The following is a 902,300-nucleotide window of genomic DNA, read 5'->3' on the forward strand; positions in this document are numbered from 1 at the left end:
AGAAGAGCTTCGCCGCCATATCGGCAACGGAGCCGTCGGCATCGCCGAGATGCTGCGCGGTGCACGGGCCTATGGCTTCGCAGGGCGGTCCCAGTCCGTCACCTGGGACAAGCTGTCCGAACTTCCGCTGCCCTGCATCGCAGAGCTTCGCGGCGGCGGGTTCCTCCTGCTCGGCAAGGTGGGAGAGGAAAAGGCCGTCGTCGTGGCCTCGAACCTCACGGAGCCTACCCTGCTGACACGGGCCGAATTTGAAGCCCAATGGGCCGGGCGTCTCGTCCTGCTGAAGCAGGCCGAGGCCGCTGCGGGTCTCACGCGCTTCGACAAAGCTGTCGCCATCCGGGCCAAACAGGCTCTGACGACGACGGCACAAGGCCTCGCGACCCGCTCGCAAGCCCTTCAGAAGGCCATTGTCGCACGATCCATGAATGAAAACCGTATGAGATCTCAGGAGCTGGCGTTCCTGCCCGCCGCGCTCGAGATCGTCGAAACCCCGCCTTCGCCTTTGGGACGCACCATCGGCCTGACCATCATCGCCGTCTTCGCCGTGGCGCTGATCTGGGCCTGCATCGGTACGGTCGACATCGTCGCCGTTGCCCCCGGCAAGATCATACCCAGCGGCCGCACCAAAACGGTCCAGCCGTTCGAGACCGGCGTCGTTCGGGCGATCCGGGTCCATGACGGCCAGAGCGTCAAGGCGGGCGAGGTGCTGGTCGAGCTCGATACGACCACCTCCGATGCCGAGCTCGGACATCTGCAGAACGACCTGATGGCCGCACGCCTCGACATCGCCAGACTGCAGGCGGCGATCACCAACAAGGACGATCCGCTTTCGGCATTCGCGCCGCCCGAGGACGCTCCGCCGGATCTGCTCCGAATGTACCGCGGCTTCCTCGTCAGCCAGAATGGCGAGCAAAAGGCCAAACTCGCTGCCATCGACGGTCAGCTCGCGCAAAAGGGAGCCGAACGCGACACGATCCAGGCTTCCGTCGACAAGCTGAAGTCTACCATCGTGCCGCTCCAGCAGCGCGTCGAAATCCGCGAGCAGCTTTTCCAGAAGGAGCTTGGCTCCAAGGTGACTTACCTCACCGAACTGCAGGACCTCGTCGGCCAGCGCCAGGATATCCTCGTTCAGGAGAAGCGCGGCAACGAGACAAATGCTGCAGTCACCGCACTCATGGAGACACGCACGAAAACCATTGCCGAGTATGAGCGGACCCTTTTCGACGAGCTGACCAAAGCGCAGCAGAAGGCCGCGGGCCTCAAGCGGGATATCGTGAAGGCCGAGCAGCGCAAAAACCTGCAAAGGCTGACGGCACCTGTCGACGGCATCGTGCAGCAGCTCGCTATCCACACGATCGGCGGCGTGGTGACGCCTGCGCAGTCGCTGATGCTCGTCGTTCCGGCGGAAAGCCGGCTGGAAATCGAGGCGATGATCTCGAACCGGGATATCGGCTTTGTCAGCGCGGGCCAGGAGGCCGCGATCAAGATCGACACCTTCAATTTCACGCGCTACGGCCTGCTGCGAGGAACCATTCTCAACGTGTCGCAGGATGCCATCGCGCGCGACAAGATCCCCGACAGCTCAGCCGACAAGACGTCGGGCGCGAACACCGACAGCAGCGAGCCGCGCGGCCAGGAACTGCTCTATTCCGCGCGCGTCTCCCTCGACCGCACGCAATTGGCGATCGAGGACAAGCAGGTCAATCTGTCGCCCGGCATGGCCGTGACGGCGGAGATCAAGACCGGAAGGCGGCGGATCATCAGCTATCTGCTCTCGCCGCTCTCCCGCTACCAGCACGACAGCTTGCGCGAACGGTAAGCGCGCGGCGGTCTCGCACGGGTTCCGTGCGAGACCGCTCGGAGATCGTAAGGTACGGCGCCGGAGCCTCGATGCTCCGGCGTTCAGAAAAGCCACCGCGTGGAATCCATGCCCTGATGGCCGACCATGACCGCGCGGGTCTGACTGTCGGAACCGATCTCGGCTACGCTATCGATCGCAAGCAACGCCGCCAATCGCGAGCGAGCCCGGTTGATCCTGCTCTTGATGGTTCCGGTCGTGGTGCGGCAAAGCGTGGCCGTATCTTCGTAGGATAGCCCGGCAGCCCCGACCAGCAGAAGCGCCTCGCGCTGGTCGAACGGAATCTCTCTCAAAGCCGCGCAGAATTCCTGATATTCCAGCTGGCCTTCCTGTTCCGGCGCGGAGCGCAACGCCTCGGAATAGCACCCGTCAGCGTCCTCCACCTCATGGCGGCGGCGCCGGAGATCGGAGAGGTAGCAGTTTCGCAGGATCGTCGTGAGCCAGGCGCCAAGGTTCGTGCCCGGCCGAAAGGTGTCGATTTTGCTGATGGCGCGCAGCAGCGTTTCCTGAACCAGATCGTCGGATCGGTCAGCGCTGCGGCTGATGGACATCGCGTAGGCACGCAGCTGCGGCTCGAATGCCAGCATCTGCTGCTGAATCGAGAGCCCGCCACCTTCCCTCGTCTTCCCGTAGTCCTTGTCGCCGAAGGCCATCGTCGATCTCCCACTCACATCAGCGCACGCAACAATCCATGACTCAAAAGCGAAACGGGGCCGGGCGCACGGCTACGCAGATCGCGCAGCCGCGCTGCTATTGTTTGACCCGGGCAGGCACCATGATGTTGGTCTGTTCAGGCGCGCCTATACCCAGCCCGCTCGGAAGGATGCTCCTCTGAACCCTGAGCACGTCTCCGGGCAGCAGTTCAGTGCTCTCCTGCGCGTCAATCGTCTGCGCCTTCCCATCCTGCATACGCACGACCGTCAGGCTGCGGGTTTCGACAGTGGCGTCGGAATTGCCGACCAGGGTCGGGATCGTCACCTGGGCCTCGACGAGAAGGCTCCGGTTGGTCTCGAACTTGACGCTGATGTCATCGAGATCCATCCGGACTTTCTGCACTTCGGCGGTCAAGGACGCATTCCGCTCGCTCTTCAGATCGAAGATCCTCTGATCGACCTGCGTGATGTTCTGGCGCGCCCGCAAGATCAGCGTCTGCAAGCCCTGCTCGTTCATGTCGAGCTGAGCCTGCATGCGTTCAAGATTCGTCAAGCGGCTGAGGGTCGACAGACCGCGCCTGACCAGATCACGAACTTCCACGAGCTCCTTTTCAGCGCTTGCGTATTGAGCCTTGTTGGCTTGGATCTGGCGTTTGACTGCGTCGATCTCGCGTTCATACAGGTCGCGATTCTGCTCGAGGCTCTCGATCTGCGTCTTGAGTGCGTCGACGCGGATGTTCAAAAGAGAGCGCTCTTCGTCGATGAGTTGCCGCAGGCCGGTGTCGTTCTGCGACCGCATCATGAGATCCGGCGGAAACTGGATATCGGCCTTCATCACCAGTTCTGCGTTCAGGCGAGCCCGGCGCGCCGTCAGCTGCTGGTACCGCTTGACGAGAGTCCGCATTTCACCGGTTATGGTGATGCTGTCCCGATCGAGCCGCATGAGGCCGGGGTCGTTGAACCGCAGCCACCCACCGGAGAGGCTGACGACCTGCAGGACGGTCATCCCTGGTCGGAATGGATACTCACCCGGCTTCTGCACATCGCCCAGGACATAGACCGGCCGCGTCTCGAGAATTTCAACCGACGCGCCAGGCTTGTCGGAGATCCCCGCCCGCACGAAACGATCGGAAATCTGGTTCGCGATCTCGTTGGCCGAAAGGCCGTTGACCGGAATATCTCCAACGGGCGCGATGGAAATCGTACCGTTCGCGCGAACAGTGTATTCGCCGCTCAACTCAGGATATTGGAAGATCTTGATCTTGAGCTTGTCGTTAGCGCGAACGCTGTAATCAGATGTCGCACGGACTGCGCTTCCACTCACCACGCACAGAACCAGAGAAATTGATCCCGCGACATTAAGCCATGAACGGTTCCGCTTCATCGTAGCACCTTTCCGATTCATGATTGCCCCGCGACAGGCTCCGCTGGCATCGCCAGTCCGAAGAGGCCTCGTCGAATTGTCGTTGCTGCTTCCGCCTCCCAGAGCTTGTCCCCGAACTGTCCGATCATCCGATCGTCCATCATGTTCAGGACTGCTCCGATGAAGTCCGATGGCATGGCGCCCGATACCGCGAAGGCGCGCTGGACCTGCTCCATCTCTGTTTTACCCCATCTGATAACGAGCAGGATTCCGTCGAGGTCCTGCGCGGCCATGCGGAATTCGGCTCCGCGTTCAAGGGGCGGCAGGCTCACGATGATGAGGTCATAATCGGCCGAGAACTTTTGATTGCTATGCATCCACCCGTTCGCGGGCGCTTCGATGCTGTCCCAGGCCGCAGTCACAAGAACATCAGGGCCGCTTGCACGATTGCTCCGACGAGTACCGTCTCTCGGCCGCTCATTCGTCTCGGAAACAGGCACTCCGCCCGGCGACGGGGCCTGAGCGAGGGCGCGCGGCGTCTCGTTTCGATCGGGCTCCACAAGCAGCACTCTCCGCTGGCTGCGAGCCGTCATATGTGCGAGTTGCCTTGCAACCGTGGTCGCCCCCTCGTTCGCGACCGAAGACGCAATGCCGACGACGCGCGCCTTCGATGCTTCAATCGCGACCGTCATCCGGAGCAAAGTCTGATTCAGCAGCGGAACAGGCAGAAACGGATCCTCCCTGCCCTGCTCCTTCGTCGAGCGAGGCGACCGCGAAGCCGCCGAAGCACCGCATTTGAGCAAGGGGATCGCGCCGATGCATTCCAGGCCGAAATCCTCAACCTGCGCGGCGGTGCGGATCGTCTTGTCCTTGAAGTCCAGCAGCAGAGCCAGCATCGATCCGGCGACAAGTCCAACAATGAAGGCCCCGAGGAGGACGAGGAGCTTGCGCGGTCCGCTGGGCCTGTCCGGAGCAAGGGCCCGCGTCATCACATAGACGCTGGGACCCAATCCCTGCAGGCGCTCCCGCAGCAGCGGCGACCTGCTGCCGTCCTGGTCCGCGCTGACCCGCGCCTGAAGCATGACCTGGCTGATGCCGTTCGCGATCCGCTCGGACTTCTCCGGGTCGGAAGTCGTTACGTTGACGAGGATGGTGTGGCTCGTTCCAATCCGCTTCAATTCGATGCGCTTGGCGAGCGCGTCGACGGCGAGTTCCTGTCTGTTGCGGCTTTCATCAGACGTCGCCGACGGCGCGCCGAACAGCCATTGCGCGATGCTTTGCAGCGACGTCGCTGGCGGAACGAATTCGGGATCCTCGGACAATTTCAGCGACTGCGCCACTTTGGTCAGCGTGCCGCGCGAGCGGATGATCTCGATCTCGTTCTCGACCTGTGTGAGATCGGCACGCCCCAGAAAAATGACCAGGTCCGGCCCCGGCTGGACTTCCTTCACGTAGATCAAAAGCTGCGTTGAAGCGGTATAATTCACCGGCCGGAGTAACGCAAAAAGCAATCCGAGCACCGTTGAGAATACGACACAAGCAGCAACCAGCTTCCAGCGGCGACGGAGGCAATCTAAGCCGGACGGCATTAAAGATTGGCGCTCTCCAAAATGGACCGTCATTGGACTCCCGATCTCTATTCGTCTGCTRCCAATGCCCGCTCTCGGCTCGCTCGATACAGCGGCAATAGTGCCATCACCCTACTTCGGCACCGCAGGCAACTAACAAAAAGCACGCAACAATATTCACTGCAATTTGGCTGGCAGCGCCTCGAAGCTCTGAGGGGCGGGCGCGTTGGATAGTGCGAGCTCTACCCGTTCGGAATCCACGATCTGCGCAGCTCTCATCCAGACGAAAGCCCGGTTCCAAACCTCCCAACTCATTTCTTCCATGATCGTCTCGTAGTCTTGCGGGCTGAGACGGCGAAGAATCAGCTCAGCTACCGCCCGTGCTCGATCGCCGCCGGCATTGCTGCGTTTTTCTTCAGTCGTCTTGAGCGTTTCAGGCTTGGAGAAGAACGACGAGGACATCCCTTCGCGTATCGAGCGATCGCCGGCGTCCGCCTTAGCCGTCGTCCTCGCCTCCGAAGCCTGAGAATAGATTTCGTTGCGCGAGATGCGCTCGCCGTTCTCGAGCCGTTTCAGGATCGTACTACGGACCGCAGGTGGGATTTTCTTGGAAAGGTAGACGCGCAGCGTCGACGGAACCATCAGCGCGACGAGCTTCTCATCGGAATGCGCCTCACGCGCGAGCTTCATCAGGTCCTGCGCGGTTCTGATCTTGAACTCGCACGCCTTTTCGACCCACTTAACGAAGGCACCGTGAGGCATCTTTTCTTTAATGCTGAGTAGTTCACGCCCGATTTCCACAGCGTGTTCGGTCGCGGCCTTTCGAAGTTCCTTGATCCTCTGCGCGGTATCATGCAATTCCGTCGCCGAGATTTCTGCGCTCGATGCCACGATTACATCCTCACTACTCAACCCACGAGAGCAATGAGCTTACGCTTGGAGCAGTGCACAACGAAGCGAGCAAAGGGATTCCCGCCCGCACACATGAGGTAACCCTTCCGGATTACCTCAAAATTCGTCCGGCTTCTCTGAGACGCAGGCAAGGCTTGGACGAAGGCCATGAACGACTGCAGATCCGCTCCCCAAAATGAGCACAGTCGCATTCCGGCCCGCTTCGGAGCCCCAGAATGAGGCATGGATCAACGACGTTGCATTTTGGCCGATACGCGCAGTTCGCGGCGTCTGAGCCGAGCCGCCGTCTGTTCGCTTCGCGGACCTTCGGTTCGGCCAGATCCGCAAGCGTCCAGGACCTGTGCGTGTTCAGGTCTTCTCCGTGGAAGCACCGTTCGCGGGATCAGGCACGACGATGGGTCAGCGCCGCCCCGCGGACGCACGACCGAAGCCAACATGCTGGGACCTGCCCATCACCTTCTTGCTCGGCAGCCGCCATGCCGCTGATTGTACCAAAGGAGGCGGTCTACTCCGGCAAATGCTTCCGCGCGCCCCGGGGCGCTGCGCCACGGATCAAACGCGCAACGAGTTGCGCTTTTGCTCGGCGTGGGCTCCGACAACCGCCTCGTTGGCACAAATCGAAGCCCCCAGGCTCCCGGATTTCATCCGACAACGAGAAATGCTTCCACGGCTGGGTGGCGGTCAGTCGTCCGGGGCCGCAGAATGGGCGTCGAAGCGCCCCGTTCAGCCTGTGATCGCCGGAGAGTATTCGAACCCGATCACACGCCACCGCGTTAAGCAAAGAGGGGCAATGGAGCCATCAATTCACCATGGAGAACCTTCGGGGAAAATCCATCCACGCCGGGCTCACAAAAATAATAGCCCAAATTGGACGAGTCATCATAAAAATACTGTCAACAATGGTGCTGGCACGCCTGATTGCACCGAGTGACTATGGCTTGATCACCATGGTTGTGACTTTCACTGGCTTCTTAGGACTTTTCAGCAGCCTGGGGCTTTATCATGCTGCGATCCAGTGCGACTCGATCTCGGCGGATCAATCCTCGGCTCTTTTCTGGATAACCCTCCTCTTCGGCTTGATCCTTTTCGCCGTATGCGTCGCACTGGCCCCTGCTATCGCCTCCTTCTACGGCGACCCCAGACTTGTTGCTGCGACGATCATCATCGGAACTGGATTCATATTCTCGGGCGCCGGCATACAACATGGGGCGATGATTTCCAGGCAAATGCGCTACGGTAGAGTAGCGATAATTGAACTTACATCCGACCTGATCAGCGCAGCAGTGGCCATATATTTCGCCTGGATCGGGTATGGGTATTTTGCTTTGGCATATATGATTGCTTTGCAGCCACTCATCGCAACTATTGGCGTGTGGTACAGCGCGAGATGGGTTCCCAAAATTCCGGGTATCGACGTGCATGTTACGATGATGTTGCGCTTCGGCAGGACCATGACGCTTACAAGCGCGATAACTTACTTCACCAGCAATTTGCAAAATGTCCTGATTGGAAAATTCTGGGGCGAAGAAGCGATAGGACTCTATGGACGCAGCAACTATTTACTATCGTTTCCAATAGATACGTTAAATAACGCCATAGGAGATGTCGCGTTCAATGCCTTGGCCCAAGTCAAGCGAGATCGCGCTCGCTTGCGGCGCTCATTCCTGCAAATCTATACATGTGTTGTTGCGTTGACGCTCCCGCTGACATTCGCTTGCGCGCTATTTGCTGACGACGTGATCGCGGTCCTTCTAGGCCCGAGATGGAGCGAAGTCGTGCCCATATTCAGGCTTTTGACGCCAACAGTGCTGGTTTTCGCAATCAACAACCCGATCGGATGGCTATTGAGCGCGCTTGGGATGGCTGAAAGAGGTTTGAAAATTGCGCTGGTCTCAGCCCCCCTGGTGCTGGCCGGGGTGATGATCGGACTACCTTACGGACCAGAGGGCGTCGCCTTGTCATACTCCGCCGTAATGATGCTGAAGGCCATTCCAATAGCTACTTGGGCACTGCGCGATACGGGAATTCACTTTCGGGATATCATGACGGGGCTGAGCGGCGCGCTTGTCGCGACTATCGCTGCCGGAACCTTATGCTACGTATTGGAAGCCGAGTTATTGTCGTCGATGACGCCGCTCCTTCGACTGGCGATGCTGTCGCTGGTCTTTGCCGTAACTTACGTGCTCGTTTTGATGCGATCCGCCACGCACAGGGCGGTTTTTGCTGAAGTGCTGCAGGAAGCAAGAAATCTCGGTGTCGCTCCTCGAAAGTTTGGTTTCAAGCGCGCAGCTTAAATGGCAGGAAAGCGGCTCGGACCACCGAGTACGCGCTCCGGGCCGGGCAAGGGGAAGAGTCCGAGCTTCTCGATTTCCAACTCAGCCGCGCGATCAACGCATCCGTGCTGCTGTTCGCAGCCCCTCCCGCGCGGAGACCGCTCTGGAACAGCGGCAATCGGCTGTCGTTATTTTTTTGAAGCTCAGGGGGACTGGAGCATGCGTCGCCAGGCAATGAGCCGCTCGCCAGATGCGACCCAAAATCCAAAGGCGCTGAACGCATCGAGGATGAGCGCAGCAGCTCCAGCCGACCCCACACTGCGCCGACCAGCGACAGAACTCCCCCGATACCCCGGAACTCGGAATGATAAAAGCGCCAACCGCTCCTGCGGCTGGCTCGGACAAGACTGCGCCGAATTCTAAACTGAACCTGCCAAGAGCCTCCTGGCGTCGTCAGATGACCTTGATAAAGCGGATGGATGGAGTTTCCAAATGGTAACGCCAAAATTCAGCGTCTTGATTGCAAACTACAATAACGCTCACCTCATTCGGCAGGCGCTCGATAGTGTCCAAAAACAAACAGTTCAAGATTTTGAAATTATCGTCGTCGACGATGGGTCGACGGACAATAGCCGGTCAGTCGTCAATGAGGCGTCCGCATCGTTCGGCGGCAAGCTTCGATACATATATCAAGCGAACAAGGGCGTTTCCGGAGCGCGAAACACCGCCATCGGTGCGTCAATCGGAGATTACATCACGTTTTTGGATCCTGACGACTATTGGCATGACCGACGCCTCGAGGCTCACGCGGATGTTCTGGACAAGCATGAGAACGTCGATATTTGTTGTAGTGACTTCGAACGTCTCCATGAAGACGGCCACTCTGAACGGCACTTCAGCAAATGGGTTGCATTTCCTGACTTCCCATTTGAGAAAGACATTTCGCGGCAGGATGCGGTGAGATGGCTCCTTCGCGTCAATTTTGTAGGAACCAATGGTATTACCATTCGAAGATCATGCGCTCTGGCGGTGGGATTGTTTAACGAGGAATTGAAACAAGCCGAAGATTATGATTATTGGTTGAGATGCGCGACGAATTCGAATTTCTATGTTATTCCGCGCGTCTTACACACATACCGCATTCATCAGGGTGGGCTGACGAAGAATTTTCTTGAGAATTGTGAATATAGCCAGCGCGTCGTGCAGGAGTATGAAAGGGCCTATGGCAGTTTCATAAAATCGCACGGGCTGGAAGACGCGATCAAAAACTCGATCTCGCAACGGTGGTACGAGATCGGCAATTTGAATTTCGACAGCGGGCAGACGAGCAGAGCGTTTCGCTCGTATGTGACGGGACTTCAAGCGGAAATGTCGTTCGCGAACTTACTGCGGTTTATGTCGGTAACATTGCGCAAGACGGCCCGGCTTGCCACGTTCGATGCTCTCTCAAAAGAGCGCCTTGCTTATCGCTCCTGATCGGCAAATGGCCGCCTCTTGCCCCGCGGGATCTGCCCCCGCACCCGCCCCCCCCGGGGGCGTTCGCCGGGGCCCATTTCTGCGATCTGCGAAACATGATCGCGGACGGCGACGCGTGAGGGGCACTCCATCTCCGAAAAGCTTGGGACTATCCGGCTCGTAGACCGGTCGCATCTGCCGCTACACCAAAGGCTCGCCTGTATTGGTCATCCAATTCGTCGCGAAACTCGAGCACTTTTTGCGCGATTTGAGCTTTGACGTCGCTGGCATCGGCCGTCAAGAGCTCGAAAGTTTGGATGAGCGCGTCTGAATCCAATGCGTGTATGTCCAAACAATAGGCCGACATGCCCATCGCAGCCATCAACGATGCGCATTTGTGATGAAAAGAAATGGCAATGACCGGCTTTCCGCCGAGCAACGCCAGCAGGACGTTGTGAAAGCGGGTCGCCACGACAAAATCCGATACGGTAAGCGCTGACAACAAGCTCTCGACCGAGGTGACAGGCTCATCAATGATCGCGTCGTCGTCCTGTGCTTGTGCGCCTTCGCCTAACAATTGAATAAAGCGGTCCCTTGCCGATACGTCCACTGTATCGCCGATGAGAGGCCTCACATTGTAACCCTGAGAAATCAGCCACCTGGAGAACCGAACCAACTTGTCCCAGTAATCCTGGTCAGTCGATGCGCTGGGATTGGGGACGCTGTAATTTCCCGCGTAGCTCATGACCCCCAGGCCGATTTCGTGGGCCTTATTCCCCTCTGACGGCAAGGCCGGGATCGGCAAGCTAAATGCGAGATCCGGGTAGACTGGATCGCGGCCGGCCTTGAACCCAATACTCGCGAGGTATTCGCGGCTCGAAATCTCCCGATATGAGCGGAAATCAGCCAGCGATAGAGCCGACTTCGCGAAGAACCGGCCGAGCCGGCGGTAGAGCGGCCCGACACCTACACTCAGAAACAGCAGCCGGCACCCACAGAGCTTCGCAATAAGCGCCCATCTGAAGAGGCCGTAGGGCCCGCACCCCCCCAGCCCGAAGACATCCGTGAGCAATCCCGTCCCCGGGACGATCAACATTTGCGCGCGCCTCAGCACCATAACTGCGGAAATGCACCGCCACAGCTCGGCGGGAAACCCGAGAACGGCTCTGCGCACAAGCCGCCCCAGGGACGTCTTGGCCACCCAGAATTTGAACAGCTCTTGGTTGACTGGAACGGCTTCAACGTCGTCAGCTTTTGCAGCGTTCTCGTGATCATCGGTTATGCAGATAAATTTCGAACCGGGGTATAACCGACGAAGATTGTACAGAGCGGCCTGAAGACTACATTCATTTCCAAAATTCGTTGAGTTGAAATGACCGAAGAAAGCGATGGTCCCAGGCCCATTCCTACGCATGGCCTTGCCTTCCAAATATAAACGCCGCTTGACACGAAATTAACGCAGTCGCACATTAGCATATCTTCATGTATTTCTCAATCTGATAACGCCCTGACGAACCATCTGATCCCGCAGGCACCGCCATTTCGATAGCGCGGGCGTTACAAGGGGGGCGGGCCTATTGATCGGCAACCGCGATGCCCAGGCGCAGATGGCCGTCAACGAGCGGATGCTGTCCCCCAACCATCTGAGGGATGCTCTCGGGAAACGCACGATCGCGGGGGGCGCCATTGCGATAGGCGCCCAGTTCGTGCGCCTCGCGCTGCAGCTGGCCGGCTCGGCCATGCTTGCGCGCCTGCTTGAACCGAGCCAGTTCGGGCTTGTCGCCATGGGCAGCACGGTGACGGCCTTCGTCATCGTTCTGACCGAACTCAATGTGGCGACGGCCGCGGTGCAGCGAGAGGAACTCGACCAAAACACAGCCAGCGCCTTGATGTGGATCGCCCTCGGCATGGGATGCTTGGCGTTCCTGCTCTCGGCGGCCGCCGCGCCAGCATCACTTTGGTTTTTCGAAGACCGGCGCTTACCGCTCGTGGTCCTCGGGCTCGGCCTGAACGCACCGATTTATGCGCTCGGCGGACTGCCCACCGCTCTGCTCACCCGTAACATGCGCTGGCTCGATCTGCAGATCGCCTCGCTCGGCGCTCTTGCAACCGGTCTCGTAGTCGCCGTCATCGCGGCTAAGCTGTTCTCCGCCGGCTATTGGGCGCTCGTCATTCAAACATGGGTAACGGCTTTCACTACGACGGCGGCGGTCTGGATTCTTTGCCCCTGGCGGCCAAGCATTGTGAAAGACTGGTCGGCCGCGAAAGCATCACTCAAATTTGGCTTTCACCTGACCGGCGCGATGATTCTGAATTACTTCCATCAGCAGCTCGATAATATTCTGATCGGAGCCCGTTGGGGCTCGGTCGAACTCGGCTTCTATTCGCGGGCCTACAATCTACTGGTGATACCGCTCAACTTTCTGAGCGGACCATTGGGCTCATCGATGGTGCCAGTGCTAAGTCGACTACGCCGAGAGCCCGTAAGGTGGCGCGAAGCCTATCTCGATGCATTGAGCGTCGTCACGCTCGTAGGCGCTGCGATGGCCTGCCTCCTTTATGGAGGCGCCTCCCCTATCGTCGACATCGTGCTCGGCCCGCAATGGCAGCCTGTCAAGCTGATCTTCAGCTGTCTGGTGCTCGGCATGCTGGCATCCGTGCCGATGGGCGCGACCGGTTGGATCTATATCTCGACGGGTCGCACCGATCGCATGTTCTATTGGAGTCTGATCGGTGTTCCGATCTATGTTAGCTCGTTCTTGATAGGGCTTCCATATGGCCCGGTGGGCGTAGCGCTGTGCTACAGCATTTCGCGTTACGTCGCGTTCTTTCCTTCGATGCTCATGGCCACCTATCAGACGAATATCAGCATTTTCGATATCCTCGCCGTGATCGCCGTGCCGACGCTAACCGCAGCCACTATCGGCTTCGCGCTCTCGCTGATAACCGCAAATCTCTCGATGGCACCTGCGCTAGCAGCCATTGCGGCCGCCGGGCTGCTTTACGCAGGGGTTTGCGCCCTCGCCGTGCTGCATCTTCCAGTGTATCGACGCCTGCGAAGCCGCGGCCTTGACACGCTCAGCAGCGCCTATGCGCGTCTTCTACGACGCAGGCCGACCGGCTGAGATCACGCCGCAATCTTAAGCAGATCCTCGAGCCAGGCCTCGCCACGGAAATGGCGATATTGCTCAGCGCGAAGCGTGTCGGCTAGCCGTCCAGGCGGCAGGACGATGTCGTCATATGTCAGGACCTCGTCCTTCGCGATGTCGCGGACGAGGCGGCAGCCGGCGACCAAACCCTCTGGCAGATAGCGCCCGGCGCTCATTTCATCGACATTCACCGCTTCGCCATAGGTCATATACATGCCGTAGTCGTCGAGCGTCTCGCCGGCCTTGAGGTCCCGCTTGGCGACCGCGCAGACCTCGACCACCGGACCTCCGAGCGGCGGCGCCAGCTCATCCCGGAACAGGACCACCCGCGCAATCGACAGCGGCGTCTCGAAATGGACGAGGTGGTAAGGCGTGAAGAACGAATAGAGCGGCCCTTCGCCCATCTTGTAGAGATTGAGGTAGTGCTGCTGCTTTGGATCAGGATGCTCCGCGAGCACGAAGACTTTGGTAAGGGGGGTGCCGACGACATAGTCGATGGCGCCGCCGAGCTCTCGCAACTGGTCGATGTCGTATAGCTTGCCGATCGCCATGACGTCGTCGCGGTATTCGCGCCCGCGCGACATGCCCCGTTGAAGCACTTTGAAGCCGGTGGCATTTGCGACGATGGATTGCTCAAAGCTGATCTTCGAGCCGTCGGCGAAGCTCGTCACCATCGCCGCATTCTGCCCCCAACGCTCCGCCCAGGCTTTTTGAGTGGTCGGGGTGCGGTACGGATCTTGTAGACCCTTGATGTTGCCGATGAGGCGAGGCGTCAGCCCCAGGCCCTGCACCCAGCGAACCAAATTCATCTGCACGCCCGGTTCATCGCCGTCGCAAGCGGAAAGGATCCGGCCATATCGGTGCGCATGCACCCGCAGGATCGGCCCGATGGTGGCATCGATCTCGGCGTTCATCAAAACCACGTCTTTGCCGTGTTTGAAAGCTTCCAGCACGAGGTGCGCGCCGAACTCGACCGAGCCGGTCGTATCGACCAGCACATCGATCTCCGGCGAGCGCGCCAACAGCATGGCATCTTCCGTTGCCGCCGGCTTTCCGGAGCGGATGGTCTCGTCCAGCTCCGTTTGCCTGTCCGATAGCTTGCTGTTCTCGAAGCCGGCATAGGCAAGAACGTTCAGGGCCCGCTCCGGACGGCGATTGGAGATCGCGGCCAAGCGCATGCCGGGCACGGAATGCGCGATCTGGTTTGCAAGTCCCTGACACATGAATCCCGCGCCGAGAATGCCGACTCGGATCGGGTTGTTCTCTTCCGCACGCCTCTTCAGAGCAGTATCGACAATCAGCATGGCGCTCTACCCCTGTTCCTTCAGCCGGCTACCGACACTGGCTTGGAGCCCATTTTGGCCTTCAACTCGGTCTCGACCACATTGAACGGCGCAAAAGCTTGGTCTTTGGGCGAGATGACGGTCACGGGTAGAGGCCATGTCAGGCCCAGACGCGGGTCATTGTACATCAGCCCGCCTTCAGCGCTCGGCGTGTAGAATTCGCCGACCTGATAGCTGGTGTCCGTCCCGTCTTCGAGCGCCTGATAACCATGCGCGAAACGCTCCGGCACGTAGAGCGCACGACCGTTCTCCTGGCTCAGCTCCACCTCGATATGCTCCAGGAATGTGGGGCTCTCCGGACGCAGGTCGACGATAATGTCGAGGATTGACCCGCGCGTGCATCGCACGAGCTTGGTCTCCGCCGCCGGGGGATATTGGAAATGCATGCCCCGCAGCGTGCCCTTGTGGATGTTCGAGGCGAGATTGGCCTGTGCGATCGTCGCCTTGAGGCCGTGGGCTTGGAATTCGTTCTGGCAGAAGGTCCGTGCAAAGAAGCCTCGTTCATCCTCCCTGCGTTCGAGCTCAAGGATGAACGCCCCCGCGAGCTTAGTAGCGACGAATTTCAAATCAGCCCCCCAAGATTCAGTTAAATGACACTGGCGAGCGATCCCTGCGGATCAGACCAAAGACTATAGCAAGCTTCGAAGCTTGGGCGCATAAAAAATGATCCCTTGCGACCTAAAAATCATACGCCAGCCAGACACCGAGACATTCTTCCCCTAGGTAATTAAATCTGCTAGCAATAAGTCGCGATTTTGCGGCATGATGATCTCGTTGAGCAGCGTGTCGTAAGGCAGAGGCGTATGTGCTTGATCAGCCAGGCCTGCGGCTTCGAAGTCCCGGATCGTGCCGATGCGTGAACTCCACGCAGGCCTCCTTAGTTTCAGCAACTTAATCCACGATATGCCGATGCGAGCGGGCTTTACCGCTGGCCAACCCAATCGCCGGATAAAGGGGTGTGCTGCCATGTGAAGCCTTCGCGCGTTGGTATGTTGGGAACAGATTAGCTGGTTTCTGATGGCTGGGGTCTAGACATGCGTGTGCTGTTTACTGGCGCAGATGGATATATCGGCGCGCTTCTTGGTCCGTATCTGATCGAGCAGGGTATCGAAGCCGTTGGCCTCGATACCGGCTATTACCGCCAGGGTTGGCTCTATCCGATGAGGGGACCGCGCCCGGCAGTCATCACGAAAGATTTGCGTGAAATCACAGCCGAAGACCTTGAAGGCTTCGACGGGGTCGCGCATCTCGCCGAACTGTCCAACGATCCGCTGGGGCAGCAGGACCCCCAATTGACACATGAGATCAATCATGGCGGATCGGTACGGCTGGCACAACTCGCGCGCAAAGCCGGTGTCAAACGCTTCGTCTACATGTCCTCATGCTCAGTTTATGGGGTCGGCGCTCCAGACCAGATCCTGGACGAAGAGAGCCCGGTGAACCCGCAGACGGCGTATGCGGAATGCAAGGCCAAGGTCGAGCGCGATGTCTCCGCCATGGCCGGGGACGACTTTGAACCCTGCTTCTTGCGCAACGCGACTGCTTATGGCGCCTCGCCGCGCCAGCGTTTCGACATTGTGCTGAACGACCTCTGCGGCCTCGCATGGACCACCAAGCAGATCAAACTCCTCTCCGACGGCTCACCTTGGCGACCGCTCGTTCATGCGCTCGATATGTGCCAAGCCGTGCATCTGTCGCTGACCGCACCACCCGATCGTATTCGTGGACAGATCTTCAATGTCGGCTCGAACCAGCAGAACTACCGCGTTATCGAGATCGCCCGCATCGTGGCCAACGAGTTTTCCGGTTGCGAGTTGATTGTCGGCGCGCCGAGCGCGGATAACCGTTCCTACCGCGTGAATTTCGACAAGATCGGCCGCGTGTTGCCGACGTTCGAAGCGCGCTGGACTGCGGAATCCGGCGCCCGCCAAATGCATGATGTATTTGAGCGTATCGCCATGAGCGAGGATGACTTCCGTGCGCCGCCCTATACCCGGCTCAAAATGCTGATGAAGCATCGCCAAAGCGGCCTTCTCGACGACAAGCTGTTCTGGGCTTATCCGTAACACGTCCATTTGGCGCTCGCCGGATCGTCACCGGCGAGGCCGACGCAAACATCACCAGAGGCAGCCAAGGCCAGGAATTCCGAGGAACTCACCGAGCGACTCTTCGACCTGGACGATCACGCTTCGATCGCCTCTTGTCAGACCTGTGCGCGGGTAGGCGACCGCGGGGATTTTTTACTTGGACAACGGCGCGCCCCTTTACCTTGGCGCCGAGCGATTTTTACTGAGATTCGAAACCGCAAGAAGCCGCCCCGTCAAGGCAGCACGACCTATGTCCTCACCTGGGATATGAGATTCAGATAGAATGTTTTCTGACCCATTACGACAAGCAGCATTGCCGAATAAGTTGCTGCCATGACGCTCGCGCTGAGAGCAACCCTCAACAGAGCTGGCTCTGTGTGACCGACCAGCGCCTCAACCGCGACAGCGGCAATCGTCGCGACAATCGCCGAACCGAAAGGAGGCCAAATTGCGCCAAGTAAATCGGTCATCGTGATGCTTGTGCCTTTGACGCACCACATCATGTGCGGAACAAGCCACAAGGACAGCGCGATAGAAAAAGCCGCAGCCACACCGGTCGGTCCGTAAGGCAGCCCGGCGAGATAGGAGACGATACAAATCGGTGCGAGAACCAACGCAATATTCAAGCTTCGCCGTTGCAGGCCGCTCGACATCAGAAACCATGCGAGCGGATCGACCAAGCCAAAGAACAGAACGGTTGGCGTCAACAGGCGAAAGATCGTCGCGGCGGCCTCCCAGCGGGGGCCCATTACGACGCGAATGATGTCGTCCGCGAATACGGCAGAAAACAGTGTGATTGGAGCCGTCAAAGCAACGACGAGCGAGTAACCTTTGATGAAGTAGTTCTTATATCGCGCAGGCTCATTCTGAAGGCGCGACAAGGCGGAGAACGCCACGCTTCCAAGGGCACCGTTCAGTTGCGTCGTCGGGATATTGATAAGTTGATATGCTCGCGAATAAAGACCGAGCGCATCAGCTCCCCAGAATCGACCGATCAAAATCTTGTCGAGGTTATAGGCGATATAAACGACGAGGCTATTCAAACTCGTCGTTCCGCCGAATTTCAGCATCGCCATCACCTTGGCATCGCGGCGCGGCCAACCCGGCCTCCAACCGACGACGAGCCACATCACGACAGTATTGATAACTGTTATTCCAACCGAGGGTACAACAAGCGACCAATAGCCCCAGCCGGTGGCAGCCATCGCGATTGCTGTGACCGTATTCACGAGAACGCTGAAAACGTCGATCAGAGCCAGCGTGACGTAACGCAACTCGCGGTGCAGTATGGCCGCATATTGCGCACCGGCGGCGCTGAACAGGAAGCCGCCGGATATCACCGCCGTGACCCCGAAAAGACGAGGTTCTTGGTAAAAGCGAATGAGAATTGGCGCAGTCAGCAGGCAAAGCAGGGTAAGGGTCGCGCCTATGAGCATGTTGACCCAGAACAGCGTGGACTTTTGCTCCTCGGTGACGGTTGCTTGTTGGATGGCGGCCGCCGAAAGGCCCCCGTCCCGAAACAGGTCGTAAATTCCGGTTATGACTGTGACCATGGCTACAAGGCCGAACTCCGACGGCGAAAGGAGCCGCGCCATCACCACGATGTAAAACAGCCGCAGCGCAAACGTTATCCCCTGGCCGACAAGCTTGGCGAGGCCGCCTCGAATTGTACGCTGCTTCAGGACTTCCATATGCTTCCGTTCCCGGTGGGTCGGGCGGTGATTTCAAGCCGCGAAGGTCTTCGTTCGCAAAGTTGTTCGCGAACCCTACGTCGTGTCGATGACGATTACCATGGAATTTTCCCGTCAAATTGGATATCGTCTGGGTTCACTGCGCCTCCGGGTGGGCTTGATCGAGCGAACCACGTATCAACAGAAGGAGCTCAACATGAAGATGCGAGCCGGTGACTGGGTCGAGGTACGAAGCAAGGAGGAGATCCTTGCAACGCTCGATAAGGGTGGCCGCCTCGATGGACTGCCGTTCATGCCGCAGATGTTCGAATACTGTGGTCAAAAATTCGAGATCTATAAGAGCGCACACAAAACCTGCGACACGGTCAGCGGAGATTATGTCGGCCGCCGGCTGCCTGACAGTGTCCACTTGAATCATCGGTGCGACGGCGCGGCTTACGGGGGGTGCCAGGCAGGATGCCTGATCTTCTGGAAGCAGGCTTGGCTCAAACCCGTCGAAAAGGGCGAATTCGCGGAAATATCCGACGCCGGGCGCCTCTCAGCAGGCTGCACCGAAGAGGACGTGTTGAAAGCGACCCACGCATCGGACTCCAAGCAAAATACAAGGTATTTCTGCCAGGCCACCGAGCTTCTACAGTATACGCGGCCGCTCAAATGGTGGGACGCACGCCAGTATATCGAGGACTATGCGTCCGGAAATAATTCCCTGCCCAGGATGATGCGTGGTTTTTTGTACTTCGCATTCATTTACATGACCATGGCCAAGAGGCGAAGGTTGGGCCGTCCTGGACGTTGGTTCTACGATCGGGTTCAATCACTGTGGGGCGGCGTTCCGTTTCCCAGGCGGGCAGGAGACCTTCCGCCTGGCGCGATCGGGCCGGTATCAGACCTTAATTTACAAGCCGGGGACTGGGTCCGGGTCCGATCCTTTGAGGACATCCGGAAAACGATCGACGCGTCCAATCAGAACCGAGGCATGAGATTTGATGCTGAGCTCGTTCCCTATTGTGGTAAGGTTATGCAGGTAAAAACGCGCGTGGAGACTTTCGTCGATGAGAGGACCGGGCTTATGCGGCGGCTCAAAACACCCGCTGTCATTCTGGAGAATTCGTACTGCCGCTCCAGTTACAGCGAGAATAGATTGTTTTGTCCAAGAAATATATACACGTGGTGGCGAGAGATCTGGCTAGAAAAAATTGACGCCGTAAACGGCAGTGGAGAGGTAGGGAAATAAATTTCGTCTGGGACTTCGCGCTAACATGAACTGAGAGAAGCGGATCATGCGCTCAAAGTCGGCATTCCCGCTCGTCGTCATCGCGACGCCGGTCTACAATGGCGAGAAGTATTTGGCTGATACCATAGCGTGCGTGCAATCGCTCGATTATCCAAATCTCGTTCACGTCATTCTGGACAATGCTAGCTCGGACGCCACTCCGGAGATTATTGCGCGGCATGCGAATGGCCGAGTCCCGATCCTGAGCCATCGCAATCCGAGCACGATTCCCATGGCGGCGAATTTCAACGCTGTCCTCAATCTTTTGCCGGCCGAGGCTGGCTATTTCCGGCTGCTATGCGCCGATGATTTGATGACTACCGACTCTATTCGCCGACAAATCGAGCTCGCAGAACAGCATCCTGATGTGGTTGCGGTTGGTTGCCTTGAATACTCCGATCATCTCCGCGACGAAAATATCCCCCGAAATCAGACCGTTTTCGACGGAAGATCAATTATTCGCGCTTATTTGCGCGAGGATAATACGGTATTTTCGGGGACGCATTTTCTGTTTCGTCGGTCCCTGATCGACATGAGCCGTTCATTTTATGACGAAAATCTTCTTCCTTACCTTGATGCTGAGGCTGCTTTGCGCGCTTGCCTGCATAACAATCTTGCGTTTATCCATGAAGGTCTGGCAATTAGGCGGATTCACGATAGCAATGCCTATGACGTTCATGTAAAGCTCGGATTTGCGCTTCTCGATCGGCTGCAAATTTTAGTCCGGTACGGCCCGATCGTGCTGGAGCAGGAAGAGTACCGTCACCGTCTCGTTCAGCAGAGGCGGCGCTATATTCGCCGCCTTCTTCGCCTGCGTTGGTTCGAACGTGACAAGGCTACCTTCAGCAATCACTTGGAAAGGCTGAGTGCCACCGGCCATCCAGCCCGTTGGTTCGATTTCGCCGATGCCGTCGCCGATTGGGCCTTTCTTGCGATGGCAGGGCGCAGACACTTGGCAAGGGGGAAAACGTAACAAGGCTGTAGCGTCGGGTGCCCATTGCCCGATTGGTTCGGGACAGGAAGCGGTCTCCTCGCAGCAATCGCCGGCTCGGTTTATCTGAACAGTTTCGGGGCTGTTGCTAAGTGGGTTTCAGCCTCGATTATGCCGCAGCCGGGATTGGCAGCAGCGCGTTGAAGTATGCCTGGTCGGGGGTTTGGCGCCCCAGCCCCTGATAAGGCCTCCCGGCCGTTGTTGAAGTCGAGATACCGGCCGATCGAGGCGCACGCCTCCGACACGCTGGCATAAGCGCGCAGATAGGCCCCCTCGTATTTCAGCGATTTCCAGAGGCGTTCGACGAAGACGTTGTCGCGCCAGGCGCCCTTGCCGTCCATGCTGATCCTGATATTTGCGCCGGTCAGCAGGCCGCTGAACTCGCGGCCAGTGAACTGAGCGCCCTGGTCGGTGTTGTCGCGACAATGCCGCGGCTGAACCAGCCGATGATAGCCGCGAGATAGACGATGCCTCGCGCCATCGGGATGCAAGCGATGTCCATCGCCCAGACCTGGTTGGTGCGGTCACCGGCAGCTTGCACAGCAGGTAGGGAGAGATCGGATGACCCGGGACCCGCTTCGAGGTGTTCGGCCTGCGATAGAGTGCCTCGATCCCCATGCGCCGCGTCAGCGGATCGTGCCGATCTGGTTCTCGACCTGTCCCTTCTCCCAGCCGGCCACTGGTGTGCAGGCCACCGGCTCGACGAGGCGATGCGGCAGAGCTGAAGGAAGCGCCGGTTGAACTCCCGGGCGCGGCCGACGAAGGCGGTCCCCACCGCCGTCGTCATGTTGTCGTAGATGCCGCCGGCAGACCCCCGCCATAGAAGGCGAAGGCCTCGTCATGCACATCGAAGACCATCTCCTGCATCTGGAAAAGCCGCATCTGGGCGACCTTCACGACGACGGGCAGCCCGTGGAGTTCGATCGCCTCATGGCTCCAGTCGAACCGATAGGCCTCGCCGGCATCGAAGCGCAGCCGAATGAAGGCCTGCGCCGTCATTCGTGCGCGGTCGGCACGCCAGCCTCCTGCAGCGGTGGACAGAAATGGAGCACATCGTGGGGGACACCCTCGATTTTCCGTATCATTTTATCGTTTGATTTCAGCTACTTAAGCCACCCTTAAAAGAGTGGCGCGACCTACGGGAGTCGAACCCGTCTCCCCAGCGTGAAAGGCTGGTGTCCTAACCGATAGACGAAGGTCGCTCTGCCTCGAACCGGGAAGGTTCGTGCCGAAGCGGGGCGAGGTATAGTGGCAGGCCTGCCGCTCTGCAAGCGCCCGTTCACAAGAAATGTGGATGACTCGGTTTCGATGACGATCTGCTAGACCGGGCGAGCGAGATCGAGGATGCGCAGCTCCGCCGTCTCGTTGCCGCCCCAACGGTTGAGCGAGAGCGTCGCCGCCAGATGTACGGTTTCGCCACGCGCCGCGAACAGAGCCTGCCCTAAGGGCTCCTGCGCCGCGCGAAAGGCGATCCCGCCAACGCTGGCACCATCGCCCGAGCGCAGCTTGATGCGGACATGGCCGCCGCTGCCGATCTCGATGGCGTCGGTCAGGCGATGCGCCGGGAAGACGAAGACCGGCTCCGGGCTGCCCGAACCGAACGGTCCGGCCTTCTCGATCTCTGCGATCAGCCGCGGACTCGCGCCGCCGGCGCTGAGCGCCGCGTCGACGAGCAGCGCCTCGGCCTCGCCGGCGGCGCCGACCTCGCGGGCGAGATGGTCGTTCAGGAACGCGTGGAACGGCGCGGCCTGCCCGCTTGCCAGCGTCACGCCAGCCGCCATGGCATGGCCACCGCCCTTGACCGCGAGCCCCGCCTCGACGGCGGCGCGCACGGCCCGGCCCAGATCGACGCCAGCGACTGACCTGCCGGAGCCGGTCGCCCCACCCTCCCCGTTCAGCGCGAGCGCAAAGGCCGGGCGGCGGAAGCGCTCCTTGAGCCGTGCCGCGACCAGCCCGACGATGCCGGGGTGCCAATCGGCGCTGCCGGCGAGCAGGACCGGCAGTTCGGCCATGCCGGCGAGCTCATGCTCGGCCTGCGACACCGCCTCCAGCACGGCGAGCCGCTCGATCTCCTGACGCTCCTGGTTGAGGCGGTTGAGCTCGGCGGCGATGCCGCGCGCCTCGACCTCGTCATCGCTCAGAAGCAGGCGCGCGCCGAGCGCGGCGTCTCCGATGCGCCCGCCCGCATTGATGCGCGGCCCGAGCAGGAAGCCGAGATGCCAGGGCTGGATCGGCCCATCGAGGCCGGAGACATCCATCAGCGCCGCGAGGCCAGGGCGGGCGCGGCTGCGCATCATCGCCAGCCCCTGCCGCACGAAGGCGCGGTTCAGCCCCTGCAGCGGCACGACGTCGGCGACCGTCGCCAGCGCGACGAGATCGAGCATCGCCAGCAGGTCGGGCTCGCCGCCGCGCACCGCCCAATGTCCCTGCCGGCGCAACGCCCGGCTGGTGGCGACCAGGGCAAGGAAGACCACGCCGGCAGCGCAGAGATGGCCAAGTCCAGAGAGATCGTCCTGCCGGTTCGGATTGACCAGCGCCTCGACCGCCGGCAAGCGCTCCGGCGCCTGATGGTGATCGAGCACCACGACGTCGAGGCCGAGCCTGCGGGCCTCTGCCAGCGGCTCCTCGCTGGTCGTGCCGCAATCGACCGTCACGAGGAGCGTGGCGCCCTCGCCCGCGAGCATCCGGATAGCCTCGCTGTTGGGGCCGTAGCCCTCGATCAGCCGGTCGGGGATATGGATGCGCGGGCGCGCCCCGCCCTGCGTCAGGAAACCGGCGAGCAGCGCGGAGGAGCAGGCACCGTCGACGTCGTAGTCGCCGAAGATCGCGACGCGCTCGCCACGCATCGCCGCCTGCGCCAGCCGCGCCGCCGCAGGCTCCATGTCGGTGAGGACGGCCGGGTCCGGCAGCAGGTCGCGCAGCTTCGGCTCGAGAAAGCGCATCGCCTCGGCCGGCTCGACACCGCGAGAAGCGAGCAGGCGCGACAGGATATCGGACAGACCCTCGCGCTGGGACAATGCCTCCGCCCGGCCGAGACCCGCCGTATCGAGCCGGTCGCGCCAGGGACGGCCGAGCACCGAACGGGTGACGCCAAGGAAAACGCGGGATTGTTGCATCGGACTCATCGTCCCAACGGCGTCGCGCAAGCCGGGCGCAAGGTCAACCAGTGTCGAGTTTGGCCGTATTGGGAGCGGCCGTCATATTGCGTGCAAGCCGCCGGCAGAGGCGGCATCCCGGGGGGATCATGCAGCACGAAACCGATGTGGCGATCGTCGGCGCGGGGCTGTCCGGCCTCGTCGCGGCCTGCGAGATAGCGGAAGCCGGGCGTAAGGTCGTGCTGCTCGATCAGGAACCTCAGCAATCGCTCGGGGGCCAGGCCTTCTGGTCTCTGGGCGGGCTGTTCCTCATCGACAGCCCCGAGCAGCGGCGGCTGCGCATCCGCGATTCCCGCGAACTGGCGCGGGACGACTGGTTCGGATCGGCTGGATTCGACCGGCCGGAGGATGAATGGCCTCGGCGCTGGGCCGAGGCCTATCTCGACTTTGCCGCCGGCGAGAAGCGCAGCTGGCTGCACGGCATGGGCATGCGCTGGTTCCCGGTCGTCGGATGGGCCGAGCGCGGAGGGGGACTTGCGACCGGCCACGGCAACTCGGTGCCCCGCTTCCATGTCACCTGGGGCACGGGCCCCGGCGTGCTGGAGCCCTTTCTGCGCCGGGCGAAGTCAGCACAGGCCAAGGGCCTGCTCGCCTTCCATTTCCGCCACCGCGTCACCGGCTTCACGCGCAGCGCCGGGGCGATCGACGGCGTCGAAGGCGAGGTGCTGGAGCCGAGCCATGTTGCGCGCGGCGAAAAGAGCGGACGCGGCGTTACCGGCTCCTTCCAGTTGAAGGCGCAGGCCGTCATCGTCACCTCCGGCGGCATCGGCGGCAATCACGAGCTCGTCCGGGCGCAGTGGCCGGCGCGCCTTGGCAAGCCCCCGTCTCGGCTGCTCTCGGGCGTGCCTGATCATGTCGACGGCGCGATGCTCGCGGTGGCCGAGGCGGCCGGCGGGCGGCTGATCAACGGCGACAGGATGTGGCACTATGTCGAGGGCATCGCCAACTGGGCGCCGATCTGGCCGCGCCATGGAATCCGCATCCTGCCCGGCCCGTCCTCTATCTGGTTCGATGCGCGCGGCAACCGCCTTCCGGTTCCGCTCTTCCCCGGCTTCGACACGCTCGGCACGCTCGAGCACATCATGACGACCGGCTACGACTATTCCTGGTTCGTGCTGAACCGCAGCATCATCGCCAAGGAGTTCGCGCTGTCGGGCTCCGAGCAGAACCCGGACCTGACCGGCAGAAGCTGGCGGCAGGTCCTTGGCCGCGCCGGCGGCGGCGTGCCCGGCCCGGTGCAGGCCTTCATGGACAAGGGCGAGGATTTCATCGTCGAGAGCGATCTCAGCCGCCTCGTCGCGCGCATGAATGCGCTGACCCATGACGCGCTGATCGACGAGGCACATCTGCGCGGACAGATCGCGGCGCGCGACCGGGCCCTCGCCAATCCCTTCGGGAAGGATCTGCAGATCACAGCCCTGCGTGGCGCGCGCAACTATCTCGGCGATAGGCTGATCCGCACGGCCAAGCCCCATCGCATCCTCGATCCGGCCCATGGTCCGCTAATCGCGGTCAGGCTCAACATCCTGACGCGAAAATCGCTCGGCGGGCTGATGACGGATCTGTCGTCACGGGTCCTGGATGCGGCGGGCGAGCCCGTGCCGGGGCTCTATGCCGCAGGCGAAGCCGCGGGTTTCGGCGGCGGCGGCGTCCACGGCTATCGCGCGCTCGAAGGCACCTTCCTCGGCGGCTGCATTTTCTCAGGGCGCGCCGCCGGCCGCGCGGCGGCTACGGCCATAGCCTGAGGGCGCAACCCCTTCCTTCGACAACTTACGGCGGCGTGTTTCCGAAGAGCCGCGCCACGCCTGCGCGCGGCTGCGGGCACCGAGCTTGCGCTTGGCGTTCTCGACATGGCTGTGGGCGGTCGTCTGCGCAATGCCCAGCTTTTCGGCGATCTCGCCATCTGACAGGCCGTCGGCGACATAGGCAAGGCAGTCGCGCTCGCGTTGGCTGAGGCCAACCGCAAGCGGGGTGGGCATCGTCGCGAAGCGTGTCATCCGCTCATGCGTCAGCACAGCCGCCAGGGCGATAATCCGAATGTCTCGCGGCGAGAGATCCAAGCGCTCGAAGCCCATGCTGATGACACCGACGCGCCCGCCCGGTTCATGACAGGGAACGGCAAGGCCATCCTGCAAGCCGATCTCGCGCGCGAGCTTGAGGCCGCGCCAATCCATCAAATCGGGAAAGCCCGGATCGCTCCAGCGAAAAGGTGAAACCCGTCTGGCGGGAGCGAAGATCACGGGATTTCCGCGGTCGAGGCCGAGCCTCGTATATTCTTCGAGCCACCCTGGCGGCGAGAGCTGCGCATAGCGCCGACCGCCCGCGACAATGCGCTCCACGGGCAAAATCGGAAAAGCGGGAAAAGAGCCCGCGAAGAAACCGCAATTTCCAAACGGGGCAAGGGCCTGACGCAGAACCAATCCTGCAGCCATTGGCGATGCGGCCTGATCGAGGCCATCGACCAAATCGAGCGCTCGGGCGAATGCGGACAAAAACAAACCCCGGAAAGATTGCTTTCCGGGGCTAGCATACGTTCGGTTATGTCAAAATGTCATTCGACATGCGCAACGCGCTCAGTCGAGCTGGAACTTCGAGAACTCACGGTGCTCGCCATAGATGCGGCGGACAGTGCCGGTGATCGAGCGATAGACCAGCGTCTCGGTCTCGATCACGTCCTTGCCGAACTTCACGCCCGAGAGCAGGCCGCCATCGGTCACGCCGGTGGCGCAGACGATGACGTCGCCCGAGGCCATCTCCGACATGTCGTATTTCTTGTTCGGGTCCTTGACGCCCATGCCCGCCGCGCGCACGCGCTTCTCCTCGGTGTCGAGGATGAGCCGGCCCTGCATCTGGCCGCCGACACAGCGCAGCGCGGCCGCCGCGAGCACGCCCTCCGGCGCGCCGCCGATCCCGAGATAAAGGTCGATGCCGGTCTTCTCCGGCTGGGTGCAGAAGATCACGCCGGCGACGTCACCGTCGGTGATCAGGCGGATCGAGCAGCCGGTCTTGCGGACCTCCTCGATCAGCTTGGCATGGCGCGGGCGGTCCATGATCAGCGTCGAGATCTCATGCGGCTTCACGCCCTTGGCCTTGGCCAGCGCATTGATGTTGTCGGCCGGCGAGGCGTCGAGGTCGATCACGCCCTTGGCATAGCCCGGGCCGCACGCGATCTTGTCCATATAGACGTCGGGTGCGTAGAGCAGGCTGCCGGCGCCGGCCATCGCCATCACCGCGATCGAGCCCGGCATGTCCTTGGCACAAAGCGTCGTGCCCTCGAGCGGGTCGACCGCGATATGCACCTTCGGACCCTGCTTGTTGCCGACCTTCTCGCCGATGAAGAGCATCGGCGCCTCGTCACGCTCGCCCTCGCCGATGACGATCTCGCCGTCGATCGGCAGACGGTTCAATTCGCGGCGCATGGCATCGACGGCAGCCTGGTCGGCAGCCTTCTCGTTGCCATGGCCGCGCAGGCGGGCGGCGGAGACGGCAGCGCGTTCGGTGACGCGCACGAGTTCCATCGAGAGATAGCGCTCGATGATCTGATCCGGGGAGATGCGAAGATCGACGGACATGAAATGGTTTCCCCTTGCAATGTTACGGGCAGAATCGACCCGAGGGCCTATTCCCGCTCTATGCGGATAACTTGCGGCGGTTCCGCGACATGGCCGTCCGCGGTGACCTTTTCGAGCGCGGTGCGGATGGCCGACTCGCTCGTGGCATAGGTGATCAGCACGACTGGAACCGGCGCGCCGGAACGGCCTCCCGGATCGCGATTGGCGGCTTCGGGCGAGCGGCGCTGGACGATGCTCTCCAGCGAAATGTCGGCCTCGGCCATACGAGTCGCGATCGCGGCCGCCGCGCCCGGCCGATCCGCGACGGCGAGGCGGACATAGTAGCCGCCTTCGTGACGCTGCATCGGCGCACGCTTGGCTTCCTCGAGACGGGCAACGGGCAAGCCGAACGGCAGGCCAGCCGTGCCGCGCGCGACATCGGCGATGTCGGCGACGACCGCCGAAGCGGTCGGATCGCCGCCGGCGCCGGGGCCGACCAGCGTGATCTCGCGAACCGCATCGGCATCGACGCTGACGGCGTTGAGCACGCCCATCACCTGCGCGATGGCGGAGGATTTCGGCACCATGGTCGGGTGCACGCGCTGCTCGATGCCGGTCTTGGTGCGCTCGGCGACGCCGAGCAGCTTGATCCGGTAGCCGAGCTCATCGGCCATCTTCAGGTCGAGCGGCGTGATCGCGGAAATGCCTTCGACATGAATCGCTTCGGCGTCGATCTTCGTGCCGAAGGAGAGGCTGGTCAGGATGGCAAGCTTATGGGCGGTGTCGAAGCCCTCGACGTCGAAGGTCGGGTCCGCTTCGGCGTAGCCCAGGCGCTGGGCGTCCGCCAAGCAGGCCTCGAAGGTCAACCCTTCCTGCTCCATCCGCGAGAGGATGTAGTTGCAGGTGCCGTTGAGGATGCCGGAGATGCGGCTGACATTGTTGCCGGCCAGCGCCTCGCGCAGCGTCTTCACCACCGGGATGCCGCCAGCCGACGAGGCCTCGAAGGCAAGCGCCACGCCGTTGCTTTCGGCCAGTTCCGCCAGCGCGACGCCATGGGCCGCGAGCAGGGCCTTGTTGGCGGTGACGACATGCTTTCCGGCCGAAAGCGCGGCTTCGACCGCCGCCTTGGCCGGGCCGTCCGAGCCGCCCATCAGCTCGACCACACAATCGACGTCGTCGGATTTCGCCAGCGCGACCGGATCATCGAACCAAACCAGGCCGCCAAGATCGACACCGCGGTCGCGCTTGCGATCGCGGGCCGAGACGGCAACCACCCGGATCGACCGGCCGCAGCGTGCCGCCAGCGCATTCTCCTGCCGTTGCAGGATCTTCAGCACGGAGGCACCGACCGTGCCGAGGCCGGCGAGGCCGACACGCAGAGGCCGGGAAGCGTTCGAAAGAGCAGCGCTGGTCATGGGCGCGGGGTCGCATGCGGCGCGATGCGAGTCAACGGAGGGCTAAGCCGTAACGCCCCGCAAATGCCGCAAGGACTACTCGCGCTGGGCCGAAACAACGAAGGCGGCGAGGCCTCCTTCGATCGGGCCCGAGCCGAACCGGCGCTCCAGGGCCTTCGCCACGGCCTCGGTCGCCGCCGTGAGCCCCGGCCCGCCCCGTGCCTCGATCTCTCCGCGGATCGGCGTCCCCTGGCAGAACGCCGTCGCGACATCGATCGCGGAATCGGCGCGGGCGCGCTTCTCGACACGCTCGATCGCCGGCCTTGCGAAGCCGCCCGCCATGAGATCGAGCTCGATCGTCCCGATATCATGGTAGCCATGCGGCGTGCGCTCGATAAAGCGAGGAGGATCGGCCGGGAAGGTTTCGGCGAGTGCGTCCAGCAGCACCACCGTGAAGTCGTTGCTGGCGACCGCGTCCCAGACATTGAACAGATAGCGTCCGCCCGGCCGCAGAACACGCCACACGCCGCGATGGCTTTTCGGCTTGTCGGGAAAGAACATCACCCCGAACTGGCACGCTGCGACATCGAAGCTCCCATCCGCGAACGGCAGATCGAGCGCGTCCGCCTGCTGCCAGGCGACCCTGCCATCGCCCGCCAGTTGCGCAGCGGCAAGGTCGAGCATCGGCTGGTTGAGATCGGTCGCGAGGATGCTCGCCCCGCCGAGGCGCGCCGCCATCGCCCGCGTCAACGCGCCGGTGCCGGCCGCAAGCTCGAGAATCTGCGAGGGCTGCGATGCCATGACGCGGGCGGCCAAATCGTCAGCATAAGGCCGAAAGATCAGAGGTACGAGCAGCCGATCGTAGATCTGCGGAATGGGACCGGCGAAAACCTTGTCCGTCGCTTCCATGGCAGCACCTGTGGCAGCGCCCCCCTGGACAAGATAGCTCAGCGCCTGACGCGACGAAACCGCGTTGTTAAAGCTATCGCGCCCGAAGGGCGCAGGTGAAGCACCGGCCCCAAGGGCGCAGCGCCTCGGCGATTTCAGCAAGCGGTCTCAGCCGAAATGGCAGACCACTTCCGCAGCGACGCGCTTCACCTTGCCGTCCTCGAAGCCGAGATAGATGCGCAGCAGGTTGCTGCCGAAGGCCGTCGCCTTGATGGTGTGTAGCGCCTCGATGGAATTACCTTCGGAAACCGTGCTGTTCTCGACCGCCGGCGTCCAGAACCAGGGTTTCGGCGGATCGATCGTGATCTCGGTAAGCCTGCGCTCGGCCTCGGCCCGCTCCGTTCCGACGGGGATGAAACGGGAGACGATATCGGTCGCGTCGCGCGCGCATTCGCGCCCTTTCGTGACCGACAGCACTTCGGAAACCAGCGCCGAGCGCGTCTCCGGGATGCGCCCCTTCGAGTAGTCATAGGTCGCGACGAGGCAGACCAGGGCGAAGACGGCGAAAGCAACGCCGAGCAAGCGGCCTTTTCGGAGCATGGAGACGGGCCTCGGACGCGGTGCGGAGCAGGCTGTCCGCACCGCATCGGTTCCCATGTTTTGCGCCTCCGAGTCCAGAGGCCGCAGCACCACACTCCCGGAGAACCGCCCTACCCCGCCTTCGGCATCTGGATGACGTTGTGCAGCGTCGCGTCGGCGCCCTTCAGGAAGCGGCCGATATTGCGCGCCGCCTGGCGGATGCGCTGCTCGTTCTCGACGATGGCGATGCGGACATAATCATCCCCATGTTCGCCGAAGCCGATACCGGGAGCGACAGCGACCTCGGCCTTCTCGATCAGGAGCTTCGAGAACTCCAGCGAGCCGAGATGGCGGAACTTTTCGGGGATCGCGACCCAGGCGAACATCGAGGCCTCCGGCGCCGGGAAGTCCCAACCGGCCTTGCCGAAGCTCTCCACCAGCGCATCGCGGCGCTTGCGGTAGATGTCGCGCATCTCGCGGATGCAGTCGTCCGGGCCGTTGAGCGCCGCCGCGGCCGCGACCTGGATCGGCGTATAGGCGCCATAGTCGAGATAGGACTTCACCCGCGCCAGCGCCGCCAGCAGGCGTTCGTTGCCGACGGCGAAGCCCATGCGCCAGCCTGCCATGGAGAAGGTCTTCGACATGGAGGTGAATTCGACCGCGACGTCGATCGCGCCCGGCACCTGCAGCATCGAGGGCGGCGGGTTGTCGTCGTCGAAATAGACCTCGGCATAGGCGAGGTCCGACAGCAGGATGATGTCGTGCTTCTTCGCGAAGGCGACCAGGTCCCGGTAGAAGTCGAGCGTCGCGACATAGGCCGTCGGATTCGCCGGATAGCAGGTGACGAGCGCGATCGGCTTCGGCACGGAATGCGCCATCGCCCGCTCCAGCGCCGGGAACATCGCCGGCGTCGGCTCGGCCGGAACCGAGCGAATCACGCCGCCCGCCATCAGGAAGCCGAAGGCGTGGATCGGATAGCTTGGATTGGGCACGAGCACGACGTCGCCCGGCCCGGTGATGGCCTGCGCCATGTTGGCGAAGCCTTCCTTGGAGCCGAGCGTCGCGACCACCTGCGTCTCGGGATTGAGCTTCACGCCGAAGCGGCGCTCGTAATAATTCGCCTGGGCGCGGCGCAGGCCGACAATGCCCTTCGAGGCGGAGTAACGGTCGGTGCGCGGCTTGCCGGCAGTCTCGACCAGCTTCTCGATGACGTGCTTCGGCGCCGGCAGGTCGGGATTGCCCATGCCGAGATCGATGATGTCGACGCCCTTGGCACGCTCAGCGGCCTTGATCTTGTTGACCTGTTCGAAAACGTAGGGCGGCAGGCGCTTGATACGATGAAAATCGGTCATTTCGAACAGGTCCTTGGCCGGGGGCGCCGGCAGTCATCCTCAGGCGCTGGTCACTTCTTTGCGCCAGAGGTGCTTAGCACCGCATCTTTCGTCCGCACAGAACAAAAAACGCAATATTTTGCCGCTGCGACGAAATGGCGACACGCGCGCCGAACGCCCTCCTTTCACCGAGACTGGAAATCAGTTCTGCGGAATCTTCGCAGGCTGGGGAGCCGGCGTCTCGCCCAGCGACTTGGCCTGCGTGCCGGCGCTTTCGTTGGCCTGGCGCTTGGCCTCGAGCTGGGACTCGATCTTCTGGAAGTCCGAGCGCTTCTTGCAGGGATCATTGGGGCCGCGGGCCGGCTTGGGCGCCGCAAAGCGGGCCGCCTGCCCCGTCGGCACGTAAGGAGCCGGCGGATTCGGGCCCGGGCAAAGCTGATCGACCCCGATCGTGCTGCCGACGGGAATGTATTGCGCGTCCGCGGGCCGTGTCTCCCGGACGAAGCTCCTGGCCTCCTGCGGCGTCGTCGCCATGCCGGCCGCTTCCGCAACGCCCTTGATGCCCTCATTCCCGGCGCAGCCCGCCAGGGCGATGCCGGCAGCGGCCATCACCACCGCGATCCGGAGCGGCTTCGTCGCAGGCATCTCGATCGGCATGGGTTCTTCCAGCAGGTTTGTCGAATGTGCTTGGTAAAGCACAGCGGTTGCGTCCTTAATAGGACCAAAATGGGAAGCCATGCGCTATCCTATGACGACAAGGGGGAAGACGACTCATGAACCGCCATGTCGACGACCGCGCCAAGGACCACAAAGGTTCCGCCGAGTCCCCGGTTCCTGACTTCGACCAGTTCGCGCAGAACATGGGACGGCTGGTCGAGGAATACGGCAAGGTCACCGCCGCCTATCTGAAGCCCCTGGAACGCGGCCAGCCCAAGACAGGCCAGGCCGATGAGGCGAGCGACATGGTCAAGACGCTCGGCCGCGTCGCCGAGCAATGGGTCAATGATCCCGCCAAGATCATCGAAGCGCAGGCTTCGTTGACCCGCGACTTCATGAATCTGTGGAGCGCGGCGCTGAAGCGCGCCAGCGGCGAGGAGGTAGCCCCGGTCGCCGAGCCAGATCAGCGCGACAATCGCTTCAAGGATCCGGACTGGACGAACCTCCCGACCTTCGACTTCATCAAGCAGGCCTATCTCATCGGCTCGCGCTGGGCCGAGACCATGGTCGAGAAGGCTGACGACCTCGACCCGCATACGCGCAACAAGGCGCGCTTCTACATCAAGCAGATCGCCGGAGCGCTCTCGCCGACCAATTTCGTCGCGACCAATCCCGAGCTGCTGCGCGAGACCTTGCAGCAGAACGGCGAAAACCTGGTGCGAGGCATGAAGATGCTCGCCGAGGACGTCGAGGCCGGCGGCGGCGAGCTCAAGATTCGCCAGTCCGATGCCAAGGCCTTCGAGGTCGGCGTCAACATCGCCACGACGCCCGGCAAGGTGGTCTTCCGCGACGAGGTCATGGAGCTGATCCAGTACGCGCCGTCGACGCCGCAGGTGTTCAAGCGACCGCTGCTGATCGTGCCCCCCTGGATCAACAAGTTCTACATCCTCGACCTCAATCCGGAGAAGAGCTTCATCCGCTGGTGCGTCGAGCAGGGGCTGACGGTGTTCTGCATCTCCTGGGTCAATCCCGACGCCCGGCATGCCACCAAGGATTTCGAAAGCTATATGCACGAGGGCATCTTCGCCGCCCTCGATGCGATCGAGCGCATAACGGGCGAGAAGCGCGTTTCGGCCATCGGCTACTGCGTCGGCGGCACGCTGCTCGGCATGACGCTGGCCTATATGGCCGCCATCGGCGACAAGCGGATCGAGAGCGCCACCTTCTTCACCACGCAGGTCGATTTCTCGCAGCCGGGCGAGCTTTCGGTCTTCGTGGACGAAGAGCAGATCCACGCGATCGAAGAGCAGATGGCCAAGACCGGCTATCTCGATGGCTCACGCATGTCGGGCGCCTTCAACATGCTCAGGCCCAACGACCTGATCTGGTCCTATGCGGTCAACAATTACCTGAAGGGCAGGACGCCCGCGGCCTTCGACCTGCTCTACTGGAACTCGGATTCGACCCGGATGCCGGCGGCGAACCATTCCTTCTATCTGCGCAACTGCTATCTCGACAACACACTCGCCCGGGGCGAGATGACGATCGGCGGGAAGAGGCTGGATCTGCGGCGCGTGACGATGCCGGTCTACAATCTCGCCACGCGGGAGGATCACATCGCCCCGGCACAATCCGTCTTCAACGGCTCGCAATGTTTCGGCGGCCCGGTGGAGCACGTCGTGGCGGGCTCCGGCCATATCGCCGGCGTCGTCAACCCGCCCAGCAAGGTGAAGTACCAGTACTGGACGGGCGGGCCGGCCAAGGGGAGCTATACCGATTGGCAGGCGAAGGCCGAGGAGCACCCGGGCTCATGGTGGCCGCATTGGTTCGCCTGGCTCGAAGCGCAGGCGCCGAAGAAGGTGGCGGCGCGCGAACCGGGAGGCGGCAAGCTGCCCGCGCTCGCCGATGCGCCCGGCACCTATGTCAAGGTCCGGGTCTAGTATCGCCGGGCTCGAGCGCCCTCTCGGGTCTCTGTAAAATCCCGCCACGATTGGGCTCTTTTGGTGGCCGCAACGACAATGAGAGAAGGGATGGGCCAGTTCTACATCGTCACTGATTGCGAATTCGACGGGCCCACGCCTGGTGAAAATTCAATGCTCTCCTTCGGTTCCGTGGCCGTAACGGCCAGCGGCAGCATCCTGGGTGAGTTCGAGGCAGTTCTGAGACCTCTCGACGGCGCAGAATGCGACCCCAGCACCATGTCCTTTTGGCGCAGACACCCGGAGGCATGGGCAGTTGCCACGGCCAGTCCAGAGCACGCCGCCACCGTCATCGAGCGCTTCGTCGATTGGATCAAATCATTCGACGGCCAACCGATTTTCGCTGCCCATCCGGTCAGCCTCGACGGGCCATGGTTCGATTTCTATCTGCGGCGCTTCACAAAACGCCCTCTTCTGGAAGGGCCATGGATTTCCGATCGCCTTTTCCGGCACCCGCCATTGTGCCTGATGTCGATGGTCGCTGGCAGTACCGGCCGAGGCCATTGGGAATGCGATGTCGAGCAATATCCGCCCGAATGGCTTGGCGAAGTCGAACACAATCATCGCGCTATCGATGATGCTCGTGGGTATGCAAATCTGCTGAGCTTCTTCATCCGGAATGGGCGCGCTGTGCGCGAGCTTTAGGTCTGCTCCCCGCCCGCACCGACCCCGGGCTGCCGGCTCGTTGTACTTCCGCCCGCAACGAAAAAGCCGGCCTGTCGGGCCGGCTTTTCCAAGCGCGTTCTGCGCCGAAATCAGTATTTGCGCACGACCGGATGGACCGGAACGGTCTGGGTCGGGTCGTCCCAGCGATAGGTGATGCCGACCGAAGCGATGTTAACATAGGGCTTGGCCTCGGCGGTATAGAACACGGCGCCCTGCTGCGGATGCGCGCCGTCGTAATTCACCTTGGCCTTCTTCACGTCGATAAAGGTGTAGCCGAGGTCGAGCTTGATCTTGTCGGTGAGCTGGTAGCTCGCACCGGCCGAAAGCCAGAGGCGATCATTGTCCGAGATGAAGATCGTGCGGTTGCGGTCGTTGACCGCCGACAGCTCGTAGCCGACACCGGCGCGCAGGGTCAGCGCGTTGCTGTACTTGTATTCCGCGCCGAGCGTGAAGAACCAGGCGTCGTCATACTGGAAGTTCAGGCTCGTCACCGGGATGCCGCCGAGCTTGCTGACGACCGGGATGTTGCGGAAGCGGCTCCAGTTCGTCCATTCGACGCCGGCATGGACCTGCCACTGGTCGTTGATGACCTGCGAGACGCCGAACACAACCGAGTCCGGCAGGTTGAGGTTCGCCTTGACGGGAATGACCGCGAGCGGCGTGCGGAAGGTGCCTTCCAGCGTCTGGCGGATTTCCGAGCGATAGGCCAGGCCGATGCTGGTGCCCTGGAACGGCGTCAACGTGAAGCCGAAGCGGTAGCCGAAATCGATCGTGTCGCCCTCGATGATGACCGGCGGCGCCGTCGGGCCGATGCCGGCGGCCTGCTTGAGGCTCGCACTGAAGTACTGAACCTGCAGCGCGGCACCGATCGAGAGCCAATCATTGACCTGATAGCCGACGGTCGGCGAGACGTTGATCGTCGTCACCTTGGCGGAGCGGCCATAGATCTGGGCGGCGTGCACCTGGTCGTCGGGCTTCGACCGGAGGCCGTAGGGCGCCCCGGTGTGCATACCGATCCAGAGCCGGTCGGTAAGCTGCCACGCCGAGTAGGAGGCCGGGATGAAGCCGCCCTCGCCCCCGATATTGCCCGTGCCGTTCTGGATCGGGCTCGCCGGGCCGTTGGGCGAGCCGAGGCGCGTAACCGAAGTCGGATCGTAGCTCGCATTGGCGTTGAGGTAGGTGAAGTTCCAGTTGCTGTTGCGGCCGGGGAACATCGTGATGGTCGCCGGGTTCCAGGCCATCGAGCCCATGCCGATGCCGCCGGACGCCGCACCGGCATAAGCCATACCCAGGCCTTCGGCGCTCTGGCCGCTGCGGATCGCGAAAGAGCTCGCGGAAGCGGCGCCAGCGGCGAGGAGAGCGGCAACCGAAACCGTGGCGGCTGCAGCAGTACGAACAAGGCCCTTCATCGAATCCATCCCGGTTAAGCTTTTCCGAGGCGCGCGGACCTCGGTTGATTCGAAGCATGACGCGAGCCGTTTCCTGCCGCAATCCCGCCTGCATCGCCCAAAATCCGTCTCTGGATCTCCTTATTCGCGGATACGAACGGCGAAAAACGGCCAAAAACTGCCCTTTCTGCGATGCCGACTGGCCCACGGTTCAGAAAAGGATGGTTTATATGCGAACTATTGTGGGTTTTGCGCGGGGGACATTCATGCGGGCCGGTTGCGTGCTCGCGGTTGAGAGAGTCGCTTTGGAGCGCGCCGTTGCAATCGGGCAACATCTTGGGCACCCTCCTGCTGCGGACGGCCATGCACAGAGACGGACTTGTGTTTCGCCGGCACATCCGGTCAGAGTCGAAAGCCCATTTAGATCGTTTGAAACGGGGGAAACACCTTGAAACTGCTCCGCTACGGCGCGCTCGGCCAGGAAAAGCCGGCCCTTCTCGATGCCCAGGGCAAGCTGCGCGACCTGTCCGGCGTCATCCCCGATGTTGCCGGCAAGGCGCTGAGTTCGGCCTCGCTCGCCAAGATCAAGGCGGTTTCGCCTGAATCGCTGCCACTGGTTTCGGGTTCGCCGCGCATCGGCGCCTGTGTCGGCGACGTCCGCAACTTCATTGCCGTCGGCCTCAATTTCGCGGACCACGCTGCCGAGACCGGCGCGGAGATCCCGAAGGAGCCGATCCTTTTCAACAAGGCGCCGAACTGCATCGTCGGCCCCAATGACGACGTCATCATCCCGAAGGGCTCCAAGAAGACCGATTGGGAGGTCGAGCTCGCGATCGTGATCGGCGACGGCGGCTCGTACATCGAAGAGAAGGACGCGATGGCCGCAATCGCGGGCTTCTGCGTCTGCAACGACGTCTCCGAGCGCGAATTCCAGCAGGAGCGCGGCGGGCAATGGGCCAAGGGCAAGGGCTGCCCGACCTTCGGTCCGCTCGGCCCCTGGCTGGTGACCACCGACGAGATCAAGGACATCCAGAACCTCGGCATGTGGCTCGAAGTCGACGGCGAGCGTGTCCAGAACGGCTCGACCAAGACGATGATCTTCGGCGCCGCCTATCTCGTCCACTATATCAGCCAGTTCATGCGCCTCGATCCAGGCGACGTGATCACCACCGGCACGCCTCCGGGCGTCGGCCTCGGCTTCAAGCCCCCGCGCTTCCTGAAGGGCGGCGAGGTCGTGGCGCTCGGCATCGAGGGCCTTGGCGAGCAGAAGCAGAACTTCGTCGCCTACAAGGGCTGAGTTCTCTCGCCTAGCGAGCCAACCGCCACTCAGGAACAGCATCGGACGCCGGCCATTGCCGGCGTCTTTTTTGGCGGTGGAGGCGGATAAAAAACGCCGCCAGAGCCGCTTGACCCGGCTTTGACGGCGCAAAGTTTCGTTCGCGGACGGCAAAGCCGTCTCTGCCTCGACACTCTCGCCCGCTTTCGCCGGGCTGGCATCCCCCAAATGGGGGGTCCAAGGCTCACCGCGGCGGCGCGGCGCTCTTGAGCAGCCCGACGAGATCCGCCTGCCGGCGCGAGCCCGTCTTCGCCAGAATGCGCTTCAGCGTCGTGCGGGCCGTCGCCTCGGTCACGCCGAGGCGCTGTGCGGCTTCGCGGGGCGTATGCCCGCCCGCGATCGCGGCGGCCAGACGCGCCTCCGCCGGGGTCAGGTCGAAGAGCCCGCCGATCAGGCCGGCCTCGAGCCCGGCCCCCGCCGTCACCGGCGTCGCGACCACGATGGCGCTGGCGAAGGAAAACACATCGCGCGCCTGCCCGCGCACCGGCGAGAGATGCAGCACCATCGGCACGCCGCCCCGCCGTGCCGGTATCGGCAGGGACCGTACCGGTTGCGGCAGATCGGGCCGCGACAAGGCCGCGATGGCCGCGGCCAACAGATCGTCCGCGGGAGCGTGGGCAATGGCGAGCCTTGCCGCGCGATCCTGGAAGACGCCCGGCATCAGATCCTGAAACAGCGCGTTGGCGTCGATGACCTGCCCCCGCAACCCCAGCACGGCCGCGGGGAGGCCCATCATCTCGAGGGCCTGCGACGCGGCTCGCGCCCGCTCCATCGCCAACCGGCGCCCCAGCAAACCGGCGCGCGCGAAATGCGACCGCAGGCTTTCCAGGGCGGAGATGCCTTTTGCATCCACATAGCCTTCGGTCACGGACCGCTCGCAATGAACAATCGTCAGATCACCGGACGGCGCCGCTATGGCGGTGGCGACAGCGGAACCATAGCCGGCCGGAATCAGGATATCCTGATAGAGCGGCGCGCTTGCGATCTCGTCCTGGCTGAAAACGTCCTTGTCAGTGATGAAGCCAAGCCGGCCATGGACAAGCAGACGCTGCGCCCGCTCGTTGATGCCGAACGGGATGCGCCGCAGCAATTCTTCATAGGCTTCCCCGAACTCGGGAGAGGACGCGATCAGGCGGGCGTCGTCATCGAGGACCGTGCCGAGCAGCGCTTCCTTGCAACCGGCGAGCCGGGCCGTATCCCGCAGGACGCGGGACCAGCCCTCAGGCACGATCGCGGCTTCATAAATGCCGTCGATCAGCGCGTTTTCGAAATCGCTGCCCGCCACGTCTTCCTCTTTGACCGGCAGCATAGTCTTGCCACGACAACTTGGCCTCCCCTGTTTGGGGGAGACCAACTAAGCCTTTCGACGCAATCGGCGGTTGAAGCGCCCCGCGCGGCCTCAGCCTTCCGGCAGGCCGAGCATCAGGCGGATATTCTGGACAGCGGCGCCCGAGGCGCCCTTGCCGAGATTGTCCAGGCGCGCGACGAGCACGGCCTGGCCGAGATCGTCCTGCCCGAAGACGCGCAGCTCGAGCTTGTTGGTATCGTTCAGCGCTTCCGGCTCGATCTTGCCGCCCATGCCCTCCTGGGAGTGCACGCTGACATAGCTCGAGCCGGCATAGCGCTCGGCCAACGTATGATGGAGATCGGCGATGCTCGGCCGCCCGGGCAGCGTGTCGAGATGCAGCGGAATCGAGACCAGCATGCCCTGCCGGAAATTCCCGACGGAGGGCACGAAGATCGGCCGCCGCGTCAGCTTGGCATAGGCTTGCAGCTCCGGCAGGTGCTTGTGGCGCAGGCCCAGGCCGTAGAGCTCGAAGGCCGGTGCGACACCGGTCTCGTACTCCTCGATCATCGACTTGCCACCGCCGGAATAGCCGGAGACGGCATTGATCGTGACGGGATGGTCGTGCGCCATCAGTCCGGCATCGACGAGCGGGCGCAGCAACGCGATGGCGCCGGTCGGATAGCACCCCGGATTGGCGACGCGATCGGCCTTGGCGATCTTTTCGGCATGGCCCGGCGCGAGTTCGGCGAAGCCATAGACCCAGCCCGGCGCGACGCGATGGGCGGTGGCGGCGTCGACGATCTTGGGCGCGTTCGTGCCGAGTTCGTCGGCGAGCACAACCGATTCCTTGGCGGCGTCGTCCGGCAGGCAGAGCACGACGAGATCGACGCTCGCCATCATGTCCTTCCGCGCGGCCGGATCCTTGCGCTTGCCGGGGTCGATGCTCTTGACCGCGACCTCCGGCACCGCAGCCAGCCGCTCGCGGATGCCAAGCCCGGTCGTGCCGGCTTCGCCGTCGATGAAGATGGTTTTCAGGTTCTGGCTCATCAGGACCCCCGATCGCTGGGTAGGCACGTCAATGGATGGGCTTCAGGCATAAAAAAACCGCGCTTCACGGCGCGGTCGCGGGCGTTCGGTCATCGGCCGAGCGTCATCGCGGGCGCGCCGGAGCGGCCTGGTACGGGCGACGTCGGGACAGGTTACTGACCATCGCTTCGATATGAGGGAGCCACCGGGCCCTGTCAATAACGGCAGGCTTCGGCCGGAAGCATAACCGCACCGCGCCACGCTCTTGCCGGCTCGGCGGATCGAAGGCGGCGTTCCTCTTTTCCGAGTCGCCGCAACGGCTTGCGGGCAGCGGCTCGGAATTCGATTCCACCTGTTCGCAAACCGATTCAACCCGCCTGCTTCAGCGCCAGTGCCTGAATGTGATGCTGCACGATGGTCGAGGCGGCGATCGCGGTGATGTCGGCGTGGTCATAAGGCGGCGAGACCTCGACGACATCCATGCCGCGAATGTCGAGGTCTCGGAGCGCCCAGAGGGCACGCAGAGCCTGATCCGCACTGAACCCGCCCGAGACCGGCGTGCCCGTACCCGGGGCGAAGGCAGGGTCGAGCGCATCGATGTCGAAGGTGAGGTAGGCAGGACCCTGCCCTACCCGCTCCCGGATGCGCTGCGCCATCCCGGCGACGCCGAGTGCGTGTGCCTCATAGGCGTCGAGGATGGCGATGCCGCAGTCGCGCGGTGCGACGGTGCGGATGCCGATCTGGATCGAGCGCTCGACATCGATCACCCCCTCTCGGACCGCCTCCAGCGCAAAACTGCCATGACCGATCCCGCCGGGGCCGTCATCCCAGGTATCCTGATGGGCATCGAACTGGATCAGAGCCAGCTGGCCATGGCGGGCGGCATGGGCGCGCAGCAGCGGCAGGGTGATGAAATGATCGCCGCCCAGCGTTATCAGATGCGCGCCGCCAGCAAGGATGGCGGCGGCCTCCGCCTCGATCGCCCCGGCACAGCCCGAAAGGTCACCGCGCGGCAGGGCACAGTCGCCGTAGTCCATGGCCGAAAGACGGGCGAAGGGGTCGATACCCGACGGATATTGCGGATCGCCGTCGAAGACCGCGCTCGCGCGCCTGATCGCCTGCGGACCGAACCGCGCACCCGGCCGGTTGGTGACGGAAAGATCGAAGGGCACGCCCCAGATCACGAGATCGCAGCCCGCGACATCCTTGCCATAGGGCCGGCGCATGAAGGAGAGCGCGCCGGCATAGGTCGGGTCGGCCGCGCCGCCACGCCGCTCGCCCGTGAAGGCGTGGTCGATCGGCGGCTTGTCGCTGGCTTCGGTCATGATGGTCCTTCGAATCAGCGGCGCGCGTTGAACCAGACGAAGAGGCACCAGGGCAGGATCAGCGCCAGCGCCGTCAGCACAAGACGCAGCATCGTCCAGGCGTTGGGGTTGTTGATCGCGCGCCCGTCGAGCTCCGGGACGCCATGGATGAAGCCGAGCGCCACCGCCGGAGCGAGGAAGATGGCCAATGCCCTGCCTATCCGCCGAGCGCGCGGGAGATCCTCCTGCGCCAGCATCAGCAAGGCCGGCACCGCGATCATGCCGAAGGCGATCAGAATGAGGAGGACGCGCATAGGCTCTTGCTACATCAGCGGCGAACGACGCGCGAGAGGCGGCGCTCCCTACGCCCCGTCGGCTTCGTATGCCTCCGTATAATAAGCACGCACATCATTGTGATCCTTGCCGCGAAAATGCCACGGATCAAGCTGCGGAGCGTCTTTTTTCCGGAAGCATCCTTGGGTGTTCCTGCAAGCGTGCAGGAACGAATAACCCCTTGCCTATCGATGCAGTGGTTTCGGAGACAGCGATGAAGAAGACACTGGCCGCAGCGGCGTTCGCCCTGACTTTCGCCCTTGGAGGCATTGCCGTGCAATCGGCAGCCTCAGCCCATCCGGCAACGCCGAATCCGACGCTGAGCAGTGCCGGCAATCTGGTCACCACCATAGCCGCCAAGGCACATCAGCCGGCTGTGAACCAACTTGTTCCGCAACCCCAGCAGGAGCCGCAGGAATATCCAAAATACCATGACCAGGCGACGGACGCTTATTACTCGCCGCCCGTGAAGGCCAATCCCTGCCGATTCACCCAGGCTCCCATCGATGGCGCAATGAAGCAGGTCGAGGTCTGCGACTGACACTATCGGGGCCCGAGGAATTCCTCGCCCCGCGACGAGTTGTTGCGTGCAAAGTAGCGTTGCGTAGCGTCGCGAGCGGGTCATCAGACCCGCTCGCTCCCTGATCGCCCGCCGCGCGCTCCCGAAGCGGCCGGGCTCCCCGCTCCAGCGCAGCCCGGCATCGGCGTCAGCGGCCGCCGGACACTTTCAGGATCACGCCCGTCGTATAGCTGGATGCCTCCGACAGGAGGAACAGCACCGCCTCTGCGATCTCTTCGGCAGTGGCTGCGCGCTTGAGCGGGATCAGCGGCGCGATGCGTGCGACGCGGCCGGCTTCTCCGGTCGAAAGAGCATGGATCTCCGTCTCGGTGATGCCGGGCGCCACCGCGTTGACGCGGATGCCATGAGGCGCCAGTTCCTTGGCGAGGCCGATGGTGAGGGAATCGACGGCCCCCTTCGAGGCCGCATACCAGACATATTCGCCGGGCGAGCCGAGTTCGGCCGCGACCGAGGAGATGTTGACGATCGCCCTCCCCGGCGCCGCCTGATGGGCGATCAGCGCGCGGGCTGCCTCGCGCGCGACCAGAATTGCGCCGGTGACATTGACGTCGATGCACGCCCGGATCACGGCGGCATCCGCCTCGACCAGGGAACTCGACTTGCCGGTGATGCCGGCATTGTTGACGACATGGGTGAGCGCACCGAGCGCCGCCCTGGCTTCAGCGAAGACGCGGATGATGTCGGAGACATCGGCCATGTCGCCCTGCAATGCGAGAGCCTTTGCGCCGGCCGCCTCGCAGGCCTCGACGACCGCGGCTGCGGCCTTACCGTTGCTTTGGTAGTTCACAGCGACATCATAGCCGCGCCTGGCCGCCATGATGCAGGTCGCCGCGCCGATCCCGCGGCTGCCGCCGGTGACGAGGAGGACGGGACGGCTCATGGCGGACTCCTGCGGATCGGTCGACAAGGCGCCAGAGAATACGAAAAGGGCGGCTCTTGCGAGCCGCCCCTCCGCATACCGGAATAGCCGAAAACGATCAGCGCTTCGAGAACTGGAAGCTGCGGCGGGCCTTGGCCTTACCGAACTTCTTACGCTCGACGACACGCGAGTCGCGGGTCAGGAAGCCTTCCTTCTTGAGCGGGCCGCGAAGCTCCGGCTCATAGAAGGTCAGGGCCTTGGAGATGCCGTGGCGGACAGCGCCGGCCTGGCCGGAGAGACCGCCGCCCTTGACCGAGACGATGACGTCGTACTGGGTCAGGCGATCGACGTGCTGCAGGGGCTGCTTCAGGACGAGACGCAGCACCGGACGGGCGAAATAGATCTCCTGATCGCGGCCATTGACCGTGACCTTGCCGGAGCCGGGCTTGATCCAGACGCGGGCGATGGCATTCTTGCGCTTGCCAGTGGCATAGGCGCGGCCCTGGGCATCGACCTTCTTGACGTGGACCGGAGCTTCCGGCTGAGCGGGCTTGGCTGCATCGCCAAGCTGGGAGAGAGACTGAAGAACTTCGGCCACGGTCAGACCCTCTTGTTCTTGCTGTTGAGCGCGGCGACGTCGAGCGCCTCCGGCGACTGGGCAGCGTGCGGATGCTCCGCGCCCTTGTAGACGCGCAGATTGCCGAGGATCTGGCGGAAGAGCGGGCCGCGCGGCAGCATACGCTCGATGGCCTTCTCGACGACGCGCTCGGGGAAGCGGCCTTCCAGGATGAACTTGGCCGAACGCTCCTTGATGCCGCCCGGGAAGCCAGTGTGGTGGTAGTACACCTTCTGGTCACGCTTGCGGCCGGTCAGGGAGACCTTCTCGGCGTTGATGACGATGACGTTATCGCCGCAGTCGACATGGGGGGTGTAGGCGGCCTTGTGCTTGCCGCGCAGACGCATCGCCACCACGGAGGCGAGACGGCCGACGACGAGCCCGGAGGCGTCGATCACAACCCACTTCTTTTCGACATCGGCGGGCTTGAGCGAGACGGTCTTCATCGCGGGCACCCTTCAGTTGCGTAAGAAAAAGGACAAGCCGCCGGAGGTCCGGCGGCGGTGTGGGCTGGCAATAGGAGGCGTGGAGCCGGCTGTCAAGCCGCTTCTAAAGTGCAGATTTCCGAAAAACGCAATTTTCTCATAGCGATGAGAATAAAGGTATCCTGATACCGCATCATTCTTCCACGCAGGACCGGGGATCAGCGTGCAGGGATCGAATAGGTCCCCGTCGCGTGGCAGACCATCTCGGTCTCGCCCTGCGAATAGAGGCAGACCTCGCCGACGGCGAGCCGCTTGCCGAGCTTGAGCAGCTTCGCCTCCCCGATCAGGGCGGCCTTCCCGGGCTTGCGCAGGAAATTGAAGTTGAGGCTCGTCGTCACCGCGAGACCGACCGGGCCGATCTGGGCGAGGATCGCCGCGTAGAGCGCGAGATCGGCCAGCGCCATCATCGTCGGCCCCGAAATGGTCCCGCCCGGGCGCAGATGCTTCTCATGGTAGTCGCAGCGCATCCGGGCCGTCATCGGGCCGACCTCCTCGATGAAATAGGTGCGGCCGCCATGGTGGAGCTGCGGAAAGACCTCGTCGAGATAGCTCTCGATCTCGGCGGCGCTCATGCGGATCGTCATGCGAAAAACCGAAGGCTAAGGCGGAAGTTCTCCCCTTGCAGCATGGCCGGCTGCCCCCGACAATAGGCCTAAACGCGAAGGCGGCTCGCGCAAATAGGGCAGCGCAGGCGGCGCCGGGAAGGATCGTCATGAACGCGCATCACCAACCGGCCACCGCCATCCTCCTGCGGCGGGATGCCGAGGGTATCGCGACGCTGACGCTGAACCGCCCGCAGGCTCGCAATCCTCTGAGCGAAGCAATGCTGGCCGCGCTGAGCGAGGCTTTCACCGCGATCGCCGCCGACCGCTCGGTGCGCGTCGTCATCCTCGCCGCCGCCGGCCCCGTCTTCAGCGCCGGGCATGATCTGAAGGAAATGACCGCCCATCGCGCCGATGCAGATCGTGGGCGGGCCTATTTCACGGATATCCTCGGGCGCTGCTCAGGCGTGATGCAGCAGATCACCGCCCTGCCCCAGCCGGTGATCGCGGCCATCGAGGGCACGGCGACGGCCGCCGGTTGCCAGCTCGTAGCGAGCTGCGACCTCGCTGTCGCCGGCAGCGACGCCCGTTTCTGCACGCCGGGCGTCCATATCGGCCTGTTCTGCTCGACGCCGATGGTCGCGCTCTCGCGCAACCTTTCGGCCAAGCATGCGCTGGAGATGCTGCTGCTCGGCGAGATGGTGCCGGCAACGGAGGCGGCCCGGATGGGGCTCGTCAACCGCGTCGTGCCGGCCGGCGACGCATTGGCGGAGGCGCAACGGCTCGCCGGCATCATCACCTCGAAATCACCGGCAACGGTCAAGATCGGCAAGCGCGCCTTCTACGAGCAGCGCGAGATGGGGCTGAAGGCCGCATACGACCACGCTTCGGCGGTCATGGTCGAGAACATGCTCGCGCGCGACGCCGAGGAAGGGATCGGCGCGTTCATGGAAAAGCGCGCGCCGATCTGGGAATCATAGCAGGCCCGGCGCATCGACTGCCGGGCTTATCTGCAGCGCATTCAGACGATTTCCCGATAGTGGTGTTCCACGACCGGCGCAGGCGTGGCGGCCTCGCCCTCGCGCGCCGGCTCGGCCGGCAATTGCAGGACCGTGGCGCACTGCCCCTCCACCAGGCTCGTCACCATGACCAGGCGTCCATCCGGCAGCTCGAGTGCGTCGTGATGGACATAGGGCTTGTCGAGGTCGACCTGGCGGAACCGAGCGACCCGGGCGCGATATCTCCGGTTCGGCAGCAGCCCCATGCCACGATCACACTCGATATCGGCCGCGAAGGCCAGCTCCGTGCCGGGCATCACGCAGACCGCCACGTCCGGCCGGCCGACAGCGCAGAAGCCGCGGGTGCTCGCTTGCGGAAAGCGGGTCGAAACCAGTTCGTCGCCGACCTTGGCTGGAGTGGACATCACATTGTGCAGGCTATAGTCGCACATGGCAGGCCCTCCGTTTCTACTGACAAGTCGGGGGCCATCCCCGACGCGCCAGCAAAGCACCAAAGCATGGCGGGCCTATGTTGAGCGTACGTTGATATGCCGTTGGAGCGTTCTGGTACCCTTCACTTTTTTGCGAGTGCCCGCAATTGAGCCACGAATCCTACGACGACACCGTGATCCGTCGCATTCTGCGCGAAACGAAGCGGATCGCGCTTGTCGGCGCCTCCGCGAATGAGGCGCGCCCAAGCTGGATCGTGACGAAATACCTGCTCGACCGCGGTTACGACGTCGTTCCTGTCAATCCCGGCCTCGCCGGGCAGACCATCCTGGGCAGGACAGTCTACGCCTCGCTCAAGGAGGTTCCCGGCCCGATCGACATGGTCGAGATCTTTCGCAACTCGCAAGCCGCTGGGCCGATCACCGACGAGGCATTGGCGCTCGATCCCCTGCCCAAGGTGATCTGGATGCAGCTCTCGGTGCGCAACGACGAGGCCGCGGCCCGCGCCGAGGCGAAGGGCGTCACCGTCATCATGAACCGCTGCCCGAAGATCGAGTATGCTCGGCTGTCGGGCGAGATCGGCTGGCAGGGCATCAATTCGCGCATCCTCTCCGCCAAGAAGCCTGCGCTCGCAGGCAAGGGCTTCCAGAAGCTGACGATCAACCGGCCGGGGACATAAATCCGCGTCATTCTCGGGCTTGACCCGACCATCTCGGAGACCAGAGAGCTGGTCACGAGATTCTCGGGTCAAGCCCGAGAATGACGCGCAAGGGAGAGGCAGGACAATGCGCGAGCTTGCGACGACCTGCTGCATCGCCGGCGGCGGCCCGGCGGGGATGATGCTGGGCTTCCTGCTGGCGCGGGCCGGCGTCGATGTGACGGTGCTCGAAAAGCACGCCGATTTCCTGCGGGATTTTCGGGGCGACACCATCCATCCCTCGACGATGCAGCTGATGCAGGAGCTCGGCCTGCTCGACGATTTCCTCAAGCTGCCGCACACCGAGGAGCAAAGCATCGTCGCCCGCTTCGGCGATCAGGACGTGCCGATCGCGGATTTCAGCCATCTGCCGGTCGCGGCGCCCTATATCGCCTTCATGCCGCAATGGGACTTCCTCGATTTCCTCGCCGATCGCGGGCGCGAACTGCCGCACTTCCATCTGCTGATGCGGGCCAAGGCGACGGGGCTGATCCGCGAGGGCGGGCGCGTCACCGGCATCACCGCGCAGACAGAGGACGGCGAGACGACGATCACCGCCGATCTCGTCGTTGCGGCGGATGGCCGCCATTCGGATCTGCGGCAGGCCGGCGGCTTCTCGGTCCACGAGATCGGCGCGCCGATGGATGTGCTCTGGTTCCGCCTGTCCCGGCGCGCGAGCGATGCGGCGCAGACCTTCGGGCAAGTCGCGCGTGGACGCTTCGCCGTGATGCTGAACCGCGGCGACTACTGGCAATGCGCCTATGTCATCCCGAAAGGAGCGCTGGAGAAGCTCCGGGCTGCCGGGCTCGACGCCTTCAAGGCGAGCCTCGCCGAATTGCTGCCGATCCTGGCCGACCGTACCGGCGAGATCGCGAGCTGGGACGATCTCAAGCTGCTTTCGGTCGCGGTCGACCGACTGGCGCAATGGTGGCAGCCGGGGCTGCTCTGCATCGGCGATGCCGCGCATGCGATGTCGCCGATCGGCGGCGTCGGCGTGAACCTGGCGATCCAGGACGCGGTCGCAGCCGCCAACCGGCTTGCCGCGCCACTGCGCGAGAAGCGCGTCGCCGACAGCGATCTCGCCGCCGTGCAGGAACGCCGGGCCTTTCCGACAAAGGCGACGCAAGCCTTGCAGGTCGCGATCCAGAATCGCGTGATCACCCCGATCCTTGCCGGCAGCGGGCCGGTGCAGCCGCCCTTCCCGCTCAAGCTCCTCCGATGGTTCCCGCTGCTGCGCCGCATCCCGGCGCGGCTTGTCGGCATGGGCTTGCGGCCGGAGCATATCGGGCCGGAACTGGCGCCCCGCCCCTGAATTGACGCTGCCGGCAGCGTTCGTTAAATCGAACGAACGGTTTCGTCAAAAGTGTCAGGGAGAACGCCATGTCCGATCGCGCACCGGGTTTCAGCACACTCGCCATCCATGCCGGGGCGGCTCCCGATGCGGCGACAGGCGCGCGCGCCACGCCGATCTACCAGACGACCTCCTTCGTCTTCGACGACGTCGACCACGCAGCCTCGCTGTTCGGGCTGCAGGCCTTCGGCAATATCTATTCGCGCATCGGCAACCCGACCAATGCCGTACTCGAAGAGCGTGTCGCGGCGCTTGAAGGCGGCACGGCTGCTCTTGCGGTCGCCTCAGGCCACGCCGCCGAATTCCTGTGCTTCCACGCGCTGATGCAGCCCGGTGACGAGTTCGTCGCGGCCAAGAAGCTCTATGGCGGCTCGATCAACCAGTTCAACCACTCCTACAAGAACTTCGGCTGGAGCGTGATCTGGGCCGACTCCGACGATCTCGAGAGCTTTGCCGCCGCCATCACGCCCAAGACCAAAGCGATCTTCATCGAGTCGATCGCCAATCCCGGCGGCGTCGTGGTCGATATCGCCGGCATCGCGGCCATCGCCAAGAAGCACAACATCCCGCTGATCGTCGACAACACGATGGCGAGCCCCTATCTGATCCGCCCCTTCGAGCACGGTGCCGACATCGTCGTGCACTCCGCCACGAAATTCCTGGGCGGCCACGGCAATTCGGTCGGCGGCGTGATCGTCGATGGCGGCTCGTTCAACTGGGTCGGCGACGAGCGCTATCCGATGCTGTCCAAGCCGCGGCCGGAATATAACGGCATGGTGCTCGGCGAAACCTTCGGCAATTTCGCCTTTGCCATCGCCACCCGCGTGCTCGGGCTGCGCGACATGGGTCCGGCACTCTCGCCCTTCAACGCCTTCATGATCCTGACCGGCATCGAGACGCTGCCGCTGCGCATGCAGCGCCATTGCGAGAACGCGCTGACGGTCGCCAAGCATCTGTCGACCCATCCCGCCGTCGACTGGGTCAGCTATGCCAGCCTGCCGGGGAACAAGTATTACGAACTCGCCCAGCGCTATTCGCCCAAGGGCGGCGGCGCGGTCATGACCGTCGGTCTGAAGGGTGGCTACGATGCCGGCGTCAAGCTGGTCTCGGATCTGAAGCTGTTCTCGCATCTCGCCAATATCGGCGACACGCGCTCGCTGGTGATCCACCCGGCCTCGACCACGCACCGACAGCTCAGCGATGCACAGAAGACGGCGTCCGGCGCCGGCCCGGAGGTCGTCCGGCTCTCGATCGGGCTCGAGGATGTCGCCGATCTGATCGACGATCTGGATCAGGCGCTGGCCTGAGCTTCCGCGTCTTGGAGCGGAGCCACGCACCTCCCGAGACCTGCAGACCAAAAAGGCGCCGGCGACGGCGCCTTTCTGTTTATGCGACGGTCGGCGAAAATCTCAGCAGCGCGCCGCCTGCTCAGTGCGCGTGAGGTGCACCACGCCCATCGCCAGAACGGCGAAGCCGAGCGCCTGATGGGCGAGCCCGGCCCAAAGCGGTACGACCAGCAGCAACGTAACGATGCCGAGCGCCGATTGGGCCAGCACGAGCCCGGCGATGGCGGTCGCGCGCTTGGCGCTGCCCGATCCCGGCGCGGCGCGGCGCAGCCGCAGGACGTTCCAGAGCGCGACGGCAAAAAGAACGTAGGCGCCGATGCGGTGGTTGAACTGCACGAGCGCAACATTGTCGACGAAGTTCTCCCAGAACGGCGTCTGGGCGAAGAGCAGCGAGCCGGGCGGGACGAGCGTGCCGTCCATCAGCGGCCAGGTGTTGAAGGTGAAGCCCGCCTTGGAGCCGGCGACGAGGCCGCCGAGCGCAACCTGCACGAAGAGCAACAGCAGGAGCAGCCAGGCGGTCGCCCTGCCCCGCGCCGGTTCGACCCGCCGCAGCGGCGTCAGCGTCGTCGCGAAGGCAACGACCGAAGCAAAGAATAGGCCGGCGAAGGTGAGATGCAGCGTCAGCTTCACCGGAGCGACCGCGACCATGCCGGGCTGGAGGCCGGACGCGACCATGATCCAGCCGATCGCGCCCTGCAGGCCGAGCAACAGCCCCATGCCGAACAGCGTCGCGATCTGCCGCGCCGGCAGCAGGCGGCGCAGCGCCACGACGAGGAAACCGGCGAGATAGATCAGCCCGATCAAGCGGCCGAGCTGGCGATGGCCCCATTCCCACCAGTAGATGAACTGGAATTCGCCAAGGCTCATGCCGTTGTTGAGGATTTGGTACTGCGGGCTCGCCTGATACTTGGCGAACTCCTCGGCCCAGGCCCCGGCCGAGAGCGGCGGCAGCGCGCCGGTGATCGGCTTCCATTCGGTGATGGAGAGGCCCGAGCCCGTCAGCCGCGTCGCGCCGCCGACGACGACCATCAGGAAGACGAGGCCCGCCACCACCCCGAGCCAGCGGCGGATGCCGGCATGAGCGGCCTTGGCGTCGGCGCGGGTCTGGTCGAGGGCGAGGGTCACGGGCGGGCTTTCGGTCGCAGATGCTGGCTGGCGCTTCACAAGCGCTGATGGCGGTGACATAGACCCGTCGCGACAGCGCGACAACGCCTGCAATGCCGCAGGAGCGATGCAAGGCCCGAGCGAGCGGCGGAGAACCCGATGAGACAACGCAACCGCAAGCTGCTCGGAACGGTGCTGATCCTCGTCTTCGTCTGCGTCTACGCGCTGGTTGCGATGGCGCTGGCACAGGGCCGGATCACCGAGGCGCCGAAGCTCGTCCAGACGATCGCCTATGTCGTGCTCGGCCTCGCCTGGGTGCTGCCGCTGCTGCCACTGATCAAATGGATGGAGCGCAAGGACGAGGCCTGAGCCTCGTCAGGCGATATCAAGGCTGCGTCCCCGGTTCCGCAGCCAGAACGGCAGCCCTGACAACAGCGCCCGCAGCGCAGCCTCGTTCTGGTGGAGGCCGTTGAGCGAGACGCGCGGCAGGGCATGGAGATGGGCGGCGTGCTCGGCAAAAAGATGCCCCGGCCGCGTCGTGACAGCGCTTTCGAAGCCCGCCTCCCGCGCCAGCGCGAATTCGCGCGGCCCAGCCGAGCCGGGATTACCGACAGGATAGGCGAAATGGCGGATCGGCATTGCCAGTTCCGCCTCCAGCCGCGCCTTGCTCTCGGCGATCTCGCGGCGCGCGGCCTCGGCATCATGTTTGGCTAGCATCGGGTGCGTCAGGGTGTGGGCGCCGATGGTGATGCCCGGCGCGCCGGAGAGCGACCGTAGCGTCTCCCATGGCAGGCATTCGCGCTCGACCAGAGCCGTGGCATCGATGCCGGCCTGCGCGGCAAGCTCGGAAATCGCCGACAGGAGAATCGTCTCCGGCCCTTTGCGCAGACGCCAATAGAGCCTGTCGAAAGCACGATTCTTCTCGGCGTCGGTCTCGGTGCGGGCCGTGAAGGGGCCTTCAGGCAACGCGATGTCGAGCCGCGGCAAGATACGGATCGCCTCTTCCAACTCCAGCCACCAGAGCCGCGCCGTGCGATCGGCAAAGCCCGGTGTAACGAAGAGCGTCCACGGCGCGCCATGCTTCGCCAGCACCGGCCACGCGTGATCGACATTGTCGCGATAGCCGTCGTCGAAGGTCAGCGCGACGAAGAAACGGCCGCGCTTCGGCTGCTGCAGGCGCAGGACGGCCTCGTCGAGCGAAACGATGTCGTAGCCCTCGGCCCGGATGAGGCTGAGAGCCTCGTCGAGAAACTCGGGCGTGATCTCCAGCAACGCGTTGGGCGCGAAGCCACGCGCCAGCCGCGGACGGACATGGTGCAAGGTCAGGATCATCCCTGCGCCTTGCGCAAAGCTGCGGCCCCAGCGATCCGCGCCCGTCGCCGCCATCAGCTTGAATGCGGCCGCGATGGCCTTGTGACGTCCGTTCATCGCCATTCCGTGCAACCACCCGCTAACGCTGTTGCACAATGGCGCTGCCGGGCCGGGGGATCATGACCGATCCGTTCACAATGACGGGTTAAGGAGGATACGCCTCAATCCGCCGAGGGGCCGAGAAGCCATGCCTGCCATCGCCGCCGAAACATCGCACCCGCGAACCGATGCCGCTGCCAGCCATGCAGAGATGCGGCCCTGGGCATCGATCTCCGTGCAGAGCGACATCCGTTCGCTCGAGGGGGCCTGGCTTGAATTCGAGGCGCAGGCGCTGGTCACGCCCTATCAGGCCTATGGCTGGGTCCGTCCCTTCGTGGAAACGGTGGGCACCGCCGAAGGAATGACATTCCGCTACGTGTTGCTTCGCGACGCGCAGGGAGCGCTCTGCGCGCTGCTGCCGCTGGTCATCACCCGTCGCAACGGCATCCGCTTCGCCGAGTTCATCGGCGGCAAGCATGCGAACTACCATATGGGTCTCTATGCTCCTGCCTTCGCCGCCAGGCTCGATGCAGCGCTTGCGCAGCAGATGCTCGCCGAGATCGGCGCGGCGATCGGCGGTCTGGACGCGCTCGTCTTCGTCAATCAGCCGGCGCGATGGCAAGGCCAGGCCAATCCGCCTGCCCTTCTCGCCGCCGGCCCGAGCCCGAGCCGGGCCTACAAGCTCGCGCTGATCGCTGGCGACGGCGATGCCACGCTGAAGCGCTCAATGAGCAGCCATGCGCGCAAGAAGCTCAAGAACAAGCACAGCCGCTTCAGGGATTTCGGCCCTTCGACGATGATCCGTGCGGGAACGCCCGACGAGATCGAGCGCGTCCTCTCGGCGTTCCTAGAACAGAAGGCGGCGCGCTTCCGCGCGATGGGTGTGCGAGATCCGTTTGCCGAGCCGGCAGTGCGCGCATTCCTGTCGCGCGCGGCAGTCGGCACGGATGAGGCGGCGCCGAGGATCGAGCTCTACTCGCTCGATCTGGCGGGGAAAAGCGTCGCCACCTATGTCGGCGCCGCGCAAGGCGAGCGGTTCTCGGGGATGGCGACCTCGTTCGACATGGACAGCGAAACCATCCGGACCAGCCCGGGAGAATTGCTGCTGGCCGAGCTGATCCGGCAGAAATGCAATGATGGGTCGGCCGTCTTCGATCTCGGCGTGGGCGAAGCACGCTACAAGACCACCTTCTGCGACGACCATGACGACCTGGTCGACACCTTTCTGCCGCTCACCTTGAAGGGCCGGCTCTTCGCCGCGACGGCCCGGGCGAAGCGGGAGCTCAAGCGGCGGATCAAGGCCTCTCCCTTAGCGCTCAGGCTGGCGCAGCGAGCATCGGGCTGGCTGCACGGCAAGAAGCGCGACGAGGAATAAGCTCCGCCGAGGCGATCATGCCCCGGCCGACACCTCGGTGCGCGGCGACGAGACCGCGGGAACGCCGCCTTCGGCATCGAGGACAAGCGTGACCGGCGCCTCGGTGAGCTCGCTCAGGCGATAGGCCGCTTCGAGGGCGTGGCCATTGCCGAACTGGCCGCTCATCACCAGCCCGCCCTGGGCGCGGCGGGCGACGGGGCTCAGCATGGCGCCATCGTCGCTGGAAGCCGCGGCGACCAGCACCCAGTCATAGGTTTCGCAGAGCGCATCGAGTGCCACGTCGACGAGATCGGGCGCCGCCAGCACGGCGGCACGGCCGGCACGGCCGGGCCCGATGCTGTGCAGGCGCGAGCCGGGAGCGCGCATGATGATGTCGGAGAACAGCGCCTCGCCTGCAAGGAGCTCGGAGAAGCCGGGCTCGTCGTGCTCATCATCCGCCGCCAGGTCGATAAGAATGCAGCGGCAGCGCTGCGCCAGCAGCTTGGCGAGGTCACGCGCATTGGCAGCCCCCTCTCCGCCGCCATCGAGCACGAGCATCATCGGGGCCATGCCGCGCGGCGCCTCCTGCGTCCGCTCGGCGATCTCCGCGAGCACCCGCTCCGGCCGGTCGAGGTCGAGCCGCAACTGACCCAGGCGCCCGGCATGGGTCAGCAAGCCGGCAACCCGCTCGTGGCGAGGCTCTTGCGGCGCAGGCCTTGCCTGCTCCGCCTCGTCTTCGTTCGTGCCGGCTGCGACCCAGCGCGGCCGGCGCGGAGAGTCCGGCAGCGGCCGGCCCTGGCCGTCGAGCAACTCACGCGTGACGATCGTCGCCAGCGCGACCAGGAAGGTCGCGAGCGTGGCAACCAATATGACGGGAACCTTCTTCGGGAAGGACGGCTCGGTCGGCTCGACGGCGCGCGAGATGATGCGGGCATCCGCCGGCGTGGCATTCAGCGTATCCCGCGCCACCGCCTCGCGATAGCGCTGCATATATTGCTCGAGCTGATCGCGCAGGGTGCGTGCCTCGCGCTCCAATGCCCGCAGTTGCACCTCGCTGTCATTGGCGGACGACACATTCTTCTTCTGTCCGTCGAGCGCCGCCTGGAAGCTCTCGACGCGCTGGCCCGCGATCTTGGCTTCGTTCTCCAGGGTGCGCACGGTCCGCTCGGCTGCGGCGCGCAGCTGCCCTTCTAGGTCTTGAAGCTGGGCGTTGAGCTCCTTGATCCGCGGGTGCTCGGGCAGGAGACTGCGCGACTCAGCCGCGATCTGCGCGCGCAGATTGACCCGCTGCTCGATCAGGCGGCGGACGAGGTCATTGTTCGCGACATCGGGGATTTCGAAGGTTCGCCCCTGCTTGATCGCATCGCGGATCAGGCCGGCCTTGGCCTGCGCCTCGGTCTGCTGGCTGCGGGCGGCCGAAAGCTGGCTCGAAAGATCGGTGAGCTGCTGCGAGGTGATGGTCGTGTTGTTGGAGCCGACCAGAAGGCCGTTTTTGGAACGGAAATCCTCGACTTTCGCCTCGGCCTCGGCGACGCGCTTGCGCAGCGGCTCGATCGTGGTCGAAAGCCAGTTCGAGGCGCTGCGGGCATTCTCCTGCTTCGCCGCCTCCTGGAACTCAAGATAGGTCTCGGCGATGGTGTTCGCCGCCTTCGCCGCAAGGGCCGGGTCGACCGAGGTGAATTCGATCGCCACGATCCGTGAACGGCCGACGGGGAAGACCAGCAACCGGTCGTAATACTTTTCGAGGACGCGATCCTCCGGCGAGCGATCGGCTGGGTGCCCCCCCAACCCAATCATGACCGCCAGCTTGCGCACGCTGCTCAGCGCACCGACGCCGGAATCGAACTCGGGGTTCCCGACGAGACCGATGCGCTTGATCGCCTCGCGCGCCAGATCGCGCGACATGATGACCTGGACCTGGCTCTGCACCGCCTCGGCGTCGAATTGACCGGAGGTGTCCGGCAGCGACTGGCCCGGCAATGCGTAGAACGTGCCGCGGCTTTCCAGCAGCAGCCGCGCCTCGCCCGTATAGCGCGGCGTCACGACGTTGACCGCAAGGAACGACAGGCCGAGCGCCGCAACCGTCGGCCCAATGATCCAGAGCTTGCGCCGCTTGATCGCGGCCCACAACGCGGAGAGGTCGAGCATGTCGCCCCGGCCATCGCCGACGCTGCGCGCTTCAATCCCTGCCTGAGCGGTCATGACACACCTCTGAACGCAATACTCACGCATCCCGGACAGGGACGCGGGCGTCATTGAAGCCTCAGTAAGGTTATTGCCCGGTTAAGACGGCCTTCCGCCGCTTAACGCAGGCCGCCGGGAAGCCTTTTTTAACCATATGGCGCCTAAAGCTCGGGCGTATTCTGCACGGATAGCCTTGTGATGAGTCGACGCCTCGCCTCTCTCGCTTTGGCCGCCGCCATGCTGGCGGGCGCATGCGCGCCCCAATATGTGGCGTCGGACTATACACTTGCCGAGCCGGCGGGTCCCTACAGGCTCGCCAGCGGCGACAGGCTGCGCATTATCGTCTTCGGGCAGGACAATCTGTCGAACATCTATGCGGTCGACGGTTCGGGCCGGATTTCCATGCCGCTGATCAACACCGTCGAAGCGCAGGGCCGCACCACCCAGCAGCTCGCTCAGGCGATCGAGGCCAAGCTGCGTGGCGGCTATCTGCGCGAACCCAAGGTCTCGGTCGAGGTCGACACCTATCGCCCCTTCTTCGTGCTGGGCGAAGTCACCACCTCGGGCCAGTTCCCCTTCGTCAACGGCATGACCGTGCAGACCGCAGTTGCGATCGCTGGCGGCTTCACCCCGCGCGGACAGCGCTCCTCGGCAGAAGTCACCCGGCAGATCGACGGCCAGACCGTCACCGCGACCGTGCCGATCACGTACCCCGTCCAGCCCGGAGATACGATCGTCATCAAGGAACGCTGGTTCTGAAGCACAGCGGATTCCTGCCATGACGGACGCTGCCGGCACGCGCCCCTTACGAATTCTGCATGTCTTCCGCGCGCCCCTCGGCGGACTGTTCCGGCATGTCCTCGACGTGGCCCGCGGCCAGGTGGAGCGTGGGCACGCGGTCGGCATCTTCTGCGACTCGAACACCGGCGGCCCGAGAGCCGACGAAGTCTTCCGGGAGCTGTCAGGCCAGTTGGCACTTGGCGTGACGCGCGTGCCGATGTCTCGCTATCCGAGCGTGACCGACGCCAAGGCGCAGCTCTCAGCCGTCGCAGTGCGGCGCAGATTGGCCCCCGACATCGTGCACTGCCATGGCTCGAAAGGCGGCGTCTACGGCCGGTTCCCGGCGCTTCTCTCGCCGGGACGACGCTATGTCACCGCCTATACGCCGCATGGCGGCAGCTTCAATTATAACCCCGGCAGCCGCGAGCACGGGGTCTATATGGCGGTCGAACGCCTGCTCGAGGGCGCAACGGACATGTTCCTGTTCGAAAGCCGCTTCATCGCCGGGCGTTTCGAAGCGCATATCGGGCATAAGCCGCGGACCGGCCATCGCGTTGTCCTGAACGGGGTCTCGGATGCCGAATTCGAGCCGATCGATCATGCGCAGGCTGAGTTCGACCTGCTGTATCTCGGCGAACTGCGCTCGGCAAAAGGCGTCGACACACTGATCGACGCACTGCAGTTGCTGCGTCAGCGCGATGGGTTGAAGCCGCGGCTCCTGATCGTCGGTTCGGGGCCGGACGAGGCCGAACTGCGGCAGATGACGCATCAGCGCGGCATCGCCGATCAATGCGTGTTCGAACCTCCGGGCCCCATTCGCAAGGCGCTGGCGCAAGCGCATGTGATGGTGATCCCGTCGCGCGCCGAGTCCCTCCCCTACGTCATCCTCGAGGCGGCGGCCGCGGCGCAGCCGCTGATCTCGACAGATGTCGGCGGGATCGCCGAAATCTATGGAGAGCGGCACCGCAACCGGCTGATCAAGACCGACGATCCGCAAATCCTAGCCGGTGCGATTCGTACGATGCTCGAAACACCGGAATCGGAACGGCTGGCCCAGGCGGTCGATCTGGCCGCACATGTCCGCCAGAACTTCTGCATCCATACCATGGTCGACGGCGTCATCGCCGCCTATCGCGACGCCATAGATCGCCGCGCGTCCTATCGGACGCGGTAACGGCGAACTATCTATTTGTTATCGCATCGTATTTTCGAAAAGTGGATTCCACTTTTCGGTCCGATGCTATCGTCGCGCGCGGCATGACTTGAGGCGGCCTCAGACCAGCTTCAGCGCGGCGACGCCGCCAACGACCAGCACGATGCCGAGCCAGCCAACGGGCCGGATGCGCTGACCGAAGACTAGCGCACCGACGACCGCCGTGATCACAAGACCAGCGCCGCCCCAGACGGCATAGGCGACAGCCAGATCCATGCCCTTGATCGCCTGAGCGAGGGCAGCAAAGGCACCCATGACGAAGACGATGCCACCGGCGCCGGCCACGCGATGGCTCATGCCGTCCGACAGCTTCAGCAGATAGGTGCCGGCGATCTCGAAAGTGACCGCCAGCAGCAGCCAGAGGAAGGGGGCAGCCTGAATGAATGAGACATTCACACAAGCCTCCCCTCAGCGAGCGGCTCATCCTGCTTGCGGCCATGGCCGACGCCCTTCTCGATGAGCAGGATGCCGGCCAGAATCGCAGCAAGGCCGAGCGCGCGGCCAGCCGTGAGATGTTCCCCGAAGAGGAGATGGCCGATGACGGCGATGCCGACGATGCCCACCCCCTCCCAGACGGCGTAAGCCACCGCCATCGGGATGACGCGCAGGGCAATGCTGAGGAGGATGAAAGAAAAGCCGATCAGGACCAGCGGCAGGGCGCCGATGAGCCAGGGTGCGGAGACGGCCGACTTCAGCGCGGCCGTCGCGACGATCTCGACGGCAATGGCCGCGAGCAGAACCAACCAGTGAAAAGACATTTTGCACACGGGCGAAGCCGGCGCTGAACATCGCAGATGCGACGCAGGGACAGCCAAGCAATCGTTAGAGTTTTAAATCGACAGTTCCGAAAAGAAGCGATTGCGGAGGCTTTACCTCGACAATCGGCGCAAGGAGAAAAATAACGCTCCCGACGCCATGCCCCAAGCGGGCGATATATGCTTCTCAGACACTCATCGCAGAGGAATATGCCGGCGCCAATCGCGATTGTCAACTCTCGATAACTTGCAATAACAACGACTTACGAGAATCCGGCTGATTTTTACGTAGCTTTACCCCCGAGCAAGCCATTGGCCCGCCACGACAAAATCGGGTTTTCGCATTATGCTTTTTGAGGCCCCGTCGCACGAGGCATTTTGAGGTCAGGGACGCCTCCGTCTCGCCCGATCCCTTTCCGATCCTGCGAAAGAAGAAGCGGCCGGGTTAAGCGTTCCGTGAGCAATTTCGGATAGACCGCGACCGGGACCGCCGCGCCCGGCGCTGCGATCCGGCTTGAGGATTGGACGCTATGGGGACTTTCGATGTCCGCGATATGATGAAGGCGGACGCGGCCGCCTCGGCAACGCCGACGATGTTCGGCGGGGCGGAAGCGGGCCAGACGCGGCGCTTTCACCCCCTTGCCGAGCGCATCGCCGCCATCCCGGTCAAGCCGACATTATCACCCGTCATGATCGAAGGTGTCGCCCGGCTGGTCGACGCGTTCGCCGTGATCGCAACAGGGGCCCTGATCTACTGGCTCTACGTGGCGGGCAGGCACGAATATGCCCTCCCCTATCAAATCGCTATCCCGGCACTCGCCGTTTCAGCTCTCGGCACCTTCCAGGCGTTGCAGCTCTACCCGATCGGTGCGCTGCGCAACCTGATCGCCAGCGCCGTGCGTCTTCTCACCGGCTGGACGATGCTCTTCCTCGTCACAATGGCGGTCTTCTTCATCCTCAAGATCAGCGATCAGGTCTCGCGCGGCTGGTTGGTCGGCTTCTACTTCGCCGGCGCCGCCACCTTGTTGAGTGGCCGGATCGTCGTCATGCTCGGCGTGCGCCACCTGACCCGCAACGGCCGGCTGGAACGGCGCACCGCGATCGTCGGCGGCGGCGAGGCGGGCGAGGCGCTGATCCGCGCCCTGGAAAGCCAGAAGGATACGGGCCTGCGCATCTGCGGCGTCTTCGATGACCGCAACGACGAACGCTCGCCCGATCTTGTCGCCGGCTACCCCAAGCTCGGCACGATCGACGACCTCGTCGAGTTCGCGCGCCGCACCAAGCTCGATCTGGTGATCTTCACCCTGCCGATCTCGGCTGAGGCGCGGCTGCTGACCATGCTGCGCAAGCTTTGGGTGCTGCCGATCGACATCCGTCTGTCGGCGCATCTCTCCAAGCTGAGGCTGCGGCCGCGCTCCTACTCCTATTTCGGCACCGTGCCTGTGCTGGATGTCTTCGACCGGCCGATCGCCGACTGGGACATCGTCGTCAAATGGATATTCGACAAGGTCGTCGGCGTGCTTGCGCTGATCGCGCTTTCGCCGGTGATGCTGGCGACAGCCATCGCCATCAAGCTCGATTCCAAGGGACCGGTTTTCTTCCGCCAGAAGCGCTATGGCTTCAACAACGAGATGGTCGAGGTCTTCAAGTTCCGCTCGCTCTACCATGACAAAAGCGACTATGCGGCGGCCAAGCAGGTGACGCGAGGCGATCCGCGCGTGACCCGCGTCGGCCGCTTCATCCGAAAGACCTCGATCGACGAGCTGCCGCAGCTGCTGAATGTCGTCCTCAAGGGCAACCTGTCCCTGGTCGGGCCGCGCCCGCATGCCATCCACGCCTCGACCGCCAATCGCGCCTATGAGCAGGTCGTCGATGGCTATTTCGCCCGGCACAAGGTGAAGCCCGGCATCACCGGCTGGGCCCAGATCAATGGCTGGCGCGGCGAGACGGATACCGACGAGAAGATCCAGCGGCGCGTCGAGCACGATCTTTACTACATCGAGAACTGGTCTGTGCTGCTCGACCTCTACATCCTGTTCAAGACTCCGTTCTCGCTGCTGACCAAGAACGAGAACGCGTATTGAGCACCTTCGCCGAGCACCCGTCGCATGAGGCGCCGGGCCCCCGGCTCGCGATCTCATATGCGGCGATCCAGCGCGGGACGCTCTGGCTCCTCGGCGCCTCCAGCGGCTTCGCGCTGGTCGAGCCCTCGCCCTACGAACTCGTCTTCCTGCTGACGCTCTTCGTCTTCGCCCTCGCCGGCATCCGCTTCTCGCAGAAGCTGCTGCCGCTGGCCGTGCTGCTGCTCCTCTACAACATCGGTGGCATCTTCTCGCTCATTCCATGGATGGACGAGATCGATTCGGTCCGCTTCACCGCCGTCTCCGTCTATCTGATGATCACCGGCATCTTCTTTGCGGCGATCATGGCCGAGGATGCGACGAGCCGGCTGGAGACCCTTTGGGAGGGCTACCTCTTCGCTGCCTGGTATGCGGGCATCGCGGGCGTGCTGGGCTATTTCGACGTCGCCGGCCTGGGCAGCCTCTTCACGCTCTACGGACGCGCGTCCGGCACCTTCAAGGATGCGAATGTGCTGGGCCCCTACCTCGTCCTGCCGATCCTCTATGTCCTGCACCGCATCCTGACCGGCCGGGCCGGCCTCCTCCGCGGGCTCGCCTTGATCAGCGTACCGTTATTCGCGCTGTTTCTGACCTTCTCCCGCGGAGCCTGGGGCAATCTGGTCGCTTCCGCGCTGCTGATGATCGGGCTCGCATTCCTGACCGCCCCCAATGGCACGCAGCGCAGCCGCATCGCGCTGCTGACGCTTGTCGCCTTCATGGCCGCGGCAGCCGCACTTGCCGTCGCGCTCTCCTTCGAGAACATCCGCAACGTCTTCGAAACCCGTGCGAGCCTCGACCAGAGCTACGATCAGGGCGTGACCGGGCGTTTCGGCAACCAGTTTCGCTCGATCTCGCTTCTGCTCGAAGCACCGAACGGGTTCGGTCCCCTGCGCTTCCGCTGGCACTTCACGGAGGATCCCCACAACGTCTACATCAACGCCTTCGCTTCCTATGGGTGGCTCGGCGGCGTGGCGTGGCTCGGGCTGATGGCCGCGACCTGCTATGTCGGCTGGCGCCTCGTGTTTCAGCGCCGGCCGTGGCAGCAGCATGCGATCGTGCTGTGGCCGGTCTTGTTCGTGACGATCCTGCAGGGCCTTCAGATCGACACCGACCATTGGCGGCATCTCTATCTGATGATCGGCCTCGTCTGGGGGCTCGCGGCCTTGCCGAAGCCGGCCTCACCGGCGGAAGCCGCCGCGCGGTACGAATCCGGCCGCAATCAGCGATAACGTCGATAGTCCTGCGGGCGCCGGCATGGACCCAAGCTGCAAGGGCGGCAGCTCAAAACCCGGCTGCGCCGCATCCGATCGGGTCCGCCACGATGACGCGGCTCGTCTTGCGCGCCTGCTCCGCCCGCAGAGCCAGATCGACATGACGGCGATACTCTGCCCAGGTGCCTATCCTGTAGCCGCAATTGGCGCATGAAACGATGCTGGCATCGGTGAGAGCCTGGGGGATCGACACCCCCGGCGAGCCGCAATCCTCGCAATGGAACCAGTCCAGCCTCAACACGACCTCGCCTGCATTCACTTTCGCGCAGCGACAAGACGTCGCCGACGGTCGCATCAGAGGCGGCAGCGGATGACTGATTGCTGAACGGCCGCTTCGCCGGCAAGAGAATCGGGCCGCCTATTCGCGGGAGCGCGACGATCCCTCGCCTCCGCACGTAGCCTTGAGATGCTGGATGTTGTCGTTGGAGAAAACCAGACGGAGCTTCGGGCGCTCGGCCTCCTGAAGCCGGGATGCGTCCTTCCTGCTGGCGGCCGCGCGGCGAATCTGGGCACGCCGCACGATCAGCGACATTTGATGCCTGCGTTTCATGGATGTTCATTCCCGCGCCGCGCAATGATGATTGCAGCAGGGGGCTCGATCGGCACCCCCCATATGGGGGAGGCCGTCCAGATTTTTGCACTGCGAAACAAGGCTGGGTGCCGCCCGGGAATGGCCATTCTTCCAATGCGTGCAAGATTGCTGCGAAGCGCATTGCATCTGCCGCGGCCGGCCACTATAAGCCGAGCCGTCGGAGCGTAGCGCAGCCCGGTTAGCGCACTTGTCTGGGGGACAAGGGGTCGGAGGTTCGAATCCTCTCGCTCCGACCATATAAATCAAGCACTTAGGCTTACCCCAAAGCCAACGGCTAAAAAGATTTTAGCCGCACCGCAGCCAGCCCCCAACGAATCCCGCGAGCGCTTGCAACTGAAGCGCGGACGCTCGAAGGCGGTTACAAACCAACCTGGCGCAGTTTTCCCGCGCGCCACTGATTGAACCCTCCTGCTTTGCTGCCACAGCGGAAGCTGTCGCCTCAGCACTCAGGCTACAGAACTCCAAGCTTCTCGAAGGAATCGGCCTGATTATCGCCTGTCTGATGGCCATGGGCAGCTATGTCCGTTTCCGGAGCGCCGGAAGTTTGAACTGGGCAGTTTAGGTTGACGGCGCCGGAGACGATTTTCCCTTTGGGCGCTGTGGATGACGGTTTCGTCATGCATTGCGGGAGGATATCTCGCCGGCGGGATGCGGCAACCAAGCTTCGACGCGACCCGCGACGAGCGGAAGCTTCGGGACGTGCGCCACGGCCTTCTCGTACGAGCGACCGGCGCATTGCTAATTTCGGTTCTCGCAACGTCTTCCCGGCCAGGATGGGTGGCGAGCATCGGGACGAGAATCTGGCGGCCGAGATGGAGACGGAGGTTTAGCCGACGGTCGGTCGCTGGCTGAGCCCGCAGATGCGACGACGACAAGGCAGAAAGGATTCCGAGAGGCGTTCGATTTCGGGCATCGAGCAAGGGCTGGAGGCCCGTGAACCCCGACCTTCGTAACTCCCGCACCAACTGATCGATTCCATAGGGAACCAATTCTCGCCCTGTTCGTTTGCCACTCGTTTGTAGCAGGGACGTTGATGGTCGCGCAGCAGTGCTGCCTAGGTTTCGCCTACTTTCTCGTCTCAGCCAGGAACGTCTCGCGAAGGAAAGGAAGATTGTTTCGAGTCAAAATCTGACCTATGTTATTGATATGACAATCAAAAGTCAATAATATCGATCTTTCCTTCGGGGGTTACCTTTGACCGTTCGGCCCAAAATGTTTGTGGCTATAGAAGGACTTCGAGGCATCCTTGCCTGGTCGGTCGTGTTTTCTCACCTCGCCTACATCTCGGCGTTCAACGCCAATGGCGTGAGCTCGCTTCTTCGAGCCGTCGGTCTTCCGTCCGTGCTGGTCTTCATTATCATAAGTGGGTTTGTCATAACCCATGTCATTCTGGAGAAGCAGGAGGGCTATGCCCCCTATATTGTTCGAAGATTTGCTCGAATCTTTCCGCTGTTTGTGGTGACATGCTTTTTCGGTTTCTTCACGAGCGAGTTGCTTGCGTCGGCCCTCAGCGCGCCGGGTTTTGGCGATCCAGAATTCGCAAGAGTAGTGAACGAGGTCGCATCGAGCGATCGAGCTCATCTTCCGGTGCATGTATTCTCTCATCTTTTCATGATGCATGGCGCCATTTCAAATAACATCCTGAGCTATTCCGAATACGCCTTCAACATGCCGGCTTGGAGCATATCGCTTGAATGGCAATTTTATCTGGTCGCGCCATTGATCCTATTCGTGCTGCGTGACAAGCGGCAATGGATTATTCCGATGGCGATTACTGTTGCGGCTTCAGAAGTGGCGGTACGAAAACTTGGCCTCTCAACCGTCCAGCCCGGTGCCTTGCCCCTTGCGGCTTCCTATTTTGCAATCGGTATCCTAAGTCGCCTGATCTATTCAGAGAAGCTCTGCAATCCGCAAGGACTGTTATTCGCTACCGCGCTGGCCATCGTGTTGTTGCCGTTTGAGGCATTGCGTCCCGTCTTGGTTTGGATGGTCGTATTTTTTGGCCTCTCCAATACGGCAGTTCACCACAAGACAGCGTTGGATGAACTCTATGCGGTTACTCTCAAGAGCCCGGCTGCGCTATATTTTGGACGGCGATCATATTCAATTTACCTTTGTCACTATCCGGTCATCTCGGGCGTCGCGTGGGTGCTCTTCAGGTTGTCTGTGCCATCGAACATGCTCGTTCTGACGATCGTCAGCATCCCCCTCATCATTGTGACCGCCGATCTGGCGTATCGGTGGATCGAGAAGCCGGGCATTGCAGCGGGGAGGATACTCGCCGCAGCAATCCAGAGAAGGCAATCAATAGGGCCGGCAGAGGCAGACGGGCTGGCAGGACGAACTGCGCAGCAGGGGGGGCCGAGATGGCAGAGAACGATTATCCCCGCGGCCCGCAGGATCACTCAGTTATCAACCTCTCCAGGGACTACGAAGTAAGGTATTGGGCCGACAAGTTTGGCGTGTCGCAGGCTGCACTTGAAGACGCGGTGCGGAAGGTCGGTTCTTCGGCTCCGGCCGTGGAGGAGGAGCTTTGGAACGCCCGCTAGACAATGTCTGGTTGAGCGTTTTCGCGCCGGGAACATCCTCCGCGGATTGAGGTTGTTGGGCAAAGCGGAGGAGGCAGCCGTGGCAAAGCAACCTGAATCTCTCGCCACTTTCTCGGCGACAGCGAAGAACGCCGGAAAGAAGCCCAAGGACGTTGTGATGACGGCGACTCCCGAAACAATGCCCATCCCAACTGACCCAACGAAAAAGGCCGATGCTGCCACGAAGGTGTTGCGCGAGGGCGTGCTTCACCGGGACCAGGGCGCCGACAAGGCTATCGATGCATTACCCGATCGGACGCGCACCACGGGGAAGGCGCAACGCTAGCGAGTAACGCCCGGCTCAGGTCCCATTGCCTATCATCCCTACGCGATCATTCTAGAAGCCGGTGACGAGGCGGCAGGCTGTCTGAAGCAGGTAGCGGTCGAGCTGTACAGCTCGACCGCTACCTTCAAGGCCAACGGTGGTGCCTCAGTCCGGCCGATCCCAGCTATTTCGACTGGGAATGGGTATATCCCGCCCCGTACAGCAGCAGGTTGAAGTAGCGGCTCTGACCCCAGAAATCGCGATGAGCCTGACGAACTGCCGGGAGTCTATGTGCACGCCGTTCTTGGAAAGCGCGATGGCAGCACCGTTTCCAGTCAGCTCGACAAGGGCGTTGTCCCGCACGCTCGACCTCTATCCTCGCGCAAACGCCTGCGCATCTGTGGGAGCGTCGCGACGCCGTGACTGATCAAATGCTGATCAGCTTGGATGGTTGACTCGCGCGCTAGTTAATCCTCGACGGTGCGCCCTTCACGTACCGCCATGCTAGCGCGGCGATCTGATGTCTACTCCCCCGCGCCTGTTGCCGGCTTGGACGGAGCCTTTTCGTCGTGCTCCCCAGGGGATGCTAACTTCGTTCGGTTCGGATCAATCGACACTTTGTCGAGGGAACTCTTGTCCGGTGTTCCCTGAATTGATCTTACCTTTTGCTCCTCTTCGAGGGAGAGCTTGTTCCCTTCTCCATCTCGCATGAGTGCCTCCGTATGTGCTGCTAGCCGTGCAACGAGCGGCTCGCTCGATGGTTCCGGATCTCCTCGCTCGCTCCTCGCGCGATCAACGATGCAAGCGTAACCGGCGCTCCCGCCAGATCTTGGTTTGCGAACACGTCGCCGAGAGGGGGAACGAGGTCGAGCTGCGCGCGTTCAGCCTCCGCAGCCTACCCAGGAGTTGGAGGGAAAGATGGCGAACGATAACAACCCCGCGGTCGAAAGTCTCCGGCAGGAGCAGAAGGCCCAACGGAAGGACGAGCGGGAACTGACCTCGGACCAAAAGCTCGAACGGGCGCTTAAGGATACCTTTCCAGCGAGCGATCCCGTGGCGGAGCAGGTTCCAACTACGCCCGGCAGCGCGGAGGATCAGAAATGATCAGGGCAGCTTTTTCCGGCTTGGCGGGGGCCTGGATCGCGCGAAACGTCGAACAGGGAGAGATTCCCGAGAAGTTAGCGGTCCCTCTATCTCTCTTGGCGACCCGGCTTCCGACGCCCGTCATCCTCGCTGGCGCCATTGGCTATGCATTCTATCGGGCAAATTTGGAAGTACGGGCGCGGTTGGCGAAGGATATTTCGCCGAAACGGCGCGCACGACCGACAGCCCAAAGTCCAAAGTCTCCTTCTCGCCGACCGTGGCGCCAGGCCCGGAAAGCCGAAACAAGCGGTGGTGGCAATGTTTAAGCTGTTCCGTGAAATGTCGATGCTAACATTCGAAGCTTAGCAGGCCATCTGGCTCAGGAGCATGAAGATCGCTACTGGCGGCGCGGCGGGAAAGCACGAAGCCAGCTTGATGGTAAAGGAGAAGGTTTCAGCCGCTCAGGCCGCGGTTATGAATGCGGCGACCGGGATGGCGCCGGTCGACATTATCCGCGGATATCGGCGCAAGGTGCGCGCGAACATTCGGCGTTTGTCCAGATAGATGATGTCGATGCGACGAAAATGGTCGAGCGACGTTTGCGGTCGCTGCATCCCGAGCGGGTAGAATACCTCTCAGGAAACGCCAGCTAGGCTAGGGAACCTGGGGCCGAAGGGAAGCGTTTGCTCCGGATAACTGGAGCATCTCATGAAACGCCGACTGATTTTGCTGGCTGCCGTGCTTACCGTTGCCGGCGGCGCCATTGCCCAAACGATTCACCCGCCGACCAAGGAAGGCGCCGGAGCGAAGCCTGATTCCGCGGAATCTCAGCGCGGTCGTATCCCCGAGCCGGCAGGAGCAAATCGCCCCGAGGCGCAGGGGGGCGCCAATTCCCAGCAGAACCGGGACTATGGGAAAGAGACGCAGCCGGAAGGTCAGAAATTGCACGAAGGCCAGCCGGCGAATGCGAAGCCTTAGCGGGCGAGCCCCCTTGAGCAGATCGCGCCTATTTCTCCAAGCGAGCGATGGGGATCTCAAGTGTGACCACCAATCCTGACGATCGCCAATCAAACGTCATCTCCGCGCCCAATTGAGATTTCGCCGCCCGGTCGACCAACAAGCTGCCGAAGCCCCGCCGTCCCGGCATTTCGCCAATCGGGGGACCGCCGACTTCGCGCCACGTTAAACGCACGGTTCCGGCGGCGGTAGCAGCGTCAATCTGAACTGTTCCGTGGGGGGTCGAAAGCGCTCCATATTTGACGGCATTGGTGGCAAGCTCATGAATCACGAGCGCAACCGCCGTTGTCGAGGAGCGGCCAACCGCGACATTGTCACCCTGAGTACTTATTCGCTGATCCAGCTCGGCGTTGTACGGCTCGATCAGCCTGGCGATAAGGTCGCAGAGATGGTCCGCGGGGCGATCGGCGTTGCGATCCAAGACGATGCTGTGAGCTCGATAGAGAGCTCCAATTCGTGCAACGATGTCAGCAGCAAATTTCCGGGCGCTAGGCTCCGCCCGAGCTGACATTGTGATCAGACTGCCGATCACAGTGAAAACGTTCGAGATGCGGTGCTGCAATTCGCGAGCAATCAGTTCTCGCTGCTCTTCAGCCTGACGTCGGGCGGTGATGTCGATATGAGCCCCCACCAGCTTTAGGGGCCGTCCGAGTTCATCCCGTTGGATTTCTGCCTTGGCAAGTATCCAACGCACTTCCCCATCTGAGGGACGGATGATCCGATATTCCGCCTCGTAGTCGGTCGCGGGGCTTCGGACACTCTGTTGAAAATGGTCGACGACCCGATCCCGGTCGTCGGGATGAATACGCGCAACCCACTCTTCGTGGGTTTCGTTCGCGGCCTCCGCTGGCAAACCATGAACTGCGAGATATTCAGGGGATCGCGTGTTGCGAAACGCGCCCTCCCACAAATCAACTTCGAGGCCACCGATCTGGCCGATACGCTGAACGCGCGCGAGCTCGGCTTCTCGGGATCGTAGCTGCCTTAAGGCTTCGTTCAACGGCAAGCAGCGCCCCCAGTGCTTTCAGAGCAAGAATACTTGCTTCGGTAACTCTGGTTCCGGGCTTTCGCCATCTTTTTTGACACCTCGGGCCACGATAGCCAGCGATCGGTCAGGGAGCGGACGCTGAAGCGAAAACGCTCGCTCCCATGGCGCGGTCATCCAGGTCTCGCATTCCTCCGGCGTCGTCAGGATGACGGGCATTGCCGTGGGATGGATCGCCCTCAGCTCGGCATTCGGATCGGTGGTGAGGAAGGCATAGAGGTCGGCTGTAACCTCCCCCTCCTTGACCTTGCGCACACTCCGCCAATTCGGCGTCCACACCCCGGCGAAGAATGCGGTTGGGCGCTCCTCTCCGAAGGCGAACCAGATGTCGCCGCCGGCATCCTTGTTGAACTCCGAGAAGGAAGTGAATGGCACCAGGCAGCGATTCTCAACTCCCAGGAACTTCTGCCAGTGCGAGTATTTCGTATCGCGGATATTCGTGTTGCCCGCGCTCGGCTCCATGCGGATCAACTCGGTCATATCGACGGCTTTGCCCTTCGCGGCGAATTTGTCCGCCCGCTGCTTTGCCGCCTTCTCGATGACGAAGAACGGGGACGGCATGCCCCAGCGCGCCATGGCAAGCTCAGGGACGCCACCTCCCGCCGGATTGCGGATCACCGGAGCAGTGTAGTCGGGGACGATGCCCGGCTGCGGCACCACCTGCGCCGCTACGTCGAACTTCGCGAACAGCTTGCGCATCGCCGCGACGTTGCGGGTGTGGCTGTAGAGATTACACATCGTCACCGCAAATCCTGCGGCGGCGCTCGATCGCCGCCGGCTTGGCCCGCAGCATGTCCGCCTTGCCGCCCTCGATCAAGCTGAGCCCCATCATTGGCGCAGGCCAGTGGGGGGCGGTGACGCCCGCCATGGCGCGATCTCGGAGAAAAAGCAGAGACGCTGCACTGCCAGACATCCGCCGAGCCCTGGAGCCCTACCTCGAGTTCATGGGGCCAGGAGGCTGCGTTGAGCATGTCAGGGAGCGGGTCGCCGCAGACCAGACTGGCACAATGGGTGGGGCTAATGCGAGCGGCCTGCAATTACCCGAGGTGGCCATGCAGATCACCACGCAGGCGAAGTATGATGTCGCGGTCAGCCGCATCCAGGAGCTGAGTGGCGCGTCGGACGACACATCTGAGGAGCGCCCCACTGCGACGCATCAAATGACATAGACAACCGGTGAGAATGGGCAGTTACTCACTCTGCAGTTGTCTCCATGCCGACGTTTGGGAATGACCGCAGCGGGGCGTTTTGGCTCCGCCAGGCGGAGACAAATCATGCATTCCGGGAATGGTACGCTCATCCTGAGTAGCGGGCACCAGCTCCGTGTCGTCTACAATTTCGGCACCGGCCACGATGACGCTCGCGCTGGCTACTTGCTCTGCAACACGTCTGGCGTCGATCCGGTCGCGCTCCATGATCGGATGCATATGTTGTGCGACGACGGCACTAAGGTGGTCATGATGGTGACCCGAACAAGCGACCGATACCTGCTGATCACGGGGCGGGTCGCACCTCCGGCAGCCGCTTGAACAAGAAGAATGCCTGAGCCAGCAGATTGGCACCAGCCGTCTGGATCATGGAGGGCAAGATGAATCTCACATATCAAAGGCCGCGAAGTCGAAATGGACGCAATCAATCGGACGCGCAGAGCGCGTGCGACCTTCAAGCGCGTTACGAACGCACCATTGCCTTGGCACGAGGGGCGGAAGCGCTAGGTGACACGATTAATGCTGAACGCCTCTATCAGCAGGCCGATCACTATCGCCGGTTGTTGAACCAAAAGCCGCATAACATTGGCGCGGTGCAATAAAGCGCTGGGCGGCCTGGCGGTAGGAAAAGACGCCGAGCCACACACGCCATGGGAGGGGGAAGACGGCAGCTCGGCGCCACGCCGCATCGAAGGCGCTCGGAGAGCTTGAACCCAAATCGTAAACGCCAGCCGAAAATCGACCGCGGATCCATTCAAGAGCCAAAGCGCAAAAATGGCCGCGCGCCATCGAGCCGAATGGCGGTCAGCGCGTGACGCGACGCGCCTCCCGCACGACCGTTGGCGCAAGCGCTCCCGCGGCTCCCCGACGACCGCGCCAACTGGCCCGCCCGCTGGGGCGCCAGTGCCGGCTGCGGCTCCGCCGACGCGCTGCTTGGTCGTGCTGCAGGCGGTCGCGACGATCGCTGCAGTTCGCTGCTGCGCTAGCGATCAATATGCTCCGGCATCGCCTTGAGCTGCTCCTTGGTCCAGTTGGTGACGGCATGGACGTTGCCGTCTTCGTCGCGCATGAATTCAAGGTCGCTTATCGAGATCGCGACGGGCTTCGCGCCTATGCCCAGAAAGCCTCCGACATCAACGACGACCTGCGCCGTCGGTCCGGCCCCGTGGACATGCGAAACTGAGCCGATCTTTTCATCGCCAGGGCCGTAGATCGTCGCATCATCGAGGATGTCGGCAGTCAACTCGCTATCGGTTAGACGCGGATGCCTGGAATGGTCCATTGTCATCTCCTCTCGCTCAGAAACGGATTGAACGAGCTGACGGCCTGGTCGTTCCCAAAATGCCTGAGCCGCATGGCTAAGCGACAGAACGGGGGCAATGAGCGCTGTCGAGAGGCAGCGCTTTGCGACAATCGAAGTCGGGGAGGTTCGCCCGCGAAGGTGCCCACCTACATCCCGCGCAAAAAGCCCGGCCTCCTCCCAGAGACCGGGCGGACCGCTGTCGAAAGGTCTCGACTTATCTCTTCCAGCGGCCCTCATACTTGAATTCCGGAGCAGCCTTCAGAGCGTCCTTCGTAGTGTCCATGGTCGCGGACCATTTCTTGTCGTTCTCCGAATAAACCACCTTCACCGCGCCCGGGGTCACCACGACATAGCGCTCACCAATCCCAAGAAATCCGCCGACTGAGACGATGATTCCCGAGAGATGGCCGCCGCTGGAAACGACGAGGTCCTTGATCTCCCCAACATTTTCCTTGGCGTTGTTCTGCACGTTCAGGCCGATCAGGTTGCTGCTCAAAACATCCGTCGGCTGCGCTTTGATGTAGACTTCGCGCGTGGCAGTCGTCGCAGTCTGAGCTTGAGCCGCGGGCACTCCAGCAAACGCAGTGGCGAGAGCGATGGCGACGAGCGAATTACGCATCGAGAAATCTCCAACGTGTTTTTCCATTGTGCGTCAACAACGTTCGCTCCTCGTGCTTGTTCCTTTCAACGCGCCCAGAAACGAGAACAAGCCGGTCATATTTCTGAGGCCGAGCAGTCAGGAACAAGCGTCGGCGTCGGCGCTCGTCAGGGAGGCCTGAAGCCAAAGCCCAGCGCTTCAAATGCTGTGGGATGAATTGCGCGATAGGCCGTCGTCCGCAGAGTGACAACCAAAAGACCGTAGCAAACGGCGACGTGCCGACACGCCCTCCGCTATCCCCAGGCAGTTAAGACTCTTGGCGCTTTGCCGTTGCGTCAGTTTCGGTTCCTTCCGTATTTCGACGAGGTGCTGCAAGCCATCTCCATGGCTTGGCAAAAGAGACTCTCTCGATGTCCATCACTCGCATCGCCGCCGGCGCCCTCATGCTCGGGCTCCTCGCGTTTCCAGCGTTCGCCAAGAACTTCGCCGTCCCGGCCAAGAACCCGTCGATCACCATCACTCTTCCCAACGATTGGTCGACCGAGGAAATCGAGTACGGCTTCCAGGCACGGCCGAAGGATGAGGGGGTCTTCCTCTCCGTGGAATCCGCAGAAGCACGTCAGATCGACAAGATGATCGGCGATACCCAAAAATGGATGCGCGACAACAAGATCAAAGCTGTCGAGCCGATCAAGGCCGACATGAAACTCAACGGCGTCGACTCGACGGTTTTCCAGTTCCGCACGAGTGACGAGAACGGACCCACGACGGTCGATCTGATCCTGATGCCAGCGGGCAATAATCGCGTGATGATGCTGACCGTCTGGGGCAACGACGAGGAGCGCGGAACCAACGGCAAGGCGTTGGACGCGATTTTCGGCAGTATCAAGTCGATCAACTAAACGGCTTACCTGGGGCTGAGCGGCTAAAGCAGCGATGGCTGCGCCAGCCGCTCAGGCTCCAGATCATGACCGTCCTTTGTTCGCGCCGGGTGCGCCGATTTGCAACCGCCCCGCACGGCAACCCACCCCGCGACCAAGGCCGCGGGGTTTTTCGTGTCTGGARGCGAAGACCGAACTCAGCTGCCGAGCGGGTTGAACTTGGTGACGCCGCGGAAGAGGTTGCGCAGGAAGCTCTGCTCCTCGCCGCCGGTCGCGGTGGTGCGACCGATGAAGTCGAAGATCACGCCATCCTGCAGGCCGTAGCGGGCGATGCGCTCCACCTTGAAGCCCTTGTTGAAGTAGATCACCAGCACCTGCTGGTCGATGATCTGCGGATCTTGGAACTGGAAGCGACGCCGCACCGTTTGGCTGATGTAGTAGAAGGTGYGATTGCCGACGGTAGAGGTCGTCGAGGGCGTGCCGAGGATCTGCAACACGGACTGGACGTCCATGCCCGGCTTGATCTGCGCGACCAGCCCGTCATCCATCACGAAGCCGCGGGTGAAGGTATCGTTCAAACCGGTCGAGGTGGGCAGCACGAAGCCGCCGGCGTCGGGCCCGCAGCCGGCAAGCAAAAGGGAAGAGGTCGCGAGGGCTCCGAGCAGAGCCGCGCGGCGGGTGATGTGGGTCATGCGGGCACGATCCAAGGCAGCACGGCTCAGGAAAACCCCAAGCCGCTTGTCAAAAGGGTGAGGGTTGGCGTAACGCCCGAGGATGGCTTTGGCAAGGCAAGGACGCCCGCATGAATGGCGGGCGGAGGCAAACAGGTGATTTTCGGGTTGTTTGGCAAGCGCGCCCAGCGGCGTGCCCCTGTGGATGTGTTGTTTGGGCGCGTCGCGGAAGCGTCTCGCCAGCCGGGCCTCTATCTGGCCGGCGGCGTTCCCGACAGCTTCGAGGGCCGTTTCGAATCGCTCACCCTGCATGTCCTGCTGGTGCTGCGGCGTCTGCGCGAACTGCCGTCCCCAGCCTCCGAGCTGGCGCAGGAGTTCGTCGATGCCTGCTTCTCCTATCTCGAACTGGGCTTCCGCAATGGCGGTGTCAGCGATATCGCCGTGCCCAAGCGCATGAAGAAGATCGGCCAGATGTTCTATGGCCGCGTCCAGGCTTATGAGGCCGCCCTGGCTCAGCCTGGAGTCGACGCCCTCGCCGACGCGTTGCGCCGCAATGCCTGCACGCCGGAGGGCGCCCCGCACCTCGCTGCCTATGTCCGCGAGGCGCAGGCAGCCCTCGCGAGTTGCGAGCTCACCGCGCTTCTCGAGCGCGATCCCCTGTTCCCGGCCTTTCCCCATGAGGAGGCTCGCCATGACGCCTGAACACGCGCCGGCTTCTCTGCTGCGCCATCCCATCCGCGTCGAGGCCATCCGCCTGCGCGGCACCGAAATCACGGTCCGCGCCGAACCTGAGCAGTTCGCCGCGATCGCTCGGCTGCTTGGCCTTGCCTCGCTCGAATCCCTGGAAGCGCGTTACCTGCTCTCGCGCAATGGCGACCGGGTGAAGCTCGAAGGCCGGATTGCAGCGCAACTGCATCGGACCTGCGTCGTCACGCTCGATCCTTTCCCGGTCCAGCTCGACGTGCCGGTAAAGCTCGACTTCGCGCCCGAGCAGGAGGCAGAGGTCGCTGGGCGCCGCGCGGAACGGGACGATGCCGAGATCGACATCGAGGTGCTGCTCAACGAGGATGACCCGCCGGAGCCGATCCTCGACGGCGTCATCGATCTCGGCGGCGTCACGCTCGAATTCCTGGCGCTGGCGCTCGATCCCTATCCGCGCAAGCCGGGTGTGGATTTCGAAGCCCCGGCCGGCGAGGCCGGTGCGGAATCGCCTTTTGCTGCCCTCGCGAAGCTGAAACGCGGTGACTGAAACTTTCATCGGCCCTTGCGCGTCTTGCGGCATCCGTCCAAGTCGCTATTGTCCGGCCGGCCGTGAGCCGTCCCGGATCGAAGGTCGGCCATTTCCGGGATACGCCAGAATTCCATGACAAGACCGGTTACAATCGCGCTCGATGCGATGGGCGGGGACCACGGTCCCTCCGTCGTCATTCCAGGCGCTGCCCTCATGCTGGAGCGCCGCCCGGACGCCCGCTTCGTGATCTTCGGCGACGAGAAGCAGGTGCTGCCGCTGCTCGAGCAGCATCCGAAGCTCAAGGCGGTGACGACGTTCCATCACACCGATGTCTCGGTGAAGATGGACGACAAGCCGAGCCAGGCGCTGCGCTACGGCCGCTACAAATCCTCGATGTGGCGGGCGATCGACGCGACCAAGACCGGCGAGGCCGATGTCACCGTCTCCGCCGGCAACACCGGCGCCCTGATGGCGATGTCGAAGTTCTGCCTGAAGTCGATGCCGCAGGTGGATCGACCGGCGATCGCGGCGCTGTGGCCGACGCTGCGCGGGGAGAGCATCGTGCTCGATGTCGGCGCCACCATCGGCGCCGATGCACGCCATCTCGTCGATCTCGCGGTGATGGGCGCGGCGATGGCCCGCGTCGTCTTCGATCTCGACCGGCCGACCGTCGGCTTGCTCAATGTCGGCGTCGAGGAGATCAAGGGTGTCGAGGCGGTCAAGGAGGCCGGCCGCATCCTGCGCGAGAGCAACCTGCCGCACCTCACCTATCACGGCTTCGTCGAGGGCGACGATCTCGGCAAGGGCACTGTCGACGTCGTGGTCACGGAAGGCTTCACCGGCAATATCGCGCTGAAGACCGCCGAGGGCACTGCCCGGCAGATCGCCTCATACCTGCGCGCGGCAATGAACCGCTCGCTCATGGCCAAGATCGGGTATATCTTTGCGCGCGGCGCCTTTGCAGCCTTGCGCGAAAAGCTCGATCCGCGCAAATCGAACGGCGGCGTCTTTCTGGGGCTCGAAGGCATCGTCATCAAGAGCCATGGCGGGACTGACGCCATCGGCTTCGCAAGCGCCGCCGAACTCGGCTATGAGATGGCGCGAGAAGATCTGATGGCGAAGGTCCGCGAGATGGTCGCCGCAAGCACGCGCCCCGAGCTGCCCGCCGCGCAGCCGGCCGACGCCGAATAGGGAACGGTTTCCTTGTCCATTCTGCGCTCACAAGTCGTCGGTTGCGGCTCCTATCTGCCCGCCCGCATCGTCACCAATGCCGAACTCGCAAAACAGGTCGACACGAGCGACGAATGGATCGTCCAGCGGACCGGCATCCGCCAGCGCCATATCGCCGCCGATGACGAGCCGACTTCGATCGTTGGTCTCAAGGCAGCGCAGGCGGCAATCGCTGACGCCGGCATCGATCCATCCGAGATCGACCTGATCATCGTTGCGACGGCCACGCCGGACCACACCTTTCCGGCGACCGCCACCCAGATCCAAGCGGCGCTCGGCATCCATGGCGGCGCCGCCTTCGACGTGCAGGCCGTCTGCTCGGGCTTCGTTTTCGCGCTGGCGACCGCCGACAAGTTCCTGATGACGGGCGGAGCCAGGGCCGCGCTCGTGATCGGCGCCGAGACCTTCTCGCGCATTCTCGATTGGGAAGACCGCGCCACCTGCGTGCTGTTCGGCGACGGAGCCGGTGCGGTCGTGCTCAAGGCGGTGCCGGGAGAAGGCACCCTCGCCGACCGCGGCATCCTGACGACCCATATCCGCTCGGATGGACGCTACAAGGACAAGCTCTATGTCGATGGCGGCGCGGGCTCGACCAAGACGGTCGGCTTCCTGCGGATGGAGGGCAAGGAGGTCTTCCGCCACGCCGTGACCAATCTCGCCGAAACCGTGCGCCACACCTTCCAACAGACTGGCCTCACCGGCGCGGATATCGACTGGTTCGTGCCGCACCAGGCCAACCGGCGCATCATCGACGCCACGGCCGACAAGCTCGGCATCAGCCATGACCGGGTCGTCGTCACCGTCGACCGCCATGGCAACACCTCCGCGGCCTCTATCCCGCTGGCGCTGGCGGAGGCGCATGCCGATGGCCGCATCAAGCCGGGCCAGCTCGTCCTGATCGAGGCGATGGGAGGTGGCTTCACCTGGGGCTCGGCCCTGATCCGCTGGTGACGCTGCGGCAGCAAATTCGCGAAAATTGTCACTTTTCATCGCCAATCCGGGTTGATTCAGGCCAAATCCGGCTCCGCGAGGCCGCTTAAGGATTGACCCGCGCGACGCGGACGCCTAGCGTCCGCCATCCGTAATGGCGAAAGGCCGGCGGTTGCCGCCGATGCCTGCAATACGCCTTGGAGGATATGAATGGCGGGGCAAACGGTCACTCGCGCGGATTTGTGCGAGGCTGTCTACCAAAAGATCGGCCTGTCGCGGACGGAATCGTCGAAACTCGTCGAAGCCGTGCTCGACGAGATCTGCGACGCGGTCGCGCGCGGCGAGAACGTGAAACTCTCGTCGTTCGGTTCGTTCGTCGTGCGAGACAAAGGCGAGCGAATCGGGCGTAATCCGAAAACGGGTGTTGAAGTCCCGATCGAGCCGCGTCGGGTGATGGTATTCAAGCCCTCGAATGTGATGAAGGCCCGCATCAACGGGCAGAGTGGCGAGGGTGAGACTGAGTGAATCTGGAGTTCCACGCCGGCGAAACCGAGGCCGAATTGGACACCAAGAGCCCAGATGCCTTCCGAACCATCAGCGAGGTCGCCGAAGACCTCGACATTCCCCAACATGTGCTCCGATTCTGGGAAACCCGCTTCAGCCAGATCAAGCCGCTGAAGCGCGGTGGCGGACGCCGCTACTATCGGCCTGACGACGTCGCCCTGCTCAAGGGCATAAGGCGCCTGCTCTATGGCGAAGGCTATACGATCAAGGGCCTTCAGCGCATCCTGAAGGAACAGGGGCCACGCCACGTCCAGGCGATCGGCCGCGGCGCGCCGGTTGGCGCCGCCAGCGGAGCACTTGCTGCGGCTGCAGCCGAGTCCCCGTCCGCCATGCAGGCCGACGAGGCGGCCGGCTGGGTGCCGCCGCGTACGCAGATCGTGCCGGAAGGGCTCGACGACATCACCGTGCTGACAGCGGTGATGGATGAGCTCGGCGAATGCCGGCGCATCCTGGAACGCGCCCTGGAGCCGGCAACCGACGCTTCCTGAGCCCGTCAGTCAGCTTTGCGGCGTTCCGTCATCGGCACCCGGCGTTTCGATGCGCTCGCGGCGGGCGACCGGCTTGTGTTTCCGATGCCGGCCAGCTGCGGCCTTCTTGTGCGGCACCAGGCTCGCCAACACCGGGTTTGGATAATGCTCCAAGGTGGAGCCGGTTGCGGCATCGACGCCCATGCCGACGAGGCCGCCGACGAGAACATTCCCGGCGAAGCCCGCGGCACCTGCCTCTGCGATGCGCGTCGAAACCGGAACCTGCACGTCTTCATAGCCATTCTTCGTAAAATTGACGACGAATTCCGATTTGCGGCTCACCTCCCAGGTACAGGGCGTGGCCGTGCAAGCGTGCCCGAGGGACGACCGCGCCTCAGCTCCCGCCGGCTCGCTTGTGATCGTCACCTGGCTCGTCGTTCCCCGTGTAACCGTCGCGCAACCACCCAGCGCGGCCGCCGCAGCGACCGCTACAAGAACATTGATTTTCAGCATGTTAGCCCCCTTCAACCCCACATGACAGCTAGGTGGGGCACGAGGAGACGTGCAAGTCTTGCGTGCAAGCCAGCTGTGCACAACTTGCACACATGCCAGATTCTCCCGGTTGACGTCATCGGCCTGCAACATAGCTCAAGACCGAAAATCGGTTCGCTCCCTCCCATCGGGCGCGGACGGTAGCGCCACATCGCTTGGGAGTGTCGGAATGCCTTGGCTCTATCTCTTTGTCGCGGGTCTGTTCGAGGTCGGCTGGGCGATTGGCCTGAAATACACGCAAGGCTTCACCCGGCTCGTGCCGACGCTGTTCACCGCGATCAGCATGGTCGTCAGCCTCGGACTTCTCGGCCTGGCGCTGAAGTCTCTGCCGGTCGGCACCGCCTATGCGGTGTGGACGGGCATCGGCACGATCGGAACGGCAATCCTCGGCATCATCCTGCTCGGCGAGCCTGCGACCGTCCTGCGGCTCCTCTGCATCGGCCTGATCGTCGCCGGCATCGCCGGGCTTAAGCTGGTCTCGCCCTGAGGGCGCCGGCTCAGCGGCGCCAAGCCTCGGGCCAGTAGCCGCCGCGATCCAGCGCGACGATCAGGATGACGATCGCGAGCGTAACCACGATCGTCATCAGTTTCGCATTCCACGGCACGCCCCGGCCGATCAACCAGATCAGGCTCAGGCCGATGATGAGAGGGACCAGGATCTCCATGACGGGATCGTAGCCCGCGCATTGGTCGCACGGCAATCCGCCCGCCGCTTCGAAGCGCCGCCCTGCCCCTCCGATCAGGCGCCTTACTCTGCAGGCAGTTCCTTCGGCGGCGGGTTGCGCCCGATCGGGAGTGCGCCCTCGATCAGCGGCCGCAGCTTCGCGACCTCGGCGGCAAGAAAATCGAGGAACAGCCGAACCCTGGGCGTGTGCCGCAGATCCGGATGGGTCAGCAGCCACAGATCGGCCGACAGTTCGGGATCGGGCGGCGCCAGCCGGGTCAGGCCCGGGCGGGTGTCGCCGATAAAGCAGGGCAGGAAGCCCACCCCGATGCCGGCTTCGACCGCCTCCGCGAGCCCCAGCACCGTGTTGAGCTTGTAGACCACGCGTTCGGGCGCGACATGGCGGGCAAGGTAGCGGACGGCGCTCAGCATGGTGAACTGCTCGCCGAGCGAAATCCAGCTGCGCTCCCACAGGCTTTCCACGCCCGGCAGCTCGGTATCGGAAAAATCGGCGGCACGGCCATAGAGCGCCCAGGCGATGCGGGCAGGCTTGCGGCCGACCAGCGTTTCCGGCGGATTGTCGGTGGCGCGGATCGCGACATCGGCGTCGCGCTTGGACAGATTGGCCGCCTGATTGCCGATCAGCATGTCCAGCCGGATATCCGGGCATTGCCGGAGAAACTGCGCGAAGAGCGGGGTCAGCAGGTCGACCAACAGGGAATCGTTGGTGGCAACGCGCAACTCGCCGGCGGGCTTGATCTCCTGCCCGGCGAGCTTGCGGGCGAAGGCGGTGATGTCGTCGTCGACGCGCCCCGCGAGTTGGACCATCTCCTCGCCGGTCGGCGTCGCGACATAGCCGCTGCGGTGGCGCTCGAACAGCCTGACGCCAAGGGCCTCCTCGATCTGGCCGAGTCGGCGGAAGACGGTGGAGTGATTGACGCCGAGCGCCGCGGCGGCTGCCGGCAGCGCTCGCTTCTCGGCGATAGCCTTGATCAGGCGAAAATCGTCCCAGGCCAAGGGTGTCGCGGATTGATTCATCCGCGCACTCTTGGCCAAGGTTTCGATCCCAGCAAGTGCCGTCGGCTCAGGCAATGGCGGGCTTCGCCTGCCAATCGCTGCGACCGGACTTCAGCGCCAGCGCGCCGTCGCCGATGAGGGCATGGGCGAAGGCGGTGAGCGCCAGGAAAGCGGGGTATTCCCAACCGCCATTCGGAGCGTTGAAGACCCAGCCGTTCGGGGCGTGGACCGAGAGGGCGCCAAGCAGGATCGGGATGAGCGCCAGCGAGACATAGCGGCCGTAGAAGCCGAGGAGGATGGCGATGCCGCCGAGCAGCTCCGCGAGCATGATCGGCCAGGCGAGAGCGCCCGGCAGGCCGACCTGGCCGAGGAAACCGGTGAAGCCGGCAGGGGTGAAGATCACGAGCTTCAGATAGGCGTGGGCGATGAACATCAGGCCGAGCGCGACGCGCAGGCTGAGGGCGCCGTAAGGAGCAAGACGAGAGTCGATCATGGTGGTGTCTCCTGAGAACGGGACCGGTTGGTCTCGGGTCAGGATTTTGGATAAGCGCATGCGCAAATCAAATTGTAATTCGATCGATACAATATTGCACCGATGCAATGAAATGCCTCTGGCGCTTTTGCGGTTCCGGGCCAATCTTTCGGCCAACAGGGCAGCCGCCCCGCGTTATCCGGAGGACATTCACCATGCAGACCAACGGTCTTCACCACGTCACCGCCATTTCCGGCCCCGCCCGCCGCAATCTCGACTTCTACACCCGCGTGCTCGGCCTGCGCCTCGTCAAGAAGACGGTGAATTTCGATGATCCCGGCACCTATCACCTCTACTTCGGTGATGCCGATGCGGCGCCGGGCTCGATCCTGACCTTCTTTCCGTGGGAGCATGCCGCTCCGGGCCGGCTCGGCGTCGGCGAGACCCAGGAGACCGTCTTCCGGGTTCCCGAAGGCTCGATCGGCTTCTGGGCCCACCGCTTCGTCGAGCTGGGCGTGCCGCATGAGGCGCCCGCCAAGCGCTTCGGCGAAAGTGTGCTCCGCTTCCGCGATCCGGACGGGATGAGGCTCGCCCTCGTCGGCCTGCCCGGCGTCGAAAAGGAGCCGGCCTGGTCCGAGGGCAACATCGCGCCGGAGAATGCCATCCGCGGCTTCCACAGCGTCAGCCTGCTGCTAGCCGATGCGGCCCCGACGGGTGCAATCCTGAGCGACGTCTTCGGCTTCACCGAAGCGGCTCGCGAGGGCACGCTGATCCGCTACGAGGCCAAGGGGACCGCGATCGGCGGCGTGATCGACCTGCGCGTTGCCGGCGGGTTCCTGCCGGCCCGCCAGGGCGCAGGCTCGGTGCACCACATCGCCTTCCGGGCCGGCGACGACGCCGTGCAGGAGGAGATGGTGCGTCGCCTCGGCGAGAACCACGGCATCCGCACTACGGAACAGCGCGACCGGAACTACTTCCGCTCGGTCTACTTCCGTGAGCCCGGCCATGTGCTGTTCGAAATCGCGACCGACATCCCCGGCTTCGCGGTCGACGAGCCGGCTGCCGAGCTCGGCCGGTCGCTGAAGCTGCCTGCCGGCCTCGAGGCCCATCGCAAGCAGATCGAAGCGGTTCTGCCCGAGCTTGCCTGACGACATCCTGCCGCCCGGCCGCAATCGGCGGGCGGCAGGCGATCATGCGGGGCGGATGACCCGGCCCGCAATCCCACCGCCCTGCCCGCCCTTGTCGGGGGCAGGACGGCTCCGCTTCACCAAAGGGAGAGATGACCATGAGCGATACGAAGACCGATACGGACTTCATCCATGTCTTCGAGCAGGGCAGCGATCCCGCCCGCAAGCCGCTGCTGCTGCTGCACGGCACCGGCGGCGACGAACGCGATCTCCTCTCGCTCGGCCGCACGGTCGCGCCGGGCGCGAGCCTGCTTTCGCCACGCGGCAAGGTGTTGGAAGGAGCGGCCCCGCGCTTCTTTCGCCGACTCGCGGAAGGTGTCTTCGACGAGGTCGATCTGCGTCGGCGCACGGACGAGCTGGCGGATTTCGTGCTGCAGGCGCGGGAGCGTTACGGCCTTCCCGCCCCGATCGCGCTTGGCTTCTCGAACGGCGCCAATATCGCGGCGGCGATGTTGCTGCAGCGTCCGGAAGCCCTGGCCGGCGCGGCACTGCTACGCGCGATGATGCCCTTCGCGGATGCACCACGCGGCAGCCTCAACGGCAAGCCCGTGCTGATCCTCTCCGGAGCGCTCGATCCGATCGTGCCGGCGGCCAATGCCGATGGCCTGGCCTGCCAGCTCGGGGACAGCGGCGCGCAGGTGGAGCATCGCGTGCTGCCGGCCGGGCATGGCCTCGGACAGGCCGATCTCGGCTTGCTGCGCGACTGGCTGGCGCGGGTCTGAGAAGGCGGCGGGTTTTCCCGCCGCCGCTTCGGCTGGTATCGTCAGCCCGTGAGCGGAACGATGATCGCCAAGGCCACGGCAACGACGACGAGCGCGCGCAGCAACATGGCGCGGTGGCTCGAAAGTGGAATATCCGACGTACGCGATAGAGCGTGCATGACCGACTCCCATCAACGCGACAACGGCCGATGGTGACCTAGCGTTAGGTCAGTTGGCAAGCAGTATCGCCCCGTTAAGCGTGGACAACCGCGCTTTCAGGCCGGTTTTATCGTCAAAAGGCCTATTATGCGGCTGCTTCAACCCCTGTCCTTGCGTACCACGGCATAGGCGTAGGTCGTGACGAAGTTCCAGCCTGTCCGAGCCGCCAGCGCATTGAAGGCATGGTCGAGCTGCTTCAGGCCAGGCATTCGATCGAAATAGCCATGCCCCCAGAAGCGCTGGATATGGACATCGGTGAAGCCCGCCCGGTTCAGCATGGGGGTGAGCAGTGCCGGATTGCCGCGGCACCAATCATAGAGCGCCGGAAATTTCGGGTCGCCTCCGCCGTCGCGCCGTGCCGGAAAGAGCGCGTGAACAATGGCCCGTGAGGCCGTCTCCGGCAGGATGTGGTTCAGAGCGAAGACCGGCGCCCACAATGTCGGGAAGAAGGCGAGCGCGACACCGCCTGGCGCCAGCAGCGCGTGGATGTTGCGCCAGGCCTGCTCGACGCCGTCGATATGCTCGAAGACCATGCGCGAGACCATCATGTCGTAGCTTCCGCGCGCGACATCCGGCTCCGAAAGATCGCCGGAGATATCGAAGCAGGCCGTCTTCAGGCCCGGCGGTGTCAAGGCGAGCTCGCCGGCGTCGATATCATTGACGATGAATTCGATGCCGGCAGCTCCCGCCTGCTCCCTCGTGAACAGCGGATCGCGCCCGCCGCCGATCTCGCAGATGCGGCGAAGGCCGAACTGGCGCGCCAAGGCGAGGATCGTCGGCTCGTAATTGTCCCATGCCCATTGCGAGTGCCAGTCCGGCGCGATGCGGTCAAAGTACTCGGCCATCGAGCCCGTTGCGGGACCGGACGCTTGCGAGGCCGGCTGCAAGCGAGCCGGTGCCGTGCTTGCCAGGGACATGCTTGCCTTCGCCTCCGTGTGCCCACGCTTCGGCATGTAAAATGGCCCTGCCCTCAGACGCCTGCAATCGTAGCCTTAATCCAAGGTTAACCGAAGGGTGCGGTCACCTGCGGCAAGGCCTCTCCGCATGAGGTATCCCCCCAACGAACGGCACAAGCTGGGCTCAGCGCGACGTGCCTGGGCGCCGTTCGGGCAATGTCATCGCCACCACTCCGAGCACGACGAGGCCGAGGCCGATCCAGGCCGTCGAGCTCAGCCTCTCCCCCAGGAAGACGATGCCGATAGCCACGCCGATCGGCACGCGCAGATAGGACACGGCCGTCGTCCCGACCGAGCCGAGCGAGCGGATCAGGCGGAAATAGATCGCGAAGGCGAGCGCCGTCGAGAAGACCGAGAGCGCCAGCAGCGCCAGGATCGATTCCTGCGATGGCGCCAGCGTCCAGGGCCGATCCACGACCAGCGCCGCCGGGATGAGCAGGGCCGTGCCGGCCAGCATGGAGCCCGCGGCCGGCAGCACCGGGTCCATGCCGGCGAAATTGCGCCCGAAGAGGGCCGCGCAGGCATAGGCGACGGTCGCCGCGACGATGGCAAGTTGCGGCAGGAGGGCGTGGCCGAGGCCGGAGAAGGCGTCGACGCCGACGATCAAGCTGACGCCGGCAATGCCGGCGACGACCCCGATTCCCTTGTGCCAATCCGGGCGCTGGCCCGGCTTCAACACCAGCGAGATCAGGAAGACGAAGACCGGCGTGGTGCCATTTAGGATGGAGGCTAGGCCGGCATCGACGCTGCGCTCGGCCCAGGCGATCAGGGTGAATGGCACGACGCTGTTGAGCAGGGCCTGCGTCAGAAAGCGCTGCCAGGAAGCCGCATCCCGCGGCATCCGCAAGCCACGCCAGCGAATGACGGCAAGCAGGATCAGGCCTGCTATCAAGGTGCGCGCGGCGATCAGGGTCAGAGGCGGAATCGTCTCCACGCCGATCTTGATGAAAGTGTAGGAACCGCCCCAGAGCGTGGCGAGCACGAGCAGCAGGGCAAGTTCGGTGCTGCGGTTCGGCACGGCGGCCGGGCTATCGAGCGCTTGCGTGGACATGATCTCTCCTCGGGTTGGCGAGACCATGCCAGCAACTCTGCGCGACAGCATGCGGCAACACTACGGTTTCGGCCGTAGCTTCAGAGCGTGATTCAACGGCCTATGGGATCGATTCAATAGCACCCGATAAGCCTTTGCTAGAAAAGAAGAACCCGCGGCTTTCGCCGCGGGTTCGGTCGTTGCGACGACGCCTTCGGTCAGGAATGCGCCAGGATCGCCAGCAGCAGCAGGGCGATGATGTTGGTGATCTTGATCGCCGGGTTCACGGCGGGGCCCGCGGTGTCCTTGTAGGGGTCGCCGACGGTGTCGCCGGTGACCGAGGCCTTATGCGCCTCCGAGCCCTTCATATGGCGCACGCCGTCCTTGTCGACGAAGCCGTCCTCGAAGCTCTTCTTGGCGTTGTCCCAGGCGCCGCCGCCCGAGGTCATCGAGATCGCGACGAAGATGCCGGTGACAATGACGCCCAGCAGCATGGCACCAACGGCAGCGAAGGCCTGGTTCTTGCCGGCGATGGCGTTGATGACGAAGAAGGTCACGACCGGCGCCAGGACCGGCAGCAGCGAGGGGATGATCATCTCCCTGATCGCGGCCCGGGTCAGCATGTCGACGGCGCGGCCGTAATCCGGCCGGTCCTTACCCTCCATGATGCCGGGCTTCTCGCGGAACTGCCTGCGCACCTCCTCCACCACCGATCCGGCGGCACGTCCGACGGCAGTCATGCCCATGCCGCCGAAGAGGAAGGGGATGAGGCCGCCGAGGAGCAGCCCGACGACGACGAAGGGGTTCGACAGCGAGAAATCGACCGTGACGCCCTTGAAGTACTGGAAGGTGGTCGAGCCCGCCTTGTTGGCCTCGGCCACGAAGAAATTCAGGTCCGAGGTATAGGCGGCGAACAGCACGAGGGCGCCGAGGCCGGCGGAGCCGATCGCGTAGCCTTTGGTGACGGCCTTGGTGGTGTTGCCGACCGCATCGAGCGCGTCGGTGGAGTGACGGACTTCCTTGGGCAGGCCCGCCATCTCGGCAATGCCGCCGGCATTGTCGGTGACCGGGCCGAAGGCATCGAGCGCCACGACCACGCCGGCCAGCGCGAGCATGGCGGTGGTGGCGATGGCGATGCCGAACAGGCCGGCCAGGCTGTAGGCGACGATGATGCCGGCGACGATGACGATGACCGGCGCAGCGGTCGATTCCAGCGAGACCGCGAGGCCCTGGATGACGTTGGTGCCATGGCCGGTGACCGAGGCCTGGGCGATTGAGACGACCGGGCGCTTGCCGGTGCCGGTATAGTATTCGGTGATGATGACGATGCAGAGCGTAACAGTGAGGCCGACCAGCGCGCAGCCGAAGAGATTGCCCGAAGTGAAGCTGACGCCCTGCACGGTGGTGAAGGAGGCCGAGAAGCCGCCGAACATCAGATAGTTGACCACCGCGATCGCACCGACGGAGAGCACGCCCGCGGCGATGAAGCCCTTGTAGAGCGCGCCCATGATCGACTGGTTGGCACCGAGCTTCACGAAGAAGGTGCCGATGATCGAGGTGACGATGCAGGCCGCACCGATCGCCATCGGATAGAGCATCATTGTGCCCAACACCGGCTGGCCGGCGAAGAAGATCGCGGCGAGCACCATGGTCGCGACCAGCGTCACCGCATAGGTCTCGAACAGGTCGGCGGCCATGCCGGCGCAGTCGCCGACATTATCGCCGACATTGTCCGCGATGGTCGCAGGGTTGCGCGGGTCATCTTCGGGGATACCGGCCTCGACCTTGCCGACGAGGTCGGCGCCGACGTCAGCGCCCTTGGTGAAGATGCCGCCGCCGAGACGGGCGAAGATCGAGATCAACGAGGCGCCGAAGCCGAGCGCCACCAGCGAATCGATCACCGTGCGGCTGGAGGGCTCGAAACCGAGATAGGATGTCAGGACGCCGTAATAGACGGCAACGCCGAGCAGCGCGAGGCCAGCCACCAGCATGCCGGTGACCGCGCCGGCCTTGAAGGCGACGTCGAGGCCCTCGCCCAGCGACTTCATCGCGGCCTGGGCCGTGCGGACGTTAGCGCGCACCGAAACGTTCATGCCGATGAAGCCAGCCGTGCCCGAAAGCACCGAACCGATCAGGAAGCCGATCGCCACCCATTTGCCGAGCAGCCAGGCGAGAACGAGAAAAAGGACGATTCCGACCATGGAAATCGTGAGATATTGCCGCTTGAGATAGGCTTGCGCGCCCTCGGCCACCGCGCCGGAAATCTCCTGCATGCGCTGGTTGCCGGCATCGCGCTTCATCACGTCGCCATAGGCCCAGATGCCGTAGGCTATCGACAGCGCACTCAATATGATGATGAGAAGCAGAGCTGACATTCGTTTTCCTGACCTTGAGCTTCCGAGCCGTCGGGAGCGCTGCCGCTCCTCTTTTGCAGCGTTGGACGTCAGGCAACGAAAAACGGGCCCTGAAGACTACAAGGCCCGCTCCGCGTCGCCAGTGTCAGGCGAATTTGTGGCAAGTTTCGGCGAAGAGCGCAAACGGCCACGCTTACAAATTTCGTCGAATGTCAGGCGAGCCTTGCCGCAGCTCAGAGCGCGACGTCGCGGTTGACGTTCTTGTAGAGCAGATAGCAGGCGTCGTCTTGGCCGGTCGGATAGAATTGCTGGGGGCAATAACCGCCCATCCAGATGAAATCCTGCGCCCAGATCTCGTGCCATTCTTCGCCGAGCAAGTAGAGCCCCTGCCCTTCCAGCATGTAGAGGCCGTGCTCCATCACATGCGTCTCGACTGCCGGGAAGCAGACTCCCGGCTTGAACCACATCAGGTTCATCTCGAAGTCGAATCGCATGTCGCCATAGGGCAGCAGGAACTGGAAGCCGCGCCCTTCCTTGCCGGTGTGATTCGTCATCGGCACGGCGTCCTGATGCGACAGGATCGGCTCGGGCACGGCGAGGCCGGGGGCCGGCTCGTAGCGCTTGCGGAGCGCAAGAACGCGCGCCGGTCCGCCGCTCTCGTTGCGCAGCGTGAAGAGCGTCGCCGGCGGGAGATAGGCGAAGCCGCCCGGTGCCAGCCCCCGTGCCGCCGCGCCGTCGATGGACAAGGCGACCTCGCCGGACAGGACGTAGAAGAAGTGCTGGACGCCATCCTCGCCGAAAGAAGCCGGCGTGCCGCCGCCCGGCGCGATTTCGAGAACATATTGGGCGAAGGCTGCGCCAAGGACCGGGGCGGCGAGCACGCGGACGATGGTGTCCTTATATTGCGGCAGCCGGCTGATCAGCACGCCTTCCGGCGGCATGAACGCATAGTTGGGGCGTACGACGCCGCGATTATGGCCAATCGCTCCCGGCGGCACGCGGCCGGTCGCGGGGGGAAACGCGCGGTTGCTCATCGGAAACTCCCGGAAGAAAGCGCCTCGCCCCTCAGGCGACGGCCGGACGCTGGAGACGCGCCCAGGCCACCATCGCCAGCGCGATGGCAACAGGCGGGAAGACGAGCCAGTTCACGCTGTCCCAGCCGCCATGGCTGAGCAGCCCGCCAGCCGAGAAGGAGGCAATCGCGACCGAGCCGAAGACGAGGAAGTCGTTGGCCGCCTGCACCTTCACCCGCTCCTCCGGCCGGTAGCAATCCGTCACCAGGGCAGTCGCGCCGATGAAGCCGAAATTCCAGCCGAGGCCGAGCAGGATCAGGGCCAGCCAGAAATGACCGACACTGAGACCGGTGAGGCCGACGACGGCAGCGAGCGCCGTCAGCACGAGACCGACGGATGTGATCGTGCCCTTGCCGAAGCGGGCGATCAGCCGGCCTGTGAAGAAGCTCGGCCCGAACATCGAGAGCACATGCCATTGGATGCCGAGTGCGGCATCGCCGACCGAATGACCGCAGGCAACCATCGCCATCGGCGCAGCCGTCATCACGAAGCTCATCAACCCATAGGCAACCAGCGAGGCGGTGACGGAGGCGATGAACTTCGGCTGACGCATGATTTCGCCGAGCGGGCGCCCGCCACCGGAACGGACCGCCGCAACCGGCGGTGCACGGAGGCGGGAGACGATCAGGATGGCGATCAGCGCCAAGACGCCCTGCGCGAGGAAGCTCGCCGCGAACGGGGCCGAAGGCGTGAGATCGCGCGTCCAATAAACCGATTGCGGCCCGATGATGCCGGCGGCAAGACCGCCGAACATCACCCAGGAAATGGCGCGGGGCCGAAATTCCTCGCTCGCCGTATCGGCGGCGGCGAAGCGATAGCTCTGGACGAAGGAGCCGTAGAGCCCGCAGACAAATGTGCCGAGGCAGAACAGCCAGAACAGGCGCAGCGTCGCACCGCCGGCAGCAAGGCTCGCTCCCGTTGCGCCGACGAGCGCACCGATCAGATAGCCGCTGCGCCGCCCGATGCTTCGCATCACCATCGCAGCCGGGATCACTCCGACGGCGATGCCGAGCTGAAGCAGGCTGACCGGCACCGTCGCGAAGGCCTGGTCGGCGACGAGCTGCGCGCCGACGATGCCCCCGAGCGAAACGATGATCGCGGGATTGGCACCGCCGAGCGCCTGTGCGCCGGCCAGCACCAGCGCATTGCGCTTCGCGAGCCTGTCGCCATCGAGGACCGGAACATGCTGGTTCATCACAACGCCGCCTCGCGGTCGCAGTGACGCGCCGCTGTCAGAAGTGAGAGAAGGAGCCTTGCGCGAAACTGCGCAATCCACCCTTCTCGCGATATTCAACCACGCCGGCCTCTGCGGTGATCCGCCCGATCGGCGTCAGCGGAAGCATTGCCTCCTTTGCCGCCGCGATCAGAGCAGGATATTCCCCTTCTGAGGCCGTACAGAGAATTTCGTAGTCGTCTCCGCCGGTCCAGGCCAGTTCCGCCAGTGCGGGATCGGCCATGACCGCCGCGCGGACCGCCGACGAGAGCGGGACGGCATCGAGAGTGATCTCGGCGCCCACCCCCGAGGCCTTCAGCAGCTTGGCGAGATCACCGACAAGACCGTCCGAGACGTCCATCGCGGCCGAGGCGTGGCGCTGCAACGCCGTCGCAAGCGCATGGCGGGACTGCGGATGCAGATAGCGATCGATGAGGAAGGCGCGGTCCTCGGAGTCGAGTGCAGCGACCCAGCCCGGTTTGTCCGGGCCGTGCACCTTCAGCCCAAGCGCGCCGTCTCCAATAGTGCCGGAGACGAGCACCACATCCCCCGGCTTCGCGCCGGAGCGCCGGACCATCCGCCCTGCCGGAACGGTGCCGAAGGCGGTGATCGACAGGGTGAGCGGCCCCGCCGTCGAGACGGTGTCACCGCCAATCAGCGGGCAGGCGGCGGCTTCGGCGATGCGGGCGAGGCCTGCCACGAAACCGGCGAGCCAGGCCTCGGTCCAGCCGCGCGGCAAGGCCAGCGTGAGGACGAAGCCCTCGGGCTTCGCGCCCTTGGCCGCGAGATCGGAGAGATTGACGGCCAGTGCCTTCCAGCCAATCGCCTCCGGCGGATCGTCGGCAAAGAAGTGCACGCCGGCGACCAGCGCATCGGCCGTGACGACGACCTCATAGCCGCGGCCCGGCCGCAGCAGGCCGGCATCATCGAGCAGCCCAAGCCCGCCCGGCCCGGCGATCGGCGCGAAATAGCGGGCGATCAGCTCGAATTCACCCGGGCGGGAGGTTTCGGACATCAGGCCGCCGGCGCGTCGAACTCGTCGGCGCGGAAGTCGCGGGCCATGCGGTCGAGCACGGCGTTGACCATGCCGATCTCGTCGCCCTCGTAGAAGGCGCGGGCGACCGCGACATATTCGGAAATGACGGCGCGAGCCGGCACGTCCTTGCGGAAGGCAAGCTCATAGGCGCCGGCGCGCAAGATCGCGCGGACCACGGCCTCGACCCGCTTCAGTGGCCAGTCCTTGGCCAGCAAATCGTCGACAGTGCGATCAACCAGGCGCTGCTCACGGACGACGCCGCCGAGAATGTCGCGGAAGAAGGCGATCTCCGCCTCCGGCAACTCGATCTCCTCGACCTCCTTGCCGATCCAGAAATGCTCGAACTCGGCCATCGCCTCGACGACGCCACGGCCGCCGATTTCCATCTCGTAGAGCGCCTGCACGACCGAGAGCCGCGCCCCGCGCCGCTTCTCGGCGCGGCTCATTGCGATTGCTCCACCAGGGAGCGCTTGTAGCGCAGCACGGCGAGCGCGGCTTCCGCCGCGCCACCGCCCTTGTTCATGTCCGAGCGGTTGGCACGGGCCCAGGCCTGAGCGTCGTTCTCGACGGTCAGAATGCCGTTGCCGAGCGGCAGAGCGAAGGCGACCGAGAGATCCATCAACGCGCGCGAGCTTTCGCCGGCGACGATGTCGTAATGGCCGGTCTCGCCGCGGATCACCGTGCCGAGCGCGACGACGGCTTCATAGGGATCGACGGCCTCGTCGGCGGCGCGCAGGCCGATGACGATGGCGGAGGGGATTTCCAGCGCGCCGGGGACGGTGACGACATCGACGCGGCAACCCGCCTCTTCGAGCACGGCGACCGCGCCGGCCAGCAGCTCATCGGCGAGCTTGTCATAGAATCGCGCCTCGACGACGAGGACGCGGGCGCCGTCGATCTCGACGGCGGAAGTTGCGGCCTTATCGGCCGAGGTCTGCCGGGGTCCGGCCATTTCTTCTATCCTTCTTGCACACGGTCCAGTCGACGCGATCGGGCCGCACAGCGCTCGTCACGAGGAGCCATTTCGACAGAAATGGCGTCTCGAAGGATGATCCAGAGCGGGCTGGAACATCCGTCGAGACGCCGCTTCGCGGTTCCTCAGGATGAGGGCTCGAATTCTTGAGTTGAAGCAGGCTCTTACCCCTGCGGGCGCGCCTCCGCAAGCCGCGCGGCATACCGTGCCATCAGATCGACCTCGAGATGAACGGGGTCGCCTTCCTTGCGCTGCCCCCAGGTGGTGACGGCAAAGGAGTGCGGAATCAGCAGAACAGTGAAGACATCGTCCTCCACCGAATTGACCGTCAGCGAGGTGCCATCAAGGCAGATCGAGCCCTTGGTCGCGATAAAGCGGGCGAGCTCCTGCGGCGCGCGGATGTGGAAACGCGCGGTCGCGCCCCAGGGCTCGTCCGGGTCGGCCTCGATCGCATCGATCTTCAGGATGCGGGCGATACCGTCGACATGGCCGGTGACGAGATGGCCGCCAAGCTCCTCGCCGACCTTGAGCGAGCGCTCCAGATTGACCTGCGTGCCCCGCTCCCAATCGCCGACGGTCGTCTTCGCCAGCGTCTCCGCCGCGGCCTCGACCTGGAACAGGCAACCCGGCGCGCCGTCCGTGCGGGGCCTCAGCGCCGTGACCGTCAGGCAGACGCCAGCGCAGGCGATCGAGGCGCCGATTGCGATGCCTTGCGCCTCATAGGGGCAGGCGATGGCGAAGCGCTTGAGGCTCGGCCCCTTGCGCTCGGCCTCCACGACCTCGCCGATGGCGGTGACGATGCCGGTGAACATCAGCCTCTCCTCACGAAATGCTCGAAACGGTCCTGACCGATCAGCCCGGTCTCGACAAGGGCGTATAGATCGGGCTCGGCCAGCAGCCCGGCAAGCCCCGGACGCACGGCAACGATGCCGGGCTGCCCCAGCGTTTTTGGCGAAGTGGAGACGATCACCTCGTCGGCAAGACCAGCCAGCGCCAGCTTCTCGCCTATGCGCGGGCCACCCTCCGAGAAGACGCGGGTGATTCCGCGCGTGCCCAGCAGCGTCAGCGCTTCGCGCAGATCGAGATGGCCGTCGCTACCGGCCGAGACGCGCATGACCTCGACGCCGGCAGCGACCAGTGCCTCTTCGGGCTCGACCGGCGCGGTCTCTGCCGCGATGACCCAGACGGGCACCTCGCGCGCCGTGCGCACGAGCTTCGAGTCAAGCGGCAGGCGCAGATGCGTGTCGAGGATGACGCGGATCGGCGAGCGCGCGGCCAGACCGGGCAGGCGCACCGTGAGCTGCGGGTCGTCCGAGAGCACCGAGTTGACGCCGAGCATGATCGCATCGTGATGGGCGCGCTGCAGATGCACCCAGCCGCCGGCCACCGGGCTGGAGACGGCGATGGGCGTGCCCCCTGCCCCCCCGGCATAGCCATCTGCCGTGCGGGCGATCTTGAAGGTCACCATGGGCCGCCCCTGCGTGATGCGCAGGACATGGCCGCGATGGGCGCGCTGCGCCTCGTCCTCAAGCATGCCGACGGTGACCTCGATACCCGCCGTGCGCAGCAGCGCATGCCCGAGACCCGCGATGAAGGGGTTGGGGTCCGACATCGCCGAAACGACCCGCTTCACGCCCGACAGGATGGTGTGTTCGACACAGGGAATGCCGCCGCGCACCGAACGATGCGAGCAGGGTTCGAGCGTGACATAGAGCGTGCCACCCATCGACGCAGCACCGGCCCGCGAAAAGGCATGCGCCTCGCCATGCGGTCGCCCACCGGGCTGGGTCAGGCCGCGAGCAACGACGATCGGCCCATCGGGGGTGTCGCGGGTGATGAGGGCGCCGACGGAGGGATTTGGCCAGGTCGCGCCGAGATTGCGGGCGCCATAGGCGAGCGCCTGCGCCATGAAGGCGCGATCGACCGCGCTGCGGTCAGTCATCGGCGCGGCGCGGTGGGGCGGAGACGCCCTCCTCCTCGACGGTGCCGAGCTGGCCGAGCAGTTCCTCGAAGTCCTTCGCCTCGCGGAAATTCTTGTAGACCGAAGCGAAGCGGACATAGGCGACGTCGTCGAGGCCCTTCAGCCCCTCCATCACCAATTCGCCGATGGTCGAACTCGGAATCTCCGTCTCGCCCGAGCTCTCAAGCTGGCGGACGATGCCGTTGACCATGCGTTCGATGCGCTCCGGCGCGACTGGGCGCTTGCGCAGTGCATGCGCAATCGAGGTCTCCAGCTTATCCCGATCGAACGGCGCACGCCGGCCCGAGCGCTTGACCACCGTCAATTCGCGCAGTTGCACGCGCTCGAAGGTGGTGAAGCGGCCGCCGCAGTCGGGGCAGACCCGGCGGCGGCGGATCGAGGCGTGGTCGTCGGTGGGACGGGAGTCCTTCACCTGCGTATCGAGGGAGCCGCAATAGGGACAGCGCATTCCGGTTCGCCAGCCTTTTCTGAGAGCCCCTTCGAAACCGCCCTCAATAGATCGGGAAGCGCGCCGTGAGCGCCTTGACCTTGACTGTCACGGCCTGCTCGACCGCGGCATTGCCTTCCTCGCCATGGGCGGCAAGACCGTCGAGCACCTCGGCGATGAGCTCGCCGACCTGCTTGAACTCGGCGATGCCGAAGCCGCGCGAGGTCGCAGCCGGGGTGCCGAGGCGGATGCCCGAGGTGGTCATCGGCTTCTCCGGGTCGAAGGGGATGCCGTTCTTGTTGCAGGTGATGTGGGCGCGGCCGAGCGCGGCCTCGGCCGCCTTGCCGGTCAGCTTCTTCGAGCGGAGGTCGACCAGCATCAGGTGGTTGTCGGTGCCGCCGGTGACGAGGTCGAAGCCCTTCGACTTGAGCGTCTCAGCCAGCGCCTTGGCGTTGGCGACGACAGCGTGGGCGTAGGTCTTGAACTCCGGCTGCAGCGCCTCCTGGAAGGAGACCGCCTTGGCGGCGATGACATGCATCAGCGGCCCGCCCTGAATGCCGGGGAAGATCGCCGAGTTGATCTTCTTGGCCAGCGCCTCGTCATTGGTGAGGATCATGCCGCCGCGCGGGCCGCGCAGGGTCTTGTGCGTCGTGGTGGTGACGACATGGGCGTGCGGGAACGGCGAGGGATGGGCGCCGCCGGCGACGAGCCCGGCGAAATGGGCGATGTCGACCATGAAATAGGCGCCGACCTTGTCGCAGATCTCGCGGAAACGGGCAAAGTCCCAGTGGCGGGCATAGGCCGAGCCGCCGGCGACGATGACCTTCGGCTTGTGTTCGATGGCGAGGCGCTCCATCGCGTCATAGTCGATGGTCTGGTCGACGACGCAGACGCCGTAAGAGACGACGTTGAACCACTTGCCGGACTGGTTGACCGGCGCGCCATGGGTCAGGTGCCCGCCGGCAGCGAGATCGAGGCCCATGAAGGTGTCGCCGGGCTGCATCAGCGCCATGAAGACGCCCTGGTTGGCCTGCGAGCCGGAATTCGGCTGGACATTGGCGAAGTTGCAGTCGAACAGCCGGCAGGCGCGCTCGATGGCGAGCTTCTCGGCGATGTCGACGAACCGGCAGCCGCCATAGTAGCGCCGGCCCGGATAGCCTTCGGCGTATTTGTTGGTCATCACCGAGCCCTGTGCCTCGAGCACCGCGCGGGAGACGATGTTCTCGGAGGCGATCAGCTCGATCTCGTCGCGCTGGCGGCCGAGCTCCAGATCGATGGCGCGGGCGATCTCGGGATCGGCGTCATGCAGCGAAGCGCCGAAGAAGGAGTTCGAGAGGCGCTTGTTGGCGGCGGCGTCATGGCTCATGGCGGGGCTCCATCGGCGCTTTATCGTCGCCCACCAACGGCGTGCGACCCTGCGCGGCATGCGATGCGAAGGCTTTGCGGAATCCGCGCGCGCGATCCCGCTGTCGCGGGTCCCGTAGCACTCGGGGCGCGCCTTTCCAAGCGTGAAGCGGATGACACGAGTGCGGGCAGCTCAAAAAATCCAAGGCGCCTCCCCGACCGACCAGGGAGCACGGCCCCGGGTCGCGATGACGGCCGGCCCGGAACCATGCCGGTGAAGACGAACGCCCCGCAACTTTATGACGTCGCCCTGCTCGGCCGCAGCGGTTTCGCCACGAGTCTGCTCTCGGGCGCGCCGGCTTTGGCCGACAACCCCGAATCGGATGAGGCAACCGAGATCCGCCTGCTGGCCGGCTCGCTTCTATCCGGGCAAAAAGGGACGGCCAGGATCGCCAACACCGCCGATCGTGCCGAAGACATGATGCCGTGCGGCGGCCCACTACCAGGCCGCGCGCAATCCCGCCGTCACGGCATGGGCGGTGTCATCCGCGTTGAGACGGACATCGTAATCGGCGATGAGCGTCACATTGCGGCCGGCCCGCGTCGACAGGCCGATGCCCAGGATCGCGCTATCGCGCGCCACCCGCGCGCCCTGCACGGCGAAGCTTGCCGACACCGCACCGATGAAGGCGGTGTCGAGGGCGACCGCATCGTCGAGGAATTCGTGCTGCCAGCGGCCGCGCGCCTCGATGGCGATGCGATTCGCACCAAGGTCGAACTGCCGCGTGAGACGCGCGCCGAGGCTGCCGAGCAGGCTCGATTCCGATTGCCAGCCGCTGGTCAGGCCGATGCTGCCGGCGCCGGTCTCGGCAAAGCCATCCTGCCGCAGATAGGTATAGCGCAGCCCGGCCAGCGGCTCGATCGTCGACCAGCCGAGTTCGACGGCATAGGCCGCCTCGAGCGCGCCGGTGAAGCGGTCGCCGCCGTAATCGGCGTCGGCTCGACACGCGATGCTGCCGAAGCTGATGCTGCGCTGGCTCTCGAGATCGAGGCGGGCATAGCCGAGGACACCGTCGAGGCGCAGCGGCCCGCTCGCATAGCTGCCATAGAGCGCGCCTTCATAGGCCTTGATGCCGCCCTTGCCGGCGAACTGCCGGAAATCGATATCGGTGCTGGACAGGCCGAGGCTGAAGCCGAGCAGCAGCGAGGGCGTGACCTGCCGATCGACGCCGCCGGCCACGCCGCCGCCGCGGTAATCGGCGCCGCCGGCATTGGCATCGCCGCCGACCCTGCCGGCGAGGCCATAGCCACGCAGCCAGGCATTTTGGGAGGCCCCAGCCTCGCCCCAGGGTGCAGCCTGGCCGGAGGGCAGCCGCGCCAGCAGCGCCGCAGCCGGGCTGACTGCCCCGCCCGACGCATAGGCCATCGCCGTATGCCCCGCCGTCGGCTCGACCTGGCCGGAGCGCAGATCGGTCAGGCGTTGCGCGATCATGCCGCCAAAGGGCGCGAAGCCGCCGAGTGCGATCGTACTGAGGCTAGCATGCGCCGCGCCCGAGAGGCCGGACAGCGCCGCGCGGGCGCCGTCGCGCGTGCCGGCGGCCTGAAGCAGGGTGGCCACGCCGCGCAGATCGGCATCGGCGCCGGCAAGGCCGCGCTCCAGAGCGGAGCCGGCAGTGCATTGATTGGCCGAGGCGCAGACGCCGAGCGCGTCGAAGGGCAGTGTACGGATGTCGAGATGCGCCGTGTTCGGCTCGTAGCGCAAGCTTGCCTGGACGAAGGGTGCCGAGCCGTCTCCGAAGGGCCCCTCGACGCCTTCGAAGCGGCCGATGAGGCCCTGCCCGGCGGTGATCACCGGCATGGTCAGGAAGCGCGGCAGCAGTTGCGGGCCGCCGGCCAGCGCTACCTGACCGGCAAGGCTAGCCGTTCTCGTCACGGCGAGACGATTCTGCCCGCCCGTCGCGTCGAGCTGCTGGACCAGGAATCCGCCGGCCTGCTGCACATAGCTGCCGTTGACGGTCAGCGTCCCGACGCCGCGGTTGTTGCCGGCCCAGACCGCGCCGGCATTGTCGACATCGCCGTTGACGACGCCGGTGCCGGCAAGCGTGCCCGCCGGCGCGACGCTGGTGGCCGAGGCGATGCTGCCCATGACGGTGAGAAAGCCGCCCTCGACCCGCGTCGCGCCGGCATAGGCGCTGTGGCCGGTCAGGACGAGTTCGCCGTCGCCGCGTTTGACGAGGCCGCCTGCGCCGACAATATCGTTCTCGAAGAAGGCGACGCCGCCGGGCTGTTCGACGACGAAGTCGCCCCAGTCGAAGCGGCCGGGGCCGAGCACAGCCTTGCCGACATCGAGCAGGCCGTATCCGAAGATTTCGTCGACGCCCGGCGGGCCAATGTCCTTGGCTGTGCCGAGCAGGGTCTGGCGTACCTGGTCGGCGCTGAAGAACGGAAACATCTGCCAGACCAGCGCCGCGGCACCCGAGACATGGGGAGCGGCGAAGGAAGTCCCGTAGACCCTGGAATAGCCGCCGCTGTTGTTGGCCACGACAATGGGATCGTTGGGATAAGGGTCGGGATACCACCAGTCGCCGCCGCCGGGGGCCGCGAGGCACCAGCTCTTCGCCACACCGCAGCGGTTGGTGTAGAACGGCTCATAATCGGGCCCGAGGGCCATAACCGCCAGCCAGCCGCGCTCCAACTCCGGGAAGAGATAGGGCAGTCCGGCCTCGGCGCTCGGTTGATTCCGGCCCTCATTCGCCGTGCCCCAGATGCTGAGAATTCCTGCGGCAACAGCGCGTCGATAGGCGGGGATGCCTGCCGGGTACTCCGACTGGTAGCTGCCGCTCGTGAATGCCGTAATCGGGCGTTCATCGCCGTAGCTGTTATTGATGATGCGGACGCCGCGCGCCTGCAGATCGGCATAGGCTCTCATCGCGAAAGCCACTTCCGTATACCCCAACTCGACTTCCGTTCCGGCGACGACGAGCGAGGCGCCGGGCGCGACCCCGTGCACGCCCTTGCCGTCACGGTTGGCGGCGATGACTGATGAAACGTTCGTGCCGTGCCCGCTGCGATCGATCGGCTGCGCCGTTTCGGTGGGATAGTCGTAACCCCCGGCATATCGGCCGATGAATTCAGGATGTGCGGCAAAGATCCCGGAATCGATGACTCCGATCAGCCCCCCCGTACCATCGACGCCGCGCGCATAGGCATTCGCGGCGTTGATATAGTCGAGCCCCCACTGGGCCAGGTATTCGGGTGTGCGCCAGCTCTGGGGATCGGTGAGCGGGCCGCGCGACTGGGCCGCGGCGACATTCGTGAGAGCCGTCGACAGCAGAAAGGCTGCAACGGTAGGCTTAGCCAGGAAATTCACGCAGCCCCCGAGACATCGGCGCAAGGCTCCATCCGGACGCGCCGGCTAAGAACCTGCCCACAGGCGGCCGGAGGGTCAACGTGAACCAGTGGCCGGCGGCTAGGCCGACAACGCATGGCTTCGGTTAGGGCTGCGGGAACGCCGGGGTGCTTTCCGTCACCTGGATCGCGGTGCTCCGCACTGACTCCGGCCAGCAAAAAGCCCGCCGTCTCCGGCGGGCTTCATCGCTCTCGAGAGCCTCTCGGCCGTTCAGATGTCCTGATCGCCCTGCAGGGCCGCTACCGGCGCCGGGCCGAGGCCGTCCTTGTTGTAGATGTCGTCGCGGAACTGCACGCCGCCATCGGCCGTCGCCCACGCCGTGACATAGACCCAGTAGCAGGCCACCGGGTCGGAAATGCGGGCGTTGACGCGCTGCCCCGACTGGATGACCTCGTCGATCTTGGCGCGGTCCCAGCCGGGAGTGTTCTTCAACAGCCAGGCGACATAGTCGCGCACGTTCTGGACGCGCATGCAGCCCGAGGAGACGAAGCGGTAATCGTCGCCGAAGATGCCCTTCGACGGCGTGTCATGCATGTAGACGCCGTGCGGGCTGGGGATGTTGATGCGCACGAAGCCGAGCGAGTTGAAGTCGCCGCCCGGATCCTGCCGGAAGGTGTAGCGCGTCGCCTCGTCCGAGTTCCAGTTCACGCTGGCGGGCGAAATCTCGCCGCCGCTCGGCGAGATGATGCGGATCTTGTTCTCGGCAAGATAACCCGGCTCCTTGCGCATCTTCGGGATCAGATCCTTGCGGATGATCGAAGCGGGAACCGTCCAGGTCGGGTTGAAATTGACTTCGGGAATCCGGGTCTGCAGCAGCGGCGACTGGCGGTCGATCTTGCCGACGCCGGCGGCGTGACGCGTCGCGACATGGCCGTTCTCGACGGTCTCCACCATCGCCGCGGGGATGTTGGCGACGACATAGCGGCCGCCGAGATTGCCGGACCAGGTGCGCAGGCGCACGACATTGGTCTCGAGCTGGCGGATGCGGCGGTCGATCGGGACGTTGAGCGCGACCACCGTGGCGCGGTTGATAGTGCCGGTGGTGGACAGGCCGACGCGCGACTGGAAGCGGCGCACACCTGCCTCGACATAGGAGTCATAGACTGCGCTGTCGCCTGCGGCCGCATCGAGGTCGCCGGTGACGATCAGGCGCTGGCGCAGAGCCACAACGCCCGGCCCCCTGGCGCCGACGCCCATGCGCTCCGGCAGCTGGACCTGCGGCCAGCCGCCACGGCCGGCGAGATCCCGATAGGCGGCGATCGCCTGCTCGGTGGCCTGCAGCGATTCCGGCGAAAGCATCGGCGTGGAGGAGCGGAGGACGGCGTTGCGCGGACCCGCATCGTAGCTCTGCCGCCACTCCGCCTGCTGGGCGAGCGCCGGGGCTGCGGCGGCCGTGGCGGCGCCCGAGAGCAGGGCCAACACGGTTTCGCGGCGAGTCAGGCTCAGTTGCGACATCTCATCCCTCTTCAAGACTTCACGCATGCAGGCAGGCCGCATAAAAACGTCGCCAAGAAGGCGACGCTGGCGCCGGACTGCCACAACAAACTCATGGCCGATGACGGTGTCCTAGCACGGTTAACGAGGCGTGATGACAGAGGCGAATTTAGGGCATGGCATGGTTTTGCCCCATGCATGGCAACAAAGTCACAGTCGATCCCGAAGCCCTGCGGGAATCGCGTCGACGCGGCCGGGACGGGTCCCAGCCGCGCAACAGGCAGGCAGATCGGCGCAGCCGTCGTTAAGCGACGGAAACGTCAGAGCTTGTAGCGGATCTGGTCGGTCCAGAAGCGCTCCAGGCGCAGCAGCGCGTTGTTCATGCGCTCGAAGTCATCCGCCGCGATGCCGCCGATCTGCTCGACGGTGCGGACGTGCTTGTCGTACACGCCCTTCACGATATCGTGCACTTCGGTGCCCTTGTCGGTCAGGCTGATCCGGACCGAGCGGCGGTCGATGCGCGAGCGGGCGTGGTGGAGATAGCCGAGTTCGACCAGCTTCTTCACATTGTAGGACACGTTCGAGCCGAGATAATAACCGCGGGTGCGCAGCTCGCTGGCGGACAGCTCGGCATCGCCGATGTTGTACAGCAGCAGGGCCTGCACGCTGTTGACGTCGTCACGGCCGCGGCGCTCGAACTCGTCCTTGATGACATCGAGAAGCCGGCGATGCAGCCGCTCCACCAGGGTGAGCGACTCAAGATAAAGAGGCTTCACGTTGAGTTCGGCCTCTTTAGTCTTGGCAACATCCAAAGTCTTGACGCTCGCTTTCATGGTATATCCTGCCTGTTGTGTGTCGGCCAGGATTTGTCTCCCGGTCCGCTTCTGAAAAACACCATAAGCGGGGGCGGATGAAAACGAGTTTAAATATCAGGATGAATCAGGGATTTACCCCTTTGGGTGAATCGTAAGTGAAGCCAGAAACGCTTAAGCTAAAGCGATTCTTACCATGACTCGACGCAATCGAAGTGCTGGCTGCCGCGTTTGGAGCGCTGCGAGAACGCCATGCGAGGGGACGATCGTAGCGGCGATCGACCGCTACTCCGCCTCGTTCTCCGCCGCCCAGGTGGCGAGGAAATAGACCGCCATCAGCCCGACATAGAGCGCGACCAGCCAGGCCGTCATCGGCACGAAGCGCGGGAAGAAGAAGCCCAGCAACATCTGGCTGATCGCCGCCAGAAGCCAGAGCACGCCACCCCAGGTCGAAGTCAGCCAGAGTCCGACAGCAGCGACGAGGTCGATCACGGCGAAGTAGACGATGATGGCCTGATAGCTCAACAGCCGGTTTTCGAAGGGCGGCTGCGGATTGCCGGGCAGGCCAAAGATCACGGCCCAGGCGGTGAGCCCCTTGGCGAGCCAGAAGGCCGAGAGCAGGCGCAGGAACCAGACGAGCAGGAGCTGCCACCGGCCTCGCCGCTTCTCGCCATCCTCGCCAGACCTCGCACCGCGCAGAGCCTCGCCATCGCCACCCAGACCCAAGCTCAATCCTCCAGCTCGAGTTCGTCGGCGCCGAGCGGCGCAAAATAGGCGTCGATATCGGCCTGCCTGACGGCATCGAGAGTCGCAGGCTGCCAGCGCGGCGCCTGATCCTTGTCGATCACGACAGCGCGCACGCCCTCATAGAAGTCATGGCCGCGCGCAATGCGCGACACGATGCGGAACTCGGTACGCATCGCCTCGGCGAAATCGAGGCCGGCGCCACGCCGCATCTGCTCGAAGGCGATGGCGACGCTGGTCGGGGATTTGGTGGCGATGGTCTGCAGCAGCTTGGCTGCGAAGGCGCTGCCGCTGGCGGCGGCCTTGTTCAGGCCTGCGATCACCTCCGGCAAGGTCTCCCCGCCGAAGGCATCCGCGATCACCGCGCGCTCAGCCTGCAGGGGGCCCGGCCCTCGCTGGAGACAGAAGGCGGCGAGGATCTCGTCGAGCGCGCCACGGCCCGTCAGCGCATCGGCCAGTTCCGCCATCCGCTCGCTCGGCACGCCATGGGTGGCAAGCCCGACCGAGAGCGCATCGGCGGCGCCGATACGCTCACCCGTCAACGCCAGGAAGCGGCCGAAGCCGTCGTCGAGACGCGGCAGCGCATAAGTCGCGCCGACATCGGGGAAGAAGCCGATGCCGACCTCGGGCATGGCGAAGAGATAGCGGTCGCCCGCGATGCGGTGGCTACCATGCAGCGATATGCCGACACCGCCACCCATGACGATGCCGTCGATCAGCGCGACATAAGGCTTGGGATAAGTCTTGATGCGGTGATTGAGGATGTACTCCTCGCCCCAGAAGGCGAGCATCTCGTCACGTCGCCCGGCCTTGCCGCAATCATGCAGCCAGCGGATGTCGCCCCCCGCCGAGAAGGCCTTCTCGCTCGTGCTGATGACGACGATGCGGGTGACCTGCGGATCGTTCTCCCAGGCGTCGAGCGCGCGTGCGAGCTCGCGGACCATGCCGAGACTCAGGGCGTTCAGCGCCTTCGGCCGGTTGAGCACCACGACGCCGGCAGCGCCGCGGGTCTCGCAGATGATCTCCTGGTCCTGCGTCATGGTCCGATCCTGCTTCCGTGGGCAGCGGTTCTGGAAGGCGGGGGCAGGCTTGTCAACGCGACGGAACGGCAAGTACGGCTTGGCCCAGCCGCACCGCTCGGCTCGGCGCGCCCTGCGCCCGGCTGGCAGCGGCCTTGCGACCAAGCGCCCTGTTTTGGAATGGTTCCGATGTGATATGTAAACGGCCTGCCGACATCGCCCCTTCGACGAATGCCGGGCCGTTTTCGTTCATCGCTTGAGGCAAAGTCCATGGAATCCCGGGTCGTGCGGCCTTTCCCCGCTCCGCAGTCGCATCAGGACGAGGCGCACGGCGCGCCGTCGCTCGGGCTCACCCGCCGCATGCGACGCAACCGCAAGGCCGACTGGTCGCGCCGGCTGGTGCGCGAGTCGCAGCTCACGACCGACGACCTGATCTGGCCGATCTTCCTGATGGACTCGGCCGAGGCCCGCTTGCCGGTCGAATGGATGCCGGGCGTCGACCGGCTGAACATCGAGGAAGCCGTGCGGCAGGCGGCGGAGGCTGCGGCGCTCGGCATTCCAGCGATCGCGCCCTTCCCCTATGTCGACAAGGCGCTGCGCGATCCCACCGGCTCGGAAGCACTCAACACGAACAACCTGATGTGCCGCGCAGTGCGCGCCATCAAGGCGGCGGTGCCGCAGATCGGCATCATCTGCGATGCCGCGCTCGACCCCTACACCTCCCATGGCCATGACGGCGTCATGGCCGGCGAGCGCATCCTGAACGACGCCAGCGTCGCGATCCTCGTCGGACAGGCTCAAGCGCTCGCGGATGCCGGGGCCGACGTGATCGCGCCCTCCGACATGATGGACGGGCGCGTCGGCGCGATCCGCGCCGCGCTCGACGGCGACGGCCATGAGGATGTGCAGATCATGGCCTATGCTGCGAAATACGCCTCGGCCTTCTACGGCCCGTTCCGCGACGCGATCGGCACCAACGCCACGCTGGTCGGCGACAAGCGCACTTACCAGATGGATCCGGCCAATACCGACGAGGCGATCGCCGAGGTGATGCTCGACCTCGAGGAAGGCGCCGACATGGTGATGATCAAGCCGGGCATGCCCTATCTCGACGTGGTCGCGCGGGTGAAAGACCATTTCCGCGTGCCGACCTTCGCCTATCAGGTCTCCGGCGAGTACGCGATGATCATGGCGGCGGCGAACAATGGCTGGCTCGACGGCGACAAGGCGATGCTGGAGAGCCTGCTCGCCTTCAAGCGTGCCGGCGCCGACGGCGTGCTGACCTATTTCGCGCCGCGCGTGGCGAAGAAGCTCAAGGCGGGCTGAACACGCCCGTCGCAGCTGCTAGAACAGCTCCTTCAGGCCGGCAGGCGTATTGATCCGGGCGCGGTAGCGCAGGCTATCGCCTCCCGTGATGGTAGGCGCGCGGTCGAGCGCGAGTTCGCGATAGAACTCCATGAGTGCGGCGGCGTCGGGGTGTTCGAGCGAAAAGTCCTCCAGCCGCGCGCCCATATCCGCGATCGTCGCCATCGAACGCGGCTTGCCACGCCTGTCGATCAGCGATGGGGCCGCACCGCCGAGCGGCAGGGAGCCGTCATCCGGGATCGCAAAATCGAAGGCCGGTTCGGACCAGGGGAGCGAGACCTTCTTGCCGAAGACATCTTCGCGGCCGGCGAGCATCAGATCGATCGCATCCGTCCTCGCCACCCAACCACGCAGGCGGCGGCCCGCATCCCAATCGGCCCTGACCGATTTCTGATCGGCCAGGCCGAACCACCGCGCGCGAGCCGGCCTGACGCCATCGGGATCCAACGCCACGATCTCCAGATAGATCCCCTCCCCCAGCCGCAGCAGATGGTTATGGGTGCCCATATAGGCGTGGCGCTGGCCGAAGGGGACGTCGAGCTCCAGACAATCCCGAACATGCGCGACGCCTTCCGACAAGGTCGGCGCGATGACCGTAAGATGATCGAGATGGAGCATGGCTGAACCGGCAAGGGAGCGGGGATAGGATGCTATTCTAGGCAGGGACCGGCGACGTTTTCCAGAATCCGGCTCGATTAGCCAGGGACTCGTTCGGCTCGCGGCAAGCTCCGAGATGCGTGTGTTTCAAACCAACCGCGCAAGCGCTACCGTCGCGCGGCATGCGTCCGCTCATCTTGCCGATTCTGGCCGTTGTCCTGCTCGCCCTTGCGGGGTGCGGCGCGGATTTCGACACCGATCAGATGCGGCTCTGCCGCCAGGCGATCCCACCGCTCAATCCGCCGAATGCCCGCATCGAGATCGAGCGCGCCACGAAAGGGCCCGTGCCGCGGGCGCTGAGGCTGCTCTACAGGGTGCAACTGGGCGACGACATCTCGCGCCACCGCAGCATCGATTGCCTGTTCGCCGGGGAAGGCGGCGGCCCCGGTCGCGGCGCGCTGGTCGGTATCGCCTCGGACGGGCGCCCGATGGCCGATGCCAGCTTCTATCTGCTGCGCCGCTTTTATCTCGAGGACAGGGCCGAGCCGCCGCCTGATCCGGCCGCCCCCTCCGCCGAGAACCTGCCGGCGATCCCGATCTCGGTCGCCTACGGTTTCCAGCAGGGGCTGAGCGCCCTGCCGTCGGCGGCGATCTACAGCCTGCTCGCCGCTGCCTATGCCCTCGTCTACGGGCTGACCGGGCGGATCATCCTGTGTTTCGGCGAGTTCGCGGCACTCGGCGCGCTTTCCTCCGTCGTCGGCGTGGCGCTGCTGCTCTCGCTCGCGATCTCGACGCCGCTTTCAGGGCTCGTGGTCGCCTTCGCCGTTGCGATCCTCGTTTGCGCCCTGCACGGCTTCGCTATGGGCCGCTTCGTGCTGCGTCACCTCGAACGCGCCAGCGGCCAGCAGATGCTGATCGCCACGATCGGGCTCGCGATCGCGCTGTCCGAATATCTCAGGCTGGTGCAGGGTCCGGAACTGCGCTGGCTGCCGCCGGTGTTCAACAGCCCGATTCCCCTGGCCCATTCCGGGACCTTCATCGTCACCTTGAACCCGCTGGCGCTGGCGCTCGCCGTCATCGGCCTCGCCGTCACGCTCGGCCTCGTCGCGCTGATCCGGCGCACGGCCTATGGCCGGGCCTGGCGGGCCGTCTCGGACGATGCGCGCACTGCGGCGCTGTTCGGCGTCGACGCCCGCGCCGTGCATGACGTCGCCGTCATCATCGCCTGCGCCGTCTGCGGCATGGCCGGCGTCATCGTGACGGCGATCTATGGCGGCATGGGTTTCGCCGGCGGCTTCTCTCTGGGCCTCAAGGCACTCGTCGCCGCCATTCTCGGCGGTATCGGCTCGGTCAGCGGCGCGGCGCTGGGCGGCCTGTGCATCGCCATATTCGAAGCCGCGTGGTCGGCGACGCTGCCGATCGAACAGCGTGATCTCGCCGTCTACTCCCTGCTGGCCGTTGTATTGATCTTGCGCCCCGGCGGCTTCTTCGGCGATGCAGACCTGACACCGCGGCAAGTCTGACACGCACGAGCTTGACGACATGACACCGGGATGGAGCGCATCATGAGCGAAGCCTTCGCCATCACCCCCGAGGATATCGACGCGGCGGCGAACCGCATCGAAGGGCATGTGCTGCGCACGCCGCTCGTGCCGGCGCCGCGCCTGTCAGAACTGACGGGCGCGACCGTTCTGGTGAAGCACGAGAACATGCAGGCGACGGCCTCGTTCAAGGAACGCGGCGCCGTCAACAAGTTGCTGACGCTCAGCGAGAGCGAGCGGGCGCGCGGAGTCATCGCCATGTCGGCCGGCAACCACGCCCAGGCGGTGGCCTATCATGCCAAGCGCTTCGGCATTCCGGCGACGATCGTGATGCCCGAGACGACACCGCTGGTGAAGGTCGAGAACACCCGCGCCCATGGCGCCCGTGTCGTGCTCCACGGCGAGACGCTCTTCGAATCCAGCCAGAAGGCGCATGAGCTTGCCGGCGCCGAGCAACTCGTCTTCGTCCACCCCTATGACGATGCAGCGGTCATGGCGGGCCAGGGCACGGTGGCGCGCGAGATGCTGGCCGACGAACCCGATCTGGACGTGCTGATCATCCCGATCGGCGGCGGCGGCCTGATGGCCGGCAACGCCGTTGCCGCCAAGGCGATCAAGCCCGGGATCGAACTCATCGGCGTGGAGGCCGATCTCTATCCCTCCTTCTTCAATGTCGTGCATGCGCAGAACCGGCCGATCGGCGGGCCGACCCTGGCCGAAGGCATCGCGGTCAAGACGGTGGGCCAACTCACCCTGCCGGTGGTCTCCAGCCTGGTCAGCGATATCGTCCTTGTCGGCGAAGACCTGATCGAGCGTGCGGTCAACGCCTATGCCAGCCTGCAGCACAGCCTCGCGGAAGGCGCGGGCGCCGCGGGCCTCGCCGCGATGCTGAAGGATCCGCAGCGCTATGCCGGGCGCAAGGTCGGGCTCGTGCTCTGCGGCGGCAATATCGACACGCGCCTGCTCGCCGCGATCATGGTGCGCGAACTCGAGCGCGAGGATCGCATCGTCGCCTTCCGCCTGACCAGCAACGACCGGCCGGGCCTGCTCGGGAAGATCGCCAGCCTGCTCGGCGATGAAGGCGCCAATATCCTCGAGGTCAGCCATGGCCGCTTGTTTCTCGACGTGCCTGCCAAGGGCGTCTCGCTCGACGTCACCGTGGAGACGCGGGGCGAAGCGCATTCGCGCGCGATCGAGAACATGCTTGCAAAAAACGGCTTCGCGCCAAGGCGAATCCTGCCACGCGGCCTTGCGGAACCGATGCGCTGATCAAACATATCCGCTCGGGCGACGCATCCCGCGCGCCGATGAAGGATTGAAGTCTCGATGAGCGATACCCGCTACAGCCAGCCGCCGATCACGGCTCTGGAGCAGCGCCCCTACCAGAACGTCAGCGGCGTTCTCGGATCGCGCCTGTTCGCCTGGCTCGTCGATATCGTCGTGCTGTTCTTCCTTGGTTGGCTGGTCGTCTTCCTGCTGTTCGTGCTCGGCATCGTCACCTTCGGCGCGACCTGGCTGCTTCTCCCGATCGCGGCGTTCGCGACGGCGCTGGGCTATGCCGCGCTGACGATCGGCGGGCGGCGCCAGTCCACCTGGGGCATGCGCGTCGCGGGCCTGAGGGTCGAGACCGCCAATGGCGGCCGCCCGGACGGTCTGACCGCCGCTGTGCATGCGCTGCTCTTCTACGTCGCCGCCGGCACTTTCCTGCTCTGGCTTGTCGACGTCGCCTGCGGCTTCGCTCGCGAAGACCGGCGCATGGGCCATGACCTCCTGACCGGGCTGGTCGTCGTCCGGGCCTGATCAGAAGCGAAAGCGCAGCAGGCGCGCCATCTGCGACAGCGCGGGAATCCATCCGAACATCTGGATGGTCGCCCGTGCCGTGAGCGACATCCGCGCGACCTGTCGTAGATCGTACCCGTTCGCGCCATAGCCCGTGAGCTCCTGAACGAGCTTGAGTCGGGGGAGTTGCCGCATCAGCTCCCGGGGATCATCGAGCGCCCAGTGCAGCGCCGCGCCGGTCGAGCGGATGGCGGGCTGCCAGGCGATCAGCGTGAGGCCCACCCGGCTATAGGCATCGAAGGCAAATTCGCCGCCGGGGACGTGCGCCATCACCCGCGCCAGCAGAAGCACCACCTCTTCCTCGGGCAGATAGGGCAAGAGGCCCTCGGCGATGATGAGAGCCGGCCGATCCCGCGGCACCGCCTCGAGCCACCCCGGCTCGATCACCGACGATCCCAGCAAGGTGCAGTTTTCTCGATCCGCATAGAGGCGCTGCCGCAAGGCGATGACATCGGGGTAGTCGACCTCGAACCAGCGGATGCCGGCGGGGGGCTTGAGCCTGAGAACGCGCGAGTCGAGCCCGCAGCCGAGATGCAGCACCGTCGCTTCGGGGTGCCGGGCAATGAAGTCCCGCGTCCAGCCATCGATGACATGCGCCCGCAAGGCGACGCCGATCATCAAATCGCGATCGATTCCGAGCCGCGCGAAGTCATAGTCGACCCGGCCCATCGCCTCCGCGGCGAAGCGATCCTTCAGGAGCGAGTCGGGCAAACGGCTCTCGCCTGCCTTCGCGCAGAGCGTGATCAGGAGCGTTTCCTTCGCTCCTCTGAGCGCCACTTTCTCGCCGGGCATTTCAACTCCCGAGGCCAATCCGTTCGCAGCCCAGTCGACGCCGGGAAGTTGTCGGCAGCAAGATCGCCGCACATGCCGCCTCGCGCTTGTTGCCGCCGCCACCGATGCTACATTGAAGGCGCGCAGCTTTTTCGGAGCCCGCCGACGTGACGCGCCCATTGCGGGACGCCCCGCAATTCTACCTCACTTCCCCAACCGCGTGTCCCTATCTGCCGGGACGCGAGGAACGGAAGGTATTCACGCATCTGGTCGGCTCCCGGGCGCGCGAGCTCAACGATGTGCTGTCGCAAGGCGGCTTCCGCCGTTCGCAGAGCATCGCCTACCGCCCGGCATGCGAGATCTGCCGGGCCTGCATCTCCGTCCGGATCTGCGTCGACGATTTCCGCTATTCGCGCAGCTTCCGCCGGGTGCTGGCGCGCAACAGCGACCTGATCGGCGAGGCGCGGCCGCCGCAACCGCGCTCCGAGCATTATTCGCTCTTCCGCGCCTATCTCGACGAGCGCCATCCCGATGGCGGCATGGCGACGATGTCGGCCCTCGACTTCGCGATGATGGTCGAGGACACCCATGTCGAGACCCACCTTATCGAATACCGCCGGCGCGGCCCCGATTCGGGGTTCACGGGCCGCGGCGAGGGCGATCTCTTCGCCATGGCCCTGACCGATACGCTCAAGGACGGGCTGTCCATGGTCTACTCGGTCTATGATCCCGGGCTGGAGCCGCGCTCGCTTGGCACCTTCATGGTGCTTGAGCACATCGCCCGGGCGCGGCGGCTCGGCCTGCCCTACGTCTATCTCGGCTACTGGGTCGAAGGTTCGCCCAAAATGGCCTACAAAGCGCGTTTCCTGCCGCAGGAGCGCTTGCTGCCGCAGGGCTGGGAACGCGTCGACCGCACTGATTCAACCGATTGAAACGCATCAGCGACGCGCGCAGAACGCGCTTGCGACGCCCAGCCCCTCCCGGCACTGTGCCGCCAACGGCCAGCGCGGCAAACCCGCCGCGACAAATGCCGACCGGAGGAAACATGAGCGAAGACCTGACGCAGCGGCTGGAGCGTTGCTACACCGGCATCATCCACGACACGATGCGGGCGATGGGCCTGAGGGACTTCGTGCTGCCGCCGGAACTGCGTCCGCTCCTGCCCGGCCAGAAGCTTGCAGGACCCGCCTTCACCGTCGAAGGCAAGACCGGCGAATTCGACGCGCATGAGACGCTGCTCGGCTGGACCGGCCTGCTCTCCGCCGCCAAGTCCGGCCATGTCTGGGTCTGCCAGCCCAACACCAACGAGATCGCGCTGATGGGCGAGCTCTCGGCCGAAACGTTGAAGAACAAGGGCGTGCGCGGCTGCGTCATCGACGGGCTCTCGCGCGACACCGAATTCCTGGTCGAGATGGGCTTCCAGGCCTATTTCAAGGCCTACACGCCGCGCGACATCGTCGGCGCCTGGCTGCCGAAGGCCGTCGACGAGCCAATCAAGATCGGCGATGTCTGGATCCGGCCCGGCGACTACATCCTCGCCGATCGCGACGGCGTCGTCCGCATCCCCGCCGAGATCATCGAGGACGTTCTGGAGAAGTCGGAAACCGCGATCTCGGCCGAGAACAAGGTCCGTACCGCGATCCTCGCCGGCACGGACCCTCAGCAGGCCTACCTGCAGTTCGGCAAGTTCTGAGAGAGTTGCAGCCCTTATCCTGAGGAGCCGGGCAGCCGCGCCTTCAAGGATGATCCAGATGGTTCAGGAGCCTCCGCGAGCATCCTTCGAGACGCCATTCCCAAGGGAATGGCTCCTCAGGATGAGGGCTCCCTCCCAGGAGGACTCGACGTCATGTCCCACGATCCGCGCCTCATCCTGCTCGATCCGCGCGACAACGTCCTGGTCGCGCGGGTGCGGCTGAAAGCCGGCGATAGCGTCGAGACTGGCTCAGGTCCCGCAGCGCTGGACCGCGACATCGCGCTCGCCCACAAGATCGCGCGCCGCGCCATCGCGGCCGGAGAGAAGATCCTGAAATACGGCGCGCCGATCGGCGTCGCGACCGAGGCGATCGCGCCGGCCGCGCATGTCCATGTCCACAACATGCGCAGCGACTACACGCCGACCTATCACCTCGAAGACGAACGCAAAGCGGGAGCCTCGGCATGATCGAGATGCGTGGCTATCTCCGGTCCGACGGGCGCAAGGGCATCCGCAACACCGTCGCGGTCGCCTATCTCGTCGAATGCGCCCACCATGTCGCACGCGAGATCGCCCTGCCCTGGCGCGAAGAAGGCGTCCATGCCATCGGCTTTCCCGGTTGCTATCCGAATTCCTACGCCGAGCGGATGATGGAGCAGCTTTGCACGCATCCGAATGTGGGCGCCGTGCTCCTGGTTTCGCTGGGCTGCGAGAGCTTCAACAAATACGCGCTGGAGCGGGCGATCCGCGCCAGCGGCCGGCCGGTGAAGACCATCATCATCCAGGGCACGGGCGGCACCCGCTCGTCTATCCGCGAGGGCCGGGCCTGGGTCGAGGAGCAGCGCATCGCGCTCGACGCGCAGGAGACGGTGCCGATGGCGGTCTCCGAGCTGGTCGTCGGCACGGTCTGCGGCGGCTCTGACGGCACCTCTGGCATCACCGGCAATCCGGCTGCGGGTCGCGCCTTCGACAAGCTCATTTCGGAAGGCGCCGCCTGCATCTTCGAGGAAACCGGCGAGCTGATCGGCTGCGAGCACATCATGGCGGCGCGCGCGGTCACGCCGGAGCTCGGCGTGGAGCTGGAGAAGTCCGTCGCCAAGGCAGCGCGCTACTATGCGACGCTGGGCTATGGCTCCTTCGCCGCCGGCAACGCCGAGGGCGGGCTCTCGACCATCGAGGAGAAGTCGATGGGCGCCTATGCGAAGTCGGGGGCATCGCCGATCTCAGGCCTGATCAAGCCCGGCGACGTGCCACCGCATGGCGGGCTCTACCTGCTTGACGTCGTGCCGGATGGCGAGGTGCGCTTCGGCTTCCCCAACATCAACGACAATGCCGAGATCGCGGAGCTGATCGCCTGTGGGGCGCATTGCGTGCTGTTCGTGACGGGCAGAGGCTCGGTCGTCGGCTCGGCGATCTCGCCCGTGGTGAAGATCTGTGCCAACCCGGAAACCTATCGCCGGATGTCCGAGGATATGGACGTCGATGCCGGGCGCATCCTCGAAGGCCACGCGTGCCTCGACGAGGTCGGCCAGGAGATCCGCGATCTCGTGGTCTCGCTCGGCCAGGGCGGCAAGACGAAATCCGAGGAGCTCGGCCATCAGGAGTTCATCCTGACCTATAAGAGCTTCGAGCCGCTCGGCCCTGCCTGCCTGCCGGCAGGATGAAGGCCGACGTAGCCAGCCCCCCGAGAAAACCTGCCCGCCCTCCAGAAAATGAGCGGGCCGCCTTAAGAGTAAATCAAGCTCGGCAGGGCATGATGGCGCCGCTGCTTTGCCGTGGGGGCCTTCATGTTGCGTAACCTGACCCGGATGCCGGCCGACATGTCGTCGGATTCGCGCCGGCAGTTGCTTCATGCGGTCACGGATCTGTTCCTCCTCGATCAGGAACCGAGCGACACCGTCAAGGAACACTACGGGGAGATCGCGACGACTTCGCTCGGCCAGCTCGGCGACGATGAGCGCAAGGGCTATGCGGACCGCGTGGCGAGCATGCCGACCCTGCCGAACAATGTCGCCGTTACCCTCGGCAGCGATGGCAATGCCGACGTCGCGCGGCTTGTCCTGACGCTTTCACCGGTTCTCACCGACACCGACCTCGCCGCCATCGCCGTCAGCCAGTCGCAGCAGCATCTCGTCGCCATCGCCGAGCGCGCGCGCCTCTCCGAAAGCGTCACCGACATCCTGGTCGAGCGTGGCGACCAGAAGGTGCTGCACACTGTCAGCGCCAATGAGGGCGCGGCCTTCTCCGACCGCGGCTTCGATCGGCTGCTCGAGCGCGGCCACGGCGATGCGGATATCACGGGCGCGCTCGCCCGCCGCTCGGACCTTGCACCGAACCGCGCCCAGCGCGTCCTGCGGATCGTCGAGCAGTTCGCGGAAGGGGCAGCTCCCGGCGCGAGCGCAACGCAGGAGGCCGCCTCCCTCGCCCGCCAGGCGCGCCAGCAACGGCTCGAGGTCAAGCTCCTGCTCTCCGACCTCGTTGCGAAGGTCCGGGAGGTCGACGATGTGCTGACCATGCTGGCCGACGAAGACCGCGCCTATCATCTCGCGCAGGTCCTCGCGCAGATCGCCGACATCACGATCGACCAGGCGCTGCGCGTGCTGATGCAGCGCGATGCCAGCGGCATCGCCGTCACCTGCCGCTCGCTCGGGATCGGCACCACGGCCTTCCGCGCCATCCTGCAATTGCGCGCGCGGCGGCTCTACTTCTCCTCGCGCGACATCGACGACGATGTCGACGCCTACGCCAAGCTGGACCTTGCGACCGCCGAGCGGACGCTGCGCTTCCTCAAGCTCCGGACGAAGATCGCCTGAGCGACCGTGGCCGCGCCACAAAACCGCGACATTCACCCCGCCTCATGCTAGCTTCCCGCAGGGCGCTTCTGCGCGAGGATGGCTTCGACGTGAGATTTCCGCTTCTTTCGGCTGCGGCGCTTTCGGTTCTTTTCGCGGGCGCAGCGCCGGCAGAGACCCTCCTGCCCCTCACCGGTTTCGCCGCCTTGCCGTCCTTCGCCTGGGACGAGCCGATGATCTCGCCGCGTTGGGAGGGCTCCTACGCCCGCATCTCGTCAGGCTTCCAGGTCACAAGCTCGAAGCATATGCGCACGAACGCCGGGCCGACCTTCGGGCTCGAGGCCGGGACGATGCGACGCGAGGGCAACTTCGTTTACGGCATCGTGGGCGCGATCGACTACGCCCCCGCGATCGGCGGCTATGGCTATCCGAGCTTCGGCAACGTCGCCTACACGCGCGACTTCGCCGGCGCCTTCCAGGTCAAGACCGGCGTGCTGGTAGCGCCTGACGTGCTGCTCTACACCAAGGTCGGGATGTCTGCCGCCAACGAAACCTGGCGCTATGGCGCAACGCCATTCTCTGCGCCCTTCAACCAGAGCGAAATCGCCGTGCGGCCCGAGGCTCGCGCCGGCGTGGAATGGGCGGTCACCGACAAGATCACGCTCAGCCTCGAAGCCGGGATCCTCGGCCGGCCGATCCGCTGAGAATTTGATTCAGGCGGCTGCTGGGTTGATTCAGGAAGTCTGCGTAAGTTCCTAACAGCATTGACATTTGACAATGAAGGCGCAGGGAACCCCTCTGCTGCGTCGAAGTCGGCTGTTGCCGGCCTCGACACTTCAAGCGCCGATCTCGGGCAAGCCCGAAGAAAGGCGCAGGGGTGAGGTATAGGGCCGTTGGACCAGCGAGACGAGCCCTCACCGCGGCAACCGTCAGGTCACGGCTAAAGCGCCAACGGCGGTTCTGCGTTGCGGTTCTCGCGACTTCTCTGCGAGCATGAGGACGCTCTACTGGCTAGGCGCCCTCACCCCCCGAAGGTATTGCTCTTCGGGAAGCCCTTGGGTGGCAGGCGCCCGGCCTCGGCGCGGTGGCCAAGCCATTCCAGCAGATCGGCCTGCGTTACCGTCCAGGTTCGGCCCGACGTGTCGAGCCACGTCAGGCCCTCAGTGAGGTTGAAGGTCTTGGCGTCGGAAAGGCCGCCATCCTTGTAGCGCTGCAGGCGCACGCCCTTGCCGCGGCCCATCTCCGCCACTTCCGAGATCGGGAAGCAGAGCAGCTTGCGGTTCTGGCCGATGATCGCGACATGGTCGCCATCCGCCGGCACCGCAAGCACGGCGACCGTCGCGCCATCGACATTCAGAACCTGCCGCCCCTTGCGGGTGTTGGCGACGACATCGTCGGCGGGAGCTACGAAGCCCCTGCCCTCGCTCGTCGCCATAAGCAGCTTGGAGCCCGGCCTGTAGGGGAAAGCGGAGACGATCTCGGCCGTCTCCTCCAGTTCGATCATCAGCCTGATCGGATCGCCGAAGCCGCGCCCGCCCGGCAGCTTCGAGGCGTCGAGCGTGAAGACCTTGCCGTTCGAGGCGAGCACCAGCACTTTCGCGGTCGTCTCGGTGAAGAACGCCGTCTGGAGCGCATCGTCGCCCTTGAAGGAGAAGCTGGAGCGATCCTGCACATGGCCCTTCAGTGCGCGGATCCAGCCCTTCTTCGAGATGACGACGGTGATGGGCTCGCGCTCGACCATGGCCTGTGTCAGGTCGATATCGGCGGTGTCGGGCATATCGGCAAAGTCGGTGCGGCGCTTGCCGATCGCCGTCTCCGGGCCGAAGGTCTTCTTCACCTGCCGGATGTCCCAGGCGATCGTCTTCCACTGCGTCGCCTCGGAGCCGAGCAGCTCCTCGATCTGCCCCTTTTCCTTGGTCAGTTCGTCAAGCTCGGTCTTGAGCTGCATCTCCTCAAGCTTGCGCAATGCGCGCAGGCGCGTGTCGAGGATCGCGTTGGCCTGGACCTCGGTGAGGTCGAAGACCTTCATCAATTCGATCTTCGGCTCATCCTCCTCGCGGATGATTTTGATGACCCGATCGAGATCGAGATAGACGATCAGCAGGCCGCGCAGGATCTCCAGCCGCTTCTCGATCTGGCCGAGCCGGAAGCGCGAACGCCGCTGCAGCACTTCGCGGCGATGGTCGAGCCAGGCGCGCAGGGCCTCCGAAAGGCCGAGCACGCGCGGCACGAGGCCGCCGGTCAGCACGTTCATGTTCATCGAAATGCGCGCTTCCAACTCAGAGAGCCGGAACAGCGATTCCATCATCAGGTTGGGATCGACATTGCGGGCGCGCGGCTCGATGACGACGCGGATATCCTCCGCCGATTCGTCGCGCAGATCCGCGACCAAAGGCAGTTTCTTGTCGTTGAGCAGTTCCGCGATCTTCTCGATCAGCCGGCCCTTCGAGACCATGTAGGGGATCTCGGTGACGACGACCTGCCAGGCACCCCGCTCAAGGTCTTCCTTCACCCAGCGCGCGCGAGTGCGGAAGGCGCCGCGGCCGGTGCGATAGGTCTCCGCCATCGAGGCGCGGCTCTCGACGATGATGCCGCCGGTCGGAAAATCCGGGCCTGGCACGAAGGTCATGAGCTGCTCGGAGGAGGTCTCCGGGTGCTGGATCAGGTAGAGCGCGGCGTCGCAGAGCTCGGCGGCGTTGTGCGGCGGGATCGAGGTCGCCATGCCCACAGCGATGCCCTGCGAGCCATTGGCGAGCAGGTTCGGGAAGGCGGCCGGCAGGACGATCGGTTCCTCGTCCTCGCCGTTATAGGTCTCGCGGAAATCGACCGCGTCCTCGTCGATGCCGTCGAGGAGGAGCCGGGCGACCTCGGTCATGCGCGCTTCGGTGTAACGGTAGGCGGCGGCGTTATCGCCATCGATATTGCCGAAATTGCCCTGCCCGTCGACGAGCGGATAGCGCTGGGCGAAATCCTGCGCGAGGCGCACCAGCGCGTCATAGACCGACTGGTCGCCATGCGGGTGGAACTTACCGATGACGTCGCCGACGATGCGGGCGCATTTCTTGTGGACCTGGCCCGGATCGAGCCGCAGCAGCCGCATGGCGTGCAGGATGCGGCGATGGACGGGCTTCAAACCGTCGCGCGCATCCGGCAAAGCGCGGTGCATGATGGTGGAGAGCGCATAGGCAAGATAGCGCTCTTCGAGCGCCGATTTCAGATCGATGCGCTCGGATTCGTCCTCCGGCGGCGGATCGACCGGTTTGCCCATGCGTCTTCAGCCCTCGTCTCGTCGAAAATTCGCGCGGCTTCTATGGCACAGCGCGAATCAGCCCGCCAGAACAATGCAGGTACGCCGCCATGCGTGCAAACGCCGGCGCCGGCATTTTGCGCTCAATCAGTGGATGAATCCGCTGCGCGTGAATTCGCTGCGACGCGCGTCGCCAGTTCGATCAATCGCGCCCGCTCCGGCGGTTCGCGAAGCCCCCGAGGCTCATAGAGGTGACGGCGCAGGAAATGCCCGGTCAGGGCGAAGCCCGCCAGAAGCTCGGCCGCGGACGGTGCACGCCCACCCTGCCCTTCGACCAGGAAAGCCGGCAGCGCCAGCAGCCGGTCCAGATAGGGTTGCGCCGCCCGGCGGCTGACGGCCTTGCCCGATTTCGGCGAGACATGGCTGAGATCGTCGGGGGAGCCGGTCACGGCGCAGCGCGCAAGATCGAGCCCGAAGCCGAGCTCCGAGAGCATGGCGAGTTCGAAGCGCACAACCAGCGCCGGCGTGAAGCGCTGTTCGTCGAGATGAGCGATGAGGACGGCGAAGCCCTCGTAGAGGCCCGGATGCGGATCCCGCTCAGGCAGCAGGCGAAGAAGCGCAGCGATCGTCCCCAGCCCGTAGAGCGCGACCGGGGCCGCCATCAAACGGGCGGCATGCGAGGTCAGCAGTTCCACCCTGTACTCGCCGAGGTGTTCGTCGAGCCGGGCGCGCCATGTCACAGCGACATGATTGCCCGGCTGGAGCTGAGGCTGCGCCTTCTGCGAACGCCCGCCCCTGACGAGGCCGAGGTGACGGCCATGGTCACGGGTCATCACCTCGAGGATCACGGCGCTTTCGCCATGAGCCTTGAGGCCGATGATCGTGCCTTCATCCGTCCATTCCATGGACAGGATTTAGGACAGGCAGGCGCAGGAAGAAACCGCGTCATGGCCGGGCTTGCCCCGACCATCACGGAAACCGGCGCCCTCCCGCCCGGAACTTCCGGATCGACGCGACGCTTGCGCGAAGCAAGGTCGCTCTCAGGCCACGTACTGGGCGATGCCGCCCCCAAACGACCAGTCCTCGCGCTTGACCTCGACAAGGTTGATGAAGATGTCGTCCGGCTTCAGCCCGGGGTCACGAACAAGGTTCGCCGCGATCGCCGCATAAAGCTTCTTCTTCTGCGTCACGCCGCGTGTGTTGGCCACCGTGATCTGGATCATGACCAGACCCGCACTGCGGTTGAAGCCGAAATAATTGGCATCGAAGACGAATTCGTCGGCGTCATGCTGGTGCACGACGGCGAAGAGATCCTTCTCCGGCACCTCGAACGTCTCGCGCAGCGCCTTGTAGACACCGTCGATGATCGCCGCAGGTTCGGAAGCGGGCCGGCCGCGACGCATGGAAATCCGGATCAGAGGCATGGTTCTCTCCATCTGCGGCAGCCGGATGGCTGCCGGTCGATGGCCAGAAGCTAGCCTTGAATCATAAAGCAATAAACCGTATCGTACCCGATATCATAAATACGGATTTCTGATTTATGAGCACTCCTGCCCTCGATGTCGAAGCGGTTGCGGCCTTTCTTCAGGCCGCCGAATTGTCGAGCTTCACCCGCGCTGCCGAAGCGCTCGGCTCGACGCAGTCGCTGGTCAGCACGCGGATCAAGCGGCTGGAGACCACGCTCGGGAAGCTTCTTTTGCAGCGGCATCCGCGGCTGGTTCGGCTCACATCCGAAGGCGAGCGCTTCCTGCCGGCCGCCCGCGCATTCCTCGCCGCGCACAGCCGGGCGCTCGCCGCCTTCAGCGAGGCGCCTGAGCGGATCGCCATCGGCATCAGCGAACAGGCGGCCGGCGCCGATGTGCCGGCCCTGCTCGCCCGACTGGCCGCGCGCGATCCCGACCTCATCGTCAATTTGCGCATCGAGCCGTCGAGCCAATTGGAGGCGGCTTATGAGGCGGGCGATCTCGATGCGGTACTCGTGCGCAGGATCGGCGCCGGCAAGACGGGGGAGGTGCTGCGCGAGGATAGCCTCGGCTGGTTCGCCTCTCCAGATTTGCCGCGCCGAGGCGACTCGCCGCTGCCGCTGATCAGCCTCGTCTCCGAGTGCCGCCTGCGGCAGCACGCCATCGCCGCGCTCGACCGGCGCGCCATCGGCTGGCGCGAAGCCTTCATCGGCGGCGGGATGGCCGCCGTGCAGGCCGCGCTTGCCGGCGGCTTCGGGGTCGCTGCGCTGGCAACCCGCGTCGCCCCGCCGGGCGCCGTCGATATCGGCGCGGGTTGGGGGCTGCCGCCGCTCGGGCGCTCGCAGGTCGTGCTGCGCAGCAACGCGGCCACGCCACGCGGCCGGGCCTTCGTGCGCGAACTGGCAGCCGCGTTCCGGAACTAGCCGACTACCCGCTCGACGCGGCTTATCACGCGCTTCTCACGCAGCTCGCTGATGATCGCCGAGAGGTGCTTCAGATCCCAGACGGTGAGATCGATCGTGACATCGGTGAAATCCGGGTTCGGACGGTTCATCGAGACCGAGTCGATATTGCCGTCATGCTCGGCAATCGTCGTGGTAATCTGGGCGAGCGAACCTGGCTCGTTGAGCGACTTCAGCGCAATACGAGCCGGGAAACGCTGCGGCACCTTGTCGTCGAGATCCCAACGCACATCGAGCCAACGCTCGGGTTCGTTGTCGAAGGCGGCGAGCGCCGGCGACTGGATCGGATAGATCGTCACGCCCTCGCCCGGCGTCAGTATCCCGACGATGCGATCGCCCGGCACCGCGCCCCCCTGCGGAGCGAAGCGCACAGGCAGGTCACGGCCGAGGCCGCGAATCGGGATGGCGCTGTCGTCCGAGGGCTCCTCGCCCGGCAGTTTGAACTTCAGGTTTTCGCCCTGACGCAACTCGAACCAGCCTTTTCCGCTGGCCGCGGCGCCGGGCTTGGTCTCGGCCGAAGCGCGCTTCTCCGGCTCGAGATCGGGATAGACCGCCTTCACGACGTCGCCGGAGTACATCTCGCCACGACCGACGGCGGCGAGCACGTCATCGACCGTGTTGCGGGCGAGGCGCCTGAGCGCAGCCTTGAGCTTGTCGTCGGAGAAAGCCCGCTCGGCGCGGGAGAAAGCGCGTTCAAGGATCTGGCGGCCCAGGCCCGCATATTGCCGGCGCACGGCAGCGCGCGTGGCACGGCGGATCGCGGCACGGGCCTTGCCGGTGACGACGAGCGACTCCCAGGCAGCCGGCGGCGCCTGGCCCTCGGCGCGGGTGATCTCGACCTCGTCACCGTTCTGCAGTTCGGTCAGGAGCGGCGCGATGCGTCCGTTGATCTTGGCGCCGACGGCGCTGTTGCCGACATCGGTATGGACGGCATAGGCGAAATCGATCGGCGTCGCCCCGCGCGGCAGGGCGATCAGCCGGCCCTTCGGCGTGAAGCAGAAAACCTGATCGTGGAAGAGCTCGAGCTTGGTGTGTTCGAGAAACTCCTCGGGGCTGTCGCCCTCGTTCAGCAAGTCGACGGTGCGGCGCAGCCACTGATAGGCGCGGCTCTCGTCGCCGAGCCGGATCGGCGCGCCGGGGCGGCCATCCTTGTAGTGCGCATGCGCGGCGATGCCGTATTCGGCGATGCGGTCCATGGTGTCGGTGCGGATCTGCAATTCGACGCGGCTATGGCCGGGGCCGACCACGGTGGTGTGGATCGAGCGATAGTCGTTCTGCTTGGGCGTCGAAATGTAATCCTTGTAGCGCCCAGGCACCATCGGCCAGGTCATATGGACGATGCCAAGGACGCGGTAGCAATCCTCCGGCTTCTCGACGATGACGCGGAAGCCGAAGATATCCGAGAGCTGCTCGAAGGAGACTGACTTCCGCTCCATCTTCTTCCAGATCGAATAGGGGCGCTTGCGCCGTCCCGAGACCTGGGCCTGGATACCGCTGGCGGCAAGCTTCTCCTTCAGATCGCGCTCGATCTCGCCGATCACCTTGCCCTCGCGCGCGGTGACCTCCTCCAGCCGCTTGGTCACGGTGGCGTGGGCTTCCGGCTTGATGTGGCGGAAGGAAAGCTCCTCCAGCTCCTCGCGCAGCTCCTGCATGCCCATGCGCCCGGCGAGCGGAGCATAGATCTCGATCGTCTCCTCGGCGATGCGCAGGCGCTTCTCGGGCGGGACGAAATGCAGGGTGCGCATGTTGTGCAGCCGGTCGGCGAGCTTGACCAGCAGCACCCGGACATCATCGGCGATGGCGAGCAGCAGCTTGCGGAAGTTCTCGCCCTGTGCCGCCTTCTTGGAGACGAGATCGAGCTTCTTGATCTTCGTGAGGCCGTCGACGAGCCGGCGGATATCCGGCCCGAACATGCTCTCGATCTCCTCGAGCGTCGCGGCGGTGTCCTCGACCGTATCGTGCAGGACAGCGGCAACGATGGTGGCATCGTCGAGCTTGAGATCGGTCAGAATCGCCGCAACTTCGAGCGGATGCGCGAAGAAGGGATCGCCGGAGGCGCGCTTCTGCGTGCCGTGTGCGCGCATGGCATAGACATAGGCCCGGTTGAGCAGGTCCTCGTCGGTATTCGGATTGTAGCTCCTGACCCGGTCAACGAGCTCATACTGCCGCATTATGCCCATGCGGGCCCCTGCCTCGACATTCTCTTGTTGCAACTCATGATTATTTGCGCAGGCATGGACGGCAGCAAGGCGTTTTCCGGATGGCGGGCATGAAAAAGCCCGGCGGGGCCGGGCTTTAACTTCAAACTATGAACAATCGATTCACGCGGGCCGAGGGTCAGTCCTCGTCGTCGGCGCTCTCGGTCGGCGGCACGAGGCCGTCGAGGCCGCGCAGCAGGTCCTCTTCGCTCATCCGGTCGAACTGGACTTCGCTGTCGGGCGTCGCTGCGCTGGCAGGGCTGGCGAGCAGCGGAACGGTCTCCTGCTCCGGCTCGTCGACCTCGACATGCTTCTGCAGCGAGTGGATCAGGTCTTCCTTGAGATCCTCGGGCTTCAGCTTCTCGTCGGCGATTTCGCGAAGCGCGACGACGGGATTCTTGTCGTTGTCGCGCGTGACGAGGATCGACGAGCCCGACTGGATCATCCGCGCGCGGTGGCTGGCGAGCAGCACCAGCTCGAAGCGGTTCTCGACCTTGTCGATGCAGTCTTCAACGGTAACGCGAGCCATGGGCGGCTTCTTCCGATCTCAGCGATGCAGGGAATAGGTTGAGCAGGCCCTTACAGCCAAAGCCGCCGGGATGCAAGAAATTCGCGCTCAGGCCCGCATGCGCCGGACCATGTCGTCCAGGGTCGGCTCCAGCCGGCCGCCGCCCTCGCCCGCGCGTCCGCCCATCGCCGGCAGCTCATGCGGCTTGAGCTCGGCGAAACGCATCCGCATCGTGGTGGCGACCCCCTCGCCGAAGGCGATCGCCTCACGGTTGCCGATCGAGGAGAGGAAATTGATCGTGCTGGCCGAAGCGTCGGAAATCGCCGAGCGAATGATCTGCTGGTCGCGCTCGTTGGCCAGCCGCATGGCGAAGACGGTCGAGCACTGCGACAGGATGGTCGGGTCGAGTTCGCCCGGGCGCTGCGTGACCACGCCGAGATAGGCGCCGTATTTGCGCCCTTCCTTGGCGATGCGCGCGATCGCCTGGCGGGTTGGCGCGAAGCCGAGCGCCTGGTCGGACGGCACATAGCGATGTGCCTCTTCGCAGAGCACCAGGACCTCGCAGGCGCCCTGGCTCGCCATTGCGATGTCGAAGGCAAGCCGCGACAGCACCGAGGCGACGGCATTGACCACCTCGCCCGGCAGGCCACCGAGCTGGAAGGCGGTGATCGGCCGGCCATGCATCGGAATGCGGAAGATCTGACCCAGTATCGGCGCCACCGTCTCGTACATATTGGCGCGCCCGAACATGAAGCGGTAGCGCGGATCGGCGTGGAGCGATTCCAGCCGCACCTTCAGCGAGCGCAGCGCCGCCCTCGGCCAGCGCTGCTCGTGCAGGCCGATCATTTCGTCGATAACGGCAAAGGCGTCCTTCAGACGGTAAGGCGTCGATGCGTCGACACCGCCCGTCGACGGCGCCGGCTCCGAGCCGCTGCGCCCCGTGCCGAGATCGAGCGGACGCTTGAGCAGGCTCGATCCGAGGTCGCGCGCCAGTTCCTGACCACTGGGAACACGGTAGCGGGTTCGGGCTGCTGCAACGACCTCCCGCAGAATGTCCGGCTCGTCGTCCAGCGCAGGCCGGCCGCGAAAGACGATATCGGCAAACTCCTCCTGCTTGAACATCCAGAACGGCAGGTCGAGCGCATCGCCATCGATGGTCAGGGCGAGATCCGGAAAGGCGACGGAATATTCGTTGTGCGGATCGAGGATCAGAACGCGCAGGCGCGGGCGCGCCGCGACGGCACGGCGCAGCAGGAGCGAGACGGCGCTCGACTTGCCGACACCCGTGGTGCCGACGAGGGCGAAATGACGCGAGAGCATGTCCTGGATGCTGACGGTCGCGGCGATGCTGGCATCCTGCGTGACATGGCCGATCTCGGCACCCGTCCGGTCACCAAGGTCGTGAACGAGCGCAAGGTCGCCGGCGCGGATGCGGTGAGCTATGGCGCCGATCGGCGGATAGGTGGTAATGCCGCTCTGGAAGCGCGCCGAGCCATCCGGCTTTTCAAGAACCTCGCCCAGAAACTCGACCTCGACCTGAATCGGGTTCTCGCCGTCCGTCCAGGCTGGCTCGACCGCGTGCAGCTTGTAGACCAAGGCCACGATGCGGCTTGGACCGAGATTGATCGAGATCATGCGGCCGATCGCCCAGGCGTCGCTTGCCTGCCAGCTGCCTGTCGAGACCGCGCTCAGGATCGTGGCACGCGATCCGTCGCAGGCGATCACCCGCCCAAGCGCACGCTCGGGCGGCTGACCGGCATTGCGTCGGTCCGGCGTAATGTCTGCGTGGAAGGCCGTGTTATTTACGGTGAGTTGCATAATCTCAACTAGCTCAACCAAAAGTTTAGTTGATTTATGTCTTGATATTGCAGCGCGCCGGTTACGATTACCTTCACGGAGACCGAACAACCATTCGCTGTTGTCAAATCAGCAATCGCGCCTGCGGATGGTCGCACAGATCACAAATCGTGAGGCCGCCATCACAATCCCTGCATTGAGCCGATGCCGTGCTTTCGTCTAAGCACGGGTAGCTTCAAAGAGGGCTTGCACCATGGCCGAAGGGCTGCGTCTCGGCGTCAACATCGACCATGTCGCCACGGTGAGGAATGCGCGCGGTGGTGCCCTGCCCGATCCGGTCCGCGCCGCCCATCTCGCCATCGCAGCAGGCGCTGACGGAATCACCGCCCATCTGCGCGAGGACCGCCGCCATATCCGCGACGCCGATATAGAACGGCTCGCCGCCGAGCTGACGAAGCCGCTCAATTTCGAGATGGCCGCCACCGACGAGATGATCGCGCTGGCGGAGCGCCTGAAGCCGCACGCGGCCTGCCTCGTGCCGGAAAAGCGCGAGGAGCGTACCACCGAGGGCGGGCTCGACGTCGTCGGGCAGGAAGAACAGCTTGCGCCACGCATCGCCCGCCTGAAGGCCGCCGGCTGCCGCGTTTCGCTCTTCATCGAGCCCGACGAGGCCCCGATCGCGATGGCGGCCAAGCTCGGCGCCCCCGTCGTCGAGCTGCATACCGGCAGCTGGTGCCATGCGGTTGCGGATGGCAGAACGGCCAAGGCGCAGGCCGAGTTCCAGCGACTTGCCGATGGCGCGGTTTATGCGGCCAAGCTCGGGCTTGAGGTCCATGCCGGCCACGGGCTCGATTACGACACCGCCCGCAAGCTTGCCGGCGTTCCGGCCTTCGTCGAGTTCAACATTGGCCACTTCCTGATCGGCGAGGCGATCTTCGTCGGGCTGGACGCGGCGATCCGCCGGATGCGGCAGGCGATGGACGATGGGCGCGGCACCGGAGGCTGACGGTTCCGGAAACCGGTTTCCACTTTCCCGGCCAATGCTCTAAACGCGGAGCATGATCCTCGGCATCGGCTCCGACCTCTGCGACATCCGCCGCATCGAGCGCTCCCTCGAGCGCTTCGGCGAGCGCTTCACCCAACGCGTCTTCACTGACGGGGAGCGGGCGAAGTCCGACCGCCGCGCCACGCGCGCCGCCTCCTATGCCCGCCGCTTCGCCGCCAAGGAGGCTTGCTCGAAGGCGCTCGGCACCGGCATGCGGCTGGGCGTGTTCTGGCGTGACATGGAGGTGGTCAATCTGCCGGGCGGGCGCCCGACCATGCGCCTGACGGGCGGCGCGCTTGAGCGTGTGAAAGCCATGACGCCGGCAGGTTTCGAGCCGGTCGTCCATGTCTCGCTGACCGACGACCCGCCACTGGCACAGGCCTTCGTCGTGATCGAGGCCCGTCCGATCATCGGCGATCGCCCGGCGTAGTTCAGTAGCCATAGAACAGGGAAGGCCGGTGCGGCGGCACCAGCCTTCCTTCAGCAAATGTCGAGCTGGCCTACTCGGCCGGCTGGGTACCGCTGACGACACCCTGCGGCTCGTCGCTCAGCCAACGATAGATTGCGCCGCCGAGCACGCCGCCGATGAGCGGCGCGACCCAGAACAGCCAGAGCTGCTGAATGGCCCAGCCGCCGACGAACAGCGCCGGCCCCGTGCTGCGCGCCGGGTTCACCGAGGTGTTCGTCACGGGGATGCTGACGAGGTGGATCAGGCACAGGCCGAGGCCGATGGCGAGCGGCGCAAAGCCGGCCGGAGCCCTGCCGTGGGTCGCCCCCATGATGATGAAGAGGAACATCATCGTCATCACGACTTCCATGAGGAAGGCCGAGGCCAGATTGTATTTTCCCGGTGAATGCTCGCCAAAGCCGTTCGAGGCGAAGCCGTTGGCGAGATCGAAGCCCGGCGCGCCGCGGGCAATCTGATAGAGAACGGCCGCGGCCACGATCGCGCCGACGACTTGCGCGACAATGTAGGGAACGATCTGCCCCACCGGAAAACGACCGCCTGCCGCGAGCCCGACCGTCACGGCCGGGTTGAGGTGGCAACCGGAAATATGGCCGATGGCGTAAGCCATCGTCACGACGGTGAGGCCGAAAGCGAGCGAAACGCCGAGCAATCCGATGCCGACATTCGGAAAACCTGCAGCGATGACCGCGCTGCCGCAACCCGCAAAAGTCAACCAGAACGTGCCGATGGCTTCGGCGACATATTTCTTCGTGCTCATGGTGATTCCCCCAAAGGTCGGAAACGGGGGAATGCTGTTCGTGAAACACGATATCGTCAACGCATCTAAGTGGGTATTCGCTCTGCGAATTTGGCCCATCTCCCGCCGTTTTCTCGCATTGTAATTGTTCTCACCATGTATTCGCCATCCGCCAGCATCATCTCACCAGACTGCTCTTGCGCGTTGTCGCAGGCGCGATAGTCGGCTAGACCGCGCGCTGGATTGCAGTCCCAGGAGCGCCCCGCGTGGCCAACGAAGTCGAAAGCAAGAACAAGACGGCCAAGGAAGAGGGCGGCGTCTTCGAGACGATCAAGGTCGTCGTCCAGGCGCTTCTCATCGCGTTGGTCATCCGCACCCTGCTGTTCCAGCCCTTCAACATCCCTTCGGGCTCGTTGATCCCGACCCTGCTGATCGGCGACTATCTCTTCGTGTCCAAGTACACCTACGGCTATTCCAAGCACTCGATCCCGTTCAGCCCGCCGCTGTTCTCAGGGCGCGTCTGGGCGGCCGAGCCCAAGCGCGGCGACATCGCCGTGTTCAAGCTGCCGAGCGACAATTCGACGGATTACATCAAACGCGTCATCGGCCTGCCCGGCGACCGCATCCAGATGATCGACGGCATCCTGCACATCAACAACCAGCCGGTGAAGCGCGAGCGCATCGCCGACTACGTGACCAGCGACAATTGGGGCCGCAGCGTTCCGGTGATCCGCTACATCGAAACGCTGCCGAACGGCGTCCGCCACGAGATCATCGAGCGCGAGGGCGACACCGGCACCTTCGACAACACTCAAGTCTTCGTCGTGCCGCCCGGCCACTTCTTCATGATGGGCGACAATCGCGACAACTCGCTCGACTCGCGCGACCGCAGCGTCGGCTATGTGCCGTTCGAGAACTTCGTCGGCCGGGCCGAGATCATCTTCTTCTCGATCGAGGACGGCGCCTCGGCCTGGAAGATCTGGGAATGGCCCTATACGGTTCGCTGGAACCGTCTGTTCAGCACCATCAAGTGAGCAAGAGCAGCGAAACCGCGCGCAAGGCGCCGGACACAGCGCGGCTGGAAGCCGCGCTGGAGCACAACTTCAGCGACAAATCCCTGCTGATCACGGCGCTCACCCATATGAGCGCCGAGGAATCGCGGCTGGCTAGCTATCAGCGCCTCGAATTCCTCGGCGACCGTGTGCTCGGCCTATCGGTTGCCGACATGCTGTTCCGGCGCTATCCGCAATCCGAGGAAGGCAATCTCTCGCGCCGCCTCGCCGATCTCGTGCGCAAGGAGACCTGCGCCGAGGTGGCGCAGGGCTGGAATCTCGGTCATTTCATGCGGCTGGGCGATGGCGAGATCCTCGGCGGCGCCCGCAAGAACAAGGCGATCCTGGCCGATGCCTGCGAGGCGATCATCGGAGCGGTCTTCATCGACGGCGGCTACGAGGCGGCCCGCGCGCTGGTCGAACGCGCCTTCGGCGAGCGGCTGATGAAGCCGGTGCGCCCGCTGCGCGACGCCAAGACCGCGCTGCAGGAATGGGCTCAAGGCAAGGGCTATCCGACGCCGACCTATAGCGAGCGCGGCCGTTCGGGGCCGGACCATGCGCCGGTCTTCGTCGTGGCTGCAAAGATCACCGGGCTCGCGGACTCCGAGGCGCGCGGCCCCTCCAAGCGGCTCGCCGAGCAGGCCGCAGCCGAAGCCTTCCTGCGACGCGAAGGCCTGTGGAACGAAAACCCGGAAGGCGAGCATGTCTGAAACCGATCAACCCACGCGCTGCGGCTTCGTCGCGCTGATCGGCGCGCCAAACGCCGGAAAGTCGACGCTGCTCAACCAACTCGTCGGCGCCAAGGTCTCGATCGTCTCGCGCAAGGTGCAGACGACGCGGACGCAGGTGCGCGGCATCGCCCTGTCCGGCCCGGCGCAGATCATCTTCGTCGATACGCCCGGCATCTTCGCGCCGAAGCGCCGGCTTGACCGCGCGATGGTGACGAGTGCCTGGGGAGGCGCGACCGACGCCGACCTGATCGGCGTGCTGATCGACGTTGGCCGCTTCGAGCACGAGGAGAACACCGCGCTGCTGGAGAAGCTCGCCGAGCTGAAGCAGCCGAAATTCCTGATCCTCAACAAGATCGACACGGTGGCGAAGGAAAAGCTGCTCGAGATCACCACCAAGGTGAACGAGCGCGGGCAGTTCGAGGCGACTTTCATGGTCGCTGCGCTCACCGGCTATGGCGTGAAGGACATCCTGGCCTGGCTCGAAAAGCGCCTGCCGCTCGGACCCTGGCTCTACCCCGAGGACCAGATCTCGGATGCGCCCTTGCGCTTCCTCGCCGCAGAGATCACCCGCGAGAAGATCTTCGAGCGGCTGCACGATGAACTCCCCTACCGCTCCACGGTCGAGACCGAGAGCTGGCAGCAGAAGCCGGACGGCTCAGTCCGTATCGAGCAGACGATCTATGTCGAGCGCGAGGGCCAGCGGAAGATCGTGCTCGGCGAAGGCGGCCAGACGATCAAGGCGATCGGCCAGAAGGCCCGCGCCGAGATCGCCGAAGCGGCCGAGGCCAAAGTTCACCTCTTCCTGTTCGTGAAGGTTCGCGAGAACTGGAGCGACGACCCTGAACGCTATCGCGAGATGGGATTGGAGTTCCCCAAGGGCAAAGCCTGAGCTACGCGGAGGACGGCGATGCGCAGCGAGAGGGACAAGATGCTCGCTGGCGAACTGTACCTTGCGGACTGCCCGGAGCTCATCGCCGATAATCGCCGCATCAGCGACTGGATGGAGCGCTTCAACGCCACCACCGCGGCGCCCGAGCAAAGGGATGCATTGATGCAGGAGGCGTTTCGCCATGTCGGGCGGGGCGTCACCATCCGCCCGCCCTTCCATTGCGACTATGGCTACAACATCAGCCTGGGCGACGGCGTCTTCCTCAACTTCAACTGCGTCATCCTCGATGTCGTCGCCGTGACCATCGGCGACGGCACGCAGATCGGCCCCGGCGTCCAGATCCTCACCGCGGATCATCCACGTGATCCCTCTCAGCGCCGGCAGATGCTGGAGTTCGGCCGCCCGGTCAGCATCGGGAGCAATGTCTGGATCGGTGGCGGGGCGATCGTCCTCCCCGGCGTCACGATCGGTGACGATGCCATCATCGGTGCGGGCAGCGTGGTCACGCGCGACGTGCCCAAGGGGCGGACAGCGCTCGGCAATCCCGCACGGCTGCGGCCCTGATCTCCCGAACAGTCGAACCCGAGAGCTGAGCCCGGTCGCCGGCGCGATCGAACGGCGCGACACTGCCGCAGCCGCATGGCCGCACTGCGTCAAGAAGCCACGGTTCCTGCTTGAACCTTGTCAAATTTCCTTCATGAACGACATTGTTCGAACGCCTTTTGCTTCCATCTTTATTGCTTGAAGTCATTTGAGCAGGAGTCATTGCCATGAACGGCGCACCGCGCATCGCGCTTTTCATCGACGGCGCCAATCTCTACGCGACCTCGAAGCAGCTCGGCTTCGACATGGATTATCGTCGCCTGCTGCGTGAGTTCCAGAGCCGCGGCAATCTGATCCGCGCCTTCTACTTCACCACGCTCGTCGAGAGCGAGGAATACTCCTCGATCCGCCCGCTCGTCGACTGGCTCGACTATAACGGCTACCGCGTCATCACCAAGGCAGCCAAGGAATTCACCGACGCCACGGGCCGGCGGCGCGTCAAAGGCAACATGGACATCGAGCTGGCGATCGAGATGCTCGAGCTCGCGCCGCATCTCGACCAGATCTACCTGTTCTCCGGCGATGGCGACTTCCGCCCGCTGGTCGAGGCGGTGCAGCGCAAGGGCGTCAAGATCTCGGTCGTCTCGACGATCTCGACCAACCCGCCGATGGTCTCGGACGATTTGCGCCGGCAATGCGACGAGTTCGTCGACCTCGCCCAGCTCATGCAGAAGATCGGGCGCGATCCGTCCGAGCGCAGCCCCCGCAGCGCCACGCCCGGCGCCCCAGCCGCACCCGGCAATCCCGCGCTCGAACGGCGCTACGGTATCCGCCAGGGCGACGAGCCGGTGGAAGGGTGAGGCTCCTTTTGGAGAGCCGCCGCCTCTTCCCTTCTCCCCCTGCGGGAGAAGGAGAAGCACGGCCCTGATCCAAGCCTAACCGCCCGTTTTCAAGATCCGCTGCTTGTCGCGGTTCCAGTCGCGGGTCTTCTCGGTCTCGCGCTTGTCGTGGAGCTTCTTGCCCTTGCCGAGACCGAGCTCGACCTTCGCCCTGCCCTTGTCGTTGAAATAGACCTTGAGCGGGATCAGAGCCATGCCCTCGCGCTGGACCGCGCCCATCAGCTTGTTGATCTCGCGGCGGTGGAGCAGCAGCTTGCGCGGCCGGCGAACCTCATGGTTGAAGCGGTTCGCCTCCAGATATTCCGGGATATGGGCGTTGAACAGGAAGAGCTCCTCGCCCATCGGGCCGGCATAGCTCTCACCGATCGTCGCCTTGCCGCCGCGCAGCGACTTGATCTCGGTGCCCTGCAGCGCGATGCCCGCCTCCAGGGTTTCCTTGATCTCGTAGTTGAAGCGCGCCTTGCGGTTGTCGGCGGCGAGCCGATAGCGGGCGGGATCAGGCTTCTTCATGCAGTTTCACTGAATCCGTGCTTTTTCACCAGCGAGGCCATCGCCTGCGAATCCATTGCGGGATCGGCGCTCAGGCCGTCGAGGACGCCGAGCTTGTCGTCCTCGCGCCGGTTCTGGCTGAGTTTGAACTTGCCGATGATCGAGGCGATCTCGATCTCGACGCCGACGATGCCACGCGCCTGTGCGACGATGAAGGGCTCCGGCGCGTCCGAGACAGCCCAGGGCTCGGTGCGGGGCGCCTCCTGCTGCTGCGTCAGCGACTCGAGCTGGGCACGCAGCCATGCCGGGTCCTCGATCGCCCGGGCGGGGCCGCGAACCTGGACGGTGACGTAATTCCAGGTCGGCACGACCTTCCCGGTCTCGCGCTTGGTCGCATACCAGGCCGGCGTGACGTAGCGCTCGACGCCAGTGAAGATCACCAGCGTCTCGGCACCCGCCGCGATCGCCTTCCACTGCGCGTTGGGTCGCGCGAGGTGGGCACGCAACACGCCGTTCTCTCCCTCATCCTCGTGAAGGATAAAGGGAACCAGATTGGCGATAAGGCCGCCCTCGCCCACTGTCACCAGCGAGGCGAGCGGGTGCTGGCGAATGACGGCGTGGAGCTGCGCGCGGTCCTCGACCTTGAAGTGACTGGGCTCGTACATTCCGGATTTCCCTGGCGTCGCCGGGGCGACCGGACGAACGCAATCCCTATCTAAGCATTCAACAGCCCGGCGAAAACCATGGCGTCTCGGATCACCTTGCCGGCGGCCGGTGTCACCGGCATCAAGGGCAGGCGGATTTCCTCCTCGATGCGGCCGAGCAGCTTCAGGCCATGCTTGGCGCCGGCGAGGCCGGGCTCCTTGAAGGTCGCGTCATGGAGCGGCACCAGCCGGTCCTGCACCTTCAACGCCCCAGCGTAATCGCCCTTGAGCGCGGCCTCCATCAGATCGGCGCAGAGGCGCGGCGCGACATTGGCGACGACCGAGATGCAGCCGTGACCGCCGGCAGCCATATAGGCCAGTGCGGTCATGTCCTCGCCGGAGAGCTGGATGAAATCCGAGCCCATGGCGTGGCGCTGCTGCGAGACGCGGGCGAGATTGGCGGTGGCATCCTTCACGCCGACGATGTTCTTGAGCTCATAGAGCCGCGTCATCGTCTCGACGGACATATCCACCACCGAACGCGGCGGGATGTTGTAGATGATGATCGGAATCCCGATTGCATCGTTCACCGCCTTGAAGTGCTGGTACATGCCCTCCTGGGTGGGCTTATTATAGTAGGGCGTGACCACGAGAACGGCGTCGGCGCCGGCCTTCTCGGCGTGAACGGCGAGATCGATAGCCTCGATCGTGTTGTTGGAACCAGCCCCTGCGATCACCGGAACGCGGCCCTTGGCCTGATCGACGACGATCTCGACGACGCTCTTGTGCTCGTCATGCGAGAGCGTCGGGCTCTCGCCGGTGGTGCCGACCGGGACCAGGCCGGTCGAACCGCTGGCGATCTGCCATTCGACCAGCGCGCGCAGCGTCTCCTCATCGACCTTGCCGGATTTGAAGGGGGTGACCAGAGCTGGCATCGAGCCGGTAAGGGCAATGTGCTTGGTCATCGGGCTGATCCTGAAGCGAAACGCGGGTTGTCGGGCCGCCACACATAAACCGTCGTTTGGTCAAGGCAAAGCCGGCAATGCATGAAAATGCGTGGCCTCATAGTTAAGCCTTCATCAACCCCCTTCCCCGACCATCGTTCCCGAATGCCTGCCCCAGGATGGAGACCCGCCATGGCCTCGCCTGCTGCCGCGAGGAGACTGATCGGCCTGCTGTTGCCTGCCTTGCTCTCCGCCTCGACCACACAGGCGGGTGACGACGGCATGCTGGCGAGCCAGCGCAAGCTCGCCATGATCGGCGACGTCGAGACCACGGGCGCGCTGCTGCCCTATCCGTCCTCCACCCTGCGGGGCGATGAGGCAACCAATCTGGACGCCGTGAAATCTGCCGTCGCCGCCTATCGACGCGGCGCACTCGGCGAGGGTGATGAGCTTGCGGCGCGGATCGAGGACCGCGCCGTTCGCACGCTGCTCGAATGGGTGGCGATCCACGCCAATGCCGGCACGGTGTCGTTCACGCGGATCGACGCCTTCCTGCGCGAGCATCCGAACTATCCCGCAACGACCCGTTTTCGACGCCGCGCCGAAGAGGCGCTGATCGCCGAGAAGAAGAGTCCGCTGATCGTCCGCGCCTTCTTCCACGGCCAGCAGCCGGTGTCGCCGGCCGGGCGGATCGCGCTCGCGCTCGCGCTCAAGGACGAGGGGCGAACCGAGGAGGCTGCCGCCCTCGTGCGCCGGACGTGGCGCAAGGACCCGTTTGGGCAAGCGCTGGAGAAGATCGTCCTCAAGGAATTCGACGCGGTGCTGACGAAGGACGACCATCGCCAGCGTACCGAGCGCTTCCTGTTCAAGGACAATGACGGGGCGGCCTTGCGCAACGCCGCCCGGGTCTCGGCCGACTATGTCGTGCTGGCCAGGGCGCGGCTCGCCAGCGCCGGAGCGCGCCGGCCGATCCCCGAAAAGCAGATCGCGGCAGTGCCAGCCTCCGTCCGCAGCGACGTTTCCTTCGCCTTCCTGCGGGCGCAGCAGGCCCGCCGGGCCGACAAGCTCGACGATGCCGTCAAGGCGCTCGCCAGTGTTCCGCGCGACGCAGCCATGCTGGGCGATGGCGACGGCTGGTGGGAAGAGCGGCGCATCATCTCGCGCAAGCTCCTCGATGCCGGCCAGCCGGCGAAGGCCTATGAGGTTTCGGCTGGCCACGGCGCCGAGGACGCAGCGGAGCGTATCGAGGCGGAATGGCATGCCGGCTTCATCGCACTGCGCTTCCTGAAGAAGCCGGAAGTCGCGCTGAAGCATTTCGACGCCGCTGCCGCCATCAGCGAAACGCCCATCTCTGTCGCCCGCGCGGCCTATTGGCGGGGCCGCGCCTTTGAGGAGATGGGGCAAGCCGATGAGGCCAAGGCCGCCTTCGGCAAGGCGGCAGAGCAACCTGTCGCCTATTACGGTCAACTCGCGCGAGCGAAACTGGGGCTGGACCGCCTGCCGCTCCGAAGCACTTCGGCCGCCGCCCTTGAGGGATTGCCGGGCCATCGCGGGGTGCGGCTGCTCTATCGCGTTGGCGAGCGCGACCTCGCCACGCTGATGCTGAACGATCTGGCACAGCGCCTGCACACCACCGAAGCGCTGGAGGCGATCGCGGCAATCGCCCAGCGCGAAGCTGATGCCCGTGCGCTCGTCGGCATCGGCAAGGCGGCGCTGCAGCGCGGCTTCCCGCTCGACATGGCTGCCTATCCGGTCAACGGCATCCCGGAATTCGACGTGCTCGGCGACCCGATGGAGCGCGCCATCGTCCACGCCATCGCCCGGCAGGAGAGTGCCTTCGACCCGGCCGCGATGTCCGGTGCCGGGGCACGCGGGCTGATGCAGATGATGCCGGCGACGGCACGCGAGACGGCACGTCGTGCCGGGCTGCCCTTCGACTGGCAGAAGCTGGGCCAAGACCCGCTCTATGCGGCGCAGATGGGTGCAGCCCATCTCAACGACCTGCTGAAGGAGTGGCGCGGCTCCTACATCCTGACCTTCGCGGCCTATAATGCCGGCTCGCCGAATGTGAAGAAATGGATCGCCGCCTATGGCGACCCGCGCGACCCGGAGGTGGATGCCGTCGATTGGGTCGAGCGCATCCCCTTCTCCGAGACGCGCAACTACGTCCAGCGCGTGATGGAGAATCTGCAGGTCTATCGCGAGCGGCTGAACCAGCGCACCGCCTATCTGATCGACTACGATCTGAAGCGCGGCGGCAAGCGCGACTAGCCGCTGGCCCCTCACCTGCCCCGCCATCCCGGGCGCGGGCGAAGCGAGGACCTGCAACCCATCGCAGTCGCAGCGAACTTCAACAGATTCCACATCGGCGTCGCGCTGCGAAAGCCGGCTTCCGCCCTCGGCCGGAGCATGATTAGGTGCGCGGGAGATAGCTTCCTCGAGTTCCGCATGATCCCGGCTTCCGCCTTTACCTCCCGCTTCGTCAGCGCTCGCGACGGTCTGAAACTCCATCTGCGTGACTATGGTCCGCTCGAAGGGACCGCACTTCCGGTCGTCTGCCTGCCGGGTTTCGCGCGCACGGCCGCCGATTTCCACGAACTGGCAATGGCTCTCGCGCAGGACGAGACCAAGCCGCGCCGCGTGCTGGCGCTTGATTATCGCGGCCGCGGGCTCTCGGATTACGACCGCAACTGGAAGAACTACGACATCCGCATCGAGCTCGACGACCTCATGCAGGTTCTGGTCGCGATGGGCATAGAACAGGCCGTTTTCGTCGGCACCTCGCGAGGCGGGCTTCTCACAATGGCGCTCGCGGCGGCCCGGCCGGCCGTGATCAGCGGAGCCGTCCTCAACGATGTCGGCCCGGTGATCGACGCGCGCGGCCTGTTGCGCATCCGCGGCTATGTCGGGAAATTGCCGGTGCCGCGCAGCTTCTCGGAAGGCGCCGAGATTCTGAAGCGGCTCTCCGACCAGCATTTCCCGGCGCTCAGCGAAGCGGAGTGGGAGATCATGGCCCGCCGCACCTGGACGGATCGGGACGGGCCGCTCAAGCCGGATTACGATACGAAGCTGATGAAGGTGCTGGAGGAGATCGACCTCGAAGCGCCCCTGCCGGTGCTCTGGACCTATTTCGACGGGCTCAAAGCGGTGCCGCTACTGGCGATCCGCGGAGCGAACTCCGATCTGCTGGCAGAAAAGACACTGCAAGAGATGGCAGAGCGCCATTCAGACTGCGAAATCTTCACCGTCGCCGGACAAGGCCACGCCCCTCTATTGGGCTCGAGGGACATGGCCCGGCGCATCGGCAAGCTGATCGCGCGGGCCGAGCGTCGAGCGGCCTGACTTCAGGGTTTCGACGGCTCCTTCGTGGCCTCCCTGGAGATGGCTGCGACATTGCCCTGTCCGGCGGAGCCGTCGTCGCGGGACGTCTCGACCAGCCCCGCCTTGGCGCGAGCGGCAAACTCCGTCACGACGCCCGTCGCCAGAACTTTCGCCTGGCCGACCCAGTCTTCACGTTCGATGCGACCGGGGAAGGCAAGGTAACTGCCGACCCATTCGACGTTGTCGGGCGCCCAGGCGGCGATCTGCTCGAAATGCCAGATGCCGAGGCCGTGCAGGCGACCTTCACTCTGCCGGCCGACACCCTTGATCAGCTTCAGATCGTCAGCTTTTCCATCGCGAGCCACCGCCTGACCCGCGGGCCGACGGCCGGGCAGATCGGCCTCGTTCTCGACGGGCGGAAGCACATCGGCCGTCACCCGGGTTACGCTCACCGCTGTCGGCCTGTGAAACAAACTGGCACAGGCGCAACCTGCCCAGTACGCAGCGATGAACAGCAGCGCGGTCTCCAACCATGTCGCAACGGCCCCGTTGAGCCATTGGAACCAGGCCAGGGCTGCACCAAGGGCCCAGAACGCGGCGACAACCGTCCAGGCACCGTTCCACAGCCGGACTCTACCGCCACCTTGGCTGATCCGGCCCATGGCGAGCCCGAGGCCGAAGGCGGCGAGCAGGAACCAGACGAACTGACTGGCGAGATAGAGCATGACCGCCTCCTACTTCGCCACGGTGAACTGCACGCGGCGGTTCATCGCCTTGGCTTCCTGCATGTCGTGGGGCAGGATCGGGCGCGCGCTGCCGTAGGCTTTGACCGTGAGCTTCGCGGGGTCGATGCCGCGGCGCGCGAGCTCCTCACGGACACGCGTGGCCCGGCGCAAAGACAGGTCCATATTGTCGAAGCCGCGCCGTTCGCCGTCGCGGTTGGCATGCCCTTCGATGGTCACCGAAGCGTCGGGGCACCTCTTGAGAATGGCCGCCGCCTCGCCGATTACTCGCTCGGTCGTCGCATCGAGTTCGACGACCGAGGTGCCCTGCCCGAACAGCACGGCGTTGCGCCGGGTCAAGCCATCGAGATCGTTCTGGCAGTTCACCGGCGGGTCGACGACGCAGCCGGTCTGGCGCAGGCTGATTGCGGCATCGGCATTGAACCCCGCCGGCAGGCCGGACGCCGCGCTGGTCTCGATTTCGCTCCTGATCAGTTCGCGACAGGTCAATCCGCGGATGCTGACGCGGTCATCCTCGATCGAAGCGGAGCCCAGATCCAACCTGAGCAGATCCGCGAGGATCACTCTCGCGGCAGAGCCGAAATCGGACGGCGCTCCCGGCACGACGACCAACCCGTCGTCGAGCCGATCCTTCAGGGGAGAATCGGCCACGACGGAACGGAGATTGGCGCGCGTTATTTCATCAGGAACATAACCGCTGAGCCGCAAGCCGGTGCGATCCATCGACAACGTCAGCCCATAAGGCCGCACCACGACGCTTTCCGGCGGAGACGCGACGGCAAGCCCTGCCGGAGCGCCGCGAGCAAGAAAATCATGCAGCGCCGCCAGCCTCGCCGCATCCGCAACCTCCCCGACTACGGCGAAGTCCTTGTCGCGGATCGTCACAGATCCCGACTTCAGTCGCGACAAGGCCTCAAGTGCGAAAGACAGCGATGCGGGAATATCGAGCTCGGAGCGCAACGCAGATTCGATGCTCATGCGGTCCTCGAGCGCTGCCTCCCCGAACAGACGCCGCGCCGCGGCCATTGCGTTGTCGCGCTGCGCCTCGCTCGCCACCACGCCGCCCAGTGAGACGCGCCCATCAGCGCGTCCAGCGTTCCAGTCGAGCGGCACCGGGGCTGCTGCTACCGGCGGGTCTGTCTGCCTGGCGGCGGACACGGGAGGCGCGCCCGATTGCTCGCCAGCTCCGGAACCGAGAGGAGCGGCGGAAGCCGAGGTGGGGCGATCGGCCGCGGGATTTGCCGGAAGTACGTCCTTCAGGATCAGGCCCGGCACCTCGGGCGGTGGCACGACAACAGGCGCCGGCGGCGGTTCCGGAGGACAGTCGATCTCTACACGCGCGACCGAATCGGGACCGTCCTGCTGCGCAATCTGCAGGCGTAGCGACTGGCATGCCTCATAGCTGTCCGGTCCCTTGCCGGAGAGCGTATAGATGTCGCCGTTGAGCTCGGCCCTGCCTTCCCGAAGCCGAGCGAGGTCGGCCGCGGCGCGAGCGATCTTCTCCAGAAATGCAGACGGTGCGCCATCCCCCGGCTGCAATTCGTCACGCAACATGATCGCCGCCCCGAAGGCGCGTTGCACCGCCTGGAGGAGCTGCCTGTGGACCTCGTCGTTCGGGTAGTAGCCCCGCAGGACGAGTTCATCATCGGCGCGGTGCTCGGCGCTCCATCGATATGGTGCCACGATCGGAGGCTCAAGATCGCATTTCACGGCCTGGAAGCCAGGCCGCGCCAGCTGCACGATAGCAGCCTCGAGGGCCCGGAACGAAACGGGGCTCACGGCCCTCCCTTCGATGCAGAAGCGACTGTCGTCGAGCGCGATCCGTCCGGAAGCCAGTTTCGGCAGTTCGGCGATCATCGCGGCGGTCATGGCCCCGAAGCCGTCCGGTGCGCCGAACGCGATGGTCTGGCGATCGTCGACATGCAGGCCGGGCAGCGCCGCGCCTGCCGCAACGAGATTGGCTTCGGCCGTCTGCACATCCGGGACGAAGCCGCCGAGCGTGACGCTATCCGACAGCCGCCCTGCGAACCATGAATAGGGCTTCTGCGCAACGACCTGCGACAGACCGCCCAACGCCCGCCGCACGCCGAATTCGGCGCGCAGATGCGCCATCGCGCGGGTTGCGCCGTCGGTCGACAGAACCTCTCCTGCAATCGTGACGTCGCGTCCCTCGACCTGCGCCACGACAGGACGGGCCCCTGGGGTCCGCCCGGCCGCTGCCGCAACGGCCCTCACTGCGCGCGCGCCGACATCCTGCTCGATGGCTGCGTCCAGCCCGACATTCCCGGCCCCCCACAGCAGGACCAGTGGGATCAGCCCCCAGAACCAGCGCGTCGGCTGCGACATGTCACGCCCCTATTTACCCGTTCCGGCCAATGCTCAGGCCCAGGCATCCGACAACCGCGACCGTTCCATTCTATCAATAATTTGCCTGACGATCCGCAGGCTTTGTTTAAGCGCCGCCAAGCTTCACCCGGTCCAGGCCGCCGACGCGAACGATGGATCGCCCCCGATTCAACCGGATCGTAAAGGCCCCTCGGTCGCGGCGTGCTTCAATCCACAGGCAATAAAAAAGCCCCGGGTTTCCCCGGGGCTTCCGACTGAGATCGGAGACCGATCAGAAGTCGCGCTGGATGCGGAAGCGGCCAGCAACGGTGTCGTCGGACTTGATGCCGAGCACGCCGCTGCGGACGTTGTTGTTGCTGATGACGCCGACCGGCGAATTGACGTCGAGATGCGAGTAGAGCACTTCGACACCGATATCCAGACCGGAGACCGGCGACCAGATCAGAGCACCAGCGAGCAGGAACTCCTTCGGGTCAGCCGAACGGGCGAAGACACCGTTGAAGGCTGCCGAGGCTGCGTCGTTGTACTTGAACTTCAGCTCAGAGTACGAAGCGCTGATCTCGGTGCGGATCGTCGGGGTGAAGAAGTGGCGGAACGCCGCAACAAGCGACCAGCCGGTCGAGTTGTTGATGTTGCCGGTGATCGGGTTGATCGCGGCGTCGGCGAGCGTCAGGGCACCAACGCGGCCGAGACCGAGGCTGTTCGGCGACCAGCCGAGGTAGCCGAGGGCGCCGTCAGCATAGGCAGCCTGCAACCACAGAGCGTCGCCAGCGGCGAGCATCGGCAGGTTGATCTTCACGCCGCCCTGGATGGCCCAGACCATCTCATCGCCGTTGACCGCAGTGATATTGGTCGCGGTGGCGTAGCTACGCTGACCGACCATACCGGACAGCTGAGCCGAGCCCCAGCCCTGATCGACGCGCAGCGAGGCGACGAGATCGGGGAAGTTCTGACCCTGAGCGGTAACCGCAATACCACCGACGCCGGGGGTGAGCGGGTTGAAGATTGCGCCCGCAAGCTCGCGGCCCGAGGTGCCCGAAGTACGATCTTCAGCCGAGATCGTGGCCGAGAAGCCCGAACCGAAGGTCGCAGTGTAGGCCAGCAGGTTGACGCGCGAGTCAGCCGTACGGATCGAAGCGAAGTTCAGGTCCGAAGCGTAGAAGTCGAAGAACGACTGAGCGCGACCAGCGGTGATCGGGCCGAACTGCACGAAGGCCAGATCGACCAGCGAGCCGGTCGTGGTGGACGAGGCGCCACGAACGAGGCCGGGGACGGTCGAACCAACGTTGAACGGAGTCACGCCGCCAGCATTGTAGATGCCGGTGTTGTTGGTCAGCTCGTAGCGGATGAAGGTACGCAGGGTGCCGTAAGCGGTCTGCGTGCGGACGTCGACGTTCAGACGGCCACGGGCGCGGGTGCCGTAGGCATCCTGGAAGTCGCTGTAACGCGTGCCGATGGCGTACTCGGCGCGGACGCGGCCCGAGATGCGCAGGCAGGAGTCAGTGCCCGGGATGTAGAAGAAGCCGGCACCGTAGGCAGTGCAGACGCGAACGTATTCGACCGGAGCGGCCTTCCGCGAGGGAAGGTCGGCGGCCTGAGCCCCGGCGACCGCGGCGATGCCGGCGGCGGAACCGAGGAGGAGGCTCTTAACGAGCTTCATTTGGTAACCTCCAAAAGAGTTTCGAGACCCTCGGGCTTCAGCCTGCCCCCCGCCCCAGACTTTCAGCCTGATCGCAGAACCTGCCTATTCCCGGTCTTTCGCCCGCGTCACCGACCTATTTCGGAGGCGAGGACGAAAAACAGCGACCGGGAACGTCCCGACGCATTTCCACCATACGAATGCGCCCTCGCCGATCAACCATGATCCGCCGCCAAGGGCTGTGCATGGGGTGCTTTGAAATCCGGTGTTGCAGTCGAGCCACGCTTTGAAGCCCGAAATTTACGAAGCATTAACGCTCGACGGCCCGACGGGCTGGTTTTGAAGCGATCCAAAGGGGAAACATGAAGCCGGCGAGCCTTCCGGGCGGCGAATCTCGCGGTGCGTGATTCCCCGCGGCGCCGGCGGCTCAGTATTCCCACTCGGCGCCGATTCCGACGGCCGCGCTGCCGTCCGCCCCCGTCTCCGCCTGGAGCTTCAGGCGCTTCGTCACGTCGACGCCGACCGAGACACCGCTATCCTCGGGCTTCGTCCCCACCTTCACGCCGATGGAGACGTTGTCGCTGATGTAGCGCGAGGCGCCGAGGGTCGGGCCGCCCGCGCCCATCTGGATATCGAGATTGTCGACGCCGAGCGACTTGCGCAGCCGTTCGAAGGTGTCATCCCCGCCTCCGCCGGCGAACTGCGCTGCAGCCTGGGCAAGCTGCAGCGCCTGGAAGGGCGAGAGCGAGCCGGAGGCGCGGGCGAAAAGCAGCCGGGACAGCACCTCGTCCTGCGGCAATTCAGGTTGGGAGGTGAAGGCGAAGCTCGGCTGGTCGGCCGGGCCGCTGACGGTGATCCTTGCCGTCACGTCGCCCGCGCTGGTTTCGGCAACGAAATCGAGTTCCGGAATCAGCCCTCCGGCGAAAGTGAGCCTGCCACGGCTGAAGTCGAGGCGTTGCGTGAGCACGCTGATGCGGCCTCGGCGCAATTCGAAGCCACCGTTCAAGACCGGCGCTGAAGAGGTCCCGGCCACGCGGATCTCGCCGCCGAGTTCGGCATCGATGCCGCGGCCACGGATGAAGACCCGGCTGGGCGCCGAGACCGTCAATGCCAGCGTGGCGTCGAAGGGGGGCGCTGCTCGTCCGCGGCCGCGCGCCTCCCGTGCCTTGCGTTCTGCCGCGAGCCTTGCGGCCGCGGTCCCACGCGCATGGATATGCCTGATGCCGTCGACCGGGCGAAGCGAAGCCGGCAACCGATCGGGAACCGTGACCTCGAGCGAGACGATGTCGATGCGCCCGCCGAGCCGCGGACGCTGCGCCAGCGGACCGCTGATCTCGAGATCCAACCCGGCAACCGCGGTGACGAGCCCGCTCGAGACAAGTTGGGCACGATCGCCGCGGATGCGAATGTTGCCGGGGAATCCCGCGGCGGGGTCCACCTTGACCTGCCCGCTGGCCGTGATCGTGCCACCATTCGGCGCACGCGCCGAAGCGCGTTCGACGGTCAGATTATCGCCATTCGCCGCGACGCGGGCTTCGATGGCGTTAAGCCGGATCCCCTGCAGCGCATCCGTGAAGCTCCCGTTCGACAGGGTCGCGTTACCGCTCAACCGTGGCGCGGACGCCGTGCCTCCGGCGCGCATGTCGACGGCGACGCTGCCGGTCACGCGTTGCCCGTTCACGGCCAGCAGCGGATTGGCGAGCCCGGCATCGACGCGGCCCTGCGCGGCAAGATCGAGCGGCCCCGTCGCGTTGAGAGGCGCGGTTCCGCGCAATGTCAGGCTCGCGCCCCGGCCGGCATTCACAGTGGCGGAAACGCTGGTCGCATCGCCTTTGAAGGCCCCCTCACCCGTGATCTCGACTGGAGGCAAGCCTGCCTGACGCGTCTCGGGCGTCACGAGCTGGGCGATCCTCACCTTCCAGGGGCCGGCGAGATCGCCCGGCTTGCCCTTGACCTGCGCCTCGGCGTTCAGGGTGCCGGAGAAATTCAGACTGGGCGATGCGATGCGGGCGGCTGCCAGCGGCACGTCGCGGGCCGTGAAGCGCAGATCGAGTGTCTCACCGGCCCGGCCATCGAGCGTCACCTTGCCCTTGTCGATCGTCAGGGCGAGGCCGGCGATCTCGACCCCGGAAGCCGGGAAGCTGAAGGTGGCGGGATTCGCGAGCGTGATCGCCCGGCCGTCGCGGCGGGCATCGAAGGAGGCGAGTTCCAACTTGAGAGGCTCGCCGGGCACGAGCAGGCCGGCGCCTTTCAGGGCAAAGCCACGCGCATTGGCGCTCAGCGTGAAGGCGCTGGCGTCGGGCGCGCCTTTCGAGTCGAAGCGAATGGCGCTGATCGTCTCGCCGGCGGCGATGGCGCGATCGATGGCCACGGCCGCATCGAGCATCGGCCGGTCGTATATGTCGCGTGCGCCGATCTTCGCATCGAGCTTTTCGATCGAAACGGACGGCCCGACGAGGCGCGAGCCCCGTGCGGTCAGGTCGATATCCTGCCGCCCCTCCGGCGTGGCGAGGACGATGTCCGCGTCGAGCTGGCCGCCAAGCTTGGTCAGCGCCAGCGCCGACAGGTCATCGAGATTGCGCGCGGCCAGGGTCAGCCGCCCGGCCGCGCGGCTCGCCGGATCCAGCGTGAGACCACCGTTCAGCCGGACCGAGCCGATCGACAGATCGAGGGGCGAGAGGTTCCAGCCGTCGTCGGGCTGGCGCGCCAGCTGGACATGGCCGGACGCCGGCTTGGCATCCACTTCGCCAGTCAGGTTGACGCTGGCGCTCAGTGCGCCCTGCAGATCCTTTGCGACCGCGTCAATGGTCAGGCGCGGGATCGGCCGGGCGAGCGCGGTCGCATTGGCAATGGCGATGCGGGCGGTCGCGTCGAGCTTGTTCTGCGGGCCGGTGATCTCGGCAATGATGTCGCCGCGACCGGACAGGCGCGAGTCAGCGCGCTTGAGATCAGGCAGCGCAAGCGCCAGCTTCAGGCTGGATTGCTGCCGGCCGAGCGAGCCATCGGCGGTGAAGGCCGCATGCTGCCCGGCCACACGCAGGCCATCCACCGTGTAATCTCCGGCAAGCGCATTCACACGCCCGGCCAGGGTGAGGTTGCCCGCCAGCAATCGGTCCACGACGGCGGTGCCGGTCGCGAGGCGCTCGGCCTTGCCGTCGAGCGTCGCGGTATAGTTGTTAAGACGCGGTGTCGCGTCGAGATCGGCCGTGACCTCCGCCCTGCCCCCAAGCGGGCGCTCGGCGAGTCCGCTGAGGCGCGAAAGATCTGGCAGGACGGCCTTGAGCTTGCCGAGCACGCGCGCTCGGCCGAGCTTGCCCTTGTAGTCGAGTTCGACGCCGGAGAGGGCCAGCTTCAACGTTTCGAAATCGGCTGTGCCATCGTCCTGGCCGACGCCACGCAGGGTAAAGGTGACCTTATCGCCAACCGCGCGTGCGAGCGCCTTGTCGGTCAGCGCGATCCCGCTGGCCTCGCCGTCGGAGGTCAGCGTGATCCGGGTGCCCGGCTCGCCGATGGTCCCGGTCGGTGTCGCGTTGAAGGCGAGCGCGACCTTTCCGAACCGGCCGGCCGGCATCTTGGCATCCTGCGCGTCGAGGGTCGCGACCACGGTCGGGCCCGCAACGGGCCCGCGGATCGTCGCATCGAAGGCGAGCTTTCCGATCTCCGCGCCCGAGGAGACGGTGCGGCCATTAGCATTCGGGCGCGAAGCCGCGCCGACGCGGATATCGAGAGTCTTGTCGGCATTATAGCGGCCGAGCACGTCGAGACGCGCCAGCGCGGAGACCAAAGCGAGATTGCGGATATCGACGCCGCCATCGTCCCGAAGGCCGACCGCGCCGTCGAGGCGGGTCGAGCCCGCGAAGACCGGAGCAACCGGCGGCGGCATCAGCCCTTCGATGCGCGCCTCGAGCGCAAGAGCAAGCTGGCGCTCGACGCCTGCACGATTGAGCGTCGCCGAGCCCTCCGCGCCGATCGTCGGCCCGGCGGTGAAGGTCAGGTTCGAGCGGAAGGAGTCGAGCGGCCCGTCGCCGTTGAGATCGAGCCTCACCGGCGGCTCGCCCGGCAAACCGGCAACCTTCGAGATCAGCCCGCCGGCCGGCTCGTCGAGCTTGGCGGCGAGCTGAAGACGTGTCGTCTGCGGGACGAAGGCAAGATCGACGTTGAAGGTGCCGCCCATGTCGAGGCGGCGCGCCTCGAATTTGAGGTCGAGCCCTTCGCTCGGCGGACCGAGCGAAGCCGATCCGGTCGCGCCAAGGCGCGCGGCGACGCCGAGAACCGGCTCACCCAAAGCCAGTTCATTTAGCTGGAAGGCGCGCAGGATCACCTTGAGCGGCAGCTCCGGCAGAATCGGCTCATTGCTCGCAGGCGCGGTGCCGGCCGGCTGCGGCGCGGGCCTGCGCAGCATCTCCAGCTTGCCGATTTCGAGGCGGTCGACATCGAGCCTGCGCAGCAGCAGCGCGCTGCGAGTCCAGATCAGGCGGACGCGATCGAGCCGGAGCCAGACGCCATCGCGATCCGACAGGACGATGTCGCGGATCTCGACATCGGAAGAAAGCGCGCCATTGACCTCGCCGATCGAGACCTGGCTGGTATCGCTGGACAGCGCCTTTGAGATGAGATCGGCGACGATGCCGCGATCGCTCTGGGCGTTCTGGGCGAAGCCGCCGAAATGGGCGGAGGCCAGGAACCCTGCCGTCAGCAGCAGGGCGAAGAGCGCCAGACGCGGCATGGTGAGAAGGCGGCGCATCAGAAGGCCTGCCCGATGCTGACATAGAGCGCGACCGGCTTGTCACCCTTGCGCGGGTTGAGCGGCGCGGCGACGTCGACCCGGATCGGCCCGATCCCGGTGTAGTAGCGCAGGCCAAGGCCGGCGGCCATCTGCAGCTGCTGCTTGCCGTCCGGGAAGCTCGATTCGAAAGCGGTTCCGGCGTCGAAAAAGGGCACGATGCCGATGGTCTCGGTGATCTTGATGCGCGCCTCTGCCGAGAGCTCCAGCAGGCTGCGCCCACCCACGACCTGATTGAACGGCCCCAGCGGCGCAATGCTGCGATAGGCATAGCCGCGCACGGAGCCGCCGCCGCCGGCAAAGAAGAGCCGCGTGGGCGGGATCTCGTTCAGGCTCGCGCCCGAGATCGAGCCGAAGCCGACGCGGCCGGCCAGGACATAGCGCGCGTCCTCGTCGAGTGCGTAGTAGGCGGAGACCGTCGCCTTGGTCTGGTAGATGCCGACCGTCGAGCCGAGGAAGGTCGGATAGGGCGCGAAGGACGCGTTCACGCGAAAGCCGCGCGTCGGATCGAGCAGGCTGTCGGTCGAATCGTATTTCACCGAGAGCGGAATGCCGACCAATGTGTAGGTTATCTGGCCGAGCACGTCGCTGGTCTGGCCGCGCTCGACCTCGAGACCGGCCTGGACCGAGAAGGTGTCGCTGAAACGGCGCATGATCGCGGTGGTTACATTGGCGTAGCGGGCCGTGTAGCCGCCATAGCGCTCGGTGCCGACGCGCTCGCGCGTTGCGACGCCGTCGATGAGCCAGTCGTAACGGCTGCCGCCCAATGCCGGCTTCAGGAAACTGAAGCCAAAGCGCCCGCCGATGTCGGATTCCTCGAAATCGCCGAAGCTCTTGATCTTCGTGCCGTCAATGCGCGGCGCCAGAAAAATGCTGCCCTCGAGCCGCAGCCGCTCGGCGCCTCCGAACAGGTTGCGGTGCTCCCAGTAGGTTTTCACCGTCGGGCCATCGATGGTCGAATAGCGGGCGGAGAAACCGAGCAGGCGCTTCGGCCGCTCGGTGACGTCGACGAAGATCGGCAGGTTGCCGGCGCGGTCGAGCTTGTCGCCCTCGCGGATGCGGACGGAACCGACAGCAGGGATCCTCGCGATCGAGCGGCGCATATCGGCCAGCGCCTTGGGCGAGTAGGGATCGCCGGGCTCGAGATAGATGAAGGAGCGGACCACCTCGGGCGGAATCTCGTCGGTCTGGCCAAGCGTGATGTCGCCGAAGCCCGCGAGCGGGCCGGGATCCAGGACGTAGGTGACGTCCATGATGCCGGTGGCGTGATCGACGACCGGCCTAAGCTCGACCATTTTGGCGAGCGGGTGCGACTGGGCGCGCATATAATCGACCAACGCCGCCTGCGCGCCGCGCAGCGCAGCCGAGGTCGCCGCTTCACCCTCTTTCAGCTTCGCGACCTTGAGCGGATCGGAGATCACGGCTCCTCCCGCCTCGTCGCGCTCGACCACGTCGATCTTGCGCAGGCCGAAGACCTTGCCCGGTCGGACCCTGATGGTGATCGGCACCGCATCGCGATTGCGATGCGCCTCCAGCGCCCGGATCAACGCCGCGTTCGGCTCTACCCCGAGCGTGAGCGAAACGCCGTCGACGACCATGGAGAGTTCGGCGTTGAAATAGCCCTGCGACCAGAGCGCATCGACGAGCGGGTTGAAATCGGCGGCCATGCGCCGCGCCAGCGTCTCGCCGTCCGGCGGCGCATCCTGGCGCAGCCGGTAGAGCAGAGAAGCGTCCTGCAGGGTACGGGTCAGCGCCTTGGCGTCTTCGGCATCGCCAAGATCGAAGTCGAGCTTGTAGGGCAGGCTCGACGCGCTCGCCGCCGGTGGCTCGTCCTTCTTGGTAAAGAGGCCGAACACGTCCAGCGACGAAAGATCGAAAGCCCGGGCGGATTCAGCCTGCAGGCCCAGCAGTGTGGCAAACGCACAGCCGCCGCTCAGCGCGACAGTACGCCCTGCCCTACGCCACAACCGCATCCGCCCTCCAAGCCACCCCGCCACGCAATCGAAACCGTGTCCGATACCCACCGTCATCATAAGGCGAGAGTGAGCATGCGCAATGCTCAAGGACCTGTAATCCTTCGGGCTGCCCACCGGATTAGAAAGAGCCTGTCGTGAAAAGACTAAGCATTGGTTTTCGAGAGCACGAAGGTTAATAGCTGAAAGTCACCACCGTTGCCGGGTGCGCTATCGGGCTGAACACCGTTGATCCCTCGTTAGAACCAACCGCGATAGACACTCAGCATGCCCGGCACCATCCTGCTGCTCACGCAAGCCCTGATCTATTTCGGCGTCATGGCCGCGCTGTTCCGGCTGCGGCACGTGATGGGACTCGGCGCCTTCCTCTGCGCGCTCGGCGTGATGCACTTTCTGGAGACCTATCTCGCCGCCGTCTTCTTCATCGAACTGCCCTTCGGCCTGCTCTCGCCGGGCTCGACAGTGCTGTTCTCGGGCAAGCTCGCCATCATCCTGCTCTTCTATATCCGGGAAGACGCCGAGACGGTGCGGCAGCCGATCTACGGACTGCTGATCGGCAATTTCCTGATGGTCGCGCTGGTGGCGACCCTCAGGCTCTACGGCCCGCCGGTCACGCTGCCCGGCTACAATCCGGACCTCGTGCTGATCGATCAGATGGGCGCGCTGATGGTCTGGGGCACGACGCTGCTCTTCATCGATTCCATCGCGCTGATCCTGCTCTATGAGAGGTTGCGCCTGCTGCTGCCGCGATCGCTGGTTCTGCGCTCCTGCCTGAGCCTGGCGATCATCCTGACCTTCGATCAGGTCGGATTCTTCATAGGGCTGCATATGGTGACCGGCACGCCGCTCGGCGCGCTGTTCGGCGGCTGGGTGGCAAAGATGGGCGCAGCCGCGACCTATGCGATGCTGATGGGCCTCTATCTCAACCTGTTCGAACGCCGGACACCGGAACTCGCGCCGCAGCCGCTTTCAGACATCTTCCACAAGCTGACCTACCGGCACAAATATGAGGAGCTGCTCGGCAAAAGCGGCCGCGACGCCCTCACAGGCGCGCTGACCCGTGAACGCTTCGAGACGCTCGGCCAGACCATTCTGGCGCGAGGCATCGCAACGCAGCGGCCCGTCAGCCTGGCGATCCTCGATGTCGATCACTTCAAGAGCATCAACGATCGCTACGGCCATGTCGTTGGCGACGAGGTCCTCCGGCGCGTCGTGGAGTGCCTGCGCGCGGAAATCCGCAGCGACGATCTCATCTTCCGCTATGGCGGCGAGGAATTCGTCGTGCTTTGCGAGAACATGTCGCATCCCGCAGCGATGGTGTCAGCCGAGCGGATGCGGATCGCCGTCCACCGCACCCTGGCGCAGGAATTCGCAGGCGCCCCGACGATCAGCGTCGGCGTCGCCACCTTCCCCGACGACGCCAAGGATATTCGCGGCCTCGTCGCCCATGCCGATGCGCATCTCTACGAAGCCAAGCGGCAGGGACGCGACCGCGTGGTCGGCAACGAGACGCCGCCACAGGAGCTGAGCGCCTAGCGCCTGCGGAAAAGACGGCGGCGGCAGCGCTTATGCCTGCCGCCCTTGTTTCTTATCGGAGCGTCAGAGAAACCGTCGCCAGCGGCGAGAGTTTCGTCACGACCTCGCCCTTACCGGGCGAGAGCACGCCGCCGCAGAGGCTGCCGGTGGTGATGATCTGCCCGGCGCGCAGACTCCCGAGGTTATCGTGCTGGCGATTGGCCCAGGCCAGGAAGGGCACCATCGGATCGCCGTTGCCGTGGACGGCGGGCTGGTCATAGATCGTCACCCCGTTGAGCGAGATGAAGCAGCCGAGACCGGTGAGGTCATCGAGCGTCTTGATGTCGACCTCCGGGCCGAGGAAATAGCCGCCATGGCCCATCGCATCGGCGAGCCAGAGCGGAAAGGCGACCTTGCCGTGCCAGTTGGCGAGGCGGCTCTCGACGATCTCGATGCCGAGATAGGCCTTGTCGCAGCAGGCGAGCAGCTCCGGCCGCGAATAGGGCTGGGCCGGGCGGAAAGGCACGTCCCGTGTGAGCCGGAGCGCGAGTTCGATCTCGACGCGAAGCTCCGCCCCGATGGCGCCCTCGTAGACGTCGCCCGGCGCGAGATAGGGGCCGGGCATCAGGCCCGCGATCGCCGTGCCGTCCTCGGCGATGCCGACCTTCCAGCCGGCCTCCGGCAGGTTGAGCGCCCGAATGACGGCCGCCTGCGTCACGTGTCCATCAGCGATCGAATCCGGCACCGGCAGGGCTGCCGTCTCGATCAGGGAGCGGTCGCGGCGGGCCCGGACGAGCGCATCGCGCACGGTCTCGACAGTGGTCGGCATGGAATTCCCTCAGCATCGGGCAAGGCGGAGCGCCTTCGCCCTGCTAACGCAGCACCCAGAACGCGACAAGGCGCGCTGCGAAAAGGGGCCTATGCGATGGAACCTCCGGCCTTCTTCCCGGTTGCCGAAATATGACCTTGAAGCATCACCGTTTTCCGGGAGCGTTTGCGCTCGGGCTTGTCGGACTGGCGCTGGTCTCCAGTGGAATCGTCCGCGCTCAGCAGCCGATTCCCGCGCAGGACTTCGTCACGCAGACGGCGGTCGCCAACATGTTCGGCATGGAGTCCGCGACGCTCGCCCTGCACAAAACCAATTCCGCGGCTATCAAGGATTTCGCCCATCGCCTCGCCGACGATCATGCCGCGGCGACGAGCAGCCTGCGCCGCATCATTTCCAAGCGTTCCGACATCGCCCTGCCCGATCGCCCCGACGGCAAGCATCTCGACCTGTTGCGTGACCTCTCCGACAAACAGGGCGCCGATTTCGACAGGGCCTATGTCGATGCCCAACGCAGCGCGCACCATGAATCGACCGTCTTGATGGAACGCTACGCCGGCGAGGGTGCCGACCCGGAACTGAAGAGCTTCGCCGCCCAGACGCTGCCGGTGTTCCGCGAACTTGAACGAAAGGCGAGAGAACTTCCGGCGCCGTAGAATGGCCCGGCGTATCCGTCAGGCCTTGGATCGTTGGGCCGCATCGCGTTCGTAGACCGCGAGGAAGGCCTTGCCCATCAAGGAGCTTTCCGTCCCGATCAGAGTCCGAAGCACCTCGGCCCGGATCGCCTGAATCCGCCCGTTGTCCGGCGTGGCAGCGCCGGCAAGTTCCGCCAGCTCGACGGCCAGCCGTGTCTGCCCTTGCCCCGCAAGAACTTGGGCTCGCGCGGCCAATTTGTCCGCGCCACCGGCGAGACCGGCCAGTTCGGCTGCCAGTTCCGCCGCGGGGGCGGGTTTGAGGTGCGCCGCGCTCCCGTCAAACCAGCCGGCATAGAAGTGATAGATGCCCCGGACGAGGAATTCCGGATCGTCGTATTTCGCGAGGAGATAGGGCTTCGCCAGATACTCCGCCGGCACCTTCACGCCATGCAGGATTTCGTCGAGCGTGGCCCCCCGGTTCAGCAGCGCGAGCGTCTCGCGCACGAGATGCTCAAGCGCCTCGGCACCGTCCTGGAGCATCTGCCTGGCCCGTTCCGCGCCGAAGACCACCGGCCCGTGCCCGGGGATCAGGATGTCGGGTGCGAGTTGCTCCATCCGTCGCAAGGCCGAGGCCCATTCTGCTGCGTAGCGCTGGACCTTTCGCGGATTTCCGGCATTGGGGAACACCCAGATCACGAAATCGCCGCTCGCCAGCACGCGCCGCTCCGGCAGCCAGACAAAGGTCGCGTCGTCCGTCTCGCCCCGGCCGTGGAAGAGCTCGATCGGCTCGCCGCCGATCGCGAGGGACAGCCTGTCGTCATAGACCTCGTCCGGCCGGCGCTGGCCGATCGGATAGACGTAGCCGGGCTTGTCGAATTGCTGGCCCTGAACGAGGCTGTTGAAGCCGTGAGTGTCCTCGTAACGCTGCATGCGCCGCGCGACATTGCGGTGGGCGACGATCCGCGAGCGCGGCCATCCTCGCGCATCCGCCTCCTCATCGATGACCTTGATGCCGCTGGTATGATCGATATGGCCGTGGGTGAAGATCACGGTATGGATTGGGCCATCGTCCCAGGAGCGGATGACGTCCAAGGTCTGTTTGGCGGTGTCGGGCTTGGCGGTGTCGATCAGCACGAGGCCCTCCGCCGTGCCGATAGCCGTGACGCTACCGCAGAAATAGGTGGTGTGGACGGTGATGATGTTGTCGTCCACCTGCGTGATCGCGCCATGCGAAACCGCAGCGGTCCACTCTTCCATCGCGGCGGAGCCGTCCCAGAGGCGCTCGAACAACGGGTCCTGTTTCATGCGGGTTCCTCCGGCACAGCCATTCCTGTTTAGCACCATCGACCCGAGGCGACAGGCCGCCGGCGCCCCCTGCTGACAACCAGCGTCAGCGGCCCTCCTGACACCATCCCCGGCAAAGCGGAAACGCCTGCCCCACCCGGCCTCTTCGCCTCTGGACATCCCGGCCCAAAGCCCTGCAAGAAGCGGGCGGACGCCGCGGCTTGAAGATCGCGCGTGTGATGAGAAACGTTCGGGAGAAGCAGATAATGAAATCGCTCTGGGTCATGGCCGCACTCGGCGCCGCCCTCAGCCTGCCCGCGCAGGCGCAGGACAAGGTCAAGCTGGTCGACGTCATCGAATTGTCGGGCGCGGGCGCCGCCGCCGGCACCAACTGGAAGAACGGCGCCGACATGGCCGCCGCCGACATCAACGCCAAGGGCGGCATTCTCGGCAAGCAGGTCGAGATCGTCCATTACGACACGCAGACCAATCCGGGGAACACGCGCGCCGCCGTGCAGCGCGCCATCGACGAGAACGCCTACGCCATCCTCGGCCCGATCTTCTCGGGCCCGATCGGCGCTTCCATGCAGATCTCGCAGCGTGCCGAAATCGCCCAGATCGTCGGCGGCGAGGCGGCCGGCTTCACCCGCCAGGGCAACCCCTACATCTTCCGCACCTCGATCAGCCAGGCGGCGGCAATGCCGAAGATCGCGAAGTACCTGAAGGACACCGTCAAGGCGGGCTCGATCGCCGTGGTCTGGGTCAATAACGACTTCGGCAAGGGTGGGCGCGACACCATCCTGCCCGAGCTTGAGAAGGCCGGCATCAAGGTCGCCGTCGACGTCTCGACCGAGCAGGGTCAGGCCGATTTCACCGCCGACGCGATCAAGGTGAAGAACGCCAATGCCGATGCCGTCTTCGTCTATCTGAACGAGGAGGAGAGCGCCCGCTTCCTACGTGCCGCCAAGCAGCAGGGCATCACCAAGCCGATGATCGGCGAGACCACCCTGCTCGGCGCGAAGGTGCTGGAGCTCGCGGGTGACGCCGCCAACGGCGCGAAGGGCCATGTCGGCCTTTCCACCGACGCGCCGATCCCCGCATTGCAGGAATTCGGCAAGCGCTACCGCGAGAAATACGGCTTCTCCTCCGACCATAACGGCGTGAAGGGCTACATGGCCGTCTTCATGGTGAAATGGGCTACCGAGAAGCAGAAGAAGCTCGACAAGAAGGGCGTGGCCGACACGCTGCGCGGCGCCACGATCAAGGCGAGCGAGGAGCCGGGCATCCTGATGGATACCGTCATCGAGCAGAACGGCGACCTCGACCGCGAGAGCTTCCTCGCCGAAGTCGTGAACGGCAAGCAGGTGATCAACACCACCCTGCCGCGGATCAAACCGTAGCTACCGGACGTCATTCCCGGGCGGCGCGCTGCGCCGACCCGGGAATCTCGTGACGTAAACGCTGGTTTCCGAGATGGCCGGGTCAAGCCCGGCCATGACGCCAGTCGACCGAGACAAAATCAGCCATGGCCGAATTCATCGCCTATCTCATCGCCGGCATTGCCACGGGCGCGATCTACGCGCTCGCTGCGATCGGCTTCACGCTGGTCTGGCAGACCTCGCAGACGATCAACTTCGCGCAGGGCGAGTTCGTCATGCTGCCGGCCGTGCTGATCCTGCTCGCGGTCAAGCTCTTCGGCCTGCCGCTCTGGGCCGGCGGCCTCATCGGCATCGCAGTCTTCCTGCTGATCTTCGGTGCGGGCTTCAAGCTCGTCGTCGTCGATCCGATGATCAAGCATGGCGTGCTGCCGCTCGCCATCGCCACCATGGCGCTCTCGATCATCATGAAGGAAGGCGCCAAGGATGGTTTCTCGGCGGAGGCGCAGAGCTTCCCCTCGCTGGTCCCCACGGACATGATCAACCTGCTCGGCGTATCGATCTCGCTGCAGCATCTCGCGATCATCGTCGTCGCCTTCGCCGCCATCGGCCTGCTGCAATGGTTTGTCGGCAGCACGAAGCTCGGCCGGCAGATGCAGGCGACGGCGCAGAACCCGACCGTCGCGCGCATTCTCGGCATTCCCGTCGAGCGGATGGTGCTGCTGACCTTCCTGCTCAACGCAGCGCTGGCCGTCGTCGCCTCGCTGCTGATCTCGCCGATTTATCTGGCGAAGTTCTCGAATGGCGAGACCATCGGCCTCTTCGCCTTCATCGCGGCCATCGTCGGCGGCTTCAACCAGGTGCGGGGCGCGCTGGTCGGCGGGCTGCTGATCGGCGTCGCGGATTCGCTCGCCGCCGCCTACATCTCGACGCAGTACAGGCTCGCCGTGCCGCTGGTGCTGCTCGTCATCATCATCCTGATCAAGCCGGAAGGGTTGATGGGCCGCAAGGAGGAGCGCCGGGTATGAGCGCCCCTGCCGTCCAGAATTCCGCAGCTTCGCGTCGCCCGGCCCGCCGGATCGATGCCGCGCTGATCGCGCTCGTCCTCGGCGCCGTCATCCTCTGGTTCGCCCCGGTCGGGATGGGCCGCTACGGCACCTATGTGCTCTCGCTCTGGCTGGTGATGAGCATCGGCGTGATGGGGCTCAACCTGACGCTCGGCTATGCCGGGCAGAGCTCTCTGGCGCAGGCCGCCTTCATGGGGCTCGGTGCCTATGCCACAGCGATCCTGACCACGAAATACGGCGTGAGCTGGTACGCCGCCTTCGCGTTGTCGGGCCTGCTGACCTTCGCGGTCGGCCTCCTGCTCGGCTTCCCGGCGCTGCGGGTGCGGACACATTACCTCGCCTTCGTGACGCTCGCCTTCTCGACGCTGATCTGGCTGCTCATCCGCAACGAACAGTGGCTGACCGGCGGCGTCTACGGCATCTCCAACATCAACCGGCCTGATTTCTTCGGCATCAAGCTGTTCGGCGCGCTGGAATTCCACCGCTTCGTCGTGCTCGTCACGCTGATCCTGTCGCTGAAGCTGTGGTGGCTGGTGCGCTCGCCCTGGGGCCGCGCCTTCACGGCGCTCCGCGAGAATCCGGTCCGCGCCGCGAGTCTGGGCATCGATACGCGCGCCTATACGCTGCTCGCCTTCGCCATCGGCTCGGCTTATGGCGGTTTCGCCGGCTCGCTCTACGCGCCGCTGGTCGAGTTCATCGACCCCTCGCCCTTCTCGCTGTCGCAGAGCCTGTTCCTGCTGCTGATGGTCGTTGCGGGCGGCTCCGGCTATCTGTTTGGGCCCTTCGTGGGGGCGCTGCTCGGCGTCGTGCTGCCGGAATGGCTGCGCTTCGCCGGCTCGCTCTACCTCATCATCTTCGCGACGATCGTGCTCGCATTGCTGGTCATCTGCCCGCAGGGCGTCTGCGGCCTCATCGAGCGCGGCTGGCTCGCATTGCGGCGCAATACGGGAGGCGCCCAATGAGCCCGGTCCTCGAAGTCCGCGACCTGCACAAGGCCTTCGGCGGCATCAAGGCCGTGAACGGCGTCTCCTTCTCGGTCAGGGAAGGCGAAATCCTCGGCATCATCGGGCCGAATGGCTGCGGCAAGTCGACCCTGTTCAACTGCATCCTCGGCCAGCTCGAACCGACGCAAGGCGCGGTGAAGCTCGACGGTCTCGATGTCACCAACATGCGCCCGTCCGCGCTCAACCGGCTCGGCGTCAGCCGCACATTCCAGCTGCTGCAGGTCTTCCCCGAATTGTCGGTGCGCGAGAACCTGATCCTCGCCGGGCAGGAGCATCAGGGCTCGATGCTCGGCCGCCTGTTCGGTGCGCGCGATGCAGGTCTCTCCGACAAGGCCCAGCAGATGATCGGCTTCTTCAAGCTCGGGCATCTCGCTGACGCCAAGGCGGGCGGCCTATCCTATGGCCAGCAGAAGCTGCTCGACGCGGCGATGGCTTTCATGGCGGGACCGCGCCTTGTGCTGCTCGACGAGCCGGCCGGCGGCGTCAACCTCACTATGCTGGGCGACCTTAAGGAACGCCTGCGCGCCATCAACGCCGAGCAGGGCGCGACCTTCGTGGTGATCGAGCACAACATGGATTTTGTGATGTCGCTCTGCACGCGGGTTATCGTGCTGGCCGAAGGCAAGGTGCTGGCGGAGGGAACGCCGGCCGAGGTGCGGGCCAACCCGGCCGTGATCGAAGCCTATCTGGGACACTAGGGAACGTCATGCTCGGGCTTGATCCGAGCATCTCCTGCAAGAGATTCTCGGGTCTGCGCTGCGCTTCGCCCGAGAATGACGCGGAAGAGGGCGACAAGGAATGACCACCCCCATCCTCGAACTCGACGGCGTAGTCGGCGGCTATGGCGCCATGACCATCCTGAACGGCACCAGCTTCGCGGTGAAGCGGGGCGCGATCACTACCGTGATCGGGCCGAACGGTGCCGGCAAGTCGACCGTGTTCAAGGCGATCTTCGGGCTGCTCAAGCTGCGCGAGGGCCACATCCGCTTCGACGGCCGCGACATCACCGGCTGGAACCAGCGCAAGCTGCTCGAAGCCGGCATCTGCTATGTTCCGCAGGGCCGCAATATCTTCCCGGAGCTGTCGGTGCGCCACAATATCGAGCTCGGCGCGGTTGCCGCCGGCTCCGGCATCACCGATATGCCGCAACGGCTTGAGGCGGCGCTCGACCGCTTTCCGGCTCTCAGGCGCAAGGCTGACCAGCAGGCTTCGACCCTCTCCGGCGGCGAGCAGAAGCAGCTCGAAATCGTGCGCGGCCTGCTGCTCGACCCCAAGCTCGTGCTGATCGACGAGCCCTCGATCGGCCTCTCCCCGCTGATGGTGCAGGAGACCTTCGGCATCCTCAGGGAGTTGCGCGCCAAGGGCGTCTCGATCCTCATGGTCGAGCAGAACGCCCGCTCGGCGCTGGAGATTTCCGACGAGGGGTTGGTGCTCGAACTCGGTCGCACCCGCATGCAGGGACCTGCGGCGGAGATCCTAGCGGATCCACGTATTGGCCAGCTCTTCCTCGGCGGCACGCTGAGCGAAGTGGCCTGAACGGCGCCCGAATATCCTCCTCGTCATTGCGAGCGCAGCGAAGCAATCCAGGGGGAGCGGAAGCGGCATTTTGACAGCGGCGCCCTCTCCTGTCGGGATGGCGCCGGATCACGAGACCGGAGCTTGCGCCATGAAGATTCGCGCCGCCGTCCTGAACGCGAGCCCGGTTGCGGCGCCTTATGCGCAAAGCCGCCCGCTGCGGATCGAAGAACTCGACCTCGCCCCGCCCGGCCGCGACGAGGTGCTGGTCAGGGTCCGTGCTGCCGGGCTCTGCCATTCCGATCTCTCGGTCATCAACGGCAACCGCCCGCGCCCGGTGCCGATGGTGCTCGGCCATGAGGCCGCAGGCGAGGTCGTCGAGACCGGCGAAGGCGTCGATGACCTCAAACCCGGCGACCGGGTGGTGATGGTGTTCGTGCCTTCCTGTGGCCATTGCGCGCCCTGCGCCGAAGGCCGCCCTGCCCTCTGCGAGCCCGGCAATGCCGCCAATGGGCGCGGCGAGATGCTGGGCGGTGGGCGACGGCTCTCCATCCATGGGCAGCCGGTGCATCACCATATCGGCGTCTCGGCCTTCGCCGAGCATGCCGTGATCTCGCGCCGCTCGCTGGTCAAGGTCGAGGCCGATATCCCGCATGAGATCGCAGCGCTGTTCGGCTGCGCCGTTTTGACCGGGGTCGGCGCCGCCGTGAATACGGCGCGGATCAAGGCGGGCGAGACGGTTGCGGTTGTCGGTCTCGGCGGCGTCGGGCTCTCCGCGCTGCTCGGCGCCATCGCGTGCGGCGCCTCGCGGGTGATCGCCGTCGATCTTGCAGACGACAAGCTCGAACTGGCGCGGGCGCTCGGTGCGACCGACACCTTCAATGCCGGCGCTCCGGACGTCATCGAGGCGATCAAGCAGGCAACGAGGGGCGGCGTCGACCACGGGCTGGAAATGGCCGGCTCGGTGAAGGCGCTCGACCTCGCCTATCAGGTCACCAAACGCGGCGGCACGACGACGACAGCCGGCCTCGCCAACCCCGCCCATACACTCTCGCTTTCGCCGGTGCGGCTTGTCGCGGAGGAGCGGACGCTGAAGGGCTCCTATGTCGGCTCCTGCGTACCTTCGCGCGACATCCCGCGCTTCATCGAGCTCTACCAGCGCGGAAGTCTGCCGGTGGACCGGCTCTGGACCAGCTCGGGAAGCCTCGACGAGATCAACGAGGGATTTGACGCGCTGAACGAGGGCCGGACGATCCGGCACATCGTCAGGATGTGACATCCGCCGTCATGCTCGGGCTCGACCCGAGCATCTCGTGACGATGGAGGCCCGGAGCCTCATCCGGCCAGAGATTCTCGGGTCGACCTACGGTCGCCCGAGAATGACGGCCGCCGGCCTCACCCGTGCTTGTGCACGATGGTCTTGGTCACCGCGAACTCCTCCAACGCGATGAAGCCTTTCTCGCGACCGTGCCCGCTCTTGCCGGTGCCGCCAAAGGGCAGCTCAATGCCGCCGCCGGCGCCATAGCCGTTGATGAAGACCTGGCCGGCGCGGACGCGCTTGGAGACGCGCTGCTGGCGCCCGCCATCCTTGGTCCAGACCGCAGCGACGAGGCCGTAATCGGTGCCGTTGGCGGCCTTGATCGCATCCTCCTCGTCGTCGAAGGGGAAGGCCGCGAGCACGGGGCCGAAGACCTCGTCCTGCTCAAGCCGGTTGCCGCGCGGCACCGGGCCGAACAGGGTCGGCTGCACATAGAAGCCGCCATTCGGCACGCCCTGCGCGATCTGGCCCTGCGCGATCACCGGGATGCCGGCCTCGCGGCTCTGATCGATGAAGCTCTGGACGCGGCCGCGCTGCTTGGCGTTGATCACCGGGCCACAGTCGAGGTCCATCTCCGGCGTGCCGGCCCGGAGTTTGGAAAATTCCTTGGCGACCGCGGAGATGACGTCGTCATAGATCGACTTCTGCACCAGCAGGCGGCTACCGGCCGAGCAGGTCTGCCCGGTGTTCTGGACGATCGCCTTGCAGGCGATCGGCACGAAGGCGTCGATATCGGCATCCTCGAAGACGATCTGAGGCGACTTGCCGCCGAGTTCCAGCGTGCAGGGGATGAGATGCTCGGCGCAGGCGTGCTGCACCATCTTGCCGACCTCGGGCGAGCCGGTGAAGGACATGAAGCCGATGCCGTGATGGGCGGAGAGCGCCGCACCCGCCTCATGGCCGCGGCCCGCAACGATGTTGATGGCGCCGTCGGGGAAGCCGACCTCGCTCGCCAGCTCCGCGAGGCGGAAGGCGGTGGCACAGGCATCCTCGGCCGGCTTGAGAACCACCGCATTGCCCATGGCAAGCGAGGCGGTGAGGGAGCGGCCGATCATCTGCGCCGGATAGTTCCAGGGCAGGATGTGGCCGGTAACACCATGGGGCTCATGGATGACGCTGACATGATATCCGTTCAGGAAGGGAATGACGTGGCCGTGTACCTTGTCGGCGGCGCCGCCATAGAATTCGAAATAGCGAATGGTGGCGTCGATATCGGCACGGGCCTGGCTCATCGGCTTGCCGGTGTCGCGGGCTTCCAGCTGGGCGAGTTCGTCGAAATGATCCTGCACCTTGAGCGCAAGCTTCGAGATCAGGCGCCCACGCTCTGCTGCCGTCAGCTTGCCCCAGGCGCCGTCGAAGGCGGCGCGCGCAGCCGTGACCGCGGCGTCGATATCCGCGGCGTTTCCGCAGGCGATGCGGGCGAACTCCTCGCCGGTCGCGGGGTTCAGCTTGGCGATGGTTTCGCCAGTCTGGCCAGGCACATACCGGCCATTGATGAAATGTTGATTCATGTTCGTTCCCGATCGCTCTGGCCGAAGGCGCAGCCCCGGCGGAATCGGCAGGCAAGCTGCCGGCTGGCGGCCTTCGTTGCAAGGCGGTAGCGATCCGGGCTCCCCCGCAACAGGCGCAGGGCCGGGCTGCCAAGGCAGATTTGACAGCGCCGCAGGGCATCGTTCTCCTCTGCGCGCAACCGAAGGATGAGGTCCGGATCGACCATGACACAGGCGCTCGAAGGTATCGTGGTGGTCGCGCTGGAGCAGGCGGTGGCCGCTCCCACGGCGACCTGCAAGCTCGCGGATGCCGGGGCGCGCGTGATCAAGCTCGAACGACCAGAGGGCGATTTCGCGCGCGGCTATGACGGCTTCGCCAAGGGGCAATCCTCCTATTTCGTCTGGATCAACCGCGGCAAGGAATCCTGCCGCGTCGACCTGCGACGACCAGAGGATCTGGCGCTGGTGGAGGCGATGATCGCCGGCGCGGACGTCTTCATCCAGAACCTTGCTCCCGGCGCTGCGGAGCGTCTTGGCCTCGGCAGCGCGACGCTCCGCCAGCGTCACCCGCGGCTGATCACTTGCGACATCTCCGGCTATGCGCCGGGCACGCCGCACGAGCTTCGCAAGGCCTACGACCTGCTGATACAGGCCGAATCGGGGCTCGCTGCGATCACCGGCACGGCCGATTCCGGTCCCTCAAGGATCGGCATCTCGATCGCCGACATCGCCACCGGCCAGGCGGCCTATGCCGCCATCCTGGAGGCGCTGCTGCGGCGGGCCCGCACCGGCGAGGGTTCCGCGATCGCGCTGTCACTCTTCGACACGCTCGCGGAGCTGATGAACGTGCCCTACATCACGCGCCGGCATGGCGGGATCGAGCCTGCGCGCATCGGCCTCGCCCATCCCTCCATTGCGCCGTACGGCGTCTTTTCGCTGCTCGATGGGGAGGTGCTGATTTCGATCCAGAGCGAGCGGGAATGGCGCGTCTTCGCCCGCGACGTGCTGGAGAGCCCGGAGCTTGCGAGTGATCCGCGCTATGCTTCCAACGTCCTGCGGGTCGGGGCTCGCGCCGCGCTCGACGGCGAGGTTCAGATACGCCTCGGCCAGCGCCGTTTCGCGGACGTCACCGCCGCGCTCGACCGGCATGCGATCGCCTATGGCACGGTCTCGACGGTCGGCGGTCTGATCGCGCATCCGGCAGCCACGGCTGTGCCGGTTCCGACCCCGAACGGGCCCGTCGAGATGCTGGCACCGCCGATCATCGTCGATGGCCGGCGCGTCGCGATGCGGCGGGTCCCCGCGCTCGGCGAGCATGATGCGGCGCTGCGGGCGGAATTCGCCGGCGCCGTGACGGCGACCGCCATCTGATCCGCCGCTTTCAAGCGGGCGAGACGAAAGGCTGCGAAACGTCCCGCAACACCGGCAACACTTCGAGCGCGGCGGCATGCGCCGCCAGTGCCGGGATATCCTCCTCCGCGACCAAGCCCGGATGCGCCTCCCTGATGAAGCGCAACGAGACAGCGACGGCGATGTCGGCATGGCTCATCGAACCGCCGAACCAACAGGGAGAAGTGCGGCTCGCCCGGTCACGCTCGAGCGCAGCGAGCGTCGAAAGGATCTGGCCGCTGCAACGATCCGCCCAGACGGCCGAGACCTCCTTGTGAAGCCGCAACTCGTAGAACAGGCTGACGGCCTTCTCGGCTGCGCCCATGGCGAGCGCGACGACAGCAAGGATATGGCGACGCGTCGGACCGGCGCGCGGGCAAAGCGCGCGTTCCTCCCCGGCCAGTTCATCGAGGCAGTCGATGATGCTGACGCTGTCGTAGAGGACCTCGCCATCGTCGAGCACCAGCGTGGGCACCCGCATCAGCGGATTGAAGGCGCGGACCTGATCGCCTTCGCCGAAGACGGACCAGGGCCGATGCTCGAAGGCGAGGCCATAGAGCGCCAGCGTGATGCCGACGCGGCGGACGAAAGGCGAGTCGTACTGGCCGATCAGGATCATGGCGGGCCTCGTTCATCATGTTCCGAAACGACGACGGGGCCTGCATCTTTCCCCTGTCATGGGCTTGCCGCAATGCTACCGTCCTGCTCCGTTGCGCGAAGCGGGAGCAGGGCATGGCACAAGGTCGTCGGGCGCGAGGTCACTATCTCAACCGGCGCGAGACGCTGAAGGCCGGAGCCGCAATCGTCGCGAGCGCCGCCCTGCCCGCTTCCGCCCAGACGCCGGCGCGGCTCAAACTGCGGGTGCTTGAAACCACCGATCTCCACGTCAATGTCGTGCCCTACGACTATTTTCGCGACGGGCCGGACGACACCGTCGGCCTCGCCAAGACCGCGAGCCTGATCAAGGTGGCGCAGGGCGAGGCGAGGAACAGCCTGCTCTTCGACAACGGGGATTTCCTGCAAGGCTCCTCGCTCGGCGACTATGTCGCCTACAAGAAGGGGCTGAAGGCCGGCGAAACCCATCCGATGCTCGCCGCAATGAACGCCCTGCCCTATCTCTGCGGCACCCTCGGCAACCACGAATTCAACTACGGGCTGGAGTTCCTCGATCACGGTCTCGCCAAGGCCGAATTCCCGCTGGTCTGCGCCAATATCGAGCGGGTCGGCGGCGGGACACTGGCCGATGCCTGGCGCCTGTTCGAGCAGAGTTTCGAGGACGAGGCAGGCAACCGGCATGTGCTGCAGATCGGCGTGATCGGCTTCGCGCCGCCGCAGATCATGCAATGGGACAAGGCGAATATCGACGGCAAGCTCGTCGCGACCGACATCGTCGATGCGGCCGAGAAGCATATGCCAGACCTGCTCGACGCCCAGCCCGATCTCGTCATCGCCCTCTGCCACTCCGGCATCGCCGGTGGCGCGAGACACGGCATGGAGGAGAACGCGGCGCTGCATCTTTCGAAGGTCGAGGGCATCGACGTCATCCTGACCGGCCATCAGCATCTGGTCTTCCCCGGCGGCAAGGCCTTCGACGGCATTGCGGGCGTGGACAACGTCAAGGGCGCGCTCAACGGCAAGCCGGCATGCCAGCCGGGCTTCTGGGGCTCGCATCTCGGCATCGTCGATCTCGAACTGGAGAAGCGCGGCGAGCGGTGGCGAATCGCGGATTTCAAGGTCGAGGCAAAGCCGATCTACGAGCGCACGCCGGACCGCAAGATCGTGCCCAAGGCCAGTGCGGAGCCGGCGATCCTGGCGACGGTGAAGGCCGACCACGAGGCGACGCTCGCCTATATGCGCGAACCGGTCGGCAGCACCGCCTCCCCGATCAACTCCTACTTCGCCCTGGTGGCGGACGACCCATCGATCCAGATCGTCGCCGAGGCGCAGATCGCCTATGCCAAGCCATTGATGGCGCAGACGCGCTGGAAGGACCTGCCGATCCTTTCGGCGGCAGCTCCGTTCAAATCGGGCGGGCGCGCCGGTCCGTCCTTCTACACCGACATCCCGGCCGGGCCGCTGGCCCTGAAGAACATCGCCGACATCTACCTCTACCCGAATACGGTGCAGATCGTGAAAGTCACCGGCACCGAGATCAGGGAATGGCTGGAACGCTCGGCCGGGATCTTCAACCGCGTCGATCGTGCGAAGACCGAGGAACAGCCGCTGATCAACCCGGCCTTCCCGGCCTTCAACTTCGATGTCATCGACGGCGTCACCTATCGGATCGACGTCACACAACCCTCGCGCTACGACAATGACGGCAAGCTCGTCGCACCGAATGCGCACCGCATCATCGATCTCGCCTTCGCGGGTCAGCCGATCGACGATCAGGCCGGTTTCCTCGTCGTCACCAACAATTACCGCGCCTCCGGCGGCGGCAATTTCCCGGGCACAAAGACGACGGTCGTTCTGGAAGCGCCGGACCTGAACCGCGACGTCATCGTCCGCCACATCGTCGGGCAGAAGGCGATCGAGCCGAAGGCGGACGGCAACTGGTCGCTGGCGCCGTTGCCCGCGGGCGTCAACGTCACATTCACGACCTCGCCGGCGGCCGCCGGCAAACTGCCGGCGAGCCTGAAGGCCGACCCCGCGGGCGAAAACGCGGAAGGTTTCATGAAGTACCGACTGGAAGCAAAAGCCTGAATACTAAGCAGAATTTGCATAAATTATCGGCGAACCCGCAGAAATCACATACCGTTCCTTAATAGGTTTTTATCGAGAATGGAGCGTTCGTCGGGTCAATTCGGACCTGATGACAGGGCGCTCCCATGATCGTTGATGTTCATGAAAACGACATCGCGATGAAATCCGAACTGGTGGCAGCGCTTTACGCGACACCGGGCACGATTCTCATCGGCACCGTAACCGTCACGGCGGTCATGATCGCGGCCGGGCTTTTGACCGGCAACGACTCCGTCTTCTATGCGATGGCCGCCGCCATGGTTGGTATCGGCTGCTTCCGCCACATTTCGCACCACCACTACAAATCCATCCACCTCGCATCTGCGAGCGTCGGCGATATCGACCGCCTCGAGAAGCTCGCGATGGCCGGTGCCTGGTCGACGGCCGCCTTGATCGCAGCCTTCGGTGCCTACGCGATCCTGCGCTACACCCATGATCCCGTCGCGGTGCTAGCGATCGCCCAGACCATCGGTTATCTCGCCGGCATATCCGGGCGGAACAGCTCACGGCCGATGATCCCCCGCGTGCAGGTTCTCGCAGCGGCAGCGCCGTTCACGCTGGCCCTGCTCTGGACGAAGGACCCGGCCTATCTCATCATCGCGCTATCGGTGGCGCTGACCGCCGTGCTGACATTCTCCAGCGCGCAAGTGATCCATCGAATCTTCCTTTCCCGGCTGCGCTCGATGCGCGAGCTGGAGCATCTCGCCGTCAACGACACGATCACCAGCCTCTACAATCGCCGCGGCTTCATGCGCGAGATCCGGACCATGGCGGCGGCCGGCGGTCCCGTGACGTTGATCTCGATCGATATCGATCGCTTCAAGGGCATCAACGACAGCCTTGGCCACGATGTCGGCGACGCGCTGCTGAAGGCGGTCAGCGAGACGCTGATCGCGGAATTCGAACCCTGCGACATCGCAGCCCGCACCGGGGGCGACGAATTCATGGTCGCGACCACGCGCAGCATCGACGGCGCGACAGCGCTGGCGGCCAGGCTCGTCATGCTGCTCGCGAGCCAACGCTTCATCGGCGGGCGCTACATCACTGCGACGGCCAGCATGGGGATTGCGCCCGCCGGTTGCGCGCCCTCGATCGAGGAGGCGCTGAAATGCGTCGATATCGCGCTGTATCGCGCCAAGCTCGACGGCAGGAACCGCTTCGTCGTGTATACCGCCGCCATTCGCGACGAGCATGAGGACAGCCTGGCGCTCGAAACCGAACTGCGGGAGGGGCTGCGCCGCGGCGAGTTCGAGCTGCAATTCCAGCCGATCTACAATCCGCGCTCCGGCTCGGCGACGCTGGTCGAGGCGCTGCTGCGCTGGAACCATCCTCACCGCGGCATGGTGCGCCCCGATATCTTCATTCCGTTGGCCGAACGGACGGGCCTTATCACCGTGCTCGGTTCCTGGGCGCTCGGAGAAGCCATGCGGACCGCCCAGTCATGGCCGCGCAGCGTCGGCGTCAGCGTCAACGTCTCGGCGCGTCAGTTCGATCATGGCCACGATCTCGTCGGCACGGTCGAGGCGCTGATCCGGATGAACGGCATCGAGCCGGCGCGCCTGACCATCGAGATCACCGAGAGCTCGCTGATCGACGACCCCGCCCATGTCGTCTCCCGCCTGATCGCGCTGCGGAAGCTCGGTGTGCGGATCGCGCTCGACGATTTCGGCACCGGCTACTCCTCGCTGAGCTATCTGGCGCATCTGCCGATCGACACCATCAAGATCGACCAGGCCTTCACGCAGGAAGTAGGCACCTCGCGCAAGGCCGATTCGCTGATGAACGCGATCACCCAGCTCGCACACGACCTCGAACTGCGCCTGATCGTCGAGGGCGTGGAAACGCAGGAGCAGCTCGAAATCATCAAAAAGCATGCCGTCCATGGCATTCAGGGGTTTGTTTTCGCTCGGCCGATGACAGCGGAGGAATTGCTGCCCATGATCGGCACTCGTGTAGCGACGGGACGGACGAGGGCAGCACGCTCACGCTCCGGCTGGCGCAAGTCGGATCGCTTCAGCCAGTTTGCCTGAAACGCTCCGGCCGCAGACGCCCGCGCGAGCCGGAGGCCTTGGATGCAGCGCCCGAACTATCCGAGCGGGAAGGATCTGCTGAGCGCCGACGCCGTTTCGCGCTTCGACCTCGACGACATCATCGAACGCGCCGAGCGGCATCTGCGCGAGGAGGAGATGGAAAAGGCAGGGCTTCCGCTTCCAGAGCAGCCGCCGGCGCCGCGGAGGCGCCCGAAGGTGATCGCCACCCTGTTCGACCAGCGCAGCACGCGCACGCGGCTCGGCTTTCAGGCAGCCTCCGCCCGGCTCGGCCACCAGTCGATCGACGCCTACGACACCGATCGCAGCCGCATCGGCAACACCACCGGCGAATCCATCGAGGACCATATCCGCACCGTCGAGCTCTATAGCGACCTGCTCGTGGTCCGCTCGCATCTGGAGGACATGCCCTATCGCGTCGGGCGGCTGAGCTACCTGCCCGTCATCAACGCCGGCAACGGCGCCGACGAGCATCCGAGCCAGGCCCTCGTCGACATCTTTTCCATCCGGCAGATGCGCGGCGACATCGAGACGCTGAGCATCGCCCTGTCGAGCGATACGCGGGCGCGCTTCGCCGTCTCCTTCGTCAAGATGCTGCGGATCTGCCCGCCCAGGCGCTTCACCCTGTGCTGCCTGCCCGATGTGCCGATCAATCCGGCGATGCGCGAGGCGATGACCGTGCTCTCCGACCTCGGCACCGCGGTCGGCACCGTTCACGACATCCGCCACACGCTCGATCATGACGTTCTCAGCATCCAGATGCAGGATATGAGCAAATTCGCGCATGCCTCGCTCGGCACTGAGGCCGTCGATAAGGAAAAAGAGAGCGAGCCCTTCACCCTCACCGCCCGCAAGATCCTGGATGCCCGCTCGGACACTCTGATCCTCAACCCTCTCCCGCGCTTCTCGGAGCTCGACCCCTCATGCGACAGCCTTCCGAACGCAGGCTATTTCCGCCAGGTTCAGCTTTCGGTGCCGATGCGGATGGCCATCCTGGAGCGCATGCTGCTGGGCATTCCCTGGACCGGCCAGGCCGACAATTTCCGGCGTTCTTCGGGTGGATGAGCGCCTATCTCGCCTCCTACCTCGCCATCGCCGTGTCGATCCGCCTTCTCGCGGGCTATCTCACCATCATCGAAATCGGCCTGCTGCGCTCGATCGGCAGCCTGGCCATCGCCGGCTCGATCGTCTGGGCGAGCGGCAGCGGCCGGCAGCACGGCTTTTTGCCCGCGAAACCGCGAGACGACATCCTCCGCAGCGTGCTGCATCTGGCCGGCTCGCTGGCGCTGATCTGGAGCCTGTCGCATCTGCCGCTGGCGCTGGTCACCACCATCGAGTTCACCGGGCCGCTTTTCGCGGGAGTGCTGCTGTTCCTGACGCTTCGCCGACGACCGGGTACGATCCCCGCGCTGGGCCTGGCGCTCCTCGCGATCGGCATCAGCCTGTTGCTGCTGAAGCTGAATGCCGTTCCCAATAGCGACATCGCGATCGCAATCGCAGCCGTCGCCGTCCTGACCACCACCAACCTCATGCTGGCCAGCCTCGCCGCCAATCGCAGCACCTTGTCGATCGTGTTCCTGATGCATGCGATCCAGCTGCCGCTCTACCTGCTCCTCTGGCTCTCCGTCCCGGAGCGGTGGTCGCCGCCGCCGCAGCCCTATCGACTCGCCTTCCCAGCGCCGGAACTGGCGGTGATCGGCGGGGCTGTGCTGGCATTGATCGTCGGCGGCTTCGTCTCGCAGGCTGCGCTGGCCAATGCATCGCGCCACGGCACGCCGCTCCAGCTGTGCAGCGCCGACACGTTGCGCGTGCCGCTGATCACGCTGGCGGCCTATTTGATTCTGGCGGAGCTGCCGCCGAAAGATCTGCTTCTGCCGGGGCTTGTGGTCCTGTGCGGCGTCATCGTCGCCAGCCTGCCGCAGCAGGCTGGCTCCCGGGTGCGCCGTGGTCTGAACGATATGCCCGGCCGGCTCTCGCGGGTCAGTTCGCGATCTCGAAGACCACGTTGACCTGCGTGCGATAGGCATTCTCGCCGGCCGCCAGCGGCACGAAGGCATCGCTTGCCGCCATCTTCATCGGCCCGCCATAGGGCATCGGACGCGGCAGGCTCGACTGCTCCTCGATCGTCAGGATCCGGCCGAGCTTGATGTCGGCCGCTTCCGCCAGCGTCCTGGCCCGGGCGACGGCGTCGGCGACCGCGAGCTTGCGCGCTTCCGTCAGCGTCGGCTTGAGATCGTCCTTCACGAAGACGATGCCGCCGCCCTGGTTGACGCCCAGCGTCACGGCCTTGTCGAGGATGGAACCGGCGTCCGCCAGCTTGCGAACGCGAACGGTCAGACCATTGCTGACGGCATAGCCGGTGATCTTAGGCTCGACATTCCGATCCTTGGCCGGCTGGGCGAAGCGCGGCTGGATGCTCAGGCCCGAAGTCTGCAGGTCGCGCTCGGCGATGCCGGCCTCCTTCAGCGCCGCCAGCACCTGCTTCATCGCCTCGCTGCTGGCGGTGAGCGCGGTGCGCGCCGTCTCGCCCTCGCGCAGCACGGTCAGGTTGAGGATCGCCATGTCGGGCGCAACGCTGACCTCGCCCTCGCCGGTCACGCTGATGCGCGCAGGCTGCTGGCCGGGCGGGTTCTGCTGGGCCATCGCAGGGGCGGAGAGCAATGCGGCTGCGCCGACAAGCACGGTCCCGGCCAGAGCGAAGGCAAGGCGGTTCGACATGATGACTCCTCGTTCACGCCCGGCCTCTATGGCCGAGCGCATCATCGGAGCAGGGACATCTTGTCGAAATTATCACGACGAGGCCCGCAAACCCCGCGGATGGAGCGTCCGGGAGGGCCGGGATGACGAAGCGCGAAGATGGACGAATTGTAACTTTGATCTGATACGCCGCCCTCATAGATTGTAGTGATTCTAATCTAGGAGAGTGCCTTTGACCTCCGTCCCGATCGCCGCTCGAGAATCCTATGACCCAATCGCGCGGTTTCTCCACTGGTCGATGGCGCTCCTGATCGTCCTGGCCTTCGTACTCGGACTGACGATCGATGCCTTCCCCAGCGACTGGAAACGGGCAGCGATCGAGAGTCACAAGGCCATCGGCATCCTGCTGATCGTCTTGCTGGTCGCGCGCTGCGCGTGGCGTCTGACACATCGCCCACCCGAACCGGAGGCGTCGTCGCCTCTCCTCGCGGTCGCAGCGCGCCTCGGTCATGCCGGCTTGTACGTGCTGATGCTCGTCGTCCCGGTGATCGGCCTCGTCTATGCGATCAAACGCGGGCAAGGGCTCGATCTCGGCCTGTTCAGCATCCCGCCCCTGGCTGCGCCCGCACCGCGCGCCGAGACGCGGCCCATTCGCGCATGGCATGAATGGGCATCATACGCGCTCATCGCGCTGGCGGTGCTGCATGCGATCGCCGCGCTCTGGCATCATACGGTCCGCCGGGACGATACGCTTCGCCGCATGTTGCCGCTTCGGTAAGGAGCCCCCCTGATCCCCGCGCACCCTATCGACATAAAGCGCCGATCTATCCCGTCGTCTGGGCATCACCCCTCCACCAGCCGGCGCGCGATGACCTGCGCCTGGATCTCGGCGGCGCCCTCGAAGATGTTGAGGATGCGGGCGTCGCAGAGCACGCGGCTCACCGGATATTCCAGCGCGAATCCGTTGCCGCCATGGATCTGGAGAGCGTTGTCGGCCGCTGCCCAGGCGACACGGGCGCCGAGCAGCTTGGCCATGCCGGCCTCGAGATCGCAACGCCGCTCGGCATCCTTCTCGCGGGCGGCGAAATAGGTGAGCTGGCGCGCGATCAGGATCTCGGCCGCCATCATGGCGAGCTTGTCGGCGACGCGTGGGAAGGCGATCAGCTTCTTGCCGAACTGGATGCGTTCCTGCGCATAGCGCAACCCCAGATCGAAGGCCGACTGCGCCACGCCGATGGCGCGGGCCGCGGTCTGGATGCGCGCAGCCTCGAAGGTCTGCATCAACTGCTTGAAGCCCTGCCCCGGCACGCCGCCGAGCAGGTTCTCGCCCTTGACCGCGAAGCCGTCGAAGGCGAGCTCGTATTCCTTCATGCCGCGATAGCCGAGCACCTCGATCTCACCGCCGGTGAGGCCGGCGACGGGGAAAGGATCCTCGTCGTTGCCGCGCGGCTTCTCGGCGATCAGCATCGACAGGCCCTTGTAGCCGGGTTCCGAGGGATCGGTGCGGACAAGCAGCGTCATGATGTCGGCGCGGACGGGATGAGTGATCCAGGTCTTGTTGCCATAGACCTTCCAGACAGCATCCGCCCCCTCGCCTTCCTGCACTGCCTTGGTGCGCAGCGACGCGAGATCCGAGCCGGTATTGGGCTCCGTGAAGACGGCTGTCGGCAGGACTTCGCCGGAAGCGATCTTCGGCAGCCAATGCTCCTTCTGCGCGTCAGTTCCGCCGCAGAGGATGAGCTCGGCCGCGATCTCCGAGCGGGTGCCGAGCGAACCGACGCCGATATAGCCGCGCGACAGCTCCTCCGAGACGACGCACATCGAGACCTTCGACAACCCCATGCCGCCGAACTGCTCGGGGATGGTCAGGCCGAAGACGCCGAGCTCGGCCATTTTCTCGACGACCGGCAGGGGGATGTATTCGTTGGCGAGGTGCCATTCATGGGCGTGGGGCGTGACCTCCGCGGCGCAGAAGCGGCGCATCTCGGAGCGGATCGCCTCCAGCGTCTCGTCGAGGCCGGGATTGCCGACGCTGTGGGAACCGTCGCTCTGGCTGAACAGGGCGACGAAGCGGGCGCGGTTCTCCGGGGTGTTGCCCTCGGCGATCAGCGCCTCGGCCGCATCCGAGCGGGCGGCTGAAACAGCCTTCTGCGAGAGGCCGAGCGCCGACAGGCGCACAATCTCGCCCTGGCTCATCGGGATGCCGCCAAAGATCTGGGCGGCGTATTCGCCGGCGCCGATCCGCAGAGCATAGTCCTCGACGGCGCCGTAGCGCTCCTCGGCCTGAAGGCGCTCGCCATAGGCCTTGAGTTCGCGCAGCGCCGTGACATAGGTCGCAAGCCAGGACAGCCCATGGGCGGCATGCTGCTCCGCCTCGAGCCGAGCCGAGGAAATCCGGCCGTCGACGAGCACTTTCTGCCGCACCGCGGCGACAGCCTCCTCGAACAGCCCCTCGAAGCCCGGCAGCGCAGCGGCAATCAGCGCGACCGCATCGGCTCGAGCCTCGGTTTTAGCGGCGGTGTTGGCGCTCATCGTTTCGGCCTCCCTTTGTTGCGACGCAGCATAAGAGGAGTTCCGGCGAAACCGAAATCCTCCTTTTTGCGGAGGAGCCTGCAATGACCGCCAGCCTATTTGCGGCTGGCGAGCGCCACGCCGAGAACGGTCACCGCCATGCCGCCGATCTGAAACGGAGTCAGCGTCTCGCCGAAGAGCATCCAGGCTTCCACGGCGACCAATGCCGGCACCAGATAGAGAAAGGTCGCGATGCGCGAGACCTCGCCGCGGCGGATCATGAACAGATAAAGCCAGATGCTGCCGATCGACAGCACGATGACCGACCAGGCGAGGACCAGCAGCATGGTCAGGTTCCATTCGATCCGCATCGGCTCGAACAGAAAGGCGAAGGGCACGACGATCAGCGCCGCCGCCGTGTATTGGATCGCGGTCATCGTGCGCAGATCCCCGGAGACGATCCGCGCCTTCTGATAGAAGGACCCGAAAGTCACCGCGAACATGCCGCCGATATTAATGAGCATCGGTGCGAGAACGCCCCAGAGCGCAGCCGGCTCGACGCCGGCGAGTTGCGGCTCCAGCACCAGCGCGATGCCGAGGAAGCCGCAGGCGATGCCGAGCCAGCGGATGCCGGAAATCCGCTCTCCGACCAGGGCCGGCGCAAACAGTGCCGTCAGGATCGGCTGCAATCCCGCGATCAGCCCGGAGATGGCCGCCGGCAGCCCGTGGCGCACGGCCCACCAGACACCCGCAAGATAGATGCCGTGCAGCAGGATGCCGGTGACGGCGATGTCCAGCACGGCGCGTCTTCCGCGCGGCCAGGGCGCGCCGGTCGCGAGCGCCATCGCGGTCAGGAGGGCGGCAGCGCAGGCAAACCGGACGACGAGGAAGGTCAGGGCATCGGCATAGCGCGCCGAATAGCCGGCAACCACCCAGCCCGTGGACCACAGGAAGGTGAAGAGCAGCGGCATCGCGCGCAGAAGCAGGGGCGGCATGGGAACCCGCGAGGCAAACGGAAACGGCCGTCTCTAGCCCGGTTCCGCTGGACGCGACAGGCCGTCAGCGCCGCCAGGCCATGCCGGAGCCGCCTGTCAATCCCGGTCCGGAGCGCCCGGCGGGAAGAGCTTGCGGTAGGGCCGCGCCTCGTCGACCGCACGGGCGACGGAAGGCCGGGCCAGGAGGCGGGCCCGATAAGCGCGGGCGTGGCCGAAGGCCGTGTCGATCTCATGGACCCAGTCGGCATAGAACAGTGACGGAGCAGCCGCGCAGTCGGCCAAGGTGAAAGCCTCACCACAAGCCCATTCGCGCTCGGCCATCGCCGCGTCGAGCCAGCGGTAGGCGTCGTCGAGCTGCTCGCGCGCCTGTGCCACGCCGTAGGGATCGCGCTCGCCGTCCGGCCGCAGATGGTCGAGGACGATCTTCTGCATCGGCGTCATCACGTAGTTGTCGAAAAAGCGATCCATCATGCGCGCTCCAAGCGCGGCCTTGGGATCATCCGGCAGGAGCCGAACCGGCCCCGGATGATGGAGTTCGAGATGCTCGATGATGACGCTCGATTCCGCGATGGTCTCGCCGCGATCAACGAGAACGGGGAAGCGCTTCAGCGGCCACAGGCCAACCCATTCCGCCCCGGTCTCCGGATCATCCGGGCCGAGCACCCGATAGGTGAAGGGCGTCCCGTTTTCGTAAAGCGCGATCAGCACCTTCTGGCTGTAGGACGAGAAGGGATGGGCGTAGAGCGTCAATGTCATGGCTTCCTCCGACCGCTTGTTTTTCGCAAGCAGTCTGTAGCCAAACCGATTTCGCTTTGCAACCGGATATGCGCGCCTAGCCTCCCAGCGCCTCGGCGACGTCCTCATAGGTGCGCAGCCCCGTGCGCGGAGCATAGACCAGCACGGACATGTTGCCGGGTGCATGCTCGTTCTTCCACATCTTGTGGTGGGCGAACGGAATCTTGTCCCAGGGGAAGACCTCGGACATGCAGGGGTCGATGCGCCGGTCGATCACGAACTGGTTGGCGGCGCTGGCCTGCTTGAGATGGGCGAAATGCGAGCCCTGGACGCGCTTCTGCCGCATCCAGACATAGCGGGCATCGAAGGTGATGTTGAAGCCGGAGGTGCCGGCGCAGAACACCACCATGCCGCCGCGCTTGGCGACGAGGCAGGAGACCGGGAAGGTCGCCTCGCCCGGATGCTCGAAGACGATGTCGACATCCTTCTTGCCGGTAATGTCCCAGATCGCCTTGCCGAACTTGCGGGCTTCCTTGGTCCATTCGGCGTATTCGGGCGAATTGACCTTGGGCATCTGGCCCCAGCAGTTGAAGTCCTTGCGGTTGATCACGCCCTTGGCGCCGAGGCCGAGCACGTAGTCGCGCTTGGTCTCGTCCGAGATCACGCCGATGGCGTTGGCGCCGGAGGCCGCGCAGAGCTGGACGCCGAAGACGCCGAGGCCGCCCGAGGCGCCCCAGACCAAGACGTTATCGCCCGGCTTGATGGCGTGCGGGGCATGGCCGAAGAGCATGCGATAGGCTGTCGCCAGCGTCAGCGTGTAGCAGGCAGCCTCCTCCCAGGCGAGGTGCCGCGGCTTCTGCATGAGCTGGCGCGACTGCACCCGGCAGAACTGGGCGAAGGAGCCGTCCGGCGTCTCATAGCCCCAGATGCGTTGGGAGGGCGAGAACATCGGGTCGCCGCCATTGCACTCCTCGTCGTCGCCATCGTCCTGGTTGCAGTGAACGATGACCTCGTCGCCGACCTTCCAGCGCTTCACCTTGGAACCGACGGCCCAGACGATGCCGGCACAATCCGAGCCAGCGACGTGGAAGGGAGCCTTGTGGACGTCGAAGGGTGAGATCGGCTGCCCGAGCCCGGCCCAGATGCCGTTGTAGTTGACGCCGCCCGCCATCACGAGGAGCAGCACCTCCTCCTCGCCGATCGTCCAGGTCGGCACGACCTCGACCTGGAAGCTCTCCTGCGGCGGCCCGTGGCGCTCGCGCCGGATGGCCCAGGCGTACATCTTTTCCGGGACATGGCCCAGCGGCGGCAGTTCGTCGAGTTCGTAGAGATCCTTGAGCGGTTTAACGGCGGCCTGCGACTGCGACATGGTCGTCCTCCCTGCTCTCATCCGTCCTTGACCGAGCCTGGGCGCGTCCTGCGGATGTGGGTGCCGATCATGCACCATATGCTGCGCTGCGCCATTGATCTAAGGAATTACACCGCGGCGCAAAATTCCCTGTCTCAGCCAGCCGGAGCGCTTGCGTTTTCTTCACGCTTCCAGGCGATCTTCGGTGCCGGCGCGGCCAGGAGAAGAACCCATGCGCAGTCTGCTGATGATGGTCGGCCTGCCTGATCTGCCGATGCTTTCCGTCATCCTCATCGTCACGATGATCGTTCTGACCGTACTCCTGTTCGGCTGGATTTCCGACCTGCTGCTCGGGAATGCCGGCTTCGGGACGCTCTTCAACGCCGGGCTCATCCTGCTCGGCGGCTTTGCCGGGGCGTGGCTGTGGCATCGCTTCGGCGTTCCGACGCGCCTGGACCCCGACGCCTTGCGGGCAGCGATCGCGCTCGCATCGGGCCTGTTCCTGCTCGTGGTCGCCGCCGTGTTCAGGCCCTAGACGTCAGTCCGGCAGCGCCGCGGCGAAGCTGTTCAGATACTTCATGCCGGTGTCGCACAGGACGGAGACGATGGTCGCGCCGGCCCCGAGCCGTTCCGCAAGGCGCAGCGCCGCGACGACGTTGCCGCCGGTGGACGTCCCGCAGAACAGCCCGTCCTCCCGTGCCAGCCGCAGCGCCATCGCCCTCGCCTCTGCGGTCGAAACCGGCTCGATCGCATCGACGAGATCGGGCCGCCAGAGCGGCACGACATAGCCAGCGCCGACGCCATCGATCTTGTGCGCGCCGGTCGGGCCACCCGAGAGCACGGCCGATTCAGCCGGCTCGACCGCGACCAGCGCGAGCGGCGGCGCCAAGCGGCGAAGCGCCTCCCCGGTCCCACGCAGCGAGGCGGCGGTGCCGACGCTCTGGACGAAGCCGTCGATCCGGCCGCCGGTCTGTTCCCAGATCTCGCCAGCCAACCTGTCATAAGCGGCGAGTTGGTCGGTGTTGCGCATCTGGTCGGTCCAGAAGGCCCCGGTCTCGGCCGCAATGACGCGCGCGGCCTCGATCATGTCCCGCGTCAGCTTCTCGGTCATCCCGCCGCATTCGCTCGGGATGATCGTCAGTTCCGCGCCGAGCAGACGCATATGGGTGAGCTTCTCGCGGGCGAAGGCATCGGAGGTCACGATGTGCAGCCGATAGCCTTTCACCGCGCAGACCTGGGCGAGCGAAACGCCCGTGCTGCCGCCGGTATATTCGACGACGCTGCCACCGGGTTGGAGCCGCCCATCTGCTTCGGCGGCCTCGATCATGGCGAGTGCCATGCGATCCTTCATCGAGCCGGTCGGATTCTCGCATTCAAGCTTCAGCAGAATGCGGGCGCCGTTCTCGGAAACGATGCGGCGTAGCGGCAGCAAGGTGGTGCCGCCGATGCGGCTGAGAATATCGGCAGGCATGGCAGGCATCGGAAACCTCGCGATCGGCAGGCAATTAGATGTATATGCAATTATTGTATCTGCATGTAAATTGCTGGCATGCGAAGACTGCACGGATTACGGGAAGAGGTGCGCCAGTTGGCGGCGAGCTGCGCCGGGCTGACCGTCCGGCAGGCCGCGCGGCGCGTGACGCGGATCTATGACGAGGCGCTGAAGGATAGCGGGCTGAGCGTCGCCCAGCTCGGCCTGATGGCGGTGATAGCGACGAACGAAGACGACCGGATGGCGGCGTTGGCGGAGCAAGCCGGGCTCGATCCCTCGACACTCTCGCGAAACCTCCGCGCTTTGGAGCGCGACGGGCTGATCGAGATCGCGACTGTCGAGCAGGATCTGCGCCGCCGTGCGGTCTGGTTGACGGAAGAGGGAGTCAGGCGACTACAGGCAGCTCTTCCGGCCTGGCGAGGCGCACAGGCTCGCGTGACGGAGACGCTGCCTCCCGATCTCCTCCAGCGGCTTGCAGCGGCCAGCGCCGCGATGGCAGCGCCGGAAGACTAAACGTCAGAGCTAAACGTCAGGCCTGACCGCTGCGGCTGGCGGCGAGCATGTAGTTCACGTCCATGTCGCGGGCGGCGCTCCAGCGGCCGGTCAGCGGATTGAAGACCACGCCAGTCTGCGTGCCCAGCGCGAAGCCGTTGCCTTCGATGGCACCGCCAAGTTCGGCCGGCGTGACGAACTTCTCCCAATCATGCGTGCCCTTCGGCAGCCAGCGCAGCACATATTCGGCGCCGACGATGGCCAGCGCATAGGATTTCAGCGTGCGGTTGATCGTCGCCATGATCAGCAGACCATCGGGCTTCACAGCCGCGCAGCAGGCGGCGATGAAAGCCTCGACATCGGCGACATGCTCGACGACTTCCATCGCCAGCACGATGTCGAAGCGCTTGCCGGAGGCGACGACCGCCTCGATCGTCTCCTCGCGATAGTCGATGGTCAGGCCGCTCTTCTCGGCATGGGCGCGCGCGACGCTGACATTGGTCGGCGCCGGGTCGAGCCCGGTCACCTCCGCGCCGAGCCGAGCCAGCGGCTCCGACAGCACGCCGCCGCCGCAGCCGATATCGACCAGAGTCAGGCCTTCAAGCGCCCGCATCCGCTTCGGATCACGGCCGAAATGCGCGCAGGCTTCGTCGCGGACATAGGCGAGGCGCACGGGATTGAACTTGTGCAGGACAGCCATGGGCCCTTTCGGGTCCCACCAGTCGCGCGCGATCGCATCGAAGCGCGCGACTTCGGCCGGATCGATCGTCGATCCCTTTCGCTCAGCCGCAGCCGCCATGAACCCGTCCTTCGTTTATGCGATGCCACATTGACACCGCGCCTGACGCCCGTCATCTACACCCGCCCCGCCGCCAGTGCGAGGGCGACGTTTCGACCCGGCTTCTTCGGCCGGGGACAGCTATCGAGAGCCCGAATACCGTCATGGCCCGTCTGGTGATGAAATTCGGCGGCACCTCAGTCGCCACTGTCGAGCGTATCAAGAACGCGGCGCGGCACGTCAAACGTGAGTTCGACGCCGGCAACGAGGTCGCGATCGTCGTCTCTGCGATGTCGGGCAAGACCAACGAGCTCGTCGCCTGGTGCAAGGAAGCCGCGCCGCTCTATGACCCGGCCGAGTACGACACCGTCGTCGCCTCCGGCGAGCAGGTCACCTCCGGCCTGATGGCGATCGTGCTGCAGGAGATGGGGCTGCCGGCCCGCTCCTGGCAGGGCTGGCAGATCCCGCTCTATGGCTCGGACGCGCATGGCTCGGCCCGCATCGAAGGCGTCGACGGCGCCGGCATCCTCGCCGGCTTCGACCGCAATCGCGAGATCGCCGTCTGCTCCGGCTTCCAGGGCGTCAACCCGCGCACGCACCGCATCGTCACGCTCGGCCGCGGCGGCTCGGACACCAGCGCGGTCGCGCTCGCGGCCGGCCTCAAGGCGGATCGCTGCGATATCTACACCGATGTCGACGGCGTCTACACGACCGACCCGCGCATCGTCCCGAAGGCCAAGCGCATGGACAAGGTCTCCTTCGAGGAAATGCTCGAAATGGCCTCGCTCGGCTCCAAGGTTCTGCAGGTGCGCTCGGTCGAGATCGCCATGACGCAGCGCGTGCCGACCTATGTGCGCTCCTCCTTCGACGACCCCGAAAACCCCAATCCTGGCACCCTCATCTGCGACGAGGACGACATCGTGGAACAGCAGATCGTCACCGGCATCGCCTTCTCCCGGGACGAAGCCCAGATCACCCTCCGGCGCGTGGCCGACAAGCCCGGCGTCGCCGCGGCGATCTTCGGCCCGCTCGCCGATGCCAACATCAATGTCGACATGATCATCCAGGTCGTCTCCGACGATCAGGCGACGACCGACATCACCTTCACCGTGCCGACTGCCGATTACGAGCGCGCCAAGACGCTGCTCGAGAGCAAGCACGATGTGATCTCCTACCAGGAGATCCAGGGCGCGATCGACGTCGTGAAGATCTCCGCGATCGGCGTCGGCATGCGCAGCCATGCCGGTGTCGCGGCCCGCGCCTTCCGGGCGCTGGCCGAGAAGGGCATCAACATCCGCGCCATCACCACCTCCGAGATCAAGTTCTCGGTGTTGATCGACGCGGCCTATACCGAGCTCGCGGTCCGCACCCTGCACTCGCTCTACGGCCTCGACGCCGCCTGAGCCGCTGCCGCCATCGGCCGCATTGAAATTTCCCGCGTGATGCCGATCATCGCGTGGGCGGGTCGATGGGGAACGATATGGGTGAGGCGCCGATCTGGCTCTATGATGGCGTCTGCATACTCTGCGTCGGCAGCGTGCAGTACACGCTGAAGCACGAGCGCAGCCCGGCGATACGCTTCATCGCGATCCAGTCTCCCGAAGGGCGCGCGCTTGCCAAGCGGCACGGCATCGATCCCGACGATCCCGTGACCTTCCTCTTTATCGAACGCGGCCGCGCATGGCCGAAATCCGACGGCGTGCTCGCGCTCGTCGAGCACCTGAACGGCCCGGCACGCTTGCTCAAGGCCGGGTGGCTCCTGCCAAGGCCCGCGCGAGACTGGCTCTACGACCGTCTCGCGCGCAACCGCTATCGTCTCTTCGGCCGGAAGGACGCTTGCGGGCTTCCCGACCCGGCCCAGCGGCACCGCTTCGTCCTACCGGAGGCATGATGCGCAAGGAGCGCGTGTTGCTGATCGGCGCGACCGGGGTTTTCGGGAGCCGTCTGGCTCGCCATCTCGCCACCTTCGAGGGGATCGAGCTGATCCTGACCTCCCGAGAAGCCGAGAAGGCGCGGACGTTGGCGGACAAGATCGAGCGCGCAGCAAGCACGCGCGTCTCCGGCATCGGGCTGGATCACCGCCATGAGCTCGCGACCCGGCTGAAGGGAATCGCGCCCTGGCTTGTCATCGATGCTTCCGGACCGTTCCAGGGCGCGGGCTACGGCGTGCCACGAGCGGCGCTGGAGGGCGGCGCCCATGCGATCGACCTCGCCGACGCGCGCGACTGCATTCTCGGCTACGGCGAAGCTCTCGACGAACTGGCGCGGTCTCGCGGTCTCGTGGCCTTGGCCGGAGCGAGCTCGACCCCTGCCCTGTCCGCCGCGGTCGTGAGCGAGCTGATCCGAGATTGGCGGCGCGTTGACACCATCGACATCGCAATCACACCCGGCGGGCGCAGCGAGGTCGGCGAAGCGGTGATCTCCGCGATCCTGACCTATACTGGCCTCCCCATTCCAGTTTGGCGCGAGGGCGAGTTGCAGCAGACGACCGGCTGGCTCGACAGTCGCATTGTGGCGATGCCGCGTCTGCGGAGACAGCGGGTTGCGGCGGTGGAAACGGTCGACGCTCAGGCGCTCGGACCGACACTGGAAGTCGCGTCGCGCGTTGCCTTCCATGCAGGGCTGGAATCCGGAATTGAGCAGTGGGGACTAATGCTGCTGGCGCGACTGCGCCGGGCCGGGCTGGTCGGTCGCCTCGACGCGTTGTTGCCAGCCCTGCTCGCTGTGCGCAGGCTGACGCGAGTCACGACTTCGGATCGCGGCGGCATGCTGGTATCCGCTACCGGGCTCGACGCCGCCGGCAAGTTGAGGCACGCACAGTGGTCACTGCTCGCGGAAAAGGGCGATGGACCGCAAGTTCCAACGCTCGCAGCCGCCGCCGCAGCACGTGCTATCCGAGATGGCTTGCTGAAACCAGGCGCCCGCTCGGCAGGAAGCTCGCTGTCGCTGTCACAGATCGAGGCCGAGATGATACCTTATGCGCTGTCGACGCAGATCGAGAGTGCAGCACACAACGCCGCAATTGTCGAAACAGCGCTAGGCAAAGCGGCGTTCGGCGCGCTACCCCAGCCCCTGCGGATGTTTCACGGCTCGGAAGGCCATCCGGTCTGGCATGGCCGGGCCAGCGTCGCGAACGGAGCGAGTCCGATTGCGCGACTACTGCGCTGGATCATAGGCTTGCCGAAGGCGGGGGACGACATCCCGGTTACGGTAAGCGTTGACCGCCGCACTACTGAAAATGGCAGAGCCGAGATCTGGACGCGGAACTTCGGCGGCCTGCGATTCTCCTCCGAGCTTAATCTCGATGGGCAGAACCGGCTGCATGAACGCTTTGGCCCGATAGCCTTTCAGCTCGGGGCCAAGGCGCAGTACGGGCGCATCAGCCTGCCGATTGTCTCGGCTCGCTTCCTCGGCATTCCCTTGCCTCGTATCCTGCTGCCGCGCTCGGATGCGTGCGAGGCGACGGACGCGCAGGAGCGCTTCCACTTCGACGTGAAGCTGACGCTGCCCTTCGCCGGCCTGCTTGTGCATTACAGCGGCTGGCTCATGCCGAAGCATTGAGCGATCCTCACTCCGCCGGATGCGCTGCGTGTTCCGGCTCCCGCTTGCCGAAGAACAGCCGGGTCAGCCCGTCCGAAAGCCTGTTCATGTAGAGGAACAGGACGGGCGTGATGAACAGCGTCAAGACCTGCGAGATCATCAGGCCGCCGACAACGGCGATGCCGAGCGGCTGGCGCAACTCGGCGCTCGCGCCGGCGCCCAGCGCGATCGGCAGCGTGCCCATCAGCGCCGCGAGCGTCGTCATCAGGATCGGCCGGAACCGCATGAGACAGGCCCGGTGGATCGCCTCGTGCGCCGACGCGCCCTCGCGCAGCAGCACCAGGGCTACGTCGATCATCATGATCGCGTTCTTCTTGACGATGCCGATCAGCATCAGGAGGCCGATGATGGCGATGACCGAGAGGTCCATGTCGAAGAGCCTGAGCGCCCCGAGCGCGCCGATCGCGGCCGAAGGCAGGCCGGTCAGGATCGTCAGCGGGTGGATGAAGCTCTCGTAGAGGATGCCGAGCACGATGTAGATCGTCAGGATCGCGCCCGCGATCAGCAGCCCCTGGTTGGCCAAGGAATCCTGGAAGGTCTTGGCAGTGCCGGCGAGCGTGGTCGAGAGCGACTTCGGCAAGCCAATCTGCTCCTTGAGCGTGTTGATGCGGTTGACGCTGTCGCCGAGCGCCACGCCGGCCGGCAGATTGTAGGAAATCGTCACGGCGGGGAGCTGGCCGAGCTGGTTGACCGTGAGCGGGCCGGCCGTCCGCTCGACCCGGGCGACGGCACCGAGCGGGACCAACGTGCCGTTCTTGGCGCGCACCCGAATGGCGTTCAGATGCTCGGGCGTCCAGTGCTCGTTGGGATTGAACTCGACGACGACGTTGTAGTTGTCGCCGGTGGTGTAGATCGTCGAGACCTGCCGGACGCCGAAGCCCGAATAGAGGGTCGAACGCAGGATGTCGGCACCGATACCCAGCGCGTTGGCCTTGTCGCGGTCGATCGTCAGCGTCGCCTGCAAGGCGTTGTTCTGGAGATCGGTCGTAACGTCGGCGAAGATCGCGCGATCGCGGCTCATCGCATCCGCGAGCCGCAGAGCCCAATCATTCATCAGCGCCTGGTCGAGCCCCTGAACGACGAGCTGGTACTGGCTCTTCGAGGCGCGTGCGCCGATGTTCAGGTTCTGGACCGGCACCATATAGGTGTTGATGCCCGCCACCTGTCCGAGATCGCGCCGCAGCGAGGCGAGCACCTCCTGCAGCTTGGGGCGCTCGTCCAGCGGTTTCAGCTCGACGAAGAGACGCCCGGCGTTCAGCGCGCTGCCGCCACCGCCATTGCCGCCGACCGACGAGGCGACATGCGCGACATAGGGCGACTTGCGAAAGATGTCCGCAACCTCGGACTGCAGCTTCAGCATCGCATCGAACGAAATGTCCTGACGGGCTTCGGTCGAAACCTGGAGCTGGCCGATATCCTCCTGCGGAAAGAAGCCTTTCGGCGTCGTCTGCAGCAGCCAGACGGTGCCGGCCATCGTGAGAAAGAACGCCAGCAGCATCAGCGGCTGAAAGCGCAGGCAGAATTTCAGCCCACGGTCATAGCCGGCCAGCACTGCATCGAAGCCCTTCTCCAGCCAGCGGCCCAGCATGTTCTCTTCATGGTGCTCGGAGTAGCCCGAGAGCAACCGCGAGCACAGCATCGGGGTCAGCGTCAGCGAGACGAAGGCGGAGGCGAGGATCGCGACCGTCACCACCACCGCGAACTCGTTGAAGATGCGACCGATGACGCCGCCCATGAGCAGCACGGGGATGAAGACGGCGACCAGCGACAGCGAGATGGAGATAATGGTGAAGCCGATCTCGCCGGCGCCCTTCAGGGATGCCTCATAGGCCGAAAGCCCATCCTCCTCCATGTGCCGGACGATGTTCTCCAGCATGACGATGGCGTCGTCGACCACCAGGCCGACCGAGAGGGTCAGCCCAAGCAGCGAGATATTGTCGATCGAGAAATCGAGCATGTACATCGCGGCCAGCGTCGCGATGATCGAGATCGGCACCGCCACGGCGGGGATGAAGGTCGCGGCGATCCGGCGCAGGAAGACGAAGATCACCATAATCACGAGCGCGATGGTGAGCAGCAGGGTGAACTGCACATCCTCCACCGCCTGGCGGATCGAGGTCGAGCGGTCGTTGAGCAGGGAGAGCCCGGCTGCGGCCGGCAGCTGTTCCTGGAAGGTCGGGATCATCGCCTTGACGCGATCGACGACTTCGACGGTGTTCGCGTCGGGCTGGCGCTGCACCGCCAGCACGATCGCCGGCATGCCGTCATAGGTGCTGCGGGTCTGGGTGTTCTCGACGGAGTCGATCACCTTGGCGACGTCGCCAAGCCTGACCGGCTTGCCGGAGCGCGTCGCGATGATGACGTTGGAGAACTGGGCGGCGTTGGCGAGCTGGGTCTGCGCCTGGATGGTGAGCTGCTGGGCCGTATTCTGGAGGGTGCCGACCGGCGTGTTGGCATTGGCGGCCGTGATCGCAAGCTGCAATTCGTCGAGGCCGATGCCGCGCGCCGCCAGCGCGGTCGGGTCAATCTGGATGCGGACCGCGTATTTCTGGCTGCCCCAGATCAGCACCTGGGCAACGCCTTCCACGGTGGACAGCGCCGGCGAGATGACCTGCTGGGCGAAGGCGTCGAGCTGCGACAGCGGCACGACATCGCTCTTCAGGGCCATCAGGATGATCGGCGCGTCAGCCGGATTCACCTTGCGATAGCTCGGCGGCGTCGTCATCTCGATCGGCAATTGCCGGAGGGTGCGGGTGATCGCGGCCTGCACGTCGGCGGCGGCAGCGTCGATGTCGCGGTTCAGCACGAACTGGATGGCGATCGAGGTCGCGCCCTGCGAGTTCGTGGTCGAGATCGAGTCGATGCCGGCGATGGTGCCGAACTGCTTGACCAGCGGCGTCGCGATCGAGGTCGCCATGGTGTCCGGCGAGGCGCCGGGAAGCTGGGCGGAGACGTTGATGACCGGAAATTCGGCGCGCGGCAGCGCCGCGACCGGCAGGAAACGCCAGGCGAACAGGCCCGCCAGCACCAGCGAGACCGACATCAGGATGGTGGCGACGGGATGCCTGATGCAGAAGGAGGAAATGTTCATGAGCGCGCGCCCTCGGCCACCGGCGTGCTGGCAGGCGGCTTATCGCTCGTCGCGGCGCGCTCGCGCACCCGCGTTCCCTGCTTCAGCCGCATCTGGCCGTCAGTGACGACCCGCTCCCCCGGAGCGATCCCCTCCGAGACCGCCGTCTTGTCGCCGTCGCTCAGCGCGACCTTGATCTGACGCAGATCGACGGTCGAGTCAGGCTTCACCACGAAGGCATAGGGGCCCTTCTGCCCGGTCTGAACCGCCACCGTCGGAATTACGGTGATGCCCATCAGCGTTTCCGGGACGATCTCGACATCGACATACTGGCCGGGCCAGAGCGTGAGATCGTCATTGGCGAAGGCTGCCTTGGCCGTGATCGTTCCCGATGTCATGTCGACGGTCGAATCGACGAAGTTGAGCTTGCCTTCCGCCGGCGGACGGCCGGTATTCGGCACGCGGGCCGTCACCGCTATCGGTTTGGCGGCCGCGAGCGCGGCCTGCAGGGTCGGCAGCTCATGCTCCGGCATGGCGAAGGTCACGCGCAGCGGCTTCATCTGGGTGATGGTCAGCAGGCCCGTGCCGCTATTGTTGTTGCTGGCGTTGACGAGATTGCCCGGCGTGACCTGGACGGCGCCGATACGTCCGTCGATGGGGGCCGTGATTCGCGTATAGCTCAGCTTCAACCGGTCCGCGTCGAGCGTTGCATGGTCGCCCTGGATGCTGGCGGCGGAGCTGCGCTCGTCGGCGATTGCCTGGTCGACCTGCACCTGCGTACCGGCATTGCGCGCCAGAAGCTGCTTATAGCGCTCGAGATCGGCAAGGTTGCGCGTATGGGTCGCCTCGTCGCGCGCCAGCATCGCCTCGTCCTTGGCGATCTGAGCCTTGATGTCGCGATCATCGAGGGTGAAGAGCAGATCGCCGGTCTTGACGAACTGCCCGTCGGTGACGTGCTGCTGCATGATCTGGCTGTCGATCCGCGAGCGCACGAGCACGCTCGCAGGCGTCTCGACGAAGCCGATGGCGCGTTTGCGCACCGGGAAATCGACCTGAACCGCCGCGGCGGAGGCGATCGCGACGGGCGCGCCATCTGCACGCCCGCGCGCCGCCTGCGCGTTTTCCGAGCCGTGCGAGCGCCAATACCAGACGCCCGCGGCCGCGGCCGCGACGAGCATCAGCCCGGTGACAAAACCTGAACGCTTCATGTTCGCCCCACTCGTTCAGGCGGTCTGGCCGGCGGAAGCCGGCATCTGCATCTTGTCTTCCCGCTGGGGGCGGGTCTGTTCACGGATTGTGGCCAGCGTATCCAGCGCGGAAAGGATCGATCTTTCCTCCACCCCGCCAAGAACCTCCTGAGCAATCGCGGTGCGCACCTCATCGAGGTCGTCGACCAGCGCCCGGCCCTCCGGCGTCAGGTAAAGGCGATAGGCGCGGCGGTCGGCCGGGTCCTCGCGGCGCTCGATCAGGCTCTGCCCCTGAAGCCGGTCGAGCAACCTTGCGAGCGAAATCGGCTGCAGATCCATCTGCTCGGCCAGCGCCGCCTGGTTCAAGCCTTCCTGCCGCCGCAAGCGGGACATCACGCCCCATTGCGCCCGCGTCGTACCGTGCTGCCGCGCACGTTGATCGACATAAGTCCGCAGCAGGCGGGAGGTTTCGACAAGCTGGAACATGAATTCCCGCCGCAGTGGTCGCTTCATACAGAATCTCCGGAACGTAAGCCTGCTTATCGTATGCCAGATTACGGCGGTTTCGCGGTCGCACAATGTCGAACGCGGAATCGTGAGCAGTGCCTCAGCGTGGCGCGCATCCGATTTGCAAGGCTTGCTCTGGCCTCACGGGGGAAAGCGCTTCTAGACTGCACTCCAACCTTCCCTCTTTGAGAAGCCTTTCCGACATGAGCCAGCTCTTCAGCCCTTATCAGCTCGGCAGCCTCACGCTCGCCAACCGCATCGTCATCGCGCCCATGTGCCAGTATTCAGCGAAGGATGGCTGCGCGACAGACTGGCACACCATCCATCTCGGGCATCTCGCGCTTTCCGGCGCGGCGCTGCTCATCATCGAAGCCACCGCCGTGGAGCCGGACGGGCGCATCAGCCCGTTCGATGTCGGCTTGTGGTCCGACGAGACCGAGGCAGCGCTGGGCAAGGCGCTGGAAGCCGCCCGCTCCTGGTCGGACATGCCGATCGCGATCCAGCTCGGCCATGCCGGCCGCAAGGCCTCGGTGGCGCAGCCCTGGAAGGGCGGCGGCCAGCTCGGCCTCGACGAGGGTGGCTGGCATGTGCATGGGCCTTCGGCGGTCGGCTTCGAAAGCTATCCGCGCCCGCCGCGCGCCCTCACCCGCGACGACATCGCCAGCCTCATCGAGGCTTTCGCAGATTCGGCGCGGCGGAGCGTCCGGCTTGGACTCGCGGCGATCGAACTGCACGGCGCCCATGGCTATCTGATGCATCAGTTCCTCTCGCCGCTCTCGAACAAGCGCGAGGACGAGTATGGCGGGTCACTGGAGAACCGCATGCGCTTCCCGCTGGAGGTCTTGGACGCGGTGCGCTCGGTGGTGCCGGCTGGCTTCCCTTTGGGCTTCCGCATTTCGGGGACCGACTGGGTAGAGGGCGGCTGGGATGTCGAACAGAGCATCGCCTTTTCCATGGCAGCCAAGGCACGGGGCGCCGACTTCATCCACGTCTCCAGCGGCGGCCTGTCCACGGCCCAGAAGATCCCGCTCGGCCCGAGCTATCAGGTCCCGCTCGCACGGGCCGTGAAGCAGGCGACCGGGCTTCCCACGATCGCCGTCGGCCTGATCACGGAGCCGGAGCAGGCCGAGGCCATCATCGGCACGGGTGAGGCCGATCTCGTCGGGCTGGCGCGCGGCATCCTCTATGATCCGCGCTGGCCCTGGCACGCGGCGGCGGAACTGGGCGCCAGCGTCAAGGCGCCCGACCAGTATCTGCGCTCGCAGCCCCGGCAGTATTCCAAGCTGTTCGCCTGACCAGCATCCCCCTCGTCATTCCGGCTTGCCCCGGAATGACGGCGCATTTCCATACAGAACGATCCCCCGTTCAAGGACTCCCATGACCGCCTATTTCGACCTCACCGCCCATTTCGGCCGCATCGCCGCGCTCTCCAACGCCATCGGCATCCTGCAATGGGACAACGACACGATGATGCCCAAGGGCGCCGCCGAGACGCGGGCCGAGAGCATGGCGCTGCTGCATGTCATGCGCCACGGACTGGCGACCGACGCCCGCATCGGCGGCTGGCTCGCGGATGCCGAGAGCGACGGCAGCCTCGGCGTCTGGGAGAAAGCCAATCTGCGCGAGGTCCGGCGCGTCTGGACGGTCGACACCGCCCTGCCCGCCGATCTCGTCGAGGCGTCGAGCAAGGCGATCTCGGCCTGCGAGATGCGCTGGCGCCAGGCGCGGGCGGATTCCGACTTCGCCGGCCTGCTGCCCTATCTCGGGGAGGTACTGAACCTGCAGCGCCAGATCGGCAAGGCGAAGGGCGAGAAGCTCGGCGTCTCGCCCTATGACGCGCTGCTCAACGACTACGAGCCCGGCGGCAGCTCTGCGAAGATCGACGCGCTGTTCGACGATCTCGCCGCCTTCCTGCCCGGCTTCACCCAGGAGGCGATGGCGGTGCAGGCGCGCCGGCCCGCCCTGCCGGCCCTCGAAGGCCCCTTCCCCACCGAGACCCAGCGGGCGCTCGGCCTGAGGCTGATGTCGGCTTTGGGCTATGATTTCGAGCGCGGGCGCCTCGATATCTCGACACACCCGTTCTGCGGCGGCGCCGACAACGATGTCCGCATCACCACGCGCTACGACGAGGCCGACTTCACCAAGGCTCTGATGGGCGTCCTGCACGAGACCGGCCACGCGCTCTACGAGCAGGGCCGGCCGCAGGGCTACATGAACCAGCCGGTCGGCGCGGCGCGCGGCATGAGCGTCCATGAGAGCCAGTCGTTGCTGATGGAAATGCAGGCCTGCCGCTCACGTCAGTTCCTCGCCTTCGCCGCCCCGCTGATGCGGGAGAGTTTTGGGGGTCATGGCCCGGCATGGGAAACCGAGGCGATGTGGCGCCGCTATACCCGCGTCGATCCCGGCTTCATCCGCGTCGATGCCGACGAGGTCACCTATCCCGCCCATGTCATCCTGCGCTACAGGCTGGAGAAGGCGCTGATCGCCGACGAAATGCCGCTCGCGGAACTCCCCGAGGCCTGGAACGCCGGGATGAAATCCCTGCTCGGCGTCACCGTCCCGGACGACCGGGTCGGCTGCCTGCAGGACATTCACTGGCCGTCCGGCGGCTGGGGCTATTTCCCGACCTATACGCTCGGCGCGATGACCGCAGCCCAGATCTTCGACGCAGCCTGCCGGGCCGAGCCCGCTATCCTGCCCGGCATTGGCAAGGGGGATTTCAGCCCGCTCGTCGGCTGGCTGCGCGCCAATATCCACGGCAAGGGCTCGTTGCTCTCGACCGACGATCTGCTCACCGAAGCGACAGGCCGGCCGCTCGACGCCTCGGTCTTCAAGGCGCATTTGCGCCGTCGCTATGTCGAGGAGGTGTGACGGCCGCGACGTTTCCAGTCATGCTCGGGCTTGCCCCGAGCATCTCGTGACATGCGGGCTCCCTGGCCTCCTCCGGCAAGAGATTCCCGGGGTCTGCGCTTCGCTCCGCCCGAGAATGACGCCCGTTGGAAGGATGGCCGTTTCTCGATTCTCCTCAGCGGGTTGAACGGGTCGGCTGAGACGAAACGCGAATCCCTTAAACCAGAACGGCCGGTCCTTACGGACCGGCCGTCTTCCTATGAGGAGAGCGTGGGGGCTCAGCGCTCGATCATCTTGTTCCAGCGGCTGTTCCACTCCGGGCGCTTGGCGTTGATCGCGTCCCAGTCCAGCACCACGGCGGTCTTCATGTTGGTGTGGAAGGCCTCGAGCTTCTTCTCGGCGTCGGCCGTTTCGGCCTTGGCCTGCGGGTTCGAGGGCACGACATTGCCGGCCGCCAGCGCCTTCGACTGCGCCTCGGGCGAGAGCAGGTAGGCGGCGAGCTTCTGCGCCAGCTCCTGCTCCGAATTGTTCGCGATGACGCACTGCGCGACCATCAGCACGACCGAGCCTTCTTTCGGCTGGGCGTATTCGACCGGGATGCCCTTTTCCTTGAGGGTGGCGACGGCGGTCGGCGTCAGCGGGAAGATCGCGGCTTCGCCGGTCTGGACCATCTCGGAGATCTTGGCCGAGTTGGGGATGAACTCGAGCACGTTCTTGCCGATGGTGTCGCGGAACTTGCCGAAGCCCGGCTCGACATTGGCCTCGGTGCCGCCCTGGATGCGGTTGAACATCAGGAAGGCGTGCAGGCCGAAGGACGAGGCCGAGGCCGACTGGAAGACGACCTTGTCCTTGAACTTGGGATCGGCGAGGTCCATCCAGGAGGTCGGCGCCGCCCAGCCCTTCTCGTCGAACATCTTCTTGTTATAGGCGAGGCCGGTCATGCCCATGTCGATGCCAACCGCCATGTCGTCCTTCATGCGGGCGCCCTTGTCGAGCTGAGCCAGCCCGGGGCTGTCCTTCATCTTCTCGCAGAGGCCGGCGCCGATGGCGCGGACCATGACGCCGTCATCGAGGAACATGATGTGCATCTGCGGCTTGTCCTTGGCCGCGGTCGCCTTGGCGAGGATGTCCGAGGAGGTGCCGGGCACCACCACGATCTTGACGTTGTTGGCCTTCTCGAAATCCGGGAAGACGGCCTGGGTGAAGGTTCGCTCGAAATTGCCGCCGTTCATGCCGACATAGAGCGTCTTGGTCTGGGCGAAGGCGCTGCCGGCAGCGGTCAGCGCGAGCGCGGCGACGGTACCGGCCAAGGCGGTGCGACGAGTGATCATGAGTGGGCTCCCCTGCTTTGCGGCTCTGATTGCGAACGCGCATCCGAGCCGTGGCTGATGCGGTCCTGACCCGCCGGCCCGGAAGGCCGGCTGAAACGGGCGATGGAAAAGGCTTCGATCGGCGTCGAGGTGCTGCCGTCGCGGACAAGCTCGGCCAGCACCTCGCCGACGCCGGGCGCGATCTGGAATCCCGCGCCGGTGAAGCCGAAGGCGTGGATCAGGCCGGGCGTGGTGCCGCTGAAGCCGATCACGGGATTCCGGTCCGGCATCGACGCCTCGGTCCCCGACCAGAAGCGGATCGCCTGGGCATGGCGCAGCACCGGGAAGATCTCGGCCGTGCGGTTCATGATCGCCAGCGCCCCAGCGCCGCGCGGACGCGAGAAATCGGCATCGTCGAGCGGCAGGGCGCGTTCGCCGCCGACGACGCAATTGCCGCGCTCGACCTGCCGGGCATAGATGCCCCCGCCCTCCATGCCGATATTGACAGTCATCACCGGCGCCAGCGGCTCGGTGACGATCATCGACGGGTAGATGCGCGAGAGCGGCACAGGCTCGCCGAAATCGGCAGCGAAGCGATCCGCCCAGGCGCCCGCGCTGTTGATGACGATGCTGGCCGTCAGGCTGACGCCCTCCCCGGCCTCCAGCGCGAAGCCCTCGCCGTTGCGCGCGATGCAGGTGACCGGTGTGTTCTCCAGCACATGCGCGCCGGCGCGCCGGGCGGCACTGGCGAAGGCGGCCGAGACGAGGCGCGGATTGGCATGGCCGTCGCCGGCGCAGAGCGAGGCACCGAGGATGCTGCCGTCGATCCAGGGAAAGCGCTCGCGCAGGCCGTTATGGCCGATGAGTTCGAGGCCGAGGCCCTGATCGGCAACCTCGGCCGCATAGGCTTCAAGGGACGCCATGTCGCCCTCGCTGCATGCGAGCTTGAGATGGCCGGAACGCAGGAACTCGCCGTCGATGCCGATCAGTTCCTTGAGGCGTGGCCAGACGGCATGGGCGCGCTGCGACAGCGGCAGCTGCTCGCGCGGGCGGCCCTGCCGGCGAACGCCGCCATAATTCACGCCGCTCGCCTGCGCGCCGCAGAAGCCCTTGTCGAGCAGGGCGACGCTGAAGCCCATATTGCGCAGGGCCAGCGCCGCCGAAGAGCCGACCAGGCCGCCGCCGACAATGGCGACGTCGATGTCGAGATGCCGGTTCATTCTGCCGCCTCCGGCAGCTCGGCCGCCAACTGCAGGGCGAGCGGGATCGGCTTTACCGGAGCCTGCGCCCTCAGCCTGCCGATGGCAGCGATGGGCTTACCCGTCGCGGCGGCCAGCACCTCGGCGGAAGCCGCAGCGCACATCCGCCCCTGGCAACGGCCCATGCCGACACGGCTCACCGCCTTCAGCCGATTGATCTCGCTGATGTCCAGTCGGCTCGCGGCCTCTCGCACCGTTCCGGCGGTGATCTCCTCGCAGCGGCAGAGCGTGGTGGCGTCGTCGATCGCCCTCGCCCAATGGGCCGGGAAGGGAAAGGCAGCTTCGAGCACGTCGCGCAGCCGGCCGATGCGGGCAAGCTCGGCTTCGAGCGCAGAAGCACGCGTCTTATCGAACGCCAGGCCGCTGTCTTCCAGCAGTGCCAGCGCAGCACGCTCGCCGGCCCGTTCCGCCGCATCGGCTCCGGCGATGCCGGCGCCATCACCCGCGAGATAGACGCCCGGGACCGAGGCGCGGCCGGCGGCATCCCGTGTCGGCAGCCAGGCACGATCGCGCTCATTGAAGCGGAAGGCGCAGCCAGCGAGATCGGCGAGCTGCGTCTCGGAGCGGAGCGCAAGGCCGTAGCCGACGCCGTCGCAGGCAAGGCGCCGCTCGCGGCCGCCCTCGCGCCAGGCGACGCCGGAGACCCTGCCCTCGCCCTCGATGCGCAAGCCCTCGATGCCGGTGCGGATGGCGACGCCTCGCAGACGCAGCTCAGCGACGAAGCGCATTCCGCGCGGCACGATACCGGGATCGAGCGGCAGGGCCTTGAGCAGGTTGAGCTTGGCAGAGCTGGGGGCGGCGTCGAGCACCGCCGCGACCTCCACACCGGCCTTCATATACTGCCAGGCGACGAGATAGAGCAGCGGGCCGGAGCCGGCGAAGACGACGCGACGGCCAATCGCGCAGCCCTGCGCCTTGAGTGCGACCTGCGAGCCGCCGAGGGTGAAGACGCCGGGCAGCGTCCAGCCGGGGATCGGGAGGACACGGTCGGTGGCGCCGGTCGCGAGGACCAGTCCGTCATAGGCGGCCCGGCGGGTCACGCCGGCAACTGCGATGTCGGCGGTGCCGTCGCGCAGGTTCCAGAGCAGTGCCTGCGGCCAGTAGTCGATTTTGCCGTCGAGCGCGGCGAAGGCGGCGTGAAGCCGTTCGGCCTTGCCCGCCTCAGAGCCGTAGAGGTCCTTGGTCGAGCGGCCATCCTGCACAAGGCGCTGGCGATAGATCTGGCCGCCACAGGCCGGCGCCTCGTCCACCACCAGCGGGCGCAGGCCGGCGGCGACCAGCGCCTCGGCGGCGCGAATGCCGGCTGGCCCAGCGCCGACGATCAGGGGCTGCGGACGCGTGCTCATGCCGCCCTCCCGACGCCGGTCACGATCCGCATTCCCGGCTGCAACGGCGTCGTGCAGGCGCGCAGGCGCTCGCCCGTCTCGGTGGTGACCCAGCAATCCTGGCAGGCGCCCATCTGGCAGAAGCCGGCGCGCGGCTCGCCGGTGAATTCGGCGCGACGCAGGCTGTCGGCACGGTTCAGGATCGCGCTCAGCAGTGTGTCGCCGGCCCGGCCCTCGCAGGGCTCGCCATCGAGGGTGAAGGCGATGGCTGCATGATCCTTGCGGGTGATGCGATGGAGCAGCGGCTGCTTCTGGTTCAAAGACATGGCGATCACTTCTGACCGACGAGGATCTTGTCGAGGCCGAAGGCGCGGTCGAGGATCAACATGGCGCCTGCCGTCAGCGCGATCATCAGGGCCGAAACGGCCGCCATCATCGGGTCGATCGACTCCGTCGCGTACATGTACATCCGCACCGGCAGCGTCACCGTCTGCGGCGAGGTGACGAAGATCGACATGGTCAGCTCGTCGAAGCTGTTGATGAAGGCGAGCAGCCAGCCACCGGTGATGCCGGGCAGGATCATCGGCGCGGTGATGCGGCGGAACACCGTCCAGTGCGAGGCGCCGAGCGTCATCGCCGCCTGCTCGGCGCTGCGGTCCATGCCCGACAGCCCCGCCATGACCAGGCGCATCACATAGGGCGTGACCACGATGACATGGGTGACGACCAGCCAGGCGAAGGAACCGGTCGCGCCGATCAGGGCGAAGAGGCGCAGGAAGGCGACGCCCAGCACCAGATGCGGAATGATCAGCGGCGAGAGGAAGAGCCCGTTCAACGCATCGCGGCCGGGGAAATGGTAGCGGTCGATGGCGAGCGCGGCGGGCACCGCGAGCGCGACGGAGAGCGTCGCGGCCAGCGTCGCCAGCCACAGGCTGTTGTGGAAGGACGGCACGAAATCGGGGTGTTTGAAGATCGCCTCGAACCAGCGCAGCGAGAAGCTCGTCGTCGGGATCGAGAGCGTGTTCTCCGGTGTGAAGGCGACGAGGCAGACGACAACGAGCGGCGCCAGCACAAAGGAGACGACGAGGCCGTGGAAGAGAAGCGCGACGGGACCATTGCGATGCATGGAGCGTCCCTCAGCCCAGAGCCCGGCGGGCGCGCGTCTCGACGAGACGGTTGTAGCCCAGCATGATGACGAGGTTGGCGGCGAGCACGATGATCGCAATCGTGGCGCCCAGCGGCCAGTTCAGCTCGGACATGTACTCGTCATAGACCAGCGTCGCCGCCATCTTGAGGCGCCGGCCGCCGAGCAGGCCGGGGATGGCGAAAGCGCTGGCCGAGAGACCAAAAACGATCAGGCTGCCGGAGAGCATACCGAGCGACACTTGCGGCAGCACGATCCGGCGCAGCGCCGTGAAGCGCGAGGCGCCGAGGCTCCAGGCCGCGGCCTCGACCATCGGGTCGAGCTTCTGCAAAGACGTCCAGACAGGGATGACCATGAAGGGCAGCATGACGTGGACGAGCGCGATCACGATCGCGGTCTCGGTGTAGAGCAGCCGGACGGGGCTCAGGCCCAGAGCCTGCAGCGCCTGGTTCAGCAAGCCGGCGGAACCGAGCAGCATGCTCCAGCCGAAGGCGCGCACCACCACCGAGACGAGCAGCGGGCCGATGATGACGAGCAGGAAGATCGAGCGCCAGGGATCGCCCATGCGCGCCAGCACATAGGCCTCGGGTGCGCCGATCACGGCGCAGATCAGCGTCGTCAGCGCAGCCAGGCGAAGCGTGCGCCAGAAGATCGTGAGGTAATAATCGTCGGATGCGACGGTCAGGTAATGCTTGAGGGTGAAGCTGTTCTGGATGCCCGTGGTGTGATCATAGGCATGGAAGGACAGGATCACAGTCAGGATGAGCGGCAGGACCACCAATCCGAGGAACAGCAGCGTCGCCGGCGAGACGAGCAGCCATGGCGCCAGACCGCGCTGCCCGGTCATGCCGCCGCTCCCGCAGTCGCGACGACGGCACTGTCCGGCTGCCAGTGGAGCGCAACGCTTTCGCCTTCGCCAGCCGGCTCGCCACCCTGGTTCGGCGCCGAGACCAGGATCGGCCCGACCGGCGTCTCGACATTGAGGAGCCAATAGCTGCCGAGGAAGAAGCGGCTGGTGACCCTCCCGTCCAATAAACCCTGGCCGGCCGGCTTCAGCAGGATCTTCTCGGGCCGCAGCGTCAGGATAGCCGCAGAACCATCGGGCAGGCTCGCCGCCTCGCTGGGCAGCGCGACGCCGCCGGCCTCGGCCCTGCCCGCACGCCAGACCGCATCGATGCGGTTCATCTTGCCGACGAAGGAGGAGATGAAGGCCGTCGCCGGGCGCTCGTAGAGGCGATAGGGCGCGTCGATCTGCGTCATGCGCCCCTGCTCCATCACCACGACGCGGTCGCTGATCGAGAGCGCCTCGGCCTGGTCGTGCGTGACCATGATCGTGGTCGTGCCGACGCTGCGCTGGATGCGGCGTAATTCGAACTGCATCTCCTCGCGCAACTTGGCGTCGAGATTGGAGAGCGGCTCGTCGAGCAGCAGCACCGGCGGCTCGATGACGAGCGCGCGGGCAATGGCGACGCGCTGGCGCTGGCCGCCCGAGAGCTGACGCGGATAACGCTCGGCAAAAGGCGCGAGATGGACGAGGCCGAGGATCTCCTTGACGCGCCGGTCGCGCTCGGCCTTGGCGACCTTGCGCATCTCCAAGCCGAAGGCGACGTTCTCAGCCACCGTCATATGCGGAAAGAGCGCATAGCTCTGGAAGACGATGCCGAGACCGCGGCGGCTTGGCTTCTCGCGGGTGATGTCGCGTCCATCGAGGGTGATCGCGCCCTTGGTCGGCTCGACCAGCCCCGCGATCATCTGCAGCGTCGTCGTCTTGCCACAGCCGGAAGGGCCGAGCAGCGAGACGAACTCGCCCTTGGCGACGCTGAGATCGACATCCCTGACGGCGGTGAAGTCGCCGAAGACCTTGCTCAGCGATTGCAGCGTCAGGAAGCCCATGAACACCTCGATCGGCAGGCTTTCCGTTCGCCGGAAAAGCCGGACTGCGATGGGTGCAAGCAAAGGGAGACGACACAAATTCGTCAATCTTCAATTCCGCATTAGAGAATTTATGTTGACAAAATTTCTCTATGTAGAATTTTTATTGCTTCATTTCACATTTGATTTTCTCACATGCAAGCAGTCGACGAACCCGTTTCCTCGCTTCGCCGCGCGCTGGGGCTGTTGCGCATCCTCTCGAAGGGCGCTGGCGACGGCATGCGGCTGAAGGACATCGCGGAGGCTGCCGGCTGCGGCCAGCCGACGGCGCATCGCGCGCTGCGCGACCTGATGGCGGAGGGCTTCGTCGAACAGGCGGCGGGCGGCAAGCGCTACCGGCTCGCGCTCGATTTCTTCGTCATCGCCGCCCGCGCCGGCCAGGCCGGCGGCCTGCGCGAGCTCGCCCGGCCTGCGCTGCTGCGGCTCTCGGCCACGCTGAGCGACACGATCTTCCTGCTCGTCCGCAACGGCTACGACGCGGTTTGCCTCGACCGGATCGAGGGCCCCTTCCCGATCCGCTCCTTCACCGGGGACATCGGAGGCAAGGTGCCGCTCGGCATCGGCCAGGGCAGCCTCGCCATGCTGGCGCATCTGCCCGACGACGAGCGCGAGGCGGTGATTCGCTTCAACATGCCCCGCCTGCTCGATCGCGGCTTCTTCGACGAGGCCGCTTTGCGCAACGCCATCGCGACGGCCCGAGCGCAAGGCTCGGTCAATCTCAACACCGGCCTCATCCCTGGCATGGCCGGCGTTGCCGTGCCGGTCTTCGATGCGCGGGGGCGCGTCGTCGCGGCGCTCAGCGTCGGCACCCTCGCCGAGCGGCTGCGCGAGGACCGGCTGCCGAACATCATCGCCATGCTACGCAGCGAGGCGGAGGCGCTGGGCGCCAAGCTCAATCCCTTCGACGTCGCGCTGCGCTATCCCTCGCGCAGCCTGAGCACGATGGCCGGCTGACAAAACCGAGCCGACATGCCGCTTTCAGGCTTGCGTCGCGGCGACGGAAGCGGGATGTCGGGGCGAACTCCTCTCGGATGGTAGCCTGTCATGACACAGACCAAGCCCGCCCCCCGCATCGCCATCACCTATTGTTCGATGTGCAACTGGATGCTGCGCTCGGCCTGGCTCGGCCAGGAGCTGCTCTCGACCTTCGGGCAGGATCTCGGCGAGGTCGCGTTGATCCCGCGCACCGGCGGGATCTTCCAGATCCACTACGACGGCGAGTTGATCTGGGACCGCAAGGCCGATGGCGGCTTCCCGGATTCCAAGGTGCTGAAGCAGCGCGTGCGCGACCGGCTCGACCCCGAGCGCAGCCTCGGCCATGTCGATGGTCACACGATGTCGGCGGAAGCCGAGAGCTGAAGCGCTGCCTCGCCGTCATGGTCGGGCCTGACCCGACCATCTCGGAAACGAGTGCCTTCTTGTCATGCGATTCTCGGGTCTGCGCTTCGCTCCGCCCGAGAATGACGCCTGTCAGGCGAGGCGCCCGCGCGTCGCCGCGACCCAGGCCTTCAGCCGCCCCTCGGGATCGGCATTCAGCGTGATGTCGGTCACGGCTGCGACGATGTCGGCGCCGGCCTCGAAGACCCCTGGCGCGCGCTCCAGCGAGATGCCGCCGATGCCGACCAGCGGCAGATCGCCGATACGGCGCTTCCACTCGCCCAGCCGCTGCAGCCCCTGCGGGCCGAAGCGCATCTGCTTCAGAATCGTCGGATAGACCGGGCCGAGCGCGACATAATCGGGCTTTGCCGCCAGCGCGCGCTCCAGCTCGGGCTCGTCATGGCTGCTAAGGCCGAGCCTGAGCCCCGCCTTGCGGACCGCGCCGAGATCGGCGTCGTCGAGATCCTCCTGGCCGAGATGGATGAAGTCGCAACCCTCCGCGATAGCGAGCTTCCAATAATCGTTGACGACCAGCACGCAGCCGGCCGCGGCGCAGAGCGTCTTAGCCCGGGCGATCTCGCGTGCGACTTCGATCTCGGAACGATCCTTGACGCGCAACTGCACCAGCTTGACGCCGAGCGGCAGCATCCGCTCCAGCCAGTCGGCGCTGTCGAAAATGGGGTAGAACGGGTCGAGCTTCATGCGGGAGCAGACTTTCAGGCCAGGAAGGCTTTGCCCATGACGGGGGTGGAAGGAGCGGCCATGTCGCGCGCCTCGATCGGCTGCGCGGCGAAGGCCTGGCGGCCGGCACGGATGGCAAGCGCGAAAGCCTCTGCCATCGCGGCGGGATCGCCGGCCTTGGCGACGGCGGTGTTGAGCAGGATGCCGTCATAGCCCATCTCCATCGCCTGCGCGGCGTGGGAGGGCAGGCCAATGCCGGCATCGACGACGAGCGGAATGTCGGGGAAGTGCTGGCGCATGCTGCGCAGGCCGTAGGGGTTGTTGAGTCCCCTGCCCGATCCGATCGGCGCGCCCCAGGGCATCAGCACCTCGCAGCCGGCATCGAGGAGGCGCCCGCCGACGACGAGGTCCTCCGTGGTGTAGGGGAAAACCTTGAAGCCGTCATCGGCGAGGATGCGGGCCGCCTCGACCAGCGCGATCACGTCCGGCTGCAGCGTGTCGTCCTCGCCAATCACCTCGAGCTTGATCCAGTCGGTCCCGAAGACCTCGCGCGCCATCTGTGCGGTGGTGACGGCTTCCTTGACGGTGTGGCAGCCCGCCGTATTCGGCAGCACCCTGACGCCGAGCTCGCGGATGAGCGCCCAGAAGGCCTGACCAGCACCGCCGGCCGATTCCCGGCGCAGCGAGACGGTGACGACCTCGGCGCCCGAGCGCTTCACCGCCTCGGCCAGGATGGCGGGAGACGGATATTGCGCCGTGCCGAGGAAAAGCGGGTTCTGCGGAGCGAAGCCATAGAAGGATGCCATCTCAGCCTCCCTGCATCGGCGCGACGATCTCGATGCGGTCGCCCTCGCTCAAGGCGACGTCCGCCCGCTTGCGCGCCGGCACGAAGTCACCATTCACCGCCGTCGCAACGATGCGGTCGGCAAAGCCGAGCTCGGCCAGCGCCTCGGCCAGCGTCTTCGCCGCGATCTCCTGCGGCGCGCCGTTAAGCAGCAAGGTCATGCAGCATCTCCGGTGTTGCTTGCGGGTTCAGCACGGCCTCCGCCGCCATCCGCGCCATGGCGGGGCTGAGCAGGAAACCGTGGCGATAGAGCCCGTTGACATGGATCACGCGGCCGCGGCGCGTCAGCCGCGGCAGGTTGTCGGGAAAGGCCGGGCGGGCATCGGTGCCGATCTCGACGACCTCCGCTTCGCCGAAGGCGGGATGCAGCGCATAGGCCGCGCCGAGCAGCTCCAGCATGGCGCGGGCGGAGATGCGGCTGCGCTCGCTGCTCTCGATCATCGTCGCGCCAACCATGAAGAGGCCGTCTGCGCGGGGCACGATATAGAGCGGGATGCGCGGATGCAGCAGCCGGACGGGCCGCGACAGCTGGATCTCGTCGCTCCGGAGCAGCAGCATCTCGCCCTTGACGCCGCGCAAATCGGGCAGGACATCGCGCGCCGCCAGCCCGCGGCAGTCGAGGACGATATCGGCATCGAGATCGGCCGGCTCGACCGCGCTGCCGAAATGAAGGGCGGCCCCATTTGCGACGAGGCGTTTGGCCAGGGCCGCTATGGCTTGGCGCGGATCGAGATGCGCCTCGGCGGAGAAGAACAGGCCGCGCGAGAAGCGGCCGGCCAGATCGGGCTCCAGCCCGGCGATGGCCTCGCCGTCGATCTCCTCGAAATGGTCGGTGCGCTGACCGAAGCGGCGCAGCTCCGAACGGTCCCGGCTCGGCGCAACCACGAGCGTGCCGTTGCGAGCGACGCCGCCGGCATGGCGCTCCCACCAATCGGCCGCCTGCTGCCCGAGCCGAATCACCGGTTCTTCGGCGCTCTCGCCCTCGCACCAGGGCGCGAGCATGCCGCCGGCATACCAGGAACAGGCTTCGGCGCCGATGCGCGGGCCGCGTTCATGCAGGACGACCTGCACACCCCGGGCCAGCAACTCGGTGGCACAGGCCAGACCGACGACGCCAGCGCCGACCACAGCGGCTGTCAGGACTGAGTGAGGACGTTCTGGCGTCATGCTTTCCCTGCTTCCGGGAAGGCAGCGGCCTGAGGCGCGAGCGAGGTGTCTGCGAGCCGAAGACCGTTCCCTTCGCCGGCATTACCCGGATCAGGTGCGATGGGTTGGCGCGAACCACGCCTCTCAGCCTTTCGGCACCCCAACGGACAGCGCCAATTTAATGGCAGCGCCGCCGGGGAGCAAGCGGAGCCGGCGCAAGGCTCCGTTGCGGCGGCCTCGCACCTCCCGACCGCGCCCTTCGCACGGGAGTGATCGGGAGATGCGCCCGCGCGAATACACAGGTCGCGCGAAGGAAGTTGTCGGCGAGACTTGTCAAAGGCCTCTGCAATCGGGCATAGAGCCTCTCGCCGGAGACGTGGCCGAGAGGCTGAAGGCACTCGTTTGCTAAATGAGCATACCCCACAAGGGTATCGAGGGTTCGAATCCCTCCGTCTCCGCCACTTTCTTCACCCATCTGAAAACCATCACCTTTTTTCGGCGACGGCTCCGAAATTCGGGAGGGATGCCTGGGAGGCAGCCCTCTGCGCGTACTCGTGCAAAACCTTCGGGGACGAGGATTCGCCTGCGTTGATTTCGCCTGCGCACCACGGGGCGATCGCAGCGATGGGCTCCTCAAGGCGCATCGCATCCTCGCCCTGACCGCCGCGGGTCGCTCGGATAACGCGAACGTTTGGCCGTGGCGCAACCGTGCTATCGCTGACGGACCATTCGAAACGACCACAGGGTTGGCCGCCCCCGGTCGGGCGCGCGGGCAGGCTCCAAGAAGTGGTTGCGCAAAATGGCATCCACCTACCTCGGGGCTCGGGGGTGCCCAAGATTCAGCCAATCCAGCTCCGAAATGACGACCACGGGTCGGTGCGAATCATCGCCGGCGGCCGGGCGGGCGCAGACTGAGCTCTCCGGGCCAACATCCCTGCGTGATCAGCAAGCACTTGCATGGCCCGGGGCGAGATCTGTGTCAGAGGCGCTCGCCGAGCCGCGCGAAGTTCGCCAGGCTGATCAGATGGGCATGGATCGGCATCAGATAGCCCTTGCGTCGCAGATCGCTCCAGGCCTCGTCCGAAAGCGCGTTGAGGCGCTCTTCGCTGATCGCGGAGAAGCCGCTGTAGCTGGATGTCGCGCCATCGGCCGCGCGGATGTCGATGTTGATCGTCTGGAACAGATCCAGAGCTTTCAATTCGGCCGTGAAAGCTGCGGTTACCTTGGCTGCCTCGGCATATTCGGCCACGAAGCCTATCACGCGCTGCAGGGCTTCTGCCGGTTCGCCATCTTCCCCGAAAAGTCGCTCGCCTGCCTCGTTCTGCAGCCCCGCGAAGCCGCCATCGATGCAGACGATCTGCTGTTCGGCCGCGATATCGCCGCCAATGAAGGGATAGCGTCGCAGATAGGCCGGCGGGTGCTGGCCGCGCCAGCGCCCCTCGCTGTCGACGAAACGGCTTTCACCGGGGCGCATCCCGACCATGAACAGCGGGGAGAGGGTGCCGGCCTCCTCCAGGAACAGGATCGGCATGTCGCGGCAGCCAAGCACGAACTCTGCGGCGAGAGCGGGCAGGACATGTGCCTGGGCCGCGAAGAGATAGGGCTTGTCGACCGGAGCGAGCCGCGCCTGGTGATGCGTGTTGCGGTCGAGAGCGGCGATGCTGGAATAGAAGAGCGGCAGAGGGGCCATGGTTCTGTCCTGATGGCGTGATGCTGATGTCGGTGGTTCAGATGGTCTTGCGCAGCGTCAGGCGGAAATAGAGCTCCGCATCGCGCTGCACCGCCGAGACCCGTTCGAGCGGGTGGCCGATTCCGCCTTCGAGCGTCGCCCAGTCGAGCGGGCGCCAGATCAGCCCGGCGCCGAGCGAGGTGGCCCGGCTCGTGAAGTTGGCACTGGCATAGGTCCTGCCGTGATCGAGGAACACGAAAGCCTCGAACTGCTTCAGGACGTCCGGAAGGGTGTAATGGAGTTCCGCCTGCCCGTAGAAACCCGAATTGCCGAAGGCCGCGCCGATGGGATAGCCGCGCACGGTCGTCGGGCCGCCGATCTGGAAGATCTGATCGCCCGGGAGTTGCGTCTCGCTGGTATACTGCCAGCCTCCGACCAGCGAACCGTATACGTCGTCCGAGACGCGCCAGATCGAAGCGGTGTTGCCGGTCCAGATCGAGTAGTTGCGCCTGGTGTCGGCGAGCTTGTCCCTGTGGGCAATTTGAGACCAGTTCACCGCCGAGGAGTGGTTCAGATTGGCAAGATTGACGCTCAGCGCAGCTCCGGCGCTCGCGCGGGTGTAGGTGGTGTCGACCGTCGTCATATCCAGCTGCTTGCTGTGCCCGGCTCCGAAGCCGAGCGCGCCCGTGGCCTGCAGGAGAATGGCGTCCGTCGCGAACACCGGCTGAGACAGGGTCAGCGCCCCGTTTTCCGAAACGCCCTCCGGTCGCAATTCGCGGATCGCACCATTGACGATGTGATAGGCGGAGCGCGTGAAGCTGAGGCCGAGCCGCGTGCTCCAGGGTGAGACCGGCAGCGTGTAGCTCCCGGTCCCGACGATGCTCCCGCGCGCGCGCGAACCATAAAAGATCAGCCGGTCATCGATGCCGAGCAGGTTCGTGTGGCGCAGGAAGAGGGTGCCCTGATAGCGGCCTGTCGACTGCACTCCCTGGTTGTCGAAGGAGATTTGAGCGAGATTTCGCGGCGCTTCGGTGAGAATGAGGTCGAGATCGGTAAGGCCAAAGGCGGCGCCAGCGTTAAGCTGCGCCCTGATCTGCGCCTCATTGAGGCGGTTGAAGATCGAGACGGCGCGATTGAGATCCGGTGCGTCGACAACCTCGCCGTCGACGACCGGCACCTGCGAGCGAACGTACCAAGGCCAGGTCTGGACGGCGCCGGAGATGGAAACCTTGCCGATCCTGCCTTCGACGAGGCCGATCTTGAGAACACCGCCCGTGAGCTTCTGCGGCGGGAGAACGGCGCTGGCCGTGATCTGGCCCTTCTCGGCGTAGAGATCGTTGACGGCCTGAAGGATCTTCCCGATCTCGGCGAGATCGACACGACGGCCGACATAGCGTGCCCGGATCGCATCGAGCTCGGCCGCGCTCAGGAAGCGCGAGGCGTCGAAGTCGATGCGCGTCAGAACGACGCTCGCTCCGCCGGCGGGAAACTCCAGCCGCGGGCCGGCAGGCGGCGCAACGACACCAGGGCCGCTCTGACGCTGCGGCGCCGTCTGGCGCTCGATCTCGAGCCGCTGCCGCTCAGCCTCGCTCTCGATCGTCCGCGAGACGATCTGAGCGGAGGCCGAACCTGCAACGCATCCGCCTAGGAGGACTCCTGCGAGACGCCAGGCAGCGCGCCGTGCTGTCGTCAAGGCCGGCCCTCGGAATCGTCCAGATTGACAGGCGCCTTGCCGGGCTCGGCTGCGGCAACGAAGCCGCGAGCATGCTCGAACAGGGCGCCGCTCCAGTGTCCGGCACCACGGCCGCCCCAGATGCCGCGCCACGCCCCGGTGGCGCCGAACGGTAAGCCGCCGGCGACGTCTGCGGGCATGCCGCTCAATGTCAGCATCATGCCCAGCCGGGCAAGATCGCGCGTCAGAGAGCCGCCGGCCGTCGGCGGGATGTCGGCAACATCCGCATCGAAGCGGACGATATAGGCGTCCGTCTTCAGCTTGGTGCCGGTCAGGTCGAGGAAGAACGGGCGCCCCCTCGAATAGAGCTGGACATCGTAAGCATAGTCGGGTGCCGGGCTGCGGTTGTTGGCGAAGACCGCCATCGACGGCGTTTTCAGCGTCAGGGCGCCGGGAATGAATGCTTCCGCGATGCTCAGCCGACCTGCTGTCGTCATCAGCAGCCCGTCGATCGCATCGATGCGACCGGCGCGGAGGCTGCTTGCATCGACCGCCAGGTCGACACGATCTGCGCTGCGCGCTCGGAAACCGGCGACATCGAGCGCGAGCGGACGTTCGCGGCCGGAACCCTGGACGATATTCGCCGCGATGCGCGTGCCCATGATCACGACGCTCTCGCCCGCGCTGAACCGGCCGAGCCGGATCCCATCCGGAGCGGCGGCGATCAGACGGCGCGCAGCGCCGTGACCGAGGCCGATCGAGCCCTGGCCGATGCTTCCGGCCAGAAGCGCCAGGCTATCCTGGGCTGTGATCGTGCCACCCTCGATGTCGGCCCCGGCCATGACCAAGGCAGAAGCGCCGGACCGTGCCATCGAGACCGTGATGACGGCCTCCGTCGAAACCAGCCGGATATCGCCGCCAGCCAGAAGGGTTCCGATCGTCACGCGACCCAGCCCCGCGATGTCGGACGTCGCTGCGCTCACCAGGCGCCCCACGGAAAGGGCCGATGCCGATCGGAGCGTCACCGAACCGGTGGCATCGAGCGCCGCGATCGCGAGCGTCCCGGTCGAAGCTGTCGCCTCCGCATTGCGTGCTGACAGGTTCTCGGCCGAAACGGTACCAAATCCAGCAAGCGCGACATCGCCTTCACTCCGCAAATCGCCGCCTGCAATCCCCGCGTCCCGGGACCTTGCAGAGATGCCTCCGCTGCCGGCCGAGACGGCGCCTAACGTCAATGCCTGCGCTGCATCGATCGAAGCCCCCTGCCCCGCTCTCACGTAGGAGACCGTCACAGCGCCAGCCAAGCTGCGGATGGAAAGATCCGCCGCAGCACCCGCCGAGCCGAGCAGGATTGATCCCGAAGCCAGCAGATCGAGCGCTCCGCCCGCCTGCAACCGCGTCGCATCGGCGGAGGCTGCCGCGATCGACAAGCTGCCGTTGCGGACATTCCCGTCCGCAAGCCGCAGATGGCCTCCGGCCGCAATCACAGCACTATTGCCTGCTTCGAAGGTTCCGATCTCGATTGACCTTGCAGCCGCGAGAGAGAGGTTTCTTGCCGCCGACAGGTTCGCAGCGGTTACGCCTGCGGATATAGAGCTCACTGCCAGACTACCCGCATTGGTCTCGGCATCGCCCAGCGTCACCGCGCCGGAGGCTGACAGCGTCGAGCTTGCGCCTGCCGCCAGGCTGGCGAGATCGAGCGTGCCGGCGGTGGTCGTGACCTCGGCCGCGCCGCCCGCCGTCAGGCCGGTCGTCACCGCGATCGGACCCGCCGCCGTCAGCGTCGCCGCGCCCGCCGCAGCGATCGTCCCGGCCGTGATGCCGGCCGCACTCGAGATCGCGGAGAACAGCCCGGCCGTCGTCGTCGCGCTCGCCAGGCTGATCAGCCCGCTCGCCTTCAGCCGGGTCGCGTCGCCCGCCGTCAGGCTGGCCAGCGTCAGCGCGCCGTTCTGCGCGGTCGCGTCGAGCGTGCCGCCGGTCAGGATCGTGCCGGTCGCCGCGATCGACGTCGCCGCCGTCAGGGTGAGGTTGCCGGCGATGTCGAGCCCGGCCAGCACCAGCTTGTCGCCAGTCGAGGTCACCGCGAGATCGCCCGCCGTCGTGTTCGCATCGCCCAGCGTCACCGCGCCGGAGGCTGACAGCGTCGAGCTTGCGCCTGCCGTCAGGCTGGCAAGGTCGAGCGTGCCCGCCGTCGTCGTGACCTCGGCCGCGCCGCCCGCCGTCAGGCCGGTCGTCACCGCGATCGGCCCCGCCGCCGTCAGCGTCGCCGCGCCGGCCGCATCGATCGTCCCGGCGGTGATGCCGGCCGCGCTCGACTCAGCCTTGAACAGCCCCGCCGTCGTGGTCGCGCGCGTCAGGCTGATCAGCCCGGTCGCCTTGAGCCGCGTCGCATCGCCCGCCGTCAGGCTGGCCAGGGTCAGCGCGCCGTTCTGCGCGGTCGCGTCCACCGTGCCGCCGGTCAGGATCGCACCCGTCGCTGCGATCGACGTCGCCGCCGTCAGGGTCAGGCCGCCGACGATGTCGAGACCCGCCAGCACCAGCTTGCCGCCGGTCGAGGTCACCGCGAGATCGCCCGCCGTCGTGTTCGCATCGCCCAGCGTCACCGCGCCGGAGGCCGAGAGCAGCGAGCTTGCGCCTGCCGTCAGGCTGGCGAGATCGAGCGTGCCCGCCGTCGTGGAGAAGTTGGCGCTGCCAGCGGTCGTGACGGTATCGACCCTCAGATTGCCGCCTGCCACGAGCGTCGCTGCGCCGGTATCGGCCAGGAGGCTCGTGACGCGCGTCGCGCCCGAGGTCGCCAGCCGAATGTCCCCGGCGAGGCTGTGCGCCGAAAGCGTCGGCGCCGCGAAGATCAAGGCGGCGGTCGCGCTGCCCACGCCGGTGCCGGCTCGGAGGTCGATCGCGCCGCCGGTCCCGTTGGCCTCCAGCAGGGTGCCGGCGTCGCCATTGCCCAGGATCGAGCCTGCCGCCGTGATCAGGATCGAGGCGGTACCCGTCGGCGCAGCGAGCGTGCTGGCGACGTGGCCCAGCTTGATGTCGCTGCCGGAGCCGAGGCTGACGCGCCCGGCGGCCTGGATGTCGGCACCGTTGCCCATGATGATCTTGGCGCCGGTCAGCGTGATCGCACCGGCGGACGAGCGCAGGCTGCCGAGAACGTCGATCTCGCCATCAGCCGTGGCGACAAGGCCGTTCGCGGCACTGAGCCCGCCCAATCTGAGCGTATTGGCCGATTGGCCGGAGATGGTCGGAGCCGAGAGCCAGGCCTGGCCACCGATCTGGCCCGAGACCGTTCCGCTGCTGCCGATCTGAAGGCCGAGCGCGGCGGAAGCCGAGCCGACATTGCCGCTCGCATTGAGCTGGACCGAGCTTCCCGAAATCGCGATGCCCGGCAGATAGCCTTGGATGGCGCCGCTGCGCGCGGTCAGCGAGGCCGTGCCGGAGGCGAAGATCCGTCCGATCTCGGCATTGCCGGCATTGGCGATGAGATAGGCGTCGCCGGCCGCAGCCGAAGCCGAGACCAGCTTCCCGCCGATCTGATAGGTCAGGCCCGCCGCGGCCGAGCCGATGCCGCCGCCGCCCGCGACCAGCACGAGATCGCCATTGGTCTGGATCTGGATCGGATTGCGCGGCGTCGTGCCGTTAGCCTGCATTCCGACGACGATGCCTTGCGGCGCCTGCAGGTTGATCGTGCCGGTTCCCGTGACCTGACCGATCGTGAGCGTTCCGCCGGCGGATCGCGGCGTGGAGGACGACTGCACATTCGTGGTCGCCTGCACATAGACGTCGCCCTGGGCCGAGGCGGAGAAGGTGCCGGTCGCGTTGATGAAGAGGGGCGCTGTCTGCTTCACGTCGACGCGGGTGAGCGTGATGCCGGCAGGCACGTTCTGGAGATCGGTCACCTCGACAAGGCTGCCATCCTGCCTCTGCCCCATGATCCTGACGCTGCCGGCCGTCGTCGCGACCGAGAGCGCGGCGAGCTGCGCATTGCTGATCGAGCCGTTGCGGATGGCGTCCAGCGAGACCTGCATGTCCGGCGCCAGCGAACCGATGGCGCCGGCGATGTTGAGCGTCACATCATGGCCGACGACCAGCGCCGTGCCGTTACCGACAACGCCGGATGCGGGCTGCAGCGCGGATTTGTTGATCGCCGACACCAGCTGCCGGTCGGTCCAGACGGCGTCGCCGGCGATACGGGTCGCCAAATTGGGGGCGGCGTCGGACGCGGCGGCGCTGAAACTGAAATTGTTCTCGAGCGTCGCGGGCCTGAAGCGAACCTGGCTCGCCCAAGCGCTGCCATAGGCCGTCTCGAACACGCCGGCATAGGCGGCATAGCGCTGCGCGGCGTAGTCCTTGACCTCCCGCGTGCTTGCGGTCCGGCCGAGCGTGGCATCGGCAAACGCCTGATACAAGGCGACCGCGTTGTCGTTCAGCAGGAAAGCGCCGTTGCTGACGCTGCCGTTGCGCACCAGCGTGCTGTAGAGCCCGTAGCTCTGCGTCACCTGCTTCTCGAAGCTGGCGACGCTGACCTGCGCGGCCGCGTCGGCGCCATCAGCCGAGGTCAACTTCAGCGCACGCGAAACCTGCGAGAGCTGGTCGGCGCTGAGCGCCTGCGCCGCGGTCTGCCCGGACGCCGAGACGAGCCGGCCGGCATTGACGTCGATGCGGACGTCCCCGGTTTCGCTCGCGATCTCCCCGACGCGCAGATCGCCAGCGAGCTGCGCGATGCCGATATCGCCACGGGCGCTGATGTTGACGACGCCGTCGACATAGCTGCCGTTCGGCAGCAACGTCGCGACCGCGCGCATCTTCAGGGGGTTGACGATCGAGCCGATGCTGCCTGTCTCGCTGGACAGCGTGATGTTGCGGCCGATGACGTTCGCCGTGGCGGACGTCACCGTCTCCAGACCGCCGGTGGCGCGGACCCTGATGTCGCCATAGGCGTTGGGATTGCCATCGGCGCGCAATGCGGCGATGCGGGCGCTGCCGGTGATGTCGAGATTGATGCCGCCGCTCCCGGTGACCGCGCTGAGCTGCGCGCCCGAGGTCAGGGTCGTCGTGATCGCCTGAGCGGCCGTACCGATCGAATCGCGCGCGGTCAGCGTCAGGTTATTGCTGAAGATCGAGGCATTCGGCGCCTGGGTGATACTGCCGGCCGAGGCGTTGATCGTCGTCGATCCGCTGGGATTGACGATGTTACCCTGCAGCAGGACCGAGCTGTTCGAGTTGATGTTGACGTTGCCGGCGGCATTGCCGGCGAAGCTGATCCCGAAGCGATTATCGGCCTTGACCGAGGCTGTGACCTGCACGAAGGCGCGGGTCACCATCTGATAGTTCCAGATTGCCTGCCCCGCTCCGGGCTGCGCGACGAAGTCGCGGTCGCAGTGATTGATCGCCTGCCCGTTGCAGCCGCTGTAATGTGCTTCGTTGTTGATGAAGTCGAGCTGGCCGCCGGTGATCTCCTGCGTCAGTCCGACGCCGGTCAGGCCGGGCTTGTTCGTGATCCGGCCCGACACGCCACCGCTCGGAGCCTGCGCATTGCGCGACCACCAGTACATCCAGTCCGCGCCGGGATTGGTGCTCGGCGACTGGGCATCGACATAGACCCAAGGGTTGCCCGACGTGCCGGAATCGTAGCGCCAGTAGGAGACGAGGTCGCGCACCTGCGTGGTCTGCGGCGTCAGCCCCTCCTTCTGGAGCAGGGCTTGCTGCGTCCACTCGTAGCGGGTGCCGGCGACGGGATCGTAGCTCGCAGTGGCGCCCGAGATGAACTCGACGGGGCCGGATGTCGGCAAAGCGCCGTTCATCGTCTTGTAGACGGCGATGCCGGAGCCGGGCGTATAGGCGTAGATCTTCGTGTTCAAGCCGGAGGTGATGAGCCGGTCGACAATCGTGATCTTGCTTACGCTGGCGTTCACCCCGTCGGCAGTGCCGGTGTTGATACGGTTGGTGACGAGATCCAGCCCCGACTGGTTGTTGACGCTGACATTGCCGAAGCCGCCATTGACCTTGATGTTGCCGAGCGTGTTCGTGCTGATGATCTGGCCGTCGAGCAGGACTGAGCCGCCGCCCGAGGACGCATTGACATCGGCCATGGCCAGCCGGTTGTTGACGACGTCGTAGGAGATCGGCACGGCGTTCGCGGCAGCCCAGCCGCCGCCGAAGATGCTCGCGAAGCTGATGGTCGAGTAGCCGTCATTGAGCCAGTTCTGACGGTTGTTGCGCAGGATGTCGCCGACGACGCCACCGATCGTGCCCTGCCAGTCGGTGATCCGGCCCGCCTCGATCGAAGCGTTGACGTTGATCGTCGTCGCCTTGATCGCGACCTGTGCGCCGTAGATCTGCGTGCCGCCGCCCTGCGCGACCGGGTTGCTCTCCCGATAGGTCTGGCGCGTCGGGATGACCATGAAGCGGATATCGTTGCCCATGTCATAGCCGCCGGTGCAGGCATAGCCGGCATCGCCGATATAGCCGATGCAGTTGCCATAGAACTGCATCGAGAAATTGCGCCGCGTGCCTTCGTCCTGCTTGCCGTAGAGGAAGTAATTCAGATCGGTCGCACCCTGCCCCGCAGCGAGCGCGTTCGCGGCGGCGTAGACCGCCTCGTTGACGTCGAAACTCCCAGAGCCCGGACCGCCGCCGGGATAATAGATGTAGGAACCGTACTCCGCCTGCGGCGAGGCTCCGGCATTGTACATGCCGTTCGGCCCGTTCGACGAGATCGCGACGGCGCCATTGGGCACGGTGGCGTTGAACTGCAGCGCATCGATGCGCTGGCCGGAGAAGCCGAACGAGCCCTGCGTATTGTTGATCGAAACCAGGCCGGCGAGATTGGTGATGTCGCCGGAGATGAGCAGCGCCGGCCCCTTGCCGCTGTTGTCGAGGGCACCGGTATAGCTGTTGTCGATGACGATCCGCGGCGTCGCATCGGGATTGCTGTTGCGTGTCAGCGATCCGCTGGAGCCGATGATCTGGCCGCCGGTCGCTTCCGGGATATAGGCGCCACCGTCGAGCAGAAGATAGGCGTTGCTGCGGTTGATCACGGTGATCGAGGGACCGCCCTTGGCGGTGAGCGTGCCGTTACCCTGAACCCTGCTGGCATTGACGGTGATGTTGCCGCCAGCGGCGTAGAGCTGGCTCAGGCGCACGGCCTTGACCGGCGACGAGTTGACGCCGGAGATCAGCGTGCTCGCGACCGACGCGTCGTAATTGGCATTGATGTAGGCGACCGTGTTGAAGGCCGGATCATAGCCCATGGTGACTGGGGCGCCGCTGATGAAACGGATCGTCGGCGCCTCGTTGGGACTGCACTGTGCCGACGCGTTGACGCCGCAGCCGATCTCGATGCGCTGGGTGTTGTAGATGCCGGCGGTCGCCGTGCCGTTCATCACCAGCGTCGAGGACGACGAGAAGCCTGGGCTGCTCGTCCCCGAGGTCACCGGAATGAAATAGAGCTGGTAGCCGTGGCCGGTGCCGTCGGCATCCGCATTGAGCAGCCCGTCATAAGCGCCGAGGCCGACATTCTGGGCGCTGGAGATCGTGGCGCCGGAATCCACCTGGACCTTGGCGTGGTTCTGCAAATCGGTCGAAGCATCGGCTACCGGAACCGCGATGATGCCGCGGACATAGCCGAGTGCGGTCGCTTTGCCCGTGAGGCTGTTGAGGCGCAGGCCCGAACCTTCGCGACCGGCGACGACATTCACGTCGGCGAGCCCGATCAGGGACGAATTCGTGCCCACCTTGACGTCGTTGTTGGTGATGATCGTGACATCTGCATCGGCGACGCCGACACCTGCCAAGCCGTAGGTGTTGACATAGGCGTTCGCGCGGACCGTGGCAGTCGTATAGGTGCCGATGTTGATCGTGCCGAACGAGCTCAGCGTGTCGTTGCTGCCGAGCGTGACCTCGTTGTCGACATGGGCGCCGTAATGCGTGGTGACGCCGGCCCCCTGCAGCAGGCCGCCCGTGGTCAGCGAGGCCGTGTCATCGGCCGTCAGCTCCGTCCAGGCTTGCAACAACATCGGACCGGGCGCCGCCGTCGGGCTCATGCCCGAGGCGATCCCGACATTGTCGGCGAGGACGACCTTCGAGGTGCCGGTGATGTCGGTGATCGAGGTCGCGCCGGCCCCGTTGATGCCGCCACCCGCCGCCGCCCGCACGGTGTCGCCGAGGTCGAGCTGCGTGAAAGCGTTGCGGCTGGTGATCGAGACCGCCTGCAGACAGCTCGACAGATAGCAGCCCGCCGTGTTCGGGCCGGTCGCGGTGATGCGGCTGCCCGCGCCGAGCGAGGTGCGCACGTCGACGACCGCGTCATGACGCCCGAGCGCGGCGCTGGCACCCACGGCCGAAGCCTGCAAACTGTCGATCAGCGCCGCATAGCGGTCGTCATGGCTCGCCGCGATCGTGACGAGGCCGGTATTGATCAAGACGTTTTCGCCGACCGAGGTCGTCACGGTGGCAGTATTCCCGGTCCTTCCCTCCGCGCCCGAGCCGGCATAGAGCCCGCCGCTGCCCGCCTTGCCATGGACGATCTGGGTGTCGCTGCCGCTCGCGGAGAGCGAGAAGCTGCCGGCGCCGCTCGCCGCCATGGTGGCGCCATTGCCGAGCGAGGCCAGCGTCGTGGTGCCGCTGTCGGCCTTGGCCCTGACCGAGCCGATGGCTGCGGTGCCGGCGGCGGTTATGCCGGTCGCGGTCGCAGCCTGGATCGTGGTGTTGCTGGCGGTGACCGTGACGGTCCCCGTCGGCAGGCGGACATAATTGCCGACCGACGCCGTCACCGAGGCGGTGTTGTGGGCCTGCGCATCGGTGCCGGTCGCGGCAACGTAATAGGCGCCGGAACCGGCGATCGCCGAGGCAGCGGCGGAGGTGCCGCCACGCTCGAAGTCTCCGGTCGCGTCCGGCAATTCCGAGGCATCGCCGACCGGCGTGCCGAAGACCGAGCCCGTCGCCAGGACGGAGAGCCTGCCGGCGGTGAACTGGCTCGCAGGCAGACTGGCATTGTCCTCGATGGCGGCGCGCACCGTCGGTGCCGCGCTGGCATTGGCGATCGCGACGCCGACGGCGAGGCCACCGGCCACCGCAACGCCCTTGGCAAAGGCCTTGGCGTCCGGCGAGGCCGTGGCCGCGACGGTGATGGTTCCCGTCCCGACATTCGCGCGGGCACCGGCGCCGATCGTGGCGGAGACGTTCGTGCTGTCATCGGCGTCCGCATCGGCGCCTGCGCCGGCCGCGAGCAGGCCGCCCACGCCGGCAACCGCGGCGGCATGGGCCGCGCCCCTGCTGGTCGCGTTGATCGACAGCCCTGTGCCGGTGAAATTCGAGCCGGCCAGATAGTTCGCGGCAACTGTGCTCTCGGCCGCGCTCTTTGCCAGCGAGACGCCGAGCGCCAAGCCGCCGGCAACGGTCGCGCCGAAGGCATCCGAACGGCCGGTTTGGCTGTTGAATGCAGTGACAGTGGTCGCGCCGGTGGTGGTCAGCGCGCCGCCGAGCGTCGCGGTCACCTGGTTGGACAGGGTGCCCTTGGCGACGGCGGCGCCGGCCGCGGCGGCGAGAGCGCCGGCCCCTGCGGTCGCCTCGACGCGCGCGGCGGAGCCCGTACCGTCGGTCGAGGTCGCAGTCACGCTGATCGCGCCGGTGGTGGCGGTCGTCGGAGCGAGGCTCGCAACGACATTGTCGCCAATATTGGTATAGGCCGTCGCCGCGCCGCCGCCGGCCGCGCCGCCGGCTCCGACGCCGCTGGCGATGTTGTTGGTCGCCGTGCGCGACAGCGCCGAGACCGCGACCGAGCCGCTGGTGATGCTGCCGCCGGTGACCGTCGCGGCTGTCCGCGAGCCGGCGGAGTCGAGCAAGGCGCTGGCGCTCTGGGAGGTCGGCGCGACGATGCGGCTGCGGTTGGCGGTAAAGAAGCTGTATTGCTGCGCCGCATAGGCCCGCACCTCGGCGTCGCTGGCGGCGTGCCCCAGGCTGGCGGTGGCCTCGCTGCGATAGGCCTGGAGACCGGCCGCGCTCAGCGTCAGCACGCCGTTGGCGACGGCGCCATTGTTCAGGAGCCGAGCATAGGCGTCGTTCGCGGCGCTGCGGATCTGATCTTCGCTCGCATCCGGTGTCGTCGCGGTCACGGTGGCGCGATAGGCCGAGACGCCGGCATCGCTCATCAGATAGCCCACGGCGCCGCCGCTCAGCGCCGTGTAGCGCTGCCCCGCCCAGTTGCGCACCTGCGCGTCGGTGGGGCTGGCGATGCCGAGCCCGGTTGCCGCAGCGCTGCGCAGGCCGGCGACGCCGGAATCCGTCAGCGTCAACGCACCGTTCGCGACGGTGCCGTTGGCGAGCAGCAGGTTGAAATCGGCCTGCGCAGCGCTGCGCAATTCGCTGTCGCTCATGGCGGCGCCGTCCGCGCCGCGATAGCTGCGATAGGCGGAAAGCCCGCTCGCGCTCAGCACGAGAGAGGCATTGCCAGCGGTAAGCTGGTCGACGCGCGCGAGCGTGCCGTTGCCGTTGGCGTTGAGCTCGGCGCCTGCGCCGGAAGGCGTGCCGGTGCCAACCGAGATCATCGCTACCGCCGCGCCGATCCCGACGGAGCCGCCGACGCCATAGGTCATGGTGGTCGCTTCGACGATGCGGTCGGAGGTCGCCGAGGCCGAGACGGCGCCCGGCGCCGACAGGACAGAGCCGGTGATATCCGCCAGCACGCGGCTGTCGAGGCTTGCGATATTCGCGGCGGCGCCGGCGCCGAACGCGCCATTGGCGCCGGCCGCCGTCGTCGCGGCGATGGTCGTGGTTTCGTTGGCGGTGACGCTGATGCCGGCCGCGCTGGCGGGGCGCAGCGTCGCGGCGACGCCGTAGAGCCCGGCGCGGGTCTCGTTCTCGACATCGACGAAGGAGACCATGCCGGCGACGCCAGCGAAGCCGCCGGCCGCGCCACCGGCGGAGAGCGTGGTGAAGGCGTTGACGCTGCGCGCCGCGACCGCAAGCGCGCCATTGAGATTGAGAACGGTCTGGCCGGAGCCGCCCCCCACGGTCGCGAGCGTGGTGTTGCGGCTGGTGCCGACCACGAAGGACGAGCCCATGCCGACACCGCCAGCCGCCCCGGTCACTGCCTGGGCATAGAAGCCATTGCGGCTCTCGGCGTTGACGCCGACGCGCCCGGCAGTGACCAGGCCCTGATCGAGCATGGCGGTGGTCGTCGCCGAGAAGCTGTTGACCACGCCGGAGGCCGCCGCGCCGCCGATGCCCACCGCGAAGCCGAGCACATTGCTCGCCGCCGATTGCGAGGCGTTGGCCGCAATGTCGAGCGCGGTGACGCCTGCACCTGTGAAGCCGGGCGTCGTTGTCCCGAGGGTGGAGTTGGTCAGCCCGGCATGCGTGCTGCGCGCCATGATCGTGTTGGCATCGGCGCCCGCGGCCGCAGCGCCGCCGATCGAGCCCACCGTGATGAAGGTCGCGGCATAGGAATGGCTCGCAGCCTCGATCGCGACCGCGGTCGAATCCGTGCCGGTGAGGCGGGTATTGACGCGGCTATCGTCGATCGTCGCGCTGGTACTGCCGGCAAGCACGTTGCGGATCGGAACGACTGCGATCGCGGCGGAGATCGGGAAGATCGCGACGCCGCCGGTCACGGCATTGGCCAGCACCGATTGCTGCGAGGTGGCGATGACGCCGAGCCCATGGATGCTGCGCGCCGCCATCGCGAGGGAGGGCTGGGCGGAACTTGGATTGTTGGCCGTGCTCAGGTTGAAGGCCGTCACGAGCTGGCCGGCATTGTAGCTCAGCGAGCCGCTGCCGCCGGCGCGCGCGTCGACGACGCTGTCCTCACCGATCGCGGCGCTCGTCGTGCCGCCGATCGTGTTGTTGACGATGGACAAGCCGCCCGCGACGCTGGGCGCTCCCACGGTGACGCCGAGCGCACCGGCCGACACCGTGATCCGGTCGGTATTGGCGGCGAACACCCCGAGATTGTTGCCGGCGACGATGTCGGCGCCGGTGACCGTCGCGCCGACATCGGTCGCGACGCTGTTGTTGGCGACCGAGCCGGCCAGGCCGACATTGCGAGACATGGCGATGCCGATGGCCAGCGTGTCGATGGTCGCGGTCGAGCCGGCGCGCATCACGAGATCGCTGGAGGCGGTAAGCCGCGCCCCGTCGATCTCGGCCTTGATCTCGTTGGCGATGTTGTTCTCGACCACCGAGAGCCCGAGCGCGGCCGCTCCGAAACCGAGCCCGAGCGAGCCGGCGACGCCGCGGATCGCGGAGCTTCCGGTGCTGGTGACCTCGACGATGCCCCCGGAGATGCTGGTGCCGGCCCCGCCGATATGCGCGCGAGCGACGTTCTCGATCGACTGCAGCACGACCGAGGCGGTGCCGGCGAACTGGCCGGTCGCAGCACCGAGCCCGACGGCGACGCCGGTCAGCGTCGCGCCATCCAGTGCCACGACGCTGACCCTGCCGGAGGCCGTGACATTGGCGAAATCGATCGAGGCGATATGCGATTGCGCGATCGTGTTGTCGAGCAGTGCGACGCCGGCATTGTTGCGGCCGGCCTGGACCACGCCGGCGATGGCGAGCACTGCGGCGCCGTCCGGATTGGCCGTGCCGTTATTGGCGGCCCGGCCCGAAAAATCGACCTGCGAGGAATCGGTCGAAGACACGTCCTGTCGGCCGGCGATCAGGTCGTCATATTCCGCGACCCGGCTGCCATCGGCGAGCACCGTGACCGTGCCCCCCAGGACCGAGACGGTCGCCAGCGCGCCGCTCACGCCCGCGATCGCAGCACTCGTCGTCGGCGTGACCCGGTTGATGACGAAAGCGCCGCCGAGCCCGTTGCCGCCGAGCCCGCCGGTCGCCGCCGAGGAAGCGATGCGGCTGGCATTGGTGGCGCGCACCTGCAATGAATCGATGCCGGTCAGGCTCGAGCGCAGGACCTTGGCACTGACGGCCTCCTCGCCGTCGGGGTCGCGGATATCGGCATAGGTCAGGGCCATGCCGACGCCGACCTGGCCGCCGGCATAGGCAGCGCCGCCGCCGATACCGATATCGGTGGTCTGATAGGCGTTGACCCGCACGGCCTGCGAGGCGCTGCTCGCGACCCCGGACAGGATCGAATCCTCGATGCGTGCGGCGACGCGGTTGGTCACGAGGCCGAGCGCCGCAGAAATGGCGATAGCTCCACCATTCGAGCTCGCCGCGGCGACGCCGAGCCCGACGACGGTCATCCGCCCGCCGGCGATCGCCTGCACCGTCGTGTCGTAGACGCCGGTCAGCCGCGAGCCGGCAATGCGCGCATCGGTGCTGTTGTCGAACTGGCCGATCGCAACGGCGCCGGCCAAGGCGCCGCTGAGCGGGCTGCTGTTGCCGGCGAGGTTGATCGCGGCCGAGCCCGCGCCGATCTCGGCGATGGTCGAGTTCAATGCGGTGACGGTCGTCGTCAGCCCATCGGTGCCCTTGGCGACGATCACCGCGCCATCGATCCAGGCGGAGGTGCCGAGCGTCGTCAGCGCGACGGAGGAGGCACCGGACCCGGTAAGGCTGACCGAGGAGGAGGTCTTGCGGTTGGAGGCCGCGATCGCGTCCTTGACGAAGTCGGGCGTCCCCGGCGGCAGGAAATTCTCGAGCCCGCCGCCACCGACGCCGGCCGCCGCACCGGCGGCGGCGGCGACGGTGATGCGGCCCTCGGTCACCGCCGTCACATCGACCGTGTTGGCGGTGATCAGCCCCTGCGCGGCGCTGCCGGCCAGGCGGCCATCCGAGAGATCGTCGTGATTGTCACCGATATAGGCGCGCGTCACGGAGGCCGTGTCGAGGACCGCGACCGAGGCGCCGATCGCATTGGAGCCGCCCGCGACCAGCGCGCCGCTCAGCCCGAAGACCGAGACGAGCTGGTCCGCCTTCACGGCAATGGTCGCGGCCGTGATCGTCGCCTGATTGCTGATCGAGGCCAGCGTACGATTGCTCAGGCCCGCGAGCGAAACGATGCCGTTGAGCCCGATCGTGCCGGCGGATTCACCTGAGGTCGTCGCGATCACGAACATCTTGTCGCTGGTCGTGGCCGTGACTGCGATGCCCGTCGCCTCGATGCTCACGCCGGCTGCGATCGCCGCGATGGTCTCGCTGCTGCGGCCGATGTTCAGCATCGAGCCGCCGGCGGCCGACCCGCCGCCCGTCGTGCCGCCAAGGAAGGCGAAATTGCCGCCAACGTCGATGCTGTGCGTCACCGTGTCGGCAGCGACATGGACGGCCTGGTCCCACTGCTGATCATAATTGTAGTCGAGCTGCGACGACCAGGCGCCGGTGGCGCCGTTCTGCTTCAGCCGCGCGCCGCTCGCGACATAGGCCGAGCTCTCGTTGTCGACGCGGAAATAGTTGATCGCACCGGCGAGCCCGAGCTGCGTCGCCTGTCCGGAGGCGTTGGCATAGGTCGTCAGGATGTTGTTGACGACACCCATATTGCCGTTGATGTGCGAGAAGGTCTCGCCAAGGCCCGACCAGTTCTCCCAGGTGTTGGAGATCGGCATCTCGTTGAGGGCAGCGACACCGATGTGCCGCGCCTCGATCGAGACGTTCGCCCCGATGGAAGCGTTCGCCTTGTGCTGGAACTCGCCGACGCCGATGCCGAAGGAGACGGAGATCGGCGTGGACGGATTCGCCGCCGTCGGGTCCTTGGAGTTCGAATTGGTCGAGCTGTCGGCGATGACGCGCACGCCGAAATCGCGCTGCCGTGCCGCGACGACGACGTCGCCCGACGCATAGATCGACGGCGCCGTCGCGCCCGTGTCCGCGCCGATGGTCGCATTGGCGCCGAGGTCACTGTTGGCGACAGCAATGGCGCTGCCGACCTTGGCGGGCACGCTGCCGCTGCCGGTCTTCAGCTTGCCGAAAATCTGGCTGAGGATGTTCGAGACGGTCGAGCCCTGCGGGCCGGCATTGAAGAATGCGTTGTCGCCGACCGTGGTCGAGGCGCTGGTCGCGTTCTTGGCGGTGTCGGAGGCGGCCTGGACGACCAGGCTCTGCACCGTGCCTCCGTTCGAGCCGAGCGAGGCGCCGAACTGCGCTTCCGCCCTCGCCTTGTAGTCGGAATAGGCGAAGGCGATGCCCCCGACGCTGCCGGCCGACGCCATCGCCGTGGCCGAAGTCGAGAAGCTGTTCGAATTGCCGGCCGCGACATTGATGTTGCTGGTCGAGGCGCCGGTGATCGCGGCGCCGGAATGCACCTTGGCCGAAGTCGTGACGTCGACGGCGCCATAGGCGACGGTCGCCGCGACGAGACTCTCGCCGGTCGTGATCGTCAGCGCCGTCGCCATCAGGTTGACGTCGTTATAGGCCTTGACGTCGAGATTGCGGCCGACTGCGATCTTCGCGCCGGAAGCGACATCCGCCTTCACCTCGCCGGAGATCTCGCCGATCGAGACCGCCGCGCCCCACGGAAAATTGCCGGAGATCGTGATCGCCGGGAGAGACGCGTCCTGGCGGCCGGTGGCCGTCAGCTTGACGTCGCGGGAGGCCTTGATGTCGGCGCCATCCTCGATCTCGATCTTGGCGGAGATGGTGCTGCCGACATAGGCGCCGTTCAGCCCGAACATCGCGCCGCCGACGGTCTGGGCCGCCATTGCGACGAGCGTTCCCGCGTTCGGGTCGATATAGGAGGAAACGGCCTGCGCATCCGCCGTCATCAGGATGTCGCGGCCGGTGATGGTGCCGGAGACCTTGATGCCGGCACTGGCGCTGGCAAGCCCGGCGATCAGCGTCTGCGACTGGCTGGCATCGAGCGTGACGTCGCCTGCCGCGTAGATGCTGCCCTCGCTGACACCCGCGAGCAGCTTGCCACGGACGGCGATGGTCGGCGCCGTCAGCGTGATGTTGCCGGAACTGCCGAGCGAGGGATTCGCCGCCGACAGCTCGCCGTTGTTGGCGGAACGGTTGAAATTGCGGGTATCGATGATGCCGTCGCCGGCGATGGTGATGCTGCTCGTAGCCTCCAGCGACACGTTGGTGCCGTTGGTGATCATGTTGGCGCTGCCGCCGCTGCCTATGACGATATTGGTCGGGTCGATATAGAGCAGGCCGGCCTTGCCGCTGCGGGCCGAGAGATCGACGTCGATGGCGCCAAGCGTGACGGTGTCCTTGGCACTGAGCTCGATGAAGCCGCCGTCGCCGAGCGTGCCCGCCGTGCCGCGGAACAGCGCGCCACTCTCCACGTTCAGATTGGTGCCGGCGAAGATCCGGGCCGAACCGCCCTTGGCGGCAGCGTTCTGCACGCCGCTGACATCGATCAGGGCCCCGCGGGCAATGGTGATGCCGCCATCGGAGACGATCGAGATCGTGCCGCCGTCGCCGGTGTTGACGATCGGCCGATTGGGCGAGGCCGCCCGCTGCGCGCCGGCCACACCCGTGGCGTCGATGCGCGCCGTCGCGGCGATAGCCGTGCCCTTGCCGGAGCGGATGGCGATCGACCCTGCCGGGCGGCGGGCCGTCGCCTTCGCATTCAGCGTGCCGGAAATCGAGGCCGTGCCGGCCGCGACGATCTCGATGCCGCCGCCGCGGCGCGCGACCATGGTGCCGCCCTGCTGCAGGCCCGAAGTGTTGACGCTCTGCGCGAAGGCGGCGCTGTGCTGCCGGCGCCGCTCGCCGACATCGATCACGGCGGCATTCGCCTCGATCTGACCGGCGACGCTGACCGTGTGACCGTTCAGGGTTACGCCGCGGCGCGTATTGATCCGGCCGTCGATGGTGATCGTGCCGTCGGGCGAGATCGGCACGTCATTTGCCCGCAGGCGAGCCGCCATCGCCTCGTTGACGACGCCGTTCGGCCCTATCACCTGATCGAGGAACGCGCGCGTGGGTGTGTTGACGGTCAATTGGCCGGTGTTGATGACGCCGCTCGGCCCAACGGTGAAACCAGCCGAATCCGAGAAGTAGACATGGCCGCCGATCTGGCCGTTCCGGTAGGAATTCAGGATGCCGTTGACGACGACGGGGCCGTCGCGGACGATATTGACCAGCGCGCCGGTGTTCTGCGGCAGGTGCATGTTGACGGTCGTGCCCGCCGCCTGCTCGAAGCGTGAGAACGAGTTGTAGCCGGCACCGCCGGAAACGGTCTGGGTCGTGATCGTTGTCGTCGCGCCGGTGACGCTGACATTGGTCTGGGTGCGCCCGTCCGGCGTGATGATGTTCTGCGCGAAGGCGGGCGCGTTCCACAGCGCCAACGCCATGGCCTGGCTGACCAGGCAGCGCTGCCGCCAGGACGCCAGGATCGAGCGCGGCCTTGGTGCGAATGCGTCGCTCTGCCGTACGCCGCCTACCCGCGGCACGAACACGGTGGCCTGACGACGCTTCGACATGTCAGAGGCGCTCCTTCGCGAGCGCTTCGAGCGCCTGATCGAGGCCACGGCTGGAGAGGGGCAGTGCGAGATCGCGGCCGGCTGCGTCCTTGAACAGGATCCGGCCAGCCTCAGTGCCCTTGCGCCATTGCTTCAAAACGTCGTCGCCGGGGGCCACCTCGGCGAAGCAGCCGGTCGGCAGGCAGCGCCGCCATGGCAGCTCGACGGGCTTGGCGTCCTTCTCGCCCATGACGATCTGCACGCTGCTCGGGAAAGTGACACTGACCGGCATCACCGCCGTGACGCGCACCGGCTCGCCATTGGCGATCCGCCCCAGCGCGACTTGTGCGATCGGAGCCTGCTGGCCCTGCGCCTGCAGAACCTGGGCGACTTCGCAGACCCGCAGCGTCTTTCCGGCATCGGTTATCCGCTGGCAGCGCAGAGTCCAGTCGCCGAAGCTGGCCGTCGTGCTGCTCGGCTCCGGCGGCACCGCCGCAGGGCCCGGCGCCGCTGCGGCGGGCTGGCTTGCAGGCTTCGAAGGGGCAGGCTGAGCCAGCGCCGAGCCGGCTGACATGGCGAAGGCGATGCCGAAGCCCGCCCAGCAGGAATTCAATCGCTTCGACTTCACGTAACCCCCGATGCCCGCTCGCCATCCGGCCAGCATGCCGGAACGGCCTTTGCTTCAAGGAGATTTCGTCCCTCGACGTAGTCCGGCGCCTTCGCCAAGGGGCGGCGAAAAACCCATGAGGACTCGCGTCGAGGCGATCACTCGCCTCGATGATTGTCGATATTTCTCAGATTGCTCTGTAATGTGCAATATGCGTTTCAAAAATGGTCACATGTTCTGACCATCGGGAATTCGGGCCGCCTGCCCCCGTGCGGCGCAGCCGAGCCGGGACCAACCGCCTAGGCGACGGGCTGCCGCGACCGGCCGGCCGGTCCCGCGCGGGCCACCAGCAAAGCGCTGAGACCGAGGGCAATTGCGATCAAGGCGAACATGGCCCAGGGGCCCACATGGTGGATCAGCGCGAAGAAGACCAAGGGCACGAAGATCGAGACGAATCGGCCGAGCCCCCAAGCCAGCGATGTCCGCGAGGAGCGCAATGCCGTCGGGATGATTTCGGCCGCGTAGACACCGAGGACGCTTGCATAGATGGCGCTGCACAATGCGAAAGCGATCCCGATCCAGACCAGGACGGCAAACGCGGTCGCCGCCGCGAAGCACAATCCCAGCACGGTCATCGCGACGGCGCTGGCAATAAGGCTCGCCCTTCGGCCGATCCTGTCGATCACAAACGCCATGAGCAGGTTGCCGATCACCGGCCCGAACATGATCAGACCCGCGGCAACGACCGAGTCGCTGATGCTGAACTGCTTCTTGACCATGACGACGCCGCTCATCAGCGGGAAGCCGATCGTCGCCCATGGCGCGAGCGCATAGAGAGCGCACAGCAGGAGCAGGCGCCGGCGGACGGTGGGTGTCCCCCGGTCCTCGGCCGCCGGGGCGACTGCCTGCGCCGGAAGAGGAACGTCGACGGCACGAGCACCTGGACCACCGAAACGGCGCAGGGCCGCCTCTGCCTCGTCGAAGCGACCGGCCGCAGCAAGCCAGCGCGGCGATTCCGGCAGCATATTCAATAGCGCTGCCGCGAGAAACGCGAGGAGCGCTCCGGAACCGAGCGCCCAGCGCCACCCGTCCAGGCCGAGAAAGCTTGGGGACGTGGCGCGCATCAGGAAGATGATGGCGGGCGCACCGAGAAAAGCCATGCCGGCGCAGAGGCAGACCATGGTCCCGCGCAGCCGCGGCGGCATGACATCGGCCAGGTAGGCGGCGATCAGCGGCGGGCACGCGCCGATGCCGAGTCCCGACAGGAAGCGGAAGCCTATCAACGCCACGGCGTCATTGCTCGCCGCTGCGCCGATCGAGCCGATGGCGACGACGAGGAGCGCCGCCTGGAGAGCCAGGCGGCGGCCCGTCCGGTCCCCTAGCAGGCCGAAACCCGGGGCACCCGCGGCCCCACCGGCAAAGATTGCGGCCAGGAACAGGGAAAGTTCCACGCGCGTCATGCTGCGCGGCGGCGCCTGGAATACGACTCCCAGCGCGTTTCCGAGGGCAACTTCGGCGATGTCCGCAAAGAGCGCCAGCGTAGCGACGGCGAAGATCGCCAGCCTCAATCGGCAGAAGGGCAGCGCGTCGAGACGTGCAGCGATCGTCGCCTCCGAAGGCTGCTCCGGAGCGGGCGCTGCCTGCGCCAATTTCCTCAGCATGCCGGTTCGCTCCAGTGGCTGCGCCCCTTGTCGGGGGCGATCATGGTGGCCGGCGGCGCCGCCGCATCTGCCACTCCCGCTGCGGCCTCGAAGGCTGCGCCGATGATGGCGAGCTTCGCGGCTTGAACCTGCGCGTATTGCGCGCGAAAGCTCCCTGAAAGCCAGATCGGGGAGCGCCCGCGCGCGCCGCTCCAGCCCAACCCGCCGAGCGCAGCCGCCGCCGCCAGCGTCCTTCCCGTATGGGTGCGCGACAGGTTGAGCGGCCGGGCCAGTGCCGAGACGGAGGTCACGTCAGTAACCGCCCGTTCCTCGATGGATGCGGTATCGGCGCCCAGCCCGACCATGAGTCGATCCATCAGGCTGCCGCCGTCATCGACCGAAGCGAACACAGCATAGATCGGCGCTGGCACCCGGATCAGCTCACAGGTTAGCAGGCCATCGGCGACCAATGGCTCCATCTCGGCGAGGAGCATCAGGTCGGCCTGCCGCAGGCGCTCGACACGGCCTCGGCCATCGAGCGCATCGAGCGCCGCAAGGTGCAAGGCGTACCACTCGGTGAGTGCCCATAGCGTCGAGGGGCAAGGCTCTACCATTTCGGAGCTGTCGCCGGCGGGCTCGGTCGGCTGGATCAGGCCGTATTGCAGCGCCTCCGCAAAAAAGGCCGCCGCCGTGTTGCGGCTGGCCAGCCCATGGGCCCGCGACGTCTCGACAAATTCGTGCCGGACAGGCCCGGACGTCCGGCGCGGAGGCAGCGGAAATAGCGCGCCAACGCCGCATGCGACATCAGCCAGCGTTGCTGCGTCGCAAATTGCGAGGCCAGGCGCGGCGCTGCCGCCTGCACGCGCACAAAACCGACGGCCAGACGATATATGGCTTGGTCGAACAGCGGATCGGCTAGCAGCCGATCGATCTCCCGCTCCAAAGACAGCCTCCCCCCTGCCGGACGACCCGGCGCCAGCCCCCATCAAGCGCGCACATTTTGCACAACATGATGAAAATTGAGAATACCGGGCGAACCACGATCCGTCGCGCCCCACAGCGCGGGGCGGCCGCGCGTTGGCGCCGAGATCACCTCATCGACGCGATCGGCTTCGGCGGTCAGCCCTGGCTTTCGATCGTGCCGTTGAGCAGCGCCTGGACCATGCTTCGATAGCGCAAATGCAGCCGTTCCGGAGCGATCGGCGGGAGGCTCTGATTGGTGCCCCGCGCTCCGTCGGCGAGAAGCTGTGCGAGGTCTTCAGGGGTCACGTCGCTCCTGACGCGAAGAATGCCGCGCTGCTCGAGTTCGACGATGAACGCCGCCAATTCGGCCTGAAAGGCAATGGCGGAGCCGATCATTAAGTCTCGGCAGCGGCGAAATGCCTGATCATTGATCTCGATCGCATGAGGCGATTTCGCCAGCCGGCGACGGGTGTTCCCGTAGCGAACGTCGAGAAGGGTCGCGAGAATCTCGACTGCGCCCCGCCCTTCCGCGAGCGCAACACGCCCAGCTGCCATGCCGGCCTCGACGGCATTCGCGTTGGCATGCTCGATCAGAAATCGAAACGCGTCTTCCTTATTGCTGAAATAATTGTACAGGGTGCGCCGGGTGACATCGACGGTTTCCGCGATGGTGATCATCGTCAGATGCGCGTAACCATGGTCCAGGAACGCCCGTTCCAGACGTGATACGAGCTCTGCGCGTGTGACCATCTAGATTGCCCGGTTCTCCGCCAGATCATCGGAGTCTGCGATCAGGCGATCTGGCGATTCAGCGTATCGTCTTCTTGTCCCGATTTTCCCGGGAACCGCAATCCGCGTCTGCGACGCACGGCGCTGCGGCGGTGCACATTTGACCTATCTCATATGGATTCTCAGGAAAATCGCTCGACGCGGACGCTCCGTACCGGCTGCCAGGTCTCGATGATGCGCCTTCAGTCCTGCGCGGTGTCGAGCGACAGGCTCAACCCGGAGGGATAGGCTGCGTGGCGCCCGCACCGAGCGACCTTTGAACCATGACGCTGTCGGACCATTTTCCGTAGCGATAGGCGACCGCCGGCAGCAGGCCGACGCGAGCGAAGCCGAAGCGCTCGTGCAGCAGCAACGACGCCGTGTTCCCGGCGTCGATATAGCCGATCATCTGGCGGAAGCCGGCGGCGGCGCAGGCGTCGATCAGGGCCTGCATCAGCAGCCGCCCGACGCCGTGCCCGAGATGCTCGTGATGAACATAGATCGAGTGCTTCACCGTGAAGCGATAGGCCGGGCGTTTGCGGAACAGCACGACATAGGCATAGCCGACGACGTCGCCGCCCCGCGTCGCCACCAGATGCGGCAGCCGGCGGTTGCGCAGGTTCTTGCGCCGGTCGCGCAGATCGTCGGGCTCCGGCGTGCCGGTATCCTCCACGCCGGCCTCGATGCCGCCGCGGATATGCCGGCGATAGATCGCCAGCATCGGCTCGACATCGGTATCGCGCGAGGGGCGGATGAGGATGGGCAGGTCGCTCTCCATGGTTCGTCGCGACCTCAGCCCTGGGCCTGCTCGCTGACGACATAGGTGTGGAGGCGCACCTGGCCGGCGGCATCGACCTCGCGATAGATGCCCTGAATCTCGACATCGAAGCCGGGAAAGGCGTTGAAGCTCGCCTCGAACATCTTGAGGTAGTCGATCATCGGCTTGGCCCGCGCGCAAAGCCTTTCGCCCGGGACGATGGTGGCGATGCCCGGCGGATAGACGACGAAAGGCGTCACCGCGATGCGGTTTTCGATGGCACCGATCGGCAGGTAGTCGACATCATTGCGCACGAGGCAGCGCGCCGCGTCATGCGGCGACATCGCCATCTCCGGCAGGTGCTCGGGCGAGAACTGCCGATTCTGCAGCCTGCTGACGTCATGGTCGCGGAAGAAGCGGTGCATCTCGCCGCAGAGATCGCGCAGCCGCACGCCGGCATAGCGGCCCGGCCGGCGGCGGGAGAACTCGGGGATGGCCTCCTCGAGCAGCGCGTTGTCGTCATGCAGCTTCTTGAAGGCGACGAGACCGCTGATCAGCGTGCCGGCCTTGCTCGCCTCGACGCCCGGCGTCAGCAGGAAGAGGAGCGAATTCAGGTCGTTCTTCTCGGCGACGATCCGGTTCTCGCGCAGGAACTGCGCGACGACCGGTGCGGGAATGCCGTGCTCGGCATAGGTCCCGGTCTCGCGGTCGAAGCCAGGCGTCAACAGGGTCAGCTTGTTGGGGTCGGTCATGGCGAAGCCCGACTCCATCCGCGTGAAGCCGTGCCAGCTCGCATGGGGCGCGAGCTGCCAATAGGCCGGATGGCTTGCGAGCTGGTCGGTCGCGACCATTTCCCAGGCGACATCATGGACGGCGCCCTCGCGCGAGGCGTCGGCGATGCTGACCCGATCCGGCACGAAGGGCTCGAAGAACCAGCGCCGCTCGGGCCTCGTCTCCTTCTCCTCGAATTCGCGCCTGACCGCCCGGATCTTCTTGCGGAGCTCGATGCCGAGCCGGATCGTGTCGTCCCAGAGCACCTCTCCGGAACGGCCCTTCATCATCTGCGCGCCGACGTCGAGCGAGGCGAACAGCGGATAGAACGGCGAGGTCGAGGCATATTGCATGAAGCTCTCGTTGAAGCGCCGGTGCTCGACGCGCCGCTTCTGGCCCCTGATGTGCCGATCCTTCATGTGGATCTGGGACGCCTGGCTGAAGCTCGCGAGCTGCTTGTGCGTCGACTGGGTCGCGATGATGCCGGGGGACTCCGGGCCGAGGCCGGAGAGGCCCATGGCGAAGCGGCCCGCATAGAGCGGATGGAACTTCATGAAGCCGGCCCAGGCTTCGTCGAAGAGGATGTAGTCGCAGAGGTGGCCGATCCGGTCGAGGATCATCTGTGCGCTGTGGATCGTGCCGTCATAGGTGCACTGCTCGACCACCGCGACACGGAACGGGCGCGGCTTCTTCCAGGCGTCGGGGTCCTTGATAAGCGGATTGGTACGGATGCGCTCGCGCAGCGCCTCCTCGTCGAAGCTCTCCCAGAGCATCGGGCCGATCAGCCCCCAGGCGTTGCGCGCGGTCGGGATATAGACCGGAATGCCCCCGGCGATCAGCAGCGCGCCGTGATGGGCCGCCTTGTGGTTGTTCCGGTCGAACAGCACGAGGTCGCCGTCCGAAACCAGCGCGGCGAGCGCGACCTTGTTGGAGGTCGAGGTGCCGTTCAGGACGAAATAGGTCTTCTCCGCCCCGAAAATTTGCGCCGCTTCCTTCTGCGCCTTCAGGGCCGGGCCCTCATGGGTCAGCAGGTCGCCGAGATCGAGCACGGAATTGTCGAGGTCGTCGCGGAACACAGCCTCGCCGAGATGCTCCATGAAGACGCGTCCGATCGGGCTACGGCTGTAGAAGACGCCGCCATTGTGTCCCGGGCAGGTCCAGAGATGGTTGCCTTCCTCGGCATAATCGACGAGCGCGCCGAAGAACGGCGTCTTCAGCGTCTCGGCATATTGCTTGAGACGGCTGATCAGGCTCTTGGCGATGAAGGGCGGCGTCTCCTCCGAGAGAAAGATGTAGCCGTCGATGAAATCGAGCACCTCGACCGGCACGTCCTCGAAGCGCTTGCGGCGGATGAGCAGGATGATCGGGAAGTCGAGGCCGCGCCGGCGCATCAGATTGATCAGCGCGGCAGTCTTGCCCTCGAGTCCCTTCTTGCCCCAATCGACCACCATGCAGCCGATGGCGGCATCGGTCTGGACCGCGATCTCGGCATCTTCGAGCTTGCGCGCCTTGACGACCTCGAAGCCCGAGCGCTCGATCTCCTCGATGATCTGGTTGAAGCGGATCCCTTCGAGATCCTCGGCATCGAAATTCGGCGTCGCGAACAGAAAGGTGAAGCGCCTGAAATAATCCATGCCGTCTCCGCTGGCGTGAACTCACGACACTGAGTGAGTCTTGCGACAATCCGGCGACCAACGATGCAACTGCATCAGCGAGGTCCCGGTGCCCCATCTTTCCCCGGAATTCAGGCCAAAGATGCGCAGCCCCGGCCGGAACGTCGGCTGGCCCCAATCCTGCCTCGCCGGAGACTGTAGCAGATGATGATCTGCTGTCGCTGCAGCGCGCCAACCCGGTTTGACGCGGCCGCATTTCCGCCCTAATCGTCGCCGCGACGGTTCCTTCACGGGATCAAAAGGGAACGCGGTGCGGGCGGATTTCTGCCCCATGCCGCGGCTGCCCCCGCAACTGTAAGCGGCGAGCCTTTCGCCAGACGCCACTGGGACCTCGGACCTGGGAAGGCGGCGTGAAGGCACCGACCCGCGAGCCAGGAGACCTGCCGTCAGCCGTGGTCACACGCGAACACGTTCGGACGGGGTGCGCCGATCGCTGATTAGACTGTTTGCCGCCTCTCGCGCGGCCGATGGGAGATCGCGTTCGCGGTGACGTGCCACTGACGTCAACCGCCCGAGGTCTCCATCGTGAACGTCTTCTCTCCAGCCGCAGGACGCGGCCGCCCGCTGCTTTCCGCCTCCCTTCTCGCCCTCACCTGCTCTGCCCCTGCCCTGGCGCAAAGCGACGCCGGCCCCGTCGCGCTCGACGAGATCGTGGTCAGCGCCACGGGGACGCCGACCCCGGCGCGCGAGATCGCGAGCTCCGTCACCGTCATCACTGCGAAGGAGATCGAGCAGCAGCAGCGCCGTACCCTGCCGCAGGCGCTCGCGACGGTGCCCGGCATGAACATCGTGCAGACCGGCGGGCCGGGCGGCCAGACCTCGGTCTTCATGCGCGGCACCAACTCGAACCACGTCAAGGTGCTCATCGACGGAATCGAGGCCAACGACCCCGCGACTCCCAACCGCTCCTTCGATTTCGGCTCGATGCTGACGGACGACATCGAGCGCATCGAGGTGCTGCGCGGCCCGCAGAGCGGCCTCTACGGGGCCAACGCGCTCGGCGGCGTGATCTCGATCACGACGAAGCGCGGCGAGGGTCCACCAAAGGCAACGGCACGCGTCGAGGCCGGCTCTCACGGCACCTTCAACCAGTCTGCCGGCTTCAGCGGCGGCGACGACCGCTTCAACTACGCCTTCAACGCCGCCCACTTCCGCTCGGACGCGACCGATGTGACGCCGCCGAACCTCGTCCCGCCGGGCCGGCGCATCAACCCCAATGCCTTCGACAACTACAGCTATTCAGGCCGCGTCGGCGCTGCGCTCAGCGACACGCTGACACTGAACTGGATCGGCCGCTATCAAGACGGGCAGCTGCGTTTCACCAGCGACACCGGCTTCCCGAGCCGACCTGCGCCCTATCGCTCGCTGCAGAACTATGCCCAGGCCTTCACCCGCGGCGAGGTCGTCTGGGACCCGTTCGGCGGGCGCTTCGTCAACACCTTCGGCATCTCCTACACCAACCAGGACCGGGCGACGCGGACGGCGAACGGAACGACCGGCATCCTCGGCCTGCCCAACGCGAATCTGGGCGAGCGCACCAAGCTCGACTGGCGCGGCAATTTCGAGATCGCCAAGGGCCACAACCTGCTGATGGGCCTGCAATACGAGCGCGAGCGCCTGGATACCACGGGCCTCGTCGCCTCCAACGGCAACAAGGCGGGCTTCCTCGAATATCAGGGCAATATCCAGGACCGCTTCTTTCTGGTGGCCAATATCCGACGCGACGACGACGACAGCTATGGCGGCCACACCACCTACCGCATCGCCCCGGCGCTGATCATCCCCGGCACCGAGACCAAGCTGAAGGCGAGCTACGGCACCGGTTTCAAGGCGCCGACGCTCAACGAGCTCTTCGTCGACTATCGCCCCGGGTTCAATTTCCATGGCAATCCGAACCTGAATCCGGAAGAAAGCCGCGGCTGGGATGCCGGCTTCGAGCAGCCGCTTTTCGACCGGAAGCTGCAGTTCGGTGCAACGTGGTTCCAGAACGACATCGACAACCTGATCGTCACCAACGCCACCTTCGATTCCTATGCGAATGTCGGAAAGGCCAGAACCAAGGGCGTCGAGGCCTTCGCCGCGCTGGAGATTTCGCCACAATTCCGCATCCGCGCCGACTACACCTTCACCCTCGCCAAGGACGAGATCGCGCGACAGGAGCTGCTGCGCCGGCCGCGACACAAGGCGAGCGCAACCGCGACATGGACGCCGACCGACAAGCTCACGCTCTCGGCGACGCTGCTCTATGTCGGCTCCTGGGTGGACGGCAATCGCGACTTCTCGGTCGCCCGAATGAACGCGAAGGGCGCGACGCTGGTCAATCTCGCGGCCGAATACAAGGCGACCGACAAGCTCACCGTGTTCGGCCGCATCGACAATCTCTTCGATAAGCGCTGGGAGAACCCCGTCGGCTTCCTGGTTTCGGGCTTTGGTGCCTTCGGCGGCATCAAGGTGGCCATCGGCGGCTGAGGGCGCGCCGCGCCCGGCGCGATTTGCGCGTCCTTTGCCATGGCGGCCTCCGCCGCCATGGCAATCGGCGTTGCGCCGGACGATGGCACACGCGACCGCTACGCCCGGCGCGGGCTGCCGCGAATGCGCCGGTCGGTTCAGCGCTTCTCGATCTCCGCCAGATAGGTCCGCATAGCCCATTCAGGCCCGTGCCAGGAGGCGCTGCCCTTGCCCTGCAGCTCCGGCGCGTCCTTCCAGCCCGGCTCGATGCCGGTCATGTCCGGCAGCAGATGGGCGATGCCCTTGTGGCAGTCGATGCAGGTCTTCTCTCCGGTGACCAGGAAGCGGCTGTGGATCTCGGCCGCCCGGCGCGTCTGCTTGGTGAAGTCCATCGCGACCGAGGAATGGCAGTTGCGGCATTCGAGCGAGTCGTTCGCCTTGAGCCGCGCCCATTCGTGCTTGGCGAGCTCGAGCCGATGATTGAGGAACTTCTCGCGCGTCGAGATCGTGCCGAAGATCTTGCCCCAGACTTCCTTGGAGGCCTGCATCTTGCGGGCGATCTTGTCCGTCCAGTTATGCGGCACATGGCAGTCCGGGCAGGTCGCGCGCACGCCCGAGCGGTTCGAGAAATGCACCGTCGATTGCAGCTCCTGATAGACGTTGTCGCGCATCTCGTGACAGGAGGTGCAGAACTTCTCGGTATTGGTGATCTCCAGCGCGGTGTTGAAGCCACCCCAGAAGAGCACGCCCCCGACAAAGCCGCCGAGGGTCAGGAAGCCGAGCGGCAGATAGGCGCTCGGCCGGCTGATGATGCGCCAGAAGCGCACGACGACGCTCCAGCACCAGAGACAGAAGGATTTGAGCCTGGCCATGATCCGTCCCGCCTAAGGCTTCCGGCCGACGTCTTTGGCGTCCTGGAACCGGTTCTGGACGAGCGGCGCGACATCGGTCTGCTGGACATGGCAAGCGGTGCAGAAATAGCGCCGCGGCGTCACGTCGGAGAGCACCTGCCCGTCGCGATCCTGGAAATGGGTGATGCTGATCATCGGCGCGCCCGAGCCCTCGGTGAACTCACGCTTGTGGCAGTCCATGCAGCGGTTGGTGTTGAGAGTAAGCTGGTAGCCGTCGATCGAATGCGGGATCACCGGAGGCTGCTCCGGATAGTTCCGCATGCGCCTGACGTCGTCGACGATCGGCCGGCCGAGTGCCGGCACCCGTTCGAGCGCCATCGGGTCGGCCGTTCCAGTCAGCCGCGGCACGATCTTCACCGGCGCCCCCTCCTGCGAGAAGGCGGCGCCGAAGGCGAGGACGAGGCCCGCCGCCATGGCGGCCCCGAGGAAGGTCCGCGAGCGCATCAGCCCGAGACCGGTGCGATCTTGACCGCGCATTTCTTGAAATCCGTCTGCTTGGAGATGGGATCGGTGGCGTCGAGCGTCGTCTTGTTGATGAGCTGGCTGGCGTCGAACCAGGGCACGAAGACCACGCCGGGCGGCATGCGGTTGCGCCCGCGCGTCTCGACGCGGGTGCGCATCTCGCCGCGGCGCGAGATCACCGTGATCTCGGCGCCCTGGTTGAGTCCGCGCTTGCGGGCATCCTCCGGGTGCATGAAGCAGCGCGCGCCGGGGAAGGCCTTGTAGAGCTCCGGCACGCGCATGGTCATCGAGCCGGAATGCCAGTGCTCCAGCACGCGGCCGGTGACCAGCCAGAGATCGTACTCGGCATCGGGCGATTCCGCAGGCGGCTCGTAGGGCACCGCGATGATGCGGGCCTTGCCGTCCTTGTTGCCGTAGAACTCGATGCCCTTGCCGGGCTTCACATAGGGGTCGAGCCCCTCGCGATAGCGCCAGAGCGTCTCCTTGCCGTCGACCACCGGCCAGCGCAGGCCGCGAACCTCATGGTAGAGCTCATAGGGTCCGAGATCATGGCCATGGCCGCGGCCGAAGGTGGCGTATTCCTCGAACAGGCCCTTGTGGACGTAGAAGCCGAAATCCTTCGACTCCTGATTGTCGTAATCCGGGCTGATCTCGGAGAGCGCGAACTTGTCGACATTGCCGTTGCGATAGAGCACGTCGAACAGCGTCTTGCCGCGATAGTTCGGGTTGGCGTCGAGGATCTCCGCCGGCCAGACCTCGTCCGTGGTGAAGCGCTTCGAGAACTCCATGAGCTGCCAGAGGTCCGAACGCGCCTCGCCCGGCGCCTGCACGAGTTGGTGCCAGACATGGGTGCGCCGCTCGGCATTGCCGTAGGCGCCCTCCTTCTCGACCCACATCGCCGCCGGCAGAATCAGGTCGGCGGCCAGCGCCGTCACCGTCGGATAGGCGTCGGAGACGACGATGAAGTTCTCCGGGTTGCGGTAGCCCGGATAGGTTTCGTTGCTGCTGTTCGGCGCGGCCTGCAGGTTGTTGTTGACCTGAATCCAGTAGAAATTCAGCTTGCCGTCCTTGAGCATCCGGTCCTGCTCGACGGCATGGTAGCCGGGCTTCTCGGGGATGATCCCGTTCGGGACGCGCCAGATCTCCTCGGCATGTTTGCGATGCTCGGGATTGACCACCGTCATGTCGGCCGGCAGGCGATGGGCGAAGGTGCCGACCTCGCGCGCCGTGCCGCAGGCCGAGGGCTGGCCGGTGAGCGAGAACGGGCTGTTGCCCGGCTCGGAGATCTTCCCCGTCAGCAGGTGCAGGTTGTAGACGAGCTGATTGGCCCAGACGCCGCGCACATGCTGGTTGAAGCCCATGGTCCAGAGCGAGACGACCTTGCGCTTGGGATCGGCGTAGAGCTCGGCGAGTTGCTCCAGGAAGCCGGGCTCGACCCCGGTGAGGGCCGAGACCTTCTCCAGCGTGTAGTCCTTGACGAAGGCGGCATAGGCCTCGAAATCGATCGGCGTCGTCGCGGTGGGATCCGCAGCCTTCTTCGCCTTGACCTCGCGCGGGTCGTCGGGCCGCAGGCCATAGCCGATGTCGGTCGCCCCCTTCACAAAGGTGGTGTGCTTGCCGACGAAGTCCTTGTTCACCCGGCCCGTCGAGATGATGTGGTTGGCGATGTAGTTCAGGATCGCCAGATCGGTACCCGGCTTGAACACGATCGGGATGTCGGCGAGGTCCGAGCTGCGGTGCGTGTAGGTCGAGAGCACCGCGACCTTCACATGCGGCTGACCGAGCCGGCGGTCCGTCACCCGCGTCCACAGGATCGGGTGCATCTCCGCCATGTTCGAGCCCCAGAGCACGAAGGCGTCGGCATGCTCGAAATCGTCGTAGCAGCCCATCGGCTCGTCCATGCCGAAGGTGCGCATGAAGGCGTAGGCGGCCGAGGCCATGCAGTGGCGGGCGTTCGGGTCGAGATTGTTGGAGCGGAAGCCGGCCCGCATCAGCTTGGTCGCGGCATAGCCCTCGAAGATCGTCCACTGCCCGGAGCCGAACATGCCGAGCGCGGTCGGCCCCTTGGCCTTAAGCGTCGCCTTGGCCTTGGCGGCCATGGTGTCGAAGGCCTCCTCCCAGGAGACCGGCGTGAACTCGCCGTCCTTGGCGTAGGCGCCGTTCCTCTTGCGCAGCAGCGGCTGGGTCAGCCGGTCGCTGCCGTACATGATCTTGGAGAGGAAATAGCCCTTGATGCAATTCAGGCCGCGATTGACGTCGGCCTTCATGTCGCCATGGGTGGCGATGACGCGGCCTTCCTTGACGCCGACCATCACACCGCAGCCGGTGCCACAGAAGCGGCACGGCGCCTTCGACCATTTGATCTGCAAGGTGTCGACGCCGCCGGTGACCGGCTGGGCATCTGCCGGAACGCTCATATTGGCGGCAAGCGCGGCGACGCCGGCCGCCTGCGCCTTCAGCATCTCGCGACGGGACAGGGTCATGGGGTTACTCCGGGGTCGTCGAGGGTTTCGAGGTCTTCGATCTGCTCGAACACCATGTTGGCCGAGAGCACGCCGTCGATCAGGCTGATCGCGGCCAGCCGGTCGCCGATGACGCCGGTGCTCGATCCCTCCAGCACGATCACGATCTTGCCGTTCTCGACGCGATGGATCTCGGTCTCCGGCAACTCGCGGATGCGGGCGAGCACCGCATCGACACGCGCCGGCAGGGCCGAGACGACGGCGCTCGAAATGTGATGGAAGCGCGGGCGCGATGGCTCAGCCATGGGGTGCCTCCGGCGGGTGCGCTCCGGCGCTGATGGCCCCGGCCGGGCAGCCCGCAATGCAGGCGCCACAGCCGCTGCAGAGATCGGCAGCTAGCTCCGGCAGGGCCGGCCCGCCAAGCCGTGGACGAAAGCGGATCGCGCTCTCCGGGCAGGCATCGCCGCAGCTCTGGCAGACGATGCCGCGGCTGGCGAAGCATTCCGGCCCGATCACGGCGACATGCTCAAAGGCCGCAATGGCGCGATCGAAGACCGGCTCGGGGCAGGCGTCGGCGCAGGCGCCGCAGAAGCTGCATTCGCTTCCACTGAAGTCGAGGCCGGCCCGGCCGGACTCATCGAGCACGATAATGTGCTGCGGGCAGGCGGGCAGGCAGGCGCCGCAACCGGTACAGGCCGCAGCGATCGACGCGGCACGGGACCAGGGTGGGCGAACCCTGTCTGGCAATGAGAGGCGCCGGCCGGTCAGGAAGTTGCGGCGCCCGCGATCAATGGCGGTGCGTTCCATGGCCCGGCCTCAATGCGGAGGTCCGGGCGGACCGACAATCAGCTGGAACATCCAGACCAGGAAGCCGTAACCGCCGACGACGCCGATAGCCACAATTGGCCAAATGAGCACCGCCAGCGTGAGGAAAGCCAGGAGTTCGGCTCGCCTTGTCGGCCTTTCCGAAGCGGTTTCCGGGCCACTCGCCCCCGCGGCCTCCATCGTCATCTCTCGTCCTTTCACGTGCGGGGCGTTCACAAATCGCGCCGTCACCAGATTTGAGATCGAAGAAATAGAAACTGAAATACTGTTCCTTGTCTACTGTCGTCGTCGCCCGAAAACGCGCCCGCCTCAGGACCTTGATCTAGCGCAAACACGTCTTCGCAACGGTCGCGGCCGCAATTGCTTGGCGCTGTTCTTGCTAAGCGGACAACATATATCCCTCCGCCGACAAGACATTTCGTCTTTTCGGCGGCGGGACTGCGCTCAAACGGCACCTCCAGGATCGCGCTGGGCCGTTCGATCGATAACGTCAGGCCGGGCGTTCGCCGCTGGCCCGAGATTGGGCCGCCCGGCGATCAGTTCGTCATGTCGAGCACGATGCGCCCTTCGATCTGGCCCTTGTGCATCCGATCGAAGATGTCGTTGATTTCCTCGAGCCTTGCCGTGGTGATCGTGGCCTTCACCTTGCCCTCGGCGGCGAAGTCGAGCGATTCCTGCAGGTCGAGCCGCGTGCCGACGATCGAGCCGCGCACGGTGATGCCGTTCAGCACCATTCCGAAAATGTCGAGCGGGAAGCCGCCGGGCGGCAAGCCGTTGAGCGAGACAGTGCCGCCACGCGCCACCGCTCCGATCGCCTGCTCGAAGGCCTTGGGGCTGACAGCCGTCACCAGCACCCCTTGCGCGCCGCCGCCGGTCTCGCGGCGGATTACGGTGCCGGGATCCTCATCGCGCGCATTGACGGTGACGGTGGCGCCGAGACGCCGCGCGAGATCGAGCTTGGCATCGTCGACGTCGATCGCGGCGACGTTGAGCCCCATCGCCTTGGCATATTGGACCGCCATATGGCCGAGCCCTCCGATGCCGGAAATCGCGACCCAGTCACCGGGCTTGGTGTCGGTGACCTTGAGCCCCTTATAGACCGTGACGCCCGCGCAGAGCACCGGCGCGATCTCGTTGAAGGAGATGTTGTCCGGCAGATGGCCGACATAGTTGGGATCGGCGATGACATAGTCCGCGAAGCCGCCATTGACCGAGTAGCCGGTGTTCTGCTGGCTTTCGCAGAGCGTCTCCCAGCCGCCCAGGCAGTGCCGGCAATGGCCGCAGGCGGTGTAGAGCCAGGGCACGCCGACGCGATCGCCCTCCTTCACATGCTTCACGCCTGCACCGACGGCCGAGACATAGCCGACGCCTTCATGGCCGGGAATGAATGGCGGGTTCGGCTTGACCGGCCAGTCGCCTTCGGCGGCATGGAGATCGGTGTGGCAGACGCCCGATGCCTGGATCGCAACCTGGATGGCGCCGGGGCCGGGCTCAGGAATGGGCACCTCCTCGATTGTCAGCGGCTTGCCGAACATCCGCACAACGGCGGCCTTCATCGTCTTTGCCATGACCAGTCGTCTCCTTCGATGCAACACCCCTGAAGCAGGAACGGCCTGCTTGCGAGCGAATGGCTTGTTCGGTGCCGGCACAGTGCGGATGCGGTGTCTTCAGCGCGGTTTCGGCCCAATCGATCGAGAAATCATCAAATGCTTGTCAGAAATGAGCGCTGACAATCGCGTTGTCCGCATGGATATCAGCAAGTATCAGCGCCGCCATTGACCGATATCAAACGAGATTTATCTCAGTCACGCGACATCGTTTTCCGGCGTGCGCTTGCGGCGTGACGTACACAAGCTCTCTCGACGGGCAGGCTAGCTGAAACCGACGAGGCGTCAAACTCTGTCGTCCCGCCCGATTTTGCGGGCGGCTCAAAAAAAACGAGCCCTCCAACCCGACATAGATCGGGCTGGAAGGCTCGGCATTTCCCGGGCGTCAGACGCCCTAAACGGCGCCGTTCGCGCTGATGTGCCGGATCGCGATCCGATCGAACCGGGGCTCGGTCTCGCCCTCCTGATCGATTTCGATCTCGCCCCCCCGGACGCTGAAGCGGATGATTGTCCCGCCGGCGCCGCGCCAGTCGCAGGTCTCGCCATCGTCCTCGTAGAGTTCGCCGGAAGCGCCCTCGACGACCCCGCAGACGAGGAGCTCGCGCTGGTCGTCGATGCCCTCGGCGTTGCCGAGCGGAATCAGCGCGCCGGCGCGGACGAAGACCGGGAGGCGCCCGAGCGGCGCCGCGACCGTTGCGATCGCGCCACCGGCGAAATGCTTGCCTTCGTGCCAGTCATACCAGCCACCCTCGTGCTCCGGCAGGTAGACGCTGCGCTCACGGGCACCCTCCTCCAGCACGGGCGCGACCAGCACATCCGGGCCCAACATGAACGCGTCGTCGGTCTTGACCGCTTGCTGATCTTTCGGGAAATCCCAGAGCAGCGGGCGGATCGCCGGGGTGCCGTCGCGGCTGGCGCGCCACATCAGCGTGTAGAGATAGGGCATCAGCCGGTAGCGCAGCGAGATCGCCTCGCGCACCTGCGGCACCATCTCCGGGTACATCCAGGGCAGGTTGACGACGCCGTCGTCGTTCCAGGAGTTCATCACCATGCGCGGCCACAGGGCGCAGAATTCGTTGAAGCGTACGAAGAGCTCGGGGCCAGGCGTCGGGCCATGGAAGCCACCGACATCATGGCCGATGCTGAACATGCCCGACAGGCTCATGTTGAGGCCTTGCGTCAAGTTGTAGCGCAGCGTCTTCCAGGCGGTCTCGTTGTCGCCCGACCAGGTCTGGGCGTAGCGCGAGATGCCGGCGCAGCCGCCGCGCGTGATCGCATATTGCCGCTTGCCGGGCTGGCGATCGGCCTGCGCCTCATAAGAGAGCTTGGTCATCAGCAAAGGCTGGGCGGGGCGCGCCAGCGCCTGCCGGAAAGGGCGGCCGTCGCCATCGCAGACGGCATCCTCGTCCCAGATCTCGTATTCGTTGTTGTCGTTCCAAACCGTGGTGAAACCGTAATCGAGCAGCGCGGTCTCGATGCCGCCCCGCCACCAGGCACGGCCCTTCGGGTTGGTGTAGTCGAGATGGAAGCCGAGCCCATCCCAGAATTGGGCAACGGCCGGCGCGCCGGTCTTGCCGTCCTTGACCAGGAAGCCGTCGTCGAGCGCTTCCTGCAGGCGCGGATGGTCGTCCAGCAGGCAGGGCTTGAGATTGGCGACCGTGAAGATGCCGGCATCGTTCAGCCGCTGCATCGTCGCCTTCGGGTCGGGGAACTTGTCGCGGTTCCAGTTGAAGGCGTAGCGGCGATGGCCGATCTGGGTGTAGCCCGAGCCGAAATGGAAGCTGTCGCAGGGGATGCGATGCGTCTCGAGCTTGCCGATGAAATCGCTGATGCGGGCGTCGGCATCCGGCGCATCGGCGATCGCCATCGAGGTGACGCCGAAGCCAAAGGACCAGAGCGGCGCGAAGGCCTGTCCGCCTGTCAGCCAGGAGAAGCGCTTGACGACGTCCGGCACGGCCGGGCCGGCGATGACGTAGTAGTCGAGATCGCCGTCATCGCCTTTCCAGGAGCGGAACAGGCCGTGGTAATTGTCGAGCGTGCAGCCGAAATCGACGCTGCCGGTCGAGAGGTTGTCGTAGTACAGGCCATGCGCGCCCGTCGGCCCATCGACGATGAAGAACGGCAGCATCTTATAAAGCGGGTCGGACAGTTCGGCGTCGAAGCCGCAGGGGTCGACCGCGTCGATGGCGAAGCGGCGGCCGGTCCGGTCGAGCGGGCCTGCCTTGTCGCCGAGGCCGTAATGGCGCTCGGCATAATCGCGCGCCATGAAATGCGTCAGCGCGCCGGTGCGCGGCGAGACCAGATAGGCCTGGGTCGTGCGGTCCTGGAGGAAGGGCTTGTCCTCGCCGTCGCGGCGCCAGGCGATGCTGAACGGCTCAAGCGTGACCTCGGCGGTGAGCCCGCCGGCGGACAACGTGACCTTGCCGCTCCCCTCGCTCACGCTCGCCTTCGGGCAGGCGAAGCCGGCGAGGCTATCGCGCGGACGGCCCTCATAGGGCGGCTCCAGCCCACCGGGCGCGATCGACCAGCCGCGATCGAGCCGGTAGCCGTCCTGCGGCTTCAGCGTCACCCGGCCGATATCGCCTTCAAGGATGCGCACGGTGATGGTGTTGCCGAGCCCGACATCGAACAGGGCGGCCTCGCCATCGCGGCCGAGATAGCGGCCTTGCGCCAGGGCTTTCATGGATTGGTCTCCGAATACCGAAATTTCATTCGCGCCGTCATCCCGGGCGACCGGAGGGAGACCCGGGTTCCATGCCTGAGCGCTCCCGATGAAGGTTCAGGCATGGATCCCGGCTCTAGGCTTCGCTCCGGCCGGGATGACCCGGGCATCTGTTCAAACCCGGACCGCCTGGCCGGCTTCGTCGAACAGATGCAGGCTCTGTTGCGGGAAGGCGAGCGGAACCACGTGGCCGCGCTCATGCTCGCTCTGGCCGTCGAGCCGGAGCGTGATCTGCGGCAGGCCGGCGCTAGCCCCGTAGAGGTAGCTCTCGCCGCCAAGGCGCTCGACCAGATCGACGGCAAGCGGCAGCCCCTGCCCTTCCGGCGCCAGCGCCAGATGCTCCGGCCGGATGCCGAGCGTGATCTTGGCTCCAGCGGCAAGGCTGCCCGTGGCGCAGGCGACCTCATGGCCTCCCTCGCCCAGCGCGACCTTACCCGCTGCGGTCACGCGGCCGGGCAAGAGGTTCATGCGCGGCGAACCGATGAAGCCGGCGACGAAGAGGTTATCGGGGCGGTTGTAGAGTTCGAGCGGCGTGCCGATTTGCTCGATCCGCCCGCCCTGCAGCACGACGATACGGTCGGCCAGCGTCATCGCCTCGACCTGATCGTGGGTGACGTAGATCATCGTGCCGCCGAGCTCGGCATGGAGCGCGGCGAGCTCCTTGCGGGTGGCCACGCGCAGCTCCGCGTCGAGGTTGGAGAGCGGCTCGTCGAAGAGGAAGATCTTGGGGTCGCGCACGATGGCGCGGCCGATCGCGACGCGCTGGCGCTGGCCGCCGGAGAGGGCCTTGGGCTTGCGCTCGAGATAATCGGTCAGCCGCAGCATCCCGGCCGCGCGCTTCACGCGCTTGTCGATCTCGTCGCGCTTGAAGCCCATATTCTCCAGCGCGAAGGCCATGTTCGCGTAGACGCTCATATGCGGATAGAGCGCATAGGACTGGAACACCATGGCGAGTCCGCGCTCGGAGGCGGGCAGACCGGTGACGTCGGCGCCATCGATCGCGATCGTGCCGCCGGTGATCTCCTCCAGCCCCGCAATCGAGCGCAGCAGGGTCGACTTGCCGCAGCCGGAGGGGCCGACGAACACGACGAACTCACCGTCGGCGACAGCGAGGTCGATGCCGTGGAGCACCGTCGTCGCGCCATAGGCCTTGCGGACGGCGGAGAGCTTCAGTTCGGCCATGCGGAACTCACTTCCCTCATTTCATGCCGGTGTTGGCGATGCCGGTGGTGATGAAGCGCTGCAGGAAGACGAAGACGAGCGCGACCGGCAGCAGCGTCACCACGGTCATCGCGAGCAGGTAGTGCCACTGCGTCTGCAACTCGCCCTGGAAGGCGTTGAGGCCGATCTGCAGCGTGTAGGCCTCGGTCTTGGTCAGCACGGCGAGCGGCCAGAGGAACTCGTTCCAGCGCCACATGATCGAGAAGATCGCGAGCACGGCCAGCGCCGGCATGGCGAGCGGCATGACGATGCGCCAGTAGATCTGCCACTCCGAGGCCTTGTCCATGCGCGCTGCCTCGATCAGATCGCGCGGCAGAGTCAGCATGTACTGGCGCAGCAGGAAGACGCCGGTCGGTGTCGCGGCTCCCGGCAGGATCACCGCCCAGAGCGAATTGACGAGACCAAGCTTGGTGATGACCAGATAGACCGGCACGAGGATGATGGTGATCGGAATCATCAGCGTGCCGACAACCATCAGCATTACCGCCGTCTTGCCTTTGAATTCGTAGATCGACAGGGCATAGGCGGCCATCGAGTTGATGATCAGCGTGATGATCGTCGCGACCAACGTGACGAAGACCGAGTTCCAGAGGAAGCGGGTGAAGGCGAAGCGCTCCAGCGGCTCGGTGTAATTCTCCGTGGCGAGCTTGAACTCGCGCACGGGCGTGCGCTTGTCGATGGGGACGCGGATCGTCTCGCCCGGATTGGCCGGATCGACCATCTGTGCCTGGATGCCGATGCGACGCACCTGTGCGAGCACGCGCTTGCTGCCATCGGGCATCTCGACCTCGAAGAGCGGCAGCTTCTGGGACTGGCCGGGAACGACCACTTCCTTCTGCGACATCGGCAGCAGCGAGGGCGGGAATTCGAGCAGGCCGGCCTGGGTCTTGAACGAGGACATGCCGAGCCAGAGCACCGGCCCAAACATCAATACGACGCCGAACAGGAGATAGGCGTAAGCCGCGATGTCGGTCCAATGCCAGCGGCCGGGTTTGCGACGCGCGGTCATCATGGCGACGGCCCGGTTGGTGTGGACGGTCTGGCTCATGCGGCCCCCTTGCGGCGACTCGCCGCGAGCTGGGCCAGCGTCAGCGCGAAGAGCACGACGCCGAGCACCACGGAGGCCGCGGCCGCCAGGCCGAAATTCTGGACCTGATTGGCGAAGGCGGTCTCGTAGATGTAATGCACCACCAGCAGCGTCGCGGTGCCCGGCCCGCCGCCGGTGAGCACGAAGACCTCGTCGAAGGTCTGCACGCCCTTGATCAGCGCCAGCACGATCACGACGATCATATTCGGCCAGAGCAGCGGCAGGGTGATGCGCCAGAACATGCGCCAGCGCGGCGTCGCGTCCATCTCGGCGGCTTCATAGAGATCGGCCGGGATCGCCTGCAAGCCCGCGAGGAGGATCAGCGTGTAGAAGCCCATATGGGCCCAGACCGAAACGAAGACGATCCAGAACATCGCCCAGCTCGGATCGACCAGGAAGAGGATGCGCTCGCCGCCAAGCGAGGTGATGGCGGCGTTGAGCAGGCCGTCGCGCTGGAGAATCCATTTCCAGGTCAGCGCCACCACCACCGGCGAGAGCAGCACCGGGAAGAAGTAGACGGCGCGGAAGAAGCCGCGCGCCCGGATCTTCATGTTCAGAACGACGGCGGTCAGGAGCGAGAACAGCACCATCGCCGTGACCTGAAAGGCGGTGAAGCGGGCGGTGTTGTAGACGCCGCGCCAGAAATGATCCTCGCGGCAGGACGATGGGTCGAGGAAGGAGCCGCAGTCGAAAAGATAGGCGTATTGCTGCGCCCCGACATAGGGCCGCTCGGTCGGGAAGAGCCCTGCCCCGCCCGTCACCGAGAAGATGAAATTGATGACGAGCGGCAGGAAGACGAAGAGCGAGAAGAAGGCGAGGTTGGGCAGAATGAAGACATAGGCCATCCGCCGCTCGCCGATCAGGCGCTGGAGCGCCCGCATCGGCCAGTCGACGAGACGCATGAGCAGCGCGAGCGGCGCGGCGAGAGTGCCAGCGGCGCCCGCCCCCTCGCGGCGCGGGTTCATGTCGGCGGAGGCCATCCGTCTTACTTCTTACGCTCGGCGATCTGCTGGGCGATGTCGGATTCGATCCGCTTGAAGGCCTCGTCGAGCGTGCCTTCACCCGAGATCGCCTGGCCGAGACGGCTGATCGTCGCGTTGAAGATGACGCGGTTGTTGACGTAGCCCTGCAGCTTGTAGGCGACCGGCGAGAGCTGCGCGACCTGATCCGAGAAGACCTTGAGCGCGGCCTTGGCCTGCGGCTTGGCATCCTTGTAATCGAGGCCCTTGGCGGCGATGCCGAGATGGCCGGGAACGAAGAGGGAGCGGGCATAGAACTCGCTCAGCACCGGCTCGCTCGCCAGATAATCCATCACCTTGGCGACGGCTTCCGGGCTCTTGGTCGTCTTGATCGCGACGAGGCCGGCGCCACCCGGCATGCCCGAGCAGTTGCCCGCGCCGCAAGGCGAGGGAACCGCGACCCAGTCGAAGGCATCGCCGACCGTCTTGTCGAACTGGGCGATCTGCCAGGAGCCGGAGTGGTACATCACCACCTGGGCGTTCTTGAATTCGTCATTGGCGCCGCGATAGGCCGTGCCGGAGACCGAGCCCCAGAGCTCCTTCTTCATGACGCCGTCATTGTGCCAGTCATAGACCCGCTTGGCGGCGCGCTTGAAACCCTCGTCGACCACCGCGGGCTCGCCCTTGTCGTCGAAGACCTTGGCGCCCTCGGAGACAGCGACCGAGAAGAAGCGGTGGCCGGAACGGTCCATCGCGAGCGGGAACGGCGCCTGGACCTTGTCGGCCACGGCCTTGGCTGCCTTGCCCCACTCCTCCCAGGTCGCCTTCGCACCGGGCATGGCGATACCGGCCTGCTCGAACAGCGTCTTGTTGACGAAGGGGCCGGTGACGGTGAGCTGCGTCATGAAGCCGGTGATCGCGCTGGAATCACCCTCAGGGCGCATCCAGGGCAGGAACGGGCCGAAATTCTTCTCCCAGTAGGAGGCGTCCTTCAGATAGGGGCGCATGTCGAGCGCATAGCGGGCGATGCCGCCGAGATCGACGACGCGGGCGATGTCCGGGCCCTGCCCCGAGGCGAGCTGGACCGGCAGATTTTCGGTGATCGCCTTATAAGGCACCTGATCGAGGACGACCTTGATGTCCTTGTTCTGAGCCTCGAAGCGCTTCAGCAGATCGGAAACGACCTCGCCCTCATTGCCGTCGGAGTACCAGGCGATACGCACCGTGGTCTGGGCGAAGGCCCCGCTACCGGCGACGAGGCCAACCGTCAGCGCGAGCGCGGAAATCCACTGCTTCCTCTGCATCTGCGTTCCATCCCTGAATGACGACGCCTCAACGAGCGTCTTGACAACTACTAAGGCAAACGTTTGCCTTGCTTGTCAACGGGCGACGCGCACGCCATTGCTGCGTGCGGCCGGCTTATGCCCACCCACCGGCGTCAATGCCGTGCGAAGGGATCGGGGAGGATCATGACGGCGAAGGCCGCAAGACCGCAGCAGAGCCTGGCGTCGCTGGCGACCGTCGCGCACGACACCGGCGTTTCGGTCGCGACCGTTTCCCGGATCGTCAACGGCAAGGCCGGCCGGGCTTCCGCCGATACGATCGCCCGGGTCGAGGAAGCCATCCTCCGGCTGGGCTACCGTCCGAACCCGGTCGGGCGGGCACTCAAGCGCCGGGCCAGCCGCGTCGTGGCGATGCTGGCGCCCAATCTCGACAATCCCGCCATGGCCGCGATCGCAGTCTCGACCGAAGCCGCGCTGCGCGGCGCCGGCTTCGTGATGATCCTCTGCGACACGCATGACCGGGCCGATCTGCAGGACGACTATCTGCGCGCGATGCGTGATCAGTTCGTCGCCGGCTATGTCATGGTCAGCGCGGTAAGCAGCCCCGGCCTTGCCGATGCATCGAAGCGCGGCGATCCGATGGTCTTCGTGGCGCGGCGCAACCCGCTGGGCGGCGGGGCGTATGTCGGCATCGACAACCGCGCCGCCGGAGCGGACGCAGCCGATTACCTGCTCGCGCGGGGCATCGACAGCACGGCCGTGCTGATGGCGGCCGAGAACGCCTCCAGCACAGCCGAGCGTGCCGACGGCTTCGTCGACAGACTCATCGCGCGCGGGTTTGGGGTCGATCGTATCCGCCGTGCGAGCGCGCCCGGCCTGTCGCATATCGAGATCGGCTATGCCGCCGCGCGGAATATGGTCGCGGCCGGCGGCTGGCCGGACAGCGCCCTCTGCGTCAGCGACATGATCGCCTACGGCGCCTATCGCCTGGCGGCCGAAAGCGCCGTCGCCATTCCCGAGCGCTGCGCGCTGATCGGCATCGACGGCAACGCGATCAATCGCTGGATCGCGCCCTGGCTGACCTCGATCCGCATCCCCTACGAGCATTTCGGCCAGTACGTCGTCGCGCAGCTCAGATCATTGTGGAGCGGCGCAGCGACGCAGGAAGTCAATGTGCCTCATGACCCGCCACCGATGATCGAGCGGCTGAGCGCCTGATTCCGTCCTATCGCCCCTCGCGGAACGGCCGCGCATGGTGCGGGGCCGCAACGGCCCGCCGCCCCGCAAGTCACGATCGCGTCATGTGGCGTACCGCGCGCGCTCCGGCCGGCGCGCCCTATCGATCTCTTCAGCCTCGGATCATCACTCAACGCTCCCCGCTTCGGAGCCGCAGGGGCGCTCACAAGAGCTGCTAAACATCTGTATAACTTCGATATAGCGGATCACGCTCCAATCTTGCGAAGCGACACCCGCGAGCCCCTGGAGCCACGACGGCGCACAGCGTTCCACCTCGCGCTCTCCCGCAACCGAGGCGTACGCCTAAAGTCTAGCATCGCGCGCCATTGCCCAGCGGATGGGCAGCTTGACGCCCTCCGGGCAGAGTTTCACTATTCCAAAGAGGAACAAGACGCTCTTGTTCGCCTGGGAGGTTGAGATGCTGCATGAGCTCTCGCGTCGCCAGTTCCTGAAAGCCGCAGGCGCGGGTCTGGGCGGTTCTGCCGTCGCCGCGCTGGGGTTCGGGGGTGCCGAAGAGGCGCTTGCCCAGGCCGTGCGGCCCTTCAAGCTGGCGCGCACCACGGAAACGCGAAATACCTGTCCGTACTGTTCCGTCGCCTGCGGCGTGATCATGTACAGCCTGGGTGACAACTCCAAGAACGCTCACCCGGCCATCATCCATATCGAGGGCGACCCGGACCACCCGACCAATCGCGGCACGCTATGCCCGAAGGGGTCCGCCCTCCTCGACTTCGTCCATTCCGAAACGCGCACCAAATTCCCGCAATATCGCGGGCCCGGCCAGCGCGAGTTCAAGCAGATCAGCTGGGGCGAGGCGCTCGACCGCATCGCGCGGCTGATGAAGGATGACCGCGACAAGAACTTCGTCGCCACCAACCAGGACGGCGCGACGGTCAACCGCTGGCTGACCACCGGTTTCCTGGCCGCTTCGGCGACCACCAACGAAACGGCCTTCCTGACCTACAAGGTCGTGCGAAGCCTCGGAGTCTTGGCGTTCGACAACCAGGCGCGTGTTTGACACGGACCGACGGTGGCCAGTCTGGCCCCAACATTCGGTCGCGGTGCGATGACCAACTCCTGGACGGACATCAAGAACACCGACCTCATCATCGTCATGGGCGGCAACGCCGCCGAGGCGCACCCTTGCGGCTTCAAATGGGTCACTGAGGCCAAGGCTCAGCGTGGCGCCAAGCTTATCGTTGTCGATCCGCGCTTCACGCGCACGGCCTCGGTCGCCGATTTCTATGCGCCGATCCGGCAAGGCACGGACATCGCCTTCCTGCTCGGGGTGATGAAGTACCTGATCGACAACGACAAGATCCAGCACGACTACGTGCGCATGTTCACCAATGCGCCCTATATCGTGAAGGAGGGCTTCAGCTATCAGGACGGCCTATTCACCGGCTATGACGAGGCCAAGCGCGACTACGACCGCTCGACCTGGGAATATGAGCTCGGTGCGGACGGCTATGTGCAGGTCGATGAGACGCTGCAGCATCCGCGCTGCGTCTACCAGCTCCTGAAGAAGCATACCGCCGTCTATACGCCGGAGATGGTCGAGCGCATTTGCGGCACGCCAAGGGACAAATACCTTGCAATCTGCAAGATGATCTCGGAGTGCTCGGCGCGCGACAAGACGATGACGTCGATGTATGCGCTCGGCTGGACGCAACATTCGAAGGGCTCGCAGAACATCCGCTCGATGGCGATGGTGCAGCTGCTGCTCGGCAATATCGGCGTGCGCGGCGGCGGCATGAATGCGCTGCGCGGCCACTCCAACATCCAGGGCCTGACCGATATCGGCCTGATGTCGGACCTGATCCCCGGTTATCTGGCGATACCGAAGGACAGGGAGGTCGATTTCGGGACCTATATGTCGACGCGCGGCTTCAAGCCGTTGCGTCCCAACCAGATGAGCTATTGGCAGAACTACAGGAAGTTCATGGTGAGCTTCCTGAAGTCGATGTGGGGCCCGGCCGCGACGGCGGAGAACGATTTCTCCTATCAGTGGCTGCCGAAGCTCGACGTGCCCGGCTACGACATGCTGCGCACCTTCGACCTGATGTATCAGGGCAAGGTCAACGGCTACTTCTGCCAGGGCTTCAATCCGCTCTTGTCCGCGCCCAACCGGGGCAAGATCACGGCGTCGCTGTCGAAGCTGAAATTCCTCGTGGTGATGGATCCGCTGCAGACGGAGACAGCGCGTTTCTGGAAAGACGAAGGCGTCCATAACGACGTCAAGCCGGAGTCGATCCAGACCGAGGTCTTCGAACTGCCGACGAGCTGCTTCGCCGAGGACGAGGGCTCGCTGGTCAATTCCGGCCGCTGGCTGCAATGGCACTGGCCGGGTCAGGAACCTCCGGGCGAGGCCAAGGCCGACACCTGGATCATGGCGCAGCTCCACATGCGCCTGCGGGCGCTCTACCAGAAGGAGGGCGGGGCCTTCCCCGACCCGATCGTCAATCTGCACTGGCCCTATCGCGATCCGCAGGACCCGCAGCCCGACGAAATGGCCAAGGAGCTGAACGGCTACGTCGTCTCCACCGTCGCGGACCCGGCCGATCCGAACAAGGTGCTGCTGGAGAAGGGCAAGCAGGTCGATACCTTCGGCCAGTTGCGCGATGACGGCTCGACCGCCTGCGGCTGCTGGATCTATTCGGGCAGTTGGACCGAGCGGGGCAATATGATGGCCCGGCGCGACACCAACGATCCCGGCAATACCGGCGCCTATTCGAACTGGGCCTTCTCCTGGCCGGCCAACCGGCGCATCCTCTACAATCGCGCCTCGGCCGATATCGACGGCAAGCCCTGGGATCCCAAGCGCAAGCTGATCGAATGGAACGGCACGGCCTGGACCGGCTACGACGTGCCGGACATCGCGCCGACGGCCAAGCCGCAGGATGTGGGCCCGTTCATCATGAACCCCGAGGGATCGGCCCGCCTCTTCGTTCGCGGCATGATGCGGGACGGCCCCTTCCCGGCGCATTACGAGCCCTTCGAAAGCCCCGTCGTCAACGTGACGGCGCCGAAGATCCGCGGCAACCCGGTCGCCCGCATCTTCAAGGAGGACCTCGCCGCGCTCGGAACCTCGGACAAGTTCCCGTATGCGGCGACGTCCTACCGCCTGACCGAGCACTTCCACTTCTGGACCAAGCATGTCTGGGTCAATGCGGTGCTGCAGCCGGAGTTCTTCGTCGAAATCAGCGAACAGCTGGCGGCGGAAAAGAACATCCAGAAGGGCGGGTGGGTGAAGGTCTCCTCCAACCGCGGCTCGGTCTATGCCAAAGCCGTGGTGACCAAGCGCATCAAACCGCTGATCTGCGATGGCAAAACCATCCATGTGGTCGGCATCCCGCTCCACTGGGGCTTTACCGGTGCGGCCAGGAAGGGCTTCGGCCCCAACAGCCTCACCCCGTTCGTCGGCGACGCCAACACCGATACGCCCGAGTTCAAGGCGTTCCTGGTGAATGTCGAGCCGTCCAACGGGCCAGCGGTCAGCTAGGGAGGGTCCGATGGCAGGATTGCAGAGTCAGGACTTCGCCCGCATCTCGGCGACCACTTTCAGGCCGCCGGATGTCCGCCACGATTTCGAGGTGGCGAAGCTCATCGACGTCTCCAAATGCATCGGCTGCAAGGCGTGCCAGGCGGCCTGCCTCGAGTGGAACAATCTGCGCGAGGAGATCGGCATCAACCGGGGCGTCTACGACAACCCGCATGATCTGACGCCGAACACCTGGACGCTGATGCGGTTCACCGAGTGGGAGAACCCCGAGAGCGGCAATCTCGAATGGCTGATCCGCAAGGATGGCTGCATGCACTGCGCCGATCCGGGCTGCCTCAAGGCTTGCCCGGCCCCCGGCGCGATCGTGCAGTACAACAACGGCATCGTCGACTTCGTCTCGGAGAACTGCATCGGCTGCGGCTATTGCGTGAAGGGCTGCCCCTTCAACATCCCGCGCATCAGCCAGTCCGACCACAAGGCCTACAAATGCACGCTCTGCTCGGACCGGGTCTCGGTCGGCCAGGCCCCGGCCTGCGCCAAGGCCTGCCCCACCGGCGCGATCGTGTTCGGCACCAAGCAGGCGATGCTCGACCATGCGCAGACGCGGCTGACGGATCTCAAGTCCCGCGGCTTCAGGAACGCCGGCATCTACGATCCGCCGGGCGTCGGCGGCACCCATGTGATGTATGTGCTGCATCATGCCGACCAGCCGCAGCTCTACGCCAACCTGCCGGCGAACCCGCGGATCAGCCAGGTGGTCGAGCTCTGGAAGGGGCTGACCAAATATGCCGGCATGGCAGCGGTGGGCTTCGCCGCCGCCTTCGCCTTCGTCCATGCGACGGTGGCGCGACGCAACGATGTCAGCCGCGCGGAGGATCGCGAGGCCGAGCATCTGATCGACGAGGAGGCTGCCCGTGGCCGTGAGGCGTGAAGAGGAGCGCACGACCGTCGACCGCTACCCCGGCCGCGTGCGCGTCAATCACTGGATCACCGCGATCTCGCTCATCCTGCTCGCGTTCAGCGGGGCCGCGCTGTTCCACCCCACGCTGTTCTTCCTGTCGAGCCTGTTCGGCGGTGGTTCCAACACGCGGGCCCTGCATCCCTGGATCGGCGTCGTGCTGCTGGCGAGCTTCGCCATCCTGTTCATCCAGATGGTCCGCTACAATTTCTGGACGAAGGCCGATACCCGATGGATGGGCCATATCGGCGAGGTGATGTCGGGCCGGGAGGAAAACGCCCCGGAAGTCGGCAAGTACAATGGCGCCCAGAAGATCGTCTTCTGGCTGATGACGCTCCTGATCCTCGTTCTGTTCGGGACGGGCCTGATGATCTGGTACGAGTATTTCGGAGCGAGCTTCACCATCGAGCAGCAGCGTTTCGGCCATATCATCCATGCGCTCGCAGCCGTCGCGATGCTGCTCGTCGTCATCGTCCATATCTATGCCGGCTTCTATGTGCGCGGTACGATCAACGCGATGACCGAGGGCAAGGTGACGGGCGGCTGGGCCTTCCGGCACCATCGGCTCTGGCTGCGGCACGAGGCGCGGGAGGGCGTGATCGACGAACGTCAACTACCGCCGCGCGGCCACAGCGCCGGCCCGGCCGAATAGATCCGATTGCGGGGCGGCTCCGGCCGCTCCGCCTCCCGTGACCGGTGCGGTTCGAGAGGACAGTGAATGAGTGACGATCCGGGCTTCGCCGCCTTCGAAGATGTCGGTATCGCCGAACGCGACAAGCCGCCTTTTGTCAGATTGCCGAAGCCGGAAAGTCTGTTCGGCCTGCGCGCGATGCGCTTCGCGGCGCTCGCTCCGGGCCATCAGCTCGAAGCCTATCTCCTCTTCCTCTCCGAGCTTTCGAAGGTGCAGGACAAGCTGGCGCGCGAGCTGCCGCCCCCTGCCCTGCCATCACTGGCGCAGATGCGCCAACGCGCCGGCCACGCGATGCCGATCCTGCCGCGTGAGGAGTTGGCCGATGAACCCACCACTTCGGAAGCCTTTGCGCGGCTCGTGACGCTGCTCGCCGATGTCGCAATGCCCGATCTCGCCCGCGCCGCGCTCGATCGTGCCGGCAAAGCCGACGACGAAGGTCGGCGGGCGATGTTCGCGGCGGTTCTGGCGGATGCCGTCCCGGTCGAGGCCTTCGCCGAGCACATCTTCGCCGCGGCGGCCGTGCAGATCGTCGCGGCGCAACGCGCAGCGCAGCTCGACCCTGTCCTGCCGCAACCTGTCGCCGACGGCGTCTGCCCCTGCTGCGGTGGACCGCCCGTCAGCAGCACAGTGGTCGGCGACGCCAATATCGAGGGCGTGCGCTATGTCCAGTGCTCGCTCTGCGCGACGCAATGGAACCATGTCCGGGTCAAGTGCGTCTCGTGTGGGTCGACCAAAGGCATTGCCTATCAGGCGATCGAAGGCATCGCCGATACGATCAAGGCCGAGACCTGCGACGAGTGTAGGACCTATGTGAAGATCCTGAACCGTCGCAAGGATATGGAGCTGGAGCCGGTCGCCGACGATGTCGCGAGCCTCGGCCTTGACCTGCTGGTGAGCGAGGCCGGCTGGCGGCGCGCGGGAGTGAACCCATTCCTGCTCGGCTACTGATCAAGCGTCTCCCGGAGGGAGCCTGATGAACAAGCCCGAACGCTTCCTCCCGCCATCGGTCGACACCGTGCTGCGCAGCGCCGGCGGCGAACTCGCCATCGCTCGCCATGGACGGGCAGCGGCCACCGATGCGATCCGGCAGGTTCTGGAGCAGTTGCGTGCCGGCGGCCAGCCGCCCGCCGCCTCCCTCGAACAGGTCAGCCGCATGGCGCTGGATTGGCTTGAAGAGCGCGGGCGGCCCTCTCAGCGCCCGGTCATCAACCTGACCGGCACGGTGCTGCATACCAATCTCGGCCGCGCCCTGCTGGCCGAGGAGGCGATCGAGGCCGTCGTCGCCGCGATGCGTGCGCCGACCAATCTCGAATACGAGATCGAAGCCGGGCAGCGCGGCGAGCGCGACGCCCATGTGCGCGGCCTCATCCGCGAGCTGACAGGCGCCGAGGATGCGATCCTCGTCAACAACAACGCCTCGGCCGTACTGCTGGTGCTCAACACCCTCGCAAGGAACCGCGAGGCCATCGTCTCGCGCGGTGAGCTGATCGAGATCGGTGGCGCCTTCCGCATGCCGGACATCATGGCGCGCGCGGGCGCCGTGCTGCGCGAGGTCGGCACGACCAACCGCACGCATCTCAAGGACTATGCCGAAGCCATCAGCCCGGAAACCGGGCTCATGATGAAGGTTCACACCTCCAACTATGTGGTGCAGGGCTTTACCGCCGAGGTGGAACCGGCGGAACTGGCCAAGCTCGCGCACCAGCACGACCTGCCCTTCGTCGACGATCTCGGCTCGGGCACGCTGATCGATCTGTCGCGCTGGGGGCTTCGCAAGGAGAAGACGGTCCAGGACGCGCTGAAGGGCGGCGCCGATCTCGTCACCTTCTCCGGCGACAAGCTGCTGGGTGGCCCGCAGGCCGGCATCGTCGCCGGGCGCAAGGATCTGATCGCCAAGCTGGCGAAAAACCCGCTGAAGCGGGCGCTGCGCCTCGACAAGCTCAGGCTGGCGGCGCTCGAAGCCACGCTCAGGCTCTACCGCGATCCCGAGAGCCTGTCGCAGCGCCTGCCGACGCTCAGGCTGTTCACGCGGACGGCGGCTGAGTTGCGAGCCGCAGCGGAACGTCTCCTGCCCGGCCTCATCGGCTCGCTCGGCCCAAGCTGGCAGGTCGAGGTCATCGACTGCGCCAGCCAGATCGGCTCCGGCGCGCTGCCCCTGGAGACGCTGCCAAGCGCCGGTCTTGCGCTGCGCCCGGCCGGCAAGACGACTGGTTCGGCCATCGAGAAGCTGGCTGCGGCCTTTCGGGCCGTCCCGGTGCCGATCATTGGAAGGATCGCGCAGGGCGCGCTGATCTTCGACCTGCGCTGTCTCGAGGACGAGGCGCTCTTCGCCGCGCAGCTCGCGGCGCTAAACGCGGAGCCGAGCAATGGGGTGGCTTGAGCGCTTCTTCCGCAAGGATTCCATGGGCGTGCCCGAGAGCGGCCATGATGTGGCGGCGGCCATGGCCGAAGCGGCCGCCGCTGTCGAGCGCTGCGATCATGCGGCCGCGCTCGCGATCTGGGGTCCGCTCGCCCATGCCGGCTTCAGTCGTGCCCAGAACAATATCGGCGCCTGCTTCGCCGAAGGGTTCGGCGTCGAGCGCGACCCGGCGCTGGCCCTGCGCTGGCTGACGCTTTCAGCCGAGGGCGGCGACCCGGTCGGGCAGCGCAATCTTGCGGCCCTGCATTTCAAGGGCGATGGCGTCGAGCAGAGCGACGACGAGGCGCTGCGCCTCTACCGCCTCGCAGCCGAACAGGGCGACGCCCCCGCCCAGGACATGCTGTCGTGGATGCTGCTGGAAGGCGGGCGCGTCACCGATCGCGCCGAGGCTCTGCGCTGGGCGCGGGCCGCAGCCGAAAGCGGGATAGCCACCAGCATGACCAGGCTCGGCATGATGCATCACGATGCGCTCGGCGTTGAGCGCGACGCGACGCTGGCCTCGCAATGGTGGCAGCGCGGGATGTCGGCAGGCGACCCGGACTCCGAAGCGATGCTCGGCGCCGCGACCCTGCTCGGCCAGGGCGTGCCGCAGGATGCCGACCGAGCCCTTGCGCTCCTGCTCGCGGCCGAGGCGAAGGGCAGCCTGCTCGCGGCTCCCTTCATCAAAGCCGCACGGGTCGCCGCCGCCCCGGCGGAGGCCGGGTGATGATCATCGGCACGGCCGGTCATATCGACCACGGCAAGACTTCGCTGGTCAGGCGACTGACCGGCGTGGATACCGACCGGCTGAAGGAGGAGAAGGCGCGCGGCATCAGCATCGCGCTCGGTTTCGCCTATTGGCCGCAGGCGGACGGCAGCATCATCGGCTTCATCGACGTGCCCGGCCACGAGAAGTTCGTCCATACGATGCTGGCCGGCGCCTCCGGCATCGACCTGCTTCTGCTCGTCGTGGCGGCGAATGACGGGGTGATGCCGCAGACGCGCGAGCATGTCGCCATCGCCCGGCTGCTCGGCATCGGACAGGCTGTCGTGGCGCTCACCAAGGCGGATTTGGCCGGTCCAGACAGGCTCACCACGGTCGCGACCGAGATCGCGAATTTGCTGGCCGGAACAACCTTCGCCGAAGCACCGATCGTCCCCGTCTCGACCGTGACCGGTGACGGCATCGCCGTGCTATCGACATTGCTTGCCGAGAAAGCGCATGCGAGCCACCCGCGGCGCGGCGATGGCGCCTTCCGCCTTGCGGTCGATCGTTGCTTCACCCTCCAGGGCACGGGCACGGTGGTGACCGGCACCGTGCTGTCCGGCAATGTCGCCGTGGGCGACAGCGTCATCGTTTCGCCGGCCGGGACAGTGGCACGCGTGCGCTCGGTCCACGCCCAGAACCGCCCGGCCGAGCGCGGCGCAGCGGGAGATCGCTGTGCGCTCAACCTCGCTGGGCCGGGCATTTCCAAGGAGGCGATCCGGCATGGCGATATCGTGCTGACGCCCCCCCTTCATGCACCGACACTGCGGATCGATGCGCAGGTGACGGTCCTGCCCTCCGAGGCAAAGCCGCTGAGCATGTGGCAGCCGGTGCGGCTGCACCATGCGGCGGCGGAGGTCGGAGCGCGCATCGTGCTGCTCGGGGAGGAGATCGCCCCCGGCGCCACGGCTCTCGTTCAGCTCGTCCTCGACACCCCTCTGGCCGCCGCGGCGCTCGACCGCTTCGTGCTGCGCGACGCCAGCGCCTCGCGCACCATCGGCGGCGGACGCCTGCTCGATCTACGCGCGCCGGAGCGCCGGCGCCGCAGCCCGGAGCGTCTGGCACAGCTCGCGGCGCTCGGGCTTTCCGACCCCAAGGAGGCTCTGCGCGGCCTTCTATCCCTGCCGCCGCATTACGCCGATCTCGACGGCTTCGTACGCGACCGCGCGCTGGGCGCCGAGGCGGCGGACGAATTGGTGGCCGGGCTCGGTCTCGTCCGAATCGGCTCACTCGCGATGCTGCCGGAAAACTGGCAAGCCCTCGCGCAAGCGACCGTGGAGCGGCTCGACGCCTGGCATGCCGAGCATCCCGATTTGCCGGGCATCGGGCTGGAACGGCTGCGTCTGGCCGTCGCGCCGCGCCTGCACGCGCCACTCTTCCGCATGGTGCTGGCGCGTCTGGCCGATGACGGCGCGCTCGTCACGGTCGGTTCATGGGTAAGGCGGCCGGGGCATGAGGTCCGGCTATCGCCGGAAGATGAGGCGCTCTGGGAACGGATCGCGCCGCTGATCGACGCGCAGGAGCGCTTTCGGCCGCCGCGCGTGCGGGATATCGGCCAGATGCTCGGCCGCCGCGAAGAGGATATCCGCCGGCTGTTCCGCCTCGCCGGCCGGCGCGGCGACGTCCATGAGGTCGCGCTCGATCATTTCTTCCTGCGCACGACGCTGACCGAGATGGTCGGCATCGCCGTGGCGCTGGCAGGCACGCATCCGGCCGGCTTCAACGCCGCGCAGTTTCGCGACAGGCTCGACAACGGCCGAAAGGTGGCTATCCAGATACTCGAATTCTTCGATCGTCATGGCCTCACCATCCGCCGCGGCGATCTCAGGCGCATCAACCGGCAAAGGCTCGATCTGTTCGGCCCGCAGGCGGCGATGCCCATTGGAGGAGAAGCGTCCCCGGTGGGGCGTCCGGACTTCAAATCCGGGAGGGGCCGTCAGACGGTCTCTGGTGGGTTCGACTCCCATTCTCTTCCGCCAATTCACTGAGGCGGCATGATCGATAGCGCGGCCCTTGCCCTCGACCCGATCTTGCATTTCGAGTGCGCCGCCGATGCGGCATGCCCGACCGAGGGTTCGCCGCGTGTCGACATCTAGAGGCCTCGGAACCGATTTCGACCGCTGGCTCGGAAAGCTCTTCCGCAAGGGCCCGTTCACCGCGCTGATCGTGCTCGTGAAGATCACCGAGCCGAAGGTAGAGCCGCTGCGCTCGACCTTCGTCCATGTCGTCGGCGACGAGATCGACTGGGGCGACATCGTCCTGATGCTGCGCGGTGCCGGCGTGAGCTGGGACGGAGCGGCCTTCTTTCCGACGCGCGACGAGGGCGGCGGGCTCGTGCCCGATGACCTTGCCCGCAGGCGGCTGCGCGAGCTGGAGGACACCCTGCGCGAAGACCGGCTGGTCCTTAACAAGGGTGCCTTCTTCGACGTCTGGGGGCGGAATCTGGAAATCCGGGAGGCTTGAGCAGCCTCCATCGTCATGCTCGGGCTTGACCCAAGCATCTCAGGCAGGAGAAGGCGCCCTCTACGGGAAGAGATTCTCGGGTCTTCGCTGCGTTGCGCCCGAGAATGACGGAGTCTCTCTTTTCAGGCCACCACGACCCGCCCCGGTCCCGCCTCGACCGCGCCGATGATCCGCGCGGCTGGATAGCCCGCCGCCTTGATCCGCGTGAGGATGTCCTGTGCCCGCTGCGCCTTGCAGGAGACCAGAAGCCCGCCGGAGGTCTGCGGATCGGTCAGCAAATGGCGCCGCCAGTCCGGCAAGTCAGCCGGCAACTCGGCGCCTTCGCCATAGCTTGCCCAGTTGCGGTGCGAGGCGCCGGTCACCCTGCCCTCCTGCGACAGCCGTTCCGCCTGCGAAAGGAACGGCAGATCGGCCAGTTTCAGCTGCAGCGTAGCTCCGGAACCGCGTGCCATTTCCAGCCCGTGGCCGAGGATGCCGAAGCCGGTGACATCCGTGATGGCGTGAACATCGTCATCCTCCGCCAATTCGGCGCCGATGCGGTTGAGCAAGGTTACAGATGCGATCATCTCGTCATAGGCCGCCGGCGAGAGCTGTTCCTTCTTGAAGGCGGCCGAATAGATGCCAACGCCCAGCGCCTTGGTCAGGATCAGCGCATCGCCGGGCCTTGCCCCGCTGTTGCGGCGCAGATTCCGTGGATTCAGAAGCCCGATCACCGCCAGGCCGTAGGTCGGCTCGGGCGCATCGATCGAGTGGCCGCCCGCGACGGGGATGCCGGCCTCGGCGCAGATCGAGGCGCCGCCCATCAAAATCTCGCGTGTCGTCTCGATCGGCAACTTGTCGAGCGGCATGCCGAGGATCGCCAGCGCCATGATCGGCTTGCCACCCATGGCGTAGACATCCGAGATCGCATTGGCCGCGGCGATGCGGCCGAAATCACGGGGGTCGTCGACCATCGGCATGAAGAAATCCGTGGTGGCGACCACACATGTATTCTCATCGACCTGCCACACGGCCGCATCGTCACCTGTCTCGGTGCCGACGAGAAGCTGCTTGTAAGGCCCCGCGGCCGGATGCTCGGCCAGGAGCTGCTGGAGCACCGAGGGCGCCAGCTTGCAGCCGCAGCCGCCGCCATGCGCCAGGCTGGTGAGCCGGGGGGCGGCAGGCTTCGCCGGCGTTTCAAGCTCGATCGTGTCATTCATCATCGGTCTCCGGGCGGCATGGCCGGGCGCCGACGCGGCCCCGGCCGGGACGACATCGTCAGGCGGTGATCTCGGCCGCCCTGATCGTGTATTTGAAGGTGTCGGGATCGAGGCAATCGAGCAGCGCCCCGGCCACCTCCGCCTGCGGGTACATCAGGAAGCCGACCTTGTGCTTCGAGCCCGGCAATTCGAGGTCATGCGCCATGTTGTAGCCGAGCCAGTTGCCTTCCCAGGCGCCGAACAGGGCCTCGCGCGCGGCGACGACCTTCGGATTGTCGACGGCATTGTTGCCGGGCGGCTCCTCGAGCACGACCTTGCGGACATCGGCGGGATCAGTCGCCACCCAGCCATGGCCTTCGAGCCAGATTTCGGCGCGGCAGTGCTGGGCCTTGGTGATGACTTCCGAACCGGCGCCCAGGCTCTTGTAGCCGAATTGAGAAGGCGCGACGCGAATGCCGTAGATATCGCGCGCGGGGATGCCGACCGAGCGCACGAGCGCGACATAGAGCGCATTGAGATCGGCGCATTTGCCGCCGAGGTTGCCGCTGCGCAGCATCGAGGCGACGTCGCCGGTGCCGCAACCGCGCGTTTTCGCATCGCGGAAGGTATTCGCGACGACCCATTGGTAGATCGCGCGCGCCTTGTCGATATCGCTGGCGTTGCCGGCAGCGGCCTTCTCGGCGGTTTCCTTGACGATGCCGTCCGTCGGCATGAGCTCGGTCGCCTCCAGATAGAGCCTGCGGTCGGCCGCGCCCAGCGCCAGCGCCTTGCCCGCAGCGAAATCCTCGGCGCGGTCGCGCAAGGCGAAGCGGCTGCGGACCTCGACGGCCGGGGCTGCTTCTCCCTCCTTGAAGACGACATGCAGCATCCGTGCGCCGTATTTCGGATCGCTGACGACCTCGGCGGAGGCCGCATTGGTCTGCCAGTCGTTGCGAGCCGGCTTGATCCAGTCGACCTCGGTGACGGAGGGCAGCGGAACCCAGGCCTGCGCCTTCCCCCGCCCAGCCAGATCGAGCCGCGTCACCACCTCGAAATCGCGCCATTTGCCGGGCTTGGGAGCGAAGGCGGGTGCCTGCGCGATGCCCGCGCGCGGCAGCACAAGTGCCGCCCCCGCGGCGGCACCGGTCCTGAGCATATCGCGACGGCTGATCATGGTGTGCTCCTTCCCTTGTCGTCGTTGGCGTCGGATGGGCTTGATTTGGCTCCGACCATGGCTTCGAGCGCGGCCAGCACCGGCGGGCTGATCCAGTCGAGCGGCTCGGCGGCGAGCGCGACGGGGCGCAGATCGCGATCGAGCACGAAACTCGTCGGCAGCCCCTCCACCCGCCAGCGTTTCATGGCCGCACGGTCGCGGTCGAGCAGGATCGGGAAACGCACCGGGCGCTGCCGAAAGAAATTGCGGACCCGCGCATCGACCTCGCCGACATCGACGGCAAGGATGCTCGCACCCGCGCCGAGCCGCGCCGCCAGCGCATCGAGCGAGGCCAACTCCTCGACGCAGGGCGCGCACCATGTCGCGAAGAAATGAACGATGACGGGGCGGCCGCGCAGATCGGCGAGATCGGTCGCCGGGCCATCAAGACGGTCGAGTGCAAGCGCCGGCGACGCTTCGTCGGGCCATGGCAACAAATCTCCCGCAAATGCCCGCGCCGCTGCGAGGCACAAGGGGAGACTGGCCAGCGCCAGGAGAAAGCGCCTCCGCGGTCGATCCGATCGATGAGCGCCCCGGCACGCGGGAGCTGCGACGGCAAGCACGCGCCATCCTTTCCCGCGCGGTTGCCAGCGTCAATAGCGCCTTTTGGTGGGTGTTGGGCCTTAGCCGCGCGATTCACGCGGCCACGCGCGGCTGCGGCGCCGAAACCGAAAGTTAGCCGCGTTCGCACCACCCCCTTTCCCACCCCGAAGCAGGATCATCCGGCACGATGATGAAGCTCGAAGCTCCTGCTTGTCATCGGAAACGCCGCGAGCTGTGGCCTGGCGCTGTAGCTGGCGCTGGAGGGAAACGCCGTGATGGCGCTCCGCTGGTCATCGTGGTGGCCGCTCTGGTCCGGACGCTCGTGCGCATCGTCAATGGCAAGTATTTTCGCCCTGCGGAAACGCCGATCGCCCAGGATTCCGAGGATTGAGCCGGCTGGGGCCCGAGCACATCTCCGCTCCGATCAAATTTGCCGCAAGCTGAAATGGCCGCCGTACAGAAGCAGGTAACCAAACGTCATGCTTGGCGCTGATCGGCGCTGCCTTCGGTGCTATTTTCGATCTGGCCGACAGAACAATCTCCTTCTGAGGGGGAACCATGGCTGAGAGGGTGAAGGAGCTGCTGGCGCGCGACATAGAGACCCTGCGCGCCGATGTGCTCAAGGCTGGCGTCCTCAATGCGAAGGCGTTGCAGGAGAGTGCCGAAAACCATGTGGCGCACCTCTATGAGGTTCTCCGCGAATCCCAGGCTCTGCAGGATGCGTCGTTCCTCGTGGTGAACCGTGTCATTGCCTTCGCCCGGCTCCTCTACGGCCAGGCGGCGATCCTCGAATCGGAGCAGGCGCGACGCGAAGCACTGATGGCAGTGGATCGCCTGGCGACGGTGATCGACCGCGCCGCGTGGCGGGAAGAAGCCCAGATGCCGGCCTGAGGCCGGCACCATTCCCGCCATTTCCCAGCTCGCGGGGCCAGATTTCTCCACACTTGCACAGGGACTGTAGAAAGCCGGCTGAAGTGACTGGACAGGCCTGACGACAGCCTCTATATCGCCCCCACCAACACGGACGGCGCGTCGCGCCCCGGGGCGCCCAGGTAGCTCAGTTGGTAGAGCATGCGACTGAAAATCGCAGTGTCGGTGGTTCGATTCCGCCCCTGGGCACCATTTCTTTTTCCAAGCATTGAAAAGACTTAGCTTTTTCGGCTGATTTTTCTCACCGGGCACAACCGCCTCGGAAAAGTGGGAAACATCCGTTCAGGCTTCGTCCTCATCGGCGGGGCGAGGCGACGCTCGCCGCCGTCGAGGCTCATCAGGACCACGACCAGCTGATAGCGCTGATGATCGGCCGGCGCCTTGCCTTCCTGCAGGCGCTGAAGACACGGAGCACCTTCGGACGCGGCTGGGGCAGCCGCGTGGCTCAGGTGAAGCAGATCGGGCGGGCCTGGGCGGGTGGCTCGGTCGGGCCGCAGCCGGTCTTCTTCCTCAATGGCAATGCCAAGGCAACCATCGACCAGGCGAAGCCACTGCCGGCGAAGGGCATCGCCGATGCATCGACCGGCGCCGGCGTCGGCACCGGCGGCCTCGCCGGCGTGCTGGAGCAGGCGCGCCAGCAGCTCGACCGGCTGGCCGCGACGTCGACCCTGATCGGCAACATCGTCACCGCCCTCGTCGTCACCGGCGTGCTGCTCGCCGCCGGCGGCCTCGTCCATCGCTGGGTTGCCAACTACCGGGCGAAAGCACGGGCGGAAGCGCTCGATCTGCCCGAAGGCGTGGCGGCATGAACCCGCTTCTCGCGGTGCTCGCGGCGGCCTGCGTCCTGCCCTGGCAAGCCTGGGCGGTGGCCGGGGTGCTGCTCTTGGTCGGCCTCTATGGCTGCGACCAGTACCGCCGTGGCGAGGAAGCCGCATCCGTCAACATCGAACGCAAGCAACAGGAGGCGGCCGATGCGGCTCGCCCTCCCGCGACACGCCCGAGACGATGGCGCAGAACGACCAGCTCAACGCCAAAGGCGTCGGCGCCTGCGGGTGGAAAGCGGGAAGAGACGATCACCTCGGAACTCGTTGTCTTCATCATCACCGTGCTGGGTGCACTCGGTGCCATCTGGGCGCGGATCGAGGCGATCGTCAGCCGGGCTCGCACCGAGGCGATGCTCGCGGCCAACTCTGCATCCAGCAAGGCCGACATCGTCGCGAGCGATCTTGCGGCCCATCGGCTCCATGTTGCCGAGCACTATGTCGACAAGGCAGGCCTGCGCGGATTACCTCAAGACCGCAGCGCCCAGTGGCGGCACGCCGAAGACCGGCGACGCTGCCATAGACAAGATGGCCGCGGAGGTCGATGCCAAGATGAAGACCTACTGCACCGCAAACCCAAAGGCGAAGGCGATGGATGCCGCCATGAAGGTGAGGGCGGTTGAAGGTTCTGGCCCTGTGGTCGTCGATGACGGCGTGGCCAATTGAGATTTGTTGATTGCGGCGGCTGATTGACATTGCGTCAGCCTCATGTGGCCTCGCAGAGGATACCGGCCGCCGCGGGCGCTCCTGCCTTGAGAAATCTCACCGAGCAGTCTCGGGTTCGCAGCGAGCCCCTTTGATCGCCAAAGCTGCAAGGCCCGGTCTCCGAAAGGGGATCGGGCCTATTTTTTGACATTGTGGTTTTGCCGCTGCTGCCTAGATTCCCCGACGCGAGAAACATGTCGGAGGATGGAGCATGCCGTTCTCATCGTTGCGTGATCCCGTTGACCTCGCTCGGGCCCAGGCGGCTTTGGATGCGGCTTGGGACGAAGTCAGGTCGTCCATCCCCAGTGCTTTTGATGAGCGTGAGCGCACCAGACTGGCCTGTATCGTAGCCGCGCTGGCGCAGGTTGCTGAAGATGAAGATGATCTGACCCACCGGGCCATCGAAAGATACCGACGATCTGCTGCTGCATGAGTTCGGCTCCGCTGGCTTCGGCTGGCGGGGCCTTTTTGGTTTGGCGGACAATCGATCGCATCGGCCTGATCTTCTGCGTCAGGCCCGGTGCATTGCTTCGAACAAACGCCGTTGTTCTGACATTCTAAGCAGCGGGGTTTGGGGCCGCTCTCTCCTAGCGCATCCGGCCCTTCAAAAGCTGACCCTGATCTGGGCCGATCCGCCGAGGCGGCTGCCGCTCGAGGCAAGTTCGCCGTCGAGGTTGAGGCCAAGCGAGACGCGCTCGCTGAGTTTGGCGCTGATGCCGGCGGCGACCAGCGCGCTGTTGCGGTCGACTTTGGCTCCGGTCGCGGCGAACGCCAAGCCAGGGAGGCCCACGAAGCCCGCGGTCAGGTCGGCATCGCGCTGGAGATAATGCGCCCAAGCAGCACGAACATATCCCGTGACCGGCATGCCGCCGAAGACGCTGTCCGCATCGAGCTGCAGGCCGAGTTCGCTGCGCGACGTCACCTCATTGCGTTTGCCGATGGCGAGTGCGCCGGCGCTGGCGCCGCTCCAGTTTGCCTCCAATACCGCCGGATTACGCGCCTGCGTGGCCTGGATGGCGGCGAGCGGCGAGAGGCTGAACCCGCTCCAGCTGAAGGCCGCTACGCTTGCCTGCAGGCGTCCGCTCCAGGCTGTGGTCTCGTAGGATGACGACAGGCTGCTACCGAGTGCCGGGATGCCGCGGCTGACGTCGTTGTCGAGCCGGGCATAGCTCGCTGCGGCACCAAGCTTGACCGGACCGAGTTGCGTGACGCCGTAGAGGCCGGCCTGGAAGACATCCGCGTCGATCTTGCCGACCAGTCCGGGCAGTGAAGCCCGGGCCTTGCCGCCGGCGATCGCAAGGCCGGCGACAGTGCCGGGCATCAGCCGAACGTCGATACCGGTCGCGATATGGGCGTCGTCGATCGTGCGTCGGGCCGAGCCAATCGCCGCATCCCCGTCGGTGCGACCGTATGAGCCGAAAGCCGAGCCCCAAACCGAATAGACCGGTGCATCGAGCCTCGCCGGCGCCGCGGGCTCATCAGCACCCTTACGCACCAGCCCCGAGAAGGCCGCCGCTCCTGGACCGGGCGCAGCGAGACCAAGCCTGCCCGCCGCCATCGGATCGAGCATGGCGCGCAGGAACTGATCGGCCGCGCCGTTTGCCAGCGCCGGCGCCGCGGTGTGGATTTCGCCAGAGAGTTGGTTGACCGCGGCCGGGATCGCCGCCGCCGGCAGGTTGTAGATCCCGAACAGCGAGGATGGGTCGCCCCCGGCTGCAACCGCCCGATCGATCACCGACGCGATCGCAAAGGCGTTGGCCGGGGCGACGACGCCGAGACGGGGCGAGGTGGGCGCCGGTGCCGTCGGATTCTCGACGATCGGCACCAGCGGCTTCGGAGCGAGCGTCAGTTGGACGTCGGTGGCGGTGTAGTTCACTGTCGTGGTGACGCCATCGCCGAAGCTTCCCGTCGTGTTGACGGGACTGAAGGTGCCGGTGCGTCCCGCTGCCGCCGACAGCAACGTGTAGGGGCTGTTGAAGGTATAGGCGCCACCGAGCGGGATGATCTTCAGCGTGCCAGCAAGCGCCGCCGTGCCAGTGACGTTGACGCGGTCCGATACCGCGCCCTGGATCTCGGCCTCGTATACCGAGCCGGCGGTCAGGGTCAGATTGCCGTTGACCGTCATCGTACCCGGTGAATTGCCCGGAGCGAGGGTTCCGGTGATGACGACGCCTGGAACCTGGCCCGAGCCGCTCAAGCGCCCGGCCGCCCCAATCGTAAGCCCCGAGGAGGAAGCGATTGAGCCGTTAACGACGAGCGTGCCGCCGGTGATGGACGTCGCGCCCGTATAGGTATGCGTTCCGCTCAAGGTCAGCGTGCCCGGCCCAGCCTGCTCGACGCTGCCGCCTCCTGAAATGACACCGGCATAGGAGACGTTGTTCGATCGATTGTAGACCAGCGAACCATTATTGTTGATCGAGCCGACATAGGCTCCGGTGCCGCCAAGCCAGCCAGAAGTGCCGCCACTTCCGAGCTGAAGCGTGCTACCTGCATCGATGGTCACGGGAGCCCGCGAACTGCTCGTGCCGGTCAGGATGATCTTGCCGCCACCGGTAATCGAGATCGCTCCCGTATTCGGTCCCGTCACAACTCCGGCGTAAGTCATCTCGTTCGAGCGATCGAATACGAGCGTTCCATAGTTGGTGACGTCGCTGGTAATCGAGCCCGTGGTGCCGCCATTGCCGATGCGCAGTGTTGCCCCCGCGGAGATGCCCGCCCCTCCCGTGAAGTCACTGGCGCCAGAGAGAACCTGTGTGCCGCCCGTAATTTGCAGGCCGCCGGATCCGTGCAGCGCGCCAGCGAAGGTTCCGGAAGCGTTGTTCACGATCAACCCGGCCGCGCCAAGCTGCACCGTGCCTGTCGCCGCGCCGGTCAGCGCCTTTATCTGAGCGGATGCCGCAGCGGTAACATCGAATGTGCCGTTCACCTCGACGCCGCTAGAGGCGTTGACGCGCCCCTGCCCGGACAGCGCGAGCGTGGTGCCGGGAGTGATGGTGGTGGCGCCGGTATACGTGTTCATACCAGTGAGCGTGAGCGGCCCCGCAGACAGGGTAACGGAGCCGTCGCCGGTAATATTGTAGCCGTAGGTTGCCGGCGTGGATTGGACGAAGCTGAGCGAGCTCGTATTGTTCAGTCCAATATTGCCGCCGAGCGTTCCGCCATTCAGCGACAGGGTGTTGTTGCCGCCGGTGAAGGTAATGGCATCAGCAAGCGTTGAGCCATTACCTGAGAAGCCGCCGGAGATCGATCCGCCGTTGTGGTTGATGGTGATGCCAGCACCGATAATGCCTGAACCGCCGGCGCCGTTTGCGCCATTCCCGAGGAGGCCGGTGCCACCGGCTCCACCGGCGCCGCCTTGAACAAAGCCCAGATTGGTTATGATTGCTCCCGAGTTAGCGTATATTCCGGCGCCGCCGCCACCCCCGGCGCCGCCAGCGCCGGACGAGCCAGTGCTGGAAGCAGAACCACCGTTGCCACCGGCTCCACCGGTGACAGTCAGTGTGTTGCTGCCCCCGGCCCCTTGGATGACGAAACCATAGCCACCAGCGCCACCACCGCCTCCGCCGCCCATTGTTGCGCCGCCGGCACCGCCAGCACCACCGGCTCCGCCCGCAGCAACGCCGCTTGCCGGGAAGGTCGACCCGAAGCCACCATGAGCACCGCCGCCTCCACCACCGCCGCCAGAATTTTGCGTGCCACTTCCACCGGCACCGCCGTTGCCGCCGATGCCTCCAACGGCAAGTGAGCCGCCAGTGCCGCCCGCACCGCCGCTATTGCTGGTATCATCCCCGCCATTGCCTCCGACTGCGCCGGTAGTGCCAGCCCCGCCACCGCCCGCACCGCCACCACCCAAGCTTACTGTAGACCCGTTAAATCCCGCCCAGCCTGCGCCGGAGGAAGGACTGAGGCCGCCTGCGCCAAACCCGAAGCCTGGGAGAAAGACGCTACCGCCGTTGCCGCCCGTCTGCTGCGCCAGGGCTGAGCTGCAATCAAGATGGGAGAGGGCCAGCGCGGCGACGCTCATGAGAGCCATGCGCCGGATCGTGCGATTGCGCGCGGGCGGCAGGGTCGGCGTCGGCATGGCTGGGATATCCGGATGCGCTTGAATTAACGTTGCGTTACCATCTGCGGACTCAATGGTATTTGCAATATCTCCGCGTTGGTTTTTCCGTCGGGCAGTTATGTTTCCAACAGCTGCAATAGAAGCTGATTCTGCCGGGTGGATTTCTCAATTTTTGTTTCACCCAATTCTGAGGGTGATCAGAGTTGCGTTTTGTTGTCCAACCCTCAACGGCGAGGACGAGCCCAACCACGTCTCACTCTTGCGAGGTGTCCTCGGGAGCGCCGGAGGGTTGACATTGGCGCGCAATTTGTGCCTTACCCCTCTCCACTGTTGCAGATATCTGCGGCCTCTGGCGTCATCAATATTATTCTAACCGGCGCAACTTCAGATGCTCCCAAGCGGTTTGCTGCGCTAAGCGCTTGAAATAGCCCAATTGACGGACGCCGTCCCTGGGCACCATTCCTTTTCCAAAAGGTTTGAAAGACTGTTTTTGGGCGGGCCAGCTTGCGGCAAGCAGTCGCTGCCCGGCCACGCGCGAGAGCCTTGGGATTCTCAGAACAGGAAATGCCAGGCGCCGTAGCCGATCAGTCCGATCCAGGTGGTCATCGTCAGCGCGATGGCAGCCAGATAGAGCGAACCAATCAGACGATCCATGTCGACCTCGCCAGCTTGAGAACGACCGACCGCCACGCCGAACAATCAAACCAAAGATCTGGCGCGGCATCAGACTGGTCGGGCCTTGACGCTACCTAGCGTGCGAGAACGACATCTTCCTCCTTCAATCGGATGATTGCGTCAGAACGCCGCGCCCCGGCCGGCCGGCGCTGCAAGACTTCGATGTGTTGGAGAGGGAGCGATGCCGCCTCCCAACGGCGCGCTCCCTCTCCGCAGGCGCCGGCGCCGGACTCGCCTGCGTGGGCCATGTCTGGCTGGTCCATTCCGAAGACGAGTGGCTATGCTCTTAAGTGTGAGGAACCCGCCCCGCGGTTACGGCCGGATTAAATCGGCGTCAGGCGCCAAAGCTAATGCGCTACCACCATCGGCACGACGACGGCAGTAAAGATGACGGCGACAATGGCCGTTCTCATCCAAACAGCGAGGAAACGACTGTTGAACAGCACCTGGGCCTCCCTGCATTTCTCGTTCGTCGACCGAAGACGAACACAGCCGGGACGCCGCGGCAATCGACCATTCGATGTCGAATCGCGACCCCGATCGCATTGGGAAGGCCCGCCCCGAAGCGCTGCGGGCATCGCCAGCGGGCGGGGCCGCGAAGCGTCGCAGGCAGCCTCAGCCCAGGCGCCGGTCGCGCATATCTTCGATGCGCTCGACGATGCCGCGATGCTCCGCTAGCAGTTCCTGGAGCGGACCGATGGGCCTGAAGGCCGCCAGGTCCTGCTGCTCCTCGCCTTGCGCACACCATGCCGCGATGGCGGCATCGGCAGCGGCCAAGGCCTCTTCCGTGAGGTTAAGGTCAGACGCTATCCCGGTCTCTTCCCCCAGGCGAATGGCGATCTGCCGGCGAAGCCGCTGCTCGCAGGCGATGACCGCGTCGAGCTCGTCGGTATAGGCCATGATACCGCAGTTCAGTGCACAGTCGCGAGGTCGTCCTCGTCGGGGTCGATCAGCTTCGCCAGGCCGAGCTGCTCGACGCCGTCGGTGAATTCCGCGAAGGCCTCGGCGTCCGTCGCGAAGCTGTCCTGCCAGACCGTCGAGCCGCCCTCCTCGTCGATGAGCTCGAGCGTCCAGCCCTCTGTCCCGTCGACCCGGTAGATCTCGACCTGGACGGTGACGCCGTCTTCGGTGAAGCGCTGTGACAATGGCGAGCGGATGATGTCGGGAAAATCGGTCATTCCACAGCCTAGCAGGTCCCAGTCCGGCTTGCAGCATGCGATCAGGCAGCGGTCGCAACCCGCCTATTCCCGCCGCGCCGAGTTCTGGTCGCAAAAAGGCCAACCGGATCTCATGCCGGTGGCCACGAGAATCATCGCCGCATCATCCGCCGCCGCGGTTCTCACGCCCGGAGCGAGGCCGTCCGGACGGGCCAGCGCCTCAATTCTCGCGATCAGGCTGGGGCGGAGCCTCTTCAGCCACCTCGATCGGTTCGCCGGGAATCACATAGCTTCCCTTCAGCCAGCGGCCGAGGTCGATATCGGCGCAGCGCGCCGAGCAAAACGGTTTGAAGCGCGCCACCGCGGGCTTGCCGCAGATCGAGCAGGGCTTCGCAGCCGGCGCCGGCTTGTCGGTTTCAGTCATATTTGAGCGTGATGCCTCCATCCACGGCCAGTTCGACCCCGGTGCCATAGATCGCCATGCGTCCTATCGGATGCAACGGCGGCGATCCACCCGTCTGTGATCGCACCGGCCGGCCCCACTTTTCAGTCGAAAGCAGCGCACTCATCGTGCCGGGACCCGACGTCGTGTGCGGGCAGCCCCCTCAGGCGGCGTTCATCCAGCCGAAGCGGATCGGGAAGCCTTCTCCGCCCAGCAGATTGACGGTCTCATAGAGCGGGAGGCCGACGACGCCGGTATAGGAGCCCACCAGCTTGATGACGAAGGAGCCGGCAATGCCCTGAACGGCATAGCCGCCCGCCTTGCCGCGCCATTCTCCGGAGGCGAGGTAGTGCTCGATGTCCTCAGTCGAGAGCCGCTTGAAGCGCAGCCGGGTCTCGACGATGCGGTCCCGAATCGTTCCCGAGGGCGTTACGAGTGCAACGCCCGTATAGACACGATGCGCGCGCCCGGAGAGCAGGCGCAGGCAGGCCGCCGCCTCGTCCACGATCTCGGCCTTGGGCAGGATGCGCCGGCCGACAGCGACCACCGTATCGGCCGCGACGATGTAGCAGCCCTCCAGATCCGCGCGCGCCTTCGCCCCTTCTCGCGCAGCCTCCGCCTTTTCGCGCGCCAGCCGCCGGGCGAGATCGCGCGGGCGCTCACCCTTGTGCGGCGTTTCGTCGAGATCGGCCGGCAACAGCGCATCGGGCTTCAGCCCGGCCTGCTCGAGCAATGCGAGGCGGCGCGGGGAAGCCGAGGCGAGCACCAGCATCGGGCGCCAGCCGGGATGTTTGGGGGAGGAGAAAAAACTCAAAAGACAGCCCGACACTTTTCCGTCACCGGAGACGCCCGGCGCGTGACCAGCCTTAATGTATTTCGGCGCAGCGATAAATCCGCAACCGCGGCGCGAACCGTCTGTGTCAACGGTCGTTGGAGCCCGCTGCCCCGCGCTTCCTGCATAAAGCAGGGCGGGAGAACTGGTATACTACTGGTTGCCAAGTCGAGCCAGCAACGGCAGGATCGATTCCCCTCGGCATGACGCCGCATCGTTTTGGGAGTTTGTCCATGCCGAGCACGCGCAAGTCATCGCGCTCCGCCATCGCGACGGGAGCAGATGCACAAGTGCTTGCCGCGCGCGTGCTGACCATGCAGGCCGAAGCCGGCCTCACCATCGCGATGCGGATGCCGATCCTGATGAAGGGCGCCTTCGGCGACAGCCACGGCCAGCGCGAAGCGACCAAGGCCGTGATGGAGAAGGTTTCCGCGGTGGTTGAGAGCAGCCTGGCCGCGACGCAGGCAGCCACGGCGTTCTGGTGGGGACTGGCGCTGCATCTGCCAGGCCAATTCGACTTCGCGGCAGCGGCGGTCCGCGTCGCCGACAGCACGCTGGAGCCCTTTGCGCGGCGCACCCGGGCCAACGCCGCCCGGCTCAGTGGCGGCCGGCGCTAAAAGCGCGCGCCTGGAGACCGTTTTACCGATCGGCTTGCACCGCGAACCGATCGGCGAATCCGTCTCTGGCTTACATCTCAGACTGGTTCTTGCGGAGCGTCACTGCCCACGGCGGCAGCGGGTGACGACAAGCCATGCTCGCGCTCGAGCTTGCGGTAGCGCGCCACGCTCACCGGGATGAGCGCGAGATAGGCCAGAACCACGACGGTCAGCACCTCGAAGGTGTAGGCGAAGAGCAGCCCTGCCACGATCACGACGGCGACAAAGATCGGCAGCACCTGGGTTCGCGGGATGCGCGTGCCGAGCGTCTTGCCGGCATAGCAGGGGATGCGCGAGATCGTCAGGAAGGCGATGAACAGGATGTAGATGCCGACGAAGATCGCGCCGTATTCCTGCACGGGAACGCCGATGATGTGCAGATAGACCGGCAGCATGGCCGTGATCGCCCCGGCCGGCGCCGGCATGCCGACGAAGAACTCCTTCTGCCAGTCCGGCCTGTCGGGATCGTCGATCATGACGTTGAAGCGCGCGAGGCGCAGCGCCATGGCGCAGGCCAGCGTCAACACGATGATCCAGCCGAAGGATTTGAGGTCGTGCAGGACGAAGATCCACAGCACATAGCCCGTGGCGACGCCGAAATTGACGAAATCCGAAAGCGAATCGAGCTCGGCTCCGAAGCGGGACGTGCCCTTGAGCAGGCGCGCCAGACGGCCATCGACGCCATCCAGCCCCGCAGCGATCAGAATGCAGATCGTCGCCGTTTCAAGCTTGCCCTCGACGACGAGGCGCATCGCCGTCAGGCCGAGGCAAAGAGCCAGCAGCGTAATGACGTTGGGCGCCAGCAGCCGGAAGGGGATCGGCTTGAAGCGAGCGCGCTTTGATTCGGCGCGCTCGGGCTCGAAAGGAGGAAACAGGTCGCTCATGCCTGCCGAAATACGCGGTTTCTCAAATCCGCGCTAGCAGCCGAGGACGTGGCGAGGCACGTCGTCCCCACCCTACCCTCTCAGATGTCGCGGAAGTTACGCGCGACCGGCTCGTTACCGCTCATGTCGGCCAGCACGGTCTCGCCGGCGATCGCGGTCTGCCCGACGCCGACCAGCGGCACGACATGCGTCGGCAGATAGACGTCGACGCGCGAGCCGAAGCGGATGAGGCCGAAACGCTCGCCCGTCGCGAGCATATCGCCCTGCTTGACGAAGGGAACGATGCGGCGCGCCACCAGGCCCGCGATCTGGACGACGCCGACGATGCCGGAGGCGGTCTCGATCGCCAGCGCGTTGCGCTCGTTGTCGTCGCTGGCCTTGTCGAGTTCGGCATTGAGGAAGAGGCCCGGCGTATAGGCGATCTTGGCGATGCGGCCCGGCACCGGCGCGCGGTTCACGTGGCAATCGAAGACGTTCATGAAGATCGAGATGCGCGTCATCGGCTCGGCTGGCAGCTCGAGTTCCGGCGGCGGCAGGGACTGGGCGATCTGGCTGATGCGGCCGTCGGCGGGCGAGATCACCAGCCCTTCTCGCTGCGGCGTGACGCGGACGGGATCGCGGAAGAAGTAGCAGATCCAGACCGTGATGATCGCGCCGACCCAACCAAAGGGCGACCAGAGATTGGCGAGGATGATCGTGGCCACCAGCCCGATGGCGATGAAGACATAGCCCTCCTTGTGGATGGGCACGATCACCTTGCGGACGGAATCGACGAGAGACATGAGGCGGTATCCGTTGAACCTGTCGGCGCATCGAGCGCGCGTGAACGACGATGCCCTGGCATGCACGGCCACGGGCGTTGCGCTGATTTAGGGCCTTCTGCCCGCCAGGGAAAGCCCGGAAGCTGCGACATTGCGGCGGATTCACCGCTCAAACGTAACGCAGGCCGGAATCCACGTCGCCCCCCCGTGCACCGGAGTGGAAACCGGTGGAGAGGTATGGCGCGAGCCGTGCGACCCGAAGCAGGCCGCGCCGCGGACACCGGACCTCAGAAGCCGCAGCCCCTCCCCTAGACGATCCGTGGCATCTGGACGAAGCGAACCGCCGCCCTCCAGGTCAGGAAGCCGAAGGCGAACAGCACTAATGTTTCTGCGATGGCGAAGGGAGGTTCCGACTGGGTCGGGGCCAGCGCCCGCAAGGCCGGGATCTTGCCGAACATTTGCGCCACCAGCACGAAAACCAGCAAGTAGAACGACAGCATCGCTGTGATCGCATAGGTGCGGCGCCAGCCTCCTTCCAGCCTCCGTCCATACAATGCGAAGGCCGCAATTCCGACCAGAGCGATATGGATCGCGCCAATGATGTGGGATGGCAGGATGCCGCTGAAGGGAAAGCCGAAGCCGGTCGCGCTGGTGGCGAAGGCGGTCGACAGGAAAACGCCTGTCCAGCCCGGCCGCGTATGTCCGTGGAGCAATCCGGCCGCGACCGGAATCCCGGCCACGATCGCGATCAGGCTGAGCCAGGTGTGAAAGCCTACGAATGTCGTCGGATCAAACATGGCAGCCGCTCCCCCAATGCCTTTGCCCTGCGGCCGGAGCATGCAGGAAACACGCCGAAGTTGCGAGCGGTTTTAAACTGGCGGGAGGCGCATGGCTGACGGCATATCCGTCATGGTCGGGCTTGTCCCCGACCATCCAGGTCTTCCTCTGGCGAGGCCAGTGTTCAAGACGTGGATTCTCGCCACAAGAGCGGGCATGACGGGGCGCCGACCGCGCCGCTATGTGGCGAGGCTCACCCTGACGCTCTCGCCTTCCGCCTCGGTGGCGCGCTGGAGCGTGGCCTTGGCCTCGTCGACCTCGCGCTGGCGGTTCCACATCGCGGCATAGACGCCGTCCGCCGCGAGCAGGTCGCGATGATGGCCGCGTTCGACGATGACGCCCTTGTCGAGCACGATGATCTCGTCGGCATTCACCACGGTCGAGAGCCGATGCGCGATGACGAGGGTCGTGCGGCCCTCGCTGACCCGGTCGAGCGCGTCCTGGATTTCCTTTTCCGTGAAGGAATCGAGCGCCGAAGTCGCCTCGTCAAGGACGAGCACCGGCGGCCCCTTCAGGATCGTCCTGGCGATGGCGACGCGCTGCTTCTCGCCGCCCGAGAGCTTGAGGCCGCGCTCGCCGACCGATGTCGCATAGCCCTCCGGCAAAAGGCGGATGAAGCGGTCGATCTGGGCGAGGCGAGCGGCCTCCTCGACCTCCTCCGCCGTCGCATCGGGGCGGCCATAGCGGATGTTGTATTCGATGGTGTCGTTGAACAGCACCGTGTCCTGCGGGACCATGCCGATGGCGGCGCGCAGGGAGACCTGCTGGATATCGGCGATAGGCTGGCCGTCGATCAGGATGCGGCCCTTCTGCGGCTCGTAGAAGCGGAAGAGCAGACGCGAGATCGTCGACTTGCCGGCGCCTGACGGGCCAACGATCGCAACCGTCTGCCCCGGCAGGACCTTGAACGAGACGCCGCGCAGGATCGGCCGCTCCGGCACATAGGCGAAATGCACATCCTCGAAGGCGACCTCGCCGGCAGGGACCTGCAGCGGCTTCGCACCGGGCTTGTCCTGGATCTCGGGGTCGCGGCCGATCAGCGAGAACATCTGTGCGATGTCGAGCGTCGCCTGCTTGATCTCGCGATAGACGGTGCCCATGAAATTCAGCGGCAAATAGAGCTGGATCAGCATCGCGTTGATCAGGATGAGATCGCCGACCGTGTTGGTGCCGGCCTGGAAGCCACGCACCGCCATCACCATCGACAGCGTGAGCCCGACCGCGAAGATCGCGGCCTGGCCGAAATTGAGCCAGGCAAGCGAGGTGTAGGACTTGATCGAATTACGCTCGTAGCGCGCCATCGACTGGTCGTAGCGCGCGGTCTCGCGCGCCTCGGCGCCGAAATACTTCACCGTCTCGTAGTTGAGCAGCGAGTCGATTGCCTTGGCATTGGCGTCGGTATCCGACTCGTTCATCGCCGAGCGGATGGCGATGCGCCACTCCGTGGCCTTGATGGTGTAGGTCATGTAGGCCGTGACCATCGCCACCAGCACGACGACATAGCGCCAGTCGAACAGATAGAGCAGCACGGCGATGATCAGCACGACCTCGATGATCACCGGCACGAGCTGGTTGAGGCCGAGGCGCACCATCTCCTCGATGCCGTTGCGGCCGCGCTCCAGCACGCGGGTGAGCCCGCCCGTCTTGCGCTCCAGATGGAAGCGGAGCGAGAGATGGTGGAGATGGCCGAAGGTTTGCAGTGCAAGCGTCCGCACCGCGTGCATGAAGACCGGCGCGAAAATGGCGTCGCGCATCTGGACGAAGGCAGCTGCGCCGACGCGGGCCAGACCATAGAGGACCGTCAAGGCCAGCGGTGCGCCGACCAGCCAGGGAAGCCATTTCTCAAGATTGGAATAGGTGCCGGCGAGCGCGTCCGTTATCCATTTGAAGGTGAAGGGCACGCCCATCAGCACCAGCCGCCCGCACAACATCAGGGCGAAGGCCGCGACGACGCGGCTGCGCAGATCGGCACGCTCCGCCGGCCAGAGATAGGGCCAGAGCGCGCGGAAGGTCGCGAAGAAGCCGGAGCCCGGCTGGATGGCGGCAGAACGGTGGAAGCTCGACGCCGGAGGGGGCGCTGACGGCGCGGACATTTTCAAACGATTCCAGTTGGCGCGCCCGTATAGACCCAATTGCGCGCCGATGCATGCGGGATCGCATCGCCATCCGTTGCGGTCCCGCCTGAAAGCCGCCTTGCTCTCGTCGAAAGCCCGGTGTCTGATCCTGCCAGAGCGTTCGACGCTCGGGATCGGGGACAGAAACAACCATGAGAGATCAACATCTTGTCGCCAAGGGGCTAGGCGCCGCCGCCGCGCTCATGCTCGCCATCCTGCCCGCCACCGCGCAGTCCGGCAAACCGCATGCGCAGATCACCATCAGCAACCAGCGCAGCGTTCCGCTCAACAGTTTCGAGATCGCGACGCCCGGAGACCAGCAACGTCTCGTCGCCAAGCTCGCCAAGCCGCTGGCGCCCGGCAAGAGCGTCGCACTCAAGCTCAACAAGCCGCAGGGCTGTTCCTATACGGTTCAGGCGCGGTTCGAAGACGAAGCCGAGAGCGACGCCGACATGGACCTGTGCAAGGATCGCGTCATCCGGCTGACGGAGTGAGGTTGAACCCCGTCATTCTCGGGCGGAGCGAAGCGCAGACCCGAGAAGCTCAGGACCATGGAGGTTCCAGCGCCTTCATCGGCAAGAGATGCTCGGGTCAAGCCCGAGCATGACGGCGCGAGGTTTCAAGCCGTCGCGCCGGCCTTCACCAGCTTGTAGGTGATCGAGTCGACCAGCGCCTGGAACGAGGCGTCGATGATGTTGGCGCTGACGCCGACCGTCGTCCAGCGCTCGCCGGTCTCGTCACCCGACTCTATCAGCACGCGGGTCACGGCGTCGGTGCCGCCCTGGAAGACACGCACCTTGTAGTCGACCAGGCGCAAGCCCTCGATCAGCGACTGGTAACGGCCGAGATCCTTGCGCAAGGCGATATCGAGCGCGTTGACCGGGCCGGCATCGCCCTCCGCCGCCGAGATCAGCAGGTCGTCACCGACCTTCACCTTGACGATCGCCTCGGAGAAGGTGACGAGCTCGCCCAGCGCATTGTAGCGGCGCTCCACATTCACGGCGAAGCGCTCGACCGCGAAGTAGTCCGGCACCTCGCCGAGAATGCGCTTCACCAGCAGGAAGAAGGAGGCATCGGCGCCCTCGAAGGCGTAGCCCTGTGCCTCCTTGTCCTTGACCTCCTGCAGCACGCGGTTGAGCCGCGGATCGTCGCGGCCGAGCGTGACGCCGATGCGTTCCAGCTCGGCAACGAGATTCGATTTGCCGCCCTGGTCGGAGATCAGGACCCTGCGGGTGTTGCCGGTCGCCTCCGGCGCGACATGCTCATAGGTGCGCGGATCCTTGAGCACGGCAGAAGCGTGGATGCCGGCCTTGGTCGCGAAGGCCGAGGCGCCGACGAAGGGCGCGTGGCGGTTCGGCGCGCGGTTCAGCATCTCGTCGAGCGCGCGCGAGACATGGGTGAGTTCCCCGAGCTGGCCTTCGCTGACGCCGAGTTCGAAACGGTCGCGATAGCGCTCCTTGAGCTTGAGCGCGCCGATCAGCGTGACGAGATTGGCGTTGCCGCAGCGCTCGCCGAGCCCGTTCAGCGTGCCCTGGATCTGCCGAGCGCCGGCCTCGACCGCCGCGAGCGAATTGGCGACGGCGCAGCCGCAATCGTCATGGGCGTGGATGCCGAGATAGTCACCCGGGACGACCTTGGCGACCTCGCGGACGATGGCGCCGACCTCGTCGGGCAGCGAGCCGCCATTGGTGTCGCACAGCACGACCCAGCGGGCGCCGGCCTCATAAGCCGAGCGGGCACAGGCGAGCGCGTAGTCGGGATTGGCCTTGTAGCCGTCGAAGAAGTGCTCGCAATCGAGCATCACCTCGCGGCCCGCGGCCTTTGCGGCCTCGACGCTCTCGCGGATGCCGGCAAGGTTATCTTCCAGCGAAATCTCGAGCGCGACATGGACATGGTAGTCCCAGCTCTTCGCAACGAAGACGATCGCATCGGCTTTCGCCGACAGCAGCGCGGCGATGCCGGGGTCGTTGGCCGCCGAGCGCCCTGCCCGCTTGGTCATGCCGAAGGCGGCGAACTTCGCCTGCGTGGTCGCCTTCTCCTCGAAGAAGGCGGTGTCGAGCGGGTTGGCCCCGGGATAGCCGCCCTCGACATAATCGACGCCGAGCCGGTCGAGCAGCGCGGCGACGGCGCGCTTGTCGTCGAGCGAGAAATCGACGCCGGTGGTCTGGGCGCCGTCGCGCAGCGTCGTGTCGAAGAGATGAACGCGGGGCGCGCTCATCGCTCCCGCCTCAGCTTGAAGCGGACGACGCGCGGCACGACCATCGCCAGCATGACCATCTTGATGGCGAAGGAGAGCGAGCCGGCGGGGCGGATTTTCGGGCTCATCGCTTCACCTCCCAGCTGGTCGTCGGCTCGCCGGTGGCGGGGTCCTTGCCGTCCTTGAGCGCGATGCCCATGGCGGCCAGCTCATCGCGGATGCGATCGGACTCGGCGAAATTCTTCGCGCGGCGGGCGTCGAGGCGGGCGGCGATCAGCGCCTCGACGTCCACTCCCGCAGCTTCTTCCTCTGCGCGCAGGGCTGCGCTGTTTCGCTCTGCCTCTTCGCGAGCGAATCTCCAGATATCGATCCCGACCAGTTCCAGCATCGCGACAAGAGTGCGCTGGCCAGTTCCATCCTTGAGCGCCCCCTCGATTGCTTTCATTGCCTCGGCAAAATTCAGATCATCCGCAAGCGCTTCGACGAATTCCGGCGGCAGAGCGATCTGATCCTCCGAAATTTCGTTGAACTCGATCTGCGCTACCCATTGGCGCAACTTACGCTCCGCCTCCTCCAGCGCCTTCACCGTCCAGTCGATCGGCTGGCGATAATGCGTCTTCAGCATCGCGAGGCGAAGGACTTCGCCCGGCCATTTGCGGCCGCCGAACGCGTCAGTCTCCAGCAGCTCATGGATCGTGACGAAGTTGCCGAGGGACTTCGACATCTTCTCGCCTTCGACCTGCAGGAAGCCGTTATGCATCCAGATATTGGCCATAAGCGGCTGCCCTTCCCCGCCGCCGAAGGCGCAGCAGGACTGGGCGATCTCGTTCTCATGGTGCGGGAAGACGAGGTCGATGCCGCCGCCATGGATATCGAAGACGTTCTTGGCCGGATCGTCGCAGGCAAGGCCGCCGCCGAAGGGCGAGAGCAGCTTCGCCATCGACATGGCCGAACATTCGATGTGCCAACCAGGGCGGCCGGGCGTGGCGATGCCGGCCGGAGACGGCCAGCCGGGATCGATGCCGTCGCGGCTCGGCTTCCACAGCACGAAATCCATGGAGTCGCGCTTGTACGGTGCGACGTCGACGCGGGCACCGGCCAGCATCTCGTCGAGCGAGCGGCGGGCGAGCGTGCCGTATTTCGGCGCCTTGGCGAGATGCGACACTGCCGGAACATGGAAAAGCACATGCTCCTCGGCGACATAGGCGATGCCGCGCGCGATCAGGCGCTCGATGATCGCCTTCATCTCGTCGATATGGTCGGTGGCGCGGGGCTCCGCCGTCGGGCGCAAATTGCCGAGCGCATCCACGTCATGATGGAACTGCGCCGTCGTCGTCCGCGTGACCTGTGCGATCGCTTCGTTCAGCGGCAGGCCGGGAAAATCGCGGGCGGCCCGGGCGTTGATCTTGTCGTCGACGTCCGTGAGGTTGCGGGCATAGGTGACATGCTCCGCCCCATAGATGTGGCGCAGCAGCCGGTAGAGCACGTCGAAGACGATGACCGGGCGGGCATTGCCGATATGGGCGTAGTCGTAGACCGTCGGGCCGCAGACATACATGCGGACATTCGACGGATCGATCGGCGCGAAGTCCTGCTTCGTCCGCGTCAGCGTGTTGTGGAGCCTCAGGGTCGGCGACATCGGGGGCAAATCCTGGAACGAACGAAACGGCGAAATAGGAAAAGACCTGGCCGCTGGCCGGGGCGCTTTTGTCGGTTCGTTTTCAGGACGAGGACGTGAGCAGCCGGCCAGCGAAAGCTAGCGGCAAATAATGCAAGGGCTGTTGATGGCGGCTCGCGTCATGATGGAAAGTGATTGCCTGTCCACAGGCCTTGCGTCAAGAGGGCGCCCTATTTGTTGCGGCGCAACATTTCGGCCGCAATTCACGCAAATTTAACCGCCCGGAACCATCCTCCCGATTCACGGGTTCTCCGCCCGTCTTCATCAGGAACCAGATTTCATGCGCCGCGCCGTGGCTTTCGTCGGACTGCTCGGGATCGTCGCCGCCGGCATCTCGCTCTCGATCATGCCGCCCAGCCGTTCGGTCGCCGCCGCAAACGAGCCGCGAACCTTCCTGATCCCCGCCAGCGACGGCTATGGCGTCGCCGACTGCATCTCGACGAAGGCCGAATGCGGCAAGATCGTCGCGAACGCCTGGTGCGAGTCCCAGGGCTTCGGCAAGGCGGTCGCCTTCGGCGTGGCCGATCGCGAGGATTTCACCGGCACGGTCGCCCGCCCGAGCCCGGCTCAGGTGGCCGAGCAGCCGCTCAGCATCACCTGCAGCAACTGACCCGCAGGCCGATCAGCGAATCCACTCCGAGCATTTCGGTGGCTCGCCGGACGTCCCCCAGGGCATGATCGGCACGGTCGAAGTCGAGTTCTGCGGTGAGCCGTCTATCAGCTTGTCGGTGTAGACCAGATAGACCAGCACGTTGCGCTTGGTGTCGCAGCCGCGCACGATCTGCATCTTCTTCCAGACCAGCGAGCGGCGCTCACGGAAGACGACATCGCCCTGCTCCGCCTTCTCCTTGAACTTGATCGGCCCGATCTGGCGGCAGGCTAGCGAGACCTCCGAGACCTCCTCGGCCACGCCGAACATGCCGGAAACGCCACCCTTCTCGGGTACGGTATAGTGGCAGGCCACACCCTCGACGATGGGATCGTCGACGCCGTAGACGGCGAGCTTGTCGTTCGGGGTCAGCATCTTCCAGACGGTCGACTTGCGGAAGATCAGGTCCTCCTGCGCCAGCGCTGGCGACAGCGCCATTCCCGACAGGGTGAGGGCCAGCGCAGCCAGAGCCCAACGACGAAGCAGCATTCTCATCCTCCCGGCGCGTTCCAGATCGGCGCCCGGCACGATATGGGAAGCCCTGCGCCGCTGCACCAGAGTATTGCGCTGCAACCGCCGGGAAGAGGATCGCCGCGTGCTGCCGGAACTGGAAAGCGAAAGGCTGCTGCTGCACCCGCGCCGGCTTGCGGATATCGACGCCACCATACGAATGAACGCCGACCCGCAGGTGATGCGCCATATCGCGGCGGTCGGAGACCCGGCCATGGGGCGGGAGGCCGTCGCCGCGCGCAGCTTCAACCATGTCGAGCGCGGGCTGGGCTACTGGTCGGTCTTCGCCAAGGCGAACCCTCGAGAATTCACCGGCTATGTCGGGCTCATTCCCGACGGCGACGCGGCGGAGGATGTGCAGATCAGCTACCGTTTCGCGGTCCGGCATTGGGGGCGGGGCTATGCCGGCGAAGCCGCGGCCTGCCTCCTCGACTACGGCTTCGGCACGCTCGGCTTCCCCATGATCGGGATCACGACCCATCCGCTCAACGCCGCCTCGCTGCGTCTGGCCGGGCGGCTGGGCTTCGCGGCGGCGCCGACGGACCCCCGCATCCTCATCGGCGATCCGCCCGTTCCGGCGGCGCGGCTGTGGCTCAAGCGCGGCGCGTGGCCGAAGCTCAGGCCGCCAGAGGCTTGAAGACGAGATAGGCCGCCACGAGCGCGCCGACGACGCCGAGCGCGAACAGGACGAGCTTCATCCGCGTCATCGTGCTGGCGAAGGCGACATTGCCGCTATCGACCTGCGGATAACGGTCGAGCAGGCGCGCCACGGCGAAATTCTCGGCAACGTCGCAGAGGCCGCCCAGGAACCAGCCGCCGCCGCAGAGCGCCGCCACCCACCAGGGCTGGCCGCGCGTGGCGAGGCCGGCGATCAGCAGCGCGCCAACGATCGCATAGGTGAAGGCGCAAGCAACATCTGCGGGCAGCACGCGGTTGCGATAGCGCGCCCGCCTCGTCTCGCCATAGAGCGAGAACAGCTTCTCGACATCGGCGACGTTGTAGCCGTCCCAGTCGCTCTCCAGCATGCGCGGCACGCCCTGCCGGCTCGACCAGAAGCCGACCGCCCAGAACAGCACCACCACCAGCACTGGCCCCCAGATGAAGAAGGCGAGCGGGACGATGGTCGAATAGAACGGCACGGTCTCGATCATGGCGGCTCGTTTCTCGCGGCAGGCATCGGCGCTTCGTGGGTCAGGTTATCCGGCGTGCGGGCCGCCGCCAAGCACGGCAAACCCCTTCCCTGCTCAAAGCAGCACTTCCGGCGGCAGCAGGTCGAGGCGGCGCAGCTCGACGCGCGTCTGCTGCGAATCGTAGAGCAGGAAATATTCGTCGAGCTGGGGTGGCGCGATGTCGGTCCCGGCCAGCATCGCATGGGCCTGGCCGCGATGGTGGATCTGGTGCTGGAACAGATGCGCCAGCAGATCGTCGATCCGCTCCTCGACCGCGCCATGCTCGCCGCGGTCCGTAGCGACGGTCGCATCGAGCGCAGCGTCCGAAAGCCCATCGCAGACGGCGATGAGGCGGCGATCGGCTGCGCTCTGCGCCTGGAACAGCGCCGGCGCCTCGAAGGGCCGGAAGCGTTCGAAGACCTGCCGACCGAGCCCGCCACGCTCGAGCGCGTCGATATAGTAGAGATCGACCATCAGATTGTGATTCAAAGTCTCGCGCAGCGAGGGAAAGAAGCTCGTGCGCATTGCCTTGAAGGCGCCGTCGTCCAGCCGCATGCAAGCCGAGAGCAGCCGCCAGTTCGCCCAGGCGTTGTTGTGCGCCATCTTGCGGAAATGGGCGCTCAGCGGCCCGCGCCGGCTCGCGTTTTCAGACATCGCGCGGCTCAGACATGGGGCAGGATCTCCTGTTCGATCGCGCCGAAGATGGAGTACCCGGCGGCATCCTTCATCTCGATGCGAACCGTGTCGCCGAAACGCAGGAAGGGCGTCTTCGGTTCGCCCTGAAGGATCGTCTCGACCATGCGCTGCTCGGCGATGCAGGCATAGCCGAGGCCGCCCGCCGCCACCGGCCGGCCCGGCCCGCCATCGGCATCGCGGTTCGAGACCGTTCCGGAGCCGATGATCGTGCCGGCCGAAAGCCGGCGCGTAGCGGCGGCATGCGCTACCAGCGTGCCGAAGTCGAAGGTCATGTCGGCGCCGGCATCGGGCTTGCCGAAGGGGTTGCCGTTGACCTGCGTCAGCAGCGGCAGATGGAGCTTTCCATCCCGCCAGGCCGCGCCGAGTTCTTCAGGCGTGACGGCGACCGGCGAGAAGGCCGAAGACGGCTTTGACTGAACGAATCCAAAGCCTTTCGCCAGTTCGCTCGGAATCCGATTCCGCAAGCTCACGTCGTTTGCGAGCATGACGAGGCGGATGCGGGCGAGCGCCTCCTCCCGGCTCGCGCCCATCGGCACGTCGTCGGTGACGACCGCGATCTCCGCCTCGAAATCGATGCCGTCCTCCTCGCTGCGGGCATGGATCGCCTGGCGCGGACCGAGCGGCGCGTCGCTGCCGCCCTGATACATCAGCGGATCGGTCCAGAAGCTCTCGGGCATGGTCGCCCCCCTCGCCTTCCGGACGAGATCGACATGGTTCACATAGGCGGAGCCGTCGAGCCACTGATAGGCGCGCGGCAACGGCGCAGCGCAGTCATGTTCATGGAAGCGGAAGGACGGCACCGAGCCGTGCTCCAAACCCTCGGCCAGGTCGGCGAGGCGCGGGGCAAGGCGCTTCCAGTCGTCCAGCGCGGCCTGCAGGGTCGCGACGACCGGGAAGGCGTCGGTCGCACGGGTCAGATCCCGCGAGACGATGACGAGGCGGCCATCGCGGCCATGCGTAAGCGAAGCGAGCTTCATCTCTTTCCATTCCTTCCCGGACGCGCCAATAAGGACGCAACGAGCCTTCGGGAGGAGACCATATGGAACGTCGCAGCTTTTTGAAAACGGGGGCACTCGCCGCCGCCGCGACGACCGTCGCGATGCCGGCGATCGCCCAGTCGCAGCCCGAGGTGAAATGGCGGTTGACGTCGAGCTTCCCGAAGTCGCTCGACACCATCTTCGGCACCGCGCAGCAGTTCTCGAAATACGTATCCGAGGCGACGGACGGCAAGTTCGACATCCAGGTCTTCGCTCCCGGCGAGATCGTCCCCGGCCTGCAGGCGCTCGATGCGGTGTCTTCGGGAACTGTCGAATGCGCGCATTCGCCGACCTATTTCTATATCGGCAAGGATCCGACGCTCGGCTTGGGCACCGGCATCCCCTTCGGCCTCAATGCCCGCCAGCAGCATAGTTGGTGGTATTTCGGCGGCGGCGAGCAGATCGTGAACGGCGTGCTCGACCGCTTCAACGCCTATTCCATCCCCTGCGGCAATTCGGGCTGCCAGATGGGCGGCTTCTTCCGCAAGGAACTCGCCGGCCTCGACGACCTCAAGGGCCTGAAGTTCCGCATCGGCGGCATGGGCGGCGCCGTGCTCGCCAAGCTCGGCGTGGTGCCGACGCAGATTGCGCCCGGCGACGTGTATCCTGCGCTGGAGCGCGGCACCATCGATGCTGCCGAGTTCGTCGGCCCCTATGACGACGAGAAGCTCGGCTTCATCCGCGTCGCGAAATACTACTACTACCCCGGCTGGTGGGAGGGCGGCGCGATGCTGCACCTCATCATCGGCAAGGACGCCTGGAGCAAGCTGCCGAAGCATTACCAGGCCATCGTCCAGAACGCCTGCGAAGCCGCCAACAACTGGATGCTGGCGAAGTACGACTTCGTGAACCCGGGCGGCCTGCGCCGGCTGGTGGCGCAGGGCGCGCAGCTGCGCGGCTTCCCGCTGCCAGTCATGGAGGCCGCGCTCAAGGCGGCCGAGGAATATTACGCCGAGACCAGCGCCAAGAGCCCGGACTTCAAGAAGGGGTACGACTCCATGGTCGCCTTCCGCGGCGAGAACCTGCTCTGGTGGCAGGTGGCGGAGCTGTCCTACGACTCGTTCATGAACCGGCTGAAGGCGCGCTGAGGCGCGCCTTTTCATCGCCAGATCGCATCGCCATGACGACGAAACCACCCACTGATCCCGAGACCAAGGCGCTCCATCTGGAGCGCTTCCTGCCTTATCGCCTCAACGTGGTCGGCACGCTGGGCGGCCGCGCGCTCGGCCGCATCTATGGCGAGCATTTCGGCATCGGCATCCCGGAATGGCGGGTGGTGGCGCAGCTCGGCGAATTCGGCAAGCTGACCTCACGCGACATCGGCGAACTCGCCCAGATGCACAAGACCAAGGTCTCGCGCGCCGTCAGCGAGCTGGAGAAGCGGGGCCTCATCTCGCGCGCCGAGAACCGGCAGGACCGGCGTGAATCCTTCGTGACGCTGACTGCGGCGGGCAAGCGCATCTACGACCAGATCGTGCCGCTGGCGCTCGGCTTCGAGGCGCGCTGGGTCGAGGACATCTCCCCCGACGAGCTCAAGGTGTTCGAGCGCGTGCTGTCGATCCTGACCGAGCGCGGCCGGCATCTTGCCGGCGGCTATCGCGACGAGGACGGGGCCTGAAGGTAACGGCCGTCATGCTCGGGCTTGACCCGAGCATCTCGTGACGCGGAGGCTCCGAGCTTCGTCCGGCCTGAGATTCTCGGGTCAAGCCCGAGAATGACGTGCATTCCCGCAGCGCCCCTAGAAATACTGCGCCAGATTGCGCCTGATCCGCGGCAGCGGATCCTCTCCCTCTGGCGGATAGGCGAAGGGCTGTCCGGTGATCGTCTCGAAGGCGCGGACATAGACCGCCGAGGTCTGGTCGATCAGCTCCTGCGGGATCGGTGGCAGCGCTTCCTTGTAGGGGTCGCAGCGGGCGACCACCCAGTTGCGCACAAAATCCTTGTCGAAGGATTCGGGCTTCTCGCCGGCGGCGAAACGGGCCGGATAGCTTTCCGCGAACCAGTAGCGGCTCGAATCCGGCGTGTGGATCTCATCGGCGAGGAGGATGCGCCCCTCGGCGTCGGTGCCGAACTCGTATTTGGTGTCGGCGAGGATGAGGCCGCGCTCGCGGGCGAGCTTCCGGCCACGCGCGAAGAGTGCGAGCGCGTAAGCCGAGACGGTGTCCCATTGCTCCTGCGTCAGCAGTCCGCCCTCGACGATCTGGCGCTCGGAGAGCGGCTCGTCATGGCCGCCGTCGAAGGCCTTGCTCGTCGGCGTGATGATCGCCTCCGGAAGCTCCTGATTGTCGCGCAGGCCGTCCGGCAGGGTGACGCCGTACATGTCGCGCTGACCTTGCTTGTAGAGCGTCAGGATCGAGGTGCCGGTCGTCCCGGCCAAATAGCCGCGCACGACGATCTCGACCGGCAGGATCTCGAGGCGCGTGCCGACGACGACGTTGGGATCGGGATATTCGAGCACGTGGTTGGGGCAGATATCGGCGGTCTGCTCGAACCAGTAGCGCGCCGTCTGGGTCAGCACCTGGCCCTTGAGTGGAATCGACGCGATCGCGCGGTCGAAGGCCGAGAGCCGGTCGGTCGAGATCAGGATGCGGCGGCCATCCGGCAAATCGTAATTCTCGCGGACCTTGCCGCGATAGTAGTTCGGCAGTTCCGGAATGACGGCTTCGTGAAGAGGCAGATAATCGGACATGGCGGTGCTTGCCTCTTTGACGGAGCGCGCGGACAGGCGCCGGAGCGCCGTTCAGGCAGTCCTTCTAGCGAAAGCGCGCGTTTTCCACCACCGCGGCGGCATGTGCTTCCCCCGATTGCTGCAACGGCCCGAATATGGCATGCGAAGCCTCGAGCGGGAGCCAGGTCCGCGGCGCACCGACGCAGGCCGCTCCATAGTTCCGTCGTGTTTGGCGGGTGTTGTTGGGCGGAGCCGGCAAACCGGCTTTCGACCATGGATGGCGTGACCCGACCTGCGATGATCCTGCGACTTTCCAGACGTTTCAGCATGGCGCTGCTGGCGCTCGCAGCCCTCAGCGGGCCTGCAGCAGCGCAATCGCCTTCCTGCGACGCCTGGCGGTCGGAACTCGAAAGCCTGCAAGGCCGCAGCGGCGGCGACCCGCGCGCTGCCCAGGCCGCCGAACGTGTCGGCGCCCAGCTTTCGCAGCTCAACGGGCAATATCGCGCGATGGGCTGCGAGCGTTCTTTCGGCATTTTCGATTCGGGCCCGCCGCAATGCGGTGCGATCCGCGCCCAGCTCGGCCAGCTGCAGTCGCAATATGCGGCGCTGCAGCGGCAGGCGCAGAGCGGCGGGGTCGAGCAGCGGCGCGCCCAGCTCGCCGCTGCGATCAACAATAATTGCCGGGCGCAGCCGCGCGGCTTCTTCGAGACGATCTTCGGGATCGAGCCCCGCCGCGGCGGCGAGATCGATTCGACCATGCCGGAACTCGACCCGGAGCAGCCGATGGAACCGGCGAAGCCGCGCCTCGGCGGCCCGCAGACCGTCTGCGTGCGAACCTGCGACGGCTTCTTCTTTCCGCTGAGCAACAACACCGGCAATCCCGACGAAATGTGCCAGGCGCTCTGCCCCGGCGTCGAAACGCTCGCCTACGGCATGAGTGCCGGCGGCGACGTCCAGAACGCCGCCTCGCGCTCGACCGGGCAGCCTTACTCTTCGCTGCCGAACGCGCTGAAGTACACGCGCAGTTTCGACGCGGCCTGCACCTGCCGCGGCCAGGGCGAGAGCTGGTCGGCGGCGCTCAGGAATGCCGAGTATCTGCTCGACAAGCGCAAGGGTGACGTCATTCTGACGGAACAGCGCGCGGCCGAGCTCTCGCGCCCGAAGATCGACCCGAAGGCGGAGGCCAAGCGGCGGGGCGCGGCGCAGCAGCCGGCTCCCACCTCCACTGGGACCGTGCCCGAGGTCGCCGACGACAAGCCGATGCCATCCGAGAACTCGCCGACGTCTGGCACCGAGTCAGCCGGTGTCGGCCCCGACATCGTCGGCGAGAAGGTGCTCGACAAGAAGGACGGGCTGAAGAGCGAGTCGCGCAGCGTTACCGGCGAACGCCGCAGCGTCCGGATCGTCGCGCCCAATCTCGCGCCCAATCTGAGTCCGCAACTCGTCCGGCCCTGATCCGGCAAAGTTCCATGCGCCTTACGCAGGAACGCCGGCAAGACGACAGCGCGCCGGCCGCTGGACGCATGGCTAAAACCGGCGCATAAGGAGCGATCAAGCCGCCCTCGGGAGGCCGCCAGACTGCCTTCCACGGCCTTCGGGCCGCGCGCTCGCCTCTGACGCTCCCCAGCTCCAGAAGGCCGCCATGTCCGATACGACCACCACGCAGCATCCCCATCCGATCGAGCTCGACGACGCCAAACGACGCCTCAAGGCGATCTTCATCGGCTCCGTCGGCAATCTCGTCGAATGGTACGATTTCTACGCCTACACCGCCTTTGCGCTCTATTTCGCGCCGCATTTCTTTCCTTCGCATGATCCGGTCGTGCAGCAGCTCAATGCCGCGACGCTTTTCGCCGCCGGCTTCATCGTGCGGCCGGTCGGCGGCTGGCTCTTCGGGCATCTTGCGGACCGCTACGGGCGGCGGCTATCGCTGATGGTGTCGGTCCTGATGATGTGCTTCGGCTCGCTCCTCATCGCCTTCACGCCGACCTATGCGACGATCGGCTTCGCTGCCCCGGCCCTCCTGGCGCTGGCGCGCATCATCGAGGGGCTGAGCCTCGGCGGCGAATACGGGGCGAGCGCGACCTATCTCTCCGAGATCGCCGACCCCGAGCATCGCGGTTTCTATTCGAGCTTCCAGTACGTGACGCTGATCGGCGGCCAGCTCACCGCGATCCTGGTGCTGCTGCTGCTCCAGAACGTCTTCCTGACGCATGAGCAGCTTGTCGCCTGGGGCTGGCGCATCCCCTTCGTGATCGGCGCGCTGCTCGCCGTCACCGCGATGTTCATGCGCCGACATATGCAAGAGACCGAAGCCTTCGAGGCGGCCAAGAGCACGATGAAGCGCGAAAGCTCGCTCAAGGGCCTGCTGCGCTATCCGCGCGAGGTCGCCATCGTGGTCGGCCTCACCGCCGGCGGCACGGCCGCCTTCTACACCTTCACCACCTATATGCAGACCTTCGTCAGGCAGACGGTCGGCCTCTCCGACATCGTGACGACCTATGTCATCGCGGGATCGCTGATCTTCGCGGCGGCGCTGCAGCCGATCTACGGGCTGATCTCCGACAAGATCGGCCGCAAGCCGATGCTGATGTTCTTCGGCCTCGCCGGCACGCTCCTGACCGTGCCGATCCTGATGACGCTCGCCGGCACGAAATCGGCGTGGATGGCTTTCCTGCTGATCTGCGGCGCCTGGATCTTCACCGCCGGCTATACCTCGATCAATGCCGTCGTGAAGGCGGAACTCTTCCCGACGGCGATCCGCGCCACGGGCGTCGCCGTGCCCTATGCGGTCACGGTTTCGATCTTCGGCGGCACGGCGCCCGCCATCGCCCTGTTCTTCAAGCAGCAGGGCCACGAAGAGTGGTTCTATTACTACCTTGCCGGGATCATCTTCCTGTCGTTCCTGGTCTATTCGACCATGCGCGACACCAAGCACGCCTCGGCGATGGAGCGGCACGAGTGAAGAAGCCCTGTCATTCCGGGGCAGGCCGGCAGGCCTGAACCCGGAACCCACGACTGGGTAAATCGCTGCAAGGCGCCGTCATCAAGAGCTCGCCCAGTCGTGGATTCCGGGTTCGAGCGCCACGCGCTCGCCCCGGAATGACAACCTTCAGGCGCTCTCGCCGGCCAGTCGCTTCAGCGCCTTCTCGCGCCCGATCAGCGGCAGCAGCGCCGCCAGTTCCGGGCCGTGATCAAGACCCGTCAGCGCCTGCCGCAGCGGCATGAACAGCGCCTTGCCCTTGGCGCCGGTCGCGGCCGAAACGGCCTGCGTCCAGCTCTTCCAGGTCGTGGCGTCGAAGGGCTCCTGCGGCAGCAGGCCGGCAGCCGTAGCCGCGAATGACTGATCCGCGATCACGGGCGTGACGGCGCCCTGAACGACCTGCCACCACAAGGTCGCCTCGTCCAGCTTCGCGAGATTGCCGCGCACCGCCAGCCAGAAAGGCTCACCGCCGCCGACGCCGAGCGCGGCGAGCCGCTCCGCAACGGCCTCGAATGAGAAATGATGGAGCGTGCGTGCGCTCAGCGCCGCCAGCTCGTGCTCGTCGAACTTGGCCGGCGCCCGCGAGACATGGGCGAGCTCGACGAGGCCTGCCAGTTCATCGAGGCTAGCGACGGGGCGCACGGCATCGGAGGTGCCGACCATTGTCGCCAGTGCCGCGACCGCGAGCGCCTCGACGCCGCTGTCCCGTAGGCCGCGCAGCGAGAGATGGCCGAGGCGCTTGGAAAGCCCCTCGCCGCTCGCGGTGGTCAGCAGGTTGTGATGGCCAAAGGCCGGCAGGCTCGCGCCCAGCGCCTCGAAGATCTGTGCCTGCACCGCGGTGTTGGTGACATGGTCCTCGCCGCGGATGACATGCGTCACGCCGGTCTCGATGTCGTCGACCACCGACGGCAGGGTGTAGAGATAGCTGCCGTCCTCGCGCACCAGAACCGGATCGGAGAGCGAGGCGCAGTCGACATGCGACGCGCCGCGCACGAGATCTTCCCAAGTGACCTCGCGCGGCTCCAGAAGGAAGCGCCAGTGCGGCTTGCGCCCCTCCGCCTCGAAGGCCGCCTTCTGCGCGGCGGTGAGCTTCAGCGCGGCCCGGTCGTAGATCGGCGGCAGGCCGCGGGCGAGCTGGCGCTTGCGGCGCCTGTCGAGCTCGTCGGCGGTCTCGTAGCAGGCGTAGAGACGCCCCGCCTGGCGCAGGCGCTCAGCCGCGGCGTCATAGACCGTAAGCCTCTCCGACTGCTTGATCACGAGATCGGGCACGATGCCGAGCCAGCCGAGATCCTCGGCAATGGCCTGCGCATATTCGGGCCTCGACCGGCCGAGATCGGTATCGTCGTAGCGCAGCAGGAAGCGGCCGCCATGCCGGCGGGCGAAGAGCCAGTTGAACAGCGCCGGCCGGGCGTTGCCGATGTGGAGATAGCCGGTGGGCGACGGCGCGAAGCGAACCAGGGGCGATGTCATGACGCGGCTTATGGCGCGTTTGCAGGCAGGCGACAATCGCGTCTTTCCGGGCCATGCCGCACCGTTAACCGCGTATTAGGGTTACCAAGGCATGAATTGTCTTCGAGCAGGGCGAAACGGGTGGAGCCGGACAGCTGCTCTGGGAGATCAGGATGCGTATCCGTTCCATCGAGCCCGCGCTCGCGGCCACTGCCCTCGCGGCAGTTCTACTCGCCGCCCCTGCCTACGCGGCGGATTATCTGCGCGGCTCGCAGGTCATCGAGCCTCAGGAACAGCCGACGATCGACCGTGGCATCAACTGGTCCGGCTTCTACTTCGGCGGCGGCGCCGGCGTCTCCGACACCAAGTTCAAGCCCGGGACGGGGCTGCAGGACCTTGCCAACTTCGCATTCCGCAACACGCTGCTTGGCCAACAGGTCAACATGGGCTCGCTGGTCAACAACCTGCCCGAGAAGAGCGATAGCGGCGCGACCTATTTCGGCTTCCTGGGCTACAACTGGGCGTTCGGCGATGTGGTACTGGGCCTGGAGGCCGACTACACGCGCTCCGGACAAAGCTATCAAATCAACGACTTCATTGCCCGCCGCTTCATTACCTCGGACGGCACCATCAACGATTTCTCGTTGAACACGAATCAAAGTGCCAAGCTCGACGACTACGTCACGGCCCGCCTGCGCATGGGCTGGAGCTACGGCAGCATCATGCCGTTCGCCACGATCGGCGGAGCGGTGGGACGCTTCAACACGAGCTCGACGATCGCCACGACCAACTATCTGACCAGAACGAATCCTGTAACCGGGCTGCCGGAGTCCGGTTACTCGGTCGGGCGCTCGCCCGGCGATCCGCCTGTCGGCGCCACCAAAAAGAACGTCTACGGCTTCGGCCTCGCCATAGGCGGCGGCGTGGAATGGGCCCTGTCCGACAATCTCATCCTGCGCGGCGAATATCAGCTCATTCGCTTCGCCGATGTCGAGGGCACGACGACGACTGTCAACACCGCGCGGGCGGCAGCAGCCGTCAAGTTCTGAATTCAGACAATGCCAGAAACGGAAAGGCCGGGACGAAACGTCCCGGCCTTTCCGCTTTTTCTCTCTGCCGCGCGGCCTTATTCGGCCGCCTCGACCTCCGGCCGGGTCCGCCCTGCCCGCTCGCGCTTGACGAGTTCGGCAACCAGGAAGGCGAGCTCCAGCGCCTGCTCGGCATTGAGGCGGGGATCGCAGACCGTGTGATAGCGATCGTTGAGATCGGCGTCGGTCATGCCGCGCGCGCCGCCGGTGCACTCGGTGACGTTCTTGCCGGTCATCTCCAGGTGCAGGCCGCCGGCATGGGTGCCTTCAGCCTGGTGGACGGCGAAGAAGTTCTTCACCTCGGTCATGATCAGGTCGAAGGGCCGGGTCTTGTAGCCGCTCGCCGCCTTGACCGTGTTGCCGTGCATCGGGTCGCAGGACCAGACGACGTTGCGCCCTTCGCGCTTGGTCGCGCGCACCAGAGCCGGCAGGTTGTCGAAGACCTTGTCGGCGCCGAAGCGGGCGATCAGCGTCAGGCGGCCCGGCTGGTTCTGCGGGTCGAGCACCTCGATCAGCTTGAGCAGGCCGTCGACCGTGGTCGAGGGACCGCATTTCAGACCGATCGGGTTCTTGATGCCGCGGAAGAACTCGACATGGGCATGGTCGAGCTGGCGCGTGCGATCGCCGATCCAGACCATGTGGCCGGAGGTGTCGTACCACTCGCCGGTCGTCGAGTCGGTGCGGGTCATCGCCTGCTCGTAGCCGAGCAGCAGCGCCTCGTGGCTGGTGTAGAAGTCGGTCGTGCGCATCTCCGGATGGGTCTCGGGGTCGATGCCGATCGCGCGCATGAAGTCGAGCGCCTCGGTGATGCGCTCAGCGACTTCCTGATAGCGATGCGACTGCGGGCTATCCTTGACGAAGCCGAGCATCCAGCGATGCGCGTTGTCGAGATTAGCGTAGCCGCCCGTCGCGAAGGCGCGGATCAGATTCAGCGTCGCTGCCGACTGCCGGTAGGCCTCGAGCTGGCGGCGCGGATCGGGGATGCGCGCCTCCGCCGTGAAGGCGATGTCGTTGACGATGTCGCCCTTGTAGCTGGGAAGCTCGACGCCGCCTTCCTTCTCCGTCGGCGCCGAACGCGGCTTGGCGAACTGGCCGGCGATGCGCCCAACCTTCACCACCGGCGAGCCGCCGGCGAAAGTCAGCACCACCGCCATCTGCAGGAACAGGCGGAAGAAATCGCGGATGTTGTCGGCCGAATGCTCGGCGAAGCTCTCGGCGCAGTCGCCGCCCTGAAGGAGGAAGGCCTCGCCGGCCGCAACTTTGCCCAACGCCCGTTTGAGCTTGCGCGCCTCGCCTGCAAAAACGAGCGGCGGAAAGCCGGCGAGCTGCTGCTCGACCGCCTTCAAGGCTGCCTGGTCCGGATAATCCGGAATCTGCTGGGCGGGCTTGGCCCTCCAGCTCTCTGGCGTCCACCGCTCGGACATGGGACTACGTGCTCCTGATCTTTGAGATCGCGCGTGGTTAACCTCTTGGTAGCGCGAAGGCGCGGCTATACACCCAAGGCACGAGAATAGCCACCGCGCGCCAGCAGCAGGTTTCGGCATACCAAAACGAGAGCCGAAACGCGGCTCCAGCGCAGCGGCACGCCACCTTCCGCCCTCCGCGCGGGCGATTGCACCGCGCGTCGCCGGGCGGTTCCGCTCCGACGGAATCGACGCTGCGCCGACGCTAGCCCGCCCGCGGCGAGCGCATCGTCACGAGTTCCTCGGCTGCACTCGGGTGCAAGGCGACGGTGCGGTCGAAATCCGCCTTGGTCGCCCCCATCGTCACTGCGATGGCAATGGCCTGGATGATCTCGCCGGCGTCATGGCCGAGGATATGGACGCCGAGTACCTTGTCGGTGGCCGCATCGACGACGAGCTTCATATAGGTGCGCTCGTGCCGCCCGGAGATGGTCGCCTTCATCGGGCGGAAGCCAGATTCGAAGATCCTGACATCATGCCCGGCGGCAATCGCCTGGTTCTCCGACAGGCCGACCGTACCGATCTCCGGCGTGGTGAAGACCGCCGAGGCGACCGTGGCGTGATCAACGGCCCAGGACCGATTGCCGAAGGTGCTGTCGGCGAAGGCATGTCCCTCCCGGATTGCGACGGGGGTCAGGTTGACGCGGTTGGTAACATCGCCGACCGCGTGGATCGACGGCACGCTGCTGGCCGAGGCTGCGTCGACGGCGACCTCGCAGAGCGGACCGAGTTTCACCCCCGCCCGCTCGAGCCCCAGACCTTTCGTGTTGGGCCTCCGGCCGGTCGCGACGAGAACGACATCGGCATCGATCGGCGCGCCATGGGCACAATGGGCGCGGCGGCTGCCGTCGGCCAGTTCCTCAATACGCTCAATGGTGCAGCCGAGACGCATGGTAATGCCGGCATGGGCCAGAGCATCGCGCAGGCGGTTGCGGACGTCTTCGTCGAAGCCGCGCAGGATGTTATCGCCGCGATGGAGCAGCGTCACGGCAACGCCGAGCCGAGCAAAGAGGCTGGCGAATTCGAGCGCGATGTAGCCGCCGCCAACGACCAGAAGCCGCTTCGGCAACGCCGGAAGATGGAAGACCTCGTTGGAGGAGATGCCGAGCTCGCCGCCGGGGATCGGCGGGTCGAAGGCGGGCCAGCCACCGGTCGCGACGAGGATGTGCCGGGCGGTGACGGTCTGGCTGCTTTTGACCAACCGAACGCTATGCGGCCCCTCGACGACGGCGCGCTCTTCCCGGATCTCGACCTTGGCGCCTTCCAGACCCTTGCGATAGAGGCCGGACAGGCGCGTGACCTCGTTCGCCACGGCATCGCGCAGTGTCGGCCAGTCGAAGGCGGGCTTGGCGCCCAGCGTCCAGCCAAAGCCGGCCGCGTCCTCGAAATCCTCGGCGAAGCGGCTTGCATAGACGAAGAGCTTCTTCGGCACGCAGCCGCGGATGACGCAGGTGCCGCCGATGCGATCCTCCTCCGCGATCATCACACGGGCGCCATGCCCCGCCGCGATGCGCGCCGCACGCGTGCCGCCGGAGCCCGCCCCGATGACGAAGAGATCGACGTCGAATTCAGCCATGATCTTCTCCTTGGCGCCCCGGTCCGAACCAGAGGATTCCGGCTCCCAGCAGTGCGATCCACCAGCCCTGCCAGGCTCCGTGCCCGACGACGGAAATTGCAAAAGCGGCAGCGAACATGGCCAGGCGCGGCGCCATCTCCCGCGCGCTCATCCGGCGCAGCCGCGCGAGCAGGAGAAGGCCCGCCAGGAGCAGGATGCCTGCTCCGATCACCCCGGTCTCCGCCCATGCCTGCAGCGGCATGTCATGCGGATGCCCGACGCCGAGGAGCGTCCTGTGCTCCGGCGCCACCTCGGCTGCCACGGGGTGCTGGTCCATGCTGGCCGAGGTCCCGAAGCCGGCGCCTGCGATCGGCTGCACCCGCACGACCTCGCCGAAGCTCTGCCAGATATCGATGCGGGCCTGCCCGGTCATCACGGCGAAGCGGTTCAGGATCATCGAGGGCAGCCAATTGTGGGCGGCAATGCCGAGCACCGGCGCCATCACCATGGCGAGGACGAAGCCCAGGCCGGCCGCCGTCAGCGTCAGGCGCGGCCAACAGGCCGACAACGCCCAGCAGACGACACAGACCGCGACGCCAAGCCGCGCGGACGCACTCTCCGAGCGCAGTGCCAATGCGGCAACAGTCAAACCGAGGATGACCGCCAATATCCGGTCGGACCGGCGTGCGGCCGGCGCATTCCAGAGACCGTGAATCGTCGGAACGGCCAGCATCAGCGCTGTGATTGCGGGCCGGTTGAAGACGAAGCTCATCAGCTTGCCGACGCCGAGCGCCGCCCGCTGCGAGAGGCCAGAGGCAAGTTCGACGATCGATAGCAGGCACGCCAGGATCAGCGCGAATGCGAGCGCCCGCAGCCACGCCGGCCTTGGCCTGAACCGGCCCGAGGCGGCAATCGCAAACGCGAAGGCGATCGGCAGAACAAGCTCTGCCCAGGCGCGCAGGGAGGCGCCCGGCTTGTGACTCCAGGCAATCGAGATCAGCGCCCAGGCAAGGAAGGCAGCCAGGGTCAGTCCCAGGGGTGTCGCAAGCAGGCTCCGCAAGCGCGCGGCGACGCCTCCCGCGTGGCCCGCGGCGACGGCCGCGGCCATGAAGGGAATGACGGCCAAGCCGAGCATGAGCGGGGCGGAGCGGTTGGCCAGCCACATCGCCAGCGGCATCAGCACCATGAGCGCCACGCCGATCGCCGTCAGGCGCGACGGCAACTTCCCCCTGTCGGGCGCGGATTCGTGGCGGTCGGCGAAACGCATCTGACTCATGGGTTGCGATTACGCGATCGCGAGAAGCGCCGCCAGAGACTTATCCGGAAGCCGGCCGGAGTCGTAGAACGAAAGGAGCAGAGGCCAGGGCGAACGCGGCGGAACCGGACGATTATTGTCAAGTCATTATTCAATCAGGCGCAATTGACGCCCTGCGTGGCAAGGTGTCACAGCCGAAGCTGCCCAAAAAAACCACGGCAGGGGCCGTAATCGGAGGAAATCCATGCTGACATCTGTTCTGAAGCGCACTGCCCTGACTGCGGTGGCTCTCGCCGCTCTCTCGACGGCCGCCTTCGCCCAGCTCACTGAACTGAAGATCATGGCCCCCGCAGCGCCGGGCGGCGGCTGGGATGGCACCGCGCGCTCGATGCAGCAGGCTCTGACCTCGGCTGGCATCGTCAAGAGCGTGCAGGTCAACAACGTCACCGGCGCCGGCGGCACGATCGGCCTTGCCCAGCTCATCGGCGCGAAAGGCGACGGCCATCAGCTGATGGTCAACGGCTTCGTGATGGTCGGCGCGATCCTCCTCAACAAGTCGCCGGTCAACCTGACGCAGGTGACGCCGATCGCGCGCCTCACCGCCGAGGCCGAGGTCATCGTCGTCCCGACGGAATCCCCGCTCAAGACCGCCAAGGACCTGGCCGAGCGCCTGAAGGCCGATCCGGCCAAGGTGACCTGGGCGGGCGGCTCGGCCGGCGGTACCGACCACATCCTCGCGGCGCTGTTCGCGCAAGCAGTCGGCGCCGACGCCAAGAAGATCAACTACATCCCGTTCTCGGGCGGCGGCGAGGCGCTGGCTGCGATGCTCGGTGGGCGCGTGACCGCCGGCGTCTCGGGCTATGGCGAGTTCGAAGGCCAGATCAAGGCCGGGAAGCTGCGCGTGCTCGCCGTCTCCTCGCCCAAGCGCCTCGAGAATGCGCCGGACGCGCCGACGCTGAAGGAGCAGGGCATCAACCTCGAACTGCTGAACTGGCGTTCGGTCGTCGCTCCTCCCGGCCTCTCGGCCGACCAGACCAAGGCCCTGACCGAAACCGTCGAGAAGATGGTCAAGTCGAAGGAGTGGCAGGAAATCCTCAAGGCCCGCGGCTGGGACGACGCCTTCCTTGCTGGCGCCGCCTTCGACACCTTCCTGAAGGCCGAGATCGAACGCGTCTCGAAGGTGATGACCGAAGTCGGCCTGGTGAAGTAATTTCTTCCGACGTCTAAGATCGGAGGGGCCGGGAAACCGGCCCCTTTTCTCACCGCCAGAAGCGCGCGAAAGCGCCGGCCTTACCCTGCGGGAACGCCATGACGAACGAGACTCGCACGCAAGGTGCCAACAAGCCGGCACTGGTCGTCGGTGTGCTGCTGCTGATCGTCGCCGCCCTCGTGGGCTACGATGCCTCCACGCAGACCATCACCTCCACCTATGGCATCGGGCCGACAGCCATGCCCTATGTCGTGACGGTCGGCCTCGTCATCCTCGGCCTGGCGCATTTCGTCGTCGCCTTCCGCGAAGGCCTGCCCGAGCCGGAGGCGGCCGACAACAAGGCCCTCCTGTGGATCGCAGGCGGCCTCGTCTTCCTGATTGCCTGCATCGGGCTTGGCGGCGGCTTCATCATCGCCATCTCCGTGGTCTTCGCCTGCACCGCGCGCGGCATGGGCCGGCAGGCCCTGCTCATCGATGCGGCAATCGGCTTCGTCCTCGGCCTGATCATCTTCCTCGTCTTCGCGAAGCTCCTGACGCTGATCCTGCCGTCGGGACCGCTCGAGCAACTCTTCCTCTGAGCCGGGGCTGAACGATGGATACCTTGCTTTCGCTGCTCAACGGCTTCGGCGTCGCCTTCGAGCCCTCCAAGCTGCTGTTCTGCCTCATCGGCGTCTTTCTCGGCACCGCAGTCGGCGTGCTGCCCGGAATCGGCCCGGCGCTGACCGTCGCGCTGCTGCTGCCGGTCACCTTCAAGCTCGACCCTGCCGGGTCGCTGATCATGTTCGCGGGCATCTACTATGGCGGCATGTATGGCGGATCGACCACCGCGATCCTGCTCAATGCGCCGGGCGAAAGCGCCTCTCTCGCCACGGCCCTCGAAGGCTCGAAGATGGCCAAGGCCGGCCGCGGCGGCCCCGCGCTTGCGACATCGGCGATCGGCTCCTTCGTCGCCGGCCTGATCGCGACGATCGGGCTTGCCTTCCTCGCGCCCTGGCTCGTCGAGGTCGCCGTCAAGTTCGGTCCCTGGGACTATTTCGCCCTGATGATCGTCGCCTTCGTCACGGTATCGGCGACCTTCGGCGATTCGCCGCTGCGCGGGCTGACCAGCCTGTTCCTCGGCATCACGCTGGGACTGGTCGGCATCGACAAGCTGACCGGCCAGGCGCGCCTGACCTTCGGCGTGCCGGAGCTGCTCAACGGCGTCGAAGTGACGACGCTGGCCGTTGGTCTCTTCGCCGTGGGCGAGGCCTTCTACGTCGCCTCCAAGCGCTTCCGCGAGCCGGAAGAGATCATCCCGATCAAGGGCTCGCTCTGGATGACGAAGGAGGACTGGAAGCGCTCCTGGGCGCCGTGGCTGCGCGGCACCGCCTTCGGCTTCCCGATCGGCGCCTTGCCGGCCGGCGGCGCCGAAGTCCCGACCTTCCTGAGCTACTCGACCGAGAAGAAGCTCTGCAAATACCCGGACGAGTTCGGCAAGGGCGCGATCGAGGGCGTCGCCGGGCCGGAGGCAGCCAACAATGCCTCCGCCGCGGGAACGCTGGTGCCGCTGCTGACGCTCGGCCTGCCGACCTCGGCGACGGCGGCGATCATGCTCGCCGGCTTCCAGCAATACGGCCTCAACCCCGGCCCGCTGCTCTTCGCCGAGAGGCCGGACCTCGTCTGGGGCCTGATCGCCTCGCTCTTCATCGCCAACGTCATGCTGGTGATCCTGAACCTGCCGCTGATCGGGCTCTGGGTCCGGCTGCTCGCGATCCCGCAGCCCTGGCTCTATGCCGGCATCCTCGTCTTCGCGACGATGGGCACGCTCGCGGTCAACGGCTCGGCGGTCGAACTGACCATGCTCTTCGTCTTTGGCTTCATCGGCTACCTGATGCGCCGCTACGACTACCCGGTAGCGCCGATGGTGGTCGGTCTTATCCTCGGGCCGATGGCGGAGCAGCAATTGCGCCGCGCCTTGCAGATCAGCCTCGGCGACCCGATGATCCTGCTGGAGAATCCGATCTCGGCGACACTGCTCGGCATCGCCGCGCTCGCCTTGGTCGCGCCCTTCGCGATGAAGGGGCTGAACCGCTTCAAGGCCTCCGAGGACTGACGAGGCCGAGCCGCAGCAGGCTCTCGCCGGTCGCGACGAGCGCCTCTGCAGGCGGCCTGGGCTGCCAGCCCAGCATGGCCCGCGCCTTGGCGCTGGTCGCGTTCTTGACGCGGCCGAGCTCCGGCGTCGCTGCCTGACGCGCGGTGGCGCTGAAGCGCGCGGCAAAGCGCACCAGCCAGTCCGGCAATGTGCGGGTCGAGACGCCGGCGGCGCGCTCGCCGAGCCCATCCTTCAACGCCTGGGCGATGGCGTGCATCGTCATGAAATCCCCGGCGGTCGCGAGAAAGCGCTCGCCCGCCGCGGCAGGGTCGGTCATGGCGCGCAAATGCAGGTCAGCGACGTCGCGCACATCGACCACGCCGAACATCAGCCGCGGAACCGCCCAGAGCCTCCCCTCCAGCATGGTCTTCACTAGCAGGATCGAGGCGGAAAGGTCCGGCCCCAGCAGCGGACCGAAGACGCCGACCGGATTGACCACGGCGAGTTCGAGCCCCTGCCCTTCCCCGTCGACGAAATCCCAGGCGGCAAGCTCGGCCAGCGTTTTCGACTTCGGATAGGCGGCGAGGCCGGGCGCGGACGGATTGGTCCAGTCGCGCTCGTCATAGGGGCGCCTCAGCGCGCGGCCATAGCCGATGGCCGCGAAGGAAGAGGTCAGCACGGCGCGCTTCACCCCGGCGCGACGAGCGGCGCGGAGAACGCGGAGCGTGCCGTCGCGCGCCGGACGGATCAGCTCATCCTCGTCCCTGGGAGCCGCTGACGCCAGCGGCGATGCGACGTGCATCACATGGGAGCAACCGGCCATCGCCGCATCCCATCCGGCATCCTGCATCAGATCGGCAGCGGCGATCTGCAGGCGCTCGCCCGCATCGATCCCCGCCGCTTTCAAGGCTTCCCGCAAGCGCTCTTCCCGCGCTGGCGAGCGCAGCGTGGCACGAACATCGAATCCCGCCTCCAGCAGCTTCAGGATGCAATGTCCTGCAACGAAGCCGGAGCCTCCGGTCACCAGCACGAGGTCGCGGGTCATGGTCCTGGCTCCGAAAGCTGCAACTGCGACATCCCGCAGATAGGTCGGCAGCCGAACGAACGCCAGCGCCCAACATGTATCGGCTGCACCGGGACGCAATGCGCGACCGCAGTGGCGCAGATCGCCGGCGGTGCGGCGCTGTGGCGTGTCTCCACTCCCATCGCCCGCCGAACCGGGAAACGGGCAGGCGATACGCCGATGAAGGACCTTGGCGGCACAGGCCTTAAACCGACGCGCCGAACGAAAACGCCTCCCCTTCCTGCGAAGGGGAGGCGTCGATGGCTGGGCGCTGCCCCCGGCCAGCTGCCTTAGAGCGTATGGCCGCGCTTGCGCATTTCCTGCGAGAAGCGATCGAAGAGATAATTGCTGGTCTGCACGCTCCAGGGCTGCAGAAGCGGGAAGATCTCTTCCATCGCCTTGCCACGCAGGCTGGTATAGCGCTGCCCGACCTCGGACTTGAAGAAGCCGGCGACCGCCTTCAGGTCGGATTCCGTCATCTTGCTGGCGAAAACGGCGGCAGACGTCTTGATCATCTCCTCCGAGCGCTTGTCGGCCTCGGCCTTCAGCTCGCCGAGCACGGCATCGGTGTCCTTCGCCATTTCCGGCCGGGTTGCCACGAGGCCCTTCGCGCTCTCTTCGAATTCGCGATAGATATTGTTGATATTCTGCGTGACGCCGGTCAGCTCCATGACCTCGCGCGCCGCCTGGAGATGGCTCGGCGTCAATGTCGGCGTCTGGGCAGAGGCGGGAGCGGCGCCCAGCAGCGCGAGGCCGAGGGCCAGGCTGGCGAGAATATGGCGGATCATGCGGTCAAAACCCCTTCATCGTTGACGAGCCGCCGATGCGACCGGCAGCGTCGCCGGCCCTGCCGAGCCGACCATTGTTTCGCGCGTTCCTTAGCGTGGATCGCACAGGAATGGAATCACTCGATCTTGCCGAGCAGCTTGAGCCCTTCGGCACCGGCGAGGATCGCTCCGGTCGCGAGACCGATGAACAGGCCGTGTTCCACGACCCCCGGCACCATGTTCAGGGCCTGGGCCAACAACTCCGGCCGCTCTATGGCGCCGAGATGGGCGTCCAGGATGAAATGCCCGCCATCGGTGACGAGCGTCGTGCCATCGGCCCGCTCGCGCAGCGAGATTTTGCCGGCGGAGCCGGAAGCGGCGATGGCCTGAGCCACCGCACGGCGCGTCGCTTCCAGGCCGAAGGGTACGATCTCGATCGGCAGCGGGAAGCGGCCGAGCTGCTGCACCAGCTTGCCGTCATCGGCAATGACGATCATGCGCGCGGAAGCGGCGGCGACGATCTTCTCGCGCAGCAGTGCCGCACCACCACCCTTGATCAGCCGCAGCTGCGGATCGAGCTCATCGGCGCCATCGATCGTCAGATCGAGCTCGGGGGTCTCGTCGAGAGTGGACATCGGGATACCCAACGAGACCGCCTGCGCCTGCGTCGCCTCGGAGGTGGCGACGCAGGTCACCGCGAAGCCGGACGCGACCTTCGTACCGAGGAGATCGACGAAATGCTTCGCGGTGGAGCCCGTTCCGAGACCGAGGCGCATGCCGGGCCTCACGAGCTCGAGCGCGCGGGCGGCAGCCTGCTTCTTCAGATCATCGGCGTTCATAGGATTTGCCCGGATGGAGTTTGATGGAGACCGGCCGCTACCCACGAAAAGTAGCGCCGCTCTCCTGCCGCGCCCCGCGCTCCATGTCCAGCGCGCGCAGGTCGCAACGCATTATTTCGCTTGCGGCGTGCACACCGTCTTGTCGTCGAAGACGTAGCAGATGCTCATCTCGCCGGTACGGATATTGACGCGGAAGATGCCGCCCTCGCGCTCGTGCCGGGAGGGCATCAGCGCATAGTCGCTCGGCGCCTGAGGCCCAGCCCCCTCGCCCGTCGGGAAGCACACGGTGAGGCCGACGCCGCCCTCCTTCAGCTGGAACTGACAGGCACCGACCTCGCCCGTCGCCTTGTCGATACGGTAGACCCGGTTGAGATCGGTCTGCGGCGCTGGCGCGAACTCGAACGGCCCTGCGAGGGCCGGGAGCGCACATGGCAGCGCAAGGCCGAGTGCCAATCCCAGGCGTGTCACGCCGGGCCGGATTGCGATGAACTTCGACATGACATGTTTCCCTGCCGCGGGGCGACGAATCGAGCGAACGATACCATCATGCGCGGCGAATTTGGGGAGCCGGTGACGATGGCCCTTTGCGGGAGAGCACTTGCCAGCCGGCCCGCGAAGCCGTTTAAGCCGGTCGTCTGCCGCATTGCCCGGAAAGCCACGCCATGAGCCAGCCCCCGATCGTCGTCTTCGATCTCGACGGAACGCTCGCCGAGACCGCACCGGACATCATGCGGGTTCTGAACGTCATTCTGGTGCGCGAAGGCCTGGCTGCATTGCCATTGGCTCGGGCACGTGAGCTTGTCGGCGCGGGCGCGCGCGCCCTGATCGAACGCGGCTTCAAGGTGTCAGGCCAGCCGCTCGACGCGGAGACCCTGGAGCGGCTCTTCGCGGATTTTCTAGACATCTACGCCGACGATGTCGCCTCCCACAGCCATCTGTTCGACGGCGTGCTGGGCGCGCTCGATAGACTGGCCGACGAGGGCTACGCGCTCGCCGTCTGCACCAACAAGCCGATCCTGCACACGCGCCTGATCCTCGACCATTTCGACATCGCCAAACGCTTCGCCGCCGTGGCGGGGCGCGACAGCTTCCCTTGGTTCAAGCCCGATCCGCGCCACCTCACGATGACCATCGAGGCTGCGAAGGCCGACGTTTCGCGCGCCGTGATGATCGGCGATTCCCGCACCGACATCGCGACCGCGCGCGCGGCAGGCATCCCGTCCATCTGCGTGCCCTTCGGCTATACCGACGTGCCGATCGAGACGCTGGAACCGGATTTCGTCATCCAGCACTTCGACGAGTTGCCGGACGCTGTGGATCGGGCGCTCAATCTGGTACCTGCACGTCCTTGACGGCGTGAAGCGCGCCGACTAGGAGAGGGCCGGTCCGGGCGGCTAGCTCAGCGGTAGAGCACTCCCTTCACACGGGAGGGGTCACAGGTTCGATCCCTGTGCCGCCCACCATTTTCCCGACATCGTCAGCGCAGGACCCGGGCCGCACCATCCGGCAGCGGCTGGCCTCCCTTTGCGATCGCGACCAGTTCCTCGGCGAACCGGGCCGCGATGGGCAGGCGGAAATGCAGGGGATCCCAGTAATTTTCATCCCGCGCCGTGATCGGCGAGGCATGCGCGTAGTCGACCAGCGTCGCGCCATGGCGCCGCGCCAATGCGGCGATACCCGCCTTGCATGCACCGTAGCGCTGCCAGCCCGCCGAGCCTTCGCGGGGGTAGCCCATCAGATGTGCGGGCGGCAGGACGAGCATCACCTGCGTTTCCTTCGGGAAGGCGGCGATCGCCTCCTCCAGCCAGGCGAGAGCGGGAAAGCGCCAGCCAGCGCTTTCAGCGGCTGACACCGGCATCGGCGGCAAGGGCGTCAAATCCAGCTTCTGGCCGCCATTGCTCATGTAGATGTGGCTGCGCGCGCGAGCCAGATCGTAGCTCGCCTCCGGCGGCGTGAAGACCTCGTAGCCGTCGCCGCGGATACGCTCTCGCGACCAGCCGAGACGATAGGCCATCAGCCGGCCGGCGATCTCCAGATTGGTCAGGTTGAGCAGCTTCGGCCAATCGGTCCAGCGAACCTCTCGCGAGAGCCAGTCCGGCATCGGCCGCGGCGTCAGGCGCTTCGCCGCATCGGTGGCATCGGGCTCGCACCAGGTGACATCGAGGCCCCAGATGATTCGCTTGGGAAGGCTGACATGATCCCGGAACAGCCCGGCCATCTGCAGTTGCTCCCAAGGCGTCGCGGCATTCATCGCAAGGTTGACGAAGCGCGCATCGAGTCCCTGCGAAAGCGTCTGCGGATCGAGAAGGCGCATGGTCGAGGTGCCGAGCACCGCCGCATCGAAGCGCCCGGAGCGCACGAGCTGCGGGTACATGAAGCGCTGGTTGATATCCATGATCGGCCGGGCCGGCTGCCCCGCGGCGACCCGCATGCCGAAAGGATCGAGCGCAGCGACGAACGCGAACAGCAGCCCGGCGCAGCCCGCCGCCGCCACCAGGAACCACCGCGACCAGACGATCCAGGCCTTCTCCATGCTGGCCCTGTACTCCAATGTCATGACCCTGACCGGTTAGCCGGCCGGCGCCCTCTTCGCACATGGGATGCCTCCGTCACAACGCGGAAGGCGCCGCAGTTGGCAGCCGCCGCGCGAACATGCGAGAGAGGCCAGATGATCTCAGGCGCCTTCCGCCGTCTGGCCAGCCCCGCGCAGCGACTTATCGCCGCCCTGCTCGCGCTCTGCCTGCTGCCCGGCCCCGGGTACGGTGCGGACGAGCCGCTGCCGGCCTCCTCCGGCATCCAGGATGCACTATGCCGCCTGATCGACGACGCCGCACGGGAGCACGCGGTGCCGCCGGCCTTTCTGACCCGGCTCATCTTCCAGGAATCGAGCTTTCGCCCGCATGTCACGAGCCCGGCCGGCGCACAGGGCGTGGCGCAGTTCATGCCCGGCACGGCGCGCGAGCGCGGCCTGCTCGATCCGTTCGACCCCGAGCAGGCCGTGCCCAAGGCTGCGCATTTCCTCGCCGAGCTGCGCAACCGCTTCGGCAATTGGGGGCTTGCGGCGGCGGCCTATAATGGCGGCCCGAACCGCCTTGCCGGCTGGCTTACCGCCCGCGCTGCAGGGCAGACCCGCTTCCTGCCGATGGAGACCGAGAACTATGTCCTGCTGATCACCGGCGCCTCAGTCGAGGACTGGGCCGAGGATGCCCGCAACAGCGCCAATGGCGACGGGCGCTCGCCGCCGGCGCGACCGGCGACACGCGATCAGCTGGCCGCCTGCGCGCCGACGCTGGTCGCGATCCGGCAGGCTCGCCCGGCCCTCCCCGCAATTGCGGAGGCCCCCTTCGCGCCCTGGGGCGTCCAGCTCGCCGGCAATTTCTCCAAGGCCCGCGCACTCGCCAGCTTCCAGCGCGCGAGCGCTCGCCACCGCACCATCATCGGCGAGCTCGAGCCGATGATCATCGGCACGCGCCTGCGCAGCCGCGGCACGCGGGCATTCTACCGGGTCCGGCTGCCCGCGGCGACGCGCGCCGAGGCAACCGCGCTCTGCCGGCGCATCCAGATCGATCGCGGCGCCTGCGTGGTCCTGAGGAGCTGATCCATCGCAGCCATGTTGCATGTGCGCAACGCGGAATGGCAAAGCTCGAACGCTCTCAGTGATGTGATAAAAGCCCGATTGCAGCGGCCCCGGGAAGCTGACAGGACGTTGAGGAGACGTTGACTTTTCCGTGTCAACTTCGTGTCCACACGCTGCCCCGACCGCCCGAGGTTCTCGATGATCCGCTCCATCCGTCTGGCCATGCTCGCCGGTCTTGGCCTGCTTGCCCTTGGCTCCGCCGCCCGGGCCGAAATCGATCCGCTGACGCGCCAGCCTCTGGTGCAATATGTCGACCCGGCGAAGGCGCAGGCTACCGCCGTTCCGCGCGAGGTCGTTGACTATCCGACGCGATACCAGCCGGGCACGATCGTCATCAATTCGACGGAGCGCCGTCTCTATTTCGTGATGCCCAATGGCAAGGCGGTGCGCTATGGCGTCGGCGTCGGCCGCCCGGGCTTCGACTGGGCGGGCAGCCAGAGCATCACCCGCAAGGCCGAGTGGCCGAGCTGGACCCCGCCGTCGCAGATGCTGAAGCGCCGTCCCGACCTGCCGCGCTTCATGCCCGGCGGCCCGGACAACCCGCTTGGCGCCCGCGCCATGTATCTCGGCTCGACGCTCTATCGCATCCATGGCTCGAACGAGCCGGAGACGATCGGCCAGGCCGTCTCCTCGGGCTGCATCCGCATGCTGAACGAGGACGTCATCGATCTCTACGAGCGCACCAAGGTCGGCACCCGCGTCGTCGTCGCGCGCTGAGTCGCTCACGCTTCATTCCCATCGAATAAGCCGGCGGAAACGCCGGCTTTTTTGTTTGGCCGGCTCGCCCCGCGATCGACCGGTCGCATGGCCCTCGCAACGCAAGGGTTTGGCCACGACGCGACCTCGCGCGCGTCGGTCGCGCGGACGTGGGAATTGCCGACTTCTTGACGAGCCACGCCACAGGCCCGGGATGACCGCGTGGTTGCGGGAGAACGCTGCGCGCTCAGGAGACGAGGGACAGCGGAGCTCCCGGCGCCATTCCGGCTCGGGACACGCGCACATTCATCGGGCTCGACCATTTTCATCAAAGAACCCGAAACCATCGGCCAAATTCGCCATTCGACAGTCAAAATTCGCGAACGCCACCGCTCAACTTCAACGACGATGCGCATGCACGCCGGATCGCCAGGCCGGACGAAGCAAAATCGAAGAGCATCGGGAAACAGCCATGGCTCCAAAGGACTGGACCAAACACGACCTTCCCGCCCAGGCATCGAATGCCGGACGTCGTTGAGCTGTGGCGAACACCGTCCAAAGCCAGGGAACAGTTGCCGAGCCGGCCGAGCGGCGGCTCGGCCAGATCCTGCTTGTCATCACCGCATGCGGCTGGGGCCTGAACTGGTCGGTCCTGAAATTCGTTCTGCTCGACTGGCCGCCGCTGTTTGCGCGCGGCATGGCTGGCCTCCTCGGCGCGGCCGGCCTGGCGGTTTTGGCATGGCGCCGCGGCGAGCCGCTTGGCCTGCCGCGCGAATTCCGCCTCCCGCTCGTTATCGCCGCCGGAATCAACGTGTTCGCCTGGATGGGCTTTACGGCCCTGTCCCTGAATTGGCTGAAGGTTTCCGAAGGCGCCCTCATCGCCTATTCGATGCCGATATGGGCGATGCTGATTGCCTGGCCGCTGCATGGCGAACGCCCGGATCGCCGCAGCCTGCTTGCATTGACGCTCGGCGTTGCCGGCATCGCGATCTTGATGGGCGGCCCGAACCTCGCCGTCCAAAAACTGCCGGGCGTTCTCTTCGGCCTAGCGGCCGCCATTCTGTTCGCTGTCGGCACCGTCATGGCACGCAAGCCCATCGCGATGCCTTTCATGGCGCTGACGGCATGGCAGGTGGCACTCGGCTGCCTGCCGATGATCGCGCTGAGCCTGTTTCTCGAACAGCCTCATCCTCTCGCATTATCCAGTCAGGGCCTGGTCGGCCTGGCCTATATGGCGGCGGGGCCGATGGCATTGTGCTATCTGACGTGGTTTGGGGCGCTGAAACGCCTGCCCACGTCAACGGCGGCAACGGGCATGCTGATCGTCCCGATCGTGGGAACGCTATCGGCCGTACCGCTGCTCGGAGATACCCTGGGCTCGCGGGAAATCCTCGCCATCGGCGTCGCGCTCAGCGGCGTCGCATTGGCGCTCCGCAAGACCCGTCGCTGACATTCGCGGACGCAGGCGTTCGATCGCGATAACCCGCGCGATCGTCAACTGTAGAAGATGTGCCGGCCGATCACGTCCATTTTCTTGAGCTTCTTCGCCCAGCCGGGTTGGACATAGTCGGCGTGGTAATGCATGGCGGCCCCGACCTCCTCGAGATAGATTTTGCCCTCGTAGACTTCGCGGGCGATGCGCATCGCGGCTTTCCATGCCTCGGGCTCGGTGATCCGCAAGGCCTTGCCCTCGCAGGCGAAGGTGAACTGGCAGGCCAGCTTGCGATGTCGGTTCTGGAAGACCACGCCGCAGATCGTCGCCGGATAGACACCGCTCTTGACCCGGTTGAGCACGACCTGGGCGACGGCGGCCCGCCCTTGCTCCACTTCGGAACGCGCTTCGAAATAGACGGCCTGGGCCAGGCAACGCTCTTCGCGCTCCAGGTTCTCGGGCTCGATCAGCCCGACATAAGTCTGCCGCGGTTCAAGCTCCTTCCCGGGCAGGACGATAATGCCCGTCGGCGTTACCCAGGCGATCGTCGTGGCTTCGCTCGTCGGAGTAAGCACGCTCTGCGCCGCGGTCGCGGCAGGGCGCGGGGTCGTTCCATCATTTTTCGCAAGACCCTCGCGCGAAGGCTGCGCGGCTCCGGGCGGAGCCTTCTCGCGTTGCTCGCCGTCGCGCGAGAAGCGCGCGAGACCAGTGTACGGTTTGCCCGCGGGCTCGTGCACGATCGCCAATGCGAGCATCGGGCTGTTCAGCCTGCCGAACAGCCGCAGGTCATCGGCATGGAGACGGCTCTCGGGAAGCTCCGTCGGATGGAAACCCAGTGTGCGGCTATCGACACCGAGGGGGATGCGCGACGGGGCGGGCGACGTCGTTGGCAGGGTCTTGGTAGGCAGCACGACGAGAGCCGCGAGCGCGAGCAGCGCCTGCGGGACGATGCGCTTCATGAAGGATGCTCCGGAGAAATAGGGGCAAGCCGAGCAGGCGCCGCACCGATACCGGCGGCGAGATCAGCGGCTCGCTTGGCTGGAACTTGCTGGAAAGGGGGAAGGGAAACGAGCTAGCGTTTGGCCCGGGAGGGGATCAGGCGCGGTTGGACTGCTACGCTCGTCGCTGGCTTTGGCGGCGCCAGGCGGCAATCGGATCAGGCGCAGGACTGCGGGGGATCGCAGGCCATCTGCCACGGCAGGAGAACGCAGGGGATAGGCTCTGTCGCGCCGGCGGCTCTTGGCATCGCCGCGATATCAGGAGCGATCATCGCGCGCCGAGAGGCACAGGGCGAAAGCCTTCCGAAAGAAGCTCCTACCTGCACGAGCACTCGGCCCGGCTATACCTGAACATAATCCTATTCACCGCACAGATATCTGCGCAAATGTTACTTTCCATCAAGGACCCTTAACTCAACATTAACCAAATTAGGCGTCGCTTGACCTGCGCTATGACGAGAGACTTCGGCATCTTTGTGACGCAATCGATCCGCCGTCGAATGGCGAACCGGAAATGTAACTGTTACAGCCTCGACAGACTGGCACGGCATGCGAAGCTGCGGCTTCAAACGATTGCGCTGGAGGCGACGATGCGGTGGAGCCGGATTGGCGGCGCATTGATGGTCCTGAGCGGACTACCGGCCCAGGCCCAGACGGGGCCGGCGGACGATCTGGCGCGGCGCAACATCGAACGGCGCGCCGTCGAGGCGATGATCTGGGCGATGCCCGCGGTCAACACCGACCTGATGCTCCAGGAGGCCCTCGGCAAGACCAAGGCGAAGCCGAACGACATCGTCTTCTGGTCGCAGCCGGTCAACTGGAAGAACCAGACGCTGACGCCGAATCCGGATTCGATCTACTTCATGTCGTTCTGGAACGTGAAGGACGGCCCCATCGTTATCGAGATCCCGCCTGCGAAGGGCGGATCGATCGCGGGGAACATCGTCACCATCTGGCAGATGCCGCTCGAAGATGCCGGGCCCGAAGGGGCGGACAAGGGCAAGGGCGGCAAGTATCTGATCACGCCGCCGGGCTATAGGGGTAAGGTTCCGGCCGGCTATATCCATCTGCCGTCCGACAGTTATAGTGGCTTTGCGCTGCTGCGCTCGAATTTGCCGAGCCACAGCGCCGCGGATATTGCGAAATCGGTCGCCTACGGCAAGCAAGTCAGGATCTATCCGCTGTCGCGCGCCGCGAACCCGCCGACGACGAATTGCGTCGATGCCTTAGACGTGATGTTCGACTCGACAATCAAATACGACGCCAGCTTCTACCGAAACCTCGACCGCGTCGTGCAGAACGAGCCCTGGCTGCAGCGCGACCGAGTGATGATCGATCAACTGAAGACGCTCGGCATCGAGAAGGGCAAGTCCTTCAATCCCGATGCGAAGACGCAGGAGGCTCTCGGCGCCGGCGCCAAGGAAGCCCATGCGCTGCTTTCGGAGCGCTATGACGCCGGCTTCCCGGTGATCAATCAGGGGATACGCTGGTTCCCCGCTGCGATGCCGGACGTGATCAAGGCGGTCCAGAACGGCTATGCCGATATCGACCTTTATCCGGTCGATGCGCGCGGCGTCACCTATACGCTCGGCTTCACCGGCATCAAGCGCATCGGCACCGCCCAATTCTACCTGATGGCAAACAAGGACAAAGACGGCAACGCGTTCGACGGCGGCGCCACCTACCGGCTGACCGTGCCGCCCAACGCACCGGTGAAGCAATACTGGTCGGCGACAGTCTACGACCGGGAGACGCACGCCCTCGTCAAGAACATGAACCGTGCCAGCCTCGCCTCGATCAGCCCCGGCGTGCAGAAGAACCAGGATGGGTCGGTCGACGTGATTTTCGGCCCGCTGGCTCCGGCCGGGAAGGAAACGAACTGGGTTCCGACCGATCCCAATCGCAAGTTCGAGCTGCTGTTCCGGCTCTACGGACCGGAGAAACCGCTCTTCGACAAGAGCTGGAAGCTGCCGGACGTGGAGCGCGTCGCCAGCCCCTGAGATCGCCTGGCGCCTTCACGGAAGCGCCCGTCATCCCTGCCGCAGCGAAGCCGAGAGCTGGGATCCATGCCTGAACCTCGACCGCAAATGCTCCGGCATGGATCCCGGATCAAGTCCGGGATGACGGCGCGTTTCCGTGCAACGTCGCCAAGCCCCAGGCGTCCTTGTTTTCTGCAACTGCGGCACCACGTCGTCCGGAGCAGTGCTTTTCTGGGTAGTCAGCGATCCCGCGACGCCTCCACGCTCAATGAGACGCGCAGATGTCCGAGCAAACCGAACTGGCTTCCATCAGGAGCACCCCAGCCGTCGCGACTTCATCTTCTTGGCCACGGCAGCGTTCGGCTCGGTCGGGGCAATTGCTGCGGCCTGGCCCATCATCGCTTCGATGAACCCATCCGCCGATGTAGAGGCCGCCGGTGTTCCGGTTTCTATTGATCTTTCCCAGATTCAGCCGGGCCAGCAGATTTCTTTCTTTTGGCAAGGGAAGCCGATCGTGGTGCTGCATCGAACCGCCCAAGCTCTGGCAGAACTGAAGAACTCAAGCCTCATTGCGAGGCTCAGCGATCCCGATTCCTCCGTCTATCAGCAACCGGACTATGCCAGGAACTGGTGTCGCTCGAGCAATCCCGAATTCATGGTTCTCATTGCTATCTGCACCCACCTCGGCTGCATACCCATCGTCAGGCCCGATTTAGGCGATCCCAGCATTGATGCTTCCTGGCCGGGGGGCTATTTCTGCCCTTGCCACGGGTCGAAATACGATTTGGCTGGACGCGTGTTCCGAGGCGTTCCCGCGCCATACAATCTTCCCGTCCCTCCACACCACTACACCAGCGATACGACGCTTGTGGTTGGCGAGAACCCGGTTGGCGAAGACTTCTCGCTTTCTTCGATTGAGCAGCTCTAGCGCTGCCGCTCGCGGGAGAGCCCCTTTTCCGCCAGCGCCGCCTCATAGGCCCTCATCTTCTCGTCGGCCTGCTCGCCAAGCTCGCGCAGATAGTCCCAGGCATAGATGCCGGTCTCGTGCATGTCGTCGAAGCCGAGCCTGACGGCGTAGTTGCCGACCGGCTCGACCCTGAGGATCTCGACCGCAGCCTTGCCGGCGACGATCGTCTTCTGGCTGGGATGGTGGCCCTGGACCTCGGCCGAGGGGCTTTCGACGCGCAGAAGCTCTGCCGGCAGCGCAAAACTCGCCCCGTCATCGAAGGCGACGTGCAGGGTGCGACGGTCTTTCGACAGGCGGATTTCGGTCGGCCAGGATGACATGATCGTGTACGTCCTTCGCAGGCTGCGGCAGTCACGCGCTTGACCTTGGCCGCAGCAGTGCCAATGTCCTGCTATAGCAATGTGCAAACCAGTCCGCATCCTGGTCGGAGCGGCTGGGCGTTCGGAGTTGAGGCAGACGTGCTGCTCGACGACATGAAGCCGCTGACGCCACTGGTCGATCCGTTCGGCCGGAAAATATCCTATCTGCGCATCTCGGTGACGGATCGCTGCGATTTCCGCTGCGTCTACTGCATGGCCGAGAACATGCAGTTCCTCCCCCGGAAGGAGCTGCTGACGCTGGAAGAGCTCGACCGGATCGCGACCGCCTTCGTCAGCCGCGGCACGCGCAAGCTGCGACTCACCGGCGGCGAGCCGCTGGTGCGCCGCGACATCATGAGCCTGTTCCGCTCGCTCTCGCGCCACCTCGCATCCGGTGCGCTGGACGAGCTGACCCTGACGACCAACGGTTCGTTGCTCTCGCGCTATGCCGATGAGCTCGCCGGCTATGGCGTGCGCCGCATCAACGTCTCGCTCGATACGCTCGACGCCGACAAGTTCCGCGAGATCACCCGCCGGGGCGACCTCAAGGTCGTGCTCGCCGGCATCGAGGCGGCGCGCAAGGCCGGCATGCGCGTCAAGATCAACGCGGTGGCGCTGAAGGGCGTCAACGACGACGAGATCGAAGAGCTGATGCTCTGGTCGCACGGCCTCGGCATGGACCTCACGCTGATCGAGGTCATGCCGATGGGCGAGATCGAGGTCGGCCGCATCGACCAGTATCTGCCGCTCTCGGTGGTGCGCGGACGGCTGATGGAGAAGTACTCGCTCGTCGACGACCCCTACCGCACGGGCGGGCCGGCGCGCTATGTCCGCGTCAAGGAGACCGGTGGACTGGTCGGCTTCATCACGCCACTCACCCATAATTTCTGCGAGAGCTGCAACCGCGTGCGGCTGACCTGCACGGGCACGCTCTATATGTGCCTCGGCCAGGAGGACGCTGCCGATCTGCGCGCCGCCGTCCGCTCCTCCCCTGACGACGCCCTGCTCTACCGCGCCATGGACGAGGCCATCGCCCGCAAGCCCAAGGGTCACGATTTCATCATCGACCGGCGCCATGCGCGCCCCGCCGTCGGCCGGCATATGAGCGTCACCGGCGGCTGATCGGCAGGACGGCGATTGCCGCGTCAGCTTGACCGGCTGGGCGAATACCGGCACCGTCAGGCGACGGGTGGAGTTGCTGCGGGTCATGTTCAAGGCGATCGCAGGCCGCGTGAGAGCGGCCGCAAGCGCAATCATTGACGCCATGAGGCAGACCCACGCCGCGCGTCTGGCCGTTATGGCCCTGCGGCTGCGGCGGCTCCTGCCTCTTCTTGCCATCCTCGTCGCGACCACCCTGCTCTTCTGCCTGTTCCTCGGCTGGTCCAGCGGGCGCAATGTCTTCGTTGCACTCGCGCCGGCATCGGCGACCTGGATCGGGGCCGGAATAGTGGGCGCCCTGGCGGGTCTGGTCGTGCTCGAACTCTGTGCGGCCTTCGCGATCACACTCATGACCGCCGCACTGCAGCTCGCCTACGACACCGGGCGGCACCGCGTGCGCGCCCTGCTTGTGATCGCCTGCACGATGGTGCTGGCGGGACTCGGCTGGCGGCTTTCGGCGCTCGATTCCGCAGGCTTGTCCCTCGTCGGCACCCTGCCAATGCTGGCCGGCGCGGGACTTGTCGCGCTGACGATGTGGTTCGAGCGCGCCTATCTGCGCCCGGCCTATCCCGGCTTCCGCGATTTCTGGGTCGATGTCGTCGATGCCCGCCAGTTTCTGACGCGAGCCGCCCATGGCGAATGACAATGGCAGCACGGCCTCGCCCCATGGCATCACCCCGGCGATGACGGCGCACCATCTCGCTGAAGCGGTCAGGGCCGGCCACAACGGCGCAAGCGACGCAGTCGAGAACCTGCCCCCGGCCGACGCGACCATGCTGTCGCAGACCGAGCAGACGCTGATCGCCCGGGTGCGCGAACACCACGCCAAGCTGCGGCAGGAGGCAGCGGCGCGGCTCAACGCCATCCAGGCCGAGATCGTCAGCCGGCGGGAACTCTTCACGCAGCAACGCTTCGAGGGACGGGTGCGCGGTGTCGAGGCGACCATGCGGGCGATGCTCAACAAGCACGGCAGCGAGCTGGAGCAGCGCGTCTACGACGCGCTCCGCGCCAAGCGCGAATACGCGTTCTTCAACTACGAGAACAAGCGCCGCGCCGACCCCAAGCTCGACAAGTGGCAGTTCATCCTGTTCTTCCTCGTCGTGCCGCTGGTGATCGAGAGCCTGCTCAACGGCAATTTCTTTGCCGAAGCCAGCGATTTCGGCCTGGTCGGCGGCGCGGCCACCGCCGTCATCATCTCCGCGCTCAATATCGCGCTCGGCTTTTGCATGGGCATCGGCCCGGCGCGCTACTGCCAGCACGTCAAGAGCTCGCATCTGTTCTGGGCCCTGCCGGCCTATGCCGGGATGATCGCACTCATCGTGCTGTTCAACCTCGCGGTCGGCCATTACCGCGAGATGCTGATCGCCAATCCGGATGCGCGCTCGTTCCAGGTCATGCCGCGCATGATGGAAAACCCCCTCGCGATCTATGACATCAAATCGGTCGCGCTGGTCATCATCGGCTGCCTCGTCGCCTTCGTCGCGGCGACGAAGGGCTATACCGCCTTCGGCACTTATCCTGGCCATGCCGCCGCCTATAAGCGCTGGCGCCAGCGCTGGAGCGCGGTCGAGGAAGAGCGGCGCCGGCTCGATGGCGAGTTGCTGCCGGAGCTGGAGGCGATCCGTACCCAGATCGACGGCTTCCGCGCCGATTGCCGCGACGAACTCGGCAAGCTGCAGGGCACGAAGGCGGCAGTCGAGAAGGCGCGGGACCTCTATCTCTCCCGCCTCGGCCAGTTGCGCGCGGCCAAGGACGCGGCGATGATGCAATATCGCGAAGCAAATCTTCGGGTCCGCACCGATCTGCCGCCAGCCTATTTCTCGCAATCGCTCAACCTCGCCGAGATCGACCAGCCCGGCGAGCTGCCGGAAATTGTCGCGGCGCGCCGGCAGATAGAGGATTTCGAGCAGCAGCTCACCAGCATGCCGGGGCTTATCGAGGCGAAGCTCAAGGACAGGCTGATGCTGCTGCGCGGCGTCGATCTCGCCGGCGAGATCGAGCAGGTGAAGCTGCGCGCGGCACAGGCGGGGCGCGAAGCCTTCGAGCGCGACGAGGCGGCCCAGAAGCAGGCGGCGGAGGATTTCGCCGCAATGCCACGCTAAAGGTCGGGGCATGAAGACCGAGAACCTGGCCATCGTCGCCTCCCTGCTCGCGGGCGTCGCGCTCGTTGGCTTCTTCGCGGCCCCTTCCCTGCTGCGCGGCCCGCCGCGCGACCAGGAGACGCTGTGCCCGAAGACCGGCCCGGTCGGCCATACGCTGATCCTCGTCGACAAGACCGATCCGTGGAGCGAGGTGCAGGCCGGACGGCTGAAGAAGCTGGTCAAGCAGATCGGCGACGAGCTGCCGGCCGAGCGCATGCTCTCGATCTACGTCTTCAACGACGTCTTCGAGCCCGGCTTCCCGGCCCTGATCTCGCTGTGCAACCCCGGCAAGACCGCAAGCGAGCTGATCGGCAATCCGCGCCGCGAATATGTGAAATGGGTCGAGAAATTCGGCCGCCCGCTCGACGATGCGTTGACCGTGCTGACACAGCCGGCGAAGGGCAACCAGTCTCCGATCGTCGAGGCCATCGGCGACGTGGTGTCGCGCCGCGAGAACCGCGTGCCGAATGGCGACCGCTCGCTCGTCCTCGTCTCGGACATGCTGCAGAACTCCGGGCAGTTCACCGTCTTCGGCAATGCCGCCGGCGCGCGCGACCCGGAGCGGCTGCGGCGCTTGCTCGATAAAGTCTGGCAGGATTCGGGTGCGAAGACGTGGACGCTCAGCATCCATCAGGTTCAGGGCGTCTACGACCCGAACCGGCTGGAGCAGACCGCCACGCTCTGGAAGCAGGCCTTTCAGAAGCTCAACATCGCGGTGACCTGGGACAGGCTGTAGCCTCGACCAAGCCGCCTGCCCTGCTTGGGCCGGCGCGTGGCGGGTTTCAGAGCCTGTAGGCCATCCGCACGCCGCCCCAATGGCGCCCGCGCACGCGCAGCGGCGCGTTGATCTCGCTCAGCGCCTCGCTGCTGCCATTCCCGAAGTCATGATGGCAGAGCTGGACCATGAACGGACGCACAGAGCGGCTCGCGCTGATGCCGGAACGGCTCTCGAGAATGCGACGGTTGCGGGCATGAATCGCGTTCCAGGCCGGATCATGGCTGCGCGGCATCAGGGACGTCTCGGTGTGATGCACCGGCACATAGCCGTTGCGATCGCTCGGCACGGCAAAGACCAGACGCGGATCGCTCGCCAGCGCCCTCTCCAGGAGTGGCGGCAAGAGCGCTTCCAGCGCAGGCAGGCTCGGGCTCAGATATTGGAGCGGGTCACTCTCGGGAACCGGCGTGTAATCCGCCTCGAACAGGTCTTCTTCCGCCACAAGCCCCTTCTCGATCGCGGCTTCCATCACCGCGGCCACTTCGCGGGCAAAGTCCTGGGCGCGCTCGATGAGCGGCCGATAGGAACGCTCGATGTCCTCGATCATCTGCGCCAGCGCACCGCTGCCGGCGACTGCGTCCGGATCGAAAGCGAGGTGCAATCCCTGCTCGCTTTGCCCTGCCATCCGGCAAGGAAGCGGCGGCAGACCGTCAATGGTAAGCGTGCCCACGCCGCCGCCGAACCGGGCAGACTGCGCGTCGGCGAGAAGCGCGCCGCCGCGGCCGACATCGACGATGCGGGTCGACAGATCGATACCGCCGAGCATCAGCCGGGCACGGCGCGCGGTCGGAAAGCGATCGAAGCGCCGCCTGTCGGCAAAGGCAGAGTGCCGCAGGACCGGCTTGAAGCGCCGGAGCATGCGGCCGACCAGCCGGCTGCCCTTTTCGGAGGCGCGGCGCACCCGCTCACTCTCGGCGACCGTGGCATGCGCGATGCGATCGATTTCATCGGCGCGGCGTGCCACGCCCTCGACGAAAAGCGCCGCCTCGCGGGCATTGCGCGACAATTCCGCCGTCGAGGCCGCCTGCTCCTGTGAGGCCTCGCTGATCGTGCTCATGAGCGGATTGACGTCCCGCACGATCTGGAGCGCTTCGTTGACGATGCCGGTCGAGCTCTGCGCTGCGTGGGTGAGCCGATCGACCCTGCTGCGGATGTGCTCGACGGCCTCGCTCACCGCGATGGAGAGCGTCTTCACCTCATGCGCGACGACACCGAACCCGCGCCCGGCCTCGCCGGCACGGGCCGCCTCGATGGCCGCATTGAGCGCCAGCAGATTGGTCTGGCGGGCGATCTCCGCAATGGAATCGACGATGCCGCGGATCTCACCGGTCGCCTCGGCGAGCCCATCAAGCATCAAGGTGGCCTGGCCAGCGCGCGCGACGGCAGCGTCGAGCCGGTCCCGAACGCTGGCCATGGCGCTGTCGACCTGCTCGGCCGACTGCGAAACCTGCTGCGACGCCGCCGCAAGGACCGAAGCGTTCTCGCTCGCGGCGCCAACGGCCATACGCATGCTGCCGGCGCTCTCCAGAATGGTGCGCGAGCCGCTTTCGGAATCGGCCGACAGCTTCTCGACCTCGCCCAATTCCTTCGTGAGCCGATCCATCGCGAACAGGATATCGCGCTCGATATCATCAACCGCATCGCGGACGGAGAGATCGCTGGGGGCGATCTGTGGAGCCGGCGCCTCTGCCGTCTCGGCCGTCATCGGCTCCGGTGAAGCCTCGCTGCCAGCTGCAGTTCGGGCGCTCAGCCAGCGTCGTATCCTGCCCTGCATCCCCAGCCCAGTCTCACCTAAGGTCAGCCCTGAATCGGTTATGGGTGGCGAGGGTTAACAAAAAGCTTCCTCGACGGCTGCACGGCGCCTGTGCCGCAGAAGCATTGGACCGTCCTCCCAGGCGCCTGTATGGCTTGGCCTTCCGCATCTCACGGGCAAGAGCCATGAGCCAGCACAGCTATGACGTCATCGTCGCGGGGGTCGGCGCCATGGGGTCGGCGGCTTGCTGGCACCTGGCCCAGCGCGGTCTCAAGGTGCTGGGGCTCGAGCGGTTCGACCTCGGCCACGCCATGGGCTCCTCCCACGGCCTGACTCGGATCATCCGGCTCGCCTATTTCGAGGGCTCGCACTACGTCCCGATCGTGCGCAGGGCGCATGAGCTCTGGGCCGAGACCGGCAAGCAGGCAGGGCTCAAGCTGCTGCATGTCACCGGCTCGCTCGATCTCGCGCCGAAGGGCGGCGGACCTGTCGAATCCTCGTTGCAATCCTGCCTCGACCACGGGCTGACGCATGAGGTTCTGGAGGGGGCCGAGGTGATGCGGCGCTTTCCCGGCTTCCAGCTGCCGGCAGGGCATATCGGCCTGTGGCAGCCCGATGGGGGCTTCGTCGCCTCCGAGAAGGCGATCTATGCCCATGTCGGCCTGGCGCAATCGCGCGGCGCCGACATCCGCATCAACGAACCGCTGCTGGACTGGACGCCGACCGCGCAAGGCGGCGTCATCGTGCGCACCGAGCGCGGAACCTATTCCGCCGGTCGCCTCGTCATCACCTCGGGCGGCTGGATCGCGGATGCGGTGCCGGCGCTATCGCAGCGGGTCAACACCGTGAAGCAGGCGATCGGCTGGTTCACCACGCGCCGCCCCGAGCTGTTCCGCGAAGGCGCCTTCCCCGTGTTCATTCTCAGCGTCGAGGAAGGCAATTTCTACGGCTTCCCGCTCTATGAGCACCCCGGCTTCAAGCTCGGCGGGCCGCATTTCGGGCGCGAGCCGATGGATCCGCGCGAGCCGGACAGGACTCCGAGCGAGAACCAGGTCAGCCTCATTCGAGAGTGCCTCGCGCGCTACCTTCCCGATGCGGCGGGCGAGCCTTTGACGGTCAAGGGCTGCGTCTACACGGTCTCACCGGACGAGGATTTCATCATCGACACGGTGCCGGGCGTGCCGCAGGCCGTCTTCGCTTCGGCCTGCTCCGGCCATGGCTTCAAATTCGCCAGCGCGATCGGGGAAATCCTCGCCGATCTGTCGACCACCGGCCATTCACCCTTCGACCTCTCTCCTTTCTCGCTTTCCCGCTTCGCGGCCTGAGCCTTTCCGGCAGGATATCCCTTTGGCCAGCGCAGCCGAAAATCGCCGCGGCATCATCTTCATGCTCGCGGCCATGTCGCTCTTCGTCCTCAACGACACGCTGATGAAGCTGGCGCGCCAGACCTACCCGGCCGGTCAAGCCATCGCGCTGAGGACGGCTTTCGCGATCGTCGTCGGCTTCGGGCTTGTCTTCCTCGCCCGCGAGAGCGACCGCCTCGCCATGGCCTTCAGGCCGCGCGTGCTGCTGCGCGGGGGCCTTGAGGCCCTCAGCGCGCTGACTTTCGGCTGGTCGCTCGGGCTGCTGCCGCTGGCCAACATCACCGCGATCAACATGGCCTCGCCCCTGCTCATCGTCGCGCTTGCGGTGGTTCTGGGGATGGAACGCGTCGGCTGGCGGCGGACGACGGCGCTGACCGTCGGCTTCATCGGCGTGCTGTTCGTGGTGAAGCCGGGCGCGGCCTCCTTCAATTCCGCAGCGCTTGTCGCCCTGTTCAGCACCTTCCTCGTCGCCTGCCGCGATCTCGCGACCCGCACCATCGGCGATGACGTGCCCTCGACAGTCGTTTCGCTCACCACGACGGTCCTCGTCGGCGTCGCCGCGCTCGGCTACGGCCTGACCGAACAATGGCTGCCGGTCTGGCGGCTCGAGACCGTCTATGTCGCCCTGGCCGCCGTTCTGGTCACAGTCGGCACCTTCTTCATCATCAGCGCGTTCCGCCGCACCGATGTCGGCGTGATCTCGCAGTACCGCTACGCCGTCATCGTCTTCGCGACACTGCTCGGCTATCTCGTCTGGGGCGACGTGCCCGATCTCTTCGCCTTCCTCGGCATCGGGCTGATCGTCGGCAGCGGGCTCTACGCGATGCACCGGCAGCGCGTGCGACCGGATTCCCGGCTGAAGCTCGACCGCCGCCCCGATCCTTCGAAAGAGGCCGCCTGACGGTGGACGGGCCGCGAGGGCCCGTCTCAGGTTTCCGGTGTCAGCGCCGCTTTACGGCTCCAGGCGAGCGATCAGGCTGGAGGTGTCCCAGCGATTGCCGCCCATCTTCTGCACCTCGGCGTAGAACTGATCGACCAGCGCGGTGACCGGCAGCTGTGCGCCATTGCGGCGGGCCTCGTCGAGGACGATGCCGAGGTCCTTGCGCATCCAGTCCACGGCGAAGCCGAAATCGAACTTGTTCTGGTTCATCGTCTTGCCGCGGTTCTCCATCTGCCAGGAGCCGGCGGCGCCCTTGGAAATCACCTCCAGCATGGTCTCGACGTCGAGCCCGGCGCGCTTGGCGAAATGCACGCCCTCGGACAGGCCCTGGACCAGGCCGGCGATGCAGATCTGGTTGACCATCTTGGTGAGCTGGCCGGAGCCGGCCGGGCCCATCAGGCGGCACATCCGGGCAAAGCTCGCGATGACCGGTTCGACGCGGGCGTAGGTCTCAGGCTCGCCGCCGCACATCACGGTCAGAACGCCGTTCTCGGCGCCAGCCTGCCCGCCCGAGACGGGCGCGTCGACGAAGCCGAAGCCGCCCTGCTTCGATGCCTCGTAGAGCTCGCGCGCGACATTGGCCGACGCGGTGGTGTGATCGACGAAGACCGCGCCCTTCTCCATGCCCGCGAAGGCACCATTCTCGCCTGTCGTCACCGAGCGCAAATCGTCATCGTTGCCGACGCAGGCGAAGACGATCTCCTGGCCCTTGGCGGCATCGGCCGGTGTCGCTGCGGACAAGCCGCCATGCTGGGCGACCCAGGCCTGCGCCTTCGTCGGGTTGCGGTTGTAGACGGTGACCTCATGGCCCTTGGCCTTGAGATGGCCCGCCATGGGATATCCCATCACGCCGAGACCGATGAACGCGACTTTGGCCATAAGCAGCTCCCGCTCCTTTTTGAAGACTGAAACGCTTTAGCGCGCCGTTGCCGGTCCGGGAAGGCGGATGCGCGCCAACGGCCCATGCGGCATTTTCCGTTGCAGCCGGGAGACTGGCGGCTTAGCTGCGGTCCATGACCATATCGAACGACGACGAATTGCAGGCCCTCAAGGAGATCGGCGGCATCGTGGCTCGCGCGCTTGCAGCCATGGGCAAGGCGCTGGAGCCCGGCATGACCACTGCGGAACTCGACGCGATCGGGCGCGATTTCCTCGAGCGGCACGGCGCAAGCCCGGCCCCCGAACTGGCCTACGGCTTCCCTGGCGCGACCTGTATCAGCGTCAACGAGGAGATCGCCCACGGCATTCCCGGCGAGCGGCGCATCCTCGCGGGCGATCTCGTCAATATCGACGTCTCGGCGGAGAAGGACGGCTTCTTCGGTGATACCGGAGCCTCGTTCGCCGTGCCGCCGGTCAAGCCGAAGGTCGAGCGGCTGTGCCGCGACGGCCGGCGCGCGCTATGGGCCGGCATCGGGCAGGTCGGCGCCGGCAAGCCGCTCGCAGGCATCGGCCAGGCCGTGGGGCGCTTCGCGGACAACAACGGCTATACGCTCGTGCGCAACCTGGCGAGCCACGGCGTCGGCCGCTCGCTCCACGAGGAGCCGACGGAGATTGCGACCTGGCCGGACCGGGGCGAGCGCCGGACCATGACGAACGGGCTCGTCTTCACCGTCGAGCCGTTTCTCTCGCTGGGCGCGGACTGGGCAGAACAAGGGGATGGCGATCGCTGGACGCTCTACAGCGATCCCCGCGCGCCCACAGTCCAGTACGAGCACACCGTGGTCGCGACACCGCGCGGCGCCGTCGTCCTGACCCTGCCGGGCTGAAGCCCGCGCCGGGCTACGGCCGGCTCAGCGTAGCGAGAGATGCCGGCTGAGCCTCAATTCGACTCTGTCCCAGACGCGCCGGATGATCTCGACCAGCACGAGATAGATCAGCGCCGCATAAAGATAGATCGACAGGTCGAAGGAGCGGGCGAAGGCCAGCCGCGTCGCGCCCATCAGGTCGAAGAGCGTGACCAGCGAGGCGATGGCGCTCGCCTTGATCATCACGATCAGCTCGTTGCCGAGCGGGCGCAGCGCCAGGATCATCGCCTGCGGCATGATCACGAGACGCAGTGTCGCCCAGCGATGCAGCCCGAGCGAGAGCGCCCCCTCGAACTGCCCGCGCGGGATGGATTGGATCGCGCCGCGCAGGATCTCGGCTTGATAGGCCGCCGTGTTGATCGTGAAGGTGAGGAGCGCGCAATAGAACGGATCGCGGAAGAACCACCACAGCCCGACATCCTGCCAGAACAGCCGGAACTGACYGAGGCCGTAATAGACGAGGAAAAGCTGGCAGAGTAGCGGCGTCCCCCGAAAGAAGGTGGTGTAGCCGCTCACCAGCTTGCCGACCCAGGGCGCCCCGTAAAGCCTCGCGACCGCAAGGCCGAAAGCCATGACGAAGCCGAGCAGCACCGAGAAGAAGACCAGCTCGACCGTGATCCAGAGGCCGGACGCCATCCGGCAGCCGTAGTTCTGCAGGACTTCGCTACCGACGAACCAGCCGGGATATTCGCACCAGTTCATCGCGTCGCGCCCCCGAAGGCCGCAAAGCCGCGGTTGGCGCGCCTTTCCAGCCCGTCGATCGTCCGGGCGGAGATAAGCGAGAAGAAGAGGTAGATCATCATCGCCGCGCCGAAGAACAGGAAGGGTTCCTTGGTCACGACATTGGCGCGGGTCGTGATGAACATGATGTCCGGCAGGGTGATGACCGAGACCAGCGAAGTCTCCTTGAGCAGCACCATCCAGTTGTTGCCGAGGCCGGGCAGCGCCACACGGACGAGCTGCGGCAGCACGACAAGCCGGAAGGCCTGGCCCTTGCTCAAGCCGAGCGCCGCGGCAGCCTCGCGCTGGCCCTTCTGGATCGAGTTCAGCGCGCCGACCCAGACCTCGCTGGAGAAAGCCGAGAGCACGACGCCGAGCGCGACCATGCCCGCAACAAAGGGGGGCATGCTGAAGGAACCGGGCAGGCCGAGGCTCTGCCAGAGCTGCTGAAGCAGGATCTGGATGCCGAAATAGATGATGTAGAGCGTGAGCAGCTCGGGCACGCCGCGAAAGACGGTGGTGTAGAGCGTGGAGATCCAGCGCAGCAGCGCGTTGTCGGAGCGCTTGCCGAGCGCGACGATCAGCCCCAGCGCAAGGCCGAAAGGCAGCGTCGCCAGCGCGATCGAGATCGTGACGGCGGCGCCCTGCAGCAGGGCCCAGCCCCAGCCTTCGGGGCCGAAGCCGAGCAGCGCGAATTTATCGAGCATGAAGATGCCGGGGCAGGAGAAGCTTATGCCCGCCGGCCCAGCCGGGCCGGCGGGAACGGTTCAGCACAGCCGGCTCAGTCGTATTTGAACCACTTGTCCTCGAGCTTCTTGTGCGAGCCGTCGGCCATGGTCTCGGCGATGGCCTTGCTGATCTTCTCCTTGAGCTCCGGGTCCGACTTGCGCACGGCGCCGCCGACGCCGGGGCCATGGATGGCGTCGTCGCGCTTCACCTCGGCGATCTTGCGGCAGCAATCCTTGCCCTTGCCCCGAAGGAAGTCGGACAGCGCGAGCGCGTCGGCGACGATGTAGTCGAGACGGCCGTTGAGCAGGTCGAGATTCGCTTCTTCCTGCGTCGGGTAGAGGCGAATGTCGGAGTCCTTGTAGAACTTCTCGAGATAGTTGGCGTGAATGGTCGAGCCCTGGGTGCCGACCGACTTGCCCTTGAGCGCGGCCGGCGAGATGTCGTCCGACTTGGTGCTCTTCGGCCCGATCGCCCAGATCGGCGTCTTGCTGTAGACCGCGGTGAAGTCGACCCGCTTCTTGCGCTCGTCGGTGGCGTTCATGCCGGCGAAGATGACGTCATACTTGTTGGCGAGCAGCGCCGGGATGATGCCATCCCAATCCTGCACCACCCAGGTGCATTTCACCTTCATCTTCTCGCAGAGCAGGTTGCCGTAATCGATCTCGAAGCCCTCGAGCTCCTTCTTGGCGTTCAGATTGTTGTAGGGCGGATAGGCGCCTTCGGTGCCGATCCGAATCTCCTTCCACTCCTTGGCCTGGGCGAGAGCGCCTGTCGCACCAGCCAGCGTCAGCGCCGCAGCAGCGACGAAACGAACGAAACCCTTCATGAAACCTCCCGCAGTTTCGAGGCCGCCGGATTTACCCTTGTCCCCGGTCCGACCCCGCTGCGACAGATTGGGCGCAGTTTCGCCTTACCCGCAAGAGGGTGTCCCGCAGCTTTTGACGGCCGGCACCGCCCAAAGGGCTGGCAACGAGGTCAATACTGCCAAAGGAGAAGACTGGCGTTGTGCGGGAGGCCCGACCGGGCCGCGCGTTTCAGCGACGAGCGTCGATGACCGCCACGATCCAGATCGCAAGGCCGCCCAGCGCAAGCGCCGCACCGACCCAGCCGGTCGAGGTCCAGCCATAGCCAGCAGCGATCGCCATGCCGCCGAGCCACGGGCCGAGCGCATTGGCGGTGTTGAAGGCGCTGTGGTTGAGCGCGGCGGCCAGCGTCTGCGCGTCCTCGGCGACATCCATCAGGCGCGTCTGCAGCATGGCACCGAGACCGCCGCCGCTGCCGATCATGAAGACGACCAGCGACACCGCCCAGATGTTGCCGGCAGCAAAGGGGAAAGCCGCGAGCCAGAAAGCGCTCCAGAGCAAGAGGCCGGCAGTTGCCGGAACCAGCGCCCGGTCTGCCGCCCAGCCGGCGAAGAGCGTGCCGAGTGTCAGTCCAAGCCCGAAGACGGCGAGCACGACCGGCACAAGCGCGGGCGAAGCACCGGTCACCGCCATCAGGGTCGAGGCGAGATAGGCGTAGACCGCGAAGAGTCCGCCGAAACCGATCGCGCCGGTGGCGAGCGTGAGCCAGACCTGCCGACGCTTCAGCGCGCCGAGCTCCCGCAAGGGACTCGCGCCGGGCTGGACCTTGTCGCGCGGCGCGTAGAGCGCGATCAGCAGGACCGTCAGCAGCGCCAGCCCCGCGACGATGGCGAAGCCAGAGCGCCAGCCCAGGACCTGCCCCATCCAGCTCGCGGCGGGAACGCCGAGAATCGTCGCGATCGTCAGGCCGAGCATGACTCGCGCGACCGACTGCGCCCGCCGGTTCGGCGGCGAGAGCGAAGCGGCGACCAGCGCCGCGACGCCGAAATAGGCGCCGTGCGGCAGGCCGCTCAAGAAGCGGAAGGCCAGCATCCAGTGATAGTTCGGCGCCAAAGCGCTCAGGCCGTTGCCGATCGCGAAGACCGTCATCAGGCCGATCAGCAGCGTGCGGCGCGGCACCCGCGCCGCCAGCACCGCAATCAGCGGCGCGCCGACCACGACGCCGAGCGCATAGATGCTGATGACATGCCCCGCGGTGGGTTCGTCGATGCCGAGGCCGGCCGAGAAATAGGGCAACAGGCTCATCGCCGCGAATTCGGTCGTGCCGATCGCGAAACCGCCCATGGCGAGCGCGAACAGTACCAGCCCGACCGGCGTCGAGCGAATGGCGGACGTGCCTGTGTTCAGGCTGCGATCATGCGCGGCAAGGCTCATAAGTGGCTTTCGAAGGGATGGGCGCGCGATGCTGCGCCGCAACATGGAATAGCCATTCCGACACGCCATAGCAGCAGCGAAAACGACGCAGCCCCATGCACTGAGGGCATGGAAATCCGACCGATACGCTTCGGACGCGCGAAGGCTATAAGGCGGGTTCAGACACAGGTGAGAGCAACGTGATTCCCTGGACGGTCCTCGACAGCGCCCCCCTGCCCGATGGCAGCGGAGATCTGCGCCTGAAACAGCGGGGCAGCGAGTTCTCGATCATGCTGGGCAGCAACGAGCTGATGAACAGCCGCCTCAGCGGCTCGGAGGAGGCGCTGGCGAAGCTGGTCTGCGAGCGGCTGGGCCAGCGCCCTGGAATCAGAATGCTGATCGGCGGACTCGGCATGGGATTCACATTGCGCGCCGCCCTCTCCCATCTGCCGCCGGATGCAGAGGTCGAGGTGGCCGAACTGATCCCCGCCGTCGTCGACTGGGCGCGCGGGCCGATGGCGGCGGTCTTCGCCGGCTGCCTGGACGATCCGCGCACACAACTGACCGTCGCCGACGTGGCCGGCGTCATCACCGACGCCAGGGGCCGCTACGACGCGATCCTGCTCGATGTCGACAATGGGCCGAAAGGGCTGACAGTCGCCGGCAATGACCGGCTCTATGCGGCAGGAGGGTTGCACGCCGCCAAGGAGGCGCTGCGGCCGGGCGGCATCCTCGCGGTCTGGTCGTCGGGCCCGGACCACGGCTTCACCCGGCGCCTGCGCAGTGCAGGCTTCGTCACCGAGGAGATCACGGCACGCGCCCGCCGCACGGGCGGCGGGGCGCGGCATGTGATCTGGCTGGCGGCGCGGCGCTAGCGATACCGAAGAACGGCCGGGATACCGGCCGATCTCCTCAGTTGAGCCGGCAGAGCCCGTCGCAGGGGGCCGCCGAAACGGTCTGGATGAATTCGCCAACCGCCTTCTGCGCATCCGGCTTCAGGACGGGCTGAGCCGCCTGCAAAGACGCGATCAGCGCCTGCCGATCCGGGGGCGCGATGCCAGCGGCGATATCGGCCGCGTTCTCGGCAAGGCTGCGTGCGATCAAGAGCTGATTCTGAGGCTTCAACGCCGGATTGCGCAGCGCCAGCGCCGCTCCGGTGACGATCTGCTGCAGGCCTAGGCGCATTTGCCGGATGCCGTGAAAGCGAGCATCGGTCTTCTCGTCGGCCTGCAGATGCGCGCCGAAATTGTTGATCGCCTGCAGCGACGCTGCGACAGCCTTCAGCAGGAAGACATGGGTCCGCGTCAACTCGTCCTGGTACTCGGCGACGTTCTTGGCCGTGTCCGGCGGCTTCCGATCGGCCGAGAACAGGGTATAGGCCTGCAGGATCCTCGTCTGCTTCTGGACGATGTTCAGCAACGCCGGGATATCGGCGCCCGTGTAGGGCTTCTTGCCGAGGATGGCCTGCTCGTCCCAGACGTCAGCCAGCACCTTGCCTTCGACGGGATCGGCCAGGCGCGGCAGGCTCGGCTGGCTCTCCGACGCCTTCATCATCGTCTCGACCGACGCGGCGGCGGCGTCCATATAGGCCGATCCGTTCTGCGGCACCTCGGCGCGCGCTGCGAACCCCAGGAGACAGGCCCCGCCCAGGGCGGCGAGCCGTGCGATCGAACCGAACCTCGTCATGGTCTTCCTTTTCCTGCGGCGCGAGCCTCAGCCAGAAGGCAGAGCTCGGTGAAGAGAACCTGCGCCGCGCATTGCGCCGTGTTGCTGGTCGCATCGTATTGCGGCGCGACCTCGACGACATCAGCCGCCACGATGTCGCGCCCCTTGAGCGCGCGCAAAATCGCCAGTGCCTCGCGCGGCGTCAAGCCGCCAACTTCGGGCGTGCCGGTGCCGGGCGCAAAACCGGGGTCGAGCGAATCGACATCGAAGGAGACATAGGTCGGCCCGTCGCCGATCACGGCCAACGCCTTGGCGATCACCGCATCAAGACCGAGGTCGTCGACTTCATTGGCATGGATCACGGTCATGCCGGACTCGTAGGAGAACTCCCACAGATACTCGGCGCCGCCGCGGATGCCGATCTGGATGACGCGCTCGGGGTCGAGCACGCCATCCAGCACCGCCTGGCGAAACGGGCCGCCATGATGGAACTTCGAGCCCTCATAGGGGCCGGACGTGTCGCAATGAGCGTCGATATGCACCATGCCGACCGGGCGCTTCGCTCCCACGGCCTTGAGGATCGAATAGGTGATGGAGTGATCGCCGCCCACCGCCAGCGGCGAGACGCCGGCCTCGACGATCGTCCGGAAGGTCGCCTCTATATCCTCATGGCAGCTTTCGAGCGAATAGCGCGAACGGAACGGCACGTCACCGACATCGGCGGCCTTGATCATGGTGAAGGGCGCCGTGCCGAGCGCATGATCCATGGGGCCCATTCGCTCGATGGCACGGACAGCGCGCGGGCCGAGGCGGGCGCCTGCCCGGTTGGTCACGCCCAGATCCATCGGCACGCCGATGATCGCAACATCGAGGCCGCCGATATCGGGCTTGGCGAGGGCATCCGGGCGATAGGGCGCACCGACGAAGGTCGCGACATCGGCGAAGGGCCATTTGCGCCTGTCGCCGGTGAACTGGCCTGCCGCGACCTTGGCAAAGCGCGGATCGTGAATGTCGCCGCCGCTGGCGCCGGCGTAGCGCTGCCTGAGCCGGTTAAGCCTGTCCTGATCCATGCCTGCCTCCTCGCGGACTTGCCTCAGCCCGGAATGCGCTCGAGCATCAGCACCGTGTGGTCCTGATATTCGACCTGTCCGAAGCCCTTGTAGCCGAGCTTTTGCGCGACGCGTAGGGAAGCAACGTTCTCGGGCGCGATGATGCAGACGCTGCGCCGCGCGCCATGGGTCGCCGCAAACCAGCCGTGAGCGGCAGCCGCCGCTTCGCTTGCATAGCCCTTGCCGTGAGCCTCCGCGGCCAAAATCCAACCAGCCTCGGGAGCACTGTCGAACTGCGGGGACAGCCCACGGCAACCGTCGAACAGGCCGATCTCGCCGACGAAGGCGCCGCTGCGCTTCTCGACCGCCATGAACATGCCATATCCGCGCAGAGTCCAATGGCCGGCGATGCGGGTCAACCGATGCCAGGCCTCCTCCCGGCTGAGCGCCCGGCCGCCGAGGTAGCGAACGACATCCGGGTTGCTGCGCATCGCGTGGATCGCATCGAGATCATCGATCTCAGGGCGGCGCAGCCGCAGGTTTTCAGTCTCGATCATGGCCGCTTTAAGCATCGCCGCGGGAGCGAGCCAAGAGATGCATCGGAACTAGCCGAAAGTCGCAAGAATCATCGATGAAATCCCTCGCGCTTCGAAAATCCATTCGCTACAACGCGTTTCGGAACGTCGGGCGACAGAACCCCTTTCGAAACGCCCGCACCCCCTGAATGTCCGAGGAGAATCGCTAGATGAAGCGTCGTCAGTTTATTCAGACCGCGGCTGCCGGCGCCGCGGCCAGCGCTGTGGCCATGCCTGCGGTTGCGCAGTCCAATCCCGAGGTGAAGTGGCGCCTGGCCTCGAGCTTCCCGAAGTCGCTCGATACGATCTATGCCGGTGCCGAGATCATGGCCAAGATGGTCTCCGAGCTGACCGACGGAAAGTTCCAGATCCAGGTCTTCGCCGCCGGCGAAATCGTCCCGGCCCTGCAGGCTCTCGACGCCGTCACGAACAACACCGTCGAGATGTGCCACACCGTCTCGTATTACTATGTCGGCAAGGACCCGACCTTCGCGATCCCCGCCTCGGTGCCGTTCGGCCTCAACGCCCGCATGCAGAACGCCTGGCTGTTCCAGCATGGCGGCAACGAGATGTTCAACGAATTCTACAAGAAGTTCAACGCCTACGGCCTTCCCTGCGGCAATACCGGCGCGCAGATGGGCGGCTGGTTCCGCAAGGAAATCAAGTCCACCGCCGATCTCCAGGGCCTGAAGATGCGCATCGGCGGTATCGCCGGCTCGGTGCTGCAGAAGCTCGGCGTCGTGCCGCAGCAGCTCGGCGGCGGCGACATCTACCCGGCGCTCGAGAAGGGCACCATCGACGGCGCCGAGTGGGTCGGGCCCTATGACGACGAGAAGCTCGGCTTCGCCAAGGTCGCGCCGTACTACTACTATCCGGGCTTCTGGGAGGGTGGACCGACCGTCCACGCCTTCGTGAACCTCGAGAAGTGGAACTCGCTGCCGAAGACCTATCAGGCCGCGCTCACCGCCGCCTGCACCTATGCGAACACCCAGATGGCGGCGCGCTATGACGTCGTGAACCCGCCGGCGCTGAAGCGCCTGGTTGCGGCCGGCACGCAGCTGCGCCCCTTCCCGCAGGACGTGCTGGAAGCGAGCCTCAAGGCCTCGAACGAGCTCTATTCCGAAATTTCGGCGAAGAACCCGGACTTCAAGAAGGCGATCGAGACCATGGCCGCGTTCCGTTCCGACCAGTATCTCTGGTGGCAGGTGGCGGAGCTGAGCTTCGACGTCTTCCAGGTGCGCACGCGCGCACGCTGAACGGCGGACGCCAAATCGTTGTTTCGAAGGCCCGGCATCACGCCGGGCCTTTTTTATTTGGCTGGTCGCCGCGGCGAGCGATCCATTGCCGATTATCGGCTCTGTCCCGCATTCCATGACGAAATTGCATGATTGCCATGCAAATACATCTTGCGCCGAAATCCAGACCTGCTTTGCTGGCGTGTGTCAGCAACGACCGGAAAACCGGCGTGCATGCCTCTGAGGGAGGGCAAACTGGATGAAGCGTCGTCTATTCCTGAAGACCGCAGCAATCGGGGCAGCTGCGGGAACTATCGCGAGCCCGGCCATTGCGCAGCCGATGCCGGAGATCAAATGGCGGATCACCTCGTCCTTCCCGAAATCGCTCGATACGATCTACGGCGCCTCGGAAGTTCTGGCCAAGGCCGTTTCAGAAGCGACTGACGGCAATTTCCAAATTCAGGTTTTCGCAGCTGGCGAGATCGTGCCGGCTCTGCAGGCGGCGGATGCCGTGACGAACGGCACCGTCGAGATGTGCCACACCGCCTCCTACTACTATGTCGGAAAAGACCCGACCTTCGCCTTCGGCACGGCCGTGCCGTTCGGACTCAATTCCCGCCAGCAGAACGCCTGGTTTTACCATGGCGGCGGTATGGATTTGCTGAACGAGTTCTACAAAAAGGCGAACATCTACGCCCTGCCCGGTGGCAATACCGGCTGCCAGATGGGCGGCTGGTTCCGCAAGGAGATCAAGACCGCCGCCGACCTGCAGGGCGTGAAGATGCGCATCGGGGGCTTTGCCGGGCAGGTGATGAGCAAGCTCGGCGTCGTGCCGCAACAGATCGGCGGCGGGGATATCTACCCGGCGCTGGAGAAGGGAACCATCGACGCGGCGGAGTGGGTCGGCCCCGCCGATGACGAGAAGCTCGGCTTCAACAAGGTCGCGCCCTATTACTACTATCCCGGCTGGTGGGAGGGCGGAGCCTCGCTCCACTTCTTCATCAACACGGCGAAGTGGAACGAACTGCCGAAGGTCTACAAGTCGCTGCTCACGACAGCCGCCGCCCAGGCGAATATCGACATGCAGGCGAAGTACGACGCCCGCAATCCGGCCGCGCTCAAGCGCCTCGTCGCCGCCGGCGCGCAGCTGCGCCCGTTTTCGCAGGAGATCCTCGAAGCCTGCCTGAAGGCATCGAAGGAAGTCTACGTGGAAACCAGCGCCAAGAATCCGGACTTCAAGAAGATCTACGATTCGATGTCGGCCTTCCGCGGCGACCAATATCTATGGTTCCAGATCGCGGAATACACCTACGACAACTTCCTGATCCGCTCGCGTGTTTCGAACCTGCTCTGACCCAACGGAGCTTCCAACGCGAGCGATACTTACCCCGGCGCAAGCCGGGGTTTTTCATGACGTTGCACCACTCCCTCGGCGACACGCGCCATGCTATCAAGGGAGAGATGCCACGACCGCGCCTTGCTTTGCGGTTAGCAGGCGTCATCGTTCGGAAATCGCCATGCCCCGCACCGTCCTCGCCCTGCTCCTGACCTGCCTTGCGACCGCAGCCACAGCGCAATCGCTCGGCGAGCCCTTGCCGGGGCGCGCCGCTCCTCGCGAATCCTTCAGCAAACCCGCCCCCGCGGCCAGCAAAGGCGCCCGCCCCTGCCCCGAATACGGCGCCGGCTTCGTCCGCCTCGAAGGCTCCTCCCTCTGCGTCCGGGCCGGCGGCTCGGTCCGCGCCGAGTTCGGGAAGAGCTCGCGCAACGGTTATGGCAGCCGCGCGGACGGGATGGCCTATCTCGAAAGCCGTGGCCAGACCGCCCTCGGGCCTGTCCGCTCGGTCCTCAGCGTTCGCGGCGGGGTCGATCGCGGCCTGGATTCCGGGCCGTTCCGCTACTGATCTCTTTATTTTCTAATGCGTTGTCGTCACGCGAGCCGGTGTCCGCTGCTCTCGAGGACGCTCTCGTCCTTAGGCTTCAGTAGCCGCGCGACCTCCGCCTGAAGCACGGGAACCAACTCCCGCTCGAACCAGGGATTGCGCTTGAGCCAGGCGTTGTTGCGCCAGGACGGGTGCGGCAGCGGCAGCACGCGCGGATGCACCGGCCGGGCCAGGATCTCACGCCAGTTCGACACCGTCCCCGAGAGATTGGCGGCCTCCTTTGCACCCAGATGCCAGCCCTGGGCATAGCGCCCGATCGCGAGCACAAGCTCGATCCGCGGCAGTGCCGCGAAGAGCCGCCCGCGCCAGGCCGGCGCGCATTCCCGCCTCGGCGGCTTGTCTCCGCCCTTCGCGTCCAGCCCCGGAAAGCAATGCCCCATCGGCACGATGGCGACCTTGGCAGCGTCGTAGAACGCCGCCTCGTCGATGCCGAGCCAGTTCCGCAGCCTCACGCCGGAAGGGTCGGTGAACGGGCGGCCGCTGGCATGAACGCGCGTGCCCGGGGCCTGCCCGGCGATGCAGAGCCGCGCCGTCGCGGAAGCCTGGATCACCGGGCGCGGCTGGTGCGGCAACGGCGGCAGGTAGAGCGGCGCGTCGCGGCAAATCCGGCAGGCCCGCAGTTCCGCCAGCACCTCGTCGAGCGTTTCCGGCGCGCTCATCGCCTTGCCAGCCTGGAACGTCCGGGAGCCTGCGAGATCAGCCCATCGCACACCCAAGCGGGCTGCTTCGCCGCATAGTCGTGCGGATCGCCCTTCTCGATCCGGGCGAGACCGTTGATGCGGCCGCTCGGATGGTTGCGGATGACATAGAGATCGCCGCTGACCTCGATAGTGAAACAATAGGTCCGGCGCGTTTCCTGCGGACCGTAGTAGTAGCAAATCGCATCGGCGGTCGTCGTCCAGCAGGCATCCTTGTTCGACACGCCGCGGTTGTGACCGCTCGCGCGACCGTCGGGATGGTGAAACTCGCTGAACGGCAGGTTGGTGCCGGTATAGACACCGGAGACGGTGTTGCCTTCGAACAGCCGCCGGATCTGCTCGCCGTTCAGCCGCTCGGCCGCGCCGGCACCGGTCGCGGCGAGAAGCCCAAGGACCGCGGCCGCGATGCCCGAGCACCGTCGCATCAGCGTTGCGCCAGCTTCCGGCTCATCGGCGGCGCCGGGGCGCGCGAGATCAAACCGTCGCAATACCAGGGCGTGCCGTTGTCGGTATGGTTGCGCGGATTGCCGAGTTCGACCTTGGCCAGCGCATTGACCATGCCGTTGCCGACGTTGCGCAGCACGTAGAGGTCGCCGCTCATCTCGACGGTGAAGCAATGCACCGTGCGATCGCTCGGCGGGCCGTAATAGTAGCAGATGCGGTCCGGCTTGGTGATCCAGCAGGCATCGGTATTGGGCTGCCAGCCATTATGGCCGAGCGCCTGCCCGTTCGGATCGTGATACTCGGTGAAGAAGCCGCCATTGGTGTAGCGCCCGGACACCGTGTTGCCGCGAAAGGCGCGCTCGATCGCCTCGCCGCTCAGGCGTTCGACCGCCTGCGCCGCGGTGACCGGAACCAGCAGAGTCAACAGGAACGGGAACAACCGGCGCATCACGCCTTCCAGCTCGGACGCGTCGACAGCTGATCGTGCCAGCGGCGGATATGGACGAAGTCCTCGGCGAGCGGAATGCGTGAGGGCTTCATGAAGTCGATGGCGATGCCGGCGGTGATATCCGCCACGGAGAGGGCTTCGCCGCAGACGAAGGCATTGCCGGCAAGCTGCAATTCCAGCAGCCAGAGATGGTCGTCCACGTGGTCCCGATTGGCCTCCGCCCATTCGGGGACCTGGTCCTCAAGCTCTGCCATGGACGGATGGCTGTGGCGGAAGACGGCGGCAACGCTGGCGAACAGCCCGAGCTCGATCCGCCGGTTCCACATTTCGATGGTCGCCTGCTCCTTCGGATCGCGGCCGAACAGCGCCGGCTGGGGATGAAGCGCCTCGATGTAGCGGCAGATCGCGATGGTCTCGGCAAGCGCGGTGCCATCGTCGAGTTCGAGCACCGGCAGGCGCTGCGCCGGGTTGATCCGGGCGAAGGCCTCGGTCCGATGCTCCTTCTTGGCGATGTCGATCGCCACCAGATCCGGCAGCGCCACGCCCTTTTCCGCGAAGAAGATGCGGACCCGCCGCGGATTTGGCGCCCGCCCGCCATCGTAGAGCTTCATCAGATGTTCTCCGTCTCCGGTGCACCGGATCACGGCCCGCGCCGGAAGGTCAACCACATGCTGCGGTTTCGTGACACCAGCAAGGCGGGCGATGCCGCATCCGCCGGGAGGGCCCGGGGTCAGCGCGGATGGGCACGACGCCAGGCCTCGGGCCGCTCGAACTGGAGCGCCCAGAGACCGCGCCCGGCGGCCCGCGCCTCATCCTCCTGGGCCCGATAAGCACCATAGGACACAGCTTGGCCGTCGCGGACCATGCGCGCATTGACGTCCTCCTCGCCCACCCGGCAGCGGGCCAGCCCGCGGCCGTAGCGATCGACCTTGCCGATCTCGCAGGTCGCCATGCCCCCGGCCAGCATGGCCTGCAAGGCACGCCGCGCCTCGCGCCCGCAGAAAACCTGCCGGCCGGCCCGGTCGGTGCAGCTCTGGCGATATTCAGGGGCGTCGATCCCCTCCAGCCGCAGCTCCTCGCCGAGCAGCCTCAGCGAATCGCCATCGATCGCCTGCGCAGGTCCCACCAGCGTCCGGGCGGGGCCGAGGCGGTATTGCAGGATCGCACCAGCGAGCGCCAAAAAGCCGAGAAAGCCGAGCGCCACGGCGAAATCCGTGACGCGGCCGACACGGCGCCAGCCGAAGGGGCCGGAACGAGAGCTGCTAAATCCGAAGGGAGCCATCAGGAAGAGCTTAACGATTTGGTGTCCATGATGGCGAGCCGTTTGCGCATCCCGCGCGGCGGCACGAGGATACATCTTTCCGACCATGGCGGAAGTGACGGCCGAACAGGTGCAGCGCGGGCGCGGGCCCGATCCTTCCGTCGTGGCGCGCCGCAAGCACGTTTCACGGGAAGTGAAATCCGTGCGCGAGCGCCTGACGTCCTCGACCGGGCTCGAGCGCGCCTTCGATTCCGAATTGCTGCGCGTCTTCGCGCAATACCGCCTGACCGGCTCCGCCGGCACGCTGGTGCTGGTGATCGGCATCGCCGCAGCCGCCTGTCTGTGGCTGCCGACCATGTATGTCGCGCTGTGGAGCGCCACGGTCCTAGCCAGCACGCTCATCATCGTCGCCCTGTCGCGCCGCTATCTGCGCAAGCCCGCCGATACGGTGCGGCTGAAACGCTGGCGCCGGCTCTTCACCCTGGCGGAGGGCATTCATGGCTTCTCATGGGCGCTTCTGCTGCTGCTGTTCGCGCCTGTCGAGGCTCCCGGCGCGAAGGTCTTCGTCACCACGGCGCTGCTCATCGTCAGCGCGCTCACGGTCATGCTCTCCGCCACGATTCCCATCGCGGTCTATGCCGGGCTGACGCCGATCATCGCCGGCATCATGGCGTTCTTCTGGGAACGGCGCGACATGGACAGCGTGACGATGGCGCTGATGGCGGCCTCGGCACAGCTCTTCTTCATCTTCCTGGCCAACCGGCTCTATGCCAGCTCGGTCGACTCGATCGGCTTCCGGGCCGAGAAGGACGCGTTGATCGCCGAGCTCGAAACCGCCAATGCGAATTCCGACGAGGCCCGGCGCAAGGCGGAGGAAGCCAATCTCGCCAAGTCGCGCTTCCTCGCCACGATGAGCCACGAGCTGCGCACGCCGCTCAACGCCATCCTCGGCTTCTCCGAGGTGATGAAGAGCGAGATCTTCGGCGCGCACGCCAATGCCGCCTACAAGGAATATTCGGCCGATATCCACGGCTCGGGCCAGCACCTGCTGAACCTGATCAACGAAATCCTCGACCTGTCGCGCATCGAAGCCGGCAAATACGAGCTGAACGAGGAGGCGCTGTCGCTCGTCGACATCGTGGAGGACTGCCGGCACATGCTGGCAATGCGCGCCAAGGCCAAGGGCCAGAGCATCCGCACGCTTGCAGAGCCGCAACTGCCGCGGGTCTGGGCCGATGAGCGCGCCATCCGGCAGGTCGTCCTCAACGTGCTCTCGAACGCGATCAAATTCACGCCCCAGGGCGGCGAGGTCACGATCAAGGTCGGCTGGACGGCGACGGGCGGACAGTATGTCTCGGTCGCCGATACCGGGCCCGGCATCCCCGAGAACGAGATCCCGATCGTGATGCAGAGCTTCGGGCGCGGCTCGCTCGCCATCAAAACCGCCGAGCAGGGCTCGGGGCTGGGCCTGCCGATCGTCAAGGGACTGATCGATCTCCACGGCGGCAGCTTCAACCTGAAATCGAAGCCGCGCGCCGGGACGGAAGTGACCATCACCCTGCCGGCCGAGCGCGTGATGGACACCCTCGCCGCCCTGCCCGAGCCGAAGTCGCGGGCGGCATGAACTGCAAATCCGCGGCGGCAACGCCCGAATCTCGCCCCATCGATGGGCAACATCCATAGACGCCTCGCTCGGGGCGCCCACACTCTCCTCTCGGACCATCGCATCATGAACCGGAAAACGCGCGTCGCCGTGCTCTATGGCGGAAAATCGGGCGAACACGAGGTCTCGCTGAAATCGGCGGCCTCCGTCCTGCGCTATCTCGACCGGGACCGGTTCGAGCCCGTTCCCGTCAGCATCGACAAGCAGGGCCGCTGGCAATGCCACGATCTGCGGCGCATCGAGGCGACGAACGGCGACAGCCTGCCGATCCCGGCGGATTCTCCGGCTATCCGGCTGGAAGCGCAGGGCACGCAGACCACAATTCTGCCCGCCGACAACACTGCGCCTGCCATCGCGCCGGTCGATGTGGTGTTCCCGGTGATCCACGGCCCGCTTTGCGAGGACGGCGCGGTGCAGGGCCTGCTGGAGCTCGCCGGCGCGGCTTATGTCGGCTCGGGCGTGCTGGCCTCCGCGGTGGGCATGCACAAGGACATCGCCAAGCGCCTCGCCGCGCTCGCTGGGCTGCCGGTGGCGCCCTATCTTGCCCTGTCGCGCCGCGACTACCGTCGCGACCCCGAGGGATCGGCCAGTGCCGCGCGCGAGGCGCTGACGCTCCCGATCTTCGTCAAGCCCTGCAATATGGGCTCCAGCGTCGGCGTCCATAAGGTCAAGCGCTGGGAGGATCTCGACGCGGCGCTCGCCGACGCCTTCTTGTACGACACCAAGGTGCTGATCGAGCAGGGCATCGATGCCCGCGAGATAGAAGTCGCGGTTCTCGACGGCGATCCACCGGTGGCGAGCGTCGCGAGCGAGCTCAACGCCGGCCCGCAGCACGAATTCTACTCCTACGAGGCCAAGTATATCGACCAGGACGGCGCGACCGTCGACCTGCCGGCGAAGCTCGATCCGGACCAGATGGCACGCGTGCGCCAGCTCGCCATCGACGCCTTCGTCGCACTGGAATGCAGTGGGCTGGCGCGCGTGGACTTCTTCCTCGACCGCCAGAGCGGCGCCTTCTACTTCAACGAGATCAACACGCTGCCGGGCTTCACCGCGATCAGCATGTATCCGAAGATGATGGAGGCCTCAGGCCTGCCCTACCCCGCGCTGATCACCCGCCTGATCGAACTGGCGCAGGAGCGCCACGCCGAGCGGGCGGGGCTGAAGACTGATTATACGGAGTGAGCGGAACGTCATTCTCGGGCGGAGCGAAGCGCAGACCCGAGAATCTCAGAACAAGAGAAGACTGGTTTCCGAGATGCTCGGGTCAAGCCCGAGCATGACTGCTAATCTCAATCCTTCCGCGCGACCTGTGCCTGCTCGAAGGTCGCCATGCCCGAATGGACCGCCGCCGCCGCCTTGACGAGGCCTGCGGCGAGCGCCGCGCCCGTGCCCTCACCCAGCCGCATGTCGAGCGCGAGCAGCGGCACCTTGGCGAGGCGTGCCAGCACATCGGCATGCGCGCCCTCAGCCGAGAGATGGCCGGCGATGCAGTGGTCGATCGTCGACGGCTCGATCGCATGCAGGATCGCGGCGGCGGCCGTCACCACATACCCATCAAGGATCACCGGGATACGCTGCGAACGCGCGGCGATGATCGCGCCGCAAATCGCCGCGACCTCGCGCCCGCCGAGGCGGCGGAGCACTTCAAGCGGATCCTTGAGATGGGCGCGATGCAGGGCCAGCCCCTTCTCCACAGCCGCGACCTTGCGCTTGAAGCCGGCTTCATCGACGCCGGTGCCGTGCCCGCACCAATGCATGGCGTCGCCGCCATAGAGAGCGGCGTAGATCGCCGCGGCCGAGGTGGTATTGCCGATGCCCATCTCGCCGAGGCAGAGCAGATCGGTGCCGCCGACAAGCGCTTCCATGCCGAAGGCCATGGTGGCGACGCAGGCGCGCTCGTCGAGCGCATCGGTCTGGGTGAAGTCTCCCGTCGGCAGGTCCAGCGCGAGATCGAAGACCTTGAAGCCGAGATCATAGGCCGCGCAGATCTGGTTGATCGCAGCGCCGCCCGCCGCGAAATTCTCCAGCATCTGGCGCGTCACCGTCTGCGGGTAGGCCGAGACGCCCTGAGCCACGACGCCGTGATTGCCTGCGAAGACGCAGACCAGCGGCCGGTCGACGCGCGGCGGCGCCTTGCCCTGCCAGGCCGCGAGCCATTCCACGATCTCCTCCATGCGGCCAAGGCTGCCGGCCGGCTTGGTGAGATTGGCGTCGCGGGCGCGCACCGCGTTCGCCGCCGCCATGTCGGGGCCGGGCATCGCGGCGATGAGTTCGCGGATATCGTCGAAGGGCAATCCGGAGGCGGCCATGGGCAAATCCATTACGCAAGGAACCGCATCAGCGCATCGGCATGGCGGCAGGATTGAAGCTGCTGCTATAGGGTCGGGAGCGTGAAGACAATCGAGCAGAACAACGCGGCAGGCATGGCTGAAGCCGAGACGACGACGGAGACGAACCCGCCGGACTGGCCGGGCTGGACGATCGCGACGGCGATCTGCCTGCGCTTCTGGTCGCGCCTGCCCGTCCCGCCATTGCCCGGCGAGGCCGACAGCCACGCCATCCCCGATTTCCGCAGCGTGCCACGCGCTCTGCCCTTCGCAGCCCTCGTCATCGCGCTGCCGGCGTCGCTCGTCGCACTCGGTGCCGGGCTGGCGGGCCTGAGTGGTTTCGTCGTGGCTGCGCTCGCGCTGACCGTGCTAGCGCTGACCACCGGCGCCTTTCACGAGGACGGGCTGGCGGACACCGCCGACGGGCTGTTCGGCGGACACACGCCGGAACGCCGGCTCGAGATCATGAAGGACAGCCGCATCGGCTCCTATGGTGCGCTGGCGCTGGGGTTGTCGCTCCTCCTGCGGGCGAGCCTGATCGCGATGATCCTCGACCGCTCCGGCGCCTGGGCGGCGGCAGCGGCGCTGCTCGTCGCAGCCCCCTGGTCCCGCGCCGAAGGGCTTTTCCTGCTCGCGACGCAGCCGGCGGCGCGCAGCAGCGGCGCCGCCGCGGCTGTCGGCCAGCCGACGATCGTCACGGCGCGGATCGCGCTCGCCCTGAGCCTCTTCCTCGCGACCGGGATCGCGCTGTGGGCGCAACTCCCGGTCGCGGGGCTGCTGCTCGGTTTCGCGCTGGCGCATGGTGCCGCAGCCGTGCTGTCGCGGCTGGCGCAACGACTGATCGGCGGGCAGACCGGCGACATCCTCGGCGCGGCGCAGCAGCTCGCCGAGATCGCGATCTATCTCGGGCTTGCGCTCATGCTCCATCCGAGCGCCTGATCAGCCGCGCACCCACGCGGACCGCCGCCAAACGTCATGGCGGGAGGCTCGAATGCGCAACGGGGACTTGACGGCAACGATTTGTGAGCGCTCGCTCTGCTTGCCTCCCGTCTGCTTACGTTAGGTGACAATGCCATGCGCAAAGCTCTTCTTGGCTTCCCGGCCGGACTGTTCGCCGTTGCCGCCGCCTATGCGGTGTCGAGCCTCGTTCTTCCGTCCACGGCCTCCGCCGTGGTCTGTGCCAAGGGCGTCTACCGGGCTGGATGCGCCGGGCCGAACGGCGCCGTCGTCGCAAGGCGCGGCTATGTCGCTCCGCGCTCGCACGGCGCCGTGTGCCGACGCTACGGGGTCGTAGGCGGCGTACGCCGCTGCGTCGCCTGGTAGCAGCGGCGCCAATCTTGATCTGAAAGGTATCCTTCCGCGTTGCGACAGGGGCGTAACTTCAGACCGACCAGCCTCTCGCGGGAACAGAACTCAGCTCTTTGATGGCGGATGCATTGCACCGCTCGGAGCAGCCCCGGCTTGCCGCCGGTCCAAGGCGGCAAGAGCCTCTCCGCTCAAACGAAAGAAGAGCTTCTTCGGCTGTGCGGCCGCACCGAGGCTTTCATAGAAGCGCAGCAGGGCCGGGTCGTCGGCATCGGCAGTCCAGTCGATGCGGCGGTGGCCGCGTTCGAGCGCGAGCTCGGCCAGCGCCTCCATCAGCGCGCGCCCCAGGCCGCCACCGCGCGCCGCATCGGCGACGTAGATCTCCTTCAGGAAGAAGCCGGATTTCAGCCCCGGGCCCGGATAAAGATTGCAGGCCGAGGCGAAGCCGAGCACCGCCTCGCCTTCCACTGCGACGAGAATGTCGACGCCGGCCGGTAGTTGCGCGAGACCCACAAGGATCTCGGCGACCGGAGGGCAAGGCACCGCGTAGTGGCCCTGCATCTCGACCATCAGCGCGGCCAGCGCCGGATGATCGGCGGGCTGGAGCAGCCGGATCGCGGTTTCGCTCATCGGCCGCCCCGCCTGCTCAGTGCAGCAGCGACCAGATGAAGCGGCTGGCGACGAAGAGCAAGAACAGGCCGAATGCGACCTCCAGCCGCCGCTTCGAGAGCCGGTGCGCCATGCGCGCGCCGATCGGCGCGGTCCAGATCGAGGTCGGGATGAATAGGATCATGCCGATCAGCGAGACATAGCCGAGCGAGAGCGGCGGCAGGATGTCCATCTTCGGCCAGCCGGCATAGATGAAGCCAAGTGCGCCGGGGATCGAGATCAGCACGCCGAGGCCGGAGGAGGTCGCGACGGCCTGATGGATCGGGCGGCCATAGAAGGTCATGAACAGGCTGGAGAGCTGGCCACCGCCGATGCCCATCAGCGCCGAGAGCACGCCGATGACGCCGCCATAGGCGACCATCAGCGGCTTGCCCGGCATCTCCTCGCCGAACTTCCAGCGATCGGCAGCGAAGAGCAGGCGAACGGCCGAAATCAGCGCCACGACGACGAAGATGATCTTGAAGAGATCGGCGGGCGCGTAGCGGGCGATATAGCTGCCGACGATGACGCCGACCACGACTGGAACGGCCCAGATCTTCAGAATCGAGAGATCGACGAGTCCCTTGGCGCGGTGCGCGTTGAAGGAGCGGATCGAGGTCGGGATGATGACGGCCAGCGAAGTGCCCACCGCAAGCGGCATGCGCACCTCGTCGGCCACGCCGATGACGCGGAAGACCTCATACAGCACGGGCACGATGACCGCGCCGCCGCCGACGCCAAAGACGCCGGCAAGAAGCCCCGTGGCCGCGCCGGCGAGCACGAGGGAGACGGCGAGGAAGGCGAGATCGCCGAGAGGAATGCCAGCAAACATGAAAGCTCGATCCGGTTGGGCAGCCCGATCTCTCGGCCATTTGCGCGGCCGGGACAAGATGCGACCCCGCATGACGGCTGCGAGAAATCATAGCGCCAGGCCGAACCTCTCCTTGACGCGGTGCGTAGGGATCGACCGTGCCGGCGATTCTGCCGAACGTCCCCCTCTTTCGCGGAGGAGACCGAGCGACGGGAAATGTCGGCCGCAGGCCTGACGGCTCACTCCTGCCACAAAACCCTCATTCCAGGGCGAGCCCGGAACGAGGGAGGCTTTCATCAGCCGCGATCACACATCCAGCAGCGGCGCGAAGCCGCCATAGACGACGCGCTTGCCGTCGAAAGGCATCTTGAGCTCGCCCATGCGCGGATCCGCCATCATCTTGCCCCAGGCCGCGGCGCGCGCCTCCTTGGACGGCCACTCGACCCAGCTGAAGACAACCGTCTCGCCGGCTTCAGCCTTCACCGCTCCCTTGAAATCGGTGACCTTGCCATCCGGCACATCGTCGCCCCAGGCGTCGACGACGCGGCGGGCGCCGAACTCCTTGAACAGCGCCGCGTGCCCGGCGGCGAAGCTGCGATAATCGGCCTTGCGATCATTGGGCACGGCAACCAGGACGCCATCGAGGTAGCCCATCGCACCGCCCTCGCCTTCATCGATCAGCGAGGCGAAGCCGCCATAGATCATGCGCTTACCGTCGAAGGACATCTCCTGGCCCATCATCTCCTTCATGCGCGGATCGCTCATGATCTTCTCATTCGCGGCGTCACGTGTGGCCCGGTCGGGGTATTCGAACCAGGAGAAGACCACGACCTCGTCGGGCGTCGCCTTCACGGCGCCCTTGAAGTCCGTGACCTTGCCGTCCGGGACATCGTCGCCCCAAGCCTCGACATGGCGCCTGACGCCGAATTCCTTGAACAGCGGCGCCGCCGCAGCGGCCTGCTTGCGATATGCATCCTTGTTCGCGGCCGGGACCGCGACGACGAAACCATCGACATAAGCCATAGCGTTCTCCTCACTTGCGGCCGTCCGTGCGGCCGCGTCTCAAAACTTTGATATCGACCGACGCTTCCTGCTGTTCGATGCGGAAAAGCGCGCTCAAGCGCAGCAGGAGCCGGTTGCCAGCAGAGGCTGGAAGTTCGCTGCGCCCTTCGGCTCGTCCTCGTAGCGATCGTGGTGACGCATCCAGTCCATGATCCCGTCCTCGTTGCGGCCCTTCGGCATCATGTCGAGGAAGTTGTAGGCACCGATCAGCAGGTCGCCGCCGCGCGCATAGGTCGAGTAGGTGTGGAAGATCTCGCCGGCCGCATTGCGATAGAAGACACTGAAACCCGGCATCTCGCCGCCTTCGCCTTCATGCGTCTCATAGTTGTATTCGTAGCGGCCGGCCGCCTTCTCCGCCGGGCTCGGCGAGATGTGAAAGTCGTTGTTGAAGTCGCTACCGGCTGAGGACACCCAGGGGAAATCCCAACCCATGCGGCGCCGGAACGGCTGGAACTCGGCATAAGGCGCTCGCGAGACCACCACCAGGCTGACGTCGTGATGTTTCAGATGCTGGTTCGCGCCGTCGAAATGATCGGCGAGGAAGGAGCAGCCCGGGCAGCCTTCCTTGGCGCCCGGCCCGAACATGAAGTGATAGATGAGCAGCTGGCTCTTGCCGTCGAACAGATCGGCCAGCGACAGCCGCCCGTTCGGACCGGCGAAGACATAGTCCTTGTCGATTCTGACCCAGGGCAGCGCGCGCCGCTCGGCCGAGAGCGCGTCGCGTTGCCGGGTGAACTCCTTTTCATGGGCGAGATGGGCCTTGCGGGCCGCAAGCCATTCTTCACGGGATACGATCCTGTGTTCCATCGTCTCCGCTCCCTGTGTTTCCGCCGGCCCACGCCGGCAGCTCTTCCACGCGCTTGCCCGGCGGGGCAGCGCCGCGCTCCTTTTTCAGGCGAAGTAGGCCTCGAGCTTTTCCATGGTTCCGGTCCAGCCATGGGTGTGGCCGCGCACGGCCGCATCGTCGAACAGCTTCTCGTGCAAAAGCGTCAGGATCGTGCCCTCACCATCCGGCTTCAATGTGACGGTGACGCGAGAAACGCGCTCCGGCGTCGTCACCCAGGACCAGCTGAAGACGAGACGCTCGTTCTCGACGACTTCGAGGTAGCGCCCGGACACCTCGTGGCGCTGGCCCGTATTCTCTATCATCACGACGCGATAGGCCCCATCGACGCGCGGATCGATCTCGGCCTCCTGCACCACGACGTTCTCGGGCCCGAACCAGCGCACGAGCAGCTCCGGATCGGTCCAGGCCGTGTAGACCTCGGCCGGCGACGCGTTGAGGCGGCGCTTCATCGTGAGGCTCGGTGTCACCTGTTGATGCATGTGCCCATCCCTTCAGCCTTCGCCCTTGCGCCGCGCCTCGAGCAGCGCCTCGAGCGCATCGAGCCTTTGGGTCCAGAAGCGCTGATAATGCGCCAGCCAACCCATCGCTTCCTCCATCGGCTCGGCATTGAGACGACAGGACACGGTGCGCCCCGTCTTCGTCCGCGTGACCAACCCTGCATCCGACAACACGTCGAGATGCTTCATGATCGCCGGCAGCGAGACCGGGAACGGTTTCGCCAGCTCGCTGACGGAAAGCCCGTCTTCCCGCTCCAACCGCGCCAGCAAGGCCCGCCGCGTCGGATCCGCCAGCGCGGAAAACGTCCTGTCGAGCTGAGCCACCTGACACTTAACCATTGAGTTAAGTTTAAAAGCAACCCGTCGACGCCGTCAAGCCCTGTTCGCTCGAGGGAAACGGTGTGTGGGGGAAGGCGAAGTTTGCCGCAGTTCGAGAAATGTGCCCCAATTTCGATTGCAATAGGAGGATGATCGCAATCTATGGGTGCGTCATACATCGTAGTGATAAGCCAATAAGCGGCGCTCGCACGGCGCCGAATCCGGGCCGGACGAAACTGCGGCAATTTTATTGCAGGGTGCTCGCCCGCCTTCTTAGCGGGTCTTTCCTCGCGCTGAAGCGCCTCGATCCCACGCCATTCGAAGTCGGTCAGATCGGGCAGCCGGATCGGCCTGGAGCCTGTCGAAGGCGGCAAGCAGCGCTGTGACTATATCTTCGTCCGAGATCGGATTACGGAGCTCGGGCCTGTTCAGGGTCAGAGTGACGATTCCCTGACGAGCATCCTGGTAGAGAACCCCGCTTCTGTCATTTTGCGCCACGCTGAACTGCTGAAATGAGTGAAGGAAAGATCGTCAGCCGGCCATCATCTTGCGTGGCAGCCAGAGTATGATCTCGGGCCACGCGACCAGCACCGCGATGATGACGATGTGGGCGATGAAGTGCGGCAGCGAGCCGCGGAAGATCTCCTGTACCGGCCGCCCCGAATAACGCGCCACGACGAAGCAGTTGAGCCCGATCGGAGGCGTTATCATCCCGACCTCGGCCGTGACGATCTTGATGATGCCGAACCAGAGCGGATCGAAGCCGAGCACCTTGATCAGCGGCAGCACGATCGGCACGGTCAGGACCAGGATGGCGATCTGGTCCATGAACATCCCGAGGACGATGTACCCGCACAGGATGATCGCGATGATCAGCCAGCGCGAGACCTCTAGCGCGCCCACCCAGCCGACAACCGTCTGCGTGACCTGGGTCAGCGTGAAGAAATAGCCGAAAATCTGGGCACCGAGCAGGATCATCACGATCATGCAGGTGCCGTTCGCGGAACGGCGCAGGACGCGCACCAGTGCCGGCAGCGTGACCTTGCCGTACCAAGCCGCAATGGCAAGAGCGCCGGCGGCGCCGAGTGCCGAAGCCTCGGTCGGCGTGGCGATGCCGGTATAAATGACGCCGGTCACCGCTCCGAACAGGACGACCATCGGGCCGACGACCCTAAGCCAGGCGATCTTCTCGCGCCAGGGGACGGGTTTTGCCGGCGGGGCGCGGGAGGGGTCGAGCAACACCAGCACGTAGACCGTCGCCATGATCGTGAGCATGACGAGGATGCCGGGTATGATGCCGCCGATCAGCAGCGCACCGATATTGACCTCGGCGAGCAGCCCGAAGATCACGAGCGCGACGCTGGGCGGGATCAGCATCGCGAGCGTGCCGGAGATCGCGACGACGCCGCCGGCCATCGCCGGCTCGTAGCCCTGCTTGAGCATCGCCGGCAGGCTCGTTGCCGAGAGCGTGGCTGCGGAGGCCGTGCTCGTTCCACAGATGGCGCCGAAGCCGGCGCCGGCGAGCGCCGTCGCCATTGCGAGGCCGCCGCGTACCCGCCCCATCCACGCTGCCGTCGCGCGGAAGAGATCGTCCGCGACGCCACTCAGGAGCACGAGTTCCGCCATCAGCAGGAACATCGGGATGGTGATGAGCTCGTAAGCTCCGACGGTTGAAAGTGGCGCCGTCTCGAGGATGCCCGCGAGCATCGACATGCCGCCGACCAGCCAGAGGCCGAGGACGCCCGATGCGATCATGGCGAAGCCGACAGGCGTGCCGATGGCGAGCAGGAAGAACAGCACGCCCAGTCCGATGGCGACGATCATTCGAAATGTTCTCCCTCGCCATGCCCGATCCTGACCGGCACGACGTCACGCCCTGTGGCGAGGCTGAGCAGCTGGGCGATGAACTGGACTGCGAGCCGCAGCGTCATGAGCCCGCAACCGAGCGGCACCAGCGCCAGCGAAGGCCAGGTCGGCCAGGATATGGCGCCCGACAGCACATCGCGGGAAGCATAGGCATCGATCGCCCTCAGCGCGCCGAAATAGGTGATGAGCGCGAAGACGAGTGCGCCGATCGCTGTGGTGACGAGTTCGGTCAGCCGGATCGCTCGTGGTGGAAAGGTTTGCTGCAGGATGTCGACATTGACATGGGCTCCCTCGGTATAGGCGGCCGACAGCGAGAGGAAAAAGACGGCGGCGACGAGATAGAGCGAGATCAAGTCATAGGCCCAGGACAGCGGGCTGTGGAAGAAATAGCGCATGATCACGTCGCAGAAGACGATCAGCATGATCACGAACATTGCGGTGGCGGACAGCCAGCCGAGCACATCCTCGATGGCGGACAGCGCGCGCAGGATCGGCTTCATCTGAACTCCTTTCGGCGAACGTGGGCGGCGCGGGCTGGATACCCGCGCGCTGCGGCGCATCAGCCGCCGGCCTGCTTCTTCAGAAGGGCCCGGAACTCTCTGAGCACCTCGGTGCCCTTCTTGCCGCGCCCATCGAGACCCCGGGCCCATTCGTCGCCGACGGCGCTGAGCTTGCCAGCGATGCCGGTATGCATCGCTGCCGGCAGCGGGGCGAAGGTGACGCCGGATGTCTTCAGCTTCTGCCGGGTCTCGTCGTCCTGGCGGTCGACCTCGGCGCAGGCGCTCTTGTTGACCGCGTCCGCTGCCTCGGTCATGGCCTTCTGGGTCTCGGGCGCGAGCTTGTTCCAGGCCGCGTCGCTGATCGAATAGGCCACGATGAAGCTGCCGAAATTCTCGCCTTCGGTCGAATACTTCACCAGCTTGTCGACGTTGTAGGAGATCACGCTGTCGAGCGGGAACAAGACGCCATCGAGCGTGCCGCGGGAGAGCGACTCGTAGGTGTCCGGCGCGGCCATGCGTACCGGCGTCGCACCGATGCTGCGCAGGGTCAGATCCTGCGCACCGCCCGTCGTGCGCAGCTTCAGCCCTTTCAGGTCCGCATCGGATGCCACAGGTGCCTTCACCGTCAGGATCTGATAAGGCGGCAAGGCGACGGCGAGCAGCAGCTTGATCTTGTTGGGCGCGTAGTCCTCGGCCGCGACGAGCCCGTTGCGTGCCGTTTCCAGATAGGCTTTCGTCCCCTCGCAAGCCGTGGTGAAGCCGCCCGGCAGCATCGCGACCTCGGAGGCGACCATCTTGTCGGAGACATAGGCCGGCGCGACATAGCCGATATCGACGACACCGGTCTGGGTCAGCTTCAGCATGTCGGCCGCCTTGCCGATCTGCTGGCTCGGGAAATAGTCGAAAGTGATGCCTCCGTTCGTGCGCTTGGTGACCTCAGCCATCCAGGGCTGAATGATCAGCTTCACGAGGTAATGACCGGCGGGGAAGGAATCCGCCACGCGCAGCTTGCGGGTTTCCGCCTTGGCGGAAGCGCTCAGCACGCCGAGCGCGGTCGCGGCAACGCACGCCGCCGTCAGGGACCTGTTCATGTTTTTTCCTCCGTCTCGAATGGAAGGCGCGTTGCAGCCGCGCTCTTGAGGTGAGTGGGTTCAATCGGCCTGCCGGCGCAGCTCCGTCTTCAGGATCTTGCCGTAGGAGTTCTTCGGCAGGGCGTCGAAGAAGCGGTAGTGCTTGGGCTTCTTGAAGCGAGCAATGTGTGCCCCGCACAGGGCGTCCAGCTCCGCAGTGGCGACGGAGGCGCCTTCATGCAGGCTGAGCGCCGCAACGACCTCCTCGCCCCAATCCGGGTGCCGGCGCCCGAAGACCGCGACTTCCGCGACGGCCGGGTGCAGGAGCAGCACCTCCTCGACCTCGCGCGGATAGATGTTCACGCCGCCGGAGATGATCACGTCCTTGGAACGGTCCTTCAGCGTCAGCAGGCCATGCTCGTCGAGCGAACCGAGATCTCCGGTATGGAGCCAGCCGTCGCGCAGCGCCGCCGCGGTCGCCTCCGGATTGTTCCAGTATCCGCTCATGACGCTGTCGCCGCGGACCAGCACCTCGCCGATCTCGCCCGCAGGCAGGGTCGCGCCGTCATCGCCGGCGACCCGCAGAGAGACGATGGCCTGTGCGTAGCCGACGGAGCCGAGCCGGTGATCGAGCATACCGTCGCCCACATCCTCGTGAAGGCTGCGCGGCAGCACCGTGATTGTCATCGGGCTTTCGCCCTGCCCGTAGATCTGGACGAGGCGCTGGCCGAAGACCTCGAGCGCATGCCGGCTGTCCTCCACATACATCGGACCGCCGCCATAGATGATCGTCTTCAGGCCCGCACGCTCGGCATCGCCGATGACGCCGGCACTCATCAGGCGGGTCACGATCGTCGGCGCGGCGAAGAAGGCGCAGCCCCGATAGCTGCGCAGCAACGAGGCGAGTTCGGCCGGGTCGAACCGGCCGCTCTCGGGTACCACCTGGGCGGCCATGCCGGCGACATGCGGCAAGGCATAGAGGCCCGAGCCATGCGAGAGCGGCGCCGGGTGCAGGATGCAGTCTCCCGGCGAAACCGTATCCACCTCCGCTAGATAGCCCAGCGTCATCGCCCGCAGGTTGCGGTGGGTCAATACCGCCCCTTTCGAGCGCCCTGTCGTGCCGCTGGTGTAAAACAGCCAGGCCGGATCTCCGGCGGCGACATCGCGCTCGGCTGCTTCATCCGACTGCGCGAGCGCGCGATGATCCCGGCTGCCAATGGCGACGACCGGGGGCTGGCGCTGCTGTATGAAGTCCAGCGCTTCCGAAACCGTGCCGGCGAGATCCGCAGTGACGAAGACGAGGGCCGCAGCAGAATCGTCGAGGATATGCGCGATCTCCCTGGCATGGAGCTTCGCGTTCACCGGCAAGCAGACGAGCCCGGCTCGCCAGCAGGCGAAGAGCAGCGCCAGATAGTCCGGGCAGTTGCGCATGACCAGCGCGACCCGGTCTCCGGGCCTCAGGCCGTGATTTTCGACGAGCCCTCCCGCGAGCCGTGCCGCCAGCGAGCCCCATGCCGCATAGCTCCAGACCGGCGCGGTGCCGTCGAAGACGGCGATGCGCCCGGGTGTCAGCTTGGCGGCGCGGCCGAGGAGAGATGCGATGTTCATGCGTCATTGCCCCAGATAGGCTGCGCGAACCTGAGGATCGGCCAGCAGCTCGGCCGCTTCTCCGCGCAGTACGATCTCGCCCTGGCGCAACACATAGCCGTCGTCGACCGAGCGCAGGCTGAGCTGGACGTTCTGCTCGACCAGAAGCAGGCTGAGCCCCTCCCGGGTGAGCGTGCTCAGGACCTCGAAGATTTCGGCGACGACCTTGGGGGCGAGGCCGATCGAGGGTTCGTCGAGGACGAGCAGGCGCGGCCGCGTCATCAGCGCGCGGCCGATCGCGACCATCTGCTGCTCGCCGCCGGAGAGTGTGCCGGTGCGCTGGCTGGAGCGTTCGCGCAGGCGCGGGAACAGCCCGTAGACCCGATCGAGCCCCTGTTCGCGATGTTCCTTCGCATGTCCGAAGGTGCTGGCGGCGACAAGGTTCTCCTTCACCGTGCAGTCGGGGAACAGCATCCGCCCCTCCGGCACGGTGCCGATGCCGGCCCGCGTCCGGTCGGACGCCTTCATCGTGCCGAGGACGCCGTCGTCCCAGGCGATCGTTCCGGCGCGCGTGGGCAGCAGGCCGTTGATCGCCTTGACGATCGTGCTTTTCCCGGCGCCGTTGGAGCCGATCAGCGCGACGCGCCGGCCGCTTTCGATGGTCAGGTCGATGCCGCGGATGACATTGGCCTTGCCGTATCCGGCGGCGACGCCTTGCAGGACGAGGCGACTCACGACACGGCACTCCCGAGATAAGCTTCCTGCACCTGGACATCGGCCAGCACCGCGCGGGTGGCGCCGCTGGCGAGCATCTCGCCGAAATTGAGCACGATCGCGTTTCCGCAGAGCTCGCTGATGATCGGCACGGAATGCTCGACCATCATGATGGTGATCCCCTCCGCGTTGATCCGCCGGATCTGTTCGCAGAGCGCGGCCGCCTCCGTCGCGGTGAGGCCCGCCAGCATTTCGTCGAGCAGCAGCAGGCGCGGTTCCGTTGCGACGGCGCGCGCGATCTCGAGACGACGCATCTCGGCGACGCTGAGCCGCTCGGCGTCGAGATCGGCCAGATGCGTCATGCCGACCCGCGCCAGCGCGAGCCGCGCGTGCTGTTCGGCGGCGGCGGATGCCTGGTGGCGAGCGAAGGCGGCGACCTTGACGTTCTCCAGAACGGTCATGCCGTGGAAGGGGCGCACGATCTGGAACGTCCGGGCGAGGCCGAGCCGGCAGATCTCGTGCGAGCGCAGGCCGTCGATGCGACGCCCGTCGAGATGCACCGTGCCGGCGGACAGCGGGAGCAGGCCCGACAGGCAGTTGAACAGGGTCGTCTTGCCGGCGCCGTTCGGCCCGATGATGCCGAAGATCTCGCCGGGCATCACTGCGAAGCTGACATCGGACACCGCCTTCAGCCCGCCGAACGACTTGCCGAGCCCGGTGACGGCAAGCAATGGCTGCTGGGCGCTCACGATGCGCCCTCCATGGCGAGCGAATCCCCTGCGGAGCCGCGCTTCCTTGGAAGGACTCGCCGGAGCCGCGCGTTCAGCACACCTCCGAGCCCCTGCGGCAGCACCAGCGCCAGCACGATCATCAGCAGTGCATAGGCGACGATGTTGACGCCATGGAAGCTGGAGCCGAGATAGGTCCGGAGCAGCTCGCCGGCCGGGATCAGCAGGGCGGCGCCGAGCAACGGCCCCCAGAGCAGGCCGAGGCCGCCGATGATGCCGAAGACCAAGAGCTGGATCGAGAGCTCGACGCCGAGCGTCGAGCGCGGATCGACGAAGGCGAAGGTGTTGGCGAAGATTGCGCCGCCCAGCGCGGTCAGCGCGGCGCTGAGTGCGAAGACCAGCAGCTTGTAACGCATCGCCGGCACGCCGAGCGCTTCGGCCGCTCCTTCGTTGTCGCGCAAGGCACGCCAGTAATAGCCTGGCCGGGCCGTCAGGAATGCCTGGGAGAGGAAAAGCGTCACGGCGAGAAAGGTGACGACGATCAGTCCATAGGGCCACTTGTGATCGAATTGCAGATAGCGCAGCGTTTCGGATGAAGAGGGCAGCATCATGCCGTCCGACCGGCCGAGCCAGAGCGTGGCCGAGACGAGCAGGAACGCCACCTCGCTGAAGGCGAGCGTGGCGATCGAGAAGAAATAGCCCCGCAATCCGTAGCGGAAGCAGAGCAGGCCGATGAAGAGCGCGCTCGCGACCGCCAGCAGCACGCCGATGGGCCAGGTCGCGAGCGGTCCGAGCCCGAAGCCGACCTGGCCAAAGGCGACGGTGTAGGCACCGATGCCGAAAAACAGCGAATGACCGAGCGAGACCAGACCAGTGAAGCCCGCCATCAGATTCCAGGCGACCGCTACGGTGCCGATCAGCCCGACCATGATGAAGATTTCCATGAAATACGGGTCGGTGAGGCTGACGCCGAACCCGGCGATCGCAAGCAGCGTCGGCACCAGCGCCGGAAGGAAGCGGCGGAGCATCAGCGCGACCCTCCGGCCGGGACGAGGCCTTCCGGCCGCAGCAGCATGACCAGAATCAACAGCGCGAAGGGCACGGCGGCTGCGACCGACGCCGTCAACCAGGACGCGGCGATACTCTCGGCGATGCCGACCAGCAGCGCTCCGATCAGGACGCCGCCGAAGGAGCCCATGCCGCCGACGATGACGATGACGAAGGCCTTCAGCGTGAAGAGCTGGCCGACATGCGGATTGACGTAGAGCGCCGAGACCATCAGCGGTCCGGCTACGCCGAGCGTGCCGAGGCCGATCGCCATCGCCCAGCGATAGGTGCCGCCGATATCGATGCCGGAGAGCGCCGCGCCGTCGCGCGACTGCGAGACGACGCGCATGATCAGGCCGAGATCGGTCTTGCGCAGGACGACGTAGAACAGTCCGAGCAGGATGACGGAGGCGAGCGCGGCGATCGCCTGCGGCATCTGGATCAGCACGGGGCCGAGCCAGATGCTCGCGGTGGACCGCTCCTGCGTCACCAGCAGGTTGTCGGCCTTGAAGACGACGAGCGCGAGGTATTGCAACAACAGCGACAGGCCGAGCGTGACCGCCATCTGATTGATTTCCGGCACCTTGAGCGCAGGGCGGATCAGGCCTCCGAAAAGCAGATAGCCCATCAGCATCAACACCGGAGCGACCAGGAAGACGGCCAGGATCGGGTCGATCCCCAGGAAGGTGAAGGCGAGGTAGCCGCCATACATGGCGAGCATCAGGAACTCGCCATGGGCGAAGTTGACGATGCGCATGACCCCGAAGACCAGCGTCAACCCCACGGCGACGAGCGCATAGATCGCCCCGTTCGTGAGCCCGCTGAGCAGGGCCTGGAGAAATATGGTCGTCGACATGCGGCTCCTCATGCGCCGCGCGATCGCCTTGTGGCACTGGCGCGGCGGCTTGTGACGGGTCGGTCGGTCAGCCCTTGATGGGTTCTGGCGGACGGACGGCGACGGCTTCGGGCCACACGGTAACGAACTTGCCGTCGATGGCCTGGACGATGACGCAGGTAGCCGGCGACTGCCCCTGCTCGTCGAAGGAGAGAACGGGGGCCGGCAGCACCGCGGCGGGCCCGTCCGTGATCTTCAGCGTGGTCAGTGCTTCGCGAATCGCGTTGCGGTCGGTCGATTTGGCGGCATCTGCGGCGAGTGCCAGCGCGTAGGTCGCGACAAAGGCCTGGGCCTGGTTGCTGAGCGGCGTCTCACCCGGATGAGCTTCTGCGAAGGCCTTGACGAAGGCCAGGCTCGCGGGCTTGTTCAGGTCGGGCGACCATTCGACGACGCCGAAGGTCCGGTCGCTCGGCTTGCCGGCGGCAAGCACCGTCTGGTTCACATGCGCGCCGCCGAAGCCGACATAGAGCGGCCGGAAATTCTGGGCCGCCAGGGCGCGCAGCAATACCGTCGAATCCTCGGCATAGGCGCAGGTCAGCAGCCCTTCGGCCCCACTGGTGCGCAGCTTGGTGGCGATGGTGCTGAAATCGGGAGTGCCGGTGCGGAAGGTCTCGTCCGTCAGGATCGGATAACCGCGTCCGGGCATGACCGAGGTGTAGTTGCTGCGCACCGCCTGGCCGGCGGGCCCGTCTTCGGTTGCGAGCGCGATCTTGCCGACCGAAATACCCTTCGATTTCTGGTAGTCGAGGAAATCGGCGATATAGCCGCCGAACCATTTCGCCTTCACCGCCGTCCGGAAGACGTATTTCATGCCCTGTTCGGTCAAGGCGTCATTGACCGCGCTGGTGATCATGAAGGGCGTGCGGTTGCGCTCGGCGATCTGCGCGGCGGGAATGGTCGTCGCCGAGGCCCAGGCGCCGGTCAGCGCGCTCACCCGTTCGCGGCTGATCAATCTCTCCGCCTCGGCGCGCGAGACCTCGGGCTTCGACTGGATGTCGGTGACCACCAGCTCGACCTTGGCGCCGCCGAGCGATTTGAGGCCGCCCGCGTCGTTGATCATCTTGGCGGCGAGCTGATGCGCCTTGAGCATGCGGATGCCGTCCGAGGCGTGAACGCCGGTGGTGGGCACCAGCACGCCGATCTTCAGCGCGTCCGTCGCGGCATGGCCGCGGGACGGAATGATGGCCGGCATGGCTATCGCCGCCCCCATCAGCAGCGTCTGCCTGCGGTCGATTCCTGATTTCGTCATGGTTGCCTTCCCTCCCTGATGAATGCGGCGACGGATTCTTCCGCCCGTTGCCGTTCTGGTTGTTCAGCTCATGGGCACAGCACCGCACGGCCGACGAAGCGGCCCTCGCGAAGACCGATCAGAGCCTCGTTGGCGTTCTCGAGCGGCAGCCGCGTCACCGGAATCGGTGAAATCTTGCCGGCGCGGGCCAGCGCGAGGAGCTCGCGTAGTTCGGCGAGGTTGCCGACCAGGCTGCCCTGTATGCGGGCCGCCTTCATCGGGATGAGCGGCAGCGACCAGGGTGCCGTGCCTCCGAACAACCCCACGATCACCATCGTCCCGCCCTTGGCGAGGGCATCGAAACCCAGCGCGGCCGATGTCTCGTTCCCGACGAGGTCGATCACAGACTGGGCGGAGCCACCGACGGCCTCGGCGATCTGTGCCAGGGCATCGGGCGAGGCGCCGTCGATGGCCGCGAGCGCTCCCGCTTCCAGGGCCGAGCGCCGCTTGGCCGGGTCGAGATCGACGAGAACGGCGCCGACGCCGCCGATGGCGCGCAGGATCTGGATGCACATCAGCCCCAGGCCGCCGGCGCCAATCACCAGGACGGGCTGGCGCTCGATCTGGTCGCCGAGCTTTCTGAGTGCGCTGTAGGTGGTGACGCCGGAACAGGCGAGCGGAGCCACCTGCGCAGGGTCCAGATCGCCGATTGGCAGGAGATAGCGGGCATCCGGCACGCGCAAATATTCGGCATAGCCGCCGTCGCGGTGGACACCGAGATAGCCGGCCTTGGCGCAGTAGTTCTCGAAACCGTCCCGGCAAGTCTGGCACTGACCGCAGCCGATCCAGGGATAGGCCAGGTATCGTTCGCCCAGCGCGACGCCCTCGGCGTCCGGCCCGAGCGCGACGACTTCGCCGACCGTCTCGTGCCCCATGGTGATCGGCAGCGCGACGCCGCGGTCCCTCAGCGAGAGTTTGCGCCCGGAGCCGAGATCGTAGCCGCCCTCCCAGAGATGGATGTCGCTGTGGCAGACGCCTGCCGCCTTGACCCGGATGACGATCTCGCGACCGGTCGGGACCGGCTGGGGCTTCTCGCCGGCGACGAGCGGAGCGCCGAACTCTTCGATGCAGAAGAAGCGCATGCTGTCCTCCTGGCGCTCAGCGGGCCGTGAAGCCGCCGTCGACCGGCAGGGCCACGCCGGTGACGAAGGACGCGTCGTCGGATGCCAGCCAGAGCGCGGCATGGGCGATCTCGTCCGGGCGGCAGAGCCGTCCAAGGGGCACGGCTGCGAGCAGCTTCTTCTCGTTCGCGGCCGCCTCGGCCGGATCGCCCGAGCGGCTGGTGAAGTTGAACGCCATCGGCGTATCGGTGAGGCCCGGGCAGATCACGTTCACGCGGACCTTGTCGGGTGCGAATGTCTGCGACAGCGACTTGGTCAACCCGACGACGGCGAACTTGGCCGCCGAATAGACCGGGCTGAACATCGAGCCGACGAGCCCCGAGACCGACGCCGTGAAGATCAGCGAGCCGCCTCCGCGCTTGCGCATGTGCTTGATGACCTCGCCGGCGGCGAGCGCTGCCGAATCGATGTTCAGCGCCATCGCCCGGTCATAGGCGGGGAGATCGAGGTCCTCGATACCGGCGGGGCCGGGAATGCCGGCATGCGCCCACATGACGTCGATGCCGCCAAGGCGCGCCGCCGCCTCGTGAACGGAGGAGCGCATCACCTCCTGTCGGGAGAGGTCCGCCTGCAGCGTCTCGACGTTTTGGCCTCTCGCCTTCGCTTCCGTGGCGAGGCGCGCCAGGGCCTCCGCGTCGACGTCGATCGCGACGACCTTGGCGCCTTCGCGCAGGAAGAGCTCGACCCCGGCCTTCCCCATCCCCGATGCCGCCGCGGTGATGACGGCAAGCTTGCCCGCAAGACGCATGGTCGTTTCCTCCGGCTGTTCTATTGTGCGTAGGCATCCGGGAACTGGCCGGTCGTGCTGACGACCGTGGTCCGCGTTTCCAGGAAGTTGTCGAGCGCTTCGAGCCCGTTCTCGCGCCCCCAGCCGCTGCCCTTGAAGCCGCCATAGGGCGTCGACCAGCGGATGTAGCGGTAGGTGTTGACCCAGACGATGCCGGCCTGGATGCGCGCGGAGACGCGGTGCGCCCGCCCGACATCGCTGGTCCAGAGGCCGGCGGTCAGCCCATAGGTCGTGTCGTTGGCGATCTCGACCGCCTCTTCCTCGCCGGAGAAGGGGATGAGCGAGGCGACGGGACCGAAGATTTCCTCGCGGGCGATCCGCATGTCGTTGGCGACATTGGCGAAGACCGTTGGGGCGACGAAGAAGCCTTTCGCCAGCGCGCCGTCGGACAGCCGCTTGCCGCCGGCAACTAGCTCGGCCCCCTCGGACTTGCCGATGTCGATATAGGACAGTGTCTTGTCGAGTTGCTCGACATGGGCCTGCGGGCCCATATGCGTGGTTTCCTCGAGCGGCATGCCGACCCGGACCTTCGTGGCGCGCTCGGCGAAGGCGCCGACGACTCGGTCGTAGATCGGTCGCTCCACGAGCACGCGCGAGCCGAGCGCGCAACTCTGGCCGCAGACCGCCCAAGCCGATGATGTCGCCGCGTTGACGGCCTGCTCGACATCGGCATCGGCGAAGATGATATGAGGCGCCTTGCCGCCGAGCTCGAAGGAGAAGCGCTTCAGATTCTCGGCGCCGTTGCGCAGGATCGTCTTGGCCGTGCGGCCCTCGCCGGTGAAAGCGATCTTGTCGACGCCCGGATGGGCGACGAGATGGGCGCCGGCATCGTGCCCATTGCCCGGTACGACATTGAAGACGCCCGGCGGGAAGCCGGCTTTCTCGATCAGCCCCGCGAGCTCCAGGGCCGTGACAGGTGTTTGCTCGGCCGGCTTCAGCACGATGGTGCAGCCGGCGGCGAGAGCCGGCGCGACCTTCCAGGTCGTCGTCAGCATCGGCGCGTTCCAAGGCGTGATCGCACCGACCACGCCGACCGGTACGCGGGTGGTGAAGCAATGCACCGAGTCGTCCATCGGAATGGTGCGGCCGGAAATCTTGTCGGCGAGCGACGCGAACCACTGGTACCAGTGGTGGTGTGCGCCGACATCGCTGCGCGCTTCGCGGATGGCGCGGCCGGAATCCCGCGATTCCAGCACCGCCATCTCGCCGGCGAAGTCGCGGTAGAGGTCGGCTAGGCGCCGCAGCAGTGCCGCGCGTTCCCAGCCGGGCATGCGGCGCCACGGCCCCTCGAAGGCTTCGCGCGCCGCCGCGACGGCGCGATCGATATCGCACGGTCCGCCGAACGCGACCTCCGCCCAGGGCAATCCCGTTGCCGGGTCGATGCTTTCGACGAGGCCGCCATCCAGCGGCGTAACCCATTCGCCGCCGATGAAGAGGCGATCGTAGCGGCGCAGGGAACCCTCCTGCGTATGCGGGCGCAGTCCGGAGTTCAACGCGACGGTCACGAGCGCCTCCTGTTCATGAGCTTGGCGAATGTGTACACATCCATGAATTCAAGTGTCAACTGGTTGCGCGAGGCGCGAAAAAGCATATCGCTGGGGTTATCATATTGATATTCAATAATTATTCCATGTTTAACTCGGTAGGAATTGACCTTGCATCGCAACAAATCGTCGCTGCATTGCAGCAGTAATTTTGCCTTTGCTGAATAAAAAATCTCTGTATATGAATTCAAAGCGAGCCGTCGAAGCTCGGAAAGGATGAGGCATGGGTCCGCTCGAAGGCATCAAGATCATCGACATGACGTCGGTTCTGATGGGTCCCTATGCGACTCAGATGCTGGGCGACATGGGAGCCGACGTCATCAAGGTCGAAGCCCCCGACGGGGACGTCACGCGGCAGATCGCCCCCTCGCGCAATCCGGGGATGGGCGCGATCTATCTCAACGCCAACAGGAACAAGCGCAGCATCTGCCTCGATCTCAAGCAGGACGCTGGCCGGGAGACCCTGCTCCGGCTGGCGGCCGACGCTGATGTATTGGCCTACAATATCCGCCCCCAGGCGATGCGGCGGTTGGGGCTTGGCTACGAGACGCTGGCGGCCCTCAATCCGCGCCTCGTCTATGCCGGCCTCTTCGGCTTCGGCCAGAGCGGCCCTTATGCCGCCAAGCCGGCCTATGACGACCTGATCCAGGGCGCTTCGGTGATGTCGTCGTTGATCGCGAAGGCGGGCGACGGCACGCCGGGCTACGTTCCCTCCGCCATCGCCGACCGTGTGGTCGGGCTCGCCGCTGTCGGCGCGATCTGCGCCACGCTGGTCAATCGCGACCGCACCGGCATGGGTCAGCAAGTCGATATACCGATGTTCGAGACGATGGTCGGCTTCGTGCTGGGCGACCACCTCGGCGGCCTGACCTTCGAGCCGCCGATCGGCGGCGGGGGTTACGGACGCCAGCTTTCACCGGAGCGGCGCCCGTACCGGACCAGTGACGGCTATGTCTGCGCCCTGATCTATACCGACAAGCAATGGGCGAGCTTCCTCGATGCCATCGGCCAGGCGGATCTGCCACAGCGCGATCCGCGCTTTGCGAATTTCGCCAACCGCATCGCGAATATCGACCATGTCTATGGCGAGCTCGGGCGCATCTTCACGCAGCGCGGCACGGCGGAATGGCTGGAACTGCTCGAGAGTGCCGACATCCCGTCGATGCCGATGCATGATTTCGACAGCGTCCTCAACGATCCGCACCTCGTGCAAACCGGCTTCTTCCAGCCTGTCGACCATGCGACCGAAGGGCGCCTGCGCATGATGCGCCTCGCCACGACATGGTCCCGCACGCCGTCGGAAATCACGCGTTTGCCCCCTCACAAGGGCGAGGACGGCGTCGCAATCCTGCGCGAGGCGGGCTTTTCGGACGGCGAGATCAACAAGCTCGCCTTGCAGAGGGCTCTGCTCGTCACGGAACGCACCCCGGACATGGCGGAAAATTGAGGACGACCCGATGGATTTCAGACTGAGTGACGACCAGGAAGCGATCCGCGAGGCGATCTCCGCGATCTGCAAACGCTTCGGCGACGACTACTGGCTGAAGCGCGACCGCGAGGGAGGGTTTCCGCAGGATTTCTATTCGGCTTTCGCAGAGGCTGGCTGGCTCGGCATCTGCATCCCCGAGGAATACGGCGGTTCGGGGCTGGGGATCACCGAAGCGGCGATCATGATGCGCGCCATCGCCGAATCCGGCGCCGGCATGTCGGGCGCTTCCTGCCTGCACATCAACATCTTCGGACTCAACCCGGTCTTGGTGAACGGCACCGAGGAGCAGAAGCGGCGCATGCTGCCGCCGATGGTGCAGGGCAAGGAGAAAGCCTGCTTCGCCGTGACCGAGCCCAATACCGGCCTCAACACGACGCAGCTCAAGACGCGCGCCGTCCGCAAGGGCGATCGCTATGTCGTCGACGGCCAGAAGGTCTGGATCTCGACCGCGCAGGTCGCCGACAAGATCCTGCTGCTGGCCCGGACCACTCCTTTGGAGGAGGTGAAGAAGCCGACCCATGGCCTCAGCCTGTTCTACACCGATTTCGATCGCAGCCGGATCAAGGTGCACGAGATCGAGAAGATGGGCCGCAAGGTCGTGGACTCGAACGAACTCTTCATCGAGGGCTTCGAGATTCCGGTCGAGGATCGCATCGGCGAGGAGGGCCGCGGCTTCGAATACATCCTGCACGGCATGAATCCCGAGCGCGTGCTGATCGCCGCCGAGGCGATCGGCCTCGGCCAGCTCGCGCTTTCGCGGGCGACGGCCTATGCGAAGGAGCGCGTCGTCTTCAATCGTCCGATCGGTCAGAACCAGGCGATCCAGCACCCGCTCGCCCGCAACTGGATGCAGCTCGAAGCGGCCTGGCTAATGGTGATGCGCGCGGCCTGGGAATATGATTCCGGCCTGCCCTGCGGCGCCAGCGCCAACGCCGCCAAATACCTCGCCGGCGAAGCCGGCTTCGATGCCTGCCAGCAGGCGGTGATGACCCATGGCGGCTTCGGCTATGCCAAGGAGTTCCATGTCGAGCGCTATCTGCGCGAGGTGATGATCCCGCGTATCGCGCCGATCAGCCCGCAGCTCGTTCTGTGCTTCATCGCCGAGAAGGTGCTCGGCCTGCCCAAATCCTATTGAGCGGCATGCGCAGGATCGAACCAGACTCGCTGGATCTGGCCGCCTTCATCAGGCCTGGCGACCGGGTGCTGTGCGGTCAGGTTTCTGCCGAACCGCAGACATTGGCGGCCGCGCTGCCGGCCGCCTTCGGGGCAGTCGGGCCTTTCGAGACCTTCCTCGGCACGGTGGTGTCGAACAGCTTCGATACAGCCCCGGCGGAGATGCCGTTCGCGGGCTACGGCGCCATGGGTCGCGCGAGCCGCATCGCCCGGCGTGGGCGGCTCGATGTCTGGCCTCTGCACTACAGCGCGCTCGAAACCGGCTTCGCATCGGGCACGATCCGGGCCGATGTCGTGCTGATCCAGCTCGCGGAAGGGCCCCGCGGCCGATGCGCGACACTGGCCAACGACTATGTCCTGGCCGCCGCCCGTCGGGCGCGTTGCGTGATCGCCGAGGTGAACGCACGGGCACCCTGGTGCGCCGGGGCCGAAATTCCATCGGCTCTGCGCATCGATGCGATCGTCGAGACGGACCGGGAGCCGGTCTCGGCGCCGGCCGTGGCGACCGGAGAGGTCGAGCGCGCGATCGCGGGACATGTGGCGGCGCTCGTTCCCGATGGCGCGACCATCCAGATCGGAATCGGCGCCATTCCCGATGCCATCCTCGACGGCCTTGCCGGCCACCGCGAGCTCGGCATCCATTCCGGCGTCTTCGGCGACCGGATGGCGGCCCTCGCGGCGCGCGGCGTCTTCACCAATGCCCGCAAGACCGTGGATCCCGGACTGGGCATTGCCAATGTCGTCGTCGGTTCCAGTCCGGCTTTCGGCTTCCTTCATCGCAGTGAAGCGATCCGATTGCGCCCCGCCGCCCATACGCATGCCTTTTCCGTTCTGGCCCGGCAGGAGCGGATGATCGCCGTCAATGCGGCGATCGAAGTGGACCTGTCCGGCCAGGTCAATGCGGAGGCCGCCGAGGGCGCTCCGGTCGGCGGCACGGGCGGGCTCTGCGATTTCTCACGCGGAGCTCGTGCCTCGATGGGAGGGCGCTCGATCGTCGCTCTGCGCGCGACCGGCCGGACGGGCGCGGTCTCGCGGATCGTGCCGCGCGTCGGCGCGGTCACGCTCGCCCGCACCGATGCCGATACGATCGTGACCGAATATGGCGTCGCGGAACTCGCCCATCGCAGTGCCGCCGAGCGTGCCCGCGCCCTGATCGCGATCGCGGCGCCGCAACATCGCGAGATGCTGGAACGCAGCCTCGTCGAAGGGCGCGTGCCATGACGCAAAGCCGTAGCGGCCCCCTCGCCGGGCTGAAGATCGTCGAATTCGCAGGCATCGGTCCCGCCCCGATGGCCGCGATGCTGCTCTCCGATCTCGGCGCCGACGTCATCGTCCTCGACCGGCTCGAGCCGAGCGGCCTCGGCATCGCGAGGCCGCCCCGCTTCGACATCACGCGCCGGGGGCGCCGTTCAATCGCGCTCGACCTGAAGCGGCCGGAGGGGATCGCCTGCGCGCTCGCACTCATCGCGCAGGCCGATGCGCTGATCGAAGGGTTCCGGCCCGGTACGCTGGAGCGCCTGGGCCTCGGCCCCGAAATATGTCTCGAACGGAACTCGCGCCTCGTCTACGGGCGCGTGACCGGCTGGGGCCAGAGCGGGCCGCTCGCGCAGGCCGCCGGGCACGATCTCAACTACATCGCGCTTTCGGGCGCTCTATCCGCGATCGGCCGGGCGGGCCAGGCGCCGAGCGTGCCGCTCAATCTGATCGGCGACTATGGCGGCGGCGCCATGCTGCTCGGCTTCGGCATCGTCTGCGCCCTGCTCGCGGCCCGGCAGTCCGGCGCGGGACAAGTCGTCGACGCAGCCATGGCCGAGGGGAGCGCGACATTGATGGCGAGCCTCTTCGGACTCGCGGCGGCCGGCTTGCACCGACCGGAACGCGGGACCAACCTCCTCGATTCCGGCGCCCCGCATTACGAGACCTACGCTTGCGCCGATGGCGAGTGGATCGCCGTGGCGCCCATCGAGAAAAAGTTCAGGGACGAATTGCTGCGCCGGATCGGCTTCGATCCCGCGGATTTCCCCGATGTCGACGAGCGGGCGTCATGGCCGCAGGCCCGCGACCTGCTGGCCCGGCGCTTCGCGGAGCGCAGCCGTGCCGAATGGTGCGCCCTGCTCGAGGGGACGGATGCCTGTTTCGCGCCGGTGCTCAGCCTGGCCGAGGCGCCGGTGCACGAGCATGCGAAAGCGCGAGAGAGTTTCATCGCGATCGAGGGCGTGCTCCAGCCTGCGCCCCAGCCGCGCTTCAGCGGGACGCCCGCGGCCAGGCCGACCGCGGGGCGGGCGCCGGGCGAAGGCGGGCGGGCGGCCTTGGGAGAATGGGGATTGCCCACGGMAGAGATCGATAGGCTGGAACAGGCCGGCGTTCTCCGCGCCGGCGCCGATATCACCGAAGCGAACGGAAATACAGGAGCGCGATGATGGCCGGACTCTACTATGAGGAATTCGAGATCGGGCAGGTCTTCGAACATGCCTATTCGCGGACGGTCACCGAGCAGGACAATATCAGCTTCAGCCTGATGACCCTGAACCCGCAGCCGCTCCATATCGACGCCGATTTCTCGAGCCGGACGGAATGGGGAAAGCCGCTGTTCAACAGCCTCTACACGCTCGGCATCATGATCGGCATGAGCGTTTCCGACACCACGCTCGGCACCACCATCGGCAATCTCGGCATGAGCGACGTGCGCTTTCCGAAGCCGGTGTTCCAGGGCGATACGCTGCGCTCTCGGACCAAGGTCCTCGGCAAGCGGGAGAGCCAGTCGCGGCCGACGGCGGGGCTGGTCGAGTTCGAGCACGAATGCCTCAACCAACGCGGCGAGGTGGTGGCGGTGTGCCGGCGCATGGCGATGATGCACCGGCGGCAGGCGGCGGCGTGATGCGCAGCCTCCTCTTCGTCCCCGGCGACAGCGCCCGTAAATTTGCCCGCGCCCGCGAGTGCGACGCCGATGCACTGATCCTCGACCTGGAGGATTCCGTCGCTGCGGACGCCAAGGCAGCGGCCCGGCGCGAGACGGCCGCCATGTTGCAGGCAACGCGCGGCCGCCAGAAGCTCTTCGTGCGGATCAACGCCTTTGAGACCGGGCTCAGCGCCGCCGACCTCGCGGCGGCGATGCCGTACCGCCCCGACGGTATCGCCCTGCCGAAATGCGATGGGCCGGGCCAGGTGCGGCGCCTTGCACATATGCTGGACGCCCTGGAAGCCGCCAATGGCATCGCCGCCGGGAGCACCCTCGTCCTGGCGATCGTCACGGAGACGGCTGCCTCCCTCTTCGGGCTGGGCAGCTATCGCGGCTGCAGCGAGCGCCTCTGGGGGATGATGTGGGGGGCGGAAGACCTCGCGGCCTCCTTCGGTGCGACCGCCAATCGCGATGCCAGCGGCGTGCTGCCGCCGTATCAGCTCGCGCGCAATCTCTGCCTCGCCGGCGCTGCCGCAGCCGGCGTCGTCGCGGTCGACACGGTCGCCGTGACGATCGACGATCTCGCTGCGGTGGAACGGGAAGCGCGCGAGGCGCGGCGCGACGGCTTCATGGCCAAGGGCGTGATCCATCCCAAGCATGTCGAGCCGGTCAACGCCGCCTTCAGGCCGAGCGAGCAGGAGATCGCATGGGCACGCCGTATTGCCGATGCATTTGGCAATCAGGCCGATCTCGGCGTAGTGAAAATCGATGGCCAGATGATCGACAAGCCGCATCTGCGCGCCGCCGAGCGCATTTTGGCGTCGCTCTCCCCGGCATAGTCACGATCGAGGCGCACAGGAAGACGTATGCAGGTCAAGCAGGCTGCCAATGTTCTGGAGCTTCTCGAGTTCTTCGCCCGCCGGCAGCGCCCGGCGACCCTGGCCGAGCTCTCGGACGAGCTCGGCTGGCCGCGATCCAGCACGTTCAACCTGATCGGCACCCTCGCGGAGAAGGGCTATCTCTATGAGCCGCGGGCGCGGGGCGGCTACTACCCCAGCCCGCGATGGCTCGCCATGGCACAGGCGGTCTCGAAGGCGGAACCCCTGCCGGAGGCAGCCCTCCAGCTCGTGACCGAGATCGCCGAGGAAACGGGGGAAACCACGGCGATCGGCGCGCCCGCGAGCACGCATGCGCTCTTCATCCATGTCGTCGAATCGAGGGCGCCGATCCGCTATTTCGCCCGCGTCGGCCATCGCCTGCCGATCCATGCCAGCTCGACGGGCCGCGCCATCCTAGCCCAATATTCCCCGGCGGAGCGCCAGGCGCTCTACCGCAAGCTCAGCTTCGAGCGCTATTCGGCAACGACACCGATGAGCATCGAAGCGGTCGAGGCCGAGATCCGGCGCTCCGCGGCGCGCGGCTATCATTTCAGCAACGGTGACTTCAGCCCCGACCTCGTCGGCGTGGCATTTCCGCTTCCCGTCCGCCACCGGCGACTCTCGATCGTCGTTGCAGGCCCGCAGTTCCGGTGCCTCGACAGAACCGCAGAGATCGCAGAGGTGATGAGACTTGCGATCGCGCGCTTCGCCGGCGATCTGTCTGCTGATAACGAAACCGGTTTCTAAAGAAGGCCGTCACCTGCCTACGTCAGTACGAAGCTCTGCTTCCAGCTAAAGCGCTAAGGTCGGCTTTTCGGCAAGAAGCTAGACTCTGCTGCTGGCGAATGTCGCCAGCAGCAGCGCGAGAGCGAAAGTTCCGCTTCCGGGAAGTTACTAAATGTCCGGAATTGGCGCCCTCTCGACCACCTTACTCCTCAGCCTTCCAGTGAGAAGCTCGGGCTGCCATAGGGATAATAGTCCTTCAGCGTGAGATTCTCGTAGGACAGAGCATCGAGATGAACGGTGCCCATGAAGGGCTCGGGCGGCTCGACCAGAAGGATGGTCGGCGTGAAGCCGCTATCGTCGAAGCCGCGGCGGAAATGGACGCGCGACTTGATCGCGATCACGTCGAAATCATCAGGCGCGAGGCCGAGCTGCCAGAGCTCCGAAGGCTCGATGATCTGGGCGAGGTAGGGGCTGAGCACCAGCACGTTGCCCCGGCCGAATTCGACGCAGACCCAGTCCTTGCCAGTGCCGCGCGCGGTCGTTGCCGGCCCCACGGATCGCAGCCTGCCGGAAATACGGATCGGCGCTCCCGCCGATTCATCGAAGAGGCCGCCGATTTCCGCGTCGAAGGCATCGCCGGGCTTCGCGCCGGACGCGATGATGGAGCGGATCGCCTCCGGCGAGGCAATCGTCGCGATCAGCGTGCGTTCGAGCTTGTGCGCCACGATCTCCTGGAGGAGCCAGGTCGCATAGCCCGAGCGGTCGCTGTAGTCGGCGAGAAGGACGGGCCCCTTGCCCTCGGCAACCGCCTCGCGGGCCAGCGCGACCGCCTCCTTCGTCTTGTAGATCCTGACGGTGTCCAGCAGCGCCTGACGACGGCGCCAGGTCCATTCCGCCATGTCGCGGATGACGCGCTCGGCGAGGTCCGGGTCGTCATTGGTCAACACCTGCAGCGACATGCCGGCATCGGGCACGTCCGACCAGGGAAAGCCGAAGAACACGTTGACGAAGACGTCGGGCTCGCGCGCCTCCCAGATCAGCGCGCGCTGGATGAGGTCGGACCAGGGCGAGGCGCCGGTCCACATCACCACGGTCGGGGCGATGATCGGGATGCGCAGAGTGCGATGCACCGGCTTGAAGCTGCCGCGGATCGCGCGGACCAGCATGCGCGCCGCGCGCTCGCCCTGCAGATGCATGTCGTAATGCGGGAAATACTTCACGCAGAATGCCATGTCGGCATGGGCGAGGAAGTTCTCGTCCTCGTTGCCGTGCGGATCGAAGGTCGCGGTGATGAAGGCCTTCTTGCCCACGACCTCGCGAACGCGCCGGGCGATGTCCGCTTCCGGCCGCGGCACGCCACGCACGGCGAGCGCCCCGTGCAGCGCAAGATAGACGCCGTCGAGCTTCGGCTGCGCCTTCAGCTCCGCGATCATGATGCCCATGAAATGCTCATAGGCATCCTCGGTGACCCAGCCCGAGCCGGTTCCGGTGCGTGGCCAGAGTGGCGAGGTGATGCCGAAGAGCTCGACATCGGCGAACTCACGGGCCACCTGCACGAAGCCGCCCATATAACCCTTCGGGTCGGTAGCGAGCAGCGCTTCGCCCGATGCCGGTGAGCCTGGATAGATGAAATCCTCCCGTGTCGTGTCGTTGGGAAGGAATGTCACCGTCTCATGCGCGAACTGAAGAACGGCGATCCGAAGCTTGGACTGAGTCACAGCGGCCTGACGTCGTAGAATTGAGCGAAACCGATGCGCATGCCGGTAATCCCGCGATAGGCGGTCTTCTCGTAATAGGCGCCGAGCGGGATATAGGGCACGTCGATGAAGAACTGCTTCTGGATCTCGGCGCAGATCGCCTTTTGCGTCGCGAGATCCTTGGCGGCGAACCAGTCGAGCCGGAGCTCTTCGAGGCGCGGAGATTTCGGCCAGCCGAACCAAGCCTGGTCGCCATTGCCGCGGATGCCGAGTTGGCTCGCCGGATCGAAATTATTGGTACCGTTCAGATAGGTGAAGAAGATGCTCCAGCCGCCCTTGTCGATCGGCTGGCGGCTCGCCCGGCGCTGCACGACCGTACCCCAGTCGGTCGAGACCAGCTCGACATTCACCCCGGATTTCTGCAGGGCATCGGCAGCTACCGCCGCGAGCGCATGGGTCGAGGGATAGTCGGTCGGGTCGAGCAGCACGACGCGCTCGCCCTTGTAGCCGGCATCGGCCAAAGCGCGCTTGACGGCGGCGAAATCGCGCTTGCCGACGAGGACCTCGGTCCCAGCCGTCGTCGCCATCGGCGTATCCGGGCTGAAGACGCCGACATGATCCTTCCAGAGCGAGCGCTCATCACCGGCGACCGCCGTCATGCACTCGCTCTGGTCGATGGCGCCGAGCAGCGCCCGCCGGATCGCCGGATTGTCGAAGGGCGGATGCAGCGCGTTAAAGCGCAGGCAGCCGATGCCGCCGGCCGGGTCGAGGCCCTCCAGCTTGAGGCCAGATCGACCGTTGAGAGTGCCTTGCAGGTCGGGCGTGGGGTTCTGCCACCAGTCGACCTCGCCATTGGCGAGCGCATTCGCCGCCGTCTGCGGATCGGGAATGATGCGCCACTCGATCCGGTCGAAATGAACGTGTTTCGGGCCCGCCGTGAAGGTGGCCGAGCCATCCGCGCGCGGAACATAGCCGTCGAAGCGCTCATAGACGGTCAGTGCGCCCGGGATGCGCTCATCGGCCTTGAAGCGGAACGGACCGCTGCCGATCATCTCAGTGACCTGCCTGTTCGGGTCGGTGACCGCAAAGCGCTCCGGCATGATGCAGGGCATGGAGGTGCCGGTCTTGCCGAGCGCGGCCGGCAGCAGCGGGAACGGGCGCTTCAGCCGGAACTTCACGACGCGATCGGATTCGACCGAGAGCTCGTCCGTCGCGTCCATCAGGGCGCGGCCGAAAGCGTCGCGGGCGGAGAAACGACGGATGCTGGGCACCACGTCCTGCGCCCGGACCGGCTCGCCATCATGGAAGCGCAGGCCTTCGCGCAGCGTCAGCCGCCAGGTCTTGCCGTCATCCTCGACCGTATGGCCGGCGAGCATCTGCGGTTCGAAACCGTAATTGGCGTTCTGGCCGTAGAGCGTGTCGAAGACCAGATAGCCGTGATTGCGCGTTACGGTCGCAGTCGTCCAGACCGGGTCGACGATCGCGACATCCGATTCCGGGATGAATTTCAGCACCTTTGCCCGCTGCGCAAGGGCCGGTTTGGCCACAGTGGAAACCGCGGCACCTGCAGCGACACCCAGAAACGTCCGACGCTTCATGCCGTGAACCCTCGCCCAAGGGGGTGGAAAAGCTGCGCAGGACGCGCCGCCGCAAATCCAGTCAGTCGATCCTAGGATGCGGGAATTGACCGGCGCAAGCGGAGTTGCCCTGGCCCAAGCGCAGGAGCGCCCCTTCAGCGACGCGAATCCACCCACGCGAGAGGGCCGGCATGTTCCTGCCAGCATCTCGCTATTCGCGGAATGATATTCCGCGACGGAGCCCGATGTGCGAGCGGTGCTGCCCGATCCTGCCATGCGTGCGCCTTTGACCAGCGAAACCTCTTCCCCAACAGCCCATTCCCGTGGCGTCCTGCTCGTCTTCGCCGCGACCGTGGCCTGGAGCGCCAGCGGCATCTATGCGCGCCTGTTGACGACGGATTCCTGGACCGCCATCGCCTGGCGAGCGCTGTTCGCCGCGCTTTTCCTGATCGTTCCCATGGCCATGTTCGGCGGCGCAGGCACGCGCCGGGCCTGGAAGAAGGCGTTCGGGCCGACCGGACTGGCGCTGATCGCGTTCCAGACGATCAGCCAGGCCGCCTTCATCGGCGCCTACTACATGACCAGCGTGGCCAATGTCGCGGTGATCTACGCGACCGCGCCCTTCATCGCCGCCGTGCTCGGCTGGCTGCTCCTCAAGGAGCGCATCGTCCTGCGGACGATGGTCGCGGGGCTCGCCTGCCTCATCGGCGTCGGAATCATCATCTCGGCTTCGCTGGGCGCGGGGCGCATCATTGGCGACCTGCTCGCCCTGCTGATGACGGTGACATTCGCCTTCGTCATCGTCATCCCCAGGCTGGACCCGGACCTTCCGGCGATGCCGCCGATCTTCATCAGCGCGGTGCTGACCTTCCTGCTCTTCGCGCCGTTCGGCTCCTGGAACTCGCTCGATGCCCATAACCTCGTGGTGCTGGCAGCCTTCGGAGCGACCAATTTCTCGATCGCGCTGGTGCTCTTCATCATCGGCGCGCGGCACCTGCCGCCGGCGGAATCGGCCTTGATCGGCACCACCGAAGTCGTCATGACGCCGGTCTGGGTCTGGCTCCTCTTCGCGGAGCCGCCGCCCTTCGCGACGATCGTTGGTGGAGCAGTGATCTTCGCGGCGGTGATCTGGTACACACTCTCCGAGCTCCGGCGCGGTAAAGCCTAGCGCGGCCATTTTGAGAGGGCTGCGGCGAAATTCGAGCCTGAGGAGAGCGGGATGTTCGTAGTGGCCTGCGGCCGGTTTCGTGGACAGGGCGTTAGGCGAACCCCACCTTCTGTTCGAACTCGACCGGGCTGATGTAGCCGATGGTCGAGTGCCTGCGAACGGCATTGTGGAACCGCTCAATGCAATCGAACACGTCGGCACGAGCATCGTCGCGTGTTCGGTAGGGCCCGCCGCGTGGGTCCGAGATGGGCCGTCATCTGACCGGCGAAACTGATCCTGAGCGTCCGCTTCGCGGCGATCGCCCAATGTCTGGAACTGGCGCACGCTCCCCCTCGTACGGCTTTACCAGAAGAAGGACGGGAGCAAACCGCCCTAGGCTCAGCGCCAGCCGCGCCGCCACAAGGAGAAGATGCCGCAAGCGGCCAATTGCGCCGCGACGAGGATGTAGGGCCAGTCGAAGCTCGCCGTCCGGCTGGCGATGAGCGCGAAGATCAGGGGACCGCAGAAGGACCCGGCAAAGCCGAACAGATTCGCAGCGGATGTAATGTCGCCGACGAGTGCAGGCGGCGACAGTCGTGCCAGCTCCGCCATGTAGACTCCGTTCCACCCCAAAGACGTCGCGCCAACGAAGGCGATTGAGCCATAGAGAGCCCAGGAGGATGCGTTCGCCGACCAAATTAGCAACGTGATCGCGGCACTCGTAGTGAGCAGAAGCAGGCAGAGCAGGAGCGGGCCACGACGCCATCGATCCGCGAGCCAACCGAGGCCGATCCTCGAGACCGTACTGGCGGTGAGCATCATTGCGATAAGGAAACCCGCCTGGCCGAGATCCTTGCCGAGCTGCGTGACCAGATAAGTCGCGGTAAAGGCGGTGACGCTGGCCTGGGCGAGCGAGAACGAGATTCCGATGCCGGTGAGCAGCGGCAGGGATGGATGGGAACCGATGACCTTGACCGCATTGTGCAGGGCCGAAGGCAACAGGAACGTCCGCACCCATCGCGGATTCGCCTTCCCCCTTTCGACGTCGAGGCGCTTCTGGAACGGTTGCACGGCCAGCAGACTCAGCAGGACGATGGCTGCAATAAGTCCTACCGTATAGGCGAAGCCAAGCCTGACCACTGCTGGAGCCACGCACACACCGGCTATAGCGCCGCCGAGAGGCACGCCGGCTTGCCGGATCGAGAAGATCAAGTTGCGGTGCCGAGGTGGTGCCGTACGCATCAACATCGTGCTGCCGGCGGGATTGTTCGGTGCCAGACCAAGCCCGAGCAGGAGAGCGCCGACGAAGCCGAGAGGGGCGACCGGCTGCGACAGGAGGATCATCGCCAGGCAGATGGCGGCCAAACCGAGTTGCAGAGTACGGATCGGTCCGTGATGGTCGAGCATCGGACCTCCGCAGGCAAGGCACCAGCAGATGCCGATCGACGTGGTCGCGGAGATATAGCCGATGCTTTCCGGCGGCAGGTCCCAGCGCTGCGTCAGAACCGGGCCGAGCAAAGGAACCGCGGCTGCAGCAAACGAACTGATGATCTGTACGAGCAGCGTGGCGCTCAGCGCGCTGCCCCATAGCGGCAATCGCAAGCTACGTCTCCCCTCAGCCCGCCGTATTGTTGAGGTCGGACGCAACCCTCGGCCGCGCTGCGCGATGTCGGCTTGCACAGCTCATGTGCAATTCTGCCGGTGCGGTCGAGATCACGCCGGGGGAGGTCTGGCCTGCAGGTTTTGCATGGGTAAGAAGACCGCGCCGCACAAATAGGAGGTCCGCTTCCCGGTGGGGTCCCAACTTCTGCTCTTGGCCCATCTTTGGCGGCAGGAGCGCTGGGCTCTGGCTCCTACGATCGTCGACTTCTCGAGAGGAGGCTCATCGAAGGCCCGCTCTATCGGGTCGCCGGATTCTCCCCGCTCTGGGGTTGGAGCAGCGCTTTTGCCGCTTCAAAAACAGCCCGCGCATGGGTCAGGGCCGGTAGGCCCCGATTCGGAACCTCGACCGAAAGCGACGCCCTTGGCGGAATGGCGGCCAGCAGCTCCCGCAGTGGCAGCGCCCCCTCCCCCGGCAGGAGCCGGCCGCCGCGAGCTTCGGCAACGAGCCCGTCATTGTCAGTCGGACGCCTCGCCGGCGCGTCACAGAGCTGGACACTCTGGATCAAGGGTTGCGGAACATCCCGCAAAGCTGCCGGCGAGCTGCCGGAGCGCGACAGATGCAAGGCGTCGATCAGCACGCCGACATTTGCCATGCCGGTGGCCTCGACGGCCCGGACAGCGGCCTTCAGCGACCCGATGCGGCGCCAGGGCATGATCTCCAGATCGACCCCCATGCCGTATCCGGCAGCCTGCTCGGCAAGCATGGCTAGGTTGGCGCGGAACCTCTCCTCGTCCGGATCATCCCCGCAGACGCTCAGACGGCGTACGCCGAGTTCCCCCGCGCTCTCGAGCACTGGCAGAAGTTCGCGGACGGAGAACTCGTCGTCTATGACGACGAATTCGATGTCGTAAACACGGACACTGCTGGCCTGCAGCGCAGCTTTCACCGCCCGCATCTCCGAGCTTCCTGCTGGAACCGTGTAGAAGGGCGCTCCTCGAAATGCAGGGTGAAGGCGCAACCCGACGGCGGCGTATCCGACCTCGGCAGCAAGATGCACCAACTCGACCGGCGGCACGTCGATGCAGGAGAAGTGTGCGATACCGAGCGGCGGCATGAACTGCGTCATGGCGCGACCCTGTCAGCGAGATGATCGGCGAGATTGCTGCCGGTCCGATGGATGTGTTCGCGCAGGCGTTCGCAGGCAAAATCAGCATCCCGGGCCACCGCCCCCTGCGCAATCTCACTGTGCTCCATGCTGACATTCCGGTCGCCGGACGTGCGCACGAGAAAGCTGCGCCGATAACGATCGTTCAAGTTGAGAAGCGTTCGGCAGAAGCCCAGCAGCAGCGGCATGCCGCACCCCGCCAGCAGGGACAGATGGAATTCGCGGTGCAGCGCTTCCCACCGCTCCAGCGTGGCCGAATCCGCGGGGTTCCGTTCGGCTCTGTTGAGGCGGTGCAAGGTCCGCATCACCTCGCCCTCCCACTCCGCAGGCGCATTCGCGATCGCCTGGCGCAAGGCGAGCGCCTCGAACTCCGCGCGCAACCGCGTGATCTCGCGCAGGTCGGCCAATGAAACGGGAGCGACGCGATAGCCGCGATTGTCCTCGAAAATGACGAGGCCATCCGGGATGAGCCGGGCCAGAGCCTCGCGCAGAGGGCTCAACGAGACAGAAAAGATCTCGCGCGCCCGATAGAGGTTGATCTTGGCCCCGGCCTCGAGCTGCCCCGAGACGATCGCTTCCCGCAACCGCTCAACCAGTTGGCTGGCAATCGTGTTCTTGCCGTCGTCGATAAGGGCAGTCCGCCACAGCGCGGCAGAAACGCCACCGGCCGCCGCCGACTCGGCAGGCGCCATTCCAGACATCGTCGGCGCGCTGGCGGGTTTCAACACCAGACCTTTCGGAGCTGCGAGGAACGTCCAGACCCTATAAATAAACGATTATCGAGTGTCAAACAGGCCTCTACTCCTGAAGGGAAACCCTCGAAATATGCCCTTTCTGCGAGTATGTCGGCGCTAAATCGGGCATAGAATCGGCTTCAAGTTGACAGATAATCGATTATTTAACATAAGCTCCTCGCCCCGCACATCTTTGAGGGAGGTTCGCGCATGCTCATCGAGCGCCAGGAGGACGTCACGCCAGCCGTACTGGACGTCATGAAGCGGACGCGGGACCCGCGCATGCGGGACATCATGGTTTCGCTCGTGACGCATCTGCATGGCTTCGTGCGCGACGTCCGGCTCACGGAAGCCGAATTCCGTGACGCGACGGCGATCCTCAACGAGATCGGCGCGCTCGCCTCCGACACCCACAATGAGTTCGTGCTGATGGCCGGCTCGCTCGGCGTGTCCTCGCTGGTCTGCCTGCTGAACAACGGCGACGGCGGCAACACCGAAACCTCCCAGTCCCTGCTGGGCCCCTTCTGGCGGCTGAATTCACCTCGGGTCGAAAACGGCGGCTCGATAGTCCGCTCCGACACGCCCGGAGCGTCGCTCTTCGTCAGTGCGCGTGTCATCGACGGAGGCGGCCGGCCGATCGAAGGGGCAGAGGTCGACGTCTGGCATTCCTCCCCGGTCGGGCTCTACGAGAATCAGGATCCCGAACAGGCCGAGATGAACCTGCGCGGCAAGTTCACGACCGATGCCGATGGCCGCTTCTGGTTCAGCTCGGTCATGATGGTGGGGTATCCGATCCCGACCGACGGCGTGGTCGGTCGTCTCCTCGAGGCGCAGAATCGCCACCCGATGCGTCCCGCCCACCTGCATGCGCTGATCTTCAAGCCGGGCTTCAAGGTGCTGATCTCGCAGGTCTACGACCGCACCGATCCGCACATCGAAACTGATGTCCAGTTCGGCGTGACCAGGGCCCTGATAGGAGACTTCGTCCGCCATGACGAGCCGCATCCGTCGCGGCCGGACGTCGCGTCTCCCTGGTACGCGCTCGAATACACCTATGTGATGGAGCCGGGCGAGCCCGTTTTGCCGCGCGCGCCCATCAAGTAGCGCTGCCGTTTCCTGACAGGGAGAATGCACCCCAATGCTCACGGAAGACGATCGCCGCAAGGCCGCAGAAGCCATCCTGAAAGCCGAGCGCGACCGCGTGCCCTGCATCCAGCTTTCGAAGACATTTCCCGACATGGAGATCGCCGACGCCTACCGCGTCCAGGATCTCTGGGCCGAGGCCCGGATCGCCAATGGCGCACGGCTCGCCGGCCACAAGATCGGCCTGACCTCGCGCGCCATGCAGATGGCGTCGAAGATCACCGAACCTGATTACGGTCGCATCCTCGACGACGCTCTCTACAACGACGGCGCCCGGCTCAAGACGGACGCCTTCATCAAGCCGCGCCTCGAGGTCGAGCTCGCCTTCATCATGGGTGAGGATCTTTCCGGCCCGGCCTGCCGCGTCCACGACGTGATGCGCGCGACCGAATTCGTCGTTCCGGCCCTGGAGATCATCGACTATCGCACTGAGGTTCCCCGGGCGATCGTCGACACCATCGCCGACAATGCGGCGTTCGGTGCCATCGTCCTCGGCGGCCGCACGATCCGCCCGTTCTGCGTGGACGTGCGCTGGATCGGGGCGACGCTCTCGCAAAACGGCATCATCGAGGAATCGGGCGTCTCGGCCGCGATCATGGGCCATCCGGCGGCCGGCATCGCGTGGCTCGTCAACAAGCTGCACGATGTGGGGGCTGGATTGAAGAAGGGGCAGATCGTCCTCGGCGGCTCCTTCACGCGCCCCGTCGATATCAAGAAAGGCGACGTCATCCATGCGGACTACGGGCCGCTGGGCGCCATCGGCGTCTCCTTCATCTGAGACCGCGTGATGCAACTGCCCGAAAACCATTTCCCTGCGGAAAGGCCGCCATCAGTTCGGCCTCTGGTGCAGCCTGCCCGGCAGCTATGCCGCGGAAGCCATGGCGGGCTCGGGCTATGACTGGCTGCTGTTCGACACCGAACACTCGCCGGGCGACCCGCTGACGGTCCTCGCCCAACTCCAGGCCGTTGCGCCCTATGACGTGTCGGCCATTGTCCGGCCGGCCAGCAACGACACCGTGCTCATCAAGCGGTTCCTAGACCTGGGCGCACAGACCCTGCTCATCCCCTATGTCCAGAACGCCGACGAAGCGCGCGCCGCCGTCGCGGCGGTGGGCCGAGGTATGGCTGCTCCCGGCCATTCGGTTGCTGCGGTGAAACTCTCAAAAAGCCGATTTCAGGATTGCCAGGTAGGCATCCCGATCTGCGGGCCTCGGATTGGTGGCGGATGAATGATCGGCCGTAGCAGCTTCTGCGATGCGGGATAGACAGTCGGGTGGGACGCCCATTTCGGACAGAGTGGACGGCATCGCGAGCCTTGTGTTCAGAGCTTGGAAATGCGCAGCCAGATCGTGCCCGGCTGCTAGTCCGAGCCGTTGCCGGATGACCGCATATTTCTGTGCGCAATGCGACTCATTGAATGTGAGGCAGTGGGGCAGAAGCACTGCGTTCAGCGTGCCATGGTGGAGCGAAACCTGCTTCAGGCCGCCGAGCGGATGGGAGAGCGCGTGGACGGCGCCGAGGCCCTTCTGGAAGGTGAGACCGCCCTCCAGCGCCGCCATCATCATCTCGCGCCGCGCCTCGCGGTCGCTGCCGTCTGCGACCGCCCGCTCGATCGAGCCGATCGCGCGGACCAGGCCGTCCAGTGCAATCGCCTCGGCGGGCGGATTGTAACGGGGGCTCAGATAGGTCTCGATGCAATGCGTGATCGCATCCATGCCGGTCGCAGCCGTGAGCGACGCGGGCAGCCCGAGCGTGAGGTCGGGGTCGCAGATCGCCCGCTTGGGGATTAGATGAGGCGAGATGAAGCCAAGCTTGCGACCGTCGTCCAGGCTGATCAGGGCGGCGCGCCCGACCTCGCTTCCTGTGCCGGCGGTCGTCGGGATCGCGATCAACGGCGCGACCGCGGCCGTGATCTTGGGTATGCCGCCGAGGATCGCCGCATATTGCGCCAGGGGTTCGGGATGGTTGGCGAGCAGCGCGACACCCTTGGCCAGGTCGATCGCGGATCCGCCGCCGATGGCGATCAGACCGTCGCACCCTTGCGAACGAAACACGGCCAGCGCGGCGAGAACCGCGCTTTCCGTCGGATTAGGCGGCGTGTCGAGAAATGTAGCCATGCCGCTGCCATCGGGGAGCGCGTCGCGAAGGCGGTCAAGCAGGCCGGCCCGTTCGATGCCCCGATCGGCGACGATGAGCGGCGCCTTCATGCCCAGCTCGTTCAGATCGTTGCCGAGGCCCGACAGGGCGCCCGCCTCAAACCGGACGGTGGTCAGATAGGTGATCAGCGACATGTCGGGTCCTTCGTGGTCATCACCGGATGCGATGCCGGCGCGTTGCTTGGAGGCAAGGTGATCGGGGAGTGCGAGGCTGGCGCCCGCTGCGCTTTCGCGACGCAGGCTAGCGGCCGAAGCCGTCGATGACGTTGCCGCGCAGGAAATCCATGTCCATCTCGATGCCGAGGCCGGGCTTGCCCGTCAGCCTGAGGCTGCCGCCCTTGTTGTCGAGGGGCGTGTCGATGAAGCGGTTGTAGCAGGAGAGGTCATGCATTGAGGTCTCGATGCGATAGAAATTCGGAACCGTGATCATGACTTGCGCGCCTGCGATAACATTGATCGGTCCGCTGGCGTCATGCGGGGAGACCGGAATGTAGTAGGCCTCGGCCATGGTCGAGATCTTCTTCATCTCGCTGATCCCACCCGTCCAGGTGACGTCCGGCATGATGTAGTCGGCCAGCCGGTTTTCCAGGATCGGCACGAATTCCCAACGCGTGTGCAGCCGCTCGCCGACCGAGATCGGCACGCTGACCTTGTCGCGCACCTGCCGCAGGGCGTGATAGCTCTCGGGCGGCACCGGCTCCTCGAACCAGTCGATCTGGCCGGCATCCTGCAGGCAGTTGCACAGGCGGATCGCGGTCGGCACGTTGAAGCGCCCATGCGCATCGATCAGGATTTCGATATCCGGGCCTGCCGTCTCGCGGATCAGCGCGGTCAACTCGGCGGCAACGCGCTCGCCCTTGCGGGACATTTCACCGTCGAGATAGCCGTTGCGGCGGATCTGAAGCCCGTTCAGATGGGGGAAGGGATCGAATTTCAGAGCCGTATGACCGGAGTTGACGATGCCCATGATCTCCTCGACGACCCCCTCCCTGGTCGTGAACTTGTTCTGGTCGGGGTGGGTATAAAGCAGCACCTCCTCGCGGACCTTGCCGCCGAGAAGTTCGTAGATAGGCTGGCCCAGAACCTTGCCCTTGATGTCCCATAGCGCGATGTCCACCCCGCTGAGGCAGAGCGCGGCGGCGCCACGACTGCCCATATAGGTGAAGTTCCGATAGGTCCGGTTCCAGATGCTCTCGATGTTGAGTGGATCGGCGCCGACCAGCAGCTCGTTCAGGTGGCACAGGGATGACGCGACCGTGCGGTTGGCGAGCCGCGTTGAGGTCGTGACCTCGCCCCAGCCGGTGACTCCTTCGTCGGTCTGCACCTCGACGAACAGGAATTCACCGAAAAAGGTGCCTTCGGCTTTGACGATCCAGGGCGTGATCGACGAGATCTTCATGACGCTGGCTCCGGTGGGCGGCGATCGGCGCTGCCCGCTATGTGCAAGGGATTGAAACCGTAGGGGTGCCGCCGGTCAGCCCTTCGTCGCGCCCGACATCAGGCCGCCGACGAAGACCTTCTGCAGGCCGAGGAAGATTGCCGCGATCGGCAGGCTCATGATCACGGACGCGGCCATGATCGCCCCCCAGTCGGTGTCGTATTCGGTCGAAAACTCGGCGAGCCCGATCGGCAAGGTCTTCACCGACGTATCGTTGGCGAAGGACAGGGCGAAGATGAACTCGTTCCACGTCGCGACGAAGGAATAGAGAAAGATCACGACGATACCTGGCAGCGACAGCGGCAGCATGATCCGCAAAAGGATCGTAAAGCGCGAGGCGCCGTCGATGATCGCTGCTTCCTCCAGTTCGACCGGGATGTTCTTGAAGTAACCCGTCAGCATCCAGATCGCGAGCGGCAGGGTGAGAACCAGATAGACCAGGATCAGCCCGATCAGCGAATTCAGCAGGTTGAGGTAGCCCAGGAATATGTAGAGCGGCACGATCAGGGCGGCCGACGGGAGCAGATGCGACATCAGGATGAGCATTTGCCAGAGCGAGCGCCCCCTGAACTCGAAGCGCGAGAAGCCATAGGCTGCCGGGGTCGCGAAGATCAGCGCGATGATGGTGGAACCCAGCGAGACGACCGTGCTGTTCCAGAAATACCGCGGCACGTTCGAGTCGAAGAGCACCTTCTGGTAGTTCGCAAACGTCGTCTGCTTCGGCAGCCATGTGATCGGGATATGGTAGAGCTCGGCCAGGCTTTTGAACGACGAGACGATCATCCAGAAGAACGGCACGACCGTGATCGCCACGAGGATCAGGACAGGCAGGTAGACCCAGGCACTGCGCGCCTTCATCTCAGCTCTCCTTCCGGCGGCCGTCGAACCAGATATGTGCGACGATGAAAACGGTAGAGACGATGAAGAACATTACCGACAGCGCACTGGCCTGGTTGAAGTTGAAGTACTGGAACGCCTCGACAAAAATCTGGATCGAGGTGATCAGCGACCGGTCCGCCGGACCTCCCTTGGTCATTGCATAGATGATCGTGATCGAATTCACGCCGGCGATGATGAGCAGCAGGGTGATCGAAGCCAGGATCGGCCGCAGCTGCGGCAACGTGATGTAGAGGACCTCGTCGCGAAAGGTCGCGCCATCGACCTTCGCCGCCTCGTAGAGCGAGACAGGGATCGACTGCAGCCCGGCCAAAACCATGATCGCCACGAAGGGAAACATCTTCCAGACGTTCACGGCCGTCAGCGCCGGCAGCACGATGCTGGGATTGGTCAGCCAACGGACCGGCTCGTCGACGAGCCCATTCGACATCAGCACATAGTTGATCACGCCATAGTCGGTATGGAACATCCAGGCCCAGGTCATGGCGCCGACGATCCCGGGAATGACCCAGGGGATCAGGGTCAGCGCCCGCACCAGGGCCTGCCCGCGGAACCGCTCGTTCAGCACGATCCCCGCCGCCGTGCCGAGCACGAGCTGCAGGATGATCGACGACGCCACGAAATAAATCGTGTTGACGGTGGCCCGTGCGGTGCGATCGGATTCGACGATGTTGATGTAGTTGGCCGCGCCCACGAAGGCCCCGCTTCCGTCGGTGACGCTCAGGATCAGCGTAGAAATGATCGGGTAGATGATGAAGGTCGCCAGAAGCGCAATCGCCGGCAGGATGAAGAAGATCGGCCCGTCCTTATGGGCGGCGATATAGCGCCCGATCCGCCCGCGCGGGGCGTCGGCATGACGCTCCGGCGGGCGCGGCGGCGAGTGGGCTGGGATCGGGGCCAAGCTCTGTGCTGTGTTGGACATCATCGTCACGCTGCGGCGCGGAGGGGCATGCCGGGGCCGCCACGTCAGCGCGCAAGCGCATGACGTGACGCCTGGGCGGCTATTTCTTCAGGATCGCGTCGATCGCCTTGTCGGCGGCGGCCATCGCGGCCTGCGGCGTAGCCCCGCCAATCAGGATCTCCTGGACGCTCTTGTAGTAGGCGCTGGAAATCTCGAGCCAGGTGCCGATGGCCGGTTGCGGCCGGGCATGGGTCAGCATCACCTTGAACGCGTCCAGCCTCGGATCGGCGAAGCGCGGCAGGTTCATCGCTGTCGTGGTGGTCGGGAAGGTGCGCGTGTAGAGCGCGAGCCGCTCTGGCTTGGCCAGGAACTGGAGCAGCTTCAGCGCCTCGGCCTTGTTCTTTCCGGCTTTGGGCACGATGAAGCCCCAGCCCCCCAGCAATGCGGAGGTCTGCTTGCCCTTGGGATACGGCATGATCGCGACGCCGTAATCCAAATTGGGCGCGTCCTGCGCGAAGCGTTCCAGTTCCGTCGGCGTGCCCTGATACATCGCGATGGTTCCGGCCATGAACAGGCGACGCAGTTCGAGGCCGCCATTCTCCAGCGTCGAGGGAGGCGCGACCTTCAACGTGGTCAGCATGTCCGTATAGAACTTCACGCCCGCCACCGCCTCGGGCGAACTGAGCGTCGCCTTCTTCATGTCGGGGGAGAGGATGTCGCCGCCATTCATCCAGATATAGGGCAGCGAGCGATACAGCGTGTTGCCCTGGCCTTCGGCTCCGCCGCCGGCGATCCCGTAGCCGTAGCGCCGCTGGCCGGTCTTGCTGGTATAGGTCAGCTTCTTCGAGACTTCGATCATCTCGTCCCAGGTCTGGGGCGGCTTTCCGTCATCGAGGCCGGCCTCGCGGAACAGATCCTTGCGGTAAAGCATCGCCAGGGCCTCGGCCTGGAAAGGTAGGCCATAGACTTTGTTGTCGACCGAAGTCGCTGCCAGCGTCGCGGGCACAAAATCGCCCAAAGGCACACTTTGGCCAATTGCCGCGCCGACCTCCTCGAGCGCGCCGGTGGCCTGATAGGACGGGATCCATGAGTTCTGGACCTCGATGATATCGGGCGGCAGCCCCGACCTCACCGCAATCATCACCTTGCCTTCGAGGCCACCATAGGGATTGGCCTGCAGCTTCACGGTGATGCCGGGGTTCTCCTTCTCGAACTCGGTCGCAAGCTGCTGGGCCTTGACCCGGCCGGGTTCGGATACCCACCAGTTGATTTCGCCCGCCAGCGCTGGCGTCACCGAGATGATAGCAGCCGCGGCCATCGCCAGGCGGAGCTTGAACGTCGTGTATCTCACTGTCGGTCCTCCCTGAGATCGTTTTTATTTTTGTTGCCGCCGGGTCTTTTGCCCGGACGGTATCGTTCTGATTCCGGTCGCTCTGGCGGCGACCAGGTTGGGTGTATCTATTCCTATTTGAATAGATCGTGTTCTGTTATGATCGTGGGCGGTCGGGCGCGGCCTGTCAAGAATTTGCTTGCATCGGGGCGGGCCCGATGCGTCTGCGATGGCGGCCGTTTATCGGCGCTCGAAAAACAGCTCCGTTCGTCTGTCGCGATAGGCTTTGAAGCCGGCGCCCGCCTGGAGCCTGGACTGCAGGTTCTCGTCGAGAGCCGCTGGTCCAGCGTCGAGGGTCGCGGCGTTGGCCCGCAATTGCTCTGCATTGTCGACGCCAAGTATGATCACGTCCGTGTCCTGGCGGCCGACCCAGGCCAGCGCGGTTCGCGCCACGGCCGCACGGTCGGTCAATCCCACCTCTTCGGCGATCGGAAACAGTTCCCCCTTGAAGAAGACCTCCCGCGCGATGACGCCGAGGCCGAGTTCCCGCGCGCGTGGAACCACTGCGTGCAAACCGTCGAACTCGCCGAGGCTGAGATCGAGATTGACCGCATCGAAGCCGCCGGAGCCGAGTTCGGCGAGGTAAAGCCTTTCACCGGCATGGGAGTCGGCCACTGCAAAACGGATCAGGCCGTCCTGCTTGAGGCGGGCGAGATTGTCGGCGAGGCGCGCCATATAGTCCGGCGTCTCGTCGATCGATCCATTGATCAGGCCGATATTGAAGAAGTCGACGATCTCGCGGCGGATCAGCTTCAGAACGCGTTCGGTCTCGGCTCGCAGCAATGAGTAGTCGAGCATCTGCCGGTTGCCGGGATCGTAGCCGTAGCACATGCCTTCGGGGCGGGTCTGGACATAGACCGGATAGGGCGGCGGCAGTTCGGACAGGTTGCGACCCAGCGCCTCCTTCTCCGAGTCAATCGTGACGTCGAAGAGGTTGATGCCGAGATCATAGGCCGCCTTCAGGATCTCGAGCCGCTTGGGCCCGCCGAAACCCGGCGCGACATATCCGCGTGTGACGGCCTGGGCGAAGTTCTCGTTGAAACCGCGCGACAGCCCGCTCTTCAGAAATTCATGGCCGCCGAGCGCGATCTGCGAAAGGGAAAGGCCGGTCTTGCCGAAAGGCTTGAAGCGCATGAGAAGACCCGTCCGGTTCAGTAGCCGCGCGCAAGATCGACGGCGTTGGGAAGGGGGCGGCCCGCACGGAAGGCCTCGATATTGTCGAGGAAGATGTCGAGGCTGCGCGGGATGTAGGTCAGAGGGTCGCCGGACGACATATGCGGCGTCAGGACGAGATTGGGCGTCGTCCAGAGCCTGTGCCCGGCCGGGACCGGCTCCGGCGTCGCCACGTCTAGAACCGCGCCTGCCAGCGCGCCGGCATCCAGTGCATCGAGCAGGGCATCCTGCTCCACGAGTTCGCCTCGGCCGATATTGACCACGCCGGCCTGCGGAGGCAGCAGCGCGATCCGCCTTCGGTCCAGCAGATGCGTCGTCTGGGGCGTCAGCGGCGCGATCAGGACCAGGAATTCGGTGGCGGTCAGGATGCGGTCAAGATCATCCGTCGCGATGACGTCGTCGCAATGCGGATGTGGCTCGGCTCTTGTCCGGACCCCGGTGACATGCAGGCCGAGCGCCTTCAGGCGCTGCGCGATCACGCCGCCGATGGCGCCCAGGCCGACGATCGTCGCCCGGCGGCCAGCCACCGAGGAGGCCAGCTTCCGGTGCCAGCGGCCCTCGCGCTGCTGCCCCGCGAAAAGCGGCATGTGGTTGGCCAGCATCAGCACGGCCATCAGAGCGTATTCGGCCGCCTTGACGCCATGGGCGCCGCTGTTGTTCAGAAGCGTAACGCCCGCCGGAATAAAGCGGCCCTTCGCCAGTGAATCGACCCCGGCATGGGTGAGGAAGATCAGCTTGAGTTGCGTCGGCTCGGCGGAGGGCAGGTAATTCTGCACCACCCGGGAGGTGGTGATCAGTGCGTCGACTTCGCCGATGACGGCTGCGAAATCGGCTGCGGTTTCGCCGAAGCTGGTCTCCAGGCCATGAGCCTTTTGCCCGGCCCTCGCCACCGCGTCCTGCCACTGAGCCAGCGTCGCACGCGGATTGCCGTCATCGGGATGGTTTTGGATGTGGACGCGCATGTTCTGCTCCTGAAGGCTGCCGGAAGATCAACCCTGCATTGCCTTCCAGGCCTCGAACTTTGCCAGGTTCGCCTCGTTCGGCGGATACAGACCGAGAATGTCGCCGCCCTCAGCGACGCGGTCGCGGACCCATCCATCCAGCGCCTCCTTGTCGACGCCCATTTGGGCCACCTCGGCGGCCAGATGAACCGGAATGACGGCCACCCCATCCTCGTCGCCCACGATGATGTCGCCGGGGAAGACGAGCACGCCGCCGCAGCCGATCGGCTGCTGGATCGCCATCGGGATGAGCGCCGAGGGGCTCGCCGGTGCGGCCGGCCCCTTGCAGAAGGTCGGCATCCCCAAGGCTCGGATCTCGCTGACATCGCGCATGCCGCCATCGGCGACGACGCCGACCACGCCGCGCACCTTCATGCGGGTGGTCAGCACGTCGCCTAGCCCACCGACAGCGCCGACGCCGCACATGTCCATGACGAACACGCTGCCGGCCGGGATCTGCTGGGTCGCCTGCAGCATCGCATTGGCGGGATTGCCGATGTCGACCGTCAAGGCGATATCCTCGCGCATCGGGACATAGCGCAGGGTGAAGGCCGGGCCGACGAAGCGGCAATGGGCCGGATCGATCGGACCGATGCCCGGAATGGCGCGCATGCGCAGCCCGTATTTCTTCAGCAGGATGCCGGTGATCGCCGCCGTCGGCACGCGCTTCAGCAACTGGATCGTTTCGGGGCTGCAAGCCGTCATGGTCGTGTCCTCACGGGAGCCGGCTCGGGTGCCGATCTGTTGGAACTGTGGTTGAAGTGTCACCCTGAAGGCCGCCTCGGTTCAGGCGGCGGGCCCCGCGTAATCGCCGGTGCCGAGATCGATCAGCTCGATGCGGTAGCCGTCCGGATCGTCGATGAAGGCGATGTGCACGGTGCCGAACTTGAGCGGTCCGGGTTCGCGCACGATCCGAACGCCGGCCTCCCGCAATGCCAGGCACACACCGTGGAGGTCGCGGACACCGATCGCGAGATGGCCGAAGCCGTTGCCCGGTTCGTAGGTTGATATGCCGTAATTATATGTCAGCTCGATCATCGGATCATTCGACTCGCTGCCGTAGCCGATGAAGACGTTGGTGTATTTCGCCTCGGGCACATCGACTTTCTTGACGACGGTCATGCCAAAATGCCGCGAGTAGAATGCAACCGAGCGATCCAGGTCTCCGACCCGGATCATCGTGTGCATGATCCTGAAGCCGTTCGTTGTAGTGCCCGTCATGTCGTTCCTCGCGGCCGGTCCGTCCCCCGTCGCATCGAGCGACGCGAAGAGCACCAGCGGTTATCAGTTCCTATTTGAACTCTATCAGTTCCTATGTAATCATCTGCCGATTGTCCGGGCTGTCAATTGTAAATCGATGCTGGGCGTCGATTGCCCCGGCCGGCTAAAGTTTGACACCGCCGCCGACGTCCTGCAGCGGCGCCGGCCGCAAGGGAGACAAGGTTGATCACGATGAGCGAAGCGACCGACGCAGCGGGCACGAAGCGGCGCGAGGGAAACCAGGTTCCGGTGATCGAGCGCATGCTCGACCTGCTGGAGATCATAGAGCGGCGCCCGGCCGGCACCTCGATCCGCGAGTTGAGCGAGTTTCTCGATATGCCGCGCTCGACCGTCTACCGCATCCTGAATACCCTTGAGGCGCGAGACGTCGTCAGGAGGAGCGTTTCGGGCTCCTACCTGCTCGGGCCGCGTCTTCTGTCCCTGGCCGCCAATGTCGTGACCGGGCATGATTCCGAGCTGGTCAAACTCGCCAACACTCATCTCGAGCGCCTTTCCCTAGCCACCGGCGAGGCGAGCAAGCTCTCGGTGCTGGATGGCGACGGCGTCCTGGTCATCGCGGTTGCGCATAGTTCCGGCGCTTATGGGCTGACCGTCAAACCTGGTCGGCGCCTGCCGCTGCATGCCGGCGCAGCCAGCCGGGTCCTGCTTGCTCATATGGACGGCGGCGACATTGCTCGGATCCTGAACAGCCCACTGCCGCGCTATACAGACAGAACGATGTGCGAACCCGAGGAGATCGGCAGGAGTCTTGCCCAGATCAGGCGGTCAGGCTCGGCCCTCGACGATGGTGAATTCTCAGTTGGCGTGATGGCGGTCGCAGCTCCGGTCCATGATCGGCAGAACAAGGTTGTGGCAGCGGTCAGCATCCCTTTTCTGCGCATCCAAGATCGCTCGCGCATCGAGACGCTGCGCACAGCCGTCACCGGGGTTGCGAAGCTGATCTCGCAAGAACTACTGAACCGCCCGACTCCCTCCGGGTAAGGGCTGAGCGGGCTTGGCTGCAGGGGCCCGGTCTCGTTGAACCGTTCCTCGATGGCCGCTTCCGGCCGATTGTTTTGGTGCCCTGCGCGCTGACATCGCTCATCTTCTCCTCGACACCGCTCGCCTGCTGGATGACGAGCCCCCCGCCGACGCGAGCGGTTTCGCCGAACGGGTGGGCAGAGTGGTCGCGAGAGCCGGGAAAAGGCTGAATGATGCAATTTCAGATGAGCGCGGACAGGTCCCACCTACTTTCTTCGGTCGCGGCGAGCGGGGGAGCTTTCCGCTGCGCTGCTAGCACGTGCATACTCCGCTTCCTGACGCTGAGTTGAAGTCAGCTCTTGGCGCGTCTTTGGCGCGCCATCGCAGCTTTCAACTGTGCGACGTGGCCATACGCGACACTACGGAGAGGGCGAACTCGACGAGGTAGCTGTTAAGCGCAATGGATGCAGCGCTGGCTCCATCCGGATCGCGTAGCAGGATGGCCTGCAGAATCTCCTGGTGCAGTCGCTTGCCATGGGCGATCTCGGCCTGCTCGTCGCGGACATGCATGATCCAGAAGCGGCGCGACAKGGTCTGCAACGGCACCATCAACGCTTCGAGATAGGGATTGTGCGCGGCCTGGATGATCAGGGCGTGAGTCTGGCGCACGGTCTCGGAATAGCCGTGGAGATCGAAACCGCCGGCCAGGGTGGCTTTCAGGGCCGCGATCGCCTCGATGTCTTTCTCGCTCGCCCGGCGGCAGGCGAGCCCGACGGCGAGAACCTCGACGGCCCGGCGAACCTCTAGGCCGCTGAGCTGGTCTTCGACGGAGATTGCCGGGATTTCGATGCCTTTGTTGGGGTGGATGCGCAGCATGTGGTTGAGGGCGAGGCGCTGAATCGCCTCCCGCACCGGGGTGCGGCCGAGGCCCGTCGCCTCCATCAGGCCACGTTCGGACACCATCGAGCCGGGCTTGAGCTCGCCCTGCTCGATCAGGCGCTGCAAGGCGGCGACCGCCTGTTCCGATTGATTCATCCGTTTTCCAGCCCAGCGCCGCCTCCGGTCGGGAGGCGATTCCATTCTTGATCCGATAGCCGATTTCACGGGCTTTCCAAACCGTTATTCATCTGATATATTGGTAAGATATTATCGAAATCCACCAGAGCCCGAAACGCGACGCTATGAAGTATTCACCCTCCATCGAGCCGAGCCCGCTCCCTTTCTCGCCGTTCAAGAGCTGTACTGTGCCGCGGCCGATCGGCTGGCTGTCCAGCGTCAGCGCGGCGGGTGTCGAGAACATCGCGCCCTACAGCCAGTGGCAGAACCTGACCTTCGATCCGCCGATGGTGATGTTCTCGGCGAACCAGTATCCAGACGGGCGCCGCAAGGACACGGTGCTCAATGCCGAGGAGACCGGCTGGTTCGTCTGGAACATGGCGACCTACGACCTGCGCGAGGCGGTCAACCTGAGCGCGATGGCGCTGCCGCCCGAAGAAAGCGAATTCGACCGCCTGAACGTGACGCGCGAATATGCGGACAATGCCCGCATCCCGATGGTCAAGGAGAGCCCGGTTAAGTTCGAATGCCGCTACCTCGGCACGCACCGTCTGAAAGGCAATTCGGCGGTCGGCACCATCGATATCGTCTTCGCACAGGTCGAGACGATCCATATCGACGACCGCTTCATCACGCGCGAAGGCAAGCTCGACATTCCTGCGATCAAGCCGATCGCCCGCCTCGGCTACTTCGACTACACGGTCGTGAAAGACGTCTTCGAAATGCGCGTGCCGGGTGCTGATGCCGATGCCCGGTTCGGCCTCGAAGGCCGCGCCGCTGGCTGAGGCCTGCGCCGACCTCCCCATCGACAGCGTCAACATCAATAAAAAGAGGGGTCACCACATGTCTGACATCGCCGCAGAGGGCGCTTTCGCCGCCCCGCGTTCCCGCCGCGTCAAGGATCTGATCGCGGTCAATTTCGGCAATACGCTCGAATGGTTCGACTGGACGATCTACACGATCTTCGCGCCCTATTTCGCGCTCCAGTTCTTCCCCTCGGCGGACAAGTCGGCGGCGCTGCTGGCGGCGCTCGCCGTCTTCGCGGCCGGCTTCCTGACGCGGCCGCTCGGCGGCTTCCTGTTCGGGCTTTACGCCGATCGGGTCGGTCGCAAGAAGAGCTTGACACTGGCGATGTTCATCACGGCCGGCGGCAGCCTCGTCATCGCCTTCGCCCCGACCTTCGCGATGGTGGGGCTCGTTGCTTCGGTCATCCTGCTGGTCGCGCGCCTGGCGCAGGGCATCGCCCATGGCGGCGAGATGGGGACATCCGTCACCTATCTGGTCGAGCGGGCGCCGCGCCACCGGCGCGCGCTCTATGGCAGCACGTCATGGATGAGCGTCGTCCTCGGCACGATGATCGCTACGGTCACGGGCCTGCTGCTCAACGCCACGCTCGGCCGCCCGGTCCTGGAAAGTTGGGGCTGGCGCATTCCCTTCGTGCTCGGCGGGCTCCTCGGCTTCTACGGGCTTTATCTGCGCCGCAAGCTGACCGAGACCGACAGTTTTGCGAAGGTGCACGCGCAGGGTGCGAAAACCGCGACCGGGCTCGGCCCACTGCTGCGGAACTGGCGCGGCGTCGCCGTCGTCTTCGGGCTTTCGGCCGGTGGCTCGATCATGTTCTACACGTGGCTGATATACAGCCCGACCTTTGCGCAGATCAGCCGCGGGCTCGATGCGACATCGGCGCTGACGGCGAGTCTGATCGCGCAGGCGGTGTTCTTCGTCGCCATCCCGATCGTCGGCTGGCTCGCGGACCGGTACGGGCGGCGGATCTTCATCATCCTGTTCGGGCTCGGCTTCATTGCCGCGACCTTGCAACTCGATGGGATGATCACGAACAGCTTCTCGGGCCTGCTGACGGCGATGATCTGCGCGCTGCTGATCCTGGCCTGCCTGTTCGGGGTCAACACGGCGGTGTGGGCGGAAGTGTTTCCCACGCCGGTCCGGGCGACCGGCGTAAGTGGGCCGCTCTCGCTCGCCACCGCGATCTTTGGCGGCACCGCTCCATACGTGAACACCTATCTCTCGCAGACGGGCGAGCATCGGCTGTTCCTGTTCTACCTGATGTTCGTGGCGGGCATCACCTTGCTGACTGGCTTGCTGATCCCGGAAACCCGCGACCTTGATCTCGACCGGCCGGATACCGGGCGGCTGTCGAACTGGTCGGCATCTCTCAACTCTCGCTGACATATGCAGCGATAAAGCCCGGAGCCGACCTGGGTCATCGGCTCCGGGCTCGCCGACGAGTTGGCCGGCTCTAGCTCGGGCCGCGATTACTCACTGAAGGTCCGCTTCCCGGGGACAAGCCAATGTCTGGTCATGGCGCATCAGACGAGCGGCGGATGTAGTACAATGGTTTCTGACGCAGCATCCGATGGGGGATGCGCCATGCTTGTCGAAGCTCAGCAGACTCATCAGCTTCCAGCCTGGATACGGGACGCATGATCGGCCCGAAGCCACCCCTGAAGCCGCGTCACATCGGGGCCATCAGGACACGGCTTCAACACGAACGTCGTGTGCGTGATCTGGTGATGTTCAATCTCGCGATCGACAGCAAGCTACGTGGCTGTGATCTCGTCCGGGTTCGCGTGGGTGATATCGTGCTCGGCGGAACCGTCAGGCTGAGGACCTCGATCATCCAGCAGAAGACCGGCCGGCCGGTGCCATTCGAGCTCACCTATCCGACCTGAGAGGCGCTGACAGCCTGGCTCAGGAGACGACCAGCGGCAATTGGCGGCTGGCTCCCGAGCTGCAGTGCGGGATGGGGCATGAACGTTGATGTTCCGAGCCTGGAGGGCTTGGACATATGACGATTTCAGAGCTTACGCTTAAATCGAGCGTCGAGATCGACGAGCCGGTTAGGCGGTTTGAGGTCTTCACAGGTGCGGGGCGCCGTCGGGACTGGTCTGCCGAGAACAAGGCGCGGATTGTGGCGGAGAGCTTCGAGCTTGGCGCGACGGTGAGCGCCGTCGCCCGCGCCTATCCCTTGTCGCCGCAGCAATTGTTCACCTGGCGCCGCGAGATCCGCAAGGCCGCGGAAGCGATGCCCGCGTTCGTGCCGGCGGTGATGGCGCCAGAACCGGCACCCATATCGGAGCGGACGGCGCAGTCGTCACGCCCGAAGCGGCGCGCTCGGTCGCGCCGCGCGGCAGCCATCGAGATCGACGTCGCTGGCGTCAGGGTAACGATCGAGAACCGGGCCTTGCCGGTCACGATCGCGGCGGTACTCGGCGCATTGAAGGCCGGATCGTGATCGGCCCGACCGGCGCGGTCCGCGTCATGGTCGCGACGAAGCCGGTCGACTTCCGCAAGGGTGCCGAGGGCCTGACCGCCCTGGTGTGCGAGACGATGGGCGCCGACCCGTTCTCGGGCACGATCTACGTGTTCCGCGCCAAGCGCCTGGACCGGGTGAAGCTGGTGTTCTGGGACGGCACCGGCGTGGTGCTGGTCTCGAAGCGTCTGGAGGATGGCGAGTTCCGCTGGCCCAAGATCGAGGACGGAGCCCTGCGACTGACGGCGGCCCAGCTTCAGGCCCTGTTCGAAGGGCTGGACTGGCGCCGGGTCCATGAACCGCAGCGGGCGGCGGCGCCGGTCGCCGCGAGCTGAAAGCGCTCGCAAGCATCTGACGAACATGATTGAATCGGCGTCACGGCCTCGCTCCCGCCAGAGCTTCCCCATGACCCCGAGACGCTTCAGGCGATGCTGATCGCGCGGGAAGCGGAGATCGAGCGCCTGCGCCAGATCATCAAGGAGTTGCAGCGGCGGCGTTTCGGCCGCCGGGCCGAGACCTTGCCCGAGGACCAGCTTCTGCTGGGCTGGAAGAGGCCGAGCAATCGCGAATTTGATATATTTGGAAGCGGAAGCTTCCGGTGTCAGGAATGGTCTAACTTCGGAAGCCGCCTTCCCAGAAGCGAGCCGAGGCTCAGCTGACGCAGTCCGCCAGCGACGACACAATGTCCTGGTTGCGGAAGCGCTTTGCCTTACTTGCGGCACTTTCAACCTAAACGCCCCCACAGCGACGCTGAAATATTTCAATGGCTTATGAGGGCATTTCATAATCGGTGCGGCAAACTTCGCCTTTCCCCACACGGAGTGTGCTGTACGGAAAGCTTGTCGGCTGGTGCGGGTGGTTTGTCGAAGCCGCCCGTAGCGGACTTCAACCGCCCTTCAGATCGGACCAGCCGGCCTCGTCGATCGCCTCGACGCCGGGCTTGGACGCGTCCTTGAGCTTGGGACCAGCACCGGAGCCAGCGACGAGCCGATCGGCATTCCACGGGACCACACCCGCGACCTTCGCGCCGAGCCGTTCGGCCATCGCCCTGGCCTCATCGCGGATCATCCACTCCAGCGCGCCGGTGAAGACCAAGATCTTGCCGGCGACAGAGCTTGCCAAGGGGGCCGCCACCAGTAGTTGCGGCGAGTCGACGTCAATCGAATGCGAGAGGTTGGCCACATGCGGCCTTTCTCGCGCCTTCCTGCAATCAGCCCTTCCCACTCAGCGCCAAAGGTTCTTTGATCTTTCCAGATGCGGCAGGCTCGGCGCCCATGGCGGCGTGCGCGCCCCGCTTGCCACTCAGGTATCGTCCCAACGCGATCGAAGGCTGCTCGACAAGCCGATACATCATTTCGGCAGCAGGAAACACGATTGCCAGGAACAACAACGCTGTCATCGGCAAGCCGATCCTGTCAGCTCCGAGGTGAATGGCCGCGAGCCAGAGAGGCATGTGGATCAGGTAGAGACTATACGAAACCCGGCCAAGCCACTGAGCTGGTGCCGAGAGAAGCAAACGCCAGCGATCGCCATAGGCGACGGTCGTCGCCACGATCCCGACCGCACCCACACCGATGACCCAATCCGACAGATAGCTATGCGTGCTGGGAGCCAGCAGGAGGATCACGGACAGCCCGACGACAACATGACGGCGAGCTCCGCTGAGCTCCGTGAGCCGGCCGCGCCAGATAGCAAGCGTCTCCGCCATCACGATACCGATGATGAAATAGATCAGATAGCGCGCGGTAACGACGAGATTTCCCAGGATCGTTGTGGACGATACGTAGATCTGCTGGCCCTCGCCGAGAGCGGGCATGAGAAAACTCGACCCAAGCAGGAGGAGCCCCCCGCCGATCAAAGAACCGATGCGCCAGCGTGTCGCGAGGAGTAGCAGGACCGGAAAAATCAGCGCCACACGAATTTCGACGATGAGACTCCAGATCGGGCTATTGAGACTGATGTCGTCAGCTCTGCCGGTGCCGATCAAATGCAGCAGAACGAGCGGCAAGGACAGATCGACATTCCAATTCTCATGCAGCCAAGCGCTGGCCGTCGCCCCGCCGCGATTGCCTACCAGCCAGAACAGCAAGGCCGCCAATAGCACCGCTACCGCAAACGGCGGATAGAGCCGGGCGAGCCGCTTCACGATGAAATCCTTGAAGACCAGCGACCGTCCGCCAGTGAACGGCAGAGCAACAACGAAGCCGCTCATGACGAAGAACACCAAAACCGCCGCGTGCCCCGCGATGAAAATGCGCAGGGGTGAGTACTTGATAATATTCACCCACTCCGCGCCACTCCCCGTCGGAAACGACAGGTAGATATGCTGGATGACGACGACGGCGGCCATGAGTCCGCGCAACGCATCTATCTGATGTATACGCATTATGGCCGATCTTTCTCCAGGCACCTGTGGTGAACACGAGAGCTCATCGAGGCTTTATGGCACTGACTTGATCACTGCATTTTCCGGAAATTTGCCTCTCGAGGAACGCCCGGACCACGTGCGTCTTGCGCTCCGTGAAGAGGCTGAAAGCGAAGGCATAGAGGACAAGCGCGGCCGTCAGCCCAACGCCCCAACTCGCAGCCTCCCATCCGCTGGGCTGCAGGCTCAAACGCGGGTCGGCACGGCCGTTCGCTAGCGCCAGGATGAAGTGCAGTGCGGGAGCATGAAGAACATACAAGCTGAATGAAAATGATGCCAAAAGCGCATTGATGGGTGCAATCTTCAGCAGCATTGGAGAGTTGCTGAACCGCGCGGCAAGAAGGGCGTTCGCAAAAGCCAGACCGAGAACGATCTTCGCGCCTCCTCCCAGCAGCGTGGCCAGAGCCGGAAAACTGAAGCAGGCGGCCACTGCGGCAGCCCAAGCCAAGATCGGGGACGCAAAAATAAGCCTGGGCATGAATCGGACAACCGCCCCAAGCACCCAAATGAAGAAATAATTTATGACTGAAGGATTACTTTTGAACACTATTACAAAATATAATGCAATTATAAATGTGATCCTCAGATCTAAACGCCCCCTCCAGAAAGCGATAAATATGAATGGAAAGGTTAAATAATAAAACATTTCATATGCGATGCTCCACAACGGGATATTGCTTCCAATCGTCGGCGCAAGAATGGTCTGCAGATTCAAGACATTCAGAATAACCGTAAGAGCGCTATAGCTGGCTACTGTTTCGCCCCCCGCATTGACGCTAATGCCGAATTGTCCCACCCTGATCAGATCGAGCGCGAAACCCAACGCGAGCGCCGGAAGATACACGGCGTAGATCCGCGATATCCTATTGACCAGATAGTGCCTGCCCTCGAAGCGGCCCGAGACGATATCCGAGACCGCACTGCCGCCGACCAGGAACCCGCTCGTGATGAAGAACCAGGTAACCGCTTGGTCGCCGCAGCTGGTCACGAGATAAACAATCGAAACCAGCGCTGACCGCAGGCTTTCCGACGTGTCGCCGGCCAGAACGAGAACGTTCTCCCGGACGTGGTAGATAAGAACAAGCAGAGCTGCGACCCAGCGCGTGAGGTCGAGCGCCGAGGCCATGGATGGGCTGATTTCCTTGCTCGACACCGCCTGTTCGATGCAACGTCTTGCGGTCCGGGCGATCGAAGCTGGCCCTAGCAAGTCAGGCTCCTCCCGCCATGCCACGGCCGCTCACCGAGGACGCGCGAACGATTGAATTGCTCGGCGACGATACGGAGTTCAGCCATCCGACTGCTCCCGCCAACCGCGCCGGCCACGCCAGAGCGCGAGCGCGAAGGCGATTTCTCCCAACAAGATCCCAACGACGGACCAGAGCGGACCGCCAGTGAAGAGCAGGGTTGGAACAGCGATCATCGAGACCGCGGCGGAGACAACACTCGCATGGGCCAGGAGTCGGAACTTGCCCGCCGATTGCAGCAAAGCGCTGTCGGGCGCGCGCAGCATCCTGACACCGACGATAAGCATCCAGAGGGCGACACCCTGCGAGAGATAGCTCAGATCGTACTCGCGCGGGAAAACGAGCCAGGGCGCATAAAACAGCAGCAAGACCGCCGCCATTACCACCAACAACCATGCCGCCACGAGAATATAGCGGAAGAAGGTCACTGCGCGCTCCGCCTCCACGCTCTGCCTCTCGTTGATGAAGCGCGCGATACGTGGCCGCTCAAACTCCGTCAGAGCATTCATGACCACGGTCAGCGGGCGCGTCAGCAGAGCGCTGGCGGCGATGGCGGCAAACGCGCCCGCGCCGCTCACGAGGGTGACGACATAGGCATGCGCGTTGCCGGTCGCCTCGGTGGTGACGACACCCAGAAGCGACCAGCCGGAATGCTCCCGCCAGATCCCTCTGTAGCGAGACAGCTCGTCTCGTGCAGGCCAGCAAAACTGTTGCCGAAGGTAGTCGCGGCCCAACGGGAGCATGCCCAGCGAGCCACTCAGCAAAAGCGCGAGATAACCAGAGACCGAGTCCGCACGGCCGGCAACCCAAATCGCAAGCATGGCAATGGCGAGCGCCGCACCAGAGACGATATCGGAAGCGGTTGCCCGTAACGGGCGACAAACTGCATAGGAATAGGCGCGACCGAACCAGCGCAGCATCGTCGCCGCTGAGAAGCTGGCGAAAACCGCAGCCTCCAACATGCTTGAGCCGATGGCCAAGGCAATGCCGCCAATCGTTGCGAAAGTGGCTGCGGTGAAGACCAGGTTCATCGCGAACAGGCTCCGCGCCATATCCCGCCGCTGCGCCTCCTCGCCTCGCAGAATCAGCACGGCGATCGGCGCGCAGAACAAGGCGTTCGACAGCCCCATGGCGAGCTGGCTCACAACGAGGAGAAAGGAGAACGTGCCGAAATCGGCCGGCATCAGCAGGCGAAGCATCTGCAGCGAAAGCAGAAACTGCGTTGCTGCCAGAGCGATCGGCCCGAAGGCGGCGATGCCATAGCGCGAAAGCTGACCCAGCGAGCGCGAAACCCCACCAGCCGCGATGCCGGATCTCCTGAAGCCGTTCACCACACGCGACTCGGTCATGGCCTCGAAACCTCTGGACCATGCGGAGTGGCAGGATCGAGCATCGCCGGCGCCGTCATCGCTCGCCCACCGGCTGTGCAAGGCCGCTGCTTTTTGCGTGGACGCTGACAATCACGATCACCAGCATCAATTGCAGGAACTGGTCGCGGTCCATGATCGTCGTCTCCGTGGCGTTGTGTCCCAGGATGAACACCATCAACGCGAAGAGCAGACAGCCTGATCGGGATCGGAACACCGGATTGCCCAGAAGCGCGACGAATGGCCGTAAGATCAGGGCATAGACGGCCAGGATGATGCCAGGGATGCCGATTTGAGCGGCGAGATCGAGATAGCCGCTGTGGCCGCTGGCCAATGCGGTCAGCCAGCTGCCAGGCTGCGCGTATTCGAAGATCGGGCTGTTCGGGCCGATATTCCAGAACGAGCCATATCCAGACCCCAACAGCCAGTTCTCACCGATATAGCTGAGCAGCGGGCGCCATATCTGTGAACGGCCGGTCAAGGTGTCCTGGCGATCGAGAGGCGCGATAATCTGCTCCCAATGCCACATGCCGTAGGCCGTCAGAGCGAGCACTACGAGGCAAGCGGCGATCAGCACGACCCCGCGGTCGCGCTGGCTGTAGAGGGAGAAGAGATACCCCGCAGCTAGGGCGATGACCGTCAGGCCAAATGAGGTTTTCGAATTCGTGAACCAGAGGAAGATGAACGAAAGCAAAATTATAGACAGACGATAGGCGCCACCGGTTCGCGAGAACGAAAACAGCAGTATGGTGATCGCACAAATCATTCCCGTATAATTTTTCTCAGGAAATATTCCGCGCCAGTCCCCAACCAGAGCTATGGCCCGAAAACTGTCGGCCTGGTGAACGCCGATCGACGGAAGGGCGAATACGGCCGAGAAGTTCAGGAGGCAAACCGCGCCAAGGATCAGGCGAAGTTGCGCGAATGCCCGGTGCGCGCCCAGATGCACCAGACCGAGCGACAGCGTCACGACCACGATCGTCGTCAGTACCAGCCTGCGCACAGCGACATCGGGCTCGATCGCCCAGGACAGGCTCAGCCAGCAATAGCCCAGCACGAGCAGCAGACCGGGCGGAACTGCCTGGAGCTGCCGAAGGTCGCGGTGCATCCCGACACCGAAGGCGGTCGCACCGAAGATCGCCATATAGACGAGCTGGCGCCACAGCGTGCCCTGCCCCGTCAGGCCGGGGTTCGAAGCCGAAACGGCCAGATCGCTCATATCAGTCGCGATTGGCGCCGTGATCACCATGATGAGAAGAAGGAAGAACGAGATGTCGACGAGTTTGAGACGAGACATCGTGTCCGCCTCGCCCCCCCGCCTGCCGTCCGAGATGTGCGGCATCGCACCAGTCCTAAATCCGGCGCGACCGCGATCTAACAGGTCCATTGAAGTACCAGCCTCTCGTCTCGCCCCAAAAGCAGCGGCACTCGTCGGCGCCCTATTCGTAAGTGATCGATAGGGCATTGATTTTCATCGAGCCCGAGCCCCGCGTGACTTCAACTCCGGTGCCAAGCCCGTTGAACCACTCCTCGCCGGTTATCACGCCCTGCGCGCGCAGCCACAGGAGCATGGCTCGGATATCGACCGATGAAATTCGCACGTCCGTCGAGGGCAGCAGGAGGATGTCCGGCACCTGACGGGTGCGATCAATGCTGACCTGCCAGTTGCGGCCGGTCTCATCGCGGTATGCCCCGATGGGCGTCGAGGAGCGAACATAGAGTTTCGCGAGATCAGCGGCATGAAAGAAGACCTGCACTTCGAATAGCTGCTGATCATGACGGCCGGCTTCCCGGGTCAGCCATATATTAGTCATGACATTGTACTGATCGAGATTCCCGGCCAGAGCGAAATCGTGATTGTGCTTGAGGACAGCGATGTCTCGCACCTTGCGAGCGCTAATCGGGACAGGAGGCTTGGTGTTATAATAGTTTCCGAAATTGATCGCCAAGAAATTGAACACTCCGGACGCAGGAGGTGTACTCGGCCACGCCCACTCAATCGAAGTCTCTGCCGGAAAGCGATCCGGAAGGATCTTCATCGAGTTCGTATAGTCCCTCCCTTGGATCAGAGCTCCGGCGCCCCAAGGTTCCAGCCACGCCAGCCAGGGTCCCTTCGCGAAAGCCTGACGATCATGCAGTTCAACCACAGGCCGTGGGCTCTGCTGGGCCGCTGCCTCGCCGGCGGCGAAGCTCGACATCAGAAGTATGGGCGCTGCCCGACACCAGAATTTTTTCAATCGCATCGTCACTCCCTTACGGCACCATGAGACGCTGAACCGACAAACCGAGAGCCTGCCCGAGCCGCAGCTGGTCGAGCGAGCCGAACGACACACCTCCCCGAGACAGACGCCCGAACGCCGCGCGCCTCACCGCGGCCGTGCCCAGGTGCGGCGGCTTGAGTTGAAGATTCCACCCGCTGCAGGCGACCTGACGCAAGATTTGCACCTGGCATTAGCCTTCGCGACAGGAAACCCTGAAGCCACTCACCCCAGAACCAGCAAGGGTCACATCATCTCGCGCACCCTCGCATCAATCTTCGTCTGCAGGCGCGTGGAGCCCAATATGATCGCCGGCAGCTCGACACCGACCGGCTCCGGCTTGCGGCTCTCGAGCAGGAGCGACAAACCCACGCCAAGGATCAGCCCCGCGGCCGCTCCCAGAATCAAGAACTGGATGCCGTTTGGAAACGTCGCCCGCAGGGGAATTGTCGCCGCCTGCACGACCCGCAGATTCGTCAGCTTGGCAGCTCGCAGATCCGCGTTGATCTGTTCTTCGACGGCGCGCTTAGCGTAGGTTTCGGCATTTAGCGTGGCCAGCGACAGCTCGCGCTTGAGCCGCTCGAATTCAGCCTCCTTGGCGGAGAGCGTGCGCAGCTCGGCATTGAGGCTGCCCATCTCAGTCTGCTGCTGAGCGGAAAGTCCCTCCAGTCCGGCAATCTCTGAATTGACTTTGAACAGCGCAACCATCGCCTCCTGATAGACCTTCACCATCAAGAGCGGCGGATCGTTCGGGGTCGCGTCGCGCCGGGCGCCCGGCCGTGTGGGCGCACTCGCGTCCGAGCCGAGGCTCTCGACGAGGTTGGAGACGAAAGGCGATTGCGTGACAGGCTTGAGAAGCCGAAGCTGTTCCGTCAGCCCCGAGCGTTGTCCCTGCTTCTCCGCGACCGCGATCCGCGTGGCGCTTAAGGAGGCGGAGAGTTCACTGGCCCGACGCAGCAGCAGACTGCGCTGATCCTGGACCGAGTAGATGGCCTCCCTCCGGGCGAAATCTTCCAGCGCGGCCGAACGGCGTTCGACTTCGGCATCGAACCGGCCACGCTGACTGCGGAAGAAGTCGGCCGCGCCTGGCTTTTCCGCCAGGTTGAGCTGGCGCGCGATAAAGGAGTCGGTGATCGCATTCGCGAAATCAGCCGCGAGTGCAGGATTGCTGTGTTTGAACGAAATCCGAATAATCTCCGAGTTCGGCTCGGTCCTTACCGTGACGTTCCGGGCCAGCTTCGCTGCGGCCACGTCGACATCGGGAATATTGATCGGAGCCGGCTCCGACTTTCCGTGAACGACAGCCCTTAGCGAGCCGCCGAGACCGTCGAGGATCGACGGTCTTGCGGTGCCGAACCTGTCCAGCCCGACTCGCGTGATCGCATCGCTGATCACTTCCTGGCTTTCCGCGACGCGCGCCTGAGAGCTGACCATCTCGATGGGCCGGTTGCCGCTCTCCGGGCCCCCTCCCTGGCTGACGAGCACGGTGCTCGTAGCCTCGAAGACCGGCGTGATCAGCAGATAGAGCGCCACGAATGCGCCTAAACCGACGATCACCGACGTGATCATGATGAGCTTGTGCGACCAGACAGCACGGAGCAGCGCAGCAAACGAGGGGGCCTGGGACCTGAATTGAGCCATTAAAACCCACTCCGCGTTAGAAGTTCCGACACGCGCTCACCAGCAAAGGTCATGCCTGAAGGTAACTTCCAAAAGAAATTGCCCCTGCCGCAAAGGGAACTGCGCCGCATTACCGAAAAATTCCGACACCTCGGTGACGGGGCACGCAACGATTCACGGCGGTGCGGATTGCATGCGCTCAGTCGCGCGCGCGCTCGCCCGCTCCACGAAACCATTTTCTGCTCGGTTACGTTCATCCGAGCGAATCCGCCGATCTGCAGGAAGCGGCCGCCGTCAGCGCCCACGCAGCGGGTGGCGGCGCCTTCACGACGACTGCCGAAATCGGCGCTAGGGGCGGTTTGCGTTTGCTTGCCAGCCCGGCCAGCAGCCCGAATGCCGTCAGATTCCACGCGACAAACGAGTAAGCTGCTCCCGCGAGCGTGCCGCGGCGAAACCAGAGAAATGCGATGGGTGCGACCAGCGCCATGACAGCGACGATCAGCCAGCCAGCCCGGAACGAACCCGCAATCAAAGTTGCCGCAATGAGCAACCACCAGATCATGATCAAGGCTCCGTTACGGATCTGACTCAGCCTGGAAACGACCCGGCCGAGATGAGCTCGTCCGAGTGCGCCGCGCAGGACCTCGCCCGCCGCATTTGTGTGTTTCGACCGGATCCTTTTGCGCAGCAGGGCGTAGCTCGCGATGGTATGGCCGAAGTGGCGGACGGCGGGCATGTCAAGCCGTGTGAGCTCCCAGCCACGGCTCGCAAGCCGCGCCGCCAGTTCGAACTCCTCGAAGGCGTGCAGATTGCGATCGGCGAAGTAGCCGACCTCGCGAACAGCTGAGCTTCGATAGAGCCCGCCGCAATCCAGCCGGTCGATGCGCGCCGGGTAGAAGGCGCTGTCGGATTGCAGGGCCTGGCGCCGTACGCGGAACTCGTGGTTTGCGGCGTTGACCTCCTCGATCCGCCCGCCCACGCCGGCAATCCGCGGATTGCGCACCATGAAAGGGATTGCCGCCTCGAGGAACGCCGAATGCAGCTCCATATCGCCATCGAGGATGTAAAAAAATTCACCCTGCGCGTGCTGAAAGGCCAACTGTGCGCCGGCTCCGCAGGACCGGTCGGAGAGGTCGGAGAATTGCACGATTTTTACCGGATAACGTGCCGCGATTTGCAGCGTGTCATCGGTCGACCCACTATCGGCGAGTATGACCTCACCCCCGAAACGCTCGGCGGCCGCAAGCGCACTCTGCAGCGCTCGCTCGATATGCCGCTCCTCGTTGAGCGCCTTGATGCCTATCGTCAGCTTCATCGAGCGCGTCCCGGGTTCTCCAGCTTTGACGCAGAATTCATCACAACTATACGCCACGATTCTCCGCTCCAACGATTAATCAGGAAAGTAATCGCTGATATTCGAATATTACACGGTCGAACGACGCAGTTTTTCCCAACCGCGCCGCGCGCTCGCTCATCTCCTCGTAGAACGGATCATCGTGAAGGAGCCGCCTGATGGCGGCGGCAAGGCCCGCGTCATCTTCCAGCCCCAGAAGAACGCCGCATGCGATCCCCCGATCATCGGTGATGCCTTCGACCTGGACTGGAATATCGGAGACGACGAGGGGAATGCCGAGTTTGGCAGCCTCGATCAACGCCAGGCTGTGCCCCTCAAAGCGGCTCATCTGGACGAAGACATCAGCCGAGGCCAGCGCCGCCAAGGCCTGCTCACGCGCCATGAAGCCATGCAGAGTCACGCGATCGGCGACGCCGCTGGCGTCAATGAACGCGCGAAGCTGGCCTTCCTCCGGGCCTCCCCCCACGATGCTAATCCGAACGCCCGGCAGTTGCTGTGCCGCGCGGATCAGCACCTCGTAATTCTTCTGCTCCGAGAGGCGTCCTAACGCGACGACATGATCGCGTGGGCCCACGCCCCGCCGCGCGTCGCGGCGCACCTTGAGTGCAGCGAGACAACGCTCGATGCGCGGCGGCAGCGCATTGTGGATGACCCTCTGTTTCGTCGACAGTAAGCTGCCGGCTTTTGCGTAGGAATGCGCGACGGCGGTCGACACGCTGACGGCGGCGGCAACATTGGGCAGCAACCGGACGTAACGGTCGAGCAGCCCCACGGCACCGCTCAAGGTGTCGGCAGGGGTATGATGCGTCGATACGACCCGGATTTTCAGATCCGCGACGCACGCCGCAAGCGGAACGATCAGATTCGCCCCCGGCATGGCGGTGATCACCCAGTCCGGGCGCGTCTCGCGAAAATAGCGAACGAGGTGAAAGAAAAACGCCGTCAGTTGGCCAAACGTCCGGGGCTTGCCTGCGCAGATATGGGTCCATGCGACTGCGCCGGTCGTGGCACTCGCGGCTTCGGGCAGCGGCCAGAACGCGGCGAGCCCACTATCGTGACCATTTCTGGCGAGCGCACCCGCGAGATCAGCCCAGAGCTCGCCGACGCCGCCCGCCGCCGAATGATTGACCATGAAGCAGACACGCCGCCTTGAGGCTTGTTGAAGGTTCAGCGTCACCAGTCGCCTCTCTCGCCAATCAGCCCTTGTCGCCCATGCACGCAGATCGCTCTGCTTCCGAATTCCACGGCGCCCCGAAGTCATGCTGCACGCGCGGGCTGAGGCCCGCTCTCGCTGCCTCGCGGTCCCTGCCAAATATGCATCATCCTGGCGATCATCGCGTCATGGCTGAGCTCGCGCCGAAAGGTGCGGTAAGCATTCTCCGCAAGCAATTGCCGCAGAGCCTCATCGGGTTCGAGCCGCGCGACGGCATTGGCCAGCGCCGCATGATCTCCGACGGGGACGAACAGACAGTCAAACCCGTCCTTGAGCGTTTCTGGGATCGCCCCCACCGGCGTGGTAACCACTGGCAGATGCGCAGCGAATGCCTCGATGATCGACATCGGGAAGCCCTCTTGATGCGAGGGCACGATCATGATGTCGGCTGCGTCGATGACGCTCCACATCCGCGTCCTGTCGATCCAACCGAGGAAGTCGCAGCAGTCTTCCACGCCGAGCTCGCGGGCCATCTGCTCGTAATGGGCGATCATTCCTCCGCCAGCGAGGGTCAACCGCACATTGAGACCGGCCTTCCGTAACTCGGCAAGCGCAAGCAGAGCCTCCCGGACGCCCTTTCGCGGCGTCAGGTTCGCGAGCAGTACCAGTTGGAGCGGCTGCCCCGGCTCGCGCCGAATGTTGCGCGGCTTTCGCGCGGCAAGCCTGATAGCATTCTGAACGAGCGCGATCTTGTCGTCAGCGATATTAAGTTTGTCCCTGAGAACGCTTTTCCAGACATTGCCGAGAACGACGTTGACGCTTGCCGCCTGACAGACCTTTCGGGCGATCCGCTTCCATAGTGGCGAAGCCGTCTCGATGAAATCAGGAAACTCGGCACCGTGATGATGCAAGATGACACGCGTTCCGAACGCCCTGGCCAGCAGCACAAACATGCCTTCGCGGAGCACGCTCAGCCTTTGCGTCAATTGGACATGTACGACGCTTCGCCGATTGACCATCAGCAATGCGGCGAATGCTGCGGCAGCTGCAGGTGTCTCGTAGAGCGACTTCAGAACGGTCCCCTCGCTACGCGTGTTGAGAACATGCGTGCGCTTCCCAGCCGCGATCAGCCCCGCTTCCATTTCACGCGTCATCGTGCCGAGCCCCCCGCCTTGGAGACGCCCGCCCGGCGACACGAAGATCACCTGTTGAAACTCTGCCACGCCACGGGCTCCCATACGTAAACAAAGCATCTTCGATAAGCTGAAGGACCGCGCGCCCCCAGCTCAGGCGCGGGTTTTGGTCAGCAAATGAAATGCCGCGATCGGGTTCGTCGAAAGATAGCGCGGCCCCAGGCGACGCGGCTCCTGCCGCATTCGATGGAGCCATTCGAGGCCGGCCCCCTGCATCCAGATAGGCGCCCGTGGAACATTGCCTGCGACATGATCGAACAGACCACCGCAGGTTCTGATCCAGGCCAGCCCGGCCAGCTTGGCCTGCCAGCGGGTCGCAAGACGCTCTTGGGCAGGGCTACCCAGACCGAGCCAGAGGATATCTGTGCCTGCATCCGTGATGGACCGACGGATCGCTTCCTCATCCCCTTCGCCAAAGTATCCCTGACAACAGCCGACGACCCGCAGTTGCGGGTATTGGCGCGTAAGCCGCTCTGCCGCCTGCTCCGCGACCCCGGGCTTTCCGCCTAGGAAAAAGAAGCGGATGCCGTTTTTGGCTGCCAGTGCAGCGCAGTCATGGATCAGGTCCGTCGTCGCAACACGCTCGGGCAGCGGGCGATTTGTCAGCCACCGCGATGCGATCACGAGGGGGGCGCCATCGGCATCGACGATGTCCGCCTGCGTGACGAGCTGCCGGAACTCCCCGTCACCGTGATAGCGCGCGATGACCGATCCATTTGACGCGATAACGACTCTGGGATGCGCCAACGAACCGGCTCGCGCCGCGCCGCAATCGCGAAGCATCAACTCAGCGAGCTCCCTGCGCGTGACGCGTGCTGTCGGAATCCCGCCGACGACCATCGTGTCGAGCGGCTTGGCACCCCTGGTCGCTCCCAAGTGGATCGGAATGCGATCGCTTGCCGGCTTCAGCCATTTTTTTCTCTGCATTCCCTCACCTCGAGAAGTCAGAACCCAATTTCGATCGGAAATTCGAATATATTCTCTTGAATTCAATGATATTAAGTCGAATTATTGATCTTATTATTCAGTAAGCATCAGATTTTCGACTTATCTCCATAGAGATCGTCGTCAGAATTATACGTATATCTAGCCAGACAGACCTATTTTCTACGTACCATATATCGAGATTTACGCGCCGCTCCATGCTCTCGACGGTTGGAGTCGGGCCACGAGAGCCATTGACTTGAGCCCAACCTGTAAGCCCCGGCTTGACAGAAAAGCGCCGCGAATACGCAGCAATCCGCTGCCCGTAGTAGTCATCATGCGCTAGCGCGTGAGGGCGCGGCCCGACGAACGCCATCTCGCCACGCATGACGTTCAATAATTGCGGCAATTCGTCGAGGCTCGACCTACGAAGGAAGCGCCCAACTGCAGTAACGCGATGGTCGACGCGCTCTGCTTGGCGCACGACCGGGCCGTTTTCCTGCACATACATGGAGCGAAATTTGTAGATCTGGAACTTGCGACCGTTGAGGCCGGTTCGCAATTGCCGGAATAACACAGGCCCTTTGCTGTTAGCCCGGATCGCAATGGCGATCATGAAGAAGAGCGGCGTGAGAACCAGAAGCGCCATCACTGCTGACAGCGAACTCACAGCGCCGCGCAAATCTGACGACAGTCTCCAGTTGAATCGATTGACCCTGGGATTGACGGCGAGAGCGGGACCAGCGCCTGCCCTAACGTCGCCCGGTCCTGTACCGTCCATGCGACCCTCAATTCATTAATAATCTATTAATTATACGTTTCTCGCAGTGCAGCATTTATGTCAAGCCGCAGAATTGTGCATAATAAAATAATAATGCTCAATTCGGTGTCATATAATTGTTATCATTAAGCGTTATTCCGCAACGTAATTTTCGCATGGCTATTTCATGTGCACGCAATTTAGCCAACGACATATTTCACTCAATTATCTATCGACGCATATCCTGGTTTATTATTGTAATGTCTTTGATCCATGTTGGACATAGGTTCATATTGCGTCGGTACATAAGTATCGTACACCGGCTATATTTCACGATCCGCCGCTATTAATTCCCATGATCCAACGTCAGATTTAGCCTAAATATCAGGCAATCTGCATTTTGTACTTGAATAACGTGAAACTCGCGGCAAACTGACGTGCCGAGAAACCGACAGAGCCGCCGAATAATGTTGCAATCACCGCGCGGACTGCCTCACAGCGATTATACGCGGCGAATTGATGGATTTGACGGACTTCGGGCGATCGCGGCACTGATGGTTGTGGCCAACCACAAGACGGCAATTGCGCAGGAATTTAATATATACAGTGGATCTTACGGAGTAACTCTGTTCTTTATTTTGAGCGGGTTCCTGATCGTAAATATACTTAGAAATTATAAATATAACATCGACATGGGAGTCGGAGTTTATAACGACTATATCTATAATTTTTATCTGAACAGGTTACTCAGAATCTGGCCACCATACTTCTTGACGATTGCATTCGCGTTCACGATGGGCGTGATCGGGATATGGAATCCGCTGACGCCATCCGAGCTGGCGGGCTCCCTGACGTTCACGATGAATGTCTTCCAGGCCTATTACTGGGCTGACTATCCCGAGCATATTGGCGCGCTTTGGAGCATCGCAATCGAAGAGCAGTTCTATCTCTGGGCAGCACCGGTTTTCCTCCTGAGCCCGAGACGTTATTTTCCCGCCATCTGCATGATTGTCATCGTCATCGCAGGCCTATCTGTCCCGCTGAACTGGCTGCTTGGCCTCCCCAGTCGAGCCATCTATGTCGGTTCCGCAGTCAATTTCGGTTTCATGGCTCTCGGCGGGCTCTGCAGCATCGCCATCAGACCATCCCCCATCTACGCAAGGGCCGCGCCGTTTGCCCTGATAGCCTTCCTTCTTCTGCCCATTGCAGCTTCCCATTACCCGACCAATGGCCTGCCGGCGTTGCTATTGAGAGCGTCGACCGCGCCGATCGTCGCTGTGCTGCTGCTCGGAATAGTCAGTGATCAAAAGAGCCTTTTGGTTCGGGCCCTCAGCCTCAAGCCCTTGGTCTATGTCGGACAGATCAGCTACGGCCTCTACCTCTATCACGGCCTCGTGGATCTCAGGCCGCTACCCATTGAGCCTCTTTGGCTTGGCCTCGTTGAGACCCTGATTGCATTCGCCGCCGCAGCGCTATCGTGGCGCTACATGGAACGCCCATTGATTGGGCTGAAAGGGCGCCTCCGGCGGGAACCGTCGGCCAGCGCGCCCGCGTCATCGCGTGCAAAGGGCGAGAGGAGCTGAAGCGGGGGCGCAATCCTGTCTATGCAGCTCTTCGACTTCGCGATTGCGGATGATCGTGATCGATTGAGGTTGGAGCGCCTTACCGCAAGATAGAGCCATGAGAAATGCGACGTGGATCCCACAACTCGACCGCTCGGGTGCTTCGAGGGATAGGCGTCATCAACGAAAATAAATCGCGATACGGTCGCCGGCGATCTCGTGGATCGCCATCTCGAGATCGTAGATCGCGCCCATGACCTCTGCCGTTATGATCGCTTCCGGCGGCCCTTGATGCAGCACACGGCCGTCGCGCATCGCGACGATCCGATTGGCGTAGCAGGAGGCGAAATTGATGTCATGCAGCACGACGACGACTGTCTTGCCGAGTTCGTCGGCCATGCGGCGCAGGAGGCGCATCATGCCGCGGGCATGTTTCATGTCGAGATTGTTGAGTGGCTCGTCGAGCAGCACGTAATCGGTGTCCTGGCACAGCACCATCGCGACGTGCGCGCGCTGGCGCTGGCCGCCAGAAAGCTCGTCGAGGAAACGATCGGCCAGCGGTTCGAGAGCGAGGAAGGCGAGTGCGCGCTCGACATGGTACCTGTCCTCCTCGGTAAGCCTGCCCTTCGAATGCGGATAGCGGCCGAAGGCGACGAGGTCGCGCACGGTCAGCCGCGCGGCGATGTGGTTGTCCTGCCGCAGGATCGAGAGCCGCCGCGCCAGATGGTCGGACGGCGTGCGCAGCACATCGAGCCCGTCGACCAGGATCTGCCCGCCGCTCATCGGGATCAGCCTGCCGATCATGGAAAGCAGCGTCGATTTGCCGGCGCCGTTGGGGCCGATCACCGCGGTGACGCCGGCCTTCGGCAGGGTCAAGCTGACGCCGTCGACGACGAGCGTCTCGTCATAGCGCTTGCTGGCGTTGCGGATCTCGATCACCGGACACTCCCCCGGACCAGCAGGATGATGAAGACGATGCCGCCGAGGAATTCGACGATAATCGCCAGCGCCGTGTCGAAGGCGAAGACGCGTTCGAGCATGAGCTGGCCGCCGACCAAGAAGAGGATGGCGAGCAGGATCGCCGCCGGCAGGATCAGGATGTGCCGGTGCGAACGGATCAGCGCATAGGCGAGGTTGGCGACGAGCAGCCCGAAGAAGGCAACCGGCCCGACCAGAGCCGTCGACACGCTGACGAGGAGTGCGATGACGAGCAGGAGCCGCGTGATCCGGCTGCGGTAGTTGATGCCGAGTGCGATGGCGCTGTCGCGCCCGAGCGCCAGCACGTCGAGCTCGTGACGGCTCCGCCAGGCGGGAATCGAGGCCAGCGCCGTCGCCAAGGCGGCGATGCCGAGCAGCGTCGGATCGACCGTGTTGAAGCTGGCGAAGAAGCGGTCCTGCAGCACGACGAAGTCGTTGGGGTCGATCATCCGCTGCATCACGGAGGACAGGCTGCGGAACAGGATGCCGAGCACCACGCCGGTCAGCAGCAGCAAGTGCAGACTGCGGGTCGTGCCGGCGAAGAGCCAGCGATAGAGTAGCAGCGCAAACCCGGTCATCGCCGCTGCCTGGATGACGAAGAGCGGGCGCCGGTCGGTCGGGTCGAAGGCACTGGCGCCCGCCACGAAGACGATCAGCGTCTGGATCAGGATGTAGAGCGCGTCGAACCCCATGATCGACGGGTTCAGGATGCGGTTGTTCGAGATCGTCTGGAACAGCACGGTCGAGAGCGCGATGGCGTAGCCGACGAGCAGCAGCGTCGCGAGCTTGGCGGCGCGCAGCGGCAGCACGAACTCCCAACGGCCCTTCAGGCCCACCGTCATGAAGGCGAGCATCGCCACGACGGCAAGCGCCCCCAGCAGGCCCAGCATGCGGGCGGGGGCAGGCATCATCCGCTCAGCCGACACGGGCGCGCTTCCGCAGCAGGAGAAAGAGGAAGAGCCCGCTGCCGACGACGCCCATCACCGTGCCGATCGGGATTTCGAAGGGGTAGAGCAACAGGCGCCCGGCGATGTCGCAGGCGAGCACCATAACGGCGCCGAGCAGCGCGGTCAGCGGCACGGTCCGGCGCATGTTGTCGCCGACGAAGAGGCTGACGATGTTGGGCACGACGAGCCCGAGGAAGGGAACCATGCCGACGGTGGCGACGACCAGCGCCGTCACCATCGCGACGACGGTCAGGCCAAAGCCCATGACGCGGCGGTAATTCAGGCCGAGATTGGTCGCGGCGTCGCGGCCGAGCCCGGCGACCGTCAGCCTGTCGGCGGCGAAATAGGCCAGCGCAGCCAGCCCGAAGGCGAGCCAGAGCAGTTCGTAGCGGCCGCGCAGCACGGTCGAGAAATCGCCGTTCGACCAGGCGGCGAGCGTTTGCAGCAGGTCATGGCGATAGGCGAGGAAACTCGTCAGCGCACCGATGACGTTGCCGAGCATCAGCCCGACCAGCGGCACCAGCAGAGGCGAGCGCAGCGGCACGCGCGAGAGCACGCCCAGGAAGAGCAGCGTGCCGGCGAGCGCGAAGGCGGCGGCGACCATCATCTTGGGTAGCACCGGCCAGTCGGGCGCGAGCAGCGTCACGGTGAGCATGCCGAGGCTCGCGGCATCGACCGTGCCGGCAGTGGAAGGCTCGGCGAAGCGGTTGCGCGCCAGCATCTGCATGATCAGCCCGGCGATGGCGATCGAGGCCCCGGCCAGCATCACGGCGAAGAGGCGCGGCAGGCGGCTGGCGAAGAGCAGCAGCGTCGCGCCGGGGTCGGCGGCCATCAGCTCACGCAGCGACATGTCGCCGACGCCGGTGAACAGGCTCAGCGCCGCCGTGGCGACCACCAGGAGCAGGAGGGCTGCGGGATGCGTCATCGGAGAATGTCACGAAGCCGGGGCGACCGGGGATCGCCGCGGTTTCGCATGCCGGCTCGCGATCCTTTTCGGCTTCAGTGGGCGGCCGCCAGGGCATTGCCGATCTGGTCGACTGAGGCCTGGAGGGCCTGCGCGCCGCCGCCGACCAGATACCAATTGGCCGGATCGAGATAAACCACCTGCTTCTTCTTCCAGGCGGTGGTCCGGCCGACGAGCTCGTTGTCGAGCATCTTCGCGGCATTGCCCGGCTTGCCGAGGGCGGCGTCGCGGTCGATCACGAAGAGCCAGTCCGGATTGGTCTTCTGGATGAACTCGAAATTCGCCGGTTGGCCATGGTTGCCGATCTTGAGATCGGGCACGGCCGGGACGATGCCGAAGGCGTCGTGCAGTATGCCAAAGCGCGAGCCCGGCCCGAAGGCGCTCATGCGATTGCCGACTGTCAGGATGAGGAGCCCCCTGCCCGCGCCCGCCGCCTTAGCCTTGACCGCGGCGGTCGCGGCGTCGAGCTTGTCGAGCAGCGCCTTGGCCTCGGACGCCTTGCCGAAGATCTTGCCGAGCAGGGCGATATGCTCCCTGGCGCTGTCATAGGGACGGGTCGGGTCGAGGCTCAGATCGATCGCGGGGGCGACCTTGGCGACGTCGGCAAATTTCGCTCGCGAGCGACCGGCCACGATGATCAGATCGGGGGACAGCGCGCTCAGGGTTTCGTAGTCCGGCTCGAACAGCGTGCCGACCTTCGCGTATTCATCGCCGGCGAATTTGGCGAGAGGGCCGGGCTTGCCGCCGCGCGGCACGGCGGCGACGGAAACGCCGAGCGCGTCTAGCGTGTCGAGGCTCGCAAGGTCATAGACCGCAACCTTCTTTGGCGTCCCCGGCAGCGTCGTCTCGCCAGCGGCGTGCTTCACGGTGAGCGTCTGGGCACCGGCCGGGAGGGAAGCCGCGGCAACGGTGAGGCCAAGGGCGAGGCCCAGGAAGGTCTTGCGTGTCATGAACATGGGCTTTGCTCCAGCGAATGGGTCAGGATCGGCAGGCCTTCATCCGCGGCGCGGAAGCGGCCGATGATGCCGGCGTCGATATCGGCAAGGGTCGGGCAGCCGGTCAGAGCCATCGCGGCCTCGAACTCGGTGGCGAGGATGGTCAACGCGTGCGCGACGCCCGATGCCCCCGCCACGGCGAGCGCATGGGTGAGCGGACGGCCGACCAGCACCGCCCGCGCGCCGAAGGCCAGGGCCTTCAAGATATCGGTGCCGCGCCGGATGCCGCCGTCCAGCAGGATCGGCAGGCGCCCGCCGAGCCGCGCTGCGATGGCCGGCAGGAGGTCGATGCTCGCCGCCGCCGTGTCGATTACGCGCCCGCCATGGTTCGAGACGATGATCCCAGCGACGCCGAGCTTCTCCGCGCGGGCGGCGTCGTCGGGGTGGGCGATGCCCTTGAGCAGCAGCGGCAGGCGTGTCTGACCTCTTAGCCAGGCGATGTCGTCCCAGCGGGGCGCGGCGGCGAGCGCTCCGCGGAAGACCGGGCTGCGCGCGGGCGGAACGTGCGGTGGCGGCAAAGGCGGTTCGCCGCGCAGATTGGCGGCGTCGATGCCTTCCGGCAGCCGGAAGCCGGCGCGCTGCTCCGCGTTGCGGATGCCGGCAATCGGGGCATCGACCGTGACGACGACAGCGCCGTAGCCGGACGCCTCGGCACGCCGCACCAACGCGAGCGAGCGCTCCCGCTCCGGCTGGGGGTAGAGCTGAAACCAGAGAGGCCCCTGAGCCTGAAGGGCGATCTCCTCCAGCGTGATGCTGGCCTGGGTGCTGACGATGGCCGGTACGCCGGCCACCGCCGCGCCCAGCGCCAGCGCATGCTCGCCCTCGGCATGGGCGAGGCGCTGATAGGCCATCGGAGCGACCAACGCGGGGAAGGACAGCGTGCTTCCGAACAGGCTGGTCTCGGCCGTCGCGCCGTCCATCGCCACCAGCACACGCGGGCGCAGGTGGATGCGGTCGAAGGCGGTACGGTTCTCGCGCGCCGTCACTCCATCGGCGGCCGCGCCGGAGAGATAGGCCCAGGCCGCCATCGGCAAACGCGCCTGGGCATGGCGCTCATAATCGGACAGGCTGACGATATCGGAGGGGATCACGGCGAGAGGGTCTCCCCCTGTTGGGGCAAGCCAGACAGGCGCGCGCGACGCAGCGTCTCCGCGTCATGGCGCGCGCCGCTGTCGCAGGCCCGTTCGAGCGCGCGCAGCCCCACGCGCCGCAGCGCCGGGTCGCGGCTGCCAGCGAGATCGGCGCCGACATTGCGGCAGAAGACCGGGATGCCGGCTTCGACGGATCGTGCGAGCCAGGACAGCGCCTCCTCCCGCCGCCCGGCACTGAAGAGCAGCCGGGCATGGTTGAACTGGCCCCGGAAATCGCCGGCCTGCGCCGCCCTTCGATACCAATGCGGCGCCGCGGCCGGCCGCATGCGCCCCCGCCAGCCCTCCTCGGCATAGCGCCCGAGCATGTTCATCGCCTTGGCGTGGCCCCGGCGGCCGGCCCGCAGGAACCAGACCAGCGCCGCGTGCCGGTCGACGCGGCAGCCATCGCCGTCGAAGAGCAGCATGGCGAGGTTGAACTGCGCCCAGGCGTCGCCGGCTTCTGCCGCCTGCCTGTACCATCCCGCGGCGAGATCGGGACGTGCCGGCACGCCCCAGCCCATCTCGTGGCAGCGCCCGGCCATGTTGGCCGCCTCGGCATGGCCGCGACGAGCGGCCCGCTCGAACCATTTGCAGGCAGCCGCCGCATCCTGCGCCGCGCCATGACCCGAGAGGAGGAGGTGTCCCAGCGCCGTCTGCGCCCGGACGTCGCCGTCCTGCGCCGCTGCATTGATCCGCCCGACGGCGTCGGGCGCGCCGCCCTCCAACGCCGCCTTCCAACTCGCGACCGTGGCGGGAGGCTCATGGGTGACGAAGCGGAGATCGAGCCGGGCCGACTGCCCGAGTCGGCTAAAGGCGGATCGGGGCTTCGCCTCGCCCAGGATCGCCCTGACGATGCGTCGCACGGCCAATCCGTCGCGCGGGGCGTTCAAATGTCGGCCCATTGCCGCAGCAGGTTGTGATAGGTATTCGCCAGCGTCAGCACGGAGGGGTGATCGTCCGGCAGGTCCTGCCGCAGGCCGATGATTGCCAGATCGAGCTGGTGCAAGAGGCCCCGGTTGGCCTCGTCCTTGATCATCGACTGGGTCCAGAAGAAGGAGGCCCAGCGGCTGCCGCGAGTGATCTCGTTGACGCTGTGCAGGCAGGTGGTCGGATAGACGATGATGTCGCCCGCCGGCAACTTCACCTCGCGCGTGCCGTAGGTGTCCTCGATCACCAATTCGCCGCCGTCATAGTCCTCAGGCGGAGTTAGAAACAACGTTGAAGAGATGTCGGCGCGCATCCGCGCCCCGCCCGCGGCGGAGCGCACCGCGGCATCCACATGGCTGCCGAAACGCATGCCGATATCGTAGCGGTTGAACATCGGTGGCAGCACTCGCAGCGGCATGGCCGCCGAAGTGAAGGTCGCATTGCGGCCCAGCGCATGCAGCACGATTTGGCCAAGCTCGCGCGCTTGCGGTGAATCCACGGGAAGTTGCAGGTTGTTCTTGACCTTGCGAGCCTGCTCGCCGGCCGTCACGGAACCGTCCGTCCAGGCCGAAGCCTCAAGGACGGAGCGGCAGTGTTGGACCTCCTCGGATGTCAACAGGCCGGGAATGTGTACGAGCATGTCGTGTTCTCGAAAGAAAGAGATGGAAGGACCGAGACCGGCCTTCCATCCAGATCAAGGCTGCGTTGATCGCTGGCTCAGAAGGTGGCTCCCACCGTCAGCACCACTGTGCGTCCAGCTGACGGTATTGCACGCGCCGTATTCAGGTTTTCGCCTTGGAAGAACGAGTCGTAATTCAGCCGGTCCGTAAGATTGTAGCCGTTGAGCGCCACGCGCCAGTTTCCGTATTCATAGGAAATCAGCGCATCGAGCGAGAAGCTATACGGAAGCTCTGCCATCTCGTCGTTGCGGATATACATCTTGTCGCGATAGGTGAAGCCGCCCCCCACCAATAGACTTCCCGGCACCGCGCCTGCGAAAAGCGTCGCAACATCATACGTCGTCCACAGCGAAACCGAATTTTTTGGCACGCCCGGCACCGGATTGCCCTTATTGGCCACGACGTTCGTGCCGACGATCTCGCTGTCGAGATAGGCATAAGCGAGATTGACGGCCCAGGCATCGGTCACCTTGCCGGAGAGGCCCGCTTCGAAACCTCGAACCCGCTGCTTTTCTCCTGTCTGCGTCAGGACGCCACTCGTCGGGTCGGAGTAATAGGCATTGTTTTTCGTCACTTGGAATACAGCCGCGGTTAATCCGAGGCGCCCGTCGAGAAGACCGATCTTTGCACCAAGCTCAAAAGTGTCCGTCGTCTCGGGATCAAGATTTGTGCGTGCGGCGACGATCGGATTGACGTCGGAGGCAACATACTGCCCGAAGGGCAGGTTCGCTGCCGACGCAAACGAAGCGTAGAAGGTGTAGTCCTTGGTCGGCTCCCAGATCAGACTTGCCTTTGGACTCCAAAAATTGGCATCCGCATACGTGATTGTTCGCCCCGTCGCTGCGGTTAAATCGTATTTGGAACGGAAATAGTCCCAGCGAACGCCGCCCAGGATCGAGAACTGGTCGGTGAGCCACACACGGTCGCTCGCGAAAAGCGCGACATCGTCGGATTCCGAGCGTTTCACATTGTTCGGATTCGGCAAGATCGCATAGTTCGCCCACGTATTCGGGGACCAGAGGCGCGGAATCGGATTCTTCGCGGGAGAGTATGAAAAGCCCTGCCGCTTGTCGTCCTGGTGGTTCAGGTCGAGCCCGAAGATCAACTCGTGGCGCAGGAAGCCGGTGTGGAACTTGGCGATGCCGGTGGACACATTCTGGATACCCCAGGCCTTCTGCTCATAAGTTGGGCCGCCGCCGGCACCGTAGACGATGATCGGGTTTCCACCAGCGAAGAACGTGTTTGCGCAAGCCTGGTCGCAGCTTGGGGTCGTCGCGCTGAATCGGCGATCGTAATGTGAGAGCCTCGTGTCGTTGCTGAACGTCAGCCAATCCGTCACCTTCGTCTTGAAACGCGAGGTGATCATATCGACGTCGGAGATGTCCTCATCGCTGGATTTCCCGTAGTAGAAGTTCCGCGGAATGCCGAATTCAGTCACCGGTCGACGTATAGTCGAGGCAGTCCTGCCGATCATCGGAACACCATAGTCCGGCGTGCGGTCATTGTGCTGGTGGAAATAGTTCAGGTGCCAGGTCGTGTCCGTGCCCAGCCCCATGCCCAGCGAGGCGGCAAGCCCCCACCGATCTGACTTGACGCCATCACGGTCGGCAATGTCTTGCCGATTTGCCATCCCATTGATGCGCAGCGCCGTTGTTTCGTTGATCTGCTTGTTGACGTCGAACGTTCCACGGGCCAACGCGCCGGTGCCAAACGAGCCGTTCACGTCATAACGATCACCAAGGCCTGCTTGCTTCGAGGTCGTGTTGATCGCGCCACCGGAGGTACCGACGCCAAAGCTCTCGGAAGACGGCCCTTTGAGCACTTGCACCTGCTCGTAGTTGAAGCTGTCGCGGACATAGACGCCAAAATCACGTAGACCGTCGACATAGTTGTCGCCGAACGCCTCAAAACCGCGGATGCGGAAACGGTCGCCGTTCGGCCCGCCATTGGCCTCCCCGATCGCGACGGTGATGCCCGGGACGTTGCGGAGGGCTTGTTCGAGCGTCGTTATCCTCTGCTGCTGGATGATCTCCTGCGGCACAACGTTGACAACCTGCGGAATGTCCTTGACGCGCCCGGGCAGACGGTCGACACCGGTTTGCGCTTGCAGTGTGTTCCCTCCGGCACCGCCCTGCACGTCGATCGTCGGCAGATCAATTGATGCTTCACCAGCCGCCTGAGCCATGACCTCAAATGGAACGAGTGCGGCGGCGCCCACGGTGAGCCCCAAAACCCACGTGTTCTGGGAGGAGGATTCGCGATCCCTGTCCTGGTTCATCTTCGGCGCACCCCAAGCCCGCTTTCAGCAATCCAAAAGGCTATAAGGGTTGGAAAACTGCGGTCGCAACACCGATGTTTCAGGTCACGTCTAAGTTTTGTTTTGCGCATTTTAGAGCGATTATAAAATCAAACTTCATGCTGAATTCGACTTGAGTGAGGCATATACGATCTCCCAACATTCTCCGGCGATGCAACGAGATCGAAACAGTGAACACGACTTCCCGTCTCTCGGACTTGATTGATGCTCAGTTGCCTTTCAAGCCTGCGTCAACTCGCGAGGTGGGCGCGCCCCGTTCAAGCCATCTGCGCAGATTGCGCCTTCTCATGGCGCTGGACGTCCTATTGGTTACAGGCAGCGTCAAAGGCGCAGCTGCTCAACTCGGCTTGAGTGCACCTGCGATGAGCCGCCTTCTGGGGCAGATCCGCGCAGAGGTCGGCGATCCGATCTTTGTGAGAACCGGACGCCAGTTGGTTCCCACACCACGGGCGGAAGCGATGCGCCTGGCCTTACGGAATCTTGCATCCGACGTGGAGCGCGTGCTCGATCGCAATTACGATTTGCCAGCCGCAGAGCAGAATGAGCACCGTGGCTCCAAACCGCTGTCGCGCCGGTCCCCTCCCCTGGGAATCCGGCCAAGCGTGTTGCTCGATGGTCAGCCCACTCCTGTGGAATTCGCAAAAGATTTGGCTGAGCTCGCGAATACCTCTGATCCCCGACGACGCCTGGCTGGCTATCTGGCTTTGATGGGGCGTGGCATTGGCAACTCCCGGCCATTGACCCAAGCAGAGGCTGACGATGGCTTTGAGATCATTCTCAACGGGCAAGCGGATCCGCTTCAGATTGGCGCGTTTCTCCTCCTGATGCACTATAGGCGCGAGACCGCGCCTGAACTTGCCGGTATGGTCTCCGCAGCTCGTCGTTTTAGTCAAACAGCAGGGCCGTCCCCTGACGGCGTCGATCTCGACTGGCCGGCCTATCTGCCCAGGCAGTCGCCGCGTCCACCATGGTTCCTTCAGGCAGCACGCCTTGTCGCCAATGCCGGGTATCGGGTCCTTCTGCACGGACCGACGACTGACGCAGCCAGCAGTCTCACCGAACTCGGTTTGGAAAAACTGGGCATTCGAAAATGTTCATCGCCATCCGACGTCCGAAAGCAACTCAAGTCCGACGGTATTGCCTTCTTGTCGCTTCGGTCCCTTGGAGCCCAATTACAAAATCTACTGGACCTTTACCCAGTGTTCGAGTCTCGAACTCCCATCCATTCAGTGGTGCACATGCTCAACCCACTGGGAGCCGATGCCATTTTGGCAGGCGTCGCCCGCATCACTTACCATGGCATGCATCGGGATGCTGCCCACCTGCTGCAATGGCCGGGAATGTCGGTACTAGCCAGCGCCCGCGATGTTGCCGAGTTCAATCCGTTCAAGACCGCCAAAATCTATCGCCTCTGCGACGGTATCTCGGACGAGGTGATACTTCCCATGCAGAACGAGATCAGGTCGCCACCTCGCTCGGTCTATTCAGTCATGGAAAACTGGGAAGCGGTTTGGGCAGGGGCAGAACGCGACGCGCGCGCGGTCGAAGTGGTTGTCAACACGGCCGCGGTAGCGCTTCTGACCATTCGCAAACAGGGAGCTGATGACTACCCACGCGCTCTGGAGGAAGCGCGTCTCCTTTGGCAGGAACGCTTCAGTTAGCCGGAGTGCGCCCCTGCGGACAGACAGGATCAGGCTGCAGTTTTGACCAAGAGCCGGGCGTGTCGATCCTCGAACTGCTGCCGGCTGAAACAGCCGAGCGCGGGAGTGCAGTCGACTTGGGTTGCTGCAGCTCTCGCCGTCGCGCCCGAGCGCTGGTTCGGCGGCGCTCGATCAGCGGAGACTGTGGAGGCTTGCCGAAGATCCGACCCTGCACAGGCCCATTTCCTGCAGCGCGTAGGCCGCTCTCAGGCAAATGTCCTCCCGCCACGGCGGTGCGATGAGCTGGACCCCGATCGGAAGCCCGCCGCCCCGGACCGGCACGACCACAACGGGCAGCCCGATGCAAGAGATCGGCTGCGTGAACAGCCCCAGGCTTGGGCGCAGCGGAAGAGTCTCGCCCCTGACCTCCAAGGTCTTTTGACCGATGAGCGGCGCCGGGCATGGCGTGGCCGGCGCGATAATAAGATCGACCTCGGCGAAACAACGCATCATCTCGTCATGGAACCAGCGGCGAGCACGTTGTGCCTGGACATACCACGCGGCCGGCAGCAGGGCGCCCGCCAGGAAGCGATCGCGCGTTTCGGGATCAAAATCATCGGCCCGTACGCGCAGGCGCGGCAGATGGAAGGTCGAGCTTTCCGCATTGGTGATCAGGAAGGCGGCGGCGCGTGCGATCGCGGCGCCCTCCATGATCAAGCCCGGCTTCGCGTCGAGTGCCTTGGCCACCGCTGCAACTGCAGCGTCAGCTTCCGGCATGCCGTCGGTCGCGAAATAGCCGGCCGCCACGGCGATGCGCAGCCCCGAGAGCCCATCATGCAGATGCGGCATCACCGGCTCGACCGGCCGCTGTGCACAGGCCGGGTCGCCCGCATCGGGGCCCTGCATCAGGTCGTAGGAAAGCGCGAGATCGGTTGCGTCCCGCGCCAACGGTCCGAGATGGTCGAGGGAATCGCAGAAGGGAAACGAACGCGTGCGCGGCAGGCGCCCATAAGTCGGCTTGAGCCCGAAAACCCCGCAAAGCGAGCCCGGGACGCGGATCGAGCCGTTGGTGTCGGAGCCGAGCGCGATCGGCACGAAGCCTGCGGCAGTCGCCGCACCGGAGCCCGAGGAGGAGCCACCGGCCATCCGCGCCAGATCGTGCGGGTTCCGGCAGGGGCCGTCATGGGCGTTCTCTCCGGTGAAGTCATAGGCATATTCGCCCATGTTGAGGCCGCCGAGCAGGATCGCGCCGGCCGCGGCGAGACGTTCGACGAGCACCGCGTCCCGCGCGGCCGGCCGCCGCTCACGATTGATCTTCGAGCCGGCGCGCGTCGGTAGGCTGGCGATGTCGAACAGGTTCTTGGCGGCGAAAGGCACGCCTGCCAGCGGCCCAAGCGGCTCACCGCGCGATCGGGCAACGTCGACCACGCGTGCCTGCTCCAAGGCGCGCTGCGCCGTCACGTCGGTGAAAGCGTTCACCTGCGGATCGAGCCTTGCGATGCGGGCGAGCGCCGCTGCGACCACCTCCTCGGCGGTAGCCTCCCCGTCGCGAATCCTGCGGGCGACCTCGTGAGCCGTGGCGAAGGCGGCGCTCATCGGTCACCTCCCGGCAGGCCGGGGCGGAATGTCGGCGCCAGCTCCAGCCTGTCGTCGGCCAGCGGCGTCGCGTCGACGATCCGCGCCATGTTGTGGGCGATCGCAAGGAACTGCAGCACGACCGGCTTCTGTGCCTCGCTGATCGCCAGGCCCAGCGTCGGGGCCATCACCTCGAGATGGCGGGCGGGGTCGAAGCCTCCGGGCGAATTGTCTGCCGTCTTCATGCTTCCGCTCTCTCCATGCGAACGAGCGCTGCCACAAAGGCCGCGCCAATCTCGGCGCTGGTCGTGACGCAGCCGAAGATGCCGCCCTGGGCCGCGATCATCCGCAGCCCGACCTCGTGGAACTCCGGGACGTAAGAGGCACAGGCGTCGCCGGGTACGAGGCAGCGATAGCCGCGATCATTTGCTTCGCGGATGGTAGTGTGGACGCAGACCTCGGTGGTGACACCGGCGACGATCAGGAAGGCGATGCCGCGATTGCGCAGCATCAGGTCGATATCCGTCTGGTAGAAGGCGCCCTTGCCGGGCTTGTCGACGACGGGTTCGCCGGAAAGCGGAGCGAGTTCGGCAATGATGTCGTGGCCGGGCTCGCCGCGCACGAGGATGCGGCCCATCGGGCCGCAGGCGCCGATCCGCTTGCCCGGAGAAGAGCGCTCCAGCTTGGCGGGCGGCGCGTCCGAGAGATCGGAGCGATGGCCTTCGCGCGTGTGAATGATGAAAAGACCGGCCTCTCGCGCAGTGTCGAGCAAGCTTCGGCACGGGGCAATGGCGGTGCGGAGCCGCGAGACGTCGTTGCCGAGTGCCGTGCCAAAGCCACCGGGTTCGAGAAAGTCGCGCTGCATGTCGATCATCAGCAAGGCGGTTCGCTCTGGTTCGAGCGCGAAAGGCGCGGGCTGAGCCGGAATGACGAGACGACCCATAGCGACTCCCTGGGCGACAGATGCCGAAGGCTCTGCAAGGCGCGTGCCCGCCCGCTCCGGCGCGGCCGTCATCGGCGATCGCCGGGTTTTCGGCGCGGCCGGCCGCAATGCCGAGCCGCGCGCACAACTCTTGCATGCATGCCCATGGGAACTGCCTGCCCTTTGGGCATTATGATGGAGGCCGCCGCGTGCAAACCCTGACCGAGCTTTTGGCCGCGCATCTCGCGGGAGCCCGGCGCCTCAGCGAGACCGTGACGGGCTGCTATGCGCGCTGGCGGGCGCATGGCGACCCGGCGATGTTCATCGCGCTGCGCCCTGAAGCAGAGGTCGTCGCGGAAGCCGAGCGCTTGCAGGCGGAAGGGCCGCGAGGCCGCAGGCTCTGGGGTATACCGATCGCCGTGAAGGACAATATCGACGTCGCGGGCCTGCCCACGACCGCCGCCTGCCCCGCCTTCGCCTACACGCCGACACAAGATGCGAGCGCCGTCGGGCGGCTCCGGGCAGAAGGCGCGATCGTCATCGGCAAGACCAATCTCGACCAGTTCGCGACTGGGCTCAACGGCACGCGCTCGCCCTATGGGACGCCACGCAACGCGCTGCGGGCCGACCTCGTTTCCGGCGGGTCGAGCTCCGGCTCGGCGAGCGCGGTCGCGGCCGGAATCGTGCCGGTTGCGCTCGGCACGGATACGGCCGGCTCGGGGCGCGTTCCCGCAGGCTTGCAGAACCTCGTTGGGCTCAAGCCAAGTGTCGGGCTGGTACCGAGCGCCGGCGTCGTGCCGGCCTGCCGCACGCTGGACTGCATCTCCATCTTCGCGCTGACGGTGGATGATGCCTGGGCGGTGCTCGATGTCATGGCGGGGCTCGATCCGGCCGATCCGTTTTCGAGGTCGCTACCGCTCGGCCGCCCCGGCGCCGCACCGCCCTCGATCCGGCTCGGCGTGCCCGGCCCGGCCGATCGCGATTTCGCCGGTGATCGCCTTGCCGAAGCGAGCTACGAGGCGGCGCTCGAGCGGGCGGCAGCGCTTGGAGCCGAGATCGTCCCGCTCGACTTTGCGCCCTTCTACGAGACCGCGCGGCTGCTCTATGATGGCCCCTGGGTCGCCGAACGCTGGCTCGCCATCCGTGATCTCTACACGAGCGATCCAGATGCGATCCTGCCGGTGATCCGACAGGTCATCGCCGGCAAGCCCTTGCCGGATGCCGCAGCCGCCTTCGCCGCGCGCTATCGCCTGGCGGAACTCGCGCTAGCGGCCAAGGCCACGATGAAGGCCGTCGACGCCCTGATGGTGCCGACGGTTCCCCGCCCGGTGACCATCGCCGAGATGGCGGCTGATCCCATCGGCGCCAACTCCATGCTTGGACGCTATACCAATTTCGTGAACCTGCTGGATCTTTGCGCACTCGCTTTGCCGGTCAGCGTCGCAAGCGACGGCACGGCGGCCGGTGTCACGCTGATCGCGCCAGTGGCACAGGATGCGGCTCTTGCAGGCTTCGGGCGCGCCTTCCATGCCGCCAGCGGCCTGCCGCTCGGCGCAACCGGCCGTCCCATGCCGGCGGCGCCGGATTGGCCGACTTCGGCGGAACCCGGCGGCATCGAGATCGCGGTCGTCGGCGCCCATCTTTCAGGCATGCCGCTCAATGGCGAGCTGACGGCTCTGGGCGGCAGTTTTATCCGCGCGACGACGACGACGCCCGACTACCGGCTCTTCGCCTTGCCGGGTGGCCCGCCGATGCGGCCGGGCCTGGTGCGCGTCGCGAATGGCGGCGGAGCCATCTCGCTGGAGGTCTGGTCGCTGCCGCCGGAGGGCTTCGGCCGCTTCGTCGCCGGTATTCCCGCGCCGCTGGGGATCGGCACGCTGAGGCTGGCCGACGGCACGCTGGTCAAGGGCTTCCTGTGCGAGGCCGTGGCGACGCAGGACGCGCGGGACGTCACCCACTTCGGCGGCTGGCGCGCCTTCGTCGCGGCGCAGTCGGCTCAGCGCGCCCCCGCATAGCTGCGAAAGGCATCGCGCACGAAGCCGATATGGGCCCGCATCGCATCAGTGGCGGCCTGCCGGTCGCCGCGCAGGATCGCCTGCACGATCACGTCATGTTCCTGCCAGGAGCCTCCGAGCCGCCCGGTCGTGCGGAACTGCGCCCGCCGGAACGGCGCGACGCGCTTGCGCGTCATCAGCGTCATCTCGGCCAGATAGCCGTTATGGGTGCCGGCATAGATCGCGCCGTGAAAGGCCTCGTTGCGTTCGTGGTAGCGCAGCGGATCGCCCTGGTGCACCAGTCCGCGCAGCTCTTGATGGATCGTCTCCAGCGCATGGCGCTCGGCAGCGCTCATGTTGCGGGCGGAAAGCCCGGCGCAGAGCGCTTCCAGCTCCGCCATCGCCTCGAACATGTCGTGGAGTTGCTCCGGTGTCGGCAACGCGACGAGCGCGCCACGATGCGGCCTGACCTGCACCAACCCCGAGGCGGATAGCTGGCGAATGGCTTCGCGGACCGGCGTGCGCGAGACACCAAAGCGTCCGGCCAATGCCTGCTCGTCAAGAGCCTGTCCGGGCGCGAGCAAGCCCGAGACGATCTCGTCGGCGAGCTGGAGGCGCAGGCTCTCGGTGCGGGTAAGAGCACCCGCTTCGGCATCGGGCTGGGTCGCACTGCGTCGCATGCCGGCCGGTCGCGTAAGCGGAGCCGCCGGGGCGCCTGGCCTAGCGGGCAAGATTCGCTCGGTCATCCCCGCCGCTCATTCGGCGATGATGCTGACATGAGCCGCCACGACGCGCCAGCCTTCCGGAAACCGGACCCAGCTCTGACTTTGGCGCCCGATCTTGCCGGTCATGCCATCCCGGCGAAACAGCGTGTTCGCGGTGGCGAAGTCATCGCCATAGGTGGTGATCCGGGTCCGTTCCAGCACCCGCATCAGCCCTACGGGCGAGCGCCCCGCCCGGAAGGCCGCGATTTCCGCATAGCCATAAAGGTTCTCGCCGACGCCGTAGCGCAGGGTTTCAGGGGCGTTCCTGAAAAGCTTGTCGAGCGTCTCGACATCGTTCGTGGTCAGCGCTTTCTCATATTCGGCGAAAGCGGCTTCTACTTCCGCAAGGATGGCGGGATCGTTGATCTTCATGGCCTGTTGCTTCGACGTGCGGGTGAAGGAGGCGTCATGCCGGCGGATGCGGAATCGCGGTGAGCAATTCCTTCGTATACTCCGCCGTGGGCGCACCGAGGACAGCCTCGGCCGTGCCCTGCTCGACGATCTGCCCGCTGCGCATCACGATCACCCGGTCGCAGAGCAAGCGCACGACGTTGAGGTCGTGCGAGACGAAGATATAGCTCATGCCGAGCCGCTGCTTGAGCTCCTCGAGCAGGTTGAGCACGACGGCCTGGACGGAGACGTCGAGAGCGGCTGTCGGCTCGTCGAGGATGACGAGATCGGGGTCGAGCGCGATTGCCCGCGCGATGCCGACGCGCGCTTTCTGGCCGCCCGAGAGCTGATGCGGGAAGCGGTCGATCAGCTCCACCGGCAGGCCGACGAGCTGCGCCAGCTCCTCGCAGCGGGCCCTGAGCGCGGCGCGGCCCCGGACGCTCCCCATGCGCAGGATTGGGTCGACGATAGCCCGCTCGGCCGTAAAGCGCGGATTGAGGCTGTCGGTCGGATCCTGGAACACCATCTGGATGCGCCGCCGGAAGGGCGATGCGGCGAACTGTTTCGCCGGAATCGCGCCGATATCCTGCCCATCGAAGATGATGCGACCGGACGTCGGATCGAGCAGCCGGTTGACCATCATCGAGGTCGTCGACTTGCCGCAGCCGGATTCGCCGACGAGGCCCAGCGTCTCGCCGCGGCGCACCTCGAACCCGATCCCGTCGACGGCTCGGAAGGCCGGCTGGTCCGGCTCCGCCTTGCCCATGAGCTTGGCGAGGAACGAGCCCTTGGCCGGGCGAGGATATTCCTTGACGAGATTCTCGACGACGAGAAGCGGCGTTGCGCCGGCGGAGCTTGGTGGTGGGCGCGCGCCGGAGCGCGCGGCCGGCTGGGTGGAAGCCGCCCGCTTCGCCTGGTCCTCCGGCAAAAGATCGCGCAGGCTCATTCCGATGCGCGGCGTCGCCTTCATCAGCCTGCGCGTATAGGGATGCTGCGGATTGCGGAAGATGTCGGCGGCGCTCGCGGTCTCGACGACGCGGCCCTTCTCCATCACGACGACCTTGTCGCAATAGGCGGCGGCGAGGCCGAGATCATGTGTGATCAGGATGGTCGACATGCCGCGCTCGCGCGTCAGCTCGACGATGAGGTCCATCACCGCCTTCTGCGTGGTCACATCGAGGCCGGTCGTCGGCTCGTCCGCGATCAGCAGCTGCGGCTGGCAGGCCAGCGCCAAAGCGATGACCACGCGCTGACACATGCCGCCGGAAAGCTCGAACGGATAGGCGTCATAGCGTTCGGCCGGCCGCGCGATCCTGACCTTCTCCAGCGCCTCGATCGCCTTCTCCCGCGCGGTCGCGCGCGTCGCCTGGACATGCTGGACGAGCACGTCTTCGATCTGCTTGCCGACCTTGCGGATCGGATTCAGCGCGGCGCGCGGATTCTGGAAGATCATCGAGATCTCGCGGCCGCGCAGGTCGCGCATCTGGGCCTCGGTCGCGGAGACCAGATCGACGCCGGAGAAGGCGATCGAACCTTCCGCAACCCGGCCGGCCCGGTCGAGGATGCGGACTACCGCGTAGGACGTCACGGACTTTCCGGAGCCGGATTCGCCGACGATCGCGACCGTCTCGCCCTTGCCGACGCTGATGTCGATTGCCTTCACGGCCTGCACCGTGCCACGGCGGGTCGCGAATTCGACGGTGAGGTTCCTGACATCGAGGAGGGGTGGAGCACTCATAGAGCGCTCCCCTTGTCATTCCGGGGCTCGCATGGCGAGAACCCGGAACCCACGACCGGGTGAACGATAGCGGTTGAACAGGCAGTGCCCCTGCCCGTGGGTTCCGGGTTCGCTGCTGCGCAGCGCCCCGGAATGACAGCTCGGTTCGCCATCTCAATTCCTCCGCTGGGGATCGACGAGGTCGCGCACGCCGTCGCCGAGCAGGTTGAAGCAGAACACCGCGGTCATCAGCGCAAGGCCCGGAAAGAAGGCGACCCACCACTCGCCCGAGACGATGAAGCTCGCGCCTTCAGCAACCATGATGCCCCATTCCGGGGTCGGCGGCCGGACGCCGAGGCCGATGAAGGACAAGCCCGCCGCGTTCAGGATGGCGTAGCCCATGGTCAGCGACATCTGCACGGCCATGATCGGCATGATGTTGGGCACAATCTGGGTCAGCAGCAGCCGCCATTCCGAATTGCCCGAGAGCCTCGCCGCCTGCACGAAGCCGGCCTCGCGGCGGATATTCGCCTCGGCGCGGGCTACGCGTGCGTAGAGCGGGAAATTGATGATGGCGGTGGCGATGACGATGTTGGTCACGCTGTTGCCGAGCGCCGCGACGATGCCCATCGCCAGCACGAAGAGCGGAAAGGCCATGATCGTGTCGGCGACGCGCCCGACCAGCGTGTCGACCCAGCCGCCGAAGAAGCCGGCCATGACGCCGGCAAGCCCGCCGAGCAGGAAGACCAGTGCGACCGAGGCAACGGCGATCGAGAAATCGAGCCGCGTCGCCGCGACCACGCGGCTGAAGATGTCGCGGCCGAGCTGGTCGGTTCCGAACCAATGCGCCGCGCTCGGCCCCTGCAGGGCCGCATTCGTGTTCGAGGCCAGCGGATCATAGGGCACGAGCCAAGGGCCGAAGATCGCCGCCAGCAGGATCAGCGCGAACAGCCCGAAGGCGAAGCCGGTCACGGGGTTTTCCGCGACGATATGCCGGGCATGGGCCAGCAGGGATGTCGAGGGCGGAGCCTCGAAACGCAGCTGGGCGGGCTCGATCTTGCTCAACTCGTTCATGACTCAGCCCTCCAGCCGGACACGGGGGTCGATGACGCCGTAGAGGATGTCGATCATGAGGTTCAGCGCGACGTAGAGGATCGCCATGGTCAGCACGAAGCCCTGGATCGGCGCATAGTCGGAGGCCAGCAGCGCCTCCACCGCATAGGAGCCGACGCCCGGCCAGGCGAAGACCTTCTCGACCAGCACATTGGCGCCGAGAAGGAAGGAGAAGACCATGCCCAGCGTGGTGACCACCGGCAGCATGGCGTTACGGAAGGCGTAGGTGCCGATGACCTTGCGGCTCGACAGGCCGCTGGCGCGCGCCGTACGCACGAAATCGGCGCCGAGCACGGCCAGCATCGAGGCGCGTGTCATGCGCGTGATCGGCGCCAGCGAGAAGATCGCGAGCGTCAGCGCCGGCAGCAGCAATTGCGCGAGCGCGGCCCGGAAGATCTCGAGATCGCGCGCGATCAGGCTGTCGACCAGCAGGAAGCCGGTGACGCGGGGCGGCTCCGAGAAGAAGACATCGAGCCGCCCGAGCGGAGCCGGCGCCCAACCGAGGATGAAATAGAAGACGTAGACCAGCAGCAGTCCGGTGAAGAACACCGGCAGCGAGACGCCGGCTGTCGCGACGATCCGGCAGAGATGGTCGATCCAGGAGCCTTGCCGCACGGCCGCCAGCACGCCGAGCGGCAGCGCGATCGCCATCGAGATCAGCAGGCCGATCAGCGTGAGCTCGGCCGAAGCCGGCAGGCGCTGCGCCAGATCGGCCGTGACCGGCTGTCCCGTCGTCAGCGAAGTGCCGAGATCGCCTTTAACCAGCGCTGTCACATAGGACGCGAACTGGACCGGCAGCGGCTGATCGAGCCCAAGCTTGCCGCGGATATCGGCGATGGCCTCCTTCGAGGCGGCGGGGCCCGCAAAATAGGCGGCAGTGTCGCCAGGCAACACGCGCGTCAGCAGAAAAGTCACGATGATGACGCCGATCACCGAAGGGATCGTCGTCTTCAAACGGGCGGCGATCATGCCGAGCATGTACAGTTCCCCCGAGATTGCTTGCGTCATTCTCGGGCGGAACGCAGCGCAGACCCGAGAATCGCTTGATCGAGATGCTCGGGCCGAGCCCGAGGATGACGAGCAGGCGCATGGCACCTGCTCGTCAAAAACGCCCCTCACCCCTTAGTGAAGTAGCGGAAGTCCGGCTCGCGGCAGGGCTGGAACTGGTAGCCGCCGATCGACTTCTGCATCGCGACGTCGTGGGTCGGCTGAGAGATCGGGATCATCGGCACTTCGCGCTCGACCAGTTTGACGAAGTCGACCACGAACTTCTGGTACGCGGCTGTGTCCGTGGTGAAGCGGGCAGCATCGATCAGCTTGTCGAGCTCCGGGTTCTGGTAATTGGCGATATTGAAGATCGAATTGTTGCCGTGCATCGTCCAGAACAGATAGTAATCGGGATAATCGAGCCAGCCGGCGAAGCGGTTCAGCGTCATCGGATTGGTTTTCTTGGCGATCTCGGTGCGGAAATTCGCGCCGGGAATCTTGGCGATCTCAACCTCGATGCCGATCGCGCCCAGCGCTTCCTTGATGAGCACGGACATCGGCTCGGCCACGGTCGCGTTTCCGGCGTCGAACTGCAGCGTGGTCGAGAAGCCGCCACCGGCGGACGCGACGAGCGCCTTCGCCTTCTCGACATTGGTCTTGTAGGCGAAGGGCGTCGGCCAGGCCGGCGGCGGAGTCTCAGGTCCCCCGGACATGTCGACGCCGCGACCAAAGAGCGAGGCCTGCAGCATCTTGTCGTAGGGCAGCACCCATGCGACGGCCTGGCGCAGGCGGGCATCCTTGAACGGCCCGACCTGGCTGTTGAGATAGAGGCCCCAGACACCGTTGGGAATGGGAACGCCGACGACGTTGATCTTGCCGCCGTCGAGCAAATCCTTGAAATCCTTAGGGGGCAGACCGTAGGAGACGTCGGCGTCACCGCGCTCAATGAGCGCGCGGCGCGTCGAAGGCGAGGCGATGTCGCGCGCGATGATGCGCTTGAGCTGCGGCAGCTTCCCGCTAGCCCAGGCGTCATTGCGCACATAGATCGTCTCGACGCCGGGCTTCCAGCTCTCGACTTTGAAGGCGCCGGAGCCCGCTACATTGTTCTTCAGCCATTCCTTCGCGAGCGGATCGCCGCCGCTGTTCTTGATCGCCAGTTCGGAGTCGAAGACGAAGGGGATCGTGACCGCCAGATTCGGCATGGTCAGCTTGTCCTTGCGCAGGAAATCAATTCGGAAAGTCTTGTCGTCGACGGCAACGAACTGCTCCGGCTTCTCCAGCGAGCCGGCGTTCATCTGTGTGGTGGCGAAGCCGCCGATGATAACGGCGCGGTCCAGCGACCACTTCACATCCCTGGCCGTGACGGGGCGGCCGGAATGGAACTTGGCATCGCGCAGTTTGAAGGTGCAGCTCATGCCGTCGGAGGCGACCTGCCAGCTTTCCGCAAGCTCGCCTTCGAGCTCACCCATCGAAACTTGGTTGCCGCCACCGCCGGGGATCGGCACGGGTTTGAAGCRCAGCAGACGGTCATAGCAGTTGAGCGCCACGCCGTTCACAGGTTGCGAGGCGCCGATGCCCTGCATGTCCAGGCTGTTCGGCCCATATTCCTGCACCAGCAGCAAGGTTTCGGCGCGGCTTGGTGATTGCGCGCTGGCGCGCCCCGACATCAGGAATGGCGCGGACAGGCCTCCGGCAATGGCGGCGCGACGCGTGATGGCCATGGTGCTCTCCCGAGATAGCCGACGCCGCTCTGCGCCGGACGCTTCCGTTCGGGAGGGGCAATGCAGTTACCGTGCCGGGCTTGAAGCGCTCCCGTGCCGGGGATGGGCACTGATTGCGCAGGGCAAACGCGCAGTCATGCATACAATTTGAGATCCCTCGCTCAATAATTCACCAATTTATACGCTGCCAGTAATTTCACCACGGCACATGGCCAGATGTGGTCTATCGCGAGCGCTCGCCCCGCATGACCAGCAGGGGCGCAGAAGCGCTGCTATCGATACTTCACTGATTTACGCGGCAGATCGGCTGCCAGCGCAGCAAACGTGGCTGTCCCGGCAGTCCGTCCAAGCACCTGGATTCATGTCGGCGCAGGCAGCTGGCGGGCGAGCCGTGGCGGCGGACGAGCATCGATGGCCCGCTCTCGATTCCGCATCGGCCGTCGATCGGGCCCGGCGTCAATTTGGTTGGCGATGGCGCGAAGACGATCTCCACCCGCGCACGTCGCAATGCAGAACCTACGAAGCCCGCCTCGGCCATAGACTAAAGGATGACAACGACGCTGTTCAGACAGAGGCGTAGATATTTCATCATGACGGCAATCGGGCGCTCAGATCCGATCTAATCCATTAAATCGGGAGGATAACGATGCACCTGACCCGTCGCGGGTTTACGACCGTTCTCGCCGGTACCATTGCCGCCCCGGCCGTCATACGGACTGCCTACGCCCAAGGCGCCACCGTCAAACTCGGCATGGTCGTGCCGATGACCGGCGCCGCCGCCGAATCCGGCTCCTTCGCCCAGACCGGCGCCAAGATCGCGCTCGAACAGGTCAACAAGGCCGGCGGCGTGCTCGGCAAGCCGCTCGAACTGATCTTCGAGGACGACCAGACCACCAATCCCGGCGCGGTCCTCGCCTTCTCCAAGCTCGCCAGCCAGCCCGACATCGTCGCCTTCATCGGCTCGATCCGCTCCACGCAGATGCATGCGATGGCGCCCGATATGCTGAAGATCGGCAAGCCCGTCGGCTTCGGCGGCACGGACCCGAACCTGACCAAGCTCGGCAATCCCTGGCTCTTCCGCTTCCGCCCGAACGATTCCTATTCCGGCAAGGTCATCGCGCAGTTCGGCGTCAAGGAGCTCGGCAAGAAGAAATGGGCGATCGTCCATTCGACCGACGCCTTCGGCACGGCCGGCGGTAAGGCGCTTGCCGATGCCCTGCCCGACAACGGCGCGACGCTCGCGCTCGACCAGGGCTATGCCAACCAGAGCCAGGATTTCACGCCGGTCGTTCTGGCCGTGCGCCAGTCCGGCGCAGACATCCTCGGCACCTACTTCACCTTCGAGACCGATCTCGGCATCTTCGCCCGTCAATTGCGTCAGCTCGGCGTCACCATCCCTTGGGTCGGCTCGCCCTCGATCGTCAACATCTCGGCGCTCAAGCTCGCCGGCCCGGCGCTGTACAACACCTATGGCGTGGCGGACTATGCCGAGGACTCGAGCGATGCCTCCAAGGCCTTCGGCAAGGCCTATCGCGATGTCCGCAAGGTCGCGCCCGACAACCAGTCGTCCTGGACCTACGACGCCGTGACCTGCCTCGCCATGGCGATGAACAAGGCGGGCTCGACCGAGCCCAACAAGGTGCGCGAGGCCATGCTGGCGATCCGCGGCCATAACGGCGCCGAAGGCCAATACAACTTCGACAAGAACGGTGACGGCCTGCACGGCTACAACATCGTCAAGAACGACAAGGGCGACATCAAGTTCGACAAACGGCTCGACTTCACGCCGAAGCTCGGCTGATTCCCGCCGAGGCGCGCCGGCTTCTCTGCGAAGCGGGGATCCGGCAGCCGCGCGGGGCTCGACAACGAACCTCGCACGGCGAAAGGCGCACGGCGCACGGCGCATCTCGTACCACGCCTTTTGGGGCGGGCGGCCTCGCGCCGTTCGTCGCGAAGGACCGATCGGCTCCACGCAAGCGCGGTAGACAGATGGATCTCGTTCTTCAGCTTCTTTTCACCGGGATCGGCATCGGCTCGGTCTATGCGCTGGTCGCGCTCGGCTTCGTCCTGATCTTCCGGGCCACCAATGTCGTGAATTTCGCCCAAGGCGAGTTCTCGATGGTGGCCGCCTTCCTGATGGTGGTCTTCTCGGTCAAGATCGGCCTGCCCTACTGGATGGCTTTCATCATCGCTCTGGTCTGCATGGCGGGGCTCGGCGCGGTCTTCAATCTCGCGGTCTATTATCCGCTGCGCCACCGCACCTACCTGCCGGTCATCATCTCGACGATCGGCGCCTCGATCTTCATGGCCAACACCACGCTCGCGATCCACGGACCGGAGCCGGAGGTGCTCTCCGGCTGGTTCGACACGCCCGGCTTCATGCTCGGCCCGGTCTATCTCGACAACCAATACGTCCTGATCATCGTCGTGACCGCGCTGCTGGTCGCGCTGCAATACTGGTTCTTCGAGCACACCCTGCTCGGCAAGAAGTTGCAGGCGACCTCGCAGGACAAGGAGACGGCCTCGCTGCTCGGCATTCCCGTCGCAGTGATGATCATGATCACCTTCGTCTATTCGGCGGTGATCGGCGGGATTGCGGGCATCCTCGTCGCGCCGGTCCTCTTCGTCTCGATCGGCATGGGCGCGACCATCGCGCTCAAGGCCTTCGCAGCCACCATCATCGGCGGCTTCGGCGACGTGACGGGCGCGATCATCGGCGGCCTCGCGCTCGGCGTCATCGAGACTTTCGGCGCCGCCTATATCTCCGTGCCCTACAAGGACGGCTTCGCCTTCCTGGTGCTGATCGCCTTCCTGATCTTCCGGCCGCAAGGCATCTTCGGCGAGCGCGTGGCGGAAAAAGCATGAGCACGACCGAAACCACCGCCGCCACAGACGACATCCGGCCGCGTCTGCGCTGGGGCGTCCCGGCCTATATCCTGCTCGTCCTCGCGGCGATGACGCTCGCCATCATCGTCCCCAAGACCGGCTATGTCCTCAACATCTCGATGCAGGCGACGACCTATGCCATCGCCGTGCTCGGGCTGACGATAGTGCTGGGGCTCTGCGGCCAGATCAATCTGGCGCAGGCTGCCTTCTTCGGGCTCGGCGCCTATGCGGTCGGCCTCGGCCAGACCGATTACGGCCTGAATTTCTGGGTCTGCCTGCTGGTCGGCACCGGCCTTGCCGCCGGCTTCGGCGCGCTGCTCGGCGCCTCGACGCTCCGGCTCGGCGGCCATTACCTCGCCATGGTGACGATCTCCTTCCAGCAGATCGTCACCCTCGTCCTGATCAACTGGATTCCCGTCACCAAGGGTCCCGACGGCGTCCGCGCCATCCCGCGGCCACCGCTATTCACGGACGGCTCGACCTATCTCGCGCTCTGCATCGCGCTGCTGGGCATACTCGGCTATCTGGTCTGGCGCCTGCGCGACACCAAGCTCGGCCGCGCCATGCGGGCGGTGCGCGACAACGAACTCGCCGCCGGCGTCGCCGGCATCGACGTCTACCGCACCAAGGTCACGGCCTTCGCCCTCTCCGCCATCCTCGGCGGCATCGGCGGCGGTCTTTTCGCCGGCGGCTTCGCCTATGTCAGCCCGGACCAGTTCTCCTTCGCGGAGTCGGTGGTGTTCCTGACCATGGTGCTGCTTGGCGGCGTCGCCTCGCCGGTCGGCGCCGTCATCGGCACGGGCCTGCTGATCCTGATCCCGGAATGGCTGCGCTTCCTCAAGAGCATCCCCGGCCTCTATCTCGCGATCTATGGCGCGGCGGTGATCCTGATCGTGCTGTTCATGCCGGACGGCATCTGGGGCTTCCTGCGCGGCCAGCTCGACCGCTTCAAGCGGGCCGCGCTGCCCGGCCGGACGGCCGCGACGCTGCAACTGTCGGGCGGCGGTGAAGGCACCGAGACCGTGATGGAGGTGCGCGGGCTCTCCAAGCATTTCGGCGGCCTCAAGGCGGTCGACGAGGTCGATCTCACCATCAAGCGCGGCGGCGTGCATGCCCTGATCGGCCCGAACGGCTCCGGCAAGACCACGACGCTGAACGTCCTCTCCGGCCTCTACCGGGCAACGGCCGGAACCATCAAGCTCAACGGGCAGGATGTCACCGACCTGCCGCCGCATGCCCGCACCAGGGCCGGGCTCGGCCGCACCTTCCAGAACATCCGGCTCTGGCGCTCGATGACGGCGCTGGAGAACGTCATGGTCGGTGCCGAGCGCCCAGGAAGCCCGATCGGCAACGACCCCGCCGCGCTGCTGGCGCGTGCGCGGGCGGCGCTCGCCTTCGTCGATCTGGAGGACCGGGCCGACGAGGTCGTGGCGAATTTTTCCTACGGCCATCAGCGTGCGGTCGAGATCGCCCGCGCGCTGGCGGGCGACCCGGTCCTGCTTCTGCTCGACGAGCCCGGCGCGGGGCTCAACTCCTCGGAGAAGGTCGATCTGCGCAATCTGCTCAAGCGCATCTCGGCCCGCGGCCTCACCATCCTCATCATCGACCACGACATGACCCTGGTGAGCGAGGTCGCGCAGCACATTACCGTGCTGAACTTCGGCCGCCGCATCGCCGACGGCTATTCCGCCGACGTGCTGAAGCATCCCGACGTGATCGCGGCCTATCTGGGAACGGCACCCGATGTCCCTGCTTGAACTGAAATCCCTCGTCGTTCGCTACGGCGAGGTCGAAGCCGTCGACGGCATCTCGCTCGTCGTCGAGGCCGGCGAGGTCGTCACCCTGCTCGGCTCGAACGGGGCCGGCAAATCCACCACGCTGCGCGCCATCTCCGGCCTCGCGAAGCCGGCCTCGGGCGACATCCTCTTCGAAGGCCAGTCGATCGTCGGCCTTAGGCCAGAGGCGATCGTGCGCCGCGGCATCGCCCATGTGCCGGAAGGCCGGCGCGTCTTTCCGGGGTTGAGCGTGCGCGAGAACATCATGCTCGGCGCCTCGAACCGGCCCGGCTTGAAGACCGCCGCGATCAGGCGCGAGGCGGACGAGATGTTCGACCTCTTCCCCGACATCCGCCGCTTCGCCAATGCGCTGGGCTGGACGCTCTCGGGCGGCCAGCAGCAGATGGTGGCGGTCGCGCGCGGCCTGATGGCGAAACCGCGCATCCTGCTGCTCGACGAGCCGTCGCTAGGATTGGCGCCGGTCATCGTCCAGGCAGTCTTCGCGATCATCGCCGAGATCCGTCGGCGCGGCACGACGGTGCTGCTGGTCGAGCAGAACGCCCGCATGGGCCTGTCGGTGGCCGATCGCGGCTATGTGCTGGAAACCGGCAAGCTTGTACTCTCGGGCACGCCGGAACAGCTCTGGTCGAACGAGGAAATCCGCGCTGCCTATCTCGGCGGACGCACCGCCGCAGCCTGACCGCCGGAGCGCTTTTCGAAAGGAAACGCAATGACGACTGCCAAGAACACGATTTGCCTCTGGTACGACAAGGACGCCGAGGCCGCGGCACGCTTCTACGCCCAGACCTTTCCCGACAGCGCCGTCGACGCGGTCTTCCGTGCGCCCACCGATTTTCCTTCCGGCAAGGCCGGCGATGTGCTGACGGTCACCTTCACGGTTCTCGGCATACCCTGCCTCGGCCTCAATGGCGGCCCCACCTTCAAGCACAGCGAGGCCTTCTCGTTCCAGGTCGCCACCGACGACCAGCAGGAGACCGACCGCTACTGGAACGCCATCGTCGGCAATGGCGGCGAGGAGAGCGCCTGCGGCTGGTGCAGGGACAAATGGGGCATCTCCTGGCAGATCACGCCGCGCGTGCTGACCGACGCGCTGGTTATCGGCGGCGAGGAGGCCAAGCGCGCCTTTGCCGCGATGATGACCATGCGGAAAATCGATGTCGCCGCGATCGAGGCGGCACGACGCGGCTGATCGCCCCGGCCGACTTGCAGCCGTGACCTGAACGCCGGCTCAGGCCGCCACGGCAGCCTCGTGTCGCGAGACATGCGCGACGGCAGCGCGCAGATCGTCCAGCGTCGCATCCGCTCCCACGCAGCGCTCTGCGAGATGGCGGCGGAAGAGGCGTGCGCCGGGGCGGGCCGGAAACAGTCCGACGAGGTGGCGGGTGAAGGCGTGCAACCTCCCGCCCCGCTCGAGACGCGCGGCGATATGCGGCTCCAGCGCTTCCAGCATGGCGAAGGCATCCGGCACGGGCGCATCCGAACCGAAGAGCAGCGGATCGACCTGCAGCAGGATCTCCGGGTTCTGATACGCCTCGCGGCCGATCATCACGCCGTCGAGCTTCTCCAGATGCCGTGGCCATTCGGACGGCGCCTTGATGCCGCCGTTGATGGCGATCGGCAGATCGGGGTTGGCCGCTTTCAGGCGATAGGCGCGTTCATAATCGAGCGGCGGGATCTCGCGGTTCTCCTTGGGCGAGAGGCCCTGCAGCCAGGCCTTGCGGGCATGGACGATCAGCGCATCGACGCCCGCGGCGTGGACAGAAGCAGTGAGAGCGTCGAGCGCCACTTCCGGGTCCTGATCATCGACGCCGATGCGGCATTTCACGGTCACGGGAATGGACACCGCGGACTTCATCGCCGCGACGCAATCGCCGACCAGCGCCGGCTCGCGCATCAGGCAGGCGCCGAAGGCCCCGCCCTGGACGCGGTCGGAAGGGCAGCCGCAATTCAGATTGATCTCGTCATAGCCGAAATCGGCGCCGATCTTCGCCGCTTCGGCCAGGAGCTTTGGATCGTTGCCGCCGAGTTGCAGCGCGACCGGGTGTTCCCCGGCATCGAAGCCGATCAGGCGCTGGCGGTCGCCGCGGATCACCGCCTGCGCCGTCACCATCTCGGTGTACAGCAGCGCACGGCGCGACATCAGGCGGTGGATGATCCGGCAGGCGGAATCGGTCCAGTCCATCATCGGCGCCACGGAGAAGCGCATGTTCGGGAGCGGCAAGTTCATGGCCGCTCCCCTAACGCATCCGGCGCGATTTTGCACGCCGGGTCGTCGCCTCACTTCTTGGCGCGGGCGACGATCTGCGTCGGGTTGACGAAGCGCAGAGCGATGATCAGCCAGATCAGCGTCGTGATCATGTAGATCACGGCCATGGCGTCGATCGACTGCACCGCGCGCACGCCGGCAGCGAAGACCGCATAGTAGAGCGCGACGACGAGCGTCTGGCTGGTCGGGCCGGCCGTCAGGAAGGTCAGCTCGAACATCGCCAGCGTCCGCACCAGCACCAGCAGCAATGCAGCGAGGATGCCGGGCATCAGCAGCGGCAGCAGCACATGCACGAAGAGCTTGAAGGTGTTGGCGCCGAAGACGCGCGCCGCCGACTCGATCTTGGTGTCGATCTGCTCGATGAACGGGATCATCACCAGGATGACGAAGGGCACGGTCGGCACGAGGTTCGCCAGCACCACGCCCGACATCTGGCCGGCAAAGCCGGTCTGGTAGAGCACGGTCGCGAGCGGAATGCCGAAGGTGATCGGCGGCACCAGCAGCGGCAGCAGGAAGAGCAGCATCACCAGCTTCTTGCCCGGGAAATCCCGCCGCGCCAGCGCATAGGCCGCGGGCACACCGATCAGCCCTGAGAGCGCCACCACCAGGAAGACGATCTGGAAGGTGACCAGCAGCACGTCGTGGAGCTGGAACTCGGCCCAGGCTGCCGAGTACCAGCGCGTCGTCCAACCGGCCGGCAGCCAGGTGCCGAGCCAGCGCGTCGCGAAGGAGGACGTCACCACCGTCGCGATCATCGCGAAGAGGTTGACGATGAAGAAGCCGATTAGCGTCCAGTTGGCGGCCGCCCAGAGCTTCGTCGAGAGACGTGTATCCTTGACCATCGGCTCAGCCCTTTCCGCCGCCAGCAGGGCCGCGATAGAGCAGGCCGCGCGCCGCCAGCACCACGACGACGATGGCAAGCTGAACCATGCCCATGATCATCGCGACGGCGGACGCCATCGAGTAATCGTATTCCTCGAAGGCCGCCTGATAGGCCGCGATCGAGATCACGCGGGTCGGCCCGGCCGGCGCGCCGAGCAGCACCGCCGAGGGGAAGACCGAGAAGGCCTGCACGAAGCTCAGGCAGAAGGTGATGGCGAGACCCGGCAGCAGCAGCGGCAGGAGAATGTGCTTGAAGCGCTCCCAGGGGCCGGCGCCGAGCGTCGCGCCCGCCTGCTCAAGCGCCGGATCGATGCCGGAGAGGTAGGAGAGCGTCAGCAGGAAGGTGAAGGGGAAGCCGGTGATGACCAGCGACAGCATCACGCCCCAGTAGTTGTGAAGCAGCTTCACAGGGGTCGAGATGAGGCCGAGCGTCATCAGCGTGCGGTTGAACCAGCCTTGCGGGCCGAGATAGTTTAGCAGGCCTTGAGCGACAAGCACGGTGCCGAGCGTGATCGGGATGACCAGGATGGTCGTCAGCAGGCGCTGATTCCGCATCAGCCGGACGCGGAAGGCGACCGGGATCGCGAGCAGGAGCGTCGCGACCGTCACCGGCAGGGCGAGCCACAGCGTGGTTCCGATCGTCCCATAGAGGAAGGAATCGGAGAAGAAGCGCTGGTAGTTGGCGAAGACGCCGCCGGCCTTCGGCTCGAAAGAGAGGACGAGCCCGTAGAGGAACGGGTAGATGAACAGCGCCAGCAGGAACAGGATCGCCGGCACGACGAGCAGGGTCAGCCCGTCGAAGCCACGCGCGGCCAGCCTCTGCTTCAGCGGGATGGAGGAGAGGTCCGTGCTCACGCCGCCCCTCCGTAGACGAGGACGCGTTCGGGATCGGCGGTCAGCGTCACCGCCTCGCCCGGAGACAGCTTGTCGCGGGCCAGGAAGGAGAGGTCGGTACCGTCAGCCATGCGGGCGAAGCCGACGAACTCGCGGCCGCGGAACTCGGTCGAGACCACCTTGGCCTTGAGGCCGGGCTGGCCGGATGCCACGGGATGCAGATCCTCCGGGCGGATGGCCAGAGTGCCGTCGGCACCGGCCGAGACCGCAGCGCGGGCGCGGCCCGAAAGCTGCGCATCGCCGACGGCCACGGTCGCCCTGCCCTCGCCTGCCGAGACGACCTTGCCCTTCACCTTGTTGCGGAAGCCCATGAACTCGGCGACGTCGAGATGGTCCGGCCGCAGGAAGAGGTCTTCCGGCGTGCCGACCTGGCGAACCTGCCCGTCACGCAGCACGACGATGCGGTCGGCCAGCGAAAGCGCCTCCTCCTGATCGTGGGTAACGTAGATCGTGGTGGCGCCGAGCGTATTGTGGATGCGGCGGATCTCGGCACGCATCTCGAGGCGCAGCTTGGCGTCGAGGTTCGAGAGCGGCTCGTCCATCAGCACGAGCGGCGGCTCGACGACGATGGCGCGCGCGATGGCGACGCGCTGCTGCTGCCCGCCCGAAAGCTGGCCGGGCAGCTTCTCGGTCTGGCCCTGCAAATGCACCAGCGCCGCGGCTTCCGCCACGCGCTTGTCGATCTCGGCGCGCGGCATGCCGCGCATCTTGAGGCCGAAGCCGATGTTCTTGTTCACCGTCATGTGCGGGAACAGGGCGTAGTTCTGGAAAACCATGCCGAAGCCGCGCTCTTCCGGCCGCAGCGGGTCGATGCGCTTGTCGTCGAGCCAGATGCCGCCGCCCGTCGCGGGCAGCAGGCCGGCAATCAGGTTCAGGGTCGTAGACTTGCCGCAGCCGGAAGGCCCGAGCAAAGCGATGAACTCGCCCTTGCCGATCGTCAGCGAGACGTCCTTGAGCGCGTTGTGGGTGCCGAAGTCACGGCTCAGGCGGTCGAGCTTGAGCTCGCGGAACGAAGCTGCGTTGATGGTCATGGCTTCCGGATGATCTGAGAGCGGGGTCAAAACGCACGGCGGCGGACTTCGGGCTACTGCCGAAGCCCGCCACCGTGACCGGTCTTACTTCTTCTTGGCGCCGCCGACCTGCTCGTCCCAGATGCGGAAGGCGACGACCATCTTCTCCGGATCGAGCGGCGTTTCCATCGGGTTGTCGGCGATCAGCTTCTCGTATTCGGGGCGGCCGAACTCGGCGATGGCCTTCTGGCTGGAAGCCGGCGCCATCGAGAGCGGCACGTCCTTCACGGCCGGACCCGGATAGAAATAGCCTTCGTCATAGGTGAAGGCCTGCTGCGCGGGCGTCAGCATGTGACGGACCAGATCGAGCAGAACGGCGAGCTTCTCGTCGGAAACGCCCTTGGGGATCATCATGTACTGGGCGTCGGTGACCCAGTGGAAACCCTTGAGCGCCTGGATCTTGGCTTCCTTCGGCACGATGCCGAGCACGCGCGGGTTGATGTCCCAGCCCGTCGTGCTGACGATGATGTCGCGCGAGCCGTCGCCGAGTTCCTTCATCGTCGCGCCGGTGCCGCCCGGATAGTACTCGATGTTCTCGCCGAGCTCCTTCAGATAGGCCCAGGTCTTGTCCCAGCCCTTCTCCGGATCCTTCGGGTCCTTGTCGCCGAGGATGTAGGGCAGGCCCATGATCCAGGTGCGGCCGGGGCCCGAATTGGCCGGGCGGGCATAGAGGAAGCGGTTCTTGTTCTGCTTCGTCCAGGCCAGCAGTTCCTCGGCCGTGGTCGGCACGTTCTTGACCTTGTCCGGCATGTACTCGAGCAGCGGGCCGGAGGGGTAATAGACCATCGCCATGGCCTGGCCCTGCCCGAGATTGTGCATGGCGAGCGCCGGCTTCAGGAGCACGTCGTCGGGCTTCGGCAATTCGGAAGCGAAGCGCGGGAACAGCTCGATCCAGAGCTTCTGGTCGATGCCGGCGGAGAGCACGTCGAGACCGCCGATGACGAAGTCGATGTCGGAACGGCCGGCGTTCTGCTGGGCCTTCAGCTTAGCCGGCAGCTCGGGCGCCGGAGCCTTGGTGAAGACCATCCGCGAGACGGCCTTGGGGTTTGCCTTGGCGTAATTCTCAAGCGGCGTCTGAACCAGCGCCAAGGCGCCGCCGACGTCGATGATGCTGATCGTGAGCGGCGATGCCGGCAGCTTGAGCTGCTGCGCGAAGACGCCCGGCGCCTGCATTGCTGCGCCGAGACCCGCGACGCCACCAATGAAATGGCGCCGATTGATGCTGTCCTGAGCCATGTTTTCTCCTCCAGATGCGGATGCCCGCTTCTTCAGCTTTTTTATGTTCCGACGGTCCGGCCGCCGCATCCGGAGCCCGCCTTGCGACCCGGGAACCTGCCAAGTTGACGCAGCCCCCGGTTGATCGGTATCCTAGTATACTAGTCATCAAGAGCTTGGCAATGGCCCACCCTGCAGCCCGTCATAGCACGGATCAGATCTACAGCGTGCTACGCACGGACATCATCAGCGGCGCGCTGAAGCCCCGCGAATCGATGTCCGAGGCGCGGATGGCGCTGCGCTTCGGCGTCAGCCGCACCCCGGTGCGGGAAGCGTTCAAGCGGCTTGTCGACGAGGGCTTCCTGGTCGCGGTGCCGCAGGTCGGCACCTTCGTCGCGCCGATCGACCTCGCCGCCGTCCATGACAGCCAGTTCGTCCGCGAGACGCTGGAATGCCGCACCGTGGTGCTCGCCGCCCAGTGCATCGGCGACGCCGACCGCCGCCGGCTCGAAGCGCAGATCGAAGAGCAGGCGGAGGCCGTGCGGCGACAGGACCGGTCCGAGATTTTCCGCCTCGACGAGGTGTTCCACGCCGAAATCTCGCGCATCGCCGGCCACCGGGCCGTCTGGAGCATGATCGAGGGCGTGAAGGCCCAGATGGACCGGGTGCGCTGCCTCTCCCTCGAAACCCCGTCCTGGTCCGAGGTGATCCTGCACGAGCACAGGATCATCGCCGCCTGCGTCATGAAACATGACGCAAAAGGCGCGGAGGCCGCGATGCGCGCGCATCTGCGCACCGTCTTCGCGACGATCGACACGATCGCGAAGGACCATGCGGACGCATTCGACGATTCACGCCTCGAGCACGATGCCTCCTGAGGCCCATCCGCCCCGATAAAGCGATTTTTCTCGAAGGATTACCGACAATGGAACAATGCTGGCGCTGGTTCGGGCCGGACGATGTCGTGACTCTGGCTCAGGCCAGGCAGGCCGGGGCGACCGGCATCGTGAACTCGCTGCACCAGATCCCCTACGGCGTGGTCTGGAGCGTCGAGGAGATCGAGAAGCGCCAGGCGATCATCCGCTCGGACAAAAGCTTCGGCCTGGAATGGAAGGTGGTCGAAAGCCTGCCCATCCATGAGAGCGTCAAGATCGGCGAAGGCGACCTTGAAACCGTCTTCGAGAACTACCGGCAGTCGATGCGCAACCTCGCGGCCTGCGGACTCGAGGTGATCTGCTACAACTTCATGCCGGTGCTGGACTGGACCCGCACCGAACTCGCCCACAAGCTGCCCGGCGGTGGCACGGCACTGCGCTTCAACCTGCATGAATATGTCGCGCTCGATCATTTCATGCTGAAGCGCAAGGGCGCCGAGGAGGGGCATTCGGCCGAGGTGATGGACAAGGCCAAGGCCTGGTTCGACAAGTCCTCGCAAGCCGATCGCGACCGGCTGCTCTCCAGCGTCATGGCCGGCCTTCCCGGCGCCTTCGACCGCTACGACCTGCCCGGCCTCGCCCGCATCCTCGATCGCTATGCCGGCATGACCCATGACAAGCTGCGGGCCAATCTGAAGCGTTTCCTCGAGGCGATCATCCCGACCGCCGAGGAAGTCGGCATCCGCATGTGCATCCACCCGGACGACCCGCCGCGCTCGCTCTTCGGCCTGCCGCGGATCTGCTCGACCGAGGACGACGTCGCCTACATCCTCGGCTCGGTCGATTCCCCGTCGAACGGTCTCACACTGTGTTCCGGCTCGCTCGGTGCCAATCCGAAGAATGACGTGCCCCGCATCGCGCGACGCTTCGCCGACAAAATCTGGTTCGCGCATCTGCGCAATGTCGCCAAGGACCCGGACGGCTCCTTCATGGAAGCCGAGCATCTCGGCGGCGATACCGACATGGTGGCGCTGATCGACGTGCTGATGGCCGAGGAGCAGCGCCGCCGTGCCGCCGGCATCCCGCATTGGCGCATCCCGATGCGCCCTGACCACGGCCACGAGTTGCTGGACGATGTCGGCAAGGGCAGTTTTCCGGGCTACCCGGCGGTCGGGCGCCTGCGTGGCCTCGCGGAGCTGCGCGGCGTAATGACCACGCTGGCGCAGCTCAAGGGTTACGCTGCATGAGATGCAAAAGGCGGGCTCATGCCCGCATTTGCAATAGCTCAAGATAGTCCAAAGCCGTCATTCTCGGGCGAAGCGTAGCGGAGACCCGAGAAACGCTTTCAGGACAAAAAACCCCTTTTGGCCGGAAATGCTCGGGTCAAGCCCGAGCATGACGCGGTATCGGCGCCTCAGTGATCGTGGGAATGGCCCTTGTGGCCATCGGCGGCGCCATGGCCGCGACCATGATCGTGATCACCGTGGCCGTGATGGTCGTGATCATGGCCGCAACCCTCGCCGTGAGCGTGATGGTGCTCATGTGCGTGATCGTGGCCATGGTGCTCGTGATGATGCCCATGGCCGTGGTCATGCCCGTGATGGGCATGCCCGTGATCGTGATGATCGTGCCCGCAGCCGCAGTCATCGCCGTGGGCGTGATGGTGGGCCTCCTGCTCCGGCTGGAACGCGCGCTCGACATCCRTCATCGAACAGCCCTGGCCGCGAACCAGCTCGGCCAAAGCGGGATGACTGGGGATATAGAGCGCGTCGGGCGTCATTTCCGCCGGGACATGATGGCCGCCGAGATGCCAGGCGAGGCGCACCAGCCGCAGCGGGTTCTCGGCACGGACTTCCAGAAGGCTTTCAGGAGCGGCCTTGACCTGCACGAGGCGGCCATCCTCCAGCTTCAGCGCATCGCCGTCGTTCAGCGTCGCCGGCTTGTCGAGATCGATCGCGAATTCGAGCCCGCCTGCAGCCGTCACTGTGACGCCGTTGCTGTTGCGGTCCTGATATCCAAGGCTGAGCGTATCGACGACGCGCTCGGCGCGAACAGCGGCTTTGCGAAGGACGGAAGTGGCGCGAAGCATATGCGGCGATCCCATGGCTGGGGCTGGAGCGCGAGGCTTCAAGCCCGGACCGGAGCTTAGTAGCACAAACCGAGGGGCGCGCTACCAAGCTCGCGGGATCGTGGGAGGTCAGCGCGGCAGCGCCTTGACCTCGGCGTCGAACTTCTTGAGCAGGCGCGAGCGCTCGGCCGGCGAGCCCCAACGCGGCGTGTCGTAGTCGATCAGCTTCATCTCGGCGAATTTCGGCGCGTCCGGCGAGAGCAGCGCGTTCTTGTTCGACGGGATCGAGTTGATCTTCAGCTTCGCATTGATGTTCTGCGCATCGGGCGAGAGCGTGAAATCGACGAATTTGCGCGCGGCTTCAGGGTTCTTGCCGCCCTTGATGATCGAGACCGAGCCGGTCTCGTAGCCGGTGCCCTCGCAGGGGGCGACGGTCTCGATCGGCGCGCCCTGGAGCTTCTGCGTCAGCATGTCATGGATGAAGGCGATGCCGACCGCCGTCTCGCCGAGCGCGGCCGCCTTCACCGGTGCGATACCGGATTTGGTGTATTGGCTGATGTTCTTGTGGAGGTCCTTGAGGAATTCGAAGCCCTTCTCCTCGCCGAGGCGCTGCACCGTCGTCGCCAGGAAGACATAGGCCGTGCCCGACGAGCTGGGATCAGCGATCTGGACCTCGTCGCGCAGCTTGGGATCGAGCAGATCGGCCCAGCATTTAGGGGCGGCGATGCCCTTCTTCTTGAGCACCTCGGTGTTGTAGCCGATGCCGAGCGCGCCGAGATAAATGCCATTGGTGCGGAACTTCGACTGCTCGGCATGGCGCTGCGCCCAGTCATGCAGCTCCGGCAACTTCGGCGACTTGTACTCGTCCAGAAACCCTTCGTCGGCCGCCTGCAGATGCGGCTCGCCCGGCCCGCCCCACCAGACATCGCCGCGCGGATTGCTCGCCTCGGCCTTGACCTGGGCATAGACCTCGCCAGTGCTCTTTCTGATCATCGAGACCTTGATCCCGGTCGCCTTCTCGAACATCGCCGCGCCTTCGCGGCACTGTTCTTCGAGGATCGAGCAATAGACCGTGACCTGCCCCTGGGCGAAGGCCGGCTGGGCAGCGGCCGCAAGCACAAGGCCGGCAAGCAGCGCGCCGGCAGTCGCGAAACGCGAAGCGAACATCATTTTCCTCCATCAGATTCGTTTGCCGACGAAGAAATCGGCCGACCAATGGGGAGTCAAGGACCAAGCGGAGCCATCGAATGCGACTGCGCCCGCTAGGCTTTCCGCTCGGGATTGGCCAGAGGAAGCGCGTCTGCTTCCTGTTCTGCCACATCGGCCGGCACGGCCCGCTTCTTCTTGGCGGCCGGTTTCTTGCGGCGCTTCGGCTTGGCCTTCGGCAACTGCGTATCCTGCAATATCTCGAGCTGGACCTGCTGGATCTCGGCGAGGCGCTGCCATTGCCGCGTAATCAGATGGTCCATCTTCTCATGCAAATGCCGGATTTCGAGCTCGGCCTTCAGATTGACCTGATAGTCGTTGAGCGAGCGCAGCCGGTCCTTCGTTTCCTGCCGCTTCTGGCTCATCATGATGATCGGCGCCTGCACTGCCGCAATGCAGGACAGGACGAGATTGAGCAGGATGAAGGGATAGGGGTCAAAGGCCTTGCCCTCCCCGATCGCGGCGTTGATCGCCATCCAGACGACAAGCACGATGCCAAAGCTGATCAGGAAGGCCCAGGAACCGCCAAAGCTCGCGAGATTGTCGGAGAGGCGTTCGCCCAGCGTGCGATGCTCCTCGAAATCGTCCTCGACGTTCTCGGCGATGGTCTCCTGTCGGGCGATGCTCTCGGCCACCTCCCGATCGAGGTCGGAATATTCGCCGTGCTCCTCGCGCAGGATCTCCTCGACATAGCGCGTCCGATAACGCGCCAGCTCCTTCAGGCTGATCAGCGCGTGGTCGGGCAGATCCGGAAAGTCGGCGCGGATGTGATCGACGAGCGCGGGGCGCAGCGTGCCGATCTCGATGAGGTTCCTACGGGCCATATCCTGGCCGCTGATGGCGCAGATGCCACGCTTCTTGCCGAGCGGACTGTGGGACGTCGGCGGCTCGATCACGGGGACCGGCGGCACAGCTGGAATTTCGCTCTCCAGATTTGTCATGCGTGCATCATGCCTCTTCCCCGTCGCGGCGCTCGGCGCCGCGTCCGGTCATTTTCCTGCGAGCAGCTTCGCCGCCCGGAAATGCCCGAAGGAACCGACTCCTCCGGGCTCCGCTCAGCCGATACCAGACTCAGGCCTTCAGCTTTTCGTCGTCTTCGGCATCTTCCGCCGAATCGTCGTCCTCGTCATCCTCGTCTTCATCATCGTTCTCGGCCGCCTCTTCCTCGTCCTCTTCTTCGTCCTCTTCTCCGGCGTCGAGGTCGAGATATTCGTAACCGAAGACGATCTCGCCGGTTTCGGGATCGAAAGCGCTGACCGAAGAATCCTCGAAGGCTTCGATCAGCAATTCGGCATCATCGGGCCCATCGACCTCGAAGCGACGCACCACCTCCTCGCCGTCTGCCCTGAGGACAAGTTCGATCGACCAGCCCCGCCCGGTGGTGTCGTAGATGCATTTCAGACCCTGGATCGCCAGCATGATGCTCTCTCCTGAGATTGATCCGATGCGCGGCTGCGCATCGGCCAGATGCCCGAGCTGCGTGACGGACATGCGACGCCCCGGAGAACGCCGACAGGAGAACGGAAGCCGGGCCGAAGGCGCCCACCGGCAATCGGGCTATCGCGACGCCTCAGCCAGGAAACGCTCGACCTCGTCGCGGCGGGGCGCGCCGCTGCGGCCGCCGAAGCGGGTGCACTTGATGGCCGCCGCGGCGGAGGCGAATCGGATCGCGTCAGCTTCCGCCTGCCCCTCTGCGAGCGCCAGGGCGAAGGCGCCGTGCCAGACATCGCCCGCGCCCAGCGTATCGACGGTCTCGACGGGAAAAGCCGGGCTGTGGCGAACCTCGCCCTGCTCGACATGGAGCACGCCTTCCTTGCCGAGCGTCACAGCCAGCCAGGTCGGGACATCCGCCGCCACCTTCGCGAGCCCGGCTCGCGGATCCTCCTCGCCAGAGAGCTCGCGCAATGCCTGCTGGCTGAAGGCGACATGGCTCGCCGTCCCGACGAGCTCCGGATGAGGCGGCCTGCGGTCGCCGTCGAGCACGCCGGGAACCCCGGCGGCGCGGGCGAGCTTCAGCGCCGCCAACGCCCCCTCGCCCCAGCGCGTGTCGGCGAGGACGGCGTCGGCGCCTTCCGGCAAGCGCGGAGGCAGCCAATCGGCGTCCTCCGGCATCGCCGGGTCGGAATGGGAGATCACCATGCGCTCGCCCTCGGCATCGACGAGGATGGCGGAGACCGGCGAGGTCAGGCCGACGACGCGCCTTGCAAAAGCGGCGTCGACGCCCTCCGCCTTCAGATCCGCGACGATCTGGTCGCCGGTCAGATCGTCGGCCAGGCGCGTCGCCAGCCAGCAGGCGCCGCCGAGCCGCGCGATGGCGACGGAGGCGTTGCCGGCGCAGCCGCCGCCGACTACGGCGAGCCCGCGCGAGCGGTATTTCTCGCCGCGGGTCGGCATGGCCTCGACGCTGTAGACGTAGTCGAGCGTGGCGATGCCGAGGCAGAAGACGCCGGCCAAGATCTCACCAGGCCCCGGTGTTCGGCATGCTGGCCCAGGGTTCGGCCAAAGGCTTCGGATCGCCCTTCTGCAGCAGCTCGATCGAGATGTTGTCGGGCGAGCGAATGAAGGCCATGTTGCCGTCGCGCGGCGGACGATTGATGGTTACGCCGGCCTTCATCAGCTTCTCGCAGGTCGCGTAGATATCGTCGACCTCATAGGCGAGATGGCCGAAATTGCGCCCGCCCGTATAGGTTTCCGGGTCCCAGTTATAGGTCAGCTCGAGCGTCGGGCGGCCGCGCGAGGCGCCGGCCTTGGCCTCGGCCAGATCGTCGGACGCGGCGAGGAAGACTAGCGTGAAGCGGCCCTTCTCGCTCTCGATGCGGCGGGTTTCGACCAGCCCGAACTTGTTGACGTAGAAATCGAGCGCCTGATCGAGATCGGTCACGCGGACCATGGTGTGGAGATATCGCATCGTCTTTCCTCGTTGAGCGGGAACAGGGTTGATCCTTTCTCTAATTCGGGCAAGACCTGCCGCGTTCCAAGGTACGCCAAGCAGGACGAGCCATGACGACAACGCAAGACGGCCCATTGATGGCGCCGCCTGAGCGCGCCACGCCCGCCCAGATCGCACAGATCAAGCAGCGCGCCGCGATCCTTTCGGTGATGGCGACCATCCTGCTCACGGCAGCGAAAATCGTCGGCGCCATCATTTCCGGTTCGCTCGCCCTGCTGACGGACGCGCTGCAGGGGCTGGTCGATGTCGGCTCGACGCTGTTCACCTGGTTCGCCGTGCGCGCCTCGGACAAGCCGGCCGACGACGAACACCATTACGGGCATGGCAAGGTCGAGGCGCTGGCGGCGCTGGTCGAGACCGCGATCCTGTTCACGCTTGCCGGCGCGATCCTGTGGGAGGCCGGCAGCAGGCTGTGGCACAACCTGATCGAGCACGTCGCGGTGACGCCGCTGGTCATCGGCGTGATGCTTCTCTCGATGACGGTCGACGCCATCCGCTGGCGCTCGCTCACCAAGGTCGCAAAGGAGACCGGCAGCGAGGCGCTCGCCGGCGAAGCCACGCATTTCTCGGCCGATTTCGTCGGCTCGGCGCTTGTTCTCGCCGGCCTCATCGGCATCTGGTACGGCTTCGAGCGCGCCGACACGGCCGCCGCCTTCGCCATCGCGGCCTACACCGCCTTCTCGGCCTTCCGGCTGGCCCGCCGCGTCCTCGACACGCTGATGGACACTGCGCCCGAAGGGGTCACCGAAAAGCTGCGCGAGGCCGCGCGGCGCGTGCCGGGCGTGGTCGGGATCAATTGGCTCAGGGTCCGGCCCGCCGGCGGGCGCGTCCATGGCGAGATCGGCATCAGCGTCTCGCGGACGCTGCCGCTTGACCGCGTCACCGCGATCAAGGCCGAGCTCGGCGGGGCCCTGCTGAAGGCCGAGCCCGATGCCGAGATCACCATCACGGCCGATCCAGTCCAGGTCGATGACGAAACGGCGCTGGAGCGCGTGCTCCTGATCGCTCTCAAGCTGAAGATCCCGGTGCACCATGTCACTGTCCACAGCATCGGCGGCAAACTCTCGGTCAGCCTGGACATGGAGGTCGATGCCGACTTGCCGCTCGGCGAGGCGCACGAGATCGCGACCCGGCTCGAAAACGCAATCCGGGCGGAATTCGGCGGCGAGACGGAGGTCGAGACCCATATCGAGCCGATGGAGACCGGCCAGCCTCATGGCCACAACGCTGCCTGGGAGACTGTCGAGGATATCGGCAAGGCGCTGGCAGGCGAGACTGCGAAGCTCGGCGGCCCTATCCACGACATCCACAGCGTGCGCGTGCGCCAGACAGCCAAGGGGCTGGTGGTCAATTATCACTGCCGCGTCGACCCCGCCCTGAACGTCGTGGCCGTGCATGACGCGGTCGATGCGATCGAGCGGGCGGTGCGGATCGCGCGTCCGCAAGTCTGCCGGCTGGTCAGCCATGCCGAGCCGGCGGTTTCGGCCGGTTCCTAGCCGTCATTCGCGGGCGAAGCGAAGCGCAGGCCCGAGAATCTCTTTCCCGAGGGACCTCCAAAACCTCCTTGTCACGAGATGCCCGGGTCAAGCCGGGCATGACGGCCTTGTTTCCCTCCCGAGCCGGCATGCTCTAGAAACGCTCCCTGAACTTCGCCATCAGGGCTCCCATGCGCAACGACGATGCTCCGCTGATCCGCCTCGAGGATTACCGTCCCTCCGACTGGCTGATCGACACGGTCGATCTCGACATCAGCCTGCAGCCGCAGAAGACGCGCGTGCGCGCCCTGCTCGCTTTTCGCCCGAATCCGGAAGGGCAACCCGGCGCGCCGCTCAAGCTCGACGGCGACGAGCTGGCGCTGAAATCGCTCGCCCTCGATGGCAAGCCGCTCGACGCTTCCGACTATACGGCGACGCCGCAGGCGCTGACGATACCAAGCCCGCCGCCGCATGATTTCACGCTGACCATCGAGACCGAGCTCGATCCGTCCGCCAATACGAAGCTGATGGGGCTCTACCGCTCGTCGAAGGTCTATTGCACCCAGTGCGAGGCCGACGGCTTCCGCCGCATCACCTATTTCCTCGACCGACCCGATGTGATGAGCGTCTACACGGTCAGGCTGGAAGCGGCGAAGACCGAGGCGCCCGTCCTGCTCTCGAACGGTAATCTCATCGCCACCGGCGAAGTGCCGGGCACGGACCGGCATTTTGCCCTCTGGCACGACCCGCATCCGAAGCCGGCCTATCTCTTCGCGCTGGTCGGCGGCGCGCTCGACCATGTCCGGCAGGACTATGTCACGGCCGACGGCCACAAGGTCGAGCTCGCCGTCTATGTCGAGCCCGGCAAGGCCGGACGCGCGGGCTGGGCGCTGGATTCACTGGTCCGCTGCATGCGCTGGGACGAGAAGGTCTTCGGCCGCAACTATGATCTCGACGTGTTCAACGTCGTCGCCGTGTCGGATTTCAACATGGGGGCGATGGAGAACAAGGGCCTCAACATCTTCAACGACAAATACGTCCTGGCCGACCCGCAGACCGCGACCGACGGCGACTATGCCTCGATCGAGGCGATCATCGCGCATGAATACTTCCACAACTGGACCGGCAATCGCATCACCTGCCGCGACTGGTTCCAGCTCTGCCTAAAAGAAGGGCTCACCGTCTTTCGCGACCAGGAATTCTCAGCCGACGAACGCTCGCGCTCGGTGAAGCGCATCGCCGACGTTCGCACGCTGCGCTCGACGCAGTTCTCGGAGGATGCGGGCCCCCTCGCCCATCCGGTGCGGCCGCGCGCCTACAAGGAGATCAACAACTTCTATACGCCGACGGTCTACGAGAAGGGTGCGGAGGTCATCCGCATGCTCAAGACGCTGATCGGCGACGACGCCTTCCGAAAGGGCATGGACCTCTATTTCGAGCGCTGCGACGGCACGGCGGCGACGATCGAGGAATTCCTCGCCTGCTTCGCGGAAAGCTCGGGCAAGGACCTCGGCCATTTCGCCCGCTGGTACGAGCAGGCCGGCACCCCGACCATCGTCGCCTCCGGCCGCTATGACGCTGCGACCCGGCGCTATACGCTCGACCTGGCACAGAGCACGCCGCCGACGCCCGGCCAGAGCGACAAGCAGCCCGTGGTCCTGCCGATCAAGCTCGGCCTTGTCGGAGCCGGGGGCGATCTGCCGCTGCAGACGCAATCCAATGCCTATGCCGGCGATGGCCTCGTCATTCTCGACAGCGCCTCGCTCTCCGTGACCTTCGACAATGTCGACGAACCACCTATCCCCTCGCTGCTGCGCGGCCTCTCGGCGCCCGCACGGCTGGAACTCGATCTCGCGGACGCCGACCTCGTCAGGCAGTTCTCGGCGGACAGCGATTCCTTCAACCGCTGGCAGGCCCTGCAGACCATCGCCATCCGTGCCCTCGTCGCGGCCGGAAAGCCGGGCGCGGCCCGCAGCGCGCTCAATGCGACGGCCACCGGGCTCGGCCGGGCTCTGGACGGCTTCCTTAAGGCCGAAGCTCTGGCCGACCCCGCCTTCGCCGCGCAGGTGCTGCGCCTGCCGGCTCCCGCCGACATCGCACGCGAGATCGGCCGCGACGTCGATCCGGACGCGATCTTCAAAGCTCACCGGAGCCTGTCGGCCGCCATCGGAGCGGCCGTTCTCCCACAGCTGCCGGCTTTGCGCGAGGCGCTGGCGACAAAGGGCACGTTCAAGGCGGACGCCAGCTCCGCCGGGCGCCGCGCACTTCGCAACGAACTGCTCGGGCTCGCCGCTCTCGCCACCCCGGCAGAGGGCGCCGCTCTGTGCGAGGAGCAATTCGCTTCCGCCGACAACCTGACCGACCGGCTGGCAGCGTTGGCCGCGATGACGCTGATCCCCGGCGAGCGGCGCGAAGCCCTGATAAACCGTTTTGCGGCGGCCTATGCCGGCGAGCCGCTCGTCCTCGACAAATGGCTGATGGCGCAGGCGCTGATCGCCGAGCCCGAGACGCTGGAGCGGGTCAAGCAGCTGATGCAGCACCCCGCCTTCTCGCTCGGCAATCCGAACCGGGTGCGGGCGCTGATCGGAGGGTTCGCGGCCAATCTCACCCAATTCAACCGCGCCGATGGCGAGGGCTACGACTTCGTCTGCGACATCGTCATCGCGCTGGACAAGACCAATCCTCAGGTTGCCTCGCGCCTCCTCGGCTCGTTCAAGAGCTGGCGCATGCTGGAGCCCGGCCGCAAGCGGCTGGCAGAGGAGGCGTTGAGCACCGTCGCGCGGATGCCGAACCTGTCGCGGGATGTCGCCGACATCGCCGAAAGAGCCCTCGCCTGAGCCCTTCTCCCCAAAGGTTAACGGCGACCTGTCCAATTCATTAACGTTTCATTACCCGCGCAGGATTCATCGGATAAGGAACACAACCTAAAGGAGAATTCTGGGCTCCTAACTCAACTCAGGGCTAGACAAAACCGGGCTCTCGGATTCAACTGACTGTGATTCGCGGGGATGCGGCACGTCTCCCGATCTTACTGACGGTAATGTTTTCCGAAGGGGGACGGGCATGTCGCGTGCCAACGCGGATTGCGCATCTGTGCGCGCCGATACGATTCTGGGTGTAGCGAGATCGCTGACCCATCCGTTGTATCAGCGCTTCGAGGGCTTCGAGCCCGCACTCAGAACTGCGATCCCCGTCCTCGTCGGGTTCTTCCTCGTCATCCTCGGCGCCGGCGCGATCATGCAGACATCCGCAATGCGCGACGACGCGCTCGTGGATGCCGCGGCCGATATGGATCTGGTTTCTGCGCTGGTCGCCCGCGAGCTCGACACTGCGACGCTCGCCGGCAAGGAGCCCGCGGCGGTGCTCGCCGGGCTCACGGCCCGCCACCTCGCCGCCCATGGCCGCATCGTCCATGTCAGCGGCGCCGACGGGCGCGTCATCGCCAGCGAGCCCGTGATCGGCCAGACGCAGCGCAGCCTCACCGACTTCCTGGGCCAGACCCAGCCGCTTACCGTCTTCGGCGACCGCGCCGGCGTGATGCGCATCGCCCTGCCCAACGGCGCCGAGGTTTTCGCGAGCGTGCGCAACCTCGCCGCTCCGCTCGGCCAGGTCGCGGTGCTGCAGCCGGTCTCGCGCGCCCTCTCGGTCTGGCAGATCCGCCGCTCCGGCCTCGCCATCCTGTTCGGCGCGGCGGGCCTCGTCCTCGGCGTCATCACGCTGGCCTTCATGCTGCAGTCGAAGCGCGCCCGCGCCGCCGACGAGGATTGCGACTGCGTGCGCGAACGCATCGACACCGCGCTCAACCGCGGCCATTGCGGCCTCTGGGACTGGGATCTCGCCCGCGGCCGCATCTACTGGTCGGATTCGATGTATGCCCTGCTCGGCTACGACCGCGCTGGCGAATACATGTCGTTCGGCGAGGTCAGCAGCTTCATCCACCATGAGGACGTCGACCTCTACGCCATCGCCGATGCGGTGAGCCGCGGCGAGGCCAGCCATCTCGATCAGGAATTCCGGGTCCGCGCGATTTCGGGCGAGTGGATCTGGCTCAAGGCCCGCGCCGAGCTCGTCATCGATCGGCGCACCCGCTCGCGCCACCTCGTCGGCATCGTCGTCGACATCTCCGAACAGCGCCGCATGGCCGAGCGCACCGCCACCGCCGACGCGCGCCTGCGCGATGCGGTCGAGGCGATCTCGGAAGCCTTCGTGCTGTGGGATGCCGACAACCGGCTGATCCTCTGCAACGCCAAATACCAGCAGCTCCACCAGCTCCCGGCCGAGGCCCTGCAATCGGGCACGAGCTATGACGAGATCATGGAGCGCTCGGCCCAGCCGCAGATCGACCAGGAGCCGATGCGGGTCCAGCGCGGCGCAGCCGGCGCCACCTCCTATGAAGCGCGGCTCTCCGACGGGCGCTGGCTCCAGATCAACGGCCGGCGCACCAAGGATGGCGGCTCGGTCTCGGTCGGCACCGACATCACCAAGCTGAAGCAGCAGGAAGAGCGCCTGACCCAGTCCGAGCACCAGCTCCTGATGCACGTCACCGACCTCAAGGCCTCCCGCCAGAAGCTGGAAACCCAGGCCCAGCAGCTCGCGGATCTCGCCGAGCGCTACCTTGAGCAGAAGGCGGCGGCCGAGAGCGCCAACCGCGCCAAGTCCGAATTCCTCGCCAATATGAGCCATGAGCTGCGCACGCCGCTCAACGCCATCATCGGCTTCTCCGAGATCATGGAGAACGGCCTGTTCGGCCCGCTCGGCGAGAAATACTCCGACTACGTCCGCGACATCCGCTCGAGCGGCGGCTATCTGCTCGGGATCATCGACGATGTTCTCGACATGTCGCGCATCGAATCCGGCAAGATGCGGCTTGAGAAGTCCGAGATCGCCATCGGCCCGGTGCTGGATCAGGCCCTGCTCAAGGTGCAGCCGGAGATCGAGCGCAAGCAGTTGATCGTCAATCTCGAAGGCCCGCTCGACACCCATCTCGAGGCCGATCCGCGCGCGTTGTACCAGATCCTCGGCAACCTGCTCGACAACGCCGCCAAGTTCACGCCGGAAGGCGGGCGGATCGCGGTGCGTACCCGCCATGTGCCCGGCGCGCTCAACATCTTCATCGAGGACACCGGCATCGGCATCCCCAAGGAGAAGATCGACCGCGTCGGCCGGCCCTTCGAGCAGGTCGAGGGCGATCTGGTGCGCAGCTACAAGGGCTCGGGCCTCGGCCTCGCCATCGCCCGCTCGCTGGCCGAGCTGCATGGCGGCTCGCTCAGGCTGCGCTCCGCGATGGGCGCCGGGACCATCGTCATGGTCCATCTGCCGCTCGACGGCGGCGCCGAGCGCGTCACCGCGCAGGCGGCCTGAGCCTAGACCGCCTCCGGCGGCCGCCGCCTCGCCATGCTCGGGCCAGACCCGGGCATCTCCCGCCGGAACAGGCTTTTGCGTCCTCTCGTCATGGGGGTCTCGGGCCTGGCCCGAGCGTGACGCCTAGTTTCCCTTCCGGGCTTCTCCCAGCACGCGCGTGAAGATCGCCCTCACCGCTGCGCGCACCTCGTCCAACTCCGCCTTCAGCACCTTGGCGTCGGGCCGTCCGACCGCCGTCGCGATCCTCCGCAGCACGCGAGGTGGCACGGCCTTGGGATCGAACGCTTCCTCCACCGTGAAGCGCTGCCAGAGCTGGACGTCGCCGATCAGGCGATGTGCGTCGAGCAATGTCGAAGCATCCCCGTCCGAGAGCAACCCCGCAGCTCGCGCGGCGGCGAAGACGGAGGCCGTGTCATTGACGATCAGGCCGGGATGGTCGCTGGCATAGGCCAGCAGCAGGAACTGGGCGAGGAAATCGAGATCGGTCAGACCGCCGGCAGCCAGCTTCAGCTCCCAGGCGTCCTTTTCGCCCTTCTCCTTGGCGATCAGGGCCCGCATTTCGGCGACGGCAGCCGCGACCTTGGCAGGCGCGCGCTTGCGGGAGAGGATCGCCCGGATCGACGCTTCGGCCCGCTTCGCCAGCCCGGCATCGCCGGCGACGACGCGGGCGCGGGTCAGCGCCATCTCCTCCCAGATCTCCGCTTCACCGGTGTGATAGGCTTCGAAGCCGGCGAACTGCGTCGCCGCCGGGCTTTTGTTGCCGGTGGGGCGCAAGCGCATGTCGACCTGATAGAGCGTGCCGCGCCGCGTCGGCACCGTCAGCGCCGCGACCAGCCGCTGGGTGAAGCGGATATGCCAGGTGACAGGATCGAGGCTCTTGGCGCCGCTGCTCGGCCCGGCATCCTCGGGCCGATCGTAGAGCAGGATGAGATCGAGGTCGGATGATGGCGTCAGCTCTCCCGCGCCGAGCCGGCCGAGCCCGAGCACGACGGTCTCCGCCCCGTCGATTACGCCATGATCGGCAGCGAAAGACGCGCGCGTATCGGCAAAGGCCACGCGCAGGCAGGCTTCGGCCACGGCGCAATAGGCCTGACCTGCTCCTTGTGCCGGATAGACGCCGGAGAGCAGCCGCGCGCCCACGAGGAAATTCTCTTGCCGGGCGGCGTCACGGAGCCGGTCGAGCCCGTCCTCTACGCTTGGCGGCGGCGAGCCGACATAGCTGCGGATGCGGCGTTCCAACGTATCGACGTCGAGCACCGCCTGCCCAAAGGCCGGGTCGATAACCCCGTCGAGCACATGCGGATGCAAGGCCGCGACCTTGGCGAGACGCGGGGCGCTGCCGAGGATCTCGGCGAAGAGCGTCAGCAGGGAATCATGCGAGCGCAGCAGCGTCAGAAGCTCGACCGCTGCCGGCATCCGCACGAAGGCGTTGTCGAGATGGGCGAGCGCGCCGTCGGGATCGGCGGTGCGGCCGAGCGCGACCAGCAGCGCCGGGGTCAGCTCCGTCAGCACTTCGCGGGCGCGGGCGCTGGTGACGGCAGCGCGGCGGCCGAAATGCCAGCCCCGCACCGTCTCCGCCGCCGTCATGCCATCGCGGAAGCCGAGCTTGCCGAGCGTTTCGACCGTCTCGGGATCGGGCTCGGAACCGGTGAAGCTGAGCGTCCCGGCTTCCGAGGCAAGGCTCGGGCCCTCCTCGAACAGCAGGGCGTAGTGGCCCTCGACACGCTTCGCATGAGCGGTCAGCGCCTTGCCGAAGGCCGCTGTCGAGGGATAGCCGCAGAATCGGGCGAAGGCGTCGAGATCGCCCGCCGCCTTCGGCAAAGTCTGGGTCTGCTCGTCGTCGCGCATCTGCAGGCGATGCTCGATGGTGCGCAGCCAGCGATAGGATTCGGAGAGTTCGTCGCGTGCCTGCGGCGTGATCCAGCCTTCGTTCGTCAGCTCCTTGAGCATGTCGAGCGTGCGCGGCCCCCGCAGCGCCGGGCGGCGGCCGCCGAAGACGAGCTGTTGCGTCTGGACGAAGAACTCGATCTCGCGGATGCCGCCACGGCCGAGCTTCACATTGTGGCCGGCGACGGCGATGGTCTCGTGGCCCTTCACCGTCTGGATCTGGCGCTTCATCGCATGGATGTCCGCGATGGTCGCGAAGTCGAAATATTTGCGCCAGATGAAGGGGGCGAGATCCTTGATGAAGCGCAGGCCGAGATCGGTGTCGCCGGCGATCGGGCGCGCCTTGATCATGGCGGCGCGCTCCCAATTCTGGCCCACGGTCTCGTAATAGGAATAGGCCGATGGCAGCGCGATCGCGACATGGGTCGAGGCGGGGTCGGGTCGGAGCCGCAGGTCGACGCGGAAGACGTAGCCGTCCGGCGTGCGCTCCTGGATGATGCGGGCGATCTGCTGGGTCAGCTTGACGAAGAAGCTCGACGGCTCCCCGACGCCAGCCGCTTCCGCCGCCTCGGGATCGAAGAAGACGACGATGTCGATGTCGGAGGAATAGTTCAATTCCCCCGCGCCATGCTTGCCGAGCGCCAGCACGACGAGGCCGGAGCCGGGGCCCGGATTGGCGGGGTCGGCCAGATTGATTTTTCCGAGATCGGCGGCCTGTCGCAGCACATGGTTGGTCGCGAGGCGCACGGCCATGTCGGCGGTCGCAGTCAGCGCTGCCGTCACAGTCTCGACGTCCCAGACGCCGCCGATATCCGCGAGCGCGATCAGGAGCGCCATAGCGCGGCGGAAGCGGCGCAGCTCGCGCATCAGGTCCGCGGTCTCGCAGCCGGCCCCGGCAAAGGCTTCGATCCCGGCGAGCAGCGCGTCGCGACGCGCCTCGGGCGCTTGCGTCAGGCAGGCGAGCAGGGCCTCGGGATCGAAGCGCATGACCTGGGAGAGGAAGGGAGAATGCGCAAGCACACCGGCGACCAGAGCGACGCTGCGCGGATGTTCGGCCAGATGAGTCTTCAGCGCCTCGGCCGCCGCCTCGTCGTGCAGCCGCTCGATCAGCTCGCGCGCCAGCAGCGCCTCGGCCTTGGCGCGTGCCGGCAAGACCGGTGCCGCACCCAGCCTGTCACAGAGCCGCTCAACCATCGCACACCTTCCTCCTCAGGAGGACGGCACGCCAGCAGGGTTTGCGACGGCTGTCGAGCTTTGAGCTTCGGGAGCCGCCTGCGTTTCCACAGGCTTGCTCTCGGCCATCGGCAGGGCGATGACGACGCGCAGCCCGGGAGCGTTGTCCTCCAGGCCGAGGCGGCCGCCATGCAGGCGCACGACGCCGGCTGCCAACGACAGGCCCAGGCCGAAGCCGGGCTTGCTGCGGCTGGTGTCGAGCCGCACGAAACGGTCGAGCACGCGGCCGCGATCGGCTTCCGGGATGCCTGGCCCGCGATCGGCCACGGAAAGCTCGATCTCGGCTCCGTTGCGCCTTGCAGCGACGGTCACGGTGCCGTCCCCGCCCTGTTCGGGGCCGCCGTATTTCAGGGCGTTGTCGATCAGATTGGCGACGGCCTGCCCGACCAGCTCGCGGTTTCCGACGATCCGCAGGTCCGGCTCGACTTCGCCGACCAGCGAGAGCCCGGCATCCTCGGCGAGCGGCTCATAGAGTTCCGTCATTCCCGAGACGATCTCCGAGAGATCAAGCTCGGCCATATTGTCGCTGACGCGCCCCGCTTCCAGCCGAGCCAGCATCAACAGGGCGTTGAAGACGCGGATCAGATTGTCCGCCTCCTCGATGGAGCCATCGAGCGCAGCCCGAAGCTCGTCCGGCGACCGTGCACTGCGCAGCGCCTCCTCGGCCCTGCTACGCAAGCGGGTGAGCGGTGTCTTGAGGTCATGGGCAATGTTGTCGGTCACCTGCTGCATGCCCGCCATCAGCTCTCCGATGCGGTCGAGCATGGCATTGAGATTCAGCGCGAGGCGATCGAGTTCGTCGCCGGTGCCGGTGATGGCGAGGCGCCCCTTCAGGTCGCCCTCCATGATGCCATGCGCCGTCTCGCTCATGCCATCGATACGCTTCAGCACGCGGCGCGCCACAAACCAGCTTGCAAAGCAGCCGAGAATGAAGACCAGCGCTGCCGACCAGCCGGCGGCACGGCGGATCACGGCGCCAAGCCGGTCACGCTCCTCGAGATCGCGGCCGACGAGAAGGCGGAACCCGGCCGGCAGGATGAAGACGCGCACAAGCGCATGGCTCGGCGTATCGACCGTTTCGCTGGAGCGAGCGTATTCGATCTCGCTCTCGCCGGTACGATCGAGCGTGCCGGGCGGGATCGCCTCGACATTGCCGGCGATGCGCTCGCCTACCGGCGTCGTGACGAGGTAGAGAGAAGCACCCGGCCCGCGCGAGCGGCGCTCGACGATGTTGACCAGCCGGCGGATGCCGCCCTGGCGCTGCTGCTCGGCCAGCCCCTGGATCTCGGCATCGATGGTCGAGCGGATCTGGTCGGTCAGCAGACGCTGTGCATTCCAGGCGACATAGCCGAGCACGAAGGCGGCGAAGAGTGCGAAGATGACGAGATAGGCAGCCGTCAGCTTGAAGGCGGTGGTGCGGAACAGCGTCGGCAGGAATTTCTGGCGCCGTCGTGCGGGAGCATCAGCGGGCGCTGTCACGGACCATGTATCCCGCGCCGCGGATGGTGTGGATCATCGGCTGCTCAAAGCCCTTGTCGACCTTGGCGCGCAGGCGGCTGACATGCACGTCGATGACATTGGTCTGGGGATCGAAGTGATAGTCCCACACGTTCTCCAGCAGCATGGTGCGCGTCACGACCTGCCCGGCATGCTTCATCAGATATTCGAGCAGGCGGAACTCGCGCGGCTGCAGGACGATCTCCTGCCCCTCGCGGGTGACGCGATGGGCGAGCCGATCGAGCACCAGCTCGCCGACGCGATAGCTGGTCGGCTCCGAAGCCGGCGCGCCGCGGCGGCGGGCCAGCACCTCGACGCGGGCCAGCAATTCGGAAAAGGCATAGGGCTTGGGCAGGTAATCGTCGCCGCCCGCGCGCAGACCCTTCACCCGGTCGTCGACCTGGGCCAGCGCCGACAGGATGAGCGCCGGCGTCTCGTCCTTCTGTTCGCGCAGCGAGCGGATCAGGGAAAGACCGTCGAGGCGGGGCAGCATGCGATCGACGACCAGCACGTCATAGCCGCCACCCTCGGCCATCGCATAGCCCTGCAGCCCGTCGGCCGCATGATCGGCGACATGGCCGACCTCGCGGAACGCTTTGGTCAGATAGGCCGCAGCCTCGGCATCATCTTCGACGATCAGGAGTCGCATGAGTATAACCTAGCTCAGAGCAAACGCCGATCAAACGGACCGGCCTTTGCTCTGTTTGCGCCTATCGCATTTTCTTCACGCGCGCCGGCTTCCACGTCACGCATAAACAAAAAACGGCAGGCCGGAGGATACGCATCCGGCCTGCCGCCGCGATGGCTGGTCCCCTCGGCTGGGGCGACAGGAAGACCGAGGGAACCTGCCTGCTTCGTTCAGGCCGCGGGCTGGCGGCCAACCTCGAAGGTCACGTCACGGGACTTGCCTTCGCGGAACAGGGTAATCGTGGCCTTGGTGCCAGGGGCGAAGGTCGCGATCTTGCGGGACAGGTCGCGGGCGTCCTTGATCGCCTCGCCGTTGACCGCCGTGATGGTGTCGCCGCGGCGGATGCCGGCCTTGGCCGCGGGGCCGTTGCCCTGCGCCTCGGCGACGAGCGCGCCCTTGGCTTCCTTCAGGCCGATGGCATCGGCCATCTCGCCGGTGACCGGCTGGATCTGCACGCCGATGAAGCCGCGCGCCACCGTGCCATCCTTCTTCAGCGAGTCCACGACCTGCTTGACCGTGGAGGCCGGGATCGCGAAGGCGATGCCGACATTGCCGCCGGAAGGCGAGTAGATCGCGGTGTTCACGCCGACGACTTCGCCATTCTGGTTGAAGGTCGGACCACCCGAGTTGCCGCGGTTGATCGGCGCGTCGATCTGCATGTAGTCGTCATAAGGGCCAGAGCCGATGTCGCGCCCCTGGGCCGAGACGATGCCGGCCGTGACCGTGCCGCCGAGGCCGAACGGGTTGCCGATCGCCAGCACCCAGTCACCGATGCGCGGCTTGCCTTCGCCGAGCTTCACATAGGGGTAGTCACCGGCATCCTTGACCTTGAGCAGGGCGAGATCGGTCCGCGGATCGGTGCCGATGACCTTGGCTTCCAGCGTCTTGCCGGAGTCGGTGACGAGCTGGACCTCCACGGCGTTCTCGACAACGTGGTTGTTGGTCACGACATAACCGTCCTGGCTGACGAAGAAGCCCGAGCCCTGGGCCATGCCCTGGCGCGGCTGCGGCTTGTTCGGACGGTCGTTCTCGCCGGGCTCGCGGAAGAAGCGGCGCAGCTGCGGCGGCAGATCATCCAGATTCTGCTCGTCACTGGCGGCTGCGGCCTGCGTCTTGACGCGGACGGAGACGACCGCGGGCTTCACCTTGTCGACCAGATCGGCAAAGGAAGGCAGCGTGCTCTGCGCGCCGGAGAGCTGAATCGGCTGTGCAATGGCGTTGTGGTTCTGCATCAGGGCGCTGTCGGCAAGGCCGGCGGCCAGACCGATGCCAAGAATTGCGGTGCCGGCGAGAAGGGCGCCGCGCCTCAGGATGGACTTACGGGTTTCGTTCTGTGTCGTCATGATTTGAACCTCGTGAGCGTCAGGGTTTTCCCTGTTCGTGACGAGGAAGATGATGCCAGCCGCCTTACGCGGCTTTGGCCTGAACATGACGGTTTCGTAAGATTCAGCGGCAAGACCGCCCGCACCATCTTGACGGCTGGCGGCGCGCCGGTGCCCCCTGCGCCTGGGATGGGGGAAGGTGCCTATGCGTATCATCTGGGGGATTTCGTTTGCCGTGGCCTGCCTGAGCGGGCCGGCACTCGCGCAGCAAGGCTCGGCCTATAGCGCCGGGCTGCGGGTGGCGCAGGAGCGCGGCTATGAAAACGCCGACTGCTATGCTCGCGTCTTCGCGAAACATGCGGTCGTCGTCGAGAAGCCGAACGGCCGGCGCGGCTGGTATGCCCCTTCGACCCCCGCCTACAATGCCGAGCAGCGCTCCCGCTGCGGCATCGATCGGCTGCAGGATCTGGCGGTGCGGCAAAAGGCTAGAGGAAGCGGCGGGGCCGGCGGGGCCACGCATTCCCCAGCCATCGCCCAACGCATTGGCCTCGCCCTTGCCGCCCGCCACGGCTATTCCGGCAGCAATGCCGCCTGCTTTGCCCGGATCTACGCCGTTTACGCTTCGCAGCAGCCGTCCCAGAACGGACGAGTCATGTATGGCGTCTCCGGTGCGAGCGAGCATGTTTTCGCGCAGGATCTGAGGCGCTCCTGCAAGCTCACTTACTAGGGCGGTCCTCCGACGCGACCAGCGCCGCAACCTTGGCCTCTTCCTCGGGCGAGAGCCGCGCGGGTTCGACGGCCGGAACCATCCGACGGCGGGCCAGGCGCCAGACAAAGATGAAGGCGCAGAGCAGAATTGCGAAAGGCGCCGCCCAGAGCAAAGCCGTGCGTGCATTGAAGGGCGGACGAAGCAGCACGAAATCGCCATAGCGGGCGACCACGAAATCGACCACCGCCTTGTCGCTGTCGCCGGCAACGAGCCTTTCCCGCACGAGCAGGCGCAGGTCGCGCGCCAGCGGCGCGTCGGAATCGTCGATCGACTGGTTCTGGCAGACGAGGCAGCGCAGGCCGCCGGAAATGGCGCGGGCGCGCTGCTCCAGCGCCGGATTCTTCAGCACCTCGTCGGGCTGCACGGCCTGTGCGCCGGTGATTGCCAGCAGCACGATGCCAAACGTCAGGAGAAGGCGACGCATCGGCCTACTCCGCCGGCTGCGGCGCGGCCACCGCCGGCGCGGCACGCTTCGGAGCCGCCAGCCGGAAGCGCCGGTCAGTGAGCGAAAGGCCACCACCCATGGCCATGATGATCGAGCCAATCCAGATCAGCAGGATCAGCGGCTTGTCGTAAAGCCGCACCGCGACACCGCCATCCTGCGCCTCGCCGAGGCTGACATAGGCCTGGCTCAGCCCGTCGGTACGGATTCCGGCTTCGGTCGTCGGCATGCTCCGGGCGGTATAGATGCGCTTCGACGCCTCGAGCGGCGCAAGCTCCCGGTCACCGGAGAAGAGCTGGAAACGGGCGACCTCGGCGCGGAAATTCGGCCCGGTCCGGGGCGTGAGCCCCTCCAGCACGACCGTGTAGCGCCCGCTCGTCAGGCGCTCGCCCGGCTTGAGGACCGCTATCGCTTCGCTGCTCCAGGCGGCAGCGGCGATGCCGATGATGCTGACGCCGATGCCGGCATGCGCCAGCGCCGTGCCCCAGGCTGAGCGCGGCAGCCCCTTGGCGCGCGACAGCACGGCCTGCCAACCGCTGGCTCGCGCGACGATGCGCTCGCCAAGATCGACCGCCGCCCCCAGGATCAGGAAGACGCCGAGCCCGACGCCGAGCGGCGCCAGAACCGGCCCGCCGCGGGTGAAGGCGATCACGGCCAGCGACGTCAGCACCGCCACGCCGAAAGCGGCTGCATTGCGCTGGGCGGCGCCGAGCAGGTCGCCGCGCTTCCAGGCGAGCGACTGGCCTATCGGCAGGATCAGCAGCAGCGGCACCATCACCGGGATGAAGGTCGCGTTGTAGAAGGGCGCGCCGACCGAAATCTTGTCGCCGGTCAGCATCTCCAGGACCAGCGGATAGAGCGTGCCGACGAAGACGGTGGCGCAGGCCGTGGCGAGGAAGATGTTGTTGACGACCAGCGCTCCCTCCCGGGAGATCGGCGCGAACAGGCCGCCCTGCCGCAAGAGCGGCGCACGCCAGGCGAAGAGCGCGAGCGAACCGCCGACGAAGAAGACCAGGATGAAGAGGATGAACAGGCCGCGCGCCGGGTCGCTGGCGAAGGAATGCACCGAGGTCAGCACACCGGAGCGGACGATGAAGGTGCCGAGCAGCGACAGCGAGAAGGTCAGGATCGCGAGCAGGATCGTCCAGACCTTGAGCGCGTCGCGCTTCTCCATCACCACGGTCGAGTGGATCAGGGCCGTGCCCGCGAGCCATGGCATGAAGGAGGCGTTCTCGACAGGGTCCCAGAACCACCAGCCGCCCCAACCGAGCTCGTAATAAGCCCAGTAGGAGCCCATCGCGATGCCGAGCGTCAGGAAGGTCCAGGCCAACAGCGTCCAGGGCCTGACGGCGCGCGCCCACATCGCATCGATGCGCCCGTCGATCAGGGCGGCGACGGCGAAGGCATAGGTGATCGAGAAGCCGACATAGCCGATGTAGAGCAACGGCGGGTGGATCGCGAGGCCGAGGTCTTGCAGGATCGGGTTGAGGTCCTGCCCTTCCGCCGGGGGCTGCGCCAGGCGCTGGAACGGGTTCGAGGTGAGCAGCAGGAAGGCGAGGAAGGCCACGGCGACCAACCCCTGCACGGCCAGCGTCCCGGCCCGCAGCCGCGGCGGCAATGAGTTGCGCGACAGCGCGACCAGCGCCCCGAACAGGGTCAGGATCAGCACCCAGAGCAGCATGGAGCCCTCGTGGTTGCCCCAGACCGAGGTCAGCTTGTAGATCAACGGCTGCGCCGAATGGGAATTCGCGACGACGTTCGCCACCGAGAAATCCGAACGGACATAGGACGCGACCAATGCCGCGAACGACGACGCGACCAGCGCGAAGCTGATCAGCGCCGCGCTGCTGCCGACCGAAGCCAGTGCCCTGTCATGACGCACGACGCCCCAGAACGGCACCAGTGCCTGGATGACGGAGACACCGAGCGCCAGCGCCAGCGCGTAATGACCGATCTCGACGATCATGCCCGGCTCACGGCTTGGCCGCGGGCGCGGCGGGTGCGCCGGCGCCGCCGGGCTGCCAATGCCCCTGCTTCTTCAGCGTGTCTGCGACTTCGCGCGGCATATAGGTCTCGTCATGCTTGGCCAGCACCGAATCTGCCTTGAACCGCCCTGCTCCTTCGAAGACGCCCTCGGTCACTACGCCCTGCCCCTCACGGAACAGATCCGGCAGCAACCCGTCATAGCCGACCTTCATGGCGGTCTTGCCATCGGTGATCGCGAAGGAGACGCGCTGGCCTGGTCCACGCTGGACGGAGCCCGTCTCGACGAGGCCGCCAAGTCGCATTCGGGTACCGGGGGCTACTCCCTTCTCGACGATCTCCGTCGGGCCGTAGAAGAAGACGATCGTATCGCGCATCGCGAAGAGCACGAGCCCGGCCGCGAAGCACAGCACGGCGCCGGCCGCCGCGATCAGCGCGAGGCGGCGCTGCTTGCGGGTCAGGCGGCGCTTGGCCGGCATGGAGCGGGTGGGCTGGGCGATACTCACGGCTTGGCATCCTTCAAGGCCAATTCATCGACCAGGGCATCGATGGCCGCAAGTGCAGCCTGATCCTGCGACAGCCGCTCGCGCGCCGTCTTCACCGCTTGCACCGCCGCATCCCGGTCGCCGAGCACGGCGCGGGCCCGGATGAGGCGGCTCCATTCGGGCAGCGTTCCGCCGCCATCGGCCAGCCGCGCGGCCAGGCCGTCCACCATGCCCTTGATCGCCTGCTGGCGTTCAGCCTCCGGCAAGGCTGCGACCGCCTTGCGCCCGGCATCGGCCTGCCTCTGCTCGATACGGGCGCGCACAGCGCCGGCCCAATCGGCCTGTGGCGGCGCATCGGCGAGGAGTTGCTGCAGATCGGAAAGTGCCCCCTCCCCGTCACCATCCTGCTCCTTGCCGACGGCGAGGTAGTAGCGCGCTCGCGGATTCCTCGGGTCGAGCTTGACCGCTTCCGCCAAGGCTTCCCGCGCGGCTGCGGTCACAATCCCGCCAGCTTCGAGAATGCGGGCTTCGCCGAGCCCGGCGAGCAGATCGGTATCGGGCCTGCCGTAGCGAACCGTCGCGGCGAAAGCCTTCACTGCCTCGTCGTAACGTCCCTGTCTCAGATAGATCGGCGCGATCAGCGACCACCCCTTGGCGTCCGTCGGATTGGCCGCGAGATGGGCCTCCATGCGCGCCAGGACAACGGCAAAATCCTGCTGCGGCCCGGCCTTCTCGACCCGCGCGGCCAGCGGCTGGTCGGAGAAGCCGGGCGAGCCGTAAAGCCCGTAGACCAATAAGGCGAGGAGCGGCACAACCGACAGCATCAGCGCGGAGCTGGCCCGGCGGCGGCGCAAGGACGGTTCGGTCTCGCCCGAAGGCCCCACCTCGTCGTTGGCGGCCCGCAGCAGGCGGCGCGCCGCTTCAGCACGCGCGGCCTCCGCTTCCGGCTCCGCGATCAGCTTGCGCCCGAGATCGCGATCGATCTCCTTGAGCTGGGCGCGATAGAGGCTCTTGGCATCCGCGATATCGGCGAAATCCTGAACCTGGCCGTGGCTGAGCGGCCGGAGCAAGGCGAAGATCGCCGCTCCCGTCATCGCTGCAAAGATCGTCCAGATCATCATGAGGTGTTCTTAGCGAATCGGCCGGTCGAGTTCATGGCGACAAAGGGTCACGCGGGCTTGGATTTGATCTAGATCGAAGGCAGGACGAGCCGCGCGCGCAGCCCGCCCAGCGGGGAACGCTGCAGCGTCAGCTCGCCGCCATAGAGCTTGGCGAGATCGACGACAATCGACAATCCGAGGCCCGAACCCGGCGTCGCCTCGTCGAGCCGTCGGCCGCGCTTCAGCACTTCCGCCCTGGCTCCGTCGGGGAGGCCCGGACCATCGTCGTCGATCAGCAATGCCATCTTCTCGTCGTCAACGGCCTTGGCGCCCTCCAGCGAAACCTCAACCCGGGACGCCGCCCATTTGAAGGCATTGTCGAGCAGGTTTCCGAGTATCTCCTCGAAATCCTGCTTTTCGCCGCGAAAACGCAGCGTCTTCGGAACGGCGTGCGATCCGGCGATCTCCCTGTCCTGCGAGATCTTCATGAAGGTCCGCAGGAGCGCTTCAAGCGAGGGAACCACCTCGGTGACGCCACCCAGCGCCCCGGACAACGCTGCGGCCCGCGCACGATCGAGATAGTACTGGACCTGATCGCGCATGATCGCCGTCTGTGTCCGAACCGTCTGCGGGAGTTGCCCTTCGCCGGGACCCGCCTCGTTCATCATGACGCTGAGCGGCGTCTTGAGGGCGTGGGCGAGGTTGCCGACCTGGGTGCGAGCACGGTCCAGGATCTCGTGATTGGCATCGATCAACTGATTGAGCTCGCTGGCGAGCGGGGCGAGATCCGGCGGATACTGGCCGACGATGCGCGGGCTCTCGCCCGTTCTCACCGAACCGACCGCGGTCCGCAGGCGCACCAGCGGGCGCAGGCCGAACCGGACCTGCACGAGCGTGGAGGCGACGAGCGCGATGCCGAGCAGCAGGAAGGTCATGGCGAGCGCGAAGCGGAAATCCTGGATATCGCCCTCGATCTCGTCGGCGGGCGCGGCGACGGCGACGGTGAAGCGACCGTCCTCGCCGACATCGATCTCGCGCTCGAGAATACGCAGCATGCGATCGTCCGGACCGGAGACATAGCTCTCCCGCAGGCCGCGGCTGTTCGGCGTGATCGACTGGTCGAGGAGCTTCGGCAGCTGGCCGCCGACCAGCGAGCGCGAGGCACGCACATTGGGCCGCTCGCCGTCGAGGCGGGTGATCTGCCAGTACCAGCCGGTCAGCGGCAGATCGAAGCGCGGCTCGCCGAGATCGCCAACCGTCTGGCGCTCCGTTTCCGGCGGCGCGGCGAGGTCAGCCACGAGTTGCTTGATATAGACCGAAAGCCGCTCGTCGAAACCGCGCTCGGCCGAGCGGCGGTAGAAGGTGGTGAGGCCGACGCCCGCCAGGACCAGGATGAGGACGCAGCAGAACGCTGCCGAGAGGAAGAGCCGCGCTCCCAGCGAATAACGATGGGATTTGAGGACCATCTCCCTAAATCAGACCTTTTCCGGAGCGGCGGCGATGTAGCCGAGGCCCCGGACGGTCTCGATGATGTCGACCCCGAGCTTCTTGCGGAGGCGGCCGACGAAAACTTCGATCGTGTTGGAATCGCGATCGAAGTCCTGATCGTAGAGATGCTCGACCAGTTCGGTGCGCGAAACGACGCGCCCCTGATGGTGCATCAGGTAGGAGAGCAGCCGGTATTCATGCGAGGTCAGCTTCACCGGATTGCCGTCGACCACCACGCGGCTTGCCCGCGTATCGAGCCGGACGGGTCCGCAGACCAATTCCGAGGTGGCATGGCCGGCCGCGCGCCGTAGCAGGGCCCGCACGCGCGCCAGCAGCTCCTCGACATGGAAAGGCTTGACGACATAGTCGTCGGCGCCGGCGTCGAACCCTCCAACCTTGTCGCTCCAGCGGTCGCGCGCCGTCAGGATCAGCACCGGCATGGTCTTGCCAGCCCGGCGCCAGCCCTGCAGCACCGCGACACCATCGACCTTCGGCAGGCCGAGGTCGAGGATGACGGCGTCATAGGGCTCGGTCTCGCCGAGATAGAGCCCCTCCTCGCCGTCGAAAGCCTTGTCGACGGCGTAGCCGGCGTTCTCCAGCGCGGTCATGATCTGGCGGTTGAGGTCCTTGTCGTCCTCGACGACGAGCAGTCTCACGGTGGGTTCGCTCCAGTTTGTGCAGATGCCGGCAAGCGCTCAGCGGATGGTGGCGATCTTGCCGGATTGTCCTTCCAGCGTCACGCGTGCGACGCGCCCGTCGCGTTTCAGCGTCGTAACGACATAGACGAAATCATCGCCCTGCCGACAGAGCCTGATGCGGACGACTTCGCCGGGAGCCGCATGGCGGGCATGGCGCGAGGCCTCGGCAGGTTGCATGACCCGGCCTTCGGCAACGGCGTCGCGCGTTTCATCCGAGGACAGGCAAGACATCGGCGTCGCATCGTCGACGCGGATGATCGGCATCGGCGACGAGGTCATGAGCGCGAAAGCGAGGATCGGTTCGACCGGCATCATCGACATGGGCTAATCCCATCCGCGTGAATGGGCCATGAATGCATCACCCCGACCACAACCTAGACTAGATCATGCGACGGCGATCCGTCCACGCCATTCGCGCCCTCGCCCCACGGTTGTGCTCAGCTGGGCCAAAGACAAAGCGAGCTCCTGCTGCGCGGAGCCGAAATGCGCAAGCTCCTGCTCGGCTGGATAAATCCATTCGGGCGCGTTCACGATTTCGGCATGTATTGGCGTCTCGCCGTCGAGGACGCGGATTTCATAGCGCTCAACTTCTTCGCCGATAGGAATTTCGGCCAGATCCCACGAATCACCGTCGCTGCGGGTGCGCCGCACCCAGCTCAGACGAATGCCGGCGTCGGAACGGCGAGCCTTCGCCCGGACCGGAGAGAACGGCAGCAGCGCATCGCCGCGCACCTCGACCGTGACCTCCGTCATCGTCGGATCGCCGACATCGTGGCGCGCGGGGCCGATGCGATAGCGGCGCTGTTTGCCGATCTCGGACAGCTGCGTCGTCAGTGTCACCGCCGCTCCGTCGAGAACGACCACGCGAGCCCCGGGCGGCAGATGGCGGGAAGCAGCCGCTTCCGATCCACCAATGCCGCGGACGAAATTTGAGAGGCGGAGGCGCTGCGGACCGATGAGATCGACCTGCGCCGCTGTCACGATCTCGACCTCGCCGCCCTCGCCGATCAAAGCCAGCGCGTTTGCGCCGGCAAGCGCCGCATGCGGCGACACGGACGACAGGACGCCGCCGCGCAACCGGACTTCGAGCATGGCGCGCCGATCCGTCCGCCAGAGCGGCCCTGGCGGCAGCACCGTCAATGTTTCGCCGATGATCGAGGGAGCCTCGACGAATCCGCTGAGTTCGAAAAGGCCGGCCTCGTCGGCGCTCCAGATCGCCAGCGCTCCCGGCCAGGGCGATGCGAAAGCCGCGACCGAGAGAAGTGCCGGTGGCTGTGCCGCGACGATCGGCAGGGCGAGCGGAACCACAAGAGGCCGGCCGGGCAAGGCCGGCGGCGTCCGTGGAGCGCGAGGCCCGCCCTTCGCGCCGGCACTGGAATAGATCGCCGGCTCGACCGCGCGCGCGCTGACCTGCCGGGTCGGGCCATCGGCGATGCGCGTCACCCGGAACAGCCGGCGCCCCGTATCGACCGGGACGGAGACGACGTCCCCCGGCTCGAGATCAAGACAGCGCGGCGACAGCTCGCATTCCAGCGTCTCGCGCGCCGCCCACGCCTCCTGCAGGCGCTGGTCGGCCAAGCGTTGGGCCTCGGCGATGCGCGTCACGATCGCCGTCTCGACCGCGACCTCCCGGCGCGCCGCGCCGGCAAGGCGACGCGAGCGGCTTGCGGCTTTGCGATAGTCGTTTTCGCTGTCGCTGAAGCCGAGGCGCAGCTCCAGCGGCAGCTCCGTCTCCTGGCTGCGTCGCAAGGTGAAGGGCTCGCCCTCACGATCCGCGACGAAATCGTCGTGGTCGAGCAGCCGCGCGACCTTGCCGCCCCGCCCCTCGAAGCGCAGGCGCCCCGCGCTCATCACCGCGTCGAAACCGAAGGTCTGAGCCAGCGTCTCGAGCGCCTGGCGGGCGGAAAGCGGGCGGTCGAGGACGTAGCCGTCCACGAAGCCGTCCACGGTCATGCCCTCTGCAGGCGGCAGGCCGAAATCGGCGAGCAGCCCGGCGATGAGGCGATCGACCGGTGTTCCCTCCAGCCGGCCGTTCAACCAATGCCCGGTCTCGAAATTGGCGCCGTCGGCCCAGATCCCGCCGAGATCAGGAAAAGCCGGGAATGGCCGGGCATCCCAGTTCCAGACGACGATATGCGCGGGGTCGACCATGCGGATCCCGCTGACAGGATGAACCGGATTGCGCGTGGGATCGAAGCCGAGGCGGGCGGGATCGAAGCCGGAGATGATCGCCTCCAGCCCGCGCGCCTGCACCAGATCGTCACGTGCGCCGCTGGAGAAGGGCGGGAAGCCGCCCTCGGCCGAGCGCGTGTCGGGAAAGACGTTGGGCGCGTTGGCGCCCTTGTCCACGGCCGGGATGCCGATCTCGGTGAGCCAGATCGGCTTCGCGCCCGGAACGAAGGGCGTGGCAGCGGTCTCGGCGCCCCAGAGCGCCGGATATGCGCATTGTTCCACCAGCCATGCAGATCCTTGGGCCGAAACAGCCAAGGCTTTCCGTAGGCGCCGTCGGTAATGGGCACCCTCGCCTGGGCTGCACGGCCTTCTTCATCGGCATAGTACCAGTCAAAGGCTTCACCCGCGGTCAGCCGATTGCGGAGATAGGCGAGATCGGCGGGCCCGCGCGCGACGGCGGCATCGGCGTGATCGCCGGAATCGCGCCAGTCCGACAGCGGAGGATAATAGTCGATGCCAACAGCACCGATCGCCGGCGAGGCCCACAGCGGATCGAGCGGAAAATCGATGTCCTCGCCGCCGTCTCGGACATCGGCACCATACTCCGTCCAGTCGGCGGCGTAGGTCAGGGTCGCCTCGGGCAGAATGGCTGCGACGTCCTGAGCGATCCCGATGAGGTGGTCGACCATCGGATAGCCCGACGTTGCGCGCAAATGCGTCAGCCCGACAAGCTCGGATCCGATCACGATGCCTTCGACGCCACCTGCGGCCTGCGCCAGCATCGCGCAATGCATGATCTGGCGGCGGTACGACCACTCGTCTGGCTTGGAGCAGCCGATGGCATCGCCCACAAGCGACATGTCGGCCGGCCCGACCGTGCCGACGAAGGCGGCGACCTGCGCGGCGGCGGCCGCGGTTCCCTCCGCGCTCCCTGTGCGGCCGGGCGCGGGATCGCAGCTGATCCGGCCGCGCCAGGGATAGCGCGGCTGGCCGACCCCACCCGACCAGGGGTCCGGCAGGGCGTTGTCGATGGGGACATCCATCATCAGGAAGGGATAGAGGACGACTTCGAGACCGTAATCGAAGCGCAGGCGCCGGATCAGTGCGATCACGCTCTCGTCGGAGGGCGTGCCGCCGAAGGCCGGGCGGCCGTCCATTTGGCTGACGGGGCGGGCCGAAGCGCGCGCCAACCCTGCGACCGACCATTCGGCACCGACCGTCGGCTTGTGCGGAATCTCGACGCGCGGCGCGACGCTGCAGGAACCGGCGCGCAGATCGTCGCCGAACCAGGACACCACGAGCGAAACGGAGCGCAAACCGGGGCAGAGCGCGAGGAGATGGCCGAGCGCCGTATCGACGTCCGAGCCGCCATAGAGCTGGTGGCGCGTCAGGCTCTCGCTGACGCCCGGCTCGGGCTCATGGCTGACCGGCCTGGTGTCGTAGACGAATTCGCCGGCGCCCGGGATCAGCGAGACGGCGCGGATCATGCCACCCAGCCCCTCGACGGCACGCACGACCTCGAAATCGAACTGGGGCACGCGATTGCCATGGTCGGCAAGCGGGAAGCGCTCGAAGACGACATAGGCCAAGCCGCGATAGGCCGGCGCGTCGCCCGCCTCCTTCGCGGCGATCAACGGATCCGGCTCCTGCGCTTCATGCCCGTGATGGACGCGCATCGCGACCGTGTTGACGTCCAGCTCGCGTCCGTCGACCCAGATGCGCCTGACAAAGGCGATCGGCCCCTCGCAGAGGCCGATCGCGAGGTTGACGTGGTAGCTGTAGGTTGTCTCATAAGTCTTCTTCGAGCTGCCACCCTTGGCGCCGCTCTTGCTACGGGTGACCGAAACGCTGACCTCCTCCTCGAAGCGCGTCGCCCAGATGAGCTGGCCGCCGAGGCGTGCCCGGCCATAGATCCGCGGAATCGGTGCGCCCTCGGTGGAGGCGAGCCCGTTCACCTCCTTCAGGCGCGGCCCTTCGACGATCTTGTTGCCGCCCGCGCCGCCGAGCCAAGCCTGGTCGATGGTCGCGCCGGCCAGACCGCCGAGCGCCTGGCCGATCATGCCGCCGACCGGGCCGCCCAAGGCTGTGCCGAGCGCAGCACCCGCAACCTGGAGGAGAAGCGTCGCCATCAGTCGGTCACTCCGGGGAAGGAAAAGGCATGGCTGAGATGGCGCCGCCACCAGGGCGTGAAGGCGACCTCCGCGACGGCCGCCCCGTCATGGGCGTGGATGATGCGATCGGGCGCGCTCAGGATGGCGCAGTGCTTTGCGGGCAGATGCTCGCGCCAGCGGAAGAGCAGCACATCGCCACGCCGTTCAGCCCCGGTCGCGACCGGCATGAGATGGCGCAGCGCCGCGCTCGCCAGCGTCTCCTGCCGCAGGCTTTCGGCCCAATTTGCCGTGTAGGGCGGCGGCGCTTCCGGCTCCTCGCCCAGCAGATCGCGCCAAATCCCCCGGACGAGACCGAGGCAGTCGCAGCCGACGCCGCACAGCGAGGCCTGGTGGTGATAGGGCGTGCCAAGCCATAGACGCGCGGCTTCGACGATCTCGTCGCGCCTCATCGGAACAGGCTCCCCCCGTCGAGCGCACCGTCGCCGGGACGTACGCCGCCGATGATGAAGTCCGTCGTCGGCATATGCGGAAAGCCGCGGAAATTGACGCCGTTTCCGAATTTCGTCCGGCAGGTGGCGAAGCTCTTGTCGCATCCCGGCGCGACGCTGAAAGCGTCGCCTGCAAGGATCGCTGCGGCCGGAATCTGCCAGAGCTGGAAGACGGCGCGATCGCCCTCGATGCCGTGCCGCTTCACCTCCGTGGCGAAGCCGGCATTGGCGCCGCCGGTGAAGACCAGCCGTCCGCCGGTGAAGTGGCCATCGGGATAGGAAGCGAGCCCTCCGGCGGTCAGCGTCAGGCGGCCATCGCTCCCACTGACGGCCGCGGCAACCGGCGCCAATGCGACGCCGCAGCGCGCATCGCCAAGGTCGGCCGAGCACGAGCGCAGGTAGAGGCGTCCACGCTCCTCGTCGAAGGCCTTGGCGATGCCGCGCATCTCGGCCGTGAAGCCGTACTCGCCGCGCCGCACTTCGCCGACGAAGCCCTCCTCGAGCAGCAACCTCTGCTCGGGCACGGCCCAATTGACCAGCCAGACGCGGACTCGCGCATCGTCGTAGAGCCCCCGCGCGAGGTCGGCCTCGTTCAGGCCCGATGCCGCGAAAGCACCGGCGACATCGCCGCCGCCGATGGCGAATCCCAGCTCGGCCGTCGTCTCGGCTGCCTCAAGCCCGGTCGACGCCGCATAGGTCAGACCATCGAAGGCAAGCGCCCGGTCGTGATCGGTGAAGCCGAGCACCAGCCCGTCGCGGCGCGTCAGGCTCCAGCAACGGCACAGGGTGGTCGCCCCGCTCTCGATATGAGCGGCGAGAGCGGCAGGGATAGCGCGCATGGTGGAACCTCAGGGCAGGATCTCGACGACGGGGATGCGCGGGATCTCGCCAGCCTCGAAAGCCGAGAGATCGACATCGATCGCATCGATGTCGAAGCGCACGGGTACGTCGAAGGCGAAGCCAGCGGTAACCGTCGCGCCCGGTGGCGGGATCGAGCCGGGCGCGAAGGTGATGCGCCCGGTCGCGGTGTCGCAAGCGAAGCTCTCCGCCGGCTGCTCGACGCCATCGAACGCGATCCGCACGGTGCCGTCGCATGGCTTCGCAATCGCGCGGCCATAGGCGGACGGACCGGCGCCATAGGTCTTGCAGAGCTGGAAGGCCGCGGCGACGCCATCGCCAATCCCGATGATCTGATCCGTGGCGGCAGGCTCGCGCGAGGGAGGCGAGCTCTTCCAATCGAGCTGGTCGCGCCAGCGGAACCCATGGAGCCGGCCGCGGCGCTCCTCGAAGAAGCTGACGACGGCCGCCAGGGCATCGAAGCTGCGTACGCCGAGCCCGGCGTCGTAGCGGCGCCGGGAATGGGCCCAGCGGCTATTGCGAACCTCGCGCCCGGAGGCGAGCGTGACGATCTGCGTCTGACGCTCCGGCCCACCCCGCGCGCCACGCGCCACATCGGTCGGAAAACGGACTTCGTGAAAATCAGCCATGGGGCTCTCCGCTCATAGCGCACGGCTGCCGCGCGCAACGGCGCGGGCGATCGCGGCGGAGACCTGCGCTTCGGACCGGCGGAAGCTCTCGGCGTCGGGCGTCGACACCTGCACGACAACGCTGGGCGGCCGCACTGGGCCGCTGCCCGCCGCGCGTACGCCAAGCCGCCCATCCGGTCCGCGCGACAGCGGCATGATGGCCTCGGCGCCGCGCTCGCCCATCAAGCCGAGTCCGCGCCCGGTCGGGAAATAGGACGGGGAAGCAACGATGCCGCCTTCGGCGAAGGCCTTGACCGGAATGCTCGCAGCGACCGACCCAAAGCCGCCGGTGAACAGGTCAGTAAGACTTTTCACACCCATGCCGAGCAGACTGGAAAGGCCTGTCTGGAGCGGCTTGAGAGCCGTCTTGAGCAGGCTGTCGGTCAGCGAGCGGCCGACGCTACGCAGCACGTCCTCGAAGCGCTTGCCCTCCACGACGCCGCGCGAGAACGCATTTACGATCGATTTACCAAAGCTTTCCGAGGTTTTGCTCAAAGATTGAGTCAATTTATCCATCGTCCGCAGATCAGACAGACGATCGGTCTCGACCTCATCGTCACCGGTCATGTCATCCTCTTCAGATATTGATTCAGGAATTCAACTCAACTGTCTGGATGGGCGGCCATGAGAGCTGCCAGAGCGGCGCGATCCGTGGCGCCAACGGCTTCGCTCTGATGTGCCCTCAGGGCTGCCGCGATCTCGCGCGGCGTCGCCGCCCAGAACTGCTCGGGCGGCCAGGCCAGCCGCCCTAGCCCGAAGGCCATGACATCGCTCCAGGGAAAGGCCGCCGACGGCTTCACGCCCCCGGCGGCGGCGAAGGGCGGCCCGTATCGCCCTCGCCGAAAGTGGCTTCCAGCAGCGCAATCGCGGCCTTGATCGCCCCGCTCAGCCCACCGTCGAAGGACAGGTTCGCCACATCCTCGTCCCGAATCGCCCTGCCCGCCCCCCGCAAGCCCGCCGCGAGAATGCGGATGATGTCGCGGGCGGAGAGCCGGCCATGCACGAAGCGCTCCCCGAGAGCGGGCAGGCTGTCGACGGCGAAGGCATGCTCCAGCTCGGCCAGCGCTCCCAGCGTCAGCCGCATGGGCAAGGCATCGCCCGCGACCATGAGCGCGGTCTCGCCTCTGTGACGATTGACCATCACCGTCTCCTCAAAGCGCCGTGAAAGCGAGCGGGCCGGCGGATTCCAGCGAGAGGTCGAACGTGACCTCCCCGGCATGGTCGCCCCGGTACTCGAGGCTCGTCAGCTGGAAGAGACCTTCGATTATGCCGAAATCCGGCACCACGACCTGCCAACCTTGGATCAAACCGTCGAAAAAAACCTGGCGGACGAGAGCGTCGGAAGCCTCATCCTTGAAGATGCCGGAGCCGCTGATGCTGGCCCGGCGCACGCCCGCCCCGGCCAATAATTCGCGCCAGCGCCCCGCGGATTCCGAATGGGTCACGTCGACGGTCTCGGCGTTGAACGCGATCTGCCGCGCCCGCAAGCCTGCGACGGTGACGAATGCGCCGGCGCCATCCGCCGCCTTGAGCAGCAGATCCTTGCCTTTCTGTGCCGCCATGCGGCTTCTCCTTCCAATATTGGGTGTTGCCGGTGTCAGAGTGTTTCGGTGACCGCCCGAAAGCGGATCGTCACATGGCCGAGCCCGCTGCGCGGCTCGCGGGCGAGCCGGCTCGACAGCCAGCGCAGATTGACGAGGGCGTGCCCTTCCAGAGCGAGTTCGGCTTCGTCGAGCGCGCCGACGATCAGCCCAGCCGCCTGCAAGGCCTGCTGCGAGGAGCCGCTTTGCGACGCCCAGACGACGAGCGCGAGTTCCTGCTCGCAGCCGCGTTCGCTGCCGGTCGACCAGTCGCGGGCCTCGACATCGCCATGGACGACGTAGAGGCCGCGAGCCGCGCGCGGTGCCTCGTCATGGATGCGGCCGGGGCCGATCAGCGCCGTCAGCGCAGCATCGGCCGTCAAGCGAGCCTGAATTGCAGCGCGCAGGGCAAGGATCGCGCCGCTCATGGCTTCACCTCCTCCGCAAGGCAGACGAGGTGCCGACGCGAACCGTCGGGATCGGCGACCGTTCGGATGTCCAAGATCCGGTCGCCGTCGCGCAGCCGCTTGCCGGCGCCGAGATCGCCGCGCCAACGCAGCGTCACGCGATGGGTCGCAACCTGCTCCGGACGCCCCTGACGCCACTGCTCGGCGCCCGCCAGCCATTCGACCTGCGCCCAGAAGGCGGCGACCACCTCGAAGACCTGGGTTACGCCTCCAACCTCATCCGGCGTGGAAACCGGCGCTTCCAGAGTGAGCCGACGCCTCAGTCGGCCGATCGCAGCTCCAGCAGCCCTCACCATGGTCAAAGCCTTCCACGGCGGAACGGAGCCACCAACGCTGCGATCGCACTCGGCAGCGCCCGTGCGTCACGGCTGGCGACATCGCCGCGCTCCTCGAACCAGCGGGCAGCCAATCTGAGCACGGCCTGGCGCAGCGGTGCGGGCACGGCGGCGGCTGTCGCCCCGTACCCGGCAACGACGTCGATCTCGATCGCGCCGTGATTGCGGCCGATCTCCGGCAGCTCCCCGGTCACGCGGATCAGTGGAGGGTCGGCATTCCTGTCCAGCGTGAGCGCCGCCTCGGCGACCGGTTGCGGAGCCCCGAGCATATCGTAGACCCGCGCCGCCTCGATCCGTGCGATCGGCGACAGCGGCAGCCTGATCTCGCCATTGCCGGGCCAACGATCGAGAACGATGCGCCAGGGCTGCTCGATCAGGCAGCGGCCCGCTGCCGCTTCGATCATCAGCCGAGCGGCCGTGATCAGTGTAGCGAGCAGATCATCCTCATTGTTATGGTCCAGGCGCAGGAATAGCCGGGTCTCGTTGAGCGTGACCGGTTCTGCCGTCGGCGGAGCCAGGGCGAGCGGCGTCATGTTCATCCCCTTCGTGGAATCGTCTGAAAGGTTCATTTGCGGAGCGAGGCGCGCTATCAGCGTTCCATCGGAAAGGAGCACTCGATGCGCATCGCGAATTGGATCGTCGCCGCCTCGCTCGGCGGCGCGGTCTGCGGGCTCGGCCCCCTGCCCGCGCAGGCCGTGGTCGGCGGGCGTGAAGGCGGACCCGCCGTCGGCTCGACCTTGATGGTGCTCAATGCCCGCGGCGGGGTATGCAGCGGTATCGTGCTCTCGCCGCGCGCCATCCTGACAGCGGCTCACTGCGCCGCCGGCGGAACGGAGCTGCGCATCCATTGGCGCGAAGCTGGCGAGCCCGTCCTGATCGCGCCTGCGGCGGTCAGCTTGCATCCCGAGTTCGATGCCGGTGCGATCCGCAGCCGGCGGCGCTCGATCGACCTCGCTCTGATCCGGCTCGCCGAGCCTCTGCCGGCGCGTTTCGCCCCTGCGGAGCTGGCCGACGGGCCGCTGCCTCCAGCAGGAAGCCCTGTCACGCTCGCCGGTTATGGGGTCGCCCGCGAGGGCGAAGCCCGCAGCACGGGCACATACCGATCCGCCACCCTGGCGGCGATCGAGCCCTATGGCCCGAGCCGCATCCTGCTGTGGGCGGCCGATCCGGCCGGTGCGGGCAAGCAGCCCGGCGCCAGCGCCTGCCAGGGTGATTCCGGCGGACCGATCTTCGCCGATGGCGGCATCAGCGCCGTGACGAGTTGGTCCACCGGTCCGAAAGGCCGCAATTGCGGCCTCCTCACCCAGGGCATTCTGGTCGCGCCGCAACGCCAGTGGATCGACACGACACTTTCCCGATGGGGCGAAACGGCACGCTGGTCAAAAGGCCGGTGAAAACGCTGGACTGCGCCGCGCCACCTCCTAGATTGATCGGCCGTCCACTGGTTCACATCATGATCCTGCGCTCGCTTACCGCTCTCGCGTTTTCCCTTCTGGCTGCCGCAACGGCGCAGCCTGCTCTGGCCGTCGTCGGGGGCACCGACTCGCGCGATGCTCATGGAGCGCGTGCCTGGACCGTGCGGGTCGAGACCAGCCGGGGCGAGCTCTGCTCGGGCGCTGTGATCGCGCCTGAGATCGTGCTGACGGCCGCGCATTGCCTGATGGGCGGCGGCTCGATCAGCGTGGTCAGCCTCGACCCCCGTTTCCGCGCGCGGCGGCAGATCGTCGTCGCGGTGCTGCCGCACCCGAGTTTCGTGCCCGGCACTACGCCGCGCACGCAACCGGGCACCGATCTCGCCCTGCTGCGGCTGGCACAGCCGCTGCCGCCGGATATCGAGCCGCTCACGCTGGGCGGCGGCCTCTGGCAAGGCGAAACCGTCACCATGGCGGGCTACGGCCTCTCGGCCGAGAACAACAAGGGCACCGCCCGTCGCCTGCGTGAAACGCAACTGCTCAACGCCGGCAACTATACGACCCAGAACACCGTCAAGGTCGCGGTCGACATCGAGGCGCGCGGCGAAACGCCGGGCGCAGGCGCGTGCCGCGGCGATTCCGGCGGTCCGGTGCTGCGTGGCTCGACGCGCTCGCGGGATCTCGTCGGCATCGTGAGCTGGTCGAGCGGACCGCTCAACACGCGTGCCCGGCGCATTTGCGGCGGTTTCACCGCCATCACGCCGATCAGCGACTACCGCGGCTGGATCTCCGAGGGCAGCGCACGGCTGCTTTCGTTCGGCAGCGAGGCGCCACCGGACGAGGCGGCCCAGCCGCGCGCTGCCTTCAGCTGGTGGTTTTCGCGCTGAGCAACTTCAGACCGCGAATTTCAGCCCCTTGATCGCCGCGAAATCCTGCACGCCGCCGCCCACGCGCTTGGTCGTGTAGAACAGCACATAGGGCTTGGCGGAGTACGGGTCGCGCAGGATGCGCACGCCCGCCCGGTCGACGACGAGATAGCCGCGCCGGAAGTCGCCGAAGGCAATCGAGACCGCGTTGTTGGCGATGTTCGGCATGTCTTCCGCCTCGACCAGCGGGAAGCCGAGCAAGGTCGCCGGCGCACCGGCGGAAGCCGGCGGCTGCCAGAGATAATTCCCGGTGGTGTCCTTGAACTTGCGGACAGCGGCCTGCGTCTTGCGGTTCATCACGAAGGAAGCGTTCTGGCGATAGCCGGCCTTCAGCGCGTAGACGAGGTCGACCAGCACATCGGACGGGTTCGAGGCGGCGAAGGCACCGGCCACGCCGGTGTGGAGCAAGCCGATATTGCCCCAGGCCCAGCTCGCATCCGCCACGGTCGGATAGGCGAGGAAGCCCTTCGGCTTGTCAGTGCCGTCGCCATTGACGAAGGCGGCGCCCTCCTGCTCGGCGAAAGCGCTCTCGGCCTCTTCGGCGATCCACTGATCGATGTTGACGATGGCATCGTCCAGCAGCGTCTGCGTCGCGGCCGGCATGGCATAGAGCTCCATCGCCGGGAAGGAGAGCTCGGCCAGGGTGGGCGAGCCCGTCTGCGGGCGCGCCGCCGTCTCCGCGACCCAGCCCGAGGCCGGGCCGGTCGTCGAGAAGGCCTTCTTGTAGGTGCCCGACGAGATCGTCCGCACCGTCGCCAGCGACCGGATCGGCGAGACGTTGGCCAGGCGGCGCAGGATCTCACCCTCGACGGTCGAAGGCGCCAGGTAGCCGCCATCCGGGCCGGAGCCGGCGGAAAGCGCCTTGGCCTCCAGCCGCTTCAGGCCGCCGGCCTCGCCGGTGCGGACATAAGCCGCGAAGGCTGCCTTGTGCTCGGCGACGAGCGGGTCGCGGGCCACGCCGTCCTGGCCGAGCGGCGGTCGGGCCCGGTCGAGAGTCAGCCGGTCGATGCGGCGCATGGTGTCGTCGAGCGCGGCATCCATACGGATGAGCTTCTCCTCGGTCAGCGGATCGGCACTGTTGCGGGCTTCGATCCCGGCGAGGCGCTCGTCATTGGCGGCGCGATAGCTCTCCAGCGTGTAGCGCAGATCCTCGAAGGCGAGCGCGAGGTCGGCGCCGGCCGCCTTGGTCTCCGGAGCATGGTCGAGATGGGTCATGGAATCTCCTCGGGTGAAGGTCAAAGGAAAGCGAGGTGGCGGAAGGCCGTCTTGACGGCGCTGATCCGGGCCTGGGGCAGCATCGGGAAGGTCACGATAGAGACCTCCCAGAGATCGACGCGCTCGAGCCGGCGCAGCCCGGAGCGGGGCTCGTTGCGGGCGCGCTCGGGGCGGAAGCCGATCGACAGCCCGTCGATCGCGCCTTCCCGCATCAGGGCATGGATTTCGCGAGCGCGGGCGACGGCAAGCGAAAGCCGGCCGCGCACGAAGAGGCCGCGGCTGTCCTCGCTCAGGCTGAGCCAGCGGCCGAGCGGCTCGGCCGGGTCGTGCTGCCAGAGCAGCTTGACGCCGGAGGGCCCGCGCCGGGCGAGACTATCGCGGAAGGCGCCGGGCTCGACCACGTCCTTCCCGAGATCGGGGATGCGGAACAGGCTGGCATAGCCCTCGAAGACCCCATCCGGCATGACGCGCGCCGGCTGCAGCGGCAGCAACTTGGATTCGAGTGGAAGCCGATGCGGGCCGTTCATCGGCCTCCCTCCGCGCCTTTGCCGGCTTGCGGACTCCCTCCCTCCAGCTTCGCCAGCGTGCGGACGAAGCTGCTGAAGGTCTCCGTCGTCACGCCTTGGGGGCGCGCCTTGGCCGGCTGTGCCCGGCCGGTTCCCGGCCTGGTCGATGGCGGTTGGGCATCGCTGCTGCCCTTCATGATGGATCCCCCTCGTGGCGCGCGTTGAAGCGGTTGAGTTCGCGGACGAAGTCGTCGAAGCGGCGGTTCGCTGCCGTCAGCTCGCGCAGGACGAGCCAGGCGAGTCCGGAGGCGCTCGCCGCCCAGAGCAGCAGGCCGAGATGGCCGACATCGGCCCGGCCGATGAAGGCCGTAACGATCTGGTCGAGCATGTTCATGATTGCTCCTTCCCGGAGGCGCGCCGGCCGTAGCCGACCGCTTCGCGTTTCTCGTCGTCGTCGAGGAAATTCGCCGCGCCGACGCGCCGCCAGAGCGATTCGCGCTCGTCTGCGAGCGCCTCGACCGCATCGAGATCAGGTTCCAGCAAAAGGTCATCACCGAAGGCGGGGCCGAGCCATTGCGCCAGCGACTGCGCCGTGCGTCTCACCAGTGGGATCACGGTCTGGCGCCAAAGTGCGCGGTTGGCCTCGGCGAAATTGGCGTGCGTGTTGTCGCCAGGCAGGCCAAGCAGCAGCGGCGGCACGCCGAAGGCCAGTGCGATCTCGCGCGCCGCCGCGCCCTTCGCCGAGACGAAATCGAGCTCCGCCGGGGTCAACGAGAGCGGCTTCCAGTCGAGACCGCCTTCAAGCAGCAGCGGGCGGCCGGCATTGCGCGCCCCTTGAAAGGAATCCTCCAGCTCCTGCTTCAGCCGGTCGAACTGGGCCTCGGTCAGCGTCGCACCTTCCGGCCCGTCATAGACCAGAGCGCCGGAGGGCCGCGCGGCATTGTCGAGCAGGGCCTTGTGCCAATTGCTGGCGGCGTTGTGGATGTCCAGCGCACTCGCCGCCGGCTCGACCGGCGAGAGGCCATAGTGGTCGTCGACCGGGTGGAACAGCGTCAGATGCAGGATCGGCGGCAATTCGCCCGCGTCCTGCCTGAAACGCACCGTGTCGCCGCCGACGGTGTAGTCATAGGCCTCCGGCCAGCCGTCGCGGCCGGGCACGACGCGCATCCGGTCGGGCCTCAGCGCATAGAGCTCGCGCGGCTCGCGGCCCGTGCTCACCGCCTCGACATAGGCGTTTCCGGCAACGAGCAGATGGCCGAACAGCATCTCGCGGAAGGCGATGCCGCCCTGGCGGGGATTGGGCCGCTCGACCAGCGCCAGCGCCGGATGCTCCGGCATCTCGCGGTCTGCGACCTTGGCGACGAGCGGCGTCTGCGCCGCGGCCTCCGCGATCAGGCGGATGCAGCGATGCACCACCGGGTTGCGCTCATAGCCCTCGCGCGACAGGGCGACATAATCGCGGGGCGTCCAGACCGCCCGCCCCGCCTCGTGCAAGGCGATGAGCGGCCCGACGCGCGAGCGCTTCTGGTCCGGCGCGGCTCGGCCGCGCAGGTTGCGAAGGAAATCGAACATGGAGGTCTCGCTGTTGGAGCGTGAAATGACGTGGCGTCATGGTCGGGCTTGACCCGACCATCTCGGAAACCAGCGCCCTGTCGTCATGAGATTCTCGGGTCTCCGCTTCGCTGCGCCCGAGAATGACGCCTCTACATCCCCCTCACCCGCGGCCGGCCCTTCGGCGCGAGCATCAGATGGGTCAGCGCCCAGACAAGCGCGTCGAGCCGGTCGGGCGAGCGGCCGCCTTCGAGGCCGCGCGGCCCGAAGGCGCACATCTCGTCCTCCAGCTCCGGGAAGGTGCCGGCATGGCGCACGCGGCACTGCGCATAGAGCGCGGCGACCGGCTCGGCGCGCAGGTATTTGCCGCGCGTTGCCCGCACCGAGAGCACCGGCACGCCGGCATCGACCTCGCGGATCACGCTCTCGACCATCTCGCCGCCTTGGTTGACCTCAACGACCAGCGCATCCGCCTCGTGCCGGCGATAGAGCGCTACGGCCCTCTCCGCCCATTCCTGCGGCCGTGCACCGGCAAGCGTCGCATCCTCCAGCACATGGCCGATGCCGTCGCTGTCGATGCCGGCCACAACCAGCCCGCAGCGATCGGCCCGCTGCGAGGAGGAAGCCGGCGGATCGACGGCAACGGCGATGCGGGCCAGCGGCGGACGCTGCCGCTCGCGAGCCGCCTCGATCATCGCGCGGGTCCAGAGCGCGTCCGGGCTCTCCTCGACGATCTCGCCGTCGAGCTCCTGCCGGCCGAGCCGCGTACCGCCATAGGTTTCGGTGACGGTGCGGACGAATTCCGCTGCGAGGTTGAAACGATTGTCCCGCGTCTTCGCCCGGCTGACCGCGACATGTGGCTCGACCAGGAGGCGCTTGACCAGCGGCACCGGGCGCGGCGTCGTCGTGACGACCTGGCGCGGGCTGTCGCCGAGGCGCAAGCCGAATTGCAGCATGTCCCAGCACTCCTGAAGGTTCGGCCATTTCGCCATTTCGTCGGACCAGGCCGCGCCGAATTGCGGCCCGCGCAGCCCTTCCGGGTCTTCCGCGGAGAAGACCTGCGCGATCGCGCCGTTCGGCCATTGCAGGCGGCGCAGCGAGGGCTGCCAGATCGGCCGCTCCCAGCGCGTGTGGATTGCGAGCAGGCCGGAGACACCCTCGATCATCACGTCGCGCACCTGACCCTGGGTCTCGCCGATCAGGGCGATGCGCCCGGTCCGTCTCTCGGCGAAGGGCGGATGGCCCAGTGCCATGCCCTTGACCCATTCGGCGCCGGTGCGGGTCTTGCCGGCGCCGCGTCCGCCGAGGACGAGCCAGATCGGCTTCGCAGGTTGGGGCGGCAACTGGTCCGGCCGCGCCCAGATCGTCCACTCCGCCATCACGGTCTCGACAATCTCAGATGGGGCCGTCTCCACCAGCTTCTTGAGCACCCTCACCCGCCTCTTCGGCGGCAAGTGCTTCAAGACGTCGAGCAAGCTCCTGACGGAGCTGTGCGACATGTCGCAGACCGTCCGCAGCAGAGAGTTCATCAGGCTGCTTATCCCTTTTCGCGGTCTGCGGCTCTTCGATCGCGACCAGCTCGCGCACGGTCCGCGCCAGCGTCGCCAGTGCCTTGGCGTCGGCCTCGCTCGCCGGTGCCCCCTTCGGCAGATCGGCGAGATGCTGCTCATGTGAATCGAGCTGGCGCTTGGCGGCGTGCCAGAGCTGGCCCACCACCGCTCTCCGGGAGACCGGCTGGCGTTTTCGCTTCGGTGCGGCGGGCGGTGGCAATGTTTCCATGCTGTCGTCTTCGGCCATGCGTCCCTTCCCGGATGACGGGCACGAAAAAGCCGCCGGCTGAGGGCGCGGCGGCTTCGTTCGGGCAGATTTCGTGAGCGTTCCTGATCTCTACACGATCAGCGTCACGCTGTCAAGATAATATTCCTACAACCTGGAGGCGCAAACTGCGAGAAAAAGTCAGGCTTGTTCCTTCTCGATCCATTTGTAGGTCGCGGCCGGAACGTAGTTCCCCATCCGGTCCAGCAGCGTCGCCGGCTCGGTATCGGTCATCGCCATGGCGCGATGGCTCTGCTTCAGGAAACCAGCCTCGACGGTCTGGTCGAGGAAGGTCGCCAGCGGATCGTAGAAACCCGCAACGTTGAGCAGGCCGAGCGGCTTGGCATGGATGCCGAGCTGTCCCCAGGTCCAGATCTCGAACAGCTCCTCGAAGGTGCCGATGCCGCCGGGCATCGCGATGAAGCCGTCCGAAAGCTCGGCCATCCGCGCCTTGCGGGTGTGCATGGTGTCGACCACCTCGAGCCAGGTCAGCCCGATATGGCCGACCTCCTTGTCCTTCAACGCCTTGGGAATGACACCGTGAACCTGGCCGCCCGCTTCCAGGGCCGCATTCGCGACGATGCCCATCAGCCCGACAGCACCGCCGCCATAGACCAGCGTCAGACCGCGCCGGGCGATCTCGCCGCCCATGGCGCGGGCGCCGGCTGCATAGACGGGATCAACGCCGGGATTGGAACCGCAGAAGACACAAACCGATCTCATGTACCAAGAGCCTGCAAGATACGGGCCCAGGAACGCTGGCCCTTGTGAAAGGAGGACAGATCGTATTTCTCGTTGGGCGAATGCACCCGGTCGTCGTCGAGGCCGAAGCCGACGAAGAGGGTATCGATGCCGAGCGTCCGCTTGAAATCGCCGCCGACGGGGATCGAGCCACCGCTGCCGATCGAAACCACGCGCCCACCCCATTCATCGGCGAGTGCCGTGCGCGCCTTCTGAAGCACAGGCGAATCGGTAGGCACCGCCAGCGCCGGCGAGCCGGAATGGCTGATGAACTCTGCCGAGACATCCTCCGGCAGCCGATCGCGGATGAACTGACGGAAGGCTTCGGCGATCTTCGCCGGGTCTTGGTCGCCAACGAGGCGGAAGGAAACCTTGGCCGAGGCCTTGCCGGGGATGACGGTCTTGCTGCCCTCCCCTGTGTATCCGCCCCAGATGCCGTTGACGTCGCAGGTCGGGCGGGACTGGATCTGCTCGATCAGCATGCGTCCTTTCTCGCCGATGGAATGCTTCAGCCCGACCTGCCCGAGGAACTCCTTCTCCGTCAGGTTGAGATCGGCCCACTCCGCCTTCTGGGCATTGGTCGGCTCGTGCACGCCTTCGTAGAAGCCGGGAACGGTGATGCGGCCGGCATCGTCGTGCAGCTCGCCGAGGATCTTCGTCAGCACATGGATCGGATTGCAGGCCGCGCCGCCGAACAGGCCGGAATGCAGATCGCGATCGGCAGCCGTCAGCGTCACCTCCTGATAGACCATGCCGCGCAGGGTCGAGGTGATCAGAGGCGTCTCGCGGTCCCACATGCCGGTGTCGCAGACCAGCGCGTAGTCGGCCTTCAGCTCGGCAGCATTGGCCTTGATGTAGCCGGGAAGGTTGACCGAGCCGGATTCCTCCTCGCCCTCGACCAGGATCGTCAGCCCGATCGCTAGGTCGCCGGTCTCAGCCAGCATCGCGCGCACGGCCTCGATGAAGGTCATCACCTGCCCCTTGTCGTCGCAGGCGCCGCGAGCCGAGATGACCTTGCGGCCGGGCTCCAGCTCGCGCACGGTCGGCTTGAACGGGTCGGTGTCCCACAGGCTCAGCGGGTCGACCGGCTGCACGTCATAATGCCCATAGAACAGCGCATGCGGCGCGCCCGGCTTCGGCCGATGGGCGAGGACGACGGGGTGTCCGCCGGTCTCGCGCAATTCCGCCTTGAAGCCGAGAGATTCAAGATCGGCCCTCAGCCATTCGGCAGCGGCGCGTGTCTGCGCATTGAACGCCGGATCGGTGCCGATCGAAGGGATTTCGAGCCAGGAAGACAGGCGTTCGAGGGAAGCGTCGAGCCCGGCGTCGAGACGGTCGAGAATAGCGGGGAGCTTGGTCATGGCAGCCATCGGAAGCGATTCAGGTGACGCCATCATGGCAAGAGCCCAAACCGGCGTCAGCCCACAATCGTGCATTGCCGCCCGGCCCGATCGTAACTCTAATTGACAACGCTTCGCAACTGCATTGACAGCATGCGGAACGGCGGCTACTTCTTATTGCAAACAAGTCGCAGCAAGGTCAGATCATGTCGCAAGGCGCCCCGGAATCCTCGTCGATCTGGCTACGATCGCGGGGCGAGCCCTCCCTGACGGATGTTTTTCGCACCATCAAGGTGACGCCGACCTCCTCGACCTGGCGAAAGTTCCTGGCCTTCTTCGGTCCGGGTTATCTCGTCGCCGTCGGCTATATGGACCCCGGCAACTGGGCAACCTCGCTCGCCGGCGGCGCCCAGTTCGGCTACACGCTGCTGGTCGTCGCCCTGGTCTCGAACCTGATGGCGATCATCCTGCAGTCGCTCTGCGCGCGGCTCGCCATCGCCACCGGCCGCGACCTCGCCCAGGCCTGCCGCGACGCCTATCCGCCCTACATGGCCTGGCCGCTCTGGCTGCTGGCCGAGCTCGCGATCTGCGCGACCGACCTCGCAGAAGTGATCGGCACCGCGATCGGCCTCAACCTCCTCTTCGGCATCCCGCTCGAGATCGGCGTTCTGATCACCGCCTTCGACGTCTTCATCATCTTGTGGCTGCAGACGCGCGGATTCCGGTGGATCGAGGCCTTCATCATCACGCTGCTCGGCGTCATCGCGCTGTGCTTCGGCATCCAGATCGCGCTCGCCGATCCGAACTGGGGCGAAGTGATCCGCGGCTTCGCGCCGACGACCGAGATCGTGACCAACCCGAACATGCTCTACATCGCGCTCGGCATCATCGGCGCGACGGTCATGCCGCATAATCTCTATCTCCATTCAGGGATCGTGCAGACCCGCGCCTACGGCCACACCCTGCCGGAGAAGCGCGAGGCTCTGAAGTTCGCGACGATCGACTCCACCGTGGCGCTCTGCTTCGCGCTGCTGATCAACGCGTCCATCCTGATCCTCGCCGCGGCGACCTTCTACAAGGCCGGCCACCACGACGTCGCCGAGCTCGGCAAGGCGCAGGAACTCCTGCAGCCGCTGCTCGGCGCCTCGATCGCGCCATCGCTCTTCGCAATCGCCCTGCTCTGCTGCGGCCTCAACTCGACCGTGACCGCGACCATGGCCGGGCAGATCGTGATGGAAGGCTTCCTGCGCATCCGCCTGCCGGCCTGGATGCGGCGGCTGGTGACGCGCCTCGTCGCGATCGTGCCGGCGATCGCGGTCACGCTGATCTATGGCGAGAGCCAGACGGCGAAACTGCTCATCCTGAGCCAGGTCGTGCTCAGCCTGCAGCTGCCTTTCGCGGTGGTGCCGCTGGTCATGTTCACCGCATCGAAGGGCAAGATGGGCGCTCTGGTGGCGCCGCGCTGGCTCAGCCTGACAGCGGGCTTCATCGCCGCGATCATCATCCTGCTGAACCTCAAGCTGCTGTTCGATCTCGCGACCGGAGCGTGACGGCGGAGACAGCGTTCCTATTAAAAACTCGTCATGCTCGGGCTTGGCCCGAGCATCTCCTGCCAAAAGAGGCTCCAGTGCCCTTTCGGGGCTGAGATTCTCGGGTCTGCGCTTCGCTTCGCCCGAGAATGGCGCCGGGGCTCAGCGCTTCCCGGACATCGAGCCGAGAATGCCGCGCAGGATCGCGTTACCGACCTGACGGCCGATCGAGGTCGCGGCCGAGCGCGCGGCCGAGGTGATGACCTTCTCTGCCATGCTCTGCGGCAACGGACCGCCACGCGAACCCGGCCCCGTCTTCGGGCGCGGCTGCGGAGCGCCGCCGCCGAGCCAGCCGCCGATCGTGTCGAGGATGCCGCCTCCCCCACCGGTGGACGCCTCGATGGACGAGCCGTCCGGATTGAGGTTCTTGCGCTTCATCAGCACTTCATAGGCCGACTCGCGGTCGATCATGGTGTCGTACTTGCCCTTCTCGGGCGAGGCATTGATCGCCTGCTGGCGCTGCTGCGGCGTGCATGGACCGACCTGCGCCATCGGCGGCGCGATCAGCGCGCGCTCGACCATTTCCGGCGAGCCCTTGCCTTCCAGCATCGAGATCAGCGCCTCGCCGACGGCGAGTTGGCTGATCGCCTCTTCCGTCTTGATCTTCGGGTTCTGGCGGAAGGTCTCGGCAGCGGCGCGCACGGCCTTCTGGTCGCGCGGCGTGAAAGCGCGCAGCGCGTGCTGGACACGGTTGCCGAGCTGGGCCAGCACCGTGTCGGGGATATCGAGCGGGTTCTGCGTGACGAAATAGACGCCGACGCCCTTGGAGCGGATCAGGCGAACGACCTGCTCGACCGCCGTCAGCAGCGCCTTGGGGGCGCCGTTGAAGAGCAGATGCGCCTCGTCGAAGAAGAAGACGAGCTTCGGCTTGTCGAGATCGCCGACCTCGGGAAGCTGCTCGAACAGCTCCGAGAGCAGCCAGAGCAGGAAGGTCGCGTAAAGCCGCGGATTGTTCATCAGCTTGTCGGCGGCGAGGATGTTGACGATGCCGCGGCCGTCGCGATCCGTCTTCATCAGGTCGTTGATGTCCAGAGCCGGCTCGCCGAAGAACAAATCGCCCTTCTGGTTCTCCAGTACCAGCAGCGCGCGCTGGATCGTGCCGACGGTCGCGGAGGTGACATTGCCGTATTTGGTGGTCAAGTCCTGCGCATTCTCGGCGATAAAGGTCAGGATCGCACGCAGATCCTTGAGATCGAGCAGCAGGAGCTTCTGCTCGTCGGCGATGCGGAAGGCGATGTTGAGCACGCCCTCCTGCGTGTCGTTGAGATCGAGCAGGCGCGCCAGCAGCAGCGGCCCCATCTCGGAGATCGTGGCGCGGACCGGGTGCCCCTGCTCGCCGAACACGTCCCAGAAGACGGTGGTGAACTGATCAGGCTCGTATTTCAGCCCGAGTTCCTTGGCCCGGTTGACGAAGGCCGGCTTGGAATCGCCCGGCGCCACGATGCCGGAGAGATCGCCCTTGATGTCGGCAGCGAAGACCGGGACGCCGTTGCGGGCGAAGCCCTCGGCCATGACCTGGAGCGTCACCGTCTTGCCGGTTCCGGTCGCGCCGGTCACGAGGCCGTGGCGATTGGCGAGCTTGAGCAGCAGGTTCTCCGGCTTGCCGCTCTTGCCGATCAGAATCGCGCCGTCATCCGCCATCACACCCGCCTATGAGATTTCCCAGAACGTCAGTGGAGGGTGTAACCAAACGACGCAGAAGGCGGAAGCCCAAGCCCGTTGGAATCAGATCGTAAATATGTAAACTATTTTTACTGGGCTTCGCGGCGAAGCCGTTTGGCGAGGGGATTGGGACCATGGAAGAATTGCTCACGCGAGTGGCCGCTGCGGCCGGCATCAACGAGGAACTCGCCCGCAAGGCGGTCGGCATCATCCTCGCTTTCCTGCAGAAGGAAGGCCCGGCGACCGAGATCGGCCAGCTGATGGCTGCCCTGCCGGGCGCGCAGGCGCTCGCGGATGCCGAAGGAGGCGCCAAGGGCGGCATGCTCGGCGCGATCGGCGGGCTGATGGGCGGTGGCGGCGGCGTGATGGCGCTCGGCGGCCAGCTCATGGGCGCGGGCCTCTCGATGGGCCAGATCCAGAGCGTGTCCAAGGAAATGTTTGCCGTCGGCCGCGAGAAGGCCGGCGAGGACGCGATGGGCGCGATCGTGGGCGCCATTCCGGGGCTCGGCCAGTTCGTCTGATCCCGATCGATATTTTTGCGCCGTCGCGACGCCGTCCTTGTGCGGCATAGCGGCGGCGTTTTGTATCCCCTTCGTATTTCTGCACCTGCCCTGCGACGAAGTAGGGATGGCGGTGCGCGCCCGCCCATGGCAATCAGCGCTCCACGGCTGCACATTGTGCGGAAGAGGAGCATCGGCGCGCATGAACTCGGCTGCCCCATCCGACCTTCCCTACCTCGACGCCTTCCCGGCGCCGTCGCATGACGTTTGGCGTGCGGCGGTCGACAAGGTTCTGAAGGGTGCGGATTTCGAGAAACGGCTGGTCGGCCGCACCGCTGATGGCATCCGCATCGAGCCGCTCTACCCCGCTGCCTCCCCCACCGCGCGGGCCTTGCGCGCCGAAGCCGGGCGCTGGCATGTCGCCGCGCGGCTCGACCATCCCGCGCCGAAGGAAGCCCAGGCGCTTGCGCTCGCCGATCTGGAAGGCGGCGCCGACACGCTGACGATCAGCTTTGCGGGCGCGCCGGCGGCACGCGGCTATGGCCTCGTCGCCGATGATGTCGCAACTCTCGATGCCGCGCTCGACGGCGCGATGCTCGATCTCATCCAGCTGCGGCTCGACCCTGCCCCGGAGGGCCGCATCAACGCCTTGCTGCTGGCGGCGCTGATCGAGAAGCGGGGCCATGCGCCGGCCGAACTTGCCATGGATTTCGGCCTCGACCCGATCGGCGTCTTCGCCGGCCTCGGATCGCTCGCCGTCTCCTGGTCGGAGGTCGGGCGCCGCCTCACTGAGACCATCCGCGCTCTCAAGGACCGCGGCTTCTCCGGCCCGTTCATCACTGTCGACAGCCGCCCCTATCACGAGGCCGGCGCCAGCGAGGCGCAGGAACTCGGCGCAGCGCTTGCCACCGCGGTTGCCTATCTGCGCACGCTCGAAGCGCAGGGATTTTCACTGGCAGAGGCGCGCGACACCCTCTCCTTCACGCTTGTCGCCGACACCGACGAGTTTCTGACGGTCGCGAAATTCCGGGCTGCCCGGCTGCTCTGGAACCGTATCCAGCAGGCGTGCGGGCTGACCCCGAAGCCGGCGCGAATCCATGCGGAGACGGCCTGGCGTTCGCTGACCAGGCGCGATCCCCATGTCAATCTGCTGCGCGGCACGGTCGCAGCCTTCTCGGCCGGAGTCGGCGGGGCGGATTCGCTGACCGTCCAGCCCTTCACCGCCGCGCGCGGTCTGGCCGACGCCTTCGCGCGCCGCGTCGCGCGCAACACGCAGTTGATCCTGCTCGAAGAGAGCAATCTCTGGCGCGTCGCCGATCCGGCGGCTGGCGCCGGCGGCTTCGAGGCGTTGACGCAGGCACTTTGCGAGAAGGCCTGGCAAGCCTTCCAGGAGATCGAGCGGCAGAGCAGCGGCGATCTGCGCGGCATCGTCGCCGGGCTCGCCAACGGTTCCGTCCAGAAGACGCTCGCCGAGCAGAGGACAGCGCGCACGAAGGCGATCGCCACCCGCCGGGAGCCGATCACCGGCACCAGCGAGTTCCCCAATATCGGCGAGGGCGTGGTGACCGTGCTGGAAGTCGCGCCGGTCGTCCGCGGAGAACGACGTCCTCCCGGCAGCCTCGCCGAGCGCAACCAGGGCGAAATCATACGCTCCTTCGTCGGCGGAGCCGGCCGGGCCGATGCCCGGATCGCGCCCGGCGCGGCCCTGCACGCGGATGCGCTGCCCTCGCTCAGATTGTCGGAGCCGTTCGAGGCTCTGCGCGACAAGGCCGATGCCCTGCCGCAACGCCCGGTCGTCTTCCTGGCGACGCTCGGCTCTATCGCCGACTTCACCGCGCGTGCCGGCTTTGCCCGCAACCTGTTCGAGGCCGGCGGCCTTGCCGCGCCGAGCGGCGACGGCTTCGCCACCGACGGCGCCACCGATCTCGACGCGCTGGTCGGGGCCTTCCGCGCCTCGGATGCGAAGCTCGCCTGCCTGTGCGGCTCGGACCCGGCCTATGCCGCAGAAGGCGCTGCCGCGACCGAAGCGCTCGCCGCGGCCGGTGCCACGGTCTGGCTCGCCGGCCGCCCCGCCGACAGCGAAGCTTTGAACAAGGCCGGCGTATCCTCGTTCATCTTCATGGGTTGCGATGTGGTCGAGGCGCTCGAACACGCGCAGGCCATCGCAAGGGCCTGATCGGAGACATGAGTTTGACTGCCATCGCCCTCACCATCGCCGGCTCGGATTCGAGCGGCGGCGCCGGCATACAGGCCGATCTGAAGACCTTCGCGGCGCATCAGGTCTATGGCGCCAGCGTCATCGTCGCGCTGACGGCGCAGAATACGAAGGGCGTCAGCGCCATCCATGCCGTGCCGCGCGACTTCGTCGCCCAGCAGATGGACGCCGTCTTCGAGGATCTCGATGTCGGCGCGGTCAAGATCGGCATGCTGGCGACGGCAGAGCTGATCGAGACAGTTGCAGCCGGCCTGAAGCGCCACGGCGCCAAGAATGTCGTGCTCGATCCCGTCATGATCGCGGCTTCCGGCGCGCGGCTGCTGGAGGCGTCGGCGGTCGAGGCGATCCGCAAGCACCTCTTTCCGCTCGCGACGCTGATCACCCCGAACCTGCCCGAAGCTGCCGCCCTGCTCGGCACCAGCCCAGCCGAGACCGATGTGGCGATGGACGAGCAGGCCGAGAAGCTCGCCGCACTTGGTGCAGCCAATGTGCTGGTCAAGGGCGGGCACGGCACCGGCAACGTCAGCAGCGATCTCCTGTTGCTCGCTGGCGGCGCGCGCCAGCGCTTCAATGCGCCACGTGTCGCGACCCGCAACACGCATGGCACCGGCTGCACCTTGTCCTCTGCGATCACCGCCAATCTCGCCAAGGGGCTGGCGCTGCCGGAGGCTGTCGGTCACGCCAAGACCTATATTTCCGCCGCCATCGCCGCCGCTGACGAGGTCGCGGTTGGCCACGGCCACGGACCGGTGCATCATTTCCATCACTGGTGGGACAGAACGGACGGGAGCCAGCCATGACCGCGATCCCGGATTTCACGAAGCTCGCCTTCGCCGACACCCGGACGGCGGCATCTGCAGACTTAACGGCGGCCGAACCCTGGATGACACCGGAAGATATTCCGGTGAAGCCGCTCTATACGGCCGCTGACCGCGAAGGGCTGCCCTTCGTCGAGACGCTTCCGGGTATCGCGCCCTATCTGCGCGGCCCCTACCCGACGATGTACGTCAACCAGCCCTGGACGATCCGGCAATATGCCGGCTTCTCCACGGCCGAGGATTCGAACGCCTTCTACCGGCGCAACCTCGCCGCCGGGCAGAAAGGCCTCTCGGTCGCCTTCGACCTCGCCACCCACCGCGGCTATGACAGCGACCATCCGCGCGTCGCTGGCGATGTCGGCATGGCAGGCGTCGCGATCGATTCGATCTACGACATGCGCACGCTGTTCTCCGGCATCCCGCTCGACCAGATGAGCGTGTCGATGACGATGAACGGCGCTGTCCTGCCGGTGCTGGCGCTCTATATCGTCGCGGCCGAGGAACAGGGCGTGCCGCAGGCCAAGCTCTCGGGGACCATCCAGAACGACATCCTCAAGGAGTTCATGGTCCGCAACACCTATATCTATCCGCCTTCGCCCTCGATGCGGATCATCGGCGACATCTTCGCCTTCACCTCGGCGAACATGCCGAAATTCAACTCGATCTCGATCTCCGGCTACCACATGCAGGAGGCGGGAGCGACGCAGGACCTGGAGCTCGGCTACACGCTCGCCGATGGCGTCGAGTACATCCGCGCCGGGCAGCGGGCCGGACTTTCGGTCGATGTCTTCGCGCCGCGCCTGTCGTTCTTCTGGGCGATCGGCATGAACTTCTTCATGGAAGTCGCCAAGATGCGCGCCGCCCGGCTGATCTGGGCGAAGCTCGTCAAGGACTTCGGCGCGCAGAACGAGAAGTCCCTGCCGCTGCGCACACATTGTCAGACCTCGGGCTGGTCGCTGACGGCGCAGGACGTGTTCAACAACGTGCCGCGCACGATGATCGAGGCGATGGCGGCGACGCAGGGGCACACCCAGTCCCTGCACACCAACGCGCTCGACGAGGCGCTGGCGCTGCCGACCGATTTCTCGGCCCGCATCGCCCGCAACACCCAGATCCTGTTGCAGCAGGAGAGCGGCACGACCCGGATCATCGATCCCTGGGGCGGCTCCTATTATGTCGAACGGCTCACCGCGGAACTCGCCGAGAAGGCCTGGGGCCATATCCGGGAAGTCGAGGCGCTCGGCGGCATGGCGAAGGCGATCGAGGCCGGTATCCCGAAGCTCAGAATCGAGGAAGCTGCCGCCAAGACCCAGGCACGCATCGACGGCGGCCAGCAGGCGATCATCGGCGTCAACTGCTTCAAGCCGGAGAATGAGGCTTCCATCGAGGTGCTCAAGGTCAACAACGCCTCGGTGCGCGCCCAGCAGCTCGACAAGCTGAAGCGCCTCAAGGCCGAACGTGACGAAACCGAGGTGCAGGCTGCCCTAGCTGCGCTCACCGATGGCGCGGCCGGCAATGCCAATCTGCTCGACCTCGCGGTCAAAGCGGCGCGCGCCAAGGCCACTGTCGGCGAGATTTCCATGGCCATGGAGAAGGTGTTCGGGCGCCACAGGGCCGAGATCAAGGCGATCTCGGGGGTCTACAAACGGGAGGTCGGCGAGATGAACCCAGCCGTCACGCGGGTCCAGCTGATGTGCGGGGCTTTCGAGGAGGCCGATGGGCGCCGCCCCCGCATCCTCGTTGCCAAGATGGGGCAGGACGGGCACGACCGGGGCCAGAAAGTGATCGCCTCGGCCTTCGCCGATCTCGGCTTCGACGTCGATATCGGGCCGCTCTTCGCGACGCCCGACGAGGCGGCGCGCCAGGCGGTCGAGAACGACGTCCACATTGTCGGCGTGTCCTCGCTGGCGGCAGGGCATCTCACCCTGGTGCCGGAGCTGAAGGCGGCGCTCGCCAAAGCGGGGCGGCCCGACATCATGATCGTGGTCGGCGGCGTCATCCCGCCGCAGGATTTCGACGCGCTGATCGAGGCCGGTGCCTCGGCGATCTTCCCGCCCGGCACCGTCATCGCCGACGCCGCCGAGAAGCTTCTGGAAGAGCTGAACCAACGGCTGGGCTACGCCCAGCGCACGGTCGCTGCCGAATAACGAAAAGGCGGGCGCTGCCTTCAGACCGCGCCCGCCCCATGGTCACAGCCGGCGTGGCGACACTTACCGCCAGCCGTAACCATAGCCGTAGCGTGGCGGAGGCGGCCGCATGCCGTAACCGTCGTAGTAGCGGTGCCAGCGGCGCTGGCCCCAGAAGCCATGGACGGCGGGCGGCGCGGGCCGCCAATCGGCGCCATAAGCCGGGCGCTCATAGGCGGATTCGTAACGGCCGCCGAAAGCCTGGGCGTTTCCTGCTCCGGCGAAGGTAGAAGCGGCGAGCACGATGCCGCCCAGTGCGAAGGCCGCCAAACCGGTGCGGGCGCGATTGCGGAACATGGTCCCTGTCCTGTCTCGCGGCGGGGAGAATTCCCCTGCCGTGAGAGGGACATTCGCAAAACCCGGCTGAACGGGCTTTGAGGACGCCGTTCAGCCGCCGTTTAACTGCCGGAAAGCTGCTCACGCTTCAGCAGCAGCGAAGCGGCGATCACGACGATGGCGACAGCCCCGATCATGATCGTGCAGGCGGCATTGATCTCGGGCGAGACGCCGAGCTTGACCGCCGAGTAGAGCCGCATCGGCAAAGTGGTCGCGCCGGGACCGGTCGTGAAGCTCGCGACGACGAGGTCGTCGAGCGAGAGCGTGAAGGCGAGCATCCAGGCCGCCGCCACCGCTGGCCAAATCAGCGGCAGGGTCACCGTCCAGAAGGTGACGAAGGGCGTGGCGCCGAGATCCTGCGCCGCCTCCTCCAGCGAGCGGTCGAAGCCGGCGAGCCGCGATTGCACGACGATACAGGCGAAGCCGAGACCGAAGGTCGCGTGGGCGATCGTGACGGTCCAGAAGCCGCGCTCGGCATCGACGGCTACAAAGAGCAGCAGCAGCGACAGGCCCGTCACCACCTCGGGCATGACAAGCGGTGCCAGCACCATGCCGGAGAACAAGGTGCGCCCCATGAAACGGCCATGGCGGGCGAGAGCCAGTGCCGCGAGCGTGCCGAGAATGGTCGCCAGCGTCGCCGAGACGACGCCGAGGCGGATCGAAAGCCAGGCAGCATCGAGCAGCGGCTCATTCTGCATCAAGGCGCCGTACCAATGCGTCGAGAAGCCACCCCAGACCGTCACCAGCCGCGAGGCGTTGAAGGAATAGGCGACGAGCGTCAGGATCGGCAGGTAGAGGAAGGCGAAGCCGACGATCAGCGCGAGGATCAACCCGGGGCCGAGCCGGCTCATGCCGCCATCTCCCGTCGCAGCCGCGCCCGCTGAAGCAGGACGAGCGGCAGCACCAGCACGACGAGCAACACCACCGCAACCGCCGAGGCCAGTGGCCAGTCGCGGTTCGAGAAGAACTCGCTCCAGAGCACCTTGCCGATCATCACGGTGTCGGGGCCGCCGAGCAGGTCGGGGATGACGAACTCGCCCACCGCGGGGATGAAGACCAGCGCGGAGCCGGCGAGGATACCGGGCAGCGAGAGCGGCAACGTCACCGTGAAGAAGGCTTTGACGGGCGTTGCACCGAGATCGGCCGCCGCTTCGAGCAAGCCGCGATCAAGTTTTTCCAGCGTGGCGAAGAGCGGCAGCACCATAAATGGCAGGTAGGAATAGACCATGCCGAGCAGCACGGCCGTCTCGGTGTTGAGCAGGCGCAGCGGCTCGGTTTCGAAGCCGAGGAAAGCAAGCGCAGCGTCGAGCAGCCCGTCCGGCCTGAGGATGCCGATCCAGGCGTAGACGCGGATCAGGAACGACGTCCAGAACGGCAGGATGACGAAGACGAGCAGGAGACCGCGCCAGCGCGACGGCGCCGAGGCCATTGCATAAGCGAGCGGATAGCCGATCGCGAGGGCGAAGAGCGTGGTCAGCGCCGCGATGCGCAGGGAATAGAGATAGCTCTGCCAATAGAGCGGGTCGTCGCCGAGCAGCTTGAAATTCTCGAAATCGAGCTGCGACAGGAACGCGCCGAGCTGCGCCAGCCCCTCGAAATGCGGCGCATAGGGCGGCAGCGCCGTCGCCGCCTGCGAGAAAGCCATGCGCAACACGATGGCGAAGGGCGCGAGGAAGAACAGCGCCAGCCAGAGATAAGGCACGGCGACGACGAGGCGTCGAAGCCGCTGCAGCGAAGCGACCGCGCTCATGATGTCACTGCGCCGTCGTGCTCGGGCTTGCCCCGAGGATCTGGCGACAAGAGAGGCTCCAGCGCCTCCTTCTGCCAGAGATTATCGGGTCTGCGCTTCGCTCCGCCCGAGAATGACGCCCCTGCCCCAGCGCACCTCATGGCGGCAGCACCACGCCGGCCTCGACATCCCAGGAGAGCCAGACCTTGTCGTCCCAGGCGAAGGGCCGCGCCATGCGCCGTGTCCTGTTGGCGAGCGCGACCTTGACGAGCTGACCGCCCTCCCCTTGAGCGTTTTGCCCGCCGAGCATCACCTGGATCATGGTGAAGTCGCCGAGATAGCCGATATCCCAGATCTCGCCAGCGACCTTGTTGACCGCCTGGCCCGGTTCGTCATGGGCGATTTCGATTTTCTCGGGCCGGATGCCGATGACGAGCGGTTCGCCCGGCTTCAGGGCCGGCGCGTCCTCGTCGAGCTCGACGGTGCCGACATGTGGCACCTCGGCGCGGACCAGTTCGCCCTCGACGGCGGCGATCCTGCCTTCGAAAATGTTGATGTCGCCAACGAACTCCGCGACATGCCGGTTGGCCGGCGCCTCGTAGATCACGTCGGGCGGGCCAATTTGGACGAGCTTGCCGTGGTCCATCACCGCCATGCGGTCGGCCATTGTCATGGCCTCGTCCTGGTCGTGAGTGACGACCATGAAGGTCAGGCCGAGCTCGCTCTGCAAATCCATCAGCTCGAACTGGGTCTGCTCGCGCAGCTTCTTGTCGAGCGCCGCCATCGGCTCGTCGAGCAGCAGCAGTTTTGGCCGCTTGGCGAGCGAGCGGGCGAGTGCAACGCGCTGGCGCTGGCCGCCGGAGAGTTGATGCGGCTTGCGCCCGCCGAGGCCGGAGAGCTTGACCAGCGCCAGCATCTCCTCGACGCGCCGGTCGATCTCGGCGCGCGGCAGCCCCTCGCGCTTCAGCCCATAAGCAATGTTACCCGCCACGCTGAGATGCGGGAACAGCGCATAGGACTGGAACATCATGTTGATAGGCCGCAGATGCGGCGGGATGCCGGTGATGTCCTGCCCGGCGAGCAGGATCGTGCCCGCATCCGGCGTCTCGAAGCCGGCGAGCATGCGCATCAGCGTGGTCTTGCCGCAGCCGGACGGACCGAGCAGCGCAAAGAACTCGCGGGGATATAGCGCGAGCGAGAGGTCGCCCACCGCCGTGACGTCGCCAAAGCGCTTGGTCACGCCCCGGAACTCCACCAGCGGCTTCGCCGCCGGGTCGTTCCAGGGCTGGAAGGCCCGGCGCACGCTGCCGGGCGAGGTCTTCTTCATGGGGCTCGCGACCTGTCCGAAGCCGGTCACTTGCCGGTCTTGACGCGCGTCCAGAGCCGGTTCACCAGCCGCTGCGCCTTCTGGTCATAGGGCGTGATCGTATAGAGCCGCGCCATCACCGCATCCGACGGGTAAATGCCGGGGTTGTCGCGCACCGCGGCCGAGAGCAGCGGCTTCGAGGCGATGTTGCCGTTGGCGTACTGGATGAAGTCAGAGTTCTTCGCGGCCATCTCCGGCCGGTTGACGAAGTCGATGAACTTCAGCGCCCCGTCGACATTGCGGGCATCCTTCGGGATCACGAAGGAGTCGAACCACATCAGCGCGCCCTCCTTCGGGATGTAATAGGCGATCTGGACGCCGTTCTTGGCCTCCTCGGCGCGCTTCTTGGCCTGGAGGATGTCGCCGGAATAGCCGACGGCCAGGCAGATATCGCCGTTCGCCAGCGCGTTGATATATTCCGAGGAATGGAACTTCTGGATGTGCGGGCGGATCTTGCGCAGGAGCTCGCCGGCCTTGTTGAGATCGGCCTCGTTCTTCGAGTCGGGGTCGAGCCCGAGATAGCGCAGCGCCGCCGGGAACATCTCCTCGACTGCATCGAGCACATGGACGCCGCAGTTGGAGAGCTTCTTGAGTTGCTCGGGCTCGAAGACGATCTTCCAGCTGTCGATCACCGCGTCGGGGCCGAGGCGTTCCTTGATCTTGGCGGTGTTGTAGCCGATCCCCGTAGTGCCCCACATGTAGTTCACGGCGTATTTGTTGCCGGGATCGTATTTCGACAGACGGGTCTGGATTTCCGGCCAGAGATTCCTGAGGTTCGGCGCCTTGTCCTTGTCGATCGGCTGGTAGAGGCCGAGCGGGATGTGGCGCGGCAGGAACGACGCGGTGACGACGATCAGGTCGTAGCCGGTCTTGCCGGCCAGAAGCTTGGTCTCGACCGTCTCCATCTGGTCGAAGGTGTCGTAGACGACGGTGATGCCGGTTTCCTTCTTGAAGGCATCAAGCACCTCCGGATCGACATAGTCAGACCAGTTGAAGATGCGCAGCTGCTTCTCCTGCGCGGCCGCCGGTGCGGCGAGAAGTCCCAGCCCGATCGCGCAGGCGGCAATAGCCTCGGCCAATCGCTTCGTCGTCTTACCCAATCTGCCCCTCCATCAAGCTCAGGCGCGCGCACGCTACCAGCTTTCCCCCCGGCATCAACCGGCTTCAGGCGCCCCCCCCGATGCGCGCGCGCAGCCCCGGGTTGCCAAGAGGCCCTGCAGCATGTCCGCGCGGGGTGACGCAAGCGTGATCGGCGAAGTTCTTGCCGGCTTTTGCCGCTCTGCACATACCGTGCCGGATGCGCTTCCTCCGCCGCTTCCTGCTTTTCTTCGCCCTCGCCTTCCTGCTGCCGCTCGCGACCCATGCGGGCTGGTGGATCTGGCAGACGCATGCTCCCGACTGGCGGCGGGCCGACTGGACGAGCGCGAGGCTTTTGCCCGCCGCCGCGGTCGAGCCTGAAGCGACGGTGCATCTCTTCGCCGCGCGCGTCGGGCGCTGGCGCGGAATCTTCGCGCATCATTCCTGGATCGTGGTGAAGGAGCGCGGCGCGAGCGCCTATACGCGCTTCGACGTCGTCGGCTGGGGCATGCCGGTTCGGATCAACCATCGCGACGCCGATGGCCGCTGGTTCGGCAATATGCCGGAACTCGTCGCCGAAGTCCGCGGCGATGCCGCCGAACGGCTGATTCCGCGCATTCGGGCGGCGGTTGCGAGCTACGCCTATTCGAGCCCGGACAGCTATCTCGCCTGGCCGGGACCGAATTCGAACAGCTTCGTCCAGCACGTTTTGTCGGAGGTGCCGGAACTCCGGCAGGCGCTGCCGCCGACAGCCATCGGCAAGGACTGGCGCGCCGACGGGCTGTTCGCCGGCCTTACCGCCAGCAGGACGGGCATCCAGGCCTCGGCCTATGGGATTGCGGGCGTCACGGTGGGCTGGGTCGAGGGCATCGAGATCAACATCCTCGGCCTCGTCGCCGGGTTCGACCTGCGCAGCCCGGCGCTGAAGCTGCCGGGCTGGGGGCGGATCGGGGTTTGAAGCCGGTCGTCATTCTCGGGTGAAGCGAAGCGCAGACCCGAGAATCTCCCGCCGGAGAGGGCACTGGTTTCCAGGATGCTCGGGTCAAGCCCGAGCATGACGCACCTTCTCTCAAACAGCCTCGAAAGCCTGCGCCAGATCGGAGATCAGGTCCTCGATGTTCTCGATGCCGACCGAGATGCGGATCAGCGCGTCGGTCAGGCCGATCTCCTCACGCAGCTCCCTGGCGACGCCGGAATGGGTCATCGCCGCCGGATGCGAGACCAGCGTCTCGGTGCCGCCGAGGCTGACGGCGAGCTTCATGATCTGGAGGTTGTCGAGGAGCGCGAAGGCTTCCTTCTCTCCGCCCTTGACGTCGAAGGCGAAAGTCGAGCCCGCGGCGCTGCACTGCCGGTCGAAGACGGCCTTGCGCGGATCGCTGTCCTTGAGGTTGCCGAGATAGTGGACCTTAGCCACCTTCGGGTGGTTTTCGAGGTACTCCGCCACCAGCTTGGCGTTCTCGTTGGCGCGGCTCATGCGGATATCCAGCGTCTCCAGCGAGCGCATCAGCATCCAGCAGGAGTTCGGGTCTGCTTGCGTGCCGAGCGAGCCGCGCCAAGCCTTCACCTGCCGCACCAGCGCCTCGGAACCGCTGATCGAGCCGCCGACGAGATCGGAATGGCCGCCGACATATTTCGTCAGCGAAAGCAGAGTGAGGTCGGCGCCGAGGTTGAGTGGCTTCTGGTATTTCGGGCCGAGCAGGGTGTTGTCGACGACGACCGGTGGACGGTGGCCCTGCGACTTCTCCAGCTCGTCGGCGATCGTCTTGCAGGCGGCGAGATCGACGAGGCCGTTGGTCGGATTGGCGGGGGTTTCGACCAGGATCATCGCGACGCGGCCCTTGGCGGCTGCCGCCTTGGCAACCTCCCGCATCTGCGCGATATCGAGCCCGTCGGTGAAGCCGAACGGCGTGATGCCGAAGGCGCCCATCTGGTTTTTGAGCAGGGTTTCCGTGCCGCCATAGAGCGGACGGGAATGGAGGATCGTGTCACCCGGACGCAGGAAGGCGAAGCAGGTCGTGGCGATCGCGGCCATGCCGGAGGCGAAGACGGCGCATTTCTCGGCCTCGTCCCAGATCGCCAGGCGATCCTCGAGAATCTCCATGTTGGGATGGTTGAAGCGTGAATAGACCAGCCCCGGCTTCTCGCCGGGCTTCGGCTGGCGCCGCCCCGAGGTGAAGTCGAAGAAGTCCTTGCCCTGCTGGGCGTTCTCGAAAACGAAGGTCGAGGTCAGGAAGACCGGCGGCTTGAGCGAACCTTCCGACATGGCCGGCGAATAGCCGAAGCCCATCATCAGCGTCTCCGGATGGAGCTTTCGGTTGGCGATCCGGTCCTTGTGATAGCTATCCCCGCTCATGAGCTGTCTCCCTTTTTTCCGGCCGCGCCGCTGAATCGCTGCCGTTGAGAATAATCTCATCAGAGCGCCATTGCTTGGTCGATGAAGCTCACCGTAAACTCACGATTGCAGCTTCCTGCTCACAAACCTGCACAGCGGAGCATATCATGCTCGACACGATCGATCGTCGGATTCTCTCGGTGCTCCGCGAGGACGGGCGGATCACCAATCAGGATCTCTCGCAGCGGGTCGGGCTGTCGCCGACGCCCTGCCTGCGCCGGCTCAAGCGGCTGGAGGAGACCGGCGTCATCCAGGGTTATACGGCGGTCGTCGACCCCAAGGCTTATGGCCTGCCCTTCAGCGTCTTCGTCTCGGTGCGTCTCACCCAGCAGAACCAGGAGCAGATCGCCGAATTCGAGAAGGCCGTCGAAAGCTGGAGCGAAGTCGCCGAATGCTACCTCATGACCGGCTCGCAGGACTATCTGCTGCGCGTCGTCACCGACGGCATCGAAGGCTATGAGCGCTTCCTCAAGCAGAAGGCGACGCGGCTGAAATGCATCCAGTCGGTCGAATCCAACTTCGCGCTCGCGACGATCAAGAAGCGTTCGGGCCTGCCGCCGATCTAGGGTCTGGCCTCGTCAGGCGCCGCGATCCATGGCGCGGCGCACGACCTGAGTGACCTCGCTGTTCGACAGGAACAGGTCGTGGCGCAGCATGCTCCAGCCGCGGCCGGACGTATCCGCGACGCGCACGCCCAGCGCGTCGAGGCGCGAGCGGTCGGCAGCGCCCGCGCGTGCAACGCCGCCGGCGATGCGCGCCGAGACCGCAAGCGCCCGGTCGCCGGGATCGATGATTACGGTCATGCGCTGCGCCAGCGGTCCGAGCTTCTTCACCGTCTGCTCGAAGGCGTCGATGTCGACATCGGGCGAAGCCAGCACGACGGAGCCGATCCGGGCATAGACATCCTGGGAATCGCGCAATTCGCGTAGGCCTTCCAGGGTCAGGAAGGTCCCCATCGAGTGGGCGACGATGTGGATGCGCCCGACCGTCGGGTTGGCGACGAGCGCCTGCAGGCTCTGGACGAAGCCGTCGCGCGACCAGAGCGCGCTCTCGCGGTCATAGGCGTAGTCGAACAGCTTGCCGCCGGACGGCCAAGTGAAGAGCGCGGTGCGGCCCTGGAATTCGAGCGAATGCGAGAGCTGGCCGGCGCTGCGCGCGGCCGTTTCGAAGGTTTCGTTGAAGCCGTGGACATAGAGCAGCACGTCGCGGCCATTGGCGGCATCCGAGAAGGCGCGCGGGGCGTCGTTGGTCACCTCGCGGCCGACGCCGAGCACAGCCCAGTCGCCACTGACGGCGGAGGAAACACGTCCGGATATTCCCCTCCCCGGCGCCGACAGGCGCACCTCGGCGAAGGTCAGCGGCCCGCGATCGGTGCCGAAATAGGGCGCGGCATTGCCGACCGACCTGCGCGTCGTCATGACCAGCAGGCGCGGATCCTTGCCGAGCGCCGAGCTATCGGCGCGCTCCGGCTCGGCGAAGGGCGAGACGCTCGCCTCGCTCTGGGCGCAGGCGGCAAGCCCGAGGGGCAGGAACGCGGCGAGCGCCAGCGAGCGGCATGAAAAGTCGCGCCTCGTGACAGGCATGGCGGCAGGCATCCAAGATCGATCGTGAGAGGCCGAATGGCCAACCGGGCCTTAAGGGCAGGCTAACGCGGCCAGAATGGGGCGGCCCTGCGGCCTGGCTGCGGGGATCGCCGACCGTTGCAGCGATGTGACATCATTGCCCGCCGGAGAGGATCGTTACCGGTGCGGTCACGACCAACCCGACGGTCGAGCCCACCGTGCCGACGACGCCGCCGGCGATGTCGCCGATCCGGTCGCCGAATTGCTGCCCGGCGAAGCCGATGCCCTTATCCTGCCGCAGCCGCTCGCCGATGAGCCGTACCACCTTGGGCGAGGAAGCGAACTTGGCGTGGTTCAGGCTGTCGCCCGAGGCCACCTCCGAGATGTCGATGATCCGCACGCCGAGCTTTTCCAGCTCCGCGATGATCTCGGTATCCTTCGCAGAGACGGAGCCGAGCCGGGTCTTGTCGCCTGCGAAGCGGCGCGAGAAGTCGAGCGCCTTGTCGTCGGCCGATACGAAGACGGTGACGGGCCGACGGATCTGCGCCATCTGCGTCTTGAAGACATCGAGATCGACATCGGGCGCGGCCAGCATGACGTCGCGCAGCTTGCCGCCGAAGGCCCCGTCGCCGCGGATCGCGGCCTGGCGCAACGTCTCCAGCGTCAGCAGCGTGCCCATGGAATGAGCGAGAATATCCATGCGTGTGGAGCCGAGATCGCGCGGGATGCCGCGCAGACTGGCCTCGAGGAAGTCGCGCGAGTAGTAGGCGCTCTCGCGGTCATAGGGATAGGCGAGGAGTTCGCCGCGCGAGGGCCAGGAGAACAGCACCGGCACACCCTTGAAGCCGGAATCATAGACGATCTGGGCGAAGCGGTAGGCCGCATCGGCGAAATTCGTGTTGTAGCCGTGGACGAAGACGAGCACGTCGCGCTGATCGACCGGCCGGCTCTGGAGTTCCTTGCGCACATCCGAGATCACGGGCGCTAGGTCGAGCCGCTGGACATAAGTCGCGGTGAAATACTTGGCCGGATCGCCCGGCCCCGAGCTCGGCAGCTCCAGATTGCCGGGCTTGTGGCTGCGCGGCACGGTGATGTCGAGCCGCGCGAAGGAGAGCTTCGGCGAACGCTCGCCATTGAAATAGACCGGCTGCGCCGAGGGCTCGCGCGTCGTCGCGACATAGATTTCGACCGTGCCGGCGATGTCGGCCGCAGGCGCCTGGCTCAATTCAAGCGTGCGTGGCGTCGAGCAGCCCGCAAGGACCAGCGGCAGCAACAACGCCAAAACAACACCGCGAAACCGCACCGCCACTCCAATCATCGCTCAGTCGTCTCACCGGATGCGCCGATCTTCAAGATGCGTGCATGACACAGTGATGAAGCAACTGGCGCACGGCGAACTCCTTGTCCCCCTCGGCGGCACCTTGCTAACTGGCGTCATGGCCCACCGCACGCCCACCGCCGACTCGCTCGGCGCCGCGCTTCTCGCCGGCGAACGCGCCGCCCTGGCCCGCGCGATCACGCTCGCGGAATCGCGCCGCGCCGACCATCGCGAGCAGGCGCAGGCGCTGATCCAGCGGCTGTTGCCCCATACCGGGCGTGCCATCCGCGTCGGCATCACCGGCGTTCCCGGGGTCGGCAAATCGACGACGATCGACGCGCTCGGCAGTCACCTCACGGCCAAGGGGCACAAGGTGGCGGTGCTGGCGGTCGACCCCTCCTCCACCCGCACCGGCGGGTCGATTCTCGGTGACAAAACCCGGATGGCACGTCTCTCCGTCGATCCGAACGCCTATATTCGGCCATCGCCCTCCTCCGGCACGCTCGGCGGCGTCGCGGCCAAGACGCGCGAGACGATGCTGCTCTGCGAGGCGGCAGGGTTCGACATCATCCTGGTCGAGACGGTCGGCGTGGGGCAGTCCGAAACGGCGGTGGCCGATCTCACCGACTTCTTCCTGGTGCTGATGCTGCCCAATGCCGGCGACGAACTGCAGGGCATCAAGAAGGGCATCATCGAGCTCGCCGACATGATCGCGGTCAACAAGGCCGACGGGGCCGGAGCAACTGCGGCCCGCGCGGCAGCGGCGCAGTACAGGGCCGCACTTCATATCCTGGCGCCCACATCGACCCTGTGGAGCACGCCCGTGGTGACGATCTCCGGCCTGACCGGCGAAGGGCTCGACGCGCTCTGGACCAGGATCGAGGATCATCGCGCCCGCTTCGAAGCCAAGGGCCTGATCACCGAGAAGCGGCGGCGCCAGAACGTCAAATGGATGTGGGCGATGGTGCAGGATCGGCTGCAGGCCAAGCTCAGGCACGACCCTGCGCTGAAGGCGCGCGCGCCGGAACTGGAGGCTGCGGTCTCATCCGGCAAGCTCGCTCCGACGCTTGCCGCCGAGGAGATCGCCCGCGCGCTCGGGCTCTAGCCGACGCCAGCCGCATCTTGCTTGTTCTGCGCGGCGTCGGTTTCAAATCGAGACAGCGGGGCTGGCACGCCGTTTGATCGCGGCGGGGTCGCAGAGGAGGTTCCATGGTGCTTTCGCGGCGCGGTTTCCTGGCTGCCGGCCTGACAGCCCCGGCATGGTTTCACCTGCCGGCCCGTGCGCAATCGGCAGCGCCATCCCGCGGCGGCCCGCTTGGCCATTTCGGCCTGGACGCCGCCCAGTTCGGATTGCGGCCGGGCGCTTCGGAGGATCAGTCAAGCCGGCTCCAGGCGGCATTGAATGAAGCGGCAAAGCGCAATGCCCCGCTCATGGTTCCAGCTGGGCGCTACCGACTTGCCTCAGTGCGCCTGCCGGACGGCGCGAACATCGTCGGGATGCCCGGGCAGACCCTCCTCGTGACTGCAAATGGCAATCCGCTGTTTGTCGCCAACAATATCGCTCGCGCAAATCTGACCGGCCTTGCCTTCGACGGGCTCGACATCCCTTCGCCGCAGCGCGACGGCCTCGTCGCCTGCAACAATATCGGCGCGATCACGATCTCGGACTGCGACTTCGCCAAGGCCGGGTCGGTCGGCCTGACCCTGCACCGCTGCGGCGGGCGCATCGTGGCAAGCCGCTTCCGCGGCATGCGCGATTCCGCCCTGTTCTCGTTCGACTCGGCGGGCCTCGTCATCGAGCAGAACGATATCGAGGATTGCGGCAACAATGGCATCCAGATCTGGCGGAGCCAGGCCGGCGACGACCGCTCGATCCTGCGCGGCAATCGCGTCAGCCGCATTCGCGCCGATGCAGGCGGCAACGGGCAGAACGGCAATGGCATCAGTCTCTACCGCGCCGGTGGCGTGATCATCGAAGGCAACCAGTTGCGCGACTGCGCCATGACCTTCATCCGCAACAATTCCGGCTCCGGGGTGCAGATCCTCGGGAATCAGGGCCGCCGCTGCGGCGAAGTCGCGCTCTATGCCGAATTCGCCTTCGAAGGCACGATCATGGCGAACAACCTGGTCGAGGACTGCGCCCAAGGCGCCAACATCACCAATCTCGACCATGGTGGGCGGCTCGCCGTCTTCGCCAACAACATCATTCGCAACGCCAAGCGCGACCTGCCGCCCAATGGCGGGGAGCCGGTCGGCGGGATCGGAGTCCATGTCGAGGCCGAGGTGGCCGTGACCGGAAACGTGATCGAGAATGCGAGCGAGATCGGCATCTCGCTCGGCTGGTCCTGGGGGATGCGCAACCTGGTGGCGACCGGCAACATCGTGCGCAAGGCCGGCATCGGCATAGCCGTCTCGCTCGTGCCGAAGGAGCGCAACGCCCTGATCGCGAACAACGTCATCGACGAGGCACGCAATGGCGCCATCGTCGGCACCGAATACGGCAAGCCGGTCACGGGCGACCTCGCCAGGGCGCCCGACGCGAAGGCGGCCGGCGTCAGGATCGAGAACAACGCCGTGCGCTGAGATATCTCAGGCCGCGGGGGCCCGGATGCGCCCGACTTCGATGCCGTTCCAGTTCTTCAGTACGGTTTCGCGCAGCGGCGCGAAGGCGGCCTGCGTCGCCTCGTCCATCGGCAGGAAGCGGGCGATCAGCGCGCCGAGCGCGACTTCCGCGGCACGGCCAGCGCCGTCATCGCATTTCAGCGCGATGCCATAGCCCAGCTCCGGCAGGGCAGCGCAGTAAACGCCTTCGGCGCCAGTCTTGGTGAAGGCGCGGGCGCCGAGCAAGCTCATCAGCCGCGTGTCGTAGCGATCAGTGCCAGCCACCATGAAAGGATGGGCCGCTGCGGCGGCGCGAATGCGCGCGGCGGCCTTCGCCCGCTCGGGGCCAAAGCCGTGGCCGGTGCCGAGGCGCGCAAAGCCCAACGCCAGCGCCTTCAGGGGTACAGCATAGGAGGGAATCGAACAGCCATCGATGCCCATGCGCTCGCTGGAATGCTCAGCGCCGGTCACCTCCTCGAGGGCGCCGCGCACCGCCCGCTGGACGGCATGCCCCTGCTTCACATAGCCGGCCGGATCCTCATCCAGGCTGCAGGACAGGCAGACGAATCCGGCATGCTTGCCCGAGCAATTATTGTTGAGCGCGCTCGGCTCGGCGCCCGACTTGGCCAAGGCCCGCGCCACCGAGTCATTCATCGGCCAATGCGCCCCGCATTCGAGGCAGCCGGCATCGCGGCCTGCCTTCTTCAGCATCGCGAGCGAGGTCTCGGCGTGCAGCGGCTCGCCTGAATGCGAGGAGACCGCGAGCGCGATCTCCGCCTCCGTCAGGCCGTAGCGGTCGGCCGCGCCGCTTTCCAGCAAAGGCAGCGCCTGGATCGCCTTCACCGCCGAACGCGGAAACACAGGCCGCTCGATGTCCCCCACCGCGAAGACCACTCCACCATCGGCATCGACGACGATCGCAGACCCCCGATGGCGCGATTCGACGACATTGCCGCGCGTGACTTCGGCGAGGACGGGGTTTTCCATGGCGACCTCCAGATTCCGCTTGCTGCGGATTGCCGCTTTTGGCGCCGGGCGCGCCACCTGTCAAAAGCGCTGGCGGAAACCGCGAACGGCTGCCACCGTACACCCATCAGCCGTGCCACCGCCGAGCAGGATACCGATGTCGCCGGACTACGAGACCGAATACAACAACCGCGCCCGCGTGCCGGAGCATCCCGGCATCATCGCCGGCTGGCAGGCCGACGCCGCCGCCTACAGGGCGACCGCGCTGTGCGAGCTCGGCGTCTCCTATGGCGAGGGCGAGCGGCAGCTCTACGATCTGTTCAAGCCGGAGACGATCCGCGGCAACGCGCTGGTGATGTTCATCCATGGCGGCTACTGGCAGGCGCTCGACCGGAGCTTCTTCTCGCATATGGCGCGTGGGCTGAACCAGCTCGGCCTGCCCGTGGCGGTCGTGGGCTACGATCTCTGCCCGCAGGTCCATCTCGGGCATATCGTCTGGGAGCTTCAGCAGGCAGCTGCCGCGCTCTGGCGTCGCTTCGGCCTGCCGGTCGTCGCGACCGGCCACTCTGCCGGCGGGCATCTCAGCGCCTGCACGCTCGCTACCGACTGGAAGAATGTCGGCGCCGACCTGCCCGAGCATCTGGTGCCCGCCGCCTATGGCATTTCCGGCCTCTACAACCTCAAACCCCTGACCGAGACGAGCATCAACAAGGCCCTCGGCCTCAGCATGGAAGCGGCCGAGCTCGAAAGTCCGCTATTCTGGTCGGCGCCGTCGCGGCTGACGATGGACGCCGTAGTCGGCGGCGAGGAGAGCGCCGAGTACCACAAGCAGAGCCGCCGGATCGTCGATGTCTGGGGGCTGGAAGGCGTGACGACGCGCTATGAGGAAATCCCCGGCGCCAATCATTTCACCATCATCGCCGGGCTGACGGAGCCGGACAATCCGATGACACGGCGCATCGCGGCGCTCGCTGGCGCTTGATCTCTGCGCAGAGGGGATCGCCTGCGCCGAAGCATCGGTCTCGCCCGAAAACCGCATTTCCCTTTTCGGGCCGATGCCTTATCCAGACCGCATCAGAGTTTCGGAGCGCGCGATGCAGACCTTCTTCGTCGAGATCAAATGCAAGCTCGGCAAGACCTATGAGGTCGCCAGCGAACTGGCCGATCGCGAGATCGCCTCGGAGATCTACTCGACCGCCGGCAACTACGACATCCTGGCCAAGTTCCATGTCGGCGCCGACGTCGATATCGGGCATTTCGTCGCGCAGAAGGTGCAGTCGATCCCCGAGATCGCGGACACGCACACGATCATCACCTTCAAGGCCTTCTGAGCCGCGCTCGCATTCGAGCCTTCGATTCAACCAGCGCATCTTCTGATTCAAGGCTGCGTTTCCTGAGTCGTGCCAACGGGTTGTCGCAGCCTGCTCACAGAGCGATTCACCTCTTTCACGGATTGATTCAATCGGCCGCGGCCTGATCTTTGCCTTGCTGCGGCCACCGAGGCATCCTGACCGCTTGACGCCGCATGGCCTTTCGCGCGACCAGCATCCTTCGGACTGCAGGGACCACCGCGCCATGAAAAGCACGCTTTCCTCCGATCTGCGCTCGGGCGCGCTCGTCTATCATCGCCAGCCCCGGCCCGGTAAGTTGGAGATCCAGGCGACCAAGCCGCTCGGCAACCAGCGCGACCTCGCCCTCGCCTATTCGCCCGGCGTCGCCGCTGCCTGCGAGGCGATCGTCGACGACCCGTCTCAAGCGGCCGAACTCACCTCACGCCAGAACCTCGTCGCCGTCATCACCAACGGCACGGCCGTGCTGGGCCTGGGCGACATCGGCCCGCTGGCTTCCAAGCCGGTGATGGAAGGCAAGGCGGTCCTGTTCAAGAAATTCGCCGGCATCGACTGCTTCGACATCGAGGTCGAGCAGAAGAACATCGAGAAGTTCGTCGAGGTCGTCGCCGCACTGGAGCCGACCTTCGGCGGCATCAACCTCGAGGACATCAAGGGGCCGGAGTGCTTCGAGATCGAGGAGCAGCTCAAGGCCCGCATGAAGATTCCGGTCTTCCATGACGACCAGCACGGCACCGCGATCATCGTCGGCGCGGCCGTCCTGAACGGCCTCGACCTCGCCGGCAAGAAGATCGCCGACGTCAAGATCGTCGTCTCCGGCGCCGGCGCGGCCGCTCTCGCCTGCACCAACCTGCTCGTCGAGCTCGGTGCGCAGCGCAAGAACATCTGGGTCACCGATCTCGAAGGCGTGGTCTACCAAGGCCGAAACACGCTGATGGATCGCTGGAAGGAGGTCTATGCGCAAGAGACGGACGCGCGCACGCTGGCCGACGTGATCGGCGGAGCCGACATCTTCCTCGGCCTGTCCGCCGCAGGCGTGCTCAAGCCCGAGATGGCCAAGAGCATGGCGCCGAAGCCGCTGATCCTGGCGCTCGCCAACCCCAATCCCGAGATCACGCCCGAGGACGCGCTCGCCGTGCGTCCCGACGCGATGATCTGCACCGGCCGCTCGGACTATCCGAACCAGGTCAACAACGTCCTGTGCTTCCCGTACATCTTCCGCGGCGCGCTCGACGTGCAGGCGACGACGATCAACGAGGCGATGAAGCTCGCCGCGGTGCGCGCCATCGCGGCGCTCGCCCGCGAGGCCTCCTCGGATGTGGCGGCGCGCGCCTATGGCGGCGAGACCTCGACCTTCGGCGCGACCTCGCTGATCCCGAATCCGTTCGATCCGCGCCTGATCATGCGCATCGCCCCGGCCGTGGCGGAAGCCGCCATGGTGACCGGCGTCGCGCGCAAGCCGCTGGTCGATGTCGAGGCTTATCGCGAGCAGCTCTCGCGCTTCGTCTTCCGCTCCGGCTTCATCATGAAGCCGCTGTTCCAGCAGGCCAAGGCCGACCCCAAGCGCGTCATCTACGCCGAAGGCGAGGATGAGCGCGTGCTGCGCGCCGCCCAGGTCGCGCTGGAGGAAGGCCTCGCCATCCCGATCCTGATCGGCCGCCCGAGCGTGATCGAGACCCGCATCCAGCGCTTTGGCCTGTCGCTGAAGCCGGGCGTCGACTTCCAGGTGGTCAACCCCGAGGACGACCCGCGCTATCGCGACTACGTCCAGACCTATCTCGACATCGCCGGCCGGCGCGGCATCACGCCAGAGGCGGCGCGCGCGCTGGTGCGCACCAACAACACGGTGATTGCCGCGCTCGCGGTGGCGCGTGGCGAGGCGGATGCGATGATCTCCGGGCTCGAAGGCCGGTTCATGTCGCGTCTGCGGCACATCAAGGACATCATCGGCCTGGCGCCCGGTGTCTGCGATATCGCGGCCATGACGCTGATCATCACCAACAAGGGTGCCTTCTTCCTCTCCGACACCCATGTGAAGCACGATCCGAGCGCCGAGGAGATCGCGGACATGACCGTGCTCGCGGCGAGCCATGTCCAGCGCTTCGGCCTCGACCCCAAGATCGCTCTGCTCTCGCATTCGGATTTCGGCGCGGCCGACACCCCGAGCGCGCTGAAGATGCGCAATGCGCTGAAGCTGATCCGCGAGCGCGCGCCGCATCTGGAGTGCGACGGCGAGATGGAGGTCGAGACGGCCCTGGTGCCGCTGATCCGCGAGCGCGTGCTGCCCTCCTCGACTCTGAAGGGCATGGCGAACGTCCTGATCTTCCCGAACCTCGACGCGGCGAACATCGCCCATCAGTTCGCCAAGGTGCTGGCGGATGCGCTGCCGGTCGGCCCGATCCTGATCGGCACGGCCAAGCCCGCTCATATCCTCACCAGCTCGGTGACGGCACGCGGCGTGGTCAACATGACGGCCGTGGCGGTGGTAGAGGCCCAGGAGAGATCCGCGGCAGCCGGTTGATCGGCGCGATGCCCCTGCCACGCGCTCTACTGGCCATCACGATCGGTCTCTGCCTGGCCGCGACGGCGACACCGGCACAGGAGCCGCTGCGCGAGGAGCCCGGTTTCCTGCGCGTCCAGATCGATGGCCGCGTAGCTCGCCTCGAAACCCTCGTCGTCCGCCCCGATCGCGCGTCGGGCCGTCTGCCGCTCGCGCTGATCACGCATGGCAAGGCGCCGAGTCATACGAGGATGGGCGATCTGCGCGCCGTCGGTTACGCGGCCATCGCACGCGACCTCGCCCGCCGGGGCTGGATCGCCGCGGTCGTCGTCCGGCGCGGTTTTGGACAATCGGACGGCCCCTTCTCCACGGAAGGTGCGGGTTGCGGCCTGCCCAACATGGTGCCGCGTTTCGAAAGCGACGCAAAGGAGCTCGAGGCCGCGCTCAAGGCTTTGACAGAGCGACCCGACGTCGCGCCCGACCGCGTCATCGCCTTGGGTGAATCGGCGGGCGGCGCCGCAGTCATGGCGCTGGCCCAACGCAAGCCGCCCGGCCTGAAGGCCGTGATCAACGTCGCCGGCGGGCTCGATCTCAGCGACTGCGTCGAGAAGGGCCGGGACGCGCTCGTCGCGACCGTCCGGCACTGGCCGTGGAAGGATACCGTGCCGCAGCTCTGGGTCTATGCCGGCAACGACGAGCTCTTCCCGCCGTCCCTCGTCGACCGTATGCGGGGCGCGGCTCTCGACCGTGGCGGCGATGTACGTCTCATTGCGTTGCCGGAGGTCAAACCACGCGGCCATGCCGCCTTGCAGAACGGCAGAGCCCGCTTCGTTTGGCTCCGGGAGATGGACACTTCTTTGCGCGCCTGGAATCTGCCGACCCATCCTCCGGAACGGCCGAAGACGGAGTTCGACCGCATCGGCCTCGAAGGACGTGCTTCGGTGTTCGAGAACTATTTCAGCGCGCCCGGTGAAAAGGCGATGGCCGTCAGCCGAACCGGCAAGAGCTTCACCTACCGCTACGGCGAAAAGGATCTCGAGGCGGCCCGTCGCAACGCGCTGTCCGATTGCGGCAAGAAGGCCGAGGATTGCCGCCTGGCTTTCGAGAACGACCAAGCCGTCGACGCGCCCTAGCGCAGGATCGGCTTTTCCGACTTGGCAGACTCACTCAGGCGGGTTCTACTTCCCTCCGTCGGGCATCGCTCGCAACGACGCCCGGTCAAGGGAGGTTGCCATGCTCGACGTCACGCGCCGCACCGCTCCTCTGGCATTCGCCGCCATCCTGGCCGCAACCCGCGCCGAGGCGGTCCAGAGCCGGATCGTCTTCCACCGGGGCAATGACGGCGACCCCGAAACGCTCGATCCGCACAAGACCTCCACCGTCGCCGAAGCGCATCTGCTGCGCGACCTGCGCGAAGGCCTCGTCATCCACAATATGAGGGGCGAGGTCGTGCCCGGCGTCGCCGAGAGCTGGACGATGAGCCCGGACGGCAAGAGCTGGCGCTTCAACCTGCGCCCCAACGCGAAATGGTCGAATGGCGACCCGGTACGTGCCGCCGACTTCGTCTACTCCTTCCGCCGTATCCTCGATCCGGAAACCGGCGCGCGATACGCCAACCTGCTCTATCCGATCCGCAATGCCGAGCCGATCCACAAGGCGTCGACCGGCTCCGCCCTCGACGATCTCGGCGTGGTCGCTTCCGGCGAGCACGTGCTGGAGATCGCGCTCGAACGGCCGACGCCCTATCTGCTCGAGCTTCTGACCCATCAGAGCACGCTGCCCGTCCATCCCGCCAGCACGGCCAAGGCTACGCAGGAACCGGGGCGCCCAGAAAACTGGATCACCAACGGCGCCTACATGCTGAAGGAGTTCGCCCCGAATTCGCATATCCGCCTCGATCGGAACCCCCATTTCCACGACGCCGCCAATGTGAAGATCGACACGGTGATCTTCTATCCGGCCTCCGATCTCGTGGCGGCGGCCCGGCGCTTCCAGGCCGGAGAGTTGCATCTGACGACAGACATTCCGGCAGACCAGTTCAAGCAACTGCGCCAGAAACTCGGAGACCAGGTTCGGATCGGCCCCTATCTCGCGACCTATTTCCTGATCCTCAACAGCGCCAAGCCGCCCTTCGACGATGCCCGCGTGCGCCGGGCTCTTTCGCTGCAGATCGACCGCGAATTCATCGCCGACCGGGTCTGGGGCGGTACGATGCTGCCGGCCTATGGGGTGGTGCCACCCCATATCGGCAATTACGGCGAGCGGGCCGAACTCGATTTCCGGCACAATTCGGTGCTGGAGCGTGAGGAGGAGGCCAAGCGTCTTTTGGCCTCGGCCGGCTTCGGCAACGGCTTTCCGCTGCGGATCGAATACCGCTTCAACACGACCGACAACAACCGCCACACCGCCGAGGCGATCGCGGAACAGTGGCACGCCATCGGTGTGGAGACCCGCTTCGTCGAGACCGACTACCGGACGCATTTCGCCTATCTGCGCGAAGGCGGCGATTTCGACGTCGCCCGCTACGGCTGGATCGGCGATTATTCGGACCCGCAGAACTTCCTGTTCCTGTTCCAGAGCGACAATGTCGGCTTCAACATCGGCAAGTACGGCAACCCGCAATTCGACGCGCTGATGAAGCTCGCCGCCGACGAACTCGACATCTCCAAGCGCGCCGTCATCCTGCGCGAGGCCGATAGCATCGTCATCAGCGAAGAGCCCTGGATTCCGGTGCTGCACTATTCGACCAAGAATCTCGTCTCGCCGAAGCTCGTCGGCTTCGAGCAGAACCTGCGCGGTGCGATCCCGACGCGGTTCCTCAGTCTGAAAGCCTAATACTGCGCCCTGCGCCAGACGCCGGGCCGTTTCCCTGCCTTGATGCTCGCAAGCGCCGCGAAGCTCCGCTAGGAAGAGCGCGTCCTTTTCCCACCCAGCGGGTCCGCAGCGATGAGCCGTATCGTCTATGTCAATGGCGCCTACCTCCCCGAGGAAGATGCCAAGATTTCCGTGTTCGATCGCGGCTTCATCTTCGGTGACGGCATCTACGAGGTTTCGGCCGTGATCGGCGGCAAGCTCGTCGACTGCGAGGCGCATCTGGCCCGCCTCGAGCGCTCCTGCGGCGAGATCCGGCTTGCCCTGCCCTGGTCGAAGACCGAGCTCGTCGCGATCCATGAGGAGCTGATCAAGCGCAACAACCTCGACGAAGGCGGCATCTATCTGCAGGTCTCGCGCGGCGCGGCCGATCGCGACTTCCCCTTCCCGAAGGATGTCGCGCCTACGCTGGTGATGTTCACCCAGGCCCGCAATTTCGTGAACGCGCCGACGGCCAAGACCGGCATCAAGGTCGTCTCGACGCCCGACCTGCGCTGGGCCCGCCGCGACATCAAGAGCGTCAACCTGCTCGCGCCCGTGCTCGCAAAGCAGTTCGCGCTGGAGAGCGGCGCGCAGGAGGCCTGGCTGGTCGAGGACGGCGTGGTGACGGAGGGCGCCTCCTCCACCGCCTGGATCGTCAAGGGCAAGACGCTGATCTCGCGCCCGCTTTCGAACAAGGTGCTGCCGGGCATCACCCGCAAGGCGGTGCTCGCCTATCTCGCGGAATCCGGCTTCGCCTTCGAGGAGCGCGAATTCACGCTTGAGGAGGCGCTCGATGCCGAGGAGGCCTTCATCACCTCCGCGACCAGCCTCGTCATGCCGGTAACCTCGATCGACGGCCACACGATCCACAACGGCGCCCCCGGCCCGACCGCGCTGCGCCTGCGCGAGATCTATATCGCCTACGCCCGCAAGGGCGGCGTCCTGGGCTGAAATCGCAGGCCACCGCGTATCTCGGCGTCATGCTCGCCCCTGTGGCGAGCATCCACGCCTTGAACGCCGCCCTCGACGACGAAAGACGTGGATGGTCGGGACGAGCCCGACCATGACGGGTGGCGCTAAACGGTGCCCTCGGGCCGGCCTGCCAGCTCCCCCATCACATAGGTCGCGGCGACATTGCGCTCGTCGCCGAGCGTGACGAGCACGAACAGCTCCTCCGCCAGATCGCGCACCGTCTCCATGCGATGCGCCATCGCGCGTGTCGCCCCGGTGTCGAGCACGACGACATCTGCCTCGCGGCCGGGCTCGAAGCTTCCGAGCAGATGGTCGAGGCCGAGCGCGACGGCATTGCCGCGCGTGATCGCATGTAGCGCCGCGAAAGCGGAAAGCGACTGACCCTGCAACTGCAGCACCTTGTAGGCCTCGGCCATGGTCCGCAGCATCGAATAGGAGGTGCCGCCGCCGATATCGGTCGCGACGGCGACCTTCACGCCGTGCTGCCGGGCATGGGCCCAGTCGAACAGGCCTGAGCCGAGGAAGAGGTTCGAGGTTGGGCAGAAAACGGCGACCGCGCCGGTTTCAGCAAAGGCCCGCCATTCATTGTGGGTCATGTGGATACAGTGCCCCATCAGGCTCTTAGGCCCGAGCAGCCCGTAGCCCCGGTAGATGTCGGCATAGTCGGCCGCCTGCGGAAAAAGCTCGCTGGCCAAGGCGATCTCGGCCCGGTTCTCGTCGATATGGGTCTGGACATGGCAGCCGGGATGTTCCGCGGCGAGCCTTCCTGCAGCCGCCATCTGCTCGGGGGTCGAGGTGATCGCGAAGCGCGGGGTGATGGCATACAGCTGCCGGCCCTTGCCGTGCCAGCGCGCGATCAGCGCCTTCGAATCGCGATAGCCGCTCTCGGCCGTGTCGGTCAGCGCCTCCGGCGCGTTGCGGTCCATCATCACCTTGCCGGCGATCATGCGGGTATTGCGGCGCTGAGATTCGGCAAAGAAGGCTTCGGCCGATTGCGGATGGACCGAGCAATAGACTGCCGCCGTGGTCRTGCCGTTGGCCAAGAGCTCGTCGATGAAGAAGCGCGAAAGCTTCTCCGCATGTCCCTGCTGCGCGAGCTTCTGCTCCTCGACGAAGGTGTATTTGTTCAGCCACTCCATCAGTTGCGCGCCGTAGGAGGCGACAACTTGCGTCTGCGGCATGTGGATGTGCGCGTCGATGAAACCCGGCATGATCAGATGCGGGCGATGGTCGACGATCTCGGCATCGGCCGGCAGCGTCTGCAGCAGCTTCCTCGCCTCGCCCGCCGCTTGGACCATCCCGTTCTCGATGACCAGCAGCCCGTCGGCGACATAGCGATGCGCAGCCTCGCCTGCTGCCTCCGGATCATCGACGAACCAGAGCAGGCGGCCACGCAGGGCGCGCAGGGCGGCGAGTGCAGTCACGGCGGGCAACTCCGGCACAATTCCACATCACATCTGCACCAAATCGAAGCTTCCGGCCAAGCGCGGATCGTGCCTAATCTGCAGGCATGAAATGGCTATGCGAGCGGAGCGGGCGGGATGCGTGAGACCTTGCGCTTCCTGCTCGGCGACAGGTTGGTCGAACTCGACCGCTGCGACCCGACTTTGACTGTGCTCGACTGGCTGCGCCTCGACCAGCGCATGACCGGCACGAAGGAGGGCTGCGCCGAAGGGGACTGCGGCGCCTGCACCGTCGTCGTCGGCCGGCTCGACCGCGGCAATCTGCGATATGAGGCGATCAACGCCTGCATACGCTTCCTGCCGACGCTGGATGGCTGCCAGCTCCTGACCGTCGAGCATCTGAAGAGCACGGATGGCAGCCTCCACCCGGTGCAGCAGGCGATGGTGGAATGCCACGGCTCGCAATGCGGCTTCTGCACGCCAGGCTTCGTCATGTCGTTGCTGGCGCTCAGGCTTAACGAGGTTGAGCCGAGCACCGGGCGCATCGAGGATGCTCTGGCCGGCAATCTCTGCCGCTGCACCGGCTACGAACCGATCATCGCCGCAGGCCGCCGCATGGACGAGATCGCGCCACGGGAGGCCGATCGCTTCCTGCAGGAACGCGGGGCCGTGGCGAACAGACTCACCGCGCTGAACGATACCGAAACGCTGGCCTTGCAGGGCGAAGGCGGGCGCTTCTACGCCCCGGCGACGGTCGAGGCGCTGGCCAATCTGATTGCCGCGCATCCGCAGGCGACGTTGGTCGCCGGCGCGACTGACGTCGGGCTCTGGGTCACCAAGGCCATGAAGCGCCTCGACCCGGTGATCTATCTCGGACGCGTAGAGACTCTTCGCGCGATCACCGATGAGGGCGATCATCTCCGCTTCGGCGCGATGGCCGGCCATATCGACGTCCGCGCAGCGCTGGCCGGGCTTTCGCCGCAGCTCGACGAATTGATGCGGCGCTTCGGCGGCGAGCAGGTGCGCAACGCCGGCACGGTCGGCGGCAATATCGCCAATGGTTCGCCGATCGGCGACCTGCCGCCGGCCCTGATCGCGCTCGGTGCGACGCTGGTGCTGGCGCGACGCGCCGAGGCCGGCATCGAGCGCCGCGTCATACCGCTCGAACGCTTCTTCCTCGACTACCGCAAGCAGAACCGTCGCCCGGGCGAATTCGTCGAGGCCGTGCTGGTGCCGAAGCTGGCCCCCGGGATGCTCTTCCACGCCTCCAAGGTCTCGAAACGCTTCGACGAGGATATCTCGGCCGTCTGCGGTACCTTCCGACTGCAGCTCGGCCCGGATGGCCGCATCGGCGAGGCCCGCCTCGCCTATGGCGGCATGGCCGGCATCCCGAAGCGGGCGGCGGCTGCCGAGGCCACCCTGGTGGGCCGCGCATGGGACGACGGGGCCGTCGCAGCCGCCGTCGCCGCGCTGGCGCAGGATTTCACACCGCTCGACGACATGCGCGCCTCGGCGCATTATCGGCTGAAGATCGCCGGCAACCTCCTGCGCCGTTTTCTGATCGAGACGACGCAGCCCGCGACCGAAACGCGGGTCGCCGGCCTGCTGGCGGAGGCCGCTCATGGCTGACGCACGCCACAAGCTCGATATCGCGCTGGAGAGCGGCCCTGTGGGCAGCGCCCGCATCCACGACTCCGCGCCCAAGCATGTCGCGGGCGAAGCTGTTTATATCGACGACATCGCCGCGCCCGAAGGGCTGCTGCACGCCTATCTCGGCACGAGCGCCATCGCCCATGGCAAGCTCATATCGCTCGATCTCGCGGCGGTGCGTGCCGCGCCGGGCGTCGTCGCCGTGCTGACAGCGGAGGACATCCCCGGCGCCAACGACATCTCCTCGACGCATCTGCATGACGAACCAGTCTTCGCGACCGAGAACATCCTGTTCCACGGCCAGCCGCTCTTCGCCGTGGTGGCAGAGACGCGCGAACAGGCGCGCCACGCCGCGACGCTGGCAAAGGCGGAATATGCCGAGGAAGAGCCGCTGATCGATATCGCAGCCGCGCGTGAGGCCGGTGCCAAGCTCGTCACCGCGCCGCTCAAGCTGGAGCGCGGCGATGTCGCGGCCGCGCTCGCGGAGAGTCCGCGCCGGCTGAAGGGCTCGATGACGATCGGCGGGCAGGAGCATTTCTATCTCGAAAGCCAGGTCGCGCTGGCGATCCCCGGCGAGGACGAGGACATGGCCGTGCTGGTCTCGACCCAGCATCCGAGCGAGGTTCAGCACATGGTCGCCGCCGTGCTCGGCGTCGGCTCGCATGCGGTGACGGTCGAGGTCCGGCGCATGGGCGGCGGCTTCGGCGGCAAGGAGACGCAGGCCAATCTCTTCGCCTGCGTCGCCGCGCTCTGCGCCCGCAAGCTCAAACGGCCGATCAAGCTCCGGCCCGACCGCGACGACGACATGGCGATCACGGGCAAGCGCCATGATTTCGTCTGCGACTACGAGATCGGCTTCGACGACGAAGGCCGCATCCATGCGCTCGATGCCGTCTATGCAGCGCGCTGCGGCTGGAACGCGGACCTGTCGGGGCCCGTGACCGACCGCGCCCTCTTCCACATGGATAATTGCTATTTCTACCCGGCGGTGCGCGCGCGCTCCGAGCCACTCTTCACCAACACCTGCTCGAACACGGCCTTCCGGGGCTTCGGCGGCCCGCAGGGCATGGTCGGCGCCGAGCGCTTCATCGAGGAGGTCGCCTTTGCGACCGGGCTCGACCCGCTGGAGGTGCGGCGGCGCAATCTCTATGGCGGGGCAGGCCGCGACGTCACGCCCTATCACCAGACGGTCGAGGACAACATCGCGACCGAAATCATCTCCGAACTGGAGCGGCGCTGCGACTACCAAGCGCGCAAGACGGCAATCCGCGAGGCCAACGCAACGAGCCCCATCGTCAAGCGCGGCATCGCTCTGACGCCGGTCAAGTTCGGCATCTCCTTCACCGCGACCTGGTTCAACCAGGCCGGCGCGCTGGTGCATGTCTATACCGACGGCACGGTCGCGCTGAACCATGGTGGCACCGAGATGGGGCAAGGGCTCTACATCAAAGTGGCGCAGGTGGTGGCCCATGCCTTCGGCATCGGGCTCGACCAGATCAAGATCACCGCGACGACGACCGGCAAGGTGCCGAACACCTCGGCCACCGCCGCCTCGTCCGGCTCCGATCTCAACGGCATGGCAGCGCTCGATGCCTGCGACACAATCAAGAAGCGGCTCACTGAATTCGCCGCCAAGAACTGGCAGGAACAGCCGGAGGATATCGCCTTCCTGCAGGGGCGCGTGAAGATCGGCGCTCGCGAGATCGCCTTCAAGGAACTTGTCGCCGCCGCCTATATGGCGCGCGTCCAGCTTTCGGCGACGGGCTTCTACGCCACCCCCAAGATTCATTGGGATCGCAAGGCCGGGCGCGGCCACCCCTTCTATTATTTCGCCTATGGCGCCGCGGCTGCCGAGGTCGCGATCGACACGCTGACCGGCGAATACAAGGTCGAGCGTGTCGACATCCTCCATGATTGCGGGCAGTCGCTGAACCCCGCGATCGACAAGGGCCAGATCGAGGGTGGCTTCGTGCAGGGCATGGGCTGGCTGACGACCGAAGAGCTGGTCTGGGACAAAAGGGGCAGGCTCTGGACCCATGCGCCCTCGACCTACAAGATTCCCGTCGCCTCCGACCGGCCGCGCATCTTCAACGTCCACCTGCTGGAGAATGCGCCGAACCGCGAGCCGACGATCCACCGCTCCAAGGCGGTCGGCGAGCCGCCGCTGATGCTGGCGATCTCGGTTCTGCATGCGCTGTCGGATGCGGTTGCAAGCGTGAGCGACTACCGGATCTGCCCGCGCCTCGATGCGCCGGCGACGCCCGAGCGGGTGTTGGATGCAGTGGAGCGAGTCCGGGCGGAGGCTGGGCGATGAGGTTCGGAACCTCCCCGGTCATTCCGGGGCTTCGCGCAGCGGAGAGCCCGGAACCCATAACCGCCGACGACGTTCGCAAGAGCGTCACGGTGCCTGCCCTTTCCTTCTCGACCTGTGGTTATGGGTTCCGGGCTCAGGCCTGCGGCTTGCCCCGGAATGACGGGGGAGCAGCACCATGACCCTCGCAGCCTTCCTTGATGTCCATCAGCGCGAAGGCGTCGTGCTCGTCCGGATCGAAGCGGCGGAAGGCTCCACGCCGCGCGAGGCCGGCGCCTGCATGGCCGTGAGCCCCGGCGCCATCGCCGGGACGATCGGCGGCGGGCAACTCGAATTCCACTGCATCGACCTCGCCCGGCACATGCTGAGCGAGGGCGCCGAGGACCAACTGCTCGACATTCCGCTTGGCCCGCAGATGGGACAGTGCTGCGGGGGGCGGGTCCGTGTTTCGCTGCGCCATGCCGGCACGGCCGAGATCGCCCTGTTCAGCGCCCGCGAGAAAGCGGAGGCAGCGGCGCGGCCACCGGTGCTGATCTACGGCGCCGGCCATACCGGCAGGGCCCTGGCCCATGCGCTGGCGCCCCTGCCCTTCTCGGTTTCGCTGATCGACGATCGCGACGACGTCATGGGCGGGCTGCCAGCCGCCGTCACCTGCATCCGCATGGCCGATCCCGTCGATGCGGTCGCGAGCGCTCCGGCAAAGGCCGCCTTCGTCGTGCTCTCGCACAGCCACGCGCTGGACTACCGGCTGACCGAGGCGGCGCTGGCGCGCGGCGATGCGGCCTATGTCGGCCTGATCGGCTCGGCGACCAAGCGCGCCCGCTTCGAGGCGAGCTTTCTGCGCAGCGGCGGCCGGCGCGAGGCTCTGGCTCGATTGACCTGCCCGATCGGCGGTTCCGATGTGGACGACAAGCGCCCGGAGGTGATCGCGGCCTTGACGACGGCCGAGCTGGTGCGTTGCTTGCTTGGCCGCCGGGAACCGGCGAAAGGGAGACTCCCGAGACATGAATCAGCCGCGTGAGCAGGAAGTGCCGCCGCGGCTGGCGCTCGCCCATATCTCCAAGAGCTTTCCGGGCGTAAAGGCCAATGAAGACATCAGCCTGAGCGTCAGGCCCGGCGAGATCCACGCCCTGCTCGGCGAGAACGGCGCCGGCAAGTCTACCCTGGTCAAGATCATCTACGGCGTGCAGCAGGCCGACGAAGGCACTATCCACTGGAATGGCTCGGCCGTCTCGATTCCGTCGCCCAAGGCGGCGCGCAAGCTCGGCATCGGCATGGTGTTCCAGCATTTCTCGCTGTTCGACGCGATGACCGTGATCGAGAACATCGCGCTCGGSCTCGACGARGCSGTGGATCGCGAGGAGCTGAAGCGTCGCGTCGCGGCGATCCTGCAATCCTACTCGCTGCCGCTCGATCCGGAGAGAGAGGTGCATACGCTCTCGGTCGGCGAGCGCCAGCGCATCGAGATCGTGCGCTGCCTGCTGCAGAAACCGAAACTGCTGATCATGGACGAACCCACCTCGGTGCTGACGCCGCAGGAGGTGGAACGACTGTTCGCGACACTCAGACAGATCGCAGCGGAAGGCTGCTCGATCCTCTACATTTCGCACAAGCTGCATGAGATCAAAGCGCTCTGCGACAGCGCCACCATCCTGCGCGGCGGGCGCGTCGTGGCGACCTGCGATCCGAAGATCGAGACAACCAAGCGCATGGCCGAACTGATGATCGGCGCGGAGCTGCGCAAGATCGAGCACGGCAAGACGGCCGGCAGCGGCGCTGTCCGATTGGAGGCAAAGGGGCTTTCGCTGCCGGGCGAGCCGCCTTTCGGCACCGATCTGGAAAATGTCTCGTTCGAGGCGCGGGCCGGCGAGATCCTCGGTATCGCCGGCGTCGCCGGCAACGGACAGGCTGAGCTATTGACCGCGCTCTCGGGCGAGCAACTCGCCGGCAGGGCCGAGGCGATCAGGCTCGACGGCAAGGCCATCGGCCTGGAGGGCGCCGGGACGCGCCGGGCGCTCGGCCTCGCCTGCGTGCCCGAGGAGCGCAACGGCCATGCGGCTGTGCCGGATTTCTCGCTCGCCGACAACGGTGTCCTGACCGCGCGCCACAGGCTTCCATTGGCGCCGCACGGCTTCATCAGCCGGGGCGCCGTCCGGCGCTTCGCCGATGGCGTCATCAAGCTCTTCGATGTCAGGACCACCGGCAATGCCGCGCTCGCCCGCTCGCTCTCGGGCGGCAATCTGCAGAAATTCATCATGGGCCGCGAGATCGGCCAGCAGCCGGCCGTGCTCGTGGTCTCGCAGCCGACCTGGGGGGTCGATGCGGGCGCCGCCGCCGCGATCCGGCAGGAACTCGTCGACCTCGCCGCCAAGGGCTCGGCTGTGGTGGTGATCTCGCAGGATCTCGACGAATTGCTCGAGCTTGCCGACCGGCTCTGCGTCATCAATGAAGGCCGGCTCTCGGCGCCGCGCCCGGTCGCGAGCCTCGGCATCGACGAGATCGGCCTGATGATGGGCGGCGTCCACGGCGCGGAGGGAGCCGTTCATGCTTGAATGGCGCCGCCGCCGCGAGCCGAGCACGCTGATGCTGGCCTTGAGCCCGTTGATCGCGATCGGTCTGACCATGCTGCTCGGCATGATCGTCTTCACCGCCATGGGCTATGACGGCTTCCATGCGGTCGGGAGCATTTTCCTGACGCCGTTCCTGGAGCCGCAGCGCTGGGCCGATATCGGCGTCAAGGGCGCGCCGCTCATCATGATCGCGCTTGGGCTGGCCATCGGCTTCCGCGCCAATGTCTGGAACATCGGCGCGGAGGGGCAATACATCATGGGCGCCATCGCCGGTACCGGCGTCGCGCTCGCGACCTACGACATGACCGGCTGGTGGATCCTGCCCGCCATGGTATTGGCCGGCATCCTCGGTGGCATGGCCTGGGCCGCGATCCCCGCCTTCCTGCGCGTCAAGCTGCAGGTCAGCGAGATCCTGACCAGCCTGATGCTGACCTATGTCGCGGTCCAGTTCCTGTATTTCCTCGTGCGCGGACCGTGGAAGGACCCAGACGGCTTCAATTTCCCGCAAACGCGGATGTTCACCGCCGACCAGACGCTGCCGACGGTGCTCGAAGGCTCGCTCGTCCATCTCGGTATCCCGGTCGCGCTCGTCCTTGCCGTCATCGCCTGGCTGCTGATGGAGAAGACCACCGCCGGCTACGCCATCAAGGTCGTCGGCCTCGCGCCCGCCGCCGCCCGCCATGGCGGCTTCAGCGCCGCACGCACGACCTGGGCGACGCTCCTGATCAGCGGCGCGCTCGCCGGCCTCGCCGGGCTGTTCGAGGCAGCCGGCCCCTTCGGGCAGCTCACCCCGCAATTCCCGGTCGGCTACGGCTTCACCGCGATCATCGTCGCCTTCCTCGGCCGGCTCAATCCGCTCGGCATCGTCTTCGGCGGCCTCGTGCTGGCCGCGACCTATGTCGGCGGCGAGATCGCGCAATCGACGGTTCGGCTGCCGCAGGCCGCGACCGGCATGTTCCAGGCCACGCTGCTGTTCATGCTGCTCGCGACGGACGTGCTGGTCCGCTGGCGGATCGCCTTCAAGCGGAGGGCGGCGTGATGCGTTTCGCGACGGAACCTCGCCGTCATTCCGGGGCGGCCCGCAGGGCCGAGCCCGGAACCTATGAACACCGGCCAAGCCGAAGGGATCGCCGGGTTCGAGCTAGCATATCTGGACAAGAACCTGTGTTCATGGGTTCCGGGCTCATCGCTTCGCGATGCCCCGGAATGACGAGGTGGAGCGCATGACCTCCGCCATGCTCGTCTCCATCCTGATGACGCTGATCGCGGCTTCGACGCCGCTGCTGCTCGCGGCGCTGGGCGAGCTCGTCGCCGAGAAGGCAGGCGTGCTCAACCTCGGCGTCGAGGGCATGATGCTGTGCGGCGCGGTCGCCGGCTTCGCCGTCGCCTTCTCGACCGGCAGCACTGGCATTGGCCTCGTCGCGGCCGCCTGCGCCGGTATCGCTGCCTCGATGGTCTTTGCCGTGCTCGCCCTCTCGCTGATGGCCAATCAGGTGGCGACGGGCCTCGCGCTGACGATCTTCGGCATCGGCGCCTCCTCCCTGATCGGCGCCGGCTTCGTCGGGCGCACCGTGACGCGCCTGCAGCCGGTGTTTCCGGCGGCGCTTTCGGAACACCCGCTGCTGCGGGTGATCTTCGGCCACGACATCCTCGTCTATCTCTCGCTGGCACTCGTCGCAGGCGTCAGCTTCTTCCTGCGCCGCACGCGGCCCGGCCTTATTCTGCGCGCTGTCGGCGAGAACGATGCCTCCGCCCACGCCATCGGCTATCCCGTGATCGCGATCCGCTACGCGGCGATCGCCTTCGGCGGTGCGTTGGCCGGGCTCGGCGGCGCCTATTTCTCGCTGGCGCTGACGCCGATGTGGGCGGACCGGCTGACCGCCGGACGCGGCTGGATCGCGCTGGCGCTCGTCGTGTTCTCGGCCTGGAAGCCGGGGCGACTGCTGCTCGGCGCCTATCTCTTCGGTGCCGTGATGACGCTCGAATTACAGGCCAAGGCCGCCGGCGTGACCTGGCTCGCGCCGGAGGTGCTGGCGATGGCCCCCTACCTTGCGACCATTGCGGTTCTGACCATGATGTCGCTAGGACGAAAGACCGGCCGGCTCGACGCGCCTGCCTGCCTCGGCAAACCTTTCTCGGCGTCCTGACGCCGCATCCGACAACGGGGAGTTTAGGACATGACCAGCATCATCACCCGCCGCAGGCTGACCTTCGGCGCAGCCGCCGCCACCACCCTGCCGATCCTCGGCCGGGGCGCCTCGGCACAGTCGCCGCTCGGCGTGGGCTTCATCTATGTCGGCCCGATCGGCGACCACGGCTACACCTGGACCCATGACCAGGGCCGGCTCGCGCTCGAGAAGGAATACGGCGCGAAGATCAAGACCAGCTTCATCGAGAACGTCGCGGAAGGCCCTGATGCCGCCCGCGCGCTGCGCCAGCTCGCCCAGGCCGGCAACCAGCTGATCTTCGCGACCTCCTTCGGGTTCATGAACCCGACGATCCAGGTCGCCAAGCAATTCCCGAAGATCAAGTTCGAGCACGCCACCGGCTATATGCGCGCCGAGAACGTCGCCACCTACAATGCGCGCTTCTATGAGGGCCGCGCCGTGATCGGCACCATCGCCGGCCACATGTCGAAGACCGGCCAGGCCGGCTACGTCGCCTCCTTCCCGATCCCGGAGGTGGTGATGGGCATCAACGCCTTCCATCTCGCCGCTCGGAAGGTGAACCCGAACTTCAAGACCAAGGTCGTCTGGGCCTCGACCTGGTACGACCCCGCCAAGGAAGCCGACGCCGCCAAGGCGCTGATCGACCAGGGCGCGGACATGATCACGCAGCACACCGACTCGGCGGCTCCGCTGCAGGCGGCCGAGCAGCGCGGCGTCTTCGCCTTCGGCCAGGCCTCCGACATGAAGGCCTTCGCGCCGAAGGCCCATCTCACCGCCATCGTCGACGACTGGTCGGGCTACTACATCAAGCGCGTCAAGGACGTCATGGACGGCAGCTGGAAGACCGGCGACGTCTGGGGCGGCCTGAAGGCAGGAATGGTCAGGATCGCGCCGTACAACGACGCGGTCACGCCCGCGGCACGCGCGGCCGCCGACGAGGTGATCAAGAGCATCTCGGCCGGCACGCTGCACCCCTTCACCGGCGAACTGAAGGATCAGAAGGGCGAGGTTCGCCTCAAGGCCGGCGAGACGGCGAGCGACGAGATGCTCTCCAAGATGGACTGGTACGTGGACGGCATCCAGGCCTGATTCCGCGCTCCATCGCCGCCGGCGGGCTTGCTCCCGCCGGCGGCGCGATTCGCAGATCCTTGTTTGCCTTTCACCGTCAGGAAATGGTCCCGGGAGTGCCTACCCCCGTAGAAATCGGCATTATCGGCCCTATTATCGACGGAACGAAGCCGTTTCCTGTGCGTATCTACCGCCGCGGGCATCGTCTTTCCGCGGTAACCGTGGCAACTGCGTGAGTTGCGCGCCGCGAATAGCATCCATGTGTCGCGGTCGCTCGTGTCGGAAACGAGCATGAACGGCCGTAGTCCAGCACGCGACGCCTGAAGCACCTTCTCAAGGAGGATTTCATGACCAAGAACGAACTGATCGCCGCCATCGCGGATGAGACCGGCAAGACGAAGGCGGACGTCTCCGCCATCCTGGCCTCTCTCGGCACGACCGTCGCCAAGACACTCAAGAGCGGCGACGACGTCACGCTCGGCGGCATCGGCAAGCTCTCCGCCGCCAAGCGCGAGGCCCGAGAGGCCCGCAATCCGTCGACCGGCGCTACCATCAAGGTTCCGGCCAAGACCGTCGTGAAGTTCAAGGTCACCAAGGACCTCGCCGACGCGGTGGCGTAACGCCATCCATCGGGATCGAGCGGCGTTCGCGTTCCCTAGCGCGAACGCCGCTTGAGTCTCGCCGTCATGCTCGGGCTTGACCCGAGCATCTCTTCGACGAGATTCTCGGGTCTACGCTTCGCTCCGCCCGAGAATGACGCTGGCTCCATGTTCCTTCGCCTCTTCACCGATCTGCGCGCCGCCAAGGTCCCCGTGACCCTGCGCGAATATCTGACGCTGCTCGAAGGCGTCGAGGCCGACCTCGCCGAGCACAAGGTCGACGAATTCTACTATCTCGCCCGCGCTACGCTGGTGAAGGACGAGCGCCATCTCGACAAGTTCGACCAGGTCTTCGCCCAGGTGTTCAAGGGCATGGAGACGCTGGGCCAGGCGATCGAGGAAGCCGGCATTCCCGAGGAATGGCTGCGCAAGCTCGCCGAGAAATTCCTGACCGACGAGGAAAAGGCGCAGATTGATGCGCTGGGCTGGGACAAGCTCTGGGAGACGCTGAAGCAGCGGCTCGCAGAGCAGAAGGACCGTCACCAGGGCGGCAACAAATGGATCGGCACCGGCGGCACCTCACCCTATGGCGCCTATGGCTACAATCCCGAAGGCATCCGCATCGGTCAGGACAAGAACCGCAATTTCCGGGCGGTGAAGGTCTGGGACAAGCGCGAGTTCAAGGATTTCGACGACACGCGCGAGCTCGGCGTGCGCAACCTGCGCGTCGCATTGAGGCGGCTGCGCCGCTTCGCCCGTACGGGCGCGGCCGAGGAACTCGACCTCGACAACACGATCAGCGAGACGGCCAAGCACGGCTATCTCGACGTCAAGCTGCGGCCGGAGCGACGCAACGCCGTGAAGGTGCTGCTCTTCCTCGATGTCGGCGGCTCGATGGACTGGCATATCGAGCTGGCCGAGGAGCTGTTCTCGGCGGCGCGGGCCGAGTTCAAGCATTTCGAGCATTTCTACTTCCACAACTGTCCCTATGAGCGCGTCTGGAAAGAGAACCGCCGCCGTCACGACCAGATCATCCCGACTTGGGACGTGCTGCGGACCTATCCGGCCGATTACCGCCTCGTCTTCGTCGGCGATGCCTCGATGAGTCCCTACGAGATCGCGATGCCCGGCGGCTCGGTCGAGCACTGGAACGAAGAGGCCGGCGAGGTCTGGATGAACAGGCTGGTGAACAAGTTCCCGAAATCGGTCTGGCTCAATCCGGTCCAGCAGCATCTGTGGAACTATACGCAATCGATCCGTCAGATCGGCGGGTTGATGGGCGGACGCATGTTCCCGCTGACGCTCGACGGCCTCGATGGTGCGATGAGAGTTCTGGCGCGCTGAACCACGACGATCGGCCCGCTTCCCTTGGGCGGCCGGAATGCTCTAACTGCCCGCCATGACGAACGACCACGACGACGACGCCCCTGTCCCGAGCTGGCGCCAGCGCCCGAAGCCTGTCGGATTCGAGATCAGCTACAGGCTCGACGGCGACACCCTCGAGATCGATCGGACGCGCCGCGTCGACAGCGTCCGGCTCAGCGCCGTCGAGCAGGTGCGTTTCGTCTATGCGCCAGGCAACATCTCGTCCAAGGGCTACAAGACGCAGCTAAGGCTCAGCGACGGCCGGACCGTGACTTTCGGCAACCTGTCATGGCGCTCGCTGACCGATCTCGATCGCGACGATGCGCGCTATCACCGCTTCGTCTCGGCATTGTCAGCTGCAATCGCGCGGGCCAACCCGCGCGCCCGCTTCGTCGCCGGGCGGCCGAAGCCGCTCTGGCTCGGCGTCGTGTTCGTGGGAGCGGTGTCGCTGCTGATGCTCGCCGCCTTCACGTTGCGCGCCTTCCAGCAGGGAGCGACCAATGCCGGGCTGCTCGGCCTGCTGCTGGTCGCGGCCTCGTTCTGGCAGGTCTGGCCGCTCGTCAGTCTCAACCGGCCGCGCGAACTCGCGACCGGCGAAGTGCCCGACAGCCTCGTTCCCGGCCGCCCCGACTAACGCTCAGCGCACCACCAGCACCGAGGACTTGGCGCGGCGCACGATGGCGGAGGCGTTCGAGCCGATGACGTAAGCCAGCATGCCCGGCTCGTGCGAGCCGATGACGATGAGATCGGCCCCGGCCGCATCAGCCTCGGCCAGCACCTCGCCATGGACCGAGCCCAACAGCACCTTCGCCGAGACCTGATCGGCCGGCAGGTCGACCGTGGCAGCAATTTCGGCAAGCTTCGCTTCGGCGTCCTGCTGCTGTTCGGAATCGAAATCCGCAGGGACGAATTCCATGTAGGTGACGGGGATCATCGAGCGGACATAGACTAGGCGCACCACGCCGCCCGATATCTTGGCGAAGGATACGGCGGCAGCGATCGCTGGCTTGGCAAGATCGGCCTCCGCCAGATCGACGGGAACCAGAATCGACTTGTACATCGTATCCTCCAAGGCTGGTTGCAGAACCATTCTGGAGTTTGCCAGCACGCGCGCCATGATCCAGCGCAAAATGCGCGCTGCGGCAGGGCGCCGCGCGCCGGTCGGTCAGCGGAGTTTCAACCCTGACGCGCGGGGGTGCGCACGACCAGCCCGTCAAGATTGTCCCTGATCCGGATCTGGCAGGAGAGACGCGAGGTCGGCCGGACGTCGAAGGCGAAGTCCAGCATGTCCTCCTCCATCGGCTCCGCATGGCCGACGGCTTCCATCCAGGCATCGTCGACATAGACGTGGCAGGTCGCGCAGGCGCAGGCGCCGCCACATTCGGCCTCGATACCGGGAATCGCGTTGCGGATCGCCGTTTCCATCACCGTGGAGCCCGTTTCGCCCTCGACGGTGCGGCTCTCTCCGTGAGCGTCGATGAAGGTGATGTTCGGCATAAGAAACTCCGGCGCGCTATGACGGCCTCGCTTAGAGCATTTCAAAGCGGCACGGAACGGGCTTTTCCGCCGCAGCGCCCGTTCAGGCCGCGCAGTCGAAGCGCGCGATCGCCGCCCGCGCCTCGGCGGCGGCCAAGGCCAGTTCATCAAGAGCGCTCTCGGTCAGACGCGGCTCCGCATCGCCGAGGCTGTGCTCGATCCGGTCGGCCGCTTCGGCGACCTGCCAGGCGCCAATGGCGCGGGCAGCGCCCTTCAAGGTGTGCGCCGCGTCCATCCGAGCTTGCGTGTCCGCGCTGCCGTGGATGGTGCGAAGATGCGCCACGCATTGCTGGGCGAACAAGGTGAGCAATTCGCGCTCGAGCTCATGATCGCCGCCGGTCTGGCGGTGAAGATGCTCGGTATCGATCGCGCTCTGGGGCATGGGCAACTCGTGAACATCGGATCGCCGCATGGGCGGTCTCACCCACTCCAAGAAGCGCCTTGATGGTGAACGAGGCGTTAACGACGTTTGTGAATCGAGCACTCAAATGGGTTTCCAAGGTTACGGGGCTCCACTACCCTTCCAATTGGTAAATGATGGGCGCAGTGTCTCCGATCATCCCGGCCAGAGGCGGCAAGGGGCGACGGGGACGGGTTTTCGCGTCCATCGTCAGTAGCGTGGCGAGGCGGCAACGATGAATCGACCCAAGAAGCTCCAGGATCCCACTGAAGCTGCGATGTCGGCGATCGAGGAGGCGCTTCGACTCGACCAGCCCCAATCCGACATCGCCAGAGGCGAGACGGAGACGCTGGTCAGCGCCGAGCCCCGGCTTCCCATCACCAGCGAGAATGATCTCAGGCTCGAATTGCCGCGTGTCGAGCCTGCAGCCGCCGCCGCGCAGCCCGCGCCCGTAACCCCTCCCCCGGCGCAGCCGCGCGCCAGTGCCGCGCTCGCGCCCGACACCACCCGCGTCGCCAATGACGACCGCCGCGATTCCAGCTCGCTGGTGCAGGCGTTCGCCGTCCGCCCGTCGCGCAAGCCTTATTGGTTCGCCGCGCTCGCCTCGCTCGCCTGGCTGGGCGGCGCCGCTTTCGTGCTGTTCGGCCGCTACGGCTCGTTCAGCAATGGTCTTCCCGAACCGGTCGCCAATTTCGGCATCGGCGAATGGACGCTGCTTGCGCTCTCGATCGGCGCGCCGGTCGTGTTCTTCTTCGTGCTGGCGGCGCTCTATCGCCGCACGCAGGAGATGCGCCTGATCTCGCGGGCGATGACCGAGGTCGCGCTGCGTCTCGCCGAGCCTGAGGTCGCAGGGGCGGATTCCGTCCTGTCGCTCAGCCAGACCATCCGCCGCGAGGTCGCCGCCATGGGCGACGGCATCGAGCGCGCCGTGGCGCGCGCCGGCGAATTGGAGACGATCGTGCGCGGCGAGATCTCGACGCTCGAGCGCGCCTATGCCGACAACGAAATCCGGCTGCGTTCTCTGATCGACGAACTCGTCACCCAGCGCGAGGCCGTGGTCGGCAATGCCGAGCGCGTCAAGCTCGCGATCAGCGGCGCGCATGACGGGCTCGCCAAGGACCTAGACAGCGCCAGCCGTGTCATCGCCGAGGCCGTCGCGCAGGCAGGCGACCGCGTCACCGGTTCGCTCGGGGCCAAGGGCGACCAGATCACCCAGGCGCTCGGCCGGGCCGGCGAGCGGATGGTCGAGGAGATCAGCGGCCGCGGACATGATCTCGTCGAGAGGCTGCAGGTGACTTCGGGCGAGGTCTCCGAGCGGCTGGCCGGCGCCAGCGACAATCTTTCGACCATGCTCGACGGTCGCGCCAAGGAGATCGCAGGCTCGCTGGAACGCACGGGCGCTTCGCTGACCGAAGGTCTGACAGCCAGCGCCCAGGGCGTCACCCGCGCCATCAGCGAGACCGGCGCGCAGGTCGCGGAGTCGCTGACCGCCCGCGTCGATGTCGTCAACGAGACCCTGAAGAGCACCGGCGAGACGCTGGCCAAGGACATCTCCGCCCGCGGGACCGAGGCGGCGGAGCGCTTCGAGACCAGCAGCCGCAATATGGTCGCGCTGATCGAGAGCCAGAGCGAAGCCTTGCAGAAGCGCCTGTCGGAGTCCGGCGAGGCGCTTCGCAGCGCCCTCTCCGACGAGGGCGAGAGCGTCACCACCCGCCTCGCCGAGGTCGGCCGTGGCGTCAACGGCCTGCTCATCCGCCAGAACGAGGCCATCGCCAGCCGCCTCACGCAGGTCGGCGAGAGCGTCCATGCCCTCATCGGCACGCATGGCGACACGCTGGTCGGCCGCCTCAACGACACCGCCCGGACCGTAGACGATGTGCTGCGCGAGCGCAGCGAGGCGATCATCCTGCGCGTCAACGACGCCAGCGAGACGCTGAGCAATGCCGTCGAGAAGCATGGCGATGCGCTCACCGGCCGCATCACCGATGTCGCCGGCCAGGTGCACGGCCTGTTCACCGAGCAGGCCGGCAAGCTGGTCGATCGCCTCGGCGAAACCGGCGAGACCGTGCATGCTCTGCTCGACCAGCAGGCCGAGAAGCTCGTCGAGCGCGTTTCCGGCGCCGGCAACGAACTCGCCAACCTCGTCGGCCAGCAGAGCGGTTCCGCCGTGGCCCGCGTCTCGGAGGCCGGCAGCGAGCTGGCCCGCCTGCTCGTGGAACGCAGCGAAGCGGCCGTCGCCAATGTTTCCGAAGCGAGCCGCAACCTGACCGCGCTCATGGGCGAACAAGGCGATGCCACCGTCGCCCGCGTTTCCGATGCCGGCGCTGATGTCGCGCGGCTGCTCTCGGAGCGCAGCGAGGCGCTGGTCGCAAGCGTGTCGGGTGCCGTCAACACCGTCGAGACCCGCCTGCGCGACGAGAGCGACCTGCTCGTCGGCCGCCTGACCCAGGCCGGCCAGGACGTCGGGAACGTCGTCGGCCACCAGAGCGAGCGCCTGATCTCGGGCCTCTCGGAGACCGGCATGCGCGTCAGCGCCCTGCTGGAAGAGCAGGCCGGCGCAATGACCGTGAAGGTTTCGCAGGCAGGCCTCGAGATCAAGGATCTGCTCGGCAGCGAGAGCCAGGCTCTGGCGAGCCGCGTCGCCGATGTCGGCCGTTCCGTGCACGGCATCCTGGCCGAGCGCAGCAACGCGCTGATCTCCCGCCTCGCCGAAACCGGCGAGAGCATCGACCAGAAGCTGGAAGAGCGCGGCATGGTGCTCGCCCAGCGCATCACCGGCAGCGTAGAAGCCGCGCAGAACGCACTGGAACAGCAGCAGACGGGTTTCCTCGCGAGCATCGGCGAGACCGGCGACAAGGTCGGCGCCCTGCTCGGCGAGCAGCGCGAGACGATGGTCCGCGACCTCGTCAGCACCGGTCGCGAGGTCCACACCCTGCTCGGCGAGCAGAGCGAAGATTTGGCGCGCCGCATGACCGAGGCGACCCGCACGCTCACCGAGACGATCAATGTCGACGGCCGCCATGTCGCCGACCGAGTCTTCGAGGCGACGCAGGGCCTGCGCGACACCTTCACGATCCATGCCGAGGACGCGCGCACCATGCTCGCCGGCACCGGCCGCGAGATCGTGATGGCGCTCACCCAGCAGGGCGGACGCGTCAACGAAGCGCTTTCCGCCAACGCGGAATCGATGCTGCGTTCGGTCGAGGGCCGCGCCCAGGCATTGACCGAAGCCCTGGCGCAGCGCCACGACGCGCTGACTCGCCTCTTCGACGAGCGTGGCCGCGAGATCGAGACCGCGCTCGGCTCGCGCATGGCGACGCTGTCCACGCTGTTCGACACGCAGGGCCGCGAGATCGACACCGCGCTCGGCGCCCGCCTGTCGACGCTGTCCACCCTGTTCGACACGCAGGGCCGCGAGATCGACACCGCGCTCGGCGCCCGCCTCTCGGCGCTGGCCACCTTGTTCGACACGCAGGGCCGCGAGGTCGAGACCGCCCTCGGCGCGCGCCTGAGCGCCTTCGAGGATCTGATCGTCCATCAGGGCGGCGCTCTCACCGCCAAGATTTCCGGCGATGCCCGCGAGCTCACCGAGGCGCTGCATAGCGGCATCGCCCAGGTCGAGAAGCTGATCTCCGAGGACGGCGTCACGCTCGCCGACAAGGTCGGCACCCGCGCGCTCGAAGCCGCAGAACTCCTCGCCAGCCGCACCCGCGAAGCCGCGGATGCGATGGAAGGCCAGATCAAGCTGTTCGAGGACCGCTCGGGCGCCAAGAGCGCCGAGATCGCCGGCGCGCTCGACAGCCTGATCGCCCGCATCGACGGCAGCCTCGGCTCGCGCGCCACTGCCCTCAACGAGGCGCTGGTGGAACGCACGGTCGACATCGCCCGGGTGCTGGCAGAGGGCGGCCGCGAGGTCACCCGCGCGCTTGCCGCCAAGGCGGACGAGATCGGCGAGGTCGTGACCTCGAAGAGCGAGTCGCTGACGCGCACGCTCAGCGACAAGGCGGACAGCATCAACGCCACGCTGGGCGGCCGCGCCCTGCAGATCGCCGATACGCTCGACCAGAGCGTCGCGCGCTTCGAGGAGCGCGTCGTCAACCGGCTCGACACCGTCTCTCACACGCTCGACAGCCGTGGCGACGAAATCGCGACGACGCTGCAGGGACGCTCCGAGGCGATCGCAGCCACGTTGTCGGAACGGGCGCAGGAGCTGCGCGCGCTGTTCGACAACCAGGGCAACGGCATGGTCTCCTCGCTCGCCCAACAGAGCGAAGCCATCGCGGCCGCTCTCACCGAGCGCGCCGAGCAACTGCGTACCCTGTTCGACGATCGCGGCCTGGGAATCGTCGCGGCGCTCGGCCGGCGCGGCGACGCCATCTCCGGTGCGCTCGACCAGCGTGCCGAGCAGCTGCGCGCGATCTTCGAGGATCAGGGCACCGGCGTCGTCACCGCGCTCGAACGCCAGGGCGCGGCGATCGCGAACTCGCTGGAGGAGCAGACGGATGCGCTGCGGACCGCGTTCGATGCCAAGGGCCACGGCCTTGTCGAAGTGCTCGGCCGCCAGGGCGAAACGCTGACCCAGTCGCTCGACGAACGGGTCGAGGCGCTGCGCGCAGTCTTCGACGCCAAGGGCAATGGCGCCGTCGAGGCGTTGAATGAGCGTGGTGAGGCGCTGGCCGCCGAGTTCGCCACGGTCGGGGAAACGGTGGTGCGCGCGCTCGAAAGCCGCGGCAACGCCATCGTCGCCGGGCTGCGTGACCGCGGCGCGGCCATCGCCAATGCGGTCGAGGCTTCGTCCAACGCGCTGCGCGAGACGCTTGAGGCCGGCTCGAAGCAGTCGGTCGAGGCACTGGTCAGCACAAACGAGCAGCTGCGCGAGGAGCTCGGCGGCATGCTCGGCCGCCTGGGCGAAGCCAACAAGCTGATGCAGCAGATCGTCAACGGCGCGAACAAGAACCTGGCCGCCGTCGAGAACAGCCTGTCGACCCGCGTCGGCGAGTTGCAGAACGTCATCGGCACCGTGATGACGGAGGCAGGCAACGCCTCGCAGCAGGTCACGGCGCAGATCGCGGAGCTGAAGAGCTACTCGGAAGACACCCTGCGCGAAACGACGGCCCTGATCGGCCAGCTCGACGATCGCGGCACCTCGCTCAACGAGGCGACGCAGGCCAGCAGTGCGGCGCTCAACGCCGTTGCCGGCCGGCTCGAACAGATCGAAGGGCGCGTCGGCAAGGCGCTGGCCGAGCGCCGCGATGCGCTGGAGCAGCTCCATGGGCTGATCGCCAACCGCACCGACGATGTCGAGGCGATCACCCGCTCCTTCGCTTCGCTGATCGACGAGTCGCTCGGCACCGCCGAGGCGCGGGCGCGCCAGATCGGCACCGTGCTCTCCGACTCGGCCGAGTCGACGACGAGCGCCATCGCGCAGCAGTTCGAGACGATCCGCGCCGCGACCGGCAAGGAACGCGAGCGCACCGCGGAAGCCCTGCGCGAGGCCTATACCCAGGTCTCGACCGAGATCAGCGGCGAGCTCGCCAAGGTGACCGAGCGCTTCCAGAAGGCGGCGCAGGATATGCGCGGCATCACCGGCGACATCCAGCGCGAGCTGGAGGCAACGCGGGCAGAAATGAAGCGCGGCGTGCTCGAGCTGCCGAAGGAGGCACAGGAATCGACCTCTGCGATGCGGCGTGTCGTGGCCGAGCAGATCAAGGCGCTGAACGATCTCACCGAGATCGTGACGCGTTCCGGCCGGCGCGGCGACGTCTCGCTGCCGATCGACGCCGTCGTGAGCCGCAAGGCAACGGTCGCCGTCGCCCCTGCCCCCGCCCCGCAGTCGGCTCCGGCCTTCACGCCGGCGCCGCAGCCGAAGCCGGCGGCAGCGGAACCTCTGCTGCGCCCCTCGCTCGATGCCTCGTCCGAGACGGCGCGCGTCGCCACGCCTCGCGCGGAGCCCCGCGGCGAGCCCACTCCTGCGCCGAGCCGCCCGGCTCCGACCCAGGAGGCCCCGCGCCGGCAGCCTGACGCGACGGTGCAGCAGCCCGCCAAAGCCGGCTGGCTCTCCGATCTGCTCAGCCGCGCTTCGCGCGAGGACAAGCAGCCGGAGCCCAGCAAGCCGACGACCCATTCGATCGAGAAGCTCGACTCGCTCTCCGTCGATATCGCGCGGATGATCGACCATGACGCCGCCGTCGAGCTGTGGGATCGCTACAAGCGCGGCGAACGCAACGTCTTCACCCGCCGGCTCTACACGCTGCAGGGCCAGCAGACCTTCGACGACATCCGCCGCAAGTACCGGCGCGACCCGGAGTTCAAGGAGACGGTCGATCGCTACATCGACGAGTTCGAACGTCTGCTCGGCGAAGCGGCCAAGGACGACCGCGACTCGATGGTGGCCAAGACCTACCTGACCTCGGAAACCGGCAAGGTCTACACCATGCTGGCCCATGCCAGCGGCCGCTTCGAATAGGCGGCCGGTTCCCTGTGGACTGGAACGAGAAAGGCCGCCCGAGAGGGCGGCCTTTCCTTTTGCGAGATGGTGGTTCCGGATAAGATCAGCTGACACTACGCCGCGGCGCGGAAGCACACCTCGCCCCGGTTGAGGAAGCAGGCCTTGTCGAAGAGCGACAGGTCGAGCGGGTTGGGCAGCCGCACATCCGCGATGTCCGGAAACGGCTTGCCCGAGGCATCGTAGGACCTGTCGATCTGCGAGATGAAGATGAGGATCAGCCCCCTCGTCCGCGCGAAGGCTCGCAACGTCCTCACCTGAAGCGCCAGCTCCGGCGTATCGCGCCGCTGGTCGAGCAGTTGCAGGTAGTCGATGACCGCCACCGTGCCGCGCGGCGCCGTCGCCAGCATTCCCACGATGTAGTCAGCGCTGATCGCATCGGAGCAATCGCAGTCGAACAGGCCGGGGAACTCATCCGGCTCGATGCCGAGCGCACGCAGGCGGCCGGCTACATCGAGCGGCGTGTATTCGAGCGTGAAGAAGACGCCACGACGGCCAGCTCTCATGGCTTCCGCCAGCAGGCCAAGGCTCGCCAGCGTCTTGCCCTGGCCCGGCCGCCCGGCCATCAGGACGAGATCGCCCGGCGTAAAGTGAGACAGCAGCGCGTGGGCCGTTTCGGTTCGGGGCTGCTTCGCGACAAGCAAGCTCCAACTGCGATACCCTTCATCTGTCGCGATACGGTCGAGAGCGGCGTGGAGGGGAATTTGCTCTCTGCAGCTCAACAGCCTGGCTCTGCGCTTCAGTTGATGGATCGGGGCCGACAACGTCATGACATGAACCTCCTATCGCGGGCAGCGAGCGCAATCCCTCCTCATGCGTGATGCCCGGACAGTCGGTCAGATCGTCGAAAATGCCCTGTATGATCATACTTCCCCGGCTGGAGGGGGGAGGCTCGGGCCGAGCCGGAATCAGAATCTAGAGCATTTCCGCGCATCTTCGAAGCGCGGAAATGCTCTAGATCGCCGCGCGTCCTCTCGGACGCGAAGTGGCGATCTATCTCTTTGTTTTAACATAGGATTTCTTCGAAAAGTGGATTCCACTTTTCGGTCCGGTGCTATAGCTCTTTGATTGGTCGCATTTTCTTCACGCGAACCGAGGCCACTTCGCTCGAAAATGCTCAAGCCGATGCCGGCCGGGCAGGCTCAGCGCGCCCAGCGCACGATCTCGATCAGAACCTGCGACAGCGCCCGGTCGAGCGCCTGCGCGGCTCCCGCCCCGTCGACCGAGCTGGCCGGCACGCGGGCCGAGAACAGGCGCGCGCGCTGGATTTTGCCGCTCTGATCGCCAACGATCCGGGCGGTGATCTCGACCACCGCCATCCCGGTGGCAGCGTCGATGTTGAAGCTGCGGATGTTGGTGTTGAGCTGCACATCCGGCTGGATGCGCTGGCCTGGCGCCGAAACGGAGCCGATGCGGCTGGCATTCTCGAAGGTCTGGATAAGCCTCGCCTGCACCAGCGCGGGGATGCGATCGGCCCACTGAGCTCCGCCGACGAAGGAAAGGGCCCCGCCCGAATCCCTGACGATGACCCGATCGGAATCGAGCGCCTGCACCGTGGTCGGCTCGGCTACCACCATCACGGCGCGCGAGCCGCCGACCTTGCCGAAGCCGCTCGGTGCCGAGAGGTCGAACGTCGTCGGTGTCGGACCGCTGCAGCCTGCAAGCATGGCGCCGGTGACCAGCAGGAGGGCCGTGAGGCGAGCCTTCGTCGCCGGGAAGAGCGCTGCCTCGATCGTCATCGCTTAGCGGGATCCATTGTATTGCGGGAGCGGCGGCTTGCCGCCGAGGATGAGCTGCTGCGGATTGCGCTCGAAATTGCGCAATGTCCGGTTGATTTCGGTCAGGGTTTTCTTGCCGTCCGAGGCCAAGGCTTCGACATCCCGCAGCCCCGGCCCGGTGAAGCGGTTGATACCGGCGGTGATCTCGGCCGTGCGCTTGTCGAGATTGTCGGCGAGCACGCGCATCGATTTGGCGGCGTCGGCGACCTCCTGGAACGCGCTGCGGCCTTCCCCGCCGGCGCCGGCGTTGAGGAAGCCCTGCGCCGCTTTCAACACGCCCTCGACCTGGTCGGCCGCCTTGTCGAGCTTGGCCGAGATCGAGGCGGCATCCTTGACCACCTTGGCAACGTCGGCGCTCGAACCGCCGAGCGCGCCCGTAAATTTGTCGACATTCTCGATGATGGCCGCGACCTTCTGCCGATCGACCGAGCGCACCACCCCGGTCAGTTCCTCGCTCAGAGTCTGAAGCCGCTGCGAGAGGGGTTGAATCGTCTCGGCGATGTTGCTGAAGCCGGCCATCAGCTTGTCGAGACCGTCGGAGTTCTTGCCCAGCGCCTCCGAGAACTTCTCGACATTGCGGACGGTGTTGTTGAGCGGACCGGCGTTCTGCTTGATCAGCCCGTCGAGCGAGGTGAGCATCGTGTCGGCCTTCTGCGCGACGTTGCGCACGGTCTCGATGATGTCCTGCAGTTCGGAACGCTCGGCGATGATCGTCGGCATCGGCTCGCCGGGCTTGGCGGTCAGCACCGGCGCGTCCGGGGCACCGCCGATCAGTTGGAGCGCGACCACACCGGCCAGGCCCTGCGCCTCGATGCGGGCGCGGGTGTCCTCGCGCAGCGGCGTCGTGCTGGCGACCTGAATGACGGCGTAGATGCGGCGCGGATCGTCCGGCTGCAGCTCGATGCTGGTGACCTCGCCGACGCGCAATCCGTTGAACAGCACGCTCGAACCGCGGCCGAGGCCGGTCACGGTGCCGGTGAAGATGACGCGCACGCTCTCCCTGCGCCCGGCCGCGCCACTGTTGAACCAGTAGACGAAGCCGAACGCCGCGGCCAGGACCGCGAGCGTGAAGAGACCGACGAGTGCGTAGTTGGCGCGCGATTCCATGCCCTAGCCGTTTCGTTCCCGTTCCCCGGCCGGCAGCCGGGCCATGGCGCGCTCGCCACCGAAATACGCCTTAAGCCACGGATGATCCGACGCCAGCATCGTCGCCAGCGGGCCAACCGCGATCACCTTCTTGTCCGCAAGCGCGGCGATTCGGTCACAGGCATGATACAGGCTGTCGAGATCATGGGTCACCATGAAGACGGTCAGCCCGAGAGTCTTCTTCAGGGTCATGATGAGGTCGTCGAACTCCGCCGCGCCGATGGGGTCCAGCCCCGATGTCGGTTCGTCGAGGAATACGATCTCCGGGTCGAGCGCAAGCGCCCGGGCGAGCGCTGCGCGCTTGATCATGCCGCCCGACAGCTCCGAGGGAACCTTGTCCGCCGCATCGAGCGGCAATCCCACGAGATCGAGCTTCACCATCGCCAGCTCTTCGAGCAGGTGAGGTGAAAGATGCAGATATTCGCGCATCGGCACCTGGATGTTCTGCTTCACCGTCAGCGCCGAGAACAGCGCGCCCTGCTGGAACATCACGCCCGAGCGGCGCTCCACCACGCGCCGCTGTTGCGGCGTCAGCGTATCGACGTTCTCGCCGAAGACTTCGATGGTTCCGCGCGCCTTCTGGACCAAGCCGAGGATCGTGCGCGTCAGCACCGACTTGCCCTGCCCCGAGCCGCCGACGAAGCCCAGGATCTCGCCGCGCAGCACGTCGAGATCGAGGCCGTCCATGATGACCTTCTCACCGAAGGCAACCTTGAGATTGCGCACCCGGATGACCGCTTCGGGCTCCCCCGCCTTCGGGTTTTCCGCCGATGAAACGGGTTGCGGCGCAGGAGCCGGAGATCTGTCGGGGAAAGCCATCGTCAGAACTCGATCGACGCGAAGAACATGGCAAAGAGGCCGTCGACGACGATGACCATGAAGATCGCCTTCACCACCGAAGCCGTGACCTGGCGTCCGAGCGACTCCGCCGAGCCCTGAACCGCCAAGCCCTCGATCGAGGCGATCAGCCCGATGACGAAGGCCATGAACGGCGCCTTGATCAGCCCGACGGCGAAATGCTTCCAGGTGATGACCGATTGCAGCCGGGCGAGGAAGGTATCGACCCCGATGCCGCCATAGAGCCAGGCGACGAGGCCGGCGCCGACAAGGCCCGCCATGGCCGAGATGAAGGTCAGGATCGGCAGCGAGATGATCAGAGCGAGAATACGCGGCACGACCAGAACTTCGATCGGATCGAGGCCCATGACACGCAGAGCATCGATCTCCTCGCGCATCTTCATCGAGCCGATCTCGGCGGTGAAGGCAGAGCCCGAGCGGCCCGCGATCATGATTGAGGTCAGGAGCACGGCGAGCTCGCGCAGGATTAGGATGCCGGTCAGGTTGACGACGAAAGCCGCGGCGCCGAACTGCTGAAGCTGAAAGATGCCCTGCTGCGCGACGATGCACCCGACAAGGAACGAGATCAGCATGATGATCGGCGCGCCGTTGAAGGCGATCAGCTCGATCTGGTTGACGAGGGACGGCCCACGGAACTTGCGCGGACCGAGAACGACGCCAATGGAGCCAACCACGACCTCGCCGAGGAACATGGCGCCGCCGACCATGTCGCGGCCGAAGCGCACGACCGCTTCCCCGATATCGACGAGGATGTCGACCACCCGGAAATGTCGCTGCGACGCCTGCAGGTCCGCGTCATGGACATGGACCTCCGCAAGCAGGATGGCATGCTCGGGCTTGTCGCTGACGATATCGACAGCCGCGCCCTCCCTCTCCTGCCGCTCCTTCAAGCGATTGAGGACATAGGCACCGAGCGTGTCGAGACGACTGACGCCGGAAAGATCGAGCCGCACATGCCGCGCCTGCCGCAGATCCTCGCCGATCTCGGCGATCAGCTTTTCGATGCGCGGCGCACGGTCGGCGCTCCAGGAACCGGCAAGCGCCACCGAGACCGTCCCGGCATCGGAGCGGATGATCGTCTGCGGTTCGGCGGTATCAACGCTCGCCATGTCGCTATGACGTCCCTCGCCCTGCCCAGGGCAGCCTCGCGGCTGCGCAACACCAGTCTCTCGCGTCGAAATCGACCCCTTAAGCTCTGTATTGCCGCGACCAAGGCACTTGGCAAGCATAGGGCAATGTCCAACGCACTTCCGCCGGCAAACGTTGCCGAAGGGCCATAGAATCGGCCTTTTTCGCAAGCGCCCCGCTGACGACGCCGCCGGAAGCAGCAATTTCTTAAACAATCGTGGAGCAGCCTCGCTCCTGGTGCATCCCGACGGCCGTTGATTCGGCCGGTTCATCGAAGGCAGAATGGTCATGGGCGAACCGCGCTCGCTGACACCGCTGAGCCAGGCCGACTACGAGGCAATCGAAGCCGCGGTCATGGAGACGTCGCGCGGCCGTTGGTTCATGACGGAATACGCCAAGCGCAACCGCCAGGCCGATACGCTCCAGCTCCTCGGCGCAATTCACCGGATCGAGCGGGTCGTCGGGCTTGGCGTGCAGGAGACCAGCCGCGAAACGAACCTGATCGAAGCCGCCGCCCTGATCAGCGATCTGCGCAGCGACCTGGAACGCGTGAGCGGCAAGCCAGACATCCGCTCGTCCGGGCTCGCGGCCCGGATCGAACAGGCAGCCGGCACCGTCCTGTCCGCCACCGAAAGCATCCAGGAGGCGGCCTGGAGCCTGCGCGAGGCGGGCGCCGAGGAAGGGCTCTGCGACAAGCTCGATCAGCACTCTGCCGAGATATCGACCGCGATCGCGGTCGTCGACGGGCTCGTCCAGCGCATCGACAAGATCTCCGACACCATCGCCATGCTGGATTCAAGCCTGCGCGCCTTCGGCGAGGTTTCGCGAGAGCCGAGCACGAGCTTCGAGATCATGGCCGCGGCGGCCGAGGGGAGCATGGCCACCGCGCCGTCCCCGTCGACGATCCGTCGCGAGTATCGCGACGCAAGCGCCGCCGCAGCAGACGAGCCGCCAGCTCCGTACCAGCTCAACGACCAGGCCGCACCGGAGACGCGCATGGGAACCGTGCATCTCCTCGACGACGACCTCACCTTCGAGGAACCAGTTGCCGCCTCGCCCGAGCCGCAGCGCGTCGCCGCCGGCTATTCGGAGGCCGGCCTGCGCGAGATCGACGCGCTGCAGGCCGATCGCAAGCTCGCCTATTTCGTCTGAAGCGCCGGCGGGGCCACTCCCCGCCAGGTCAGCGTCAGTTCTCGCGCCTGATCGCGCTCTCGTGCCAGCGATGCAGCAGCAGATGGGAGACGAAGCTCGTCGCCAGGAAGATCGCGATGCCCGATAGCGAGATCATCACCAGCGCGGCGAAGACGCGCGGGATCTTGAGCTGATAGCCCGCTTCCAGGATGCGATAGGCGAGGCCCGAGGCGCTGCCGCCCGTGCCTGCGACGAACTCCGCCACCACCGCGCCGATCAGCGCGAGTCCGCCGGATATCTTCAGCCCCGCCAGGAAATAAGGCAAAGCCGCCGGCAATTTGAGGTAACGCATCGTCTGCCAGCGCGAGGCGCCGTAGAGTTCGAACAGATTGACGAGGTTATGGTCGGCCGAGTTCAGCCCGAGGATGGTGTTCGACAGGATCGGGAAGAAGGCGACGATCCAGCCGCAGATCAGCAGCGACAAGTCGATATCATTGGCCCAGATGATGATCAGTGGGGCGATGGCGACGATCGGCGTGACCTGCAGGATGACGGCATAGGGCAAGAGCGCCATCTCCAGCCATTTCGATTGGCTGAACAGCACGGCAAGCGTCACGCCGACGACGATGGCCGCCGCCAGCGCCATGAAGGTGATCTTCAGTGTCACCCAGAGCGAGCCGGAGAGCGTGCCCCAATCGGCAACCAGCGTTTGGCCGACCAGGATCGGCCCGGGCAGGACATAAGACGGGATTTCGTTCCAGCGGACGGCGAATTCCCAGAGCGCCAGCACGATCACGCCGATCGCGAGCGGAGCGAGGATGCGCGGCCAAACACCGGCCGGCAGGCCGAGAATGCGGGCTTCGGCCGCAGCGACGGGCAGCGCCTGCGCGTCGGTGCCGTCCGACGCCAGCGTTTCGACGGGCGCGCTCATCGGCCGATCGCCTCCTTGAGCTTGGTGGAGGCGACGCGGCAGAGATGGGCGTATTCGCCGGAGGTCCGGAACAGCTCGTCGCGCGGATAGTCGGCCTCGACGGAGAGGTCGGCCATGACCCGGCCGGGCCTGGCCGCCATCACCACGATCCGCTGCGAGAGATAGACCGACTCGAACACCGAATGGGTGACGAAGACGGCGGTGAAGCGCTCGCGCCACCACAGCTCCAGCAGGTCGTCGTTGAGGCGGTGGCGGGTGATCTCGTCGAGCGCAGCGAAGGGCTCGTCCATCAGCAGGATCTTCGGGCGCATCACCAGCGCGCGGGCGATCGAGACGCGCATCTTCATGCCGCCCGAGAGTTCGCGCGGATAGGATTTCTCGAAGCCCTTGAGGCCGACCAGCGCCAGCATCTGCGCCGCGCGCGCCTCGGCCTCGGCCCGTGGCACGCACTTGAGCTTGAGCGGCAGCATGACGTTGGCGAGGGCATTCGCCCAGGGCATCAGCGTCGGGTCCTGAAAGACGAAGCCGAGATCGCGCGCACCATGGCCGGCGCTGCCCTGCGCGGGGCCCGTCTCGGCCGGCCAGGTGATCGTGCCGGAGGTCGGCGCGCCGAGGCCCGCGATCATGCGCAGCAACGTCGACTTTCCGCAGCCGGAGGGGCCGAGCAGGCTGACGAACTGCCCTGCCCCGAGTTCGATGTCCACATCGTGGACAGCGAGCGTGCCGTTGGCGAAGCGCTTCGAGACGTGCCGGACCGCCACCAGCGGGTTGCCGGTGGTGTCTTTGCCTGCGGATGTGCTTAGATAGGCCGTGTCCAAAGCCTGATGATCCGATCTGCGAAATGCCGTCATTCTCGGGCGAAGCGAAGCGCAGACCCGAGAAGCTCATGAAGAGAAGGCGCTGGTTTCCGAGATGCTCGGGTCGAGCCCGAGCATGACGCGCCCTATGCCTTGCCGATGCCCTTGTTCACGAAGGCAAGGCTGTAGGCCTTCTTGACGTCGACGCCGGCCGGGATCACCCCAGCCTCGGTCATCGTCTTGGCGAAGCTCGCCCAGCGCGCATCGGTCATGGCGCCGATGCCGAGCGTCAGCGCGTCGCCGGAGAGCACGATGCCACGTTCGTTCATCACCTTGAGAGCGTAGTCGATCTTCTCCTGATCCATGTCGGGATTGTCCTTGAGGATCCGGGCATTGGCAGCGGCGATGTTGGGGCCGCCCTTCATGTATTCCGCCCAGCCCTCCAACGTCGCGTCGACGAAACGCTGCACCAGCTCCTTCTTCTCCTCGGCCATCTTCCGGGAGATCGTGATGGTGGTGTTGTAGTTCTCGAAGCCGGCATCGGCGAGGAGATGGACGACCGGCTCGACGCCCGCCTTGCGGATGACGAAGGGCTCGGAGGACAGGAAGCCCTGCTGCGAGACCTTCTTGTCGGCCAGGAACGGCGCCATGTTGAAGGTGTAGGGGCGGATCTGCTCGTCGCGATAGCCGAACTTGAGCTTCAGGAACGGCCAGAACCCGACGCGCGCCTGCGCGCCGATCAGGATCGGTTTGTCCTTGAGGTCGGCGAGGGTGTCGTTGCCCTGGCCGGGATGCGAGATCAGGACCTGCGGGTCCTTCTGGAAGATCGAGGCGATGCAGAGGAACGGCAGGTTCTCCTGCGCGAAGCTGAGCGCCTCCAGCGAATTGCCCATGATCATGTCGACGCGGCCGCCGAGCAGGAGCTGCGTCGGGTTCTGCTGCGGGCCGCCGGGGCGAATATCGACGTCGATGCCGTACTTCTTGTAGATGCCGTTGGTCGCGGCCAGGTAGAAGCCGCCATGCTCGGTCTGGGCCCTCCAGTTGGTCTGGTAGCTGACCTTGTCGAGCGTCTGCGCGCTGACGCGAGCGCCCGGCACGGGGATGAGCAGGGATGCGGTCGAACCGCCGATCAGCCCGAGCGCGGCGCGCCGGTTCACGCGATATTTCATCGTCGTCATTTCGATATCTCCCCTGCGCCTGCCGCCAGCCGACTACTGGCCCGTCTGCTTATCCCATGCGATAGGACGGCGGGACAATGCAACGCCGTGCCGCCCGGTTTCTGCACAGAAACCAGGCAACCCCGCCGGCTCCTGACAGGCCTGTTCATCATGACCGCACGTTTCTGGGGCGACCTGAAGAGTTCCGATTTCGCCGCGCTCTCGCCCGAAAGCGCCGTGGCAGTGCTGCCGCTGGCGGCAATCGAGCAGCATGGCCCGCATCTGCCGGTCTCGGTCGACACCACCGTCATGAACGCCATGCTGGCGCAGGCGATGCCGCTGGTGCCGGCCGATCTCGACGTGCTCGTCCTGCCGACTCAGGCCGTCTGCAAGTCGAACGAACACCTCCATTCGCCGGGCACGCTGACGATCGGCTGGGAGAGCGCCATCCGCTCCTGGATCGAGATCGGCGAGAGCGTGAAGCGCGCCGGCTTCCGCAAGCTCGTGCTGATCACCTCCCATGGCGGCAATGTCGACCCGATGAAGATCGTCGCGCGGGAGCTGCGCGTCGGCCAGGGCATGCTCGCCGTCTGCACCGCCTGGATGTCCTTCGGCCTGCCGGATGGGCTCTATGACGAACTCGACATCCGCCATGGCATCCATGGCGGCGATGTCGAGACTTCGCTAATGCTGCATTTCCGGCCGGACCTCGTCGACATGAGCAAGGCCGCACTCTTCAAGCCGCATACCGTGACCATGGCCGAGGAAGGCTACACGCATTTGCGGCCGACCGGCCCGCATGCCTTCGCCTGGATGGCGCAGGATGTGAACCGCTCCGGCGCCGTCGGCGACGCCAGCCTCGCCACGGCCGAGAAGGGCAAGGCCACCGCTGCCCTGCAGGCGAAAGGCTTTGTCCAGCTGATGGCCGACGTCGCGCGGATGCCGCTCGATACGCTCTACAAGGCGGGCTGAACGTCAATCCGGATCGAGGAGGCGCGGACCCGGCCCTTCCTCGCCCAGCCGATCGAGCGGGTTGTGCAGCGGGCAATCGCGCACCGAGAGACAGCCGCAGCCGATGCAGCCATTGAGATGGTCGCGCAACCGCGTCAGCCGGTCGATGCGGCGTTCCAGCTCCTCTTTCCAGGCGGACGACAGCCGCGTCCAGTCCGCGACGGTCGGCGTGCGCTCCTGCGGCAAAGCCTTGAAGGCCTCGCGGATCGTCTTCAGTGGCATGCCGGCGCGTTGCGCCACCTTGATAATCGCGACCCGGCGCAGCACTTCGCGTGGATAGCGGCGCTGGTTGCCCGGCGTGCGATGGCTGCGGATCAGTCCTTCTGCCTCGTAGAAATGCAGCGCCGAGACGGCAAGGCCGCTGCGGCGGGCGACATCACCGACGCTGAGCTCGCCGGGCAAACGCGCATGCTGGGACATGGAACAAGCCTCTTGACCTTAACCTTAGTTGAGGTTCTATAAGCCCTGCTCCAGTGATGCAAACAGGAGCGTTTCCATGCACCAGAAGGTCGATACACGGATCAGGCTCGCCCTGATCTACGGCAGCAGCCGCGAAGGCCGCTTCTGCGACAAGGTCGCCGGCTGGGCGACCTCGCAGATCCAGGGCGACGGCCCGTTCGATCTTGCCGTCGTCGACCCCGGCGCGATCGACCTGCCGCCACGCCATGTCAGCGGCAAGCACCCTGCCCTGGAAGAGCTCAGGCAGATCATCGGCTGGGCCGACGGCTTCGTCGTGGTGACGCCCGAATACAACCGCGGCTATCCGGCGATCCTGAAGTTCCTGATCGACGCGGTCGGGCCGGAATGGCGGGGCAAGCCGGTCGGCTTCGTCTCCTATGGCGGCATCTCGGGGGGCCTGCGCGCCGTCGAGCAGTTGCGTCTCGTCTTCGGCGAGCTGCATGCCGCGCCGATCCGCGACGGCGTCGCCTTCGCCGATGTCTGGTCTCGCTTCGACGCGGAGGGGCAGTTGCTCGACGCCGACCGTGCCGAACAGGCGATGGCGACCATGTTGGCGCAGTTGCATTGGTGGGCGAACGCGCTGCGCAAGGCGCGCGAGAGCGTGCCCTACGGCCAGTTCGCGGCGGCGTGAGAGGCTTCCCGATCACGCCAGCCCTCGTCCTGGGGAGCCGCGAAGCGGCGTCTCGAAGGATGAGGGCTGGAAGCATTCTCCAACGGGCGCCGATACGTCACGCGAACGTGGGAAGCGCTTCACAAATCCGAACTGGTCTCCTCGTGGTGGGATGCGGAACAATGCCCCTCCTTGATGAGGAGCCGACGGATATGAAGCTCAAACTTCTCCGCAACGCGACGCTGAAACTCGATTATGGCGGCAGGACCTTCCTGATCGACCCCGATTTCGGCGCGCGCCATAGCCGCCGCTCCTTCACCGGGCGCTCGCAGAACCCGATGGTCGACCTGCCCGAGCCGATCGAAGACATCATCGCCGGCGTCGACACGGTGATCGTCTCGCATCTCCATGCCGATCATTTCGACGAGGTCGCCAAGCAGCGCGTTCCGAAGAACCTCCCGGTCATCTGCCAGCCCGGCGACGAGGCGGCGATCGCGCAGGCGGGCTTCTCCTCGATCACGGCGATCGACTGCTTCGTCCGGCTCGGGCCGATCGTGCTCAAGCGGCATCCGGCCCAGCATGGCACCGGCGCCGTCGCCGAGACGATGGGCCACGTCATGGGTCTGAGCTTCGAGGCGCCGGGCGAGCCGACCATCTATTGGTGCGGCGACAGCGTGCTCTACCCGCCGCTGCGCGATGCGGTGGCAGCGACCGGCCCGGACATCATCGTCACACATTCCTGCGGCGCGATGTGGGACAACACGCTGATCGTGATGGACGACGCGCAGACACTCGATCTCGCCGGGGCCTTCCCGCGCGCGACAGTGATCGCGACGCATATGGAAGCGCTCGACCACGCCACGGTGACGCGGACCGCCTTGCGGAAGGCGGCGAAGGAACGCGGCGTGGACATGCAGCGCCTGCGCATCCCCGCCGATGGCGAGACGATCGAACTCGGCGTGCCGGCGCTGGTGTGATCCGACTGCGTCAACCGTCATGCTCGGGCTTGACCCGAGCATCTTCTGAACGAGATTCTCGGGTCGAAGCTTCTCTTCGCCCGAGAATGACGGAGCGAGCCGCCTACTCGCCGGCCTTGAGCTGCCTGGCGTAGATGCCCTTGTACTGCTCGCGCAGCAGGTTCTTCTGAACCTTGCCCATAGTGTTGCGTGGCAGTTCGGCGACGACGAAGACCTGCTTGGGCTGCTTGAACTTGGCGAGGCGCTGCTCCAGCGCCGCGGCGATGCCCTTCGCGGTGACATCCGCGCCGGGCTTGCAGACCACGACCGCCGTGACGCCCTCGCCGAAATCGGGATGCGGCACGCCGATGACGGCGCTCTCGATCACGCCCGGCAGTTCGTCGATCTCGGTCTCGACTTCCTTCGGATAGACGTTGTAGCCGCCGGTGATGATCAGGTCCTTGCCGCGCCCGACGATGTGCACGTAGCCGGCGGGGTCGATCTTGCCGAGGTCGCCGGTGATGAAGAAGCCGTCCGGCCGGAACTCGGCCTTGGTCTTCTCCGGGTTGCGCCAGTAGCCCTTGAAGACGTTGGGTCCCTTGACCTCGATCATGCCGATCTCGTCGCGGGCGAGTTCCTTGGCCGTCTCGGGATCGGTGACGCGGGCCGAGACGCCCGGCAGCGGGAAGCCGACCGTGCCGGCCACCCGGTCGCCCTCATAAGGGTTCGAGGTGTTCATGTTGGTCTCGGTCATGCCGTAGCGCTCGAGGATGGCGTGGCCGGTGCGGTCGCGCCATTCGCGATGCGTCTCGGCCAGCAGCGGCGCCGAGCCGGAGACGAAGAGGCGCATATGCTTCGTCGCTTCCTTCGTCAGTCGCTGATCCTGCAAGAGCCGGACATAGAAGGTCGGCACGCCCATCATGCTCGTCGCCTGCGGCAGGTATTTGAAGACCTGATCCGGATCGAATTTCGGCAGCAGGATCATCGAGGCGCCGGCGAAGAGGATCACATTCGTTGCGACGAAGAGGCCGTGCGTGTGGAAGATCGGCAAAGCGTGGAGCAGCACATCGCCCTTGCCGAAGCGCCAGTAATCGACCAGCGCCAGCGCATTGGACGACAGGTTGTCGTGGCTGAGCATCGCGCCCTTGGAGCGCCCGGTCGTGCCGGAGGTGTAAAGGATCGCGGCGAGGTCGTCCGGCCCGCGCGCGACATCGGCGAAGTCGCCCGAAGCGGCATTGGCCTTGTCGAGCAGGCTGCCCTTGCCGACGCCGAGCGTCTCCAGCTTGGCGCCGGCCTTTTCGGCATAGGGACGCAGCGCTTCGGCCTTGGCGGGATCGCAGACGAAGACGGCCGGCTCGGCATCGCCCAGGAAATACTCGATCTCGGCCGGGGTATAGGCGGTGTTGAGCGGCAGGAAGATCGCGCCGGCCCGGACGGTGCCGAGATAGAGCATCAGCGCCTCGAAGCTCTTCTCGACCTGCACCGCGACGCGGTCACCCGGCTTCACGCCGAGCCCGACGAGAGCGTTGGCGAAGCGGGCGGAGACGGCGAGCATGTCGCCATAGGTGAAGCGCCTGCCGTCATCGAGCTCGGCGAAGGGCGCATCCGGCGCCGGCATGCGCGAGCGGATGAGGTCAAACAGGTGATTGCCCATGATTTCGGGTCCTTTCAGGCGTTTCCGTCTTAATTTGCCGCCGGGCGCAGCAGCTTGCGCACGCCGGAGGAGGCCACGACCGTGTTGCGGGTGGCGAAGGCCTCGTGATTGGTCTCGATATCGTCGAGGTCGTAGCGGTAGTTGACCATCACGCCATGCGATTCGCGCAGGCCCCGCGCCGAGAGATTGCCGCCGACATTGATCCGCTCCAGCCTGGCGCCATTGCCGAGATGAAAGCGCGCGACCGGGTCGATGACCCGGCCTGAACTCGTGCGCGCCCTCAGCATGTATTCCGCCGTCATCTGGCCGAGCAGCTTGTCGCGACGCGCCTTCGTCGCATCGTCGAGCGAGATGGTCTCGCCGCCGGGCCGGGCAAGCTCGGAGCGCTCCTCATTGGTGAGAGCGATTTCGCCGGGCTCGGCAGCGACACCGGCGAGCCAGCGCCCGAAGCCGGGCACCGGCGAGAGCGTGACGAAGGTGTCGAGCCCCGGCAGCTCGCGCTTCAGATCCTCCGCCACCTGCTTGATCAGGAAATTGCCGAAGGAGATGCCGCGCAGCCCCTCCTGACAGTTCGAGATCGAATAGAACACCGCGGTCGTCGCCTCCTGCGCCGCCAACACCTCGCGCTCCGGGCTCAGCACCTCGCCGATGCTGCGCGGTATCTCGGTGGTGAGGGCGACCTCGACGAAGATCAACGGCTCGTCGACCAGCTGGGGATGGAAGAAGGCGAAGCAACGCCGGTCCGCCGGCTCCAGCCGGCGCCGGAGATCGTCCCAGCCCTGGATCTCGTGGACCGCCTCGTAGCGGATGATCTTCTCCAGCACATTCGCCGGGGTGCGCCAGTCGATGCGGCGCAGAACGAGGAAGCCTCGGTTGAACCAGGAGCCGAAGAGATGGCGGAAATCGTCGTCGACCGCCTTGAGATCGGCCTGCGTCTCAATCGCCTCGAACAGCGCTTCGCGCATTCGCACGAGCACGGGCGTGCCTTCCGGCGCGAGATTGAGGCGGCGCAGCAGCTCCTGCCGACGCGGCTCCGCAGCAAGATGCAGCGCCGAGGTGGCTGCCGCATCGGGTTTGGCGCGATAGGTCTCGATCGCCTTGTCGAGCCGGGCGTGATCCGGCCCGAAACGCTCCTGCAGCAGATTGAAGAAAGCAAGGCGGCCCGGCTTGTCGAGCCGCTGCCAGGCTTCGAGCACCGCCTGCGCCAGCGCCATCCCGGAGGCCTCCCCCCGGCCGGAGAGCAGATCCTCGCAGAGCCGGTCGATAGGCCGGGCGCGATTGCCGAGGAAGCGCTCGAAACCGATCAAGGCGCGGCCACGATCGGCCACGCTCGTCAGAAGTTCGCCGAGAAACGCCATATCCATGCGGGCTCCCAGTTCGACCCGGCGTCGACTTTCCCGAAAACCGGAATCCACTTTCCGGGTCGATGCCCTGATCCTATACGAGATTCAGCGCAGGCAAATCGGGCATCAGCGCAACAGGTTCCAGGCTTTCAGGAAGAAATCCGGGGTGCCGAAATTGCCGGACTTGAGCGCCACGACCATGTCCGGCCCGTCGACCACGCGCGTCCAGGGCACGCCGGGGTCGATTTCCGGGCCGATCTCCAGCGTGCGGATGCCGAGGCCCAGCACGGTCGCACCCGAGGTCTCGCCGCCCGCGACGAGAAGCCGCGTCACGCCGCCCTCCGAGAGGCGCCGCGCCAGCTCAGCGAAGGCGTGCTCGACGATGCTGCCGGCCTTTTCGCGGCCCAGCCTGTCCTGCACGGCGGAGACTTCGGCCGGGTCGTCGCTGGAATAGACGAGGAAAGGCTTGTCCTGCGCCTGAGCCAACGCCCAGGCAGCGAGCCCGACTGCATCCTGGCTGCCCGCGGCCAGCGCCAGCGGATCGACCTTGAGCGCCGGATATCCAGCCTCCAGCGCCGCCTTGATCTGGCCGCGCGTCGCCGTCGAGCAACTGCCCGAGATGATGCCGGCGCGGCCGGCCGGTGCCTGCAACTCCTGCGGGCCCGGGCGCTCCGGCAGCAGGCCGGCGCGGCGGAAATTCTGCGGCAGACCCATCGCGATGCCGGAACCTCCGGTCAACAGGACATGCTCGGATACAGCGTGGCCGAGCGTCATCAGGTCCTCGTTGGTGAGGGCGTCGGTGACGGCATAGCGGACGCCGTCGGCCTGCAGCTTGGCGAGGCGCGCCTTCACTGCGGCGGGGCCTGCCAGCACGGCCGTGTAGTCGACGAGGCCGACTTCGGTCATGGCCTGCGCCGCCATCAGCCGCATCAGATTCGAATCCCGCATCGGCGTCAGCGGGTGATCCTTCATCGAGCTCTCGTGCAGCGGCATGGCGCCGACGAAGAGATAGCCCTGATAGATCGAGCGGCCATTCGCCGGGAAGGCCGGGCAGACGATGGCAAGCTTCGCACTGAGGCGCTCGGCAAGGGCATTCGCCACCGGGCCGATATTGCCTTCGGCCGTGGAATCGAAGGTCGAGCAGTATTTGAACAGGATCTGGCGCGCGCCGCCCTTCAGCAGCGCCTCGCAGGCGGCCAGCGAATCAGCGACGGCCTCGGCCACCGGATTGGTCCGCGACTTCAGCGCGACGACGACCGCATCGGCTTCCGGCAGCGTGCTGCCGGCCGGCGGCACGCCGATGACCTGCACGGTCCGCATGCCCGCCCGGTTCAGCATCAGCGCGACATCGGTCGCGCCGGTCATGTCATCGGCAATCACGCCCAGCAGCATACGGTCCTCTCCCTCAGCCATCCGCCTTGGTTCTTCACGCCAGTTCTAGCGGCCGATGCGCGGCGAGGCGACCGCCATCACCGCATCCGGCGGTTCCCCTGAAGACATGCGTTCCGGCTTTGCCCGCTCGGCATCCAGCGCTGCCTTTCGATGAGGCAGAGCTGCCCGCGAATTGATGCGGCGCATGATCGACGGCCCCGCCATTCTGAGTCAGGTTGGTGCCATGAGGAACGAATTCGGCGCGGCGGCATTTGCCGGCATCGCCGGGTGCGCCTTCCCAAAACCATCAAAAACGGGGGAAAGCATGAAGCTGTTGAAGGTCGCCGTCTCTGCCGCCGCTCTCGCGCTCGCTACCTTGCCGGCGCTCGCGCAGACGCCCTCGACCCTGCGCATCGGGCTGCAGGAAGACCCCGACATGCTCGATCCGCACAAGGCGCGCACCTTCGTCGGCCGCATCGTCTTCATGGGGCTGTGCGACAGGCTCGTCGACATCACGCCGGAGCTGAAGCTGGTGCCGCGGCTGGCGACGGAATGGAACTTCTCCGCCGACGGGCTGACGCTGACCATGAAGCTGCGCAGCGATGCGAAGTTCCACGACGGCGAGTCCTTCAACGCGGAAGCTGCCAAGGCCAATCTCGAGCGCGCGATGACCCTGCCGGATTCGCTGCGCAAATCGGAGCTCGCCTCGGTCGACAAGGTCGAGGCGCCGGACGCCACGACGCTGGTGCTGAAGCTGAAGCGGCCCGACGCCACGCTGCTGTCGCAGCTGACCGACCGTGCCGGCATGATGCTTTCGCCCAAAAGCCTCTCCGGCGACGTCACCGCGAAGCCGGTCTGCTCCGGCCCCTACAAGTTCGTCGAGCGCGTCCAGAACGACCGCATCGTCCTGGAAAAATTTCGGGAGCATTGGGAGGCGGACAAGTACAATTTCGACCGCATTCTCTACCGCTCGATCCCGGACACGACAGTCCGCCTCGCCAATCTGCGCTCGGGCGAGCTCGACATGCTGGAACGTCTTGCGCCGACCGATGTGAAATCGGCTCAATCAGACAAATCGCTCAAGGTCATGAGCATGGCCAATCTCGGCTATCAGGGCATCACCATCAACACCAACAATGGCGAGGCCGCGAAACAGCCGATGGGTCAGGACAAGCGCGTGCGTCAGGCGCTGTCGCTTGCCATCGACCGCAAGGTGCTGAGCCAGGTCGTGTTCGAGGGGCTCTATGAGCCGATGAACCAGCCGTTCAACCCGGGTAATTTCTACATCAGCGCCGACCTTCCGGTTCCCGCTCGCGACGTCGCCAAGGCCAAGGCCCTGCTCAAGGAAGCCGGACAGCCCAAGGTCTCGGCAGAGCTCTTCGTCACCAACAACCCCGTCGACGCCCAGCTCGGCCAGGTCATCCAGGCGATGGCGCAGGAAGCCGGCATCGACATCCAGATCCGCTCGACCGAGTTCGCCAGTCAGCTGCGCGACCAGCAGCAGGGCAAATTCCAGATGAGCCGGATCGGCTGGTCCGGCCGCATCGACCCGGACGGCAACATCCATCCCTTCGTCACGACGGGCGGCGGCCAGAACGACGGAAAATACTCCAATCCGGAGGTCGACCGCCTGCTGAACCAGGCCCGCACCGTCTATGAGCCGGCCGAGCGCAAGAAGCTCTACGACGCCGCGCAGAAGATCCTGCAGGACGATCTGCCGATCATCTATCTCTATAACCAGACGGTGTTCTTCGCGCTGCGCTCCAGCCTGCAGGGCTTCGTGATCAACCCGGACGGGATGATCCGGCTTGCCGGGCTGAAGCGCTCGTGACGGCGCTCATGCCGTGAGGAGTGGCCCATGGCCACGCTCATCGTTCGCCGCTTCTTCATCGCGATACCGACGTTGTTCCTGGTATCGCTCTTCGTCTTTGCCTTGCAGCGCGCGCTGCCGGGCGACCCCTTCCTCGTCATCGCAGGCGAGGAGCGCGACCCGGAGGTGATCGCGCGGCTGCGCGAGATCTACCGCATGGACGATCCCATCTTCGTCCAGTTCTTCGCCTGGCTCGGACAAGTGGTCCAGGGCGATTTCGGCCGCTCTTTGCGCACGGGCGAGCCGGTGCTCGGCCTGATCCTGCAGAAGCTGCCGGTGACGATCCAGCTCGCCACCGCCTCGATCCTCGTCGCAATCTCGATCGGCATCCCGATCGGGATCCTGGCGGCGCGGCGCAAGGGCACGATCGTCGACTACTCCGCCAGCGCAGTCGCGCTGTCAGGGCTGTCGATCCCGAATTTCTGGTTCGGGATCATGCTGATCCTGCTGGTTTCTGTGCACCTGAAATGGCTGCCGGCCTCGGGCTATGAATCGATCTTCGTCCATCCCTGGGAGGCGATCCAGCGGCTGATCATGCCCGCCTTCGTGCTCGGCAACGGGCTCGCGGCCTTTCTGATGCGCCATACCCGCTCGGCAATGCTGGAGGTGCTGCGCTCGGACTATGTCCGCACCGCCCGCGCCAAGGGGCTCGACGAGGATACGGTGGTGCATCGCCACGCGCTGCGCAACGCGCTGGTGCCGATCATCACGCTGACGACCCTGCTCTTCGGCGAGTTGCTGGCGGGCGCGGTGCTGACCGAACAGGTCTTCACCATCCCCGGCTTCGGCAAGCTCATCGTCGATGCCGTGTTCAACCGCGACTACGGCGTGGTGCAGGGCGTGGTGCTGTGCACGGCCATCGGCTTCATCCTGATGAACCTCTTGGCCGATATCCTCTACATCCTCGTCAATCCGCGCCTGAGGACCGGCTGATGGCATCGCTCGATTCCATTTCCGCCGCAGGCGCCGCGAGCGGTGTCACGGCGCGTCCGGGCGTGCTCGCCCGGCTCGTCCGCAACAAGTCTGCGCTGATCGGCGGCGGGCTCGTGCTGATCTTCGTGCTGATGGCGGTGTTCGCGCCGATCCTACCGCTGGCCGACCCGTTCAAGTCCAACTTCCTCGCCATCCGCAAGCCGCCCTCGGAGCTCTACTGGTTCGGCACCGACGAGTTGGGGCGCGATCAGGTCTCGCGGCTGTTCTTCGGCGCGCGGGCCTCGCTGCTCGCCGGCATCGTCTCGGTGCTGATCGCGGTGGCGGTCGGCCTGCCCTTCGGAATGTTGGCGGGCTGGTATGGCGGATGGACCGATATCGTGATCTCCCGCGTCACCGAGGCGCTTCTCGCCTGCCCCTTCCTGATCCTCGCCATCGCCTTCGCCGCGGTGCTCGGTCCGTCGCTGACCAATGCGATGATCGCGATCGGGCTTGCGGCCGTGCCGATCTTCATCCGGCTGGTGCGCGGCCAGGTGATGAGCGTGAAGATGGAGGATTTCGTCGAAGGCGCCCGCGCGGTCGGCGCACGGGACGCGAGGCTGATGTTCCGCCATGTGCTGCCCAACACCCTGTCCCCCATCGTGGTGCAGTCGACTTTGTTCATGGCGCAGGCGATCATCCTGGAAGCCGCCCTCTCCTTCCTCGGCCTCGGCCAGCAGCCGCCGTCGCCGTCCTGGGGTCAGATGCTCAACGTCGCCAAGAACTTCATGGAGCAGGCGCCGTGGATGTCGGTGGCGCCGGGCGTCTGCATCTTCCTCGCCGTGCTCGGCTTCAACCTCCTCGGCGACGGCCTGCGCGACGCGCTCGATCCAAAAGAAAACTAGGCTTCAAGGATACGCCCATGTTCACCACCCGGCCCGAAATCCTCGGCACTTTCGGTGTCGTCACCTCGACGCACTGGCTCGCCACCGCCTCCGGCATGGCGATGCTGGAGAAGGGCGGCAATGCCTTCGACGCCTGCGCCGCCGCCGCCTTCGTGCTGCAGGTGGTCGAGCCCCATCTCGTCGGCCCGGCTGGCGACATGCCGGCCGTGTTCTATTCGGCTGAAACCAAGAAGGTCGAGACGCTCTGTGCCCAGGGACCTGCCCCGCAGGCGGCGACAATCGCAGCCTACAAGGCGCTCGGCCTCGACCTGATCCCCGGTTCCGGTCTGCTCGCCACCGTGATCCCCGGCGCCTTCGGCGGCTGGATGACGCTGCTGCGCGACCATGGCCGGCTCAAGCTGCGCGAGGTTCTGGAGCCGGCCATCGGCTATTTCGAGAACGGGCATCCGATGCTGCCGCGCGTCTCGGATTCGATCCGGGAACTCACCGACCTCTTCACCAATGAATGGTCGAGCTCGGGAGCCGTCTATCTACCCGGCGGCAATGTGCCGGAAGCGCGCAAGCTCTTCGCCAACAAGGCGGCCGCCGCGACCTACAAGCGCATCCTGAGCGAGGCGGAGGCCGCAGGCTCCGACCGGCAGGAGCAGATCCAGGCGGCCTATGATTCCTGGTACAAGGGCTTCGTCGCGGAGGCGATGGACCGCTTCTGCCGCACCACCGAAGTCATGGATTCTTCGGGCCGCCGCAACAAGGGCCTGCTGACCGCACAGGACATGGCGAACTGGCAGCCGACCTACGAGACGCCGACCTCCGTGACCTATCACGACTGGGAAGTCTTCAAGATCGGCCCCTGGGGACAGGGTCCGGCCTTCCTGCAGACGCTGAAAATCCTTGAGGGCATCGACCTTGCCGGGATGGGGCCGGCGAGCCCCGAATTCGTGCACCATGTCGTCGAGGCGATGAAGCTCGCCTTCGCCGATCGCGAAGCCTATTACGGCGACCCGGATTTCGTGAAGGTCCCGCTCGATACCCTGCTATCGGCCGACTATGCCGCCGCGCGGCGCCGCCTGATCGGCGAGCGCGCCTCGCTGGAGCTGCGCCCCGGCATCGTGCCCGGTTACGAGGCGCAGGTCGCGCATGCGCTGAAGGCGCTCGGCGCGATCGCCCAGCCGGGCCAGGGCGGCGCCAGCGTCGGCGAGCCGACCATGGCCTCGATGGTCGCGGCCGGGCGCAAGGGCGACACCGTCCATATCGACGTCATCGACAAATGGGGCAACATGATCGCGGCGACGCCCTCCGGTGGCTGGCTGCAATCCTCGCCGGTCATCCCGGAACTCGGCTTCCCGCTCAACTCGCGCGCGCAGATGTTCTGGCTGGAAGAGGGCCTGCCCTCCTCGCTGGCGCCGGGCAAGCGTCCGCGCACGACGCTGACCCCGTCGATCGCCTTCGAGAAGGGGCAGCCCCGCCTTGCCTTCGGCACGCCGGGCGGCGACCAGCAGGAACAATGGCAGCTCGGCCTCTTCCTGCGCCGGGTCCATCACGGCCTCAACCTGCAGGAGGCGATCGACCTGCCGCTGTTCCACACGCAGCATTTCCCCTCATCCTTCTACCCGCGCAGCTCGCGGCCGGGCCACATGATGATCGAGGAGAGCATCGGTGCGGCCGCGCTCGCCGAGCTGGAGCGCCGCGGCCACGCCATCGAAAAGGCGCCGGCCTGGACCGTGGGGCGTCTCACTGCGGCGGAACGCAGCGCCGACGGGCTCTTGCGCGCTGCAGCAACGCCGCGTCTGATGCAGGCCTACGCCGCCGGCCGCTGAGGAACTAGCCGCATGACCTGGTCCATCGTCGCGCGCGACGTCGCCACCGGCGCCTATGGCGTCGCCGTCTCGACCTGTGCCTTCGCCGTCGGATCACGCGTGCCCTATGGCGGCGGCCGGATCGGCGCCATCGCGACGCAGGCCTTCGTCAATCCGCTCTATGGCGTCGACGGCCTGAGACTGCTGCAGGAGGGCCGTTCGGCGCTGGAGATCGTCGCGACGCTGACTGCGGCCGATGAAGGCCGCGCCCATCGCCAGCTCCACGTCATCGACCGCGACGGCAGGATCGCAGCTCATACGGGCGCGGCCTGTATCGACTGGTGCGGGGCGGTGGACGGGCCGCAGGTCTCGGTCGCCGGCAACATGCTGGCCGGACCGGAGGTCGTGCAGGAGACGCTGAAGGCCTATATCGCCGCCTCGGCGCTCGATTTCGACGAGCGCCTGCTGGTTGCTCTCGAAGCCGGCGAGAAGGCCGGCGGCGACAAGCGCGGCCGGCAATCCGCCGCGATCCGCATCTGGAACGGCGAGCCGGTGCCGAGCTTCGACATCCGCGTCGACGACCATGCCGACCCGCTGGCGGAGCTGCGCCGGCTCTGGCGCGTCGCGCACCAGCGCTACGTGCCGTTCCAGCAGGCGGCGCCCTCGCGCAGCCGGCCGGCGGGCGTCACCGACCGAGCCGAGCTCGACAGGCTATGCGAGGACTATGCCGCCAACTGGAACGCGCGGCACCCGGAAGGCCGATAACCGAGCCGGCGCTTCCGCGACGCGAGCCCGGCATGCTAACCTGACGCTTCGTCACCTCGCCCTTGCCGATGGACAGGAGGCTGCGATGGCCGATGCGGATGTCGATAGCCTTCAGCGGCGCGTCGCAGCGCTCGAGGCCCAGATCGCTCTTCTGACGCAGGCGATCTCGGTCGACAGAGCCGGCAACATGACCATCAGCGCCGCGAGCCGGCTGACGCTTCTGAGCGGCGGCCCTTGCGCGATCCAGGCAGGCAGCACGCTCGCTCTCTCCGTCGGGGGCAGTATGAGCCTCGCCGTCGCCGGACGGCTTCAGATCGCCGGAGGGCAAGGGATTTCTCTCGATACCCGCTACTGCACTCTGAACGCGACGGTGAATTTCGAGATCGCCAGCGCGAAGACGCTGACGATCAAAGCCGAGCGGGAAATGAACGTCGCTGCGGGCAAGACCCTCACGGCAACGAGTGCAGATGCGGCGCTCCTGAGAAGCGGCGATGCCCGGCTGAACCTGAAGAAGGACGGGACCGCCGAGCTGCACGGCCGCGACATCACGATCCAGGCCAGCGGACGCTTCACGGCAAAAGCGTCCTCCGACATGGTCCTGAAGGGGTCGCGGCTTCTACAGAACTGACAATCCCGACGCCAGCCTGCCTTACGTCAGCTTGCCGCGCGCCGCGACCGGCAGCTCGCCGATCAGCTTGTCGCCGCGCACCGTAATCAGTCGGTCGACCATGTTGACGACGACGCAGACATGGTTCGGCACGATGCGCACGACTTCGCCAACCACGGGCCGCTCGTTCGAGCCGGACAGGTCGAGGAAGCCATGCTCTTCGGCGAATTGCGCGATCCGCGCCCGCGGATATTCGAGGATGTAGCCGTGCCCGTCGAGATTGCCCTTGTCGCTCGTCAGCGTCTTCGAGCCTGAATCGAGAATGCCGCGCTCCGGCGCCGCCCGGCTCACCACCGAGGCGTAGACCGTCAGCGCGCAATCTTCGAGCGTAGCGACGCCGGCCGCGATCTGCATGCGGTCGTTGAAGATCGAGGTGCCCGAGCGATGCTCGGTCGCGCCCTTGAGCTTGCCCATGTTGGGGATGTTGGGCGAGCCGCCGGTCGAGATGATATCGGCCTTGAGGCCGGCATCGCGCAGCCCGGCATTGGCGGTGTCGAGGAAGATTTGCGTCCGCTCCCAGCCATCTTCCGGCGGGTACATCAGGAAGCCGGCGAAGCGCAGGCCCGGCGAGGCGTCGATCATCTTGGCGAGTTCGACTGCCTCCCAGGGCGTCTCGACGCCGGCGCGCTTGCGGCCGGTGTCGCATTCCACGACGACTTCGAGGTCGCGACCGGCGATCTCGGCAGCGCGCGGCAGGCCGGAGATCGTGACCGGGTTATCGGCGGCCACGATCATCCGGACGCGACGCTGCAACGCCCCGAGGCGGCCCAGCTTCTCCTCGCCGAGGATGTTGTAGCTGATCATGATGTCGTCGAGGCCGCCATCGGCCATGACCTCGGCCTCGCCGAGCTTCTGGCAGGTGATGCCGCGGGCGCCGGCCTCGATCTGAAGCCGCGCCAGCTCAGGCGATTTATGCGTCTTGATGTGCGGGCGGTTGGCGACGCCGGCTGCGTCGCAGGCGGCCTGGAGCCGGGCGATGTTGGCATCGACCTTGTCGAGGTCAACAACCACGGCCGGGGTGCCGTAGACGCGCGCGATCTCGGCCGCGAGCGGGGTGGCCGCCGGCTGATCGACGGCCGGCGAGGTGGTGGCGGTCACGCTGGTCGAAGCGGCAGTCATGGCAGCACCTTGATGATGACTTCGATCTCGACGGTCATGTTGTTCGGCAGCGACCCCATGCCAACGGCGGAGCGGGCATGGCGGCCGCGATCGCCGAGCACTGCGACGAACAGGTCCGAGCAGCCATTGATGACTTTGGGCTGGTCGGCGAAATCGGGGGCGCCGTTGACCATGCCGAGGAGCTTGACCACCTCGACCTTGTCGAGCGAACCCGTCGCCTTCTTCATCGCCGCGAGCAGGCCGAGGCCGGTCTGCTTGGCATGCTCATAGGCTTCCTCGATCGTGACGTCCTTGCCGACCTTGCCGGTCGGATAGGTGCCGTCGGCCCGCTTCGGCCCCTGGCCGGAGAGATAGACGATGTCGCCGACCTGCTTGAAGCTGACATAGGTGGCGACCGGCGTCGGCACCTCCGGCAGCGTCAACCCCAGTTCCTTCAGCCTGTCCTCGGCGCTCATGGCATTCCTCTCTTCGATTGTCGCCGACGTCTGTCGCGCCGGCGTGTTCTATCAATTCTGCAAATCGCGGCGCATGTAGCGGGCCGCATCGTCATAGCTCGCAAGCTTGCGGGCAAGGGCGGGGTCATGCACCTCGCGAAAGCCCTGTCGCCGCCAAAAGCCGGTCGAGCCGTTCACGGCGACGAGCGCAAGGCTGGCGAAGCCGGCTCGCATCGCGTGCTGCGCGATCTCGGCGACGATCTGGCCCGCCGCGCCGCCGCCCCTGCCCTCCGGCAAAAGCGCGAGGTCGTGGATATACCAGTTCCGCGTGCCGGGGGGGATCGCGCCGAGCATTGAATTCAGCGCCGGCACCGCGCCAACCGGCCAGGGATGGCTGACGAGGTAGCCTCGAAGCGCCCCATCATCGGCCGCCAGGACATGGCAGCCCTCAGGCGCCAGACGCAGCCGCTCGGCGAAGACCGGCTCATCCTCAGGGTAGCCCGGATGCACAATGGCGGCGATCGCCATCACCGCCGGAAGATCGGCCGGCGCCATAAGGCGCCAGCCCCCTTCTCGCGCGTCATGCTCGGGCTTGACCCGAGCATCTCCTGCCGAGGGAAGCTCCTGCGCGTCAACGTCCCGAGATTCTCGGGTCCGCGCTTCGCTTCGCCCGAGAACGACGCCGCGAGTCCGGCGCGGCAATTAAGCCGCGACCTTCGGGAACTTGCTCGTCCGCTTCGGGTGCCACCACTTGCCCTTGAGCACGACGCCCTCGGAGACGATCTTGCGGTCGCCCGCCAGGTGCTCGCCGACCACGTCCACGTAGTCGAACTTGCCTTCCTTGACGGTGAGGATCGTCGCGTCGCCGAGCGAGCCGACCTTGAGCGAGCCGTATTCCGTGCGCTTCAGCGCCATGGCGGCGTTCACGGTCGAGGCGGCGATGACGTTGTTCAGGCTCATGCCCATGCAGAGGAATTTCGACATGGTGGTGACCTGATCATAGGCCGGGCCGTCGATGCAGAGCTTGTGCACGTCGGACGAGATCACGTCCGGCTCGAAGCCGTTGGCGAGCATGGCGCGGGTGGTCTTGAAGGAGAACGAGCCCTTGCCGTGGCCGATATCGAAGATGACGCCGCGCTTGCGGGCGGCGAGCACCTCCGGCTTCACCGTGCCCTGCGCGGTCGAGGGAGCGTTCGGGAAGGGGCGGAAGGCGTGGGTCAGCACGTCGCCCGGCCTGAGCATGCCGATGACTTCCTCATAGGACGGCGGCGGATGATCGATGTGGCACATCAGCGGCATGCCGACCTCGTTGGCCACCTGCAGCGCGATGTTGAGCGGCACGGTGCCGGAGGTGCCGGAGGCGTGGAGGCCGACGCGGACCTTGATGCCGACGATATAGTCGCGGTTCTTGTCGGCGACCTCGGCGCAGTCGATCGGGTTCATCAGGCGCAGATCGCCGCTCTCGCCGACCATGACGCGATGGTCGAAGCCGTAGATGCCGGCATGCGAGACGTGGAGATAGGCGAGGATGCGCGCCTGGCTCGGCTCGATGACGTGCTTGCGGAAGCCGGCCCAGTTGCCGGGACCGGCCGAGCCGGTATCGACCGAGGTCGTCACGCCGGAGACGCGGCAGAACTCGTCGGCGTCGATGCCCAGCGAGGTGCCGCCCCAGTAGACATGGGTATGCAGGTCGATCAGGCCCGGCGAGACGATGTAGCCGGAGACGTCGCGGATTTCCTTGGCGCCCTTCAAGTCCTTGCCGAAGCCGGACACCTTTCCGTCCGTGAAGGCGACGTCGAGAATGCCGTCGTGCTTCTGCGACGGATCGATGACGCGGCCGCCCTTCAGGATGAGATCGTGAGTCATTTTAGTCCTCTGGAGTGATCAAACCGGGGAGACGGCGCCTTTGCGCTCAACGATCAGGCCGTAGGCCTGGGGCTCGCGATGCCTGGCGAAATTGAAGGTCGAGGCCTTATAGCTCTTTCCAAGTTCCATGTCGCAACGGGCGACGACGAGTTCGTCGCCTTCGGTCACGGCCTGCGCCACGACCTCGCCGGTCGGAGCAATGATGCAGGAACCGCCGATCTGGTCGACGCCGGCCTCAAGCCCCGCCTTGGCGACGCCGACGACCCAGCTCGCGTTCTGGTAAGCGCCCGCCTGCATCACGAGCTGATTGTGGAAATTGCCGAGCCGGTCATGGTTCGGCGCCGGCGGGTTGTGCTTGGGCGTGTTGTAGCCGAGCACGATCAGCTCGACGTCCTGCAGGCCCATCGAGCGATAGCTCTCCGGCCAGCGGCGGTCGTTGCAGATCATCATGCCGATATTCGCGTCCATCGTCCGCCAGACCGGCCAGCCGAGCTCGCCGGTCTCGAAATAGCGCTTCTCGAGATTCTGGAACGGCGCTTCGGGACGATGCTCGGGATGGCCGGGTAGATGGATCTTGCGGTACTTGCCGACGATCGAGCCCGACTTGTCGACGAGGATCGCGGTGTTGAAGCGGCGCTTGCGGCCTTCCTCGAAGGCAAGCTCGCAATAGCCGAGGTGGAAGCCGATGCCGAGGCGCTTGCTCTCCTCGAACAGCGCGGCAGTCTCGTTCGAAGGCATCGCGCTTTCGAAATAGCCGTCGATCTCGGCTTCGTCGTCGATCCACCAATGCGGGAAGAAGGCCGTGAGCGCCGCTTCCGGATAGACGACAAGGTCGGCGCCGTGCGCCTTGGCCTGACGCATCAGCTCGACCATGCGAGCCACGGCCGAAGCCCGGCTTTCATCGCGCTGGATGGGGCCGAGCTGGGCGGCGGCGACGGTCAGGATGCGGGTCACGTCATAGGCTCCGGATGAAGATCACCCTGCGGACAAGGCTTTCAAGCACTGAGCCGGCGCGTCAAGCGCCGGCAATGCGGGGCGTGGGTTGTCCCAGTTGCGGGGCTGGTCCTCAGAGGGACTTCGCGAGGCGCGGATCGAGCGAGTCGCGCAGGCCGTCACCGAGCATGTTCACTGCGAGAACGGTGAGGGAGAGGAACACCGCGGGGAACAGGATGATATGCGGCCTGACCTGCCAGAGCGCCCTGCCCTCGGCCATGATATTGCCCCAGGACGGCGTCGCCGGCGGCACGCCCGCGCCGATGAAGGACAGGATGGCTTCGACGATCATGGCGCTGGCGCAGATATAGGTCGCCTGGACGCTCATCGGCGCGAAGGTGTTCGGCAGGATGTGTCTGATGATGATGCGCGGCACGCGCGCCCCATTGGCCACCGCAGCCTCGACATAGGGCTGTTCGCGCAGCGACAGCACCACGCCGCGCACGAGGCGCGCCACGCGTGGAATCTCGGCGACGGTGATGGCGATGATGACGTTGCCGACGGAGCCCCGGGTCAGCGCCATCAGGGCGATGGCGAGCAGGATCGGCGGGATCGACATCATGCCGTCGATGACGCGCATGATGATGCCGTCGGTCCAGCGCACGAAGCCGGCGAAGAGGCCGATGGTGAGCCCGACGACCGACGACAGGATCGCCACGCTGAAGCCGACGAGCAGCGAGACACGCGCGCCATAGATCACGCGCGAATAGATGTCGCGCCCGAGCATGTCGGTGCCGAACCAGTAGAGTTCGGAGGGCATGCGCGTGCGCCGGCTCGGCGAGATGGCGGTCGGGTCGACCGTGCCGAGCAGCGGCGCGAAGATGCCGATGAGCGCCATCAGGACGAGCAGGCCGCCGCCGATCGCCACGGAAGGGTGCCGGCGCAGATACCGACGAAAGCGGGCCGAGCGGCTGAGCGCAGCCTTGACCGGCTCAGCGGGAACAGCGACGGCCGGGGCCGGGATGGAGGATTGAGCGGTCAATAGCGGATCCTCGGGTCGACGAGGGTATAGGTCAGGTCGATCAGCAGGTTCACGAGCACGTAGACCAGGCTGAACATCAGCACGACGCCCTGGATGACCGGGTAGTCACGCCGCAGGATGGCATCGACGGTGAGCCGGCCGAGGCCGGGGATGGCAAAGACGCTCTCGGTGACGACGGCTCCGCCGATCAGCAGCGCGATGCCGATGCCGATGATGGTGACGATCGGCACCGCCGCATTCTTCAGCGAATGCAGGAAGAGCACGTCCTTCTGCGACACGCCCTTGGCCTGGGCGGTGCGGACATAGTCCTGCTGCAGCACCTCGAGCATGGTGGCGCGGGTGATGCGGGCGATCAGCGCGATATAGACGAGGCCGAGGGTGATCGAGGGCAGGATAAGGTTCCGGAGCCAGGGCCATAAGCCCTGCGAGATCGGCGTATAGCCCTGCACCGGCAGCCAATCGAGCTTCAGCGCGAAGAAATAGGCGAGCAGATAGCCGACGACGAAGACCGGCACGGAGAAGCCGAGTACGGCGAAGCCCATCGCGGCCTTGTCGATCCAGCTCCCGGCCTTCCAGGCGGCGATGACGCCCATCGGAACGGCGATGACGACGGCGAAGATCAGCGTCAGCACCATCAGCGAGACGGTGGGCTCGATGCGCTGGGAAATGAGCTGCGTCACCGGCAGGTTGGTGAAGATCGAGGTGCCGAGGTCGCCCTGGATCACGCGGAAGGACCATTCGGCGAAGCGGACCAGATAGGGACGGTCCAACCCCAGGCTGGCGCGGATGCGCTCGACATCGGCTGGGGAAGCCTGGTCACCGGCGATGATGGCCGCGGGATCACCCGGCGCGATATAGAGCAGCGAAAAGACGAACAACGCCACGAAGGCCATCACGGGGATGGTCGTAATGATGCGTCTGACGACGAAAGCAAACATAAAGCCGTGGAACCTCGTTCACGTCGAACCTGGGAACCGCGGCCCGGTCTTCTTCCGGGTCGGGGCGAGGCGAAGTGTCGGAGCCCGGCCGGCCCCGAAAGGCGGAGCGGCCAGGCCGCCCCGCGAAGAGAGGTCAGGCCTTGGCGACGTCCCAGAAGAACGGCAGCGGGCCGCTGACGACGCCCGAGACGTTCTTCCGCCAGGCCTGATAGCCGAGGTAGAAGCCGGTCGGCGCGTAGACGACGTTCTCGACCGCCGCCTTGTTGAGCTTGGCCATCGCCGCCTTCTCGCCGGCCAAATCCTTGGCGTTGAACCAGTTGGTCACCTCGGTCTCGACCGCGGGGACGTCGGGCCAGCCGAACCAGGCCTTCTCGCCATTGGCGCGGATCGCGGTGTAGGCGGCCGGATTGATGCAGTCGGCGCCGGCATGCCAGGTATGGAACATGCTCCAGCCGCCCTGCCCCGGCGGGGTCTTCTGGGCGCGGCGCGAACCGACCGTGCCCCAGTCGGTGGCGACGAAATCGACGTTCATGCCGATGCTCTTGAGCAGCTCGGCCGTGACGTCGCCCATCGACTTGGTGGCGGCCATGTCCTGCGCGACGATGCAGACCACCGGCTCGCCCTTGTAGCCGGACTCGGCGAGGAGCTTCTTGGCCTCGGCGACATTGCGCTTCTTCAGGATGTCGCCGCCCTCTTCCGTGTAGAGCGGCGTGCCGGGGGTGAAGAAGCCCGGCAGCGGCTTCCAGAGCTTGTCGTCGTCGCCGACGACGGCACGCATGTAGTCTTCCTGGTTCAGCGCCGTCAGCACGGCCTGACGCACCTTCACATTGTTGAAGGGCGGGAAGAGGTGGTTCATGCGGAAGGCGCCGATATTGCCGAGCGGATCGCCGATATCAACGTTGATGTCCTTGTGGGCCTTGAGCACCGGCACGAGGTCGGCGAGCGGCGTTTCCCACCAGTCGATCTCACCGTTCTGAAGCGCGGCGGCCGCCGTCGCCGCGTCCGGCATGATCACCCATTCGACCCGGTCGACAAGGATGTTCTTGCCGCCGGCGAGCCAATCCGCCTTCTCGGAGCGCGGCTTGTAGTCCGCGAATTTCTCGAACACCGCCTTGGCGCCGGGAACCCAGTCGCTGCGCAGGAACTTCATCGGGCCGGAGCCGACATATTCCGTGATCTGGGTGAACGGGTCGGTCTTGGCGATGCGCTCCGGCATGACGAAAGAACAGGGCGCGTTGTTCTTGGCGAGCGCCAGCAGCATCTTCGGGAAGGGCTGCTTCAGCGACCATTTCCAGGTCAGCTCGTCGACGGGCACAAGCTCCACCTGAATGGCGCGGATCATCAGGCCCATCGGATCGCGCGCCGACCAGCGCACCAGACTCGCGACCACGTCCTTGGAGGTCACCGGGGTGCCGTCATGGAACTTCAGCCCGGAGCGCAGCTTGAAGGTCCAGGTCAGGCCGTCGGAGGAGACCTCCTCGGCCTCGACCATCTGGCGCTGCGGCTGGAACTTGGAATCGATGCCGTAGAGCGTGTCCCACACCAGCGCGGCGGCGTTGCGGACGACGTATTGTGTCCCCCAGATCGGGTCGAAGTTCGCGAGATTGGCCTGCGGCACGAAGCGCAGGGTCTTGGTCGCACCCTGTGCCAGCGCCGGCATCGCCAGCCCGCCCGTTGCCGCGGCCATGCCGGCGCCAGTCGCGGATTTCAGAAACGTCCTGCGATCCATCATGTTCTCCCCTGAAGCGGCGCCTCTGATCGGGCTGCCTTGCCGTAAGTCTGAGCAGAAAAATCCTGCCTGACAACACGCAGCGGTCCCCGATTAAGGCCGCCGAACGCGTGCACGGTTCGTGCCAGACGGAACTTCAGGGATCAGAGCCGGCATTTCCGGCTCCCGGAGCAGCGTTTCGGCTGTTTTTCAGGGATCGCGAAAAAATTCGCGATTAAATCGGTTTGATGGGCAGGTCGACGCGCGCGAACGGTCTGGCCTGCTCGAAGGCAGCGGCTGCCCGCAGCACGAGCGCGTCCTTCCCGAAGGCTCCGACGATCTGGAGCCCCGCCGGCAGCCCCGCCGCGGTCAGGCCGCAAGGCACCGACACCGCCGGCTGCTCGGTGATGTTGAAGGGGTAGGTGAAAGGCGTCCAGCGCGTCCAGTCCTCGCCATAGGCGCCATGCTCGGGCGTGTTGCGTCCGACAGCGAAGGCCGGCAGCGGCAATGTCGGCGTCAGCAGCAGGTCGTAGCGCTGATGGAACTGCGCCATGCGGTGAGCCAACGCATTGCGCTGGTTTAGCAGCGCATCGACATAAGTCGAAGCCGGGATACGCTCACCGAACTCCGCGACGGCGACGAGGCCGGGGTCCATCTGTGCCCGCCCAGCCGCATCGACACTGCGCAGCGCCAGAGCCGCGCCGGAGGCCCAGATCGTCGTCAGCGTCTCGATCGGATCGGCGAAGCCGGGATCGACCTCCTCCACCGTCGCGCCGAGTTCGGCAAAGACCTGTGCGGCAGCAGCCGTCAGCGCAGCGATCTCGGGATCGACGATGACATCCTGGCCGAGGCGGGGCGACCACGCCACGCGCAGGCCCCTGACGCCGCCCTTCAACCCGTCGACATAATCGGGCGGACGGTCCGTCAGCGCGGTCATGTCGCGCGCGTCGGGGTGGCCGATCACCTTCATCGCCAGCGCAGTGTCAGCCACCGTGCGGGTCAGCGGACCGAGATGCGCGAGGAAGCCCATGGTCGAGATCGGCCAGGCCGGAACGCGGCCATAGCTCGGCTTCAACCCGACGACGCCGGTGAAGGCGGCGGGGATGCGCACCGAGCCTGCCCCGTCCGTGCCGAGATGGATGCAGCCGAGATTGAGCGCGGCGCAGACCGCCGCGCCGGACGACGAGCCGCCGGGGCCCGTGCCCGTGTTCCAGGGATTGCGGGTCATGCCGGAAAGCGGGGAATCGCCGACGCCCTTCCAACCATATTCCGGCATAGTGGTCTTGCCGAGGAAGACCGTGCCGGCCTCGCGCAGCCGCGCCGTCGCGGGCGAATCCTCCGCGAAGGGCGCCTCGGAAGCTACCGCCGAGCCGCGTCGCATCGGCCAGCCGGCAACGCCGAGATTATCCTTGATGGTAACCGGCACGCCGTCGAGCGGGCCGATCGCCTCGCCCTTCAGCCAGCGCGCCTGAGAGGCTTCCGCCATTGCCAGCGTGATGGCCTCGTCGCGGACGACGAAGGCGTTGACCTGCGGCTCGAAGCGCTCGATGCGCGCCAGAGCATCCTTGGCGACGTCGACGGGCGAGAGTTCCTTGCTGGCGTAGAGCGGTCCGAGTTCGGCGGCGGAAAGCGAGGCGATCGTCGTCATCGAAGGTCCTTTTGCAGCCTCATCGAAAATTTGAGCCCTCATCCTGAGGAACCGCGCCAGCGGCGTCTCGAAGGATGCTCCAGATGGTTCCGGAGCCTCGGGGAGCATCCTTCGAGACGGCCGTTCCGGGCCTTCTCAGGATGAGGGCTCATTGGTTCAAGCGCTTTCAGGCGTTGGCGACGCGCCAGGCAGTGCTGAGCAGAATATTGGCACCGGCGACCATATCCTCGTCGGTGCTGAATTCGGCCGGGTTGTGCGAGAGCCCGCCGATCGAGGGGATGAAGACCATCGCCGTCGGGCAGAGCCGCGCCATCATCTGCGCATCATGGCCGGCGCCCGAGATCATCCGCCGGATCGGGAGGCCGAATTCGCCGGCACTGCGCTCGACCTCGGCAATCAGTTCCTCGGCGAAAGGCGTCGCCGGGAAACGCGCGAGGTCGCGGAAGGAAATCTCGATGCCGTCGCGTTCCGCGAGCTCGGCGCAGAAGCGGCGCACCGCCTCCTCCGCCTGGGCCAGCGGCGCGTCGAGCGGGTTGCGCAGATCGAGCGTCATGACGACCGTCTCGGGCACGACATTGACGTTGCCGGGCTGTACGCGAATGACTCCGGAATTGGCGAGCTGGTGCGGGATCGTCTTGGTCAGCTCATTGGCGAAGATGTTGATGCGCGCGGCGGCGAGGCCGGGGTCCTTGCGATAGGCCATCGGCGTCGTGCCGGCATGGCTCGGGCGGCCCTTGAGGGTGAGTTCCAGCCAGCAGATCGCCTGAATGCCGGTGACGGCGCCAAGGCCGCCGCCTTCGTTCTCAAGCACCGGCCCCTGCTCGATATGGAGTTCGACATAGGCATGAGCCGGCAGGAAGCCCGGCCGCTCGGCGCCTTCGTAACCGATGCGCCGCAGCTCGGCGCCGAGACCCACGCCCTCGGAATCGACTTCCCTGTGGGCCGCCTCGACACTCATGCCGCCGGCCCAGACATAGGAGCCGAGCATGTCGGGATGAAAGCGCGCGCCCTCCTCGTTGGTGAAGGCGATCACGGCCATGTCGCGCTTCGGCGTCAGCCCGGCATCGCGCAAAGCCGCGAGAACCTCGACGCCGGCAACGACGCCGAGCGCCCCGTCGAAGCGTCCGCCGGTGCCGACCGTATCGATATGCGAGCCCATGATCACGGCCGGCCCATCCTGCTGGCCTTTCAGAATGCCGACGATATTGCCGATGGCATCGACGCGGACATCGAGGCCGAGCGCGTTCATCTGACCCACCAGCCAGTCGCGGCCCTGCCGGTCCTCATCGGTCAGGGCGAGCCGGCGGCAACCTCCCTCCGGCGTGGCACCGATCGTCGAGAGTTCCGCCAGGCGCGAGGTCAGCCTCGCGGCGTCGATCCTCAGATTGGTGCTCATCGGTTCAGGCCCTCCAGCAATCGGCGAGGCAAGATGCAGACCGCGGCTGAACTTGTCGACCCGCGTCCAGCGCATCGGCTCCGGGCGTGGTCAGCCATGGGTGTGGCTGTTTCGGCGCTGCAATCGGCGGTAGAAGCGGCGCCCCTGGGAAATCACCGCATGTTGCCTGCCGACGTCTCCAAACCGCTTCATCCCTGGCTCGCGGAAGCGCGCGCCATGCTCGCCCTGAGCTGGCCGATGGTGCTCACCAATGTTGCGCAGACGGCGATGACGGCCACGGACGTCGTGATGATGGGCCATCTCGGTCCACGGGCGCTGGCGGCCGGCGCGCTCGGCGGCAACCTCTACACCGCCTTCCTGATCTTCGGCATCGGCGTGATGAGCGCGGTGTCGCCGATGATCGCGATCGAACTCGGCCGCAACAAGCATGCGGTGCGCGATCTGCGCCGCACCGTCCGGCAGGGCTTCTGGGCCGCCGCGACCATGGTGGGGCCGATGTGGGTTGTCCTCTGGCAGGCCGAATTCATCCTCACGGCGATGGGCCAGGACCCCGCTTTGTCGAAGGCGGCGGCGTCCTACATCCACACGCTGCAATGGGGCCTGCTGCCCTTCTTCCTCTATCTGTGCCTGCGCGGCTTCGTTGCCGCTCTGCAGCGGCCGCGCTGGGCCTTCATCGTCGTGCTCTTCGCCGTCGCCTTCAACGCCTTCGCCAACTGGTGCCTGATGTTCGGATATCTCGGCTTCCCGGCGCTCGGCCTGCCGGGCTCGGGGCTTGCGACCGCGCTATCCTCGACGCTGATGTTCGCCGGCCTCGCGCTCGTCGTCTCGCTCGACCGGCACTTCCGCCGGTATCATCTGCTCGGCCGCTTCTGGGTGCCGGACTGGCCGCGCTACCGGACCTATTGGCGGATCGGCTTCCCGATCGGGCTGACGGTCGCCTTCGAGGTCATCATCTTCAACGGCGCCGCCTTCATGATGGGACTGCTCGGCGAAACCCCGCTCGCGGCGCATGCCATCGCGATCCAGATCGCCTCGCTGACCTTCATGGTGCCGCTCGGCATCGGGCAGGCGGGCACGGTCAGGGTCGGTCGCGCCTTCGGCGCCGGTGACGCCGAGGGCATCCGCCGCGCCGGTGCCATGGCGCTGATCCTCGCCCTGAGCTTCATGGCCTCGACCGCGCTCCTCATGGCGCTCGCGCCGCAATGGCTCGTCGCGCCCTTCCTCGACAGCTCGACCCCCGGAGCCGCCGAGGTCACCGGTCTCGCGATGATCTTCCTGTTCTACGCAGCGGTCTTCCAGCTCGCCGACGGGGCTCAGGTCGTGGGCGCCTCGATCCTGCGCGGGCTCGGCGACACGCGCGTGCCCATGATCTTCGCCGGCATCGGCTACTGGGGTATCGGCCTTCCGCTTTCGGCTGCGCTCGGCTTCCTGACGCCCCTCGCCGGGCGCGGCATCTGGATAGGTCTGGTGGTCGGGCTCGCCGTCGTCTCAGCCATGATGCTTGCGCGATGGTGGGGCCGCGAGCGGCTGGGCCTGCTCAAATGGGGGCTGCGGCAGGCGGTCTAGCCGGCTCTGCAGGAAATCGGGCGGGCGCCCGCGCTGTTGCCGATCGGCAACAGAGTTGCTCGGCCACAATTTGGACACTTCCTGTTCACCCCACGGCCACGCCGAACGCCTTGAACGGAAGCCTGCAACGGCGCATGGAACCGCGGCGCCGTCCCACCGTTGACTTCCGCCCCGCACGTAACGCCGAGTTTGCCGTCGATGTCCCCCGCCCGCCCGTCTGCCTCTCCCCTCGCCCGCCCGACACGCCGCGCCTTCGCCGCCCTGACGCCGCTCTTCCTCGCCGCCTGCGTGGGCCAGCGCCAGCAGCCTTACGAGGTTGCTCCCAGGGGCCCGCAGGTCAGCCCCGAATACCTGTCGATGTATGGCGAGCGGCCGGACGAGCTGCACCCGCTGCCGGCAACGGACCTCACCGAGGTCGATCCGCGCTTCCTGCGCCGCATCGTCTCCTATCCGACCCGCGAGCAGCCCGGCACCATCGTCGTCGATACCGACAATCGTTTCCTCTATCTCGTCCAGGAGGGTGGCAAGGCGATCCGCTACGGCATCGGCGTCGGCAAGCAAGGCATGTCCTGGCGCGGCCGCGCAACCATCGCGCGCAAGGCGCAGTGGCCGCGCTGGACGCCCACCCCGGCGATGATCGCCCGCGAGCCGGAGCGCAACCGCCCCTGGGCGGCCGGCATGGCTGGCGGTCTCGAGAACCCGCTCGGCGCGCGCGCCCTCTATCTTTACCAGGGCAACCGCGACACGATGTATCGCATCCACGGCACGTCCGAGCCGTGGTCGATCGGCAAGTCCGTCTCCTCGGGCTGCATCCGCCTGTTCAACCAGGACATCATCGACCTCTATAGCCGCGTGCCGACCGGAACGTCGGTCCTGGTGCTCAACCGCGGCACGCTGCAGCCGGGCTCCGAGGTCGACGAGATGCCGCCCCCGGACGACGATCTCGATGGCAGCATCTGATCCGCGGCAGCTTGCCGCGGCCACGGCCTTGATACTGTCACAGGCCGGTCCCACCTCTTCAACGCGGCGCAACCGCGCCGCGTAACGAGAGGAGATGACGATGACGCCGCAAGAACGCGACGTGATCGCCGGGATTTTCGACCGCCTCAGGCAGGCGGCCAACCAGCCCCGCGACCCCGAGGCTGAGAACTTCATCGCAGAACGCCTGCGCGACCAGCCCTATGCGCCCTATGCCATGGCTCAGGCTGTCTATGTGCAGGAGCAGGCGCTCGCCAATCTGCACCAGCAGGTCGAAGCCCTGCAGGCGCAGCTGCGCGACGCCGAGAAGCGAGCGAGCGAGGCTGCGGCCCAACCGGCTGCCGGCGGCTTCCTGTCCGGCATCTTCGGTGGCGGCAGCGTGCCGCGCACCGGGTCGGTACCATCCGTGACGCCGCGAGCCGATGCGCCGGCCCCCTCCGGCGCCTGGAACACGCAGCCGCAGGGCCAGCCTATGCAGGCCGCTCCGATGCAAGCCGCTCCACAAACCGCCGCGCCGATGCAGCCCGGCCCATGGAGCAATCAGCCGCAGCAGGCGCCCGGCCGCGGTGGCGGCTTCATGGCGAGCGCACTGAGCACGGCGGCGGGCGTCGCGGGCGGCGTCGTCCTCGGCAACGTCCTTGCCAACGCCTTCAGTGGCGCGGGCGGGGCTGCGAAGGCCGCAACCCCGGCGGCCGCAGCCGATACGAACGCCAATCCCGGCGCCAATACGCAGCAGGCGGCCTATGATCAGGGCGCCTCGGATCAGGCGGCCTATGATCGCGGCTCGTCCGACCAGGCGGCGCAGGATCGCTCGGATCACGGCCAGGGCTATGACGGCGAGGCCGACACCCAGCAGGCCAACTACAATGACGACGACGATCCCGGCTTCGATTCCGGCGACGACGACAGCTGGGTCTGACCTCAGAGTCTCCGCAACGCCCGCCCAAAAGGCGGGCGTTCTTTTTTGGGGCGAGCCCTTCCCTTTGTAATCCAGATCTCGTAGATTGGAATTATTCTAATCTACGAGTCTCCCATGAAACGCGTCACCGATCTCAGCGAGGCCGAAATCCTCGCCCTCGCCATTTCGAACGAGGAGGAGGATGCCCGCATCTATCTCTCCTTCGCCCAGCGCCTGCGTGCCAACTATCCGCATTCGGCCGGGATGTTCGAGGAGATGGCGGCCGAGGAGCACGGCCACCGCCATAGTCTGCTTGCCCTTTATGAGAGCCGTTTCGGCAAGGAGCTGCCGCTCATCACACGACAGGACGTCAAGGGCTTCCTCAAGCGCAACCCGGTTTGGCTGCACGAAGACCTGCAGCTGGACGCGGCACGCCGGCATGCCGCCTTGATGGAGCTCGAAGCGAGCCGCTTCTATGCGAGCGCAGCCGAGCGCGCCGTGGACACCGGCACCCGGAAGCTTCTCGCCGACCTTGCCGAGGCGGAACGCGTACATGAGAGCCTCGCCGAGCGGCTCGGCGAAGAACTCAAGACCTCGGGCGCAGCGGATGAGGAAGAGGAGACGCGCAAGCGGCTGTTCGTGCTCCAGATCGTCCAGCCGGCACTCGCCGGGCTGATCGACGGCTCGGTCTCGACGCTGGCGCCGATTTTCGCCGCGGCTTTCGCGACCCATGATTCCTGGAACGCCTTCGTCGTCGGCCTCGCGGCCTCGATCGGCGCCGGCATCAGCATGGGCCTGACCGAGGCGCTCTCCGACGACGGCGTGGTCACCGGGCGAGGCCACCCCTGGGTGCGCGGCGGCGCCTGCGGCATCGCGACGACGATCGGCGGGCTCGGGCACACCCTGCCCTATCTCATCCCCGATTTCTGGCTGGCGACCGCCATCGCCGGCGTGATCGTCGCCTGCGAGCTCGTGGTGATCGCCTGGGTGCGCTGGCGCTACATGGATACGCCGTTCGGCTCCGCGATCGTGCAGATCATCCTCGGCGGCCTGCTCGTGCTGGCCGTCGGCATCGCGATCGGCAGTTCCTAACTCAGATCACCAGGACCTTGGCGCCGACGCGCACGCGCTCATAGAGGTCCTGGACGTCGTCATTGGTCATGCGGATGCAGCCCGAAGAAACGGCCTGCCCGATCGTGTTCGGCTCGTTGGTGCCGTGGATGCGGTAAAGCGACGAGCCGAGATACATGGCGCGCGCACCCATCGGATTCTCCGGCCCGCCGGCCATGAAGCGCGGCAGATCGGGGCGGCGCTTGAGCATTTCCGCCGGCGGCGTCCAGCTCGGCCATTCCGCCTTGCGCGAGACCGTCTTCATCCCGGCCCAGGAGAAGCCGGGGCGGCCGACGCCGATGCCATAGCGCAGGGCACGGCCACCCGGCTGCACCAGGAAGAGGAAGCGCTGCGGCGTGTCGATGATGATGGTGCCGGGCTTGTGCGGCCCGTCATAGGCGACTTCCTGCTTGCGGAAGCGCGGATCGACGAGTTGCTGGATGCCCTGCTGCGGCTCGACCGGCTGGCCGAGCGCCGCCACACGGCGACCGGCCTCCGGCTGGCGCGCGGCCTCGAAGGGATCGGCCTCGTAGCCGGGGGCAGATCGAGCGTTCTGGCCGTAGGCGTACTGACCACCGGGACGGTTATAGACGGCACCGCCGCGGCCATAGGGCGTCGGGTCACGGCCCGTCATCAGCATCTCGATGAAGCCGCCGCCGTAATTCGCGCGGCCGTGCGCAGCTGCCATCGGATCACGGGGGGCGGCATAGCCATAACCCTGCGCCATGGCTGCGCTGGTGGTGAGGGTGCCGGCAGCGACCAGCAACGGAAGGACAATCGTTCGACGCATGACGCAAGACTCTCGACATCGGCTGCCGAAAACCTGCGGAATGGCCTGAAAGGAATGGTGAATCGCGGAGTTCCAGCGCGCAAATCACGCCGAAACCCAGCCAATTCGCGGAATTAACCTTAGCGGGGCATCAAGCCGCAGGGTGAAGGAAGTGTTGCAGCACGGGTCAGCGCTTTAACCCTTTTCGGGCGAGCCAGCGCAGCTTCAGGCCACTGCGCCAGCGGCCGACATCGCAGGCGAGGATCACCGCGGCATAGGCCAACCCACCGAAGCCGATCTGGAGCGGCAGCTCCGCCAGAGCCGGCAGGCGGTTCTGCAGCGGCCAGACCACGAGAACCATCACGGCAGCGGCGAGGACGACACAGCCGAGATCGCGCAGCGGCGGCCAGGACGGCAAGCTGCGCAAGGCCACGATTCCCGTCACCGCAAAGGCCGTCACGAAGGCGGCGCTTTGCGCAATCGCGATCGTTCCCGGTCCGGGGGCGCCCGGCATTGCGAAGATCGCGGCAAGATTGACCGACAATCCGGCCAGGGCCGCGAAGGTGGCGACAAGAGTGCGCCTTGCCAGCAGGAAGACCGGGTAGATCGCCGCCTGGAACAGCGCGATGGCGGCGAAGCCGGGCAGCAGCAGGGCCATGTAGTAGGCGAAGTGACCTCGGAAGCTGGCCGGCACCACGAGGCGTTCGAAGGCCGGCAGCGTCAGCCAGAAGCCGAGCGCAACGGGCAGCACGACGGCAAGCACGCCCACCATGTTGCGCGCGATGCGCTTCTGGGCGGCAGGGCGGCCGCGCGTCTCGTCGAGGCGGATGACCTCACGCAGCAGCAGGATCTCCAGCATCGAGGCCAGCACCGGAAACAGCCTGAGGCCGATGTCGGAGGCGAGCGAGAAATAGCCAGCTTCGGCAAAGCCAAAACGCTCCGCCAGAATGGCGCGATTGAGCAGCGGGATCAGTGAATAGACGGCGTTTCCGGCCACCAGCGGGAGTGCGTAGCGGGCGAAGCTGCGGGCAAGATCGGCGCGTGCGGTGGCAAGAACCGGCCCCGCATCCGCCAGCCTGCGGCGCACTGCGAGCACCGAGACGATGGTGCTGGCCAGTCCTCCCAGCAGGACGGCCACCGGATCGCGCAGCCACCATGCCGCCCCGACCATCAGCGCGAGAGCAAAGCTGCTCCTGACGAGGACGAGCCGGGCATAGGCAGCGTCGAGGAAGCGCGAGCGGGCGATGGCACCGTGATAGTCGAACCAGCCGGCGCCGACGCCGCCGGCAACGGCCACAGCGAGCAGGGTCATCGGCAGGCCCGTGTCGATGCCGGCGAGCAGCGCCGCCGCCAGGAGCGCGCAAAGGGAAAGGCCGATGCCGGCGAAGAGCAGATCGAGCGTCGCGCGGATGCCGGGGTCGCTTTCGCAGCTCTGCGCGGAATAGAAGCGGACGACCGAGAGCTTCAGCCAGTCGAGCAGCGCCGTGTTGATGAGCACGACGATCGCGGCGCCGATGGCATAAAGGCCGAACGCCTCGGGCCCCAGGAACAGGGCGACGAGCAACCCGAGGACGAAGTTCAGCCCGGCATTGACGATGAAGGGCAGAAGAACGGTCATGTCGTCTCGGTCGCGGCGCCCGTGCGGCAAGGGTCTTTTGACACCGGCAAGCGCAGGAAACCTGCCATGGTCCCTAACAGCCTCTAGGCCATCGGATCGAAAAGTGGAATCGGGTTTCTCGGAACAATCCGATGCTCTAAGTCAATCGCCATGACCGCCTTGCTACCGCCGATCCGCGACGCCCGCGATTCTGATTCCGAGCCGCTCGCTAGGCTCATCGCCGCGAGCTTCGCCGAATATCCGAATTGCCATTTCGAATGGTCCGAGTTTCCCGAACTGCGTCGCCCGGCCAGCCACTTCGCAGCCAAAGGCGGAAAACTCTGGATCGCGGATGCACCCCATGGCGGCATCGCCGGCTCGCTCGGCGTCACGCCGCTGCCGGAGCAGAACGCAATCGAGATCACCAAGGTCTATGCCGATCCGGCCTTTCGCGGTTCGGGCCTGGCGCAGGCGCTCTTCGGCGAGGCGCTGCGCTTCGCCGAGGCCGGCAGCTTCAGCGAGATGATGCTATGGTCCGACAGCCGCTTCGCGCGTGGCCACCGCTTCTACGAAAAGCTCGGTTTCGTGCGCTGGCCGGGCGAGCGCTATCTGGCTGACGTCTCCGCGAGCTGGGAGTACCATTTCCGCAAGCCGCTTGCCGCGCCGCCGGCATGACCTTGTCCATCGCCCTGCGCGCTGCGCTCGGCATCGCCCTGCTCACCGCCATGGATGCGGTGATCAAGGGCCAGATGCAGCAGCATCCTTTCATCGTCGCGCTGTTCATGCGCTTCCTGATGGGCGGCCTCTGCGCGCTCGCCGTGCTCGTGATTGCGCGCCCGGCCCGCCCGACCCGGGACAGCATCATCGGCAATGTCGTGCGCGTCCCGCTCGTCGTGCTGACGGCTGGCAGCTTCTTCTATTCGGTCTCGGTGCTGCCGCTCGCCGAAGCACTGACGCTGTCGTTCCTTGCCCCTGTTTTCGTCGCGGTCCTCGGCGGCCTGCTCCTCAAGGAGACGATCGACCGGCGCGTGCTGCAGGCGCTCGCCTTCGGCCTCGCCGGCATGCTGGTCATGGTCTGGCCGCGGTTGCAGGGCCATGTCAGCGGCGCCAGCCTCGGCGTCGCCACGGCGCTGTTCTCGGCGGTGAGCTACGCCTTCAACCTGATCCTGCTGCGGCGCATCGCGGTCCGGGAGCACCCCACGGTCATCGTCGCCTTCCAGAATATCGGGCCGGCGCTGTGCCTCGCCGTCCCGGCATTCCTCGCCTTCGTGCCGATGACATTGGCGGATCTTGCGATCTATCTCTTCGCCGGTGCGCTGGGCGTCGCGGGCCATCTCACGCTTACCTCGGCCTATGCCAAAGCTGCCGCGTCCCGGCTGGCGGCCATCGAATATACCGCTCTGATCTGGGCGAGCCTGCTCGGCTTCTTCCTCTTCGGCGAGGTGCCGCTCTACACGACCTATCTCGGTGCGCTGCTGATCGTGGCCGGCGCCGGCGCGGTCAGCCGGCGCTAGCTTTCGCCGGAAACACCATGCAGGTTTCGGTGCCGTGCGCGAGCAACTTGCCGCGCTCGTCGCGCAGATTGCCTTCCGTCGTGATGACGGAACCGCCACGATGGATCAGCTTGCCTTCGCAGCGCACCGTGCCGGAATCCGGCATCACCGGCCGGACATAGTTCAGCTTCATCTCGAGCGTGGTGTAACCCTCGCCCGGCTTGAGCGTGGAATGGGCGGCGCAGGCCATGGCGGAATCGAGGATCGTCGCGGTCCAGCCGCCATGGATCGTACCGAGCGGGTTGAAGAAGCGCGGGGACGGCCTGCCGACAAAGACGACGCGCCCTTCATCCGCCTCCACCAGATCGAAATCCATGGTCCCGGCGAAGGGCGGGGCCGGGTGCGTGCCATCGATGATGCCGCGCAGGAAGCTCAGGCCATCGCCCGCGACCAGCACCTCGCGGGATACCACTCCGAACGTTCGATCCATGACCACCCCTTATCCGTGTATCTGCACGATAGAGAAAGCACAGTGAATGCGTCAACAGAACCAAGGGGAATCGTGCGGAAGGAGCCTCGATATCTCAACGCGGATCGCGCGCGGCGCGGCGCAGCGCCTTCAGCCCGTCGCGGGTCTCGCGCCAGCGCTCCTCCCCGAAGCCGCCCTCGATCTTGTCCTGCGCTGCCCGCCAGAAGGGGATGGCAGCCTCGATCGCCGCCCTGCCCTTCGGCGTCACCGCGTAGACCGCGGCGCGGCCGCGGCACTCGACCGGCTCGACCATGCCCTCGGCGGCAAGGAGCTGGAGATTGCGGGTCAGCGACGTCCGCTCCAGGGCAAAGCGCTCGGCCAGCTCGGTGATCGACTTCCAATGTCCGGTGCTCAGCGCCGAGAGCAGCACGAACTGGGTGATCTTCAACCCGCTCGGCCGCATTGCCTCGTCATAAGCACGGGTGACGGCGCGGGCCGTCATCCGGACATGCAGCGCCACGCAGGATCGGGCGATATCGTCGAGGCGCGGATCGGGCGCGGGCGCGGGCGTGAGTGTCGTCATTCAGCCATCTTAGCGTGTTCTAGCGCGTGCGGCAGCTGGAAGGCGAAGGGCTGCGATGCCGCATCCGGCGACGTTCACTTTGTTGTCGCAGGCTTCCTTGACTCTCCGGGACCCCAAGCCTATCTCCCCGCCATCTGTTAGCACTCTCATTCGCTGACTGCTAGCAGCCTCCCCCGGGTGTCCATCAGCGGCGCCCGAACCGAATAAGACCGAGAGGAAGACAGAACCATGAAGTTCCGTCCGTTGCATGACCGCGTCGTGGTCCGCCGCCTTGACAGCGAAGAGAAGACCAAGGGCGGCATCATCATCCCCGAGACCGCCAAGGAAAAGCCCCAGGAGGGCGAGGTCATCGCCGTCGGCTCCGGCGCGCGTGACGAGGCCGGCAAGCTCGTTGCCCTCGACGTCAAGAAGGGCGACCGCGTCCTGTTCGGCAAGTGGTCGGGCACCGAGGTCAAGATCGATGGTCAGGACCTCCTGATCATGAAGGAATCCGACATCATGGGCGTCGTCGGCTGATAGCCGCCTGACTGCTTTCCTACCTTTTCATTTTCAGTCCAAGGAGTAGCTCTCATGGCTGCCAAAGACGTCAAATTCGGCACGGAAGCCCGCGACAAGATGCTGCGCGGCGTGGATGTCCTCGCCAATGCCGTGAAGGTCACGCTGGGTCCGAAGGGCCGCAACGTCGTGATCGAGAAGTCGTTCGGCGCTCCGCGCATCACCAAGGACGGCGTCACCGTCGCCAAGGAGATCGAGCTTTCCGACAAGTTCGAGAACATGGGCGCCCAGATGGTCCGCGAAGTCGCTTCGCGCCAGAACGACCATGCCGGCGACGGCACCACCACCGCCACCGTTCTCGCCCAGGCGATCGTCCGTGAAGGCGCCAAGTCGGTTGCGGCCGGCATGAACCCGATGGACCTGAAGCGCGGCATCGACCTCGCTGTCGAGGCGATCGTTTCGGACCTCAAGAAGAACTCGAAGAAGGTCACCTCGAACGCGGAAGTCGCGCAGGTCGGCACCATCTCTGCCAACGGCGACTCGTCGGTCGGCGAGATGATCTCGAAGGCCATGCAGAAGGTCGGCAACGAGGGTGTCATCACCGTCGAGGAAGCCAAGACCGCCGAGACCGAGCTCGACGTCGTCGAGGGCATGCAGTTCGACCGCGGCTACCTCTCGCCGTACTTCATCACCAACTCCGAGAAGATGGTCGCCGAGCTCGACGACCCCTACATCCTCGTCTTCGAGAAGAAGCTCTCGTCGCTCCAGGCGATGCTGCCGATCCTCGAGGCCGTCGTTCAGACCGGCAAGCCGCTCCTCATCATCGCCGAGGACGTCGAGGGCGAGGCTCTGGCCACGCTCGTCGTCAACAAGCTCCGTGGCGGCCTGAAGGTCGCGGCCGTCAAGGCTCCGGGCTTCGGTGATCGCCGCAAGGCCATGCTTGAGGACATCTCGATCCTGACCGCCGGCCAGATGATCTCGGAAGACCTCGGCATCAAGCTCGAGACCGTGACGCTCAACATGCTCGGCCGCGCCAAGCGCGTGCGCATCGAGAAGGAGAACACCACGATCATCGACGGCGCCGGCAAGAAGAAGGACATCGAGGCTCGCGTCGGCCAGATCAAGGCCCAGATCGAGGAGACCTCCTCGGACTACGATCGTGAGAAGCTCCAGGAGCGTCTGGCCAAGCTCGCCGGCGGCGTCGCGGTCATCCGCGTCGGCGGCGCGACCGAGGTCGAGGTCAAGGAGAAGAAGGACCGCGTCGACGATGCTCTGAACGCGACCCGCGCTGCGGTCGAAGAAGGCATTCTCCCCGGCGGTGGCGTTGCGCTCCTGCGCGCCCTGTCCTCGGTCAAGGGCATCAAGACCCAGAACGACGACCAGAAGACCGGCGTCGAGATCGTCCGCAAGGCGATCGCCGCTCCGGCCCGCCAGATCGTCGACAACGCCGGCGATGACGGCGCGGTCGTGATCGGCAAGCTGCTCGAGTCGAAGGACTACTCCTACGGCTACAACGCGCAGACCGGCGAGTACGGCGATTTGGTCAAGGCTGGCATCATCGACCCGACCAAGGTCGTGCGCACGGCGATCCAGGACGCGGCTTCGATCGCGGGCCTGCTGATCACCACCGAGGCGATGGTCGCCGACCTGCCGAAGAAGGACGCCCCGATGCCCCCGATGGGCGGCGGCGGCATGGGCGGCATGGACTTCTGAGGAAGTCCAGGCGCTCAAGCGCTTTGAATGCCGAAACCGGGCACGCCCGGTTTCGGTGGCGGCATGGACTTCTGATCCACCGCTCCCGGCGAGACTACAGAAGGCCCGGCGCAAGCCGGGCCTTCTGCGTTTCACGGCGCCGTCATCCGCCCGCCATCCAGCCGTCGCCTCATGCATGCACCCAAGCGCGGTCAATTCATTCGCCGCTGGGAAGCATCATGCCGACACGCCGCTCAGTCCTCGCCGGCCTTGCCGCCACGAGCGCCGTCCCTGCTTTCGCGCAGGCGCCGGACTGGCGACAGAGCATTAAGGAGGTGCGCTTCGGCGTCTCTTCCGCCGAGAACGAAGCCGGTGCTATCGCCCGCACCCAGCCGATGGTCGACTACCTGTCGCAGCGTCTCGGCGTGCCCGTGCGGTTCTTCCGAGTTTCGGACTATGCCGGTCTTGTCGAGGCGATGCGGGCCGATCAGGTCGACTTCGCCCGGTTCGGGCCCGCGGTATACGCGCTCGGGCGCCGCGTGCTGGGCGACAAGCTCCAGCCGCTGCTGCGCGATGTCGATAACCACGGGCAGGAGGGGTACTATTCGGTGCTGCTGGTCCGCGCGGAGAGCCCCTACCAGAACCTTGTCGATCTCAAGGGCAAGGTCATGGCCTTCGCCGATCCGAACTCGACCTCCGGATACGCCTTCCCCGCCTATTTTCTGCGCAAGCAAGGTTTCGACCCGAAAGCTCATTTCAGCGGCACGGTTTTTTCCGGCGGGCACGACAACTCCGTATTGGCGCTGGTGCGGGGCCAGTTCGACGTCGTCGCGACCTATCAGGTCAATACCGAGTCCGGCGTCGCCCAGCGCCTCGCCCAACGCGGCATGATCCCGGCCGGCTCGACCCGCGTGCTCTGGACCTCGCCACTGATCCCCTCCAGCCCGTTTTCGACGCGCGCCAACCTGCCGCAGGGTCTCAAGGACGACTTCGTCGCCGCCATGAACGCGATGAAAGAGAGCGCCCCCGAAGCCTGGAAAACGTTCACCGACGGCCATGTCTCGCGCTATGCGCCCGCGCGCCATGAAGATTATCTTGACGTCATCGCCGTCACCGAAGAGCTGGAGGCTCAGCGCAAGGCGCGGAGCGGCTGAGGCCTTTCCGAGCCACCCGCAAGCTCCCCAAGCGCGCCATGGCATTGCCATGCGTTTGTCGCCGTGCCTGATGAAAATGCGGGCAGTGTCCCTCGGGTCGCCCCTGGCCTATACAGGCGATAAGCGATCCCCGGCGGGATCGCGCGCATAAATTGCATGTCGTAGGGAGATGCAGATGAAAAAGTCCCACTTCCTCTCCGGCGTCGCGCTGGCCGCTACGCTGTTCCTCTCGGCCCAGGCCGCCCAGGCCGACATCACGATCGGCCTCATCGCGCCGCTGACCGGCCCTGTCGCCGCCTATGGCGATCAGGTGAAGAACGGTGCCCAGACCGCCGTCGACGTCATCAACAAGAATGGTGGCGTGCTCGGCGAGAAGCTCGTGCTGAAGCTCGCCGACGATGCCGGCGATCCCAAGCAGGGCGTCTCATCCGCCAACCTCCTCGTCGGCGAGAAGGTCAAGTTCGTGGTGGGTCCGGTGACCTCGGGCGTCGCCATGGCGGTTTCCGACGTGCTCTCCGAAAGCGGCGTGCTGATGGTGACGCCGACCGCAACCTCGCCGGCCCTGACCACGCGCGGCCTGACCAATGTCTTCCGGACCTGTGGCCGTGACGACCAGCAGGCGGAGATCGCCGCCGCCTATGTCCTGAAGAACCTGAAGGACAAGAAGATCGCGATCGTTCACGACAAGGGCACTTACGGAAAGGGCCTCGCCGACGCCTTCCAGCAGGGCATCAATGCCGGCGGGCTCAAGGAAGTCGTCGCGCTGACCGTCAACCCCGGCGACAAGGATCTCTCGGCCGTCGTGACGCGCCTCAAGGCCGCCAATGTCGATCTGATCTATTTCGGTGGCTACCACCCCGAGGGTGGCCTGCTCTCGCGCCAGCTCGCCGATGCCGGCGTCAAGGCCACGATCATCGGCGGCGAGGGTCTCTCCAACACGGAGTTCGCGGCGATCGGCGGCGATCACGCCACGGGCACGCTCTTCACCAACGCCACCGACGCGCTGAAGAACCCGGACTCAGCCGAGGCGGTCGCCGCGCTGAAGGAGAAGGGCATTCCGCCGGAAGCCTTCACGCTCAACGCCTATGCCGCGGTCGAGGTGCTCAAGGCCGCCATCGAGAAGGCCGGCAAGCCGGGCGACGCAAGCGGCGCCGCCAAGGCCCTGCAGGCGGGCACGCCCGTCAAGACCGCCATCGGCACGCTGACCTACGGCAAGACCGGCGACCTGAGTTCGCCGAGCTTCTCGATGTACAAGTGGGACGCTGGCAAGATCGTCGCCGCCCAGTGATGCTTGCAGCTAGCGGGCCGCTGTTCCGCTGGATTTTGCCTTCCGCCCCGGACGAGCCAAGCTCGTTCCGGGGCGTTTTGCTTGATGGCGCGGCGGCCTGTCTCAGCCTCGCCGCCGCCTCTCCACCAGATGACAATTTGCTCATTCGGGCGCATCGCCATTGAAAGGCCCCATCCGCTGCGACATGGTCCGAATCGTGGAGCCCACTGTTTCCCGCCAGGATCCCTGCCCATGCGTCTGTTGAGCATCCTCGTCGCCGTGTTGGCGGCTGTCACCCTGGTCGTCGGCCAGCAGGCCGGCTCGGCCGGGCTGATCGGCATGGGCGTCGTCGGCCTGCTTCTGGCAGCGGTAACCTTCCGCTCGCCGAGCCTGCCGTTCTTCCTGCGCATCTTCTCTGGCGTCTTCGCGATCGAATATGTGTTGTTCGGCGCGGCGGCGGTGCTGGCACAGATCGATTGGTGGCCCCCGGCGCTGCAGATTCCGCCGGTACCGTCCAGCCTGCCGACGACCGTGGGCGTCTTCGGCATCCTGATCTACGCGATCTCCTTCGTGCCGGTGATCGCGCGCATCGCGCGGATCGCCTCGCCCTATTTCGAGTCGCAGGCGATCACCACGGCCAATCTCTGGCCGATCGGGCCGTTCCGGATCCGGCTCGGGATGCTTGCCGTCTCGCTATTCGTCTTTCTGATCGTGCTGAACCAGGTCCAGGTCGGCATCACGCTGCGCCTCTCCTTCTTCAACCGCGACATGTACGACGCGCTGCAGAACAAGGACGCGGCGGCATTCTGGTATCAGCTCTTCTACGTCTTCTGCGTCTGGGCCCTGCTCTGGGTTATCTCGAATCTCATCGAGCTCTTCGCCAACTACACCATCCTGATCCGCTGGCGGCAGTTCATGGCGAACGAGTACACGCGGCGCTGGCTCGATCACGCGACGCATTACCGGATCGCGCTGGCCGGCAGCGTCGACAATCCCGACCAGCGTATCGCCGAGGACACCCGCGCCTTCGTCAACCAGACCTATAATTTCGCGCTGCCCCTGCTCTCGCAGGTTTCGACGCTGGTCTCGTTCTCGATCATCCTCTGGAACATCCCGGTCGCCTTCAGCCTGCCGGGCACCTCAATCGCCGTTCCCGGCTACATCTTCTGGGTCGCGTTCTTCTATGCCGCGGCGGCAACCTGGCTGACGCATCTGATCGGGCGCCCGCTGATCCGGCTCGAGTTCGAGCAGGAGAAGCGCGAGGCGAATTTCCGCTTCTCCCTGGCCCGTCTGCGCGAGTATTCCGAGCAGATCGCGCTGATGGTCGGCGAGCCGACGGAGCGCGCGCATCTCGCCCAGCGCTTCTACGACATCGTCGAGAACTTCTACCGGCTGGTCTGGCGCCGGCTGAAGCTGACGAGCTTCACCCTGTCCTACAACCAGCTCAGCGTCGTGCTGCCCTACATCATCCTTGCCCCCTACTACTTCGCGGGCACGATCACGCTCGGCATCATGATGCAGGTGGCCGGCGCCTTCGACCGGGTGCAGACCGCGCTCTCCTTCATCATCAACAGCTACTCCTCGATCGCTTCCTACCTCGCCTCGATCAACCGTCTGACCTCGTTCGAGACAGCGATCGCCGACGCGCAGCACGGGCCGATCAGCGAGGAAGCGCTCAGCCGCGAGACTTCGCGCGACAAGGGCCTCCACATCCGCAACGCGACGCTGCTGCTGCCGAACGGCAAGCCGATCGTGAAGCTCGGCGCGCTCGATTTCGGCAAGGCGCGCTCGACCCTGCTGATCGGCCCGTCCGGCTCGGGCAAGTCGACGCTGTTCCGCGCCATTGCCGGCATCTGGCCCTTCGGCGACGGCAAGGTCGGGATTCCGCCCGACGCGCAGATCATGCTGCTGCCGCAGCGCCCTTATCTGCCGCAGGGCTCGCTGCGAGCCGCGCTGGCCTATCCCGCCAAGGAAGGCGCATATGACGACGCCGCGATCCGCGCCGCGATGGAGAAGGTCAAGCTCGGCCATCTCGCCGATAAGCTCGACGAAATCGATCTCTGGGGGCAGCGGCTTTCCGGCGGTGAGCAGCAGCGGCTGGCCGTCGCGCGGGCGCTGCTGAGCAAGCCGGACTGGCTCTTTCTCGACGAGGCCACCGCCTCGCTCGATGAGAAGCTGGAGGGCGAGATCTACGCCACGATCGACCGGGAGCTCCCGCAGACCCGTATCGTCTCGATCGGCCACCGGACGACGCTGCGCTCCATGCACGACGTCATCGTCACCATGGAACCCAACGCAGACGACACCTTCACCCCCACACCGATGGAAAAAACGCCGGCTGCCTGAGGCAGCCGGCGCCGAAACAGCCGGTCGAAACTGAAGCGATCAGAGCGAGCGGCTGAGGGTCAACTCGCCGGCCGCGCCCTTGATGACGAGGCGGCCATTGACGATGTCCCAGTTGCGCGCTGCGCGCAGGGCGGTGAGGAAGGTGCGTTCGAACTCGAGCAGCCCCTTGTCGCAATCGCGCTTGGTGAGGGCGATCGGCCCCACCGCGATCCCCTGCTGGCGCAGAGGGTAGGCCGAGGCCGAAAAGGTGTTACAGCCGCCGAAACCTGTGCCGCGCAGGTTCTTGTCGATGATCAGCGTCGCCCGGCGATCATAGACGGGCTTGCCATTCAGCTGGACGACGCTCCAGCTCGCGCCGACCGGAAAGGTCTTCTCCTGCTGGGCCTGCGGAATCTCGGTCTGCCCGCCGAGCTCCGTGCGGGACGGCATCTGCTGGCGGCGCTGCGCCATGGCCTCGTCCGGCATCAGCATCGGCACGGCCAGGCCAGCAAGAACGGCCGCAAGGCCAAGGCGTCGGATCATGATCGTCTTACCTGCATTCACTCGCACGGCCGCGCGGCCGGCCGCCAAACCGGTTAACGCCTAGAGGCCAATTGGTTCAGGATCAAGGCTGAACCGCGACGGATACCGTCATTCCGTCGCAGAAAAGCGGCTTCAGATCCGGCCGTTGAGTCGTTCCAGCAGGCGGTTCGACCGGCGGAAGACGTAAGCCAGGGCGGAGACGGTCACATCGTCGGCACCGAGACCGTCGAGATGATCGACCAGCGCGAAGACGGCCTTGTCCGGGCAATGCAGCGTCAGCGGCGCACCGGCCGCCGGCGCACCGAACGGCAGGCGGGCGCCGAAACGCTCCCCGAGAACCGCCAGTACCTCCGGAGACAGATCGAGACGCGCGCGGACCTCGCGGATCGTGCGCCCCTCTTCCTCCGCCGCGATGCGCGAGAGGATGGTCTTCGCCGCTGCCTTGGCACGCTCGCCCCAGGGCGCGCGCATCGAGGCAACGAGATTGGCCTCCGAGGCCAGCATCACGCCGTCGTCCAGCACCTTCAGCGCGTTGGCAGCAAGCGTCGCCCCGGTCGTGGTAATGTCGACGACGATCTCGGCCGTGCCGGCGGCGGGCGCGCCTTCGGTCGCGCCGAGGCTCTCGACGATACGGTAATCGGCGAGGCCGTGCTCAGCGAAGAAGCGGCGGGTCAGATGCACATATTTGGTGGCAACGCGCAGCTTGCGGCCATGGCGGGCGCGCATATGCGAAGCGACGTCTTCGAGATCGGCCATGCTGCGCACGTCGATCCAGGCCTGCGGCACCGCGACGACGACATTGGCGTGGCCGAAACCGAGCGGCGTCAGCATCTCGACCGCGGCGTCGGCATCGGACAACTGCTCACGGACGAGATCCTCGCCAGTGATGCCGAGATGGGCGGCGCCCGAAGCAAGCTGCGAGACGATCTCGGAGGCCGAGAGGAACGCGACCTCGGCGCCATCAACCCCGGCGATCGTGCCGCGATAGCCGCGCTCGCCGCTGGCCTTGACGAATTTCAGCCCGGCGCGGCCGAAGAAGGCGGTCGCGTTCTCCTGCAGGCGGCCCTTCGAGGGCACGGCGAGGACGAGGGGGGCATCATTGCCGGATGGCTGGCTCATGCCGCGTCTCCCGTCAGCCGGTCGAGCCAGAGCGAGGCGCCGACGGCCGGGATCGGCCGGCCCGCACCGAGACGGCCGAGGAGGTTGTCGTAGCGGCCGCCGCCGGCGACCGGCTTGCCGTCACCGCGAGTGGTGTCGTGCAGCTCGAAGATGAAGCCGGTGTAGTAGTCGAGATTGCGGGCAAAGCCGGCCGAGAAGCGGATCGTGCCGACATCGACGCCGCGCGCGGCGAGGAAGCCGGTGCGTTCGTCGAAGGCATCGAGCTGGCGGCCGAGATCGAGCGAGGCCTGATCGGCCAGCGCCCGCAGCGCGGCGGAAGCGGTGTCGGGATCGCCGGAGACGGCGAGCACCTGCGCGAGCAGCGCCTTGACGTCGCCATTGACCGGATTCTCGCGCTCGGCGGCGCGGGCCAGGAAACGTTCCGCGATATCGCCAGCGGTGCGGCCGCCGACGGTCGAGATGCCAGCGATCGACAGCACATCCTCGACGAAGGCGCGCGCGGCCTTGGGGTCCTGTCCTTCAAGCGCCTTGAGCAGGCCGGCATGGGCGGCATCGCCCTCGGCGGTTGGCGGATCGAGTGCCTCGACGGCCTCCGTGCCCCTGCCCTGCACGATGGCGCGCACGAGGCGGCGTCGCGCGCCCTGCGGCACCGAAAGTCGGTCAAGCAACGCGCCGAGCAGCGCGACATCGCCCATGGCGATGCGGGGCGCCTTCAACCCGAGAACGGCGGTCGCCTCGATGGTGACAGCCATGATCTCGGCGTCAGCGGCAGTGARATCGCCACGACCGAAGGATTCGATGCCCGCCTGCTGGAACTCGCCCGGCTCACTGGCACGCATGCGGAAGACCGGGCCGGCATAGGCATAGGCCGCCGGCTCGGTCGAGCCCGAGGCGATGTGATCGAGCGCGACGGGGATGGTGTATTCGGGGCGCAGGCACCAGTCGCGGCCGTCGGCATCCTGCGTCATGAAGATGCGGCGGCGGATATCCTCGCCCGAAAGATCGAGGAAGACGTCGGCGGGCTGGAGGATCGCGGGCTCGGCATGGACATAGCCCTCGCCTGCGAAGAGCGCGATCACGGTCTCAATGCTGGCGCGGCTTGCGGACACGGCTTCCTATCCTGTTGCGAGCGCCGTCCTAGCAGCGGTGCGACGAATTTTCGAGGGATTTGAGGGAAATGGGTGAACGGAGTTTGGCGGGTGGGGAGCCGAGACGCGATCCTCCCTTCTCCCGAATGGGAGAAGGTGGCGCGGAGCGCCGGATGAGGGAAGGCCAGAAATTCAGCTTGCGCCGTCCTGCCCTCATCCCTGCCCTTCTCCCACACGGGAGAAGGGTTCCCCGCGCCTCACGAATGTCGCGCCAGTACCTTTTTCACGCCCTCGACGAGCTCCGCCACCGGCACGGCGAACTGCGCCTCGGCCTGCTTCGCCTTGTGCTCGGCGGAATCCTTGACGTCGCGGCTGGCGGCAGCGAGCTCGGCGCCGAGGATCAGGTCCTTGATGACGACGGTGCCGGCCTCGCGCTCCGAAGAGCCCTGAATGACCGCGCAGACGGCGCCCCGCCGGTCGGCATATTTCATCTGAGCGTTGAAGCCGGAGGCGCCGAGATAGAGGTCCGCCCGCAGCAGCGGCTTGCCGTCCGCGTCTTTGGCCTGGCGGAGCGCCGAGACCATCGCCTGATAGCCGGGCATGAACTCCGGCGACTTGTTGTCCATCGCGGTGACGACGACGAGCGCGAGTTCGTTCTTGCTGTCGACGATGGGGGACTTCACCGCCTTCAGCGCCGAATAGAGCCTGGAGACGCCGATAGAAAAGCCGGTCGCCGGCACCGGCTCGGGCCGGAAGCGTCCGACGAGGCCATCATAGCGCCCGCCCCCTGCCACCGAACCGAAACGCACGACCTGTCCGTCGTCATTGGTGACCGGGAAGGTCAGCTCCACCTCGTAGACCGGGCCGGTGTAGTATTCGAGGCCGCGGACGACGGATGAGTCGATACTAATTCTGTCTTCGCCGTACCCCGCCGCCCTACATAAGCGAGAAATCTCTTCAAGCTCGTCAACACCAGACAGCCCCCTCGGAGAACCCTCCAGGCGATCCCGCATCCAGTTCAGCTCTCCACCTGCTTCCTTCCACGTCGCAGACGGAGAGAACTCGAACAGCTCCTTTTTCCCAGCGTTGACGCGCGTACCAACATTCAGCAGATCCAACACTATCAAGGCTTGCTCATCACTGAGCCCCGCGCCCTTCGTGAAATCCCCGCTCTCGTCCTTGCGCCCCTCGCCGAGCAGGAGCCGCACACCTTCCGGCCCGAACTTATCGAGCTTGTCGATAGCGCGTAGCACCGTCAGACGGCGCCCGGCATTCTCCTCACCACCCAGCCCGATGGCTTCCATCACGCCGTCGAGCACCTTGCGGTTGTTGACCTTCACGACATAGTCGCCGCGCTTGATGCCGAGCTTCTCCATGGTGTCGGCGGCGAGCATGCAGATCTCGGCGTCGCCCGCGACGGTGCCCGAGCCGACGATATCGGCGTCGAACTGCATGAACTGGCGGAAACGGCCCGGCCCCGGCTTCTCGTTGCGGAAGACGTAGCCGACACGATAGCTGCGATAGGGCTTCGGCAGCGCGTCGAAATTCTCGGCGACATAGCGCGCGAGCGGCGCGGTCAGGTCGTAGCGCAGCGAGAGCCACTGCTCGTCATCGTCCTGGAAGGAAAAGACGCCCTCGTTCGGGCGGTCCTGATCGGGCAGGAATTTTCCGAGCGCATCGGTGTACTCGACGAAGGGCGTCTCGACCGGATCGAAGCCATAGACCGAAAAGCTCTCGCGGATGACGGAAAGCATGCGCTCGGTGGCGGCGACATCGGCCGGGCCACGATCGACGAAGCCGCGCGGCTGGCGGGCCTTCAGCTTGGCAGGGGCGGATTTGTCGGCGGACATGGGCGTTCGAACTCGAATTGGGCCAAATAACCCAGATATGCGTTGGGCAACACAGATGTGGGTTGATGGCGGGTTAGACCGTACGAGCGCGAGGGGCAAGGGTTCGAGCGTCGATAGCTCACTCCGTCATGGTCGGGCTTGTCCCGACCATTCACGTCTTCGTTCGGCGAGCGCGGTGTTCAAGACCTGGATACTCGCCACAAGGGCGAGCATGACGGCGTGCTACTCCGCAGCCGCCAGCGCCTTCTCCCGCAGCGGCCGATCCGCGATCCCGGCCCGCGCCAGCTTCTCCGGCAGCGGGCCGCCGGTCGCCCAGTCCAGCAGCTCGGCGGTGTGGACCACAGGCGTGGTCGCGCCCTTGTCGGCAAAACCCTTCGCGAGCTGGGTCATACAGCCGATATTGCCGGTCGCGACCAGCACCGGCTTGGTGCGCTCGATATTGCCGATCTTGCGCTCGCGCAGGCGGCCGGCGATCTCGGGCTGGAGGATGTTGTAGACGCCGGCCGAGCCGCAGCAGATATGGCCCTCCGGCACCTCCTTGACCTTGAAGCCCGCGCCCGAGAGCAGCCGCTTCGGCCCGTCCTTGAGCTGCTGGCCGTGCTGCATCGAGCAGGCCGAGTGATAGGCGATGGGCATAGCGACATCGCGGACTGGAGCGAGCTCCAGCGTCTCCAGGAATTCGGTGACGTCCTTCGCCAGCGCGGAGACCTTCGCCGCCTTCTCGGCATAATCAGGCTCGTTGCGGAACATGAAGCCGTAATCCTTGATCGTCGTGCCGCAGCCCGAGGCCGTGATCACGATGGCGTCGAGCCCCTCGCCGTCGATCTCCGCCATCCAGGCGTCGATATTCGCACGCGCGAAGGCGAGCGCGTCGTGCTCCTGCCCCATATGGTGGACGAGCGCGCCGCAGCAGCCCTCGCCCTTCGGCAGCACAACCTCGACGCCGTGCCTATTGAGCAGGCGGATCGTCGCCTCGTTGATCGCGGGATCGAGCACCGGCTGGGCGCAGCCGGAGAGCAGCGCGACGCGCTTCGTCCGTGCCGCGCGCGGGGGGAAGCTCTGCGGCCCCTCCATCGTCGATCGCGTCGGCAGCCGCACCGGCGCCAGTGCCAGCATCGCTTTCAGCCGCGGCCCGACGACCGGCAGCACGCCGAGGACGGGAGCGAGGGGCTTGCCGATGAGCGCCGCCAGCATCGCCGCCCGGAAACGGCCGGGATAGGGCAGGATCGAAGCCAGAATCTTGCGCAGCAGCCGGTCATGCCAGGAGCGCGTATAGGTCTCCTCGATATGGGCGCGGGCATGGTCGACGAGGTGCATGTAGTGCACGCCCGAGGGGCAGGTCGTCATGCAGGACAGGCAGGAGAGGCAGCGGTCGATATGGGTGACCACCTCCGGCGTCGCCGGCTTGCCGTTCTCCAGCATGTCCTTGATCAGGTAGATCCGCCCGCGCGGGGAATCCAGCTCGTCACCGAGCAGTAGATAAGTCGGGCAGGTCGCGGTGCAGAAGCCGCAATGCACGCAGGTCCGCAGGATCTTCTCCGAGGCCGGCATGCGGGGATCGGAGGCAAGGCGTTCGGGGGTGAAGTTGGTCTGCATGGCTCAGGCTCCGCCCTGCCAGGCTTTGATCCCATCCATCGGCCAGAGCAGCATGACGACGTTGAGGGTGAGGTTGTCACGGATCAACCAGCCGACGATCAGCTCCATTGCGAGCGCGCTCGAAACAGTCAGCCAGACAGGCGCCAGCCGCGCGACGAAGAAGCCCAGTACCATGGCCAGGATATCGGAAACCGAGTTCAGGACGCTGTCGCCGTAATAGTCCAGCGAGATCGTGGCGGAGCGGTAGTGGTTGATCACCGCGTCGGTGTTCTCGGTGATCTCCCAGGCGCTCTCGATCACGATGGCGAGCAGCAGCGCGAGGCCGAAGGAGAGCGGCAGGCCGGTGAAGCGGCGGATCAGCCAGAACAGGCCGTAGAACAGGAAGCCGTGGATGATGTGCGAGAAGGTGTACCAGTCGGCGATGTGCTGGGAGTTCTCGGAGGACATCACCGTGCCCTGCCAGAGCTTGATGGTCCCGCACTTGCAGATGGGCTCGCGGCCCATCCAGAGCAGGACGGCCGCCGCGCCGACCGTCAGCAGCGCCGCCAGCACGGCGATAACCACTGGGCTCAGACGGCCCGGCGCCCAGTTCGCTCCGATCGTAGGCCTCTCGGCGGAAAGCGTATCAGCGAGCGTCATCAGATCCCCGCATACATCCGGCCGGGCTCGAAGATGCCGGCCGGGTCGAAGCTCTTCTTGATGCCGGCCGTGACCCGCATCAGCGGCTCGGCCAGCGGCTGGAACACCTCGACCGAAGCGCGCACCGCATCGGGCGCCCGCACCAGCATAGCGTGGCCGCCGAGCGGTTTCAGCGCGGTGCGGATGGCGGCCGTACCGGCATCGCCATCGGCGGAAACCGCCAGCCAGACCAGCCCGCCGCCCCAGTCGTAGAACCAGCGCGCGCCCGGCAGCATCCGCCCGATCGCCGTGGCCGCCTTCGGGCCGTCCGTCGGCTTGAGCGAGAGGCGCCAGACGGCCTCGTCCGTTCCGGCGAAGAAGGCAGCGTCGCGGATATCGCGCCAGAGTTCGGCCATGCCCTCGCCTTCGAGACGGTCGGGCACGCCGTATTCGCCGAGAAGCAGGGCGAGCTCGCCGGCGCGGTATTCGATCGAGTCCGGGAAATTCTCCAGGCGCAGGAGCGTCACGGCTGCCTCCCCAGCGAGGCCAGCAGGAAGATGGGCCGCGGCCATCGGCTCGAAGGGCGAGCCCAGCGCCTTCGATAGAAGAGCAACGCCCTGCGCATCCGACAACCCGCGCCATTGCAGCGTCGCGATCTCCGCCGGCTTCGGAAGCACGCGGAAGGTGACTTCAGTGAGGAAGCCGAGCGTGCCGTGGCTGCCGCTGACGAGCTTCACCAGATCGAGGCCGGTAACGTTCTTCATCACGCGGCCCCCGGATTTGATCATCTCGCCGCGGCCATTGACCATGCGGATGCCGATCAGGGAATCGCGCGCGGCGCCGGCATTGATGCGGCGTGGGCCGGAGATGTTGCAGGCGGCGATGGCGCCGATCGTCGGCTCGCCCTCGGTGCCATAGAGGGCACGGTGGTCCATCGGCTCGAAGGGCAGCATCTGACCGCGCTCGGCCAGCGTCTCCTGCACCAGGGCGAGCTGCGTGCCGGCGCGCGCGGCGATAACCATCTCGGCCGGCTCGTAGAGGGTGATGCCGGTGAGGCCCGCGCTGGACAAGGTGCTCGCGGCCTGGGCCGGGCGGCCGAGACCAGCCCGTGTACCGCCCCCGCTCAAGGTCAGCGGCACGCGGGAGTCGATGACCGATTTCACGACGGCGCAGGCCTGCGCCTCAGTGGTGGGGGTGTGGATGATCACGCCGCGATACGCCCCTCGAGCGGAAAAACCTTCGCGGGATTGAGCAGCCAGCGCTCGTCGAACACCGCCCGCACCCGCATCTGCTGGGCAAGATCCGCTTCGTTGAACTGGAAGGTCATCAGGTCGCGTTTCTCGATGCCGACGCCGTGCTCGCCGGTGAGGCAGCCACCGACCTCGACACAGAGCTTGAGGATGTCCATGCCGGCATCCTCCGCTTTCTGCGCCTCGACCGGGTCGTTGCAATTGTAGAGGATGAGCGGGTGGAGGTTGCCGTCGCCGGCGTGGAAGACGTTGGCGACGCGCAGGCCATAGCTCTTCACGATCTCGTCCATGCGCTTCAGCACGTAGGGGAGCTGCCCGGTCGGGATGGTGCCGTCCATGCAGATGTAATCCGCGATGCGGCCGGTGGCGCCGAAGGCCGATTTACGGCCCTTCCAGATCGCGGCCGACTCCATGGCGGACTGGCTCTCCTTCACCGTCTTGACGCCGTGCTCCCTAGCGATGGCGACGATGCGGGCAAGCTGGGCGTCCATCTCGGCATCCGAGCCCTCGACCTCGATGATCAGCAGCGCCTCGACATCCATCGGGTAGCCCGCCTTGGCGAAGGCCTCGCAGATCTCGATCGCCGGCTTGTCCATGAACTCCATCGCGACCGGGATGATGCCGGCGCCGATGATCGCCGCCACGGCCGCACCGGCCTGCTCGCTGGTCGGGAAGCCGAACAGCACCGGACGCGCGCCCTCGGCCGAACGCAGGATGCGGACCGTTGCCTCGGTGATGATTCCGAGCTGGCCCTCCGAGCCGTTGATCAGGCCGAGCAGGTCGTAGCCCGGCGAATCGAGATGGCCGCCGCCGATCTCGACGATGCTGCCGTCGAGCATGACCAGCGTGACGCCGAGCACGTTATTGGTGGTGACGCCGTATTTCAGGCAATGCGCGCCGCCCGAGTTCATGCCGATATTGCCGCCGATCGAGCAGGCAAGCTGCGAGGACGGGTCGGGCGCGTAGAAGAAGCCCTCGGCCGCGACGGCGCCGGTCACCGCGAGATTGGTGACGCCGGCCTGCACCCTGGCGGTGCGGTTGGAATAGTCGATCTCGAGGATGCGGTTCATCTTCGAGACGCCGATGACGATCGCATCCTCCTGCGGAATCGCGCCGCCGGCGAGCGAGGTGCCGGCGCCGCGCGGCACCACCGGGACGCCCTGCTCGCGGCAATAGCGCAGCACGGCCGCCACCTCCTGCGTGGTCGAGGGCAGCACGACCGCGAGCGGCATGCGGCGATAGGCAGTCAGCGCATCGGTCTCGTAGGGGCGGCGCTCGTCGTCGCTGGTGATCAGGGCGTCCCGCGCCACCAGACCGGCGAGGCCCGCGATGATCGATTCGCGGCGGGCGAGAATGCCGGCATCCGGCACCGGAAAAGCTATCGCGCTCATCACTCCCTCCCATCTCAACGGCACCAGAGCACCGCTCTCGGCGCATTGTTTGCGCTGCAGATTAGATCAATTCAATGGCTCTTGCAGCGCGGCTAAAGCCAGCCATTATTTCCAGAATGGAAAAGGTGGCGTGCTGATGGACCGATTCGGCGATCTCGATGTGTTTGCGCATGTGGTGACGGCGAAAAGCATGTCGGCGGCAGGCCGCCAGCTCAACCTGTCGCCCGCCGTCATCTCGAAGCGGATTCGCCGGCTCGAGGAGCGGCTCGGCGTACGCCTGCTCCAACGCACGACCCGGCAGCTGGCGCTGACCGAAGCCGGACAGGGCTTCTATGAGCGCGTCGTCTCGATCCTGTCCTCGATCGAGGAGGCCGAGGCCTGGGTCGCGAGCGGCGCCGGGCAGGCCCGCGGCACGCTGCGCGTCTCGGCGCCGACCTCCTTCGGGCGCATGCATGTCGCGCCGCATCTCAAGCGCTTCCTCGACGATAACCCACTGGTGACGGTCGAGCTCGTCCTGAGCGACGCCTTCGTCGATGTCGTCGGCGAGGGTTTCGATCTCGCCATCCGAATCGCCGACCTGCAGGATTCGAGCCTCGTCGCGAAGCGGCTCGCGCCGAACCATCGCGTGCTCTGCGCCACGCCGGGCTATCTCGCCGCGCATGGCGTGCCGGCGGAGATCGGCGACCTCCCCCGCCATACGCTGATTGCGCATAACGCCGATCACTGGCGACTGGACGGGCCGGAAGGGCCGGTCTCAGTGCGCGTCAACGGCCCCTTGCGGACCAATTCGAGCGAGGTGGTGCGCGAGGCGCTGCTGGCGGGCGTCGGCGTCGCGCTGCGCTCGACCTGGGATGTCGGCCCGGAGCTGAAATCGGGCGCTCTGCAGCGGGTACTCCCGGCCTATGCGGTCGGCTCGCGCGTCGCGGTCTACGCGGTCTATCCAAGCCGCCGCCACATGGAGCAGAAGGTGCGCGCCTTCGTCGATTATCTCGGAGATCTCTACGGCGCCACGCCTTATTGGGATGCGGGGCTTGCACTCTAGCATTCGCTGGACCGAGATCATGCGGAGCCGTCATGCTCGGGCTTGACCCGAGCATCTCAAGACAAGAGAGCTGCTCCTCTGCCTGAGATTCTCGGGTCTACGCTTCGCTTCGCCCGAGAATGACGATCCGGCAGCAAGGGAGGAATGACATGTTCGGTGTGCTCGAAGGCACGGGGCTCTCGGTGCTCGATCCGCGGTTCCACCGCGTCATCCCCGGCTCGGCCCGGGTCGAGCGCCTGTGGACCGGCGCGCGCTGGTCGGAGGGACCGGCGTGGTTCCCGGCGCACAACTCGCTGGTCTGGTCGGACATCCCGAACAACCGGATGCTACGCTACGATGCGCTTACCGGCCATGTCGGCACCTTCCGTCAGCCGGCGCGCAACTCCAACGGCAACACCGTCGACGCTCAGGGTCGGCTCGTCACTTGCGAGCATGGCGGGCGGCAGGTGACGCGCACCGAGCATGACGGCTCGATCACCGTGCTGGCGAGCCACTATGGCGGGAAGCGGCTGAACTCACCCAACGATGTGGTGGTGAAGTCCGATAGCTCGATCTGGTTCACGGACCCCGATTACGGCATCCTGACCGACTACGAGGGCGACAAGTCGCCGAGCGAGATCGGCGCCTGCAACGTCTACCGCATCGACGGAAATACCGGCGAGATCTCCATCGTCTCCGATGATTTCGTCAAGCCAAACGGGCTCGCCTTCTCCCCGGACGAGAGCATCCTCTACATCGCCGACACCGGCGCCAGCCACGACCCCGAGAACGGGCCGCGGCATATCCGCAGCTTTACGATCGGGAGCGATGGCCGCACGCTCGGCGCTTCCAAGGTGTTCGCCACCTGCACGGCCGGGCTGTTCGACGGCTTTCGCCTCGACGTCGAAGGCCGGATTTGGACGAGCGCGGCCGACGGCGTGCACATCTACCACCCTGACGGCACGCTGATCGGCAAGGTCGCGATCCCTGAGATCGTCGCCAATGTCTGCTGGGGCGGCCCGAAGCTCAACCGCCTGTTCATCTGCGGCACGACTTCGCTCTATTCGGTGATGACGCACACTAACGGGGCGGCGCGGCCGGGCGGCTGAGCCGCCGCGACCTGCCTCAGCGTGGCGGCTCGCTCTTCACCCGCATCAGCACCAGCGGCATGGCAAGGCCGATGATGACGAAGCGCACGAGATGGTGAGCACCGACATAAAGCGTGTCGAGCCCCATCGCGAAGGCCAGCATCGCCATCGCCTCCAGCCCTCCCGGCGCAAAAGCGACCATGCCGCTGGCGTAGGATGTACCGGCGAGCCAGGCCGCCGGCCAGGCGAACAGGAAGGCGACACCGATCGAGACGGCGAAGCCGCCGATCGCCAGCGGAAACAACCCCCTGAGTTCCTTGCGCGGGATATGGGCGATGCGCCCGCCCATGGTCGAGCCCAGCAGGATCTGGACGGCGATCTGGACCGGCTGCGGCAGCGTGCCTTCGATCAGGCCGGAGCCGTGCAGGACCGCGCTGGCGAAGGTCGCGCCGAACATCAGCGGCGCCGCAAGCCCAAGCCGGTCGAGGCCGAGGCCGAGCAGCAGGCCTGCCATCGTCACGCCCAGCATGGTGCCGGGGCCGATCGAGACCGAAGCCGGAATAGGGGCTCCGGCAGAAATGCCGGTCGCCTGCATGAGGCTGGGAAGGCAGGCGACCAGGACGAGCAACCGGAACAGCTGAACCACCGAGATGCGTCCGATATTGGCGCCCTTGGCCTGGGCCACGGCGAGCACCGTCGAGAGCGCGCCGGGCGCGGCGGCGAGCAGCGCGTCAATCCAGGGCCAACGCGCGACATGGCGCAGATAGGCGCCTGTCGCGAGCATGATCGCGGCGACACCGACGAGGAGCACGGCAAGCGAGGCAGGGTAGCGTGCGGCGGCGGCCAACGCTTCAGGCGTGGCCGAAGACCCGAGAATGGTGCCGGACAGCACCATCGTCGCGTCGAACCAGGGCCGCCGCAGCGTCGGAAGCGGGCGCACCAGCGCCACGGCCGTGCTCAGCACCATCGAGCCCGAGAGCCAGGCGGCCGGCATGCCGAGCAGCGCAAACAGGCCGCCGCCCACAGCGGCCAATGCAATGACGAGAACCTCCCGCCAGAGGATCGTCAGCCGGTTCGTCGGGTATCCGAAGGGTTTCATTGAGCTCCGGGCGCGCAGATCGGGCCGCGCCGGAGCGTTCATGGCGGCAGGCGCCGCAACGGTCAATCGCGCTCGGCCCGCCCGCGCGCAAGGCAGCTCTGCGCTGCGGGCGCGGCGGCTCAGATCGTCGCCAGAGCCTTCTGCAGCCGGGCGACCGCCTCGACCAGATCGGAGGACTTGCGAGCAAAGCACAGGCGCAAGCCGGTTTCGCCGCCGGGACCGAAGGCCGTGCCGGGAGCGAGGCCGACATTGGCCTTGTCGACCAGTTCGAGCGCCAGCTTGCGGGAATCGTCGCGGCCATCGACGGAGAAGAACTGGTAGAACGCCCCGACCGGCGCCGAGAGCGTCACGCGGTTCGTCGCCTTCAGGCCCTCGAAGATGATCCGCCGGCCTTCGGCGGCGCGCGCGATCTGCTCGGCGACAAAGCTCTCGCCATCGTCCAACGCTGCGACCGCGCCCCGCTGCACGAAGACCGGCGAGCCGGAGGTCGAGTACTGGATCAGGTTCTCGATGACCTGGCCGAAGGCTTCCGGCGCCTCGATCCAGCCGATGCGCCAACCCGTCATCGCCCAGTTCTTCGAGAAGGTCTGAACGAAGACGACGCGGTCCTCCGGCCCCATGATGTCGTGGAAGGAGGGCGCGCGTTCCGAACCGTCGAAGACGAAGCGGCCATAGATCTCGTCGGCGATGATCCAGATGCCGTGCTTGCGCGAGAGCGCGAGCAGCGCTTCCTGCTCGGCCCGCGTCGCTGTCCAGCCGGTCGGGTTAGAGGGCGAATTGATCAGGATGCCGCGCGTCTTCGGCGTGATCGCAGCTGCGAGCTTGTCGAGATCGAGCGTGAACCGGCCCTGCGCATAATCCATCGGGACGCAGACCGTGCGCGCGCCGGCAACGCTGACCGCCGCGCCGAAATTCGGCCAGGCGGGGGTCGGGATGATCAGCTCGTCGCCCGGCCCCGCGATCATGCGGACCGCGATCTGGACCGACTGCATGCCCGAGCCGGTGATGAAGAACCGCTCAGGCGAGAAGCTCTGGCCGTAGAGGCGCTCGTGATAGCGCGCCAGCGCCTCGCGCAGCTCGGGAATACCGCGCTGCCAGGTGTAGAAGGTCTCGCCGGCCGCAAGCGAGCGCGCCGCCACGTCGCTGATGAAGGACGGGGTGGGCAGATCGCCCTCGCCGACCCAGAGCGGAATCAGGCCCGGCCGCAGCCGGCCATAGTTCATGACCTCGACGATGCCGCTTTCCGGCGCGTTGACGGCTTCCGGGCGGAGCTCCGCGACCAGGGTGCTACCGGGCAGAGTGGCGGTGTTCATCAGCATCGACCTCGCGACATTCGATGTCCTGCTTTAGCCGATCGCGGCGCCGGCTGGCATGAAATCGCGAGATCAGGTCGATCGGCGGCCGTGATGAATCGCGGCCGCGGGGACGAAACCGTCAGGCACCCTTCTGCTGCTTGAGCAGGTCCCGGATCTCGGTCAACAGCGCGACATCGGCCGCGGGCGCGGCCGGGGCCGGCGTAGCGGCTTCCGCACGGCGCTTGAGCTGGTTGATGCCCTTGACCACGAGGAAGAGGACGAAGGCGATGATCAGGAAGTTGATCGCCACGGTGACGAAGTTGCCATAGGCCAGCACCGCGCCCTGCTTCTTGGCGTCCACCAGAACGGGCGAGGTGACGGCGCGGTTGAGGCCGAAGAAGTAGTTCGAGAAGTCGACGCCGCCCAGCGCGCCGATGAACGGCATGATGATGTCCTGGACGAGAGAATCGACGATCCTGCCGAAGGACGCGCCGATGACCACGCCGATAGCAAGGTCGATGACATTGCCCTTCAGTGCGAATTCCTTGAATTCCTTCAGCATGCTGGACCCCTTCTAGTCTACGACACTGCCCCGTCAGCCGGTTTCAGGACGCTAGACCAACCCGGCGGAACAGGAAAAGCCCGAATGCCCGCCAAAATCAGGCGCATCGGGGCTTTCGCAGCAAAGAGCTGGGGATGACTTGCGCCTTTGTCCTATGGCGGGCTCGGGGCACGTCCGATAAACTGTCACAAAACTCGAAGCGACAGCTCATTTCGAAACGGAAGTTCATGGCGATCGGACTCCGGCCTCGTTCGCGCATCGGCACGCCAGGGATCGCGACATGATTCCCGCCTGGTCCGTGATTCTGGTCGCGCTCGCCTATCTGTGCGGCCTGTTCGCCGTGGCCCATATCGCCGACACCTCGGGCCGCAAGCTGATCTCCGGCCGGGCGCGCACCACGATCTATGCGCTCGCACTCGGCGTCTACTGCACCTCCTGGACCTTCTACGGCTCGGTCGGCTTTGCCAATCGCGCCGGATTCGACTTCCTCGGCATCTATGTCGGGCCGATCCTCGTCATCGGCCTCGGCCACCGCTTCGTCGGGCGCATCGTCAGCATCGCCAAGTCCCAGAACATCACCTCGATCGCCGACTTCGTCGGCGCGCGCTACGGCAAGAGCGAGCGGGTCGCGGCGCTGGTCTGCATCGTCGCCGTGATCGGCGCGCTACCCTATATCGCCCTGCAGTTGAAGGCCGTTGCCAACTCGCTCTCGGTCTTCCTCACCGCGACGGGCGGCCATGCGCTGATGCCGGGCGTCCCGCTGCTGAGCGACCTGCCCTTCGTCGTTGCGATCGTGCTCGCCAGCTTCGCCTGCGCCTTCGGCACGCGCCACATCGACGCCACCGAACACCAGGACGGGCTCGTGCTCGCGATCGCGGTCGAATCGCTGATCAAGCTCGTGGCCTTCCTCGTCCTCGGCGCCTTCGTCGTCTACGGGCTGTTCGGCGGGCCGGGCGACCTGCTGGCCCAGGCAGCGAAACCCGCCGAGGGCATGCTGCCGATCTGGGAGCGGACGTCGAGCTGGCCGAACTTCCTGACGCTGACCCTGCTGTCGAGCTGTGCGGCGCTGCTGCTGGCGCGCCAGTTCCACATGACCATCGTGGAAAACCGCGACGTGCGCGACGTGCGGCGCGCAGCCTGGATGTTCCCGCTCTACCTCGTCCTGATCAACCTGTTCGTGCTGCCGCTGGCGGCCGCCGGCGAGATCATGATGCCCGGAAGCGGCGTCGATCGCGACATGACGGTCCTGCTGCTGCCTTTGCAGAGCGAGGCGGGGGTGATCGCGCTCTTCGTCTTCGTCGGCGGCCTCTCAGCGGCGACGGCGATGGTGATCGTCGCTTCCGTCGCGCTCGCGATCATGATCTCCAACCACATCGTGATGCCCGTGCTGCTGCGCGTGCGGCGCGCGCTCAGCGACCCCAATCGTTCCGGCCGGCTTTTCAACGGCAGCAGCGACGGCAGCACGGGCGGCGACCTCGGCTCGCAGGTCGTCGTCATCCGCAGGCTCGGCATCTTCCTCGTGATCCTGCTCGGCTATGTCTATTACCGCGCCTCCGGAGAGGCTGCGCTGGTCTCGATCGGCCTGCTCTCCTTCGCGGCGACCGCGCAGATCGCACCGGCCTTCTTCGGCGGGCTGTTCTGGCGGCGCGGCACGGCGCTCGGCGCGGCGGCCGGGTTGACGATCGGCACCATGGTCTGGGCCTACACCTTGCTGATGCCGAGCCTCGCCCTCCCCGGCGGCTGGTGGAGCAGCATCGTCGCGAACGGCCCCTTCGGCGCCGAAACCCTGCGGCCGGAAGCGCTGTTCGGGCTCGACTGGCCGGCGCTGCCGCATGGCGTGTTCTGGAGCCTCGGCCTCAACATCCTCGCCTATGTCGGTTTCTCGCTGCTCAGGCCCGCCAATGCGATGGAGCGGCTGCAGGCCAATGCCTTCGTCGAATCCCAGCCCGCGACGATGGCACAGTCCTTCTCGCTCTGGCGCACCAGCGTCACCGAAGGCGAGTTGCAGGCGACCATCGCGCGCTATCTCGGCCACGAGCGCACCGAACGCGCCTTCGAGGGCTTCAATTCCAGCCGCGGCGAGATGCCGGACCCCAATCGCCATGCCGATATCCACCTGCTGCGCTTCGGCGAGCATCTGCTCTCCTCCGCCATCGGCGCGGCCTCGTCGCGGCTCGTGCTCTCGCTGCTGCTGAAACGGCGCAATCTCTCGACCGAAGCCGCCTTCAAGCTGCTCGACGACGCCTCGGCGGCCCTGCAATATAATCGCGACATCCTGCAGCACGGCCTCGACCATGCCGGCCAGGGCATCACGGTGCTTGACCGGGATCTGCGCATCGTCGCCTGGAACCAGGCCTTTGTGGCGCTATACGACCTGCCGCCCTCGCTGGTGCGCTTCGGCACCGGGCTCGACGAGATCGTGCGCTTCAACGCCGCGCGCGGCGCCTATGGCGACGGTGCGCAGGACGAGCTGATGGCGGCGCGGCTGGAGAGCTTCGTCAAGGACCGCGAGCCGGTGCGCCTCAAGCTCTATCCCTCCAAGAAGGTCATCGAAGTCCGCACCAATGCGCTGCCGGATGGCGGCTTCGTCACGACGTATACCGACATCACCGAGACGGTCGCCGGCGAGGAAGAGCTCGAACGCGCCAATGAGCGCCTTGAGAAACGCGTCGCCGAGCGCACCGAGGAACTCCTGCACGTCAATGCCGAGCTGCAGCGCGCCAAGGCCGAAGCCGAAGCCGCCAACGCTTCCAAGACGCGCTTCCTCGCCGCCGCCAGCCACGACATCCTGCAACCGCTCAACGCGGCGCGGCTCTATGCGACATCGCTGGTCGAGCGCGACCGCACCGCCGGGGAGCCGGATCTGGCCGAGAACATCGACGCCTCGCTCGACGCGGTCGAGGAGATCCTCACCGCGCTGCTCGAGATCTCCCGGCTCGACGGCGGAGCGCTGAGGCCCGAGCTCTCCTCTTTCCGGCTCGACGAGCTGATGCGCCAGCTCCAGCGCGAATTCGAGCCGAGCGCCCAGGAAAAAGGCCTCAAGCTCGTCTTCATGCCGACCAGCCTGACGCTGCGCTCAGACCGGCGCCTGCTGCGCCGCCTCCTGCAGAACCTGATCTCGAACGCGATCAAATACACGCCGAACGGCAAGGTGCTGATCGGCTGCCGCCGCCGGGGCAATCAGGTCGCGGTCGAGGTGATCGATACCGGGCTCGGCATTCCGCAAAGCAAGCAGAAGACGGTTTTCCGGGAGTTCCAGCGGCTCGACCAAGGCGCCAAGGTGGCGCGAGGCCTGGGTCTCGGGCTCTCGATCGTGCAGCGCATCGCACGCGCCCTCGACCACGGGCTGACGCTCGATTCGGCGCCGGGGCGCGGCACGCGCTTCTCGGTCGCGGTGCCGCGCGCTGCGCCGCTGCCGGCCATGGCGACGGGGAGCGCGCCGCGGCAGGCGCCGGCCGGGCAGCTCGCCGGAATGCGGCTGCTGGTCATCGACAACGAGCCGGCCATTCTCGACGGCATGAAGCGGCTGCTCGAAGGCTGGGGCTGCCAGGTGCGCACCGCCTCCAGCCTGGAGGAGGCCCTGCCGCATGTCGGCGGCAAGGGCGAGGCCGACGTGCTGATCGCCGATTATCACCTCGACCACGGCAACGGGCTCACCGCGATCAGCGCGCTCAGGGCGCGGGCGCGCACGCCGATGCCGGCGATCCTGCTCACCGCCGACCGGACGCCGCATGTCCGCGAGGCGGCGAATGCGCTCGACGTCTACCTGCTCAACAAGCCCCTGAAACCAGCGGCGCTACGCGCGCTGCTCGCGCAGTGGCGCGCTACACGGCTGGCGGCAGAATAATGTTCTGCCCTTCAAAGCCGACGAGCCCTGATCCTGAGGAGCGCTCGAAGAGCGCGTCTCGAAGGCTGCTTCAGGAGGCTCTGGAACCCTCCGGAGCATCCTTCGAGACGCCGCGTGCGGCGGCTCCTCAGGACGAGGGCCGGGAATTCCAGAGAACTCCTCAGCTCTCGCTCGCAGCAGCGCTGCGCATGGCGTCCTCCGAGGCGAGGAAGGCCGCGACCTCGGTGCTCGGCTCCGGGCTTTCCACGCCGATGCCGATCTCGCCGAGCAGGCGGGTGACTGGCACATAGGCCCGGGCGCCCTTGTCGTAGAGCGCCGCCCGGACCAATGCGACGGCCGCGACGATCTCCCCGCCATCGCGACCGCGCATCAGCATGCGATGCTGCATCACCAGCCAGTTCTCGCTCCAGCACAGGATCCTGGTTTCCAACCGAAACGGCCGGAACAGGCGCATTTCGCGGCGGAAGCGGATCGTGCCGGCATTGACCACAGGCAGCCAGCGATGGCGCAGCACCGCCCGCCACAGCCCGCTGCGCAGCATCAGATCGAGCCGGCCGAGATCCATCAGCGCCCAGTAGCGGCCATTGTTCATGTGCAGGCTGGTGTCGAGATCGTGGAAACAGACGCGGAAAGGCAGAACGGACGCCTCCCCCGGCAAGGCGAGCCCCGGACGGAAGCGGGTCGTCAGCAGGAGCCAGATCAGCCGGAGCCAGAGATTCATGGGAGATTTCGCCGTGGCGGGTCGATGGGTCGCGGCTTCCATGTCATGGAGACGTCGGCAGTGTCGATCATGCTATCGTCTGCCCCACCGGTTTCGCGCCGAGACATCCGGAGCCGTCCCTTGCCAAGCCTTCACGTTTCCCCGCTGTCCAGGTTGAGCGAGACCGTCGCAGCCGTCCGCGCCCGCCATCTCGTGACGCTGATCAATGCCGGCACTCCCGTCGAGCGACCGGCAGGGATCGATGCAAACCGCCACCTCTTCCTCGGCATGTCGGATATAAGCACGCCGCTGGAAGGCCATGTCCTGGCCGGGCAGGACCATGTCGAGCGCCTCATCGCCTTCCTGCACGGATGGGACCGCGAGGCGCCCATGGTGGTTCATTGCTGGGCCGGCATCAGCCGCTCGACGGCCGCCGCCTACATTGCCGCCTGCGCGCTCGATCCCGGCCGCGACGAGGAGAAGGCCGCCGACGCGCTACGGATCGCCGCTCCCTCCGCGACGCCCAATGCCCGGCTCGTCGCCCTTGCCGACACTGCGCTTGGCCGCCGCGGCCGGATGATCCGCGCGATCGGACGAATCGGGCGCGGCGCCGACGCCTTCGAAGGGACGCCCTTCGCCATGCCCCTGTAGCATCGGACCGAGAAGCAGCGTCCGTCTTTCGGAAGGATCCGACGCGATAACAAAGACATAGATCACCGCTATCGCGTCCGATGAGACGCGCGGCGGTCTGGCCTGAATCGGCCGATGCAGCGGCGCATTTTCCTGCGAGGTCAAGCCCAGAAGCTGCGGATGTAAGCGCATCTGCCCAAGATCGGCGCAGAAGATTGCTTGCATCGGACCAATTTTGCGACGATGCATCGCGCGGGAGGTTTCCGCCGTGACCATGATGATCGAGCTCGACTCGCGCGACCGCGCCATCCTGCGACTTCTCCAGCAGGACGGCCGCATCACGAACTCCGACCTTGCCGAGAAGGTGCATCTGTCGCCCTCGGCCTGCCTGCGGCGCGTGCGGCAGCTCGAGGAAAGCGGCCTTATCCGCGGCTATGCGATGATGCTCGACGACAAGATCGCGGGCTTTCCCGGGACGGCCTTCGTCTTCGTCACGCTCGACCAGCAGGGCCGGGCTTCGCTGGAGAGCTTCGAGCAGGCGGTCCAGAGCCTGCCCGAGATCCTCGAATGCCATCTGCTCGCCGGCGCCCATGATTATCTGATGCGCGTGATCTACCGCGACAGCGCCGATTTCGAGCGCATCCACACGGACATCATCACGCAATTGCCGGGCGTTACCCGCGTCCAGTCGACACTGACGCTGCGCACGATCAAGAAGACCTCGGCGCTGCCGGTCTGAGGCGAGACAGCGAACTTCCGAGCCCTCATCCTTCGAGACGCCGCTTCGCGCCTCCTCGGGATGAGGGCTGAGCGAATTCAGGCGGGTTGCGGCCGGGCGCGGTCCAGCCGATAAGCTGACGGCAAAGAGGAATCGGTCCGTGAGCCAAGACAGCAAGTCTCAAGACAATCCGAATGCCGATGTCGCCACCTTGCCTTTCGAGGCGGCGATGAAGGAGCTCGAAGGCATCGTCGCGCGGCTGGAGCGCGGCGACGTGCCGCTCGAGGAATCGATCGCCATCTATACGCGCGGCGAGGCGCTGAAGGCGCGCTGCGATGCGTTGCTGAAGCACGCGGAAGCCCGCATCGAGCGGATTACGCTGAGCGCCGACGGCAAGCCGACCGGCACGACCCCGCTCGACGTCGACAGCTGAGCCGGAACCGCTGCCGCCCCCCGATAAAGCCTCGGACCGAAAAGTGGAATCCACTTTTCGGAAAACTCCTATGCTTAAACGAAGGACCAGATCGGCACTGCGCGTCCGGTAGGACGCGCGGCGATCTAGCGGGGCCTTGAGATTGCGCTCCTGCCAGGAGCCGGTTGCAGCCGGCCGGCTTGCCCGCGGGCGCGATCGGGATCACGCTCCGTCCCAACCAAGGAGGCCGCCATGTCGCAACTGCCCGCCGACGATCCGATCCTGGGCGATGCCCGCTCCTGCGAGGCGATCGAGAAGGTGATCGTGCCGCGCACGCATGATCTGGGCGGCTTCCAGGTCCGCCGAGCCCTGCCGGCGATCGGCCAGCGCATGGTTGGACCCTTCATCTTCTTCGACCAGATGGGGCCGGCCGAGTTCCATCTCGGCGAGGGGCTCGACGTCCGCCCGCATCCGCATATCGGCCTTTCGACCGTCACCTATCTCTTTGACGGCGAGATCATGCATCGCGACTCGCTCGGCACGGCGCTGGCGATCAAGCCGGGTGCGGTCAACCTGATGACGGCCGGGCGCGGCATCGTCCATTCCGAGCGCACGGGGCTGGAGGCGCGCGCCACCGGGCCGAAGCTCTACGGCATCCAGGCCTGGCTCGCGCTTCCCAAGACGCATGAGGAGACCGCGCCGCAATTCAAGCATCACGGCGCGCCCGAACTGCCGCGCATCGTCGAGGGCGGAAAGCGCATCAGCCTGATCATGGGCTCGGCCTATGGCCAGACCTCGCCGGTGCAGTTCCCCTGGGAAGCGCTCTATGCCGAAGCCGTGCTCTCGCCCGGCTCGATCCTGCCGCTCGACCCCGATTACGAAGAGCGCGCGGTCTATATCGTCTCGGGCAAGATCGACATCGCCGGCGAGGAATTCGGCGCCGGCCAGCTCCTCGTCTTCAAGCCGGGCGACCGCATCTCGATCCTCGCGGTCGACCAGAGCCGGGTGATGCTCGTCGGCGGCGAGCCGATGGACGGGCAGCGCTACATCTGGTGGAACTTCGTCTCCTCCTCGAAGGAGCGCATCGAGCAGGCCAAGCAGGAATGGAAGACCGGCCGCTTCGACACCGTCCCCGGCGACGACAAGGAGTTCATTCCGCTGCCTGAGGGCTGAAACAGTCGGCGGATCGCCGCCGCCCCTTCAGGCAATCTCGGACAGATCGCGCAGCCTCGGCACCTGTGAAAAAGCGATGACGAGGAGCTGAACCAGGAACCCCGCCGTCGCGAGCCCCAGGCACGCGGCGATGCCGAGATGCGCCGCGACGGATGCGCCGATCGCCGCGCCCAGCGGCCTCGCGCCGAAGGTCGCCGTCATGATCAAGGCGGAGACCCGGCCGAGCATCGCATTGGGGGTAACCGCCTGCCGCAATGTCATCGTCGAGATCGTCCAGATGATCGGCCCGACACCGAACAGGAAGAAGCTCGTGCCGACCAGATGGACGGACGGTATCCAGAGCGTCGCGAGCATCACGCCCGCGGCGCAGAAGCCGGCGAGCGGCCCGAGCAGGATCAACGTTCCGAACGAGACCTGCCGTGCGATATGGGGCGCGAGAACGGCGCCGACGATCATGCCCGCACCGTAGATGCCCAGCGTGACGCCGACCTCGGTCGCACCGAGACCGAGATTCTGGACTGCGTATGCGACATAGACCGCCTGGAAGACGAACCAGGAGACGTTGAAGAAGACCGCTGTCATCAGGATCGGCCTGAGCAGATCGTGCCCGGCCACGAAACGGGCGCCCTCCTTCAGATCATCGAGCAGATCGCGCCGCGGGCTGGACGGAGGCTCGTCCTTCGGGAGTCCGGCGAGCAGGAGCGCAGCGAGGATGGAAAGCCCTGCGGCCAGACCATAGGCCGTCGAGGCACCGAGCCAGCCGACGAGCGCCCCGCCGAGCGCCGGCCCTCCGGCATAGGCGGCGCTGCGCGCCAGCTCCAGCCAGCGATTGGCGTCCGCGAGCTGCGCGCGCGGCACCACGGACGGAACGAAGGCCGGTGCCGCCACGCTGTAGCAGACCGTGCCGACAGCGCCGAGCGCGCCGAGCACGGCAAGCCATGCCAGGCTGAGGCCGCCCGAAGCCAGAAGCAGCAGAATCGCCAGAAGCGAAAGCGCCCGCAGCGCTTCCGTGCCGACCATGAGCCGGCGCCGCGAAGCACGATCGACCATCAGGCCTGCGGGGATGGAAAGCAGGAGAAATGGCAAGGTCTGCGCTGTCTGCAGCCAGCCGGTTTCAGCCGGCCCGGCCGAGAGCAGCAGAACCGCGGCCAAGGGTGCAGCGGCCAGCGCGATCTGCTCCGAGAACTGGGCGGAGAGATTGGACCAGCCAATGCGCCTGAATGCCGCCGGCAGCGGGGGATTATCGCTCGGGTTCATCGCCTGATGTCCTCAGAAGTCGTCATAAGGACACTGAAAAGCCTTGCCGGCGTGCGAACCACCCGTTTCGTGGGAAGACTGGGCGCTCGCCGAAGCCGGGGGCCGATCTCAACCGCGGTTTGCCAGCGCGGCGCGCAGGCACTATTTCAGGACAGAACCATTCCTACGAGCCCGGACAGCCTCGTGCCACGCCCTGCGACTCCTCTGCTCGACACGATCCACGACCCCGCCGATCTGCGAGAACTCGACGATGCCCAGCTTCGGCAGGTGGCGGACGAGCTGCGGCTGGAGACGATCGACGCCGTCTCCGTCACCGGCGGACATCTCGGCGCCGGCCTCGGCGTGGTCGAGCTCACGGTGGCGCTGCACCATGTCTTCGACACGCCGCGCGACAAGCTGATCTGGGATGTCGGCCATCAGGCCTATCCCCACAAGATCCTCACCGGCCGCCGCGACCGCATCCGCACGCTGCGCCAGCCGGGCGGCCTCTCCGGCTTCACCAAACGCGCCGAGAGCGAATACGACCCCTTCGGCGCCGCCCATTCCTCGACCTCGATCTCCGCCGGTCTCGGCATGGCGGTCGGGCGCGATCTCAAGGGCGAGCGCAACAACGTCGTCGCCGTGATCGGCGACGGCGCGATGTCGGCCGGCATGGCCTATGAGGCGATGAACAATGCCGGCGCGCTCGGCTCGCGCCTCATCGTCATCCTCAACGACAACGACATGTCGATCGCCCCGCCGGTCGGCGCGATGTCGGCCTATCTGGCGCGGCTGGTCTCAGGCCGCACCTATCGTTCGCTGCGCGAGGTCGCCAAGCAGCTCGCCGAGAGGCTGCCGCGCTTCTTCCACGACAAGGCGAAGCGCACCGAGGAATATGCCCGCGGCTTCTGGACCGGCGGGACGATGTTCGAGGAGCTCGGCTTCTACTATGTCGGGCCGATCGACGGGCATAATCTCGACCATCTGCTGCCGGTGCTGCGCAATGTTCGCGACGCCGGGAACGGGCCTATCCTCGTCCATGTCGTGACGCAGAAGGGCAAGGGCTATGCCCCGGCCGAGGCAACCGCCGACAAATACCACGCGGTCGTCAAGTTCGATCCGGTGACGGGCCTGCAGGCCAAGGCGCCGGCGAACGCGCCGAGCTACACCGCCGTCTTCGCCAATGCGCTGATCAAGGAGGCGCGGGAGGACGACAAGGTCGTCGCCGTCACCGCCGCCATGCCTTCCGGCACCGGGCTCGACGCTTTCGGCAAGGAGTTTCCGGCCCGCACCTTCGATGTCGGCATCGCCGAGCAGCATGCGGTGACCTTCGCGGCCGGGCTTGCCACCGAGGGCTACAAGCCCTTCGTCGCGGTCTACTCGACCTTCATGCAGCGCGCCTACGACCAGATCGTCCACGACGTGGCGCTGCAGAAGCTCCCCGTCCGCTTCGCGCTCGACCGGGCCGGGCTCGTCGGCGCGGACGGCGCCACCCATGCCGGCTCCTTCGACATCGCCTATCTTGCCTGCCTGCCTGACATGGTGGTGATGGCGGCGGCCGACGAAGCCGAGCTGACCCATATGGTTGCGACCGCCGCCGCCTATGACGAAGGCCCGATCGCTTTCCGCTATCCGCGCGGCGAAGGCGTCGGCGTCGAGATTCCCGATGTCGGCGTGCCCTTGGAAATCGGCAAAGGCCGCATCGTCCGGGAAGGCACCCGCGTCGCGCTGCTTTCGCTCGGCACGCGTCTCGCAGAAGCGCTCAAGGCGGCCGACCTGCTGGCGCAACGCGGGCTTTCGACCACGGTCGCGGATGCGCGCTTCGCCAAGCCGCTCGACGAGGCGTTGATCCTCAAGCTCGCCCGCGAGCATGAGATCCTGGTCACGATCGAGGAGGGCTCGGTCGGCGGCTTCAGCAGCCATGTGCTGCATCTGCTCGCACGCAGCGGCGCGCTCGATGCCGGGTTGAAGATCCGGACGCTGACGCTGCCGGACGTCTACCAGGACCACGACAAACCCGACGCGATGTATGCCGCCGCCGGGCTCGACGCCGCAGGCATCGTCGCCGCCGTCGAGGGGGCGCTCGGGGCGCCCAGCGTCGTCAAGCGCGCTTGATCCGGCGCCAAAAGCCATGTCAGCGATGCCGACATCCTCAGCCCTCATCCTGAGGAGCGATCCAACGGATCGCGTCTCGAAGGATGCTCCAGGAGGTTCCGGAGATATCCGGAGCATCCTTCGAGACGCCATTTCTGACGAAATGGCTCCTCAGGATGAGGGCTGGAGGCAAAGGCTTGCCGATGCGGGCGAAGCACGATGAAAAGCCGCGCGGACCAACTGCTTGTCGAGCGCGGCTTCTTCGAGAGCCGGGCGCGGGCTCAGGCCGCCATTGCAGCCGGGCTCGTCAGCGTCGCCGGCCGGCCGGTACGCAAGGCCTCGGAAATGGTGGCTGATGACGCCGAGCTGACCGCCGAAGCGCCTCACCCTTACGTCTCGCGTGGCGGCCTCAAGCTGGAAGGCGCCCTCGACACCTTCGGTTTCGACCCTCAGGGGCTGACCTGCCTCGATGTCGGCTCCTCGACCGGCGGCTTCACCGACCTGCTGCTGAAGCGCGGCGCCCGCCATGTCGTCGCCGTCGATGTCGGGCGCGATCAGCTCCATGCCTCGCTGCGCGCCGATCCGCGCGTCACCAGCTTCGAAGGTCAGGACATCCGTACGCTGGCCCCGGAGGCCCTGCCGGAACCGCCATCCTTCACAGCCATCGACGTCAGCTTCATCTCGCTCAAGCTCGTACTGCCCGCGGTGGCGGCGCTGCTCGCGCCGGCTGCCGGCATAGCCGCGCTGATCAAGCCGCAATTCGAGGCCGGCCGGGCCGCCCTCAAGAAGGGCATCGTCCGGGACGAGGCGATCCAGCGTCAGGTCTGCAACGAGATCGTCGCGGAATTGCAGGCGCTCGGCTTCACGGTCGATGGGCCGATCCCCTCCCCGATCGAGGGTGGCGACGGCAACCGGGAATTTCTCGTCGGGGCGCGGCGGCAAGCCTGATCAGCGCGCGATCAGCGCATCGATCTGCGCCTGCAAGACCGCATCCTCGAAAACGGCGATGTCGATCGCGCCGTTGGCGTTGATAAACTGCGTGGCGCGGGCGATCTGCCGGCGCAGGGCATCGCTCGCGACCTCGACGATCACCAGCAGTTCCTTCGGCTGCGGCGTCTCGACAAGCAGCGCGGTCACAGTCCACACCAGCCGGGTCATCGACCGGCAGACATCCTCGAAGGCGACCGCGCGGGCGGGCTCGATCCTGTCATAGGCCGCCAGCGCCGAAGCCGCACAACGCAGTGGCGAATTTCGGAAATGCTCGCGATAGCCGACGCTCTGCCAGGCCTGTAGATCGGCGACGAGGCTCTCGTCCATGCCCGCCATCTCGATCAGCATCAGGGCTTCGCTGTAGCGGTTAAGGAAATCGGTCGAGAGACGGGGAGCGTCGACGCTTCCAGCCAGTCCCGCCGGCGCCACAGCCAGCACATTCGTCGCGATGGCACTCATCATCCGCCCCGGAATCGGCGCGACTATGTTTCGCCAACCGGAAAGAAAGTGTTGATCTGACCGCCTCGTCTCGACCTAAACAGCCACCATGTGCGGACGCTATGCGATTACCCTCCCCCCTGCAGCGATGCGCGAGGCCTTCGGCTATCGCGAGCAGCCGAATTTCCCGCCGCGCTACAACATCGCGCCGACACAGCCTGTGCCGGCCGTCCTCCTGCACGATGGAACGCCGCGCTTCCTGCTGATGCGCTGGGGCTTCATTCCCGGCTGGGTCCGGGACGTGAAGGACTTTCCGCTGGTCATCAACGTGCGCAGCGAGAGCGCAGCCGAAAAGCCTTCCTTTCGCAACGCGCTGACACGCCGGCGCTGCCTGCTGCCAGCCGATGCCTTCTATGAATGGCGGCGCAGCGGCACCGGCCGGCAGGCGCAGAGCGAGCCCTTCCTGTTTCGCCGGCCGGATCGCGGCCTCTTCGCCTTCGCCGCGCTGTGGGAGACCTGGCATTCGCCGGATGGCTCGGAGATCGACACGGTCGCGATGATGACGGGGCCGGCGAACGGGCTGATGGCAGCGATCCACCACCGCTGCCCGATCATTCTCGATCGGCGCGACTACAATGCGTGGCTCGATCCGCAGGCCACGGCCGAGCAGACCGGGCGTCTGCTCAAGCCGCCACCGGACGAGATGCTGGAGGCCGTCGCCATCGGCAACACCGTCAACAAGGTCGCCAATGACGGGCCGGAAGTGCAGCTGCCTCTGGGCGATCCGCCCCATCGGGAGACTCCCGAAGAGCCCAAGCGCCATGCGCGCAAGGCGACCCGGCCTCCCACGGATGACGGGCAAGGCAGCCTGTTCTAGCGCCGGAATCATGCTCTGATCGTCGCAGAAGACGACGAGGAGACGAGAGATGCACGGCCGCCGCCCCACCATGACCTCCCGCCACGGCATGGTCGCCGCGGCCCATCCACTGGCGGCGCAGGCCGGAGCGCGCATTCTGGCGCAGGGTGGCAATGCCTTCGACGCCGCAGCCGCCACGGCCGCCGCGCTCAATGTCGTCGAGCCGTTCATGTCCGGCCTCGCCGGGATGGGCTTCGCCACGCTATGGGTCGCGGCCGAACAGCGCGTGCGGGTGCTCGATTTCGTGCCGCCGATTCCCGCGAGCTTTCCGGCCGAGCGCTTCAGCAAGCGCACCGACCTCGAGCGCGGCCCGCTCGCCGTCGCTTCGCCGGGCAACCTCGCCGGCTGGTGCGAGCTGGTGAAGACCTACGGTCGCAAAGCCCTGCCCGAGGTTTTCGCGCCCGCCATCGCGCTGGCGCGGGATGGTTTCGCGCTGGCCGAGTTCGGCGCGGCGGAATTCGAGGAGAACGACCCGCTGCTGAAGAGCCGTCCCGCGCTCTACTCGGCCTGGTCCCAGAACTATCAGCCCAATGGCGCCCTGCATCTCGGCTCGCTGCTCGTGCAATCCGACCTCGCGCAGACGCTGAGCGATATCGCGGCCAAAGGGCCCGATCACTTCTACCGCGGCGCTCTCGGCGAGAGGGTGATTGCCCATCTGCAGGCGCTCGGCGGCTCGATGACGATGGCCGATCTCGCGGCGGTGAAGACGGTGTGGCGCGAGCCGCTGGCGGCGAGCTTCCGCGGGTTGACGGTGCATGTGCCGCCGCCGCCCTGCGAAGGTTTTCAGTTCCTGCTGACGCTGCGCCTGCTCGACGGGCTCGACCTCGCGGACCTCCCGAAGGACGGGGCTGATCATCTCGACCTCGTCTACCGCGCGATCCGCCTCGCGGCCGGCGAGCGCATCGCCCACAATAATCCGAGCCCGGAGAAGCTTGCCGAAATACTGTCGGATGCTTCGGTCGAGCAGCTACGCAAGCGCCTCACCGACGGCAAGCCGGTTACGGGACCGACCGAGCAATGGACGCCGCAGGCGAGCGAGGACCCGGCGCATACGACCTCGTTCTCGATCGCCGACAGCGACGGCAACCTGATCTGCATCACGCAAAGCCTCGGCAGCCCCTTCGGCAGCGGCGTCGTCGTGCCCGGCACGGGCCTGTGCCTCAACAACTTCCTGTACTGGGCGGACGTCCAGCACGACAGCCCGAACCGCTCCAAGCCCGGCGACGAACTGGCGATGTGCATGTCACCCTCGCTCTCGACGCGGGACGGCAAGCCGGTGCTCGCGCTCGGCACGCCCGGCAGCTACGGCATCATGCAGACGCAGGCGCAGGCCATGGTCCAGCACCTCGTCTTCGGTCTGCCACTGCAGGAGGCGATCGAGGCGCCGCGCGCCCGGCTCTGGGACGGCAGTCTCGTCGAGATCGAGAACCGGATCGCGCCGGAGACCATCGCCGAACTCGTCCGGCGCGGGCATGAGGCGCGCGCCTTCGATGTCGGCTGGACGATGCGCTGCGGCGGCATGCAGGCGGTGACGGTCGATCCGGCAACCGGCGTGTTCACCGGCGCGGCCGATCCGCGCCGCGACGGCTACGTCGCGACGCCGTAGGCGGCCGCCCCACATCGAGCCCTCATCCTGAGGAGCGCTGCAGGCGCGTCTCGAAGGATGCTCAAGATGTCCCGGGAACCTCCTGGAACATCCTTCGAGACGCCGCTTCGCGGCTCCTCAGGATGAGGGCTAGAGAACTTAAGCGACGATCTCGCCGCGGAAGGCCCAGCGGGTCATCCGCCGCTCGACCAGGGCGCAGAGCGCGTAGAGCGCCATGCCCATGATGGCGATGGAGAACAGGCCGGCGAAGGTCGTCGGCGCGTCGTTGCGCGCGCCGGCCGAGAGCATCAGGAAGCCGATGCCGCGATTGCCGCCCACCGTCTCGGACAGCACCGAACCGACGAAGGCGAGCGTGACCGAGACCTTCAGGCTGGCGAAGAGATAGGGCATGGCGCGGGGCACCCCGACCTTGGTCAGGATTTCCCACTGGCTCGCGCCGAGCGAGCGCATCACGTCTCGCATCTCCGGCTCGATGGTCGCGAGCCCCGTGGCGACGTTCACGACGATCGGGAAGAAGGAGATCACGAAGGCGGTGATCACAGCCGGCAACGCGCCGACGCCGACCCAGATCATCAGGATCGGTACGATCGCGACCTTCGGGATCGCGTTGAAGGCGATCAGCAGCGGATAGAGCCCGGCATAGACGAAGGGCGATGCGCCGATGGCAAGACCGAGCAGCAGGCCGAAGCCGATCGCCATCGCGAAGCCGATCAGCGTGGTCCAGAGCGTCTCCAGGCAGAAGCGCAGCAGGATGTCCCAGCGCAGCACCATGGTCTCGAAGATGCGGCTCGGCCGGGGCGCCAGGATTTCCGGCACGTCGAAGACGATGCAGGCCAGTTCCCAGGCCAGCAGCAAGCCGGCCATGGCGAGCCAGGGCATGGCGATGAGCAGCAGGCGCTTCTGAGGTTCGCTCATCACGCATGCTCCAGATGGATGCGTTCGCGCAGCTCGTGGACGATGTCGACGAACTCGACGGAGAACGTTGTCTCCAGCGTGCGCGGGCGCGGCAGCTCGACCTTGCGAATCTTGACGATCTTGCCGGGGCGCCGGCTCATCACATAGACGGTGTCGGCGAGATAGACGGCTTCGCGCAGGTCGTGCGTGACGAGCACGGCCGTGAATCGGCGCTCCATCCAAAGCTTCTGCATCACGCCCCAGAGCTCCTCCCGCGTGAACGCGTCGAGCGCGCCGAAGGGCTCGTCGAGCATCAGGATATCCGGCTCGTGGACGAGCGCGCGGCACAGGCTGGAGCGTTGCTGCATGCCGCCCGAGAGTTGCCAGGGGTATTTGTCGCCGAAGCCCGCGAGCCCGACCGAGGCAAGCAACGCCTCGACGCGCGCGACATATTCCGCCTTGTTGGACCGGAATCGGCGCTTGTGCGGCTCGACCACCTCCAGTGGCAGCAGGATATTGTCGCGCGTCGTGCGCCAGGGCATCAGCGTCGGCGCCTGGAAGGCCATGCCGACGCCACGGATCGGACCCTTCACGACCTGACCATGAACGCGGACCTCGCCGCCGCTCGGCGGCAGCAGGCCGGTGACGAGCTTCATCAGGGTCGACTTGCCACAGCCGGACGGACCGACCACGGCGATGAACTCACCCTTGGCGATGGAGAGCGTCGCATCCTCCAGCACCTGCATGCGGCTGGGCCCGCTGCCATAGGCAAGGCTGACCTGTCGCAGTTCGACGAGGGGAGAAGCGGAAGTTTCGGGTATCAAATGCGTCATTCTCGGGCTTGCCCCGAGAATCTCGGGAAGGAAAGGCTCCAAGGAGATGGTCGGGTCAAGCCCGACCATGACGGCTGTATGCGCTATGGCGCGACCATCCGCTCCGCCTTCGGCGGCAGGAACTTGCCGCTGAAGACCTTGTCCGGCTCGGGCGCAGAGGGAAGGCCGAAGGCATCGGCCACGTCCTTGACCGAGCGGGCGAAGCGGGCGGGATCGACATCGCCCATGCCGTTTTCCTTCACGAAGGGCGTCAGCACGTTCATCCTCAGCGACATGTCGAGGCGCTCGGCCTCCAGCTTCTCGTCGATCAGCGGGTCGCGCTTCTTGGCGGCGGCGATGCCGAGAGCCGGGTTGGCTGCGACTTCCTTCCAGGCCTTGGCGGTGGCGCGCAGGAAGCCGGTCACGATTTCGGGCTTCGCGGCGAGCGCCGGCGAGACGATGATGCCGTTGCCGTAAACGTCCATCTTGTAGTCGGAGTAGTTGAAGGAGACGACGTCCTCCGCCTTCACGCCGCGCGCCTTTAGATCGAGGATCGACGAAAAGTAGTGGCCGGAGATGAAATCGACCGTGCCCTGCACCAGCGACTGCTCGCGCAGTTGAGGCGTCAGGTTGACGTGCTGGACGCTGGCGGCGTCGATGCCGACCTTCTTGGCAAAGGCCGGGAACAGGCGGAAGGAGGCGTCGAAGACGGGCGCGCCGAGCTTCTTGCCGGCGAGGTCTGCGGGCTTGGCGATGCCGCTCTTCTTCAGCGCGTGGACGCCGAAGGGCGGGAAGTCATAAGCCATGAAGACGCAGAGGATTTCCTTGCCCGCGTTCTTGGCGTTGTACTCGATCAGCGAGTTCACATCGGCGAAGCCGATGTCGTAGGCGCCGGTCGCGACGCGCTGGACGGCGCCGGCCGAGCCCTGGCCGGGGTCCATCGTCACATCGAGCCCTTCGGCCTTGTAGTAACCCTTGTCGAGCGCGACGAGGAAGGGCGAGGTCGGCCCCTGGAAGACCCAGTCGAGCGTGAACTTGAGCGGTGTCTGGGCGACGGCGGGCACCGCCCCGACCAGCGCGACCGCGCCCACCAAAGCCGCCCCGACAAGACCGCGCCGCGTCGGCCCGAAGCCCGTCATCCGCGCGCAATTCGACAGCATCCGCGTCACGCCGATCATACCAGCCAACCCCTCATGTTCTCGTTATGAGGCCGAAGGCTAGTGACGAGGCAAAAAGCGGTCAATCGAGCGCGGGGGCCATCCTGCCAAATTTTTGAGCAGCGAGCACCGACGGCGATGCTTCACGACGCAGCCTGCCGATGGGGCGAGCAGGTCAGCAGCCACCGCGCGTTGGCGTCATTCTCGGGCTGGGCGGAGCGCAGACCCGAGAAGCTCGAGGAGATGCTCGGGTCAATCCCGAGCGTGACGGGCGTGCTCAGCCCTGCGCCAGCATCGCGCCGGGGTTGAGTATCCCCTTCGGGTCGAGCGTCAGCTTGATGCTGCGCATCAGGTCGAGCTCCACCGGGTCCTTCACACCCGGCAGCAGATCGCGCTTCAGGCGGCCGATGCCGTGTTCGGCCGAGATCGAGCCGTGGAGTTCCGTAACGATGGCATGGACAGCCTCGTTCATCTCGCTCCAGCAGGCGAGATAGGTCGCCTTGTCGGCGCCGACCGGCTGGCTGACGTTGAAATGGATATTGCCGTCGCCGAGATGGCCGAAAGGCACGGGCCGGCAGCCCGGCACCATCGCCTCGACCACCGGAATCGCCCGCTTCAGGAATTCGGGCGTGGCATGGACCGGCACCGAGACGTCATGCTTGATCGAGCCACCCTCATAGGTCTGCACTTCCGACATCATCTCGCGCAGCTTCCAGAAATCGGCGCGCTGGGTCAGCGATCCCGCCAACGCCGCATCCGTGACGATGCCCTTCTCCAGGGCATCGCCGAGGAAGGCCTCGATAGCCTCGTCGAGCCCGGCCGCGGACTGAGCGGAGACTTCCATCAGGACGTACCAGGGCGACGGCTCCGAGAGAGGGTCGCGCGCGCCGGAAGCGTGGCGCAGGACGAATTCGAGGCCGATGCGGGGCATCAATTCGAAAGTGGTGAGCGTGCCACCGGCACCGGCCTTGGCGGCATTCAGCAGCGCGAGCGCCGCTTCAGGGTCCGGCACGGAGAGGAAGGCCGTGGCGCGTGCCGCCGGCAGCGGGAAGAGCTTGAGCACGGCGGCCGTGATGATGCCGAGCGTGCCTTCGGCGCCGATGAAGAGGTCCTTCAGGTCGTAGCCGGTGTTGTCCTTGCGGAGCTGGCGCAGCCCGTTCCAGATGCGCCCGTCGGGCAGCACGACCTCAAGCCCGAGGCAGAGCTCGCGGGCATTGCCATAGGCGAGCACGGCCGTGCCGCCGGCATTGGTCGAGAGGTTGCCGCCGATGGTGCAGGAGCCTTCCGAGGCAAGCGAGAGCGGGAAGAGACGGCCGGCCGCCTCGGCCGTGTCCTGCGCGCGCTTCAGCGTGACGCCGGCTTCGACGATCATCGTGTCGCCGTCGGTGTCGACGACGCGGACTTTGTCGAGCCGCTGCAGCGAGAGGATGATCTCCCGGCCGTCCGCGATCGGGATCTGGCCGCCGACGAGGCCGGTATTGCCGCCCTGCGGCACCAGCGTCGTGCCGGTCTCGGCCGCGAGCTTGACCAGCTCCGCCACCTCGGCGGTCGAGCCGGGGCGGACGACGCCTTGCGCCTTGCCGCGGAAGAGATCGCGCCACTCCTTGAGATAGGGCACCATCGCGTCGGGATCAGTGACGACGTTCTTCGCGCCGACGATGCCGGCCATGCGATCAAGAATTGCGCTCATCCTGAAGCCCTGTCCTCAGCCCTTCCTGCCTCGCCGGAACACGCCGACGAGCTCGACATGGGCGGAATAGCGGAACTGGTCGACCGGCGTCACGGCCTCCAGCGCATAACCGCCCGCAACCAGCGTCGCAGCATCGCGGGCGAAACTGCCGGCATCGCAGGAAACGTAGATCACGTCCCTGACCTTGGAGGCCGCCAGCCGCTTGACCTGCGCTTCCGCGCCGGCGCGTGGCGGGTCGAGCACCACGACGTCGAAGCCGTTGAGTTCATGCTCCAGCAGGGGGCGTCGGAACAGGTCGCGCGTCTCGGTGGCGATGGGCTTCAGCCCCTGCGTCGCACCGGCGCCCCTGGCCAGGGCGAGCATCGCCGCGTTCTCGCTCTCCACCGCCAGCACCTGCATGCGCTCGGCCAGCCGGAAGCTGAACGGGCCGCAACCGGCGAAGAGATCGGCGACGCGCTTGCCCTTCGGCAGGGCATCCATGACGAGACCGGCCAGAACCTCCTCGCCCGCTGCCGTCGCCTGGAGGAAACCGCCTGCAGCCGGGGCGACCAGGGCCTTGCCCATGTGCTGCAAGGGTGGCCGGCGCTCGACGACGATTTCGCCATGATTCGAGAGCCGGGCGAGGTCGAGCCGTTCGGCCAGCTGCGTCAGGGCGAGCCTGAGCTTGTCGCCCAGCGGGCCGTGACCGCGCATATCGACGTCGAGTCCGGCTTCCGAAGCGGTGATCTGGATGTCGAGCGGCTTGTTCGCGCCGCCCATGCGGTTCGCCAGCATCAGGGCGACGGCAGGCGCTCGATCCAGGCCCGGCACTAGCACCGGGCAGGCCTCGATCGCGATCAGTTCATGGCTGCGCGCGGCCATGAACCCGACGACCATCGCCTCACCCTGGCGGCGGGCATGGAAGGTGACGCGCCGGCGCCCGGCGCCATGGGCATCGACGAGACCGGCGACCGGCGCCTCGATGCCGGCGCGGCTCAATGTCGTGACGACCTGCTGGCGCTTCCATTCCCGGTAGAGGCCCGGCTCCATATGCTGCGCCGCGCAGCCGCCGCAGCGGGTGAAGAGCGGGCAGATCGCAGCGATGCGGGATTCGGAGGGCGCTATGATCTCGACGAGTTGCCCGCGCTCGCAGTCGACCACGGCGCGCACGGTCTCGCCCGGCAGCGCATAGGGCACGAACACGGTGCCAGCGGACGTTCGCACAATACCGTCGCCGCGCTGACCGAGGTGATCGACGACCAGAATTTCATTCATGGCGAGCCTTGGAGAAGGGTTTTCTCCCGGCTGCGGTTTGGCGATTGGCATTGTTGCGAACTCGGGGCGTGCAGCCCGCTTGCTTGGTGACCTTGGCGAGCGTTTCGCCTATCAGGTCAGAGACGAATTGGGAAATCCGGCCATGACCATCCGCGACGGCGTCATCGAAGCGATCGGCAACACCCCGCTCATCAAGCTGCAGCAGGCATCGCGGGAAACCGGCTGCACCATCCTCGGCAAGGCCGAATTCATGAATCCCGGGCAGTCGGTGAAGGACCGCGCCGCGCTCGCCATCATCCGCGACGCAGAGGCGAAGGGGCAGCTCAAGCCCGGCGGTGTGATCGTCGAAGGCACGGCGGGCAATACCGGCATCGGCATCGCGCTGGTCGGCAATGCGCTGGGCTATCGCTCCGTCATCGTCATCCCGGAGACGCAGAGCCAGGAAAAGAAGGACATGCTGCGGCTGGCGGGCGCGACGCTCGTCGAGGTGCCGGCCGCGCCTTATTCCAATCCGAACAACTATGTGAAGGTCTCCGGCCGCCTCGCCGCGGAGCTGGCGAAGAGCGAGCCGAACGGCGCGATCTGGGCCAACCAGTTCGACAACACCGCCAATCGGCAGGGCCATTTCGAGACGACCGGACCGGAAATCTGGGAGCAGACGGAGGGCAAGGTCGACGGCTTCATCTGCGCCGTCGGCTCGGGCGGCACGCTCGCGGGCGTCGGCATGGCGCTGAAGGCGCACAATCCGAAGGTGACGATCGGCCTCGCCGACCCGATGGGCGCGGCGCTCTATTCCTACTACACATCAGGCGTGCTGAAGGCGGAGGGATCCTCGATCACCGAGGGCATCGGCCAGGGCCGCATCACCGCCAATCTGGTGGACGCGCCGGTGGACGCCGCCTTCCAGATTCCCGATGCCGAAGCGGTGCAGATCGTCTTCGACCTGCTCGAGCAGGAAGGGCTCTGCCTCGGCGGCTCGTCAGGCATCAACGTCGCCGGTGCGATCCGGCTGGCCAAGCAGATGGGTCCCGGCCACACGATCGTGACGGTGCTGTGCGACTACGGCACGCGCTACCAGTCCAAGCTGTTCAATCCCGAATTCCTGCGCTCGAAGAACCTGCCCGTTCCCGGCTGGCTGGAGCGCGACAGCGCGGCGCTGAAGCAGGTCGCCGCCAGGGTGATGGCGTAGAGGTCGACCCGTCGCCGCCACAGCGCTCATTTTGCCGGAAAAGTGATTTCCACGGACCAGGAACAGTTCTAGCCTGCCCTCAGGGTGATCTCGCGATCGACGAGGTGATCGCATGACAGTCTCGAACGTCCGGTTTGCCGCCTCCGCGGCTCCAAAACCGCTTCCTCGCGATCCAGGGGCCGAGGGGCAGCTTCACGAAGTCGGCGTCGTCGCATCGAGCGTCTATGCTCATGGCGTTCGCATCGCCGACATTCCGGTGGAGGAAGCGGGCGAATGGGCAAACAGGGACGGCCATGTCGTCTGGATCGGGCTCTTTGAGCCGGAACCCGCCGTGCTCAAATGCGTGCAGCAGCAGTTCAATCTCCATCCGCTCGCGGTCGAGGATGCAACCAACGCCCATCAGCGCCCGAAGCTCGAGCAATATGGCGACGCCCTGTTCGTCGTGGCGCGCACCGCGCAATTGATCGACGGGCGCATCGCTTTCGGCGAGACGCATATCTTCATCGGCCGCGGCTATATCGTCAGCGTACGTCATGGCGCCTCGACCTCATATACGTCGGTCCGGCAGCATTGGGAGACCTGCCCGACCTCGCTGGCCAAGGGCGAGGACTTCATCCTCTATGCGATCCTCGACTTCATCGTCGACAATTACATGCCGGTGCTAGAGGCGATCCATGACGAGGTCGAGGACATCGAGGACAGGGTTCTCGCCAAGCCGATGACGCGCTCCGACATCGAGCGGCTCTACATGCTCCGGCGCGACCTGCTGCGGCTGCGCAATGCCATCGCGCCGCTGGTCGATGTCTGCCAGCGCCTGACCAACGGCAACGTGCCCCAGGTGCGGCCGGCGCTCGCCGCGATGTTCCGAGACGTGACCGACCATGTCCGTACCGTGCAGGAGAAGATCGACAGCCTGCGCGAGGTGCTGGCCTTCGCCTTCGAGGCGAGCCTGCTGGTCGGACAGAGCCAGGAGAACTCCATCACCAAGCGGCTCGCCTCCTGGGCAGCCATCCTGGCGGTTCCGACAGCGGTCGCCGGCATCTACGGCATGAACTTCAAGAACATGCCGGAGCTGGAATTTCAGTACGGCTACTACGTGGTGCTGCTGCTGATCGCGTGCGCCTGCGTGACGCTGTATTGGCGGTTCAAGCGGAACGGCTGGCTCTAGCGCAGCGGCCAGACCAGCAGGATCATCGGCACGGCGAGCAGAATGACGATGAGCGAGAGCGGCGCGCCGAGCCGGGCATAATCGCCGAAGCGATAGCCGCCCGGCCCCATTACCAGCGTGTTGCACTGATGGCCGATCGGCGTGAGGAAGTCGCAGGCCGCGCCGATCGCGACCGCCATCAGGAAGGCGTCGGGATTGTAGCCGAGATTTTTGGCGAAGCCGGCGCCGATCGGCGCCATCACGAGCACTGTCGCTGCGTTGTTCAGGAAGGGGGTCACGGCCATCGCCGCAATGAGGATCAGCGCAACGGAGGCCCAGCCCGGCATGCCACTTCCGGCCGCAGCAAGCCAGGACGCGAAGAGATCGGTCGTGCCCGTCGTCCGCAAGGAGTCGCTGACCGGGATCAGCGCCGCCAGCATCAGCAGGATCGGCGCGTCGATGTTCTGATAGGCCTCGCGCAGCGGCACGCAGCGGAAGGCGATCAGCGATACGGCCGCGGCAAAAAAGACAAGCGGCACCGGAGCGAGCCCGGCCGCGAGCGCGATGATCGCAGCCAGCACGATCGTCACGGTCAGCAGCACACGACGCGTCGAGCCGAGCGGCAGGAGCCGGTCAGCCAGCGGCAGCAGTCCCGTCTCCGAGAGTTTTTCCGGCAGCAGCTTCTCGTCGCCCTGGATGACGACGATATCGCCGGCGCGCAGGCGGATATCGCGCAGTCGCTGGCTGAAGCGCTCGCCGGAGCGGCTGATCGCGATCATGTTGACGCCGAAGCGGCTGTGCAGCGCCAGATCGCCGGCGGATTGGCCGATCAGAACAGAGTCCGGCCCGATGATCGCCTCGGCTATGCGGTCGGGATCGAGCGCATCCTCCTTCTGTGTGGGACGGTTCTTTCCGATCAGGTCCAGCCCGCCCTCGGCGACGACGCGCTCGAGCACGGCCGCATCGCCGCGCAACAGCAGAATGTCCCCTGTTCGCAGGCCCGCATCCGGCAGCGGCGCCTGCACGCGACGCTCTTTGCGCAGGATCGAGACGATCTCGGCCCCGCCGTCGCCGATCGCCTTGAGGTCCGCCACTGTCTTGCCGGCGAGCGGCGACTTCTCCGCGACCTTCGCTTCGGTGAGGTAATCCTTGATGTCGATAGCCTGATCGAGCGTGACGGCGCCACGACGGTCGCGCGGCAGAAGCCGGTAGCCGACGCTCAGGAAGGCGCAGCCCGCCAGCGCCACAACGATGCCGACCGGCGCGAAATCGAACATCCGGAAGGGCTCGCCGCCAAGCTCCTGCCTGACGCGTGCGACGATGACGTTGGGCGAAGTGCCGACCAGCGTGACGATACCGCCCAGCAATGAGGCAAAGGCCATCGGCATCAGGAAGACCGAGGGCGATCTCCCGCCCTTGCGCGCGAGTTGGTAGGCGATCGGCAGCATCATCGCGAGCGCGCCGATGTTCTTGATGATCGCCGACATGATGGCGACCGCGAAAACGAGCAGGGGCACCTCCAGCTGGGTCGAGGAGAGGCGCGGACCCAGCTTCGAGAACAGGCGCTCGATGATGCGGGAGCGCGCAACCGCCGCGCTCAGCACCAGCGCGCTGCCGACGATGATCACGATGTCATCGGAGAAGCCCTTGAAGGCCTCTGCGGCCGGCACCAGCCCCAGGACCACGGCGAACAACAGCGCCAGCATCGCAACGATGTCGTAGCGCAGCCGCCCCCAGAGGAAGGCGGCCATCATGCCGGCGACGAGGAGAACGGAGAGAAGCTGAGGCTGGGTCATCCGGTCGTCTGGGTAGCCGCCGCAAGCCTGGCGTCAGAGCCATTTCTTCCAGCGAAAGAGCATATAGGGCAGAACAGCGAACAGGATCATCAGCCCGATCGCCATCGGATAGCCCCACTGCCAATCCAACTCCGGCATGGTCTTGAAGTTCATGCCGTAGATCGAGGCAATCAGCGTCGGCGGCATGAGCGCGACCGAAACGACCGAAAACAGCTTGATGATCTTGTTCTGCTCGATCGAGACGAGCCCGAGCGTAGCGTCCATCATGAACTGCAGCTTGTTGGAGAGGAAGGCGGCGTGCTCCTCGATGGCCTGCACGTCGCGCACAGCCGAGCGCCACTCCGCCGAGAACCCCGTCTGCGCCTTCTTCGGCCGGGTGTAGTTGGCCGAGAGGAAGAGCAGCACGCGCTCGACCGAAACCATGCTCTCGCGCACATTCGAGATGATGTGCTCGTACTGGCCGATCTTCTGGATGACGATCTGATAGACGCCGCCCCGCTCCACATCCTGCCCCCGCCCGGCGAAGATCCGGCGCGAGGCGATATCGATCTTGTCGCCGACGCCGCGCAGCACCTCCGCCGCGCGATCGACGATCGCCTCGATCAGCCCGTCGAGGACCGCTTCCGGTTGCTCGCCGCAACCGCCCGGCTTGGTCGCGCGGTTGAGGAAGATGTTGAAGGCGCCCGGCTCGTCATAGCGCACCGTCACCAGCGCCTTGTCGGTCAGGATGAAGGTGACGTCCGCCAACTTGGGGACAACCGTATCGGACTGGCAGATGATGCGCGCCGTCATGAAGCGCGCGCCATCCTCGGTGTAGATGATCTCGGAAGGCTCGAGATCATGCATCTCCTCGCGCGTCGGGATCGAGATGCCGAGATGCTGCTCGACGCGCTTGTCTTCCTCGGGCGTCGGGTTGAGCAGATCGATCCAGATGGCGTCCGCCGGAAAGGCCTCGCCCCGCCCGAGCGCCGCATGCCGAAGCTTGTCGCGCGAATCGGGGCAGACGCCATGGATAATCAGCATGGGCGCGAATCTCGCTGCACGGTCAGGACAGGTGCGGGCAGGAACTCCGATCCGGGACGCATGTCAAACCGATGACGGCTCAGACGCCACCCTTTACCCCCTGCGGCGGCTTGCTGTCGGCCGGGACGAAGAAATCCGGCATCAGCGGCACGGACGGATCGACCCTATAGGGCGTGAAGTCCGTGACGCCCTCGCCCGCCATGAAGCTGTCGTCGATCAGGAAGTTGCCCGAGAATTCCCGCGACGGCTTCGAGAAGATCATATGCGCGGCATCGGCCAGGATCTCGGGCGTGCGGCTCGCCTGCACCATCTTGTCGCCGCCGAGCAGGTTTTGGACGGCGGCGGTCGCGATGGTCGTGCGCGGCCAGAGCGCGTTGACGGCGATGCCCTTCGGCGCCAGCTCCCCGGCGAGGCCGAGCACGCACAGGCTCATGCCGTATTTGGCGATGGAATAGGCCAGATGCGGCGCGAACCACTGCGTCTTCATGTCGAGCGGCGGCGAGAGCATCAGGATATGCGGATTCGCGGCCTTCTCCAGATACGGAATCGCATATTTCGAGACCATGAAGGTGCCGCGCGTGTTGATCTGATGCATCAGATCGAAGCGCTTCATGTCGATCATCTGGGTGTTGGCGAGCTGGATCGCGCTGGCGTTGTTCACGACGATATCGATGCCGCCGAAGGCCTCGGCCGTCTTGGCGATCGCCTCGGCAACGCCCTGCTCGTCGCGGACATCGACCATCAGCGGCAGGCATTTGCCGCCGGCGGCCTCGATCTCGGCCGCGGCCGTATAGATCGTGCCCGGCAGCTTCGGGTGCGGCTCGGCCGTCTTGGCCGCGATGGTGACATTGGCGCCGTCCTTCGCAGCCTTGATCGCGATGGCGAGGCCGATACCGCGCGAGCCGCCGGTGATGAAAAGCGTCTTACCCTTGAGCGACATCGCCGCCTCCCTGTTCGTTCGTGATGACGAAGCGGCCGGGCTGCGAGCCGTCCCGGTCGGTGAAGCCATAGGTGCGCGCCAGATCGGCGACTTGCAGCACCTGTCCGGCGTAGCGCGCGACTTCGGGATCGGCTGCGAGCGCGGCGACGGCGCGGCCGGCATAGAGCGGCGTTTCGGTCGTTTCCGCTGCGAGGCCGGCGTCGCGGACGCGCTCGGTCAGGACATAGCCCGGCGAAAGCCCGAGCGCGGTGACACCGAAGGACTTCAGCTCTTCGGCCATCGCAAAGGTCAGCCGATTCATCGCGGCCTTGGCGAGATCGTAGAAAACGTCGCCGAGATAGCCGCCTGCCGTGTCGAAACTCACCGTGACGATGAGGCCGGAGCGCATCTGCACCATGGCCGGCGCGACGGCACGTGCGAGAAGGAGCTGGGCATAGACGCCGCTCTCGAAGCTCTCCCCCAGCCTCGCGACCGGGCGACGCCAGAAGGGCGTGCCGAAGCCCGAGCCGTCCGGGTAGCGCTCGCCGTCATAGCCTTCATTGCCGCCCCAGACCGCATCGACGACGCAGTCGAGCCGGCCGAAGCGGCGCAGGGCCCAGGCGACGAGCCCGTCGACATCGCGTTCACTGGTGTGGTCGCAGCGATAGGGGTAGCCCTTGCCGCCGGCCGCCTCGACCTCGCGGGCCGTATCCTCGAAGGTTTCCGGGCGCTGATCGGTATGCGGCCCGGCCTCGCTGGAGCGCCCGGTGACGATCACCGTGGCTCCGGCCTCGCCCAAGGCCCTGGCGATGCCGCGCCCGACCCCGCGCGAGGCTCCCGCCACGAGGCAGATGCGGCCGGTGAGTGTCGGCGCGACAGCTTCGCTCATCAGCGCTTCGCCTCGTTCTCGGCTAGCCAGGGCACGTCCGCTGCCCTATAGCCCCGCTCCCCTCGCAACGGAGCAGAACGATGGACAGTGGAGATGTCGCGGCCTGCTGGGAGGCGAATGCCGAGATCTGGACCCAGCATGCGCGGGCCGGCTACGACCTCTATCGCGACGCGCTGAACACGCCGGTCTTCCTGGCGAACCTGCCTGATATCACCGGGCTGAACGGCCTCGACATCGGCTGCGGCGAAGGCTCGAACACGCGCAAGCTCGCCGAGGCCGGCGGGCGCATGACGGCAGTCGACATCGCGCCGACTTTCATCCGGCATGCGCAGGAGGCGGAGGCTGAGAAGCCGCTCGGGATCAACTATCTGGAGGGCGACGGCACCGCCCTGCCCTTCCCGGATGCCAGCTTCGACTTCGCCACCGCCTTCATGTCGCTGATGGATATGCCGCGGCAGGATCTCGCCCTGGCGGAAGCCGAGCGCGTGCTGAAGCCCGGCGGCTTCCTGCAGTTCTCGATCCTGCATCCCTGCTTCGCGCCGCCCTATCGCAAGGTGCTGCGCGACGAGGCCGGCAATGTCCGCGCGATCGAAGTCGGCCGCTATTTCGACGGCATCGACGGCGAGGTCGAGACCTGGCGCTTCGGCGCTGCGCCCGCCGAGGTCAAGGCCAGCGTCGGGCCGTTCCGCGTGCCGCGGTTTCACCGCACGCTGAGCGAATGGGTCGCCATGATCGTCGCGGCCGGGCTGACGATCGAGCACATGGCCGAGCCGCGCATCGATGCGGAGCGGGCGCAACGGGAGCCCTATCTGGCCGATACACTGATCGCCCCGCTGTTCCTGCATATCCGCGCCCGCAAGGGCGCGGCTGCCTGAACGGGGCGCTGCTGCGCTCACGCGGCGAAGACCGCCGCCGCGTCGGCGATGGCGCCGGCGCCTTCCGTCACCGCGAGTTCCAGCGCGGGCGCTTCGGTCGCGAGGCATTCGGCATAGAAGCGGGCTGTAGCGAGATCGCCGGTGCCTTCCGCCTCGGCCCGGGTGGCGAGCGCCTTCTTCGCCAGCCCGGTGCCGCCCTGCGCCAGCGCGAAGAGCTTGAGGTAGGGCGTTGCGCCGGCCAGCGCGTCGGCCTGGCTCGAACCCAGCGTCGCCAGCATCCACTGGGTCGCGCGCTCCAGCGCATCGACCGCAGCGCCGAGACGCGCAGCCGCATGGCCGAAGCCCGGCGTGTTGGCGCGCTCGACCTCGCCGACCACGGCGCGCATCTCGGCGATCAGCGCCTTGACCGCCTCGCCACCGGAAAGCGGCAGCTTGCGGGTGACGAGATCGATCGCCTGGATGCCGTTGGTGCCTTCGTAGATCGCGGCGATGCGGGCGTCGCGCAGGTGCTGGGCGGCGCCGGTCTCCTCGATGAAACCCATGCCGCCATGGACCTGCACGCCTGTCGAGGCGACATCGATGCCGATATCGGTGGAATAGGCCTTGGCGACGGGAGTGAGGATGGCGGCCCGCTCGGCCGCAGCCTTGCGCTTCGCCTCATCCGGCTCGCGGTGCGAGCGGTCGAGCGCCTCGGCAACGAGGTAGGAGATCGCGCGCGCGCCTTGCGTCTTGGCGCGCATGTCCATGAGCATGCGGAGCACATCCGGATGGACGATGATCGGGCTCATCGGCGCGCCCTTCGGAGCGTCGAGCGCAGCGCCCTGCTTGCGCTCGTGAGCGAAGGCGAGCGCCTGCTGATAGGCACGCTCGGCGATGGCGACGCCCTGCAGCGCGACGTTGAGGCGGGCATTGTTCATCATCGTGAACATGCAGGCGAGGCCGCGGTTCTCCTCGCCGATCAGCCAGCCGACGGCGCCGTCCTCGTCGCCGAAGGCCATGGAGCAGGTCGGCGAGGCATGGATGCCGAGCTTGTGCTCGATGCCGGAGCAGCGGAGGTCATTGTGTTCTCCGAGCGTGCCGTCGGCATTGACCAGATATTTCGGCACGAGGAAGAGCGAGATGCCGCGCGTGCCGGGAGGAGCGTCGGGGAGGCGCGCCAGCACGAGATGGACGATGTTCTCCGTCAAATCGTGCTCGCCATAGGTGATGAAGATCTTCTGGCCGGTGATCCGATAGGTGCCGTCCGGCTGGCGCTCGGCCCTGCTGCGCAGCGCGTTGAGATCGGAGCCCGCCTGAGGCTCGGTGAGGTTCATCGTGCCCATCCACTCGCCGGAGACGAGCTTGGCGAGATAGGTCTCCTTCAGATGGTCGGAGCCATGCGCATAAAGCGCCTCGATGGCGCCGACCGTCAGCAGCGGGCCGAGGGCAAAGGCGAAGGCGGCCGAGTTCCACATCTCGATGCAGGCGGATTGCAGCAGCGCCGGCAAGCCCTGCCCGCCATAGGCTTCGGGCGCCGGCAGCGAATTCCAGCCGGCTTCGGCCCAGGCCTTGTAGGCCTCTTTCCAGCCTGGCGGGGTGGTGACGGCGCCGTCCTTCAGCTTCGAGCCATAGGCATCGCCGACCCGGTTGAGCGGCGCGATGACGTCCGTCGCGAACTTCGCCGCCTCGTCCAACACGGCTTCGGTGACGCCGCCCTCGAGCTCCGGAGCCAGCCCCTCTGCGATCAGCCGGTCGAGGCCTGCGACATGGCGCATGGTGGCGAGCATGTCCGAAACCGGGGCGCGATAGCTCATATGTCGTCTCCCTGAGGCGCGGGGGCCCGAAAGGGCAGCCGCAGCCTGCTTTTGCCGTTGCCGCGATGGTAGCGAGGAACTATCGCCTATGCCACGCGCAAGCGAGCGCGACCTTCGTCCCGTGTCGCGCCTGTCAGTTAGTTTATATATAAACTATCTTCGGTCAATCTCGTCGTGAACCAGCCCGTGCCCGCCCTCCGCCGAACGAAGCTTCTTGCTGCCGACGCCGCCGGCATAGCCGAAGCCGCGGCGCTGCTGCGCACAGGCGGCCTTGTCGCGATGCCGACGGAGACCGTCTACGGCCTCGCGGCTGACGCGACCGAGGGCACCGCCGTCGCCGGCATCTACGCCGCCAAGGAGCGGCCGAGCTTCAACCCGCTGATCTCGCACCTGCCCGATCTGGCAAGCGCGCGCCGGCAAGGCCTTTTCGACGCCAATGCGCTGGCGCTGGCGCAAGCTTTCTGGCCGGGGCCGCTGACGCTGGTCGTACCGGTATCCTCCGGCTGCACCGTCAGCGAGCTGGCGCGGGCGGGGCTGGCCACGGTGGCGTTGCGCGTCCCGGCCCACCCCGTCGCGCATGCCGTTCTCGAAGCGGCCGGGCGCCCGATCGCAGCGCCTTCCGCCAATCGCTCCGGCAGGATCAGCGCGACCAGCGCCGCCCATGTCATGGCCGATCTCGACGGACGTATCGACGCCGTTCTCGATGCCGGCCCGACCGAGGTCGGCGTTGAATCCACCATCGTCGCCTGCCTCGACGGCGCGCCACGCCTGCTCAGGCCCGGCGGCGTGCCGCGCGAGGCGATAGAAGGCGTGATCGGCCGCCCGCTCGTGCTGGCGGGCGAGGCCGGTAACGCCCCGATCGCGCCGGGCATGCTGACCTCGCACTATGCGCCGGTCGCTGGCGTCAGGCTCGATGCCGATGCCCCCCGCGATGGCGAGGCCTGGCTGGGCTTTGGGCCGGGGCAGGACTTCCCGGCCTCGCTCAATCTCAGCCCGACCGGCGATCTGCGCGAGGCGGCGAGCCATCTCTTCGGCCATCTGCGCCGGCTGGACGAGATGGGCCTCAGAACGATCGCCGTCGCCCGCATTCCGCAGCAGGGGCTGGGCGAGGCGATCAATGACCGGCTGCGGCGGGCGGCCGCCCCACGCAGCTGATAACGAGCACAGGCGTCGTTCTCGGGCGAAGGGAAGCGCAGACCCGAGGATCTCTTGCAAGATAAGGCGCCCTCCTTCCTGAGATGCTCGGGTCGAGCCCGAGCATGACGGCCCCTTCCAACTTGCATCGATGCAAGATTTCGGCTTGCGTGCCGGCCGGAGGACGCGTTGCCGATGAATGCCAAGCTCGCCTGGGACGATTTCCGGCTGATCAAGGCCATCGCCGATCATGCCGGGTTGACCGGGGCCGCAGCGGCGCTGTCGGTCAACCACTCGACGGTGTTCCGCCGCCTCGGCCAGATCGAGGAGATCGTCGGCATGCCGCTCTTCGAGCGGCGCAAGACCGGCTATGTCGCGACAGTGGCCGGCGCGGAGATGACGGCGCTCGCAAGCCGCATGGACGAGGATGTAACGGCCTTCTCCCGGCGTCTCGCCGGACGCGATGTCGCGCCTTCGGGCGAATTGCGTCTCACCACGACCGACACTCTCTACCAGAACGTGCTCCTGCCGATCTTCTCGGCCTTCCGCCGCGCCCATCCGCTGATCAGGCTCGATGTCGTCGTCGGCAACCAGGCACTCAACTTGTCCAAGCGTGACGCAGACATTGCGATCCGCGCCAGCGACACGCCCGGCGAGACGCTGGTCGGCCGGCGCATCGCGACCATTGCCTGGGCGATCTATGGCCGCGCGGAAGACGGCATCACGCCTGAGGAAAAAGCGGATCCCACCTTGCTCTACGAGCGGGACTGGGTCGCGCTCGGCGACCAGCTCTCCCATGTGAAGGCGGCCCGCTTCGTGCGCGAGCATGTCGAACCGGAGCGGATCGCCCTGAAGAGCTCGGCCGTGCTCGGCATCGCCGAAGCGGTCGGGCGCGGCCTCGGCATCGGGCCTATGCCGTGCTTCATCGCCGACCAACGGCCGGACCTCATGAGGCTCCTGCCGCCCAATCCCGATTTCGCGACCGGGCTATGGGTGCTCACCCACCCCGACATCCGTCACGTGCCGCGCGTGCGCGCCTTCATGGATTTCTGCAGCTGTGAGCTGGCGCGGCAGCGAGCTCTGTTCGAGGGATAGGGATCAGCCGATCTCAACGACGACGCGGCCCTTCACCTTGCCCTCGACGATAGCCTTGCCCGTTTCGATCACAGCATCGAGCGGGATCGTCGTGGTGATCAGCGCGAGCTTCTCGCCGTCTAGGTCGCTGGCAAGGCGCTTCCACGCTTCGAGCCGGCGCAGCTTGGGACACATCACCGAATCCACGCCGAGCAGCGCGACGCCGCGGAGGATGAACGGCGCTACCGAGGCCGGCAGGTCCATGCCCTGCGCAAGGCCGCAGGCGGCGATGGCACCGCCATATTTCGTCATCGAGAGCAGGTTCGCCAGCGTATGCGAGCCGACCGCGTCGACGCCGGCGGCCCAGCGCTCCCTCCCGAGCGGACGGCCCGGCGCCGAAAGCTCGTTGCGGTCGATGATTTCGGCCGCGCCCAGACCCTTGAGGTAATCGGCCTCCTCGGCGCGGCCGGTCGAGGCGATGACGTGCCAGCCGGCCTTGGCCAGCAGCGCGATTGCGACCGAGCCGACGCCGCCGGCGGCACCTGTCACGACGACCGGGCCGTCGGAAGGCTTGAGGCCATGCTTCTCGAGCGCGAGAACGCAGAGCATAGCGGTATACCCGGCCGTCCCGATCGCCATCGCCTCAGCGGGCGTCAGGCCCTCCGGCAGCGGCACCAGCCAGTCGCCCTTGACCCGGCTCTTCTGGGCGTAGGCGCCCAGATGCGTCTCGCCGGTGCTCCAGCCGTTGAGGACGACGAGATCGCCCGGCTTGAAATCGGGATTGTCGGAGGCCTCGACCCGGCCGGCGAAATCGATGCCGGGGATCATCGGCCAGCGGCGCACCACCGGCGCCTTGCCGGTGATGGCGAGGCCATCCTTGTAGTTCACCGTCGAATGCGTGACGCGGACGGTGACATCGCCCTCCATCAGGTCGCTCTCGGCGAAATCGGTGAAGGCGAGCTTCGGCCCGGCCTCGCCCTTGGTTGCCACGAGGGCCTTGAACGTCGTCATCACCATCTCCTCAGCGCTGAAACGCGAAGGCCGACAAGGTTGCAGCGGCAGCCCGCCGCCGCAACCCCATCGGCCGTGCGTTGGATCGTCTTCCGAATCAGGCCGGCTGCACCTGCGGCCGCTGCACCGGCCGCTCGACGATCGGCAGATTGATCAGGGCCGATGCAACACCGAGCGCGACCGAGAGCCACCAGACGAGCTGGTAGTTGCCCATCGATTCGTAGAGCACGCCGCCAAGCCAGACGCCGAGGAAGCCGCCGACCTGATGCGAGAAGAAGGCAAAGCCGTAGAGCATCGCCATGTATTTGGTGCCGAACATCAGCATGACCAGCGAAGAAGTCGGCGGCACGGTCGAGAGCCAGAACAGGCCGATGACGACGCCGAAGGTGATCGCGGTCACTGGGCTGGGCGGAAGCATGATGAAGGCAGCGATCGCCACCGCACGGCCAAGATAGATCCAGGCGAGGAGATGGCGCTTCGGCATGCGGGTCGAGAGCCAGCCGGAGGACAGCGAGCCCACGGCATTGGCAAGGCCGATCACCGCGAGAGTCCAGCCGCCGACCCAGGCCGGCAGGCCGGCGTCCTTGAGATAGGCCGGCATGTGGACGGTGATGAAGGCGAGCTGGAAGCCGCAGGTGAAGAAGCCGAGCACGAGCAGGACATAGCTGCGGTGCTTGAAGGCCTCGCTCAGAGCCTGCACCACGGTCTGGTTCGGCAGGTTGGCAGCAGCCGTCGTACCGGCCGAACCGAGCTTGCGCGTCGCCAGCACGATCGAAACCGGGAGGATCGGCAGCAGCGTAAACGCAAAGACGATCAGCGCCTGCTGCCAGCCCAGCGTATCGATCAGGATGTTGCCGATCGGCGGGAACAGGAACTGGCCGAAGGAGCCAGCCGCCGTGCCGGCGCCGAATGCCATCGGCCGCCACTGCTCCGGCAGGAGCTTGCCGAAGGCTGCGAGAACGAGGTTGAAGGAGCAGGCAGAGAGGCCGAAGCCGATCAGCACACCGGCGCCGAAATGGAGCTGCAGCGGCGTGGTGGCATAGGCCATCATGACGAGGCCGGCAGCGTAAAGCACAGCGCCGACGCAAAGCACCCGCACAGTGCCGTAGCGATCGGCGATGGCACCAGCGAAGGGCGCGCCGAGGCCCCAGAGCAGGTTCTGGATCGCGAGCGCCAGGCCGAAGATGTCGCGGCCCCAGTGGAACTGCAGCGTCATCGGGATCTGGAAGAGGCCGGCGCTGGCGCGCGGGCCAAAGGTGATCAGGGCGATCAGGCAGCCGGCGGCGACGATGACCTCCGGTGCGTAGCTGCGCGCTGGAGTGGACGGCATGGATTTCTCCGGCGAGTCGGGAGTGTCGGAAGTGTGGCTACACGTTATCGCCCTGCCCGCGCGGCAACCAGCGCGATTTCGTGAAATTTGACATCACGGCGCGGCATGGAATGCCGGAGCCACAGCGGTGTTAACCGGCGCTCAACCTTACCAAGGCGATAACGGATTCCAACGAAGGCGCAGCGTCGTCTGCTGGGTTTTTCGTTCCGTGCGATCGGGACGGGTGTGTCGCTTTGAGTCATCGGCGTCTTCACAGGCATGGGCGGGGAGCGCGCCCTCTCGGCATCAAATGGGCCGCGAACACGGTTGCGCCCTGGGCGCTGTCGGTCGGGTTGCTTGTGTCCTTCACCGCCTCCGCCGGCCAGAATTTCGGGCCGACCGGCCTGCCCTCCAGCGCCATCGACCGGGTCGCGCCCGGCCCCGCCTCGGAGTTGGCCGAAGGCCCCTCGATGCTGGTCGCGGCCAGCGCCTTCCGTCTGCCCGGCCTGGCGCTCACCTCCGCCGTCACCCAGGCCAAGCTCTCCTTCGAGGATCCGGAGCGCCGGATCGTCGTCGACCCCCGCGCGCCGCGCGAGGACATGAAGCGCACCGCCGCCAACTTTCCCGAGGTCGACCGCACCGCCAAGGGCGACATGCTGCCTAGCTTGCGGCCGGGCCTCACCGAACACCCTTCCGTCGAGCTGGAGCGCGTCGTCTTCGGAGACACCCAGCCCAAGCTGATTTCAGGGGGCTTCTCGATCGACGCGCTGCGCGCGGCCGAGGCCGTCGATGGCCCGCAGACCGGCTTCGAGGCCTATGCCAACGAGGAGGGCCTGACCGATCCAGCCCTGTCGGATTCCTCTCCCGTCTCGCTCAAGCCGAAGATCACCTCGGCGCGGCAGGCGGAGCTCTTTCTCGAAAGCATCGACGGCTCGTCTCCATCGGTGCCGAAGGCCAACCGGCAATCCTCCTCGACGCCACTCGTCGGCTCGGTCATCGGCACGCTGACGCCCCCCGCCCTGCCCGCGCATGGCGCGCCGCAGCAGCGCAGCCGCATCGCGCTCGCTTCGGCACCGGCCAATCGCGACCTGCGCCTGGCCGAGCCCGGCGTGAAGCAGGATTACACCGGCCTGATCGCACCGGAGGCCATGGCGAAGGAACAGCGCTGCCTGGCTGAGGCGGTCTATTTCGAAGCGCGCTCCGAATCCTTCCAGGGGCAGGCAGCGGTGGCGCAGGTCGTGCTCAACCGCGCCAAGAGCGGGCTTTATCCAAGCAGCGTCTGCGGCGTCGTCTACCAGAACAGCAACCGCTACCTTTCCTGCCAATTCACCTTCACCTGCGAGGGCAAGTCGTTACGCATCACCGAGCCGGGCCCCTGGCGCGATGCGGTCAGGATCGCACGCGAGGTCTATGAGGGCACGACCTACCTGCCCGAAGTCGGCGCCTCCACGCACTACCATGCGCAGTATGTGCGGCCGTACTGGGCCAAGAAGCTGCAGAAGATGGACACGATCGGCCAGCACGTCTTCTACCAGCTTCGCCCCGGCCAGACCTGACGACCGAGGCCGGGCCTCAAACACCCGGAGCGATGGCCGCCCACGCTTGCGGGCGGCTACGACTGGATCCGCAGCGCCATTCGGCAGCGAAGCCGACGCCGGATCTCTGCCGATCCGCGCGCCGTCAAACATGGTTAATTTTACCTTGTTGCAGCATTTACCTTGCGTTCACCTCTTCGCCCGGGCTTTCTGACCATAACGAACGGCGCGCTGACGCCGGAACCGACAGGTCAGGTCCAACATGGTGCGCTCGCTCCCGTCATCCCGGATCATTGCCGCCTCGGCCTTTGCCACGACGCTGCTTCTTGGCGCCTCCGCTGCCGAAGCCGGTGGCTGCCGCGGCTCCGCCTGCTACAACCTCGTCAACGCGCCGCCGGTCTACGGCACCATCAACGAGACCTATCAGGTTCGCCCGGCGCAGACGCAGCATCGCGTCGTTCCCGCCGAGTACGAAACCGTGACCGATAACGTGATGATCGCGCCGGAGCGGCGTATTGCGCGCCCTAGGGCCGCCGTCTACGAGACCGTGACCGAGACGGTGCTTGTCGCGCCCGCCACGCGGCGCTGGGAAGTGACGCGCGATGCCTGGGGAAATACGGTCGGGTGCTGGGTCGATGTGCCCGCGCAATACGGCTATCGGAACCGCCGGGTCGAGGTTTCGCCGGCGACAGTCGAATACGAGATGGTTCCGGCGGTCTACACGCAGCGTCAGCGCAAGGTGATGGTGCGTCCCACCGAAGTCGTGCGGGAAGAAATCCCCGCCGTCTACGAGACGCGGCAGCGCCAGGTTCTGGTCAGTCCCGGCTCGCAATACTGGTCCCGCGCCGGCTACTGAGCCGACCGGGCAGGAGTTTCACGCAGACCCTTTTTTACCACGGAAATGACCACTTACACCCCGGCCTCGCGCCGGGGTTTTTTTGTGGCGTCCGGCTTTTGGGGTCGCAGTGCGGCGCGGCCCGTCCGCTCAGATGTAGCGTTCGCCGAGCAGGAAGATGCAGACCCCGACGACGAAGGCGAGGAAGCGGGCGGGCATGCCGACCAGCGTGCCGGGCGAGCGCCCTGCCGCGTAGCCGATCAGCAGCTCCGCGAGGCCAAGCCCCAGCAGCACGATGACGAAAGGCGGAAAGGCTCCGTCCCGAACGACGAAGCCCGCTTTCGCGCCGTAAGCGACCGCAGCGCCGAGAATGGCGCCCAGCGCGATGAAGAGAAGCTCATTCCGCGACAGGCGCATCGGCAGATCGCTCAGCGACGGCGGAAGTTCTGGCGCGGCGGACCGCCGGGGGCCGGGCCGGCCGTCTTCTGGCGGAAGTTGATGCGGCCGCGATCGAGATCGTAAGGCGACATCTCGACGATGACCCGGTCACCCGCGATGGTGCGGATGCGGTTCTTCTTCATCTTGCCGGCCGCATAGGCCAGGATCACATGGTCATTGTCGAGCTTGACCCGGTAGTTGCCGTCCGGGAGCACCTCGACCACGGTGCCGTCGAATTCAAGCAGTTCTTCTTTCGCCATCTGTCGTCCTTCGTGAGCCCTTTGGCGCGGGAGCGGACCACCGTCCGGCAAGTAAGCCGAGATGAGGCCCGCCCTGTTCTGGCCGATCGCGCGTCAGCGCGCGCGCCGCCGGGCGCCGTTGGTGCGTGGTTGCTGTGTTCTTTGCTGCAAGAACGCGACGCCGCCAAGCCCTTCTTTTGCGGAAGCACCGTCTTTTCGCTGCGTCGCCTGCTCGGGACGCGGGGTGCGCTCGGGATTGCGCGGCCGTTCGTGGCGCTCCTGACGCGCGCCGCCACCGGCATGGTGGTGGCCGCCCTGCTCGGAACGCTTGCCCGGCTGCCCCTGCGGACGGCCCTGCCCCTGCGGGCGAGACTGTTGCTGACCGCGCCCGCCGCGATTCTGCTGCGGCTTCTTGGGCGTGCGCCCATCCCAATAGGGCACCTCGCCGATCGGCGTCGGCTTGACGCCGGTGAGCTTCTCGATAGCGGCGAAATCGCCGCGCTCTTCCGGCGTGCAGAAGGCGATGGCCACGCCGGAAGCGCCGGCGCGTGCCGTGCGGCCGATGCGGTGGACATAGCTCTCGGGCACGTTCGGCAGGTCGTAGTTCACGACATGGCTGACGCCGTCGACATCGATGCCGCGGGCGGCGATGTCGGTGGCGACGAGGATGCGCAGCGAGCCGTCACGGAAGGCGCCGAGCGCACGTTCGCGCTGGCCCTGGCTCTTGTTGCCGTGGATCGCCGCCGCCTCGATGCCGGACTGCGCGAGTTGGCGCACGACCTTGTCGGCACCGTGCTTGGTGCGGGTGAAGACGATGGCGCGCTCGAGGTCCGGCACGTTCAGCGTCTTCGCCAGCAGGGCCGGCTTGTCGTTGGGCTCGGTGAAGATGACGCGCTGGTCGATCTTTTCCGCAGTGGTCGCGACCGGCGTCACCGCGACCTCGACCGGATTGGTGAGATAGGCGGAGGCGATATCGCGGATCGGCTTCGGCATGGTCGCCGAGAAGAGCAGCGTCTGGCGCTCCTTCGGGATCAGCGTGGAGATGCGACGCAGCGCATGGATGAAGCCGAGGTCGAGCATCTGATCGGCTTCGTCGAGGACGAGGAACTCGATCTCGCGCAGCGAAACGGCGCGCTGGTCGACGAGGTCGAGCAGGCGGCCGGGGGTGGCGACGAGGATGTCGATCTTGTCGCCGAGGGCGCGGATCTGCTTGCCGACCGGGACGCCGCCGAAGATCACCGTGGAGCGCAGCGTGGTGAACTGCGCGTAGGTGCGAATCGAGGTCTCGATCTGGGCGGCGAGCTCACGGGTCGGCGAGAGGACGAGGACACGCACGGAGCGGGCCGGCATCTGGCGCGGCTTGCCGAGCAGCCGATGCAGCATCGGCAGCGAGAAGGCAGCCGTCTTTCCGGTGCCGGTCTGGGCTGCACCGAGCAGGTCACGGCCCTGGAGAATGTGGGGGATCGCCTGCGCCTGGATCGGCGTCGGCGTTTCATAGCCCTCGGCCGCGAGCGCCTTGAGCAGCGGCTCGGCGAGGCCGAGATCGGTGAATTTGGTCAAGAAAAGTCTTTCCGGACGCCGCGATGCGAGGGGCGCATGTGGAATTCGGCCGCGCCGCAGGCCCGCATCCGGCCTGATACTGATAGTCGAACCCGCCGGCGAACCGCTAGCCACAGCGCCGGCAGGCTTGTCGTAAGCCGGGCGGCGCGATGCCGTCCCGGCGTTAGTCTGGCTCAGGCGACGACGAGGTTGCCGGCCGAAGTCTTGCCGGTCTTGCGATCGGCAACGAGCTCGAAGGAGACGACCTGGCCGTCGCGCAGCTCGCGCAGGCCGGCGCGCTCGACAGCGCTGATGTGGACGAAAACGTCCTGGCCGCCGTTCTCAGGCGTAATGAAGCCGTAGCCCTTGGTGGTGTTGAACCACTTCACGGTGCCCTTGTTCATGGGGGTAGTCCTTACGTTTCAGATCCGCGTCTATCGTGATGACACGACGGGACGCGCGGACGCCTCGCCATGGCCTTGTAGCGATGTGTGGTGGATCTGATTCGTAACCGCCGACCGGACAAGCAGCCGAACGGAGGGGTGGCCAGAACCCGGCCGCATCTCGTCTTACATCGTGCTCCCTAGCATGGAATGCAAGAAAGGTCCAGTAAGCCGGCAGCAGACATCTCGGAACACTCGGCCCAAGCCGGTGTTTGACTGGCGAATGGAGGCTGCATCATGCCGATTAAGCTGAAGGGCTCATGCCGCTGCGGAGCGGTGCACTTCTCCGTCGAGAGCCATGCACCCGTCCCGTATCAGCTCTGCTATTGCTCGATCTGCCGCAAGACTGCCGGCGGAGGCGGCTTCGCGATCAATCTGTCGGCCGTAGCCCAGACGCTGAAGGTCGAGGGCGAAGACGCGATCGGCAGCTTCAGCGCGGAAATCAGAGGCGATGACGGTGTCTGCGAGCGCTCGCAGGCGCAGCGCCGCTTCTGCACGGGCTGCGGGACGGCGCTGTGGCTGTTCGATCCGCGCTGGCCGGATCTGCTGCATCCCTTCGCCTCGGCGATCGACAGCCATCTGCCGCGCGCTCCCGAGAAGACCCATATCATGCTGCGCTTCAAGGCCGGTTGGGTCGACCCGGATATCGCTGCGAATGACCAGAGTTTCGAAGACTATCCGGAGGAATCGATCGAGGAATGGCATCGCAGACATGGCCTTTGGGTCGACTGACCCCTGGCACCGCTTGGCTGCGAAACGCTAGCGAAACAGTTTCTCGACAAGGCCGCGCAGAGGGCCAAGGTCCGATATTGCATGATAGCGCCCGTGACCGACGGGTTCTTCGGCATGCTCCAGCACCCAGGTCAGCTCATGCGGGACATGTACCGCCCATGAGCCCGCTTCCAGTGCCGGCAGGATATCCGACTTGAGCGAATTGCCGACCATCATCGCCCGCCCCGCTCCGTCGCCGTGACGGGTGAAGATGCGGTCGTAGGTGGCGGCCTTCTTGTCGCTGACGATCTCGACCGCATGGAAGAAATCGCCTAGGCCGGACTGGGCGAGCTTACGCTCCTGGTCGAAGAGATCGCCCTTGGTGATGAGCACGAGCCGGTAGTCGCCGGACAGGGCCTGAAGGGTCTCGTGGACATGAGGCAAGGTCTCGACCGGATGGGCTGCCATCTCGCGGCCAGCGGCGAGGATCTCGCCGATGACGGCTGCGGGGACCTGCCCCCCGGTGATCTCGATCGCAGTCTCGATCATCGAGAGCACGAAGCCCTTGATGCCGAAGCCGTAGAAGCCGAGATTGCGCTTCTCGGCTTCGAGCAGGCGGCCGGAAATCTCGGCCGCCTCGCCATGTTCACCGAGCAGCGCGACGAAGCGATCCTCCGTCATCCGGAAGAATTGCTCATTCTGCCAGAGCGTGTCGTCGGCATCGAAGCCGATGGTGGTGAGGTTCAAGGGCACGGCCACCTCGTCATGGTCGGGCTTGTCCCGACCATCCACGTCTTGCTTTGGGCAATGCGGTGTTCAAGACGTGGATGCTCGCCACCAGGGCGAGCATGACGGCTTGTATCCCGCGCCTCCCGTCTCAACCATCCTTCGGCTTGATCGCGCCCAGCGCAGCCTGCGCTGCCGCGAGCCGTGCGATCGGCACGCGGAAGGGCGAACAGGAGACGTAGTCGAGGCCGACGCTTTCGCAGAAGCCGATCGAGGCCGGGTCGCCGCCATGCTCGCCGCAGATGCCGAGCTTGATGTCGGAGCGCGTCTTACGGCCCCGCTCGGCGGCGAGCTTCACCAACTCCCCGACGCCGTCCTGGTCGATGGTGACGAAGGGATCGGCGTCGAGCAGCCCCTTGGCGGTGTAGGAGCCAAGGAAGGAGGAGGCGTCGTCGCGGCTGATGCCAAGCGTCGTCTGCGTCAGGTCGTTGGTGCCGAACGAGAAGAACTCGGCGCTCTCAGCGATCTCGGCGGCGCGCAAGGCGGCACGCGGCAGCTCGATCATGGTGCCGACCTGATAGTCGATCCTGGTGCCGCTCTCCTCGATCACGGCCTTGGCCATGGCGTCGATGCGGCCCTTGACCAGATCGAGCTCGGGCTTGCCCATGACGAGCGGAACCATCACCTCCGGGATCACCGGCTTGCCGGTTTCCTTGGCGGCGATGACGGCCGCCTCGAAGATGGCACGGGCCTGCATCTCGGCGATTTCGGGGAAAGCCACCGCCAGACGGCAACCGCGGAAGCCGAGCATCGGGTTGAATTCGTGCAATTCGGCGGCGCGCTGCCGCAACGCATCGGAGCTGACGCCGAGCGCCGCGGCGACCTCGGCAATCTCCTTCTCGCCATGCGGCAGGAATTCGTGCAGCGGCGGGTCGAGCAGGCGGATCGTGACCGGCAAGCCGCTCATGATGGTGAAGAGCTGGACGAAGTCCTGGCGCTGCACCGGCAGGAGCTTGGCGAGCGCGGCGCGCCGGCCCTTGTCGTCCTGGGCGAGGATCATCTCGCGGACGGCCTGGATGCGGTTCTCGTCGAAGAACATGTGCTCGGTGCGGCAGAGCCCGATGCCCTCGGCGCCGAACTCGCGGGCCGTCTTGGCGTCTTCCGGCGTCTCGGCATTGGCGCGGACCTTGAGGCGGCGGACCTTGTCGGCCCAGCCCATCAGCGTCGCGAACTCGCCGGAGAGCTCCGGCTTCTGCATCTTGACCTCGCCGAGCAGCACCTGGCCGTTGCCGCCGTCGATGGTGAGGAAATCACCGGCCTTCAACGTGGTCGGGCCGATCGAAAGCGTGCCCTTGGCGTAGTCGACGCGGATCTGGCCGGCGCCGGAGACGCAGGGCTTGCCCATGCCGCGCGCCACGACCGCCGCATGCGAGGTCATGCCGCCGCGCGTGGTCAGGATGCCTTCGGCGGCGTGCATGCCGTGGATGTCCTCCGGCGACGTCTCGACGCGCACGAGGATGACCTTGCGGCCGGCCTTCTTGGCGGCTTCAGCGTCGTCCGAGTTGAAGACGATTTCGCCCGCGGCAGCGCCGGGCGAGGCCGGCAGGCCGGTGGTCAGCACGCGGCGCTCGGCCTTGGGGTCGATGGTCGGGTGCAGGAGCTGGTCGAGGGCAGAAGGCTCGACGCGGCCGACCGCCTCCTCCTGCGTGATCAGCCCCTCGGTAGCCAGTTCGACCGCGATCCTCAGCGCCGCCTTGGCGGTGCGCTTGCCGGACCGGGTCTGCAGCATCCAGAGCTTGCCCTCCTGGATGGTGAACTCCATGTCCTGCATGTCGCGATAGTGCTTTTCAAGGATGCCGTAGATGCGGACGAGCTCCGCATAGGCCTCCGGCATCTCCTTCTCCATCGAAGGTTTGTCGGAGCCCGCCTCCTTCTTCGCCACCTCGGTGATGTCTTGCGGCGTGCGGATGCCGGCGACGACGTCCTCGCCCTGGGCATTGATCAGGAACTCGCCATAGAGCGCGTTCTCGCCGGTCGAGGGATTGCGGGTGAAGGCGACGCCGGTCGCGGAGGTGTCGCCCATATTGCCGAACACCATCGACTGGACGTTGACCGCCGTGCCCCAGGAGGCCGGGATGCTGTTGAGCTCGCGATACTTGATGGCGCGGGCGTTCATCCAGGAGGAGAAGACGGCGCCGACAGCGCCCCAGAGCTGCTTTTGCGGGTCCTGCGGGAAGTCGGCGCCGAGCGCCTTCTTCACGATCTCCTTGTACTTGCCGACCAGCACCTTCCAATCGGCGGCCTTGAGGTCGGTGTCGAGGTGCAGGCCCTTGCGCTCCTTGTAGTCCTCCAGCGCTTCCTCGAAGAGGCCGTGGTCGATATCGAGCACGACGTTGGAATACATGGTGATGAAGCGGCGATAGCTGTCCCAGGCGAAGCGCTCGTCATTGGCGGCCTTCGCAACCGCCTCGACCGTCTCGTCGTTGAGGCCGAGATTGAGGACGGTGTCCATCATGCCCGGCATCGAGGCGCGCGCGCCGGAGCGGACGGAGACGAGCAGCGGGTTGGCGGGATCGCCGAAGGTCTTGCCGGTGAGCTTGGCCATGCCGTCGAGCGCGGCCTTGACCTGCCCGTCGAGATCGGCCGGGAAGCTCTTGCCGTTGTCGTAATACGAGGTGCAGACCTCGGTGGTGATGGTAAAGCCAGGGGGAACCGGCAGGCCCAGATTGCTCATCTCGGCGAGGTTAGCGCCCTTGCCGCCGAGCAGGTTCTTCATCCCGGCCTCGCCTTCGGCCTTGCCGTCGCCGAAGGTGTAGACCCACTTCCCACCAGCCATCACTTCAACCTCTTGGTTTGCAGCCGGACGCAGCAACGCCGCGGCGATGCGAAAGTTTCGTGTGCATGCCGTCGGTGCCCTGGCGGCCCCGGCGGCGGGATGGGGCGGTCATGCCCAAAAGCACCTGAACAATCAATGAGCAGGTGCAATAAAATGCCCGGCAGCGCACAAACGCCGATGCTTCACTTCGCCTTGCCGCGCGCAGCGCGAGGCCAGCGCAACGGCCAATTGACGATGCGCTCGGCGACCTCCTCTTCCGGGACCTCGTCCTCCGAGGCGAAGACGCGGCCGCGGACGGATACGCCCGCCGCCACCACCGTTTCGTGATCCCCGGAAACGAGAGGATGCCACCAGGGCAGATCCTTGCCTTCCGCGACGAGGCGATAGGCACAGGTCGGCGGCAGCCAAGGGAGCGTACGCACGTCGTGCGGCGTCAGCGTCACGCAGTCCGGCACCTTGAGCGAACGGTTCGGATAGTCCTTGCAGCGGCAGGTTCCAGCGTCGAACAGCCGGCAGCCGACGTCGGTCGCGAAAATCCGGCCGGTGTCTTCGTCCTCCAGCTTGACGAGGCAGCAGCGGCCGCAGCCGTCGCAGAGCGATTCCCACTGCTCCACCGACATCGCCTCGAGCGAGGTGGTGCGCCAGAACGGCTCGTCTTTCGGCTGCTTCAGCGTCATGGCGGGCTTATGCGCCGCCGCGCGCCAAGATGGAAGAGCGCCGCGTTGGCGGCAGCTCCCGTATCATGATGGGACAACGGCAGTGGCTCGCTTCCTGCTCGCGGGACAGGATTCTTTGCGCCCGTCCCTTATCTGGAGATGGCGCGTAACTATGTGTCCATTCTCGGGCGCAATGCTGTTGCCAAGGCGATCATCGCGCGGCAGGACTGTGCCGGGGGCCATTCGGGAAGCCTGGAACGGCCATGGAGTTCAGGAAGGCGGGCTGGAAGACGCGGCTGAAGCGCTATGCGCTCGCTGCCGATTCATGGCTCGATGCCAGCCTGTGGGGCGCCGGCCGCCGCGCCGGAGACATCTACGAGCGCATCCGCAGCCAGGCCGACCGCCTGACCGTCACCGGCTTCAAGCGCGTCGCGGCCGAGTTCGCCAGCGAAGGGCTGAATATCGGCATCGTCGGCGCCCTCATCCTGCTGATGCTCGCCCTGCCCGCCTTTCGCATCGGCAATGAGGAAGCCCTCAGGAACCAGGTCCTCGCCGTCACCTTCCTCGACCGCTACGGCCAGCCGATCGGCCATCGCGGGGCGCGTCACGACGACTCCCTCAAGCTGGAGGAGATGCCCGACCATCTGCTCAAGGCCGTGCTGGCGACCGAGGACCGCCGCTTCTACGACCATTTCGGCATCGACGTGATCGGTACCTTCCGGGCGTTGCTGGTCAACACCCGAGCTTCGGGCGTGGTCCAGGGCGGCTCGTCATTGACCCAGCAGCTCGCCAAGAACCTCTTCCTCAACAACGAGCGTTCGCTCGACCGCAAGATCAAGGAAGCCTTCCTGGCGCTGTGGCTGGAGGCCCGGCTAAGCAAGAACGAGATCCTCAAGCTCTATCTCGACCGCGCCTATATGGGCGGGGGCACCTTCGGCGCCGCGGCGGCAGCCGAATACTATTTCGGCAAGTCGGTGAAGGACGTTTCGCTGGCCGAGGCAGCGATGCTGGCCGGCCTGTTCAAGGCGCCGACGAAATACGCGCCGCATGTCAATCTGCCGGCCGCTCGCGCGCGCGCCAACGACGTGCTCAACGCCATGGTCGATGCCGGCTTCATGACCGCCGGCCAGGTCGACAGCGCCAAGCGCAATCCGGCGACGCCGGTCGATCGCAAGCGCGATTCCAGCCCCGACTACTATCTCGACTGGGCCTTCGACGCGGTGAAGGAGCTCGTTGCGGAGGGCAAGCTCGGGCCCGACCGCGTTCTGCTGGTGAAGACGCCGCATGATTCCGCGATCCAGGCACGCGCGGACGAAGCGATCGAGACGGTTCTGCGCCAGCATGGCCCGGCCTATCGCGTCAAGCAGGCCGCGACCGTGGTCATGGATCCTGACGGGGCGGTGCGCGCCATCGTCGGCGGCCGGGACTACGGCGCGAGCCAGTTCAACCGGGCGACGGCGAGCCAGCGGCAGCCCGGCTCCTCCTTCAAGGCCTATGTCTACGCAGCAGCGCTCTCGACTGGGCTCTACAAGCCGACGACCATGGTCGTCGACCGACCGGTCTGCATCGGCAACTGGTGCCCGAACAATTACGGCCGCTCCTATGCCGGGTCGATACCGCTGACCGTCGCGCTGGCGAAATCGATCAATACCATCCCCGTGCAGATGTCGATCGCCATCGGCCGCGCCACCGGCGAGACCCATGAAGCGCGCGCCGCCGCCATCGGCCGCAAGAAGATCGTCGAGACCGCCCACGCCATGGGCCTGACCACGCCATTGACCGACACGGTCTCGCTGCCGATCGGCGCGGCCGAGGTCACCGTCATCGACCAGGCGGCGGGCTATGCCGTCTTCGCCAATGGCGGCAAACGGGCGAAGCCCTATGCCGCCATCGAGATCGCCAACTCGCAGGGCGAGGTGATCTACCGCCACGACCGGGACGAGCCACCGCCCAAGCAGGTGCTGAGCGCGCAGGTGGCGCAGGACATGAACTTCATGCTCTCGAAAGTGCCGACCGAAGGCACCGGCCGCCGCGCGGCGCTGGATGGCGTGGTGACGGCCGGCAAGACCGGCACCACCAACGGCTATAAGGACGCCTGGTATGTCGGCTACTCCGGCAACCTCGTCGCGGCCGTCTGGTTCGGCAACGACAACTCGGCCGAGACCGCCAACATGACCGGCGGCTCGCTGCCGGCGATGACGTTCAAGGAGATCATGCAGTTCGCCCATCAGGGTCTCGAACTGAAGCCGATTCCGGGCGTGCCAACCACCGATCCCAAGGCTCTGGTCGTCGCCAAGGCAGCAGCCGCGCCGGATGCCGGCCAGCAGCCGGGGCCCGGCGCCGGGCACATGCCGCGGCAATCCTTCGAGGTGCTGTCGGCTGTCGGCTCGCTGTTCAAGACGATCGAGCGATCGCGCGTGGCCGGCAAGCCGGTGCAGGTCGGCATCCGCGAGGTCTCCGGGGCCGACACGCGGCTGCGCTAGGCGCAGAAGGTTGACGAGCCGGATTCACACGGGTCAATTCGCGCGAGGGGCATCACGCCAGCGGAAGGCAAGCGTGCGGATTCTCGATCTCGCCTATATCCTTGCGCTCGGAGCCGGACTCGGCCTCGGCTCCGCGCATTGGGCCGTGGCCGGCCGGCCCGCTCTCGGCAAGGTCGAGGTCGGGGCGTGGATGGCTTGGCCACGCAGCGGCGGACGCGACATCGACCCCTATATGCGCGCCTATCTCGCCCGCGGCGTCCATCTGCCGCTGGGCTCGGGCGAAGGGCTAGAGCTCATCGCCGAGCGCGACGACGACGGACAGCTCCTCGACGGGCGCTGCCGCTACCAGATCTCCGGTGCCACGCCGACGACGCGCGGCTGGACGCTCGGTGTCACCGATATCGACGGGCTGCCCTTCCGACTGCCGCTGGAACGCACGAGCTTCACGGATTCCGAAATTGTCCGTCCCGAGGACGGACAATTGTCGATCGCGGCCGCAGCAACGCCGGTCGCAGGCAACTGGCTTCCCCTGCCGGCGAGCGGGCGCTTCCAGTTCCGCTTACGCCTCTACGATACTCCGATCTCCAGCCAGACCGGCGAGACGCGGGCCACTAACCTGCCCCGCATCGCACGCCTCGACTGCCGATGAGCGCGATCGGACACGACGTGGCGACGCCCCCCGTCCCATCAGCCGCAACATGGAGAGCCCGGCTGCGCAGCGGCGTCGTGCGCCTTGTCATGACCACGTTGGCCGGGCTGATCCTTGCCGCCATCGTGCATATCGTCACCATCCTGGCCTTGCCCTCGCTGTCCTTGCACGATGCCGCGCACGCCTATCGTGAACTCGGCACCAATGGCCGTGCCGAACTCATCCCGGCGCCCGGCGATGCACGCGGGCTGCCGGCACTGCGCGAAGCCGATCCCGATGTCGTCACGGCGATCTGCAGCTATGACCTCTCCAACGGGCCGATGCGCGTCGTCGCCAGGACCGGCTTTCTGCCGCTCGGCCTGACCCTGCACCGCCAGGGCGGCGGCGTGATCTACGCGATCACCGACCGGGCGGCGATCCGCGGCGTCCTCGAATTCCTGGTCATGACGGAAGCCCAGCGCGACGAGCGCATCGCGGCCGACGAGGAGGGTGAAACCAGCCGGGAGCTGCGTATCGTCTCCGATACCGATCAGGGGCTGATCGCGGTGCGCGTCCTCGTTCGGCTGCCCTCTGACAAGGCCGACGCCGAGGCGCTCGCGACCGGGGTCGAATGCGGGATGGCGAACTGAGCGAACCCCGGCCGGAAAACTAGCCCTTGTAGACCACGGGCCGCTTGCCCTCACCGAAAGTGCCGTTGAGCGGCATCTGGCAGAGCGGCGCGGACTCGGCCGCCAGCGCCATGATCGCACGTTCGGCCCGGACCGCCTCCCGCGAAGGCATCTCGACGACGAGATTGGTCAGGGCGTAACGATAGCTCCTGATCCGGAAATCCAGGCGCTCGCAGACCCAGTAGACCAGTCCCTCGTTCTCGATCACCCGCGCCATGGCCGGCTCAACCTTGCCGGGAGCGACATCCGGCGATCCCTCGGCGGCCCGCATGCGGACCCGGTCCATGGAGACGACGCGCATCGCGTTGGCCCGAAACGGGCCGACCAGCAGGCGGTCGGCATTCGCGTCTTCCGCGAGGCGGTTATAGCGCGAGGCCTGCGAGGCGAAGGACACCGAAGTCAAGCCGCGGAAGTAGTCCGAAACGTCGTTCGACTGCGCCGCGACCGGCAGGATGCGGCTATGCGCGAAATTCGATATCTCGCCCTGGAAGACGCTGTGCGGGCTGGCGGGCATGACGAAGCGCCAGGCGCGATCGCGCAGTTGCTCCTCGTCATCGGTCAGGCGGAAATAGGACGCTGCCTCGCCTCGCGACGCCGCGGCGAAGAACCCGCTCTCCGGCGCGATGAGCTGCGACCAGACCGTCGGCCGCGGGCGACCGAGATCGCCGTCGGTCGCAGTGCAAGCGGTGAGGACAAGCGCGGAAGACAGCGCCAGTGCGGCAATGGCCGGGGACGGCGGTCCGGCCGGCAGCGCTTGATCGGGTAGACGTCGTCTCACGCGGGCTGCCTGTGATCCATCTTGCTTGCCGCCTTGCGCGGGCGCCGCGCGGGCCGCGCCTTTGCCGAGGAAGTCTTGGCCTTAAGCGGAGAGGTCTCGGCAGGCCGCTCGTAGCGCACGCCGGTGAAGAACAGGATTTCCGCCACGCGTCGCGGAAACGGGCAGGACCGCGCCTGCGGATAGCGATAGAGCGCGAAGGGGATGATGACGGTCATGCAGCGCCTCCTATCCAGCGCCCGAGTTGCAATCGCGAGAGCCGTCCTGGTGCGCAAGGCCGCACCCTTTGTCGCAGGCCCTCAAAGCCATCAGGCTCCAGCATGGTTAACGTGGCCTTAATGCCTCGGGGATAATCTGAGCGAACACGTCGGATTCGCAGCCGAGCCAAGCATGCCTGCCCGTATTTCCCAGGAACTCGCCGATCTTGCCCGCCTCGCCCGCGACGGCGACCTCGGTCTCAGCCAGGTCTCGCTGCGGGTGAAGGCTGACCTGCTGATGTCGACCCAACAGCCGCCGCAGGAGGATCTGGCTGCCTTCAGCGAGATGGCGGCGATGCTGATTCCGACCATCGACGAGCCGACCGCGCTGATCCTGGCGCGCAAGCTCGCAGGCTGGCAGCATGCGCCGCTCGCGGTGCTGACAGCGCTGGCCGCCCGTGGCGGCGCGGTTCTGATCGAGATGCTGCGTCACGGCATGCCGCTTTCGCCCGTCGAGCTCGAACGGCTCGCCGAGACCGGCGATACGGCGATGCGTAGCGCGCTCGCTGTCCGCCAGGACCTCACCAATACGGCAGTCCTGCTGCTGGTTTCCGAAGCAGATCGCGCCATCGATCTTACCCTTATCGGCAATCGGGAGGCGCCGCTGCCTCGCGCCGCCGTCGACACGCTGGTCGCGCGCTCGCGGATCGATCCGTCCTATCAGCTCGGCCTTCTCGCACGGGAAGACCTGTCCAATCTCGAACTCGCACCGCTGTTCCTGCGCGCAGGCACGGTGCGCCGCCTCGCCATTCTCGAATCGCTGATGGCGCGCGAGGCCTTGCATCCGAGCGAGCGGCGGCCGGCGGTCGCCAGCTCGACCTTTGCCGACTGGCTCGTCCTTGCAGGCGAAGACCGCGCGAGTGCATTCGCCGCGGTCGCCGGGCATCTCGGCGGCGACGCGCCGCTCGCTGCTGCGATTGCGAGCGATGCCTCGCGCGATCTTGCGGCTCTGAGCCTTATTGCCAGCGGAGCGCGCGTCGAAGACGCAACGCGCTTCCTGATCCGCCTCGGCGACGAGACGGCGCATTCGGTCGAACGGATCTTCGCGCTGGTCGAGCTGATGCGCCTGGTCAAGCCATCGATCGCGTTTCGGCTGGCGATGCTGATCGCCGGCGTGCAGCCGGTGTCCGCACCGCAGCGCAAAGGCCAGCACCAGCCGGCGATGGACCCGAGCGGGACGCCGAGCCGGCCCGGCGCGGCCCGCCCGGACGTTCAGCTCGGCCTCGCCGACGTTCTCGGCCGGATCGGTTCGAAGCGTGAGCGGGGCTGAGAGAAGGGGCTAGCTCTCGGCAAGCTTGAGGCGCGGATCGCCGGTCCGGTTCTCGATCTCGACCAGCCAGAGATCGCTGTCGAAGCGCAGCTCCTTGTCGACCCGATCCTCAACCGTGAGCGGATCGGCATCGATCAGGAGCTGGAAGCGACGCTCGCCGTCATCCTCGGCCAACGATTGCGGCGCCGGCCCATAGAGGGCGGCCTTGCCGTCGAGGCGATCGAGCTTGACGAAAATCGCACCGGCCTCCCGCGCGCCCCGCCGGCGCAGCACCGCCACGAGTCCATCGAAGGCGGCCTGCCGAAGGTAGGCCGAGACCCAGAAATCGCTGGTCAGGCGCGCCATCGCCCGGCGCCGCCCGGCTCAGTTCTCGGCCGATCGGCGCGGGGCGGCAGCGGAGCGGGAAGCCGCGCCCTTGACGTCGGCCGGCGGGCGAAGGTCGCCACCGTTGATGAGGTCGGCAATCGGGTCGCGAAGCGGGGCCGCCTTGGGCACCGAAGTCGTCGCCGACTGCGCCGTGCGCGGCTGGCTGGCGACCGGGGCCGGCGGACGCGGCGCCGCCTCGCGCACCGGTTGCGCGCTCGAAAGATCGGCCGGCCGCGCCGGCGGCCGCGACGGTGCCGCCGCCGGCGTCGCAAGCGGAGCCGGTGCAGTGTCCGGGATCGACGCGGGGGCCGGCTCGGCGCGGCGCTCGGCCGCCGCGCGGGGCGGGGCGGCCGGTGCAGCCGAGAGCATCGGCGCCGGATGGCGCGCCTTCTGGAACATCAGCGCATTGGCGACGATCGCACAGGAAACGATGCCGAAGGCGAGAAGCAGGATCGCCCGGCCCGGCCGCCGTCCGACTGTGCGGCCGATCCGCCCGAGCCAGGAGGATTTGCGACGCGCCGGCTGCGCGCGCCGAACCGGGGCGGACAGGGAAGCGCTGGAATGGGCACGGGCGGCCATGGTCACGGACATCGGTCAGCTCGGTTTCAGGCGGTCAGACGGAGTGGTTCTTTGGTTTCGAGCCCCTTCCGCGGGGCGCGCGCGAAAGTGACGATCTTGGCCAGCGGCTCGACGGCTTCAGAGCAGCCGACCGGCAGCCGGATCGAGACCCGCGTGCCGACGCCGAGAGCGCTCTCGACAGTCATGCGCCCGCCATGCAGGCCGACCAGGCCACGGACGACCGAGAGGCCAAGGCCGGTGCCCTCATGGTTGCGGTCATAGGCGCCCTTGACCTGGAAGAAGGGATCGCCCAGCCGCGGCAGGTCCGCAGCCCCGATGCCGATGCCGGTATCGGAAACGGACAGGTCGATCATATCGCCGTCGCGGACGATGGCGAGCATGACGCGCCCGCCTTCCGGCGTGAACTTGATTGCGTTCGACAGCAGGTTCAGCACGACCTGCTTCATTGCGCGCCTGTCGCCCTCGATCGGCGGAAGAGCCGGGCCCGCGACACGGTCGAGCGCAACGCCGCCGTTCTGGGCGCGCAGTGCCATCAACGTGCAGCAATCACGGGCAAGCTCGGCAAGGTCGAGCGGGTCCCGCTCGATCTCCATCGCGCCGCTCTCGATCTTCGAGATGTCGAGCAGGGTATTGACGACTTCCAGCAGGTGGTGGCCGGATGCATGGATGATCCGGGCGTATTCGAGCCGCTTGGCCGCATCGATCCAGCCGTTCTCCTCGGTCCCCAGCATCTCGGAGAAGCCGATGATGGCGTTCAGCGGCGTGCGCAGCTCGTGGCTCACAGTCGCCAGGAACTGCGCCTTGACGTCATTCGCCCGCAGGGCTTCGGCGTGGCCGCGGTCGCGCTCGTCGTCGGCCGCCCGGCGCGCCGTGACGTCGCGCATCACGCAGACCACGGCTGCTCCGTCCCTCCCCTCGGCCTCCCCGGTGCGATAGGCCTGCATTTCCAGCCAGAGCGAGACTGGCCGCCGATTCTCGCCCTCCCGCGGGACGAAGAGCGTGCGGAAGCAGGCGGTCGCCGCGCCATCGCCGTGGGCGGCATCGCTGAGCGCCTTCAGAAAGAGCGGCCGATCCGCGACATGCACGCGATCGAGCAGGCCGCGCCCCAGCAGTTCGCGCGGCTCCGCGCCAGCGAGAGCGCGCGCGGCGGCATTCGCAAAGACGACGGAACCGTTGGCGTCATGCCAGGTCACGAGATCGCCGACATGATCGAGAAGGAGCTGCGCCCGCGTATCCGCCGCGCGGTGCGCGCGGCGCTCGGCATCGCGCCGGCGCAGCATGATCGCGGTCACGATCAGCACCTGCGCCAGGGCCACGATGACCAGCATCGACATTGCTTCGCTCGTCCAGACGGCAGGCCCGGCCAGGAGGCCGAGATGCTGCAGGCCGATGGCGGCCAGCAGCGCCGCAACGGCCACCCAGCCCGCCCTCAGGACGAAGTCGCGCGAGCCGAAAAAGGCCGCCTCGACCGGAACGACGACGAGCCACAGCAGCAACGGTGAAGACAGGCCGCCGGTCGCACCGGCGAGCGCGATGATGAAGAGCGACAGAGCCGCCGACGAGATCAGGTGCGCGATGTCGAGCCGGCCGGTGCGGGAGAGCAGCACGACGGCCAGGACGGGAAGAGCGGCGGCCACAACCATGACTGCCTCGAAAGCGCCGAGCGCGCCGCGCCAGGCAAGATAGGCTGGTGCAAGGCTGAGCGCGCCGCCTCCGACGAGCAGACGCGACAGAACGAAGCGCTCGTGGCGCAAACGTTCAGCCGGGTTCGACCGCACCGATGCATGCACCAATGCCGCCGCCTGTGTCCTCAGTGCTGTGATCGCCATACGGAACGCAACGCCTAAAACTCTGCGGACCACCCGTCCGCGTCACGCATCTCGCCATGCGCGGTTTAAGCGGGACTTAAGGCGCAAGCTCCCACATACTCCACAGGAAGCGGAAAAGCAGAATTATCCCAAATCTTTCATGGCCTTAACTGAAATTCTGACGTTTCCGCGTCGATATTCGATGTTCGCAGCAGGGTGAATGGAACCTGAAGATCGGCTGTGGCATTCGACTCGCATTTGAGCGTTCGGAATGACGCGTTTTTTCCGGATCTCTGCCTAATCTCGCTTGTCCGGTGCCGAAGGCGCATCGGCGATGGAGATCGAGATGGCTCACTTCCTGCGCAAGGTCGCGATCATCGGGCTGATCGCGGTGAACTCTCCGGTTCACGGCAACAAGCCCGCCGAGACGACGCTGCCGCAGACCGTCCGTCACGCCGTCGAAAGCGCCCAGGCGAGCGCGCGCAACGCTGCCGGTAGCCTCACGGCCGCGCGCGAAGCGGCGGAGATTCTCGCCGGCCTCGACCCGGCGCTGCGCGAGCGCATCCTGAATACCGCAATGACGACCGCGACCGCCAGGCCGGCGACGCGCTAGCAACACACAGAGAGGCCGGGCTTTACGCGCTTGACGCGGAACTCCCCTCGCGGGAAGAGGTCGCGCGCCCTATCTGAAGGGAACAATCGCGGCCAGGCAGGACATGACAGCAAGCCTCGACGATATCGTCGCCAATTTCGAGCTGCTCGACGAGTGGGACGACCGCTATCGTTACCTGATCGAGCTGGGCAAGAGCCTTGAACCGCTGTCCGAAGCCGCACACAACGATGCCAACAAGGTGCGGGGCTGTGCTAGCCAGGTCTGGCTTGAAGCGCGGCGTGAGGGCGGTCCCGGTCCGCAGACCCTGCTGCATTTCCGCGGCGACAGCGACGCCCATATCGTGCGCGGGCTGGTCGCGCTGGCGCTGGCGATCTTCTCGGGGCGGCCTGCGTCCGAGGTTCTCGCAACCGATGCCTTCGCCATCTACGAGCGGCTGGGCCTTGCCGCCCATCTCACGCCGCAGCGCTCGAACGGCGTGCGCGCGATGATCGACCGGATCAAGCGCGACGCCGGCGCTGCCGCGGCAGTCTGAGCGGCGTCATTCGGCCGCTGCCGGAAAGAGAGCTGGACGAGAGTCCGCAGCCTGCCAGCTTCTGAGGCCGGCCGGCCGCGCAGGGCGAGCCAGCCCGTAATGCGTCGCCAGCGTCGCCAACGCGATGCGGAGCACGACCTTGGCCGAACGCGCCGGCCAACGTCGCTCCCTCTCGACCAGATCGAGCCCCTTGAGAAAGCCACAGATGTCGATGACCAAGCCAGACAGCTCCGGCCCCAGCTTGTCGCAGGCCAGCCTGACCCGCTGACGGGCCGCGAGCGAAGTATCGGACGCGCCCGCCGCGTCGCGGGCCCCGGGGCCCCGCTGTTCCGGCGTCAAGGCGGCGTCCCAGTTCATCGTCGTACGCGGCAGCATCTGGGCCAGCGTAATGTCGGCTCGAAAACGTTCGCCGGCCGCGAATTCCTCGTCAGTCACTTGCGGCTTCCCGTCCTTCCCCGAACGGCGATATAGCCAGAGCAACGGACTCTCGCGCTCATCCAGCAGGGGGCGGCTCGGATCAATGGCCTGGGGGGCGATATCCTCAGCCGGTCGGTGAGCCTCCGCTTCCCCACAGAGGGCGAGCCTTGCAGATTTGCCCGCGCCGCTCCAGCCGACGAGACCATCGGCGATCAGCGCGGTGGCGACTTCCGCCGAGGCGTAGCCCGCGCCCAGGCTGGCACCTCTCGCCTCCCGATAAAGCGCAATGCGTCCGCATCCCAACGGAGACGCAATCGCATAGCATCCAGGCTGCGCGAGGTGCCGGAGCAGCCGCTGCCGCTCGTTGCGATCCTGTCCAGCGGTCATCGGCGCGCCTCCCCTGCCCGGCATTCCAGCCTGTGCATCACAGCCAGGAGCGCGGCTTCGAGCGCGTTGAGCCCGCATTCGAGGCGCAGATCGTCGCGGCGGTCCTCGACCAGAGCGCAAGCATGCCGCACCGTCGTCCGATCGCGGCCAAAGCAAGCGCCCACACGCGTCAGGCTGAGGCCAAAGGTGACATGGGCAAGATACATCGCCACCTGCCGCGCCAACGCCACCTGCTGGCGGCCACGCGTGGCGCCGCGCAGAGCGGCGAGAGGAACGCGTGCCAGCCCGGCAACCGCGGCCTCAGCCAACCGCGCCCCTGCCGTGGCGCGCAGGGAAGCCTCACTCTCAGCATGAATGTTCATGATATGTTCCTATTTCCGGTCGACGCTCGCCGCTGTCGAAATAGGATTATATTCTTAAATCCAGGCTGACAAGCCTTGGCGGCACGCTATCCCCGGCTCCTGCCACGGGCTGACAGGTATGAAAAAAGCCGCCGGGTGCCCGGCGGCTTCCTCTTTGCCAGATCGTCTGGCCAGCAGACTGGCCGGATGGCGGCTCAGCGGCGCTTCCGGCGCTGCTGACCGAGGCCCATCTTCTTCGCGAGCTGCGAGCGCGCCTCGGCATAGTTCGGCGCAACCATCGGGTAGTCCGGCGGGAGGCCCCACTTCTCGCGATACTGCTCCGGCGACATGTTGTACTGCGTCCGCAGATGTCGCTTCAGCGATTTGAACTTCTTTCCATCCTCAAGGCAGATCAGGTAGTCGGCCGTGATGGACTTCTTCACCGGAATGGCGGGCTTCGGCGCCTCGACCTGAACAACCGGGGCGGCCCCGCCGATGACGCGATTCAACGCAGAATGAACTTCGCTGATCAGAGCAGGTAGTTCAGATGCAGGCACGGAATTGTTCGAAACATAAGCGGAAACGATATCCGCCGTCAGCTCGATGTAATCCGATCCCTCGTTTTCGGTCATGGCGATGTCACTCCTTATCATTCTTGGCAGCAGTTTTTTCTGAGGATCGCCCGTTTTGCTCTGCCTGTTTTCTGACCAAACTTTGCGATAGCGGATCAAGCACTACCGCGCCCAGAATCGGACAACGCGGACTGATCGAGATAAGCGTTTAGTCCATGCCGACTATTCATGCAAGAGAACAATTCCCAACAATTGAAATTCTGGAAAGCTCTATAATTCAACCCCTGCGCGAGTTCATTTCATTGCACCGCAAAATCAAACACACGATTCCGCAGGCATCTTGCCAGGGCTTGCGCCGCTCTCTACCTGTCGCCGCCCCTATCGGAGAATTCCCATGCGCTCGGATCAGCATCGTCAGGCTCGCGGCACGCCGCCATCCCGCCGCGGCGGCCGGCCGAAGGCGCCAAGGGCCGAGATCAGGCCCAAGGAGACCGTCGTTCATGGCGTGCCCCTGCGCGACGACTATGATTGGCTGCGGGCAGCGAATTGGAAAGACGTCCTGCGCAGCCCCGATGCATTGCCAGCCGACATCCGGGAATATCTTGAAGCAGAAAACGCCTATTGCAAGAAGCTGATGGCGCCGACGCGCGCGCTGCAACGCGATCTCGTCAAGGAAATGCGCGGGCGGATCAAGGAGGACGACTCCAGCGTACCGCAGCCGGACGGTCCGTTCCTCTACTATTCACGCTACCGCAAAGGCGCGGAGCATCCTCTGATCTGCCGGCGTGCGCGCGGTCCGTCAGATCAGCGGAAGGCGACGCGCGAACAGATCATGCTCGACGCCGACGCATTGTCCGAAGGGAAGGACTTCTTCGACCTTGGCGATACCGCGCACAGCCCCGACCACAAGCTGCTTGCCTGGAGCGCCGATGAAGCCGGCTCGGAATTACATACGATCCGCATCCGTAACCTGGAGAGCGGTGCGGATCTGCCCGATCAGGTCGAGGATACAACCGGTGACATCGTATGGGCGAATGACTCGCGCTCGTTCTTCTATGTCGCGCTGGATGCTGATCATCGTCCGTCGCGCGTGCTGCGCCATCGCCTGGGCACGCCCGGCAGCGCGGACGAACTGCTGCATGACGAAGCGGATGCCGGCATGTTCGTCGATATCGACCGGACGCAGTCCAGCCGTTTCCTGCTGATCACCATCAGCGATCACGAGACGTCCGAGACGCGCGTGGTCGATCTCGACAAGGACGACGCCAAGCCTGCCCTGATCGCGCCGCGTCTCGTCGGGCGGCAATACGCGCTCGAGCATCATGGCAACGACTTCCTGATCCTGACCAATGCCGACGACGCCGAAGACTTCAAGATCGTCAGCGCGCCCCTCTCCGGGCCCGCGCCGGAGAACTGGCACGATCTCGTGCCGCACAGGCCGGGGCGGCTGATGCTGAGCCATGTCTGCCTGAAGGGGCGCCTGGTCCGGCTGGAACGCGAAGACGGGCTGCCCCGCATCGTCATCCGCGATCTCGCCAACGGAGTGGAGAGCAGCATCGCCTTCGACGAGGAGGCTTATGGCCTGGGCATGGACCCCGGCTACGAGTTCGACACGGATACGCTGCGGTTCATCTACGCGTCGATGGCCCGGCCGGCCGAAACCTACGACTACAACCTCGCCACCGGCGAGCGGACCTTGCTGAAGCGGCAGGAAATTCCGTCCGGCCATGACCCCGCCACGTACAAGGTGCGCCGCATCTTCGCGACGGCCAAGGACGGCGAGCGCGTGCCGATCTCAATCCTGCACCGCGTCGACACGCCACTCGACGGCTCCGCGCCATGCCTCCTCTACGGCTATGGATCCTATGGCTCGGCGATGTCGGCTTCGTTCCGGACACGGCCGCTCAGCCTGGTCGATCGCGGCTTCGTCTATGCGATCGCCCATGTTCGCGGCGGCACGGACAAGGGTTGGCGCTGGTATCTCGACGGCAAGCGCGAGAACAAGCGCAATACTTTCACCGACTTCATTGCTGCGGCGGAGGCTCTGGCCGAAGCGGGCTTCACCAGCCGCGGCCGCATCGTGGCCGAGGGCGGAAGCGCTGGTGGCATGCTGATGGGCGCGATCGCCAACATGGCGCCGGAGCTCTTCGCCGGTATCGTGGCGGAGGTGCCCTTCGTCGATGTGCTCAACACGATCCTGGACGACACCCTGCCGCTGACGCCGCCGGAATGGCCGGAATGGGGCGACCCGATCCGCGACGTGCAGGCCTTCGAGACGATCCGCAGCTATTCACCCTACGACAACGTGACGGCGCAGAGTTACCCGCCGATCCTCGCCATGGGCGGATTGACCGATCCGCGCGTGACTTATTGGGAACCCGCGAAATGGGTGGCGAGACTGCGGGCCACGATGACCGGCGGCGGACCGATCATGCTTCACACCAACTTGGAAGCCGGCCATGGCGGCGCTGCAGGCCGCTTCGACTCCCTGAAAGAGACGGCGCTGGCCTATGCCTTCGCAATCCAGACGGTTGGCGAAGGCTGGCCGGGCGCCGGTGATGCCTGATCACATGCCCAACCGGCTCTTCTCGCTGGCGAGATAGACTTTGAGCTCGTCCATCGAGGCGAAGCTATATTCGCCGTCGGGGGTGCGCGCCCGGATCGAGCCGTCGGCATAGATGGTGAAATGGGCGTCGCCGACCTGATAGGCGCCGACGACGCCTTCATCGGAAGCGGCTCGCTCCGGCGCGGCAGCCTGATCGGCTTCCGCCTCGTCTCCGACGGCCTCAGCGTGCGTGGCGGGCGCCGTCTGTGCGCCTTCGCCCGGCGCGGCATCTTCCAGAGCGTTTTCGGAGTGAGGTTCGGGATCGGGCTCCACTGCTGCCGGCTCAGGAGCAGAAGCAAACTCCGGCGCCTCCGTCCGCGGTGGCCATGGCAGCGAAGCGGCCTCGGCAGTGGCTTCCTCCGCCGGCGCCGGCGTCTCGAACCATGGCTCCTTGCGGGGCGAGGCCTTGTCCATCCAGGCTTCCGCCTCAGCGAAGGGATCGGTTTCTGGTTCGAGTCTCGGCTCGACCCGGAGACCGGGCTGGGCGGGTTCGTTCAGGTGGCCGGCCAGGCTCTCGCGCAACGCGCTGAACTCGTCGAGATCGGCATCGCGTTCGGCAGGCTTGCCCTCGTCCTGCCCAGCCGGGGGCGTCGTCTCGTGCTCCGGCGAAGGCCCGGCATCAATGTGAGCCGGCTCGACCGCATGCGCCAGCGCCTCATCCTCGCCCATCGGCTGGATCTTCGCGGCGACGATTTCAGCCGGCTCATGGCTCTCCGTCTCGATCGCAATCGGAGCGTCCTTCGGCTCTTCGGCATGCCCGGACGAGATTTCCTCGAACATGTCGGGGAGCGGCTCCGCAGGCTCCGGGGACGCAGCGTCCCCTTCGCTGCCATGCGGCGGCTCCGTCTCTTCGAGACGCTTTGCCACGAGTGCTCCGAACAGGTCCCGATCCTGAGGCAACGGACGCTCGGCGGCAGACGCCGCCGGCTCCCGCGCCACGAGCGCATCGGCCACCGCGCCGGCAGCGACGGCGCCGGCCGCAGCCCCAACCGCCGCGGGCACGATCGCCGACTGCTTCGCGATGCGCTCCTCGCGCGCAGCCTCCCAGGGCGCGCGGACGGGCTCGGCGGCAGCCGGCGCCTGGTGCGCTTCCGCGCGCATCTGCGCGCCTTCCGCCAGCGACCGCTTGAGCGCGACAACCTCGCGCAGCACCCAGGCAAGCGACAGGAGGATAAGCCCGGTGCCGCTTGCGATCGTACCGATGATGACCTGGGTGAAGCCGCGTTCGAGGACCAGATAGGGCCAGCCGTCATAGATGGCGTAGACGCCGCCGCCGAAAAGAACGAAGCCCAGAACGGTAAATATCGCGATCAATTTCGCATCCTTGGCATGAGCCGCGCCGGCGCTGAAGTGACGCAAAGCCGTGCGACTATCTAACGTATTGAATAAGGGAGAGTTTCCAATCCGGACCGCTTAGGCGCAGGAAATTGGCGCGATTGTGGCCGCCTGTCGAGAAGACATGCGCATTTCGCCGTGGAAGCGGTTGTCGGCCGGCACCGGGAGGCTTAACTATCGCGTGGAATGGCAGGGCCTCCCTGCCCCCGTCCGTCGACGGCAAGCCATTCTCATTCAAGCGATTTTCATAGCCCAAGGAGAGGCCTCATGTCTTTTACTCTTCCTGATCTGCCCTACGCTCATGATGCTCTCCAGCCCTTCATGTCGAAGGAGACGCTCGAGTATCATCACGACAAGCACCATCTCGCTTACGTGACCAACGGCAACAACGCGATCAAGGGCACGGAATTCGAGGGCAAGTCGCTCGAGGAGATCGTCAAGGGCTCCTACGGCAAGAACCCGGCCGTCTTCAACAACGCCGGCCAGCACTACAACCACCTCCATTTCTGGAAGTGGATGAAGCCGAATGGCGGCGGCAAGGTGCCGGGCGCGCTCGAGAAGGCGATCGTCGATTCCTTCGGTTCGGTCGACAAGTTCAAGGAAGACTTCGTCGCGGCCGGCATCGGCCAGTTCGGCTCGGGCTGGGCCTGGCTAGAGGTCAAGGGCGGCAAGCTCGCCGTCAGCAAGACCCCGAATGGCGAGAGCCCGCTCGTCCACGGCGCCACGCCGATCCTCGGCGTCGACGTCTGGGAGCACTCCTACTACATCGACTATCGCAACCGCCGCCCGGACTATCTCAAGGCCTTCCTCGAAAGCCTGGTGAACTGGGAGTATGTCGCGGAACTCTACGACGCCGCCAAGGCCTGACTGTCGGCAAGCCCAAATGCAGACGGGGCCTCGCGGCCCCGTTTTTTATAGCGGGTCCTGCGGCCGTTCAGGATGCGACGCTGCGCAGGAATTGGTCGACCGTCGAATCAAGACGCTGGGCCTGAGACGAAACCTCGCTGGCGGCGCCGCGCACCTGTTCGGCCGAGCGCCCGGTTTCCTCGACGCTATCGGCCAACACGCTGAGATCGCTGGAAACCGAGAGCGAAGACGAACTCGCCATCGCAACGCCACTGGCGATCTCGCCGGTAGCGATCGCCTGCTGCTCGATCGAGGTGGCGACCGAGTTTGCGAACTTCTCGATCGCATTCATGCGCTCGGCGATGTTCTGGATCGCACCGACGACCTGGCCAGTGGCGCCCTGGATGGCGGCGACCTGGGCAACGATGCGGTCGGTCGCGTCCGCGGTCTGCGCCGCAAGCGACTTCACTTCGGAGGCGACGACGGCAAATCCCCGCCCTGCCTCACCGGCGCGCGCAGCTTCGATGGTGGCATTGAGCGCCAGCAGATTGGTCTGCGAGGCGATGTCACGGATCAGGTTGACGACCTCGCCGATCGCACGCGCCGTCTCGTCGAGTTCACGCACGGAACCCGCCGTATCGCGCGAGGCCGAAGCCGCCTCGACGATCTCGGTGCGGACCCGCCGCACCTGGAATTCAACTTCCCGGATAGCCGCACCCATCTCTTCGGCTGCCTGGGCAGCGTTCTCGACGTTCCCGGAAGCACCATGGGCGTTGTCGGCAGCGCGCGCAGCGCGCTGCGAAGATTCCGCCGCGACCCGTGCAAGACCGTCGGACGCCTCGCGCATCCGCTCCGCATTGTTCTTGAACGCTTCGAGTGCGAGCCCGACCTCGCTCCGGAACGAGGTGATGGCCATGTCGACGCCCTGCTGGCGCGCGCGCTGCTCATCCTCAGACGCGCTCTGCTTCTCCTGCAGCGTCGCACGCTCGGCGAGACGAACCTTGAGCACGCCGAGCGCACGGGCGATCGCGCCGATCTCGTCGCGCCGTTCCAGCGCATCGATGGGTGTGTCCAGCTTGCCGTCGGAAATGCTGACGATGGATTTCGTCATGCTGCGCAGGGGGCGCATCGTCCGCGACAGCGAGATCCATAGCAGAGGCCCGAGCACGACCAGAATGAGAAGGCCGAGCCCAATGGTGACGAGCTGCTCCCAGGCGGCGCGTGCCACGAGCCGGGTCTTGTCGAAGCGCAAGGCGACATAGCCGATCAGCTTCTGCTGGCCGCCAACGCGCACGGCATGGATTTTGGTCACGAAGACGTCGTCTTCGATTGCGATCTCGTCGCGGCCTTCCAAGGCCTTCCAGGGCTCCTGGCCGACGGCGGCGGTCAACCAGCGAGGTGTCAGCGCGAGACGCGCCTCCTCGGTGCGCCCCGCCGATGCCAGAGCGGACAGATCGTCCCCGACCACGCCGGCGTCGAAATCGGGGTCGCGGCGCAACGAGTTCAGGATGTAGCCGAGGGTGTTCGTGTCGCGCGACAGGATGAGCGACGGTGCCGCATTGACCACCATGAGGGTCAGCGCCGTGACCTTCTGATCGAGATCGGCGCGGGTGCGTGCATCGTTGTAGCGCGCGATCGCCATGACGACGAGGACGACCGTCACCGCGACGATCGCAACGGCGGCAGCGGCGATCTTTCGGCTGAGCGAACCCAGGTCCCGCCCGATCGGCTGCGCCAACTCGCCCGCAACCGAGGCGCGTCTGAACCACGTCATCGCCCCGAACATCCTCGAAATCCGGCGCGCGCATTTTGCGGCAGCACGCCAAGCCAATCCTCCGGCAACATTGGCCGATGCGGGTAAACAAATCGCTTGCGCGTCGGCCCGGAACGCCTGTCAGCCCGCCAGTTCGTGGAAGCGTCGCAACGGCATGTCCGGCGGCGGTTCGAAGGCGGCCAAGGCGGCATGCTCGATGGGCCGCGTCGCGGTGACCGGGTCGAGCCCCGCCAGTTCGGCATCGACGAAACCGGGATGGCACATGACGAGATGCACCTTGCCGGGCTTGATCAGAAAGCGGGCGAGGTCAGCGCTGAAATCGCGATGCGGATCGAAGGGTGCCACGCCCGCGAAGCCGGAGTTGACGCGCAACTCTCGCCTGAGCACCGCGCTGCGGAAACCCGCCGCAAGCCCGGCGATGACGAGCGCCTTGCCGACCGCAACGCCGCGCGCACGGATTGCCGCGATCCGATCGGCCGGATCGCGTACGTAGAGCGAACCCGCGGGATAGCGCCGGGCCAGCAAATCGAGCAGCGCCCGCCGGACGCCTGGCAAGACGTGAACATGCTGGTGACCATCGACGAAGTCCGGCGGGCGGCCCATCGCATCCTCGAAAGCGTCGAGCTGTCGCGCGATCTCGCTGGCGATCTCGGCCCTGACCACGCCCGAGACCGCAGCGGCCCGCGCGACATCCTTCAACCCCGGCAGGGCGCCGCCGGGTGCAAGGCGCGGCATGGCGGCGATCGGCGCGGCGCAGGTCAGGTTCAGATGCAAGCCGAGATCGGCCGTGCCGGCGAAAGCGGCGAGCTCCGGCGCCAGCCGGCGCCAGTGCGGGCGATTGGTCATGGCGCCGGTGGCGGTGAGCCTGCCGCGCGCCAGCAGATCCAGAATCGCCCGGCTGACGCCCTCGGTCATGGCGAAATCGTCGGCGCAGAGGATGAAGCCTTTCGCCATGCCGTTTGTTGTCCCTCGTTCAGCCGGATCGCGGTATAGCGCGGCGGGCTTGTCGGCCGGCAAGCTTTAAGGTTCTGTGCGTCGCGCGTCACCTCGGCGAGGAGGCGCGTGGAAAGGTTGTTCGTGTCGGATTCCGCATCTCAGCCGGTTCAGCGCGCGCCCCGGGCGGCCCGTTGGCCGGAGCTTTCGATCGTCGTGCCCGTGCACAACGAGGCCGAGAACCTGCTGCTGCTGGTCGGCCGGCTGCGCAGCGTGCTCGAAGGTAAGGTGTCCTCCTGGGAAATCGTCTTCGTCGATGACGGCAGCCGGGACGACACGCTGCCGGTCATCCGAGACCTGAACGCCGCCGATCCGCGAATCAGCGCCGTCTCCTTCAGCCGCAACTTCGGCAAGGAGATCGCGATCGCCGCCGGGCTCGACCACGCGATGGGCGATGCCGTGGTCATCATGGATGCCGATCTCCAGCACCCGCCGGAAGTCATCCCGACCTTTCTCGAGAAATGGCACGAGGGCTATCTCAACATCTACGGCCAGCGCACCGACCGCGAGGATGAAACCCCGCTGAAGCGCAATTTCGCCAAGGCCTTCTATCGGATCTTCTCCTATTTCGGCGAAACCGACCTGCCGGAAGGCGCCGGCGATTTCCGGCTGCTCGACCGCAAGGCGGTCGATGCGCTGCGCGCCTTGCCGGAGCGGGCGCGCTTCTCGAAGGGGCTCTATGCCTGGGTCGGCTTCCGTTCGATCGGCGTGCCCTTCCATGTCGCCGAGCGCGAGCACGGCCAATCCAAGTTCAAATATTGCAATCTGTTCTCCTTCGCCTTCGACGGGCTCTCCTCCTTCTCCACGGTCCCTCTCAAGATCGCGACGTGGTCGGGAGCTGCCATCGCGGTGATCGCCGCGTTCAGCGCGGTCTACTTCCTGCTGCGCACGCTGCTGTTCGGCACCGACCTGCCAGGCTTCCCGTCGCTGATCGTCTCGATCATGTTCTTCTCCGGCATCCAGCTGCTGTCGCTCGGCATGATCGGCGAATATGTCGGGCGCATCTTCGCAGAGGTGAAGCGCCGCCCGCTCTATCTGATCGGCGAGCGCGTCGGCTTCGATGCGCGCACCGTCGACCATCCGCGCGGCGACGCCCTGCCGCCGCTGATCCGTTGATGAACATGACAGGGCGTCATTCTCGGGCTTGACCCGCGAATCTCGTTCAGGAAGAGGCTCAGGCGCCTCACTGTCCCGAGATGCTCGGGTCAAGCCGAGCATGACGAGGTTGCAGATGCTCAGAAACATCCTGTCGGTCGGCGGCTACACGCTGATCTCACGCTTCACCGGCTTCGCCCGCGACGTCATGCTGGCGGCTGTGCTCGGCGCCGGCGCGATGATGGACGCTTTCTCGGTGGCGCTGCGCCTGCCCAACCATTTCCGCGCCATCTTCGGCGAAGGCGCCTTCAACCAGGCCTATGTGCCGACCTATGCCCATGTCGCCGAGCGCCAGGGCCAGGAGGCGGCGAATCTCTTCGCGGACCGACTTTTCACCGTCCTGCTCGTGATCCAGATCGTGCTGCTGGTGCTGGCGTTGCCGCTGATGCCCTGGCTTGTGGCGCTGCTGGCGCCGGGCTTCGTCAACGACCCCGCCGTCTTCGACCTCGCCGTCGCCCTGACGCGGATCACCTTCCCCTATCTGCTGTTCGTGACCATGGTCACGTTTCTGGGCGCGACACTGAACGCAGTCGACCGCTTTGCGGCCTTCGCGGCCGCGCCGATCCTGTTCAACCTCTTCATCATGGCGGCGCTGGCCGTGCCCTTCCTGTTCCCGAGCGCCGCCTATGCCGCGGCCTGGGGCGTCGCCATCTCCGGTGTGGCACAATGGGTCCTGCTCTATGTCGCAGCCAAGCGGGCCAAGGTCTCCAGCACGATCGTGCGGCCGCATATGGATGCCGGCGTCCGGCGCTTCCTCAAGACCTTCGGCCCGGCCGTGATCGGCTCGGCCGGGCAGCAGATCGCAATCTTCGCCGATACGATCATCGCCTCGCTCCTGCCGCGCGGCGGCTATGCGGCGCTCTACTATGCCGAGCGGCTCTACCAGCTGCCGCTCGGGCTGATCGCCATCGCAGTCGGCACCGTCGCGCTCTCAGCTATGAGCCGCGCGATCGCGCGCGGCGACGAGGCTGCCGCCAACCGGGCGCAGAACCGCGCCATCGCGATCTCGCTCGTCGCCAGCGCGCCCTTCGTCGCAGCCTTCGTCGCGGTGCCGGAACTGATGGTCGCGGGGCTGTTCCAGCGCGGCGCCTTCGGCGCGCAGGCGAGCGCCGCCGCCGGAGCCGTGCTCTTCGCCTATGCGCTCGGCCTGCCGGCGATCGTGATGATCCGCACGCAGGTCTCCGCCTTCCAGGCCCGCGGCGACACGACGACCCCGATGCTGGTGGCGCTCGCCGCCATCGCCTGCAACCTCGCGCTCAAGCTCCTGCTCTGGCGCGACTGGGGCGCTCCGGGCCTGGCGCTCGCGACAGCGGCCGGCGCCTGGGTCAATCTGCTGGCGCTGTTCGTGCTGGCGCGGCGGCGCGACTGGACGGTGCCCGACCGACGCCTGCCCGGTTTCGCGGTGATTGTCTGCGGCGCTGCGGCCCTTTGCGGCCTGCTGGCATGGTGGGGGGCACCGCTTGTGATCAAGCTCACGGCGTCCCTTCGCTTCGAGCCGCTGCTGATGGCAGTCCTGCTGATCTCGACCGCCGCCGCGGTGCTCTACGCGTTGCTCGCCATCGGCGGCCTGAAGGCGACGGGCCTGCTGAAGCTGTTGCGCTGACGCTCAGGCGAGGTATCGGCCCGCGCGCCCGAGCAGGACCGCAGCTTCCGCCGCCATCCGCTCGACGATCTCCGCGGCGCTTGGAATATCGGAGATCAGACCGGCTGCCTCGCCGAAGATGACGGCAGCCTTGTCGGGATCGCCGGCCGTGACGGCCTCGCGATAGGCGGGTGCCTCCGTCTCGATAGCGCCCATCAGCTCGGCATCACGCCCAGCCCATTTGGCAATGAAGGCGTTGTTGGAAACGCGGATGTCGAAGGGCTTCGGCCAATCGAGCTGGCGGACGATGTCGGGTAGCGAGGAGCGCACGGTCTCGTCTCCGGTCGCCGCCACGGCGGCCGCATGGTGGCGTTCATGGACCAGCGCCTCCCGGCTCGCCCAGAAGCGCGTGCCGACCAGCACGCCATCGGCGCCGAGCATCAGCGCGGCGGCGAGGCCGCGGCCGTCCGCGATCCCGCCCGCTGCAAGCAGAAGCGTGTCAGGGCTTTCGCGTGCGATGAGATCGGCCGCTTCCGGCACGAAGGGCAGCGTCGCGCGGCTGGCGCCATGCCCGCCGGCCTCGGAACCCTGCGCGACGACGATCGCGGCACCGGCCTCCAGCCCTTGCCGAACATGATCGAGCGTCTGGCACTGGCAGATCAGCGGCACACCGGCCGCGGCGATCCCGGCGGCGAAGGGGCGTGGGTCGCCGAAGGAGAGCATCAGTGCGGCGGGCCTGCGAGCCAGCGCCTGCGTCAGCAGCTCCGGCTTCCGCGCCATCGACCAGGTGATGAAGCCGCAGCCGACCTGCATATTGCCGGCAGCGGCGAATTGCTGCTCGATCCAGGCGCCCTCGCCATAGCCGCCGCCGATGAGGCCGAGGCCTCCGGCGTTGCTCACCGCGGCTGCCAGCGCCCCGCCGCCTGCCAGCGCCATCGGCGCCGACAGGATGGGGTGGACGATGCCCAGCCGCTCGGTGAGCCGCGTGGCGAGGCGCGCCGTCACGGGGCGAACCGCCTTCTCAGGCGGCCTTGGCCTTGCTGTGCGCGAAGTCCATGTAGAGATCGCGGGCGCGGCGGAAGAGCGGGCCGGGCTGGAGCGTGCGGTTGTCGATGCGCGTCACCGGCATGCACTTCGAATAGTTGCCCGACATGAAGATCTCGTCGGCCTGCTCGAAATCCTCGTAGCGCAAGCTGCACTCCTCGACCGGCACGCCGCTCTCGCGCATCAGCTTGATCACGCGCTGGCGGGTGATGCCGTTCAGGAAGGTGCCGTTCGGGACCGGGGTCTTCACCACGCCGTCCTTGGCGAGGAAGATGTTCGAGGTCGCGGTCTCCGCGACATGGCCGAGCATGTCGAGCACCAGCGCATTGTCGAAGCCGGCAGCCTTGGCCGCCTTCAGCACGCGGGCGTTGTTCGGATAGAGGCAGCCCGCCTTGGAATCGGTCGGCGCGGTCTCGTAGCTCGGGCGGCGATAGATGCCCTTGGTCACCGAGAAGCCGGCGGTCGGCTGCGGCATCGCCGCCTCGAACAGGCAGAGCGCGAACTGGGTCGATTCCGGATCGGGCATGATGGTGGACGGGCCGTCGGCCTCGGCCCAGTACATCGGCTTGACGTAAAGCGCGGTGCCTGGGGCGAATTTCTTGGCGCCTTCATACATCTTCTCGACGATGAAGTCCGGGGTGACCGTGGGATTCAGGCCGAGCGCCAGCGCCGAGCGGTTCACGCGGGCGGCGTGCAGATCGATATCGGGCGCGACGCCGTCGAAATAGCGGCCGCCGTCGAAGACCGAGGAGCTCTGCCACAGCACATGGCTGCGCGGACCCACAAGGCCGGGGTTGCCCTCATGCCAGGCCCCATCGAACCAGGTCCACGTCTGAGAATACCATGCCATGACGGCGCTCCATTTTAGCTGGTTTTGCTGTGACGCACCGTCCTCCCCCCGCCCTTCGCCGTCAACATGCCCCGGTGCATATCGGGATGACGTGATGTGATGGAAGCAATCGGCGCGGGTGATGGATCAGAAGCCGAACGCGCGCAGGGCGGAGATCGCGGCCATCCCGGTCAGCAGCGCCAGCAACTCGCTGCGCCGCAGGATCATGGTGCCGATCGCGACCAGCAGAGCAACGGCCGCGGCCGCCCCGAGCCGCTCGATCAGCGGCAGCACGGTCGCGACCACGATCGAGCCCGGCAGTGCCGCGAGCCCGCGCCGGACATGCGGCGTCAGCGGGATGAAGCTCATCAGGACGACGCCGGCGATGCGGCAGAGATAAGTCGCGATCGCCATCGCGCCGATGGCGAGGACGGCGCCCCAGGTTCCGGGATCAGGCAGCGTCATCGCGGAACGCTCCCGTGACGGCGCCGGCGAGCGAGCCGACGATGATGAAGGCATAGCCGTCGACGAGCTTGGCCGTGACCAGCGCGACGAGGCCGGCGACGACCCAAGGCACCATGCCGCGCCGGCCACGCCAGAGCGGCACGATCATCGCGGCGAAGAAGATCGGCATGACGAGGTCGATGCCGTAACGGCGCGGATCGCTCACCAGCGCGCCGAGCATGTAGCCTCCGCCCGTCGCCACGACCCAGACCAGCCAGAGCGCGAGCCCAGCCCCGACGAGCACGCCAAGATCGCGCCCGCCCTCGGCCTGGTAGCGCGTGCCGATCAACCAGTTGGCATCGGTGAAGAAGAACAGGTGGAAGGCGTTGAGCGCCTTGGGGTACTTCGCGAACCAGGGCTGGAGGGAAGCTCCCTGCAGCACCATGCGCGCATTGACCGTCGCCGTGACGACGGCGACGCCGACGATGGTGCCCCAGCTCCATTCGGGGCGCCAGAGCTCCAGCGACACCAGCTGCGCGACGCCGGCATAGACGAAGGCGCTCATCGACAGCGTCTCGAGCATGGAAAGCCCCTTCGCCGCCGCGGCCGCTCCGAAGGCGACGGCGAAAACGACGATGCCCGGCATCAGCACAGACACCTTGCGTATGCCCAGCACCATGCCTGCGCCCGTGATCGGGGCCCTCTGGGCAGTCGGTTCCGTGTTCTGATCTGGCAGCATCGCCTTCCAGAAGGGGAAACACCCGGCGCCCGTCAACGCGCATCACCGGCACGGGCGCATGAATGGCGCGCAGAACGCGACAGCATGCGGCGGTGCCGGTAGAGTCGAATGATGCTCTGGCTCGATTCCGCCGACAGCGCGGCCCCTGCCCTCCCGGCCGCCTGGCTGATCCCAACGGGGGCAAGCCCGCGTAACCTGGCGGAGCGCTCCGAGCTGAGACGTGGCACGGCGCGGCGTCTGCTGGCCCGACAGCTCGGCTGCACGGAAGAGGATGTCGTCATAGCGCACGACCCGGCCGGGCGACCGCTGCTCGGTTTGTCCGCGGCATCGGGGATTCAGCTCTCTCTCGCGACGCGGGCGGGCGTCGTCGCCCTTGCGCTGGCGCGTCAGCCGGTCGGCGTCGATGTCGAGCGCATCGAAGCGCTGACCGCTCCGCCGCTCGATGTGCTGCATGCCGACGAGCGCAAGCGCCTCGCAGCGATGCCCCTCGCCCTGCGCCCACTCGCCTTCGCGCAGATCTGGGCGGCGAAGGAAGCCTATGTGAAAGCACTCGGCGTCGGCTTCCGGCGAGCGCCGGAGAGCTTTGCGGTATCGCTCCTGTCGGAAATAGCCTTTCGCGTGGACGACCCGTCGCACCCGACACAAGCGTGCGGGCATCTGCGCACCATGAAAAACGGCGGCCAGGAAATCCTGGCCGCCGCAGCAATCGTCCTCGATGGAGGCTGAAGCTCAGCCCGGCTGATCGACCGGCTTGCGCTTCAGCACATAGGCGACGGCGCAGACGAAGAGCGCGCCGATGACGGCGGCCGCATAGTGCGGCAGGTTTGCCGGGCCGATGCCGATGGGGCTGACATCGGTCGAAACCGGCTTCACCCAATCCGGCCAGTTCACCTGCAGCCACTGCAGCACCGCAATATCGCCAAGGATCATCTCGCCAACGATCCAGCCGAGCAGCGCGGCACCGAGCCAGATCAGGATCGGGAAACGCTCGATGATCGAGGTCAGGAGCTGCGCGCCCATGATGATCAGCGGGATCGAGAGCAGCAGGCCGAAGATGAACAGCTCGGCATGTCCGCGCGACGCCGCCGCTATCGCGATGACGTTATCGAGGCTCATCACGGCGTCCGCGATGGCGATGGTGCGCACGGCTTTCCAAAGGCTTTCGCTTGCCTCGATTTTGCCGTGCGATTCCTCCTCGCCGACCGCCAGCTTGATCGCAATCCAGAACAGCAGGACGCCGCCGATCACCTTCAGATAGGGCACGCCGAGCAGATAGGTCACCACCAGCGCGAAGATGATGCGCAGGCCGACGGCCGCACCGGCGCCGAGCCAGATACCGACCTTCTTGCGGTTCTCCGGCAGCGAACGGCAGGCGAGCGCGATCACGACCGCATTGTCGCCGGAGAGCAGCAAATCGATCCAGATGATCTGCAGCAGCGATATCCAGAAGGTGGAGGAGGAAAAATCCATCGGTCAGAGTGCCTCTTTTCGTCAGTGAGCCGGGTCGGGCCGGCGCGATTTGATGAAGTAGCCGAGACCGACCACGAGCAAAGCGCCCAGGATCGCGGCCGGATATTCGAGCTTATGCAGCAGCTCCGCGCCGAATCGCTGGACCAGCCAAGGATCGCTCTCGAACATCTCGCCCGCGACCCAGCCCAGCAGCGCAGCGCCGGCCCAGACGAGGATCGGGAAGCGGCTCAGGAGATTGGTGATGAGCGAGGCGCCGAGCACGATCAGCGGGATCGAAATGATCAGCCCGGCGACCAGCAGCGGGATCGAATCCTTGGCGACGGCGGCGATGGCCAGCACGTTGTCGAGGCTCATGACGATGTCGGCGATGGCGACGGTCTGCACCGCCTTCCAGAGCTTGCTGCTGGCGGCGACGGAGTCCTCGTCCTGCCCCTCGTCCTCGACGATGAGCTTCACAGCGATCCAGATCAGCAGCCCCGCGCCGATGATGCGCAGGAAGGGCGCGTTCAGCAGCGAGGCGATCACTACCGTGAAGACGACGCGCAGCACGACCGCGACGCCCGCGCCGAGCGCGATCCCCTTGGTCCGCTGCGCCGGCGCCAGTGCGCGGCAGGCGAGCGCGATCACGACCGCATTGTCGCCCGAGAGCACGATGTTGAGGGCGATGATTTCGGCAAGCTTGCCCCACATCCGGGGGTCGACGATGGAAATCGACGAAATATCCATGAGCTCAAATCCGTTCTCAGCCACATGACCCCGGTCGAAGCGGCCGGGGCTCGTCTTGTTGCAACCTGACGTCCCTGTTCGTCGCCGATCAGAGAGCCTGTTCGACCGCCCGGCCGGCGGCCTCCGTTCCAAGCGATCCGCCGAGATCACGCGTGCGGGTGCGGGCATCGCCCAGCGCCCGCTCGATCGCGGCCTCGATCGCCTGCGCCGCCTCGCGCTCGCCGAGATGGTCGAGCATCATCGCGCCCGACCAGATCATGCCGACCGGGTTGGCGATGCCCTGGCCCGCGATATCCGGCGCCGAGCCGTGGACCGGCTCGAACAGCGAGGGATGATCGCCCGTCGGGTTGATGTTTCCGGAAGGCGCGATGCCGATCGTGCCCGTGCAGGCCGGCCCGAGATCGGAGAGGATGTCGCCGAAAAGATTGGAGGCGACGACCACGTCGAAGCGGTCCGGGTTCAGCACGAAATGCGCGGTCAGGATGTCGATATGATACTGATCGACCGCGACATCCGGATAGCTCTTGGCCATTTCTTTCACCCGCTCGTCCCAATAGGGCATGGTGATCGAGATGCCGTTCGACTTGGTGGCCGAGGTCAGCTTCCTGCGCGGCCGGCGCTGCGCCAGCTCGAAGGCGTATTTCAGCACACGGTCGACGCCGACGCGGCTCATCACCGTCTCCTGGATGACGATCTCGCGCTCGGTGCCGGCATACATGCGCCCGCCGACCGAGGAGTATTCGCCTTCGGTGTTCTCGCGAACGACGAAGAAGTCGATGTCGCCGGGCTTGCGGCCCACCAGCGGCCCGGGCACGCCCGGCATCAGGCGCACGGGGCGCAGGTTGACGTATTGATCGAACTCGCGCCGGAACAGCAGCAGCGAGCCCCAAAGCGAGATGTGGTCCGGCACCTGCTGGGGCATGCCGACCGCGCCGAAATAGATCGCGTCGTGACCGCCGATCTTCTCCTTCCAGTCGTCCGGCAGCATCTTGCCGTGCTTGGCGTAGTAATCGCAGGAGGAGAAATCGAACTCGTCGAGCCGCAGCTCGAAGCCGAACTTCTTGGAAGCGGCCTCCAGCACGCGCAGGCCCTCGGGCATGACTTCCTTGCCGATGCCGTCGCCGGGGATGACGGCGATACGATAGACGCGATTGGTCCCGCTCATGATGCTGCTCCGAAGAAGGCCTTGAATTCCGCGGCGACGAGGTCGGGGACCTCTTCCGCGAGGTAGTGCCCGCCCGGGAGGGCGCGGCCGCGCACATCCTGCGCACGCTCGCGCCACAAGGCCAGAGGGTCGAAGCACTTGCCGATAATGCCGTTGGCGCCCCAGAGCGCGAGCAGCGGCTGCGTCAGTTTGCGGCCCTCGTCCTCGTCGTCATGGCGGATGTCGACGGTCGCGGCGGCGCGGTAATCCTCGCAGGAGCCGTGGATCGTCGCCGGGTCGGCGAAGCAACGAAGGTAGTGGGCGAGCGCCTCCGGCGCGAAGGGCGTCATCCCGGCCGAGCCCGAGCCGCATTTCTTGCGCCAGTAAGCCTCCGGATCGGCGCCGATCATCCGCTCCGGGAAGGGGGCCGGCTGGATCAGGAAGAACCAGTGCCAATAGGCGCGGGCGAAGGCGTCCGTCGTGTGTGCGTACATCTCGCGCGTCGGCGCGATGTCGAGCGTCGCGAGGCGGATGACGCGCTCGGCATGGTCGAGCGCGAGGCGATGCGTGACCCGCGCTCCGCGATCATGGGCGCCGACGAAGAAGCTGTGATGGCCGAGAGCGGTCATCACCTCGGCCATATCCTGCGCCATGGCGCGCTTGGATAAGGGGTGTGCTCGGTGTCGGTCTTCGGCTTCTCGCTGTCGCCATAGCCGCGCAAATCGGCGCAGACGAGGGTGAAGCTGCCTCTCAGCCGCTCCGCCACCTTGTGCCAGAGCGCGTGAGTCTGCGGATAGCCGTGCAGCAGCAGAAGCGGCGGCCCCTCCCCGCCGGTGCGCACACGGATGCGCGCACCCGACGTCTCGACGTCGAGCAGGCGAAAACCGGGAAACAGATTGTCCGCAACGGGACGTTCGGTGAGGCTCATAGGACCGTGGCGATGCAAGAATGCGCCAGCCGATACCCTGAAAGCTCACGGATTGCTTTGGCGGATTATTACATAATCCTGATCAATGGTGGCGCATGCGTCATTCTCGGGCGGAGCGGAGCGCTAACCCGAGAATCTCTGGCAGGAGATGCCCGGGTCAAGCCCGGGTACGACGTGCGCGCCGGACTATCAGCCCCTGAGCGTCGCGCTGTAGCGCTTGGCCATCTCGGCGACGATCTTGGCGCCGACCGCCTCGATCTCCGCCTCGGTCAGGGTCTTCTCGGTGGGCTGCAGCGTCACCGCGAGCGCGACCGACTTCTTGCCGGCTTCGACACCCGGCCCCTCATAGAGATCGAAGACGCCGACATTGGCGATCAGCGCGCGGTCGGCGCCCTGCGCCGTCTTGGCCATGTCACCGGCTGCGACCGCCTTGTCGACAATGAAGGCGAAGTCGCGCGTCACCGGCTGGAAGTCGGAAAGAGCGAGCTTCGGCTTGACCTTGGTCGGCTTGTACTTGGGCAGCGGCAGCGCATCGAGATGGATCTCGAAGGCGACAAGCGGCCCCTTGACGTCGAGCGCCTTGAGGATGCGGGGATGGACCTCGCCGAAGGCACCGACGATGCCCTTCGGGCCGAATTGCAGCGTGGCTGAGCGACCGGGATGGGCCCAGGCCGGGCCGCCCGCAACGATCTGCAAACCGCCGGTCGGGATGCCAAGACCGGAGAGCAGGCCGAGGACATCGGCCTTGACGTCGAAGACGTCGACATTCTTGGCGCCGCCATCCCAATGACGGCCGACGCCGTCGAGGCGGGCGGTGCCGCGACGCAGCCCGGTCGCCGCGATGAGCTGGCCTTCCGGCTCATCGCTCGTGAAGACCTGCCCGACCTCGAACAGGGCGACATCGGGGAAACCGCGATCGGCATTGGCCTGCGCCGACCGGATCAGGCCCGGTAGCAGAGAGGGGCGCATATCGGAGAGATCTGCGGCGATGGGATTGGCGAGCGCGAGCTTCCGCGAGCCACCGCCGAAGAGCTTGGCCTGATCGTGCGAGATGAAGGACCAAGTGACGGCCTCGACCAGACCGCGCGCCGCAAGCGTACGCTTGGCGATACGCGTGCGCTTCTGCAGCACGGTCAGCACCGGCTTGACGACCTCGCCCTTGATACGCGGCAGCGGCGTCGAGGCGACGCGGTTGAGACCCGCGATCCGGACGATCTCCTCGACGAGATCGGCCTTGCCGCCGACATCGCCGCGCCAGGACGGCGGCGCGACCTTGACGCGGTCACCCGCGCCCGAGACGTGGAAGCCGAGCGAGGTCAGCGCCAGCTCCATCTCGACTTGGGGCAGATCGAGCCCGGTCAGCCGCTTGACCTCGGACCAGGGGAACTCGATGGCGCTGGGGCTGCCGGGCAACTCACCCACGAACTCCATCTCGGAGGCTTCGCCGCCGCAGAGCTCGATCACCATCGCGGTCGCGAGATCGAGGCCGGGTCGCGCGAAATCGGGATCGACGCCGCGCTCGAAACGGTAGCGCGCATCCGAATTGATGCCGAGCGCGCGACCGGAGCGGGCGACGTTGAGCGGGTCCCAGAGCGCGCTCTCGATCAGCACGTCGGTGGTGCCCTCGCTGCTGCCCGAGGCCTCACCGCCCATGATGCCCGCAAGCGACTCGACGCCATGCTCGTCGGCGATCACGACCTGCTCGTCGGTGAGTGTGTAGGTCTTGCCATCGAGAGCGAGGATGGTCTCACCCGCCTTGGCGCGGCGCACGGTGAGATTGCCCGTAACCTTGGCTGCGTCGAAGACGTGGAGCGGCCGGTTGCGGTCGAGCGTCATGAAATTGGTGATGTCGACCAGCGCATTGATCGGACGCAGACCGACGGCCCGCAGCCGCGCCTGCAGCCAATCCGGCGACGGGCCGTTCTTCACGCCGCGCACGAGACGCAGGGCGAAGGCCGGGCAGAGCTTGCGGTCCTCGTCGGCGAAATCGAGCGTGACCTTGACCGGGCAAGGGAAGGAACCGCGCACCGGCTGAATGGCTTGCGTCCTGAGCTTGCCGATGCCGGCGGCTGCCAGGTCGCGAGCGATACCGGCGACGCCCAGCGCATCGGCGCGGTTCGGCGTCACGGCGATCTCGATCACGGCGTCGTCGAGCCCGGCATAGGTCGCATAGGGCTGGCCGACCGGCGCGTCGGCCGGCAGTTCGATGATGCCGTCATGATCCTCGGAGAGCTCTAGTTCCGCTTCGGAGACCAGCATGCCGTTCGATTCGATGCCGCGGATCACGCCCTTGCCGAGCGTGACCTTCTTGCCGGGGATGTAGCTGCCCGGCGGCGAGAACACGCCCTTCATGCCGGTGCGGGCGTTGGGCGCGCCGCAAACGACCTGCACGGGCTCGCCGGCGCCAGTATCGACCATGCAGACGCGCAGGCGATCCGCGTTCGGATGCTGCTTCGCCTCGATGACATAGGCGATGGTAAAGGCCGAGAGCGCGGCGGCGCGATCCTCGATCGCCTCGACCTCGAGGCCGATGCGCGTAAGGGTTTCGGCGATCTCGGCAACGGAGGCGTCGGTGTCGAGGTGCTCTTTGAGCCAGGAAATCGTGAATTTCATCGCGCTATCGGGTCAGTATCTTCGGATCAGTCGGAAATCTTCGCGTTCGCCGCCGAAAGCTTCGGGGCCGTATCGTTGAGCTCGTTGGCGCCGTCGGCGCGGATCTTCATCGCGTTGCCGCGCCAGCTCACCTCACCGCCGACGAAGGCATAGGCCCAGACGCCGGGGAAGGCGATATCGCGCGCGAACATGGCGATCGGCGTGCGCCAATTCAGGAACCAGCCGACGCTCGCCGACAGAATGATGTCGCCGGCATACCAGAGCAGCAGCACCAGCAGCGGCGGCACCCAGAATGGCAGGCCCACCGCCGAGGCACCAAAGGCCGCCAGCACGGCCGCAAGGAACGGTGTGGCGAGAAGCTCCAGCATGAAGAAGGGCAGGAAGGTGACGCGCCTCAACCGTGCCCAGCGGAACTGCCGTTGCACCGCATCCGCGAGACGACGTGGGCCAAGCGGCTGCTCGAAGGGTTGCCCGACGAGATGGACGCGCCTGCCCGCCGCGCGCACCAGTTTGGTGGAAGCGGCATCCTCGGCAATCTCGGCGCCTAGCGCGGCGATGCCGCCATTCGCATCGAGGAAGGGCTTGTTCCAGAGCATCGACTTGCCCTGCGCGAAGCCGAGCCCCAGTGCCTCGCCGACATATTGCCAGCGCGCCTGGAAGGCGTTGAGGAAAGCGCATTCCACCTCGGCGCCGAAGCTTTGCGGCCGGGAACCCGCCGGCGTCGAGCAGACGAGGCCGGTATCGGACCGCCAGGCGGCGAGCATGCGCTGGATATAGTCCTTCGGCATCAGCACGTTGGAATCGGCGAGGATGACCCAGTCGGTCGTCGCCTCCTCCCAGCCGCGCACGCAGTTGTTGAGCTTGGGATTGGCGCTGACGGGGACGTCGCCGACGATCAGCCGGACCTTTTCGGTGCCATAGATGCCGATCAGCTCCTCGATCAGCGGGATGATCGGATCATGCGCGTCGGCGACGCAGAAGATCGTGCTGTAGCGGGGATAGTCGAGCTCCAGGCCGGAGACTGCCGTCTCGCGGCTGAAGGCCTCGATGCCGCGCACCGGCCTGACGATCGTGACCGGCGGCAGCTCGGCGAGCAGGGCGGAGCGCTGCATGGGCCAACGCAGGCGCCACAGCGCGATCGCCTGGCTTGCCAGGTTCGTCGCGCTCAGCAGCCCGGCAAACAGCGCCGCCCAGCCTGCAGGCGTCATCGCGCCCTCCCCTGCCCCGTCAGCAGCATCATGAGGAGAGGCCGCCCGTCAGCGTCGGCAGGTCGAGCGGGCGGAAGCCGTAATGGGCGAGCCAGCGCACATCCGCCTCGAAGAAGGGGCGCAGGTCTGCCATGCCGTATTTCAGCATCGCGATGCGGTCGATACCCATGCCCCAGGCGAAGCCCTGATAGACTTCCGGATCGAGCCCGCAATTGCGCAGCACGTTCGGGTGGACCATGCCGCAGCCGAGGATCTCCAGCCAGTCGTCACCCTCGCCGAAGCGGATCTCGCCGCCCTTGCGCGAGCACTGGATGTCGACCTCCATCGAAGGCTCGGTGAAGGGGAAGAAGGACGGGCGGAAGCGCATCTTCACATCGTCGATCTCGAAGAACGACTTGCAGAACTCTTCCAATATCCACTTCAGGTGGCCGAGATGGGCCGACTTGTCGATGACGAGGCCCTCGACCTGATGGAACATCGGCGTGTGGGTCTGGTCGGAATCGTTGCGATAGGTCCGGCCCGGGCAGATCACGCGGATCGGCGGCTGCTGCGCCAGCATGGTGCGAACCTGCACCGGCGAGGTGTGGGTGCGCAGCAGCTTGCGCTCGCCATTGGCGTCCGGCTCGAAGAAGAAAGTGTCGTGCATCTCGCGGGCGGGATGACCGACCGGGAAGTTCAGCTTGGTGAAGTTGAGGTCGTCGGTCTCGACATCCGGCCCTTCGGCGATGGCGAAGCCCATGTCGCCGAAGATCGCGGTGATCTCGTCGATGACCTGGCTGATCGGATGGATGCGGCCGCGCGCCTCCGGGCCGTCCTGCACCGGCAGCGACACGTCGACGCGCTCTGAGGCCAGTCTGGCCTCCAGCGCCGCCTCGCCCAGCGCCTCCTTGCGGGCGGCGATCGCGCCCTGCACGCGGTCGCGCAGGCCGTTGATCAGCGGCCCCTTTTCCTTGCGCTCATCCGGCGTCATCGCGCCGAGAGTCTTGAGCAGCGCCGAGATCGAGCCCGATTTGCCGAGCGCGGCAATCCGCACATCCTCGACGGCGGCTTCGTCGGCGGCGGTGTCGATCGCAACGAGGATGTCGCGTTCCAGGGTGGCGATATCGGTCATGAACGGGTCGCAAGCGTTGAAGGCATGGGAACGGCGCGTTCTAGCGGGAACGGTCGGCATATGCCAGAGCGAAGCGACGCTTTGCCGAACCGGTCGAACTTGGCCGGTGCCGATGCAGGAGGATGCCTTGCCCGACAACACCCATCAGAAGGAAGCGCCGTCCTACCGGCTCGCCGCGCTCGACCCGGATTTCATCCTGGGCGATTCGACCCGCGGCGTGCGCTTCATGCTCGAGTACCAGAAGGCGGAAGATCATCTGAGGGCGCGCGGGGTCGTCTCGACCATCGTCGTCTTCGGCTCGGCGCGCGTGCGCGAGGGCAATCCCTGGTACGAGGCGGCAAGGCAATTCGGCCGCATCGCGTCGGAACGGGGCGGCGCGCTGCTGGATGGCGAGGCCGGACGCCATCACGTCATCGCAACGGGCGGCGGACCCGGAATCATGGAAGCGGCCAATCGCGGCGCCACCGAAGCCGGCGCCATCTCGATCGGCTTCAACATCACCCTGCCGCATGAGCAGGAGCCGAATGGCTGGTCGACACCCGACCTGACCTTCCTCTTCCACTACTTCGCGATGCGCAAAATGCATCTCGCCATGCGCGCGGCCGCCCTGGTGGTCTTCCCCGGCGGCTTCGGCACGCTCGATGAGCTGTTCGAGATCATGACGCTGGTGCAGACGGGCAAGATGGCCCCAGTGCCGATCGTGCTCTACGACTCCGGTTACTGGCAGGGCCTGCTCAACCTCGACCGGATGGAGGCCGCCGGCTTCATCCGCCCCGAGGATCTGAAGCTGTTCAGTTACGCCGACACGCCCGAGCAGGCTTATGACCGCATTGTCGAAGGCGCAGGCGAAGGCTGGAACCCGTCTGGCAACGGCAGCGTGCAGACTTGAATTCAAAGAAAAAGGCCGGCGTCACCGCCGGCCTTTTTCAATTCAGCGATGCCAGTCCGCTCAGGCGGCCTTGGCTTCGGCGCCCAGCGCGCCCTTGACGGTCTCGACCACGGCCGTGAACGAGGCCACGTCGTCGATCGCCATCGCGGATAGGGTCTTGCGGTCGAGCTCGATGCCGGCCTTGATCAGGCCGCCGATGAAGACCGAATAGGTCAGGCCGTGCTCACGCACCGCAGCGTTGAGACGCTGGATCCAGAGAGCGCGGAACGAGCGCTTCTTGTTCTTGCGGTCGCGATAGGCGTACTGCATCGAGCGATCGACGGCCGCCTTGGCGGCGCGGATCGTATTCTTGCGGCGGCCATAGAAGCCCTTGGCGGCCTTCAGCGTCTTCTTGTGCTTGGCGTGGGCAGTAACGCCCCGTTTCACGCGAGCCATGTCATGATCTCCGGAATGTCAGGTGGCGTCAGCCGTTGGGGAGGAAGTACTTCTTCACGTTGGCAGCGTCGCCCTCGAAGAGGGTCGTCGTGCCGCGGTGATTGCGGATCTGCTTGTTGGTCCGCTTGATCATCCCGTGACGCTTGCCGGCCTGGGCGTAGAGCACCTTGCCGGTACCGGTGATCTTGAACCGCTTCTTGGCGGCCGATTTAGTCTTGATCTTGGGCATTTCAGCTCCTCAATGGTCGCGGCATCGCGCTTTTTTGAACGCGTCGCCAATGTCTTGCTTTCAGGAAGCAAAGCACGACCGCCACGGCAGCCCTTATCAGCCGGGCGATCGAAGGCCGGCCCTATCGCAGAAAAGTGCCGTTCTGGCAAGTGCGAAGCCGGCAATGCCGAGCGAGGCTGCCGATAAAAACAGCAGCCATCCGCGCACTTCCTTCAGACGCCTGTCACAACGTAAGGTCAACAGGCGCATTCCGCATCTGGAGAATCCCCCGTGAAGAAGCTTCTGCTCAGCCTCGCCGCAGGCCTCGCCCTGACGGCAGCAGCCTCTGCCCCTGCGCTTGCCCAATCGACCCTCGAGAAGATCAAGGCGCGCGGCAACATCATCTGCGGCACCAGCGAAGGCGTGCCGGGCTTCTCCCTGCAGGACAAGAACGGCATCTGGCGCGGCTTCGACACCGATGTCTGCCGGGCGCTGGCCGCCGCGATCTTCAACGACCAGGACAAGGCGAGCTATCTCTCGCTCTCGAGCAAGAACCGCCTCGTCGCCCTGCAATCCGGCGAGATCGACGTGCTCGCCCGCACCACGACCTGGTCGCTCGGCCGCGACATCGGCCAGGGCGTCAGCTTCACCGCCATCAACTATTATGATGGCCAGGGCTTCATCGTCCGCAAGAAGCTCGGCGTGAACACGGTGAAGGACCTGAACGGCGCCTCGGTCTGTGTCGCGCAGGGCACGACCACGGAGCTCAACCTCGCCGATTACGGCCGCACCCACGGCATCAAGTTCGAGACCGTCGCCTTCGCAACCCTGGAGGATACGGTGCAGGCCTATGAGGCCGGCCGCTGCGACGCCTATACCACCGATCTCTCCGCACTCGCAGGCACGCGCGGCAGGCTGAAGGATCCCGACGAGCACATGCTCCTTCAGGAGGTCATCTCCAAGGAGCCGCTCGGCCCCTGGGTCCGCAAGAACGACCCGGCCTGGTTCGATCTCGTGCGCTGGACCGTGTTCGCGACGATCAATGCGGAAGAACTCGGCGTGACCCAGGCCAATGTCGAAGAGCTGGCGAAGACCTCGCAGAACCCGGAAATCCGCCGCATGCTCGGCGCCGAGGGCAAGTTCGGCGAGGGTCTCGGCCTGACCAATGACTGGGTAGTGCGCATCATCAAGGCCGTCGGCAATTACGGCGAGAGCTTCGACCGCCATTTCGGCCCGAAGACCAGCAACCCGCTGCCGCGCGGCGTCAACAAGCTGTGGACGCAGGGCGGCCTGCAATACGGCCCGCCGATCCGCTGACCTGCCGACAAGCGGGCCGGCCGATCAGGCCGGCTCGCAAACCGCCGTCTCCTTCCGTTCGCCCAGCAGCCGGCTGTAGCCGGCGAGCGTGACGAGCAGCGCGACGGCCCCGGCCGTGACCGAGATCCAGAAGCCGCTGCGGGCGCCGAAAGCATCGATCAGAGCGCCGGCGGCCGAGGCGCCGAAGGCCATGCCGATGCCGATGCCGGTGATGCCCCAGGTCATGCCTTCGGTGAGCTGGCGCGGCGGCACCAGCCGCTCGATCAGCCCCATGGCGATGATGATCGTAGGCGAGACGGCCGCGCCGGCCATGAAGAAGACCAGAGCCAGAGAGGTCAGGCCGGTCACCGCCAGCAAAGGCAGAGTGGTCGCCGCCGCGAGCGCTATGGCAGCGACGAACTGCGTAGCGAGCGACGCCCTCAGCCTGAGCGCCCCGAAGACCAGGCCGACGATGAGAGAGCCAGCCGCGTAAATCGCCAGCACCACGCTCGCCATCGCCTTCTGCCCCTGCGCATCGGCGAAAGCGACGGCGGTGATCTCGGCCGTACCGAAGATCGCGCCGACCGCAATCATCGCAAGCACCACGACCCGCACACCGCCGAGCCGGATGACCGAGGCATCCATCCCCACGGAGTCGGCACGGACAGGCGGCTCGGTACGGCGCTGGGCGCAAAGCAGCGGCACGCCGACGATCAGGAAGATCATGGCGGCGAGCGGCCCGGCCTCGGGAAAAAGGCTGACGCTGAGCCCGATCGCCACGATCGGGCCGACCATGAAGATGACCTCGTCGACCACCGATTCGAAGGCGAAGGCGGTGCGCAGCTGCGGCGTATCCCGGTAGAACTCCGTCCAGCGTGCCCTGACCATCGCGCCGATGCTCGGCATCAGCCCGGAGAGCAGCGCGAAGACAAAGAGCAGCCAGCTCGGCGCGCCCGCCCAGGTCGCGAGGATGAGGCCGCTCAGCGCAAGCACAGCGGCAGTGGCAGCCGGCATCAGCACGCGGCGCTGGCCATAGCGATCGACGAGGCGCGAGACCTGCGGYGTGATCAGCGCGCTCGCGAGCGCGAAGGTCGCGGCGACGGCACCGGCGATGGCATATTCGCCGCGCCGCTCCGACAGCATCGTCACGATGCCGAGGCCGACCATCGAGGCTGGCAGGCGTGCGACGAAGCCGGCGGACGAAAAAGCGAGGGCGCCGGGCACCCGGAAGATCTCACGGTAGGGATTAGGCATGATTGTCCCGAAGGAAGCGCACATACGCCGCGTATGTGAATGGATAATTGCATGCATCTCGTATGTCAATTAACATACGGGCTGTATGTGAAAGGGAAATGATGGCCCGCAGGCTTCGCGCCGACATGATCGCGGAAACCCGCGCCAGCCTGATCGCCGCCGCACGCGAGGCGTTCGGCACGATCGGCTATGCGGCTGCGTCGATGGATGATCTGACCGCTGCGGCGGGGCTCACCCGCGGCGCGCTCTATCATCATTTCGGCGACAAGAAGGGCCTGTTCGCCGCCGTCCTCGACCAGATCGATGCCGAGATGACGGTGCGGCTGCGTGCCGTCTCGGCTAAGGCGCAGGATCGCTGGACCGGCTTTCGCGACGAATGCGCAGCCTATCTCGCCATGGCCCGCGAACCGGAAATCCAGCAGATCGTGCTGCGCGACGGGCCCGCCGTCCTCGGCGATCCCTGGCACTGGCCGATCCAGAACGACTGCATCCGCATGATGACGCACGGGCTCGGCGAGTTGGTGGCCGAAGGCGTGCTGGCCCCGCTTGATCCGGAGGCCATCGCGCGGCTGATCGTCGGCGCGACCCAGCATGCGGCGCAATGGATCGCGCATGCACCCGAACCCGAATCCGCCCTGCGGGTGGCGACCGACGCCTTCAACGCCATGCTCGACGGGCTTCTGCTCAAGCCCGCATGAAAAAGGGCGCCAGAGGCGCCCTTTTTCCGCATTCTGAACAGAAACGCGCCCGGTCACGCCTCAGCGCGGCGCGAGCACCATCACCATCTGGCGGCCTTCGAGCTGCCAGTCGCTCTCGACCTTGGCGATCTCGACGAGATCGGCCTTGACGCGCTCGAGCACCTTCACGCCGAGATCCTGATGCGCCATCTCGCGGCCGCGGAAGCGCAGGGTGACCTTCACCTTGTCGCCTTCCTCGAAGAAGCCCTGCATGGCCTTCATCTTCACATCGTAATCGTGCTTGTCGATGCCGGGCCGGAGCTTGATCTCCTTGATCTCGATGGTGCGCTGCTTCTTGCGCGCCTCGGAAGCCTTCTTCTGCTCGAGAAAGCGGAAGCGGCCGTAATCGAGAATCTTGCAGACGGGCGGAACGGAATTCGGGGCGATCTCGACCAGATCGAGACCGGCATCCTCAGCGATCTTCAGCGCCTCGAAGAACGACACCACGCCACGGTTGGCGCCCGTGTCGTCGATCAGCTGTACCTCGCGAACTCCGCGGATATCACGGTTCGAGCGGGGGCCTTCCTTGGTCGGGGCCGGGGCAGCACGGTAAGGGCGACGAATGGGGTATTCTCCTGTATTTGGCGCAGTCCGCGCCGTTGATTCAGACACATTGCATAAAGAGGCGCGATGTCAATGCATGACACCGCTGCGACAGGCATTCGCCCGCGCCTTGACGCCTCAACGCTCCAGCAGCGCGCAATAGACGTCGAGGGTCTCGGTTACCATCGCTTCCAGCGAAAAATGCTTCTCGACATGCTCGCGCGCCCGCCTCGCCAGCGCATCGCGCGCGGAAGGCCGCAGCGACAGCGCTTCGGCGAGACCGGCCGCCAAAGCGGACGCATCGCCCGGCGGGACGCGCCACCCGGTGCGCTCGCCGGGAGTGACTTGCGGCGGGGCGAGCACCGTTTCGGGCACCGCACCGAGATCGGAGACCACGACGGGCGCGCCCATCGCCTGTGCCTCCACCGCGACGCGTCCGAAGGCTTCGGGCTCGGTCGATGGCACGGCGACGACCGCAGCCGAAAGCATCGCCGCCGGCATATCCGTGCAATGGCCGACACGCCGGACGCGGCCTTCCAGCCCGGCCTTGGCGATAAGCCCGTCGAGTTCCTTCACATAGCCGTCGCGCCCTTGGGCGTCGCCGGCGAGGATGAAGGCGGTATCGGTATCGCCGCCGTCACGCATCAGGCGCGCAGCCTCAATCAGGACGCGCTGGCCCTTCCAGCCGGTCAGCCGGCCGGGCAGCAGCACGATGCGCTGATGCGGTTCGACGCCCCAGGCCTTGCGCAACGCCTGGATCCGCTCCGCCCCAACCGCTGCCGGTGCAAAGGCCGAGAAATTGGTGCCGCGATTGACCACCCTGATGCGGTCCCGCGCCATCGGATGCTTCGAGAGAATCAACTCGGCCGTGTAGCCGGAATTGGCGATGACGACATCACCGCGCGCCATCACCGAATTATAGAGCGTCTTCACCGCCGAGCGGCTGTTGTAGGAGCCGTGATAGGTGGTGACGAAGGGCAGTTTCAGGAGCCGCGCCGCGCCGAGCGCGACCCACGCGGGGGCGCGCGAGCGGGCATGGATCAATTCCACCCCCTCCTGCCGGCAGAGCAGCAGGAGCTTACGAATGTTGAGCGCCATCGCGATCGGGTTCTTCGAGGCCGCGGGGAAAGGCAGCCAGACCCCGCCCTTGGCCTGCAGCTCGGCGACGAGACGCCCACCCTCGGTCGCGACCAGCGCGCGGGCGCCCACATCGGTCAACCCCTTGGCGATGTCGACCGCAGTCCGCTCGGCACCGCCCGCCTCGAGCTCCGGAATGATCTGCAGGATCGTCCGCCCCGCCAGCGGATGCGTTTCGGTTGAAGGCAGCGAAAGATGGGCACCCGGTTTGAAGGACATGCTCTCTTGGTCTGGACTTTCATTCGTTGGGGCGAATATGCCCCTATCGGAGAGCCGCCGCAGCTTCTAATCGCCGCGGCCGCGTGATTCGTCACAGGAGATTTGCCGTGGAGCGCCAGCCGCCGCAATGGCTCGAGGTCGGAGACGGCCTCACCGGGCGCCACCTCGCCTATCTCATCCAGGACGGCACGGGAGCGCCCGTGGTCTGGCTCGGCGGCTTCCGGTCCGACATGCGCGCGACCAAGGCCGAGGCGCTGGCGGACTGGGCCCGCGACACGGGGCGAGCCTATCTGCGCTTCGACTATGGCGGGCATGGCGAGAGCGAAGGCRACTTCGCCAGCTTCACCCTGTCGGATTGGCTGGCGGACGCGCTTGCGGTCATCCAGGCCCAATGCCGGCAGAGCCCGATCCTCGTGGGATCCTCGATGGGCGGCTGGATTGCCCTGCTCGCGGCGCGCCGCCTGTTCGGCACGCCGCTGCAACCCGCAGGCCTCGTGCTGATCGCGCCCGCCGTCGATTTCTCCGAGGAGCTGATGTGGGCACAGATGCCTGACGCCATCCGCCGGGAAATCCTCGACGAAGGCGTCTGGCACCGCCCTTCCGAGTATTCACCCGATCCGACACCGATCACCCGCGCCCTGATCGAGGACGGGCGCCGGCACCTGATGTTCGGCGGCGAGATCAAGGCCGGCTGCCCTGTCCATATCCTGCAGGGCATGCGCGATCCCGACGTGCCATGGCGCCAGGCGCTGAAGCTCGTCGAACATCTCAGCGGCGATCCGGTGGTGCTGACGCTGATCAAGGACGGCGATCACCGCCTGTCCATGCCGGACGATATTGTGAGGCTGCAATCGGCGGTCGCCGGGATGGCGACCGCGCCCTGAGCGGCAGGAGTCTGGTCAGCGTCAGTGGACGCTGACCATCTTCAGATCATGCTCCCAGGCATTGGCCGTCGCGGCCTCGCGCGAATCCGTGACGAGGATCGGCGCGCCGTCGGCCGAGAGCAAGGTGAAGAGCTGCAAGCCGGACTCGATCTTCGGAGCCTGCGGAAAGATCCGCATCAGCTCGTCAGAGGTCATCGACTTGACGTAGGCGACCTCGCCGGTGCCGAGCGCGGCGAATTCCGCAGGGGTCAGCGGGTCGGCCTGGATTAGGATTCTGTCCTGTTTCATCGCGCCCTCCTTCAGAGCAGTGCGAATGCGGTTCTGATACTGCGCCTTCAATTATGAACAGATGCGAAAACCGCTGCCGCATCCTTCAACGCCGGACGGCGACCCGTCCTCTACTTTCGGCTCATGATATCGATACGCCGGATGAGCCGTTCCGGTTCCGGCCTGACGAGATCAATTGCAAGCAGGCCGTTCGACAGATCGGCGCCGAGAACCTGCATTCCTTCGGCCAGCAGGAAGCTCCGCTGGAATTGCCGGGCGGCGATGCCGCGATGCAGGAATTGCCGATTCTTGTCATCGCTCTGCCGGCCTCGGATCGTCAGCTGGTTCTCCTCCAGCGTGATCTCGAGCTGCTCGCGCGAGAAGCCCGCTACAGCCAGCGTGATCCGCAGACAGTCGGGCTCGTCCTCCGTCCGAGGCAACCGCTCGATATTATAGGGCGGGTAACCCTCGCTCGCGCCCTTGGCGACGCGATCGAGCGCACGCTCGATATCGTCGAAGCCGAGCAGGAACGGGTGTGACAGGCTAGGCGTACGCGTCATCTCTACCAGGCCCTCGAAAGGCGCCTCACGAACATCGGGACCCGCCGCCGGCAGCATCCCGCGGGCGAAAGGCGAACCCTTTCGCTTGTCCACGATATGGCGAAGCCGTGGCCGCGCTTCAAGAGGAGGGCGGATCAGGCGGCAGCGAACCGCACCGCATGACGATGAGGGAAAAACAAAAAGGTGGTACAGCCACCCCGGCTTGAACGGGGGACCTCTAGATCCACAATCTAGCGCTCTAACCAACTGAGCTATGGCTGCCCGTACCCGGGGCATGGGACCCTGCCGCGGCAGCGGGGGTCACCAGCGGCGCGGACCGTAGTGCCGACGTTCCGTTTTTGCAACCGCGGAATTCGATTTCTTCCGCAGGAATTTCGGCGCACCCGTCAGTGCGCCGATGATGTCGTCGCGCCTAGTCCTTGCGCAGCGCCGTATTGGCGACGCGGGCGAGCTCCTTCAGGTGCTCCGCATAGGATTCGTAGCTGCGGCGGACTGCCTTGGCCTGAAGCGTGATCGCCTCAGAGGCGCTGTTGCTGCGCGCCAGGGTTTGAGCATCGCGCAACGTCGCCTCGAGTTCGGCGCAGGCATGGTCCAGCATATGGGCCTGCAAGGCGCCGAAGGCCCGCGCCATCGTCAGCGCCTGGCTCATGATGGTCGCGGATGCGACGGCGGCAGCCTCGGGCGGACGCGGCAGCGGCAGCGAATCGAGTGAAACCGGCTGGATCAGCTTGGCCGCCACGGGCGCGGAGACCGGCTCGGCCGGCTTGACCACCGGGGCAGACGGCGCGGCGGCTTCGACCACCCGCGCCGGTTCCGGAGCCGGCTTCGCCCCGACCGGCGCGGCGTTGCCGCGCGGGGCGATCTCTTGCGAGGCGGTCTTCGGAGAAACGGCAGCTTTGGCGACCTCTGCCTTCGGCGCGGCCTCCGGGCCCTTGGCCGAAATCTTGGGCGCAAGGATCTTCGCCGCCGGCTTCTCAATGCGCCTCTCGGCGGGGGCAGACTTCACCGCAAGCGCGGAAGCCGGCGCTTCATCAGACCGATTCGCCTTGGCCGGAGCAGTTGCATCGGTCCGCGCCGGCGTCGGAATGGCGGGTGAAGCCGGCTTCTCGGTCGCCAATGGCGTCTGGGTCACCACCGGAGCGGCAGCGGTCGGAGAAGCGGGTTTCGCAGGGGCTTGGCTCGCAGGAGCGGCAGGAGGCGGAACCGCAGCGCCAGCGACGGGGCGGGCCTCGGCATTCGTCGACGGCGGCGTTTCAGCAAGCGGCTCGGCGGATGAGGACGATAGCGCCCTCACCGGGGGCAGGCTGACCGGGACCTTGGACGTCGTCCTGGTGGGAGCAGGCTTGACCATGACGGCTCTCCTTCAGCAGCAAACAGCGGAGACCGGGCGCAAGGCCCGGCCCGATACGGAGCCGGCGCGATCAGCGCCGGCCAATGCGGCTCAGCGGCCGCCCTTGGTGGCCTTGCTCACGGTCTCGGCAGCCTTGGCCGCAGCTTCCTGCGCGGCAGCGCCGACATCCTTGAGCTGGTCCTGCAACGCCGCCATCTGCGACTTCAGGAAATCCGACTGATGCTGCATGACTTCGGTAAGATCCTTGGACTTCACCAGCTTCTGGGCGAAGTCGAAGGCCGCCGCCACGTTGTTCTCGGCATAGGCGATGGCCTTGCGGGTCGCATCATGGGTGTTGGCTCGGGCGCTCTCCGCGGAGCCGTGGGCGCTGTCCACAGCCTTCTGAGCCGCACCAATGAAACCGTCGAAGGCCTTGCGAGCCTGTTCGACACTACGCTCAGCGAATTCTCTCATCTCGGTCGGAACTTCATAAGGCAGCTTGCCGTTCATGGGATCCTCCTGTCGCCTCGTCAGCCAATCCTACGTAATTGTGCACTGCAATATCATTGTTGCATCGCAATGACAATAACGTGACATCTGCGACGCCGCGCATGTTAACGCTGTTTCGAGGAGAAGCGGGAGAGCAATCTTCGGCTCCATGGATTCGCCGCCGTTTGGGAGCTATTAAGCTTTCATTAGGCATAACGGGCGCGGATCGAACGAGCGGGCAGGCATGAGCGAATCCGGAGAGGACTGGGCGCGACGGGGCGTGGCGGCGGCTGAAGACGCTGCGCTTGCGTCCTTTGCCGCGGGCGGCGCCCTGCTGCTCTGGGACGCGACCGCCGGGCGCCCCGGTTTCGCGAACGACGCCGGGTGGGCATTGCTCGGCGGCAAGGTGGCAGATGCCACGGTTCCGAATCAGGCGCGGCAGCGGCTTGATGCGCTCGCGGGTGGACTTGCCTCCGCAGCTGGCATCCGCCTCGAACGACTGCGCCTGACCTCCGGCTTCGCAGCCATCCCCCTCACCTGCGGCTGCAAGCTCCTGCCCTGCCCGGACGGTCAGACCGTCCTGGCGATCGCCATCCCCGCTGCCGAGCTGCGCCGGCTCGGCATCACGATACCCCCGAAGGCTGAGTCGACGCCGACCATAACCGCGACGGCCACTCCGTCCGAGGGGACCGATTCGCCCGCCCCGCCCCGCCCGTCGACGATCCGCTTCCTCTGGCAGAGCGATGGCGAAGCCCGGCTGACCAAGCTGTCCGACCAGATCGTCTTCCTGACGGGTGCCGACGCTGCAGACAGGCTGATCGGCCGACGCTGGCAGGATCTCGTCGGCTCCACCATTCTCGACCGCGATGGCGGGCTGATCGAGCGGCTCGGCACGGCCACGACCTGGAGCGGCCACAATCTGCTCTGGCAGACCGACACCGCCGGTGAAGGCGCGCGCGTCGAGCTGTCTGGCGTGCCTGTCCTCGATGCGGCCCGCGCACTCGCCGGTTTCCGCGGCTTCGGCATTGCCCGCTTGAACGAGCGCGAGCCGTTCCTTGCAGCGGCTGTCGCGCCCGAACAGGCTGCGGCGAACACGCCTGCTGGGCCAGCGGAGGCCCTAGCGGAAGAGGATGCGAAGCAGCAGGAGGAACCTGCCGGGGAAATGCACGCCATCGCGGACGTAGAGGCGGAACTGCCGCAAGCCGATGAGGCGGCCGAGTCGTCCATGGTGAGCACGGCGGAACGCGAAGCGGCGCCTGAAGCGGAAAACCGCCCTGAGGATAGCGACGAGTTGCCGCTCGCGGCAGCGCGCGACGAATCCGAAGCTCTCTCCGCCGACCGACCGGACGACGAGCAGCCCGCTGCGGGGTCGGTGGCCCCTGCCGACAACATCGTTCCATTGCGCAACGGCGGCACTGTGACGGCGCTACGTCCGCTTCTAGAGCCGTCGAAGCCGCATCTGAGCTCGGCCGAGCGCAATGCCTTCCGCGAGATCGCCAAAGCGCTGGGCGCCCGCCTGGCCGGCGATGAGGAGCCGGGCGGCCCGCGCCTGCCGCCGGTCGCGCCGCTGCAGGTCAAGGAGCAGGTAGAGGTGGCCGCCGCCGAGAGGCCGGCGGTTGAAGCCGACTCGGCCACGGCCCCGGCACGGCAACGTAATTCCCATGCCGACGTACTCGACCGACTGCCCATCGCAGTCCTGGTCAATCGCGGCGACGAGGCGCTCTATGCCAACCGCACCTTGCTCGATCTGCTCGACTTCGCCGACCTCGCCGATCTGAAGGCCGGCGGCAATGTCAGCCGCCTGATCAAGGAAGCATCGCGCGCTGAAGGCGGCGCGATGAAGCTGATCGATCGCCTCGGTCATCTGGTCAGCGTCGATGCCGTCCTCTCCAGCGTGAGCTGGCTGGACGAGCCGGCGACGCTCATGGCCTTCCGCCATCCGAATGGCGGCGGCGAGGTCAAGGTGCTGACGCCGGAAGAGGCGGAAGAAGCCGAGCTCGCGGCCGAGTTTGCCGCTGAGGAGGCCGAATCGGCGGCGCGCGTCGAGGCACTCCAGCTCGATGCCGAGGCCCGCGACGGCCGCATCGCCGAGCTCACCGCCATGCTGGACACGGCGACCGACGGCGTGGTCACGGTGGATGATCGCGGGCGCATCCTGTCGCTCAACAAGGCGGCCGAGGCGCTGTTCGGCTACGATCAGCGCGAGGTGACCGGCGAACTGTTCACGCTGCTCTTCGCCGGCGAGAGCCATGCCCCGGCCCTCGACTATCTCGAAGGCCTGAAGGGCGGCGGCGTCGCCTCGGTGCTGAACGATGGGCGCGAGGTGCAGGGCCGGGTGCGCCAGGGCGGCAAGATCCCGCTGTTCATGACCATGGGGCAGATCGCTCATGGTGCCGAGCCGCGCTTCTGCGCGGTGCTGCGCGACATCACCGCCTGGAAGAAGACCGAGGGCGAGCTGGTCGATGCGCGCAAGGCGGCGGAGATGGCGAGTGCGCAGAAATCCGACGTGCTCGCCAAGATCAGCCACGAGATTCGCACGCCGCTCAACGCCATTATCGGCTTCGCCGAGGTGATGGCCGAGGAGCGCTTCGGGCCGATCGCCAACGAACGCTACAAGGAATATCTGCGCGACATCCATCAGTCGGGCGGCTACGTCATCAGCCTCGTCAACGACCTGCTCGACCTCGCCAAGATCGAGGCGGGCAAGCTCGATCTCGACTTCGCGAGCGTCAATCTGAACGAGATCGCGCTGTCGACCGTGGCGCTGCTGCAGCCTGAAGCGCAACGCGGCCGCGTCGTGCTGCGCTCGGGGCTCTCGCCGAAGCTGCCGCCCGTCGTCGCCGACGAGCGCTCGATCCGCCAGATCGCGATCAACCTGCTTTCCAATGCGGTGAAGTTCACCGATGCCGGCGGCCAGGTCATCATCTCGACCGCGCTCGGCGACCAGGGCGAGGCGATCCTGCGGGTGCGCGATACCGGCATCGGCATGGATGACGACGAGCTGAAGCTCGCGCTCGAACCCTTCCGCCAGGTGCCGACGACGCGCCGTGCTGGCGGCACCGGGCTCGGCCTGCCGCTGACCAAGGCGCTGGTCGAGGCCAATCGCGCGGCGATGTCGATCACCAGCGTCAAGAAGGAAGGCACGCTGGTCGAGATCACCTTCCCGCCCCAACGCGTGCTCGCGAGCTGAGGCCGCCGCCCGGCTCCCACGTCGACCTCTCAGGCGCGCGACGACGCCTGAGGGGTCCATTGTGCACTGCACTTTCCACAATCTGTCCGGAGTGATATCGAGCTGGAGCGCGACCCCACGGAAGGCTGACGGAGCCGTTCCGGAGAGCGAGGATATCCACGCGTCGCATCATGCGCGTCCGGCAACTGACCCTCACACAGTCTGCGCTCGCAGCGATCGGGCTTGTGCTCGCCTGCTCCATGATGCTGGGAGCGAGCCTGCTCTGGCATCATTACGGCGCGCTCAGCAGCAGCGCCCGCACGCTCGCCCGCCTCGACGCCTTTCGGCTGGTGCTCGATGCCGCCTACCATGTCTCGGCCGAGCGAGGCCCAACCAATGCGGCTCTCGGGCGCGAAGCGACGGAGCCGGACCCGGTGCGAGAGCGGCTGCGAGCCTTCCGAACGTCGAGCGACGCCGCGATCGCGCGGATCCCGGCTTCGCTCGCTCCCGATGTCGCGCGTATGCGCGCGCAACTCGACGGCGCTCGCGGACAGGTCGACGCTCTGCTGGCGCGTCCGCTGACGCAACGTGACCACGATGCCGTGGAAAAGGCGATCTTCTCGATGTTCGCCGTCTACGACGCGACCCACCCGCTCACCAATACCGCGATGGACAAGCTTCTCGCAGGCGATTCAGCGCTGATCGGCCAGGCTCTGGTGGCCCATATGCTCGGCGAGCTTCGCGACTATGCCGGCCGGCTGGGCTCCTATCTGGTCATCTCGATCGTGCGCGGCGAACCACTGGCCGGCCCGTCGCAAGCCGCCTTCGACCAGATGCGCGGCCGCGTCCTCGAGCTGTGGCGGCTCACCAGCTCGCAAACCAGCACGCGTGCGGCTCCGCTTGTCGCTCAGGCTCATCAGGCCACCGAAGAGCTCTTCTTCAACCAGGGAATACGGTTGCTCGACGACACGCGGCAGCAGCTCGACGCGGGCCGATATCGCGGAACGCCGGAATCCTTCACCGATATGCTCGTGCCGAGCTTCCAGCCGATCGGGCAATTGCGCGACCGCTTCATCGCTGCTGTCGCCGACCGCTTCGATGCAACCTATCGCCATGCACGGGCGGATTTCATCGTTGCGGCCATCGGGATGGCGCTGGTGGTCGCGGTCGAGCTGGCGCTGCTGTTCGTCAGCCGGCGCTTCCTTTTCCGGCCGCTCATGCTTGCGCGCGCCCGCGTCGTCGATCTGGCGAACGGCAGGTTGCACCAGCCCGCCGCGCCGGGCCAGCTGCGCAGCGAGATGCGGGACCTGTTCCAGGCGCTGGAAACCCTTCGTCGGCGGCTGATCGAACGCGAGCAGCTCGACACCGAAAGACTGCGGCTGACGGCCCGCCTGCGGCGCCAGGCCGACACCGACGGGCTGACCGGCGTCATGAACCGCGGCGCCCTCGAAAGACTCGTCGAGCGAATCGCTCGCTCATCCAAAAAGGACCGGCAGATCGGGCTCATCTTGCTCGACATCGATCACTTCAAGGCTATCAACGACGAGCTCGGCCACATTGCCGGCGACGCCGCCCTGCGGGCGCTCGCCCAGCGCCTACAGGACGGACTGCGCGAGGAGGACGTCATCGCCCGCTTTGGCGGGGAGGAGTTCGCCGTCCTCGTCCTGGATGGCAGCGCGGCCGATCCCGACATGCTCGTCGAGCTGGCCGAGCGGCTTCGGCGCCTGATCGAAGCCGAGCCCGTTCTGCTCGATACCGGCGCGGAGGTCGCGATCACCGCGAGCATCGGCATCGCTGCAGCCAGCGTCGGGCCGGAGATGTGGCCGGAGTTGCTGGAGGCTGCCGATGCCGCGCTCTATCGCGCGAAGCGGGAAGGCCGGAACCGCGTGGCGACGGCGGGCTGAGACCCCTTCCGGTTACAGCAGGGTGCCGGTCAGGATCGCGGCAGCGACGCCGAAATAGATGACCAGGCCGGTGACGTCGACGAGCGTCGCCACGAAGGGCGCCGAGGCGCTGGCGGGGTCGAAGCCCAGCCGCTTCAGCGCGAAGGGCAGCATCGAGCCGGCAAGCGAGCCAAAGGTGACGATGCCGACCAGTGCGCCGCCCACCGTCGCGGCGACCAGCATCCAGTGCGGCCCGTAATCGTAGAGACCGAGCCACTGCCACACCATGATCCGAACCACGCCGATCACGCCGAGAATGGCGCCGAGCGTGAGACCGGTCGGCAATTCGCGCAGCGCGATCCGCCACCAATCCTTCAGCGTGACCTCGCGCAGCGCCAGCGCGCGGATGATCAGCGAGGTCGCCTGCGAGCCGGAATTGCCACCCGAGCTCATGATCAGCGGGATGAACAGCGTCAGCACGATCGCCTTCTCGAGCTCGCCCTCGAAGTACTGCATGACCGAGGCGGTCAACATCTCGCCGACCAGCAGGATCGAGAGCCAGCCCGCGCGCTTGCGGATCATCGAGAGGAAGCCGATCTCGTTATACGGCTGGTCGAGCGCCTCCATGCCGCCGAGCTTCTGCACATCCTCGGTCGTCTCGGCGATCATCGCGTCGATGACGTCGTCGAAGGTGACGATGCCGATGATGTGCTCGTCCGCATCGACGACCGGAACGGAAAGCAGGTCGTATTTCGTGATGAGGCGCGCCACGTCCTCGCGATCGACCTCGGGCGCGACGGTGATCGGCTTGTGCGCCGGGACGACCGATTCGACCGGCGCCTCGGGATCGCCGGCGATCAGGCGCCGCAGCGAGACGGCGCGCACCAGCTTGCGTGTCACGGAATCGAGCACGTAGATCGCGTAGACCGTCTCGCGCGAGCGTTCGACGCGGCGGATATGATCGAGCGTTTGCTGCACCGACCAGTTGCTGGGCACGCTGACGAACTCGGTCGTCATGATCGAGCCGGCACTGTGCTCGGGATAGGCCAGCAGCTTCTTGAGATCGGAGCGGGTCTGGCGGTCGATGCGGCCGCTCAAACGCTGTCGTGTCGTCTCGTCGAACTCCTGGAAGACGTCGGCCGCGCGGTCCGCCGACATGGCGGAGAGCAGCGCACCGGCGCGCTCCTCCGGCAGCATCGCCAACGCTTCGGCCGCAGCGGTGAATTCGGGCTGATCGAGCACCTCGACGGCGCGGTCGAAAGGCAGTTCCGCCAGGACATGGGCGATCGTCGCCTCGTCCTGTTCGTTCAGCGTCTCGACGATGTCGGCGACGTGCTCTTGCGCCAGCGTCTGGGCCAGCGTCACGGCGAGGAGGTCCGTCGTGGCGACAGTATCATTCATGGCTCTATTCCTTGCGATCGGGCCGTCATGGCCGGATCGCAGGCGAGCCGGGTAACCCGGTCAGGCGCGCGAGGCGGCGGCAGACGGCTTCGACTGTCGGCTGGGACTGTCGCTTGGCATCGGGTCGGGGTTTCCTGTGAGCAGCCGGCCGCGAAGGCCGGAAGCAGGAGGCCAATGCACCCGCCAAACGCCTGCGTCAAACGGTTTTTTCGATGCCGCGACCGAGGCATCCCGCATTGGCGCGACGCCAGCGTGCGCCTAAGGTCGCTGCGACGGAATCGGCCCGCTCGCCGGCTCAGGTCGCCCGCACGCCATCTCTCACCGGAATCCTGCCGATGTCCCTGACGATCTACGGTTGCTATCGTTCACGCGCGACGCGCGTCATCTGGCTCGCCAACGAGCTCGGCCTGCCCTTCACGCATGTGCCGATTATCCAGGCCTATCGCGTGCCGGATCAGAACGCACCCGGCGTGCCGCTACACACCCGCAGCGCCGAGTTCCTGAAGATCAATCCGAACGGCCACATCCCCAGCATCGACGATGACGGCTTCAAGCTGCACGAATCGCTGGCGATCAATCTCTATCTCGCGCGCAAGCATGGCGGGCCCCTGGCACCGCAGAACGCGCAGGAGGAAGGCCTCGCGGTGATGTGGTCGCTCTGGGCGGCAACGGAGTGCGAGACCCATGCGCTCAACCTGCAGTTCCACCTTGCCGCCTATCCGCCGGAGAAGCGCAAGCCGGAGCTGGTCGAGGCGGCCCTCGCCGCCCTGCCCGGCCCCTTCGCGGTGCTCGACAAGACGCTGGCCGAAGGCAACGGCTATATCATGGGCGGCCGCTTCACCGTCGCCGATATCAATGTCGCGGAGATCATCCGCTATGCGAAGCCGGCGACGCAGCTCTTCGACGCCGCGCCGCGCGTCAAGGCCTGGCTCGATGCCTGCCAGGCGCGGCCGGCCTTCAAGGCGATGTGGCAGGCGCGCGACGCCGAAGCCGCCTGAGACAGGAAACGGGTGGAGCACGAGCCGGGGCGAGCCTATCGCTCCGGCTCGTTCCTTTTTCAGCAGGTTCGCCATGTCCGCCTCCCCCGCCGCGCAGCCTGCCATGGATCTCAGCGACTGGCTGCTGCTCCTGCTGCTCTCGCTGCTGTGGGGAGGCGCCTTCTTCTTCGGCAAGATCGCCGTCGCCGAATGGCCGCCGCTGGCCGTGGTGCTTGCGCGCGTCGGCATGGCCGCAGCGGCGCTGCTTCTGGTCGTCCGGATTTCGGGATTGTCGATGCATGTCGGCAGGCCGATGTGGCTCGCCTTCTTCGGCATGGGCTTGCTCAACAACCTCATTCCGTTCGGGCTGATCTTCTGGGGACAGACCCAGATCGCCAGCGGCCTCGCCTCGATTCTCAACGCCACGACGCCGCTCTTCGGCGTCGTCGTCGCCCATCTCTTGGGCCAGGACGAGAAGGCAACGGGGCTCAAGCTCGCCGGCGTGGGCGCCGGCATCATCGGTGTCGCGATCCTGATGGGCCCCGATGCGATCGGGGGGCTCTCGGGAGCTCTGCTGCCGCAGCTCGCCTGCCTCGCCGCCGCCCTGTCCTATGCCTTCGCGGGCCTGTTCGGCCGGCGCTTCCGCAGCCTGCCGCCATTGGTCACGGCCGCCGGTCAGGTCAGTGCGACCACGCTGATGACCGTTCCGCTGGTGATCCTCTTCGACCCGCCCTGGCTGCTGCCCGCACCACGCGCCGAGGTCATGTTCTCGCTTATTGGGCTCGCGCTGCTCTCGACGGCTCTCGCCTATGTCATCTTCTTCCGGATCATGCGCCGCGCCGGCGGCACCAACGCCATGCTGGTGACGTTCCTGATCCCGGTCAGCGCCATTCTGCTGGGTTCGCTGTTCCTCGGCGAGGCACTGCAGCCGCGGCACTTCCTGGGGATGGCGGCCATCTTCGCCGGGCTTGCCCTGATCGATGGCAGGCTGTTTCGCATGAGGCGCACGCGGCCGGCATGAGCCCGAAGAGTTTATTGCCAAAAAATTATGAATTACGGTAGGGTCGACTTGTCGGCTGGAGGCGCTAAGGGCACGTGCCACTGACAGAGATATCGCGGGAAGCGATACTGGGGAACAGGGGACGGCCATGGATGTGCGGCAACTGCGATGTTTCATCGCGGTCGCGGAAGAGCTGCATTTTGGCCGCGCGGCCGAGCGGCTCGGCGTCGCGCCTCCTGCCCTGTCGCGCCAGATCAGCGCTCTCGAGGACGAGCTCGGCGTCAGCCTGCTGACACGGACCACCCGCCAGGTCGCGATGACCCGCGCCGGCTTGATCATGCTCGAGGAGGCCAAGGGCATCCTCGTCAAGATGGAGCACGCTTCCCGCGCCGTGCGCGAGGCCTCGCTCGCCTCGGGCAAGGTCCTGCGCGTCGGGGCGATCGACGCCGCCTCCTCCAGCTTCGTTCCGGAAGCGCTGATGGCCTTCCGGGCCCGCTTCCCGGGCATCGAGATCAAGTTCGTCGAGGCGATGACGGCCGCACTCGTGCAAATGCTCGAGTCCGGCAAGCTCGACCTCGCGCTGACCCGTCCGCCGCGCAAGCCGACGGACTGCGCCTTCGAGATCCTGCGGGTGGAGCGCCCGCTCGTGGTGCTCAACGAGACGCACCCGCTCGCCGCCCGCGAACACCTGACGATGCTCGATCTCGTCGGCGAGCCCTTCGTCGTGCCGTCCAAGCGCATCCGGCCCTACGCCTATGATCTCGTCATGGCCTATTTCGAGAGCGTCGGCGCGGTGCCAAACGTCACCATCGAGGCGACAGAGAAGCCGGCGATGATGTCCGCGGTGGCGGCCGGGCTCGGCATGGCGCTGGCGCCGGACTGGGTCTCGCGCCTCTCGTTTCCCGGCGTGACGATGCGGCGTCTGCGCGGCGCATTGCTCGATCCGCCACCGCCGGGCGCGCTGGTCGGCGTCGCCTGGCGTCCCCAGCAGAAATTGCCGGCACGCGACGATTTCCTTGCGATCCTGCGGGAAAGCGTGACCTTGCTCGACGAGCGCCACAGCGTCCTCACCCCTTCCCCCAAAACGCAGAAGCGGAACACCCGCCCCGGATCGCCAGTCGGAGGAGCCTGATGAGTCTCAATCAGATAGAACGGGCGCAGGGTCTGCGCATAAGATCGACGCAGGACTTGGCCGGCGGCCTGTTCATGGTGGTTCTGGCGATCGGTGCCTACATCTTCGCCTGGGATCTTCCGGTCGGCACGCTGCGCCAGCTCGGTCCCGGCATGCTGCCGAAAGCCTTCGCGGCCATCTGCGGCGCGCTCGGCATCATGCTGGCCGTCGCCTCGCTGCGCTACAACGGCGAGAGCCTCTCGGGCTGGTCCTGGAAGGGCATCTTCTTCGCGCTCGGCGGCGCCTGCCTGTTCGGGCTGACCATCCGCGGCTTCGAGTTCGGCCCGATCCAGATCCCGGCACTCGGCCTGCTCGTCTCCGGGCCGCTACTCATCTTTTTCTCAGGGCTGGCGGCAGATGACCGCAAGTTCAAGGAGCTGGTGATCTTCGCGTTGGCGATGTCGGCCGCCTGCATTCTTCTCTTCAAATACGCGTTGAGCCTGCCGATCCCGCTCGCGCCCTGGCTGCTGGGTATCTGAGCGATGATGGATACGCTTGCCCATCTTTCGCTCGGTTTCGGCGTCGCGCTGACGCTCAAGAACATCGCTCTCTGCTTCGTCGGCTGCCTTGTCGGCACGTTGATCGGCGTCCTACCCGGCGTCGGGCCGATCGCGACGATCTCGATCCTGTTGCCGATCACCTTCGGCCTCGATCCCACCGGCGCGCTGATCATGCTCGCGGGCATCTACTACGGCGCGCAGTATGGTGGCTCGACCACCGCGATCCTTGTCAATATCCCGGGCGAGGCGACCTCGGTCGTTACCACACTCGACGGCCACCAGATGGCCAAGCAGGGGCGTGCGGGCGTCGCGCTGGGCACCGCGGCGCTCGGCTCCTTCTTCGCCGGCTGCGTCGCGACCCTGTTCATCGCTGCGCTCGGCGCGCCGCTGACCAAGATGGCGCTGCTCTTCGGCCCGGCGGAGTATTTCTCGCTGATGGTGATGGGCCTGTGCTTCGCGGTGGTTCTGGCGCGCGGCTCGATCCTGAAGGCCTTCTGCATGATCATGCTTGGGCTCCTGTTCTCGACCGTCGGCACCGATCTCGAGACCGGGCAGGAACGCCTGACCTTCGGCATCCCGGCGCTCTCCGACGGCATCGACTTCTCGGTGCTCGCGATGGGCGTGTTCGGCTTCGCGGAAGTGCTGCGCAACCTCGAGAGCCCCGAGGCGCGCGACGTCGTCAAGAACAAGATCGGCCGGCTGCTGCCGGGCTGGGAGGACATCAAGCAATCCGCCGCCCCGGTGCTGCGCGGCACCTTCATCGGCGGCATCCTCGGCATCCTGCCCGGAAACGGCGCCGTGCTCGGCCCCTTCGCCAGCTATACCGTCGAGAAGAAGATCGCCAAGGATCCATCGCGCTTCGGCAAGGGCGCCATCGAAGGCGTTGCCGGTCCGGAATCGGCCAATAATGCCGGCGCCCAGACCGCCTTCATCCCGCTTCTCACCCTCGGGATCCCGCCGAATGCGGTGATGGCGCTGATGGTCGGCGCGATGACGATCCACGGCATCATTCCCGGCCCGCAGGTCATGACCCGCAACCCCGAATTGTTCTGGGGCATGGTCGCCTCGATGTGGGTCGGCAACCTCATGCTGCTCATCATCAACCTGCCGCTCGTCGGCATGTGGGTGAAGCTGCTGCAGGTGCCATACCGGCTGATGTTCCCGGCGATCCTGATCTTCTGCTGCATTGGCATCTACTCGGTGAACAACCAACCGCTGGACGTCGCGTTCACGGCGCTGTTCGGCCTGTTCGGCTATCTGCTGATCAAGCTCGGCTTCGAGCCCGCCCCGATGCTGCTCGGCTTCGTGCTGGGCAAGCTGATGGAGGAGAAGCTACGGCAGGCGCTGATCATCTCGCGCGGCTCGTTCTACACCTTCATCGACTATCAGAACCGGCCGATCTCGCTCGGCCTGCTGATCGTCGCCGTCCTCGTGCTCGCGATCGCTCTGCTGCCTGCGATCTCGAAGAAGCGCGACGAAGTCTTCACCGAATGACGGGGTTGCCGCCCCGGCGCCAACCCCATCAATTTCATGTCAAGCAATCTCTGGGAGGAATGCTGATGAAGAAGTTCGTTCTCGGCCTCGCCGCGGCAGCGGCGCTGGCCTTTACCGGCAGCGCGCAGGCGCAGGGCTATCCGACGAAGCCGATCACCATGATCGTGCCCTTCGCGGCCGGCGGCCCGACCGACATCATCGCCCGCATCGTCGCCGACCACATGTCCAAGACGCTCGGCCAGCAGATCGTCATCGAGAACGTCGCAGGCGCCGGCGGCACGACCGGCATCGCGCGCGCCGTGACGGCCGCGCCCGATGGCTACACCATCGCGATGGGCCATCTCGGCACCTTCTCGGCGGCGCCCGCCACCTATCCCGGACTGAAATACGACCCAATCAACGGCATGCAGACGATCGGGCTCGCCGGCGGCACGCCGATCCTGATCGTGGCGCGGAAGAGCTTCGAGCCGAAGGACCTCAAGGCGTTCGCCGACTATGTGAAGGCGAACCCGGACAAGGTGAACGAAGCCCATGCCGGGCTCGGCTCGGTTTCCTGGACCACCTGCACCCTGCTCAAGGGCGTCCTCGGTACGCCGAAGATCAACGCCGTGGCCTATCGCGGCACGGGTCCTGCCCTGAACGACCTCGTCTCCGGCCAGGTCGACTTCATGTGCGACCAGATCGTCTCCGTCGCCGAACAGGTCCGCGCCAATACCATCAAGGCCTATGCCGTCGCCTCGGCCCAGCGCTCGCCGGCCCTGCCCGATGTTCCCACCACCAAGGAAGCCGGCCTGCCCGACTACCAGATCGAAGCCTGGAACGGCATCGCCGGCCCGAAGGGCATGCCGAAGGAGGCCGTGGACAAGATGGTCGACGCGCTGAACAAGGCGCTCAACGACGAAGGCACCAAGAAGCGCCTGCTCGACCTCGGCACCGTTCTACCGACGGCTGAGGAGCGCACTCCGGCCGGCTTCGCCGCGCTGATCAAGCGCGATGCCGACAAGTTGACGCCTGCTCTCTCGGCCGCCCCGAAGCAGTGAGGCCAACCCAGTTAAATCGTCTTCGCGGCGGGCCTCGTGCCCGCCGTTCTCGTTTCGAGCGATAATCCGCGCCCGGCGGGTGAACCCGCCGCCTTCCGCAATGAACTGACAAGTCATTGCTGCGGCTCATCTTCTCGCCGGCGATCGCAAACGTTAACATCTCGTGACCCCTTTTTTGGGGAACTGTTTCGGCTTGCTGCAGTTTTCCTTCCCGAAGTTCACTTCGAAAGGAGAAAGCCATGATCAAGAAGCTCGCTCTTGTTGCCGCGTTGACCATTACGCCTGCCGTTGCCTTCGCCCAGAGCCAGCCTTCGGGCGGTGCGGTCGGTGGCGCGACCAGCGGTGCGGCGGCCGGTGCGGTTGGCGGCGCTGTGGTCGGCGGCCCGGTGGGCGCTGTCGTCGGCGGCGTCGGCGGCGCCGTGGTCGGCGCGATCGTCGGCGATGCTGCCGAGCCCCGCTTCCGCACCTACGTCGTCGAGCAGCGCGTTCCGTCTTATAGCTATGCCGAGCCGGTGGCTGTCGGCACCGTCCTGCCGGCGCAGGGCGTCGTCTATCACCGCGTACCGGCCGAGTACGGAGCGTCCGCCTCGCGCTACAACTACACGGTGGTGAACGATCGCACCCTGATCGTCGAGCCGCAGACGCGCCGCGTGGTCCAGATCATCCAGTGACGCCAGTCTCTACGGAATGGCCCGCCTCGGCGGGCCATTCTCGCTTTTGTGATCGCCGCGGCACGGAACTGCCGCAGAAGGCGCGCATTCTGGCTTTGGGGCTAGGCAGTTATCGGAGGTCGATCATGATCAAGCGGATTCTGTTGGCTGCGGCTTTTGCAGCCATTCCCGCAACCGTTTTCGCACAAAGCATGGGGCCTATCATCCGCGACCCCGCAAGCGGCGGCTTCACTCATGACCCGGCCCTTGTCGGCACCGAGACGAACATGATGCCGTTCGACGTCTTCGCGCCACCTCTTCGGCGGGATCCCGCCGGCGGCACGATGATCAACGACGACGCAGGCTTCCGGAACTATGTGACGGCGCAGCACATGCGGTCATATCGCTATGGCGAACCGGTCGTGATCGGCACGGTGCTACCGGCGCGCGGCATGGTCTATCGCAATGTGCCCGCGGCATATGGCGCACCCGGCTATCACTACACGATCGTGAACGGCGAAGCCGTCGTCGTCGAGCCGCGCACCCGCCGCGTGGTCGAAATCATCGAATGACGCTGGATTGCCGCGCGTCCGGCCGGACGCGATGACGGCGATCAATCCATTGTTGTCGCATCGATTCCGAAAAGTGACGTCCACTTTTCGCCCGGTGCGAAGGCCGGAAAGGCCCTTGCCCGTGGCGGCATGGGCCTTCCCGGTGCTCAGCGCGTACCGAACATGCGATCGCCTGCATCCCCGAGACCCGGCACGATGTAGCCGTGATCGTTGAGGCGCTCATCGATCGCGGCGGTCCAGATTCGGACATCGGGGTGCGCGCTGCGCAGATGAGCGATGCCTTCGGGCGCCGCCAGCAGACAGACGAACCGCAGATCCCGGGCGCCCCGCTCCTTCAGACGCTCCACCGCCGCCACGGCGGAATTGGCGGTCGCGAGCATCGGGTCCATCACCACGATCATGCGGTCTGCGATGTCGGATGGAGCCTTGAAATAATACTCGACCGCCTGGAGCGTATCGGGATCGCGGTAGAGGCCGATATGGGCGACGCGCGCGGCCGGCACCAGCTCCAGCATGCCGTCCAGGAAGCCGACGCCCGCCCGCAGGATCGGCGCGAAAACCATCTTCTTGCCAGAGATGACCGGCTGCATCGACTTCTGCAGCGGCGTCTCGATCTCGATCATCTCGGTCGGCAGATCGCGCGTCACCTCATAGCAGAGCAGCATGCCGATCTCATTGAGAAGCTGGCGGAAGCTCTTGGTGGAGCGGTCCTTCTCGCGCATCAGCGTCAGCTTGTGGCGGACGAGCGGGTGATCAACGACGGTGACGCCGTCCTGGCTCGAAGTCATACGCCGGCTACCCCTTTTTCTCTCGAAACTCTGCTCGTCAAAATACCGTGCCATCGCTGACAATGGTCAAGGGCGGACCGCCATCCACACGCTTTTCACGCGCGATCCGCCGACCGGCGGCCCAGGTACCACCTTCGAGCACCTTGGCGAGCGGCAAATCCTCGCGTGAGCGGCCGAGGCGCTTGCGGATCAAGAGTCCGATTTCGTCGAGCAGCGCCACCGTCAAAGCTCGCCATTCGACGACCAGCGGCGAGGAAACCTCATGCGCCTTCGCCCGATCCGCCTCGTCCTTAAGCGCGATCACGCCGCTGTCGAGAAAGAGCCCGCCATTGCGGTATTCGGGCAGGCCGGTGAGATCGTCAATGTCGATGACGGCGATGCCGGCCCATTGCAGCGGTTCGATCAGCGAGTAGGTCAGCCATTGCGACAATTTGTGGAAAGGCACGAGCCCTTCCGTGACCTCGCCCGGCGCGATCAGGGGATGGCGCCAGGTATCGCCGAGCGCAACACCAGCGAGCGTCAGGCGCGAGGGCCAGATGCCGCCGAAGGTCGCGAGCACCTCGCCGAGCATATGCGCAGCTCGCAGCGTGCCGGTGTCGGCGGCAGCTGCGAAACGGTCGAAGAGTTCGCCGGGGCGCGACAGGCCCTGTCGCTCCAGCTCTTCGCCGAGGCGGTTGAGCAGAGCGGCCCGCCCCTCCAGCGCCAAGAGCGGATTGTCCGGACCCACCTGAAAACCTTGTGCCAGCGTTGCCGCATCGCGCCGCTTCAGCCCGGCGGCGTCGGCGCGAAGCGGATCGGCAGGATCGCTGGAGAACAGGCCGGCGGCGAACATGTCGAGCGAGGCCAGCGCCAGCCCCTCGGAACGCCCGATTTCGCGGCCGGTAGCAGGATCGCGGTAGCGCCAATCGGGGCCCGCACCGGCATCGAGCAGGACGCTGACCACGGCAAGATCATAGGCAGCGCGGCCACGGGCAGCCGGGTCCGCGAAGCCGGCCGCCTGATCGAGCCTTTGCCAGCGATCATCGCCCGCGACGACGAAGTGGCGCCAGCGCGCATGGAAGGGAATTTCGAGCGTGGGATAGTTCGCCCGGATTGTCTCAAGCACATAGTCGGCGCAGGCTTCCAGCCGCTCGGTCTGGACGCTGAAATGCAGCAGCTGGCCGGCGAGCCCGAGCTCCAGCATCTCCCGCGCACGCTCGCGGACGGCGGCAGGTTTCAACAGGGCGCGGAACGCCTCGGTATCGCGGTCGGGCATCGTCAACTCGGCTAGATGCGGGGCAGGATCAGAACTTCTCGAGGCCACGGCCGACGGTGGCCTTGAGCGCATTGTCGCCGGGTGCGCCGTCAGGCGAATAATAGCCCGCAGCCTTCTTGGCCTCGATCTCGACCGATGCGTCGGGCGGGATCAGCTCAGGCGGGATCGCGACGCGCTCGCCGATGGTGATGCCGCTCTCGACCATGGCGTCATATTTCATGTTCGACATCGACATCAGCCGGTCGATATGGGTGACGCCGAGCCAGTGCAGCACATCAGGCATCAATTGCTGGAAGCGCGCGTCCTGCACGCCGGCGACGCATTCGGTCCGCTCGAAATAGGTCGCGGCGGAATCGCCGCCCTCCTGCCGCTTGCGCGCGTTGTAGACGAGGAACTTGGTGACTTCGCCGAGCGCCCGGCCCTCCTTGCGGTTGTAGACGATCAAGCCGACGCCGCCGCTCTGCGCTTCCCGCACGCATTCCTCGATGCCGTGGATGAGATAGGGCCGGCAGGTGCAGATGTCCGAACCGAAGACGTCCGAACCGTTGCACTCGTCATGGACGCGGCAGGCGATGCGCTTCTTTGGCTCGGCGAGCGCGGAGACCTCGCCCATGACATAGGCGGTGATCGAGCCGATCGGCGGCAGGAAGACTTTGAGGTCCGGCCGCGTCACCAGCTCGGGATACATGCCGCCGGTCTGCTCGAAGAGCGTGCGACGCAACTCGTTCTCGGTGGCGCCGAAGCGCTCGGCGATGCCCGGCAGATACCAGACCGGATCGACCGCGATCTTGGTGACGGAGATGTCGCCCGACGGATGGAGGATGTTGCCGTCCGCGGCGAGGCGATGCGCGCCCATGGCGGCCAGTATCTCGGGCAGGTTGAGCCTGGCCTTGGTAATCGCTATCGAGGGGCGGATGTCGATGCCCTCCCCGATCAGCTTGCCGAAATCCTGCGCCACCGTATGGCCGAAGGGATCGAGCGAAACGATCTTCTTCGGATCGGCCCATTGCGGCTGCGGCGAAATCTCGGCCGTCGGATAGGTGTTGGTCAGGTCCGGGCGTTGCGAGGGGTTCATCGCACGGGCCGAGATCGCCAGCGCACGGTAGACCGAATAGGAGCCGCCATGGGCGCCGATGACGTTGCGGTCGGCCGGGTTGGTGGTCGAGGCAATGATCGGGCCGCGCTCGGCCGCGGTGGGGGCGCCCCATCGGATCGGGAAGCGTACGGCAGCGCTGCCGGGCTCGGGATGGGAGGTCAGCCTGATATGGCCGTTACGGTTCGGCGCGTTCATCGCAGGTCTCGCCCTGAAACAGGAAGGGCCCCGGGACGGGAGCGTCCGGGGCCCTCTGGACCTCAAGAAGTCTGTACCAGCGCGTGGACGCCGTCAATCGCCTTAGAAAACAGCGAGATAGCGCAGCAGAGAGATGATGCCGATCACGATGACGATGATCTGCACGACGTTCTTGATCTGCCCGTCGAGCGGCAGCATCCGCACGAGATAGAGCACAAGGCCGATCACGAGAACAGTGATCAGCAGCGAAATCAGAATGGACATGCTTTCAGCCCTTTATCTCGGCCGGTGGCCGGCCCCCCCGGGAGCCCTGCCGCGACGGATTCGCGACCTGTCAGCCCCGTCGAAAGAACGTTGCAGGGTGGGAATAGGTTCCGGTGCGGGGTTTGCCGGCGAAGGAGACGGGGCGGTTTCCGGATGAACGCGGGGCCGCAAACGAAGACCCCCTCTCCCGGATGGGAGAGGGGTAGGGGTGAGGGAAGGACGGAAAACCAGTCCGGCACGGAACCAACCGCAGCTGCGGAGAGGGCAGAGCAAGGGCGACCGACGGCTGGCCCTCACCCCTACCCCTCTCCTATCCGGGCGAGGGGATCCCGCGCCTTATCCTGCGATGCGGTCGAAATCCGCCACGGCTCGTGTCGCCTGACGGAGTTGGTTGAGCAGCTTCAGGCGGTTGGCACGCTGGGCCGGATCGGGATCGTTGACCGTGACCTTGTCGAAGAAGGCATCGACCGCCGGGCGCAGTTCCGCCAGCGCGGCCATCGCGCCCTCATAGTCTTCGGCGGCGACGGCAGCCTCGGCCTTCGGCGTCGCCTGCGCCAGCGCGACGGCGAGCGCCTTCTCCTCGATCAGGCCGGCTTCTGCAATCAACTGCAATTCGGGCGCCGCGGAAAAAGCGCCCTCCCCGTCCTTCTTCTCCTCGGCCTTGAGGATGTTGGCGGCGCGCTTGTAGCCCGCGAGGAGGTTCTTCCCGTCCTCGGTGTCGAGGAAGCGGCCGAGCGCGGCGACGCGGCGGGTGATGAGGAGCAGGTCGTCGTTGTCTGACGGGCCGTCGCCGATCACCGCATCGACAAGGTCATGCCGCGCGCCGCGGTCGCGGAGCATGATTTTCAAACGGTCGTGGAAGAAGGAGAGGAGATCATAGGTTTCACTCCAATACCAACGAGATCCTGCCCATTTGATGTAGGTCTCGATGCCCGCCGCACGGGCTCGAGCACTTTTAAAAGAGTGCAAAGCTTCTTCCGCGTCCAGCTCTACCAGCTTTGCAGCGAGAGCTTCTAGTTCGGCAGTCTTCTCCGAAACACCAGCAACCATCTTGCTGGTGCGAAGCGGATTGAGGACTGGCATAAGCCCCAGCCGCACCCCGTTCTCAACCACCAGCCGGATCACGCCCAGCGCCGCGCGGCGCAGCGCATAGGGGTCCTTGCTGCCAGTCGGCTTCTCATCGATGGCCCAGAAGCCGACGAGCGTGTCGAGCTTGTCGGCCAGCGCCACAGCCACCGAAACCGGATCGGTCGGAACGCGGTCGGAGGGGCCGAGCGGCTTGTAATGCTCCTCGACCGCGGCAGCGACCGAAGCGTCCTCGCCCTGCAGCTCGGCATATTTCCGGCCCATCAAGCCCTGAAGCTCAGGGAACTCGCCGACCATCTCGGTGGGCAAATCGGCCTTGGCGAGCTTGGCGGCGCGCTCGGCCTTCTCCGGGTCGGCACCGACGATCGGCGCCAGCTCCTTCGCCAGCGCGGCGATGCGCTGGACGCGCTCGCCCTGCGTGCCGAGTTTGGCGTGGAAGACGACGCCGAGCTTGTCGAGCTTGGCCATGCGCTGGTCGAGCGGCTTGGCTAGATCGAGGCCGAGCTTCTCGGCGCTCTCCTTGAAGGTGTCGAGATCAGGCAGCGAGCCGCGATCGGTCTGCCAGAAATAGGCGGCGTCCGAGAGGCGCGCACGGACGACGCGGCCATTGCCGGCGGTGATCGCCGCTCCGCCGTCGCTGGCGAGGAGGTTCGAGACCAGGATGAAGCGATTGGCGAGATCGCCTGTCGCCGGGTCGCGCAGCACGAAGCATTTCTGGTTGGCGCGGATGGTGGCGCGGATCGCTTCGCCGGGGATGTCGAGGAAGCGCTCCTCGAAGGAGCCCATCAGCACGGCCGGCCATTCGACGAGGCCGGCGACCTCCTCCAGCAGCCCCTCGTCCTCGACGAGATCGAGCCCCTGCGCGAAGGCGAGGTTGCGGGCATCAGTGAGGATGATCTCCTTGCGCCGGTCGGCATCGAGCACGACCTTCGCCTTCTCCAGTGAGGCCACGTAATCGTCGAGACGCTTCACCGTGATCGGGCCGGGCGCATGGAAGCGGTGGCCATAGGTGACGTTGCCGGAGACGATGCCGTCGACCTCGAAGGGCACGATCTCCGGGTCCTCGGTCTCGGCGGCGCCGAAGGTGCAGAGGATGGAGTGCAGCGGGCGCACCCAGCGCAGGCTGGCGCCGGCCGCCGAAGCCTTGCCCCAGCGCATCGATTTCGGCCAGGGGAAGGAGCGGATCACGCTCGGCACGATCTCCGCGATCGCCTGAACAGTCTGCTGCCCCGGTTTCTCGATGATGGCGACGTAGGAATCGCCCTTCTTCGGGTCGCTGACGATGGTAGCCTGATCCAGCGAGGCAAGGCCGGCGGCCTTGAGGAAGCCCTGAACGGCGGCGTCGGGCGCGCCGACGCGCGGGCCCTTGCGCTCCTCGCGCACGTCGCGGCCGCGCACCGGCAGGCCGGCGACATGCAGCGCGAGACGGCGCGGTGTGACGAAGGCCTTGGCGCCCTCATAGACGAGGCCGCGCTCGACCAGCGCATCGGTGACGAGCTTCTTGAGGTCCTCACCGGCCTTGCGCTGCATGCGCGCCGGGATTTCCTCGGAGAAGAGTTCGAGCAGGAGATCGGGCATCAGATTGCTCCCCCGCCGGCGGTCTTCAGCCAGGCCGCGCCGCAGGCCTTGGCGAGCTCGCGCACGCGCAGGATGTAGCTCTGCCGCTCGGTGACCGAGATCACGCCGCGCGCATCGAGCAGGTTGAAGATGTGGCTGGCCTTGATGCACTGGTCATAGGCCGGCAGGGCAAGTTGGTGGCGCGGCTGGTTGTCGCCAGACGCCGGCTCACCGGCAGCGAGCAGCGCCTTGCACTCGGTTTCGGCGTCCGTGAAATGCTGGAACAGCATCGCGGTGTTGGCGTGCTCGAAATTATGCCGCGAATATTCCTGCTCGGCTTGCAGGAAGACGTCGCCATAGCTGATGCGGTCCTCGCCATCGAGGCCGTTGAAGTTGAGATCGTAGACGTTCTCGACGCCCTGGACATACATCGCCAGGCGCTCGAGGCCGTAGGTCAGCTCGCCCGCGACCGGCGCGCATTCGACGCCCGCGACCTGCTGAAAGTAGGTGAACTGGCTGACTTCCATGCCGTCGCACCAGCACTCCCAGCCGAGCCCCCAGGCGCCGAGCGTCGGGCTTTCCCAGTCGTCCTCGACGAAGCGCACGTCATGCAGCCCGAGATCGACGCCGATCGCCCTCAGCGAGTCCAGGTAGAGCTGCTGCAAATCCGGCGGCGACGGCTTCAGGATGACCTGGAACTGGTAGTAATGCTGCAGCCGGTTGGGGTTCTCGCCGTAGCGGCCGTCCTTGGGGCGGCGCGAGGGCTGGACATAGGCGGCCTTCCAGGGCTTCGGCCCGAGCGCGCGCAAAGTCGTCGCCGGGTGGAAGGTGCCGGCGCCGACCTCCATGTCGTAGGGCTGCAGCACCACGCAACCTCGCTCGGCCCAGAAGCGCTGCAAGGTCAGCAGCAGCCCCTGGAAGGAGCGGGTCGGGTCCATCGCCGGGGAATAAGCCGGGATGCTGGAAAGCGAATGTGGCGCGGGGGCGGACAAGATGCCTGCAACCTTCCGATAACAAGGGAATTGCGGGGTGATTAGGGTTCGGACCGATCAGGGTCAAGCGCAGGCCGGAACCGCAGCCGGACAGATTTCGTTCATAACCCGTCTGCTAACCACGAGACGCCGCATGATCAGCAATGTTCGGGGGCGAGCATTGGATCGATGAGCAGCGGCTGAATAATGAAGGAGTTATAGCCCATGTTGACAACCCGCATCATTGCCGCCGCCTTTGGCGCGGCAACCTTGCTCGGTGCCGCCATGAGCAGCGCCCCCGCTTCCGCTGTTCCGATTTCGGCTGGCACGGCGTTGGGCTCAGGCGCCGAGACCGGTCTCGTCCAGCAGGCGTGGCACCGCGGCCGCCCGCATTACGGCCCGGGCCGGCCGCATGTCCGTCGCTGCTGGACCGAATCCCGCCGCGTCTGGAATGGTCGCCGCTGGATCGTGCGCCAGCAGCGCATCTGCCGCTAAGGCGGCCAACCGCCTCGATGAAGGCAAGCTGAACGGCGCGGTTTCGCGCCGTTCAGGTGTGACGGCCTAGCTTCGCATAAGGGACGACAAGTCAGCCATCGGCACGGCCGGCGGCTATCGATGGAGAACACGATGTTCCGGACAACGCTTCTCGCCGCTGCCGTGACAGGCGCGCTCGGCGGTTTCGCCATGATGGCCGCCCCGGCCTCGGCAGCACCGGTCGCCGCTCCCGCCGGCCAGACGGCGCCGGCCGGCCAGGGCCTGATCGAGCAGGCTCAATATTACTATCGCGGCCCGCGCCGCTATTATGGCTCTCGCCCCTATTATCGTCCGCGCTGCTTCTGGTCGGAACGGCGGGTGTGGAACGGCTGGCGCTGGGTGGTCCGCCCGGTGCGGGTCTGCCGCTGAGGTTGACGCATTGCAGCCATGATTCGCGGCTCAATGAAGGCTCGCTGAACGGCGCGGTTTCGCGCCGTTCAGGTTAAGGGGGATAGTTTCCCCTCCCATGGACGGCGTTGGTCAGCGCAAGGCGAGACCGTCGACGCCATCGCACGGAGGATATCATGTTCAAGACGATGCTTCTCTCCGCCGTGACGGCCGGCGCGCTGGGCATTGCAGCCCTCACCGCCGCCCCGGCTTCCGCGGCGCCGGTCGCGGCTGCGCCGCAGGTCGATCTCGCAGGCGGCATGGTGCAACAGGCGCAGTACTATTACGGCCCGCGCCGCTATTATGGCCCGCCTCGCCCCTATTACGGCCCGCCGCGCTACTACGGCCCGCGCCGCTATTACGGTCCGCGCTATTACGCCCCGCCGCCTCCGCCGCCGATCTTCGCGCCGCCGCCGCGCTACTACTGGTAAGCGGCGAGGCGCGCCCGCCCACGATGCACGGCCTCGCTCTCGGCCGTGAACCGGCCATCAGGTCCATTGATCACGAAAGCCGGCAGCAGCTCTGCCGGCTTTCTGCTGTTCAGCACCGCCGTGACGATAACGCGAATCGCTGGCGTGTCGGCAACGCCGTAGACGGGTCGGATCGCGACGGCACCGAAGCCGGAGGCGAGACCGGCGAGCAGATCGGGCAGCGCCTCGGCCCGATGGATGATCGCGAGCAGGCCGCCCGGCTTCAGAGCCCGCCGCGCGGCACGTAGCCAGGGCCCAAGATCGCTCTCCGCCACATGGGCCGCCCGGCGGTTGGCAGTCGGCGAGGCACGCGTCCCGCCCTGCGGATAGAAAGGCGGGTTCATCGCGACCGCGTCGCAGGAAGCCGGCTTCAGTCCCGCCACTTGCAGTTCGGCCGCCGGCGCTGTGACGTCTGCCGCGATGACAATCCCGCGATCTGCCATGCCATTCAATGCCAAGTTCTGCGTCGCCAGAGCCGCCAGTTCCGGGTCGCGCTCCAGCAATGCGATCCGCAATGCCGGCCGCAGCAGCGCAGCCGCGAGCGCCACCGTCCCGACGCCCGCGCCGATATCGAGGAGCGTACCGCCATCGAGCACGGGCAGCGTCGCCGCGAGCAGGATGGCGTCGGTGCCGGCGCGGTGGCCCTTGCGCGGCTGGCGCAGGCGAAGACGCCCGTCGAGCAGCCGATCCTCGACGATCTCCCCGAGCGCAAATACGGTTTCTCCCTCACTCATTGCGCAGCTCGGGCCCATAACCGGCTTCGACCAGAAGGGCCCGCGCCCGGCGGCTATCCGCCTCGCGCACGAGGAGCCGGCGTGGAAAGGCGCCGGTCATGCCCTCGAGGGCGCTGATATGCTGGTCTGCGATCAGGCAATCGAGCCCGGCCGATTCCAGCAGTGCCTCGACGGCGCCGAGCAGGATGAGGTCGTTGGTGCGCATGAGTTCGTGCATCGCCCCATGGAGCCCAACCCGCCCCCTTCGCGCAAGCTGCGGCGTCGCGACGGTTTGCAGGGGCTGGCGTCCCATGCAACGGTTGTGGCATGGCTGGCGCGCGTCGTGCCGGCGCAGGGATCGGACTCGGAGTGCTTCTGTGGGTGTCGTCGTCTCCCTTGAGGAACGGGAATCGAATCAGGCGAGCATCGAGCCGCTGGTCGCGCTGACGCGTGCCGATATGGAGCGGGTCAATGCGATGATCCTGTCGCGCACCGGCTCCGAGGTCACGATGATCCCGGAGGTCGCGAACCACCTGATCTCCTCCGGCGGCAAGCGTCTGCGGCCGATGCTGACGCTCGCCATGGCCGATCTCTGCGGCTATCGGGGCGAAGGCCATGTCAAGCTCGCGGCGTCGGTCGAGTTCATGCACACCGCGACGCTGCTGCATGACGATGTCGTCGACGAGAGCGACATGCGCCGCGGCAAGCTCGCCGCCCGCATGCTCTGGGGCAACGAAGCCAGCGTGCTGGTCGGCGATTTCCTGCTGGGCCAGGCCTTCAAGATGATGGTCGAGGTCGGTTCGCTGCGGGCGCTCGATATTCTCTCCACCGCCGCGGCGGTGATCGCCGAGGGCGAGGTTCTGCAACTCTCCGTCGCCAAGAACACCGAGACGACCGAGGACGAGTATCTCTCGGTGATCCGCGGCAAGACGGCCGAGCTCTTCGCCGCCGCCTGCGAAGTCGGCCCGGTGATCGCCAATTCCTCGAAGGCGGACGCCGCCGCCTGCCGCAGCTACGGGCTCAATCTCGGCATCGCCTTCCAGCTCATCGACGACGCGCTCGACTATGGCGGCGTCGCGGCGAAGCTTGGCAAGAACACCGGCGACGATTTCCGTGAGGGCAAGATCACCCTGCCCGTCGTGCTCTCCTTCCGCCGCGGCGATGAGACAGAGCGCGCCTTCTGGAAGCGCACGCTTCAGGACGGAGAAATCCGCGAGGGCGATCTGGAAGAAGCGCAAGCGATCATGCGCCGGCACAAGGCGCTGGACGACACCATCGCGCGCGCCGAGCATTATGCCCGCATGGCCAAGGATGCGCTCGGTCTTTTCCCGGCCTCGCCGATGAAGCAGGCGCTCAACGCCGCCGTCGATTTCTGCGTGGCGCGGGCGCACTGAGGCGGCATAGGTCGGGTCCTTGACCCGCCCCTCTCAGAAACCAGCCTTTTTCTGTGAGAGATGCCCGGGGCAAGCCCGAGCATGACGGACAACGTCAGCGCAGCAGCGTCGGCTTCGCCCACCAGCCTGGCTGTGTCTTGGCCAACGCTCGCGACGCATCGGCGCTGGCCCTGCAATCGTCGAACAGGGCGAAGCAAGTCGCGCCGGAGCCGGACATGCGCGCCAATCGGCAGCCCGGCAATTCCGCTAGCCGCTCGAGGACGACGTCGATCACGGGCGCGACATGCCTCGCCGGAGCCGCCAGATCGTTATCGGAAGCGGCGAGCGCTTCGTGGAACGCCCCTGTCGGCACAGAATCAGGCGCGGTGCGCGGGACCGTGATTTTCTGCCCCGGTGTCAGGCCCAGAGCGCGGAACACCGCGGCCGTCTCTACCGGAACGCCCGGATTGACCAGCACGGCGAAAAGCGGCGGCAGGCGGAGCACCGGCCCAAGCCTCTCACCGATGCCGGCCATCAGCCGCGCCCGCGATTCGAGGCAGACCGGCACGTCGGCGCCGATCTTTGCAGCGACGTCCGGGAGGACCGGATCGGTTTGAGCGATGCCGTTCAGGCGCGCGACGAGGCGCAGCGCCGCGGCCGCGTCAGCCGAGCCGCCACCGATCCCCGAAGCGACAGGCAGTCGCTTGACGAGATGGAAGCGCCCCAGACGCAGGCCTGGACGGGCGGTCGCGAGCGTCCGCGCAGCACGCAGAATGAGGTTGTCGTCCGCGGCAGACAGCCCCGCCGCGCGCGGGCCGGTGATCGACAGAGATAGCGGCGCATCCGGCTCCAACGTGAGCTCGTCACCAACCCCGGCGAAGGCGACCAGGCTTTCGAGCTCGTGATAGCCGTCCGCGCGCCGGCCCAGGACCCGCAGGTCGAGATTGACCTTGGCGCGCGCACGCGTCGTCAGCGGTAAAGCCACGGCCGCTCCCGGTTCAGCCCCGCGACGGGATCGGCGTCAGCCGCCGTCCTTCTTGGCGTCGTCGGTCACGTTGGCGGACGGGCCTTCCAGCCCGTGCTCGATCTTGCGTTGGATCTTCTCGAGATCCTCCGGCTCGGGCTTGAGATCGCGCGCGTGATTCCACTGGAATTTCGCCTCGAGCTGGCGGCCGGTGCGCCAATAAACATCGCCGAGATGGTCGTTGATCACCGGGTCCGAGGGGCGCAGCTCAGCTGCGCGCTCGATCTCGCGCGCGGCATCCTCATAGCGCCCGAGCCGGTAATAGGCCCAGCCGAGCGAGTCGATGATGTAGCCGTCGCGCGGACGCAGCTCCACGGCGCGGCGCAGCATGCCCAGTGCCTCGTCCAGCTTCAGATGCTTGTCGACCAGCGAATAGCCGAGATAGTTCAACACCAGCGCGCGCTCGCGGCCGAGCGGATCGGGCAGGAGTTCAAGCGCCTTGCGCAGATCGGCCTCGGCCTCCGGCCAACGATTGATGCGTTCCCGGGCGATGCCGCGGAAATAGTACAGATCCCAGTTGGCGCGGCCGGGGGACGCGAGCTTGTCGATGGCCTTGTCGTAGGCGGCGGCCGCCTCGGCGAACTGCTTGCGCGAGCGATAGATGTTGCCGAGCGCGGCGAGCGCATCGACATCGTCCGGCCGCTCGGCGATGACCTTCTCCAGATGCTTCACTGCCTCATCGGGCTTGCCGAGGTTCTCCAGCGCGAGGCCAGCCTGGATCTCGGCGTTGGACCGCAGCGGCGAGGAGGCCGGCATCTTGTCATAGACCGCGACCGCGTCCTCGGGCTGGCGAGCCCGCTCGAGGATGTCGCCCAGCGTCAGGATGGCGAGGTCATGGCCGGGATCCAGGTAGATCGCCATGCGCAGATAGAGAAGCGCTGCGGCTTCGTCGCCCTGCCGGTTGCCCGCGCTGGCGAGCCCGTAGAGAACTTCGGCCGCGCCCTGCTGCGCGGTCTGGATCTGACGCGGCGGTGCCTCCTTCTTCGACACCAGCGACATGCCTTCGCGGATGATCGGATGATTCGGCAGCAGCCGGTCGAACTCGGCGTAAGTGGCTGCCGCGCCGGCAAAATCGCCGCTGCGGGCCTGGAAGCGCGCCCAGAGGTCGACGAGGCGCAACGTGGTCTTCTCGGCGTCGTAGGCGGCCTTCAGCCGCTTTTCGGCCTCGGCCTTGCGCCCGGCGGCGTCGAGAATCAGGCCGGCATGATAGTCTCGGAAGAGGTTGTAGGAGGGCTCGCCCTTCAGACGCTCGAGCGTCTCGATGGCGCGCTTGGAGTTGCCGGAACCAAGGTAGGACCAGGCGGAGAGCAGCGTCGCCGTGATGTCGGCCGCCCGGCCGCGACCGCCACGCTGGAGGTGATTGCGGGCGGTCTGGTAGCTCTTCTGCTTGATCGAGCGGATGCCGATGACGAGTTGCGCCAGGCCATTGCTCGGATCCTGCTGGATCAGCTTATCGGCGGCGCGGAAGGCGTCGGGCATGGCGCCGTCGGCGAGAAAGGCGACGAAGGCGCGCTCCAGCAACTCGCTGTTGCGCGGATCTTCCCGCACGGCTTCGCGCAGATAGACCGAGGCCGCGCCGAGATCGCGCGAGGCGCCCGCCACGATGGCGGCGAGATAATTCCCTTCGAGGCTGTCGGCTGGCTCCAGCGAATCAGACGAACGCGGCGCGGTCGCTCCCTGGGCCGCAGCGGCCACGGGCAGGACCATCAACAACGACAAGGCAGCAGCCGTACCGGAGGCACGCACCTTCTTCAGAAATGTCACGACTGCTATTCTCCCTCGGTCCGCCGCCCAAATGCTCCGGGCGCTCCTTCGGCGGACCGTGATGGCTCGCGTAGGCCGCCAAGATGGCGGTTTCCGGGCGGGCGGGCAAGCGGGGCCCTACGCGAATGCGGCGGCTTCGTAGCGGCGGCGCAACAGTCCCCAAAGACCCGTTTTCCCCGCAGACTTGCAGCGAGAAAACATTGTCCGCCGGCACAAGGATAGCGACTCTCTATTTCCTCTGCTTGCAGCTCAGGCAGCGATCATTGTCGGGACCGCTCCGATGATGAAGACTGTTCTGAGCTCTGCCGCAACGGCTCTTCTCATCGGCTTCGCCGAGGACGAGCCGGAGCCGGCGGTTCCGGCCGCGCGCAAAGGCCGAACCACCATTTCCAAGCATGAAAGGGCGCGCCTCGCAGCACGCCCTTGTTCGTAGGACTCTCAGAGACAGCCGATCACATATTCGCGTAGCCGGGCCCGCCGCCGCCTTCCGGCACCGTCCAGGTTATGTTCTGGGCGGGGTCCTTGATGTCGCAGGTTTTGCAGTGGACGCAGTTCTGCGCGTTGATCACGAAGCGCGGATTGCTCTTCGTCTCGGCATTCTCGTAGACGACCTCGTAGACGCCTGCCGGGCAATAGAGCCGCGCCGGCTCGCCATAGACAGGCAAGTTCTTCGCGATCGGGATCGAGGGGTCGGTCAGCTTCAGGTGAGCCGGCTGGTCTTCCTCGTGATTGGTCGAGGACAGGAAGACCGATGACAGCTTGTCGAAGGAGATCTTGCCGTCCGGCTTCGGATAGGTGATCGGCGTCACCTCGGCGAGCGGCTTCAGCGTCGCGTAGTCGGGCTTTCCGTGCTTCAGCGTGCCGAAGGGCGACCAGCCGAAGAGCTGGTTCAGCCACATGTCGACGCCGCCGAGCCCGATGCCGATGAGCGTGCCGAACTTCGACCAGAGCGGCTTGACGTTGCGGACGAGCTTCAGGTCCTTGCCGATGGCGCTGTCGCGCCAACTCGTCTCGATCTCGACGACCTCGTCATGGCTGCGGCCCGCCTGGAGCGCCGGCGCCAGCTTCTCGGCCGCCAGCATGCCCGACAGGATGGCGTTGTGGCTGCCCTTGATGCGGGGAACGTTGACGAAGCCCGCGGCGCAGCCGATCAGCGCGCCGCCCGGGAAGGTCAGCTTCGGAACCGACTGGAAACCGCCCTCGGTGATGGCGCGCGAGCCATAGCCGATGCGCTTGCCGCCCTCGAAAGTGTCTCGGATCAGCGGATGAGTCTTGAAGCGCTGGAACTCGTCGAAAGGCGAGAGCGTCGGGTTCTGGTAGTTCAGGTGAACGACGAAGCCGACCGAGACCAGGTTGTCGTCGAAATGATAGAGGAAGGAGCCACCGCCGGTGCCGTTGTCGAGCGGCCAGCCGAAGGAATGCTGGACGCGGCCCTTGTGGAACTTCTCCGGCTTGACCTGCCAGAGCTCCTTCAGGCCAATGCCGTATTTCTGCGGCTCGCGGCCCTCATCGAGGGCGAATTTCTTGATCGCGATCTTGGAGAGCGAGCCGCGCGCACCCTCGCCCAGCAGCGTATAGCGGCCGCGCAGTTCCATGCCGCGGGTGAAGCGGTCCGAGACGGTGCCATCCTTGGCGATGCCCATGTCGCCGGTCGCGATGCCGGCGACAGAACCATCCTCGTTGAACAGCAGCTCGGCGGCGGCAAAACCGGGATAGATCTCGACGCCGAGCGCCTCTGCACGGCCGGCCAGGAACTTCGCGACCAGCCCGAGCGAGCCGACGAAATTGCCGTGATTGTTCATCAGCGAGGGCATGCCGAAATTCGGCAGGCGAAGACCGCTCGGCTGAGTCAGGAAATAGAAGACGTCTTCCTTGACCTCTGTGGTCAGGGGGCGCTCGGGATCGTCGCGCCAGTCGGGCACGAGACGGTCGAGGCCGATCGGATCGATGACGGCGCCGGAGAGGATATGGGCGCCGACCTCGGCCCCTTTCTCGACCACGACGACCGAGATGTTCTCGTCGAGCTGCTTCAGCCGGATCGCAGCCGCCAGACCCGCAGGACCGCCGCCGACGATGACGACGTCATAGTCCATGCTCTCGCGCGGTTCGCTCTGCGCTTCCTTGAGATCCATCCTGCCCTCCGCCTTGGCAACCCGCGTCGCGCGATTAGTTTATATATGAACTATTCTGCCGACTCGTTCAACGCTCGGCTTCCGTCCAGTCTGGAACCCCTCTATCCAAGTGCCCGTTCCATTTTGCAACTGCGTTGGCTCGCGAAGCGGCGTTGCAGCGTATAGGATGCGGCCATGAGCCTGTCCGACACAGCCGGCCCCGACGCGCCAGACCCTTTCGAGATTTTGAGCTGGTACGCCGAGATGGGCGTGACCGAGGCGCTCGACGAGGCGCCGCGCAATCATTTCGCCGAGCCGCCCCCCTCCGCCGGCGCGGGCCAACCTCGCCTGCGCTCGTTGCCGGGCCGTCCGGCCGCCCCAGCCCGGCCGATCGCGGCGGCCGCCACGGCGCCCGACGACGCAGCTCTCAACGCCCGCGCGCTGGCCCGCGAGGCGCGCACGCTCGACGAGCTGAAGGAAGCGCTCGCGAAGTTCGAAGGCTGCGCCTTGAAGGCGACAGCCAAGAATCTCGTCTTCGCCGATGGCAACCCGGAAGGCCGGGTGATGATGGTAGGCGAGGCGCCGGGCGCCGATGAGGACCGGCTGGGCTTCCCCTTCGTCGGCCGCTCCGGCCAATTGCTCGATCGGATGCTGGCCTCGATCGGCCTCAGCCGCCAGAACGACGTCTACATCGCAAATCTCCTGCCCTGGCGTCCGCCGGGCAACCGCACGCCGACGCCGCAGGAGGTCGCGATCTGCCTGCCCTTCATCCAGCGCCAGATCGAGCTCGCCGACCCCGACATCCTGGTCTGTGTTGGCGGCCCCTCGGCGCAGGGGCTGCTCGGCTTCAGCGGCATCCTGCGCTCGCGCGGGCAATGGGTGGAATACGATACCGGCTCGCGCCGCATTCGCGCCATTGCGACGCTGCACCCGGCCTATCTCTTGCGGCAGCCGCTGCAAAAGCGCCTCGCCTGGCGCGACCTGCGCGCGCTCAAGGCTGCGCTCGCATAGGCTCCCGGAACCGAAGTCGGGCCGCCAAATGCGGTGATGGAGGAACCGGAAATCTCGCCAAAGTCCCACTTCGAAATCTCGGTTTCCGGCAGCAGCTCCGCATCACGAGGCCCCGAATGGCCGGAATCATGCGCGGTCGATCAATTTGAAGCGATTGCCCCGCGGCCAAGGCATGAGAAATAGCCGTTTCCGGCGATTTGCGATATAATATCATTTGATTTTGCAGCGGCCTGCGCGGTGAACCAATGCGTGGAGGCTGACCATGGCTGTCATCGATCTTGGCGCCGGCATACTGTCCGAGCAAGAGCATGATAGGCAACTGCGGCGTGCCATCGTCGCAAGCACAATCGGCACCGCAATCGAATGGTATGATTTCTTCCTGTACAGCACGGTGACCGGCCTCGTCTTCGCGCGGCTGTTCTTCCCGCGATCGGAGCCGCTCGTCGGCACCCTCGAGGCCTTCGCCATCTATGCGGTCGGCTTTGTCGCCCGGCCGATCGGCGCGGCGATCTTCGGCCATTATGGCGACCGCATCGGCCGCAAATCGACGCTGATCGCCACGCTCATGCTGATGGGAATCGCGACCTTTCTCGTCGGGCTCGTCCCGACCTATGAGAGCATAGGCATCTGGGGCGCAATCATCCTGACGGTGCTGCGCTTCATCCAGGGCGTCGGGGTGGGCGGTGAATGGGGCGGCTCCGTACTGCTCTCGATGGAATGGGCGCGGACAGCGGACCATCGCGGCTTCATCGCATCCTGGCCGCAGTTCGGGGTGCCTTGCGGCCTGTTCCTCGCCAATCTGGCTGTCCTCGCCTTCAGCTGGCTCTCCGGCGACCAGTTCCTGACCTGGGGTTGGCGCATTCCGTTTCTGCTGAGCCTCGTGCTCGTCGCGATCGGCCTCTGGATCCGGCTCGGCATCATGGAAACGCCGATATTCCGCAGGCTCGTCGCCGAGAACAAGGTCGAGCGCGCGCCGATGCTGGAGGTGGTTCGGCGCCACCCCAAGGAGATTCTGCTCTGTGCGCTGCTACGCATGGCTGAGCAGGCGCCCTTCTACATCTTCACGGCCTTCATCTTCGCCTATGGCGTGGGCACGCTGAAGGTCTCGCGCGATTTTCTGCTCGTCGCCGTCCTGGCGGCCTCGGTCCTGTCCTTCGCCTCGATCCCACTCTTCGGCCACATCTCCGATCTGATCGGGCGCAGGCGCATGTATATGATCGGCGCTGCGGCGACCGGCGCCTTCGGTTTCATCTACTTCGGAATGCTCAACACCGGCTCGGCGCTGTTGATCTTCCTGGCCATCGTGATCTCGCTGGTGCCGCATGACATGATGTACGGACCGCAGGCGGCACTGATCGCGGAATCCTTCACCGGCCGCCTGCGCTATAGCGGCGCCTCGCTCGGCTATCAGCTCGCCTCTGTGATCGCCGGCGGCCCGGCTCCGCTCATCGCCGCCTGGCTGTTCGCCAAGTATGGAACGGCCTACGCGATCGCCTTCTACATTCTCGCCTGCGCAATCCTGAGCCTGATCGCGACAGCCTTGATGAAGGATTATACCGGCAGGGATATCGAGGGCGAATACGAGTAGAGGCAACGTCTCCGCGCGCCCAGAGAACCATTCCGTTTGGGTGCAACAGGGCGCGCAGTTCCGCTCGGGACCGTTGCACGCCGAGGTTGCAGGCCCTCTCCCCTGCGACATCACGACCGGCGACTGCGACATCCGCGCCTCTCGCCCAGCCTCGGATTTGACTAATCTGGCCGAGAGCGACGATGCTGCCTTCGGCAGGATCGTTTCAAGCCGCCCCGAGGCGGTAGCTGGCCGGAGTCTTGCGATGGAAATCGACGCTTTTCAGCTTTCACGCATCCAGTTCGCTTTCACCGTTTCATTTCACATCGTCTTTCCAGCCTTCACCATCGGCCTATCCGCCTATATCGCGACACTGCTCGGCCTCTGGTTGAAGACGGGCGACCAGAAGTTTCATCTGCTCGCGCGCTTCTGGACCAAGATCTTCGCCGTATCCTTCGCGATGGGCGTCGTCTCCGGCATCGTGCTGTCCTATCAGTTCGGTACCAACTGGAGCCGGTTCTCGACGGCCGTCGGCAACGTGGTCGGCCCGCTGATCGGCTACGAGGTGCTATCGGCCTTCTTTCTCGAGGCCTCCTTCCTCGGCGTGATGCTGTTCGGATGGAAGCGCGTGCCGCCCTGGCTGCACTTCACCTCGGCGGTGATCGTCGCGGGCGGCACGGCGCTCTCGGGCTTCTGGATCCTCTCGGCCAATAGCTGGATGCAGTATCCGGCTGGACACGCGGTGCGCGACGGCATCGCCTATCCCGTCGACTGGGTGAAGATCGTCTTCAATCCTACATTCCCGCTGCGCTTCGCCCATATGATGACCGCGGCCTATCTGACGACCGCCTTCGTCGTGCTGGCGACCGGCGCGCGCCATCTGCTCGCCGGGCACCGCACAGAATCGGCCAAGACGATGGTGCGGATGGCGATCCTGATGATCGCGCTGACGGCGCCGCTGCAGGCGGTGATCGGCGATTTCCACGGCCGCGACACCGCGACCTACCAGCCGGCCAAGCTCGCCGCGATCGAGGCACATTGGGATTCGTCCAAGCCCGGCGCCCTCGTGCTCTTCGCCTGGCCCGACGAGAAGGCCGAGCTCAATCGCTTCGAGGTCTCGATTCCCGGCGTCGCCAGCCTGGTCACCCATGGCAGCATGAATGCGCTCTTCCCGAGCCTGAAGGATTTTGCCGTGCAGGACCGGCCGCCGGTTCTCATCCCGTTCTTCGCCTTCCGGGCGATGGTCGGGATCGGCGTGCTGATGATCCTGTTCGGCTGGATCGGCGCCTGGCTCTGGCGCAAGGGCACAGTGTTCGAATCGCGGCGCTGGCTCTGGATCGCCCAATACACCTGGCCCGTCGGCTTCCTTGCCATCCTCTCGGGCTGGTTCGTCACGGAAGTGGGCCGCCAGCCCTGGCTCGCGACGGGCATCATCCGCTCGGCCGATGCCGTCTCGCCGGTGACGACCACCCAGGTCGCGATCTCGCTCTTCCTGTTTGTCTGCGTCTACTCGGTGGTGTTCACGGCGGGCATCCTCCTGATCAACCGCCTGATCGACAAGGGACCGGACGAGATCGCAGGCCCGGACGCGCCCGAGCAACCCTCGAAGCGCACGCTCAAGGCCGTGCAGGGCGAAGCCGCCACCATCTTCGGCGACGGCCAGCCCGGCGACGACAAGATCCAGCCGGCGATCTGAGGAGCCACGACGATGGAATGGTATCTTCCGGTCATCTGGGCCGTGCTGATCGGCACCGCCGTTATGCTCTACGTCGTGCTCGACGGTTTCGACCTCGGCATCGCCATCCTGTTCCCGACGACGAAGGACGAGGGCGAGCGCGACCAGATGATGAACTCGGTCGCCCCGTTCTGGGACGGCAACGAGACGTGGCTGGTGCTGGGCGGCGGCGGCCTCTGGGTCGCCTTCCCGCAAGCCTACGCCATCATCATGCCGGCCTTCTACATCCCGATCACGCTGATGCTGCTGGCGCTGATCTTCCGCGGCGTCGCCTTCGAATTCCGCTGGGTGGCCAAGCCGCATCACCGACGCTGGGACTTCGCCTTCTGGCTGGGTTCGACGGTCGCCGCCTTCTCGCAGGGGCTCGTGCTCGGCGGGCTGATCCAGGGCGTCACCGTCAAGAACGGCCAGTTCGCCGGCGGGCCGCTCGACTGGCTGACGCCGTTCACGGTGATGTGCGGAGCCGGTGTCATCGTGGGCTACGCCCTGCTCGGCGCGACCTGGCTGCTCTACAAGACCGACGGCCCCGTCGCCGAACGGGCCCGGCGGCAGGCGAAGATCCTGTTGCTGGGCCTGCTGGCCTTCGCGGCGCTGGTCTCGCTGTGGACGCCCTATGCCCACCCGCGAATCGCCGAGCGCTGGTTCACCCCGGCCAATCTCGTCTGGCTCTGGCCGTTCCCGCTGCTGACGGCGCTGTGCGGCTACCTCGCCTGGCGGCGGCTGCATGGCGCGCATGAGTTCACGCCCTTCGCGTTGACCGTCGCGATCTTTCTGCTCTGCTTCGTCGGGCTGTCGATCTCGAACTTCCCCTATCTGGTGCCGCCCGACATCACGATCTGGGACGCGGCGGCCGCACCCTCCTCCCATATCTTCGTGCTGATCGGCGTCGTTTTCCTCCTGCCGATGATCCTGTTCTATACGGCCTTCGTGTACTGGACCTTCCGCGGCAAAGTCAGGGTCGACAGCGGCTATCACTGAGTGAGAGGATAACGATCAGGCTTCGTTCAGGCGGGGCCTGCAAAGACGACTTGAGTTCCCCGCATCTCCCGGCGAGATTGCGGGGCGTTTCGTCGAGGAATCGTCCATGCAGTGGGAAGACTATCGCCAGTCCGAGAATCTCGAGGACCGGCGCGGCGGCGGCGGTGGCGGCGGTTTCGCCGGCATGCCTGGCGGGCGCGGCGGCATCGGCATCGGCACCATGGTTGTGCTCGGCCTTCTCGGCTGGGCGCTCGGCATCGATCCGCGCCTGCTGATCGGCGGCGCCGAAATGATCGGCGGCATTGGCGGGCGCGAGCAGACGCAGGAAACCCGCCGCTCGTCCGGCCCGCCGCAGGACCAGATGGGCCGCTTCGTCTCGGCCGTGCTGGCGCAGAACGAGGACGTCTGGTCGAAAATCCTGCCGCAGCAGGCCAATATCCGCTACCAGCCGCCCCGGCTCGTGCTGTTCTCAGGCGTAGACCGTTCGGGCTGCGGCACGGCGCAATCGGCGATGGGGCCGTTCTACTGCCCCGTGGACAAGAAGGTCTATCTCGACACCTCCTTCTTTCAGGAGATGCAGCGCAAGCTCGGCGGCGGCGGCGACTTCGCCTATGCCTATGTGATCGGGCACGAGGTCGGCCACCACGTCCAGAACCTGCTGGGCATCCTGCCCAAGGCCAACCAGATCCGCGAGCGTTCCTCCGAGCGCGATTCGAACGCGATCTCGGTCAGGATCGAATTGCAGGCCGACTGCTTCGCCGGCGTCTGGGCGCATAACATCCAGGCGATGGGCCGGATCGACCAAGGCGATATCGAGGAAGCCATCCGCACCGCCTCCGCGATCGGCGACGACAAGCTGCAGCGGGCGGCGCAGGGCGTAGTCGTGCCGGATTCCTTCACGCACGGCTCGTCGGCGCAGCGCACGAAGTGGTTCAACACCGGCTTCCAGTCGGGCTCGCTGCAGAGCTGCGACACCTTCCGGAACCCCGTATAGGCATTCGCACACGGATCCTTCGAACAGCCGAGCCGGTGAGCCGACGCCGGCGATCAGGCGCCGGGCGCGATCAGGATATCGGCCCGGACCGTGCCCAAGATCGTCTCGGCCGTGCTGCCGATCACCGCTTCGGCCAAGCCACCCTGTCCGTAGCGGCCGACGACGACCAATTCTGCTCCGGCCGCGGCGCGGCAATGCTCGATGGCCGCGGCGGCATTGCCCTCGACGCTCTGGGTGCTGAGCCGCGTGGTGAGGCTCTCGGGAAGCTTTGCCGCGTCGAGGAAGGCCTTCATCCCGGCCTCGGCCTCCGCGCGGAGGAAATCGCCCTTGCCTTGAAAATCGGTCCTGGGGCCGGGGCCGGGATGGGCATGAACCAGCAGGAGGCGCGCCTGCGGAAACAGTTCCGCAGCCGCCAGCAGAGCCCGGCGCGAGCCCTCCGAGAAATCCGTGCCGACGACAATCGTGCCGTAAGGGCGATCGGCGCGCCGGCGGACGATCAGGACCGGAACGGCCGCCCTGCGAACGATATAGTCAACGGCCGTCCCGACCACGTAATCGCGGACGTCGTTGTAACGCGCGACGCCGGTCACGATCAGTCCGCTGCCGCGCTCGGCGGCGACCTTGGCCAGCACGTCCGGCAACGAACCGTTTCGGACCAGCAGTTCCGCCTCGCCAGCCGCCGGCGGCAGCTCCTCCCGCCAGGCCTCGGCCGCAAGACCGGCCCTCCCCTGCTCCGTCGCATTCGTGACATGCAGGATCGCGAGCTTTGCCTGCCATTCGCGCGCCAGCAGCACTGCGCGTTCCGCCGCCCTGTCGGTGCGCGAGGACAGATCGCTCGCCAGAAGAATCTCGCCCGGTATCGTCATGTCAGCCTCCCGACGTCTCCAGCTTAGGAGGCGCGCGGCCCGATGTCATGCCGCCCCGGACATCGCCCTACCCTGCGCGCTCGCGCCACACCGGCAGGCGCTGCGGCGCCTGGTCGAGGCGCCCTTCCAGAACCATCGCCTTCGGCAACACGAGCCCGGACCGGAGCCTGCGCCCGGCGAAGGACAGCGCGACGCGCTCGCGCAGCGCAGCGCCAGCTGCGTGAAGCGGTATCAGGGCCGGCAGATCCGGCGTGAGCAACAGATAGCGCTCGACCACCAGCGCCCAGTGCGCCTGCGGCACGTCGCCGGCCTCGAACAGCACGAGCCGATCGCCGCGCGCCGCGGCCGCCCCGCCCTGCCAGGCCGAGGCCGGGCCGGTGCGCAGATAGCATGCGCCGGTCGTGTCCGCGGCGCGCTCGAAATCGGGAGCGCCGACCGTATCCACGATCACCGCATGACCGAGCAACCCTTCCGCCACCGCCGGGATCAGCACGGCCAGCGTGGCGGCGAGAGCTCGTGGGGAACCATCGGCGCGGATCACGGCTGTGAGCATACGCAAGGTTCTATGCCGCAGCGCAGCACGCCGCAATCCGGCTCTTGCATTTTGTTCTTGTTATGTTCACTCTATCCGAGATCACAAAATGCCGATTCCCGGCAGCGAACCGGTTCGAAAGCCATGCCACAGGCCAGACCCACCGAAAGGCCCTATCCATCGGCCCAGCCGCTGCGGCGGCACGACAGGGAGCCGACCATCTCGGCGCCAGTCGTCGCGCCGGCCGACCCGCTCGCCTATGCCGGCCACCGTATCGACCCGGAGCGACGGCGCGGGCGGGGCGCCACCGTCAATCCGGGCGGGCGCTACGAAGCGGAGCAGCGCGTCACCGAGGACGATGGCTGGGGCTCGCTGGAAGAGTTGCCGCCGTTCAAGACCGAGATCGCCTATGAGAAGGCGCGCAACATCATCACGCGCAACGACTCGCCGGACATCTCCTTCGACCGTTCGATCAATCCCTATCGCGGCTGTGAGCATGGCTGCGTCTACTGCTTCGCGCGGCCGACCCACGCCTATCTCGGCCTCTCGCCCGGCCTCGACTTCGAGAGCAAGCTGACGGCGAAGCCCGACGCCGCGGCACTGCTGGAGAAGGAACTCTCCTCTCCTTCCTATCAGCCGCGTACCATCGCGATCGGCACCAATACCGACGCCTATCAACCGATCGAGAAGAAGCTGAGGATCATGCGCCAGATCCTGGAAGTGCTCTCGAAGTTCAACCACCCGGTCGGCATCGTCACCAAATCGGCCCTGGTTCAGCGCGACATCGATATCCTCGCCCCGATGGCCGAGAAGGGCCTGGTCAAGGTCGCACTCTCGGTCACGACGCTCGATCCCAAGACGGCGCGGGGCATGGAACCGCGCGCCGCCTCGCCGCCGAAGCGGCTCGAGACGATCCGCAAGCTGTCGGAAGCCGGCATCCCGGTGACGGTACTGGTTGCGCCCATCGTACCGGCGATCAACGAGCATGAGATCGAGCGAATCCTGGACGCCGCAAAGGCGGCGGGCGCGCAGGAGGCCGGCTATGTGCTGCTGCGGCTACCGCTCGAGGTGCGCGACATCGTGCAGGAGTGGTTGCTGACGCATCATCCCGACAAGCTTCGGCATGTGATGTCGCTGATCCGCTCGACGCGCGGCGGCAAGGATTATGATTCGCAATGGGGACAGCGCATGGTCGGCTCAGGTCCCTATGCCTGGATGATCGGCCGGCGTTTCGAGCTTGCGGCCGAGCGTATCGGCTTCAACACGGCGCGCCGGAGGCTGCGCACCGACCTGTTCGTAAGGCCCGAGAAGGAAAAGGCGCAGCTGAGCCTGTTTTGAATGGACCCGCGCGGAGGTCATACCGGGCGCAACGAAGCGTAGAACCGCGATCCATTCCGGAGCGCCTCTGATTAAAAGCTTGGGCATGGTTCGCGGATCGGCGCCGCCCATGGCGGCTTGTCCGGGATGACGGTGGAGGATGACGACACCGGTCTAGCTCGCGACGGCACTCTGTTGCATAAGCCCGCCATGCCCGCTGATTTCAGCCGCGAGACACACGCCATCGCCAACGACCTCTGGCCGCTGGCCGGCATTGACGAGGTTGGGCGCGGGCCGCTCGCCGGCCCGGTCGTTGCGGCAGCCGTCATCCTCGATCCGGCCCGCGTGCCGAATGGGCTCGACGATTCGAAGAAGCTGCCGGCACCGATCCGCGAGGAGCTCTTCGGCGAGATCATAGAGCGGGCGCTTGCAGTGGCTGTCGCCAGCGCCACAGCGGTCGAGATCGACGCGCTCAACATCCGACAGGCGACGCTGCTGGCGATGCGCCGGGCGATCGCCGCGCTGCCGCTGGCGCCGCTGCATGTGCTGGTCGACGGCAACGATCCGCCGCAGATGAGCTGTAGTTGCGAGGCGATCATTCAAGGGGACGGTGCCGTGGCCTCCATTGCGGCCGCATCGATCGTCGCCAAGGTGACGCGCGACCGAATGATGGCGCGGCTGTGCCGGCGCTATCCGGCCTATGGTTTCTCCGGCCATGTCGGCTATGCGACGCCGCAGCATCGCAAGGCCATCGCCGAGCACGGCCCCTGCCCCGAGCACCGCTATTCCTTCGCCCCGGTGAAGGGCGTCTGGTTCCGGTAAGGATTGCCTGGCGTCATTCTCGGGCGAAGCGAAACGCAGACCCGAGAATCTCAGACAGAAGGAGGCGCCAGGGCTGTCTTCGGCAGGAGATGCCCGGGTCAAGCCCCAGCATGACGGGAACCTGCCAGATTGCCCTCGCGGCAATCCGCAGGTTAACGCCCGTTTACGAATTTCCTTTGTTTGCCAACGAGCTAGGCAAAATCTGCAGCCCCAAAACGGGACGCATTTTTTTCAAAGCGGAAACCCGGCCTTTACCCTGTCCGGCCAATATCGCGCTCGTTGAAGTTGCGTAACGGTCTTGGCGTCATGGGTATCTCGCGTACCGGGACCGCCAGCGCTCCCGTCCGGATTCAGGTTTCGCGTACCGGACGGCCAGCGCTGGGGGCTCGGATGAAGGCCAGGAGCCTTCCCGAACAAATCGGCGTTCCGCAGGAACTGCCGCTCGATCAGATCCTCGTCGGCGACTGCGTCGCGGCGATGAACGCCCTGCCGCCGGCAAGCGTCGACCTGATCTTCGCCGATCCGCCCTATAACCTCCAGCTCGGCGGCGATCTGCGCCGGCCCGACGACAGCCTCGTCGACGCTGTCGACGACGACTGGGACAAGTTCGCCTCCTTCGCCGATTACGATGCCTTCACCCGCGCCTGGCTTGCCGCCGCGCGCCGCGTGCTGAAGCCGGACGGGGCGCTGTGGGTCATCGGCAGCTACCACAACATCTTCCGCGTCGGCGCGACGCTGCAGGATCTCGGCTTCTGGATGCTGAACGACATCGTCTGGCGAAAAGCCAATCCGATGCCGAACTTCCGCGGCCGGCGCTTCACCAACGCGCATGAGACGCTGATCTGGGCGGCGCGCGGCGAGGCTTCGAAATACACCTTCCACTATGAAGCGCTGAAGGGCGGCAATGACGACCTGCAGATGCGCTCCGACTGGTATCTGCCGCTTTGCACAGGCGATGAGCGCCTCAAGGACGCTGGCGGCGCCAAGGTCCACCCGACGCAGAAGCCGGAAGCCCTGCTTGCCCGCGTCCTGCTCTCGGCCTCGAACCCCGGCGACGTGATCCTTGATCCGTTCTTCGGCACCGGCACGACCGGCGCCGTCGCCAAGGCGCTCGGCCGCCATTTTATCGGCCTCGAGCGCGATGCGACCTATGCCAAGGCTGCGCGCGAGCGCATCGCCGCGGTGACGCCGCTGGCGCCGGAAGCCTTCTCCACCGCGCCCTCCAAGCGCAGCGAGCCGCGCGTGCCGTTCCTCAGCCTCGTCGAAGCCGGGCTGGTGAAGGCCGGCGAGACCGTCCATGACGAGAAGCGCCGCCACAAGGCCGTGATCCGCGCCGACGGCACGCTGATCCTCGGCCCTGCCGTGGGCTCGATCCACAAGGTCGGCGCGCTGGCACAGGGCCTACCGGCCTGCAATGGCTGGACCTTCTGGCATGTCGAGCGCGAAGGCGGGCTGACCGTGCTCGACGCGCTGCGCGGCGAGATCAGGGCGCAGATGGCGGCGGGCTGACCGCCCGTTTGAAAATTCACTGAGCCCTCATCCTGAGGAGCCGTTCTGCGTCTCGAAGGATGCTCCAGGAGGCTCAGGAGACATCTGGACCATCCTTCGAGACGCAGCCGATGGCTGCTCCTCAGGATGAGGGCTGGAGTTTCCAAACGGTCTCCTAGCACCCGCCCTAACTCCCCCTGCGATCATTCGTTTACGAGGATGCGCGCGAGGCGGCTGCGCGCCCACTCTGGCTCGTGAGATCGTAGCGGGGGTGTCATGGCCACCATCCTGAAGAACGGCTCCCGCGGCGCTGAGGTCAAAAAGCTTCAGGACGATGACCTATCGCGTCTTCGAGCGGTAGAGCCCGGCGCGCTCGACGACCTTCAGCATGAGGCTCGGCAACGGTTCGCCGGCAAGATTCGCCAGCTTTGTGAAGCGCATGCCAGCGGGAGCTAGAGTCCGCTCCGGAACGCTGCCGGTGAACACCGTCAGTTCCAAAGGGAAATGCGTGAAGACGTGGCGCACCGGCTCGGCCAGCCGGGTCCAGCGCAGGGGCAGCGGCGCGTCCTGCGCGGCGCCGTCAAGCTCGTAATCGGCGCGCCATTCGCTGGTCGGCACCTCTGCCATGCCGCCAAGCAACCCCTTGGCCGGGCGCGTGCGCAGCAAGATGGCCCCATCGGCACGGGTCAGGACGAAGGCAGCGCCGTAGCGGATCTTGCCCGCCTTCTTCGCCGCCTTGCGCGGAAAGCTCTCCTGCATGCCGTCCGCCCGCGCCCGGCAGGGATCGCGCCAGGGGCAGAGCCCGCAGGCCGGGTTGCGCGGCGTGCAGATGGTCGCGCCGAGATCCATCAGAGCCTGCGCGAAATCGCCGGGGCGATCGATCGGTAGCAGTGCCAGCACCTTCTCGCGGATCAGCGGCCGCGCGCCCGGCAGTTCATCGGCGATGGCGAAGAGCCGCGTCATGACGCGCTCGACATTGCCGTCGACGGCCGCGGCCGGCCGGTCGAAGGCGATGGCCGCGACCGCTCCGGCCGTGTAGGCGCCGATGCCCGGCAAGGCCCGCAGCCCCTCCTCCGTATCGGGGAAGCGACCGCCGTGATTCTCGGTGACCGCGCGGGCGCAGGCGTGGAGATTGCGGGCACGGGAATAATAGCCGAGGCCGGCCCAGGCCTGCATCACATCCTCGGAAGGCGCTTCGGCAAGGGCCTTTACGGTCGGGAAGCGCGCCATGAAGCGCTCGTAATAGGGTTTGACCGCCGCGACCGTGGTCTGCTGCAGCATGATCTCCGAAGCCCAGACGCGATAGGGCTCAGGGCGCTCGCCCGCAACGGCGCGCCAGGGCAGCGCGCGGCGATGGCGGTCATACCAAGCGAGAAGGTCGACCGCGCGGGCCATTGGAACGGAGGCGTCCATGCGCCGGGTTTAGCGCGAGGAGCCGACGTTGCGAAAGGGCGAACGGTCGCGGGGATCGAAAACGGGCGTCAGTTATCGCGCCCCGGTCCCGCTTTCGCGGAGCCCGATCATTTCTGTCCTCTGCCTTCCGACTTTCCGCGGCCGCATAGCGGCCGGTCTCGACCATGCGCCTCAGTAGGGGTGACGATCCTTCTTGTTGGTCCACGCCGCATAGGCTTTGAGACCAACCTCTCGCTCGAAGTTCTCGGTCACCCTGATCCGCCTGTCGCCCCACGGCTTGGCGAAATCCTCGTACTGGAACGCGTCGTCGAAGCCGATTGCGCTGGTGTCCTTCAGGCTGGCGGCAAAATAGACGTGGTCGATGCGAGACCAGTAGATCGCGCTCATGCACATCGGGCAGGGCGCGCCATTGATGTAGATCTCGCATCCCTTGAGCATGCGCGCGCGCTCCGGCACCGGATCGGGAGAGCCTGCCTCGCGCGGGATCATTTCCAGGATCGTGCCGGCACCGTATTCGCTGCCCAGCAGCGCCTTGGGATTGAGGCGGGCCGAAGCATCCATGATCGCGGTGACCTCGGCATGAAGGACGGGAATGCCGGTGAGGAGCACGCGGTTCTGACCGCGTCCGATGATTTCGCCGTCTTTGACGATAACGGCGCCGAAGGGACCGCCCCATCCCTTCTCAACCGATTCGATCGCGAGCCGCGTCGCCTCTTCCATGAACCGGCGCTTTTCCGGTGAAGGCGTAGCGGCGACAGCTTCGACGGCAGGCAGCGCCATCGCACCGGCAGCGCCCAATGCAACGGCCGCCTTGAAGAACTGGCGGCGGTTCGGATCATCGGGCGCATCGCAGCCGAGGGTATGAACAGTGGTGCAGGAGCAATTCGGCATCGACTTCGAACCTTCAGGCGTAGGCCCAACTCAAGCCGAGTACGTCACCGCCCTCGGCGACAGTTCCCGCCGGACCTGCCATTGCGGCATTTAGCGCTGAAATGCTGTAGGCGAGTTAATTTCAACTGTCAGTTTCAACCCGGTGAGGCAGAAATGGCCACGCGTTCGGACTTGATGATGTCCCGCGCCGCGCAATCGACTTGCCAGGCCACCGCCCGCTCGCGCAAACTGAGCCATGGCCGCAAAGCACCTCGCAGAGCTGATCGACGACTGCATCGCGCCCGCGCTCGCCGCGCAGGGCTTCGCGGGGCGCGCCGTCGTTTCGCTCTGGCCTGAGATCGTCGGCGAGAGGCTGGCGGCGCGCTCGCGCCCGCTCAAGATCGACTGGCCGCGGCGCCGGCCCGCCCCCGGCGAGGCGACCGAGCCGGCGACGATGGTCGTGCGCGTCGAAGGCGCCTTCGCGCTGGAGATGCAGCAGCTCGGCCCCTTGGTGATCGAGCGGGTCAACACCCATCTCGGCTGGCGCGCCGTCGGCAAGCTCGTGCTCAAGCAGGGGCCGGTCGCCCGGCCCGTGGCACCCAAACCGGCGCCGAAGCTCAACGAGGAAGCCGCGGCGCGGATCGACGAGCAGGTCGCCTGCGTCGCTGACGAGGGCTTGCGCGAAGCGCTGGCGCGGCTCGGCCGGGCCGTCGCACTCAGTGCGAAAACGCGAGACCATGACACGGCTTCGTGAGCAATGCGCGCAGCGGCACGATGTGCTCTTGCCACAATCGCGCTGGCCTCTATAGAGCGATTCATCGCATTTGCTTCAAGCGAACGGGTGTCCGCTTCGCTTGAAAATACTCAAGCTCCGCAACCGCTTTTGGACCTTTCGGGGATTGCTCACGATGACGAACAGGCGACAGCTCCTGACCGGCGCAGCCGGTATCGCGGCCGCCGCGCTCGCCGGCGTTAACGCCGTGCGGGCACAGACCAAGCTTCCCGATGCCGGCCCGCTCGGCGATGTCTGGCTGGGCTCCCCCGACGCCAAGGTCACGATCGTCGAATACGCCTCGATGACCTGCTCGCACTGCGCGCATTTCCACGAGACGACCTGGCCGGAGCTGAAGAAGAAGTACATCGACACCGGCAAGGTGCGCTTCACGCTGCGCGAGTTCCCGCTCGACCCGCTGGCGACGGCCGGCTTCATGCTCGCGCGCTGCAACGGGAACGACAAGTTCTACCCGATGACGGATCTGCTCTTCGCGCAGCAACGCAACTGGGCCTTCACAGAGAAGCCGGTGGACGCGCTGGCCACGCTGGTCAAGCAGGCCGGTTTCACACAGGAATCCTTTGAGGCCTGCTTGAAACGGCAGGATATCTATGACGCCGTCACAGTCGTGAAGGATGGCGGGGCCAAGGCTGGCGTGGATTCGACGCCGACCTTTTTCATCAACGGGCAGAAGCGTTCCGGTGCGCTCTCGATCGCCGAGTTCGACAAGATCCTGGAGCCGCTCCTCGCCAACTGAGGGGCCTCCCATCCGCTTGCGCTCCCAGCGCGAGGCAGTCATCTCAGCCCTCATCCTGAGGAGCCGCGCAGCGGCGTCTCGGAGGATGAGGGCTGAGGCTTTTCGGGCCGGCGCGGTGGCACCATGCACCTGACGCGCCTCAAGCTCGCCGGCTTCAAGACCTTCGTCGAGCCGACCGAGTTCCTGATCGAGCCGGGGCTGACCGGCATCGTCGGGCCGAATGGCTGCGGCAAGTCCAACCTCGTCGAAGCCCTGCGCTGGGTGATGGGCGAAAGCTCGTTCAAGAACATGCGCGGCTCGGGGATGGACGACGTCATCTTCGGCGGCTCGAACGAGCGCCCGGCTCGCAACATGGCCGAAGTTTCGCTCACCCTCGACAACAGCGACCGCAAGGCTCCGGCCGCCTTCAACGAGGCCGAAGTCCTCGAAGTCACCCGCCGGATCGAGCGCGAGGAAGGCTCGACCTACCGCATCAACGGCAAGGAGGTGCGGGCCAAGGACGTGCAGCTCCTCTTCGCCGATGCCGCGACCGGCGCGCGCTCCCCGGCCCTCGTGCGGCAAGGGCAGATCAGCGAGATCATCTCCGCCAAGCCGCAATCGCGCCGGCGGATCCTGGAAGATGCCGCCGGTATCGCCGGTCTGCACAGTCGCCGCCATGAAGCCGAGCTCAGGCTGCGCGGCGCCGAAGAGAACCTGACCCGGCTGGAGGATGTGCTCGGCGAAATCGACGGGCAGATCGACGCCCTGCAGCGGCAGGCGCGGCAGGCCGGGCGCTACCGCAGCCTTGCAGGCGACATCCGCCGCGCCGAGGCGATCCTGGCGCTGATCGCGCTGCACGATGCCCGCGCCCAGGAAGCGCAGGCATCGCATGTGCTCGAAGAGGCCGTGCGAGGCGTCGCCGACCAGACCGGCATTCAGGCCGAGGCCGCCAAGCGGCAAGCCATCGCAGCCCATGCGATGCCGGCGCTGCGCGAGGGCGAGGCGACTGCCGCAGCGGCGCTGGTTCGGCTGAAGCGCGGCCTCGACGAACTCGAAGCCGAGAATCGCCGATCGCGACAGCGAACCGAGGATCTCGGGCGCCGTCTTGCGGAACTGCAGGGCGATCTCGCAAGGCAGGAGAATATCGGCCGCGATGCCGCCGAGAGCCTCGCGCGGCTGTCGGAGGAGGATGCCGCCCTCGCGCGCGAGGGCGATGGCGCCGGATCGGGCGCCGAGGCCGCGACGGCAGCGCAGGGCAAGGCCGAAGCAGCCCTCGCAGCGGCCGAGGCCGAGCAGGCCAGCGCGCAGGCAGCTTTGTCCGATCTCGCCGCCAGACGCGATGCGCTGGAGCGTTCCTTGCGCGAAGCGCGCGAGCGGCAGGTCCGCGCCGGCGGCGAGCGTGACAAGCTGCGCCGCGACCTCGAAGCGCTCGATGCGTCCGATGCGAAGACCTTGCTCGACAGGCTGCGCGAAGCTCTTGCGACGGCTGAGAAGGCGGCCAAGAAAGCGGAAGCCGATGTCGGGGCGGCGCGCGAAGCTGTCGCGGCAGCACGCGAGCGCGAAGCGGCGCTGCGCGGTCCGCTTGCCGAGGCCGACCGCAGGGCCCAGCGGCTCGACACCGAGATCGGCACGCTGCGCAAGCTGCTCGCTCCGGCAGCGGGCTATCGCTGGCCGGCGATCCTCGAAGCCGTCAGCGTCGCCAAGGGCTACGAGGTCGCGCTGGGTGCCGCGCTCGGCGACGATCTCGACGCCTCGACCGAAGCGGCCGCCCCGGCACATTGGGACGATACCGGAGAAGGCAGCGGCGACCCTGACCTGCCGACAGGAGCCGAATCGCTGCTTGCTCATGTCCAGGCCCCCGCCGCCCTGAGGCGGCGGCTCGCGCAGATCGGCGTCGTCGCGCGCCAATTGGGGGACGCCCTCCGGCGAGAGCTGAAGCAGGGCCAGATCCTGGTCTCGCGCGAAGGCGATCTCTGGCGTTGGGACGGCTTCGCCAGCGCAGCCGACGCTCCCTCCCCCGCCGCCAGACGGCTTTCCGAGAAGAATCGCCTCGTCGATCTTGAGCGTGAGGCGAAGGCCGCGCGCGAGGCGGCGGAGACCGCCCGCCGGGTTCTGGACGCCGTCGGCGCCGAGGCGCGCGCGGCTGCGCAGGCGGAAACCGCCGCGATCGAGGTCTCGCGGCTGGCGCGCCGGAGCGTCGATCAGGCGCGCGAGCAGCTTGCGGTCGCCGAGCGCAAGGCGGCCGAGACCCTGGTCAAGCGTTCAACCCTGGCCGAAGCGATCAAGCGGCTCGGCCAGGCCGTGTCCGAGGCCTCTCAGCAAGTGGCGGTGCAAGAAGCAGGGCTTGCCGCCCTGCCCGCCTCCGCCGCGCTGGAAAACACGCTGCTCAAGGCGCGGGTGGTGCTGGGCGAGGCCCGCGCCGCCGCCTCCGACGCCCGCGCCCGGGTCCAGACCCTGGCCCGGGAAGCCGAATTGCGGACGCGGCGCCGCGCCGCGATCGCCGCCGACGTCAAAGCCTGGAAGGAGCGTGCGGCTGCCAGCCTCCAGAGCGCCGAAGAGACACGGCACCGGATCGACGTCGCCAGCACCGAGCAGAGGACGCTGCTGGAGGCGCCCGACACCTTCCTGACCGAGCGGCGCCGCCTCCTCGCCGAGATCGAGCAGGCGGAAGGTGCCCGCCGCGAGGCAGCCGATCGGCTTGCCTCCGGCGAAACCGCGCTCGCGGAGGCCGACCGGCAGGCGCGCATCGCCCTCGAAGGGCTGTCCGGCGCGCGGGAGCGCCGCGCCTCGGCGGAAGCAAGGCTCGAGGCCGCCCGCCAGCGAGTCGCCGACATCACCCGCCAGATCGAAGACGGGCTGGAAACCGGCCTCGATGGCCTGCAGGCCATCGCCGGAATCAAGCATGGCGATGCACTGCCTGAGCCGGAGACGGTCGAGCGGCGGCTCGCCAACCTCAAGGGCGAACGCGAGCGACTCGGCGCCGTCAATCTGCGGGCCGAGGACGAACTTACCGAGGTGAAGGCCAAGCGCGAGGGACTTTCCGGAGAGCGCGACGACCTGACCGAGGCGATCCGCCGGCTGAGGCAAGCGATCGGAGCGCTGAACCGCGAGGGGCGCGAGCGGCTGCTTGCCGCCTTCGAGATCGTCAACAGCCACTTCCAGCGGCTCTTCGGCGTGCTGTTCGGCGGCGGCGAGGCGGAGCTCAAGCTGGTGGATTCGGAGGATCCACTCGATGCCGGGCTCGAGATCTTCGCACGCCCGCCCGGCAAGAAGCCGCAGGTGATGACGCTGCTCTCCGGCGGCGAGCAGGCGTTGACGGCAACCGCGCTGATCTTCGCGGTGTTCCTGACCAACCCCTCGCCGATCTGCGTGCTCGACGAGGTCGACGCACCGCTCGATGACGCCAATGTCGAACGCTACTGCGATCTGCTCGCCGACATGGCGCGAAACACCGAAACGCGCTTCATCCTCATCACCCACAACCCGATCACCATGGCGCGGATGGAGCGGCTCTTCGGCGTGACCATGGCCGAGCGCGGCGTCAGCCAGATGGTTTCGGTCGATCTGGCCACCGCCGAGCGCATCCGCGACGCCGGCTGAGGGCGCCGCTCTCCCGGCTGAAAAAATGCCACAATCGGCACCGCATTGCGGCAAGAATGTCGCACTTAGCCCGAATTTCTAAATATTCCAATATGTTAGGTGTTATCCACGTGCCTTGACAGCGCCGGGGGCTGTCAATAAAGGAGGCCGTGCTGACGACGGCTCGATGCGCGGGTTTGGTCGTGGTTATAGTGGTTTTTCGCTGGATCGCGGCGTAAACGCGGTCAAGACGGAGGCCAAGACCATGTCCGAACCCGACCCAAACGCCTCAGACTCGGAGTTGCGCGCAAGACTGGGTTCCCTGAAGTCCGCGATCAAACGGGCGGAAGAGAACGAAAAGCCGGGCGCGAGCCCGGCTGGAGAGGACAAGGCCCTCGCGGGCGCGATGTCCTCAGGCTTTCGCGCCGCGACGGATCTCGCAGGCGGCATCATCGCGGGCGCCCTGATCGGGTACCTCGGCGACCGGTGGCTTGGAACGTCCCCGTTCCTGCTGATTGCCTTCATGGCGATCGGAACCATCGCGGGCTTCAGATCCGTCTATCGGCTCGGTTCGCGCCCGACCTCACGGTCGAACGGCGATCCGAAGAGAGATTGACCGAAGAGGCGGCCCGCAAAGCCGCGCGACGAGGGACAGAACCATGGCGGCTGGCGGCGGAATCGATCCGATCCACCAATTCCACATCAACCCGATCGTGGAGCTGAAGCCGTTTGGCCTCGACCTGTCCTTCACCAACACCTCGCTGTGGATGGTGATCGTGCTCGCCGTCGTCTCCGCGATCATGATCTACGGCTCGAGCCAGCGCGCGGTCGTTCCCGGCCGCCTGCAGTCGCTCGCCGAGATGATGTATGAGTTCGTCGCCTCGACCATGACCGGCGTCATGGGCAAGGAGGGGCTGAAGTTCTTCCCCTTCGTGTTCTCGCTGTTCACCTTCGTGCTGGCGAGCAACCTGCTCGGCCTGCTGCCCGGCTCCTTCACCGTCACCAGCCAGATCATCGTCACCGCCGCCCTGGCGCTGCTCGTCATCAGCATCGTGGTGATCTACGGCGTCGTGAAGCACGGCACCCATTTCTTCGGCCTCTTCGTGCCGTCGGGCGTGCCCGGCTGGCTGCTGCCCTTCATGGTGCTGATCGAGGCGGTCTCCTTCCTGTCGCGGCCGGTTTCGCTCTCGCTTCGTCTGTTCGGCAACATGCTCGCCGGCCACATCGCCCTCAAGGTCTTCGGCGGCTTCGTCGTCGCGCTGCTCGGCTCGGGCGCCGTGCTCAGCTACGCCATCGCGCCGCTGCCGCTGCTGCTGGCAGTTGCGCTCACCGCGCTTGAGGTCCTCGTCGCGGCCCTGCAGGCCTATGTCTTCGCGATCCTGACCTGCGTCTATCTCAACGACGCGCTGCACCCCGGCCACTGAGCCCAAGCCGCGCTCGCAAAAGTTCAACCCGCCCTTTAGCCTTCCACACTGGAGAAACATCATGGATCCTGTTGCAGCCAAGTTCATCGGCGCTGGTCTCGCTTCGCTCGGCATGGGCCTCGCCGCCATCGGCGTCGGCACCATCTTCGGCAACTTCCTCTCGGGCGCCCTGCGCAACCCGTCGGCTGCTGACGGCCAGTTCCCGCGCGCCTTCATCGGTGCGGCGCTCGCCGAAGGTCTGGGCATCTTCGCGTTCGTCGTCGCGCTCGTCCTGCTCTTCGTGGTCTGACGCTTCACGTCGATCGCGTTCCCGTCGCGCGCGCCGGCCCTGCTTCGGCCACGTGCGCGGCGCTTCCTTTTCTCTGCGCTGAAAGGCACCCCATGCCGGTTCGATCTTCAGGGTTCGTCGGACAAGGATGGCCGGTGGCTGTCGCCTCGTTCGCCACTCTGCTGGCTGGCGCGGCGCAGGCTGCCGAGCAGCAACACGGCCTGAGCGGCGAGAAGGCGTCTTTCCCGCCCTTCGACCCGGCTCACTTCGCGAGCAACCTGTTCTGGCTCGCCATCACCTTCGCGGCTCTCTACTGGCTGATGTCCAAGGTCGCGCTGCCGCGCCTCGGCTCCATCCTGGAAGAGCGCGCCGAGACGATCGGCCGCGATCTCGACCAGGCCACCCAGATGCAGGCCAAGGCCGAGGACATGGCGCAGGCCTATGAAAAGGCTCTCGGCGAAGCTCGCAAGAACGCCCAGGGCATCGCCCAGACGGCGCGCGAGACGGGCGCGAAGGCTAGCGAGGCCCAGCGCCACGCTACCGAGGCGGAGCTTGCTGCCAAGCTTGCCCAGGCCGAGGCAACCATCGCCAAGACCAAGGTCAATGCCATGAGCAATGTGCGCGATCTCGGCGGCGACATCGCTGTCGCCATCGTCACCAAGCTCACCGGACAGGCTCCCAGCGCCAGCGAGGCGTCGGCGGCTGTCGACCAGGCCCTGACGCGCGGCTGAGGAGAGATCAGATGGATACTTTCTGGGTCGGCGTCGCGCTCGTCATCTTCCTCGCCATTCTCGTCAAGTTCGGCGTGCCGGGCATGATCGTGAAGGCACTCGACGCGCGCGGCGAGAAGGTCGCGCAGGAGCTGGCGGAAGCCCGCCGCCTGCGTCAGGAGGCCGAGAAGCTGCTCGCCGAGTACGACGCGAAGCGCAAGGCCGCCGAGGCCGAGGCTGCCGAGATCGTCTCTTCCGCCAATGAAGAGGCCAAGCGCCTCGCAGCGGAAGCCGAGGCCAAGCTCGCCGATTTCGTCGCCCGCCGCACGAAGTCCGCGGAGGAGAAAATCGCACAGGCCGAGAGCCAGGCCGAGGCCGAGGTTCGCGCCGCGGCTGCGGAGGCTGCCACCAAGGCGGCCGAGACCATCCTGCGCGGCCAGATGGCCGGCAAGGCCAGTGACGCCGCCTTCGCTGCTGGACTCAACGAGGTCAAGGCCAAACTCAACTGAGCTTCGGTTGATTGGATAAGATCTGACGCCGCGCTCGCGAGGAGCGCGGCGTTTTTCGTTCAGGGATCAACGAAGATCGAGCGTCATGCTCGCGCTAGCCCCGAGCATCTCATGCCGAAGGAGGCTCTCGCGCCTGTTCCGGCCCGAGATTCTCGGGTCTTCTCCTTCGCTTCGCCGAAGAATGACGGCAGGTGCCGCCTTCAGTTGCTCGCGGTCGCCGCCGGAGCCGGGGCGTTGCGCGCCGCCGTCACGGGCGCCACCGCCGGCCGCGCCGGCGGCTCTGACGCCACCTTCGGCTTCGGCTTGCGTGGCTGAATCGTCGAGGTGACGATGCCCTGCGGCGTGTCGAGCCCATAGATGTCGTCGCGGAACTGGACCTGCCCGTCCGCCCCCTGCCAGCCGGTCAAATAGACCCAGGCGACCGGCACCGACTTCTTGAGCGGGATGTTCTTGCGCTCGCCCTTGGCGATCTCGTCCTCGATCCCCTGCCGGGTCCATTCCGAGCCTTCCAGCAGCCAGGCGGCGAGATCGCGCACACCCTCGATGCGGGCGCAGCCGGAGGAGTTGAAGCGCACGTCGTTGCGGAACAGCGTCTTCTTCGGCGTGTCATGCATGTAGACAGCGTCGCCATTCGGCATGTCTATCTTGAGCTGGCCGAGCGAATTGGTCGGCCCGGGCTCCTGACGCACGTAGAAATAGGGATTGGTCAGGCCCGCCCAGTTGACGCTCTTCGGGTCGATTTCCTTGTTCTCGGCTCCGAGCAGTTTCATGTTCGACTTGGCGATGAAGCCCGGATCCTTGCGCATATGCGGGATGACGTCGGCCTTCACGATCGACATCGGCACCGTCCAGTACGGGTTCAGGTTGACCGAGGTGATGTTGGCCTGAATAACCGGCGAAGGCCGGTCCGGGCGGCCGACGATGGCGAGATGGCGCTGGGCGACCGTACCGTTCTCGACCGCCTCGACGCTGGCGCCGGGGATGTTCACCACGACATAGCGGCTGGCGAAGTTGAAGCCGTTGCCCTTGAGCCGCTCCAGCGTCGCGGTGAGTTGGTTCAGGCGCGCCTCGACAGGCGTGTTCATCGCCTTGAGCGTGAGGCGCCCGACCGTCCCGAGATCCGACAGGCCGTGGCGGCGCTGGAAGCGCTTCACGGCCTCGGTCACGTTGGCATCGTAGGTGTCGCCCGCCACGGCCTCGGGCGCGAGATCGCCGCTGGCGAGCAGGCGCTGCTTGAGAGCGACGACATCAGCACCTTGCGAATCCGGCTTCAGGGCGCTGGCGCTGCCGGGCACTTTGGGCCAGCCGCCGCGATTGGCGACATCCTCATGGGCAATCAACGCCTCGAGCGTGCGGTCGTAGGTGTTCGGGCCGTAGCTCGGCTCGTTCGCACGCACGATCGCCGTCGAGGCCAGCAGAAGCGCGGCCGCCGCAGCGAGGATGGAGGGACGCATAGACATGAAAACCCCCGGGCCGCACAGAGCGGCACCGGGGGATCATTCCGCGACATAGTCAAGGAAGGCTTAAGAAGCGAGCAGCGCCCTTCACCATGCTGACGAATATCGTCAGGACGGATGAAGCGCCTACTCGGCGGCTTCCTTGACCGGCGCCGGCTTCTCCCATTTCAGCACGGGCTGGCGGGCGGCGCGGGTCTCGTCGAGGCGGCGGATCGGAGCGTGATGCGGTGCGCTGGTGAAGCGCTCCTTGTCGTTGCCCTTGGCCGCCATGGCGAGATCGCGCAGTGTGGCGATGAAGAGATCGAGCGCAGCCTTCGATTCCGACTCGGTCGGCTCGATCAGCATGGCGCCGTGCACGACGAGCGGGAAATAGACCGTCATCGGGTGGTAGCCCTCGTCGATCATCGCCTTGGCGAAATCGAGGGTCGAAACGCCCGAACCCTTCAGCCACTCGTCGTCGAACAGCACCTCATGCATCGACGGGTGGTCCGGGAAGGGCAGCGACATCAAATCGGCGAGGCCGGCGCGGATGTAGTTCGCGTTCAGCACCGCATCCTCCGAAGCCTGGCGCATGCCGTCCGAGCCGTGGCTGAGCATATAGGCGAGCGCGCGGACATACATGCCCATCTGGCCGTGGAAGGCGGTCATCCGGCCGAAGGGCTTGTTGCCGGCCGGCGCTTCCCCGCGCGTCTCGATCAGATGCGGCTTGTTGTTCTCGACATGGATGAAGGGCACGGGCGCGAAGGGCGCCAGACGCTCGGAGAGCACGACCGGGCCGGCGCCGGGACCGCCGCCGCCATGAGGCGTCGAGAAGGTCTTGTGCAGGTTGATGTGCATGGCGTCGACGCCGAGATCGCCGGGACGGGCCTTGCCGACGATCGCGTTGAAGTTGGCACCGTCGCAGTAGAAATAGGCGCCTGCCTCATGCATCGCCGCAGCGATCTCGACGATCTCAGGCTCGAAGATGCCGCAGGTGTTCGGGTTGGTCAGCATGATCGCGGCGATGTCCGGCCCGAGCAGGGCCTTGACGTCCTCGACCGCGACGGTGCCGTCGGGACGGGCGGGAACCGCCTTCACCGAGAAACCGATCAGGGCCGCAGTCGCCGGGTTGGTGCCATGGGCCGATTCGGGGACGAGCACGACATTGCGGGTCGCGCCCTCGCCCTTCGCCGCGATCGCGGCCTTGATCGCCATCATGCCGCAGGCCTCGCCATGGGCGCCGGCCTTGGGCGAGAGCGCCACCGCCGGCATGCCGGTCAGCGTCATCAGGTAGCGGGAAAGTTCAAGCATCAGCTCGAGTGCGCCGGGCACCGTCGAGGTCGGCTGCAGGGGATGCACGTCGGAGAAGCCCGGCAGCCGCGCCACCTTCTCGTTGAGGCGGGCATTGTGCTTCATCGTGCAGGAGCCGAGCGGGAAGAGCCCGGTGTCGATACCGTAGTTCTTCTGGCTGAGACGCACAAAGTGGCGCATCGTCTCGGGCTCGGAGAGGCCGGGAAGGCCGATCTCGCCCTGGCGGGCATGCTTGCCCAGCCGCGACTTGAACGGGGCCGGCTTGTCGATGTCGACGCCGGTCGCCTCATGATGGCCGATCTCGAAGATCAGCGGCTCGATCTGCTGGAGAGCCTTGTTGCCGGTGAAGGTAAGGTGCTCTTGGTGCGAGGCCTCGCCGGCCTGGGTGGGACGTCCCTGACGGTTCAGCATCACAGCACCTCCACGAGCGCCGCCACGAGGGCCGCCCGGTCTTCATCGGTATTCACCTCGGTGGAGGCGATGATCAGCAGGTCGTCCAGCCCGGCCCCGGGCAGGAGCCTCGAGACGGGGACGCCAGCCAGGATGCCCTTGGCCGCGAGAACCTCGACGACCTCGGCGGCCGGCTTCTTCAGCTTCACCGTGAACTCGTTGAAGAAGCTCTCGTTGAGAACGGTGACGCCCTCCACACCCGCCAGCAGGTCGGCGAGCTTCACCGCATTGGCGTGGTTGACTTCGGCGAGACGGGCGAGACCGGTCTGGCCCAGCAGCGTCATGTGGATGGTGAAGGCCAGCACGCAGAGGCCGGAATTGGTGCAGATATTCGAGGTCGCCTTGTCCCTGCGGATATGCTGCTCGCGGGTCGAGAGCGTCAGCACGAAACCGCGCTGGCCGGTCGAATCGACCGTCTCGCCGCAGAGCCGGCCCGGCATCTGGCGGATATATTTCGACTTGGCGGCGAAGAGGCCGACATAGGGGCCGCCGAAATTCAGCGCATTGCCGATCGACTGGCCCTCACCGACGACGATGTCGGCATCCTGCGCGCCAGGAGGCACGACCGCGCCGAGCGAGACGACCTCGGTGAAGACCGCGATCAGCAGGGCGCCATGCGCATGGGCCTTCTCGGCGATCGGCTTGAGGTCGCGCAGATTGCCGAACACGTCCGGCGACTGGACGACAACGCAGGAGACGCTGTCGTCGATCTGGGAGAGGATGTCCTCATTGGCGGAGACGTCGGGCTTGAGCACCACGACCTCGTCATTGGCCATCTCGGAGAGGGTCTCGACCACCGCCGTGTAGTGCGGGTGCAGGCCGCCGGAGAGCACGGCCTTGCGGCGCTTGGTGACGCGATGCGCCATCAGCACGGCCTCGCCGGTGCCGGTCGAGCCGTCATACATCGAGGCGTTGGCAACCTCCATGCCGGTCAGCGCAGCGACCTGGGTCTGGAACTCGAAGAGATATTGCAGCGTGCCCTGCGCGATCTCGGGCTGATAGGGCGTGTAGCTGGTCAGGAATTCCGAGCGCTGGATCAGGTGATCCACCGTCGCCGGGACATGGTGCTTGTAGGCGCCGGCGCCGACGAAGAAGGGCACGGCCGAGGCGGCGGTGTTCTTGCCCGCCATCTTGCCGAGGATGCGCTCGACCTCGAGCTCGCCCTTGGCGCGGGGCAGGTCTACCGGGGCCTTGAGCAGCTTGCCGGCCGGCACGTCGCTGAACAGCGCGTCGATGTCGGAGACGCCGATCCGCGCGAGCATGTCCTCGCGGTCGGTATCGGTGAGCGGGAGATAGCGCATGGGGGTTCCTATTGTGCTCTGCGCGGTTTTCAACGACGTCATGCTCGGGCTTGACCCGAGCATCTCTTCAACCAGCATCTTCTCGTCACGAGATTCTCGGGTCGCCGCTTCGCGCCGCCCGAGAATGACATGGCGCTCGTACTCAGAGCGTCTTGACGTAGTTCTGGTACTCGGCCTCGTTCATCAGCCCGTCGAGCTCGGCCGCGTCCTTGATCTTGATCTTGAGGAACCAGCCCTTGCCGGCCGGGTCCTCGTTAACAGCGCCCGGCGCCGCTTCGAGCTCGGCATTGACCTCGACAACCTCACCGGAAACCGGGGCGTAGACCTCGGAAGCGGCCTTGACGCTCTCGACCACCGCGGCCTCGCCGCCCTTGGCCAGCGCCTTGCCGAGGGCCGGGAGCTCGACGAAGACGACGTCGCCGAGCTGCGACTGGGCGTAGTCGGAGATGCCGACGGTGCCGACATCGCCGTCGATGCGGATATATTCGTGGTCCTTGCTGTAGCGGGTCTCGGCCATGGTTTCCTCCTGGCGAAAAATCGAAAATCAGATCAGCGCTTGTAGCCGTTGGGCACGAAAGGCATCGGTGCCACCACCGCCGGCAGCGGCTTGCCGCGCACGATGAGGTTGAGCTTGGTGCCGGGCGCAGAATGGGCCTTGGCGACGTAGCCCATGGCGCAGGGGCCGTTCAGCGTCGGACCGAAGCCGCCCGAGGTTACGGTTCCGATCACCTCACCCTCCAGCGTCGCGATCTCCGTGCCCTCGCGAGCCGGGGCACGACCTTCCGGCTTGAGGCCGACGCGGATGCGCGAGACGCCCTCAGCCAGCTCGCGCTGGATGCGCGCGGCGCCGGGGAAGCCGCCCTCCTCGCGACGGCGCTTCTGGATCGACCAGTTCAGCGCGGCCTCGATCGGGGACGTCGTGGTGTCGATGTCGTGGCCATAGAGGCACAAGCCGGCTTCAAGCCGCAGCGAATCGCGGGCGCCCAAGCCGATCGGCTTGACGCTGGCGTCGAGCAGCAGCGTGTCCCAGATCTCGCCGATCTTGGTCGCGGCGGCGGAGATCTCGTAGCCATCCTCACCGGTATAGCCGGAGCGGCTGACATTGGCCTTTATGCCGGCGACCTTCATGGTGCGCGAGGTCATGAAGCCGATCTCGGCGGCTTCCGGCGCGATTTTCGCGAGCGCGGCTTCCGCGCCCGGGCCTTGAAGCGCGATCAGGCCGCGATGTTCGGCGCGGACCAGCTTCACATTGGCCGGCAGGCGCGCCTCGATATGGGCGTAGTCAGCGTCCTTGCAGGCGGCGTTGACGACCAGATAAAGCGCGCCGTCCTCATCGGGATCGATCGAGCGCGTCACCATCAGATCGTCAAGGATGCCGCCGTCATCGTTGAGGAGCTGCGAATAGCGCTGCTTGCCGGGAGCGAGATTGACGATATCGGCGGGAATCAGCGCTTCCAGCGCCTTCGCCGTCGTCTCGTGGTCAGGCCCGATCAGGAAAGCCTGGCCCATATGCGAGACGTCGAAGAGCCCGGCCTTCTCGCGTGTCCAGTTGTGCTCGGTCAGGATGCCCGACGGATACTGCACCGGCATGTCGTAGCCGGCGAAGGGCACAATGCGGGCGCCGAGCGCGACATGGCGGGAATAAAGCGGCGTCTTCAGCGGCGCGGGCGCGCTGGCGGTGTCGGTTGTGGCCTCAAGAGCCTCGGCAGCCATGGCATGCCCCTCCCAGAATCGAGCGCAGGCTCCGGACGGAATCGTCCGGAACGCGCCCCCTCTGTCTTGGGACCTGAGAGATTTCCCCGCCAGCCGTCAGGCCGGACGAGTTACACCCGTCGGTGGGCGGACATCGCTGTCCACCGCTTTCCAGAGCGCCAAGTCCCCAGCGGTCCTTTTGCCTGAGCGTTTCCGGGGCGGTTGCGCCTTCGGCGCCGGCCCTGACGGATCAGGCCCGGTCTCTTCCGCGGGGATATGCGGCTAGGGCAGAGATACAGGAGGCGCCGGCCCAGTCAATCCGGGCGGCGCCTTCTTTCACGGCAAATCGGCCTTTAGCGGCGGCGATGGCGCGCCGGAGCGGCAGCGCCGCCCTGGCCCAGACCGACGATGATCTCGACATCGCCCTTGCCGGCCGGCACGACGATGCCGTCCTCGACGAAGGAGAAATCGACACCGCTCTGGCCCGACGGGATCGTGCCGCCGACGCGCGAGCTGCGGCGCGCAACCGTCGTCGTGCCGCGCGTCACCGTCGTGCTCAAGGTCGCGCCGTAGCTGCCCGGGCTCCCCGCCGGGCCAAGGAGCACACGGCCCTCGACACCGACCTTGAGACGGAAGCCGCCATTGCCGGTCGGCGTGCATTCGCGCGCGACATTCGTGATCGAAACCTGGTAGCGCAGACCGCTGCTGTCCTGGCCGGCCTGGGCGCGGATGGCGGCGCCGCCATCGGCGATGATCACCTCCGGGCAGACGGTGTCATTGCGGTCCTCTTCCTTCGGCAGCTGGTCAGGCACCGGCGGCTTCGTGGACTGGAACATCAGCATGTTGAGCGCCGTGCTGCCGCCTGACGACGATGAGGAGGAGCCGCACCCGGCGAGGCCCAGGCAAAGCAGCGGCAGGGCGAGCCAGCGGCCCGCAGTCAAAGTCTGGTCGATCAAGGCAGCGCCTCCACGCCGGGGCCGAAGCCGTTGAGCGAGACAGGCACGCCCACCCCCTCCTCCGGCGTCTGGAATACAATGAATGTCGCGCTCTTGCCGCCCTTGAGCTGGCCAAGCAGGTTGTCGTCCATGACGACCTCGGCGACGCAACCGGTCGTCAGACAGCGCACGAAACCGGCGCGCCCGATGTCCTTGTCGTCAATCTTGAGGCCGAGGCCCGACGGCAGCAGCACGCCGAGCGGCGCGACGACACGCAGGAGCCGGCTCTTCTGATCGGCAGTCTTCAGCACGATGACGAGGAGCGTCAGATTCGGCCGATCCTCGGCCGCGACGTTCTGGACCAGCGCGCATTGCTCCGCCTTGGCGCCGGGCGGCACCTCGCAGCGCATCTGCCAATCGCCATGTGTGGAACGCACCGCACCCTGCGCGAGCGCGGAGCCGGCGTAGAGGCTCGTCCCCATGAGCGCCAGCGCCAAGGCGCCTGCCGCCCCGATGATCCTCTTCATCCCTGCCATCCTTCGAAACCCGTCCAGAAACCGCAGAAGAAGCGCAAGATTCAGGCAAAACGCCGACCGCGCCAGAGAATCCCGCGGCTGTTCACATAAAATGCGTTGGGACCATGCAGACCCGGCCCTGTCAAGGCGTGCACGCGGGTGCGGGCGCGGTTCCGTCAAGGCCTCGCGCGATTATGCCGCACAGATGATGATGGACCGTGTCATTGCCCCACTGGCGCAAGCGTGATCTTTGATTTATCGCAATGCCGAAGAACGAGGCGACCTTCGCGGTCGCCCCTTCGTGCGTGGGGCAAAGCCGGTCGGTTCCCATGCAGGTCGATTGAGGAGCATGTCGGATCGATGCGATTTCTGAGCAGGACCTTTGCAACCGCGGCCGTCACGGCCCTTGCCGTCGCCGCGCTGGCGACCGTCCCGGCCGTCGCCGGCACCGGCATGCCTTCCCCCTGGCAGATGAACCTGCAGGGCGCAGCGACCCCCGTCGCCGAGTTCATCCACTGGTTTCATGACTGGCTGAACATCATCATCGGCGTGGTCACGCTCTTCGTGCTGGCGCTGCTGATCTATGTCGTCTTCCGCTTCAACGAGAAGGCGAATCCGGTCCCCTCCAAGACAACGCACAACGCCCTGCTCGAAGTGTGCTGGACGGTGATCCCGGTCCTGATTCTCGTCGTCATCGCGATTCCCTCCTTCCGGCTGCTGAAGCTGCAGCTCGAGGTGCCGCAGGCCGACCTGACCCTGAAGGTCACCGGCAAGCAGTGGTACTGGTCCTATGAATACGCGCAGGACAACGGCGCCTTCGGCTTCGACTCGCTGATGCTGGACGAGAAGCAGCGCGCCGAGGCGATCGCCAGCAAGAAGATCGCCGAGGCCGAGGCCCCGCGCTTGCTCGCCGTCGACAACGAAGCGATCGTGCCGGTCGGCAAAATCGTCCGCGTCCAGGTCACCGGCGCCGACGTCATCCACAAGTTCACGGTGCCGTCCTTCGGCATCAAGATCGACGCGATCCCCGGCCGCCTGAACGAAACCTGGTTCAAGGCCGAGCGCGAAGGCATCTATTACGGCCAGTGCTCGTTCATCTGCGGCCAGAACCACGCCTACATGCCGATCGCCTTCCGCGTCGTCAGCCAGGAGCGCTACGCCGCCTGGCTCGCCGAAGCGAAGCAGAAGTTCGCCAATGCCGAGGATGCGGGCAGCAAGCTCGCCGCCGCGTCCAAGTAATTCGCCGAGGAGACAACACGATGGCAACAGCGGCTCAGCACGCTCACGGCCATGACGAGGCCCATCACGACCACCCGACCGGGTGGCGCCGGTGGCTTCTGTCGACCAACCACAAAGACATCGGCACGCTCTACCTGATCTTCTCGATCATCGCGGGCCTCGTCGGCGGCTTCCTCTCGATCATGATGCGTATCGAGCTGATGTATCCCGGCGTGCAGATCTTCGCGAACGGCCAGAGCTACAACGTGTTCGTCACCGGCCACGGCCTGATCATGATCTTCTTCATGGTCATGCCCGCGGTCATCGGCGGCTTCGGCAACTGGTTCGTACCGCTGATGATCGGCGCGCCGGACATGGCCTTCCCGCGCATGAACAACATCTCGTTCTGGCTCACCGTCGCAGCCTTCGTGCTGATGATCATCTCGATGTTCATGGAAGGCGCCCCGGGCGCGCATGGCGTCGGCACGGGCTGGACGGTCTATCCGCCGTTCTCGACCGCCGGCCACCCCGGCCCCTCCGTCGATTTCGGCATCCTGTCGCTGCACCTTGCAGGCGCCGCCTCGATCCTCGGCGCGATAAACTTCATCACCACGATCCTGAACATGCGCGCGCCTGGCATGACCATGCACAAGATGCCGCTGTTCGCGTGGGGCGTGCTGGTCACCGCCTTCCTGCTGCTGCTCTCGCTGCCGGTCCTCGCCGGTGCGATCACCATGCTGCTGACGGACCGCAACTTCGGCACAACCTTCTATGATCCGGCCGGCGGCGGCGATCCGATCCTGTACCAGCACCTGTTCTGGTTCTTCGGCCACCCCGAAGTCTACATCATGATCCTGCCGGCCTTCGGCATCGTCAGCCACATCATCTCGACCTTCTCGAAGAAGCCGATCTTCGGCTATCTCGGCATGGCCTACGCCATGGTCGCGATCGGCGTGGTCGGCTTCATCGTGTGGGCGCACCACATGTACACCGCCGGCCTTTCGCTCAACACGCAGCGCTACTTCGTGTTCGCGACGATGGTCATCGCGGTGCCGACGGGCATCAAGATCTTCTCCTGGATCGCGACGATGTGGGGCGGCTCGATCCGCTTCACCGCGCCGATGGTCTGGGCGATGGGCTTCATCTTCCTGTTCACCGTCGGCGGCGTCACCGGCGTGGTGCTGGCCAATGCCGGCGTCGACCGCTCGCTGCACGCGACCTATTACGTCGTGGCCCACTTCCACTACGTGCTGTCGCTCGGCGCCGTGTTCGGCATCTTCGCGGGCTTCTACTACTGGTTCCCGAAGATGAGCGGCTATGTGATGCCGGACTGGATCGGCCGCCTGCACTTCTGGGTCGCCTTCATCGGCGCGAACCTGCTGTTCTTCCCGCAGCACTTCCTCGGCCTCGCCGGCATGCCGCGTCACTATGTCGACTATCCCGATGCCTTCGCGGGCTGGCATTTCTGGTCGTCGATCGGCTCCTACATCTTCGCCTTCGGCCTGCTGATCTGGCTCTACGGCATCGTCGTCGCCTTCAGCCGCAAGCAGCTCGCCGGCGACAATCCGTGGGGCGAAGGCGCAACGACGCTGGAGTGGACGCTGTCCTCGCCGCCGCCCTTCCACCAGTTCGAGACGCTGCCGCGCATCACCGGCTCGGACCACTGAGACAAATGGCGGCGGACCCCACGGTCCGCCGCCGCCCCTCCCCCGAGCGCCTTGCGAGGCGTTCCGGAGACGGGCGGCATCACAACAGCCGCGAACACCCTGCGCCCACGGGCGCCGTTCACAAGAGTACGAAGACGATCCGACTGATGTCTGCTGCGTTCGAAACCCGCACCGACGGCCTGACCACCTCCACCGGCGAGGCGCGCGACTTCTTCGCGCTGCTGAAGCCGCGGGTGATGTCGCTCGTCGTGGTGACGGCGCTGACCGGTATGGCGACGGCCCCGGGCTCCGTGCACCCCGTCCTCGGCTTCGCCGCGCTGCTGGCGATTGCTGTCGGCGCGGGCGCGTCGGGCTGCCTCAACATGTGGTACGACGCCGACATCGACGCGCTGATGAGCCGCACGGCCAAGCGCCCCATTCCGGCGGGCCGGATTCAGCCCTCCGAAGCGCTCGCCTTCGGCCTGACGCTGTCGGTCGGATCCGTGCTGGTGCTCGGCCTAATCGCGAATGCGCTCGCAGCCTGCATGCTGGCCTTCACCATCTTCTTCTATGCCGTCGTCTACTCGATGTGGCTGAAGCGGTGGACGCCGCAAAACATCGTCATCGGCGGCGCCGCCGGCGCTTTCCCGCCGATGATCGGCGAGGCCGTGGTGACCGGCAATTTCGGCTGGCACTCGCTGGTGCTGTTCGCGATCATCTTCCTGTGGACGCCGCCGCATTTCTGGGCGCTGGCGCTGGTCAAGTCAGAGGATTACGCGCGGGCGGGCATCCCGATGATGCCGAATGTCGCCGGCCCCGCCGCGACCCGGCGGCAGATCGTGCTCTATTCGCTGATCATGGCCCCTGTCGCCGTGCTGCCGGCGCTGATGGGCTTCGGCGGCCTGATCTACCTGATCGTCTCGGTGACCACCGGGCTCGCGATGGTCTGGCTCGCGATCCAGGTCTGGCGCCGTACGGAAGGTCAGGCTGCCGTCAAGGCCTGCTGGTCCCTGTTCGGCTTTTCGATCGTCTATCTCTTCCTGCTCTTCGCCGTGCTGCTGGTCGAGAACGGTTTTGGCCTGATGTGGGCCCTGCCGAAGGTCATCGGATGAGCGAGCAACACCCCCAGAAGCCGGCACCGGCACCGTTCTCGCCCGAGGATATGGCGCGCCGCCGCCGCCGCTCGATCGCGCTCGCGCTGGTGCTCGGCGGGCTCGTGATCTTCTTCTTCGTGGTGACGCTGGTGAAGACCGGCCCCGCCATCCTGAACCGGCCGCTGTGATGGCGAATCCCGTCCCGCAGAAACCCAAGGGCAACCCGGCGCGCACCGCACTGGTCTGCGTCGGCGTCGCTTTCGGCATGCTTGGTGCGTCCTTCGCGGCGGTGCCGCTCTATGATCTGTTCTGCAAGGTCACCGGCTTCGGCGGCACGCCGAAGGTCGGCACGGCCGGTGCCGGCAAGATCCTCGACCGGACGATGTCGGTGCGCTTCGACGCCAATGTCGCGCCGGGGCTCGGCTGGAAGTTCGAAGCGGAGAGCCCGGAGATCAAAGTCCAGGTCGGCGCGACCCAGACCGTGTTCTACAAGATGACGAATCGCTCGGACCGCACTGTGACCGGCATCGCGACCTACAATATCGCGCCGGACAAGGCGGCCGCCTATTTCGTCAAAATCCAGTGCTTCTGCTTTACCGAGCATACGCTGAAGCCCGGCGAGAGCTTCGAGGCACCGGTGGTGTTCTATATCGACCCCGAAATCGCTGGGAATCGCGAACTCGACGGCGTCCACGCCATCACATTGTCCTATACCTATTTCGCCTCGAAGTCGGGCCAGCCCGTCGCCGAGGACAAGGCTGGCTCCGTCAAGGGTGACGCGGGCAATTCGAAACTGTAGAACGCGCTAGAGCAAAAGCGCGGACAAGACGTCGTACGCGGAGACTGAATACGATGGCCGGGGCCCATACGAAGCACCACGACTACCACCTCGTCGATCCGAGCCCGTGGCCGCTCGTCGGCGCCGCGAGCGCGACGATCATGGCGATCGGCGCCGTGATGTGGATGAAGGCGCTGCCGGTCGGCGGCATGCATATCGGCCCGCTCGTGTTCGGCGCCGGCCTGCTCGGCGTGCTCTACACCATGCTCGCTTGGTGGATGGACGTGATCCGCGAGGCCGAGAAGGAAGGCCACCACACCCGCGTCGTCCAGCTCCATCACCGCTACGGCATGATCATGTTCATCGCCTCCGAGGTGATGTTCTTCGTCGCCTGGTTCTGGGCCTATTTCGACGCCAGCCTGTTCTCGGGCGAGACGATCAATTATCTCCGCTACGACTTCACCGGCGGCGTCTGGCCCCCGAAGGGCATCGAGACCTTCGATCCCTGGCACCTGCCGCTCCTCAACACCCTGATCCTGCTGACCTCGGGCACCACGGTGACCTGGGCGCATTATGCGCTGATCAACAATGATCGCGCCGGCCTGAAGCAGGGCCTGTGGCTCACCGTGATCCTCGGCGTGCTGTTCACGCTGTGCCAGGCTTACGAGTATTCGCACGCCACTTTCGCCTTCAAGGGCAACATCTACGGCGCCACGTTCTTCATGGCGACCGGCTTCCACGGCGCGCATGTCATCATCGGCACGATCTTCCTGGCCGTGTGCCTCTACCGGTCCTATCTCGGCCACTTCAAGCCGCAGCAGCATCTCGGCTTCGAATTCGCCGCCTGGTACTGGCACTTCGTCGACGTGGTCTGGCTGTTCCTGTTCGCCTCGATCTATGTCTGGGGCGCCGGCGCGCACGCAGCCGCCGCGCATTGATCACGCGCCGTACCGCGCCCTCGCGGTTCTCGTCTGACGAAAGGCGGCCGCGAGGCCGCCTTTCGCGCTTCGGAGGCTATGATGGCCGGTTCTGAACCCACACCTCCCTCGCCCTACTCGACGGGGCTGGCGGGCCGCTGTCCACGCTGCGGCGAGGGGGCGCTGTTCGACGGCTTCCTCAAGCTGAAGCCGCGCTGCAGCGCCTGCGGCCTCGACTATAAATTCGCCGACTCGGCCGACGGCCCTGCCGTCTTCATCATGCTGATCGCCGGCTTCATTGTTCTGGGAGCGGCGCTCTATGTCGAGATCGCCTATGAACCGCCGATCTGGCTGCACCTCATGATGTGGCTGCCGCTGGCACTGGTCATCTGCCTTGCCCTGCTCAGGCCGATGAAGGGGCTGGCAGTCGCGCTGCAATACGCCAACAAAGCCGAGGAAGGCAGGCGGGCGAAGTGACCGCGCAAACCGCAAGCGACCGGAAACCCGGGCTGCTCCTGCCGACCGTCCTGACGATCATCGGAACGGCGATCCTCTGCATGCTCGGAACCTGGCAACTCCAGCGCATGCAGGAGAAGCACGCCTATATCGAGCGCCTGCAGGCACAAGCCGCCGGAGCGCCCGGCGCGATTCCGCCGAGCGCCGAATGGGCCAAGCTCGATGCAGCGGCGCTCGATCTCACCCGCGTCGCCGCGAAGGGCACCTATGTCGACGGGCCGATCGCCGGAGTCCGCACCACGATTGCCGCCGGGCCGCCCGGCTCGCGGCAGCTCTCCGGCTTCGGCCGCTGGGTGTTCCAGGGTTTCAGGCTCGCGGATGGCGGCATCATTCTGGTCAATCGCGGCTTCGTGCCGGAAAGCCGCATGGGCCAGATCGGGCCGGCGAGCGGATCGGACACCGTCACGGGCTTCCTGCGGGCGCCCGAAACCCGCAACAGCTTCACGCCGGAAGACCTGCCGGCGATCCGCGAATTCTACACGCGCGACCCCGCGGCGATCGCCGCGTCCCTCGGCTTGCCGCCGGCGCCGTTCTATCTGGAAGCCGAGCGCGAAGGCGACGGCATGAGGCCGCCGGCAGGGGTGGATGTGCGCGAGCTCATCGACCGCATCCCCGACAATCACCTGCAATACGCCCTGACCTGGTTCGGCCTGGCGCTGACATTGCTCGGCGTCTTCGCCGCCTATGCCTGGCAGGCGCGGAAAGGGTCCGCACCGACCTGATGTCGTTCAGGTTTTGCCGAAACCGCCGGACCGGCCTATAGCATCAAGCTGAGATCACCGAGGCCAAGATCGTGCTGCATGTTTCCACCCGGGGTGAAGCCCCGGCGCTGAGCTTTTCCGACGCGCTGCTGACCGGGCTCGCCCGCGACGGCGGCCTCTATCTGCCGCAAGCCTGGCCGGCGCTCACGAAAACGGAGATCGCCGGCTTCGCCGGGAAGCCCTATACGGCCGTGGCCGAACGCGTGCTCGGCGCGCTGACCGACGGCGACATCGAGAGCGGCGCGCTCTCCGGCATGATCCATCAGGCCTATGCCGGCTTCCGCCATCCGGCCGTCTGCCCGCTGACGCAGATCGGCGACAACCTCTTCGTACTGGAACTCTTCCACGGCCCGACGCTCGCCTTCAAGGACGTCGCGATGCAATTGCTCGGCCGGCTGATGGATCATGTGCTGGGCCAGCGCGGCCAGCGCGCCACCATCGTCGGCGCGACGTCCGGCGACACCGGCGGCGCGGCCATCGACGCCTTCAAGGGGTTGAAGAGCGTCGATGTCTTCATCCTCTATCCGCAGGGCCGCGTCTCCGATGTGCAGCGCCGGCAGATGACGACGGTCGACGCGCCGAACGTCCATGCCATCGCGGTCGAAGGCACCTTCGACGACTGCCAGAACCTCGTGAAGGCGATGTTCAACCATCACGCCTTCCGCGACGAGATCGGGCTCTCGGGCGTCAACTCGATCAACTGGGCCCGCATCGCCGCTCAGGTGGTCTATTACTTCACCTCGGCCGTCTCGCTGGGCGGGCCGGAGCGCAAGGTCTCCTTCACGGTCCCGACTGGCAATTTCGGCGACATCCTCGCCGGCTGGGTCGCCAAGCAGATGGGCCTGCCCATCGAGCGGCTGACCATCGCGACGAACAGCAACGACATCCTGGCGCGGACGCTGGAAACGGGCGTCTACGAGATGCGCGGCGTGGCGGCGACGACCTCGCCCTCGATGGACATCCAGATCTCGTCCAATTTCGAGCGGCTGCTGTTCGAAGCGCATGACCGCGACGGCGCAGCCGTGCGCCGGCTGATGCAGTCGCTGCAGCAATCCGGCCGCTTCGAGATCGCGGACGGACCGCTCCAGCGCATCCGCAGCGAGTTCGATGCCGCCTCCCAAAGCGAGGAGGAGGTCGCCGCCGAGATCAGGAAGAGCTGGACCGAGGCCGGCTATCTGCTCGATCCGCACACCGCGATCGGCGTCGGCGCCGCGCGTCTGGCGCTCAAGCGCGATCCGGCGACGCCGATGATCGTGCTCGGCACTGCCCATCCCGCCAAGTTCCCGGCCGCCGTGAAGGCCGCGAGCGGCGTCGAGCCGGAGCTGCCCGCCCATCTCTCCGATCTGATGGAGCGCAAGGAGCGGGTGACGCTGCTGCCGAACGATCTCGGCAAGGTCGAAACCTTCGTGCGCGAGCATGCGCGCGCCGTTCGGGGAGCGGCAGCGTGAGCGCGACGCCCCCGGTCGAGACCGTCGAACTCGCCGCGCCCGCGCGGAAAGAAGGCGCACATGACCCCGATGTCCAGCTGACCACCCTGCCCTCGGGCCTGCGCATCGTCTCGCAGCGCATGGACCATGCCGCGACCGTCTCGCTCGGTATCTGGATCGGAGCAGGCTCACGCGACGAGCTGCCGCATGAGCACGGCCTCGCCCATCTGCTCGAACACATGGCGTTCAAGGGCACGGCGCGGCGCAATGCCCGCGAGATCGCCGAGGAGATCGAGGGCGTCGGCGGCGATCTCAACGCCGCGACATCCGTCGAATACACCTGCTACACCGCCCGCGTCCTCGGCACCGATCTCGCTCTTGCCGTCGACATCCTCGCCGACATCGTCACCTCACCGGCCCTCACCGAGGAGGAGCTGAAACGCGAGAAGGGTGTGATCCTGCAGGAGATCTCTGCCGTTCAGGACACGCCGGACGACCTGGTCTATGACCGCTTCCTACAGGCGGCCTTCCCCGACCAGCCGATCGGCCGGCCGATCCTCGGCACGGCCGCGACAGTGCAAAGCTTCACGCCGGATGCGATCCGCGCCTATCTCGCCCGCAACTACCATGCCGGCAATATGGTGCTCGCCGCGTCCGGCGCCGTCGGTCATGACGAACTGGTGGCGCTTGCTCGCGAGCATCTATCGAATCTGCCGGCGCAGCCCGCGGAGGTGCCCGAACGCGAGGCCGGCGCATATCGAGGCGGGGAAGCCAGGATCGGCAGCGACGAGGAGCAGGTCCATCTCGTGCTCGGCCTGCCCGGCAAGTCCTTTGCCGGCGGCGCGCATTACGCTTTGCAGATCTTCGCCTCGGTGCTGGGCGGCGGGCTGTCATCGCGCCTGTTCCAGGAAGTGCGCGAGCAGCGCGGCCTGGCCTATGCGATCGATGCCTTCCACTGGCCCTTCTCCGATTGCGGCGTCTTCGGCATCGGCGCCGGCACCGCGCCGGAGGATGCGAACGAGCTGATCGAAGTTGCGCTCGGCTGCCTGCGCCAGGCGGCGGAGGATGTCAGCGAGGTCGAGGTGGCGCGAGCCCGCGCGCAGATGAAGGTGGGGCTGCTCGCCTCGCTCGAAAGCCCTGGCGGCAAGCTGGAGCAGATGGCGCGGCAGGTGCTGATCTTCGGCCGGGCAATCCCGCGCGAGGAACTTGCCGCCCGTCTCGACGCGGTCACGCTCGAGGATGTGCGCGCTGCGGGCCGCTCGCTACTCGGCCACCAGCCGACCATCGCGGCGATCGGCCCGATCCACGGTATTCCCGGGGCCAAGCGCCTGCGTCAGGCTGCCCGGGCAGCGGACTGAACGGCGATGGCGCTCTTCCGTTTCCCGAGCGAGCCGCCGAGCCGCCCGTTGATACGGACGCCGAATCTCTATCTGCGTGCGCCGCAGGCCAGCGACTACTCCGCCTGGGCCATGCTGCGGATCGAAAGCCGCGACTTCCTGACCCCCTGGGAGCCGACCTGGAACGAGGACGACCTGACCCGGGCCTCCTTCCGGCTGCGCGCCAAGCGAGCGGCACGCGAAATCGCCAGCGACGAAGCTTATTCGCTATTCATCTTCGAAGCCCATACCGAGATCCTGCTCGGCGGGTTGACCCTTGGCCTGATCCGCCGCGGCGTCGCCCAGGCCTGCACGCTCGGCTACTGGATGGGCAAGCGCCATGCGGGCAAGGGGCACATGGCCGAAGCCGTGCGCGGCGCGGTGCGCTTTGCCTTCTCCGAGCTTGCACTGCACCGGGTCGAGGCCGCCTGCTTGCCGAACAACGAACCGTCGCGGCGGCTGCTGGAGCGGATCGGTTTCCAGCACGAGGGGCTGGCGCGGGCCTATCTCAAGATCAACGGCGTCTGGGCCGACCATCTGCTCTACGCGGTGCTTTCGGGCGATGCGTTGCCCGGAGCGAAGCCGTGACGGCAGCGGTTGACCACAGCCACCCTCTGCCTTGCCCTTGCCATGAGCGACCAATAGGGATTTTCGTTCAAGTTCGAATGATTGTCTCCCGCCTGATAGCCGAGCACAGCTTGTCCATTTCCGAGCGCATCCTCCGGATCGGCCTCGCCGTCGCCGGCCTTGCCGTGTGGTTCAGTTTCGCGACCGTGACGCCAGCCAGCGCCGTCGATGCGGTGCGCGTCCCGGTCGATGTGCCGGTGATCGATCTCACCAATGTCGTCGAGCGCAACAAGTCGGACGGCGACGTCATCCAGATCTCGACAGCGCCGGGGCCGGATGGCATCGTCCGCCGCATCGCGGTCAGGGCGCGCGAATCGGGCGCCCGGCCGGACTGGATCGTCTTCGCGCTGACGAACGATTCCGATGAGCAGATCGACCGGCTGCTGGTCGCGCCCTTTCACCGGCTGATCGGCTCCGGCGTGGTCTGGCCCGACCTCGGCGACAAGCGCATCGAGGCGGTGACGGCGAGCCAAGGCCTCTCGCCTGACCGCGAAGCCAGCCCCGACGCCGATGTCTTCCTGATCACGCTCGACCCCGGCACGACTGTGACCTTCGTGGCCGAGCTGAAGTCTCCGAACCTGCCGCAGCTCTATCTCTACGAGTCGGAAGCCTATCGCCAGAAGACCAACGGGCTCACGCTCTACAAGGGCATCATCATCGGCATCGCCGGCCTGCTTGCGCTCTTCCTGACCATCATCTTCGTGGTCAAAGGCGCGGTGATCTTCCCGGCCGCGGCGGCGCTGGCCTGGGCGGTCCTCGCCTATGCCGGCCTCGATTTCGGGTTTTTCCAGCGCCTTTTCCCGCTCACGCCAGCGATCGAGCGCATCTACCGGGCGGGCGCGGAAGTCGTGCTTGCCGCGACGCTGCTCGTTTTCCTGTTCGCCTATCTCAACCTGTCGCGCTGGCATGTGCGCTATGGACATGTCACGGCGATCTGGATCATCGGCCTTGCCGGCCTGATCGGCCTTGCCGTCTTCGACGCGCCGATGGCATCCGGCATCGCCCGCATCTCGATCGCGGCTGTCGCGGCGATCGGCTTCATCCTGGTCGTGCACCTGGCGACGCATGGCTACGAGCGGGCGGTGATGCTGATCCCGACCTGGTTCCTGCTCGCTGTCTGGGTCACCGCCGCGAGCTTCACGGTCACCGGGCAGTTCCAGCGCGACCTCGTGGCCCCTGCCCTCTTGGGCGGCCTCGTGCTGATCGTGCTGCTGATCGGCTTTACCGTGATCCAGCACGCCTTCGCCGGCGGCGCGATCTCGCAGGGGCTCGTCTCCGACACCGAGCGGCGGGCGCTGGCGCTTTCCGGCTCCGGCGACCTCGTCTTCGACTGGGATGTGAGCTCCGACAAGGTCTTCGTCTCGCCGCAGATCGAGACGCTGCTCGGCCTGCCGAAGGGCTCGCTCGAAGGCTCGGCCGCACGCTGGCTGGAGCACATGCATGTCGCCGACCGTGACCGCTACCGCGTCACGCTCGACGCCGTGCTCGAGCAACGCCGCGGCAAGCTCAACCTCGACCTGCGCCTGCGCTCCGCCAATGGCGCCTATCACTGGTTCAACGTCAAAGCGCGGCCCGTCATCGGCTCGGACGGCGAAGTCATCCGCGTCATCGGCACGCTCTCCGACGTCACCGAGCAGCGCACGGCGCAGGAGCGCCTGCTGCACGACGCCGTCCATGACAACCTGACCGGGCTTCCCAACCGCAAGCTGTTCCAGGACCGGCTGGGCGCGATCTTCGGCTTCACCCGTGCCGACGACAATATCCGCCCGACCGTACTCGTCATCGATGTCGACCGCTTCAAGCAGGTCAATGAATCGGTTGGTTTCTCAGCCGGCGACTCGATCCTGCTGACGCTGGCACGGCGCCTTGGCCGGCTGCTCAGGGCGCAGGACACGCTCGCGCGCATCGGCGGCGACACCTTCGCGATGATCCTGGTCTCGGAGCGCGATCCCGAGCGCATCCTCGCACTGGCCGAACTCGTGCGCCGGGCCGTCTCGACGCCGATCACCTATGCCGAGCGGGAGATCGTGCTGACCCCCTCGATCGGGCTTGCCCTGTTCGACCCCTCGCCTGCCGCCCGCAAGGACGATGCGCTGAAGAACGCCGAGCTCGCCATGGCTCATGCCAAGCGCCAGGGCGGCAACAAGATCGAGATCTTCGTTCCGGCAATGCGGACCGACCGCAACGACAGGCTCGCGCTGGAGAGCGACCTGCGGCGGGCGATCGAGCGCAACGAGATCCAGGTCATGTACCAGCCGATCGTCCGGCTGGAGGACCGCACCATCGCCGGGTTCGAGGCGCTTGTGCGCTGGGACCACCCGCGCGAGGGGCGGCTGATGCCGCAGGACTTCCTCGCCATCGCCGAGGAGACCGGGCTGATCGTCGATCTCGGCATCTATGTCATGGACAAGACGGCGCGCGAGCTCGAGGCTTGGCAGGCGGCTCTGGAGGTCGACCCGCCGATCTTCGCCAGCGTCAATGTCTCCAGCCGGCAGTTGCTGCGCCACGACCTGCTGCACGATGTGAAGACCGTTCTCGGGCGGCGGCGCGTGCTGCCGGGCACGCTCAAGCTCGAAATCACCGAAAGCCTGGTGATGGAAAACCCGGAATATGCAGCGCAGATGCTGCAGCGCATCCGCGACCTCGGCGCCGGTCTCTCGCTCGATGATTTCGGGACGGGCTATTCCTCGCTGTCCTATCTGCAGCGCTTCCCCTTCGACACGATCAAGATCGACCAGAGCTTCGTGCGGCAGATGGGTAATGGCCGCCCGCCGGTGATCCTGCGCTCGATCGTGCAGCTCGCCTCCGATCTCGGCATGGATGTCGTGGCCGAGGGCGCGGAGAGCGAGTCCGATGCTATCGAGCTCTATCAGATCGGCTGCCAATATGCGCAGGGCTACATCTTCGGCCAGCCGATGACCGCGGCCGAGGCGCGGCGCCTGATGGGGGCGACGGCTGCGGCGGCGACAGAGATGGCGTAGGCGGCCGAGCCATCGAGCCGGCGGAAGGCGAGTGGCCCAAGACGGCTGAACACGGCGCTCGCCGTTAAGGTCGGCTTTGTCCCGACCAACCATGTCTTCATTCTTCGAGAGCGGTGTTCAACACGCGGATGCTCGCCACAAGGGCGAGCATAAAGGAAACGGGATCAGTGCCCTGTCCTTGGGTTATGGGCCCTTGGCCCGTGTTCTTGGGTTGCGGGGCCTTGGCTGGCGCGAAGCCCCGGAATGACCGGAGCTGGCAGCTCAGGCGTGGCCGGCATCACGGGAGAGGAATGCAGGTTCGATCCCGAGCTTGTTGAGCGCCCGCTGATATTTCGTCTCGATGCTCTCGTCGAACAGTAAGCCGGGATCGGCCGGGCAGTGTAGCCAGCCATTCGACTGGATCTCCGCCTCGAGCTGTCCAGCGGCCCAGCCGGCATAGCCGAGAGCGAGGACGGCATTTTCCGGTCCGCTACCGATGGCGATAGCTCTGAGGATATCGAGCGTCGCCGTCAGGCAGATGCCGTCGTCGATCGGCAGCGTTGCCGATTCGAGGAAGAAATCCGCCGTATGCAGCACGAAGCCGCGCTTGGTCTCGAYCGGGCCGCCGCGCAGGACCTGCATGCGCTCGGCGCTGCTCGGCAGCCGGATGATCTCCTCGGACGGAATGACATCGAGCTGAACGAGCAGATCCGGAAACTTGGTGTCGCCGGCCGGCTTGTTCACGATGATGCCCATGGCGCCATCCTCGGAGTGGGCGCAGACATAGACGACGCTGCGGCTGAAGCGCGTGTCGGCCATCCCGGGCATCGCGATGAGGCACTGCCCGTCCAGATAGCTGCGGCCGCCGAGGCGGGGTTGTGAGCCGATCTTCATCGCCCGTATGCTAGGCGCTGTCGGGGAGGCTCGGCAAGGCTCGATGTGAGCGGGCGCCTCCGGCTTCGCGTAAACCCGACATCCGCGCCGCGTCCAAGCGATGCGCGGAGGCGGTCCTTCGTTGCGGCATCGCGATTGCGCCCCATTTGCGCGCAAGAGTGAAGGTTGCGGGAGCAAATTCGGGACGTGAGACGTAGGTTTTGTTCGCTTTTCGGTTTCGCAATGGATAATGCAGGGTCGTGAACCGCATTTTTTCCCTGCTGGCCATGATGCCTCTCGCGCTCGGCGCCGCCGCGCACGCGCAGGAGGCGCCGACCGAGGCCGCGATGTCGCCATGGTCGGCGAGCGAGCATGCGAAGCTGCGCCTGATCGCCGGCCCGACCACTGCGACGGGCAAGCAGCGCGTCGGCGTCGAGATCGTCATGTCTCCGGGTTTCAAGACCTATTGGCGCAGCCCCGGCGAGTTCGGCGTGCCGCCGAACTTCGACTGGTCGGGCTCGACCAATATCGGCGGGCTCGATGTGCGCTGGCCCGTTCCGGAGCGATTTCAGGATTCGGCCGGCTACTCGATCGGTTATGTCGGGGAAGTCGTGATTCCGATCTCGGTCCAGCCGGTCGATCCGTCCCGGCCCGTCCTGGTCGTCCTCAAGCTCGAATATGCCGTCTGCGAGAAAATCTGCATCCCGGCCAAAGGCGAGGCGAGCCTGTGGCTCGAGCCGGGCGTCACGACCGTGACATCGCCGCGGCTGGAGAGTTTCGAGGCGCGTGTGCCGGTATCGGCGAAGCCCGGCCCGCACAAGGAGAAGACCTCCATCCTCGAGGCCAAGCTTGACGACACCGTCGTCGATCCCGGTCTCAGGCTCGTTCTGCAGCCGCCCCCGGAGGGCAAGATCGAGGACATCTTCGTCGAAGGGCCCGGGCAATGGTCCTTTGGCAAATCCCGGCTGACGCCGCAGAGCGACGGCACGGTTGCCGCTCAGATCCGCATCAACGAGCGGCCGAAGAGCGCTGCTGGTCCCGTCCCCCTGATCTTCACCGTTCGCGGGACGCCCAAGCCCGTCGAGATACGGCTCGAACTCGACATCCCCGCCGGCAAGCCCTAATCCCTGAGGCGAAGCGGCCTTCCCGCCGCGGGCTTCACGGAGAAAGACGCAATGACGATCCAGGTGGGTGACAAGCTTCCGCAGGCGACGTTCCGCATCATGACCGTCGATGGCCCGGCTGCCAGGACGACCGAGGACCTGTTCAAGGGCCGCAAGGTCGTGCTCTTCGCCGTGCCCGGCGCGTTCACGCCGACCTGCCACAAGAACCATCTGCCCGGCTACCTCGCCAAGACCGATGAGATCAAGGCCAAGGGCGTCGACGCCATTCTGGTGACCTCCACCAACGACGTCTTCGTGCTCGACGCCTGGTCGAAGGCGACCGGCGGCGCCGGCGTCATCGAGTTCCTTTCCGACGGTAACGCCGATTTCGCCACGGAAATCGGCCTGTCGATGGACGGCTCGGGCTTCGGCATGGGCACGCGCTCGCGGCGCTATTCGATGCTGGTCGAAGACGGCGTCGTGAAATCCCTCAACGTCGAGGAAGCCGCCGGCAAGGCCGACGCCTCCGGCGCCGAGACTATGCTCGGCCAGCTCTAAGGCTTGCCGGACGCCAATTGCAGAGCCCGCGCGAGGTCGTCGCGCGGGCTTTTCTGTTGGGCTGTGGGTGCCGAGGCGGCCAACGCGGCCAATGCCCGGCATGGGCGGGACGCCGCCTTATGGGCACGCGTATTGTTACTGTTACGGACTTCCTCGCGATGCCGCCTGGCGGCAGGATGGCGCGCGGTGCCTAAACCGCGGCAGACGCCGAGGCAACCTAAGATCCCGAATCCGAGAATAGCATTGTTCAAGCCTCTGATGGCCATCTGCTTGACTTTTTAAGTTCAAGATTATGGAGGAGAAGGCAATATGACTGTTAAATCGGTCGAACAATTTGCGACCCCTAAAGAAGGCCCCGATATCAACCGGCGGAACATCTTGCTCTCGGGCTCGGCTCTTGTTGCCGCGGCAACCGGCCTTGGCGCCAGCGCTCAGGCGCAGCAGCCCGCTCCGGCGCCTCAAGCCGCCGCACCGTCCGGGCGCCGCCCCAACATCCTGGTGATCTGGGGCGATGACATCGGAACATGGAACATCAGCCATAACAGCCGCGGCATGATGGGCTACATGACCCCCAACATCGACCGGATCGCGCGTGAAGGCGTGTCGTTCACGGATTATTACGGGCAGCAGAGTTGCACCGCGGGCCGTGCGGCCTTCATCGGCGGAAACGTGCCGGTCCGTACCGGCATGACCAAGGTCGGCCTGCCCGGCGCCGCCGAGGGCTGGCAGAAGACCGATGTCACCATGGCGACGGTGCTGAAATCGCAGGGCTATGCGACCGGACAGTTCGGCAAGAACCATCAGGGTGACCGCGACGAGCATCTGCCGACCCAGCACGGCTTCGACGAATTCCTCGGCAATCTCTACCACCTCAATGCCGAGGAGGAGCCGGAGAACCCCGACTACCCGAAAGACCCCGAGTTCCGGAAGAAGTTCGGGCCGCGCGGCGTGATCAAGGCCTCCGCCGACGGCAAGATCGAGGACACCGGGCCGCTCACGAAGAAGCGGATGGAGACGATCGACGAGGAGACGCTGGCCGCAGCGAAGGACTTCATCCAGCGCCAGGTCCGTGCCAACAAGCCCTTCTTCACCTGGTGGAATGCGACGCGGATGCATTTCCGCACGCATATCAAGCCGGCGAGCCGCGGCAAATCCGGGCAGGACGACTATTCCGACGGCATGGTCGAGCATGACGGGATGGTCGGCGAACTGCTGAAGCTCGTCGACGATCTCGGCATCGCCAACGATACCATCGTCTTTTACTCCACCGATAACGGCCCGCACTACAACACCTGGCCCGATGCCGCCACGACACCATTCCGCAGCGAGAAGAACTCCAACTGGGAGGGTGCTTACCGCGTTCCTGCCTTCGTTCGCTGGCCGGGCAGGTTCCCTGCGGGCACGACGCTGAACGGCATCTTCGCGCATGAAGACTGGTTGCCGACCTTCGCGGCAATCGCCGGGGAGCCCGAGATCAAGGACAAGCTCCTGAAAGGCGTGCAGCTCAACGGGCGCAACTACAAGAATTACATCGATGGCTATAACCAGCTCGACTACTTGTCGGGCAAGGTGAAGGAGTCGCCGCGCAATGAATTCTGGTACGTCAATGATGACGGACAGGTCGTTGCAGCCCGCTATCAGGACTGGAAGGTCGTGTTCCTCGAGAACCGGGGCGAGGCGTTCGGCGTCTGGCGCGAGCCCTTCACTGAGCTACGCGTCCCCCTGCTCTTCCACCTGCGCCGCGACCCGTTCGAGAAGGCGCAACATAATGCCAACGTCTACAATGACTGGTTCCTGGAGCGCGTCTTCGTCATCGTTCCGATTCAGGGTCTCGCGGCCAAGTTCCTGCAAACCATGAAGGATTACCCGCCGAGCCAGACGCCGGGTTCGTTCAACCTGACGAAGATCGAGTCCCAGCTCCGAAGCGCGGCGGGCGGCGGCTGACCGCACTCCCGTTCTCCCGAAGCGGCGCGGCTAGCTTCCGCTTCGGGTCGCCATTCGACCTGTCGCAAAATGTCGAATTTTTCGAGCCAATTTTGCGACAGGGAAGGTGCGGGAAGATCAATGCCCTCGTTGTCGGCGCAAACTTCGGGAATTGCGCGAGGATGTGATCATTTCGTTTTGGAGATTGCGCCAGTCATATATTCGTTCAGATCGCGGAAGTCCTTAACTGTCCACGTGAATGCTGGCAGTTTTACGCCGTTTTCTCGCAGCGTCTTCGGAATTAGATCCCCGTTTGGACGAAGTATCACGGATGCTACAATGACGCCGGGATAATCGAGCAGGCGTTTCTTGAACGCAGGCGTCGTAAGATCAGGCGTTGGAGGGATGCTTTTATCGGCCAATGATCCTGTGCCTTTGATATCGGCTCCGTGACACATGGCGCATCTCTTCAAATAAATCCTCTCTCCATTGCTGCTATCTGCAAAAGATACAGACGGTATCAAAAGTGTTATCGCCAGTGTGGCGATGAAATTTTTTGCAGTCTTCATTGCGCTCTGCGCTCTCGATGGAACCGGTATGTGTTTTGCCTGAGGCATTGCTTTTTGGCCGATATCTTGGGCGACTATGAGCCAAGGGCCAAAAATCATCGCAAAACTCGCGAGTTTTGCATGAATTGAATCGCAGACTTTCGCAACGTCCGAAAATTAGGGTCTTCGCGAGAATGAGCGAGGTCCACACAGGGTCGAGCGCTGACGGCCCCGCCAAGTCGCCGTCCTCCTTTCATGGCTTCTTCCGGGTGTTGATCGATCCGATCGCGGCTTGTCATGAGACAAGGCCCGGCCCCCCGGCTAGCGTCTGCGCCGGAGGAAAGCCTGCATGTCCGATATCATCATCCGCCCGCTCGCCGCTGCCGACCGCGTCGCCTGGACGCCGCTCTGGCGGGGCTATCTGACCTTCTACAAGGCGACGCTGCCGCCCGAGCTCGACGAGATTACCTTCAACCGGCTGACCGGCGGTCAGGAGCCGATGGGCGGCTTCATCGCGCTGCAGGGCGACAAGGCGCTCGGCATCACCAACTGGGTGATGCACCGCACGACCTGGAGCGAACGGAACATCTGCTATCTGCAGGATCTGTTCACGGTGCCGGAGGCGCGCGGCACCGGCGTCGGCCGCAAGCTGATCGAGGCCGTGAACGCCATGGCGCGGGAGAAGAACTGCTTCCGCGTCTACTGGCAGACGCATGAATCGAACCTGCAGGCGCAGGAACTCTACGACAAGGTCGCCGACAAGTCGGGCTTCATCGTCTATCGCCAGCCGCTGGTGTGACGAGCAGACAGCCGTCTTCGCATGATCTGACACAAGCCGGGCTGCATAGACGCAGAGGCAAGCCTGCGCCTGTGCAATCGCAACGGCCATGCAAGCGCCTATATTGGCAGGAGGCTTGAGCGGACCGCTTTGCGGTAGCCGCCGAGCCGTCCCCTCGCAGGGCGCATCTTGCGCCCGCAGCCAGCGACAGGCGCGTCATGAAGAAGATCGGGTTTCTCTCCTTCGGCCACTGGTCGCCCTCGCCGCAATCCGGCACGCGCTCGGCCGGCGACGCCCTGCTGCAGTCGATCGATCTCGCCGTCGCGGCGGAGGAATTGGGCGCCGACGGCGCCTATATGCGCGTCCATCATTTCGCCCGGCAGCTCGCCTCGCCCTTCCCGCTGCTGGCCGCGATCGGCGCCCGGACGAAACGCATCGAGATCGGCACCGCCGTGATCGACATGCGCTACGAGAACCCGCTCTACATGGCGGAGGATGCCGGTGCGGCCGACCTCATCGCCGGCGGACGGCTCCAGCTCGGCATCAGCCGCGGCTCGCCGGAACAGGTGATCGATGGCTGGCGCTATTTCGGCCACGAACCGGCCGAGGGCCAAAGCGACGCCGATATGGGCCGCCGCCATGCCGAGGTCTTTCTCGACGTGCTGCGCGGCCAGGGCTTCGCCGAACCGAATCCACGGCCAATGTTTCCGAACCCGCCCGGCCTGCTGAGACTCGAGCCGCATTCCGAAGGCTTGCGCGAGCGCATCTGGTGGGGCGCCGGCTCAAACGCGACCGCCGTGTGGGCGGCGAAGCTCGGCATGAACCTGCAGAGCTCGACCCTGAAGGACGACGAGACGGGCGAGCCCTTCCATATTCAGCAGGCGAAGCAGATCCGCGCCTATCGCGAGGCCTGGAGGGAGGCGGGCCATGCGCGCGAACCGCGCGTCTCGGTGAGTCGCAGCATCTTCGCTTTGGTCGACGATCGCGACCGCGCCTATTTCGGCCGCGGCGACCAGGGCGACGACCAGATCGGCTTCATCGATGAGAACACCCGCGCCATCTTCGGGCGCAGCTATGCGGCCGAGCCGGACAAGCTCGTCAAGGAGCTGGCGAAGGACGAGGCGATCGCCGAAGCCGATACGCTGCTGCTGACCGTGCCGAACCAGCTCGGCGTCGACTACAACGCCCATGTCATCGAGGCGATCCTGAAGCACGTCGCACCGGCGCTCGGCTGGCGCTGAGGGAGATCGTCCGAGCCGCGAAGCCGCGTCGGGCCGCAAGGATCGGTATTCGATGAGCCGCTAGCGCCCCGACTTGAACGGCGCCATGCCGGCGCGCGCCAGCGCGTCGGCGCGCTCGTTCATCTCGTCACCGGCGTGGCCCTTGACCCATTTCCACTCGATCTTGTGGCGGCCGAGCGCCGTCTCGAGCCTCTGCCAGAGCTCGACATTCTTGACGGGCTTCCTGTCGGCGGTCTTCCAGCCGTTCTTCTTCCAGCCGTGGATCCAGCCGGTGATGCCCTGGCGCAGATACTGGCTGTCCGTGTGCAACGCGACGGTGCAGGGCCGCTTCAGTGCCTCGAGCGCGGCGATGGCTGCCATCAGCTCCATACGGTTGTTGGTGGTCTGGGCCTCGCCGCCGGAAAGCTCCTTCTCGACGCCGTTGAAGGTGAGGATCGCCCCCCAGCCGCCGGGCCCGGGATTGCCGGAGCAGGCCCCGTCCGTCCAGACTTCGACAGTATCGTTCACCGCTTCAGCCCGTATTCGCGGGCGTCGACGACGCGCTGGTGGAAGGCGAGCTTGCGGTCGTATTCGAGCGGATCATGCGGCTTGACCAGCGCGCCCGGCGGCACGTTGAGCCAATCGACCAGGCGCGTGAGCAGGAAGCGCAGGGCCGAGCCGCGGCAGAGCTGCGGCAACGCCTCGATCTCGACCAAGCTCAGCGGGCGGACCGTCTCGTAGCCGGCGAGCAGCGCCTGGCCCTTGGTCAGGTTGAACGAGCCGTCTGCCTCGAAGCACCAGGAGTTCAGGCAGATCGCCAGATCATAGGCATAGGCGTCGGTGCAGGCGAAGTAGAAGTCGATCAGGCCCGACAGCCGGCTGCCGATGAAGAAGACGTTGTTGGGGAAGAGATCGGCATGGATCACGCCGCGCGGCAGATCCTTGGGCCAGCTCGCCTCATGCACGGCAATCTCCGCCATGACCCGGCGGGCGAGGCCCGGAGAGACCTTGTCGGCATCCGGCCCCGCCTGATGCGCCAGGGGACGCCAGCCGGGCACGGAGAGCGCGTTGACCCGCTCCATGGTGAAATCGGCGCCGGCCTCGTGCATCAAGGCGAGACCGCGGCCGAGTTCCTGGCAATGGGCAGCGGTCGGCCGGCGGACGGAGAGCCCGTCGAGGAAGGTGACGATCGCGGCCGGGCGCCCGGCGAGGCGGCCGAGCATCTCGCCGCGGCTATCCTGCACCGGCTGCGGGCAGATCAGGCCGCGGCCTGCGAGATGCTGCATCAGGCCAAGGAAGAACGGCAGATCGTCCGGGTTCACCCGCTTCTCATAGAGGGTGAGGATGAAAGTGCCCTGCGTGGTGTGAATCAGGTAGTTCGAGTTCTCGACGCCCTCGGCGATGCCCTTGGCGGAAAGCAGATCGCCGATGCCATAGCGCGCCACGAAGGCAGCCATCTCGTCATCGGGAACTTCGGTATAGACGGCCAAGATCAGGCTCTCTTGCTCTTCGGTTTATCGCATTTTCTTCACGCGAACCGGGGTATCCGCCTCGCTTGAAAATGCCTCTGCTGGCGTTACTCGGCCGCGTTCGGCGCCGCTTCGCCGCGCAATTCGCGCGGCAGCGGGAAGAAGACGTTTTCGTCGGCGGTCGAGACGGTCTCGACGCGAACCTCGTAGCGGGCGGCGAAGGCATCGATGATCTCCTCGACCAGCACCTCGGGCGCGCTGGCGCCAGCGGTGATGCCGAGGCTGCGGATATTGCCGAAGACGGCCCAGTCGATCTCGTCGGTGCGCAGGACGAGCCGGGCGACCGGGCAGCCGGCGCGCTCGGCCACCTCGCGCAGGCGCTGCGAGTTCGAGGAATTGGGCGAGCCGACGACGATCAGCCCGTCGACTTGCGGCGCCACGCGCTTCACCGCTTCCTGGCGGTTCGTCGTCGCATAGCAGATGTCTTCCTTGTGCGGGGCGATCAGCTCCGGGAAGCGCGCTTGCAGCGCCTCGACGATTTCACGGGTGTCGTCGACCGAGAGCGTGGTCTGTGTGACATAGGCCAGCGGCTGGGCGGCTGGCGGGGTCAGCGCGGCGACATCCTCCAGCGTCTCGATCAGCGTGATCGCCCCCTCCGGCAACTGGCCCATCGTGCCGATGACCTCCGGATGGCCGGCATGGCCGACGAGCAGGATGTGGCGGCCGCGCTTGTGATGCACCTCGGCCTCGCGATGCACCTTCGTGACCAGCGGGCAGGTGGCATCGATAGCGAAGAGGTTGCGCGCCTTCGCCGCCGCCGGAACCGCCTTGGCGACACCATGGGCGGAGAAGATCACCGGGCGCGTCTCGTCGGGCACCTCGTCGAGCTCGGCAACGAAGACTGCCCCTTTCCGCTTCAGGGATTCGACGACGTATTTGTTATGGACGATCTCGTGGCGGACATAGACCGGCGCGCCATGCAGCGCGAGCGCCTTCTCGACCGCGTCGATGGCGCGCACGACCCCGGCGCAGAAGCCGCGCGGGGCACAGAGCAGGATGGCGAGCGGCGGCTTGGTCACGCGCGAAATGAACTCCGGATGATGCCGGTCTTCTTTCGGCGGGATGGCGGCGATGTCAAGGAAGCGAAGCGGCGCAGGCCAGACAGCCATGTCGATTGCCTCTCGCAGTCTTGCCGCCGAGCGCCTAGATAGAACCCCTGGCCGACCGCGCAGCAGCTCCGCTTCAGGCCATCGCACGCCCGTTTCCGATCACGAGTTCCGTATGGCCGACGCCACCTCGCATGTCAGCTTCCTGCCGCCGATCCTGACCTTCTGCGCCGCGGCGGTGGTCGCTGTTCCGCTGTTCCGCAAGCTCGGGCAATCGGCGGTTCTGGGCTATCTCGCCGCCGGCATCGTGATCGGCCCCTCGGTCCTGGGCGTGATCAAGGACCCCGACGCCATCCGCAGCACGGCCGAGATCGGCGTGGTGCTGCTGCTCTTTCTGGTCGGCCTCGAACTGCAGCCGGCGCGCCTCTATTCGATGCGCAAGGACATTCTCGGCACCGGCCTGGCCCAGATGGCGCTCAGCGCCGCCGGCATCGGCCTCTTCGGCTGGTATTTCGGCCTGTCCGCCGCAGGCGCGGTCGCGGTCGGCGTGGCGCTGGCGCTTTCCGCCACCTCGATCGCACTGCAGCAGCTCGCGGAACGAGGCGACGCCAGCGAAGCCTATGGCCGGCGCACTTTCTCGATCCTCCTGTTCCAGGACATGGCAATCGCACCCGTCCTGGCGCTCCTGCCCTTGCTCGCCACCACCGGCGGCGCGCAGGCCGGCAGCCCGATGCGCGCGCTCGTCAGCCTCGGCATCGCACTCGGTGCGCTGGTCGCGATCATCCTGGCCGGGCGCTACGTGCTGAACCCGTTCTTCCGCATCCTCGCCAATACCGGCGCGAAGGACGTTATGACGGCTGCCGCGCTGTTGATCGTGCTCGGCGCGGCCCTGCTGATGGAGCATGTCGGCCTGTCGATGGCGATGGGCGCCTTTCTCGCCGGCGTGATGCTGGCCGATTCCCATTTCCGGCACGAGCTCGAAGCCGATATCGAGCCTTTCCGTGGCGTGCTGCTCGGCCTGTTCTTCATGGCAGTCGGCATGTCGCTGGACCTCGAGCTGGTCGCCTCCAATTGGATGCTGCTGGCGGTGGCTGCGCCGCTGCTGGTGCTGTTCAAGATCGCCGTGGTCACCTCGATCCTGCGAATCTCCTGCTCGTCCTGGCTGGAGGCGATCCGGGCCGGTGCCCTGCTCTCCCCGGCCGGCGAGTTCGCCTTCGTGCTGCTGCCGCTCGGCCTTGCGCAGGGGCTGTTGACCCCGTCACAGGCGGCGATGGCGACGGCGCTCGCGGCGATCAGCATGCTGCTCGGCCCGATCGTCGCCAAGCTGATCGATGCGGTGCTGCTTTCGCGCGTCACGCCGGAGACGATGGAGGAGGACTTCGACGGGATCAGCGACAGCCAGGTGATGGTGGTCGGCTTCGGCCGCTTCGGCCAGGTGGTGACGCAGGCGCTGCTGCTCCAGCACATCAACATCACCGTGATCGATTCCGACGTCGAGCAGATCCGCGCCGCTGCCCGCTTCGGCTTCAAGGTCTATTACGGCGACGGGACGCGCCTGGACGTGTTGCGTGCCGCGGGCGCCGGCCGGGTCAAGGTGATCTGCGTCTGCATCGACAACAAGGACGCGGCGCTGCGCATCGTCGAGATGGTCAAGGCCGAGTTTCCGCAGGTGCGCGTGCATGTGCGCTCCTTCGACCGCATCCACGCGATCGAGCTGATGAAGGCCAATGTCGACTATCAGATGCGCGAAACCTTCGAATCGGCGCTCGGTTTCGGCCGCGTCACGCTCGAGGCCCTCGGCCTGAGCCATGACGAGGCCGATTTCGTGATCGACCACGTCCGCGACCGCGATGCCCAGCGCATGGAGATCCAGTTCAGCGAGGGGATCGCCGCCGCGCTGAACCGCGTGCCGCGCGTGACGCCGGAGCCGATCGTCAAGCCGAAGGGCAAGCCCAAGGCCCTCAATGCCGAGACGGAGCAGGTCATCGCCGATGGCGGGGCCGAGGTCTCGGTCGGCGGCGTTGGAGAGCCCGAGCGGTGAGCAGCTCTTCCACCCGGCCGGCGCAGGCCGCCTTTGTTGAAGGCCCGCTGATGCGCCACGTTGCCGTGATGACGGCGACGGGCTCGATCGGACTGATGGCCGTCTTCGTCGTCGACCTCCTGTCGCTGCTCTATGTCTCCTGGCTCGGGCGCCCCGAGGCCACCGCCGGCGTCGGCTTTGCCACCATCGTGCTCTATCTGATGATCTCGGTGAATGTCGGCCTGATGATCGCGGTCGCCGCCCTGACCTCGCGCAGCATCGGCGCCGGTGACCGCGAGGGCGCGCGGCGCATTGCCGCCTCGACCATGGTCCTGATGGCGCTGGTCGCTCTGGTGCTGTCGTTCGCCGCCCTGCCGCTGCTGCCCTGGCTGCTGCGCACCATCGGCGCGCATGACCAGTCCTATGCGGTCGCCCTCTCTTTCCTACACATCACCCTGCCCTCCAACGTGCTGATGGCGATCGGCATGGGGTTCTCCGGCGTGCTGCGCGCCATCGGCGATGCGCGCCGCGCAATGTTCGTGACACTCGGCGGCGGCATCGCTACGGCCGGACTCGATCCGCTGCTGATCTTCGGCTTCGGGCTCGGGCCGGACGGCGCGGCGATCGCGATCGTGCTGGCGCGCATCATCATCGTGGCCATCGGGTTCCACGCGACCGTGGTCGTCCACGGCATGATGGCCCGGCCGCGCTTGAGCTGGATTCGCCAGGACAGCGCCCGGACCTTCGCCATTGCCGGGCCGGCCATTCTGACCAACCTCTCCAACCCGATCGCCAACGCCGTCTTCGCAGGCGTCGTCGCCCGCTTCGGCGACGGGGCGGTGGCGGCGCTCGCGATCATGGACAGGCTCGTGCCCGTCGCCTTCGGTGCCGTGTTTGCGCTTTCGGGCGCGGTCGGTCCGATCCTCGGCCAGAACTGGGGCGCGGGGCGCTTCGACCGGATGCGGCGCGGCCTGACAGATTCAGCGATCTTCGCTGGCGGGTGCGTGCTGGCTTCCTGGCTGCTGCTGCTTTCACTGCGTGGCGTCATCGTCTCCGCCTTCCACGCCGTGGGGCTTACGGCAGAGCTGGTCGAGTTCTTCTGCCTGATCGCCGGACCGATGTGGCTCTTCGTCGGCATGCTCTTCGTCGCCAATGCCGCCTTTAACAATCTCGGCATGCCGTTCCTGTCGACGCTGTTCAGCTGGGGCCGCGCGACGCTCGGCACCATGCCCTTCGCCTTCCTCGGCGCGCAGATGGCCGGGCCCAAGGGCGCGCTTGCCGGCTCGGCGCTGGGTGCGGTCGCCTTCGGCGTGCTGGCACTGGTCTTCGCCTATCGCGGCATCGCCCGGCTGGAGCGCGAAGCGCTGCAGCGCCGGGCCACCCTCGATTTGCCAGACAAGGACACCCTGCTATCGTCCGCTCAGGCACGGAACTGAACGCCGGCCTGGGGAGGCATCCATGATGAATCTGTTCGATATCATGCAATCGGCACAGAATGGTCGAGCGGTGCCGAATCTCGCCCAGCAATATGGCCTGAGCCTGCAGCAGACCCAGGCCGCGCTTGATGCGCTGCTGCCGGCCTTCTCGATGGGGCTCCAACGGCAGACGCAGGACCCATTCGCCTTCGGCGCGCTGGCCCAGATGATGACGGCCTCGCCCTATGCCCGCTTCTTCGAGGCAGCCGGCAGCGGCATCCCCACCGGTGCGCAATCGGCAGGAAACGACGTGCTGAGCCAGATCTTCGGCTCGCGCGAGGTCAGCCAGGCCATCGCAGCGCAGGCGGCGGCGACCAGCGGCGTCAGCCAGGCGATCCTGAAGCAGATGCTCCCGGTCATTGCCGCGATGCTGATGGGCGGCCTGTCCAAATCGAGCAGCAATGAAGGGCTCGGCGGCATTCTCGGCCAGTTCGCCGAAATGATGCGCGGCCAGATGCCGGGCATGCAGCCCGCGCCGCAGCAACAGCCGCAGATGCCGGCCAATCCGTTCGACGCGATCCTGAAGGGAATGTTCGGGCAGGCGGGAGCCCAGCCGCAGACCAGTCCTCAAGCCAACCCGACGGACCCGTTCGGCGGCGCGCTCGGCCAGATTCTCGGCGGCATGTTCGGTGGCGCGGCCGTTCCGCAAACCGAGCCCACCCCCGCATCGCGCAGCGCGCCGCCGCCGCGCCGCGCGCCCGAGCCCGAACCTGAAGAGGCACCCTCGTCCTCGCAGGCTCCCGGCCCGGGCTCTATCGGCCTCGATGCGCTCAACCAGATGTTCGAGCACGGCCGCCAGATCCAGGACGATCATCAGAACGCGCTGAAGTCGATCCTCGACGCCATGCTCGGCGGCGGCCAGGGGCGCCGCTGAAGCCGGACAGCCGCCGAAAGCCGGAAAGCGCCTGCCAATCCCGACCGGCTGATCAGGCAGGCGTCAGGCGCGCAGCCGCCCTTCGCCAACCTGTGCCGCCATGGCCGCAGCCATGCTGCGCAGTTCGGCAACGCCATCATGCGTGCGGAAGCTGGCGACGAGATCGTTGAGGCGCTGGATCTGACTGGCGAGGGCCGTGGCGGAAGCCGCGCTCTCCTCGGCAAGAGCCGCGTTCTGCTGCGTCATCTCGTCCATGTGAGCCACGGCCTGGCTCATCTCGTCGATGCCATGCGCCTGCTCGGTCGCGGCAGCGGAAATCTCCGAGACCGTGGCAGACACCTTGCCCGAGGCCTCGACGATGCGCTCGAGCGCGGCACCCGCCGAGCGAACCAGACCGACGCCCTGTGCCACCTCCGCGCCCGACTCGGTGATCAGCGCCGTGATGTCCTTGGCAGCCGCGCTCGAGCGCTGGGCGAGCGTGCGAACCTCGGAGGCCACGACCGCAAAGCCCTTGCCGGCATCGCCGGCGCGCGCCGCCTCGACTGCTGCATTGAGCGCCAGAAGATTGGTCTGGAAGGCGATCTCGTCGATCACGCTGGTGATGTCCGAGATCTTGCGCGAAGCCGTCTCGATGCGGGCCATGGCATCGACCGCGTCCTGGACGATGGCACCGCCCTTGCGCGCGACATCCATCGCCTCGTCCGCCAGCGCGACCGCCTGTTGCGAGGAATGCGCGGAAGCCTTGACCGAGGCCGCCAATTCCTCGGTCGTCGCCGCGGTTTCCTCGAGCGAGGAAGCCTGCTCCTCGGTGCGCTTCGAGAGATCGTCGGCGCCGGTGTTGATCTCCAGCGCCGCATTGCCGACGTCGCCGGAGGTCGCCTGGATCGTCCGGATCGTCTCCGCGAGATGGCCGACAGCCAGGTTGAAATCGTCGCGCAGCTTCTCGTATTCCGCGGCAAGTTCTGCATCGATCCGGCAGGTCAGGTCGCCACGCGAGAGCCGATCCAACCCTTCGGCGAGCGCGTCCATCACCTGACGCTGCTCGGCGGCCAGGCGCACCTGCTCCTGCGAATGGGCGGCGCGCTCTTGCTCGACGAAGCGGCGCTGCGCTTCCGAGGCGTCGCGGCTCTCCGCCGTTTCCGCCTCGAGCCGCTGCACGGCGAGACCATTCTCCTTGAAGACCTGGACGGTCCGCGCCATGGCCCCTAGCTCGTCGCGCCGGGCCTGCCCTTCGATCTCGACCGCGTAGTTGCCCGCCGCGAGATCGGCCATCCGTTCCTTGAGCTGATCGAGCGGCCTGGTGATCGACAGGCGGGCGAGCATCATCGCGCCGGCAAGCCCGATCAGCGTGCCGACGATGGTCAAAACCAGCATCAGCCAGTCGAGCTGCTTGGCCTCGGCGTCGAGCACCTGAGCCGTCGTCTGCGTATCGCTCTTGATCTCACCGTTGAGCTTCACCGCGTCGGCGATGATCCCCCCGAAAGCCCGGTCGAGTTCGGACATTACCGAGAGCGCCGGCAAATCCTCGTCGCGCGCCGCCTGCTTGGTGACGTCGTCGATCTTGGCCTTGAGCTCGGTGATCCGCCGCGCCAGCACATCGAACTCTGCATGTTTATCGGGGAAGCTGATCTTGGCATTGACCAGCTGCTGCAGCGCGAGATCATAGCCCTTGCGCACATCGTCGATCGCGGTGGCGTTCTGCTTCATGTATTCGGGATAGGCGATCGCCTTGTAGAGATCGCGCAGGATGTAGCTCGTCGCCAGCGTCGACTGCGCCGAATCGAGGATCGCCGTGGCGCGCTGGTCGATCAGATCCGAATACGTTTTCTGGATGCGGGCATATTCCTGGCCGGCATAGATCGCCGTGCCCAATCCGATCATTCCCATGACAATGAGCGGGATCGCGATCTTCGTGCGAATCCGCAGATCCTTGAGGCGCAAAGACAGTTTCATGCCGACAGCCCAGATCCGATGCAGCCGCTATCCGAGCGGCGCGACAGATTTCCGTCGAAATGATGAAGTTTGCGTTATTGCGGCTAAAAGCCGCTCAAATTGCATAAAAAAGGGCGGAAGCACGAAGCTTCCGCCCGCAGGAACGCTGCTGCCAAGGGGTCAGGCGCAGCGTACAACCGCTAGATCTGCATTGGCGGCCAGCTTCGGCCGTGTCGGCGCATGGAGCTGGGCGTGCTCGCGCCGCGCCGCGGCGGCACCCGCCTGCGCCTCCGAGCGATCCTGAAGCACGGCCGACGGATCCTTGTACCAGGACGTCGCCAGCGCACCGGCAATATCGGAACGCACGAGGCCGATGTCCTTGAGGCCACGCTCGTCGAGCTCGGTGAGACGCATCACTTCGCGGCGGTGAATGAGGGCACGCACGAGTTGAGCAATCCCGCCGAAACCGGAAATGGCAACGCGCGTGACGCCCGACGAGATGGTCGAGAGCGGCTTCGCGACAAAGGTCATGATCAGCATGACAGCCTCCTGGATCGAAACGGAAGGGAAAGTTGGCTCGGCATCTCCGTCCAGCCCGGACGCGCCATTGACTGGAAAGCTCAGAGAGTGAGCAGACAATAGCGAGGCACTGGTCATCAGCCAAACGAATGGTTATGATGTCTCGCAACACTGATATTGATGAGCAGTGGATGGGGATCGCCAATGGCGCATGTGCTCGATGCCGATCAGCTCAAGACCTTCGTCGCCATCGCCGATACCGGCTCCTTCACCCGCGCCGCCGAGATCGTCTTCAAGACGCAGTCGGCCGTTTCCATGCAGATGAAGCGCCTGGAGGAGCGCGTCGGCCGCCCCCTCTTCGGGCGCGACGGCCGCCATGCCAAGCTGACCGAGGATGGCGAGCGTTTGCTCGACTATGCGCGCCGCATCGTCCGGTTGAATCTCGAATGCGTGGCTTCCTTCGCCGATGCGGATCTGAAAGGCCGCATCCGCCTCGGCGTGCCCGACGACTATGCCGACCGCTATCTCCCGGAGATTCTCGCGCGCTTCGCCCATTCGAATCCACGCGCCGAGGTCACCGTCGTCTGCGAGCCGACGCCGATGCTGGCCGAGCGCATCGCGACCGGCGACATCGACCTTGCCATCATCACCCATGTCGAAAGCCGCGGACAGGGCGAGATCATCCGGATCGAGCCGCTGCTATGGGTTACCTCGGCGCGCCACGGCGTGCATGAGGAAGACCCGCTGCCCCTGGCGCTCGGCCGGCCGACCTGCAACTGGCGCCAGGCGGCAGTGGACGCGCTGGAGTCGAAGGGACGCCGCTTCCGCGTGCTCTATGCGAGCTGGAACTCGACGGCTGTCGGGGCGGCCGTCCTGGCGGGCCTTGCGGTTTCAGTGCTGCCGGAAAGCGCGGTGCGGCCGGGCATGCGCATCCTCGGCCCGTCCGAAGGATACGCCACCCTGCCCTCGTGCAAAATCGGGCTGCTGCGCACGCGCTTCGACCCTTCGGTGCTGTCGAACGCGCTGGCCGAGCACATCATCCAGAGCCTGGATAATCTGGCGAGCTTCAAGGTGGCGGCAGAGTAGGCCGGGGCAAGAGTCAGTCACTGCAGCGCAGCCACGACCTCCGCCAGCCGCTCTTTCATGGTGCCGCCGATCATCGTAAGAGCAGCAACGATCCCCAACGAAAGAACTCCGGCGATCAAGCCATACTCGATCGCGGTGGCGCCGCGCTCGTCGCGAAGAAGTCCGGCAAAGCTGGCGGCGATCTGCTTCATGCCCTTAGGTTATGCATGAAGTTTCCGCCAACTGGTTAATTTCGACGGCAGAATGCGCGGGAAATTGCGATTTCCGGCGTCAGTCCGGCAAGAGGCTCACACCGCCAGCTCCGTCATGACGGGCTCGACCTTGCCGTTCCAGGCCGAGCGGAAGCGCTCTTCCAGGAGCTGGGCAAGACTCCGCCGATGCGCCACGATCTCTTGGAGAGGCGCGAGGAAAACGCTCTCGTCCTGGCCCGATGCGTTCTGCCTTGCCCGTCGTGCAAGACCCGCGCGTGAGAGTTCCAGAACCTCGGCGGCGATGTCGTTCAACTTGCGCCCGGCAACCGTCGCGGCAAGCCCCTGCTTCGGAACAGCGTCGCGCAGGGCCTGGCGTTCCTTCGCGCTCCAGCCCTTGACGAGGTCCCAGGCGGCATCGAGAGCCGATTGATCATAGAGCAAACCGACCCAGAAGGCCGGCAGGGCCGCCAGCATGTCGGGCGGGCCGGCATCGGCGCCGCGCATCTCGAGGAAGCGCTTCAGCCGGACTTCCGGGAACAGCGTCGAGAGATGGTTCGCCCAATCCGACATTGTGGCGCGTTCGCCCGGCAGCTGCGGCAGCCGGCCGGCAAGCAGATCGCGGAAGGAAGCACCAGCGACGTCGTGATAGATGTCGCCACGCTTGACGAAATACATGGGTACGTCGAGCGCCCAGTCGACATAGCCCTCATAAGACATGCCCTCGTCGAAGGCGAAGGCGAGCATGCCGGAGCGGGCATTGTCGGTATCGCGCCAGATCTCGGAGCGCATGGATTGGAAGCCGTTGAGCTTGTGCTCCAGGAAGGGCGAGGAGGCAAAGAGCGCCGTCGCCAGCGGCTGCAGGGCGAGCGAGACCCGGAGCTTGCGCACCATGTCAGCCTCGGTGGAGAAGTCGAGATTGACCTGCACCGTGCAGGTCCGGAACATCATGTCGAGGCCCATCGTGCCGACCTTCGGCATGTAGTTCGCCATGATCTTGTAGCGACCCTTGGGCATCGCCGGCGTTTCGGCACGGGTCCAGAGCGGCGAGGCGCCGAGTGCGACGAAGCCGATGCCGTGCGGCTCGGCGACCGTCTTTACATCGGCGAGATGGGCGGCGAGCTCGGCCTGCGTCTGATGGATGTCCTCCAGCGGCGCGCCGGACAATTCGAACTGGCCACCCGGCTCCAGGGAGATCGCGCCGCCACCCTCGGGGCCGGCGAGGCCAATGATGTTGCCGGCATCGACGATCGGCTCCCAGCCGAGACGCTGCTGCATTCCTTCGAGCAAGGCGCGGATGCCGCCCGCACCGGCGCGGCCCTCATAGGGAACCGGCGCGAGGTCGCTGCGGTAGAACGGGAATTTCTCGTGTTCGGTGCCGATCCGGAAAGCCGATTCCGGTTTTTCGCCGGCGGCGATCCAGGAGATCAGTTCATCCTTCGAACCGATCGGGGTCGAATCGGACACGTCGCGAGCCATGGGCGCTCCGGCATAACAGGCATTGGCAACCTGCTGGTCCCCGGCGAAAGCCGGCAAGCCGCAGGTTCGGGACGACAGACATAGGCGAGCGCCGCACGCTCGACAACGACCCGGCTCTTGCATTCGCGAAAGGCCGCCCGGCGCCTGCAGCAGATCTCGCTGGGCGTTGAGCCGGCTTTCAGCCGGCCGAGGCGGGGCTTCGCTCAGCGCCGTGGCCAATCCCCGAGCGTGGCCTGGACCAGGGCGAGTGCCGCAACCGCCGCGGTGTCGGCGCGCAGGACCCGGGGACCGAGCGAGATCGGCAAGGTATTGGCGCGCGCCCGGATCAGCCGCCGTTCGGACTCGTCGAAGCCGCCTTCCGGCCCGATCAGCACGGCGAGCGGCGACGGCTGCAGCGCCGCCAGCGCCGCGATCGGGCTCGCCTCCTGCGCTCCCTCGTCGCAAAAGATCAGGAGCCGCTCCGGCGCAAGACCCGCCAGAGCCGCTTCGAGGGACTTTTCCGCCGCGACCGCAGGCAGGCTCAGGATGCCGCATTGCTCCGCAGCCTCGACGACGTTGGCGCGCATGCGGTCGAGATTGAGCCGCGACACCTGTGTGCGCCGTGTGATGACGGGCTGGAGCAACCCGGCACCCATCTCGACGGCCTTCTGCGCCATGTAGTCGAGGCGGGCGTGCTTCAGCGGGGCGAAGAGATAATGGAGATCGCTCTCCGGCGGCTGCGGTTTGACCTGCCGGACGAGGGCGAGCGTCGCCTGCTTGCGCCCTTCGGGCACCAGGCTCGCCAGCCATTCGCCGTCGCGCCCATTGAAGACGAGCACGGTGTCGTCGGCCTTGAAGCGCAGGACGTTGAGCAGGTAATTCGCCTGTTCCCGCTCCAACGGAAGCGCCGTCCCCGACGCGAAGGAGCGGTCGATGAACAGCCGATGGCGGGCGAAATCGGGAACGGACATGTGGGCAGGCGCCTCCGCGACTGATCTTGACTGTGGAAAGTGGCATGAAAAACGCCACAATCCTGAACTAGCAGCGAGCAGCTCCCGACACAGGAAGAGTAGACTCGCAAGGGTCGTCGCGTTAACAGCGCGAGCTGTTAAGGACATATTTAAGAACCGGCCGGATCGGCCGGCAAGCTGGAGAGGGATATGATGCGGCGCGGATTGGCATGTGGCGTGGTCGCGACGATCGGCCTTGCCGTAGCTTCTGTCATGTCTGCCGCACCGGCCAAAGCCCAGATCTCCGGCTGTGAACAGATCCAGAAGCTGCTCGCCGAGCGTCAGTCGATCGTCGCCAGGCTTCAGGCCACACAGAAGGCCAAGAAGAAGATGACGCCGCAGGATGCCTGCAGCACCTTCGGCCGTCTGGTCAACAATGGCGAGGCCGCGATCAAGTTCGCGACCGCCAATCAGGACTGGTGCCAGATCCCGCCTACCTTCATCGACGGCATGAAGACCGACAACGAGAAGGTCGTGACGTTCCGCACGCAAGCCTGCAACGCAGTGAAGCAGCAGGCCGCAATGCAGCGCAAGGCTCAGCAGCAGGCGCAGGGCGCCAATCCCTTCGGCGGCGCCGATTCGATCACCGGCGGCGCCGGCGGCGGCATGCGCGTCCCGCAAGGCGCGCTCTGACAGGCGAGGGTCGGCCATGCCGGAGCCGACACCACTCCATGCCGGCGCCGGGGCTGACACCGCCCTTCCCGATGCGCTCAAGGGACATTGGGTCGACACACGTGCGCCGCGCGCGACCCGCCCATTCCTGAAGCTCGCCCGCATAGAGCGGCCGATCGGCTGGTGGCTCCTGCTCCTGCCCTGCTGGTGGGCGGCCGGGCTCGCCGCGATCGCCGCCGGCCGGCCCTATCCCGACCCCTGGCATTGCCTGCTCTTCCTGATCGGCGCGATCCTGATGCGCGGCGCCGGCTGCACCTTCAACGACATCGTCGACCGGAAGCTCGATGCGGAAGTGGCGCGCACGCGCGGCCGGCCGCTGCCTTCCGGCCAGGTGACGGCCAAGGCGGCGGCGGCGTTCATGGTCGTGCAGTCGCTCGGCGGCTTCGCGGTGCTCTTGCAGTTCAACCACTTCACGATCCTGCTCGGCATCGCCTCGCTCGCGATCGTGGCGATCTATCCCTTCATGAAGCGGATCACGAACATGCCCCAGTTCGTGCTCGGGCTCGCCTTTTCCTGGGGCGGCCTCATGGGTTGGAGCGCTGTGTTCGGGCGGCTCGATCCGCCCGCCTACCTGATCTATGCGGCAGCCATCGCCTGGACCGTCGGCTACGACACGATCTACGCGATGCAGGACATCGAGGACGATGTCATCGCCGGCATCAAGTCGAGCGCACGCTATTTCGGCGACCACACGCGCGAAGCCGTGGCGCTCTGCTTCGGCCTGGCGGTATCCCTTACGGGCGTCGCGATCTGGCTCGTCGGAGGCGGCCTCTTCGCCTGGCTGGGACTTGCCGCCTTCGCCGGCCATCTCGGCCGCCAGGTCGCGCGCATCGCCGGCGCGAGCGCGCCGGAAGCCCTCATGCTGTTCCGCTCGAACCGCGATGCCGGGCTGCTGCTGGCCGCCGGATTGGCGCTCGACACGATCGTCCGCGCGGCACTGGCCGGCTAGTCGGTCAGCCTGTCGCCTGAAACGATATTCGGAAGTTCCGTCAACCGGCCAGTCTTGCGGCGCGTCAGGAAACGGGGGCGGCGTCCGTTGAGCAGGCCGTGACGACGCCGGATCCGCACGGGTCCAAGCGCAACACGGCCGATCTGCGGGAACGGCTCGCTCACCGCGCCATCGGCGGTCTCAAGCAGCAGCGGCAGGCCGCTCGCCCGGCCGAAATCGCGCCAGAGCGCGACGGCATCGGTCTCATCGGCGCAGGCCACCACAATGGAACGGCCATCGCCAGCCGTCAGAGCCAGCTCGAAGAGCTCGTCGTCTCCCGCCGGGTTTGCCAGACGCAAGGCAACCCCGCGCCAATTGCCCGAGCCGCGCAGGATACGCACGGAGCCCAGGCGTTCGATCGCCGGCGCTACCGTGCGAGCCGGCATCGGGTTGTGCGAAACGATCGCTGTGGTTGTCGATCCGCCGGGAAGACGCGGCGCAAAGCCACCCTCCCCGGCGGCCGGCGTGACGCTGGCCATCGGTTATAACGCCTCTCTCAATCCCTGCTGCAACGGAGCCCTCTGTCGATGCCGGGGCTCTCGTGCTTGCCATGTGAGATTGGGCGGCAGCCGTGTCCGAGCGCTTAAGGGGTTGGGTTAAAGGATGGTGTTTTCGCCGCTTCGGCGCCCTGACGGGCCGGTTTCCCGTCGGATGCTTGACGGAATCTTTCGCAGCGTGACCGCATTTTCGGCTTGAAACAGCGACTTTTGCGGCCGATACGGAGGGGCATGAGTGCAATGACGCTACCGATCGCGGCCGAGCTGATGAAGGCGGCCTGCGAAAGCTGCCTGGAAGCCGGCACCCTCGCACTCGATCTCTTCCGGCCCGGCGCACCGACGGCGGCACGTACCTGGGCCAAGAGCGGCGGCTCACCCGTGACCGAGGCCGATATCGGCGTCGACACCTTCCTGCGCATCCGTCTCTCTGCGCTGCTGCCGGAAGCCGCCTGGCTTTCCGAGGAGACCGTCGACGACGCTCAGCGCCTGACACACCGCTTCGTCTGGGTCGTCGATCCGATCGACGGCACCCGCGCCTATATGAGCGGCTCGCCGGACTGGGCGGTTTGCGTCGCGCTGCTCGATGCGGGCACGCCGGTGCTCGGCATCGTCCACGCCCCCGCCTGCGATGCGACCTACACTGCCGTGCGCGGGGCCGGCTCCCGGCGCAGTGGCGAAGCCATCCGCACCTCGCCGGCAACCCGTCTCGCAGGTTCGAAGATAGCCGGGCCCAAGCCCATGCTCGACGCGCTGGCTCAATCCGAGGATTTCGAACCTGCCGGCAAGATTCCCTCGCTTGCGCTGCGGCTGACGCGGATCGCGGACGGCACGATCGATGCCGGGCTGATCTCGCCGGATGCGCGCGACTGGGATCTGGCGGCCGCGGATCTGGTCCTGAGCGAAGCCGGCGGCCTGTTGAGCGATGCGGCGGGGCAATCCGTCGCCTATAACCGACCCAACCCCGTTCACGGGATGCTGATCGCCAGCAACAATGCGCTCGCAAATCCGTTGCGGCATGCTGTCGAGCGGTTGCGCGACGGACGGCCGCAGCCCGTCTGACGTTTTTTTGGAAGCTTGGCGCACGGCCGGCTCGCATGCGCGGCCGGGATGGCTTATTGGGGCGGCGCAAGCCCCTGCAGGAGATATCGATGAGCGTGGAACCGGATCAGAAGCAGCTTCTCCATCTCGTCTTCGGAGGCGAACTGGACTCGCTCGACGGCATCACCTTCAAGGATCTGGCGAAGCTCGACATCGTCGGGATCTTCCCGAACTACGCCAGCGCGCATATGGCCTGGAAGGCCAAGGCCCAGCAGACGGTCGATCAGGCGCAGACGCGCTACTTCATCGTCCACCTCCACCGACTTCTCGACCCGGAAGCGGCCAGGGGCTGAGCCAGGGCAGAATTTCGGCATCAGGCAGATGGGTTTTTCCATCCTCAAGACGCGAATGGCGCAGGAAACGCTCGGCCGATTGCTGGCCGGCTATCTGCGCCTCGTGCAACGTACCAACAAGATCGTCTTCGAACCTGCGGACGCATACGATCACGTTCGACCGGAGCTGCCGCTCATCTTCGCGATGTGGCATGGCCAGCACATCATGATCCCCTTCGCGCGGCCGGAGTGGATGCCGGCCTGCTCGCTGGTCTCGCGCCATGGTGATGGCGGCTTCAACGCGGTGGCGCTGCGCGAGCTCGGAATCGGCGCGATCCGCGGCTCCGGCGCACGGCCGGGGCACAAGGTCCGCGAGAAGGGCGGGGCCCCAGCCTTCCTCGCCATGCTGCGCCGGCTCGCCGCCGGAGAGACGATGGTGCTGACCGCCGACATACCCAAGCGCGCCCGCGTCGTCGGCCCGGGCATCATCACCCTGGCACGTGCCTCCGGCCGGCCGATCCGCGCGGTCGCCGTCGTCACCAGCCGCCGGATCGACTTCAACAGCTGGGACCGTGCGTCGCTCGGCCTGCCCTTCGGGCGCTGCGCCATCGTCGTCGGCGAGCCGATCCTGGTCGCGCGCGACGCCGACGAGGCCACGCTGGAAGAGGCGCGCCTTGCGTTGCAGGCGAGCCTCGACGACGTCCACGCCCGTGGCTACGCGCTCGTCGGCAGCCGCGACCCCGGCGCCGGCCTGCGCGAGCAACAGCAAACCGCCGGAGCGCCGGCATGAGCCGCAAGGGCGCGATCTTCAGGGCCTATCGCTACGCGACCGCGCTGCTCGAGCCGGCTGCAGCGGGGCTGCTGCTGATGCGCAAGCGCCGCGGCAAGGAAGACCCGGAGCGGATTTCGGAGCGGCGCGGCTATCCCGGCGTGAAGCGGCCGAACAAGCCGCTGGTGTGGCTGCATGGCGCCAGCGTCGGCGAGACGGTGACGCTGCTGCCGCTGATCGCAAAGCTGCAGAAGCGCGGCCTCGCCGTGCTCGTCACCTCCGGCACGGTGACCTCCGCCAAGCTTCTGGCGGCGCGGCTGCCGGCCGGCGTCATCCATCAATACCTGCCGCTCGACGTCCCCCGCTACATGCGCCGCTTCATGGAGCATTGGCGGCCCGAGCTCTGCCTGATCTGCGAGTCCGAAATCTGGCCGAACCTGTTGATCGAGGCACATCGCCGCTCGATCCCGGTGGTCATGGTCAACGGGCGGATGTCCGAGCGCTCCTTCGCGCGCTGGTACAAGATGCCGAGGACCTCGCGCTTCCTGCTCTCGTGCTTCGAGGCCTGCCTTGCCCAGTCGCAAGCCGATGCGGAGCGGCTCGCACAGCTCGGAGCGCCGCGCGTCAGCGTCGCCGGCAATCTCAAATTCGACGTACCGGCCCCGCCCGCCGAACCCAACATGCTGGCCATCCTCGACGGCATGACAACCGGCCGGCCGGTCTGGATCGCCGCAAGCACGCATCCGGGCGAGGACGAGCTGGTGCTCGCCGCCCATCTTGCGATCAAGCCCTATTTGCCGAAGCTCCTCACCATCATCGCGCCGCGCCATCCCCAGCGCGGCCCTGACATCGAGGCGCTGGCACAGGCCAATGACGTCGCCGTGTCGCGCCGGGCCGCCGGCGAGAATCCGGAGCGCGACATCGATCTCTATGTCGCCGACACGGTCAACGAGCTCGGGCTGTTCTACCGGCTCTCGCAAGTGGCCTTCCTTGGTGGCTCGCTCGTCGAAGGCATTGGCGGGCACAACCCGATCGAGCCCGCCAAGCTCGGCTGCGCACTGCTGCACGGTCCCTATGTCCACAACAATGCCGAGATCTTTGCGGCCTTCGACGCGGATGGCGGCTCGCGCTCCGTCCCCGACGCGCAGACGCTGGCCGGCGCAGTGCATCGCTGGCTGAGCGACCCGGCAAGCGCCCGCCAGGCAGCGCGGGCCGCGGCGCAGACCGCGAGCCAGCTCGGCGGCTCCCTCAACCGCACGCTCCATGCCATCGAGCCCCTGCTGATGCGCGCCGCGCTCGAACAGCGCGAGCCCACGGCCTGATGCCGAGCGCGCCGCGCTTCTGGTGGCAGACGCGCCCGACGCTTGCGGCCACACTGCTGCGGCCGCTCGGCTGGCTCTATGGCAGGATCACGCTGCGGCGCATGCGCCAACCCGGCACCGAACTGCCCATCCCCGTCATCTGCATCGGGAACTTCGTCGCTGGCGGTGCCGGCAAGACGCCGACCGCGATCGCCGTCGCGGACATTCTGGCGCGGCGCGGCGAGACGCCCTTCGTCCTGATGCGTGGCTATGGCGGCCGGCTCGCCGGCCCCGTCGAGGTGGACCCCACCGGGCACGCCGCAGCCGATGTCGGCGACGAGCCGATGCTGATGGCGCGCCATGTCCGCACCGTCATCGCCCGCGACCGGCTCGCGGGCGCGCGGCTGGCCCACGGGCTCGGCGCCAGCGTCATCGTCATGGATGACGGGCTACAGAATCCCGCCCTCGCGAAGCGGTTGAGGCTGGCCGTGGTCGACGGAGCAAGCGGCGTGGGCAATGGGCTCTGCCTGCCCGCCGGCCCGTTGCGGGCGCCGCTGGTCGACCAGATCGGCGAGATCGATGGCGCGATCGTCATCGGTGAAGGCGAAGCAGGCCAGCGCGTGGCGGCTGCCGTGCGTGCACAGGGGCGCCCTGTCATCAGCGCGCGACTGGAGCCGCTTGCCAGCGCGGCGCAGCAGCTAAGCGAGCGGCAGGTCCTGGCGCTTTCGGGGATCGGCCGGCCCGAGAAATTCGCGGCGACATTGCGCGAGGCGGGTGCCACGATCGTCGCCGAGCGCGCCTTCGGCGATCACCACCCCTATACGGATGGCGATGTTGCCGAAGCCATCGCCGAAGCCAAGGCGCGCGGTGCGCTGATCGCCACGACCGAGAAGGACTGGACCAAGCTTGCCGCCCTCTGGCCCAATGCAGAGGCCGATCGGCTCGTCGTGCTGCCTGTCAGGCTGGTCTTCGCCGAACAAGCGGCGATCGAGAACCTGCTCGCAGACGCGTCAACAGCGGCGGCCCGAAAAGTGGATTCAGCTCGGAATCCGATGCGATAACAAATGCATAGATCAACATTCACCGCGCCCGACAGGACGCGCGGCGATCTAGGCGCGCCCGGCCCGGCGCAGCCTGAGCATCACGGCTTCCGGTGAAGCATAGGCCTCCTGCCACTCGATCGACCAATAGCGCAGATCCTCCAGCCGGATCGGCGCCGAAGTCACTGCGCAGCGCACGAAGGCGCCGGGCTTCACGACGCGGAACTCGCCGGGGCCGTAATCGATGACCGCCTCGGGGCCGCTCGGAGGGAGACGCTCGCTGATGTTCATCAAATTCGCATCAAATCATTGATCGGGAAACGGAAAGCCGGGATACTCCGCCGCTTGTGATAACCCTCTGGTCGACGATGTCCAGTCTGCAGCGCCTCGCGGCGTGTCTGATGAGCCTTGCACTGCTTGCAGCCCCGGCCGCCATGGCTGCAGGCTACGAGCGCGTGTCGATTCCGATGGACGGAGGCCATCTCGACGGCGTTTTCTATCGCCCGGCAGGCCCTGGCCCGTTCCCGGCCGTCGTCGCCCTGCATGGTTGCGGCGGCCTGTGGCGCGAGCAAGGCAGATTGTCGGTTCGCCATACGGATTGGGGCGAGAGGCTCTCCGCCGCCGGCTTTGCCGTGCTCATGCCTGACAGCTACGGCTCACGCGGGCTCGGTTCGCAATGCGGCGTCAAGGATCTGACGGTGCGGGCCGGGCGCGAGCGCGTGGCCGATGCCACCGCGACGCGGGCCTGGCTACAGCAGCGCAGCGACATCAAGCCGGGCATGATCTCGCTCCTCGGCTGGTCGGGCGGTGGCTCGACCGTGCTGGCTGCGATCCGCATGGAACGTGCCCCCGCTGACGGCAAGCCCGATTTCAAGCGCGCCGTCGCGTTCTACCCGGCCTGCCGGCTGCAATCGGAATCCCCGTCCTTCTCCGCTCGTCTCCCCCTGCTGATCCTGATGGGGGATGCCGACGACTGGACCCCGGCCGCGCCCTGCGGCTACCTTGCCAAGGCTGCGCAGGCGCGCGGCGAACACGTCGGCATCGTGCTCTATCCCGGCGTGCTGCATGATTTCGATCATCCGCGTCTCGAGGTCAGGGAGCGCGAGAACATCGCCTATTCCGCGAGCGGCACCGGCAAGGTCACCGTCGGCACCAACATGGCCGCGCGGGAAGACGCGCTGAAGCGCGTCAGCACCTTCCTCAATATGCCCTGATCGTCAGAACAGATCGCCCTGCGTGCCAGTGGCTGGTCCCTTACGCACGGGACGCGAGGCTGAGGGCTTCGCGCCGCCGGGCTCGGTCCCGGAGACTGTGACGCCGAAGCTGCCATCTGCGAGCTGGACCGAGAAAGCCTGCCCCGGCTGGGCCGCTCCGACACTGCGCACCAGCGCACCCGCCTCGTCGCGGATCAGAGCGTAGCCACGCGACAGCACAGCCTCCGGGCCGAGCGAGCGGATCAGAGCCCAGAGCGAGGCGAGCCGGTCGGTGCGCCGATGCAGCGCCTGGCCGAAGGCGCGCTCGGCCCGTTCCGCCAGCACAGTGCCGCGTTCTCGGCGCTGGACCAGGCTCTGGCCGAAGGCATTGCGCGCCCGCGCTTCCAGCGTCGCCAGCCGGTCGCGGACATGGGCGATACGTGTGCGTTCGCCGGCGATGGCATTGCCCCTGGCCGCGGCAAGGACGCGACCGAAACCGGCGAGCTCCGCCCGCAGCCGGGCGAGCGCGACGCGGGGCGAACGCGCCTCCAGCCGGCGCGACAGGGCCTGCAGCGCCTGTTCATGAGCACGGGCGTTGCGGGCGAGCGCAGGTGCCAGTCGCGTCGCGGCGAGATCGAGCCGCTGGCGTGGGCCGGAGAGCACCGCCTCGGGGCCCGGAAGGGCGCGGGCGAGCGCTCGCAAATCGCTGCGGCGGCGATCCGACAGGCGGCGCATCGCCCCGGCATGGCGGCGCGACAGATCGGCGACGAAGCCCATCAGTTCGGCCCGCACGGGCACGACCTTCTCGGCCGCGCCGGTGGGCGTCGGCGCTCGCAGGTCGGCTGCGAAATCGATCAGCGTCGTGTCGGTCTCATGGCCTACCGCCGAGACGAGCGGGATCTCAGAGGCCGCCGCCGCACGGACCACGATCTCCTCGTTGAAGCTCATCAGGTCTTCGAGCGAGCCGCCGCCGCGCGCGACGATGATGACGTCCGGCCGCGGGATGCGCCCGCCTTCCGGCAGCGCGTTGAAGCCGGCGATGGCGTTGGCGACCTCGGCGGCGCTGGTCTCGCCCTGCACCCTGACCGGCCAGACCAGGACCTGGCGGGGGAAGCGATCCTCCAGCCTGTGCAGGATATCGCGGATGACAGCCCCTGTCGGCGAGGTCACGACGCCGATGACGGAAGGCAGATAGGGGATGAGCTGCTTGCGCTCCTCGGCGAAGAGCCCCTCCGCCGCAAGCCGCTTGCGACGCTCATCAAGCAGCGCCATCAGCGCGCCGACGCCGGCCGGCTCCAGCGAATCGATGACGATCTGATAGCTCGACTTGCCGGCGAAGGTGGTGATCTTGCCGGTGGCGATGACCTCAAGGCCTTCCTGCGGCCGCGTCTTCAGCCGGCCGAACACGCCCTTCCAGATCACTGCGTCGATCTTGGCGTTGGTGTCCTTGAGCGAGAAATAGACATGGCCGGAGGCGACGGGGCCGCGATAGCCGGAAATCTCGCCGCGCACGCGCACGAAGCCGAAGGCGTCCTCGATCGTGCGCTTCAGCGCGCCGGAGAGGTCCGAGACAGACCATTCGGGAGCATTGCCGGTCGGCAGGGGCGATTCGGTGTTCATGACCGGACCATAACGGCCCGGCCCGCACAGCAGAAGCGTTGCCCGCAGGGCGCCGGGCGGCTATGCCCAGCCGAGCCCTCATCCTGAGGAGCGGCGGAACGCGGCGTCTCGAAGGATGCTTCAGTGCGCGCTGGAACATCCTTCGAGACGCGCTCCGGCGGAGCGCTCCTCAGGATGAGGGCTGAACTTCCTGCAATAGGAACCCGGTCAGCGGAGATGACGCCATGAAGATTCTTCTGATCGGTTCGGGCGGACGCGAGCATGCGCTCGCCTGGGCGATTTCGGCCTCGCCGCTCTGCGACACGCTCTTCATCGCGCCGGGCAACCCCGGCACTGCGCAATGCGGAGAGAATGTCGCGGTCGACGTCGCCGACCACGCCGCCGTCGTCGCCTTCTGCCGATTGCAGGGGATCGACCTCGTCGTGGTCGGCCCGGAAGGTCCGCTGGTCGCCGGCATCGCCGACGATCTCCGCCAGGCCAGCATCAAGGTCTTCGGTCCGTCGAAGGCCGCCGCGCAGCTCGAAGGCTCGAAGGGCTTCACCAAGGAGCTCTGCGCCGAATTCGACATCCCGACCGCAGGCTTCGGCCGCTTCAGCGATGCCGCCTCGGCCAAGGCCTATGTCGCGGACAAGGGCGCGCCGATCGTGATCAAGGCCGACGGGCTTGCCGCCGGCAAGGGCGTGATCATGGCCGAGACGCTGGATGAGGCGAACGAAGCCATCGACATGATGTTCGCAGGCGGGTTCGGCTCGGCCGGCGCCGAGGTCGTGATCGAGGAATGGATGATCGGCGAGGAAGCGAGCTTCTTCGCGCTCTGCGACGGCGCGCACGCCCTCGCGCTCGCCTCGGCGCAGGACCACAAGCGTGTCGGCGATGGCGACACCGGCCCCAACACCGGCGGCATGGGCGCCTATTCGCCCGCGCCCGTGATGACGCCCGCACTGGAAGAGCGCGTCATGGCCGAGATCATCCGGCCGACGCTCGCCGGCATGGCCAAGCGCGGCACTCCCTTCCAGGGCGTGCTCTTCGCCGGGTTGATGCTCACGGCGCAGGGACCGAAGTTGATCGAATACAATACCCGCTTCGGCGATCCCGAATGCGAGGTGCTGATGCCGCGCCTCAAGAGCGACATCGTGCCGGCGCTGCTCGCGTGCTGCGACGGCGTGCTCGACAATGTCGACCTGCGCTGGCGGGACGAAGTGGCGCTCACCGTCGTGCTCGCGGCCAGGGGCTATCCGGCAAAGCCCGAGACCGGCAGCGTCATCCGCAAGGTCGAAGAAGCCGAGGCGCTGGACGAAGTACTCGTCTTCCATGCCGGCACCAAGCTGGCGAATGGCGATCTCGTCGCCAATGGCGGGCGCGTGCTCAATGTCGTCGGGCTCGGCAAGAGCGTGCGTGAAGCGCAGGCGCGCGCCTATGAGGCGGTCGACAGGATCGACTGGCCGGAAGGCTTCTGCCGCCGCGACATCGGCTGGCAGGCGGTGAAGCGCGAGCAAGGCTGACAGGACGCCTCGGCCGGAGCTATGCTCCCGGCCATGGCGAACATCGACAGTCTCTTCCCGGGTTTCAAGGCGCATTGGATCGACGGGCCGGTCGGCAAGATCTTCGCGCGCGTCGGCGGCGAAGGACCGCCGCTGGTGCTGATCCACGGGTTCCCGCAGACCCATGCCGAGTGGCACCGGCTGGCGCCGGAGCTGGCGAAGACCCACACCGTCATCTGCCCCGATCTACGCGGCTATGGCTGGTCGGCAGCGCCGCATGGCGACGGCGGCAAGGCGACCTACACCAAGCGCGGCATGGGCGAGGACATCGTCGCCGTGATGCAGGCGCTCGGCCATCTGCGTTTCGGCGTGATCGGCCATGATCGCGGCGCGCGGGTCGCATATCGGCTGGCGCTCGACCATCCCGGCCGCGTCGAGCGGCTGGTGCTGCTCGACATCCTGCCGACCGTCTCGATGTGGGAGGGCATGAACGCGGCCCGGGCCATGCAGGTCTATCACTGGACCTTCCTGGCACAGCCCGAGCCGATCCCTGAGAACCTGCTCAAGGCCGACGCCGTCGGCTGGCTCGACCGCACCATCGCGAGCTGGAGCCGGGCGAAGAACCTCGACCTGTTCGACCCGCTGGCCATGCAATCCTACGCGGAATCGTTCAGCGACCCGTCGCGCACGCATGCCGCCTGCGAGGATTATCGCGCCGGCGCCACCACCGACGTCGAGCACGACAAGGCCGATCTCACCGCGGGCAAGCGCATCCTCTGCCCGACACTGGTGCTCTGGGGCGAAGCCGGCATCCCGGCCAAGGGCGCGAGCCCGCTCGAAATCTGGCGAAAGACCTTCGCGCCGCAGGCGGAAGGTCAGGCGATCGACAGCGGGCACTTCCTGCCGGAAGAGAATCCGCAGGCGACGCTCGCGGCGCTGAAGCCTTTCCTGGCCCAGGCCGTCGCCTGAGGCCAAGCGCGGAACGGAAGGCATGCCACGTTCCAGCAACGCCGACCTCTCGCAAGCCTCCGGCGGCACGCCCGAGATCGCGCTGGTGCTCGGCGCCGGCGGGGCGCGGGGCCTGAGCCACATCGCAGTGCTGGAGGCCTTCGACGAACTCGGTCTCAAGCCCGCGCGGATCTCCGGCTGCTCGATCGGCGCCATCGTCGGCGCTGCCTATGCCGCCGGCCTATCCGGCCGCGATCTGCGCGAGCATGTGCTTGCGACCTTCCGCGACCGGGCGCGCGCGGTCGCAAGGCTGCTAGAGGCCCGCATCGGCCGCCTGACCGATCTCGTACGCGGTCTCGGCAATCCCGTCCTGATCGATGGCGAGCGGCTGCTCGACCTGTTCTGGCCGGAAGCCGTGCCCGACCGCTTCGAGGAACTGGCTATCCCGTTCAGCGCGGTTGCGGCGGATTACCACCGCCATGCAGAGGTTATGCTGCATGAGGGGCCGCTGACGCCGGCGGTTGCCGCTTCGCTCGCCATTCCCGGGCTGGTGCGGCCGGTCGCACTCGGCGGGCGCGTGCTGATCGACGGTGGCGCCATCGATCCCCTGCCCTATCGGGAGTTGCTGGCGCCCGGCCGCGTCGTCGTCGCGATCGATGTCAGCGCACCGACGACGGCGACGAGCGACACGCGCATCCCCGGGGCAATGGAGGCGATCGTCGGCGCCTCGCAGATCCTGACCCGCACGCTGGTCCAGCGCATGATCGAGCAGCAGCCGCCCGACATTCTGATCCGGGCGGGCGCCGACCGCATCGGTGGACTAGACTTCTTCAAGGCGAAAGCGATCCTCGCGGCTGCCGAGCCGATCAAGGACGAGGTAAAGCGAGCGCTGGAGCGGGCTCTCGAACCACCGGGCTGAGCGGCTCCAGCGCATCGCAGCGGAAGCCGGGGAGCGCGTTTTCGAGCACCGCCCCGCCCTCCTCTGTCAGGACGACGGCGCGGCTCTCCTTGCGGCGACGGACCCAGTCCATCTCGAAGCAGCGGCAGGCCAGCGCCGCAGCGAGATGGCCGGCGAGATGCGGCCGGCGCTCGCTCCAGTCGAGGCAGGGGCGCAGCGCCGCACGGCGGCTCCGGCTGCTCGCGCCCGGATCGACGCCGAGAGCGGAAAAAATCGCGTTGCCCGACGGCGTCAGCGCATAGCCGCCCTCGCTGACGGCGAGGTGGCCGCCGGCCATCAGCGCGTCATGAATGCCGATGCCGAGCCGCCCGGCGAAATGATCGTAGCAGGTGCGGGCCTCGCTCAACTCCGCACCGACACGCGAAGGCAGGCGCCGGCTCGTCCCGTCCAAATTGGCCAGAACCATCAGGCCTTCCAGCGCCGCCGCGACTTCCGGCCCGGCCAGCCTGTAGTAGCGATGGCGTCCTTGCACGGCGACGTCGATCAACCCGCCCTGCATCAGCTTGGCGAGGTGACCGCTCGCCGTCTGCGGCGCGACGCCCGCGATCCAGGCGAGTTCCTTGGCCGTTAGCGCACGGCCATCCATCAGCGCGTGCAGCATGTTGGCGCGGGCCGGATCGCCCATCAGATGGGCGATCTCCGCGAGATAGGGGCCGGAATAGCGACTTGGCGTGCTCATCGCCGCATGATGCGCCATCGCAGCCGTGCCGCAAGCGGGAACACTACGGCGCCCGCCGTAGCATCGGGCAGCGACAGCCGGCACAGCCAATGCCACAAGCAGGACATGGACAACACGACTCTCCTCCTCTTCGTCACCGCGACCTTCGTGCTCGCCGGCTTCGTCAAGGGCGTGATCGGGCTGGGGCTGCCGACCATCGCCGTCGGCATCCTCGGCGTGGTGATGGCACCGGCGCAGGCGGCGGCGCTCCTCGTGGTCCCCAATCTCGTCACCAATGGCTGGCAGATCACGACAGGCCCAAAGCTCGGCGCGACGCTGAAGCGGCTCACTCCCATGCTGGCCGCCATATGCGTGGGCACCTGGGCCGGCGCCGGGTTGTTGCAGCAGCAAAAGGACGGCACGCCCACACTCTGGCTCGGCCTTGCGCTCGTGCTCTACGCGCTGGTCGGCCTCAAGGCGGCGAAGCTGCGCGTGCCGCCGGGCTGGGAAAGCTGGCTCGGCCCCATCATCGGCCTGACGACCGGCGTCGTCACCGCCGCCACCGGCGTCTTCGTGCTGCCGGCCGTGCCCTATCTGCAGGCGCTCGGCTTCGACAAGGACGAGCTGGTGCAGGCGCTCGGCATTTCCTTCATCGTCTCGACGCTCGCCCTCTCCTTCGGCCTGATCGGCGCCGGCGCGCTCAACGGCACCGTCGCCTGGCAATCTCTGCTCGCGCTTGTTCCGGCGCTGGCCGGCATGGGCGCCGGCCAGTTCATCCGCAGCCGCATCTCGCCCGCCACGTTCAAGATCTGCTTCTTCGCCGGCCTGCTGGCGCTCGGTGCCTATTTGTGCTGGCGCAGCCTTGCATAACGGCGCGTATCTTGCTTAAGGACCGGCGGGGGCACATCGCCGGTCTTAACCAAGCGCTAACCATAGGAGCGCAGCGTCGACCGGCCGCAACAGGAGCGCCTGCATGGATGCCTTCACCATGGTCGTCATGGCCTGCGTCACCGGCGAAGCACATTGCGCCACCAGCCGGATCAGCGAGATGGAGTTCACGTCCATCCAAGCCTGCGAAGCCCGGATCGACGACATCACGCGCTCGATGACCAAGGAATTCAGCAAGCGCCCGGAATTCAAGGGCCGGCGGGTGACCTATGACGTCTCCTGCATGGACCGCGCGCAACTTGCGCAGAAGTTCGGCATCGACTCGTCGGACACCTGAGCTGACATCCCAGCGTCATGCTCGGGCTTGACCCGAGCATCTCGGAAACCAGTGCCTTCTGGTCCTGAGATTCTCGGGTCTACGCTTCGCTCCGCCCGAGAATGACGCTGGTGGCTACCGCCGCTCGCGGAAGAACTCCCGCAGCAGCGTCGCCGCCTCGGTCTCGCGCAAACCGCCATAGACCTCCGGCACATGGTGGCAGGTCGGGCTCTCATAGAGCCTGACCCCGTTCTCGACCGCGCCGCCCTTCGGGTCGCCCGCGCCGAAATAGAGCCGCCTGATCCGCGCGAAGGAGATTGCCGCGGCGCACATCGGGCAGGGTTCGAGCGTGACGTAGAGATCGCAGCCGATCAGCCGCTCGCTGCCGATCTCTTCGCAGGCGAGCCTGAGCGCCAGCATCTCGGCATGAGCGCTCGGGTCCTTCAGCTCCAGCGTACGGTTGCCAGCGCTGGCAAGGACCGCGCCATCGCGCACCACCACCGCGCCGACCGGCACCTCGCCGCGCAAGGCGGCGGCCTTCGCCTCGTCGAAGGCGAGCGCCATCGCGTCGAACGCGGAGGATGATTGCGGTTTCGACATCATAAACCCCAGCTTTGGCGCTCGCAGCGAGGGAAAGCCTCTGCTACAAGCGCCGGTTATAGCGAATAAGCGAGCCAGGCCTCTCCCGCAAAGCGGTTGTGCTCGGCCGGCTCAGGAGCAGCCATGAAAGACGACGACAACAACAGAGGCCGCGGCCCACGCAAGGGCGGTGGCGCCGGCGGCCGTGGACCCGGCTCCGGTGGCAAAGGCTTCGGCGGCAAGCCCTTCGGCAGCCGCCCCGGCGGTGAAGGCCGTGGACCCGCGCGCGATGGCGAGCGTAAGCCGTTCCGTAGCCGCCCAGCCGGTGACGACCGCCCCGCCCGTGACGGCGAGCGCAAGCCCTTCCGCGGCCATTCGGCTGGCGATGAGCGCCCGGCCCGCCGCTTCGAGCGCCCTGCTGGCGGCGAGGGCGAAGCTGCGCGCCCGCGCCGCTTCGACGGCGACAGACCGGCCCGCGTGAGAGCCGAGGGCGAAGGCCGCGGCTTCCGCGAACGCTCCGGCGAGGAGCGCCCCCGCCGTCCGGCCCGCACGGGCGAGCGTCCCTTCGCCGGCCGCGACAGGCCGCAGGGCGACCGGCCGCCGCGTGGCGAGGGCCGCGATGGCGAGAAGCGTTTTTCGCGCCCGCGCGCGCCACGCTTCGAAGGCCATGAGGACCGTCCGCGCCGCCCGCGCGAGGATGCGCCCGAGCGTAAGCTGATCACAGCGGAAGAGCCGGAGCGGATCGCCAAGGTGATGGCGCGCGCCGGCGTCGCCTCGCGCCGCGACAGCGAGGCGATGATCGAGGAAGGCCGTGTCAGCGTGAACGGCAGGGTGCTGGAAAGCCCGGCCTTCGACGTGAAGCCGACCGATATCGTGCTGATCGATGGCGAGCCGCTGCCGGCCCGCGAGCGCACGCGGCTCTGGCTCTACCACAAGCCGCGCGGCGTGGTGACGACCAATTTCGACCCGGAAGGCCGGCCGACCGTCTTCGACGTGCTGCCGGAAGACCTGCCGCGCGTGCTCACCATCGGCCGGCTCGACATCAACACCGAAGGCCTTCTGCTGCTGACCAATGATGGCGGGCTGGCGCGGGTGCTGGAGCTGCCGGAGACGGGCTGGCTCAGGCGCTACCGCGTGCGCGCCTTCGGCGAGGTGACGCAGGACGTGCTCGACACGGTGAAGGACGGCGTCACCATCGACGGCATCCAGTACGGGCCGGTGATCGCCCGCTTCGAGCGCCAGCAGGGCTTCAACACATGGCTGACGGTCGACCTGCGCGAGGGCAAGAACCGCGAGGTCAAGACCGTGCTCGAGCATCTCGGGCTGACGGTGAACCGGCTGATCCGCATCTCCTTCGGTCCCTTCCAGCTCGGCGAACTGGCTGAGGGCGAGGCCGACGAGATCCGATCGCGCGTGCTGCAGGACCAGCTCGGCACGGAGCTTGCCGCCAAGGCCGGCGCCGATTTCGAGTCGCCGCGCCGCGACGCCCTGCCCGCCGCGCCGCGCCCGGCTCCGGCCGGCGACGACCGCCCGCGCCGACGCCGCGACGCCGCCGAGGACCAACATGAAGCGCGCCGCGAGGCTGTGCGCGAGTTGCGCGGCGACAAGCCGTGGACCCGCACCGTCTGGCGCGATGCGGAAACAGAGCCACAGCGCGAGGGCAAGACGCCGCCGCGCCGCGGCGCCGACCCGAAGCTGGAACGGCAGGAGCGCGAGGCTTCCGGTGAGGTCCGGCGCCGGCGCGATACGCCGATCGCCGACCCGAAGGGCCGGCGCGTGCTGGTCGAGCGCGTCGGTGCCCCCGCTCCCGAGGAGCGCGCTGCGCCCGCACCGGACAGCAAGCGCAGGCCGGATCGCAAGCCGCGCCACGAACGTGGCGGCGAGGAGGCTCGCGCACCGCGCTCCTTCGAGCGCTCCAGCGGCGACGAGAGGCCGGCACGGCGCCCGCGCGCCGAAGGCAGCGGGCGCGACCGCGGCGAAGAGCGGCCCTGGCAGGACCGCGCTCCACGCGGCGAGCGCCCGGACCGGGCCCCGCGCGATGGCGCCGACCGCCCGGCCCGTCGCTTCAGCGAGCGACCTGCCGAGGACCGGCCGCGTGGCCGCAGCTTCGGCGACAAGCCCGCCGGCAAAAGCTTCGGTGGCAAGAGCTTCGGCTCTCGCTCCTCCGAGCGGCCGGCCGGTGGCGGACGCCCCTTTGGCGGCAAGCCGAGTGGGGGGCGACCGAGTGGCGACAAGGGACCGCGCCCGCCTGGCCGGGGTCCGCGTCCCGGCGGCAAGCGCGGCTAAGCGATGCGGATCGTCGGCGGACGCCTGGGCGGCCGGCCTCTGGCCGGCCCGAAGCCGGGGATCGGCAGCATCAGGCCGACCTCGGACCGCCTGCGCGAAGCGCTGTTCAACGTGCTGACTCATGCTTATGGCGACGCGGTCGAGAGCGCCCGCGTACTCGACCTCTTCGCCGGCACCGGCGCGCTGGGCTTCGAGGCGCTCTCGCGCGGAGCGGGCTTTGCGCTCTTGGTCGATGACGGCACCGAGGCGCGCGGCATCATCCGCGAAAACCAGATGGCGCTCGGCCTCGCCGGCTTCAGCCGCATCTTCCGCCGCGACGCGACCAAGCTCGGCCCCATCACCGGCATGGCGCCGTTCGGCCTCGTCTTCTGCGACCCGCCCTATCGCAAGAGGCTCGGTGAGAAGGCGCTGGTTTCAGCCCGCGAAGGCGGCTGGCTCGCGCCGGACGCACTGATCGTGCTGGAAGAGGCTGCGGATGCCGAGATCAGCCTCCCCGATGGCTTCGAGGAGCTGGAGCGGCGGACTTACGGCGAGACGCAGGTGATCCTGCTGCGGATTTCGTAGACCGCTGGTCGCCGCGAACAGGCCCGCGGCGGCGTACTTATCCCCGGCTCCTCTTCCGCGCTTAATCTCCGCATCCGCCGCGGAGACCAAGCGCCGGATGCCAATCAGACATTCCATCGAACCCAACGGGCGCGCACGCATAGCCCGCCGCCATGCCGTTGCATGCCAATTGGCCGGCGAGCGCATGATGCGCGCTCTCGCCCGGCTGCAAGCACTCGTCGAGAAGGGCGGGTTCAATCGCGATCAGCCGCGCGTGCCGGCGGGCAGCCCGGAGGGAGGGCAATGGGCGGGCGGCCAGGGCGCCAACCAAAGACAGCCCGGCATCGGCGACAATGGCGGCCCGGCGCTCGACCAAACCAACAATCCGCCCAGCAGGAAGCCGTCGAAGACCCAGGCGGCCAAGACGCTGGCACGGGCGATCGCGCTGCGAGCGCTGAGACCCGCGGGCCGGATCGGCGCTGCCTTGATGGCAATCGAGGTCGGTCACTGGCTCTATACCGAATACCCCTCGATCCGGTCCTATCAGGACGAGCCGAAGACACTCGCGGAGCTTCAGCAGCATGTCGGCGAGCGCAGACCCGGCTATGATGACCACCACATCGTCGAGCGGGGCGCCGGATCACGCGAAAGCTTTCCCCCCTCCGCGACCGATGGCGTGGACAACATCGTCAGCATCCCGCGATATAAGCATCATGAGGTCACGGGATGGTATGCAAGGAAGAATATTAGTTTTGGCAACCTCGCGCCGCGCGATTATCTGCGCGGCAAGAATTGGGCAGAGCATTTAGAGGTTGGCCATCATGCCCTCAGACTGTTCAAGGTGCTGAAATGAGCCCATCAAAGTTGAAATCACTCACGACCGAAGAGTTGACACGCCTCTTCGAGCAGCTCTGTATCCAGCAATACGATGCTATCGAAGGCAACTTGATCGCCAGCTACAATAGGCGTTACGATAAAATTCTGGCCATACAGAACGAGCTAAAATCCCGCCCCGGAGATCAGCGGCGGGTTCTTATGGGCTTGTTTGGACATCCCAACATGCAAGTCCGTCTAACCGCTGCGCATGCCAATCTCGCGGTCGATTACATCGCCGCGCGGCGTGAGCTGCAGGCCATCGTCGATGCACAGTGGTTTCCGCAGGCCGGCGACGCCGGCATGACGCTGGAGAACCTCGACTCCGGCTTCTATCGGCCGACCTGACCCTTCACCGCCGCCCGAACAGCCGCTCGATATCGCTGAGCTTCAATTCGACATAGGTCGGCCGGCCGTGGTTGCACTGGCCGGAATTGGGCGTGATCTCCATCTCGCGCAGCAGCGCGTCCATCTCCTCGGGTCGCATGCGGCGGCCGGCGCGGACCGAGTTGTGGCAGGCCATCGTCGCTAGCACATGGTCGAGCCGGCGCTCCAAAGAGCCGGCCGTGCCGTGCTCGGCCAGCGCATCGGCGACGTCGCGGACGAGCCGCTGGAGATTGCCGCCGGCAAGCTGGCTTGGGGCCTCGCGCACCAAGACCGCGCCCGGCCCGAAGGACTCCAGGACGAGGCCGAGGCTTTCGAGCTCGCTGCCCGCCGCGATCAGGCGGTCGGAGTCGACGGGATCGAGCTCGACCACTTCCGGCAGCAGCAGGGGCTGGCGGGCAATGCCGGAGCGAGCGCGCTCGGCCTTCAGCCGCTCATAGACCAGCCGCTCATGGGCGGCGTGCTGGTCGACGATGACGACGCCCTCGCGGGTCTGGGCGACAATATAGGTCTCGTGGAGCTGGGCACGCGGGGCGCCGAGCGGCCGGTCGAGCGCGTCGGGCGAAGGCTCGGCGAGATGCGCGCGGGCGTCGGCGGAGGGCGCGGCGAAATCGGAGAAGCCCGCCTGCGGAGTCGATGACGAGACCGAGGGCGGCGCACTCCAACTCGGCACTGAGGGGAAGCTCGGGCGCGGAATCGCGTTGCCGTTGCCGCCCATCGAGAGCACGGCGCGGAAGGCGTCGAGCGTGCGGGCGCCGCCCGTCGTGGTGGCGCGGTGGCCGGCGGCGGCGAGCGCCGCCTTCAGGCCGGAAACGACGAGACCGCGCACCAAAGCGGGATCGCGGAAACGGACCTCGCTCTTGGCGGGGTGGACGTTGACGTCGACCGAGCGCGGATCGCAGACTACGTCGAGGAAGAGCACCGGGTGGCGATCGGAGGGCACGACGTCGGCATAGGCGCCGCGCACGGCCGAGAGCAGCAATTTGTCGCGAACCGGGCGACCGTTGACGGCAAGATGCACGCCGGCGGAGGTGCCGCGATGAAAGGTCGGCAAACCGGCGAAGCCGAAGATGCGGAAGCCTTCGCGCTCGGCCTCGATCTTCAGTGCGTTCTCTGGGAAGTCGCGGCCGAGCGCCCGGCCGAGACGGCGCAGCAACCCCTCCTCCCCGATCGGCTCGGCCGGCCAGTCGAAGGCGCTGACGTGCTCGCCCTCCAGCGAGAAGCGGATTTCGGGATGGGCGATGGCGAGGCGCCTGAGCATCTCGGAGACGGCCTGCGCCTCGGCGCGGTCGCTCTTCAGGAATTTGAGGCGGGCCGGAGTGAAGATGAAGAGGTCGCTGACCTCGATGCGGGTCCCGACTGCCGCGGCAACGGGACGGACGACGCCCTTATCGCCGGCCTCGACGACGAGGCCGGATCCCTGCGGCGCATCGTGCCGGCGCGTCGCGATGGAGAGCCGTGCCACCGAGCCGATCGAGGGCAGCGCCTCGCCGCGGAAGCCGAGCGTGCCGATGGCGAAGAGGTCGCCCTCCGGCAGCTTGGAGGTGGCGTGTCGCTCGACGGCGAGTTCGAGATCCGCCGGCGTCATGCCGGCGCCGTCGTCGACGACGCGGATCAATTCGCGTCCGCCGCCGATAATGGTCACGGCGACCGAACGCGCGCCGGCATCGATGGCGTTCTCGACCAGTTCCTTCACGGCCGCAGCCGGCCGCTCGATCACCTCGCCAGCGGCGATGCGGTCGACCAGGACGGGATCGAGGCGGCGGACGTTCATGGGTTCAACGTGTTCTTTCGGCCGCGAGCACCTTGCCCGTCATTCTCGGGCGGAGCGCAGCGCAGACCCGAGAATCTCTTTCCGCAGGAGGCTCCCGAGCCTTCATGTCATGAGATGCTCGGGTCAAGCCCGGGCATGACGCGTCTGCGCCGCAGAACCGGGACTCAAGCCCGCCCTTCGGCAAGATAGCGCTTGGCGAGGAGCTTCGCCTCCTCCACCGCCGGCTGGTCGAAGGGATCCACCCCCATCGCGTAGCCGGTGAGGATCGTCTCCAGCATGAAATGCATCAGCATCTCGCCATGGCTGGTCTCGTCGATGCGCTCGACATGGAAGCGGCGGACGGCACAGCCGTTCTTGGCGAATGTGTCGATCATGGCGATGCCTTGAGCCGCCACCATGTCGCCGATGGTCTTGCCGGCGAAATCGGCCTGCCCGATCTTCTCCGCGAGGCCCGCGTCGATCTGCGGGCCCTTGCCCTTCACGCCGGTCGTCACGACGGTGAAGAACTTGTCCTTGGGGCCGGCGAGATAGAGCTGCTGCTGCGAATGCTGGTCGACGGGACCGAGCGCGCCGACGGGCTGTGTGCCCTGCCCGTCCTTGCCGAGGCTCTCGGCCCAGAGCTGCATCCACCAGCGGGTGAGCAATGCGAGCTTGTCGGCATAGGGCATGAGCACGGCGATGTTCTTGCCCGAGCGCATGGCGGCCAGATGCAGCGCGGCGCCGACAGCTGCGGGGGTCTCACGGACATCCTTGCCGGCAAAGAGCGGCGCCACCGCGCGGCCGGCGCCGAGCCTCAGCGCCTCGATATCGAGGCCGAGCACGGCGGCCGGCAGCAGGCCGCAATTGGTCAGCACGGAATAGCGCCCGCCGACGTCGGTGTGGTGTTCGAGGAAGGGGGTGCCGAAGGGTTCCAGCAGCGCGCGCAGCGGATGGAGCTTGCCGGGCTTGCCCGGCTCGGAAAGCCCCTGGAAATGGTCGCCGATCTGCTGATCGGTGAGATGCGCGCCGCGCAGCGCCTCAATCGCGGCGATCGACTGCAGGAGCGTCTCGCCGGTGCCGCCCGATTTCGAGATGGCCACGAATTTGGTCGTCTTGAGCGGCAGCTTGGCGAGCAGCGCCGCATAGGTCGCCGGGTCGAGATTGTCGATGAAGTGGACGCGCGGGCCGGACGTGAAGTGGGAGAGGCCGGCGATGCCGTAGCCGGTGAGCTGCGCCAGCGTCTGGCCGCCGAGGCTGGAGCCGCCGGTGCCAAGCACCAGCACGTCGGTGGTGCCGCCGGCCTTGAGCCGCTCGGCGGCGGCCTTCACGGGTGCCAGATCGGCCGTGTCGCTCGGCAGCTTCAGCAGCGGCAGCGAACCGTCCTTCGCCTGCCCCTGCAGCTTCGCCAGCGCAGGCTTGAGATCGGCCAGCGCCTTCTCGAAGGCCGCGTCGGGAATGCCTCCCTTGCCGACCTTGGATTCGAGCGCGAGATCGAAGCTTTGCTGAAGCATGAAGAGGATCCGTATCGACGAGGAGACGAAGGCTATTTCAGACCAGCCCGACCGGCTTGCCAACCGCCTGAACGAGCAGGTCGGGGTTGCCGAAGAGGCGATGGGCAACGCGCTTGACGTCATCGAGCGTCACGGCCGCGAAGAGACCGTTGCGGCGGGCGAGGAAATCAGGCGTGTCGCCGCGCAGCGCGAGAGCCAGCAATTCCCCGGCGATCTTCGGCGAGGTGTCGAAGCGAAGCGGGTAGGAGCCGATGATGTAGCGCTTCGCTTCCTCGACCTCGTGCTCGCTCGGCCCGTCATGGGCGAGCTTCAGCATCTCCTCGCGGATCACCTTCATCGATTCGGCGGCGCGGTCGTTGCGGGTGGCGGTGCCGCCAACGAGCATGGCGCTCTCCCGCAGCGGCATCAGGCTGGAGGATACGCCATAGGCAAGGCCGCGCTTCTCGCGCACTTCCATGAACAGGCGCGAAGTGAAGGCCGAGCCGCCGAGGATGTGGTTCAGCACACTTGCTGGGATGAAGTCCGGATCATGCCACATCAGCCCCGGCCCGACGAAGCGAAGCACGGTCTGCGGGACGTCGAGATCGATGACATGGGTCTGGCCCAGCCCCTGAATCGGCAGTGGCTGAGGCGGGCGCGGACGGGACACGCCCTGTGGCAGCGCACCGAACAGCAGATCAAGGCGCCCGGCGAGTTCGGCCGCGGTGATGTCGCCGACCACGACGATCTTGAGCCCGCCGCGATCGAGCAATGCCGGCGTCAGCGCCTTCAGCGCCGGAGCCGCCAGTTTCGAGACACTGTCGACGTCGCCCTTCTCGGGCCGGCCATAGGCATGGCCGGGGAAGGCCGCGGCGAAAAGCGCGTTGCGGCACATGACTTCGGGGTTCTTCGCCTGGCGCTGCAGCCCGGCGATGATCTGGGCCTGGACACGGCCGACCGCATCGGCATCGAAGCGTGGCTGATTCAGCGCCAGCGCCAGCAGGTCGAAGGCGGTGTCGCGATGGCTCGACAAGGTCTGGACATGTCCGTGGAAATCGTCGCGGCGGGCCTCGAAACCGAGGCTGATCGCATGATCGGCCAGCCGGCCCTGAAAGGCCTCGGCATCGAGATCGCCGGCACCTTCATCGAGCAGGCCCGAGATCAGATAGGCGCTGCCGGCCGCGTTTTCCGGGTCACGGCTGGCGCCACCGTCGAAGGCGAAATCGACCGCGATCAGCGGCAGGCTGTGCTCCTCGACGAGCCACGCCTCGATGCCGCCCGGCGAGCGGACGCTCTGGACCGCAAGGGCGGGGCCGGCCGTGTTGAGGTCGGGTGTCGGAATCGGCGCGTTCATGTCGCTTCCTGTCGGCGGAGCCTGGCGTCCGCCCGTTCGGTGAGACGGCAAGGATCAGGCGGGCAGCAGCAGGCCGGTGACGCTGCGACCAGGCTTCAGATAGCGGCGCGCCGCTTCGACCACCGCATCGCGGCTGACGGCCTCGATGCGCTGCGGCCAGGCGAGCACGTCCTCGACCGTCTCGCCGACCGCCAGCGCCGAGCCGAAGATGCGCGCCAGCGAAGCCTGGTTGTCGCGGGCGAACACCGTCTCGGCGACGAGCCGCGTGCGGGCGCGCGCCAGCTCCAGCTCGCTCGGCCCGTCGGCCAGGAAGCTGGCAAGCGCGGCATCGAGCCCCGCCTCCATCGCCGCCATCTCGACACCGGGGCGCGGGCTGGCGGAAAGCTGGAAGGCGGCGCGGTCCACCATCGAACCCATGAAATAGGCGCTGGCGCCAGCCGCGAGCTCGTCCTCGACGCAGAGCTTGCGATAGAGCCGCGAGGTCGTCCCGCCGCCGAGGATCTCGGCGACGAGTTCGAGCGCCAGAACCTCTTCGCGCTCTCCAGTCGTGTAGGTCGGGGTCAGCCACCCCCGGCGCAGCGAAGGCTGCTGCACGCGCGGGTCGTTCAGCGCAACCCGGCGCGAGGCGCGCGGCTCGGGCTCGCTCGGGCGGCTGCGGACAGGCGCCGCGCCGCGGGCCGCGATCTTGCCGTAGCTCTCATTGGCGAGACGCCGCACCTCGGCGGCATCGGTATCGCCGGCCACGACGAGGATCGCGTTCTCGGGCGTGTAGAAGCGCTGATAGTAGGCGAAGGCGTCGTCGCGATTCAGACGCTCGATCTCATGCTCCCAGCCGATGATCGGCGTGCCATAGGGATGGTGGAAGAACAGCGAAGCGGAGAATTCCTCGCCGAGCTGGGCAGCCGGATCGGAATCGACGCGCATGCGCCGCTCCTCCAGCACCACGTCGCGCTCGGGTCCGACCACGCTCTCGTCGAAGGAGAGGCCGGTCATCCGGTCGGCCTCGTAATCCATCATCGCGCGCAGATGCTCCTTCGGCACGCGCTGGAAATAGGCGGTGTAGTCGTAGGAGGTGAAGGCGTTCTCCTGTCCGCCGAAGCCTGCGACGATCTTCGAGAACTCGCCGGCGGGCCAGCGTTCGGTGCCCTTGAACATCAGATGCTCGAGGAAATGCGCGATGCCCGATTTGCCGGCCGGATCGTCGGCGGAACCATTGCGATACCAGACCATATGGGTGACGACCGGCGCCCGATGGTCCTTCACGACGACGACGTCGAGGCCATTGTCGAGCCGGAAGGCTTCGACGGGCTCAGCCAGACCGGGCTGGCGCGCATGGATGTTCACCTGACGCGATCTCCTGCTGAGACACAAAGGGCGGGCACGATGCGCCCGCCCCGGAAGAGAACTTGGTCAGCTTGTCCCGCTTCGGCAAGAGGCTCGCCTCAGCCGATCTTGCAGATCAAGCCTAGTCAGGCCTGACCAGCATCACCGGTCCCTGGCCGGTCACGAATTCGCGCTGGCCGACAGCCTGCTTGTCCTCGACCGGGCCGCCGCGACCCGGGCCCATCGCGGCCGTGTCAGCCGGGCGGCGATAGCCGGTCGGCGGCTCGGTCAGCAGGCGGCGCTGCGGCTCGGTGCCATAGGCCAGAGACTCTTCGGCCGCCTGGTTGCGGCGAGAAGCGAGGTCGCGGCCGATGCGGATCGGCTGGATCTGGTTGTTGTAGTTACTGTGTTCCTCGATGATCGTCGGCGCCTGTTCCACACGCGACGTGCGGCCGCGGCGCAGCTCTTCCTGCGACAGGACAGGGTTGTTGCGCGCTCTCTCGGAGAGCGCATAGGGCGGACGATTGGCCTCGTCCTTGCGGCGCTGCACATCGGGATCATTCGGCCAGGCGGCACTGCGAGCGCTCGCCGGATCCTGCGGGCGCGGCAGCGCCGAATTCGGCGGCACGACCAGCGGCGCACGCTCGCGATAATCGATGTCGTCGCCGGCCCCCTTGCCGCCGAAGGTGCCTTCGAGCAGGTTCTTGAACAGCATGCCCTCCTGCGCGAAGGCAGGCTGGGCCGCCAGCACGAGCCCGCCGGCGAGCAGCAGATGCGACACGCGGATGCGTTGCGCCATATCAAATCTCCCTTTGGACAATCTCGCACTCGCCTCAAGCACGGACGAGCGGCGAAAGGATGGCGAGACCGTCACTCAGCTGTCTTTTCCCCAGCCGGTCGGAAGGACTCATACAGGAGCCCGGCCACACCGACAACGATCGCGACATCGGCGATGTTGAAGATGTACCAGCTGAAGCTACCCCAATGGAAGTGAACGAAGTCCACCACCGCGCCGTAGACGGCGCGATCGACGCCGTTGCCGAGCGCGCCGCCGATGATCAGCGCAAGGCTCAGCACCGTCAGCGCGCCGTCGCTGCGCCACATCCAGCGCCAGAGCCAGACCGCCGCGACGAAGGAGATGACGACGAGGAACCAGCGCCCGAGATCGGTGCCCTGCTGGAACAGGCCATAGGAAATGCCCCGGTTCCAGGCGAGCACGATCGTCAGGAAGGGCGCGAGATCGAACGGGCCGTTCTCGGCCAGCCCAACGCCGTAGAGCAGCCAGCATTTCAGGAGCTGATCCGAGACGAAGACGATCAGGACCGTGGCGAGGCCGAGGCGGCGGGCAGGCGTCATCAGGCGGACACCCCCAGCTCCTTCAGCGCCTTGGCATCGCGCGGCGTTACCTCCGGATAGGCGGCGTCGGCCGTCTTGGGGTCGAAATACTTCCAGGACCGCGCGCATTTGACGCCGGCAGCGCGATGCGACACCACGGCGACGCCGGGAATTTCGGCGAGGCGGAAGGCCTCGGCCGGCCCCTCCCCGTTCGTGATGCGGATATCGGAGGTGATGCTGATCTCGGCGAGATCGACGCCCGAGAGCGCTGCATAGAGATCCGCGTCGGAAACGAAGACCTGCGGCGCAGCCTCGAGCGAGGAGCCGATCCGCTTGGCGGCACGCTCCAGCTCCAGCGCGCCGGTGACGACGCGGCGCACACGGCGGATCTTGCCCCAGCGCTCCGCCAGCTCGGGATCGAGCCAGCTCGCAGGCGCCTCGGCGAAGCGTTCGAGATGCACCGAGCCTTCGTCCGCCTTCTCCGTGGGATAGCGTTCGAGCCAGGCCTCTTCGGCCGTGAAGACCAGGATCGGCGCGAGCCAGGTCGTCAGGCAGCGGAAGAGATGGTCGACCGCGGTCAGCGCGCTGCGGCGGACATGGCTCGACGTCGGATCGCAATACAGCGCGTCCTTGCGTACGTCGAAATAGAAGGCCGAGAGCTCGGTGTTCATGAACTGCGAGAGCAGGAACACGACCTTCTTGTAGTCGTAGGTGCGATAGGCCTCCTCGACCTGCGGCCCAAGCTCGGCGAGGCGATGGAGCATCAGCCGCTCCAGCTCCGGCATGGTCTGCGGCTCCGAGACGCGGATTTCCTCGCTGAAATGGGCGAGCGTGCCGAGCATCCAGCGCATGGTGTTGCGCAGCTTGCGGTAGGTCTCGACGAAGGTCTTCAGGATCTCCTTGCCGATGCGCAGATCGTCGGAGTAATCGGCAGCCGCGACCCACAGGCGCAGGATGTCGGCGCCGGAATCCTTGATGATGTCCTGCGGCGCCGTGACGTTGCCCTTCGATTTCGACATCTTCTCGCCCTTCTCGTCCAGGCAGAAGCCATGGGTGAGAACGATGTCGTAGGGCGCGCGGCCGCGGGTGCCGCAGCTCTCCAGCAGGCTCGAATGGAACCAGCCGCGATGCTGGTCGGAACCTTCGAGATACATCACGCGGTCATTGCCGCCCTCATCCTTGCGGCGCGCACGCAGATCGGCCCGCTTCTCCAGGGTGAAAGCATGGGTGGAGCCGGAGTCGAACCAGACGTCGAGCACGTCGGTGACGCGCTCGTACTTCGCCGGCTCGTAGCCGAAGGGCTTGAGGAAGCGGGCACCGTCCGTATCGGAGAACCAGGCATCGGCGCCCTCCGCCTCGAAGGCCTGGGCGATGGCGGCGTTGACCTTGGCGTCGACGAGGACCTCCTTGGTCTCCTTCTCGACGAAGACGGTGATCGGCACGCCCCAGGCGCGCTGGCGCGATACGACCCAGTCAGGACGGTTGGCGATCATGCCGTTGATGCGGTTCTCGCCGGCGGCCGGCACCCACTCGGTTTCCTTGATCGCCCGCAAAGCGCGGTTGCGCAACGTGTCGGTATTACCGCCGAGCGTCGGCGCGATCTCGCCGATGCCGGTCGGCGAAGGCGCCTCCCCGATCGGCTTGTCCATGGCGATGAACCATTGCGGCGTGTTGCGGAAGATGACCGGCTTCTTCGAGCGCCAGCTATGCGGGTACTGGTGCTTCAGGCGGCCGCGCGCGATGATGTTGCCGGCCTCGACCAGCGCCTTGATGACGACGTCATTGGCATTGCCCTTGTCGCCCTTGTCCGTGATGACCTGCGCGCCCTCGAAGCCCGGCGCCTCCTTGGTGAAGCGGCCATCGGCGTCGACGGTGTAGGGGATGCGGGTGTCGATGCCGCGCCTGGTGAGCTGGCGGCCATTCGCCATCCAGATGTCGAAGTCCTCGCGGCCATGGCTCGGCGCGGTGTGGACGAAGCCCGTGCCGGCATCGTCGGTGACGTGATCGCCGTCGAGGAGGGGCACATCGAAATCGTAGCCGTGGCCGCGGAGCGGGTGGGCTGCGGTGAGCGCCGCAAGCTCATCGGCCGGGACATCGGCGACCAGCTCGAAGGCTTCGACCTTGGCGGCTTTGAAGACGCTTTYGGCGAGGTTCTTGGCGAGGATGTAGGTCGCGCCGACCTTGGCCCAGTTGTTCTCGGGCGCCGCGGTGACGCGGTAGAGGCCATAGGCGATCTTGTTATGGAAGGAGATCGCGCGGTTGCCCGGGATCGTCCAGGGCGTCGTCGTCCAGATGACGATCGCGGCGCCCGCAAGAGCGGCCGGCGCATTCAGCACCGGGAACGGCACATGGATCGTGTCGCTCGTATGCTCCTCGTACTCGACCTCGGCCTCGGCCAGCGCGGTCTTCTCGACCACCGACCACATCACCGGCTTGGAGCCGCGATAGAGCTGGCCGGTCTCGGCGAATTTCATGATCTCGCGAGCGATCTGTGCCTCCGCGGGATAGGCCATTGTCAGATAGGGATGGGCCCAGTCGCCCTCGACGCCGAGGCGCTTGAACTCCTGGCGCTGGATATCGACCCAGTGCTCGGCGAAGGCGCGGCATTCCTTGCGGAATTCGACCACCGGCACATCGTCCTTGTTCAGCCCCTTGGCGCGGTACTGCTCCTCGATCTTCCACTCGATCGGCAGGCCGTGACAGTCCCAGCCCGGCACATAGTTGGAATCGTAGCCGAGCATCTGCTGCGAGCGCGTGACGAGGTCCTTCAGCACCTTGTTCAGCGCGTGGCCGATATGGATGTTGCCGTTGGCATAGGGCGGGCCGTCGTGGAGCACGAACCTATCGCGCCCCTGCCCCGCTTCGCGCAGCTTGCGGTAGAGGTCGATCCTGGCCCAGCGGGCGAGCAGCTCCGGCTCGCGCTGCGGCAGGCCCGCGCGCATCGGGAACTCGGTCTGGGGCAGGAACAGCGTCTGCGAATAGTCGACGCCGTCACCTGCGGTCTGGGCGGCCTTGGCGTTGTTGGTCTTGTCGGTCATCTTCCGGCTCGGACAGTCGGGACGGCGGGCCGTTCGGCGGGCCCCGGGCGTCCACTCATGAAACGGGAAAAGCGGTCTTCAACCCGGACTGCGCAAGCGCCCGCGCTAAGTCTAGCGCGAGGCGGCAGCCGGGCCCGTAATTCGCCGGGAAAGATCGATCAGCATGGCGCGTTGAGCGGGCATGGAGGGCTTCTAGCAGGCACGGCTCACGGAAGGAAGGGCGGTGCGTCGAAAGCAGGGGTCCTGGCCAGAATGTCGCGGGCGCGGGCGCTGTCGGCGTCCATCTGCACGATCAGGGCCTCGAGCGAACCGAATTTTTCCTCGCCGCGCAGCCAGTCGACAAAGGCCACGTCGACGCGCTTGCCGTAAAGGTCACCGGAAAAGTCGAAGACGAAGGTCTCCAGCCTCGGCGCGCCGTCGTCGAAGGTCGGGCGGCGGCCGAAGCTCGCGACGCCGTCGCGCCAGACGCCGTCGATGCGCATCCGCACCGCATAGATGCCGTGGCGCAGCTTGCAGTCGCGGGCGAGCTGCATATTGGCGGTGGGATAGCCGAGGTCGCGGCCACGCTTGTCGCCATGGGCAATGAGCCCGCGCACGAACCAGGGCCGCCCAAGGAATTCGGCGGCGCGGGCGACATCGCCCTCTTCAAGCGCCGTGCGGATCAGCGTCGACGACACCGCCTCGCCATGCCAGGCGAAGGGCGGCACCACGCGGACCTGGACGCCGGCCGTCAGGCAGTGAGCCTGCAGCATCTCGGGCGAGCCGGTCCGCCCCTTGCCGAAATGGAAGTCATAGCCGCAGACGAGGCCGGTGGCGCCCAGCCGGCCGACGAGCAGATCGTCGATGAAATGCTCGGCCGTGATCGCCGCGATCTCGCGGTCGAAGGGCAGGACGAAGACCTGAGCAAGGCCGGCATCGGCCAGCAGTTCGAGCTTGATCTGCGGCGGCGTCAGCCGGAAGACGGGCTCCTCGGGCCGGAAGACGCTGCGCGGATGCGGCTCGAAGGTGAAGGCGGCCGGCACCGTGCCGAGATCGCGCGCCATGGCGCTCGCGACCCGGGCGAGTTCGGCATGCCCGCGGTGGACGCCGTCGAAATTGCCAAGCGCGAGCACGGCGCCGCGCAGGCCATCGGGAATGGGCTTGTCGAGGTCGAGGACCACGGCCGCCGGCTCGGAGCCCAACGGCGCATCGGCTGGGGAAGACATCGATGAGGAACGTCCCTCTGCCCGCGAAAGCCGGGCGATGGTCGTCTTTGCGGCGAAGGCCGGTGAGGCGTCAAGGCCATCCTACCCCAAACCTCTCAGGATTTGGGCTTCGGCGGCATCGCCACCCAGGCCTCGCCCTCCATCACCGCCTTGCCGTCGACGAGGCACTCGCAGAAGAAGCGCGCCCGGCGGCGCTCGGCGACGAGTTCGACGACCTCGACGCGCGCCATGACGACATCGCCGATCTTGACCGGGGCCAGGAAGGTCAGCGTCTGCGAGAGATAGACAGCACCGGGGCCGGGCAGCCGCGTGCCGAGCAGCGCCGAAACCAGGCTCGCCGTCAGCATGCCATGAGCGATGCGCTGACCAAACTTGGTGCCGGCCGCGAACTGGTCGCAGAGATGGATGGGGTTGGCATCGCCCGAAAGCTCGGCAAAGAGCGCGACATCGCGCTCCATCACAGTCCGCATCAGGCTCTCGGACTGGCCGATCGCCAGATCCTCGAAGGCATGAACGGTGTAAAGCGTGCCGGGCATCGGCTGAACGGTCATTGATCTCTCGTCGCTTGCAGGCGCACCCCAGCCCCTGTGCTCGACCGGGTTAATCATCTCGCAACTGCAAAATAACGGCAATTGAACTTTGGTGCGGAGCACCACCTGCCCCACGGTCACTTGGCGATCGGATTAACCGCTTCGCAACACGCCGTCGGTATCACCGGATGCGAGTGGAGACCGCCTCTGACGGGCGGCGCGGTGTCGGTATGTTCCGACGCCGCAACTGCCCTGCCTGGAGCATCGCAATGGCTCTCGATCCGTCCATGCCGATCCTCGTGGTCGACGACTACCAAACGATGATCCGCATCATCCGCAACCTGCTGAAACAGCTCGGCTTCGAGAATGTCGACGACGCCTCGGACGGCTCGGCCGCGATCGCGAAGATGCGCGACAAGAAATACGGCCTTGTGATCTCCGACTGGAACATGGAGCCGATGAGCGGCTTCGAGCTGCTCCAGAAGGTTCGGGAGGAGACGACGCTCTCCGAGACGCCCTTCATCATCGTCACGGCCGAGTCGAAGACCGAGAACGTCATCGCGGCCAAGAAGGCCGGCGTCAGCAACTACATCGTGAAGCCGTTCAACGCGCAGACGTTGAAGACCAAGATCGAATCGGTCTGCCTCGCCGCCTGACGCATCCGGCCGAAAAGTGGCGTCCACTTTTCGGAGAAATCAGATGCGACAGTAGAGAGCTAGAACGCCCTCACCAGACCAGATGCGGCATGGCATAGGCCGGGCGGTGCGCCTGCTGGCCGAACCAGCCGTGACGCTCCTCCCACGACGCCTCCATCAAATCCTGTGCATGGATGCCGGCCAGCACCATGATGCCGGCAGCGCCGAAGCCCGAGGCGCCAGCGATATCGGTGCGGATGGCGTCGCCTACGGCGCAGATCCTGTCTCGGGCAATCGCCTCGCCGCGCTTCTCCTCGGCCGCTGCCAGAGCCGCCTCATAGATCGGCCGATGCGGCTTGCCGGCATAAATCACACGTCCGCCAATCTCCTCATAGGCAAGCGCGACCGCACCTGCGCAGGGAATGATGCGGCCACCGCGCTCGACGACGAGATCGGGATTGGCGCAGATCAGCGGCAACCCGCGTGCGGCGAAGCCGGCGAGCAGATCGGCATAGGTCGCCGCCGTGTCGTTCTCGTCGTCGAACAGGCCGGTGCAGAGCACATAGGCGGCTTCCGCGGGGCTGGTTTCGCGGACATTCAGACCGGCGATCAGCGGCAGATCCCGGTCGGGCCCGAGCCGGAACATCGGCTCGCCGGCGCGTGCGTGGATCAGCGAGCGGCAGACATCGCCGGAGGTGACGATCGCGTCCCAGGCTTCGCGCGGGACGCCGAAACCGTCGAGTTGGTCGATGATGACCTCGCTCGGGCGCGGCGCATTGGTCACCAGGACGACACTGATCCCGCGTTCGCGCATGCGCATCAGAGCCACGAGGGCGTCGCGATAGGCCGCGACGCCGTTATGGACCACGCCCCAGACATCGCAGAGGCAGAGATCGAAACGGTCCGCGACCTCGGAGAAGCCCGAAAGCGGGATGGTGGATGCGATCCCCAATGGCGACACTGTCTCGATCTCCGGCGGCTAGAGGAGGCATCTATGCCTCGCCGCAGCAGGTCTAGACGGGATTCGCCGGCAGCGGAACCGGATGTTGCATCGCTGCGCGCCTCAGGCGCTGGCGCGGCGCAGCACCGAGCGGAACGGCAACCGTTCGGGGCGGCCATCCGGAGCAGCGGCGGCGGGGCTGGCAGACATGCCGTGAGCCACGACCGGCCGCGCGGCATCATTGGCAGCTCCGGGCGGCGGAACCTGCGGAGCCGGGACGGCGGGAGCAGCGGGCGGCGCGGGAGCCGCCTCCGGTTCCGCAAAGACTTCCGGTTTCACCGGGCGCGGCGGGGAGAACGCCTGGCCCTGCCCCATCGTGACGCCAAGCTCGATCATATCGGCTGCCAGCGGGTTGTCCTCGACATGCTCGGCGACGAGAGTGATCGACGCCCTACCCAGCATCGCCGCCAGATCGCCTGCCGCGATATCGCTGACGACCTTGCCTTCGGCATGATCCCGCAGCAGCGTCGCCGGCGCCTTGATGAAGCGCATGCCCCGGTCGAACAAGGCGCGAGGGTCAAGCCGCAGATCGACGACATGATCGAGCGCGAAACGCACGCCGTTCGCCGACATCGCGCCGAGCAGGCCCAAGCTCGTTGGATCGAGGTTCCGGAAGACCGTCTGAGGCATCTCGATGACGAGATGCCCGGTGTGCTCGCGATATTTGTCGAGAATGCGCGTCAGAGCCGCCAAGGCGCGCGACGAACCCCAGGTCGCTGCGCTGAAATTGCAGGAGACGAAGATGCCGCCATCCTTCGAGGCGAGATGGCGGGCAATCGCCAGGGCGCGTGTCAGCACAAGCGCGTCGAGTGTCGGCCCGAAGCCACGGGTTTCGATGGTGTCGAGGAATTCGTGGGGGAGGAGCAGGGTGTTCTCGTCGAGCCGCAGCCGCGCCAGCGCTTCGTAGCCTTGTGTGCGGCGCTGCGGCAGCGACACGATCGGCTGAAGATGGACCTCGATGCGCCCTTCGCTGAGCGCCCGGCCGATGAGCGCGGCGCGCTCGGCCTCGGCCGCTTCCTGCGCCGCCTTGGCGGCGGCGGCACGCTCCGCTGCCTGCTGCTCGGCGCGGGCGCGGCGCACCGCTTCCGGATCGAGAACCACTTCGGGAATGGCGGAAGCCGGGAGCGCCGGCGTGGCAGCCGCCGGCTCGGGCAGCCGCGCCAGAACCGTCTCATGGTCGGCGAGCGTCGTGGCCACCTGATGGATCAAATCGCCGAGCAGTCCAACTTCGGCGGTGAGTTCATGGATTGCGGCACGAGCCGGCGCGGCATCGACATCCCGCATGGGCATCTGCTCGACACGCTGCGAAAGCGCGTCCAAGCGGATGGCGTTGGTGGCCAGCCTGACCTTGACCTCTCCGAGCCCGGCCAGGGCTTGCTCGTGCCGAGCAAGGCCGCGGCGCTCGAACGTCCGCATCGCGACCATGACGCCGGCGCCGGAGGCAAGCAGCCCCAGCGCAGCCCCCAACCCGCCCGGCAAGAGAATCGTCATGACCGCGCCAACAGAAAGCCCGGTGACTGCACCGGCGAGAGGAGGCAGGGCTTTCAGGCGCAAAGGAGCCACGGCAGCATTCGCGCTACGAGGGTTGATCGGAAATCGGGAACGAATCACAACGCTAAGCGGCAGATTACCCGCGCGCGCCGCGTTATGCGAGCAGCCTCGTCCGCCGGGCGTCACCATCGTCCGCGACGGGCCGCGAAGCGGGGAGCGCAGCGATGCGCGGGGGCCTTTCAGGACTTGTCGAGGCCGAGCGGCGCCAGAACCTGGCTCGCCACTTCGTCGGCGAAACCCTTCCGGGCAAGGTATGCGTGCGGGTCCTTCCTGAAGAGCGGAGCCTTGTCCCGAAGCTGCGCAATGGCTTTCGCCTGGGCCGCCGCATCGTCCTCCGACGCCGCGCTCAGGGCCTGGGCCAGCAGGCCGAAGGGGCTCGTATCGGCTGCCAGCATGGCGGCATAGGTCTCCGAAACCTTCTTGGCGCCGATCAGATAGGCTCCGAGAAAAGCGTAGAAGTCATAGCGCGGCGGCCGCCCGACACTGAGCGCAGCCGCGCGCTCGAGTATCGGCAGACCCTCTATCGACCGGCCGCGCCGAACATAGAACGCGCCGAGATCCGCCATGATGTCCGGATCATAGGGATTGCGCGTCAGAGCGTCCCGTCCCTTCTGAAGCGCTTCCTCGGTCGATCCGCGCAGGAACAGGACTTTCATCATGGCCTGATAGGCCCGCGCACCGGATGGCGCCAGGCGAATGGCCGTCAAAGCCGCGGCGAGGGCGCGATCGAGCGGCGGCTTGTCTTTTTGCTCGCCCGCCTTGGGAACGAGGTCGTCCGGATTGAAGCCCGAACCGTATTCTCCAAGCGTCATGATGGCGAGATGGGCCCATGCCGGATAGAAGCTGGGGTCCTGCTCGATCAGCCTTTCAAGGCAGGACCGGGCAGCGAGATGGTCTTCCGGCACCATGGTTCGACGCGCATCGAAAGCCTGCAGGATGCAACGAACCGCCGATGACGACTGGGATTGGCGTATGTCGGCCGGGATAATTCCGAAGGGCTCCGTCAGCCTGGTCGCCAGGTTGCGCGCCATCTCGGCAAGCTCGGAATCCTGCAGGAGTTCGAGCGATGGCCGGCCGGAGGACGCCGTCCAGACGATGCGCCCGTCCCGGACCGAACGCAGACGCCCCAGCCCCTCGACGCCGCCGTCGACAGCCTGGACGTTCATCTCGAAAACATAATCGACGTCCGCGGGCGCCGCAGTTCCCGGCGGCGGGGCCTTGATCGTCACGAGATCGTCGAAGCGGGCCATGGCATCGACCAGCAGATCGGAAAACCGGTGGAGGATGCCTGCCAGCTTGGGATCCGACGGCACCACCGGGATCGTTATGGCGACACGGACGAGCTGGAGAGGAGCCGTGATCGCCGGCTGCGCACCCGCGACCTGCTCGTTCCCGCTTAGCTTGGGCGAACTCAGCCCGACCGGCGAGTCAACCGGCGCCAGATACCACCAGGCAAGCGCGAGAAGCCCCAGCGCAAGCGCCGCCGCCGTGACGATGGACCAACGCCGCGTGGCGACGCGATCGGCCGCCTTTGCGACCGGAAGTGCCTCCGTCACTGGGGGATCGTCGCGAAGGGCGAGGACCGAGGTCTGTTCCCACGTCATCTCCGTATCCGGATCGACGACCTCGAAGACGGGAACATACCCTCCAACGGGCATCGAGACCACAACCGGATCGCCCTGTCCCTCGCCGGCATAGTACTGCGTCAGCGCACGCCTGAGCCGCCCCGCCTCCACCCGAACGATCGGATCGATTTGCGGGTTGAAATCGGCTGGCCGCCCGAGGCCCTCCACCGCGATGGTATAACCCTTCAGCTCGGCCGCGCGCCCCTCGATCGTGCGCTCGACGATGAAGCTCAGGAAGGCCGAAAGCTGAGGTGCGGCGCGAAAGGCATCGGAAGCGAGGACGCGGGCCAACTCCGCACGAAGGATCGCCGCGGCCCGTTCGTCCAGCCGTCCAGGATCACTATCGCCGTCCGTCATCGGGGTCCGTTCGTCTGTGCCCCAAGCGGGGAGATTACGCCATCGGCGACCTAACGTCACCTGCGGCCTTCGCTCCAGCCGTCATCCGTTCGGCGCAGCCATGGCGTGCCATCATGGCAATTTACAGTCCGCTTTCGCCTGCTAGGTTCAACCAAGGTTAATCCACAGGGGCCTTCGATGACTTCCGCATCCTCCGCCATCGGCACGCCGAACGACCTCGAAGCCTATTGGATGCCGTTCACGGCCAACCGGTCGTTCAAAAAGAACCCCCGCATGGTCTCCCGTGCCGAGGGCATGTTCTACTACACGCCCGAGAACAAGCCGGTGATGGACGGCACGGCGGGCCTGTGGTGCTGCAATGCCGGCCATGCCCGCGAGCCGATCATCCAGGCGATCCAGGCGCAGGCGCGCGACCTCGATTACGCCCCGTCCTTCCAGTACGGCCACCCGAAGGTCTTCGCCGCCGCCGCCCGCATCGCGGCGCTGGCACCGGGCGATCTCGACCATGTTTTCTTCGCCGGCTCGGGCTCGGAAGCGGCCGATTCGGCGCTCAAGATCGCGCTGGCCTATTGGAACGTTTCGGGCAAGGCCGCGAAGACCCGGCTGATCGGCCGCGAGCGCGGCTATCACGGCGTCGGCTTCGGCGGCATCTCGGTCGGCGGCATGTCGAACAACCGCAAATTCTTCGGCTCGCTGCTGACCGGCGTTGACCACCTCGCCCATACCTATGACCGCGAGAAGCAGGCCTTCAGCAAGGGCGAGCCGGAATACGGCGCGCATTTCGCCGATGATCTCGAGCGCATCGTCGCGCTGCACGACGCCTCGACCATCGCCGCCGTCATCGTCGAGCCGATGGCGGGCTCGACCGGCGCGCTGCCGCCGCCGAAAGGCTATCTCAAGCGCCTGCGCGAGATCTGCGACAAGCACGGCATCCTGCTGATCTTCGACGAGGTGATCACCGGCTTCGGGCGCCTCGGCTTCGCCTTCGCGGCCGAGCGCTACGGCGTGATCCCCGACATGATCACCTTCGCCAAGGGCGTGACCTCGGGCACGGTGCCGATGGGCGGCGTGATCGTACGCAAGCACATCTACGACGCCTTCATGGGCGGCCCGGACAACGTCATCGAGCTGTTCCACGGCTATACCTATTCGGGCCACCCGCTGGCGGCAGCCGCCTGCTTGGCGACGCTCGACATCTACCGCGACGAAGGCCTGTTCGAACGCGCACACGCGATGGAAGGCGCCTGGGCTGATGCGGTGATGAGCCTGAAGGGCGAGCCGAACGTCGTCGACATCCGTACGCTCGGCATCGTCGGCGCCGTCGACCTCGCCCCGCGCGCCGATGGCGTCGGCAAGCGTGCGTTCGAAGCCATGGACCGCCTCTTCCGCGAAGAGGGGCTGATGGTGCGGACGGCCGCCGATACCATCGCCTTCTCGCCGCCGCTGATCATTAGCGAATCCCAGGTCGAGGAGCTGATCGGCAAGCTGCGCCGGACGATCCGGGCGGTGGCAAACTGAGGCGCGGACGCTAAGCGTCATTCTCGGGCGGAGCGAAGCTCTGACCCGAGGATCTCGGGCAAGACAACGCGCCAGAGCCTCCGCGTCATGAGATGCTCGGGTCAAGCCCGAGCATGACGGCCCGCACCCGAACGGTGCTCTTCCTATCCCCGCCGCAGCTTGTTGTAGCGCGCTGTCAACCTGTCGCGCTTCAGCCGCGACAGGCGGTCGATCCAGAAGATCCCGTCGAGCTGGTCGATCTCGTGCTGATGGCAGACTGCGAGGAGGCCCTCCGCCTCCTCTACATGTTCCGTTCCGTCGAGGTCGCGATAGCGCACCCGGACGCGGGAATAGCGCTCGATCTCATCTGTGACGCCCGGCATCGAGACGCTGCCCTCGACATGGCGGATGGTCTCGCGCGACACGCTGTCGAGGACGGGATTGACGTAGGTCCGGACCTCGCCCGGTGCCAGTTCCAGAACGACCAGCCGCGACAGAACGCCGATATGCGGCGCCGTGATGCCGATCCCTGGCGCGGCACGCATGCTGTCAAGCAGATCCGTCGCCAGTTCCCGCAGATCGGCATCGAAGCGCGTGACCGCCAGGGCAGCCACGCGCAGACGCGGATCGGGGAAACGCAAGATCGGGCGTACGGCCATGGCTGGCAGCCGCTCAGGCCGCCGCCTTCTTCTCTGCCGTGCCGTAGAAGCTCTCGCCGGTCTTGGCCATGCGCTTCAGCAGGCGGTTCGGCTTGAAGCGTTCGCCATGGGCCTTGGTCAGCTTCTCGCAGAGCTTCACGAAGGCGGCAGCGCCCATATTGTCGATGTACGAGAGCGTGCCGCCGGTGAAAGGAGCAAAGCCGAAACCGATGATCGAGCCGACATCGGCCTCGCGCGGATCGGTGACGACGCCTTCCTCATAGGTCTTCGCGGCTTCCAGCGCCTGCGTCACCAGGAGGCGGTGCTTCAGCTCCTCCATGTCGACGCTTTCGGGGTCGAGCCGCTTGCCGACGAGATCGGCGAGCCCCGGCCAGAGGCGCTTCGGCCCGGCTTCCGGATAATCGTAGAAGCCCTTGCGGTTCTTGCGGCCGAGACGGCCGTGCTTCTCGACCATGTCGGCGAGCAGCTTCTCCTGCGCCGGATCGACCGCGCCCTCTCCGAGCTGAGCCTTGGTCGCCTTCAGCACCTTGTAGGCCAAGTCGACCGCGACCTCGTCATTGAGCGAGAGCGGGCCGACCGGCATGCCGGCCTGCTTGCCGGCCGCCTCGATCATCGCCGGCGGCACGCCCTCCATCAGCATCAGATGGCCTTCGCGGATGTAGTTGCCGACACAGCGATTGGCGTAGAAGCCTCTGACGTCGTTGACGACGATCGGCGTCTTCTTGATCGCGCGGACATAGTCCAGCGCCATGGCGAGCGCCTTCTTGCCGGTCTTCTTGGCCATGATGACCTCGACCAGCAGCATCTTCTCGACCGGCGAGAAGAAATGGATGCCGATGAAGTTCTTAGGGCGCTGACTGGTCTCGGCGAGGCCGGTGATCGGCAGCGTCGAGGTGTTGGAGCCGAAGATCGTGCGCGGACCGACCACGGCCTCGACCTTGGCGATGACCTCGGCCTTGACCTTCGGGTCCTCGAAGACCGCCTCGACGATCAGGTCGCAGCCCTTGAGATCGGCATAATCGGCCGAGGCCTTGATGCGGCCGAGCAGCGCGTCGCGATCGGCGGTCTTGGCGCGGCCCTTCATGATCTGGTCGGAAACCAGCTTGTGCGAATAGGCCTTGCCCTTCTCGGCCGCCTCGATGTCCTTGTCGATCAGCACGACCTCCAGCCCGGCCTGCGCCGTGACATAGGCGATTCCGGCGCCCATGAAGCCGGCACCGACAACGCCGACCTTCTTGAGCTTCGACGGCGGCACATCGGCCGGGCGGCGGGCGCCCTTGTTCAGTTCCTGCATCGAGACGAAGAGCGAGCGGATCATCGAGGACGCCTCCTTCGTCCGGAGGATCTTGGCGAAGTAGCGGCTCTCGACCTTGAGGCCGAGATCGATCGGGAGCTGCAGCCCCTCATAGACCGCCGAGAGGATCGCGCGGGCGGCCGGGTAATTGTCGTTGGTCTCGCGGCGATAGATCGCGTTAGCCGGCGGCCAGATCTGCATGCCGGCGGGCGAATGCACCTTGTTGGAGGGCAGCTTGAAGCCCTTCTGGTCCCAGGGCTGGGTCGCCTGCGGATTGGCCTTGAGCCAGTCCTTGGCGTTCTGGACGATATCGGCGCGCGGCAGGACGGCATGGACGAGGCCGGAATTGCGCGCCGGCAGCGCCTTCACCTGTTCGCCCTTGAACATCATCTGGAGCGCGTCGCCGGTCTGCATCAGGCGTGCGACGCGCTGGGTGCCCCCGGCGCCCGGAAACAGCCCGACCTTGATCTCGGGCAGACCGACGCGGGTCGAGGCATCATCGGAGACGACACGATACTGGCAGGACAGCGAGAGCTCGAAGGCGCCGCCGAGGCAAACGCCGTGGATCGCGGCGGCGAAAGGTTTCCCGCAGGTCTCGAGCTTGCGATAGAGCAGCGAAAGCTTGCGGCTCTCGTCGAAGAAGCTCTGCATCGCGACCGCCTCGCCCTTCTCCCTGGCGAGCTTCACATAGAGATCGCGCAGGCCCTGGAGCATGGTGAGGTCGGCGCCACCCGAGAAGCTCTCCTTGCCGGAGGTGACGACGCAGCCCTTGATAGCCTCGTCAGCGGCGACCTTGTCGACGATCTGGTTCAGCTCTTCCATCACCTCGGGGGTGATAACGTTCATCGAGCGGCCCGGCATGTCCCAGGTCGCAACCGCGATGCCGTCGGCGTCGGTCTCGAAGCGGAAATTGGTGAGGTTCATGATCTCTCTCCCTGCCCTTCCGCTCAGACGCGCTCGATGATGGTTGCGACGCCCATGCCCACAGCGACGCAGAGCGTCACCAACGCGGTTTGCTTGTTCGTCCGCTCCAGCTCGTCGAGCACGGTGCCCAGCACCATCGCGCCGGTCGCCCCGAGCGGGTGCCCCATAGCGATCGCGCCGCCATTGACGTTCAGGATGGCGTCGTCGATGTCGAGCGCCTGCTGGTAGCGCAGCACGACCGAGGAGAAGGCCTCGTTCAGCTCGAAAAGATCGATGTCCTTCGTGGTCATGCCGGCCTTCTTGAGCACGCGCTCGGTCACATCGATCGGCCCGGTCAGCATCAGCGCGAGGTCGGAGCCGACTGTGGCGAAGGCCTTGATGCGGGCGCGCGGCTTCAGCCCTGCGGCCTTGCCGGCCCGCTTCGAGCCGACGAGCACGGCCGCCGCGCCGTCGACGATGCCGGAGGAATTACCGGCGTGGTGGACGTGGTTGATGAACTCGACATCCGGATGTGCGGCGGTCGCGACCGCATCGAACCCGCCCATCTCGCCCATTTGTACGAAGGAGGCCTTCAGCGCCGCAAGCGCCTGCATATTGGCGTCCGGCCGGATGGTTTCGTCGTGGTCGAGGATGGTGAGGCCGTTGACGTCGGTCACGGGGATCACCGAGTTCCTGAAGCGCCCTTCCTTCCAAGCCTGGGCGGCGCGCTGGTGCGAGCGGACGGCGAAGGCGTCGACATCGTCGCGCGAGAAGCCGTATTTCGTCGCGATCAGGTCGGCCGAGACGCCCTGCGGCATGAAATAGGTGTCGATCGCGACTGATGGGTCGACCGCGATGCCGAAGCCCGAGGCGCCCATGCCGATACGCGACATCGACTCCACGCCGCCGCCGATCGTCATCTCCTTCTGGCCGGACATGACCTGCGCGGCTGCGAGGTTCACCGCATCGAGGCCGGAGGCACAGAAGCGATTGATCTGCACGCCCGGCACTTCCTTGCCGTAGCCGGCCTTGAGCGCCACGGTGCGGGCGATGTCGGCGCCGGCCTCGCCGACCGGATCGACGCAGCCCATCACCACGTCCTCGACGAGGAGCGGATCGAGGCCATTGCGGTCCTTGATGGCGCGCAGGGTCTGGGTGCCGAGCTCGATCGCGGTCACTTCATGAAGCGAACCGTCCGCCTTGCCCTTGCCGCGCGGCGTGCGGACGTGGTCGTAGATGAATGCGTCTGCCATCGAGGGAACTCCCTGGCCTGCCGCGACCCGGCGGCTTTGTTTCCTGCCGGACGTCATGGTCGGGCTTGCCCCGACCATCTCCTCATCCAGCGAACTCATCAAGAGATGCCCGGGTCGAGCCCGAGCATGACGTGCCCTTGAGCCGCAGCCTCAGAACTGCTCGGGCGCCAGAGCCATGGTCGTGTCGGCCCCTGCGGTGATCCGCGCCAGATGCGCGGCGGTCTCCGGCAAGGTGCGCTCCATGAAGAAGCGGGCGGTGACGAGCTTGGCGCTCATCCGCTCGGTCGCGCCGTCGGCGCCGGCGTTGAGCTTCTCCAACGCCGCCTTGGCGATCTTCGCCCACATATAGCCGAGCGAGACCAGGCCGAGCAGATGCATGAAGTCATTCGCGCCGGCGCCGGCATTGTCCGGCTTGGCGAGCGCGTTGTTCATGAACCACATCGCTGCCTGTTGGAGGTGGCCGAGCGAAACCTGGAGAGGCCCGAGCAGGGGCTTCAGCGCCTCGTTCTCGGCATTCTCCTTGAGGAAGCCGCCGACCTCGTTGAAGAAGGCCATGATGCCGCGGCCGCCGTCGCGGCCGAGCTTGCGGCCGACGAGGTCCATCGCTTGCACGCCGTTGGCGCCCTCGTAGATCATGGCGATACGGGCATCGCGCACGAACTGCTCGACGCCGGTCTCGGCGATGTAGCCGTGGCCGCCGAACATCTGCTGCGCCTTCACCGCGTTGTCGAAGCCGATATCGGTGAGCACCCCCTTGAGCACCGGCGTCATCAGGCCGAGCTGGTCGTCGGCCGCCTGGCGCTCGGCGGCGTCGCCCGAGCGATGGGCGATATCGGATTGCAGCGCATTCCAGAGCACGAAGGCGCGCGCCGCCTCGTTGAAGGCCCTGATCGACATCAGCGTGCGGCGCACGTCGGGATGGACGATGATCGGATCGGCCGGTCCCGCAATGTTCTTGGGGCCGGTCAGCGAGCGGCCCTGCAGGCGCTCCTTGGCATAGACGACAGCGTTCTGGTAGGCGACCTCGGACTGGGCGAGGCCCTGGATGGCGACGCCGAGGCGGGCCTCGTTCATCATCACGAACATGGCGTTGAGGCCGCGATTCTCCTCGCCGACCAGCCAGCCCTGCGCGCCATCGTAGTTCATGACGCAGGTTGCGTTGCCGTGGATCCCCATCTTGTGCTCGATCGAGCCGCAGGAGACGTGGTTGTTCTCTCCGACGGAGCCGTCAGCGCCGACCTTGTTGCGCGGCACGACGAAGAGCGAGATGCCCTTGGTGCCGGCCGGCGCGCCCTCGATGCGGGCGAGCACGAGGTGGATGATGTTCTCGGTGATGTCCTGCTCGCCGGCCGAGATGAAGATCTTGGTGCCTGAGATGGCATAGGAGCCATCGCCGTTCGGCACGGCCTTGGTCTTGAGCAGCCCCAGATCGGTGCCGCAATGCGGCTCGGTCAGGTTCATCGTGCCCGACCATTTACCCTCGATCATCTTGGGCAGGTAGGCGCGCTTCTGCTCGTCCGAGCCATGAACGTAGAGCGCGGCGATCGCACCCATGGTCAGACCCGGATACATGGCGAAGGCCATGTTCGCAGCCGAAGCGTACTCGTTCATCACGGCGCCGAGCGTGTAGGGCAGGCCCTGGCCGCCATATTCCGGGTCCATGGCGAGGCCGATCCAGCCGCCGCCGGCATAGGCCTCATAGGCCGCCTTGAAGCCCTTCGGCGTGGTGACGCGACCGTCGGCGTGGCGCGTGCAGCCCTCCTGGTCGCCGGAGTAGTTGATCGGCTGGAGGACCTCCTCGCAGAGCTTCGCGCCCTCGCCGAGCACGGCCTCGATCACGTCCACGCTCGCATCGGCGAAGCCCGGCAGATTGTTGTAGCGCTCGATATTGAAAACGTCGTTGAGCAGGAAAAGCGTATCGTCGACGGGCGCCTTGTAGACCGGCATGTGGTCCTCCCTCTCGTCGCGGGCCGCTCGCCTCTGTTTGGGAGCGCCTCAATATAGTTCACATATAAACAATCTCATTCGACTTGCAACGGGTACACCGACATTTTGTCACTCTGCGGACGGAAACTGTCCATGCGGCAACAAAAAACCCCGGCAGAGCCGGGGTTTCATGAAGGCCGGTGCGGGAGCGATCAGGCCTTAGGCATACGGGACAGCGAGGCCTCGAGCTCGGTAATCGCGCTCTCGATCTCGGCGCGCTGGCTGCGCAGCAGATCGAGCTGCTCGACGATCTGGTCGCGGCTGAGCTGCAGCCCGCCGACATTGGCGGCCTTGTCGGCAGCACCCTTCTTGTCCTCGTTGGCGAGCATCGCGCGGATTTCGACGAGCGTGAAACCAAGCTGCTTGCCCTTGAGGATCAGCGCGAGGCGGGCGCGATCGCGAGGCGAATAGACACGCGCCATACCGGAGCGCGTCGGCGAGATCAGGCCGCGGGACTCGTAGAAGCGAAGGGTCCGGAGTGTGACGCCGAAATCGCGGGCAAGATCGCTGATGGTGTATTCGCCGGCCTCATCAGCTTGGGTAGGCATCGCGGAGCGGGCTTCGTGACTCGAAGAACCCGCCATAGCCAGATTTTGGCGTGACATGGAGGTTTCGTTCCTTTCGGTGATCGAATCGCTGTCCGTACGGCAGCGTCGATCGGGATACCTCCTCATAGGGAAGGCGCTATCGTTGCGTCAGGTAATACGTCCGTTTGCGGGGTAAGTTACCGTTACATCAGCGCCGGCAAAAGCCTCCCACGCGCCATTCGGAAAAAATTAACGGTCTCGAAGCCGTTTCTTAACCCGCTGTTTACCATGCCGGCCAAATGTCGGGAACGCGTATCGGCGTCGTCAACGTTGTTTTCACGACTGCCAAGGTTCGCGCGGGGGTGGCGGCATCAGGGGGCCGCGCCCACCGGGAGGCAGGGCCCCGTAGGCGAGCGAGAACATGGCCACCAGCTTGCCCTGGAGCGTCAAGGGCGTCGATCCCCGGACGCGCGACGCGGCAAAGGCGGCAGCTCGCCGCGCCGGCATGACGCTTGGCGAATGGCTCGACCACAAGATCCGCGACGAGAGCGAAGCCCCCGCGCCGGCTGACGCGATGCCCGAACAGCTCGACATCGCAGCCTTGTCCGAGCGGCTGGCACGTCTCTCGCTCGCGCAGACGGACACGGCGCCCCGCAAGGTCGACCCGGCGCCGTCGCGCTCGGAACTCAACGCCTTCATCGGCCAGGCCGCGAACATCGAGCGCATGACGCGCGAAGCCAGCAGCCGGACCGCCGGTGCTCTCGACTCGATCACGCGCTGGATCGAGAAGACCGAGGATCGTCTGTCGTCGAGCGAGCGCGGAGCCGCCGAGCGGCAGGAGCGCGCGACCAACGTTATCGCAGAAGCGATCAAGACGATGGGCGAGCGCATTGCCGAGATCGAGCGCCGCAGCCAAGAGGCCCAGAGCCGGACGGAACCGTCGCCACGCCTCGCCTTCAGCCGCGACGGACTCGAGGCGGCCGTCACTGACATCCGCACGCGCCAGCGCGTTCTCGACAACGAAGAGATCATTCCTTCGCCTTCGCGGGCGGCCAACGTCACGCCGGAACGCATTTCCGCACTGCGCGAGGATCTGCGCGAGCTTGGCTCGCGGCTGTCTTCGGAGGGCCGGCGCGCTGGGCAGCGCCCTGCAGCGCCGCAGCCACGCCAGCCTGACACCAGCGCGATCGAGAGCAAGATCGCCGCCCTGGCCGAGCGCCTCGACCGCTTCGACCGGCGCGACCAGTTCGAGCCGCTGCTCAAGCCGTTGACACGAATCGAGGCCGAGGTTTCCCGGCTATCGCAGGATCGGGCCGGCGACAGCTACCAGCGCTTCCAGCATGAGATCGCGCATCTGGCCGCCAAGGTCGACGCGCTGGCGGCGCGCGGGAGCGAGACGACCAATCTCGATCCCGTCCTGCGCGACATTGCCGAGTTGCGCAGCCTCATGCCGTCCGGCGGGCAGGATCATCGGCTCGACGATCTCTCCCAGCAGGTCGCTTCGCTGGGCTTCGAGATCGGCCGGCTGCGCGAAACCCAGCCGGACCTGCGGGAGATGCGCAATCTCTCGGCCGCGATCGAGGACGTTCGCAGCGCGGTCCTGACCAGCCGCCCGCAGGATTTCGACACCGCTCCCCTGACTTCGCTCGCAAGCCAGATCGACCTGCTGTCGCGCAAATTCGACGATGTCACCGCGCAGCGCCATGGCGACCATCTCGACAACCGCATCGACGCGCTGCAGCACCGCATCGAGCTGCTCGCGGAGCAGGGCCCGTCTGCCGTCACCCGCCAGATCGAAGCGCTGGCCGGCCGGATCGAGAGCCTGGCCGCGTCGAGCCAGCTCTCCCGCATGGTCGGGGCCGCCGAGTCCGCCGCGCCGGTCGATCTGAGCCCGATCGAACAGATGCTGCGCCATCTCGCCGACAAGATCGACGAGGCCGGAGCCCCCGGCGCCGGTGCGGAGTCCTTCGAAGCGCTGGAACAGCAGATTTCGGGCATCGCCTCCCGGCTGGACGAGGCGGCGGCGACCCGCTCGGCCGAGAACGGCATCGAGCGCACGCTGCAGGATCTGGTCGTCCATCTGCGCTCGATGCGCGAGGAAACGGCGGCCGAACGCGCGGCCCTCGTCCAGGCGGCCAGCACCTCGGCGCCGGGCAAGAGCATTGCCGAGCTGTCGAGCCTCGTCACCGGCATGCGCGACACCCATGTCTCGTCGGAGCGCCAGACCCAGGACGCGCTGGGCGCCGTCCATCTGTCGCTCGAGGCGATCATGGCGCGGCTCGCCGGCCTCGAAACCGAGCTGCAGGGCGAGCGCCGGAATGCGCCGCCGCTCCAGGCCCCTGCCGCCCGCAGCGAAACGCCTGCGGTCCGCGGGCCCGCATTCGGGGCCCGCGACCATGCCGGCCCCGCAGTCAGCGCGGCGGCGCAGGATCGCTTCGGCGCCTCGGCCGCGCCGGCTCTGGGCGAAGCCGGCCCCGCACTGCCGGGCGCGGCCTTCGACTTGCCGCTCGAGCCGGGTTCGGGTCGCCCGCGACCCGAAAGCGCCGCCAGCAGCGGACAGGACGCCCAATCGGTGCGGCAGAGCCTGATCGCTGCCGCCCGGCGCTCGGCCAAGGCCGCCAGCGAAGCCGCCGCCAGCGCTCCCGCAGCCGCCTCCGAACCCGCAGCGAAGAGCTCCGGCAAGCTCAAGGAGATCCTGGAGAAGCGCAAGCGCCCGCTGCTGCTCGGCCTCGCCGCGCTGATCCTGGCGATGGGCACGGCCCATGTCGTCACCGGCGTGATGCGTGGCGACGGCACCAAGACAGCGAGCACCGCGGCGCGTAGCCTGATCGCCCAGCCGGAAGCCTCGCCGGAGGGCGTGCAGACTCCGGCCAAGGACCCCGCTCCGGCCAAGGACCTTCCGCCTGCCAAGGACCAGTCCTCGGCGCTCTCGCCTGCACCGCTGGCAGCGCCGGCCAACCTGATTCCGGGCCAGGCCGTGCCGGATCAACCAGCCGCCGTCCCGCCGCCCCTCGTGACACCGGCGCCGGCCGCGGCACAGACGGAAGCCTCCGCGACCGTCACGCCCGAATCCGTTCAGAGCGTCACCGGGGTTGGCGATCTGCCGGCCGGCTTCGGCAGCGCCGGGCTGCGCAAGGCCGCCTTCGACGGCGATGCCCGCGCCGTCTTCGAGCTGGCGAGCAAAGCTGCCGACGGCCCCGCCGCGCAGCGCGACGCCAAGCTGGCGCTGCGCCTGTTCGAGCGCGCCGCCGTCGCGGGGCTCGCCCCCGCCCAGTTCCGCGTCGGCAACATGTTCGAGAAGGGCATCGGCACGCAGCGCGATCTCTCGCTGGCCCGGATCTGGTACCAGCGCGCCGCCGAGCGCGGCAACGCCAAGGCGATGCACAACCTCGCCGTGCTGCATGCCGAGGGCGTCTCCGGCAAGCCGGACTATGCCGCCGCGACGGAATGGTTCCGCCGCGCGGCCGAACTCGGCGTGCGCGACAGTCAATACAACCTCGCGGTTCTGCTCGGCCGCGGCCTCGGAGCGCCGACCGACCTCGCCCAGTCCTTCGTCTGGTTCTCGGTCGCCGCCAATCAGGGCGACGAGGACGCCGCCCGCAAGCGCGACGAGGTTGCCCAGCGCCTGAAGCCGGACGAGCTCGCTGCCGCCAGGACGACCGCCGCGAACTGGAAGCCCAAGACGCTGGATACGATCGCCAACGAGGTGGCTCCGCCGGCCAAGGGCTGGGACGCCGGTCCTACCGCGGCGGCGGCGGCCAAGCCGGCCAAGCCGGCGCGCAGCTGAGTCCAACGCGGCAGCGTCATCCTTTCGACGTGTTGACGCGGCAAGGAAAACGATAATCTTTTACGACGGGCCGATAGCGGCCCGTCTTCCATTTCAGCAACAACTTTTAACCTGGACGGTTCAGTCTGGGACAAATCGGTGCAGGCAAAGGCCATGCACCCGCCTTGCGAGGGGTAGTAGTGCAGATTTACCTGCCGATCGCCGAGCTTCCGATCAGCGTGCTGATGGTGCTCGGCCTGAGCGGCGCGGTCGGCTTCATCTCCGGCCTGTTCGGCGTCGGCGGTGGCTTCCTGCTCACCCCTTTGCTGATCTTTCTCGACATCCCGCCGGCGGTGGCGGTCGCGACCGTGGCGGCGCAGGTCGCCGGCTCCTCGATGACCGGCGTGCTGACCTATTTCCGGCGCAGGGCGCTCGATCTCAAGCTTGGCGGCGTCCTCGTCAGCGGCGGCATCGTCGGCACGGTGCTCGGCGTCCTGTTCTTCAACACGATGCGCCGGCTCGGCCAGCTCGAGCTCGTCATCACGCTCTCCTATGTCACGCTGTTCTCGATCATCGGCGGGCTGATGCTCTACGACGCCCTGCGCGCCATGCTGCGCGTGCGCGCCGGCAAGCCCGCGCGGCTGAAGCGGCGCGGCGGCATGCATCCATGGTGGATGGGCTTGCCCTTCCGCCAGCGCTTCTATCGTTCGGGGCTCTATTGCAGCGTGCTGCCGATCGCGCTGCTCGCCATCGTCATCGGCTTCATCGGCGCCGTGCTCGGCGTCGGCGGCGGCTTCATCCTGGTGCCGGGGCTGATCTACTTCTTCCGGATTCCGCCGGCCGTGGTGGTCGGCACCTCGCTCTTCCAGATCCTGGTGACCATGACAGGCGCGACCGTGCTGCACGCGGTCACCAACCAGTCGGTCGATCTCATCCTCGCCACGCTGCTGCTGGTCGGCGGCGTCATCGGCGCGCAGTTCGGCGGCCGGGCGGCGCGCAACCTCAACGTCGAATCGTTCCGGCTGCTGTTGGCGCTGCTGATCCTCTCGGTCGGCCTGCGCTTCGCCATCGAGCTCTTCATTCCGCCGACCGAACGCTTCTCGGTGGTCGTGCCGGAGAGCGCGCGATGATGCGGTTCCTCGCCCTCCTCGCGGCGTTCTCCGCCGGCTTCGCCGCGTCGAAGGCCCAGGCCGAGACCCTGATCGCGGCGATGTCGAGCCACCAGATCCAGATCACCTCGAACTACACCGGCAGCCAACTGACGGTCTTCGGCCTGGTCGAGCGCGACGGGCGCACGGTGGCGCGCGGCGATCCCTACGACATCATCGTCACCGTCCGCGGCCCCAGGCGCATGCTGCTGGTGCGCGAGAAGGAGCGCCTCGGCCCGATCTGGATCAACCGGTCGCAGCGCCGCTTCCCGGACAATCCGGTCTTCCTGCACGTCGCCAGCAACCGGCCAATCTCGGCCATGATGAGCCCCGAAACGGCGCGGCGCGGGCGCATCGGCCTCGCCAATGCCGAGCTGCCACAGGGGAATTGGGTCGACCTCGACCCCGGCTCGATCCGCTTCCGCGAAAGTCTGGTCAGGATCATGCAGAGCAAGGACCTGTACGGCTATGACGAGCGCGGCGTCACCTTCCTGTCGAACAGCCTGTTCAGCGCGCCGATCGACATCGCCGCCACCGCGCCGACCGGCTCCTATACCGTCGACATCGTTCTCTATTCCGGCGGCGTCCCACTGGCGCGCCAGCAGACGAATTTCGAGGTGATCAAGACCGGCATCGAGCAGCGGCTCGCTTCCGCGGCCTATGACTGGTCTTTGCTGTACGGCCTAGCGACCGTGCTGCTGGCGCTCTTCCTCGGTTGGAGCGCAAGCGTCATCTTCCGGCGCGATTAAGACGACCCGGCGGGCTCAACCCAGCAAACCGACATAAGGCAGGAAGGGCACGCTGCTGCCCTCCTCCAGCTGCTCGAGTTGCTCCGCCAGCACGACCAGCCCATCGGATTGCGCGAGCGAGGCGAGAGAGCCGGCCCCCTCGCCGGGATGCCTGCGCGCGATCACGGCGCCATCGTCGCGCCTTTCCAGCCAGGCGCGCAGGAACTCCCGGCGCCCAGGCTTTTTCCGATGCTCGAAGCCGGCCGTGACGGGAAAGACGATCGGCGCTTCGTCCACCGTGCCGGCAAGGCGCGCCAGCAGCGGCCGAGCAACGAACACAAACCCGACGAAAACCGCGACCGGATTGCCCGGCAGGCCGATGAAGGGCGTGCCGGCCGCCTCGCCGATGGCGATCGGCTTGCCCGGCTTGATCGCGACGCGCCAGAGGTCGAGCGAACCGCAGGCCGACAGGGCAGCCTTGACATGATCGGCCTCCCCGACGGAGACGCCGCCCGAAGTGACGACCAGATCGCAGGCGCCGGCGGCCGCGCGCAGGTGCCGCTCCAGCTCAGCGGGCTCATCACGCAGAATGCCGAGATCGACGACATCGGCGCCCGCCCGCGCCAACAGGGCACGCAGCATCGCCCGGTTGGCGTCGTAGATCGCCGCCGGTCTCAAGCGCTGCCCTGGCTCGGTCAGCTCGTCGCCCGTCGAGAACAGCGCGACGCGCGGGCGATGTCTGACCCGCACCCGTTCCAAACCCAAAGCGGCGAGCAACCCGAGATCCCGGGGCCGCAGGCGCCGGCCTGCCGGAAGAACCTCCTGCCCCCGGACGACATCCTCCCCCGCCCTGCGCAGATTGGCGCCGCGCTTCGATCGGGACGGCAGGATCACCTCGTCGCCACTCAGCGAGACATCCTCCTGCATCACGACCAAGTCGGCACCATCGGGCACAGGAGCGCCGGTGAAGACGCGCCAAGCGCCGCATCCGAGGGTGCCGGCCGGATCGCCAGCCGCCGTTCGGCCGAGGAGCGGCAGGCGGGTCTCGGCACCCTGCAGGAGGTCGGCATGGCGGACGGCATAGCCGTCGACCGCGGAATTCGCGAAGGGCGGCAAATCGATCGGCGCGACCACGGCTTCCGCCAGCACACGCCCATCCGCCTCGACGAGCGGCAGCTCGAGCACGCCCGGCACCGGCTCGGCGCAGGCAGCCGCGCGGCCTCCCGCCTCGTCGAGGGAGATCAATCCGATATCCCCTCCTGGTCCGCCCCGCCTACCCGTCACGGCACTCGTCCTTTCCGGAGCTGCGCCCGTATCGCCACCCCGGCGCGCTTGGGTCCGTTGCACCTTCATCCTCGCCCAAACGAGGCCGGTCAAGCATGCGGCATGGCGCGTGGTTGCTCCCACCCGAACAGCCGTCCTATGAAGCGGCGACGACAACGGCCCAGTGGGCGCGAGACCATGGACACCATTCCGCTCGATCTGCGTGGCCTGAAATGCCCGCTTCCGGTGTTGCGGGTGCGCAAGGCCCTGAGCACGGCGCAGGCCGGCGCCCTGCTCGTCGTGCATTGCACCGACCCGATGGCGGCGATCGACCTGCCCAACCTCGCGCGCGAAACCGGCGATGTCATCGAGCGGCAGGGGGATGCGGACGGCGCCATCGTCTTCCATATCCGCAAGGCGGCCTAGCGCCGCGCCAGCGAACGGAGTTCAACGACGTGACCGTCTCCCAAGCCGATGTCCTGCGGGCACTCGAACTGGTGAAGCTGCCGGCAAGCGGGCAATCGCTCGCCGCATCCGGCCGCATCGGCGATATCCTCGTCGACGGCGGCAAGGTGATCTTCGCGATCGGCATCGACCCGACCGAGGCCAGCGCGATGGAGCCGGTCCGCAAGGCCGCAGAAAGCGCCGTCAGCGGCCTGCCGGGCGTCACCCAGGTGCTCGTCGGGCTGACCGCCGACAAGGCGCCTCCATCGGCCGGAATGCAGGCGCGCCAGCAGGCGCAGCGGCCCGGCCCCGGCGGCGCACCGAAGCCGGCCGGCGTGCCGGGGGTGAAGCAGATCATCGCGGTTGCCAGCGGCAAGGGCGGCGTCGGCAAGTCGACCACCGCGGCCAATCTCGCCGTGGCGCTCTCGACGCTCGGCCTCAAGGTCGGCGTGCTCGATTCCGATATCTACGGCCCGTCCATGCCGAAGATCTTCGGCATCACCGGCAAGCCGCAGATCGTCTCCGGGCGTACCCTCGCGCCGATGGATGCCTATGGGCTGAAGGTGATGTCGATCGGCTTCCTCGTCGACGAGGAGACGCCGATGATCTGGCGCGGGCCGATGGTGATCTCGGCGATCACCCAGATGCTGCGCGAGGTCGCCTGGGGCGAGCTCGACGTGCTCGTCGTCGACATGCCGCCCGGCACCGGCGATGCCCAGCTCACCATGGCGCAGCAGGTGCCGCTGGCCGGCGCCGTCATCGTCTCGACGCCGCAGGATCTCGCCTTGCTCGATGCGCGCCGCGGCGTCGCCATGTTCAGGAAGGTCGCGGTGCCGATCCTCGGCCTCGTCGAGAACATGAGCTATTTCATCTGCCCGGAATGCGGACACCAGTCCGACATCTTCGCCCATGGCGGCGCGCGGCACGAAGCCGAGCGGCTGCACATCCCCTTCCTCGGCGAGATTCCGCTCGCCATGCCGATCCGCGAGACCTCGGACGGAGGCCGCCCGATCGTCGCCAGCGATCCGCAGAGCCCCCATGCCAAAGCCTATGTTGCGCTGGCACGGCAGGTCCAAGCCGGCCTCGGGGGGGCCATGAGAGCAGCGCCGCGCATCGTCATCGAGTGATAGCGATTCAAGCAAGGCGCTTCCCGCCCGACGCTTGACAGCGCGTTCGTTTTGTTCTTCTTTTGTTCTGGATGAAGGAGTAACGGGGATGGCGATCCAGCGCGCCCGGCATATCGGCATCGGCGTCGATCGGCCGGTGGAGGAGGTCTATGCCTTCCTGGCCGAGCCGGAGAATTTCCCACAATGGGCGGAGGGTCTCGGCCACAGCTTCGTGCATGTCGAGGGCATGACCTGGCGCGCCGAAACCCCGATGGGGCCGATGCGCATCCTGTTCAGCGAGCCGAACCGCCACGGTGTGCTCGACCATGCGGTGGTCCCCGAGCACGGCCCGGCCATGCACAATCCGATGCGGGTGGTAGCGAATGGCGACGGTGCCGAGATCGTCTTCACGCTGTTCCAGCGTGACGGCATGTCCGACGACGAAATGGCCGCCGATGCGGGCATGATCGCGCGGGATCTCGCGGCGCTGAAGGCGCTGCTGGAACGCTGACCGCCGCCGCGATGGCTAGCTCAGCAATCGTGCGAGCCGCCCCGCCTCGCGCAGGTCGCCCGGCGTGTTGACGTTGAAGAACGGATCGAGGGGTCCCGCAGCCCATTCCGCGACGGCAACGCCGTGCTCCTGCGTCCAGCGGCTGATTTTCCGCTCACCGGCCGCGAGCGCCTGCCGCAAATCCTCCCGCAGCCGGACCGGCCAGAGGCCGATGGCGTGATGCGCCTGCCCGGCCGAGGCGGCGCAGGCCAGCGGGACTTGGGCCGCGATCCGGGCTTCATGCAGGCGCCGGGCGAGATCGTTCGGGATGAAAGGCGTATCGGCCGCGACGCTCAGCAGCCATTCCATTTCCGGCCGATGCTCGGCCAGCCAGTCGAGGCCGGCGAGGATACCCGCAAGGGGACCGGCGAAGCCCGGCACGGTATCAGCGACCACCGGCATGCCGAAGGCCGCGAAGCGCGCCGGGTCGCCATTGGCGTTGAGGACGAGGCCATCGCATTGCCCGCGAAGCCGTTCGATCACATGGGCAAGGATCGGCCTGCCGGCGAGCAGTTCGAGCGGTTTGTCACCTCCGCCCATCCGACGTGCGAGACCGCCTGCGAGAACGAGGCCGAACGTGGAAGGCAGCATCGGGGTCGTCATGCCGACACGCCTCGGATCTGTGTCAGGGCAGCGTCAGGCCGCAAGCCGGATCGCATCGCCGAGCCATCGTTCGACCGCCGCCATATCCGCAGCCAGTTCGACCCAGTCGTCTCCGGCGAAATCGCGCCATGCCGGCAGGAAGTCGCGGCGCACCGCGAGCAACACGGGCAGGCCCGCCATCACGGCATTGGCGATCTCATGGCGCAACCCTTCGCCGAGCGCTTCCTGCTTGCCGAACTTGTTGACCATGACGAGATCGACGCGCTCTGCCAATGCGCCGGCGAAAACCGCTGCAGCTGCGGCGAGCCCGGCGGCATCGAGATGGCAGCCGGCGGCACCCGCGCCGAGATCCTGGCTGATCGGAAAGCGATGGCCGCTGCCGAGATCCTCCAGCGACATCGCCATGCAGCGATCGTCGCAGGCTGCGTCATTGTGCTGAACCACCCCGCCAAGCCGCAGGCCGCGCCGCTTCAACTGCGTCGCCACGTCCTGCATGAAGGCGTCGATCGGGAAACCGCTCGTATAGGGGATGGCAGCCAGCATGGTCATGCCGGATTCCTCTCACGAACGCTCCCCAGGCGCCAGAGGCACCGGCGCCGCGGGTTCATTCCCCGCGTGAGAGATGCCGGCGCAGTGTTGCGCCGCACCTACAGTCGCGCGCCCGCACTCTCGCTAGGGTGGCATCGGTTCGTTTCGGGCAACCGGGCGAGCTGCCGCCTATCACCCCGCCGGAACGCATGATCCGCAACAACGCTCAAGCTCCGCTCGACCCGGCCACCGATGCCGCGCTGCTGCTGCGGCGCATCGGCTTCGGCACGCTCGCGCTCGTCCTGCCTCTGGCCGCGCTGGTCTCGCGCCGCGCCGCCGTCGTCCTCGTGCCGATCGGCATCGCATTGCTGATCATCGCGATGCTGATCGAGGAGCCCGCCAAATTCGTCGGCTCCCTCAAGGGAGCCGTTTTCAGCCGACCGGGACTGATCCTGCTCGGCCTCGTGGCCTGGGCGCTGCTCTCGCTGGTATGGAGCCCCTTCCCCACCTCGGCCGCCGAAAAAGCCGGCAATCTGATGCTCGCCGTCGTGCTCGGCTTCACCGGGTTGTCGGCGCTTCCGGAACGGATGCGCTCCTCGAATCTCAACCTTTCTCCCCTGGGCACCGGCAGCGCCGGCATGTTCGCGCTCGGGCTGATCATCATCGCGGCGCTGCGGCACGCGGAGACGCCGCCAGGCGCCGTCGAGCGCGGCGTCTCGATCATCCTGATCACCGCCTGGCCGGCTCTCGCCTGGCTGCTGTCGCGCGAACGCGGGATGAGCGCGCTCGGCCTCGCCCTCGTCGTGGCGCTGCTGGCGCTGACGCGGTTCGATGACGGCGAAACGGTCGCGATGCTCTTCGGCGCAGTTGCCTTCGGCGCGGTCACCGCCAGCCGCGAGCGGGCCGCGCAGGTGATCGCAACCATCATCGCCGGGCTGATGCTGTTCGCCCCCCTCCTCCCGTTCCTGCTCGCGCCACTGGTTTCCGTACTGCCGGACAGCGCCGACGATTTCGCGCAGATGCTGTCGATCTGGGCGGATGTCATCCGGCAATCGCCGATCGAGCTCATCACCGGCCACGGGCTCGATACCGTGGTCCGCGACCAGCTCAGGGGCATGTTGCCGCAGCCCGCGCCGGCCACCCTGCTCTTCGAGACCTGGTACGAGCTCGGCCTCGTCGGCGCTGCGGCCGCTGCCGCCTGCCTGTATTTCGCCATCCGCGCCGCCGGCCGCATGCCGGGCGCGCTGGCGGCCGGCGGCGTCGCTGCCTTCACCACCGCTTTCGCGCTCGCCGTCTTCGGCTTCGCGCCACTGCTGCCATGGTGGCTGATGACGCTGACCGCCGTGGTGCTGCTGTTCGGCGCCATCGCCCGCGGCCAATACCGCACCGACAGGCCCGCGGTGCCGCTGCCGATGCGCTCGACCGGCCGCTCGCGCCCCAAGGCGGGCGAGCCGCCGGCGGACTGACTTATCCCCCTGTCGGATATCGGCGAGGCGCAGCGCGCCTCTCGTGCTTGACTGCCCTGCGCCCGACGCGCTCTCGTGCGGCATGGAAGGCTACCGCGTAGCCGGGAGAGGACAGAAGCGCCCATGCCGTTCGACGTTACCCTCGCCGATATCCAGGCCGCAGCCGGGCGCATCGCCGGCAAGGTCCGCCGCACGCCGACCTATTACAGCGCCGGCTTGTCCGAGCGGCTCGGGGTCGAGACTTGGGTGAAGGTCGAGAGCCTGCAGCTCGGCGGCTCGTTCAAAGTCCGTGGCTGCTACAACAAGCTGATGGGGCTGAGCGAAGCCGAATTGAAGCGCGGCGTCGTCACCGTCTCGGGCGGGAATCATGCCATCGCAGTGTCGCTCGTCGCCCGCTCCATGGGGGCCCGCGCCCTCGTCCTGATGCCCAAGGCGACGCCCGCGCTCAACATCCAGCTGACGCAACAGGCGGGTGGCGAGGTCGAGCTCTGCGAGGATTCCGTCGCCGCCTTCGCCAAGGCCGAGGATTACGCCCGGCAAGGCATGGTCCATGTTCATTCCTATGACGATCCGGCGATCATCGCCGGCCATGGAACGCTCGGCCTCGAACTCGCCGCCGATGCCGGGGGGCGGCTCGACCATGTTTTCGTCTCGATCGGCGGTGGTGGCCTCTCGGCCGGCGTCGGCGCGGCGCTCAAGGGCTTGGATCCGGCCGTAAGGCTGCACGGCGTCGAGACCGAGGGCGCGACCACGATGACCCAGGCGCTCGCCGCCGGCCAGCCGGTCGCGATCCGCCCGACCTCGATCGCGCGCACGCTCGGCGCTCCCTTCGCGACGGAACGCACCATGGCCGCGGCCCGCCAGTTCCTTGAGGAAATCGTCCTGGTGTCGGACGCGGAAGCTGTTCGCGAACTCGTCTGGGTGCTCCAGAATGGCCGCGTGCTGCTGGAGCCCGCTGCGTCCTGCGTGGTCGCGGCCGCGCTGGCGCGGAAGGGAACGTTCCGCCCCGGAGAGCGCGTCTGCCTCGTGCTCTGCGGATCGAACGTCGCGCTGGACGATATCGCGCGCTGGCGCACCGAATTCGCCGTCTAGCGCGGCCGGCAGCGCGGCTCTAGAAGCCGCGCATGAGCCACCATCCCGTTCCAACGCTGCAGACGCAGCGCCTGACGCTGAGGCCGATGGCCGAAGCGGATTTTCCCGCCTATGCCGCGTTTCTGGCGTCGTCTCGCTCCACGGGAATGGGCGGCCCCTACGCGACGCGGCAGGCCTGGGGCATGTTCTGCCACGACATCGCCTGTTGGTCGCTGTTCGGGCACGGCGCGCTGATGATCGAGCTCAGACTGACCGGTGCCTCCATCGGGCAGGTCGGCATCAATGACGGCCCGCTCTTCCCGGAGAAGGAACTCGGCTGGCTGCTCTATGCCGGCCATGAAGGGCATGGCTATGCCACCGAAGCTGCCCGTGCCTTGCGGGATTGGGCGACACGGAAGCTGAAGCTTTCCAGCTTGGTGAGCTATGTCGCGCTTGGCAACGCCACATCGATCGCGGTGGCGGAACGGCTTGGAGCGGTGCGCGATACGCTCGCCGACAGACCCGATCCAAACGATCTGGTCTATCGGCATGCGCTCGGCGTCACCGCCTGCTGAGGACGCCGGAAAGCGCCATCAGTTGCTGTTGCGCGCGACCCTGGCATAGCGGCTGCGCTTGCTGGCGTAAGCGTAGCGGCTGCGCTTGTGGCCGTGCCAGGAGATCTCGAGCGCGCCGACATCGGCGTGGACGAGGCCGTTCGAATAAGTGCCGACCCCGCCGACATTGGCGAGCGAGCGTGCCGCTGCCGCAGCCTTGCGCGCCGAGGCCGCCAGCGGCCGGAAGTCGACCGCCCTGCCGCTGTAGTGCTGCGAGTTGCGCGCATGACGGCCACCACAGGTCGAGGTGATCTGGATGGGACCGATCTTCGCGACGAGTTCGGCGATCATCGCCTTCGTCTCGGGCTTCAGACAGCCCAGACCTTTGACCTGCGGCTGAAAGGAGATTTTCTCGGGAGCAATGTCAGCCAGAGCGACCGAAGGCAAGAAACCAAAAACAAACGCAAGCAACGACAAGCGACGCATCATCTACCAGACATGTAAGGGGAAATTTGGAAGGATCAGGCCAGATATTCTCGATGGCCAGAGCGAAGGATGCCTGAGCTATTCGTCAAGGAAGGCCAAATCATGGCTTGGGCCTTTCCGGAGTATTTCGCGGCCGTAACCAAGATCGCTCCCGCCCGTTTGCCGGCGGACGATTATCTTCCAGAAGGCATCTCGCCATTCCGCCAAAGCCCGCCCCCTGCGCGCTGCCGGCTTGGACAGGGAGGCCTGGGCTGGGCTAGCGTGCCGGACGGCACCCGCTTTCTGCGCGGTCGCCCCATGCATCTCAGAGGATACGATGCCCAAGACCGACCTCATTGCGGCGCTGACCCCCGAAATCACCGCGATCCGCCGCGACATCCATCGCCACCCCGAGTTGATGTACGACGTTCACCGGACCGCGGGTCTCGTGGCCGAAAAACTGAAGGAATGGGGCGTCGACGAGGTGGTGACGGGCATCGGCCAGACCGGCGTCGTCGGCGTCATCAAGGGCAAGAACCAGGATTCCGGCAAGGTGATCGCCATGCGCGCCGACATGGACGCGCTGCCGATCCATGAGGAGACCAATCTCGAGCATCGCTCGACCATCCCCGGCAAGATGCATGCCTGCGGCCATGACGGGCACACCGCCATGCTGCTCGGCGCCGCGAAGTACCTGACCCAGACCCGCGACTTCGACGGCACTGCCGTGCTGATTTTCCAGCCCGCCGAAGAGGGCGGCGCCGGCGCCAAGGCGATGATCGATGACGGGCTCATCACCCGCTTCGGCATCCAGGAAGTCTACGGCATGCACAACAAGCCGGGCATCCCGGTCGGCCGCTTCGAAATCGCAAAGGGGCCGGCCATGGCCGCCGCCGACCGCATCCACATCAAGATCGAAGGCAAGGGCGGACATGCGGCGGCGCCGCACAACGTCAACGACCCGATCGTCGCCTCCTGCGCGCTGGTCAGCGCCCTGCAGACGGTCGCCTCGCGCAATGCCGACCCGCTCGAGTCGATCGTCGTCTCCGTGACCGCGCTCAATGCCGGCGAGGCTTTCAACGTCATTCCGCAGACGGCCGAGATCAAGGGCTCGGTCCGCACGCTGACGCCGAAGATCCGCGAGCTCGCGCAGAAGCGCATCACCGAGATCGTCGACGGCGTGATGAAGGCTTTCGGCATGAAGTACGAGCTGGAATACCATCTCGGCTATCCCGTCACCTTCAACCATGCCGGCCAGACCGACTTCGTCACCAGCGTGACCAAGGAGATCTTCGGCACCGACGCGATCAAGACCGACATCCCGCCGACCATGGGCTCGGAAGATTTCTCCTATATGCTGGAGGAGCGCCCGGGTGCCTTCATCAATATCGGCAACGGCGACTCGGCGGGCCTGCATCACCCGGCCTATGAGTTCAACGACGCGGCGATCCCGGTCGGCGTAAACTACTGGACGAGCCTGATCGAGATCGCCATGCCGCAGCGCGCGGCCTGACGACCGAAGATGAGCGACATCGATTGCCTTGTGATCGGGGCCGGCGTCGCCGGCCTCGCGGTAGCCCGCGAACTGGCGCTCGCCGGGCGCGAGGTCGTCATCGCCGAAGCGGCCGAGGGCATCGGCACCCAGACCTCGGCGCGCAACTCCGAGGTCATCCATGCCGGGATCTACTATCCGCCCGGCTCGCTGAAGGCGCGCGCCTGCGTCGAAGGCCGCAAGAAGCTCTACCGCTATCTGGAAGAGCGCGGCCTGCCGCACAAGGCCTGCGGCAAGCTGATCGTCGCCACCTCCGAAGCCCAGAAGCCGGCCCTGGAGACGATCATGGCCCGCGCGCAGGCGTCCGGCGTCAATTCGCTGCGCTGGCTCTCCGGCACTGATGCGAAAGCGATGGAGCCGGAGGTGCGCTGCGAGATCGCCCTGCTCTCACCCGAGACCGGTGTGGTCGACAGCCATGCGCTGATGCTCTCGCTGCTTGGCGAGTGCGAGGCGGCCGGCGGTTCGCTCGCGCTCAACACGCCGATCACCGGCTGGCGGCGCGAGGCGGAAGGCTTCAGCGTCGATTTCGGCGGCGCCGATCCGGCGACCTATACGGCGCGCACCGTCGTCAATTCAGCGGGACATGGTGCACCGAAGCTGCTGGGCCTGCTCGAAGGCTTTCCAGCCGAGCATGTGCCGGTCCAACACTATGCCAAGGGCAACTACTTCGCCCTAACCGGCAAGCAACCCTTCACGCATCTTGTCTACCCGGTGCCGGAAGCTGCCGGCCTCGGCATCCACGCCACCATCGACATGGGCGGGCGCGTCAAGTTCGGCCCCGATGTTGAGTGGGTGGAAAACGACCAGGACCTCGTCGTCGATCCCAAGCGGGCGGAGAAGTTCTACGCTGCGATCCGGACCTATTGGCCTGCACTGCCGGACGATGCGCTCGTCGCCGACTATGCCGGCATCCGGCCGAAGCTGCATGGGCCGACCGAACCGATGCCGGATTTCCGCATCGACGGTCCCGAGATTCACGGCGTACCGGACCTCGTCAATCTGCTCGGCATCGAAAGCCCGGGGCTGACGAGTTCGCTGGCGATCGCGGAGATGGTGGGGGAGAAACTGGCGTAGGTCGCGTCATGCTCGGGCTTGCCCCGAGCATCTCATGCCGAAAGAGACTCCAGCGCCGCATCTTGCCAGAAATTCTCGGGTCTGCGCTTCGCTCCGCCCGATAATGACACACGGCCTACGCGTGTGCGGTCGAGTCAGGCCCGTGCCTTCAGGAAGGCTTCCTTCGCCTCGCGCGCCAAGGTGGTGATGCGGTTCCAGTCGCCGGCTGCGATCGCATCGGCCGGCACGAGCCAGGAGCCGCCGACGCAGATCACCTGCGGCAGAGCGAGATAGTCGCCAAGGTTCTTGAGGCCGACGCCGCCGGTCGGGCAGAAGCTCATCTGCGGAAACGGGCCGGAAAGCGCCTTCAGGGCCGGTGGGCCGCCGGCCTGCTCTGCCGGGAAGAACTTGGCGGTGGTGCGGCCTGCCGCAACGGCGCGCATGCAATCGGAAGCAGTGGCGACACCCGGCAGCCACGGCAGGTCCACCTTGCGCAGGGCTTCATCGACGCTCTCGCTGAAGCCGGGGCTGACCACGGCCTGCGCACCGGCATCCTTGACCTGCGCGGCCTGTGCAGGCGTGACGACCGTGCCGGCGACGGGCAGCGCTTTCGGGACCGACTTCGCGATGGCAGCGAGGGCCTCCATCGCGGCCGGGCGGCGCAGCGTGACCTCGACCACATCGATGCCGCCGGCGACCAGCGCATGGGCGAGATCGACGGCCCGCGAGGCATCCTCGATCACGACGACGGGGATCACGCCGCAGCTCTTCAACCGGGCAATCGCGGCAGTCTCGTCCATGGCTTCATCTTTCAATCGATTTGAACGGATGACCGGGCTCTACTCCTTCGCCCAGTAGACGTCGAGCCCCTGCTCCCGGCCGAGCAGCATATCGACCGGCAGCGGCGCCTTGCGGGCGGCCGCCTCCTTCAGCACCGCTTCCTTGGCGCCGCCGGAAACGAGCAGGCTCGCCCAACCTGCACCGCGGAGGCGCACTGGCGAAAGCGACAGCCGGGGCGGCAAACCCGGCGGGCGGGCCACGACGATGCCGCTGTCCGGCACGGCATCGAAGGTGGCTTCGGCGCCGGGGAAGAGTGAAGCGATATGCCCATCCGCTCCCATCCCGCTGACCAGCAGATCGAGCGGCGGAAGTGCTGCCAGCTCCGCGCATAGCAGGGCCGCGGCCGCCTCGATGTCGCTGCCACGTCCATGGAAAGAGAGGAACTCGGCGCGTCCGTCCGCAAGCGGTGCGAATTGCGCACGGATCATGCGCTCGTTCGATGCCTCGTCATCGGCCGCGACGAAGCGCTCGTCGGTCGGCAGCAACGTGACCTCATTCCATGGGAGATCGTGCTGTCCGAGCGCCGCGAGAAAGCGTGCCGGCGTCGTGCCGCCGGGCACGGCGAGCAGCGCCCGGCCCTTCTCGGCGAGCACTTGCGCCAGCCGCACCGCGACGGTCTCGGCTAAGGCCTCCGAGGCATCGGCCAGCGTGGCGAATCGGTGCCAGGCGAGCGGGCCGGCCGCCATCAGACGAAATCCGGATCGGCCCAGGAGCGGCCGTCGCGCTCGATGAGGCCGATCGCCTGCGACGGCCCCCAGGAGCCCGCGGCGTAGCGATGCGGATGCGGATAGTAGTCCTGCCAGCCGGCAATGATCGGATCGACCCAGGCCCAGGCCTGCTCGACCTCGTCGCGGTGCATGAACAGCGTCTGGTCGCCGCGGATCACGTCGGTCAGCAGGCGCTCATAGGCATCCGGCGTGCGCTCGTCGAAGGCGGTGGAATAACGCAGGTCGAGCTGGCGCGGCACAATCTTGAGCCGGCCGGAGCCCGGCACCTTCATCATCAGCTGGAGCTGGACGCCGTCGTTCGGCTGCAGGCGGATGAAGAGGCGGTTGGCATCGAGCCTGTCGCAGCTGCCGTTGCCGAAGATCGAATGCGGCACCGGCTTGAAGGTGACGGCGATCTCGGAATAGCGCTGCGCCATGCGCTTGCCTGTGCGCAGATAGATCGGCACGCCGGCCCAGCGCCAATTATCGACTTCGCAGCGAATGGCGACGAAGGTTTCGGTGTTCGAGCCGTGGCCGAGTTCTTCGGCATAGCCGCGGACGCGCTGGCCGTCGATCTGGCCCGGCCCGTACTGGCCGCGCACGGTGTAGCGCTGGACGTCCGGGCCTACGATGGGGCGCAGCGCCTTCAGCACCTTGATCTTCTCCTCGCGAACCGCCCCGGACTCCAGCATGTTCGGTGGCTCGATGGCGAAGAGGGTCAGCAATTGCATGAGATGGTTCTGCACCATGTCGCGCATATGCCCGGCCTTGTCGTAATAGCCGGCGCGCTGCTCCAGCCCCACGGTCTCGGCTACGGTGATCTGGACATGGTCGATGTCCCGGCTCGACCAAGAGCGTTCGAACAGCGTGTTGGCGAAGCGCAGGACGAGCAGGTTCTGCACCGTCTCCTTGCCGAGATAATGGTCGATCCGGTAGGTGCGGCTTTCCGGCAGGATGCGCGCGACGGCATCGTTGATCTGCCGCGCCGAGGCGAGATCGCGGCCGAGCGGCTTCTCCAGGATGACGCGCGAGGTCGGCGTCAGGATTTCCGCCTTGGCGAGGTTCTCGCAGATCGGGATAAAGAGGTCAGGCGGGGTCGAGAGATAGAAGGAGCGCACGCGCTCGCTCTCGCCCAGCGCCTGCTTCAAGGCCTTGTAGGTCTCGGGCTGGACCGCATCGAGCATGACCATCGTCAACCGGCGCAGGAATGGTTCGACCTGCTCTTTCGGAATTCCCTCCTCATGGAGCCGCTTCGCGATTTGCTTGGGCAGCCCTTCGACATCCTCCTCCTTGCGGACGACGGCGAAGATCCGGCTTTCGCCGGGCAGTACGCCCTCGCGATTGCGCTGGGCGAGAGCCGGGAAAAGCTTGCGCAAAGCGAGATCGCCGCCGGCGCCGAAGATCACGAGATCGAAGGGCGGGACCGGTGTCCGCTCGGGAATGCTCTCGGGCCGAAGCGGGTTGTCGACGATGGCGTCCATAAGTCCTGTAACTCCGTCAGGCGGTGCCGGTTCGCTGGACCGGCGCGAAGCCTTGCCGTCCGGCCAAGCTTCGATCCGGACGCGAAGCAGCTAACGCAAGGCTGCGCCTAGAGTGAGACGGTTTTGCCGTGCTGCAAAGAGGGAACGGCGCAGGGCCGATCCCCTCGCTGCTCAATCCTCAGCCGACAGCCCCGCAAGCCCTCCTCCTGAGGAGCCATTCCAGCAGGAATGGCGTCGCGAAGGATGCTTCAGGAGGCTCCCGCGCAAGCTGGAACATCCTTCGTGTCGCGGGCCTGCGGCCGGCTCCTCAGGATGAGGGCTGAGATTTGGGAACCCGTTTAGCCCGCGCGGCGGAAGCCCGCGCTCGCCGCCAGCAATTGCTTGGCGTAGGCCGTCTGCGGCTGGCGCGCGGCAAGCGTCCCGACGGTCATTTCCTCGACGGCGCGGCCGAACTGCATGACGAGCAGCCGCTCGCACATATGTCCGACGACGGCGAGATCGTGGCTGACGAGGATGTAAGTCAGCTTGCGCTCCTGCCTGAGCGCAGCGAGCAGATTGAGCACCTCGGCCTGAATGGAGACGTCGAGCGCCGAGGTCGGCTCGTCCAACAACAGGATCGAGGGTTCGAGCACCAGAGCGCGGGCGATAGCGACGCGCTGGCGCTGGCCGCCCGAAAGCTGATGCGGATAACGGAAGCGGAAGGAGGCCGGCAGGCCAACATCGGAGAGGGCCTTGCCGATGCGCGCTTCGGCATCACCGGCACCGTGGATCGCCAGCGGCTCGGCCAGGGTGTCGTCCACGGTCTTTTTGGGATGAAGCGAGCCGTAGGGGTCCTGGAAGACCATCTGGACATGGCGGTAGAAGGCCTTGTCCCGGACCTTGGGCTGCACCGCGCCCTCGATCGTGGCCGAACCGCTCCAGTCGCGATTGAGGCCGGAGAGCACGCGCAGCACGGTCGATTTGCCGGAACCGGACTCGCCGACGAGGCCATAGCTCTCGCCCTTGCGCACCTCGAATGAAAGGTCCTTCACGACATGGGAGTCGCCGAAGGACACATTGAGCTTGTCGACGGAGATCGCGGGTTGGGTGGTCATACGAGGATCTCTCTGTCATTCCGGGGCATCGCGCAGCGGTGAGCCCGGAACCCATGAACACCGGACTGGAAGGGATAAGCGGAACGGCCGAGCCTCGTCCTTCTGCTGACGCGGTTATGGATTCCGGGCTCGCAGCTTCGCAGCGCCCCGGAATGACGGAGGAGAGATTTCGTCATGCCAGCCAGGCCGGGTCGCGGTTGAGGGTGGACAGCTTCGCCCGGGGATGGTCGAGATCCGGCAGGCATTCGAGCAGGCCGAGCGTATAGGGATGGCGGCGGCTGCGCGTGGAGGCGTCGGCAAGCTCGGCTGCCGGCAGCGTCTCCATCACCTTGCCGCCATACATGACGATGACCCGGTCGCAGAAGGACTGCACGAGATGCAGGTCATGGCTGATGAAGATCAGCCCCATGCCGCGCTCGGTCACGAGATCGTCGAGGATCTTGAGGATCTGGAGTTGCACGGTGACGTCGAGTGCCGAGGTCGGCTCGTCGGCGATCAGGATCTCGGGCTCGGCGATCAGCATCATCGCGATCATCACGCGCTGGCCCATGCCGCCCGAAACCTCGTGCGGATAGAGGTCGTAGACGCGAGCGGGATCGCGGATCTGCACGGATTCCAGCATGGCGAGGCTACGCTCCCGCGCCTCGCGAGAACCGGCCTTGCGGTGGATGCGATAGGCCTCGGCGATCTGGCTGCCGACGGTCTGCACCGGGTTCAGCGAGAATTTCGGGTCCTGCATCACCATGGAGATGTGGCGGCCGCGCAGCTTGCGCCGCGCGCCCTTGTCCATCGCCGTCAGGTCCTGGCCGCGGAAGCGCATGCCATCGGCACTGACGACACCGGGGTGCGGGATGAGGTCGAGGATGGCGCGGCCGGTCATCGACTTGCCGGAGCCGGACTCGCCGACGATGCCGAGGCGCTCCCGCCCCAGCTTGAAGGACAAGCCGCGCACGGCCCGCACAATGCCGGTCGGCGTGTGGAAGTCGACCTTGAGATTGTCGACCTCGAGAAGAGGCTGCTCGCTCGTCATGACCTCACCTCGCATCCATGACGTCGCGGAGCCCGTCGCCGAGCAGGTTGAAGCCGAGCGCGACAACACAGATCGCGAGTCCCGGGAAGGTCGCGACCCACCACTGGTCGAAGATCTGCTCGCGGCCAGCGGAGATCATTGCGCCCCATTCCGGCATCGGCGGCTGCGCGCCGAGGCCGAGGAAGCCGAGGCCGGCGGCGGTCAGGATGATGCCGGCCATGTCGAAGGTGGTGCGCACGATCAGCGAAGGCATGCACATCGGCACGACATGCTTCCAGATGATGCGGGCGCGCGAGGCGCCCTGCAGGCGCATCGCCTCGATATAATCCTGGTTGCGGATCACCATGGTCTCGGCGCGGGCGACGCGCGCATAGGGCGGCCAGGTCGTGATCGCGATGGCGATGATGGCGTTGACGATGCCGGGTCCGAGCGCGGCGACGAAGGCCAGCGCCAGCACAAGGCGCGGGAAGGCGAGGAAGACATCGGTGATGCGCATCAGGAGACGGTCGACCCAGCCGCCGAAATAGCCGGAGACCGCGCCGATCAGCAGGCCGAAGGGGCCGACCGTCACCACGACCAGCAGCACGATGACCAGCGTGATGCGCGTGCCGTAGACGATGCGACTGAAGATGTCGCGCCCGAGCGCGTCGGTGCCGAACCAGTTGGTCGCGGACGGCGGCAGCAGCCGCTTGTCGAGTGCCTGCGCCAGCGGGTCGAACGGTGCGATCAGCGGCGCGAAGGCGGCGACCAGCAGCAGCAGGACGATGATCGCGAGGCCCGCCACGGCCATAGGATTGCGCCTGAAGGCGAGCCATTGCCGGTAGAGCTGGCCGAGGCGGGCCTGGCGGCGCGATGCCGGGGAATCGCTGATCAGCCAGGCATGCAGGCCGGCGGAGGAAGTGTCGCTCATATCCGCCTCCTCAGCGCACGCGCGGATCGGCCAGCCGGCCGATGATGTCAGTCAGCAGATTGACCGCGATGAAGACGACGCCGACCACCAGCGTGCCGCCGAGCACGGCGTTCATGTCGGCGTTGAGCAGCGCGTTGGTGAGGTAGCGGCCGAGCCCCGGCCAGGCGAAGATCGTCTCTGTCAGCACCGAGCCTTCGAGCAGGTGCATATAGGAGAGTGCGATCACGGTGAAGAGCGGCACGGCGGCGTTGCGCAGGGCGTGGCGCCAGATCACGGCGGCTTCCGAGACGCCCTTCACGCGGGCCGCGATGACGTATTGCTGCTGCAGCTCGCTGATCATGAAGCTGCGGGTCATGCGGCTGATATAGGCGACCGACAGCAGGCCGAGGACGAGCGCCGGCAGGATCAGGTGCGAGAATGCGTCCCAGAAGGCTTCCCATTCGCCTTCGAGCGCCGCGTCGATCATGATGACGCCGGTGCGGGTGGTGACGATGTCCTGCCAGACCACAGAGATGCGGCCAGGCCCGGAAACCCAGCCGAGCTTGGCGTAGAACAGCAGCAGCGCCATCAGGCCGATCCAGAAGACCGGCACGGAATAGCCGACAAGGCCGACGACGCGGGCGACCTGATCCTGCCAGCGGCCCTGGTTGACGGCGGCGAGGATGCCGAGCGGCACGCCGATGAGGACGCCGATCAACGTACCGAGCGTGGCAAGTTCCAGCGTCGCCGGGAAGACGCGCTTGATGTCTTCGGTAACCGGGTTCGAGGTCAGCACGGAGGTGCCGAGATTTCCGGTGAAGACCTTGCCGATATAGATGGCGAATTGCTGCCAGAGCGGCTTGTCGAGGCCGAGCTCGATGCGCGCGGCTTCATAGGTCTCGGGACGGGCATTGTCGCCGACGACGGCGAGCACCGGATCGATCGGGATGACCCGGGCGATGAAGAAGGTGACGAGCAGCAGGCCGAACATGGTGATGACCACGGTCGTCAGCTCGCGCGAGAGCGCGCGGCCCCAACGGCCCAGCCTTCCCGGCGAGGCGCTCTTGCGGGCTGGCGCCTGCGTCACGGCCGTCATGCCTCGCCTCCGTTCCTGATCGTCATGAGCAACGGTCTCTCCTGGCCGGGCGGGTCACGCCGGCAGCGTATTCTACGGGAACGCAAAGACCCGCCGAGGCCAAGGGCCAGGGCGGGTCTCCTGCGTCACGGAACTTAGTTCTTGACGATGGTCGCGTAGAAATTGGTGTCCGAGCTCGGGCCGATGACCCAGCCGTTCACGTTCTTGCGCTCGGCCGAGACCTCGATCTGCTGGAACATGATGACGAAGGGCGAGACCTTCTGATGCTCGCGCTGCAGCGTCTCATAGGTCGCCTTGCGCTTGACGGCGTCGGCTTCCAGCACCGCGCCCTGCGTGATCTTGGTCATGTCCGGGATATCCCAGGCATTGCGCCAGGCCAACGTCTTCGACTTCGCCTCCTCGCCATTGTCCTCGTTGATGGCGAAGGTCTCGGCATTCGTGTGCGGGTCGAGATAGTCCGGGCCCCACTGGCCGATATAGATGTCGTGGGTGCGGGCGCGGTACTTGGTCAGGGTCTGCTTGCCGTCGCCCGGGATGATCTCGAGCTTGACGCCGGCCTGGGCCCAGGTCGCCTGGATCGCCTGGGCGATATCGGTGATCGGCGCAACCGAACGGGTGTCCATGGTGACGGTGAAGCCGTTGGCCAGACCGGCCTGGGCGAGCAGTTCCTTCGCCTTGGCGAGGTTCAGCTGGTAGGGCTTGTCCGAGATCGCGCCGAGGAAGCCCTGCGGCAGGAAGGATTCGTGGCCCCTGTAGGTGCCTTCGAGGATGTTCTTCTCGATCGAGGTGTAATCGACCAGCAGCTTCAGCGCTTCGCGCACCTCGGGCTTGGCGAGGTTCGGGTTCTTCTGGTTCAGGCCGAGATAGAGGATGTAGCCCTTGTCACCCTGGACGATCTTGATCGCTTCGTTGCTCTTGACCGCCGCGAGCTGGTCCTTGGAGAGGTTGCGGGCGATATCGGCATCGCCCTTCTCGACGAGCAGGCGCTGCGAGGCCGGCTCGGCGACATGGCGTACGACGACGCGCTTGCTCTTCGGCGCGCCCTTGTACCAGCTCTCGTTGGCGTCGAGCGTGTACTGCTCGTTCGGGCGGTAGGCGCGGACCTTGTAGGCGCCGGAGCCGGCGGAATTGAGTTTCAGCCAGGCATTGCCCCAGTCGCCGTCCTTCTCATTGGCCTTGACCAGCTTGGAATCGACGATCGAAGCCACGCCGGAGGTCAGGCAGTTGTAGAAGAAGGTCGGTGCGAAGGGCTTGGAGACGGTGATCTGGACGGTGTTCTCGTCGAGAGCCTTGACCTTGTCGAGCACGTTCTCGGCGACGAAGCCGAACTGGCGCAGGATGAAGCCCGGCGACTTGTTCAGCGTAACCGCGCGCTGGACGGAGTAGACCACGTCGGCCGCGGTCAGCGGGTTGCCGGAGTGGAACTTGACGCCTTTGCGCAGCTTGAAGGTGTAGGTCAGGCTGTCGGGGCTGACGGTCCAGCTCTCGGCGAGATCCGGCACCAGCGCGTTGTTCTTGGCGATATCGACGTTGATCAGCTTGTCGTAGACGTTCGCGACGACCTCCACGCCGGAGAATTCGAAAGCCTCGGCCGGATCGAGCGTGATGATGTCGTCGATCTGCTTGGCCATGACGATCGTATCCTTCGGCGTCTGCGCGAAGGCGACCGTCGTCGACATCAAGGCCGCAAAGGCCGAAGCCGCCATCAACTTGGCTACGTGACGCATCGATTTCCCCGTTGTTCGTGTCTCTGGAGCCATCGATGGCCCCTTGCCGGCTATCTGCAACCAGTCGGGCTCGGCTGTCCAGCCGACCGCAGGCCATCCGCTCGCCATTATGCACATCTCTTGGGCAGAGGCTCTCCCGCCTGCCGCCACCCTGTCCACCGGGCGCCTTGCGCATGCGATCCGGCTCGCTAACCTATCTCGGTGGGCGGTTTGCCGCCTTTGCCAGCGTCCCGGGGGAGCCGAACCTTGGCCATTATCGCCGCGCTGAACCACGTCACCCACTATTCCTATGATCGCCCGGTCACGCTCGGGCCGCAGATCATCCGCCTGCGGCCGGCGCCGCATTGCCGGGCGGCGATCAACAGCTATTCGCTGAAGGTGACGCCGGCCCAGCATTTCGTGAACTGGCAGCAGGACCCGGCCGGCAACTGGCTGGCGCGCTTCGTCTTCCCGGAGCCCGTTAGGGAATTCCGCATCGAGGTCGATGTCGTCACCGAGCTGTCGGTGATCAATCCCTTCGACTTCTTCGTCGAGGCGGAGGCCGAGATCTTTCCCTTCGCCTACACGCCGGAGCAGCGAGCGGAGCTCGCGCCCTATCTGGTGACGGAACCGGCCGGGCCGCTGCTCGAAGCCTTCCTCGCGGAGCTGCCGAAGGAGCCGGCCAACACGGTCAACTTCATCGTCGATCTCAACGCCCGCCTGCAGCAACGCATCGCCTATGGCATCCGTATGGAGCCCGGCGTGCAGGAGCTGGAGCATACGCTCTCGATCGGGTCCGGCTCCTGCCGCGACACGAGCTGGCTGCTGGTCCAGGCGCTCCGGCATCTCGGCCTCGCGGCGCGCTTCGTCTCCGGCTACCTGGTCCAGATGAAGGCCGACGTCGATCCGCTGGAGGGCCCCCGCGGCACCGACAAGGATTTCACCGACCTTCACGCCTGGGCCGAGGTCTATATTCCAGGCGCGGGCTGGGTCGGGCTCGACCCGACCTCCGGGCTTCTCACCGGAGAGGGCCACCTGCCGCTGGCGGCGACGGCGCATTACCGCTCGGCCGCGCCGGTCTCGGGCGTGGCGAGCTATGCCGAGACGAGCTTCGACTTCCGGATGAGCGTGACGCGGGTGCACGAGGTGCCACGCATCACCCTGCCCTTCTCCGACGAATCCTGGCAGGCGCTGGACGCGCTCGGCGAGAAGGTCGAGGCCGATCTGCAGGCGCAGGACGTTCGGCTCACCATGGGCGGCGAGCCGACCTTCGTCTCGATCGACGACCAGACCGGAGCGGAGTGGAACATCGCCGCCGTCGGACCGACCAAGCGCGAGCGCGCCGACGCATTGATCCGGCGCCTGCGCGAGCGCTTCGCGCCCGGAGGGATGCTGCATTACGGCCAGGGCAAATGGTATCCCGGCGAGAGCCTGCCGCGCTGGGCCTTCGCGCTCTACTGGCGCCGCGACGGGCAGCCGATCTGGCGCAACCCCGACCTCATCGCCCGCGAGCCCGGTGCCAGGACCGGCGGCGACCGAGAGCTCGAAGCCGGCGCGACCGTCCAGGATGCCGAGGCGTTGGCGAGGGAACTTTCGGAAAATCTCGGCCTCGGCGCCGACTACGTCATCCCGGCCTATGAGGATACCGGCCACTGGCTGCTGAAGGAGGCGCAGCTTCCCGACAATGTCGACCCGCTCGATTCACGCCTCTCCGATCCCGAGGAGCGGGCGCGGATGGCGCAGGTCTTCCAGCTCGGTCTCGGCCATCCCCGCGGCTTCGTCATCCCGGTGCAGCGCTGGCAGGCGGCCGCGAACGACCGGCGCTGGCGCTCGGAGAAATGGCGGCTGCGGCGCGGCAAGCTCTTCCTCGTGCCGGGCGACTCGCCGGTCGGTTATCGACTGCCGCTCGGCTCCCTCCCCGACATACCGAAAGCCGAATACCCGCATATTCATCCACAGGACCCGACGGAGCCGCGTGGTCCGCTGCCGCCGGCCGGCGTCTCGCAGGCCGCGCCGGCGCCGGGCGCCGGAAGCCCACCGGCGCCGGTGGCCCCGACCAGCTTCGCAGCGCCGACACAAATGTCCGTCCAGGCCGATCTCGGCGTGGCAGGTACAGCCCAGCAGCGCACCGAGCAGGAGATCGGCGGCGAGCATGTGCGCACGGCGCTCAGCCTCGAAATCCGCGACAATGTGCTCTGCGTCTTCCTGCCGCCGGTCGAGCGGCTGGAGGACTACCTCGATCTCGTCGCCTCAATCGAAGCTGCCGCCGAAGAGACAGGCCTGCCAGTCCATATCGAGGGCTATGCGCCGCCCTTCGACCCGCGCCTCGATGTCATCAAAGTCACGCCCGACCCCGGCGTGATCGAGGTCAACATCCACCCGGCCACCGACTGGCGCGAGGCAGTGGCGATCACGCAGGGCGTCTACGAGGAGGCGCGGCAGGCGCGGCTCTGCGCCGAGAAATTCATGGTCGACGGACGCCACACCGGCACGGGCGGCGGCAACCATGTGGTGCTCGGCGGCGTGACCCCGGCGGATTCGCCCTTCCTGCGCCGGCCGGATCTATTGAAGAGCATCGTGCTCTACTGGAATCGGCACCCGGCCCTGTCCTACCTGTTCTCCGGGCTGTTCATCGGCCCGACCAGCCAGGCGCCGCGCATCGACGAAGCCCGGCAGGACCAGCTCTACGAGCTTGAGATCGCACTGGCGCAGGTGCCGAAACCGGGTGAGGCACCGATCCCGCTCTGGCTGGTCGACCGGCTGTTCCGCAACCTGCTGGTCGATGTCTCCGGCAACACGCATCGCACCGAAATCTGCATCGACAAGCTCTATTCGCCGGACGGGCCGACCGGACGGCTCGGGCTGCTGGAGTTCCGCGGCTTCGAGATGCCGCCGGATTCGCGAATGTCTCTGGCGCAGCAATTGCTGCTGAGGGCGCTGATCGCCTGGTTCTGGCGCGAGCCGCTGGATGGCAAGCTGGTGCGCTGGGGCACCGCGCTGCACGACCGCTTCATGCTGCCGGAGCTGGTCTGGCAGGATTTCCGCGAGGTGCTCGCGGACCTGAAGCACGCCGGCTACGCCTTCGACCCGGTCTGGTTCGAGGCGCAGGCCGAGTTCCGCTTCCCCTTCTTCGGCAAGGTCGCGCATGGCGGCGTCGAGATCGAGATCCGGCAGGCGCTGGAGCCCTGGCATGTGCTGGGCGAGGAAGGTGCGATCGGCGGCACGGTGCGCTATGTCGATTCCTCGGTGGAACGTCTGCAGGTGAAGGCGAGGGGCTTCGTTCCGGGCCGTCATCTGATCACCTGCAACGGCAGGCGGCTACCGATGACCGAGACAGGCGCCTCCGGCGAGGCGATCGCGGCCGTGCGCTTCAAGGCCTGGCAGCCGGCCTCGGGCCTGCACCCGACGATCCCGGTGCATGCGCCGCTGACCTTCGACATCGTCGATAGCTGGGCCGGACGCTCGCTTGGCGGCTGCGTCTACCATGTCGCGCATCCGGGCGGCCGCAATTACGAGACACCCCCGGTCAATTCCTATGAAGCGGAAGCAAGACGGCTCGCGCGCTTCGAAGCGATCGGTCATAGTCCCGGCGCTCTGGCGATTCCGCCGGAAGAGCGCAGCGCCGAATTTCCGCTCACGCTGGATCTGAGGCGGTAGTCATATTGGCGCGAATCATCCCGTTCGACTGGGATCAGTCGAACGGAAAGCGCGTGGGGGTCTGACAGAGCGAATGGCAGTGCAGGGCCGCACCCGGACGGGACGCAGCAGGGCAGACCGACGCGCCGCCCTTCTCGCCGGCTATCGGCCGCTGTCCGGCGCCTTCGACGAATTCATCGACGAGACCGGCGAGGTCAGACCGCATTGGGAGCCGTTCCTGTCGGAATGGTGCGCGCTGACGCCGGCCGAGCTGTCGCAGCGCTTCGGGCTGGCCGACCGGCATGTCCGCGACACCGGCGTGTCCTATCGCGTCCATGGCGACGTCGATGCGAATGATCCGGGCTTCGGTGAGCGCGCGTGGCCGCTGTCGCATGTGCCGCTCGTCATTCCCGAGGCGGAGTGGCAGGTCATCGCGGCAGGCATCACACAGCGCGCCGAGATCCTGTCGACATTGCTCGACGACCTCTACGGGCCGGGCGAGCTGATCGCGAAAGGGCTTCTCCCGGCTGCGATCGTCACCGGCAGCCCGGACTATCTGCGGCCCCTCCATGGCGCGCCCGGCGGCGGCGCGCTCCAGCTCTACGCCGCCGATCTCGGCCGCGGGCCGGACGGGCGTTGGTGGGTGCTGCAGGACCGGGCGCAGGCGCCGTCCGGCACCGGCTATGCGCTGGAGAACCGGCTGGCGCTCGCCCGCGCCTTCCCGGACATGTTCCGCAGCATGAACATCGAGCGGCTCGCGCCCTTCTTCCAGAGCTTCCGCGCCGGGCTCGTTGCGCGCTCCAGGCGTGTCGAGCCGCGCATCTGCCTGCTCACCCCCGGCCCGCTCAACGAGAGCTATTTCGAGCAGGCCTATCTCGCGCGCTATCTCGGCTTCCTGCTGGTCGAGGGCGGCGACCTTCTGATGCGGGAGGGCCGCGTCCATGTGCGCACCATCGCCGGGCTGAAGCGCGCCGACGTGATCTGGCGACGTATCGACGGCGACTTCGCCGACCCGCTCGAACTCAACGCCGGCTCGGCGCTGGGTGTGGCCGGGCTGGTCGAGGCCGTCCGCCAAGGCCATGTTCATGTCGCCAATGGGCTGGGCTCCGGCGTGGTCGAGTCACGCGCTCTCATGGGCTTCATGCCGGCTTTGGCCGAGCAACTCACCGGCGGGGAGCTGATCCTGCCGAATGTCGCGACCTGGTGGTGCGGCCAGCAGCCGGAGCGCCAGGCGGTGCTCGATCGGTTCGACGAGATGAGCGTGGCGCCCGCCTTCCGCAGCGCCGGCGGCGGGCTCGATACGGCGCCCATCGTGGCCGCCGAATTGCCCGAGGCGGAGCGGGAGGCGCTGCGCCGGCGGATCCAGGCACGCGGCATGGACTATGTCGGGCAGGAGGTGGTGCGGCTCTCGACCATGCCGGTCTTCCAGAACGGGCGCCTCGAACCCCATCCGATGATGCTGCGTGTTTTCGCCGCGGCCACGCCCGATGGCTGGAGGGTGATGCCCGGCGGCTTCTGCCGCATCTCCGACGAGCCCGATGCGCGGGCCGTCAGCCTGCGCAATGGCGTGCGCTCCAGCGATGTCTGGATCACCTCGGAGGAGCCGGTCGCGCAGATCAGCCTGCTGCCGACACCCGACCGCACCAGCATCCGGCGGGTGACCGGCACGCTGCCGAGCCGCGCCGCCGACAATCTGTTCTGGCTCGGCCGCTATCTGGAGCGTGGCGAGGCCACGTTGCGGCTGGTGCGGGCCCTGCTCGGCCGGCTGATCGATCCCGATCCGGCGCCGGGTCACAGCGAGACCGTCCGCCAACTGGCGGGCATGCTCGTCGCCTGGGGAGCCGCCCCGAGCGGTGCGGGACACAAGGACCCGGCTGCACAAGCACGCGCTGCGCTCTTCAGCCTCGACGATTATGGCTCGGCCGCCGCTTCGGTCCGGGAGGCCCGGCGAACCGCCTCGGTGATACGCGAGCGCCTTTCGGTCGATGCCTGGAGGCTGTTCGGCGACCTGCAGCGCCAGCTTCTTCCCGAGGAAGGCCGCAAGCACAGCGAAGGCGAGACCTATGAGAGCGCCGACCGGGCGCTGAAGACGCTCGCCGCCTTCTCGGGCCTCAGCCAGGAGAACATGGTGCGCGGCGCGGGCTGGCGCTTCCTCGATATCGGCCGGCGCCTGGAGCGTGGCATCGTAACCTGCCGCTTCGCCCGGCAATTCGCCGACAGCCATGCCTCCGGCGACAGCCTCGACACCCTGCTCGACCTCACGGATTCGCAGATCACCTACCGCTCGCGCTACCTGCTCGGCGCGAGCCTGCAGCCGGTGCTCGATCTGGTGATGCTCGACCCCTACAATCCCCGCTCCGTCGCCTTCCAGATCGAACGGCTCGATGCCGAGATCGCCGCCCTGCCCGCGCTCACCGACGACGGCATGCTGGAAGCGCCGCGCCGGCTGGTGCTGCGGCTCGCCGCCGATTGCCGCACGACCGAAGCGAGCCGGCTCGACCGCACCAGCATCCTGCTGTTCGAGCAATTGCTGATGGGCGTCTCCAGCGCCATCGCCGACCGCTATTTCCTCCAGAACAGCGGCCCCGAAGGCTCGCGGATGACGGGCATCGCGTGATCTACGAGCTGCGCCACGTCACCACCTACGGCTACAGCCGCCAGGTCCCGTTTTCCCGCTGCATCCTGCGTCTCCTGCCGCATGACGGCCCCGGCCAGATCGTGCGGAAGGCCGAGCTCTCGATCTCGCCGCGGCCGGCCGAGCGCAGCGACGGCATCTGCTTCTTCGGCAACCGGATGACCACGGTCACGATCACCAAGCCGCATCGCGAGTTGAAGGTGGAGATGCGCGCCCGGATCGAAGTGCATCGGCAGGCCCCGCCCCATGCCGGGCTGACCCGCAACTGGGAGGAGGTCGCGCAGCTCGCGCTGGCATCGAACAGCCTGGCCCCGGATTCGCCGGCGCATCACCTCTATCCGAGCCGGCTCGTTCCCCCCGTTGCGGCGGTGATCGCCTATGCGGCAGAGAGCTTTGGGGCGCGGCGACCGGTGCTCGAAGCCGCCAGCGAGCTGATGACACGCATCCGGCGCGACTTCTCCTATGATCCGGAGGCGACGGAGGTCAGCACGCCCATCGCCGAGGCCTTCGCCCAGCGCCACGGCGTCTGCCAGGACTTTGCCCATATTATGATCGGTGGTTTGCGGGGCCTCGGCCTACCGGCCGCCTATGTCAGCGGCTACATCCGAACCATCCCGCCGCCCGGCGAAAAACGCCTCGAAGGGTCCGACGCCAGCCATGCCTGGGTGTTGCTCTGGTGCGGCCCGGAGACAGGCTGGGTCGGCCTCGACCCGACCAATGATCTGATCGTCGCCGACGACCATATCGTCACCGCCATCGGCCGGGACTATGCCGATGTGGCCCCTCTCGACGGCGTGGTGATCGGCCCCGGCTCGCAGAAGATCGGCGTTGCCGTGGACGTCATCCCGGTCGGCTGAACGCTCACGCAGCGGCCTCCGCCGTTCGAGGCTGCGAGGAGCAGGCATGCGCCTCGCCCCATGCCTTCAGAGCCACGATCACCGGCTCCAGCGTGCGCCCCTTGGCCGAGAGGCTGTATTCGACGCGTGGCGGCACCTCGGGATAGACGACGCGGACGATCAGGCCATCTGCCTCCAGCTCCCGGAGCTGGGTCGTGAGCATGCGTTGCGTCACGCCGGGAACCCGCCTGCGGATCTCGCTGAAGCGCAGCGTTCCTCCCATCAGGTGATAGAGCGCGATCCCTTTCCACTTGCCACCGATCAGCCCCAGCGTGGCCTCGACCGGACAAGCGGCAGAGGAATACGGCTCCTTGAAACGCGGCGGCATCACGGTACCCTTTTCGACACTATGAGCTAAAATTGTGCGTTCTTGTGCCATGCGACAGTTATGCGCATCTCACCTCCATCGCAATGCAGGAGAGACGCCATGCGCGCCGTCGGATACCGCCAGTCACAACCCATCGCCGCCGAGACCAGCCTGATCGACCTGGAATTGCCCGAACCTGTGGCCGCCGGGCGCGACCTGCTGGTCGAGGTCAAAGCCGTCTCGGTCAACCCGGTCGACACGAAGGTCCGCGTCCGCAGCCAGCCGACGGATGGACAGGCGAATGTGCTCGGTTGGGACGCCGCGGGCATCGTCAAAGCGGTCGGGCCGGAGGTGAAGGGCTTCAGGCCGGGCGATGCCGTATTCTATGCCGGCGCAATCGATCGGCCCGGTTCGAATGCCGAACTCCATCTCGTCGATGAGCGCATCGTCGGCCCCAAGCCGGCGACGCTGAGCTTTGCGGAGGCAGCGGCCCTGCCGCTCACCTCGATCACAGCCTGGGAAATGCTGTTCGACCGGCTCGACATCCGCAAGGCAGTGCCGGGCGCGGCATCTGCGTTGCTCGTCATCGGCGGCGCAGGCGGAGTGGGCTCCATCGCGATCCAGCTTGCGCGCCGCCTGACCGACATCACCGTGATCGCGACGGCCTCGCGGCCCGAGACGCAGGCCTGGGCTAAGCAGCTCGGCGCCCACCATGTCGTCGATCACACGAAGCCCTTGCCGGAACAGATCGCCGCGCTCGGCATCGGCGCGCCCGCCTTCGTCTTCTCAACCACGCATACCGACACGCATCTTGCGGGCATCGTCGAGCTTCTGGCGCCGCAGGGCCGGCTGGGCCTGATCGACGACCCCAAGACGCTCGACGCCAACCCTCTGAAGCGCAAGAGCCTGTCGCTGCACTGGGAGATGATGTTCACCCGCCCGGTCTTCCAGACCGCCGACATCGCCGAGCAGGGCAAGCTCCTGACGGAAGTGTCGCGCCTCGTCGATGCCGGCACGATCCGCACGACGTTCGCGGAGCATTTCGGCACGATCAACGCGGCAAACCTCAAGCGCGCACAGGCCCTGATCGAGAGCAACCGCGCCAAGGGCAAGATCGTGCTGGAAGGCTTCTGACGAAAAGGGCCGTGCCATGCGGCGCGGCCCTCTCTTTTCCGCCTGAAAAACCGATCAAGCCAGCGTATAGGCCGTCTTGACCGTGGTGTAGAACTCCTTGGCGTAGGCGCCCTGCTCGCGCGGGCCGTAGCTGGAGCCCTTCCGGCCGCCGAACGGCACGTGATAGTCGACGCCCGCCGTCGGCAGGTTGACCATCACCATACCGGCCTCGCTGTTGCGCTTGAAATGCGTCGCATGCTTCAGCGAGGTCGTGCAGATGCCCGAGGAGAGGCCGAACTCGGTGTCGTTGGCCACCGCAAGCGCCTCGTCATAATCCTTGACGCGGACGATGTTGGCGACCGGGCCGAAGACCTCCTCGCGCGAAATGCGCATGGCGTTGGTCGTCTCGGTGAAGAGCGCCGGCTGCAGATAGAAGCCGGGGGTCTCGCGCTTCAGAAGCTCGCCGCCAAAGACCAGCTTGCCGCCCTCGTCCTTGGCGATCTGGATGTATTTCAGGTCCTGGTCGAGTTGGCCCTGGTCGACCACCGGGCCGATATGGGTGCCGGCCTTCAGTGCGTCGTCGACGACGACGGTCTTCAGGCGCTCGATACAGGCCTCGACGAACTTTTCGTGGATGCCGGCCTGGACGATCAGGCGCGAGGAGGCGGTGCAGCGCTGGCCGGTCGAGAAGAAGGCGCCGTTGACCGCGACTTCCACCGCCGTCTTGAGGTCGGCATCGTCCAGCACGACGAGCGGGTTCTTGCCACCCATCTCGAGCTGGACCTTCTTCATCGGATTGGAGGCGATGCAGGCAGCCGCGACCTTGCGGCCGGTCGCGACCGAGCCGGTGAAGGAAATGGCGGTGACGTCCTTGTGCTCCAGCAGCGCCTGGCCGACGACCGAGCCGCGGCCCATGACGAGGTTGAGCGCGCCCTTCGGCAGGCCGGCGCGCTGGAGGATGTCGACGAGCGCCCAGGCCGAGCCGGGCACAAGATCGGCCGGCTTCAGGACCACGCAATTGCCCCAGGCGAGCGCCGGCGCGATCTTCCAGGCGGGGATCGCGATCGGGAAGTTCCACGGCGTGATCATGCCGATGATGCCGAGCGGCTCGCGCGTCACCTCCACGCCGACGCCGGGGCGCACCGAGCGGATCATCTCGCCGCCAAGGCGCAGGCATTCGCCGGCGAAGAAGGCGAAGATCTGGCCGGCGCGGGTCGCCTCGCCGATACCCTCGGGAAGGGTCTTGCCCTCCTCGCGCGAGAGCAGGCGGCCGAGCTCGTCCTTGCGGGCGAGGATCTCGTCGGAGGCCTTCTTCAGGATGTCGTAGCGCTCCTGCGGCGTCGTGCGGCTCCAGGCCGGGAATGCGGCCTTGGCGGCGGCGACGGCATTGTTCAGGTCCTCGACCGTCCCTTGCGCGTACTCGCCGACGACGTCGCCGGTGTTCGAGGGGTTGATGTTGCGCGAGGCGTTGGCTCCGCCAGCCCATTCGCCGGCGATGAGGTTCTTGAAGGGCGCGTTCATCTTTCTCTCCCACGAACAGGCTTGTGGGAGGGTGTTAGCGCCTTTGGACCGGGAAGGCCAATGCCCGACGGTCGGGGAGCCATCCGCTAACTGCATCGCCGGCGGAAACTACTTCTCCTTGATCGACAGACCGTTCTTGCCGACCGAGATTTGTACGCCATCGGGCTGCTTCTTTTCCTGGTAGAGCGAGTAGCCGGTCACGGCCAGGGCGGCGACGAGCACGACGATGAGGACAACCAGAAGATTGCGTGAGGCGAGCATGAAACATCCTTGACGAGGCGGCCGGAGCCGCGGCGCCCTGCCAACGCCGGCCTGCCGCTCAAAGTTCCGCGAGGACGGAACGTTCAGTCACCATCGGCGTTCAAATTCGGCGCGAGCCATGCCAGGATCGCGCTGGCTGGAGCGAGCGATGCACGAGACGGAACAGCAGGAGCGAATTTGGACGGCGCTTGCCGCGCATCCCGTCTACATGGTCTCGCTACTGGCCGAAAATGCCATCAAAACCCGGCCGATGTCGGGGCATCTCGACCGCGATCACCACCGGCTGCTCTTCATCAGCCATCGTCATACCGGCATCGTCGGGGCGGCCCTGCGCTCGCCTTCCGTCTCCATCGCCATCAGCCACGAGAACCGGAACTTCTACGCCGCGATCTCCTGTTCAGCTTCGGAAGTGCCCGGCAGGAACGAGCTGCGCGAGATCTGGACCCCGCTGGCGAGCGCCTGGTTCCCGCATGGGCCTGACGACCCCGACGCCACCCTGCTCGCACTGACGCCGATCTCGGCAGAAATCTGGGACGGCCCCTCGAGCAGCGTCGTCGTCGCCTTCAAGTTGGCGACGGCGAAGATATTGGGGCGCACGCCCGATCTCGGCGTCAACGCCACCATCGACATGCGCTGAGCCGGTTCGAAGGCTGGGCGCTGAAAGCGCCTGCGCCGTCAGGCCGGGTCGGAAGCCGCTATCTTCCGCCCGAGCCAGGCGACCGCGATGGTGGACCAGGCGATGCCGAGGCACCAGCCGCCGATAACGTCGGTCGGCCAGTGGACGCCGAGATAAATCCGGCTGAGACCGATCAGCACGATCATCACCCAGGCCAGCGCGAAGCACAGGCGCTTGATGTCCTCGCGTCGCGAAGCGAGGCCGACGAAGCCCGCGATGCTGAGCAGCGTCACCGCCGAGAGAAAGGCGTGCCCGCTCGGAAAGCTGGCAGTAAAGGTGAGCGCCGCATGGCTTACGATGTCGGGCCGCTGGCGTCCGATCGCGATCTTCAGCCCATTGCTGGCCAGCAGGGCCGCGAGCAGGCTGACGACGAGGCCCACAGCCAGGTGCCGATAGCCACAGAGCCAGAGCGCCAGCGTCGCGGTGGTCGCCATGAAGAACAAGCCGACGAAACTGCCAAGTGCCGTCATGTCCCGCACCGCCTCCTGGAACCAAGTCGGCCCGATCGGAACGGCGGGATTGGCCGGGTCGCGGAACAGCAGGACCAGCTTGGTATCGAAGGCGAAGCTGTGGCCCGAGGCGATGAAGGCGGCCAGCGCCACAAAGGCCAGCGCCGCGGCAGCCGGCACGAGAACGCGCGGCTGCCACCATGGCGCCGACGCCTGGCTCAAAGCGTGCAGCGGCTCAGGCATGACGGCTTTCAACTCCAGAATCGGGTCGGGCGAGCGGCGATGACGGTCAAGGCTCTGGGCAGCAAGCCATAGGTCAACGCCCCTGCCCTGCGCTCGACCTCACCATCGAAGGTGATGTGCCCCTGTCGCTTGTCGCGGCGGGACAGCGTGACCGCATTACCCGTGAAGGAGCTGAGATTGCGGGACGAGCGCCAGCGGCCGGAGGCGACGGACAAGGCCGCCTTGCTACGCGAATAGAGGCCACCCGCATTCAACACGTGGACTTCGAAGACGCCGCCATCGAGACAATCGCGCCGCCATTCGGCGCCGTTGAAACGATTGACGGTGACCAGTACGGCATCCGCCTCGACGACCCGGCTCTGATTGCCGATGGCAATCTCGACGGCGACCGGGCGGGTGAACAGGATCGAGCGCGTCGCCGCGATGCCGAAGGCGGCGGCACGGCTGAAGGGGAAGCGGCGGCGCGCATGTTCACGCTCGCGCGCCATCAGGCTGAAGAAACCCATGCCGGAGATCGAATGGAACAGCCGGTCGTTGACGCGGCCGACATCCATCGCGACAGGCTCGCCATGACAGAGCGCCGCAACCTGCTGCTCGAGCGGGCCGAACAGGCCGAGGTCTCGCCCCAACACATTGACGGTTCCCATCGGCAGAATGCCGACCGGGCGGTCCGCCTGAATCAGCACGGGCAAGGCGCCGTTGATGGTGCCGTCGCCACCGGCCAGGACCGGTATCGTCCTGTCCTTCTCGATCGCCAGCGACAAGGCGCTGCCGATCTCGCGCGGCGGGACGAGCTTGACGTCCGCGTGGCAGCTATGGGCCTTGAAGGCGGCCTCGATACGAGCCGCAAAGGCGTCGGCACCTGCTTCGAGGACCGCTCCGGCGCGGGCGTTGACGACAACGGTGTGACGCATGTGGAGCCCAAGATAGGTGCCCCGCGTGGCTGCGCAAGACCGCCCTTACGCTGCTGCGGGGCGCGCATCGAATTGCGCGGGCTGCGGCGGGGCCAGCGGCATGGGCGTCTCACCGACTTCTTCGGTGATCACCTCGAAGCGCTGCAAGGTATGCATTCCGAAGGAACACATCATCGCGGTATCGGTCGCGTCACGACCGCGGGCGATGACGATGCGGCCGATGCGCGGTTCGTTGTGGCGGGCATCGAAGGTGTACCAGCGGCCGCCCAGGAAAACCTCGAACCAGGCATTGAAGTCCATCGGCGCGGGATTCGGCGGCACGCCGATATCGCCGAGATAACCATTGCAGTAACGGGCCGGGATGTTCATGCAGCGGCACAGCGCGACAGCCAGATGCGCGAAATCGCGGCAGACGCCGATCCGCTCCTCGAAGGCCTCAGCGGCCGTGCGCGTGCTGCGCGCGAAATGATAGCCGAATGTCAGGTGATTGTGGACGAAATCGACGATCGCCTGGACGCGCGGCCAGCCCGGCGCGATCTGCCCGAACAGTGACCAGGCCTGATCGAAGAGCTTGTCGGTCTCGCAGTAGCGGCTGCCGAGCAGATAGAGGAGCGCCTCGTCGGGCAGACGTGAGGGGGCGATCTCCCGTGCCGCCGGGTGGACAGGATCGGGCTCCCCTGAATCATGCACAACCCCTTCCGATTCAAGGCGGATGCCGCCGGGAGGCGCCACCATGCGCCGGCAGATATTGCCGAAGGCGTCGAGATGCTGTGCGACGGCGATCGGCAGCGAGGGATCGGCCAAGGCGCTGACCCGCATCTCGTCGGGCATCGTCAGGTCGTGGCGGCGCGAGGGGTGGACATCGAGCAATGTGACAAGGGGCATCTCACGCGCGCAAACCAACTCGATCCGATAGCCGTAACGGATGCGCATCTCGCCTTCTCCTGATGTGAGGGACGGCCGCCTCGCGGCTGTGCCGCGGTGGCTCATCGGGTCTCGAATTCCCCCACCGACCAGACGCGCGAGGGCGCCCTCTGGTTCCCTCGCTCTGGCCAAAAAGCGCCGCGGCCACCTGCGAGAACGCATGAGACGCCGCAAAAAGAAGATGCGGGCCTTTCGGCCCGCATCCCGCCGCCACGGCGGTTCGGCTGGGGGGATAGCAACCGCCGCGACCAGCGTCTGGCAGCCGCTACATCATCCAGTAGGGCATCGTGCCGTAATAGTCGTGGACACGCTTGCCGTAAGCCTTGTCCTCCCAGTCGGGCTCGCCCTCGCTGTCGTACATCGGCGCAGCTTCGAGCTTTTCCTTTGTCAGAGGCACGACGTAGCCGCCGCGCTGCGGGTCGTAGTCGAGAACGCTCCACGGAATTGGATGGTATTTCTCGCCGAGGCCGAGGAAGCCGCCGAAGGACATGATCGCGTAGGCGACCTTTCCGGTCTGCTTGTCCAGCATCACGTCGTAGATCTCGCCGAGATGCTCCCCAGCCGCGTTGTAGACGTCCGTTCCCGCAACGCGAGCCCCCGCAATCAAGGGATTGGCAGTGGTAGTGGACGTGGTGGACATCGCCATGTCGGGTTCCTCCATGTGTCGGGGGCGCGTCGCTTCAGCCCCGGAAACTCGTCTCCTCAACGTCCTGCGGAAGCCAAAGGTTCCAGCTTTTTCAGAGCCTTTTTGTGCAATCCTCCGGCATCACATTTCCGGCTTTTTCGTCATGTGAATGGAGGTCGCGCTCCGCATCGGGAACCTTTTGGCCGCACGGCCGGTTTCGGACTGCGAGCGAAATCGCCGTTTTGTGAAGAGGAGAACAGTCGGCATGAAGAAGTTCATGGTCATCGTGAGTCTGGCAGCCGCCCTGGGCGCCTGCACCGCGCGTGAACAGAATGCAGGTACTGGCGCTCTTATCGGCGCGGGCGCAGGCGCCCTTATTGGCGGTGCAGCGACGGGCCGGGCCGGCGGCGCCCTGGCGGGTGCGGCTATCGGCGGCGCCAGCGGCGCCATCATTGGCCATGCCGCGACGCCGGATCAGATCTGCTACGGCCGCGACGAGTGGGGCCGGCGCGTGCGTTACACCTGCTGAGCGAAGCTTCAGCGGATCCATGGAAGGCTCGCCGATCCGGCGGGCCTTTTTTCATGGGGCGATGCGAGCCAACGCGCCCGTCGCCGCGGATGTCTCAGTCGGGCAGAAAACCGGAGATCTCATCAGGCTCTGTGGCCAGCACGTAACGCCGCTGCACGACATTCTCTCGGCGGGACTGCGAGAGGCGTTGAACCGCGTCGACCTCACGAAATCCGAGCTTTCGCAACACCCGTCCTGATGCCTCATTGTCGAATGCATGCCCTGCCTTGAGCCTGGACAGGCGAAGCGTCTCGAACGCGAAGCGAACCGCCGCACCTGCTGCCTCGGACCCGTAGCCGCGCCCCCATGCTGTTCCATCAAGCCAGTAACCGAGCGTGCCCTCGGTTGCGTCAACATTGTCAATGTCCACGAGGCCGATCATCGTTCCTCCGAGCAATATCGCGAAACGATAGGCTTCTCCGGTCGTCCATTCGCGCTCGTGATCGGCAAACCACTGGCCAACCTCCGACGCATCAGGCGGAAAGGACGCCATTTGCAGCATGCGCGACACGTTCCAATTCGATCTGATCTCGACGGCTCTGCTCACGTCCAGCGCGGAACTGGGGCGCAGAACCAGACGATCCGTCACGATCGGAACGCGGGCAGTTGGCGAAATACGCATACCTCTCCGGATAGGCAGCGCGGATGAAGAGAGTGCGACGGCCTTTTTTATGCCGCCTGGTCTGCCGCGTCAGACCTGCCCGTAGGGGCCGAAGCGCCCGACGAAGCGATGGCGGAAGCCGGGATAGAGCAGCCGCACGGCCGTGACTGGCTTCGTCTGGTTCCAGGTCCGGCGTTCGACCAGGAGGCAGGGCTCGCCAACCGCGACGTCGAGCAGGCCCGCCTCCTCCTCGCCCGCTCCGACGGCGCTGATCGCGTGCTCCGCCTGCGACCAGAGGCTGTGCTTGAGCAGCCAGTCGCCGGGAGGGGTCTGCGCGAAATCCTCTTCGGCGAGGCCAGCGACGGCATCGGCATGGATGACGCGTTCTTCAAGCACATGCGGTTTGCCGTCGGCGCGATGCAGCACGACGAGATGAGCCACCTTGTCCGAACGTTTCAGGCCAAAGCGCTCGGCGACTTCCGGCGCGGGCCGGCCGTCGCTGCGCGACAGGACATCATAGGCATAGGCCTGTCCGAGCTGCGCGACCTCCTCCGGAATCGAGAGGATATCGAGCATGGCGTGGCTGGCCGGGGGGCTGGCGACGATGGTGCCCGAGCGGCGGCGGCGCACGATGAGGCCCTCGCGGGCAAGCTGCACCAATGCGCGGTGCACGGTCATCCGCGAGGCCCCGAGCTGCTCCATCAAGGCATGCTCCGGCGGCACGCTCGTACCGGGCGGCCATTCCCCGGTCACCACCAGATCGCGGATCGCGCGCCGGATCTGATCATAGACCGGCCCGGCGCCATCCAGTTTCACCGCGTCGAGCCGGGTCTCCGTCATCGTCGTCCCTGATTATTCCGCTGCGAGCAGGCGCCGCATCACGCCGGCGAAGCGTGTGCGCACCGAATCGCGGGCGAGATGCCGCCCCTCGGCCACCACCCTCCTGCCACCGACGACGACGTCGCGCAAAGGCAGGGCGTTAGCGGCGAAGATCGCGCTGTCGACCGCTTCCGCGCCGCCCCTGCCGACGAGGGCCGGGTGATCGGTGTCGAGCGTGATGAAATCGGCGCGATGGCCGGTCGCAATGGCGCCGATAGCACGGCCGCAAGCCCGCGCGCCGCCGGCGCAAGCGGCCTGCCAAAGCGCGAGACCGGTTGAGGCTGCCTCGTCGGCGAAGAGCGCGCGACGCCGGTCGCGCAGGCGCTGCGAATATTCGAGCTGGCGCAATTCGGCGCCGGCATCGATCTGGATATTGGAATCGCTGCCGACGCCGAAGGCGCCGCCGGCATCGCGATAGCGGATGCCATCGAAGATGCCGTCCCCGAGGCTCGACTCGGTGATCGGGCAGAGGCCGGCGACGGCTCCGCTGCGGGCGATGCCGTCACGCTCGGCATCGCTCAGATGAGTCGCATGGATCAGGCACCAGCGCCGATCGAGCGGAATCGTGTCCATCAGCAATTCAACCGGGCGCTTGCCGGTGATCTTCAGGCTGGCCTCGACCTCCGGCACCTGCTCGGCGACATGGATATGGACGGGATCGCTGGGGCGCAGCGACGAGACCCAGCCGAGATCGTCGAGCGCGACGGCACGCAGCGAATGCGGGGCCACGCCGAGCCGCGCATCGGGCAGATCGCGGATCGCGGCGGCGCTGCCTTCCAGCAGACGCTGATAGGCGTCGCGCTCGTTGACGAAGCGGCGCTGGCCGTGGACCGAGGGCGCCTGCCCGAAATTGCCGAAGCGATAGAGCACCGGGAGAAGCGTGAGGCCGAGCCCGGTTTCCTGGGCGGCAGCGGCGATCGCTTGCCCCATCGCCGCGATGTTGGCGTAGGCGCGCCCGTCCTTGTCGTGATGGAGGTAATGGAACTCGGCGAGCGCGGTGAAGCCGCCCTCCAGCATCTCGACGAAAGCCTGCGCGGCGATGGCTTGCACGTCCTCAGGATCGAGCCGGTCGAGGAAGCGATACATCACCTCTCGCCAGGTCCAGAAGGAATCCTCCGGCGCGCCGCGGCGCTCGGAGAGGCCGGCCATGCCGCGCTGGAAGGCATGGCTGTGCAGATTCGGCATGCCCGGCAGCGTGATGCCTGAGAAGCTGCTGGTATCCCCGGCCGGCTTCACCCCTGCTTCGACGGAGACGATCGCGCCATCGGCGACTGTCAGCTTCACATCGCGGGCAAAACCTTCGGGCAGGAGAGCCTCGGCCAGATGCAGGGTCTCGGTCACCGTTTCGCTCCGTCGCTCGCTGGCGTTCAATTGCATATGCAATTAACACTTGCCAATTGCATATGCAATTGGATAGCATGACCTCAATTCAAAGAGTAGCGGGAGGACGCACGGTGGCGAAAGCGCCTGGTGAAACGCTGGCTTGCGACAAGCTTTGGACGAATGCGCGGCTGGCGACGATCTCGCCTGCAATCGATGCGCCCTATGGCGCGGTTGAAGACGGCGTGATTGCCGCCCGGGACAGCCGCATCGTCTTTGCAGGGCCGCGCAGCGAGGCCCCTGCCCTCCAGGCCAATGAGACCATCGATTGCGGGGGACGCTGGATCACGCCCGGCCTGATCGATTGCCATACCCATCTCGTCTATGGCGGCGACCGCGCGCATGAGTTCGAGCTTCGCTTGCAGGGCGCGACCTATGAGGAGATCGCGCGGGCCGGCGGCGGCATCCTCTCCACCGTCAAGGCGACGCGCGAGGCGAGCGAGGACACGCTCTTCGCCTCCGCCGACCGGCGCCTCGCCGCGCTCATGGCCGAGGGCGTCACCACCGTCGAGATCAAATCCGGCTACGGGCTGGAGCAGCAGGCCGAGCTGAAGCAGCTCCGGGTCGCACGCCAGATCGGCCGCGAGCGGCCTGTCACCGTCCGCACCACCTTCCTCGGCGCCCATGCCGTGCCGCCGGAATACAAGGGGCGTTCGGGCGATTACACCTCCCTCGTCGCCGGGTCGATCCTCGATGCCGTCGCAGCCGAAGGGCTGGCCGATGCGGTCGACGTCTTCTGCGAGGGCATCGCCTTTTCGCCCGAAGAGACCCGGCAGGTCTTCGAAGCTGCCAAGGCCAAGGGCCTCGCGATCAAGATCCATGCCGAGCAACTCTCCAACCTCTACGGCGCGAAGCTCGCGGCCGAGATGGGGGCGCTTTCCGCCGATCATCTCGAATATCTCGACGAGGCCGGCGTCATCGCCATGGCCAAGGCCGGCACGGTCGCGGTCGTGTTGCCGGGCGCCTTCTACTTCTTGCGCGAGACGCAGAAGCCGCCGATCGAATTGATGCGCAAGCATGGCGTCGCCATCGCGCTCGCCACCGACGCCAATCCCGGCTCCTCGCCGCTGACCTCGCCGCTGCTCGTGCTCAACATGGCCTGCACGCTCTTCCGCATGACGCCGGAGGAGGCGCTGGCCGGACTCACCCGCCACGCCGCCACGGCGCTCGGCCTGCAAGACGAAATCGGCACGCTGGAGGCCGGCAAACGCTGCGATCTTGCGATCTGGGACATCGAGCGCCCGGCCGAACTCGCCTACCGCATCGGCTTCAACCCGCTTCACACCCGCATCTGGAACGGACAATGACCACGGTTTCGCTTGCCCCGGGCGCCGCCCGCCTTACCGATTGGCGCGCCATCCTCGACGGCGCCACAGCCGCCCTCGCCGGCGACAGTGCCACCTCGATCGCCTCCGGGCAGAAGATCGTCGAGGAGATCGTCGCCGCCGGCACGGTGACCTATGGCGTCAATACCGGCTTCGGGAAGCTCGCCAGCGTCCGCATCGCCGATGCCGATCTCGCCAAGCTCCAGAGCAACCTGATCCTCTCGCATGCGGTCGGCACCGGCCCGGCCCTGCCTGACGGCGTCGTCCGCCTGCTGCTGGCGATGAAGGCCGCGAGCCTGGCGCGCGGCGCCTCCGGCGTGCGGCCGGTCGTGATCGAGGCGCTGATTGGTGCGCTCAATGCCGATGCCTTGCCGGTGATCCCCGCCAAGGGTTCGGTCGGCGCTTCCGGCGACCTCGCCCCGCTCGCCCATATGACCGCGGCCCTGATGGGCTTCGGCGAGATCCGCCTGAAGGGCGAGGCGATGCCGGCGGCCGAGGCGCTGAAGCGCGCCGGACTTAGCCCGCTTGCGCTCGGCGCCAAGGAGGGCCTCGCGCTCATCAACGGCACGCAGGTCTCGACCACGCTGGCGTTGACCGGGCTTGCCACCATCGCCCGCGTCTTCGACGCCGCGCTCGTCGCCGGCGCGCTCTCGGTCGATGCACTCAAGGGCTCCGACACGCCCTTCGACCCGCGCATCCAGAGCCTGCGCGGCCAGCCCGGCCAGATCAAGGTCGCCAAGATCCTGCTCGAGCTTATCGCCGGCAGCGCGATCCGCGAGAGCCATCGCCATGGCGATACGAAGGTGCAAGACCCCTACTCGCTGCGCTGCCAGCCTCAGGTGATGGGCGCGGTGCGCGATCTCATCGGCAACGCCGCCGCCACGCTTGGCATCGAGGCCAATGCCGTCACCGACAACCCGCTGGTGCTCGGCCCCGGCGAGATCGTCTCGGGCGGCAATTTCCACGCCGAGCCGGTCGCCTTCGCCGCCGACATTCTGGCGATAGGCGTCTGCGAGATCGGCAACCTCTCCGAGCGGCGCATGGCGCTGCTGGTCGACCCGGTGATGAGCGGGCTGCCGCCCTTCCTCGCCCGCGATGCCGGCCTGAACTCGGGCTTCATGATCGCGCAGGTCACCGCCGCGGCGCTGGCTTCCGAGAACAAGCAGAAGGCCTATCCGGCTTCCGTCGACACCATCCCCACTTCGGCCAACCAGGAAGACCATGTTTCGATGGCGACGCATGGCGCGTTCCGCCTGATCGACATGGCGAAGAATGCGGCGAGCGTCATCGGCGTCGAGCTGATGGCGGCCGCGGAAGCGATTGAGCATCACCGTCCGCTCAAGACCAGCGCGCGGCTGGAGCCGGTGCTCGCGCTGCTACGCGAGAAGATCGCGCCGCTGACCGAGGACCGCTATCTCGCCCCCGACCTCGCCGCCGCGACCGAGTTCGTGCTCTCCGGCGCCGTCGGCAAGGCGGCGGGCCTCGACAGCTTCGCCGAGTGCGCGGCGTGAGGGACGACCGTCATTCTCGGGCGAAGCGCAGCGGAGACCCGAGAATCTCGGGACGCGCAGGCGCAAGGAGCCTTTTTCGGTGGGAGATGCTCGGGTCTAGCCCGAGCATGACGGAGCAGTGAAATGACCGACATCGTCACCGTCACGCGGGGTTCTTCCCCGCTGATCCTCTCGATGCCGCATCCCGGCACCGGCCTGCCGCCGGAAGTCGCTGCGGCGCTGAACGAGCGCGGCCGGCTGGTCGAGGACACCGACTGGCATATGCGCCAGCTCTACAGCTTCGCCACGTCGTTTGAGCCGACGATCGTCGAGGCGCAGCTCTCGCGCTTCGTCATCGACCTCAACCGCGACCCCGCCGGCGTCTCGCTCTATCCGGGCCAGGCGACGACCGAGCTCGTGCCGACCACGACCTTCGACGGCGCACCGATCTGGCAGGTCGCGCCGGACGCAGCCGAGATCGAGCGGCGCAAGGCGGCCTATTTCCAGCCTTATCACCAGGCGCTGGCCGCCGAGATCGCGCGGGTCAAGGCCGAGCATGGCTATTGCGTGCTCTGGGACTGCCACTCGATCAAGTCGGTGATCCCGCGCCTGTTTCCGGGCACGCTGCCGACGCTCAACCTCGGCACCAATTCAGGCGAAAGCTGCGCCCCCAGCGTCGAGGCGGCAGCCGTCGCAGCGATGGCCGGCCATCCCTTCACGCAAATCCTGAATGGCCGCTTCAAGGGCGGCTGGATCACCCGCCATTACGGGCGCCCCTTCGAGCGCGTACACGCGCTCCAGATGGAAATCGCGCTTTCGGCCTATCTCGCCGAGGAAACCGCGCCCTGGGCCTTCGACGAGACGAAGGCCGCCAGCCTGCAGACCGCCTTGTCAGCCACAATCGAAGCCGCGCTTGCCGCAGCCGCAGCCATCGAACGGAGCCGCTCATGACCCGCCTGGACAATACCCGCGTCATCCGCCCCGCCACCGGCACCGAACTCACAGCCAAGAGCTGGCTGACCGAAGCGCCGCTGCGTATGCTGATGAACAACCTGCATCCTGATGTCGCCGAGAACCCGCAGGAGCTCGTGGTCTATGGCGGCATCGGCCGCGCCGCCCGCTCCTGGGAGGATTTCGACCGCATCGTCGCGGCGCTGCGCCAGCTCGAGGCCGACGAGACGCTGCTCGTGCAGTCCGGCAAGCCGGTCGGCGTGTTCCGCACCCACAAGGATGCGCCGCGCGTCCTGATCGCCAACTCCAACCTCGTGCCGCATTGGGCGAACTGGGACCATTTCAACGAGCTCGATAAGAAGGGGCTCGCGATGTACGGCCAGATGACGGCCGGCTCCTGGATCTATATCGGCACCCAGGGCATCGTGCAGGGCACCTACGAGACCTTCGTCGAGGCCGGGCGCCAGCATTATGGCGGCAGCCTCAAGGGCAAATGGGTGCTGACCGGCGGCCTAGGCGGCATGGGCGGCGCCCAGCCGCTGGCGGCGGTGATGGCCGGCGCCTCCTGCCTCGCCGTCGAGTGCAATCCCGACTCGATCGATTTCCGTCTGCGCACCCGCTATCTCGACGAGAAGGCCGAGACGCTCGACGAAGCCCTGGAGATGATCGCCCGCTGGACGAAGAATGGCGAGGCGAAGTCGGTCGGCCTGCTCGGCAACTGCGCCGAGATCCTGCCGGAAATGGTCCGCCGCGGCATCCGGCCGGACATGGTCACCGACCAGACCTCGGCGCATGACCCGGTCAACGGCTACCTGCCGAAGGGCTGGACCATGGGCCAGTGGAAACAGGCGCGCGAAGCCAATCCGAAGTCCGTCGAGAAGGCCGCGCGCGCCTCGATGCGCGAGCATGTCGAGGCGATGATCGCCTTCCAGGACATGGGCATCCCGACCTTCGACTACGGCAACAATATCCGCCAAGTCGCCAAGGACGAGGGGCTTGAGAACGCCTTTGCCTTCCCGGGCTTCGTGCCGGCCTATATCCGCCCGCTGTTCTGCCGCGGCATCGGCCCGTTCCGCTGGGCCGCCCTTTCGGGCGATCCGGAGGATATCTACAAGACCGACGCCAAGGTTAAGGAGCTGACGCCCGGCAACACGCACCTGCACAACTGGCTCGACATGGCGCGCGAGCGCATCTCGTTCCAGGGCCTGCCGGCGCGCATCTGCTGGGTCGGCCTCGGTGATCGCCATCGGCTGGGCCTCGCCTTCAACGAGATGGTCCGGAACGGCGAGCTGAAGGCGCCGGTCGTGATCGGCCGCGACCATCTCGACTCCGGCTCGGTCGCCTCGCCGAACCGCGAGACCGAGGCAATGAAGGACGGCTCGGACGCGGTCTCCGACTGGCCGCTGCTCAACGCGCTGCTCAACACCGCGAGTGGCGCTACCTGGGTCTCGCTGCATCATGGCGGCGGCGTCGGCATGGGCTTCTCGCAGCATTCGGGTGTCGTGATCTGCGCCGATGGCACCGACGACGCGGCTGCCCGCCTCGCGCGCGTGCTCTGGAACGATCCGGCGACTGGCGTGATGCGCCATGCCGATGCCGGCTACGACATCGCGTTGGACTGCGCCCGCGAGAAGGGGCTCAACCTGCCGGGTATTCTGGGCTGAGCCCTCGTGTCATTCCGGGGGGCTCCGCGCAGCGGAGAACCCGGAACCCACGACCGGGCGAGCCCTACCCGATCGCAGCATTCTACCCAGTCGTGGGTTCCGGGTTCGCCCTTCGGGCGCCCCGGAATGACATGGGTGGTGGCGTGAATTCCAAGGAGCCTTCCATGCGCATCATCCGCGCCGCCGATTGCAGGGTCATGCCGTGGAAGAACGGCGGCGGCACCACGACCGAGATCGCGGTGGCGCCGGACGGCGCCTCGCTCGGCGATTTCGACTGGCGCATCTCGATGGCCCATGTCGGGCAGGACGGGCCGTTCTCATCCTTCCCCGGTATCGACCGGACGCTCTCGGTCCTGACCGGCAATGGCATTCGGCTGGCCTTCGGCGACGGCGAGACGGTGGCGCTCGACCGCGCGACCGCGCCGTTCTTCTTCGCCGCTGACCGGGCGGTGGATGGCGTCCTGGTCGACGGGCCGATCGACGATCTCAACGTGATGAGCCGGCGCGGGACGTGGAGCCATAGCGTCGAGCGCCTGAGCAGCGGGTCGCATGAGATTGCGGCCGAGCGTGGATTGCTGGTTCTGGTGGCCCGCCACGGCGATTGGCAGGTGAATGGCACGACGCTCGCCGCCGGCGACAGCGCCATCCTGTCGGCTCCCGCCGCCGTCGCGTTGCACGCCAAAAGTGGGGGCGAACTCTTCGCCATCCGACTGTCGCCGGCTTAACCCAAACCGTCATTCTCGGGCGGAGCGCAGCTCCGACCCGAGAAGCTCTTGCCGAAAAGGGCACTGGTTTTCGAGATGCTCGGGTCAAGCCCGAGCATGACGCCTTCCCTCGCCTCACGCCGCCTGCCGCGGCTGCGGGCCGACATAGACCGATTGCGGCCGGATCAGCCGGCCGCCGGCGATCTGCTCCTTGGCATGGGCGAGCCAGCCCGTCGTCCGTCCGAGCGCGAAGACGCAGGTGAAGGAATCCGGCGGGAAGCCGAGCGCCTCCAGCAAGAGTGCCGTGTAGAACTCGACATTGGTTTCGAGCGTGCGATTGGGTTTGCGTTCGCGCAGGATGGCGAGCGCCGCCTGCTCGACCGCCTCGGCCAGGGCGAGGCGCCCACTATCGGCGCCGAGCCGACGGATCGCGCCCTTCAGCGCATCGGCACGCGGATCGCGCACGCGATAGATGCGATGGCCGAAGCCCATCAGGCGGTCGCCACGATCGAGCGCGGTTTCCAGCCAGGCGCGGGCATTGCCGGGCGCGCCGATCGCATCGAGCATCTCGATCACCGGGCCGGGCGCGCCGCCATGGAGCGGCCCCTTTAGCGCACTGACGCCGGCGAGCACGGCCGAGACCAGCCCGGCGCGGGTCGAGGCGACGACGCGCGACGCAAAGGTCGAGGCGTTGAGGCCGTGATCCGCGACGGTCACGAGATAGGTATCGAGCGCGGCGGCCTGCTGCTTCGTCGGCGCCTTGCCTGTCAGCATGCGCAGCGTATCGGCCGCCTGCGACAGCGCCGGATCGGGTGTAATTGGCGCGCCCCCCTGCCGCAGGCGCAGCGACGCGGCAGTGAAGACAGCCGGCGCCGCCAACAGCTGCAGGACCGTGCCGGCATCCTCGCCATCGGGGATCAGCGCCGTCATCGCCCGGATCATCTCGACCGGGCCGAGCGTCATGGGCACCGTCGCCTTGGCGACGACCGTCTCGAACAATTCCTGCCGGGCCGCGCCCAGCGCTGCCGGCAGGTCATTCATGGCGGGCAGGTCCGGCACGAAGCCGTCGAGCATCAGCCCGGCCATCTCCTCGAAGGAGGTGTGTCCCGCCAGTTCGTCGAGGCTGTGGCCGCGCATCACCAGCCTGCCCGCCGCTCCATCGACTTCCGAGAGCACGGTATGGGCGGCAACGACATCTTCAAGTCCATCGGACATGGCGATCACTCCTGCAAAACGATGGCTTGAGGATCGGTAGCTTCATCGCTAGAATCAATCTTGAACAATATAATCAATGTATTTACCGATGACCGACTGGCTGACGGCGCAACAGGTGATGCAGCGGCTCGGGCTGAAGCCGCAGACGCTCTACGCCTATGTCAGCCGCGGGCTGATCGAGGCGCGCGGCGACGCAGCGGATTCGCGGCGGCGGCTCTACCGTGCGGAGGATGTGGCGCGGCTGGAGCATCGCAAGGCGCGGGGTCGGAAACCGGCTGCCATCGCGGAGGATGCGATCGCCTTCGGCGAGCCGATCCTGGCCTCGGGCATCGCGACGATCCAACGCGGCAAGCTCTGGTATCGTGGGCAGGATGCCGAAAGGCTGGCCGATACGGCGAAGCTGGAGGATGTCGCAAGGCTACTCTGGGATTGCGGCTCGCAGCGCTTTCCGCCTCTGTTCACGATCGTGCCGGAGGCGCCGGCCCGGCAGCGGATGTTCGCCGTGATCGCAGCGCGCGCCGCCAGCGACCCGGCCATGGCCGGCCGGACGAAGAAGGCGCTCTATCTGGAGGCAGCCTCCGTGATCGATTCCCTGGTCGATGCCATTGCCGGGCGACCGGGCCAGGGGCCGATCCATCACCGGCTGGCGCAGGCCTGGGGCTGCGACGAACGCGGCGCCGACCTGATCCGCCGCGCGCTCGTGCTGCTGGCCGACCACGAGCTCAACGCCTCGACCTTCGCGGTGCGCGTCGCGGCCTCGACGCGCGCTTCACTCGCGGCCTGCATCCTCGCCGGGCTCGCGACGCTGTCCGGGCCGCTGCATGGCGGGATGACCCCGCGCGTGCTCGGGCTGATGCGCGAGATCGCGAGCGAGGGCGTCGAGATGGCGGTCTCCGCCCGGCTTGCGACGGGCATGCCCCTGCCCGGCTTCGGCCACCCGCTCTATCCGGACGGCGATGCGCGGGCGCGGGCACTGCTCACCGCGTTCACGCTGCCGCCGGCCTATGAGGAGACGCGCCGGGCCGTCACTGCGCTGACCGGAGAGGAGCCGAATATCGACTTCGTGCTGACGGCGATCGCGAGCGAACTCGGGCTTGCGCCGGATGTCTCGTTCCAGATCTTCGCCGCGGCGCGCTGCGCCGGCTGGATCGCCCATGCGCTGGAGCAAGGCGAGACCGGACGCCTGATCCGGCCTCGCGCCCGCTATGTCGGGCCGGAGCCGGCCTAGGCCGGCTCGAAAAATTTGTCATTCCGGGGCTTCGCGCAGCGAAGAACCCGGAACCCACGACCGGGTGAGGGGCTTACAACCCGGCATCAAATCCCACCCAGTCGTGGGTTCCGGGTTCGCGCCTGCGGCGCGCCCGGGAATGACAAAGGTGGTGCTGTTAGCAGCCGCCATCTAAGCCGGCTCATCGACCTTCGTCTGCGTCGCCTTCCGCCCAAGCTCGCCCTCACGCTCGTCGATATAACCGCGCGTGATCGGCAGTCCGTCGAGCTTCTTGGCGAGCTGGAACTGGAAGACCACCAGATCGTCGTGCCGGAAGCTCGCCTCTGAGGCGGCAAGGTAGAACTCCCACATCCGGGCGAAGCGCTCGTCATACATCGCCACAGCCTCGGCGCGCCGGGCGAGGAAGTTCTCGCGCCAGGCCTTCAGCGTCTCGGCATAGTGGAGGCGGAGCACCTCGACATCGGTGATGACGAGCCCTTCCTGCTCCACCGCCGCCGCCACCTCCGACATGGCGGGGATGTAGCCGCCGGGGAAGATGTACTTGGCGATGAAGGGATTGGTCGCGCCAGGCGGCGTCGAGCGGCCGATCGTGTGGATCAGCGCCACGCCATCGTCGTTGAGCAACTCGCGGATCTTGCGGAAGTAGTCGCGATAATAGCCGACGCCGACATGCTCGAACATGCCGACCGAGACGATCCGATCGAAGGGCTCCGTCAGGTGGCGGTAATCCTGCAGCCGGAACTCGACCGGCAGGCCGGACTCCCCGCCTCGCTCCCGCGCGATGGCGAGTTGCTCCTCGGAGAGCGTGATGCCCGTCACCGAAGCGCCGGTCTCGCGGGCGATCGACAGCGCCATGCCGCCCCAGCCGCAGCCGATATCGAGCACGCGCTGGCCCGGCTGTAGATCGAGCTTGCCCATGATGTGACGCTTCTTGGCGAGTTGCGCTTGCGCCAGCGTCATATTCGGCTGCGCGAAATAGGCGCAAGAGTATTGCATGTCTGGGTCGAGGAAGAGCCGGAAGAAATCGCTCTTCAGGTCGTAGTGATGCGCGACGTTGCGCTTCGCCAGTGCAGGTGTGTTGTTCTGGTGGAAGCGGCGCACAGCGGTGCGCAGCCCCTCCAGCGTCTTGCCCCAGCCCTTCGGACGGGCCTTGTGGATGGCGGCGACCAGCACGTCGAGCAGATCATAGAGCGAGCCCTGCTCGACCACGACGCGCCCGTCCATGACGGCCTCGCCCAAGGCGAGCTCGGGATTGAGCGCAAGTTTCAATTCCGTCGGCGCATCCAAGATCCGCATCCGCAATCGCGGCACGGCTCCCTGTCCGATGGATTGAAGCGTGCCATCGGGAAAAACGACATCGATACGTGGCTCGATCGCGAGCCGAGACAACATCCTGGCAATCAGCGAATGCATTGGCCCCACCTTCGGCAGCGCCCCTTTCGCCCCAAGATGGCAAGTCGGATCGCCGTCGTAACCGCCCCTTGGCGCAAGGCAGGCACTCGCCTGCGACATGACAACGCAGGCGGCGTGGTTCGGTTCCGTTAGGGAAGCATGGCTGACTGCTGGAGGGACTCAGTGGTCGGCGGCGATGACTTCGGCGCGGATCTCCTCGACCAGCCGCTCCTTCAGCGCGACGAATTCCGGTGTCGTCTTGATGGTGTAGGGCCGCGGATGTGGCAGCTCGACCGGGATATCTGCCTTGATCCGCCCCGGGCGCGCGCTCATCACCACGACGCGGGAGCCGACGAAGATAGCCTCCTCGATGTCATGGGTGACGAAGAGCACGGTCTTCTTCTCGCGCTCCCAGATGCCGAGCAGCATCTCCTGCATCAGGGCGCGGGTCTGGTTGTCGAGCGCGCCGAAGGGCTCGTCGAGCAGGAGGATCTTCGGATCGTTGGCGAGCGCGCGGGCGATCGCGGTGCGCTGCTGCATGCCGCCAGAAAGCTGCTTCGGGAAATGATCGACGAAGTGGCCGAGCCCGACGCGCACCGCCCAGTCGCGCGCGATCCGCAGCCGCTCGGCCTCGGGCACTCCCCTCTCGCGCAGGCCGAAGGCGATGTTCTGCTGCACTGTCAGCCAGGGGAAGAGCGTATAGCTCTGGAAGACGAAGCCGCGATCGGCGCCCGGCCCCGAAACAGGAACGCCATCGAGCAGGATGCGCCCCTCGCTCGCCGTCTCCAGCCCCCCGATGATGCGCAGCAAGGTCGACTTGCCGCAGCCGGAGGGGCCGAGAATGGTAATGAAGTCGTTGTCGGCGACGGTGAGCGAAGTCGGCATCAGCGCGCGCGTCGGCTCAGCCCCGCGCTGGCCTGCGAAGACCTTGCCGACATTGTCGATGACAAGCTTGCTCATGCGCGCGCCCATGGGAACAGGCGCTGGTTGACCGCCTTGAACAGGAAATCAGAGATGAGGCCGATGAGGCCGATCACGATGATGCCGAAGATGATCTGCCCGGTGTTCAGCAGCGCCTGGCTGTCGGTAATCATGTGGCCGATGCCGGAGGACGAGCCGATCAGCTCCGCGACGATGACATAGGTCCAGGCCCAGCCGAGGACGAGGCGGAAGATCTCGGCGATCTCCGGCGCCGCATTCGGCAGCATGACGCGGCGCACGACCGAGCGGTCGGTCGCGCCCAACGTGTAGGCGGCGTCGACCAGATCGCGCCGGATCGAGCCGACCGAGACCGCGATCATCAGGATGAGCTGGAAGACCGCGCCGATGAAGATGACGAGCAGCTTCTGCGTCTCGCCGATGCCAGCCCACAGGATCAGCAGCGGGATGAAGGCCGAGGCCGGCAAATAGCGCGCGAAGGAGACGAAGGGCTCCAGGAACGCCTCGATCGGCTTGTAGGCGCCCATCATGATGCCGAGCGGCAGGGCGACGATGACGGCGATGATGAAGCCGCCAACGACGCGCCAGATCGTCATCATGATGTCGAAGCTGAAGCCGTAGCGCACCATCAGATTGTAGCCCTCGCCGACCATGGTCAGTGGATCGGCCAGGAAGAGGCGCTGGACATAGCCGCCGAAGGTCGCGACGGACCAGAGCGCTACGAACAGCGCAAAGAAGGCCACGCCATAGCCTATGCGGGCCGCGGTCGAGACGGGTTGCAAGGGTCTCATCGCACTATCGTTCCGGTGACGGCCATAGCCAGTTGCTTCCAGGGTTCGATCGACCAGAAGCCGGCCGCTGCGCCGGAGGTCGAGGGGAGGATGTAGATTTCGGCGCCGGCCAGCGTCTCCGCCTGCCGCCCATAGACGAGCTGTCCCTCGCGAACTCCAAGGACAGCCTGCGCCGCGCGCTTGCCATTGAAGGCCACGATGCGCGGCGCGCAGGCAGCGATCCGGGACGCGAGGCCGGCCACGTCGAAATGGCTGCCTCGCAGCATGGAATCCGGGCCTGAGCTCCGCTTGGCAACATCGGTCAGGCCGATGCCGTAGCGTGGGAGGCTGCGGAAGTCTTCCGGCGCCAGCTTCACCGGCACCAGCCCGGTCTGATGGAGCACCGACCAGAACTTGTTGCCTGGACCGGCATAATAGGCTCCGCGCCGGGCCGAGGCGGTTCCGGCCTGCGTGCCGCAGAAGACGACGCGCAGGCCGGGCTCGAGAACATCCGGAAGGATGTCGCCGCTTAGGCATTCAAGGCCGGCCGTCACCCTGCAGCCCTCATCCTGAGGAGCCGCGAAGCGGCGTCTGGAAGGATGCTCCAGATGGTTCCCGAGCCTTCTGAAACATCCTTCGAGACGCCATCCCTTTCGGGATGGCTCCTCAGGATGAGGGCTCGCGGAGATCTCAAGCAACCTCCCCGGTTTCTACTTGCCGGCGACGAACTTCGTGTCGACCAGCGAAGCGAGGTCGGGCTTCGCCTTGACCAGGCCGATCTCGAGCAGCAGGTCGGCCGCCTTGGCCGAGAAGGCCTGCCAGTCGCCGGAGAAGAACTTCTTGTTGCCCTCGGCATCCGACCAGCGCAGGAACGCCGCCGACTTGCCGAACTGCTCGCCGGTCTGTTTCACATCGGCGCCCATGATCTCATAGGCCTTGGCCTGGTCCTTCTTGATCATCTCCAGTGCTTCGAAATAGCTCTGGGTCAGCGCGGCCGCGGCCTTGTCGTTGACGAGGAAGGCCGGCGTGCAGCCGAAGGTGTCCATCACCATCGGGTAGTCGAGGGTGGTGGCGATGATCTTGCCCGCATCCGGCTTGTCGCGGACGGTGGAGAGATAGGGCTCATAGGTCATCGCGGCGTCGTTCTGGCCGGCGATGAAGGCCTGCGCGGCCGGGCCGGGCTCCATGTTGACGACGGTCACATCCTTCACGGACATGCCGTTTTCCTTGAGCATCCAGGCCAGCGCGAAATAGGGTGAGGTGCCGGGCGCCGAGGCCGCGACCGTCTTGCCCTTCAGGTCCTTGATCGAGCCCACACCGTTGCGCACGGCCATGCCGTCGGCGCCGTAGCTCTTGTCAAGCTGGAAGATCTGCTTGGTCTTGATGCCGGCAGCGTCCCAGACGATCCAGGTCTCGACCGTGGTCGCGGCGCACTGGATGTCGCCCGAGGCGATGGCGAGGTGGCGATCCTTCTGCGGAATCTTCTTGATCGTGACGTCGAGGCCGTTCTTGGCGAAGATACCGGCCTCCTTGGCGAGAACCAGCGGCGCGAATCCGGTCCAGCCGGAAATTCCGATATTCACCTTGGTCTGCGCCTGCGCGCCGCCCGCCGCCAGAAGCGCCGCGAGGCCGAAGCCGACGCTCGCGCCGATGCGCTTGAATGCTGCCATGTTCGAAACCCTTCCCCTGTTTTACGGCGAACGCGCCACTCAGGACGCCTAGACAGCGTCATTCACGGCGCGAAGCAACCTTCGTTCCAAATCAGGTTAAATGCATATGCAAACCCGTCAAGGCGCCGATCACCATCGCTTGGGAAAGCCATGACATTCTCTCGTTTGACAGCGCGAGAGGAATTTCCTCCCTTCACGGCCGCTGGCGCAGGGGCGCCTTCTATCGAGTCGAGGTTTTCAGGATGAACGGCGCCGACCGCCTTTGCGACACCCTTCTGATCAACGGCGTCGATACCTGCTTCGCCAATCCCGGCACTTCCGAGATGCACTTCGTCGCGGCGCTCGACCGCAAGCCGCAGATGCGCTGCGTGCTCGGCCTGTTCGAGGGCGTGGTGACCGGCGCCGCCGACGGCTATGCCCGCATGGCCGACAAGCCGGCCGCGACGCTGCTGCATTGCGGGCCGGGCATGGCGAACGCGCTCGCCAACATGCACAATGCCAGGCGTGCCCGCACGCCGATGATCAATGTCGTCGGCGACCATGCCACCTACCATCTCCAGCATGACGCGCCGCTGACCAGCGATATCGAGAGCCTAGCGCATCCGATGTCGCATTTCGTCCGCCGCATCGCCTCGGCCGAGGATGTCGGCCCAGCGATCGGAGAGGCCTATGTCGCCTCGCTGACGCTGCCCGGCGTCACCACCGTTATCCTGCCGGCGGACTGCGCCTGGGGCAGCGTCGAGCCGGCCGCCCTCAAGCCGACGCCGCTGCCGGCGCTGAAGAGCGTCGATTCAGCGGCAATTCGCGAGGTCGCCGCCGGACTGCGCAAGCATGGCGCGCGCGCCGCGATCATGCTGACGGGGCTCGCGCTGCGGGAGAAGCCGATGGAGATGGCAGCCCGCGTCTGCGCCGCGACCGGCGCCAAGATCTTCAGCCAGATGTCGAATGGGCGCATTCAGCGCGGCGCCGGCCGCGTCGCCATGCCCAAGGTGTTCTATCCGATCGACAAGGCGCTCGATCAGCTCAAGGACGTCGATTATCTCGTGCTGGTCGGCGCGCAGACGCCGGTCGGTTTCTTCGCCTATCCGGGCAAGCCCGGGCGCCTTGTCCACGATGACTGCGAGGTCGCGACGCTGGCCAGCCCCGGCGACGATCTGCCCGCAGCGATCACGGCGCTCGCCGAGGAGATGGGCGCGACGAAGACGGCGCCCGTCTATATCGCTCCGGCGCGCAAGGAGCAGCCCGGCCTGCCGACGGGCAAGCTCGATGCCGACAAGGCCTGCGCCATCGTCTCGGCCCTGCTGCCGGAGAATTGCATCGTCTGCGATGAGTCGGTCTCGTCGGGCCGCAGCTTCTACTATGACTGCCACAGGGCACCGCAGCACGACTACATCCAGCTCACCGGCGGCGCGATCGGCGAAGGCATCCCGCTCGCCATCGGCGCAGCGGTCGCCTGCCCCGACCGCAAGGTCATCAACATGCAGGCCGACGGCTCAGGCATGTACACGGTGCAGGGTCTGTGGACGGAGGCGCGCGAGAACCTCGACATCGTCACGGTCGTCTTCGCCAATCGGACCTACCAGATCCTGCATGGCGAGATGCGCGCCGTCGGCGTCAACGATTTCGGCCGGAACGCCACGCTGATGCTCAACATCGACGAGCCGGCGCTGGACTGGGTCTCGATGGCCAAGGGCATGGGCGTCGAAGCCGCCCGCGCCACCACGGCCGAGGAGTTCACGAGCCTGTTCAAGGCCGCGCTCGCCAAGAAGGGGCCGTTCCTGATCGAAGCGGCGATCTGAGACAGCATCCGACCAAAACGCCCTCCGCCCGAGAACGACGTCTCAGGGTGGAGGGCGATCTTTGCGCGGGCAGTGAGGAGAAGCTTTTCTATTCGTCCGGTCGCCATCAATCTGTCGCAGGGCCCCTGCCAGAATTGCGGCTGATTTCGAGAAGGAGCGACCAGCATGAACCGGGACGAGATCCTGAAGGCACCGTCTATGCCCGCTTTCAGCCCGAGCTACCCGCATCCGCCGAACCGCTTCATCAAGCGGGAATATCTGATCATCACCTACGAGACGGACCCTGAGATCATCCGCGCCGCGTTGCCGGAGCCGCTCGAGCCGGCCCCGGGCAACCTCGTCTATTACGAGTGGATGAAGATGCCGGATTCGTCCGGCTTCGGGTCCTATGAGGAGAGCGGCACCGGGATCTATGCCAGCTACAAGGGACAGCCCTGCAATTTCTCCGTGCAGATGTATCTCGACGACGAACCGCCCATCACCGGCGGACGGGAGATCTGGGGCTTCCCCAAGAAGTATGGCGTGCCGCGCCTCGGCGTGATGAAGGACACCCTGACCGGAACGCTGCACTATGACGGCGAGCGCGTCGCAATGGGCACGATGACCTACAAGCATCGCAGCCTCGAAGATCAGCTCGACAAGGTGCGCGACGGCATCGCTGGCCTGAACATCAACCTGAAGCTGCTGCCCGATGTCGATGGCTCACCGAAGGTAGCGCAGCTCGTCGGCTACAATCTCACGGACATCACGGTCCATGGCGCCTGGGAGGGCGAGGCGCGGTTGCATCTCATCCCTCATGTCAATTGCCGGGTCGCCGACTTCCCGGTGCGGAGAATCGTGCGCGCTCGTCACCAGCTCGTCGATTTCACGCTGCCTTTCGGCCGGGTGCTGCACGACTACCTCGCATAGCACCCGCGCTTTTCGGCTTCAGGCGAACCCACCCAGGAAGGCATCGAGGCAGTCGCCGATCGCCTCGATCGCATAGCCGCCTTCCTGCACAACAAGCGTCGGCAGACCGAGCGCCTTCACCTGCCGGCCGATGGCGCCGAAATCGGATGCTTCGAGCTTGAGGACGCCGATCGGGTCGTCCTTATGGGCGTCGTAGCCGAGAGCGATCACCAGCACCTCGGCGCCGAAATCGCGGATCGCCTTGCCGGCCCTGTCGACAGCAGCCTGCATCTCGGCTCCGCCCGCGCCATGGGCGAGCGGCAGGTTGAGGTTGAAGCCCTCGCCCGGCCCGTTGCCGCGCTCGTCCTCATAGCCGGTGAAGAACGGGTAGTAGTTAGACGGATCGGCATGGACCGAGATCGTGAGCACGTCGCTACGGCGGTAGAAGATCTGCTGCGTGCCATCGCCGTTATGGGCGTCGACATCGAGGATCGCGACCTTGCCGAATTCGGAGCGCAGGCGCTGGGCGGCGATCGCGGTGTTGTTGAGATAACAGAAGCCGGTGGCGCGATCGGCGCGGGCGTGATGGCCGGACGGGCGGCAGAGCGAGTAGACTGCGCGCTCGCCGGCGAGGATCGCATCGGCCGCAGAGACTGCGGTCTCGGACGAACGCAGCGTCGAATGCCAGCAATGCTCGCCGATCGGCACCGAGAGATCGCCGAGATACCAGCCGAGCTGACCGATGAAGCCGGTCGGGCGGCAGGGCGGACGGACATCCTCGTCCGGGCGGCCGCTCCAATAGGGGAAGGTGCTCGGCCAGACTTCCGGCCCGCGCTCGGCCGGCAGGTCCTGCCAGCGCGCCCAGGCGGTTTCGAGGAACTTGACGAAGCCGGCATCATGGATCGCCAGGATCGGGTCCGTGCCGTGCGCCGCCGGACGCTCCGGCTTGATGCCATGCTTCGCCAGCGCGCCGAGAAGCCGGTCCGTCCGCTCGGGCAGGTCCTTGGGCGCAACGACCTTGCCGAAGCGCATATATTGCTGCGGATCGTGAAGGGCTTGATCGGGATGGTAGAAGGCACGCATCAGGCGAAAAATCCTCGTCAGGCAACGAGGCGATCAGCCGGCCCCGCACCGGAATGCTAGCAATGACGGCGGCGCCGGTCAGCTACGTCGATGCCGCCCGCCCCTGCGTGGCGGGCGGAGCGGGCCTTACGCCAAGGGCGAGAGCAGCGCCGCGAATTCGCGCGCCAGCGCATCGATCTCGAAGCGTTCGGGCCGGTACCAATCGGTGGAACCGTTGAGCGCGCCGAGCAGGAAATTGCGCAGGACGTCCGGCGCGCGCTCCCGCGGCAGGGCGCCGGCCTGCTGCAGCTCCCCGATCAGCCGGCGCCAGACATCTTCATAGGCGCGCCGCACGGCCCGCACGCTCTCCGGCGCCGGCGCGGCGCCGAAGTTGAATACCTTGATGCTGGCGCTGGTGTAGTCGCCGTGGCCGTGCAGCGCCGCAAGATGGCCGCGGATCGCCGCCTCCAGCCGCTGGCGTGCGGGAGCGCCTTCGGTCGCGGCGAGCGCGGCGACTACGCCCTCATGCACGAAGCGCACACCGTCGTTCACGACCGCCTCGACGATCTCCTCCTTCGAGGCGAAGTGGTAATAGAGGCTCGCCTTGCGGATGCCGACTGCCTCCGCGATCTCCCGCAACGTGGTCTGATGATAGCCGCCATTGCGCAGGAGCCGCGCGGCATGATCGAGGATTTGACGGCGCGAGCCGCCTTCGGTGTCGCGCTGGCTGCGCTCGACTGCGACAGTCATGCGCAGCGCCCCGCGTCATTCTCGGGCGAAGCGAAGCGCAGACCCGAGAATCTCTGGCATGAGATGCTCGGGTCAGGCCCGAGCATGACCCTTGAAGGGGCGCGCAAACGTATCACAGCCGCTTCGCCACCTCTTCGAGCATGACCTCGGTGGCGCCGCCGCCGATGGACTGCACGCGGGCGTCGCGGGTCATGCGCTCGATGGCGCTCTCGCGCATGTAACCCATGCCGCCGTGGAACTGCAGGCAATCGTACATGACTTCGTTGACCAACTCGCCGCAATAGGCCTTGACCATGGAGACCTCGCGGGTGGCGTCGAAGCCTTGGGCGTCGAGCCAGGCGGCGTGGTAGACGAGCTGGCGGCCAGCCTCGACCTTGCCCGCGAGCTCGGCGAGACGCTGGCGGATCGCCTGCTTTTCCCAGAGCGGCGCGCCGAAAGCTTTTCGCGTCTTCACATAATCCAGCGTCAGGTCGATCGCGGCCTGCGACTCGCCGATCGCCATCGCGCCGATCACGGTGCGCTCATTCTGGAAGTTGCTCATGATCGCGTAGAAGCCGCGCCCCTCCTGCCCGAGCAGGTTCTCGGCCGGTATGCGGCAATCGACAAAGGAAAGCTCGGCGGTATCCGAGGAGCGCCAGCCATGCTTGTCGAGCGCGCGTGAGACGGAAAAGCCCGGCGTGCCCTTCTCGACGAGGAAGATCGAGACAGATTGCGAGGGCTTAGCCGCCGGATCGGTCTTGGCGGCGACGCAGTAGAGATCCGCGTAGACGCCGTTGGTGATGAACATCTTCGCGCCGTTGAGCACGTAATGGTCGCCCTCGCGCCGCGCCGTGGTGCGGATGCCCTTCACGTCCGAACCTGCATCAGGCTCGGTTACGGCGACCGCGACGATCTTCTCGCCGGCGATGATGGCCGGCAGATATTTGTCCCGCTGCGCCTTGCTACCGGCATTGGCGATGTGGACCGATGCCATGTCGGTGTGAACCAGCGCGGTGATGGCGACGCCCGAGAAGGTCGAGCGGCCCAGCTCCTCCGCCAGCACGACCGTCGCCAGCGTGTCCATCTCGGAGCCGCCATATTCGGCGGGATAGCGGATGCCGAAGAAGCCGAGCTCGCCCATGCGGCGCAGCACGGCGCGCGGGACGAAGCCGTCCTCCTCCCATTTCAGCGCATGCGGCTTGATCTCGGTCTCGACGAAGCGGCGGACCTGATCGCGCAGCGCCTCGTGCTCCTCGGTAAAGTACGGCGAGCGGCGCACGCCCTCGCCTGCAAGCATCTCGACGGCCGACATGGCTTCCTCCTGCTTGACCGCGGCGTCGCGATCTGACTACCTACCGGACGGTAGGTGAATGTCGCGGCGAGATCAAGGCGCCCGTTCTACCTGCGAGCCCTCATCCTGAAGAGCGCCGAAGGCGCGTCTCGAAGGATGCTCCAGACGGCTCCGACGCACACTGGAGCATCCTTCGAGACGCCGCGTTCCGCGGCTCCTCAGGATGAGGGCTGAGGATATCTTCGCGGGAGAGGCATATGGCGCAAACCGATCCGGGCATCTCCACCACCCCTCCCCCGCTCTCGTCCATGCTGGAGACGCTGCGCCAGCGCCACGGCCTCGTCGCAGAAGGCGGCGGCGAGAAGCTGCGCGCCCGCCACGAGGCTCGCGGCAAGATCATGGTGCGCGCGCGCATCGACCTCCTGCTCGATCCGCAAACACCCTTTCTCGAACTCTCGCCGCTCGCCGCCTGGGGGCTCTACGGCAACGAAGTGCCGGGCGCCGGCATCGTCACCGGCATCGGCGTCGTGCAAGGCCGCGCCTGCATGCTGATCGCCAACGACGCGACGGTGAAGGGCGGCTCCTTCTTCGCCGAGACGGTGCGCAAACATCTGCGCGCGCAAGAGATCGCGGAGGAGCATCGCCTGCCCTGTCTCTACCTCGTCGATTGCGGCGGCGCCTTCCTGCCGGAGCAGGATCGCGTCTTCCCCGACCGAGACCATTTCGGCGGCTCCTTCTACAACCAGTGCCGGATGTCGGCCGCTGGCATCCCACAGATATCGATCGTCTTCGGCGGCGCGACCGCCGGCGGCGCCTATATCCCGGCGCTCTCCGACCAGGTCATCATGGTCAAGGGCACCGGCCGCATCCATCTCGGCGGGCCGCCGATCGTGAAGGCGGCCGTGCACGAGATCGTCGATGGCGAGACGCTGGGCGGGGCGGAGATGCACACGCTGGTCTCCGGCGTCAGCGACCATCTCGTCGAAACGGAGATGGAAGGGCTGGCGAAGCTGCGCGAGATCGTCGGGGCGCTCGGCGAAATCGGCCGCATCACGCCGCCCCCGCAGGCTCCCGCCGCTCCGAAGCTCGATCCGGCTGAGATCGTCGACATCGTGCCTACCGATCTGCGCCGGCCCTATGACGTCCGCGAGGTCATCGCCCGTGTGGTCGATGACAGCGCCTTCAGCGCCTTCAAGCCGGATTACGGCGCGACCCTCGTCACCGGCTTCGCCCATATCCACGGCTACCCGGTCGGCATCCTCGCCAATAACGGCGTCCTGTTCTCGGAGAGCGCGGTCAAGGGCGCGCATTTCATCGAGCTCTGCGACCAGCGCCAGATTCCGCTCCTCTTCCTGCAGAACATCACCGGCTTCATGGTCGGCACCGAGGCTGAGCGCGGTGGCATCGCCAAGCATTCGGCCAAGCTCGTCTATGCCGTCTCGAATGCGCGTGTGCCGAAATACACCGTGCTGATCGGCGGCTCCTACGGCGCCGGCAATTACGGCATGTGCGGGCGAGGTTTTAGGCCCCGCTTCCTGTTCTCCTGGCCCAATGCCCGCATCGCGACGATGAGCCCGGAGGTCGCCGCGACCGTGGTGACGGAATTGCGCCGGCAATCGCTCAAGGGCGCCGCGGACGAAGCAGCCATCGCCGAACTCGGCAAGCGCACCCGCGCCCAGTTCGAGGAGCAGAGCGACCCCTATTACGCCACCGCCCGGCTCTGGGACGACGGTATCATCGAGCCCGAGCAGACGCGCGACGTGCTCGGCCTCTGCCTCGCGCTATCAGCGGGCGAACCCCGCGACACCGGCACGCGGCCGGTCTACCGGATGTGAGCGGCGCCATGTTCGACACTCTCCTCATCGCCAATCGCGGCGAGATCGCCTGCCGCATCATCCGGACCTGCCGCGAGCTCGGCCTCCGCACCGTCGCGGTCTATTCCGACGCCGACAAGGACGCGTTGCATGTCCGGCTCGCCGACACGGCCGTGCATATTGGCCCCGCCCCGGCGCGCGATTCCTATCTGCGCGCCGACCGCATCATCGCAGCCGCGCTCAAGACAGGCGCACAGGCGATCCATCCTGGCTATGGCTTCCTGTCGGAACGGCTGGACCTGATCGCCGCCTGCGAGGCAAACGGCATCGCCTTCGTCGGTCCCTCCGCCCAAGCCATCGAGGCAATGGGCGACAAGATCCGCTCCAAGCAGATCGCACGCGAAGCCGGGGTACCGGGCGTGCTGGGCTATGACGGCGCCGACCAGTCGCCCGAGGCGCTGAAGCGCGCGGCGCTGCGCATCGGCCTGCCGGTGATGGTCAAGGCTTCCGCCGGCGGCGGCGGCAAGGGCATCCGCAAGGTCGAGAACGAAACCGAGCTGGACAGCGCCATCGCCACCGCCAGCCGCGAGGCCGAAGCCGCCTTCGGCGACGGGCGCCTGCTGCTCGAGAAATTCGTGACGCGCCCGCGCCATGTCGAGGTGCAGATCGCAGGCGACAGGCACGGCAACATCGTCCACCTCTTCGAGCGCGACTGCTCGGTGCAGCGCTCCAACCAGAAGCTGCTGGAAGAGGCGCCGGCGCCCAACCTCAAGCCGGAGGCGCGCGCCGCGCTGCACGAGCATGCACTGAAGCTTTCTCGCGCCATCGCCTACGACAATCTCGGCACGGTCGAGTTTCTGGTCGATGCCGCGACGCAGGAGGTGTTCTTCCTCGAGATGAATACGCGGTTGCAGGTCGAGCATCCCGTGACAGAGGCGATCACCGGGCTCGATCTCGTCGAATGGCAGATCCGCATCGCGGCCGGCGAAGAACTGCCGCGCAGCCAAGAGGAGATCACCTGCACCGGCCACGCGATCGAAGCGCGGCTGACGGCCGAGCGCGCCGATGAAGGCTTCCGCCCCGATACCGGCACGATCGCGCTCTGGCGCGAGCCGGCAGGGTTGCGCGTCGACAGCGGCGTCGGGACAGGCAGCGCCGTGTCGCCCTTCTACGACTCGATGCTCGCCAAGGTCATCGCCCATGGGCCGGACCGGGATGCGGCGCGGCGTCGCCTGGCCGATGGCCTGGACCGCATGACGGTATTCGGGCCCGCGACGATCCGGCCTTTCCTCGTCGATGCGCTGAGACAGCCGGTGTTCGCGCGCGGCGAGGCCACGACATTGTTCATCGGCGAGACCTGGCCCGCAGGCTGGCAAGCTTCGGGCGACGACTCCGCGGAACAGGACGCGGTCGCAGCGGCGATCTGGCTTACGGCTCGAGGCAATGCTGCGGCCGGGCCATGGAGGACGCTGAAAGGCTTTCGACTGCTCGCTTCGGCCGGCAAGCCCGGTGCCTGCCATCTCGCACTGACCTCGGGCGGCGAGACCCGCCGGTTGCGGGCGGACGGGACAGATGAGGGCATTCTCGTCACGACCGATCACCGGCAGGTCGAGGTTGCCGTGGCGGCAGCTGGCGCGACGCGTTACACGCTTCTGCTCGATGGCGGGCGCCTGTCCGTCGACGCGGTGCCGGATCGCTCCGGCATCTTCCTGCGCCATGGCAGCTTCGAAGGGCGCATCGAGATCGCGCTCGCGGTTGAGGCAGCGGCCGCCGCCCGCGCCGCACAGGGGCAGACCGGCGATTCCGTTCGCGCCACCATGCCGGGAACGGTCGCCGCCATCCATGTCGCCGAAGGCGACAGCATCGCCGCCGGCCAGGTCGTGGCCGTGCTGGAATCGATGAAGCTCTTCATGGAGTTGAAGAGTCCGGCGGCGGGAACGGTCGCGCGGATCGCCACCCGGCCGGGGGCGACGGCAGCGGCTGGCGAGCTCCTGATCGCCATCGCGCCCTCACCGTGACCGCGAAAGGCACTGGATCGCGGCCGCAGGCCGCAAAGCCGCCGCCTTATCCTGCTTTCCTGAGCCGGCCAAAAGCAGGTCATATCAGCGTCCGTTCATCGTACCCCGGCTAGGAGGAAACGAATCGCCTTGCCGTGCCCGAGTGTCGGCGAGGAAACCGAAAGGAAAGACCATGTTCCGGCGTCAGTTCACGGTCTCGGCTCTCGCCTGCGCCGTCCTGCTCTGCGCGATCCCGGCCAAGGCTCAGTATTACGGCGGACCCTATCGCAACGGGCCGTCCTACGAAGACGACGAGGACGATCGTCCGCCGCCGCCACGCTATTACCGCCGCGATTATGGCTATGAGCGCCCATATTATCGGCCGCGCTACGGCAATATGTGCGTCACCGGCCGGGGCGATTGCCCGACACCGCCGCTGCCCTACGGCTCCGGCTGCGGCTGCAATATCCCCGGCTTCGGCACCAAGCGCGGCATCGTGCAGTAAGCGCCGCGCTCAGATCCGGCGCGCACTTTCCGTCCCGAGATAGCAGATGCCCTCGCCGGGCTTGGCCTTGGGATTGGGGAAGATGATGAAGCCGTCGCGCGGCATCGTCACGACGGTGCCGTCGGCGCGGCGGGCGATCGGCGTGCCCTTGGCGACGCGATCGCCGGTCTTCCAGGCGCCCTCGACACGGTCGCCCTCGGCCTCGCAGATGACGAGGTCGTCCATGTGGACGACGACCCGCTTCTCTGGCGCCGGCGGCGGCTCGTCCGTCAGACCGACATGGGCAAGCGCATTGCGGATCGCAGCATAGCCGACATCGACCGAAGCCGGGTCCTCGTGGCGGCCGCATTCGAGTGTCACGCCATAGCCGCCGGCGAAACGCATGAACTCGGTGGTGCCGAAGCCTTCGGTCACCGCGAGCCGCGGCAGATTCAGCTTCTCGCGTGCCGCAATCAGCCGCACATAGATATCGAGCCAGCCATGGATCATCAGGTCGACGCCGAGGCAGGCGGCGAAGGCGGCTTCGGCTGCACCATGGCGGAAAGGCTCGAGATCGCCGCGATTATCGTCCGGCCCGAAGAAGACGAAGGGCACGCCCTCCCCTGTGAAGGAATGGACGTCGAGCAGCATGTCGTGCTGGCGCAGAATGGCGGAGAGGCGGTTGCCGATCCGGTCCTCATTGTCATCAGGCTGCGGACGCTCGCGCAGGTCGCGGTTGAGGTTGCGATCGCCCTCGCGCGTATGCTGCCGATAGGCCTTGGGATTGGCGACCGGCAGGAAGGTGACCTCGCCGCGCTGGATCGCGACGCGGCCGGCCCGGCAATCCTCCATCACGCGGGCGATGGCATTCGGCCCACAGGTCTCGTTGCCATGGACGGCACCGAAGACGAGGAGCTTCGGCCCCGCCTTCAGCCCGTGGAAGCGGATGGTTTCGAGCGGCGGATCAATCAGGTCTGGAGTCGTCATGGGTCTGCTGTCAGGCTTTGCGAAGCTGCGAATGCGGATCGAGGATATCGCGCAGGCCGTCCCCTAGCAGGTTGAGGCCGAGCACGGTCAGGAAAATCGCGAGACCCGGGAAGATCGAGATCCACGGCGCGGTCGAGATCTGGTCGCGCGCATCCGAAAGCATGCTGCCCCAGCTTGGGAACGGCGGGCGGATGCCGAGGCCTAGGAAGGAGAGCGAGGCCTCCGCGAGCACCGCGCCGCCCATGCCGAGCGTGCCGATGACGATGATCGGGCCGGCGATGTTCGGCAGGATCTGCGTCAACATGATGCGGAAGGTGCCGTAACCGAGCGAACGGGCGGCCTCGACATATCCCAGCTGTTTGACCGAAAGGGTCGCAGCGCGGGTCAAGCGGCAGGTGAAGGACCAGTTGGTCAGGCCCAGCGCGATCAGCAGGCTGGTGAGGCCGGGATTGAGGATCGCCATGATCGCCAGCGCGAAGATCAGGGAGGGAATGGCGAGCATCATGTTCGTGAGGCCGCTGACGAAATCGTCCCACCAGCCGCCCCAATAGGCGGCGGAGAGGCCGAGCGCCACGCCGATCACCGTATTGATCAGTTGCGAGACGATGCCGACCGTCAGCGAGATGCGGGCGCCATAGAGCACACGGCTATAGATGTCGCGGCCCTGCGCATCGGTGCCGAACCAGAACTCCGAGCCCGGCGGGATCTCGGCATTCATCAAATTGGCGTCCATGACGGGATCGGTGTGGGCGAACCAGGGCGCGAAGACGCCACCGGCCACGACGAGCGCGAAACAGGCGCCGCCGATCCAGAGATTGGCACGGAACTTCATCGGCGGGGACCTAGCTGTATTTGATGCGCGGATCGACGATGGCGCAGAGCACGTCGACGGCGATGTTCACGACGAGGAAGAAGAGCACGATCGTCAGGATGCAGCCCTGCACGACCGGGATGTCGCGCCAGGTCACGCTGTCGACCAGCAGCGAGCCGAGGCCCGGCCAGGCGAAGAGCTTTTCGACGACGACCGCCTGGCCCAGAACCGAGCCGAACTGCAGGCCGAGCGTGGTCAGCACGATGACGAGAGCGTTGCGGGCAACGTGCCAGCGCATGACGCGGAAGGAGCTCGCGCCCTTGGCGCGGGCGGTGCGGACGAAATCGGCATGCATGATCTCGAGCACGGCGGCGCGCGATGTCCGCGCCAGCAGGGCCAGCGGCGAGACGCCGAGCGCGATCGCCGGCAGCACGATGTAACGCGGATCGCCATCGCCATAGCCGAAACTCGGGAACCAACCGAGCGTCAGCGCGAAGCCGTACATCAACAGGAGGCCGAGCCAGAACATCGGCAGCGACAAGCCCGAGACCGCTAAGACCATGGAGAGCATATCGACCCAGCTCCCCGGCTTCAGCGCAGCGAAGAAGCCGAGCGGCACGCCGATAACGATGGCGAAGAGCATGGCTCCGAGCGCGAGCTGAAGGCTCGGCCAGAGCCGCTCGCCGATCTGGTTGATCACCGGCTGGCGGGTACGGAAGGAGTCGCCGAGATCAAAGGTGGCGAGGCCGCCGACATATTTCGCGAAACGCAGCGGCAGCGGATCGTTAAGGCCGAACTGCTGGTTCATGCGCGCGATGGTTTCGGCGTCGATATTGCTGCGCCCGTCCGCCATCTGGCTGGTGGCGAAACTGCCGGGAATGACGCTGAACAGCACGAAGATCAGCGCCGCGACCGCAAGCAGGATCGGGATCGCCTGCAACAGGCGACGCGAGACATAAGGCAACATGACGAGGGCTCCTGAAGCCGCTGTGCAGGGCGCCGCCACCGACGCTCGAATGCGGACAAGCTGACGCCGCCGCGCTGTCGCGCGACGGCGTCAGCTCAGGACGGTTTACTTCGCCGCCGGCGAGGTGGCGTCGACCCAGAGATCCTCGTAGCGCTGCAGCGCGAGCTCGGTCGCGTTCGGCTGGAGGCCGTGCAGCCAGGGCTGATAGGCCATGACTGCCTTGTTATAGTTGAAGAACCAGACCGGGGCCTCGTCCTGCAGCATGGCATTGGCCTTTTTCAGCAGCTCGAGCTGCTTGGCCGGATCGTTCTCGGCCGAGGCGTCGTCGATCAGCTTGTCATAGGCCGCGTTCTTGAAGGTGGTGTAGTTGCAGGACGAGCGCGGCGTCGCGGAGTGGAAGCACTTCAGCGCTGTCAGCGAGTCCGGGCCGGAGGTGTTCGACCAGATGAAGGCCTGGAAGTCGCCGCCCACGACGACCCCGCCCAGGGCCGAGGTCTCGACCGGCTTGACCTTCACCTTGATGCCGACCTTGGCGAGCATCGGGATCGTCGCCTCGACGATCGGAATGCCCCAGCTCTCGTTCGGCGTCGCGGTCCATTCGAACTCGAAGCCGTCGGGATAGCCGGCCTCGGTCAGCAGCTTCTTGGCCTTTTCCGGATCGTAGGCGTAGGGCTTGGCGTCCTTGTCGAAGACCGGCGAGGACAGCGGCAGCCAGCCCGCGGCGCGATAGGCCTTGTCACGGACCAGGCGCTTGATAATCAGGTCGCTGTCGATGGCGTGGTTGATCGCCTGGCGCACCCGCTTGTCGGAGAAGGGCTTGAAGCTCGGATTCATACCCATGTTGCGTGTGAAGACCTCGGCGACCTCGAGAATGCCCTTCGAGAGGTTCGCATCGGCCTTGTAGGCGACGTACTGGGTCGAGCCGAGGATCGAGACGTCGATCTCCTTGTTCCGGAAGGCGACGTCGCGCGCAGCCGCCTCGCCCATCGGCGAGATGACGAGCTTGTCGGCATAGGGCTTGCCGGCCTGGTAATATTTTTCCCAACGGTCGAAGACCATGCGCGAACCGGGGACGTGCTCGACGAACTTGAACGGGCCGAGGCCGATCGGCTTGTTGAAGAAGTCTGGAGCCTGCGCTTCCTTGGCCGGAAGGATCGCGGTCATCGCGCTGAACAGGAAATAGCCGGGATCGGCCTTGTCCGTCAGCGTCATTTCCAGTGTGTAGTCGTCGATCTTCTTGAGGCCGGAGATCTCCTTGGCCTGGCCCTTCTGGACATCGCTGGCGCCGGCGATGCGGGCGATGTAGCGCGCGCCCGGGTAGTTCTTCGCCCCGTCCATGAGGCGGGTATAGGACCAGATGATGTCGTCGGCCGTCATCTTGCGGCCGTTGTGGAAGAGCGCATCGTCGCGGAGCTTGAAAGTGTAGACCTTCCCGTCCGGCGAGACCGTCACGCTCTTGGCGAGATCGAGCGCCGGCTTGCCGGCCTTCGCATCCCATTTGTAGAGCATGCTGTGCAGCGCATAGCCGTAGATCTCGTCCTGGATCTGGTTCGAGACATGGCTGTCATTGCTGACGAAGGATGCGCCATAGGGCGCCGTGAAGCGGATCGTCCCGCCGCGACGCGGCTCCTGGGCCTGGGCTTGCGCCTGCACTGCAAAAGCCGCCAGCGTCAGCGCGGTGGCAAAGGCAAATTTCTTCAACAACACGATTATTCCTCCCGTTTTTTTCTCATCGGCTCCGGCTGATCCGGAGTTGTTTGCTTCCAAGTGGAACCATAATGGCTTTGCCGCGCTTGTCTTCCCCTGCGCGGTCAAAGCCGGCCTCAAGCCCGCTCGTAGACGACCTCGCCGCCCAGAATGGTGAGATCGCAGCGCGTGTCCTTGAGGATATCCGCCGGATCGGCGGTGAGCAGATTGCGCGAGAACACCGCGACATCAGCGAGGAAGCCCGGCGCGAGACGCCCTTTCACGGCTTCCTGCTTCTGCGAGAAGGCGCCGTATTCGGTGTAGGCCTGCAGGGCCTCCTCGATCGAGACGCGCTGGCCTTCGTCCATCACCGTGCCCTTCCAGGTCTGCCGGGTCAGCATGGTGTGGAAATTCGGGAAGGGGTTGGGGTCGCAGACCGGCGCATCGCTGCCCGTCGCCGGCTTCAGGCCGAGATCGAACCAGGTGCGGAAGGGATAGCTCGGCAGCGCCCGCTCCGGTCCGAGGACCTTGACGTAGGCATCGCCGAAATCATGGATGAAGACCTGCTGGGGGCAGGGATAGATGCCGGCCTTGACCATGCGCTCATGCTGGGCCGGCGTCGAGAAGCCGCAATGCTCGATACGATGCCGCCGATCCGGATCGGGATAGGCCGCTAGCGCCTTCTCATAGGCGGTGATGAGCTGCTCGATCGCGGCATCGCCGATGGCGTGGCAGGCGAGCTGGTAGCCCTTCTTGTGGGCGTCAAGCACCATGCGTTCCAACTCCGCATCGTCCCACATCCAGACGCCGGTGGTCTTGTCCTCGCCGAGATAGGGCTCGGTCATCCAGGCGGTGCGCCCACCCGCCGAACCGTCGAGGAAGAGCTTGACCGCGCCGATCATCAGCATGTCGTCGCCGGTGCCGGAGATCAGCCCTGCCTCGTAGCAATCAGGCACGATCGAGCGGCCGTCGTCGCCGAGCAGGGTCAGCCAGGTGCGCACCGGCAGGCGCCCGTCGCGCTTGGCGCGGTGGTAGGCTGCGATCTCGCCGAAGCCGCCCTTCTGGCCGACGGCGGCGTCCATGCAACTGGTGATGCCGAGCGAGAGCAGGTAGCGGCCGCCGCGCTCGATGCCGGCGATGATATCCTCCTCGGTCGCCGCGGGGATCGCGGCCTGCACTGGCGCGCGCGCGTTCTCGGCGAGCAGGCCGGTCAGGCGGCCATTCTGCTGTTCGATCAGGCCGCCCTGCGGCGTCGGCGACTTCTCGTCGATGCGGCCGAGCCGGAGCGCCTCGGAATTGCAGATCGCGATGTGGCCGCAGGTGCGCACGAGCATCACCGGGTTGTTCGGCGCAGCGCGGTCGAGCTCTTCGCGATAGGGGTGGCGGCCGGTGTCGAGCTTGGTCTGATCGTAGCCGCGCGAGAGGATCCATTCGCCCGGCTTCAGCGTCGCAGCACGCGCGGAGATCGCGCCCAGCAGCGCCTCCAGCGTCGGCGCGGCCTCCGGCTTGGAATTGACCCAGCCCATGGTCATGCCGAGCGAGACGAGATGCAGATGCGAATCGTTGAGACCCGGCGTCGCCAGGCGGCCCTTCAAATCGATCACCCGCGTCTTCGGGCCGACGAGCGGGGCGATCTCGGCATCGCTGCCGGCCGCGAGCACCCTGCCCTGCCAGATCGCCAGCGCCTCGACGACACCATCGTCACGCCCGCACCAGATCGGCCCGTTGCGCAGCACGATATCGGCCTGAACCGCCATGGTTTTCTCCTGCATTTACTGTCTTCGCCGGCGCTTTGCGGCCGGGCTTCAGATGTCGTCGAGCGGGAAGATCGGCCGGCGCACCTTGCGGTAAGGCCGCTCCTTGAAATTGCGCGTCGAGATCGCGCCGGTATCGACTTCCAGCACCTCGCGCGCGATCGGCTCGAACGCAGCGCGGAAGTGCTGCATCGACTTGACGATCACCGTCGATTTCCGCGTCGGATCGACGCCGAGCGAGGTGAACTGGGCGAGATCGGTCGCCTGGCCGTTATGGGTGATGACGATGATCTCGACATCGTCGACGCGCAGCAGGGCCGAGAGCCCGTAATTGCGCCAGATGCCGCCGGCCATCGGGCCGTAGCACATGAAGTATCCGTCGGTCAGCGCGACGACGTGAGCGTCGAGATCGAGCGGGCCGCCGCCCATGCTGGGATCGACCTTGCCGCCGAGCTTGATCCGGCCACGCTTGCCGACACCGATCGCCTGCGCAGAGAGCGCTGCCTCGGGGTCGCAGATCGCGTGGAAGCCGACATTCCTGAGCTTCGCGTCGAGGATCGCGCGCAGCAGGTTGGTGGCGTCGCCATAGGCGCCGGAGCCCGGGTTGTCGGAGTAGTCCGAGATCACCACAGGCTTGTAGCCGGGCTTGCCGGTATCGGCCTCGCCGGCCTTGGCACGGGCCATAGCCTCGGCCAGCGGCGTGAAATGGATGGAAGAGAAGCGGCGCTGCTCCCAGGCATAGTCCATCAGCTCTTCGGCGATGGCCTGCGCCTTGCCGCGATCATCGGCCGTGACCGCGATCGAGGGGCCGATATCGTGCACGTCAGCCGAGGAGAAGCCGGCCTGAACGCTGACGACCAGCGCATCGCCGGAGGCTTCCAGCGCGTCACCGCGGCGCAGCAACTCCAGGAAGGGCGGCGAGGTGGTGCGCCCGCCGTCGAGCGCATAGAGGATCGGGCGCCGGGCGAGTGCGACCTTGGGCCTGATCTCGCCCTTCATCGCGCGCTCGAGCAGCTCCGCCGCCTGCCAGGTCCGCTCGTATTGGTCGATATGCGGATAGGTGCGGTAGGAAATCAGCGCATTGGCGTTGTCGGCCATGAGCTCGGTGACCGTGGCGTGCAGGTCGAGCACGGCGACGACCGGCACGTCCGGGCCGATTCGCTTGCGCAGCCGCGCCAGCAATTCGCCCTCGCCATCATCGGAGCTTTCGGTCGCCATCGCACCGTGGAGATGCAGCAGCACGCCGTCGACGCCATCGGCAGCATTGACGATATGGCCGGCGAAGACGTCGAAGGCGGCATCGGTGACGCGGCCCGAGGGATTGGCGCCGGTCACCAGCGGATGGGTCAGGCTCCAGCCGAACTTGTCGGCAGCCTCGAAGGCAGCCCCCATCGAGGTTCGGGTACCGCGGAAAGCCTCGGGGATTTCGTTACCCAGAAAAGCGCCATGCGCCCGGAAAGTGGCTTCGTCCGTGAGCTGAACACTGAAGGTGTTCGTCTCATGCATGAACTCGGCAATCAGCACGCGACGCGTCATTCTCTCCCTCTTCGTCTTGTTCAAATTTTTTGACAGTTTTGGCGAGGCRCCTTCGCAACGCCACTGATTTCCGCGCATGCACCCCCTCGAATGAGGGCGCTTGTCGAAATGTGGTGAATATGCTGAACTCGGCGGAACCAAGTCGGTGTCGGCGCATTTCCGCAGCAGTGATCTGCGAGTCCACGCCATGCCGGTCTCCCCGCAAGCTAGACGACAGCCCGCCAAGACACGACTGCGGCGCGTTTCGTCCGACGAACTCACGATCCGCCGTGTGCGCCATGGGCGCTTCTTCGGCTATCGCGATGCGGAAGGCGCCAAGATCACGGACGAAGACACGCTGGCCCGGATTCGCTCGCTCGCGATCCCTCCGGCCTATGAGGATGTCCGCATCGCCGCCGATCCGCGAGCGCATCTCCAGGCCATCGGCCATGACGAAGCAGGCCGTGTACAGCATCGCTACCACCCCGAATGGGAGAAGGTGCGCGAACGCCGCAAACTGCAGCAACTGGGCCGGCTGATCGCTGCGCTGCCGAAGCTGCGGGCCCGGATCGCGGCCGACATGCGGGCCCGCACGCTTTCCCATGAGAAAGCTCTCGCCTGCGCTGCGGCTATCATCGACCGCTGCCATCTGCGCGTCGGCAACGAAAGCTATGCGAAGAGCAACGGCAGCCATGGCACCTCGACGCTGCTCAAGCGTCACGTCAGGCTCACAGGCGCGCGTATCGCGCTCCACTTTCGGGGCAAGAGCGGCAAGGATATCGCTTGCGCGGTCGACGACGCCCCGCTCGCACGGGCGCTCGCGCGCATCGCCACATTACCGGGGCGCCGGCTGCTGCAATATCGCCGCGAAGACGGGTCCGTCGCGCCGGTCCATGCGGCCGAGATCAACGCCTATCTGAAGCAGGTCTGCGGCCTCCCGGTCAGCAGCAAGGATCTGCGGATGCTTGCCGCCAACGCCGCGGCGGCGGAACTGCTCCTCTCAGGCGAGACGGTCGCAACCGAGGCCGGACGCAAGCGCCAGCTCGCCGACATCATGCGCGCGATCTCGGAGCGCCTCGTCAACACGCCGGCCGTGGTCCGCAAGAGCTATGTCCACGCCATCGTCATCGAAGCCTATGCCAGCGGCCAACTACAGCGCAGCTATGCCAAGGCGCGCGCCCGGGCGGGCTGCTCGCGGATCGAGCGCGCGCTCGGGCTGCTGGCGGCCTGAAGCCAGCGGGAACAATGCCGCCATTCGGCGCTTGGTCCAGTGTTGGCACGCATTTATGGAGGCTGAGATGCTCAATCGTGTCGGTTCGCCCAAGCCGGTCGAGACGCCGCAGCAGGCCGGTCAGTCGGTCGCGCCCGGAACGCGCCCTGGCCCGTCGCCGCACTCCGCCCATCCGACAGGCCCCGCCCCGCCATTCGAGTATGAGGAGGAGGCGCCACAGACGGATTTCCAGGCCGGCCAGAAGAAGCTACCGTCGGGCGAAGGCTCTGGACGGAATTGACGGAATGAACAGGGATTGACGCTTCGTTGTGTGGATCGTCGTGATCGCGATTCCACTGGGGATCGCGCTGGCGACGCGTTGGGCAGGCTCGCGGGGCCCCGGCGCCATGCTCGACAAGCCGAGCGCCGAGGATCCGCGCGATCCCATCTAAGACACTGATATCGTTAATTCATTTATTTTCCTGAGATTTTCGGGAACTCGCCTCCCCGCTTCCGCGTTTCGTCGCCGCTGAATCCTGGCGGCGGAGACAGACATGGACGAAGAGAGAATCACACGGATTGCCCGCGCAATGTGCAGGGCCGCGCGGCTCGACCCCGACAAGCCGGCCGGCAACAAGGGCCCCTATACGATGTCGATGCAGGAACCGGGACACGAAAGCCCGCAGCCTGCCTGGATGCTGTTCCGGAAGGAGGCGGCGCGTTTCGCCGCACGGCATGGCGAGGTCGCCGTCCGGCTCTGATCTATTCCGAAGCGGCCACTCGCCTGAATGCGACGGTGGCCATGAGAAGGCCCGGCGCTCCGACAAGGATGCCGGGCCTTTCTAATTCAACAGGGTTCTCGCCGAAGCTACAGTGTCTTGAAGGTCGGGTAATAGCCGCGATAGCTCTTTTCGAGGATCGCTCCGCCGCCCCGCGCCTTCAACGCTTCGGCGACGGCAAGGCCGAGTTCCCGCGCCTGTTCGGGCGCCGCGCTGTCGCTGGCGTCGACGCGTTCCGTTCCCTCGACCGAGGTGACCTGGGCATGCAGGGTCAGGCGGCCATCGGCCCAGCTTGCGCAGGCACCGACCGGCAAGCTGCAGCCGGCACCCAGCGCATGCATCATCTCCCGCTCGGCTTCGACCTCGGCACGCGCTTTCGAGCACTGGATGGCCTGCAGGACCTCGATCACGGCAGCATCGTCGGCGCGGGCTTCGAGGCCAAGCGCGCCCTGCCCTACAGCATAGGGGAAAAGCTCCGGCGCCAGAATCTCGGACGAGGCCTCGTCCAGCCCGAGCCGGCGCAGGCCGGCCTGGGCGAGGATGACGGCATCGAGCGCATCCTCGCCGCCGATCTTGGCGAGGCGCGGGCCGACGTTGCCGCGAATCGGCACGACGGTGACATCGGGCCGCAGGTTGAGGATTTGCGCGCGGCGCCGCAGCGACCCGGTTCCGACCCGCGCGCCCTGCCGCAGCGAGGCCATCGTCGCGCCGCACAGCGCGTCGCGCGGGTCCTCGCGCGTCGGCACGGAGGCGAGAACGAGCCCCTCATGCAGGGCGGTCGGCAGGTCCTTCAGGGAATGAACGACGAAATCGACCTCGCGGCGCACGAGCTGCTGCTCGTGCTCGACGGCGAAAACACCGACCATGCCGAACTGATGGAATTCGGAGACGCGGTCGCGATCCGCGATGGTGGCGATCTGGCAGAGGGTGAATTCCGTCTCCGGGAACTTCTCCCGGATCAACCCCATGACGTGATTGGTCTGCGCCATCGCCAGCGGGCTGCGGCGCGTGCCGATCCTCAGATGCATGACTTCTTACTTTCGATCCTGTCCGGCCGGGCCGGTTGCGGCGGTCTATAACAGGGGGGCAGCTGGCTGACGAGTGCCGCCCACACGCGCGGGCGCTGCGCCCGATCAGCCGCAGCCCCGCCGTAGCTCCTCCATCCCCTGCTGCAATACCTCAAACACACGCGGATCGCGCGTCTGGGCGACGTTGAAACGCATGAAGCCGCACGCGCCCTGCGAGACGCTGAAGACATTGCCGGGCGCCAGCACGACGTTCCGCGCCACAGCCAGCCGCGCGAGCTCGGCGGAATCGATCCCCGCGGGCAGGTGGCACCAGAGGTAGAAGCCGCCGCGCGGCATCAGCCAGGGCAGAATTCCGAGTGCTTCCAGTCGGGCAGCAATCTCGCGGCGGGCCTGGGCGAGCCGGCGGCGCACCTCCTCCATATGCTTGCGATAGCCGCCACCTGCGAGGACCCCTGCAACAAGATCGGCCGCGACCGGGCCGGGGCCGCCGAAATTCGTCGCGACCTGAAGGTCGACAAGCCCCTCGATCCAGTCGGCTCGCGCGGCAATATAACCGCAGCGCAGGGAGGCCGAGAGCGTCTTCGAGAAGCTGCCGATCCGGATCACACGGTCGAGACCGTCGAGCAAGGCGAGGCGAGACGACGGTTCGGGCTCGAAATCCGCGAAGATCTCATCCTCGACGATGACGAGATCATGAGCGGCGGCGATTTGCAGGACACGGAAGGCCGTCTGCGGCGAGAGACTGGCCCCGGTCGGGTTGTGCAGCCCGGAATTGGTGAGGTAGAGCCGCGGCCGCTCGGCGGAAACCAGCGCTTCGAAAGCGGCGACGTCCGGCCCCGACGGCGTATAAGGCACACCGAGCACGCGCAGCTGATGGGCCCGCAGCAATGCCTGGAAATTGAAGTAGCAGGGATCGTCGACGAGAACGGTATCGCCCGGGCGCAGCAGGAAACGGCAGACCAGATCGAGCGCCTGCGTACCCGAGCCGGTCAGCAGGAGCTGTTCGGGGCCGGCGGCGAGCCCCTCCTCGGCGAAGCGCCCGAGCAGATGGCGGCGCAGAGCCCACGAACCGCGCGTCCCGCCATATTCGGAGAGAACCGGGTCCTGCGCCCGTGCCAAAGCGCGAAAACCGCGGCGAAGCGCCTCGCCGGGCATCCAATCGGCCGGGAGCCAGCCGCAGCCCGGCTTGAGCGCGGCGTCGTCCGCATCGAGCGACTGACGCGAGACCCAGAACGGATCGACCGCGCGCTCATGCGGCGATGCAGCCTGCGTCAGCGCCAGGGGCGGCAGGCCACTGCCGGTGACATAGAAGCCGGAGCCCTGCCGGGCGCGGATCAAGCCCTCCGCGGCCAGACGATCATAGGCCTCGACCACGGTCGACGGCGAAACCCGCATCGTCGCGGCGAAACGGCGGATCGACGGCAGCCGGTCGCCAGGGGCCAGAGACCGAGCCGCGAGCTTGCCCCGAATGGCGGCCATCACCGCCGCCGTCCGTCCCTGCCCGCCCTCGATTTCGCTCGGACCGATAACTGTCATGATGACCATACCCATACAGTTTGTGCCGAATGTATCGGATTGTCGCTGTTTGGGCGAGTGAAGACTGCGTAAGCCTGCGAGGATGCGAGACAAGACAGCGGCGATGCAGCAGGACTGGGCCGGCAAGGGATGGGGCAGCGGTCTCATCGGCGTGCTGATCTTCAGCGGCTCCCTGCCGGCCACGCGCGTCGCCGTCGCCGGCTTCTCGCCGCTCTTCCTCACCTCCGCCCGCGCCGTCATCGCCGCGCTGCTGGGCGCGTTCTTCCTCGTCCTGCTGCGCCAGAAACGGCCGGAACGCTCCGATCTCGGCCCGCTCGCCATCGTCGCGCTCGGCGTCGTCCTCGGCTTTCCGTTGCTGACGGCGCTGGCGCTCCAGCACATCGCCGCGGCCCGCTCGATCGTGTTCGTCGGCCTGCTGCCGCTGGCGACGGCGCTGTTCGGCGTCTTGCGTGCCGGCGAGCGGCCGAAGCCCGCCTTCTGGCTGTTCTCCCTGCTTGGCGCGGCGACCGTCGCAGGCTTCGCTCTCGCCCGTAGCGAGGGCGGCTCGCTCACCGGCGACCTGCTGATGATCGCCGCCATCCTGCTCTGTGGACTCGGCTATGCCGAAGGCGCGGCGCTCTCGCGCCGGCTCGGCGGCTGGCAGGTCATCTCCTGGGCGTTGCTGCTGTCGCTGCCGGCGATGGCCCTGCTCGCCCTGCTGTACCTGCCGTCCTCCTGGCAGGGCATCGGGGCGCCCGCCTGGCTCGGCCTGGCCTATGTCTCGGTCTTCAGCATGCTGGTCGGCTTCGTGTTCTGGTATCGCGGGCTCGCGCTCGGCGGCATCGCCGGTGTCGGGCAGCTCCAGCTGCTGCAGCCCTTCTTCGGCCTCCTCCTCGCCGGCCTCATGCTGCATGAACCCATCGCCTGGACGATGATCGCAGCGACGGGAGTGGTGGTCCTCTGCGTCGCCGGGGCGAAGCGCTTCGCCTGAGCCTCCAAGGGCTTCGCCGTCGCACCGGGGTTTCCAAAGCGGGCCGACGCGGAGCGGGGTTACCTGGCCATCAGCGCGACCAGGATCGGCCCCCAGGCGGTGAGGAGAATGTTGCCGATCGCATAGGGCACCGTATAGCCCAAAGCGGGGACGCTGCTCTTGGCTTCGTCCTGGATAGCCCTGAGGGCGGCCGTGATCGTTCCCGCCCCGGCGCAGGCGCCGAGCACGATCAGTGGGTCCATCTTCAGGACATATCGGCCGAAGAGGATGCCCAGCGTATGCGGGAGCAAGGCCGAGACCAGGCCGACGGCGACCAGGCTGAGCCCGGTCGTCTTCAGCCCGGAGATGAAGCTCGGCCCCGCGCCGAGGCCGACGATGCCGATGAACACGCATAGGCCGAGCGTATCGAAGATCCAGATCGCCGGTTCGGGGATGCGGCCGAAGAAGGGATAGACCGACCGCAGCCAGCCGAAGGCGAGCCCCATGATGAGCGCACCGCCGCTGGCTGTCAGCGTCAGCGGGATGCCGCCGATGACGACGCTGAGAAGCCCGACGAGGCCGCCGAGGAAAATGCCGAGCCCGACGAAAACCATGTCGGTCGCCGATGTCCGCCTGTCGGGATAACCGAGCTTCTCCGCCGCTCGCTCCACGGCGTTCACGGGTCCTGTCAGAGAGAGGACATCGCCGCGATTGACCTGACTTTCCGGCTTGATCGGCATGGCGAGGCCAGAGCGCATCATCCGCGTGAGGAAGACGCCGCGGGCGAACTCCTCGCCGGCAAGCTCCGCCAAGGTTCGCCCGTCAAGGGAGCGGTTGGTCAGCACCACGTCGAGCGACTCGATGGGGATGTCGAGGAGACCGGGATCGCTGACTTCCGGGCCGATCAGATCGCCATGCTGAGCGTGGACCTCCTGCCGCGCCATAACCGCGACGACGTCTCCCGCGCGGATCACGAGACTGGCTT

At 66.1% G+C, this 902,300-nt stretch carries 814 protein-coding genes, 7 tRNA genes, 9 pseudogenes and 3 riboswitches (2 of these 833 running past the window's edge); of the genes and pseudogenes, 352 read left to right on the plus strand and 478 right to left on the minus strand.

Annotated features, from left to right (window positions below):
- Nucleotides 1–1,819, plus strand: the 3' portion of a protein-coding gene (locus AC1DDA_RS02105; protein ID WP_476794439.1) for an HlyD family type I secretion periplasmic adaptor subunit. Its footprint begins 80 nt before the window's first position; the window shows 1,819 of its 1,899 coding nt (coding positions 81–1,899); the start codon falls outside the window, past its left edge; its stop codon occupies nt 1,817–1,819.
- An 83-nt stretch (nt 1,820–1,902) separates the two neighbouring features.
- Here the strand turns inward: AC1DDA_RS02105 and AC1DDA_RS02110 are convergent, their stop codons facing one another.
- The 4 genes from AC1DDA_RS02110 to AC1DDA_RS02125 all read right to left on the minus strand — a co-directional run bounded on the left by AC1DDA_RS02110 (nt 1,903) and on the right by AC1DDA_RS02125 (nt 6,333).
- Entirely contained in the window at nt 1,903–2,511 is a 609-nt protein-coding gene (locus AC1DDA_RS02110; protein WP_476794440.1) for a sigma-70 family RNA polymerase sigma factor, read from the minus strand.
- 97 nt (nt 2,512–2,608) lie between these two features.
- Entirely contained in the window at nt 2,609–3,895 is a 1,287-nt protein-coding gene (locus tag AC1DDA_RS02115; RefSeq protein WP_441511252.1) for a polysaccharide biosynthesis/export family protein, read from the minus strand.
- Nucleotides 3,896–3,912: 17 nt separating this feature from the next.
- A complete protein-coding gene (locus tag AC1DDA_RS02120; protein WP_476794441.1) occupies nt 3,913–5,496 on the minus strand; it encodes a Wzz/FepE/Etk N-terminal domain-containing protein in 1,584 nt (527 codons plus the stop codon).
- Nucleotides 5,497–5,619: 123 nt separating this feature from the next.
- A complete protein-coding gene (locus AC1DDA_RS02125; RefSeq protein ID WP_476794442.1) occupies nt 5,620–6,333 on the minus strand; it encodes a DUF3102 domain-containing protein in 714 nt (237 codons plus the stop codon).
- A gap of 830 nt (nt 6,334–7,163) precedes the next feature.
- Between AC1DDA_RS02125 and AC1DDA_RS02130 the strand changes: the two genes are divergently transcribed.
- Nucleotides 7,164–8,648 (plus strand): lipopolysaccharide biosynthesis protein, encoded by a 1,485-nt coding sequence (locus tag AC1DDA_RS02130; protein ID WP_476794443.1) that lies wholly within the window; start codon nt 7,164–7,166, stop codon nt 8,646–8,648.
- Between the two features lie 471 nt (nt 8,649–9,119).
- Nucleotides 9,120–10,103: a glycosyltransferase family 2 protein gene (locus tag AC1DDA_RS02135; RefSeq protein ID WP_476794444.1), complete on the plus strand. Its 984-nt coding sequence runs from the start codon at nt 9,120–9,122 to the stop codon at nt 10,101–10,103.
- Nucleotides 10,104–10,251: 148 nt separating this feature from the next.
- On the opposite strand, the gene AC1DDA_RS02140 is transcribed toward AC1DDA_RS02135, so the two are convergent.
- Nucleotides 10,252–11,511, minus strand: coding sequence for a polysaccharide pyruvyl transferase family protein (locus AC1DDA_RS02140; RefSeq protein WP_476794445.1), 1,260 nt, complete (start codon nt 11,509–11,511; stop codon nt 10,252–10,254).
- A gap of 148 nt (nt 11,512–11,659) precedes the next feature.
- Here AC1DDA_RS02140 and AC1DDA_RS02145 point away from each other — a divergent pair, with 148 nt between their 5' ends.
- Nucleotides 11,660–13,207 carry a lipopolysaccharide biosynthesis protein gene (locus AC1DDA_RS02145; protein WP_476794446.1) on the plus strand — a complete coding sequence of 516 codons (1,548 nt, stop codon included), beginning with the start codon at nt 11,660–11,662 and terminating at the stop codon, nt 13,205–13,207.
- Nucleotides 13,208–13,209: 2 nt separating this feature from the next.
- On the opposite strand, the gene AC1DDA_RS02150 is transcribed toward AC1DDA_RS02145, so the two are convergent.
- From AC1DDA_RS02150 to AC1DDA_RS02160, 3 genes are all read right to left on the minus strand, one after another.
- On the minus strand, nt 13,210–14,535 hold the full coding sequence (locus AC1DDA_RS02150; RefSeq protein ID WP_476794447.1) for an NAD(P)H-dependent oxidoreductase: 1,326 nt from the start codon (nt 14,533–14,535) through the stop codon (nt 13,210–13,212).
- A 20-nt stretch (nt 14,536–14,555) separates the two neighbouring features.
- Entirely contained in the window at nt 14,556–15,140 is a 585-nt protein-coding gene (gene rfbC / locus AC1DDA_RS02155; RefSeq protein ID WP_476794448.1) for a dTDP-4-dehydrorhamnose 3,5-epimerase, read from the minus strand.
- A 153-nt stretch (nt 15,141–15,293) separates the two neighbouring features.
- Nucleotides 15,294–15,542, minus strand: coding sequence for a hypothetical protein (locus AC1DDA_RS02160; RefSeq protein WP_476794449.1), 249 nt, complete (start codon nt 15,540–15,542; stop codon nt 15,294–15,296).
- A 66-nt stretch (nt 15,543–15,608) separates the two neighbouring features.
- Here AC1DDA_RS02160 and AC1DDA_RS02165 point away from each other — a divergent pair, with 66 nt between their 5' ends.
- Nucleotides 15,609–16,640 (plus strand): NAD-dependent epimerase/dehydratase family protein, encoded by a 1,032-nt coding sequence (locus AC1DDA_RS02165; protein WP_476794450.1) that lies wholly within the window; start codon nt 15,609–15,611, stop codon nt 16,638–16,640.
- Between the two features lie 269 nt (nt 16,641–16,909).
- Here AC1DDA_RS02165 and AC1DDA_RS02170 read toward each other — a convergent pair whose 3' ends face one another.
- A complete protein-coding gene (locus tag AC1DDA_RS02170) occupies nt 16,910–18,352 on the minus strand; it encodes a lipopolysaccharide biosynthesis protein (protein ID WP_476794451.1) in 1,443 nt (480 codons plus the stop codon).
- An 88-nt stretch (nt 18,353–18,440) separates the two neighbouring features.
- Here AC1DDA_RS02170 and AC1DDA_RS02175 point away from each other — a divergent pair, with 88 nt between their 5' ends.
- Both AC1DDA_RS02175 and AC1DDA_RS02180 read left to right on the plus strand, forming a co-directional pair.
- Nucleotides 18,441–19,586, plus strand: a complete 1,146-nt coding sequence (locus AC1DDA_RS02175; RefSeq protein ID WP_476795114.1) for a hypothetical protein — start codon at nt 18,441–18,443, stop codon at nt 19,584–19,586.
- 46 nt (nt 19,587–19,632) lie between these two features.
- Complete coding sequence (locus AC1DDA_RS02180) at nt 19,633–20,598, plus strand: glycosyltransferase (RefSeq protein WP_476794452.1); 966 nt, start codon at nt 19,633–19,635, stop codon at nt 20,596–20,598.
- Between the two features lie 127 nt (nt 20,599–20,725).
- On the opposite strand, the pseudogene AC1DDA_RS02185 reads toward AC1DDA_RS02180, so the two are convergent.
- The 4 genes and pseudogenes from AC1DDA_RS02185 to recJ all read right to left on the minus strand — a co-directional run.
- Nucleotides 20,726–21,303 (minus strand): annotated as a pseudogene (locus tag AC1DDA_RS02185) (transposase); the annotation flags it as partial.
- Nucleotides 21,246–21,636, minus strand: a pseudogene (locus AC1DDA_RS02190) (IS21 family transposase); the annotation flags it as partial. The pseudogenes AC1DDA_RS02185 and AC1DDA_RS02190, both read right to left, overlap by 58 nt.
- A 107-nt stretch (nt 21,637–21,743) precedes the next feature.
- Nucleotides 21,744–21,818 (minus strand) — tRNA-Glu (locus tag AC1DDA_RS02195).
- 117 nt (nt 21,819–21,935) lie between these two features.
- Nucleotides 21,936–23,732 (minus strand): single-stranded-DNA-specific exonuclease RecJ, encoded by a 1,797-nt coding sequence (gene recJ, locus AC1DDA_RS02200; RefSeq protein ID WP_476794453.1) that lies wholly within the window; start codon nt 23,730–23,732, stop codon nt 21,936–21,938.
- A 128-nt stretch (nt 23,733–23,860) separates the two neighbouring features.
- Here recJ and AC1DDA_RS02205 point away from each other — a divergent pair, with 128 nt between their 5' ends.
- Nucleotides 23,861–25,516 (plus strand): FAD-binding dehydrogenase, encoded by a 1,656-nt coding sequence (locus AC1DDA_RS02205; protein WP_476794454.1) that lies wholly within the window; start codon nt 23,861–23,863, stop codon nt 25,514–25,516.
- Here AC1DDA_RS02205 and AC1DDA_RS02210 read toward each other — a convergent pair.
- From AC1DDA_RS02210 to AC1DDA_RS02240, 7 genes are all read right to left on the minus strand, one after another.
- Entirely contained in the window at nt 25,472–26,236 is a 765-nt protein-coding gene (locus AC1DDA_RS02210) for a LuxR family transcriptional regulator (RefSeq protein ID WP_476794455.1), read from the minus strand. The two genes, AC1DDA_RS02205 and AC1DDA_RS02210, sit on opposite strands and share 45 nt — an antisense overlap.
- A gap of 108 nt (nt 26,237–26,344) precedes the next feature.
- Nucleotides 26,345–27,343 carry a class II fructose-bisphosphatase gene (glpX, locus tag AC1DDA_RS02215; protein ID WP_441511236.1) on the minus strand — a complete coding sequence of 333 codons (999 nt, stop codon included), beginning with the start codon at nt 27,341–27,343 and terminating at the stop codon, nt 26,345–26,347.
- Between the two features lie 47 nt (nt 27,344–27,390).
- Nucleotides 27,391–28,737 (minus strand): homoserine dehydrogenase, encoded by a 1,347-nt coding sequence (locus tag AC1DDA_RS02220; protein ID WP_441511235.1) that lies wholly within the window; start codon nt 28,735–28,737, stop codon nt 27,391–27,393.
- Nucleotides 28,738–28,812: 75 nt separating this feature from the next.
- On the minus strand, nt 28,813–29,625 hold the full coding sequence (locus AC1DDA_RS02225; protein WP_476794456.1) for a class I SAM-dependent methyltransferase: 813 nt from the start codon (nt 29,623–29,625) through the stop codon (nt 28,813–28,815).
- 147 nt (nt 29,626–29,772) lie between these two features.
- The gene (locus tag AC1DDA_RS02230; protein ID WP_441511233.1) at nt 29,773–30,186 is read right to left on the minus strand and encodes a hypothetical protein; all 414 of its coding nucleotides are present in this window, start codon (nt 30,184–30,186) and stop codon (nt 29,773–29,775) included.
- Nucleotides 30,187–30,314: 128 nt separating this feature from the next.
- The gene (locus AC1DDA_RS02235) at nt 30,315–31,535 is read right to left on the minus strand and encodes an LL-diaminopimelate aminotransferase (protein WP_441511232.1); all 1,221 of its coding nucleotides are present in this window, start codon (nt 31,533–31,535) and stop codon (nt 30,315–30,317) included.
- A 180-nt stretch (nt 31,536–31,715) separates the two neighbouring features.
- On the minus strand, nt 31,716–32,171 hold the full coding sequence (locus AC1DDA_RS02240) for a hypothetical protein (RefSeq protein ID WP_476794457.1): 456 nt from the start codon (nt 32,169–32,171) through the stop codon (nt 31,716–31,718).
- Between the two features lie 116 nt (nt 32,172–32,287).
- Between AC1DDA_RS02240 and AC1DDA_RS02245 the strand changes: the two genes are divergently transcribed.
- A complete protein-coding gene (locus AC1DDA_RS02245; protein WP_441511230.1) occupies nt 32,288–34,111 on the plus strand; it encodes a PHA/PHB synthase family protein in 1,824 nt (607 codons plus the stop codon).
- 90 nt (nt 34,112–34,201) lie between these two features.
- Nucleotides 34,202–34,795 (plus strand): exonuclease domain-containing protein, encoded by a 594-nt coding sequence (locus AC1DDA_RS02250; protein WP_476794458.1) that lies wholly within the window; start codon nt 34,202–34,204, stop codon nt 34,793–34,795.
- Nucleotides 34,796–34,905: 110 nt separating this feature from the next.
- Here AC1DDA_RS02250 and AC1DDA_RS02255 read toward each other — a convergent pair whose 3' ends face one another.
- Nucleotides 34,906–36,225 (minus strand): OmpP1/FadL family transporter, encoded by a 1,320-nt coding sequence (locus AC1DDA_RS02255; protein WP_476794459.1) that lies wholly within the window; start codon nt 36,223–36,225, stop codon nt 34,906–34,908.
- A gap of 427 nt (nt 36,226–36,652) precedes the next feature.
- Here AC1DDA_RS02255 and AC1DDA_RS02260 point away from each other — a divergent pair, with 427 nt between their 5' ends.
- On the plus strand, nt 36,653–37,501 hold the full coding sequence (locus AC1DDA_RS02260) for a fumarylacetoacetate hydrolase family protein (protein WP_476794460.1): 849 nt from the start codon (nt 36,653–36,655) through the stop codon (nt 37,499–37,501).
- Nucleotides 37,502–37,724: 223 nt separating this feature from the next.
- Here the strand turns inward: AC1DDA_RS02260 and AC1DDA_RS02265 are convergent, their stop codons facing one another.
- The 4 genes from AC1DDA_RS02265 to AC1DDA_RS02280 all read right to left on the minus strand — a co-directional run bounded on the left by AC1DDA_RS02265 (nt 37,725) and on the right by AC1DDA_RS02280 (nt 41,472).
- Complete coding sequence (locus tag AC1DDA_RS02265) at nt 37,725–38,825, minus strand: helix-turn-helix transcriptional regulator (protein ID WP_476794461.1); 1,101 nt, start codon at nt 38,823–38,825, stop codon at nt 37,725–37,727.
- Nucleotides 38,826–38,939: 114 nt separating this feature from the next.
- On the minus strand, nt 38,940–39,875 hold the full coding sequence (gene argC, locus AC1DDA_RS02270; RefSeq protein ID WP_476794462.1) for an N-acetyl-gamma-glutamyl-phosphate reductase: 936 nt from the start codon (nt 39,873–39,875) through the stop codon (nt 38,940–38,942).
- Nucleotides 39,876–40,222: 347 nt separating this feature from the next.
- Entirely contained in the window at nt 40,223–41,179 is a 957-nt protein-coding gene (gene speB, locus AC1DDA_RS02275; protein WP_476794463.1) for an agmatinase, read from the minus strand.
- Nucleotides 41,180–41,193: 14 nt separating this feature from the next.
- Nucleotides 41,194–41,472, minus strand: coding sequence for a hypothetical protein (locus AC1DDA_RS02280; protein ID WP_441511224.1), 279 nt, complete (start codon nt 41,470–41,472; stop codon nt 41,194–41,196).
- Between the two features lie 233 nt (nt 41,473–41,705).
- On the opposite strand from AC1DDA_RS02280, the gene AC1DDA_RS02285 reads away from it, so the two are divergent.
- On the plus strand, nt 41,706–42,032 hold the full coding sequence (locus AC1DDA_RS02285) for a hypothetical protein (protein WP_476794464.1): 327 nt from the start codon (nt 41,706–41,708) through the stop codon (nt 42,030–42,032).
- Between the two features lie 166 nt (nt 42,033–42,198).
- Here the strand turns inward: AC1DDA_RS02285 and AC1DDA_RS02290 are convergent, their stop codons facing one another.
- The 4 genes from AC1DDA_RS02290 to AC1DDA_RS02305 all read right to left on the minus strand — a co-directional run bounded on the left by AC1DDA_RS02290 (nt 42,199) and on the right by AC1DDA_RS02305 (nt 44,615).
- Nucleotides 42,199–42,951, minus strand: coding sequence for an SDR family oxidoreductase (locus AC1DDA_RS02290; protein WP_476794465.1), 753 nt, complete (start codon nt 42,949–42,951; stop codon nt 42,199–42,201).
- A gap of 97 nt (nt 42,952–43,048) precedes the next feature.
- Nucleotides 43,049–43,528 (minus strand): 30S ribosomal protein S9, encoded by a 480-nt coding sequence (gene rpsI / locus AC1DDA_RS02295; RefSeq protein WP_441511221.1) that lies wholly within the window; start codon nt 43,526–43,528, stop codon nt 43,049–43,051.
- 2 nt (nt 43,529–43,530) lie between these two features.
- A complete protein-coding gene (gene rplM, locus AC1DDA_RS02300) occupies nt 43,531–43,992 on the minus strand; it encodes a 50S ribosomal protein L13 (protein ID WP_441511220.1) in 462 nt (153 codons plus the stop codon).
- A 197-nt stretch (nt 43,993–44,189) separates the two neighbouring features.
- Nucleotides 44,190–44,615, minus strand: a complete 426-nt coding sequence (locus AC1DDA_RS02305; RefSeq protein ID WP_476794466.1) for a PaaI family thioesterase — start codon at nt 44,613–44,615, stop codon at nt 44,190–44,192.
- Nucleotides 44,616–44,743: 128 nt separating this feature from the next.
- Between AC1DDA_RS02305 and AC1DDA_RS02310 the strand changes: the two genes are divergently transcribed.
- Nucleotides 44,744–45,553, plus strand: coding sequence for an enoyl-CoA hydratase (locus tag AC1DDA_RS02310; RefSeq protein WP_476794467.1), 810 nt, complete (start codon nt 44,744–44,746; stop codon nt 45,551–45,553).
- 41 nt (nt 45,554–45,594) lie between these two features.
- On the opposite strand, the gene AC1DDA_RS02315 is transcribed toward AC1DDA_RS02310, so the two are convergent.
- Entirely contained in the window at nt 45,595–46,023 is a 429-nt protein-coding gene (locus tag AC1DDA_RS02315) for a hypothetical protein (RefSeq protein WP_441511217.1), read from the minus strand.
- Between the two features lie 146 nt (nt 46,024–46,169).
- On the opposite strand from AC1DDA_RS02315, the gene AC1DDA_RS02320 reads away from it, so the two are divergent.
- From AC1DDA_RS02320 to AC1DDA_RS02330, 3 genes are all read left to right on the plus strand, one after another.
- Nucleotides 46,170–46,700, plus strand: coding sequence for a CoA-binding protein (locus tag AC1DDA_RS02320; protein WP_476794468.1), 531 nt, complete (start codon nt 46,170–46,172; stop codon nt 46,698–46,700).
- A 106-nt stretch (nt 46,701–46,806) separates the two neighbouring features.
- Nucleotides 46,807–48,030 carry an FAD-dependent oxidoreductase gene (locus AC1DDA_RS02325; RefSeq protein ID WP_476794469.1) on the plus strand — a complete coding sequence of 408 codons (1,224 nt, stop codon included), beginning with the start codon at nt 46,807–46,809 and terminating at the stop codon, nt 48,028–48,030.
- Between the two features lie 68 nt (nt 48,031–48,098).
- Entirely contained in the window at nt 48,099–49,376 is a 1,278-nt protein-coding gene (locus AC1DDA_RS02330) for an O-acetylhomoserine aminocarboxypropyltransferase (protein ID WP_476794470.1), read from the plus strand.
- A gap of 102 nt (nt 49,377–49,478) precedes the next feature.
- On the opposite strand, the gene AC1DDA_RS02335 is transcribed toward AC1DDA_RS02330, so the two are convergent.
- Complete coding sequence (locus tag AC1DDA_RS02335) at nt 49,479–50,600, minus strand: COX15/CtaA family protein (protein ID WP_476794471.1); 1,122 nt, start codon at nt 50,598–50,600, stop codon at nt 49,479–49,481.
- Nucleotides 50,601–50,678: 78 nt separating this feature from the next.
- Between AC1DDA_RS02335 and AC1DDA_RS02340 the strand changes: the two genes are divergently transcribed.
- Entirely contained in the window at nt 50,679–50,888 is a 210-nt protein-coding gene (locus AC1DDA_RS02340) for a DUF2842 domain-containing protein (RefSeq protein ID WP_476794472.1), read from the plus strand.
- 6 nt (nt 50,889–50,894) lie between these two features.
- Here the strand turns inward: AC1DDA_RS02340 and AC1DDA_RS02345 are convergent, their stop codons facing one another.
- Nucleotides 50,895–51,947 carry a polysaccharide deacetylase family protein gene (locus tag AC1DDA_RS02345; protein ID WP_476794473.1) on the minus strand — a complete coding sequence of 351 codons (1,053 nt, stop codon included), beginning with the start codon at nt 51,945–51,947 and terminating at the stop codon, nt 50,895–50,897.
- Nucleotides 51,948–52,077: 130 nt separating this feature from the next.
- Between AC1DDA_RS02345 and AC1DDA_RS02350 the strand changes: the two genes are divergently transcribed.
- Nucleotides 52,078–53,304, plus strand: a complete 1,227-nt coding sequence (locus tag AC1DDA_RS02350) for a GNAT family N-acetyltransferase (protein ID WP_476794474.1) — start codon at nt 52,078–52,080, stop codon at nt 53,302–53,304.
- Between the two features lie 15 nt (nt 53,305–53,319).
- Here the strand turns inward: AC1DDA_RS02350 and AC1DDA_RS02355 are convergent, their stop codons facing one another.
- On the minus strand, nt 53,320–55,485 hold the full coding sequence (locus AC1DDA_RS02355) for a GumC family protein (RefSeq protein WP_476794475.1): 2,166 nt from the start codon (nt 55,483–55,485) through the stop codon (nt 53,320–53,322).
- A 180-nt stretch (nt 55,486–55,665) separates the two neighbouring features.
- On the opposite strand from AC1DDA_RS02355, the gene AC1DDA_RS02360 reads away from it, so the two are divergent.
- Together AC1DDA_RS02360 and AC1DDA_RS02365 are read left to right on the plus strand one after the other, a co-directional pair.
- Nucleotides 55,666–56,226 carry a polysaccharide biosynthesis/export family protein gene (locus AC1DDA_RS02360; protein ID WP_441511208.1) on the plus strand — a complete coding sequence of 187 codons (561 nt, stop codon included), beginning with the start codon at nt 55,666–55,668 and terminating at the stop codon, nt 56,224–56,226.
- Nucleotides 56,227–56,245: 19 nt separating this feature from the next.
- A complete protein-coding gene (locus AC1DDA_RS02365) occupies nt 56,246–57,421 on the plus strand; it encodes a glycosyltransferase (RefSeq protein WP_476794476.1) in 1,176 nt (391 codons plus the stop codon).
- Nucleotides 57,422–57,520: 99 nt separating this feature from the next.
- On the opposite strand, the gene AC1DDA_RS02370 is transcribed toward AC1DDA_RS02365, so the two are convergent.
- Both AC1DDA_RS02370 and AC1DDA_RS02375 read right to left on the minus strand, forming a co-directional pair.
- Nucleotides 57,521–57,856, minus strand: coding sequence for an SMR family transporter (locus AC1DDA_RS02370; protein ID WP_476794477.1), 336 nt, complete (start codon nt 57,854–57,856; stop codon nt 57,521–57,523).
- Nucleotides 57,853–58,218 (minus strand): DMT family transporter, encoded by a 366-nt coding sequence (locus AC1DDA_RS02375; RefSeq protein ID WP_476794478.1) that lies wholly within the window; start codon nt 58,216–58,218, stop codon nt 57,853–57,855. Before AC1DDA_RS02375 ends, AC1DDA_RS02370 begins: the two co-directional genes overlap by 4 nt.
- 527 nt (nt 58,219–58,745) lie before the next feature.
- On the opposite strand from AC1DDA_RS02375, the gene AC1DDA_RS02380 reads away from it, so the two are divergent.
- A complete protein-coding gene (locus tag AC1DDA_RS02380; protein WP_476794479.1) occupies nt 58,746–60,299 on the plus strand; it encodes an undecaprenyl-phosphate glucose phosphotransferase in 1,554 nt (517 codons plus the stop codon).
- Complete coding sequence (locus AC1DDA_RS02385; protein WP_476794480.1) at nt 60,296–61,564, plus strand: O-antigen ligase family protein; 1,269 nt, start codon at nt 60,296–60,298, stop codon at nt 61,562–61,564. Before AC1DDA_RS02380 ends, AC1DDA_RS02385 begins: the two co-directional genes overlap by 4 nt.
- A gap of 52 nt (nt 61,565–61,616) precedes the next feature.
- Here the strand turns inward: AC1DDA_RS02385 and AC1DDA_RS02390 are convergent, their stop codons facing one another.
- Nucleotides 61,617–61,847: a hypothetical protein gene (locus AC1DDA_RS02390; protein WP_476794481.1), complete on the minus strand. Its 231-nt coding sequence runs from the start codon at nt 61,845–61,847 to the stop codon at nt 61,617–61,619.
- 117 nt (nt 61,848–61,964) lie between these two features.
- The gene (locus tag AC1DDA_RS02395; RefSeq protein WP_441511201.1) at nt 61,965–62,138 is read right to left on the minus strand and encodes a hypothetical protein; all 174 of its coding nucleotides are present in this window, start codon (nt 62,136–62,138) and stop codon (nt 61,965–61,967) included.
- A gap of 218 nt (nt 62,139–62,356) precedes the next feature.
- Here AC1DDA_RS02395 and AC1DDA_RS02400 point away from each other — a divergent pair.
- From AC1DDA_RS02400 to AC1DDA_RS02430, 7 genes are all read left to right on the plus strand, one after another.
- A tRNA-Pro gene (locus AC1DDA_RS02400) sits at nt 62,357–62,434 on the plus strand.
- A gap of 958 nt (nt 62,435–63,392) precedes the next feature.
- Complete coding sequence (locus tag AC1DDA_RS02405) at nt 63,393–64,637, plus strand: acyltransferase family protein (protein WP_476794482.1); 1,245 nt, start codon at nt 63,393–63,395, stop codon at nt 64,635–64,637.
- Nucleotides 64,565–64,747, plus strand: a complete 183-nt coding sequence (locus AC1DDA_RS02410) for a DUF3606 domain-containing protein (RefSeq protein ID WP_476794483.1) — start codon at nt 64,565–64,567, stop codon at nt 64,745–64,747. Before AC1DDA_RS02405 ends, AC1DDA_RS02410 begins: the two co-directional genes overlap by 73 nt.
- A 79-nt stretch (nt 64,748–64,826) precedes the next feature.
- Nucleotides 64,827–65,072 (plus strand): hypothetical protein, encoded by a 246-nt coding sequence (locus tag AC1DDA_RS02415; RefSeq protein WP_476794484.1) that lies wholly within the window; start codon nt 64,827–64,829, stop codon nt 65,070–65,072.
- Nucleotides 65,073–65,969: 897 nt separating this feature from the next.
- Nucleotides 65,970–66,155 (plus strand): hypothetical protein, encoded by a 186-nt coding sequence (locus AC1DDA_RS02420; RefSeq protein WP_476780620.1) that lies wholly within the window; start codon nt 65,970–65,972, stop codon nt 66,153–66,155.
- Nucleotides 66,156–66,521: 366 nt separating this feature from the next.
- Nucleotides 66,522–66,698, plus strand: coding sequence for a hypothetical protein (locus AC1DDA_RS02425; protein WP_476794485.1), 177 nt, complete (start codon nt 66,522–66,524; stop codon nt 66,696–66,698).
- Nucleotides 66,699–66,842: 144 nt separating this feature from the next.
- Nucleotides 66,843–67,112, plus strand: a complete 270-nt coding sequence (locus AC1DDA_RS02430) for a hypothetical protein (RefSeq protein WP_476794486.1) — start codon at nt 66,843–66,845, stop codon at nt 67,110–67,112.
- 28 nt (nt 67,113–67,140) lie between these two features.
- Here AC1DDA_RS02430 and AC1DDA_RS02435 read toward each other — a convergent pair whose 3' ends face one another.
- Genes AC1DDA_RS02435 through AC1DDA_RS02445 form a run of 3 tightly spaced genes read right to left on the minus strand, consistent with a single transcriptional unit; the run spans nt 67,141 to nt 69,064 of the window.
- A complete protein-coding gene (locus AC1DDA_RS02435; protein ID WP_476794487.1) occupies nt 67,141–68,157 on the minus strand; it encodes a sensor histidine kinase in 1,017 nt (338 codons plus the stop codon).
- A gap of 18 nt (nt 68,158–68,175) precedes the next feature.
- Complete coding sequence (locus tag AC1DDA_RS02440) at nt 68,176–68,934, minus strand: SOS response-associated peptidase family protein (protein WP_476794488.1); 759 nt, start codon at nt 68,932–68,934, stop codon at nt 68,176–68,178.
- Entirely contained in the window at nt 68,927–69,064 is a 138-nt protein-coding gene (locus tag AC1DDA_RS02445; RefSeq protein WP_476794489.1) for a hypothetical protein, read from the minus strand. Before AC1DDA_RS02445 ends, AC1DDA_RS02440 begins: the two co-directional genes overlap by 8 nt.
- A gap of 720 nt (nt 69,065–69,784) precedes the next feature.
- Here AC1DDA_RS02445 and AC1DDA_RS02450 point away from each other — a divergent pair.
- A complete protein-coding gene (locus AC1DDA_RS02450; protein ID WP_476794490.1) occupies nt 69,785–70,006 on the plus strand; it encodes a DUF4167 domain-containing protein in 222 nt (73 codons plus the stop codon).
- 380 nt (nt 70,007–70,386) lie between these two features.
- On the opposite strand, the gene AC1DDA_RS02455 is transcribed toward AC1DDA_RS02450, so the two are convergent.
- Both AC1DDA_RS02455 and AC1DDA_RS02460 read right to left on the minus strand, forming a co-directional pair.
- A complete protein-coding gene (locus AC1DDA_RS02455; protein WP_441512544.1) occupies nt 70,387–70,686 on the minus strand; it encodes a PRC-barrel domain containing protein in 300 nt (99 codons plus the stop codon).
- A gap of 235 nt (nt 70,687–70,921) precedes the next feature.
- Nucleotides 70,922–71,326, minus strand: coding sequence for a PRC-barrel domain-containing protein (locus AC1DDA_RS02460; protein WP_476794491.1), 405 nt, complete (start codon nt 71,324–71,326; stop codon nt 70,922–70,924).
- 389 nt (nt 71,327–71,715) lie between these two features.
- Between AC1DDA_RS02460 and AC1DDA_RS02465 the strand changes: the two genes are divergently transcribed.
- Nucleotides 71,716–72,207 carry a hypothetical protein gene (locus AC1DDA_RS02465; RefSeq protein ID WP_476794492.1) on the plus strand — a complete coding sequence of 164 codons (492 nt, stop codon included), beginning with the start codon at nt 71,716–71,718 and terminating at the stop codon, nt 72,205–72,207.
- A 176-nt stretch (nt 72,208–72,383) separates the two neighbouring features.
- Here AC1DDA_RS02465 and AC1DDA_RS02470 read toward each other — a convergent pair whose 3' ends face one another.
- Nucleotides 72,384–72,878 carry an outer membrane protein assembly factor BamE gene (locus AC1DDA_RS02470; RefSeq protein ID WP_476794493.1) on the minus strand — a complete coding sequence of 165 codons (495 nt, stop codon included), beginning with the start codon at nt 72,876–72,878 and terminating at the stop codon, nt 72,384–72,386.
- A 180-nt stretch (nt 72,879–73,058) separates the two neighbouring features.
- Between AC1DDA_RS02470 and AC1DDA_RS02475 the strand changes: the two genes are divergently transcribed.
- The 6 genes from AC1DDA_RS02475 (at nt 73,059) to AC1DDA_RS02500 (ending at nt 77,300) form a co-directional block, all read left to right on the plus strand.
- Nucleotides 73,059–73,559 carry a ubiquinol-cytochrome C chaperone family protein gene (locus AC1DDA_RS02475; RefSeq protein WP_476794494.1) on the plus strand — a complete coding sequence of 167 codons (501 nt, stop codon included), beginning with the start codon at nt 73,059–73,061 and terminating at the stop codon, nt 73,557–73,559.
- On the plus strand, nt 73,549–74,106 hold the full coding sequence (locus AC1DDA_RS02480) for a YceD family protein (RefSeq protein ID WP_476794495.1): 558 nt from the start codon (nt 73,549–73,551) through the stop codon (nt 74,104–74,106). Before AC1DDA_RS02475 ends, AC1DDA_RS02480 begins: the two co-directional genes overlap by 11 nt.
- A 114-nt stretch (nt 74,107–74,220) precedes the next feature.
- Nucleotides 74,221–75,279, plus strand: coding sequence for a phosphate acyltransferase PlsX (plsX, locus tag AC1DDA_RS02485; RefSeq protein WP_441512538.1), 1,059 nt, complete (start codon nt 74,221–74,223; stop codon nt 75,277–75,279).
- 12 nt (nt 75,280–75,291) lie between these two features.
- Nucleotides 75,292–76,269 carry a beta-ketoacyl-ACP synthase III gene (locus AC1DDA_RS02490; RefSeq protein ID WP_476794496.1) on the plus strand — a complete coding sequence of 326 codons (978 nt, stop codon included), beginning with the start codon at nt 75,292–75,294 and terminating at the stop codon, nt 76,267–76,269.
- Nucleotides 76,270–76,458: 189 nt separating this feature from the next.
- Nucleotides 76,459–76,773: an integration host factor subunit alpha gene (locus tag AC1DDA_RS02495; protein ID WP_055726295.1), complete on the plus strand. Its 315-nt coding sequence runs from the start codon at nt 76,459–76,461 to the stop codon at nt 76,771–76,773.
- Nucleotides 76,774–76,775: 2 nt separating this feature from the next.
- On the plus strand, nt 76,776–77,300 hold the full coding sequence (locus AC1DDA_RS02500) for a MerR family transcriptional regulator (protein WP_476795115.1): 525 nt from the start codon (nt 76,776–76,778) through the stop codon (nt 77,298–77,300).
- Between the two features lie 9 nt (nt 77,301–77,309).
- On the opposite strand, the gene AC1DDA_RS02505 is transcribed toward AC1DDA_RS02500, so the two are convergent.
- Nucleotides 77,310–77,924, minus strand: coding sequence for a translation initiation factor 2 (locus AC1DDA_RS02505; RefSeq protein WP_476794497.1), 615 nt, complete (start codon nt 77,922–77,924; stop codon nt 77,310–77,312).
- A gap of 76 nt (nt 77,925–78,000) precedes the next feature.
- Here AC1DDA_RS02505 and sugE point away from each other — a divergent pair, with 76 nt between their 5' ends.
- Entirely contained in the window at nt 78,001–78,318 is a 318-nt protein-coding gene (gene sugE / locus AC1DDA_RS02510) for a quaternary ammonium compound efflux SMR transporter SugE (RefSeq protein ID WP_441512534.1), read from the plus strand.
- Between the two features lie 10 nt (nt 78,319–78,328).
- Here the strand turns inward: sugE and AC1DDA_RS02515 are convergent, their stop codons facing one another.
- The 3 genes from AC1DDA_RS02515 to AC1DDA_RS02525 all read right to left on the minus strand — a co-directional run bounded on the left by AC1DDA_RS02515 (nt 78,329) and on the right by AC1DDA_RS02525 (nt 80,005).
- The gene (locus tag AC1DDA_RS02515) at nt 78,329–78,496 is read right to left on the minus strand and encodes a hypothetical protein (protein ID WP_476794498.1); all 168 of its coding nucleotides are present in this window, start codon (nt 78,494–78,496) and stop codon (nt 78,329–78,331) included.
- Nucleotides 78,497–78,579: 83 nt separating this feature from the next.
- Entirely contained in the window at nt 78,580–79,533 is a 954-nt protein-coding gene (locus AC1DDA_RS02520) for a LysR family transcriptional regulator (protein ID WP_441512532.1), read from the minus strand.
- Nucleotides 79,534–79,579: 46 nt separating this feature from the next.
- Entirely contained in the window at nt 79,580–80,005 is a 426-nt protein-coding gene (locus tag AC1DDA_RS02525; protein ID WP_441512531.1) for a DoxX family protein, read from the minus strand.
- Between the two features lie 194 nt (nt 80,006–80,199).
- Here AC1DDA_RS02525 and AC1DDA_RS02530 point away from each other — a divergent pair, with 194 nt between their 5' ends.
- On the plus strand, nt 80,200–81,132 hold the full coding sequence (locus tag AC1DDA_RS02530) for a ring-cleaving dioxygenase (protein WP_476794499.1): 933 nt from the start codon (nt 80,200–80,202) through the stop codon (nt 81,130–81,132).
- A gap of 137 nt (nt 81,133–81,269) precedes the next feature.
- Nucleotides 81,270–81,893: an alpha/beta hydrolase gene (locus AC1DDA_RS02535; protein WP_476794500.1), complete on the plus strand. Its 624-nt coding sequence runs from the start codon at nt 81,270–81,272 to the stop codon at nt 81,891–81,893.
- Between the two features lie 296 nt (nt 81,894–82,189).
- Here AC1DDA_RS02535 and AC1DDA_RS02540 read toward each other — a convergent pair whose 3' ends face one another.
- From AC1DDA_RS02540 to AC1DDA_RS02620, 17 genes are all read right to left on the minus strand, one after another.
- Nucleotides 82,190–82,936 (minus strand): class I SAM-dependent methyltransferase, encoded by a 747-nt coding sequence (locus AC1DDA_RS02540; RefSeq protein ID WP_476794501.1) that lies wholly within the window; start codon nt 82,934–82,936, stop codon nt 82,190–82,192.
- Between the two features lie 235 nt (nt 82,937–83,171).
- Nucleotides 83,172–84,098, minus strand: a complete 927-nt coding sequence (locus AC1DDA_RS02545) for a DMT family transporter (protein ID WP_476794502.1) — start codon at nt 84,096–84,098, stop codon at nt 83,172–83,174.
- A 197-nt stretch (nt 84,099–84,295) separates the two neighbouring features.
- Nucleotides 84,296–86,452, minus strand: coding sequence for a sodium-translocating pyrophosphatase (locus AC1DDA_RS02550; RefSeq protein WP_476794503.1), 2,157 nt, complete (start codon nt 86,450–86,452; stop codon nt 84,296–84,298).
- 212 nt (nt 86,453–86,664) lie between these two features.
- On the minus strand, nt 86,665–87,465 hold the full coding sequence (gene allE / locus AC1DDA_RS02555) for a (S)-ureidoglycine aminohydrolase (protein WP_476794504.1): 801 nt from the start codon (nt 87,463–87,465) through the stop codon (nt 86,665–86,667).
- A 31-nt stretch (nt 87,466–87,496) separates the two neighbouring features.
- Nucleotides 87,497–88,699 (minus strand): MFS transporter, encoded by a 1,203-nt coding sequence (locus AC1DDA_RS02560; RefSeq protein ID WP_476794505.1) that lies wholly within the window; start codon nt 88,697–88,699, stop codon nt 87,497–87,499.
- 37 nt (nt 88,700–88,736) lie between these two features.
- A complete protein-coding gene (thiL, locus tag AC1DDA_RS02565) occupies nt 88,737–89,732 on the minus strand; it encodes a thiamine-phosphate kinase (RefSeq protein WP_476794506.1) in 996 nt (331 codons plus the stop codon).
- Nucleotides 89,732–90,199 (minus strand): transcription antitermination factor NusB, encoded by a 468-nt coding sequence (gene nusB, locus AC1DDA_RS02570; RefSeq protein ID WP_441512522.1) that lies wholly within the window; start codon nt 90,197–90,199, stop codon nt 89,732–89,734. Before nusB ends, thiL begins: the two co-directional genes overlap by 1 nt.
- Nucleotides 90,196–90,705, minus strand: a complete 510-nt coding sequence (ribH, locus tag AC1DDA_RS02575) for a 6,7-dimethyl-8-ribityllumazine synthase (RefSeq protein ID WP_441512521.1) — start codon at nt 90,703–90,705, stop codon at nt 90,196–90,198. The genes nusB and ribH overlap by 4 nt, the downstream gene beginning before the upstream one ends.
- Before the next feature lie 185 nt (nt 90,706–90,890).
- Entirely contained in the window at nt 90,891–91,538 is a 648-nt protein-coding gene (locus AC1DDA_RS02580) for a riboflavin synthase (RefSeq protein WP_476794507.1), read from the minus strand.
- Nucleotides 91,538–92,668, minus strand: coding sequence for a bifunctional diaminohydroxyphosphoribosylaminopyrimidine deaminase/5-amino-6-(5-phosphoribosylamino)uracil reductase RibD (gene ribD, locus AC1DDA_RS02585; RefSeq protein ID WP_476794508.1), 1,131 nt, complete (start codon nt 92,666–92,668; stop codon nt 91,538–91,540). The genes AC1DDA_RS02580 and ribD overlap by 1 nt, the downstream gene beginning before the upstream one ends.
- Nucleotides 92,661–93,155, minus strand: coding sequence for a transcriptional regulator NrdR (gene nrdR, locus AC1DDA_RS02590; protein WP_441512518.1), 495 nt, complete (start codon nt 93,153–93,155; stop codon nt 92,661–92,663). Before nrdR ends, ribD begins: the two co-directional genes overlap by 8 nt.
- A gap of 43 nt (nt 93,156–93,198) precedes the next feature.
- Nucleotides 93,199–94,500 carry a serine hydroxymethyltransferase gene (gene glyA, locus AC1DDA_RS02595; RefSeq protein WP_476794509.1) on the minus strand — a complete coding sequence of 434 codons (1,302 nt, stop codon included), beginning with the start codon at nt 94,498–94,500 and terminating at the stop codon, nt 93,199–93,201.
- 477 nt (nt 94,501–94,977) lie between these two features.
- Entirely contained in the window at nt 94,978–97,848 is a 2,871-nt protein-coding gene (locus AC1DDA_RS02600; protein WP_476794510.1) for an autotransporter domain-containing protein, read from the minus strand.
- Nucleotides 97,849–98,097: 249 nt separating this feature from the next.
- The gene (locus tag AC1DDA_RS02605) at nt 98,098–99,342 is read right to left on the minus strand and encodes a L,D-transpeptidase family protein (protein ID WP_476794511.1); all 1,245 of its coding nucleotides are present in this window, start codon (nt 99,340–99,342) and stop codon (nt 98,098–98,100) included.
- A gap of 299 nt (nt 99,343–99,641) precedes the next feature.
- Nucleotides 99,642–100,154 carry a transcriptional regulator LdtR gene (gene ldtR, locus AC1DDA_RS02610; RefSeq protein ID WP_441468360.1) on the minus strand — a complete coding sequence of 171 codons (513 nt, stop codon included), beginning with the start codon at nt 100,152–100,154 and terminating at the stop codon, nt 99,642–99,644.
- Nucleotides 100,155–100,418: 264 nt separating this feature from the next.
- Nucleotides 100,419–100,865, minus strand: coding sequence for a DUF6163 family protein (locus AC1DDA_RS02615; protein ID WP_476794512.1), 447 nt, complete (start codon nt 100,863–100,865; stop codon nt 100,419–100,421).
- Nucleotides 100,862–101,917 (minus strand): enoyl-CoA hydratase/isomerase family protein, encoded by a 1,056-nt coding sequence (locus tag AC1DDA_RS02620; protein WP_476794513.1) that lies wholly within the window; start codon nt 101,915–101,917, stop codon nt 100,862–100,864. The genes AC1DDA_RS02615 and AC1DDA_RS02620 overlap by 4 nt, the downstream gene beginning before the upstream one ends.
- Nucleotides 101,918–102,166: 249 nt before the next feature.
- Here AC1DDA_RS02620 and hemB point away from each other — a divergent pair, with 249 nt between their 5' ends.
- A complete protein-coding gene (hemB, locus tag AC1DDA_RS02625) occupies nt 102,167–103,222 on the plus strand; it encodes a porphobilinogen synthase (RefSeq protein WP_476794514.1) in 1,056 nt (351 codons plus the stop codon).
- A gap of 18 nt (nt 103,223–103,240) precedes the next feature.
- On the opposite strand, the gene AC1DDA_RS02630 is transcribed toward hemB, so the two are convergent.
- Nucleotides 103,241–103,879, minus strand: a complete 639-nt coding sequence (locus AC1DDA_RS02630; protein ID WP_476794515.1) for a VOC family protein — start codon at nt 103,877–103,879, stop codon at nt 103,241–103,243.
- A gap of 161 nt (nt 103,880–104,040) precedes the next feature.
- Between AC1DDA_RS02630 and AC1DDA_RS02635 the strand changes: the two genes are divergently transcribed.
- Genes AC1DDA_RS02635 through AC1DDA_RS02645 form a run of 3 tightly spaced genes read left to right on the plus strand, consistent with a single transcriptional unit; the run spans nt 104,041 to nt 107,199 of the window.
- Nucleotides 104,041–105,381, plus strand: coding sequence for a branched-chain amino acid ABC transporter permease (locus tag AC1DDA_RS02635; protein ID WP_476780614.1), 1,341 nt, complete (start codon nt 104,041–104,043; stop codon nt 105,379–105,381).
- Between the two features lie 42 nt (nt 105,382–105,423).
- Complete coding sequence (locus tag AC1DDA_RS02640) at nt 105,424–106,668, plus strand: threonine ammonia-lyase (RefSeq protein WP_441512509.1); 1,245 nt, start codon at nt 105,424–105,426, stop codon at nt 106,666–106,668.
- A 57-nt stretch (nt 106,669–106,725) separates the two neighbouring features.
- Nucleotides 106,726–107,199 carry an RDD family protein gene (locus AC1DDA_RS02645; RefSeq protein ID WP_476794516.1) on the plus strand — a complete coding sequence of 158 codons (474 nt, stop codon included), beginning with the start codon at nt 106,726–106,728 and terminating at the stop codon, nt 107,197–107,199.
- Here AC1DDA_RS02645 and AC1DDA_RS02650 read toward each other — a convergent pair whose 3' ends face one another.
- Complete coding sequence (locus AC1DDA_RS02650; RefSeq protein WP_476794517.1) at nt 107,200–108,030, minus strand: class I SAM-dependent methyltransferase; 831 nt, start codon at nt 108,028–108,030, stop codon at nt 107,200–107,202. It lies immediately after the preceding gene.
- A gap of 146 nt (nt 108,031–108,176) precedes the next feature.
- Between AC1DDA_RS02650 and AC1DDA_RS02655 the strand changes: the two genes are divergently transcribed.
- From AC1DDA_RS02655 to AC1DDA_RS02680, 6 genes are all read left to right on the plus strand, one after another.
- Nucleotides 108,177–108,941, plus strand: coding sequence for an arginyltransferase (locus tag AC1DDA_RS02655; RefSeq protein WP_441512506.1), 765 nt, complete (start codon nt 108,177–108,179; stop codon nt 108,939–108,941).
- A 113-nt stretch (nt 108,942–109,054) separates the two neighbouring features.
- A complete protein-coding gene (locus tag AC1DDA_RS02660) occupies nt 109,055–109,702 on the plus strand; it encodes an RraA family protein (protein WP_476780612.1) in 648 nt (215 codons plus the stop codon).
- 153 nt (nt 109,703–109,855) lie between these two features.
- A complete protein-coding gene (locus AC1DDA_RS02665; RefSeq protein ID WP_476794518.1) occupies nt 109,856–110,170 on the plus strand; it encodes a UxaA family hydrolase in 315 nt (104 codons plus the stop codon).
- Complete coding sequence (locus AC1DDA_RS02670) at nt 110,167–111,366, plus strand: UxaA family hydrolase (RefSeq protein WP_476794519.1); 1,200 nt, start codon at nt 110,167–110,169, stop codon at nt 111,364–111,366. Before AC1DDA_RS02665 ends, AC1DDA_RS02670 begins: the two co-directional genes overlap by 4 nt.
- A gap of 123 nt (nt 111,367–111,489) precedes the next feature.
- Nucleotides 111,490–112,515 carry a DUF2336 domain-containing protein gene (locus tag AC1DDA_RS02675; protein ID WP_476794520.1) on the plus strand — a complete coding sequence of 342 codons (1,026 nt, stop codon included), beginning with the start codon at nt 111,490–111,492 and terminating at the stop codon, nt 112,513–112,515.
- Nucleotides 112,516–112,604: 89 nt separating this feature from the next.
- The gene (locus AC1DDA_RS02680) at nt 112,605–113,198 is read left to right on the plus strand and encodes an outer membrane protein (RefSeq protein ID WP_476794521.1); all 594 of its coding nucleotides are present in this window, start codon (nt 112,605–112,607) and stop codon (nt 113,196–113,198) included.
- A gap of 317 nt (nt 113,199–113,515) precedes the next feature.
- Here the strand turns inward: AC1DDA_RS02680 and parC are convergent, their stop codons facing one another.
- The 3 genes from parC to AC1DDA_RS02695 all read right to left on the minus strand — a co-directional run bounded on the left by parC (nt 113,516) and on the right by AC1DDA_RS02695 (nt 117,165).
- On the minus strand, nt 113,516–115,762 hold the full coding sequence (gene parC, locus AC1DDA_RS02685) for a DNA topoisomerase IV subunit A (RefSeq protein ID WP_476794522.1): 2,247 nt from the start codon (nt 115,760–115,762) through the stop codon (nt 113,516–113,518).
- A 122-nt stretch (nt 115,763–115,884) separates the two neighbouring features.
- A complete protein-coding gene (gene recO / locus AC1DDA_RS02690) occupies nt 115,885–116,646 on the minus strand; it encodes a DNA repair protein RecO (RefSeq protein WP_476794523.1) in 762 nt (253 codons plus the stop codon).
- 135 nt (nt 116,647–116,781) lie between these two features.
- The gene (locus AC1DDA_RS02695; RefSeq protein WP_476794524.1) at nt 116,782–117,165 is read right to left on the minus strand and encodes a tautomerase family protein; all 384 of its coding nucleotides are present in this window, start codon (nt 117,163–117,165) and stop codon (nt 116,782–116,784) included.
- Nucleotides 117,166–117,281: 116 nt separating this feature from the next.
- Here AC1DDA_RS02695 and AC1DDA_RS02700 point away from each other — a divergent pair, with 116 nt between their 5' ends.
- Nucleotides 117,282–118,127: a LysR substrate-binding domain-containing protein gene (locus tag AC1DDA_RS02700; protein ID WP_476794525.1), complete on the plus strand. Its 846-nt coding sequence runs from the start codon at nt 117,282–117,284 to the stop codon at nt 118,125–118,127.
- Here the strand turns inward: AC1DDA_RS02700 and AC1DDA_RS02705 are convergent.
- The 3 genes from AC1DDA_RS02705 to AC1DDA_RS02715 form a co-directional block, all read right to left on the minus strand.
- Complete coding sequence (locus tag AC1DDA_RS02705) at nt 118,124–120,340, minus strand: RelA/SpoT family protein (RefSeq protein ID WP_476795116.1); 2,217 nt, start codon at nt 120,338–120,340, stop codon at nt 118,124–118,126. The genes AC1DDA_RS02700 and AC1DDA_RS02705 overlap by 4 nt on opposite strands.
- 163 nt (nt 120,341–120,503) lie before the next feature.
- On the minus strand, nt 120,504–120,893 hold the full coding sequence (rpoZ, locus tag AC1DDA_RS02710) for a DNA-directed RNA polymerase subunit omega (protein WP_476794526.1): 390 nt from the start codon (nt 120,891–120,893) through the stop codon (nt 120,504–120,506).
- 87 nt (nt 120,894–120,980) lie between these two features.
- Nucleotides 120,981–122,690, minus strand: coding sequence for an ATP-binding protein (locus AC1DDA_RS02715; RefSeq protein WP_476794527.1), 1,710 nt, complete (start codon nt 122,688–122,690; stop codon nt 120,981–120,983).
- A gap of 232 nt (nt 122,691–122,922) precedes the next feature.
- Between AC1DDA_RS02715 and AC1DDA_RS02720 the strand changes: the two genes are divergently transcribed.
- Together AC1DDA_RS02720 and acpS are read left to right on the plus strand one after the other, a co-directional pair.
- Complete coding sequence (locus tag AC1DDA_RS02720; RefSeq protein ID WP_476794528.1) at nt 122,923–123,675, plus strand: pyridoxine 5'-phosphate synthase; 753 nt, start codon at nt 122,923–122,925, stop codon at nt 123,673–123,675.
- A gap of 52 nt (nt 123,676–123,727) precedes the next feature.
- Nucleotides 123,728–124,144: a holo-ACP synthase gene (acpS, locus tag AC1DDA_RS02725; protein ID WP_441512493.1), complete on the plus strand. Its 417-nt coding sequence runs from the start codon at nt 123,728–123,730 to the stop codon at nt 124,142–124,144.
- Between the two features lie 70 nt (nt 124,145–124,214).
- Here acpS and aqpZ read toward each other — a convergent pair whose 3' ends face one another.
- On the minus strand, nt 124,215–124,940 hold the full coding sequence (aqpZ, locus tag AC1DDA_RS02730; RefSeq protein ID WP_441512492.1) for an aquaporin Z: 726 nt from the start codon (nt 124,938–124,940) through the stop codon (nt 124,215–124,217).
- Nucleotides 124,941–125,185: 245 nt separating this feature from the next.
- Between aqpZ and lepB the strand changes: the two genes are divergently transcribed.
- From lepB to AC1DDA_RS02755, 5 genes are all read left to right on the plus strand, one after another.
- Nucleotides 125,186–125,953 carry a signal peptidase I gene (gene lepB, locus AC1DDA_RS02735; protein WP_476794529.1) on the plus strand — a complete coding sequence of 256 codons (768 nt, stop codon included), beginning with the start codon at nt 125,186–125,188 and terminating at the stop codon, nt 125,951–125,953.
- The gene (rnc, locus tag AC1DDA_RS02740; protein ID WP_476794530.1) at nt 125,950–126,681 is read left to right on the plus strand and encodes a ribonuclease III; all 732 of its coding nucleotides are present in this window, start codon (nt 125,950–125,952) and stop codon (nt 126,679–126,681) included. The genes lepB and rnc overlap by 4 nt, the downstream gene beginning before the upstream one ends.
- On the plus strand, nt 126,674–127,591 hold the full coding sequence (gene era, locus AC1DDA_RS02745) for a GTPase Era (protein WP_476794531.1): 918 nt from the start codon (nt 126,674–126,676) through the stop codon (nt 127,589–127,591). Before rnc ends, era begins: the two co-directional genes overlap by 8 nt.
- An 18-nt stretch (nt 127,592–127,609) precedes the next feature.
- Nucleotides 127,610–128,155 carry a sugar O-acetyltransferase gene (locus AC1DDA_RS02750; RefSeq protein ID WP_476794532.1) on the plus strand — a complete coding sequence of 182 codons (546 nt, stop codon included), beginning with the start codon at nt 127,610–127,612 and terminating at the stop codon, nt 128,153–128,155.
- A 206-nt stretch (nt 128,156–128,361) separates the two neighbouring features.
- Nucleotides 128,362–128,994 (plus strand): LabA-like NYN domain-containing protein, encoded by a 633-nt coding sequence (locus AC1DDA_RS02755; RefSeq protein WP_441512487.1) that lies wholly within the window; start codon nt 128,362–128,364, stop codon nt 128,992–128,994.
- Between the two features lie 75 nt (nt 128,995–129,069).
- On the opposite strand, the gene smpB is transcribed toward AC1DDA_RS02755, so the two are convergent.
- Genes smpB through dapA form a run of 3 tightly spaced genes read right to left on the minus strand, consistent with a single transcriptional unit; the run spans nt 129,070 to nt 131,131 of the window.
- Nucleotides 129,070–129,543 (minus strand): SsrA-binding protein SmpB, encoded by a 474-nt coding sequence (smpB, locus tag AC1DDA_RS02760; protein WP_441512486.1) that lies wholly within the window; start codon nt 129,541–129,543, stop codon nt 129,070–129,072.
- Entirely contained in the window at nt 129,540–130,187 is a 648-nt protein-coding gene (locus tag AC1DDA_RS02765) for an FMN-binding negative transcriptional regulator (protein ID WP_476794533.1), read from the minus strand. Before AC1DDA_RS02765 ends, smpB begins: the two co-directional genes overlap by 4 nt.
- Nucleotides 130,188–130,237: 50 nt before the next feature.
- Entirely contained in the window at nt 130,238–131,131 is an 894-nt protein-coding gene (gene dapA / locus AC1DDA_RS02770) for a 4-hydroxy-tetrahydrodipicolinate synthase (RefSeq protein WP_476794534.1), read from the minus strand.
- Nucleotides 131,132–131,302: 171 nt separating this feature from the next.
- Between dapA and AC1DDA_RS02775 the strand changes: the two genes are divergently transcribed.
- Together AC1DDA_RS02775 and AC1DDA_RS02780 are read left to right on the plus strand one after the other, a co-directional pair.
- On the plus strand, nt 131,303–133,381 hold the full coding sequence (locus AC1DDA_RS02775) for a transglycosylase SLT domain-containing protein (protein ID WP_476794535.1): 2,079 nt from the start codon (nt 131,303–131,305) through the stop codon (nt 133,379–133,381).
- A gap of 177 nt (nt 133,382–133,558) precedes the next feature.
- Nucleotides 133,559–134,452, plus strand: a complete 894-nt coding sequence (locus tag AC1DDA_RS02780; protein ID WP_476794536.1) for an alpha/beta fold hydrolase — start codon at nt 133,559–133,561, stop codon at nt 134,450–134,452.
- A gap of 2 nt (nt 134,453–134,454) precedes the next feature.
- Here AC1DDA_RS02780 and AC1DDA_RS02785 read toward each other — a convergent pair whose 3' ends face one another.
- The 5 genes from AC1DDA_RS02785 to AC1DDA_RS02805 all read right to left on the minus strand — a co-directional run bounded on the left by AC1DDA_RS02785 (nt 134,455) and on the right by AC1DDA_RS02805 (nt 145,915).
- Nucleotides 134,455–135,156: a hypothetical protein gene (locus AC1DDA_RS02785; protein ID WP_476794537.1), complete on the minus strand. Its 702-nt coding sequence runs from the start codon at nt 135,154–135,156 to the stop codon at nt 134,455–134,457.
- A 9-nt stretch (nt 135,157–135,165) separates the two neighbouring features.
- The gene (locus tag AC1DDA_RS02790; protein ID WP_476794538.1) at nt 135,166–137,520 is read right to left on the minus strand and encodes an OmpA family protein; all 2,355 of its coding nucleotides are present in this window, start codon (nt 137,518–137,520) and stop codon (nt 135,166–135,168) included.
- A 271-nt stretch (nt 137,521–137,791) separates the two neighbouring features.
- Nucleotides 137,792–139,180 (minus strand): porin, encoded by a 1,389-nt coding sequence (locus AC1DDA_RS02795; protein WP_476794539.1) that lies wholly within the window; start codon nt 139,178–139,180, stop codon nt 137,792–137,794.
- A 406-nt stretch (nt 139,181–139,586) separates the two neighbouring features.
- Nucleotides 139,587–143,903 carry a translocation/assembly module TamB domain-containing protein gene (locus tag AC1DDA_RS02800; RefSeq protein WP_476794540.1) on the minus strand — a complete coding sequence of 1,439 codons (4,317 nt, stop codon included), beginning with the start codon at nt 143,901–143,903 and terminating at the stop codon, nt 139,587–139,589.
- Nucleotides 143,903–145,915 carry an autotransporter assembly complex protein TamA gene (locus AC1DDA_RS02805; RefSeq protein WP_476794541.1) on the minus strand — a complete coding sequence of 671 codons (2,013 nt, stop codon included), beginning with the start codon at nt 145,913–145,915 and terminating at the stop codon, nt 143,903–143,905. The genes AC1DDA_RS02800 and AC1DDA_RS02805 overlap by 1 nt, the downstream gene beginning before the upstream one ends.
- 267 nt (nt 145,916–146,182) lie before the next feature.
- Between AC1DDA_RS02805 and AC1DDA_RS02810 the strand changes: the two genes are divergently transcribed.
- Entirely contained in the window at nt 146,183–147,451 is a 1,269-nt protein-coding gene (locus AC1DDA_RS02810) for a GGDEF domain-containing protein (protein ID WP_476794542.1), read from the plus strand.
- A gap of 52 nt (nt 147,452–147,503) precedes the next feature.
- Here the strand turns inward: AC1DDA_RS02810 and AC1DDA_RS02815 are convergent, their stop codons facing one another.
- Nucleotides 147,504–148,259 (minus strand): hypothetical protein, encoded by a 756-nt coding sequence (locus AC1DDA_RS02815; RefSeq protein WP_476794543.1) that lies wholly within the window; start codon nt 148,257–148,259, stop codon nt 147,504–147,506.
- 131 nt (nt 148,260–148,390) lie between these two features.
- Here AC1DDA_RS02815 and AC1DDA_RS02820 point away from each other — a divergent pair, with 131 nt between their 5' ends.
- Nucleotides 148,391–148,912 (plus strand): DUF4142 domain-containing protein, encoded by a 522-nt coding sequence (locus AC1DDA_RS02820; RefSeq protein WP_476794544.1) that lies wholly within the window; start codon nt 148,391–148,393, stop codon nt 148,910–148,912.
- An 18-nt stretch (nt 148,913–148,930) separates the two neighbouring features.
- Here AC1DDA_RS02820 and AC1DDA_RS02825 read toward each other — a convergent pair whose 3' ends face one another.
- On the minus strand, nt 148,931–150,196 hold the full coding sequence (locus AC1DDA_RS02825; RefSeq protein ID WP_476794545.1) for an alkyl sulfatase dimerization domain-containing protein: 1,266 nt from the start codon (nt 150,194–150,196) through the stop codon (nt 148,931–148,933).
- A 245-nt stretch (nt 150,197–150,441) separates the two neighbouring features.
- Here AC1DDA_RS02825 and AC1DDA_RS02830 point away from each other — a divergent pair, with 245 nt between their 5' ends.
- The 6 genes from AC1DDA_RS02830 (at nt 150,442) to AC1DDA_RS02855 (ending at nt 156,413) form a co-directional block, all read left to right on the plus strand.
- Complete coding sequence (locus tag AC1DDA_RS02830) at nt 150,442–151,575, plus strand: ABC transporter substrate-binding protein (RefSeq protein WP_476780609.1); 1,134 nt, start codon at nt 150,442–150,444, stop codon at nt 151,573–151,575.
- A 125-nt stretch (nt 151,576–151,700) separates the two neighbouring features.
- Nucleotides 151,701–152,579 (plus strand): branched-chain amino acid ABC transporter permease, encoded by an 879-nt coding sequence (locus AC1DDA_RS02835; RefSeq protein ID WP_476794546.1) that lies wholly within the window; start codon nt 151,701–151,703, stop codon nt 152,577–152,579.
- Nucleotides 152,576–153,580 carry a branched-chain amino acid ABC transporter permease gene (locus AC1DDA_RS02840; protein WP_476794547.1) on the plus strand — a complete coding sequence of 335 codons (1,005 nt, stop codon included), beginning with the start codon at nt 152,576–152,578 and terminating at the stop codon, nt 153,578–153,580. Before AC1DDA_RS02835 ends, AC1DDA_RS02840 begins: the two co-directional genes overlap by 4 nt.
- Nucleotides 153,577–154,320 carry an ABC transporter ATP-binding protein gene (locus tag AC1DDA_RS02845; protein ID WP_476794548.1) on the plus strand — a complete coding sequence of 248 codons (744 nt, stop codon included), beginning with the start codon at nt 153,577–153,579 and terminating at the stop codon, nt 154,318–154,320. Before AC1DDA_RS02840 ends, AC1DDA_RS02845 begins: the two co-directional genes overlap by 4 nt.
- Before the next feature lie 100 nt (nt 154,321–154,420).
- A complete protein-coding gene (locus AC1DDA_RS02850; protein ID WP_476794549.1) occupies nt 154,421–155,158 on the plus strand; it encodes an ABC transporter ATP-binding protein in 738 nt (245 codons plus the stop codon).
- 130 nt (nt 155,159–155,288) lie between these two features.
- Nucleotides 155,289–156,413, plus strand: coding sequence for a zinc-dependent alcohol dehydrogenase family protein (locus tag AC1DDA_RS02855; protein ID WP_476794550.1), 1,125 nt, complete (start codon nt 155,289–155,291; stop codon nt 156,411–156,413).
- Nucleotides 156,414–156,532: 119 nt separating this feature from the next.
- On the opposite strand, the gene AC1DDA_RS02860 is transcribed toward AC1DDA_RS02855, so the two are convergent.
- A complete protein-coding gene (locus AC1DDA_RS02860; RefSeq protein WP_476794551.1) occupies nt 156,533–157,966 on the minus strand; it encodes an aldehyde dehydrogenase family protein in 1,434 nt (477 codons plus the stop codon).
- Between the two features lie 204 nt (nt 157,967–158,170).
- Between AC1DDA_RS02860 and AC1DDA_RS02865 the strand changes: the two genes are divergently transcribed.
- The gene (locus tag AC1DDA_RS02865) at nt 158,171–159,316 is read left to right on the plus strand and encodes a CaiB/BaiF CoA transferase family protein (protein WP_476794552.1); all 1,146 of its coding nucleotides are present in this window, start codon (nt 158,171–158,173) and stop codon (nt 159,314–159,316) included.
- Nucleotides 159,317–159,326: 10 nt separating this feature from the next.
- Here the strand turns inward: AC1DDA_RS02865 and AC1DDA_RS02870 are convergent, their stop codons facing one another.
- Nucleotides 159,327–159,953, minus strand: coding sequence for a glutathione S-transferase family protein (locus AC1DDA_RS02870; protein ID WP_476794553.1), 627 nt, complete (start codon nt 159,951–159,953; stop codon nt 159,327–159,329).
- Between the two features lie 113 nt (nt 159,954–160,066).
- Here AC1DDA_RS02870 and AC1DDA_RS02875 point away from each other — a divergent pair, with 113 nt between their 5' ends.
- The 4 genes from AC1DDA_RS02875 (at nt 160,067) to AC1DDA_RS02890 (ending at nt 166,133) form a co-directional block, all read left to right on the plus strand.
- A complete protein-coding gene (locus AC1DDA_RS02875) occupies nt 160,067–162,037 on the plus strand; it encodes a bifunctional 2',3'-cyclic-nucleotide 2'-phosphodiesterase/3'-nucleotidase (protein ID WP_476794554.1) in 1,971 nt (656 codons plus the stop codon).
- A gap of 158 nt (nt 162,038–162,195) precedes the next feature.
- A complete protein-coding gene (locus AC1DDA_RS02880; protein ID WP_476794555.1) occupies nt 162,196–164,106 on the plus strand; it encodes a putative bifunctional diguanylate cyclase/phosphodiesterase in 1,911 nt (636 codons plus the stop codon).
- Nucleotides 164,107–164,148: 42 nt separating this feature from the next.
- Nucleotides 164,149–165,189 (plus strand): aspartate carbamoyltransferase, encoded by a 1,041-nt coding sequence (locus tag AC1DDA_RS02885; RefSeq protein ID WP_476794556.1) that lies wholly within the window; start codon nt 164,149–164,151, stop codon nt 165,187–165,189.
- Nucleotides 165,186–166,133, plus strand: a complete 948-nt coding sequence (locus AC1DDA_RS02890) for a hypothetical protein (protein WP_476794557.1) — start codon at nt 165,186–165,188, stop codon at nt 166,131–166,133. Before AC1DDA_RS02885 ends, AC1DDA_RS02890 begins: the two co-directional genes overlap by 4 nt.
- Here AC1DDA_RS02890 and AC1DDA_RS02895 read toward each other — a convergent pair.
- Nucleotides 166,105–166,842 carry an SIMPL domain-containing protein gene (locus AC1DDA_RS02895; protein ID WP_476794558.1) on the minus strand — a complete coding sequence of 246 codons (738 nt, stop codon included), beginning with the start codon at nt 166,840–166,842 and terminating at the stop codon, nt 166,105–166,107. The genes AC1DDA_RS02890 and AC1DDA_RS02895 overlap by 29 nt on opposite strands.
- A gap of 211 nt (nt 166,843–167,053) precedes the next feature.
- Here AC1DDA_RS02895 and AC1DDA_RS02900 point away from each other — a divergent pair, with 211 nt between their 5' ends.
- Nucleotides 167,054–167,599 (plus strand): cytochrome b, encoded by a 546-nt coding sequence (locus AC1DDA_RS02900; protein WP_476794559.1) that lies wholly within the window; start codon nt 167,054–167,056, stop codon nt 167,597–167,599.
- Between the two features lie 65 nt (nt 167,600–167,664).
- Here AC1DDA_RS02900 and AC1DDA_RS02905 read toward each other — a convergent pair whose 3' ends face one another.
- From AC1DDA_RS02905 to ccrA, 4 genes are all read right to left on the minus strand, one after another.
- On the minus strand, nt 167,665–169,353 hold the full coding sequence (locus AC1DDA_RS02905; protein WP_476794560.1) for an acyl-CoA dehydrogenase family protein: 1,689 nt from the start codon (nt 169,351–169,353) through the stop codon (nt 167,665–167,667).
- A gap of 95 nt (nt 169,354–169,448) precedes the next feature.
- Entirely contained in the window at nt 169,449–170,327 is an 879-nt protein-coding gene (locus AC1DDA_RS02910) for a DMT family transporter (protein WP_476794561.1), read from the minus strand.
- A gap of 96 nt (nt 170,328–170,423) precedes the next feature.
- Complete coding sequence (locus AC1DDA_RS02915; protein WP_476794562.1) at nt 170,424–171,083, minus strand: glutathione S-transferase family protein; 660 nt, start codon at nt 171,081–171,083, stop codon at nt 170,424–170,426.
- Between the two features lie 76 nt (nt 171,084–171,159).
- On the minus strand, nt 171,160–172,431 hold the full coding sequence (gene ccrA, locus AC1DDA_RS02920) for a crotonyl-CoA carboxylase/reductase (RefSeq protein ID WP_476794563.1): 1,272 nt from the start codon (nt 172,429–172,431) through the stop codon (nt 171,160–171,162).
- A gap of 211 nt (nt 172,432–172,642) precedes the next feature.
- Here ccrA and AC1DDA_RS02925 point away from each other — a divergent pair, with 211 nt between their 5' ends.
- Entirely contained in the window at nt 172,643–172,945 is a 303-nt protein-coding gene (locus AC1DDA_RS02925) for a hypothetical protein (protein ID WP_476794564.1), read from the plus strand.
- A gap of 3 nt (nt 172,946–172,948) precedes the next feature.
- Here AC1DDA_RS02925 and AC1DDA_RS02930 read toward each other — a convergent pair whose 3' ends face one another.
- Entirely contained in the window at nt 172,949–173,890 is a 942-nt protein-coding gene (locus tag AC1DDA_RS02930; protein WP_476794565.1) for a PLP-dependent cysteine synthase family protein, read from the minus strand.
- A 69-nt stretch (nt 173,891–173,959) separates the two neighbouring features.
- On the opposite strand from AC1DDA_RS02930, the gene AC1DDA_RS02935 reads away from it, so the two are divergent.
- Nucleotides 173,960–174,415 (plus strand): MarR family winged helix-turn-helix transcriptional regulator, encoded by a 456-nt coding sequence (locus AC1DDA_RS02935; RefSeq protein WP_476794566.1) that lies wholly within the window; start codon nt 173,960–173,962, stop codon nt 174,413–174,415.
- Between the two features lie 16 nt (nt 174,416–174,431).
- On the opposite strand, the gene ubiG is transcribed toward AC1DDA_RS02935, so the two are convergent.
- On the minus strand, nt 174,432–175,193 hold the full coding sequence (gene ubiG, locus AC1DDA_RS02940; protein WP_476794567.1) for a bifunctional 2-polyprenyl-6-hydroxyphenol methylase/3-demethylubiquinol 3-O-methyltransferase UbiG: 762 nt from the start codon (nt 175,191–175,193) through the stop codon (nt 174,432–174,434).
- Between the two features lie 143 nt (nt 175,194–175,336).
- Here ubiG and AC1DDA_RS02945 point away from each other — a divergent pair, with 143 nt between their 5' ends.
- From AC1DDA_RS02945 to AC1DDA_RS02955, 3 genes are all read left to right on the plus strand, one after another.
- Nucleotides 175,337–176,575 (plus strand): aspartate kinase, encoded by a 1,239-nt coding sequence (locus AC1DDA_RS02945; RefSeq protein WP_441512449.1) that lies wholly within the window; start codon nt 175,337–175,339, stop codon nt 176,573–176,575.
- Between the two features lie 77 nt (nt 176,576–176,652).
- The gene (locus AC1DDA_RS02950) at nt 176,653–177,063 is read left to right on the plus strand and encodes a thiol-disulfide oxidoreductase DCC family protein (RefSeq protein ID WP_476794568.1); all 411 of its coding nucleotides are present in this window, start codon (nt 176,653–176,655) and stop codon (nt 177,061–177,063) included.
- Nucleotides 177,063–178,733 carry an SDR family oxidoreductase gene (locus tag AC1DDA_RS02955; protein WP_476794569.1) on the plus strand — a complete coding sequence of 557 codons (1,671 nt, stop codon included), beginning with the start codon at nt 177,063–177,065 and terminating at the stop codon, nt 178,731–178,733. The genes AC1DDA_RS02950 and AC1DDA_RS02955 overlap by 1 nt, the downstream gene beginning before the upstream one ends.
- A gap of 7 nt (nt 178,734–178,740) precedes the next feature.
- On the opposite strand, the gene AC1DDA_RS02960 is transcribed toward AC1DDA_RS02955, so the two are convergent.
- From AC1DDA_RS02960 to AC1DDA_RS02970, 3 genes are read right to left on the minus strand one after another with little or no spacing between them, the layout of a single operon-like run.
- A complete protein-coding gene (locus tag AC1DDA_RS02960; RefSeq protein ID WP_476794570.1) occupies nt 178,741–181,863 on the minus strand; it encodes an efflux RND transporter permease subunit in 3,123 nt (1,040 codons plus the stop codon).
- Nucleotides 181,860–183,050, minus strand: coding sequence for an efflux RND transporter periplasmic adaptor subunit (locus tag AC1DDA_RS02965; protein WP_476794571.1), 1,191 nt, complete (start codon nt 183,048–183,050; stop codon nt 181,860–181,862). Before AC1DDA_RS02965 ends, AC1DDA_RS02960 begins: the two co-directional genes overlap by 4 nt.
- Before the next feature lie 15 nt (nt 183,051–183,065).
- Nucleotides 183,066–183,542 (minus strand): MarR family winged helix-turn-helix transcriptional regulator, encoded by a 477-nt coding sequence (locus tag AC1DDA_RS02970; RefSeq protein ID WP_441512446.1) that lies wholly within the window; start codon nt 183,540–183,542, stop codon nt 183,066–183,068.
- A gap of 197 nt (nt 183,543–183,739) precedes the next feature.
- On the opposite strand from AC1DDA_RS02970, the gene AC1DDA_RS02975 reads away from it, so the two are divergent.
- Together AC1DDA_RS02975 and AC1DDA_RS02980 are read left to right on the plus strand one after the other, a co-directional pair.
- Nucleotides 183,740–184,831, plus strand: a complete 1,092-nt coding sequence (locus AC1DDA_RS02975; RefSeq protein ID WP_476794572.1) for an NADH:flavin oxidoreductase/NADH oxidase — start codon at nt 183,740–183,742, stop codon at nt 184,829–184,831.
- Between the two features lie 82 nt (nt 184,832–184,913).
- Nucleotides 184,914–186,407, plus strand: a complete 1,494-nt coding sequence (locus tag AC1DDA_RS02980; protein ID WP_476794573.1) for a carboxypeptidase M32 — start codon at nt 184,914–184,916, stop codon at nt 186,405–186,407.
- 257 nt (nt 186,408–186,664) lie between these two features.
- Here AC1DDA_RS02980 and AC1DDA_RS02985 read toward each other — a convergent pair whose 3' ends face one another.
- From AC1DDA_RS02985 to AC1DDA_RS03015, 7 genes are read right to left on the minus strand one after another with little or no spacing between them, the layout of a single operon-like run.
- Nucleotides 186,665–187,717 carry an ABC transporter substrate-binding protein gene (locus AC1DDA_RS02985; protein WP_441512443.1) on the minus strand — a complete coding sequence of 351 codons (1,053 nt, stop codon included), beginning with the start codon at nt 187,715–187,717 and terminating at the stop codon, nt 186,665–186,667.
- The gene (locus tag AC1DDA_RS02990) at nt 187,714–188,916 is read right to left on the minus strand and encodes an NAD(P)/FAD-dependent oxidoreductase (RefSeq protein ID WP_476794574.1); all 1,203 of its coding nucleotides are present in this window, start codon (nt 188,914–188,916) and stop codon (nt 187,714–187,716) included. The genes AC1DDA_RS02985 and AC1DDA_RS02990 overlap by 4 nt, the downstream gene beginning before the upstream one ends.
- Nucleotides 188,913–190,301, minus strand: a complete 1,389-nt coding sequence (locus AC1DDA_RS02995; RefSeq protein WP_476794575.1) for an FAD/NAD(P)-dependent oxidoreductase — start codon at nt 190,299–190,301, stop codon at nt 188,913–188,915. The genes AC1DDA_RS02990 and AC1DDA_RS02995 overlap by 4 nt, the downstream gene beginning before the upstream one ends.
- Nucleotides 190,298–190,606 carry a (2Fe-2S)-binding protein gene (locus tag AC1DDA_RS03000; RefSeq protein ID WP_476794576.1) on the minus strand — a complete coding sequence of 103 codons (309 nt, stop codon included), beginning with the start codon at nt 190,604–190,606 and terminating at the stop codon, nt 190,298–190,300. The genes AC1DDA_RS02995 and AC1DDA_RS03000 overlap by 4 nt, the downstream gene beginning before the upstream one ends.
- Nucleotides 190,607–190,611: 5 nt before the next feature.
- The gene (locus AC1DDA_RS03005) at nt 190,612–191,406 is read right to left on the minus strand and encodes an ABC transporter permease (RefSeq protein WP_441512439.1); all 795 of its coding nucleotides are present in this window, start codon (nt 191,404–191,406) and stop codon (nt 190,612–190,614) included.
- A gap of 10 nt (nt 191,407–191,416) precedes the next feature.
- Nucleotides 191,417–192,271 (minus strand): ABC transporter permease, encoded by an 855-nt coding sequence (locus AC1DDA_RS03010; RefSeq protein ID WP_476794577.1) that lies wholly within the window; start codon nt 192,269–192,271, stop codon nt 191,417–191,419.
- The gene (locus AC1DDA_RS03015) at nt 192,268–193,317 is read right to left on the minus strand and encodes an ABC transporter ATP-binding protein (protein WP_441512437.1); all 1,050 of its coding nucleotides are present in this window, start codon (nt 193,315–193,317) and stop codon (nt 192,268–192,270) included. The genes AC1DDA_RS03010 and AC1DDA_RS03015 overlap by 4 nt, the downstream gene beginning before the upstream one ends.
- A 174-nt stretch (nt 193,318–193,491) precedes the next feature.
- On the opposite strand from AC1DDA_RS03015, the gene AC1DDA_RS03020 reads away from it, so the two are divergent.
- Nucleotides 193,492–194,310, plus strand: a complete 819-nt coding sequence (locus AC1DDA_RS03020; protein ID WP_476794578.1) for an IclR family transcriptional regulator — start codon at nt 193,492–193,494, stop codon at nt 194,308–194,310.
- Nucleotides 194,311–194,400: 90 nt separating this feature from the next.
- Nucleotides 194,401–194,715 (plus strand): Rdx family protein, encoded by a 315-nt coding sequence (locus AC1DDA_RS03025; RefSeq protein WP_047580587.1) that lies wholly within the window; start codon nt 194,401–194,403, stop codon nt 194,713–194,715.
- A gap of 111 nt (nt 194,716–194,826) precedes the next feature.
- On the opposite strand, the gene AC1DDA_RS03030 is transcribed toward AC1DDA_RS03025, so the two are convergent.
- The 4 genes from AC1DDA_RS03030 to thiO are packed head-to-tail and all read right to left on the minus strand — an operon-like array spanning nt 194,827 to nt 197,398.
- Nucleotides 194,827–195,435: a thiamine phosphate synthase gene (locus tag AC1DDA_RS03030; RefSeq protein ID WP_476794579.1), complete on the minus strand. Its 609-nt coding sequence runs from the start codon at nt 195,433–195,435 to the stop codon at nt 194,827–194,829.
- A gap of 14 nt (nt 195,436–195,449) precedes the next feature.
- The gene (locus tag AC1DDA_RS03035; RefSeq protein ID WP_476794580.1) at nt 195,450–196,220 is read right to left on the minus strand and encodes a thiazole synthase; all 771 of its coding nucleotides are present in this window, start codon (nt 196,218–196,220) and stop codon (nt 195,450–195,452) included.
- Nucleotide 196,221: 1 nt separating this feature from the next.
- Nucleotides 196,222–196,419, minus strand: a complete 198-nt coding sequence (gene thiS, locus AC1DDA_RS03040) for a sulfur carrier protein ThiS (RefSeq protein ID WP_476794581.1) — start codon at nt 196,417–196,419, stop codon at nt 196,222–196,224.
- Nucleotides 196,403–197,398, minus strand: coding sequence for a glycine oxidase ThiO (gene thiO, locus AC1DDA_RS03045; RefSeq protein WP_476795117.1), 996 nt, complete (start codon nt 197,396–197,398; stop codon nt 196,403–196,405). The genes thiS and thiO overlap by 17 nt, the downstream gene beginning before the upstream one ends.
- Nucleotides 197,399–197,475: 77 nt before the next feature.
- A riboswitch (TPP riboswitch) is annotated at nt 197,476–197,577 on the minus strand.
- Between the two features lie 197 nt (nt 197,578–197,774).
- Here thiO and AC1DDA_RS03050 point away from each other — a divergent pair.
- Nucleotides 197,775–197,865, plus strand: a tRNA-Ser gene (locus AC1DDA_RS03050).
- 518 nt (nt 197,866–198,383) lie between these two features.
- Here AC1DDA_RS03050 and AC1DDA_RS03055 read toward each other — a convergent pair.
- From AC1DDA_RS03055 to AC1DDA_RS03100, 10 genes are all read right to left on the minus strand, one after another.
- The gene (locus tag AC1DDA_RS03055) at nt 198,384–199,094 is read right to left on the minus strand and encodes a SapC family protein (RefSeq protein WP_476794582.1); all 711 of its coding nucleotides are present in this window, start codon (nt 199,092–199,094) and stop codon (nt 198,384–198,386) included.
- Nucleotides 199,095–199,131: 37 nt separating this feature from the next.
- Nucleotides 199,132–200,766, minus strand: coding sequence for a ShlB/FhaC/HecB family hemolysin secretion/activation protein (locus AC1DDA_RS03060; RefSeq protein WP_476794583.1), 1,635 nt, complete (start codon nt 200,764–200,766; stop codon nt 199,132–199,134).
- The gene (locus AC1DDA_RS03065; protein ID WP_476794584.1) at nt 200,763–218,069 is read right to left on the minus strand and encodes a leukotoxin LktA family filamentous adhesin; all 17,307 of its coding nucleotides are present in this window, start codon (nt 218,067–218,069) and stop codon (nt 200,763–200,765) included. The genes AC1DDA_RS03060 and AC1DDA_RS03065 overlap by 4 nt, the downstream gene beginning before the upstream one ends.
- A 1-nt stretch (nt 218,070) precedes the next feature.
- Nucleotides 218,071–218,676 carry an invasion associated locus B family protein gene (locus AC1DDA_RS03070; protein ID WP_476794585.1) on the minus strand — a complete coding sequence of 202 codons (606 nt, stop codon included), beginning with the start codon at nt 218,674–218,676 and terminating at the stop codon, nt 218,071–218,073.
- Between the two features lie 278 nt (nt 218,677–218,954).
- Nucleotides 218,955–220,223 carry an MFS transporter gene (locus AC1DDA_RS03075; protein WP_476794586.1) on the minus strand — a complete coding sequence of 423 codons (1,269 nt, stop codon included), beginning with the start codon at nt 220,221–220,223 and terminating at the stop codon, nt 218,955–218,957.
- Between the two features lie 86 nt (nt 220,224–220,309).
- Entirely contained in the window at nt 220,310–220,909 is a 600-nt protein-coding gene (locus AC1DDA_RS03080) for a hypothetical protein (RefSeq protein ID WP_476794587.1), read from the minus strand.
- A 35-nt stretch (nt 220,910–220,944) separates the two neighbouring features.
- Nucleotides 220,945–221,238 carry a hypothetical protein gene (locus tag AC1DDA_RS03085; protein WP_476794588.1) on the minus strand — a complete coding sequence of 98 codons (294 nt, stop codon included), beginning with the start codon at nt 221,236–221,238 and terminating at the stop codon, nt 220,945–220,947.
- Nucleotides 221,239–221,414: 176 nt separating this feature from the next.
- Complete coding sequence (locus AC1DDA_RS03090) at nt 221,415–222,008, minus strand: TetR/AcrR family transcriptional regulator (protein ID WP_476794589.1); 594 nt, start codon at nt 222,006–222,008, stop codon at nt 221,415–221,417.
- 250 nt (nt 222,009–222,258) lie between these two features.
- Nucleotides 222,259–222,804: an N-acetyltransferase family protein gene (locus tag AC1DDA_RS03095; RefSeq protein ID WP_476794590.1), complete on the minus strand. Its 546-nt coding sequence runs from the start codon at nt 222,802–222,804 to the stop codon at nt 222,259–222,261.
- A gap of 14 nt (nt 222,805–222,818) precedes the next feature.
- Nucleotides 222,819–225,188, minus strand: coding sequence for an Orn/Lys/Arg family decarboxylase (locus tag AC1DDA_RS03100; protein WP_476794591.1), 2,370 nt, complete (start codon nt 225,186–225,188; stop codon nt 222,819–222,821).
- Nucleotides 225,189–225,430: 242 nt separating this feature from the next.
- Nucleotides 225,431–225,629, plus strand: a riboswitch (cobalamin riboswitch).
- A gap of 123 nt (nt 225,630–225,752) precedes the next feature.
- On the opposite strand from AC1DDA_RS03100, the gene AC1DDA_RS03105 reads away from it, so the two are divergent.
- The gene (locus tag AC1DDA_RS03105) at nt 225,753–227,696 is read left to right on the plus strand and encodes a TonB-dependent receptor plug domain-containing protein (protein ID WP_476794592.1); all 1,944 of its coding nucleotides are present in this window, start codon (nt 225,753–225,755) and stop codon (nt 227,694–227,696) included.
- 137 nt (nt 227,697–227,833) lie between these two features.
- Here AC1DDA_RS03105 and AC1DDA_RS03110 read toward each other — a convergent pair whose 3' ends face one another.
- From AC1DDA_RS03110 to AC1DDA_RS03165, 12 genes are all read right to left on the minus strand, one after another.
- Nucleotides 227,834–228,547: a cytochrome c3 family protein gene (locus AC1DDA_RS03110; protein WP_476794593.1), complete on the minus strand. Its 714-nt coding sequence runs from the start codon at nt 228,545–228,547 to the stop codon at nt 227,834–227,836.
- A gap of 12 nt (nt 228,548–228,559) precedes the next feature.
- Nucleotides 228,560–229,063: a nitrate reductase cytochrome c-type subunit gene (locus AC1DDA_RS03115; RefSeq protein ID WP_441512426.1), complete on the minus strand. Its 504-nt coding sequence runs from the start codon at nt 229,061–229,063 to the stop codon at nt 228,560–228,562.
- Nucleotides 229,030–231,531, minus strand: a complete 2,502-nt coding sequence (napA, locus tag AC1DDA_RS03120; protein WP_476794594.1) for a periplasmic nitrate reductase subunit alpha — start codon at nt 231,529–231,531, stop codon at nt 229,030–229,032. Before napA ends, AC1DDA_RS03115 begins: the two co-directional genes overlap by 34 nt.
- The gene (locus AC1DDA_RS03125) at nt 231,528–231,815 is read right to left on the minus strand and encodes a chaperone NapD (RefSeq protein WP_476794595.1); all 288 of its coding nucleotides are present in this window, start codon (nt 231,813–231,815) and stop codon (nt 231,528–231,530) included. The genes napA and AC1DDA_RS03125 overlap by 4 nt, the downstream gene beginning before the upstream one ends.
- Complete coding sequence (napF, locus tag AC1DDA_RS03130) at nt 231,808–232,317, minus strand: ferredoxin-type protein NapF (RefSeq protein ID WP_476794596.1); 510 nt, start codon at nt 232,315–232,317, stop codon at nt 231,808–231,810. The genes AC1DDA_RS03125 and napF overlap by 8 nt, the downstream gene beginning before the upstream one ends.
- 9 nt (nt 232,318–232,326) lie before the next feature.
- Nucleotides 232,327–232,515: a periplasmic nitrate reductase, NapE protein gene (napE, locus tag AC1DDA_RS03135; protein WP_476795118.1), complete on the minus strand. Its 189-nt coding sequence runs from the start codon at nt 232,513–232,515 to the stop codon at nt 232,327–232,329.
- A gap of 356 nt (nt 232,516–232,871) precedes the next feature.
- Nucleotides 232,872–233,903 carry an alcohol dehydrogenase AdhP gene (adhP, locus tag AC1DDA_RS03140; protein WP_476794597.1) on the minus strand — a complete coding sequence of 344 codons (1,032 nt, stop codon included), beginning with the start codon at nt 233,901–233,903 and terminating at the stop codon, nt 232,872–232,874.
- 433 nt (nt 233,904–234,336) lie between these two features.
- Entirely contained in the window at nt 234,337–236,625 is a 2,289-nt protein-coding gene (locus AC1DDA_RS03145; RefSeq protein ID WP_476794598.1) for a glycoside hydrolase family 31 protein, read from the minus strand.
- 153 nt (nt 236,626–236,778) lie between these two features.
- Nucleotides 236,779–237,846 (minus strand): ABC transporter ATP-binding protein, encoded by a 1,068-nt coding sequence (locus AC1DDA_RS03150; RefSeq protein WP_476794599.1) that lies wholly within the window; start codon nt 237,844–237,846, stop codon nt 236,779–236,781.
- A 16-nt stretch (nt 237,847–237,862) separates the two neighbouring features.
- Complete coding sequence (locus AC1DDA_RS03155) at nt 237,863–238,933, minus strand: carbohydrate ABC transporter permease (protein ID WP_476794600.1); 1,071 nt, start codon at nt 238,931–238,933, stop codon at nt 237,863–237,865.
- A complete protein-coding gene (locus tag AC1DDA_RS03160) occupies nt 238,930–239,952 on the minus strand; it encodes a carbohydrate ABC transporter permease (protein ID WP_441512418.1) in 1,023 nt (340 codons plus the stop codon). The genes AC1DDA_RS03155 and AC1DDA_RS03160 overlap by 4 nt, the downstream gene beginning before the upstream one ends.
- A gap of 5 nt (nt 239,953–239,957) precedes the next feature.
- Nucleotides 239,958–241,235: an ABC transporter substrate-binding protein gene (locus AC1DDA_RS03165; RefSeq protein WP_476794601.1), complete on the minus strand. Its 1,278-nt coding sequence runs from the start codon at nt 241,233–241,235 to the stop codon at nt 239,958–239,960.
- Nucleotides 241,236–241,400: 165 nt separating this feature from the next.
- On the opposite strand from AC1DDA_RS03165, the gene AC1DDA_RS03170 reads away from it, so the two are divergent.
- The 10 genes and pseudogenes from AC1DDA_RS03170 (at nt 241,401) to AC1DDA_RS03215 (ending at nt 253,228) form a co-directional block, all read left to right on the plus strand.
- Nucleotides 241,401–242,432, plus strand: a complete 1,032-nt coding sequence (locus AC1DDA_RS03170) for a LacI family DNA-binding transcriptional regulator (RefSeq protein WP_441512416.1) — start codon at nt 241,401–241,403, stop codon at nt 242,430–242,432.
- 436 nt (nt 242,433–242,868) lie between these two features.
- Nucleotides 242,869–245,952, plus strand: a complete 3,084-nt coding sequence (fdnG, locus tag AC1DDA_RS03175; RefSeq protein ID WP_476794602.1) for a formate dehydrogenase-N subunit alpha — start codon at nt 242,869–242,871, stop codon at nt 245,950–245,952.
- Between the two features lie 10 nt (nt 245,953–245,962).
- Nucleotides 245,963–246,883, plus strand: coding sequence for a formate dehydrogenase subunit beta (fdxH, locus tag AC1DDA_RS03180; RefSeq protein ID WP_441512414.1), 921 nt, complete (start codon nt 245,963–245,965; stop codon nt 246,881–246,883).
- On the plus strand, nt 246,867–247,562 hold the full coding sequence (locus AC1DDA_RS03185; protein WP_476794603.1) for a formate dehydrogenase subunit gamma: 696 nt from the start codon (nt 246,867–246,869) through the stop codon (nt 247,560–247,562). Before fdxH ends, AC1DDA_RS03185 begins: the two co-directional genes overlap by 17 nt.
- 66 nt (nt 247,563–247,628) lie before the next feature.
- A complete protein-coding gene (gene fdhE, locus AC1DDA_RS03190; protein WP_476794604.1) occupies nt 247,629–248,549 on the plus strand; it encodes a formate dehydrogenase accessory protein FdhE in 921 nt (306 codons plus the stop codon).
- Between the two features lie 25 nt (nt 248,550–248,574).
- A complete protein-coding gene (selA, locus tag AC1DDA_RS03195) occupies nt 248,575–249,981 on the plus strand; it encodes an L-seryl-tRNA(Sec) selenium transferase (protein ID WP_476794605.1) in 1,407 nt (468 codons plus the stop codon).
- Nucleotides 249,968–250,726: a tetratricopeptide repeat protein gene (locus AC1DDA_RS03200; protein WP_476794606.1), complete on the plus strand. Its 759-nt coding sequence runs from the start codon at nt 249,968–249,970 to the stop codon at nt 250,724–250,726. The genes selA and AC1DDA_RS03200 overlap by 14 nt, the downstream gene beginning before the upstream one ends.
- Nucleotides 250,726–252,543, plus strand: a pseudogene (gene selB / locus AC1DDA_RS03205) (selenocysteine-specific translation elongation factor); the annotation flags it as partial. The gene AC1DDA_RS03200 and the pseudogene selB, both read left to right, overlap by 1 nt.
- A gap of 105 nt (nt 252,544–252,648) precedes the next feature.
- Nucleotides 252,649–252,744, plus strand: a tRNA-Sec gene (locus AC1DDA_RS03210).
- Between the two features lie 103 nt (nt 252,745–252,847).
- Nucleotides 252,848–253,228: a hypothetical protein gene (locus AC1DDA_RS03215; RefSeq protein WP_476794607.1), complete on the plus strand. Its 381-nt coding sequence runs from the start codon at nt 252,848–252,850 to the stop codon at nt 253,226–253,228.
- A 122-nt stretch (nt 253,229–253,350) separates the two neighbouring features.
- Here the strand turns inward: AC1DDA_RS03215 and selD are convergent, their stop codons facing one another.
- From selD to AC1DDA_RS03230, 3 genes are read right to left on the minus strand one after another with little or no spacing between them, the layout of a single operon-like run.
- The gene (gene selD, locus AC1DDA_RS03220; protein ID WP_476794608.1) at nt 253,351–254,427 is read right to left on the minus strand and encodes a selenide, water dikinase SelD; all 1,077 of its coding nucleotides are present in this window, start codon (nt 254,425–254,427) and stop codon (nt 253,351–253,353) included.
- Between the two features lie 58 nt (nt 254,428–254,485).
- A complete protein-coding gene (locus tag AC1DDA_RS03225; RefSeq protein ID WP_476794609.1) occupies nt 254,486–255,580 on the minus strand; it encodes a transglutaminase-like domain-containing protein in 1,095 nt (364 codons plus the stop codon).
- Nucleotides 255,577–256,053 carry a TlpA family protein disulfide reductase gene (locus tag AC1DDA_RS03230; RefSeq protein WP_476794610.1) on the minus strand — a complete coding sequence of 159 codons (477 nt, stop codon included), beginning with the start codon at nt 256,051–256,053 and terminating at the stop codon, nt 255,577–255,579. The genes AC1DDA_RS03225 and AC1DDA_RS03230 overlap by 4 nt, the downstream gene beginning before the upstream one ends.
- 296 nt (nt 256,054–256,349) lie before the next feature.
- Here AC1DDA_RS03230 and AC1DDA_RS03235 point away from each other — a divergent pair, with 296 nt between their 5' ends.
- The 6 genes from AC1DDA_RS03235 (at nt 256,350) to AC1DDA_RS03260 (ending at nt 259,051) form a co-directional block, all read left to right on the plus strand.
- Nucleotides 256,350–256,553 carry a hypothetical protein gene (locus tag AC1DDA_RS03235; RefSeq protein ID WP_441512405.1) on the plus strand — a complete coding sequence of 68 codons (204 nt, stop codon included), beginning with the start codon at nt 256,350–256,352 and terminating at the stop codon, nt 256,551–256,553.
- A gap of 167 nt (nt 256,554–256,720) precedes the next feature.
- The gene (locus tag AC1DDA_RS03240; RefSeq protein ID WP_476779855.1) at nt 256,721–257,053 is read left to right on the plus strand and encodes a hypothetical protein; all 333 of its coding nucleotides are present in this window, start codon (nt 256,721–256,723) and stop codon (nt 257,051–257,053) included.
- 155 nt (nt 257,054–257,208) lie between these two features.
- A tRNA-Phe gene (locus AC1DDA_RS03245) sits at nt 257,209–257,284 on the plus strand.
- 173 nt (nt 257,285–257,457) lie between these two features.
- Complete coding sequence (locus tag AC1DDA_RS03250) at nt 257,458–257,901, plus strand: hypothetical protein (RefSeq protein ID WP_476794611.1); 444 nt, start codon at nt 257,458–257,460, stop codon at nt 257,899–257,901.
- Nucleotides 257,898–258,536: a hypothetical protein gene (locus AC1DDA_RS03255; RefSeq protein WP_476794612.1), complete on the plus strand. Its 639-nt coding sequence runs from the start codon at nt 257,898–257,900 to the stop codon at nt 258,534–258,536. Before AC1DDA_RS03250 ends, AC1DDA_RS03255 begins: the two co-directional genes overlap by 4 nt.
- A gap of 293 nt (nt 258,537–258,829) precedes the next feature.
- Nucleotides 258,830–259,051, plus strand: coding sequence for a hypothetical protein (locus AC1DDA_RS03260; protein WP_476794613.1), 222 nt, complete (start codon nt 258,830–258,832; stop codon nt 259,049–259,051).
- Between the two features lie 171 nt (nt 259,052–259,222).
- Here the strand turns inward: AC1DDA_RS03260 and AC1DDA_RS03265 are convergent, their stop codons facing one another.
- The 5 genes from AC1DDA_RS03265 to AC1DDA_RS03285 form a co-directional block, all read right to left on the minus strand.
- Nucleotides 259,223–262,699, minus strand: a complete 3,477-nt coding sequence (locus tag AC1DDA_RS03265) for an autotransporter outer membrane beta-barrel domain-containing protein (protein ID WP_476794614.1) — start codon at nt 262,697–262,699, stop codon at nt 259,223–259,225.
- A 1,272-nt stretch (nt 262,700–263,971) separates the two neighbouring features.
- Entirely contained in the window at nt 263,972–264,256 is a 285-nt protein-coding gene (locus tag AC1DDA_RS03270) for a hypothetical protein (RefSeq protein WP_441512381.1), read from the minus strand.
- An 11-nt stretch (nt 264,257–264,267) separates the two neighbouring features.
- Nucleotides 264,268–264,534 (minus strand): hypothetical protein, encoded by a 267-nt coding sequence (locus tag AC1DDA_RS03275; RefSeq protein ID WP_441512380.1) that lies wholly within the window; start codon nt 264,532–264,534, stop codon nt 264,268–264,270.
- 199 nt (nt 264,535–264,733) lie between these two features.
- Nucleotides 264,734–264,937, minus strand: coding sequence for a DNA gyrase inhibitor YacG (yacG, locus tag AC1DDA_RS03280; RefSeq protein WP_476794615.1), 204 nt, complete (start codon nt 264,935–264,937; stop codon nt 264,734–264,736).
- Between the two features lie 181 nt (nt 264,938–265,118).
- On the minus strand, nt 265,119–265,727 hold the full coding sequence (locus AC1DDA_RS03285; RefSeq protein ID WP_441512378.1) for a Maf-like protein: 609 nt from the start codon (nt 265,725–265,727) through the stop codon (nt 265,119–265,121).
- 293 nt (nt 265,728–266,020) lie between these two features.
- Between AC1DDA_RS03285 and AC1DDA_RS03290 the strand changes: the two genes are divergently transcribed.
- Nucleotides 266,021–266,404: a hypothetical protein gene (locus AC1DDA_RS03290; RefSeq protein ID WP_476794616.1), complete on the plus strand. Its 384-nt coding sequence runs from the start codon at nt 266,021–266,023 to the stop codon at nt 266,402–266,404.
- Nucleotides 266,405–266,481: 77 nt separating this feature from the next.
- Here the strand turns inward: AC1DDA_RS03290 and AC1DDA_RS03295 are convergent, their stop codons facing one another.
- The 4 genes from AC1DDA_RS03295 to AC1DDA_RS03310 all read right to left on the minus strand — a co-directional run bounded on the left by AC1DDA_RS03295 (nt 266,482) and on the right by AC1DDA_RS03310 (nt 271,018).
- A complete protein-coding gene (locus tag AC1DDA_RS03295) occupies nt 266,482–267,327 on the minus strand; it encodes a CDP-alcohol phosphatidyltransferase family protein (RefSeq protein WP_441512376.1) in 846 nt (281 codons plus the stop codon).
- An 80-nt stretch (nt 267,328–267,407) separates the two neighbouring features.
- Nucleotides 267,408–268,109, minus strand: a complete 702-nt coding sequence (locus AC1DDA_RS03300) for a phosphatidylserine decarboxylase (protein ID WP_476794617.1) — start codon at nt 268,107–268,109, stop codon at nt 267,408–267,410.
- Nucleotides 268,110–268,396: 287 nt separating this feature from the next.
- Nucleotides 268,397–268,885, minus strand: a complete 489-nt coding sequence (locus AC1DDA_RS03305) for a hypothetical protein (RefSeq protein WP_476794618.1) — start codon at nt 268,883–268,885, stop codon at nt 268,397–268,399.
- A gap of 219 nt (nt 268,886–269,104) precedes the next feature.
- The gene (locus AC1DDA_RS03310) at nt 269,105–271,018 is read right to left on the minus strand and encodes an ABCB family ABC transporter ATP-binding protein/permease (RefSeq protein ID WP_476794619.1); all 1,914 of its coding nucleotides are present in this window, start codon (nt 271,016–271,018) and stop codon (nt 269,105–269,107) included.
- 173 nt (nt 271,019–271,191) lie between these two features.
- On the opposite strand from AC1DDA_RS03310, the gene AC1DDA_RS03315 reads away from it, so the two are divergent.
- Nucleotides 271,192–271,533 carry a hypothetical protein gene (locus AC1DDA_RS03315; RefSeq protein ID WP_476794620.1) on the plus strand — a complete coding sequence of 114 codons (342 nt, stop codon included), beginning with the start codon at nt 271,192–271,194 and terminating at the stop codon, nt 271,531–271,533.
- Between the two features lie 125 nt (nt 271,534–271,658).
- On the opposite strand, the gene cimA is transcribed toward AC1DDA_RS03315, so the two are convergent.
- Nucleotides 271,659–273,257, minus strand: a complete 1,599-nt coding sequence (gene cimA, locus AC1DDA_RS03320) for a citramalate synthase (protein ID WP_476794621.1) — start codon at nt 273,255–273,257, stop codon at nt 271,659–271,661.
- Between the two features lie 103 nt (nt 273,258–273,360).
- Entirely contained in the window at nt 273,361–274,884 is a 1,524-nt protein-coding gene (gene cysS, locus AC1DDA_RS03325; protein WP_476794622.1) for a cysteine--tRNA ligase, read from the minus strand.
- Nucleotides 274,885–275,194: 310 nt separating this feature from the next.
- Between cysS and AC1DDA_RS03330 the strand changes: the two genes are divergently transcribed.
- Nucleotides 275,195–275,524: a hypothetical protein gene (locus AC1DDA_RS03330; protein WP_476794623.1), complete on the plus strand. Its 330-nt coding sequence runs from the start codon at nt 275,195–275,197 to the stop codon at nt 275,522–275,524.
- A gap of 12 nt (nt 275,525–275,536) precedes the next feature.
- Here the strand turns inward: AC1DDA_RS03330 and AC1DDA_RS03335 are convergent, their stop codons facing one another.
- Nucleotides 275,537–276,058, minus strand: coding sequence for a CreA family protein (locus tag AC1DDA_RS03335; protein ID WP_476794624.1), 522 nt, complete (start codon nt 276,056–276,058; stop codon nt 275,537–275,539).
- 100 nt (nt 276,059–276,158) lie between these two features.
- Between AC1DDA_RS03335 and AC1DDA_RS03340 the strand changes: the two genes are divergently transcribed.
- Nucleotides 276,159–276,710 (plus strand): GNAT family N-acetyltransferase, encoded by a 552-nt coding sequence (locus AC1DDA_RS03340; protein WP_476794625.1) that lies wholly within the window; start codon nt 276,159–276,161, stop codon nt 276,708–276,710.
- Here the strand turns inward: AC1DDA_RS03340 and AC1DDA_RS03345 are convergent.
- From AC1DDA_RS03345 to AC1DDA_RS03355, 3 genes are all read right to left on the minus strand, one after another.
- Complete coding sequence (locus AC1DDA_RS03345) at nt 276,691–277,224, minus strand: hypothetical protein (protein ID WP_441512366.1); 534 nt, start codon at nt 277,222–277,224, stop codon at nt 276,691–276,693. The genes AC1DDA_RS03340 and AC1DDA_RS03345 overlap by 20 nt on opposite strands.
- 93 nt (nt 277,225–277,317) lie before the next feature.
- Entirely contained in the window at nt 277,318–277,896 is a 579-nt protein-coding gene (locus AC1DDA_RS03350; protein ID WP_476794626.1) for a DinB family protein, read from the minus strand.
- An 8-nt stretch (nt 277,897–277,904) separates the two neighbouring features.
- Nucleotides 277,905–278,915, minus strand: coding sequence for a fumarylacetoacetate hydrolase family protein (locus AC1DDA_RS03355; RefSeq protein ID WP_476794627.1), 1,011 nt, complete (start codon nt 278,913–278,915; stop codon nt 277,905–277,907).
- A gap of 62 nt (nt 278,916–278,977) precedes the next feature.
- Between AC1DDA_RS03355 and AC1DDA_RS03360 the strand changes: the two genes are divergently transcribed.
- Together AC1DDA_RS03360 and AC1DDA_RS03365 are read left to right on the plus strand one after the other, a co-directional pair.
- Nucleotides 278,978–280,063, plus strand: a complete 1,086-nt coding sequence (locus AC1DDA_RS03360; RefSeq protein WP_441512363.1) for a TRAP transporter substrate-binding protein — start codon at nt 278,978–278,980, stop codon at nt 280,061–280,063.
- Between the two features lie 32 nt (nt 280,064–280,095).
- Nucleotides 280,096–280,593, plus strand: a complete 498-nt coding sequence (locus AC1DDA_RS03365; protein ID WP_476794628.1) for a MarR family winged helix-turn-helix transcriptional regulator — start codon at nt 280,096–280,098, stop codon at nt 280,591–280,593.
- A 120-nt stretch (nt 280,594–280,713) separates the two neighbouring features.
- On the opposite strand, the gene AC1DDA_RS03370 is transcribed toward AC1DDA_RS03365, so the two are convergent.
- Nucleotides 280,714–281,664 (minus strand): phosphoribosylaminoimidazolesuccinocarboxamide synthase, encoded by a 951-nt coding sequence (locus AC1DDA_RS03370; RefSeq protein WP_476794629.1) that lies wholly within the window; start codon nt 281,662–281,664, stop codon nt 280,714–280,716.
- 261 nt (nt 281,665–281,925) lie between these two features.
- Here AC1DDA_RS03370 and AC1DDA_RS03375 point away from each other — a divergent pair, with 261 nt between their 5' ends.
- Both AC1DDA_RS03375 and AC1DDA_RS03380 read left to right on the plus strand, forming a co-directional pair.
- Nucleotides 281,926–283,098, plus strand: coding sequence for a DUF2865 domain-containing protein (locus tag AC1DDA_RS03375; protein ID WP_476794630.1), 1,173 nt, complete (start codon nt 281,926–281,928; stop codon nt 283,096–283,098).
- Nucleotides 283,099–283,285: 187 nt separating this feature from the next.
- On the plus strand, nt 283,286–284,608 hold the full coding sequence (locus AC1DDA_RS03380; protein WP_476794631.1) for an MFS transporter: 1,323 nt from the start codon (nt 283,286–283,288) through the stop codon (nt 284,606–284,608).
- Nucleotides 284,609–284,755: 147 nt separating this feature from the next.
- Here the strand turns inward: AC1DDA_RS03380 and gltX are convergent, their stop codons facing one another.
- Complete coding sequence (gene gltX / locus AC1DDA_RS03385; protein WP_476794632.1) at nt 284,756–286,096, minus strand: glutamate--tRNA ligase; 1,341 nt, start codon at nt 286,094–286,096, stop codon at nt 284,756–284,758.
- Between the two features lie 152 nt (nt 286,097–286,248).
- Here gltX and AC1DDA_RS03390 point away from each other — a divergent pair, with 152 nt between their 5' ends.
- Nucleotides 286,249–287,124: an outer membrane protein gene (locus AC1DDA_RS03390; RefSeq protein ID WP_476794633.1), complete on the plus strand. Its 876-nt coding sequence runs from the start codon at nt 286,249–286,251 to the stop codon at nt 287,122–287,124.
- A gap of 77 nt (nt 287,125–287,201) precedes the next feature.
- Here AC1DDA_RS03390 and AC1DDA_RS03395 read toward each other — a convergent pair whose 3' ends face one another.
- The 3 genes from AC1DDA_RS03395 to AC1DDA_RS03405 all read right to left on the minus strand — a co-directional run bounded on the left by AC1DDA_RS03395 (nt 287,202) and on the right by AC1DDA_RS03405 (nt 291,448).
- Complete coding sequence (locus AC1DDA_RS03395) at nt 287,202–288,587, minus strand: class II 3-deoxy-7-phosphoheptulonate synthase (protein WP_476794634.1); 1,386 nt, start codon at nt 288,585–288,587, stop codon at nt 287,202–287,204.
- A 244-nt stretch (nt 288,588–288,831) separates the two neighbouring features.
- On the minus strand, nt 288,832–290,202 hold the full coding sequence (gene gor / locus AC1DDA_RS03400) for a glutathione-disulfide reductase (RefSeq protein WP_476794635.1): 1,371 nt from the start codon (nt 290,200–290,202) through the stop codon (nt 288,832–288,834).
- On the minus strand, nt 290,195–291,448 hold the full coding sequence (locus AC1DDA_RS03405) for an O-antigen ligase family protein (RefSeq protein ID WP_476794636.1): 1,254 nt from the start codon (nt 291,446–291,448) through the stop codon (nt 290,195–290,197). Before AC1DDA_RS03405 ends, gor begins: the two co-directional genes overlap by 8 nt.
- 232 nt (nt 291,449–291,680) lie before the next feature.
- Here AC1DDA_RS03405 and AC1DDA_RS03410 point away from each other — a divergent pair, with 232 nt between their 5' ends.
- From AC1DDA_RS03410 to AC1DDA_RS03420, 3 genes are all read left to right on the plus strand, one after another.
- Nucleotides 291,681–292,646: a Bug family tripartite tricarboxylate transporter substrate binding protein gene (locus tag AC1DDA_RS03410; RefSeq protein ID WP_441512354.1), complete on the plus strand. Its 966-nt coding sequence runs from the start codon at nt 291,681–291,683 to the stop codon at nt 292,644–292,646.
- Nucleotides 292,647–292,744: 98 nt separating this feature from the next.
- The gene (locus tag AC1DDA_RS03415; protein ID WP_476794637.1) at nt 292,745–293,224 is read left to right on the plus strand and encodes a tripartite tricarboxylate transporter TctB family protein; all 480 of its coding nucleotides are present in this window, start codon (nt 292,745–292,747) and stop codon (nt 293,222–293,224) included.
- Nucleotides 293,225–293,238: 14 nt separating this feature from the next.
- Nucleotides 293,239–294,738: a tripartite tricarboxylate transporter permease gene (locus tag AC1DDA_RS03420; RefSeq protein ID WP_476794638.1), complete on the plus strand. Its 1,500-nt coding sequence runs from the start codon at nt 293,239–293,241 to the stop codon at nt 294,736–294,738.
- Here AC1DDA_RS03420 and AC1DDA_RS03425 read toward each other — a convergent pair.
- The 4 genes from AC1DDA_RS03425 to AC1DDA_RS03440 form a co-directional block, all read right to left on the minus strand.
- Nucleotides 294,719–295,762, minus strand: coding sequence for an SDR family oxidoreductase (locus tag AC1DDA_RS03425; RefSeq protein WP_441512351.1), 1,044 nt, complete (start codon nt 295,760–295,762; stop codon nt 294,719–294,721). The two genes, AC1DDA_RS03420 and AC1DDA_RS03425, sit on opposite strands and share 20 nt — an antisense overlap.
- Before the next feature lie 308 nt (nt 295,763–296,070).
- A complete protein-coding gene (locus tag AC1DDA_RS03430) occupies nt 296,071–296,568 on the minus strand; it encodes a DUF2059 domain-containing protein (RefSeq protein ID WP_476794639.1) in 498 nt (165 codons plus the stop codon).
- Between the two features lie 116 nt (nt 296,569–296,684).
- On the minus strand, nt 296,685–297,386 hold the full coding sequence (gene rpiA, locus AC1DDA_RS03435; RefSeq protein WP_476794640.1) for a ribose-5-phosphate isomerase RpiA: 702 nt from the start codon (nt 297,384–297,386) through the stop codon (nt 296,685–296,687).
- Between the two features lie 111 nt (nt 297,387–297,497).
- Complete coding sequence (locus AC1DDA_RS03440) at nt 297,498–297,884, minus strand: hypothetical protein (RefSeq protein WP_476794641.1); 387 nt, start codon at nt 297,882–297,884, stop codon at nt 297,498–297,500.
- 164 nt (nt 297,885–298,048) lie between these two features.
- On the opposite strand from AC1DDA_RS03440, the gene gph reads away from it, so the two are divergent.
- Nucleotides 298,049–298,738, plus strand: coding sequence for a phosphoglycolate phosphatase (gene gph, locus AC1DDA_RS03445; RefSeq protein WP_476794642.1), 690 nt, complete (start codon nt 298,049–298,051; stop codon nt 298,736–298,738).
- Between the two features lie 36 nt (nt 298,739–298,774).
- Nucleotides 298,775–298,849 (plus strand) — tRNA-Val (locus AC1DDA_RS03450).
- A 14-nt stretch (nt 298,850–298,863) separates the two neighbouring features.
- Here the strand turns inward: AC1DDA_RS03450 and AC1DDA_RS03455 are convergent.
- Nucleotides 298,864–299,919: a hypothetical protein gene (locus tag AC1DDA_RS03455; protein WP_476794643.1), complete on the minus strand. Its 1,056-nt coding sequence runs from the start codon at nt 299,917–299,919 to the stop codon at nt 298,864–298,866.
- Between the two features lie 135 nt (nt 299,920–300,054).
- On the opposite strand from AC1DDA_RS03455, the gene AC1DDA_RS03460 reads away from it, so the two are divergent.
- From AC1DDA_RS03460 to AC1DDA_RS03470, 3 genes are all read left to right on the plus strand, one after another.
- Complete coding sequence (locus tag AC1DDA_RS03460; protein WP_476794644.1) at nt 300,055–300,984, plus strand: lytic transglycosylase domain-containing protein; 930 nt, start codon at nt 300,055–300,057, stop codon at nt 300,982–300,984.
- A gap of 177 nt (nt 300,985–301,161) precedes the next feature.
- Entirely contained in the window at nt 301,162–301,740 is a 579-nt protein-coding gene (locus tag AC1DDA_RS03465) for a L,D-transpeptidase (protein WP_441512344.1), read from the plus strand.
- A gap of 520 nt (nt 301,741–302,260) precedes the next feature.
- On the plus strand, nt 302,261–303,169 hold the full coding sequence (locus tag AC1DDA_RS03470) for a DMT family transporter (protein ID WP_476794645.1): 909 nt from the start codon (nt 302,261–302,263) through the stop codon (nt 303,167–303,169).
- 44 nt (nt 303,170–303,213) lie between these two features.
- Here the strand turns inward: AC1DDA_RS03470 and AC1DDA_RS03475 are convergent, their stop codons facing one another.
- Nucleotides 303,214–304,110 (minus strand): cell wall hydrolase, encoded by an 897-nt coding sequence (locus AC1DDA_RS03475; RefSeq protein ID WP_476794646.1) that lies wholly within the window; start codon nt 304,108–304,110, stop codon nt 303,214–303,216.
- Between the two features lie 629 nt (nt 304,111–304,739).
- Between AC1DDA_RS03475 and AC1DDA_RS03480 the strand changes: the two genes are divergently transcribed.
- Both AC1DDA_RS03480 and petA read left to right on the plus strand, forming a co-directional pair.
- The gene (locus AC1DDA_RS03480; protein ID WP_476794647.1) at nt 304,740–306,149 is read left to right on the plus strand and encodes a DUF1254 domain-containing protein; all 1,410 of its coding nucleotides are present in this window, start codon (nt 304,740–304,742) and stop codon (nt 306,147–306,149) included.
- A gap of 247 nt (nt 306,150–306,396) precedes the next feature.
- The gene (gene petA, locus AC1DDA_RS03485) at nt 306,397–307,056 is read left to right on the plus strand and encodes a ubiquinol-cytochrome c reductase iron-sulfur subunit (RefSeq protein WP_476794648.1); all 660 of its coding nucleotides are present in this window, start codon (nt 306,397–306,399) and stop codon (nt 307,054–307,056) included.
- On the opposite strand, the gene AC1DDA_RS03490 is transcribed toward petA, so the two are convergent.
- Nucleotides 307,053–307,415 carry a gamma-butyrobetaine hydroxylase family protein gene (locus tag AC1DDA_RS03490; protein ID WP_476794649.1) on the minus strand — a complete coding sequence of 121 codons (363 nt, stop codon included), beginning with the start codon at nt 307,413–307,415 and terminating at the stop codon, nt 307,053–307,055. The two genes, petA and AC1DDA_RS03490, sit on opposite strands and share 4 nt — an antisense overlap.
- Nucleotides 307,416–307,568: 153 nt before the next feature.
- Between AC1DDA_RS03490 and moaA the strand changes: the two genes are divergently transcribed.
- The 4 genes from moaA (at nt 307,569) to AC1DDA_RS03510 (ending at nt 311,489) form a co-directional block, all read left to right on the plus strand.
- Nucleotides 307,569–308,576, plus strand: coding sequence for a GTP 3',8-cyclase MoaA (gene moaA, locus AC1DDA_RS03495; protein WP_476795119.1), 1,008 nt, complete (start codon nt 307,569–307,571; stop codon nt 308,574–308,576).
- Between the two features lie 142 nt (nt 308,577–308,718).
- Nucleotides 308,719–309,255: a hypothetical protein gene (locus tag AC1DDA_RS03500; protein WP_476794650.1), complete on the plus strand. Its 537-nt coding sequence runs from the start codon at nt 308,719–308,721 to the stop codon at nt 309,253–309,255.
- Entirely contained in the window at nt 309,245–310,714 is a 1,470-nt protein-coding gene (locus AC1DDA_RS03505; RefSeq protein WP_476794651.1) for a hypothetical protein, read from the plus strand. Before AC1DDA_RS03500 ends, AC1DDA_RS03505 begins: the two co-directional genes overlap by 11 nt.
- A 10-nt stretch (nt 310,715–310,724) precedes the next feature.
- On the plus strand, nt 310,725–311,489 hold the full coding sequence (locus AC1DDA_RS03510) for a hypothetical protein (protein WP_441512338.1): 765 nt from the start codon (nt 310,725–310,727) through the stop codon (nt 311,487–311,489).
- A gap of 46 nt (nt 311,490–311,535) precedes the next feature.
- Here AC1DDA_RS03510 and AC1DDA_RS03515 read toward each other — a convergent pair whose 3' ends face one another.
- Nucleotides 311,536–313,233 carry a methyl-accepting chemotaxis protein gene (locus tag AC1DDA_RS03515; protein WP_476794652.1) on the minus strand — a complete coding sequence of 566 codons (1,698 nt, stop codon included), beginning with the start codon at nt 313,231–313,233 and terminating at the stop codon, nt 311,536–311,538.
- Nucleotides 313,234–313,466: 233 nt separating this feature from the next.
- On the opposite strand from AC1DDA_RS03515, the gene solA reads away from it, so the two are divergent.
- Nucleotides 313,467–314,606, plus strand: a complete 1,140-nt coding sequence (solA, locus tag AC1DDA_RS03520) for an N-methyl-L-tryptophan oxidase (protein ID WP_476794653.1) — start codon at nt 313,467–313,469, stop codon at nt 314,604–314,606.
- A 22-nt stretch (nt 314,607–314,628) separates the two neighbouring features.
- Nucleotides 314,629–315,546 (plus strand): DMT family transporter, encoded by a 918-nt coding sequence (locus tag AC1DDA_RS03525; RefSeq protein WP_476794654.1) that lies wholly within the window; start codon nt 314,629–314,631, stop codon nt 315,544–315,546.
- 51 nt (nt 315,547–315,597) lie between these two features.
- Here the strand turns inward: AC1DDA_RS03525 and AC1DDA_RS03530 are convergent, their stop codons facing one another.
- Nucleotides 315,598–316,464 (minus strand): NAD(P)-dependent oxidoreductase, encoded by an 867-nt coding sequence (locus tag AC1DDA_RS03530; RefSeq protein ID WP_476794655.1) that lies wholly within the window; start codon nt 316,462–316,464, stop codon nt 315,598–315,600.
- 134 nt (nt 316,465–316,598) lie between these two features.
- On the opposite strand from AC1DDA_RS03530, the gene map reads away from it, so the two are divergent.
- A complete protein-coding gene (gene map, locus AC1DDA_RS03535) occupies nt 316,599–317,351 on the plus strand; it encodes a type I methionyl aminopeptidase (RefSeq protein WP_476794656.1) in 753 nt (250 codons plus the stop codon).
- 24 nt (nt 317,352–317,375) lie between these two features.
- On the opposite strand, the gene AC1DDA_RS03540 is transcribed toward map, so the two are convergent.
- The 4 genes from AC1DDA_RS03540 to AC1DDA_RS03555 form a co-directional block, all read right to left on the minus strand.
- Nucleotides 317,376–318,092 (minus strand): ABC transporter permease, encoded by a 717-nt coding sequence (locus tag AC1DDA_RS03540; protein ID WP_476794657.1) that lies wholly within the window; start codon nt 318,090–318,092, stop codon nt 317,376–317,378.
- The gene (locus AC1DDA_RS03545) at nt 318,089–318,817 is read right to left on the minus strand and encodes an ABC transporter permease (protein WP_441512331.1); all 729 of its coding nucleotides are present in this window, start codon (nt 318,815–318,817) and stop codon (nt 318,089–318,091) included. Before AC1DDA_RS03545 ends, AC1DDA_RS03540 begins: the two co-directional genes overlap by 4 nt.
- Before the next feature lie 74 nt (nt 318,818–318,891).
- Nucleotides 318,892–319,665, minus strand: a complete 774-nt coding sequence (locus AC1DDA_RS03550) for a transporter substrate-binding domain-containing protein (protein ID WP_441512330.1) — start codon at nt 319,663–319,665, stop codon at nt 318,892–318,894.
- Nucleotides 319,666–319,873: 208 nt separating this feature from the next.
- Entirely contained in the window at nt 319,874–321,076 is a 1,203-nt protein-coding gene (locus tag AC1DDA_RS03555) for an MFS transporter (RefSeq protein WP_476794658.1), read from the minus strand.
- A gap of 179 nt (nt 321,077–321,255) precedes the next feature.
- Between AC1DDA_RS03555 and AC1DDA_RS03560 the strand changes: the two genes are divergently transcribed.
- Nucleotides 321,256–321,930 carry a spermidine synthase gene (locus AC1DDA_RS03560; RefSeq protein WP_476794659.1) on the plus strand — a complete coding sequence of 225 codons (675 nt, stop codon included), beginning with the start codon at nt 321,256–321,258 and terminating at the stop codon, nt 321,928–321,930.
- Nucleotides 321,931–321,967: 37 nt separating this feature from the next.
- Here AC1DDA_RS03560 and AC1DDA_RS03565 read toward each other — a convergent pair whose 3' ends face one another.
- Genes AC1DDA_RS03565 through AC1DDA_RS03575 form a run of 3 tightly spaced genes read right to left on the minus strand, consistent with a single transcriptional unit; the run spans nt 321,968 to nt 324,326 of the window.
- Nucleotides 321,968–322,741 (minus strand): hypothetical protein, encoded by a 774-nt coding sequence (locus AC1DDA_RS03565; RefSeq protein WP_476794660.1) that lies wholly within the window; start codon nt 322,739–322,741, stop codon nt 321,968–321,970.
- Nucleotides 322,738–323,790, minus strand: a complete 1,053-nt coding sequence (gene speB / locus AC1DDA_RS03570) for an agmatinase (RefSeq protein ID WP_441512326.1) — start codon at nt 323,788–323,790, stop codon at nt 322,738–322,740. Before speB (AC1DDA_RS03570) ends, AC1DDA_RS03565 begins: the two co-directional genes overlap by 4 nt.
- Nucleotides 323,791–323,813: 23 nt before the next feature.
- Nucleotides 323,814–324,326, minus strand: coding sequence for a GNAT family N-acetyltransferase (locus AC1DDA_RS03575; protein WP_476794661.1), 513 nt, complete (start codon nt 324,324–324,326; stop codon nt 323,814–323,816).
- A gap of 188 nt (nt 324,327–324,514) precedes the next feature.
- Here AC1DDA_RS03575 and AC1DDA_RS03580 point away from each other — a divergent pair, with 188 nt between their 5' ends.
- From AC1DDA_RS03580 to AC1DDA_RS03590, 3 genes are all read left to right on the plus strand, one after another.
- Complete coding sequence (locus AC1DDA_RS03580; RefSeq protein ID WP_476794662.1) at nt 324,515–325,600, plus strand: TRAP transporter substrate-binding protein; 1,086 nt, start codon at nt 324,515–324,517, stop codon at nt 325,598–325,600.
- Between the two features lie 238 nt (nt 325,601–325,838).
- Complete coding sequence (locus AC1DDA_RS03585) at nt 325,839–326,933, plus strand: TRAP transporter substrate-binding protein (protein ID WP_476794663.1); 1,095 nt, start codon at nt 325,839–325,841, stop codon at nt 326,931–326,933.
- Between the two features lie 163 nt (nt 326,934–327,096).
- A complete protein-coding gene (locus AC1DDA_RS03590) occupies nt 327,097–327,480 on the plus strand; it encodes a porin family protein (protein ID WP_441512322.1) in 384 nt (127 codons plus the stop codon).
- A 26-nt stretch (nt 327,481–327,506) separates the two neighbouring features.
- On the opposite strand, the gene AC1DDA_RS03595 is transcribed toward AC1DDA_RS03590, so the two are convergent.
- From AC1DDA_RS03595 to AC1DDA_RS03615, 5 genes are all read right to left on the minus strand, one after another.
- Nucleotides 327,507–328,178, minus strand: a complete 672-nt coding sequence (locus AC1DDA_RS03595) for a uracil-DNA glycosylase family protein (RefSeq protein ID WP_476794664.1) — start codon at nt 328,176–328,178, stop codon at nt 327,507–327,509.
- A complete protein-coding gene (locus AC1DDA_RS03600; protein ID WP_476794665.1) occupies nt 328,175–328,642 on the minus strand; it encodes a hypothetical protein in 468 nt (155 codons plus the stop codon). The genes AC1DDA_RS03595 and AC1DDA_RS03600 overlap by 4 nt, the downstream gene beginning before the upstream one ends.
- A complete protein-coding gene (locus AC1DDA_RS03605; protein WP_476794666.1) occupies nt 328,642–329,109 on the minus strand; it encodes a hypothetical protein in 468 nt (155 codons plus the stop codon). The genes AC1DDA_RS03600 and AC1DDA_RS03605 overlap by 1 nt, the downstream gene beginning before the upstream one ends.
- A complete protein-coding gene (locus AC1DDA_RS03610) occupies nt 329,109–329,720 on the minus strand; it encodes a glutathione S-transferase family protein (RefSeq protein ID WP_441512318.1) in 612 nt (203 codons plus the stop codon). The genes AC1DDA_RS03605 and AC1DDA_RS03610 overlap by 1 nt, the downstream gene beginning before the upstream one ends.
- A 119-nt stretch (nt 329,721–329,839) precedes the next feature.
- A complete protein-coding gene (locus AC1DDA_RS03615) occupies nt 329,840–330,391 on the minus strand; it encodes a thermonuclease family protein (protein ID WP_476794667.1) in 552 nt (183 codons plus the stop codon).
- Between the two features lie 85 nt (nt 330,392–330,476).
- Between AC1DDA_RS03615 and AC1DDA_RS03620 the strand changes: the two genes are divergently transcribed.
- Complete coding sequence (locus AC1DDA_RS03620; RefSeq protein WP_476794668.1) at nt 330,477–331,994, plus strand: sensor histidine kinase; 1,518 nt, start codon at nt 330,477–330,479, stop codon at nt 331,992–331,994.
- A 105-nt stretch (nt 331,995–332,099) separates the two neighbouring features.
- Nucleotides 332,100–333,218: a D-alanine--D-alanine ligase family protein gene (locus AC1DDA_RS03625; RefSeq protein WP_476794669.1), complete on the plus strand. Its 1,119-nt coding sequence runs from the start codon at nt 332,100–332,102 to the stop codon at nt 333,216–333,218.
- A gap of 107 nt (nt 333,219–333,325) precedes the next feature.
- Here AC1DDA_RS03625 and cobT read toward each other — a convergent pair whose 3' ends face one another.
- Complete coding sequence (cobT, locus tag AC1DDA_RS03630; RefSeq protein ID WP_476794670.1) at nt 333,326–334,345, minus strand: nicotinate-nucleotide--dimethylbenzimidazole phosphoribosyltransferase; 1,020 nt, start codon at nt 334,343–334,345, stop codon at nt 333,326–333,328.
- An 81-nt stretch (nt 334,346–334,426) separates the two neighbouring features.
- Between cobT and AC1DDA_RS03635 the strand changes: the two genes are divergently transcribed.
- Together AC1DDA_RS03635 and AC1DDA_RS03640 are read left to right on the plus strand one after the other, a co-directional pair.
- Entirely contained in the window at nt 334,427–335,302 is an 876-nt protein-coding gene (locus AC1DDA_RS03635) for an adenosylcobinamide-GDP ribazoletransferase (protein ID WP_476794671.1), read from the plus strand.
- Between the two features lie 135 nt (nt 335,303–335,437).
- On the plus strand, nt 335,438–335,686 hold the full coding sequence (locus tag AC1DDA_RS03640; RefSeq protein ID WP_441512313.1) for a hypothetical protein: 249 nt from the start codon (nt 335,438–335,440) through the stop codon (nt 335,684–335,686).
- Nucleotides 335,687–335,776: 90 nt separating this feature from the next.
- Here the strand turns inward: AC1DDA_RS03640 and AC1DDA_RS03645 are convergent, their stop codons facing one another.
- The 18 genes from AC1DDA_RS03645 to AC1DDA_RS03730 all read right to left on the minus strand — a co-directional run bounded on the left by AC1DDA_RS03645 (nt 335,777) and on the right by AC1DDA_RS03730 (nt 352,959).
- Nucleotides 335,777–336,298, minus strand: coding sequence for an N-acetyltransferase family protein (locus tag AC1DDA_RS03645; protein ID WP_476794672.1), 522 nt, complete (start codon nt 336,296–336,298; stop codon nt 335,777–335,779).
- A 16-nt stretch (nt 336,299–336,314) separates the two neighbouring features.
- Complete coding sequence (locus AC1DDA_RS03650; RefSeq protein WP_476794673.1) at nt 336,315–337,148, minus strand: sulfite exporter TauE/SafE family protein; 834 nt, start codon at nt 337,146–337,148, stop codon at nt 336,315–336,317.
- A gap of 285 nt (nt 337,149–337,433) precedes the next feature.
- On the minus strand, nt 337,434–338,150 hold the full coding sequence (locus AC1DDA_RS03655; RefSeq protein WP_441512310.1) for a DUF1428 domain-containing protein: 717 nt from the start codon (nt 338,148–338,150) through the stop codon (nt 337,434–337,436).
- Between the two features lie 93 nt (nt 338,151–338,243).
- A complete protein-coding gene (locus AC1DDA_RS03660; protein ID WP_476794674.1) occupies nt 338,244–338,996 on the minus strand; it encodes a DUF899 domain-containing protein in 753 nt (250 codons plus the stop codon).
- 84 nt (nt 338,997–339,080) lie between these two features.
- Entirely contained in the window at nt 339,081–339,515 is a 435-nt protein-coding gene (locus AC1DDA_RS03665; RefSeq protein ID WP_476794675.1) for an SRPBCC family protein, read from the minus strand.
- Between the two features lie 12 nt (nt 339,516–339,527).
- Complete coding sequence (locus tag AC1DDA_RS03670; protein ID WP_476794676.1) at nt 339,528–339,857, minus strand: ArsR/SmtB family transcription factor; 330 nt, start codon at nt 339,855–339,857, stop codon at nt 339,528–339,530.
- Between the two features lie 525 nt (nt 339,858–340,382).
- Nucleotides 340,383–341,675, minus strand: coding sequence for a TRAP transporter large permease (locus AC1DDA_RS03675; RefSeq protein ID WP_476794677.1), 1,293 nt, complete (start codon nt 341,673–341,675; stop codon nt 340,383–340,385).
- On the minus strand, nt 341,672–342,217 hold the full coding sequence (locus AC1DDA_RS03680; RefSeq protein WP_476794678.1) for a TRAP transporter small permease subunit: 546 nt from the start codon (nt 342,215–342,217) through the stop codon (nt 341,672–341,674). The genes AC1DDA_RS03675 and AC1DDA_RS03680 overlap by 4 nt, the downstream gene beginning before the upstream one ends.
- Before the next feature lie 59 nt (nt 342,218–342,276).
- Complete coding sequence (locus AC1DDA_RS03685) at nt 342,277–343,308, minus strand: TRAP transporter substrate-binding protein (protein ID WP_476794679.1); 1,032 nt, start codon at nt 343,306–343,308, stop codon at nt 342,277–342,279.
- Between the two features lie 60 nt (nt 343,309–343,368).
- Complete coding sequence (locus AC1DDA_RS03690; RefSeq protein ID WP_476794680.1) at nt 343,369–344,895, minus strand: AMP-binding protein; 1,527 nt, start codon at nt 344,893–344,895, stop codon at nt 343,369–343,371.
- Between the two features lie 3 nt (nt 344,896–344,898).
- The gene (locus tag AC1DDA_RS03695; RefSeq protein WP_441509692.1) at nt 344,899–345,609 is read right to left on the minus strand and encodes an ABC transporter ATP-binding protein; all 711 of its coding nucleotides are present in this window, start codon (nt 345,607–345,609) and stop codon (nt 344,899–344,901) included.
- On the minus strand, nt 345,606–346,337 hold the full coding sequence (locus tag AC1DDA_RS03700; RefSeq protein ID WP_441509693.1) for an ABC transporter ATP-binding protein: 732 nt from the start codon (nt 346,335–346,337) through the stop codon (nt 345,606–345,608). Before AC1DDA_RS03700 ends, AC1DDA_RS03695 begins: the two co-directional genes overlap by 4 nt.
- Nucleotides 346,334–347,344: a branched-chain amino acid ABC transporter permease gene (locus tag AC1DDA_RS03705; protein ID WP_441509694.1), complete on the minus strand. Its 1,011-nt coding sequence runs from the start codon at nt 347,342–347,344 to the stop codon at nt 346,334–346,336. Before AC1DDA_RS03705 ends, AC1DDA_RS03700 begins: the two co-directional genes overlap by 4 nt.
- Nucleotides 347,344–348,219, minus strand: a complete 876-nt coding sequence (locus tag AC1DDA_RS03710; RefSeq protein ID WP_476794681.1) for a branched-chain amino acid ABC transporter permease — start codon at nt 348,217–348,219, stop codon at nt 347,344–347,346. The genes AC1DDA_RS03705 and AC1DDA_RS03710 overlap by 1 nt, the downstream gene beginning before the upstream one ends.
- Before the next feature lie 67 nt (nt 348,220–348,286).
- Entirely contained in the window at nt 348,287–349,507 is a 1,221-nt protein-coding gene (locus AC1DDA_RS03715; RefSeq protein WP_476794682.1) for an ABC transporter substrate-binding protein, read from the minus strand.
- A gap of 68 nt (nt 349,508–349,575) precedes the next feature.
- Nucleotides 349,576–350,628, minus strand: coding sequence for an alcohol dehydrogenase (locus tag AC1DDA_RS03720; protein ID WP_476794683.1), 1,053 nt, complete (start codon nt 350,626–350,628; stop codon nt 349,576–349,578).
- Between the two features lie 16 nt (nt 350,629–350,644).
- Nucleotides 350,645–351,415 (minus strand): SDR family NAD(P)-dependent oxidoreductase, encoded by a 771-nt coding sequence (locus AC1DDA_RS03725; RefSeq protein WP_476794684.1) that lies wholly within the window; start codon nt 351,413–351,415, stop codon nt 350,645–350,647.
- 20 nt (nt 351,416–351,435) lie between these two features.
- Complete coding sequence (locus AC1DDA_RS03730; RefSeq protein ID WP_476794685.1) at nt 351,436–352,959, minus strand: aldehyde dehydrogenase; 1,524 nt, start codon at nt 352,957–352,959, stop codon at nt 351,436–351,438.
- A 262-nt stretch (nt 352,960–353,221) separates the two neighbouring features.
- Between AC1DDA_RS03730 and AC1DDA_RS03735 the strand changes: the two genes are divergently transcribed.
- The 7 genes from AC1DDA_RS03735 to AC1DDA_RS03765 are packed head-to-tail and all read left to right on the plus strand — an operon-like array spanning nt 353,222 to nt 360,184.
- A complete protein-coding gene (locus AC1DDA_RS03735) occupies nt 353,222–354,445 on the plus strand; it encodes a CaiB/BaiF CoA transferase family protein (RefSeq protein WP_476794686.1) in 1,224 nt (407 codons plus the stop codon).
- A 10-nt stretch (nt 354,446–354,455) separates the two neighbouring features.
- A complete protein-coding gene (locus tag AC1DDA_RS03740) occupies nt 354,456–355,622 on the plus strand; it encodes an acyl-CoA dehydrogenase family protein (protein WP_476794687.1) in 1,167 nt (388 codons plus the stop codon).
- Between the two features lie 5 nt (nt 355,623–355,627).
- Nucleotides 355,628–356,881: an acetyl-CoA hydrolase/transferase family protein gene (locus tag AC1DDA_RS03745; protein ID WP_476794688.1), complete on the plus strand. Its 1,254-nt coding sequence runs from the start codon at nt 355,628–355,630 to the stop codon at nt 356,879–356,881.
- Nucleotides 356,878–358,080, plus strand: coding sequence for a CaiB/BaiF CoA transferase family protein (locus tag AC1DDA_RS03750; protein ID WP_476794689.1), 1,203 nt, complete (start codon nt 356,878–356,880; stop codon nt 358,078–358,080). Before AC1DDA_RS03745 ends, AC1DDA_RS03750 begins: the two co-directional genes overlap by 4 nt.
- Nucleotides 358,080–358,538, plus strand: a complete 459-nt coding sequence (locus AC1DDA_RS03755) for a MaoC family dehydratase (RefSeq protein WP_476794690.1) — start codon at nt 358,080–358,082, stop codon at nt 358,536–358,538. Before AC1DDA_RS03750 ends, AC1DDA_RS03755 begins: the two co-directional genes overlap by 1 nt.
- Nucleotides 358,538–359,398 carry an HpcH/HpaI aldolase/citrate lyase family protein gene (locus AC1DDA_RS03760; protein ID WP_476794691.1) on the plus strand — a complete coding sequence of 287 codons (861 nt, stop codon included), beginning with the start codon at nt 358,538–358,540 and terminating at the stop codon, nt 359,396–359,398. The genes AC1DDA_RS03755 and AC1DDA_RS03760 overlap by 1 nt, the downstream gene beginning before the upstream one ends.
- 27 nt (nt 359,399–359,425) lie before the next feature.
- Entirely contained in the window at nt 359,426–360,184 is a 759-nt protein-coding gene (locus AC1DDA_RS03765) for an IclR family transcriptional regulator (protein WP_476794692.1), read from the plus strand.
- A 188-nt stretch (nt 360,185–360,372) separates the two neighbouring features.
- Here AC1DDA_RS03765 and AC1DDA_RS03770 read toward each other — a convergent pair whose 3' ends face one another.
- Nucleotides 360,373–361,881 carry a M81 family metallopeptidase gene (locus AC1DDA_RS03770; protein ID WP_476794693.1) on the minus strand — a complete coding sequence of 503 codons (1,509 nt, stop codon included), beginning with the start codon at nt 361,879–361,881 and terminating at the stop codon, nt 360,373–360,375.
- Complete coding sequence (locus AC1DDA_RS03775) at nt 361,878–363,458, minus strand: ABC transporter substrate-binding protein (RefSeq protein ID WP_441511508.1); 1,581 nt, start codon at nt 363,456–363,458, stop codon at nt 361,878–361,880. Before AC1DDA_RS03775 ends, AC1DDA_RS03770 begins: the two co-directional genes overlap by 4 nt.
- 253 nt (nt 363,459–363,711) lie before the next feature.
- On the opposite strand from AC1DDA_RS03775, the gene AC1DDA_RS03780 reads away from it, so the two are divergent.
- Nucleotides 363,712–364,605 (plus strand): DMT family transporter, encoded by an 894-nt coding sequence (locus AC1DDA_RS03780; RefSeq protein WP_476794694.1) that lies wholly within the window; start codon nt 363,712–363,714, stop codon nt 364,603–364,605.
- Nucleotides 364,606–364,696: 91 nt separating this feature from the next.
- On the opposite strand, the pseudogene AC1DDA_RS03785 reads toward AC1DDA_RS03780, so the two are convergent.
- From AC1DDA_RS03785 to AC1DDA_RS03800, 4 genes and pseudogenes are all read right to left on the minus strand, one after another.
- Nucleotides 364,697–364,828 (minus strand): annotated as a pseudogene (locus tag AC1DDA_RS03785) (IS3 family transposase); the annotation flags it as partial.
- 155 nt (nt 364,829–364,983) lie between these two features.
- Nucleotides 364,984–366,264, minus strand: a complete 1,281-nt coding sequence (locus AC1DDA_RS03790) for an MFS transporter (RefSeq protein ID WP_476794695.1) — start codon at nt 366,262–366,264, stop codon at nt 364,984–364,986.
- Nucleotides 366,265–366,482: 218 nt separating this feature from the next.
- On the minus strand, nt 366,483–367,313 hold the full coding sequence (locus AC1DDA_RS03795) for a sugar phosphate isomerase/epimerase family protein (RefSeq protein ID WP_476794696.1): 831 nt from the start codon (nt 367,311–367,313) through the stop codon (nt 366,483–366,485).
- Complete coding sequence (locus AC1DDA_RS03800; protein WP_476794697.1) at nt 367,310–368,044, minus strand: GntR family transcriptional regulator; 735 nt, start codon at nt 368,042–368,044, stop codon at nt 367,310–367,312. The genes AC1DDA_RS03795 and AC1DDA_RS03800 overlap by 4 nt, the downstream gene beginning before the upstream one ends.
- Before the next feature lie 252 nt (nt 368,045–368,296).
- Between AC1DDA_RS03800 and AC1DDA_RS03805 the strand changes: the two genes are divergently transcribed.
- From AC1DDA_RS03805 to AC1DDA_RS03815, 3 genes and pseudogenes are all read left to right on the plus strand, one after another.
- Nucleotides 368,297–369,190 carry a dioxygenase family protein gene (locus AC1DDA_RS03805; protein WP_476794698.1) on the plus strand — a complete coding sequence of 298 codons (894 nt, stop codon included), beginning with the start codon at nt 368,297–368,299 and terminating at the stop codon, nt 369,188–369,190.
- A 34-nt stretch (nt 369,191–369,224) separates the two neighbouring features.
- Nucleotides 369,225–370,007, plus strand: coding sequence for a 2-oxo-hept-4-ene-1,7-dioate hydratase (gene hpaH, locus AC1DDA_RS03810; RefSeq protein WP_441509709.1), 783 nt, complete (start codon nt 369,225–369,227; stop codon nt 370,005–370,007).
- Nucleotides 370,008–370,016: 9 nt separating this feature from the next.
- Nucleotides 370,017–370,341, plus strand: a pseudogene (locus tag AC1DDA_RS03815) (aldolase/citrate lyase family protein); the annotation flags it as partial.
- A gap of 48 nt (nt 370,342–370,389) precedes the next feature.
- Here the strand turns inward: AC1DDA_RS03815 and AC1DDA_RS03820 are convergent.
- The 9 genes from AC1DDA_RS03820 to gloA all read right to left on the minus strand — a co-directional run bounded on the left by AC1DDA_RS03820 (nt 370,390) and on the right by gloA (nt 379,406).
- Complete coding sequence (locus AC1DDA_RS03820; protein WP_476794699.1) at nt 370,390–371,520, minus strand: iron-containing alcohol dehydrogenase; 1,131 nt, start codon at nt 371,518–371,520, stop codon at nt 370,390–370,392.
- A gap of 106 nt (nt 371,521–371,626) precedes the next feature.
- Nucleotides 371,627–372,784 carry a mandelate racemase/muconate lactonizing enzyme family protein gene (locus AC1DDA_RS03825; protein ID WP_476794700.1) on the minus strand — a complete coding sequence of 386 codons (1,158 nt, stop codon included), beginning with the start codon at nt 372,782–372,784 and terminating at the stop codon, nt 371,627–371,629.
- 75 nt (nt 372,785–372,859) lie between these two features.
- Nucleotides 372,860–373,681, minus strand: a complete 822-nt coding sequence (locus tag AC1DDA_RS03830; RefSeq protein ID WP_476794701.1) for a carbohydrate ABC transporter permease — start codon at nt 373,679–373,681, stop codon at nt 372,860–372,862.
- A 1-nt stretch (nt 373,682) separates the two neighbouring features.
- Nucleotides 373,683–374,642: a carbohydrate ABC transporter permease gene (locus AC1DDA_RS03835; protein ID WP_476794702.1), complete on the minus strand. Its 960-nt coding sequence runs from the start codon at nt 374,640–374,642 to the stop codon at nt 373,683–373,685.
- A 79-nt stretch (nt 374,643–374,721) separates the two neighbouring features.
- Nucleotides 374,722–375,972 carry an ABC transporter substrate-binding protein gene (locus AC1DDA_RS03840; RefSeq protein ID WP_476794703.1) on the minus strand — a complete coding sequence of 417 codons (1,251 nt, stop codon included), beginning with the start codon at nt 375,970–375,972 and terminating at the stop codon, nt 374,722–374,724.
- A 219-nt stretch (nt 375,973–376,191) separates the two neighbouring features.
- On the minus strand, nt 376,192–377,145 hold the full coding sequence (locus AC1DDA_RS03845; protein ID WP_476794704.1) for an aldo-keto reductase family protein: 954 nt from the start codon (nt 377,143–377,145) through the stop codon (nt 376,192–376,194).
- A gap of 17 nt (nt 377,146–377,162) precedes the next feature.
- On the minus strand, nt 377,163–378,146 hold the full coding sequence (locus AC1DDA_RS03850; RefSeq protein ID WP_476794705.1) for a D-2-hydroxyacid dehydrogenase: 984 nt from the start codon (nt 378,144–378,146) through the stop codon (nt 377,163–377,165).
- Between the two features lie 27 nt (nt 378,147–378,173).
- Complete coding sequence (locus tag AC1DDA_RS03855) at nt 378,174–378,890, minus strand: RraA family protein (protein ID WP_476780756.1); 717 nt, start codon at nt 378,888–378,890, stop codon at nt 378,174–378,176.
- Nucleotides 378,891–378,971: 81 nt separating this feature from the next.
- Nucleotides 378,972–379,406, minus strand: a complete 435-nt coding sequence (gene gloA / locus AC1DDA_RS03860; RefSeq protein ID WP_476794706.1) for a lactoylglutathione lyase — start codon at nt 379,404–379,406, stop codon at nt 378,972–378,974.
- A gap of 288 nt (nt 379,407–379,694) precedes the next feature.
- Here gloA and AC1DDA_RS03865 point away from each other — a divergent pair, with 288 nt between their 5' ends.
- Entirely contained in the window at nt 379,695–380,447 is a 753-nt protein-coding gene (locus AC1DDA_RS03865) for an IclR family transcriptional regulator (RefSeq protein WP_476794707.1), read from the plus strand.
- Between the two features lie 369 nt (nt 380,448–380,816).
- On the opposite strand, the gene AC1DDA_RS03870 is transcribed toward AC1DDA_RS03865, so the two are convergent.
- The gene (locus tag AC1DDA_RS03870) at nt 380,817–381,506 is read right to left on the minus strand and encodes a GntR family transcriptional regulator (RefSeq protein WP_476794708.1); all 690 of its coding nucleotides are present in this window, start codon (nt 381,504–381,506) and stop codon (nt 380,817–380,819) included.
- 101 nt (nt 381,507–381,607) lie between these two features.
- Here AC1DDA_RS03870 and AC1DDA_RS03875 point away from each other — a divergent pair, with 101 nt between their 5' ends.
- The 6 genes and pseudogenes from AC1DDA_RS03875 to AC1DDA_RS03900 all read left to right on the plus strand — a co-directional run.
- On the plus strand, nt 381,608–382,267 hold the full coding sequence (locus AC1DDA_RS03875; RefSeq protein WP_291653879.1) for a flavin reductase family protein: 660 nt from the start codon (nt 381,608–381,610) through the stop codon (nt 382,265–382,267).
- Between the two features lie 58 nt (nt 382,268–382,325).
- Entirely contained in the window at nt 382,326–383,669 is a 1,344-nt protein-coding gene (locus tag AC1DDA_RS03880) for an MFS transporter (RefSeq protein ID WP_476794709.1), read from the plus strand.
- 194 nt (nt 383,670–383,863) lie between these two features.
- Nucleotides 383,864–384,169, plus strand: a pseudogene (locus tag AC1DDA_RS03885) (site-specific integrase); the annotation flags it as partial.
- Nucleotides 384,170–384,288: 119 nt separating this feature from the next.
- Nucleotides 384,289–384,735 carry an IS66-like element accessory protein TnpA gene (gene tnpA / locus AC1DDA_RS03890; protein WP_476794710.1) on the plus strand — a complete coding sequence of 149 codons (447 nt, stop codon included), beginning with the start codon at nt 384,289–384,291 and terminating at the stop codon, nt 384,733–384,735.
- On the plus strand, nt 384,732–385,088 hold the full coding sequence (tnpB, locus tag AC1DDA_RS03895) for an IS66 family insertion sequence element accessory protein TnpB (protein WP_476794711.1): 357 nt from the start codon (nt 384,732–384,734) through the stop codon (nt 385,086–385,088). Before tnpA ends, tnpB begins: the two co-directional genes overlap by 4 nt.
- Before the next feature lie 93 nt (nt 385,089–385,181).
- Nucleotides 385,182–385,315: pseudogene (locus AC1DDA_RS03900) on the plus strand (IS66 family transposase); the annotation flags it as partial.
- A gap of 323 nt (nt 385,316–385,638) precedes the next feature.
- Here AC1DDA_RS03900 and AC1DDA_RS03905 read toward each other — a convergent pair.
- The 12 genes from AC1DDA_RS03905 to AC1DDA_RS03960 all read right to left on the minus strand — a co-directional run bounded on the left by AC1DDA_RS03905 (nt 385,639) and on the right by AC1DDA_RS03960 (nt 399,072).
- Nucleotides 385,639–385,935, minus strand: a complete 297-nt coding sequence (locus AC1DDA_RS03905) for a BRCT domain-containing protein (protein WP_476794712.1) — start codon at nt 385,933–385,935, stop codon at nt 385,639–385,641.
- 28 nt (nt 385,936–385,963) lie between these two features.
- A complete protein-coding gene (locus AC1DDA_RS03910; protein WP_476794713.1) occupies nt 385,964–387,139 on the minus strand; it encodes an acyltransferase family protein in 1,176 nt (391 codons plus the stop codon).
- A gap of 43 nt (nt 387,140–387,182) precedes the next feature.
- Nucleotides 387,183–388,304, minus strand: a complete 1,122-nt coding sequence (locus AC1DDA_RS03915; protein WP_476794714.1) for an acyltransferase family protein — start codon at nt 388,302–388,304, stop codon at nt 387,183–387,185.
- 159 nt (nt 388,305–388,463) lie between these two features.
- Nucleotides 388,464–389,771, minus strand: a complete 1,308-nt coding sequence (locus tag AC1DDA_RS03920) for a hypothetical protein (RefSeq protein WP_476794715.1) — start codon at nt 389,769–389,771, stop codon at nt 388,464–388,466.
- Between the two features lie 55 nt (nt 389,772–389,826).
- A complete protein-coding gene (locus tag AC1DDA_RS03925; RefSeq protein ID WP_476794716.1) occupies nt 389,827–391,131 on the minus strand; it encodes an O-antigen ligase family protein in 1,305 nt (434 codons plus the stop codon).
- 97 nt (nt 391,132–391,228) lie between these two features.
- On the minus strand, nt 391,229–391,987 hold the full coding sequence (locus AC1DDA_RS03930; RefSeq protein ID WP_476794717.1) for a hypothetical protein: 759 nt from the start codon (nt 391,985–391,987) through the stop codon (nt 391,229–391,231).
- A 306-nt stretch (nt 391,988–392,293) separates the two neighbouring features.
- Nucleotides 392,294–393,688: a GumC family protein gene (locus AC1DDA_RS03935; RefSeq protein ID WP_476794718.1), complete on the minus strand. Its 1,395-nt coding sequence runs from the start codon at nt 393,686–393,688 to the stop codon at nt 392,294–392,296.
- A 232-nt stretch (nt 393,689–393,920) separates the two neighbouring features.
- Nucleotides 393,921–394,982, minus strand: a complete 1,062-nt coding sequence (locus AC1DDA_RS03940; protein ID WP_476794719.1) for a glycosyltransferase family 2 protein — start codon at nt 394,980–394,982, stop codon at nt 393,921–393,923.
- Between the two features lie 79 nt (nt 394,983–395,061).
- Nucleotides 395,062–396,198, minus strand: a complete 1,137-nt coding sequence (locus AC1DDA_RS03945) for a glycosyltransferase (protein ID WP_476794720.1) — start codon at nt 396,196–396,198, stop codon at nt 395,062–395,064.
- 80 nt (nt 396,199–396,278) lie between these two features.
- Nucleotides 396,279–397,397: a glycosyltransferase family 4 protein gene (locus tag AC1DDA_RS03950; RefSeq protein WP_476794721.1), complete on the minus strand. Its 1,119-nt coding sequence runs from the start codon at nt 397,395–397,397 to the stop codon at nt 396,279–396,281.
- A gap of 63 nt (nt 397,398–397,460) precedes the next feature.
- Nucleotides 397,461–398,294, minus strand: a complete 834-nt coding sequence (locus AC1DDA_RS03955; RefSeq protein WP_476794722.1) for a WecB/TagA/CpsF family glycosyltransferase — start codon at nt 398,292–398,294, stop codon at nt 397,461–397,463.
- 97 nt (nt 398,295–398,391) lie between these two features.
- Nucleotides 398,392–399,072: a sugar transferase gene (locus AC1DDA_RS03960; RefSeq protein WP_476794723.1), complete on the minus strand. Its 681-nt coding sequence runs from the start codon at nt 399,070–399,072 to the stop codon at nt 398,392–398,394.
- A gap of 446 nt (nt 399,073–399,518) precedes the next feature.
- Here AC1DDA_RS03960 and AC1DDA_RS03965 point away from each other — a divergent pair, with 446 nt between their 5' ends.
- On the plus strand, nt 399,519–400,634 hold the full coding sequence (locus AC1DDA_RS03965) for an acyltransferase family protein (RefSeq protein ID WP_476794724.1): 1,116 nt from the start codon (nt 399,519–399,521) through the stop codon (nt 400,632–400,634).
- 159 nt (nt 400,635–400,793) lie between these two features.
- On the opposite strand, the gene AC1DDA_RS03970 is transcribed toward AC1DDA_RS03965, so the two are convergent.
- The 8 genes from AC1DDA_RS03970 to AC1DDA_RS04005 all read right to left on the minus strand — a co-directional run bounded on the left by AC1DDA_RS03970 (nt 400,794) and on the right by AC1DDA_RS04005 (nt 409,512).
- Nucleotides 400,794–401,552, minus strand: coding sequence for an iron ABC transporter ATP-binding protein (locus tag AC1DDA_RS03970; RefSeq protein WP_476794725.1), 759 nt, complete (start codon nt 401,550–401,552; stop codon nt 400,794–400,796).
- The gene (locus AC1DDA_RS03975) at nt 401,549–402,502 is read right to left on the minus strand and encodes an iron chelate uptake ABC transporter family permease subunit (protein WP_476794726.1); all 954 of its coding nucleotides are present in this window, start codon (nt 402,500–402,502) and stop codon (nt 401,549–401,551) included. The genes AC1DDA_RS03970 and AC1DDA_RS03975 overlap by 4 nt, the downstream gene beginning before the upstream one ends.
- 4 nt (nt 402,503–402,506) lie before the next feature.
- A complete protein-coding gene (locus AC1DDA_RS03980; protein ID WP_476794727.1) occupies nt 402,507–403,463 on the minus strand; it encodes an ABC transporter permease in 957 nt (318 codons plus the stop codon).
- A 74-nt stretch (nt 403,464–403,537) separates the two neighbouring features.
- Complete coding sequence (locus AC1DDA_RS03985; protein ID WP_476794728.1) at nt 403,538–404,458, minus strand: siderophore ABC transporter substrate-binding protein; 921 nt, start codon at nt 404,456–404,458, stop codon at nt 403,538–403,540.
- A complete protein-coding gene (locus AC1DDA_RS03990) occupies nt 404,449–405,588 on the minus strand; it encodes an alpha-hydroxy acid oxidase (protein ID WP_476794729.1) in 1,140 nt (379 codons plus the stop codon). Before AC1DDA_RS03990 ends, AC1DDA_RS03985 begins: the two co-directional genes overlap by 10 nt.
- A complete protein-coding gene (locus tag AC1DDA_RS03995) occupies nt 405,585–406,490 on the minus strand; it encodes a tetratricopeptide repeat protein (protein ID WP_476794730.1) in 906 nt (301 codons plus the stop codon). Before AC1DDA_RS03995 ends, AC1DDA_RS03990 begins: the two co-directional genes overlap by 4 nt.
- Before the next feature lie 23 nt (nt 406,491–406,513).
- Nucleotides 406,514–407,194, minus strand: coding sequence for a Fe2+-dependent dioxygenase (locus AC1DDA_RS04000; protein WP_476794731.1), 681 nt, complete (start codon nt 407,192–407,194; stop codon nt 406,514–406,516).
- Nucleotides 407,195–407,271: 77 nt separating this feature from the next.
- Nucleotides 407,272–409,512, minus strand: a complete 2,241-nt coding sequence (locus tag AC1DDA_RS04005; protein ID WP_476794732.1) for a TonB-dependent receptor — start codon at nt 409,510–409,512, stop codon at nt 407,272–407,274.
- Nucleotides 409,513–409,721: 209 nt separating this feature from the next.
- Here AC1DDA_RS04005 and AC1DDA_RS04010 point away from each other — a divergent pair, with 209 nt between their 5' ends.
- Entirely contained in the window at nt 409,722–411,212 is a 1,491-nt protein-coding gene (locus AC1DDA_RS04010) for a glycosyl transferase family protein (RefSeq protein ID WP_476794733.1), read from the plus strand.
- A 171-nt stretch (nt 411,213–411,383) separates the two neighbouring features.
- Here AC1DDA_RS04010 and AC1DDA_RS04015 read toward each other — a convergent pair whose 3' ends face one another.
- From AC1DDA_RS04015 to AC1DDA_RS04025, 3 genes are read right to left on the minus strand one after another with little or no spacing between them, the layout of a single operon-like run.
- A complete protein-coding gene (locus tag AC1DDA_RS04015; protein WP_476794734.1) occupies nt 411,384–412,787 on the minus strand; it encodes an AtzE family amidohydrolase in 1,404 nt (467 codons plus the stop codon).
- Nucleotides 412,784–413,011 (minus strand): DUF4089 domain-containing protein, encoded by a 228-nt coding sequence (locus AC1DDA_RS04020; RefSeq protein ID WP_476794735.1) that lies wholly within the window; start codon nt 413,009–413,011, stop codon nt 412,784–412,786. Before AC1DDA_RS04020 ends, AC1DDA_RS04015 begins: the two co-directional genes overlap by 4 nt.
- Nucleotides 413,008–413,709: a cysteine hydrolase family protein gene (locus tag AC1DDA_RS04025; RefSeq protein ID WP_476794736.1), complete on the minus strand. Its 702-nt coding sequence runs from the start codon at nt 413,707–413,709 to the stop codon at nt 413,008–413,010. Before AC1DDA_RS04025 ends, AC1DDA_RS04020 begins: the two co-directional genes overlap by 4 nt.
- 188 nt (nt 413,710–413,897) lie before the next feature.
- Here AC1DDA_RS04025 and atzF point away from each other — a divergent pair, with 188 nt between their 5' ends.
- Nucleotides 413,898–415,703: an allophanate hydrolase gene (atzF, locus tag AC1DDA_RS04030; RefSeq protein WP_476794737.1), complete on the plus strand. Its 1,806-nt coding sequence runs from the start codon at nt 413,898–413,900 to the stop codon at nt 415,701–415,703.
- Here atzF and AC1DDA_RS04035 read toward each other — a convergent pair.
- The 6 genes from AC1DDA_RS04035 to AC1DDA_RS04060 all read right to left on the minus strand — a co-directional run bounded on the left by AC1DDA_RS04035 (nt 415,685) and on the right by AC1DDA_RS04060 (nt 422,374).
- Nucleotides 415,685–416,362 carry a GntR family transcriptional regulator gene (locus AC1DDA_RS04035; protein WP_476794738.1) on the minus strand — a complete coding sequence of 226 codons (678 nt, stop codon included), beginning with the start codon at nt 416,360–416,362 and terminating at the stop codon, nt 415,685–415,687. The two genes, atzF and AC1DDA_RS04035, sit on opposite strands and share 19 nt — an antisense overlap.
- Nucleotides 416,363–416,437: 75 nt before the next feature.
- Complete coding sequence (gene hpxZ / locus AC1DDA_RS04040) at nt 416,438–416,818, minus strand: oxalurate catabolism protein HpxZ (RefSeq protein ID WP_476794739.1); 381 nt, start codon at nt 416,816–416,818, stop codon at nt 416,438–416,440.
- A 34-nt stretch (nt 416,819–416,852) separates the two neighbouring features.
- Entirely contained in the window at nt 416,853–418,574 is a 1,722-nt protein-coding gene (locus AC1DDA_RS04045; RefSeq protein ID WP_476794740.1) for a dipeptide ABC transporter ATP-binding protein, read from the minus strand.
- A 153-nt stretch (nt 418,575–418,727) separates the two neighbouring features.
- Nucleotides 418,728–419,627 carry an ABC transporter permease gene (locus AC1DDA_RS04050; protein WP_476794741.1) on the minus strand — a complete coding sequence of 300 codons (900 nt, stop codon included), beginning with the start codon at nt 419,625–419,627 and terminating at the stop codon, nt 418,728–418,730.
- A 3-nt stretch (nt 419,628–419,630) separates the two neighbouring features.
- Nucleotides 419,631–420,644: an ABC transporter permease gene (locus tag AC1DDA_RS04055; RefSeq protein WP_476794742.1), complete on the minus strand. Its 1,014-nt coding sequence runs from the start codon at nt 420,642–420,644 to the stop codon at nt 419,631–419,633.
- A 137-nt stretch (nt 420,645–420,781) separates the two neighbouring features.
- Nucleotides 420,782–422,374, minus strand: a complete 1,593-nt coding sequence (locus tag AC1DDA_RS04060) for an ABC transporter substrate-binding protein (RefSeq protein WP_476794743.1) — start codon at nt 422,372–422,374, stop codon at nt 420,782–420,784.
- 646 nt (nt 422,375–423,020) lie between these two features.
- Between AC1DDA_RS04060 and AC1DDA_RS04065 the strand changes: the two genes are divergently transcribed.
- From AC1DDA_RS04065 to AC1DDA_RS04085, 5 genes are all read left to right on the plus strand, one after another.
- Nucleotides 423,021–424,175, plus strand: coding sequence for an ABC transporter substrate-binding protein (locus tag AC1DDA_RS04065; protein ID WP_476794744.1), 1,155 nt, complete (start codon nt 423,021–423,023; stop codon nt 424,173–424,175).
- A 188-nt stretch (nt 424,176–424,363) separates the two neighbouring features.
- Nucleotides 424,364–425,239, plus strand: a complete 876-nt coding sequence (locus tag AC1DDA_RS04070) for a branched-chain amino acid ABC transporter permease (RefSeq protein WP_476794745.1) — start codon at nt 424,364–424,366, stop codon at nt 425,237–425,239.
- A complete protein-coding gene (locus AC1DDA_RS04075; protein ID WP_476794746.1) occupies nt 425,236–427,017 on the plus strand; it encodes a branched-chain amino acid ABC transporter ATP-binding protein/permease in 1,782 nt (593 codons plus the stop codon). Before AC1DDA_RS04070 ends, AC1DDA_RS04075 begins: the two co-directional genes overlap by 4 nt.
- Complete coding sequence (locus AC1DDA_RS04080; protein WP_441512275.1) at nt 427,004–427,735, plus strand: ABC transporter ATP-binding protein; 732 nt, start codon at nt 427,004–427,006, stop codon at nt 427,733–427,735. The genes AC1DDA_RS04075 and AC1DDA_RS04080 overlap by 14 nt, the downstream gene beginning before the upstream one ends.
- Nucleotides 427,736–427,765: 30 nt before the next feature.
- Entirely contained in the window at nt 427,766–428,245 is a 480-nt protein-coding gene (locus tag AC1DDA_RS04085; RefSeq protein WP_476794747.1) for a VOC family protein, read from the plus strand.
- Between the two features lie 39 nt (nt 428,246–428,284).
- Here AC1DDA_RS04085 and dusA read toward each other — a convergent pair whose 3' ends face one another.
- The 5 genes from dusA to AC1DDA_RS04110 form a co-directional block, all read right to left on the minus strand.
- Nucleotides 428,285–429,283, minus strand: coding sequence for a tRNA dihydrouridine(20/20a) synthase DusA (dusA, locus tag AC1DDA_RS04090; RefSeq protein ID WP_476794748.1), 999 nt, complete (start codon nt 429,281–429,283; stop codon nt 428,285–428,287).
- Between the two features lie 50 nt (nt 429,284–429,333).
- Nucleotides 429,334–430,164, minus strand: a complete 831-nt coding sequence (locus AC1DDA_RS04095; protein WP_149130289.1) for an ABC transporter permease — start codon at nt 430,162–430,164, stop codon at nt 429,334–429,336.
- A gap of 4 nt (nt 430,165–430,168) precedes the next feature.
- A complete protein-coding gene (locus AC1DDA_RS04100; RefSeq protein WP_476794749.1) occupies nt 430,169–431,059 on the minus strand; it encodes an ABC transporter permease in 891 nt (296 codons plus the stop codon).
- Entirely contained in the window at nt 431,056–432,123 is a 1,068-nt protein-coding gene (locus AC1DDA_RS04105) for an ABC transporter ATP-binding protein (RefSeq protein ID WP_476795120.1), read from the minus strand. The genes AC1DDA_RS04100 and AC1DDA_RS04105 overlap by 4 nt, the downstream gene beginning before the upstream one ends.
- Nucleotides 432,124–432,213: 90 nt before the next feature.
- A complete protein-coding gene (locus AC1DDA_RS04110) occupies nt 432,214–433,404 on the minus strand; it encodes an extracellular solute-binding protein (protein ID WP_441512270.1) in 1,191 nt (396 codons plus the stop codon).
- A gap of 14 nt (nt 433,405–433,418) precedes the next feature.
- Here AC1DDA_RS04110 and AC1DDA_RS04115 point away from each other — a divergent pair, with 14 nt between their 5' ends.
- Both AC1DDA_RS04115 and uxuA read left to right on the plus strand, forming a co-directional pair.
- On the plus strand, nt 433,419–434,261 hold the full coding sequence (locus tag AC1DDA_RS04115) for a GntR family transcriptional regulator (RefSeq protein ID WP_441512269.1): 843 nt from the start codon (nt 433,419–433,421) through the stop codon (nt 434,259–434,261).
- Between the two features lie 47 nt (nt 434,262–434,308).
- Nucleotides 434,309–435,505 carry a mannonate dehydratase gene (gene uxuA / locus AC1DDA_RS04120; protein ID WP_476794750.1) on the plus strand — a complete coding sequence of 399 codons (1,197 nt, stop codon included), beginning with the start codon at nt 434,309–434,311 and terminating at the stop codon, nt 435,503–435,505.
- 167 nt (nt 435,506–435,672) lie between these two features.
- On the opposite strand, the gene AC1DDA_RS04125 is transcribed toward uxuA, so the two are convergent.
- From AC1DDA_RS04125 to AC1DDA_RS04150, 6 genes are all read right to left on the minus strand, one after another.
- On the minus strand, nt 435,673–436,362 hold the full coding sequence (locus tag AC1DDA_RS04125; protein WP_476794751.1) for an urease accessory protein UreE: 690 nt from the start codon (nt 436,360–436,362) through the stop codon (nt 435,673–435,675).
- Between the two features lie 93 nt (nt 436,363–436,455).
- Nucleotides 436,456–437,493: an ABC transporter substrate-binding protein gene (locus tag AC1DDA_RS04130; protein WP_476794752.1), complete on the minus strand. Its 1,038-nt coding sequence runs from the start codon at nt 437,491–437,493 to the stop codon at nt 436,456–436,458.
- A gap of 95 nt (nt 437,494–437,588) precedes the next feature.
- Nucleotides 437,589–438,473 carry a DUF1003 domain-containing protein gene (locus AC1DDA_RS04135; protein ID WP_441512266.1) on the minus strand — a complete coding sequence of 295 codons (885 nt, stop codon included), beginning with the start codon at nt 438,471–438,473 and terminating at the stop codon, nt 437,589–437,591.
- A gap of 130 nt (nt 438,474–438,603) precedes the next feature.
- Entirely contained in the window at nt 438,604–439,023 is a 420-nt protein-coding gene (locus AC1DDA_RS04140) for a hypothetical protein (RefSeq protein WP_476794753.1), read from the minus strand.
- 66 nt (nt 439,024–439,089) lie between these two features.
- Nucleotides 439,090–439,986, minus strand: a complete 897-nt coding sequence (locus AC1DDA_RS04145; protein WP_476794754.1) for a PfkB family carbohydrate kinase — start codon at nt 439,984–439,986, stop codon at nt 439,090–439,092.
- A 4-nt stretch (nt 439,987–439,990) separates the two neighbouring features.
- On the minus strand, nt 439,991–440,440 hold the full coding sequence (locus AC1DDA_RS04150) for a VOC family protein (RefSeq protein WP_476794755.1): 450 nt from the start codon (nt 440,438–440,440) through the stop codon (nt 439,991–439,993).
- A 92-nt stretch (nt 440,441–440,532) separates the two neighbouring features.
- On the opposite strand from AC1DDA_RS04150, the gene AC1DDA_RS04155 reads away from it, so the two are divergent.
- The 3 genes from AC1DDA_RS04155 to AC1DDA_RS04165 all read left to right on the plus strand — a co-directional run bounded on the left by AC1DDA_RS04155 (nt 440,533) and on the right by AC1DDA_RS04165 (nt 447,318).
- The gene (locus tag AC1DDA_RS04155) at nt 440,533–441,978 is read left to right on the plus strand and encodes a cation diffusion facilitator family transporter (RefSeq protein ID WP_476794756.1); all 1,446 of its coding nucleotides are present in this window, start codon (nt 440,533–440,535) and stop codon (nt 441,976–441,978) included.
- Between the two features lie 170 nt (nt 441,979–442,148).
- On the plus strand, nt 442,149–444,794 hold the full coding sequence (gene pepN, locus AC1DDA_RS04160) for an aminopeptidase N (RefSeq protein WP_476794757.1): 2,646 nt from the start codon (nt 442,149–442,151) through the stop codon (nt 444,792–444,794).
- Nucleotides 444,795–445,020: 226 nt separating this feature from the next.
- Entirely contained in the window at nt 445,021–447,318 is a 2,298-nt protein-coding gene (locus AC1DDA_RS04165; RefSeq protein ID WP_476794758.1) for a PAS domain-containing sensor histidine kinase, read from the plus strand.
- Between the two features lie 123 nt (nt 447,319–447,441).
- Here AC1DDA_RS04165 and AC1DDA_RS04170 read toward each other — a convergent pair whose 3' ends face one another.
- The 4 genes from AC1DDA_RS04170 to AC1DDA_RS04185 all read right to left on the minus strand — a co-directional run bounded on the left by AC1DDA_RS04170 (nt 447,442) and on the right by AC1DDA_RS04185 (nt 453,966).
- Nucleotides 447,442–450,399 carry a bifunctional [glutamine synthetase] adenylyltransferase/[glutamine synthetase]-adenylyl-L-tyrosine phosphorylase gene (locus AC1DDA_RS04170; RefSeq protein ID WP_476794759.1) on the minus strand — a complete coding sequence of 986 codons (2,958 nt, stop codon included), beginning with the start codon at nt 450,397–450,399 and terminating at the stop codon, nt 447,442–447,444.
- Nucleotides 450,400–450,414: 15 nt separating this feature from the next.
- Nucleotides 450,415–451,917 (minus strand): HAMP domain-containing sensor histidine kinase, encoded by a 1,503-nt coding sequence (locus AC1DDA_RS04175; protein WP_476794760.1) that lies wholly within the window; start codon nt 451,915–451,917, stop codon nt 450,415–450,417.
- A complete protein-coding gene (locus tag AC1DDA_RS04180) occupies nt 451,901–452,584 on the minus strand; it encodes a winged helix-turn-helix domain-containing protein (RefSeq protein ID WP_441512257.1) in 684 nt (227 codons plus the stop codon). Before AC1DDA_RS04180 ends, AC1DDA_RS04175 begins: the two co-directional genes overlap by 17 nt.
- Before the next feature lie 209 nt (nt 452,585–452,793).
- Nucleotides 452,794–453,966, minus strand: a complete 1,173-nt coding sequence (locus tag AC1DDA_RS04185) for a trypsin-like peptidase domain-containing protein (RefSeq protein WP_476794761.1) — start codon at nt 453,964–453,966, stop codon at nt 452,794–452,796.
- A gap of 184 nt (nt 453,967–454,150) precedes the next feature.
- Between AC1DDA_RS04185 and AC1DDA_RS04190 the strand changes: the two genes are divergently transcribed.
- A complete protein-coding gene (locus tag AC1DDA_RS04190; protein WP_476794762.1) occupies nt 454,151–454,672 on the plus strand; it encodes a hypothetical protein in 522 nt (173 codons plus the stop codon).
- Here AC1DDA_RS04190 and AC1DDA_RS04195 read toward each other — a convergent pair.
- The 18 genes and pseudogenes from AC1DDA_RS04195 to AC1DDA_RS04280 form a co-directional block, all read right to left on the minus strand.
- Nucleotides 454,662–455,138 carry a cytochrome c-type biogenesis protein gene (locus AC1DDA_RS04195; RefSeq protein WP_476794763.1) on the minus strand — a complete coding sequence of 159 codons (477 nt, stop codon included), beginning with the start codon at nt 455,136–455,138 and terminating at the stop codon, nt 454,662–454,664. The genes AC1DDA_RS04190 and AC1DDA_RS04195 overlap by 11 nt on opposite strands.
- A 4-nt stretch (nt 455,139–455,142) precedes the next feature.
- Nucleotides 455,143–457,122 carry a heme lyase CcmF/NrfE family subunit gene (locus AC1DDA_RS04200; protein ID WP_476794764.1) on the minus strand — a complete coding sequence of 660 codons (1,980 nt, stop codon included), beginning with the start codon at nt 457,120–457,122 and terminating at the stop codon, nt 455,143–455,145.
- Between the two features lie 7 nt (nt 457,123–457,129).
- Nucleotides 457,130–457,600, minus strand: a complete 471-nt coding sequence (gene ccmE / locus AC1DDA_RS04205; RefSeq protein ID WP_441512554.1) for a cytochrome c maturation protein CcmE — start codon at nt 457,598–457,600, stop codon at nt 457,130–457,132.
- Nucleotides 457,601–457,641: 41 nt separating this feature from the next.
- The gene (gene ccmI, locus AC1DDA_RS04210; RefSeq protein ID WP_476794765.1) at nt 457,642–458,745 is read right to left on the minus strand and encodes a c-type cytochrome biogenesis protein CcmI; all 1,104 of its coding nucleotides are present in this window, start codon (nt 458,743–458,745) and stop codon (nt 457,642–457,644) included.
- A gap of 68 nt (nt 458,746–458,813) precedes the next feature.
- Nucleotides 458,814–460,190 (minus strand): sensor histidine kinase, encoded by a 1,377-nt coding sequence (locus AC1DDA_RS04215; RefSeq protein WP_476794766.1) that lies wholly within the window; start codon nt 460,188–460,190, stop codon nt 458,814–458,816.
- Nucleotides 460,191–460,199: 9 nt separating this feature from the next.
- Nucleotides 460,200–460,868 carry a response regulator transcription factor gene (locus AC1DDA_RS04220; protein ID WP_476794767.1) on the minus strand — a complete coding sequence of 223 codons (669 nt, stop codon included), beginning with the start codon at nt 460,866–460,868 and terminating at the stop codon, nt 460,200–460,202.
- Nucleotides 460,869–460,907: 39 nt separating this feature from the next.
- Nucleotides 460,908–461,231, minus strand: a complete 324-nt coding sequence (locus AC1DDA_RS04225; protein ID WP_441512250.1) for a PepSY domain-containing protein — start codon at nt 461,229–461,231, stop codon at nt 460,908–460,910.
- Nucleotides 461,232–461,294: 63 nt separating this feature from the next.
- Nucleotides 461,295–465,211 (minus strand): annotated as a pseudogene (locus AC1DDA_RS04230) (baseplate multidomain protein megatron).
- Nucleotides 465,211–465,642: a C40 family peptidase gene (locus AC1DDA_RS04235; RefSeq protein WP_441512248.1), complete on the minus strand. Its 432-nt coding sequence runs from the start codon at nt 465,640–465,642 to the stop codon at nt 465,211–465,213. Before AC1DDA_RS04235 ends, AC1DDA_RS04230 begins: the two are co-directional and overlap by 1 nt.
- Nucleotides 465,639–466,520 (minus strand): DUF2163 domain-containing protein, encoded by an 882-nt coding sequence (locus AC1DDA_RS04240; protein ID WP_476794768.1) that lies wholly within the window; start codon nt 466,518–466,520, stop codon nt 465,639–465,641. The genes AC1DDA_RS04235 and AC1DDA_RS04240 overlap by 4 nt, the downstream gene beginning before the upstream one ends.
- Before the next feature lie 9 nt (nt 466,521–466,529).
- A complete protein-coding gene (locus AC1DDA_RS04245) occupies nt 466,530–467,168 on the minus strand; it encodes a phage distal tail protein, Rcc01695 family (protein WP_476794769.1) in 639 nt (212 codons plus the stop codon).
- A gap of 12 nt (nt 467,169–467,180) precedes the next feature.
- Complete coding sequence (locus AC1DDA_RS04250) at nt 467,181–467,774, minus strand: phage tail tape measure protein (protein ID WP_441512245.1); 594 nt, start codon at nt 467,772–467,774, stop codon at nt 467,181–467,183.
- 35 nt (nt 467,775–467,809) lie between these two features.
- Nucleotides 467,810–468,007, minus strand: a complete 198-nt coding sequence (locus AC1DDA_RS04255; protein ID WP_476794770.1) for a rcc01693 family protein — start codon at nt 468,005–468,007, stop codon at nt 467,810–467,812.
- On the minus strand, nt 468,004–468,348 hold the full coding sequence (locus AC1DDA_RS04260; protein ID WP_441512243.1) for a gene transfer agent family protein: 345 nt from the start codon (nt 468,346–468,348) through the stop codon (nt 468,004–468,006). Before AC1DDA_RS04260 ends, AC1DDA_RS04255 begins: the two co-directional genes overlap by 4 nt.
- A gap of 10 nt (nt 468,349–468,358) precedes the next feature.
- Nucleotides 468,359–468,769, minus strand: coding sequence for a phage major tail protein, TP901-1 family (locus AC1DDA_RS04265; protein ID WP_476794771.1), 411 nt, complete (start codon nt 468,767–468,769; stop codon nt 468,359–468,361).
- A 35-nt stretch (nt 468,770–468,804) separates the two neighbouring features.
- The gene (locus AC1DDA_RS04270) at nt 468,805–469,215 is read right to left on the minus strand and encodes a DUF3168 domain-containing protein (protein ID WP_476794772.1); all 411 of its coding nucleotides are present in this window, start codon (nt 469,213–469,215) and stop codon (nt 468,805–468,807) included.
- Entirely contained in the window at nt 469,212–469,550 is a 339-nt protein-coding gene (locus tag AC1DDA_RS04275) for a phage head closure protein (RefSeq protein WP_476794773.1), read from the minus strand. Before AC1DDA_RS04275 ends, AC1DDA_RS04270 begins: the two co-directional genes overlap by 4 nt.
- 2 nt (nt 469,551–469,552) lie before the next feature.
- Nucleotides 469,553–470,122, minus strand: a complete 570-nt coding sequence (locus AC1DDA_RS04280; protein WP_476794774.1) for a head-tail connector protein — start codon at nt 470,120–470,122, stop codon at nt 469,553–469,555.
- An 84-nt stretch (nt 470,123–470,206) separates the two neighbouring features.
- Between AC1DDA_RS04280 and AC1DDA_RS04285 the strand changes: the two genes are divergently transcribed.
- Together AC1DDA_RS04285 and AC1DDA_RS04290 are read left to right on the plus strand one after the other, a co-directional pair.
- Nucleotides 470,207–470,983, plus strand: a complete 777-nt coding sequence (locus tag AC1DDA_RS04285) for a S1 family peptidase (protein ID WP_476794775.1) — start codon at nt 470,207–470,209, stop codon at nt 470,981–470,983.
- 59 nt (nt 470,984–471,042) lie between these two features.
- Nucleotides 471,043–471,888: a S1 family peptidase gene (locus tag AC1DDA_RS04290; protein ID WP_476794776.1), complete on the plus strand. Its 846-nt coding sequence runs from the start codon at nt 471,043–471,045 to the stop codon at nt 471,886–471,888.
- A gap of 6 nt (nt 471,889–471,894) precedes the next feature.
- On the opposite strand, the gene AC1DDA_RS04295 is transcribed toward AC1DDA_RS04290, so the two are convergent.
- The 8 genes from AC1DDA_RS04295 to AC1DDA_RS04330 form a co-directional block, all read right to left on the minus strand.
- Nucleotides 471,895–473,142 carry a phage major capsid protein gene (locus AC1DDA_RS04295; protein WP_476794777.1) on the minus strand — a complete coding sequence of 416 codons (1,248 nt, stop codon included), beginning with the start codon at nt 473,140–473,142 and terminating at the stop codon, nt 471,895–471,897.
- 20 nt (nt 473,143–473,162) lie between these two features.
- Nucleotides 473,163–473,669, minus strand: coding sequence for an HK97 family phage prohead protease (locus AC1DDA_RS04300; RefSeq protein ID WP_476794778.1), 507 nt, complete (start codon nt 473,667–473,669; stop codon nt 473,163–473,165).
- Between the two features lie 172 nt (nt 473,670–473,841).
- Nucleotides 473,842–474,042, minus strand: coding sequence for a hypothetical protein (locus tag AC1DDA_RS04305; protein ID WP_441511147.1), 201 nt, complete (start codon nt 474,040–474,042; stop codon nt 473,842–473,844).
- Nucleotides 474,039–475,220 carry a phage portal protein gene (locus AC1DDA_RS04310; protein WP_476794779.1) on the minus strand — a complete coding sequence of 394 codons (1,182 nt, stop codon included), beginning with the start codon at nt 475,218–475,220 and terminating at the stop codon, nt 474,039–474,041. Before AC1DDA_RS04310 ends, AC1DDA_RS04305 begins: the two co-directional genes overlap by 4 nt.
- Nucleotides 475,221–475,351: 131 nt before the next feature.
- Nucleotides 475,352–476,578, minus strand: coding sequence for a DNA-packaging protein (locus AC1DDA_RS04315; RefSeq protein WP_476795121.1), 1,227 nt, complete (start codon nt 476,576–476,578; stop codon nt 475,352–475,354).
- Between the two features lie 16 nt (nt 476,579–476,594).
- Nucleotides 476,595–476,996 carry a hypothetical protein gene (locus tag AC1DDA_RS04320; RefSeq protein ID WP_441511127.1) on the minus strand — a complete coding sequence of 134 codons (402 nt, stop codon included), beginning with the start codon at nt 476,994–476,996 and terminating at the stop codon, nt 476,595–476,597.
- A 159-nt stretch (nt 476,997–477,155) separates the two neighbouring features.
- Nucleotides 477,156–477,737 (minus strand): LOG family protein, encoded by a 582-nt coding sequence (locus tag AC1DDA_RS04325; RefSeq protein WP_476794780.1) that lies wholly within the window; start codon nt 477,735–477,737, stop codon nt 477,156–477,158.
- Nucleotides 477,734–479,116 (minus strand): M20/M25/M40 family metallo-hydrolase, encoded by a 1,383-nt coding sequence (locus AC1DDA_RS04330; protein WP_476794781.1) that lies wholly within the window; start codon nt 479,114–479,116, stop codon nt 477,734–477,736. The genes AC1DDA_RS04325 and AC1DDA_RS04330 overlap by 4 nt, the downstream gene beginning before the upstream one ends.
- A gap of 185 nt (nt 479,117–479,301) precedes the next feature.
- On the opposite strand from AC1DDA_RS04330, the gene AC1DDA_RS04335 reads away from it, so the two are divergent.
- A complete protein-coding gene (locus tag AC1DDA_RS04335; RefSeq protein WP_441511124.1) occupies nt 479,302–480,645 on the plus strand; it encodes an Nramp family divalent metal transporter in 1,344 nt (447 codons plus the stop codon).
- A 141-nt stretch (nt 480,646–480,786) separates the two neighbouring features.
- On the opposite strand, the gene AC1DDA_RS04340 is transcribed toward AC1DDA_RS04335, so the two are convergent.
- Nucleotides 480,787–482,325 (minus strand): helicase HerA-like domain-containing protein, encoded by a 1,539-nt coding sequence (locus AC1DDA_RS04340; RefSeq protein ID WP_476794782.1) that lies wholly within the window; start codon nt 482,323–482,325, stop codon nt 480,787–480,789.
- Nucleotides 482,326–482,480: 155 nt separating this feature from the next.
- Between AC1DDA_RS04340 and AC1DDA_RS04345 the strand changes: the two genes are divergently transcribed.
- The 4 genes from AC1DDA_RS04345 to scpA all read left to right on the plus strand — a co-directional run bounded on the left by AC1DDA_RS04345 (nt 482,481) and on the right by scpA (nt 488,026).
- Nucleotides 482,481–482,867, plus strand: coding sequence for a DUF2267 domain-containing protein (locus tag AC1DDA_RS04345; protein WP_149130337.1), 387 nt, complete (start codon nt 482,481–482,483; stop codon nt 482,865–482,867).
- A 181-nt stretch (nt 482,868–483,048) separates the two neighbouring features.
- A complete protein-coding gene (locus AC1DDA_RS04350; protein ID WP_476794783.1) occupies nt 483,049–485,022 on the plus strand; it encodes a methylmalonyl-CoA mutase subunit beta in 1,974 nt (657 codons plus the stop codon).
- A gap of 14 nt (nt 485,023–485,036) precedes the next feature.
- Entirely contained in the window at nt 485,037–485,861 is an 825-nt protein-coding gene (thiD, locus tag AC1DDA_RS04355) for a bifunctional hydroxymethylpyrimidine kinase/phosphomethylpyrimidine kinase (RefSeq protein ID WP_476795122.1), read from the plus strand.
- Entirely contained in the window at nt 485,858–488,026 is a 2,169-nt protein-coding gene (gene scpA, locus AC1DDA_RS04360) for a methylmalonyl-CoA mutase (protein ID WP_476794784.1), read from the plus strand. Before thiD ends, scpA begins: the two co-directional genes overlap by 4 nt.
- A gap of 63 nt (nt 488,027–488,089) precedes the next feature.
- Here scpA and AC1DDA_RS04365 read toward each other — a convergent pair whose 3' ends face one another.
- The 5 genes from AC1DDA_RS04365 to AC1DDA_RS04385 all read right to left on the minus strand — a co-directional run bounded on the left by AC1DDA_RS04365 (nt 488,090) and on the right by AC1DDA_RS04385 (nt 492,596).
- Complete coding sequence (locus tag AC1DDA_RS04365) at nt 488,090–488,362, minus strand: hypothetical protein (RefSeq protein ID WP_476794785.1); 273 nt, start codon at nt 488,360–488,362, stop codon at nt 488,090–488,092.
- A gap of 101 nt (nt 488,363–488,463) precedes the next feature.
- On the minus strand, nt 488,464–489,252 hold the full coding sequence (locus AC1DDA_RS04370; protein WP_476794786.1) for an ABC transporter permease: 789 nt from the start codon (nt 489,250–489,252) through the stop codon (nt 488,464–488,466).
- Nucleotides 489,249–490,151, minus strand: a complete 903-nt coding sequence (locus tag AC1DDA_RS04375; RefSeq protein WP_476794787.1) for an ABC transporter permease subunit — start codon at nt 490,149–490,151, stop codon at nt 489,249–489,251. The genes AC1DDA_RS04370 and AC1DDA_RS04375 overlap by 4 nt, the downstream gene beginning before the upstream one ends.
- A gap of 136 nt (nt 490,152–490,287) precedes the next feature.
- Nucleotides 490,288–491,457 (minus strand): ABC transporter ATP-binding protein, encoded by a 1,170-nt coding sequence (locus tag AC1DDA_RS04380; protein ID WP_476794788.1) that lies wholly within the window; start codon nt 491,455–491,457, stop codon nt 490,288–490,290.
- Nucleotides 491,458–491,483: 26 nt separating this feature from the next.
- On the minus strand, nt 491,484–492,596 hold the full coding sequence (locus AC1DDA_RS04385; RefSeq protein WP_476794789.1) for a polyamine ABC transporter substrate-binding protein: 1,113 nt from the start codon (nt 492,594–492,596) through the stop codon (nt 491,484–491,486).
- A 197-nt stretch (nt 492,597–492,793) separates the two neighbouring features.
- Here AC1DDA_RS04385 and AC1DDA_RS04390 point away from each other — a divergent pair, with 197 nt between their 5' ends.
- Nucleotides 492,794–493,531: a DUF3750 domain-containing protein gene (locus AC1DDA_RS04390; protein ID WP_476794790.1), complete on the plus strand. Its 738-nt coding sequence runs from the start codon at nt 492,794–492,796 to the stop codon at nt 493,529–493,531.
- A 111-nt stretch (nt 493,532–493,642) separates the two neighbouring features.
- Here the strand turns inward: AC1DDA_RS04390 and AC1DDA_RS04395 are convergent, their stop codons facing one another.
- Nucleotides 493,643–494,926 (minus strand): cystathionine gamma-synthase family protein, encoded by a 1,284-nt coding sequence (locus AC1DDA_RS04395; RefSeq protein ID WP_476794791.1) that lies wholly within the window; start codon nt 494,924–494,926, stop codon nt 493,643–493,645.
- Nucleotides 494,927–495,072: 146 nt separating this feature from the next.
- On the opposite strand from AC1DDA_RS04395, the gene AC1DDA_RS04400 reads away from it, so the two are divergent.
- Nucleotides 495,073–495,531, plus strand: a complete 459-nt coding sequence (locus tag AC1DDA_RS04400; protein ID WP_149130346.1) for an Lrp/AsnC family transcriptional regulator — start codon at nt 495,073–495,075, stop codon at nt 495,529–495,531.
- 12 nt (nt 495,532–495,543) lie between these two features.
- Here the strand turns inward: AC1DDA_RS04400 and AC1DDA_RS04405 are convergent, their stop codons facing one another.
- Together AC1DDA_RS04405 and AC1DDA_RS04410 are read right to left on the minus strand one after the other, a co-directional pair.
- Nucleotides 495,544–496,548 (minus strand): alpha/beta hydrolase, encoded by a 1,005-nt coding sequence (locus AC1DDA_RS04405; protein ID WP_441511113.1) that lies wholly within the window; start codon nt 496,546–496,548, stop codon nt 495,544–495,546.
- Nucleotides 496,549–496,681: 133 nt separating this feature from the next.
- Nucleotides 496,682–497,830, minus strand: a complete 1,149-nt coding sequence (locus AC1DDA_RS04410; RefSeq protein ID WP_441511112.1) for an alpha/beta hydrolase — start codon at nt 497,828–497,830, stop codon at nt 496,682–496,684.
- Between the two features lie 133 nt (nt 497,831–497,963).
- On the opposite strand from AC1DDA_RS04410, the gene meaB reads away from it, so the two are divergent.
- Nucleotides 497,964–498,950, plus strand: a complete 987-nt coding sequence (gene meaB / locus AC1DDA_RS04415; RefSeq protein WP_476795123.1) for a methylmalonyl Co-A mutase-associated GTPase MeaB — start codon at nt 497,964–497,966, stop codon at nt 498,948–498,950.
- Between the two features lie 104 nt (nt 498,951–499,054).
- Entirely contained in the window at nt 499,055–500,428 is a 1,374-nt protein-coding gene (locus AC1DDA_RS04420; protein WP_476794792.1) for a TIGR03808 family TAT-translocated repetitive protein, read from the plus strand.
- A 6-nt stretch (nt 500,429–500,434) separates the two neighbouring features.
- Here AC1DDA_RS04420 and AC1DDA_RS04425 read toward each other — a convergent pair whose 3' ends face one another.
- Nucleotides 500,435–501,433, minus strand: coding sequence for an asparaginase (locus AC1DDA_RS04425; RefSeq protein WP_476794793.1), 999 nt, complete (start codon nt 501,431–501,433; stop codon nt 500,435–500,437).
- A gap of 136 nt (nt 501,434–501,569) precedes the next feature.
- On the opposite strand from AC1DDA_RS04425, the gene AC1DDA_RS04430 reads away from it, so the two are divergent.
- The 6 genes from AC1DDA_RS04430 (at nt 501,570) to AC1DDA_RS04455 (ending at nt 509,065) form a co-directional block, all read left to right on the plus strand.
- Entirely contained in the window at nt 501,570–502,394 is an 825-nt protein-coding gene (locus AC1DDA_RS04430; protein ID WP_476794794.1) for an alpha/beta hydrolase, read from the plus strand.
- Nucleotides 502,395–502,506: 112 nt separating this feature from the next.
- Nucleotides 502,507–502,743, plus strand: a complete 237-nt coding sequence (locus AC1DDA_RS04435; RefSeq protein WP_066610093.1) for an Lrp/AsnC ligand binding domain-containing protein — start codon at nt 502,507–502,509, stop codon at nt 502,741–502,743.
- Between the two features lie 244 nt (nt 502,744–502,987).
- On the plus strand, nt 502,988–505,282 hold the full coding sequence (locus AC1DDA_RS04440; protein ID WP_476794795.1) for an NADP-dependent malic enzyme: 2,295 nt from the start codon (nt 502,988–502,990) through the stop codon (nt 505,280–505,282).
- Between the two features lie 8 nt (nt 505,283–505,290).
- A complete protein-coding gene (locus tag AC1DDA_RS04445) occupies nt 505,291–506,394 on the plus strand; it encodes an alpha/beta hydrolase family protein (protein WP_476794796.1) in 1,104 nt (367 codons plus the stop codon).
- Nucleotides 506,395–506,494: 100 nt separating this feature from the next.
- Complete coding sequence (locus AC1DDA_RS04450) at nt 506,495–508,096, plus strand: peptide ABC transporter substrate-binding protein (protein WP_476794797.1); 1,602 nt, start codon at nt 506,495–506,497, stop codon at nt 508,094–508,096.
- 111 nt (nt 508,097–508,207) lie between these two features.
- Complete coding sequence (locus AC1DDA_RS04455) at nt 508,208–509,065, plus strand: D-amino-acid transaminase (RefSeq protein ID WP_476794798.1); 858 nt, start codon at nt 508,208–508,210, stop codon at nt 509,063–509,065.
- Nucleotides 509,066–509,190: 125 nt separating this feature from the next.
- Here AC1DDA_RS04455 and guaD read toward each other — a convergent pair whose 3' ends face one another.
- Nucleotides 509,191–510,510: a guanine deaminase gene (guaD, locus tag AC1DDA_RS04460; protein WP_476794799.1), complete on the minus strand. Its 1,320-nt coding sequence runs from the start codon at nt 510,508–510,510 to the stop codon at nt 509,191–509,193.
- A gap of 117 nt (nt 510,511–510,627) precedes the next feature.
- Here guaD and xdhA point away from each other — a divergent pair, with 117 nt between their 5' ends.
- The 10 genes from xdhA to AC1DDA_RS04510 all read left to right on the plus strand — a co-directional run bounded on the left by xdhA (nt 510,628) and on the right by AC1DDA_RS04510 (nt 522,854).
- Nucleotides 510,628–512,118: a xanthine dehydrogenase small subunit gene (gene xdhA / locus AC1DDA_RS04465; protein ID WP_476794800.1), complete on the plus strand. Its 1,491-nt coding sequence runs from the start codon at nt 510,628–510,630 to the stop codon at nt 512,116–512,118.
- A complete protein-coding gene (gene xdhB / locus AC1DDA_RS04470) occupies nt 512,111–514,453 on the plus strand; it encodes a xanthine dehydrogenase molybdopterin binding subunit (protein WP_476794801.1) in 2,343 nt (780 codons plus the stop codon). The genes xdhA and xdhB overlap by 8 nt, the downstream gene beginning before the upstream one ends.
- 175 nt (nt 514,454–514,628) lie before the next feature.
- Complete coding sequence (xdhC, locus tag AC1DDA_RS04475; protein ID WP_476794802.1) at nt 514,629–515,471, plus strand: xanthine dehydrogenase accessory protein XdhC; 843 nt, start codon at nt 514,629–514,631, stop codon at nt 515,469–515,471.
- Entirely contained in the window at nt 515,455–517,002 is a 1,548-nt protein-coding gene (locus AC1DDA_RS04480; RefSeq protein ID WP_476794803.1) for an ABC transporter ATP-binding protein, read from the plus strand. Before xdhC ends, AC1DDA_RS04480 begins: the two co-directional genes overlap by 17 nt.
- Nucleotides 516,995–518,059: an ABC transporter permease gene (locus tag AC1DDA_RS04485; protein WP_476794804.1), complete on the plus strand. Its 1,065-nt coding sequence runs from the start codon at nt 516,995–516,997 to the stop codon at nt 518,057–518,059. The genes AC1DDA_RS04480 and AC1DDA_RS04485 overlap by 8 nt, the downstream gene beginning before the upstream one ends.
- Nucleotides 518,060–518,243: 184 nt before the next feature.
- Nucleotides 518,244–519,167 carry an ABC transporter permease gene (locus tag AC1DDA_RS04490; RefSeq protein ID WP_476794805.1) on the plus strand — a complete coding sequence of 308 codons (924 nt, stop codon included), beginning with the start codon at nt 518,244–518,246 and terminating at the stop codon, nt 519,165–519,167.
- Nucleotides 519,168–519,197: 30 nt separating this feature from the next.
- Nucleotides 519,198–520,277, plus strand: coding sequence for a BMP family ABC transporter substrate-binding protein (locus AC1DDA_RS04495; RefSeq protein ID WP_476794806.1), 1,080 nt, complete (start codon nt 519,198–519,200; stop codon nt 520,275–520,277).
- A gap of 326 nt (nt 520,278–520,603) precedes the next feature.
- Nucleotides 520,604–520,876 (plus strand): HU family DNA-binding protein, encoded by a 273-nt coding sequence (locus tag AC1DDA_RS04500; RefSeq protein WP_265052451.1) that lies wholly within the window; start codon nt 520,604–520,606, stop codon nt 520,874–520,876.
- A 147-nt stretch (nt 520,877–521,023) separates the two neighbouring features.
- The gene (locus AC1DDA_RS04505) at nt 521,024–522,199 is read left to right on the plus strand and encodes a vWA domain-containing protein (RefSeq protein WP_476779825.1); all 1,176 of its coding nucleotides are present in this window, start codon (nt 521,024–521,026) and stop codon (nt 522,197–522,199) included.
- 55 nt (nt 522,200–522,254) lie between these two features.
- Nucleotides 522,255–522,854 carry a hypothetical protein gene (locus AC1DDA_RS04510; protein WP_476794807.1) on the plus strand — a complete coding sequence of 200 codons (600 nt, stop codon included), beginning with the start codon at nt 522,255–522,257 and terminating at the stop codon, nt 522,852–522,854.
- 3 nt (nt 522,855–522,857) lie between these two features.
- Here AC1DDA_RS04510 and AC1DDA_RS04515 read toward each other — a convergent pair whose 3' ends face one another.
- The 3 genes from AC1DDA_RS04515 to AC1DDA_RS04525 all read right to left on the minus strand — a co-directional run bounded on the left by AC1DDA_RS04515 (nt 522,858) and on the right by AC1DDA_RS04525 (nt 524,138).
- Entirely contained in the window at nt 522,858–523,280 is a 423-nt protein-coding gene (locus AC1DDA_RS04515) for a universal stress protein (RefSeq protein ID WP_476794808.1), read from the minus strand.
- A gap of 116 nt (nt 523,281–523,396) precedes the next feature.
- Entirely contained in the window at nt 523,397–523,717 is a 321-nt protein-coding gene (locus AC1DDA_RS04520; RefSeq protein WP_441511093.1) for a 2Fe-2S iron-sulfur cluster-binding protein, read from the minus strand.
- An 82-nt stretch (nt 523,718–523,799) separates the two neighbouring features.
- Nucleotides 523,800–524,138: an Hpt domain-containing protein gene (locus AC1DDA_RS04525; protein ID WP_476794809.1), complete on the minus strand. Its 339-nt coding sequence runs from the start codon at nt 524,136–524,138 to the stop codon at nt 523,800–523,802.
- A gap of 253 nt (nt 524,139–524,391) precedes the next feature.
- Between AC1DDA_RS04525 and AC1DDA_RS04530 the strand changes: the two genes are divergently transcribed.
- Nucleotides 524,392–530,622, plus strand: coding sequence for an apolipoprotein A-IV repeat region-like domain-containing protein (locus tag AC1DDA_RS04530; protein ID WP_476794810.1), 6,231 nt, complete (start codon nt 524,392–524,394; stop codon nt 530,620–530,622).
- A 95-nt stretch (nt 530,623–530,717) separates the two neighbouring features.
- Here AC1DDA_RS04530 and AC1DDA_RS04535 read toward each other — a convergent pair whose 3' ends face one another.
- The 5 genes from AC1DDA_RS04535 to AC1DDA_RS04555 all read right to left on the minus strand — a co-directional run bounded on the left by AC1DDA_RS04535 (nt 530,718) and on the right by AC1DDA_RS04555 (nt 535,552).
- Nucleotides 530,718–531,431, minus strand: a complete 714-nt coding sequence (locus tag AC1DDA_RS04535) for a DNA helicase (protein WP_476794811.1) — start codon at nt 531,429–531,431, stop codon at nt 530,718–530,720.
- A gap of 372 nt (nt 531,432–531,803) precedes the next feature.
- Nucleotides 531,804–532,400: an ABC-type transport auxiliary lipoprotein family protein gene (locus AC1DDA_RS04540; protein WP_476779823.1), complete on the minus strand. Its 597-nt coding sequence runs from the start codon at nt 532,398–532,400 to the stop codon at nt 531,804–531,806.
- Between the two features lie 3 nt (nt 532,401–532,403).
- Entirely contained in the window at nt 532,404–533,546 is a 1,143-nt protein-coding gene (locus tag AC1DDA_RS04545) for an MlaD family protein (protein ID WP_441511088.1), read from the minus strand.
- 3 nt (nt 533,547–533,549) lie between these two features.
- Nucleotides 533,550–534,404, minus strand: a complete 855-nt coding sequence (locus tag AC1DDA_RS04550) for an ABC transporter ATP-binding protein (RefSeq protein ID WP_441511087.1) — start codon at nt 534,402–534,404, stop codon at nt 533,550–533,552.
- 2 nt (nt 534,405–534,406) lie between these two features.
- Complete coding sequence (locus tag AC1DDA_RS04555) at nt 534,407–535,552, minus strand: MlaE family lipid ABC transporter permease subunit (RefSeq protein WP_441511086.1); 1,146 nt, start codon at nt 535,550–535,552, stop codon at nt 534,407–534,409.
- Between the two features lie 307 nt (nt 535,553–535,859).
- Between AC1DDA_RS04555 and AC1DDA_RS04560 the strand changes: the two genes are divergently transcribed.
- Nucleotides 535,860–536,723 carry a hypothetical protein gene (locus tag AC1DDA_RS04560; RefSeq protein WP_476794812.1) on the plus strand — a complete coding sequence of 288 codons (864 nt, stop codon included), beginning with the start codon at nt 535,860–535,862 and terminating at the stop codon, nt 536,721–536,723.
- Nucleotides 536,724–536,757: 34 nt separating this feature from the next.
- Here AC1DDA_RS04560 and AC1DDA_RS04565 read toward each other — a convergent pair whose 3' ends face one another.
- The 3 genes from AC1DDA_RS04565 to AC1DDA_RS04575 form a co-directional block, all read right to left on the minus strand.
- Nucleotides 536,758–537,633 (minus strand): ABC transporter permease, encoded by an 876-nt coding sequence (locus AC1DDA_RS04565; RefSeq protein ID WP_476794813.1) that lies wholly within the window; start codon nt 537,631–537,633, stop codon nt 536,758–536,760.
- Nucleotides 537,630–538,451 (minus strand): ABC transporter ATP-binding protein, encoded by an 822-nt coding sequence (locus AC1DDA_RS04570; protein ID WP_476794814.1) that lies wholly within the window; start codon nt 538,449–538,451, stop codon nt 537,630–537,632. The genes AC1DDA_RS04565 and AC1DDA_RS04570 overlap by 4 nt, the downstream gene beginning before the upstream one ends.
- A gap of 125 nt (nt 538,452–538,576) precedes the next feature.
- A complete protein-coding gene (locus AC1DDA_RS04575; RefSeq protein ID WP_476794815.1) occupies nt 538,577–539,608 on the minus strand; it encodes an ABC transporter substrate-binding protein in 1,032 nt (343 codons plus the stop codon).
- Nucleotides 539,609–539,758: 150 nt separating this feature from the next.
- Between AC1DDA_RS04575 and AC1DDA_RS04580 the strand changes: the two genes are divergently transcribed.
- Nucleotides 539,759–540,559, plus strand: a complete 801-nt coding sequence (locus tag AC1DDA_RS04580; protein ID WP_476794816.1) for a creatininase family protein — start codon at nt 539,759–539,761, stop codon at nt 540,557–540,559.
- 3 nt (nt 540,560–540,562) lie between these two features.
- Here the strand turns inward: AC1DDA_RS04580 and soxR are convergent, their stop codons facing one another.
- Nucleotides 540,563–541,018 carry a redox-sensitive transcriptional activator SoxR gene (gene soxR / locus AC1DDA_RS04585; protein WP_476794817.1) on the minus strand — a complete coding sequence of 152 codons (456 nt, stop codon included), beginning with the start codon at nt 541,016–541,018 and terminating at the stop codon, nt 540,563–540,565.
- A 76-nt stretch (nt 541,019–541,094) separates the two neighbouring features.
- On the opposite strand from soxR, the gene AC1DDA_RS04590 reads away from it, so the two are divergent.
- Both AC1DDA_RS04590 and AC1DDA_RS04595 read left to right on the plus strand, forming a co-directional pair.
- On the plus strand, nt 541,095–541,688 hold the full coding sequence (locus AC1DDA_RS04590) for an NADPH-dependent FMN reductase (RefSeq protein WP_476794818.1): 594 nt from the start codon (nt 541,095–541,097) through the stop codon (nt 541,686–541,688).
- A gap of 191 nt (nt 541,689–541,879) precedes the next feature.
- Nucleotides 541,880–542,644 (plus strand): MBL fold metallo-hydrolase, encoded by a 765-nt coding sequence (locus tag AC1DDA_RS04595; protein ID WP_476794819.1) that lies wholly within the window; start codon nt 541,880–541,882, stop codon nt 542,642–542,644.
- 103 nt (nt 542,645–542,747) lie between these two features.
- On the opposite strand, the gene AC1DDA_RS04600 is transcribed toward AC1DDA_RS04595, so the two are convergent.
- The 3 genes from AC1DDA_RS04600 to otnK all read right to left on the minus strand — a co-directional run bounded on the left by AC1DDA_RS04600 (nt 542,748) and on the right by otnK (nt 547,012).
- Nucleotides 542,748–544,241, minus strand: a complete 1,494-nt coding sequence (locus AC1DDA_RS04600; protein WP_476795124.1) for a malonate--CoA ligase — start codon at nt 544,239–544,241, stop codon at nt 542,748–542,750.
- Nucleotides 544,242–544,306: 65 nt separating this feature from the next.
- Nucleotides 544,307–545,641 (minus strand): malonyl-CoA decarboxylase, encoded by a 1,335-nt coding sequence (locus AC1DDA_RS04605; protein WP_441511076.1) that lies wholly within the window; start codon nt 545,639–545,641, stop codon nt 544,307–544,309.
- A 105-nt stretch (nt 545,642–545,746) separates the two neighbouring features.
- The gene (gene otnK, locus AC1DDA_RS04610; protein WP_476794820.1) at nt 545,747–547,012 is read right to left on the minus strand and encodes a 3-oxo-tetronate kinase; all 1,266 of its coding nucleotides are present in this window, start codon (nt 547,010–547,012) and stop codon (nt 545,747–545,749) included.
- A gap of 304 nt (nt 547,013–547,316) precedes the next feature.
- Between otnK and AC1DDA_RS04615 the strand changes: the two genes are divergently transcribed.
- The 6 genes from AC1DDA_RS04615 to AC1DDA_RS04640 all read left to right on the plus strand — a co-directional run bounded on the left by AC1DDA_RS04615 (nt 547,317) and on the right by AC1DDA_RS04640 (nt 553,864).
- The gene (locus AC1DDA_RS04615) at nt 547,317–548,822 is read left to right on the plus strand and encodes an ABC transporter substrate-binding protein (RefSeq protein WP_476794821.1); all 1,506 of its coding nucleotides are present in this window, start codon (nt 547,317–547,319) and stop codon (nt 548,820–548,822) included.
- A gap of 27 nt (nt 548,823–548,849) precedes the next feature.
- Nucleotides 548,850–549,794, plus strand: coding sequence for an ABC transporter permease (locus AC1DDA_RS04620; protein WP_476794822.1), 945 nt, complete (start codon nt 548,850–548,852; stop codon nt 549,792–549,794).
- Nucleotides 549,794–550,675, plus strand: coding sequence for an ABC transporter permease (locus AC1DDA_RS04625; RefSeq protein WP_476794823.1), 882 nt, complete (start codon nt 549,794–549,796; stop codon nt 550,673–550,675). The genes AC1DDA_RS04620 and AC1DDA_RS04625 overlap by 1 nt, the downstream gene beginning before the upstream one ends.
- A gap of 17 nt (nt 550,676–550,692) precedes the next feature.
- On the plus strand, nt 550,693–552,492 hold the full coding sequence (locus AC1DDA_RS04630; protein ID WP_476794824.1) for a gamma-glutamyltransferase family protein: 1,800 nt from the start codon (nt 550,693–550,695) through the stop codon (nt 552,490–552,492).
- Between the two features lie 12 nt (nt 552,493–552,504).
- Nucleotides 552,505–553,236, plus strand: a complete 732-nt coding sequence (locus AC1DDA_RS04635) for a DUF1028 domain-containing protein (protein WP_441511070.1) — start codon at nt 552,505–552,507, stop codon at nt 553,234–553,236.
- 85 nt (nt 553,237–553,321) lie between these two features.
- The gene (locus AC1DDA_RS04640; protein ID WP_476794825.1) at nt 553,322–553,864 is read left to right on the plus strand and encodes a DUF2345 domain-containing protein; all 543 of its coding nucleotides are present in this window, start codon (nt 553,322–553,324) and stop codon (nt 553,862–553,864) included.
- Between the two features lie 21 nt (nt 553,865–553,885).
- Here AC1DDA_RS04640 and AC1DDA_RS04645 read toward each other — a convergent pair whose 3' ends face one another.
- The 10 genes from AC1DDA_RS04645 to AC1DDA_RS04690 all read right to left on the minus strand — a co-directional run bounded on the left by AC1DDA_RS04645 (nt 553,886) and on the right by AC1DDA_RS04690 (nt 564,987).
- On the minus strand, nt 553,886–555,022 hold the full coding sequence (locus AC1DDA_RS04645; protein ID WP_476794826.1) for a D-TA family PLP-dependent enzyme: 1,137 nt from the start codon (nt 555,020–555,022) through the stop codon (nt 553,886–553,888).
- Nucleotides 555,019–555,477 (minus strand): RidA family protein, encoded by a 459-nt coding sequence (locus tag AC1DDA_RS04650; RefSeq protein ID WP_441511067.1) that lies wholly within the window; start codon nt 555,475–555,477, stop codon nt 555,019–555,021. The genes AC1DDA_RS04645 and AC1DDA_RS04650 overlap by 4 nt, the downstream gene beginning before the upstream one ends.
- Nucleotides 555,478–555,528: 51 nt before the next feature.
- Nucleotides 555,529–556,011, minus strand: a complete 483-nt coding sequence (locus AC1DDA_RS04655) for a GNAT family N-acetyltransferase (protein ID WP_476794827.1) — start codon at nt 556,009–556,011, stop codon at nt 555,529–555,531.
- A 147-nt stretch (nt 556,012–556,158) separates the two neighbouring features.
- A complete protein-coding gene (locus AC1DDA_RS04660) occupies nt 556,159–557,322 on the minus strand; it encodes an amidohydrolase/deacetylase family metallohydrolase (protein WP_476794828.1) in 1,164 nt (387 codons plus the stop codon).
- An 18-nt stretch (nt 557,323–557,340) separates the two neighbouring features.
- Nucleotides 557,341–558,276 (minus strand): N-carbamoyl-D-amino-acid hydrolase, encoded by a 936-nt coding sequence (locus AC1DDA_RS04665; protein WP_476794829.1) that lies wholly within the window; start codon nt 558,274–558,276, stop codon nt 557,341–557,343.
- Nucleotides 558,277–558,388: 112 nt separating this feature from the next.
- The gene (locus tag AC1DDA_RS04670) at nt 558,389–559,297 is read right to left on the minus strand and encodes an ABC transporter permease (RefSeq protein WP_476794830.1); all 909 of its coding nucleotides are present in this window, start codon (nt 559,295–559,297) and stop codon (nt 558,389–558,391) included.
- The gene (locus tag AC1DDA_RS04675; RefSeq protein WP_441511062.1) at nt 559,294–560,235 is read right to left on the minus strand and encodes an ABC transporter permease; all 942 of its coding nucleotides are present in this window, start codon (nt 560,233–560,235) and stop codon (nt 559,294–559,296) included. Before AC1DDA_RS04675 ends, AC1DDA_RS04670 begins: the two co-directional genes overlap by 4 nt.
- A 133-nt stretch (nt 560,236–560,368) precedes the next feature.
- Complete coding sequence (locus tag AC1DDA_RS04680; RefSeq protein ID WP_441511061.1) at nt 560,369–561,964, minus strand: ABC transporter substrate-binding protein; 1,596 nt, start codon at nt 561,962–561,964, stop codon at nt 560,369–560,371.
- A gap of 214 nt (nt 561,965–562,178) precedes the next feature.
- Entirely contained in the window at nt 562,179–563,591 is a 1,413-nt protein-coding gene (locus AC1DDA_RS04685) for an amidase (RefSeq protein WP_476794831.1), read from the minus strand.
- 166 nt (nt 563,592–563,757) lie between these two features.
- Nucleotides 563,758–564,987 (minus strand): M20 family metallo-hydrolase, encoded by a 1,230-nt coding sequence (locus tag AC1DDA_RS04690; protein ID WP_476794832.1) that lies wholly within the window; start codon nt 564,985–564,987, stop codon nt 563,758–563,760.
- A gap of 159 nt (nt 564,988–565,146) precedes the next feature.
- On the opposite strand from AC1DDA_RS04690, the gene AC1DDA_RS04695 reads away from it, so the two are divergent.
- The 4 genes from AC1DDA_RS04695 to mbfA all read left to right on the plus strand — a co-directional run bounded on the left by AC1DDA_RS04695 (nt 565,147) and on the right by mbfA (nt 569,521).
- Nucleotides 565,147–566,553, plus strand: a complete 1,407-nt coding sequence (locus AC1DDA_RS04695) for an MATE family efflux transporter (protein WP_476794833.1) — start codon at nt 565,147–565,149, stop codon at nt 566,551–566,553.
- 198 nt (nt 566,554–566,751) lie between these two features.
- On the plus strand, nt 566,752–567,513 hold the full coding sequence (locus AC1DDA_RS04700; protein WP_441511057.1) for a L,D-transpeptidase: 762 nt from the start codon (nt 566,752–566,754) through the stop codon (nt 567,511–567,513).
- 100 nt (nt 567,514–567,613) lie between these two features.
- Nucleotides 567,614–568,450 (plus strand): DUF2076 domain-containing protein, encoded by an 837-nt coding sequence (locus tag AC1DDA_RS04705; RefSeq protein WP_476794834.1) that lies wholly within the window; start codon nt 567,614–567,616, stop codon nt 568,448–568,450.
- A 114-nt stretch (nt 568,451–568,564) separates the two neighbouring features.
- Entirely contained in the window at nt 568,565–569,521 is a 957-nt protein-coding gene (gene mbfA / locus AC1DDA_RS04710) for an iron exporter MbfA (RefSeq protein ID WP_476794835.1), read from the plus strand.
- Nucleotide 569,522: 1 nt separating this feature from the next.
- On the opposite strand, the gene AC1DDA_RS04715 is transcribed toward mbfA, so the two are convergent.
- Together AC1DDA_RS04715 and AC1DDA_RS04720 are read right to left on the minus strand one after the other, a co-directional pair.
- Nucleotides 569,523–570,329: a L,D-transpeptidase gene (locus tag AC1DDA_RS04715; RefSeq protein WP_476794836.1), complete on the minus strand. Its 807-nt coding sequence runs from the start codon at nt 570,327–570,329 to the stop codon at nt 569,523–569,525.
- 166 nt (nt 570,330–570,495) lie between these two features.
- Nucleotides 570,496–571,926, minus strand: a complete 1,431-nt coding sequence (locus AC1DDA_RS04720; RefSeq protein WP_476794837.1) for a lipopolysaccharide biosynthesis protein — start codon at nt 571,924–571,926, stop codon at nt 570,496–570,498.
- A 150-nt stretch (nt 571,927–572,076) separates the two neighbouring features.
- Here AC1DDA_RS04720 and AC1DDA_RS04725 point away from each other — a divergent pair, with 150 nt between their 5' ends.
- A complete protein-coding gene (locus AC1DDA_RS04725) occupies nt 572,077–572,580 on the plus strand; it encodes a GNAT family N-acetyltransferase (RefSeq protein WP_476794838.1) in 504 nt (167 codons plus the stop codon).
- The gene (locus AC1DDA_RS04730; protein WP_476794839.1) at nt 572,577–573,419 is read left to right on the plus strand and encodes a DMT family transporter; all 843 of its coding nucleotides are present in this window, start codon (nt 572,577–572,579) and stop codon (nt 573,417–573,419) included. Before AC1DDA_RS04725 ends, AC1DDA_RS04730 begins: the two co-directional genes overlap by 4 nt.
- On the opposite strand, the gene AC1DDA_RS04735 is transcribed toward AC1DDA_RS04730, so the two are convergent.
- Both AC1DDA_RS04735 and AC1DDA_RS04740 read right to left on the minus strand, forming a co-directional pair.
- The gene (locus tag AC1DDA_RS04735; protein ID WP_476794840.1) at nt 573,406–573,888 is read right to left on the minus strand and encodes a PaaI family thioesterase; all 483 of its coding nucleotides are present in this window, start codon (nt 573,886–573,888) and stop codon (nt 573,406–573,408) included. The genes AC1DDA_RS04730 and AC1DDA_RS04735 overlap by 14 nt on opposite strands.
- Nucleotides 573,889–573,982: 94 nt before the next feature.
- On the minus strand, nt 573,983–574,450 hold the full coding sequence (locus tag AC1DDA_RS04740) for a MarR family winged helix-turn-helix transcriptional regulator (RefSeq protein WP_476794841.1): 468 nt from the start codon (nt 574,448–574,450) through the stop codon (nt 573,983–573,985).
- A gap of 228 nt (nt 574,451–574,678) precedes the next feature.
- Here AC1DDA_RS04740 and groES point away from each other — a divergent pair, with 228 nt between their 5' ends.
- The 5 genes from groES (at nt 574,679) to AC1DDA_RS04765 (ending at nt 581,404) form a co-directional block, all read left to right on the plus strand.
- A complete protein-coding gene (gene groES, locus AC1DDA_RS04745; protein WP_047576256.1) occupies nt 574,679–574,966 on the plus strand; it encodes a co-chaperone GroES in 288 nt (95 codons plus the stop codon).
- Nucleotides 574,967–575,020: 54 nt separating this feature from the next.
- The gene (groL, locus tag AC1DDA_RS04750; RefSeq protein WP_476794842.1) at nt 575,021–576,658 is read left to right on the plus strand and encodes a chaperonin GroEL; all 1,638 of its coding nucleotides are present in this window, start codon (nt 575,021–575,023) and stop codon (nt 576,656–576,658) included.
- A 218-nt stretch (nt 576,659–576,876) separates the two neighbouring features.
- The gene (phnD, locus tag AC1DDA_RS04755; RefSeq protein WP_476794843.1) at nt 576,877–577,791 is read left to right on the plus strand and encodes a phosphate/phosphite/phosphonate ABC transporter substrate-binding protein; all 915 of its coding nucleotides are present in this window, start codon (nt 576,877–576,879) and stop codon (nt 577,789–577,791) included.
- Nucleotides 577,792–577,966: 175 nt separating this feature from the next.
- Nucleotides 577,967–579,079 carry a branched-chain amino acid ABC transporter substrate-binding protein gene (locus AC1DDA_RS04760; protein ID WP_476794844.1) on the plus strand — a complete coding sequence of 371 codons (1,113 nt, stop codon included), beginning with the start codon at nt 577,967–577,969 and terminating at the stop codon, nt 579,077–579,079.
- 231 nt (nt 579,080–579,310) lie between these two features.
- On the plus strand, nt 579,311–581,404 hold the full coding sequence (locus AC1DDA_RS04765; protein WP_476794845.1) for an ABC transporter ATP-binding protein/permease: 2,094 nt from the start codon (nt 579,311–579,313) through the stop codon (nt 581,402–581,404).
- Between the two features lie 39 nt (nt 581,405–581,443).
- Here the strand turns inward: AC1DDA_RS04765 and AC1DDA_RS04770 are convergent, their stop codons facing one another.
- From AC1DDA_RS04770 to AC1DDA_RS04805, 8 genes are all read right to left on the minus strand, one after another.
- A complete protein-coding gene (locus AC1DDA_RS04770; RefSeq protein WP_441511044.1) occupies nt 581,444–581,926 on the minus strand; it encodes an META domain-containing protein in 483 nt (160 codons plus the stop codon).
- A 132-nt stretch (nt 581,927–582,058) separates the two neighbouring features.
- Nucleotides 582,059–583,045, minus strand: a complete 987-nt coding sequence (hisG, locus tag AC1DDA_RS04775) for an ATP phosphoribosyltransferase (RefSeq protein ID WP_441511043.1) — start codon at nt 583,043–583,045, stop codon at nt 582,059–582,061.
- Nucleotides 583,042–584,154: an ATP phosphoribosyltransferase regulatory subunit gene (locus tag AC1DDA_RS04780; RefSeq protein WP_476794846.1), complete on the minus strand. Its 1,113-nt coding sequence runs from the start codon at nt 584,152–584,154 to the stop codon at nt 583,042–583,044. Before AC1DDA_RS04780 ends, hisG begins: the two co-directional genes overlap by 4 nt.
- 236 nt (nt 584,155–584,390) lie before the next feature.
- Nucleotides 584,391–585,983 carry a histidine--tRNA ligase gene (gene hisS / locus AC1DDA_RS04785; protein WP_476794847.1) on the minus strand — a complete coding sequence of 531 codons (1,593 nt, stop codon included), beginning with the start codon at nt 585,981–585,983 and terminating at the stop codon, nt 584,391–584,393.
- Nucleotides 585,984–586,205: 222 nt separating this feature from the next.
- Nucleotides 586,206–587,579 carry a glycolate oxidase subunit GlcF gene (gene glcF, locus AC1DDA_RS04790; RefSeq protein ID WP_476794848.1) on the minus strand — a complete coding sequence of 458 codons (1,374 nt, stop codon included), beginning with the start codon at nt 587,577–587,579 and terminating at the stop codon, nt 586,206–586,208.
- 3 nt (nt 587,580–587,582) lie between these two features.
- The gene (locus AC1DDA_RS04795) at nt 587,583–588,218 is read right to left on the minus strand and encodes a DUF2585 domain-containing protein (RefSeq protein WP_476794849.1); all 636 of its coding nucleotides are present in this window, start codon (nt 588,216–588,218) and stop codon (nt 587,583–587,585) included.
- Entirely contained in the window at nt 588,218–589,405 is a 1,188-nt protein-coding gene (locus tag AC1DDA_RS04800; protein ID WP_476794850.1) for an FAD-binding protein, read from the minus strand. The genes AC1DDA_RS04795 and AC1DDA_RS04800 overlap by 1 nt, the downstream gene beginning before the upstream one ends.
- Nucleotides 589,402–590,838, minus strand: coding sequence for an FAD-binding oxidoreductase (locus AC1DDA_RS04805; RefSeq protein WP_476794851.1), 1,437 nt, complete (start codon nt 590,836–590,838; stop codon nt 589,402–589,404). Before AC1DDA_RS04805 ends, AC1DDA_RS04800 begins: the two co-directional genes overlap by 4 nt.
- Nucleotides 590,839–590,974: 136 nt before the next feature.
- On the opposite strand from AC1DDA_RS04805, the gene AC1DDA_RS04810 reads away from it, so the two are divergent.
- Together AC1DDA_RS04810 and AC1DDA_RS04815 are read left to right on the plus strand one after the other, a co-directional pair.
- Nucleotides 590,975–591,880: a LysR family transcriptional regulator gene (locus AC1DDA_RS04810; RefSeq protein WP_476795125.1), complete on the plus strand. Its 906-nt coding sequence runs from the start codon at nt 590,975–590,977 to the stop codon at nt 591,878–591,880.
- Between the two features lie 149 nt (nt 591,881–592,029).
- Nucleotides 592,030–592,968: an SMP-30/gluconolactonase/LRE family protein gene (locus AC1DDA_RS04815; protein WP_476794852.1), complete on the plus strand. Its 939-nt coding sequence runs from the start codon at nt 592,030–592,032 to the stop codon at nt 592,966–592,968.
- Between the two features lie 16 nt (nt 592,969–592,984).
- Here the strand turns inward: AC1DDA_RS04815 and AC1DDA_RS04820 are convergent, their stop codons facing one another.
- From AC1DDA_RS04820 to mscL, 3 genes are all read right to left on the minus strand, one after another.
- A complete protein-coding gene (locus AC1DDA_RS04820; RefSeq protein WP_476794853.1) occupies nt 592,985–594,046 on the minus strand; it encodes an AbrB family transcriptional regulator in 1,062 nt (353 codons plus the stop codon).
- Between the two features lie 119 nt (nt 594,047–594,165).
- The gene (locus tag AC1DDA_RS04825) at nt 594,166–595,359 is read right to left on the minus strand and encodes a pyridoxal phosphate-dependent aminotransferase (protein ID WP_476794854.1); all 1,194 of its coding nucleotides are present in this window, start codon (nt 595,357–595,359) and stop codon (nt 594,166–594,168) included.
- 121 nt (nt 595,360–595,480) lie between these two features.
- Entirely contained in the window at nt 595,481–595,903 is a 423-nt protein-coding gene (gene mscL / locus AC1DDA_RS04830) for a large conductance mechanosensitive channel protein MscL (protein WP_441511031.1), read from the minus strand.
- 280 nt (nt 595,904–596,183) lie between these two features.
- Between mscL and AC1DDA_RS04835 the strand changes: the two genes are divergently transcribed.
- Complete coding sequence (locus AC1DDA_RS04835; RefSeq protein ID WP_476794855.1) at nt 596,184–599,750, plus strand: hybrid sensor histidine kinase/response regulator; 3,567 nt, start codon at nt 596,184–596,186, stop codon at nt 599,748–599,750.
- 160 nt (nt 599,751–599,910) lie between these two features.
- Here AC1DDA_RS04835 and AC1DDA_RS04840 read toward each other — a convergent pair whose 3' ends face one another.
- The gene (locus tag AC1DDA_RS04840) at nt 599,911–600,471 is read right to left on the minus strand and encodes a thioesterase family protein (protein WP_476794856.1); all 561 of its coding nucleotides are present in this window, start codon (nt 600,469–600,471) and stop codon (nt 599,911–599,913) included.
- A gap of 120 nt (nt 600,472–600,591) precedes the next feature.
- Here AC1DDA_RS04840 and AC1DDA_RS04845 point away from each other — a divergent pair, with 120 nt between their 5' ends.
- The 4 genes from AC1DDA_RS04845 to AC1DDA_RS04860 all read left to right on the plus strand — a co-directional run bounded on the left by AC1DDA_RS04845 (nt 600,592) and on the right by AC1DDA_RS04860 (nt 603,383).
- The gene (locus tag AC1DDA_RS04845) at nt 600,592–601,101 is read left to right on the plus strand and encodes a tyrosine phosphatase family protein (protein ID WP_476794857.1); all 510 of its coding nucleotides are present in this window, start codon (nt 600,592–600,594) and stop codon (nt 601,099–601,101) included.
- 253 nt (nt 601,102–601,354) lie between these two features.
- Entirely contained in the window at nt 601,355–601,819 is a 465-nt protein-coding gene (locus tag AC1DDA_RS04850; RefSeq protein ID WP_441468969.1) for an Lrp/AsnC family transcriptional regulator, read from the plus strand.
- A gap of 139 nt (nt 601,820–601,958) precedes the next feature.
- Nucleotides 601,959–602,231 carry an exodeoxyribonuclease VII small subunit gene (locus AC1DDA_RS04855; RefSeq protein ID WP_441511027.1) on the plus strand — a complete coding sequence of 91 codons (273 nt, stop codon included), beginning with the start codon at nt 601,959–601,961 and terminating at the stop codon, nt 602,229–602,231.
- Between the two features lie 231 nt (nt 602,232–602,462).
- Nucleotides 602,463–603,383 (plus strand): pirin family protein, encoded by a 921-nt coding sequence (locus AC1DDA_RS04860; protein ID WP_476794858.1) that lies wholly within the window; start codon nt 602,463–602,465, stop codon nt 603,381–603,383.
- 27 nt (nt 603,384–603,410) lie between these two features.
- Here AC1DDA_RS04860 and AC1DDA_RS04865 read toward each other — a convergent pair whose 3' ends face one another.
- On the minus strand, nt 603,411–604,640 hold the full coding sequence (locus AC1DDA_RS04865) for an MFS transporter (RefSeq protein ID WP_476794859.1): 1,230 nt from the start codon (nt 604,638–604,640) through the stop codon (nt 603,411–603,413).
- Nucleotides 604,641–604,823: 183 nt separating this feature from the next.
- On the opposite strand from AC1DDA_RS04865, the gene dxs reads away from it, so the two are divergent.
- Both dxs and AC1DDA_RS04875 read left to right on the plus strand, forming a co-directional pair.
- Nucleotides 604,824–606,734 (plus strand): 1-deoxy-D-xylulose-5-phosphate synthase, encoded by a 1,911-nt coding sequence (dxs, locus tag AC1DDA_RS04870; RefSeq protein ID WP_476794860.1) that lies wholly within the window; start codon nt 604,824–604,826, stop codon nt 606,732–606,734.
- A gap of 198 nt (nt 606,735–606,932) precedes the next feature.
- Nucleotides 606,933–607,661, plus strand: a complete 729-nt coding sequence (locus AC1DDA_RS04875) for a TlyA family RNA methyltransferase (protein WP_476794861.1) — start codon at nt 606,933–606,935, stop codon at nt 607,659–607,661.
- Here AC1DDA_RS04875 and AC1DDA_RS04880 read toward each other — a convergent pair whose 3' ends face one another.
- A complete protein-coding gene (locus AC1DDA_RS04880) occupies nt 607,662–608,162 on the minus strand; it encodes a hypothetical protein (RefSeq protein WP_476794862.1) in 501 nt (166 codons plus the stop codon).
- 88 nt (nt 608,163–608,250) lie between these two features.
- Between AC1DDA_RS04880 and AC1DDA_RS04885 the strand changes: the two genes are divergently transcribed.
- Together AC1DDA_RS04885 and AC1DDA_RS04890 are read left to right on the plus strand one after the other, a co-directional pair.
- Nucleotides 608,251–609,018: an SOS response-associated peptidase gene (locus AC1DDA_RS04885; protein WP_476794863.1), complete on the plus strand. Its 768-nt coding sequence runs from the start codon at nt 608,251–608,253 to the stop codon at nt 609,016–609,018.
- 49 nt (nt 609,019–609,067) lie between these two features.
- Entirely contained in the window at nt 609,068–610,663 is a 1,596-nt protein-coding gene (locus AC1DDA_RS04890) for a gamma-glutamyltransferase family protein (protein WP_476794864.1), read from the plus strand.
- 138 nt (nt 610,664–610,801) lie between these two features.
- Here the strand turns inward: AC1DDA_RS04890 and AC1DDA_RS04895 are convergent, their stop codons facing one another.
- The 5 genes from AC1DDA_RS04895 to AC1DDA_RS04915 form a co-directional block, all read right to left on the minus strand.
- Nucleotides 610,802–611,578: an ABC transporter permease gene (locus tag AC1DDA_RS04895; protein WP_441511019.1), complete on the minus strand. Its 777-nt coding sequence runs from the start codon at nt 611,576–611,578 to the stop codon at nt 610,802–610,804.
- On the minus strand, nt 611,578–612,303 hold the full coding sequence (locus tag AC1DDA_RS04900) for an ABC transporter ATP-binding protein (RefSeq protein ID WP_476795126.1): 726 nt from the start codon (nt 612,301–612,303) through the stop codon (nt 611,578–611,580). The genes AC1DDA_RS04895 and AC1DDA_RS04900 overlap by 1 nt, the downstream gene beginning before the upstream one ends.
- Nucleotides 612,304–612,473: 170 nt before the next feature.
- Entirely contained in the window at nt 612,474–613,547 is a 1,074-nt protein-coding gene (locus AC1DDA_RS04905; RefSeq protein ID WP_476795127.1) for an ABC transporter substrate-binding protein, read from the minus strand.
- Between the two features lie 256 nt (nt 613,548–613,803).
- Nucleotides 613,804–615,216, minus strand: a complete 1,413-nt coding sequence (locus tag AC1DDA_RS04910; RefSeq protein ID WP_476794865.1) for an FAD-binding oxidoreductase — start codon at nt 615,214–615,216, stop codon at nt 613,804–613,806.
- 15 nt (nt 615,217–615,231) lie between these two features.
- Nucleotides 615,232–616,470 (minus strand): class I SAM-dependent RNA methyltransferase, encoded by a 1,239-nt coding sequence (locus tag AC1DDA_RS04915; RefSeq protein ID WP_476794866.1) that lies wholly within the window; start codon nt 616,468–616,470, stop codon nt 615,232–615,234.
- Between the two features lie 142 nt (nt 616,471–616,612).
- Here AC1DDA_RS04915 and AC1DDA_RS04920 point away from each other — a divergent pair, with 142 nt between their 5' ends.
- Together AC1DDA_RS04920 and corA are read left to right on the plus strand one after the other, a co-directional pair.
- Nucleotides 616,613–617,659, plus strand: a complete 1,047-nt coding sequence (locus AC1DDA_RS04920; RefSeq protein ID WP_476794867.1) for a cysteine synthase A — start codon at nt 616,613–616,615, stop codon at nt 617,657–617,659.
- A 112-nt stretch (nt 617,660–617,771) separates the two neighbouring features.
- A complete protein-coding gene (gene corA, locus AC1DDA_RS04925) occupies nt 617,772–618,827 on the plus strand; it encodes a magnesium/cobalt transporter CorA (RefSeq protein WP_476794868.1) in 1,056 nt (351 codons plus the stop codon).
- Here corA and AC1DDA_RS04930 read toward each other — a convergent pair.
- The 4 genes from AC1DDA_RS04930 to AC1DDA_RS04945 all read right to left on the minus strand — a co-directional run bounded on the left by AC1DDA_RS04930 (nt 618,824) and on the right by AC1DDA_RS04945 (nt 623,433).
- Entirely contained in the window at nt 618,824–620,602 is a 1,779-nt protein-coding gene (locus AC1DDA_RS04930; RefSeq protein WP_441511014.1) for an SLC13 family permease, read from the minus strand. The two genes, corA and AC1DDA_RS04930, sit on opposite strands and share 4 nt — an antisense overlap.
- Nucleotides 620,603–620,635: 33 nt before the next feature.
- The gene (locus AC1DDA_RS04935) at nt 620,636–621,625 is read right to left on the minus strand and encodes a magnesium transporter CorA family protein (RefSeq protein ID WP_476794869.1); all 990 of its coding nucleotides are present in this window, start codon (nt 621,623–621,625) and stop codon (nt 620,636–620,638) included.
- 79 nt (nt 621,626–621,704) lie between these two features.
- Nucleotides 621,705–622,565 carry an SDR family oxidoreductase gene (locus AC1DDA_RS04940; protein WP_476794870.1) on the minus strand — a complete coding sequence of 287 codons (861 nt, stop codon included), beginning with the start codon at nt 622,563–622,565 and terminating at the stop codon, nt 621,705–621,707.
- Complete coding sequence (locus tag AC1DDA_RS04945) at nt 622,549–623,433, minus strand: SDR family NAD(P)-dependent oxidoreductase (RefSeq protein ID WP_476794871.1); 885 nt, start codon at nt 623,431–623,433, stop codon at nt 622,549–622,551. The genes AC1DDA_RS04940 and AC1DDA_RS04945 overlap by 17 nt, the downstream gene beginning before the upstream one ends.
- Nucleotides 623,434–623,513: 80 nt before the next feature.
- Here AC1DDA_RS04945 and AC1DDA_RS04950 point away from each other — a divergent pair, with 80 nt between their 5' ends.
- The gene (locus tag AC1DDA_RS04950) at nt 623,514–624,308 is read left to right on the plus strand and encodes a class I SAM-dependent methyltransferase (protein WP_476794872.1); all 795 of its coding nucleotides are present in this window, start codon (nt 623,514–623,516) and stop codon (nt 624,306–624,308) included.
- A gap of 17 nt (nt 624,309–624,325) precedes the next feature.
- On the opposite strand, the gene AC1DDA_RS04955 is transcribed toward AC1DDA_RS04950, so the two are convergent.
- Entirely contained in the window at nt 624,326–626,101 is a 1,776-nt protein-coding gene (locus tag AC1DDA_RS04955; RefSeq protein ID WP_476794873.1) for an acyl-CoA dehydrogenase, read from the minus strand.
- 186 nt (nt 626,102–626,287) lie between these two features.
- On the opposite strand from AC1DDA_RS04955, the gene AC1DDA_RS04960 reads away from it, so the two are divergent.
- Both AC1DDA_RS04960 and AC1DDA_RS04965 read left to right on the plus strand, forming a co-directional pair.
- Nucleotides 626,288–627,256 carry an L-threonylcarbamoyladenylate synthase gene (locus AC1DDA_RS04960; protein WP_476794874.1) on the plus strand — a complete coding sequence of 323 codons (969 nt, stop codon included), beginning with the start codon at nt 626,288–626,290 and terminating at the stop codon, nt 627,254–627,256.
- Between the two features lie 174 nt (nt 627,257–627,430).
- Nucleotides 627,431–628,330, plus strand: coding sequence for a LysR family transcriptional regulator (locus tag AC1DDA_RS04965; protein WP_476794875.1), 900 nt, complete (start codon nt 627,431–627,433; stop codon nt 628,328–628,330).
- 3 nt (nt 628,331–628,333) lie between these two features.
- Here the strand turns inward: AC1DDA_RS04965 and acuI are convergent, their stop codons facing one another.
- Together acuI and AC1DDA_RS04975 are read right to left on the minus strand one after the other, a co-directional pair.
- Entirely contained in the window at nt 628,334–629,320 is a 987-nt protein-coding gene (gene acuI / locus AC1DDA_RS04970; RefSeq protein ID WP_476794876.1) for an acrylyl-CoA reductase (NADPH), read from the minus strand.
- 97 nt (nt 629,321–629,417) lie between these two features.
- Entirely contained in the window at nt 629,418–630,650 is a 1,233-nt protein-coding gene (locus tag AC1DDA_RS04975; RefSeq protein ID WP_476794877.1) for an MFS transporter, read from the minus strand.
- Between the two features lie 338 nt (nt 630,651–630,988).
- On the opposite strand from AC1DDA_RS04975, the gene AC1DDA_RS04980 reads away from it, so the two are divergent.
- Together AC1DDA_RS04980 and AC1DDA_RS04985 are read left to right on the plus strand one after the other, a co-directional pair.
- Entirely contained in the window at nt 630,989–632,185 is a 1,197-nt protein-coding gene (locus tag AC1DDA_RS04980) for a cell wall hydrolase (RefSeq protein ID WP_476779814.1), read from the plus strand.
- 241 nt (nt 632,186–632,426) lie between these two features.
- Nucleotides 632,427–633,020 carry a hypothetical protein gene (locus tag AC1DDA_RS04985; protein WP_441511003.1) on the plus strand — a complete coding sequence of 198 codons (594 nt, stop codon included), beginning with the start codon at nt 632,427–632,429 and terminating at the stop codon, nt 633,018–633,020.
- A 129-nt stretch (nt 633,021–633,149) separates the two neighbouring features.
- Here the strand turns inward: AC1DDA_RS04985 and AC1DDA_RS04990 are convergent, their stop codons facing one another.
- From AC1DDA_RS04990 to AC1DDA_RS05005, 4 genes are all read right to left on the minus strand, one after another.
- The gene (locus tag AC1DDA_RS04990; RefSeq protein ID WP_476794878.1) at nt 633,150–633,416 is read right to left on the minus strand and encodes a hypothetical protein; all 267 of its coding nucleotides are present in this window, start codon (nt 633,414–633,416) and stop codon (nt 633,150–633,152) included.
- Between the two features lie 11 nt (nt 633,417–633,427).
- The gene (gene infA, locus AC1DDA_RS04995; protein ID WP_047578165.1) at nt 633,428–633,697 is read right to left on the minus strand and encodes a translation initiation factor IF-1; all 270 of its coding nucleotides are present in this window, start codon (nt 633,695–633,697) and stop codon (nt 633,428–633,430) included.
- Between the two features lie 93 nt (nt 633,698–633,790).
- Nucleotides 633,791–635,236, minus strand: a complete 1,446-nt coding sequence (locus AC1DDA_RS05000; protein ID WP_476794879.1) for a DEAD/DEAH box helicase — start codon at nt 635,234–635,236, stop codon at nt 633,791–633,793.
- Nucleotides 635,237–635,409: 173 nt separating this feature from the next.
- A complete protein-coding gene (locus tag AC1DDA_RS05005; protein ID WP_441468752.1) occupies nt 635,410–635,619 on the minus strand; it encodes a cold-shock protein in 210 nt (69 codons plus the stop codon).
- 276 nt (nt 635,620–635,895) lie between these two features.
- Between AC1DDA_RS05005 and AC1DDA_RS05010 the strand changes: the two genes are divergently transcribed.
- A complete protein-coding gene (locus tag AC1DDA_RS05010) occupies nt 635,896–636,390 on the plus strand; it encodes a GFA family protein (protein WP_476794880.1) in 495 nt (164 codons plus the stop codon).
- Between the two features lie 27 nt (nt 636,391–636,417).
- Here the strand turns inward: AC1DDA_RS05010 and AC1DDA_RS05015 are convergent, their stop codons facing one another.
- The 3 genes from AC1DDA_RS05015 to AC1DDA_RS05025 form a co-directional block, all read right to left on the minus strand.
- Entirely contained in the window at nt 636,418–637,161 is a 744-nt protein-coding gene (locus AC1DDA_RS05015; RefSeq protein ID WP_476794881.1) for an HAD family hydrolase, read from the minus strand.
- Nucleotides 637,162–637,246: 85 nt separating this feature from the next.
- On the minus strand, nt 637,247–639,931 hold the full coding sequence (gene ppdK, locus AC1DDA_RS05020; RefSeq protein WP_476794882.1) for a pyruvate, phosphate dikinase: 2,685 nt from the start codon (nt 639,929–639,931) through the stop codon (nt 637,247–637,249).
- Between the two features lie 182 nt (nt 639,932–640,113).
- Nucleotides 640,114–640,608 (minus strand): YcgN family cysteine cluster protein, encoded by a 495-nt coding sequence (locus tag AC1DDA_RS05025; protein WP_441510998.1) that lies wholly within the window; start codon nt 640,606–640,608, stop codon nt 640,114–640,116.
- A gap of 242 nt (nt 640,609–640,850) precedes the next feature.
- Between AC1DDA_RS05025 and AC1DDA_RS05030 the strand changes: the two genes are divergently transcribed.
- From AC1DDA_RS05030 to AC1DDA_RS05040, 3 genes are all read left to right on the plus strand, one after another.
- The gene (locus AC1DDA_RS05030) at nt 640,851–643,070 is read left to right on the plus strand and encodes a transglycosylase domain-containing protein (protein ID WP_476794883.1); all 2,220 of its coding nucleotides are present in this window, start codon (nt 640,851–640,853) and stop codon (nt 643,068–643,070) included.
- 73 nt (nt 643,071–643,143) lie between these two features.
- Nucleotides 643,144–643,719, plus strand: a complete 576-nt coding sequence (locus tag AC1DDA_RS05035; protein ID WP_441510996.1) for a DUF1214 domain-containing protein — start codon at nt 643,144–643,146, stop codon at nt 643,717–643,719.
- An 89-nt stretch (nt 643,720–643,808) separates the two neighbouring features.
- Entirely contained in the window at nt 643,809–644,348 is a 540-nt protein-coding gene (locus tag AC1DDA_RS05040) for a DUF1254 domain-containing protein (protein WP_476794884.1), read from the plus strand.
- A 19-nt stretch (nt 644,349–644,367) separates the two neighbouring features.
- On the opposite strand, the gene AC1DDA_RS05045 is transcribed toward AC1DDA_RS05040, so the two are convergent.
- Both AC1DDA_RS05045 and AC1DDA_RS05050 read right to left on the minus strand, forming a co-directional pair.
- Complete coding sequence (locus AC1DDA_RS05045; RefSeq protein ID WP_476794885.1) at nt 644,368–645,165, minus strand: hypothetical protein; 798 nt, start codon at nt 645,163–645,165, stop codon at nt 644,368–644,370.
- Complete coding sequence (locus AC1DDA_RS05050; protein WP_476794886.1) at nt 645,162–645,380, minus strand: hypothetical protein; 219 nt, start codon at nt 645,378–645,380, stop codon at nt 645,162–645,164. Before AC1DDA_RS05050 ends, AC1DDA_RS05045 begins: the two co-directional genes overlap by 4 nt.
- A gap of 172 nt (nt 645,381–645,552) precedes the next feature.
- On the opposite strand from AC1DDA_RS05050, the gene AC1DDA_RS05055 reads away from it, so the two are divergent.
- Complete coding sequence (locus AC1DDA_RS05055) at nt 645,553–646,689, plus strand: DUF2336 domain-containing protein (protein WP_476794887.1); 1,137 nt, start codon at nt 645,553–645,555, stop codon at nt 646,687–646,689.
- A 9-nt stretch (nt 646,690–646,698) separates the two neighbouring features.
- Here AC1DDA_RS05055 and AC1DDA_RS05060 read toward each other — a convergent pair whose 3' ends face one another.
- Genes AC1DDA_RS05060 through AC1DDA_RS05070 form a run of 3 tightly spaced genes read right to left on the minus strand, consistent with a single transcriptional unit; the run spans nt 646,699 to nt 649,463 of the window.
- A complete protein-coding gene (locus tag AC1DDA_RS05060; protein ID WP_476794888.1) occupies nt 646,699–647,034 on the minus strand; it encodes a DUF1491 family protein in 336 nt (111 codons plus the stop codon).
- Between the two features lie 18 nt (nt 647,035–647,052).
- On the minus strand, nt 647,053–647,646 hold the full coding sequence (locus AC1DDA_RS05065) for a hypothetical protein (RefSeq protein ID WP_476794889.1): 594 nt from the start codon (nt 647,644–647,646) through the stop codon (nt 647,053–647,055).
- Nucleotides 647,647–647,660: 14 nt separating this feature from the next.
- Entirely contained in the window at nt 647,661–649,463 is a 1,803-nt protein-coding gene (locus tag AC1DDA_RS05070) for a sensor histidine kinase (RefSeq protein ID WP_476794890.1), read from the minus strand.
- Between the two features lie 325 nt (nt 649,464–649,788).
- Here AC1DDA_RS05070 and AC1DDA_RS05075 point away from each other — a divergent pair, with 325 nt between their 5' ends.
- Together AC1DDA_RS05075 and AC1DDA_RS05080 are read left to right on the plus strand one after the other, a co-directional pair.
- On the plus strand, nt 649,789–650,055 hold the full coding sequence (locus tag AC1DDA_RS05075) for a hypothetical protein (protein WP_476794891.1): 267 nt from the start codon (nt 649,789–649,791) through the stop codon (nt 650,053–650,055).
- Between the two features lie 103 nt (nt 650,056–650,158).
- Nucleotides 650,159–650,587 (plus strand): SufE family protein, encoded by a 429-nt coding sequence (locus tag AC1DDA_RS05080; protein WP_476794892.1) that lies wholly within the window; start codon nt 650,159–650,161, stop codon nt 650,585–650,587.
- Between the two features lie 6 nt (nt 650,588–650,593).
- Here the strand turns inward: AC1DDA_RS05080 and AC1DDA_RS05085 are convergent, their stop codons facing one another.
- The 3 genes from AC1DDA_RS05085 to AC1DDA_RS05095 all read right to left on the minus strand — a co-directional run bounded on the left by AC1DDA_RS05085 (nt 650,594) and on the right by AC1DDA_RS05095 (nt 652,364).
- Entirely contained in the window at nt 650,594–651,391 is a 798-nt protein-coding gene (locus AC1DDA_RS05085; RefSeq protein WP_476794893.1) for a DUF6456 domain-containing protein, read from the minus strand.
- On the minus strand, nt 651,388–651,753 hold the full coding sequence (locus tag AC1DDA_RS05090) for a helix-turn-helix domain-containing protein (protein ID WP_476794894.1): 366 nt from the start codon (nt 651,751–651,753) through the stop codon (nt 651,388–651,390). Before AC1DDA_RS05090 ends, AC1DDA_RS05085 begins: the two co-directional genes overlap by 4 nt.
- A 194-nt stretch (nt 651,754–651,947) precedes the next feature.
- Nucleotides 651,948–652,364, minus strand: coding sequence for a Ros/MucR family transcriptional regulator (locus tag AC1DDA_RS05095; RefSeq protein WP_441511190.1), 417 nt, complete (start codon nt 652,362–652,364; stop codon nt 651,948–651,950).
- Between the two features lie 334 nt (nt 652,365–652,698).
- On the opposite strand from AC1DDA_RS05095, the gene AC1DDA_RS05100 reads away from it, so the two are divergent.
- Nucleotides 652,699–654,870 (plus strand): S9 family peptidase, encoded by a 2,172-nt coding sequence (locus AC1DDA_RS05100; protein WP_476794895.1) that lies wholly within the window; start codon nt 652,699–652,701, stop codon nt 654,868–654,870.
- Here AC1DDA_RS05100 and AC1DDA_RS05105 read toward each other — a convergent pair whose 3' ends face one another.
- Nucleotides 654,871–656,223 (minus strand): hypothetical protein, encoded by a 1,353-nt coding sequence (locus AC1DDA_RS05105; RefSeq protein WP_476794896.1) that lies wholly within the window; start codon nt 656,221–656,223, stop codon nt 654,871–654,873.
- Between the two features lie 288 nt (nt 656,224–656,511).
- Between AC1DDA_RS05105 and AC1DDA_RS05110 the strand changes: the two genes are divergently transcribed.
- The gene (locus AC1DDA_RS05110; RefSeq protein ID WP_441510982.1) at nt 656,512–657,111 is read left to right on the plus strand and encodes a superoxide dismutase; all 600 of its coding nucleotides are present in this window, start codon (nt 656,512–656,514) and stop codon (nt 657,109–657,111) included.
- 67 nt (nt 657,112–657,178) lie between these two features.
- Here the strand turns inward: AC1DDA_RS05110 and AC1DDA_RS05115 are convergent, their stop codons facing one another.
- Nucleotides 657,179–658,864 carry a methyl-accepting chemotaxis protein gene (locus tag AC1DDA_RS05115; protein ID WP_441510981.1) on the minus strand — a complete coding sequence of 562 codons (1,686 nt, stop codon included), beginning with the start codon at nt 658,862–658,864 and terminating at the stop codon, nt 657,179–657,181.
- A 120-nt stretch (nt 658,865–658,984) separates the two neighbouring features.
- On the minus strand, nt 658,985–659,818 hold the full coding sequence (locus AC1DDA_RS05120) for a ChbG/HpnK family deacetylase (RefSeq protein ID WP_476794897.1): 834 nt from the start codon (nt 659,816–659,818) through the stop codon (nt 658,985–658,987).
- A gap of 123 nt (nt 659,819–659,941) precedes the next feature.
- Here AC1DDA_RS05120 and AC1DDA_RS05125 point away from each other — a divergent pair, with 123 nt between their 5' ends.
- Together AC1DDA_RS05125 and murJ are read left to right on the plus strand one after the other, a co-directional pair.
- Complete coding sequence (locus AC1DDA_RS05125) at nt 659,942–660,973, plus strand: glycosyltransferase family 2 protein (protein WP_476794898.1); 1,032 nt, start codon at nt 659,942–659,944, stop codon at nt 660,971–660,973.
- 115 nt (nt 660,974–661,088) lie between these two features.
- On the plus strand, nt 661,089–662,615 hold the full coding sequence (gene murJ, locus AC1DDA_RS05130) for a murein biosynthesis integral membrane protein MurJ (RefSeq protein WP_476794899.1): 1,527 nt from the start codon (nt 661,089–661,091) through the stop codon (nt 662,613–662,615).
- A 3-nt stretch (nt 662,616–662,618) separates the two neighbouring features.
- Here murJ and AC1DDA_RS05135 read toward each other — a convergent pair whose 3' ends face one another.
- From AC1DDA_RS05135 to AC1DDA_RS05150, 4 genes are all read right to left on the minus strand, one after another.
- The gene (locus AC1DDA_RS05135) at nt 662,619–663,599 is read right to left on the minus strand and encodes an NAD(P)H-dependent flavin oxidoreductase (protein WP_476794900.1); all 981 of its coding nucleotides are present in this window, start codon (nt 663,597–663,599) and stop codon (nt 662,619–662,621) included.
- 16 nt (nt 663,600–663,615) lie between these two features.
- Nucleotides 663,616–664,488, minus strand: coding sequence for a branched-chain amino acid aminotransferase (locus tag AC1DDA_RS05140; protein ID WP_476794901.1), 873 nt, complete (start codon nt 664,486–664,488; stop codon nt 663,616–663,618).
- Between the two features lie 126 nt (nt 664,489–664,614).
- A complete protein-coding gene (locus AC1DDA_RS05145; RefSeq protein WP_441510976.1) occupies nt 664,615–664,932 on the minus strand; it encodes an AzlD family protein in 318 nt (105 codons plus the stop codon).
- Nucleotides 664,919–665,650, minus strand: coding sequence for an AzlC family ABC transporter permease (locus AC1DDA_RS05150; protein WP_476794902.1), 732 nt, complete (start codon nt 665,648–665,650; stop codon nt 664,919–664,921). The genes AC1DDA_RS05145 and AC1DDA_RS05150 overlap by 14 nt, the downstream gene beginning before the upstream one ends.
- Nucleotides 665,651–665,758: 108 nt before the next feature.
- On the opposite strand from AC1DDA_RS05150, the gene AC1DDA_RS05155 reads away from it, so the two are divergent.
- The gene (locus AC1DDA_RS05155; RefSeq protein WP_476794903.1) at nt 665,759–666,376 is read left to right on the plus strand and encodes a 4'-phosphopantetheinyl transferase family protein; all 618 of its coding nucleotides are present in this window, start codon (nt 665,759–665,761) and stop codon (nt 666,374–666,376) included.
- A gap of 3 nt (nt 666,377–666,379) precedes the next feature.
- Here AC1DDA_RS05155 and AC1DDA_RS05160 read toward each other — a convergent pair whose 3' ends face one another.
- The 8 genes from AC1DDA_RS05160 to pheS form a co-directional block, all read right to left on the minus strand.
- On the minus strand, nt 666,380–667,120 hold the full coding sequence (locus AC1DDA_RS05160; protein WP_476794904.1) for a TerC family protein: 741 nt from the start codon (nt 667,118–667,120) through the stop codon (nt 666,380–666,382).
- 21 nt (nt 667,121–667,141) lie between these two features.
- Entirely contained in the window at nt 667,142–667,846 is a 705-nt protein-coding gene (locus tag AC1DDA_RS05165; RefSeq protein WP_476794905.1) for a TerC family protein, read from the minus strand.
- An 88-nt stretch (nt 667,847–667,934) separates the two neighbouring features.
- Complete coding sequence (locus AC1DDA_RS05170; protein ID WP_441510971.1) at nt 667,935–669,011, minus strand: tartrate dehydrogenase; 1,077 nt, start codon at nt 669,009–669,011, stop codon at nt 667,935–667,937.
- Nucleotides 669,008–669,643 (minus strand): alpha/beta fold hydrolase, encoded by a 636-nt coding sequence (locus tag AC1DDA_RS05175; RefSeq protein ID WP_476794906.1) that lies wholly within the window; start codon nt 669,641–669,643, stop codon nt 669,008–669,010. Before AC1DDA_RS05175 ends, AC1DDA_RS05170 begins: the two co-directional genes overlap by 4 nt.
- Nucleotides 669,619–669,918 (minus strand): alpha/beta fold hydrolase, encoded by a 300-nt coding sequence (locus AC1DDA_RS05180; RefSeq protein WP_476794907.1) that lies wholly within the window; start codon nt 669,916–669,918, stop codon nt 669,619–669,621. Before AC1DDA_RS05180 ends, AC1DDA_RS05175 begins: the two co-directional genes overlap by 25 nt.
- A gap of 189 nt (nt 669,919–670,107) precedes the next feature.
- Nucleotides 670,108–672,531, minus strand: a complete 2,424-nt coding sequence (gene pheT / locus AC1DDA_RS05185; RefSeq protein ID WP_476794908.1) for a phenylalanine--tRNA ligase subunit beta — start codon at nt 672,529–672,531, stop codon at nt 670,108–670,110.
- Between the two features lie 26 nt (nt 672,532–672,557).
- Nucleotides 672,558–673,739: a ceramide glucosyltransferase gene (locus AC1DDA_RS05190; RefSeq protein ID WP_476794909.1), complete on the minus strand. Its 1,182-nt coding sequence runs from the start codon at nt 673,737–673,739 to the stop codon at nt 672,558–672,560.
- Nucleotides 673,740–673,767: 28 nt separating this feature from the next.
- Nucleotides 673,768–674,850 (minus strand): phenylalanine--tRNA ligase subunit alpha, encoded by a 1,083-nt coding sequence (gene pheS, locus AC1DDA_RS05195; protein ID WP_476794910.1) that lies wholly within the window; start codon nt 674,848–674,850, stop codon nt 673,768–673,770.
- Nucleotides 674,851–674,962: 112 nt separating this feature from the next.
- Here pheS and AC1DDA_RS05200 point away from each other — a divergent pair, with 112 nt between their 5' ends.
- Nucleotides 674,963–675,739, plus strand: a complete 777-nt coding sequence (locus AC1DDA_RS05200; protein ID WP_476795128.1) for an LOG family protein — start codon at nt 674,963–674,965, stop codon at nt 675,737–675,739.
- A 60-nt stretch (nt 675,740–675,799) separates the two neighbouring features.
- On the opposite strand, the gene rplT is transcribed toward AC1DDA_RS05200, so the two are convergent.
- The gene (gene rplT, locus AC1DDA_RS05205) at nt 675,800–676,174 is read right to left on the minus strand and encodes a 50S ribosomal protein L20 (protein ID WP_265052281.1); all 375 of its coding nucleotides are present in this window, start codon (nt 676,172–676,174) and stop codon (nt 675,800–675,802) included.
- Between the two features lie 28 nt (nt 676,175–676,202).
- The gene (rpmI, locus tag AC1DDA_RS05210; RefSeq protein WP_066718776.1) at nt 676,203–676,403 is read right to left on the minus strand and encodes a 50S ribosomal protein L35; all 201 of its coding nucleotides are present in this window, start codon (nt 676,401–676,403) and stop codon (nt 676,203–676,205) included.
- 270 nt (nt 676,404–676,673) lie between these two features.
- Between rpmI and AC1DDA_RS05215 the strand changes: the two genes are divergently transcribed.
- Entirely contained in the window at nt 676,674–677,699 is a 1,026-nt protein-coding gene (locus tag AC1DDA_RS05215) for an amino acid ABC transporter substrate-binding protein (protein ID WP_476794911.1), read from the plus strand.
- A gap of 24 nt (nt 677,700–677,723) precedes the next feature.
- On the opposite strand, the gene AC1DDA_RS05220 is transcribed toward AC1DDA_RS05215, so the two are convergent.
- Nucleotides 677,724–678,932: an MFS transporter gene (locus tag AC1DDA_RS05220; protein ID WP_476794912.1), complete on the minus strand. Its 1,209-nt coding sequence runs from the start codon at nt 678,930–678,932 to the stop codon at nt 677,724–677,726.
- A 101-nt stretch (nt 678,933–679,033) separates the two neighbouring features.
- Between AC1DDA_RS05220 and AC1DDA_RS05225 the strand changes: the two genes are divergently transcribed.
- On the plus strand, nt 679,034–679,630 hold the full coding sequence (locus AC1DDA_RS05225; protein ID WP_476794913.1) for a TetR/AcrR family transcriptional regulator: 597 nt from the start codon (nt 679,034–679,036) through the stop codon (nt 679,628–679,630).
- 60 nt (nt 679,631–679,690) lie between these two features.
- Here AC1DDA_RS05225 and infC read toward each other — a convergent pair whose 3' ends face one another.
- Both infC and AC1DDA_RS05235 read right to left on the minus strand, forming a co-directional pair.
- Nucleotides 679,691–680,233: a translation initiation factor IF-3 gene (gene infC, locus AC1DDA_RS05230; protein WP_441468974.1), complete on the minus strand. Its 543-nt coding sequence runs from the start codon at nt 680,231–680,233 to the stop codon at nt 679,691–679,693.
- A gap of 117 nt (nt 680,234–680,350) precedes the next feature.
- Nucleotides 680,351–681,568: a glycosyltransferase family 4 protein gene (locus AC1DDA_RS05235; protein ID WP_476794914.1), complete on the minus strand. Its 1,218-nt coding sequence runs from the start codon at nt 681,566–681,568 to the stop codon at nt 680,351–680,353.
- A gap of 107 nt (nt 681,569–681,675) precedes the next feature.
- Here AC1DDA_RS05235 and AC1DDA_RS05240 point away from each other — a divergent pair, with 107 nt between their 5' ends.
- Nucleotides 681,676–682,452, plus strand: coding sequence for an alpha/beta hydrolase (locus tag AC1DDA_RS05240; protein ID WP_476794915.1), 777 nt, complete (start codon nt 681,676–681,678; stop codon nt 682,450–682,452).
- 21 nt (nt 682,453–682,473) lie between these two features.
- Here AC1DDA_RS05240 and AC1DDA_RS05245 read toward each other — a convergent pair whose 3' ends face one another.
- The 5 genes from AC1DDA_RS05245 to AC1DDA_RS05265 all read right to left on the minus strand — a co-directional run bounded on the left by AC1DDA_RS05245 (nt 682,474) and on the right by AC1DDA_RS05265 (nt 685,119).
- A complete protein-coding gene (locus AC1DDA_RS05245; protein WP_476794916.1) occupies nt 682,474–682,740 on the minus strand; it encodes a BQ00720 family protein in 267 nt (88 codons plus the stop codon).
- A 110-nt stretch (nt 682,741–682,850) separates the two neighbouring features.
- Nucleotides 682,851–683,279, minus strand: coding sequence for an Hsp20 family protein (locus AC1DDA_RS05250; RefSeq protein WP_441510960.1), 429 nt, complete (start codon nt 683,277–683,279; stop codon nt 682,851–682,853).
- 184 nt (nt 683,280–683,463) lie between these two features.
- Nucleotides 683,464–683,540, minus strand: a tRNA-His gene (locus AC1DDA_RS05255).
- A 151-nt stretch (nt 683,541–683,691) separates the two neighbouring features.
- Complete coding sequence (locus AC1DDA_RS05260) at nt 683,692–684,630, minus strand: phasin family protein (RefSeq protein ID WP_476794917.1); 939 nt, start codon at nt 684,628–684,630, stop codon at nt 683,692–683,694.
- Between the two features lie 90 nt (nt 684,631–684,720).
- Entirely contained in the window at nt 684,721–685,119 is a 399-nt protein-coding gene (locus AC1DDA_RS05265) for a phasin (protein ID WP_441510958.1), read from the minus strand.
- A 223-nt stretch (nt 685,120–685,342) separates the two neighbouring features.
- Here AC1DDA_RS05265 and AC1DDA_RS05270 point away from each other — a divergent pair, with 223 nt between their 5' ends.
- Nucleotides 685,343–688,288 (plus strand): sensor histidine kinase, encoded by a 2,946-nt coding sequence (locus AC1DDA_RS05270; protein WP_476794918.1) that lies wholly within the window; start codon nt 685,343–685,345, stop codon nt 688,286–688,288.
- A 170-nt stretch (nt 688,289–688,458) separates the two neighbouring features.
- Nucleotides 688,459–690,171, plus strand: coding sequence for a GGDEF domain-containing protein (locus AC1DDA_RS05275; protein ID WP_476794919.1), 1,713 nt, complete (start codon nt 688,459–688,461; stop codon nt 690,169–690,171).
- A gap of 12 nt (nt 690,172–690,183) precedes the next feature.
- On the opposite strand, the gene mgtE is transcribed toward AC1DDA_RS05275, so the two are convergent.
- Entirely contained in the window at nt 690,184–691,551 is a 1,368-nt protein-coding gene (gene mgtE / locus AC1DDA_RS05280) for a magnesium transporter (RefSeq protein WP_476794920.1), read from the minus strand.
- 335 nt (nt 691,552–691,886) lie between these two features.
- Here mgtE and AC1DDA_RS05285 point away from each other — a divergent pair, with 335 nt between their 5' ends.
- From AC1DDA_RS05285 to AC1DDA_RS05320, 8 genes are all read left to right on the plus strand, one after another.
- Entirely contained in the window at nt 691,887–692,549 is a 663-nt protein-coding gene (locus AC1DDA_RS05285; RefSeq protein ID WP_476794921.1) for a glutathione S-transferase family protein, read from the plus strand.
- Between the two features lie 73 nt (nt 692,550–692,622).
- Nucleotides 692,623–693,549: a DMT family transporter gene (locus AC1DDA_RS05290; RefSeq protein WP_476794922.1), complete on the plus strand. Its 927-nt coding sequence runs from the start codon at nt 692,623–692,625 to the stop codon at nt 693,547–693,549.
- 127 nt (nt 693,550–693,676) lie between these two features.
- Nucleotides 693,677–694,660 (plus strand): LysR family transcriptional regulator, encoded by a 984-nt coding sequence (locus AC1DDA_RS05295; RefSeq protein ID WP_476794923.1) that lies wholly within the window; start codon nt 693,677–693,679, stop codon nt 694,658–694,660.
- Nucleotides 694,660–695,178 carry a tripartite tricarboxylate transporter TctB family protein gene (locus AC1DDA_RS05300; protein WP_476794924.1) on the plus strand — a complete coding sequence of 173 codons (519 nt, stop codon included), beginning with the start codon at nt 694,660–694,662 and terminating at the stop codon, nt 695,176–695,178. Before AC1DDA_RS05295 ends, AC1DDA_RS05300 begins: the two co-directional genes overlap by 1 nt.
- A 3-nt stretch (nt 695,179–695,181) precedes the next feature.
- On the plus strand, nt 695,182–696,693 hold the full coding sequence (locus tag AC1DDA_RS05305) for a tripartite tricarboxylate transporter permease (protein WP_441510950.1): 1,512 nt from the start codon (nt 695,182–695,184) through the stop codon (nt 696,691–696,693).
- A 65-nt stretch (nt 696,694–696,758) separates the two neighbouring features.
- Nucleotides 696,759–697,733 (plus strand): tripartite tricarboxylate transporter substrate-binding protein, encoded by a 975-nt coding sequence (locus tag AC1DDA_RS05310; RefSeq protein ID WP_476794925.1) that lies wholly within the window; start codon nt 696,759–696,761, stop codon nt 697,731–697,733.
- A 239-nt stretch (nt 697,734–697,972) separates the two neighbouring features.
- Nucleotides 697,973–698,404: a DUF1236 domain-containing protein gene (locus AC1DDA_RS05315; protein WP_441510948.1), complete on the plus strand. Its 432-nt coding sequence runs from the start codon at nt 697,973–697,975 to the stop codon at nt 698,402–698,404.
- 125 nt (nt 698,405–698,529) lie between these two features.
- Nucleotides 698,530–698,955: a DUF1236 domain-containing protein gene (locus tag AC1DDA_RS05320; protein ID WP_441510947.1), complete on the plus strand. Its 426-nt coding sequence runs from the start codon at nt 698,530–698,532 to the stop codon at nt 698,953–698,955.
- 146 nt (nt 698,956–699,101) lie between these two features.
- Here AC1DDA_RS05320 and upp read toward each other — a convergent pair whose 3' ends face one another.
- The 6 genes from upp to AC1DDA_RS05350 form a co-directional block, all read right to left on the minus strand.
- Complete coding sequence (gene upp, locus AC1DDA_RS05325) at nt 699,102–699,743, minus strand: uracil phosphoribosyltransferase (protein ID WP_441510946.1); 642 nt, start codon at nt 699,741–699,743, stop codon at nt 699,102–699,104.
- A gap of 37 nt (nt 699,744–699,780) precedes the next feature.
- Nucleotides 699,781–700,998 (minus strand): URC4/urg3 family protein, encoded by a 1,218-nt coding sequence (locus AC1DDA_RS05330; protein ID WP_476794926.1) that lies wholly within the window; start codon nt 700,996–700,998, stop codon nt 699,781–699,783.
- Nucleotides 700,999–701,026: 28 nt separating this feature from the next.
- Nucleotides 701,027–702,289, minus strand: a complete 1,263-nt coding sequence (locus tag AC1DDA_RS05335) for a GTP cyclohydrolase II (RefSeq protein ID WP_476794927.1) — start codon at nt 702,287–702,289, stop codon at nt 701,027–701,029.
- Nucleotides 702,290–702,391: 102 nt separating this feature from the next.
- Complete coding sequence (locus AC1DDA_RS05340) at nt 702,392–702,553, minus strand: Thivi_2564 family membrane protein (RefSeq protein WP_091855869.1); 162 nt, start codon at nt 702,551–702,553, stop codon at nt 702,392–702,394.
- A gap of 336 nt (nt 702,554–702,889) precedes the next feature.
- A complete protein-coding gene (gene glyS / locus AC1DDA_RS05345; RefSeq protein WP_476794928.1) occupies nt 702,890–705,217 on the minus strand; it encodes a glycine--tRNA ligase subunit beta in 2,328 nt (775 codons plus the stop codon).
- Nucleotides 705,217–706,134 carry a glycine--tRNA ligase subunit alpha gene (locus tag AC1DDA_RS05350; protein WP_476795129.1) on the minus strand — a complete coding sequence of 306 codons (918 nt, stop codon included), beginning with the start codon at nt 706,132–706,134 and terminating at the stop codon, nt 705,217–705,219. Before AC1DDA_RS05350 ends, glyS begins: the two co-directional genes overlap by 1 nt.
- 258 nt (nt 706,135–706,392) lie before the next feature.
- Between AC1DDA_RS05350 and AC1DDA_RS05355 the strand changes: the two genes are divergently transcribed.
- The 3 genes from AC1DDA_RS05355 to AC1DDA_RS05365 all read left to right on the plus strand — a co-directional run bounded on the left by AC1DDA_RS05355 (nt 706,393) and on the right by AC1DDA_RS05365 (nt 707,519).
- A complete protein-coding gene (locus tag AC1DDA_RS05355; protein WP_476794929.1) occupies nt 706,393–706,662 on the plus strand; it encodes a hypothetical protein in 270 nt (89 codons plus the stop codon).
- A 132-nt stretch (nt 706,663–706,794) separates the two neighbouring features.
- Nucleotides 706,795–707,070: a hypothetical protein gene (locus AC1DDA_RS05360; protein ID WP_476794930.1), complete on the plus strand. Its 276-nt coding sequence runs from the start codon at nt 706,795–706,797 to the stop codon at nt 707,068–707,070.
- A 155-nt stretch (nt 707,071–707,225) separates the two neighbouring features.
- Nucleotides 707,226–707,519, plus strand: a complete 294-nt coding sequence (locus tag AC1DDA_RS05365; RefSeq protein ID WP_476794931.1) for a hypothetical protein — start codon at nt 707,226–707,228, stop codon at nt 707,517–707,519.
- Here the strand turns inward: AC1DDA_RS05365 and AC1DDA_RS05370 are convergent.
- Both AC1DDA_RS05370 and AC1DDA_RS05375 read right to left on the minus strand, forming a co-directional pair.
- Nucleotides 707,510–708,292, minus strand: a complete 783-nt coding sequence (locus AC1DDA_RS05370; RefSeq protein ID WP_476794932.1) for a tRNA1(Val) (adenine(37)-N6)-methyltransferase — start codon at nt 708,290–708,292, stop codon at nt 707,510–707,512. The two genes, AC1DDA_RS05365 and AC1DDA_RS05370, sit on opposite strands and share 10 nt — an antisense overlap.
- On the minus strand, nt 708,285–708,509 hold the full coding sequence (locus tag AC1DDA_RS05375; protein WP_476794933.1) for a putative signal transducing protein: 225 nt from the start codon (nt 708,507–708,509) through the stop codon (nt 708,285–708,287). The genes AC1DDA_RS05370 and AC1DDA_RS05375 overlap by 8 nt, the downstream gene beginning before the upstream one ends.
- Nucleotides 708,510–708,648: 139 nt before the next feature.
- Between AC1DDA_RS05375 and AC1DDA_RS05380 the strand changes: the two genes are divergently transcribed.
- Complete coding sequence (locus tag AC1DDA_RS05380; RefSeq protein ID WP_476794934.1) at nt 708,649–709,665, plus strand: polyprenyl synthetase family protein; 1,017 nt, start codon at nt 708,649–708,651, stop codon at nt 709,663–709,665.
- Between the two features lie 94 nt (nt 709,666–709,759).
- Here the strand turns inward: AC1DDA_RS05380 and AC1DDA_RS05385 are convergent, their stop codons facing one another.
- From AC1DDA_RS05385 to AC1DDA_RS05395, 3 genes are all read right to left on the minus strand, one after another.
- Nucleotides 709,760–710,629, minus strand: a complete 870-nt coding sequence (locus AC1DDA_RS05385) for a 4-(cytidine 5'-diphospho)-2-C-methyl-D-erythritol kinase (protein WP_476794935.1) — start codon at nt 710,627–710,629, stop codon at nt 709,760–709,762.
- Between the two features lie 36 nt (nt 710,630–710,665).
- Nucleotides 710,666–712,432 (minus strand): tetratricopeptide repeat protein, encoded by a 1,767-nt coding sequence (locus AC1DDA_RS05390; RefSeq protein ID WP_476794936.1) that lies wholly within the window; start codon nt 712,430–712,432, stop codon nt 710,666–710,668.
- 452 nt (nt 712,433–712,884) lie between these two features.
- On the minus strand, nt 712,885–714,564 hold the full coding sequence (locus AC1DDA_RS05395) for an electron transfer flavoprotein-ubiquinone oxidoreductase (RefSeq protein ID WP_476794937.1): 1,680 nt from the start codon (nt 714,562–714,564) through the stop codon (nt 712,885–712,887).
- A 174-nt stretch (nt 714,565–714,738) separates the two neighbouring features.
- Here AC1DDA_RS05395 and AC1DDA_RS05400 point away from each other — a divergent pair, with 174 nt between their 5' ends.
- The 5 genes from AC1DDA_RS05400 (at nt 714,739) to ypfJ (ending at nt 720,828) form a co-directional block, all read left to right on the plus strand.
- Nucleotides 714,739–715,554 carry a uracil-DNA glycosylase gene (locus AC1DDA_RS05400; protein WP_476794938.1) on the plus strand — a complete coding sequence of 272 codons (816 nt, stop codon included), beginning with the start codon at nt 714,739–714,741 and terminating at the stop codon, nt 715,552–715,554.
- Nucleotides 715,555–715,816: 262 nt separating this feature from the next.
- Nucleotides 715,817–717,142 carry an MFS transporter gene (locus AC1DDA_RS05405; RefSeq protein ID WP_476794939.1) on the plus strand — a complete coding sequence of 442 codons (1,326 nt, stop codon included), beginning with the start codon at nt 715,817–715,819 and terminating at the stop codon, nt 717,140–717,142.
- A 244-nt stretch (nt 717,143–717,386) separates the two neighbouring features.
- Nucleotides 717,387–718,817: a cytochrome ubiquinol oxidase subunit I gene (locus AC1DDA_RS05410; RefSeq protein ID WP_476794940.1), complete on the plus strand. Its 1,431-nt coding sequence runs from the start codon at nt 717,387–717,389 to the stop codon at nt 718,815–718,817.
- 12 nt (nt 718,818–718,829) lie between these two features.
- Complete coding sequence (gene cydB, locus AC1DDA_RS05415) at nt 718,830–719,834, plus strand: cytochrome d ubiquinol oxidase subunit II (RefSeq protein ID WP_476794941.1); 1,005 nt, start codon at nt 718,830–718,832, stop codon at nt 719,832–719,834.
- A 106-nt stretch (nt 719,835–719,940) separates the two neighbouring features.
- The gene (gene ypfJ / locus AC1DDA_RS05420) at nt 719,941–720,828 is read left to right on the plus strand and encodes a KPN_02809 family neutral zinc metallopeptidase (protein ID WP_441510928.1); all 888 of its coding nucleotides are present in this window, start codon (nt 719,941–719,943) and stop codon (nt 720,826–720,828) included.
- Between the two features lie 53 nt (nt 720,829–720,881).
- Here the strand turns inward: ypfJ and AC1DDA_RS05425 are convergent, their stop codons facing one another.
- Together AC1DDA_RS05425 and AC1DDA_RS05430 are read right to left on the minus strand one after the other, a co-directional pair.
- The gene (locus AC1DDA_RS05425; RefSeq protein WP_476794942.1) at nt 720,882–721,694 is read right to left on the minus strand and encodes a universal stress protein; all 813 of its coding nucleotides are present in this window, start codon (nt 721,692–721,694) and stop codon (nt 720,882–720,884) included.
- A gap of 67 nt (nt 721,695–721,761) precedes the next feature.
- Nucleotides 721,762–722,253: a hypothetical protein gene (locus tag AC1DDA_RS05430; protein ID WP_476794943.1), complete on the minus strand. Its 492-nt coding sequence runs from the start codon at nt 722,251–722,253 to the stop codon at nt 721,762–721,764.
- A 117-nt stretch (nt 722,254–722,370) separates the two neighbouring features.
- Here AC1DDA_RS05430 and AC1DDA_RS05435 point away from each other — a divergent pair, with 117 nt between their 5' ends.
- The 3 genes from AC1DDA_RS05435 (at nt 722,371) to AC1DDA_RS05445 (ending at nt 725,874) form a co-directional block, all read left to right on the plus strand.
- On the plus strand, nt 722,371–723,564 hold the full coding sequence (locus AC1DDA_RS05435) for a PA0069 family radical SAM protein (protein WP_441510925.1): 1,194 nt from the start codon (nt 722,371–722,373) through the stop codon (nt 723,562–723,564).
- A gap of 189 nt (nt 723,565–723,753) precedes the next feature.
- On the plus strand, nt 723,754–724,365 hold the full coding sequence (locus tag AC1DDA_RS05440; protein WP_476794944.1) for a ribonuclease HII: 612 nt from the start codon (nt 723,754–723,756) through the stop codon (nt 724,363–724,365).
- Between the two features lie 306 nt (nt 724,366–724,671).
- On the plus strand, nt 724,672–725,874 hold the full coding sequence (locus AC1DDA_RS05445; RefSeq protein ID WP_441510923.1) for a site-specific DNA-methyltransferase: 1,203 nt from the start codon (nt 724,672–724,674) through the stop codon (nt 725,872–725,874).
- A 345-nt stretch (nt 725,875–726,219) separates the two neighbouring features.
- Here the strand turns inward: AC1DDA_RS05445 and mutY are convergent.
- Together mutY and AC1DDA_RS05455 are read right to left on the minus strand one after the other, a co-directional pair.
- Nucleotides 726,220–727,266: pseudogene (gene mutY / locus AC1DDA_RS05450) on the minus strand (A/G-specific adenine glycosylase); the annotation flags it as partial.
- A 171-nt stretch (nt 727,267–727,437) separates the two neighbouring features.
- The gene (locus AC1DDA_RS05455; RefSeq protein WP_476794945.1) at nt 727,438–728,157 is read right to left on the minus strand and encodes a nucleoside deaminase; all 720 of its coding nucleotides are present in this window, start codon (nt 728,155–728,157) and stop codon (nt 727,438–727,440) included.
- A gap of 235 nt (nt 728,158–728,392) precedes the next feature.
- Here AC1DDA_RS05455 and AC1DDA_RS05460 point away from each other — a divergent pair, with 235 nt between their 5' ends.
- The 8 genes from AC1DDA_RS05460 to AC1DDA_RS05495 all read left to right on the plus strand — a co-directional run bounded on the left by AC1DDA_RS05460 (nt 728,393) and on the right by AC1DDA_RS05495 (nt 736,134).
- The gene (locus tag AC1DDA_RS05460; protein ID WP_441510921.1) at nt 728,393–728,890 is read left to right on the plus strand and encodes a DUF721 domain-containing protein; all 498 of its coding nucleotides are present in this window, start codon (nt 728,393–728,395) and stop codon (nt 728,888–728,890) included.
- 154 nt (nt 728,891–729,044) lie between these two features.
- On the plus strand, nt 729,045–729,665 hold the full coding sequence (locus AC1DDA_RS05465; RefSeq protein WP_441510920.1) for a DsbA family protein: 621 nt from the start codon (nt 729,045–729,047) through the stop codon (nt 729,663–729,665).
- 123 nt (nt 729,666–729,788) lie between these two features.
- A complete protein-coding gene (locus AC1DDA_RS05470) occupies nt 729,789–733,244 on the plus strand; it encodes a chromosome segregation SMC family protein (RefSeq protein ID WP_476794946.1) in 3,456 nt (1,151 codons plus the stop codon).
- 244 nt (nt 733,245–733,488) lie between these two features.
- Nucleotides 733,489–733,839: an AtpZ/AtpI family protein gene (locus AC1DDA_RS05475; RefSeq protein WP_476794947.1), complete on the plus strand. Its 351-nt coding sequence runs from the start codon at nt 733,489–733,491 to the stop codon at nt 733,837–733,839.
- A gap of 43 nt (nt 733,840–733,882) precedes the next feature.
- Nucleotides 733,883–734,647 carry a F0F1 ATP synthase subunit A gene (locus AC1DDA_RS05480; protein ID WP_476794948.1) on the plus strand — a complete coding sequence of 255 codons (765 nt, stop codon included), beginning with the start codon at nt 733,883–733,885 and terminating at the stop codon, nt 734,645–734,647.
- A gap of 61 nt (nt 734,648–734,708) precedes the next feature.
- Entirely contained in the window at nt 734,709–734,936 is a 228-nt protein-coding gene (locus tag AC1DDA_RS05485; protein ID WP_038360954.1) for a F0F1 ATP synthase subunit C, read from the plus strand.
- 134 nt (nt 734,937–735,070) lie between these two features.
- Complete coding sequence (locus tag AC1DDA_RS05490; protein ID WP_441510916.1) at nt 735,071–735,646, plus strand: F0F1 ATP synthase subunit B family protein; 576 nt, start codon at nt 735,071–735,073, stop codon at nt 735,644–735,646.
- A gap of 11 nt (nt 735,647–735,657) precedes the next feature.
- Complete coding sequence (locus tag AC1DDA_RS05495; RefSeq protein WP_441510915.1) at nt 735,658–736,134, plus strand: F0F1 ATP synthase subunit B family protein; 477 nt, start codon at nt 735,658–735,660, stop codon at nt 736,132–736,134.
- Nucleotides 736,135–736,334: 200 nt separating this feature from the next.
- Here AC1DDA_RS05495 and AC1DDA_RS05500 read toward each other — a convergent pair whose 3' ends face one another.
- From AC1DDA_RS05500 to AC1DDA_RS05530, 7 genes are all read right to left on the minus strand, one after another.
- Nucleotides 736,335–737,594 (minus strand): L,D-transpeptidase family protein, encoded by a 1,260-nt coding sequence (locus AC1DDA_RS05500; protein WP_476794949.1) that lies wholly within the window; start codon nt 737,592–737,594, stop codon nt 736,335–736,337.
- Between the two features lie 123 nt (nt 737,595–737,717).
- Nucleotides 737,718–739,292, minus strand: coding sequence for an aminomethyl-transferring glycine dehydrogenase subunit GcvPB (gene gcvPB / locus AC1DDA_RS05505; protein WP_476794950.1), 1,575 nt, complete (start codon nt 739,290–739,292; stop codon nt 737,718–737,720).
- Complete coding sequence (gcvPA, locus tag AC1DDA_RS05510; RefSeq protein ID WP_476794951.1) at nt 739,292–740,632, minus strand: aminomethyl-transferring glycine dehydrogenase subunit GcvPA; 1,341 nt, start codon at nt 740,630–740,632, stop codon at nt 739,292–739,294. Before gcvPA ends, gcvPB begins: the two co-directional genes overlap by 1 nt.
- A 142-nt stretch (nt 740,633–740,774) precedes the next feature.
- Nucleotides 740,775–741,149 (minus strand): glycine cleavage system protein GcvH, encoded by a 375-nt coding sequence (gcvH, locus tag AC1DDA_RS05515; protein WP_476794952.1) that lies wholly within the window; start codon nt 741,147–741,149, stop codon nt 740,775–740,777.
- A 32-nt stretch (nt 741,150–741,181) separates the two neighbouring features.
- On the minus strand, nt 741,182–742,345 hold the full coding sequence (gcvT, locus tag AC1DDA_RS05520) for a glycine cleavage system aminomethyltransferase GcvT (protein WP_476794953.1): 1,164 nt from the start codon (nt 742,343–742,345) through the stop codon (nt 741,182–741,184).
- Between the two features lie 160 nt (nt 742,346–742,505).
- A riboswitch (glycine riboswitch) is annotated at nt 742,506–742,603 on the minus strand.
- Nucleotides 742,604–742,677: 74 nt separating this feature from the next.
- A complete protein-coding gene (locus tag AC1DDA_RS05525; RefSeq protein WP_476794954.1) occupies nt 742,678–743,280 on the minus strand; it encodes a hypothetical protein in 603 nt (200 codons plus the stop codon).
- Nucleotides 743,277–743,795 (minus strand): invasion associated locus B family protein, encoded by a 519-nt coding sequence (locus AC1DDA_RS05530; RefSeq protein ID WP_441510908.1) that lies wholly within the window; start codon nt 743,793–743,795, stop codon nt 743,277–743,279. The genes AC1DDA_RS05525 and AC1DDA_RS05530 overlap by 4 nt, the downstream gene beginning before the upstream one ends.
- 339 nt (nt 743,796–744,134) lie before the next feature.
- On the opposite strand from AC1DDA_RS05530, the gene coxB reads away from it, so the two are divergent.
- The 12 genes from coxB to AC1DDA_RS05590 all read left to right on the plus strand — a co-directional run bounded on the left by coxB (nt 744,135) and on the right by AC1DDA_RS05590 (nt 757,115).
- Nucleotides 744,135–745,013 carry a cytochrome c oxidase subunit II gene (coxB, locus tag AC1DDA_RS05535; RefSeq protein ID WP_441510907.1) on the plus strand — a complete coding sequence of 293 codons (879 nt, stop codon included), beginning with the start codon at nt 744,135–744,137 and terminating at the stop codon, nt 745,011–745,013.
- A gap of 20 nt (nt 745,014–745,033) precedes the next feature.
- Entirely contained in the window at nt 745,034–746,659 is a 1,626-nt protein-coding gene (ctaD, locus tag AC1DDA_RS05540; RefSeq protein WP_441510906.1) for a cytochrome c oxidase subunit I, read from the plus strand.
- 146 nt (nt 746,660–746,805) lie between these two features.
- Entirely contained in the window at nt 746,806–747,750 is a 945-nt protein-coding gene (locus AC1DDA_RS05545) for a heme o synthase (RefSeq protein WP_476794955.1), read from the plus strand.
- Nucleotides 747,747–747,920, plus strand: a complete 174-nt coding sequence (locus AC1DDA_RS05550; protein WP_441510904.1) for a hypothetical protein — start codon at nt 747,747–747,749, stop codon at nt 747,918–747,920. The genes AC1DDA_RS05545 and AC1DDA_RS05550 overlap by 4 nt, the downstream gene beginning before the upstream one ends.
- The gene (locus AC1DDA_RS05555) at nt 747,920–748,531 is read left to right on the plus strand and encodes a cytochrome c oxidase assembly protein (protein WP_441510903.1); all 612 of its coding nucleotides are present in this window, start codon (nt 747,920–747,922) and stop codon (nt 748,529–748,531) included. The genes AC1DDA_RS05550 and AC1DDA_RS05555 overlap by 1 nt, the downstream gene beginning before the upstream one ends.
- Nucleotides 748,532–748,584: 53 nt before the next feature.
- Nucleotides 748,585–749,448, plus strand: a complete 864-nt coding sequence (locus AC1DDA_RS05560; RefSeq protein WP_441510902.1) for a cytochrome c oxidase subunit 3 — start codon at nt 748,585–748,587, stop codon at nt 749,446–749,448.
- A gap of 81 nt (nt 749,449–749,529) precedes the next feature.
- Nucleotides 749,530–749,904, plus strand: coding sequence for a DUF983 domain-containing protein (locus tag AC1DDA_RS05565; RefSeq protein ID WP_441510901.1), 375 nt, complete (start codon nt 749,530–749,532; stop codon nt 749,902–749,904).
- The gene (locus AC1DDA_RS05570) at nt 749,901–750,665 is read left to right on the plus strand and encodes an SURF1 family protein (RefSeq protein ID WP_476794956.1); all 765 of its coding nucleotides are present in this window, start codon (nt 749,901–749,903) and stop codon (nt 750,663–750,665) included. Before AC1DDA_RS05565 ends, AC1DDA_RS05570 begins: the two co-directional genes overlap by 4 nt.
- Before the next feature lie 71 nt (nt 750,666–750,736).
- Nucleotides 750,737–752,152, plus strand: a complete 1,416-nt coding sequence (gene thrC / locus AC1DDA_RS05575) for a threonine synthase (protein WP_441510899.1) — start codon at nt 750,737–750,739, stop codon at nt 752,150–752,152.
- A 77-nt stretch (nt 752,153–752,229) separates the two neighbouring features.
- Nucleotides 752,230–753,489, plus strand: coding sequence for a M16 family metallopeptidase (locus AC1DDA_RS05580; protein WP_476795130.1), 1,260 nt, complete (start codon nt 752,230–752,232; stop codon nt 753,487–753,489).
- Nucleotides 753,490–753,495: 6 nt separating this feature from the next.
- Entirely contained in the window at nt 753,496–754,095 is a 600-nt protein-coding gene (locus AC1DDA_RS05585; RefSeq protein ID WP_441510898.1) for a GNAT family N-acetyltransferase, read from the plus strand.
- A gap of 77 nt (nt 754,096–754,172) precedes the next feature.
- Entirely contained in the window at nt 754,173–757,115 is a 2,943-nt protein-coding gene (locus AC1DDA_RS05590) for an EAL domain-containing protein (protein WP_476794957.1), read from the plus strand.
- 261 nt (nt 757,116–757,376) lie between these two features.
- On the opposite strand, the gene AC1DDA_RS05595 is transcribed toward AC1DDA_RS05590, so the two are convergent.
- Nucleotides 757,377–757,988, minus strand: coding sequence for a YqgE/AlgH family protein (locus AC1DDA_RS05595; RefSeq protein WP_476794958.1), 612 nt, complete (start codon nt 757,986–757,988; stop codon nt 757,377–757,379).
- 239 nt (nt 757,989–758,227) lie between these two features.
- Between AC1DDA_RS05595 and AC1DDA_RS05600 the strand changes: the two genes are divergently transcribed.
- The 3 genes from AC1DDA_RS05600 (at nt 758,228) to AC1DDA_RS05610 (ending at nt 761,572) form a co-directional block, all read left to right on the plus strand.
- Complete coding sequence (locus AC1DDA_RS05600) at nt 758,228–759,091, plus strand: protein-disulfide reductase DsbD domain-containing protein (protein ID WP_476794959.1); 864 nt, start codon at nt 758,228–758,230, stop codon at nt 759,089–759,091.
- Nucleotides 759,092–759,142: 51 nt separating this feature from the next.
- Nucleotides 759,143–759,628, plus strand: a complete 486-nt coding sequence (locus AC1DDA_RS05605; RefSeq protein ID WP_476794960.1) for a redoxin family protein — start codon at nt 759,143–759,145, stop codon at nt 759,626–759,628.
- A 309-nt stretch (nt 759,629–759,937) separates the two neighbouring features.
- Complete coding sequence (locus AC1DDA_RS05610) at nt 759,938–761,572, plus strand: arylsulfatase (RefSeq protein ID WP_476794961.1); 1,635 nt, start codon at nt 759,938–759,940, stop codon at nt 761,570–761,572.
- Between the two features lie 167 nt (nt 761,573–761,739).
- Here the strand turns inward: AC1DDA_RS05610 and AC1DDA_RS05615 are convergent, their stop codons facing one another.
- Nucleotides 761,740–762,219: a cytochrome c gene (locus AC1DDA_RS05615; protein WP_476794962.1), complete on the minus strand. Its 480-nt coding sequence runs from the start codon at nt 762,217–762,219 to the stop codon at nt 761,740–761,742.
- 229 nt (nt 762,220–762,448) lie between these two features.
- Between AC1DDA_RS05615 and AC1DDA_RS05620 the strand changes: the two genes are divergently transcribed.
- Nucleotides 762,449–762,898: a GNAT family N-acetyltransferase gene (locus AC1DDA_RS05620; protein ID WP_476794963.1), complete on the plus strand. Its 450-nt coding sequence runs from the start codon at nt 762,449–762,451 to the stop codon at nt 762,896–762,898.
- Between the two features lie 197 nt (nt 762,899–763,095).
- Nucleotides 763,096–764,118 (plus strand): LLM class flavin-dependent oxidoreductase, encoded by a 1,023-nt coding sequence (locus AC1DDA_RS05625; RefSeq protein ID WP_476794964.1) that lies wholly within the window; start codon nt 763,096–763,098, stop codon nt 764,116–764,118.
- Between the two features lie 60 nt (nt 764,119–764,178).
- Here AC1DDA_RS05625 and rnhA read toward each other — a convergent pair whose 3' ends face one another.
- The 3 genes from rnhA to ispH all read right to left on the minus strand — a co-directional run bounded on the left by rnhA (nt 764,179) and on the right by ispH (nt 766,735).
- Nucleotides 764,179–764,625, minus strand: coding sequence for a ribonuclease HI (gene rnhA, locus AC1DDA_RS05630; RefSeq protein ID WP_476794965.1), 447 nt, complete (start codon nt 764,623–764,625; stop codon nt 764,179–764,181).
- Nucleotides 764,622–765,587, minus strand: a complete 966-nt coding sequence (locus tag AC1DDA_RS05635; RefSeq protein WP_441510889.1) for a homoserine kinase — start codon at nt 765,585–765,587, stop codon at nt 764,622–764,624. Before AC1DDA_RS05635 ends, rnhA begins: the two co-directional genes overlap by 4 nt.
- Before the next feature lie 86 nt (nt 765,588–765,673).
- Nucleotides 765,674–766,735 carry a 4-hydroxy-3-methylbut-2-enyl diphosphate reductase gene (ispH, locus tag AC1DDA_RS05640; protein ID WP_476794966.1) on the minus strand — a complete coding sequence of 354 codons (1,062 nt, stop codon included), beginning with the start codon at nt 766,733–766,735 and terminating at the stop codon, nt 765,674–765,676.
- Nucleotides 766,736–766,847: 112 nt separating this feature from the next.
- Here ispH and AC1DDA_RS05645 point away from each other — a divergent pair, with 112 nt between their 5' ends.
- Genes AC1DDA_RS05645 through AC1DDA_RS05655 form a run of 3 tightly spaced genes read left to right on the plus strand, consistent with a single transcriptional unit; the run spans nt 766,848 to nt 771,041 of the window.
- Nucleotides 766,848–768,713: a monovalent cation:proton antiporter-2 (CPA2) family protein gene (locus AC1DDA_RS05645; protein WP_476794967.1), complete on the plus strand. Its 1,866-nt coding sequence runs from the start codon at nt 766,848–766,850 to the stop codon at nt 768,711–768,713.
- A complete protein-coding gene (locus AC1DDA_RS05650; protein WP_476794968.1) occupies nt 768,710–770,128 on the plus strand; it encodes an MATE family efflux transporter in 1,419 nt (472 codons plus the stop codon). The genes AC1DDA_RS05645 and AC1DDA_RS05650 overlap by 4 nt, the downstream gene beginning before the upstream one ends.
- 22 nt (nt 770,129–770,150) lie before the next feature.
- Nucleotides 770,151–771,041, plus strand: coding sequence for a DUF937 domain-containing protein (locus AC1DDA_RS05655; protein ID WP_476794969.1), 891 nt, complete (start codon nt 770,151–770,153; stop codon nt 771,039–771,041).
- Between the two features lie 63 nt (nt 771,042–771,104).
- Here AC1DDA_RS05655 and AC1DDA_RS05660 read toward each other — a convergent pair whose 3' ends face one another.
- Both AC1DDA_RS05660 and AC1DDA_RS05665 read right to left on the minus strand, forming a co-directional pair.
- Nucleotides 771,105–772,994, minus strand: coding sequence for a methyl-accepting chemotaxis protein (locus AC1DDA_RS05660; protein ID WP_476794970.1), 1,890 nt, complete (start codon nt 772,992–772,994; stop codon nt 771,105–771,107).
- Nucleotides 772,995–773,153: 159 nt separating this feature from the next.
- Nucleotides 773,154–773,630, minus strand: coding sequence for a DUF1127 domain-containing protein (locus tag AC1DDA_RS05665; RefSeq protein ID WP_476794971.1), 477 nt, complete (start codon nt 773,628–773,630; stop codon nt 773,154–773,156).
- Nucleotides 773,631–773,696: 66 nt separating this feature from the next.
- On the opposite strand from AC1DDA_RS05665, the gene AC1DDA_RS05670 reads away from it, so the two are divergent.
- Nucleotides 773,697–774,578, plus strand: coding sequence for a LysR substrate-binding domain-containing protein (locus AC1DDA_RS05670; RefSeq protein ID WP_149130562.1), 882 nt, complete (start codon nt 773,697–773,699; stop codon nt 774,576–774,578).
- 17 nt (nt 774,579–774,595) lie between these two features.
- Here AC1DDA_RS05670 and AC1DDA_RS05675 read toward each other — a convergent pair whose 3' ends face one another.
- The 3 genes from AC1DDA_RS05675 to AC1DDA_RS05685 all read right to left on the minus strand — a co-directional run bounded on the left by AC1DDA_RS05675 (nt 774,596) and on the right by AC1DDA_RS05685 (nt 777,195).
- On the minus strand, nt 774,596–774,769 hold the full coding sequence (locus AC1DDA_RS05675; protein ID WP_476794972.1) for a Flp family type IVb pilin: 174 nt from the start codon (nt 774,767–774,769) through the stop codon (nt 774,596–774,598).
- A gap of 96 nt (nt 774,770–774,865) precedes the next feature.
- Complete coding sequence (locus AC1DDA_RS05680) at nt 774,866–776,245, minus strand: glutamate--cysteine ligase (protein WP_476794973.1); 1,380 nt, start codon at nt 776,243–776,245, stop codon at nt 774,866–774,868.
- A gap of 203 nt (nt 776,246–776,448) precedes the next feature.
- Entirely contained in the window at nt 776,449–777,195 is a 747-nt protein-coding gene (locus tag AC1DDA_RS05685) for a 16S rRNA (uracil(1498)-N(3))-methyltransferase (RefSeq protein WP_476794974.1), read from the minus strand.
- Nucleotides 777,196–777,447: 252 nt separating this feature from the next.
- On the opposite strand from AC1DDA_RS05685, the gene AC1DDA_RS05690 reads away from it, so the two are divergent.
- Together AC1DDA_RS05690 and ubiA are read left to right on the plus strand one after the other, a co-directional pair.
- Nucleotides 777,448–777,867, plus strand: coding sequence for a hypothetical protein (locus tag AC1DDA_RS05690; protein ID WP_476794975.1), 420 nt, complete (start codon nt 777,448–777,450; stop codon nt 777,865–777,867).
- A gap of 16 nt (nt 777,868–777,883) precedes the next feature.
- A complete protein-coding gene (gene ubiA, locus AC1DDA_RS05695; protein ID WP_476794976.1) occupies nt 777,884–778,855 on the plus strand; it encodes a 4-hydroxybenzoate octaprenyltransferase in 972 nt (323 codons plus the stop codon).
- Here ubiA and AC1DDA_RS05700 read toward each other — a convergent pair.
- Nucleotides 778,852–779,373: a DUF6101 family protein gene (locus AC1DDA_RS05700; RefSeq protein WP_476794977.1), complete on the minus strand. Its 522-nt coding sequence runs from the start codon at nt 779,371–779,373 to the stop codon at nt 778,852–778,854. The genes ubiA and AC1DDA_RS05700 overlap by 4 nt on opposite strands.
- Before the next feature lie 249 nt (nt 779,374–779,622).
- Between AC1DDA_RS05700 and AC1DDA_RS05705 the strand changes: the two genes are divergently transcribed.
- From AC1DDA_RS05705 to lpxK, 5 genes are all read left to right on the plus strand, one after another.
- On the plus strand, nt 779,623–780,450 hold the full coding sequence (locus tag AC1DDA_RS05705) for a 3'(2'),5'-bisphosphate nucleotidase CysQ (RefSeq protein ID WP_476794978.1): 828 nt from the start codon (nt 779,623–779,625) through the stop codon (nt 780,448–780,450).
- A gap of 89 nt (nt 780,451–780,539) precedes the next feature.
- Nucleotides 780,540–780,782, plus strand: coding sequence for a DUF4170 domain-containing protein (locus AC1DDA_RS05710; protein ID WP_441510875.1), 243 nt, complete (start codon nt 780,540–780,542; stop codon nt 780,780–780,782).
- Between the two features lie 28 nt (nt 780,783–780,810).
- A complete protein-coding gene (locus AC1DDA_RS05715) occupies nt 780,811–781,551 on the plus strand; it encodes a lysophospholipid acyltransferase family protein (RefSeq protein ID WP_476794979.1) in 741 nt (246 codons plus the stop codon).
- A complete protein-coding gene (locus AC1DDA_RS05720) occupies nt 781,548–782,852 on the plus strand; it encodes a 3-deoxy-D-manno-octulosonic acid transferase (protein WP_476794980.1) in 1,305 nt (434 codons plus the stop codon). Before AC1DDA_RS05715 ends, AC1DDA_RS05720 begins: the two co-directional genes overlap by 4 nt.
- Complete coding sequence (gene lpxK / locus AC1DDA_RS05725; protein ID WP_476794981.1) at nt 782,852–783,892, plus strand: tetraacyldisaccharide 4'-kinase; 1,041 nt, start codon at nt 782,852–782,854, stop codon at nt 783,890–783,892. The genes AC1DDA_RS05720 and lpxK overlap by 1 nt, the downstream gene beginning before the upstream one ends.
- Before the next feature lie 48 nt (nt 783,893–783,940).
- Here lpxK and AC1DDA_RS05730 read toward each other — a convergent pair whose 3' ends face one another.
- On the minus strand, nt 783,941–784,162 hold the full coding sequence (locus tag AC1DDA_RS05730; RefSeq protein WP_441510871.1) for a DUF2093 domain-containing protein: 222 nt from the start codon (nt 784,160–784,162) through the stop codon (nt 783,941–783,943).
- Nucleotides 784,163–784,272: 110 nt separating this feature from the next.
- Between AC1DDA_RS05730 and AC1DDA_RS05735 the strand changes: the two genes are divergently transcribed.
- On the plus strand, nt 784,273–785,085 hold the full coding sequence (locus AC1DDA_RS05735; protein ID WP_441510870.1) for a dienelactone hydrolase family protein: 813 nt from the start codon (nt 784,273–784,275) through the stop codon (nt 785,083–785,085).
- A 3-nt stretch (nt 785,086–785,088) separates the two neighbouring features.
- Here the strand turns inward: AC1DDA_RS05735 and xseA are convergent, their stop codons facing one another.
- On the minus strand, nt 785,089–786,684 hold the full coding sequence (gene xseA / locus AC1DDA_RS05740; protein WP_476794982.1) for an exodeoxyribonuclease VII large subunit: 1,596 nt from the start codon (nt 786,682–786,684) through the stop codon (nt 785,089–785,091).
- A gap of 224 nt (nt 786,685–786,908) precedes the next feature.
- Between xseA and purD the strand changes: the two genes are divergently transcribed.
- From purD to AC1DDA_RS05755, 3 genes are read left to right on the plus strand one after another with little or no spacing between them, the layout of a single operon-like run.
- Nucleotides 786,909–788,186 carry a phosphoribosylamine--glycine ligase gene (gene purD / locus AC1DDA_RS05745; RefSeq protein WP_476794983.1) on the plus strand — a complete coding sequence of 426 codons (1,278 nt, stop codon included), beginning with the start codon at nt 786,909–786,911 and terminating at the stop codon, nt 788,184–788,186.
- Nucleotides 788,187–788,219: 33 nt separating this feature from the next.
- Nucleotides 788,220–789,134: an alpha/beta fold hydrolase gene (locus AC1DDA_RS05750; RefSeq protein ID WP_476794984.1), complete on the plus strand. Its 915-nt coding sequence runs from the start codon at nt 788,220–788,222 to the stop codon at nt 789,132–789,134.
- A 22-nt stretch (nt 789,135–789,156) separates the two neighbouring features.
- The gene (locus AC1DDA_RS05755; protein ID WP_476794985.1) at nt 789,157–790,032 is read left to right on the plus strand and encodes a patatin-like phospholipase family protein; all 876 of its coding nucleotides are present in this window, start codon (nt 789,157–789,159) and stop codon (nt 790,030–790,032) included.
- Here AC1DDA_RS05755 and AC1DDA_RS05760 read toward each other — a convergent pair.
- Nucleotides 789,980–790,750, minus strand: coding sequence for an ArsR/SmtB family transcription factor (locus tag AC1DDA_RS05760; RefSeq protein ID WP_476794986.1), 771 nt, complete (start codon nt 790,748–790,750; stop codon nt 789,980–789,982). The genes AC1DDA_RS05755 and AC1DDA_RS05760 overlap by 53 nt on opposite strands.
- A 105-nt stretch (nt 790,751–790,855) precedes the next feature.
- On the opposite strand from AC1DDA_RS05760, the gene AC1DDA_RS05765 reads away from it, so the two are divergent.
- Both AC1DDA_RS05765 and AC1DDA_RS05770 read left to right on the plus strand, forming a co-directional pair.
- Nucleotides 790,856–791,599, plus strand: coding sequence for a sulfite exporter TauE/SafE family protein (locus AC1DDA_RS05765; RefSeq protein WP_476794987.1), 744 nt, complete (start codon nt 790,856–790,858; stop codon nt 791,597–791,599).
- A gap of 103 nt (nt 791,600–791,702) precedes the next feature.
- Nucleotides 791,703–791,954: a hypothetical protein gene (locus tag AC1DDA_RS05770; protein WP_441510863.1), complete on the plus strand. Its 252-nt coding sequence runs from the start codon at nt 791,703–791,705 to the stop codon at nt 791,952–791,954.
- 114 nt (nt 791,955–792,068) lie between these two features.
- Here AC1DDA_RS05770 and AC1DDA_RS05775 read toward each other — a convergent pair whose 3' ends face one another.
- Complete coding sequence (locus tag AC1DDA_RS05775; protein WP_441510862.1) at nt 792,069–792,533, minus strand: nucleoside deaminase; 465 nt, start codon at nt 792,531–792,533, stop codon at nt 792,069–792,071.
- Nucleotides 792,534–792,656: 123 nt separating this feature from the next.
- On the opposite strand from AC1DDA_RS05775, the gene AC1DDA_RS05780 reads away from it, so the two are divergent.
- From AC1DDA_RS05780 to AC1DDA_RS05795, 4 genes are all read left to right on the plus strand, one after another.
- Complete coding sequence (locus AC1DDA_RS05780; protein WP_476794988.1) at nt 792,657–794,798, plus strand: pseudouridine synthase; 2,142 nt, start codon at nt 792,657–792,659, stop codon at nt 794,796–794,798.
- Nucleotides 794,799–794,801: 3 nt separating this feature from the next.
- Nucleotides 794,802–795,362 (plus strand): 16S rRNA (guanine(966)-N(2))-methyltransferase RsmD, encoded by a 561-nt coding sequence (gene rsmD / locus AC1DDA_RS05785; protein WP_476794989.1) that lies wholly within the window; start codon nt 794,802–794,804, stop codon nt 795,360–795,362.
- A gap of 169 nt (nt 795,363–795,531) precedes the next feature.
- Nucleotides 795,532–796,194: a hypothetical protein gene (locus AC1DDA_RS05790; RefSeq protein WP_476794990.1), complete on the plus strand. Its 663-nt coding sequence runs from the start codon at nt 795,532–795,534 to the stop codon at nt 796,192–796,194.
- Nucleotides 796,195–796,205: 11 nt separating this feature from the next.
- Complete coding sequence (locus tag AC1DDA_RS05795) at nt 796,206–796,562, plus strand: DUF2019 domain-containing protein (RefSeq protein WP_476794991.1); 357 nt, start codon at nt 796,206–796,208, stop codon at nt 796,560–796,562.
- 4 nt (nt 796,563–796,566) lie between these two features.
- Here AC1DDA_RS05795 and mutL read toward each other — a convergent pair whose 3' ends face one another.
- The 9 genes from mutL to AC1DDA_RS05840 all read right to left on the minus strand — a co-directional run bounded on the left by mutL (nt 796,567) and on the right by AC1DDA_RS05840 (nt 808,647).
- Nucleotides 796,567–798,372 (minus strand): DNA mismatch repair endonuclease MutL, encoded by a 1,806-nt coding sequence (gene mutL, locus AC1DDA_RS05800; RefSeq protein ID WP_476794992.1) that lies wholly within the window; start codon nt 798,370–798,372, stop codon nt 796,567–796,569.
- Between the two features lie 164 nt (nt 798,373–798,536).
- The gene (locus AC1DDA_RS05805) at nt 798,537–799,862 is read right to left on the minus strand and encodes a glucose-6-phosphate isomerase (protein WP_476794993.1); all 1,326 of its coding nucleotides are present in this window, start codon (nt 799,860–799,862) and stop codon (nt 798,537–798,539) included.
- A gap of 37 nt (nt 799,863–799,899) precedes the next feature.
- Nucleotides 799,900–801,195, minus strand: coding sequence for a M16 family metallopeptidase (locus AC1DDA_RS05810; protein WP_476794994.1), 1,296 nt, complete (start codon nt 801,193–801,195; stop codon nt 799,900–799,902).
- 54 nt (nt 801,196–801,249) lie between these two features.
- Entirely contained in the window at nt 801,250–802,539 is a 1,290-nt protein-coding gene (locus AC1DDA_RS05815) for a M16 family metallopeptidase (protein WP_441510853.1), read from the minus strand.
- A gap of 121 nt (nt 802,540–802,660) precedes the next feature.
- Nucleotides 802,661–803,317 carry a hypothetical protein gene (locus AC1DDA_RS05820; RefSeq protein ID WP_441510852.1) on the minus strand — a complete coding sequence of 219 codons (657 nt, stop codon included), beginning with the start codon at nt 803,315–803,317 and terminating at the stop codon, nt 802,661–802,663.
- 71 nt (nt 803,318–803,388) lie between these two features.
- Nucleotides 803,389–803,874, minus strand: coding sequence for a signal peptidase II (lspA, locus tag AC1DDA_RS05825; protein ID WP_476794995.1), 486 nt, complete (start codon nt 803,872–803,874; stop codon nt 803,389–803,391).
- Nucleotides 803,874–806,891: an isoleucine--tRNA ligase gene (gene ileS, locus AC1DDA_RS05830; protein ID WP_476794996.1), complete on the minus strand. Its 3,018-nt coding sequence runs from the start codon at nt 806,889–806,891 to the stop codon at nt 803,874–803,876. The genes lspA and ileS overlap by 1 nt, the downstream gene beginning before the upstream one ends.
- Nucleotides 806,892–807,097: 206 nt before the next feature.
- Entirely contained in the window at nt 807,098–808,096 is a 999-nt protein-coding gene (locus AC1DDA_RS05835) for a bifunctional riboflavin kinase/FAD synthetase (protein WP_476794997.1), read from the minus strand.
- Between the two features lie 95 nt (nt 808,097–808,191).
- A complete protein-coding gene (locus AC1DDA_RS05840) occupies nt 808,192–808,647 on the minus strand; it encodes a MaoC family dehydratase (protein ID WP_441510848.1) in 456 nt (151 codons plus the stop codon).
- 248 nt (nt 808,648–808,895) lie between these two features.
- On the opposite strand from AC1DDA_RS05840, the gene AC1DDA_RS05845 reads away from it, so the two are divergent.
- Nucleotides 808,896–809,282 (plus strand): response regulator, encoded by a 387-nt coding sequence (locus tag AC1DDA_RS05845; protein ID WP_476794998.1) that lies wholly within the window; start codon nt 808,896–808,898, stop codon nt 809,280–809,282.
- Nucleotides 809,283–809,352: 70 nt separating this feature from the next.
- Here the strand turns inward: AC1DDA_RS05845 and AC1DDA_RS05850 are convergent, their stop codons facing one another.
- The 3 genes from AC1DDA_RS05850 to AC1DDA_RS05860 all read right to left on the minus strand — a co-directional run bounded on the left by AC1DDA_RS05850 (nt 809,353) and on the right by AC1DDA_RS05860 (nt 813,794).
- A complete protein-coding gene (locus tag AC1DDA_RS05850) occupies nt 809,353–810,222 on the minus strand; it encodes a TIGR01459 family HAD-type hydrolase (protein ID WP_476794999.1) in 870 nt (289 codons plus the stop codon).
- A gap of 102 nt (nt 810,223–810,324) precedes the next feature.
- Complete coding sequence (locus AC1DDA_RS05855) at nt 810,325–811,752, minus strand: EAL domain-containing protein (RefSeq protein ID WP_476795000.1); 1,428 nt, start codon at nt 811,750–811,752, stop codon at nt 810,325–810,327.
- 239 nt (nt 811,753–811,991) lie between these two features.
- On the minus strand, nt 811,992–813,794 hold the full coding sequence (locus AC1DDA_RS05860) for a hypothetical protein (RefSeq protein ID WP_476795001.1): 1,803 nt from the start codon (nt 813,792–813,794) through the stop codon (nt 811,992–811,994).
- 177 nt (nt 813,795–813,971) lie between these two features.
- Here AC1DDA_RS05860 and aptA point away from each other — a divergent pair, with 177 nt between their 5' ends.
- A complete protein-coding gene (gene aptA, locus AC1DDA_RS05865) occupies nt 813,972–815,312 on the plus strand; it encodes an omega-aminotransferase AptA (protein ID WP_476795002.1) in 1,341 nt (446 codons plus the stop codon).
- A gap of 143 nt (nt 815,313–815,455) precedes the next feature.
- Here the strand turns inward: aptA and AC1DDA_RS05870 are convergent, their stop codons facing one another.
- The 5 genes from AC1DDA_RS05870 to AC1DDA_RS05890 all read right to left on the minus strand — a co-directional run bounded on the left by AC1DDA_RS05870 (nt 815,456) and on the right by AC1DDA_RS05890 (nt 821,934).
- The gene (locus AC1DDA_RS05870; RefSeq protein ID WP_476795003.1) at nt 815,456–815,950 is read right to left on the minus strand and encodes a peptide deformylase; all 495 of its coding nucleotides are present in this window, start codon (nt 815,948–815,950) and stop codon (nt 815,456–815,458) included.
- A 13-nt stretch (nt 815,951–815,963) separates the two neighbouring features.
- The gene (locus AC1DDA_RS05875; RefSeq protein WP_476795004.1) at nt 815,964–818,168 is read right to left on the minus strand and encodes a 3-hydroxyacyl-CoA dehydrogenase NAD-binding domain-containing protein; all 2,205 of its coding nucleotides are present in this window, start codon (nt 818,166–818,168) and stop codon (nt 815,964–815,966) included.
- 23 nt (nt 818,169–818,191) lie between these two features.
- Nucleotides 818,192–819,400: an acetyl-CoA C-acetyltransferase gene (locus AC1DDA_RS05880; protein WP_441510840.1), complete on the minus strand. Its 1,209-nt coding sequence runs from the start codon at nt 819,398–819,400 to the stop codon at nt 818,192–818,194.
- Between the two features lie 150 nt (nt 819,401–819,550).
- Nucleotides 819,551–821,347, minus strand: a complete 1,797-nt coding sequence (locus tag AC1DDA_RS05885; protein ID WP_476795005.1) for an acyl-CoA dehydrogenase C-terminal domain-containing protein — start codon at nt 821,345–821,347, stop codon at nt 819,551–819,553.
- 191 nt (nt 821,348–821,538) lie between these two features.
- Nucleotides 821,539–821,934: a MerR family transcriptional regulator gene (locus AC1DDA_RS05890; RefSeq protein WP_476795006.1), complete on the minus strand. Its 396-nt coding sequence runs from the start codon at nt 821,932–821,934 to the stop codon at nt 821,539–821,541.
- Between the two features lie 400 nt (nt 821,935–822,334).
- Between AC1DDA_RS05890 and AC1DDA_RS05895 the strand changes: the two genes are divergently transcribed.
- The 3 genes from AC1DDA_RS05895 to AC1DDA_RS05905 all read left to right on the plus strand — a co-directional run bounded on the left by AC1DDA_RS05895 (nt 822,335) and on the right by AC1DDA_RS05905 (nt 827,576).
- Nucleotides 822,335–825,700 carry a hypothetical protein gene (locus AC1DDA_RS05895; RefSeq protein ID WP_476795007.1) on the plus strand — a complete coding sequence of 1,122 codons (3,366 nt, stop codon included), beginning with the start codon at nt 822,335–822,337 and terminating at the stop codon, nt 825,698–825,700.
- A 179-nt stretch (nt 825,701–825,879) separates the two neighbouring features.
- Nucleotides 825,880–826,809: a sulfite exporter TauE/SafE family protein gene (locus AC1DDA_RS05900; RefSeq protein ID WP_441510836.1), complete on the plus strand. Its 930-nt coding sequence runs from the start codon at nt 825,880–825,882 to the stop codon at nt 826,807–826,809.
- Nucleotides 826,806–827,576: a TIGR02186 family protein gene (locus AC1DDA_RS05905; protein ID WP_441510835.1), complete on the plus strand. Its 771-nt coding sequence runs from the start codon at nt 826,806–826,808 to the stop codon at nt 827,574–827,576. The genes AC1DDA_RS05900 and AC1DDA_RS05905 overlap by 4 nt, the downstream gene beginning before the upstream one ends.
- 15 nt (nt 827,577–827,591) lie before the next feature.
- On the opposite strand, the gene AC1DDA_RS05910 is transcribed toward AC1DDA_RS05905, so the two are convergent.
- Nucleotides 827,592–828,800, minus strand: coding sequence for a molybdopterin molybdotransferase MoeA (locus AC1DDA_RS05910; protein WP_476795008.1), 1,209 nt, complete (start codon nt 828,798–828,800; stop codon nt 827,592–827,594).
- A gap of 216 nt (nt 828,801–829,016) precedes the next feature.
- On the opposite strand from AC1DDA_RS05910, the gene AC1DDA_RS05915 reads away from it, so the two are divergent.
- The 3 genes from AC1DDA_RS05915 (at nt 829,017) to AC1DDA_RS05925 (ending at nt 830,879) form a co-directional block, all read left to right on the plus strand.
- The gene (locus AC1DDA_RS05915; RefSeq protein ID WP_441510834.1) at nt 829,017–829,244 is read left to right on the plus strand and encodes a sulfurtransferase TusA family protein; all 228 of its coding nucleotides are present in this window, start codon (nt 829,017–829,019) and stop codon (nt 829,242–829,244) included.
- Between the two features lie 29 nt (nt 829,245–829,273).
- Complete coding sequence (locus tag AC1DDA_RS05920; RefSeq protein ID WP_476795009.1) at nt 829,274–830,389, plus strand: Mrp/NBP35 family ATP-binding protein; 1,116 nt, start codon at nt 829,274–829,276, stop codon at nt 830,387–830,389.
- A gap of 88 nt (nt 830,390–830,477) precedes the next feature.
- A complete protein-coding gene (locus AC1DDA_RS05925) occupies nt 830,478–830,879 on the plus strand; it encodes an SRPBCC family protein (protein ID WP_476795010.1) in 402 nt (133 codons plus the stop codon).
- Nucleotides 830,880–830,894: 15 nt separating this feature from the next.
- On the opposite strand, the gene mobA is transcribed toward AC1DDA_RS05925, so the two are convergent.
- Nucleotides 830,895–831,521 carry a molybdenum cofactor guanylyltransferase MobA gene (gene mobA / locus AC1DDA_RS05930; protein WP_476795011.1) on the minus strand — a complete coding sequence of 209 codons (627 nt, stop codon included), beginning with the start codon at nt 831,519–831,521 and terminating at the stop codon, nt 830,895–830,897.
- 33 nt (nt 831,522–831,554) lie between these two features.
- Nucleotides 831,555–832,070 carry a DUF2478 domain-containing protein gene (locus AC1DDA_RS05935; protein ID WP_476795012.1) on the minus strand — a complete coding sequence of 172 codons (516 nt, stop codon included), beginning with the start codon at nt 832,068–832,070 and terminating at the stop codon, nt 831,555–831,557.
- Between the two features lie 188 nt (nt 832,071–832,258).
- On the opposite strand from AC1DDA_RS05935, the gene AC1DDA_RS05940 reads away from it, so the two are divergent.
- The 3 genes from AC1DDA_RS05940 to AC1DDA_RS05950 all read left to right on the plus strand — a co-directional run bounded on the left by AC1DDA_RS05940 (nt 832,259) and on the right by AC1DDA_RS05950 (nt 835,161).
- A complete protein-coding gene (locus AC1DDA_RS05940; protein ID WP_441510829.1) occupies nt 832,259–833,515 on the plus strand; it encodes a peptide ABC transporter permease in 1,257 nt (418 codons plus the stop codon).
- Between the two features lie 123 nt (nt 833,516–833,638).
- The gene (locus tag AC1DDA_RS05945; RefSeq protein ID WP_476795013.1) at nt 833,639–834,607 is read left to right on the plus strand and encodes a threonine ammonia-lyase; all 969 of its coding nucleotides are present in this window, start codon (nt 833,639–833,641) and stop codon (nt 834,605–834,607) included.
- 32 nt (nt 834,608–834,639) lie between these two features.
- Nucleotides 834,640–835,161 (plus strand): GNAT family N-acetyltransferase, encoded by a 522-nt coding sequence (locus AC1DDA_RS05950; RefSeq protein ID WP_476795014.1) that lies wholly within the window; start codon nt 834,640–834,642, stop codon nt 835,159–835,161.
- 18 nt (nt 835,162–835,179) lie between these two features.
- Here the strand turns inward: AC1DDA_RS05950 and AC1DDA_RS05955 are convergent, their stop codons facing one another.
- Entirely contained in the window at nt 835,180–835,491 is a 312-nt protein-coding gene (locus tag AC1DDA_RS05955) for a peptidoglycan L,D-endopeptidase MepK (RefSeq protein WP_441510827.1), read from the minus strand.
- 451 nt (nt 835,492–835,942) lie between these two features.
- On the opposite strand from AC1DDA_RS05955, the gene AC1DDA_RS05960 reads away from it, so the two are divergent.
- Nucleotides 835,943–837,118, plus strand: coding sequence for a M20 aminoacylase family protein (locus tag AC1DDA_RS05960; RefSeq protein WP_476795015.1), 1,176 nt, complete (start codon nt 835,943–835,945; stop codon nt 837,116–837,118).
- A gap of 9 nt (nt 837,119–837,127) precedes the next feature.
- On the plus strand, nt 837,128–838,231 hold the full coding sequence (locus AC1DDA_RS05965; protein ID WP_476795016.1) for an NAD(P)/FAD-dependent oxidoreductase: 1,104 nt from the start codon (nt 837,128–837,130) through the stop codon (nt 838,229–838,231).
- Nucleotides 838,232–838,365: 134 nt separating this feature from the next.
- On the opposite strand, the gene eda is transcribed toward AC1DDA_RS05965, so the two are convergent.
- The 8 genes from eda to AC1DDA_RS06005 all read right to left on the minus strand — a co-directional run bounded on the left by eda (nt 838,366) and on the right by AC1DDA_RS06005 (nt 847,074).
- Nucleotides 838,366–839,010 carry a bifunctional 4-hydroxy-2-oxoglutarate aldolase/2-dehydro-3-deoxy-phosphogluconate aldolase gene (gene eda / locus AC1DDA_RS05970; protein ID WP_476780554.1) on the minus strand — a complete coding sequence of 215 codons (645 nt, stop codon included), beginning with the start codon at nt 839,008–839,010 and terminating at the stop codon, nt 838,366–838,368.
- Nucleotides 839,011–839,049: 39 nt separating this feature from the next.
- Nucleotides 839,050–839,736, minus strand: a complete 687-nt coding sequence (gene pgl, locus AC1DDA_RS05975; protein WP_476795017.1) for a 6-phosphogluconolactonase — start codon at nt 839,734–839,736, stop codon at nt 839,050–839,052.
- Nucleotides 839,736–841,238 (minus strand): glucose-6-phosphate dehydrogenase, encoded by a 1,503-nt coding sequence (gene zwf / locus AC1DDA_RS05980; RefSeq protein WP_476795018.1) that lies wholly within the window; start codon nt 841,236–841,238, stop codon nt 839,736–839,738. The genes pgl and zwf overlap by 1 nt, the downstream gene beginning before the upstream one ends.
- A gap of 338 nt (nt 841,239–841,576) precedes the next feature.
- Nucleotides 841,577–842,332, minus strand: a complete 756-nt coding sequence (locus AC1DDA_RS05985; protein WP_476795019.1) for an ABC transporter ATP-binding protein — start codon at nt 842,330–842,332, stop codon at nt 841,577–841,579.
- Nucleotides 842,333–842,504: 172 nt separating this feature from the next.
- On the minus strand, nt 842,505–843,362 hold the full coding sequence (locus AC1DDA_RS05990) for an ABC transporter ATP-binding protein (RefSeq protein ID WP_476795020.1): 858 nt from the start codon (nt 843,360–843,362) through the stop codon (nt 842,505–842,507).
- 4 nt (nt 843,363–843,366) lie between these two features.
- Nucleotides 843,367–844,272, minus strand: coding sequence for a nickel transporter permease (gene nikC, locus AC1DDA_RS05995; protein WP_441468940.1), 906 nt, complete (start codon nt 844,270–844,272; stop codon nt 843,367–843,369).
- A gap of 10 nt (nt 844,273–844,282) precedes the next feature.
- A complete protein-coding gene (locus AC1DDA_RS06000) occupies nt 844,283–845,347 on the minus strand; it encodes an ABC transporter permease (protein WP_476795021.1) in 1,065 nt (354 codons plus the stop codon).
- A gap of 134 nt (nt 845,348–845,481) precedes the next feature.
- A complete protein-coding gene (locus AC1DDA_RS06005) occupies nt 845,482–847,074 on the minus strand; it encodes an ABC transporter substrate-binding protein (protein WP_476795022.1) in 1,593 nt (530 codons plus the stop codon).
- A 246-nt stretch (nt 847,075–847,320) separates the two neighbouring features.
- On the opposite strand from AC1DDA_RS06005, the gene AC1DDA_RS06010 reads away from it, so the two are divergent.
- From AC1DDA_RS06010 to AC1DDA_RS06020, 3 genes are all read left to right on the plus strand, one after another.
- On the plus strand, nt 847,321–850,710 hold the full coding sequence (locus AC1DDA_RS06010) for a transglutaminase family protein (protein WP_476795023.1): 3,390 nt from the start codon (nt 847,321–847,323) through the stop codon (nt 850,708–850,710).
- A 73-nt stretch (nt 850,711–850,783) separates the two neighbouring features.
- Nucleotides 850,784–853,306, plus strand: a complete 2,523-nt coding sequence (locus tag AC1DDA_RS06015; RefSeq protein ID WP_476795024.1) for a circularly permuted type 2 ATP-grasp protein — start codon at nt 850,784–850,786, stop codon at nt 853,304–853,306.
- Nucleotides 853,303–854,181 carry a transglutaminase family protein gene (locus tag AC1DDA_RS06020; RefSeq protein ID WP_476795025.1) on the plus strand — a complete coding sequence of 293 codons (879 nt, stop codon included), beginning with the start codon at nt 853,303–853,305 and terminating at the stop codon, nt 854,179–854,181. The genes AC1DDA_RS06015 and AC1DDA_RS06020 overlap by 4 nt, the downstream gene beginning before the upstream one ends.
- A gap of 4 nt (nt 854,182–854,185) precedes the next feature.
- Here AC1DDA_RS06020 and AC1DDA_RS06025 read toward each other — a convergent pair whose 3' ends face one another.
- Nucleotides 854,186–854,548: a winged helix-turn-helix transcriptional regulator gene (locus tag AC1DDA_RS06025; protein ID WP_476795026.1), complete on the minus strand. Its 363-nt coding sequence runs from the start codon at nt 854,546–854,548 to the stop codon at nt 854,186–854,188.
- Nucleotides 854,549–854,647: 99 nt separating this feature from the next.
- On the opposite strand from AC1DDA_RS06025, the gene AC1DDA_RS06030 reads away from it, so the two are divergent.
- Nucleotides 854,648–855,661, plus strand: coding sequence for a zinc-binding alcohol dehydrogenase family protein (locus tag AC1DDA_RS06030; RefSeq protein WP_476795027.1), 1,014 nt, complete (start codon nt 854,648–854,650; stop codon nt 855,659–855,661).
- Between the two features lie 54 nt (nt 855,662–855,715).
- Here AC1DDA_RS06030 and AC1DDA_RS06035 read toward each other — a convergent pair whose 3' ends face one another.
- On the minus strand, nt 855,716–857,161 hold the full coding sequence (locus tag AC1DDA_RS06035; protein WP_476795028.1) for an aldehyde dehydrogenase family protein: 1,446 nt from the start codon (nt 857,159–857,161) through the stop codon (nt 855,716–855,718).
- 108 nt (nt 857,162–857,269) lie between these two features.
- A complete protein-coding gene (locus AC1DDA_RS06040) occupies nt 857,270–857,422 on the minus strand; it encodes a hypothetical protein (RefSeq protein ID WP_441510810.1) in 153 nt (50 codons plus the stop codon).
- Between the two features lie 148 nt (nt 857,423–857,570).
- Between AC1DDA_RS06040 and AC1DDA_RS06045 the strand changes: the two genes are divergently transcribed.
- Nucleotides 857,571–858,059: a pyridoxamine 5'-phosphate oxidase family protein gene (locus AC1DDA_RS06045; protein ID WP_441510809.1), complete on the plus strand. Its 489-nt coding sequence runs from the start codon at nt 857,571–857,573 to the stop codon at nt 858,057–858,059.
- 38 nt (nt 858,060–858,097) lie between these two features.
- Here the strand turns inward: AC1DDA_RS06045 and AC1DDA_RS06050 are convergent, their stop codons facing one another.
- The 4 genes from AC1DDA_RS06050 to AC1DDA_RS06065 form a co-directional block, all read right to left on the minus strand.
- A complete protein-coding gene (locus tag AC1DDA_RS06050) occupies nt 858,098–858,790 on the minus strand; it encodes a phosphatase PAP2 family protein (RefSeq protein WP_476795029.1) in 693 nt (230 codons plus the stop codon).
- A gap of 8 nt (nt 858,791–858,798) precedes the next feature.
- Complete coding sequence (locus AC1DDA_RS06055; protein ID WP_476795030.1) at nt 858,799–859,704, minus strand: diacylglycerol/lipid kinase family protein; 906 nt, start codon at nt 859,702–859,704, stop codon at nt 858,799–858,801.
- Between the two features lie 45 nt (nt 859,705–859,749).
- Nucleotides 859,750–860,637 carry a transglutaminase-like domain-containing protein gene (locus AC1DDA_RS06060; RefSeq protein ID WP_476795031.1) on the minus strand — a complete coding sequence of 296 codons (888 nt, stop codon included), beginning with the start codon at nt 860,635–860,637 and terminating at the stop codon, nt 859,750–859,752.
- 256 nt (nt 860,638–860,893) lie between these two features.
- A complete protein-coding gene (locus AC1DDA_RS06065) occupies nt 860,894–861,274 on the minus strand; it encodes a PRC-barrel domain-containing protein (RefSeq protein WP_441510805.1) in 381 nt (126 codons plus the stop codon).
- A 244-nt stretch (nt 861,275–861,518) separates the two neighbouring features.
- On the opposite strand from AC1DDA_RS06065, the gene AC1DDA_RS06070 reads away from it, so the two are divergent.
- Nucleotides 861,519–861,782 (plus strand): glycine zipper domain-containing protein, encoded by a 264-nt coding sequence (locus AC1DDA_RS06070; protein ID WP_476795032.1) that lies wholly within the window; start codon nt 861,519–861,521, stop codon nt 861,780–861,782.
- A 94-nt stretch (nt 861,783–861,876) separates the two neighbouring features.
- Here the strand turns inward: AC1DDA_RS06070 and AC1DDA_RS06075 are convergent, their stop codons facing one another.
- The 3 genes from AC1DDA_RS06075 to AC1DDA_RS06085 all read right to left on the minus strand — a co-directional run bounded on the left by AC1DDA_RS06075 (nt 861,877) and on the right by AC1DDA_RS06085 (nt 864,678).
- Complete coding sequence (locus tag AC1DDA_RS06075) at nt 861,877–862,443, minus strand: GNAT family N-acetyltransferase (RefSeq protein WP_441510803.1); 567 nt, start codon at nt 862,441–862,443, stop codon at nt 861,877–861,879.
- Nucleotides 862,444–862,512: 69 nt separating this feature from the next.
- Nucleotides 862,513–863,262 carry a UTRA domain-containing protein gene (locus AC1DDA_RS06080; protein ID WP_476795033.1) on the minus strand — a complete coding sequence of 250 codons (750 nt, stop codon included), beginning with the start codon at nt 863,260–863,262 and terminating at the stop codon, nt 862,513–862,515.
- A 12-nt stretch (nt 863,263–863,274) separates the two neighbouring features.
- The gene (locus AC1DDA_RS06085) at nt 863,275–864,678 is read right to left on the minus strand and encodes a formimidoylglutamate deiminase (protein ID WP_476795034.1); all 1,404 of its coding nucleotides are present in this window, start codon (nt 864,676–864,678) and stop codon (nt 863,275–863,277) included.
- Nucleotides 864,679–864,779: 101 nt separating this feature from the next.
- On the opposite strand from AC1DDA_RS06085, the gene hutI reads away from it, so the two are divergent.
- The 5 genes from hutI to AC1DDA_RS06110 all read left to right on the plus strand — a co-directional run bounded on the left by hutI (nt 864,780) and on the right by AC1DDA_RS06110 (nt 870,836).
- Nucleotides 864,780–865,988, plus strand: coding sequence for an imidazolonepropionase (gene hutI / locus AC1DDA_RS06090; RefSeq protein ID WP_476795131.1), 1,209 nt, complete (start codon nt 864,780–864,782; stop codon nt 865,986–865,988).
- Complete coding sequence (hutH, locus tag AC1DDA_RS06095; RefSeq protein WP_476795035.1) at nt 865,985–867,517, plus strand: histidine ammonia-lyase; 1,533 nt, start codon at nt 865,985–865,987, stop codon at nt 867,515–867,517. Before hutI ends, hutH begins: the two co-directional genes overlap by 4 nt.
- A gap of 123 nt (nt 867,518–867,640) precedes the next feature.
- Complete coding sequence (gene hutG, locus AC1DDA_RS06100) at nt 867,641–868,447, plus strand: N-formylglutamate deformylase (RefSeq protein ID WP_476795036.1); 807 nt, start codon at nt 867,641–867,643, stop codon at nt 868,445–868,447.
- A complete protein-coding gene (gene hutU, locus AC1DDA_RS06105) occupies nt 868,444–870,111 on the plus strand; it encodes a urocanate hydratase (protein WP_476795037.1) in 1,668 nt (555 codons plus the stop codon). The genes hutG and hutU overlap by 4 nt, the downstream gene beginning before the upstream one ends.
- Before the next feature lie 164 nt (nt 870,112–870,275).
- Nucleotides 870,276–870,836 (plus strand): HutD/Ves family protein, encoded by a 561-nt coding sequence (locus tag AC1DDA_RS06110; RefSeq protein WP_476795038.1) that lies wholly within the window; start codon nt 870,276–870,278, stop codon nt 870,834–870,836.
- 114 nt (nt 870,837–870,950) lie between these two features.
- Here the strand turns inward: AC1DDA_RS06110 and AC1DDA_RS06115 are convergent, their stop codons facing one another.
- Complete coding sequence (locus tag AC1DDA_RS06115) at nt 870,951–872,030, minus strand: citrate synthase/methylcitrate synthase (protein ID WP_476795039.1); 1,080 nt, start codon at nt 872,028–872,030, stop codon at nt 870,951–870,953.
- Between the two features lie 88 nt (nt 872,031–872,118).
- Between AC1DDA_RS06115 and AC1DDA_RS06120 the strand changes: the two genes are divergently transcribed.
- Nucleotides 872,119–873,258: a citrate/2-methylcitrate synthase gene (locus AC1DDA_RS06120; RefSeq protein WP_476795040.1), complete on the plus strand. Its 1,140-nt coding sequence runs from the start codon at nt 872,119–872,121 to the stop codon at nt 873,256–873,258.
- 171 nt (nt 873,259–873,429) lie between these two features.
- On the opposite strand, the gene AC1DDA_RS06125 is transcribed toward AC1DDA_RS06120, so the two are convergent.
- The 5 genes from AC1DDA_RS06125 to AC1DDA_RS06145 form a co-directional block, all read right to left on the minus strand.
- A complete protein-coding gene (locus AC1DDA_RS06125; protein ID WP_476795041.1) occupies nt 873,430–874,671 on the minus strand; it encodes a class I SAM-dependent methyltransferase in 1,242 nt (413 codons plus the stop codon).
- Nucleotides 874,672–874,830: 159 nt separating this feature from the next.
- Nucleotides 874,831–875,610 (minus strand): ABC transporter ATP-binding protein, encoded by a 780-nt coding sequence (locus tag AC1DDA_RS06130; RefSeq protein ID WP_476795042.1) that lies wholly within the window; start codon nt 875,608–875,610, stop codon nt 874,831–874,833.
- Nucleotides 875,607–876,380 carry an ABC transporter permease gene (locus AC1DDA_RS06135; protein ID WP_476795043.1) on the minus strand — a complete coding sequence of 258 codons (774 nt, stop codon included), beginning with the start codon at nt 876,378–876,380 and terminating at the stop codon, nt 875,607–875,609. The genes AC1DDA_RS06130 and AC1DDA_RS06135 overlap by 4 nt, the downstream gene beginning before the upstream one ends.
- On the minus strand, nt 876,377–876,913 hold the full coding sequence (locus tag AC1DDA_RS06140; protein ID WP_476795044.1) for a mismatch-specific DNA-glycosylase: 537 nt from the start codon (nt 876,911–876,913) through the stop codon (nt 876,377–876,379). Before AC1DDA_RS06140 ends, AC1DDA_RS06135 begins: the two co-directional genes overlap by 4 nt.
- 156 nt (nt 876,914–877,069) lie before the next feature.
- Nucleotides 877,070–878,029, minus strand: a complete 960-nt coding sequence (locus tag AC1DDA_RS06145; protein ID WP_441510790.1) for an ABC transporter substrate-binding protein — start codon at nt 878,027–878,029, stop codon at nt 877,070–877,072.
- Nucleotides 878,030–878,271: 242 nt separating this feature from the next.
- Here AC1DDA_RS06145 and AC1DDA_RS06150 point away from each other — a divergent pair, with 242 nt between their 5' ends.
- Complete coding sequence (locus tag AC1DDA_RS06150) at nt 878,272–879,828, plus strand: acetolactate synthase large subunit (RefSeq protein ID WP_476795045.1); 1,557 nt, start codon at nt 878,272–878,274, stop codon at nt 879,826–879,828.
- Nucleotides 879,829–879,993: 165 nt separating this feature from the next.
- A complete protein-coding gene (locus tag AC1DDA_RS06155; RefSeq protein ID WP_476795046.1) occupies nt 879,994–880,737 on the plus strand; it encodes an acetoacetate decarboxylase in 744 nt (247 codons plus the stop codon).
- A gap of 18 nt (nt 880,738–880,755) precedes the next feature.
- Here AC1DDA_RS06155 and AC1DDA_RS06160 read toward each other — a convergent pair whose 3' ends face one another.
- The 3 genes from AC1DDA_RS06160 to AC1DDA_RS06170 form a co-directional block, all read right to left on the minus strand.
- Nucleotides 880,756–881,799 carry a histone deacetylase family protein gene (locus AC1DDA_RS06160; protein WP_476795047.1) on the minus strand — a complete coding sequence of 348 codons (1,044 nt, stop codon included), beginning with the start codon at nt 881,797–881,799 and terminating at the stop codon, nt 880,756–880,758.
- A 126-nt stretch (nt 881,800–881,925) separates the two neighbouring features.
- Nucleotides 881,926–882,528, minus strand: a complete 603-nt coding sequence (locus AC1DDA_RS06165) for a TetR/AcrR family transcriptional regulator (protein ID WP_476795048.1) — start codon at nt 882,526–882,528, stop codon at nt 881,926–881,928.
- Between the two features lie 112 nt (nt 882,529–882,640).
- Nucleotides 882,641–883,819 (minus strand): acyl-CoA dehydrogenase family protein, encoded by a 1,179-nt coding sequence (locus AC1DDA_RS06170; protein WP_476795049.1) that lies wholly within the window; start codon nt 883,817–883,819, stop codon nt 882,641–882,643.
- Nucleotides 883,820–884,055: 236 nt separating this feature from the next.
- On the opposite strand from AC1DDA_RS06170, the gene AC1DDA_RS06175 reads away from it, so the two are divergent.
- The 3 genes from AC1DDA_RS06175 (at nt 884,056) to AC1DDA_RS06185 (ending at nt 888,114) form a co-directional block, all read left to right on the plus strand.
- A complete protein-coding gene (locus AC1DDA_RS06175) occupies nt 884,056–885,633 on the plus strand; it encodes an acyl-CoA carboxylase subunit beta (RefSeq protein ID WP_476795050.1) in 1,578 nt (525 codons plus the stop codon).
- An 8-nt stretch (nt 885,634–885,641) separates the two neighbouring features.
- Nucleotides 885,642–887,630 carry an acetyl/propionyl/methylcrotonyl-CoA carboxylase subunit alpha gene (locus AC1DDA_RS06180; protein WP_476795051.1) on the plus strand — a complete coding sequence of 663 codons (1,989 nt, stop codon included), beginning with the start codon at nt 885,642–885,644 and terminating at the stop codon, nt 887,628–887,630.
- Nucleotides 887,631–887,802: 172 nt separating this feature from the next.
- Nucleotides 887,803–888,114: a hypothetical protein gene (locus AC1DDA_RS06185; protein ID WP_476795052.1), complete on the plus strand. Its 312-nt coding sequence runs from the start codon at nt 887,803–887,805 to the stop codon at nt 888,112–888,114.
- A gap of 9 nt (nt 888,115–888,123) precedes the next feature.
- Here AC1DDA_RS06185 and AC1DDA_RS06190 read toward each other — a convergent pair whose 3' ends face one another.
- From AC1DDA_RS06190 to AC1DDA_RS06215, 6 genes are all read right to left on the minus strand, one after another.
- Complete coding sequence (locus AC1DDA_RS06190; protein ID WP_476795053.1) at nt 888,124–889,080, minus strand: succinylglutamate desuccinylase/aspartoacylase family protein; 957 nt, start codon at nt 889,078–889,080, stop codon at nt 888,124–888,126.
- Between the two features lie 10 nt (nt 889,081–889,090).
- The gene (locus AC1DDA_RS06195; protein WP_441510780.1) at nt 889,091–889,912 is read right to left on the minus strand and encodes an ABC transporter permease; all 822 of its coding nucleotides are present in this window, start codon (nt 889,910–889,912) and stop codon (nt 889,091–889,093) included.
- A gap of 10 nt (nt 889,913–889,922) precedes the next feature.
- Nucleotides 889,923–890,858: an ABC transporter permease gene (locus AC1DDA_RS06200; RefSeq protein WP_441510779.1), complete on the minus strand. Its 936-nt coding sequence runs from the start codon at nt 890,856–890,858 to the stop codon at nt 889,923–889,925.
- A 105-nt stretch (nt 890,859–890,963) separates the two neighbouring features.
- A complete protein-coding gene (locus AC1DDA_RS06205) occupies nt 890,964–892,559 on the minus strand; it encodes an ABC transporter substrate-binding protein (RefSeq protein WP_476795132.1) in 1,596 nt (531 codons plus the stop codon).
- 122 nt (nt 892,560–892,681) lie between these two features.
- A complete protein-coding gene (locus AC1DDA_RS06210; protein WP_476795054.1) occupies nt 892,682–894,301 on the minus strand; it encodes an amidohydrolase in 1,620 nt (539 codons plus the stop codon).
- A gap of 48 nt (nt 894,302–894,349) precedes the next feature.
- Nucleotides 894,350–895,834: a M81 family metallopeptidase gene (locus AC1DDA_RS06215; RefSeq protein ID WP_476795055.1), complete on the minus strand. Its 1,485-nt coding sequence runs from the start codon at nt 895,832–895,834 to the stop codon at nt 894,350–894,352.
- Nucleotides 895,835–896,021: 187 nt separating this feature from the next.
- Here AC1DDA_RS06215 and AC1DDA_RS06220 point away from each other — a divergent pair, with 187 nt between their 5' ends.
- From AC1DDA_RS06220 to AC1DDA_RS06230, 3 genes are all read left to right on the plus strand, one after another.
- Nucleotides 896,022–897,044 carry a DNA topoisomerase IB gene (locus AC1DDA_RS06220; protein ID WP_476795056.1) on the plus strand — a complete coding sequence of 341 codons (1,023 nt, stop codon included), beginning with the start codon at nt 896,022–896,024 and terminating at the stop codon, nt 897,042–897,044.
- A gap of 67 nt (nt 897,045–897,111) precedes the next feature.
- Complete coding sequence (locus AC1DDA_RS06225) at nt 897,112–897,324, plus strand: hypothetical protein (RefSeq protein ID WP_476795057.1); 213 nt, start codon at nt 897,112–897,114, stop codon at nt 897,322–897,324.
- Nucleotides 897,325–897,577: 253 nt separating this feature from the next.
- Entirely contained in the window at nt 897,578–897,784 is a 207-nt protein-coding gene (locus AC1DDA_RS06230; RefSeq protein WP_476795058.1) for a hypothetical protein, read from the plus strand.
- Between the two features lie 107 nt (nt 897,785–897,891).
- Here AC1DDA_RS06230 and hemC read toward each other — a convergent pair whose 3' ends face one another.
- Together hemC and AC1DDA_RS06240 are read right to left on the minus strand one after the other, a co-directional pair.
- Nucleotides 897,892–898,830: a hydroxymethylbilane synthase gene (gene hemC, locus AC1DDA_RS06235; protein WP_476795059.1), complete on the minus strand. Its 939-nt coding sequence runs from the start codon at nt 898,828–898,830 to the stop codon at nt 897,892–897,894.
- 105 nt (nt 898,831–898,935) lie between these two features.
- The gene (locus tag AC1DDA_RS06240; RefSeq protein ID WP_476795060.1) at nt 898,936–900,366 is read right to left on the minus strand and encodes an aminotransferase-like domain-containing protein; all 1,431 of its coding nucleotides are present in this window, start codon (nt 900,364–900,366) and stop codon (nt 898,936–898,938) included.
- 82 nt (nt 900,367–900,448) lie between these two features.
- Between AC1DDA_RS06240 and AC1DDA_RS06245 the strand changes: the two genes are divergently transcribed.
- The gene (locus AC1DDA_RS06245; RefSeq protein ID WP_476795061.1) at nt 900,449–901,336 is read left to right on the plus strand and encodes a DMT family transporter; all 888 of its coding nucleotides are present in this window, start codon (nt 900,449–900,451) and stop codon (nt 901,334–901,336) included.
- Between the two features lie 59 nt (nt 901,337–901,395).
- Here the strand turns inward: AC1DDA_RS06245 and aspT are convergent, their stop codons facing one another.
- Nucleotides 901,396–902,300, minus strand: the 3' portion of a protein-coding gene (aspT, locus tag AC1DDA_RS06250) for an aspartate-alanine antiporter (protein WP_441510769.1). It continues 781 nt past the right edge of the window; only the last 905 of its 1,686 coding nucleotides appear in the window; its start codon lies beyond the right edge, outside the window; it ends in the stop codon at nt 901,396–901,398.

This window comes from Allobosea sp. 10N428, from assembly GCF_056394545.1.

What these genes read in the sequence shown, in the direction of transcription:
- AC1DDA_RS02110 (WP_476794440.1), bottom strand. Translation starts at nt 2,511, where the DNA reads ATGGCCTTCGGCGACAAGGACTACGGGAAGACGAGGGAAGGTGGCGGG.
- AC1DDA_RS02115 (WP_441511252.1), bottom strand. Translation starts at nt 3,895, where the DNA reads ATGAAGCGGAACCGTTCATGGCTTAATGTCGCGGGATCAATTTCTCTG.
- AC1DDA_RS02120 (WP_476794441.1), bottom strand. Translation starts at nt 5,496, where the DNA reads ATGACGGTCCATTTTGGAGAGCGCCAATCTTTAATGCCGTCCGGCTTA.
- AC1DDA_RS02130 (WP_476794443.1), top strand. Translation starts at nt 7,164, where the DNA reads ATGGAGAACCTTCGGGGAAAATCCATCCACGCCGGGCTCACAAAAATA.
- AC1DDA_RS02135 (WP_476794444.1), top strand. Translation starts at nt 9,120, where the DNA reads ATGGTAACGCCAAAATTCAGCGTCTTGATTGCAAACTACAATAACGCT.
- AC1DDA_RS02150 (WP_476794447.1), bottom strand. Translation starts at nt 14,535, where the DNA reads ATGCTGATTGTCGATACTGCTCTGAAGAGGCGTGCGGAAGAGAACAAC.
- AC1DDA_RS02160 (WP_476794449.1), bottom strand. Translation starts at nt 15,542, where the DNA reads ATGGCAGCACACCCCTTTATCCGGCGATTGGGTTGGCCAGCGGTAAAG.
- AC1DDA_RS02165 (WP_476794450.1), top strand. Translation starts at nt 15,609, where the DNA reads ATGCGTGTGCTGTTTACTGGCGCAGATGGATATATCGGCGCGCTTCTT.
- AC1DDA_RS02170 (WP_476794451.1), bottom strand. Translation starts at nt 18,352, where the DNA reads ATGGAAGTCCTGAAGCAGCGTACAATTCGAGGCGGCCTCGCCAAGCTT.
- AC1DDA_RS02175 (WP_476795114.1), top strand. Translation starts at nt 18,441, where the DNA reads ATGACGATTACCATGGAATTTTCCCGTCAAATTGGATATCGTCTGGGT.
- AC1DDA_RS02180 (WP_476794452.1), top strand. Translation starts at nt 19,633, where the DNA reads ATGCGCTCAAAGTCGGCATTCCCGCTCGTCGTCATCGCGACGCCGGTC.
- recJ (WP_476794453.1), bottom strand. Translation starts at nt 23,732, where the DNA reads ATGCAACAATCCCGCGTTTTCCTTGGCGTCACCCGTTCGGTGCTCGGC.
- AC1DDA_RS02205 (WP_476794454.1), top strand. Translation starts at nt 23,861, where the DNA reads ATGCAGCACGAAACCGATGTGGCGATCGTCGGCGCGGGGCTGTCCGGC.
- glpX (WP_441511236.1), bottom strand. Translation starts at nt 27,343, where the DNA reads ATGTCCGTCGATCTTCGCATCTCCCCGGATCAGATCATCGAGCGCTAT.
- AC1DDA_RS02220 (WP_441511235.1), bottom strand. Translation starts at nt 28,737, where the DNA reads ATGACCAGCGCTGCTCTTTCGAACGCTTCCCGGCCTCTGCGTGTCGGC.
- AC1DDA_RS02225 (WP_476794456.1), bottom strand. Translation starts at nt 29,625, where the DNA reads ATGGAAGCGACGGACAAGGTTTTCGCCGGTCCCATTCCGCAGATCTAC.
- AC1DDA_RS02235 (WP_441511232.1), bottom strand. Translation starts at nt 31,535, where the DNA reads ATGACCGATTTTCATCGTATCAAGCGCCTGCCGCCCTACGTTTTCGAA.
- AC1DDA_RS02240 (WP_476794457.1), bottom strand. Translation starts at nt 32,171, where the DNA reads ATGCCGATCGAGATGCCTGCGACGAAGCCGCTCCGGATCGCGGTGGTG.
- AC1DDA_RS02245 (WP_441511230.1), top strand. Translation starts at nt 32,288, where the DNA reads ATGAACCGCCATGTCGACGACCGCGCCAAGGACCACAAAGGTTCCGCC.
- AC1DDA_RS02250 (WP_476794458.1), top strand. Translation starts at nt 34,202, where the DNA reads ATGGGCCAGTTCTACATCGTCACTGATTGCGAATTCGACGGGCCCACG.
- AC1DDA_RS02255 (WP_476794459.1), bottom strand. Translation starts at nt 36,225, where the DNA reads ATGAAGGGCCTTGTTCGTACTGCTGCAGCCGCCACGGTTTCGGTTGCC.
- argC (WP_476794462.1), bottom strand. Translation starts at nt 39,875, where the DNA reads ATGAGCCAGAACCTGAAAACCATCTTCATCGACGGCGAAGCCGGCACG.
- speB (WP_476794463.1), bottom strand. Translation starts at nt 41,179, where the DNA reads ATGACCGAAGCCAGCGACAAGCCGCCGATCGACCACGCCTTCACGGGC.
- AC1DDA_RS02280 (WP_441511224.1), bottom strand. Translation starts at nt 41,472, where the DNA reads ATGCGCGTCCTCCTCATTCTGATCGCCTTCGGCATGATCGCGGTGCCG.
- AC1DDA_RS02285 (WP_476794464.1), top strand. Translation starts at nt 41,706, where the DNA reads ATGAAGAAGACACTGGCCGCAGCGGCGTTCGCCCTGACTTTCGCCCTT.
- AC1DDA_RS02290 (WP_476794465.1), bottom strand. Translation starts at nt 42,951, where the DNA reads ATGAGCCGTCCCGTCCTCCTCGTCACCGGCGGCAGCCGCGGGATCGGC.
- rplM (WP_441511220.1), bottom strand. Translation starts at nt 43,992, where the DNA reads ATGAAGACCGTCTCGCTCAAGCCCGCCGATGTCGAAAAGAAGTGGGTT.
- AC1DDA_RS02305 (WP_476794466.1), bottom strand. Translation starts at nt 44,615, where the DNA reads ATGACGATCCGCATGAGCGCCGCCGAGATCGAGAGCTATCTCGACGAG.
- AC1DDA_RS02310 (WP_476794467.1), top strand. Translation starts at nt 44,744, where the DNA reads ATGAACGCGCATCACCAACCGGCCACCGCCATCCTCCTGCGGCGGGAT.
- AC1DDA_RS02315 (WP_441511217.1), bottom strand. Translation starts at nt 46,023, where the DNA reads ATGTGCGACTATAGCCTGCACAATGTGATGTCCACTCCAGCCAAGGTC.
- AC1DDA_RS02325 (WP_476794469.1), top strand. Translation starts at nt 46,807, where the DNA reads ATGCGCGAGCTTGCGACGACCTGCTGCATCGCCGGCGGCGGCCCGGCG.
- AC1DDA_RS02330 (WP_476794470.1), top strand. Translation starts at nt 48,099, where the DNA reads ATGTCCGATCGCGCACCGGGTTTCAGCACACTCGCCATCCATGCCGGG.
- AC1DDA_RS02335 (WP_476794471.1), bottom strand. Translation starts at nt 50,600, where the DNA reads ATGTCACCGCCATCAGCGCTTGTGAAGCGCCAGCCAGCATCTGCGACC.
- AC1DDA_RS02340 (WP_476794472.1), top strand. Translation starts at nt 50,679, where the DNA reads ATGAGACAACGCAACCGCAAGCTGCTCGGAACGGTGCTGATCCTCGTC.
- AC1DDA_RS02345 (WP_476794473.1), bottom strand. Translation starts at nt 51,947, where the DNA reads ATGAACGGACGTCACAAGGCCATCGCGGCCGCATTCAAGCTGATGGCG.
- AC1DDA_RS02350 (WP_476794474.1), top strand. Translation starts at nt 52,078, where the DNA reads ATGCCTGCCATCGCCGCCGAAACATCGCACCCGCGAACCGATGCCGCT.
- AC1DDA_RS02355 (WP_476794475.1), bottom strand. Translation starts at nt 55,485, where the DNA reads ATGACCGCTCAGGCAGGGATTGAAGCGCGCAGCGTCGGCGATGGCCGG.
- AC1DDA_RS02360 (WP_441511208.1), top strand. Translation starts at nt 55,666, where the DNA reads ATGAGTCGACGCCTCGCCTCTCTCGCTTTGGCCGCCGCCATGCTGGCG.
- AC1DDA_RS02365 (WP_476794476.1), top strand. Translation starts at nt 56,246, where the DNA reads ATGACGGACGCTGCCGGCACGCGCCCCTTACGAATTCTGCATGTCTTC.
- AC1DDA_RS02375 (WP_476794478.1), bottom strand. Translation starts at nt 58,218, where the DNA reads ATGTCTTTTCACTGGTTGGTTCTGCTCGCGGCCATTGCCGTCGAGATC.
- AC1DDA_RS02380 (WP_476794479.1), top strand. Translation starts at nt 58,746, where the DNA reads ATGGGGACTTTCGATGTCCGCGATATGATGAAGGCGGACGCGGCCGCC.
- AC1DDA_RS02395 (WP_441511201.1), bottom strand. Translation starts at nt 62,138, where the DNA reads ATGTCGCTGATCGTGCGGCGTGCCCAGATTCGCCGCGCGGCCGCCAGC.
- AC1DDA_RS02410 (WP_476794483.1), top strand. Translation starts at nt 64,565, where the DNA reads ATGGCAGAGAACGATTATCCCCGCGGCCCGCAGGATCACTCAGTTATC.
- AC1DDA_RS02420 (WP_476780620.1), top strand. Translation starts at nt 65,970, where the DNA reads ATGGCGAACGATAACAACCCCGCGGTCGAAAGTCTCCGGCAGGAGCAG.
- AC1DDA_RS02425 (WP_476794485.1), top strand. Translation starts at nt 66,522, where the DNA reads ATGAAGATCGCTACTGGCGGCGCGGCGGGAAAGCACGAAGCCAGCTTG.
- AC1DDA_RS02430 (WP_476794486.1), top strand. Translation starts at nt 66,843, where the DNA reads ATGAAACGCCGACTGATTTTGCTGGCTGCCGTGCTTACCGTTGCCGGC.
- AC1DDA_RS02440 (WP_476794488.1), bottom strand. Translation starts at nt 68,934, where the DNA reads ATGTGTAATCTCTACAGCCACACCCGCAACGTCGCGGCGATGCGCAAG.
- AC1DDA_RS02445 (WP_476794489.1), bottom strand. Translation starts at nt 69,064, where the DNA reads ATGGCGGGCGTCACCGCCCCCCACTGGCCTGCGCCAATGATGGGGCTC.
- AC1DDA_RS02450 (WP_476794490.1), top strand. Translation starts at nt 69,785, where the DNA reads ATGAATCTCACATATCAAAGGCCGCGAAGTCGAAATGGACGCAATCAA.
- AC1DDA_RS02455 (WP_441512544.1), bottom strand. Translation starts at nt 70,686, where the DNA reads ATGGACCATTCCAGGCATCCGCGTCTAACCGATAGCGAGTTGACTGCC.
- AC1DDA_RS02460 (WP_476794491.1), bottom strand. Translation starts at nt 71,326, where the DNA reads ATGCGTAATTCGCTCGTCGCCATCGCTCTCGCCACTGCGTTTGCTGGA.
- AC1DDA_RS02465 (WP_476794492.1), top strand. Translation starts at nt 71,716, where the DNA reads ATGTCCATCACTCGCATCGCCGCCGGCGCCCTCATGCTCGGGCTCCTC.
- AC1DDA_RS02480 (WP_476794495.1), top strand. Translation starts at nt 73,549, where the DNA reads ATGACGCCTGAACACGCGCCGGCTTCTCTGCTGCGCCATCCCATCCGC.
- plsX (WP_441512538.1), top strand. Translation starts at nt 74,221, where the DNA reads ATGACAAGACCGGTTACAATCGCGCTCGATGCGATGGGCGGGGACCAC.
- AC1DDA_RS02495 (WP_055726295.1), top strand. Translation starts at nt 76,459, where the DNA reads ATGGCGGGGCAAACGGTCACTCGCGCGGATTTGTGCGAGGCTGTCTAC.
- AC1DDA_RS02505 (WP_476794497.1), bottom strand. Translation starts at nt 77,924, where the DNA reads ATGTTGCAGGCCGATGACGTCAACCGGGAGAATCTGGCATGTGTGCAA.
- sugE (WP_441512534.1), top strand. Translation starts at nt 78,001, where the DNA reads ATGCCTTGGCTCTATCTCTTTGTCGCGGGTCTGTTCGAGGTCGGCTGG.
- AC1DDA_RS02515 (WP_476794498.1), bottom strand. Translation starts at nt 78,496, where the DNA reads ATGGAGATCCTGGTCCCTCTCATCATCGGCCTGAGCCTGATCTGGTTG.
- AC1DDA_RS02520 (WP_441512532.1), bottom strand. Translation starts at nt 79,533, where the DNA reads ATGAATCAATCCGCGACACCCTTGGCCTGGGACGATTTTCGCCTGATC.
- AC1DDA_RS02525 (WP_441512531.1), bottom strand. Translation starts at nt 80,005, where the DNA reads ATGATCGACTCTCGTCTTGCTCCTTACGGCGCCCTCAGCCTGCGCGTC.
- AC1DDA_RS02530 (WP_476794499.1), top strand. Translation starts at nt 80,200, where the DNA reads ATGCAGACCAACGGTCTTCACCACGTCACCGCCATTTCCGGCCCCGCC.
- AC1DDA_RS02535 (WP_476794500.1), top strand. Translation starts at nt 81,270, where the DNA reads ATGAGCGATACGAAGACCGATACGGACTTCATCCATGTCTTCGAGCAG.
- AC1DDA_RS02540 (WP_476794501.1), bottom strand. Translation starts at nt 82,936, where the DNA reads ATGGCCGAGTACTTTGACCGCATCGCGCCGGACTGGCACTCGCAATGG.
- AC1DDA_RS02545 (WP_476794502.1), bottom strand. Translation starts at nt 84,098, where the DNA reads ATGTCCACGCAAGCGCTCGATAGCCCGGCCGCCGTGCCGAACCGCAGC.
- AC1DDA_RS02550 (WP_476794503.1), bottom strand. Translation starts at nt 86,452, where the DNA reads ATGTCAGCTCTGCTTCTCATCATCATATTGAGTGCGCTGTCGATAGCC.
- allE (WP_476794504.1), bottom strand. Translation starts at nt 87,465, where the DNA reads ATGAGCAACCGCGCGTTTCCCCCCGCGACCGGCCGCGTGCCGCCGGGA.
- AC1DDA_RS02560 (WP_476794505.1), bottom strand. Translation starts at nt 88,699, where the DNA reads ATGAACCAGCATGTTCCGGTCCTCGATGGCGACAGGCTCGCGAAGCGC.
- thiL (WP_476794506.1), bottom strand. Translation starts at nt 89,732, where the DNA reads ATGTCCGAAACCTCCCGCCCGGGTGAATTCGAGCTGATCGCCCGCTAT.
- nusB (WP_441512522.1), bottom strand. Translation starts at nt 90,199, where the DNA reads ATGAGCCGCGCCGAGAAGCGGCGCGGGGCGCGGCTCTCGGTCGTGCAG.
- ribH (WP_441512521.1), bottom strand. Translation starts at nt 90,705, where the DNA reads ATGGCCGGACCCCGGCAGACCTCGGCCGATAAGGCCGCAACTTCCGCC.
- AC1DDA_RS02580 (WP_476794507.1), bottom strand. Translation starts at nt 91,538, where the DNA reads ATGTTCACCGGCATCGTCACCGCCATCGGCGAGGTCGTGGAGGCCGAG.
- ribD (WP_476794508.1), bottom strand. Translation starts at nt 92,668, where the DNA reads ATGACTGACCGCAGCGCGGTCGATCGCGCCTTCATGGCGCAGGCGCTC.
- nrdR (WP_441512518.1), bottom strand. Translation starts at nt 93,155, where the DNA reads ATGCGCTGTCCCTATTGCGGCTCCCTCGATACGCAGGTGAAGGACTCC.
- glyA (WP_476794509.1), bottom strand. Translation starts at nt 94,500, where the DNA reads ATGAGCCATGACGCCGCCGCCAACAAGCGCCTCTCGAACTCCTTCTTC.
- AC1DDA_RS02605 (WP_476794511.1), bottom strand. Translation starts at nt 99,342, where the DNA reads ATGTCGCAACTGAGCCTGACTCGCCGCGAAACCGTGTTGGCCCTGCTC.
- ldtR (WP_441468360.1), bottom strand. Translation starts at nt 100,154, where the DNA reads ATGAAAGCGAGCGTCAAGACTTTGGATGTTGCCAAGACTAAAGAGGCC.
- AC1DDA_RS02620 (WP_476794513.1), bottom strand. Translation starts at nt 101,917, where the DNA reads ATGACGCAGGACCAGGAGATCATCTGCGAGACCCGCGGCGCTGCCGGC.
- hemB (WP_476794514.1), top strand. Translation starts at nt 102,167, where the DNA reads ATGGAATCCCGGGTCGTGCGGCCTTTCCCCGCTCCGCAGTCGCATCAG.
- AC1DDA_RS02630 (WP_476794515.1), bottom strand. Translation starts at nt 103,879, where the DNA reads ATGCTCCATCTCGATCATCTTACGGTCATCGCGCCGACCTTGTCGGAA.
- AC1DDA_RS02635 (WP_476780614.1), top strand. Translation starts at nt 104,041, where the DNA reads ATGCGTCCGCTCATCTTGCCGATTCTGGCCGTTGTCCTGCTCGCCCTT.
- AC1DDA_RS02640 (WP_441512509.1), top strand. Translation starts at nt 105,424, where the DNA reads ATGAGCGAAGCCTTCGCCATCACCCCCGAGGATATCGACGCGGCGGCG.
- AC1DDA_RS02645 (WP_476794516.1), top strand. Translation starts at nt 106,726, where the DNA reads ATGAGCGATACCCGCTACAGCCAGCCGCCGATCACGGCTCTGGAGCAG.
- AC1DDA_RS02650 (WP_476794517.1), bottom strand. Translation starts at nt 108,030, where the DNA reads ATGCCCGGCGAGAAAGTGGCGCTCAGAGGAGCGAAGGAAACGCTCCTG.
- AC1DDA_RS02660 (WP_476780612.1), top strand. Translation starts at nt 109,055, where the DNA reads ATGAGCGAAGACCTGACGCAGCGGCTGGAGCGTTGCTACACCGGCATC.
- AC1DDA_RS02665 (WP_476794518.1), top strand. Translation starts at nt 109,856, where the DNA reads ATGTCCCACGATCCGCGCCTCATCCTGCTCGATCCGCGCGACAACGTC.
- AC1DDA_RS02670 (WP_476794519.1), top strand. Translation starts at nt 110,167, where the DNA reads ATGATCGAGATGCGTGGCTATCTCCGGTCCGACGGGCGCAAGGGCATC.
- AC1DDA_RS02675 (WP_476794520.1), top strand. Translation starts at nt 111,490, where the DNA reads ATGTTGCGTAACCTGACCCGGATGCCGGCCGACATGTCGTCGGATTCG.
- parC (WP_476794522.1), bottom strand. Translation starts at nt 115,762, where the DNA reads ATGGGCAAACCGGTCGATCCGCCGCCGGAGGACGAATCCGAGCGCATC.
- recO (WP_476794523.1), bottom strand. Translation starts at nt 116,646, where the DNA reads ATGGAATGGACGGATGAAGGCACGATCATCGGCCTCAAGGCTCATGGC.
- AC1DDA_RS02695 (WP_476794524.1), bottom strand. Translation starts at nt 117,165, where the DNA reads ATGCCTCTGATCCGGATTTCCATGCGTCGCGGCCGGCCCGCTTCCGAA.
- AC1DDA_RS02700 (WP_476794525.1), top strand. Translation starts at nt 117,282, where the DNA reads ATGAGCACTCCTGCCCTCGATGTCGAAGCGGTTGCGGCCTTTCTTCAG.
- rpoZ (WP_476794526.1), bottom strand. Translation starts at nt 120,893, where the DNA reads ATGGCTCGCGTTACCGTTGAAGACTGCATCGACAAGGTCGAGAACCGC.
- AC1DDA_RS02715 (WP_476794527.1), bottom strand. Translation starts at nt 122,690, where the DNA reads ATGCAACTCACCGTAAATAACACGGCCTTCCACGCAGACATTACGCCG.
- AC1DDA_RS02720 (WP_476794528.1), top strand. Translation starts at nt 122,923, where the DNA reads ATGGCCGAAGGGCTGCGTCTCGGCGTCAACATCGACCATGTCGCCACG.
- acpS (WP_441512493.1), top strand. Translation starts at nt 123,728, where the DNA reads ATGATCCTCGGCATCGGCTCCGACCTCTGCGACATCCGCCGCATCGAG.
- aqpZ (WP_441512492.1), bottom strand. Translation starts at nt 124,940, where the DNA reads ATGAGCACGAAGAAATATGTCGCCGAAGCCATCGGCACGTTCTGGTTG.
- era (WP_476794531.1), top strand. Translation starts at nt 126,674, where the DNA reads ATGTCTGAAACCGATCAACCCACGCGCTGCGGCTTCGTCGCGCTGATC.
- AC1DDA_RS02750 (WP_476794532.1), top strand. Translation starts at nt 127,610, where the DNA reads ATGCGCAGCGAGAGGGACAAGATGCTCGCTGGCGAACTGTACCTTGCG.
- AC1DDA_RS02755 (WP_441512487.1), top strand. Translation starts at nt 128,362, where the DNA reads ATGAACGGCGCACCGCGCATCGCGCTTTTCATCGACGGCGCCAATCTC.
- smpB (WP_441512486.1), bottom strand. Translation starts at nt 129,543, where the DNA reads ATGAAGAAGCCTGATCCCGCCCGCTATCGGCTCGCCGCCGACAACCGC.
- AC1DDA_RS02765 (WP_476794533.1), bottom strand. Translation starts at nt 130,187, where the DNA reads ATGTACGAGCCCAGTCACTTCAAGGTCGAGGACCGCGCGCAGCTCCAC.
- dapA (WP_476794534.1), bottom strand. Translation starts at nt 131,131, where the DNA reads ATGACCAAGCACATTGCCCTTACCGGCTCGATGCCAGCTCTGGTCACC.
- AC1DDA_RS02775 (WP_476794535.1), top strand. Translation starts at nt 131,303, where the DNA reads ATGGCCTCGCCTGCTGCCGCGAGGAGACTGATCGGCCTGCTGTTGCCT.
- AC1DDA_RS02780 (WP_476794536.1), top strand. Translation starts at nt 133,559, where the DNA reads ATGATCCCGGCTTCCGCCTTTACCTCCCGCTTCGTCAGCGCTCGCGAC.
- AC1DDA_RS02785 (WP_476794537.1), bottom strand. Translation starts at nt 135,156, where the DNA reads ATGCTCTATCTCGCCAGTCAGTTCGTCTGGTTCCTGCTCGCCGCCTTC.
- AC1DDA_RS02790 (WP_476794538.1), bottom strand. Translation starts at nt 137,520, where the DNA reads ATGTCGCAGCCGACGCGCTGGTTCTGGGGGCTGATCCCACTGGTCCTG.
- AC1DDA_RS02795 (WP_476794539.1), bottom strand. Translation starts at nt 139,180, where the DNA reads ATGAAGCTCGTTAAGAGCCTCCTCCTCGGTTCCGCCGCCGGCATCGCC.
- AC1DDA_RS02800 (WP_476794540.1), bottom strand. Translation starts at nt 143,903, where the DNA reads ATGCGCCGCCTTCTCACCATGCCGCGTCTGGCGCTCTTCGCCCTGCTG.
- AC1DDA_RS02805 (WP_476794541.1), bottom strand. Translation starts at nt 145,915, where the DNA reads ATGCGGTTGTGGCGTAGGGCAGGGCGTACTGTCGCGCTGAGCGGCGGC.
- AC1DDA_RS02810 (WP_476794542.1), top strand. Translation starts at nt 146,183, where the DNA reads ATGCCCGGCACCATCCTGCTGCTCACGCAAGCCCTGATCTATTTCGGC.
- AC1DDA_RS02815 (WP_476794543.1), bottom strand. Translation starts at nt 148,259, where the DNA reads ATGCCGACCACTGTCGAGACCGTGCGCGATGCGCTCGTCCGGGCCCGC.
- AC1DDA_RS02820 (WP_476794544.1), top strand. Translation starts at nt 148,391, where the DNA reads ATGACCTTGAAGCATCACCGTTTTCCGGGAGCGTTTGCGCTCGGGCTT.
- AC1DDA_RS02825 (WP_476794545.1), bottom strand. Translation starts at nt 150,196, where the DNA reads ATGAAACAGGACCCGTTGTTCGAGCGCCTCTGGGACGGCTCCGCCGCG.
- AC1DDA_RS02830 (WP_476780609.1), top strand. Translation starts at nt 150,442, where the DNA reads ATGAAATCGCTCTGGGTCATGGCCGCACTCGGCGCCGCCCTCAGCCTG.
- AC1DDA_RS02835 (WP_476794546.1), top strand. Translation starts at nt 151,701, where the DNA reads ATGGCCGAATTCATCGCCTATCTCATCGCCGGCATTGCCACGGGCGCG.
- AC1DDA_RS02840 (WP_476794547.1), top strand. Translation starts at nt 152,576, where the DNA reads ATGAGCGCCCCTGCCGTCCAGAATTCCGCAGCTTCGCGTCGCCCGGCC.
- AC1DDA_RS02845 (WP_476794548.1), top strand. Translation starts at nt 153,577, where the DNA reads ATGAGCCCGGTCCTCGAAGTCCGCGACCTGCACAAGGCCTTCGGCGGC.
- AC1DDA_RS02850 (WP_476794549.1), top strand. Translation starts at nt 154,421, where the DNA reads ATGACCACCCCCATCCTCGAACTCGACGGCGTAGTCGGCGGCTATGGC.
- AC1DDA_RS02855 (WP_476794550.1), top strand. Translation starts at nt 155,289, where the DNA reads ATGAAGATTCGCGCCGCCGTCCTGAACGCGAGCCCGGTTGCGGCGCCT.
- AC1DDA_RS02860 (WP_476794551.1), bottom strand. Translation starts at nt 157,966, where the DNA reads ATGAATCAACATTTCATCAATGGCCGGTATGTGCCTGGCCAGACTGGC.
- AC1DDA_RS02865 (WP_476794552.1), top strand. Translation starts at nt 158,171, where the DNA reads ATGACACAGGCGCTCGAAGGTATCGTGGTGGTCGCGCTGGAGCAGGCG.
- AC1DDA_RS02870 (WP_476794553.1), bottom strand. Translation starts at nt 159,953, where the DNA reads ATGATCCTGATCGGCCAGTACGACTCGCCTTTCGTCCGCCGCGTCGGC.
- AC1DDA_RS02875 (WP_476794554.1), top strand. Translation starts at nt 160,067, where the DNA reads ATGGCACAAGGTCGTCGGGCGCGAGGTCACTATCTCAACCGGCGCGAG.
- AC1DDA_RS02880 (WP_476794555.1), top strand. Translation starts at nt 162,196, where the DNA reads ATGAAATCCGAACTGGTGGCAGCGCTTTACGCGACACCGGGCACGATT.
- AC1DDA_RS02885 (WP_476794556.1), top strand. Translation starts at nt 164,149, where the DNA reads ATGCAGCGCCCGAACTATCCGAGCGGGAAGGATCTGCTGAGCGCCGAC.
- AC1DDA_RS02890 (WP_476794557.1), top strand. Translation starts at nt 165,186, where the DNA reads ATGAGCGCCTATCTCGCCTCCTACCTCGCCATCGCCGTGTCGATCCGC.
- AC1DDA_RS02895 (WP_476794558.1), bottom strand. Translation starts at nt 166,842, where the DNA reads ATGTCGAACCGCCTTGCCTTCGCTCTGGCCGGGACCGTGCTTGTCGGC.
- AC1DDA_RS02905 (WP_476794560.1), bottom strand. Translation starts at nt 169,353, where the DNA reads ATGAGCGCCAACACCGCCGCTAAAACCGAGGCTCGAGCCGATGCGGTC.
- AC1DDA_RS02910 (WP_476794561.1), bottom strand. Translation starts at nt 170,327, where the DNA reads ATGCCGCCCCTGCTTCTGCGCGCGATGCCGCTGCTCTTCACCTTCCTG.
- AC1DDA_RS02915 (WP_476794562.1), bottom strand. Translation starts at nt 171,083, where the DNA reads ATGACATTGACGCTCTACGCCCATCCCTTCTCGTCCTACAGCCAGAAG.
- ccrA (WP_476794563.1), bottom strand. Translation starts at nt 172,431, where the DNA reads ATGTCGCAGTCGCAGGCCGCCGTTAAACCGCTCAAGGATCTCTACGAA.
- AC1DDA_RS02925 (WP_476794564.1), top strand. Translation starts at nt 172,643, where the DNA reads ATGCGCAGTCTGCTGATGATGGTCGGCCTGCCTGATCTGCCGATGCTT.
- AC1DDA_RS02930 (WP_476794565.1), bottom strand. Translation starts at nt 173,890, where the DNA reads ATGCCTGCCATGCCTGCCGATATTCTCAGCCGCATCGGCGGCACCACC.
- AC1DDA_RS02935 (WP_476794566.1), top strand. Translation starts at nt 173,960, where the DNA reads ATGCGAAGACTGCACGGATTACGGGAAGAGGTGCGCCAGTTGGCGGCG.
- ubiG (WP_476794567.1), bottom strand. Translation starts at nt 175,193, where the DNA reads ATGGCGGCTGCGGCTGAGCGAAAGGGATCGACGATCGATCCGGCCGAA.
- AC1DDA_RS02945 (WP_441512449.1), top strand. Translation starts at nt 175,337, where the DNA reads ATGGCCCGTCTGGTGATGAAATTCGGCGGCACCTCAGTCGCCACTGTC.
- AC1DDA_RS02950 (WP_476794568.1), top strand. Translation starts at nt 176,653, where the DNA reads ATGGGTGAGGCGCCGATCTGGCTCTATGATGGCGTCTGCATACTCTGC.
- AC1DDA_RS02955 (WP_476794569.1), top strand. Translation starts at nt 177,063, where the DNA reads ATGCGCAAGGAGCGCGTGTTGCTGATCGGCGCGACCGGGGTTTTCGGG.
- AC1DDA_RS02960 (WP_476794570.1), bottom strand. Translation starts at nt 181,863, where the DNA reads ATGAACATTTCCTCCTTCTGCATCAGGCATCCCGTCGCCACCATCCTG.
- AC1DDA_RS02965 (WP_476794571.1), bottom strand. Translation starts at nt 183,050, where the DNA reads ATGAAGCGTTCAGGTTTTGTCACCGGGCTGATGCTCGTCGCGGCCGCG.
- AC1DDA_RS02970 (WP_441512446.1), bottom strand. Translation starts at nt 183,542, where the DNA reads ATGAAGCGACCACTGCGGCGGGAATTCATGTTCCAGCTTGTCGAAACC.
- AC1DDA_RS02975 (WP_476794572.1), top strand. Translation starts at nt 183,740, where the DNA reads ATGAGCCAGCTCTTCAGCCCTTATCAGCTCGGCAGCCTCACGCTCGCC.
- AC1DDA_RS02980 (WP_476794573.1), top strand. Translation starts at nt 184,914, where the DNA reads ATGACCGCCTATTTCGACCTCACCGCCCATTTCGGCCGCATCGCCGCG.
- AC1DDA_RS02985 (WP_441512443.1), bottom strand. Translation starts at nt 187,717, where the DNA reads ATGATCACTCGTCGCACCGCCTTGGCCGGTACCGTCGCCGCGCTCGCG.
- AC1DDA_RS02990 (WP_476794574.1), bottom strand. Translation starts at nt 188,916, where the DNA reads ATGAACCGGCATCTCGACATCGACGTCGCCATTGTCGGCGGCGGCCTG.
- AC1DDA_RS02995 (WP_476794575.1), bottom strand. Translation starts at nt 190,301, where the DNA reads ATGAGCACGCGTCCGCAGCCCCTGATCGTCGGCGCTGGGCCAGCCGGC.
- AC1DDA_RS03000 (WP_476794576.1), bottom strand. Translation starts at nt 190,606, where the DNA reads ATGTCTTTGAACCAGAAGCAGCCGCTGCTCCATCGCATCACCCGCAAG.
- AC1DDA_RS03005 (WP_441512439.1), bottom strand. Translation starts at nt 191,406, where the DNA reads ATGCATCGCAATGGTCCCGTCGCGCTTCTCTTCCACGGCCTCGTCGTC.
- AC1DDA_RS03010 (WP_476794577.1), bottom strand. Translation starts at nt 192,271, where the DNA reads ATGACCGGGCAGCGCGGTCTGGCGCCATGGCTGCTCGTCTCGCCGGCG.
- AC1DDA_RS03015 (WP_441512437.1), bottom strand. Translation starts at nt 193,317, where the DNA reads ATGGGCTTCCTGACGCTGCAATCGCTGAGCAAGGTCTTCGGCGACTTC.
- AC1DDA_RS03020 (WP_476794578.1), top strand. Translation starts at nt 193,492, where the DNA reads ATGCAAGCAGTCGACGAACCCGTTTCCTCGCTTCGCCGCGCGCTGGGG.
- AC1DDA_RS03025 (WP_047580587.1), top strand. Translation starts at nt 194,401, where the DNA reads ATGACACAGACCAAGCCCGCCCCCCGCATCGCCATCACCTATTGTTCG.
- AC1DDA_RS03030 (WP_476794579.1), bottom strand. Translation starts at nt 195,435, where the DNA reads ATGAAGCTCGACCCGTTCTACCCCATTTTCGACAGCGCCGACTGGCTG.
- AC1DDA_RS03035 (WP_476794580.1), bottom strand. Translation starts at nt 196,220, where the DNA reads ATGGCATCCTTCTATGGCTTCGCTCCGCAGAACCCGCTTTTCCTCGGC.
- thiS (WP_476794581.1), bottom strand. Translation starts at nt 196,419, where the DNA reads ATGACCTTGCTGCTTAACGGCGCGCCGCAGGAGATCGCGGCGAAGACG.
- AC1DDA_RS03055 (WP_476794582.1), bottom strand. Translation starts at nt 199,094, where the DNA reads ATGGCCCCTCTGCCGCTCTTCTATTCCAGCATCGCCGCTCTCGACCGC.
- AC1DDA_RS03065 (WP_476794584.1), bottom strand. Translation starts at nt 218,069, where the DNA reads ATGTCGAAGCGTCGTCAGGCCACCGTGTTCGTGCCGCGGGTAGGCGGC.
- AC1DDA_RS03080 (WP_476794587.1), bottom strand. Translation starts at nt 220,909, where the DNA reads ATGGTAGAGCCTTGCCCCTCGACGCTATGGGCACTCACCGAGTGGTAC.
- AC1DDA_RS03090 (WP_476794589.1), bottom strand. Translation starts at nt 222,008, where the DNA reads ATGGTCACACGCGCAGAGCTCGTATCACGTCTGGAACGGGCGTTCCTG.
- AC1DDA_RS03095 (WP_476794590.1), bottom strand. Translation starts at nt 222,804, where the DNA reads ATGGAGAGCGACCTGCCCATCCTCATCCGCCCCTCGCGCGATACCGAT.
- AC1DDA_RS03100 (WP_476794591.1), bottom strand. Translation starts at nt 225,188, where the DNA reads ATGGATTATTTCAGGCGCTTCACCTTTCTGTTCGCGACGCCGAATTTC.
- AC1DDA_RS03110 (WP_476794593.1), bottom strand. Translation starts at nt 228,547, where the DNA reads ATGGCCAGGCTCAAATCCTTCTGTCTCTGGTGCTGGAGCGTCGTCGTG.
- AC1DDA_RS03115 (WP_441512426.1), bottom strand. Translation starts at nt 229,063, where the DNA reads ATGCGCGGTCAAGATCGCACCGGTCTCGGGCTGATGCGCTCGCGGACC.
- napA (WP_476794594.1), bottom strand. Translation starts at nt 231,531, where the DNA reads ATGACCCTGTCCCGTCGCGAGATGCTGAAGGCGCAGGCGGCCGGCGTC.
- AC1DDA_RS03125 (WP_476794595.1), bottom strand. Translation starts at nt 231,815, where the DNA reads ATGGCTGAGCCATCGCGCCCGCGCTTCCATCACATTTCGAGCGCCGTC.
- napF (WP_476794596.1), bottom strand. Translation starts at nt 232,317, where the DNA reads ATGGAACGCACCGCCATTGATCGCGGGCGCCGCAACTTCCTGACCGGC.
- napE (WP_476795118.1), bottom strand. Translation starts at nt 232,515, where the DNA reads ATGGAGGCCGCGGGGGCGAGTGGCCCGGAAACCGCTTCGGAAAGGCCG.
- adhP (WP_476794597.1), bottom strand. Translation starts at nt 233,903, where the DNA reads ATGGCAAAGACGATGAAGGCCGCCGTTGTGCGGATGTTCGGCAAGCCG.
- AC1DDA_RS03145 (WP_476794598.1), bottom strand. Translation starts at nt 236,625, where the DNA reads ATGAAAGCCCTGGCGCAAGGCCGCTATCTCGGCCGCGATGGCGAGGCC.
- AC1DDA_RS03150 (WP_476794599.1), bottom strand. Translation starts at nt 237,846, where the DNA reads ATGGCCGAACTGAAGCTCTCCGCCGTCCGCAAGGCCTATGGCGCGACG.
- AC1DDA_RS03155 (WP_476794600.1), bottom strand. Translation starts at nt 238,933, where the DNA reads ATGAGCCAGACCGTCCACACCAACCGGGCCGTCGCCATGATGACCGCG.
- AC1DDA_RS03160 (WP_441512418.1), bottom strand. Translation starts at nt 239,952, where the DNA reads ATGGCCTCCGCCGACATGAACCCGCGCCGCGAGGGGGCGGGCGCCGCT.
- AC1DDA_RS03165 (WP_476794601.1), bottom strand. Translation starts at nt 241,235, where the DNA reads ATGCAGAGGAAGCAGTGGATTTCCGCGCTCGCGCTGACGGTTGGCCTC.
- AC1DDA_RS03170 (WP_441512416.1), top strand. Translation starts at nt 241,401, where the DNA reads ATGACGGCGAAGGCCGCAAGACCGCAGCAGAGCCTGGCGTCGCTGGCG.
- fdxH (WP_441512414.1), top strand. Translation starts at nt 245,963, where the DNA reads ATGGCAGGATTGCAGAGTCAGGACTTCGCCCGCATCTCGGCGACCACT.
- fdhE (WP_476794604.1), top strand. Translation starts at nt 247,629, where the DNA reads ATGAGTGACGATCCGGGCTTCGCCGCCTTCGAAGATGTCGGTATCGCC.
- selA (WP_476794605.1), top strand. Translation starts at nt 248,575, where the DNA reads ATGAACAAGCCCGAACGCTTCCTCCCGCCATCGGTCGACACCGTGCTG.
- AC1DDA_RS03200 (WP_476794606.1), top strand. Translation starts at nt 249,968, where the DNA reads ATGGGGTGGCTTGAGCGCTTCTTCCGCAAGGATTCCATGGGCGTGCCC.
- selD (WP_476794608.1), bottom strand. Translation starts at nt 254,427, where the DNA reads ATGAATGACACGATCGAGCTTGAAACGCCGGCGAAGCCTGCCGCCCCC.
- AC1DDA_RS03225 (WP_476794609.1), bottom strand. Translation starts at nt 255,580, where the DNA reads ATGATCAGCCGTCGCGATATGCTCAGGACCGGTGCCGCCGCGGGGGCG.
- AC1DDA_RS03235 (WP_441512405.1), top strand. Translation starts at nt 256,350, where the DNA reads ATGATGAAGCTCGAAGCTCCTGCTTGTCATCGGAAACGCCGCGAGCTG.
- AC1DDA_RS03240 (WP_476779855.1), top strand. Translation starts at nt 256,721, where the DNA reads ATGGCTGAGAGGGTGAAGGAGCTGCTGGCGCGCGACATAGAGACCCTG.
- AC1DDA_RS03250 (WP_476794611.1), top strand. Translation starts at nt 257,458, where the DNA reads ATGATCGGCCGGCGCCTTGCCTTCCTGCAGGCGCTGAAGACACGGAGC.
- AC1DDA_RS03255 (WP_476794612.1), top strand. Translation starts at nt 257,898, where the DNA reads ATGAACCCGCTTCTCGCGGTGCTCGCGGCGGCCTGCGTCCTGCCCTGG.
- AC1DDA_RS03260 (WP_476794613.1), top strand. Translation starts at nt 258,830, where the DNA reads ATGCCGTTCTCATCGTTGCGTGATCCCGTTGACCTCGCTCGGGCCCAG.
- AC1DDA_RS03265 (WP_476794614.1), bottom strand. Translation starts at nt 262,699, where the DNA reads ATGCCGACGCCGACCCTGCCGCCCGCGCGCAATCGCACGATCCGGCGC.
- AC1DDA_RS03270 (WP_441512381.1), bottom strand. Translation starts at nt 264,256, where the DNA reads ATGGCCTATACCGACGAGCTCGACGCGGTCATCGCCTGCGAGCAGCGG.
- AC1DDA_RS03275 (WP_441512380.1), bottom strand. Translation starts at nt 264,534, where the DNA reads ATGACCGATTTTCCCGACATCATCCGCTCGCCATTGTCACAGCGCTTC.
- yacG (WP_476794615.1), bottom strand. Translation starts at nt 264,937, where the DNA reads ATGACTGAAACCGACAAGCCGGCGCCGGCTGCGAAGCCCTGCTCGATC.
- AC1DDA_RS03285 (WP_441512378.1), bottom strand. Translation starts at nt 265,727, where the DNA reads ATGCTGGTGCTCGCCTCGGCTTCCCCGCGCCGCCTCGCATTGCTCGAG.
- AC1DDA_RS03290 (WP_476794616.1), top strand. Translation starts at nt 266,021, where the DNA reads ATGCCGAGCACGCGCAAGTCATCGCGCTCCGCCATCGCGACGGGAGCA.
- AC1DDA_RS03295 (WP_441512376.1), bottom strand. Translation starts at nt 267,327, where the DNA reads ATGAGCGACCTGTTTCCTCCTTTCGAGCCCGAGCGCGCCGAATCAAAG.
- AC1DDA_RS03300 (WP_476794617.1), bottom strand. Translation starts at nt 268,109, where the DNA reads ATGTCTCTCGTCGATTCCGTCCGCAAGGTGATCGTGCCCATCCACAAG.
- AC1DDA_RS03305 (WP_476794618.1), bottom strand. Translation starts at nt 268,885, where the DNA reads ATGTTTGATCCGACGACATTCGTAGGCTTTCACACCTGGCTCAGCCTG.
- AC1DDA_RS03310 (WP_476794619.1), bottom strand. Translation starts at nt 271,018, where the DNA reads ATGTCCGCGCCGTCAGCGCCCCCTCCGGCGTCGAGCTTCCACCGTTCT.
- AC1DDA_RS03315 (WP_476794620.1), top strand. Translation starts at nt 271,192, where the DNA reads ATGAGAGATCAACATCTTGTCGCCAAGGGGCTAGGCGCCGCCGCCGCG.
- cimA (WP_476794621.1), bottom strand. Translation starts at nt 273,257, where the DNA reads ATGAGCGCGCCCCGCGTTCATCTCTTCGACACGACGCTGCGCGACGGC.
- AC1DDA_RS03330 (WP_476794623.1), top strand. Translation starts at nt 275,195, where the DNA reads ATGCGCCGCGCCGTGGCTTTCGTCGGACTGCTCGGGATCGTCGCCGCC.
- AC1DDA_RS03335 (WP_476794624.1), bottom strand. Translation starts at nt 276,058, where the DNA reads ATGAGAATGCTGCTTCGTCGTTGGGCTCTGGCTGCGCTGGCCCTCACC.
- AC1DDA_RS03345 (WP_441512366.1), bottom strand. Translation starts at nt 277,224, where the DNA reads ATGATCGAGACCGTGCCGTTCTATTCGACCATCGTCCCGCTCGCCTTC.
- AC1DDA_RS03350 (WP_476794626.1), bottom strand. Translation starts at nt 277,896, where the DNA reads ATGTCTGAAAACGCGAGCCGGCGCGGGCCGCTGAGCGCCCATTTCCGC.
- AC1DDA_RS03355 (WP_476794627.1), bottom strand. Translation starts at nt 278,915, where the DNA reads ATGAAGCTCGCTTCGCTTACGCATGGCCGCGATGGCCGCCTCGTCATC.
- AC1DDA_RS03360 (WP_441512363.1), top strand. Translation starts at nt 278,978, where the DNA reads ATGGAACGTCGCAGCTTTTTGAAAACGGGGGCACTCGCCGCCGCCGCG.
- AC1DDA_RS03365 (WP_476794628.1), top strand. Translation starts at nt 280,096, where the DNA reads ATGACGACGAAACCACCCACTGATCCCGAGACCAAGGCGCTCCATCTG.
- AC1DDA_RS03370 (WP_476794629.1), bottom strand. Translation starts at nt 281,664, where the DNA reads ATGTCCGATTATCTGCCTCTTCACGAAGCCGTCATTCCGGAACTGCCG.
- AC1DDA_RS03380 (WP_476794631.1), top strand. Translation starts at nt 283,286, where the DNA reads ATGTCCGATACGACCACCACGCAGCATCCCCATCCGATCGAGCTCGAC.
- gltX (WP_476794632.1), bottom strand. Translation starts at nt 286,096, where the DNA reads ATGACATCGCCCCTGGTTCGCTTCGCGCCGTCGCCCACCGGCTATCTC.
- AC1DDA_RS03390 (WP_476794633.1), top strand. Translation starts at nt 286,249, where the DNA reads ATGCGTATCCGTTCCATCGAGCCCGCGCTCGCGGCCACTGCCCTCGCG.
- AC1DDA_RS03395 (WP_476794634.1), bottom strand. Translation starts at nt 288,587, where the DNA reads ATGTCCGAGCGGTGGACGCCAGAGAGCTGGAGGGCCAAGCCCGCCCAG.
- gor (WP_476794635.1), bottom strand. Translation starts at nt 290,202, where the DNA reads ATGGCTGAATTCGACGTCGATCTCTTCGTCATCGGGGCGGGCTCCGGC.
- AC1DDA_RS03405 (WP_476794636.1), bottom strand. Translation starts at nt 291,448, where the DNA reads ATGCGTTTCGCCGACCGCCACGAATCCGCGCCCGACAGGGGGAAGTTG.
- AC1DDA_RS03410 (WP_441512354.1), top strand. Translation starts at nt 291,681, where the DNA reads ATGCTGACATCTGTTCTGAAGCGCACTGCCCTGACTGCGGTGGCTCTC.
- AC1DDA_RS03415 (WP_476794637.1), top strand. Translation starts at nt 292,745, where the DNA reads ATGACGAACGAGACTCGCACGCAAGGTGCCAACAAGCCGGCACTGGTC.
- AC1DDA_RS03420 (WP_476794638.1), top strand. Translation starts at nt 293,239, where the DNA reads ATGGATACCTTGCTTTCGCTGCTCAACGGCTTCGGCGTCGCCTTCGAG.
- AC1DDA_RS03425 (WP_441512351.1), bottom strand. Translation starts at nt 295,762, where the DNA reads ATGACCCGCGACCTCGTGCTGGTGACCGGAGGCTCCGGCTTCGTTGCA.
- AC1DDA_RS03430 (WP_476794639.1), bottom strand. Translation starts at nt 296,568, where the DNA reads ATGATCCGCCATATTCTCGCCAGCCTGGCCCTCGGCCTCGCGCTGCTG.
- rpiA (WP_476794640.1), bottom strand. Translation starts at nt 297,386, where the DNA reads ATGAACGCCGATGATCTGAAGAAGCAGGCTGCCGCCCGCGCGCTCGAG.
- AC1DDA_RS03440 (WP_476794641.1), bottom strand. Translation starts at nt 297,884, where the DNA reads ATGTCGAAGTTCATCGCAATCCGGCCCGGCGTGACACGCCTGGGATTG.
- gph (WP_476794642.1), top strand. Translation starts at nt 298,049, where the DNA reads ATGAGCCAGCCCCCGATCGTCGTCTTCGATCTCGACGGAACGCTCGCC.
- AC1DDA_RS03455 (WP_476794643.1), bottom strand. Translation starts at nt 299,919, where the DNA reads ATGGAGAAGGCCTGGATCGTCTGGTCGCGGTGGTTCCTGGTGGCGGCG.
- AC1DDA_RS03460 (WP_476794644.1), top strand. Translation starts at nt 300,055, where the DNA reads ATGATCTCAGGCGCCTTCCGCCGTCTGGCCAGCCCCGCGCAGCGACTT.
- AC1DDA_RS03465 (WP_441512344.1), top strand. Translation starts at nt 301,162, where the DNA reads ATGATCCGCTCCATCCGTCTGGCCATGCTCGCCGGTCTTGGCCTGCTT.
- AC1DDA_RS03475 (WP_476794646.1), bottom strand. Translation starts at nt 304,110, where the DNA reads ATGAAGCGCATCGTCCCGCAGGCGCTGCTCGCGCTCGCGGCTCTCGTC.
- AC1DDA_RS03480 (WP_476794647.1), top strand. Translation starts at nt 304,740, where the DNA reads ATGCGGTGGAGCCGGATTGGCGGCGCATTGATGGTCCTGAGCGGACTA.
- petA (WP_476794648.1), top strand. Translation starts at nt 306,397, where the DNA reads ATGAGACGCGCAGATGTCCGAGCAAACCGAACTGGCTTCCATCAGGAG.
- AC1DDA_RS03490 (WP_476794649.1), bottom strand. Translation starts at nt 307,415, where the DNA reads ATGTCATCCTGGCCGACCGAAATCCGCCTGTCGAAAGACCGTCGCACC.
- moaA (WP_476795119.1), top strand. Translation starts at nt 307,569, where the DNA reads ATGAAGCCGCTGACGCCACTGGTCGATCCGTTCGGCCGGAAAATATCC.
- AC1DDA_RS03500 (WP_476794650.1), top strand. Translation starts at nt 308,719, where the DNA reads ATGAGGCAGACCCACGCCGCGCGTCTGGCCGTTATGGCCCTGCGGCTG.
- AC1DDA_RS03505 (WP_476794651.1), top strand. Translation starts at nt 309,245, where the DNA reads ATGGCGAATGACAATGGCAGCACGGCCTCGCCCCATGGCATCACCCCG.
- AC1DDA_RS03510 (WP_441512338.1), top strand. Translation starts at nt 310,725, where the DNA reads ATGAAGACCGAGAACCTGGCCATCGTCGCCTCCCTGCTCGCGGGCGTC.
- AC1DDA_RS03515 (WP_476794652.1), bottom strand. Translation starts at nt 313,233, where the DNA reads ATGACGGCCGAGACGGCAGAGGCGCCGGCTCCACAGATCGCCCCCAGC.
- solA (WP_476794653.1), top strand. Translation starts at nt 313,467, where the DNA reads ATGAGCCAGCACAGCTATGACGTCATCGTCGCGGGGGTCGGCGCCATG.
- AC1DDA_RS03530 (WP_476794655.1), bottom strand. Translation starts at nt 316,464, where the DNA reads ATGGCCAAAGTCGCGTTCATCGGTCTCGGCGTGATGGGATATCCCATG.
- map (WP_476794656.1), top strand. Translation starts at nt 316,599, where the DNA reads ATGACCATATCGAACGACGACGAATTGCAGGCCCTCAAGGAGATCGGC.
- AC1DDA_RS03545 (WP_441512331.1), bottom strand. Translation starts at nt 318,817, where the DNA reads ATGCTCGATAAATTCGCGCTGCTCGGCTTCGGCCCCGAAGGCTGGGGC.
- AC1DDA_RS03550 (WP_441512330.1), bottom strand. Translation starts at nt 319,665, where the DNA reads ATGAAGGGTTTCGTTCGTTTCGTCGCTGCTGCGGCGCTGACGCTGGCT.
- AC1DDA_RS03555 (WP_476794658.1), bottom strand. Translation starts at nt 321,076, where the DNA reads ATGAGCCTTGCCGCGCATGATCGCAGCCTGAACACAGGCACGTCCGCC.
- AC1DDA_RS03565 (WP_476794660.1), bottom strand. Translation starts at nt 322,741, where the DNA reads ATGACGAGGTTCGGTTCGATCGCACGGCTCGCCGCCCTGGGCGGGGCC.
- speB (WP_441512326.1), bottom strand. Translation starts at nt 323,790, where the DNA reads ATGGATCAGGACAGGCTTAACCGGCTCAGGCAGCGCTACGCCGGCGCC.
- AC1DDA_RS03575 (WP_476794661.1), bottom strand. Translation starts at nt 324,326, where the DNA reads ATGATCGAGACTGAAAACCTGCGGCTGCGCCGCCCTGAGATCGATGAT.
- AC1DDA_RS03580 (WP_476794662.1), top strand. Translation starts at nt 324,515, where the DNA reads ATGAAGCGTCGTCAGTTTATTCAGACCGCGGCTGCCGGCGCCGCGGCC.
- AC1DDA_RS03585 (WP_476794663.1), top strand. Translation starts at nt 325,839, where the DNA reads ATGAAGCGTCGTCTATTCCTGAAGACCGCAGCAATCGGGGCAGCTGCG.
- AC1DDA_RS03590 (WP_441512322.1), top strand. Translation starts at nt 327,097, where the DNA reads ATGCCCCGCACCGTCCTCGCCCTGCTCCTGACCTGCCTTGCGACCGCA.
- AC1DDA_RS03595 (WP_476794664.1), bottom strand. Translation starts at nt 328,178, where the DNA reads ATGAGCGCGCCGGAAACGCTCGACGAGGTGCTGGCGGAACTGCGGGCC.
- AC1DDA_RS03600 (WP_476794665.1), bottom strand. Translation starts at nt 328,642, where the DNA reads ATGCGACGGTGCTCGGGCATCGCGGCCGCGGTCCTTGGGCTTCTCGCC.
- AC1DDA_RS03605 (WP_476794666.1), bottom strand. Translation starts at nt 329,109, where the DNA reads ATGCGCCGGTTGTTCCCGTTCCTGTTGACTCTGCTGGTTCCGGTCACC.
- AC1DDA_RS03610 (WP_441512318.1), bottom strand. Translation starts at nt 329,720, where the DNA reads ATGAAGCTCTACGATGGCGGGCGGGCGCCAAATCCGCGGCGGGTCCGC.
- AC1DDA_RS03615 (WP_476794667.1), bottom strand. Translation starts at nt 330,391, where the DNA reads ATGGCTCCCTTCGGATTTAGCAGCTCTCGTTCCGGCCCCTTCGGCTGG.
- AC1DDA_RS03620 (WP_476794668.1), top strand. Translation starts at nt 330,477, where the DNA reads ATGGCGGAAGTGACGGCCGAACAGGTGCAGCGCGGGCGCGGGCCCGAT.
- AC1DDA_RS03625 (WP_476794669.1), top strand. Translation starts at nt 332,100, where the DNA reads ATGAACCGGAAAACGCGCGTCGCCGTGCTCTATGGCGGAAAATCGGGC.
- cobT (WP_476794670.1), bottom strand. Translation starts at nt 334,345, where the DNA reads ATGGCCGCCTCCGGATTGCCCTTCGACGATATCCGCGAACTCATCGCC.
- AC1DDA_RS03640 (WP_441512313.1), top strand. Translation starts at nt 335,438, where the DNA reads ATGCGCAAAGCTCTTCTTGGCTTCCCGGCCGGACTGTTCGCCGTTGCC.
- AC1DDA_RS03645 (WP_476794672.1), bottom strand. Translation starts at nt 336,298, where the DNA reads ATGAGCGAAACCGCGATCCGGCTGCTCCAGCCCGCCGATCATCCGGCG.
- AC1DDA_RS03650 (WP_476794673.1), bottom strand. Translation starts at nt 337,148, where the DNA reads ATGTTTGCTGGCATTCCTCTCGGCGATCTCGCCTTCCTCGCCGTCTCC.
- AC1DDA_RS03655 (WP_441512310.1), bottom strand. Translation starts at nt 338,150, where the DNA reads ATGGCTTATGTCGATGGTTTCGTCGTCGCGGTCCCGGCCGCGAACAAG.
- AC1DDA_RS03660 (WP_476794674.1), bottom strand. Translation starts at nt 338,996, where the DNA reads ATGGAACACAGGATCGTATCCCGTGAAGAATGGCTTGCGGCCCGCAAG.
- AC1DDA_RS03665 (WP_476794675.1), bottom strand. Translation starts at nt 339,515, where the DNA reads ATGCATCAACAGGTGACACCGAGCCTCACGATGAAGCGCCGCCTCAAC.
- AC1DDA_RS03675 (WP_476794677.1), bottom strand. Translation starts at nt 341,675, where the DNA reads ATGATCGTCGCCATCGGACTGGGCGTGCTGTTCTTCCTGCTCGCCATC.
- AC1DDA_RS03680 (WP_476794678.1), bottom strand. Translation starts at nt 342,217, where the DNA reads ATGAAGCCGATCCTGCGCGCGCTGTCCGCCATCGAGGATGTGCTCGGC.
- AC1DDA_RS03685 (WP_476794679.1), bottom strand. Translation starts at nt 343,308, where the DNA reads ATGAACAGGTCCCTGACGGCGGCGTGCGTTGCCGCGACCGCGCTCGGC.
- AC1DDA_RS03690 (WP_476794680.1), bottom strand. Translation starts at nt 344,895, where the DNA reads ATGAACATCGCATCTCTCCTCGGCCGCGCCGCCAAGCTGACACCCGGG.
- AC1DDA_RS03705 (WP_441509694.1), bottom strand. Translation starts at nt 347,344, where the DNA reads ATGCTCCGCCGCTTCCTTCCGGCGCTGGTGCCGACGCTGCTTGCGATC.
- AC1DDA_RS03710 (WP_476794681.1), bottom strand. Translation starts at nt 348,219, where the DNA reads ATGTCGACGACCATATTTCTCCAGGCCCTGCTCAGCGGGCTCACGAAC.
- AC1DDA_RS03715 (WP_476794682.1), bottom strand. Translation starts at nt 349,507, where the DNA reads ATGACGAAATCAGGAATCGACCGCAGGCAGACGCTGCTGATGGGGGCG.
- AC1DDA_RS03720 (WP_476794683.1), bottom strand. Translation starts at nt 350,628, where the DNA reads ATGCGCTTCTTCTGCATCGAAGAGTTCGGCGCTCCGCTCGTCGCCGGC.
- AC1DDA_RS03725 (WP_476794684.1), bottom strand. Translation starts at nt 351,415, where the DNA reads ATGCGTCTTGCGGGCAAGCTTGCCGTCATCACCGCGGCGGCATCGGGG.
- AC1DDA_RS03735 (WP_476794686.1), top strand. Translation starts at nt 353,222, where the DNA reads ATGGGTCCGCTCGAAGGCATCAAGATCATCGACATGACGTCGGTTCTG.
- AC1DDA_RS03740 (WP_476794687.1), top strand. Translation starts at nt 354,456, where the DNA reads ATGGATTTCAGACTGAGTGACGACCAGGAAGCGATCCGCGAGGCGATC.
- AC1DDA_RS03745 (WP_476794688.1), top strand. Translation starts at nt 355,628, where the DNA reads ATGCGCAGGATCGAACCAGACTCGCTGGATCTGGCCGCCTTCATCAGG.
- AC1DDA_RS03755 (WP_476794690.1), top strand. Translation starts at nt 358,080, where the DNA reads ATGGCCGGACTCTACTATGAGGAATTCGAGATCGGGCAGGTCTTCGAA.
- AC1DDA_RS03760 (WP_476794691.1), top strand. Translation starts at nt 358,538, where the DNA reads ATGCGCAGCCTCCTCTTCGTCCCCGGCGACAGCGCCCGTAAATTTGCC.
- AC1DDA_RS03765 (WP_476794692.1), top strand. Translation starts at nt 359,426, where the DNA reads ATGCAGGTCAAGCAGGCTGCCAATGTTCTGGAGCTTCTCGAGTTCTTC.
- AC1DDA_RS03775 (WP_441511508.1), bottom strand. Translation starts at nt 363,458, where the DNA reads ATGAAGCGTCGGACGTTTCTGGGTGTCGCTGCAGGTGCCGCGGTTTCC.
- AC1DDA_RS03780 (WP_476794694.1), top strand. Translation starts at nt 363,712, where the DNA reads ATGCGTGCGCCTTTGACCAGCGAAACCTCTTCCCCAACAGCCCATTCC.
- AC1DDA_RS03795 (WP_476794696.1), bottom strand. Translation starts at nt 367,313, where the DNA reads ATGACGCAGTTCATGCCGCCGCTCGGTATCGCACACTTCTCCTGCATC.
- AC1DDA_RS03800 (WP_476794697.1), bottom strand. Translation starts at nt 368,044, where the DNA reads ATGGCGCCTGCCGAGTCGGCGGCGGCCGGTGGCGTTTCTGCCGCGCTG.
- AC1DDA_RS03805 (WP_476794698.1), top strand. Translation starts at nt 368,297, where the DNA reads ATGCTCATCGAGCGCCAGGAGGACGTCACGCCAGCCGTACTGGACGTC.
- hpaH (WP_441509709.1), top strand. Translation starts at nt 369,225, where the DNA reads ATGCTCACGGAAGACGATCGCCGCAAGGCCGCAGAAGCCATCCTGAAA.
- AC1DDA_RS03820 (WP_476794699.1), bottom strand. Translation starts at nt 371,520, where the DNA reads ATGTCGCTGATCACCTATCTGACCACCGTCCGGTTTGAGGCGGGCGCC.
- AC1DDA_RS03825 (WP_476794700.1), bottom strand. Translation starts at nt 372,784, where the DNA reads ATGAAGATCTCGTCGATCACGCCCTGGATCGTCAAAGCCGAAGGCACC.
- AC1DDA_RS03830 (WP_476794701.1), bottom strand. Translation starts at nt 373,681, where the DNA reads ATGAAGGCGCGCAGTGCCTGGGTCTACCTGCCTGTCCTGATCCTCGTG.
- AC1DDA_RS03835 (WP_476794702.1), bottom strand. Translation starts at nt 374,642, where the DNA reads ATGTCCAACACAGCACAGAGCTTGGCCCCGATCCCAGCCCACTCGCCG.
- AC1DDA_RS03845 (WP_476794704.1), bottom strand. Translation starts at nt 377,145, where the DNA reads ATGCGCTTCAAGCCTTTCGGCAAGACCGGCCTTTCCCTTTCGCAGATC.
- AC1DDA_RS03850 (WP_476794705.1), bottom strand. Translation starts at nt 378,146, where the DNA reads ATGCGCGTCCACATCCAAAACCATCCCGATGACGGCAATCCGCGTGCG.
- AC1DDA_RS03855 (WP_476780756.1), bottom strand. Translation starts at nt 378,890, where the DNA reads ATGACGGCTTGCAGCCCCGAAACGATCCAGTTGCTGAAGCGCGTGCCG.
- gloA (WP_476794706.1), bottom strand. Translation starts at nt 379,406, where the DNA reads ATGACGGGCACTACAACGAACGGCTTCAGGATCATGCACACGATGATC.
- AC1DDA_RS03875 (WP_291653879.1), top strand. Translation starts at nt 381,608, where the DNA reads ATGAAGTATTCACCCTCCATCGAGCCGAGCCCGCTCCCTTTCTCGCCG.
- AC1DDA_RS03880 (WP_476794709.1), top strand. Translation starts at nt 382,326, where the DNA reads ATGTCTGACATCGCCGCAGAGGGCGCTTTCGCCGCCCCGCGTTCCCGC.
- tnpA (WP_476794710.1), top strand. Translation starts at nt 384,289, where the DNA reads ATGACGATTTCAGAGCTTACGCTTAAATCGAGCGTCGAGATCGACGAG.
- AC1DDA_RS03910 (WP_476794713.1), bottom strand. Translation starts at nt 387,139, where the DNA reads ATGCGTATACATCAGATAGATGCGTTGCGCGGACTCATGGCCGCCGTC.
- AC1DDA_RS03915 (WP_476794714.1), bottom strand. Translation starts at nt 388,304, where the DNA reads ATGGCCTCGGCGCTCGACCTCACGCGCTGGGTCGCAGCTCTGCTTGTT.
- AC1DDA_RS03920 (WP_476794715.1), bottom strand. Translation starts at nt 389,771, where the DNA reads ATGACCGAGTCGCGTGTGGTGAACGGCTTCAGGAGATCCGGCATCGCG.
- AC1DDA_RS03925 (WP_476794716.1), bottom strand. Translation starts at nt 391,131, where the DNA reads ATGCCGCACATCTCGGACGGCAGGCGGGGGGGCGAGGCGGACACGATG.
- AC1DDA_RS03930 (WP_476794717.1), bottom strand. Translation starts at nt 391,987, where the DNA reads ATGTCGAGCTTCGCCGCCGGCGAGGCAGCGGCCCAGCAGAGCCCACGG.
- AC1DDA_RS03935 (WP_476794718.1), bottom strand. Translation starts at nt 393,688, where the DNA reads ATGGCTCAATTCAGGTCCCAGGCCCCCTCGTTTGCTGCGCTGCTCCGT.
- AC1DDA_RS03940 (WP_476794719.1), bottom strand. Translation starts at nt 394,982, where the DNA reads ATGAAGCTGACGATAGGCATCAAGGCGCTCAACGAGGAGCGGCATATC.
- AC1DDA_RS03955 (WP_476794722.1), bottom strand. Translation starts at nt 398,294, where the DNA reads ATGCAGAGAAAAAAATGGCTGAAGCCGGCAAGCGATCGCATTCCGATC.
- AC1DDA_RS03960 (WP_476794723.1), bottom strand. Translation starts at nt 399,072, where the DNA reads ATGGACGGTACAGGACCGGGCGACGTTAGGGCAGGCGCTGGTCCCGCT.
- AC1DDA_RS03965 (WP_476794724.1), top strand. Translation starts at nt 399,519, where the DNA reads ATGTTGCAATCACCGCGCGGACTGCCTCACAGCGATTATACGCGGCGA.
- AC1DDA_RS03975 (WP_476794726.1), bottom strand. Translation starts at nt 402,502, where the DNA reads ATGATGCCTGCCCCCGCCCGCATGCTGGGCCTGCTGGGGGCGCTTGCC.
- AC1DDA_RS03980 (WP_476794727.1), bottom strand. Translation starts at nt 403,463, where the DNA reads ATGACGCATCCCGCAGCCCTCCTGCTCCTGGTGGTCGCCACGGCGGCG.
- AC1DDA_RS03985 (WP_476794728.1), bottom strand. Translation starts at nt 404,458, where the DNA reads ATGTTCATGACACGCAAGACCTTCCTGGGCCTCGCCCTTGGCCTCACC.
- AC1DDA_RS04000 (WP_476794731.1), bottom strand. Translation starts at nt 407,194, where the DNA reads ATGCTCGTACACATTCCCGGCCTGTTGACATCCGAGGAGGTCCAACAC.
- AC1DDA_RS04005 (WP_476794732.1), bottom strand. Translation starts at nt 409,512, where the DNA reads ATGAACCAGGACAGGGATCGCGAATCCTCCTCCCAGAACACGTGGGTT.
- AC1DDA_RS04015 (WP_476794734.1), bottom strand. Translation starts at nt 412,787, where the DNA reads ATGAGCGCCGCCTTCGCCACGGCTCACGAGGTCGCCCGCAGGATTCGC.
- AC1DDA_RS04020 (WP_476794735.1), bottom strand. Translation starts at nt 413,011, where the DNA reads ATGAAGACGGCAGACAATTCGCCCGGAGGCTTCGACCCCGCCCGCCAT.
- AC1DDA_RS04025 (WP_476794736.1), bottom strand. Translation starts at nt 413,709, where the DNA reads ATGGGTCGTCTCGTCATTCCGGCTCAGCCCGCGCCTTTCGCGCTCGAA.
- AC1DDA_RS04035 (WP_476794738.1), bottom strand. Translation starts at nt 416,362, where the DNA reads ATGCGACGCAGTGCGACCCAGCCCGATGCCGAAGCGGGTGCTCTTACC.
- hpxZ (WP_476794739.1), bottom strand. Translation starts at nt 416,818, where the DNA reads ATGAAGATCAACGATCCCGCCATCCTTGCGGAAGTAGAAGCCGCTTTC.
- AC1DDA_RS04045 (WP_476794740.1), bottom strand. Translation starts at nt 418,574, where the DNA reads ATGAGTGCTCCACCCCTCCTCGATGTCAGGAACCTCACCGTCGAATTC.
- AC1DDA_RS04050 (WP_476794741.1), bottom strand. Translation starts at nt 419,627, where the DNA reads ATGAACGAGTTGAGCAAGATCGAGCCCGCCCAGCTGCGTTTCGAGGCT.
- AC1DDA_RS04055 (WP_476794742.1), bottom strand. Translation starts at nt 420,644, where the DNA reads ATGCTCGGCATGATCGCCGCCCGTTTGAAGACGACGATCCCTTCGGTG.
- AC1DDA_RS04065 (WP_476794744.1), top strand. Translation starts at nt 423,021, where the DNA reads ATGCACCTGACCCGTCGCGGGTTTACGACCGTTCTCGCCGGTACCATT.
- AC1DDA_RS04070 (WP_476794745.1), top strand. Translation starts at nt 424,364, where the DNA reads ATGGATCTCGTTCTTCAGCTTCTTTTCACCGGGATCGGCATCGGCTCG.
- AC1DDA_RS04075 (WP_476794746.1), top strand. Translation starts at nt 425,236, where the DNA reads ATGAGCACGACCGAAACCACCGCCGCCACAGACGACATCCGGCCGCGT.
- AC1DDA_RS04080 (WP_441512275.1), top strand. Translation starts at nt 427,004, where the DNA reads ATGTCCCTGCTTGAACTGAAATCCCTCGTCGTTCGCTACGGCGAGGTC.
- AC1DDA_RS04085 (WP_476794747.1), top strand. Translation starts at nt 427,766, where the DNA reads ATGACGACTGCCAAGAACACGATTTGCCTCTGGTACGACAAGGACGCC.
- dusA (WP_476794748.1), bottom strand. Translation starts at nt 429,283, where the DNA reads ATGAACTTGCCGCTCCCGAACATGCGCTTCTCCGTGGCGCCGATGATG.
- AC1DDA_RS04095 (WP_149130289.1), bottom strand. Translation starts at nt 430,164, where the DNA reads ATGGTCAAGGATACACGTCTCTCGACGAAGCTCTGGGCGGCCGCCAAC.
- AC1DDA_RS04110 (WP_441512270.1), bottom strand. Translation starts at nt 433,404, where the DNA reads ATGGCTCAGGACAGCATCAATCGGCGCCATTTCATTGGTGGCGTCGCG.
- AC1DDA_RS04115 (WP_441512269.1), top strand. Translation starts at nt 433,419, where the DNA reads ATGCGGATGCCCGCTTCTTCAGCTTTTTTATGTTCCGACGGTCCGGCC.
- uxuA (WP_476794750.1), top strand. Translation starts at nt 434,309, where the DNA reads ATGGAACAATGCTGGCGCTGGTTCGGGCCGGACGATGTCGTGACTCTG.
- AC1DDA_RS04130 (WP_476794752.1), bottom strand. Translation starts at nt 437,493, where the DNA reads ATGTTCGCTTCGCGTTTCGCGACTGCCGGCGCGCTGCTTGCCGGCCTT.
- AC1DDA_RS04135 (WP_441512266.1), bottom strand. Translation starts at nt 438,473, where the DNA reads ATGACAAATCTGGAGAGCGAAATTCCAGCTGTGCCGCCGGTCCCCGTG.
- AC1DDA_RS04140 (WP_476794753.1), bottom strand. Translation starts at nt 439,023, where the DNA reads ATGTCCGTCACGCAGCTCGGGCATCTGGCCGATGCGCAGCCGCGCATC.
- AC1DDA_RS04150 (WP_476794755.1), bottom strand. Translation starts at nt 440,440, where the DNA reads ATGCGATATCTCCACACCATGGTCCGCGTGACCGATCTCGATCAGGCG.
- AC1DDA_RS04155 (WP_476794756.1), top strand. Translation starts at nt 440,533, where the DNA reads ATGACGACAACGCAAGACGGCCCATTGATGGCGCCGCCTGAGCGCGCC.
- pepN (WP_476794757.1), top strand. Translation starts at nt 442,149, where the DNA reads ATGCGCAACGACGATGCTCCGCTGATCCGCCTCGAGGATTACCGTCCC.
- AC1DDA_RS04165 (WP_476794758.1), top strand. Translation starts at nt 445,021, where the DNA reads ATGTCGCGTGCCAACGCGGATTGCGCATCTGTGCGCGCCGATACGATT.
- AC1DDA_RS04170 (WP_476794759.1), bottom strand. Translation starts at nt 450,399, where the DNA reads ATGGTTGAGCGGCTCTGTGACAGGCTGGGTGCGGCACCGGTCTTGCCG.
- AC1DDA_RS04180 (WP_441512257.1), bottom strand. Translation starts at nt 452,584, where the DNA reads ATGCGACTCCTGATCGTCGAAGATGATGCCGAGGCTGCGGCCTATCTG.
- AC1DDA_RS04185 (WP_476794761.1), bottom strand. Translation starts at nt 453,966, where the DNA reads ATGACGACACAGAACGAAACCCGTAAGTCCATCCTGAGGCGCGGCGCC.
- AC1DDA_RS04190 (WP_476794762.1), top strand. Translation starts at nt 454,151, where the DNA reads ATGCGTATCATCTGGGGGATTTCGTTTGCCGTGGCCTGCCTGAGCGGG.
- AC1DDA_RS04195 (WP_476794763.1), bottom strand. Translation starts at nt 455,138, where the DNA reads ATGCGTCGCCTTCTCCTGACGTTTGGCATCGTGCTGCTGGCAATCACC.
- AC1DDA_RS04200 (WP_476794764.1), bottom strand. Translation starts at nt 457,122, where the DNA reads ATGATCGTCGAGATCGGTCATTACGCGCTGGCGCTGGCGCTCGGTGTC.
- ccmI (WP_476794765.1), bottom strand. Translation starts at nt 458,745, where the DNA reads ATGATGATCTGGACGATCTTTGCAGCGATGACGGGAGCGGCGATCTTC.
- AC1DDA_RS04215 (WP_476794766.1), bottom strand. Translation starts at nt 460,190, where the DNA reads ATGGTCCTCAAATCCCATCGTTATTCGCTGGGAGCGCGGCTCTTCCTC.
- AC1DDA_RS04225 (WP_441512250.1), bottom strand. Translation starts at nt 461,231, where the DNA reads ATGTCGATGATGCCGGTCGAACCGATCCTCGCTTTCGCGCTCATGACC.
- AC1DDA_RS04235 (WP_441512248.1), bottom strand. Translation starts at nt 465,642, where the DNA reads ATGAGGCGCGACGAGATCGTCGAAGCCGCGCGTCTATGGCTTGGCACG.
- AC1DDA_RS04240 (WP_476794768.1), bottom strand. Translation starts at nt 466,520, where the DNA reads ATGCGCGCTATCCCTGCCGCTCTCGCCGCTCATATCGAGAGCGGGGCG.
- AC1DDA_RS04245 (WP_476794769.1), bottom strand. Translation starts at nt 467,168, where the DNA reads ATGGCTGATTTTCACGAAGTCCGTTTTCCGACCGATGTGGCGCGTGGC.
- AC1DDA_RS04250 (WP_441512245.1), bottom strand. Translation starts at nt 467,774, where the DNA reads ATGACCGGTGACGATGAGGTCGAGACCGATCGTCTGTCTGATCTGCGG.
- AC1DDA_RS04260 (WP_441512243.1), bottom strand. Translation starts at nt 468,348, where the DNA reads ATGGTCAATCGTCACAGAGGCGAGACCGCGCTCATGGTCGCGGGCGAT.
- AC1DDA_RS04265 (WP_476794771.1), bottom strand. Translation starts at nt 468,769, where the DNA reads ATGGCGGCACAGAAAGGCAAGGATCTGCTGCTCAAGGCGGCGGATGGC.
- AC1DDA_RS04270 (WP_476794772.1), bottom strand. Translation starts at nt 469,215, where the DNA reads ATGAGCGGCGCGATCCTTGCCCTGCGCGCTGCAATTCAGGCTCGCTTG.
- AC1DDA_RS04275 (WP_476794773.1), bottom strand. Translation starts at nt 469,550, where the DNA reads ATGGTGAGGGCTGCTGGAGCTGCGATCGGCCGACTGAGGCGTCGGCTC.
- AC1DDA_RS04280 (WP_476794774.1), bottom strand. Translation starts at nt 470,122, where the DNA reads ATGACGCCGCTCGCCCTGGCTCCGCCGACGGCAGAACCGGTCACGCTC.
- AC1DDA_RS04285 (WP_476794775.1), top strand. Translation starts at nt 470,207, where the DNA reads ATGCGCATCGCGAATTGGATCGTCGCCGCCTCGCTCGGCGGCGCGGTC.
- AC1DDA_RS04290 (WP_476794776.1), top strand. Translation starts at nt 471,043, where the DNA reads ATGATCCTGCGCTCGCTTACCGCTCTCGCGTTTTCCCTTCTGGCTGCC.
- AC1DDA_RS04295 (WP_476794777.1), bottom strand. Translation starts at nt 473,142, where the DNA reads ATGACCCATCTCGACCATGCTCCGGAGACCAAGGCGGCCGGCGCCGAC.
- AC1DDA_RS04300 (WP_476794778.1), bottom strand. Translation starts at nt 473,669, where the DNA reads ATGAACGGCCCGCATCGGCTTCCACTCGAATCCAAGTTGCTGCCGCTG.
- AC1DDA_RS04305 (WP_441511147.1), bottom strand. Translation starts at nt 474,042, where the DNA reads ATGAACATGCTCGACCAGATCGTTACGGCCTTCATCGGCCGGGCCGAT.
- AC1DDA_RS04310 (WP_476794779.1), bottom strand. Translation starts at nt 475,220, where the DNA reads ATGTTCGATTTCCTTCGCAACCTGCGCGGCCGAGCCGCGCCGGACCAG.
- AC1DDA_RS04315 (WP_476795121.1), bottom strand. Translation starts at nt 476,578, where the DNA reads ATGGCGGAGTGGACGATCTGGGCGCGGCCGGACCAGTTGCCGCCCCAA.
- AC1DDA_RS04320 (WP_441511127.1), bottom strand. Translation starts at nt 476,996, where the DNA reads ATGGCCGAAGACGACAGCATGGAAACATTGCCACCGCCCGCCGCACCG.
- AC1DDA_RS04325 (WP_476794780.1), bottom strand. Translation starts at nt 477,737, where the DNA reads ATGAGATCGGTTTGTGTCTTCTGCGGTTCCAATCCCGGCGTTGATCCC.
- AC1DDA_RS04330 (WP_476794781.1), bottom strand. Translation starts at nt 479,116, where the DNA reads ATGACCAAGCTCCCCGCTATTCTCGACCGTCTCGACGCCGGGCTCGAC.
- AC1DDA_RS04335 (WP_441511124.1), top strand. Translation starts at nt 479,302, where the DNA reads ATGTCGCAAGGCGCCCCGGAATCCTCGTCGATCTGGCTACGATCGCGG.
- AC1DDA_RS04340 (WP_476794782.1), bottom strand. Translation starts at nt 482,325, where the DNA reads ATGGCGGATGACGGCGCGATTCTGATCGGCAAGAGCGGCAAGCCGGAG.
- AC1DDA_RS04345 (WP_149130337.1), top strand. Translation starts at nt 482,481, where the DNA reads ATGGAAGAATTGCTCACGCGAGTGGCCGCTGCGGCCGGCATCAACGAG.
- AC1DDA_RS04350 (WP_476794783.1), top strand. Translation starts at nt 483,049, where the DNA reads ATGAACTCGGCTGCCCCATCCGACCTTCCCTACCTCGACGCCTTCCCG.
- scpA (WP_476794784.1), top strand. Translation starts at nt 485,858, where the DNA reads ATGACCGCGATCCCGGATTTCACGAAGCTCGCCTTCGCCGACACCCGG.
- AC1DDA_RS04365 (WP_476794785.1), bottom strand. Translation starts at nt 488,362, where the DNA reads ATGTTCCGCAATCGCGCCCGCACCGGTTTGGCGGCCTTCGCACTGGGC.
- AC1DDA_RS04370 (WP_476794786.1), bottom strand. Translation starts at nt 489,252, where the DNA reads ATGAGCCGGCTCGGCCCCGGGTTGATCCTCGCGCTGATCGTCGGCTTC.
- AC1DDA_RS04375 (WP_476794787.1), bottom strand. Translation starts at nt 490,151, where the DNA reads ATGAGCGCGGTCGCTTCGCTGCAGCGGCTTCGACGCCTCGTCGTCGCC.
- AC1DDA_RS04380 (WP_476794788.1), bottom strand. Translation starts at nt 491,457, where the DNA reads ATGAAGAAGACCTCGCCCGGCAGCGTGCGCCGGGCCTTCCAGCCCTGG.
- AC1DDA_RS04390 (WP_476794790.1), top strand. Translation starts at nt 492,794, where the DNA reads ATGCGCTTCCTCCGCCGCTTCCTGCTTTTCTTCGCCCTCGCCTTCCTG.
- AC1DDA_RS04395 (WP_476794791.1), bottom strand. Translation starts at nt 494,926, where the DNA reads ATGAGCGGGGATAGCTATCACAAGGACCGGATCGCCAACCGAAAGCTC.
- AC1DDA_RS04400 (WP_149130346.1), top strand. Translation starts at nt 495,073, where the DNA reads ATGCTCGACACGATCGATCGTCGGATTCTCTCGGTGCTCCGCGAGGAC.
- AC1DDA_RS04405 (WP_441511113.1), bottom strand. Translation starts at nt 496,548, where the DNA reads ATGCCTGTCACGAGGCGCGACTTTTCATGCCGCTCGCTGGCGCTCGCC.
- meaB (WP_476795123.1), top strand. Translation starts at nt 497,964, where the DNA reads ATGGCCCACCGCACGCCCACCGCCGACTCGCTCGGCGCCGCGCTTCTC.
- AC1DDA_RS04420 (WP_476794792.1), top strand. Translation starts at nt 499,055, where the DNA reads ATGGTGCTTTCGCGGCGCGGTTTCCTGGCTGCCGGCCTGACAGCCCCG.
- AC1DDA_RS04425 (WP_476794793.1), bottom strand. Translation starts at nt 501,433, where the DNA reads ATGGAAAACCCCGTCCTCGCCGAAGTCACGCGCGGCAATGTCGTCGAA.
- AC1DDA_RS04430 (WP_476794794.1), top strand. Translation starts at nt 501,570, where the DNA reads ATGTCGCCGGACTACGAGACCGAATACAACAACCGCGCCCGCGTGCCG.
- AC1DDA_RS04435 (WP_066610093.1), top strand. Translation starts at nt 502,507, where the DNA reads ATGCAGACCTTCTTCGTCGAGATCAAATGCAAGCTCGGCAAGACCTAT.
- AC1DDA_RS04440 (WP_476794795.1), top strand. Translation starts at nt 502,988, where the DNA reads ATGAAAAGCACGCTTTCCTCCGATCTGCGCTCGGGCGCGCTCGTCTAT.
- AC1DDA_RS04445 (WP_476794796.1), top strand. Translation starts at nt 505,291, where the DNA reads ATGCCCCTGCCACGCGCTCTACTGGCCATCACGATCGGTCTCTGCCTG.
- AC1DDA_RS04450 (WP_476794797.1), top strand. Translation starts at nt 506,495, where the DNA reads ATGCTCGACGTCACGCGCCGCACCGCTCCTCTGGCATTCGCCGCCATC.
- AC1DDA_RS04455 (WP_476794798.1), top strand. Translation starts at nt 508,208, where the DNA reads ATGAGCCGTATCGTCTATGTCAATGGCGCCTACCTCCCCGAGGAAGAT.
- xdhA (WP_476794800.1), top strand. Translation starts at nt 510,628, where the DNA reads ATGCGTGAGACCTTGCGCTTCCTGCTCGGCGACAGGTTGGTCGAACTC.
- xdhB (WP_476794801.1), top strand. Translation starts at nt 512,111, where the DNA reads ATGGCTGACGCACGCCACAAGCTCGATATCGCGCTGGAGAGCGGCCCT.
- xdhC (WP_476794802.1), top strand. Translation starts at nt 514,629, where the DNA reads ATGACCCTCGCAGCCTTCCTTGATGTCCATCAGCGCGAAGGCGTCGTG.
- AC1DDA_RS04485 (WP_476794804.1), top strand. Translation starts at nt 516,995, where the DNA reads ATGCTTGAATGGCGCCGCCGCCGCGAGCCGAGCACGCTGATGCTGGCC.
- AC1DDA_RS04490 (WP_476794805.1), top strand. Translation starts at nt 518,244, where the DNA reads ATGACCTCCGCCATGCTCGTCTCCATCCTGATGACGCTGATCGCGGCT.
- AC1DDA_RS04495 (WP_476794806.1), top strand. Translation starts at nt 519,198, where the DNA reads ATGACCAGCATCATCACCCGCCGCAGGCTGACCTTCGGCGCAGCCGCC.
- AC1DDA_RS04500 (WP_265052451.1), top strand. Translation starts at nt 520,604, where the DNA reads ATGACCAAGAACGAACTGATCGCCGCCATCGCGGATGAGACCGGCAAG.
- AC1DDA_RS04505 (WP_476779825.1), top strand. Translation starts at nt 521,024, where the DNA reads ATGTTCCTTCGCCTCTTCACCGATCTGCGCGCCGCCAAGGTCCCCGTG.
- AC1DDA_RS04510 (WP_476794807.1), top strand. Translation starts at nt 522,255, where the DNA reads ATGACGAACGACCACGACGACGACGCCCCTGTCCCGAGCTGGCGCCAG.
- AC1DDA_RS04515 (WP_476794808.1), bottom strand. Translation starts at nt 523,280, where the DNA reads ATGTACAAGTCGATTCTGGTTCCCGTCGATCTGGCGGAGGCCGATCTT.
- AC1DDA_RS04520 (WP_441511093.1), bottom strand. Translation starts at nt 523,717, where the DNA reads ATGCCGAACATCACCTTCATCGACGCTCACGGAGAGAGCCGCACCGTC.
- AC1DDA_RS04525 (WP_476794809.1), bottom strand. Translation starts at nt 524,138, where the DNA reads ATGCCCCAGAGCGCGATCGATACCGAGCATCTTCACCGCCAGACCGGC.
- AC1DDA_RS04530 (WP_476794810.1), top strand. Translation starts at nt 524,392, where the DNA reads ATGAATCGACCCAAGAAGCTCCAGGATCCCACTGAAGCTGCGATGTCG.
- AC1DDA_RS04535 (WP_476794811.1), bottom strand. Translation starts at nt 531,431, where the DNA reads ATGACGTTGTCGGCCCCGATCCATCAACTGAAGCGCAGAGCCAGGCTG.
- AC1DDA_RS04540 (WP_476779823.1), bottom strand. Translation starts at nt 532,400, where the DNA reads ATGACGATCGAGGCAGCGCTCTTCCCGGCGACGAAGGCTCGCCTCACG.
- AC1DDA_RS04545 (WP_441511088.1), bottom strand. Translation starts at nt 533,546, where the DNA reads ATGGAATCGCGCGCCAACTACGCACTCGTCGGTCTCTTCACGCTCGCG.
- AC1DDA_RS04550 (WP_441511087.1), bottom strand. Translation starts at nt 534,404, where the DNA reads ATGGCTTTCCCCGACAGATCTCCGGCTCCTGCGCCGCAACCCGTTTCA.
- AC1DDA_RS04555 (WP_441511086.1), bottom strand. Translation starts at nt 535,552, where the DNA reads ATGGCGAGCGTTGATACCGCCGAACCGCAGACGATCATCCGCTCCGAT.
- AC1DDA_RS04560 (WP_476794812.1), top strand. Translation starts at nt 535,860, where the DNA reads ATGGGCGAACCGCGCTCGCTGACACCGCTGAGCCAGGCCGACTACGAG.
- AC1DDA_RS04565 (WP_476794813.1), bottom strand. Translation starts at nt 537,633, where the DNA reads ATGAGCGCGCCCGTCGAAACGCTGGCGTCGGACGGCACCGACGCGCAG.
- AC1DDA_RS04575 (WP_476794815.1), bottom strand. Translation starts at nt 539,608, where the DNA reads ATGACGACGATGAAATATCGCGTGAACCGGCGCGCCGCGCTCGGGCTG.
- AC1DDA_RS04580 (WP_476794816.1), top strand. Translation starts at nt 539,759, where the DNA reads ATGACCGCACGTTTCTGGGGCGACCTGAAGAGTTCCGATTTCGCCGCG.
- soxR (WP_476794817.1), bottom strand. Translation starts at nt 541,018, where the DNA reads ATGTCCCAGCATGCGCGTTTGCCCGGCGAGCTCAGCGTCGGTGATGTC.
- AC1DDA_RS04590 (WP_476794818.1), top strand. Translation starts at nt 541,095, where the DNA reads ATGCACCAGAAGGTCGATACACGGATCAGGCTCGCCCTGATCTACGGC.
- AC1DDA_RS04595 (WP_476794819.1), top strand. Translation starts at nt 541,880, where the DNA reads ATGAAGCTCAAACTTCTCCGCAACGCGACGCTGAAACTCGATTATGGC.
- AC1DDA_RS04600 (WP_476795124.1), bottom strand. Translation starts at nt 544,241, where the DNA reads ATGCCGGCGCCGGATGCGCCCTTCGCCGAGCTCGATGACGGCAGGCGC.
- AC1DDA_RS04605 (WP_441511076.1), bottom strand. Translation starts at nt 545,641, where the DNA reads ATGGATATGGCGTTTCTCGGCGAACTTCTGACGAGCGTGGCCGATCGT.
- otnK (WP_476794820.1), bottom strand. Translation starts at nt 547,012, where the DNA reads ATGCTGCTGGGCGTGATTGCCGATGACATGACCGGCGCGACCGATGTC.
- AC1DDA_RS04615 (WP_476794821.1), top strand. Translation starts at nt 547,317, where the DNA reads ATGAAGCTGTTGAAGGTCGCCGTCTCTGCCGCCGCTCTCGCGCTCGCT.
- AC1DDA_RS04620 (WP_476794822.1), top strand. Translation starts at nt 548,850, where the DNA reads ATGGCCACGCTCATCGTTCGCCGCTTCTTCATCGCGATACCGACGTTG.
- AC1DDA_RS04625 (WP_476794823.1), top strand. Translation starts at nt 549,794, where the DNA reads ATGGCATCGCTCGATTCCATTTCCGCCGCAGGCGCCGCGAGCGGTGTC.
- AC1DDA_RS04630 (WP_476794824.1), top strand. Translation starts at nt 550,693, where the DNA reads ATGTTCACCACCCGGCCCGAAATCCTCGGCACTTTCGGTGTCGTCACC.
- AC1DDA_RS04635 (WP_441511070.1), top strand. Translation starts at nt 552,505, where the DNA reads ATGACCTGGTCCATCGTCGCGCGCGACGTCGCCACCGGCGCCTATGGC.
- AC1DDA_RS04640 (WP_476794825.1), top strand. Translation starts at nt 553,322, where the DNA reads ATGGCCGATGCGGATGTCGATAGCCTTCAGCGGCGCGTCGCAGCGCTC.
- AC1DDA_RS04645 (WP_476794826.1), bottom strand. Translation starts at nt 555,022, where the DNA reads ATGACTGCCGCTTCGACCAGCGTGACCGCCACCACCTCGCCGGCCGTC.
- AC1DDA_RS04650 (WP_441511067.1), bottom strand. Translation starts at nt 555,477, where the DNA reads ATGAGCGCCGAGGACAGGCTGAAGGAACTGGGGTTGACGCTGCCGGAG.
- AC1DDA_RS04655 (WP_476794827.1), bottom strand. Translation starts at nt 556,011, where the DNA reads ATGGCGCCGGCCGATCTTCCGGCGGTGATGGCGATCGCCGCCATTGTG.
- AC1DDA_RS04660 (WP_476794828.1), bottom strand. Translation starts at nt 557,322, where the DNA reads ATGACTCACGATCTCATCCTGAAGGGCGGCCGCGTCATCGATCCGTCG.
- AC1DDA_RS04675 (WP_441511062.1), bottom strand. Translation starts at nt 560,235, where the DNA reads ATGTTTGCTTTCGTCGTCAGACGCATCATTACGACCATCCCCGTGATG.
- AC1DDA_RS04680 (WP_441511061.1), bottom strand. Translation starts at nt 561,964, where the DNA reads ATGGATCGCAGGACGTTTCTGAAATCCGCGACTGGCGCCGGCATGGCC.
- AC1DDA_RS04685 (WP_476794831.1), bottom strand. Translation starts at nt 563,591, where the DNA reads ATGACGACGATCGCCTCGCTTTCCGCCGCCGAACTCGGACCGCTCTAC.
- AC1DDA_RS04690 (WP_476794832.1), bottom strand. Translation starts at nt 564,987, where the DNA reads ATGAGCACCAATCTGAGGATCGACGCCGCGAGGCTGACCTCGCGCCTG.
- AC1DDA_RS04695 (WP_476794833.1), top strand. Translation starts at nt 565,147, where the DNA reads ATGTTGCCTGCCGACGTCTCCAAACCGCTTCATCCCTGGCTCGCGGAA.
- AC1DDA_RS04700 (WP_441511057.1), top strand. Translation starts at nt 566,752, where the DNA reads ATGTCCCCCGCCCGCCCGTCTGCCTCTCCCCTCGCCCGCCCGACACGC.
- AC1DDA_RS04705 (WP_476794834.1), top strand. Translation starts at nt 567,614, where the DNA reads ATGACGCCGCAAGAACGCGACGTGATCGCCGGGATTTTCGACCGCCTC.
- mbfA (WP_476794835.1), top strand. Translation starts at nt 568,565, where the DNA reads ATGAAACGCGTCACCGATCTCAGCGAGGCCGAAATCCTCGCCCTCGCC.
- AC1DDA_RS04715 (WP_476794836.1), bottom strand. Translation starts at nt 570,329, where the DNA reads ATGCGTCGAACGATTGTCCTTCCGTTGCTGGTCGCTGCCGGCACCCTC.
- AC1DDA_RS04720 (WP_476794837.1), bottom strand. Translation starts at nt 571,926, where the DNA reads ATGACCGTTCTTCTGCCCTTCATCGTCAATGCCGGGCTGAACTTCGTC.
- AC1DDA_RS04725 (WP_476794838.1), top strand. Translation starts at nt 572,077, where the DNA reads ATGACCGCCTTGCTACCGCCGATCCGCGACGCCCGCGATTCTGATTCC.
- AC1DDA_RS04730 (WP_476794839.1), top strand. Translation starts at nt 572,577, where the DNA reads ATGACCTTGTCCATCGCCCTGCGCGCTGCGCTCGGCATCGCCCTGCTC.
- AC1DDA_RS04735 (WP_476794840.1), bottom strand. Translation starts at nt 573,888, where the DNA reads ATGGATCGAACGTTCGGAGTGGTATCCCGCGAGGTGCTGGTCGCGGGC.
- AC1DDA_RS04740 (WP_476794841.1), bottom strand. Translation starts at nt 574,450, where the DNA reads ATGACGACACTCACGCCCGCGCCCGCGCCCGATCCGCGCCTCGACGAT.
- groES (WP_047576256.1), top strand. Translation starts at nt 574,679, where the DNA reads ATGAAGTTCCGTCCGTTGCATGACCGCGTCGTGGTCCGCCGCCTTGAC.
- groL (WP_476794842.1), top strand. Translation starts at nt 575,021, where the DNA reads ATGGCTGCCAAAGACGTCAAATTCGGCACGGAAGCCCGCGACAAGATG.
- phnD (WP_476794843.1), top strand. Translation starts at nt 576,877, where the DNA reads ATGCCGACACGCCGCTCAGTCCTCGCCGGCCTTGCCGCCACGAGCGCC.
- AC1DDA_RS04760 (WP_476794844.1), top strand. Translation starts at nt 577,967, where the DNA reads ATGAAAAAGTCCCACTTCCTCTCCGGCGTCGCGCTGGCCGCTACGCTG.
- AC1DDA_RS04765 (WP_476794845.1), top strand. Translation starts at nt 579,311, where the DNA reads ATGCGTCTGTTGAGCATCCTCGTCGCCGTGTTGGCGGCTGTCACCCTG.
- AC1DDA_RS04770 (WP_441511044.1), bottom strand. Translation starts at nt 581,926, where the DNA reads ATGATCCGACGCCTTGGCCTTGCGGCCGTTCTTGCTGGCCTGGCCGTG.
- hisG (WP_441511043.1), bottom strand. Translation starts at nt 583,045, where the DNA reads ATGAGCCAGCCATCCGGCAATGATGCCCCCCTCGTCCTCGCCGTGCCC.
- hisS (WP_476794847.1), bottom strand. Translation starts at nt 585,983, where the DNA reads ATGTCCGCCGACAAATCCGCCCCTGCCAAGCTGAAGGCCCGCCAGCCG.
- glcF (WP_476794848.1), bottom strand. Translation starts at nt 587,579, where the DNA reads ATGCAGACCAACTTCACCCCCGAACGCCTTGCCTCCGATCCCCGCATG.
- AC1DDA_RS04795 (WP_476794849.1), bottom strand. Translation starts at nt 588,218, where the DNA reads ATGACGCTCGCTGATACGCTTTCCGCCGAGAGGCCTACGATCGGAGCG.
- AC1DDA_RS04805 (WP_476794851.1), bottom strand. Translation starts at nt 590,838, where the DNA reads ATGAGCGCGATAGCTTTTCCGGTGCCGGATGCCGGCATTCTCGCCCGC.
- AC1DDA_RS04810 (WP_476795125.1), top strand. Translation starts at nt 590,975, where the DNA reads ATGGACCGATTCGGCGATCTCGATGTGTTTGCGCATGTGGTGACGGCG.
- AC1DDA_RS04815 (WP_476794852.1), top strand. Translation starts at nt 592,030, where the DNA reads ATGTTCGGTGTGCTCGAAGGCACGGGGCTCTCGGTGCTCGATCCGCGG.
- AC1DDA_RS04820 (WP_476794853.1), bottom strand. Translation starts at nt 594,046, where the DNA reads ATGAAACCCTTCGGATACCCGACGAACCGGCTGACGATCCTCTGGCGG.
- AC1DDA_RS04825 (WP_476794854.1), bottom strand. Translation starts at nt 595,359, where the DNA reads ATGAACACCGCCACTCTGCCCGGTAGCACCCTGGTCGCGGAGCTCCGC.
- mscL (WP_441511031.1), bottom strand. Translation starts at nt 595,903, where the DNA reads ATGCTGAAGGAATTCAAGGAATTCGCACTGAAGGGCAATGTCATCGAC.
- AC1DDA_RS04835 (WP_476794855.1), top strand. Translation starts at nt 596,184, where the DNA reads ATGATTCCCGCCTGGTCCGTGATTCTGGTCGCGCTCGCCTATCTGTGC.
- AC1DDA_RS04840 (WP_476794856.1), bottom strand. Translation starts at nt 600,471, where the DNA reads ATGAATCTCTGGCTCCGGCTGATCTGGCTCCTGCTGACGACCCGCTTC.
- AC1DDA_RS04850 (WP_441468969.1), top strand. Translation starts at nt 601,355, where the DNA reads ATGATGATCGAGCTCGACTCGCGCGACCGCGCCATCCTGCGACTTCTC.
- AC1DDA_RS04860 (WP_476794858.1), top strand. Translation starts at nt 602,463, where the DNA reads ATGTCGCAACTGCCCGCCGACGATCCGATCCTGGGCGATGCCCGCTCC.
- AC1DDA_RS04865 (WP_476794859.1), bottom strand. Translation starts at nt 604,640, where the DNA reads ATGAACCCGAGCGATAATCCCCCGCTGCCGGCGGCATTCAGGCGCATT.
- AC1DDA_RS04875 (WP_476794861.1), top strand. Translation starts at nt 606,933, where the DNA reads ATGAAAAGCCGCGCGGACCAACTGCTTGTCGAGCGCGGCTTCTTCGAG.
- AC1DDA_RS04880 (WP_476794862.1), bottom strand. Translation starts at nt 608,162, where the DNA reads ATGAGTGCCATCGCGACGAATGTGCTGGCTGTGGCGCCGGCGGGACTG.
- AC1DDA_RS04885 (WP_476794863.1), top strand. Translation starts at nt 608,251, where the DNA reads ATGTGCGGACGCTATGCGATTACCCTCCCCCCTGCAGCGATGCGCGAG.
- AC1DDA_RS04890 (WP_476794864.1), top strand. Translation starts at nt 609,068, where the DNA reads ATGCACGGCCGCCGCCCCACCATGACCTCCCGCCACGGCATGGTCGCC.
- AC1DDA_RS04895 (WP_441511019.1), bottom strand. Translation starts at nt 611,578, where the DNA reads ATGAGCGAACCTCAGAAGCGCCTGCTGCTCATCGCCATGCCCTGGCTC.
- AC1DDA_RS04900 (WP_476795126.1), bottom strand. Translation starts at nt 612,303, where the DNA reads ATGCAGGTGCTGGAGGATGCGACGCTCTCCATCGCCAAGGGTGAGTTC.
- AC1DDA_RS04905 (WP_476795127.1), bottom strand. Translation starts at nt 613,547, where the DNA reads ATGATCGGCGTGACGCGGATGCTGTCGAATTGCGCGCGGATGACGGGC.
- AC1DDA_RS04910 (WP_476794865.1), bottom strand. Translation starts at nt 615,216, where the DNA reads ATGAGCGCAATTCTTGATCGCATGGCCGGCATCGTCGGCGCGAAGAAC.
- AC1DDA_RS04915 (WP_476794866.1), bottom strand. Translation starts at nt 616,470, where the DNA reads ATGAATGAAATTCTGGTCGTCGATCACCTCGGTCAGCGCGGCGACGGT.
- AC1DDA_RS04920 (WP_476794867.1), top strand. Translation starts at nt 616,613, where the DNA reads ATGACCATCCGCGACGGCGTCATCGAAGCGATCGGCAACACCCCGCTC.
- corA (WP_476794868.1), top strand. Translation starts at nt 617,772, where the DNA reads ATGACAGTCTCGAACGTCCGGTTTGCCGCCTCCGCGGCTCCAAAACCG.
- AC1DDA_RS04930 (WP_441511014.1), bottom strand. Translation starts at nt 620,602, where the DNA reads ATGACCCAGCCTCAGCTTCTCTCCGTTCTCCTCGTCGCCGGCATGATG.
- AC1DDA_RS04935 (WP_476794869.1), bottom strand. Translation starts at nt 621,625, where the DNA reads ATGCTGATTATCCATGGCGTCTGCCCCGATTCGCGCGACAAGCTTCGG.
- AC1DDA_RS04940 (WP_476794870.1), bottom strand. Translation starts at nt 622,565, where the DNA reads ATGTCGCTCAAGGGTAAGACGCTTTTCATCACCGGCGGCTCGCGCGGT.
- AC1DDA_RS04945 (WP_476794871.1), bottom strand. Translation starts at nt 623,433, where the DNA reads ATGAGCGAAGCTGTCGCGCCGACACTCACCGGCCGCATCTGCCTCGTG.
- AC1DDA_RS04950 (WP_476794872.1), top strand. Translation starts at nt 623,514, where the DNA reads ATGGACAGTGGAGATGTCGCGGCCTGCTGGGAGGCGAATGCCGAGATC.
- AC1DDA_RS04955 (WP_476794873.1), bottom strand. Translation starts at nt 626,101, where the DNA reads ATGAGCTATCGCGCCCCGGTTTCGGACATGCTCGCCACCATGCGCCAT.
- AC1DDA_RS04965 (WP_476794875.1), top strand. Translation starts at nt 627,431, where the DNA reads ATGAATGCCAAGCTCGCCTGGGACGATTTCCGGCTGATCAAGGCCATC.
- acuI (WP_476794876.1), bottom strand. Translation starts at nt 629,320, where the DNA reads ATGACGACGTTCAAGGCCCTCGTGGCAACCAAGGGCGAGGCCGGGCCG.
- AC1DDA_RS04975 (WP_476794877.1), bottom strand. Translation starts at nt 630,650, where the DNA reads ATGCCGTCCACTCCAGCGCGCAGCTACGCACCGGAGGTCATCGTCGCC.
- AC1DDA_RS04985 (WP_441511003.1), top strand. Translation starts at nt 632,427, where the DNA reads ATGGTGCGCTCGCTCCCGTCATCCCGGATCATTGCCGCCTCGGCCTTT.
- AC1DDA_RS04990 (WP_476794878.1), bottom strand. Translation starts at nt 633,416, where the DNA reads ATGCGCCTGTCGCGGAATGAGCTTCTCTTCATCGCGCTGGGCGCCATT.
- infA (WP_047578165.1), bottom strand. Translation starts at nt 633,697, where the DNA reads ATGGCGAAAGAAGAACTGCTTGAATTCGACGGCACCGTGGTCGAGGTG.
- AC1DDA_RS05005 (WP_441468752.1), bottom strand. Translation starts at nt 635,619, where the DNA reads ATGAACAAGGGCACCGTGAAGTGGTTCAACACCACCAAGGGCTACGGC.
- AC1DDA_RS05010 (WP_476794880.1), top strand. Translation starts at nt 635,896, where the DNA reads ATGCCGATTAAGCTGAAGGGCTCATGCCGCTGCGGAGCGGTGCACTTC.
- ppdK (WP_476794882.1), bottom strand. Translation starts at nt 639,931, where the DNA reads ATGGCTGGTGGGAAGTGGGTCTACACCTTCGGCGACGGCAAGGCCGAA.
- AC1DDA_RS05025 (WP_441510998.1), bottom strand. Translation starts at nt 640,608, where the DNA reads ATGACGCTGAAGCAGCCGAAAGACGAGCCGTTCTGGCGCACCACCTCG.
- AC1DDA_RS05030 (WP_476794883.1), top strand. Translation starts at nt 640,851, where the DNA reads ATGGAGTTCAGGAAGGCGGGCTGGAAGACGCGGCTGAAGCGCTATGCG.
- AC1DDA_RS05040 (WP_476794884.1), top strand. Translation starts at nt 643,809, where the DNA reads ATGACCACGTTGGCCGGGCTGATCCTTGCCGCCATCGTGCATATCGTC.
- AC1DDA_RS05050 (WP_476794886.1), bottom strand. Translation starts at nt 645,380, where the DNA reads ATGACCGTCATCATCCCCTTCGCGCTCTATCGCTATCCGCAGGCGCGG.
- AC1DDA_RS05055 (WP_476794887.1), top strand. Translation starts at nt 645,553, where the DNA reads ATGCCTGCCCGTATTTCCCAGGAACTCGCCGATCTTGCCCGCCTCGCC.
- AC1DDA_RS05060 (WP_476794888.1), bottom strand. Translation starts at nt 647,034, where the DNA reads ATGGCGCGCCTGACCAGCGATTTCTGGGTCTCGGCCTACCTTCGGCAG.
- AC1DDA_RS05065 (WP_476794889.1), bottom strand. Translation starts at nt 647,646, where the DNA reads ATGTCCGTGACCATGGCCGCCCGTGCCCATTCCAGCGCTTCCCTGTCC.
- AC1DDA_RS05070 (WP_476794890.1), bottom strand. Translation starts at nt 649,463, where the DNA reads ATGGCGATCACAGCACTGAGGACACAGGCGGCGGCATTGGTGCATGCA.
- AC1DDA_RS05075 (WP_476794891.1), top strand. Translation starts at nt 649,789, where the DNA reads ATGGCTCACTTCCTGCGCAAGGTCGCGATCATCGGGCTGATCGCGGTG.
- AC1DDA_RS05080 (WP_476794892.1), top strand. Translation starts at nt 650,159, where the DNA reads ATGACAGCAAGCCTCGACGATATCGTCGCCAATTTCGAGCTGCTCGAC.
- AC1DDA_RS05085 (WP_476794893.1), bottom strand. Translation starts at nt 651,391, where the DNA reads ATGACCGCTGGACAGGATCGCAACGAGCGGCAGCGGCTGCTCCGGCAC.
- AC1DDA_RS05090 (WP_476794894.1), bottom strand. Translation starts at nt 651,753, where the DNA reads ATGAACATTCATGCTGAGAGTGAGGCTTCCCTGCGCGCCACGGCAGGG.
- AC1DDA_RS05095 (WP_441511190.1), bottom strand. Translation starts at nt 652,364, where the DNA reads ATGACCGAAAACGAGGGATCGGATTACATCGAGCTGACGGCGGATATC.
- AC1DDA_RS05100 (WP_476794895.1), top strand. Translation starts at nt 652,699, where the DNA reads ATGCGCTCGGATCAGCATCGTCAGGCTCGCGGCACGCCGCCATCCCGC.
- AC1DDA_RS05110 (WP_441510982.1), top strand. Translation starts at nt 656,512, where the DNA reads ATGTCTTTTACTCTTCCTGATCTGCCCTACGCTCATGATGCTCTCCAG.
- AC1DDA_RS05115 (WP_441510981.1), bottom strand. Translation starts at nt 658,864, where the DNA reads ATGACGTGGTTCAGACGCGCCTCGGTTGCGGGCGAGTTGGCGCAGCCG.
- AC1DDA_RS05120 (WP_476794897.1), bottom strand. Translation starts at nt 659,818, where the DNA reads ATGGCGAAAGGCTTCATCCTCTGCGCCGACGATTTCGCCATGACCGAG.
- murJ (WP_476794899.1), top strand. Translation starts at nt 661,089, where the DNA reads ATGCTCAGAAACATCCTGTCGGTCGGCGGCTACACGCTGATCTCACGC.
- AC1DDA_RS05140 (WP_476794901.1), bottom strand. Translation starts at nt 664,488, where the DNA reads ATGGCATGGTATTCTCAGACGTGGACCTGGTTCGATGGGGCCTGGCAT.
- AC1DDA_RS05145 (WP_441510976.1), bottom strand. Translation starts at nt 664,932, where the DNA reads ATGACGCTGCCTGATCCCGGAACCTGGGGCGCCGTCCTCGCCATCGGC.
- AC1DDA_RS05150 (WP_476794902.1), bottom strand. Translation starts at nt 665,650, where the DNA reads ATGCTGCCAGATCAGAACACGGAACCGACTGCCCAGAGGGCCCCGATC.
- AC1DDA_RS05155 (WP_476794903.1), top strand. Translation starts at nt 665,759, where the DNA reads ATGATGCTCTGGCTCGATTCCGCCGACAGCGCGGCCCCTGCCCTCCCG.
- AC1DDA_RS05160 (WP_476794904.1), bottom strand. Translation starts at nt 667,120, where the DNA reads ATGGATTTTTCCTCCTCCACCTTCTGGATATCGCTGCTGCAGATCATC.
- AC1DDA_RS05165 (WP_476794905.1), bottom strand. Translation starts at nt 667,846, where the DNA reads ATGGATATTTCGTCGATTTCCATCGTCGACCCCCGGATGTGGGGCAAG.
- AC1DDA_RS05170 (WP_441510971.1), bottom strand. Translation starts at nt 669,011, where the DNA reads ATGAGCGGGACCAATCGCGTCTATCGTATCGCCGTCATCCCCGGCGAC.
- AC1DDA_RS05175 (WP_476794906.1), bottom strand. Translation starts at nt 669,643, where the DNA reads ATGGCGCAGGATATGGCCGAGGTGATGACCGCTCTCGGCCATCACAGC.
- AC1DDA_RS05180 (WP_476794907.1), bottom strand. Translation starts at nt 669,918, where the DNA reads ATGAGCCTCACCGAACGTCCCGTTGCGGACAATCTGTTTCCCGGTTTT.
- pheT (WP_476794908.1), bottom strand. Translation starts at nt 672,531, where the DNA reads ATGAAATTCACGATTTCCTGGCTCAAAGAGCACCTCGACACCGACGCC.
- AC1DDA_RS05190 (WP_476794909.1), bottom strand. Translation starts at nt 673,739, where the DNA reads ATGACGCCTGCAGGCTGGGCGGCGCTGTTTGCCGGGCTGCTGAGCGCG.
- pheS (WP_476794910.1), bottom strand. Translation starts at nt 674,850, where the DNA reads ATGACCGATATCGCCACCCTGGAACGCGACATCCTCGTTGCGATCGAC.
- AC1DDA_RS05200 (WP_476795128.1), top strand. Translation starts at nt 674,963, where the DNA reads ATGCAGGAGGATGCCTTGCCCGACAACACCCATCAGAAGGAAGCGCCG.
- rplT (WP_265052281.1), bottom strand. Translation starts at nt 676,174, where the DNA reads ATGGCTCGCGTGAAACGGGGCGTTACTGCCCACGCCAAGCACAAGAAG.
- rpmI (WP_066718776.1), bottom strand. Translation starts at nt 676,403, where the DNA reads ATGCCCAAGATCAAGACTAAATCGGCCGCCAAGAAGCGGTTCAAGATC.
- AC1DDA_RS05225 (WP_476794913.1), top strand. Translation starts at nt 679,034, where the DNA reads ATGGCCCGCAGGCTTCGCGCCGACATGATCGCGGAAACCCGCGCCAGC.
- AC1DDA_RS05235 (WP_476794914.1), bottom strand. Translation starts at nt 681,568, where the DNA reads ATGTCCTTCAAACCGGGTGCCCATCTTTCGCTGCCTTCAACCGAAACG.
- AC1DDA_RS05245 (WP_476794916.1), bottom strand. Translation starts at nt 682,740, where the DNA reads ATGAAACAGGACAGAATCCTAATCCAGGCCGACCCGCTGACCCCTGCG.
- AC1DDA_RS05250 (WP_441510960.1), bottom strand. Translation starts at nt 683,279, where the DNA reads ATGACGCGTACGCCTAGCCTGTCACACCCGTTCCTGCTCGGCTTCGAC.
- AC1DDA_RS05260 (WP_476794917.1), bottom strand. Translation starts at nt 684,630, where the DNA reads ATGGTCAAGCCTGCTCCCACCAGGACGACGTCCAAGGTCCCGGTCAGC.
- AC1DDA_RS05265 (WP_441510958.1), bottom strand. Translation starts at nt 685,119, where the DNA reads ATGAACGGCAAGCTGCCTTATGAAGTTCCGACCGAGATGAGAGAATTC.
- AC1DDA_RS05270 (WP_476794918.1), top strand. Translation starts at nt 685,343, where the DNA reads ATGAGCGAATCCGGAGAGGACTGGGCGCGACGGGGCGTGGCGGCGGCT.
- AC1DDA_RS05275 (WP_476794919.1), top strand. Translation starts at nt 688,459, where the DNA reads ATGCGCGTCCGGCAACTGACCCTCACACAGTCTGCGCTCGCAGCGATC.
- mgtE (WP_476794920.1), bottom strand. Translation starts at nt 691,551, where the DNA reads ATGAATGATACTGTCGCCACGACGGACCTCCTCGCCGTGACGCTGGCC.
- AC1DDA_RS05285 (WP_476794921.1), top strand. Translation starts at nt 691,887, where the DNA reads ATGTCCCTGACGATCTACGGTTGCTATCGTTCACGCGCGACGCGCGTC.
- AC1DDA_RS05290 (WP_476794922.1), top strand. Translation starts at nt 692,623, where the DNA reads ATGTCCGCCTCCCCCGCCGCGCAGCCTGCCATGGATCTCAGCGACTGG.
- AC1DDA_RS05295 (WP_476794923.1), top strand. Translation starts at nt 693,677, where the DNA reads ATGGATGTGCGGCAACTGCGATGTTTCATCGCGGTCGCGGAAGAGCTG.
- AC1DDA_RS05300 (WP_476794924.1), top strand. Translation starts at nt 694,660, where the DNA reads ATGAGTCTCAATCAGATAGAACGGGCGCAGGGTCTGCGCATAAGATCG.
- AC1DDA_RS05305 (WP_441510950.1), top strand. Translation starts at nt 695,182, where the DNA reads ATGATGGATACGCTTGCCCATCTTTCGCTCGGTTTCGGCGTCGCGCTG.
- AC1DDA_RS05310 (WP_476794925.1), top strand. Translation starts at nt 696,759, where the DNA reads ATGAAGAAGTTCGTTCTCGGCCTCGCCGCGGCAGCGGCGCTGGCCTTT.
- AC1DDA_RS05315 (WP_441510948.1), top strand. Translation starts at nt 697,973, where the DNA reads ATGATCAAGAAGCTCGCTCTTGTTGCCGCGTTGACCATTACGCCTGCC.
- AC1DDA_RS05320 (WP_441510947.1), top strand. Translation starts at nt 698,530, where the DNA reads ATGATCAAGCGGATTCTGTTGGCTGCGGCTTTTGCAGCCATTCCCGCA.
- upp (WP_441510946.1), bottom strand. Translation starts at nt 699,743, where the DNA reads ATGACTTCGAGCCAGGACGGCGTCACCGTCGTTGATCACCCGCTCGTC.
- AC1DDA_RS05330 (WP_476794926.1), bottom strand. Translation starts at nt 700,998, where the DNA reads ATGCCCGACCGCGATACCGAGGCGTTCCGCGCCCTGTTGAAACCTGCC.
- AC1DDA_RS05335 (WP_476794927.1), bottom strand. Translation starts at nt 702,289, where the DNA reads ATGAACGCGCCGAACCGTAACGGCCATATCAGGCTGACCTCCCATCCC.
- AC1DDA_RS05340 (WP_091855869.1), bottom strand. Translation starts at nt 702,553, where the DNA reads ATGTCCATTCTGATTTCGCTGCTGATCACTGTTCTCGTGATCGGCCTT.
- glyS (WP_476794928.1), bottom strand. Translation starts at nt 705,217, where the DNA reads ATGCCCGATCTCCTGCTCGAACTCTTCTCCGAGGAAATCCCGGCGCGC.
- AC1DDA_RS05350 (WP_476795129.1), bottom strand. Translation starts at nt 706,134, where the DNA reads ATGGACCCGACCCGCTCCTTCCAGGGGCTGCTGCTGACCTTGCAGCGC.
- AC1DDA_RS05355 (WP_476794929.1), top strand. Translation starts at nt 706,393, where the DNA reads ATGTTGACAACCCGCATCATTGCCGCCGCCTTTGGCGCGGCAACCTTG.
- AC1DDA_RS05360 (WP_476794930.1), top strand. Translation starts at nt 706,795, where the DNA reads ATGTTCCGGACAACGCTTCTCGCCGCTGCCGTGACAGGCGCGCTCGGC.
- AC1DDA_RS05365 (WP_476794931.1), top strand. Translation starts at nt 707,226, where the DNA reads ATGTTCAAGACGATGCTTCTCTCCGCCGTGACGGCCGGCGCGCTGGGC.
- AC1DDA_RS05370 (WP_476794932.1), bottom strand. Translation starts at nt 708,292, where the DNA reads ATGAGTGAGGGAGAAACCGTATTTGCGCTCGGGGAGATCGTCGAGGAT.
- AC1DDA_RS05375 (WP_476794933.1), bottom strand. Translation starts at nt 708,509, where the DNA reads ATGCACGAACTCATGCGCACCAACGACCTCATCCTGCTCGGCGCCGTC.
- AC1DDA_RS05395 (WP_476794937.1), bottom strand. Translation starts at nt 714,564, where the DNA reads ATGGATCTCAAGGAAGCGCAGAGCGAACCGCGCGAGAGCATGGACTAT.
- AC1DDA_RS05400 (WP_476794938.1), top strand. Translation starts at nt 714,739, where the DNA reads ATGAGCCTGTCCGACACAGCCGGCCCCGACGCGCCAGACCCTTTCGAG.
- AC1DDA_RS05405 (WP_476794939.1), top strand. Translation starts at nt 715,817, where the DNA reads ATGGCTGTCATCGATCTTGGCGCCGGCATACTGTCCGAGCAAGAGCAT.
- AC1DDA_RS05410 (WP_476794940.1), top strand. Translation starts at nt 717,387, where the DNA reads ATGGAAATCGACGCTTTTCAGCTTTCACGCATCCAGTTCGCTTTCACC.
- cydB (WP_476794941.1), top strand. Translation starts at nt 718,830, where the DNA reads ATGGAATGGTATCTTCCGGTCATCTGGGCCGTGCTGATCGGCACCGCC.
- ypfJ (WP_441510928.1), top strand. Translation starts at nt 719,941, where the DNA reads ATGCAGTGGGAAGACTATCGCCAGTCCGAGAATCTCGAGGACCGGCGC.
- AC1DDA_RS05425 (WP_476794942.1), bottom strand. Translation starts at nt 721,694, where the DNA reads ATGACGATACCGGGCGAGATTCTTCTGGCGAGCGATCTGTCCTCGCGC.
- AC1DDA_RS05435 (WP_441510925.1), top strand. Translation starts at nt 722,371, where the DNA reads ATGCCACAGGCCAGACCCACCGAAAGGCCCTATCCATCGGCCCAGCCG.
- AC1DDA_RS05440 (WP_476794944.1), top strand. Translation starts at nt 723,754, where the DNA reads ATGCCCGCTGATTTCAGCCGCGAGACACACGCCATCGCCAACGACCTC.
- AC1DDA_RS05445 (WP_441510923.1), top strand. Translation starts at nt 724,672, where the DNA reads ATGGGTATCTCGCGTACCGGGACCGCCAGCGCTCCCGTCCGGATTCAG.
- AC1DDA_RS05455 (WP_476794945.1), bottom strand. Translation starts at nt 728,157, where the DNA reads ATGCCGAATTGCTCCTGCACCACTGTTCATACCCTCGGCTGCGATGCG.
- AC1DDA_RS05460 (WP_441510921.1), top strand. Translation starts at nt 728,393, where the DNA reads ATGGCCGCAAAGCACCTCGCAGAGCTGATCGACGACTGCATCGCGCCC.
- AC1DDA_RS05465 (WP_441510920.1), top strand. Translation starts at nt 729,045, where the DNA reads ATGACGAACAGGCGACAGCTCCTGACCGGCGCAGCCGGTATCGCGGCC.
- AC1DDA_RS05470 (WP_476794946.1), top strand. Translation starts at nt 729,789, where the DNA reads ATGCACCTGACGCGCCTCAAGCTCGCCGGCTTCAAGACCTTCGTCGAG.
- AC1DDA_RS05475 (WP_476794947.1), top strand. Translation starts at nt 733,489, where the DNA reads ATGTCCGAACCCGACCCAAACGCCTCAGACTCGGAGTTGCGCGCAAGA.
- AC1DDA_RS05480 (WP_476794948.1), top strand. Translation starts at nt 733,883, where the DNA reads ATGGCGGCTGGCGGCGGAATCGATCCGATCCACCAATTCCACATCAAC.
- AC1DDA_RS05485 (WP_038360954.1), top strand. Translation starts at nt 734,709, where the DNA reads ATGGATCCTGTTGCAGCCAAGTTCATCGGCGCTGGTCTCGCTTCGCTC.
- AC1DDA_RS05495 (WP_441510915.1), top strand. Translation starts at nt 735,658, where the DNA reads ATGGATACTTTCTGGGTCGGCGTCGCGCTCGTCATCTTCCTCGCCATT.
- AC1DDA_RS05500 (WP_476794949.1), bottom strand. Translation starts at nt 737,594, where the DNA reads ATGTCTATGCGTCCCTCCATCCTCGCTGCGGCGGCCGCGCTTCTGCTG.
- gcvPB (WP_476794950.1), bottom strand. Translation starts at nt 739,292, where the DNA reads ATGCTGAACCGTCAGGGACGTCCCACCCAGGCCGGCGAGGCCTCGCAC.
- gcvPA (WP_476794951.1), bottom strand. Translation starts at nt 740,632, where the DNA reads ATGCGCTATCTCCCGCTCACCGATACCGACCGCGAGGACATGCTCGCG.
- gcvH (WP_476794952.1), bottom strand. Translation starts at nt 741,149, where the DNA reads ATGGCCGAGACCCGCTACAGCAAGGACCACGAATATATCCGCATCGAC.
- gcvT (WP_476794953.1), bottom strand. Translation starts at nt 742,345, where the DNA reads ATGGCTGCCGAGGCTCTTGAGGCCACAACCGACACCGCCAGCGCGCCC.
- AC1DDA_RS05530 (WP_441510908.1), bottom strand. Translation starts at nt 743,795, where the DNA reads ATGGCAGGGATGAAGAGGATCATCGGGGCGGCAGGCGCCTTGGCGCTG.
- coxB (WP_441510907.1), top strand. Translation starts at nt 744,135, where the DNA reads ATGCGATTTCTGAGCAGGACCTTTGCAACCGCGGCCGTCACGGCCCTT.
- ctaD (WP_441510906.1), top strand. Translation starts at nt 745,034, where the DNA reads ATGGCAACAGCGGCTCAGCACGCTCACGGCCATGACGAGGCCCATCAC.
- AC1DDA_RS05545 (WP_476794955.1), top strand. Translation starts at nt 746,806, where the DNA reads ATGTCTGCTGCGTTCGAAACCCGCACCGACGGCCTGACCACCTCCACC.
- AC1DDA_RS05550 (WP_441510904.1), top strand. Translation starts at nt 747,747, where the DNA reads ATGAGCGAGCAACACCCCCAGAAGCCGGCACCGGCACCGTTCTCGCCC.
- AC1DDA_RS05555 (WP_441510903.1), top strand. Translation starts at nt 747,920, where the DNA reads ATGGCGAATCCCGTCCCGCAGAAACCCAAGGGCAACCCGGCGCGCACC.
- AC1DDA_RS05560 (WP_441510902.1), top strand. Translation starts at nt 748,585, where the DNA reads ATGGCCGGGGCCCATACGAAGCACCACGACTACCACCTCGTCGATCCG.
- AC1DDA_RS05565 (WP_441510901.1), top strand. Translation starts at nt 749,530, where the DNA reads ATGGCCGGTTCTGAACCCACACCTCCCTCGCCCTACTCGACGGGGCTG.
- AC1DDA_RS05585 (WP_441510898.1), top strand. Translation starts at nt 753,496, where the DNA reads ATGGCGCTCTTCCGTTTCCCGAGCGAGCCGCCGAGCCGCCCGTTGATA.
- AC1DDA_RS05590 (WP_476794957.1), top strand. Translation starts at nt 754,173, where the DNA reads ATGATTGTCTCCCGCCTGATAGCCGAGCACAGCTTGTCCATTTCCGAG.
- AC1DDA_RS05605 (WP_476794960.1), top strand. Translation starts at nt 759,143, where the DNA reads ATGACGATCCAGGTGGGTGACAAGCTTCCGCAGGCGACGTTCCGCATC.
- AC1DDA_RS05610 (WP_476794961.1), top strand. Translation starts at nt 759,938, where the DNA reads ATGACTGTTAAATCGGTCGAACAATTTGCGACCCCTAAAGAAGGCCCC.
- AC1DDA_RS05615 (WP_476794962.1), bottom strand. Translation starts at nt 762,219, where the DNA reads ATGATTTTTGGCCCTTGGCTCATAGTCGCCCAAGATATCGGCCAAAAA.
- AC1DDA_RS05620 (WP_476794963.1), top strand. Translation starts at nt 762,449, where the DNA reads ATGTCCGATATCATCATCCGCCCGCTCGCCGCTGCCGACCGCGTCGCC.
- AC1DDA_RS05625 (WP_476794964.1), top strand. Translation starts at nt 763,096, where the DNA reads ATGAAGAAGATCGGGTTTCTCTCCTTCGGCCACTGGTCGCCCTCGCCG.
- ispH (WP_476794966.1), bottom strand. Translation starts at nt 766,735, where the DNA reads ATGGCTGTCTGGCCTGCGCCGCTTCGCTTCCTTGACATCGCCGCCATC.
- AC1DDA_RS05645 (WP_476794967.1), top strand. Translation starts at nt 766,848, where the DNA reads ATGGCCGACGCCACCTCGCATGTCAGCTTCCTGCCGCCGATCCTGACC.
- AC1DDA_RS05655 (WP_476794969.1), top strand. Translation starts at nt 770,151, where the DNA reads ATGATGAATCTGTTCGATATCATGCAATCGGCACAGAATGGTCGAGCG.
- AC1DDA_RS05660 (WP_476794970.1), bottom strand. Translation starts at nt 772,994, where the DNA reads ATGAAACTGTCTTTGCGCCTCAAGGATCTGCGGATTCGCACGAAGATC.
- AC1DDA_RS05665 (WP_476794971.1), bottom strand. Translation starts at nt 773,630, where the DNA reads ATGACCAGTGCCTCGCTATTGTCTGCTCACTCTCTGAGCTTTCCAGTC.
- AC1DDA_RS05670 (WP_149130562.1), top strand. Translation starts at nt 773,697, where the DNA reads ATGGCGCATGTGCTCGATGCCGATCAGCTCAAGACCTTCGTCGCCATC.
- AC1DDA_RS05675 (WP_476794972.1), bottom strand. Translation starts at nt 774,769, where the DNA reads ATGAAGCAGATCGCCGCCAGCTTTGCCGGACTTCTTCGCGACGAGCGC.
- AC1DDA_RS05680 (WP_476794973.1), bottom strand. Translation starts at nt 776,245, where the DNA reads ATGGCTCGCGACGTGTCCGATTCGACCCCGATCGGTTCGAAGGATGAA.
- AC1DDA_RS05685 (WP_476794974.1), bottom strand. Translation starts at nt 777,195, where the DNA reads ATGTCCGTTCCCGATTTCGCCCGCCATCGGCTGTTCATCGACCGCTCC.
- AC1DDA_RS05690 (WP_476794975.1), top strand. Translation starts at nt 777,448, where the DNA reads ATGTCTGCCGCACCGGCCAAAGCCCAGATCTCCGGCTGTGAACAGATC.
- ubiA (WP_476794976.1), top strand. Translation starts at nt 777,884, where the DNA reads ATGCCGGAGCCGACACCACTCCATGCCGGCGCCGGGGCTGACACCGCC.
- AC1DDA_RS05700 (WP_476794977.1), bottom strand. Translation starts at nt 779,373, where the DNA reads ATGGCCAGCGTCACGCCGGCCGCCGGGGAGGGTGGCTTTGCGCCGCGT.
- AC1DDA_RS05705 (WP_476794978.1), top strand. Translation starts at nt 779,623, where the DNA reads ATGAGTGCAATGACGCTACCGATCGCGGCCGAGCTGATGAAGGCGGCC.
- AC1DDA_RS05710 (WP_441510875.1), top strand. Translation starts at nt 780,540, where the DNA reads ATGAGCGTGGAACCGGATCAGAAGCAGCTTCTCCATCTCGTCTTCGGA.
- AC1DDA_RS05715 (WP_476794979.1), top strand. Translation starts at nt 780,811, where the DNA reads ATGGGTTTTTCCATCCTCAAGACGCGAATGGCGCAGGAAACGCTCGGC.
- AC1DDA_RS05720 (WP_476794980.1), top strand. Translation starts at nt 781,548, where the DNA reads ATGAGCCGCAAGGGCGCGATCTTCAGGGCCTATCGCTACGCGACCGCG.
- lpxK (WP_476794981.1), top strand. Translation starts at nt 782,852, where the DNA reads ATGCCGAGCGCGCCGCGCTTCTGGTGGCAGACGCGCCCGACGCTTGCG.
- AC1DDA_RS05730 (WP_441510871.1), bottom strand. Translation starts at nt 784,162, where the DNA reads ATGAACATCAGCGAGCGTCTCCCTCCGAGCGGCCCCGAGGCGGTCATC.
- AC1DDA_RS05735 (WP_441510870.1), top strand. Translation starts at nt 784,273, where the DNA reads ATGAGCCTTGCACTGCTTGCAGCCCCGGCCGCCATGGCTGCAGGCTAC.
- xseA (WP_476794982.1), bottom strand. Translation starts at nt 786,684, where the DNA reads ATGAACACCGAATCGCCCCTGCCGACCGGCAATGCTCCCGAATGGTCT.
- purD (WP_476794983.1), top strand. Translation starts at nt 786,909, where the DNA reads ATGAAGATTCTTCTGATCGGTTCGGGCGGACGCGAGCATGCGCTCGCC.
- AC1DDA_RS05750 (WP_476794984.1), top strand. Translation starts at nt 788,220, where the DNA reads ATGGCGAACATCGACAGTCTCTTCCCGGGTTTCAAGGCGCATTGGATC.
- AC1DDA_RS05755 (WP_476794985.1), top strand. Translation starts at nt 789,157, where the DNA reads ATGCCACGTTCCAGCAACGCCGACCTCTCGCAAGCCTCCGGCGGCACG.
- AC1DDA_RS05760 (WP_476794986.1), bottom strand. Translation starts at nt 790,750, where the DNA reads ATGAGCACGCCAAGTCGCTATTCCGGCCCCTATCTCGCGGAGATCGCC.
- AC1DDA_RS05765 (WP_476794987.1), top strand. Translation starts at nt 790,856, where the DNA reads ATGGACAACACGACTCTCCTCCTCTTCGTCACCGCGACCTTCGTGCTC.
- AC1DDA_RS05770 (WP_441510863.1), top strand. Translation starts at nt 791,703, where the DNA reads ATGGATGCCTTCACCATGGTCGTCATGGCCTGCGTCACCGGCGAAGCA.
- AC1DDA_RS05775 (WP_441510862.1), bottom strand. Translation starts at nt 792,533, where the DNA reads ATGTCGAAACCGCAATCATCCTCCGCGTTCGACGCGATGGCGCTCGCC.
- AC1DDA_RS05780 (WP_476794988.1), top strand. Translation starts at nt 792,657, where the DNA reads ATGAAAGACGACGACAACAACAGAGGCCGCGGCCCACGCAAGGGCGGT.
- rsmD (WP_476794989.1), top strand. Translation starts at nt 794,802, where the DNA reads ATGCGGATCGTCGGCGGACGCCTGGGCGGCCGGCCTCTGGCCGGCCCG.
- mutL (WP_476794992.1), bottom strand. Translation starts at nt 798,372, where the DNA reads ATGAACGTCCGCCGCCTCGATCCCGTCCTGGTCGACCGCATCGCCGCT.
- AC1DDA_RS05805 (WP_476794993.1), bottom strand. Translation starts at nt 799,862, where the DNA reads ATGCTTCAGCAAAGCTTCGATCTCGCGCTCGAATCCAAGGTCGGCAAG.
- AC1DDA_RS05810 (WP_476794994.1), bottom strand. Translation starts at nt 801,195, where the DNA reads ATGAACGCGCCGATTCCGACACCCGACCTCAACACGGCCGGCCCCGCC.
- AC1DDA_RS05820 (WP_441510852.1), bottom strand. Translation starts at nt 803,317, where the DNA reads ATGGCGCAACGCATCCGCGTGTCGCATCTGCTGCTCGCCGGCGGGCTC.
- lspA (WP_476794995.1), bottom strand. Translation starts at nt 803,874, where the DNA reads ATGACGCCTGCCCGCCGCCTCGGCCTCGCCACGGTCCTGATCGTCTTC.
- AC1DDA_RS05835 (WP_476794997.1), bottom strand. Translation starts at nt 808,096, where the DNA reads ATGTCTTCCCCAGCCGATGCGCCGTTGGGCTCCGAGCCGGCGGCCGTG.
- AC1DDA_RS05840 (WP_441510848.1), bottom strand. Translation starts at nt 808,647, where the DNA reads ATGACCGTTCAGCCGATGCCCGGCACGCTTTACACCGTTCATGCCTTC.
- AC1DDA_RS05845 (WP_476794998.1), top strand. Translation starts at nt 808,896, where the DNA reads ATGGCTCTCGATCCGTCCATGCCGATCCTCGTGGTCGACGACTACCAA.
- AC1DDA_RS05855 (WP_476795000.1), bottom strand. Translation starts at nt 811,752, where the DNA reads ATGACGATTCTCTTGCCGGGCGGGTTGGGGGCTGCGCTGGGGCTGCTT.
- AC1DDA_RS05860 (WP_476795001.1), bottom strand. Translation starts at nt 813,794, where the DNA reads ATGACGGACGGCGATAGTGATCCTGGACGGCTGGACGAACGGGCCGCG.
- aptA (WP_476795002.1), top strand. Translation starts at nt 813,972, where the DNA reads ATGACTTCCGCATCCTCCGCCATCGGCACGCCGAACGACCTCGAAGCC.
- AC1DDA_RS05870 (WP_476795003.1), bottom strand. Translation starts at nt 815,950, where the DNA reads ATGGCCGTACGCCCGATCTTGCGTTTCCCCGATCCGCGTCTGCGCGTG.
- AC1DDA_RS05875 (WP_476795004.1), bottom strand. Translation starts at nt 818,168, where the DNA reads ATGAACCTCACCAATTTCCGCTTCGAGACCGACGCCGACGGCATCGCG.
- AC1DDA_RS05880 (WP_441510840.1), bottom strand. Translation starts at nt 819,400, where the DNA reads ATGGCAGACGCATTCATCTACGACCACGTCCGCACGCCGCGCGGCAAG.
- AC1DDA_RS05885 (WP_476795005.1), bottom strand. Translation starts at nt 821,347, where the DNA reads ATGCCGGTCTACAAGGCGCCCGTCGACGATACGCTTTTCCTGCTCAAC.
- AC1DDA_RS05890 (WP_476795006.1), bottom strand. Translation starts at nt 821,934, where the DNA reads ATGCCTACCCAAGCTGATGAGGCCGGCGAATACACCATCAGCGATCTT.
- AC1DDA_RS05895 (WP_476795007.1), top strand. Translation starts at nt 822,335, where the DNA reads ATGGCCACCAGCTTGCCCTGGAGCGTCAAGGGCGTCGATCCCCGGACG.
- AC1DDA_RS05905 (WP_441510835.1), top strand. Translation starts at nt 826,806, where the DNA reads ATGATGCGGTTCCTCGCCCTCCTCGCGGCGTTCTCCGCCGGCTTCGCC.
- AC1DDA_RS05915 (WP_441510834.1), top strand. Translation starts at nt 829,017, where the DNA reads ATGGACACCATTCCGCTCGATCTGCGTGGCCTGAAATGCCCGCTTCCG.
- AC1DDA_RS05925 (WP_476795010.1), top strand. Translation starts at nt 830,478, where the DNA reads ATGGCGATCCAGCGCGCCCGGCATATCGGCATCGGCGTCGATCGGCCG.
- mobA (WP_476795011.1), bottom strand. Translation starts at nt 831,521, where the DNA reads ATGACGACCCCGATGCTGCCTTCCACGTTCGGCCTCGTTCTCGCAGGC.
- AC1DDA_RS05935 (WP_476795012.1), bottom strand. Translation starts at nt 832,070, where the DNA reads ATGACCATGCTGGCTGCCATCCCCTATACGAGCGGTTTCCCGATCGAC.
- AC1DDA_RS05940 (WP_441510829.1), top strand. Translation starts at nt 832,259, where the DNA reads ATGATCCGCAACAACGCTCAAGCTCCGCTCGACCCGGCCACCGATGCC.
- AC1DDA_RS05945 (WP_476795013.1), top strand. Translation starts at nt 833,639, where the DNA reads ATGCCGTTCGACGTTACCCTCGCCGATATCCAGGCCGCAGCCGGGCGC.
- AC1DDA_RS05950 (WP_476795014.1), top strand. Translation starts at nt 834,640, where the DNA reads ATGAGCCACCATCCCGTTCCAACGCTGCAGACGCAGCGCCTGACGCTG.
- AC1DDA_RS05955 (WP_441510827.1), bottom strand. Translation starts at nt 835,491, where the DNA reads ATGATCGCCGAACTCGTCGCGAAGATCGGTCCCATCCAGATCACCTCG.
- AC1DDA_RS05960 (WP_476795015.1), top strand. Translation starts at nt 835,943, where the DNA reads ATGCCCAAGACCGACCTCATTGCGGCGCTGACCCCCGAAATCACCGCG.
- AC1DDA_RS05965 (WP_476795016.1), top strand. Translation starts at nt 837,128, where the DNA reads ATGAGCGACATCGATTGCCTTGTGATCGGGGCCGGCGTCGCCGGCCTC.
- eda (WP_476780554.1), bottom strand. Translation starts at nt 839,010, where the DNA reads ATGGACGAGACTGCCGCGATTGCCCGGTTGAAGAGCTGCGGCGTGATC.
- pgl (WP_476795017.1), bottom strand. Translation starts at nt 839,736, where the DNA reads ATGGCGGCCGGCCCGCTCGCCTGGCACCGATTCGCCACGCTGGCCGAT.
- zwf (WP_476795018.1), bottom strand. Translation starts at nt 841,238, where the DNA reads ATGGACGCCATCGTCGACAACCCGCTTCGGCCCGAGAGCATTCCCGAG.
- AC1DDA_RS05985 (WP_476795019.1), bottom strand. Translation starts at nt 842,332, where the DNA reads ATGACCACCCAACCCGCGATCTCCGTCGACAAGCTCAATGTGTCCTTC.
- AC1DDA_RS05990 (WP_476795020.1), bottom strand. Translation starts at nt 843,362, where the DNA reads ATGACGAGCGAGCAGCCTCTTCTCGAGGTCGACAATCTCAAGGTCGAC.
- nikC (WP_441468940.1), bottom strand. Translation starts at nt 844,272, where the DNA reads ATGAGCGACACTTCCTCCGCCGGCCTGCATGCCTGGCTGATCAGCGAT.
- AC1DDA_RS06000 (WP_476795021.1), bottom strand. Translation starts at nt 845,347, where the DNA reads ATGACGGCCGTGACGCAGGCGCCAGCCCGCAAGAGCGCCTCGCCGGGA.
- AC1DDA_RS06005 (WP_476795022.1), bottom strand. Translation starts at nt 847,074, where the DNA reads ATGCGTCACGTAGCCAAGTTGATGGCGGCTTCGGCCTTTGCGGCCTTG.
- AC1DDA_RS06015 (WP_476795024.1), top strand. Translation starts at nt 850,784, where the DNA reads ATGGCAGTGCAGGGCCGCACCCGGACGGGACGCAGCAGGGCAGACCGA.
- AC1DDA_RS06025 (WP_476795026.1), bottom strand. Translation starts at nt 854,548, where the DNA reads ATGCCGCCGCGTTTCAAGGAGCCGTATTCCTCTGCCGCTTGTCCGGTC.
- AC1DDA_RS06030 (WP_476795027.1), top strand. Translation starts at nt 854,648, where the DNA reads ATGCGCGCCGTCGGATACCGCCAGTCACAACCCATCGCCGCCGAGACC.
- AC1DDA_RS06035 (WP_476795028.1), bottom strand. Translation starts at nt 857,161, where the DNA reads ATGAACGCGCCCTTCAAGAACCTCATCGCCGGCGAATGGGCTGGCGGA.
- AC1DDA_RS06040 (WP_441510810.1), bottom strand. Translation starts at nt 857,422, where the DNA reads ATGCTCGCCTCACGCAATCTTCTGGTTGTCCTCATCGTCGTGCTCGTC.
- AC1DDA_RS06045 (WP_441510809.1), top strand. Translation starts at nt 857,571, where the DNA reads ATGCACGAGACGGAACAGCAGGAGCGAATTTGGACGGCGCTTGCCGCG.
- AC1DDA_RS06050 (WP_476795029.1), bottom strand. Translation starts at nt 858,790, where the DNA reads ATGCCTGAGCCGCTGCACGCTTTGAGCCAGGCGTCGGCGCCATGGTGG.
- AC1DDA_RS06055 (WP_476795030.1), bottom strand. Translation starts at nt 859,704, where the DNA reads ATGCGTCACACCGTTGTCGTCAACGCCCGCGCCGGAGCGGTCCTCGAA.
- AC1DDA_RS06060 (WP_476795031.1), bottom strand. Translation starts at nt 860,637, where the DNA reads ATGCGCATCCGTTACGGCTATCGGATCGAGTTGGTTTGCGCGCGTGAG.
- AC1DDA_RS06065 (WP_441510805.1), bottom strand. Translation starts at nt 861,274, where the DNA reads ATGGCGATGTCCACCACGTCCACTACCACTGCCAATCCCTTGATTGCG.
- AC1DDA_RS06070 (WP_476795032.1), top strand. Translation starts at nt 861,519, where the DNA reads ATGAAGAAGTTCATGGTCATCGTGAGTCTGGCAGCCGCCCTGGGCGCC.
- AC1DDA_RS06075 (WP_441510803.1), bottom strand. Translation starts at nt 862,443, where the DNA reads ATGCGTATTTCGCCAACTGCCCGCGTTCCGATCGTGACGGATCGTCTG.
- AC1DDA_RS06080 (WP_476795033.1), bottom strand. Translation starts at nt 863,262, where the DNA reads ATGACGGAGACCCGGCTCGACGCGGTGAAACTGGATGGCGCCGGGCCG.
- AC1DDA_RS06085 (WP_476795034.1), bottom strand. Translation starts at nt 864,678, where the DNA reads ATGCAATTGAACGCCAGCGAGCGACGGAGCGAAACGGTGACCGAGACC.
- hutH (WP_476795035.1), top strand. Translation starts at nt 865,985, where the DNA reads ATGACCACGGTTTCGCTTGCCCCGGGCGCCGCCCGCCTTACCGATTGG.
- hutG (WP_476795036.1), top strand. Translation starts at nt 867,641, where the DNA reads ATGACCGACATCGTCACCGTCACGCGGGGTTCTTCCCCGCTGATCCTC.
- hutU (WP_476795037.1), top strand. Translation starts at nt 868,444, where the DNA reads ATGACCCGCCTGGACAATACCCGCGTCATCCGCCCCGCCACCGGCACC.
- AC1DDA_RS06110 (WP_476795038.1), top strand. Translation starts at nt 870,276, where the DNA reads ATGCGCATCATCCGCGCCGCCGATTGCAGGGTCATGCCGTGGAAGAAC.
- AC1DDA_RS06115 (WP_476795039.1), bottom strand. Translation starts at nt 872,030, where the DNA reads ATGTCCGATGGACTTGAAGATGTCGTTGCCGCCCATACCGTGCTCTCG.
- AC1DDA_RS06120 (WP_476795040.1), top strand. Translation starts at nt 872,119, where the DNA reads ATGACCGACTGGCTGACGGCGCAACAGGTGATGCAGCGGCTCGGGCTG.
- AC1DDA_RS06125 (WP_476795041.1), bottom strand. Translation starts at nt 874,671, where the DNA reads ATGCATTCGCTGATTGCCAGGATGTTGTCTCGGCTCGCGATCGAGCCA.
- AC1DDA_RS06130 (WP_476795042.1), bottom strand. Translation starts at nt 875,610, where the DNA reads ATGAGCAAGCTTGTCATCGACAATGTCGGCAAGGTCTTCGCAGGCCAG.
- AC1DDA_RS06135 (WP_476795043.1), bottom strand. Translation starts at nt 876,380, where the DNA reads ATGAGACCCTTGCAACCCGTCTCGACCGCGGCCCGCATAGGCTATGGC.
- AC1DDA_RS06145 (WP_441510790.1), bottom strand. Translation starts at nt 878,029, where the DNA reads ATGGCAGCATTCAAGCGCATCGGCGCGAGCGTCGGCTTCGGCCTCGCG.
- AC1DDA_RS06150 (WP_476795045.1), top strand. Translation starts at nt 878,272, where the DNA reads ATGAACGGCGCCGACCGCCTTTGCGACACCCTTCTGATCAACGGCGTC.
- AC1DDA_RS06155 (WP_476795046.1), top strand. Translation starts at nt 879,994, where the DNA reads ATGAACCGGGACGAGATCCTGAAGGCACCGTCTATGCCCGCTTTCAGC.
- AC1DDA_RS06160 (WP_476795047.1), bottom strand. Translation starts at nt 881,799, where the DNA reads ATGCGTGCCTTCTACCATCCCGATCAAGCCCTTCACGATCCGCAGCAA.
- AC1DDA_RS06165 (WP_476795048.1), bottom strand. Translation starts at nt 882,528, where the DNA reads ATGACTGTCGCAGTCGAGCGCAGCCAGCGCGACACCGAAGGCGGCTCG.
- AC1DDA_RS06170 (WP_476795049.1), bottom strand. Translation starts at nt 883,819, where the DNA reads ATGTCGGCCGTCGAGATGCTTGCAGGCGAGGGCGTGCGCCGCTCGCCG.
- AC1DDA_RS06175 (WP_476795050.1), top strand. Translation starts at nt 884,056, where the DNA reads ATGGCGCAAACCGATCCGGGCATCTCCACCACCCCTCCCCCGCTCTCG.
- AC1DDA_RS06180 (WP_476795051.1), top strand. Translation starts at nt 885,642, where the DNA reads ATGTTCGACACTCTCCTCATCGCCAATCGCGGCGAGATCGCCTGCCGC.
- AC1DDA_RS06185 (WP_476795052.1), top strand. Translation starts at nt 887,803, where the DNA reads ATGTTCCGGCGTCAGTTCACGGTCTCGGCTCTCGCCTGCGCCGTCCTG.
- AC1DDA_RS06190 (WP_476795053.1), bottom strand. Translation starts at nt 889,080, where the DNA reads ATGACGACTCCAGACCTGATTGATCCGCCGCTCGAAACCATCCGCTTC.
- AC1DDA_RS06195 (WP_441510780.1), bottom strand. Translation starts at nt 889,912, where the DNA reads ATGAAGTTCCGTGCCAATCTCTGGATCGGCGGCGCCTGTTTCGCGCTC.
- AC1DDA_RS06200 (WP_441510779.1), bottom strand. Translation starts at nt 890,858, where the DNA reads ATGTTGCCTTATGTCTCGCGTCGCCTGTTGCAGGCGATCCCGATCCTG.
- AC1DDA_RS06210 (WP_476795054.1), bottom strand. Translation starts at nt 894,301, where the DNA reads ATGGCGGTTCAGGCCGATATCGTGCTGCGCAACGGGCCGATCTGGTGC.
- AC1DDA_RS06215 (WP_476795055.1), bottom strand. Translation starts at nt 895,834, where the DNA reads ATGACGCGTCGCGTGCTGATTGCCGAGTTCATGCATGAGACGAACACC.
- AC1DDA_RS06220 (WP_476795056.1), top strand. Translation starts at nt 896,022, where the DNA reads ATGCCGGTCTCCCCGCAAGCTAGACGACAGCCCGCCAAGACACGACTG.
- AC1DDA_RS06225 (WP_476795057.1), top strand. Translation starts at nt 897,112, where the DNA reads ATGCTCAATCGTGTCGGTTCGCCCAAGCCGGTCGAGACGCCGCAGCAG.
- AC1DDA_RS06230 (WP_476795058.1), top strand. Translation starts at nt 897,578, where the DNA reads ATGGACGAAGAGAGAATCACACGGATTGCCCGCGCAATGTGCAGGGCC.
- hemC (WP_476795059.1), bottom strand. Translation starts at nt 898,830, where the DNA reads ATGCATCTGAGGATCGGCACGCGCCGCAGCCCGCTGGCGATGGCGCAG.
- AC1DDA_RS06240 (WP_476795060.1), bottom strand. Translation starts at nt 900,366, where the DNA reads ATGACAGTTATCGGTCCGAGCGAAATCGAGGGCGGGCAGGGACGGACG.
- AC1DDA_RS06245 (WP_476795061.1), top strand. Translation starts at nt 900,449, where the DNA reads ATGCGAGACAAGACAGCGGCGATGCAGCAGGACTGGGCCGGCAAGGGA.